Raw genomic sequence first — 922,746 nt, 5'->3', positions numbered from 1 at the left:
GTAATTAAGAATAAGTAATACAATTCCAATGATAATAATGCCACAAATGGCTATGATTTTGATGAGAGCAAACCAAAATTCAGTTTCACCATATGCTGCAACGTTAATAATGTTTAACATATAAATTAGGGCTAAGATGACTAATCCAGTAAACCAGGTTGGAACCCCTGGAAACCAATAATTAATATAAATTCCGGCAGCAGTTACTTCAGCAATTGCTCCGATAATCCAACACATCCAGTAGGTCCATCCAGCTACAAACCCAGTTGTAGACCCTAAAAATTTAGTGACTGGTTCAATAAACGAATTAGCTGATAAATCGGATAGCAACAAAGTTCCTAAAGCACGCATAATTAAGAAACAAATGATTCCTGTAATGGTATAAGCTAATATAATTGAAGGGCCGGTTAAACTAATTGATTCTCCAGAACCTAAGAATAAACCGGTTCCAATCGTTCCACCTAAAGCAATCAATTGTACATGTCGATTTTTGAGTCCCCGTGACATTTGTTTACTGTTTGAAATATTTTGCTCTTGTGACATGAAAATTTCTCCTTATGGTAACTATATAATGTAGCCCGCAATACGTACTTATATATTAATTATATATAAAAACGATAGTTTGTGTTATACATAAATTAATGCTTTATGTTGATAAAACATTATCTATCTAATTTATCAATCGATTAGCAAGGTTAATAGGTAAGCAGTGTCTATATTAAAAATAATTAAGATTAATTAAGCTAATTTTTTGCTTTTTTATAGTTATGGGCCTATAGTTCCTTATTGTTCAAATTAAAATTTACAATATAGAAAGTGTGATTTGTATGAAAATTGCAGTATATGGAGCGGGTTCTTTAGGAACAATTATTGGAGCATATTTGACTAAATCAGGTAAATATAATGTTGATTTAGTTGCTCACAATAAAAAACATATTAAAGATTTAAATGATAAAGGTGCACATGTAACAGGAACTATTGATTTTACTGTTCCTGTATCGGCTAAAACTCCCGATGAGCTAAATAGTCAAGATTATGATATTGTGTTGCTTTTAACGAAACAAACGCATAATGATGAAGTGTTAGAAAAAGTCAAAACGATTTTAAAACCAAATGGTACACTGGTTTCACTTCAAAATGGAGTTCCCGAATTAAAAATTACAAAAACAATTAATCCACAAAATGTGGTTGCTGGATCAGTTGAATTTGGTGGAACTTTATTAAATAATGTTGAATCAGAATTAACAACGGCTCAACCACTTTTTAAAAAGTCGGCTTTTCAAATTGGTGAGTTAAATGGACAAGATACACCTAGAATTCAAGAAATTAAAAGTGTTTTAAGCGAAGTTGGTGGTACCGAAGTTTCTGACAATTTATTAGGAACTAAATGGGCTAAATTATTAATTAACGCTTCATTTAGTGGATTATCAGCAGCTGGAAATGCAACTTTTGGACAAATTGCTGATAATGAAATTGGAATTCAAAGCGCTTTGCATATTATTAGTGAAGGGCTTAAAGCTGGTAAAAGTGATGGAGTTACCTTTGCTAAAATGGGTAATTTAGATTTAAATATTTTTGCAATTAATTCTGAAACTGATCAAACAAAGCAATTACAATTTTTACAAAAGATTATGCAGCCAAGTAAAAATCTTAAGGCAAGTATGCTTCAAGACTTAGAAAAAGGACAAAAAACCGAAATTAATGATATTAATGGTGTAATTTCAGATGCTGGTAAAAAACATGGGATTTCAACACCATTTAATGATTTAGTTATTAAAATCGTTACGAAATCTCAAAATACTGGTAAATTACCAGATTTTAAAGATACAATGCATCAATTTTCTGAATTATTAGTAAGATAAAGGAAGCAACTATATAATGAAAAAAGAAGAACTTTTAAAACAGGTAACTACTCCAATTGATGATCCAGCCTTTCCTCGAGCTCAAGTTAAATTTTATAATCGTGAATTTGTGAATTTTGTTTACCAAACGGATGAAAAGGCCTTACGTAAGATATTACCAGAACCATTAGAACCAATTGATAATCAAGTTAAGTTTGAATTTATAAAAATGCCTGATGCAACTGGATTGGGTAAATATACCGAAGCTGGTCAAGTAATTCCGTGTACCTTTAATGGTCAAGTAGGTGAATTTACGCTTGCTATGTATGTGGATAATTTTGGTGCAATTGCTTCAGGTCGTGAAATGGCATCTTTTCCTAAGAAATTAGCAAAACCAAAAGTTTATGTTGATGGTGATACAATGATTGGGAAACTTGATTATGGATCATTATGTGTAGCTCAAGGAACAATGGGATATCGTTATCAACCAATGGATTTACAAAGTGCAACAAATTTAATTACTGAACCAAGTTATCGTTTAAATATTATGCGGAATTATAATGGTTCTTTAAGAATTTGTGAGTTGACGGAAAGTGTGATTACAGATATTAAAGTAAAAGCTGCTTGGAATAGTCCAGCACGATTACAATTGTTTGAACATGTCCATGCACCAGTTGCAGATTTACCAGTTAAAAAAATGCTTGGGGGAACTGACATCATTGCAGATTTAAGTTTAGGGCAACCTAAAATGATTTTAAATTACTTAAATGATTAATTCTATTTCAAATAAAAAGCCGTTATTTAACCGGTGATAAGCATTCCATTTTTTCATCTAAAGAATATAAAAAACTTCCTAAATTATTGTCCAATTTAGGAAGTTTTTTATATTCTTTTATTTATTTTTATTGTTCTTCGTACCATGGGTAATGGAAGTTACCTGGGCGATCAGTACGTTCGTAAGTGTGAGCACCGAAGTAATCACGTTGTGCTTGTAACAAGTTAGCAGGAAGCACTTCTGCACGGTATGAGTCAAAGTATGAAACAGCAGCAGCTAATGAAGGAACTGGAATACCGTATTCAGTAGCAAAGGCTACGACACGACGTGCTGAATCTTGGTACTTGTTAGCAATATCGCTAAAGAATGGATCCATTAACAAGTTAGCAAGGTTAGGGTTCTTTTCGAAGGCTTTAGTAATTTCGTCTAAGAATTGAGCACGGATGATACATCCTTCACGCCAAATTTGAGCAAGTTCGCCATACTTAAGATCCCACTTATATTTGTCTGATGCCATCCGCATTTGTTCGAAACCTTGAGCGTAACTCATAATCTTACCAAAGTATAATGCTTGACGCATATCTTCAACGATATCATCGCTACCAAACTTAGGCTTCTTAGCTGGGCCATGAAGTACTTTAGAAGCGGCAACCCGTTCGTCTTTTAACATTGAAACGAAACGTGCGTAAACTGATTCAGTAATAACTGATTGAGGAGCACCTTCGTCAAGCGCATCTTCTGATGACCATTTACCAGTACCTTTGTTGGCACCACGATCAAGAATAGCATCAACGATAGGTTTGTTCTTGTCATCACCAAGATCATCTTTTCTAGTTAAGATGTCAGCAGTGATTTCAATAAGGTAACTGTTAAGTTCACCCTTGTTCCATTCTGAGAAGATTTTTGCTAAATCATCAACTGAGTAACCAGCGGCATTTCTAAGAATGTTAAATACTTCATCAATTAATTCTTCATCACCATATTCGATACCATTGTGCACCATTTTTACGTAGTGACCAGCACCATTAGGTCCGATGTAAGCAACACAAGGCTTGCCATCTTCGGCTTTAGCAGCAATCTTTTCTAAGATTGGAGCAACCCGATCGTAAGCTTCTTTTTGGCCACCTGGCATAAGTGAAGGACCTTGTAAGGCACCAAGTTCACCACCAGAAACACCCATTCCGATAAAGTTAATACCAGATTTTGCAAGTTCTTCATTACGAGCAATAGTATCGTGGAAGTTAGTGTTACCACCATCAATAAGAGTATCACCCTTTGATAATAGTGGAAGAATTTCGTTGATAACTGCATCAGTTGGTTTACCAGCTTTAACCATCATTAAGATAGTACGTGGTTTTTCAATCGATTCTACGAAATCTTTAAGATCATATGCAGGAACTAAGTGTTTGTCACTGTGATCCTTCATAACTTGTTCAGTTTTAGCAGCAGAACGATTGTAAATTGCTACAGTATATCCGCGGCTTTCGATGTTAAGGGCAAGGTTTTTACCCATAACAGCCATACCAATAACTCCAATATTTGCTTTTTTGTCAGCCATAATATGCCTTCCTTTTTATAAAAAGTAATTTTATATTTTTCTACACTAATAGTTTATCATTGTATTTTGAAATTGTGAAATAGTTTCATCTATTTTTTGAAAACGCTTTATCGCTACTTGTTAGGGAAATACCAAGAATTTCCATCACGAGCCAAAAGTTCATCAGCAGCCTTTGGACCCATTGAACCAGGTTTATAGTTTGGAAAGTCTGGTTGGGTAGTGTCCCAAAGCTTTTGAACAGGATCTACGTACTTCCATGCGGCAGCAACTTCTGGCCAACTTGCAAAGTACGTTCCGTCACCCTTAAGAATGTCATGGAAAAGACGTTCGTATGGGAGGGGAACTTCAGCTGCACGTTCATCTGATTGAAGGTAACTTAAATCAACAGTTTCAGTATGCATTCCTTGTTCTGAGTTCTTAGTGTTGATTTCTAAGGTAATCCCAATCTTAGGATCAATCAAAAGAGTTAGAACATCTGATTGAAGTTCAGCAGGTTGGTGAGTACCCTTAGCAAAGATATCTACAAGTGGTTTCTTAAATTCAATATCAATTCGACCGGTTTTAGATGCTAACTTTTTACCAGAACGAATGTAAAAAGGAGTTTTACCCCAACGGTGATTATTGAAAACAATCTTTCCTGCAGCATAAGTATTGTTATTTGAATCGTTTGGAACTCCTGGTTCATCACGATAAGCAGGACTTCCATCTCCAGCACCATATTGACCACGGACAAAGTTTTCTTTTACGCCTTCAGCATCATAAATTTCCATGCTTTCTAAGGCTTTAACTTTTTCGCGACGAATCTCAGTATCAACAAATGAATTGGGTTCGTCCATTGCTAAGTAACTAACAATTTGAAGGGTGTGGTTTTGAATCATATCACGAAGTGCACCGGCAGTATCATAATATCCTGCTCGATCTTCAACCCCAAGTTTTTCTGCCAAAGTTACTTGAACATCCTTAATGTAATTTTGGTTCCAAACAGCTTCGATAATAGGGTTACCAAAACGAATTACTGGGATTGCTTGAGTAGTTTCTTTACCTAAATAATGATCAATTCGGTAAATTTGATTTTCGTTAAAAGCACTCGTTAATTCGTCATTTAATTCTTTTGCTGATTCATAGTCACGACCAAAGGGTTTTTCAATTACTAAGCGGTTAAAACCACCATTGGTAGATAAAACTCCTTGTTCTTTAAGATTTTTGGCTACAATTCCGAAGAAGCGTGGTGCCATGGAAACGTAAAAAATTCGATTTCCTTCAGTTTCATATTTTTGATCTAGTTCGTCAGCGATTTTACCTAATTCTTTGTAATGATCGGTATTAGTTACATCGTGTGATTTCCAGTAGAAATGGCTAGCAAACTCTTCAGCTTGAGTTTTACTATCAGTTTCTGATGCGATTGATTCGATAATCTTAGCTCTGAATTCTTCGTCAGTTAGTTCTTTACGCGAAAGTCCAACTAAGGCAAAATGAGTGCTTAAACTACCTTTTTTATAAAGGTTAAAGATTGCAGGATATAACTTACGTAATGCAAGGTCACCTGTACCACCGAAAAGCATAAAAGTTGCTCTTGTAGGTTTTTCTGTTGGCATATCGTTCACTCCTTTTATAATTTCTATACTCTTACAGAGTATACCATATTTGATGAGATTAAAAGGGGTTTATCTTCCTTTGATAGCTTAAATGAAAACGCTATCTTAGCTTGGACATTTTCTTGATAAAATTCTATTTTTTGTATCTGAGTTCTAATTTATGGCATGCTACAATTGATTTAATTCAAGGAAGTTTTATTGATGACAGTAAAGTTGCTAAAAAATACTAATTTTATAAATGAGTTTTTATTGAGAAAAGGCAGTATTTTCCTTTAAGGTATATAATGGAGCTAGATGATAAAAATGAAAAAGGATGGTATTAATTATGAAAATTGGTGTACTAGGAGCCGGTCACATGGGTAGTGCCATGATTCGCGGTTTAGCAAACAAATATGATGTTAATGATATTTTTGTAAAGGGACACCGAGTTAGTTCTCGTTTATTAGCTTTTCAAAAAGAAGTCGGTTTCCAAATGATGGAAAATAATGACTTTTCTGAAATGGATATTTTAATTGTTGCTACCCCTGCTCCTGTAACAATTGATTCATTATTGAGCGTGACAGTTGGTGATGGCACAATTGTTGTTTCTGCTGCTCAAGGAGTTTCTGCTAAGGGCATTAAAAACATTTTCCCTAAAAATTCAGTGATTTGTATGGTGCCTAACATTCCAGTAGCAGTTAATGCTGGGTGTATTGCTGTTGAAGAGAGTGATTTTGCTACTTCTGCAGATAAGGAAAAAGCCAATACAGTTTTGAGTTCAATGGGAACATTAATCCCAGTTAAAGCTAAAGATTTAGGGATTGTTGGAACTGTTGGTGGTTGTGGGCCAGCCTTTGTCGATGTTTTCTTAAGTGCTTTAGGTGATGCAGCCGTACAAAATGGTTTGGATCGGGAAACTGCTTATAAAGTTGCTGCTAGTATGGTAACGGGAAGTGCTAAAATGGCTTTAGATACAGGGCTTAATCCTTCAGATTTAAAGGATCAAGTTACTTCACCTGGTGGTTCAACAATTAAAGGGGTAGTTGCTTTGGATGCCAATGGATTTAGAAATGCAGTTAATCAAGCCGTAAATAAAGCAAATGGGACTTACAAAGATGAATAGACATAAATTAGACTTAGGAATTGCATTGATTTCATTATTAATTTCAATTATTTTGATGGTAACTTATGATGGCTTCTTATTTGATTTTACCTTTAGTCCAACTAGTCTAGGGCTAAACATGTCATTTTCAGTAATTGTTTTATTGATTTCATTGATATTTTTCTACCGTGCTCACAAGAATAAACATTTAGATGAAAAAGATTAGTGTTTACTAATCTTTTTTTGTTGCAATTTATCACACATTTCTTTAGCATAAATGGCATTGGGAAAAATAAACAGATTAGTAAAAAGAGGTGTAAATTGTGGATCAGATTTCGTTAGTAATTATTTTATTAGCAGCATTAGTAACCCCTTTAGTTTTAGCTAGATTTAATATTTCAGTTTTGCCTACAGCAGTAGTTGAGATTTTAGTGGGGATTTTGTTAGGACCTAGTTTGTTGAATTTAGTTCATCCGGATGCGGTTTTAACTGGTTTATCAAATACAGGTGTGATTGTACTTTTATTTTTGAGTGGATTAGAAATTGATTTTGATCTATTTAAACCTAAAAATAAAGCTCCCAGTGCTTTGGAAGCAAAGAATAATGCAAAGGCGCCAAAATATTCATCGGTACGGTTAGCTTTATATGGATATGGAACCATTGTAGGACTCTCTCTAATTCTCGGATTTGTATGTAAATTTTTAGGATTATTTAAGGATCCTTGGCTTGCATCAATCCTATTTATGACTGTTTCTTTAGGAATTGTGATTGCTACATTAAAAGAAAAAGAGATTCTTAGTACTTCACTAGGACAAACGATTTTGTTAATTTCTGCTCTCGGTGAAGTAATGCCTATTTTGGGATTAACGGTTTACGTTTCAATTTTTGGAACTGATTCTAAATCACTTTTGCTAACGTTAATTTTATTTGCCGTCGCAGCCTTAGTATTTTTCCGATTTCGTAAGTTTTTTGTTTACTTGGATAAATTTAATAAGTCTACTACGCAAGTGGATGTACGGTTAGCTTTCTTTATCATTGCGTTACTCGCTACTATTGCGGTTGGAGTTGGATCTGAAGCTGTATTGGGTGCATTTGTCGGAGGAATGGTATACAAATTATTACAGCCATCTCCTAATACAAAAGAAAAACTTGATTCAATTGGTTATGGATTCTTTATTCCAATTTTCTTTATGATGAGTGGAGTTGGTTTAAACATAAAGCAATTACTAGCTGATCCAAAAACATTATTGCTGATTCCAATCTTTTTAGTGAGTTACTGGTTGGCAAAAGCTTTAGTGTATCCAGTTTTACGTTTACGTTTTGATAATAAAAATGCTTTAGCTGGAACAGCCTTAGTTTCAACAACCATTACGATGGTTTTAGCAATTTTAAAAGTTGCTAGTGACATGAAAGTAATTACACCACAACAATCCGGAGCGTTTCTATTAGCCGCAATTATTACTTGTGTGGTTGGTCCCTTGGTGTTCAATAAAATGTTTACACCGAGTCCAGAAGTTTATCATGAAGTTAAATTAAATATGTTTGGAGCTAACTTAGTTACGATTCCGGTAGCGCAACAGTTAGCAAACAGTTGGTACGATGTGACTTTATTTACCGATAATGAAAAAAATTATAAGACCCTAGATAATAAAGCCCACGTTCATTTGCTAAAATCATTAGATGCTGATTATTTAAAACAAAATGGATATTTTGATGCTGACATTGCCGTTTTTGCTTACTTAGATCCAGATGTTAATTATACATTGGCGAAAGTTGCTAAAGAATACGGAGTTAAGCGGGTAATTGCTCGGTTTGAAGAGCGAGATATTTTAAATGCTCGGGAAAAAGAATTAACCGATCTAGGCGTGGAAGTTTATAATACCTTCGCAGTTAATGTTGCAATGTTACGTGAAATGATTGAAGTTCCATCAACCTTTAATATGATTAAATCCAATAGTTCTGAGCTACACGAGGTTACGTTACGTAATAGTAAATATGCAGGGATGCCAATTAAAGATTTACCATTTAGTGATGACATTACGATTGCCCGAATTTTCCGAAACCGTCAGATGATTCATCCAGTTGGCACGACTGTTTTAGAATTAAATGATCGGATTATTTTTGCGGCTGATAAAAATATTAGTAATAAGGTGCGTCAAGAAATTAGTACTCTAAATTAAACTAAACAAAAAACCAATCACATTCGTTGTGATTGGTTTTTTAGTGCTGTTAGAAATGATTAACACATATCCATTCCCATTTTTTTATATGATTCTAAACTTTTAATTTTAAGTTGATCTGGCTTACAATGACGTTCTTTAGCTAATGCGTTCATCAAAGTATCCATACTCATTAATTCATATTTCTTATGTGGGTCATCCTTGGTCCAAACTTGCATTTGGGCCATCATCCCCCCATCTTCGTGTTCAATGATATGACAATGATACATGAAGACTCCCGGGTAATTGAACCGCATCTTAACTCGAACGGTTTCGCCAGGGTTAACGCCAATGGTATCTTTGTACCCCGTTTCGTTAGGGTAAGGAGCTTCACCATTTCTAGAAATAACTTTAAATGAACCACCATGAGTATGGTATGGATGAATCATGCCACCACAACAATCGTTGGTGTTAGTGATATCCCAGTATTCAGCAACCCCTAATTCTTGTCGGTCGTCAATTCGCATCATCCCGAATTTTTTACCGTTAATCATCACTTCTTCATCAGTTCCAGACATAACCACTTGATGAACAAGAGCATTCTCGTCAACTTCAGGATAAGGGACATCAGCTAAATGTTGTGGAATTTCAGTATTGTCAGGCTCAAATTCTTTAATGTTGAATTTTAAAATTGGCGTATCATCAGAATATAAGGTAACTTGGTCGCCAGGTTTGTAGTCTTTGAAATCAAGGACAACTTCAGCACGTTCAGCACAAGTTAGCATTAATTTTTTAAATAAAACTGGTTCTGGTAATAAACCACCGTCTGAAGCAATTTGTGTCATGACTAAGTCATCACTAAGATGTAAACGCCATTCCCGACGATTAGATCCATCCAATAAACGAAGTCTTAGTTTTTGGGTGGTAACATCAAAAGTAGGGTTAACCGTTCCATTAATTAGTGCTGTTTTCCCTTCAGTACCATCTGGATCGTAATTTTTGTCATAGTTCCATTGATTATGTTCGTCAAAGGTTCGATCTTGTAAAATGACGGGAATGTCATCCACTCCGTAATTGCGTGGCAAGGGAAGACTAGCTTCGTGTTCGTCTTTTACGACGACAGCGGCAGCTAAACCATGCCAAACGTCCCAACCAGTTAAAGGACATGGATGAGCATGGAGCCAGAGCGTGGCAGCCGGTTGATCAACTTTGAAAGTAATTTCTTTAGGTTCTCCAGGAAAAACAGGGGCATGACAGCCACCATCGATATATGGGCCTGGAACATCAAGACCATGCCAGTGGAAGGTCGTTAATTCGGGCAAGCTATTCTTTAGCGTAACGTGATAAGTCTTTCCGCTTTGATAAACAATCGTTTGACCTAATAAACTTTGGTTGTATCCCCAAGTTTTCGTTTTTTCGCCAGGTAAAATTTGCGTTTCACCCGGTTGAGCTTCAACGGTGTACCAAACATCTGTATCCGTTTCTTTATCAGGCTTTAAAATGGATGGAATTACTAATTTACTCTCTGGGGCATCTGATACCTCAAGAGGGATATAGCCACCGTCATGGTAGTCATATGCTGATTCATTAAAAAAATAGTGATCGATTGGTTGTTTTGATTCAGTCATAAGTTCTCCTCCTCTGTTTACACTAATAGTGTACTACAATTCTATTAGGGTATGTTAATATTAATTGTAATGTTTCTAATAATAGGAATATTAAATTTAGTCACGGAGGATTCCTATGATGAACAAAAAACTTAGTTGGATTTTAGTCATATTTTGGTTAGTAACTTTAGCCATGTTAGTAATGGATAAAGGAATGATGGCCATGTATATGATGGTAATTGGAATGCTAATTGATTCCTTATATAGTGCTCTTCATAAGTAATGAGGAATTTAAAAAAGTTCAATTTATTATTTTTTGATAATAAACTGAACTTTTTTTATTTTAAATTTTAATGTCTATCCGAACTAGGTTTTTTCATAAATTTCCAGACAACTGTAATAACTACTAAGATGGCTAAAATCACGCCACCAATAGTCCAAGCTAAATGATGATTATTTTTTGCTTTTTTATTATTGTTTTTCTTAGCATTGGTAGTTTTAGATGGTTTTCCATTATTATCTGAATGATCAACTTTATTATCGTTAGAGTTTGAAGCGGTTTGCTTGTTTGACTTTAGTTTTGAATTAGAATTGTTTTTATTAGAGCTACTTTTGGAAGATTGTTTGTTACTAGGTGAACTTTTACCATTATTTGCAGGAGCAGTAGTTGAACTATTACTACCAGAATGGTCTGTATTTGATGAATTGTTATCAGAATTTTTGTTAGAATCAGATGTCTTACTGCTAGTGGCATTGTAAACAATAGTCATTGACATGACACTAGTTACAGGATCTCCTCCTCCAAAAGTCATTTGTGGTCCATTGGCATTATTTTGACCATTTTCAATACTTGAGTAAGTGTATCCTTTGATTTGCGGAACGGATGCTACATAGGTTGTTCCAGTCGTTCCAGTAGCAACAGTTTCTGGACGAATTTGTTTACCACTTTGATCAACGTAATGAACAATGATTTTCCCTTGTTCATTACGTTGGGTAGTAGCATCTGCTTTAGCTGTTACTTCTGAAAAATCATGAAAATAGAAACCTGTACCTAATAGTAATCCTGTTAGAGTAATAATTACTAAACTTTTTTTGATATTCATTTTAAAAACTCCAGTCATAATTAATTTTCATTACTATATTACCACTTTGTTAAAGTTAAAGTTTTGTTATAATTAGGATTATATTAAACTATAAAACAACGGAGTTCGTTTATGAAATTATTTAAAAACTCCCAGGCACTCCAGCTTGGTAAAATTATTAGCTTTGTAATTATCTTTATGGTGGTTGATACTGCCACCGCCTTTTTCGGAGTCGGCATTGTTTTATTATTAAAACATTTTAACTTGATTTCATTGTTTAGTATGCCGACGCTCATCCTGTTTGAATTAACCATTAGATATGGATTAGCCTTTATAATCATTGTTTGGGTAAATCGTCGGTACTTTAAACAAATGGTACGATTTAAATCAATTATTCCTTTTAAGAACCAAGCTTGTCCATTATCATTAGCAGTTATCATGATTTTAATTTATGTTTTTACGGTTAATCTGGGAATCTTAAAATATGATGCTAATAACGTTAGTTTCTTTATGTTTTCTCTTGGTTCAGCACTTGTAGAAGAATATGGATTTCGGGGTGTGGTTTTTCCAAAAGTTATGCAAGTTGTAAAGGGGAGCACATATCGCAAACTAATGTTTGGAGTGACAATTAGTGGAATTTTGTTTGGCTTAATTCATTTTCAAAACATTTTTTATCAGCCATTTCCAGATACGTTACAGCAGGTATCAGGGGCAATTCCATTTGGAATTTTAATGGCTATCTTGTATGTAAGAACCTCAACTATTTTGGTTCCCATGGCATTTCATTTTGCTAGCGATTTTAATTCATATTTCACAACCAATTCATTCTTTGCTGGTTCATTTTATAATGGCTGGTGGCAAGTTTTGCTTGATTATTTCATTGTGTTCATAATGGCAGTTGTTTTTTTAAGACCGGCGATTGCTGATAAAATTAAAATATTTGACAAATAACAAAAAACTTACGAATTTTAAATTCGTAAGTTTTTTGTTATTTATTTAAATTGTTTAACTTCTCTTTGATTTCATCAATTGATAGGTCACCATTAAGATATTTTTCATATTCTTCATGGTTAGATGAATCTTGAACATCATCGCGAAAATCATATGCTTTAATTAAACTAGCAGTAGCCTTTTCGTTTAGATTTTCTAAACCTGGGGTATTAATGTAGGTCATTAACCAAATTGAATAAATATTACCTAAACTACTTTTTGATAATGTTTTGGGATCCAAGTATTCCGCATTAGCGTTCCCAAGGGCAACAGCCACTCTAAAGTCAGTTACATCCTTATTTTCTTCTGGGTTGGTTCCAAAAACTGCGATTTCTTTTTCTAAAATTTTTTGACTAATAAATTTGCGATCTGCCATGTTATTACCTCACTTATTTTATATTATATTAACATTTTAGTTATTAAACCTTAAACGAGATGCCTTGAAATGGGACACTAAAGAAAGTTTTAATGATTAGCTAAATGGGTGTTCTTTTAATAAAGTACTATAAAACGCAATTTCACTAATTGTTTTAGTTAGTCTCATGGTGTAATGATTTTTGGAAGGAGCGTCAGGTTGATAATTACCATCTGGTTTGAAATTTTTATCAACTTTTCCGATAATCGTTGGTTTAGGTAAGATGATTAGCCCAAGTTGATTTAAGATTGGAAGTAATGATAAAAATGAAAATTGACCACCACGACCGTTATTCGAATACGTAATTATCTTAGCAGGCTTACCCTTAGCCTCAAACGCTAAAAAGTCTAAGGCATTTTTTAAAACTGCAGGAGCAGCATGATTATATTCTGGGACTATGAATAAATAACCGTCGGCGACCTTCATATCATTAATCCACTTTTGTTCGTTGTTAGGTAATACTCGATTTTTATTATCCATTGGAGCAACATCTTCATAGAAAAAAGGTAAATTATAATTAACTAGGTCCATAAAATGCAGCTTGATTTGATGATTTGTTTCCAATTGATCTTTTTGGTTTTCTAAGTTTTTAAATAAACCACGACCTAATGAAGCAGGTCGTGAGCTACCTAAAATTACGTTAACGGTTGTCATAATTGTTTGTGTTTCCCTTCAAAATGATTAATTTCATTACATCTATATCATAGTACAAATTGGGTTACAGAGAAATTTAATTTAGTTATAATTATGCTTAACTAGTCTAGTATAGGAGAGAAAATTTATGATAGAAAAAATGTTAGTTACCACGACTGAAGTACCAACTGGATATGAAGTTGACCACGTAATTGGAGAAGTTTTTGGAATGACAGTTCAATCAAAAAATGTAATTAGTAACCTTGGTGCCAGTATCAAAAATGTTTTTGGGGGCTAAATTAAGTCATATACCAATATGTTAGAAACGGCTCGGCAAGAAGCGATTTATCGAATGTGTGAAAATGCTACTAAACTGGGTGGCAATGCCGTAATTATGATGCGTTTTGATTCAGGCTCAATTGGAACTGATCGGATGTCAATTACAGCTTATGGGACGGCGGTTGTGTTGAAAAAATAGTTGAATTTTATCTTTAACAGAAGCATTCAAAATTTTTATGAAACAAACGATTACGCATGGTGGATTACCTTTTGAAGTTGAACAACTTAATTATGATAAAAAACAATTTACTGGAATTCATCATATATTAATTACAGACCAGTTAATACCTAGCAAATTTAGTGATTATTCATTGATTAATAGAAAGCTAGAATGTGAGTTTCATATGAAACCAGATTGGTTATTAATCTATCGGGATCATGGAAAATACTTAAGTTTTATAGATACAGGTAGTCATTCGGATTTGTTTAATTATAAAAGCATCAAAAAAAGGCAGCTTATCACCGATATACTATCAATGATAAGTTGCCTATTTGTGACTTGAATTTATTTTTCTAAATCTTTCATTTTTAAACGGTTAAAAATTAAGACAAATACGATTCCAACTACGAGTCCTTTAATTAAGTTGAAGGGAGCAATTCCGGTGATAACCATTTTTGAAATTGGTTGACCTAAATTAAACCCTAACATCTTAATGTAAAGGGGTAGGAAAACAAAGTAGTTCAAAATACTCATTACAATCATTAAAACAATTGCTGAAACAATTACAGGAATGTATTGTTTAAAGGTCTTGCTTTGGACGTCTCTTCTAAAGAAATAGAAAACGCCGATGAAGATTAAAGAAACTACTAAAGAACTGGAAAGTCCGATTAACTGAATCATAGAAAAACCATTGGTTAACCAGTATAAGAAAAGTTTTAAAATGGTAATTTCAACAGCTGCCACTGGTCCTAAAGTAAAGAGACCCAATAGAATTGGCAAATCAGAGAAATCTAATTTTAAAAATGAGACAAATGGGAGAATGGGGAAAGCGATAAACATTAAAACATATGCGATTGCAGCTAAAATTGAAATTAAAACAAGTCGTTTGATACCTTGGTTATTAACTGACATACTATCACTCCTAATTAATTTATTTTGTAATAATTAAAAAATACCAATAAAAAACGCCCTGCAAAAATGCGGGGCGTTTAGTTTATTTTCAAACTGAATAAAACCTTAAAATGGCATAAAATACCACTAAAGTAATGTGCTTCAATAAGAACTTCTTCTCCCATCCAGACTATACTGTCGGTGCTAGATTTCCACTAGCTCAACCGCTTAACGCGGGTCACGGACTTCAAATTTAATTTGTTACCGTCGGTTGGGAATTTCACCCGGCCCCGAAGAAGTATTATTTAATTATTAATTATAAATATATTATAGAATGGAATAATAAGCAACCCTAACTTATAGTAAAATCTATTGTAATGAGTTGAAATCTAAATAAATTAAATGGGTAATATTAAAATGAAAAAGAAAGATACTAAAAATCATAAAGTTATCACGCTGCTGATAATTATGGTAATTGGAAGCGGATTATATTTGGTGATTCAAAACGGTTTTGACGAAAAAGTTGGCGAAAGTCAAACGCAATCGACTGCTAGTGATACGTTAAATGATTCTAATGGACATCATTTAAAAACAATTAAGCAACATAATGAAGAATTTTCGGTAAAGTCAATTGAAAAACAAGACCGGATTTTATATCAAACCAAAAAAATTTCAGTTAGCAAAAATGAAAAAGCTAAGAAGCAAAAGGTTACGGATGCCATGGAAAACACATTAGATAAAAAAATTATTGGTGAGGTCAGTAATTTACAAAATGATGCTCAACCTTTGAAACAAGCCAATGAATTAAATCAAAAAATTCAACACTTGAAATCTTTATCAAAACAGTCAAAAGCCCAATTTGGGCAGGAAATTGAAGTTATTAAGCAAAATGTTCAAATGACAAATTAAGGAGTGTGAATGATGGCAAATTATATTAAAGAATTACGGGCATTAGTAGGGCATCGTCCATTGATTTTAAATACATCTGCGGGGGCACTTTTAAATGATAAACAGGAATTATTATTACAAGAAAGAACGGGAAATAATGACTGGTGTTTTCCTGGCGGATTTATGGAATTTGGAGAAACCTTATTTGAAACTTGTAAACGTGAATTTAAAGAAGATTCAGGAGTTGAAATAGAGCCAATTACTTTATTGAAAACTTTTGACACCGATATCTATACTTATCCGAACGGTGATCAAACCCAACTAATTACGAATTTGTTTTTGGTGAAAAAGGTCGGTGGACATTTGTTAAGTTATCAAACTGAAGAAACTATTGATTTAAAGTATTTTGCTTTGAATAATTTGCCGCACTTTTTTAATGAACAATCTGAAAAAATGGGACAAGCAGTGATTGATTATGTAAAAAACGTTAAATAAAAATACTGAGAATTATCTCAGTATTTTTATTATTCGCGATTTTCTACTTCAGTTGGTTTGCCATTCGGATTGCCAAAGGCTTGCCAATCACCATACCAGCCAGTACGTTTGTCTAAGTCAAGATCGTTAATTGCTTTAATATCATCATCAGCTAATTCAAAGTCAAAAACTTTTGTATTTGATTCGATGAAATCTTCGTGAGTAGACTTGGGAATCGTGATAATCCCACGTTGTAATTCCCAACGAATAATTACTTGTGCAGGTGTTTTGTGATATTTTTCAGCAATTACTTTAATGACTGGATTAGTTAAGGCGTCACCATGACCAAGAGGCCCCCAAGCTTCGAGCTGAATGTTATGGTCGTCGCAAAAAGCTTTGATATCAGCTTCTTGTTCAAGCGGATTGAATTCCATTTGGTTAATGACAGGCTTAATGGAAGCATATTTTAACAATTTTTTGAGGCGTATAATGTTAAAGTTAGAAACTCCAATGGCTCGAATTTTGCCTTCAAGATAAAGTTTTTCAAGAGCTTTCCAAGTATCAAGATATTTACCAGGAACAGGCCAGTGAATTAAGACTAAGTCAACATAATCGGTTTGTAAATTCTTTAATTGGCCTGCAAAAGCATCTAGGGTTGATTGATAACCTTCATCACCAATGAAAATTTTTGTAGTTAAAAAAATGTCGCTTCTGGTTAAGCCATTCTCGGCTAAACCACGAGTTAATCCTTCACCAACTCCAGGTTCATTTCCGTATTTTTTGGCAGTATCAATTAATCGATAGCCATGTTTAATTGCCCAACGAACTGATTGAGTAGCGACTGCATTACTAGTTTGCCATACTCCAAATCCAAGTCGAGGCATTTCTATACCATTGTTTAAAGTGATAGTCGAATTAATGTTCATTTTAACTTCTTCCTCCCTTTATTTTGACTCATAATTTCTGAGTTTTCTAAGTATGTGGTTCCCCAATTTGCCATTGCTTCTATGACAGGATTCATACTTTTTCCTAAATTAGTTAAACTATACTCTACTTTAGGGGGGACGATAGGAAATACGTTTCTTAAAACTAATCCATCATTTTCCATTTCCCTAAGACTTTGAGTCAACATTTTTTGACTGATTCCGGCTACGCTATTTTTTAAGTCGGTATATCGCTTTGTACCGCTAAGAAGGTCACGCATAATAAGGACTTTCCATTTACTACTTAATAAATCAATAGTGGTTGCTACAGGGCAAATTCCATTTTGTTCCAATAATTTTCTTGACATGAATAGCTCCTTTTTAATTTAACTCTCTATTAGTTCGTTAATTACCACAAAGTGCCTACTTTTTAAAATCATCTAGATATATTATATTTATTAAAGAAAATTATGACAAATTTAAAAGATCACGAGGAAACTACAGATGATTAGTTTAATGAATGTTAGTAAAAAATATGGAAACGATACAGCGCTAGATAAGATTAATTTGCAAATTAATAGTCATGAATTTTTTGTATTGGTTGGACCTTCCGGAAGTGGGAAAACGACGTTACTTAAAATGATTAATCGCTTGAATACTCCAACTAGTGGAAAGATAAAAATTGATAATCAAGATATTAGTGAAATAAAAGATATTAGAGAATTCCGGCAAAAAATTGGTTATGTACTCCAATCTAGCGCATTATTTCCCAATTTAACAGTTGCACAAAATATTTCTGTAACTTTAAATAAAGATATAAATAAGCAGGTTAAAAAAGAAAAAATTGAAAGAATGCTGAAACGAGTCGATTTAAATCCAGCAATTTTTATGAATCGGTTTCCAAATGAATTGTCAGGTGGGGAAGCACAACGGGTTGGAATTGTCCGTGCACTTATTTTTGATCCAAATATTATTTTGATGGATGAACCATTTAGTGCTTTAGACCCAATTTCAAGGCAGCAATTACAAGATTTGCTAATAGATTTACACCGCGAATTTAAAACAACAATTGTTTTTGTTACTCATGATATGCAGGAAGCACTCAAAATGGCTTCTCGACTAGCAGTTCTTAATCATGGGAAACTCCAACAATTGGGAACCCCTTCTGAGATAACCTTTAATCCACAAAATCAATTTGTTAAATCCTTTTTTTCTAGTGCAACACAGATACCAAGCATCCAAGACCTATTAGAAATGGGGATTGGAGAACACGTTTTAACTGAAAAACAAAATTTGCCACAATTATCGGACCAAGATAATATTTATCAATTAGCAAAAGAAATTGAAGAGTCAAAAAATTATGCTGTATTAGTGAATGATAAAAAAATAAATGCAACCGACCTGATTAAATATCTTTCAATGAAAGCTGGGAAATAAAATGTCAGGATTAGAAAATTATATTAGTCAAAATTATACTGATATTATTAAAGCCTTGTGGCAGCATATTGCAATTTCGCTTATTGCATTAGTTATCACAATTGTAATCGCTGTACCATTAGCTATCGTTCTACTTAACTATCCTAAAATAGGTGGTTTTGTTTTACAGCTTTCGAGTATGATTCAAACGATTCCTAGTTTGGCAATCCTGGGGTTATTGATACCCTTCGTTGGAATTGGGAGTGTCCCTGCTGTTATTGCTTTAGTTTTATATGCAATTATGCCCATTTTCTCTAATACTTATCTCGGTCTAAAGTCGACTGATCCTAATTTAGAGGAGGCAATTGAGGCATTTGGTCTATCCTGGTACTTTAAAATATTTAGAATAAAATTACCCCTTGCAATGCCAATGATTTTAAATGGAATTAGAATTGCAATGGTCATGATTATTGGAACTGCAACACTTGCTTCTTTAATCGGGGGAGGAGGTTTAGGAACTTATATATTGTTAGGTATTCAAACGAATAACAATAATGCACTTCTAGTTGGTGCAATTTTATCTGCACTTTTAGCATTAATATTTAGTTATGGACTTAAATTTCTTTCTAAGATTCCTTTGAAATCTTTGGCATTGTTTTTTTTGGCGATTACTTTATTGATTGTTTGTAGCTTCGGTTATCAAATGATTAATCAAAAAAAACAGCAGACAGTCATTATTGCTGGAAAAATGGGAAGTGAACCGGAAATTTTAATCAATATGTATAAAGATTTGATTGAACAAGATAATGAGAATGTTTCTGTTGAACTTAAACCTAATTTTGGGGGAACAACTTTTTTATTTAATGGACTAAAAAACGGTAAAATCGATATTTATCCAGAATTTACGGGAACCGTATTACAATCATTGGTTAAAAATGATACTTCGGTCCCTAAAAATCCTGCTGTAGCATATCACGACTCTTCACAAAAGTTGAAAAGTCAATTTGAAATGGACTACTTAAAGCCAATGAAATACCAAAATGATTACGCAATGGTAGTCAGAGCAAGTGATGCACAAAAATATCATTTGAAGGATATTTCTGATTTAACGAAAGTACCTCAATTTAGAGCGGTTTTCGATCCAGATTTTTATCAACAATCGGATGGATATCCTGGATTGAGGAAAGTCTACCAACTTGATTTTAAATATGTAAAAACAATGGAACCATCTTTGAGGTATGAGGCTTTGAGTAATGGACAAGCAGATGTAACTGACGCCTATACGACAGATCCACAAATTAGAAAAGATCATCTGGTAATTTTAAAGGATAATAAAAAATTCTTTCCACCATACCAAGCAGCGCCTCTAATGAAAAGTAATTTTGCTAAACAAAATCCTAAAGTTGTAACTAGTTTGGAAAAGATTTCAGGAAAAGTAACTACCAAACAAATGCAGGAAATGAATTATGAAGTAAGCGTTAAGCACAAAAAAGCATCCGTCGTTGCTAAACAATTTTTGGAGCAACATCATTTAAATTAGAAAGGAATAATGATGAAAGCAATTGTAATTAATGAGCCTGGTGGGCCAGAAGTCTTGAAAACAACTGAATTACCAAAGCCTAAATTAAAAGACGGTTGGTCGTTAGTTAAGAATAAAGGATTTGGAATAAATCATTCTGAAATTTTTACTCGGGAAGGATTATCTCCAAGTGTTACTTTTCCTCGAGTCCCGGGAATTGAATTGGTTGGAATAATTGATGAAACCACTGATACCAAAAATTTGCCAATTGGTACAAAAGTAGTTAGTTTAATGGGGGAAATGGGACGTGATTTTAATGGGAGCTATGCAGAATATACTTTAGTACCCAATCATCAACTATTTGCGATTAAGAGTAATTTGAGCTGGACAAAATTAGCGGCAGTACCTGAAACTTTTTATACAGCATTTGGAATTTTTAAAAGTTTGCAAATCAAACCTAATGATAAAATATTGATTAGGGCATCTTCAAGTAGTGTTGGAATTGCAATTTTTAAATTAATAAAAGCACTTCCTTTTCAAGTTACAATCTTTGGAACAACAAGAAGTTCATCCAAAATAAAAGAGTTAACTAAAATCGGTTTTGATCAGATATTAGTTACTGATAAGAAAAATAGTTTAAGTGATAAAGAATTGATGTTTGATAAGATTGTTGATTTGATTGGTCCAACGACTGTACCAGATTCTTTGGAACATTTAAATGAATTTGGAATAGTTAGTTCAACGGGCCAATTAGGTGGAGAATGGACTTTAAATAATTTTGATCCGATTATGGATATTCCCAATAATCGTTATTTAACTGGTTTTTATTCTGGCGAAATTAAACAAGATGAGATACAGGTTTTATTAAATTATATCGAAAAATATCATGTGGATGTTACACCTAATAAAGTTTTTTCATTTGATCAAGTTAAAGAAGCACATAAGTATATAGATGAATCCAAAGTAATTGGTAAAGTAGTAGTTTTGCTTTGAAACCATGGGAAAATGAACATTTCTATTTTATGGAATTAGGATATCATAAACCTAGACTTCTAATTTTATGTTATTACGTTGTGCTTATAATTAAGAAAATAGTCGAAGTTTTCTAAATGTTTCACTTTTATTAAAATTGAGTAATTATTTAATAGTTTATTAGACTATTTATTAAGAAATAGACGATTTATTAATAAATGAAATCTTAATTAATAATTATTTTGAAAAAGAAAATGGTTCAACAATTAACAAAAATGTTGTAGTTATTTTTTGTAAGTGCTATACTAAATAAAAAATTCAAAGGAGACCTAATAAATGAAAACTTGTTGCTGTTGTTGTATGCCAAACTAACTAATGTTTAAATCGGATGGATTTTCTCATTAGTTAGCCAATTCGCTAAATACTTGGGGAAATTCATACTGATAACAGTACTTTTTTCGATATTTTATTAGATCAAAAAGAGATCAGTGGCTATCATTATGGATAGTTATTGGTCTTTTTTATTCGGAATTTATCAAATGTTATTAAAGAACAATTTCTCCAAGTATTAAACACCATTTTGTTAATTCGTAGTCAATTACATTATTAAGAGGAGATTTAATTATGAAAAAGAAGTATATTATTGGATCATTAATTGCTATTTTTGGAGTCATCTTTATTTTTAGTTTTGTGTTAAAACCCAAACAATCTGAAACGAATACGATTCGATTAGCCTCATCACCAGGTCCTTACAGTGACTTGTTCTTAAAAGGGGTTAAACCAATTTTGGAAAAAGAGGGTTACAAGGTTAAGAACCAATCCTTTAGTGACTTATCCTTAGCCGATGTTGCCATTAACAACGGTGAAGCCGATTTAAACGTTGATCAACATACCGCTTACATGGACAACTTTAATAAAGAAAAACATGCTCACCTAACGGCTTTAACTAAGATTCCAACTGTGCCAACTGGAATTTATCCAGCTAAAAAAACTTCACTTAAACAAGTTGCAAAGGGTGATACGGTTGCCATTCCCAATGATCCATCTAACATGGCTCGTGCTTATAACGTGTTAGTTAAAGCTGGTTGGATTACTTTGAAAAAAGGGGTTGACCCAATCAAAGCTACCAGCAAAGATATTGCCACCAACAAATATGATTTGAAGATTACCGCAATGCAAGATGTGCAAATTCCACGGTCACGTTCTGATTTTGATTATGTTATTTTACCAGGTTCAACGGCTTACCCAGCTAAGATTTCGACGAAGACGATGCTCATTTCCGAAGACATCAAGCCTGATTACTACTTGGTTGCTGCCGTTAATAAGCAAGATAAAGACAAGAAGTGGGCCAAAGCAGTTGATAAAGCTTACCACTCAAAAGCATTTAAAGAATACCTTCAAAAACATAACAAAGATAGTTTCTGGAATATTCCTAAGGGTGAATAGTCTATGTTAAGGGTTTATAATTAGTCATGAAAAGTTTGATTAATTTACGAAACTGAGGGCTAATTATGAAAAAATTATTATTAATTGCAATTGCATTATCAACTTCACTAGGTTTAGTAGCCTGTGGAAATGAAGATAATTCTCCTAAAAAACCAAAGCAAGATGTTAAAACAGAGCAGCAAAAAACAAAAAAATCTAAAAGTAGTACAAAAAAAGATCATAAAGTAACTGATAAAAATAATAGTAGCCAAGAAGAAACACCAACTTTCAAGCAAAATACTTCAACTAGTACTGAACCCACAACTAAAAAAACGACTGCTAACACCACTACAACTAGTGATACTTCAGAACAAACTGCTACACCAGCAACTCAATCAGTTCGCTCCCAAAAGGATGAAACTAATGGGAGAGGTAATATTGTAAATAGTGCCAGTCAAGCTATTACTACCTTGAGTAATGGATTAGGAAATAATAGTGATTTCGCTTATACTTTGTTATCTACCGAAAATCATATGTATGAAATCCAAGTTACTTCAAAATCAATTAAAGCTCAAGGTGGTTCAGGAACCATTGGAATTTATGATGTGATGGAAGATGGGACATACTTTTTAAGACCATAATTTTTATCACAATACAATTCATACAATAAAAGACTCGCAAATTAACGTTTGCGGGTCTTTTTGATTGAGCCTATTTAAATTCATTTTGTACAGATTTTCCATTAATAATGGCTAATACATCGTCAAGACTAATTTCAACCATGTTTTGTACGGCCATATTAGTGTAAAAACCAATATGAGGAGTAATCATGACATTGGGCATCGCATGCAATGCGTTGAAGTTTTGATCTGGAATCGGGCGACCTTGTAAATCTTTATCAAAAATTGCTGCCTCACCTTCAATTGTATCGAGAGCTGCACCAGCAATTTCTTGATTTTGTAAAGCTTCAATCAAGGCTTCTGTTACAACAACTGGACCTCGAGCTGCATTAACTAAAAAGGCATCATTCTTCATGTGTTTAAAAGCATCCGCATCCAGCAAGCCTTGTGAAGTTTCATTTAAATCAACGTGAAGATCTACAACATCAGCTTGTTCAAGTAATTCATTCTTAGTATCAACATAAGTTAAAACATCTGTTAATTCATCATGATGAACGGGATCAAACGCAATTACTTCGGCATCTAAAGCATGAAATAAACGAGCAGCTAGACCACCGATTCGGCCTGCTCCAATAATTCCAACGGTTAAAGTGCGAATTTCACGAGCAATTGGACCACGTAACTTGTAGTCATTGTTATCACTTCGTTTTTCAACAATTTCGAGATTCCTAATCAAACGCATCGTTTGGGTCACTGACATTTCCGCAACTGAATGGGGTGAATAAGCAGGGACATTGGTGACAATTAAACCCGCTTGATGGGCAGCTTTAAGATTAATTACATCAACACCAGCCGTTCTCGTGGTAATTTGTTTGATTCCTAGATCAGTTAATTTAGTATAAATTTGAATGTTGTCACTAATTGGACCACGTTGTTGAATCACAATTCCGTCGTATCCTTTAGCTAAATCTACAGTCTCGTCGTGGAATTCCTGATCAGTAGTATCAACTGTTACATGGTGGTCTTTACTCCATTGCTTGATTGCGGGCTGTTCATCGTCACGCACACTGTACATTAATATTTTTGGCATTAGGCATTTCCTTCCGTTGCAATGTATTTTTTAAGATTGTGGATGGCTTTTTGCAAATTCTCCATTGAAGTTGCATAACTAATCCGGATGTAGCCTTCACCACCAGGACCAAATGCACTACCTGGAATAACCGCTACTTTACCTTTACGGGCTAAGTCGTAGGCAAATTCCATACTATTTTGAATTAAATTAGCGGGAATTTTAGCAAAAATGTAAAAAGCACCATCTGGATTAGCAATTTCAAAACCAAGGGATTTTAGTTCTTGGTAAACGTAGTCACGTCGTTTTTGGTATTCGGCTTTCATGGCAACTGCGTCATCAGCACCGTTTTCTAAAGCTTCAGCAGCTGCAAATTGTGCATTAGTTGTTGGTGATGTAATCGTGAATTGGTCAATTTTTTCTAATTGGCTCGTAATATCTTTAGGAGCGGCCATAATTCCAATTCTCCAACCAGTCATTGCATGAGATTTTGAGACTCCGTTTAATAAAATAGTTTGTTCAGGAAGTAAGTTGGCAATCGAAACGTGTTTAGCATCGTACGTTAATTCACTGTAAATTTCATCTGAAATCACAAAAATATCGTGTTGTTTTAAAATGTCAGCTAGTTTTTGAAGGGCTTCTGCATTGTAAGTTTTTCCCGTTGGATTAGAAGGGAAGTTTAAAACAATGGCTTTAGTTTTAGGATGTTCTTTTAAAGTTTGTTCTAACTGTTCTGGGGAGAGCACAAAGCCCGTTTTGGAAATATCCATGAACACTGGTTTTGCTCCTCTAAGTAAGGCGACTGGAATGTAGAGAGGGAAAATTGGCGTGGGAATTAAAACTTCATCACCCGGATTTAAAACGGAAGTTAGCGCTGTGTAAATTCCACCAGTGGCCCCAGCTGTGATAATGATTTCAGTTTCCGGATCATAGTTTAAATCGTATTTACTATTAAGAAAATGCGCAGCGGCTTCCCGGAGTGGTTTGGTACCTTTAGTGGGAGCATAGTGACTTTCATCGTTTTTGATGCTAGCAATTGCGGCATCTTTGATATGTTCGGGAGTGGCAAAGTCTGGTTCCCCTAACGTTAAGGGAATAATTCCCGGAATTTGGCTTACCTCATCATTGAATTTTAAAATTGACGAAGGGGATAATTGCAACATTTCTTGGTTCATTTTACTAACTAAATCTTTTGACATAATTCGCTCCTTTTACTTGTAGTTTAATTTAAGGTCGGTTGATTTTTGGAAATGCAATTTATCTGTGAAAACATAACGGCTAACGAATCCCATAATAATTGGTAAAACAATGAATAAAACTATGACCATGATTAAGTGAAACATTGAAGCATGGGGATGTGCATCAAGATCAGCTAGCGGGCCAACTAAACCAGATAAGCCAAATCCAGCACTAACAGGAGTTCCCTTGATATTAAAAATAGCACCTAATCCACCAAGAATTCCTGCATTAATAATTGAAGGAATTAATAATTTTGGTTTTGCCAGGATATTGGCCATTTGAATTTTTGGAGTTCCGATAAAATGTGAAATGGTAGTTCCAAATGAGTTAGATCTGGATCCTGCAATGGCAATTGCAAATGAAGCAGCAACAATTCCTAAGTTAGCTGAACCAGCTGCAATTCCATTAATTCCAATTGCCGTTGCAATACCTACAGAACTGATGGGTGAAACTACCAAAATTGCAAAACAAATTCCAATTAAAATTCCCATCAAAATCGGTTGTAACCCAGTAATTTTTTCAATGCCCAGCCCAATTGCCATCGTAAATTGATTAACTGGATTGAGCGTTAACATTCCAATTCCCCCACCGATTAACATGGTTAAAGTCGGAAGTAACAGAATTGTTAAATCTTTGAGCTTTTGCCCTAAAAAGAGAATCAAAGCGTATGCAACTGCAATCGTAATTCCAATATTTAAGACATTTCCACTTCCGTTGGCAGTGATGATACCGTTAACGACATGGGCATTTCCTGCCCCAATGGTTGCAGCTAAAGCCAGTGAAGCAGTTTGAATTGGAGTGAACTTGGCAAGCATTCCGACACAAACGGCACTTGTTGCTGGTAATATCATCGCAGCTAAGCTTGTGAGGACCAAAATAAATCCTAAAAAATGTGCATGTGGTAGTAACGGTTTTACAATTGCATTTAAAATGGCCCCCGGAACTAAGGCGACGATGATTCCAATTGACATTCCATTTAAGATATTCAGCGTGTGTGCTTTAATGTTACTTTTCATAATGAAAAATTCCTTTCGTATTCAACAAAAAAATCCCAGTTAGCGATGGGAAACTAACTGGGATTACACACACGTTATCGGCAAAATAATTATCCAATCTGTGATGAACCTAGTTAGCATCCTTAGAGTATCTAACCAGGCAACCAAAATTACCTTACTTAGATACATGGAGATACCAAGCAAAGTAAAAATAAAATTTGGTTTGATTCATCATTTGAGTGTTCATAATTATTTTCCTCTCTTTATTTGTTACTAATATTAAACAATTAATTATGCTGTGTGTCAATCATTTTCTCGAACTTTATTTATAATTAACTGATTTAATTTGAATAAAAACGAACTATTTTTCAAAAAGCAGTTGTACTTTTGGATAATCATGCTATGATAGTAAAAACTTAAAAATTTAAACGTGAATTAGAAAGTAGTAATTTTACTTAAGAGTTTCAGTGAGGTATTGGCTAGTGCGAAATATCAGATTCTTAAAAAATGAACGTCATCTAATTGTTGTATGCGATTGAAAACCATACTGGGAGCTCCCATTACCGAGCCAACGATTCGAAGCTGGATTGGGAGAGGTGTTGTTTTGACAACATAATAAAGGTGGTACCGCGTACAAGCGTCCTTTAGTTAGAGATAACTAAGGGGCGTTTTTTGTTTGGAGAAAAGGGGAGATGAAAATGAAAAAATTTTGGCAATTACTGTTGCTGGGTTTAATGGTGGTAACTGGTTTGGCAATTAGTCAGCCAGCTCATGCTGATGATACGTTACAACAGGTGAAAGAGAAGGGTGAATTGACGGTGGCATTATCACCGGATTATCCACCGTTTGAATTTCAAGTTAATCAGAAAGGTCATGATCAAGATGCCGGGTTGGATATTGAAATTGTTAAACAGTTTGCACATGATTTGGGCGTTAAATTAGTGATTAAAAACATGTCGTGGTCTTCAGTACTAGTAGCCGTGCAAACGGGGAAGGCTGATATGGCAATTGGTGGAATTAACCCCACCACCGATCGGGAAAAAAGTGCTGACTTTTCTAAAATTTATTATCAAGGTGGCCAGTGTTTCTTAATTAATAAGCAAGACGCTGAACAAATTAAACACCAAACTGATTTAAAGGGAAAAGTAGTGGGTACGCAAACAGGAACTTTACAACAGGATTTAGCCAAAAAATATCTAACTAATTCTAAACTCACTAGTATGGAAAAAACAAATGACTTAATTTTGGGCGTCAAGACACATAAAGTTGATGCTGTGGGAGTGGAAAAACCAGTTGGTGAAGCCTATGTGCAAAATGATCCTGATTTAAAAATGATTCCTGCTGATTACCAACTTAGTAAAAAAGATACCGGGTGTGCGATGATCTTTCGGAAAGGTGATACTAGCATGGTGCATGCGGCTAATCACACGATTGATCAAATTGAGAAAAATAATTTAATCCCTAAGTATATGAAGACGGCTAGTCAAGAAATGAAGGCTAATACCGTTGATACCTCAATGTGGCACTATTGGATGTACTTTGCAAAAGGGTTGAAATATACCTTATTAATTTCGATTGTAGCGGTTTTAGGTGGAATTATTTTAGGAATTTTATTAGTTTTAATGAAAATTAGTCATCATATTTGGTTGAGTTGGCCTGCTAATACTTATGTCGAAGTCGTCCGGGGAACCCCATTGATGGTTCAAGTTCTGTTAGTCTACTTTGGAGTTGGATTATTAGTGAATTTTCCAGCTTTAGAAGCTGGTATGTTAGCTGTCACATTGAACAGTGCGGCTTATGTTTGCGAGGTAATTCGGGGTGGGATTGCTTCAATTGATAAAGGCCAAGCAGAAGCCACACAGAGTTTGGGGATTTCTAAAACAGATACCATGCGATTCGTAATTTTACCACAAGCTTTGAAAAATATATGGCCTGCATTGGGTAACGAGTTTATCTCGGTCATTAAGGAAAGTTCGATTGTTTCGATTATCGGAGTCACCGATTTAGTCTATGAATTGAACATCGTGCGGGCTGATACCTATCGGGGAGTTGCCCCAATTGTAGTCGTAATGGTGATTTACTTCTTACTAACCTTCACGCTAACCAGATTATTGAACTGGTGGGAAAAGAGATTACAACATAACTAACTTTAATTAAGAGGAGCAAGCAGATGACGAATTTACAATTATTAAACAGTTTTCAAGGACAATCATTTTTACAGGAAACCGATTTTACGCCTGCTCAATTGCAGGCTTTGATTGATTTTGGTTTACAAATTAAACAGGAAAAACAAGCAACTGGAAAAGTGCCCCAATATTTACATGACAAAGATCTTATTCTGCTTTTTCAAAAAACTTCGACTCGGACGCGGTTGGCCTTTGAATTAGGTGGGCAAGACATGGGAGCACACACCGCCTACATTGATCCCACAGCCAGTCAATTTGGAAAAAAGGAATCTGTGGCTGATTCAGCCCAGGTGTTTGGTGAAATGGCGGATGGGATTGAGTATCGGGGCTTTGCTCAAGCTGATATGGAAACAATGGCCGTTCAAGCTGGAATTCCGGTGTGGAATGGTTTATCAGATGAATGGCATCCGACGCAAATGATTGCTGATTTTATGACAATTAAAGAAAATTTTGGCACACTTGAGGGAATTACTTTAACGTTTGTGGGAGATGGACATAAAAACGTGGCTAACTCATTGTTAGTAACGGGTGCCATGCTAGGCGTCAATATTCACATTGTGGCTCCCAAAATTTTACAACCAAATACAGAAGTACTAGCATTAGCACAACAAGCGGCTCAAGCATCAGGTGCCCAACTTTTGATTACGGATGATTTAGACAAAGGAGTTCAAGGTTCTAATGTAATTTATACTGATGTTTGGGTTTCAATGGGTGAAAATAATTGGCAAGAACGGATTAATCAATTATTGCCTTACCAAGTAAATGCAACTTTGTTGAAAAAAACTGGAACTCCCACTGATAAATTAATTTTCTTACACTGTTTGCCAGCTTTCCATGATGCTAATACTGAAGTAGCTCAAACGGTAATTGAAAAATATGAGGGATTAAGCACGCCAGAAATGGAAGTAACTGATGAAGTATTTCAAAGTCAATTTGGCCGACACTTTCAACAAGCAGGAAACCGAAAGTATTCCATCATGGCAATTATGGCGGCTACGATTGGTGATTTAAGCTTGTTACCAAACTAAATTAGACCACAAAAAAATCTCAGAAACCAATTCTGAGATTTTTTGTTTAAACTAATTCATTTGGACAAGTTCCAGTGGTTAAAACATCATGGAAATTTTGGTAACTAACGGAAATCATGTCTTCTAAAGCTGGTTCAGTAAATGAGCCAACGTGGGGCGTCACAATTACATTGGGAAATTGTTGCATCATTTGAGTGACGCCAGCATTGGTTAAATCACTCAATGTAGTAAAGTCATTACCAAAAATGGCTCCTTCATCAACGACCACGTCAGCACCATAGCCACCAAGTTTGTGATCGGCAAGGGCTTTGGTTACTGCTTCCATGTTGACCACTTGAGCTCGAGCAGTATTAATTAAGATTGCATCATCTTTCATCATTGCGAGTTCTTTAGTATCAATCAGATTTTCGGTATCACCAGGAATGTAAGGTACGTGTAACGAAATAATATCGGATTCCTTCAATAGAGTTTCTAAACTAACCAATGGAACCCCATTTTTAATGTTTTCCCCATTAGCATGATTATCATAACCAATGATCTCAGTCCCCATGCCACCGTATAAATTAGCTTCAGTTGCACCAATTCGTCCACAACCAATGATACCAACAGTTGAGCTGTGAATTTCTTTACTGAAATAGGAATCTAATACCTTAAAGTTTCCATTGTGAGTGTTAGTCATTTCGGCACCAACTTTGCGGAATAAAGTCATTCCTAACGTCATGGCTAATTCGGCTACAGCATATGGGGAATAACCAGGAACGCGGGCAACTTTGATTCCTAATGCTTTGGCTGCTTCTAAATCAACGTGATCAAATCCCACGGTCCGAGTAAAGACGTAGTCAATCCCCCAGCTTTTAAATTTAGCCAAGTTTTCTCGGTCACCAATACAAGTTCCCCGAAGTAAAACGGCGTCTGAACCTTTGGCAGCAAGTGCGTTTTCGTGATCTAACATTTCAGGAACTAAGTTTAATTCATAATCATAAGTATTTAATTTTTCGAAGTATGGAACTTCAATCGGTCTCACACCATAAGCGGTGATTTTCATAGATGAACGTCTCCTAATTATTTAATTAATCCAGCGCTATTAATAACTTGTAAAATGGCAATCCAAATGGGCATCATGATTACGGCTAAGACCGTTGAAACTAGTGAAGCGTTGGAAGCCAAAATAGCATTTCGATTAAAACTAATGGCATAAGCAGAGGCAACTGTGGCCGTCGGGGTTGCCATCATGATGACCATGGTAGCAATTGCCACAAAGCTCATTGGGAGAATACCCATAGTTGAAAGTCCACCAGCAACTATTAAAGTAAATAGTGGGACTAAGATAATTTTGTTAAAAGCGTAGTACCATGAAATTTTACTAGAAGCAGCTTGACCAAATGAAATTGAACCGAGCGTAACCCCAATTGATAACCAAGCAAGTGGGGATGCTAATTGAGCTAAGTAATTTAATGGTGTCCAAAGCCATAGAGCAGTTTGATCAATTCGGAAGAAGGCCACGGAGTGCATTCCAGCTTTAGCATCAATGGTTCCCTTAACGAAAGTTGGCACGGTAACCTGTGGTGCATAAGCTTGTACTAACCAAAGGAAAAGTCCTAAGAAAGTGGCAATTACGATTGGGTTAAGAACCATTTTCTTGATATTTTTCATTTCCATCTTCAAACCTGACATTTTTATGTAAGCGTATGAATAAAGAAAAACGCGGTAACCAATGTTGAAAATTGAACTGTACATAATTCCTTTAGGTCCAAGAACGGCACCCACGATGGGAATTCCAAAGAAGGTGGTAGAACCAAAGGTAGTTAAAATGCCCATAACTTCTCGTTCGTTTTTGTTAATTTTAGCGTATAACAAGGGAGCTGCAAACATTAAAATTAAGATAATTAAAAAGCCCCAAATTAAAACACTAATTCCTTCTGATAAGGTTTTAGCATCGATGGTTGCCATAAATGAATTTAAAGCAAGTGCTGGAATAGCAACAGTTAAAGTTACCTTTGCTAGGTTTTTGCCAAATTGTTCTGAAAAAATGTTTTTCTTACGAAGGTAGAAACCAAGTAAGATGATAAAAATTGTGGAAGTGATAGCGCTAACAATACTAGGATTAGTTAGTGTTTTCACAAATGCGTCTGTAATACTCATGTAAATCCTCCTAAAAAAATACTTATTTAATGTAATCGCATACATTGTTTCCAGTTTTATATTTTATCATAGGAAATTAAACTAGAGTAGCTGTTTTTTTTGAAAATAGTTGTATTTACAACTATTTTATTTTAAACTATGAATAAAACAGGGGGCGAATATATGATGGAAATTAAACAAATTGGTTTAGAAGAATTAGCTGCGTTACAAAAGATTAGTCGGGTGACTTTTGCTGATACTTTTGGAGCAGAAAATTCAAGTGAAGATATGGAAAAACACTTAGATGAAGCTTATAGCACTCAGCAGTTAACAAGTGAAATGAAAAATCCAAATTCGTTTTTTTACTTTGGATATGTCGATGGTCAGTTAGCTGGTTACCTCAAACTTAATGTTAACGATGCTCAAAGTGATGATGAAGGCAAAAACTGTTTAGAAGTTGAAAGAATTTATATTTTACCCACCTTTAAACGGCAAGGGTTAGGTAGTAAACTAATTGAAGTAGCAGAGCAAATTGCGAAGGAAAAACATAAGTCTGAAATTTGGTTAGGAGTTTGGGAGGGAAATCCTAACGCAATTGCTTTTTATCAGGCAAAAGGATTTACTCGAACAGGTGAACATGTTTTTATTTTAGGTGATGATCAGCAAACCGATTATGTTATGAAGAAACGGGTTTAATATGGAAGAAAATGAAATTTTAAAAACCATTGGGGCAATCCACCATGCTTTAGACTTTATTGCAAATGAGGAATTTCGAAAGCTCGATTTGACGAAGGGAAAATATCAATATTTGAATCGGATTGCAGAACACCCAGGCATTACCCAAACGGAATTGGGGGAAATCCTGCGTTCGGAAAAATCAACGGTTTCACGAGCAGTTTCTAAATTAATTAAAGATCAATTAGTAGTCGCTGAATATACGGGGAATAACAGTAAAAATCGCCATTTGAATTTAACTAATCTTGGTCAACGTTATGCTGAAATTATTGCACGAGAAAATGACTATTCAACTAACATAGCATTAAATGGATTGAATGATAAAGAAATTCAACAACTAAATTCCTTATTAAATAAAGTTGATGAAAACATTAAATTATCTTGGCTGAAAGTTAAAGATGGAATTAAGCGAGAATACTAAAAGACGAGTTTGACCTTGGTCAAACTCGTCTTTTCTGTTTTATTTGCTTTTAAATCTTTGAGAAGCTGGTAGCCAAAATGTTTTTATTTCTTTTTTTTGTTCGATTTTAAAATCAATAATTTTGGTGAACAAATTAGTTGGGATATCAATATCATAAGGAATCTGGATAGTTTTATGACCATATTTTAAACCTAATACGTCTAATTCAGGTATGAAGTGCTTCACAATTTCTTGACCTTCGAGTCCAATACTATAGTGGTTTTTAGCCGCACTAAATCCAGTGATGTAAGAATTATGGTCTAAAAACATGGGCTGGTTGTATTTCATTACAAATTTTAAATTTGGATACTTGGTTTTGACCCAGTCTAAGACTTTAGTAAATTTTTGTTGATGTTCAGGATTAGAAATCTCTTTTAAATATTCGGGTAAGGTTTTCATATTAGTGCTCCTTAGCGTTGATAGCCTTAATTTTTAGACTTCTTGTATAAAATTTTTCCAGCATTAAATGCAAAATATAAAACGGAAAAAATAAGTGTAATGAAAAGCCAAGTTGGTAAAGATTTATAAATTAGGCAATAAATCCCTTCTATTACAAATAATAAACTGATAATCCAAGGTCCATTCCTTCTAATGATACGTAAAATGTTTAACATAACTAATCACCTTAATTTTATTTTTGTTTAAAATGAAAATAAACTTTTTCACATAAACCATAAGTAGAAAGTAATACTGTAATTCCCATTAAAATTTTAAACCAGAATGAGGTATTAGATTGTGTAAAACTAGCAAGTCCACTTAAAATAAAAAATATAAAAATTGCACAAGCTAAATTATTATTTGGCTTTTCTGGCATAATTAATCACTCCTTAGTTAACTTATACTAGATTAACATATTTTAACCCTTTAAATATTCTAAAATTTACGATGCTTGAACTTTAAGATAACTGTTTTAATAATGAGTATTTGTTTTTAGATATATTTTAGAAATCTATACAAGAATATTGCGAATACATTGAAGAAGAGAATCACGATTTAAAAACTTTTCTTTGGGTAGATATTATTAATATAGTTTTATTTGCTATTCTTATTATCTCTAACTTTTTTTAGTAATAAATACAAAAAGTACCTCGCAAAATTTAAAATTTACGAGGTACTTTATTTATAGAAGGATGCTATTTTAATTAGCCAAAAGTTCTTGCATATCTGGAACAGAAACTATTATATTATGTTTCTTTTTGTCAGTGGTGAAGTAAATATACTCACCAATGCCAAATCTTCCCGTTCGATCTGGTCCGGTGACAGTTGCACGTTGGACTTTGTCGTTAATCGTAATTACATTATTACCAATTACATTAGCAATAATCTGACCACCATTATTTACAATTTCCACTTTGACCATTCCGATACTAATGCTCCGGTAAACTGGTTCTTCGATTGCCATAATCGTCATCCTCTCTATATTAAAATGTCAAACAACAGTTGAGTCTCTCTCAACAATCACAGTATATCATGGAGTCAAATTTAAGTGGGGAAATAGTTGCTTAAAATTAATGAAAACTAGATTGCAATTTCAAATTGACAAAATGCACGTTAGAATTGCTATGTTTCAATCTAACAATTGACAATTTAGTTACATAAAATGCTGTTCGATTTATAAAATATACTGATATGTATGTCACGTCAAGCAGTTTCACGATGGGAAGCTGGTGATGTAACTTCAGATTTAGAAACTATTATTAAAATCGCTAAAATTTTTGAAAATTATTAGATCGGAAATGGTGGTTAATTTTTCCGATTACTTTGATAATTGTAATTATTAACGTTTCTGAAAATGGAGGATATTAAAACTAATACTAATATTAAAGGGAACACATTTGAAGTGTTCCCTTTTTGTTGAATTCGATTAAAGTTGCTATAATAGTAAAAATTGCGATGTTTTAAAAATCGAGGCAACTAAAATGAAAATTAAGCGCATAATTACCATAATCATAATAATAATCTTTATTTCAATTACTTTATTAGGGTATCTTGGGAGCCAGTCAGAAAAACAAAAAGAAAATGAAGCCATTCAATTAGCTAAGACTATTAAATTAAAACCAACTACTCCAACGACTTTGGGAAAAGGAATTATTATTAAGGTTAATGATAAAACTGAAGGCTATCAAGATTTTTATGTGCAACTTGATAATGGAAAAAGGATTGAATTTAATTATAATCAAGATAATAAATCTTACGATAATGATAGTTTCGATGATAAGCTTGCTTATGCTCAATACGATGGTCCGATAGTTGTTGGGCAAAAAATTAAAATTATACATAAAAATTATAAAGTGTTGGGAAAAGTGAAGGAATTCAAAGAATTATCTACTAATGCTAAAGAAAAAGTCTTTTTGAATGTTGTTTTTGATAGTTTGAATTTTATATATCAAGGTGGAGATTACTTTATTTCTTCGCATCAACAAACAAATGAAAGGTCAAAAGCTGAAATTTATCGAGCATACAATATTGTAAATGCTAAGGATACACGCGACGTTTCGCCTGTAATTGAAGCAATTAATTAAGGAGTCCCCCAATAGTTATTAACTAATTTTGGGGGCTTTTTTTGACTATTTTTGAATTAAAACCGTTAGCACGGCTGAACTGAGAATTAAAACTAAGCCCAGCATGGTTACGATGAATTCAGTTTTAGTTTTACGTTGGTGTAACCAGAAAATTCCCGTTAAAGTAGCAACTACCACGCAAAGTTGTGACATGACGTAAGCAGTTGCCAAACCTAACATATTTGGTTGAGCCACAATGAAGTAAGCTAAAATGCCAAAACCAAATAAAATTACCGTGGCCATTTGTTGATACGAGACCTTGGCCGTAAAGGCATTATCAGTTTTGATTGTGAACAGACAATAGAGACTCGAGCCAATTACCATGCCAATCGTTTGGGCTAAAAAGACTTTAGGTCCGGGAATGTTAATGAACCGGGGAGCTGCAGAATATAACCAATAACCGAGTGATCCTAAAATCTGCAATAAAATTGCAATTCGCATTGTTTTAATGCTGCTTTTTTTCGGATTTTTCGACCAAATGGTTAAATAAGTTCCAATTGTGATAATAACTAATGCGCTGAAACCTAATATTTTATCACGAAGCGTGGGCCAATTTCCAAGTGCAATTACGCCCCACAAACAGTTGACGACCAATTGAATTCCAGTATGCAAGGGAAGAGCACGTGATGATCCTACCATTTTGTATCCAATGAAACCCATTGTCTGACCAAATGCCCAACCGATTCCGGAAATAATTCCGATTAATAAAATTAATAGTGACGGTAAAGGAATGTGAAATACAAAAGTAATGATGACGGCTACTAAAAGTGCTCCTAGAGAAGCACCGTAAATTTGTTGATTTGGTTTTCCGCCAATCATCGTGGCAATGGTAGGAAATAAACCATAAGAAAAGATGGGAACACAGCCGATGAGTAGAGCTAACATTTTTATTCTCCTAAAAATATAATAGTGACTAAAATAAAAAGGACCAGCATTAATAGCATGGTCCTTAGCTGTCATTATCCATATTTTTAGAATAAAACTAAGTGGTTTCCCTTCGCCAGTACTAACTGGAGCAGGTTCCATGGGTATTTCTCAGCTAAATTGAATTAGCACCCCAAACCAAAGATATTAAATTAGGTTACAAAGTAATTAAACGTGATAATCGGACTGATGTCAATCTTAAACTTTAAAAATGTGTGTTATACTCGTAACCAATAAAATAAAAGTTGGGGTGCGTTGAGCTGAGATTATACCCATGGAACCTGATATAGCCAACACTATCGCAGGAAACTTTACTAACTTGAAGGGGATTTTTGTCATCCTTTAACTAATTTACTTTGGAGTTCTCAGCTCAAGCTGAGAACTTTTTATTTTATAAAAAATTAGATGAGGTGAAGAAATGACAAATTTTTCAGAAGATTTAAGAAAACTTGGTAACAAATATTTAGATCAAGCGTTACAACAAAGTTTTATGCAAGCAGTTATTAACGGAAAAATTACAGATGAACAAGAGGTTTATTATATTAACCAAGATGGTATTTATTTGGCTGGATATACAGAAAATCAAGAAACGATACCCGGATTTTTTGCTGATTTAACTAAAGCCACACGCCGTTTTTCAGCATTAAATGAGCAGTCTAAATACAAAGTTTTAACAAATGAAGCAGATGTTGAAGAAGATGAAGTTCGCGATGATTTTATGCAACATTATCAAAACTTTGTTGGGAAAAAGGATCCAAAATATGCACAAGTTGGTAAAACAACGAAAAAATATCTTAAATTTTTAGCTGATAATCGTGAACAACCGCTACTAATCGCTTTGGCTAGTTTGCAACCCTGTGCTTGGGGATATGCGGCCCTTGCTTTCAAACTCCAAGCATTGAAAAAAAGTTATGTCCAACCTTGGGATAAGTGGATTGATTTTTATACTAATCCAGATTTTGCTAATGAAGGTGAACTACTCTTTGAAGAAATTGAAATTGTAGCACAACAATCCTCTGCTGATGAACGTAAAAAGGCACGTGAAGTATTTGAAGCAAGTATGAAATTAGAAAATGAATTTTGGCAACAATGCTTTGATGTAGAGGTGAAATAAAAATGAGTGAGTTTAATTTACAAGCTAAGGTATTAGAACATCGATCAGAATTAATTGAGCTAGTTGGAAAACTAGTATCTTATCCAACCACTGCTCCAAATGGAAGGAACACTCACGAGTTACAACAATGGATTGCAGCTTATTTGGAAAAAATTGGGTTTACTACTGATAAATGGGAATTATACCCCGAAGATGATGAACTGGTTGGGATTCATGAGGGGGATTCAGAATATCAAAGTTTGATTTTGAATGGTCATATTGATGTCGCTCAAATTAATCCGGGCGAGAATTGGGAACAAGACCCGTTTAAAATGTTAGTGAAAGATGGTAAATTAATTGGTCGTGGAGTTGCTGATATGAAAGGGGCAGTGGCAGCTTTTATGTTAGCTTTGAAAATTTTATATGAAGCAAACATTAAACTGCCAGGTAAAATTATTTTTGAATCAGTCACTGGTGAAGAAGTAGGAGAAACAGGAACTTTATCTACTTTAGAAAAAGGCTATACCGCGGACTTTGCTTTGAACGGTGATGGTAATAATCTTGAATTACAAGGTCAAGGTGGAGTAATTACGGGTTGGATTACGATTAAAGGTCCCCAATCATTTCACGATGGTATGAGAAGAAAATTAATTCATGCCGGCGGTCAAACTAAAGGTGCCAGTGCAATTGAAAAAATGGCAAAAATCATTAATGCCTTGGGAGAATTGGAAAGAGCTTGGGCAGTTGAAAAAGTATATCCAGGATTTCCCTTAGGAACTTCAACCATTAATCCAGCGGTGATTGAAGGCGGGCGAAATCCTGCTTTTATTGCTGACAAATGTCGGATTTGGATTACCATTCATTTTTATCCGAACGAATCGTACGAGTCTGTGACAAAAGAAGTGGAAGATTATGTGACGAGAGTTGCGGATGCGGATGTTTGGATGCGTGATCATCATCCCACGTTTGAATGGGGTGGAAAATCGATGATTGAAGATCAAGGTGAGGTCTTTCCGGCTTTAGAAATTGATCCTACTAGTCAACCCATGCAACTGCTAGAAAGAGTAGTTGCAGACGTGACTAAAAAGTCGGCAGTTACCAGTTATAATCCTTCTGTAACCGATGGTGGTTGGTTTAGTGAATATCAGATTCCCGCTGTGATTTATGGTCCTGGAAATTTAGGTAGTGCCCATTCAGTTAACGAAAGCATTAAAATTGATGATTTAGTTAAATATACTCAGACAATCATTGAATTTATCGTTAAGTGGTCAAATACTCGTAAATAGTAAAAAACGGATAATGTCAGCTATTAAAAGCTGATGTTATCCATTTTTATTTGTTTTTTAACTTTTCCATTAATGGTTTAAATCGCTGGGTAAATTTATTGATGTTATTAATTAACCATTTCTCAGAAATTTTAATAGTCATTGATCTGTTTCCTTTATATCTTTTTGATGTGATTAATAATTCATTTGACTATGATTAACGATATTAGCAAATTGACCGCTCACATCTTGGTTACTAGTAGGTTTGAAGTAAATTGCATTTTCTGGATTGCCTTGATTTTGTTGGGTAATCAAGACTACTGGTTGACCACCATGAATGGTAAATAAATAAAGATGCGCTCCTACCGTATTTCCTTTATTTTGATCAGAATTCAAATCTGAATAAATGGCCACAACGTTATAGTCATTATCTCCAGTTCCATTATCAGACCAGCCAATTGAAACGGGACTACCATTTACACGAACATTGCCCTTTGAGAAAACTTCAGGAAAACGATAACCCATAAAATTATCTTGATTAGCTGGATTATATGAATCATAATCTTGGTGCATATCACTGCCCCAACTTGCCATAAAGCTGTCTAACTTAGTGCTTTTACTCTGATTCCAAATGGCAGAATTAGCTTTGGTTGCAGTGGATTTGGTTGAACTAGAATTGTCAGAAGTTGGTTTGGATATTTCTGCATTATTTTGCTTAGCTTTACTGGTAGTTGCTGAAGGTTGCTTAGTTGAAACCTGGTTAGTGGCACCACTAGTAAATAAATAAACTCCCGCACCAATTACAGCGATTAAAGCAATAATGATTAATGTCAAAAATAAATTTTTGTAACTTTTAGGTTGAGAGTCACTACGATTTAAACGTGTTTTTTGTTTTATTTGGTGACCGCATTTATCACAGAACTTGGCATTATTAGCAATTCTATTACCACAGTGGGGACATAATTTCATAAGAGTTCCTCCTTTCTCAATAATAACCACATTATACACTATTGAAAAGTGCCGAAATCTGCTGTTAAACGGTTATTTTCTTTGATATACTGTAAAAGACGATTGCTATTTTTAAATATAAAATTAATGTTAATCTTTTGGGGGAATTTAGCTTGGATAATCAGAAGTATAAATTTAAAGTTATCTCAAATAACGAACGTAATATGAACTATTGGGATATGTTTGCAACCTGGTATGGTGCCAATGCTAATAACGGAACGTGGTTTATTGGCGGAGTGATTGCAGCCTGTGGTTTATATGGTGGAATTGAAGCCATGCTAATCGGGGGAATTATCGCTTACTGTTTCTTAAGTTTGATGGGATATGTTGGTTATCAAACTGGTGCAACCACTACGGTCCTTGCGCGTGGATCATTCGGAATTCGGGGAAGTTTGATTCCAACGGTCATTAATTTAACGCTATTTTTAGGCTGGACGGCGGTAAATACCTTTATTGCGGCAACTTCACTAGCGTTTATTTTTCATAGTTTCTTCAAGTGGCCACTTTTTGGTCAACCTGGTGGGAATCTGGGGTTAATCGTGGGAATTTTAGTAATGAGTGTTTTACATATTTTAAGTATTGTAGCCGGACAACGCTCTGTTCAACTAGTGGAACGAATTGGGGTTGTCTTAGTGATTATCTTTGTAGTTTTAGAAGCAATTGTCGTTTTCAAAAATGTTTCATTCACTCAAATTGCTCACTATGTGGTGCCAAAAGATCAACGAATGCCATTAGGACTTGCAATTGATACGATCGCGGCTTCCAGTTTAGGCTGGGTAATGGGTGGAGCAGATTTTACTCGGTTTACTGGTAAAAAAGGAACCTCAATTACCGCACCTTTTTGGGGAGCGTTATTAGGCTTGCTCAGTTTTGGAATGATTGGAATTTGTACCACGATTAGTGTGGCCTTAACTTCAGGAACGTATAACCCCAATAATTCTGATCCTAGTATTATTGCGAATAAATTAGGTCTGGGATTAATTGCGATGTTGGTAATTGTTTTGACTAGTATGACTGCCAACGCTGTTAACATTCAGGCTGGAGCCTCCGCTTTAAATAATATGACGCCGAAATTAAGTCTTAACAAATCATTAGTCGTAATTACGATTGCTTCCATGATTTTAACTTTTATTCCAATTTTAAGTGGTAGTTTCTTGAATTCCTTTATTTCCTTCTTGGATTACACTGGAATGTTATTAGGACCAATTATTGCGATTATGATAGTTGACTACTTTATTTTAAATAAATCTAGTTATAATCAAACTAGTTTATCTGATGCTAATGGGAAACTTTGGTATCACGATGGTTTTAACTTAATTGCTGTAAGTTCACTAGTGATTGGAGTTTTGCTTTATCTCGGTTTGAAACAACTAGCCGTTATTCAAGACTTTACAGGAGCTACCTTCATTACGATGGGAATTGTTGCTGTTCTTTATTTGGGAGCTAGCAAACTTTTTCATAAATAATTGCTAGTCAGAAAAATTATGCTATACTAAGCACATAAAAATAAAAAGTTGGGGTGCCTTGAGCTGAGATTATACCCATAGAACCTGATATAGCTAATACTATCGCAGGAAACTTATTACTTTATGATTAATCCAATGCCTTTTTTGGCATTTAAAGATATTAATGATGGAGTCCTCAGCTCATGGCTGGGGACTTTTTATTTTGTCAAAAAATGGATAGGAGATTGAGAATGACAAACACATTATTATCAGAGCAAATGAAGGCGAACGTTGCTGATATCATGCCACAGTTTTTTGAAAATGAATTTGTGAACGGGATTGCTGCGGGTAAGTTACCCAAAGCCGCTTTAATTAGGTACACGCAACAAGATAATTTATACTTGGCAAGTTTTTTGCATTTGTATCAAAAGATTTTAGGGGCATTAGATCCAAAATTATTGGCGGTCACTGAACATGATATTGATATGGAAAATGGAGCTCACCAAGTTTTATTGCGTGTGGCTGAAACTGATACTGAGACGATTATGACGAATGATCTTCAGCAAAAAGTGACGACCGCACATTATCTAAACCATATGCAAAAGTCATTAGCGAAATCACCCGAGTTAGGGTTAGCTTCGATGCAAGCCTGTCCTTATGTTTATAACTACGTGGCAAATGAATTGATCAAACAAGGAAAAGACAATGCTACCAATCCCTTTAAAGACTGGATTGACTTTTATGCTAGCACCGAAGAAAACTTTGGTGAAACGATGTTTCAGTTATTGGATAAAAAGGTTAATCATAAAGATTATGACGCTGCAATTGCGGCGTTTCGTATTAGTGTAATTGACGAACTTAATTTTTTTGCTCAAGCAATGGAGGCTTAATGATGGCTGAATTAACCCAATTTCCCGAAGCTTTAACGATTGCCGGAACTGATTCTGGTGGTGGAGCTGGAATGGAAGCTGACATTAAAACGATGCAAGCTTGTCACACGTTTAGTACAAATGTAGTGGTCGGGGTCACGGCCCAAAATACTTATGGGGTGCAAGACTTGTATCCACTACCTAAATCAATTATTGATGCGCAATTTGCCTCAATTATGACCGACTTTGACATTCGTGCAGCAAAAACAGGGGCCTTATTTGATTCCGCACGAGTCAAGATTGTAGTAGAAAATTTACAGAAATATCATATTCCTAATTTGGTAGTTGATCCGGTAATGGTGGCAAAAGGTGGTGCGAAATTGCTAACGGATGAAGCAATTCAAACCTTGAAACAAGAGTTGCTACCCTTGGCTACGTTAGTCACCCCTAATTTACCCGAGGCTGAATTGTTATCTGAGCAAAAAGTGGAGACACAGGTTGATATGTTAAATGCAGCAAAAAGAATTCAAGAGCTCGGGTGTCCCAATGTCATTATTAAAGGTGGTCATGGTCATGAAGACGTGGTGTATGATTTTGTAAAACTAGGGGAAGATAATGAATTCTGGTTGGAATCCAAGCGAATTGATACGATTCGGACGCATGGAACTGGTGATACTTTGTCATCAGCAATTGTGGCTTATTTAGCACAAGGAATCGATTTAGCCACTGCGATTCGGCAAGCCCATCAATATTTAGTTACTATTATTAGTCAACCATTGCCAATTGGTCATGGTCATGGTCCGTTAAATCACGGGGAATGGAGTAATCATGAAATTTAATCCAAAATGTTTAGCAGTTTATCTGGTAATTGGGACGCAAAATACCGAAAATAGTGCGAAACAATTATTAACGATTGTGCAAGCCGCTTGTGAAGCAGGCGTAACTGCTGTCCAATTTCGAGAAAAAGATGGCAGCCAGTTAGCCGAAAAAGAAAAGTATGAATTAGGAAAGTTAGTGCATAAAATTACTCAGCAATATCAAATTCCGCTATTTGTGGATGATGACTATGAATTGGCTAAGGCGATTGGGGCAGACGGAATTCACGTTGGCCAAACTGATGAAAAAGTGCATGTGATTCGTGAACAATCACCGGATTTAATGATTGGATTATCGGTTCATGATGTGACCGAATTAAAGAAGAGTGCGCCTGAGTTGGACTTAGTTGATTATTTAGGGGTTGGTCCAATTTTTGCGACGACCAGTAAGCAAAAAGTGAAAGCACCAATTGGCGTAAGTGGGGTAACGAAAGTTGCTGAACATACCCAATTACCAATTGTGGCGATTGGTGGAATTCATACTAATAATGTCGCTGAATTACAGAAAGCACCGATTTCGGGTGTATCGGTCATTTCTGCGATTGCTAAAAGTGAAAATATTAAGCAAACAATCCAAATTTTAAAAAAGCGAGGAAAATAAAATGAATGAAATGATTAAAGAAGTGCGGGCTAAAAGTCCGATTGTTTTAAATGTGGCTAATCACGTGACTCCACAGCACGTGGCGGATGGGATTAATTACATTGGTGGATCGCCAATTATGATTGCGGATCCATTAGAAGCTAAAGAACTCACTAGTTTGGCAAATGCCGTGACTTTAAACCTGGGATCAACTAGTCCAGTTTCGCAAATGTTGATGTTAACGATTGGGGAAAAGGCGAATGAGATGGGAATTCCCGTTGTCTTTGATCCCGTTGCCGTAGCAGCTTCCACGATTCGGACGGAACGGGCGCAACAATTATTGAAAAACGTTCAAGTGGCTGTTGTTCGGGGAAACATGGGAGAAGTAGCTGCTTTGTCAGGCGTCGCTTGGGAATCACATGGCATTGATGCGGGAAGTGGTGACGGTGATCGAGTTGAAATTGCAAAACAAACGGCGCAAAAATTGAATTGTAAAGTTGTAGTTTCTGGGGCAACTGATATTGTGACGGATGGCGAGCAAGTTTATTTAATTGAAAATAACGCACCGCTACTTTGTACTAATGTTGGAATGGGGGATGTGTTAGATGGCATTTTAGGAGTTTTCCTTAGTCAAGATGCTTCATTAGTTGCTCTCGCTTATGCAACTGGTATTTTACCGGTCGCTGCGGAATTAGCAATGCAAAAATTTCCTGTTCAGGCGGCTAGTTTTTTAACGGCCACCTTTGATAATTTAGCTATGCTTGATGATGAAACTTTACTGGCTAATTTAAAAGTTAAGTTGCTTTAAGAAAAACTTATGCTATACTAAACACATATAAATAAAAAGTTGGGGTGCCACGAGCTGAGATTAAACCCATTGAACCTGATATAGTTTGTACTATCGAAGGAAACTTTCTAACTTTAGATGATTAAAGATTGTATTCGCGATACAATCTGCAAAAATTGATTTTTCTAAAGCTCTCTGCTTGTGGCCGAGAGCTTTTTATTTTGGGAAAATTAATTTTTGGAGGAAGATTATGAACAAATGGCATTTGAAAGACATTATTTTAGTAACTTTAATTGGGATTGTATGTGGACTGATTTTTTGGATCATGGATCCTATTTACACTGCAGTTACTGCAGTATTAACTCCAATGGGATTAGCTCCCTTTAGTGGTGCCATTTTAATTGGGTTTTGGACAATTGGTGGTCCATTAGCATTAATGGTAATTAAGAAACCTGGTTCAGGATTGCTTGCTGAATTTCTAGGAGCAGCTGTTGAAATGCTGCTAGGTGGAATTTGGGGAGCTGCAACTTTAATTTCAGGTTTAGTACAAGGAATTGGATCTGAATTAGGTTTTGCCTTCACTGGTTACAAAAATTATGGAAAACTTGGGATGTTTTTATCAACTTTAACGACGACCATTGTAACGTTTGGTTACCAATTAATTAAACACGATTATGCTGGGTTTAGCTTTGGCATGATTGCTGCGTTATTTATCGTTAGTTATGTTTCAGTTTTTCTTTTTAGTGGAGTACTCTCAATGGCAATTGCTAAGATGTTAGGCCGGACTCATTTGTTAGATAAATAAGTAATTTAACCAAAATAAAATTCTCTCATAATTGTGTGGGGGAATTTTTTTTGATTTTGAGTTAAAGTTTTACCTATCAGAAACCTTTATTTACCAAGCTTTCTAACATGTAACCTATTTATAGACATTCGATTTTGGCAGTGCTACGATAATTAGCTAGGTAAAATAACTATTTTAACGTACGATAACTTTAATGAAACAATTCTATGAAGGAGAATTATTATGTTTACTTTATTAGTTATTTTACTGGCACTCGCTTTTGATATTTTAGTCTATTTTACAGCAGGAAGTTTTCTGGCAATTGAATCTTTGGGAATTTTTGCGGCAATCATTTATTTAATTCCAGCCTTGTTAAATGGCGTAATTGTTGCAACTGGTGTGATGGAAAACATTAAGTTTCGGTTTTTAAAATATATTTTACCAATGCTAACTTTATCGGCTTATTCAGTTTTTGGTAAAATGGTGGTTTATAGTTCCGATTGGAACGAATTTGTAAAAAATAATACATATAATAGCGGATCATTTTCGATTCAGGTTTCAAAGAATTTACTCGGATTAGAACAAGTCTTATTTATTTTAATTTTTAATTTTGTAGTGGTAATTGTAGTTAAAAAGTTCGTGGTTTATTTTAATCAGAGAGTAGCTGATGATAAATGAAAAATATCGGTGCAGATGTTTTTTAATACAATCATTAATCACTATGATAATTTATATTTTATTGGAAATGAGGCTAATTAAGCCGGCCTTGAAAATAACAGAATTGTTTAACCAAAAATTCAGATAATAAAAAATCGGTCTGCACATGGCAGATCGATTTTTGCTTATAAATATTGATTTAAAGGATATCCACTAGTTAGATATAGTCCTAATCCACCAACCAGTAAGATGAAGAAAATGACCAACCAGGCAAGACCTAATGATAAACGTTTCCGACTTTTAGTGGCAAAGGCCATTTCAATGACCCCAATTAAAACGATTCCTAAAATAACTTTAATAATGGTTAAAGCTGGATGATTGGGAAACGCATGGCTGACTAGTAATACACCAGTTACAATTGCAAATAAGTATCCAATCCGCGTAATCATCATTGAAATCGTACTCAACTTTTGTGATTGAGTAAATAATGCTAATGTCGTGGTTACCAAAATGACCATCCAGGTGATTAAATGAATCCAAACTAAGTACATAATTAATATTCCTTTCAGTGCGTTTAACTCTATTATAGAACTAAAACACTCAATTAAAATCTAAAAATTAGTCTTTATCTTGAATTTTTTTAACTTGTTCATATTGGCTATTCATCCAATCGAAATAGTTAGTTCCAGCAGGCACTGTTTCTGTTACTTTAACTACTGGTACATTATGTTTTTTAGCGAGCTCAACTAAATCGTTGACCGTCTTATTTTTTGATTGTGTATTTTCGACAAAAAATGCGATTTTGTGATGTTTGATTTCATCGCGAACTTTAACAAGGTCTTTTGGTGATGGATCAACATCTTTTTCAATAGCGTTAGCAAAATCAGGGTCAGTAACTTTGTAACCCATGGCCTCAAGAGAATAATTAAAAACTGGTTCACTAACAGCAACTTTTTGATGATCACTCTTAGCAGCTAATTCTTTGACTAATGCTTGATTTTTTTTCATTTTATTTTTATAAGTGGTGGCATTTTTTTCAAATTCTTTTTTGTGGTTGGGTTGAATCTCACCATAAGTTTTGGCTAATTTGTCAGCCAGGATTCTCATGGTGTTAGGATTATACCAAATGTGTTCATTGTCTCCATTTTTTTTATTCATTAATTTACCAACATTGATAATCTTTGGTTCATTACTATTATTACTGTCCAACTTCTTCATCCACTCATCATAACCAAGACCATTTTCAATGACGACGGTTGCCTTATTGACAGTGGCTGCATCAGAATTTTTGGGAGTAAATTCATGTGGATCAATTCCAGGTTTTACAATGTACTCAACTTTTCCGTGGTTGCCTAAAACTGCTTTGGCAGGTTCTGAATAAAAATTAGTTGTGGTTACTACATTGATTTTATCTGATTTTTGGCTACTTTGACTTTTACAACCAGTTAAAAATAATGCTATTGTAATAAATGAAAATAAAATACTAGAAACTTTAATGATCTTTTTCACTTTAATTCTCCTAAGTAATTTTTAGCTACATATGCAATTAGATAACACTGTTACTTTATTTAAGATAACATCGTTACTTTAATCTTGCAAGAAAAAATATCGAGGTACGAAAATGGGAACAAAACGTAATTATGAAATGACTAATGAATTACTGCTAGCATCGGCAAAACAGTCTTTTTTAGAACAGGGTTTTAAAGATACAAAATTGCGAGATATTTGTCGTCAAGCTAATTTAACGACGGGAGCTTTTTATAAACATTTTAAATCAAAAGATGATTTATTAGCACAGTTAGTTAGTCCGCTCTTGTATGATTTAAAAACAATTTATACTAAGCAAATTAATGAAGCCCTTCAATGCATGAGTTCAGATAATATTAATCAGATTTGGTTAGAAAAAGTTTTAAATATGGATGATGTAATTCATGCAGTTTATCAAAATCGGGAAATTGCTGAATTACTGCTATTTAAAACCAATGGGTCTAAGTATAACAATTTAGCGGAAATGATTACTCAATTTTTTACCGATAAAGTAGTTCAAGTTATTGCTAAAATGGAACAAAAGAACATTTTACCAACTGATTTTGTACCAGATCAACGGCAAATTCACTTTTTTGTGTATTCAAATACGGCAACTTTTTATGATATTTTAAAACATGCTTTTACTGAAGATGAAACAATTAAACTAGATCGAAATCTTTGTCAATTTAGTTATTATGGTTGGATTAATGTTTTGAAATTGAATTAAAGAATCCTGCCAGAGTTTCGACAGGATTTTTGCTCAGCTTAAATTTACAAATTTATTATTCCAAATTTTCCAATACCAGTTATTAATTTGATTGGCTGAAAAAGTAGGAGTATTTAAAGTTGAAAAACAATTTGGGGTTATGGTTAATTTAAACCCTAAATGAAAACCAACTTTAATTGTGGTATCAACACAATATTCGGTTTGTGCTCCACATAACTCAATACTTTCAATCTGATTCATTTTTAAGTAGCTTTCTAAGCCGGTATTTAAAAATGAATCTGGATGGTATTTGTTAAAGTACTTATCATCATTTGTGTTGTGAAGTTTTTCAAATAATTGCCAATTTTTACTAACAATAGGCATTTCTTTATCAATGTGTTGCATGAAAATAACTTCCTGATTTTCTTTATGATATAAATCAATTCGTTGATTAACATTTAATAGAACTGAATCAAACTTTTCAATGTTAGATAATCCGTTTTGCATATCAATTACAATTAAGGCTTTTTTAGTCATCAAAATCACCATTCCTTTGTCTAATTATAACTTTGAATCGTTAATAAAACTACGAATCCAATTGGGCAAATTCTCCCGATAATGCAGCTGCTAATGATAATGCAATATCATTTACTTTGGCATTTTTTGATAGATTTAGTAGTTTTGGATGATTTAATTTAATTTCAAAATAATTTGAAATTCCAATCGTTCCAAAGGTGGCTGCAATTTGAAGTAATAGAGGATTTGTAACATCTTCATTTTGGTAAATTGTAGCTAGGGGTTCGCTTAATTTATTATTTTCTAAGGCAAAACAAAATAACAAGTTCTCAGAAACTGGAGGTTGTTGGATGATTTCTTTTAATAACTTTTCAGCAGTTTCAATCGTAGGAACTTGGCTATAAAGTCCTTGATAATTAACTGCTAGCTGAGCAATCTTAGTTATAGAAATGTTGTAATTTTTCAATTGTTGCAAGATAGAACGATAAGTAGATGACATGATTTTTCCTTAGTGAATAAAAATAATTAACTGAACTACGATTAAATTTGCTAATAAAATAATCCAATCTTTGAGATGAATTTTGCTAATTTTGAAAAAAGTTCGTGGCTGATTTTCCACAAATCCCTGAGATTCCATTGCTTGAGCCAAGTCATTTGACCAGCCAATGGCGACAATTAAGGCTTTAAAGTATAAAGTTGGCATCCATGGGTGCAAAACTTTGCCTCGCATATTACCATTAGCTCGAATTACTCTAATTTCGTATTGTAAACGTGGAACCAGATTAATGGCAGCTAACACACCGTAAACAAATTTTGCAGGTACATGAGCATTTTGTTCAAGTGAATTGGCTAACTCAACCATGTACGTGGTTAAAGAAAAACTTAATCCCAAAAAAACATAAGCGTAAAGCCGAGTTAATAAGGCTGTGCCCATTACTAACCCATCACCATAGTAAAATTGAGAGAAGAAAATTCCTAAAGCAGGGAGAAGGGCAATTAAGCAAAACATTCCAACTGTTTTAAAGTTGACACGTTTCCAAATTAAGTAAGCTAGACAGACTACGATAATCACCACGTTTAGAGTGATGTTAGTGATAAAAGAAATTTCAAAGGCAATCAAAAAGACGAGTAATAACTTAATGGCAGGATTCATTAGAGCACCTCCTTGTAAGTTAAGGCTTGGTCAGCAAATTCAATGTGATAATCAAAGAACTGATTGAAGTGGAAAATTTGGTGACTGATAACTACTACGGAATGTTGTCGTTTGATAAACTCAGTTTGAATTAAGTTTTCCACGATTTCTACTGAATGGCGGTCTAGTCCAGCAAATGGTTCGTCTAGTAACATAATTTGAGGGTCCCGAATTAACATTAATAAGATTTGTAGTTTCTTTTTTTGTCCACCACTCAGCGTGTAAACCACTTGTTCCATTTTATCGTCAAGTTGTAGGGTCTTTAAAGTAGCTGTAATTTTTTCATCAGTCCAAAAGTCTGATAGGGCAGTTGCTTTTGCTAATTGTAGTTCTTCGGCAACGGTTACGTTTAAGAATTGGTCGTTGGCATTTTGAAAAATTAAAGCAATTTGTTGATAAAATAGTTGATCCTTTATTTTTTTGATATTTTTTCCATTTAAAAAAACATCTCCACTGTACTTTTTGAGCTTCGTAAGTGAACGAAAGAGCGTCGATTTACCAATTCCACTGGCACCAGTTAGCAAGGTACACCCTTGATAAAATTTAAAATCAGGACAAGTCAACAAAGTGTGTTGTTGGGCTTTAAAACTAAAATCAGCTACATTAATGTCGTAATTTTTCATTGGCAAATTAAAATGTATATCTGGTTGATAATCGTTATTTAAAATTTTGTAAGTTTCCGGAGCTGAAAGTTCTTTAATTGAAGTTCCTTCCACTCGGAATAAATGCTTAACTAAGCCTGCATAACCAGTTAAATCATGGTCCGAGATGATGATTGTCTTGTGCCTTTCTTGTTGCAGTTTAACTAATTTTTCCAGAATGGCTTGCTTAGCTGGTAAATCAATACTAGCAAAGGGTTCGTCTAACAACAGAATGTCAGAATCTAAGGCCACCATGGTTGCCAGAATTACTTTTTGTTTTTCACCACCAGAAAGGGTGATGATTTTTCGTTGTGCCAAAGGTTGAATCTCACAAAAAGCTAACGCCGCTTGGACCCGAGCTTCAATTTCCGCTGGAGGAGTTTGAATGTTTTCTAACGCAAAAATTAGTTCTTCACTGACTTTTTGCATGACAAATTGTTGATTGGGATCTTGAAACATCATGCTAATTAGTTTGGCCCGTTCAAGTGGCGAAATCTTTTTAATGTTGGTTCCATTAATTTTAATTTTCCCACTGTATGTGGTCTTACCAGCTAACCCCGCAATGATCATCATCAACGTTGATTTCCCACAACCGGATGGACCTGTTAGGAGTGAAATCTCACCACCGGGAAAAGTGACATCGACATTTTTGAAAATTGGGTTCTCATTTTTTTGATACTTAAAGTTGAAGTTTTGGACCTCAATGTTGTTCATCATAGCTTCCTCCAAAGAAAAAGCCATCTTCAATTAAGAAGACGGCTTTTGTTTTATTAAAATTAGACAACTGTTTGTCAGATTACCTCCGCTAGCATTACCTAGATCAGGTTCAATGGGTATAATCTCAGCCGTTAAGCACCCCAGCTATTTAATTGTGTCTTTATTATACCAAAGAAAGAGCTGAAATGCTTTGTGACCTTGAAATTACTAACGATTTTTCCAAAATAAAAACTCCCAAAATAGTCAATTACGATTATTTTGAGAGTTTTTTGATTTAAACGTCTAAAGTTGGATCTTCAGCTGGTTTATCAGTTTCCTTAGTTGCCTTTGCAGGCTTTTCTACTTTTTCTGTTTTAGTAGGTTCTTCTTTTTCAATTCCGTAGGCTACCCGAACTTTGTGATTTAGTTCTTCCACTAATTCAGGTTTTTCGTTCAAGTTGGCGACGGTCTTGTTAAGACCTTGACCTAGACGTTCTTCACCATATGAATACCATGAACCGGATTTGTCGATAATATCTTTATCAACCGCTAAGTTCACCATATCAGCAACGGGTTCAATCCCTTTACCAAAACTCATAAGGGTGTCCACAGTCTTGAATGGAGGAGCCACCTTGTTTTTGGCAACTTTAATCTTGGTTTCTTTCCCAACCACTTCCTGACCGTCTTTTTGTTGTTTGGTTCCACTAACTCTTAAACGGACACTGGAATAGAATTTCAAGGCCCGACCACCAGGAGTAGTTTCAGGATTACCAAACATCACTCCAACTTTTTCCCGAAGTTGGTTAATGAAAATCACAACGGTATTAGTTTTGTTGATGTTGGCAGTTAATTTACGAAGAGCTTGTGACATTAAACGAGCTTGTAAACCAACGTGTGAATCACCAATATCACCTTCAATTTCTGCCTTAGGAACTAGGGCAGCGACTGAATCAACTACGACTAAATCAATTGCACCAGAGCCAATTAAGGCATCGGCAATTCGAAGACCTTCTTCACCAGTTCCTGGTTGTGAAAGAAGGAGATTATCGATATCAACCCCGAGTGCCTTGGCATATTCGGGGTCCATGGCGTTTTCCGCATCAATATAGGCAGCAGTTCCACCATTTTTTTGTGTTTCTGCAACGGTTTGTAAGGCAATTGTTGTTTTACCAGAAGATTCGGCACCGAAGATTTCAACCACACGACCACGAGGAAATCCACCGACTCCAAGGGCAATATCTAATGATAAAATTCCAGTCGAAATTGCACTAACTGAGTTTTCGGGGGTTTCACCCATACGCATGATTGCTCCAGTACCAAATTCTTTTTTAATTTGTTTTAATGCTTTATCAAGCTCAGCTTGACGAGCATCTTGAGCGTTTTTCTTAGAACTTGAGGCCATAAAAACACCTTTCTATTTTTAAAATGTGAACGTTTGTTCGCTTATCGATATTCTTTATTTTACTCTATTATTTACGTAATTTCCACCATAATCAATTCATTTTTATACGTTAATTATATTTGATTTTAATTTTAGCTAAAAATTTCCACAAATTAATTATATAATAATTAAGATTATAAATCGAAAGTGAAGGGATGGATCCTTGTGAATAGTAATCTATCAGTACGTTCCGGAATTAAAGATACAATTCCGACTTTATCAGGCTACATTGGGGTTGGCTTAGCATTTGGAATTGTTGCGAAAGCGGCAGGATTAAATGTGTTAGTAATTGTTTTGATGTCAGCAATCACGTATTCGGGGGCAGCGCAGTTTGTCATCGTTAGTATGCTGGTCGCAGGAGGGACAATGCTATCAATTTTAGTTGCTGTTTTTTTACTGTCAGCCCGGATGTTATTGATGGGGATGACGGTGGCACCGTATCTGAAAAAGGAATCAATGACGCGCAACATTATTTTAGGTTCACTTCTAACTGACGAAACCTTTGCCTTAACCATGAATAAATTGAACTATACCCATCGGATAATTACCTTTGAATGGTTAAATAGTGCGAACATCATTGCTTATTTAACCTGGGTCTTAGCATCTGGCGTAGGTGGCAGCCTAGGTAGTTTGATTCCTGATCCTAATCAGTTTGGCCTTGATTTTGCCTTTATCGCCATGTTTATTGGGTTACTGTATCTGCAAATTGCAGCAGATAAAACGATGCCTTTCAAACTACAAATCTTGATGGTATTAGTCACGTTAGTTTTAACTTACATTGGCTTGATTTTTGTCCCCAGTAGTTTGCTCCTTTTGGTAGTGAGCTTGGTTGGGTGTTGGTTAGGAGTGAAAATTAAAAATGCTTTCTTTTAAATTTGTGATATTGGTCATCATTGGTTGTGGCATTGTAACTTGGTTAACGAGGGTAATTCCATTTATTCTATTAAAAAAGTTTGAATTACCAATTTCAGTTGTTGAATTTTTAAGTTTTGTACCAGTCGTAATTATGTCAGCACTGTGGTTTAGTGGCTTATTTGAACAACATTTAGGTCACTTGCCTACGCTAAATATTGAAAATTTATTAGCTTCAATTCCTACTGTAATTTCAGCAATCATCAGTAAAAATCTATTGATAATTGTGGCAGTGGGAATTATCTCGCTTGCAATTATTCGAATTTTAGCTTAAAAAAGACCCCAAAAAATTTTTCGGGGTCTTTTATTTTAAATTAGGATAATGAAGATGAAAACAAAACCAATTAATAAGATGGTTAATGCGGCAAATCGTTTTGAGTGCCAAGTGTGTTGGGTTTTATATGACCAAACTAAACTGGCAATGGTTACTAAGATTGCGGCAAGAACCATAATAATCAATTTGATTAAAACTGCTTCATTACTCATTTAAAACTCCTATTAGTGTAATTCGATTTGGTAAGCGAAACGATCGTCGTCTTCGGCTTTAGTTCGGATAATTCCTTTTTTAGTAAACCCACAGGATAAAATGATGTGTTGCATTCCTTTATTCATTGGGTGTGTATCAATTCTAACATCTTTAAAGCCAAGTAATGATGAGACGGTGAATAATCCACTGATTAATTTACCAGCTAAGCCTTGGCCGCGGTATTCGTGTGAAACTGAAACTCGGTGAATTGCTGAATAATGAGCAGTTGCTCCGTTATCCCATTCTCCTTCTTCCATTTCAATGTAATCAGGGTCAATTCCTAAATGAAGAGTAGCCGAACCGGCAACCTTTCCGTCAACATCGATTACATATGAAGTACTATTATCAATGTCCTTTTTAATGTCTTCAGTAGTTGGATAAGCACCTTGCCATTGGTTGATGCCTTGCTCTTTTAAGAAGCCACGCCCAGCATCGATGATTTTTTTAATTTCTGGCAAATCCTTTTCAGTTGCTTTACGTACGTAAACACAAGTCATAATTAAACACTTCCTTACTTATTTATTAACGATATTCAATTATAAAGAATAAAATCTAGTTTTACAACTAAAGTATTTAGAAACTTAGACCGTATGAATACTCATTGCCATACCCATACCTCCACCAATACAAAGGGTGGCAATTCCTGATTTTTGGTTAGTTCGTTTTAAATTGTTGATTAGGGTGATGAGGATTCGTGCTCCAGAATCTCCAAGCGGATGACCTAAAGCGACTGCTCCCCCAGTAATGTTTAATTTTTCCATAGGAATTTGAAGGTCATTAGCAACAGCTAGACTTTGAGATGCGAAGGCCTCGTTTAGTTCGAATAAATCATAATCAGCAATCTTCTTTTGGTCTTTTTGCAATAATTTTTCTACTGCGTAACGAGGAGCATACCCCATGATATCTGGGTTGCATCCTGTTTCTGCAAAATTGTCGATGATTGCTAAAGGCTTTAAGTTTAGTGATTGTGCTTTACTTTCCTTCATTAAAATTAAGGCTGATGCTCCATCATTTAAACTGGCAGCATTTCCAGCGGTGACAGTTCCGTTATTTTTAAAAACTGTGCGTAATTTGTTTAATTGCTTAATTGTGGTATCGGGACGAACGGTTTCGTCATTTTTAATTACGGTGGTTGATTTTTGGTTTTTAATGGTTACAGGTGCAATTTCTTCTGCAAAATACTCATTTTTAATTGCTTGAGCAGCTTTTTTGTGTGAATCAAGGGCAAATTGATCTTGATCTGCACGAGAAATGTTGAATTTTTCGGCTATATTTTCAGCCGTAATTCCCATGGGAGCATTGGTGCGAAAATCGTTTAAGCCATCCTTTTCGATACTATCTTCCATGGTGAAGGATCCAAATTTGTGGCCTTGGCGAACTTTAGAATTTAAGTAAGGTGCATTTGACATACTTTCAGTTCCACCAACCAACACTATTTCAGCATCACCAGTTAAGATTGCTTGCTGACCTAAACGAATAGCTTTCATTCCAGAACCGCAAACTTGATTGATTGTACAAGCAGTACTAGTATTTGGAATTTTGGTTTCTAACTCAATTTGACGAGCAACGTTTTGTCCTCCACCAGCTTGAATGACATTTCCGAAGATTACTTGATCGATTAGTTGTGCATCTAAATTAACTGCCTTTAGGGTAGCTTGAGCTGTAATTACTCCTAATTTTACTGATGTTAGGCTACTGAGTTGACCGTTGATTTTACCAATTGGTGTACGTTTAGCACTCACGATTGCAATTTTTTCCAATTCTAAAAACTCCTCTGTATCTATTTTTTTCTATTATACCTATCTTACGAATGATAGTATAATATTATCAAAGGAGCTGAGATTAATGGATAAAGAAAAACAAACCCGAGTAGTAGGTGAAATGATTGATGGCTGGTTAGATGCTATTGATGCTGAAGCAGATGTTGCTAAATTAAACTCGGAACAAGTTCGAGCAATTGATGCTATTATTGATAGTTTTTCAGAAATTGCGATTGTAGGTTTAGATAAAGAACCAGCTCAATGGAATGCAGATCTTTTACAGGAAATAATGTTTTCGCGGTTTATGCTTTTATTAGAAGAAGACGAAAAAACAAAGGAAATGTATCATATCATTCCCTTTGCTTTGAAAAAATTATTTAAGTATTTACAAAAACAGGGGATTATAAATAATGGTCAACATTTAATTGATTGGGTAAATGTGAATGCTAAGCAACTTCAATCACTTTACAATCCTCAATTTGATAAATTTTATCGAGGCTTATTTGCTGATATGCGCAGAAGTGGAATTAATACAAGTGATAAAGCAGCAGTTGATAAATTCACAAAAAATTATTTAAATCTGCATCCAGAATTAGGAATTGATCTATATAAAAAAGAAGATTAAGTATTTTGACTTTTTTTGACCAAAACGTTGACAAATTAAATTTATTAGTATATAGTTAAATATTGTTGACGCAGAAGTGTTAAGCTTTTAATGAGTTTTAAATGATTTTAAAATTTATTGAATAAAGTTCTTGACCTTTCTTGACCAACGTGATATATTAATAAAGTACCGTTTGAGACGGCACATTAATGAGTAGATCTTTGAAAACTGAACAAGATTTTGATTACAATAAAGTGTAAGGATAATTTTTAAACTTGGTTTAGAAATTAAACAAATGCAATGTCAATTTGCAAAAACAAATAAATAAGAGCTAGTAAAGTTCTCATTTCTAAAATGAGAGTTTGATCCTGGCTCAGGACGAACGTTGGCGGCGTGCCTAATACATGCAAGTCGAACGAAGTCGCCCATTTGAAGTTTGGTGCTTGCACCAAACTGATTTTGGATCCGACTGAGTGGCGAACTGGTGAGTAACACGTGGGTAACCTGCCCAGAAGAAGGGGATAACACCTGGAAACAGATGCTAATACCGTATAACAACAAGAACCACATGGTTCTTGTTTGAAAGCTGGCCTTGGTGCTAGTGCTTTTGGATGGACCCGCGGCGTATTAGCTAGTTGGTGAGATAATAGCTCACCAAGGCAATGATACGTAGCAGACCTGAGAGGGTAATCTGCCACAATGGGACTGAGACACGGCCCATACTCCTACGGGAGGCAGCAGTAGGGAATCTTCCACAATGGACGAAAGTCTGATGGAGCAACGCCGCGTGAGTGAAGAAGGGTTTCGGCTCGTAAAACTCTGTTGTTAGAGAAGAACGGCTGTGAGAGTAACTGCTCACAGTGTGACGGTATCTAACCAGAAAGTCACGGCTAACTACGTGCCAGCAGCCGCGGTAATACGTAGGTGGCAAACGTTGTCCGGATTTATTGGGCGTAAAGGGAGCGCAGGCGGTTTATTAAGTCTGATGTGAAAGCCTTCGGCTTAACCGGAGAAGTGCATCGGAAACTGATAAACTTGAGTGCAGAAAAGGATAGTGGAACTTCATGTGTAGCGGTGAAATGCGTAGATATATGAAGGAACACCAGTGGCGAAGGCGGCTATCTGGTCTGTAACTGACGCTGAGGCTCGAAAGCATGGGTAGCAAACAGGATTAGATACCCTGGTAGTCCATGCCGTAAACGATGAATGCTAGGTGTTGGAAGGTTTCCGCCTTTCAGTGCCGCAGCTAACGCATTAAGCATTCCGCCTGGGGAGTACGACCGCAAGGTTGAAACTCAAAGGAATTGACGGGGACCCGCACAAGCGGTGGAGCATGTGGTTTAATTCGATGCTACGCGAAGAACCTTACCAGGACTTGACATCTTCTGCCACTCTAAGAGATTAGAGGTTCCCTTCGGGGACAGAATGACAGGTGGTGCATGGTTGTCGTCAGCTCGTGTCGTGAGATGTTGGGTTAAGTCCCGCAACGAGCGCAACCCTTGTCTTTAGTTGCCAGCATTAAGTTGGGCACTCTAGAGAGACTGCCGGTGATAAACCGGAGGAAGGTGGGGACGACGTCAAATCATCATGCCCCTTATGTCCTGGGCTACACACGTGCTACAATGGACGATACAACGAGTTGCGAAACCGCGAGGTCAAGCTAATCTCTTAAAGTCGTTCTCAGTTCGGATTGCAGTCTGCAACTCGACTGCATGAAGTTGGAATCGCTAGTAATCGTGGATCAGCATGCCACGGTGAATACGTTCCCGGGTCTTGTACACACCGCCCGTCACACCATGAGAGTTTGTAACACCCAAAGTCGGTTGGATAACCTTTTAGGAGTCCGCCGCCTAAGGTGGGACAGATGATTAGGGTGAAGTCGTAACAAGGTAGCCGTAGGAGAACCTGCGGCTGGATCACCTCCTTTCTAAGGAATAATTCGGAACCTTACATTAATCAAAATCTTGCTCAGTTTTGAGAGTATCTACTCTTATATGGGGAGTTAGCTCAGTTGGGAGAGCGCTTACTTGCTTGCAAGTAAGAAGACGTAGGTTCAAACCCTACATTCTCCATTGACACGTTAGTGTCATTTTTGTTCTTTGAAAACTAGATAATATTATTTTCTGTAATAATTATATTTTTATATAATTGAACCGAGAAATAACCATTGTGTTATTTTTGAGTTTTTTAATTAGTTTTAATCGCTAAAACTCAAATAATTTATAATCCGTCGGATTATAGGTTAAGTTAATAAGGGCGCATGGTGAATGCCTTGGTACTAGGAGCCGATGAAGGACGCAACTAACTGCGATAAGCTTCGGGGAGCTGTACGTAAGCTTTGATCCGGAGATTTCCGAATGAGGAAACTCGACCAGTGTTATGACTGGTCACTGCATAGTGAATACATAGCTATGCAGAGGCAGACGTGGGGAACTGAAACATCTAAGTACCCACAGGAATATAAAGAAATTTCGATTCCCTAAGTAGCGGCGAGCGAACGGGGAATAGCCCAAACCGAACCCTTGTGGTTCGGGGTTGTAGGACTGAACATTTGAGTTACAAAAGTATTTGATAGTTGAAGTAGTTGGGAAACTACACCAAAGAGAGTGATAGTCTCGTAAATGAAATCAAATACCCTCAGTTCAGGATCCTGAGTACGGCGACACACGTGAAACGTCGTCGGAATCTGGGAGGACCATCTCCCAAGGCTAAATACTCCCTAGTGACCGATAGTGAACCAGTACCGTGAGGGAAAGGTGAAAAGCACCCCGGAAGGGGAGTGAAATAGTTCCTGAAACCATGTGCCTACAAGCAGTCAGAGCCCGTTAATGGGTGATGGCGTGCCTCTTGTAGAATGAACCGGCGAGTTACAGTTGCATGCAAGGTTAAGCCGAAAAAGCGGAGCCGTAGCGAAAGCGAGTCTTAATAGGGCGCCATAGTATGTTGCCGTAGACCCGAAACCAGGTGATCTACCCATGTCCAGGATGAAAGTGCGGTAATACGCACCGGAGGTCCGAACCCGTGTACGTTGAAAAGTGCTGGGATGAGGTGTGGGTAGCGGTGAAATTCCAAACGAACTTGGAGATAGCTGGTTCTCTCCGAAATAGCTTTAGGGCTAGCCTCGGAATTAGAATCATGGAGGTAGAGCCACTGTTTGAGCAAGGGGTCCATCTAGGATTACTGAGTTCAGATAAACTCCGAATACCATTGATTTATGTCCGGGAGTCAGACGATGAGTGATAAGATCCATCGTCGAAAGGGGAACAGCCCAGACCGCCAGTTAAGGTCCCTAAATATATGCTAAGTGGAAAAGGAAGTGGAGTTGCATAGACAACTAGGATGTTGGCTCAGAAGCAGCCACCATTTAAAGAGTGCGTAATAGCTCACTAGTCGAGTGATTCTGCGCCGAAAATTTACCGGGGCTAAGCATATTACCGAGACTGCGGACGCAACTACGTTGCGTGATAGGAGAGCGTTCTAAGGGCAATGAAGGTAGACCGTAAGGACTGCTGGAGCGCTTAGAAGTGAGAATGCCGGTATGAGTAGCGAAAGATCAGTGAGAATCTGATCCACCGAATGACTAAGGTTTCCTGGGGAAGGCTCGTCCACCCAGGGTTAGTCGGGACCTAAGCCGAGGCTGAGAAGCGTAGGCGATGGATAACAGGTTGAGATTCCTGTACTAGTTAATTATGTTTGAACGATGGAGGGACGCAGTAGGCTAAGATTAGCACACGAATGGAAAGGTGTGTTCAAATCGTAAGTCAGTTTAAGAGTTAAATGCTTTTAAGCGAGTTGACAAGCGATGATGAGGATCGAAATTTAAGTAGAGAAGGATCTGACGTCACACTGCCGAGAAAAGCTTCTAGTTAGTAATTAATTACCCGTACCGCAAACCGACACAGGTAGTCGAGGAGAGTATCCTCAGGTGAGCGAGAGAACTATCGTTAAGGAACTCGGCAAAATGACCCCGTAACTTCGGAAGAAGGGGTGCTGGCCTCACGGCCAGCCGCAGTGAAAAGACTCAAACGACTGTTTATCAAAAACACAGGTTTATGCAAAATCGTAAGATGAAGTATATGGGCTGACGCCTGCCCGGTGCTGGAAGGTTAAGTGGAAGTGTTAGCTTCGGCGAAGCACCGAAATGAAGCCCCAGTAAACGGCGGCCGTAACTATAACGGTCCTAAGGTAGCGAAATTCCTTGTCGGGTAAGTTCCGACCCGCACGAAAGGCGTAACGATTTGAGTACTGTCTCAACGATAGACTCGGTGAAATTAAGATACCTGTGAAGAAGCAGGTTACCCGCGACAGGACGGAAAGACCCCATGGAGCTTTACTGTAGCTTGATATTGGGTGTTTACATAACTTGTACAGGATAGGTAGGAGCCATAGAAGCCGGGACGCTAGTCTCGGTGGAGGCGTCAGTGGGATACTACCCTTGTTATGTGAACACTCTAACCCTGCGCACTGATCGTGCGCGGAGACAGTGTCTGGTTGGCAGTTTGACTGGGGCGGTCGCCTCCTAAATAGTAACGGAGGCGCTCAAAGGTTTGCTTAGAATGGTTGGAAATCATTCCAAAAGTGTAAAGGCAAAAGCAAGCTTGACTGCGAGACATACAGGTCGAGCAGGGACGAAAGTCGGACTTAGTGATCCGGTGGTACCAAATGGAAGGGCCATCGCTCAACGGATAAAAGCTACCCTGGGGATAACAGGCTTATCTCCCCCAAGAGTTCACATCGACGGGGAGGTTTGGCACCTCGATGTCGGCTCATCGCATCCTGGGGCTGTAGTTGGTCCCAAGGGTTGGGCTGTTCGCCCATTAAAGCGGTACGCGAGCTGGGTTCAGAACGTCGTGAGACAGTTCGGTCCCTATCCGTCGCGGGCGCAGGAAATTTGAGAGGAGCTGTCCCTAGTACGAGAGGACCGGGATGGACATACCGCTGGTGTATCAGTTGCGCCGCCAGGCGCATTGCTGAGTAGCTATGTATGGATGAGATAAACGCTGAAAGCATCTAAGTGTGAAACTCGCCTCAAGATGAGATTTCCCATTCCTATATGGAAGTAAGACTCCTGAAAGATGATCAGGTAGATAGGTTAGAAGTGGAAGCGTAGTGATACGTGAAGCGGACTAATACTAATCAGTCGAGGACTTAACCAAGTAGAATGAAGATTCAATGGAAGTTAATCGGAAGAAAATAATATTGTCTAGTTTTGAGAGAACGAAGTTCTCACAAAAAAAGTGTGGTGGCGATAGCCTGAAGGATACACCTGTTCCCATGCCGAACACAGAAGTTAAGCTTCAGCACGCCAAAAGTAGTTGGGGGATCGCCTCCTGCGAGGATAGGACGTTGCCACGCAAACAAAAAGACACTTATCATTATGATGAGTGTCTTTTTGTTTAAAAAAATTAAAATTTTAGTTGACAGAATTTGAATTTACCTTTAAGATAATAACAATCAAATAAACAAATTGTAGAGCTGAGTATTTATTGGAATTTCTAAGAGAGTCTCTGGTTGGTGTGAAGAGATGAAAAGAAAATAAAGAAGATGGGCTTGAAATCAATCACTAGTGAGTTTTTAAATGAGCTAGTGGCGGGGTTGCTACCGATATCTTAGCAAAGTTTTTCTGATTGAGACGCGTCGTCAGAGAAATTTCTGAGGCAGATTTCAGCAATGATCTCTGTAAACTAAGGTGGTACCACGAAAGCATTCGTCCTTTTATTATAGGATGAATGCTTTTTTTGTTTATTAAAATAAATTATAAAATAAAGGTGGAAATTATCATGAAAAAATCAGTTAAATGGATTATTGGAATCATTGTTTTAATTGCTATTGTAGCAATTGGATGGGCAAGTTTTGGACCTAAAACTTCTAGTACATCCGACGAAAAAGTAGTTAAAGTTGGAATCATGAGTGGATCAAAGGCTGATGATGCTGTTTGGAAGTCAGTTGCTGAAACCGCAAAAGATAAGTATAATATTAAGCTAAAATTTGTCCACTTCACTGACTATACACAACCTAATGCGGCTTTAACCCAACACTCTGTTGATCTTAATGCTTTTCAACATTATGCATTTTTAAAAGATTGGAACAAAAAACATCACACTAACATCGTTTCAGTTGGTAATACTGTTATCACTCCAATCAGACTTTTTTCTGATTCTTACAAGAACGTTAAAGATCTTCCCAATGGAGCATCAATTGCAATTCCTAATGATGCAACTAATGAAAGTCGAGCTCTAGTGCTTTTGAAAAATGCGGGGTTAATTGATTTGAAGCACAAAGATGGGCTTCTTGGAATTAATGATATTACTAAAAATAACAAAAACTTGAAGATTCAAGAAGTTGATGCATCACAAACTCCAAGATTATTAAATAGTGTTGATGCTTCAGTAGTTAATGGTAACTATGCTGCAACTGCCAAATTACCAAACGACAAAGCAATTTTCACAGAACCACTTAATAAAGATTCAAAGCCATGGATTAATTTTATCGCTGCTAATAAAGATCAAAAAGATAATGATACTTACAAAAAAGTAGTAAAAGCTTACCAAACTAAGAAAACAGCTGATGTAATTGAAAAAGAATATGGTAAGACTGAAGTTCCAGCTTGGAATCATAAATTTAACTAATCTTAAAAATTATCGAGGTAGAAAAAATGGACTTTCCAGAATCTAAAATTTTACAATCTTTGCCTACCCAGTTCTTTGCGACTCTGGTTAAAAAAGTAAATGCTAAAATTGCCACAGGCGCAGATGTTATTAATTTAGGTCAAGGTAATCCAGATCAGCCAACCCCCACTAACATTGTCAAAGCAATGCAAGGAGCAGTTGCAAATCCAGATAATCACAAATATTCACCATTTGATGGCCTACCAGAATTGAAACAAGCAGTCGCTGATTTTTATAAGCGAGAATATAATGTTGAATTGAATCCAGATACAGAAATCGCTATTTTAGGAGGTTCTAAAACAGGATTGGTAGAACTTCCTTTGGCAATTTTGAATCCAGGTGATACTATGTTATTGCCAGATCCAGGTTATCCAGATTACTTATCAGGAATAGATTTAGCAAAGGCTAAATTAGAATTAGTGCCTTTGAAAGAAGAAAATGACTTTTTGCCAGATTATGGTACGATTAGTAGTGAAGTAAAGGATGCAGCTAAGCTGTTATACCTTAACTATCCTAATAATCCAACTGGAGCAGTTGCAACTCCTGCTTTTTTTAAAAACACGGTCGAGTTTGCGCAAGAAAATCAAATTGGAATTGTACATGACTTTGCTTATGGGGCATTGGGATATCATAATAAACCACTTAGTTTTTTACAGACACCTGGTGCTAAAGAAGTTGGTATTGAAGTATATACGATGTCTAAGACATATAACATGGCAGGATGGCGTTTAGGATTTGCCATTGGTAATCCTGACATGATTAAAGCAATTAATTTGATTCAAGCCCATTTATTTGTGAGTGTTTTTCCAGCAATTCAAGTAGCAGCAATTGCGGCTTTATCTGAATCTCAAGAATCAGTCACAAAGTTAAATGATTTGTATGATAAACGGCGCGATGCTTTTGAAGGAGCAGCAGCAAAAATTGGGTGGCATGCTTATTCGGCTAAGGGTTCGTTTTATTCTTGGATGCCAGTTCCAGAAGGCTACACATCTGAAATTTTTTCTGACTTGTTACTTGATCAAGCTGCTGTTGCGGTAGCTCCAGGATTAGGTTTTGGAAAGTCAGGAGATCAATTTGTCAGAATTGGATTATTAACTAGTCCTGAAAGACTAAAAGAAGCCGTAGCCAGAATTGCTAAATTAAATTTATTTAAAAATCACTAAAAGGAGAAAATAATGACAGATAATATTGTGGAATTTAAAAACGTATCGGTCGATTTTACCCAAGATAAAAAGCAAATTAAAGCGGTTTCTGATGTTACTTTTGGAATTCCAGAAGGTCAAATTTTTGGAATTGCAGGATACTCTGGAGCTGGAAAGTCAACGCTTGTTCGAACTATAAACTTATTACAAAAGCCAACTAGTGGTGAAGTTAAGGTCTTTGGAGAAACCTTTTATAAAAATATAGACGGTAAGGTTGAAATCATTGATGATAAACAACTAAGAACAGAACGACGGAAAATCGGAATGATTTTTCAACATTATAACTTATTATCACAAAAAACGGTCCAACAAAATGTAGAATTTGCTTTAAAGCATGCTGGTTTAAAAGAAAAGGAAATTGCTGAGAAAGCAAGCAGTTTATTAAAAGATGTTGGTTTAGCAGATTATGCAAAACATTATCCCGCTCAACTATCAGGGGGACAACAACAACGAGTTGCCATTGCTAGAGCATTAGCTAATGATCCCAAAATTTTGATTTCTGATGAAGCAACCTCAGCACTTGATCCTGAAAATACTAATCAAATTTTAGATTTACTTCAAGAATTAAACCAAAAGCGTGGTTTAACCGTTGTTTTAATTACTCATGAAATGGATGCAATTAAGCGGATTTGTGATCAAGTAGCAATCATGGATTCAGGTAAAGTGGTTGATCTTGGTACTTTAATTGATGTTTTTGTTAAATCCACAAACCCAGTAACACGTAAAATTGTTGGAGGAGATTTTGATGCCTTTTCAATCTTAAAATCACTTAACATCGATACTAAAAATCGTCATCTTGTAAAATTAATTTACTTCTCACAAGCCATTTCTAAACCAATTATCATTGACCTTTATTCAAAATTCCAGATTGCTGCCAGTATTGTGTATGCTGATATTGAAAAATTCAGAAATGAAGCTGTTGGAATTATGATTGTCGATTTAAATGGTGAAGATGCTAAACGAAAACAAGCAATTGAATATTTGCAAAGTTTAGATGTCGAAGTTAGTGAATTGAGAGGTGAAGCATAATGAAAGAATGGTTTATTACGAATTTCCCCAACGTTGTGCAACAAGGCTGGTACGGTGAAACCGGTTGGTGGACTTCAATCGTACAAACCTTATATATGACTTTTTGGTCAGCAATTTTTGGTGGAATTGCCGGATTGATTTTTGGAGTTGCCTTAGTGTTATTTGATAATGATGGAATTATGCCTAACAAAGTAGTCTTTAATATTGTTGATAAGTTAGTTTCATTGTTCCGTGCGGTTCCATTTATTATCTTATTAGCTTTCATTGCACCAGTAACTCAAAAGATTGTGGGAACACAAATTGGAACTACTGCTGCTTTAGTTCCATTATCAGTGGGAGTATTTCCTTTCTATGCTCGTCAAGTTCAAGTAGCTTTACAGAGCGTTAACAAAGGAACGATTGAATCCGCTGAATCGTTAGGGTCAACTAATTGGGATATTATCTCAGGTGTTTATCTTAGTGAAGCCTTTCCAGAATTAATTAGAGTTTCAACCGTTACTTTAATTAGTTTAGTTGGATTGACTGCAATGGCCGGAGCAATTGGAGCCGGTGGTTTAGGTAACATGGCTATTTCATATGGCTATAACCGTTTTGCTAATGATACGACCTTAGTGGCAACTATTTTAGTGGTTATTTTGGTCCTTATCATTCAAGTTGTAGGAGATATTTGGGCTAAGTTGGTCGATCATGGATCTCAAGCATAAAATTAACAAATAAAAAGACTTTCCAAAAATTGATTTTGGAAAGTCTTTTGCTTATAAAATTAAAAAGGAAGTTTATCCGTAACTTTTTCAGCAACTTTAGCTAAAATTGAAAAGGTAAGTAAAATTCCACCTAAAGTTCCAAAAATAAAAATTAGAATACCAAATAAATTGCTATTTATCAAACTAATGATAGCGAAAATAATTAAAATTAGGATTAACAATCCAAAAATTAAATTAGCCTTTGCAACTCGCTTAAGGCTACCAGTCATTTTGCCTGCATTACCAAATTGAGGCATATTACCAAAAGCTGATAAATCATTTAAGTTAATCACTTTCATGATTTTTTTAACATCATGATAAATAAAAGTAAACATAATCCAAATTGATGATAATAAACCAATTAAGATACTAAAAATTAGCATCATAAAGTTTCGGCCACCCCCTTGGTAAACCACTACAGAAGCTGTTAAAAATATAATGGCAATCATGGGAATGAAAAAGAAATATTTATATTTTGCTAATTTACTTAAAAATTTGCGCCATTTTTGAAGGTAGCTTTGAATTTCAAACATAAATTAAATTCTCCAATTCTTATTAGTAAAAATTATTATACCAGTTGGTTCAAGGTTAAATCAAAAATGAAGAAAAAAACTCCGACAAAAATCGGAGTTTTTTGATTATAACTTTTCGTCAATTAATTGATAGTCAGCATCAGTTAAATTAATCTTTAAGGCTTGAACGTTACTTTTAACTTGTTCAGGTTTTTTAGCACCTGGAATTACGACTGAAATATTAGGATTTTTGATGTACCAAGCAAGCACAATTTGAGCAACTGTAGCATTGTATTTTTCCGCAATGGGACGAATATCGTCAATCCCGTCAATGATTTTTTCAAAAGTTGCACCTTGGAAGTCAGGATCATCGTGACGAATATCATCAGCTGGAAAAGTAGTTGCCTTAGTATACTTTCCAGTAAGTAATCCCGAAGCAAGTGGGAAGAAAGGAACAAAAGAAATGTTATGTTCTTTAAGATAACCAAAGCGTTCTTGTTCAGCATCACGGTCAAGTAAATTGTATTTTTCTTCATCAACATCGACTAAATTATCAAGATTAGCTTGTTTAAGTTGTTCCATTGATAGATTGGAAACTCCAATGGCTCTAATTTTACCTTCTTGTTTCAACTCATTAAGAGCAGCAACAGATTCATTTAAAGGAGTCTTCCCATCAGGAAAGTGAATGTAAAAAATATCTAAATAATCAGTTTGAAGGCGTTTTAAACTGGATTCAACACATTCTCGAAGATAATCAGGTGAATCATCAATAATGATGTTTCCATCAGCTTCCACTTTTTGACATCCCTTAGTGGCAATTTGAATTTTTGAACGGTCGTAACCCTTAATTGCTTCACCAATCAATTTTTCTGATTCACCCATTCCATAGGCAAAGGCTGTATCTAAAAGTGTAATTCCAGAATCTAAAGCTGTTTTAACAATTTCAATCCCGGTTGAATTCTTAAGATTAGGAAAAAGATTATGACCTCCTACAGCATTTGTACCTAAACCTAATGGTCCAGTAATTACATTTGATTTTCCAATTTTAACTTCTTGCATAATTAGTTCTCCTATTTAATTTCAGCTTTAATTGCTGGTTGTTGTAATAAATATTGATAAATGATGATTGCTTGATTATGTTTTTGATCTTTAGCACCATACAAAATAATTACATTTTCTGTTTTGAGCTTTTCAGTTACTAAGTCCACCAATTCTTTGGTTGCAGGATTTTTGGATAATTCAGCTAGATATTTAGTTTTGAATTCAGGAAAACGTTCAGGAATATGATTGAACCACTTCCGTAATTCTGTTGAAGGAGCAATCTTTTTGTCCCACGTATCTAACGCAGCTCTAATTTTGGAAATTCCACGAGGCCAAAGTCGGTCGACTAGAATTCGATAACCGTTTAAATCAGTCGGTTTAGTATAAATTCTTTCAAGTTTAAGTTCGATTTTACCCACCACCTTATCTAATCTAAGTATACAACAATCATTTATTACTTACTAAAGAATAGTTTATATCAATTATTCAGGGACTACTTGCCAAAAAGTTTTTTGATAATGCCGATAAATGAAAAAGCTACTGATGACAATCATAATTAATACCAATAAATTAGCAAAAAGTGGGAAGTAGGCAGTTAAAAATCCGATTAACCCAACTATTAGACCACCAAAAAGCATGGAGCCAAAGGTCATCATAAAGACGCCCCAATTACCTAATCCGCGACTAAGTAATTGGTTCGGATCAGTCCAGTTTAAGGATAAAAGCCGCCAATCCCGGGCAAAATAGTAGAGACAACCCGCGATTTGACTCAAAATAATTCCGAATAATAGTGGTAAAATTAGTCCAATTTTTAAGCGAATAAATAGTGCAATGGCGAGGCTTAGGATGAGCATTAGACTAATTTGAAATCCGGTTGCTAACCAAAATTTAATTTTTAAGTAGTGAGTAAATTTAATGGGGAAACTACGCATCATTTCCAAGTTTTCCCCATCCAGAGAAATAATATTCCCCACGAGGGCGTAAGCATTAAATGTCATGCATGAGAACATGACCCCAATTAAAAAGAACACGCCGGCATATTCTAAACCCATGTGGTTAGTAAGATCTTTACTGCCATAACTAAACCCAAAGAAAAAGATAAAAGGCATCATAATTGTGTTCATGAGAACCTGAGTCATAAAAGAGGGTTGACGCAGCAGCTGTAAATTGTAACGAATGAGTGTTTTTTTAAGTGATTTTTGGGCCACTGGGTGCGTTGAAGTCTTTCGCTTTTTGGTACATGAACTTTTAATTTGCAAAAGATCGCTATTGCTTAATTTATTTAAAATGAAGGTACCCCCAGTAGTAATACCAATTAAGACTAACAATGTGATTAGCGATGTCACATTAAAAGGTTGCGTAATTAATTGAAAAACTGGTTCTAATGGCTTAAGGACCGTTTGATCGGTAGCATGCGGTTCATTTTGGGTGATACTTAAAAGCACACATCCAACCACAATCGCAATTGTGGAAACCCCTAGAATCAGGCTGTTTCCAATTTGCTTGTGAGTTTGGAAAATCCGATTTTGGGTAATTAAAAAAGTCAAAAGGGAAGTTAAAATAAAAATGCTGCCAAGGTAAAAAGTAAGTGAAATCAAGGAGACGATAATGGCAAAAACCACGTTATAATTGCTTTCATAAGCTGTCATGACAAATACCGCCAGCACTGGAATGGCAAAAGGAATCATAGTAATGACAATCGTAATTAATTTGGCCGTCCATAAAGTACTAATTTTTACTGGTAAGGATAAATAATTTTGCAAGTCTTGATTGTCCAAAAAAACGTTGTTAATAGTTGAGATTAATTGGGACATTAATAAGAGACTAAATAAGGCTAGGAAATGAGTGAAAATTCCCGGAGCGTGGGATAAATTAATCGAGAGCAATGAAAAACTAAAGAGTCCCATCAAAAGGAAGCCCGTTAAAACAGCCCATAAAATCGCTGATCTAACAATTTGATTGATAGTTTTACCTTTTTTTCGTTGGCGCTGGGTGCTACTAGGGTTGGAGTAGAGCAAATTAACTTTAATGAGCTCGGTTAATTTTTTATTCAGCATGTGAGCCACCTTCAAGCTGTTCAATTTCTGGTTGATTATTTTTGCGACCAATTAAATTAAGATAGATTGTTTCCAGCGATTCATTGGGATGCGCAGCTAAAAGTGATGCAACCGAACCATTAAAAATCATTTCACCTTTTTTTAAAATGGCAATTTCATCACATAATTGTTGAGCAGTATCAAGCACATGAGTCGAAAAAATGACCGTTTTGCCTTGTTCCGCATGGGCTTTCATGACTTGCTTCAAATCGAAAGCTGCTTGGGGATCTAATCCTTGAATTGGTTCATCTAAAATCCAAACATCTGGGTTAACCAGTAAAGTTCCAATAATAATGGTTTTTTCGCGCATTCCGTGTGACATATCCTGTATTGGTGTATCAAGATTGTCGGATAAAGCAAACAAGTTTACTAGCTCATCAAGGCGTTTTTGCACTTCAGTAATTTTAATGTCGTAAATAGAAGCAATTAGATTCCAATATTCTTGGGCCGTTAATTGTAAAAAGATATCGGGAGAATCGGGGACATACCCGATTCTTTGCTTAATTTCAGTTCGATGTTGGGCTAAATCTAATTCATCAAAGTAAATTTTACCGGATGTTGGTTCAATGATGCTGGTTAAACTCTTCAGCGTCGTTGATTTGCCTGCTCCGTTGTGACCAAGAAAGCCAAAGATTTTTCCATTGGGAATTTCAAGGTTTAAATCTAATAAAGCAATTTTATCGCCATATTCTTTGTGTAAATGTTCAATCTTAATCATAAATAGTTCTCCTAATTATTATGGGGGGATAAATGAATTAATTTGATTTTATCAAATCTCACTGTGAAACGATAGAACCCTTTTAATCTGGTATAATTTATAAAAAGATGTTATGAATTGGGAGTAATAGTAATGTGGAAAACCAAGGAATTTAAAGACTTAAGTTTAAACGAACTCTATGAAATTTATCGTGCACGGTCCGATGTATTTGTTGAAGAGCAAAAAATTACAGAATCTGATCCAGATGAAAACGACAAATTAGCACTTCATTTATTTGAAACAAATGATAATCAGATAACTGCCTATGCTCGAATTTTTAGCGAGCAACAGCACGTTACTTTCGGTCGAGTTTTGACAACCAGTCAAGTTCGCGGAACAGGAAAGGGACGTGAATTATTACAAGAAATTATGCGACAAATTAAACTTCACTTTCCTGGTCTTCCAATTGAAATTGAAGCGCAATACTATGCGATTGGTTATTATGAAAAAGGTGGCTTTAGAGTAATCGGGAAGCCCTTTTTAGAAGCAGGCATTAAACACATTAAAATGAGTCATGACGCTATCTAAAAAACTAGCATCTAAAAACTGATGCTAGTTTTTATTATTTATTCATTTTCGTGCTTATAATCAGTAAGCATGATTGTTTCTTCATAGTTAACGTTTTGTCTTAATTTTAGACCCATTCCTGGTCCTATATGATTATTTTCAATTAATACTTCAATCGCTTTTCGTTCTGCTTCGAGAGCTTGCATCCGAAGGGTAATAACTTGACGTTCATATTCTTTTTCTTCAGCCGCAGAATCACCAAATGATTGGGCTTCTTGAATTTGTCTTTCATAATGAACAATTAAGAAATGGACGGTTTGGGCAGAAAAGTCCTTTTCGTCAATATCTTTACTGTTTAAGAATTTTTTGACAGCATTAATAGCACTTTGAGAGCCAACTTTTTGAATTAAACGTAAGTCAGACTTGGTTGCTTCACTTTCGGATTCATTCCATTGCCAAACTTTAAATGCTCGCACCAAACGACTGAAAATACTTAAATGTGGCATCGTACGATGGGTTTGACGGTCACCAGCTGCTTGAGATAAAAGATATTCTTGTTGATTTAATTGCCGACTTTTAATCCAGTAAGCATCTTTATTGATCATGCCATTTTCGTAAAGACTATTTACGGCATCACGAATTCCATTTAATGCTACCCGACGCAAGGCTAACATTTCGTTCATTGTTTGCGTTGTTTCAGTTCGGTTATGTAGACGATGTTGAATTTTTCGAATGTTGACTTCATAATCCATAATGATATCAAATACAGCACGTTGGGTATCTTCTGTTTTGTTATTTTCTAAATTAGCAATGGCAGAATTCATCATATACAAACGTGCCACATCATAAGTTACATACTCAGGAGCATTATCGTCATTGTCGTCATTTTCTCCTTCGTCAATTACCGACGCTCGAGTTTCCAAAGCTCCTTGTCCTGGAGCAATAAGAGGTAAGGTGATAGAGGCAGCTAATAAACTAATAACGATGACTGATGCCGCAATAAATAACATTAAGGAACGGTCAGGAAAAGCTTTGCCACCGTCGATTAAGGCAGGTACGGAGAGAACTCCGGCCATTGTAATGGCACCACGGACTCCTGATAAACCAGCTAAAAGTGCAACGGAAAACTTTGGCTTTTTCTTTTCCTTTTTTGTTACATAATAAGCAAACGATTGATAACCAATAATCCAAACTACTCGAATCACTAAAATCATAAACCAAATGGCCAAGGCATATCCTAAAGATTCAAAAGTACCATAGGTTTTACTCTTTATGACTGCATGCACGGCAACTGGCAATTCAATTCCTAAGATTAAGAAAACTACTCCATTTAAACAGTAAATGATGATATCCCAAGTTCGATTAGTTAATAAAGTAATTTCTGGAGTTTGACCACGCACCTTTTTTTCAGAAAGATGTTCTAAAATTCCAGCTGTCACTACAGCAATTACACCTGAAGCATGAAGATAATCTTCAGCGATTACGTAAATTACAAATGGAGTTAGAATTTGGAGAACTACACTAAAAATTGCGTCATTAAAATTGATACTGTGAAGCCAGTTTCTAAGCCAAATTAATCCAGCCATTAATGCCATTCCAGCAATTAGCCCCATAAGTGACATATAAACGAAGTCACCTGCTGCTTTTGAAATGGAAAAGTATCCAGTTACTACAGCAGCGATAGCATATTTAAAGGCAATTAAACCACTGGCATCGTTAATTAAACTTTCACCACTAACCAAATGTAGAATGTTCTTTGGTAAATTAACTCGTTTCGAAATTGATTGTACTGCAACAGGGTCAGTGGGGGAAAGAATGGCAACTAACGCAAAACTAACTCCTAAAGGCATAGTAGGGACTAACCAACTTACGAAAAAACCTCCTAAGATTGTGGTTAAAAAGACTAGTAAAATTGCATTTTCAAAAATAGGTCCGCGCAATTTCCAGAGTTCTTTTTTAGGAAATTCACGACCATCGTTAAATAATAACGGAGCTACAAATAATAGCATGAACCAGGTTGTATCTAAATCAATTTTAAAGTTGAAAAGGACAGCAACGATAACTCCAAATGCGACTTGCAGTAGACTGACTGGAATGGCCGTAAAGTAATGACTGGCCACATTGGAAATTAAAACCAAACTAAGCAGGATTAAGACTGCTTCTAATATCTCCATAAATAAACCTCCAAAAGTAGTGTTTATCTTAATTATACCAACAAAAAGGGGGGATATAAATTAAAACTATAATCCTGAACCTTATTAGCGAATAATTTAAAAGGGAGTGCTACAATCAAAATATCAAAAATAATAGGAGTGTTAGTTATGAAAAAAGTTGCATTAGTTACAGGTGCTGGACAAGGAATTGGTGAGGCAATTGCTAAACGATTACATAAAGATGGTTTTGCCATTGCATTAGTTGGTAGAACAGAAACTAAAATTGAAAAAGTTGCTAAGGAAATTCAAACTGATTATGGGGATGCTATTGCCATTGCTGCTAATGTAGCTGATCGTGATGCAGTATTTGCAGCAGTGGATAAAGCTGCAAAACACTTTGGTGATTTTAATGTCATGATTAATAATGCTGGGATAGCACCAACAACTCCAATTGAAGAAGTTACCCCAGAAATTTTAGAAGATACGGAAAAAATTAATGTTGGTGGTACAATTTGGGGAATTCAAGCTGCTACAAAAAAATTTAAGGAATTAGGTCATGGTGGTAAAATTATTAATGCTTCTTCGCAAGCAGGTATGACTGGAAATCCTAACTTAACTGTTTATGGTTCCACTAAGTTTGCTATTCGTGGAATTACTGAAACAACAGCGCGTGAGTTAGCCGATTTTGGGATTACTGTTAACGCTTATTGTCCTGGAATTGTAATTACACCAATGATGAATGATATTGCGCAACAAGTAGCAGATAATGCTGGAAAACCCTTTGAATGGGGAATGGAACAATTCGCAAAAGATATTGCCTTAAAACGTCTCTCAAAGCCAGAGGATGTTGCTGGATGTGTTTCTTATCTAGCTGGTCCAGATTCAGATTATATGACTGGACAATCATTATTAATTGATGGTGGAATGGTTTTTAACTAGTCATATTAATAAAAGTGAATAGAAAAAGATTCCCACTACTGCACAGTAGTAGGAATCTTTTTAATTTACCCAGGTATAAATTTATCTATGATCCTCGCAATACAGAAATAGCGACCACTAAGGCACAAATTAAAAATAAACAAAAACAGTAAATTTTATCAAAAAAATTATAGGTATTTTTTTGTTTTTCAGATGGATTTTTCACAAAAACATATACGACTGCTTCTACAATTAGACAGAATAACATCATTAATACTAAAGTTGCTGCAATCATTTCTTTCATTTTTATTCACCCCATCTAAATAGTAATTACCTTTATTATAATATGAAATAAAAAAGAGCGGTAAGAAAACCGCTCCTTTAGATAAAATTTTTATAAATTTTCGTTGATTTCTTCATCAGTATTGACATCTGATTCATCAAGTGCAGAATCAGCATGTTTCATTCCGTAAGCAAAGTAGATGATTACACCGATTACGAACCAAACAATTGAGTAAAGTTTAGCTTCAATATCAAGCCCCATGAAGATGGTTAATGAACCTAGAAAACCAAAAATTGGTAGAACTGGGAAGAATGGTTGTTTGTAAGCAGCTTTAGGAAGACTCTTACCTTCTCTTTTTCTCAATGGATACATGGCAAGAGAAACCGCCATGAAGGCGATTAGAGTACCAGCAGAAATCAATTGAGCTAAGAAAGTAAATGGGAAGATTGCTCCCATTACAACACCAACGGCAGTAATAATCCAAAGGGCATTTTGTGGGATTTTCTTTTGATTAAGTTTACCCATTGATTTTGGAAGCATTCTATCACGACCAAATGAGTAAATTAAACGTGATCCAGCCATCATCATTCCAATTAAAGCAACTAGCATACCAGCGACCGCCACAGCTTGCACAACTGATGCAATTACCACGTGGCCTTGTTGTCTAAGGGCCCAACCTACTGGTTCGGCGTTACCAAAGTAATCAGAATATTTAAACATTCCTACCATTACTAATGATACAGCAACGAAGAAAACAGTTCCGATTAAAAGAGAGCCAATAATTCCGCGTGGCATTGTTTTTTGTGGATCTTTGGCTTCAGCAGAATTAGCAGCAATTGAATCAAAACCAATGTAAGAAAGGAAGATGGTTGAAATTCCAGCATAGATTCCAGACCAACCGCCCACGAATTGAGTTCCATCAGGAAGTGCATGTGGTTTAGGGAAGAATGGTACGTAGTTTTGGGCTTTGATGGCAGTTGCACCAACAACTACGAAAGTTATGATAGCAAGTAATTTTAAGACAACTAGGATGTTGGCAATTTTAGTAGTTTCGGTATCACCACGAAGCAAGATGAAAGTAACTAGTGCGACTACGATTACTGCTATGATATCGATTACTCCACCATTTGTTCCTAGTGGGTTAGCCAAGGCATTGGGAAGTTTCCAACCTAATGGAGAAATTAAGCCTTGCACGTTAGCAGATAATCCGGCGGCAACGAACGCCACTGCGATTAGATATTCAGCTAGAAGCGCCCAACCAACAATCCAACCCCAAAATTTACCAAATAATACGGAAATCCAAGAATAAGCTGATCCAGCAAATGGGAGTACCGAAGCCATTTCAGCATAGTTCATCGCTACTAGGCCAGCTACTACGGCTGCTAGTAAAAATGAAATAACTACGGCAGGACCCGTAAATTTAGCAGCAACTAATCCTGGAAGAGTAAAGATGGAAGTAGAAAGAATGGTTCCAAGTCCTAAAGCTAAGAAATCTTTAACCGTCATCGTTCTTTTCAGTTGTTTATCTTTTGATGCGTAAAAATGAAAGTCAACTTTTTCATTCATTTTTTTGAAAATATTTTTCATGTCATACTCCTTAAAATTTTTACCAGCCCATTGGTTTAGCTGGTGGTAACTTTCCATCATTTAATTCTTGCATTGCTTGTTCGATGATGCTAAAAGCCTTATTTAAATCAGATTCTTTAATTACTAGTGGTGGTTGGAAACGTAAGATATTTCCACGTACGGTAATCATTAAAGCCCCTAATTCAAAGATTCGTGTGATTAATTGGGTAGCGGCGTCATCATCTGCTTTTCCCGTGTTTGGATCGACAATGTCAATTCCACCATTTAACCCGTAAATGCGCACATCTCCAATAAAATTAAATTTATCTTTCATTTTACCAAAAAAAGCCTTCGCTTGCTTGCCTAATTTGGCACTTCGTTCAACTAGGTGTTCATTTTGAATGACATCCAAGGTTGCATTGGCTGAAGCAGTTGTCACGGGATTGCCAGCTGTAGTATACACATTTCCGGGAGCATTCAAGGCATCCATCACTTCAGCTCGTCCTAAAACGGCACTGAGTGGGAGGCCTGATGCAATTGATTTACCAACGGCAATTAAATCTGGATGAACATCAGGAAAATGTTGAATCGACCACATTTTGCCACTCCGCCCTAAGCCTTGATTAACTTCATCAACCGCAAATAAAATTCCATGTTTTTTAGCAAATTGATAAACTTGATTGAGATAACGTTCTGGAGCTTTGATAAAGCCACCGTCACCTTGAATGGCTTCGATTTCAATTAATGCTGTTTCATCAGCGGGCAAGTAAGTTTCAAATGGCAACTTGAAAGCCGCAAACATGCGATCCGAAAAGTCATCATCACTCTCGTTTGGCAAACGATACCAAGGACTTGGAAAGGGAACTTTAACTACTCCAGGTAATAAAGGACCAATTTTACGAGTCATGTTTAAACTAACGCCAGAAGTAGAAATTGATCCATAAGTCGATCCATGGTAAGCCCCAGTAAAGCTGACGATGTATTGACGGCCAGTATAAGCACGAGCAAATTTGATAATGGCATCATTGGCGTCAGAACCAGAGTTTCCGTAAGCGACTTTCACAGGTCCGTCGATGGGAGCTAACTCTGCTAATCTAGGGGTTAGTTTAGCTTCCGGTTCGTTAGCAAAATAAGCAGGAGTATATTGGATTAAACGCTCTGCTTGTTGTTGAATTGCTTCAACAACATGCGGATGACAATGACCAGTATTAGTGGCTGAGGCACTTGAAAGTAAATCAATGTAATGATGATCATCTTCGTCAGTTAAAATGGCACCCTTACCAGCTTTGATAACGATATCAAAATACTTAATTCGAGCAGCTTTTGCATAATGCTGTTGTTCATGATTTAAAGTTTCTTGGTTAGACAATTTGCACCTCCTGTTTGTAACAAAAAAGTCCTCAGTTCGATGAACTAGGGACTTTAACCAAAAGCAAATCCCACAGTTGTGATGAGTAACTGTGTGGATATGTGAAAATTCAGATGTGCCAAATTAACATTTTATTATCCACACAATTTTGGAGAATTGAGATGACTAAAATGAATAACAAAATAATAATGTAAGTAACTATTGACATATTAGTAAACTTCCTTTGCTTAAGATTTATTTAAGTTTTTTAAAGTATAAAACGAATGAAATTCAATGTCAATGATTATTTTTCGGTTTTTAGTAAATAAAAAGCCAACCATTATTTAAAATGATTGGCTTTTGTAATTTAATTAGAAAAGTGATGGTTAATGATCCAAAGATCGATTAGTAAGAGTGCGGTGTAAATAGCTCCTCCAAAACCTAAAAAAGGCATTCCAATTGAGTTCACGATGATTCCACCAGTGGCAGAACCAACGGCAATTCCAACGTTGGTAAAAATTGGATTAAAGGAAGAAGCCAGGACTAATGATTGAGGATATTTATCTTCTGCAATGCGCATATAAAATAACTGAGTCGTTGCTCCTGCAATCGCAAGGGTGAAACCTAAGATGATAATTAAAACTAAATCAATTGCTGAGACGTTAAAAAAGATTGAAATGCCCAATAAAACGAATTCTTGAAGAATGTAAAACTTGAAGATTCGTTTCATTCCATCTTGAGAAGCCAATCGACCAGCTACTTGATTACCAAGTAAGTTAGCAATCCCATAAATGATTAAGAAAATCGTAACAAAGTTAATACTATAACCAAACGAATTAGTTAGCATTGGCGTTACATAAGTATAGACTACATAGCCACCACCGGTCATTAAAATAGGGACTAGAATTCCCAAAAGAATTAATTTATCTTTAATAATTTTAAATTGATCGGTAAAGTGTTCCACTTTCTTTTGACGTAAGTTGTGAGGTAAAGCAATCATAAAGGCAATTAAAATTAAGAGGCTTAAGCCAGCAATAATCCAGAAGGTAATATGCCAACCGACTTGATTACTTAACCATGTTCCAGTGGGAACTCCAAACACAGAAGCAATACTAAAACCAGAAAAGACCCAAGATACAATCCATGCTCGTTTATTAGGCGGAGTAATGTAGGTGGCAAAGGTAATTGCAATTGAAATCGTGATTCCAGAGACTAGCGCTGTGATAATTCGAGAAATAGTTAGGACCAAAAAGTTGGGTGAAACGGCTGATAAGATGTTTCCAAAAATGAAAATTGACATGATTAACACCATGACTTTATCTAACCGACGTTCTCCAACCATTAATGACAAAATTGGGGTTGAAACAGCATAAACTCCCGCAAAAATGGTAGTTAATAATCCAGCCGTCGAAATCCCAACGTGAAAAGTATTGGCAATATCCCCTAAGATTCCCACGATAATAAATTCACTGATTCCTAACATGAAAGCAATTGAGATTAGGATTAAAGTTTGAATTTTAAAGCTTTTCATAAATAACTCCTTAAAAACACAAAAAAAGATTCTAGAGCGCCTAGGCTCTGGAATCATTAAATACAGTACACTTATTATACCATTAATAATCGTTAAAAATCTTCAAAATAGATGAAAAAAGACTTGTTAACTACTTAATGTGACCATTTACTAAGATTTGCATTTGTTCTTTGAATTCCATAATCCGTTGGGCATGTTCCGCAAATCCTAATTTTTCAAATTCCATAATGGTACCGTTAACTGATGATTTTCCAATTACCAAATCCTTTAAAAGTTCATTGTAATAGTTGCACATTAATTTATCATAAATTTTTCTGGGTGAATTTTGCGAAATTTTATTTAAATAGCGGGTATAGAATTGGACGTCTTGGAATTTTTGACGTTCAAAAGAGAGAATGATGCAATTATTAATAAAAATAGCAATATCATCCTTATAGCTAGCAATTTCACTCAAAAGTTTGGTTTTTTTGAATAAAGTATTAAAGGTTCCCCGGATGTATTCACTACTAAAAATGTAGAGACAATTTGAAAAAAGGGAAATTTCAAAATGACCCCATTGTTGAATTCCGTTTAAATAATTTTTGATTAATTCGGTATCTTCTCTGACATCAAAAACGGCTTGATCGTGAGATTTATTTAAAAAGAGTTTTAGCTCAATTGATAAACAGCAAAAGAAGAAATCATGATAATCTTTGTATTTCGTTTGATAGTTTACGATTCGCTGTTGAATTTCATAATCTTTGGCTTGATAGATGTTTTCGTTGAAATATTGAAGGGCATATTCTTTTTCCGTTTTGGTACTGTTATTTAAATAAAATGTATACTCTTGGACGGAAATATTCATTCTTTTTAAGAAAGCAAATAATAGTTCACTTGAAATCCGGGAATGATTGTTTTCAAAAGAGGAAAGGGTTGTTCGTGTTGAAATTCCAGCTGCTAGTTGTGATTGGGGGATTCCGCGTTCTTTTCGTAATTTTCTAATTAATTCTCCATCGGTCATGAATAGCATCCCTTCCTTTAAGTCAGCATATAAAACGAATTATGACGAAAAGCTTTACATAATGATACCCCTTAATTTATACGCATGTAAACTATGTTAAACAGGGTGCTGAAAATCATGAAAGTTACACTATTACATCAAAGACAATTCAGAAATTTTTTTATATCAGATATAATCTCGGGTTTTGGAGTCGGACTTACAACCGTCGGGGCTAATTGGTATGTCTTGGAGCAAACCAATTCAGATAGCATCGTAGGAACCTTTTTAGCAATTAATGTATTAGCGGGATTTTTAATTTCGCCATTTGCGGGTTATGTAACTGATAAATTTACTCGCAGAAATGTAATTATTGGGACCTTTTTAATTCGAGCGGTTCCACTTGGTATCATTGCAGGTTGGTTAGTTTTGTTTAAATTTAACTTACTGGCAATGTATACCTTAGCAGCAATTACCGGAGTCGGATGGGTTGCTTATATGGCAGCTTCTAGAAGTTATATTCAATCGATTGTGCCGCAAAAGTTACTCGGAAGTGCTAACTCATTTATCGAGGTTTCTTTACAGGTTGGCATGTTTTTAGCAGGGGGCATATCTGGTCTCTTACTAAAATATACGGGATTTATTGTAATTTTAATCATCAATATTATTTTATTTATCGGAGCCATTTTACTAATGCTTAATTCGCCAGTTGATCAATTTACGAAAGGGATTGAAAAAGATAAATTTAGTCATGGATCAGTCCTTAAATATTTAATTAAGCATCAATTAGTTTTGTTTCTTGGAATTTTATCAATCTTACCATTATTGGTAACCCAGCTATTTAATGTTTCAATGCCAGGCTATATTAGTCATATTTTGCATGCTAGTAGTGTTAGCTACGGTGTTACCGATATGTTTTATGGAATTGGAGGCTTAGTCGCTGGTTTAATCACAGCGAAATTATTAGAAAAAATGGCAAAGAAAAATTTATTAATCGATTTTTTCATAATTGCTTGTTTTGCCTTGTTGTCATTATTTATTTTTAGATTCAATCTTTTAACGTTTGCTGCAACGTTTTTAATTGGACTATCTAATTCTGCATTGCGAGTTGTGATTAATACAATTCTAATGAATAAAGTCGAAAAAAGTTACATGGGAAGAACTACAGCAATTTGGACTGGTGGGGCTCAATTTATTGAAATTTTTGCTTCTACTTATATTGGTAAAATGAATGATAAGTTGGGCTCAAATTATGGATTTTTGGTAATGTTTTTTATTATGTTAATTGGTTTAATTAGTAGTTTGTTAATTAAAAAACAAAAACTTAAGCATGATTGAAGTTAAATATAATATGTAAGTTTCTTAAAGACCATTTTCACTTTCGTGAAGATTGGTCTTTTTATTTACTAAATGTTTACAGGAAAAATAAAGTAAATTTACATTCCTTTTCTATAATTGACATTGTAACCAGAAGAGGATGGAGGGGAAACTGATGACAAGAACACGACAACAAAATTTTTTTGTGATTGCTTTAATGATATTTATCTTTTTAATGATTTTTTTTACTATGTTTGATTTGCAAGTTAGTCAATTCGCCATTAACTATCACAGTTATTGGGCAACAATTTGTCAGACCTTTGGTGAATTTCCAATTTATTTTGTATTGATTGTGAGTGGTGAAATTGCAATGGCCTATGCTTTACGTCAACCTAATGTGCTATTTCAAATCTTTTTATTTGTTGGGGGTTTTGGATTATCATTGTGGCAATTAAAACAATACGTAAACGAAGTTGGATCGTACTGGATGCTAGCAATGCATAATTTACAGCGAGGATTGCCAGTCGGCACAGCTAGTAAAATCAATGATACGAGTAGTACTGTCAGCAATTTACAAATGACTTTGGTTTGGATTTTCTTATATGGTTTCATTTCATTTTTGATTCAATGGATTTTACATAAACAAACAGCACAACAAATTAAACGATTAATGTTAATTGCAGTTTTTGCTAGTTTAACGGTGTGGTTTGCTTTAGAAATAAATCTTACTTTAAAGTCACTATGGGGTCGTTATCGTCCTTATGAAATTGGTTCTCATTTCCAACATTTTACTGACTGGTACCAAATTAATGGGACCAATGGTCATAAATCGTTTCCTTCAGGGCATGTAATGGCATCTACGTTGGCAATTTTATTTTCTTGGTTTTTTCAAGGGAAAGTTAAAAAAGTATTATGGGTCTTCGGAGTCTGTTATGGGATTTTAATTTCGTTGAGTCGGTTGGTAATTGGAGCACACTTTTTATCAGATATTACCGTTTCTTTCTTTATTACAGTAACTATTATTTATATTTTTGGGGAACTTTTAAAAAACTATGTAGATTATCAACCAGATTCTGATAAGTTAGAAAAATGGAAAAAATAATTTTGGTTACGGACCGACTTCAGATGGCGCAACAACTGTCGACAGAGTTTGCTTTAGCGGGTTATCACGTAGAAAGTTTATATCAGTTAAGTAAGGTAATTTCGACTGCCAAAGAAATTCAACCTCATGGGATAATCTGGGACTTGAAAACGGTTCAGCTTGAGCAAGCCCTGATGACTATTAAAGCCCTAAGGAATTTCATCATGATTCCCCAATTATTAATTGCTGAAACGTATCAAGTTAGTGATGCGATTGAGTCCTTTAATCATAATGTTGATGATTATCTAGATTCAACGGTTCCGATTGAAGAAATTGATGTTCGTTTGCAACAACGAGAAAAGGTTTATCAGTTAGTAAATCATCATGAAAAGCAAGAACATAAATTAGCTAAGTATCAATTGGGTGAAATTACGATTGATATTGAACAAAAACAGGTTCAAAGGGCGGGTAAAGTTGATCCACTTGGTCTAACCCCCAAAGAATTTAAATTATTAGTTTATTTTTTACAACATCGAAATCAAGTACTTAGCCGGGAACAATTAATTGAAGGAGTTTGGAATGATTTTTATATTTCTAATACATCACGCATGTTAGAAATGCACATAAGTCATTTGCGCGACAAAATTGAAGTTGATCCTGCTAATCCCAAATTAATTGTGACGGTTCGTGGGTTTGGTTATCAACTAGTTTATCCTAGTGATTAGGCTTTTATTTACCTAAACTTTATTAAATAGTAAATAAAACTTACTAAGAATTTACTTTCATTTTTTATAATTAAATTGTAAATCGAAATATTATTACAAAAGGAGCTTGGAAAATGAAATTAAAGAAAAAGTTGATTGCGGTAATTACGATTATAGGGGGACTTAGTTTAGTATTAGTTGGTTGTGGTTCTCAATCAGGGAAAGGACAAACTACTGGAGATTCAAGCAAAATTACGGCAGTTGGCTCGACTGCATTACAACCGCTAGCAGAAAAAGCGGGGACGCAATTTCAAGCTAAGCATCAAGGTACCTCTGTTAATGTTCAAGGGGGAGGATCTGGAACCGGGTTGAGCCAAGTTCAGGCAAAGGCGGTTCAAATTGGGAATTCAGATATTTTTGCTGCTCAACAACCTGGAGTTAAGGATCAAGAGTTGGTTGATCATAAGGTTGCTGTAGTTGGAATGGCACCGGTCATTAACAAAAATGTTGGTGTGACAAATCTTACGATGGCTCAATTGAAAGATGTTTTTACTGGTAAAATTACTAATTGGAAAGACTTGGGTGGTAAAAATCAAAAAATTGTGGTTGTTAACCGTACTAAGGGAAGTGGAACTAGAAAGACTTTTGAAAGTGCAGTTTTAGGTAAAGCGGATGCAATCAAAGCTCAAGAACAAGATTCAAATGGAACGGTGCAAAAGGTAGTTTCAACGACTCCAGGAGCGATTAGTTATTTGGCATTTTCATACATTAATAAGCAAGTTCAGCCCATCTCAATTGATAACGTTAAGCCAATTGCTGCTAATGTTAAAAATAATACTTGGAAGATTTGGTCTTACGAACATATGTATACAAATGGGAAAGCAACAGGAGCTACGAAAAAATATCTTGATTACATGGTTTCCAATGAAATTCAGCACAAGTTAATTGAAAAATTAGGATACATTAGTATTCATGATATGAAATTTGAGAAAGATGCGAATAATCAGGTTAAAGCAATTAGTTAAAATTTGAAGTAAGATTGTTATTCAATGCATGTAACAATATTCTTTAAAAGAATTGAAGATTAAAAAAAGAAGTTGAAATTTTTAAATTTCAGCTTCTTTTTAGTATTATTCGTATTCAATTGTTGCAGGTGGCTTACCGGTAATATCATAAAGTACGCGGTTAACTCCCGCTACTTCATCAACGATTCGTTTGGAAACCTTGCCTAAAACTTCCCAAGGAACTTCGGCAAATTCAGCAGTCATTCCATCAACTGAAGTAACAGCACGAATATTAACGGCTTCATCATAAGTTCGTTCATCACCCATGACACCAACGCTTTTAATCCCAGGAAGGGCAGTGAAGTATTGCCAAACGGTTTTGTTTAAACCAGCTTTGGCAAATTCATCACGCAAGATAGCATCAGAATCACGTACCATCCGTAATCGTTCGGGGGTAACTTCGCCGATGATTCGAATGGCTAAACCAGGACCAGGGAAAGGTTGACGCCAAACTAATTCTTTTGGCATACCTAACTTTTCACCTAATTCACGAACTTCGTCTTTGAATAATTTGTTTAGAGGTTCAATTAACTTGAATTTCAAGTCTTCGGGAAGACCACCAACGTTATGATGAGATTTGATGGTTTGAGCAGTATCAGTTCCAGATTCAATTACATCGGTATAAAGAGTTCCTTGAGCTAAGAAGTCAACATCGTCAAATTTACGTGCTTCAGTTGAGAACGTATCAATAAATTCTTTTCCAATGATTTTCCGTTTGGTTTCTGGATCAGTAACCCCTTTTAGTTTACCTAAAAATAGTTTACTAGCATCAACAAAGTCAATATTCAAACCAAAGTCATCACCTAATGCATGGAGAACTTGTTCAGATTCGTTTTTTCGTAATAAACCGTGATCAACAAATACTGAAATGAGTTGGTCACCAATGGCACGGTGCAAAAGGACTGCTACTACTGATGAATCAACTCCACCAGAAAGACCGAGGAGCACTTTTTTGTCACCAACGGTTTCTTTGATGTTCTCAATTGCATCATCAATGAAGTCATCCATTGACCAGTTTGCTTCAGCACCAGCAATATCAAAGACGAAATGGCGTAGCATTTCGCGACCTTCTTCAGTTAAATTAACTTCCGGATGGAATTGTACAGCATAGAATCCACGCTTTGGGTCAGCCATGGCTGAGATAGGGCATGAACCACTAGTGGCTGTAATTTCAAAACCATCGGGAACTTTGGTAACAAAGTCACCGTGACTCATTAAAACGGTTTGTTTGTCGTTCATGTCTTTGAAGAATGTGGAATCTTTGTCAGTCACTTCAATTTGAGCTTGACCATATTCACTATTATCAGCAGTGACAATTTCGCCACCTTTGAGGTCTTTGGCCATTAATTGCATCCCGTAACAAATTCCTAAGATTGGAAGACCTAAATTGAAAATCTCGGGATCAACGGCTAAAGCACCGTCGCCATTAACACTATTAGGACCACCGGAAAAGATGATGGCTTGGGGATTCATTGCCTTGATTTCTTTGGCGGTCATGGTGTGGGGTTTAAGTTCTGAGTAAACTCCCATTTCACGAACTCGACGAGTAATTAATTGGTTATATTGGCTACCGAAGTCAAGGACTACGACAGAATCGTAGTTACGTTTAGTTTTTACCATACTTATCTCCTATTTTTTGTAGTTAGGGGCATCCTTAGTAATGATAACATCGTGGGGATGCGATTCACGCAAACCAGCGCCAGTAATTCTGACAAATTGAGCTTTTTTCATGTCGGCAATGGTATGTGAACCGGTGTAACCCATTGAAGCACGAAGACCACCCATCATTTGGTAAATAATTTCTCCAGCATCACCCTTGTATTCGGTCTTGCCTTCGATACCTTCAGGAACTAATTTCTTTTCAGCTTTTACTTTACCTTGGAAGTAACGGTCAGAAGAACCATTTTCCATAGCAGGAATTGATCCCATTCCACGGTAAACTTTGTATTGGTGACCACTTTTATCTGATAAAATTTTTCCAGGAGCTTCAGTAGTACCGGCAAGCATGCTTCCAAGCATAACAGCATCACCACCAGCCACTAAGGCTTTAGCGATGTCACCAGAGTATTGCATTCCACCATCAACGATGATTTGTTTACCATATTCTTCGGCAATTTTAGCACAATCATAGGCAGCGGTAATTTGTGGAACGCCGACACCAGCGACAACTCGAGTAGTACAAATTGATCCAGGACCAATTCCGACTTTAACAACATCAGCACCAGCATCAAAAAGGGCTTTGGTAGCTGCAGCAGTTGCAATGTTACCAGCAATTAAAGTTTTATCAGGAAATTGACTTCTGATTTCTTTAATTTTATCAAGTACACCTTTAGAGTGACCGTGGGCAGTATCAAGCACAATGGCATCAGCACCGGCATTAAATAATGCGGTAGCACGATCAAAAGTTTCACCATTAATTCCCACAGCGGCTGCGACTAAGTAACGACCTTGGGCGTCAACGGCAGCTTCGTCACCTTCGACAGGAGCGGCTTTTACAGCGGATACTTCGGCGGCTTGATCTTCGGGTGACATGTTTTTATGAATGACACCTAAACCACCTTTTTGTGCCATTTCGATTGACATTGCTGTTTCTGTGACAGTATCCATTGCCGCACTAAGAACGGGAATGTTTAAGAGAAGATTATTGCCTAATTTTGTTTTTAAGCTGACTTGGTTAGGTAGCACATCACTTGCTGCTGGAACCAATAACACATCATCATAAGTTAATGCTTGATGTTTGCCAAACTTGTTTTCCCAATTATCCATGAAGAAAATCCTCCTGTTGTTAAGTTGTAGTAATTAATATAATAGATTAGCAGATATTTTGCGGAAAAGCAAAGGAAAATGCGAACAAAAATAAAATAACAACTAAAAAATGTACGTAACCGAATTATTGAATTGTAAATTAATGAAATTATCCGACATTTACCCAAAAAAGCGATAATTAATGGTAAAATTTAAGTAAATCGATTTAAACAAGAAAGCAGGATTATAATGGACGGAAAATTCAAACGAGTACGAGGAATGGAAGATATTCTCCCCAACGAAATTGCCGTTTGGCAACGAATTGAAGGAACTGCACGCGATGTCTTTTCAAGATATAACTATGCTGAAATGAGAACACCAATGGTGGAAAAGACCGAAGTTTTTAGCCGAACTTCTGGTGATTCATCAGATATTGTGACAAAACAAATGTATACTTTTGAAGATAAGGGAGGAAGAAGCATTACTCTTCGCCCTGAAGGAACTGCCGGGATGGTACGTTCTTTTGTTGAAAACAAGCTTTTTGGTCCAGAACATCCTAAGCCAGTAAAGCTTTACTACATGGGGCCCATGTTTCGTTATGAACGTCCGGGAGCAACTCATAACCGGGAATTTCACCAAATTGGTTGTGAAAGTATCGGAGCTGTTAGTCCACAAATTGATGCTGAGGTAATTCGCTTAGCAATTGACATTTTCCAAGGACTAGATATTCGTGATTTAAGAGTGGAACTAAATACGTTAGGTGATGACGAAAGTCGAAATGCTTATCGAGACACTTTAGTGAAGTACTTTGAACAATTTAAGGATGAACTTAGCAACGATTCACAACGTCGTTTGGAACAAAATCCTTTACGAATTTTAGATAGTAAAGATCGTAACGACCAAAAGATTGTGGCTGGTGCGCCTAAGCTAGAAGATAGCCTAAATGAACGTTCCAAGAATTACTTTAATGATTTGAAAAAAGCCTTGGACATCTTAAAAGTAGATTATACTGTCGATGACCGCTTGGTTCGGGGGTTAGATTATTACACAGATACGGTTTTTGAAATTCAAGCTAAAGCACCAGAATTCGGTGATGAATACACGACCATTTGTGCCGGTGGACGTTATAACAACATGGTGCAAGAATTTGGCGGCCCTGAAATGGGTGGTGTCGGCTTTGCTTTTGGTGAGGAACGACTTGCGACAGTCGTTAAATCTGATGATGAAGAAAATGCAATTGATTACTTTATTTGTACTGATACCAAAGGGAAGAGTGCAACTGAAATTAATGCAATTTTTGATCAAGCCTTAGCCAAAGCCTTTGAATTGCGCAATCAAGATTATACAGTCGAAGTTAATTTCCAAGAGCGTAGTATGAAGAGTCAAAAGAAAGAAGCTTACAAGTTAAATGCCAAAAATACCTTGGTAATTGAATAGCATTGATATTGATATAGTAGAAACAACTAATTTTTAAAATTGGTTGTTTTTTTTGCATTTAATTTATAAATAACCCTTGCGAAATCTTGTTAGATTGTTATAATAATATTTGTAAGTTAATCGAGCGGTTAGCTCAACTGTTAGAGCAACGGATTCTTTGTCCGTGAGATTGAGGTTCAAGTCCTTGACTGCTCATATTAAAAAAGAACGTTCGTTGCGAACGTTCTTTTTTAATAGTTAATATTGTAAATCCAAATAATAATTGCTTAATTCATTGGATATTTCATGTAAAACTTAACAAAATTTAAAATTTGTGTTGCTATTTCATTAAATACCATTTATAATTCAATTAACGATATGAACGAAAGAGTAACCTATTGGTGCTGATTGAGAGAGTCACGGTAGCTGAAAAGTGACCAGTAGCGTAGGTGAACCACACTCGTGATCATTGATATAGCAAAACTATATCCGGCCGACGTCGTTAAATGTCGCACCCTGCATTCTAGAACGCAAGGTGCCTGAGAGTCTAGTAGCAATGCTAGGCTGAACAGAGGTGGAATCACGAACTAATCGTCCTCAAGTTATCAATTGATAACTTGGGGACTTTTTGTTTTGGTGATAAATTCAAGGAGGAATAAACATGCACTATATATTAGAGATTTTACCCAGTTTATTAGATGGATTGAAGTTAACTCTTGGAGTCTTCTTTCTAACATTGATTATCTCCTTGCCATTGGGTGTGATTGTTTCAATGGCTCAACGTTCTCGTTTTTTTGCACTACGTTGGATTACTAATATTTACATTACGATTATGCGGGGAACTCCACTATTGCTTCAAATCGTGTTTGTCTACTATGGTTTAAGTCTGGCTAATATTGCGGTTTTACCACGGTTTGAAGCAGCAGTTTTAACCTTTGTTTTAAACTATACAGCTTATTTTGCTGAAATTTTCCGGGGTGGCATTCAAGCCGTTCCTGCTGGTCAATATGCAGGGGCTAGAGTGTTAGGGATGAATAAAATTCAAACTTTTCGTTACATTGCATTGCCCCAAGTGATTAAGACAGTCATGCCATCAGTTGGGAATGAAGTGATTAACTTAGTTAAAGACACTTCGTTAGTTTATGTAATTGGACTAGGTGATTTGATGCGAGCTGGTACGATTGATGTGGCTCGAGATGTAACTTTGGTACCATATTTATTGGTAGGGGTCTTTTATCTCCTATTAACTATGATTTTCACTGTAATTATGCGCTATATTGAAAAACGCTTAAATTACTATCGTTAGGAGGGAAAACAATGTTATCAATTGAAAACTTAACTAAGTCATATAATGGAAGAATTATTTTTAAAAATTTATCTTTTACGGTTGCCCCAGGTGAAGTGTTAACGATTGTGGGTCCTTCTGGAATCGGAAAAACAACTTTCTTAAATATTTTAGCCGGTTTAATTCCTGCTGATAGTGGATCAATTAAATTAGATGGTAAAGAACTTGCAATTGATGGAACTCGTCAAGGATCAGAAGTTGGCGTGATTTTCCAAGATTTTAATTTATTTCCCCAATATACGGTTACCGAAAATATTACTTTAGCGCCACGAATTGTAGCAAAAGAAAAAAAAGCTACTTATACTAAAACTGCTTCAGAGTTATTAGCTGATTTAGATTTGACTGAACACCAAAATAACTATCCCTTTGAATTATCTGGAGGACAAAAACAACGAGTGGCAATTGCGAGAGCTTTAGCGATGAAACCAGGAGTTTTAGCCTATGACGAACCCACTTCTGGATTAGATGAAGCTTCCACTGATCGAGTAACTTCAATTATTCAAAAATTACAAAGTCGTAACGCTACCCAATTAGTCGTAACCCATGATTTACCATTTGCGCAAAGTTTGAATGGTAAAGTATTGGATTTCTCAAAGGATGTAGAACGATGAAAACGAAAAAACAATTTCCTAAGTGGTTGGGTAATGCTTTAATTCTAGTGATATTAGTTTTAGTGATTGCCGGAGTATGGTATAAAGGAACCCATCGTGCCGATACTTGGAATAAAGTTCACCAACAAAAAACGGTTACCATTGGAATCGATGATACCTTTGTGCCAATGGGCTTTCGTGATAAAAATGGTAAATTAATTGGTTATGATGTTGAAATGGCCAAAGCTGCATTTAAAAAAATGGGCTTAAAGCCAAAATTTCAAGTGATTGATTGGTCAATGAAAGAAACCGAATTGAATACGGGACACATTGATGCCATTTGGAATGGGTACACGATGACGCCTGAACGTGCCAAACATGCTGCGTTTACCAAGCCATATCATGAAGATAATCAAGTTTTACTTACCAAAGCGAACTCTGGCATTAATACACCACAAGCTATGCGTGGTAAACAACTAGGGGTTCAATCAGGATCGGTTGGTTTTGATGATTTTAATCAAGATCCAAAAGTTTTGAAGCAGTATTTAGATACTAAACCTGTTCAATATGATACTTTTGATAAAGCGATTAATGATGTTAAAGTTGGCAGAATTAATGCTGTGTTAATTGATGGAGATTATGCTAAATATTACTTAGCACACAATCCTTCAAAGGAACCTTTGAAACTAGTTAAAACTAATTTCCCACCAGATTACGATGCGGTTGGATTACGGAAACAAGACAAAACTTTACGTGAGAAGTTGAATAAAGCTATTGAAGAACTTCACCAAGACGGAACTGAAGCTCGATTATCTAAAAAATATTTTGGCGACTCGAACGTAGGAAAATAAAATATAAAAATAGTAGATTAGTGATATATTGCTGAACTACTATTTTTATATTTTATTTATGTAAAATTTTGATAATTTTTGTATACATAGGTATAATTTTTGGTTATGATGGTAATCGTGACAATTTAAGCTTCAAATATTTTTAAACCCTTGAATAAGCAAAGTAAGGAGCAGTGATTTTGAAAAAACAAGATACAAGATTACATTACAAAATGTATAAGTCTGGTAAGCAATGGGTATTTGCATCTTTAGCAACCGTAATTATGGGAACTTCAGCAACAACCATGACTACCCATGCTGATAACGATATCTCGTCAAATTCAGATACAAACAAGACATTAAATGAAGATAAAGTAATTGATAATTCCCAAAGTAATAGTAATGACAATTCTTCAATTGAAGTAGCTCAACAAGTGAATATTAGTAGCAATCCGATTGATACCCCTTCCAAAGATTCTGATAACCAAGCAACGACACTTGTTTCTAACGAAAATCAAAATAATGTAACAGCTGTGACAGAAACTGATGATCAAGGTCAAGAGACAACTGTAAATGACAATGATGCTCAGAATCAAAAAGATGATTCAGTAGTTAAAAATACTCTAATTTCAGATCAAAATTCAGATGAACAATTGAATTCTAATTTAACTCCGTTAAACGAAAATAGTACAACTCCGATTTTTACTGAAAATTCCAATGAATGGAATCAAGTTACAAATGAAAGTCAGTTAGATTCAAATTCTGTAGCAAATAATAATGACCAAACTACTAATAGTTTTGAAAGTAGTTCATTACAAGAATCTGATTTGAATTCAACGGATGTGCCTAGTGATAATTTAAAAGATTCAACACCTACAGCCATGGATATCACTAATACTGATGTTAGTGCTGAAGACCCCAAAAATAGAAATTTGATTTTAGTAGTAGAACAAAATGCTACGGATGCTTTAACCGGAACTTGGGGAACGGTTGATTGGTCATATGATAATGAAAGTAATAAATTAAGTCTTAATACTTCTGGTATTCTTGGAATGAGAGATGAAGATGGTAGTCCTTTCATTGATCCAGAAATTGTGAAAAATATTAAAGAAATTGATGTTAATGCCCAAATGAAATTACCATCAGATAGTACTAATTTGTTTACGTCGTTGCCTGTCCTAACTACCATTAATGGATTAGATAAACTTGATGCAAGCGATGTAACAAACATGAATGCTATGTTCTATAACGATGATATGATTACGACTTTGGATCTTAGCAGTTGGGATACCAGTAACGTTACCAGCATGAGCAGAATTTTCCAAAGTTGTGAAAATTTAGAATATTTAAACGTTGGTGGAAAATTTGGCCAAAATACTGGTCGAGTTACTGATATGAGTTATATGTTTTGTGGTTTATACACTTCAGGGGGTCCTTATGACGATGATAGTGTTCCCAATATAGGTATTCAACAAATTACGGGATTAGAACAACTTGATACTCATAATGTTACGAATATGGCATACATGTTTAATGGAGATCAGTTATTAACTAGTTTAGATGTTAGTAATTTTAATACAGAAAATGTTACTAACATGGAAGCTATGTTTAAATATATTTACGTTAGTGCCTTAAATCTGAATAATTTTAATACAGAAAATGTTACCAATATGAAGGAAATGTTTTCTACCGACAACTTATTAAACTCACTTGATTTAAGTAGCTTTGATACGCGCAACGTAACTGATATGACTAACATGTTAGGGAACACGGTTGTATTAACTTATGATGCTAACAAAAATATTATTAGTATTGGATTATGGCAACTAATTTTAGGTGAAAATACGATACTAAATAGTACTGCTGGGTTAAGTACGATGATCACTGGTTCAATTATTCCACCAACCATTGACTTACCTACTTCTGGGTTATGGCAAGAGCTTGGAAGCGGAACATTACCAGATGCTCCTTATACAACGGATAGCAATGATTATGCTCCTAATGGTCAACGATTAAAGTCGTCTTCTTTAATGGATGGACAATCTCATGAAGGTATCTGGGTTTGGGCAGTTAATTCAATCGAAATTTATGGAAATCTTAATGATGATTGGAATATTAATTCTGATAAAGCGGAAAATTGGAAGCCTGAGGATGAAATTAAATCATTAATTAATTCAGATGGTTCGTCAATGACTGCCGAACAAATTCAGACTGCCATTTCAAATGGTGAATTAACGGTTAAATATCAAACTACCAGTGGTGAACAAGTTACAGAAGATAGTATGCGAAGCGTCCCAAGAAAATATGATGTTATTTATAATTGGTATGGTAGTCCTAATTTTTTTTATGGTGGGAATAGATGGTATTACAAAACGTTTACTTGTGAAGTAAACGTTACTGACAATATTCAAAGAGGTATTTGGGGAAGTGCTCCTTGGACTTTTGACGATAATTCTGGAATTTTAACTTTTGATGGCGGTGGTTCTTTACGAAGTGTTGATGGTGGTCCTTGGGGACAGTTACCACTAGCAGCTGGAAGTGTAAAACATGTTGATTTCGCTACCAAAGTTGAAACTGATATTGATGCACAAGGCTTATTTAGGGGTACTACTGGTAACGGTGAACCAAGTTGTTTCTCAAATGTGACAAGTTTTGATCATATGGGAAATTTGGATACTAGTAAATCAACTACGATGGATGATATGTTTGGAAATGATGGTGCTTTAACGAGTATTGATTTAGATAATTTCAATACCAGTAATGTAATTTCAATGACGGGGATGTTTGCTCGTTGTGGTGAATTAAACGAAATTAAAAATTTTAATCATCTAGATACTAGTCGTGTTATAGATATGTCGAATTTGTTCATTGGTGACGATAGCCTTATTATCCTTGATATCACTGGAATGAATACTAGTAATTTAGTAAATATAGATTCAACTTTTGCTAATATTCCTAATCTTAAACAAATTATAGGCTTGAACACTTGGGATACTAGTAAAGTAACCAGTATGAAAAATTTATTCTGGAATGATCAATCTTTAGAAAGTATTGATGTAAGTAATTTCAATACTAGCAATGTGACGGATATGAGCGGTATGTTTAGTAATGATTTATCATTATTAAATTTAGATTTGTCTAATTTTAATACTCATAAAGTTACAACGATGAATGCCATGTTTTATAATGATCCAGTTTTAACTTCAATTAAGGGTTTGAACAATCCAGACTTTAGTACTGAAAATGTGACTGACATGTCTTCAATGTTTGCTAATGATGATTTATTAGTAGATGTTGACGTATCTGGATTTAAAACACCAAAGGTAACTACCATTCATAATTTATTTTTAAATGATAAAAGTCTTAAGACGTTGACATTGGGATCTGGTTGGACAAATGATTCATTAACGGATGCCCGAGCTGCCTTTTATGGAAACTCTTCTTTAACGACGCTTGACTTATCTTCCTTTAAATTACCTGTAACTGTTACACAGATGTGGGCGATGTTCAACGGGACTTCAAATTTGAAGATGTTAGATTTATCTGGTTTTGATACTCGGGGAATTTCTAATCCTGGGAATCAAGATTCCAATATGGAAAATTTGTTTTCCGGATCTGGAGTTAATAAATTAATCTTAGGTCCTAATACAGTACTTAACAATGCCGATCTTCCAAGTGCTAATCCAAGCATTTATCCCGTAGATGCCCAAGGTAATCGAATTGGAACCTATACTGGTTTTGATTGGCAATTAGTTGCGGATGGAACTGATGCTAATCCTGCAGGTATTAAATTAAGTAATACCGATTTAATGGATAATCAATCACATCCTGGAATGTGGGTTTGGGAGCAAACTACTGAAAAGGTTAAAGTTGCTGAAATTAGATATGTTGATGAGCAAGGAAATGAAATCCATTCAACTGATACTTTAGATATTTGGCCAGGTTCTGCAGTACACTACCGTGCTACGCCATATACGGATATTATCGGTTATACATTAGATGATAGTAAGTTACCTGATAATACAGATATTAATGTTACAAATGCACAGCTTGATAATCCTACACAAGTAATTACTTACGTATATGCACCAAACACAGAAAATGTAAAAATCAATTACGTTGATGGACAAGGAAAAACTTTGGCACCAAGTGATAATCTTTCTGGCTTGTTTGGTGAAAAGTACAAAACAACCCCAAAAGTAATTACGGGATACCATGTATACAAAGTTGAAGGAAATATAACTGGTACGTACAGTATAGAAAATCCAGAAGTAACTTATGTATATGCACTAGATGCAGAAACAGCTATTGTAAATTATGTAGATGATGCAGGAAATACAATTAGTAGTGCGCAAGTAAGTGGAAAATTTGGAGACGAAGTCTCAACTTTAACCAACATTCCATCTGGATATCATTATGAAAAAGGTGCAGAAGCTTACACCTTTACAGATGGAAAAGAACAAAGTGTAAATGTAACGGTTGCACCAAACACTGAAAAAGTACAAGATACAGCAACGGCAAACGAAACGGTAACGTATGAAGTAGCCGATGGAATCCAAGCACCAACAAGTAAAACTTATACAGCTCACTTTACGCGAGATGGAATCAAAAACTTGGTAACGGGAGAAATTATCTGGGAAGATTGGAAATCAAGTGATGCTGCTTATGATATCAAGTCACCAGAAGTAGCAAACCAAACTCCTGACCAAGCCGAAGTCCGTGGGACTTTAATGCCAAATGAAACTCATAGTGATCAAGTGGTTTACCGTGCTAATACCGAAGCTGTTCATGATGAAGCAACAGCAAACGAAACGGTGACGTATGAAGTAGCTGATGGAGCAACAGTACCAGCAAAGGGAACACACACTGCTCACTTCACAAGAGATGGAATTAAGAACTTGGTAACGGGAAAAATTATCTGGGAAGATTGGAAATCAAGTGATGCTGCTTATGATATCAAGTCACCAGAAGTAGCAAACCAAACTCCTGACCAAGCCGAAGTCCGTGGGACTTTAATGCCAAATGAAACTCATAGTGATCAAGTGGTTTACCGTGCTAATACCGAAGCTGTTCATGATGAAGCAACAGCAAACGAAACGGTGACGTATGAAGTAGCTGATGGAGCAACAGTACCAGCAAAGGGAACACACACTGCTCACTTCACAAGAGATGGAATTAAGAACTTGGTAACGGGAAAAATTATCTGGGAAGATTGGAAATCAAGTGATGCTGCTTATGATATCAAGTCACCAGAAGTAGCAAACCAAACTCCTGACCAAGCCGAAGTCCGTGGGACTTTAATGCCAAATGAAACTCATAGTGATCAAGTGGTTTACCATGCTAATACCGAAGCTGTTCATGATGAAGCAACAGCAAACGAAACGGTGACGTATGAAGTAGCTGATGGAGCAACAGTACCAGCAAAGGGAACACACACTGCTCACTTCACAAGAGATGGAATTAAGAACTTGGTAACGGGAGAAATTATCTGGGAAGATTGGAAATCAAGTGATGCTGCTTATGATATCAAGTCACCAGAAGTAGCAAACCAAACTCCTGACCAAGCCGAAGTCCGTGGGACTTTAGTGCCAAATGAAACTCATGGTGATCAAGTGGTTTACCGTGCTAACTTAGTAACATCAACTGAATATACTACGGGCAGAGTAACCATTAATTATGTTGATCATCAAGGTAATCAAGTGGCCCCAACAAATGTGCAAAGTTGTGGATTTACTAGATCAGTTATTAAAGATGATATAAGTGGTAGAATCATTGAAACTGGAGTTTGGACACCTACTAATGAGGTAGATTATTCAGTTATTACGCCATTACTTGTAAATCGGACTGCAGATCAAATGATGGTTAGTGGAAGATTAACTCCTGATGAAAATCAGACGATTATGGTAAGTTATGCTGACAATGTAATATCAGTAACTGACCAAACAACTGGATCAATTACCATAAATTATGTTGATTTAAATAATCATCCAGTTGCTCCTGTTAAAAACATTGAAGTTCCGTTTACTAGAGCCGGAACTAAAGATTTAGTAACTGATCAAATTAATTGGAATCCTTGGGAATCAACTTCTGACATTAATTATCAGATTACGTCACCAGAAGTTCTTGGGATGACGACTAATCAGCCAAGGGTTAATGGACACATTCAAGTTAATCAACATGATGTTAAACAAGTTGTTTATACAGTTGTTCCTGTACAACCAGTTGTACCCACAACACAAGTACAACCAGAAGAACCAGCAAAGCCAAGTCAACCAGCTGTGCCAGTAACACCAGTGCAACCGGAAGAACCAGCAAAGCCAAGTCAACCAGCTGTACCCACAACACCAGTACAACCAGAAAAACCAGCTGAGCCAGCTCAAACAATTGTTTCTGACAAAGCAGAGCAACCAACTGCAGTTTCCGCTAAACCAGCTGCAGCACCGAAGCAAAATGCTTTGCCACAAACAGGGCAGGATGATAATACTAGTTTTATGAGTATAACTGGTACGATTTTACTTTCGCTTCTTGGAATTTTCGGGATTAATGGTTTTAAAAAGAAGAAAAAGTAATAGAAGATTATGCTTGCTTAAATAGATAATAAAAATAGCTTATACTAAGGAATTCTTTTTGCTAAAGTATAAGCTATTTTTTGTCTTAAATAATTAATGTTTTTTTGAAATCAAGTTTTAATGAAAAAATAAACAATAGATTACTATCACTTTTAATGATACTATTGAGTATATAATTTATGATTTTATTGACTAGTGTTTAAATTGTAATTTTTTAAATATTTAACTGTAATAAAACTAGGAGGAAATTATATTGAAAAAACAAGATACAAAATTACATTACAAAATGTATAAAGCAGGGAAACAATGGATATTTGCAGCAGTGGCAACTGCTATTATGGGAACATTTGCGACTTCTTTGAAGACTAATGCTGATGCTAGTAGCCAGCAATCAAATGTAAACACTAGTGAAGTTTCGACTGATAAGAATGTGACGACAAACACTGATACTTCGAATAATAATGATGGTTCAGCATCAATTAAAACTACACCACAAGTAAATCTTAGTTACAGCAATGATATTGTGCAAACTCCAGATGTTCCAACTGATAGTCAAAATAATTTAACAGCTGTGACAGAAAATGATAAAGAAACTTCGTCAAATGACAATGATACTCAGAATCAAAAAAATGATTTAGTAGTTAAAAATAGCTTGGATAATAATCAACCATCATCAAACGTTAAACAATCAGTTATTCAATCTAATGCTACTAATAATCAATCTAATTTGCCAAACGGAATTGAAATTACTAGTGATGAAATCGCTAAACCTGAAAATAATAATTTTAATCAATTTGGAACGTTAACTGTAAAAAATGTTGTTGATGTTACCAATACTGCAGCTGATATTAATATTGGTGATCGAATCAAATTTAATGTTGCTCATAGTGATGATGCTGGTAGTGATGCTCTAATGAAAAACGCAATTAATTGGAATGCTATTACAGTAACTGGTGGTGAAGATTATGGACATTGGTCAGTAGATAAAAATGAAGGTTCTGTTGACTATATTTTTGATAAACAAATCACACTCACAACTGGTTACTTTACGTTTGATTTGAATGTTCCGTTCCAACAAGCGTCAAATGGTTGTGGAGTTGTGTTTTCTTCCATTTTTCAACAAAATGGTAATGATTATCCGTTGAATAGTTTTTATTATGGGTATATTCCAATTCCAAATAACGTTTCACCCAATCGGGTTCAAGCACCCTCATTACTTTCAGGCCTTAATTATGCTGATGTAAATCAGTATGAAGGCCCTACAGCGAATAATCCGATTGCAACTAATAATATTAATTCGACATTTGATCCCAGTAAAGGTGACGAACCAAGTTGGGTAAATGTGGCTTATCCTACAAATGGCAATCCAGATTCTTCATTTAACACGTTAACTAAACGAACATATACCGTTGAAGTTCAAGGAAGCCATGCTTCTTTTGATCTCAATGGATTACGATTTGGAATGCCATCTGCAGCTCCATATGAATTAAGTTGGTCTGGATCAGCAGCTGGAACTTGGGTTACTCTAGAAGAATTAAACAAATTATTGCCTGGCGTTTCAGTTGATTTGAATCAAATTAATGAAAACGATGCTAAATTAAGCATTCAGTTTCCTGATGGTGCTACTATCCAATACCTACAATTTACAGGGAACTTTATTGCTCCAGATGTAAATGAAAAGTACAAAGTTAATTTTGGTTACCACGATGATCAAGGAACGGTATCTAACAATTCAATCGATGAGACTTTTGATTATCAAACTAATAGTGGTGGATTTTTCCCTACGATTCTTGCAGGAAACAAAAACATTAATGTTGATACATTTAATGATGCTGATTTAGATAATTATTTAATGACAAATGTTGATGTTACTGATGTTCAAGATGGGAAAAATAATGACCCAATTTCAATTGAAAAAAATAGTGCTTATCAGGCTTTAAAAACCGCATTAATTAATAAAACTACTGGAAATTATAACATCACCTATGCGACTAGAAATTCTCTTAAATTACCCGGTTATAAAACGGTTACAGTCACTTTGTACGCTAACCAGCAGGTAACTGATCAGGAAACAGTTTCTCGTACCGTTCATTATGAGTATTCTGATGGTAGTCAAGTACCAGGATTAAACGATTATTCACAATCGGCTGATTTTACTAGATTAGGAGAACGTGATCCTTTAAATCCTATGAATGTTACTTGGGGACCTTGGAAATCAGTCAATGAAGCACAAACTAAAATTGATGTTACTAATCCAACTTATCCAACTATTGCAGCTTTAAAGGGATATCATCCAAATTCTGAAGCTGCACAAGGAGTAATTAGTGGGAATTCACAAGAAAATACCCCAATTATCGTTACTTATTCCCCAGATGCTGAAACAGTGAAAGTCAACTACGTTGATGAAAAAGGAAATACTTTAGCCCCAAGTGATAATCTTTCAGGATTGTTTGGTGAAAAGTATGAAACATCAGCCAAAGTAATTGCTGGCTATCATGTAGAGAAGATTGAAGGAAACACAACTGGAACGTACAGTACCGAAAATCCAGATGTAACGTATGTATATGCACTCAATGATGAAACCGCAATAGTCAACTACGTTGATGATGTAACTGGTAAAACAATATCAACTACCGAATTAAGTGGTAAATTTGGCGAATCAATTGATCAAAGTAAAGTTAAGGCAGAAATTGCTGAACTAAAAGGTAAAGGTTATCACGAAGTAGGTAGTGATGTTCCAGCTAACTTTGCCGACGGCAAACAAACTTATACAGTTCATTTTGATCACAGTCATTCAGCAGTAACCACCGGTGAAGGAACTGAAACTAATGGTTCATTGACGGTTAGTTACCAATACGATAATGGTACAAAGGCCGCTGATGATATAACTAAGAAGGTTGATTTCACTCGGAGTGGTGATAAAGATAACGTTACTGGAAAGATTGAATGGAATAATTGGACTCCAACTGATGAGGAAGTTTCAATTGATTCACCTGAAATCACAGGATACACAGCAGACCAGAAAACAGTTTCTGATGACATTAAACCTGACCAAGCAGCAAATGAAACGGTAACTTATACAGCAGATGCTGAAACAGCAACAGTCAACTACGTTGATGATGTAACTGGTAAAACAATTTCAACTACCGAATTAAGTGGTAAGTTTGGCGAACCAATTGACCAAAGTAAAGTTAAGGCAGAAATTGCTGATTTAGAAAGTAAAGGCTATCACGAAGTACGTAGTGATGTCCCAGCAAAATTTGCCGACGGCAAACAAACTTATACAGTGCACTTTGATCACAGTCATTCAGCAGTAACCACCGGTGAAGGAACTGAAACCAGTGGTTCAATGACGGTTCATTATCAATATGAAAATGGTGCAAAAGCCGCTGATGATGTAACTAAGAAGGTTGATTTCACTCGGAGTGGTGATAAAGATAACGTTACTGGAAAGATTAAATGGAATGCTTGGACTCCAACTGATCAAGAAGTTTCAATTGATTCACCTGAAATCACAGGATACATGGCAGATCGTAAGACAGTTACTGATGAGATTAAAGCCGATCAAGCAGCAAAAGAAACGGTAACTTATGCAGCAGATGCTGAAACAACAACAGTCAACTACGTTGATGATGTTACTGGTAAAGTAATATCAGCTACCGAATTAAGTGGTAAGTTTGGTGAACCGATTGATCAAAGTAAAGTTAAGGCAGAAATCGCTGATTTAGAAAGTAAAGGCTATCACGAAGTAAGTAGTGATGTTCCAGCAAAATTTGCCGACGGTAAACAAACTTATACAGTCCACTTTGATCACAGTCATTCAGCAGTAACCACCGGTGAAGGAACTGAAACCAGTGGTTCAATGACGGTTCATTACCAATACGATAATGGTACAAAGGCCGCTGATGATGTAACTAAGAAGGTTGATTTCACTCGGACTGGTGATAAAGATAACGTTACTGGAAAGATTGAATGGAATAATTGGACTCCAACTGATCAGGAAGTTTCAATTGATTCACCTGAAATCACAGGATACACGGCAGACCGTAAGACAGTTACTGATGAGATTAAAGCCGATCAATCCGTAGATGAAACAGTAACTTATACATCAGTTCCTGTACCAGTAACACCAGTGCAACCGGAGGAACCAGCAAAGCCAAGTCAACCAGTTGTACCAACAACACCAGTGCAACCGGAAGAACCAGCAAAGCCAAGTCAACCAGCTGTACCAGTAACACCAGTACAACCAGAAAAACCAGCTGAGCCAGCTCAAACAATTGTTTCTGACAAAGCAGAACAACCAACTGCAGTTGCCGCTAAACCAGCTGCAGCACCGAAGCAAGATGCTTTGCCACAAACAGGGCAGAATGATAATACTAGTTTTATGAGTATGATTGGGACGATTTTACTTTCACTTCTTGGATTATTTGGTATCAAAGGATTAAAAAAGAAAAAAGAAGACTAATGAAAGAAACTGAATTCTTTAAAATAAATAACTAACACAAAAATAGCCTGTACTTAAGATGTTTTTTCTAAAGTACAAGCTATTTTTATAAGATGTCTTTTAATTTATATTGGTCAAGGGTTTGCAAAAATTGATTAGATGCTAACCGTAAAATTTCGTTCATCTTTGTCTCGACGATTTGAGAATTAGTATGTTTGCTAAATAGATCATTTTCGAATTTACGCATAATCATAACATCATTATTCACTTCAGCAATTTTAAAAATTTCAGCTAAAGATAAGTCATTTAGACTTACTTTTTGTTTAGGCGAAAATCCACCTTTTGGGCCTGAAACCGAAACTAATATGCCAGCATTAACTAACTTAGTGATACTTTTTTTGACTGATTCAGCGGATAAGTTTGGTAGGGCTTTTATAATTGCTTTACTAGAAATGTATTTACTTTCATTATTATCTTGCTCTATAAAATAAATTAAAATTGAAATAATTTGATTAAAACTTTTTAAAAGAATCATTTTTACAACTCCTTATGTTTGTGTTAGTATATATGTTACGTGCTTTTGACGAAAAATAAAATCGTTAATTAATTATTACAAAAAATAGAAGGGAAAGATAGTTATGACATTCAAACAATTTATGACTAGTAAATTAACAATTGCTGCCATTATTTTTGCAATTATTTATCAATTTATTATGGCAATTGTTTATTTACCAGGTTATCAACATTCAAAGGATCATTTAAATAACTTACGTGTGGCATTAGTTAATGAGGACAATGGAACTTTAACTAAAAAAATGACTAATAATATTGCTGATGGAGTTCATTATAAACATAATAGCCCAAAAGTGAAAAAATATTCTAGTTTAAGTACTGCTAAAAAGGATTTACAAGACAAAAAAGTTCTATTAGTTCTTGATATTCCTAAAAATACTACTCGGGACATTGAACAAGGTAAACAAATTCACTTCAAATATTTTAATAATAAGTATTCTGACAGCGCAAGTGAGTCAGCAGTGAATCGGGTTAAAAGTGGAATTGATTATTCTTTGAATAAAACATTTACTCAGTTAGGGAATATTAAAGTTTTAACTACTTTGATGATGAAAACTCAAGGAACGCAAATAATTAAAGAAAAGATGGCACAAGCTTTGCAGGCTAATCCAGCTCTTGCAACTAGTCCAGCTAGTCAACAACAATTACAAAAGCAAATTACAGATCAAGTGATGACTGCTACTAAGAAAAAAGCGGCGAATTATGTAGTTACTAATCCAATTAAATCAAGTGAGTATACCATTAGTAATCACCATAGTAGTAATCCTGCAATTGTTTTAGGAACAATGATGTTAGCCTTGGGGTGTTTCATTAGTGTGATGGCAGCTTCAATTCTTGAATTTTCTGAATTTGAAAATGCTTTATTAAAAGGGAGCAGTAGATTGAAAGCCTTTATGCTCTATGAAACTGCTTTTCTAATAATGTCGATTTTTGCACCGATAATTAGTATTTTGACTTTTAAACTAGTAACTAATATTGGAGCTGGAATTGCTTTTGAAATTTACGGACAAAATGTGCTTATGACATTTGTCTCAGCCCAGTTTGTCAGTATCTTCTCCTTATTGCTAGGGCGAGTTGGATTATTAATTAATCTACCAATTGCATTAATTCAAACCTTAGTTTCAGGAGCAATCATGCCAGTGGCTTTATTACCAAAGGTTTACCGGTTCTTCTATCAGATTCTTCCACTTCCATATAACTATCTTGCTAACATGAGTATTTTGTCAGGAGTTAATCGTGATAAATTATTCAATTATGATTTAAAATTAGTCATCATGGGATTAGTGGCAGGATTGATTGCTTTAGGAATTAGTTCAGTTCGGAAATACCATACTAAGATTAACGAAAATGTTAGTTAAACAATTATAAAATAAAAAACAACGTTGAATTTTAAAATTCAACGTTGTTTTCATTTACTTAAATACTTTTGGTTGCATCCGATTAATTGTCTTATTATTCAAGATCCAATATAAGATTCCAATTTGAAGTGGTGCGGAAATACAGTTTTTAACTAATCGCATCGGTAAGAAATACCAGAAACTAGTATGTGCCAAAATTGAAACCCAATAAGAATTCATGAAGATATTAATTACAATTGTGATGGTTAATACGACAACAATAATTCTCACTAGGCTAATTTTAGAACGTTGAAAAAACGCGAAACTGTAAATCAAAGCCGCGACAACAGCTGAGAGGGCAAAACCAATAAAATAGGCTTGACCACTAATCATCGTGGAAATAAAATCAACGATGATTGCAATTCCAACTGACCAAAATGGTCCATACCACCGACCAATTAAAGCAGCTATAATAAAAGCGAAACCAAACTGTACATTGGCATTCCCAATTACTAAACGACTTAGGACAATCTGAATGGCCATTAAAATGGCTAAATAGCTAATCCCTTTGAGACTTAGGGGGCGTAAACCCCACTTCTTGAAACTTTCCATTTTGACATCTCCTGTCAGGAGCTGCCACCAAAAGGCGGATCTTAGTGGCGAATGCGAAATTAGCACCGCAAACGTTGAAGTTTTTCGTCCGATGTTCACATTCCGTTCCATCGACACTTAACGCGCTAATCTCTACTCCGATAAATTTTTGTTACAAATTAATTATACTCGTTCCGTAGTTCGATTACTAGTTTCTGCGAACAATGTATGGGTTGCATCCCAAATTCGTTGGGCATTTGCCGCATTATTCATTGTATAGAGATGAATTCCATCGACATCGTTCGAGACTAAGTCAACAATTTGATCAATTGCATATGCAATTCCAGCATCACGCATCGCTTCTGGATTATTACGATAACGATCCATAATGTCCACAAATTTTTTAGGCATTGGAATTCCTGATAGTTCTGTAATTCGTTTAATTTGATTTCGATTAGTACAAGGCATAATACCAACCTCAACTGGGACATCAATTTGAGCTAGTTGAAGGCGTTCCCGAAAATCATAAAAGGCCTGATTATCGAATAACATTTGGGTAATTAAATGGCTAACCCCCTGACTAATCTTTTCTTTTAAATGAAGGGTGTCATCTACAAGATTAATTGATTCAGGATGTTTTTGTGGATAGCAAGCGCCTGCAATGTCAAAGTTACCGTGTTTGCTAATAAATTGAGCTAACTCAGATGCATATTGAAAATCTCCGACGGGTGCATGCTCAGGATTACGGTCACCACGTAAAGCGAGCACGTTTTTGATTCCATGAGCAGTTAATTCATCCAGCAATTTAGTAATATCAGCTTGGGATCGGTATAACCCAGGAATATGTGCCATGGTTGGAATTCCAACTTGATTTTGGATGTTATCTGCTAATTCCAATGAGGCGTTATTTTGGGATCCACCTGCTCCTAAGGTAATTGAAATAAAATCAGGCTTGATACTTTTAATTCCGGTGAGGGAATTAATTAATTGGTCTGTTCCCACCATAGTATGAGGTGGAAAGACTTCTAAAGAAAATACAGTTTTTTCATTAAAAATATCTTTTAAACTCATAATTTATCCTAACTCTGCCCGCTTTTGTTTAACTGCAGCAATCAAATTGTCTAGACTAGCAAATGATTCAGCCTCGCCTCTAGTTTTCAAACCACAATCAGGGTTAATCCAAACTTTGCTTTCTGGTAATTTAGCTAAAATATTATTAATGACATTGTAAATTTCTGTTTGACTAGGAATTCGAGGAGAATGAATATCATAGACTCCTGGGCCAACTTCCGTTTCAAAGTGGTTCGCTTTTAATTGATCAATGATTGATAAATCAGAACGCGAAGCTTCGAAAGAAATTACGTCGGCGTCCATGTTATCGATGGCTGGAATAATGTCATTAAATTCACTGTAGCACATGTGTGTGTGAATTTGGGTGGTTGGATATACTTTACTGTGGACTAGTTTAAAGGCAGGAATAGCCCAGTCAAGGTATTCTTTGTACCAATCACTTTGACGTAAGGGAAGCTTTTCTCGTAAAGCAGCTTCATCAATTTGAATAATTTTAATCCCGTGCTTTTCCAAATCTAAAACTTCATCTTGAATTGCAAGAGCAATTTGCGTAACAGAAGTTTCAGCAGAAATATCTTCACGAGGGAAGGACCAGTTAAAAATTGTAACGGGACCAGTCAACATTCCTTTTACTGGTTTATCAGTTAAACTTTGAGCATAAGTTGAGGCAGCTACGGTAATTGAGTTTTTCCGACTAACATCATCCCAGATAATTGGTGGTTTAACTGCACGAGTTCCGTATGATTGAACCCAGGCTTTTTTAGTAAAGGCAAAACCGTCTAAGTTTTCACCAAAGTATTCTACCATGTCATTTCGTTCATATTCCCCGTGCACCAGAACATCGAAGCCAGCTTTTTCTTGCCATGCAATGATGCGTTTGATTTTGGCTTCGTTGAAAGCATCGTATTCTGCTTTTGAGATTTTGTGATGTTTGTAAAGAGAACGATTTTTCCGCACGTCTTTAGTTTGTGGGAAGGAACCAATCGTAGTCGTTGGTAAATCAGGGAGTTTAAATTCTTCTTTTTGGATGCTTTCTCGTTGGCTTCGTTTTGGTAAACGAGTGTAATCTGTTTCGGTTAAGTCAGTGATTCGTTCAACTACCTTAGGATTAGCGGGATGGTTCACATTTTCAAACAAGGCTTGGTTGGCTTGTAAACGAGTTTGATCATCGTGATTAATAATTTCATCAAGGTCATGAATTTCGGCTAATTTTTGGTAAGCAAAGGCTAAATGTTGTTTTAAATCATGATCCAAATCAGTTTCGTTTTCGACTGTGTAAGGGACGTGAAGAAGAGAACACGAAGTTGAAATTACGAAGTTATTAGTCACGGGTAAGCTTTTAATTAAATTAACGGTTTTTTGGTATTCGTTACGCCAGATGTTTTTTCCGTTCACGACGCCCGCAAATAAAGTTTTATCTTCGGGAAAGCCATACTTACGAATTAAATCCGCAGTTTGCTTACCTTCTAAAAAATCAAGACCAATTCCCTCAATGGGAAGTTTGATTAAGTCTTGGTAAAGGTCACGAACGTCACCAAAGTAGGTTTGTAAGTTAACTTTGAAAGTTCGGGGTTCCTTTAAAATACCAGCGTAAAGTTCTTTGAATAATTCTTGGTCTTCAGCAGATAAATCAAACACTAGGGCAGGTTCATCGATTTGCAACCAATCTAAATGAGTTTGATCTAGTTCTTTAAAGATGGCTTGGTAAGCAGCAATCACAGCTGGCACAAAGTCAGTAGCTGTTTTTTGGCCCACGTAACGGCTTAGTTTCAAGAGGGTATAAGGTCCGACAATGGAAGCTTTGACATGATCATGTCGTTCAGTTGCTTTTTTAATGTCTTCGAAGAAGCGTTTACCCACTAGTTTGATATCAGTATCGTCGTCAATTTCAGGAACGATGTAATGGTAGTTGGTGTTGAACCATTTTTTCATGGGAAGGGCTTTGACAGAATGCTCATCATCTTGGTAACCCCGAGCTTGGGCAAAGTATTCATCAAGTTCGTTTAAACCTAAGTCGCGGTAACGTTTGGGCGTGATGTTAAGGAGGCTAGCAACGTCTAGAACGTTGTCAAAGAAAGAGAAATCGCCGGCACTGACAAAATCAATCCCAGCTTCGGCTTGTTTATTCCAGTTTTTGTTCTTTAATTCATCAGCAACCCGTAATAATTCAGGTTGGTCGATTTCATGTTTCCAATATTTTTCAGTAGCGTGTTTCAATTCGCGATCTTCTCCGATACGGGGAAATCCAATAATACTAGTTGTCATAATGTTACCTCCTCAGGTAGTTAAAAGTTATTTTCCTAATGGTTATAAAAAAAGATATAAAAAAAACCCGCAGTCTAAAATTAGACTACGGGACGAAATCGTCGTGTTACCACCCTGATTTTGCAAGACATCACTGCCTCACACTCAACAAGTACGTCACATGAATGAGATACTCTAACGCGGTAACGGGCGCACCCGAACTTGGCTTATCACAAAAGGACTCACCTTATTTAAATCGATTCCGAGACCATTTTCGGTTTCTAGATAACGCTGACTTTCACCAAACTGTCAGCTCTCTTTAGGCTATCGCTAAAACTTACTTATCTCATCCATATCTTAATTGATTTGTAGTCTATAGAGTTTTTTAATGCTTGTCAATCATTTCTTTGCAATTAATTTTATTTGATTACGGTAACTTGGCTTAACCAATCACAATAAAACTTAGTAGCATCTGCTTTCCAAGTATTTTTGGGTCGCTGATTTTCGGTGAAATAATTTTTTGGCTTGGTAGTTGCTAACCCTTTTTTGACGTCCCGAAAGTATTCGTTGGCTAACGTTGTGGTGCCATATTCAAAGTGACCAGTGACGTAGTACGTTTTGGTGGCTTCATCCCACATGACCGTTGCCCCAATCTGGGGATTGTCAGCTAGGACTTTAATTTTGACTGTGTCATGGGGAATTTTGAAATAACGCGAGTGAGGCATCGTGATTCCGTTTGTGGTAAACACGCCATAAATTTTATCAGTGACCGGTTCACCTGCTAATATATCTTCGATGGTTCCTGCCGCCCAAGCTGACCAGCAATTAAAACAACTGGTCATCACGTGGGTTTTACGCCACTCCACAAATTCTTTAAATTCTGCCCAATAATCAATTTCCGTAAATTGTTTTTGGTCAATTGGGGCACCGGTTACCAATAAAGCGTCAAAATGTTGGTTTTGAATATCAGCAAGGGTCACATATTTGACTAACATTCCTGACGCGAAGTGTTTGGTTTGATGAGTTGCCATGCGACAAAAGGTCAAATTAAAATCATACGGAGTCCGTTTTAAGACACTAATAATTTGGTGCTCAGTTTCAGCACGATTCGGCATCAAATTTAAGACTAGTAAATTAATGGCCCCTAATTGTGATTGACGATTATTTTTGGCATAACCAGAGAGAATGTTCATACATCCCATGTCGATGACCTCCTAAACTTGTTCAAGAGCTTGGTCTAAATCGGCGATTAAATCGTCCGCATTTTCAATTCCAATTGAAATTCTAACTAAATCAGGTGTAATACCTGCTTCTTTAAGCTCTCTTTCGTTTAATTGGGCATGAGTAGTTGAAGCTGGATGGATAATTAATGATTTAGCATCTCCCACATTAGCTAGTAGGGAAAAAAGTTGTAAGTTTTCAATTAATTTTTTACCGGCTGTTTCGCCACCAGTTAAGCCAATGGTGAAAATTGATCCTACTCCATTGGGAAAATCTTTTTTAGCCAAGTTATGATATTGACTACTTTCTAATTCAGGATATTTAATCCACGCGACTTTGTCATGATGAGCTAAGTAATCAATTACTTTTCGTGTGTTTTCGACATGTCGTTGGACTCTTAATGAGAGTGTTTCTAAGCCTTGAATTAACAAGAAAGCATTGAAGGGACTTAGTGCTGCTCCTGTATCGCGTAGTACTTCAGCACGGACTTTGGTAGTAAAGGCACTAGGATTTAAGTCGGCAAACACTAAGCCATTGTAATGTTCATTTGGATTGGTTAAATCAGGATAGCGACCACTAGCTTGATAATCAAATTTTCCGTTTTCAATAATGACCCCACCCATTGTGGCTCCATGACCACCGATGAACTTTGTGGCGGACTCAACAACGACGTCTGCTCCGTGATCGAGTGGGCGATATAAGTATGGAGAGGCAAAAGTGTTATCGATGATTAATAAAATCCCATGGCGATGTGCAATTTCGGCAATTTCATCAATGCTACTGAGGTTCATATCAGGATTACCAATCGTTTCTAAGTACAGTGCTTTGGTGTGCTCTTTAATGGCTGCTGCAAAACTTTGGGGATCATCAGAATCAACAAAGTGGGTCGTAATTCCAAGCTTGGGCAAGGTAGCATTAAATAAATTGTAAGTACCACCGTATAAGGTACTTGCCGAAACAATTTCGTCACCAGCAGCGGCAATATTAGTAATAGCAGCATTTACGGCTGCTGCTCCAGAAGCTAAGGCTACGGCATTAGTTCCATTTTCTAATGCAGCTACCCGTTTTTCGAGAACATCTGTAGTTGGATTGGTTAAACGGGTATAAATATTACCAGGTTCGGTTAAAGCAAACCGGTTCGCAGCTTGTTCAGCATCTTTAAAGACGTAAGATGTCGTTTGATAAATCGGAACTGCCCGTGCACCTGTTGCATCAACGGTTTGGCCAGCGTGGACTTGTAGGGTTTCAAATTTTTCTTTAGACATAATTTTTCCTCCTAAATTTTGGTAAATAAAAAAGCTCTCATTCCATGTATACATAAATACATGGGACGAAAGCTTTCGCGGTACCACCCAACTTTGCTTGCTTATCACTAAGCAAACCTCAACGACCCAAACAGGTCTGGGAAGGTATCGGTTCCTACCGGATTGTTAGCTTGCACTATTAATCTTGACTCAGAGTTCATCTGTAACCCATCATTAGTTGCACCTTTTCACTATCTGCTGCTCACTTAAAACTAATTGCTATGAATTACTCTTCTCTTTAACGTCTGAATATTTGAATTGTTATGAATTCTAAATTCATTTTCCAGATTTGTCAACAAAAATTGTTAATTAAAATTATTTTTAAAAATTTCTTTCTATCTTAGGCATGATTTTTGGTTAACTAAAATTAATTTTTGAGTTTGACAAACGAAAATAAAGTCATTAAACTTCAAACTAATCAAAAAACGTTGCAAGGATAAGTATGATTTTTAAACTTCTAAAGAGAACCAACAGATGGTGAGAGTTGGTGAAGTAGCGAATCAGAAAATGGTCTTTGGGGAAAACAATTGGGTAAGCTATTGCAAACTCAATTCGGGTGCGCCCGATATCGCGTCAGGGTATCTCATTTATTGATGTACCTGTTGAGTGTGTGGTAGTGATATTGCACAAAATCAGGGTGGTAACACGCATGATCGTCCCGTAGTCTATTTTTAGACTGCGGGATTTTTTTATGGAAAGTTTAAAAAAGGAGAAATTAAGATGACTGGATTTAATACAAAATTAGTTTTTGGAAAAGGACTAAACGATTTACACGACAACGATACTGGAGCCGTGAATGTACCGATTTATCAATCAACAACCTACGCCTTTAAAGATTTGGATGGCGAAAATAAATATGACTATTCTCGTTCCTTAAATCCGACCCGTGAATATTTGGAAAAGCAAATTGCAGCTTTAGAAGATGCCAAGCATGGGTATGCGTTTGCTTCTGGAAGTGCGGCTATTCATGCCGTTTTCACGTTATTCAAACCAGGTGATCACATTGTGGTTAGTAAAAATATTTATGGTGGTACGTTTCGCTTAATCAATGATTATTTAAAAAAATTAGGGATTGAATTTACTCAAGTCGATACACAAGATTTAGCAGAAGTTGAAGCAGCAATTCAACCCAATACTAAAGCAATTTATTTTGAAACCATTGATAATCCTTTTTTAAAGGTAACTAGTGTGAAAGGCATTGCTGAAATTGCGAAACGCCACAATGTGTTAACGGTAATTGATAACACATTTTTAACACCTTATTTGCAAAAAGCATTGGGATTGGGTGCTGATATTGTAATTCATTCGGCGACTAAATATCTCGGTGGGCATTCGGATGTAATTGCGGGATTGGTCGTTACGAATAACGATGAAGTTGGCGAAAAGCTTTACTTTTCGCAAAATGCAGTAGGAGGAATTTTAGCTCCAGAAGATTGTATTTTGGTAATTCGTGGGATTAAAACTTTATCAGTTCGGCTAGATCGGCACATTCAAAATGCCCAAAAGGTGTTGGATTATTTGGATACGAAGACGGATGCCATTAAAAAAATTTATTACCCTGGCCGTGCTGGCAATGCTAGTGATGAGGTTGCGAAAGCTGAATTAAATGGGTATGGTGGAGTGATTACCTTTCAATTAAAAAATAATGTTGATCCGAAAAAATTTGTAAGCAGTACTAAATTGATTTGGTTAGCCGTGAGTTTAGGGTCTGTGGAAAGTTTGATTGAATTACCATACTTCATGACTCATTTAGAGTTACCAATTGAAGAACGCAATAGAGTTGGAATTACACCCCAATTAGTTCGTTTATCAGTTGGATTAGAAGACCCTGAGGATTTGATTGCTGATTTGGAACAGGCATTTGAAACGGCAGAAAAATAAAAATATAAGTTATCAAATCGATATTGTATGAGTAGACGTTCGTAATTTGATAGTAAAAAAGGCTTTACATAACATAACAATCGTGTTTTAATGATTGATAAGCAATAAAAGGGGAGAAAATAATGAATAACTCAACACTAAATCACCAATTAAACACTTGTTGTACTTGTTGCATGTTGTAGGCAACGTTCGTAGTTACTTGATACGGATGTTGCTAAACATCTGTATCTAAGTATGGTGAGTTATGCTTCCTTAGTTAGATACGTTAGCTATTTATGATAGTTAGTCTAACTAAGCGAAGTGGATATTCGTGATTTTTCTTTTAATGATAAAACTATTAAAAGGGATTGGTTATGCTGACTTTAAGTTAGGATAACCAATCCCTTTTTGGTTAGAAAAATAATATATTATTTTAAGGAGATTTAATTGATGACACTTTTAGAAATTAATAATTTAAAAAAGCAAATTAATCAAAATGAAATTTTAAAAGGTGTTGATCTTTCAGTGGAAAAAGGTGAGGTCATTGCAATAATTGGTCCATCTGGATCAGGGAAAACCACTTTATTAAGGTCCTTAAACTATTTGAATACTGTTGATGATGGAATTATGAAATTTAAGAATCAAAGAATTGATTTGGCTAATCCTAGTGAAAAAGAAGTTTTGTGGATTAGGCGTCATACTAGCATGGTATTTCAAAACTATAATTTGTTTAAAAATAAGACTGCATTAGAGAATATTTCTGAAGGCTTAATTTATGGTCAAGGAATAAAGAAACATAAGGCCCAAGAAATAGCATTGAAATCCCTAAAGCAGGTTAATTTAGAAGATAAAAAGGATTTTTATCCTTCGCAACTGTCTGGGGGGCAACAGCAAAGAATTGGAATTGCAAGAGCCGTGGTGTTAAATCCTGAAATTATTTTGTTTGATGAACCAACTTCTGCATTAGATCCGGAACTAGTTGGATCAGTATTGAAAGATATTAAAAAATTGGCAAATGAAGGGCAAACTATGATTGTGATAACCCATCAAATGTCTTTTGCACGTAGTATAGCTGATCGAGTCTTGTTTTTTGCAGATGGAAATATTTTAGAAAAGGGTTCTCCTGATGAAATTTTTAATCATCCTAAGACTAAAAGGGCTAAAGATTTTTTGTTAGCTATTTCAGAAATTCAATAATTAAGGAAGTGATTAAATGAATGCTAATAAAATATTTTTGGATATCTTACAAGGATTACCAGTCACATTGGTCTTATTAATTGTTTCATTCATTCTTTCTGTAAGTGTTGGATTTTTACTTTCATTTTTATCTTTACGAGATAGCTTATTTGCAAAAATCTATTTAGGAATTGTTAGAGGAACACCACCCTTATTAATGCTTCTTTTAGCCTATTATGGATTACCTAAGTTATTTTCATTATTTGCTATTGATATTAACAGCTGGTCTAAAATAATCTTTGGAATATTAGGATTATCAGTTGGATGGAGTGCTTACTTTGCCGAGGCATTTCGAGCAGCATATTTATCAGTTAATAAGGGACAGTATGAAGCATCATTATCAGTTGGAATGAAAAAACAAATAGCATTTTTTAGGATTATTTTTCCTCAGGTACTTCTCATAGCATTACCAAATGTTGAAAATCTAGTGATTGGTTTATTAAAAGCAACTTCATTAGTTTATGTAATTGGAATAATTGATATGTACAATATAGCAACTGACTTAGCAAACCAAAGTCAAGGGGTCTATCAACTAGAAATATTTATTATTCTTGCCCTGATTTATTGGTTAATCGTTATTTTAATTGAACATATTTTTCGTTGGGTAAAAAAACGTTTTCGGTACGTAACAGTTTAAGGGGGTTTTTATGTTCGATATAAATTTTGCAGAAAAAGCATTTCCTAAAATATTAAATGTTGCACCGGTAACAATTGTTCTTTCAATCACTTCATTAATTATTGGAATACTTTTGGCAATTGGAGTGGTCGTGATTAGAGAAAAAAAGATTCGAGGATTTGATCAGATTGTTGGAATATTAGTCTCGTTTATTCGTGGAACACCAATGATCGTCCAACTCTATGTTGTGTACTATGGTCTTCCGCAATTACTAGTCTTGCTAAAAAATCATGGATTTAATACAAGTATCAATGGCGTTCCAGCTATCGTAATTGCCATAACTGCATATTCCTTAAATGCTATGGCAAATTTATCTGAAAGTATCCGAGCTGCATATAATTCTGTCGATAAGGGACAATATGAAGCAGCAATTTCAGTAGGTATGAAACCTTCGATGGCCTTAGTAAAAATAGTTATACCACAATTAATAATTAACTTGATTCCGAACCTTTCAAATATCTTTATTGATTTAATTAAAGATACAGCATTAGTTTACAATATTGGAATTGTAGAAATTATGGCAAAATCAAATATTATCTCATCAATCGGATTTAAATATATTGAGACATATATAGATGCATTGATTATCTATGTTCTCATATGCTTGATATTTTCAAAATTTTTCCAAATAGCTGAATTTATAATTAGAAAAAAAGTTTTTCATACAGTTGGTTAGCATTAAAATTACTAAAAAGGTGGATTTAAATTATGCAAAAAAATAAATTAATTAAAAGATTATCATTTGGATTATTAGCAATTATTATTTTGGGTGGAATTTATTTTGTTAGAAATAATCAAAAAACAAATAAAAGTTCTTCTAATAATAAAGTAACAACAATTAGTGTAGCAGCTCCAAATAGTAACCGTCCTTATACATATCCAGAAAACGGTGGAATTGGTGGTTATTATGGAGAACTTTTGAAAAAGATGGATAAAGATTTACCTCAATATCAGTTTAAGGAAACAACTACATCACAAAATTCTGTTTTTGTTGGGTTACAATCTGGGAAATATGATCTAGCAGCTTCTAACTGGTGGTATTCAAAAGAAAGATTTGATAACTATTTACATTCCGATTCAAATGGTCTAGATGATTTAAGATTGATCACGCGTAATGGCGGTGAGACAGCAGAATCATTACGAGATATTGCAGATAAAAAACTAAAACTCGCTCCAATTTCGACTGATGATGCTCGTTACAATTTTATTGAAACTTACAATAAAAAAAATCCCAAGCATCAAATCAATTTAAAGGGAATTGGTGATCAAAGTGCTGGTGATGCATTAAAAGAAGTTGCAAACGGAAAATATGATGTTGCTATTTATCCATATGCAGCTTATAAACCAGTAGCTGAAACTTCAGAAGGTAAAAAATTAAAGGCTTCAAAATCAATTGGTCTAGAAAACAGTTACTTCTTGTTAAACAAAAATAACAAAGATAAAAAATTAACAAAAGCAATTAACAAAGAGTTAAAAAAATTACAAGAAGATGGTTATCTTGAAAAATTAAGTAAAAAGTATCTTTATGAAGATACATTTAAACTCCCCAATGCTGACAAAACTTTTAATGCGAAAGTAAATTAATTCTAAAAGGAGCAAATATTTTGAAAAAAGATAAAATAATTAAGATATTTAAAGGAAAGTCAGAAGATTTTATTCCCTTTTCTGTATGGCATCATTTTAATCCCAATGAACATATTGAAGCGAAAAATAGTGATAATATTTTAAAAAATGATTTTGAAAAAGAAATTAATTATGTAGAAACGGTTAATCCCGATTTTATAAAGCTAATGAATGATGGATTATTCACCTACGATTTTAATGGAGTAAACAACCCAAGGATTATAGAAGATTTAAAAAATATTAAACCAATTAGCAATGGTAATAAATGGCTTAATGAACAGTATAATTTAATTACTAAGCAATTCAATAAGTTAGGTAATGATAAATTAACATTAAGCAATGTATTTTCAGCAATTACTTTATTCAAATGGAAATTGGTAGAAGATACACCGGAAAAAGATTTAAGTGAAGCTGACCATATTTTTGCCGACTTATATATTGAAGATCCTAATGTGGTTTTAAATGCATTAAAAGTGATTAACCAAGATATTAAAAAGCAAATTAAAACTGAAAAACTAGCAGGAGCTGATGGAGTGCTATTTAGTACCCAAGAAATTCAAGATGAAAGAATTACAAAGAATTTTTTTGATAATGTTCAAAAACCACTTGATTTAGATTTGATTAATGAAATTAATAAGCATTTTGATGTCAGTATTTTGCATATTTGTGGATTTGATGGAGCCAATAATCACCTTCCTTGGTTTGTCGATTATGATTTACCCGTAATTAATTGGTCTACTTCTACTGATGATTATACTTTAGGTGAAGGTAAAAAATTATTTAAAAATAAAGCTGTCTTTGGTGGATTGGGAAATACAACAAATGATGTTTTATTTAAGGGAAACAAAATTGAAATTGAAAATGCAGTCAAAAATATTTTGGATGAATCAGGAACTGATAGAGTAATAATTGGTGCTGATTGTACTGTTCCAAGAGAAACACCAATTGAACATATAAAATGGGCTAATGATGCCGTTCATAATTATAAAAATAACTAAAACTAATCAAAAAAAACAGTTAATTGATACTTCAAAAGTTAACTGTTTTTAATTTGTCATTTAAATATTTATTTCAGGTTTAAGCTGGTTAAGCTATGTTATAAATTATAAAAAATTTAAAAAAAGTAGAGAATGCGTTATAGAAAAGATGTAATAATTATTCAAAATAAGGAAAAAATTAGTTCTTTTTCTCTAATGGCTTTTGTAATTTCAGCTATGTGTGGAGACGAAATTTACGATCTACCCCGCAATATATCAATGGATTATATCAATATGAAGATGCTGGCTTTGGGGAGTTTACGGCATTTATTGTTAGTTGGGGATATTGGGTTTGCCAAGTTTTTGAAGTCGCGGGCTATTCAGTTTTATTAGTGGCAACTTTAAATTTCTTTTAGTCAGGAACTTTTTCTGATGGGAATACTTGGCTAGCTGTTTTAGGTGAATCAATCGTGCTTTGGCTAATCAGCTACAAAATCTTAAAAAAATATCCTCGAGCAATATTTTTATTAGTAATTTTAGCAATTATTTTAGATATCTTTGGTGAATTAACTGTTGCAGTGACTGTTCCTCAATCGGGATTATCCCTAAACGTGAGAGTAATTCAATCATTTGATTATTTATTAAATAATCTTGTTCCTAGTTTAACTTGGATTGCACGGATTATTGTGGTATTCATTATTTTAGGTGTTTTAGAAGAAATTGCATCATGGGTTATTCTACTTTTTTATTATTTTACAAGACTTAAATTGCCATCAACTAGGTTATAAATATGATCAGCATATTGGTTAACCCGATCATCGTGAGTTACAACAATTACGGTTTTTTGTTCTTTTTTAGCTAAGTCAGAAAGCAACTGACAGACCTCAGTCACGCGTTTACTGTCTAAAGCAGCAGTGGGTTCATCGGCCAAAACGATATCAGGTTGTGTATATAAACCACGTGCGATTGTAACTCGCTGACTTTGACCACCGGATAACTCGTTAGGAAAATGGTCAATTACTGAATTAAGATTTAATTGGTCCAATAAGTTAGTTAATTGTTTGGAACTCATATTTCCAGTAGGACGAACTTTATCAACTAAAGTAAATTGTTCTTGAACCGTTAAGAAGGGAACTAGATCATGTGCTTGCAAGATAAAACCCAATTGATTTAAACGAAATTGATCTTTTGCTTTACTTTTTAGTTGATCGACTCGGGTTTCCATTAGTTCTACACTTCCAGAATCTGGATTACGTAAAGCACCCATAATAGTTAACAAGGTACTCTTACCTGAACCAGATGGGCCAGTAATAATAGCTAGTTCACCAGCATGTGCTGCGAAATTAATGTTATTTAAAACTTTGAATTTATTTTGGTCTTCACCAAAACTTTTATTGATATTAGTTAATTTAATCGTTTCCATGTTAACCTCCAATTGCTTCTGCTGGATCAATTCGCATAATCATCAATGATGGAACAATCGCTCCAATCATCGCTGTTAAGAAGAGTCCCACGATGGTTAATCCAATGATTGGTAAACTAAATTGAATAGGGACTGCAGCAGGGAGAGCCATAATTGTTCCAATGGTTAGAACCAAGCTAGCAATGATTCCCATTGCAACTAGGATGATTGACTGGATTAAAGTTGATTTGACTAAGAAACCAGCTGGAATTCCCTGTGCTCGTAAAACGGCATAATTTTGAATTTTTTGCATTGTTAAGATGTATAAAAAGACGGCAATCACAATCAGAGAGATGATCATTAAGAAACCAATCATGAAACTAAAGGTAAGGTTCTGAGCTGAATAACCTGGGAGATTTTGAACAACAGTTTGAACATCATAACTATGAAGTTGAGCATTATGACTAGCTATTTTTTGTTTACTAATCACGGCATTCCCAGCAATACTATCGTCTAGTCCACTAATTTGGTGCCAATCAGTTAAATTACCATAAACAATGGGTGCAATATTCAATTTAGCATTTTTTGTAAAACCAACAATTTTGTACTTGGTTTTCGAAGAGTTAAGTTGAATTTTGTCACCAAGATGATAACCATTTTGTTTAAGCTGAGTATCAACAACTACTTCATGTGGTTGATTAGCTTGTTTTCCACTTTCAATTTTTAATTTTTTAAAAATATATTGACTAGAATTTAAACCGACAAATTGTGCTGATATTTTTTTGTGAGAGGTTCCTGTTACCACTACTGGAGAATCACCAATTACTGCTGCTTGATTTTGATTTAAATCCATTTTTTTAATTTGTTGAGTGGTAATTCTTGATTGTCCAATATTAATATTAGCATCTTTATTTAAGATAACAGAACGTGGATTCCATGAATCGATGGCTTGGGTATTTTGCCCAGCTAAACCAATGGCCAAACTGGTTAAAATGAAAATTAAATAACCAACTAGCATAATCATCAAAGTGATTAATCCATATCTTAATTTATCGTGTTTAATTTCTTTCCAAGCTAAAAACATATTATTCTCCTTTACATAATTTACTTAAACTAATTTCTAAGAGTCTTAAATATTGTTGTTCTTGATTAGGATGTAATAAACAATCTTTAATTGTTTGGTGAACTAAAATGTTAGAGGACCATTGCGCTGGACTTAGTTTACTGACATCAGGTTGATAAAGTGGTGGTAGTAGGTACTGATTTTTTTGATAATAAAGTTTAATAAAATTATGATACTTACTATCACGTTGTTGATCAACAAAGTCCTTAATTGTTTGGATTATCTTTTTATTATTTAAATTACGATAATCAAAGGGTTGATGAATACTTTTTATGGCTAGACCAAAGACATATTGATAGGCATCGGTTAGGTTAGTAAAGTATTTATAAAAAGCACCACGCGCAATTTCAGCTTTCGTCACAATGTCAGAAACTTTGGCATCGTTAATGCTATAAGTTGAGAATTCATTTATTAAGACATTAGTAATTCTAATTCTTTTGGATTCTTTGAGATTAAAAAAAGTTTTGGTTGGCATAAGAATCTCCTTATCATAAAAAAAAGTGACACTGTGTCACTTGCATTGGTTTATTCTACATACTTAGTGACAGAGTGTCAACTTTTTTGCAAAAAATTAATTAGTTCCAACTAAACTGAAATCTAGTAAAAGTTATCAGAATAATACATAATATTCATTAGTTTGTAATAAACTACATGTTAGAATTAACATCTTTTATCGTAATGAGCGTTGTAATTATTGAATAAATTAAAAAAGATTGTTTAAATAAACTACATAACTTGTAAAATTTGTATTATTGATTACAAATTTGATTACAAATTAAATCAGTTCTATTATTTCCCAAAAGGGGTGAAACAGATGAAATTACAAAACTTAAAATATTTCGAGAAATTAGTTGACTTGAAAAATTACAGTAGCGTTGCTCAATTTTATAACGTTGGACAACCCACAGTTTCAATGGCAATAAAGCGATTGGAAGAGGATATCGGTTATGATTTGATTGTTAAAGATAATAAATATAATCAATTTAGTTTAACCCCTAAAGGTGAACGTTTTCATCACTACTCTAAAAAAGTTGTAGCTGAATTGAAACGTTTGGAAGAAGAAATTAAATTTCAAAACTCACAGATTAAAGTTAAAATTGGCTTGCCACCGATGATTAATAATACTTACTTTCCTAAAATTGCAACGAGGTTGGATCAATCAACTTTGTTTAACATAGAGAGTACTGTGAATTCATCGTCTATTTTATTAAAAAAGTTACGTAACCAAGAAATTGATTTAGCTATTATTAGTTCGATGAAGCCAGTGAAACTGGAAAATGCTCATTTAGAATTATTAGCCACTGATGAATTTAAGGTAGCAATTAATAAAAATAATCCGTTGTCAAATAAGAAGCGAGTTACCTTTAATGATATTGAAAATCAAAATATTATATTAATGAATGACGAATACATTCAGGCTAAAATTTTTAAAAATATAAAAAAACAAAGATTTTCTAATCCAAACGTCGTTTATCAAACTAAATATCCAGAAATGATTAAAAAATTAGTTCATGATAATTTGGGTATTTCCTTTTTGCTTAGTGATTTTGTGAAGCCAGAAGATAATATTGTGATGGTTGATGGTCCTGAAGTTGAGGATAAATTGATTTATATTTCGTTAGTATTTCGATCGAATTATCATTTAAGTAAATATGAAAAAGATTTAGTTAAAAATATTAAATTAGAAATAAATAATGACTAAGTTGAATAAAATTATAATGGTAGCAGCAGTAGTGATTGTTTTCACTACTGCTGTTTTTTATTTTTTACTATTAACATCATCACTAAAATTGATTAAATTTGATGTGTTTGACGATAATTAGTTGTCTAAAATATACTTTACACGGCTGGTTTAATTTTGACGATAAAAGATATTTTTAATAATTGTTAAGCCAGTTTTACTTCAACAGTAATAATTTTATTACTGAAATATTAGGTGGACATTGAAAACGAAAGGTAGGTCTATACATGTTTAATAGTGAAAATAAGACTCATTATAAAATGTATAAAGCTGGCAAACGCTGGTTGTTTGGTGCCATTACGGTAACCATGTTTACAGCCGGAATTGCTGGTGGAACACTTTTATCAAATGGAAAGAGTGTACATGCTGATACAGCAGTGAATACTACTCAAAACCAAGACAGTAGTACAGCTAATGCTGATGCAGAAAAAACACAAGATAATAGTGATCAAACAAAGGCAACAAAAACTGATTCTACGGCAACAAACGATGCTACCGACAAAGTTATTTCAAATAACTCAACTCAATCAGTTGATGAAAATACTGAAACTAAGGTTTCAAATCAAACAGATGAACCTAAACAAACAAATACTGATAAATCTGTAAATAGTCAAACCGACAGTAATAAGTCTGATAAAATAGTTGCCAACAAATCAGAAGACCAATCAACCGAAACTGATAAAAAAACTAATGATCAAACTACAAAGATTGCAGAACAACAAGTGGCACCAGAGAATGATTTACAAAATGCTACTGAAGACGCAACTAAAACTCAAAGTGCTGAAACTAATTTAGCAGTTTCAGATGCTCAACAACCACTTAACGTTACTTTTACTGATCCAGATTACGCTGCTGCTGGAGTTCCTTTTACCGATCCAGATGCAGACCATTATACTTTTGGATATTACGATGTAAATCGTGATAATGGTCAACAATCAAACGTTAAATCAATTATAGTGTCGACAGACCGTAATGGTGATGGAATTGTTTATTACTATGAATTAGATGCGAATAACAATGTTTTGGATAAAATCATTTTGAATGATGCAGGAACTAGTTATGATTCTAAAAACATAACTAATTTAGTTTATTCAAAATGGGATAAAGAAAACGTTGGATTCTATTTCCCTGATGATGTTGAAGGTGATTCAAAAACTGGGAATCCTGACGGTTATTATTTCTACAAAGAATGGACCTATGATAGTCCAGAAAAAAACCTTGTAACAAAATTTGGACAAACTTCAACTTTTGTTCCTGAAAAAGTTACACAAAAAATCACATGGATTAATAAAGATACGAATAAGGTCATGGCTGAACATTCTTATGATGGGATTGCTGGACAACATTACGATGTAACTGGAATGCCACCAGAAATTCCAGCTACTTACTACATTTCTGCTAAACCCCTTAATGCTTCTGGAATAGTTTCTAACTTTGGTGTGCCAGGAACTGTTTGGACTAAGCACTATAAGCAAAATAGTACTATGACTTATACGGAAACTGATGATCATGGTGGTATGGATGTCCAATTTTTTGATGCCAATGGAAACCCACTAAAAAGTGCAACCTGGGACCCATCAGCTAATAATGGTAAAGGTGGTCTAGTTCCATATAGTGGTCCAGATAAGATTCATATTGATGCTGATTATCAATTTAATCCTGATAACTGGAAATATACATGGGCCATTCCTGCTGGTGAACCTGGCGTTGGTAGTTATACTTTAGGTAATATTTATGTGCCACAATCACGTAATATTGTCTTTTACGTTGCGCCCTTAGGTAAATTAGTACCTACTTATGATGGAAACCCAATTGATAATGGAACTCATGACGAACCATATAAAATCAATCCTAATGATCCAACTAAAGCACAACAACCAACAATTCCAAATATTCCTGGATATGTTCCAATTGATCCTAATGATCCATCTAAGGTATTAACTCCTGGTGATCCTTCTCCAGTTCCAGTTGATGACCCTGGAAAAGATACTACAATTCCATATGTAATTGATAAGCAAACAGCAACAATTACTTATGTAGATCAAAATGGAAATAAGGTTCTTCATACAGATGATTTATCCGGTAAAATTGGAGAACATCAAGACTATTCAACAGATGCAGAACTAGCTGAATTATCAAAACAGGGATATTCACTAGTAAGTAGTGATGTTCCAACTAATGGAATTACATTAGATTACAATAGTGGAAAACCATTAGCTTATACAGTGGTTGTTAATAAAGTTGATGAAGAAGCAACAGTTACCTATATTGATGATACTACTGGTAATGTGATTCCTGATTCACCAGTTACTACTTTAACGGGTAAAGCTGGTCAAGCAATTGATAAGTCTGATATTGAAAAAGAAAGAACTTATTTGGAATCTAAGGGATATGTTTATGTAAATGATGATGTACCCGCAGACTTTAGTACTCAAAACAACCAAAAATACACTGTTCACTTTATTCATGGTACTTCTCAAGTAACAGATAATAGTGGGAAAGGTACTTTAACAGTTACTTATGTATACGAAGATGGTAAATCAGCTGCTGCTGATGTAACTAAAGAAGTTGGTTTCACTCGGACAGGGACTGAAGATAAAGTAACTGGTAATATTGTTTGGAATAAATGGAATCCTAATGGTGAAACTAATGTATCCATTAATTCACCGGTAATCGAAGGCTACACTCCTAATCAACAAACGGTTAAAGATGATATTCAAGTAAATAAAAACGATACAGCTAAAGTAGTTTATACTGCTAATGCAGAAAAAGCTCACGTTCAATACGTTGACCAAGATGATAACAATGCTGTATTACACAGTGATGATTTAGATGGTAAGTTTGGTGATAAAGCAAACTACAGTACTAAAGAAGAAATCGCAGCATTGGAAGCCAAAGGTTATGAATTAGTAACCGACGGTTACCCAGTTGACGGTTACACTTATACTACTGAAGACCCAACTTTCACAGTTGTTTTGAAACATAAAACTAAGACGGTAACTCCTGACAATCCAGGAACTCCAGGACAACCAGTAGATCCAGATAATCCAACTGGACCAAAATATCCAGATGGAACTAGTGAACAAGACGTAGTTAAAGATATAACTCGTACTATTCATTACAAGTATGCTGATGGAACTGAAGCATCAAAAGATGTAACCGAACAAGTTAAATACACTCGGAATGTAACTTTTGATGAAGTAACTGGTAAAATTATCAGCTCAACAGCTTGGGCATCAGAAAACCCAGATTATGCTGAAGTAACATCACCAGTAATTCCAGGATTTGTTGCAGATCAACCAGTTGTTGGAGAAGCAGCAACTAAGTCAACTGATGAAAATAGTGAAGTAACGGTTCACTATAATGCCGCAGCTGAAAAAGCCACAGTTAACTACGTTGACCAAGATGATAACAATGCTGTATTACACAGTGATGATTTAGATGGTAAGTTTGGTGATAAAGCAAACTACAGTACTAAAGAAGAAATCGCAGCATTGGAAGCCAAAGGTTATGAATTAGTAACCGACGGTTACCCAGTTGACGGTTACACTTATACTACTGAAGACCCAACTTTCACAGTTGTTTTGAAACATAAAACTAAGACGGTAACTCCTGACAATCCAGGAACTCCAGGACAACCAGTAGATCCAGATAATCCAACTGGACCAAAATATCCAGATGGAACTAGTGAACAAGACGTAGTTAAAGATATAACTCGTACTATTCATTACAAGTATGCTGATGGAACTGAAGCATCAAAAGATGTAACCGAACAAGTTAAATACACTCGGAATGTAACTTTTGATGAAGTAACTGGTAAAATTATCAGCTCAACAGCTTGGGCATCAGAAAACCCAGATTATGCTGAAGTAACATCACCAGTAATTCCAGGATTTGTTGCAGATCAACCAGTTGTTGGAGAAGCAGCAACTAAGTCAACTGATGAAAATAGTGAAGTAACGGTTCACTATAATGCCGCAGCTGAAAAAGCCACAGTTAACTACGTTGACCAAGATGATAACAATGCTGTATTACACAGTGATGCTTTGAATGGTAAGTTTGGTGATAAAGCAAATTACAGTACTAAAGAAGAAATCGCAGCATTGGAAGCTCAAGGCTATGAATTAGTAACCGACGGTTACCCAGTTGATGGTTACACTTATACTACTGAAGAACCAACTTTCACAGTTGTCTTGAAACATAAGACTAAGACGGTAACTCCTGACAATCCAGGAACTCCAGGACAACCAGTAGATCCAGATAATCCAACTGGACCAAAATATCCAGATGGAACTAGTGAACAAGACGTAGTTAAAGATATAACTCGTACTATTCACTACAAATATGCTGATGGAACTGAAGCATCAAAAGATGTAAGCGAACAAGTTAAATACACTCGGAATGTAACTTTTGATGAAGTAACTGGTAAGATTATCAGCTCAACAGCTTGGGCATCAGAAAATCCAGATTACGCTGAAGTAACATCACCAGTAATTCCAGGATTTGTTGCAGATCAACCAGTTGTTGGAGAAGCAGCAACTAAGTCAACTGATGAAAATAGTGAAGTAACGGTTCACTATAATGCCGCAGCTGAAAAAGCCACAGTTAACTACGTTGACCAAGATGATAACAATGCTGTGTTACACAGTGATGCTTTGAATGGTAAGTTTGGTGATAAAGCAAACTACAGTACTAAAGAAGAAATCGCAGCATTGGAATCTCAAGGCTATGAATTAGTAACCGACGGTTACCCAGTTGATGGTTACACTTATACTACTGAAGAACCAACTTTCACAGTTGTCTTGAAACATAAGACTAAGACGGTAACTCCTGACAATCCAGGAACTCCAGGACAACCAGTAGATCCAGATAATCCAACTGGACCAAAATATCCAGATGGAACTAGTGAACAAGACGTAGTTAAAGATATAACTCGTACTATTCACTACAAATATGCTGATGGAACTGAAGCATCAAAAGATGTAAGCGAACAAGTTAAATACACTCGGAATGTAACTTTTGATGAAGTAACTGGTAAGATTATCAGCTCAACAGCTTGGGCATCAGAAAACCCAGATTATGCTGAAGTAACATCACCAGTAATTCCAGGATTTGTTGCAGATCAACCAGTTGTTGGAGAAGCAGCAACTAAGTCAACTGATGAAAATAGTGAAGTAACGGTTCACTATAATGCCGCAGCTGAAAAAGCCACAGTTAACTACGTTGACCAAGATGACAACAATGCTGTATTACACAGTGATGCTTTGAATGGTAAGTTTGGTAATAAAGCAAACTACAGTACTAAAGAAGAAATTGCAGCATTGGAATCTCAAGGTTATGAATTAGTAACCGACGGTTACCCAGTTGACGGTTACACTTATACTACTGAAGACCCAACTTTCACAGTTGTCTTGAAACATAAGACTAAAACGGTAACTCCTGACAATCCAGGAACTCCAGGACAACCAGTAGATCCAGATAATCCAACTGGACCAAAATATCCAGATGGAACTGGTAAACAAGATATCGTTAAAGATGTTACTCGTATCATTCACTACAAGGATGATCAAGGTAACGAAGTTGCTAAAGACGTTGATCAATCAACAACCTTTAGTCGTGATGCAACCTTTGATGAAGTGACCGGTAAGATTATTTCTTACGGTAACTGGAATCCAGCTGACGATAACTTTGGTGCAGTTAATTCACCAGTAATTACTGGTTACTATGCTGATACTGCAACAGTTGCTGCTGAAAAAGTTAGTGCTGATACTAGTGATAGTGAAGTTACAGTTGTTTATCGCAAGCTTGGAAACTTAATCCCAGAAGTTCCTGGTGGTACTCCAGTCCCATATCCAAATGATCCAACTGACCCAACTAAACCTAGTGATCCAGTTATTCCTGATTATCCTGGTTACATTCCAATGGATCCAAATGGTACTCCATTAACTCCAGGAAACACTTATCCAATTGATAAGAACCATCCTGGTCAGGATACTCCATTGCCATACGTAGCTGCCGCTGAAAAAGCAACAGTTAACTACGTTGATCAAGATAATAATGATAGTTTAATTAAGAGTGATGCTTTAGATGGTAAGTTTGGCGAAAAATCTGGTTACACAACTAAGAATGAAATTGCAGCCTTAGAAGCAGCTGGATATGAACTAGTTAGTGATGGTTACCCAACTGATGGTTATACTTTCACTACTGAAGACCCAACTTTCACAGTTGTCTTGAAACATAAGACTAAGATGGTAACTCCAGATAACCCAGGAACTCCAGGGCAACCGATTGACCCAGATAACCCAACTGGACCAAAATATCCAGATGGAACTGGTAAACAAGATATCGTTAAAGATGTTACTCGTACTATTCACTACATTGACGACCAAGGAAACGTTGTTTCTAAAGAAGTGACTGAATCAGCTACTTTTGGTCGTAATGCAACCTTTGATGAAGTGACCGGTAAGATTATTTCTTACGGTAACTGGACCCCAACTGATGGAACTTTAGCAGAAGTAAATTCACCAGTAATTACTGGCTACTACACTGATACTGCTAAAGTAGATGCTGAAAATGTTACTGCTGACTCTAAAAATTCAGATGTTAATGTGGTTTACCATAAACTTGGGAACTTAGTTCCTGATGTTCCAGGTAGCAATCCAGTACCATATCCAAACCTACCTGGTAACCCAAGTGATTCTGGGAACCCAATCATTCCAGATATCCCTGGCTACACTCCAGTTGATAATAATGGAAATAAATTGGTTCCAGGAACTCCTTACCCAATTAATCACAATGATTTAGGTAAAGATACTCCACTTCATTATGTTAAGAATGAGGTTCCAGTAACACCAAGTACACCTGAAACGCCAGATGTACCCGAAACTCCAGTAACACCAAGTACTCCTGAAGTACCAGCTACTCCAGCTGAACCTAAAGCTCCAGAGAAACCAACTGCTCAACCAGAAGCACCACAAAAAGATGTATTACCACAAACTGGACAAGATGCTACTGCTAGTTTGATGAGTATCATTGGTACAATCTTACTTTCAATTCTTGGATTCTTTGGATTAGATGGATTCAGAAAAAGAAAAGAAGACAAATAATTAGAATTACTAATTATTTAATTGGTTAAAAGTTTTAAATAACTAAAAAGCAATCAAATTTTGATTAATTTCAAAATTTGGTTGCTTTTAGTATATGTAAAGATCCTTTTATAGTTATCAAGGTTATTTTAATTAAAAAATTATACATAACCGAATTAAAATATTATCATACCTTATGAGATGCAATTTTTTATTGCGTTTCGATAAATAGTAGAACTTTGTTGGTATTAGAACTACAATACTACAATAGATTGGTAATATAGGTAACTAAAAAGGAGTAGTAAAATGAAATTACAAGATATTAAATATTTTGAAGAACTATTGGAACTAAATGATGAGCAAGCAGTTGCTGATTATTATCAAGTTAGTTTAGAAATGGTTAATCATGGAATTCAAACCTTAGAAAATGAAGCTGGAAAACCATTACTGAAGTTTGATGCTAGTACTCACCAATTTGTTTTGACTTCAATTGGTAAAAAACTACACAAACGGTTTAAAGTCATTCTTAATCAATTACAGGAAATTGATTATGAGATTTATCCGCGTAAAATAAAAATAGGAATTCCACCATTGACAGAGAAGGTTTACTTCCCCAATTTCGCTTATGAGGTTATTAAAGATGCAATTAAAAATACTGAAATTGTTGAAGGACCAACGATTAAATTGATTCAGAAATTAAGTAATCATCAAATTGATTTATCTTTTTTAGGGAGCATAGATTCATTAGAAGATGCTAATTTAAATTCATTGTTAATTCAAAAACACAAATTACAATTAATTGTGAATAAAAATAATCCTCTAGCAGAAAAGGATTGTGTTAAATTTAGTGAGTTAGTTCATGAAAAGTTTATTTTAATGCCTAGTGATTATTTACAATCTAAAATTTTCAAACGATTATCTAAAAATACAGATATTTTTCCACAAATTATTTATCGAACTAGCGATATTAGTAATGCTATCAATATGGTTAAACTTAATTTAGGTGTTACTCTGTTACTTGCAGATTCTGTTAAGCATGAAAAAGACTTGGTGTCAGTTAAATTTAATGAAAGTGAACCAGTTCCAGAATTATTAATTTATTTAGTATGGTTAAAAGACCATACTTTATCTAATGAAGAGAAAAAAATCGTTGGTCTTTTAGAAGATGCATATCAACAATAAATAAAAAGCTTAGCTTTAGTTTTTAATGCTAAAATTAAGCTTTTTTGTTTACTGATTAAAAATAATTGAAAATCCGCCAGGACCAACGTGAGTCATAATAACTGGACTTGTAAGTCGAACTAGGACATTAATATCAGGACGTGCTTTGTTGATAATGGCCTTAATTTCTTCTGGTTCTTCGCTAGAATCTACATAAGAAAGACCAACTTCAGTAACCTTTGGATTGTCGATGATTTCTTGAACTAATTCATCACGCACTTTTCTTAACTTTTTGGCCCCTCGGCATTTAGCGTAAAATTCTAGTTTTCCTTTTTTAACTTCTAAAACTACGTTTAGTTTAATTAAAGATGAAATGAATCCGACAGCACGACTTGCACGTCCACCTTTAACTAAATAATCAAAGCTTTTAACGAATACAAAAGTTTTAACTTTTTCGCGGTAAGCTTTAACAGCAGTTACAACTTCATCAGGAGTTTTACCTTCTTTAATTAAACGAGCAGCTTCAAGGACCTCAAGGCCTAGACCACGATCAGTGGTTTCACTATCAATAACTCGAATGTCACCATCTACTTGTTGAGCCGCAGCAGTAGCAGTTTCGACAGTTCCACTTAAAACGGGAGCTAAATCAAGACAAATAATGGTTCCTTCTGGATCTTTCTCCATAATTGATGAGAAGGTTTTAACAAACTGACCTAAAGCAGGTTGACTTGTTTTGGGAAACTCACTTTCATCATCATGAAGCATATTGGAAAATTGTTTTCTGGTAATGTCAACATTGTCCTCAAATGTTTTACCTTCAAAAGAAACCTGAAGTGGGACAATCTTAATTTGATTTTGTTCAATTTCTTCGGGAGTTAATTGAACTGTTGAATCAGTTACAATATGAATCATAGTTTACTTCCTTTCAACTAACGATTGAATTAGTTTGTATGTACTTATTATAGTAGAAATAATTTGACTTTAACACTTATAAATCAAAGGGACCCCTTTTTTAATGGGATAATCTATGCGAAAATGAAACTAATGAGTTAAATTTAAGGAGATGGATATATGGCAATTAAAAAAAGAAGTGAGATTAGACTTAGTTCAGTCTTAATTTATTCTTTATTGTTAAATTCTGGTGCAGCATTAATGTGGCCATTGATTACTGTCTATATGCATAATACCTTACATGAATCACTAACCGTTGCTGGAATTGTGATGTTTATCATGTCTGGATTCATGGTAGTTGGTAATTATTTTGGAGGGTACTTTTTTGATCGCTGGTCTCCCTATAAATCGGCTTTGGTCAGTATCATTATTGCTATGATTCCCATTATACTGTTAATTTTTTTCAATAACTGGCCTAGCTTTGCTATTTTACTTTTTGTTTATGGGCTAGGTGAAGGTGCAAGTTTAACAATTTTAAATTCTTATGCAGCGAAGGTTCAGTCAAAAAGCACTCGCTATGTGTTTAATGCACTGTACATTGGAATTAACGTTGGGGTAGTAGTTGGAACAACTGCTGTTGGTTACTTGATGAAATTTGGGGTTCCAGTCGTATTCACCGTTGCAACTTTTTTTTATATTATTTTATTATTAATGACCATCTTTGAGTTTAATGTTGATTTTTCAAAAATGCAACCACATTTAACGCATAAAATTAAAAATGGTGGACAAAGTAAGCAAAAGAATCCCTTTACCACTAAGCTTATTCTAAGTATTTGTATGATGGTGTTCTGTATTTATTTAAGTTACACATTGTGGGAAAGTGTAATGCCAGTACACATGGGTAATTTGAAAATTTCGTTTGAAAAATATAGTTACATTTGGCCAATTAACGGTTTATTGATTGTATTTGTTCAGCCAATTATTAATCGAATTGGACACCATTTTAAAATGGTTCATCAAGTAGCTTTTGGAGTATTAATTTTTGCGCTTAGCTTTTTCATGTTAATCTTTGCTAAGCAGTATTCAGCTTTTATTATCATTATGATTATTTTAACTTTTGGAGAAATGAATGGACTTCCATCAATTCCGGCTTGGATTGATAATTTAGCTGATGAAAAACAAAAAGGGAAGTATCAAGGAATGTTTAATATTTTCATGTCCTTTGGAAAAGCTGTTGGCCCTTTATTTGGTGGAATTGTAGTCGAATGGCTTAACTATGGATTCTTATTTGCCATTGTAGGATTGTTGATTATTACATCTTTATTATATGTTTTATGGGAAAATCATAAATTTGTAAAATCTGAAGCATTATAAAAAAGCTAGAATTCCAATGCGGAATTCTAGCTTTTTAAATTGTTAATTATAAAATCGGCAGGTGATGATTTTTTCGCCATGCTTTGTTAAATTCAGTAATAATTAAAACAGGGAGACTAGCAATTATTACAATTACCCAGTTAGTGATTGATAATCCACTAGTAGAAAAGACATCATTCATAAATGGAACATAGGTAAAGAGTAATTGTAATAAGATCATAACTAAAATTGAAACGTAAGCCATTTTATTTGATAAAACAACATGTTTTGAAAAAGCAGGTGCTGTAGTCCGAATGTTGAACAAGTAACATATTTTACCAAAAATAATGACGTTAACGGCCATTGTACTAGAAATCAAAAATGAAATATTGAAATGTTCTGTTATGGCAAACACAATTAAAGCCATTCCCGCAATGATTAAACTGACATAAATCATTTGCCAAACATCATGGCGGTTCATTAATTTTTGATATTTACTACGTGGAGGTCGTTGCATTAGATTTGGCTCCGCTGGTTCAAAAATAAAGGCTAGTTGAATAGTAACGGCGGATACCATATTAATCCATAATAACTGAGTTGGAGTTAAAGGCATTGGCTGACCTAAAAGGATACTGATTACAACGATTAAACCTTCGGCAAAACTAGTTGGAAGTAAGAATAAAATTGTTTTTTTGATATTGTCATATAATCTTCTTCCTTGGGAAATTGCAGTTTTAATGGTAGAAAAATTATCGTCGGTTAAAATAACATCCGCTGATTCTTTGGCAACATCAGTTCCCTTTTCACCCATAGCAATTCCAATGTTAGCTTTTTTCAAAGCTGGAGCATCGTTGATTCCGTCACCAACCATTGCCGTAACATTTCCGTTGAGTTGATAAGCTTCAATAATTTTTAATTTATCAAACGGAGTAGTCCTAGCAAATATTGAATATTGGTCAACAACTTGGGCTAGTTCTTCAACTGAAAGGCCACTGATTTCGGCACCTGTCATTGTTTTAATCTCATTAGCTAAACCAAGTTCTTTTCCAATAGCAGTTGCAGTTTCGGGGCTATCTCCCGTAATCATTTTGACTTTGATACCAGCTGTTCTCATTTCGGCAATTGATTGAATTACTTCAGGACGAGGTGGATCGATAATCGCAACTAAACCAAGGAAATTAATTCCTGATTTAGCAATTGATTCAACACTAATTTGATTAGTTTGCTGACTAACAGGTAGGTAACCAACTGCAATTACTCGCTTGCCGGTCTTGGCAAATTGTTCAACTTTGTCAGTCCATCCCGTGATATCAAAATTAGGATTAACCTTTGCAGCTAATTTAAATAAAGTTGTGGGAGCTCCCTTGATTGCAATAACACGCTGTTGGGGAAATTGAACTAGTTTGGCAATGTAACGATAATCTGAATCAAACGGAATTCGATCAATTTCGGCAGGAATCTTTGAATCAGTGCCAAAGGCTTTGTAATAAGCCGTTACAAATGCTGCATCGGTAGGTTCACCATTGATTTCCCAGTTTTGATTTTCAGGGTCTTTAAAAATCAACGCATCATTTGCTAAGAATCCCATCTCTAAGAGTTGCTTTAATTCTGGATAGTTAACTGGATCAATTGATTTTTGGTTTAAATTGAAAGTTCCTGCTGGGTCATAACCATTCCCAGTTACCATAAAATGCTGATCATTTACTAAAATATCTTGAATCGTCATTTCATTTTTCGTTAAAGTTCCAGTTTTATCGGTCGCAATAATATCAATAGCACCTAGGGTTTCGGCTGCTGGTAAAGTTTTAACAATGGCGTGTTCTTTGGTTAATTTTTGGGCACCAGCTGCTAAAATAATTGAAGTTGCGGCTGGTAAACCTTCAGGCATTGACCCCACAATCATTGTGATAATTGCCATGGCTAACACTGGAATGGAATAAATTTGTAAAAACATTCCGAAGACAAATAAAATTACTGATGAAATAATGATAAACCAAGAAATTCCCGTACCTAATTGATCCAATTCTTTGGTTAAAGGAGATTTTTGATGTTTCATACCTTGCACACTAGTTGAAATTTTTCCAATCTCAGTGTTTTCCCCAACGGCAACTACTATTCCTAATCCACTTCCGTTGGTAACCCCGGTGGATGCAAAGGCCATATTAGTTTGATCAGCTAGTGGGGTATTAACTGGTAATGGTGCAATTGTTTTTGCTACTGAATCAGACTCTCCCGTTAAAGCTGATTCTTGGATACGTAAGTTATCTAAATCAACGAGGCGTAAATCAGCAGGAACATTGTCGCCAGCTTCTAAGTAGACGATATCACCAACGACTAAATCACGAGCTAACATCTGAGTTCGAGTTCCATCGCGGTAGACATTTGCTTCAGCTGATAACAGGCTTTTAATTTTTTCCAACGCATTGTTGGCTTTAATTTCTTGAGCAAAGCCAATTAAAGCGTTAATGATTATTACAATTGTAATAACACAAGAATCAGAATAATGTCGCATAATCAAAGTGAAAATGGCCGCAATTATTAGGATATAAATAATAATGTTATTAAATTGTTGAAGCAAGATTTGCCATTTGGGAACAGGCTTACTATCTAATTCGTTATAACCATTCTGTTTTAAGCGAGCTTTTGCCTCAGCATTTGTTAAACCGGTTTCTATATCAGTGTGAAACTCCTCGATGATAGATTGATCAGATTGGTGATAAAATTTGGGGCTCGTCGGCTTAGGTTTTCCTTTTTCTGACACTTTGTTCTCCTTTAATAAATCCAATTTACTCTACAATACGTTAAGCATATAAGGAAGATTAGGTAACTGTCAAATTTATTACTCGAAAAGGGGCTAATTGATGGCTCAAAGTTGAAAAGCATAATATGATAGGTAGTAAGAGAAACAAAGATTGTGAGGACATTATGGGAAAAAATTATTATCGGAAACAAATTGAAGTTTTAGATGCCCATCAAAATAATTTGAAACACGTTAACATTGATTTACCCAAGCACGAAATTACTGTTTTTTTAGGAGAATCGGGTTCTGGTAAGTCATCATTAGTTTTTGATACGGTAGCAGCCATGTCACGGCGTGAATTGAACGAAACTTTTCCAAGTTTTTCGCAACAATATTTACCCAAATATGGACAACCACATGTTGGGAATATTCGGAACTTACCCGTTGCAATTGCAATTGAACAAAAGCAACTAACTGGGAACGCTCGATCAACTTTAGCAACTTATACTGGAATGTATTCGTTAATTCGCTTACTTTTTTCTCGTGTAGGAGATAAATTTGTAGGCTATTCAGAGGTTTTTTCTTTCAACTTGCCGCAGGGAATGTGTCCCCACTGTGAAGGTCTAGGTTATGTTGATGATATTGATGAAAGTAAATTAATTGATCCAGAAAAATCATTGAACACGGGGGCTTTAACCTTCGTTAGTTTTAAACCAAATAGTTGGCGTTGGCGGCGATATGGTGATTCTGGTTTGTTTGATAATAATAAAAAAATCAAGGATTATACTCCTGAAGAATATGAATTATTAATGCATGCGCCTAAGTTACCATTTCCAAATTCACCGCAAGCTTTTAAGAGCAAGGACTACGAAGGATTAGTACCCCGAATTATGCGTTCAATTATTCATAGCTCAGAAGGTAAACATCATCAAGCAGCAATTGATGCAGTAGTAACTCGGCACGACTGTCCGGTCTGCCATGGAACGAGATTGAACAAACGAGCACTCAGTGTCCGAATTAATGAGGTTAACATTGCTGAAGCTACGCAAATGAATTTGGTACAATTTTTAGAATTTTTAGATGGCGTTACTGATCCGTTAGGTGCTGAAATTGTACGGAGCTTGCAAGTTAAAGTGCAACCTTTAGTTGATATTGGATTGGGGTACTTAACGCTTGATCGAATTACGAGTACTTTATCAGGGGGTGAAGTGCAACGAATTAAGATTGCTAAACATTTAACTAATGCTCTTTCAGATATCTTGTATGTTTTTGATGAGCCTAGTGTAGGACTACATCCGCATGATATCGAATTAATCAAAAAAGCCCTAGTAAGCTTGAAAGAAAAAGGGAATACGGTTTTTGTTGTGGATCATAATCCAGCGATTTTTTCGATTGCAGATCACGTAGTCGAAGTTGGACCCGAATCTGGAGCAAATGGTGGTAAAGTCACTTTCCAAGGAACATTTCCTGAATTAAAAGATTCTGATACTTTAACTGGGGAATGGTTACGAAAAAAACATTCCTTTGGCAAAGTGGTTGCACCAAAGCAATTTATTGATCTAGAACACATAAACTTGCATAATTTAAACGATGTAAGCGTTAAGGTTCCAATGGGAATTATGACGGTCTTTTCTGGAGTCGCTGGTTCTGGTAAATCTTCACTATCACAGGCCTTAAAAGACAAATTAAAAGGTAATTATGTAGATTTAACCCAGAAGACTGCAGGAATTAGTATCCGTTCGACTCCAGTAACGTATTTGGACATTTTGAATCCCATCCGACGTTTATTTGCCAAAGCTAATGATGTTTCTACACAACTCTTTAGTTATAACGGAAAAGGTGCTTGTCCACGTTGTAAGGGTAAAGGGGTAACAATCACTGATATGGCTTTCATGGATCCGGTTAAGCAAGTTTGTGAAGTCTGTGGTGGAAAAAGGTATAGTAAGGAAGCCTTGAGTTACAAGTATCATGATAAAGATATTGCCGAAGTTTTAGCCATGTCAGTAGCTCAGGCTCAAGAATTCTTTATTGGTAATCAGGAGATTGAAGCACCATTAGCACGAATGCGTCAAGTTGGATTAGATTATCTTGGACTTGATCAAGCCCTAACGACGGTTTCAGGAGGAGAATTACAACGTCTCCGCTTAGCTCAAACTTTGGGTGAAAATGGTCAAACTTATTTCCTTGATGAACCAACCGCTGGGCTCCATATGAAAGATACTGACAAACTAGTTAAGCTGTTCCGAAAAATGGTGAAACAAGGTGATAGTTTGATTATTGTAGAACATAATTTAGACGTGATTAGTCAAGCAGATTGGTTGATTGATATTGGACCAGGGGCTGGAATTTATGGCGGAAACGTTTTATATAGTGGGACTCCGTCAGGTTCTGTAAACGATGAGCAATCCTTTACAGGCCGAGCTCTAAAAACTTATATGGCAGAAAATAAATAAAAATCCTTTACATTAAATTTAAATAATGTTTTAATGTTACTAACAAAAAGAAAGTACTGGTTAAACTATCAGATCATTAGTTTAACTGGTTCTTTTTTGTGAAAATTTAGGATTAGATGAGGGAAGAAAGATGATGAAAAAACTAAGTTTACTTTTAACGGTTGGTTTAGCAGCATTGGTATTAGTAGCCTGTGGAAGTAAAGGCAACCAGGCAGATACTAAGACTCCTGGGACTTTAACCATTGGAATGGAGGGAACATATGCACCATATGCCTATCGAGATAAAAATGGTAAGTTAACTGGGTTTGAAGTTGAATTAGCACGTGAAACTGCAAAAAGAATGGGTCTTAAACCAAAGTTTGTTACCACTGGTTGGGATTCTTTAATTGCTGGATTAGGTTCTAATGAATATGATGTCATTTTTAACGACATGTGGGTTAATCCAGCACGGAAAAAGCAATTTAGATATGCGACTCCTTACATTTACTCTAAGAGTGTTCTAATTTCAAAACCAGGTTTGAAGTTGGACAATCTTAAAGGAAAAACGATTGCAGCTGGAACAGGGACAGAAAACTGGACCACTGCTGAAAAGTTGGGGGCAAAAGTTGTAGCTGCTCCTGACTTCCAAACAGATATGGATATGATTAATCAGGGTCGAGCTGATGGAGCTGTTAATTCAGAAGCAGCTTTTAACTACTGGAAGAAGAGCCATAAAAATACTGATTTAACTTACCAAGTAATTCCTGATAAATACATTAAAATTGAACCAATTGCTCCTATGCTTAATAAAAAATCAACCGGACTTACTAAAGAAATGGATAAAGCACTTAAAGCTGAGAAAAAAGACGGAACAATTAAGAAACTTTCCCTTAAGTACTTTGGAAAAGATTTGACTCATGAGTAAGATGTTAAATTATGATCAACAAATGAAATGGCAATCAGTCAAAAACTACTTGCAGTCACCGATTGATATTCGATCAGCAGATGTCGTTAATGGCAAACAAGCTTTTTCGTTTGAAGTTTACGAGCCCTTAATGCTTACACAGGTGGAGAATTTAGGAAATAACTTAAAATTCATTGGTCATGGAGCGGCTAAAATCTTACACCGTCCTTATCAATTTCAACAAGTACATTTTCATCATCCATCTGAACATTTAATCAATGGTCAAGCAGCTGCTTTTGAAGTACATTTTGTTTTTGAAAGTTCAATTGGACAGACTTTAGTATTAGCTTTGCTATTTAGAGTAGGTAAAGTTAGCCCTCTAATTCAAAAATTGATTAAACAATCATCATTTCAAGTAAATTTATCCCTTCCAACTGATGGAATAAGTTATCATTACTTAGGTTCTTTGACGACTCCGCCGTTGCAACCGGGAACTGAATGGTTAGTCATTACTGCAGATGAATTAACGCTGAGTCAAGTACAATTGGACTGGTTTATTGAACATTTTCCAGCGAATGCGCGTCAAGTTCAGTCGTTAGAAAAGCGTCCGATTGAAGGGTTAAAAATGTAAATAAAAAGGGTCCCTCACACATCAATTATGTGAGGGACCCTTTTTATTAGAATCTTTTATCAAAACTAGACTTGTGTATTCAGAAACAGTAATTCCTTGTTTAGCTAAATATTTTTAGATTTTTCGTCAATTGCTGAAGTTACTCTATTATAATGTCTTATTTTTATTGGTTGACTTCCTTAGTACGTTCAATCATGTCTTCATAAATTCGTTGAACATCTCGATCGGTTCCTCGAAGTTCATAGTCGGCTAGGAAGGGAACGTCAAATCTTTTAGCATAACGCTTAGCGGTTAAACAATATTGAACGTTAAAGTTCTTATTACCACTGCCGATAATTCCTAGACATTGATTAGCATTGTTGTGATACTCGATGTACTCGCTTAAGATGGTGGTCATAATTTCAATTACATTTTCACCAGTACCATCGCCACCGAATAAATAAGTTGGCACCGAAACAAAGTATGGTTCATTTTCGTCTGCAAAATCAGTTTGTTCACTGATTTCCATACTATTTATTAGTGGAAGATTAGGATCTTTTTGGTGTTGTTCTAGGGCATAGGTCGTTAAATTACGTACAAAATTACGAGTATTGCCAGTATTTGAAATGAAAATAAGGTTAATTGGTTTCATAATATCCTCCTAGTCGTTTCCTTTTATTTTACGCGCTTATAAGGATAAAATCATTGATAAATTTGTGTATAAAGGTGATAAAAAACGGCCTAATTAATTAGGCCGTTGAAAATTACTTTTTTATTTTTTTAAAATACCAAAATGCACCGCTAATGATTAAAATTAAAAATAAACTGATGCCACTAACAATTTTACCAATTAGTAAACCAGGAGTTTTGTAAATTAATTTAATCTGATGAGTACCCGCCGGGAGAATAGCGCCAACAAAAGCTTGATTAACAACTTGAGTTGCGGCTGGTTTACCATCAATCGTTAATTTCCAACCACTTGAATAAGGAATAGAAGTGGTTAACACAGACTTATGTGAATTATGACTAATTCCGGTAACCTGATTATGTTGGGCTTTAATCTTAGTTAAGCCGTTTTGCTGGTCTTGTTTTATTTGTTTTTGGTAGTTATTACCAAAGGGTACTGCAATAATTCGTGCGCGTTTGAAGTGCATTGAATTAACTCCAGTATAGCTTAGCGTAATTTGTTTTCGGGCATGTTTTGAATAACCTAGGTTTAATAGAGCTTTTTTCTTGGGAAGATAGTTAGATAGTTCATCAGTTCCTAGTTGGGTTACAGCATTGGACATTCCCTTAGCAGTAGCTTTTAAAACAAAACTTCCGTTGTCATAAGTAGAGATGTTCTTACGGAAATAATCGAGATGATCAAATTTGGTTTTAGTTTGATTATGCAATGCGTCTCGATTGCTTCTAATTTCATTGATTTTGTTTTCGCTGTTGTAATTTCCTTGAATTCCCTCTAATTCTAAATATAATTCAGCATTTTTAGTTTTTTCGGGATGTTTAATTTGAAGCGTTGTTGGAATTGCCTTACCTAAAGCATCGCGAGTTAAGTAATGTAAGCCATTCTGATTTTGGGTTTGTAAATCAGTTGTAGTTTTTTGGTTTTCTTCTAGAATAGAAGCAATTTTATCTTTTGAAGCATAATAAACATTAGGCGAATCTAAGTGAGCAGATTTTTTAGCAACATCTGATTGATCAAGTTGGTCCTGATTAGTGATCACATCAGTTAAATCAAAGCTCACATCATATTTTAATGGATTGGAATTGCTTTGATAATTAATGGTTTTAATCCCTGAAACAGCTTTGTTTAAATTAGCAGCCTTAATTAAAGCTTGTTCTTTATCATTAGCAGTCAGTTTATTAAATGCTTGGTTAGTAATTAATTGAGTTTGGGTAAACATTAAGGGTAGAGCATTTTTGTTTTTTGCAATAATTGTCCCAGCAGCAGCTTCAGGACTGGTAATTTGACTACCATTTTGGAATAATTTAGGTTGATGTTCTTTGTCACGAATTATTTTGAAACCGAAGGGTAATGCATCTTGAATTTTATCGGAACGAAGAAACATGTATTTAACCCCAAATAAATTTTCAAGTGAAGATCGATAATCATTTTGTGCAACAGGAGCATTTTGGGTAAATTGATTGTTTTGTACAAGTCGTTCCAACTTACCGAGGTAACCATTTTCAACCGTTAGATAAGAAGCGATATCATGAGTTCCAAGAATCATTGGAAGATTAGAGGCGGCATTAAAAAAGTCGGTATTGATAAAGTTATCTCGATCATCAGGAAAGTAATGATAACGCTGGCCAATCGTTGTTCGGTAAGTGGTTAATTTTGGTTTTACAAACTGGTCAGCGCCATCATAATAATTTTTGGTATAATCAGCAGCAACTTGTTGATTTAGCATTCCCTTAGAATATCCACTGCTATCAGGACTGTAAAAACCAATTCCTAATGAAATTAAGTTCAAAGTAGTTATAAACATAGTACTACCAATTATGACTTGTGGTTTCCATTTGAAAATTTGAGCAGCAAATAAAATTCCAATTAACAAGAAGAGCAAAAAGTATTCGCTAAAATCGTGGCGTCGGACTTTGAAAATAAAACCATTACAAATCCAAATCAATATTACCAAGCTTAAAGAAACAATTGAAAAAGTAATTAAATCACGTTTAGATAGGCTAGTAATATGATTAGATAACACTGCGGTAGCTAGTCCAACTGGCAATAAAATTAATGAAGTCCAGCGATTAGATGGAGAAGCAAATGCATTGAAAACGGAACTGAAGGCGGGAATTAGAATTCCAAGCATTGCGATCAGTAATCCCAAATTAAGCACTAGATACTTTTTAAAATGACTAAATGTATAAATTACAGCTAAGAAACTAAAACCGCTAATGCCAATTAATAGCCAGAAATTAAATGTTCCCCCCAACCCAATTATTTTACCGGGAAGATTTAAATAGTAACTGGTAGGATAAGTAAGATAACCATTGGCAAAAACATTGGTAATTCTAGTTGATTTAAGGGCATAGAGCATTGTTGGAATGAATAAAATGCTGGCTAAGGCAATTCCGCCAATAATAGCTATCACTAATTTAAGTAAACTAGTTTTAAAATTAAACCATGCTGCTTTTCGTACTGAAAAATAGCGAATGATAACATAAATGATACAACCCAAGCCTAAAATATAGGCAAAGTAAAAGTTACTTAAAAAAGTAATTAAAGTAGCAAAGAGTAACCACAGTGGCGAGCCATTGTGAATGATTTTTTCAATTCCAAGTGCCAATAAAGGAAAGAAAATCAAAGGTAGAATAAAAAAGGCGTGGTGTAAACCAGCGTATAAAGCATAGCTCCCAAAGGTATAAGTTAAGGCACTAATAATTAGGCTATATTTTTTAAAGTTAAATTGTTTGGCATATAAAATGAAGGCAAGCCCAGCACAATATAGACGAAGTAATACTAAAAATTCATACCCCAATTCAATTTGATTTTTTGGAAAAAAAACAATCAGATAGTTAAATAAATCGCCTACTACATAGTAAGAAAAACTCGTTAGTTGATCTGCTCCAAGTCCAATCTCCCATGACCAGTGTGTGAATCCATGGATTGGATGATTAATAAAATTTCGTAATAGATCATGAAAACTGACTAGGATGGGGTAATGTTGGGCAATTCCATCAAAACTCCAAAGTAAAGAAGTATCAGTTAGCGAGAACATAAAAGCGAATGTTGAGGTAATTACAGCAAACAAAACGGTGTAACCCAGCCACGCTGGTATTTTTTTAATTGCATTCATTATTTAGAAGTCTCCTTAAACAAAAGACGAGGCTAGCGCCCCGTCTTTTTAGGTTATTTATCGGATTCATCTTGCTCATCTTCAGATTTAGGTTCGATTTTTTTAACTTCAAACCATTCGATGAATGAATTTTCATAGGCAATTACCTTAAATTCAAAGTCACCTAATCTGACAATATCTCCAACTTTAATGTGAGGATTGTGTTCGATTATAAAACCAGAAAGAGTTACGATGTCCGATCCTTCAAAGGCTTTGATATCAGTATCAAATAGCTTTTCAAAATCATAAGTATTCATTTTTCCACCAATTTTGTAGGTGCCGTTTGGTTGACGGAAAATAGCTGCATGATTAACTGGATCAATTTCATCACGGACAGTGCCAAATAACTCTTCATAAATGTCCTTATCAGTAATAATTCCAGAAGTTCCACCATACTCATCAATTACCACAACAATTGGCTGATGATTACTAATCATCTGTTGCAAGACCATTGCGATTGGGGTAGTTTCAGAGGTGGTACTGATTTTACGGATGAGACTTTTAAGGGGTTTTTTATTATTAATTTGGGCTTGTTGAATTAAATCATAGATATAAACGTATCCCAGGATGTCATCTTTGTCGTTGTCTTTAACGACTGGGAGACGACTAAACTTGGTGTTAAGGTAAGTTTCAATGGCTTCTTCATCAGTAGCATTAATGTCAATAGTTTTTAGCCGAGTTCGATCAATCATGACATCTCGAGCTGTTTTATCATTTAATTCGAAAACCCGACGCATGTAAAGATAATCATCTTTTTCCAGGTCACCGTTTTTAACAGCCGCTTTGGAGACACTTAAAATTTCGGATTGAGAAAGGGCTTCGTCGTTTTCATTAGCAACTGGAAGGCCGAGTAATTTGACTACTCCTGCTGCTGAAACATTAAGCAACCAGACAAAAGGATAAAACATTACGTGAAAGTAATGAAGTGGGGTGCTAACTACTGATAAAACTTTGAGTGGCATATCAATACTTAGGTTTTTGGGTAAAATTTCAGTAAAGACCACTTCTAGATAAGTCAAAATCAAAACTCCGATTATTACTCCAAAACCATGAGCAGCAGCGGCATTTAAACCAATTCCCGAAGTTCCAAATAAATCAACGAAGATTTCAACAGCAAATGATTCACCAATCCATCCTAAGATGATTCCAGCAAGAGAAACCCCAACTTGAGTAGTTGATAGGTATTCATTCAAGTTCGTAACCATTTTCATTTCAAGTTTAATCTTGCGTTTTCGTTTTTCACTTGTGTTGTCATCATCGAGTTCTTCTTGTAAGGCAGTCGGCCGTGATTGCACCAGGGCAAATTCACAAGCAACAAAGTATCCTGCGAAGAAGAACATCACTAATATAATAACTAAGTCGACAAAAATCGATCCAGTAACCAAAAAGCATTCCTCTTTTCATTTTAATAAATAGTATTCAATTTAAGTCAAAATTTAAGTTTGACGTTATATTTACTAATTTTACCATAATATAGAAAGTAACACGTTTTTTTAATATTAACATTACTAAATAATTAATGATAATAGTAAATTTTGGTTAATTTAAAGGAGAAAAAATGAAAAATAAAAAGAGCTTAGCTATAATTAAACAGAAAGGGGTGGCATAATGAAGCAAAATTTAACTGGATTAACGTCAGCTCAGGTCCAAGCCCGGATAGCTGCGGGAAAAAAGAATACAGCGACAGAAACATTAACGAAAAGCATTCAACAAATTATTTTTGAAAATACATTTACTTTATTTAATTTCATTAATCTAGTGTTAGGTTTACTAGTCTTTTTGACGGGCAGTTACAAAAATATGCTATTTTTATTGATTGCAGCCATCAATACTTTGATCGGCATCTTTCAAGAAATTAGAGCAAAACGACAAATTGATAAAATGGCATTATTATCACAGTCAAAAGTTACGGTAATTCGTAATGGAAAATCGGTTGAAATTGAACCAGAAGACATTGTACTAGATGATTTAATCGTCTTACAACTTGGAGATCAAATTCCCGTTGATGGAATAGTGAAGGAAACACAAGAATTAGAAATCGATGAATCACAAATTACTGGTGAAGCGGATGTGATTGTGAAATCTGATGGACAAAGTTTAATTTCGGGGAGTTTTGTGGTTGGTGGTCATGCAATTATGCAAGCTACCAAAGTCGGAAAAGCAACTTTCGTGAATTCATTGACCGAAAAAGTTAGTAAGACCACGAAAAAGAATAGTGTGTTGTTGAATTTAATTAAGCGAATTATTCGAATTTTAACGATTATTATTATCCCACTAGGCCTTTTGTTATTCGCCTCACGTTTATGGCATGGAGTTTCTTTTAATAATGCGATTTTAGGGACCGTGGCAGCTATGATTGGAATGATTCCAGAAGGTTTGATTTTACTTTCATCGGTTACACTAGCAATTTCGGCTTATCATTTAGCCCGTAAGCAAGTCTTGGTTAGAGACTTAGCTTCCATTGAAACTTTGGCACGTGTTGATACAATCTGTTTGGATAAAACAGGGACGATTACAAATGGTGACTTACGGTTTAAAGACTTAGTGTTAGCTCCTGGACAAACTCAGACAGCAGTTAGTGATGTTTTGGGATCGCTAGTTAATGAAATTGATGATACCAATGAAACGGCTGAAGCATTGAAAGCGGCTTTTCCTAACCATCCGTATCATGCACAACAAATTGTACCATTCTCTTCGGCTAGAAAGTGGAGTGGGGTACGGTTTAAAAGTGGAAACTATGCCTTAGGAGCACCACAATTTGTGTTGCAATTAACTGAACAACAAACTCAGCAAGTTCATAAATTTGCAGCTGAAGGGAATCGAGTCTTAGCTTTAGTTGAAGCAAGTAAAATGAGTCGTGAAGGCTTAACTGGTACTAAATTAGTAGCTTTTATTTTGATTACAGATGTGATTAGAGCGGATGCGCCAGAAACGTTACGGTACTTTGCCAATCAAGGGGTTACGGTTAAAGTCATTTCGGGTGATGATCCCACAACTGTATCAGCAATTGCCAAACGAACAGGAATTGAAAATGCAGAAAGATTAGTCGATATGACCACAGTACCGGATGATACCGATTATCATGAATTAGTAGCTAAAACGACAGTCTTTGGCCGGGTTAAACCAGAACAAAAAGAACGTTTAGTAAAAGCCTTACAAGATAATGGCCATACTGTTGCTATGACAGGTGATGGAGTAAATGATATCTTGGCATTACGTCAGGCTAACTGTGGAATTGCGATGGCTTCTGGAAACGAAAGTACGAAAAGTATTGCTGACTTTGTGTTAGTTGATTCTAACTTTTCGGCATTAATCAATATTTTAAATGAAGGACGAAGAGTCATTAATAATATCGATAATATTGCTGCTTTATATTTGGTAAAAACCATGTTTTCAGTCATGTTGAGTTTGATTTTTATTTTTATGGCCAAAAGTTATCCTTTCCAACCAATCCAACTTACTCCAATTAATAGCCTAATGGTTGGAATTCCTTCTTTTCTATTAGCGCTATCTCCGGAGTTTCATCCAATCAAGAATCGCTTCTTTACGGGAATTGTTGAAATTGCACTTCCGTCGGCGCTTTGCGTGGTTTTATACATTATGCTAATTGGGGTAATTGGCAATCTATTATCATTTAAAGTTGTTACGACTGACACACTAAACGTGTTGTTGACGGGATTGATTAGTTGGCAAGCGTTATTATTAGTTAGTCGGCCTTTAAATCGTTATAAAACTATGATTGTTTCGATTAGTATAATTGGGTTTATGGGATTATTTATCTGTTTTGGTAAATTTTTCTATTTAACTAGTTTATTTACTTGGCAAGTTGGGGTAATTGGTTTGTTGTTAATTTTAACGATTAATCCAGTTTTCTTATTTGTACAAAGAATAGTTAATCATTTTTACTATCGAATTAAGAAAATAAATTATAAATGACCACAACAGTCAAGTACTGAATTTAATCAGTACTTGGCTGTTTTATTAGTCGATTATGTTACTAATTACACAATTAGTATATGAAAGAGATGAATATCTTGGATATACTGATAAAATAGTATTTAGCGATATTTATGAATAAATGTTTGGCAAATCAAAAAGAGTGTGATATTATGAACTTGTGAAATAAATAACAATTAATGTTTATGAACCGGAGGGCGAATAAGATGGTAGAAAAGAAACAACCAAATGTTGAAGCAATCACAAAGAATGTCGATGAAATGGTTGCCAAAGCACATGTTGCCTTAGACGAAATGAGCAATTTTGATCAAGAAAAAGTTGATCACATTACCCATGCAATGGTAATCGCTGGGGTTAACGCTCACCAAATGCTCGGTAAAATGGCTTATGAAGAAACAGGACGTGGGGTCGCTGAAGATAAGGCAATTAAAAATTTATTTGCCACTGAAGAGATTTGGAATAACATCCGTAATGATAAAACGGTTGGCGTCATTGAAGAAAACTCAGAAGAAGATTTAATCAAAGTTGCTGAACCACTAGGTGTGTTAGCCGGAATTACGCCTGTAACTAACCCAACTTCAACTACTTTATTCAAAGCAATTATTTCAATGAAAACTAGAAATGCAATTATCTTTAGCTTGCATCCTCAAGCACTAAAGTCATCAATTAAAGCTGCTGAAATTATGCGGGATGCTGCCGTTGCTGCTGGTGCTCCTAAAGATGCCATTCAATGGATTACAGAACCAAGTCGTGAAGCAACGAATGCTTTGATTCAAAACCCAGGGGTTGCTTGTACGTTAGCAACTGGAGGGCCTGGTTTAGTTAAGGCTGCTTATTCAACTGGTAAACCAGCTTTAGGAGTTGGTCCCGGAAATGGTCCCGTTTATATTGAAGAAACAGCTAATATTCCTCGGGCCGTTAATGATTTAGTTTTATCAAAAACGTTTGATAACGGAATGATTTGTGCTACGGAAAACAGTGCCGTAATTGATGCCTCAATTTATGATGATGTGAAAGAACAACTTTCACTCAACCGAGTTTACTTTATTCCTGATAACGAAAAACAAAAATTAACGGATGCCATGTTTGACAGTACTCGCTTGAGCGTTAAAGGCCCAATTGCTGGGGCAACTGCACAACAAATTGCTGATATGGCCGGCATTAAGATTCCTAAAGATACTCAAGTTCTTGCTGTTGAAATGACTGGAATTGGTCCTAAGTACCCAATGTCTGGAGAAAAATTATCTCCTGTAATTTCAGTTTACAAATCAAAAGACCATAAAGACGCCTTTAAAATTGTGTCTAAGTTATTAAATTATGGTGGATTAGGGCACACGGCTGCTATTCAAACAAGAGATGATCAACTAGCCGTTGACTTCGGAGTTGCTGTTAAAGCTTCACGAGTTTTAGTTAATTCACCAGCTGGACTAGGGGGAGTTGGAAATCTTTATAACAATATGACTCCTTCATTAACATTAGGAACAGGATCATGGGGTAACAACTCAATCTCACATAACGTTACTGACTACGACTTATTGAACATTAAGACAATCGCAAAGAGAAGAAATAATATGCAATGGATTAAATTACCTAAGATTTACTTCGAAAAGAACTCAGTTCGGTACCTTAAAGATATGCCAAATGTTAAGAAGGCCTTCATCGTTACTAGTCCTTCAATGGTTAAATATCACTATGTTGATAAAGTTTTAGATGAATTAAATGCTCGTCCGGATGGTGTACAATATTATATTTTCGATGATATTCATGATGAACCAACCACTGATACAGTTCAAGCAGGGGTTACCCAAATGCGTGGTTTCAAACCAGATACGATTATTGCTTTAGGTGGTGGTTCACCACTTGATGCTGCTAAGATGATGTGGTTAATTTATGAAAACCCAGAAACTGATTTCTTTGGTGCTAAACAAAAATTCTTAGATATCAGAAAACGAGCTTATCGTTTTGAAAAACCAAGTAAGTCACAAATGGTTGCCATTCCAAGTACGTCTGGTACTGGATCAGAGGTAACTCCATTCTCAGTTATTACTGATTCTAAGTTACACATTAAGTACCCATTAGCTGATTATGCTTTGACACCTGATGTTGCCATCATTGACCCACAATTTGTCGCTACCGTTCCAAAGAAAACTATTGCAGCTTCAGGACTTGATGCTTTAACTCATGCCATTGAATCATATGTATCAACTATGGCATCTGATTACACTCGTCCTTTGTCACTTCAAGCAATCAAGATGATTTTTGAAAATCTAACTGATTCTTACAACGGCAACATGGAAGCTCGCGACAAAATGCATACCGCCTCAACAATTGCCGGAATGGCCTTTGCTAATGCTTTCTTAGGAATTACGCACTCAATTGCTCATAAACTTGGTGGACAATTTGGTATTACGCATGGAATTGCGATTGCAATTACCTTGCCACATGTCATTCGTTATAACTTTGAAAAACCTAAGAAGATTGCTACTTGGCCTAAGTATGAATCATTCCGAGCTGACCAAGACTATGCTGAAATTGCTCGTTACCTTGGACTATCAGGCTCAACTAAAGAAGAACTTAAAGAAGCTTTGGTTCACAAGTTTATCGAATTAGCACATTCAGTTGGTGTTACCTTAAGTTTGAAGGCGCAAGGAGTTAACAAAGCAGACTTAGAAGCTGCTGCAACTCATCTTGCTGAATTAGCTTACGCTGATCAATGTACTACTGCTAACCCTAAAGAACCGCTTTTCGCAGATCTTAAGAAGATGATTCTTGATGAATACGATGGAGTTGGCGTTGAAACAGATACAGATAAAGAAGTTTAGTAAATAAAAGCACTTCGCCATTTGACGAGGTGCTTTTTATTTTGCAATGGAATTAGTTAAAACCTCAATTAATTGATTTTCTTTAGGTGATAAGACATGTGTCTTTCGATAAGCAAGCGAGACATAAAACTGATCTAAGTCATCATCATCAATTGGAATGGCGACTAAATTGTCTTTAGCGTTAATGGCTTGTTCAGTTAAAAAAGAAATTCCAATATTTTCAGAAACTAATTGTTTTAAGAGTTCGACATCTTGAGTTCGATAGCGAACATGAACTTTAATGCTATGTTCATTACATAGTCGATTAAAAGTATTGTGATGAATAAAGTCATCAGAAAGAGAAATAAAATTAGTATCATCAAGATCTTTAACTTTAATCTTATCTAATTTAGCTAATGGTGAATTTGGAGAAACGATAATTTTGAAGTTACTTTTCGTGAGTAATTTGGATTTGATGGCATGACTTTCGATGGGTTCATTAGAGCCAAGCAAAGCAATGTCGATTTCTCCAGAACGCAAGTAGTCCAATAGTTTACCCGAACCGGATTCAATGTTGTCTAAGTCATCTAAAATATTTGCTTTGCTGAGTTCTAATGCAAGACTAGGAAAATAATAGTTCCCAATAATAGGGGGAAGTCCAAAACGAATTGGTTCTTTGAAATTATGATGCATATTTTCTTTTAATTCCTCGACTTCTCGATTAATGATTTCAGTGTGCTTATGCAAAATTTTACCGTGGGGACTAATTTTAATCTTGTGATGAGCTTGATTTCGGTTAATAAGTTCAACGTTGAATTCTTTTTCGAGACGTTGAATGGCCATTGAGATGGTTGGCTGACTAACTCCAAAGTATTCAGAAACAGTGGTGTAACTTTTAAGCTCAACTAGTTTGTTAAAATAAATTAAATCTTGTAATTTGATAGAATCACCTCATATAAATGGTATTTATGTAAATTATGTGTTTGACAATTATTTTCTCTGTGAATTAACATACAAGTTGTTTAATAAACTAATGATACTACAAAAAGGAGTCTTATTTATGTCAAGAGGACAAGAAATTGTAAACAATCCCTTTTTAAACAAAGGGACTGCATTTACTGAAGAAGAACGTAAGAGTCTAAATCTTCAAGGAATGTTGCCACCACGGGTACAAACTTTGGAAGAACAAACTGCCCGAGTATACAAAGAATACTTGACTAAGAGTAATGATTTAGAAAAACGGGTTTACTTAATGAGTATTTTTAACGAAAACCGAGTACTTTTCTACGCTACCTTTGCTGAACACGTTAGTGAATTCATGCCAATCGTATACGATCCAACCATTGCCGATTCAATTGAAAACTACAGCCGGATGTATGTTAACCCACAAAACGCTGCTTTCTTATCAATTAACCATGATGATAAAGAAACCATTCGTCAAAGTTTAATCAATGCTGCTGAAGGCCGTAACATTAAGTTATTAGTTGTAACTGATGGTGAAGGAATTCTTGGAATTGGTGATTGGGGAACTCAAGGAATTGATATTCCAGTTGGTAAACTAATGGTTTATAGTGCGGCTGCTGGAATTGATCCTTCAGAAGTATTACCAGTTGTGATTGATGCTGGGACTACTAGAAAAGAATTACTGGAAGACCCACTATACTTGGGACTTGATCAAGAACGTGATTATTCAGAAAAATACTATGACTTCGTTGACAAATTTGTAACTGAAGCCGAAGATTTATTCCCTAACCTTTACCTTCACTTTGAAGACTTTGGTCGTGCTAATGCTGCCAACATCTTAGACAAATACAAAGACAAGTACTTAGTATTTAATGATGACATCCAAGGAACTGGAATCATTGTACTAGCTGGAGTACTTGGGGGACTTAACATTTCTGGTGAGAAAATGGTTGACCAAAAATACCTTTGCTTCGGAGCTGGTACTGCCGGAGTTGGGATTGCTCAACGAGTTGCCGAAGAAATGGTACAAGAAGGTCTATCAGAAGAAGAAGCTAAGAAACGTTTCTACATGGTCGACAAACAAGGTTTATTATTTGATGACATGCCTAACTTAACCCCTGGTCAAAAAGAATTTGCTAGAAGTCGTTCAGAATTTGCCAATTCAGAAGACTTAACTGATTTACTTTCAGTGGTTAAAGCAGTTCACCCAACAATTATGGTTGGTACTTCAACTGTTCACGGTGCCTTTACTGAAGAAGTGATTAAAGAAATGGCTGCGCACACTGAACGTCCAATCGTTATGCCCATTTCAAACCCAACTAAATTAACTGAAGCAACTGCTGCTGATGTAATTAAATGGTCTGATGGTCGTGCCTTAGTTGCTACAGGTGTTCCAAGTGCTCCAGTTGAATACAATGGGGTTACCTATGAAATTGGACAAGCTAACAACGCCCTTGTTTACCCTGGAATCGGTTTAGGTGCAATTGCTGCCACTGCTACTAAATTGAGCGATAAAATGATTTCAGCTGCTGCTCACTCATTAGGTGGAATTGTGGACCCAACTCAACCAGGTGCTGCAATCTTACCACCAGTTGATCAATTAACTGAATTCTCACAAACGGTTGCTAATTCAGTTGCCCAAACTGCTGTTGATGAAGGTATTACTCGTGAAAAGATTACTGACGTCAAAGCTGCGGTTGAAGCAGAAAAATGGTATCCAGTTTACAAAGAAGTTAAATAAACGTAATGTTGCAAGCAAATTCGTTCGTAATTACTACGGGCGTTTTTTGTTTTTAAAACTAAACTTAGGAGATGGATTTTTTAATGACTGCATTCTTAACCTCATTATCAAGTGTTGGTGAAATTGTTTTAGTAATTGCTTTAGGATTTTGGCTTCGTAACTCTGGACGCCTGGGTGATTCGTTTAAAAATAATATTTCGTTCATCATTATGAACATTGCATTACCAGTTTCAATTTTTATGTCAGTGGTAACTAAACTTAATCGAAATAAATTAATTAGTTTATCAAGTAGCTTATTCTATGTCTTTTTGAGTTTTTTGCTTGGATATGTAATTGCGATTGCTTTAGTCAAGCTTTTCAAAATTCAAAAGGGACGTCGGGGAACATTTATTAATATGGCCGTCAATGCCAATACGATTTTTATTGGGATGCCTCTAAATATGGCACTTTTTGGCGATCAAGCGTTACCATTTTTCTTGATTTATTATTTAATGAATACTATTTCAACTTGGGCAATTGGAATTTTCTTTATTTCTGCTGATGATCCTACCAAAGTTAAAGGAGAAAAAAATGCCGCTGGATTTAACTGGAAAAAGTTACTTCCTGCACCTTTAATTGGCTTTATTATTGCCTTAGTTTGGTTGATTCTAGGATTACCAGTTACCTTTATTGTGCAACCAGAGTCATTTCCAATGCTTGGAAACACGTTTGAAATGGTTGGGGGATTAGTAACCCCATTATCTTTGATTTACATCGGAATTATTTTGGCAGATGCTGGCTTAAAATCAATTCACTTTGATCGTGATTCAATTTTAGCGTTAGTGGCTCGGTTTGTCGTGGCTCCAGCCATTATGCTTTCGGTTTTAATGTTCTTTATGCACACTGGAGCAGTAATTCCTAAGATTGAAATGAGTACCTTTGTGATTCAAGCTGCGGCACCCGGATTAGCAGTCCTTCCAATTTTGGTTGGACGTTCACATGGTGATGTAGCTTATGCAACAAACGTGGTGGTAACTAGTACCGTCTTGTTTGTGGTTGTTGTACCAATTTTAATGGAAATCTTAACTTTAATTTAATTTTAATAATTTATGATTTTTATTTTGGGAACTTTTTAGTTGCAAAAATATGGTCTAACTTTTTGTAATCATGAATAATTTCATAGTGGTGATTAGTTACATCATTCCAAACAAAAATAGCAGCAATTTTACCGATTAACCAGAAAATTTCATCATCAGAACTTTTTCGACTCAGAGCACTTAACATAATATTATTAACGGTATGCTGAAACTCCTGGTCATTTTTTTGCCGTTTTACAATATTGAGATGTTTTTTGATGATGTATTGATTGATAGTGGTAAAGGGCTTTGTTTTGAATCCTTCACTGGAAAAGACGGAGATACTTACCATGTTTTCGATACAGCAACGTAGTAATGCATATTTATCTTCAAAGTGCTGGTAAAAGGTATTACGATGAATCATGGCATTCTTTACGATTTCGGCTACCGTAATCTTAGAAAAACTTTTTTCTTCCAATAATTTGGTAAAACTTTTTGTAATCATTAAATTGGTTCGTTTTTTTCGTAAATCGGTCATTTTTGGATACTTCCTTTACAATGTATATTTAATGTGCATTGTAACATAAATATCCATTTGTTTTTTGCATGATAAGTTTAATAATAATTATATGTTGTTTTGAAGGGGGATAAAAAATGAAAAATTTGTTAAATAAACTCGGACAATGGGTTTTTAGAAATAAATGGAAAACCATTACTGCATGGGTATTAATGCTAGCAGTTATCGTGGGTTTTGCAGGCTCACTTGGTTCGAATTTTAGTCAAAGCTTAAAAATTTCAGGAATTCCATCTACTGATATTCAAAGTACGATTAAAAAAGAATTTCACCAAAACTTAAGAGCTGGAACAATGAAAGTAGTTGTTCAAGATAAACATGGTGATTTAACTAGTGAAGAATCACAAGCTAAGATTGAAAAAAAGATTAACAAAATTAAAAATAAAGATGGTATCAAAACAGTCCAAGATCCTTATGAAACAGAGACCATTAGTAATGATAAGACGACAGCTTATATAACCATTACCTTTAAAAATACGCCTTTGTCAGTCTCTGATAAAGATATTAACAATATTAAGCATCAATTTAATCAGCTTAAAAATGATAATATGAAGGTTGCTTATACTGGAACAGTTAATGTTGCTAACCTTAAACTCGGAGTTACTTCAGAAATTATTGGAATTTCACTAGGATTTATCCTATTGCTAGTTCTTTTTAGATCTTTTGTTTCCGCTGGTTTGCCAATTGTCAGTGCTTTGATAGGATTGATTACAGGGTTATTAACAATCGTAATTGGTACTAATATCTTTTCAATTACGGAAATTGCTAAGACCCTTTCAATTATGCTTAGTTTAGCAGTTGGAATTGATTATGCTTTATTTATTGTTCATCGTTATCGGACTGAATTGGAAAAAAACGATAATCAAGCAGAAGCAATGGGGAGGACACTTGCAAGTGCTGGAGCTTCAGTTCTTTTTGCTGGAGTAACAGTTATGATTGCGGTTGCGGGACTTAGTGTAGTGGGAATTGATTTCTTAACGCAAATGGGTCTTGCCGCCGCTGTAAGTGTATTTTTTGCAATTCTTGCGGCCCTTACTTTATTACCTGCTTTAATTTCATTAGGTAAAAGATTTATTTCTGCTAGTGATATTGATGAAAAAGATGCTGAAAAACCAGATAGTTTCTTTACTAAGACAATTATTGGTCATCCAATCATTTCTATTTTAATTTCGGTAATTGTATTAGCGGGTTTTGCTATTCCAGCTTCGCATATGCGTTTAGGAATGCCTTTTGATGGTCAATTAGCACAAAATAATACGAAACGTCAAGCATATGATATGTTGACAAGCAAATTTGGTGATGGAGTTGATTCACAATTAGTTGGAGTGATTAAACTTGATAAGCATGCTTCAGCAGCTAATAAGCAAAAAACAATTAACAAAATTACTGATAAAGTAAGTCATATGAAGAACGTTAAAAAGTTGGTTGAATTACCAAATGAAGAAAAGTTAAAACAATATCAAACACCAGAAGCTAAGGCTCAGGCTAAAGCACAAGGTGAAGTATATGTTAAACAACAAGTTATGGCAGCAATGATGGAAAATCCTAATTTAGATGCTGCCCAACAACAAGCTTTGGTTAAAAAAGCTACTGCTGAATATGAAGCTAAAGTTAAAGCACAAGTAATTAAAGAAGTCATGTCACCTGTTCAGATCAGTAAAGATGGTAAATATGCAATGTTTATTGTGGTACCTAAAACTGGCTCACAATCGATTAAGACAGAACAGTTGGCTAACCAAATTAAAGACTTAGGAAAACAGGATCAACATAGTGATCATACTGGAATTGTTTTAACTGGAATCAATGCAATTAATATTGACATTTCTAAAAAGTTAAATAATGCTACCCCAGTATTAGTTGGCTTAGTAATGTTACTTGCATTTGTGTTACTAATGATAGTTTTCAGATCAGTATTAATTCCATTGTTTGCGATGATTGGTTTTGGAATGTCACTAATGGCTGCTTTCGGATTAACGACTTTAGTGGTACAAGATGGTTTTATGAATTCACTTTTGAATATTCAAACTAGTGCTCCTGTACTTGCGTTCCTTCCTGTAATTGCTATCGGAATTTTGTTCGGATTATCTATGGATTATGAAGTATTCATGGTCTCGCGGATTCATGAAGAATATCAAAAGACTGGTGATAACAATGAAGCAGTTCGTGTAGGGTTGAAAAAGAGTGGCCCTGTGATTGTAACGGCTGCAATTATTATGATTTCAGTTTTTGGAAGCTTTATTATTCAAAGCGATCCAACCATTAAATCAATTGGAATTGTACTAGCATTTGGAGTGTTCTTCGATGCCTTCTTGGTTCGGTTGATTTTCGTGCCAGCTATGATTAAAATTTGTGGTAAGTATAATTGGAAAATTCCATTTATTGGGAAAAAATAAAATTAAAAAAGCATCCGTAGTGGTTTACGGATGCTTTTTTGTAGCCTAAAATGAAAATTAAATAACTAATTATGAAAAGGTAATTAACAATATGAATGAAAAATTAACTCAAGTACGTGCATATTCTCAAAAAATGATGGCTGGTGATTATTCTGGTCACGGTTTTGACCATATTGATCGGGTAATTAACATGACTTTGAAATTATTAACTACTGAACCGGCAAATGGGGAAATTGCGTTAACGGCTGCTTATTTACATGATGTGTTTGATGATAAGTTAACAGATGATGTTGCTGGTCGAAAAGCTGATGTGCGGCAAAAATTGATTGAATTTGGTTATGACCCAACTGAGATTGAACAAATTTTTGATATTATCGAACATATGTCATTTGCCGATAATTTGGAAAAGCATCAAGAGCTTTCCAAAGAGGGAAAGATTGTCCAAGATGCTGATCGGTTAGATGCAATTGGAGCAATTGGAATTGCTCGGACATTTGCGTATGGTGCAGTTCATGGTAATAAAATGTATGACCCTAAAATTAGACCACGTCGGAAAATGACAAGAGATAATTATCGTGATGAAAGTACCACAATCAATCATTTTTACGAAAAATTATTTAAGCTTGCTGATGAAATGAATACGCGAACGGCACAAACAATTGCTTATGAACGAAAGGTTTATATGCAACGATTCGTGGAAGAATTTAAGTCTGAATGGGACGAATTGTAATTTAATAATGTTTGAAGGTGATGTGATGACCAAGCAAATTGATAAAATCCATAATTACGTTAGTAAAATGATGCAAGGTGAGCAAACTGGCCATGGCTTTGATCATATTCAACGGGTAGTTAATAACGCTAAAAGAATTCTTCAAAATGAAACTGCTAATGCAGATGTGGTTTTAACGGCTGCTTATTTACATGATGTGTTTGATGATAAGTTAACGAATGATGTTGCCGGTCGAAAAGCTGATGTTTACCAAAAATTAGTTGAGTTTGAATATGATGAAATCGAAATTAATGAGATTTTTTACATCATTAGTCATATGTCATTTTCAGATAATTTAGAGCATCATTATGAGTTATCAATTGAAGGACAAATTGTTCAAGACGCTGATCGATTAGACGCTTTAGGAGCAATAGGAATTGCCCGTCTCTTTGCTTTTAGAGGAGTGCATCATTATCCTATGTATAATCCAAAAGAAAATCAAGTTAGCCATACAAAGGCTGAATATCGTCGTCCTCGAGCTACCATTAATCATTATGAAGAACGTTTGCAGGAAGTTATTAAACGGATTAATACCGATACGGCAAAAAAATTTGCCCAACATCGCTTTACCGTAGCTGAAGAATTCATTAAGCAATTTAAAACCGAATGGGAAAATAACTAGATTTAGGAGAGCATCGTGAAAAAAACAAATCAAATTTCGCTTGCCGGCATGATTATTGCCATTGGAATTGTTTATGGTGACATTGGAACTTCGCCACTATATGTTATGAATGCAATTATTGATGATGCAAAATCACCACTTAATATCACACCGGCTTATGTGACTGGCTCCATTTCACTGATTTTTTGGACATTAATGATTATCACTACTTTTAAATATGTTGTTTTAGCGATGAATGCAGATAATCATGGTGAAGGTGGGATTTTTTCGCTGTACGCGTTGGTAAAAAAGAACGCAAAATGGTTGATTATTCCAGCTTTAGTAGGAGGAGCGTCTATTTTAGCTGATGGGACTTTAACTCCTGCAGTGACCGTTACCTCAGCGGTAGAGGGACTGAAGACACAAAATTTGGGGATTAATCAACATGCAGTTTTAATAATTACGACCATTATTTTAATCATAATTTTTATGTCCCAACATTTTGGGACTGCCGTGATTGGAGGACTATTGGGGCCTATTATGATTATATGGTTTATTTTCTTAGGGGTTTTTGGGGTTATTAATATTTTTAGTTATCCCCAGATTATTCAGGCCTTAAATCCTTTAAAAGCGATTGAAACTTTATTTAGTCCTACTAATAAATCTGGAATCTTTATCCTTGGAAGTGTTTTTTTAGCAACGACTGGTGCTGAAGCTTTGTATTCTGACATGGGACATGTTGGTCGGGGAAACATTCGGATGACTTGGCCCATCGTTTACGCAGCGTTGACCTTAAATTATTTGGGCCAAGGTGCTTGGATTATTAATCATTATCAAAGTCAGAGCTTTGCCACCCATTTTACGACCATCAATCCTTTTTATGGAATGTTACCTAATTCATGGTTAATTTTTGGGACGATTATTGCTACTTTAGCTGCTATTATTGCCTCACAAGCACTGATTACAGGATCATTTACGTTAGTTTCTGAAGCAATTGGACTTAAATTACTGCCACGTATGATTATTAAGCATACGGGTAATACTAAGAGTCAAATTTACATTCCGATGGTTAATTGGATGCTTTGTGCAATCACTTTGAGTGTGGTTTGGTACTTTGGAAGTTCTGAAAAAATGGAAGCCGCTTATGGGCTAGCAATTACTGTTACAATGCTTATGACAACGATTTTGTTGGGTGAATATTTGAAAAATCGTTATGGTCGAAAAGTTTCCGTTCCAATTGAATTATTTTTTGGGTTAATTGAAATTGTATTCTTTATTGCTAGTATGATTAAATTTGTGCATGGTGGGTACGTTACTTTACTAATTATGTTTATTATTTTGTACGTGATGTGGGTTTGGTACTTTGGTAATAAAGCACGGGAACGTTATGATCAAGAAAGTGAGTACATTGATGTAACTAAGTATCGTGACCAACTTGAAGAACTTAGTGAAGATGAAAATATTCCAATGTATGCTACTAACTTAGTTTATATGACAAAAATGCATGATGGCTATCAAATTAAAAGAAATGTTATGTATTCAATTTTAGATGAAGATCCAAAGCGAGCCCAAGTTTATTGGTTTGTTTCTGTGAATGAGACCGATGTACCTTATGAAAGTAATTACACGGTTGATATGATGGGGACTGATAATATGGTTAACGTTCAGCTTTATCTAGGATTTAAGAAAAGTCAGCATATTAGTATTTATTTGCATCAAATTGTTGATAATTTATTACAACAAGGTGTTTTACAAAATCAAGTTCCTAGATACAGTACCGAAAAAGGGCGTAAAATTGGTAACTTTAAGTTTGTTATTATTAAAGAAATGCCAAATGACTTAGTCTTTAATAGCAGTATTAAACCACTTGACCGACGAATGATTCGAGAACGAATTTACATGCAAAATCTGACAGCTTCACCAATAAATTGGTTTGGTCTAGAATTTAGCGATGTCATTCAAGAAGTTTCACCACTTTTTATTTACAAAAAAGTTGATAATTATTTAGTGCAAAAGAAGATTGTTAATCGGCCGAAACCGACTGTTTATCAAATTAATCCTCTTAATCCAGATGATAAAGATTTTTAAGCTAAATAGGCAGAAATTTTAATTTCTGCTTTATTTATACAAAACATATGTTATATTTTACATATGACATATGTGAGGAGCACTTTATGAACTTTTCAGTCTTAACGTTAACTTTTATTGCGATTAATATTGATTTTTTTATCATGTTAATTTTTTTGTTACAACAATTTTCAACGATTAAAGTCATGATTGGATATGCTTTAGCCGTTTTCACTTTATTATTGATAGGTTTTTTAGTGGGAGACCTACTAGGTAAATTTTTGCCAGAATGGATTTTAGGAAGTTTAGGATTATTACCAATTTATATGGCATTTAAAGATGATGATGACGAAGAAACTAGTACGGTTTCTAAATCAGCAATTTATACCGTTTTTGTGACATACTTATCGGTTTGTACTGGATGCGTACTTTCAATTTTTGTGCCAATTTTAATCGGTAAAAGTTGGTTAGGGTTTGGCGAAGCAAGTGGTTATCTGCTATGCTTAACAGTGTTGATTGTTTTATTAGCTAAAGCGGTCGAAAGTAACATTTGGGTCCAACTCTTAATTGAAAAGCACGGAGAAATTTTGATGAAGATTTGTTATGCTTTAATTGGAGTTTACGTGTTATTTGATAGTGGGTTGTTTAGTCACTTAATTAAATTTTTGTAGGATGATGAGCTTTGAAAAACAGTTTTGATGATGAATTATTAGCAGAGACTACGAACATTTATAAAGTTTTGAGTAATCCGACACGGGTGAAATTACTTTATTTATTGGAATCAAATGAAATGACGGTAACGGAAATTGCGGATAAACTTGATTTGTCTCAATCAGTAGTTTCACATCAATTAGCCATTTTACGTGAGCATCAATTAATTTCGTTTAATAAATCTGGTAAGTATGTAAGTTACACACTTGATGATCCACACATTTTAAGTATTATTGAATTGACATTTGATCATGTGAGTCATGTGATTAAACATGAACCGCACCATTATAATTTTCGCTAAACTAAAATCCAACCTCACTTGAGATTGGATTTTTTGTTTATTAATAAGTTTCGACAATATCAGCAAATTTTCCGTGGACTAATTTAGCAATTGCTTCGGCATTAACCAAAACTGATCGACCAATTTGACCAGATGAAACAATAATATTACCTTGTTCTTTAGCACTCTTGTCAAAATAAATGGGATAGCCTTTTTTTTCGTAAATGCCGATAGGGGTATTGGCCCCATGCTCATAAGTTGTAGCTTGCACGAGATCTTTTAAAGGAATCATACCGACTTTTTTATTATCAGAAGCTTTGGCTAATTTTTTATAACTTAAGCGGGCATCTAACGGAACGACACCAATTAAGGGACCCTTCCCTTTAGCAGTTAAAGCAAGGGTTTTGTAAATTTGATGTTTCGGATAATCACCATCAGCAGTGTTAATTTGAGAAACATCGCCGTCTTGGTAAGTAGGGAAGATGACTTGTTGATAAGGAATGTTATGTTGATCTAAAATTTGTTCCACTAAAGTTTTATGGACTTTATTTTTTTTATGTGACATTTGTGAACACCTCTTATGATGATTTTAACATATTAAAAAATACTAATGACATTTAGTAACATCTAATGTACAATAAAATTGAATTTAATATTGGTTTTTATAGAAAAGGAGATTTTGCGGATGGCAGAAGCAAAAAAGAAGCATCATTTAATTGAATATGCTAATGGTAAATCATTAGATGAAATTAATGGTACTGTTGAAGTTCCAAAGAACATTGGATTTTGGAAGACATTACTAATGTATTCAGGTCCGGGTGCACTGGTTGCAGTTGGTTATATGGATCCCGGTAACTGGGCCACATCAATCACTGGGGGACAAAACTTCCAATACATGTTAATGTCTATCATCTTGATTTCAAGTTTGATTGCGATGTTATTACAATACATGGCAGCTAAACTTGGAATCGTGACCCAAATGGACTTAGCACAAGCAATTCGTGCTCGTACTAGTAAGAGTTTAGGAATTGTATTGTGGATTACAACTGAGTTAGCCATTATGGCTACTGATATTGCCGAAGTTATCGGGGGAGCCATTGCGCTTTACTTGTTATTCGGGATTCCAATTGTAATTGCCGTATTAATTACGGTTCTTGATGTTTTAGTCTTATTATTACTTACCTCAATTGGATTTAGAAAGATTGAAGCTTTAGTTGTAGCATTAATCTTGGTAATTTTCTTCGTATTTGCTTACGAAGTTGCTTTATCAAACCCTGATTGGATGGGAGTATTGAAAGGGTTAGTTCCAAGTATTGACACAGTTAAAGAAACTCCCGTTGTTCATGGGATGTCACCATTAACTGGATCACTTGGAATTATTGGGGCCACGGTTATGCCTCATAACTTATACCTTCACTCAGCTATTTCACAAACTAGAAAAGTTAATCATGATGACGATGAAGATGTTGCACGTGCGGTTAAATTCTCTGCTCTTGATTCAAACATTCAATTAACGATGGCATTCTTTGTTAATGCATTGTTATTAATCATGGGAGTTGCTGTATTTAAGTCAGGTACTGTTCAAGATACTTCGTTCTTTGGACTTTACCAAGCCCTTAAAGATCCTGCTTTTATGAGTAACGGAATTTTGGCTAGTGTTGCTAAAACTGGGGTTCTTTCAACTTTGTTTGCGGTTGCTTTATTGGCATCAGGACAAAACTCAACTATCACTGGTACTTTAACCGGTCAAGTGGTTATGGAAGGTTTTGTTCACATGAGAATGCCACTTTGGGCTCGTCGATTAGTAACGCGTTTATTATCAATTATCCCAGTTTTACTTTGTGTATTGATGACTGCTGGTGATTCAAAAATTGCGCAACATGCGGCGATGAATGACTTGATGGAAAATTCTCAAGTATTCTTAGCTTTTGCTTTACCATTTTCAATGCTTCCACTATTGATGTTTACTAATAGTGAAATTGAAATGCGTGGCAAACAATTTGCCAATGCTATGTGGATTAAAGTTGCAGGTTGGATTTCAGTTGTTACTTTAATTTTCTTGAACCTATACAATATGCCAAGTGCAGTTGCTGGATTCTTTGGAGATGATATTACAGCTAGCCAAACTCACATGGCCAATACGATTGCTTATGTTACTGACTTCTTAGTATTAGCTTTATTAGTTTGGGTACTTTATGACATCTACAAATCAAACAAAGCGTTTACTGAAGAAGAAAAGGTTGGAAAAACTAAATCTGAATAGTAAATAATTAAAAGGGATTTCCAATTCGTTGGGAATCCTTTTTTTGATTCTGATATACTTTAGATATTAATTAAGAACGGGGTATTAGTTCAGTGACTGATTTAGTATATAAAAAAGTAATGCAAAATTTAAAAGATCGAATTCGAGCTAATAGTTTTCACGATAATCGGTTACCTGATGAAAGAACTCTAAGTGAAGAACTTCAAGTTAGCCGAAGTTCGATTAAGCGAGCGTTAGGAATTTTAGCAGATGAAGGTGTCATTTTTAAAAAAAGGGGATCAGGAACCTTTGTGAATCCGTTATATTTGAAAAACAAATCAATTTTTCGATATGAGGGTTCAAATTTAGGAATTACAAATAACTTGAAAAAAGAAGGTTATAATCCGACAATCAAAGTTTTGGATTTTAAAGTAATTCCGGCACCACAAGAAGTAAAGGAAAGTTTGTTTTTGCATGATGAAGCCTTTGTTTACGAAATCAAACGATTACGTTTGCTAGATGAACAAGGAATTATTATTGAAACAAGTTATATTCCAATTAAAATTGCACCGGATTTAACCAAAGAAATTGTGAGCCATTCGTTATTTGACTATTTTGCTAAAGAATTGCACCATACTGGGACTAAATCATTTATGTCAATTGAAACGCAACCTTCCAATAAAAATGATCAGCAGCTACTAAACTTAAAACCTACAGAGCCAGTTGGCATTATGGAAGGGGTTTTCTTTCTTGATAATGGAACGCCATTTGAGATTTCCACAATGCGAATTCATTACCGATATTTTAGGTATAATACATTTGTTAACCTAGCAGATTAACGTTTTAGGAAAGCGGATACAATACTAGCAACAGCAGCATTTAAAATTGATACGTACCAATCTTCAAAAAGTTTGACTTTTTACAGAAAATTGTTAATATAGATTGTGTAGCTGAGTTGATTTCTCAACTCAATCATATTTAAAATCAGCCATTTGGTTGATGATTATCAAAAGGAGTGTTATTGCATGTCAGTAGATTACAATTCAAAAGAATACTTTGACAAAATGAAGCAATACTGGAACACTGCCAACTACCTTTCAGTTGGTCAATTGTTCTTACGTGCCAATCCTTTATTGAAGAAGCCTTTGACTTCTGAAGATGTAAAGGTTAAACCAATCGGACATTGGGGTACTATTTCATCACAAAACTTTATTTACACTCATTTAAACCGTGTAATTAACAAGTATGACTTAAACATGTTCTATATCGAAGGTTCAGGTCATGGTGGTCAAGTAATGGTTTCTAATTCATACATGGATGGAAGCTATTCAGAAATTTATCCAGAAATTACTGCTGATGAAGCAGGTATGGCTAAGTTATTCAAACAATTCTCATTCCCAGGTGGTATTGCATCTCATGCTGCCCCTGAAACACCGGGTTCAATTCATGAAGGTGGAGAATTAGGTTACTCACTTTCTCACGGTGTTGGTGCTATCTTAGATAACCCCGACGTAATTGCCGCTGTTGAAATTGGTGATGGTGAAGCTGAAACTGGTCCTTTAGCTGGATCATGGTTCTCAAGCTCATTCATCAATCCTGTTACTGATGGTGCTGCACTTCCAATCATTAACTTAAATGGTTTCAAGATTGCTAACCCAACTATTTTCAACCGTACTTCTGACGAAGACTTACGTAAGTACTTTGAAGGTTTAGGTTGGAAACCTTACTTTGTTGAAACTAATGAACCTCATGGTACTGACGTTGACGAAACTAACGTTAACTTAGCTAAAGCTATGGATTCAGCTATTGAAGACATCTTAGCAATTCAAAAGAACGCTCGTGAAAACGAAACTGCTGAAACTGCTACTCGTCCACAATGGCCAATGATCATTTTCCGTTCACCAAAAGGTTGGACTGGTCCAGAATACAACGCTGAAGGTCTTCCTATCGAAGGTTCATTCCGTGCCCATCAAGTTCCACTACCTCTATCTGCAGATGATATGGGTACTGCTGATGAATTTGTTAAATGGATGGAAAGTTACAAACCAGAAGAATCATTTAACGAAGACGGTAGCCTTAAAGATTACCTTAAGGAATTAGCTCCTAAGGGTGACAAACGTATGTCAACTAACCCTATTACTAATGGTGGAATTAATCCTAAACCATTGGATTTACCTGATTATCGTGATTACGCTTTAAACGTTGAAACTCCAGGTCAAATGGAAGCAATGGATATGGTTGTATGGTCAGGCTGGGTTCGTGATACGATGAAGAAAAACCCTAATAATTTCCGTGCCTTTGGTCCTGATGAAACATGGTCAAATAGAATTTGGGATGTTTTCGAAGTTACTAACCGTCAATGGGAACGTAGAATCGATGATCCATTTGATGCTCATATGGCCCACTATGGTCGTGTTATTGATTCACAATTATCAGAACATGATGATGAAGGTTGGCTAGAAGGTTACGTCTTAACTGGCCGTCATGGTTTCTTTGCTACTTATGAAGCATTTGGTCGAGTTGTGGATTCAATGCTTACTCAACACTTCAAGTGGTTAAGAAAAGCTGCTGAAATGGAATGGAGAAACCAATATCCTTCATTGAACTTTATTGATTCTTCAACTGTATTCCAACAAGATCACAATGGTTACACTCATCAAGATCCAGGTCTTATCAACCATCTTGCTGAAAAGAAACCAGAATTTATCCGTGAATACTTCCCAGCTGATGCTAACACATTATTAGCTGTTTCAGATGTAGCTTTCTCAGACTACGAAAAGATTAATTTAATTACTACTTCAAAACACCCTCGTCCACAATGGTTCAACATTGACGAAGCTTCAAACCTTGTTAAAAATGGTTTAGGTTACGTTGACTGGGCTTCTACAGACCAAGGTGCAAAACCTGATATCGTTATTGCTACTGCTGGGGTTGAACCAACTCTTGAAGCATTAGCTGCTGTATCAATCTTACACAAACGTTTCCCAGAAATGAAGATTCGTTTCATTAACGTTGTTGACTTGTTGAAATTACGTAATCCTAAGTTTGACCCTCGTGGTTTAAGTGATGAAGACTTTAACAACTTGTTTACTACAGATACACCAATCTTATTCGCATTCCACGGTTTCGAAGATATCATCAGAACTATCTTCTTTGATCGTGACAACAAGAATGTTGATGTGCATGGTTACCGTGAAAATGGTGATATTACTACTCCATTTGACATGCGTGTCCTTAACCAACTTGATCGTTTTGACTTGGCTAAAGATATTGTTAAAGATATCCCTGGTTTAGCTGAAAATAACATGGACTTCATTCAAGAAATGAATGATATGATTGACAAGCATAATCACTACATTAGAACTGAAGGTACTGATTTACCAGAAGTTACTAACTGGAAATGGGAACCACTTAACAAATAATTTAATTATTTGTTATAACGAAAAAGAGAACTCCTTTGAGTTCTCTTTTTTTGTGCTTTTAAAACAGCATTTCTGGAGGAAGTGGTGCAGTGACTTTTAGTGGGTTTCGATAAAAAGGAGTTTCCATCGTTACTTTCCAGGAATGTAATAACATTGGTTTTTGAAAATTGGTTTTATCATCATAAAGCGGATCGTTGACAATTGGATGATTTAAACTAGCTAGATGCACGCGAATTTGGTGCGTTCGTCCAGTTTCTAGTTGAACCTGAAGCAAAGCTTTATTATTAAGTTGTTTAACAACCTGATAATGAGTAACAGCTCGCTTGGCATCTGCACCGTTAATTTTTCGTTTTCGTTGATCAGTTAAATCACGTCCAATTGGCAAATTAATGCTACCTTGGGTTTGGGAAAATCTTCCTTGAACCCAAGCTAAATATGTCCGTTGAATGTCTTTATCTTTAATTAAGCGTGTCAAAATTGGAACTACTACGGGATTTTTGGCAATGATTAGGGCACCGCTAGTTTGTTGATCAAGGCGATGGACAATGTAAGGAGCTTTTGGGGCTAAATAGTTTGCTGCGTAGTTTAAAGTTGCATGAGTTTCACCTGGCTGATTAGCATGAGTTTTATCCCCTCGATCTTTATTGACAATCATAAAATCTGTGTTTTCCCACAGTACCTTTATTGGCTTAGTTCTATCAATAATCACTGGCTGATGAGGGGTGGTAAAGTCTTCATCCACAAAGGTTAAACTGACTTGATCTGCGGCATTAATTTTAAAATTCATCGGTAAATATTTTTGATTAACGGTGACTCGGTAGTTAGTTCTTAAGGAAAAAATTAGGTGCTTTGGTAACAATAAGTAGTTACTTAAATAAGTTCTAATTGATTGATGATCATAGCTATTTGGGACAGTTAATTGGTAATGATAGGTTGACATACTTTTCTCCAAATAAAAAAGTCCACCAGTTGATGGGCTTTTTTAGTAATTATTTAACAATTAAAACATCTGGTTTAGCAGTTCTAATGACATAGTTAGTAACAGAACCAACCACTAAACGTTCTACCGCTGAAAGGCCAGTTGCACCAATTACGATTAAATCATCATGGTGGTCACTTGGAAATTCTTGTGCAATAATCTTTTTAGGATTACCAAACCGCATGTGAATTGAAACATCAGTTAAGCCTTGTTTAATTGCAGTTTGTTTTAAAGTTTCTAGAATTTCTTTAGTTTGATCAGTTAATTTATAAACGGTGTCGGCTGAAACTGCATTACCATAGTTACGATTGAATTGAGTAACTTGGATAACGTTTAAAATATCTAAATGACTATTATTTTGTTTTGCAAGTTCAATTGCTCTATCTAATACGGGCATCGTATCTTCTCCACCGTCAACAGGAGCTAAAATACGTTCATAATTCTTTGCCATTTCGATCACCTCATAATTTCTGTTTCTTTCATTATACCATTTTTCTAGAAGAGCTATAAGCATTTTACTTTGAAGCTAAATACTTTTATGAAAGCATTTAAACACGAATTATATTTAAAAATATTTATCATTTTTAAGTTTTTTGTTGACATTTTTGCTATGAAATGATTAAATGATAACAACATAAAAGGAAAGGAATTTAGATGATGAAACAATTTACCTCACTAAAAGTAAATTATAGTATTTTAGTCTCTGCGTTAATTACGGTCATTAAGTAGCCACTCGTATTGTGTTTGGATGCGGGTGGAAATCACTCGTATCTATGCAGAGGTAATTTATTCACTCAGCTAGATACATTGACAATTCAATGTTTGTTTAACTGAGTCGCTAATTTGTTTAAATTTTTTTGTCGAATTTAAAAAGAGCTCATTAAACAAGCAATTGTTGATGAGCTCTTTTTAATTAATTGTACATAAATAGGAGGAAAAATTATGAAGTATGGAATTATTGGTGCAGGAGCAATGGGATATCGTTATGGAGTACTTTTGCAAGAAAACGCAAATGTTGATGTTGATTTTATTGATACTTGGGAACCAAATGTAGAAAAGGTTCGAGAACAAGGTGGCGTTGAGGTTTCTCGGGATCACAAAGATAAACACTTAGTTCCAATTAATATCTATTATCCAGAAGAATACAAAGGTCATCCTGATGTGTGGATTATTTTCAAAAAACAAATGCAACTTGATGAAGAGTTAAAACGAGATGCTAAATCTGGACTTTTTCATCCAGACCAATATGCTTTTTCAGCCATGAACGGATTAGGTCATTTTGAAAAAATTGAACAGTATTTTGACAAAGATAAAATGGTTGCTGGAACTGCTATGATTGCAACGGTACTTAATGGACCTGGAAATGTTGATTTTATGGGTCCCAAAAATGGAGAAGCAATGCACATGGCACCTTATAATGATAAAAAACCAGATGTCAAAATGGAACAAATGTATGAAGATTTTAAAAAGGCAACTCTTGGACCAGAAATGGCTTCTAACTGGTTAGGGATGTGTATGACAAAGGTTTCCTTTAATGCTGTTTGTAACACACTTTGTACGATGTTTGAAATTAATATGGGTCAATTTGGTGAATATGAAGGTGCTGAGGCCATGTCACGGCAACTATTTAATGAAGCTCATGATGCTTGTGAACGAGCTGGAATTAAGATGATTGAGAATCGCCAACAACAAGTGCAAAGTGTGTTGGATTCTTGTAAAAAGTTAAAATTCCATTATCCCTCAATGTACCAAGATTTTTCAAAGGGACGTCCTACAGAAGTTGATTACATTAATGGTTACATTGCGAAAGTTGGAAGAGATAACGATTATGTTTGTCGTACCCATGAGTTTGTAACTCATCAAGTTCACCTTGCTGAACAAATGCGTCAATACCACCAACATTAGAAAACGAGGAGTTAATTATGACATTCAGATATTCAAATAGCGTACCGAAAAGTAACGAAAATGCTACTACTGACATTTTAAAAGCTGCGGCTGACCCAAAAGTAATTTCTTTTGCGGGTGGGTTACCAGCTGCTGAGCTTTTTCCAGTTGAACAAATGAAAGCGGCGTCCGATAAGGTTTTTGATTTATATGGCCATGAAGTTTTACAATATGCAGGAACTTTAGGGTATCCTGGATTACGCAAAGAAATTGTGAAGTTAATGAAAGATCGTGATGTTGAGACTACCGTTGATAACATTGCTGTTTCCACTGGATCACAACAAGCAATTGATTTAGTAGCACGAATGTTGATTAATCCAGGTGATGTGGTCATTACTGAGGATCCAACTTATTTAGCTGCAATTGATGTATTTAAGTCATACGGGGCTAAGATGGTTGGCGTTCCAATGGATGAAGATGGAATTAAAACTGATGCGTTAGCAGAAACCGTAAAAAAATATCCAGAAGCTAAGTTTATTTATACCATTCCTAACTTCCAAAACCCAACTGGAAGAACGATGGCCGTGGAACGGCGTAAAGAATTAGTTCGAATTGCGAATGAAGCTGATATTCCAGTTTTGGAAGATGATCCTTATGGTGCAATTCGTTACGCTGGGGAATTTTTACCTTCCCTGAAACATTATGATACTGATGGTCGAGTGATTTACTTAAGCTCATTCTCAAAAATCTTAGCGCCTGGGATGCGATTAGGTTGGTTAGTGGCTAATCAAGATTTCATGGATAAGTTTACTTTATTAGCCCAAAATGCTGATTTGCATGCAGATAATTTAACTCAGTACATTGCTGCTCAATTCTTACAAGATGTTGACATAAATGAGCATATTAAGAAAATTACGGATGTTTACGAGCATCGGGCTAACTTAATGTTGCAAGAAATCGACAATCAATTCCCGGAAAATGTCCATCATAGTATTCCACAAGGAGGAATGTTTATCTGGGTCGAAGTTCCAGGTGTTGATACTAAACAGTTATTTGATGAATGTATTAAACATAATGTGGCATTTGTTCCAGGGTCTGCCTTCTTTGCAAACGAAGAACAACCTGGAACCTTCCGAATGAACTTCTCTAACATGAACGATGAACAAATTGTTGAAGGAGTTAAACGGATGGGTGAAGCAATTAAAGCAGTGCAAAATCGATAGGAATTAAAAGGGAGCTCATATGATGGGATCTCTTTTTAATTTTCATAAATTGTGCATTGAAATTGGTAACATCAGCAAATTTTCGCTATACTAAACTCAGAGGATGATTATTTATGAAAACAATTAAAATGATAATTTGGTCAACAATTTCATTACTAATGTTTTTGGTTTTAAACTACATCATGCATTTGCCAGCAATTGGTATGCAATCTAGCGACTTAATGCGAACTAATTTGATGGCCATTGGGTTATTTGGTATTCCGCTATTATTAACCGTTTTTCGACTAAGGGTAGGCTTTTATTTCTTGGCTCTGGTGCAATTAATTTATTCCATCGGTTATCTTAGTGCGGCTTATCAAGTTATTATTCTAAGTAGTGCTCATTGGATTAGCAAAATTGCGGTTATAGTAGTGATTGTCATTGCTTTATCAATTAATGTATATTGGTTTACGTTAGCTTGGAAATTTAGAAAAGCAACTACTAAGGCCCGAACCGAACGTTATATGAAATATAGAAAATAGGTAGGTAAAAAATGAAAATTGAAGAAGCAGATTTTATTACTGAAACAGAAGCGACTGAATATGCCATTAAAAACTTTGAAACGACACTAATAGAATTAAAAAAAAATCCAGCTCAAGTATTACAACCGATGTGTGATTTTATTGAAGCAGGAATTAATTCCGATAAAATTAGTAGTGCAGAATTATTTTTGCCAAAGAATGAAATAACAATTAAGTTACAAACTTCAATCATTAATTTGCCATTAGAATATGCAAAAAACATTAACAAAATTATGGTGGGAGAAGGGGTTGTTCCTGTGAATGTCTACATGATTATTGCTTCTCCAATGATTAATAAATCCAAAATGCGAATTGATGAATTAGCCTTATCTGATGAATTTATTAATAATTTGCCGGACATGGTTAGTCAATTTGCCAATTGGACGAGGCTCCAACTTGACCAAATTGAAGCACACGAAGTCGAAAAAGCTGATGAAAAAAACGATGAGGATGCTGAATAGCTATTTTAAGTTAGCTGTGGTATAATGTTTATATGCGAAGAGCCGGAATAAGCATAGCTTATTTTTTTGCTAGGGACCATGTTTTCCACCGTATTGTGGATGGTTTGATTAGATAGACGATGTGAACGTCCCTGATCCGTTTGAAGTTATTCAAATGCCTACAAAAAAGAGGATTGACATTTATGTCAGTCCTCTTTTTTTGGTTTAAATTATTTATTGTAATTAGTCCTAGTTAATCCCATGTAATAAGCATCATGATAACTTCCCATGGCATAAAATTGATCTTTGATGGTTCCTTCAGTTTCAAAGCCCAATTTTTTATAGATATGCACGGCAGTTGCATTTTCGACATCAACATATAGATATAATTTGTGCATATTGTAAATTTGAAACATGCGGTCAATCATTTGTTGAAAAGCCACTTGGGCATAACCGTGTCCCTGCTGCTTGTCTAACATTGTGATTTCAATTTCACCCACTCGTGCAATTTGATCAATGTCAATCACTTCGACTAGCCCAACTTTGATTTGGCGTTCAGCCATCCCAGATTCGGTCACGTTGATGGTCATACTAACCACGTCATCGGCTTTAATATGAGTATCAATGAATTGGGTTAGTTCGTCTTCATTAGCAAAGGGTGGTTGAAACCAGTAACGTAACGTGGAAGACTGTAAGAATAGACTCTTGATTAAGGACTCATCTTCGGTATCTTTACTTAGTGGTAATAAATTGACTTGGTTTTTCAGCATAAGTTCTCCTATTTAACTAAATAAACTTGATCTTGAATTAGATCAAAGTGGGGGTAGTATTGGTTTAATTTATTAATTTCAGGATTTTTTTCAAATTCAGCATTTTGCCAAAATACTTTGGAATTCGTAGCACCATCTTTTTCCCCGATGACAATTAATTGAACTTGGTTACCATCACTTCGAATGGCTTCTAATAATTCATTATCAACCGGAACCCCATCAGGTGACCAGCACATCAAAATGTAATCAATTTGATCTTTGTATTTGTGGTAAGCCTCTAAGGCCGAAAGTTTTTCAATCGGAACTAATTGATGTTTGCCAGTTTCATTTTCCGTTTGCCAGGCTAAACTATCAGTGGTAATCACGTTGGCACCATGGTCTTTTAACCCCTTTGAAATATAACCATTTCCAGCCATTACTTCAAGCGTCCGTTTCCCAGCTAAAAATTTAGCAAGCTGATTAGTGAATGCAGAGGAAATATAAGCCCACATGCCATATTGTTCCTCTAAATAGTCTCGGAAATTACGAAGTTTTTGGTCTAATTTTGGTAAGTCACTAGATAATTGATTCCATTCAGCATCGCCCTTGGCATCATTCATGGGATACTTTTCGTTAATTTTTTGATAAATTTTGTCTTGAATATTGTCAGGTAATTGTAGGTTAGGTAAGTCTTGAGGAAGCTGTTTTAAGGATAATAAATGATCAGCCATCAATGCGTGATTAAGCAAAAACTTAATTTCAGGGTAATCATTAAATTCACTTCGAAATTGATTTAAACTTTGAATATAAGGTGGGATGGTCTGCTTAATTTGTCTATTTTTCTTCATTTTTTTTATTAATTTTTTACGATTCATAAACCTAACTCCTAATAACCGAGATCTAATTCTTCTTGATGATCAAGACCATTAGCTTTTCGTTTCTTTTTACCATGAAGATAACCATCAATTAATTGATAAATTTCGTAACGATCTCCACCACTAATTGGTTGATCATTGAAATATAATTCGGTTCCAGAAATAAATAATTTTGAGATATCAATATTTTCGCTGTCAACCCGACCACTGATGTAGTCCATGGAAACATTGAAATAGGTAGCAAGCTTTCGTACTTCAATGTAGGATGGATTTCTAATCCCACGTTCCCAATTTCCAATCTGGGAAGCAGTGTTTTCATGGGCTTCATCAGTAGCAAACATTTTGTTTAATTCATCAGCCAATTCTGCTAAGGTGATGTGGCGACCACTCCGCAAGGCTTTTAATCTTTCTGGGAACATACCAACTCTCCTTCATGTATAACATCATATAGTTTTATTATAACCTAATTATAGGTCAAAAGAGAGCGTCTGCTTCGTTTTAAAATGATGATTTAAATGGTATGATAAATATATCTGAAAAAATGAATAAAAAATAAAAATAAGAAAGGAGGAATGCTTAATGCAAATCCTTTTAATTGCTCTTGTGTGTTTAGTAATTAGTGGAATGCTTGGCTATATTTTACAAAATAAAAAATTTAATCAAGTTCTTTCTAGTGCTGAAAAACAAGCTGAATCAATTGTTAAGCACAATCAAACTAAAATTAAAGATGCTGTTACCGAAATTAAAACAGTAACCCAAACCGAGATTGAACAAATGCAAGTTGAAGAAGAATTGGAATTTACTGAACAAAAGTCGGAGAATGAAGCTCGTAGTAGCCGACTTGATGTTCGTGAAAAAAGTTTAGTAGGGTTTGAAACGCGGTTAAATAAAATCCAACAAGTGTTGTCTAATCATCAAGTGGAATTACAAACGATGCAACAGCAGCTTAAAGAAACAAAGCAACAAGCACGTGATTTAAAGCAAGTTCGTCGGAATACTATTTACGAAAAGGGTAGGTTAACTCCTAAACAAGCAGAACAACTAGTATTAAATAATACAGAAACAACTTTAGATCGTGATTACGAAGTGACCGTCCGAGAAAATCATGATGATATGGTATTAAATGCGGCTAAAGTTGCACGAAATTTAATGATGGAGTCTATTCAAAGTGGGGTTCATGATGTTCCTCGTGAACACATTGAGCGTAACATTGTGATTCCAGATGTAGGAATTCGAAATAAAATCACTGGTCATGACGAGCAACGTTTGCGTTTAATTGAATCATTAACGGGGGTAGATTTGATTTTTCACCCTGAACATGAAGAAATTTTAATCATTAACACCAACGACCCTATTCGACGCGAAATCGTTCGAAAGGCAATTAATGAATTAATTATGGCTCGGTCATTAAATAGTGGCATCATTGAGAATATAATTGCAGATACGCAGCACCATGTGATGGATAATTTACGCATTTTTGGTGAAGAAACTTGTGCTAATTTGCATCTTGGCTGGGTTCATCCTGATTTAATGAAAATTTTAGGTCGCTTAAAATATCGAACAAGTTATGGGCAAAATGTTTTACAACATTCGGTAGAGGTAGCTGAATTATGTGGTACGATGGCTGCTGAACTGGGATTAAATGTACGCTTAGCTAAACGGGCAGGAATGTTTCATGATATTGGAAAAGCAATTGATCGTGAAGTTAACGGGACCCATGTTGAACTTGGAGTTAAGTTAGCTAAGGCTTATGGAGAAGATCCCGTCGTGATTAACGCAATAGCAGCTTCACATGGAGATCTTGAAACTGACAATTTGATTTCAATTTTGGTTAAAGTAGCTGATTCAATGTCAGGTGCGCGTCCTGGTGCTCGGAGTGAATCTGTTGAAGAATATATTAATCGTTTGAAAGGATTGGAACGAATTGCTAATTCTCATCCAGGGGTTAATGAAAGCTATGCCATTCAAGCTGGTCGAGAAATTCGAATTATTGTTAATCCAAAAGTAGTCGATGATAAAATGAGTCAAAAAATTACTGAAGAGGTTTGCGAACAAGTTGAAAATGAACTTACGTATCCTGGTAAAATTAAAGTCACCACGATTCGGAGATTGTCTGCTGTCGAATATGTCGGTGGTAAACCAGCTCCTAAGAAAAAACATGTTAGTTAATAAAAAAGGAATTCCAAATTTTTTAATTGGAATTCCTTTTTATTTAATGACTTTGAAGTTATGAGTGTTATCTGCTTGAATATTTTGATGCTTTTTGAGATAACCAGCAATTAAATTGCTCATTGTAATGGTATTATACTTAATTACTTTATCCTCATTGTACATTGGGTAATGACCACCACCAACTGCTCGATAGGCATTTAAAACAATTTTTAATTTCATTTTGTTGGTAATTGGGTTACCATGATACGTTGGATTAAGAATTCGATGTCCAATTGGATTTGAGACCTTAATCGTGTAATTAATTCCGCCATACATATCATAGTTGTAATCTCTGATCTTTGGATGATGATACTTTGGATCAACAATAATTTGATTATTTTTAATCGTGAAGTATTCAGCTGTTTTTTCTAAGGCGGCTTTTAAATCAGCTCCAGTAACTTCAACTAAGGCTAAAGTATTAGGATAAACATAGTTAGTAATAATGTTTCGCATGGTAATAGGATTTTCAAAACCATGAGCTTCGTTAGAAAAGAGAGCTGTCGCTGAAATATCACATCCCATTGTTTCCATTTGAACCTTTTGAATGAAATTAATGAAGGCTGAACCATGCGTTCTAACTTGGAAGGGATCATCGTAGTGCATTGATCCTTCAATTCTGGCAAGTGGTTCAGCTAACCATTTTTCCACTTGATTTTCGACTGGTTGAGTAACTTGTTTAACTAATTTATCAGGTTTTTCCTCACCAGTTTTAACGATTTTTTGGTTACTGTGTTTAACGACGTATTTTCCATTTTCTTTTTCCAAGGTCAATTGAATCTTGCCAATGTAATTACCTCGGTGTCCAGGTTGAACGTAAGGAATTCCAAAAAGTTTTCCTGCTAGGGCACGGTGTTGATGGCCTGTGGCCATTACGTCAATCCCAGGTACTTTTTGCATAATTTCATATGCTTCATTTTCACCATCAATTTTATCATTGGGATTACCGGTACTTAAATCCCTTTCAAAACCGCCGTGATATAAAACTACCACTAAATCTGCTTTTTTCCGCATTTCTGGTATGTATTTTTGGGCAGCTGCAAGAGCAGAAGTGAATTTTAATCCAGCTACACTAGCCTTATTCTCCCAAGCATCAACTGATTGAGTTGTTAAACCAATCACACCAACTTTCAAGTCCCCAAATTCTTTAATTTCATAAGGTTTGCCAAAGGCTGAGTTACCATCTTGGTCTAAAATATTTGCGGAAACAAAGTGACGATTGGCATTTTTAACGGCATTTTTTAAATAAGCTTGTCCATAATTAAATTCATGATTACCAATGGTACCAAAATCGTAGTCTATCGTGTTAAAAGCATCAGTAATCGCACTTGGTTGTCGATTATTTTGCACCTCTGCTTGATAATAGGCCAAGGGTGAACCTTCTAAAAAGTCACCATCATCTAAAATTAAGGTATTTTCGGCTTTAGACTGTTCTTTTCGAATCGTTGAGGCTGCTTTTTCAAAACCAAATGGCATATTAGCATTTGGCTTAACATAGTTAGTTGGGGCAAGATAACCATGGGTGTCACTGGTAGTTAAAATTGTTAGTTTCATATGCAGCCTCCATTTTAGTTTTCTGTAATGTATAAATTATAATATTAAACTGGCATGCTGTAAATTTAATATTAACATTCTCTAACTTATTCATAAAAATAATAATAATTTATTAAGTATTGTAAAGTTTATTGACGCAAAGTTTGGATATGATATAGTTAAGGTGTTAGATAAATAGTCAAGATTTATCAAACAGCTTACATGTCTTTAATATGAGGAGGTTGTTTTAATATGTTGAACTTATATGTTGCCCCTAGTAGTGCTTCAAGCCGGAAAGCCCGCACTTGGTTAAAAGATCACGATATTTCATTCAAAGAAAGAAATATTAATTCTAAACCATTGGATGCTGATGAAGTTAAACACATTTTGCGTTTAACTGAAAACGGTAGTGAAGATATTATTTCAACGAGATCTAACATTTTCAAGAAGCTTCACCTTGATTTGGATGATCTTTCATTAGGTCAATTAGTTGATTTATTAGTTAAGTATCCAGATTTAATCAAGCGCCCAATTATTTTTGATGATAAGCGACTTGAAGTCGGATACAACGAAGAAGAAATTAGAAGATTTTTACCTCGTGATATCAGACAAGCTGAACTTAAACAATTAGAAGAAAAACTTAGAGCCTAAAAAATAAAGACGTCCTTTGGGGCGTTTTTTTGATATGGAGAAATAAAAATGATTAAAATGATTGCGTTAGATTTAGATAACACTTTGTTAACTTCTAATAAAACGATTAGTAAAGTTAATGAAGCTGAATTAAAAAAATTACATCAAGCTGGAATTAAGATAGTCTTATGTACGGGACGTCCGATTAATGCGATTTGGAAATTTATTGAACAACTTGGATTAGATGATGCAGAAGATTACACGATTACCTTTAATGGGGGCTTAGTGGTGCGCAATTCCGATAAACAGGAACTAGCTAAGACGGGAATGAAACGAGCACAACTTCAGCCGCTTTTTGACTACGCTAAGAAAGAGGGATATCCGTTAGATGTCCTTGATTTTAACCAAGTTTATCCAATGTCTGAATTAAAACCCTCCATTTACCACGAAATGTTAGCCGCCAAAATGGATTTTACGCCCACCAATTTTAAAGATTTACCTAATGAACAATATTCTAAAATGATTATGGCAGATACCCCAGCAATTTTAGATAAGGCGGTGGCTAACTTGCCTAAAGCAGTGACTGATAAATATCACATTGTCAGATCACAAGATCGAATTTTAGAATTTTTACCCGCTCATAGTGATAAAGCGGCTGGCTTAGAAAAATTATTAGACCATTTTGGTTGGGACTTTTCTAATTTAATGGCCTTTGGTGATGCGGAAAATGATGCGGGAATGTTAGAACAATCTCAAGTCGGGGTGGCGATGGAAAATGCCACACCAGAAATCAAAAAGCTTGCTAATGCGGAAACTTTAACTAATGATCAAGATGGGGTAGTTGATTATTTAAAAAAATATTTTAAATAATCATAACACTTGATATTGTTAACTTTGTTAGATGTTTTAGTCGATATTGACGTTTAAATCTTAACTTTATTCAAAAAAAAGTTGACTTTTTCTTTAAATCAGGCATAATTATAAAAAAAGAAAACGGAGGCATGCTATGAAAACTTCAATGATGAATGTAAATACTAAATTAGTCTTGATCGCTATTAACTTAATTATTATTAAGTAAAGCGGTCGAGCACTTTGTGTCGGCCAAAGGAAATTGGCCGACCAGAGTCTATCATTGAATATTCATATTCATGTATACGCTGGTTAGAGCCATGCTCTAATCGGCGTTTTTTATTTCAATTTTTTATGGTTTATTTAAAAGGAGGAAACATTATGACAGCAGAAACACAAACTAAAAACAAATTTGTTCCAGAGGCGACACCTACAACTCTCAAAGAATGGGTTTATCAAGTTTCAGCAGGAATCTCTAATACAATTTTGGCAGTATTAGGAATGGGTTTGCTTCTAAGTACTCTTGGAACCATGTTTCATTTTCAAGCCCTCAATGAATGTGGACTTTTGGGGCAACGGCTTTTAGCTCCAGCTTTAGGAATGTCAGTTGCCATGATGCTTCGGACTACTACTTTAGTAACTGGAGCAACGATGATTGCTGCAACAGTTGGAGCAAATGGAGTTTACTTTACCGCTGCCCCAGTTGCTAAAGCAGTAACCGCAACTGGATGGATGGCTCCTCAAGCAGCTGGCTCAGCCGTAATGACCATTGGGCAACCAGTTTCGGCTGTTATGGCTGCCATCATAGCTGCAGTACTTGGTAAATGGTTGACTGGAAAAACTCCACTTGACTTAGTTTTGGTACCATTTGCCGTAGCATTGGTTGGTTCACTTGCTGGACTAGCTTTTGGAGCAGTAACAACTCCTGCTTTGAATTGGGTAAGTGAAAGATTAGCAGATACCATGGGAGTTAATCCTATTCTTGGTTCAGTAGTAGTATCAGCAGCATGGTTTTTATTTTTGATGACACCTGCTTCATCGGCTGCACTAGCTATCGCTGTACAATTAGATCCAATGTCTGGTGGAGCAGCTTTGATTGGCACAACAGTTGGATTCGTTGTTTTCACTGCTATGTCATTCAATCAAAATAATTGGGGTGGTAATATTGCACAGACATTAGTAACACCAAAGGTTCAATTTCCTAATTTGCTTAAAAGTCCCCTCTTGGCAGTGGGTCCATTAGCAATTGCAATGCTAATGGCACCTATCGCTGTAGTTGTTTTTCATTTTCGGGCACCTTTCCTAATTGCCGGTTTGGGTCTTAACTCATTCATCGCACCACTTTGGTTGTGGGCTAACAACAAAACTGGATTCTTTGTTCTCCTTGCATTTGGAGTGGTAGTTCCAGCTGTACTTGCTTGGGCTTACTACCGTTTTCTTAAAATGACCGGAAAGACTAAACCCAATGATTTGTACCTAGAAGAAGTATAGTAAAAGATTTATATTAATAATTCTTTTACTGATTGACAACTATCATCATAATGATAAAATTCTATTTAATATCAAACTTTAACTGGTTCAGAGAAGCCAAAAAGTAATTTAGTTTAATTGCGAATAATAACTTAAATTGCGTGCTTTTCTAATCGAAAGGTACGCTTTTTTTAGGACTATGGGGGAAAAGATGTCTAAGAGTAAATATCAAGTTAATCAGATTCCCATGTCTCAAAGAAATATGACTTATTGGGATATGTTTGCTAACTGGTTTGGTGCTAATGCTAATAATGGAACGTGGTTTATTGGTGGGATTATTGCTGCTTGTGGTTTTATTGGTGGTATATGGGCATTATTGATTGCTTCAATTTTGTCATATATATTTTTGAGTTTAGTGGGATTGATTGGTTATCGAACTGGATTATCAACTACTGCTTTAACTAGAGCAACTTTCGGAATTAGAGGTAGCTTAGTACCATCATCTATTAATTTTGTCATGTTTATGGGATGGACCGCGGTTAATACGTTTATTGCTGCTACTTCACTTTCTTTTATTTTTCATAGCTTTTTCGGGTGGCCAATCTTTGGTCATCCGGGTGGAAATAAGGGATTAATTATTGGAATTTTAATCATGAGCATTTTGCACTTACTTAGTATTATTGCTGGACAAAAATCAGTTCGAATTATTGAACGAGTTGGAATTGTCATCGTGATGATGTTTGTGATTTGGGAAGCAATTGTAGTTTTTCGTCACGTTTCTTTAATGGAATTAGTTAAGTGGGTAGTTCCGAAAAATGACCAGATGCCTTTTGGATCAGCCATTGATATTTTAGCTGCTTTTAATTTAGCTTGGGTAACTAGCAGTGCAGATTTTACTAGGTTTGCGAAAAATAGCAAAATTGCTACCCGAGCATCTTTTTGGGGTGCGCTGATTGGGGTACTTAGTTTTGCCATAATGGGACTTGCAACTACCATTAGCATTGCAATAACTTCGGGAATTTATAATCCAAACAACTCTGATCCTAGTACGGTTGCTAATAAACTTGGACTAGGATTAGTTGCTATGGTAGTAATTGTTTTGACTAGTATGACTGCAAATGCAGTTAACTTACAAGCTTCAGGTTCAGCTTTAAATAATATGTTACCTAAGATTAGTTTGAAAAATTCACTTTTGATTGCAACTGTGATTGCTATGATTTTTACACTAATTCCGGTCATCAATGGAGACTTCTTAACCATCTTTACTAATTTCTTAGATTATATTGGGATGTTCTTAGGTCCAATTATTGCAATTATGCTAGTTGATTACTATTTATTAAATGGTCAGGACTATCAATTAGAAAATTTTTCTAAACTAAAAGGTAAATTTTGGTTCCATAATGGTATTAATTGGTTAGCCATTGCAATTTGGGTAGGGGGAATCGTTCTTTATTTTGGGTTAGCCAACTTAAATCTTATTAAGGAAACCACTGGGGCAACTTTTATCGTGATGCTGGTAGTAGCAGTGGTGTACTATCTAACTAATAAGCTGATAGCAAAATGAAAGGGATAAGTATGTTAATTAAACAAGTTCATATTGAAAATGATCCATTATTAAAAGATATTTTGATTAAAAATGGCAAAATTGCAAAAATTGATACAGAAATTAATGAAGTTGATAATGAGACAATCGATTTAAAGGGAAAGTTAGTGATTCCACCATTTGTTGATCCACATGTCCATTTAGATTCAACCTTAACAGCTGGCGAACCTGAGTGGAATGAAACAGGAACTTTATTTGATGGAATTCGAATTTGGTCTGAAAGAAAAAAGACTTTAACCAAAGAAGATGTGAAGCAACGAGCAATTTCCACTTTAAAACAGCAAGCGGTTCATGGAATTCAAGCAGTTCGAAGTCATGTTGATACTACTGATCCATCCTTTACGGCTTTGAAAGCTTTGTTAGAAGTTCGTGATGAAGTTTCCGATTTTATCGATTTGCAATTAGTTGCTTTTCCTCAAGAAGGGATTTTATCTTTTCCCAATGGAAAAGAATTGATGGAAGAAGCGGCTAAATTAGGCGTTGATGCTATTGGTGGGATTCCACACTATGAGTTTAATCAATACTACGGTCGTGATTCGCTTAAGTTTTTAATGGACTTGGCAGTTAAATATGATAAATTAGTTGATGTCCATTGTGATGAAATTGATGATCCTAATTCACGAAACTTAGAAGTTTTAGCAACTCTAGCATATGAAAGTGGAATGAAAGATAGAGTTACAGCTAGCCATACGGTTTCCTTAGCAAGTGTTAACGATGCTTATGCTTATAAGCTGATGCGATTATTAGAAATGTCAAAAATTAATATGGTTGCAAATCCGCTCGTTAATATGCACTTAGGTGGTCGATTTGATACTTACCCTAAACGGAGAGGATTAACCCGTGTAAAAGAATTATTGGAACATCACGTTAATGTGGCCTTTGGTGAAGACGATATTAAGGATCCATGGTATCCGATGGGAAATGGTAATATGTTAGATATTCTTTACGTTGGGATTTTAGCGAGCGGATTGATGGGATATCATCAAATTCTTGATTCTTATCAGTTAATTGGAATTAATGGAGCTAAAACTCTTCACCAAGCGAATGACTATGGCATCAAAGTCGGCAACCCAGCTAGCTTTTTAGTTTTTGATGCCGATAATTTTTATGATGTTCTCAATGAACGTCGCACAATGCTCTATTCAATTAAGAATGGTAAAATCTTAATAAAAAAATCTCCTGAAAAAATTATTAAAAACGGCTTAAACTTTTAAAATTTTTCAAAATTAAAAGACCTGATTTTTAAATCAGGTCTTTTAGTCAACATTAAATTATTGATTGTTTGCAGCAAATGCTTCAAGTGCTTGGAATGCTTTAATATCAATTTCTTCGGTAGTGTTATTTTCGAAATGAACACGGTAAGAAATTACTTTACCTTCACTTTCGTGAGGTGCTACGTAGTTAACGTTGGCAAGGTTAAGAATACGACCGTCGCCAGTTTCTAATAATCCAGAAAATTCAGCCATTATTTTCATTCCCCTCTATATTTGTTGTCCTTATTATTACAAATTATTTTGAATCGGGCAAATTATATGATTTACTAAATCAATTGTGAAATTTGATCAACGACTAACGCTAGTTCAAAGCGATCTAACTTTTCTAAATGTTCATTTAAAACCTTGGAATTTTTTAACTGTTCTTCAGTTAATTTCTTTTCTGGAGTGAATGCCCAGGTGTTTTTGTAAGCTTTGGCTAAATAAGGAGCAGCAATTTTATCAAGCTCGGCGACAACTTCCTTAATATCCACTGATTGGTTCTCATCATTGAGTTTGTCCACGATTGTTTTTAATTCTGCTGTTGTCTGTTTTTGTGTCATAAGTAATAACCTCCTCTTTCAATTATTAGAATACACCCTTTCTTGTGAAAAAGTAATCAAGATGATTAACTAATTTTTGGTAGGTTATTTTGGATATGGGTTACAAAAGCATTGAACTGAAATTTAGTTATTTGGGACTGATCAATCATTAAATTATGACCAGCATTTTTTAAAATTAATATGTCATTATTATTTTTTACAAAATCAAGTTGGTCTTTGAAACCGACTATTTGATCATGATACCCAGCTAAGATTTTAATTGGGCATTTGTAATTAATATTTTTTAAATCTGTTTCATTTTTAAAGGGATAATTTTGACTTAGTTCGTCGATAAATTTTCGATTGACATTTTTTAGTCCGGGAATAATTAATTCTTGATATTTAATCCAATTGTTACGATTTATGATAACATTCATCCTCATAAAGTCATCCCAGTAGTCACTATTTTTTGTAACGCATACTGACACGTTAACTTGATTAAGATGTTTAGCTATGATTCGTTTAGACTTATCTGCTGTGATTACCGGACAAGTTAGAAATAGTCCAAGCACTTGATTTGATAATTGGTTAGCGACGGCAATTGATAAATAAGCACCGTAGGAGTGACCATACAAGATAAATTGACGAGTTCCAAGCACTTCCTTAATAAAATTAATTAACTTTTTTAGGATATTATCACTAGTTGCAGGAAAGCTTGCAGGGCTACTACCCATTCCTGGAAGATCGAGGTAAATTCTTTGAAAGTTTGATTTAATAAAATATTCAAAAAATTTTGATGTAGAATTTTTATCCAATGATAGTCCATGAATAAAAACAATTGGAATCCCGGTTCCTTTAGATACATAATTAATTCCTGAATCAGTGTGTAATTCTTGCATGATAGGCACCTCTTAACTACTTTTTCAATAATTCAGTATAGCTACTTATTTTTTTATCTAAGTATGCAAAATCACTTTTTAAAATTTCCATTTTATTTTTTAATAATTCTTGCTGTTGATGTAACATTTTCATTCTTGCAGGAATCGTTGGATTTCCCTGTTCCCGTAGCTTTGAATATATCTTAATTTCCTTCATTGGCATGCCAATCTGTTTTAAGCGAATGATAAATTTAATCCAAGTTAAGTCATGTTCATCAAAGACTCGGTAATTGTTGTGATTACGTTTTGGATTTAACAAACCATTATTTTCATAATATCGAATGGTTGAAATTGGCAAATGGACAATTTTTGAGAATTCTTTCATTGAATACATAGCTTTCTCCTTGCTATAAAGTTTAGTTCATAGTTTATCTTTTAAATAATAAATGTAAAGGAGAAAGAAATATTATGGATGAACATCGGTATGAAATTGGATTGAAAAATTTAAAGAAAATTGATGGGAAGCAAGGAGAAAAAGTGATCAATTCACTCGCAGATATTTCTCCTAATGTAAGTAAATATATTATTGAGTTTGCCTTTGGCGATATTTATGCTGATAATACTTTGAGTTTAAAAGAGCGTGAGATAATTACAATTACAAGTTTGTTAACTCAAGGAGATACAGAGCAACAATTAGTTGTGCATATTAATGGAGCATTAAATGTTGGAATTACTAAAGCAGAAATTATTGAGATTTTTGTTCAATGTATTCCGTATGTTGGATTTCCAAAAGTGTTAAATGCAATTAATATCGCTAAAACAATTTTTAATAACAATACACGAAGAACAAGCAATTAAACTTAAAATGATTTTTTTGCTAGTTTTTACTACCTAAACCTCTAAATTACCCCTATAATGAATGTAATAGTAAAAGGGGTATAAAAATGACTTTTAACAATGGCAAAAAAACAACAAGTTTTATTCAAAAACATTATTTTAAAATCATTTCATACGTAGTATTAGGGATTTTAGTGATGGTTATTTCAGTTTCACTTTTTAAACTTCAGCAACGAAAAGCAATGGTTGAAAAAATTAGAGTGGAACGAATTAAGCATCAGCAAGAAAAATATACAGCCGTTAATCTTGATGATTATCAGTTTAATAGTGAAAGTTTTATGTATAAGTTTAATAAATTTCAAAAGAAAATTATTCAAAAGCGTCAAGTTAGCAAAGATGTTTTTCCTTGGACTAGCAATAAGAAAAAAGTAACTGATCACGAAAGAAAAGAAGCTAAGATGTTATTACAACAATCGTATGCTTTAAGTTCTAAATCAAGAAAGTTTGATCCAACTAATCCACAGGTTAAGGTCATTAAATCTAATCTTGAATACACGAATAGTTGGTTAAATTCTTTAACTAAATAAAAATGGGCGACTGAATCTTTAATTCAGTTGCTCATTTTTTTATAAAACTTTGAACTTTTTCAAAGTTTAATTTAATAAGTTTATCATCATAATGCTTTAGACCAGGATTACTTTTTACATATTTCCATAAAATTGCTGCAACTGATAGTTTATGAGTAAACATCTTGCTTTTTGGACTAGCACAAAAATCTTTCACAAAGTTATTCCATTGATAAGTAGCTACTTCAGCGTTACTTTTGGTAATTTTATGTTTTAAAGCATTGATTAAATCCATCACTGTTGCATTAGTATCGTTGTTTTTTTCACATTCACGAAGTTTAACTGCCATAGTTTTTTTAAAGTGGAACTCAGAAACGTTAAAATAATCGGCGAAAAATTGACGTGCCTCATTGTTTAAAGAGAAACCAGAATTTAATAACTTGGTATCTGGAGATATTTGATTATGCTTTAAACTGACTTGGTTCTTTGTTTTGGTACGAATTGGGTAGATTTTTGAGACTGGTACACCACTTAAATATTTTTTGATATACATTTCCAGTTCGGATTTTGTCCCATAAGTAGGAAGGTGATGTTTTTGACAGATTTTTTGTAAATCGGTTTTATAAAAATAAGAATTGTTAAATTCATTAAGATTCATAATGTAAGCCTCTAATTTGGTTTGTTATGCTACCTCTATTCTACATTTTTTCTTGAAAAAGAAAAAATAATGTTTATAATTAAAAAAATTAGTTGATAACGCGAATAAGCGAGAAATAGGATATTAAAATGAATGAAATTGATAAATGGAAGTTAGAAGAAAATTTAGGTATTAAAGGGTGGAATTTTGCTCATTTAGATAAGCGCTGGTTAAATGAGTCTCTCCCTTGGGATTATTTAAAATTAGTCCTAACATATTTGAAACCAAATATGCAGTTATTAGATATGGGAACTGGTGGAGGAGAACTATTAAAAAATTTTAAGCATCCCGCTAAAAATACACAGGTGACTGAAGCTTGGAAACCGAATGTTGAATTATTAAAGCAAACTTTAGCATTAGAGGGGGTTAGAGTTATTGAAAGTGAGCATGAATCAGATTTGCCAGTTGCTAACAATTCTTTAGATATGATTACTAATCGTCATTCGGCCTTTGATGCTGATTTAATTAAACAAAAGTTAAAACAAAATGGGCTTTTTATTACACAACAAGTGGGGGCTTTAAATAACTATTCCTTATCTAGATATTTAAATCATGATTACCAAATTGCTTATCCTGATAATACGTTACTTAATACAGTTACTGCATTTGAAAAGTTAAATTTTGAAATTATTTATTTTGATGAGTACCAACCAGTAATGAAATTTTTGGATGTTGGTGCGCTGGTTTACTATGCGTCTATTATTCCATGGGAATTTCCTAATTTTTGTGTAGAAAATAAATTATTAGAGTTACAAAACTTGGCAAAAATTATTCGTCAATTTGGTAGTATCAGTACTAATGAAGATCGGTTCGTAATGATTGCAAGAAAAAAGTAGATAATAAAAATTGGGGGAATTTTTATATTGTAAAGCTCTATTCCTTTTATGATAACAGTGTTATTATAGTTTCAATAACACTGTTATCATAAAAGGAATATAAAAATGGATGAAATAAAAGCAACTTTTATCAATGAAACTATTGATTGGATCTCAAAGAATGACTATCATGCAATGTCATTAAGAACAATTGTTGCGAAGTCTGGTTTAACCACAGGAGCATTTTATAATAGATTTAAAAATAAAAATGATTTATTTGAGCAAGTAGCATTAATTCTATCTAAAAAGATGGTAGCTGATTTGCATTTAGAAAACTTAGACGATAATCAACCATTTGATGTGTTAGTTTATATTGGACAAAAATTATGCGCTAATTTTGAAAAAGAACCATATTTGATGGATTTTTTATTCTTAAACTCTTCATTAAATATTATGGAAACTGAATCAGATTTTAAATTGCTTAATCTAATTAAACAATTAATTAATGAAATAACTGATAAGCAAGTAGATAATGACACCTTTTTTTTACAAATTTGGTCTTTTATTCAAGGATATTCACTACTAATCAAAAATAAAATAACAAAATTTGATAAATCATTAGTTAAGTTAACTTTATCTGAATTTGTTAAGGGAGATAAAAAATTATGAAAAAAGTGCTAATTATTTACTGCCATCCTTATGAAAAAAGTTTTAATCATGCTATGTTACATGCCATTCAGGATAATTTACAAAAGCACCACCAAGATTATACTGTGATTGATTTATATAAAGATGAATTTGCGCCATTTTATACGGCTAAAGAATTAAGTTTATTTCATGCTGGAAAAACGGTTGATCCATTAGTGATAAAGTATTTGGACTTATTAAGAAATTCAAGTACAGTGATTTTTATAACACCAATTTGGTGGAATAGTATTCCTGGGATGTTGAAGGGTTGGATAGACAAGGTCATGAAAGAAGGAAATGGATTATCACATACTATCGGTAAATTAGGAGTGAAAGGGGAGTTGACAAATATTAAACATTGTTATGTTTTGACAACTTCAACGTCACCTACTTTTTATATTAAGTATCTCAATGGAAATGCAATTAAAAAAGTTTTTATTAATCATACTTTAAAACAACTTGGATTTAAAAGGATTCGTTGGCAAAATTTTGGTATGATATCGGCCTCGACTTTGAAAAAAAGAAAAGATTATTTGAAAAAGCTTAAAATTCAACGGTTTAAATAATAATAAAAGCTCAAACACTTTTTGTTTGAGCTTTTATTATTATCCTAATTTATTAAACAAGGTTAAGAAGTTATCCATAAATACTTGAAGGTAACGTTCTTTATCAACCATTACCGCCACGTTGACATTGGTTTCTGGATCATTTAAGCGAGCCTTGTCGCCAATAGTTCTAGCATAGTAAGCATCGTGGTCTGTGGTAACCATGATGTTCATATGTAAGTATGATACGAAACTTGGGTCAATAGCAACCCCAACGGCTAATGGATCGTGAAGTGAACATCCACCGAGTTCAGGATAAATGTCATCATAAACATCAATATAGAAGTCAACGATATCAGCCATTTTTTCTCCAGCTTCAGTGTTAGTTTCACGCCATTGCTTCGTTTCCTTTTTAGTAAGTAAAGTTCGAAGAGTAACATCTAAACCTACCATGGTAATTTCAAGGTCACTAGTAAACATTTTATTGGCCGCAACGGGATCTTGTTCAATGTTAGCTTCTGCAACTGGAGTTACGTTTCCAGGAACTGTTAAAGCGCCACCCATGATGGTAATGTTACCAATCATTTTCATTGCGTCATGATCTTTTGTAATAGCGGCTGCAAGGTTAGTCATTGGACCAGTTGCAACGACTGTTAAATCTTTTCCATATTTTTTAGCTGATTCAATTAAAAAATCAACGCCATTTTGAGATTCTGTTTGAGTTTCTGTCTCCGTTAATTCAACATCGCCAATTCCATTTTCTCCATGGATTTGAGCATTAATGTCAATTCTTTGATAGGGGTGATCTAAAGGATCAGTTTCCCCAATAAAAACAGGAACATTGTCAGCATGAAGTAAGTGCAAAACTTTAAGAGCGTTATCAGCAGCTCGTTGTGCATCGATATTACCATAGGAAGAAAGAATACCAATTAATTCTACCGCTGGGTCAGCAACGGCATAGGTGATGGCCATGGCATCATCAACACCAGTATCTACATCCAGAATCATTTTCTTAACGCCCATTAGTTTTCCTCCAGTAATTGTTAGTTTATTTTCTTTATGATACTGGATTTTTGAAGATAACTCAATAGTTTTATACTAAAAAACGAACAAATTTGGATATTTGTCCATAATTTGCTCGTTTTAATTTAATTGTACATATATTGTGCAATGATTTTATTAATGGCTGGATTTTCATGTAACATTGAGTGTTGAGCTTGTTGTGGATCACCATGGTAGACCATGAATTTGTAACTCTTAACGTGCCCCTTAACAAGGTTACCAAATGGTTTAACATCTCGAGTTGGAATTAGGCCATCGCTTCCAGTATGATCAATGTCTCCACAGAAGTTTAGAATTTCTAAGTTTTTAGGAAGATTTTTAATGTTTTTATCATGAAGAGGATAGGTGTTTGCCATCGAAACAAAATGATCAACTTGTGGAAGATCTTTAGCTGGGACTTTATTTAATCCACCTTTATTAGTTAGATAATTATAAATGATTTCTCCACCTGAGGAGTGACCAATCAAATTTACATGATCAATCCCATACTTTTGGTGAAGATATTTAAGTAGATTTGGCATCAAACGAGCTTCTTGTGCTGGTTTATTATTAGTTTGGAAATTGGCTTGAATAACGGGATTGTTTTTACCGACTTTAGCGAACTGCTTAGTAGTTTCTACCTGACCATTATTTTTAACGTATACTTGTAAAGCACGTGTGGCTACCCCATCTTTGTCCCAAGATGATACCATGTAATCAGAAGTGATAAAATTACCACCCAAACCAGGAATAAATACTGTTGCAGTTCGAGTTTGTTTTACGGTATATGATGACTCTTTATGAGCGTTATAGTACCATCCACCGAATCCAATTGCTAAAATTAAGATAAAGATGCTAAAAATAAATGTCTTTTTGTATTTCATAATGGTAAAATTTCCTTTGTAAATAAATTTTAGATGAGAGTTGATTATAAATGTCACACAAACTATATGATATCACAATTATTGGTGGTGGCCCTATAGGAATGTTTGCTGGATTTTATGCAGGAATGCGAAATGCTAAAGTTCAGATTATTGAAAGTCTTTCCGAATTAGGTGGCCAAGTTAATGCTTTATATCCAGAAAAAACGATTCTGGATGTAGCTGGTTTTGCTGGCTTAAAGGGTTCAGAATTGATTAACAAGTTACAAAACCAATTAGACACAATGTCTGAAGTAGAACAACGCGTTGGTACTAAGGTCACTAATGTAATTCATCAGGATGACCATTTTGAAATTGAAACTGATCAAGGAACCTATGACAGCAAGACAGTGATTTTAGCAGCCGGAAACGGTTCGTTTAAACCGCGTGAATTGCGCGCCGAAAATGTTGATGAAGTTGCCAATCAGTTCATTACTTACAGTGTGAGAGACTTGCAGAAGTTTGCTGGCCAAGATGTTATGGTAGCAGGTGGGGGAGACTCAGCGGTGGATATGGCCTTGATGTTAGAACCAGTTGCAAAGCACGTTTCGTTATTACATCGTCGGAATGAATTTCGTGGGTTAGAAAAAATGGTTGATAAATTAAATGATTCTTCGGTTGAAATTTTAACCCCATATTTGATTAAACAACTGGATGAAATTGACGGTCGGCTTCAAGTGACCGCTAAAAAACTAAAAACAGAAGATGAAGCAACCTTTATGACTGACAAGCTAGTCGTTAATTATGGCTTTATTTCTAACAATAAAGATTTAGAAGGTTGGCAAATTCAACCAGCTTTAAATCATCATTTGATAGAAGTTAATTCAGAAATGGAAACTTCTGAACCAAGCGTGTTTAGTGTTGGAGATCAAGCTACTTATTCCGGAAAAGATACTTTAATTGCAACTGGGTTTGGTGAAGCACCAGTCGCAGTTAATGCTATTATGAAACGACTTTATCCAGATCGACGGATGCCAATTCATAGTACGGCTTTGCATAAATAATATTCTAAATAAAAATTCCAGATCAATTGATCTGGAATTTTTTTATTGGTTATTTGAATCAGGGTTGGTAATTTGAATCTTATTGGTATCGCTCCGTGGTTCATTTGCTTCGGGAGCATCAGTTTTATAAGTTTTTTTAGTATCTTTTTGACCTGTGGTATCAAAGACACTAGAAGACTTATCACCTAATTGTTTTTCAATTTTTTCTTCCCGTTTAAGCTCATTTGAATAATTATAGTCAGCGGGATTAACCGTTTTAAAGCCCTTAGGATGATAAAAACGAAGTAAGTTTTGGGAGTTAAGCATATCAGAAAGACTTAATTCAGTATTAACTCGTTTTTGCATCGCATCAATTTTCTTTTGTAATTTAGCATTAGGTTTAATTACTTTTCCAGTTTTAGAATCATAAATTGTGCCACCGATACAAGTATATTTAGGAGAAACCCAATCTTGATTTCGAAAAGCGACGACTTGATCATGATCTTTGGAGAAGAGGTCAGTTCCAAATTGAATATATTTTTTAGTGCTCATTCCCATCAAGTGCATCAAAGTTGGCAATACATCAATTTCACCACCATACGTGTGATCAATGTGGCCATTATTGAAAGATTGGGAATTAATCATAAATGGCACTCGCTGAAGTTGGGTGTTATCAAAATTGTTCCAGTCTTCAGATTTAACACCTAAAATTGGGGCTAGACTTGAATTTTCAGAATTAGAAATCCCATAATGGTCACCATACAAAACTACGACAGAGTTTTTGCTTAATCCACTTTTATCAAGATATTGATAGAACTCTTTGATAGATTGGTCCAGATAGTGAGCAGTTAGAAAATAATTATTGACTGCACTATCATCAGTATCTGGAGGCGTAAGGGGATCAGTTTTTTGATCTTTTTCATCTAAATCATAAGGAAAATGGTTAGTGACCGTGATGTACTTAGCATAAAATGGTTGTTGCAAATGTTGTAAATACTTAGTTGAATCTTTAAATAGGAGTTTATCTTTTAAACCATAGCCGGATGCTTTATCACCAGAAGTATCATAATAGCTAGCATCAAAGAAGTATTGATAACCTAAATTTTTATAGGTGTTATTTCGGTTCCAAAAACTAGCGATATTTCCATGAAAAACAGCCGTTGAGTAGCCATGCTGATCAAAAATAGCAGGAGCACCTTGAAAGGTATTGTCACTACCCAGTTGGGCAAATAAGGAGCCTTGAGGTAAGCCGTAAGTGCTAGTTTCTAACATATTTTCTGCATCTGAGGTTTTACCCTGTCCAACTTGATGAAAGAAGTTATCAAAAGCATAGGTATGATTACTGTTATAAATAGAATTTAAAAACGGAGTAACTTCTTTTCCGTTAATTTTTTTATTAATTAAAAATTGCTGAAAACTTTCTAAATGAATAATAATGACATTTTTTCCCTTTAAAGAACCATACATATCCTTATTGGGGGCAGCATAATGTTTATCAGTGAAATCCTTAACTTTATAAATTTCTGATTTACTAGCATTTGATCTTAATTCATTTGATTTATGAGTTTGAAATCCATCATAAGTAGTGAAAACATCTAATCCAAGGTATTTAACCACATAAGTTCGATCAAAAGTTCGCGTTAATAATTGAGGACGGTCCATATCAGCTAAAGTAATATTGGTAACGAGCATCAGTGAACCTAATGAAAAGACTGCAAAAGCGAATTTTGAGCCTAATTGATGTTTATCAATTTTGATAACTCGAAAAATGATTAATAAAATAATAATGATAATATCAAGCCAATAGAAAACATCGTGTAGGGAAGTTAAGGCTAGGGAAGCACCACTAAGCCCTTGATCAACTTTTGAATAACCGGTCATAGTGGAAACGGTCATAAAATCAGTGAATTCTCTATAATAAATGACATTTAAATATAGTAAGACTGTGTTTAAAAAATCGAGAAATAAGATGGCAGGATAAAAAAGTTTAGCCGGTTTTAAATAAAATGCTAATCCAAAAATAATCACGGTTGTTGCAATTGGATTGATTAATAGTAAGACCTGTTGTAAAAAATCGGATGTTGTTAGATGAAAGTCCACGAAATAAGCATAGATTGTTTTAGCCCAGAATAAGCCGACTAAAAGGACGAAAAAACCAATTCGAGTATTGATTTTTGCCATTAATTTTTTTATGAATTTCACGATTATAACCCCTTATCAATTGAGATAGTACATAAACTACATGATAGCAGACTTTAAATGTAAAAAAAACTAAGCAAAGGATAAGAATTAATCTAAGCATAATTGCGTGTTATACTAATTAAAAAGAGAGGAAAGCGACATTATGGCAAAGTTTACTTTATATGTAGTCCGACACGGACAGACGTATTTTAATATTTTCAATAAGTTACAAGGATGGAGTAATTCTCCTTTAACCCAAAAGGGGATTGACGGTGCTGTTGCAACAGGTAAACGTTTAGCTAAAATTGATTTTAAAGCAACCTACTGTAGTGATATGCCCCGTGCTTGTAAAACAATGTCAATTATTGATGATCAAAATCAGACTTTTAACGTTCATCCACCGGTTGTTTCACCATTTTTTCGGGAACAATTTTATGGTTATTTTGAAGGCTTAAATATGGATGAAGCGTGGTATGCAACTGGAGCTCCCCATGGGGCACCAACGTTCAAGGATATTATCACAAAGTATGATATGGACCACGCTAAAGACTTTATGAAGGCAGCTGATCCATTTCATTTGGCTGAAGATGCAGAAGAGTATTGGAAACGAGTTAATCAAGGACTGAAGCTAATTACTGATAATCCAAACTTAGAAGATGGAGATAATGTTTTATTAGTTAGTCATGGGAATACTTTACTAAGTTTAGTTGATCGTTTTTCAGCATCAGGTCAGTTTGATTTGAGTGTTCGCCCAGCTAATGGAAGCATTACTAAAATGAGTGTTGAAGGTGACCAAATCAAAGTTATCGAGTATAATAAATAATTAATTTTAATTAGAGAAGAGGAACCAGGACGTGAAAGATTCTAAATTTTTAAAAGATTTTAATGAAAAAAATTACATCTTTCGGATTGGTGAAGTTAGTAAAATGACGGGAGTTTCACCAAGACAACTTCGTTACTGGGAACAAAAGGGTTATATTCACAGTGTCCGTAATGAAAAAATGGCTTCCCGAGTTTTTGATCATGAAAATTTTGTGATGGTACGATTAATAAAACACTTTTTAGATGAAGGCTGTCCGCTTGGAACGGCACTTGAAAAATCACAACAACACATGCAAGATGTTAAGGATACTCACCAAATTATCTTAGAAATGCATCATGGTTTTGTGGAACACAATGGAATTACCATGATGGATATGGGGTATTTTGATAAAAACCAGACCCAACGATTATACAGTTATCTTAATCCTGATGGTAAAATTGTTTATAAAGTTGAAGATGTCGACCAAAAAGCCACCAATTAATTTTGGGGGCTTTTTAAAATCTTATGCAAGCAACTTTTTAAAAGCTGCTTTTTTTGTTGGGTAATTTGAAGAATGATTGGGAAAAAGGCCTGATAAATACCGGTGAAAGTTATTAGTGTATAACCCAGCTTTCGAAATTCTGGAACTATTAGGAATGGAATTGTAATTAGGGCAATTGTTAAGATAGCAGAAAAGTTACTAGGAACAAGTGAGAGTAAAGTAAACATCAGAAGCATAAGATAGAAGATGGGTAAGGTAAATTGATAATCGGTTAAATAAGCTAACATTCCTAAACTAGCAGCTGCTGCAAGATAGACTAGCAAAATGGTAATTATTGCAAACTCAAAGGACTTAAATTTGAGCCAGTTAATGCTTAAAATTAGGATTGATAAGAGTAACAAAAATGAAATTAAACGTTGTTGAAATTGCTGATTCTGCTGATTTTCAATGACTGGAATTCCAGTCATCCCAATTTTTGATTGAAAGTTAGTTCCCACTAGTTGATTTTTAATTAATTGGGGCAATCTACCAAGTTTTCCGTTTTGAAGATTGATTTCTATACGTGTGGCAGTTTGAAAAGCATTATTGTAATTAAAGCAAGTCTGACTAAAGTTAGTGCCCCTTGAATCTTGACTCGTTAAATAAAATTGGTGGTTGGTGTGATTTTGGAGGTTAGATAAGCTTTTGATTTCATCAGTTGATTGATTTTCTGCTATTTTAGTTTGAGTTTCTACCAACCCTTGGTGGGCTTGTCTAATTCGATTGGTTAAATCAGTTTGAGTAGTAATTTGATTTTGAATTAGGTTCGTTACCGTTTCCTGAGAGATCGTTTCATTTTTTAATTGTTGTAGTTGCTCAGTTTGACTTTTTAAAAGTGAAAAAATGTGATGATTGGCATTTAGATGCTTAAGCTTAATTGCTTCACTTTGATTAATACGTTGGTGTTGGATTAAATTTTGGTTAATTTCAGCTAATTGATGCCCAAGTTGATACTTAGAAATCAATTTTCCACCAGGTTGGGGCAAAGATGTTACTTGGCTGACGTTTGGTAAAGATTTGAGAGCATTGGTTAGACGATTTAAATCATTTAAGGAAGTTTGGTTAATAATTGATTTAGTACTTGTTAAATAAACGGTTACAGATTGGTGGGGTTGAGGCGATTGAAAATGAATTTGAAAATTACTAAGTAGTGGAAAAATCAAACAACTGAGTAGCATTAGTGAAATTAACGGATGCCAACTTTGCATCGGATTAGTTAGTTTAATAAGCCAATGGGGTTGATAATGCCATAACATTATACTCATATTGGTAATACAACTTAGCAAAATAATAAGTAATGGTGAGTAAAAGAAAAATGAATGAATTAAATTAGCAAATAAACTTAAATTAATGATACTTAATTCTAAATTAGCTAAGGTGATCAGAAGTGCTTTAGTTAATGAAGTAATTAGCAATAAAATGATAAAGTTAATTAATATGACCCAAACGCAGATTATTTTTTGCTGGTACCACTGAGCTACTAATCTTTGATATTGTTCGTTAAGTGGGTTTTCCCAATTGGTTTTAAATCCTGATAACGAACATAAATGGCGAAGTTGAGCTTGGTAAATAGGACTATTGACGAGCTGATAGGGGATCCAAATCTGCAGTTTTCGCCAATTCTTGCCGTTGAATAAATGATTAGCATGCGGACTAGTATGTATGCTAGTAACTTTGTAAATCTTTAAATCATGTTTATGTTCAATTAAAAAGCGTTCTTTATTTTCTAAACGTAATTTTTGACTGTCAGAAAGTTCGTTTGGAACTGAATAAGTAAGTGTAATCATGGTGGCGTCATTTAAATTGTTACCCCAATGATGAGTAATCTGATGGGCACGATGCGTTAATGAAGTTTTTGGTAGTTCAGCTTGAATTGCTAGATTGCTTAGATTAGGCAACTTAACTAGAGCAATAATAGTTAAGATTGCGCCAATTAAACTTAGTAAAATCCAGTATTTAGTTATTAAAGCTTTAATTTTTTGCATAAAAAATTCCCCTTACGAATGGTAAAGGGAATTTGAAGTTTAACGGTTGAAAAAATCACTAAAACGCATAATTAATAAGACGATTACTATCAAAATAAAACTAATCAGGATGGTTAATTGCCATGCCATGGCATGGTTCATAAATGGTAGCTCAACATTTTCACCATAGAATCCAAAAACGATATTTGGCACCGTTAAGACAATTGAAAAGACGGTTAAAAATTTCATAGTACTATTCAAGTTACTATCAAGTAAGTTTGAATAAGCACCTGCTACTTGTTGGGCTGCTTGATTAGCCATCTGAGCCATTGATAATCCTTGTTGAATTTCGACAATTACATCATCGAGAATATCGTTATCATCATCAGAGAGAGTTTTGCCTAGTTTACGTTTAACCATCATTAACATGTCATTATTAGCAGAAAGTGAAGTTAAAAAGTAGACCAAATCAGTTTGTAAATTCAAAAGCTGACTAATTGCACTTTTTCGAGTTTTACTTCGTAGGTTACGTTGGATTTTAGTCCTAATACTATTGATATTATTGATGTAATCAAAATATTGGATAGCAAGTTGATAGAGTGTTTTGAAAACGATATCAAGAGTTGAAACCGTATCGCGCTTCATAGCAGGAAGCTTATTCACGATTCCACTTAGTAATGGATTAACAAAATTAGTTTGATTAGCAGTAAAAGTAAATAAACGGTCTCCAGTCATGATAATTCCGATTGGTTCGGCAGAAATATCACCACTAAATCGTGATGGCTCAGCAACGTCAAAAATAATTAAAAGTAATTGTTCATCATCATAATATTCCATTCGTGGACGTTCGTGATGATCAAGTACATAATAAAGCATTTCAGCGGTGAGATGATATTGATCTTTTAAAGTTTGTTTTTCGATTGGAAGACAATCAGTCACTTGAATCCATTCGATGTTCTGGTTAATTTTTTCTTTTTTAATCAACGCAACTGCCTCCCTTTTTAGCAATGTTGTTAATTATATTATAAAATACGGTAAAAGTTTAGAATATAATTAAAAACGCGTATATATTATTGAAACATGATATTAATCAAAAATTAAAGGTGATAGAGTATAATGGAAAATATTAAAGGAGTGGCTTATATATGAAACTTAAAATTAAAACCGATGAGAACGGTAACAGTATTTGGTATCCAATTATCGCTTTTGTAATTGTTTTTGGAACGGTTGGTCTATTGTTTGGGACTTACAAAATTCGTCAGCATATTAATCAACAGAATTTAATTAAGTCTGAAAAAGCATATCAACGGGCTCATGACCCAGTGTTGAAGCAACATAATAAGTTTATTAAACAAGTTGCCACGCCGTCAATTGATTTATACAAGAAAAATAAACAAGTTTTACCTAGTATTGTAATTGCGCAGGCTATTTTAGAGTCTGATTGGGGAAAATCAAAGCTTTATACCAATGCTTTTAACCCATTTGGAATTAAAGGGACTTATCAAGGACAATCAATTTCATACGAAACTGGCGAGTATATTAATGGTAAACATATTACGCAAGTGGGGCAATTTAGAAAGTATCCTAATCTTCAAACTGCAATTGAAGATCATAATCAAGCTCTGTATGATAAGTTTTTGCATAAGTCTGGAATTACAAGTTATAAAGAACAGGCTAAGTTACTCCAAAAGAACACTTATGCCACTGATCCGGATTATGCCAAAAAATTAATTAAAGTAATTGAAACGCATAATTTAGCAAAATATGATAAACAGGCCATTAATAACTAAGGAGGAGTTTAATTGTTTGCATTAATACAACAACTTTATGGACCATTTTTTGATTTAAACAACTGGAAAACAGTAGTTACCTCAGGTGATGACTGGTTGATTATCCTTTCTTTGGTAATCTTAGAATGTGTGATGTCAGTTGATAATGCTATTGTTTTGGCAACGCAGACCCAAGTTTTACCAACTAAGAAGTTGCAAGAAGAGTCACTTTTCTATGGATTATGGGGAGCATATATCTTTCGCTTTCTTGTGATTGGAATTGGGGTGTACTTAATTCACTTTTGGGAAATTAAAGTGATTGGGGCTGCTTACTTAATCTACTTAGCATTAAAGTATTTCTTTCCCAAGCTTGGTAAAAAAAGTAATAAAGTACCAATTAAGGAAAAGGGCAATCCAAATAGTCGAAAGTTTTTTTGGTGGGTTGTTGTTCAAATTGAAATGATGGATATTCTTTTTTCAGTTGACTCTGTCCTAGCTTCTTTAGCTGTTTCTTCTAATCCAGTTGTGGTATTAATTGGTGGTATGGTTGGAATTCTAGCCATGCGGGGAATTGCCGAGTTTGTGATGGCTTTAATGAAGAAAGTTCCAGAATTGAAAACGATGGCCTATGTGTTAGTTTTTGTAATTGGGGTAAAACTCTTACTCTCAATTCCAATGATTGATATTGAAATTCCATCAGCTTTGTTTGGAATTTTTGTAATTCTTTCAATTGGAGTAACTATTATAATTCACTTCATCAGAAAGCGGAGTAAGCATGTCAGTTAATTTAAATCAATCAAATTTTAAAACAGCAGTGGAAGGTCCAATGACGCTTGTCGATTTTTGGGCATCTTGGTGTGGACCTTGTAAAATTATGGATCCAGTCTTGGAACAGTTGGAAAAACAATTTGCAGGAAAAGTTAAATTTGCTAAAGTGAATGTTGATAAACAACAATCCATTGCAAAAGAATATTCAGTGTATGGGATGCCGACATTTGTGTTATTCAAAGACGGTAAAGGGATTGAGAAAGTAACTGGGGTTTATTCAGTCGAAAAGTTAGCTCATTATTTAAATCGTAAATTAGCCGAAACGGAGAACTCGAATGGTTAAGCCTAAGTTATGGGAAGCCGTGACAATTCTGCTAACAATGTTAGTAATTATGGGCTTAGGAATTATTGAACTACATTTAACCCCAGTTGTTCCAATTCTAAGTGTAATCTTTTTATTGATTTTATGGGGACGGTTACGCGGTTATAGTTGGGATGATATTAATGACAGTTTTGTGATCGGAGTAAAAAATGGAATTATTCCTTTATTTATTTTCCTATTAATTGGTTCACTAATTGGAGTCTGGATTATGTCTGGGGTAATTCCAACTTTGATGGTTTATGGTTTTCACATTCTTAGTATTCGGTGGTTTTTGCCGTCAGTATTTTTAATGTGTGCATTTGTTGGTTGTTTTATTGGAAGTGCCTTTACAATTATTTCAACTGTTGGAATTGCAGCAATGGGGATTGGAACTACGATGGGAATTGATCCCGCTATGATTGCTGGAGCAGTTGTTTCTGGAGCTGTCTTTAGTGATAAAATGTCGCCGCTATCTGCCACGACTAATTTAGCCTCAGCAATTGCAGGAGACAACCTTTATGATCATATTAAAAACATGATGTGGTCTACAGTTCCAGCATTTGTTATTTCATTAGTTCTTTTCTCGATAATTGGAGGAACACATGGAACAGCTAGTTTAGCAAAAATCACTAATACTTCTCAAGTTTTGACCAGTAACTTTACAGTTTCGGCTTGGATGTTAATTCCAGTTTTATTACTATTAATTTGTGCTTGGACTAAGATTCCTACTATTCCAACGTTATTCATTAACATTGTATTTACAATTTTAATGACCTTATTTAATCCACAGAACCACTATTCATTTACTAAAATTGCAGATGTGATGCAAAATGGTTTTAAAATTAAAACTTCGAATGTTGAAATTAATCAAATTTTAAATCGTGGTGGCATTATTTCAATGACTGGGACAATGACTTTGATTATAATTGCTTTAGCATTGGGTGGATTGTTGATTAATCTGGGGATAATTAGCGTAGTGATGGATCGCTTTTCAGCACATATTAATTCAGCAGGGATGTTAATTTTAAGTACAGTGTTGGCTGCAATTGGGGTTAATATTTTTATTGGAGAGCAATACCTTTCCATCATTTTACCTGGAACGGCTTTTAAAGCTGACTATCAAAAGGCAGGATTAGCTCCTGAAGCACTCGGACGAGCTCTAGAAGATGGAGGAGCGGTAATTAATTATTTAGTTCCTTGGGGCGTGGCTGGAGTTTTTGTAGCTAATACGTTGAATGTTCCAACGCTTCATTATTTGCCATTTGTCTTCTTTAGTCTACTTTGTCCTATTTTTTCAATTCTAAGTGGATTCACTGGAATTGGGTTAAAAAAGCTAACTAAACAATAATAATTTTACTAAGCGTAAAGCCCTTTAATTTTGGCTTTGCGCTTTTTTCATCATTGGTTAGTCAATTTAGTCTTTGAATATTACAAAATGTAATATTAAGTTATGATGCATATAGGTTTTAAATGAGAAAGTCCTTTGAGTATGTCTGAAATGTTTCAACATTACAGAAAATGCATTTCTAGTAATCGTTATGTAATATGTCTGTAACCTGCTATCTATACTCTTGTATATGTTGGTTGATACATATCACTAACAAAATCTAGATGAAGAATCTAATATTCGATATATAAGGAGATAATTTTCTATATGAAGTTCACTAAATCAATCGCAGCAATGGCTGCTGTTTCATTGGGAATGATGTTTGCTGGTGCAGCAAATGTTAACGCAAATTCAACAGTTAAACATACGGTTCAGGAAGGTGACACTATCAGTGCTCTTTCACAACAATATAAAGTTTCTCAAAAGAAAATTCAAAAAGCTAACAAAAGTAAAGATATTAATACCATTTATGTTGGTGAGGTATTTGTTTTTGATGGTAAGGGAAATGTCAAAGTAGATAAGAAGAGTGCAAAAGCACCAGCTAAAAAAGCAACTATTAGTAATAATCAAGCTGCAACTTCAGTTTCAAATAATGCTACTGCAGCTGTTAACACTAACACGACTAGCACAAATACTACCAAGGCCAGTTCAGCAACTTCAGCTACAAGCCCAAGTGCTAGTCCTGCTAAATCAACTAATAATCAGGCAACAACCCCAGTTGTTAAGACCGCTGCTCCTGCTGCCCAATCAGCACCTGCTGCAAAATCAACTCCAGTTTCATCTAATGGAACAATGAGCGGGATTGCACAAGCTGAATCTGGTAATGATTACAATGCTCGTAATGGTCAATATGTTGGTAAGTATCAGTTATCATCATCATATTTAAATGGTGATTATTCACCAGAAAATCAAGAACGAGTGGCACAACAATATGCAGTTAGTCGCTATGGTTCAGTTGAAGCCGCAGCTGCTTATCATGCATCACATGGTTCATGGTAAAAACAATCATTTAAATCAATCAGCTTAACCTTAAACGGTTGAATTCATTCGAATTCAACCGTTTTTTGGTCTTGCTTGACATTTAGCATAATGACAAGTAAGATTATGAAAAAAGAACTGAAGTTGTTTTAATAACATCCAGTGAGGTGTTGAAATTAGGTCATTAATACTACACATATTGTCAATTTAAAGTTTCCAGTGAGAAACCAATTGAGATTTAATCCTGATAATCAATTTGGCTACTAACTAGGAAACTAATTAGTAGCTTTTTATTTGCATAAAATTTGGAGGATAGCATGAAGAAACGTTATTTAGTGTTAGAAGATGGTAATATTTATCCAGGAGAAGCCTTCGGTGGAGATCAGGAAACGGTTGGTGAACTAGTTTTTAGTACGGGAATGTCTGGTTACCAACAATCAATTTCTGATCAATCATACAATGGTGAAATTTTAATGTTTACCTATCCTTTAATTGGAAACTATGGGATTAATCGGGATAACTTAGAATCAACTAATCCTACCTGTAAGGGAGTTGTTGTGAGTGAAATTGCTCGCCGAACAACTAATTGGCGAATGAGCATGTCACTTCCAGAGTATCTAAAGCAGGAAAATATTCCTGGGATTAGCGGAATTGATACTCGAGCTATTACAAAGCATATTCGAGAACACGGAGCAATGAAAGCTGCTATTTTAAATCACGTTGATGATGATAGTGTTGCTAAATTAAAAGCAACTGAATTAAGCCATAGCGAAATTTCTGAAAGTGCTACTAACAATGCTTATCCAGCTCCATCAGTTGGTCGACGAGTTGTTGTAATTGACTTTGGTCTTAAGTATTCAATTCTTCGAGAACTTGCTAAACGAAATTGTGACGTAGTTGTTCTTCCTCCTGATGCCACCTTACAGGATATTGATAACTTTAATCCAGATGGAGTGATGTTAACTAATGGACCTGGGGATCCAAGTGACGTTTCTGAAGCAACTTTAGAAATGATTCGCCAAGTAGAACAAAAATATCCATTATTTGGAATTTGTATGGGGAATCAATTATTTGCTTTGGCTAATGGTGCTAAAACGAAAAAAATGAAATTTGGTCATCGAGGATTTAATCATCCCGTTCGTAACTTAGAAACTGGAAGAATTGATTTTACTTCGCAAAATCATGGTTATATGGTTGACCGTGATTCAGTAGCCAACACAGACTTAAAAGTGCTACTTGAAGAAATCAACGATGGAACCGTGGAAGGGCTTCAACATGATAGTTTACCAGCTTTTTCCGCTCAATTTCATCCTGACGCTGCTCCAGGCCCCCATGATGCTGATTATTTGTTTGATGTCTTTATGAAGATGATGGATGATAAGCAACTTAATTGGACAAGAAAGGTGAATGAATAATGCCTAAAAGAACAGATGTAAAAAAAATTATGGTAATTGGATCAGGACCAATTATTATTGGACAAGCAGCAGAATTTGATTATTCTGGGACGCAAGCTTGTTTGGCACTAAAAGAGCTCGGATATGAAGTGGTTTTGGTAAATTCAAATCCAGCAACCATCATGACGGATAAAGAAGTTGCTGATGAAGTATACATTGAACCATTGACCCTTGATTTTGTTTCCCAAGTCTTAAGAAAAGAACGACCTGATGCAATTTTACCGACTTTGGGAGGTCAGCAAGGGTTAAACATGGCTAAGGAATTATCTGATTCAGGTATTCTTGATGAAATGAACATTAAATTATTAGGAACTGATTTAAAAGCGATTAACGAAGCTGAAGATCGGGAGCAATTTCGCCAGTTAATGCGTGATCTAAAGCAACCTGTACCAGAGTCAGTAATTGCTAATACTGTTGAACAAGCGGTATCCTTTGCTTCAAAACATGGGTATCCCGTCATTGTTCGTCCAGCTTTTACAATGGGGGGAACTGGAGGAGGAATTGCCGACAATGAAGAACAACTTCGTGAAATTGCTGATAACGGGCTTTATCTTTCACCTGTAACACAAGTTTTAATTGAGCAAAGTATTGCTGGCTACAAAGAAATTGAATTTGAAGTAATGCGGGATGCAGCTGATAACGCCATGGTTGTTTGTAATATGGAAAACTTTGATCCAGTGGGAATCCATACTGGGGATTCAATTGTATTTGCTCCAATTCAAACTCTTTCTGATGACGAAGTGCAAATGTTACGGGATGCTGCTTTGAAAATCATTCGAGCTCTTAAAATTGAAGGTGGCTGTAACGTACAGTTAGCTTTAGATCCCAATAGTATGAAATACTATGTGATTGAAGTTAATCCACGAGTTAGTCGTTCAAGTGCATTAGCTTCTAAAGCAACGGGTTATCCGATTGCAAGGGTTGCTGCTAAGATTGCAGTTGGGTTAAATCTTGATGAGATTATGAATCCAGTTACGGGTACTACTTATGCAGAATTTGAGCCAGCTTTAGATTATGTGGTTTGCAAAATTCCGCGGTGGCCATTTGATAAATTTACCAAAGCTAACCGGACGCTTGGAACCCAAATGAAAGCGACCGGGGAAGTAATGGCGATCGATCGTAATATCGAAGGGTCTATCTTGAAAGCTGTGCGTTCATTAGATATTGACTTAACTGACATGGATGATCCTGAATTAGCTGACTTAAGCAATGAAGAATTAGACCATGGAATTGTGAAAGCTCAAGATGATCGTTTATTTTACTTATATGAAGCTATCAAACGTGGCTATTCAATTGAAAAATTAGCAGAAATGACTAAGATTCACATTTTCTTTTTAGATAAGTTACTACACATTCATGAAATTGCGGAAGCTTTAAAAGCAGGCGTAAACGATGTTGATTTACTGCGAATTGCGAAACGAAATGGTTTTTCAGATGAAAGCATCGCTAAGCTATGGAAACAAACCTCAGATGAAGTTCGTGCTTTTCGAATTAAAAATCAAATTATTCCGGTTTACAAAATGGTTGATACATGTGCTGGTGAATTTGAATCAGAAACGCCATACTTTTACAGTACGTACGAATTAGAAAATGAAAGTGTTAAAACTGATAAACCTTCAATTTTGGTATTAGGTTCTGGTCCAATTCGAATTGGACAAGGGGTTGAATTTGATTATGCAACGGTGCATTCAGTAGAGGCCATAAAAAAAGCCGGTTATGAAGCGATTATTATGAATAATAATCCCGAAACCGTTTCGACTGATTCTTCAATTTCTGACAAGTTATACTTTGAACCATTAACAGTGGAAGAAGTTATGAACGTGATTGATATTGAAAAGCCTGAGGGCGTAGTAGTGCAGTTTGGTGGACAAACAGCAATTAATTTAGCTGAGCCACTTGCTAAACGAGGGGTTAAAATTCTAGGAACCTCAGTTACTAATTTAAATCGTGCTGAAGACCGAGATGAATTTGATAAAGTTATCAAAAAATTAGGCATTCCGCAACCAACTGGTGGAATTGCTAGTACAGTTACCGAAGCAATTAAATGTGCGGATGAAATTGGTTATCCAATCGTGGTTCGACCTAGCTATGTCCTTGGGGGACGAGCAATGGAAATTGTTAACAAACGATCTGACATGGAAAATTATATGCAGAACGCTGTCAAGGTTTCTAATGATCATCCAGTCTTAATTGATCAATACTTAACTGGAAAAGAATGTGAAGTTGATGCCATTTGTGACGGAAAAGATGTTTTGATTCCTGGAATTATGGAACATATTGAAAGAGCCGGAGTACATTCTGGTGATTCAATGGCCGTTTATCCAGCTCAAACTTTGTCTCCAGAGGTTAAAGATCAGATTGTTAAATATACTAAAGAACTTTCACTTGAACTTGGTTGTATCGGTTTAATGAACATTCAATTCATTGTGCATAATGAAAAAGTGTATGTAATTGAAGTTAACCCTCGAGCTAGTCGAACGGTACCTTTCTTAAGTAAAGTAACAGGAATTCCAATGGCACAAGTGGCCACTAACATTATCTTGGGAAAATCTTTGGCTGAGCAAGGTTATCAAACTGGACTTGCCCCAGAAAGTAAATTAATTCACGTGAAGGCCCCAGTTTTCTCATTTTCCAAATTAAACGATGTTGATAGCTTACTAGGCCCTGAAATGAAGTCAACTGGAGAAGTAATGGGTTCTGACGTTACATTACCTAAGGCGCTTTATAAGGCTTTTGAAGCTGCTAAGCTTCACGTTCCCGATCATGGTCGGATTTTATTTACTGTCAAAGATGGTGATAAACATGAAACAACAGAATTAGCGAAACGTTTTTGGAATTTGGGTTATCAAATTCTTGCGACTGAAGGAACAGCTAAAACCTTCGAAAAAGCTGGAATTCCAGTTACAGTAGTTGGAAAGTTAGGCGAAAATGATAGCTTATTACAACAAATGATGGATCAAAAGATTCAAATGGTGGTTAACACAATTTCCAATGAAAAAGAAAGCGAAGAAGATGGTGCTAAGATTCGAAGCGCTGCCATTTCACACGATATTCCATTGTTTACTTCTTTAGATACCGTTGAAGCAATCTTACAAGTATTGGAATCACAATCATTTACGACCCAAAGTTTATAACTTAATTATTAAATAAAATCAAATTAATAAATAATTATTTGAATCTCATCTAAAAGATGAGATTTTTTATTACTTATTGTTAATTTTGGAATCCTAAACAAACATCGTATAATTGAGACAATTATTAGCAGTTCGGAGAGGTAAAATAATGACAAATAATATCACAATGCGAGATGTAGCAGAACTTGCAAATGTATCAATAGCCACAGTATCTAGGTATTTAAATGGACAAACGGATCATTTATCACTCAAAACAGCTGAAAAAGTTAAAGCTGCAATAAAAAAATTGAAATATACACCGAATGAGGCAGCCAGAAATTTAGTTACTAAAAAGGGAAATTTAATTGCAGTTTTAGTTTCTGATGTAAATGATTACTTTTCAACCGAAATATTTAAAGGAGTTAGCTCTGCGTTAAGAAAAGAAAACTATACAGCTGTTTTATTGGATTCAAATAATAACTTAACAACTGAATTATCAATTTTAAAATCAATAAGTAGTCAACGAATGTTTGCGGGAATTATTTTACAGCCATTAAACACCAATCGAAATGTTATAAAACAAAATTTACTTAATGATATTTCAACGGTTATTGTTGATAGGGAATTAAAAGGTGGAATTTGGCCAAGTGTAGTTACTGATAATTTTTCAATTAGTCAAAGAGCTTGTGAATACTTTAAAAATAATGGTTTAAACAAAACAATTGTACTTACAAATCAAGTTGAGGGGATTTCAACTCGTGAACAACGATTGCGTGGAATTGAAAGTGTTTATGGGAAAGAAATTAAAAAAGAATTAGATAAAGACCCAAATACTTTAATATTTGCATTAAAAGAGAAATGGATATTGGAATATTTACCAAGGTTAGTGAATGATCAAAACTTTAAAAATGATTTTCCGATTTATGTCACTGGGTTTTCTGATACTAATTTAAATTATATAGTTTCTGATAAAGCTAAATTAATTAAACAACATCCTTTTATTATGGGGGAAAATGCAGCTGAATTGATATTATCTAATCTTAACAATAATAAAGTGCTTCCTAAAAAGATTGAACTACCAGCAGAATTTTAAAAACTTATTTTTAATAAGTTTTTTTAAAAGCATCTATGGTAAACGTTTACAATAAATTTTCATAAAAACCCTAATAACCATTTACAAATAATATGTAAACGTTTACCATATAGTTGTAATGTAAACGGTTACAATATAGGAGATGTTACTTATGAAAATATTTATAAATACTTGGGTTTTTGAAAATGAAATAAAGAATGGAATTAGTCAATCTAATCTTTTTAAGCGAGTTAAAAAGATTGGAGCAGATGGAATTGAGGTTAGACGAGAGTACTTCGAAAATTTACCTAGTGAATTAAAATTAATTAACGAAAAAAGAAAAGATACTAATTTACTTGTAAATTACAGTGTTCCTGATGAAGTGTTTAACGATAATGGATTAATTAATCCATTGTTAGAACAATACTTTGAAGAAGGATTAAAAATGGGTATTACTAAAATTAAATTTAATTTAGGAAATTTTAAAAAATATCGTGGTAATTTAAAAAAAGATTTTAAACAATTTCCATTAGATAAAATTCAAATGAATATTGAAAACGATCAAACCGAAATTAGTGGAAACGTTGAAAATATTAAGTATTTTCTTCAATCTGCTAAGCAAAATGAAGTAAAAATTGGGTATGTTTATGATTTAGGAAATTGGGCTTTTACTAATCAGGATGCGAATTATGCGGCCGAGCAATTGGCACCATTTGTAGATTATATTCATTTAAAAAATACACTAGTAAAAAATAAAGTTTTAGAGACTAGTGACGATTTAGATTTTGGTAAGTTTGATTGGAGGGCATTATTAAAAAAATTGCCTAAAGTTGATTTAGCATTGGAATATCCGATGGATAATGATCAAATAGTAAAAAAGCAATTTGATTTATTGAAAGATGAGGTGAAATAAATGAATACCATTATTGCAATCGCTTTGTTACTTTCATTTATTGGCTTCATTTACTACATTATTAAGGGTGGGGATTTATTAATTGGCTTTTTTGTTATGGCAATTTTATGGACTATAATTGGTTTAATTCCTTATAAAGTCGCTATCACTAAAGTCTTTTCTCAACCAGCTTTAGCTTATGGGTCAACTATTATTTATATTGTGTTTGGTTCATGGTTTGGAAGGGTGTTAGTCGATAGTGGGATTGCACCCGCCATTTCAGAAAAAACTAATAAGATTGGTAAAAAGAAACCATTATTAGCTGCGATTTTTGTGGTATTAGTAACTGCTTTATTGTTTGTTGGTTCTTATGGAGTTGGTTCAGTAATTGCAATTGGAGTTATTTTGTTGCCAATCTTACTTTCACTTGGATTACCACGTGATATGGCATTAACTACTTTTGTATTATCAATTGGTGCTGCAATGTACGTTAATGTTGTGTTATTTAATCAAATGAAACCATTTTTCCCGCATGCAGAATATAATGCCCATTACTTAGTATTTGGTTGGTCTGCAATGTTAGTGCAAATTTTAGCCATTATAATTTTTCTTGTTATTAAACGAAAAAAGATTAATCCAGCAGAAGCTCAAAAGAATTTAGAAATTATTGGTGCAACTGAGCAAACTAATGTTAAGCATGTTAGTTGGATTGCATTTTTAATACCAGTTATCCCAGTTGCTTTGAATATGGTTTTAAAGTGGGATGCTATTCCTGCTTTAATTCTTTCAAGTATTTTAGCAATGTTGGTTACTGGAAATATGAAACACTTTAAAGAATTTAAAAATTTTCTTAATAGTACTATTAAACAATCAATTAATGATATTTCTGGGTTGATTATGTTTTTAATGGCATTAGTAATGTTTGCAGCAGCTGCCCAATTAAATGCCTCAAGATTTAAGAGTATCTTTAGTATTATTATTCCACATAGCACGTTGATTTTAGCATTAGCAATTGGAATCTTATCACCCTTAGCATTATTTAGAGGACCTCTTCACGTTTGGGGAGCAGGTGCGGCAACTGCAGCAGTTCTTTCAGCAACTGGTTTATTTAGTGACATGTACTTGCTACCTTTAATGTATGTTCCTACATTACTAGCTGTATCGACTGATATAACACAGTCTTGGAATGTTTGGGGCCTTGACTATATGAAAGTAGCACCACGTAACTTGCTTAAGTTAGGCGTTCCACTTATGTGGATTGTTTCAATTATTAATGAAATTTTAGTTTGGCATTTCTTTGGCTAATTAAGGAGAATTAAAGATGAGTGAATTTATTACTATTGGTGAACCAGTTGTTACGTTTGCATCACGGGATGCAAACTATAATTTAGCAGACTCGACTCACTATTTGAAAATTTTAGGTGGGGCAGAATTGAATGTTGCAATTGGTTTACAACGATTAGGACATACAACCCAATATATTTCTCAAGTTGGAACAGATCCGCTTGGCATTTATGCTAAAAATGTTATTAAAGAACATGGTGTAGGAACTGATTATATTTATTCTGATCCAAAACATTGGACCGGTCATCAACTAAAGCAGTTAGTTACTCATGGTGATCCACAAACATATAATTATCGTACTAATTCAGCTGCTTCGCAGCTTAGTTATCAAAAAATTGATGATATTGATCTTTCAGAAGTTAAAATTGCTCATATGTCTGGAATCTTTCCAGCACTTTCAGAAATATCAAGAAAATCATTTAAAGAATTAATGAAAAGATTAGTTGATAATAAAATTTTGATAACCTTTGATCCGAACTTAAGACCTTCGTTATGGGATAATGAAACTAATATGATTAGTACCATTAATGAGCTAGCAAAAAATGCAGATATTGTAATGCCCGGTGTAAATGAAGGTAAAATTTTAATGGGAAGTGATAATCCAGAAAAGATTGCGGACTTTTATTTAAATAATGGGACCAGGACTAAAGCTGTATTGGTTAAAATTGGTCCTAAAGGAGCTTTTGTAAAAACAAGGGATGGTAACTCTTATACAATCAATGGTTTTAAAGCAGAACACGTAGTAGATACAGTTGGGGCTGGAGATGGATTTGCTTTAGGTGTAATATCTGCCTTATTAGAAAAAAAAGATTTAAAAAGTGCAGTCATGCGCGGGAATGCAGTTGGCTCACTTCAAGTTCAAACCCCAGGTGATAATGATGGTTACCCAACGCATAATCAATTAATGGATTTTTATAAAAAACAAAAAGTTAGTGAAAATAACAAATAAATGGAGGATTTTATGACAAGTAAAAAAGTAGCAGTTCAAAAAACATTATCAGATTCAGGAAAAGAACTTTTAAAGAATAATGGTTTTGAAGTAATTGAATTACCAGATAAAAAGATTTCAACACTATTGGATATGGCTAGTGATGCGTTTGGCATTATTTTAGGCACGGCTCCATTTCCCAATGAAACTATTACAAAAATGCCTAATTTGAAAATTATTGCGCGTAATGGGGTCGGATTTGACAATCTTGATGTTAAATTTATGAAAGAACATGGAATTTACGTTACAATTACTCCATTAGCAAATGCTTCAACCGTTGCTGAAACTACTTTAGCCGAAATTTTTGATTTATCTAAGAACTTAACAAATGATTCTAATCAAATGCGTAAAGGGAATTGGGACTACAAAAAGTCTCATAAAGGGTTTGATTTGGCAGGTAAAACGTTAGGTGTTCTAGGTTATGGTAGAATTGGTAAAATGGTAGCAAAAAAAATGAGTGCTTTAGACATGAATATTTTGGTTTATTCACCACATTTAACTGAATCTGAAATTGGGACACCAGTCGATCGGGATACGCTTTTTGAAAAATCAGATGTGATTACTTTACACATGCCGGTTTTGCCAGCTACAAAAGAAGGAGTTGCGGCTCGAGAGTTTAAAATGATGAAAGATTCAGCCGTTTTGATTAACTTAGCTCGTGGAGCGCTCATTAAAACGGATGATCTAATTGCGGCTTTGAAAAACGGTGAAATTAAAGGGGCGGCACTTGATGTTTTTGATGAAGAACCACTTCCTTTGAGTAGCGAGTTGTATCAATTAGATAACGTTTTATTAACTCCCCATATTGCTTCAAATACGGTAGAATGTATGAATCGGATGGCTTATGATGCTGCCAGCGAAATTGTTAGAGCCGGTGAAGGTGAACTACCCTTATGGAATGTTGCCAAATAATTATTAGGAGTTATTGATGAAAAAGATATATTTTCTTTGTACTGGAAATTCTTGTAGAAGTCAGATGGCAGAAGGTTTTGCCAAAAAGTATTTCCCTGATAATTGGGAAATCAAGAGTGCAGGAATTGAAACCCATGGATTAAATCCAAATGCAGTTAAAGCAATGGCAGAGGTTGGGATTGACATTAGCCAGCAAAAATCAGAATTAATTGATTCAGCGTATCTAAATGATTGTAATTTAGTTGTGACGCTTTGTGGCGATGCTCGTGACAAATGTCCAATGACACCACCAGCTGTTAAAAGAATTCATTGTCCTTTAGCAGATCCTGCACAAGCTACGGGTTCAGAATTAGAAATATTTCAGCAATTTGAAAATACAAGAGATGAAATTGGGAAATTAGTAAAAAATTTAAGCAATGATCTAAGTTAAATAAAAATCGCAGCACTGAGATTTAATTCTCAGTGCTGCAATTTTTATTTAAAACTATTTAACTTTAGCTAAGAAATGTTTCTTTTTACCACGACGAACAATAACATATTGACCATCAAAGTTATCAGCAGGATTAATTTTTGTTGTCACATCTGTAACTTTTATACCATTCACGGTAATTGCACCATTATTTACATCTTCACGAGCTTGTCGTTTGGACTTATCTACACCAAGCTCCATGATTAAATCAACGATGTTAATTGGAGTATTATCAATTTCTGAAGTTGGAACACCATTAAAGGCCTGAGCTACTTCAGTAGTTGAAAGTTTTTGCACATCACCTTGGAAAAGGATGGCAGAAATTCGTTCGGCATTTTCAACAGCTTTTTTACCATGTACAAATTCGGTAACTTGTTCAGCAAGAACTTTTTGCGCTTCTCGTTTCCAAGGTTCGGTTTCCACTTTTTGGGCTAAACTATCGATTTGTTCTTTATCTAAAAAAGTAAAGTATTTCAAATATTTGATAACATCACGATCATCTTGATTAAACCAGAATTGATAAAATTCGTAAGGAGATGTTTTTTCGGGATCAAGCCAAACAGCTCCACCAGCTGTTTTCCCAAACTTAGTGCCATCTGCTTTGACCATCAAAGGAATCGTTAAACCAAAGACTTGAGCATCAGGTCCAGCTAATCGATGAATTAAATCGGTTCCCGCTGTAATGTTACCCCATTGATCTGAACCACCAATTTCTAATTGTACATGATGGTCTTTGTATAAATGATAAAAATCGAAAGCTTGGAGAATTTGGTAAGTGAATTCAGTAAAAGAAATACCTTGATCTAAACGACTAGCTACAACATCTTTAGCTAACATGGTATTAACATTGAATAATTTTCCGTAATCTCTTAAAAAGTCGAGCAAACTAACGTCTTTGGTCCAATCGTAATTGTTAACAATTGTAATGTCAGCATTTTTACCGAAGAGGTGCTTCATTTGTTTGGTTAAAGCAGCTTCATTATGATGAACTTGTTCCATGGTTTGAAGTTGACGTTCTGATTTTCGACCGCTAGGATCTCCAATTGAACCAGTTGCCCCACCAATTAAAATGTAGGGATGGTGACCGTAGCGAGCAAAGCGTTCTAAAATCATGAAAGGAATTAAATGACCTATGTGCATACTATCGCCAGTTGGATCAGTTCCACAGTATAGGGAAATCTTATGATCAGCAATTTCTTTGGCTAAGCCAGCTGCATCAGTCTGTTGGTTAATGGCACCACGCCATTGTAAATCTTCTAAAATATCCATGTTATCCTCCAATTGAGTGTAAAAAAGTCCCTATAGCGATTGCTATAGGGACGCAAATTTGCGCGGTACCACCCACGTTTAGACCTAAGTCTACACTCGTTAGTATTTGAATTTTAAGTTGTTAGGTAATTCATTTTATTTCCTGCATGGCTTGCAGCAACCGCCAATTCTCTGACATCACAGAAATAAAACTATTTAATATGGTTATCTTAACATAAGCGTTACAATTCGACAATCCTAATCTAGGTAATAGTCTTTAAGCTTGGATAAATCTTCATCAGTTAAATTTAGACCTTCGTGTAAAAAGTTTTGCATGTTACCATAGTTTTTCGTAATTTCTTCCAATGCGGCATCCAAGAATACCATATTGACACTATAAAGAGTCTTTAAATTTTCAGCTGCATGGTCGGAAAAACCAGCGGTTCGAACTTCCTGGACTTTTTGTTCAATGACATCTTTCACGACATCATTGGTAAGAATATAGTCTTTACGGATTGTATCCATATCAACTCCCAAAGCAGCTAAAATGAAAACAGCAGACATTCCTGTCCTATCTTTTCCAGCTGTACAATGAAAGAGCACGGCTTGATGATCTTCTTTATTTTCTAATAAAACCATAAATAGTTTGTGAAAAGCTTCGCGACAGCGTGATTGGGTAATCATTTGGCGATAAACTTCTTCCATATGTTTCATTCCATATTCAGGATTTTCTTCTACTAATTGATGAAATTCTTCAGGATCTTGCGAATTATCAGTCCGATCTTCATTAAAAACTGGATCAAAAATATAATGAAGTTTGCTACCATCAACTAAATCTTTGACGGCATTAACTTCTTGAGATGAACGTAGGTCCACGTCATAGCGCACGCCATAATTTTCTAAAAAAGCTAATTCTTCATCATTGATGAATCCTAGGCTACCAGAACGAAGTAGCTTATGCCATTTGACGTGGTGACCGTCTATGGTTTGATAACCACCTAATTCACGGACATTTTCAGCGTTATCAATTTCGATTACACGTTTATTTTTCATTGCTTCACGTCCTTTGTAAATGTATTCAGTATGCCTATTATAGCACTGTTTTTAAACTGATTTCATTTGCAAGCTATTTTTTTGTTTACAAATTAGGATAATAGGACTACTCTTATGGTTAGAAAACATTTAAGGGGATACATAATTATGAAAATGACAGAACGCCAAATGATTCAAGAAATCTTGAATACTGTTGATGTGATTTATACTTTTGAAAACGTCGATGAAGATACGAGTGAATACACGATTTTAATTAATCGTCAAAAAAATGATGTTCGGGCCTTGAACGTGATTAACGACGAAATGAAAAATTATTTCAAAGAAGCTGATTTTGATTACAAAGAAGAAGTTGAACCAGTTGAAATTGATGCTGACATCCGAGTTAAAATTAAACGTTAATTATGAGTTAGAGGAGGAGTGACGCAGGTCACTTCTTTTTTGTTGGTAAAGAGAGAAAGGAGGAGACTCAGTGGAAAATGACGATAATAAATATGTTTTAGCAATTGACCAGGGTTCAACAAGTACGAGAGCAGTTTTTTACGATCATAGTGGTCGGAAGGTAATTGAAAGTACTAAATTATTACCACAAACTAGTGAACAAAATGGATGGGTAGAGCAAGATCCAGATACAATTTGGAGTTCAGTATTATCAGCAATTTCAAGCGCAATGATTGATGCACGAATTCATCCAGAAAAAATCAAAGCAATTGGAATTACCAATCAACGGGAAACAACTGTTGTCTGGGATAAAAAAACTGGGAAGCCAATTTATAATGCAATTGGATGGCTTTCTAAACAAACTACTGGAATAGCTGAACAGTTGCGCCAAGCTGGTTATAGTGATTTAATCCGGGAAAAAACAGGATTGGTTCTGAATGCCTATTTCTCAGCTACCAAGATTCGTTGGATTTTAGACCATGTCCCTGATGCTCAAGTCCGGGCTGAAAAAGGTGAATTATTGTTTGGAACCATTGATAGCTGGTTAGTTTGGAAACTATCAGATGGTAAATATCACATTACGGATTACAGTAATGCTAGTCGAACAATGCTTTACAATATTCATGAACTACAATGGGATCAAGAAATCCTAGATATTTTAAATATTCCAGCACAAATGTTACCGGAAGTGCATCCGTCAGATGAGGTATATGGAACTACAGAAAATTATCAGTTTTATGGTGTTCAGGTTCCAATTGCGGGTATTGCAGGAGATCAACAGGCTGCATTAATTGGATCAATGGGACTTGAACCAGGAATGGTTGAAAGTACTTATGGCGATGGTGCTTTTATTATGATGAATACGGGAACCAAGCCTGAGACATCTGATGAAAAATTATTGACTACGATTGCTTATGGAATGAATGGCAAAGTTTATTATGCGCTAGAAGGTTCAATTTTTACTGCTGGAAGTGCTTTAAAATGGCTTCGTGACAAGTTAGGTTTAATTAACAGCATTCCCGCTTCCCGAATTGCAGCAAAGCGGTCGCAAAATAATAACGAAGTTTATTTAGTCCCAGCTTTCACTGGATTAGGAGCACCATACTGGGATTCAAGCGTGAGAGGAGCAATATTTGGTTTAACGAGAGGGACCACCGATGATGATATCGTTAAGGCAACTTTACAAGCGATTGCTTATAGCACCAAAGATATTATTGATACGATGGAAGCAGATGCCAACATTGAAATTACCCAACTTGGTGCCGATGGGGGTGCAAGCCGAAACAGTTATTTGATGCAATTTCAAGCTGATATTTTAAATAAGCCGGTTGAAAGAGCTGCTGATGAAGAAACAACGGCGTTTGGAGCAGCAGTCTTAGCTGGACTAGCGACTGGCTTTTGGCAAGATATTGATGAGGTTAAAGCAATCCATGAATCTGGCAAGCTATTTACTCCCAATATTGGTAAGACCGAACGAAAACGTCTTTACGATGGGTGGCTTCGGGCAGTTCGAGCTGCAAAAACGTTTAAACCCGAAATAAATTAAACACTTTTAGTGAAATCGCTTTCATATAAATATTTAGTGCGTTATAATAAATATGTTATATAATTAAATTAACAACAGAAAAATATTGGAGGACGTAAGAATGTTAGCTTTATTAATCGGGCTTATTCCAATTCTTGGTTGGGGTTTTTTCCCCACAGTTTCATCAAAAATCGGTGGTAAACCTTCAAATCAAATTTTAGGTGCTACAATGGGAGCTGTAATTGTGGCCTTTATTGTATTCTTGGTCACAGGTTGTGGATTCCCAATGGGTTGGAACCTAGTTTTCGGAATCATGTCTGGACTTGGTTGGGGCTTTGGTCAAATCATGGCCTTTAAAGGTTATTCTTTGGTAGGATCATCTCGAGTTATGCCAATTACAACGGCACTTCAATTAATTGTAACTGCTCTTTGGGGAGCCTTTGCACTAAGTAGCTGGCCAGGAGCTATGCATAAATTTATTGGAATTGTTGCTCTATTGGTAATTATTCTTGGTGCTACTTTAACTACTTGGAGTTCTAATAAAGAAAATACTAACGTAGCTGCTTTAAGAAAAGCTACGATTTATCAAGTAATTGGTGTCATTGGATACTGGTTATACTCAGCTGCTCCTCAACTTGAAAACCTTGATTGGGCACGTGGCTTTATTCCTAGAACTGCTCCTATGAGTGGACTAGAAGCTTTCTTACCCCAAACTATTGGGATGTTATTAATGGCTGTAATTTACGGATTGATGAATCTCAAATCAGAAAATACATTTAAAGAAGCTGTTTCTTACAAACAAATTATTGCTGGATTCTTCTTTGGAATTGCAGCATTAGCATACTTAGTTGCTGCTCAACCAGAATTCTTAGGCTTATCAACTGCATTTGTTCTTTCACAAGTTAGTGTTGTACTTGCTACTCTTAGTGGAATTTACATGCTTCACCAAAAGAAAACACCAAAGGAAATGGTTGCAACTCTTATTGGTTTAGCTTTGATTATCATTGCTGCAACAGTCACTGCTTTCTTATAAATTAAAAAACAAAAAAATCTTCTTCATTTCGAAGAAGATTTTTTTATTTGACTTTAACTTTGAAATAATGATTTTTAACTAACAATTTAAGTGAATTAGGATTTTCTGGTTGATAACCCAGATTTTGTAGATGTCTAAAGTACATTAAGTTGTATAAAAATCCCCAGATAATGTGGAAAAGGAAGCTAAGTGATTCAGAAGCACTATATAAATCGATGCCTGTTACAAACGTAATAAGCATTGTGAAAAACATCTGCACTCCAATCATACAAGCTAGATTATACCAATCAGCCCGTAAAATGGCTGGTAAAATTCCAAAGAAAAGGGAAGTATACGAAAATCCAACTTTATTTACTTTCACGGTTCCTTGATCATTAACTACAATTGCATAATTACTAGGTAAGAAGGGGAAAATTCCGTTCTTTTTTTGTTCATCTTGATTGTTATCATCGTTATTTCCATTGAAAAATGGATCCATAGAGCAAGCTCCTCCTATTTTTTAAGGGTAAATTTAACGACTATTTCGACGTGAGGGGTTTGAGGCATCATGTCAATTGGCTGTAAATAATCAACGTTATATGATTTCGTTAATTGAACTAAGTTTTGGGCTAAAGTTGATTGGTTACATGAAACATACACAAATTTTTCGGGACGAGTTTGTAAAATTGTATCAATTAAAGTTTGATCCAAGCCAACTCGTGGGGGATCAACTACTAGAGCAGTTGGATGCCAACCGGCAGCCATCCATTGTGGCAACACATCTTCAGCCTTTCCATAAAAGTATTCAGCATTATCAATATGATTAAGCTTGGCATTTTCGTTAGCATCATCAATAGCTTCTTTAATGGTATCCATACCTCGAACTTCAGCAACTTGGTTTGCTAAAGTTAAACCGATTGTACCTACTCCAGAATAAGCGTCAACTAAATAATCGTTTTCATCAAGATCTAATGCTTCTCCAGCTAAATGATAAAGCTTTGGGGTCATGATTGAGTTCAATTGTAAGAAAGCTCGAGGTGATAAGTCAAATGATAACCCATCGATTTTTTCGGTAATTATTTCATTACCAGCTAAATGAATGGTATCTTCACCCCAAATCAATGGTGTATCGCCGGGGTTAACGTTTTGCATGATTGAAGTGACCTCAGGAAGTTCTTCCGCAATTCGCATAATTAACTTTTGTTTCTTGATTAACTTGTTTGAATTGGTAATAAAGACCACTTGAACGTCATTAGTATTTAAAGCAGCACGTACTACAATAGTTTTTAAAATTCCCGAATTGGATTTTTCGTCATAAGTTGGAATTTCAAAGTCTTCAACCATATTAACTACCGCTCGCATAACTTTCATTGTTAAGGGATATTGGACTGAACAAGTGGGCATATTGACTACTTCATGAGTTCCTTCTTTGTATAACCCAGCAATTATGTATCCCTCTGCAGTAGTCCGAACTTGAAATGCTGCTTTATTTCGATATTCGTAAGGATTTTCCATTCCAATTGTAGGACGAACATCATATTTTTCAAAACCACGAGGATGGTAGCGACTAAGTGCTTGTTTAACTAAGTCACGTTTGAATTTTAGCTGTTGGCTGTACTCTAAATCTTCAAGTTCAAAACCACCAACTTCACTAGCATAAGAATCACGAGGTTCAACTCGGAATTTGCTCTTTTTATCAATTTGGACAACTTTTCCACGAAGAAATTTTGGTTGAATATCTGTGATATCAGCTTGAACTACTTCAGTAGGGAGAGCCCCCGGAATAAAAATTAATTTTCGACGGTAATAGCCGACCCCTTCCCCGTTAATCCCCAAACGTTTGATAGTGACAGTCACGCGTTGGTGTAATTTAACCTGTACACCTGAATTGGGACTTCGATGCTGATTAAAGTTACCCCGTTTAGGACGATAATTACTATTTTCGTTTCTCATTTTTTCTCCTTTATTTGAATCAATTAATCTAATTATATCATGATAACGATAAACTTCAGTAATTGTCATTTTTCTTGGTTTTAAATATAGCGTATAATTATAATATATTTAGACATAGGAGAAGAAAAATGGGACAGTTAGAGACTAGACAGCTTTGTTACGATATTGATCAAAAACAAATTATCAAAGACATTAATTTTTCAGTTGAAAAAGCTGATATTGTTACAATTACGGGGCCTTCTGGAAGTGGAAAGTCAACGTTTGCGAAACTCCTAGCTTCATTATTGACGCCTACTTCTGGAGCCGTTTATTTTGAAGGTACTAATATTAAGGAACTAAATTCAGTTTCATATCGGCGAGAAGTATCTTATGCTGTACAACAACCAACTTTATTTGGTGATACGGTTCGCGAAAATTTGGAATTTCCATATATGATTCGAAAGAAACCCTTTGATGAACAGCATGCAATTAAAGCTCTTCAAACGGTAGATTTAGGTGCTGATGATTTAGATCGACAGGTTACTAGCCTGTCGGGTGGTGAAAAACAACGAATTGCCTTGTTGCGAAACGTGATGTTTGTACCGAAAGTGTTGATTTTAGACGAAGTAACCACTGGTCTAGATAATAGTAGTAAAGCTAGTGTGCACAAGATGATTGATTATTTTAACGTTAAACATTCCGTCACAATTATTATGATTACACATGATGATGAAGAACTTAAACTAGCGAAACATCTATATGAAATTACTGATGGACAAATAAAGGAGGTGCGTAACGATGAGTAATTTAATTGTTTCTAACACTGCGCTTGCCTTAACGGGGGTATTTGTATTATTTGCACTATGGATTGGCTATAAAGAAGATTTGGGGATTGCTAAATCTTTAATTGTTGCAACCGTTCGTTGTGTTGTCCAATTATTTATCGTTGGTTATGTCTTAAAATACGTTTTCAAAATTGATAACTGGTTTTTAACCATTACTTTAATTTGTATTATTATCTTTAATGGAGCATTTAATGCCAAAGGACGAAGTAATGGGTTAGCACATTCTTTTCAAATTTCCTTAACGGCCATTGCTACCAGTACCATTGTTATTTTGTTAGTGTTGGTATTAGATGGGTCAGTTAAATTTATTCCTTCCCAGATCATTCCAATTACAGGAATGATTGTTAGTAATTCGATGGTTGCGATGGGACTTTGCTTTCGGACGATGAGTTCGATGTTTAAGGATCGGCGTTCTCAAGTCATGGAAATGTTAGCTTTAGGGGCTACACCTATGATGGCAAGCAAGAATATTATTCGTGATTCAATTAAAACAGGTTTACAGCCAACCATTGATACTGCCAAAACGGTTGGATTGGTGGCTTTACCAGGAATGATGTCAGGAATGATTTTTGCTGGGGCAGATCCAGTCTTAGCCATTAAGTATCAAATCATGGTAACTTTTATGTTATTAGGAATTACGTCAATTAGTTCGATAATTGGCTGTTACATGGGGTATAAGAGTTTCTTTAATCGTTACGCCCAACTAGTTAGATAAGCAAAAAGACGTCTTTAGGAATTGACCTAAAGGCGTCTTTAATTTTCTATTATTTATTAAAATCGATAATTAGTTTACCCACGGCGTGATGACTTTGACTCGTTTCAATTGCTTTACGGATTCCAGCAACTGAAAAGGGGAAAGTTTCACTAATGATAACTTTGACTTTGTCATTAGCAATCATATCGACGATTGGTTGTAAATCGAGATGGTTGAAGTCCGCATTTTCATCAATTACTCGGATATGCTTTTGGTTTGCTAATTCATCAGCCTTGGCACCTAACGTCGAAACGAGAAGGCCTTCCTCTTTAAGTACAACAAAATCATCACTAACACTTTCACCACCAATGGTATCAAAGACGACATCAAGGTCCTGCAAAACATCTTTGATGTTTGTTGTGTGATAATCAATGACTTGATCAGCACCTAATGAGAGCAACAACTCTCTATTTTTAGCACTGGCAGTGGTGTAAACAGTTGCTCCAATTTGATGGAGTAATTGAATTCCAAAAGTTCCTAAACCTCCAGCTCCACCTTGAATTAAAACTTTTTGTCCAGGAATAATATGAGCATGATTAAAAATTCCTTGCCAAATAGTCATTGCTGCTTCTGGGATTCCAGCTCCGGTGACAAAATCAATATTATCAGGCAAAAGGGCTAAGCGATTTGGTTTGGCGGCGATGTATTGTGCAGATGCTCCCGTTAACGTAAATCCAGTGACACGGTCACCAACTTTAAATTCCTGGACATCTTTACCAACTTTGATGATTACCCCCGCAAAGTCGGAGTTAGTAATGACAGGGAAGGTTAATTTTAACCAGCTTTGAACCATTCCCTCAGCGATTTTCCAATCAAATGGATTAATTCCTTCTGCTCGTGTTTCAACTAAAACCTCGTCATCATTAATTTGTGGTTTCTCAACTTCTAATTCTGTGATGTTTTCGGGACCACCATATGCTTTAATTCCAAATGCTTTCATAATTGCTCCTTTTTATTTTCGGATAAATTATCATCCTTACCAGCTTAAGCATAGTTCTTTAAGACCTTTCGTTAAAACAATATGACTCAAAAAAGCCCACTTAACGTTAATTCGTTAAGCAGGCTTTTAAGTTATTGGTTATTTAAATGAAGCAGCAGTTGCTTCATCACAGTATAAGAAGTGTCCAGGAAGGGCCTCTCTTAAGGCTTCACCTTCTTTGAAAGGATTGCTGTGATCAAAGGTTTTAATCTGATGACTTTTTTCTAATTCAGGATCGGGAATTGGAACTGCCGATAATAAACTTTGAGTATAAGGATGAAGGGGATGATTATAAACCTCTTCGGTATCAGATAACTCAACAATCTTACCCTTGTAAAGAACAGCGATTCGATCACTAATATATTTAACCATAGATAAATCATGTGCAATAAATAAGTAAGTAAGCCCTTTTTCTTCTTGAATATCTTGTAATAAGTTAACTACTTGTGCTTGAATCGAAACATCAAGGGCTGAAATTGGCTCGTCAGCAATGATGAATGATGGTTGGACAGCTAAAGCACGAGCAATTCCAATTCGTTGTCGTTGTCCCCCAGAAAATTCGTGGGGATAACGGTTAGCAAATTCTGGATTTAAGTTAACTTGTTTAAGCAAAGCGCGAACTTGGCGATCACGATCTTCACTATCCTTAGCTAAACCATGAATATCAATTCCTTCAGCAATGATATCTTTAACTTTCATCCGAGGGTCTAGGGAAGCATAGGGATCTTGGAAGATCATTTGTAAGTTTTTTCGAAAATCTTTTAACTGACTGTTTTTAAGTTTAGCAATATCTTGGCCTTCAAAGTCAATTTCACCACTAGTTGGATCGTAAAGGCGAATAATACTACGTCCTGTAGTTGTTTTACCAGAACCAGACTCACCAACTAAACCTAAAGTTTCACCTTCATAAATATCAAATGAAATGTCATCTACCGCTTTAACTTCGTCTTTTTTACCCTCGTTAAAATATTGTTTTAAATGACGGACTTTAACGGCTACTTTACGCTTATCTTTTTCATTAGCCATCATTTTCACCTCTTGCTGGTTTGTATTTTTTACGTCGATTTTGGATTGAAACAGGGGGCACCACTTTAGGAGCACGAGGATCTAATAACCAAGTGGCTGCATAATGGGTATCGGTTACTTTAAAGTATGGTGGTTGTAAACGCTTATCAATTGCTAAGGCAAATTCATTTCGAGGAGCAAAAGCATCACCCTTTGGGGGATTAATTAAGTTAGCTGGAGTTCCTGGAATGGCTTTTAAACGTTTTCCCTTGATATCTAAAGTAGGCATGGAATCTAACAAGCCCCAAGTGTAAGGGTGTTTTGGATCATAATAAATTTCATCAGTTGTTCCGTATTCAATAATTTTACCTGCATACATCACTGCCACACGATCAGCAATTCCAGCTACCACTCCTAAATCATGAGTAATGAAAATGATTGAGGTTCCAATTTTCTTTTGGAGATCTTTTAATAATTTAATAATTTGAGCTTGGACGGTCACATCTAAAGCAGTAGTTGGTTCATCGGCAATTAAAATTTCCGGATTGTCGATAATTGCCATAGCAATTACAATCCGTTGACGCTGTCCACCAGAGAACTGGTGAGGATAATCACCCATTCGATTAGCGGCATTGGGAATTCCCACTAGTTCAAGCACTTCTTGGGCACGTTTCATGGCAGCTGCTTTGTCGGCATTTTTATGCACGAGTAGTGGTTCTGCAACTTGCTTACCAATTGGCATCGTTGGATCAAGCGATGTCATTGGATCTTGGAAAATCATTGAAATATCTTTTCCCCGAATTTGATCCATGTCTTTGGGGGATAATTTAAGCAAATCTTGATCATGAAATTTAATTTCTCCACCAGTTACAATGGCATTCTTAGCATAAAGTTGAATCACGCTTCGAACCGTTACTGATTTACCAGAACCTGATTCACCAACTAACGCCAAAGTTTCTCCCTTATTAAGGTCGAAACTAACGTCACGAATGGCATGAACAGTTCCATTTAAGGTTGTAAAATCAACTTTTAAATCTTTAACTTCTAAAACTTTTTCGGTCATCAGGAGTCTCCTTTCTAATCAGATTGGGGATCGAATGCATCACGCATTCCATCACCGACTAAGTTGGTTGTAATCATAATCAAACTCAAGATGATTGCTGGAATCCACATTTGGTAAGGCAAGAAGTGAAACGCTTTTTGTCCATCATTCATCAAAGTACCAAGTGAGGCATTTGGTGCAGGAATTCCAATTCCGATAAAGCTTAGGAAGGCTTCAAAGAAGATTGCGGTAGGAATTGAAAACATAGTTTGAATAATAATTGTTGAACTAAGGTTTGGAATTAAATGTTTTGTTGCAATTTTCCATTTTGATTCACCTAAAGTTTTGGAAGCTAATACATATTCGTTTTCTTTAAGTTTGAAAACTTGGGCTCTAATTAAACGTGCCATAGTAATCCAACCAGTAAAGGCAATGGCAATGATGATTGAAGTTAATCCAGGTTTTAAAACAACAAGTAACAAAATTACGATGATTAGGTCGGGAACTGATGAGATGATTTCGATAATCCGTTGTAAGAAGGTATCAACTCGTTCACTAGCTAAACCAGAAATGATTCCATAAGGAACCCCAATTACTAAATCAAGTAAAGTTGCGACCATTGCAACAATGATTGAAAGCCGAGTTCCATAAAGGATTCTGGAAAATAAGTCACGACCAAGGTAATCAGTTCCAAAAATATAATAAGTTCCATCAGGAACATGAGCAGCCTTATAAGCATCAATGGTATGGCCACCAACACTTTCCATTCCATTCATTCCAGGAATATTTAAGTTACCTAATTTAGGCGGTAAGTTTGCAAATAAAACATGTTGTGCGTTTGGATCAGTTGGTAAGAAAGCAGGTCCAAGAAAGGCAATTAAAATAATAAAAACTAAGACAACTGACGCAACCATGGCAATTTTATTGTGAAAGAAGCGTCGTTTAACATCTTGAAAGTAAGTTCTTGAAGCACCGAATACCTCAGTTGGGATATTGGATAAATCATTACTTAGATATTGAAATTCGGTTTCCTGTGGTGGTAAGTTAGCTTGCATTATGCTTTTCCTCCTCTACCTAATCTAATTCGTGGATCGATAATTCCGTAAAGGATATCAACTACCAAAATGATAATTACCATCAAGAGTGAGTAAAATAAAGTTAACCCCATGATGGTTGGGTAATCATTAGTTAAGATTGATTGTACGAATTGATCTCCAATTCCAGGAATTGAAAAAATTGATTCAACAACCATTGAACCGGTCATAATGGAAACGGCCATTGGTCCAACCACGGTGACAATTGGGATTAAAGAATTACGTAAAGCATGTTTTGTAATTACTTGCCAAGTTGCATCACCTTTGGCTTTGGCTAGTTCAATGTAGTCACTACTTAAAACATCTACCATTTCAGTTCGCATGTAACGAGCAATACTAGCCAATGGAAAGGCTGCTAAAGCTAACGTTGGGAGAATTGAGGAACTGAAGTTATGCCAAAGGGCAACTGGGAACCATTGAAGTTTGTAACCAAGGTAGTATTGAAGCAAGATTGCTAAAACGAAACTGGGAATGGAAATTCCGAGAATTGAAACAATCGTTGCTAAGGCATCAACCCAAGTGTTTTTCTTAATGGCAGCAATACTTCCTAGAACAATTCCTAAGAAACTACCGATAATCATCGCTTGAAGCCCAAGTTGCATAGATGGCCCAATGTGATCACCAATCAATTGAGAAACGGGTTGGTTATTGAATTGAAAAGATGTGCCTAAGTCACCATGAAGTAGGCCACCTAAATATTTAAAGTATTGAACGTATTCTGGTTTGTCAAAACCATACTTATGATTCATAACAGTTAATTGAGCGGGACTCATTTTAGCTTGATTAGTATATGGAGTTCCTGGTAAAGCCTTCATCATGAAAAATGTAATCGAGGCAATAATCAATAATGTTAAAAATAAGTAGAAAATACGCTTAAGGATATATTTTGTCATTATTTACCTCCTATTTTTTGTATGCAGCACCCATATCGTAGATTCCAGTTGGGGTAATGTTAAATCCTTTAGTATCTGGCTTAGTTAAAGCAGCCCCATTATCTTGGTAAGTTGTGATAACCCCTTGTTCTTTAGTCAAGATGTGTTGGGCTTTTAACATGTCATTCCAGCGAGCTTCTGGATTATTAGCATCGGTAGTTTCCGCTTTTTTAACAGCTTTGTCATAGTCTTTGTTAGACCAACTACCATCGTTGTTTGAATTGCCAGTCGTTTGAAGATCTAAGAAGTTGGATGGATCTGGATAATCAGCAACCCAAGCACTGGTAACCATGTCAAAGTTCTTACTAGTTTGTCTTTGAAGTCGGGTCTTAAAGGGTACACTACTAATTGTAAGATGGAAACCTGGTAAGTCTTTTTCCATGTTATTTTGAAGGTATTCCGCCATTTTCTTCGTGGTATCTGTGTTATCAGCGGTAAGGGTCAAGTTAACTTCTTTTTGACCAGTTTCCTTCAAACCTTCTTGCCAAAGTTTTTTAGCAAGCTCAGGATTGTATTCCGTGTATTTCCGGTCAGCAACCGCTGAAGGTTCACTAGTGAAATCAACTCCTGTTTTGGGATTATAACTCATTTTTGAAGGCACTAAACTATGCGCTGGAATTCCAGTCTTCCCTAAAATAATGTCACATAGTTCATCACGATTGATCGTCATCGACATGGCTTGACGAAGTTTTTTGTTCTTTAAGAATGGATGTGCTTTTTCATTTAATTCAAGGAAGTAGGTCCCGTTATTTGGAGTGGTTTTGAAGTCTTTATTATGTGAAAGTTGACGAGCAGAATCACCACTTAAATCAGCATAACGATCAAGCACATTCGTATCATATAAGTTTAGTCCAGTATTTGGGTCAGCAATGTAATAGTATTTAAGTTTGTTAAGTTTGACGTGTTTAGCATTCCAGTATGATTTATTCTTAACTTCATGCCATTCGGAATCTCCAACTTTCCAGTTTTCGAGTTTGAAAGGTCCGTTAAAAATCATTCCTTTGCTAGTTAAACCGTATTGATCACCCATTTTATCAACTGCTTTTTTGTTAATTGGAAGGAACTGTGCTCCACTTACTAAAGTATTGAAGTAGGGAATCGGATGATCCAAGGTAATTTGAAGTTTGTACTTACCTAAAGCTTTAATTCCTAATGTATCAGGAGCTTTTTTGCCAGCGACGATATCATCAGCATTTTTAATGCCACTATAGATATATGAATATTGTGACCCAGTCTTTGGATCACAAATTCGGCGCCAAGCATAAACGAAATCGTTGGCGGTTACGGGATCACCGTTTGACCATTTCGTATGTTTTAAGTCAATGGTATATTTTTTCCCACCATCAGTTGGTTTAGCAATTGATTTTGCTACTCCTGGTTCTAGTTTTTTGCCTGTATAACGATAGAGACCATCCATGGTGTTGTTTAAGTTTTGTGCACCATATTGATCGGTATTAAGACTTGAATCCATGGTGCTAATGGTTGCTTTAGAACTAACTGCCATGGTCTTATCTTTCGGTGAACTACTATCGTGCTTCTGGGCACCACACCCAGTTAACACCAAAGCAGAAACACCGATGATTGCAAATGAAATTAACTTGCTATAAGGTAAGCCTTTCATCGTGTACCACCTCCATAAAATTTAAAAACTTAAGTTTCTATTAATCATAGGTCAAATATTAAAAAATGTAAATGAAATTTCTTAATATTAAGCATGACAAATTAATTTTTAATATTTAAAATGATAGATGTTGGGTTATGTTACACCAGAACTATGATTAAAATCCGAACTATGATATCATGCAAAATTTGCAGCAAAAAAAGTAATCTCAACTGAGATTACTTTTTTTAAGCTAATTATTTATTTAAAACTGAATGTTTTCGACCGTATGCAAAGTAGAAGATCATTCCTAAGATTAACCAAACAAGGAACCGTAGCCAAGTTTCCCAGTTCAATCCAGCAATTAAAACTAGACAGAATAAAATTGCCATAATTGGTGTGAAAGGAACAAAGGGAGTTTTGAAACCTCTTTTTGCTTTAGGTTGTGTGTGTCTCATTACTAAAACTCCGGCTGAAACTAAGATAAAGGCTGATAATGTTCCAATATTTACTAGTTCTGCTAAAATATTTAGGTTAATGAAGCCACCTGCTAAAGCAGTTACAATTCCAAAGAACCAAGTTACTACGAAAGGAGTTTTTCTTTTAGAATCAACTTTACTAAATACTTTGGGAAAGAGACCATCCCGAGCCATTGAGTAACTGATTCTGGATTGACCATAAAGCATTACCAATAAAACGGTGGTCATTCCTAAGATAGCACCTAGACTAACGACCATGGAAAGCCAGCTTTGACCAGTTTTTACTAAAACAGCTAAAATTGGTGCATTAAGGTATTTGCTGTAAACGGTGTATTTAACTACTCCTGTCATAATAAGAGTCATGATAATGTAAAGCACTGTTGAAATAAAAAGTGATAAGAGAATTCCGCGAGGGAGAGTTTTACTTGGGTTGATAGTTTCTTCAGCACTTGAAGAGACGGCATCGAAACCAATAAATGAGAAGAAAACGATTGAAGCAGCTGGAATAATTCCAGCAGCAGTACCGTTGTGAACTGAATACAAACCATAAGGAACAAAGGGATGCCAGTTTGCAGTTTTTATAAACCAAACGGTACAAACGATGAAAAGAATTACTACGGCTAGTTTAATAATTACCATAATATCGTTAACTCGTTTAGTTTGGTTGATTCCCATTGAAAGAATCCAAGTAAGCAGGATAATAATCAAAAAAGCAGGGAGGTTAAAAATGGTATGCACGCCTGAAGTAGTTCCGGCAGCAGCGGTTAAAACCGTTGGGATATGAAGTCCAAAGTTATCAAGTAAGTTTATTAAGTACCCAGACCAACCAACGGAAACGGTGGCAGCTCCTAAGGCATATTCCAGAATCAAATCCCAGCCAATGATAAAGGCAACAATTTCACCAAAAGCAATGTATGAGTAGGTATAAGCTGATCCGGAAATGGGTGCCATTGAAGAGAACTCAGCATAACAAAGTCCAGCAAATCCACAACAGATGGCAGCTAGTAAGAATGAAAGTGCTAGTCCAGGTCCAGCAACTAAGGCACCTTTACCAGTTAGAACGAAAATTCCAGTCCCGATGATGGCACCAATCCCAAGAAAAGTCAGATCCCAAGTTTTCAGAGTTCTTTTTAAGGGAGTTTTTTGTTCTAACAAACCAGTGATGTCTTTTTTTCTAAATAAAGATTTCATTTTTATTCCTCCTTGTTTGTTAAAAATAAAATTTTTATTAATATAGCACGGGTTGGAAAAATATGTCAATGTATTTGATACGACTGTTCATGTAACGAAAACAAACATTGCAAATACCGAAAATTATAACTTTATATAGAATAAAAAAGCGTGCAATCCGAAGATTACACGCTTAAAAATGGTTAAAATTTATTTTTCTTTTTCTTGCTTTGAAATATCATCATCAATATTAGTTGCTACAATTGATTCTTCTAATTTAGGATCAATATCAACGGCTTGATGCTTTAAACTTGGAAAGACTTTTGTATCAGCAATCCCAGTAATATTACCTTGGAATAAGAAAGCAAAGATTGTTCCAATTCCATAATAAGTAAACTGATGTGTAATGGCAAAAGCAATCACTCCCATGATAGTAGGAGGAATGTAAGACGCCCACATTGCTTTTCCAGCAGCTCCTTTGAAGTATTTAAAACGCAAGATTTGCATCAAATCATCAGCAGGATGTAACACAAGGTTAACCCGTTGATAGATTGAAATAGCAATTGCAATTAAAGCAACTCCAAAGAAATTGATTAAAATGTATAGGGTAATTAAGCCAAACGTATGTGCTTCTGGCAACTGAATAGTCGTAGTAAAAAGATTATAAAAGGTTTGGATTAACCATGAGAAAGGAACCATAAAGATTACGTTTCCTAGCGCACGCCCCCAGTCCCAGTGTCCGACCAAGATTGCATTTAAAATAGTAATCACAATCCCTAAAATTAAGAAAGCCCAGAATAAGTTCCAATGAAAAGCAATTCCTAAGTTAGTTTCAGCAGCAGTCCAATAAGCTGATCCTAGAAATGATGGAAAAACCTTGGCACTCGTAACTAAAGTTAACACATTACCCAACGAGTTGATTACTAAGGAAATGATAAAGTAAACAATAGAAGCTTTCATTGAAATTGTACGAGGCGTCTTTTTGGTTTTTTTTACAGCCATATACCTACTCCTCGCAGTTAATTATTTAAGGTTTGGGTTCACAGCAACCACTGTTTTACCAGTTTTAGGGGTAGTGTGATTTAAGACACCTTCAACTTCATCTAAGCTAATTGTATTAGCTTGGTAAGGTTCGATTTTAACGGCACCTGATTCAAGTAATGCAAGTGAGTCTTCAAAAGAATTAGGATTAATCATTGAACCCTTAACTGTTAATTGTTTTTTGAAAATTTCGTAAGTGTTCATTGAGAAAGTTTGACCTGGTTCTCCAACCCCAAACATGAATACTTGGGCACCTTTATTAGTGTGTTCAACTGCTGCTTCTTGAGTTTCTGGTTTACCAACGGCTTCAATTACGACGTCGTAGCCACCAGGAATTTCTTCTTTAGTAGTGTTGATGACGTGATTTAAGTTCAAGTCTTTCTTTTCTTGAGCAAGTAAGTCATCATGACGACCAGTCATAGTAATATCTTGAATACCATAAGCTCTTAATAATTGAGCGAATAATTTAGCCATGTAACCATCACCAATGATTAAAGCATTCATATGTGGTTGGATGTTATCCATGATGTGCATTGTGTGTACACCACAAGAAATTGGTTCTAAGGAACAAGCAGCTTTAAGTGATACAGCATCAGGAACATGGTAAACCACAGTATTTGGAGCGGTAAAGTATTGTTCTAAACCACCATCTCGAGTTACACCAACTGCAGAAAGATTATCACATTCTTCAAAAAGACCGATATGACAGTAGAAACATTTACCACAGTAAATGTTAGGATCAACGGCAACCCGGTCGCCTTTTTTAAAGTTAGTAACATTTTTACCAACTGCTGCAACAACTCCTGAATTTTCGTGACCTAATACGATTGGAGGAACAGCATCAGCTGAACCGGGAAGGCCGTTAAAAAGGGCATTATCAGTTCCACAAATTCCAGCATAAGCAGTTTCAATTAAGATTTCGTCATTCTTAGGGGTTGGAATATCGCGTTCTTCCATTTGCATTTCTTGTTTTCCAGTCATTACTAAAGCTTTCATTTTTTCAGCCATCATAAATCTCCTTTTTTATTGTCTAGTTACGATTTGAGCAAGTATTATCAAAAAAGTAGGTTACGAATCTTGCAAACTTTTTTTGATTTCCTTCCTGCTTTACATATATTAATGTAAGCGATTTCCAAGCTGATTGCAAGGGGGTTACTTTAATTAATATACTTTTCACAAATTTAATATTTAAAAAAAGTTAAAGTGAATCCCATTCTAACAACTAAAAAATCATGATCATATTCAGAAAACTTAATTTATTATTTCACAATCTTTTTAATTAAAAAGATAGCGCTTACATTTTTATTGGAACGAGTTTATAATGAAAATGTGAAGAGGAGGTAATGATAATGAGTAAAAAAATTGTGGTCGTTGGATCGACCAATGTCGATAAAGTACTAAATGTAGAAAAATATGCGCTTCCAGGAGAAACCTTGGCAATTAACACTTACCAACAATCACATGGAGGTGGAAAAGGAGCGAATCAGGCTATTGCAGCTGCTCGTTCTGGTGCTGACACCACGTTTATCACTAAATTAGGTGATGATGAAGATGCTCAGATGATGGTTGAAGGTTTTAAAACTGATGGGATGCACGTTTCTGACTTGATTACGACAACCGAACATGAAACAGGAAAAGCTTACATTACGGTTGACAAGTCAGGACAAAATTCAATTTATGTTTATGGTGGTGCTAATATGGCAATGACACCAACTGATGTAGAGGCACATCAAGACGCCATTATTAACGCCGACTGCGTGATTGCTCAATTGGAAATTCCCGTTGCAGCCATTATTGCAGCATTTAAGATCGCTAAAGCTCATGGGGTTCAAACCATTTTGAATCCAGCTCCGGCTAAACAACTACCGGAAGAATTATTAAAATTAACTGATATTATCACACCTAATGAATCAGAAGCAGCGACGTTAACTGGGATTGAAGTCAGAGATGAAGCTTCGATGTTAGCAAATGCCAACTTTTTCTTTGAAAAAGGAATTAAAATGGTCATTATTACTGTTGGGGGTCGAGGATCATTTTTTGCCACGCCTACCGATCATGCTTTAATTCCACCATTTCCTGCTAAAGTAGTTGACACGACTGCTGCTGGTGACACCTTTATCGGATCATTTGCTTCACAACTTAAACCAGACTTATCTAACATTCGAGAAGCAATGTTATATGCTAGTCATGCTTCTTCACTTACTGTTCAAGTGGCTGGGGCACAGAATTCAATTCCAACTAGAGATGCAATCTTGCATGTTATCAATCAGGATAACATGACAAAAACTGAAATTGAAAAACAAAAAGCTCAGGCTGCTGCCTATGCTGCTAAGCTGGTTCCCAATCATATTGTTTTAGGATTAGGCTCTGGAACGACCGCTGCTTATTTTGTTAAAGCAATTAATCAGCGAATTAATGAGGAAAAGCTTGATATTCAATGCGTGGCAACTTCGGTAGGTACCGAGAAATTAGCTGAAAAACTAGGAATGCGAATGCTTGACGTTAATACAATCGACCAAGTTGATTTGACGGTTGATGGAGCGGATGTTGTTGATCATCAACTAAATGGAATCAAGGGTGGTGGAGCTGCTTTACTTTTTGAAAAGTTAGTTGCAAATATGTCAAAACGAAATATTTGGATTGTTGATCAAAGTAAGTATACAGATTCCTTAGCCGGACACATTTTACCTATTGAAGTTATCCCATTTGGTGGAATGGGGGTATTTCGTTACTTGAAAGAAAATGGATATCAACCAGAATTTCGCTTTAAGGATAATGGTGATATTTTGGAAACTGAATCAGGTAATTATTTAATTAATATTACTATTCCGAAAGATGCTGATTTAGAAAAACTAGCTACTGATTTGAAAAACCAAACTGGTGTAGTAGAACACGGATTGTTCTTGAATATCTGTGATGAACTAATTATTGGTGGGGATCAGATTAAAACGATTAAGCGTTCAGAAATTAAGTGAAATGGTTAAAATTGTGTTAGATTATAGATGTATGGATATTTTAAATTTTTGGAGGTATTAACGATGGAAGAAGTTGCAATTAAAAAAATTATTGTGGGATTAATTCCTTATCAAATCGATAATTCACAAGTGGTTTATAATGATGGTCAAGGAGTGCTTAAATCAAATGATGACATTCTTGATGGTTACATTCGTGATAGTAAAATTATCACAGTTGTAACTCCATCTGACAAAGAAGTTAAACTTGAATATAAAGTTGATGTTCCAAACAAACGGGTTTTAATCAACAATTCAGCTGCTGAATTAGCTTAATTTAAACCAAAAACATCTCTGATGATGATTCTTGCTAGAATCAATTAAAATCAGAGATGTTTTTTTGTTTGGAATAAATTATTTTTGCTTTTTTAGATATTCTTGGAGCTGCTTGATTGTAATAATGGGAAGATTATATTGAATTGACATTAGTTCTAAATATGCTTTTCTGGCCATTCTTCCATCGGGCATGATAATTTCGCAAATTGCTCCAACTGGAGGTTGTCCAGCAAGTTTAGCTAAATCAACTGCTGCTTCGGTATGACCATTACGAGCTAAGACTCCGCCTTCGTTTGCTACTAAGGGGAACATGTGCCCTGGATGTACGAAATCACTGGGACTTGATGTTTGATCGGCTAATTTGTTGATGGTTGCTGTACGATCAAAAGCTGAAACCCCAGTTGTTACACCAGTAGCCTCATAACTTCCATCTAATGATGTATAAAAAGAGGTTTGGTTAATTTCCGTATTATTTTCAACCATCGGTTTTAGATTCAATCGATCAGCAATTTCTTTTGAAATTGGTGCACAAAGTAATCCACGAGCATGCGTAATAATAAAATTAACGCTTTCTGGAGTAATAGTGGCACCTAAACCAACTAGGTCACCTTCGTTTTCCCGATCTTCGTCATCAGAAACGATAATTAAGCCACCGGTGTTTAATCTTGTTAATGCGTCTTCAATCGTTGCATATTTCATAGTTGCCCTACTCCTTTAGATATAAATCCAATAATGTGATTACCAATTAAATTACTTTTATATCATAGCTTAATTAGCAACTATAATCAATGTAAACGACTTTATAGTTCGTGTTTTATTCAAAAAATAGTGCTTTTGTGTTTTTTTATTTAATATTGAACTCAAAAAAAGAACAATTTTGTTAAATTAAATGTAATTTATTTTGATGTCACGATTCATAACATTAAACCTGTTAAAGCAAAAATAAGGCGAATATACTTACTACATTAAGTTTATGAGGGGGATTTGTTTTATGGCAACTAACATTGCGTTTATTTTTGTTTGTTCAGTATTGGTGTTCTTTATGACACCAGGGTTATCTTTTTTTTATGGGGGGATGGTACCTAAAAAACAAGTTAATAACACTTTGATGTCTGTTTTCATCATGTGTAGTATCCCAGTTCTACTTTGGGTAATTTGTGGGTATTCACTTTCTTTTTCTGGTAATCATTGGAATCTAATTGGAGACTTTCACAATTTTATGTTACATAACGTTAAAATGGATGCTGCTTCCGCTTTGACGGGTGGAAAACTAAATAATGTAGCTTTCATTATTTTTCAAATGATGTTTGCAATTATTACGCCAGCTTTATTTGTTGGAGCAATTGTTGGCCGAATGGATTTTAAATTTTTAATTTCATTTGTTGTGTTATGGTCACTTTTTGTTTACTATCCTATGGTGCACATGGTTTGGGGCGGTGGCTTTCTTCAAGGACTTGGTGCATTGGACTTCGCGGGTGGGCTAGTCGTACATATTAATGCAGGAGTTACGGCGTTAATTCTTGCTTGGTTCTTAGGACCTCGACTCATCAAGCAAAATGCTAGCCCAGCTAACTTGAGTTGGGTGGTATTGGGAACTTCAATGTTGTGGGTTGGCTGGTACGGGTTTAATGCTGGGTCAGCTTTAGGAATTAATGGAATTGCAATGCAAGCCATGCTCACTACCACTGTTGCAACTGCTACCGCCATGCTAGTTTGGATTATTTTAGATGTTTGTTTTAAGAAAAATGCTTCATTATTAGGTATTTGTTCAGGAGCCGTTTGTGGATTAGTTGCTATTACACCAGCATGTGGTTATGTAACGATTGCTGGATCAATGATAATTGGCCTAGTAGCGACATTAGCCAGTTATTTATTCATTAACCTCATTAAACCAATTATTAAAATTGACGATACGTTAGATGCCTTTGGCTGTCATGGAATTGCCGGAATTGTTGGCAGTATTTTAACTGGATTATTTGCTAGTAAAACTGTTAATCCTACAATTTCAGAAAGTGGTTTATTAGAAGGTGGATCATGGCATCTGCTTGGCGTACAACTTCTAGCAACGATTTTTACGGTTGTTTTCACAGTCATCGTTGTTTCCTTGATTATTGTAATTCTTAAACGAATTATCAGAATGCGTATTTCCAAAGCGGAGGAAAAACTTCGTGAATTAATGTAAGAATTTTTTATGATGAAATTAATTTTATGATGAAATTAAATAGAAAACCAGCTAGTTTAGATGTTTTCGGTAATCCAAATGAAAAAGCTTGATGAAATTAATCATCAAGCTTTTTCATTTGGAAATTATTTTAATAAGTATTTTGCATCAACGGTGGGGTCTTGTGACGTTAAAATTTTAGGACCATCATTAGTAATTACGAGAGTATGTTCGTATTGAGCTGAAAGCGATCCATCAGCAGTAACGTAATAAGTCCAGTCATCCTTAGCATCATAACGATCTTTGATTTTCCAAGTACCAAGGGTCACCATTGGTTCAATTGTAATTGTCATTCCAGGACGTAAGCGAAGACCCTGGCCCTTTTCCCCATACGCAGGAACAGCTGGATCTTCATGAATAGAAGGTTGAATTCCATGACCAATTAATTCACGAACGTCACCCATGTTATTTTCATCTTCAACATAAGCTTGAATTGCGGCACCAATATCACCAATTCGATTACCAACTTGAGCCTGATCAATTCCTTTGTAAAGAGCAGTTTTGGTAACTTCCATTAACTTTTTGGCTTCTGGACTAACTTCTCCTACGGCATACGTCCAACATGAATCACTTTCAAAGCCATCTTTATTAACACACATATCAACTTTGACTAAATCACCTTTTTTAAGTTTTAATCCCTTGCGAGGGATTCCGTGAGCAACTTCGTCATTGATAGAAATACAAGTCCCAAACTTATAGCCATCAAAGCCCTTTTCAGATGGAGTTGCCCCATGTTCCGTAATATATTTATCAGCGTATTCTTCAATTTTCCAAGTATCTAGGCCTGGTTTGATGAGCTTTTGTAATCCTTGGTGCACTCCAGCTAAAACTGCACCAGATTCAGCCATTTTTTTAATTTCACGATCTGATTTTAATGTAATCAAGTAAATTTCTCCTTTAGTAATGATTTGTTCCCTATGTACTTAATATACCACTATTTAACACAGAAAAGATTACTAAACGATTAGTATTGGTCGTTATAAATAATGGCAAACCCAGCTGGACCAGCGTGGGGCATTAAAGAGGGACTAACGTAGCTAATTTCGGTATTAATATCAGGACGGGCTTCTAGAATTTTGGCTGCAATTTTACGAACTTCGGTATCATCATCGACATAGGGTAATCCGACGTCCTTGATGTTGGGATTGGAAATCACATCTGCAACAACTTGGTCTTCTATTTTTCGTAATTGCTTTTTCCCACGACACTTATATTTGAATTGAAAATCATTATTTTCTAATGTAATGACTGGTTTTAATTTAATGATTGAAGAAATAAAGCCGACTGCTTTACTAGCTCGACCACCCTTTACTAAATAATCCAAATTATTAATGAATAGGTAAACTTTCGTATTAGGAATTAGATTTTCAATTCGTTGCATAATAGTTTCTAAGTCAGCTCCAGCCTTGACTAGTTGTGCAGCTCTTAGGACTAAAAAGGCAGTTCCACGAGCAGCAGAACCACTATCAATGACCTTAATTGGATTGTTAAATTGTTGAGCAGCTACTTTAGCAGTAGCACTGGTTCCGCTTAGGACTTCAGCAATGTGAATCGAAATAATTTGAGCATCAGGATCATCATCAATAATAGCTTGATAAGTGCTCACAAAATCACCCATGCTGGGCTGACTAGTAGTAGGAAATTCGGTTTTTGTAGCTAAAATATTAGAAAATTTTTCGGAACTAATATCGATTTGGTCTTTATAGGTTTTTCCTTCAAACAGAACCTGCAAAGCTACCATTTTGATTTGATATTTTTTAATTTCTTCATTAGTTAATTGCGTTGTGGTATCTGTTACAATATGAATCATAATTTTTCTCCTTAATTACACAAACTTAGTTAGTTTAAGTATAGGAGTTAAAATTACTTGAATTATGAACTAGCGAAGATTAATTTTATAAAAGTGATTGAACGGGGATTTATAGACAATCGGAAAGGTTACAGATTTAAACAAATGTAAAATAAAAAAGAAGTTCTAATCTTCTTTTTTAGAAATTTTATTTGAAATAATATTAGTGGCAATGCTTTTTATGAAACGTTGATGACGCTTCTTACTGCAAAGATAATCAACGTATTGATTACCTGCAAAGAAACAACAAGTACAAATGATAAAGGTTCCTAAAATTGCAAATTCACCCAATTCGAATTTTTCTAAGGCTTCGTAACTAGATGCAATTGCATTTAAAAATCCAGCATAGGAAACAAAATACCATGCAAGTCCTTTATTGTAAAAACTATAAAAGTTTTTTAAATCTTTTTTATTTAATGAGAGATTGATCAGTTGCTGGTTTGCATTTTTCTTATAATAGTGAAATAAAAAAGGCGGAAATAGCCAATAAATGAAGGGGGCCTTTTTTCTTTTTTCGGTACTACTTTGATACTTAGCAAAGACTGTATTTGATTCCATAAGTTCCATTTTACCCTGGTAAAGGGGGAAAATAAATAAAAGCCAATCTGCTATGAAAGCACAAATTACAGTAAATTTTTCCATGATAAAAACGCTCCTTTGATTTAGTTAATAACCTTATTAAAACTGTTTTTTGGTATAATTGCAATTTTATTTTGCTTACTGATAGCTCCCGACATAAAATTCAAATATGTTATGATAGAAAGCGACGGAGTTCTTAAATTAAACGTAAAAAGGTGATAATTAAGTGAGTAAAGTATTTAACAAAAAAGATTTTTTTGTCCTAATTGTTGGAATTTTGGCAGTTATAGTTGGATTTGTTTACGTTCAATTCGGTGCCGGAGTTGATCAAAGTCCCAAAGTAGTTAATTATCAGCAACCAATTATTTTTGTTTCTGACCAAAACAAAACCTCTAGTGCGGCACAACATTTAGTTACCACTACGAGTCGTTCTGGTGGATCTGTTGCAATGCATGTGGATGTTTATGAAGATGGGACCATCCAATATTTGGCTAACAAAAACGTAAAACGGGCAAAACAACCAATTATTGAAGTTAGTTTTAGTGGGCAAACTAATACTACCAAGGATCAAGCTGCTAAACTACGAGAAATATTAACTCATTTAAATCATAAATATGGTTATAAAACGTATGATGCAATCGGTTTTGGAGCTGGAGCATTAACGGTTTATGATAATGCGGTAACTTACGGAGCTAAGAAAAACAAAATGAGTCTGAGTCACTTCATTTCAATTGCTGGACCGTATCAAGGTGTGATAGCAGATCATCCCAGCAATCATCGGATTGGACCCAGTCATAAACCTAGTCATTTAACCAATTTACAGATGCAACAAAATCAGGCAATCATGAATCAACAAGCCACTAATAGTCGTTTTCCAAATTATGCTGATTTGAAGAAAAAGTCAGGTAATTTAGACGAAAATACTCAGGTTCTTAATATCTATGGAGTTTTAAATGCTAATGATAAATCAGATGGGCGGGTTAGTGAACAGTCAGCAACTTCACTTAAACATTTAGTTAAACCTGATAATTATCAATCACTTCGGTTAACTGGACCTTATGCACTACATTCTAATATTTTAGATAATCAAGTTTCTGAACGTTTAGTAAATCGTTTCTTATTTAATGAATAAAAAAATTCCTCATCCAATGGATGGGGAATTTTTATTACCAAATTTTAACTCTTTTTTCAGGAGCTAGATACATCTGATCATTTTTAGTAACGTCAAATGTAGCATAAAAATCATCTAAATTTTTAACTTGAACGGATGCACGAAGAGGGGCAGGCGCATGCACATCAATCGAAAGTAATAATTGTTGGTATTCAGGGGTTGCTTTCATCCGCCAAATTCTTGACCAATTAATAAAGAAAGCAGTTAAATCAACGTCAGCTTCTCGTTTAGCAGCTGCTTCGGCACAGCTAAGTCCCCCAGCATCTGCAATGTTTTCTGATACGGTTAGCTTACCATTTACTTTGCCGCCAGCAAATGGAATTCCATTGAATTCGGAAATCATTTGATCGGCTAAAGCTTGAAAATGTTCATGATCAGCTTTGGTCCACCAATTGTTAAGGTTACCGAATTCATCAAATAAAGACCCATTATTATCAAAGGCGTGGGAAATTTCATGGGCAATCACGGCTCCAATTCCTCCATAATTAGCACTAGATCCTTGCTTCAAACTATAAAATGGAGCTTGTAAGATGGCAGCTGGAAAAACAATAATATTCTTAAAAGGATGATAGTAAGCATTGACCGTTGCGGCACTCATTTCCCATCGTTCACGTTCAACAGGTTGGTTCCACTTTGCAAAGGTAGCTTGAGTTGCAATTTTGTTAAAATTCATCACATTGTTTAATAATGAGAGCTTTTCATCAACGTGGAATTTACGGTAAAGGGGGTCAACTTGATCAGGATAACCAACTTGAATTCCGAGACTAGTAAGTTTTTTAAGAGCCATTTTTTTAGTTTCAGGACTTAACCAATTGTTATTTTCTAAGCGGTTTTTGTAAACATCAATCATATTTTCGACCATGTGATGGACATCTGCTTTGGCCTTTTCACCAAAGTATTTATGACCATAATAGTCACCCACAACTTGATCAAATGTTCCAGAAGCTAAGTAGTAGGCAGCTTTTGTTGGATTAGTGGCAGCTTTTTTACCGGATAAGGCACGACTATAGGTTCCGCCGACTTGTCTGAATTCTTCACTAAGAACGGAACTATAACCCTTAACGGTTTTAACTAACATCCATGCTTTCATCAAATCGAAGTTTTCAAAAGTTAAAAGTTCAGATAAGTTTGAAAAATATTTGGGCTCAGTAACGATTACTGTATTAGGAACTTCACCGACTAATTGATTGATGGCAGCTTTTAAGTTTAAGACGGTAGTTGAACTAGCTAATTCATCAGTAGTTTGGGGATTGTACATTTTACTATAATCAGCTGCTTCTTCTGCAGATTTAACGTTTGGTACAATTAATTTATCAAATTTTTTCGCTTTTTCAACTGTTTCAACGGCTTCAGTATGCTGATAACCAACCATTTCTAATAGTTTAACGTTCATGTCAGTGAAAATTGGCATTAATTGGTCATAGGCTGGATTATCAGCTTCATAATAAGTCTTATCAGGCATGAAAAGAGCAGGACCACTTGCAAATAAAGCATTTAATTTAGCGTTTTTCATGTCAGGATCAATGTCAAAATTAAAAGGAGTAGGAAGACCACTTAAAATCCAATCAGAAAGTTGATTATTAAGATCATTGTAATTATGAAGATTTTGAATTCGTTCAATTAATGGGAGAAGTGGTTTAGCACCTTCGTCATTTCGGCGACTAAAGTCTTCAGCCATTTTGTAAAACTTAGTATATTCAACTAATTCTGGAGTCTTAGCAGGTAAGGTTCCGTTTGCTAAAGCAACTGAGTCATGCATTAAGGTTTTATCAATATCGTCAACCAAATCCATGAATCCACCAACGGAAGCATGATCATCAGGAATAGTAGCCTGGTCAATCCATGCTCCATTTACTGCTTCATAAATATCTTGTTTAATTGCTTTTTTATCAACGGAAAATTCAGCTTTTGTCATAATTATCAAATCCTTTCAATACTTGTTATTAATAGTAACAAAAAAACTACACCAAAGTAACTTTGACGTAGCTAATTTATAAATTAAAATTATTTTTATCTGTTTATTAAAAAAAGCTTCCGAAAATAATCCCTACGAAATAGTGAATAAACATCGTTAAGATTCCGACAATTACGTTTCTGATAATTGCAGTTTTGATGATTCCTCGTCCTAAAATGGCACTAAAGTAACCAGTCAGAGCTACAGCAATTATAACAGCAATAATTGTTCCGCTCCATTTAAATTCAGTTGGCAGTAAGGTCATTGCTAATAATGGAAGTGATCCACCTAAAGCAGCTGAAATTAATGAAGAAAAAGCTGCTGACCAAGGACTCATGTAATGGCCAATTTGCATATCGTATTTTACTGAAACCATAGTTTGAAGGGCATTTTTACTTAATAAATCATCGGCAATTTCACCAGCAGTAGCTTCTGAAATTCCACGTTCCATGTAGTAATTAACTACGTCTTGGCGTTCCCCTTTAAAGTTTGTATCAAGTAACTGATCTTCTTCTCGAACCGCTGATTCTTCAGTATCACGTTGAGAACTAACGGATGCATATTCGCCACCTGCCATTGAAAAAGCACATGCCAATAAATCTGCTAACCCAGCGATGAAAATAGTATAGATATCGGTGGTAGCTACACCAACTGAGAATAGAACTCCAACAACGGTTAAAATGCCATCGTTAGACCCAAGCACTCCAGCTCGAAGATTATTTAGACGTTCGTCCATGGTTAATTTATGATGTTTTTTAAATAATTTCATGACTTAATCCTCCTAGGCTATCATGCCAACTAGTACTCCGACCGAATATGTAACGGACATGGTAACAATACCAGAAATCACGTTTCGCAATACCGAATGAGTTTTGTTAGCTTTGCTTAAAATTGCAGCGAGATAACCAGTAATTGCTAAAGCAATAATCACAGCGATAAAAGTTGTTGCGATGTGCAGGTTTTTTGGCCCCACAAAAATTGAAATGAGTGGAAGAAGTGAACCCAGAGGAAATGATATTAAAGAAGCAAATGCCGCCGCATAGGGACTTGTAAATTTACTGGGATCAAATGAATAACGTTCCCGTACTGCTGTAGTAAGAGCATTGTTAGTCATCATTTCAGTGGTTGCTTTATGAGCTAATGTTTTAGCCATTCCAGTAGCAATATATTTTTTTTCAACAAACTCAAATTCACCTTGAAAATCATCTTTCAAAGCCTTTTTTTCAGTAGCAACCGCTTTTTGTTCGGAGTCTTTTTGACTATTAACTGAAACATATTCTCCCATTGCCATTGAGACACTTCCAGCTAACATACCGGCTAATCCAGAGACTAAGATAGCCCAATTGCTAGTAGAAGCTCCTGCAACTCCTAAAACGATTCCCGCAATTGATAAAATTCCATCGTTTGCACCCATTACACTAGCCCGTAAGACGTTAATTTTTTGAGCCAGCGACATTTTTTTCTTTTTCATAATCAGAACTCCCTATTTATAATTATTCTAATTTAGAACACTATCTTATTTTACCTTAAAATTTAATTGTAGTAAATACTAAATTTAAATGAATATAAAAAACCATAATCGTAATGATTATGGTTTTTATCTTAAATTACTTTTTATCGAAAATTCGATTTTTAGAAGGGTAGTTTACAATTTCTAATTTTTTATCATTCATTTGGGCTAAATAAACGTTTGAAACAGTTATATGGCGTGCTTTTAGCATTGCTAATAATTGTTCCTCAGTTAACCCTTCTCGCTTTAAGGCAGAAGGGTTTAACTGTCCGTCAGAAATTAAAGGGTAACGCACTGAATCGTTGTCATAAGTATTAACGGTTAGTTGTCCATTTTGTTCTAAAGTTGCATTTCGTACATCTTTAATATCATTAATTCCATGAGTTCGCAGTTTAAACATTAGTTCACTAGCGGTTACTCCATTTTTGAGAGCCCGACGGACATTGACTATTCCTCTTGAAATTAGGACCTGTGGGCTTCCATTAATTAATTTATTTAAAGTATTATTTTGGGAAGTTAGAAATTTAATTGCAAATACAATTACAGACCAAATTAACATAATTACAATGAATTGGAGGTTAGTAATTTGAGAATTATAAATGGTACCCCCGATAATTCCCCCAAGAATGTAATTTTGAACTTGATCAATGGCATTAGAAGGGGCTAGATTTCCCTTTCCAGATAAGTTAATTTGCAAAACAATTGTAACTAAACCAACGATAAATTTTAAAGCAATATCCCAATAATCCATATCACCGGCCTGAGAACCTGAATTTGTCCAATTAAAGTCAGCTTCTTTGATTCGATGAGGATCATTAACTAACGCGGCTTTGGTTAATGAATAACTTGATTGATCATTATTAAAATTAACGGTATAATATTTTTTTCCAATTTGGAGGGTCATGCCATCTGAGAGGGTTGTACTACTTGAATAAATTTGATTAGGTGAGGTGTGATGATCTTTAGCTACCTTTTTAATCAGTTGGACAGTTTGGCTGGTCTTGCTCTCTGAGTTTTGTTGATCAATTAATCTACCAGCTTGCATTGCTATAATGAGGGCTCCAATCATGGAAACCAAAATAAAAAGCGTCCGAAAGCGAGGATTATTTTGGTTGCGATAGTAAAAAATCCCGCTAATAATCATTACTAGGGCAATGAAAGCAGTTAAAATTGAATAAAAATACGTTGTCAAGTTAAAACTATGTTCAACATATTGTAATGAGTAAAGGTTCATTAAAAAGCTCCTCGAAATTTTGCAATAAAAAACCCACGATTATTAATCGTGGGAATTTACTACTGATTGGCTAACTTTGCTTGGCATTCTTTACAAATACCATGAATCGAAACACTAGAAACTGTGGGCTTGAAGCCAATTGCTCGAGTTTCTTCTTTAAGTTTTTCCTCGATTTTAGTAAATTCGGGGTTGTCAATGTCAATAATTTTATTACAGATGTCACAAGCAGCATGTAAATGAGGATGATCATAAAAATCGTACCGATATCCACCATCAACACTAGGTAATTCAATAATTAAATTTAATTTTTTGAAAAGCCGTAAATTATTGTAAACAGTTGCCATACTTAAATTAGGAAAAGTTTTATCTAGCACATGAAAAATAGTTTCAACGGTTGGATGATTATCGTTTTCAATTAAGTATTTTAAAATTATTTGTCTTTGTGGGGTAATTCGAACATTATTCTCTTTTAAACGTTCCATTGCCTCATCATAACGTTTATCAGTCACTATTTTGCCTCGTTTCTTAAATCTAATTGTTAATTTTAAAATGATTTAAATTGGTAATTTCAATAATATTAGTTCAATTGCCAAAAGTGCTTAACAGAATCGTTTAGCTCAGATAAATTGTGCACTGTAGTACTACTATACCACGATTTCGGGAAAAAGTCATGATAACGATTTGTTAAAAAACGGTTATCCATTAATAAAATAATTCCATGATCTTTGGTGCCACGAATTAGTCGACCAGCAGCTTGAAAGACATTATTTAAACCAGGTATTTGATAAGCATATTCAAATCCATGACCATTTTTTTCATCAAAATAATTTCTAATTAAATTGGTTTCAGGATTTAATCCCGGTAAGCCCACGCTGACAATTCCCACGCCAATTAATTTATCACCAACCAAATCAATGCCTTCTGAGAAAATGCCGCCTAGTAAGGCAAAACCAAGTACAGGATCAGTTTCAGGTTGTTCAAACGCCGACAAAAACTGATTTCGAGCTTCATCACTCATGGTTGGTTCCTGCTTAACTAATTTAACGTCTGGATATTTTTGATGGAAAGCATCAAAAATAGATTGTAAATATTGATTAGAAGGGGCAAAGATTAAGTAATTACCGCATTTTCCGTCAATTAAAGTTTTGATTGACTTAACAATTTTAGAGAGACTTTGTTCTCGATTATGGTAACGAGTATCGATATAAGAAGACACTAAAATTGCTCGTTTTTTTTCATCAAAGGGGGAATCTAATTGATACTTTAGACTATCAGTTTCATCTCCAAGCACGGAACGGTAGTAATCCATGGGTGATAGTGTGGCGGAAAATAAGATTGCCCCACCACCTAAATTTAACGTATCAGCTAAAAATGGACTGGGATCCATACAAAATAGGCGGACGGTAACTCCGTAATCATCTAACAAAACACGCAACCGATAGTTAGGTCCAAAAAATTCATTGATTTTAACATAGTTAATACACTGAAAAAAGTATTCTAAAACTATCTCATTATTTTTTGATGGCTCCGCTTTGGCAAGCCATTTGCGTAATACTTTAATTAGATTATTAACCGCTTTAGTAAACTTTTCATTTTCTTCTAAAAAATCGGCTTGATTTTGTTGCTGATCTTTTAATGGTTTTGCAATTGCATTAAAAGCTCGTTTGAGACTTCGTAATTTGGTTAAAATTGGTTTATTTTCTTCAGGATGCTCATTAAAAATTTCAATTAAAGCTTTAATTGGAGCAGAAGTTAAATCAGTTGAGTACATGTCACGGGAACGATCAACTAAATTATGGGCTTCATCAATTAAGAAGAAATTGTCATGATTTTCGACTTCAAAATAACGGGTTAAGTGAACCCGTGGATCAAAAAGATAATTATAATCACCAATGATTACATCACAAAACATACTGATATCTAATGAAAACTCAAAAGGATCAAGTGTATATTGATGAGCATATTTTTCAATAATTGGACGAGTAATTTGATGTTCCTGTGTCAGTATGGCCTTTAGAGCAGGCTTAAGCCGATCGTAATAGCCAATCATATAGGGATTTTGTTCGGGAGCTAAGTCATTTTCTTCTTGGAATTTGATTTTATCTTTGGCAGTTAAAGTAATGCTATGCAACCGTAAACCGGATTCGCTTAGCAGCGCAATTGCTTCTTCAGCTACTCGTCTGGTTGATTGTTTGGCAGTTAGATAAAAAACTCGTTCAGTTAATTGATTACCCATGGCCTTAATTACTGGAAAAAGGGTTGAAATTGTTTTTCCAGTACCGGTAGGAGCTTCGGCAAATAAATGCTTATGATATAAAACTGATTTATAAACTACGGTGGCTAATTCACGTTGTCCTTTACGGTACTTTCCAAAAGGGAATTTAACGGCTTGAGCGGATGTGACCCTGTCCTGAGTTAGATCATCTTGCAATTTAATCCATTCTTCGTATTCATCCATTAAATCCATGAAAAAATCTGCTGCATCGGATTGAGTAATCGTTTGTTCTTTATGGGTAATAATTTCGTCGGGGGTTTGGACATACGTTAATCTTAAGTTAACGTTCGTAATTTCTGGATGAGCTTTCATCAATAAGTGGGCATAGACTTTGGCTTGGCCCCAGTACAAGGTTAGTTTATTCTGAGATAAATTTTCAAATTCAAGATCTGAAGTTTTAATTTCTTCAATTTCAGCTGATGAGTCATGGATAATAACCCCGTCTGCTCGGCCGTCCACGGTAAATTCGTGACCATTTAATGTTTCATTAGTGGACAAGTAATATTCAGCTTGATAATCTTTGGACCGATTTCGCTGTAGTTTTTGATGAATTCGAGTTCCGGCCTGTGCGGTATTAGTACTATTCATAGAAGTGTTGAGGTCTCCACTTCGCAATATAAATCCCACTAAATCACGAACACCAATTTTATTCATAAGGTTTCACCTGTTTCTGCTTTCAAAATAAAAAAGCAACCGAAGTCAGTTGCTTTTATGCCTCAGCCCAATGATTTAGTTTTTCAGGATGTTTTCCTAGATAACGCATCGCTTCAGTAGTTAATTTATTTACATCGTCCTTAGTATCAGCGGGTTCAACATGGTAAAAATTACAAACAAATCCCTGTGCGATGGCCTCATATTTTTGTTTGCGTCCATAACCAGCATCATTAAAAAGTTGATCTAATCCACTAAGATTATCTTTTCCAGCTGCATAAACTTGCTGAGCAAGATCTGGTACTGGACCTAAGATGGTTTTAGCATACGTAATTAAAAAATCGTTCATATCAATGATAATATCTTGGCGTGCTTGTTTTTCAATTTTTCTATTTCCCATTATTTTCACCTCAGCTCTATTTTAGACTAGATGGCGTTGAATTGAAAACATGATGTTAAAGATGATTATTTTGTAAATCATTGTGATTGCTTGCTTTAACCAATTATAAAAGATAGCTTACTTAAAAGAAAATATTTAGTTAGAATAACTGCTTGTGAATATGTGATGTGGTAAGATTAAAGGTAAACATTTAGAACGACTAGGAGTAATTTAAAATGAAAAACATTTTGGCAATTCATACTGGCGGAACCATTTCAATGTCACAAGATGAAAAAGGAGGAGTAGTTCAAAACGACGAAAATCCAATTGATAATAATGACATTTTAGGGCTTCGTGATATTAATGTGATTAATGATGAATTAATGAACTTACCTTCCCCTCAAATGACGCCAACCACAATGCTTAAAATTACTAATCGGATTAAACAAGCAATTGCAGAGGGCGTTGATGGAGTGGTTGTAACTCATGGAACTGATACTTTAGAAGAAACAGCTTACTTTTTAGACTTAACGTTGCCAAATACCATTCCAGTAGTAGTGACTGGGGCGATGCGTTCTTCCAATGAAATTGGTGCTGATGGAGTTTTTAACTTTAAATCTGCGATTCAGGTTGCTGCTTCGGATGAAGCACAAAACAAAGGAGTACTAGTCGTTTTCAATACGGGAATTTATGCGGCACGGTTTGTTACTAAGACCCATACGACGAGTGTGGATACTTTTAAAGATCCAATTTATGGGACGTTAGGAACGGTCGATCATGACCAAGTAAGCTTTGCTCAGCAGTTAATTGGAAGTGAATACACCGCTATCAATCAGGTAATTGATGGAGTATTTTTATTAAAAGCGTATGCTGGAATGACAGATTCCTTATTTAAAGCATTGGATAATGACCAAACAAAGGGAGTGGTTATTGAAGCAATGGGTGCAGGAAACTTGCCCGCACTTACTTTGCCAGCTATTCAAGCACTGTTGAAACGCAATATTCCAATTGTGTTAGTTTCCCGTTGTTTTAGTGGTTCAGCACAACCAATTTATGCGTATGATGGTGGTGGAATTGAGTTACAAGAACTAGGTTTGATTTTTTGTACCCAATTAAACGGTCAAAAAGCACGTATGAAGTTAATCGTGGCACTTAGTTGTGGAAAAAAAGGGCAAGAATTGAAAGATTATATGGCTAATGCACTTTCTTAGAAATCGAGGATAAGATTGGAATATTCACAAAAAACACAAATTATTAATAATCTTCGTTATTCCATTGAACACCACACTTTGGTGAATGTAATTCAACTGGAATCATCAATTTTTTACACTGGAATGGTAATGGGAGTTGATAATAACGGTACAATTTTGAGTACGTATACTGAGGATGGGCTCAGCAATGGGTTTGTTTATATTGATTATAACGATATTTTTGATGTGGATTTTTACAGTGAAGATTTGACTAAAATGGATGAACGAATCCATATGGCTCATGATTTACGTTTGATTTCGTCAGATCAACCAGAATTGAAACTGAACGATAAAGTCTCTTTATTAAAACAAGTTTTAGGAAATGCGCTAGTTTATCAACAACCGATTTTACTAATTAAAGCAGATGGTAAGATGATGGAAGGCTTTGTTTCTTCGCTTGGTTATAATCAAGTGGAATTAACGACTTTTGATAAGTTTGATAGTAGTAATTTGAACCATACCAAGATGTTACTTCACCAAATTAAATTAATTGAATTTTTAGGTCAAGAATTGAATTTGTTAAGCCAATCGAAAAAAATATTAATGACGAACCATGTTGAGTCACAAGATATTGAGGGTAATCTAGAAATTTTTGCTGCTCTTCATCGGGCCAAAGAAAGTGGACGTCGGATGATTATGATTCCAAAAATTAATCCAGAATTATTTTTCATTGGGCAGGTTCGAGCTGTAAATGCTGATTCAGTTGTTTTTGCAGTAGTCGATATGAATGGTCAATTTGGTGGCTATGAGTTAATTCGGCTAACTGAGATTAGTCGTTTAGAGTTAAAGAGCGACTATTTAAGGCTTATTAATCACTTTGTAGCCATCAACATGGCTCAAGGAACTTTTTTGCAACCACTTTTGAATAATGAACGAAGTTTTGATAGTACCGTCGATATGTTTGTAACTGTAGTTAATCAAGCAATTAAATTTAAGCGTTTTTTACGAATTAAATCTAACGAAGGGAATACTTATTTTGGCGTCCCCTTTAAGTTTGATAAAGGAATAGTTTCAATTCGCTATATTACAAAAGACAAGCCTGCAGAGCCTCAATTAATTGAATTAGCGTTAAGTGAAATTGACGAGTTAGCTTTTGATTATTTAGATGCTTTTCTTTCGAAAAAAAGAATTATGGGAATGGACTAAAAAAGAACGGAGACCGATCGGTCTCCGTTCTTTTAATTTAGATTTTAATCAGTAATTGGTTGATTTTTGAGATTTGTACGTACAATCATCACGTCACAAGGGGCATGACTGTTGACATAGCTAGCAGTTGAACCAACTAAAAGACGTTCAGTTGTATTTTTACCAGTGGCACCCATCATGATTAAGTCCGTATGATAATCTTTTGTAAAATCATAAGTAATTACATTTCGTGGATTACCAAACCGCACATGCATATGAATATTTTTAAGCCCAGTTTTAGTGGTGATTTTTTTGATTAAGTCTTTGAGATAAGCAACTTCATCATCAATCATCTGAGTAATAGCATCTCCACTTAAGACGCCATAAGTAAAACCAAATGAGGTTGTGTTAATAACGCTGACGACATCTAATCGCCCCTCATTTCGAATGGCAACCTCAGCAGCTTTAGCTAAAGCTGCTTCTGAGTATTTGGAACCATCAACAGGAACAAGAATTCTTTGGTATTCGTTATCCATAATTTTTCTCCAATTAGTTTTTAACTGGCAAGCTGACGTTTGCTTCTGCTAAAACGTGACCCTTGCTAGCTAGTTTTAATTCATTAAGCCAAAAACCATCTTTTAAGTTTAATTTTTGGTCTAAAGCATACATAGTTAAGTGGTAATTGTGAGGCTGGTCTGGAGGAGTTGGCCCAACGTAATGTTCATTAACTATTGGATCTTGTACATTTATTAATTGGCCAGCTAAACTGTTATGACCCAGTGTCATCGAAATAGATTCTTCATGACTGGCATTTTCTGGAATAATGGTGATGTTGGGGTCCAAATTAGCTGCCACCCAATGAATATAGGTGAAACCACAAACCGGAATAGCATCATCATCGGTCAAGATTAACGCTAATGATTTTGCTTTAGTCGGAACTCCTTCAATGTTAATTGGAAACGAGATGTAGGGAAGGCCATCAATTTTGGCAACACTATCTGCATGTTTGGTATAACGGTCTGGTAGCCAGCCGTTGTTTAAGGGAACAGAAATTTTCATGATGTTTTTCCTCCTAAATATATTATAAACTAACTAATTTTGAACACGAAAAAAGAAGCCTCAAATAGAGCCTTCTTTTTTGATTATTTGGTAAAAGTTAGTACGTAATATCCCTGGCTGTTTTGATTAACAGTCCAATAGTTATATCCAACTGCTGTCCAATCTGACTTAGTAGCATTTGCCCAATTTTTAGCATCTTGGAGAGAATTAAAGATATGGGGTTCAGCAAAACCGGCATCATCATCAGTTTCTGATGATGGGCTTTCGTTTTTAGCTGGTTCACTTATTGGAGCTTCATTAGTAGTGGATTTACTTTGACTTTTACTAGTTTTGGAATTATTAACATTAGCATTACTACTATTAATTTTTTTAGCAGTAACAGGGGTTTTTGGAGCTTGATTGGAAACTTGCTGACTGTTATTTAAAACATATCGAATTCCAAAAGTTAAAATAAGTACAACAATGACTAACCCTAAAATCCAAGGCCAAATGTGTGGCCGACGTTTTCGTTTAACTTGAGAACGTTTAGGGGTAAAATCATATCTTTGGAATCTAGTGTCTCGATCTTGATTATTCATAATGACCTCGATTCCCAAAAAATGGGAGCTTAGTTATAGAAGAAACTAATACATAACTATTTTAATTGTTTTTTACCTTATTGTTAACTGATTTAGCATCTTTCATTTCACTTGTTTCTTGATAACTGTGGACACCCCAGTAATAAAATCCAAGGGATACCACAATAATTACTAGAAAATCATATGGGTAATGAATCCAGTTTTGACCACCAAAAGGAGTTGATCCGATGTATGAAAAGGCGGCCATAAAGGCTAAGTAGCAGAGCATCCACAAACTACCTTGCAGTTTTTTCTTAGAGTTTTTCCAGTTTAATTTGCCTTCATAGAAAAAGTAGAATGGGAGGCCTAAAGCAATTACAACAATCACTTCCATAGTAGTTGGCCACATAGCCCAGTAAATTGCTAAACTAGCTAAAATAAAAGCTAGTGGGGCGACTACTTTAGCGAAGTTAATGGTAACGGGACGTTTAAATTCAGGAGCATGTTCTCTTAATGCCATTAAGGTAACAGGTCCCGTTGCATAAGCAATTAATGTTGAAGTAGAAATAACACTTGCCAAGACAGCCCAGTTCTTAAAGACTGAAACTAAAATACAACTAATTAACCAATTAGCAATCATAGCAATTCTGGGAGTTCCCCATTTTTTATTAATCTTACCTAAAAACTTAGGCATATGTCCACCTTGGGTCATAGCAGCTAATGTTCGACTAGTTGAAGCAACAAAGGAAACTCCAGTTCCAAATGGTGAAACAAAGGCATCTAGATAAAGTAGAATTACTAACCAGTTAATGTTTAACATAATAGCTAAATCAGCAAATGGTGATTCGAAGTTAATTCCGTGCCATCCGTGTTTGGCAAGCATGTTTGGATCAATGGCTCCGATAAAAGTAAATTGGAGCATAATGTAAATTACAATGCTGGCCAATAAGGCAATTACGATTCCCCGCCAGATGTTTTTCTTGGGGTTAGTAATCTCGTCACCAACATTGATGACGGTTTGAAAAGCATTATAAGAAAAAATAATTCCAGAAACTGTGGTAGCAGCAAAAATTGGAGCTGTTCCATAGGGTAAGAAACCACCAAAACTATGATTAGTAAAGTTTCCAGGATGAAATCCAGTGATTAGAAGCATAATAATAGTTACTGAGGGAACTACTAGTTTGAAAATAGACGTTAAACTGGTAAATCGTGTTAGTAAGTTAACGGACCAGTAGTTTAATAACGTGAACACCAAAATGAATAAGAAGACTACCATCAGACCTTCGGTAGTTACCGTTCCATTGGCGACAAAGTTATGAGTCCAATTAGCCCATGACCATGGCCAAGAGCTCATGTATTGGACAGCAGCCACTGCTTCAATTGGAAGTAAGGTTACTAAGGAAACCCAGTTAGCCCAGGAGGCAATAAACCCAAGTAATGGGCCATGAGTATAGCCAGCGTACTTACTCATTCCCCCACTTTCAGGGAACATGGTTCCAAGTTCGATGTAAATATAAGCGATGATTCCGATGACAATTGCACCGATAATCCAGGAAATGATGGCAGCTGGTCCTGAGATTTTTGATGCTTCCCAAGCTCCAAAGAGCCAACCTGATCCAATGATTGAACTTAAAGCTAACATTACGACACTGAACAAAGACATTTTTGGCTTTGCTACCTCGGTATTGTTATTTTGAGTCATATATATAAAATATTCCTTCCTTAAAATCTGAATGCATTTTTCTACTTGTGATATTCACGGATTTCAATTAAGTTTCCGGCTGGATCATTAATGTAAAGTGAAGTTATTTTTTTATTATTGAATTCACTTTCAATTGGTCCAGCAATGATATCAATAAAATAATTTGCAAGATGTTTTTCAACGTTAGCTAGTGAATCTTTAGCGAGGATACTAAAGCTCGTTGATCCAATTGTAGGGTGTATAGCCTGCAAACTTTCATTGTTGGGAGTTTTACAAATAAGCTTTTGCTTACCTAATTGAAAAACCATCTTAGTTTCTCCCTCGAAAAGGATTGGGAGATCAAGTACTTCATGATAAAAACGCATGGCTTGTTCTAGGTCATCCACGGTTAATTCAAGATGATCAATATCTTGGACTCTCATAAATTTCAGCTCCTTTTCAAAAAGATACATACCATTGTAACATTAAACTAAAATAGACTGCAAAAAATGCGGTGATATGTTACTGTATTATTTAGTGATTGAAAGGTTTAAAGGTGAACAAATGGCTCTTTTAGAAGTTTCAGATTTGAGTATGAGTTTTGCAGATAAAAAGCTTTATTCAGATGCAAGTTTCCAATTGAACAAAGGTGAACATATGGGAATTGTAGGTCAAAATGGGGTAGGTAAATCAACCTTAATCAACATTTTGATTGGAAAAGAATTACCAGTTACCGGTTCAATTAACTGGCAAAAAGGTACTACAATTGGTTATTTAGATCAATATGTTGATATCCCAAGTGGGATGACTTTAATTGATTTTTTGCACACTGCTTTTGCAGAATTGTACAAGTTAAATGATCAAATGACAAAGTTATATGAAGAATATGCTGAAACAATGGATGATAGCTTACTTGAACGTGCAGGTCGAATTTCTGCTCAACTAGAAGCTAAAAATTTTTATGCAGTAGAAACTCAAATTGAACAGGTAATTACTGGGTTGGGTTTGGATGATATTGGTCGAGATCACGAGATTTCCCAAATGAGTGGGGGACAACGGTCTAAGATTATTTTAGCTAAGCTAATTTTGGAAAATCCGGATGTCTTACTATTGGATGAACCAACTAACTACTTAGATACGGCCCACATTAAGTGGTTAGAAGATTATTTAAATAGTTTTGAAGGGGCATTTATTGTGATCTCGCATGATTATGATTTCTTAGAACCTGTAACTAATTGTATTATTAATGTGGCATTTGGCAAAATCACGAAGTATCGGGGAGATTTTAAATCAGCTATGCGACAACGGGCAGAAAAAGAAATGACCCAACAACGTGAATTTGAAAAGCAACAAGTTACAATTGAAAAGGCGAAGAAGTTTATTCAAAAAAATAAGGCTGGAAGTCACTCTAACATGGCTAAATCCCGGGAAAAAATGTTGGACCGTATGGATGTGATTGAACCACCTAAGAATAACGTTAAAGCTAACTTCAGCTTTCCTTATGATGAAACTGGTTCCCAAAATGCTTTAGTAGTTAAAGATTTATCAGTTGGATACGATAAGCCCTTGCTAAGCCCAGTGACTTTTTCCGTTGATACAGATCAAAAGGTAGGACTTCAAGGTTTTAATGGGGTTGGAAAATCAACCTTGATTAAAAGTATCTTAAATTTAATTCCAGCACTGGGTGGAACTGCTGAATTTTCACCATCAGCTAAGGTTAATTATTTTAGTCAAGATCTAGTTTGGGAAGATAAAACGCAAACACCAATGCAAATTATTCAAGAAAAATATCCCAAGTTAACGAAAAAAGAAATTCGGACTAAATTGGCTCGTTCTGGGATGAATGCTTCTAATGCGTTCAAAGAAATTGGTAAATTGTCGGGGGGAGAACAAGTGAAGGTTAAATTGACCTTGATGGAATTTGTCCCTAGTAATTTCTTGATTCTTGATGAACCATCGAACCATTTAGATGACGAAACTAAAGCTTCTTTGAAAAAGGCAATTAATGATTTTCCGGGGAATGCAATTGTGGTTAGTCACGAAGCAAGCTTTTATGATGGATTAGTTGATAAGAAAATTGATGTTGAAAAGCTTAGCTTAAAAGAAGACGAATAAAATGAGAACGAGCTTTTTACAAGGTTCGTTTTTTATTTGAAAAAAATCAAAAAAACTTGTCAAATGTGATCATTTCCGGTAATATGGTAACAATTTAAACTAAAAAGCGGGAGAAAATACCAATGTTAACAAGAGCAGAAATTCAAAGATTTCCCAAAGCAGAACTACATTGCCATTTAGATGGTTCAATTAGACCCCACACTTTACGTGAAATTGCCAGGGGACAAGGAGAAATGATCCATACTAATTTAATGGAATTAACTAGAAAAATGGTTGCACCAGCGGATGCTAAAAACTTAGAAGACTACTTACGTCCCTTTGATTTTGTACTGCAGTATCTACAAACGGAAGCAGCTTTAGAAATGGCGGCTTATGATGTAATGGAACAGGCTAGTCAAGACGGAGTGAAGTACATTGAGATTCGTTTTGCTCCCAGTCTTTCTACTGAAAAAGGGTTAACAATTGCTCAAGCAATTAAAGCAGTTGCTAAGGGAATTGCTCGAGCTGAAGCAACCTACGAAATTGACGGTAACTTATTAGTTTGTGGGATGCGAACTGATCAGGAACATGAAGTTGCTAAGGTTTTTGCTGAGTCAAAATTGGTAAGTGACAAACTGGTTGGGGTTGATTTAGCGGGGCCCGAGCCAGTGGGGTTTGTCAACATGTATAAAGCGGCTTTTCCTATTATTGTGGATGGTGCTACTGTTCAATTAACGCTTCATGCGGGAGAATGTGGATGTGCTGATAATGTTTTAGCAGCTATTAAAGCTGGAAGTAAACGAGTCGGTCATGGAATTGCAACCGCCAATAACGAAGCAATTGAAAAGACCATGCTAGAAAATGAAATTTGCATTGAAGGTTGTCCTACTAGTAATGTCCAAACTCGTGCGGTTTCTAGTTATGCAGCTTATCCACTGCAGCATTGGCTTAAGCAGGGACAAAAGTTGTGTCTCAATACTGATAATCGAACGGTTTCTGATACCACTTTAACTGAAGAATATTTCCAGATGGCCCATCATAATGATTTAACCAAAGCACAATTACGTCAATGTAATTTAAATGCGATTAATCATTCTTTTGCAAATGCTAAAATTAAGCGAAAAGTGGCTGATTTAATTACTAATTTTGAAACTGAATAAAACAAAAATGACCAATCTAATTAGATTGGTCATTTTTTACAGTTATTGGTTGAAAGTACCATTTTCAACTTCACGAATGAAAGTTGCTAAATGATCATAGTAAACCGGAGCGTTATCAATCATATGGTGATGGCCACCTTCCGGAGTAGAAACAAACTTAGCGTTTGGAATCATCTCAGCCATCCGTTTTCCAGTCTCCATTGGCATTGTTTCGTGTTCACCAAAGGTTACTAAGGTTGGAACTTTGATATCTTTAAGATGATCAGTGAAATTCCAATCTTTTAGTTTTCCTGTGATTACGAATTCATTGTCACCTTGGAAGGCATTGTATAATGGAATACTCATTGTTTCCGTTAAATGTGCAATGGCCGCTGGCTTTTTGCGATCTACATATTGGTCGTTAAGCTTACCTACTAGAGCTTGGTAACGGTCGTTATCATAATTGTTTTCAGATTCACATTTTTTCATGTAAGCTAATTCATCAGGGGTTAAAGCAGTCTCACGAATTTGAGCTAAATGATCAGTGTAATCACCAATTCGATCAACCATTGACGAAATAATCGCTCCCTTTAAATGATTACCATATTTAGCAGCATACATTTGTACTAATGCTCCACCCCAAGACTGACCAATGAGGTAGAAATCATCTAAGCCAAGTTTTTGGCGCACTTCCTCAACTTCATCAACAAAGTATTCGTAAGTTTCAATGTTTTTTGCTACGGCTGGATCATCCCAATCAGGGGTATCTGAATACCATGATCCTAATTGATCATACATATGAACTTGGACATCAAGTCCTTGCTTTTTTAATTGCTTGGCAGTATCTTCCCAATACTCATGTGTACCCCCAGGGCCACCGTGAAGTGCTAATAAATGAATCTTTCCTTCACCTTGAGTATTTGTCCATAAATGATAACCGTTGTCTAACGTTAAAATTTTTGTTCCTTGTTTCATAGTCTTCACCCACTTAATTAAATGTATTTATATGATAACACTAACTAGAGCATGGTATCATATAAATAAAGCAAAAAAGCGGTTTAGTGAAAGCGCTATTAATGCTATTAATATAGTAGAAAAGTAATAATAGGAGGACTATGAATTATTTAACGGAAGTTGTTTTAGTACTATTGGGAGCTTTGATTGGGGGAGAAATTGCCCTTCGAATTCAATTACCCCGAGTTGTAGGACAAATTGCAGCAGGAATTATACTTGGACCAATAATGTTAAATTGGTTGCATTTGGATGATATGGTCTCAACGTTTTCTGAATTAGGAATTATCATTTTAATGATGATGGCCGGATTAGAATGTGACTTTGATGAGGTTACTAAACATCTAAAAGCAGCAACTATCATTGCGGTTAGTGGAGTTATTTTTCCAATTGTTGTTTTTTGGATTTTGGGGATGTCACTTCACCAAACTAACCAAGAATCAATTTTATGGGGTGTGATTTTTGCAGCAACCTCGGTTTCCATTACGGTTGCCGTATTACAAGAAATGGGCAAACTTAAAACAGTTGCAGGAGCAATTATCTTAGGGGCTGCAGTAGTTGATGATGTGATGTCAATTATTTTATTAAGTGTTTTTACCAGTGTGTTTTCTAGTAAATCTACTAATATTTTAGTAATTATTGGGTTGCAATTTGCTTATGCAATTTTTGTATTTTTAATGTTTAAGTGGATTGTACCCGAAATTGTAAAACTAGTACGTCATTTTGACAATGTTGCTTTGACAATCATGGTTGCCCTACTTATCTGTTTTGGTATGGCAGAATTAGCAGAAATTTGTCATCTTAGCTCAGTTTTAGGAGCCTTTGTTGCCGGAGTTAGTTTGGCACGGACTTCAGTTAAGGATGATGTAACTCAAAATATCGAAATTTTGGGAAATTCCTTTTTGGTTCCATTCTTTTTTGTCTCAATTGGCTTAGAGTTAAAATTAGTTACGAGTTGGCATGCCATTTTAATTGTGGTAGTTATGACGGTATTAGCCGTTTTAACTAAATGGATTGGATGTGGCGTTGGCGCTAAGCTGTCCCACTTAAATTTTAAAGATGCTAATGTGATTGGAATTGGGATGATTTCACGAGGTGAGATGGCTCTGATTGTGGCTCAAGTTGCAATTAGTAGCCATCTACTCTCGGAGGATCTTTACTCTGAAATTATTTTAGTCATTATTTTAACCACCATTATTTCACCAATTTTATTAAAATATGTCCTTACAAAATGGTAAATTTTTTTAATTAAACTATAATTAACTAAAAAATAATGATTGAGTTTGAGGTTTGGGGGACTTAAAATGCAAGAGAAGCAACGGGTCATTGTTTTAACTGGTGCTGCTGGAACGGGGAAAACGACCCTACAAAATTATTTAAAAAAGACTTATGGGATTCCTTCAATTGTTACCCATACTACACGCTCGGCTCGCCCAGGAGAACAAAATGGGGTTAATTATTATTTCGAAAATGAGACTAGCTTTTCCAAGCTTCATTTACTAGAGAAAGTGAAATATGCGGGAAACCAGTATGGTTCTTCCAGAGAAGCCATTGAACGAGCACTTAAACATCATCAATTGGCTAGTATTGTTTTAGATACCGCTGGTGCGATTACTTATCAGCAACAGTTGGGGAATCAAGTTGAAATTTTATTTGTAGCAGTTGAAAAGCAAGCTGAAATTAAGGCGCGAATGTTAAAACGTGGAGATCAATTAGTAGATGTGGAAAAAAGGATGCAGAGTAAAGAAGTTAATCGCGATTTACACTTGCCAAAGGAATTGAAGAAACATGCCATTGTGATTCAAAATGAAGGATGGGATGCAACTAAACATCAAGTAGATCAGATTATCAAAAAATTAATGAATGATTAAACCTTTTTTAAAGTTAAAAGAGGATAATGAATTGACTAACGAAAGGGGATTGAAAATATGAAAAGAGTTCCACCATTGTTGACCCCGTTTGCAATTTTGACCATTTGTTTAACTTTAGGTGCAACGAATGTGGTTACTAATAAGGTTACCCATACTCAAGAAGGAGCTAAAGTTACTAAAACTAATACTCCTGCTAAGACGGATCAAAATCAAACCGATTCTAATAATCAAAATAAAAGTTCTGACAAAACTAGTGATCCTAAAACGAGTGATGATAGTAAAAAAACTGATCCTAATCAAAATAAGCCAACTAGTGATAGCACTAGCACTGATAGTAGTAATAAAGATAGTACCACTGATAATAAACAGCCAACTACTGATAATTCTGATAGCAAATCAGCTACTGATAGCACTAATTCAAATAGTGGAAGTTCAAACAATAGCAGTAATAATTCAACCAGTGATAGTAATACTAGTAAACCGGCTACAAATAGTGAAAGTACGACTACCACGCCTACTACTAGTCCGACAGGAGGTAATCAATAATGTTTAGTATTTTAGACGGAATTAATTCTTGGTTATCCTATATTAGTATTGAAGCAAAAGTTAAAGCTCGTATTTATACGATTTTAGGTTTCTTTGGTTGGCTTTATATGATTTACATTACTTATCGTTTTTTAACCAATCAAGTCTATGCTCGTGGGTTACTAATGTTGGTAATTACGGTTGTGTTAGGGTATTTTTTGTATCTCAATTTGATTTATTATTTTACGAAAAAAAGTTCGAAAATTGATATCACACCCGTTATCAATAAAACCTTGCACATTCAGCCGAAAGATGACGTTAAGTCGACTAATCGTTTTCGGGATATTCCAGCTAATGGACTATTTGATGAACGAAAGACGATGCCAGCTAAATTAACGACCGATGCAACCGAACAAGCAGCAATTAATAATTTAGCAGTTCAAATGATTCAAGCAAAATTGGTGAAGAATGATTATATGGGACTTGATCAACATGAAATCAAAACTGTTTTAAAGGAAAATAAAAAGCCAGTATATGCAATTGGTGAGGGAGTTATGATTCCTTATTTTTCGATGAAAAAAGTTAATGGACAATATGTAGTTTACGTTGGAATTAATGAAGCAACTGCTAAACCAGTTGGACATATTCTAACCGTTGGGTTTCAAGCAGTTGATCAGCTAGATTCAACTGAAATTAAGCTATATTTAGCGGCAGCTTATCTTACTGGCGGTAAATATAAAATGATGGGGCGAAGTGGCATTATTGAAACTGATGACGATTATCACGTTGCCGTGCAACTTGCTTATGCAAAAAATAAAAAGAAACCGAAATAATTTCGGCTTCTTTTTTAGTTAGCATTGTTTAAATTGATTAACAATTTTAATTTGGTTTTCACTTACTTTTTGTTGTTGCTTTTCGGTATAAAGTTTCAAGCCTAACATTGCGATAAAGATTAAGATAAAGGCAATCCACAAAAGTCGTTTTCGTTTTTTATGCATAAAAAATACACTCCTTTTTTTAATTGTATCATGGAAAATTGAATGGCAATTAGTTGACTGCCAAAAAAAATGTTGTTACGATGTTTGAGACGTGTTAAGGAATTTTTAATAAATAATCAATGAAAAATGTACCACTGCCAAACCGACATGATTTGATAGGTGGTCATTTTTCGTTTGCGAAAGGTGCTGTATTATGACTGAAAAAAATCAAGCAACTGATCAAGATTTATCACGTGGGTTAACTTCTCGCCATGTTCAGATGATTGCAATTGGGGGAGCCATTGGAACTGGTTTATTCTTAGGCTCTGGAACTGCAATTAAATCAGCAGGTCCAGCGTTAATCCTAGCTTACATGATTACGGGAATTTTTTCATATTTGATGATGAGAGCGGTAGGAGAGTTGTTATTATCTAACACAAAGCTTCATTCATTTATTGATTTTGTTCGTGAATATCTTGGGAATAAATGGGAGTTTGCGATTGGTTGGGCATATTGGTTAAGTTGGGCCAGTTTAGCAATGGCTGATTTAACGGCTTCGGGAATTTATTTAAGATTTTGGTTCCCCCAACTTCCACAATGGGTTACACCTTTAATTGTGGTGGCCATTCTAGTAGCCTTTAACTTAGTTAATGTAGCTTGGTTTGGTGAATTGGAATCAGCTTTCTCAAGTATTAAAATTTTTGCAATTTTAGCTTTAATTGTGGCTGGAGTAGGAATGATTGCAGTTGGATTCCATACTCAAGGAAATACTGCTTCGTTAACTAATTTAGTTAGTCACGGTGGCTTCTTTGCTACTGGAGCAATGGGCTTTATTTTGGCCTTTCCAATGGTAATTTTTGCTTTTACCGGAATTGAAATGGTGGGATTAACTGCAGGGGAGACTAAAAGTCCAGAAAAGGATATTCCTAAAGCTATTAATTCAGTCCCCGTAAGAATTCTGTTATTTTACGTTGGTTCTATGATTGTAATTATGTCGGTCTACCCATGGAATCAAATTAATGCAAACCAATCTCCTTTTGTGCAAGTATTCTCTGGTTTAGGAATTAGTTTTGCAGCAAACCTAATTAACTTTGTGGTTTTAACTTCAGCATTATCCGCTGCTAATTCGGCTATTTTTTCAACTTCTAGAACTCTTTACATCTTAGGTAAGAATGGTCAAGCTCCTAAGGCCTTTGGAAAACTTTCTAAAGCTAATGTTCCCTATGTAGGAATTTTAGTTTCGGCGATGGTTTTCTTGGGAATTGTATTACTAAATTACTTCTACCCAAGTAAAATTTTCGTTTTGATTACAGGGGTAGCTACCATTAGTTTTATTTTTGTTTGGATTATTATCATGATAACGCATATTCAATACAAACGAACTAATCCTAATCCGGCTGATACTTTTAAAATGCCATTTTTTCCTGGATCAAGTTATTTAACTATTTTATTTTATTTAGCAGTTTTAGTAGTATTAATGTTCAATGAAGAAACTCGAATTTCTGTGATTGCAACAGTTCTCTTCTTTGCTGCCATGATTATTGGTTATGTAATGTGGGAACGTAAAAAAGCAACTAAATAATTAAATGATTAAAGACCACTAATATAAACTGATTAGTGGTTTTTTTTGGGTTTCTCAATTATAATTTAATTACTATTAGTTAGTGAATGGAGAAAAATTAATGAAAAATCGAGTAACCGAAATTTTAAAAACTAAGTATCCTTTAATTCAAGCCCCTTTGAATTGGTTAACGGATGCAGAATTTGTTGCCACGGTTTCCAACGCAGGTGGCTTGGGTAGTTTTGGACCAAACGCTGGGCGGGTTTCCTTAGCACAAGATGCCATGACCGTCATGCGCGCACAAATTCGCAAGACTCAGCAGTTAACCAAGCAACCATTTGCGATGACAATCGGATTAAATCCACATGATCAAGACCAAACCTATGCCCACAAAGTTTTAGATAATTCATTAGCTGAAAATGTGCATTACTTTATCGTTGGCGGTGAACCGGATGAAAAAATTTATCGAAAAATTAAGGCGGCCGGAGCCATTTTAATTACTCGCAGCTATAATCCGACTCCCGCTGAAGCTCGACTTCAAGAAAAATTGGGAGCCGATTTAATTGTTGCGACGGGGTATGATGAAGGAGGAGTAATTCCAACCAAGGGGAATGGAACTTTTACCACCATCCCGAGAATTGTGGATGCCGTTTCGGTTCCAGTATTAGCAGCAGGTGGCATTACTGACATTCGTGGGGTGCGAGCTGCTCGTGCGTTAGGTGCTGAAGGATTTTACATTGGGAGTCGGTTTATTGTGACTAAAGAAAATCGGACTGCTCAAGCTGCCAAAGCTAAGATCATTAATTCAACGGTTGAAGATTTGGTTTTAGTGGCACCTCAGCAACGGTCGATTCGAAATGCCAAAATGGATGAATTAGCTAGACGATTTGCAGATGGTGATCGTGAAACTTTTGCGGAAACACGTAAAATGGGTGGTACACGAACGGCAATGTTGGAGGGAAAGTTAGCAGAGGGTGAAATTTCAATTAATACCGGAATTGACTTAATTCAAGATCAACCAAGTGTTGCTGAATTGGTGCACCGCTTAATGCAAGATTATCAATAAAAAAGGAGCTCATAATTTCTGAGCTCCTTTTACATTATTTACGTTTTCTGATTTGGTAATAAAAGACTGGAATTCCTAAGGCAACAATTGCTAAGGAGATAAAGACCCCGATCGGATCAGAGATAACTTCTGAAATTAATACAAAAAGTGAACCTAAAATCGCAACAATGGGAGTGAAGGGAAAGAGGGGCACTGAAAATTCACGCTTTATCCCTGGATTTCGCTTCCGAAGTAGAAAAACTCCAATGAAAGCCATGACGTAGAAACAATAAATTGTAAAGATACATAACTCTGAAAGACGATCAGCACTACCTAAACAAATCATTACCCCTGCAATGAAAATCACAACGAAAATTGAGAAAATGGGAGTTCTGGTTTTGGGGTTAAGGTAAGCAAGTTGTTTTGAAAAAGGTAATTGCTTTCTTTCAGCCATCGCATACATAATCCGAGGAAAAGTCATGATTTTTCCATTCATACAACCAATAATGGAAATGATAATTCCAATACTAATGATTTTTCCACCTAGATTACCGAAATCGCGGTTAGCGATGTAAGGAATTGCAGCAGTTCCCAGCTCGTGCACTTTTTCTGGACCGATACTTTTTAAAACACCGTAAGCAACTAAAACATAGATGGCCAAAACGGCTAAAATCCCAAAGGAAATTGCTTGGGGTAATACTTTACGTGGATTTTTTACTTCTCCACCTAAGTTAGCAATTAAAATCCAACCATCAAAGGCGAATAAAGTAGCTAACATTGCTACTCCAAACCCCCCCGTTGTGGCATGAATCCCTTTGATAGTTTGACCAAGGGCATCAGCGTGGCCAAAGAATAATCCAAAAATAATAAGTGCTGCTACAGGAACTAACTTACAAGCCGTCGTAATTAAAGCAAAGCTAGCGCCATATTTGTTGGGAAAAACGTTTAAAATCCCGACTAAAATGATGCTAATTAAAGCAATCGGAATGTTCCAACTTGGACTGGTATGGAAAAAAGCAGAGGTTAAGATTGCCAAAAATGAACCTAGCGCTGCGATCATAGCGGGACCATAAACAATAATTTGTACCCAACCAGATAAGAATCCCCAGAGTTCATTGTACATCTCTTCCATATACGCATAAAGTCCACCAGTACTAGGAATTTGAGAAGCAACTTCTGCAATCGTAAGCCCAGCGGCAAGGGTTAAAAGACCACCAGCAATCCAAGCTAAGATGGCAGCTTTAGCCGAACCGGCATCATTAATGACCGCTGCTTGTCGTACAAATACTCCCCCACCAATAATTGTTCCAATTACTAATGCAAGGGCAGCTGGCAAACCTAAAGATCGGTTTAAGGTAATGTCTTCTTGCTTTTTCATTTTCTTTCCTCCTAAAAATAAAAAGCGTCTCTGACAATTGAATGTCAAGGACGCTTTCACGCGGTTCCACCTAGATTCTTCTACGAAAAATGGTAGAAGCACTTTTTAAATATTAATAAATTAATTAGTTAAAGCGGCTAACTAAGTTGTGACATTCGAATTTCAGCATTTATCGAACTCTCTAAGAAACATTACTTAGCTTTCTTCTTTAAGAATATGAATTTATTGTACATTTAAAATAAACAGCTGTCAACGATAAATGTTAATCTTTTTCTAAATATTGGGTATAACGCTTGGCATCAGGTTCAGGAAGGTCAACGGTTAATTTTGTACCAGCTTCTGTATAATCCGTTTTAGTAACATGATATTTTTGATTAAAAATTGAAACAACGTCGCCCTTTTCAAAAGGAATTAAGAAAGTTTGAGTAACATAATTTTGAAAAAGCTTTTCACTAATTACATTGGTTAATAATTCAATTGATTGATCATCAAGGGCAGAAATAATTAAATTATCACCTTCACGAGTTGGATAATTTGCTCCGGCTAAATCAGCTTTGTTAAAAACTTTAATCATTGGTAAATCTGGGACGCCAATTTCTTTTAAAGTTGTTTCAGTGGTTTGCATCATGAGTTGTTGATCGGGATCTGAATAATCAACGACTTGAATTAATAAGTCAGCATTAGCTGCTTCAGCTAGTGTTGATTTAAAAGCTTGGACCAGTTGATGGGGAAGTTGACTTACAAATCCTACGGTATCACTTAAAAGAAATTGTTTGTGATCTGGTAAATGTAAGTTACGGACGCTAGTATCGAGGGTAGCAAATAACATATTTTTTACAAAAACTTGTTTTTCGTCATTTTCGCCAAATTTAGTAACAAGTTGATTCATAATGGTCGATTTACCAGCATTAGTGTATCCGATTAAGGCAACCGTTGGAATTTTGTTTTCTTTTCGGCGCTTACTTTGAGTTTCATAAGATTTATCAATTTCTTTTAATTCACGTCGGACATGATCAATTTGGTGTTCAATCGTCCGCCGGTTTAATTCAAGTTTTGTTTCACCAGCTCCACGATTGGCAAGTCCACCTCCAGCTGATTGTTGGTCAAGTCGTTGTCCTGCTCCAGTTCGCAAACGGGGGAGTTGATATTTTAACTTTGCCATTTGAACTTGTAACTTAGCTTCTCGTGACTGAGCTCGGTTAGCAAAAATTTCTAAGATCAATCCAGTTCGATCAATTACGGTTGCATTGGTTTCATTTTCGATATTCCGAATTTGACTTGGACTAAGTTCGTCATTAGCGACAATGACTTTAGCACCCGTGGTAGTAACTAATTGGGCGAGAAATTCAATTTTTCCCTTTCCAAAATAAGCTCGAGCATCTGGATGATCTAGTTTTTGGGTGACCGTTTCAACACTTGTCATATTATTGGCGGTCACTAAATTTTTTAATTCTTCCATTGAATAATCAAATTCTTGATTATTGACATTTAACCCAATGGTAATAACTGGGGTGATTGTTTTTTCCATATTGCTCCTTACACGTCTAAGTTGTTAGTTCGATTGTAATATTCTACGTGATATTCGCCATTTTCGTAAACCAGTTTGGTAATGCTCCCATTTAAAATGCGATTGGTAATATCAATATCACTAAATTTGCTGACGATACTTCTAATTAAAGTACCATGGGCAGCCACTAAAATATTGTCTCCAGGCTTAGCGTTGCTGATAATTTCATCCATCCCAGGTTGGACACGAGCCCAAAATTGAGCATCATTTTCGGCTTCACCAAATGGATCGGCATCAGCAATCATATCGCGGGTTCGCTCAATTGAAAACATTTTAATCATATCTGAATAATCAGTTGCCCCGACTGGCCCTCCAATCATGTTCCAAGCTTGGGACGTATCGTTTCCTTCAAAATAGCCGAAGTTTTCTTCTCGTAATGCCATGGTTTGAATGGGTTCAGCTAGTGAAGAAGGATTGGCTTTTAAAATAATGCAAGCTGTCCGACTAGCTCGCTTTGTATCACTACTGTAAGCTTGGTCAAATTTGATATTTGCTAGGTTTTTTCCTGCAGATTGCGCATCCAAAACGCCGCGATCAGTTAAATCAGAATCAGCCCAACCTTGAATTCGACGATAGTGGTTTAAATAGGTTTGTCCGTGACGCACAAAATATAAATTAATTTTTGTCATGATTATCCTCCGTACTGATTGTATTTGCTTAAATTCTACCATATTTTAGCCCGTTATAATCGTGTTTACCCTGGCGTTATGGTAGAATTATTATTCGAGTTGAACGACTTGGAGGTGCAAGATGACAGAAATAGAAAAGATTAAAGAGTATGAACAGAAACACCTAAACTTGGTACGTGAAAAAATTGGACAGGCCAAGGATAAATTAACAAAAACAATTGCCAAAGCGAAAGCAGGGCAAAAAAACCTAGAAAAAGATTTTTACAATGATGTTCGGGTTAAAACTAGTACTTATGGTGGTCTAATTGAAACGGGAGTTTCGGTTCGGCAACAACAACAAATGTTAATGCAAAAAGAAAATCGCTGGCAAACTGCGACTCGTGACATGGAAACTTTAGATAAATTAGACAAAAATGCTTATTTTGCACGGGTTGACATTCAAGAAGATGAAAATCAACCTGAAAAAATTTACATCGGGTTAGCTTCTTTTACCAATCCTGATCGTCCTGATGAATATTTGATTTATGATTGGCGGGCGCCAATTAGTAGTGTTTATTATGATAGTGGAATTGGTAAAATGACGTATGAGGCCCCCATGGGAAAACAAACCGTTGACGTTTCTTTAAAACGGGAAATTCAAATTAAAGATGGAATTGTAAAACACGTCTTAGATACAGATGAAGCTGTTGGGGATCCGTTACTATTGGAAAACTTGAGTCACCAATCAGCTACTAAGATGAAAAGCATTGTGGCGACCATTCAACAAGAACAAAATGCCATTATTCGTGATACAAGTTCTGATTTACTCTTTGTTCAAGGAGTTGCTGGTTCTGGGAAAACGGCTGCCGTGTTACAGCGGGTAGCCTACTTACTCTATCGTTATCGAGGGAACTTGAATCCTGGACAATTGATTTTATTTTCCCCAAATCAACTTTTTAATGATTACATTAATCAAGTGCTGCCTGAATTAGGGGAACAAAATATGGTCCAAATGACTTATTACCAATTCATGAGTCGTCGGGTCCCACATTTACAGGTTGAAACTTTACAAGAGCGGTTTGAGGAGGCCTTAGACCCTAAACAGCAAAATGTAATTAACTTTAAAAGTAGTTTGGCCTTTTTTGATTTAGTTAACCAATATGCGAAGAGTTTGAATCAAAGTCATATTCAATTTAAAAACATTATGTTCAAAGATAAAGTTTTTATTTCCAAAGAAAAGATAAAAGAAATTTATTATAGTTTTAATGATAATTATTCTTTAAGAACGCGATTAGAAGCTACCAAAGAAGTATTGGTTAAGATTCTAAACGGTCATATTGGGAATGAGATGAAGCAACGATGGGTCGAAGAAAAGATTGAAGGGCTTTCTAAAGAACAGTTGCAGTTACTTTACTCTAAATATGGTGACAAAATTGGTGATGGTGATAAGGAATATACTTTCTTAGCTAAAAAGATTGTGAAGCAGGCCTTTCGTCCAGTTCTAATGCAAATTAAAAAACAACGATTCTTTAGTATTAATCGCCAGTTTGCCCACTTTTTAAAAACCGTGCCCCAACTAGTTGATTTAAGTCAGTACCAAATCAGCGTTGCAGACTGGCAAAAGAGTGTTGATAGTACAATTAAACGCTTTAAAGCTGGTCAGATTGGCATGGCAGATGTTTCAATTTATTTAGCTTTGTTTGATTTAGTTACCGGAAAACGTCCTGATTTAGATATGAAATATTTATTTGTTGATGAGGTTCAAGATTATACCCCATTTCAATTAGCTTACCTCAAGTGGAATTATCCAAGAGCCAAATTTACGTTGCTTGGTGATTTGAATCAAGCCATTTTTACTCACCAAAACAGTCATACAATGATGGATGATTTGAAAAAACTGTTTGATCCAGCTAAGATTCGGGTCATTAAACTTTTGAAATCATATCGTTCAACCATGGAAATTACCGATTTTAGTAAATATTTAATTCCAGATGGTCAAGTAATTGAAGCTTTTGCTCGTAAGGGTCCCAAACCAACCCTTGCCGAAGTCCCCACGGAAGGTGCTGCTATTAATTTTGTAGATCAGTTAGTTACTAAAAATAATCAAGCGAATGAATCAACTGCAATTATTTGTAAAACGTTGGCTGAATGTCGTAAAGTTGCAGCACAATTAAAGGCTAAAGCGATTCCCGCTACCTTAATTCAAACCGAAAATCAACGGCTAGTGAAAGGGACCATTGTAGTTCCTGCTTACTTAGCTAAGGGACTTGAATTTGATGATGTGATTATGTGGGATGGTTCAGCGAGAAATTACCCAACTGATGCAGATGATAAGCTAGTTTATACAATTTGTACGCGAGCAATGCATAATTTAGCAATTGTTTCAATTGGTAAGCTTTCGCCAATTTTTGCTAATGAACCCAAAGATCAGTACGAACTTGTGAGGGGCTAGCACATGGATAATTTTTATGCTTATGATAAAGCAACTTGGGAACAGTTTTATCCAACCAACCTGAATCCAATCACGTTGGCAGACTTGGAAAATTTAAAGGCGTTTAATGATAAAGTATCACTTGATGATGTAACCAAGGTTTATATGCCTTTAGTTCATTTAATTAGTGAGGCCTTAGCTAGCTATCGACAGTGGCAAGCTAAAAAAAGTGATTTTTTAAACCAAAAGTCGAGGCAAACTCCGTTTATTGTGGGAATTTCAGGAAGCGTAGCTGTGGGTAAATCAACGACTGCACGGTTATTACAATACTTATTTGCTTATTTATTACCTAATCGGAAAACTCAATTAATTACGACTGATGGTTTTTTGTATCCTACCCAAGTTTTAAAAGAAAAGGGAATTTTAGCTCGCAAAGGTTTTCCTGAAAGTTATGACATGGAAGCTTTGATTAGCTTTTTAGTGAAGGTTAAGGAGGGTCAAGATCAGGTTAAAGCTCCCTTATACTCACATCAGGTTTATGATGTGATTCCCAATGAGTTTACAGTTATTAATCATCCTGATATTTTAATCATAGAGGGGATTAATACTCTACAAATTCCAGCGGGACAAAACATTTACGTGAGTGATTTTACTAATTTTTCCATTTACATTGATGCTGAAGTTGACTTAATTGAAGACTGGTTTTTAAATCGGTTTCAACAATTAGTAAAAACGGCAGCTAATGACCCCCAAAATTATTTATATCGTTATTCAAAATATAGTGAGACGGAAGCCCTTGACATGGCTCGCCAAACGTGGGAAACAATTAATTTACCGAACTTGAATGAATTTATTTTACCCACTCGAGACCGTGCAAATGTGGTTATTCATAAAGGGCCACAACATCGAATTGACCAAATCTATTTACGTAAATATTAAAAATAAAATTTCTAGCCCAGCGGTTAGAAATTTTTTTAGACATTTGGCTTGTAAAATCTACAATTGTAAACTATAATTAATTTGTGTTTACAATTGTAGATGAAAGTGCGGTGAAATATGGAAAATAACATTGAATTAATTACTGGAGCAGAATGGAACGTAATGCGAATTGTGTGGTCACTTGGTTCTGCTTCAACTCGTACGATTATCGAAAATTTACAAGCAGCATCGAATTGGAAAGATTCGACAATTAAAACGTTGTTAGCTCGATTAGTCAAAAAAGGTTTTTTAGCTAGTGAAAAAGTTGGACGGCAATTTGTTTACCAGGCCTTAGTTTCAGAACAAATGGCCATGAATCAAAGTGCTAATGAGTTGTTTAGCCATCTTTGTAAAATGAAAAGCGGCAAAACCTTAATTGAACTAGTTCAAAACACGGAAATGACGAAAAGTGACCTAGTGGCATTACAAAAAGTTATTACTGCAAAAATGAAAACTGCTCCTGATGAAGTTGATTGTAACTGCTTACCATCAGGAAGCTGCAAGTAGGGAGAAGTAAAATGGATATGAAAAATCAAAATATGGATATGAATATGGATCATCATATGCACATGGATCATGGAGATTCAATGGATATGGGTGGCGGACACATGATGCACATGGGAAACTTTAAGCGACGTTTTTGGATTTCACTAATTTTAGCAATCCCAATTCTGTTGCTTTCACCCTTTATGGGAATTGTTTTACCCTTTCAAATTACTTTTCCGGAATCTCAATGGGTAGTCTTAATTTTAGCTACTATTTTATTCTTTTACGGGGGGCAACCCTTTTTTAGTGGAGCAAAAGCAGAGCTAAAAGCTAAAGCACCAGCCATGATGACCTTGATTTCAATGGGAATTAGTGTGGCTTATATTTACAGTGTTTATTCCTTTATCATGAATACCTTTGTGAACCAAAATGGAAAGGTCATGAATTTCTTTTGGGAATTAGCAAGTTTAATCGTAATTATGTTGTTGGGTCACTGGATTGAAATGAGTGCAGTGATGAGTGCAGGAAGTGCTGTGAAAAAAATGGCAGCCTTACTTCCTAATACGGCACATTTGCTTCAACCAGATGGTTCAACTAAAGATGTACCACTTAATGATTTAAAGGTGGGTGAAGAAGTTTTAGTCCAAGGTGGGGAAAAGATTCCAACTGATGGAGTGGTTGTTAAAGGTGAAAGTGCCGTGAATGAAGCTTTAGTAACTGGTGAATCAAAAGCAGTTACTAAAACTGTAGGAAGTAAGGTAATTGGTGGATCAATTAATGGTGACGGATCCTTAACGGTTAAAGTAACTGCAACTGGAAAAAATGGATATTTAGCTCAAGTTATTAAGTTAGTTGCAGATGCCCAAAAAGAAAAATCAAAGGCTGAGACTTTAGCCGATCGAGTTTCACGTTGGTTATTCTACAGTGCTTTATCAATTGGGATTTTAGCTTTAATTGTGTGGACAATTGTTAGTGGCTTTAGTTATGGACTTGAACGGATGGTAACGGTCTTAGTAATTGCTTGTCCCCATGCTTTAGGGTTAGCTATTCCATTAGTTATTGCGCGGAGTACTTCAATTGCTGCCCAAAACGGGTTATTAATTAGAAATCGTCAATCAATTGAAGCGGTTAAAAAACTTAGTTATGTTTTTATGGATAAAACGGGAACTTTAACTGAAGGAGTTTTTACGGTTAATGCATTGGAATCACTTTCAGATTTAACTAAACAACAAGTTTTACAGATTTTAGCTAACTTGGAATTAAATTCTAGTCATCCATTAGCCGTTGGATTAGTTCACACGGCTAAAAAAGAAGGAATTACTCCTGTTCCAGCCCAAAACGTGGAAATTATGCAAGGAGTTGGGATTAAAGGAACCATTAATGGCAAAGACTATGCCATTGTTACGGCAACTTACCTTAAAGATCATCAGTTAACGTATGACCAAGCACAATTCGATCACTTAGCAGGTCAGGGAAACTCAGTCAGCTATTTAATTAGTGGTAAGCAAGTCTTAGGGATTATCGCTCAAGGAGATGTGATTCGTCCGGCTTCCTTTGAATTAATTAAACACTTACGGGCGATGAATATTGTTCCAGTAATGTTGACTGGAGATAATGATTTGGCTGCTAAACAAGTCGCTCATCAATTAGGCGATATTGAATATCGGGCTCAATTATTACCAGGCCAAAAGGAAACTATCATTAAGGAATATCAAGCCAAAGGCAACGATGTGATGATGGTTGGTGATGGGGTCAATGATGCACCTAGTTTGTCACGAGCTAATATTGGGGTGGCAATTGGAGCTGGTACTGATGTTGCCATTGATTCAGCGGATGTTGTTTTGGTTAAAAGCGATCCTGAAGATATTATCGATTTCATTGAACTTGCTAAGGCCACTAATCGCAAAATGGTCGAAAACCTTTGGTGGGGAGCCGGCTATAACATCATTGCGATGCCTTTAGCAGCTGGAGTTTTGGCTCCAATTGGAATCGTTTTATCACCAGCTGTCGGTGCCATTATCATGTCACTTTCTACAATTATTGTGGCAATTAATGCATTAACGTTGCATATGCGTAGATAATCGGTAGAATTAAGAGTAGACAAATAATAAATGACAGGTGATTATCATGACAAATGAAGTTTATGCAGCAGTTTTAAAACTAGCCGAAAACGCTGGTCTCGAAGTAAAAAAAGGCACTAATGATGCCGATGTGTTAGGTACGGTTGATGATGCTGGTAGTTTACAACAAGGTGCTAAAGTTATTCCCCAAGGAACTGACGCCGTTAAAGTACGGGCCTTTACAAACTACCTTTCTGATACGGGAATGGTAATTTCTAAAGATTGGAATGATACCAAAGAACACACATACAAAAAAGCAGATGATGCCTATAACTACTTGATTACTTCTGGTTTATTTAATGACCAAGTCTAATTAAGTAAAAACTCTCCAATTAAATTTTAATTGGAGAGTTTTTTGTTACTCAAAATTAGGCAGTTGTGACGCACCAATCACTTTGTTAAGATTGAGATAACTGAGGGTTGGATTAAAGGGGGAAGCATACATGCAAGTGGACTGGAAAAATGATGAAGCACAACCAATCTCGTTAAAGAAATTAGTCATTGACCATGGAGTTAGTCATCGGATGTATAACACCTTAAAAAAAGTGCCCGCTAGCTTTAAAGTTAATGGTCAATTGATTGCGCCTAACCGAGAGATTGAGCCAAAAGAAATCGTTACCATTACTTTTCCTGCAGAAACAGCTGATCCGAAAGTAGCAGTTAGTCACCAGCCATTACACATTTTATACGAAGATGATAATTGGTTAGTCGTCAATAAACCGGCCGGCTTAACTTCCGTTCCCGGTCCTGCAAATGCAACTGATACCCTCGTTAATCGGATTAAAGGCCATTTGATTGATGAGGCTGCAGTTGATTTACGTCCGCATCTTATTACCCGACTTGACCGTTTTACTAGTGGAGTAGTGTTAGTTGCCAAAAATCAATTAGCCAATAGCTATGCTAATCAGGCCTTAGCTGATAAAACGATTGATAAGCGTTATGTAGCAATTGTGAAAGGAAAAATTACTGAAAAACACGGCATAATTGATTTGCCAATTGGTCAAGTAGCTAATCATTTTTATCGCGAAGTGACAGAGCACGGCAAAGCTTCGCAAACGGAATACTGGGTTAAGCAGGAGTTGCCGGATGCAACGGTTTTAGAAGTTAAATTGCATACTGGGCGAACGCACCAAATTCGCGTTCACTTTACCCATTTGGGACATCCCTTGGTAGGCGACGAACTATATCATGGACCAATGAAGTTTGGAATTCAGCGACAAGCTTTGCATGCGGAGCGGTTAAGCTTTTTTGATCCATTTCAAAGGCAGCAATTAGAGTTTAAAGCGCCATTGCCTGCTGATTTACAAATTGCTAATCAAAATTATTCTGCATAATTAACTAAAAGAATATGCTAAAATAGCTTTAAGACCTGTATAGGAGGAATGCACGTGGAAGATAACATTAAGTTAGGGACCAAAGCTTTTGATAAGATGATGTTTACTTTAGCTGAACCAGTAACTGAAGCAAATCACACAAAGTATCATTTTCAAGATTACGAGATGATGGAAATTGCACCCCAAATTTGGGCAATGCCAGCTTACATGACAGTTGAGGATGATTTTACCTTATTTTTTGTCATCACGAAGCTTGCAACAGGTGAAACGGTCATGGCTTTTTCTGAGGGTGACTTAGAGCTGGATGGCGATTTTAATTTAAGTCAGCCAATGAATACAGGAGCGGGTTTAAATCACTTAGAAAAGCATGATCCTAAAAGTGCCGAAACAGTTTTAAATTATTTGAAACAATTAGAAAAAAATGATCAAGGAACTTGGCGTATTGTTGCCGAAAATAATGAGGAGGATTAAAATGGCTCAAATTTATTTAGCAAGTCCATTTTTTAGCGAAGAACAAATTACTAGAATTGAAATGGTTGAAAAGGCTTTGACGAATAACAAGACGGTAGCAGATTTTTATTCACCTCGAAAACATCAAGAAGCTGAAAATAAAGAATTTACGAAACCTTGGGCTAAAGAAATTTACCAACGTGATATTGAAAATATTGAAGCAGCGGATGCCGTATTAGCGGTGATTGATTTTGATGGACCAAACGTTGACAGTGGAACCGCTTACGAAATTGGGGCAGCGGTTGCAATGGGTAAGCCAGTGGTGGTTTTCCAACAAAAAGATAATACGGTTAACCTAATGATTTCTGAAAGTTTACATGCTTACCTTAAAACTGGTGAAGAAGTGGAAAACTACGATTTTAAACAAATGCCAACTAATGAGTACACTGGTGATTTTATTTAATTTAAAGCAAAGTCGAATGAAAAGGAGACTTTTAAATGCACGAACACGAACATAACACCGAATTAACCGGTAAACGGTTCTTTGAAGTTACGATTTTAAATGCCGCGATTACGGTGGTCGAATTTCTTGGAGGAATTTTTTCAGGAAGTTTGTCACTGCTATCTGATGCAATCCATAACTTAGGTGATTCTTTATCAATTATTTTTAGTTATGCGGCGCACGTGATTAGTCAACGAAAACAAACTAAGACAAATACATATGGGTTTAAACGAGCTCAAATTTTGTCAGCACTATTTAATTCATTATTTTTGGTAATTATTTCATTGTTTTTGATTATTGAAGCAATTGATCGAATTCAACATCCAGAAAAAGTGAATGGTGTGATTATGCTAGTGGTGGCAGTTGTAGGAACGATTGCAAATGCCATTTCCACAATTTTATTAAGTAAAGGCGCCCAACATAATCTCAACATGAAGGCCACTTATCTTCACTTATTAAGCGATGCGTTATCGTCATTTGGAATTATTATTGGGGCCATCTTGATAACTTTCTTTAATTGGACGATGATTGATCCATTGATTACCATTGCAGTGGCATTCTATATTATGTGGGAAAGTTGGCCCGTGATTAAAAAGTCCATCAGAATTTTGATGGAGGGGGCACCCAACTTAGATTATCAAGCGATTCATCAAGACTTATTAGCAATTGACGGGGTAAAGTGTGTCCATCACGTCCATGCTTTGATGGTTGATGAAAACAGTGTTGTTTTTTCAGCGCACGTGAACATGGATAATTTGCGACTAAGTGAGGTGCAAAAAATCTATGATAAAATTAATCACTTGTTAACGACCAAATATGGGATTGATCACGTTACGATTCAACCAGAAACGGTGCGTGGTGAAAACGAGGATTTCTTTTATAGTAAAGATCACGATATTTAAATTAACAAAAAGCTCGTCACATTGAAGTGGCGAGCTTTTTAGCTGCAGTTAATTAAAGTGTAGCGTTAGGATCTAACTTATTAGTTTCAGCAACGTACCATTCTGCCCAATCTGTCGTGGGATTACCGTTTTCAAAGTAAGTCTGTGGTAATTCATTAACTAAGTCATGGATAGCATCAGAGTTAAAGTTAATTACGTATGGATAAAGTTCATCAGGATTTTTGTTGCTAACGTCCTTGATAGACCGGTTAATGTCAGCCATTACGTGGTCGAAATCAAAGATGGTCATCACATCTAATTCGTTTGCTGCAAGTAGTTTACCGTAAAATGGCATGAAACCAGTGATTGCTTTGGCTTGTGCCTGTTCGTTTAAATCGTTGAATGACAAATTGTCGCTCATGCTAATTCCTCCTGTGACTGAAACAGTAATGTATATTCTAATTATAGCGGTAACTAGTCGGTACGTAAAATAATTTTTAAAAAGGAATTGAGATTTGGTTACAAAAATGGCTAATTTTTTGGTATCCTATAAGAACATGAAGAAAGTGGGTGGCCAAATGACAGAGCAAACACAACCGAAAAAAACCAAAGAATATAAGAATAAAGTGGTTCAAACGTGTCTTTTAGCTGGGACCATTTTAATTGAAAATGGTTCGGAACTGAACCGGGTCTCTGATACCATTAAACGAATTGCAGAAAATGCTGGGTTAAATGACTTAAATGCCTACGTTACGATTACAGGAATTATGATTTCTGCTAATGATGAAGCGGGAGCTCAAATTAAAGAAATTGAGAAACGAACTTTTAATTTACGGCGAATTGCAATGGTAAATCGGTTATCACGGGATTACGCGCAAGGTAAAATTTCACTTAACCGATTTTATAATTTATTGAATAAGGTGAATCGGATTGGACTATATTATCCATATTGGATGATGTTACTTGCAGCTGCTTTAATTTCTGGCTGTATTTCTGTCGTTTTCAATAATGATATTCACGATTTCTTTATTACTTGTTTAGTTGGGATGCTGGGATGGATGATTTTTACCATCTTTTCCAGGCGTGTCCAAGCTAGTTTTATTAGTGAATTTATTGCCGCCGCTTCAATTGGGGCAATGGCAATTTTTTCTGTGCACATTGGGCTAGGACAAAGTGTTGATAATATCATTATTGGATCCGTAATGCCCTTAGTTCCAGGAGTACAAATTACGAACTCGTTTCGGGATTTAATTTCTGGAAACTTAATTAGTGGACCAGCTCGAGGAATTGAAGCCTTGATGTGCGCCTGTGCTATAGGCTTTGGAGTGGCATTCTCCTTGATTTGGTTAAGGTAGGTGAAGTAAATGATGCATTTATTAATTATTATTGTCGGTGTGTATGTGGCAACCCTTGGTTTTGCGATTTTAATTAATGTCTCACCAAAGTATCTGAATGATGGGGCATTAGTCGGCGTGGCAGCTTATTTAGTGTATTTAGCTTATGATACCTATGTTGGTGGCTATGTCGGCGGAAATGTCTTAGGAGCCTTTACGATTGGAATTCTTGGGATGGTGGCAGCCCGTCGAAAAAAAGCCCCAGTAATTATCTTTAACATTCCAGCTTTGGTTCCACTAGTTCCGGGAGGACAGGCGTACCAAGTTATGAAAAACATTGCAATGAATAAACCACGGGTGGCGTTTGGTTTCTTAATGCAGGTTTTAATGATTGCTGGATCTTTAGCAATGGGATTCTTACTTGCAGAATTAGTGATTCAATTGTTTAACTATGCGATGCGGAGTTTGAAACGAAAACAGGACACAGTTTAAGCAAAACTAAATAATAGAATTATACGTATCTCTTGTCAGAAACTATTAAACAGGAGATTTTTTTATTTGGAAACTAAAAGCGATTATCAAACGGCCTTTGACTTTATGTTAGAAGGTGACCACGAAGTCGTGGTGTTTGGCGTGTTGAAGCGTTTAAATGTCAGACCGTGGCATGAACATTACCAAGACTTGGTGCAAGAAGGATGACTTGAATTTGTGGCTGCTTATCAAAATTATCCCGAGCAACGCGACAATGAAAAACAAATGTTGAGCTATATTTACCAATCTGTCAAGTGGCGGTTGTTAGATAAGCTAAGGCGTGCAAACCGTCTTAATACGCCGATTTTGCGGGGGGGGGGGGGGTAGAACCACTAACCAACTTAGCCTTTGATGATGAAGCGTTAGCGGATGTCGAAACCAATCTAATTTTTAATAACATGTTAGCAGTCTTAAATGAAAAAGAACAATTATTAATGCGGGGGCTCTATCTGGAAGGAAAAACGATGACACAGTTAGCGGAAGAGCTAAAAGTCTCACGAAAAACACTCTACGGGTGGCGCAAGCAAATTAAAACTAAAATAAAACCAATTTGGGGTAACACATTTGGTGGCTAATTCGTTACTAGTATATGTAAGGGTTGGCCAACTGATTACAAACTATAATGTTACTGACAAAGAGGAGAAAAAAGAATATGAAAAAGAACTGGTTAAAGACGACAGCAACCTTCACCATGATTGGGGAAGCACATTTAAAGGGACGGAAAGTCAATTACGCAAACTTAGTTGATAGCGTGTCCGATGACCAACTGGCTCAATTCGGGGCAATCTTGACAGACTTATCAGGCGAAGCAGTCGAAAAAATTGTTGTTACTAATGCCAGCGTCATTGCTGAATAAAAGGAGACTATGATATGAAAATTTTAGAATTTGTTTTTAAATCAGAAGAACATAAAGTCCGCACCATGAAATTCAACTATGCGAACCAAGACTTAAACGAAACGAGTGCCAAAGCTTTGATGGAACGCATTTCAGCTTTGGGTATGTTTCAAAAAGATGGCGTTAAACTTTACGCCACTCCAGTGAGTGCTCGTTACCTGGATAACAAAAACTATCCCATTTTTGATGATAGTAAGAAAGCTGCCTAGTTCTAGGTAAACGAAAAGGTCGATATCTGCGGATGTCGTCCTTTTTTGCGTTGAATTATAAAATTAATTAGTATAGTTTGATATTAAAAGGAGAATGTGATGAACAAATCTGATGAAAAACGAATGATAGAAACCATTCATGTATTAAAGAATGGGCAATTACAGGAAACGTTAGAACGAAGTGTTGATGAAGAATTTGTAGATGTTATTGGCGGGATTGATTAGGGAAAATTAGGTAATAAAAAATAAAGTTGATATCTTTGGATATCGATTTTATTTTTTATTACTTTTTTCTTCTAAAATATTTCTTTGTTTTAAATCATCGTTAAATTTAACAATTAATAAATTTATCATCATTAAAGTGAAATTATAATCACTTTTTCTTTGCTTAGAAACATTTGGATCATCACTACCATGCATATATTTGTTTCTAAGTCCGAGCCCATCAGAAAACTTATTTGAAAAAATGAATTCAAAAAAATCAGCTTCAGCTGGAGATAATAATTTATTTATATAGTTAGCCTTGTTTTCACTAACTAATTTGTCAATGAAATTCCTTCCTTTTTGATTAAAACTATATTTAGATATTGTTGCATAATCATGATTTTGAATAAGAATGGGTAATAAATTTGGATTAATTATTTTTACTTTTTTATTTTCTACCATCAAAATTTTTTTACTAATAAAATAATCGATTGCATTTTTATCTAATCTATCTAATTTACTATATTTTACTGAATCATTTTTTAGACATTCCAAAAAACTGTTATCATTTTTTGTTCCATAGAAAAAGTCGTTATACAGAAAATTTTGAAATTTCAATAGCAATGGATCATTTAAATTAATGTACTTATCTGGCAGAACACTTTCTAATTCATTAAATCTTGGAGTTTCAGAAACCAAATTTAACAGTTTTCTGTTAAATTTATTATTTTTAGCGTATTTGTCAATAAATTTGAGAAGTCTGTGGAATGAAGAAAATAAATCACAAATGCGATATTCATCATGATTTTCAGGAAAAATAATTGTTATATCATTAATACCATATTCTTGATTTAGGTAATCATTTAAATACCAATTTAAATTTTTTTCTAATGAAAAATCATTTTTTGAAATGTATTCCAAAAATGATTCAAATATAGAATTATAAATCGGTATAGAATGTACTAATTTAAAAGAAGGATTATACATGTTTATATCATCTGAGCTTTTTATATTTTTTATCAGATCTACGAATCCTATTTTAATTAGGTTTAAATATGGGAAAATAATCAGTCCATATGAGGACATATATCTTAATTCTGTTTTTATAGAGTTGATTAATGACAATTTAGAACTTATAGACTTATCTAATCTATTTTTATTTACATAGATAGTATTATTTCCATTATTATCAGGAATATCAACAAATGGATATGAATCTTCAAGAGCATTTGAAAGTAATTTTAATGATATTTTTTCTTCTATTTTTTTAAGGGATAACTTTGACATTAGTTCATCATTTTTTTCAATTGCTAATAATTTATTTTCATCATTAGAAATTTTAGATAGTTTAATTAAATCTAAATAGCTACAACAATCTAAATCCGCTTTTTTAATATAATCACGAATCATATCATTTTTTTCCTTTAAGGTTAAAAAATCGATGTTTTCTTTTGGAATTTTTTCATTATTAATAAATAATCCTATATTTCTTGAATCTTGTTTTACTATTTTTTTTAATAATGACTTACTATCATTTACAATTTTATTTTTAGTTAGAGGAAAACGAATATTTTTTGATGTACAGACAGATAATAAAGAATTAACGTCTTCTTTAGAATAAATACTTTCTTTAGAAAATCTAAATTTCTCAATCATATTCCAAAATTCATTTTGATAAATAAATTCTAATTTATCATTACTAATTTCATTACAAAGGCTTTCAATTGATGTGTTTTGAAAGTATTTTTTTACTGTAATATTTATTAATCTTATATTTTTCGTATCACGATTTTGTTCTCTTACTAACCAGGAACTGATGGCTTTTAGCTCAAAAATATCATTAATTGATAAATTTTCACTCGATATTCTTTCTTTTAAAAATGATAGTCTCTTTAATAAATATTCTTTATCATAATAAAAATTTTTAGCTGGAAATTTAACTCTGTACATAGTATTTTCCCCTTAAATATTTTGCTATTAGGCAATTACATTATTAATTTTAAAAACAAAATTTCAACAATAATAAATCTTCAGAAATTAAGCAAGGAATTGTCAATAAATTAATTTTTGATTGTGTAGATTTATTATTAAGAATAAATTTTAGGTATTTCTTTTAAATGTAGTCTATTTTCTAGCAATAATTTTGGAAGAATATTTCCCCCATGAGTATTATTTAAAGTATTGCCATAATTAAATATAAGATTATTTATAGAATTCATTTGATTAGATTTAATCTTTTTATTTTCTTCTTCGTTATTCCCATATGGTGTATAGCAAAATACTAGGTTTATGTCTTTATTATATAAATCATAATAGTCAAAAATAGCATTAAAATAAGAATTGTCAGCAGCAGCTAATGAATGACCGTAAAAATAAATATTTTTAATGTTTTTATCTAAGATTTTTTCAGATTTAATAACACTTTCTTCCATAATCCTAGATGCCTTTGTAAATCTATAATAGGGTTCATTAGGTAAAACATTAGACGAGTCAAATCCAATAATTATAGGCTTTTTATCTGATGAATTTATAGAGCCGTGTATATGATTTATTTTACTTACATAATCGCTTTTAAAATTATCATAATTAAAATTTAATAAGTTAAATTTTTTATTGTTAACATCTTCTAAAATATAATTAATTAAATAATCTCTACTTTTATCTGAATTTACAATGTAATGGTATATTTTGTCAGTATTTTTATTTTCTTTTATATAATTGGATACATCTAAATTTGTAATTAAATAATTTGAAAAATTTTTTTCGAATTTATTTAATTCTGAAAGCAAATATTCATAATATTTCTCAGTATTTACAATTTTATTTTGATTAAGTATGAATTTATAAACTAATAATTGTAAATAGAAGTTTTTTTCAATAATTTTACTTTTTTCATTAATGTTATTTGAAATACTATCTACAATTTCAATTTGATCGAGAAATTTAATTTGTTTTAATATATCATTATAATTATTTGCTGGATTTTTAATTTTTAATATCTTATCAAAATTATGTTCACCCTTAAAGAAGTCAAATAATAATGTTTCAATATCTGCCCAATTAGTTGTTGAATATTTTATATGTTTTTTTGTAATCATATACATATCCCAAAAAGATAAAGAATTAAAACTAAAATTATTAGTATTTGTGCCAAGAATCAATGATATAAAATTATTATTAATCCATTTAAAAGATTTATTTGAATTATAATTTCTTAAAATATTTTCTACATTCTCTAAAAATTCTTCAAATTTTGCTTTATCTTGTTGGAAATCATTTTTTTTATAGTTTTTAATATATGAGTCAAATGATGTTGGTAATTTTCTGGATAAATCAAAACCATTGCCAATTATTAATAAATTTTCAACTTTACCATTACTATTTAATACCATATTAATTAAAATCCTTCTTTAAATATTTTTTTATTAACGGAACGTACGTTCTGTTAATATACTATCACAGCAACATATAATAACCAATTTTATAATGCACTTAATTATATTTGCTATAATTAAGTAAAGACTAAATTTTAGAAGGTATAGACATGAGCAATTTTGATTTTTTAAACGAAGATTGGGATACTAAAGAATATTATGATCCAGCTGTTGAAAGTGAACGCTTATACACTGAACAACATTATGGGGCCACTGCTGTTAATATTAGAAAGATACTAGAAAATCTTACTAAAAGAATTTTAGATTTTAATTATTACGAGGTTAAAGAACGTGCCAGTTTTGACAGCAATTTACATACAATTAAAGACAAACGACTTGTACCAACTGATATTTTAGATAAATTATATAGTCTTAAACGTTTTGGAAATGAAAGTGCACATAGTTTTGATTCAATAAGTCAAAATGGTGCATTAGAAGCCTTGGAAAAATTACAAATTGTTTTAGTTTGGTTTACAAAAAGCTATACCGATATAGAACCCCATACAAAATTTGAAAAGCCAAAATTCCAAACAACGTTTCAATCTATGCAAAAGTTTGAAAAAAAGCTTATTTATGTTCAAACTGCTGATAATTCAAAAAATGAATATCCAATTTATAAAGGATTGGAAAAAGTTGGAGATGCATCGGTTCCAGCAGATGCAATGGAAATAAATACAAAACCCAATAGTGAAGATTTGAGAAATGCTGCTGATAAAAGAATTAATCAGTATATGAAAACTGCTGGGGTCAAACATAATTTACAATGGGCTGAATTAGCATGGGATAAAAATCGAGGTAAGTTTTTTACTGACCATGAAGTTCATGAGGTGTTAGAAAGATCTCATATTGAAAAAGATGTGATTACTGATGGTAATGAATGGTTTAGAACAGATTTAGACACTGTTAAGAGGGCAATTAAAGCTGTTAAAGAAGGAAAAACGTCACTTGATTTAACTGATGAAGGGCAAGGTATTGAAATAAAATTGCGTCCAGAGCAAAAAGAAGCGATTAGTAAAACAAAGCGAGTTTTTGCAAAGAAGAAAAATGATCGAATGCTTTGGAATGCAAAAATGCGTTTTGGGAAAACAATTTCTGCTTTGCAATTAGTTAAAGAAGAGAAATTTGAAAAAGTTTTAATTATGACCCATCGTCCAATAGTTTCGGATAGTTGGTATTCTGATTTTAAGAAAAATAAAATGTCAGAAGCTGGATATAAGTATGGTTCCAAAAAAGAAGGGGAGAAAAATGTTCAAACCTTAATTGATTCTAAAAATCCATTTATTTACTTTGCTAGCATTCAAGATCTACGTGGATCTGAAGAAATTGGTGGAAAAGCTGGAGATAAAAACGAAGAGATATTTGACACTAATTGGGATTTGATTATTGTTGACGAGGCTCATGAGGGAACTCAAACAGACTTAGCTCAAAGAGTAATTAAAGCTGTAAAAAAAGAAAATACTAGGTTACTTGAATTATCTGGAACTCCATTTAATATAGCCGATAATTATACAGAAGAAGATACCTTTACCTGGGATTATGTAATGGAACAAGAAGCGAAATTAAAATTTGCTTTGGATCATCCAGATAAAGTTAATCCATATGAGGGTCTTCCAAGTATTTCAATGTATACTTTTGAAATGAACGCTAAAGATAAATATAAAAATATTGATAATTCTTTTAACTTTAAAGAATTTTTTAGAGTTGATGATAAAGGTAAATTTATACATGCGGTAGAAGTTAATCAGTTTTTAAATAATATTACTCACACTAGTAAATCAACCAAATATCCATTTTCGACAGAAAAATTTAGAAATGAACTTAGACATACTCTTTGGCTTCTTCCTAGTGTGGCTTCAGCTAAAGCTTTAAAAGAACTAATGGATAAACATCCGGTATTTAAAGACTATAAGATTGTTAATGTAGTTGAAAACGGAGAAGCAACTGGAGAAGAACTACTAGATAATGAAAAGGATTTAGATAAAGTTAGGTCAGCAATTGGCGATGAGCCCTCAAAAACAAAAACGATTACACTTACAGTACGTAAACTTACAACTGGAGTAAATGTTAAAGAGTGGACGGGTGTAGTATTTCTTTCAAATACCAATAGTGCGACTCAATACCTTCAAGCAGCATTTAGGGCACAAACTCCTTTCTCTGATCCAATTTTAGGTATGAAAAAGCATGCTTATATTTTTGATTTTGCACCTGACCGTGCTTTGACTATGGCTGCTGGGATAACTAGCTTAAATACTGGAGCTGGAAAACCAACTAAAGCAGGCCAAAAGGCACAAATGTCAAAATTACTGAATTTTATGCCGGTTGTTGGAATGTCAGGTAATTCCATGAAACCATATAATGTTGATGACCTAATAACAAACATTAAGAAAAGTTATGCAGAAAAAGCAGTTAAAACTGGTTTTGATGATGATTCTTTGTATAGTGACGAACTTCTAAAGACAATAGATGAACAAGATTTAAAAGAATTTAATGATTTGAAATCAATTGTTGGTACAACTAAGAAAGAACGTAAAAAAGTTGAAATAGACATTAATTCTAATGGACTTACTGATGAAGAATATGATCAAGCGGAAGAAGCACAAAAAAAGCCAAAGAAATCAAGAACACCTAAAGAACAAGAATTAATTGATAAAGAAAATAAAGTTCGTAAGCAACGTAGAACTATGATTTCAATTTTAAAGGGGGTTTCAATTAGAATCCCACTTATGATTTATGGGATGAAAGCTGATATTAACGATGATATTTCTATAAATGATTTTATTAATAAAGTTGATAAAAAATCATGGGAAGAATTTATGCCAGTTGGAGTGACTAAGGATAAATTCCGTACTTTTACAAAGTATTACGATAATGAAATTTTTGTTGAAGCAGGAAAAATAATAAGAAGAAAAGTTAAAGAATTAGATAATTTAAACCCGATTGAGAGAACAGAAAAATTAGCTGAGATTTTTGGAACATTTAAAAATCCAGATAAAGAAACTGTTTTGACACCATGGCGAGTTGTTAATATGCAACTTGGTAAAACAATTGGTGGATATTCATTTTTTGACGATGAGTATAAAAACGTAACTATTGATGGAAAATCAGCTAATCATTGGATTAATACAGATATTACTAATGAAGCATTTAAACCAGATGCAGATATCTTAGAAATCAATTCTAAAACCGGACTATATCCGTTATATGTAGCTACTTCTTTATATTATCAAGCACAAAAGAAACTAAATGAAAACAGTGCTGGAAAGTTTACATCAAAAGATGAAGATGATTTATGGAAACAAATACTCTCAAAAAATATATATGTAATTGCAAAAACTCCAATGGCAAAGACAATTACAGAAAGAACGCTTAGTGGTTACAATAATTACGAAACAAATATAAGATTTGTTGATGGTATTGTAGAAAGTATAAAAAAAGATATTGAAAAAACTAGAAACAAAGTGGAAGAAGGCTTTGATAAAGTGAAATTTGATGTAGTTATTGGAAATCCACCATACCAAGAAGAGACAAAAGGATCTAATAACAAAATGGATCCAATTTATAATGATTTTTATGACTTATCTATAAAATTAGCAAAAAAAGTTATATTAATTACACCTGCAAGATTTTTGTTTAATGCTGGTTCAACTTCAAAAAAATGGAACAATAAAATGCTAAATGATAGCCATTTTAAAATTATTGAATATTTTCCTAATAGTGAGAGCGTATTTCCAAATACTTCTATAAAAGGTGGAGTTGCAATTACTTATAGGGATGCAAATAGAAATTTTAAACCTATAAGATTGTTTATTCCATTTGAAGAATTAAAATCTATTTTGAAAAAAGTAGAGGAAGCAAATGGATTTGAATCAATTGAGGGTATAGTATCATCAAGAGGTATCTATAAATTTTCTGCTACTGCACCTGATTCAGGTGCAGTAGATACAAATGATTTTGCTAAGTTACCAAAATTATTTTTTGATCAAGAACCTGATGATAATAAATGCTATTTAAAGATTTTGGGAAGACAAAACTCTAAAAGAAAATATAAATATATACGTTCAGATTATATTGAAAACAATGATTATTTAGATACAATCAATGTGGTTTTGCCTGAAGCTAATGGAAATGGGAAAATAGGTGAAAAATTTAGTAATCCACAATTGTCACTAGCTGGTATGGGAACAAATGATTCGTTTGTCAGTATAGGTAAATTTGATAATGTGATAGAAGCAAAAAATCTTTTGAAATATTTAAAAACAAAATTTGTTAGAGTCTTACTAGGTATATTGAAAAGAACCCAACATAATTCAAAAATTGTTTGGAAATATGTTCCAATTCAAAATTTTACTAATTCATCCGACATTGATTGGAATAACAATATTGGTGATATTGATAGACAGTTATTTAAAAAATATAAATTGGATGATAAAGAAATTAAATTTATTGAAAAGACAGCTGAAAAAATGGAGTAAAGATGATTAGTGACCTGCACCCCCCCAAAATTGGATAGTAATTATGCAACTAGCTGGAAGGTTTGTTGCCGGTATTTAACCGGTGATAAACCTTCCAGTTTTTCTTTAATCCGATAATTATTGTAATAAATTAAATAATCTTTAGTGGAATTTTGAAGCTGATTTAACGTTTGATAATGATTATTTCTAGTAGTTCCCACTTTTAACTGATTGAAAAAGCTTTCCATACATGCATTATCTAGACATGTAGCCTTACGGCTCATGCTTTGAAATATTTTATTCTGCTTGAGAAGTTTGATAAATTCATCATTTTGATATTGAAATCCTTGATCAGAATGAATAGTCATTCTATATGGTAAATCTGGTCGAAGTTTAATAAGTTCCCTAAGAGGTTTTAAAATAAATTCAACCGTTGGATGTAAACTTAAATTCTAAGTTAAAATTTCGCCATTAAATAAGTCCATAAAAGTTGTAAAATAAGTTCTTTCATTGGTTGTCTCGTTTCCCCAACGTAATTCTGTAACATCAGTAACAATTTTTTGAAATGGCCGATCAGTTTTAAATCTACGATTTAAACGGTTAGGTGCCTTCTTACCACAGTTACCTTTGTAAGAATTGTATTTTCTTACTTTCTTATCATAAGCATCACATAATATTTCATTTTCATTCATAATACGTAAAACTCTTTTATGGTTAACTTGAAACCCACGGTTTCTTAATTCTAAAGTAACTCTACGGTAACCATAATCTTTGAAATTACTTCTTATTTCACGAATTTCATCAATTAATTCAGCACAATCTTTACTATAATCATGTTTAATGGAGTGATAGTAGCTACTTCTAGAAAGATTAGCTATTTTCAATAGATGCACTAGTTTAAATTTATGCCTTAGCTCAGTGATTATTTGTGCTTTTTCTTGGTTGGAAATTTCTTCTTCCTTTGAACCAAGTCATCCAATTTTTCCAAATATGCAATCTTCGCTTTTAAATAATCATTTTCTTCTTCAAGTTCTTTATACTTGTTTTTTGAAATTAGTTCATCATTATTAGTCATTTTAGGTGGCCCTTCCAAACAAGGATTAAGGCGTCCATCAATTAAATCTCGTTCCCAAATAAAAATAGTATTGGGGTTTCTAATTTTAAAATGCCGAGCGGCATTTGGATAAGAAGCTTGATTATTGAGGCGCCATATAAGTACCTCTATTTTAAATGAATAACTGAATTTTGTCTTTTCATGTTTATAAATTAATCCATCAATTCCAAATTGATCAATACGCCTAATCCATTCGAAAATTGTAGCAGTACCTTTAATATTATATTTTTTCATAACTTGAGTACTAGACATGCCTGAATGAAAATCATTAATAGCTGCAAGCTTTTTATCTAAAGAATACAAAAAGAACCTCCTAAATTGTTTGTCCAATTTAGGGGGTTCAGGTCATTAGGCATAATTATAATTTTTTTTAAATATATTACTAAATTAAAAAATCGATTACAACAATAATTGCAAATTTGTCATAATCGATTTTTATTTTTAATAAAATCCAGATTGATAAATAACAATATTATCAATCTCATTACCAATTAATGTTTTTAAAATTTTTGGATCTATTGCAATAAATTCGGATGAATTATCAGTGTTTCTCTTTTTTGTTACATTAATAAATTTCATACCATTTTCATTTATAATTTTATTTGGAGTATTAAATTCAATTGGAATACGAAGAATAGATTTTCTAAATAAGTTTCTAAGCATATTGACATCGAAAACTATGAATTTTTTGAAATTTGTTACAGTATATCTCTTATCAGGAAATTTTTTGCCATTTGTTATTCCATAAATAAAATAATCTGCATTTAATTTATAATACTCTGATTTTTGTTCACCTTTTCGTTTGCTGTGTTCTCTCGAATATCTTATCGTGAAATCATTGTACTTACTATAATATTCGTCTCTAAATCTTTCTTGAATGGTTATCTTAAAGTCATTAGAATCGATAGCTTGATAATCAATTTCATCTTTAAGATCTCTTTCATTTTTATAGTTACTTTTTTCATTGTCACATATCCAGTTAAGCTTTGAATATATTATTGGAATAGCAAGTTTTTCATGGACAAAGTCTGTGAAAGACCGATCTGAAGAATATCCCATTATGATTCCCCCTTAATAAGCTATTGTTACTAAATGTTATAACACAAAATAATAAAAAAATAAATTTTATATTATATTATTAAATGATAAAATTATTATAATGTGTAATAATAACGTGAGTTACTGGGGGTAGTAAAATTATATTCTATAAATTTTTACTATTTGAGGGGGGAGACGTAATGCCATTTTTAATAAAATCTGATGATCGTGTAAAAAATCACGGAGAAGTTTTCACACCTAATTATATTGTAAAAATGATGTTAAATCAGCCAGAAATATTAAAAGAATTTAGCTCTCTATCCTCTACATTTTTAGAGCCAGCAGCTGGTGAAGGTGCCTTTTTAGTTGAGGTCCTAAGAAGAAAATTAGAACTAGCAAAAAAAATAAGTAATTCTGAAAAAGAATTTAATGACAACTCTCTGATTGCATTATCATCAATTTATGGGATTGAGTATCTACATGATAATTTATCAAGTCTTTTAATGAATATGTATGCAATATTTTCGAAAATTTATCGAGAAATCATAATAGATAAATTTAATAGTTCTGAAAATAAGGATGTTTTGAAAAGTGCAAATACTATAATTAAAGCTAATATTGTACAAGGAAATACTTTAACCTATAAAAATTCAAAGGATAACCCAATAATATTTAGTGAATGGAAATTGATTGGGAAAAGATATGATCGGGTATATGTTGAACGTATCGAATCTACTTTTGAATCTATAATTAATGAAAGTGACTCTGAAGACATTATTCCTAAAAATCGAGTAGTAGAATTTGATTTGTTTAGTAATGAATTTGAAGATGAAGGGAATGATTTTACTAAGTATAAAAAAGTTAAAATTGGCGATGTTTATAAGGAATTGAAAGAATAGAAATTATGTAAATTTGTTTTCCTATAATTAAGATGGAGTAAACTAATGAAGTTTAGAGAACGTTATGTTAGAGATTTAAATCATAATTCTGAATTAAGTAATAAGTTAATTTCATTGAATAAAATTGAAAGTTCTTATGGAACTTATCATAAAACTGTAGTTCATTTTCATTCTCCTGCTTCTCACGATTATAAAGTTAACATTAACGGTAAAGATAAACGTATGAAACAGGTTACAGAAAAAGAGGCTGAAAGCATTGCTGAAAAGAATAGCCTATATAAATTTACAGGTATTGATAAAAACTATATTAAGGGTTTAGTAAAGAAAAATGTTTTTCCTTCTTACCGAGAAGGAATATTTTATTTGTTAATGGCACAGTGCTTAATTATTAAGAAAATTGAGTTAGCAGTAATAACTGACCATAATACAATTGATGGATATGAAAGATTAAATTCTGCTGTTAATATTATCAAAAGATATCGTGATAATTCATTTGTTCCATTTATTCAACTTGGTGTGGAAGTATCATGTGGGGATAAACTTCATGTTGTAGGAATATTTGATAATACTGAAGAAATGGAAAATCAAGTAAAAGAAGTTTTAAATGAAATTCTTGTTTCTGCTGGCGAAGGTTCTTACTTAGCTTCATGGCAAGTTATTGAGAAGTTTAAAGACTTGGGTGGTATTGCATATGTTGCTCACTTAAATGCAGAGAATATCTTTAAAAGTGATAATTATGGTAGTGGTGCTTATAAAAAGAAATTATTTTCAAAAGAAAATATGAGCATTGTGGGGTTATCAAAACTCACAAAAAAGGAATATCTTTTAAATAAATTAATAATTGATAAAAAGCTTAATAATATAGTGATTTTATATGACGAAGATTCTCATAAATTAGAAGATTTAGGTGAAAAGTTTTTTTGGATTAAGGGTCAAAAGGAAAGCTTTGACTTATTCACAAATGCTATTCATGATTCTGATATAGCAATAAAATTAGAAGAACCTTCACTCCCAGGAGTTTACATTAAACATATTTCAATAGAAGGAAATGGATTTTTAGGTGGAAGAAATGAAAAATCACTTAATTTAGACTTTTCTACATCATTAAATTGTATAATAGGTGGTCGTGGAACAGGTAAAAGTACATTGTTGGATTGTATTAATTTTGTTCTTTCACAAAATGTTATAAATACTGCTCAATTAAAAAACATCTGTAATCAAGGTACTATATGGTTGACTGTAACTTTAGATGATGAAGATTATTTTATTAAATTTAATCCCTTGACTGATAATCTCGATGAAACTTTATTTTTACAAGGATATTTGCATGGGAAAGAACATGAATTTCAATATGGACCAAATGGAAAAAAATTCAATAAGAATGAAGTAAGTAAGGCGACACTTGAAAAAATACAAATTTTTAAAATAGAGGGAAATGCAGTTTTCGAAATTACAGAAAAAAAGAATTTTTTTAATTACATCTTTAAGGAGTCATATTCTATAAATGAATTAGTAAAAAATGCTTCTGATAATGAAATCCAAAGCTTTATTAGAAAGCAATTAGCTTTTTCAAAAAATCCATTACCTAAATTAAAAAATATTAAAATAAATAATGATAGTAAATTAGAAGAAGCTTATAATCGGCTTTATGAAAAAATGTCAATTCATAAAGATAAAGTATTAGCTTCTATAAATTCGATTAATGATAAAAGATCTAATACTAGGATTGTTTATAAACAATTACCTTTTTCAGATTTTGTTTTTAATTGGGAAAACGTACTGAAAAGTACAAGTCATTTATTAAAAAAAGAGATATTAAGAAAATATAATATTAGTTTTAGTGAAATTGAAAACTTCTTATCTGAAGGTGCATCAACTTATAATGTTATTGGTTTTTATCTAATGTTTAAAAATGAAAAATACAAAGATTTGAGTTCTATTTTAATTAATGTTATATCTAATAAGCATGGGGTTAAAGAAATAGATCAAGGTAAACAAAAAATTGATGAAAATAATATTGTTAATCTTTTAAAAGAAATAGGAGCAATTATAATTAATGCTGCAAAAATTGACATTTATAATTTTATTAATAAATACCAATCAATTGCGGATATTTTAGATTTAGAATTTGATATAAATAGTTATGAAAGTGGTAACGATAACGGAGAAATATTTAAGTCTATATCACAAATATCGTTAGGGCAAAAAGTTGTAGCACTTTTAGATTTTATATTTATTTTCAAAGATATAACAAATGATTCTACACCACTCTTACTAGATCAGCCAGAGGATAATCTTGATAGTAGTTATATATAAACATTTAGTAAATTCATTAAGAAAACAAAAGGATAAAAGCCAAGTCATTATAATAACTCATAATTCTACTATTGTTACAAATTCTAAGCCAGAACAGGTTGTTACAATGCAATCCGACAACGTACATGGTTGGGTTAAGAATAGTGGTTATCCTACTGAAAAGGATATTATTTTAGATATTATTAATTTACTTGAAGGTGGAATAGATTCATTTAAACACAAACAATTTATATATAAGTCAGTTTTAAATGATGATAGCAATTAGACATATTTGCAAATTAAAGTTAAATAATTCAAAAAAATTTAAACAAGTTATTTATTGAAATTAACTTATATTAGTGGTGAATTAATGATTAAATATTTGGAAGGAATACCGTTTACTTTAGTTTTTTCAGCTATTGCATCAATAACTGGAATTTCTGGGTTAGCATTTAATATATATATCAACAAAAAAAATCAAAAAATACATGAACAGGAAGTTTATAAATCAACATTAGAAAGAACTCAAGCTATTGTTTTTGAAATGCAGAGTAATATTAATGAAATACATGATTTTTCAGAAAAATGGTCTAAAGTAATTCAAAAAGATATAGGAATCAAAAAAATGTTTTTAGATAACCAATTGTATTTTAATAAAACTGAAACATTTGATTTTTGGGGTAAATATTTGATTGATTACGAGAATTGTAACATCAATAAAAAACTAATATTTTTAAAGAATAAAATATCATTAATAATGTCAAACCCTAATTATGATTTAATTAAAAATACGGAAATATCTGAAGGACCTAATTCAAAAATGAAATTAGATCAAATATTCAAAAATATAAGACATAGTATTGGAATAATAGAATCTAGAATAATATTTATTAAGTATTTTATGGAATGTTGGCCAGAAGCTTTTAACGATGAAAATTTAAGATATAATTTTTGGAATGACAATTCTTTTCCAATTTATGTACAAAAAAGATTAGTTCCAGGAAGAATACCTGCAGTTAATCGTGATAAAGAAGTTAAATCGGTTAAAGCTTATGATACATTGAGTCCATTTAATAGGATAGATTTTATGTATACTCAAAGATTATTAATGGCTGTTAGTGGTCTTGATTTTATGGATTTATATTGAAATTAAGGAGCTTATTTATTACTGATTATAAATTAAGATTGTAGTAGTGAATTATTCAATAGGAATAATTCATAAATATATTAATAAATTATTTATACAGAAAAATGCTGAATTCATAAAGAGTTCAGCATTTTTGTATAGGATTTTGATAAATAATATTTAATTAATTATCATTATTTTGATTAGAATTATTTTGCTTATCATTATTGGAATTACTATTTTAGTTATTGTTACTTTTACTATCTTATTTAGAAGTCTTATTATCAAAAATAGTACTTAAAATAAACCCATGTAAATTTTCTAATTTTTGAATATTATACACATTAGTTATTTGATTTTAATCTCATTCATCAAATTGATAATTTACTAGCTATTTACTAATTATTTTGTTATAATTAGAAAAATAAAAGCCAAATGTGAGTTCTTAACTTTTCATTAGTGGACACATTGGTTAAAAGGAATCCCTTTACATGTCAATAAAGCAAAATAATAAGTACGGAGATAATTCTTTACATTATATAGACAATAGTCAGCATGTGAATTATTTTAAGACGACAATAAACTATAATGCTGGAAATAGTTCAGACGAAGATAATGAATCTTATTATCTTATTTTGGCTGGATTTGGGATACTTGTTTATTGTATATTTTTTCCAAGTTTAGTTGAAATTTTTAAAAAATTTAATCTATTTCAATATGGTACGATTATAATTCTTTCTTTAATTTCAAGCATTTCAATTTTTAAAAAAAGTAATCATCAAATTAAACCCCTAGTTATTTCTGGTTTGCAATCAATAGTTTCTCTTACGGTATTATTTTTAACACAAAACATAACTATACCAAAAGAAGTTTTTGATTATTGCAAATTACTAAAATCTGATGGAGCAATTAAAGGATTGTATTCTTTGATGTCATCAAATCCTACACAATTCAGTCAAAATATTATTTATATTTTAATTTATTCTGCAATAGTCATTTTATTTTTTACGTCTTTTGCAATGAATTTTTTTAAGATGACATTTAAAGATACTTTATTAAGTATTCAAACTTTCATAATTCCGATGATACTTGAAATTATATTGATTATTATCATATATTATTTACCGGAACTAATGAATTATTTGCCAATAAAATAATACATCAGTGTGAAAAATAACCTAACCGAATGTGGTTGGGTTATTTTTGGTTTGGCAGATTAAGTTTTCATGGTATCAAAAAAGACCAATCATAAAGATTGATCTAATACACTGACTAGCAATCGGGAAGCTATGGTAAGACATCGCTTCCTTTTTTTCTGAATTTATTTTACCATATTTATCCAATTATTTTATGCGTAAAAGCAAACTACCCAGCCACATTTCCACTAGACTGATTAACAAGCAGACGAAAATTAAGATTAGTAAGATGAGCCACAAAGCCGCAATGAGTAATAGAATTAGGTCAATGGTTAAATGAAACGACAGACTGACAGTTTCTAACATTCCACCAATCATGCTGAGCACGGCAATGACCATGAAGAAACTGGGTAATCCCGTATAGCTGGAATGCAGATCTTCGCTCGATAAACTAAAGACGGTCGAACTAATCATCCCAATTAAGATGATTAAAATGAGCTGATTGACAATGCCAGCGCTTAAAAAAGCAGTGGTGATGTTACCTAACCAAGTGGTGGTAATTTGCATAACAAAATTAACTAAGTTAGTAGGGCTTAATTGAGAAACTTCATCAAGGGGAATCGCGGTATAAATTGGGTGACACAAGAACTTAATTAAAAGCCAACAGACTAGTAAACCGCTAAACAGGGGACCAAGGCCAATGAAAAAATTGCCTAGGGTTTGGTAATGACTACTGTGATTATAAGTACTACCCACGCTACCCAAACTACCATCTTCTGGATGAAAGTTTAGTAGTTTCATTTGTGTAATTTTGTGGCCAAAGATTATGGCAAAGGCAGCATGTCCTAATTCGTGAATAATTACTCCTAAGCCACCCAGCCAGTATTGCGATTTAAAGTTGAAATGATTGACCATGTAGCCCTTTAAACTTTTTGCTAACCCATAGCTAATTAAGCCATCTATAAGTGGTAAGCCAATTAAGACGATGGTTAAAAAGATGAAGAGGTAAAAAATGTTGATTAAGAGATTGACTAGCATAAGCGATTCCTTTTTGATTATTTGGATATGCTTTAATTATACTCTGAAGCAAACAAAAAAGCCGTCAGTTCAATGAGAACTAACGACTGGAGATAACTGCTGTGGCTGGGCTCGAACCAGCGACATCCTGATTAACAGTCAGGTGTTTCTACCAACTGAACTACACAGCAAGAATTGAATTGTTTAGCACGAATGCTAACTGACGTGGCTGGGCTCGAACCAGCGACATCCTGATTAACAGTCAGGTGTTTCTACCAACTGAACTACACGTCAATATTGCGACTTTGATCAATCAATGATCAACTGCTGTGGTTGGGCTCGAACCAACGACATCCTGATTAACAGTCAGGTGTTTCTACCAACTGAACTACACAGCAATGATTTGTATCACTTGAGTACATGAACTATATTACCAGCTAGCGTTCGTTAGTGCAACCTTATTATAGATTTTTTTATTTCAATGTTCTATTTTCGTGTTTTAATGAATGAAAACTAGTTAAAATGTTCGCATTTATGTCCAATTGACTAAATACGTGTATTTTTGAAGATCTGACGAGCTTATTATCCGTGATTTGGGTGATAAAATGATGGTAATAAACGTAAATTAAGTAAAAAAAAGATAAATTTAGCAAATATTTTTTTAAATTAATTAAATTGAGTAGAATGTTTGTGTTTTAGTTTGGAATATTTTTAATTAGTTCTTTAAATTAAACAGCAAAATGATATCATAAAACTAATAAAACTAAATTTAGTGAGGAATTATTGTGAAGAAATCAAGTAAAATTTTATTGGGAATTGGGTTAGCTTTAATTTTTGTAATTGGTTGTGAGTGGCCGGATTTATGAAAGCTAATCATCCCCGACAACATCAGGCTAAAGAAGCAACTAGTTCAACTAAGCAAGTTGGTGAAAATAAACATAGTAAAAGGGTAAAAGTAACTTCTGATAACAATCAATCTCAAGTTACTAGTACCGGTAATAGTAACTTTAGTAAGACTCCATGGACAAACCAATCCGCCTTAGATTTTTTACAAAGGGTTAATGATACTTCTTCTGAAGGGTCTAAAGTAGTTGGCGAAAAAGTTGCTGAGTACTCTGTAAACTCAAACAGTGGTGGCTTTCCTGGAAACAGTATCTTTGTCCTCGAAAACAATCGAAGTGGAGCTGGTGATGGTGGTGTCTTACTTACCAAAAATGATGACAATACGGTTACTTTAACTATCGGAGATGGTGCAGGTTCCGCACCCATAGAAAAAGCAGTCATCGATAGTAAAACTTATAAAGTTATTTCAGAAAATGAAATTCAGAATAATGATCTTAAAAGTATGTGGCAATACTTTGGGATTAAAGAACCTGGTGTAAATAATTATAGTGATGATGATTCGTCTTCTGATGATAGTTCTAACGATAATAGTTCTGATAACGATTCCGATAATAATGATAACTCCCAAAGTTCTGATACTAATAATGATAACTCCCAAAGTTCTGATACTAATAATGATGATTCAGACAATTAATCAAGGAAAGAAGCGAAAAGGCTTCTTTTTTTTCTTTTCAAACTGATACAATTAGAGTATTAAGTTTTTGGAGATGGAAATTATGGATTCAAAAAGAAAAAATTTACAGTTTGTTATTATTAGTGCTCTAATTGGAATTTTAACTGGAATTGTAATCTCCGCTTTTCGGATTTTAATTGAAAAAGGGCTCGACTATAGTGTGAAATCTTATGAGTTGATTATGCGTCAACCAAGTTGGCTATGGCTGATTATTCCGCTTTTCATTACGTTGGGAATCATGGTTGGTCTTTTAATGAAGGGTAATCCCAATATCAGAGGGTCTGGAATTCCTCAAGTTGAAGCCCAGTTAGCAGGTAATTTAGAAATGAACTGGTTTTCCGTTTTGTGGCGGAAATTTATTGCAGGTGTTTTAACGGACGGAACCGGGGTTTTCATGGGGCGCGAAGGACCCTCGATTCAATTGGGTGGTGCCGTTGGGCAAGGAATTGCACAAGGATTTAAACAACATGGGTCTGATCGGCGCCTTTTAATTGCCACTGGAGCTGCCGCTGGATTATCAGCTACGTTTAGTGCCCCCTTAGCAGGAACCTTCTTTGTTATGGAAGGAATTTACCGTAATTTTCAACCAACAGTTTGGCTATCAGCTTTAACGGGTGCAATTACGGCCAACTTTGTTTCTTTGAATGTCTTTGGATTAACCCCAGTTTTACCGATTTTTTATAATCGCGTATTATCACCCTTAGAATACTGGCAATTAATTCCTTTGGGTTTAATCTTAGGTGTATTGGGATATGTCTATAACCAAGGTTTATTAGATTTTCCTTTATGGTATGCCAAAATTCGTTTGATTCCTTGGTATTGGTTTTGTCTAATTCCCATTTTGTTAGTAATCCCGATTGGAGTTTTCTTTCCAGAGACGTTGGGTGGGGGAAGCAAATTAATTATGTTAGCTTCTACACACAAATATTCGTTAGAGCTGCTTGGTTTTTACTTAGTTTTACGAATTGGATTTGGGTTAATTTCATATGGTGCCGGAATTCCAGGGGGCTTTTTTATGCCCATCCTAACTGCTGGAGCTTTAATTGGAGCTTTTTATGGAACCGGAATGGAACAATTTGGTTTAGTTAACAATGCTTATACTAATAACTTTTTAGTCTTTGGGATGGCCGGCTATTTCACAGCTGTTAGTAAAGCTCCCTTTACTTCCATGATTTTGATTACTGAATTGGTGGGAAGTACACATAACTTCATGTCTTTAGCGATTGTAATTTTAATTGCTTATTTATCTTCTGATTGGTTAGGTAGTCAGCCAATTTATCAAGCTTTAGCTGAACGATTAACTCGCGTAAAATGTTATCTTGACTCCAAAGAGCCAACTGACATTATAAAAATGCCGGTGTATGAATACAGTCAAGTGGCTAACGAATTTGTTAAGGATATAGCTTGGCCAGGGAATTCGATGCTGATTACAATTAAACGGGGAAATTTAACGATTATTCCGAAAGGAAAAACAAAAATTAAACCTGGAGATGTGCTTTATGTTTTAGCACACAAAAATAACGTTGGATATCTCTACGAAAAAATGAAAGATTTAACCACTAGTGATTAGGGAGAATGAAAATGGATTTTACAGCTAAATATCAAGCAAATGTAAAATTATTACAAATGACCTATGCCGATGCGGTAACAGCTTTGTTAATCAAATATGGACCAGCCCAGCAAAATTATTTTAAAGAAACTGCTTATGATAAATTTTTGGCCGGAATTAATAAGACTTTGACTAAAGCAAATGGAGTTAGTCGTATTAAAGTGGGGCTTTATTGTCATCATATTGCTGAAATTAAAGCGTTGAATTTAAGTAATCCACGTTTCATCTGGCACTATCGTTATCCATATGCTTACCAACTCAAGGAGCAGTTAGTATATTGCAACTTAATTGAACATTTGATTTTACATGCTTTAATTACCTATGAAACGAAACGTCAATTTGGGTTTCCTGGCTTTCAAATTTTAGCCGAACAAGTTGATAATTGGTACATTAAAGACCATGTTCCAGGAAAAAGCAATTGGCAGTTTCAGCCATATCAAGCTGCTTATCTACCAAAGGAACTGGTTGAACAATTGCTTCCTCAATTACACAAATTAGTTAATTTAGGGGCAACTACGCCAGCTCAGTTACAACAAATTTTAGCCAAAAATAAAGAAGCCTAGTCCCAGATTGGTGGGATTAAGCTTCTTTTTTTATTTCTCCAACGAAACTATAGCCAAAGCCCCGCACTGTTTTTAAATATTGAGGGTGCTGGGGATCTGGTTCAATTTTATCGCGTAAATGACTAATATGAATATCAACCATCCGAGATGTTTGGGACATATCATAGATGTCGCCCCATACTCCCTCTAATAGTTGTTGGCGACTTAATACTTGAGGAGAACGCTCAATTAAATAGATTAATAATTTTAATTCTTTAGGGGTAAGACCCAAGTCTCTTTGATTTTTGAAAACCTTATATTTTTGGCGATCAATGACGACATCACCAATTATGTAATTGGCTTGAGACGGCTGCTCTGGTGTAATTGATTTAACTCCTAATCGAGCATATACAGCCTGTTTTTGTTGTAAGCGGGCAATTAACTCATAGTAATCATAGGGGTCAACTACGCAATCATCAAAGCCAGCCTTAATTACATCAATTGTCTCGGTTTTGTCTTTTGCCAACATAATAATAGGAATTTGATGTGCTGTTCGGATTTTTGCTAACATGACTTTATTTTCAGCATAGGGAAAACTAGCTAAATCCCAAAACAAACCGGTGCTCTCTTTTTGGTTCATGGCTTGATTAATCTGATTAATCTGATCGAATGTATCGACAAAATATGATTGTTCGTTAAAAATTTGGCTAAAATTAATGGCTAAGCTCAAATTTTTTGTGACTAACGTTACATGTTGCAAGAGATCACCTCAAATTTGTAAATTTACACAATCTTTACCTAAATTATAAACTACCTTTACAACTCAATATTATACTTAGTTTTGTAATTAAGAAAAGCAATTACTAGGAGAGCGCTCATGAAATTAAACAAAATGATACCAGCTAGCATTGCTTGTATCGGTCTTTTATTGCTGACAGCATGTGCTGGGAAAAGTAAAGAAAATGCCGTTACAGCAGTAGGTTCAACGGCAATGCAGCCTTTAATTCAAAAAGCAGGAAGCGATTATCAAAGTCAGCATCCTGAGACTAACATTACCGTTCAAGGTGGTGGATCAGGAACTGGGTTAAGCCAAGTCGAAGCTGGAGCGGTTAACATTGGTGATTCTGACATCTTTGCTGAACAAAAAGATGGAATTCATGCCAATCGATTAATTGATCACAAAGTTGCGGTAGTTGGAATTACGCCAGTAGTTAATAAGGAAAATGGAATTTCTAATTTAACTAAACAACAGCTATCTGACATTTTCACTGGGAAAATCAAGAATTGGAAAGAAGTCGGGGGAGATAACTTGCCAATTATTGTTATTAATCGGGCTCAGGGAAGTGGAACCCGTTCTACTTTTGAACAGTTTGTTTTGCAAGGTAAAGATGCCGTTAAAAGTCAGGAACAAGATTCTAATGGAACTGTGAAAAAGTTAGTTGAAAATACCCCTGGGACAATTAGTTATCTTTCTTTGCCTTATCTAAATGATCAAATTAAAACAGTTAAGGTAGATGGGGTTAAAGCAACTCCGGAAAATATTGCAACAAATAAATGGGAAATTTGGTCTTATGAACATATGTATACCGATAAAAATCCTAGTACCAAAACAAAAGCCTTTATAAATTACTTATTGTCGAAGAAAACACAAAATAATCTGGTCAAACAAGCTGGATACGTCAGTGTTCATGATATGAAAGTTAAAGTTGATGCAAAAGGGAAGGTTAGTCCACAATAGAAAGGATTTATGATGAATAATTTACAAAAAAAATTATTGAGACCTAGTCGTGCGACTCGTCAAGATCGAATGGGCAAAATAATTAGTTTGATTTGTGTCAGCTTTATCATAGTACTAACGGTTGCCATTATTGGTTTTATTACGATTCATGGGTTAGCAACTTTTTATGAAAACCACGCATCCATTACAGATTTCTTATTTGGAAGTAATTGGATGCCAGGTAAATTAGGACCCCATCAACAACCACAAGTAGGAGCCTTTCCAATGATTGCTGCTTCATTTGCGGTAACGGGGTTAGCTGCATTAATTGCCACTCCATTTGCAATTGCAGTCGCAGTTTATATGACGGAATTGGCTCCTAAACGTGGGGCTAAAATCTTACAACCAGTAGTTGAATTACTAGTAGGGATTCCTTCAGTTGTGTATGGTTTTATTGGATTGGTAGTTGTAGTTCCAGCCATAAGAATGGCCTTTGGTGGAACTGGATTTGGGGTTTTAGCTGGATCATTGGTGTTGTTTGTAATGATTTTGCCAACCATCACCTCTTTAACAATTGATGCTTTACGTCAAGTTCCAGATGATTATCGTAAAGCCTCATTAGCTTTAGGTGCTACTAAGTGGCAAACCATTTATAAAGTGATTTTACGAGCCGCAATTCCTGGGATTATGACTGCCGTGGTTTTTGGAATGGCACGAGCTTTTGGGGAAGCATTAGCAGTTCAAATGGTAATTGGGAATGCTGTTTTAACTCCAACTAGTTTAATTACTCCTACTTCTACTTTAACCAGTCAATTAACTTCTCAAATGGGCGATACGATTATGGGAACGTTACCAAATAACGCACTATGGTCATTGGCATTAGTATTATTAATTATGTCAGTCATCTTTAATGTTTTAGTTAAAATCATTGGAAAACGAGGAGCAATGAAATCATGAAAAATTCGCAACGGAATAATAAAATTGCCATTATGGGAATTAAAGCCATGGTTGGCATTGTGGTTTTAATTTTAGTAGCTTTATTAGGTTATATTCTAGTCACTGGATTACCACACGTTTCTTGGAAGTTTCTAACTACTAGTTCCAAAGAATTTGGAGTTGGTGGGGGAATTGCTAATCAGTTATTTAATTCAATTTATATTTTAGTAATTACTTTAATAATTTCTTGCCCAATTGCTTTAGGAGCAGGAATCTACTTAGCTGAGTTTGCTCGCCCTTCATTATTAACTAACATTATTCGAACAACGATTGAAGTTTTGAGTTCATTACCATCGATTGTAGTTGGATTGTTTGGGTACTTGGTTTTGGTAATTAAATTTCAATTTGATTTTTCCATTATTTCGGGGGCATTTGCGTTAATGTTTGTTAATATTCCTTTGTTAACGCGGAATACTGAAGAGGCGTTAAGATCAGTCCCTTATTCACAAAGAGAAGCTGGTTGGGCTTTAGGCTTATCAAGAACTACAACTATCATGAAAATTATCGTACCAGCTGCAGTTCCAGGGTTGGTAACCGGGGTAATTTTGAGTGCTGGTCGAATTTTTGGTGAAGCAGCAGCTTTAATTTTTACTGCTGGTCAAAGTACTCCAGTAATAAGTTATACCAATTGGAATCCGATGAGTCCAACCAGTTTTTTAAATCCAATGCGACCAGCTGAAACTTTAGCTGTTCATATCTGGAAGTTGAATACTGATGGAATTACGCCAGACGCTAATCAAATTTCTAGTGGAGCTTCAGCAGTCTTAATCTTGGTTATTTTAGTAATCATCATTCTTTCTCGCTGGCTCGGGAGTTTTTTATATCACAAACTGAACGGAACTGATCAGTAAGGAGAAACTTAATGAAAACCTTTAATTTAACAGACAATTATTTGATTGAAATTGAAAGTGATGTTGCAATTGAAACGAAAGGGTTGAACGTTTTCTATGGCAATAAGCAAGCGACTTTTAATGCCAATCTTAAGTTTCCCAAACATAAAATTACGGCTTTGATTGGTGCATCTGGTTCTGGTAAATCAACTTTCTTACGTTGCTTAAATCGATTAAATGATAATATTGCTAAGGTAGATGGAAAAATTGAATATCAAGGAATTGATATTAATGGTGAAAATGTAAATGTTTATGAAGTTCGGCGGAATATTGGAATGGTTTTTCAGCATCCCAATCCATTTGCCAAATCAATTTTTGAAAACATTGCCTTTGCGTTACGCCAAAATGGAATCACTGATAACATGGAGCAACGAGTGGAAGAAAGTTTACGAGATGCCGCTTTGTGGGATGAAGTGAAAGATAAATTAAACGAAAGTGCTTTATCACTTTCAGGTGGTCAACAACAGCGACTCTGTATTGCTCGGGCAATTTCGGTAAAACCCGACATTTTATTGATGGATGAACCAACTAGTGCACTTGATCCGATTTCTAGTCGTAAAATTGAAAATACAATGCAAAAGTTGAAGGAAAAATATACCATCATTATTGTGACACATAACATGCAACAAGCAGCTCGAGCTAGTGATTTTACAGCATTCTTTCATTTAGGACACGTGATTGAATACAACAAGACTAGTAAGCTATTTACAAATCCAAAAATGCCAGCAACGGAAGCTTATATTTCAGGAAACTTTGGCTAAAGGAGAACTCTTGATGACGGAAACATTAATTGAAACCAACGATGTACGTTTGTACTATGGTAAAAAAGAAGCATTACACGGAATTAGTCTTGATTTTAAAGAACATGAAATTACAGCTTTAATTGGGCCATCAGGTTGTGGAAAATCAACATATCTACGTTGTTTAAATCGGATGAATGATTTAGTCAACGACGTTACTATTACTGGTAGTTTTTTATTAAACGGACAAGATATTTATAGTTCTCAACAAAACGTGGTTGATTTACGAAAAAATGTTGGAATGGTTTTTCAACAACCCAATCCTTTTCCTTTTTCAGTTTATGATAATGTTGCTTATGGACTACGTGTTCAAGGAATTAAAGACAAAAAATTAATTAGTCAAATTGTAGAGGAAAGCTTAAAACAAGCTGCGGTGTGGGATGAAGTAAAGGATAGTCTTGATAAAAATGCGCTTTCGTTTTCTGGTGGACAACAACAACGAATTTGTATTGCTCGATTATTAGCAATTAAACCAAAAGTGATTCTATTAGATGAACCTACGAGTGCCTTAGATCCGATTTCTAGCGCAAAAATTGAAGAAATGTTATTAAAACTTAAGGAACAATATACCATCATTATTGTGACACATAGTATGAAGCAAGCATCACGGATTTCTGATAAAACAGCCTTCATGTTAAATGGTGATTTAGTAGAGTACGGAAAAACCAAAAAATTATTTTTAAATCCAGAAAAACAGGAAACTAGTGACTACTTAAACGGTAAGTTTGGTTAAACCAGAGGGAGAGTAAAATGGTAACTACATTTGAAGATCGATTAGAAAAATTACGGCAAAGTTTTAATGCTATGGGACTTGATGTTAGTGAACAAATCTATCAATCTACTAAGGCATATATTGATCATGATGTAGCTTTAGCGGAGCGAGTTAAACAAGGCGATGATGAAGTTAACGAAAATGAAATGCACCTTGAAAAACATGCAATGAATTTAATTGCTTTGCAACAACCAGTTGCCACTGATTTTCGGATTATCATGAGTTTTTTAAAGGCCGGGACTGATATGGAACGAATCGGTGATGCTGCGGTTGGAATTGCTAGAGAGACAATTTTAGCTAAAGGAAATCCACGGATGCCCGAAGTTGAGGCAGTTATTGCAAAAATGACAAAACACATTCGCAAAATGTTAGAGCAAATTTTAGATGCATACACGACGTTTAATGCTAATATTTCAACTGAAATTGTTCAAGAAGATCATAAAATTGATCAATACTATGTTTCCACAAGGGAAGCAATTGCAAGAGGAATCTTAGCCAATCCGGAAACGGCGGTTACTGCCTCCAGTTATTTAATGGTAATTCGTTACCTTGAAAGAATTGGAGATCACATTGTTAATTTGGCAGAATATTTAATTTATAGTGAAACGGGTAAAATTGTAGAATTAAGAACAACCGACTTTCGCGAAAACTAGCACAAAAAAACAATCACGCTTATTAATCAGCGTGATTGTTTTTTGTTAATCTTGCTCCATATCAATAACAATTTTTCCCGTTGCGTGGTGCGATTCTAATAGTTTGTAGCCTGCTAAAACTTCGCTAAAAGGAAAAACACGATCAATAACTGGTTTTAACTCATCGGTTTCAATTAGCTTAGTTAAAGTTTCTAATTGTTGACCACTTGGATGCATGATGAAGAAAGTATATTGAACCTGATGTTTTTTTGCTAACCGTCTTAAAGGCGTACTAGCAATTCCAAATAAAATGGATTTTAAAAAGCCTAAATGATGCTTTTGACCAAATTTGAAAGTTGGAATTCCGTTCACTGTAACTAATTTTCCGCCTGGTTTAAGAATTTTAAAGGTTTCCTTTAAGGTTTTTCCACCACGGGTATCGAAAGCTAAGTCATAGTCATTTAAGGCCTCAGCAAAGTTAGTAGTGTGATAATCGATAACTTGGTCGGCCCCTAAGCTGCGAACCAAGGCAAAGTTTTTTTTGCTGGTCGTTGTGGCTACGTAGGCTCCTCGAGCCTTAGCAATCTGAATGGCCATTGTGCCAACGCCACCTGATCCAGCCTGAATGAACACTTTTTGTCCCGGTTTTAATTTTCCAATTTCAATTAAGGCTTGATAACTAGTTAATCCAGTTAGTGGGACGGCACTAGCATCGACTAAGCTTAAATTAGTAGGCGTTTTAGCAATTTCATTTTCTTTAATTGCAATGTATTTAGTTAAAGTGCCACTTTGAAAATCATCTGGACGAGCATATACTTGATCACCAATTTTAAATTTAGTGACATTTTTCCCCATTTTAACGATGGTACCGGAAAAATCATTCCCCACAGTAATAGGGAGATTATAGTTAAAAATTAGTTTTACTTTTCCAGATTGAATAGTGTAGTCAATTGGATTAAGGGAAGCGGCTTTTATCGAAACGAGTACCTCATTATCATTGATTTCAGGTACTGGAATGATATTTTTTACAAATGGATGCCGATACTTTACAAGTTGTAAAGCCGGCATTTTTTTAGGAATGTTAAACATAGTTATTGCTCACTTTCTACATAAATTTGGGAATAATAATATCTTTCAAGTTAGTTGGTAAAATGGAATTAAAGAAAATAGCTGGTTTAGCAGTGAAACCAATCAAATATCTTGGACGTGGATGTTTAGTAGTAATTGCTTTTTTGATGGTTTTAGCAATTAATTTTGGTTGAGATGCAAAACGTGAAGCATAAATCTTAGTAGTTTGTTTAGCCATTTGATTAGCCGCTTTTTCATACTTGGTTCCTTTAGCTGAGCTGACTAAATGTTTCATGGCAATGCCAGACCAATTACTTTTGATTACTCCCGGTTCAATTAAAATGACTTTAATTCCAAAATGACGAACTTCCATCCGTAAAGAATCACTTAAAGTTTCTAAGGCATGTTTAGAAGCAAAATACCATCCTGCTAGTGGGCTACTAAAGCGGCCCGCCATTGAGGACAGATTGATGATTTTACCAGTATGTTGTTTTTCCATATATGGTAAGACTAGTTTAGTTAAAGACATTAAACCGAATAAGTTGATGTCCAATTGATGTTTGGCTTCCGCAATGGAAACATTTTCAATGGCACCAAATGATCCATAACCAGCCGCATTAATTAAAATATCAATTTTTCCAGTTTTGTTAATAATTTGTTGTACGGCATTTTCCATTGACACTTGGTTGGTAACATCCATGATGAGTGGAGTTACCCCTAACTTTTGAAGGGGCTTTAGACTATTGATATGTCTAGCAGCCCCAAATACTTGGTAGCCTGATTTGGCTAATAGTTCAGCGGTTTGAAGACCCATCCCAGAACTTGCGCCGGTTATTAAAACAGTTTCCATAGTTGCTCTCCCGATAAGATAAATTTGCTTATTTTAAGTAACGTGTGTATATTATAATACATAAGTTACTTTTGCAAGCATAAAAATTAAGTAGGTGAGATTAGTGGATAAAAAAATTGACCGTCGCATTCGCAAAACTCAGTCGTCAATAGAAGAGAGCTTTGAAAAATTATTACAGGAAAAGGCCAGTCTTGATGACATTTCGGTTAAAATGATTTGTGATGAGGCTGATATTACTAGAAAAACATTTTATGGGCATTATGCCGATAAATCGGACCTAGTAATGGATTTTATGGATAATAGATTTGCAAAACTGAAATTGACTTGTCGTGATATTGATGAACATCAAATTCAAGCCAAAATTAACCTATGGATTGATTTTTTTATTGAAAACAAGTTGTTTTTTAATAAATTGTTAAAAAGTCATGATTCATATCAATTTAGGCAACGATTTAATGACTTTACTAAAGATCAATTGATGTTTGAAATGATTAGTGATGATGAAGTTAAAATAGATTTTATTTGTTATGGAATCGATGGAATTATTGAAAATGTAATTTTGGCTGAACATCAAGTTAATAAAAGTGAATTAGCTAAAAAGATGCAGGCCATTTTATTACCATATTTATTGAAAGAGGCTTAATGATGATGAAAAAAATTTTAGTTGTTGAAACCAATACCACTAATTTTCCTAAGACAAACCAACTTACTGGTTTATGGTTAGGTGAATCAGCAGAGTTTGTTGCTGTGATGCAACAGGCTGGTTATGAACTCGATTATGTAAGTCCCAAAGGAAACTATATCCCAATCGATCCAAGAAGCATGAAGCGTAGTTTTATTGATCAAGATACGTTGAATTTGTACCAAAATCTAGACTATCAAACTCGTGGGTTATCAAATACTTTAAAACCTGAAACAATTAATCCCAGTGATTATGTAGCGATTTATTATACGGGTGGTCATGGTGTAATGTGGGATTTTCCTAATAATGAACAACTACAAAAAATTAGCCTGGATATTTATCAAAATGGTGGCTATCTTTGTTCCGTGTGTCATGGAATTGCTGGTTTATTAAACATTAAATTAGCAAACGGCAAGTATTTAATTGCTGGAAAAAACATTACTGGGTTTACCACCACTGAAGAATTATTGAGTGGAAATTACAAAAAAGTACCGTTTTTAAATGAAAAGGTGGCTAAAGCACACGGAGCCAATTTTAAAAAAGTTCGACCATTTAAGAGTTATGCGGTTCGAGATGGACAGTTGATTACGGGGCAAAATCCACAATCACCTAAAGCAGTTGCTAAGCAATTAATTGCTGCATTAAAGTAAATAAAAAGTCTAATCCAATGCGGATTAGACTTTTTTTGCTAATTAGAAAGTTTTCTTAACCCAGTTTGAGACCTTTTCTAACAAAGTGGGGGTAGGGAAGACTGGCATGTACTTCCCAATCTCTTTAATAAATGTTTGTTGGGCCGATTTACCCTTTGGACTTTCATATTTAAAGTATTCGCCTTTATTATTCATAAAGAAACCATCAACGTCGTCTTGAGAATAAGTTTTGATGATTGATTCAATTTGTTCGACTTGAGTTGGCTCTAAAATTGGAGCTGCCAATTCGACTCGATTGTCCATGTTTCGCGTCATTAAGTCAGCAGACGAAATCCAATACGAAGTCGTTTCATCATAAAATGCATAAATTCGACTATGTTCAAGCAGTTCACCGACAATACTTGAGAGAACGATGTTTTCTTTAGGACCACAAATGCCTAATTTTAAACAACAAGCTCCACGAACTACTAAACGGAAAGGCACACCTACAGCAGCGGCATCGTAAATGGCAGCAATTACATCGACATCGGTTAAAGAATTAACCTTTAGGAAGACATGGCCCTTTCCAGTTAATAGATAATACTGCTTCACTTGTTGAATGTTTTGAATGACCATATCTTCAATCCGATGAGGGGAGGCGGTGAGCACTTCGTATTTAGGTGGATCAACAATTGGTTGTTCCAAATAATTGAAAAAGGCGGCTAAATCCTTTACATATTTTGCCCCGCTGGAAAAAAGACTTAAATCCACAAATTGTTGCGCGGTGGATTCATTGTAGTTCCCAGTTCCAATTTGAACATATCCCTTTGGTTCAGGACCATCATCAGTTAATACTAAACAGGTCTTGCTGTGCACTTTCATGAATTTTTTTCCAAAGACGATGTTACAGCCAGCATCTTCCAATTCGCCGGTAATTTTAAGGTTGTTAGCTTCGTCAAATCGGGCTCGAAGTTCAATCATGACAGTTACTTTAATTCCCTTTTGCGCTGCTTTTTTTAACAAATCAATCACCTTAGATTGATTAGCAACTCGGTAAATAGTTTGTTTAATGGCAACTGTTTTGGGGTCATCAATTGCGGCTTGCAGAAAATGTAAAAATTGATTAAAGGAATCATATGGGTACTGTAACAATAAATCGTGTTGATCTAAATATTTCAACATTGAATGCTTTTTATCCCAAGGGGCAGGAGTGAATTTAGGATAACTGAGATTGGGATGTTCTTTAGAAAGTTTTTTTACAATCTTAAAAAGAAACGTCAAATCAACTGGCCCATTCACAATATATAAGCTGTGTTTGTTGATATTGAACTTTTTCATGAAAGCTTTAACAAAATTTTGGTTTAAATCAGTTGTGTTTTCAACTTCAAACATTGTAATCCGGCCTTTTTCTCGATCAGCTAGATAATGACGCAAATTATTAATGGTATCAGCGTTGTTGTCGTCTTTTTCGACATCTAAAGAAGCATCTAAGTCACGAATGATTCGGAAAGTCACAATATCTTGAATTTCACCATCATCAAATAAATTTGATAAGTTATTTCGAATCAAATCTTCAATCATAATGTAAGTAGTTACATCTTCATCACCTTTGATTTTTACCAAACGATCGAAGTCTGTAGGAATTGGAACAATTCTAATTTTGTGCTTATTTTTGATTTTGACTGAAACGCCTAAAGCCATTCTTTTATTTTTGAGAAAGTCTAGATTATAGTTTTCGGCATAAGTAGTAAAACTCAAAAAGGGGAGGATTCGTTGGTCAAAGATTTGATTGGCTCTTGCAGTCTGACTTTCAGTTAAGTTTTGATAGTTAGTAAGATTACAAAATTGATTTTCTAAAAGTTGATTATCCAGTTGTGAGTAATAATTATACTGAATTTCAAAATTTTGTTCGTTTCGTTTGTGTAATCGTTTTAAAATTTTAGAATAGCGTTCACCAGATTTGGTTTCGATTCCGTTTTTAGTCAAGGCTTCTTGAGTTTGTAAACTAGGAACTCTGACGCTGTAAAATTCGTCTAAATTATTAGCTGCAATTGCCAAAAAGGCGAGTTTATTGTTGAACGGGGTTTTATTTTGGTTGGCAAGTTCAATGACGCGACGATTAAAGAGTAGCCAACTTAAATCACGATTAAAACATTTCCCCTCGTAAAGATTTGTAAGGTTAGTCGTGTCCATTTTTTTCCTCCTTAATAAAGGTTTCATAATCAATTTCAACCTGTTTGAGGTAGTTATTGGCAAATTTAACAAAAGCTTGATTCATCCAAGGCTGACTTTGAAGGCATCCAATAATCATCGGAAAAGTTTGTGATTGGCTGTGTGCTCTTGCTAAGAGGCTCATACAAACGGAAACATAATCACAAAAGGCAGCCCAATCTAATTTTTCCAACTTGATGGAACCTTTCATATCTTTGAATTGACGAACATAAAAGCTATATTTTTTGGTGTTAAAGTATCCTAAAAAGATATCTGAGGAGCTTTGGAGAATTCGTTGACATTCTACAATTTCTTCTCCAGAAGAACGATGCTTATCAGTATAGAGTTCTTCATTTTGGTAAATTGGAAGGGCTTGTTTAACTTGAAGAACAATGTAATTGCCATTAGGATCTTCTAATAAAATTAAGTAACAAAGTGTTCCAACACTTCCTACACCCACGCTATGACGGACGATATCAACAATGCTAAATTTAGCTAGAAACTGATGTACATCACTACGGGTATGCTTAAGATAATGGTTGTATCCTTTGGTTAAGCGACTATAAGTTTTGTCGCCGACGTGTTTGGTAACGGGACTATTTTCGATAAACTGCCGCTTGCCATCTTTGACTTCCGTATATTTTTGAACTGCGTAATCAGAATTACTGCGAAGGGCTTTTTGCACCGTTTTGTTAACTAGTTTTAAGTAGGAATCATTGAATTCGGTTCGATCATCATGAATTGCATCAAAAGTTGAAGCAATGTTTGGTAAGGTATTTGGCATAATGAAACGCTTAGTGGCTGAAAGATTCATCAAGTGAATCAAAGAATTTAAGTAAGTATTCATTACCTGTTCTAGATAAGGATTAACGTCTTTTTCAATGTCAAATCCTTGTTGTTTGGCAACTAATAAAGCACTCACAAGTAAACGTTTTACATCATATTCCCAATGACCTACATGAGATTCATCAAAGTCATTCATATCAAACAAAAGTTGTGCCTCAGCTGAACCATAGTAACCAAAATTACCTAAGTGAGCATCTCCACCAATTAAGACTTTGATTCCACTATTGTAATGTTTGTCCAAATCATAATTCATGATGTCGACGGTTCCACGATAAAAGGCAAAGTCGGATTTTGACATTCGTTTACGCTTTAAATGAAGCAACTTCTTGTAAAGTAACGAGTTACGGACATTCATAATTTTTTTGATATCACGTTGTTTGGCATCAAAATTTGCAATTTTAGCAAAAGTTGCATCAATGCCAACGCGATTACCAGCGTTGATTAATTCATTATAATTTTTGTGCATGATATCGACTTTATCAAATTTGTATGGAATGCTGTTTTTTTTGTGCATAATTAGTCCTTTCCAAAACCTACTAGCTAACTTCAATTATAATCTTTATTGATGATGATTAGGAATGTAAAACCGTAAATAGATAGTTAATTTTTCAAAATAAAGTCATTAATTACCGCTGCCATTTCGGCATAGGTTTGAGCATTTGGGTGTAAGCGTTGATCACCTAACTTTTCGACGTAGTTCTTTTTCGTCAGCATTGCTGGAGCTAATTTGCGCCAATTCAATACAGGAATTTGGTTAGTTTGGTAGACTTCGGTTAATTTATTTAGTAAGTCAGCAAAGGAATACTGGGCTAAACCAGAAACTGAGTAATTATCCATCTGACCATCAAATCGATTAATTGGGAGAATCCCAAAAATTTTAATGTGAGGATTCTCCTTTTTGATTAAATTCAGGTTCACCTGTAAGATTCGACCTAAGACTTCAAGCGTTTCGGGACGGTGGGCAAAATCATTGGTACCATAAAAAATCGTGGCTAGCTGATAATCAGCAAAATCATGATTGGTAACTTGGAAGGTTAAATCTCGTTCTGATTGACCAACAATTGTTCCCGCATTAACACCCGCATTGGTAATTTTAAGAGTAGGATTAAGGCGTTCTAAGTAATAAGAAATGTTTTTTTCGAGATCTTGGTGACCATCAAATCCGTTCGTGATTGAGTCACCTAACATAATTAAATGCTTCTTTTTTGGCATAATAAAACTCCTTTATACGTATTATTTAAGTTTATTTTAACTTATTTTTCATAAATTCTTAAGGAAAGATTGCGACAACTAAATTCATCATTTATAATTAAAACAGATGATTACTTTATGGAGGGTTTAAAGTGAGTTATAAGCGAGTAATTTTAGTAGATTTAGCTGCCCTAGGTCTTAGATCTGACAATGAATCTGCCCAGCACAATTCAGATAACGATAACATGTTGACTCACGTGCTCAACCAGTCATCAGAGTTTGCCTTACCAGCTTTACATAAGCTAGGTTTTTTTAATGTTTTTTTCAAAGATAACCCGGAGGCTAATTCACAAATTGCGGCTACCTATGGACTAACGCGAACGAGATGCATTGTTAATAAGCCTTGTTCGGGATTACGCGAAATGTTTGATTGCTCTTTAAGTTATCGGGTTTCTAGTGTTTTTGAAGAAACGGCCAAGCAGTCTCGTTCTGTGATTATTTCTAAGTTTGTTAGTTATCTTTTTTCTCAGGAATTAAGTGATATTTATCAAGTTAGTACTGATGAAGAAGCGTTTGCAGAACTTGATCACCAACTTGGAAAAAACGATAAAGGCTTTTTCTACGCGCAATTACCTCAGTTACAAGAGTTAACCGAGAACAATGACTTTGATGGTTTTAGTGATGAATTAGCAGTGGTTGATCATCATTTAGCTAATTTGATGAATAACTTACGTGATGATGATTTATTGATGGTGGTTTCTAGTCGAATTGGAGATAATCGAACCCGAGATGGTTTTTCCACCTACAAAATTTTGCCAGCAATGCTTCACGATAATGCTTCTACTTGTCATCATTTCAAAAATGAACCTTATGTTTGTGAAGTGGGGGCAACCGTCTTAGCAGCTATGGGATTACAAAATCAGGTTATCTCGCCGAAGCATAGCTTATTACCCTGTATGAAGTAACGATTTAATTGATTATTACTCTGATTTTCGAAAGGAATTTATCTAATGAACACTTATTTGCTCGTTAATATTCTTGGTGTGTTAGTTTTTCTTGGAATTGCGGTCTTACTTTCTAAGGATCGCAAAAGTATCAACTGGCGTTCAGTCTTAGTTGTTTTAGTAATTAACTTAGTTTTAGCCTTTTTCTTAACTAACTTTAGTTGGGGTCGTGACATCGTTAAAGGTGCAGCCCAAGGTTTTCAATGGTTGATTAACATTTCTTATACTGGGATTGCGTTTGCTTTTCCAGATTGGGTACACGTTAAGCAAATGAATTTCTTTACGGCAGCCTTACTTCCAATTTTAATGGTAGTTCCAATGTTTGATATTTTGACTTACTTTGGAATTCTACCATTCTGTATTAAATGGATTGGTCGCGGAATGGCCTACATTACTGGTCAACCTAAGTTTGAATCATTTTTTGCCGTTGAAATGATGTTTTTAGGAAACACTGAAGCAATGGCTGTTTCTAGTGTGCAATTAAAGCGTATTTCTCCAGAACGGGTTTTAACGATTGCAATGATGTCAATGTCATGTATTACAGCTGCGATGGTAGGGGCTTATGCACAAATGGTGCCTGGTGAGTATGTCCTAACCGCTATTCCTTTGAACATTTTAAATGCAATCATTATTACCAATCTTTTGAATCCAGTTAAGGTAACTAAAGCTGAAGATGTGATTTATGAAATTGGAAGCCCAGCTGATGATAAACAAATTGCTGAAGAAGTAGTTGCTGATAAGCCTGAAAAACCAGAAAAAGAACCATTTTTCTCATTCTTAGGTGATTCAATTTTAGGCGCTGGAAAGTTGATTTTAATTATTGTAGCTAACGTAATCGCTTTTGTGGCTTTAGCTGCTTTAATTAGTAAATTATTAGGTTTAATCAATCCTTGGTTATCCCTAGAACATATTTTAGGTGTAATTATGTTCCCATTTGCTTGGTTAATGGGGCTTGATGTTAATCATGCTTTCCAATTTGCTCAATACATGGGAACTAAATTGGTAACTAATGAATTTGTGGTAATGGGTCAAATTGCCCCTAAGATTAACAATTTGCATATTTTTAGTCATCATTTTCAAGCAGAATTAACAGTCTTTCTAACTTCGTTTGCTAACATTAGTACGGTTGGAATGATTATTGGTTGTTTGAAGGGAATCGTTGATCGTAAGAAAAATGATTTAATTTCCAAAAATATTGTTTACCTATTCTTGTCTGGAATCTTAGTTTCATTGATGTCAGCTGGAATTGTAGGAATCTTTGTTTGGTAAAGAGCTTTGAAGAGTGGCCTTGCGCTGCTCTTTTTTGTTAACAATATGATAAAATTACCTTATATAAAAGAGAAATGGATGTGAATGAGATGCCACTAATGCGGATTGATTTAATTAAAGGACGTAGAACTCCTGAACAAATTAAACAAGTGATGCAAATTGCTTATGATGTAACTCGTGATACTTTTGGAGTGCCTGCAGATGATCGTTTTCAAGTTGTTACACAACATGAACCTTATGAAATGTGTCTTTTAGATGCAGGACTAGGAATTGAGCGAACTGATGATGTGATTCTAATTCAGATTCTTTCAACCCCACGAACTACGGGACAAAAGAAAGCGTATGCTAAGGCTGCGGTGGAAGCCTTTCAACGAGAAATGAATTTGCGCCCAGAAGATTTGATGATTGTGTTTGCTAACAATCATGCTGAAGACTTTAGTTTTGGACTTGGAAAACACCAATTCCTTGATGGTGAACTCTAATGACAAAAATTATCATGGATACTGATCCTGGGATTGATGATGCTGCTGCTTTGTCAGTTGCAATTAACAATCCAAATTTAGATGTTGAACTAGTGACGACAGTTGCTGGGAATGTCACGGTTGACAAAACTACCATTAATGCTTTAAAGATTATTAATTTTTTTGATCAAGGCACCCAGATTCCAGTAGCTGCAGGAGCCGATCAACCATTAATTAAACCCTTTGAAGATGCTGCTCGAATTCATGGTGAGTCTGGAATGCGGGGGTATGATTTTCAAGGCGAGTTACCAAAACCACTAAAAGAAACCGCTGTTCAAGCGATGCACCGAGTGATTATGGCTAGTACTGAGCCAATCACTTTAGTTGCTACTGGTTCCTATACCAATGTTGCTTTACTATTTGCCGAATATCCAGAGGTTAAGGATAAATTAGAACGGATTGTAGCCATGGGTGGAACTTTAGGCCGTGGAAATATGACGAGTGCAGCAGAATTTAATGTTTTTACGGATCCTCATGCGGCTAAAATGATGTATCAGTCAGGCGTTCCAATTGTGATGGTGGGACTCGATGTTACTAATAAAGCATTAGTGACCCCTGAAACTTTAGCTGAAATTGAAACTATGAACGTAGCTGGAAAAATGTTGCATGATTTGATTATTAGTGATGGTGATCGGAACGAAAATGGGGTTGCAATGCATGATGTTAATACCATTTTTTACTTATTGCATCCAGAATTTATGACAACTAAAAAACTCTGGATCGATATTCAAACTGAAGGTCCAGCAAATGGTGAAACAGTTGCTGATATTCGCGGAGCTTATCATGGTGGCAAAACGAATGCTGAAGTTTGTCTTGATATTGATTCTCAAGCGTTTAACGATTGGTTTAAAACTGAAGTTCGTAAAATGAAATAGTAATTTCTTGAAAAAGATTGGACAATCTCCAATCTTTTTTGTTTTCTAGCTAACTAAAATCTTAAAATTTAGTTATAATGGAACATATAAGTATAATTATTGAGCGATTAAAAAGTTAGGAGTTTCAGATGACACCAGAAGAATTTAAACAGGCGTTAGCCAAGCAAGGGTTTGCGTTATCTGATCTACAAATGCGACAATTTAAAGATTATTTTGAATTGCTAGTAGAGTATAATCAAAACGTTAATTTAACCAATATTACTGAACGCAATGATGTATATCTTAAACATTTTTATGATTCAATTTCACCTGCTTTTTATGTTTCTGATTTAAATGAAGCGAAAAGCTTAGTTGATGTTGGAGCAGGGGCTGGTTTCCCTTCAATTCCATTAAAAATTATTAATCCGGCCTTACAAGTTACAATTGTTGATTCACTTAACAAACGAATTGTGTTTTTACAAAAATTAGTTAGTAAATTAGGCTTAACGGACGTTAACCTAGTTCACGCTCGTGCGGAAGAATTCGGTGGTCGTCGTTCAAAAGATCGTGAAAGCTTTGATTTAGCTACTGCTCGAGCATTGGCCCGCTTGAGTGTAATGAGTGAACTTTGTTTGCCATTAGTAAAAATTGGCGGTAAATTAGTTGCGATGAAAGCAGCTAAAGCTCCTGAAGAGCTAGCAGATGCCACTAAGGCAATTCATGTGTTGGGTGGAAAAGTAACAGAAGACTTTGCGTTTCAATTGCCTGAAAGTGATGAAGAACGACACATTATCATAATTGAAAAAGAACGGAAAACGCCGATTAAATATCCCCGTAAAGCAGGAACACCAAATAAAGAACCTATTAAATAAAGGAGGATAAAACAATGGCACATGTGATTGCTTTAGCAAATCAAAAAGGTGGAGTGGGAAAAACGACTACTGCGGTTAATTTGGGAGCAGGACTAGCTAGTGAAGGAAAACGCGTTTTAATTGTGGATTCTGATGCTCAAGGGAATGCGACTAGTGGGGTTGGAATTAGTAAACAAGATATTCAAAAAGATGTTTACGATGTTTTAGTGAATGAAGAACCAATCGAACATGTAATTATGCACGCTCCTCACGACGGTTTAGACATTGTTCCGGCAACCATTCAGCTCTCAGGAGCGGAAATTGAATTGACGCCCCAAATGGCACGAGAAACACGGTTGCAAAATGCATTAAAGCAAATTGATGATCAATATGATTTTGTGTTAATTGATTGTCCTCCTTCATTGGGTTTGATTACCATTAATGCTTTTACTGCAAGCGATTCAATTTTGATTCCAGTTCAAAGTGAATACTATGCTTTGGAAGGATTAAGTCAATTATTGAATACGGTTCAATTAGTTCAAAAACACTTTAATCCAGATTTGTATATTGAAGGAGTTTTACTGACTATGTATGATGCTCGGACTAACTTAGGAGCTCAAGTAAATGAGGAAGTGCGAAAATTTTTCAAAGAAAAAGTTTATGCTAGTATCATTCCGCGGAATGTTCGTCTTTCAGAAGCCCCATCTCATGGGCTTCCCATTATTGATTATGATCCAAATTCAAAGGGTGCCAAAGTGTACATGAAATTGACAAAGGAAGTGTTAGCTGCCAATGACAAATAATAGCAAAGGGCTTGGTCGGGGACTAGATGCCTTATTCGATGATAATGATATTAGTTTGAGTGACGAAACTGTTCAAACTTTAAAATTAGAAAATTTAATCCCCAATCCTTATCAGCCACGAAAGAAGTTTGATAAAAAGGCTTTGAATGACCTAACTGAATCAATTAAAGTTTCGGGTGTTTTTCAACCAATTATTGTCCGTCAGCCAGATAAAAGTGTAACTAAATTTGAAATTTTAGCTGGTGAACGACGCTTTCGGGCATCTAAAGCAGCCGGAAAAGAAACGATTCCTGCAATTGTTCGTGATGCCACAGATGAGCAAATGATGGAAATTGCCGTGATGGAAAATTTACAACGGGAAGATTTGAATCCGTTGGAAGAAGCTAAGGCATACGAAATGTTAATGACCCATCTTGATATTACTCAAGTAGAAGTATCGAGACGATTAGGTAAAAGTCGTCCTTATATTGCTAACTACCTTCGTTTATTGAATTTACCTTCTGAAGTAAAAGAAATGCTTCAAAAAGGGCAACTTTCGATGGGACAAGCTCGGACATTGTTAGCCGTGAAAAATAAAGCAGCGTTGATTAATTTAGCTAAAAAAGCAGCAGACGAAACTTTGACGGTGCGCCAATTAGAAAAACTAATTAATGATTTAAACCCCAAAGACGAAAAAAAGAAAAAAGCTACCAAAACCCGTAAATCTCCATATTTACGTGAAGGGGAAGATCGATTACAAGATAAATTTGGAACCCGAGTAGCTATTAACGAAACTCGGCCTAAATCAGGAAAAGGAAAGATTGAAATTGATTACCTTTCCAATGCAGATTTAACTAGGATTTTAGAATTACTTGATATTCATTTGGATTAAGGAGGGCAATTTTATGTATGATTTACATGATATTGTAGAAATGAAAAAAGCTCATCCTTGTGGAACAAATCGCTGGGAAATTATTCGGATGGGCGCTGACATCAAGCTAGAGTGCTTAGGATGTGATCACGTGGTAATGATGACCAGACGTCAATTTGAAAAACGGATGAAAAAGGTGTTAGAAAAACATACTGAAGATTAGAAAGGGGTACTAATAATATGGCATTAACTGCTGGAATTGTTGGTTTACCAAACGTTGGGAAGTCAACTTTATTTAATGCAATTACAAAAGCTGGAGCAGAGATGGCAAACTATCCATTTGCCACAATTGATCCTAATGTGGGGATGGTAGAGGTTCCTGATAAACGTTTAGATCGAATTCAAGAATTGATTCCTGCCAAAAAAGTTGTTCCAACAACCTTTGAATTTACCGATATTGCTGGAATTGTAAAGGGTGCCAGTAAAGGTGAAGGGTTAGGGAATAAATTCTTGGAAAATATTCGCCAGGTTGATGCGATTGTCCATGTTGTTCGGGCTTTTGAAGATGATAATATTACCCATGTTTCTAATAAAGTTGATCCTGTAGCTGATATTGAAACGATTAACTTAGAGCTTAGTCTTTCTGATTTAGAAGCGGTAAATAAACGCTTAGCCAAGGTGGAGCGTGCGGCTAAAGGAAACGATGACGAAGCTAAAGAACAATTAGCTGTTATTGAAAAAATTAAACCTGTTTTAGAATCCGGTGGTTCAGTTCGTGATGTTGAGTTAGATGAGGAAGAACAAAAAGTTGTTAAAGGATTCTTTTTATTAACTTCTAAGCCAGTTCTTTATGTTGCTAATATTAGTGAAGCTTCAATGGGTAATCCAGAAGCAGATGACCTTTTTCAAGCAGTTAAACAATACGCTAATGCACATGGGGCTCAGGCAATTGGAATTGCTGCTGAAAGTGAAGAAGAAATTGCTGAACTAGATGATGATGATAAGCAAGAATTTTTAGATGCTGCTGGGGTTGAAGAACCAGGTCTAGATAAATTAATTCGAGCTGCATATAAATTATTGAATTTGGAAACCTTCTTTACGGCTGGTGGAAAAGAAACGAAAGCTTGGACTTATTTAAAGGGAACTAAAGCACCTCAAGCTGCAGGAATTATTCATTCTGATTTTGAACGTGGGTTTATTCGTGCTGAAGTAACATCTTTTACTGATCTTGATCGATTAGGCAGTGAACAAGCGGTTAAAGAGGCTGGAAAATTACGAGTTGAAGGAAAAGAATATGTCATGCAGGATGGAGACATTGTAAACTTCCGATTCAACGTATAGGAGGAATCATGAGCGATTTAGAAAAGAACCAACGAAATGCGTCCGTCCAACAACATCATACGAACGGAAAAAAAGCTACTTATGAAGAATTCGACCAATTAGGTTTAACTAAACGAAACATTGAATATTTAGTGCGATTTAAGGATGCTCTAGCACAGACATCAGTTCCAACTGAAAAACAAGCTGAGACAGTTGAGACAATGACTAAAGAACTAATTGATGCCCAAAAAAGAGGAGTAACTGCTAAAGGATTATACGGAACGGTTACTGAACAAGTCGCTAAAACGGTTAATCCACCCCGCAAGCCTGCAGGTCCAATGACTAAACGACGTTACATCATTGATGCAACTTATAACGTGTTGTGGTTTTTAATTTTATTTAGTTTTATGTATGCGGCCATGTTTTGGATTTCACCAGCACAAGCCAAACAAGGCGGAGTAGCTGGGATTACAAGTATTATCCTTTCTTCAGTGGTGGCTGGAATTGGCATGCCAGTGATTACTCAATTGTTTGCACCAGGAGTAAAGCATAAATATAATGGGTTGATTCGTTCAATTATGATGGTTGGTTTATTCATGATTTGGATGGCAGTCTTTTATGGAACTAACTTGCTTCCAGCTGGATTAAATCCCGTAGTTTCACCAATTGTTGACGTAGTGATTGGAGCTTTAGCTGTAGTTGCAGTCTTATATATGCGGACTAAATATACAATTACAAGCGGATTGTTTGCTGGTCGCCGCTAAAGGTTAAAGTCTTTTTCTTTGGGAAAAGGCTTTTTTAATTGCTAAGTTTTTCTTATAATCGCGTCAATTGCTTTCTTTTGAGAAATCTTTTAGTTAGAATTAATTAAAAGTCAGATTTAGAAAGGATTTAAACAAATTATGAAAATACTAGTTGTCGATGATGATCACGAAATTGCTCAATTATTAGAGATTTACATTAAAAATGAAGGGTACACACCCCTTGCTGCTTATAATGGAGAGGAAGCACTTTCTATGTTACACACCAATAGTGATATTGGCTTAGTAATTTTAGATATTATGATGCCAGGAATGAGTGGAATTGAAGTAATTAATGAAATTCGAAAAGATTCTCAAATTCCAATCATTGTCCTTTCGGCTAAAACAGAAGATATGGATAAAATTCAAGGATTAAGTTCTGGGGCCGATGATTATGTTACCAAACCATTTAACCCCTTAGAAATGATGGCTAGAGTTCATTCATTGCTTCGTAGAAGTCAAAATAACGTAACTAAAGATGAACCAGATGTGATTGATATCGAAGGACTTAAAATTAACAAAGATTCACATGAAGTAACAACTGAAAATGGAACTAAAATTCAATTAACTGCCATTGAGTTTGGAATCTTATATTTATTAGCCAGTCATCCTAATCGCGTTTTCTCAGCTGATGAAATTTTTGAACGAGTTTGGAAGCAAGAAAGTGTAATTTCGGCTAAAACAGTAATGGTACATATGAGTCATTTACGAGATAAAATTGAAGAAGCTACTGACGGAAAAGACATCATTAAAACGGTTTGGGGTGTCGGTTATAAGGTCGAAGGTTAGTTGTGAAATCGAATTCAAGTTTTAAGCTTAAAAGAAGTGAGCGTCAAGAGCTTTGGATTGAGGGAGTTTTAACGATGGGGCTATTACTCCTAGTTAATTTTGCCATTGGAAATATTTTGATTAATTTTATCCGAAATAATCAAGGGGTTACTGATGGAATTTTTATCATTAAACAATCTGTAACTTTTGGACCATTCCAACAACAGCTATTTAGTTGGGAAAGTCTGTTTTGGATAATTATGTTAGTTTTTGACGGATTAATTGTGTGGTGGAGATTAGTTAGAATTTATAAACGAATTGAAATTAGTCGGATTATTGATGAACTTCACTACATTTCGGATGGTCATTTTGAGCATAAGATTCCCTTTCAACTTACGGGTGATAATGAACGAGTGGTAGCTAGTGTTAACTTTTTAGTTGATAACGTGATTAAATCAATGGATGATGAGCGGCGCATTGAAAAGTCAAAAGATGACTTGGTTACTAGTGTTAGTCATGATTTACGGACCCCACTAACTTCAATTATTGGTTATTTAGGGTTGATTGAAGATCATCAATACCAGTCGGAGGCAGATCTTTTAAAATATTGTAAGATTGCTTACGAAAAAGCTCAGCAAATGAAACTATTAGTTGATCAATTATTTGAATACACGAAGGCTAATAATTTAAAACAGCGTCAACTGGAAATGAATCCAATTGATGTTAATCAACTTCTAACGCAATTGGAAACTTCCTTTGCCTTGGAAGCTGATAAAAAAGGAATTAAAATCAATGTGAAACCGTTGAAAAAAGATCTTATTATGTCATCAAACGCCGAATTAGTTGGGCGTATTTTTAATAATTTGATTACCAATGCAATTGCTTATGGTGAAGGTGCTAAAAAGATTATTTTAAGTGCTAAGGCCAAGGGGGATCAAATTCAATTTACTGTAGCTAATGATGGGAAAAAAATTCCAGCAACCGTTACTAATCATATTTTTGAACGTTTTTATCGAGAAGAAAGTTCACGTAATACCAATACGGGTGGCAGCGGATTGGGATTAGCAATTGTAAAAGAAATCATTCAAAATCAAGGTGGAACGATTCATGTCACTTCGAATGATAAGTTGACATCTTTTGTGTTTACCTTGCCAATTAAAGGAAAACAAACTAAACAAAAGAGCTAATCTGATGATTAGCTCTTTTACTTTAAAATCAATGAATTTGATATTTATTAATAAATATTGATTTAGTGGTTTTTTATTTGGACTACATACAATATAATTAAAGTATTGGCTATAAATTATAATTAAAAATGAAGTCACTACTTGGAGGGTTTCAATTGACAAAGATGGTACCGAATCCAGAAGTTCCGGCATGGCGCCGTAACTTTCAGATTTCATTTCCACTAGATATTAGTTATATTCCAATTGGATTAGCTAGTGGTATTTTACTGCATGCAGCAGGGTTTAACTTTTTTAATACTTTATTACTCTCAATTTTAGTTTTTTCTGGAGGAGCTCAGTTCTTAATTGCCTCAATGCTAACGATTAACTCACCATTATTTACAGTGGTATTAATGTTATTTTTCTTAGAGTTGCGTTACGCTTTACTAGGATCTAGTCTATCGAAGTATTTACATGGGCAGAGTACCTTATTTACGTTCTTCTTTGCTGCTTCAATGAATGACGAAAATTATGCCATTAACTATTTGAAGTTTTCAACAGACAAAAAATTTACGACAGATGATGCACTTCAAATCGAACATTGGTCACTGGTTTTTTGGACGATTAGTAATGTGGTTGGGAGTCTAGTGGGAACGGCAATTCATATTGATTTAACGGTGGTGCATTTTGCTTTAACTGCCTTATTCTTATTTATGATTGTAATGCAAGTTAAGACTTTTTTGAAGATTTTCATTGCTGTATTAGCTGCTGTATTAGCAATTTTCTTCTTAACTATGACTAAGTCAACGTTGGGATTAGTATGTTCAACTTTAGTAGCATCTTTTATTGGATTTCTAATTGATAACTATCTTAGACGTCGTTGGATGAAAACTCGCCATAAGAGTCGTTGGATTAAGATGTTTAAAAATCCAGCTGGTTCACCTAAAGAAAACTAGGGGAGGAATAAAAAATGGAATGGAACGGATGGCAACACTTTCTGTTAGTAATACTTTGTTTTTTTGTAGCCTTATTACCTAGATTTATTCCCCTTTATATCTTTAGAACTCGGAAAATCCCCAAATGGTTCAACGAATGGATGGAGTTTGTACCGATTTGTTTATTTACTTCACTAGTTGTGAAAGACTTATTTATTACAAAAACTTACGATTTTACGTTACAAGGGCACCTACCGGAATTAATTTCTAGTGTGGTAGTAATTATAATTGCATTTTGGACTCGTTCCATGGCACTAGCAGTAATTATTGGTTTAATTTTAGTTTTTGTCCTTGCAATGTTTTTATAAAAAATAAAGGCTCTAGCCAGTTGAACTAGAGTCTTTTTTACGCGATTCAGATGAATCTTAATTGTATTTTGGTATGCTATAATGAATTCTAAAAGTAATTTTTAATTTTGTACGGAGGAATGCTTTAATGAAAAAATGGCTTGTTGGAATGATTGCCTTAGTGGTAACAGTTTTGCTGGGTGGCTGGATGTATGTTGATCATGCTACTAAAGAAAATACTTATCGGACTAATTTTAATCATGGAAATGAAGCACTAAAAAATAAAGACTATCATCAAGCTAAAAAGGATTTTAAAGTGGCATTAACTGCTAAACCAGATTCTAAAAAAGCAAATGGTTCAGTTAGTCAAGTGGAAAAATTCATGGATGGAGAAAACGAACTAAGCTCAAATGATTTTGCAACAGCGAAAGCTTCATTTAAAATGGCGGCTAATGATGAAAATGGTTCAACTGACTTAGCGAACCAAGCTAAACAAAAAATTAGATTAGTGAATGGTATAACTGAGGATATTAATCACTTTAATGAAATCTATAAAATGGCAGTGGAACAACATAATGATAAGACTTATCAACTTTCAAATGATACTTTAGCTCAGATTATACAAGATGATAAGATTAATCAATCATATTATGAAGATGTTTTAGCGAAAGCAAAGGACTTGAAAAAGTCTAATGACAAAGCAATGAACGTTCCAAAGCAGACCCCATTAACTACTTCTAGTCAAGGTTCTAGAGTTACGACTAATCAAGCAGCAGATACGACTAATCCTGATTTGAGTAAATTCAATGTTTATACTAATCCACAGGAATATGCAAATCGATTTGTAAATAGTGGAGCTAGTTCTAATACTTCAGACACTGATAATACTAAGATTGAAAATGGTCCTGTTAGCACAAATGCGGATCCTTATAATGTTTACACTAACCCACAAGAATACGCAAATCGTTTTAATTAATCGTCGATAGGAGAAAACAGATGCAAACGCATTGGAATAATTTTATTAATAATGTACGTTTGAGGAGAATTTGTGTTCTACTACTGATTATTTCGGTGGTGTATTTTTGTCGTGATATGATGACGACCGTTTTGTTGACCTTTATTTTCACTTTGCTGGTAACTAAGCTAGTGGTTGCTATTCGAAAGCGAATTAAAATTCCAATTCCAATTTTGGTAATTATAATTTATGCGTTATTAGTCGGATTGATTGCGTATGCTGCCATTAACTATTTGCCTACAATTGCAGATCAAACCGCTAAGTATACCAAACAATTAGCTGGTTTTTATCAACATCCCAGACGCATTAGTAATCCTCAAATTCGTGAAGTTGTTATTAAAGTCATGCATACTGTTAACATTCCAAACCAAATTCAAGATAGCTTGGGATTAATTTGGACATACGTTACGAGCATCGGAACGATTGGATTGGCACTTTTTATGTCTTTGCTATTGAGTTTCTTCTTTACTTTAGAGTTAGATCAAACAAAACGCTTTTCAGAGAAGTTTTTAGATAGTACATTTGGATGGTTCTTTCAAGATTTAAAATATTTTGGGAACATCTTTGTTAAAACTTTTGGAGTTGTACTAGAAGCTCAATTTTTTATTGCAATTTGTAATACGGTAATTACAACGACTTGTTTAGCTTTTATGGGGATGCCTGAATTAGTGTTGTTTTCAATTATGATTTTCTTTTTGAGTTTAATCCCAGTTGCAGGCGTAATTGTCTCAATGATTCCCCTCTCAATTGCTGGTTATGCAGTTGGTGGGTTGAGATATATTATTTACATTGTGATTATTATTTTGGTTGTACATGCGATTGAGGCTTATATTTTGAATCCCAAATTTATGTCAGCTCGCACAGAACTTCCGATTTTTTATACGTTTGTAGTTTTGTTAATTGGAGAGCACTTTTTGGGAACTTGGGGTTTGATTGTTTCGGTTCCAATTTTCACTTTTTTCTTAGATGTTTTTGGAGTCCAAAAGGTTGATCAAGTTAATCATGATCGTGAAAAAAATCCTGGGTTCATGAGAAAATTGTTAAAAAAATATGTAAAATGATGTATTATGGAGACGGATACTAAATATAGATTTTAATTCGAAAGAGGTATAAACAATGGCTAAATTATGTTTAATTCGTCACGGTCAAAGTGAATGGAACTTAGCAAACAAATTTACTGGTTGGGTTGATGTCGATCTAAGTGAAGAAGGAGTTAAGCAAGCAAAACATGCTGGGAAGTTAATTGCTGATGCTGGTCTTGAATTTGATCAAGCTTACACTTCAGTTTTGAAACGGGCCATTAATACGTTGCATTACGCTTTAGGTGAAAGTAACCAATTATGGATTCCAGAAATGAAGTCATGGCGTTTAAATGAACGTCATTATGGTGCATTACAAGGACATAACAAAGAACGTGCAGCTGAAAAGTATGGTCCGGATCAAGTTCATATTTGGCGTCGTTCATATGATGTTTTACCTCCTTTATTGAGTGCCGATGATGAAGGTTCAGCAACTAAAGATCGCCGTTATGCCGATTTAGATCCACGCGCAATTCCTGCTGGTGAAAACCTTAAGACCACTTTGGAACGAGTAATTCCATTCTGGCAAGATGAAATTGCACCTAAGTTGTTAGATCACAAAAATGTGATTGTAGCTGCTCATGGTAATTCATTACGTGCTTTAACTAAGTACATCGAAGGTATTTCTGATGAAGATATCATGGATGTTGAAATTGCAACTGGTGATCCAATTGTTTACGATATCGACGAAAACTTAAACATCGTAAGTAAAACTAAATTAGACGAAAATAGATAATTAATAAAAAGCTTGTACTCTATTAAAGTACAAGCTTTTTTATTGTCTAAAAAATAGTTGTTAGATTACTTGACAATCTTAGAAATGCTCGTATTATAAGAGTTACGTTTATAAATACAAATGGGGGAATTTTTACATGAACAATAATCAAGCTGTTGATGCAAAGGGAAAACCATACAATCGTACGATGTTTGTCCTTTTGTTATTAGTCGGAGCCTTTGTGGCGATTTTAAATCAAACGATTTTAGCGACTGCTTTTCCCACACTAATGGATGCTTTTGATATCAGTACCTCGACAGTTCAGTGGTTAACGACTGGATTTATGATGGTAAATGGTATCTTAATTCCGGTTAGTGCATGGTTGAGTACAAGATTTAATACTAAATGGCTTTATTTAGGAGCCATGTTAATTTTTGAAATTGGTACCATTATGGCCTATATTGCACCATCTTTTGGTGTTTTATTTGCTGGTAGATTGGTCCAAGCTGTTGGTGTTGGGGTAATTATGCCATTACTTCAAACGGTTATGTTGACCATTTTTCCTGCTGATAAGCGGGGAGCTGCCATGGGAATGGCTGGAATGGTAATTGGACTTGCTCCTGCCATTGGACCAACTCTTTCTGGTTGGATTATTGATAACTATCAATGGCGTGATTTATTTGGAATGTTAATTCCAATTGCAGCAGTTGTGTTAATATTAGGGCTATTTTACATTAAGCCAGTCCTTAAAACGGAAAAATCAAAATTAGATGTAATTTCATTAATACTTTCTACCATTGGTTTTGGGAGTGCTTTATATGGATTCTCATCGGTTGGTAGTGACGGATGGGGTAGTCAAACGGTAATTATTTCCTTAATTATTGGTGCTATTTTTGTTGGGCTTTTCGTCTGTCGTCAATTAACCATGAAAGATCCTTTCTTGAACCTTAATGTGTTTAAGTCTGCTGAATTTAGTATTGGGACCATGATTGCATCAATTGTTTTTATGGCCATGATTGGGGTAGAAATGATTATTCCACTTTATCTACAAATTGTGCGTGGAATGACTGCTTTTGACTCTGGTTTAACGCTTTTACCGGGTGCAATTATGATGGGAATTATGAGTCCCTTTACTGGTAAAATTTTTGATAAATACGGAGCTAAGAAATTAGCTATTGGTGGATTATTCTTACTTTCTTTAGGTACTTTCCCATTCATGTTCTTAACCAAGACCACACCAGTTCACTACATTACGATGCTTTATGTTGTGCGGATGTTTGGGGTAGCCATGGCAATGATGCCAGTTACAACTTCAGCAATGAATGCTTTACCAGTTACCATGATGAGTCACGGAACGGCCGTTAATAATACGGTTCGTCAAATCTGTGGGTCAATTGCTACTGCTATTATGGTATCAATTCTTACTAATGTAACGACCGATAACATGCCTGCTAAGCATTTAATGAAACTTAATCCAATTCACTATGGAAACTTAGCAATTAATGCTACATTAAAGGGTTATTCGGCAGCATTTGCGATTGCATTTGGAATTAGTGCAATTGCATTCTTGGCCGGATTTATGTTGAAAAAAGGCCGAGTTAATACCATTGAATTAGGTAAGGGGGATACTAAATAATGATTTTTGTCTTATTAACCATTTCCGTACTAGCGTTCTTTCTTTGTTGGAATTTAATTGCTAACCAAAAAATTTCAAATGTATTGGGAATCTTGTTTGCTTTTTTAGCAATTTTGTCAGTTCTTGCCATGATGGGAAATTTCAAATACCACTTTGGAATGGAAAAGCAAACCACGGTTACTAAAACCGAAATTGCTCCAATTAAGCAAATGATGATTTTGAAGCAACCAGTTGGAACTGATGGAACTGAACAAGCTGTGATTTATAACAAAAAAGCTAATCAAAAGAAACCTACTGTTGCTAAACCAGCAATGGATACAAAAAATGTAATTAAAGAAAATGCAACGAAAAATGAACTTGTAACTACCAAAAAATATTGGGTTTACAAGAATAGTTTTTATAAGGCTATGTTTGGATTTGCACAAAAACACCAATTAATTAAACAAACCAAAACCTTTAGTGTTAAGCCTGAAATTTTAGTAATGACTCCAGCTCAAGCTAAAGTGTTTGGAGCCAAGATGCAAGCAGAATCCAAGGCAATGCAAACGCCGGAAGCAATGGCGGCTATTAAGGCTAAAGGGTCTGAATATGTGCAAGGTAAGTTGATGGCTGCAGTGCAAGAAAATCCTAAGATGACAGCTGCACAAAAACAAAAATTAACTAAGCAATTTATGACTGAATTTCAAGCTAAAATGAAGGCTAAGTCAATGGCTCAACTTTCACAAAAAGTAGCTTTGAAAATGAATCTTAAATAATTTTTATACGAAGGTTCATTACCTTTAAAAAGGATCTCAATTCCGTTAGGCAAATTCTAACGGAATTGAGATCCTTTTTTATGAAAAATATGATTTAAATAATAGTTAATTTGGTTCTTTAATTTAATCATTAAAAAAGTTGACCTTTTTTGACCATTTTTGTTGACATGGGTTGCTTTTCGTTATATCATAGTAAGCGTTCGGTAAAGATACGTGATTTAAATAATCATTTATAAAAATTTTAGATTATTTTGTTGACAAATAATTTCTTTCCGAGTAATATATTATATGCACTGAAAATGGTGCTTGAGTAGATCTTTGAAAACTGAACAAGATTTTGATTACAATAAAGTGTAAGGATGATTTTTAAACTTGGTTTAGAAATTAAACAAATGCAATGTCAATTTGCAAAAACAAATAAATAAGAGCTAGTAAAGTTCTCATTTCTAAAATGAGAGTTTGATCCTGGCTCAGGACGAACGTTGGCGGCGTGCCTAATACATGCAAGTCGAACGAAGTCGCCCATTTGAAGTTTGGTGCTTGCACCAAACTGATTTTGGATCCGACTGAGTGGCGAACTGGTGAGTAACACGTGGGTAACCTGCCCAGAAGAAGGGGATAACACCTGGAAACAGATGCTAATACCGTATAACAACAAGAACCACATGGTTCTTGTTTGAAAGCTGGCCTTGGTGCTAGTGCTTTTGGATGGACCCGCGGCGTATTAGCTAGTTGGTGAGATAATAGCTCACCAAGGCAATGATACGTAGCAGACCTGAGAGGGTAATCTGCCACAATGGGACTGAGACACGGCCCATACTCCTACGGGAGGCAGCAGTAGGGAATCTTCCACAATGGACGAAAGTCTGATGGAGCAACGCCGCGTGAGTGAAGAAGGGTTTCGGCTCGTAAAACTCTGTTGTTAGAGAAGAACGGCTGTGAGAGTAACTGCTCACAGTGTGACGGTATCTAACCAGAAAGTCACGGCTAACTACGTGCCAGCAGCCGCGGTAATACGTAGGTGGCAAACGTTGTCCGGATTTATTGGGCGTAAAGGGAGCGCAGGCGGTTTATTAAGTCTGATGTGAAAGCCTTCGGCTTAACCGGAGAAGTGCATCGGAAACTGATAAACTTGAGTGCAGAAAAGGATAGTGGAACTTCATGTGTAGCGGTGAAATGCGTAGATATATGAAGGAACACCAGTGGCGAAGGCGGCTATCTGGTCTGTAACTGACGCTGAGGCTCGAAAGCATGGGTAGCAAACAGGATTAGATACCCTGGTAGTCCATGCCGTAAACGATGAATGCTAGGTGTTGGAAGGTTTCCGCCTTTCAGTGCCGCAGCTAACGCATTAAGCATTCCGCCTGGGGAGTACGACCGCAAGGTTGAAACTCAAAGGAATTGACGGGGACCCGCACAAGCGGTGGAGCATGTGGTTTAATTCGATGCTACGCGAAGAACCTTACCAGGACTTGACATCTTCTGCCACTCTAAGAGATTAGAGGTTCCCTTCGGGGACAGAATGACAGGTGGTGCATGGTTGTCGTCAGCTCGTGTCGTGAGATGTTGGGTTAAGTCCCGCAACGAGCGCAACCCTTGTCTTTAGTTGCCAGCATTAAGTTGGGCACTCTAGAGAGACTGCCGGTGATAAACCGGAGGAAGGTGGGGACGACGTCAAATCATCATGCCCCTTATGTCCTGGGCTACACACGTGCTACAATGGACGATACAACGAGTTGCGAAACCGCGAGGTCAAGCTAATCTCTTAAAGTCGTTCTCAGTTCGGATTGCAGTCTGCAACTCGACTGCATGAAGTTGGAATCGCTAGTAATCGTGGATCAGCATGCCACGGTGAATACGTTCCCGGGTCTTGTACACACCGCCCGTCACACCATGAGAGTTTGTAACACCCAAAGTCGGTTGGATAACCTTTTAGGAGTCCGCCGCCTAAGGTGGGACAGATGATTAGGGTGAAGTCGTAACAAGGTAGCCGTAGGAGAACCTGCGGCTGGATCACCTCCTTTCTAAGGAATAATTCGGAACCTTACATTAATCAAAATCTTGCTCAGTTTTGAGAGTATCTACTCTTATATGGGGAATTAGCTCAGCTGGGAGAGCACCTGCTTTGCAAGCAGGGGGTCAGCGGTTCGATCCCGCTATTCTCCATTGACACGTTAGTGTCATTTTTGTTCTTTGAAAACTAGATAATATTATTTTCTGTAATAATTATATTTTTATATAATTGAACCGAGAAATAACCATTGTGTTATTTTTGAGTTTTTTAATTAGTTTTAATCGCTAAAACTCAAATAATTTATAATCCGTCGGATTATAGGTTAAGTTAATAAGGGCGCATGGTGAATGCCTTGGTACTAGGAGCCGATGAAGGACGCAACTAACTGCGATAAGCTTCGGGGAGCTGTACGTAAGCTTTGATCCGGAGATTTCCGAATGAGGAAACTCGACCAGTGTTATGACTGGTCACTGCATAGTGAATACATAGCTATGCAGAGGCAGACGTGGGGAACTGAAACATCTAAGTACCCACAGGAATATAAAGAAATTTCGATTCCCTAAGTAGCGGCGAGCGAACGGGGAATAGCCCAAACCGAACCCTTGTGGTTCGGGGTTGTAGGACTGAACATTTGAGTTACAAAAGTATTTGATAGTTGAAGTAGTTGGGAAACTACACCAAAGAGAGTGATAGTCTCGTAAATGAAATCAAATACCCTCAGTTCAGGATCCTGAGTACGGCGACACACGTGAAACGTCGTCGGAATCTGGGAGGACCATCTCCCAAGGCTAAATACTCCCTAGTGACCGATAGTGAACCAGTACCGTGAGGGAAAGGTGAAAAGCACCCCGGAAGGGGAGTGAAATAGTTCCTGAAACCATGTGCCTACAAGCAGTCAGAGCCCGTTAATGGGTGATGGCGTGCCTCTTGTAGAATGAACCGGCGAGTTACAGTTGCATGCAAGGTTAAGCCGAAAAAGCGGAGCCGTAGCGAAAGCGAGTCTTAATAGGGCGCCATAGTATGTTGCCGTAGACCCGAAACCAGGTGATCTACCCATGTCCAGGATGAAAGTGCGGTAATACGCACCGGAGGTCCGAACCCGTGTACGTTGAAAAGTGCTGGGATGAGGTGTGGGTAGCGGTGAAATTCCAAACGAACTTGGAGATAGCTGGTTCTCTCCGAAATAGCTTTAGGGCTAGCCTCGGAATTAGAATCATGGAGGTAGAGCCACTGTTTGAGCAAGGGGTCCATCTAGGATTACTGAGTTCAGATAAACTCCGAATACCATTGATTTATGTCCGGGAGTCAGACGATGAGTGATAAGATCCATCGTCGAAAGGGGAACAGCCCAGACCGCCAGTTAAGGTCCCTAAATATATGCTAAGTGGAAAAGGAAGTGGAGTTGCATAGACAACTAGAATGTTGGCTCAGAAGCAGCCACCATTTAAAGAGTGCGTAATAGCTCACTAGTCGAGTGATTCTGCGCCGAAAATTTACCGGGGCTAAGCATATTACCGAGACTGCGGACGCAACTACGTTGCGTGATAGGAGAGCGTTCTAAGGGCAATGAAGGTAGACCGTAAGGACTGCTGGAGCGCTTAGAAGTGAGAATGCCGGTATGAGTAGCGAAAGATCAGTGAGAATCTGATCCACCGAATGACTAAGGTTTCCTGGGGAAGGCTCGTCCACCCAGGGTTAGTCGGGACCTAAGCCGAGGCTGAGAAGCGTAGGCGATGGATAACAGGTTGAGATTCCTGTACTAGTTAATTATGTTTGAACGATGGAGGGACGCAGTAGGCTAAGATTAGCACACGAATGGAAAGGTGTGTTCAAATCGTAAGTCAGTTTAAGAGTTAAATGCTTTTAAGCGAGTTGACAAGCGATGATGAGGATCGAAATTTAAGTAGAGAAGGATCTGACGTCACACTGCCGAGAAAAGCTTCTAGTTAGTAATTAATTACCCGTACCGCAAACCGACACAGGTAGTCGAGGAGAGTATCCTCAGGTGAGCGAGAGAACTATCGTTAAGGAACTCGGCAAAATGACCCCGTAACTTCGGAAGAAGGGGTGCTGGCCTCACGGCCAGCCGCAGTGAAAAGACTCAAACGACTGTTTATCAAAAACACAGGTTTATGCAAAATCGTAAGATGAAGTATATGGGCTGACGCCTGCCCGGTGCTGGAAGGTTAAGTGGAAGTGTTAGCTTCGGCAAAGCACCGAAATGAAGCCCCAGTAAACGGCGGCCGTAACTATAACGGTCCTAAGGTAGCGAAATTCCTTGTCGGGTAAGTTCCGACCCGCACGAAAGGCGTAACGATTTGAGTACTGTCTCAACGATAGACTCGGTGAAATTAAGATACCTGTGAAGAAGCAGGTTACCCGCGACAGGACGGAAAGACCCCATGGAGCTTTACTGTAGCTTGATATTGGGTGTTTACATAACTTGTACAGGATAGGTAGGAGCCATAGAAGCCGGGACGCTAGTCTCGGTGGAGGCGTCAGTGGGATACTACCCTTGTTATGTGAACACTCTAACCCTGCGCACTGATCGTGCGCGGAGACAGTGTCTGGTTGGCAGTTTGACTGGGGCGGTCGCCTCCTAAATAGTAACGGAGGCGCTCAAAGGTTTGCTTAGAATGGTTGGAAATCATTCCAAAAGTGTAAAGGCAAAAGCAAGCTTGACTGCGAGACATACAGGTCGAGCAGGGACGAAAGTCGGACTTAGTGATCCGGTGGTACCAAATGGAAGGGCCATCGCTCAACGGATAAAAGCTACCCTGGGGATAACAGGCTTATCTCCCCCAAGAGTTCACATCGACGGGGAGGTTTGGCACCTCGATGTCGGCTCATCGCATCCTGGGGCTGTAGTTGGTCCCAAGGGTTGGGCTGTTCGCCCATTAAAGCGGTACGCGAGCTGGGTTCAGAACGTCGTGAGACAGTTCGGTCCCTATCCGTCGCGGGCGCAGGAAATTTGAGAGGAGCTGTCCCTAGTACGAGAGGACCGGGATGGACATACCGCTGGTGTATCAGTTGCGCCGCCAGGCGCATTGCTGAGTAGCTATGTATGGATGAGATAAACGCTGAAAGCATCTAAGTGTGAAACTCGCCTCAAGATGAGATTTCCCATTCCTATATGGAAGTAAGACTCCTGAAAGATGATCAGGTAGATAGGTTAGAAGTGGAAGCGTAGTGATACGTGAAGCGGACTAATACTAATCAGTCGAGGACTTAACCAAGTAGAATGAAGATTCAATGGAAGTTAATCGGAAGAAAATAATATTGTCTAGTTTTGAGAGAACGAAGTTCTCACAAAAAAAGTGTGGTGGCGATAGCCTGAAGGATACACCTGTTCCCATGCCGAACACAGAAGTTAAGCTTCAGCACGCCAAAAGTAGTTGGGGGATCGCCCCCTGCGAGGATAGGACGTTGCCACGCAAATGAAAAAGACTTTAGCATATGCTAAGGTCTTTTTTTTTGTTTTATACTGTTAATTGCTATGTTAAAATTAAGATGCCGCTTTAGCTCAATAGGTAGAGCACTTCCATGGTAAGGAAAAGATTCAGGGTTCAAATCCCCGAAGCGGCTTAAAATACTTATTAAGTCTTTATTATTCATATTCATAATGCTGTTATATCAATCTTTTTTAATATTAAATGTCGAGTAAGTCAGAATAAAGAAGAAATAAATGTGTACGTTTTGTGTACAGTGAGAAGATAATAATTAATTTGAATATTTTTGCTAACAACCATGCTTATGATATTAAATTTTTGTAAGTTATAATTAAATAAATCTTTTCATATGATATAAAACTTTTCTTAATCCTGTTATAATGGGATAGTGGTTTTTGAAAAATTAAAAAGGAAAGGGAGATTATTATGTGGAAAGATTTTAAAAAATTCATTTCTAAGGGTAACGTAGTTGATATGGCAGTTGGAGTAATTGTTGGGGCTGCTTTTACATCAATTGTTAGTTCATTAGTGAAAAATATTATTAATCCATTTATTGGAATTTTCTTAGGTAAAATTGATCTTTCTAATTTAGTATTTAAAGTTGGAGATGCAACTTTTAAATATGGGGTTTTCCTTAACTCTGTGATTAACTTTTTAATTATTGCTTTTGTTGTGTTTCTAATGATTAAAGCATTAAGTAAGGTTAATGTGATTGCTAAAAAAGAAACTAAGGTAGATCCAACTGAAGAATATTTAAAGGAAATTGTAGATTTATTAAAAGATGAACAAAAATAAAAAGTTGAGAATTATTTCTCAACTTTTTTTATTTTAATTAAATTATTTTCAATTGCTTTATTAGGAATTAGTGGGCTAATGGTTTCACTACTAATTAAAGTTAAAGAATGCATTGCTCGGGTCATAATTGTATATAAGATTCCTAAACTATGGTAATTGGGATAGTTCTTCTGTGATATGTCCCATCCAATAATGTCATCAAATTCCATTCCTTTGGCCAAATAAACTGGTAAAATAACGACTTTTTGGTCAATAGTGCGAGCAGAATCTGATACTAGTAGTGGATTAAACTCCTTTTTTAATTTGCGATAAATCATTTCTGCTTCAACGCGATTTTTTGTAATAATTGCAACTGAGTCTTTTAATTTTAGCTTGCTTTTAATTGTCTGTTTTAAGCGGATAATACAAGCAGCCTCATTTGGTTCAACATAGAGTACTGGCTTTTCACCATCACGATTAAAAGCTTCAATATGCTCACCATCTGGTAGTAAAGAACTAGCAAAGGTTGTAATTGGATAAGTTGATCGATATGAGCGATTTAAATTAATTAAGCGAGAATGTTTAACGGGAATTGCATCATTTAATTTTTGTAATAAATGTGGTGCTGACTCAACGTCTTTAAAGATGGCTTGTTCACTATCACCAATCAAGTTGAATTTAGCATTATTAAAAATAAGCTTTAAATACATAATTTCTGCAATGGAGTAATCTTGAACTTCATCAATGAAGAGGTACTTGATGTTATTGTTTTTATTTTCGCCCGTAAACTTATCTCTAAGATATAGTAGGGGAGCGGCATCTGCTAATCGAAGTTGATGAAATTCTAATTGATGGTTAAACTGGGTTACATCATCTTGCCATTCAAGCTTTTTAATTGTTGTTGGAATGGTTACCTGATTTAAAAAATTAAGGTACTGAGTAAAGGGATCCCAAAAGTTATTATTGTAAATGGCATCATATACGATGCGTAATTGCTCTTTTGCAATTTTAGTCGCAATATAATCATGTTCTTCATCAAAATTAGCAAAATCAGATGGTTTTGTATCTAGTAAATAATTACGATAATCTTCATCAGATAACGATTCAACTTTTTCTAATACCCAATCTTCATGAATTGCTAAACTAGTCTTTTGCTTTAAAGTTTTAATTAATGTATTTTTAGTTTTTAAAAGTTTATCAGCTAATGGCAACTTCGAGTTTAAACTACTGTAAATTTTTTGAATATCTGTTTTGGCAAAAAAAACTTTTCCTTGAAAGTAAATGTCAGTAAAAACAATTTGGTTTCCCCTTAACTGTTTTAAATAATTATCAATTTGATTAATGAAAGTCTGACTGCCTTTTAATTCATTGATTTGGGGATTACCTATCTTAGCTTCAAATCGATTAAACAAGGTTTGTACCTTAATCCCCTCTAATCTTTGCGAAAAGAACTCAGCCAAAGTCACTTGACGCATATTTCGTTCTCCTAAACTAGGAAGAACATCACTAATATAGTTTGAAAATAAAAGATTAGGTGAAAATAAGAGAATCTGGTTAGCATTCAATTCATCCCGGCTATGATATAGCAAAAAGGCGATTCTTTGTAAAAGAGCAGAAGTTTTGCCCGATCCAGCCACACCCTGGACCACTAGTAAGTCACTTTTTGTATCACGAATGATATCATTTTGAGATCTTTGAATGGTGGCAACAATGTTTTTTAGTTGATCTGAACTTTTAGCACTTAATTCTTTCTGTAAAAGTTCATCTCCAACGGTTTCGTTTGTATCAAACATATTAAGAAGTTGTCCGTCTTTAATTTGAAATTGCCGTTTTTTTAAAAGCTCTGTATTTTGAGTTCCGTTGGGCGTAGTATAACTGACTTTGCCTAATGTTCCATTATAATAAATGCTAGAAATTGGTGCTCGCCAATCATAAATTAAAAATTCACCAGTTTCATCATCCAGTAATGAAGCAGTTCCAATGTATAATTGGTCCACATCCGTTTCACCCTCATCTTGAATATCAATTCGTCCAAAGTAGGGAGAATGTTGAAGATCTTTATAGGTGCGAAGCTGTCTTTTTACAATGTTTTCATCTTCCACAACTTTATTAACTAAGCTTCGCTGTTGTTGTAAATCAGCTTTAGTTTCAATTCGATCATCGGCCTCTAAATAGTTAACGGATGTATTAATTCCATAGTTTTTTTGCACCTGTTGAGCTTCTGTTTGAGCTTCAGTTACAGCCTGGCGTGTTTTAATTATTTTTTGATTTAATAGATCAGAAATAAATGTTATTCGATTTTGTTCTTGTTGCTCATCTGGTTTCTTCAAAATTACTACCTCACGTTTTAAAGTCGGTGCTTATTCTAATTGGAAAAATGAGTACTGTCAATGAGTTTGAACTTTGACATTTTCTTTCAAAACCCCTAAAATTAATTAAAGTGGAGTAGCAGAGTCGCCTTAACAGAGAGACCATAATTGCTGAAAATGGTTGGACAAAGCGAAATGGATAAATGGTTAACAACCTTATAGTTAATAGTGGCATTTTTAATAAATGCAAATTAGGTGGTACCACGTTGAGGCGTCCTATTGATTTTTATCAAGGGGCGTTTTTTTGATAGAAAGGAATTTTAAAATGACAAAGAAACCAATTATTTTAACTGGAGATCGTCCTACTGGTAAATTACACATCGGCCATTTTGTTGGTTCACTTCAGAATCGAGTAGAATTACAAAATACCGGAAAATATGAGCCTTATATTATGATTGCTGATATGCAAGCATTAACTGACAATGCACGTGATCCAGAAAAAATTAAAAACAGTCTTTTCCAAGTAGCCTTAGATTACTTAGCAGTTGGAATTGACCCAGCCAAATCAACTATTTTTGTGCAATCCCAGATTCCTGCTTTAAATGAATTAACGATGATTTATATGAATTTAGTTTCGGTTGCTAGATTGGAAAGAAATCCAACGGTTAAACATGAAATTCAACAAAAACGTTTTAATGAAAGTGTTCCAGCTGGATTTTTAACTTACCCAGTTTCTCAAGCAGCCGATATAACAGCTTTTAAAGCAACTGTGGTTCCAGTTGGTGATGATCAAGAGCCAATGCTAGAACAAACAAGAGAGATTGTGCGCAGTTTTAATAGTGCATATCACACTGATACGTTAGTTGAACCGAAAGGCTACTTTCCTCCAAAGGGGGAAGGACGAATTCCTGGGTTAGATGGTAATGCCAAGATGAGTAAATCACTTAATAACTGTATTTATTTATCTGATGATGCAGAAACGATCAAGAAAAAAGTAATGTCTATGTACACAGATCCTAATCATATACATGTTGAAGATCCTGGTCGGGTTGAAGGTAACATTGTTTTTACTTATTTAGATATTTTTGCAGATGATCAAGCTAAAGTCCAAGAATTGAAAGATCAGTATACTCAAGGTGGTCTGGGAGATGTTAAAATTAAGCTATACTTAAACGAGGTCTTACAAAATATTTTGACTCCAATTCGCGAGCGTCGAGAAAGTTTTGAACAAAATCCTGCAAAAGTTTACCAGATTTTAGAAGAAGGCAGTAAAAAGGCTAATCAAGTTGCAGAAAAAACTTTAAATGAAGTTCGAAATGCAATGGGAATTAATTACTTTAACTAGTCTTGCCAACTAGTAGAGGAGATTCGGATGGAAAATTTTGTCATTATTGATATCGGTTCGAACTCAGTACGCATGGCCGTATATCAACTTAATGTGGACGGAACATACCATGAAGTAAAACGGATGAAAAATGATGCTCGTCTTTCAGAAGGAATGGGGACCAAAAACATTCTGCAATTTTCTGCAATGAAGCGTACCATTGCAGCGCTCAAACATTTTAAAGATGAGTATCGTAAATTACCTAATGTGACTGTAAAAGCAATTGCTACAGCCGCTGTTCGTCAAGCACAAAATCAACAAGATTTTTTGCATAGTATTGAAGAAGAAATTGGAATCAAAGTTCAAGTTTTAACGGGTAATCAAGAAGCTTATTATGACTATGAAGGAGTTGTAAAACGGCTCAGTATTAAAGATTACGTTTTAATGGATATTGGTGGTGCTAGTGTTGAGATTGTGCATGTTCGTGATAAAAAAGCAATTAATTACGTTAGTATTCCCACTGGAGCTGTGAAAATGACGGAACGTTTTAAGCTTCAAGATGAAATTAAAGCAGCTAACTTATTTTCAGCACAACAGTTTATTATTGAAATGTATAGCAAAATTGGCTGGTTAAATCATCCCGTCCATTACCCGATTGTTTTAATTGGTGGTGCAGCTCGGACATTGGCTCGCATTAATCGACGACATCAACATTTTAAGCACGTTGATTGTATCCAAGACTACCAACTTACTAGAAAACAAATCAATCATACGATGAAAATTTTTCTCAATGATAATTTAAAACAACGTCAACAAATTAATGGGCTTGAAAGTGACCGTGCGGATGTCATTGTGGGGGGGTTAATTAATTTAACTTCCGTCATGGACTTTATTGATTCAAAACGAGTGATTTTTTCTGATGGAGGAGTTCGTGAAGGCGTGGTAAATGAGTACGTCGAAAACAACTTTAGTTAAGAAGGGAAGTTAATCAAATGAAAAATTTTAATAGTTTTTTTCGAAAACCATACAAAGAGCGGCTTGGATTAGTGGCAAAAGCAGCAAACTTAAGTGATTCTCAATTAAAAACGATTAACCAAAATTTTCAATCAGTAGGAAGTGAATTGATTGAAAATTACTTAACTGATTTCGGTCTTCCAGAAGGAATTGCTACGAACTTTCGTGTTAACGATAAGGATTATTTGATTCCCATGGTAACTGAAGAGCCTTCGGTTATTGCTGCAGCCAGTAATGGCGCTAAAATGTTGCGTGATGGTGGTGGCATTACTGCAACAGCAGCTAGTCGGGTACTAACTGGAGAAATTATCTTAAAAACGGATAATGTTTTAGGAGTCCAAGATTGGTTTGAAAAAAATAAAGCTAAATTAATTGAGATTGCTTTAAAAGCTCATCCAAGTATTACCCAATATGGTGGGATTCGAGACATTAAATACAATATGATTGATGAAGAACATGTTTCTTTTGAATTATTTGTAGACGTAGGTGATGCTATGGGAGCTAATACAATGAATTCGATGTTAGAAGCAGCTGCCAAAAACATTGAGATTAACCTAGGTCAAGAAGTATTAATGAGTATTTTATCAAATTATGGTGACTATAATATTGTGGTTGCAAAAGGAACAGTTCCCTTTGATTCATTGCAAAGAGGAAATTTGTCAGGAAAAGAAGTGGCGCGCAAAATAGAAGAAGCCGCCCATGTTGCTAATATCTATCCTAAACGAGCAGCTACTCACAATAAGGGAATTATGAATGGAATTGATGCCGTAGTAATTGCAACGGGAAATGATTGGCGAGCTGTGGAAGCAGCTACTAATTCGTATGCTGCACGCAAAGGCTCATATAAAGGACTTAGCAAATGGCGTGTGGCTGAAAATGGGCTAGAAGGAATGATTAAATTGCCAATTCCCACTGGAACAGTAGGAGGGGCAACTCATTTATTACCAATGAGCAAAATTAATTATCAAATTTTGGGAATTGATGGAGCTATTGAAATTATGGAAGTTCTTGCTGGAGTTGGTTTAGCTCAAAATTTAGCGGCTTTGAAAGCCCTTGTAACTGATGGGATTCAACGCGGTCACATGCATCTGCAACTTAAGTCGTTAGCGATGACTGCTGGCGCTAAAGATGATGAGATTAAGCAAGTGGTGATGCGTTTAGATGAACTTCCAGATGCATCCCAAAACTTAGAAAATGCGGTTCGCATTTTAAAGGAAATTAAAGGAGAAAATTGATTTGGCAGAAGAATTACAATTAGGCCCGAAGGCTAAAAGCTTATTAAATGCAGTTTCTCGTTTTTTTGATGGTGATGTTCAGGTTCAATTTATTGGGAATTTAAAATCAGGATATGTTAAACATGATCAAGCCCAAATTATGCAAGATGGAAAACATCTTTTTGTTCAAATTAATGACGTTACCGAGCCAGATTTTACAGCTACACACGAATTACTTCATTTGTTAATGACTTTGCGGGGCTTTCCTCAAGTTTATTTTCCATTAACAACAGAGGATAGTGCATTAGATGAACAACTTCAGTTTATTGGAACCGAACTTTTTGATGTAATTGCTCATTTTGTGGTTTATGCCGAGCAACGAAAACATGGACTAATTACTCCTCAGATTGAAACAGAATACATTAAAGGAGTTCGGCAAACTATTACCCAAGAAACCGGTAAAGTTGATTCAGAAATGATAATTCGGGTAGTAACGATTTTGGATGCATTAGTGTTTTTTGGTCATGAGTTTGACGAGCATGATACGGTTTTTATTCAAAACTTTCCGATTGCAACCGCGGCAGCGAAGCGACTTTATCAAATTATTACTGAAAAGCCAACTGATAGTCCATTCGCTTTTCGTCGGAATGTGGTTAAGTTATTTAAAGCTTTTGATGGTCAAATGAAAGGTTGGAAATTGCCTGAATTACATCTAACTGATTTTGCAATGGTCACATCGGTATTTTCTAAACGTCAGTTAGGCCTTAAAGTTAGCCAGGTCTTTAAACTTTATCATTCTAAATTAAAAAGCAAAGCTAGCCTAACTCCCGCATATATTGGTTTTGCCGCGGTTGATGATCAGAACTCATTTGTTTTAACGGGTCCTACAAAAAATAAGTTAGCAGAGCAATTTATTCAAAATATTTATACTAAAACGGTTCAGGAATTATTTGATGAATTGAAAATTCCATATTTAATTAGATAAACGAGGCTGATTCATGAGAATGAATGAATTACAAAAAATGTTTGATAGTGCTAATCAAATTACTTTTCTTACAGGAGCAGGCATTTCAACTCCCTCTGGAATACCAGATTATCGTTCTAAGGGTGGTTTATATACAACTGATACAACTGATAAACCAGCTGAATACTACTTAAGTCATGATTGCTTGGTTAATGAACCGGCTATTTTTTATCAATATGTAATGAATAATATGTATTATCCAGAGACTCAGCCAAACGTGATTCATGAAAAACAAGCAGTATTAACACGTGCTAATCGAGCTTCAATTGTTACGCAAAACGTAGATGGTTTGTATCAAAAATCTAATGCACATCATGTCGCTGAATTTCACGGAAATTTGTATGATATCTATTGTCAAAGATGTGGTAAGCACGTTGACTATGCTTCTTATGCTAATTCTATGTATCATGAAAATTGTGGTGGAATGTTACGACCTAATATCGTTTTGTATGGAGAGGGAATTAATGAAAAAACGGTTATGCAAAGCATTCAATCAGTACAAGCTGCTAATTTGATTGTAATTGTAGGCACCTCTATGCGAGTTTATCCTTTTGCTGGGCTTCTTGATTATCGTCAGCCCAATGCTAAGGTATTAGTGATTAATCAAGAGGAATTAGAGTTACCAGTTCCATTTATTATGCAAAAAATGAATGCTCTTGATTTTTTTAATGATTTGCAGGTTTAATTATGATTAAAGTGGGCTTAGCAACCTGGACCGATCATCCATATTTATCAAATCAGCACAAATCAAAAATAACTTTACCAGAATACGCTAATCATTTTCCAATTGTAGAAGTTGATAGTCCTTTTTATGCAATTCCCAAGGTTACATGGGTACAAAAGTGGATAAACGAAGTTCCAGATGACTTTCAATTCATTGTCAAGGCTAATTCGATGATGACAAAAACGCCGATGCGAAATCAACCGGGACCCGTTGCTGACAACATTTATGATGTATTTGATAAATTTAAAAATGCTTTTCAGCCGATGATTGAAGCAGACAAGTTAGCTTCCTTTTTATTTCAATTTCCTCCGTCTTTTGTTTGTAATCAAGCGAATATTCAATACCTTCGACAAATTCGACAATGGATGGGCAGTCTTCCGCTTTCAATCGAGTTTCGAAATTCGTCATGGGAAGGACCTGAAATTGGTAGAGATGTTGTTAATTTTTTAACTAGTTTAAAAATGACTTACGTTATTGTAGATGAACCACATCAATTGGCTAATGGGATTTCATTTACCCCAGTCGTCACTAATCAAAAGTTTGTTTATGTGCGATTACATGGGCATAATGAAGCTGCTTGGGCAAAAGGAACTCGAGAAAGATATCGATATCGCTATTCAGAAACTGAATTAACAAAACTTGCTAAGGTTGTGACTAATTTGAGTCAGCAAGCTGAGGAAGTTGCAGTTATTTTTAATAACAATACTGGGAAAGCCGCTGCTAAAAATGCGACTCAATTACAAGAAATTCTACATTTAAAGGGAAATCAGCAGGCAGCAATGCAATTAGATTTGTTTTAAAGCAATTCTTTTCTAGTATTGAGCAATTTTGAATGTAGTATAATAGCACTAATAATAAGACGAATAAGGAGATTGACATGGCAGAGCAAAAACCAACATTTTATGTTACGACCCCAATTTACTATCCATCAGGTAGATTACACATTGGGAACTCCTATACCACGGTGGCAGCAGATGCCATTGCTCGGTATCGTCGTGCTTCCGGTTATGATGTTTTTTATTTAACTGGAACTGACGAACATGGCTTGAAAATTGAACAGAAAGCCGAGAAGCTAGGCGTTGAACCACAACAATATGTGGATAAAATGGCTAAACAAATTAAAAATTTATGGTCTGAATTAGATGTTTCAAATGATGATTTTATTAGAACGACTGATGAACGCCATGTTAAGGCGGTCCAAAAGATTTTTCAACAACTCTTAGATCAAGGTGATATCTATCTTGGGACTTATGCTGGTTGGTATTCGGTTTCTGATGAAGAGTATTTTACGGAATCTCAATTAAGTGAGGTTTATCATGATGATGAAGGAAAGGTAATTGGGGGGATTGCCCCAACTGGTAACAAGGTACAATTAGTTAATGAAGAGTGTTACTTTTTTAAGATGAGTAAGTATGCTGATTGGCTAATGGATTATTACAAATCTCATCCTGATTTTATTCAACCAAGTTCTCGAATGCACGAAATGATCAACAACTTTTTGAAACCAGGATTGGAAGATTTAGCGGTCTCTAGAACCACTTTTTCTTGGGGAATTCCTGTTTCATCAAATCCTAAACACGTTGTTTATGTTTGGATTGATGCATTAACCAACTATATTACGGCTTTAGGTTATGATAGTTCAGATGATTCACTCTTTAAAAAATTCTGGCCTGCTAATTTACAAATGATTGGAAAAGAAATTGTTCGTTTTCACTGTATTTATTGGCCAATTATTTTACATGCACTTGGCTTACCACTTCCTAAAGAAATTTACGGTCATGGTTGGATTACCATGAAAGATGGTAAGATGTCGAAGTCAAAGGGAAATGCTATTTATCCGGAAGATTTAATTGAACGTTATGGCCTTGATGCAACACGCTATTACCTATTAAAAGCAGTTCCGTTCTCTGGAGATGGAGTTTTCACACCTGAAGATTTTGTGAATCGAGTTAACTTTGATCTAGCTAATGACTTAGGGAATTTATTAAACCGAACTGTGGCTATGATTAATAAGTATGAAGCTGGAGTAACTCCTGATTATCATGATACTGATGATCAACCAAGCCAGGCATTACAAAAAATGGCGATGGATGCAACGAACGAATATAAGCAGTTAATGGATACGGTTCATTTGTCAGAAGCACTTTCAGCTGTTTGGAAGTTAATCTCCCAAACTAATAAATATATTGATCAAACTGAACCTTGGGTACTAGCAAAACAGCAAGCAACTGACAAAGCTAGTGCTAAGCAATTAGCCAATGTAATGGCTCATCTAGCTGCTAGTTTACGTTTAATCGCTATCTTGATTAGTCCCGCAATGCCCAATGCGGCTTTTGAAATTATTAATCAGCTTGGATTAGATGCCGGAATGTTTGATATAAAAAATGCCAAAATTAGTGATTTTGTTGGTGGACATAAAGTGGTTGTTAACGGCAATCCAATTTTTCCACGAGTAGATCCAAAGGAAGAAATTGATTACATTAAGAGTAAAATGACGGTCAATGAAAAAGCTAAAGGACGGTCAACAATGAAACAAACTGAGGCAAATCCAGTTGGAGTAACAACTTTAAAGAATTTGAAAGCTGACATTGCCTTTCCTGATTTTGAAAAGCTTGAACTAAAAGTTGCGGAAATAAAATCAGTTGATAAGGTAGAAAAAGCCGATAAATTATTGAAATTCAAACTGGATGCAGGTGATGATGGAGAACGTCAAATTGTTTCTGGAATTGCTAAATGGTATCCTGACTTTGAAAAATTAGTTGGAAAAAAAGTAATTATTGTAGCTAACTTGAAACCAATTAAACTTCGGGGAGAATTGAGTCAAGGAATGATTCTTTCAGTTGAAAAGGAAAATGGCAATCTTCAAGTCGTGACAGTTGATTCATCACTTGAAAATGGTGGTACATTAGCATAATCAATTAAGCTTCACTAATTAAAGTTGGTGAAGCTTTTTGCTAGTTAGGAGGCTTATAATGAAAATTTTTGATTCACATACTCATCTAAATGATGAACATTTTATGGGACAGGTTTCAGCTTATTTTAAACATGCTCAAAAGTTAGGAGTTACTAAAATTGCAAATGTTGGTTCAAATACTTGCTTAAACCAGCGTTCTATTGATTTAGCGCATGAATATGATGATATGTATGCAATTGTAGGGTGGCATCCAGAAGAGGCACTTAATTATGATGATAAAGCAGAGCAAACTTTGGAAGCTCAATTAACAGATGAAAAAGTGGTAGCTTTAGGTGAAATTGGGATGGATTTTTTCCAGAAATCTGTATCAAAAGAAGTACAAGAGTGGGTTTTCCGTCGGCAAATTGAATTGGCTAAAAATTTAAAGCTTCCAATTTCAGTTCATAATCGAGATGCTTTTGAAGATACTTATCGTATCCTAAAAGATGAACACATTGAAAAAATTGGCGGAATTATTCATAATTTTAATGGTGATGTTGAATGGATGAAAAAGTTTTTAGATTTGGGAATGAATCTTTCATATAGTGGAGTTGCTAGTTTTAAAAAGACTAAGGAAATTCATGAAGCCGCTAAGCAGACGCCAATGGATCGTATTTTAGTCGAAACGGATGCACCTTATTTAACACCAGAACCCTTGCGAGGTCATCAAAATGAGCCTGCCTATACTTTATATACTTTAGAGGCAGTTGCACGCTATAAGGATCTTAATCCGGATGAACTAGCACGAGCTACCTATGCAAATACAATGAGAATTTTTGGATTGGATGAATAAATGAAACGAATTAAAGAAGTAATTGTAGTTGAAGGAAAAGATGATACCAAGCGAATTCAACGTGCTGTTGATGCTGATACAATTGAAACTAGGGGTTCAGCAATTGATGATGAAACGCTAGACTTAATTGATCGCTTAGCCCAAACTAGAGGAGTCATTGTTTTTACAGATCCTGATTTTTCGGGAGAAAAAATTAGACGGATTATTTCTGATGAGATTCCAGAAGCTAAACATGCTTTTTTAAAAAAGAAGGATGCTGTTCCAGATAATCCACGGGGATCATTGGGAGTTGAACATGCTTCGCCTGCTGCAATTAGAGAAGCGTTGAGCATGGTTTATACTGAAAGCGATGATAATCCTGAATTAATTAGTCAACAAGAGTTAATGGATGCTAATTTGATGGGAAGCCACGATGCTAAAGAACGTCGGTTAAAATTGGGAGAGCTTTTGCACCTGGGTTATGTAAATGCTAAACAATTACAACACCGATTACGCATGTTTGGAATTACAAAAGCTGAATTTGAAGCTGCTTTAAAACAAATTGATTAGGAGAAAATAAATGAACGAAACGCCAGAAATTGGAAGTCGAATGAGAACTTTGGCGATTTTAAACGAGTATCATTTGAGTGCTAAAAAAAGCTTAGGCCAAAATTTTTTAGATGATTTAAGTGTGCTTCATGGAATTGTTGATGCAGCAGATATAACTGAAGCAGATGACGTTATTGAAATTGGTCCAGGAATAGGAGCATTAACAGAACAGCTTGCCCGTCGAGCAAATCAAGTCGTAGCATTTGAAATTGATGATAATTTGATGCCTGTTTTAGATGAAACTCTTTTTCAATATCACAATATAACGGTTTTACACCAAGACTTTTTGCAGGCCAATTTACCTAAAATTGTTTCTGATTATTTTGATGGGAAACATAATTTAAAAATTGTTGCTAATTTACCGTATTATATTACTAAGCCAATTTTGATGAGCATTTTAAAGGGGAATGTCCCATATACTAATTTAGTTTTTATGATGCAACGTGAGGTTGCCGATCGACTTTGTGCCAAACCCAATACGCATGATTATGGTTCTTTGAGTGTGATTACCCAGTATTTAGATGACGTTGAAATTGCCATTGAAGTTTCGCATGAATCTTTTATTCCCGCTCCTAAAGTTGATTCCGCAGTGGTAAAACTTGTTCCACGGAAAAACCGCAAATTTGTTGCTTACGATCAAAAAGCATTTTTTGGGTTTGTTCATGGCTGTTTTATGCATCGACGTAAGACTTTATGGAATAATTTACAAGGAATCTTTGGAAAAAAGCCCGAGATTAAAGAACAAGTAGAACTAATTTTAGAACAATTAAATATTTTAAAAACAGTTCGTCCACAAGAACTAACTATTGACCAATTTGTACAAATGGCGAATGCTTTTCATGAACAGGGAATTTTATAAATTCAGGGACCCTTTACATTCTTAACAAAATCGTGTATAATATCTCTATGAGGTGATTTGTATGAATTTACCAGATATTAAGAGTTGGATTAAAGGCCACCTTGGCAGTGACATTCGGGTTACTGAGCAGGCCGGTCGAAAACGAACTAACGAGTATGAAGGGGTACTCTCAGAAGTATTTCCCGCTGTATTTATTGTTGACTTAAAATCAAGTGAACAACCTGCACATGCTTCTTTTACTTATTCAAAAGTATTAACTGAAGACATTGAGGTCACGTTCATAAAAAACTAATTTTAAAAGAGAAGAGACTGCTAAGTCTTTTTTTTTGTAAAAATTTTTGTTTACTTAAATTAAAGGAGCAACAAATGAATGATTTAATTTTAGAAACTCATGATTTATGGGAAGATTTTTCTGAAAAAAGGGTGCTTGATAATTTAAGTTTTAAATTAAAGCGTGGCATTTTTTTAAGTATAGTTGGAGAAAATGGTGTTGGAAAAACCACTTTAATTAAAATAATTTTAGGACAATTAAAACCAACTCATGGAACTGTTACATTTTTTCCTAATCGAAAGGATGTCAAAATTGGCTATGTACCTCAATTTAGAAACATTGATGATGAGTATCCACTTTCTGTGAAAAATTTTGTAGGCTTAAATTTTAGTGGGTATAAATTGCCATGGTTAAGTCGTCAAGAAAAACAACAAATAGAAAAGACTTTAAAACAAACCAATTTAGTTAAAATTGAAAATGAACCACTTGGGAAAACCTCAGGAGGAGAAAAACAACGTGCTTATTTAGCACAAGCATTGGTTAATCAACCTGATTTATTGATTTTAGATGAATCAACGGCTAGCCTTGACCCCCTTGCCAAAGAAAACTTATTAAAGTTAGTCAGGAAATTAAATAAAGATACTGGGGTGACAGTGATTTCAGTTACTCATGATCTTCCTTTAGCAAAACAATTTTCGGATGAATTTTTACTATTAAAAACGGATGGGTATGAATTTGGGCCAATTGCTAACTTACAGCTTTCTGATTACCAAGGAGGTCCAGCTAATGTTTAGTCTTGAATTTATGCAAAATGCTTATTTGGCTAGTACGATTATTGCAATTGTCTGCGGTTTTATTGGCGTCTTTGTGGTTTCTAGAAATATGTCATTTTTAACTCATACTTTGTCAGAAATCGGTTTTGCGGGGGCTGCTTTTGGAATGTTTGTAGGTTTGAGTCCTTTAGATGGAATGTTAATTTTTACGATGATTAGTTCAGTTTTAGTTGGGAAAATGGGTTCAAAAGCTTCTCGCCGTGAAGATTCTATTAGTGCTATTTCGGGATTATTTATTGGTCTCGGGGTCTTATTTTTAGCCCTATCAAATAAAAGTGCCAGTTATGCTACTAATATTTTATTTGGAAGTGTCGTAGGAATTAGTGTGACCGATGTTTATCAAATGGTAATTTTATCTATCATTGTTTTAGTTGCCTTATTAGTAATCTATCGTAATTTGAAATTTGATTCTTTTGATCCAATTGGAGCAAAAGCACAACACGTTAATAGTAATTTGATGTCAATTATCTTTTTGATTTTGTTGGCTTTAAGTGTATCAGTGGCAGCTCAAATTGTTGGATCGCTGTTAATTTTTATTTTATTAACGTTACCAGCAGCAAGTGCTAAATACTTTGCTCATTCAGTTAGCAAGATGATTGTTTGCTCAATCTCATTTGGATTAGCGGGAGTATGGTTAGGGCTTTATTTAGGATATGTAACTAATTGGCCAGTCAGTTTCTTTATAGCAACCATTGAGTGTCTAATTTACTTTAGTGCTCTAGCCTTTAATTATTATCAGAAAAAAGCTTAACATTAGCTTTTGAAAACACTAAATTAAAAATTTAGTGTTTTTTTGTTAAAATTAAATAAAATTTAAACAGAAACCGAACGTTTGTGTTAAAATTCAGGTTGTATGTAAATAGATTAACGAGGTGGAAAAATGAAAATTAAACGTAGTGAACGACTAGTAGATATGACCGATTATATGTTAAACCGTCCCCATACTTTGATTCCATTGACTTTTTTTGCTAAGCGTTATGGATCTGCTAAATCTTCAATCAGTGAGGATTTAACGATTTTGAAACGGACTTTCCAAGAAAGAGGAATTGGGTTAGTAGAAACGGTACCAGGAGCAGCAGGTGGGGCAAAATACATTCCCTACATTCTTAAAGAAGATGCAGACCAATTTATGGATGAAGTAATTGAAATTTTGAATAATAGTCAAAGACAGCTTCCAGGTGGTTATGTGTACATGTCAGATATTTTAGGTGATCCTACTAAGTTGCGTCTTTTAGGTCGGATGATTGCTACACAATATTTAAACCAACAAGTTGATGCAGTTCTTACAGTTGCTACTCGTGGAGTTCCGATTGCTCAAGCTGCCTCACAATATCTAAATGTTCCGCTCGTAATTGCTCGCCATGATAGCAACATTACGGAAGGGTCAACAGTTAATGTGAACTACATGTCTGGTTCAAGTAAAAAAATTAAGCGAATGACAATTTCTAAGCGAAGTCTTGATGAGGGATCAAATGTCTTAATTGTTGATGATTTTATTCATGGTGGTGGAACTATCAATGGACTTTCATCTTTAATTAAAGAATTTGATTGTAATTTAGTTGGTAGTACTTTCTTTGCTGAAGGGGTTAGTGACAAAAATAAAGACTTTGGTGATTATACTTCACTAGTAAAAATGGAACATACCAATGATGACGGTATGGTAATTACAAAGGGTAATTATGATGAAAAAATCTTTGGGAGCGAGAAATAGGAGTTTGAAATGAGTGACAGAAATACAATTATTTTAGCAGCTGGAAAAGGCACTAGAATGAAATCAAAATTATATAAAGTTTTGCATCGAATTTGTGGTAAATCGATGGTGGATCATGTCTTAACTCAAGTTTCAAAGTTAAACATGGATAATATTGTGACAGTGGTTGGTTTTGGTGCCCAAGATGTCGAAAATGAATTAGGTAATCGCACTAAATATGTAGTTCAAGATCAACAATTAGGGACGGGTGATGCCGTTTTGCGGGCCGAGGACTTATTAGCAAACTCAGACGGAACCACTTTAGTAATTAGTGGTGATACACCATTGTTTACAGCTGATACACTAGAAAAACTATTTGCTTATCACAATGATAAAAAAGCAACTGCCACGATTTTGACTTCAATTGCTCCTAATCCAACTGGATATGGCAGAATTGTGCGAAATGATTTAGGAATTGTTGAAAAGATTGTCGAACAAAAAGATGCTAATGCTGAAGAACGTGCTATCAAAGAAATTAATACCGGCGTGTATGTTTTTGACAATCAAAAGTTATTCCAAGCATTGCACGAAATTAATAATGATAATGCACAAGGAGAATACTATCTCACTGATGCCATTGAAATTTTAAAGCGAAATGGTGACACAATTGCGGCTTATCAAATGGATGATTTTGCAGAATCAATGGGAGTCAATAATCGAGTTGCTCAAGCTGCTGCTACTAAAGTGATGCAACGACGGATTAATGAATATCACATGAATCATGGAGTAACCATTATTAATCCAGATGATACTTATATTGATGTTGATATTGAAATTGGCCCAGACACTATCGTTGAACCTGGGGTTCAGTTACAAAGTGGCACTAAAATTGGTCGTGATTGCATCATCGGAGCGAATTCCAAGATTACTGATAGTGTGATTCATGATGGGGTTACGGTCACATCTTCCACCATTGAATCTTCAGAAATGCTAGATGGTTCAAACATTGGGCCCAACAGTCATTTACGTCCAGAATCAATGATTGGAAAAAATGTTCATATTGGAAATTTCTGTGAAGTTAAGAAGGCTAAGATAGGTGAGGGTACTAAGATTGGTCACTTAACTTACGTTGGGAATGCTACTTTAGGCAAAGACATTAACGTTGGTTGTGGTGTGATTTTTGCTAATTATGATGGTAAGCACAAACATGAGACTAAAGTTGGAGATGATGTTTTTATTGGGAGCAATGCTAACTTAATTGCCCCACTTGAAATTGCTGATCATACCTTTATTGCTGCCGGTTCGACGATTACGGATGACGTTGATCAATATGAGATGGCCATTGCCCGAGAACGACAAACTAACAAGCCCGGTTATTATCAAAAATTACCATTTCATGGAGCTGACTAGTTAAATTTGCCGAATTAACTTTTGCATAATATAATTAACTTATTCAAAGTAAAAACGTAACGGGGGAAATTATGGTAACGAAAGCTCAAGATTCAAACTTGAAAATTTTTTCATTGGATTCTAATCGTCCATTAGCTGAAAAAGTTGCTAAGCATATGGGGGTGCCTTTGGGTAAGGTCAACGTTGACCATTTTAGTGACGGAGAAATTAAAATCAATATCGAAGAAAGTGTTCGTGGGGATGATGTTTACATTATTCAGTCAACTTCTGCTCCAGTTAACGACAATTTAATGGAATTATTGATTATGGTGGATGCACTTCGTAGAGCAAGTGCTGCTACAATCAACGTAGTTATTCCTTACTATGGATATGCGCGTCAAGATCGTAAAGCACGGTCACGCGAACCAATTACAGCTAAATTAGTTGCTGATATGCTTCAAACTGATGGAATTACTCGGGTGGTTGCCCTTGATTTACATGCTGCTCAAATTCAAGGCTTTTTTGATGTTCCAGTCGACCATTTAATGGGGGCACCGTTATTAGCAGATTACTTTATTCAAAATGGTTTGGATAAGGATGTTGTTGTGGTTTCACCTGATCATGGTGGAGTAACTCGTGCTCGTGCTTTAGCTGAATTTTTAGGAGCACCAATTGCGATTATTGATAAACGTCGCCCGAAAGCCAATGTAGCTAAAATTATGAATATTATTGGTGATGTTAAAGGTAAAACGGCCATCATGATTGATGATATGATTGACACAGCTGGAACAATTACTAAAGGAGCTCAAGCATTAATTGATGCTGGGGCTAAGGAAGTATATGCTTGTTGTACTCATCCAGTTCTTTCAGGGCCAGCCATTCAACGTTTAGAGGATTCACCAATTAAACAAGTAATTGTGACTGATTCAATTCAATTACCAGATGATAAAAAAATCAAAAAAATTAAACAAATTTCAATTGCACCTTTAATTAGTGATGCAATTGTTAGGATTGATCAAAATCGGCCAATTAGTCCATTATTCAATTCCCGTTTTGATTATGAAACTGACCAAATTAAGCCTGATAAAAAGAACTAATTTAATAATTTAAAAAAGACGCCTTTTTAAGATTAAAGGTGTCTTTTTGTCGTGTTATTTGACAAAACTTAACTTTAATTGTTAGTCTAGAGGTATATCAAGAGCTTACTAGAGAAAGGAAATTAATGTGACTGAACAAAAAGAAAAGATAAAAGTAGACCACTTAACCAAAATTTTTGGCCCTCATATTGCGAAAGCCAAAGAGCTATTGGCAGCTGGAAAAACGAAAGAGGAAATTTTAGCTGCTACTGGAAGTACGGTAGGGGTTGATAACGCTAATTTTACAATTAATGAAAATGAAATTTTTGTGATCATGGGACTTTCCGGTTCTGGTAAATCAACTTTACTAAGAATGTTTAATCGATTAATTGAACCAACCTCTGGGGCAATTTATGTTGATGGACAAAATACCAATCAGTTAGATAAAGAAGGATTATTGAATCTTCGGCGAAAAAAGATGAGCATGGTCTTTCAAAATTTTGCCTTATTGCCTGATCGAACGGTTTTAGAAAATGCTGCCTTTGGTTTGGAAGTACAAGGGGTAAAAAAAGAAGAACGTGATAAAAAAGCTCATGAATCACTAGAAATGGTAGGACTTCATGGCTATGATGAGATGTTACCGGCTGAATTATCTGGTGGGATGCAACAACGAGTTGGATTAGCTAGAGCAATTACTAATGATCCCGACGTTTTATTAATGGATGAAGCATTCTCTGCTTTGGATCCTTTGAACCGAAGAGATATGCAAAATGAATTGTTAGATTTACAACATAAATTACATAAAACTATTATTTTCATTAGTCATGATTTAAATGAAGCTCTTCGAATCGGTGATCGCATTTTGATGATGCATAATGGAGAAATTGTACAATTGGATACTCCTGAAGATTTATTGACCCATCCCAAAAATGAGTATGTTCGTAAGTTTATTCAAAATGTGGATCGTTCTCAAATCTTAACAGCTGGAAATGTAATGGTAAAACCCACTACGGTTAATATTGAAAAAGACGGACCCAAAGTGGCATTACGACGGATGAATAATGACCAGATTTCTAGTATTTTCGTTGTGGATGATAATCGTCATTTAGTCGGTTTATTGGATGCTGATGATGTTAATGAATTAATCAAACGTGGGGATCGTAACTTGCGTTCAATTGTAAAAACTGATGTACCAACTACTAAAGCAGATGTGGCTTTGGCAACGTTATTACAAAAAATTTCCAAGTCGCCAATTCCTTATTCAGTAGTTGATGATCAAAATGAATTTCAAGGAATTATTCTACGAAGTGTAATTTTGGAAGCAATTTCTTCAACCGAAAGTGGGGACGATAATGAATAATTTATTTGTATTATTAAGTAGTTTTCCGGTTATTCCACTAGCAAAGTGGATTAATGCCTTCGTTAACTGGCTAACTGGATTTGCTGGATTTTTTAATGCGGTAACAGCAGGAATTGGAGCTGTTTTAGATGCCATTCAATGGGTTTTTGATTTAATTCCGGCTTGGTTATTTATTGGATTATTGTTAATTCTAACTTGGTTTATTTTACGAAATACTAAACATTGGTTTTTCATGCTTTTTGAATTATTAGGGCTATTGCTAATTTGGAATCAAGGGTATTGGCATGATATGACCGAAACTTTAACATTAGTAATTGCAACCAGTTTAATTATTATCATTATCGGACTTCCTTTAGGAATCTGGATGGCAAAGAATCACGTGGTTAATGTCATTGTTAAACCGATTTTGTCATTTATGCAAACGATGCCAGCTTTTGTTTACTTAATTCCAGCGGTAGCTTTATTTGGAATTGGAATGGTTCCAGGAGTGGTTGCTTCAGTAATTTTCTCCCTTCCACCAATTGTTAACATGACTTATCTTGGAATTAAGCAGGTTCCAGCTGATTTAAACGAAGCTGCGGTTTCATTTGGTTGTACCCCGTTACAAAAGTTATTTAAAGTTGAACTACCAATTGCTAAGGCAACAATCATTTCAGGAATTAACCAAGGGATGATGTTAGCACTTTCAATGGTCGTAATTGCTTCAATGATTGGAACAATGGGATTAGGTTCATTAGTTTACTTTGCCGTTGGTCGTAATGATGCCGGAGCTGGATTTGCTGCCGGAATCGCAATTGTAATTTTAGCAATTATTATTGATAAGATTTCTGAAGGATTAAGCGGTACTAGTGAGGATGAATAGGGGGTCTACGAATGAAAAAAAGTAAATTAAAAAGAATCGTAGGGTTACTTGGACTCGGTATGATAGCTGTAGTACTTTCATCTTGTAGTGTGACTCCTAAAAAATATGATGCCCACCAACCTGTTGGTCCACAAGTGCACCATACGATTACTGGAATTGATGCGGGAGCTGGAATAATGGGTTCCACCCAAAAGGTAATTTCAGCATATGGTTTAAAACAAGATAATTGGCAATTACAAACCAGTTCAACCGCTGCTATGTGTAGCCAGTTAGAGAAGTCAATTAAGTACAAACAACCAATTGTAGTAACTGCTTGGCAACCGCATTGGATGTTTAAAAAATACCCGATTAAATTTTTAAAGGATCCTAAGGGAGTTTACGGTAAATCCGAAAAGATTGATACGGTTGCAAGTAAAAACTTTAAAAAAGATAATCCGGGGGCATATAAATTTTTCCAACAGTTCCATTGGAATCCATCAATGATGAGTGATGTAATGTATGATAACTTTAATGGTGCGAACCCTCAAAAAACTGCCGAAAAGTTTATTAAAGAACATCCTAAAGAAGTTGCTAAGTGGACAGCAGGAGTACCTGATGGGCACGGTAAAAGCGTTAAAATGGCTTATGTGACTTGGGATGATGCAATTGCTTCAACTAATGTAACTGCTCAAATTCTTCGTGATAAGGGCTATAACGTTAAAATTAGTGCAATGGAAGCTCAGCCAATGTGGTCTTCGCTTTCACGACGATCATCAGATGTTTCAACGACAGCTTGGTTACCAGTTACTTCTGGTCCGCTTTACCAAAAGTATAAAAAACAAATTCAAATTGTGGCAACTAACTGTGACGGAGCTAAAGTTGGACTTGCTGTACCAAAATATATGAAAAATATTAATTCAATTGAAGATTTGAAAAATTAAAAAAACTGATTCTGCAAAACTTGCAGAATCAGTTTTTTGTTTATTTATGATTAATAAATTTGTTGATGGCATAGGCAACTCCATCTTCGGAATTTGGTTTAGTAACAAATTGAGCAATTTCTTTATTTTCTGGAATTCCATTACCCATGGCTACCCCAAAGCCAGCATATTCAATCATACTGTGATCATTGCCTTGATCACCAATGGCCATGACGTTATCTGCTGTTAAACCAAGCTTTTCGGCTAGTTGTTTTAAAGCAGTTCCTTTTCCTGCTTGTTTGTTAACAAACTCTAAGAAGATTGGCATACTACGTACAACCTGCATTCGTTGTTTGATTGAATTAGGTAAGTTATCGAGTGCCTTTTGAATCTTATCTGGTTCATCAACATACATCATTTTAATGATATCATCTTCACGAGTTACTTCTTCAGGAGTTCTAAAATGTATAGGCAATCTAACCAAACTAGCTTCAAAAGTGGTATAGGGACTGATATTACGATTTGTAGCAATAATTTCATTTAAAGTTTCGATTTGAAAATGAACCCCCATTTCTCGTGACATCATTTCAATTTGTAAAAAGTCTTCATAATTAATGGCAACTTTTGAAATTAATTTACCAGAAACCGTTTCTGTAACTGAACCATTGAAGGCAATGGCATATTGCTCGTCTCCCGCAATTCCTAAGGGCTTTAAGTAGGGGCGAATTCCAGAAAGAGGACGGCCAGAACAAAGTACCACTTTAATTCCTTGGGCTGAGGCAGCTTTGATAGCATCAATTGTTGCTTGAGCTAATTCATTTTTTTCATTTAATAAAGTGCCATCAATATCGATAGCAATTAGTTTAATGTCCATTTTTAGTTCTCCTTTAAATTTATAATCTTGTCATTTTGAATGTACTTTTGAAAATCATCGTAAATAGGCTTGAATAATTCTAAGTTATCACCCTGTTGTAACATTTCTTTTGGGAAAAAGAAGCGACTATCTCCAACATCTTTTCCAGTAATGGTTCGAACTAAAAGACTTGCTTGAGATAATTCTACTAAACTACCATCTTTTTGCATTAATTCAATTTGGGCATTTTGGTGTTCACTTTTGGGGTCATAAACATCATAAGGTTGATTGTAGCTATTATCGGTGGCAGTATAATATTCAGGATTAAAGCCCGCTTCTTCAATTAATTTGGTTAATTTTGGTAAGACCGGCTTAGTTTGATCTGTAAAGATGGCTGATTTAAATGGCTTTCGATTAATAAAGCGATCTGATAGATCAGATAGAATTTGATCAGGTACATCACACCACATTGAGAAATAGGTATTTAAAACGCCGTCGTCTAGTTTGAGATAGGCTTTTAAATCCGTTTGGGGATTAAAAGTACCTTCTAAAAATGGCATTAAAAGGGTAGGATTGAAATTTTCAACGTAATTTGAAGTTTCAGCTAGCTCTTTGGCACGTAACAATAAATGAGCTAAAATGACTTCCATCGAACGAGAAATTGGATGAAAGTAAACTTGCAAATACATTTGAAATCTTGAAACAATGTAGTATTCGATGGCATGAAGTCCACTCATTTTGAAACAAATGCCACCCTTATATGGTCGCATAACTTGTAAAATACGATCTAAATCAAATTTACCATACTGAACCCCAGTGAAATATGAGTCTCTCAATAAATAATCCATTCGATCAGCATCACACTGACTAGAAATCATTTGGACCACTTGTTGATTACTATAAGTTTTATTAATAACACTTGCAACTTGATTGGGGAAATCAGGATTAACTTTGCGCAAAACTTGATTAACTTCAGTCGTAGGATCGGTAATAATGGCTTGGGTGATTTGCTCATGATTGGTATGAAAAATATGTTCAAAAGTGTGTGAATAAGCCCCATGACCGATATCATGAAGTAATCCAGCACATTCTGCCACAATTCGTTCTGAATCATCCCAAAGACCATCTCCTGAAACTTTAGTGGGATAATTACGCTGGAATTGATTACAAATTCGACGCACAATTTCGTAAACCCCTAAAGAGTGAGTGAACCTGGTATGTTCAGCACCCGGAAAGGTTTGAGCAGTTGTTCCTAATTGTTTGATTCGATGAAGACGTTGAAATTCAGTCGTATTAATTAGGTCCATAATGATTTGATCTTGAATATAAATGTGACTGTGAACGGGATCACGAATTACTTTTTCTTGACTCAATGGTGTTGAATAATATCCCATACCATCCCTCCTGTAATTGTTAATTATTCTTATTATAGCGTAAATATTAGGTTTTCGTCATTTTAGAAGAATTGAGATGCAATTTAACGAAAATGGCGGTAAAATTAAAGTAATCGTGAGGTAATAATTATGGAAAATGAAAAGAAATATCAAACTATTCAAGTAGTAGTGGATACTAGAATTATCCAAAACGGTGAGAGTGAAACTCATCATTTTGTAGAAGAAGGTCAACTAGCAAAAGTTAATGGTAGCACTTATGTACGATATGTTGAACACTTTGAAAATCAAGCAACTCCCGTTACGTTTAAGATTATTGATGAAAAACACGTTCGTTTAACGAGAAAATCAATTAATGAATTAAAATTTGAATTTGCTGAAGGTGAGAGTACCAAAGACTATTATCAAACTCCCTATGGAAAAATGGAAATGGAAGTAGTTACTTCTAAAGTTGATGTGAAAATTAACCATGCTGAACTTTCTGGAAAGATTAACGTTGACTATGAGCTTCATAATAGTGGTGAAAAAGTTGGTGATTACCATATTAAATTGCATTTTGGTCTATAAGTTAGTATCATAAGGTATAACGGAAAAAACTAGAAAGGCGTGTTTGATTTGGAACTTAAAAAATTAGATAGTGTTGATAAAAGCGAATTATCAATGATTGAAGTAGCACATGCAATTCTTGCTGATGAGGGTAAAACTATGCAATTTGCTGATTTAGTAAATGCAATTCAAAAATATACCGGATTCAATGATGATGAAATCAAATCAAAACTAGTTAGCTTTTACAGTGATTTAAATGTTGATGGTAGTTTTATTTCATTAGGTGATAATGTTTGGGGATTAAGAACTTGGTATCCTTATGATTCAGTTGATGAAGCTACAGTTGGTGAAGCAGATGATGAACCAAAAACAAAGAAACGCCATAAGATTAACGCTTTCTTAGCTGATGCTGCTGATGTGGACGATGTAATCGATTATGATAACGATGATCCTGAAGACGACGATGATGTTGTTGATTATGATAATGATGATCCAGAAGATAATGATTTTAAAGATGACATTGACGACGTTGATGACGACGATGATGATTTAAGTGATGGTCAGGATTAAAAACTTGACTAATTGATTAAATTCGAATAGTATCTTACTTGGGCACTTTACAGATTTGTAAAGGCAATCGAGTAAAAAAGCTCTCCGTTCTGCGAATGGGGAGCTTTTTTTAGTTTTATTGTTAAGTAATTTGGATAGGAGTATTATATTATGACCAAATATATTTTTGTCACAGGTGGAGTAGTTTCTTCACTTGGAAAAGGAATTGTATCTGCATCTTTAGGACGACTTTTAAAGAACCGTGGGTTAAAAGTTACCATTCAAAAATTTGATCCATACATTAACGTGGATCCAGGAACCATGAATCCTTACCAACATGGAGAAGTCTTCGTAACTGAAGACGGTACTGAAACTGATCTTGATTTAGGCCACTATGAAAGATTTATTGATAATAATCTAAATAAATATTCAAATGTTACTACGGGTAAAATTTATAAAGAAGTTCTTGAAAGAGAACGTCATGGAGATTATCTTGGAGCAACTGTTCAAGTCATTCCTCACATTACTGGAATGATTAAAGAAAAGATGAAACGAGCTGCTAAGACCACTGATTCAGATATTATTATTACTGAAATTGGTGGAACAGTTGGGGATATCGAATCTCTTCCATTTTTAGAAGCGATTCGAGAAATGCGTAAGGATGAAGGTGTTGATAATACTTACTATATCCATACGACTTTAATTCCATACATTAAAGCTGCCGGTGAAATGAAAACGAAACCTACCCAACACTCAGTTAAAGAACTTCGAAGTGTCGGAATTCAACCAGATATGTTAGTGCTTCGGGCCGAAAAGCCAGTTACTGAAGCCATGAAACAAAAAATGGCAATGTTTTGTGATGTTAGTGAAAAGAGTATCATCGAATCACTTGATGCACCTAATCTTTACCAACTTCCTCTTAGCTTTCAAGAACAAGGGATGGATACTCAAGTCTTAGATCACTTTGGGATTAAAGCGCCTAAAGCTGATATGACAGAGTGGAAAACTTTGGAAGAACACATTCGTAATCTAAAGGGTGATGTTAACATTGCCTTGATTGGTAAATATGTCAAGTTAAAAGATGCTTATATTTCTGTTGATGAAGCTTTACGGCATGCTGGATATGCTGAAGATACAAATGTTCATATTACTAATATCGATGCGGAAGACATTAACGATGAAAACGTAGCTGAAAAACTTCAGGGATTTGATGGATTAATTGTCCCGGGTGGATTTGGTAGTCGTGGAGTCGAAGGAATGATTACGGCAATTCGTTATGCTCGAGAACAAGATGTACCATTCTTTGGAATTTGTTTAGGAATGCAGGTTACAACCATTGAGTATGCTCGAGATGTTTTAGGTTGGAAAGATGCCAACTCAACTGAATTCGTGCATGACACTGAGCATAATGTGATTGATTTGATGGCAGATCAAAATGATGTAACCAGCATGGGGGGGACTCAACGTTTAGGAGCTTACCCTGCTAAATTAAAACCAGGAACTGCCACAGCAGCTGCTTATGATAATAAAAAAGAAATTTCAGAACGTCACCGTCATCGTTATGAATTTAATAACAAGTTTAGAAAAGATCTCGAAGATGCTGGATTAATAATCTCTGGAACATCTCCTGATAATCGCCTAGTTGAAATTGTTGAAGTGCCAAATAAACGTTTCTTTATTGCTGCGCAATATCATCCAGAATTCCTTTCACGGCCTAATCGTCCTGAAGGATTATTTAAAAGCTTTATTGCAGCAGCAGATAAATATCATCAAGAACGTCAAAAATAAATCCTAAATAATTATTAATACTTACTATTTTCTTCAGATTCCTATTGTAATGTTTGCTATTTTTAATTATGATTAAACATGTTGCATAAAGTGAGAATAGTGAAAAGGACACGATAATATGAGTATGATGAAAATTCAGGGTAACCATCGACTCATGGGAGAAGTTACGATTTGCGGTGCAAAGAATAGTACAGTTGCTTTAATTCCAGCTGCAATTCTTTCAGAAACTCCCGTTGAGTTTAATACGGTTCCTGATATTTTAGATGTTCATAATTTAATGCTAATCTTGCAGTCAATGAATGTTCCATCTGAGTTTGATAATGGAGTATTTAAAGTTAATCCAACTAATATAGAAGAAAGTCGACTTCCAAGTGAAGCGATTAAAAAATTAAGAGCCTCTTATTATTTTATGGGGGCATTATTAGGTAGGTTTCATCGAGCAATTGTTAGTTTTCCAGGTGGTGATAATATTGGGCCTCGGCCAATTGATCAACACATTCGTGCTTTTGAAGCATTAGGAGCCAATGTTACTGAAGATGGTGACACTGTCTATATTGATGCAACTAAGCACGGTTTAAAGGGTGGAATTATTGATTTTGAAATGGTTTCGGTTGGAGCTACAATCAATGCGATTCTAGCTGCCACTAAGGCAGATGGAGTTACTGTGATTCATAATGTAGCAAAAGAGCCAGAAATTGTGGATATTGTTTCATTTTTAAATAGTATGGGAGCTAAAATTACAGGAGCTGGCACGGATGAGATTAGAATTGTGGGAGTACATACTCTTGCTGCTGATCAAACACATACTGTGATTCCAGACCGAATTGAAGCGGGAACCTATTTAGCATTAGCTGCTGCGATTGGTGACGGAATTTTAGTGAAAAACGTAATTCCAGAACATTTAAAACCATTTACAGAAAAATTAACTGAAATGGGCTTAAAATTACAAATTAATGATGATAGTATTTTTGTGCCAAAAAGTGGGAATATTCATGGAGTTCGGATTACCACCGAACCATTTCCAGGGTTTGCTACGGATTGGCAGCAACCAATTACACCGCTATTATTTAAAGCGGACAGTGATAGTATCATCACAGATACAATTTACCCCAAACGCAAAAAACATGTGCAAGAACTGCAAAAAATGGGTGCAAATATTGAAGTTACTGCAGATAACCAAATTGTTATTAGTCCTAGTAAGTCATTACATGGAGCATGGGTCTCTGCCGGAGAAATTCGAGCTGGGGCTTCGCTCCTGATTGCCGGATTAATGGCTAACGGTGAAACTGTGATTACACACGCTGATCATATTTTACGTGGCTATGATAATGTAATTGCAAAGTTAGCTGGGCTAAATGCTAACGTGGAGTTAATTGAAGGTAAATTACCTCATGCTGCGGAAGCGTAGTTCTGGTATTGCAACTTTTGCTTTTTAGTGATAAAATACAAAAGTTGAGTATTAATAAATCAATCTCTGAATTTTATAAATTCAGGGCAAAAGGAGAGTAATATTATGAAAAAAGGAATTCATCCAGATTTTCACCAAGTAGTATTTCAAGATTCAAGTACTGGATTTAAGTTCATTACTGGTTCTACTGTTACTTCTGAAGACACAATTACTATGGAAGACGGTAATACTTACCCATTGATTCGTGTTGAAATCTCATCAGATTCACACCCATTCTACACTGGTAAGCAAAAATCAGCTCAAGCTGATGGTGCTGTTGATCGTTTCAACAAGAGATACGGTCTCAACAAATAAATTTAACGAAACTAAAAGACCCAGCCGTTTGGCTAGGTCTTTTTTGTTTCGTTAAAGCAATTATAGTTGGCAGACTTGTGTCTTTTTATAATAATCTAAATGTTGCATTTACATAGATTTGCTAATCCATGTTAAGCGCGAGCAGGCTTACTTTTTTTTGTTTCACTTAAAACTAACATTAAATTAATTAAAACTAGAATTGAAGTTGAAATAAATACTCCAGAATAGCCAAAGATGGAAGAAACTATTGAACCAATCATTGGGCCGGTAAAGTTACCAATGGCCTGAAAACTTTGATTCCAACTAAAGATTCTTCCAGTAACTTGGGCAGGAGTATTTTTGGCGATAATGGCTTGTACTGCTGGTAACATACAAGCATTTGAAATACCAAGTAAGAATCGCAAGCCCATTAACTCCCAAACATTAGTAACAAAAGCCATTGGAATATAGAGTACGATTGCTAAAATAAAGCCGAAAATCATAATTTTTTCAGTTCCAATTTTGTCACCTAAAGCCCCAAAACGTGGGGCTGCAATTAGAGTTGAAATTCCCGGTACTGCTGCAACAATTCCACTGAAAATAATTACTGAAGGACTATTATGCATAATTTGCCGCACATAAAGAGATAAAATTGGTGAGATGGAATAGTTAGATGCTTGAATAATCATCGTCGTGATAAACATTCCGAATATTAATTTAGGTCGATTCAAAACTCGAATGACTTGTTTAGTGTTAAGATTCTTTTCTTTTGTAACTGGAGTAAATCTTTCTTTGACAAAAAAGATGGTAATTAAAAAAACAATAAACATCAAAGTTCCGGTAATAAAAAAAGTAATTCGATAACTAAAAATTGAAGCTAAAATCCCTCCAGCAAATGGTCCAAGAAGAGATCCTGAAACACCACCAGTTGATAAAATTCCTAAGGCTCTTCCACTTTCTTTTTTTGGAACTTGAATTGCTAAAAGGGCATTAGAGTTTGGAAAATACCCAGAGAAAATTCCTTGAAAAAAACGTAAAGCAATTAACTGCCACACGCTGGTGGTAAATCCCATTAATAACACCACAATTGCCATGACAAAGGATGCCCGCAATAACATAATTCGGCGTCCATATCGGTCAGCTAAGCTTCCCCAGATAGGTGATACGATTGCTGCTGCTATAAAAGAAGCAGAAAAAGCTAACCCACTATATAAATTAAGTTGACTTTGAGTGTAATTTCCTAAAGTATCAATGTAAAGTGAGAGAAACGGCATCATTCCGCTAAATCCCATTGAAGTCAAAAATAAGCCAAACCACAGGGCAATTAAATTACGGTGCCAAATTGATCGAGGAACCTCTTCAGAATCAGAGGTACTTGAGTTTTCCATTAATTTGCTGCTTCCTTTCTTGAGTTTTCCATTTTTTCCAACCATAAAGGTAATGATTGTTTTAACATTTGGTAAGTTTGATCAAAACGATGGTTATACCAGGGGTCAACAATATTTCTGCCTATTTGACCAGGAACAATATCCATACACAAATGTAGTTTATTTTTTTCATTTTGGGGAATTAAATGTTGTAAATCGGCTAAGTTACTGTCATCCATCGTGATAATGTAATCAGCATTGGCAATATCAGTTTGAGTAATTGGTCGGGACTGATGACCAGCATAGTTTAAGTGATGTAAGTCCATTTCTGCTTGTGCACCTGGATGTGGGGGATTACCTAGTTCTTCACTACTAGTAGCTACTGAACTAATCTCATAGTGATTTGCTAATCCTTGTTCATTCGTCATTTTTTTAAACATGGCTTCTGCCATTGGTGAACGACAAATGTTACCTAAACAGACAAATAATACGTTTGTTCTAGTCATTTTTTCACCTCCATGTTAAAATTTCCAATGCCTCTATCATAGCAATTACTGGTGGGTTTAGCACGCATTTAATATAGATTAATAAAATCGTAAACAAAATTAAGTTATTACGCTATATTTTGTGTAATTCTAAAAATTTCAGAGTATAATTTAACCCAATTGATACATGAAGGTGGTGGGCAGATGTTAACAAATTTAATTTATTTAAAGGTTAGTCCCATTGATCGGTTTGCCATAACTTGGGGAATTTCTGCTGGTGATTATATTAACGGAATTAGTAAAATCCCTCAAAATATCATTATGATTAATGATGATGTGGAAAACTCTAATAGTTTTAACGTTCATTCTAAGTTTCCAACTATTATAGGACAAAGTCAGGTTCGTGATTACGTAATTCGTGATCATAAGATGGGTTCGTTTCCTAAATGGATGGATTATCAGACCAAAGATGGATTAGACTCATTAAGTTCTGACGAAATTGCCGATTTATTGTATCTAGCACATATGGATGTCCCTCGACAGCGTAATCCTTTTTCAGTAAAGTTAGGAAACGAATTCGTTTATTTGGGCGGTTCTAATGGATTTAATCGCTTTTATTTTCGTAATTTTAAGGAATTAAATCATATTTTAGAATTAAGCATTAAGCGTCACTTACGTCACCAACGCAATAGTAAGCGAATATTTGCCCGTCCAATTCAAATGAAGGATATTGATCCAACCATTCTTCATGAACTATTACATTTTAGTGTAAATGGTATGGTAATTGGATTTGAATTAGGAAAAGAAGTTAATCGACAGTTTAAAATACCATTATTTAGAGTAGCTAAAGGACAAACCAAAGTTTTTTGGGGTAGTGAAGGCCAACTATTGGCTAATACCGAATCTGTCGGTTTTTTGACTTATAATACTTTGAGTAATAAGTGGTCAATTAATTTAAAAATGACATTAGAACAAGATTTAAACGATCTCTAAGTAATGGTGGATTGGTTAAACTAATCCACTATTTTTATGGAATTGATTTTTGATGTATAATTAATTGATGATTTTTGAAAATAGAAGTGGGAGTCGAACTTATGAAGATGAAACTTGAAGAAATCGCAAAAGCTGTTAATGGAACGATTAGCGAAAATGCTAATGATGTTGAAATTACCAGTGTTGGTTTTGATAGTCGTAAATTAGCACCTGATTCACTTTTTGTTCCCTTAATCGGAGAAAATGATGGTCATAATTATATTCAAAGTGCAATTGATTGTGGGGCAGTTGGGACCTTTTGGAGGATTGATCATGCTGCTCAAGCTCCTAAAGATTTCCCAGTTATTTTAGTTGATGATACATTGAAGGCTTTACAAAGTTTAGCAAAATACTATCTAGCTAAAATCAATCCTCGTGTAGTTGCCATTACTGGAAGCAACGGCAAAACTACTACAAAAGATTTAATTGCATCAGTTTTAGGGACAAGCTTTAATGTTGCTAAAACTCAAGGGAATTTTAATAATGAAATTGGGGTTCCAATGACAATTTTATCGATGACTTCTAATACGGAAGTTCTAGTAGTTGAAATGGGAATGGATCGTCCGGGGCAACTTCATGATCTTAGCACATTAGTGAATCCTGATGTGGCAGTGATTACCATGATTGGTGAGGCTCATATTGAATTTTTTAAAACTCGGAATCGGATTGCGGATGCTAAGTTAGAAATTACAGACGGGTTACGTGAAGATGGCACATTAGTATTTAATGGTGATGAGCCACTTTTATTGGAACGAGCAGCTAAATTAAACATTATTAAAAAAACGTTTGGTCAAGGAATAACTAATGATATCTACCCTACCCGCATTGATGAGGAGGATGCAATGACTAAGTTCACAACCAATGTTTGGGATGATTTAGAGTTTACCCTAGCTTTGCTTGGCGAATATAACGTTACTAATGCTTTAGCAGCCCTTGAAGTGAGTCGGTTATTTGAAATTAAACCCCAAAACATGCAATTGGGGTTGGAACATGCTAATTTGACTGAGAACCGAACTGAATGGGTCAAAGGCCAACAGGGTGAAATGATTTTGAGCGATGTTTATAATTCTAATCCTACAGCCGTTAAAGCGGTTCTTAAGGCTTTTGAAAATACTCATGTGGTAGGAAAAAGAATTGTCGTATTAGGCGATATGTTAGAATTGGGCGATCAATCTCAAGCAATGCATGCTGGGTTATCTACTAGTTTAGTTCCTGATAAAGTTGCCGATGTTTTTTTAATTGGAAAAGATATGTTGGCTTTAGCAACTGCCTTAAGTGATAAATACCAAAATGGAATTAATTTATTTTATTATGGTGCTGGAGAAATGGACGAATTGATTGAAAAATTAAACTCAGTGATTCAACCAGGTGATGAAATTTTATTGAAAGCTAGTCATGGAATGCACTTAGAAAAAGTCTTGTCAGAACTAAAATAGGCTAAGTAGGATAATTTGCTTATTTTCATAAAATGAGCTATCATAGGATAGTTATATTAAAAGTATTATAGAGAAATAAAGTGTAATCAAACAAGTTGCGGTTCAAGGAAAACGGATTTTTTCTAAGCAATTTGTTGAATTTACGGTGATGTTTCAATAGGAGGAACACATTTGAATTTTAAAGATTTAGGACTATCAGATAGTCTATTACAAGCCGTAGCAGATAACGGCTATACCGAACCAACTGCTATCCAAAGTGAAACTATTCCATTAACCCTTAATGGGGAAGATGTAATTGGACAAGCACAAACCGGGACAGGTAAAACTGCTGCATTTGCATTACCAATCCTTCAAGGAATTGACGTTAATGACCCAAATGTACAAGCATTAGTAATTTCACCAACGCGTGAATTAGCCATTCAAACTCAAAAAGAAATTCAAAAATTGGGTCGTGGTGAAGGTGCCCGTGCTCAAGTGGTTTATGGTGGTTCAGACATTCGTAAACAAATTTACGATTTAAAGAAGAAACCACAAATTATCGTTGGAACGCCTGGCCGTTTACTTGATCACATCAAACGTCGGACCCTTAAACTAGACCATGTTAAATTTTTAGTTTTAGATGAAGCAGATGAAATGTTAAACATGGGATTCTTAGAAGATATCGAAAGTATCATCAAGAATACTCCATCAGATCGGCAAACAATGTTATTCTCAGCTACCATGCCTGATGCGATCAAGCGGGTTGGGGTACAATTTATGACTGATCCTAAGCAAGTTAAAGTTAAATCTAAAGAATTAACGACTGATTTAGTTGATCAATACTACGTTAAAGTTAAAGATAATGAAAAATTTGAAACAATGACTCGCTTATTTGATGTTGAACAACCGAAAGTAACAATTGTCTTTTGTCGGACTAAACGTCGAGTTGACGAAGTTGCTAAGGGATTAATTGCTCGAGGCTATAAAGCTGCCGGACTTCATGGTGACTTGACTCAAAGCCGTCGTACCCAAATTATGAATGAGTTCAAACGAGATCAAATCAATTACTTGGTTGCTACTGATGTAGCTGCTCGTGGAATTGATGTTTCTGGTGTTACTCATGTTTATAATTTTGATATTCCTCAAGATCCAGAAAGCTACGTTCATCGAATTGGACGTACGGGTCGTGCCGGAAAGCATGGTACTTCAGTTACTTTTGTAACTCCTAATGAAATGGGTTACTTACGGTTAGTTGAAAAACTTACTAAGGTTCGCATGTTACCTTTGAAGCCACCTACTGAAGATGAAGCTTTAGCCGGTCAAATGAAATTTGCTTTAGCAGATGTTGATAAATTAGTAAAACGAACTAAGACAGAAAAATACGAAGATGTTGCTAATACTTTATTAGAAAATTATGAAGCAATTGACTTGGTAGCTGCCTTGTTAAACGAAATGTCACGTGATCAAGTTAAAGTTCACATTACTCCAGAACGTCCCCTTAAGAGTCATGGTGGCGGTCGAGGCGGGTATCGTGGTAACAATAGCCATCGTCGTGGTGGTTATCGTGGTAGTCGTGACAATAACGGGCGTGGTCGTAATGATCGGCGCAATAACCGTGGTAATGGTGGTCGCGGGAGCGATAATTCTGGTCGAAGTAATAAGTTTGTTATTAAAAACAAACATTAATATTTTAATCATTAAGCGATTGAATTCAAAAAGAATTCAATCGTTTTTGTTTTGTAATTGATTAAGATAAAAACCTTTTAATGGTATAATTAAAGCATTCAATTGGTTAAGGAGTAGGTTATGGTAGTCGGAAGAAATCGTAATGCCCAATTAGTGATTAATGAAAAGGCAATTTATGCTAATATTAATGCTGAAGTACAGCGCTTAAACCAACAAACTGAAATGTTTATGGTAGTTAAAGCTAATGCGTATGGCCATGGTGCAGTTCAGGTTGCTCAAATTGCCAAACAAGCAGGGGCAACTGGTTTTTGTGTTGCAATTTTAGATGAGGCAATTCAACTACGTGAGGCTGGATTTGTCGACGAACCAATTTTGGTGTTAGGATTAACTGATGTGGAGGATTTACCCTTAATTGCTAAATATCAAATTGATGTGACGGTTAGTTCAATTGATTGGATTAGACAAGCTAACCAAATTTCTGAAACTTTAAAATTAAAAAATAAAATAAAATTTTTTTTAGCTTTAGATACAGGCATGGGACGAATTGGATTACAAACCCCGACAGAAGTTAAACAATTTCTTGAATTTATCAAAATGAAAGAGAATCATCTGATTTTAGATGGTGTTTTTACCCATTTTGCAACAGCAGATGAAACTCAGCAGGATTATTTTGATTTTCAATATCAAAATTTTAAAGCTTTAATGCGATGTTTTAAAACGAAACCACGGTACGTTTCGGTTGCTAATTCAGCTACTAGCTTATGGCACAAAGTTACGGAAGCAAATATGATTCGTTTTGGAGTTGCTGCGTATGGGTTGAACCCATCTGGAACTGAGTTAAAACCGCCAATTTCATTACAACCAGCCATGAGTTTAACGACAGAATTAGTATATGTAAAAAAAATACAACCAGGGCGCTCAATTGGCTATGGAGCAACGTATCAAGTTGATCAGCCTCAATGGATTGGGACTATCCCAGTTGGCTATGCTGATGGAATTCGTCGTTCTATGCAGGGGTTTCATGTTTTGATTAATGGGAAATTTTGTCCGATTGTTGGTCGAGTATGCATGGATCAGTTCATGGTTCGATTACCTTATGAAATGAAACCTCAGACGGAAGTGATAATCATCGGAAAACAGGGAGAACAGGAAATAACCTTACAGCAAGTAGCAGATCAATGTAATACTATTCATTATGAAATTGCTTGTGGTTTTACCGAAAGATTACCGCGGGTCTATCAAAGCAAATAATTTTAACAGGATTGGAAGAAATAATCATGAAATGTCATTATGATAACAATTTAACCAAAAAAGATTTTGCAAGTTTTACCGTTAGCATGGATGAGCACCATGTTGCAATTGTTCGAGCATTTTTTGATAAAAATCCGGTCGTTAATCAAATGATTCATGGGTATGATTCGATGAAGGATATTAATCAAGAAGTTTTAGCGGAATATGCAGAGGCTACAAAACAGGATTTAACAAAGACATTAGTTGATATTTACAATCATGATTCTAAATTTAATGACATGAAGGGGCATTTCAAATGACAGAAACCCGAATAAAACGGGGAGATATTTTTTATGCAGACTTATCGCCGGTAATTGGTTCAGAGCAAGGCGGCCTACGACCTGTGTTAATTGTACAAAATAATATTGGGAACCGATATAGTCCTACAGTTATTGTAGCAGCTATTACAGCAAAAATCTCTAAGCCTAAAATGCCAACCCACGTTGGACTTAAAGCTAGTAAATCAGGAATTGAAAAAGACTCAGTAATTTTATTGGAACAAATACGTACGATTGATAAGCAGCGTTTAAGGGATCGGGTTACTCATATTTCTAATTCAGTTATGGAAGAAGTTGACAAAGGATTAGCTTTGAGTATTGGCCTTATTGATTCAATTAATTAACAAATACATAAAAAAGGAGTGAGTTTTCTCACTCCTTTTGCTATCTTTAGAGCATTAGTTACGCTTACAATTATGATACAATTAGGGTGATAGCTACAATTCGAGTAAGGAGAAATGATTAATGAAAATGATTGTTGGATTAGGTAATATTGGAAATGAATATGCTGGGACTCGGCATAATACAGGCTTTATGGCAGTTGAAAAGTTTGCAGCAGCCCATGACATGGTGCTTAACAAGCAAAAAATGGATGCTAAATTTGGAACTGGAACCATCGATGGAGAAAAGGTAATGGTAGTTGAACCAACTACCTATATGAACGAATCGGGACGTGCTGTTCATCCATTGATGCAATTTTATAAGTTATCAATGGATGACGTTGTAATTGTTTATGATGATATGGATTTGCATGTTGGCAGGATTCGTTTACGGACACATGGATCAGCTGGTGGTCATAACGGAATTAAAAGTATTATTGCTCATTTAGGAACTGATCAATTTAATCGAATTAAAATTGGAACAGATCATCCTAAACGACAAAGTGTAGTTGATTATGTGTTAGGTAAATTCACCTTGGAGCAACAGGGACCACTTGCTGAATCATTAGACAAAACCGTGAAAGCTTTGGATGAGTGGGTATCTGGCAACAATTTTGCTAAATTAGAAAACCAATTTAATTAATTAAATCAAACTCAAATGAGAGAAGGAGGAGATTTATGCAATTAAATCAATTTTTTAAAGAACTTCCAGCATATCAAACTGTGTTGAATAATTTAAAGCCAAATGTTAAACAATTGGTGACGGGAACGAGTGGATCAGCACAAAAATTAATTTTAAGTGGCCTCTTAGATGATATCCAACAACCAATGATTTTCGTCACTGATACAATGGACCATGCTGATCAAGCCACTAAAGAATTTATGGAGGGCTTGCCGACTAGTCAAGTTTATGAATTTCCAGCAGAAGAACTAATTGCTGCAGAAATTGCGACTAGTTCTCCACAATATCGTTCTGCCAGGGTTAAAGCTATGCATGCTTTGCAGAGTGGAAAACCGATAGTTGTGGTAGTTTCAGCTTCAGGTTTAAAACGTTATCTTCCGCAACCATCGGATTTTAAAGCAGGAGAACTGACGGCAAAAATTGGTAGTGAATTTGATTTTGATAAGTTGCAGAACCAGTTAGCAAGCATGGGATATCTTCGAACTAATTTAGTTTCAGTTCCTGGGGAATTTGCGATTCGGGGATCAATCATTGATATTTATCCACTAAATTCTGATTATCCAATTCGGATGGACTTTTTTGATACTGAAGTTGATTCAATGCGGTATTTTGATGTAGCAACTCAACGAAGTATTGAAAATATTGAAAATTTAACGGTTTTACCAGCAACTGATTTTTTACCATCATTAGCTGATCGTCAGCACGGAATTAAAGCATTGACGAAACAACTTGAAAATGTTGAAAATAAGGATTTAATAAATAACATTAAGTTAATTATTAGTGATTTAGAAACTAAAGCAACAGATTCCTTGTGGCTGCAATATGCTGAATTTATTTTTCGTAAGGAAACTTCTATTTTAGATTATTTACCATCTCATGGAATTGTGATTTTTGATGATTATGCACGTATTCGTGATGCAAATAAGCAATTGGAAGTTGACCAAAGCAACTGGAAAACTTCTGTTATGCATAATGCCGAAATTTTTGAAAAGCAAAAATTTAGTTTAAACTTTAAAACGATAGTTGATGAAGATCAGCATCCTAAGTTATTACTTTCTTTATTTCAAAAGGGACTAGGCCGAATGAAACTAGATGATATCGTTGATATTAAAATTCGACCTATTCAACGTTTTTTTGGACAAATGCCTTTACTAAAAACTGAAATGAGTCGTTATAAACAAGAAAAGGCAACTGTAGTTGTGATGGTACCAAGTCAAGAGCGGATGCAAAAGGTTTCTCAAACGCTAATGGACTTTGATATGGAAACGATTCAAACAAACATTAACGAGATTCAACCTCAACGAATTCAGATCGTAACTGGTGATTTAGAGGTTGGATTTGAATTACCGTTAGCTAACTTAGTGGTGATTACCGAAAACGAATTATTTAAACGGGTTAACGAACGTCCTAAGCCTCGACAAATTCGGCACCAAACTTTTACGAATGCAGAACGAATTAAAAGCTATACTGATTTAAAACCAGGCGATTTTGTTGTCCATGTTAACCATGGAATTGGGCGTTACGATGGAATGAAAACTATGGAAGTTGATGGAAGACATCAGGACTACCTAACCATTACTTTTAAAGATGGGGCTCATATTTTTATTCCAGTAACGCAACTTAACTTAATTCAAAAGTATGTAGCTTCTGAAGGAAAACAACCACGGTTAAATAAACTGGGTGGAAATGAATGGGCTAAAACCAAAAGTAAAGTTTCCAAAAAAGTTGATGATATGGCTGATGAATTAGTTGACCTTTATGCGAAACGAGAACATGAAAAGGGCTTTGCCTTTCCTGTTGATGATGAATATCAAATTGCTTTTGATGAAGATTTTCCTTATCAACCAACTCCTGATCAAGTTCGAAGTACTGCCGAAATTAAGCATGACATGGAACAACCTCATCCAATGGATCGTTTATTGGTAGGTGATGTTGGTTTTGGAAAGACCGAGGTAGCAATGCGGGCTGCTTTTAAAGCCGTTGAAGCTGGAAAGCAAGTAGCTTTTTTAGTTCCAACCACAGTTTTGGCACAACAACACTATGAAACTTTAGTGAAACGATTTGCCAACTTTCCAGTTAGTATTGGAGTTTTATCAAGGTTTAATAGTGCCAAGCAAACTAAACAAGATTTAGCGGAATTAAAGGATGGAAAATTAGACATTGTGGTAGGTACTCATCGGCTTCTATCTAAAGATGTGGTTTTCAAAGATTTAGGGTTACTAATTGTTGATGAAGAGCAACGTTTTGGGGTAAAGGCAAAGGAAAAAATTAAATCTTTACGTTCAAACGTTGATGTTTTGACCTTAACTGCTACTCCAATTCCGCGCACCTTAAATATGTCAATGATGGGTGTACGTGATCTTTCAGTAATTGAAACTGCTCCTGCGAACCGTTACCCAATTCAAACTTATGTGATTGAACAAAATGATGCAACCATTGTCGATGGAATTCGGCGAGAAATGCAACGTGGTGGGCAAGTTTTTTATGTACACAATCGGGTTAAAGATATTGAACAAGTAGTAGGTAAATTAGAAAAGCTATTGCCAGATGCTCGAATTGCATATATTCATGGTCAAATGACTGAAACTCAAATGGAACGAATTTTGTATGATTTTGTAAATGGTGATTATGATGTTTTAGTAACAACAACTATTATTGAAACTGGGATTGATATGCCAAACGTTAATACTTTATTTTTGGAAAATGCTGATCATATGGGACTATCTCAGTTATATCAAATTCGAGGAAGAATTGGACGAAGTAACCGTGTTGGTCAGGCCTATTTTATGTATCAGCCCAATAAGGTGCTTACTGAAGAAGGAGAGAGTCGTTTAGAAGCCATTAAAGATTTTACCGAGCTAGGATCTGGCTTTAAAATCGCTATGCGAGATCTTTCCATTAGGGGAGCAGGAAATGTGTTAGGTAGTCAACAACATGGCTTTATTGATTCAGTTGGTTACGATATGTACACGAAAATGCTTTCTGATGCTGTGGCAGTCAAACAAGGAAAACAACAAAAAATTGATAAAACGGATGCGATGGTTGAATTGGGCATTGAAGCCTATCTTCCATCTGAATACATTGAAGACCAGCAGCAAAAAATTGAATTGTATAAGCGAATTCGGCAAATGGATAGTGTTGAACAGTTTACCGAATTACAAAATGATTTGATTGATCGTTTTGGGGAGTATCCAGCAGCAGTTGCCAATTTATTAGATGTTGATTTGATTAAAATGTTAGCAGATTATGACTTAATTACTAAAATCAGAAAAGATCAACAAAATATTGTAATAACGTTTAGTGCATTAGGAACAGAGCTTTATTCAAGCAAAGAACTTTTACAAGCAATTTCAAAGACGGAATTTCGTTCCACGATGAAACAACTTAATGATTGTTATCAAGTTAAACTAGTAATTCAACCAACCATGGAAGTGATTGATTGGCTAACCAACTTGAAAAAATTTGTACAAGAACTAGAAAAAATCAGGAATCAACACGAAAAAAGAGGAGAAAATGCAATAAATGAGAATTGATAAGTTTTTAAAAATTTCACGAATTATTAAACGTCGGCCCGTTGCAAAGAAAATTACAGACCAAGAGCGAGTATTTGTTAATGGGAAAGTAGCTAAGTCAGCTACAAAAGTAGGGATTGGTGATGAAATTTTAATCAAGTTTGGAAACAAAGAATTAACAGTTCGAGTGGACCAACTTTTACAGACCACCAAAAAAGCTGAATCTGATCAAATGTATACAGTCCTTGCTGAAAAATACGTTCGTGATTTTGATAAAGAATCAGAAGAGTTATTGTAAATTACAAATTGTTGATGTATCATAATTGAAAGACTAAGAATATTAATAAGTAGATGGAAGGGATTAAGTTGGAAAAACGCCAAAGCAACGTTGCTCAATTACATGCTAATCTTGGGACGCATAAGCAAAAAAGTCCTTTAATGTCACCTCGCCGTAAAAAACGAGCTTTGATTATTATGGGGATTATTGCAATTGTTGTAATTTGTTTAGGCATTCAACTTTATTCGACTAAGTCGCATCTTAACCAGGTCAATGCGCAAATTCGATCTGAAAAAAATAAACTTAAAAAACAAAAAACTAAAGCAAAAAACTTAAAGCAAAAAACTAAATTGCTTAAAAATGATGATTACGTTAAGGATTTAGCACATTCTAAATATGGATACTCACAAAAGGGTGAGACCAACTATCACTTAAGTAGTGATAAACAAACAAATAACAATTAATGGGAGTTCTGATGAACTTCCATTTTTAGTTATGTTATAATTAAAGGCAATATTATTTAGGAGGAACAGCAGTTGGCTCTCAAAGTAGGTGAAATTGTTACCGGAAAAGTTTCTGGGATAACAGGATTTGGTGCGTTTATTGACTTGGGCAATCAGCAAAATGGATTAGTACATATTAGTGAGGTTTCTGATGGTTTCATTAAAGACATCCATGATGTTTTAACGGTTGGTGATGAAGTTAAAGTTAAGGTAATGAAAATTGGCGATGATGGTAAAATTGGATTGTCGATTCGAGCAGCTAGTGATAATTCAAAAACAGTTGATAAGCCTCATCATACATCTAGACCTAAGTCACAAACGCATTTGTCTAGTTCAGCTCATGGTAAACATGAACGTAAGCCGGAAAAATTTGATGATTTGCTTTCTAACTTTTTGAAAAAATCAGAAAGTCGTTTATCGGATATAAAAAAGAATACGGAAGGTAAACGTGGTGGCCGAGGCGGTCGTCGTAGTTAATTATTGACTGAGCATTTAGATGCTTGGTTTTTTTATTAGGGGGATTTTAGTGGATTTACAAACTAAATTTGAACAAAAAATACTTCAGCAAAAGTGGTGGGAAAAAGATCAACCTGTAATTGTTGCAGTTTCAACTGGGGTCGATTCGATGCTGCTTTTAAATTTGTTGCAGGAATTAAATCAGTTACGACCTAAAATAATTGTGGCTCACGTCAATCACCAGCTAAGAAACCAAAGTAAAATTGAAGAATCATACTTAAAAAAGTATTGTCAGCAACAGCATTTAACCTTGACCGTTAAGCATTGGGATCATGACCAACTAGATAAGGGAGTGGAAGAACAAGCCCGCCAATTTCGATATGCTTTTTTTAAAGATTTGATGCAGGAAACTGGTGCTAAAGTCGTTGTCACTGCCCACCAACAAAATGATCAAGCAGAAACGGTTCTAATGAAATTGATTCGTTCGGGTAATTTGAACGAAGTAGCGGGGATTAAGCCTGTCCGTAGTTTCGCTGAAGGGAAACTGATTCGTCCATTGTTAGATTTTAGTCGTGCTGAAATTGAAAAGGCAGCTACAACTAAACACTTAGTCTGGTTTGAAGACAAGACTAATCAAATAGATGATGTACAACGGAACCGAATTCGGCATCATGTACTTCCCCAATTGATACGGGAAAATGATCAAGCAGTTGCCCATTTAGCAGAATTTGCTCAAAATTTACAGCAACAAAATCAAAATTATCATCAATTGGTTGAGCAAAAATTAGTACAATTTCCGCTTTTTAAACGAACTAAAAGTACAATTGAAATTGGAGACTATCGTGAAATAAAATTACTAGATCCAGTTTTACAGCAAATGGTACAGAAATTGGTTCCAGTTCAATTAACTAAATCTCAACTTGTTGAAATTAAGCAACTTTTACAAAATTCTCGTAAACCACAAGGATCTATACAACTTGGAAATGGCTTAGAATTTCAAAAAGTTTATCAAAAAATGAAAATTAGAAAAATACAAAATGAGAACAAAACTTTTCGTGAAACCTCAGATTTTATGGTAGTATTAAATCACTGGTATGAATTGTCAAATGGCAATTCAGTTGCTATTTTTGATTCTGAAAGTGCCCCAATTGGGAATTATCAAAGACGTAGTGAGTTCTGGTTAAACCAGACTCAATTTCCTCTGCAAATTCGACCAAGTTTAGAGCATGATTACATTAAATTGAAAGGAGGAGGGCGAAAAAAACTTCGTCGCGTCTTAATTGATCATAAAGTTCCTAATGAGCAACGAAAATTAACAGCTTCATTGGTTACTCATGATAATGAGGTACTTTCAATTTTGGGTATTCAGGAAAGTAGCACAAAAAAAGCAAAACAAACAAAGTTGTACGTATTATTAGTTAAATAAGGAGATTATTAATGAACGACGATATCCAAAAGGTCCTCTATAGTGAAGCAAAAATTCAAGAAGCCTGTAACAACTTGGGTCAACAACTAACTAACGATTACCAGGGCAAGACTCCTTTAGTAGTTTGTGTTCTCAAAGGGGCGGTTCCTTTCATGGCTGATGTAATTAAACAAATGAATATCTATATGGATCTTGACTTTATTGATGTTTCTAGCTATAAAGGTGGAACGGTCTCAACTGGTGAGGTTGAACTTGTAAAAGATCTTGATACTGATGTCAAAGGGCGAGATGTTTTGTTTATTGACGATATTATTGATACTGGCCGGACTTTGGATTATCTCAAAATGTTGCTCAAAAATCGTGGAGCAAACTCAGTTAAAGTATGTACTTTGATGGATAAACCTGAAGCACGAAAAGTTGATACCGTTACGGCTGACTATGTTGGTTTTGAAGTTCCAAATGAGTTTTTAGTAGGATATGGATTGGATTATCAAGGGAAATATCGGAATTTGCCTTACGTTGGAGTATTAAAACCTGAAGTTTACAAGGCTTAATAATCGTTTCAAACCACTAAAAGTGATAATATTTGTTTGTTAAGCAATAAAAATATGGAGGACACAAATGAAAAATAATAAAAATGGACTTTTTAAAAGCAGTCTGTTTTATATCATCGTCTTTGTGTTAGCAATGGGAGTAATCCTTTTTGCAACTGGTGGTGGGGCTGGAAGCAGTTCTGCTCAAAGTCAAAAGATTCAATCAAGTCAGTTTACTAATGATTTGAAAGGCAATAAAATTAAAAGCTTTGCAATTGAATCTGGTGACGGTGTTTATAAAGTAACTGGAGAGTATCGAACTCCACAAAAAGTTAAACAAGATAGTGGATTAGCTTTTAATGTTAGTTCACGTGGAATTTCTAAAGCACCAAAAGAAACTGCTAAAACTAGCAAGTTTACAACTAATGTGGTAAAAACTGATTCTTCAATAAAAGAAATTAATGAATTGGCCAAAGCCCATAATGTTAAAACAAACGCTAAACAAACTCAGTCAAATGGATTTTGGTTAAACTTAATTGTCTCCATTCTTCCATTGATTATTTTCATTTATCTATTCTATATGATGATGAAACAAGCTGGTGGAGGAGCTGGTGGTCCTGGTGGAGTAATGAAAGTTGGAAAAAGCCAAGCCAAACCAGTTAAAAGTAAAGTTCGCTTTAAAGATGTTGCTGGAGAAGATGAAGAAAAGCAAGAACTTGTTGAAGTTGTTGAATTTCTAAAGGATCCAAAGAAATTTACTAAATTAGGAGCCGAGATTCCTAAAGGGGTTCTTTTAGAGGGTCCTCCAGGAACTGGTAAAACATTACTTGCTAAAGCAGTTGCTGGTGAAGCTGGAGTACCATTTTTCTCTCTCTCTGGTTCAGACTTCGTAGAAATGTTTGTTGGAGTTGGTGCCAGTCGAGTTCGTGATTTATTTGCTCAGGCTAAAAAGAATGCTCCAGCCATTATTTTCATCGATGAAATTGATGCTGTGGGACGAAAACGTGGTGCAGGTATGGGTGGAGGACATGATGAACGTGAACAAACCCTTAACCAATTATTAGTTGAAATGGATGGATTTTCTGGTAATGCAGGAGTAATTGTAATTGCTGCTACTAACCGTGCTGATGTCCTTGATCCTGCGTTAACTCGTCCAGGTCGTTTTGATCGTAAAATTTTGGTTGGACAACCAGACGTCCGAGGTCGTGAGGCTATTCTTAAAGTTCATTCTAAAGATAAACCAATGGGACCTGATGTTGACTTAAAAGAAATTGCAAAACAAACACCTGGCTTTGTCGGAGCTGACTTAGCTAATTTGCTTAATGAAGCTGCTTTATTAGCTGCACGACGTGATGGTAAAGTTATTACCGCAGCTGATATGGATGAAGCTGAAGACCGAGTAATTGCTGGGCCTGCTAAACGGAATCGAATGATCAGCCAACATGAACGAGAAGTTGTTGCTAATCATGAAGCTGGGCATACTATTGTTGGGTTAGTATTGAATGATGCGCGAGTAGTTCATAAGGTTACGATTGTCCCACGTGGTCGGGCTGGAGGATATGCAATTGTACTTCCAAAGGAAGACCAACAATTGCTTTCTAAGAAAGATGCTCTCGAACAAATTGCTGGAATGATGGGTGGACGAAGTGCGGAAGAAATTGTGTTTAATTCCGAATCTTCTGGTGCTTCAAATGATTTCCAACAAGCAACTCAAATTGCTCGTGCAATGGTAACTCAGTATGGGATGACTGATGAATTAGGAACCGTTGCCTTAGAAGATCCTAATGCTGATCCTTATGCATCACCTAAGTATTCTCAAGATACTGCAGCTAAAATTGATGCCCAAGTTAAACGCTTTACTGATGAAGGACATAAAAAAGCACGTGAAATCATTGAAAATCATCGTGAACAACATAAGTTAATTGCAGATGCATTACTTAAATATGAGACACTTGATGAAAAACAAATCTTAAGTTTATACAATACTGGTAAAATGCCTGAAGAACAAAAGACTGAACCAGCTAATGAACAAGAGACTTTTACTGAAGCTAAAAAGGTTGCAGAAAAAAAAGATAATGCTCAAGAAGAAAAGCTTGAGAGTCAAATTAAAAAAGATGATGAACACAAAGATTCACAAGATTAAAATAACGCAAAAGAACGTGAGCAGAAGTGCTAGCGTTCTTTTCGAATTTAAGGAGAAATTAAAATGAAGGAAAATGATGTACTAGTTAAAGCTTTGACTAAAGATCAGAATTTTCGGGTATATGCGATTAATGCTACTGGTGTAGTTGATTACGCACAAAAAAATCATGATTTATGGAGTACTTCAGCGGCAGCCTTAGGAAGAACTTTAATAGCAACGTTATTGTTAGCTAATTCAGCACTTAAGGGAAAAGAAACTATGACAGTTCGTTTGAATGGCCAAGGTCCCGTTGGTTTTATGGTACTTGATGCTGATGCAAATGGTCACATTAAAGGATACATTCAACATCCTCACGTTAACTTACCTTTGAATAAAGCTGGAAAAATTGATGTGGCAAAAGGGGTTGGAACTGATGGGTTTTTGGAAGTTTTGAAGAATCAAGGCGGAAAAGAGCCATATACTAGTAGTGTTCCTTTAGCAAGTGGTGAAATCGGCGATGATTTTACTTATTATTTAGCGATGTCAGAACAAATTCCTTCTGTAGTAGGGGTTTCAGTTGATATTAATGGTAAAAATCAAGTCGAAAAAGCAGGTGGATTTTTGATTCAAACTATGCCGGGAGCTGATTCTGATGCTATTTCTAGCTTAGAAAAGAAGTTAAAGAAACTTCCTAGTATCCCTACTATGTTAAATGAAGACTCTAATCCTGAACAGATTCTTGATGCAGTGTTTGGAAAAGATAATTTAAACATTGTACAACAACTTCCAGTATCGTTTGAGTGTAATTGTTCCAAAGCAAAGTTTGCTCAAGACATTTCAGGAATTGGTAAAAAAGACTTACAACAATTAATCGATGAAGACCATGGTGCAGAAGTGGTTTGTAATTTCTGTGGGAAAAAATATAATTTTACTGAAGAAGATTTAATTAAAATGATGAATGAAAAGGAAAAAAGTTAATGAGTAAAGATAGAACTTGGAAATTAGGAAATGTTCAAATTGATAATCCACTAGTTGTTGCACCAATGGCTGGAGTAACTAATTCGGCATTTCGTTTGATTTGTAAAAAATTTGGTGCTGGATTAGTGGTTTGCGAAATGATCTCTGATCGGGGAATTATGTACAATAACCAAAAGACCCTTGATATGGTTAATGTAGAGGCAACTGAACATCCCATGAGTATTCAAATTTTTGGCGGGAATAAGGATACATTAGTTAATGCTGCTAAATTTATCGATCAAAAAACTGAAGCTGATGTAATTGACATCAACATGGGGTGTCCAGTTAATAAAGTTATTAAGTGTGAAGCTGGAGCTCGCTGGTTATTAAATCCCGATAAGGTTTATGAAATGGTTTCAGCGGTGACAGCAGCGGTTGAAAAGCCAGTTACAGTTAAGATGAGAACTGGCTGGGATGATGAACATTTGTATGCAGTTAAAAATGCATTAGCTGCAGAAAAAGCTGGTGCAGCAGCAGTTGCCATGCATGGACGAACCCGGGAACAAATGTATATGGGTCATGCTAACTGGGAAATTTTAAAGGAAGTTTCTGATGCATTGACAATTCCATTCATTGGAAATGGAGACGTTACTTCTCCTCAAATGGCAAAACAGATGTTAGATGAAGTAGGTGCCACTGCAGTAATGATGGGTCGTGCAGTGGAAGGTAATCCCTGGATTTTAGAACAAACTAAGCATTACCTTGAAACTGGCGAATTATTACCAACTCCTGGAATTGCAGATCAAATGCAGGTTGCTAAAGACCATTTACATGGATTGGTTGAACTTAAAGGTGATTATGTTGGAGTTCATCAATTTAGAGGACAGGCAGCTTATTATTTAAAGGGTTATTCGCATTCTGCTAGAGCTAAAGTTGCAATTACTAGTGCTGAAACTGAGGATGAAATGATTAAAATTATGGACGATTTTGTAGCACAAACAGAAGCTCGGAATAAAAAACGTTCAGTGAGAACGCATGAACGAGTTTAGTTATGTTAAAATTAAACTAGTTATTTAGTAGTTTGGAGGAATTATAGTGGCTCAAGATCCTAAGCAAAAAAGAAAACAAGAAAGACAAATGAATGATCAAATGCGGGTTCGTCATGAAAAAATGGACGAATTACGTGAAGAGGGAATCGATCCTTTCGGTCATGAATTCAAGCCAACTGCTTTGGCAAAGAATTTAACTGAAGAATATGACAAATATTCAAAAGAAGAATTAGAAGCTAAAGATGTGACAGTTACCATTGCCGGTAGGATGGTAGCTAAACGTGGAAGTGGTAAGGTTGGATTTGCTGATATTTTAGATCGTTCTGGCAGAATTCAAATTTATATTCGTAAAGATATTGTTGGAGAAGAAAAATATCATGTCTTTAAACGTTCAGATATTGGTGATTTTCTCGGGTTTACTGGTGAAGTAATCAAGACTGATATGGGACAATTGACCATTAAGGTTACTGATGTAACATTTTTATCAAAAGCACTTCGCCCCCTTCCCGATAAATTTCATGGCTTGCAAAATAAAGAGCAAAAGTATCGTCAACGTTACTTGGATCTAATTTCTAATCGTGAAAGTTTTGATCGTTTTCAAAAACGAGCTAAAATTATCAGTGCCATTAGAAACTTTTTAGATAATGAAATGGATTTTACAGAAGTAGAGACGCCAGTATTGCATGCATCTGCTGGGGGAGCATCTGCTCGTCCATTTATTACTCACCACAATGCTTTAGATATTCAATTATATCTTCGAATTGCCCTTGAACTTCACCTTAAACGTTTAATCGTAGGAGGAATGGGTCGTGTGTACGAAATTGGTCGAGTTTTTAGAAATGAAGGTATGGATAAAGAACATAATCCTGAATTTACAGAATTAGAAAGTTACGCTGCTTACTTTGACTTTAAAGATGTTATGGATGAAACTGAAGGAATCTTCCGGGCAGCTGCTAAAGTAGTTACTGATAATGGGAAAGTCACTTATCAAGGGAATGAAGTTGACTTAGATAAGCCTTATAAGCGTATTCATATGGTTGATGCTATCAAAGAAGTTACGGGAGTTGATTTTTGGCCAACTATGTCAGTTGATGAAGCTCGTAAATTAGCAGATGAACATCATGTAAAATATGAAAATTATTGGAAAGTTGGACATATCATTAATGAATTCTTTGAAGAGTTTGTTGAACCAACGATAGTTGATCCTACGTTTGTTTATGGTCATCCAATTGAAATTTCACCATTGGCAAAGAAAAATGCTACTGATCCTCGATTTACTGATCGTTTTGAACTTTATATTCTTGGTAATGAATATGCTAATGCCTTTTCTGAATTAAATGATCCAATTGATCAAAGAAAACGCTTTGAAGCTCAAGTTGCAGAACGTGAAGCGGGAAATGATGAAGCTCAAGGCATTGATGAAGATTATATTAAAGCTTTGGAATATGGAATGCCACCTACTGGAGGACTGGGAATTGGAATTGATCGTTTAGTAATGCTTTTAACTGATGCACCATCTATTCGTGATGTTTTATTGTTTCCAACTATGCGTCCAGAGGAAGATCAAAATTAATAATTTTGGTTAGCGCTTGAATTCAATTCGAATTCAAGCGCTTTTTATTTATTTTTTTCAGATTATTGACAATTATAAAAGAAGCAGGTAATATATTATTTGTTCGTGATAACTTATAGTTGTTTTTTGATGGAAAAAGAATTTATTTCTTGACATTTTATATTTAACAATGTAATATATTATATGCGCTGTAAATGGTGCTTGAGTAGATCTTTGAAAACTGAACAAGATTTTGATTACAATAAAGTGTAAGGATAATTTTTAAACTTGGTTTAGAAATTAAACAAATGCAATGTCAATTTGCAAAAACAAATAAATAAGAGCTAGTAAAGTTCTCATTTCTAAAATGAGAGTTTGATCCTGGCTCAGGACGAACGTTGGCGGCGTGCCTAATACATGCAAGTCGAACGAAGTCGCCCATTTGAAGTTTGGTGCTTGCACCAAACTGATTTTGGATCCGACTGAGTGGCGAACTGGTGAGTAACACGTGGGTAACCTGCCCAGAAGAAGGGGATAACACCTGGAAACAGATGCTAATACCGTATAACAACAAGAACCACATGGTTCTTGTTTGAAAGCTGGCCTTGGTGCTAGTGCTTTTGGATGGACCCGCGGCGTATTAGCTAGTTGGTGAGATAATAGCTCACCAAGGCAATGATACGTAGCAGACCTGAGAGGGTAATCTGCCACAATGGGACTGAGACACGGCCCATACTCCTACGGGAGGCAGCAGTAGGGAATCTTCCACAATGGACGAAAGTCTGATGGAGCAACGCCGCGTGAGTGAAGAAGGGTTTCGGCTCGTAAAACTCTGTTGTTAGAGAAGAACGGCTGTGAGAGTAACTGCTCACAGTGTGACGGTATCTAACCAGAAAGTCACGGCTAACTACGTGCCAGCAGCCGCGGTAATACGTAGGTGGCAAACGTTGTCCGGATTTATTGGGCGTAAAGGGAGCGCAGGCGGTTTATTAAGTCTGATGTGAAAGCCTTCGGCTTAACCGGAGAAGTGCATCGGAAACTGATAAACTTGAGTGCAGAAAAGGATAGTGGAACTTCATGTGTAGCGGTGAAATGCGTAGATATATGAAGGAACACCAGTGGCGAAGGCGGCTATCTGGTCTGTAACTGACGCTGAGGCTCGAAAGCATGGGTAGCAAACAGGATTAGATACCCTGGTAGTCCATGCCGTAAACGATGAATGCTAGGTGTTGGAAGGTTTCCGCCTTTCAGTGCCGCAGCTAACGCATTAAGCATTCCGCCTGGGGAGTACGACCGCAAGGTTGAAACTCAAAGGAATTGACGGGGACCCGCACAAGCGGTGGAGCATGTGGTTTAATTCGATGCTACGCGAAGAACCTTACCAGGACTTGACATCTTCTGCCACTCTAAGAGATTAGAGGTTCCCTTCGGGGACAGAATGACAGGTGGTGCATGGTTGTCGTCAGCTCGTGTCGTGAGATGTTGGGTTAAGTCCCGCAACGAGCGCAACCCTTGTCTTTAGTTGCCAGCATTAAGTTGGGCACTCTAGAGAGACTGCCGGTGATAAACCGGAGGAAGGTGGGGACGACGTCAAATCATCATGCCCCTTATGTCCTGGGCTACACACGTGCTACAATGGACGATACAACGAGTTGCGAAACCGCGAGGTCAAGCTAATCTCTTAAAGTCGTTCTCAGTTCGGATTGCAGTCTGCAACTCGACTGCATGAAGTTGGAATCGCTAGTAATCGTGGATCAGCATGCCACGGTGAATACGTTCCCGGGTCTTGTACACACCGCCCGTCACACCATGAGAGTTTGTAACACCCAAAGTCGGTTGGATAACCTTTTAGGAGTCCGCCGCCTAAGGTGGGACAGATGATTAGGGTGAAGTCGTAACAAGGTAGCCGTAGGAGAACCTGCGGCTGGATCACCTCCTTTCTAAGGAATAATTCGGAACCTTACATTAATCAAAATCTTGCTCAGTTTTGAGAGTATCTACTCTCTTATTTAAATATTCATAGTATTCGCTTTTTTGGGCCTATAGCTCAGCTGGTTTAGAGCGCACGCCTGATAAGCGTGAGGTCGGTGGTTCGAGTCCACTTAGGCCCATACCGGAAAGTCGGTTTTGAATATTATGGGGAATTAGCTCAGCTGGGAGAGCACCTGCTTTGCAAGCAGGGGGTCAGCGGTTCGATCCCGCTATTCTCCATTGACACGTTAGTGTCATTTTTGTTCTTTGAAAACTAGATAATATTATTTTCTGTAATAATTATATTTTTATATAATTGAACCGAGAAATAACCATTGTGTTATTTTTGAGTTTTTTAATTAGTTTTAATCGCTAAAACTCAAATAATTTATAATCCGTCGGATTATAGGTTAAGTTAATAAGGGCGCATGGTGAATGCCTTGGTACTAGGAGCCGATGAAGGACGCAACTAACTGCGATAAGCTTCGGGGAGCTGTACGTAAGCTTTGATCCGGAGATTTCCGAATGAGGAAACTCGACCAGTGTTATGACTGGTCACTGCATAGTGAATACATAGCTATGCAGAGGCAGACGTGGGGAACTGAAACATCTAAGTACCCACAGGAATATAAAGAAATTTCGATTCCCTAAGTAGCGGCGAGCGAACGGGGAATAGCCCAAACCGAACCCTTGTGGTTCGGGGTTGTAGGACTGAACATTTGAGTTACAAAAGTATTTGATAGTTGAAGTAGTTGGGAAACTACACCAAAGAGAGTGATAGTCTCGTAAATGAAATCAAATACCCTCAGTTCAGGATCCTGAGTACGGCGACACACGTGAAACGTCGTCGGAATCTGGGAGGACCATCTCCCAAGGCTAAATACTCCCTAGTGACCGATAGTGAACCAGTACCGTGAGGGAAAGGTGAAAAGCACCCCGGAAGGGGAGTGAAATAGTTCCTGAAACCATGTGCCTACAAGCAGTCAGAGCCCGTTAATGGGTGATGGCGTGCCTCTTGTAGAATGAACCGGCGAGTTACAGTTGCATGCAAGGTTAAGCCGAAAAAGCGGAGCCGTAGCGAAAGCGAGTCTTAATAGGGCGCCATAGTATGTTGCCGTAGACCCGAAACCAGGTGATCTACCCATGTCCAGGATGAAAGTGCGGTAATACGCACCGGAGGTCCGAACCCGTGTACGTTGAAAAGTGCTGGGATGAGGTGTGGGTAGCGGTGAAATTCCAAACGAACTTGGAGATAGCTGGTTCTCTCCGAAATAGCTTTAGGGCTAGCCTCGGAATTAGAATCATGGAGGTAGAGCCACTGTTTGAGCAAGGGGTCCATCTAGGATTACTGAGTTCAGATAAACTCCGAATACCATTGATTTATGTCCGGGAGTCAGACGATGAGTGATAAGATCCATCGTCGAAAGGGGAACAGCCCAGACCGCCAGTTAAGGTCCCTAAATATATGCTAAGTGGAAAAGGAAGTGGAGTTGCATAGACAACTAGAATGTTGGCTCAGAAGCAGCCACCATTTAAAGAGTGCGTAATAGCTCACTAGTCGAGTGATTCTGCGCCGAAAATTTACCGGGGCTAAGCATATTACCGAGACTGCGGACGCAACTACGTTGCGTGATAGGAGAGCGTTCTAAGGGCAATGAAGGTAGACCGTAAGGACTGCTGGAGCGCTTAGAAGTGAGAATGCCGGTATGAGTAGCGAAAGATCAGTGAGAATCTGATCCACCGAATGACTAAGGTTTCCTGGGGAAGGCTCGTCCACCCAGGGTTAGTCGGGACCTAAGCCGAGGCTGAGAAGCGTAGGCGATGGATAACAGGTTGAGATTCCTGTACTAGTTAATTATGTTTGAACGATGGAGGGACGCAGTAGGCTAAGATTAGCACACGAATGGAAAGGTGTGTTCAAATCGTAAGTCAGTTTAAGAGTTAAATGCTTTTAAGCGAGTTGACAAGCGATGATGAGGATCGAAATTTAAGTAGAGAAGGATCTGACGTCACACTGCCGAGAAAAGCTTCTAGTTAGTAATTAATTACCCGTACCGCAAACCGACACAGGTAGTCGAGGAGAGTATCCTCAGGTGAGCGAGAGAACTATCGTTAAGGAACTCGGCAAAATGACCCCGTAACTTCGGAAGAAGGGGTGCTGGCCTCACGGCCAGCCGCAGTGAAAAGACTCAAACGACTGTTTATCAAAAACACAGGTTTATGCAAAATCGTAAGATGAAGTATATGGGCTGACGCCTGCCCGGTGCTGGAAGGTTAAGTGGAAGTGTTAGCTTCGGCAAAGCACCGAAATGAAGCCCCAGTAAACGGCGGCCGTAACTATAACGGTCCTAAGGTAGCGAAATTCCTTGTCGGGTAAGTTCCGACCCGCACGAAAGGCGTAACGATTTGAGTACTGTCTCAACGATAGACTCGGTGAAATTAAGATACCTGTGAAGAAGCAGGTTACCCGCGACAGGACGGAAAGACCCCATGGAGCTTTACTGTAGCTTGATATTGGGTGTTTACATAACTTGTACAGGATAGGTAGGAGCCATAGAAGCCGGGACGCTAGTCTCGGTGGAGGCGTCAGTGGGATACTACCCTTGTTATGTGAACACTCTAACCCTGCGCACTGATCGTGCGCGGAGACAGTGTCTGGTTGGCAGTTTGACTGGGGCGGTCGCCTCCTAAATAGTAACGGAGGCGCTCAAAGGTTTGCTTAGAATGGTTGGAAATCATTCCAAAAGTGTAAAGGCAAAAGCAAGCTTGACTGCGAGACATACAGGTCGAGCAGGGACGAAAGTCGGACTTAGTGATCCGGTGGTACCAAATGGAAGGGCCATCGCTCAACGGATAAAAGCTACCCTGGGGATAACAGGCTTATCTCCCCCAAGAGTTCACATCGACGGGGAGGTTTGGCACCTCGATGTCGGCTCATCGCATCCTGGGGCTGTAGTTGGTCCCAAGGGTTGGGCTGTTCGCCCATTAAAGCGGTACGCGAGCTGGGTTCAGAACGTCGTGAGACAGTTCGGTCCCTATCCGTCGCGGGCGCAGGAAATTTGAGAGGAGCTGTCCCTAGTACGAGAGGACTGGGATGGACATACCGCTGGTGTATCAGTTGCGCCGCCAGGCGCATTGCTGAGTAGCTATGTATGGATGAGATAAACGCTGAAAGCATCTAAGTGTGAAACTCGCCTCAAGATGAGATTTCCCATTCCTATATGGAAGTAAGACTCCTGAAAGATGATCAGGTAGATAGGTTAGAAGTGGAAGCGTAGTGATACGTGAAGCGGACTAATACTAATCAGTCGAGGACTTAACCAAGTAGAATGAAGATTCAATGGAAGTTAATCGGAAGAAAATAATATTGTCTAGTTTTGAGAGAACGAAGTTCTCACAAAAAAGTAGTGTGGTGGCGATAGCCTGAAGGATACACCTGTTCCCATGCCGAACACAGAAGTTAAGCTTCAGCACGCCAAAAGTAGTTGGGGGATCGCCCCCTGCGAGGATAGGACGTTGCCGCGCGTCTATTATTCCGACATAGCTCAGTTGGTAGAGCACCTGACTGTTAATCAGGTTGTCGACGGTTCGAGCCCGCCTGTCGGAGTTAAATCAAAAGCGTTAACTGCTTGGTTAGCGCTTTTGATTTATATGCTAATATTTTTGCTGATTTAGCTTAGTTGGTAGAGCATCGGCATCGTAAACCGAAGGTCGGAGGTTCGACTCCTCTAATCAGCATATTAAGGATATCTATTTACTATTATCGATAATGCTTGTATAAAAACATTGTTGATATAATTCATATTGCATAACATAGAATAGTATGTAATTTATGGTATACAAGTTGCATACATTCAAAAAAAGAAATAAATCATTTGATGTATTTCTTTTTTTTTATTTTCTTATGTCACAAAATGTTACATTAATAGTTGACCATTTATTTAAATACTTCTATGATTACTATCAATGAGGAGCTATTGATATGAGTGAAAAAGATTTAAGACGCTCAATGGCAGTTTTGCCGATGGGTACAGTAATGAAATTAACATCGCTAACAGCGCGCCAGATTAGATATTATGATGATTGTGGTTTAGTAAAATCTAAGCGTACTGAAAGTAATCGTCGCCTTTATTCATTGAATAATATTGATCGAATTCTAGAAGTGAAAGATTACTTGGATGAAGGAATGAATATTGAACAGGTAAAGCGTGTTTACGAAAAACAACGTCGTCGTTTAGCTAATAAGCAAAATAATCAACGGCAAAGTGTTAGTGATGAAAGAGTTCGTGAGTACCTTCATGATGATATCATGAAAGCCGGTGGCTTCTATGTTGATAAAAATCCTCAATTCAAACACGGTCATTTATAAAAGGGAGATAGGGTAATGGAAAAGACAGTCAAATATACACCTGAAGATATTAAAAGAATGGTTAAAGATGAAGATGTTCGTTTTCTTCGTTTAATGTTTACTGATTTACTTGGAACAGTTAAAAATGTTGAAGTTCCAATTAGTCAATTAGATCAATTATTGGCAGGAAAGTTAATGTTTGATGGATCTTCAATTGATGGTTTTGTGAGAATTGAAGAAAGTGATATGTATTTACATCCAGATCTTGATACCTGGATGGTATTTCCTTGGGGTGACGAGCACGGTAAAGTAGCAAGAATTACTTGTTCAGTATATACTGCTGATGGCGAATTATTTGCTGGAGATCCTCGTAATAATTTAATGCGTGTTCTTGAAGAAATGCAAGAATTAGGGTTTAGCGATTTTAACATTGGACCTGAACCAGAGTTTTTCCTATTTGAATTAGACGAAAATGGTCGTCCAACCGAAAAACTAAATGATAAAGGAAGCTATTTTGATTTAGCACCAATGGACTTAGCTGCTAACGTTCGTCGTGATATGGTGCTTGAGCTTGAAAAAATGAACTTTAAAGTTGAAGCATCTCATCACGAAGTTGCCCCAGGACAACATGAAATTGATTTTGAATATGATAATGCAGTAGCTGCTGCTGATCATATTCAGACTTTCAAAATGGTTGTTAAAACCGTGGCTCGACGTTATGGCTTATATGCAACCTTTATGCCTAAACCTTTGAATGGGGTTAATGGTTCTGGAATGCATATGAACATGTCACTCTTTGATAAAGATGGAAAAAATGCTTTCTATGATGAAAATGGGGAAGGCCAATTATCACAAACTGCTTATTATTTCTTAGGTGGATTATTGAAACATGCAAAAGCTCTAACTGCTGTATGTAATCCAACAGTTAACTCATACAAACGATTAGTTCCTGGATTTGAAGCTCCAGTATATATTGCTTGGTCGGGTGCTAACCGTTCTCCAATGATTAGAGTTCCCATCGCTCGTGGTAAGGGAACTCGACTTGAATTAAGAAGTGTTGATCCTTCAGCTAATCCATATTTAGCTATTGCTGCCATTTTAAAAGCCGGATTAGATGGAATCAAAAATAAGATTGAACCAGAAGAACCAGTTGATCGTAATATTTATTCAATGGATGGAAAAGAACTTAAACTTGATCACATTGAAAAATTACCAACTTCATTACACAATGCATTAGTTGAATATGCTAAAGATCCTTTAATGGAAGATGCTATGGGTCCTCATATTTATCAGAATTTCTTAGATGCTAAAAACATGGAATGGAGTGCTTACAGTCAAAACGTTTCTCAATGGGAACGGGATCGTTATTTAGATATGCTCTAAAATAATTACTAACTAACTAATAAAACGACTTAACTAATTTGATTAAGTCGTTTTTTAGTTAGTTTATATACAAATGTTCAGTTTGTATAAACAAAGGATGTAGAGTATAATTGTTTTTATATTCTTAATTAGGAGAGATAATTTTGGAAAATAAAAAAGATATGGATCATGCGTTTTTTGGACAACCGAAGGGTTTAGCGGCTTTAGTCGGAACCGAATTCTGGGAAAGATTTAGTTACTATGGGATGCGAGCTATCCTATTGTTTTACATTGTTGCTAAAGTTTCAGAGGGTGGTTTGGGACTATCTCAAACCACTGGTTTGTCAATTATGGCAATTTATGGATCATTAGTTTATCTTGCATCCGTAATTGGTGGGTACATTAGTGATCGAATTTTAGGAAGTCGTCGGACGGTTCTGTATGGTGGAATTTTAATCATGTTAGGGCACATTTCGTTATCACTTCCGGCTGGATTAACGGGGCTATTTGCTTCGATTGCCTTTATTACTTTAGGAACTGGGCTTTTAAAACCTAATATTTCTGATATGGTTGGTAAGCTATATAAACCAGAAGATTTACGACGTGAAAGTGCTTTTACAATTTTTGTTTTTGGGATTAACTTTGGTGCCTTCATTTCACCACTAGTATGTGGATGGGTTTCTACTTCATACAATTATCATGTTGGATTCTCACTTGCAGCATTTGGAATGTTCTTTGGATTATTGTTCTACTACTTTGGTGGTAATAAAACCCTTGGTGATGATGGTGAAAAACCTTCTGATCCATTACTTTCTGGGGAAACAAAATCAGCAGTTTTTAAGATTATTGCCGGTTTAATTGCTTTCGCTGCCGTTATAACTGTTATGAAATTGATGGGAATTCTTACTATTGACAACTTTGTTACGCTTTTAAGTATTATAGCAATTGTAACGCCAATTATTTATTTCGTAATTATGTTAAAAAGCAAGAAAGTTACAGCAGATGAACATAAGAAAGTACTTGCCTACATACCACTATTTATCGGTGCCATGATTTTTTGGGGAATTGAAGAATCTGGTTCAAGTATTTTAGCAAGTTTTGCTGCTAGTCAAACAAATAACAACTTAGGTTGGTTAAAAATTGATCCAAGTTGGTATCAATCATTGAACCCGTTGTTTATCATGCTTTATACTCCATTATTTGTAATTTTGTGGAATAAGTTGGGTAAGCGTCAACCAAGAACTCCACAGAAATTTGCCTATGGTTTGTTCTTCTCAGGTTTATCATTTTTACTTATGGTAATTCCACTCATGCTTTTTGGAACATCTGCTAAAATTAATCCACTTTGGTTAGTTGGTAGTTGGGCCATTATTGAAATTGGTGAAATGTTAATTTCTCCAATTGGTTTGTCAGTTACGACACAACTTGCACCAAAAGCTTTTGGTGCCCAAATGTTAAGTATGTGGTTCTTATCAAATGCTGCTGGACAAGCAGTTAATTCTCAAATTGCTCGTTTTTATACACCAGGACACGAAATTGCTTACTTTGGAATTATTGGGTTAGTTGCTATTGGAGCTAGTGTAGTCTTACTATTCTTTGTAAAACCAATTTTAAGCTTGATGGAAAATGTAGAATAATCTAAATAAATTTTTGTTTAAAAGTCTAAATTTTAATTGAATTCAGGCTTTTTTTGATGTCTTTTTTTATTAAAAACTAGGGTAAGTTTAACGCCTAGCAAATATCGAAAAAAATTTGGATTTTTTTCGATATTTTGTTGACAAGATCATCGTTATCCATTAATATTATATATGTTGATTGGGTGACCTAATCAATTAATCAATGCGGAGGGGTAGCGAAGTCTGGCTAAACGCGGCGGACTGTAAATCCGCTCCTTCGGGTTCGGTGGTTCGAATCCACTCCCCTCCATTTTATTTTTGGGCTATGGCCAAGCGGTAAGGCACTAGGTTTTGATCCTAGTATGCGCTGGTTCGATCCCAGCTAGCCCAATAGGTAAATCGACTGACGTATTGTCAGTCGATTTTTTTTATAGGAGGATTTATGGATTTACCAGTTTACATAAAAATTCACAACGACATTAAACAAAAAATTGAAACGGGAGTATGGCCATTAGGTACCCAAATTCCTTCTGAAAGAAAATTGGCAGAAAGTTATCGGGTTAGTCGAATGACCTTAAGACAAGCAGTTCAAACTTTAATTGATGAGGGCTTATTGCGCCATGCAATTGGATCAGGAACTTTTGTAACTAGTCAAAAAGTTCAGGAGCATATGTCTGGTATTTCTAGCTTTACAGAAACTATGGAAGCTCAGGGTAAGAAACCAAGTAGTCAAACATTATCTTATAAAATTATTGAACCAACTTTTAAAGAGGCAAGTGTCTTAGAATTAAAAAATAATGAACGAGTTTTGCGTATGGAACGGTTGCGTTTTGGTGATGGGGAACCGATTTGTTTAGAAACAACTACCGTTAGAGCAGATTTGATTAAGGGGATGAATCAAGTTGATGTAACTGAATCATTTTATCGTTCGTTAGCTGAACAAAAGGGACTGATTCCGGTGAGTGCCAAACAATATATTTCAGCTATTTTAGCAAGTTCACGAGTCGCAGAATTATTAACTATTAAACCCAGAGATCCGATTTTGAAATTGAAACAAATTTCATATTTGAAAAATCAACAGCCACTTGAATTTGTTGAAACGCAATACGTTGCCCAACGCTTTGAATTTTATTTAAATAAATAGATACGGAATTAGCCAAAATGAGATTGGTGTTTTTTACTTTATTACTTTTAATGTTAGAATTAAATCATAATTGAATTTCTTGGTTTGTTTTATTCTGGAGGAATAAAAAAATGGCAACTATAGATGTTAATGCAAATCTCACTTTGCATACTGATGATTATGAAATTAATATGATGGCAACTTATTTTGCAAAAAAAATGCAAAATCGTCATGCAGTTTTTGAAGTTTATTTTCGTGATATGCCTTTTGGAAATGGTTATGCTGTGTTTGCAGGATTAAAGCATGTCATCGATTATCTTGAAAACTTAAAATTTACCGATGAAGATATTGAATATTTAAATAAAGTAGGAGATTATTCATCTGAATTTTTAGAATACCTACGAAATTTTAAGTTTAAAGGAACGATTCGGTCAGCAGTTGAAGGGGATTTAGTTTTTAATCATGAGCCTATTATGCAAGTGGAAGGAACGATTGCTGAATGTCAGCTAGTTGAAACTGCCATTTTAAATATTGTTAATTATCAAACTTTAATTGCGACTAAAGCAGCCCGAATTCGTAGTGTTGCTGGTAGTGATCCTCTTCTTGAATTTGGTTCACGAAGAGCGCAGGAAGTTTCGGCTGCTTTATGGGGGACGCGAGCTGCTTATATTGGCGGATTTGATGCAACTTCCAATGTTTTAGCCGGCAAAGAATTTGGGATTCCAATTTCTGGAACTCATGCACATTCTTTAGTTGAATCATTTGGGAATGATTACGATGCTTTTAAGGCATATGCGGAAACTCACAAAGATTGTGTGTTTTTAGTTGATACTTTTGATACTTTAAAAAGTGGGGTTCCAGAAGCAATTCGGGTTGCTAGTGAAATGGGTGATAAAATTAACTTTAACGGCGTTCGAATTGATTCTGGAGATATGGCCTATATCTCTAAAAAAGTTCGTGAAATGCTTGACAAAGCTGGTTATCCGGACGCAAAAATTTATGCTTCTAATGATTTAGATGAATATACGATTAGCAGTTTAAAAATGCAGCATGCTAAAATTAACGTTTGGGGAGTGGGGACAAAGGTTATTACAGCCTTTGATCAACCAGCTTTGGGTGCGGTTTATAAATTAGTTTCTGTAGAAGATAAGGCTGGAAAAATGGTTGATACGATTAAGCTTTCAAATAATGCGGAAAAAGTATCTACTCCAGGTAAGAAACAAGTTTGGCGAATCACTGAAAAGCAAGATGGTAAATCAGAAGGTGACTACGTAACGTTAGCAAGTGAAGATCCTCGGCGAGAAAAAGAACTTTATATGTTTCATCCTCAGTATACGTACATTAACAAAACGATTACAGATTTTAACGCGGAACCACTATTAAAGGACATCTTTGTTGATGGAAAATTAGTTTATCAAGTCCCTACTTTAAAAGATACTAAACAACATGCTGATAAAGTTCGTGAGTTATTATGGCCTGAGTATAAACGGATGCTTAATCCAGAACAATATCCAGTCGACCTTTCGCAAAAGGCATGGGATAACAAAATTAAATTAATTAAACAAATCCGTAATGGCGGACAAAAACGTTTACAATAGGACGATTACTTATGAACGAAAAACAAAAACAAATTCAAAAAGAAATTATTGAAGCTTTAAAGGTTCAACCTCAAATTGACCCCCACACTGAAATTCGGCGTAGTGTTGATTTTATCAAAGCTTATTTTCAAAAAAATACTTTTTTAGAAACGGCTGTGTTAGGTATTTCTGGCGGGCAAGATTCAACTTTAGCTGGTAAATTAGGTGAAATGGCCATGTCAGAGCTTCGCCAAGAAACTGGAAATTCAAAGTATCAATTCATTGCAGTTCGCTTACCTTATGGGGAACAAGCTGATGAATCAGATGCGATGGCTGCCATTCAATTTATTCAAGCTGACCAAGTAGCACGAGTTAACATTAAAGCAGCAACTGATGCTATGGTAAGTGCAGTTGAAGCTAATGGCACTCAAATTTCAGACTTTAATAAGGGAAACATTAAAGCGCGAGAACGGATGATTGCACAATTTGCAATTGCAGGAGCATATCAAGGAATTGTATTAGGAACTGATCATGCTGCTGAAGCAGTAACTGGTTTTTATACAAAGTTTGGTGATGGCGCTGCGGACCTCACTCCACTTTGGCGGCTTGATAAACGTCAAGGACGGTTGATGTTAGAAGCCTTAGATGCTCCTAAAAAATTATATGAAAAAACTCCGACTGCTGATTTAGAAGATGGTCGTCCAGCTTTACCAGATGAAGCTGCTTTAGGAGTTAGCTACAAAGAGATTGACGATTTCTTAGAAGGGCAAAATATTAGCGAACAAGCAGCTACTACCATTGAAAACTGGTATCAAAAAACGAAACATAAACGTCATTCACCAATCACAGTCTATGATTCATTTTGGAAATAAGAAATTAAAAACTTCGTTTTGTAACGGAGTTTTTATATTGGAGGAATAATGGAATCAGAAATTATTAAACAAGTTAGTCAGAAGCTTGTAGAGGTTAATCCACACCAAATTGAAACGACCCTATCGTTACTAGATGAGGGCAATACTGTTCCTTTTATTGCCCGTTATCGAAAAGAAAGAACAGGTAGTCTTGATGAAGTCCAAATCCGAAACATTCAAGATGCTTATCAACGCTTATTAAAGTTAAGTAATCGTAAAACAGATGTGATTAACAAAATTACGGAACAGGGAAAATTAACAGATCAATTACAAGCTCAAATTAAGGCAGCAAATGATATTCAAGTGGTTGAAGATTTATATCTTCCGTTTAAACAAAAACGAAAGACTAAAGCAACGCTAGCAGATGAACAAGGATTGACGCCCCTAGCTAACCAAATGATGAAGTTTCCTAATCAAAGTCCCAAACAGTTAGCTGAAAGTTACGTTAATCCAGCAGTTGGTCTAAATGATGTTACTGAAGTCTTGAGTGGGGTGGCTGATATAATTAGTCAATCGGTTGCGGATGTTGCAATTTTTCGAGAGTGGATTCGGAACTATACTGAAAAAAATGGTTTGTTAGTAACTAAACTAAAAAGTAAGGCAGAAGAACTCGATGAAAATCAAGTTTATGCTAATTATTATGACTTTTCTGAAACAATTAAAACGATTCCTTCCTTTCGAGTGTTAGCAATTAACCGGGGGAAAAAGCAAAAAATACTACAAGTTAAAATTGACGTTAACGAAGATGTGATTCTTAAATATTTAAATTTTACCGTAATTGGCAGGCATACAGGGCCAGTGGTTGAATTTGTGGCAGATGCTATTAAGGAAGCTTATCGTAAGTCAATTCGTCCTGCAATTACGCGGGAAGTTCAGGCTAAGTTAACGGAAAACGCTGAAGCACATGCCATTGAAGTTTTTGGTAAAAATCTTTACCACCTTTTGATGCAGGCTCCGATTAAGGGGAAAGTTACTTTAGGCTTTGATCCTGCTTATCGAACGGGTTGTAAGCTGGCCATTATGGATGAAAATGGCAAATTTCTGCATAAACAAATTATTTTTGCTACGAAACCTGCTAGTGAGACGAAGATTGATCAGGCCAAACAACAATTTATTGATTTAATTAATCAATATCACGTTGAAGTGGTGGCAATTGGAAATGGGACAGCTTCACGTGAATCAGAGTTGTTTGTTGCGAATGCTCTTAAAGCGGTTGATTTCCCAGTTCACTATGTAATTGTGAATGAATCAGGTGCTTCCGTTTATTCTGCTAGTGATAATGCTCGGAAAGAGTTTCCCAATCTTCATGTTGAAGAACGGTCTGCCATTAGCATCGGACGACGTCTACAAGATCCCTTAGCAGAATTAATAAAAATTGATCCAAAAGCAGTCGGAGTGGGTCAATACCAACATGATGTTTCAGAAACTCATTTAGACCAGCAACTTAACCGAGTTGTAGAAACTGCCGTTAACCAAGTAGGGGTTAATTTAAATACGGCCAGTCCAGAATTACTGGAACATATTTCTGGGTTATCAGCTACAATTTCACAAAATATCGTGAATTATCGGGAAGCCAACGGGAGTTTTACAAATCGTAACCAACTTAAAAAAGTTAAACGTTTGGGACCCAAGGCTTATGAACAATCAGTTGGTTTCTTACGCATCATTGGTGGAAATAATCCATTAGATAACACTGATATTCATCCTGAAAGTTATTCGATTGCGAAAGATATTTTACAAACTATGCAACTTACGGTTAATGATTTGGGAAGTGAAGTGGCTGTTCAAAAGTTAGAGAATGCAAATATTAAAGCGCTAGCTGGCCAATTTGCACTTGATGAACAATTTGTGATTGACTTAATTAATGGACTTAAAAATCCAGGACGAGATTTACGTGATCAAATGCCAGCTCCTTTATTGAAATCAGACGTGATGAAAATTGATGATTTGCAACCAGGAATGAAGTTACAGGGAACTGTCCGTAACGTTATTGACTTCGGGGCCTTTGTCGATGTGGGCGTAAAACAGGATGGCCTAGTTCACATTTCACATATGAGTTATAAATTCATTAAAGATCCAGCTACGGTTGTTTCGGTTGGTGATATTGTAGATGTGTGGGTCCTAGCAGTTGATGTTGATCGAAAACGAATTCAATTATCAATGATTGAACCAGAATAAGATTTCAACTAAACACGTATTTATCTTTGGTTATAAAAAAATTGACTAGGAGTAAATATGACTGATCAAGAATTACAAACTTTAGTGGAAAAACTTTCTCAAACTTATTTTAATCGGCCGTTTTTACATCGAGCTTATTTTAATCGACGTTTAAAAACGACGGGAGGACGGTATCATTTAAAAGACCATAACATTGATATTAATCCGAAAATGGCTTTTAATCCAGAAACTTTGAATGGGATTATTAAACATGAATTAGTGCATTATCATCTTCATTTAACTGGGCATTCGGGTAAACATAATACTGTCGAGTTTAAGCGTTTATTGCAACAGGTTGGTGGTAGTCGATATGCGCCACGGGTGGAACGAACTTACAAATATGAATATCAATGTAGTAAATGTCAACAAACGTATTATCGCCAAAGACGAATTGATTTAAATCGCTATGTTTGTAGTAGGTGTCATGGAAAATTGCAGTTGTTACCGATTACTTCAAATTAAAATTTATATTGCGTTTTGGTTCATTTGTTGATATACTAAATACTGTTAAATATGCGGCCATGGCGGAATTGGCAGACGCGCAAGATTAAGGATCTTGTCGGGAGTTTTCCCGGTGGAAGTTCGAATCTTCTTGGCCGCACTAAATAACAGTTAAAAAGCAATTCTCATTTGAGAATTGCTTTTTTTACGTATTTTATAAAGAAATCCCATCTAATGTTACAGATAGGATTTTAGCTTATTTAGTTTTCTATTTCATCATTATTGTTAGCTGTCACTTTATCATTGAAAATACTATCTTCAGAATCAGCTTCACTATTTGAGTTAGTGTGCTTTTGATATTTAGTGAGTGTAGGAGCTTTTTTTAATCCTAATGATTGTCGAAGGTCATTAGAAACGTTTAAAAGTTCCGCATTAGGTGCAACCTGGTAACTAACTCCGTCAACGGTAGCATTATCACATTGTAATGCACCTTCTTGAATGTTTTTAGTAGCTCCCCGATAAGTAGCTGCGGCAGTCATCATATCGTCAAAGGTTAAGTTAGTTAAAATATTACCCTTTAGTGATTTTAAAATGTCGCTATATTTTGTTACTGAAGAAACCTTTAATCCATTTCTAAGAATCTGTTCTAAGACTTGGCGCTGCCGAATTTGTCTTCCATAATCACCTAATGGATCTTGATACCGCATTCTAGTGTATTGGAGGGCTGTTTGACCATTCATATGCTCGGTCTTGCCTTTTTTAACGCTAATTCCTTCATAGTCAAAGGTTAGGTTAGGAGTAATAGAAACTCCACCAACAGCATTGACCATTTTTTTAATACCTCCCATGTTAATCACACCATAAAAATCAATTGGAATATTAAGTAATTTACTAGCAACCGCTGTCGCTGAGTCAGGTCCACCAATGGTATAGGCCGCGTTAATTTTTTCATAAGGCATCCGATCGCCAGGAACCACTACCTTAGTATCACGGGGAATACTAATAAATTTAGTTGTATTGGTTTTGGGATTAACTGTTGCAACAATCATTGAATCAGTTCGACCCTTATCCTTTCGACCAAGAGCACCTGTATCAGTGCCCATTAAAAGAATTGAAAAGGGTTTTCGTTCTTTTAGGATATTAGAAACATTACGTGAACTATGGCTGGCCATGTAAGTATTTCCAAAGGTGTCCCGAGCTTTTTGATACTGAAGATACCCGAATGCTAAACCAATAATCATGATGACTAAGAGAATTACTAGAACTGTCCAAGCAATTGGATGGTATTCTGTATCAGCTGACCCTTGTGAAATCTGAGATTTTTTGACTTCTGAGGTAGATTTACTTTGCGATTGTTGATGAATAATCTTATTTGGATCATTGATGAAATGGTTTTTTCCAGAGCGGCGATTATGGTTAAAATTATTATTATTTTCGTTTTCTGTCATGATAGGGTAGGTCCTTTTAATGTAAAATCAGCTTATACTTATTATAGCCTAATGCTAAACAACTGTCTTATTAAGTTGAGAAAAACGTTGTCTTTTTGATTATAGGAAAATGAATAATTAAAACAATCAGCTAAATATGCTACAATACATAGGAATGCTAAAAGAGTCAGCGAGGTCGATTATATGAGTAAATTAGTTCTAATGCGACATGGTGAGAGTGTGGCAAATTATAATCACACTTTTACCGGCTGGAGTGATGTACCCTTGACCGAAGCAGGCAGAAAATCTGCTCGTGAGGCTGGTCGAAAACTAAATGAGTTACAAATTCAATTTGATGATGCGCATACTTCTTATTTAAAGCGGGCAATTACATCAGAAAATATTGTTTTATCAGAAATGAATCAACTTTGGATTCCGCAACACAAGACCTGGAGATTGAATGAACGTCATTATGGAGCTTTACGGGGCAAAAATAAAAAGGCGGTTCGTGCTGAAGTGGGTGACAAACAATTTATGCAATGGCGAAGAAGCTTTGCATCAGTACCACCTAAGTTAGAACAAGTTCCCGTGTTACGTCGGTATCAGGCTGCTGGAATTACAGAGCCTCCAGCTGAAAGTTTGAAAATGGCTTATGAACGATTAGTACCATATTGGTTGGATGAAATTGCTCCGCGTTTGATGGATGGGAAAAATCAGTTGGTGGTTGCCCACGGAAGCTCATTACGTGCTTTAATTAAGTATTTGGAAAATATTGATGATTTTGGTATTGATGGGGTAGAAGTCGGAAATGCTGAGCCAATCATTTATACTTTAGATGATGAATTGAAAATTTTAAATAAAGAGACAATTAAGTAACAATAAATAGTGAATGGAGAAGAATATGTCTAATAACTTAAAAAAAGTAATGATTCCTTTATTACTTTTACTTAGTTTTATGGGAGCATTAATCACTTTCCAATTTAATTGTAATGCAGAAGTAGTCAATCAAGAGGTTCCGTTGAAAGTCGAACCTCAGACTAAAGACATTAAGTTTCAGAATAAAAGTAGTAACTTTTTTAATTTTCAACTTGGAAATAATGATCAGATTAATCAAGATTTAGTCATTAAAGTTACTAATCCTAGTGTAGATAAAGTTGTGCATTTTACAACGGAAATTAATCAGGCCACAACCTCTAAAAATGCAAAAGTAGTCTATGATGGAAAAGGAAAACTTGTCAAAAATCCATTTGATTTTAAGCAGTTAGTAACAGCAATCGGTGCTAAGGAAAACAATGTAACTTTAAAACCAGGAGAAAGTCGAGATTTACACTTTCACGTTCAGACACCCGATAATGCAACCTTTAAAAAATTTAAGGGAACCGTTTTAGGAGGCATCTATCTTCTAGCTCAAACAGCTGATGGACACCAGTCTAAAAGAGCCGCATATCCGGTTGCCATTATGATTAATAAGGGGACATCTTCACCTAACCTTTCGATGAAAAAAGTAAAGCCAGATACTTGGTATCGACATAATACGGTTGATGCGATGATTTCTAATAATCATCCAGATTTATTAAATCAAATGAATTATAAGGCTAGTGTTGTAAAGAAAGGGACTAACGATGTAGTTGCACAAGGTAGTCAAACTAATGGTCAAATTGGTCCTAATAATCAATTTAAATTTGAAATTCCTTGGTTGACGCCACGAATTACACCTGGCGCTTACACGATGAAAGTTAAAATTAAAAGTACCGATCCACAACTAGGTAGTAAAGGTGGAACTTGGTTCTTAGAAAAAGACTTTACCGTTTCCGTATTAGATGCGGTGGTACTAAATGCTAAAATTACACATTCAATTCCATGGATTTTTATCCTATGTGTATTGGTATTTTTGGGAATTGTAGTTGGATTAATTTACTGGTTAGTTAGAATTCGGAATCGCCGTGAGGGCCTAGAAAATTAAATATTAGGAGAAAAAGGATTGAATTCAGTTAGAATTTAGTCCTTTTTTACTATTAATAAAAAAGACCCCGATAACGTTTAAAATGTCATCAGGGCCTGATTTTCGTATTTAATTAAGCAAGGGTACCCATTGGATCCCATGGAGCTAATTCTTTTGGTTCTTCAGTTTGTTGTTCGCGTTCTTCAGGGGTAAGGTATTTTTTGTTAATGACGACTTGATAAACGAACTCGCTAAACCAATCGTCACTCATGACAAAGTAACCCTTTTCTCCAACTTTGTCACCCCAACTATTTTCGACTTTCCATTTGGTAGGTTGACCGTTAACAAGATCGACTCCAGTAATAACCATTGCATGATTCATTACACTTTCTCCATAATCAAGGCGTTGAGCTTTGGTAAGAGAATTGTTAGTATGCATTAAATCATCAACATGATATAAATCAGTATCCAAAATACCGGCTTTTCGATCACTATCCATGGAAACATCACTCCCAAACCAAACCGTTTCACCAGCTTGAAGCTGTTTAATGGTTAATGCCTTTAATCTTTCAATGGGAAGGTTGAAGTGTTTGATAGCACGCCCACCGACTACATTACCAAGCATTTCAACAGTGTAAGTCTTGTTAAATGGCTTGTCAGCAGTTGGGGAGTTAATGATAGAAATGTAATTTTCAAGGTCTAAATTAATGTACTTGTTGAAAAAGTCCTTGGGAGTTAAGTTTTCGTCAATGTGATAATTTTTGTCAGCATCACGATATTCAAAGTTAAAGATTTCTACTGGCTTACCAAAGGCAAAGACTAACATTCGGTAAACTTCATTCATCATATCGTCGCGTTTGGCGTTGATAATTTCTTCACTTTGACCGTCGTTAACTAATTTACGTAAGATGATCGCATCATGGCGTAATTGAGTGTTTAAAGCAGCATTAATTTCTGACGACATGTTACTGTTGTAAGTTTCTGGCATTGCAGACTTTGGCACAATTCCGTATTTTTCAATTAGGGCACAAAGCATGTCCCATTGACCTCCATCTTGTTGGGGAGTGGCCAACAAGAAGTTAACTTTTCGCGAATCAAGTGGTTGGTCAGCGGTATTAATTATGTTATTTAGAAAGTAGTTTGCTTTTTCGAATTTATCCCAAAAGAAAGTAAAGGTTTGTGATAATTCAAAATCTTTGGGTACATTGAAGTTGTTTTCCACTTGAGTCCGCATCGTATTTAGGGCTGCAAACACCCAACACCTACCACTTTGTTTTTGATTAGCAACATGTTGACTAGAAACGTCAACCGAAAAAACTGGGTCCATCGCAGCAGTGGCTTCGTAGTCAGCTGCTGATTTTAAAATTCCATTATGTGTCACTGCACGACGGACTACGTTTGCATCCGTTACTTCATTCAAATTGTTAGCGTAACGTTTAATGCTTTTTGGTTCAATTGGTTTGTCCATAATAAAAAAGCCTCCCAAATAATTGTTTGGCTTTATTATATCGTAATTTAATATTTTAGCGAGCATTAATGATTTTTGGACCATCTGGATATTGCACAATAATTGTATTGGCAATATCCAGAAAAAAGCCATGTTCAACAATTCCAGTAATGGAATCTAGCGTTGCGGCAAGTGCCTTAGGATTATCAATGTGGTCTAAAAACAAATCAATGATGTAGTTCTTTGAATCGGTCGTAATTGGCTGTAGATTTTCATCTAAGCGTAACTTAGGATTAAGTCCCATTTTAGCAAGTCGCTTTTCAAGCTGTTTACTTCCATAGGGAATTACTTCAAGTGGAACGGGATAATTTAAAGTTTTCACCATTTTAGTTTCATCAACAATCCACATATTTTTACGGGAATTAACGGCCACAATTTTTTCCATTAAATGGGAAGCACCGCCGCCTTTAATTCCTTGGTAATGTTCGTCAATTTGATCGGCACCATCAATTGTTAGATCGATGTGATCAACTTCATCAACGTTTTTCATAGTAATGCCTAATCTTTCAGCGTGTTCTCTGGTATATTTAGAGGTAGGCACTCCAATAATATTTAAGCCAGCTTGTACTCGTTTTCCAAGTGCCTCCACGAGGTACCACATTGTGGATCCACTACCAATTCCAACAATCATTCCATCCTTTATGAAGTTGACTGCTTCACGACCAACTTGGGCTTTTTGTTTTTTTACGGCTTCGCTATCCATCAATATTCCCCTCAATTGAACATTCGTATTGTTTAATTCTAAAGGCTATTTTCCATGGATTTTATTGTTTTGTCAAGTATGTAAATAGGCCGTAAATACTGTTAGAATGGTAGTATCCAATTATTTAAAAGTTAGGAGTTTTAAAAATGAAGAGAGGATTCAAAGTGGTTTCAAAAAATCAAAATGAAGGACTAAAATTACCCAAACGTGCTACTAAAAATGCAGCTGGGTATGATTTTGCTAGTTCAGTTGACATGATTTTACCATCAATTTGGAAATTAGGTTTTTTAAGAGCACTTAAAATAATTTTAACGAAAAAAGATTTAGCAGAAACAGATGCCGAAACGGCTCGTAAAGTCCTAAAACCATACTTAATTCCAACGGGGATTAAAGCTTACATGCAAGAAAATGAAGTTTTAATTATTGCTAATCGTTCTAGTAATCCACTTAAACGGGGTATGATTATCCCTAATGGAATTGGTGTAATTGATGCTGATTATTATGATAACGAAAATAATGAAGGCGAAATTTTTGTGCAAATGACGAATTTTGGGCTTACAGATCGTCACATTAAAAAGGGTGAACGAATTGGACAGGGAATTTTCATGCCATTTTTATTAGCTGATGATGACCAAGGACCCAAAGCAACTAGGAATGGTGGATTTGGTTCATCGGGAAAATAAGGAGGACATTTAATGGCAAAAGCATCAACTCGTTTTGTTTGTTCTAACTGTGGGTACGTTTCACCCACTTACTTAGGTCGTTGTCCTAATTGTGGCGAATGGAATACCTTTGAAGAAGAAACAGTTACCAAAAATGATACTAAGACCGTCAATGTGACACGAGTTTCGTTTGAGGGGAAAAAGTCTAAGCCAACTTTAATTGATGACGTGGACGCCCATGATGCACCGCGTTATCAAATTGAATCTCATGAATTAAATCGCGTTTTAGGTGGGGGTGTGGTACCCGGTTCTTTAGTTTTAATTGGTGGTGATCCAGGTATTGGAAAATCAACTTTATTATTACAGGTTTCGGGTCAGCTAAGTCACTATGGCAAACGAGTTTTATATGTTACTGGGGAAGAAAGCGCAGATCAGGTTAAAATGCGTGCTGACCGGTTAGGGGTTCAAAATCTAGAAAACTTATATGTTTTTCCAGAGACAGATATGACGGCGATTCGCGAGGCAATTGCTAACCTTAAACCAGATGTTGTTATTATTGATTCAGTCCAAACGATGCAAGAAGGTGAGATTTCTTCAGCAGTAGGTTCTGTTTCACAGGTTCGAGGCGTCACGGCTGACTTAATGAATATCGCTAAAACTAATAATATTACCATTTTTGTAGTTGGACACGTAACGAAAGGTGGAGCGATTGCAGGCCCTAAAACATTGGAGCATATGGTAGATACCGTCTTGTATTTTGAAGGCGATAAACATCATGCTTATCGTTTACTAAGAGCTGTAAAGAATCGTTTTGGTTCAACCAACGAATTAGGAATTTTTGAAATGGTAGATAGTGGACTGAAAGAAGTTGCTAATCCTTCTGAAATTTTCTTAGAGGAACGGCTCCATAATGCAACTGGTTCTGCGATTGTGGTGGCAATGGAAGGAACACGTCCGATTTTGGTAGAATTACAAGCTTTAATAACTCCATCGGTTTTTGGTAATGCACAACGAACGGCTACCGGAGTTGATCGCAATCGTGTTTCTTTAATTATGGCTGTTTTAGAAAAACGAGCGGGATTAATGTTACAAAATCAAGATGCCTATTTGAAAGCTGCTGGAGGAGTTAAGTTAGCTGAACCGGCTATTGATTTGGCAATGGCAATTAGTATTGCTTCTAGTTATGAAGATGTTAGTACTGATCCCAAGGAATGTTATATTGGAGAATTAGGCTTAACTGGTGAAATTCGCCGGGTTGACCGGATTGAACAACGAATTCGAGAAGCTGCTAAGTTGGGCTTTTCTCGTGTGATTGTTCCAAAACACAATTTAGATGGGGTGCAACTTGATACAGAAATTGAAATCATTGGCGTGACTACCATTCGGGAAGCTTTAAAAATTGCTTTAAAGAAATAATGGTCACAGCTTTATTTTTAAAGAAGATAATTGTAAAATTAAAATTAGACTAAGATATAGAAAAGAGAGATTTAATTGGCAAATAATAAAATTCGTGTTCGATATGCACCCAGTCCTACTGGACATTTGCATATTGGTAACGCCAGAACTGCAATTTTTAACTATCTTTTTGCTCGTCATTACAAGGGCAAATTTATCATTCGAATTGAAGATACTGATACAAAACGAAACGTCATTGATGGAGAAAAAAGCCAATTGGATAACCTTAGATGGTTAGGTCTTGATTGGGATGAAGGTCCTGATGTTGGTGGAGATTTTGGTCCTTATCGTCAATCACAACGCCAAGCTATTTATGATCCATTGATTCAACAACTATTGGACGAAGATAAAGCTTATTACTCATATAAAACTGAAGCTGAATTAGAAGCTGAACGTGAAGAACAAAAAGCGCGTGGCGTAATGCCCCATTATGAGTATGAATTTGCTGGGATGACTGAAGCTGAACGCAAAGCTGCGATTGCTGCTGCCGAAGCTAAAGGATTAAAACCCGTTATTCGATTCCGAGTACCTAAGGATCATACTTATGAATGGGATGACCTGGTTAAAGGTCATGTTTCCTTTAATTCAGATAGTATTGGTGGAGATTTCGTAATTGTTAAACGAAATGGAATGCCTACTTATAACTTTGCTGTAGTAGCGGATGATCATAACATGCAAATTAGTCACGTTTTCCGTGGTGATGATCACGTAGCCAATACTCCTAAGCAATTAATGATTTACGAAGCATTTGGTTGGCAAGCACCAAAATTCGGACATATGAGTTTGATTATCAGTGCTGACACTGGTAAAAAATTAAGTAAACGTGATGAAACGGTGCTTCAATTTATCGAACAATATCATGAACTAGGTTACTTACCTGATGCTTTATTTAATTTCATCGTGTTATTAGGCTGGTCACCAGTTGGCGAAGATGAAATTTTTAACCAACGTCAATTAATTAAGATGTATGATGAATCGCGGTTAAGTAAATCACCAGCTACGTTTGATAGTAAAAAATTGGAATGGATTAATAACCAATACGTTAAAAACTCTGATGAAGATACCATCGTTGACTTAGCTTTACGTCAATTAATTAAAGGCGGCAATTTGCCAGAAAATCCAGATGCTTTAACCATTGAATGGGCACGTAAATTAATTGATGTTTACCGTCCTCAAATGAGTTACATGGCTCAAATTAATGAAATGGCTAATGTTTTCTTTGAAGATCCTGAATTAATCAAAGGCGATGCATTAGCAGAAATTGATAACGAAACGGCGCCAGTAGTTTTAAAGGCTTTTGCTGAAAAAATTAAAAAATTACCAATTTTTGATAAGGTTGAAATTTTGAAAACAATCAAAGCCGTTCAAAAAGAAACAAAAATTAAAGGTCGTCAGTTATGGATGCCAATTCGAATTGCGGTTACGCACGAAATGGAAGGTCCAGAACTTCCAGAATCAATTGAATTGATTGGCCGCGAAAAAACTTTAAAGCATTTACAGCAAACGCTTGATCAAATTGGCAAATAATTAAAATATTTTTAAAATGATTGGTCTAGTTGCATACTAGGCCTTTTGTTTTGGGAAAAAGTAGTCACGATATGATATCATTAAATGAAAAACGTAGGAGGTAGTTATGGGATTAAAAGTATATAATTCATTAAATAATGAAATGGAAGTTTTCGAGCCCCTTCAGGCAGGGAAAGTGAATATGTATGTCTGTGGACCGACCGTCTATAACTATATCCATATTGGTAATGCTCGTAGCATTGTTGCTTTTGATACCATTAGAAGGTATTTAGAGTACCTTGGCTATGATGTGAACTACGTTTCTAATTTTACTGACGTTGATGATAAGATGATTAAAGCTGCAAAAGAGGACGGAATTACGGTCCCTGAAGTGGCAGATAAGTTTATTAAAGCTTATTTTTCAGATACGAAGGCCTTAAATGTTGAGCCAGCTACTTTAAACCCTCGCGCAACGGAAAATATTCCTGAAATTATTGATTTTGTACAAAGTTTGATTGACCAAGGTTATGCTTACAGTGTTGATGGTGATGTTTATTATCGTGCACGTAAATTTAAAACGTATGGCGAACTTGGACATGAAGATTTAGATACACTTGAAAATGGTGCTAGTCAGCATGTTTCAGCGGATGAACTGGCTAAAAAGGAAGATCCAATTGATTTTGCATTGTGGAAAAAGGCTAAAGATGATGAAATTTCTTGGGATTCTCCTTGGGGGCAAGGTCGTCCAGGATGGCATATTGAGTGTTCTGTAATGTCAACCAAATATTTGGGTGATACTTTTGATATTCATGGTGGGGGAATTGATTTAGAATTCCCTCATCACGAAAATGAACGGGCACAAAGTGAAGCAAAAACAGGAAAACGGTTCGTTAATTATTGGTTGCATAATGGATTTGTAACGGTTGGGGACGATGATGAAAAAATGAGCAAGTCCTTAGGTAATTTTGTGACGGTTCACGATTTAATAAAAAAAATTGACCCTCAAGTTTTACGGTTTATGATGTCAACGACCCAATACCGACGACCTATTCGCTTTAGCCAAGCAGGCTTGGACGAAGCGGCAGCTAATTTAAAGAAATTACAAACGGCTTACACTAACTTGGAATATCGTCTAAAAGATGCTGAAGATGATAGTGATCCTAAAATTGATCAAGAAATTCGTCAACTTCAAGCAGATTTTCAAGATGCCATGGATAATGATTTTAACGTCCAAAATGGGATTGCAAATGTTTATGAAATTGCCAAACTAGGAAATGTTTATGCAGAGCGGCCTTTTGTTTTTAAAAAGACGATTGAGTTAATCATGAACCGCCTACAACAATTAGCTTCAATTTTTGGAATTAAGTTGCAGGCCAGTACCTTTAATGATGAAGAAGTTGAGCATTTAATTGCTGAAAGAAATCAAGCTCGGGAAAATCATAATTTCCAACGAAGTGATGAAATTCGTGATGAACTAAAAGCGCAAGGAATTGTGCTTGAAGATACACCTCATGGAACGCGATTCAGAAGGGAAAATAGTAATTAATGAGTGAACCTGATAAAAACATTGAATTTAAACAACTAAATGGTGTGGCCTTGGCCTATTTAGGTGATGCAGTCTATGAAGTATTTATACGACGTCATTTGATTGATCAAGGAGTAACCCGTCCCAATCAATTACAAAGAAAAGCCACTAAATATGTTTCTGCTAAAGCACAAGCTGGTTTAATTACTCTAATGGAAGCCGATGATTACTTGACGGAGGAAGAACAATATTTTTTTAAACGCGGACGTAATGCAAAAAGCTACACCCATGCCAAAAATACGAGTGTAGTAACTTATCGGGTTTCCACAGGATTTGAGGCCTTATTTGGCTTTTTATCATTGAGTGGACAAGAAGAACGATTAAGCCAACTTGCTCAATGGTGTATTGAACAGGTTGAAGCTGGGAGGGTAGTTTATGAAAAATAATGAAGACTTTATTATTGGTCGGCATCCAGCGGTGGCGGCTTTAAGAAATCAAGAACAAGATATCAATAAGGTTTTTCTACAAAATGGAATTAGCAAAGATGATGAAACGGTTAAAACCATCATTAATTTGGCTAAGGGACGACATTTAGTGATTTCAAATGTTCCTAAGTCAAAATTAGACTTAATGTCAGATCACCAAAATCATCAAGGAGTCATGTTAGCTATTGCTGCATTTAAATATGCAACTATTGATGATTTGTTTGATAATGCAGCTCAAAAGAACGAAACCCCATTCTTTGTGATTCTAGATAATATTGCTGATCCGCATAATTTAGGATCAATTTTAAGAACGGCCGACGCTGCTGGAGTTCATGGAATTATTATTCCCAAACATCGTTCAGTGGGATTAACATCTACCGTTGCCAAAACTTCTGCCGGTGCCATTGAACGCGTTCCCGTTGCTAAGGTTACCAACTTGGTAAACACGGTCAATGATTTAAAAAGTCGTGGAGTATGGGTTTTTGGTACGGATATGCAAGGAACAGATTACCGTCGTTGGGATGCCAAGGGCGCGTCTGCTTTAATTATTGGAAGTGAAGGGAAGGGAATCTCACCTTTGTTGAAAAAACAAGTGGATGAAATGTTAACAATTCCAATGATTGGAAACATTCAAAGCTTAAATGCCTCAGTGGCAGCTGGATTATTGATGTATCAGGGCTTTAATTCCAGGCATCCATTATAATTATGGCTAAACTAGCGAAAACAGAGCTTTTAATTGTTGATGCTTATAACGTGATCGGGAATTGGGAACATCTTAATCGGTTAAAGCTTGATAATAAGTTACCAGAAGCTCGAGATGAATTGATTAGTGAACTTTCGGAATATCAAAAATATAGTGGTAAAGAAATTATTGTGGTTTTTGATGCAATGTATGTTCCGGGCTTAGCTAAATCTAAACAAGTAAAAAATATTCAAGTTGTTTGGACGAATAAAAATGAAACGGCTGATACTTACATTGAAGCTTTGGCAGCTCGGGAGCAATCTTTGTTTACACAAGTTGAAGTTGCGACTAGCGATCATGCGGAACAGTGGACGATTTTTTCAGCTGGAGCACTGAGAATTCCTGATCAAGAATTGTTAGCTTCAGTAAGAAGAACTAAAAAAGAAATTCGTAATGAAGCAAAACACTATAACAGTAATTTAACTGGAAATCGACTAACGTTTGATGATCGACAAATTGATAAATTAACGCAGTTAAGGGATAAACTATCAAAGAATGAGTGAATTTCTCATTCTTTTTTATTTGTTTAATTTTATGATTTTATTAAAAATGCAATAATAATAAGTTGGTATCATTAAAATTGTTTATTTAGAACGATTGTTCGCTTGTTAGAATTATTAATTCTTTGTAATTTATTAATCAAGTAATTACAAGGAGACTCAATATGAATTCAAACAAAATTTGCAACTGTGATCCACAGCTTATCATTGATGCACAAACCGATAGTGATCGATTTTATCAATTGTTTCAACAATTTGCGCCAGTTTATTTAAAATTATGGCGTGAATTTTATGTCTCAGATATGGATTTAGCGGATTGGAGTCAAGAATCGGCATTAGTTTTAATTCGAATTGTCAAAAAATATGATGTAAGTAAAAAAGTTACTTTTGGTTCATTTTACAAAGCAAGTTTGAAAAATCGCCTATTTGATTTGATCAGAAAACGAAAAGCACAAAAGCGAGTTCCTACAACTGCTCAGACATCACTAAATCGATTTGAAGACTACTATGCCGATACCATTTCAGATACGGCAGCTTATAATCCTTATGAAATTTATGAGTTTTATGAACAAATTGAACAGGTTAGTTGTAATTGCTCTAAGTTTGAAAAATTTGTTTTAACTAATTCCCTACGACAACTTAGCTTAGAACAAATTGCTCAACAACAAAAAGTTTCAGTTCTGAAAGTTAAAAATGCACTAATTAGGTGTCGGCGAAAGTATGATGATTATACACGTTTGACGCAATTGAAATTAGATGATAAAGTTAGAAGAGAATAAGGAGGTGTAGTTGATGTCACAAAGAAAAGTAGCATTAGCTTGTTCGATTTGTGGTTCTCGTAACTACACCATTACCGCCAATCCTAACCGAACGACACGTTTAGAATTAAAAAAATATTGTAAACATTGTGGTAAAAACACAATTCATCAAGAAACTCATTAAGGAGATTTAAGCAATGAAAAGACTTTGGAATTTTTTCAAGAGTGTTGTAGCTGAAATGAAATTAGTGGTTTGGCCTAATGCTAAGCAAACTAGAACTGATACGATTACTGTGATTGGAACTACCATTTTTTTCACAGCATTTCTTGGATTAATCGATTGGGCCGTTCAAACGGTACTAATTAAGTTATAGTAATTGTCAAACTGGCTAACTATTTAAATTTCTGTTATAGTTAAATTACGAACTTCGTTTACGCGAGGTTTTTTATTTTGGTCGATTTAGTAAAGGAGATTATTGCAGTGGTAGAATCAGCTGAAAAACAATGGTATGTGCTTCATACTTACTCTGGATATGAAAATAAGGTTAAGGAAAATCTCGAATCAAGAAGAGATTCCATGGGAATGCAAGATTATATTTTTGATGTTGTTGTTCCAGAAACCGAAAAGCACGAAATAAAAAACGGTGAAGATAAAGTGGTAATGGATAAAACTTTTCCTGGTTATGTGCTTGTTCAAATGGTAATGACCAATCGGGCTTGGTATGTAGTACGGAATACTCCAGGTGTGACCGGATTTATCGGATCACATGGACAAGGATCAAAGCCCAATCCACTGCTTCCTGAAGAAGTGGAACATGTCATGGCACAACTTGGAATGAAGCAGAATGTCCAACCTTTGGATAGTAAAGTTGGCGATACGGTTACAATTGTTGAAGGAGCATTCAATGGTCTTTCTGGTAAAATTACTAGTATTGATAACGAAAAGGGTAAGTTGAAAGTTAACATCGATATGTTTGGTCGAGAAACCAGTACTGAACTAGATTTCAACCAAGTTAAGCCACTAGAAAATAATTAGTTATAGTAATTGTTGTAATCTGCAATTCCTTGTGCTATAATTTTCAAGTGTACTTTGTGCATAATCAACGTGGGAGAAGAAATTTTATCTTCATTTACCACACACGGACTTAAGGAGGTTTGTCTCGTGGCTAAAAAAGTAGTAGATATTGTTAAGTTACAAATTGCAGCGGGTAAAGCAACACCTGCTCCTCCAGTTGGACCTGCATTGGGTCAAGCTGGCGTGAACATTATGGAATTTACAAAGGATTTTAATGCACGTACTGCTGATCAAGCAGGAATGCTTATTCCAGTTGTAATTACTGTATTTGAAGATCATTCATTTAGTTTTATTACTAAGACTCCACCTGCTGCTATTCTTTTAAAGAAAGCTGCTGGTGTTGAATCTGGTTCTGGTGAACCTAACACTAAAAAAGTTGCTAGTGTAACTAAAGATCAAGTGAAAGAAATCGCCGAAACTAAAATGCAAGATCTAAACGCAGCTGATGTAGATGCAGCTATGCGTATGATTGAAGGTACTGCACGTAGTATGGGATTCACTGTCGAAGGTTAATTCTAAACCCGTAGTAGTTGCTGTATTATCAAAAGGTAATACTTGAAGTGGGAGGAAGTGATTCCGTTTGACCACATTGCAAGGAGGAGATTACATGGCTCGTAAAAGAGGTAAGAAGTATAGAGACGCTGCTGAACAAATTGACAAGAGTATTGCATACCCTGTTGATGACGCTGTTGCTCTCGTTCAAAAATTAGATGTTGCCAACTTTGATGATTCTATCGAAGTTGTTATTAAATTAAACGTTGATACAAAGCAAGCTGATCAACAATTACGTGGTGCTGTAGTTTTGCCTAATGGTACTGGTAAAGATCAAAAGGTTATTGTATTTGCTAAGGGTGATAAAGCTAAAGAAGCTGAAGCAGCTGGTGCTGACGTTGTTGGTGAAGAAGACTTAGCTCAAAAAATCATGGACGGTTGGATGGACTTTGATGTTGCCGTTTCAACTCCTGATATGATGGCTCAAGTTGGTCGTTTAGGACGTGTGCTTGGACCTAAGGGTTTAATGCCTAATCCTAAGACGGGTACTGTAACTATGGATGTTACTAAAGCCGTTTCTGAAGCCAAAGCAGGTAAGGTTACTTACCGTACTGATCGTGATGGTAATATTGCTGTTGCAATTGGTAAAAAATCATTTGATACAGATAAGTTAGTTGAAAACTTTAAGACTGTAGAAAGCATTTTGGTTAAAAACCGTCCTGCTTCTGTTCACGGTACTTACATTCAAAACATTTCTGTTTCATCAACATTTGGTCCTGGTGTTAAAGTTTCACCTGAATCATTTTAAAGTACTGACCTAAAAATTAAATCCCTGTATTGACTAATTTATTTTCCTATGGTAAATTATTAGTATAATATGATTCGCCTAAGACTCAGGTGGCTTTTATAGCCTTAATTAGTGCCTGCCGAGGAGTTTAACGACTTTTCTCTATGTTTTGGCGAACATAGGGATTTTTTTATGGGTCCCAAATTTCATTGGGAGGTGAAAATTTATGCCAAAAAAAGAAGTTATTGATGCCAAAGCCAAAAAGGTTGACGAAATTGCCAAAGATTTTAATGAAGCTGTTTCAGCAATTGTAGTTAATTCTCGTGGTTTGACTGTTGCTCAAGATACTGAATTACGTAAGGAATTACGTGATAACGGTGTTAAACTTATGGTTATTAAGAACAAGATTTTAGAACGTGCTGCTGATCAAAGTGGTCATGACGATTTAAAATCAATTTTTAATGGACCAAGTGCGGTTGCATTTTCTCATGAAGACGCTGTTGCACCTGCTAAGATTTTAAAGAAATTTGCTGATGAAAATGAAGCTCTTGTAATCAAGGGTGGAATTATCGAAGGTGAAGTTGCAGGAATTGACAAGATTAATGAATTCGCTACATTACCTAGTCGTGAAGAATTACTTTCTACTCTTGCAAACATCTTACAAGCACCTGTACGTAATGTTGCATATGCTGTTAAAGCTGTTGCAGAAAGCAAGTCTGAAGAAGACGAAGCTTAATAATAAAAATATAAATGTCCTATTAGGAGGAATTTAACATGGCTTTTGAAAAAGATAACATTATTGCTCAATTAAAAGACGCTTCAATCACTGATTTAAACGATTTGGTTAAAGCAATCGAAGAAGAATTTGACGTTTCAGCTTCAGCTCCAGTTGCTGCTGCAGGTGCTGCTGGTGACGCTGCTGCTAAGAGCACCTTTGATGTAGAATTAACTTCTGCTGGTGCTGGTAAGATCAAAGTTATCAAAGAACTTAAAGGTATCACTGGTCTTGGTCTTAAAGAATGTAAAGAAATTGTTGATAACGCACCATCAATGGTTAAAGAAGGTCTTTCAGAAGACGAAGCTAACGACATCAAGGATAAACTTGAAGCCCAAGGCGCAACTATTACTCTTAAATAGTAATTAGTCTTTATATAAAAAAGGGATGTGTGATTTCACACATCCTTTTTTAATATCTATCGTTAATTAGAGATTTTTTTGGAGGAACCATTTGAAAGAATTTTTTAAAAAATGTATTGATTTCTTTAATAAGTATCTAAATGTAATTAAAATTATTTTCTTAATAGTTGTTGCAATATTTGTGGTATTTGAAGCTCATAGTATTTTAAAAGAAATCAATGGACAACAGATGAAACAAAGTTTAGCTTCCCAATCACCAACACATCTATTAATTTTAACAATCTTAGGATTAATTGCTGTTACACCAATGTTAATCTACGATTTTACTTTCACAGAATTTTTGCCAGCTAAATTTAAACCACTGTATGTTATTAAAAGTGGATGGATTACGAATACTTTTACTAATATTGCTGGTTTTGGTGGTTTTTTAGGTGCTAGTTTACGAGCTAATTTTTATAGCAAGGATGCCACTAAAAAGCAAATTGTTTATGCAATTTCAAAGGTTGCTTTGTTTTTACTAGCTGGGTTATCAACTTATTGCTTGGTATCGTTAGTGTTAATTTTTGGTTTTGGAATTGGTAATCGATTTACTGGTGATTGGATTTGGTTATTAGGTGGAGGAGCTTATTTCCCAATTGTGTTTTTATTTACCAGATTCAGTAACTCTGACTTTTTTGCTGATTTAACACTGCGACGAGAGCTTAAACTAATCATTACTTCATGTTTGGAATGGGGATCGTGTGTATGTCTATTCTTAATTATTGGTAGTTTTATGAATCTTCACATTGATATTTGGAATGTGATTCCACTCTTCTTTGCCGCCAATGTGTTTGGGGTAGTTTCGATGTTACCAGGTGGTTTAGGAACTTTTGATACCATGATGATTTTAGGACTAACTCAACTTGGAATTTCGCCTACTTTAGCTACAGTTTGGTTATTACTTTATCGAATTTTCTATTACTTTATTCCATTTGGAATTGGAGCTTTATTATTTGGAATCGAATTAGCAGGCCGTTTTAACCAGTTTTTAGATGAGATTCCGGCTAATATCATTCAACGTTCTTCTCAACTAATTATTACGATTTTTATGTATTTTTCAGGAATCATGATGATTTTATTGGCAACGGTTCCTAACATGGTACTTTTAAATCCACTTTATAATTCTTTAGCCCCATTTACGCTTTACTTTTTAGGCCAACTTTCTAATGTAATTGTAGGGTGCTTATTAATTGGATTAGCAAGAGGGGTTAGTTCGCGGGTTAGAAAAGCATTTTGGCCAACGGTTATACTTTTACTATTTGCAATTGGGAATACCTTATGGAAGGAAGATTTTCCAATTCGATTAGTCATTTTCCTAGGCTTTATTTTACTTTGTCTATGGTTTTCTCGAAAAGGCATGTATCGCGATCGCCTAACTTATTCATGGGGTGCTGCCATTACTGATGCAGCCATTTTTGTTGGAGCTTTTGCTGTATATTGTTTAGTAGGATTTGTGATGGGTCATGGACATGGCGGAATCAGAATGACGAATGAATACTTGTTACCTTCACAGCAGGTGTGGGTAATTGGATTAATTGGATTTATCATCGCCATTTGTATTTTATATGGTTTAGTTCGCTTTCTTTCTTATTCGAATACACCATGGATGAATCAACCATTTGATCAAGGACGGGTTAAACAAGTAATTAATAAGTTTGGTGGAAATGAAGTTAGTCATCTAGTCTTTTTACGTGATAAAAAAGTTTATTTTTATTCTGAAGATGGGGAAGATCAAGTTGTTTTCATGTATAAACAAAAAGCAAATAAACTAATTGTGATGGGGGAACCATTTGGAAATCAAGCTAAGTTAGAAAAGGCAATTGATAAGTTTATGATTGATGCCGATAACGTTGATTTGACATTAGTTTTTTATGAAGTTGGTGAATCGCTAACGATGTTACTTCACGATAAAGGTTTTGATTTTATTAAAGCTGGTGAAGAAGGACATGTTGATTTGGATGCGTTTACTTTAGTTGGTAAAAAACATCGGGGTGAAAGAGCATTAATGCATAAGTTTGATCGAGATGGTTTTAAATTTAAGATTATAGATCCACCCTTTGCCTCTTCGACGATGGATGATTTGAAGAAAATTTCTGATGAGTGGTTAAAAGGACGCGATGAAAAAGGTTTTTCATTAGGATTTTTTGACCCTTATTATCTTAATCAAGCTCCAATTGCCGTGATTTGTGATGCTGATGATAAAATTGTAGCTTTTGCCAACATTATGCCTACTGGTGATCACGAAATGACTTCAATTGACTTGATGAGATCAGGTAAAACGGCTCCTTCTGGAATTATGGACGGGATTTTCATTAATCTCTTTAATTATTCAAAAGAAGAGGGTTATCGTTGGTTTAACTTAGGAATGGCTCCGTTAGCCAATGTGGGTAATTCTCGATTTAGTTTTATTAACGAAAAATTGGCCCATTTAATTTATGAATATGGGGATGCGTTCTATAGTTTCCAAGGTTTACGTTCTTACAAACAAAAATATGTCGATAAATGGGAATCAAAATACTTCGTTTATCGAAAGAATAATTCCTTAGTATTTACTATGTTACAGCTTCTTCAAGTTGTTAACGAACGACCATTAAGAAAAAGACTAAAAGAATCGGATTAATCCGATTCTTTTTTGCTTTGCTGATGTGACAATTTGGTTTTAATTGGTTAACTTCAGGTGCGAACATTATTGGGGGTTGTTGCCGGACTAATCCAGAAGATATCGAACAAATTGCGAAAATAGTTAAAAAATAATGGCAATTTAATGATGAACTTGTTAAAATGATTAACAAACACCAAGAGATGGAGGATTGATAAAATGGTTAGAAAAGTTGGAGTCATTGGTGATGGACATGTTGGTTCAACAGTAGCACATTACATTGTAGCAAATGGGTTTGCTGATGATTTAGTTTTAATCGATAAAAATGAAGCAAAAGTCAATGCCGATGCGATTGATTTTCGGGAAGCTATGCCTAATTTACCATTTCATACTAACATCACAGTGAATGACTATTCGACTTTACGTGATGCCGATGTCATTATTTCCGCACTTGGGAATATCCGTTTAAATGATGGTGCTAATGAAGATCGTTTTTCCGAATTAGCTTATAATAGTGAGCAAGTAAAATCAGTGGCAGCAAAGATTCGCGATTCTGGATTTAACGGGATTATTATTGCCATTACGAATCCAGTTGATGTCATTACTTCAATTTATCAGCAGGTAACGGGGTTACCGAAAAAGCATGTCATTGGAACTGGAACTTTACTAGATTCTGCTCGAATGAAGCGAGCGGTGGCTGAAAAGCTCAAGATTGATTCGCGATCAGTAACTGGTTACAATTTAGGTGAGCATGGGAACTCTCAGTTTACGGCTTGGTCTACGGTTCGTGCTTTAGATCAACCATTAACTGAATTAGCTAAAATTCGTAATTTGGATTTAGCTGCTTTAGATAATGAGGCCCGTCACGGTGGTTATACGGTTTTTAAAGGAAAAGGTTACACTAGTTATGGAGTTGCCACTGCAGCAGTTCGTTTGGCTAACGTGGTACTTTTTGATGCTCATACAGTACTTCCGGTTTCTAATTATCGGGAAGAATATGATGCTTACTTATCGTATCCAGTAGTTGTGGGTCGTGATGGTGTTTTAGCCAATGTTCCACTTAAGTTGACTGATGAAGAAGAAGCTAAATTACAAAATTCAGCTGATTTTATTAAAGATAATTTCAAAAAGTATAGTGAAAAGTAGTAACAAAAGGGACACTTCATTTTGAAGTGTCCCTTTTGTTACTACTTTATTTGTTTTTATGTTGATCTTCCCAAGAACCAAAGAGATAATCATCATCTGACATGGCTTCAACATTGCCAAGTCGATATCCATTACCAACTTCTGAAAAGAAGTCATGATTAACCGTTGAAGTTGAGATCCCGTTCATTACAACGGGATTAACATCTTCAGCTGTATCTGGGAACATTGGGTCTTGACCTAGATTCATAAGAGCTTTGTTAGCGTTATAACGAATGAAAGTTAGAACTTTATCCGTTAAACCAACTTTATCATATAAAAGATGAGTATAATTAACCTCATTTTCGTAAAGATCATAAAGGAAATTATACATCCAATCTTTTAGTTCAGCTTGTTCATTAGGGCTTAATTGATTGAATTGAATTTGAAATTTGTAACCAACATAAGTTCCATGAACAGATTCGTCTCGAATAATTAATTTAATGATTTCAGCTACATTAGTAAGCTTGTTATGACCTAAGTACCAAAGTGGGGTAAAAAAACCAGAATAGAAGAGAAAAGTTTCCAAAAAGACACTAGAAATTTTCTTTTTCAACGGATGACTATCATTGTGGTAAAGATTATAAATTCGTCTAGTTTTATTTTGTAAGTATTCTTCCGTATCACTCCAATCAAAAATTTCATTAATTTCTTTTGGAGTGTTTAGGGTTGAAAAAATTGTGGAATAACTTTTGGCATGGACAGATTCCATAAATTGAATGTTGTTTAGGACAGCAATTTCATGTTGGGTTTGTGCGTCACTTCTTAAAGAAGCCATTCCATCTTGGGATTGGAGGGTATCTAATAAAGTTAATCCTCCAAAAACGTGTCCCACAAGCCATTTATGGTCATCATCAAGTTCACGCCAGTCTTTTAAGTCATTGGAAACAGGTACTCGAGTATCAAGCCAAAATTGTTCCGTCAGTTTGTGCCAAGTTGCTTTATCAACATCGTCATCAACTTGATTCCAGTTAATGGCCTGGTAATCACCTTTAAGATTACCAGTTAAAACTTCCTTCATATTCATTGAGCTAATCCCCCTAGATTACACAGCTTTGACATTCGTTAGCACCAACTGTGTCATTGTTATCGGTAAAAGTTCTAACGTAGTAAATTGATTTAATTCCTTTATGGAAAGCATAATTTCTTAAAATCGTTAAGTCACGCGTTGACATTTTAGGATCTCGACCGTTTTTCCATTCGTACATGCCTTCTGGAATGGTAGAACGCATAAACAGAGTCATACTTAAACTTTGATCAACATGTTTTTGGGCTTCTGCAAAGATATCAATTTCTTTTCGCATATCAATGTCATAAGCCGATTCATAATAAGGAAGGGTGTCATTAGAAAGATATGGAACTGGATAAAAAATAGTTCCAATCTTTGCATCTTGTCGTTCTTCAATTCGACTAACGATGGGAGCGATACTTGCAGTAGCATCACCGATGTAAGCAGTAGAACCATTTGGGGCAACTGCCATGCGATTTTGGTGGTATAAACCATAAGTCATTACAGACTTTTTGAGGTCTTCCCAATCTTTTTCAGAAGGGACAAAGGTATCTTTGAAGAGCTCTTTGACTTTTTCTGATTTGGGACCCCAATCTTTTTCGGTGTACTTATTAAAGTAAGATCCGTCAGCATATTTACTGTTTTCGAAGTTATGGAATGATTTTCCACGTTCTTTAGCTAATTTATTAGAAGCAACTAGCGTCCAGTAATTTAATAACATAAAGTATACTCCAGTAAATTCGACTGATTCGGGGGATCCATAATACATATGATTTAAAGCTAGGTAAGAATGAAGACCCATAGCACCCAATCCAATGGAATGACTTAAATCATTTCCGCGACGGATTGAAGGAACAACATCAATTTTACTTTCATCAGTAACATAAGTTAAGGCACGAACCATAGCATCAACAGATTTACCAAAGTCCTTGGAATTCATTAAATTAACAACGTTAGTTGAACCAAGATTACATGAAATATCAGTTCCTAGTTGATCATACTGTTGTAAATCATTAATAATTGATGGAGTTTGGACTTGCATGATTTCAGAACACAAGTTACTCATAACAATCTTACCAGCAACCGGATTTTCCCGGTTTGCAGTATCAACGTTCATGATGTAAGGATAACCGGATTCTTGTTGTAATTTACCAATTTCGGTTTCCAAATCACGTGCTTTCATTTTTTTCTTACGAATGTTTTGGTTAGCAACTAAATTGTCATATTCTTTAGTGATATCTATGTAAGAGAATGGAACTCCATATTCCTTTTCAACATCGTAAGGACTAAAGAGATACATATCTTGATCATCTTTAGCAAGTTCATAAAACTTATCAGGAACCGTTAGTCCTAATGATAGGGTGTTAACTCGAATTTTTTCATCCGCATTTTCTTTCTTAACGGAAAGAAAGTCAATAATATCTGGGTGGAAAACGCTTAAGTAAACTACTCCAGCACCTTGACGTTGACCTAATTGATTAGAATAAGTAAAACTATCTTCTAACAATTTCATGACAGGCATGACCCCACTAGCAGCACCTTGGATATGCTTAATTGGATCACCTGCAGCTCGTAGATTAGAAAGATTAATTCCAACTCCACCACCAATCTTAGAAAGTTGAAGGGCGGAATTAATGGTTCTCCCAATACTATCCATATCATCGGTAGTTTGAATTAAGAAACAAGAAATTAATTCACCACGGCGTTTTTTGCCGGCATTTAGGAAAGTAGGGGTTGCTGGTTGAAAACGTTGATGAATTAGCTCATCAGCCAAATTCATGGCTAAGGCTTGATCGCCATTAGCTAAAAAGAGGGCATTCATTGCAACTCGGTCGATGTAGCTTTCCAAGTACTGATTTCCATCATTCGTTTTTAAAGCATATTGGGCGTAAAATTTATAAGCAGCCATAAAAGATTTAAAAGTAAAATGTTGGTCTTTTAGGTACTGATAAAGTTGCTCAATAAAGGTAAAAGGATATTTTTCTAAGAATGTCGATTCAATATAATTATTTTTCGTAAGGTATTCAAAACGATCCTTTAAAGATGCAAACTTAACGCGATTGGGAATCACATTTTCTTTCAAAAAAGCATCTAAAGCTTCTTTATCTTTTTCTAGTCTAATTTTGCCATCTTTTGATGGAATGTTGATTTCGTTATTTAATCGAAAATAACTAACATCATGTTGGTCTTTTAACGACATATTCCTAGGTCTCCTTGTTGTGTATAATAGATATATAAGCTTAAGCTAATTCAGCAACTAATTTATTTAGACAATCAGGTCTGAAGCCAGCAAATGATTCGGCACCTTCAACTTCGACAACGGGAACGGCTTGAAAGCCCTTGCTCTTTAAATAAGTAACAAATTCTGGATTTTCGGATGTGTTCTTTTCAACGAAGTCGAGATTGTGTTCTTCAAGAAAACGTTTTGTCATCTTGCATTGGATACAATTGTTTTTGGTAAATACTGTAATGGAATTCATATTTATTCATCTCCTGTTTATACGATATAATTGATTTTACTACGAATACTTAATCTTTCAAATGAAAACACACCATATATGGGGTTCATTTTTGAGAAACACGCTATATATAGTGTGTGAAACTAAAAAAATTTTTAAGGACGTGTTACTATGAATAACTTTTATTACACAGAAAATCCTGATGTGCAACACGATGAAAAACATTGGGATTATACTTTATTGAACCACACGCTCCGTTTTGTTTCAGATAACGGAGTGTTTTCTAAAAATACCGTTGACTATGGATCACGAGTTCTAATTAAGTCAATTGATTTAAGGAATATTCCATCCGGTAAAGTTTTAGACTTGGGCTGTGGTTATGGACCGGTTGGCTTGTTTTTAGCTAAAAACAACCCAGACCGTAATTTTACCATGGTTGACGTAAATAATTTAGCATTATCTTTAGCAAAACGAAATGCTGAACAAAATGATATTAAAAATGTTTCAATTTTTGCTTCAAATGTTTACGAAAAGCTTGATGATAAGTTTGCAGCAATTATAACTAATCCACCTGTTCGGGCTGGTAAACAAGTTGTGGATTCAATGATTAGTGGAGCTCCTGACCACTTAGAAAAAAATGGAACATTAACGGTCGTTTTACAAAAGAAACAAGGGGCACCTTCTGCAAAAAAATTAATGAATCAATTATTTGGAAACGTTAAAGTTGTAACGCGTGATAAGGGTTATTACATCCTTTTAAGCAGAAAAGTTGATTAAATGATGGATAAAATCGATCAAAAGTTTATGCAAGTGGCTATACGCGAAGCAAAATTTGCGGCTGAAATTGGTGAAGTTCCAATTGGAGCTGCAATTGTAAAAAACGGAAAAGTAATTGCAACGGCTCATAACCTACGTGAGCATACGGAAATTGCAACCCAGCATGCTGAAATTATTGCGATTGAAGCGGCTTGTACAGAGTTGAAGAGTTGGCGACTAACAGATTGCACCTTATATGTAACAATTGAACCTTGTGTTATGTGTGCAGGGGCTATTTTGAATGCTAGAATTGACCGGGTAGTGTATGGTGCTATGAATCAAAAAGGTGGGGCAGCTGGTAGTCTATATAACGTTTTAAATGATAGTCGGCAAAATCATCAGGTAGAAGTGATTGCTGGCATAGCAGCCGAACAAGCTGGTCAAATTATGCAACAATTTTTTAAAAATAAACGAAAAAAGCGTAAGCACTAGACAATGATGAAATAATACGGTAATATAGTATTTGCCGAAAGGCATGAAGCAAAGATGGAATTACGAACCGTGTCAGGTCCGGAAGGAAGCAGCACTAAGTTTTCTCTGTCTTGTGCTTCTTTTTTATGCTTATAAACTCTCAGTCAAGTGACTGGGAGATTTTTTTTGCGATGATTTATTTGTTATTTTCTTAATATTCAAGCTATAATAAGAAGTAGTTTCATAACGAAAAGAAAGGAAGTTCTTCATGAGTTATCAAGCCTTATATCGGGTCTGGCGGCCGCAACGTTTTGATGAAATTGTTGGTCAGCAGGTCATCACACAAACATTGAAAAATGCATTGGTAACTGATCAAATTAGCCACGCTTACCTTTTTAATGGTCCGCGTGGGACCGGGAAGACTTCAACTGCAAAAATTTTAGCTAAGGCAGTTAACTGTGTTAATTTAAAAGACGGGGAGCCTTGTAATAAATGTGCGACTTGCGTGGCCATTAACAATGGTTCACTGAATGATGTGATTGAAATTGATGCGGCTTCTAATAATGGAGTAGAAGAAATTCGTGGAATTCGGGATAAAGTAAAATATGCACCTACGGAAGCTAAATATAAAGTTTATATTATAGATGAAGTTCATATGCTCTCGATCGGGGCTTTCAATGCCTTGTTAAAAACTTTGGAAGAGCCACCGGAACATGTTATCTTTATCTTAGCGACTACGGAACCCCATAAAATTCCAGCTACCATTATTTCACGAGTTCAACGCTTTGATTTCAAACGAATTCAAGCGACCGATATATTGGATCAGATGGAAAAAATCTTAAATTCCAAGAACGTTAAATACGATGAACGAGCTCTCAAGGTAATTGCTAAAAGCGCAGAAGGTGGGATGCGAGATGCTTTAAGTATCTTGGACCAAGTCCTTTCTTATAGTAGTGATCAGGTAACTTATGAAAGTGCTTTGCAAGTTACTGGGAGCGTAGCACGAGATGATTTACAATCTTATATGCAAGCTATTATTGATGAAGACGTTAGCACTGGCTTAAAAATTGCCGCTACTATTTTGAATGATGGCAAAGATGCTAATCAGTTGATTGAAGATTTGATAAACTATTGTCAAAATGTTTTGTTATATCAACAAGATCCAGAAATGGTTAATGCCAGTGAGCTAGGTCTGTTGGGTGATAATTTCAAAGCAATTTCTAAGAAAGTAACGGCTAAACAAGTTTATTTTTATGTAGAAACGATGAACGAGGTTCAACAACAAATTCGCTCGACTTATCATCCAGATGTTTATTTAGACATTTTGACAGTTCGTTTGGCACATCAGCCAACTGAATCAATTTCAACAGCCCAGCCTGTTGCTCAAACAAATGTAGATACGCAAATGGTATCAAAATTACAAGCTCAAATTGATGATTTAACTAAGCAGTTGACTAAAGTTCGGGAAACAACGCCTACCCAAGTTTCAACGAAATCGACTCCGCGGGAAGCAAGTGTTAAAAATGATAAAGCAACCGTTGATTTTGAGAGAGTCTTTAAAATTTTAGGTGCAGCAACTCGAGCTAAACTAAATGAATATCAAAGTCAGTGGGATAATGTGATGAACTTATTGTCTGTTACCCAACGGGCCTTGATGCACGTTTCTAAGCCAGTGGCGGCTAGTACAGATGGAATTGTAGTAGCATTTGATTATTCCTTTCTTTATCAAAAGGCAGGAACTGACCAAGTTTTGATGGATGCTCTTCAAAATGCTATGGATCAAGTTTTTGGCAAAGTGCCTGATATTATTTTTGTCCCTACTGAGGAATGGCCTGAAATTCGAAAAGAATACTTGGCTAATAATCATGTAGATAAACTTAAGAAGGATAATCCGGAACAAAAATCAGTTTCTATTCCTAAGAAAAGTGAAACAGTTAAAAAAGCCCAAGAATTATTTGGAAATGATATAGTAAAAGTAGAAGATAATTAAAGGAGAATTAACATGGCAATGAATGGTATGAATATGGGTAAAATTATGAAACAAGCCCAAGAAATGCAAAAAAAAATGGCAGCTCAACAAAGTGAAATTGAAAACAGCGATTTTACCGGGGTTTCACCAGAAGAATTAGTTACGGTAACCTTTGGTGGTGATCGTCGTATGAAAGATATGCAAATCAAGACAGAAGCAATTGATCCTGATGACCCCGATATGTTATCGGACTTAGTATTGAGTGCCGTAAATGATGCTTTAGCTAAAATTGATGACACGACTCAAAGTAAAATGGGTCAATTTACACAAGGAATGAATATTCCTGGACTTTAAAGAGGGAAAATAAATGCAATATCCAGAACCAGTGGCCAAGCTAATTGATAGCTATATGCACTTGCCTGGAATTGGTCAAAAAACTGCTACTCGGCTAGCCTTTTATACGATTGATATGAACAAAGACGATGTGATTAGTTTTGCCCAGGCATTGACTGATACCAAAGAAAAGTTAAAGCTTTGTTCTATTTGTGGCAACATTACTGAAGATGATCCTTGTGATATTTGTGCTGATCCTAATCGAGATCAAACCAAACTTCTGGTAGTAGAACAACCAAAAGATGTGGTTACGATGGAAAAAATGAAGGATTATAATGGTTTGTATCATGTATTGCATGGAGTGCTTTCACCAATGGAAGGTAAAGGACCTGATGACATTAACATTAGTTCCCTAATTCAACGATTACAGCAAAATGAAGCTATCAAAGAAGTAATTGTGGCCACTAATGCTACTCCAGAAGGAGACGCAACAGCCATGTATTTGGCTCGTTTGTTGAAACCGGCTGGAATTAAAGTAACTAGACTTGCTCGCGGATTGTCAGTTGGTAGTGATATTGAATATGCCGATGAAATGACCTTATTCAAAGCAGTTGAAGGTCGAACTGAAATGTGAGGAATTCAAATGTTTGGATTTAATAAGAAAAAAGATTTTAAGCAAGTGTATGATGAAGAATTATTGAAGTCAATTAATCTTTTGAAAAGTGATTGGGATCAAGCACAGCAGACCCAAATGGCGATTGCTGATGTTGATGACCAGATTATTGCGCAAACTGAATTAGCGAAACAAAAATACGAATTTATGTATCGACAAATTCGAAAACGAAATTTAAAAAATAATTGGATTCAGTCCAATGTTTATGATAATTAGTTCCTAAAAACAGTCCAGTCATTCATGACCGGACTGTTTTTAGGATTAATTCAATTCTAGTTCAGATTATGATATGCTAAGCGTGATTGCAAATGTACAGTAATTAGACAAACGAAAGGTGATTTTAGTGAATATTTTAATTGCATTACTTCCAGCAATTGGTTGGGGAATCTTACCAATTGCAACCAGTTTAATTGGAGGAAAGCCAATTAATCAGTTGTTAGGAACCACGTATGGAGCGTTCATCATTGCCCTTGGGTTATACGCATTTACAAGACCTGAGCTTTCAGCTTCTTCATTTTTCTGGTGTTTCTTGTCAGGAATGTCATGGACTTTAGGTCAATTTACTCAATACATTGCATTTGAAAAAATGGGTGTTTCACGAACCATGCCAATTTCGACCGGAATGCAATTAGTTGGAACGTCACTAACTGGAATTATTTTCTTTGGTGAATGGGCTGGACTATTGCCAAAGCTTTCTGGTTTTGCCGCAATTATTTTAATTATTGTTGGAATTATCTTAACTACTAAACAATCAGAAAATGGTCAGCAACTTTCACCTACCGAAAAAGCAGCAATAAATAAAAATATGACTAGCGGACTTTTGATTCTATTTATAGGTACTTTAGGTTATATCGGATATTCTGCTTTTCCTAAGGTTTCTAATGCAGATGGTTTTAAGGCCTTCTTACCTCAAACAATTGGAATGTTGGTAATGGGGACAATTTTTGGAATTAGTATATTAATCAAAAATAAAACCAACCCCTTTAAAGAAATTACTTCATATAAGAATATTATTACTGGGTTCCTCTTTGGATTTGGTGCTTTATTCTACTTAATTTCTACCCGACTTAATGGGGTAGCAACCGGATTTACTTTATCACAACTATGTGTGGTAATTTCAACGGTTGGTGGAATTATCGTCCTTCATGAACATAAAACTAAACGTGAATTGGTTTATATTGCAATAGGTCTTTCACTCGTAATTATTGGTGGAATCATGATTAGTTTTATTCCCGCTTAAAATAGTTTATTTTAATAAGAGAGATTTTGTCATTATGACGAAATCTCTTTTTTTAACTTTACATTAACGTTACGTCATCGCTTATATTTAATGTAGAAAGGATAATAATAAGATGGAAGATGATTTATTTACGGTTTCTCAATTAGCAGAATTATCTGGTGTAACTCCAAGAACAATTAGATATTATGACAAAATTGATTTATTAAAACCAATTTTAATTAATGACAATGGATATCGAAAATATAGTGTTAAAGAGTTAGATCGATTACAGCAAATTCTTTATTTTAAACAATTTGGGTTTGATTTGGCAAAAATCAAGCAAATGCTTATTTCATCTGATTATAATATTGTGGATTTATTAAAAAGTCAGCAAGTTCTATTGGAAAAAGAAGTCGAACAAAAGCAACAATTGTTAAGTAATTTAAAGAAAACGATTAGTTATTATAAAGGAGAAGTTAAATTGAGTAGTGAAGAAAAATTTTCAGCATTAAAAAGCGATTTGATTAGCCAAAATGAAAGTAAGTATGGAAAAGAAATTGATGAAAAATATGGTGAAAATGAACACCAATATGCAGTAAATCAGTTTAAGGGTTTAACTAGGAAACAATACGAAATGAGTAAAGACTTAGAAAAGTCTTTACTACAAAAGTTAGACTTAATCAATCAAAAAGGATTAAGCATAGATAGTGATACAGCAAAAAAAGCTTTTATCCAACATCAACAGTGGTTGAAAATTTTCAATGATAGATATACAACTGATTATCACTTAGCCATGGCAGAATTATATACAAATGATGAGCGGTTTGCTAAATACTATAATTCCCGAAGTGAAACAAATGTTATACCTACTTTAAACAAAATAATTAAAAATTATGCCCAATAATTAAGATAATATTCCTTTGTAATTTGTAATTGTTCAGGTACAATGTAATAAATGTAAACTTTCATTACAAAAGGAGAATAAGATGGCCTATTTGCAACTAAATGATATTAAAAAAACATATCATGTTGATGACCAAGCATTCGAAGTCTTAAAGGGCATTAATTTGAGTTTCGAACGCGGTGAATTTGTTTCAATTCTAGGTGAATCAGGTGGGGGAAAAACCACTTTGATGAATATTATTGCTGGACTAGACAGTGATTATTCCGGAGATGTCTTAATTGAAGGAAAATCATTGAAGCATGATACTGCTAAACAACTAGATGAATATCGTCGAAGTACAATTGGATTTATTTTTCAAAGTTTTAACTTAATTAGTCACTTAACCGTGCGGGAAAATGTGTTAGTTTCTTTAGAAATGACCAATCTTTCACATAAGCAACAGTTAGAACGTGCTGACCAATTACTTGATAAAGTGGGACTTGGTGACCATAAAAACAAATATCCTAACCAATTATCAGGTGGGCAAAAGCAACGGGTCTCAATTGCACGGACGTTAGCATCTGACCCTGATATCATCATTGCAGATGAACCAACGGGTGCTCTAGATGCGCAAAATACGGAAGAAATTTTGGAATTAATGAATGACATTGCCAAAGATGGTAAATTAGTTTTAGCGGTTACGCATTCTCAAATTGTCGCTAATTATGGGACTCGGATTGTACATCTTGCCAATGGTTTAATTGATGATGATCAAATTTTGAAGCCTGCTTTTCCGGTTAAAGATGAACCCCGTCCTTTTAAGTCCAAAGTAGCCAGTGTTAAGTCAATTGCCATAATGGCATGGCATCACTTTACTTACAACTTAAAACGTAATTTATTAATTACTTTTGGCGCCTCAATTGGGATATTTAGTGTTGTAATTATGTTAGGCCTTGGTAATGGAGTAAAGGGTTACATTAATCATGAAATTTATTCTCAAGTTAATCCTAATACTATTCAAGTCACTGAGAAAAAAGCCAATGATGATCAAGCTTCGAAGGTTAATTTTAGTAAGCATGATGTTGATAGTATTAAAAAAATTAAAGGGGTTAAAAAGATTACCAATGGTTACTATGCCATGGGTGGTGGTCAATTAAAGTCTGGAAGTAAGAGTGCTAGCTTAAGTTTTTTACAAACTTTTAATAACACTATCAAAAAGAACACTATTAAAGTTGGAACTGCTCCTGAAAAAAACGAAATTTTAATTAGCAAAAGTGATGCTGAAAAATTAAATAAAAAGCATCCTTATGCTATGAAGGGAAAGACCCTTTCCTTATATGTAAATGTCGTTGATGGTAACTCACAACCACAAATTGTTTCAAGAGAAGTTAAAGTAAGTGGAATTGCCGATGGTCAAGGTTCTTCAGTTTCATATGATACTTTGAAATCGATGTTTGAAGCCAATCATTTATCATTTAAGCCAAACTTCTTAGCTGTTGATATTGATGGTGGAGTGCAAAATGTTGAACCAGTTCAAAATTCAATTAAATCAATCAAGAACAGTCAAGGAAAGCATAACCTTATGATTACTGGTGCTGGAAGTATTGTTTCGACGTTGAATATCTATGTAAATCTTGCAGTTTCTGTATTAACTGCAATTGCTGCAATTTCATTATTGGTTTCAGCAATTATGATTATTGTGGTACTTTATATCAGTGTTTCAGAAAGAACCAAGGAAATTGGTATTTTAAGAGCATTAGGCTTCACTAAGGGAAACATTCGCAATCTCTTTATCTTTGAATCATTCTTTATTGGTTTATTTGCCTCATTATTTGCCGATGTAATTAGTTATCTAGTAGAATTTGGAATCAATCATATCTCTGATTCAGCCATTCACTATTCATTGATTCAAATTACTGCTGGAAATGCAGTCTTTGGAATCGTTGTGTCAGTTGTCATTTGCCTTCTAGCTGCATTAGCGCCTGCTCGTAAGGCAGCTAAAGTTGATCCAGTTGTTAGTTTAAGTGCTGAATAAAAAATCAAAAAGACTAAGTAATTAGTCTTTTTTGTTTGGCTGAAAATAGACAATGAATTTAACTTAAAGTACAATTAAATTAACGTAAGAAACGATGGGAATGGTGATGGATGAACGGGAAATTAATTACTTTTGAAGGCAGTGAAGGAGCAGGAAAAACTACTGCTCTAAAAGAAATTATCAAAAAAATTAAGCCTCATCTAGGTAAGCGTTTGGTGACAACCCGAGAACCAGGAGGAAATGTAATTTCTGAAGAAATTCGTAATATTATTATGGATAGCAAGAATAATAATATGGATGCCCGAACTGAGGCTTTATTATTTGCAGCAGCTCGACGTCAACATTTAGTTGATAAGGTGTTTCCTGCTTTACAGGCTGGCAAGTTAGTATTATGTGATCGCTATGTTGAAAGTTCCGTTGCATACCAAGGTGCTGGACGTGAACTTGGAGAACAGGCCATTTGGGATTTAAATCAATTTGCCACAGACAGTTTGAAACCAGACTTAACGATTTATTTCGATGTTCCTATTGAGGTGGGTTTAGATCGAATCATGCAACATCGAGCTAACGAAGTTAATCGACTAGACCAACAACAACACGAATTCTATGTAAAAGTTCATGATGCTTATGAACAAATTGCTATAGATCATCCAGACCAAGTGGTTAAAATTGATGCAACCCAACCAGTAGCACAAGTGGTATCAGATGTTTTAACCATAATTGAGGCACGTGTCCCAGAATATTTTAATTAGGAGAAAATTATGAAATTAGTCCTTGCAATTATTCAAGAAAAAGACGCTTCAACTTTACAAGCAGCTTTAAATGATAAAAAAATCACCTCGACTCAGTTACCAACTAAGGGTGGATTTTTGAAAGCTAAAAACACAACTTTTATGATTGGAATTGATGAAGATCGCGTTCAAACAGTATTGGATGTCATTAAAGAGTCTTGTCAGGCACGCGACCAATACGTTACTCCTCCAATTAACCTTGCTGGTAGTATAAGTGATACTTCTTATCCAGTTGAAGTTCAAGTTGGTGGGGCGACGGTCATGGTCCTTCCAATGGATAACTTTTACCGTTTCTAATGGAAAACGAAACTAAAGCCACAAAACTGATTAAACAAGCAATGGTTGCCCAACCAAAATTAACGCAGCACTTTATGCAAGTAGTGGCTGATCAAGATCTAAGTCATGCTTATTTATTTTCGGGAGCAGCTGGGCTTGGAAAGATTGCCGTGGCAAAGACAATTGCCATGCGCTTATTTTGTCAGCATTTGAACCCACAGGGAATGCCTTGCGGGATTTGTAACGAATGTGTCCGAATTGCTCTAGATGAGCATCCAGATGTTATGTTGGTAAGGCCAGAGGGACGAACTATTAAAGTTCAACAAATTCGTACTTTAAAGCAAGAATTCTCTAAAAGTGCAGTGGAAGGGAATCGTAAGCTTTTTATCATTGATGGTGCTGATTTGATGACCAATGGAGCTGCCAATAGTCTTTTAAAATTTATAGAAGAACCGATAGGTAACGTAAATTCATTTCTGCTAACGGATGATTATCATAAGTTATTACCGACGATTCAGTCGCGGACACAATTAGTTGAATTGCCTAAAATTAATCCTGAAATACTTGAAAAATATGCAGAAGGTAAGCAACTTACGCCAACGGCTTTGAATTTAGTTTTACAATTAACTAGTGATACAACTGTAATTGATCGATTATGTGAAGATAACTGGGTGATTAATATGAAACAACAAGTTGAAGCCTGGTTTAAAATGTTAGCAACTCAAGACTATCAAGCATTTCCTTTAATTCAAACAAACTTTTTACCATTAATTCGTGATCGTGAAGATCAAAAAATGACAATTGAGATGATGTGTTTAATTTTTAGAGATGTTTTTAATGTTAAATTTAAAGCGACCTCTGCTAATCAATTAGCGTTTGGTAACATCTACAACGTAATTGAACAAGTTGCTAATCAATTGTCAGACCAACAATTAATCAGTATGATTGATAACATATTGAATAGTGCCAAAAAACAACAAATTAACGTTAGTTTTCAAAATATTTTAGAAGTAATTACGTTAGATTGTTTAACTAAAATGAAAGGGTAGCCGAATTGAATATTGATAAAATGAATGATGGAATGGATAAGCTATCCATTCAGTTTAAACAAATGGTTACTAAAATTGATGAAGTTCGTGAGCAAATGAATGCAGTGTTGGAAGAAAACTCAGAGCTAAAAATTGAAAATGAACATTTAAGAAATTTACTTGAAAATTCTAATAAGAAGAGTGAAGGAGTTCAAGGACTTTCTAAATCTAAAAAATTGTTAGAAAAATTATATAATGAAGGTTTCCATGTTTGTAACGAATCATATGGGAAACGTCGATTACGGCATGAAAGTTGTATTTTTTGTACGCAAATTATCTATGGAGAAAGGTAAGTAAAATGACTTTACAAACTCAAACGAGTTTTGAAAAACGTGACAGTGGTAAGTTATATCTCATCCCAACTCCGATTGGTAATTTAGAAGATATGACTTTTAGAGCAGTTAATTTATTAAAGGAAGTTGATTTAATTGCAGCCGAAGATACGCGTAATACGCAAAAGTTATTAAATCACTTTGATATAAAAACTAAACAAATTAGTTTTCACGAACATAATACAGAATCTCGAATTCCTGAATTAATTAATAAAATCAAAAGTGGAATAAATATTGCTCAAGTCAGCGATGCAGGGATGCCTTCGATCAGTGATCCAGGGCACGAACTGGTTGAGCGTTGTATTGAAGCCAATATTCCAGTTGTTAGTATTCCTGGGGCTAGTGCGGGCATGACGAGTTTGATTGCTTCTGGCTTAAGTCCACAACCATTTTTATTTTATGGATTTTTAAATCGCAAACCTAAAGACCAAATTGCTGAATTAGAAGAATTAGCTCAAGAAAAACCAACTTTGATCTTCTACGAAGCCCCTCATCGATTAAAGAAAACACTAACTAACTTGCAAAAAGTGTTAGGCAACCGAAAAGCCGTACTTGGACGTGAATTGACGAAACGTTATGAAGAGTATATTCGAGGTAACCTTACAGATCTAGTTGAATGGTCACAAACTAATCAAATTCGTGGTGAATTTGTGATTATGGTAGCTGGTAATCCAGAAGGTAAGCTAAATACGGACCAAATTGAAGATGAAAGCTTAAAATTAAGTGTTGAGGATCAAGTTCAACGTTTGATTGATACCGGTGAAAAAACAAATACGGCAATTAAAAAGGTGGCAAAGCTTAATCACTTAGTTCGTCAAGATGTGTATAATCAATTCCATAAGCTTTAGAGAGAAGGGGTACTTAATGGCAGCAAAAATTTTTACTGAAGCGTATAAAATTGCTAATTTTGAAACCAACATTCATGAAACAATTACATTACAATATCTTTTAGATATTGTAATTCAAGCATCAGAAGATCAATCTCAAATTTTAAACCTAGGAACTGCCAAGGTTCAAGAAGATGGGGTTACTTGGGTAGTAATTCAATACGATGTTGATATCAAGCAATTGCCAAAGGCTGGTCAAACCGTAAAACTTCAAACACAGGGAACTAGTTATACAAAAAGTTTTGCTAATCGTCATTTTTGGATTCGAGATTTGAATGATAATATTTTGGCTGAAGTGAAAAGCTTGTGGGTTATGATGAATCTTACTACTCGCAAAATGGTTCGAATTCCAGAAGAAGCTGTGGTTCCTTATGGAAGTGAAAAGGTTAAACGACTTGAACGACTTCACAAATTACATAAATATGATGCTGAAAATGCCAAAACTATGTATTTCCCAGTTACTTTTAATGATATTGACTTTAATGGTCATGTTAGTAATACTAGATACATTAATTGGATGAGTGATACATTATCATTTGATTTTCAAAAAGATCGTTTACCAACGGGATTTAGTATTAAGTTTGAAGATGAAGTTCGTTATGGTGATCAGGTGACTAGCGTGGTAAATGTGATCGATAACGGTAATACTACTGTTCATCAAATTATGGTCGATGGAAAGGCCCGTTCGATGGCAGAAATTAATTGGAAAAAAATTAACTAAGAGAGTGAAATAATGAAAGTATTAGCAATCGATACCTCAAATCGTCCGCTTTCAATTGCGGTTTTAGATAATGAACAAATTTTAGCAACTACTACTATGACTACCCAACGAAAACATGCTGCATATGCTATGCAGATTGTGGAAAAGTTAATGCACTTAGCTAAATTACAACCGGAAGATTTAGATCGAATAGTAATCGCTGAGGGTCCTGGGTCATATACTGGTCTTCGAGTAGCTGTGACTATTGGTAAAGTTCTTGCTGATACTTTGAACTTAGAGTTGGTGTCAGTTTCCAGTTTGTTAACATTAGTCTTAAATGTGCAAAAAGAAGGCCAATTAGTGATGCCACTTTTTGATGCACGTAATGATATTTTATTTACAGGTCTTTATCGGACATCGGCACAGGGACCAATTGAAATAATTCCTGATCAACATGTCTCATTTGCTGATTTTGTAAAACAAGTTAGTCAATATGATGAACCAATTGTTTTTTTAGGCGAAGATGTTGACAAATATGCGGAACGGTTACAAACTGTTTTTGGAAGTCGTTTTAAAACAATGGTTGGAATTGACAATCTTCTACAAGCTTCTAAGCTAGGAATTTATGGTGAACAACAAAAGCCAATTTCTGAGATTGCAAGTTTGGTACCTAAGTATCTTCGACTAACGCAAGCAGAATCTGATTGGCAAAAATTACATCCAGGAGAAGGTCCCGAATCTTATGTTGAACAAGTTTAAGCAACTTTATTTAAAATACAAACAAAACCGTAATGAAGAAAAAATTAATCAAGCATTACAATTTAAAAATCAAACGGTTACGATTAATAACATTAAATATTTCTTGGGAAAGGGCATGATGACGGATGTTCCCGAAATTCTCAAGCTTGACCAAGCCGCTTATTCTAGTGATTTGAAGTGGAGCAAAGCTCGCTTTTTAGATGAGTTAAAAAATAGTAAAAACTCCTTTTATTTAATTTTACGAAAAAATGATGAATTAGTTGGGTTTATTTGTATTGCTCTTTGTCGAGATGAAAAATGTGCTCATATTGAAAACGTTGCAATTAAACCGGAACTTCAAGGACAAGGATTAGGGTACTTCTTAGTTACGACTGTAATTCAACGAGCTCGTCAAATGGGATTGGAACAAATTGATGTTACTTGTCGAGTGCAAAATATTAAAACACAAGATTTATTTAAAGATTTAGGTTTTGTTCAATTGAACATTAAGCCTGATTTTTATAAAGATGGTAGTGAAGCGGTTTGTTTACAACTACATTTATATAAAATTAATTACATCGGCTCAAAAAATTTTGGAAGATAAGCGTGGGGAAAAAATAAAATGGATAAAGTTAAACAAAAAAGCTTGATTTTAGCATTTGAAACTAGTTGTGACGAAACTAGTGTCTCCATAATTAAAAATGGAACTGAGATTTTAACTAACATTGTTGCAACTCAAATTAAGAGTCATCAACGTTTTGGGGGAGTAGTTCCTGAAGTTGCTAGTCGTCATCATATTGAACAAATTACGCTTTGTATTGATAAAGCGCTTTTATCAGCACAAGTTACTTATGATGATTTGACAGGAGTAGCTATTACATACGGTCCAGGTTTAGTAGGATCACTTTTAGTTGGAATTACTGCTGCTAAAGTAGTAGCATGGGCCCATCATTTACCATTAATTCCAGTTAATCATATTGCTGGACATATATATGCCACTAACTTTGAGCATCCTATTGAATTTCCAGCGTTGGCTCTGGTTGTTTCCGGGGGTCACACTGAGCTAGTGTGGATGCCAGCAGAAGGCCAATTTAAAATTATTGGGGAAACACGTGATGATGCAGCTGGTGAAACTTACGATAAAATTGGTCGAGTGATTGGGATTAATTACCCAGCTGGGCCAACTGTTGATAAGTTAGCTCATGAAGGAAAAGACACTTTTGATTTTCCACGAGCAATGATGAAAGACGATAATTTTGATTTTAGTTTTAGTGGATTGAAGAGTGCATTTATTAATACGGTTCATCATGCTGATCAGGTGGGGGAAACTTTAAACAAATCTGATTTAGCAACTAGTTTTCAAAATGCGGTCACAGATGTTTTGGTTACTAAGGCCATGCTTGCATTAGATAAATACCCAGCTAAAGAATTTATTTTAGCTGGAGGAGTTGCTGCTAATCGTGGTTTGCGGGAAAAGTTAGATTATGAATTAAGTAAACGAGACGTTGACTTTGTCAAAGCCCCATTAAAACTTTGTGGGGATAATGCTGCGATGATTGGTGCAGCAGCTGAAATGTTGCAGCGCCATGGTGCTAAAGCAGATATGGGATTGAATGCTGATCCAGGGCTTGAGTTTGAATGGGAAGAAAATGAAGAACAATAAAATTATAAAAAAGAACCCTAATTAGGGTTCTTTTTTATAATTCTTCTAATTTTAAGCTAGCATTTTCCCACTCAGTTTCGGTTTCGGTTTGTTTCTTGGTAATATCATCAAGTTGGGTTTGTAACGCCTGGCTTTTGTTATTATCATTATAGTTTTCTGGTAGCGTCATGGCCAGTTCAATTTCATTTTTTTGTTCATCGAGTTGGGTAAGCTTGGTTTCTAGCTCATCGATTAAACGCGATAATTTTCGCTTTTCTCGTTGAGCTGCCTTATTAGCTTGGTAACGTTGCTTGGTATCAGAAACTGGGGCAACTTTAGTAGTCGTCGTTGGGTTAGTTTCACTTTCGTGAGCTTCAATCTCGACTTCCTCGGCTTTTTTGGCAGCATAGTAATCATAATTACCCATATAGATTTTAGAGCCATCAGCACTAAGCTCCATGATGTCGGTTGCTAACCGATTAATGAAATAACGGTCATGAGAAATAAACAAAATGGTTCCTGCAAAATTTAAAAGTGCTTTTTCCAAAACATCAATACTATCAATGTCCAAATGATTAGTTGGTTCATCCAACACTAAGAAGTTATCTTGATTCATTGATAGTTTAGTTAAGAGGAGACGAGCACGTTCCCCACCCGATAAATTAGCCACACTTTTTTCTACGCTTTCGCCACTAAAAAGAAAACTTCCTAAGATTGAGCGAATTTCACCTTCAGGAATAGTGGGATAATCATCCCATAGTTCGTGTAAAACATCCTTTTCAGGATGCAGACTAGCTTGTTGTTGATCGTAATAACCAACACTTACTCCAGTTCCAAATTGAAAATCTCCACGAATTTTAGGTAATTTTCCCAAAATCGTTTTTAAAAAAGTAGATTTACCAATTCCGTTTGGGCCAAAAATGGCCATTCGTTGATGATTTTTCAAATGTAGATTAATCGGATAACTTAACTCAACATCATCATACCCAATGCCTAAATTATCTACATCTAAAACAATATTTCCGCTTTTTCGTGCTGGATGAAAGCGAAAATGAGCTGTTCCATGAGTTGACTTGGGTTTATTAATTACATTTAACTTATCGAGTTGCTTTTGTCTGGCCTGAGCTCTTTTAGTTGTGGATGCTCTTGCAATGTTTTTTTGGACAAAATCTTCTTCTTTTTTGATTTTTCGTTGTTGTTTTTCGTAATTCTTTTCGTCAATTGCTTGGCGACGTACTTTTTCGTTGACGTAATTAGTGTAATTACCCTTATAATAATTCATTACACCATGATCTAAGTTATAGATTTCGTTAACCACTTTGTCCATAAAATAACGATCATGGGAAATAATCAAAAGGGCACCAGTATAAGATTGAAGATAATTCTCGAGCCATGCAGTTGTTTCCATATCGATATGGTTAGTTGGTTCGTCAAGCGCTAACAAATCTGGCTTTTCTAATAATAACTTTGCTATAGCAAGTCGAGTTTGCTGTCCACCTGATAATTCACTAATTTTGCGTTCATAATCAGATTCGTAAAAGCCAAATCCAGCTAAAACGGTTCTGATTTCAGCACGATACCCATAGCCATTTTTTAAGGTGAAGTCTGCCTGTAATTGATCATAAGCTTTCGATACCTCAGCTAATTTAGTTGGATTACCATTAATTTGGGGATCACTAATTTGAGCTTCAAGTTCGTGTAATTGAGCTTCTTCTTGAATAATTGCTGAAAAAGCTAATCGCATTTCCGCAATTATGGTTCGATCAGAATGTAAGCCCGTATTTTGGGGAAGATAACCAATCGATAAATTCTTCTTTTGATTAATCGTTCCTTCACTAGGGGAACTTTCACCAACTAGCATTTTTAAAAGAGTTGATTTACCGGCACCATTTTGTCCGACCAAACCAATTTTACTATTAGAATTAATTGTTAAACTAAGATTAGAAAAAATGGGTTCGCCATTAAATCTTTTGGTGAGATTATTAGCTTGTAAAATAATCACAAAATCACCTACTTTCTCAGTTAATTTTACCATATTATAGCTAAAGGCTTGTGAATTTGAAATGTTAAAATTTCACAAGCCTTATTTTTATGGTAAGATATAGTATAAAACATATCTAAATTTTAAGGAGTAAGATGTAATGACAGAAACCAAGATTCCACGTGCAACTGCAAAAAGGCTACCGCTTTATTATCGTTATTTAAATATTCTGCATGATGGCGGAAAAGATCGGGTTTCTTCAAATGAATTAGCGGAAGCAATTCACGTTGATTCTGCTACCATTAGACGTGATTTTTCTTATTTTGGGGCTCTTGGCAAACGCGGCTATGGTTATGATGTCGATGATTTAATTGAATTTTTTAAAAATATTCTTCATCAAGACCGCTTAACAAACGTTGCTTTGATTGGAGTTGGTAATTTAGGACATGCATTATTGAACTTTAATTTTCACCAAGATAGTAATATTCGAATTTCTGCAGCTTTTGATACAAATCCGAAAAATATTAATACCATTCAAGGTGGGGTTCCCATTTATCCCATGGACCAAATGGTAAATCAATTAAAGGAACAACAAATTAGTGTGGTTATTTTGACAGTTCCAGCAAACGTTGCTCAAGAAGTGGCTAATCAGGTTGCTCAAGCGGGGGTAAGTGGAATTTTGAACTTTACTTCGATTCGATTAAATGTGCCAGAAAGTATTCGAGTTCACAATGTTGATTTGACTAATGAACTGCAAACACTAATTTATTTTATTGATCATTATGATAAAAAAGGCAACGAAGTAGAATAAAAGAGTGGAGGTAAATTATTTGAGAGCTACAGTAAAAAAATATTTTATCGTGACTCTTTTTTTATTAACTTTTTTGGGAGTTTTGAGTGGATTTCAAGTTGCAAAAGCTGATGGAATTCATGAATCAGCTTGGGTAAAGGATAATGCTCAAGTTTTGAATCAAACAACAATTAAACAAGTTGATTCGATTAACGAGAATAATTTGAAACAAGTAAAGGGACATCCACAGTTTGCAGTAATTACCACGAAAGGATTGCCCAAAGGAGTTTCTAGTATTGAAGATTATGCTCATGACCAAATGAAACAACTTGGAATTGGCCGCAAGGGTTGGAATAATGGAATTTTACTAATTATTGATACTCAAAACCATGTTAATCGTTTGGAAGTTGGGACTGGATTAGAGGCAGCTTTACCAGATGGTGCAAAATCCAAGCTGGTAAATGCTAAAGTTCAACAAGCATTTAAGCAAAATGATTACAGTATTGGAGTTAATGAATTAGCTACTAATGTTTATCAATATTTAAATGCCCATCAAAGTGCAATTAGTAAGTCTAGTAGCGTAAATAATTCCCAACCAACGACACCAGGACTTAAAAGTAACAGTGTAGTAGCAGTTTTTCAACGTAATCAAGCTAAGGTTGCGTTTGTTTTATTTTTATTAATTGGTTTTGGACTAGTCAGTTTTGCAATAAGTAAGTTACTTTTTCCTAAGTTGCGAAATCGAGATCAACATACCTTAGTTCAAAGAAAGTTTGCGAAAACTGGAATTAATAACAATCAGCTGTTGCAAAAATTAAATCACTTTGTAACTGATGAGCTACAACACGATCAGAGATTTAACGTTAATAGATTAAGTATGCCTGAATGGTGGTATTTATTAAATTCGCTTAATTTAAAGCAACCAATTAGTTTAGCTCAGAATTATAATTTAGAAATTAAAAAAGGTAATCCACTTTATCAGCAACAATTAATTTCAAATCAAACCTTAGCTAATTACAAAAAGCAATTACAACAGCGGCAACGAACAAATCTTAATGTGGTTGCCGAAGCTGCTCGAAATTATGCTCTGCAAAATAATTTTCCAGGGAATGTAAATCAATTTGTCAATGATACGGTTAGACAAATTTCCCGATTAACTTGGTTTGGTTTATCAAATATGGATTCTGAATTTAAAACCAAGTTGCAAGATGCCTTAGAAATCATGTTTGCAGATGCTACCTTGCATTATCAAGTTAATCATGATGCTAGTTTACGTGCAAAAATGAAAAGAGCTGGCATCTATAATCCAGACCAATACATTAATGATTTATCCAATGAGCAAAAGAAAAGCTTTGTAACACATGGTTTAATCAATACCGCTTTGCTTTTAGGGGCAATTGGGTTATTACATCATTCAAATTGGCATGATAATAACTTTCCTCCGATGGGGGGAGGTTTCGGGGATAGTGATTCAGGCTTTGATGACTTCGGTAGCGGTTTTGGTGGTTCTGGCGATGATGACGGTGGCGGATTTAATTTTTAATTACAACTAACTTAGTATAAATAAAGGAAAAGAATATGACTAAAAATACAAAAATAACTTTAAGCATTGTTGGGGCAATTGCCTTTTTGGTAATTGCAATTGGCGGTTGGTTTATTATGTCCCAAAATAGTTTACGTGTTAGTCAGCAAAATGTTGATCAGCAATGGAGTAATGTTGAAGTTCAATTACAGCGACGAGCTGATTTAACGCCACAATTAGTTGGTGCGGTTAAAGGAAATATGAAGAATGAACAAAAAATATTTGGACAAATTGCGGATGCAAGAAAACAATATGATAGTGCTAGTACGCCGGCTGATAAGGTCAAACAAGCAGATAACTTAAACACAAAAACGCAAGTCTTGATTAATGCAGTTCACGAAAATTATCCTCAATTGGCCAGTTCTTCAAATGTTAATGATTTAATGACGCAGATTGAAGGGTCAGAAAACCGAATTAGTCAAACTCGTCGTGATTATAATGATGCAGTCCAGACTTATAATCGAAAAGTAGTTTCTTTCCCAAGTAGTATTGTAGCTAATAGTGCTGGAATGAAAACTAAACCATTCTTCCAAAGTGCTTCCACTGCTACGCAAGCACCAAAAGTTGATTTAGAAAATTAAAATTTAAAAAATAGTTTCAGAATTGAAGGCTTTTCTTTAATTTTGGAGCTATTTTTTTGACCACTAAAACTCAGATTTATACCACATACCTTAATTTTAATTACAAAATGAGTAAATTAGGTTAAATTGTAAACATTAATTAAGGAGGGAATCGAGATGATTTTTTTAAGTGCAGATTTATTAACCAAAGTTTATAAAAATAAAGTGGCAGTTGATCATATTGATTTAAAAATTAGGAAGGGTGAATTTGTAACAATTCTAGGGCCAAATGGATCTGGTAAATCAACCATTATTGAAATGTTGACTGGATTACTCCGACCGACTTCAGGGTCTATTCAATTAGAAGGATTTACTCCAATTGAAAAAACATATCGAGCTAAAATTGGAATTGTTTTTCAAAATAGTGTGTTAGATGCTGAGTTATCAGTTCAGGATAATTTATTTCTAAGGGCACAGATGTATCCAAATATTAGTAAAGATAATGTACTCGAAATTGTAAATATGATTGGAATTGATAGTTTTTTCAAACAAAGATATGGAACTTTGTCTGGTGGGCAACGAAGAAGGGTTGATATTGCAAGAGCTCTATTACATCGTCCAGAAGTTTTATTTTTAGATGAACCAACTACTGGATTAGATATTCAAACACGAACTAAGATTTGGGAAATTTTAGAAAGTTTAAGAAAAGAGTGGAATACAACTATTATTTTAACTACGCAATATTTAGAAGAAGCTGAAAGTTCTGACAAAATTTATATTATTGATAATGGAAAAATTTTACTTGATGATAAAGTGGAAAATATTAAAAAGAATTATGCTAAAAACAAGCTATTGCTTTATACAAAGAAAAATATTGAACTGAATGGTCATCTTATGCAAAAAGTTAGAGAAAATCAGTATTTGATTAACAACATTTCCAAAAATGATGCGATTCAATTTTTAACAGAAAAACAAAATTTAATCGAAAATTTTGAATATTGTCAAAGCACCATGGATGATATTTTTATGGAATTAACGGGAAAGGAAATTAGATAAATGATTAGTTTAACTAAACGAAATTTAAAACTTTATTTTAATAGTTGGGAAAATGTCTTACTTTCATTAATTGGTTCATTAATTTCTTTTGTATTATATATAGTTTTTTTAAAACAAAGTATTTTAACTAGTTGGCAATCAGTTCCCCATACAACGCTACTATTAGATCCTTGGTTAATTGGGGGAACTTTAACGGTTACAGCGGTTACTACTACATTAAATTGTTTAGGACAAATGATAAATGATCAAGATCATGGTAGAATTCGTGATTTTGCAATTATGCCGCTTTCCTTCTTTCGAATCCAATTATCGTATTTATTTAGTGCTTTTGTAGTTGGAATTTTGATGCAAATAATGGTTTACGGAATTTTACAATTGTATTTTAATTTAACGGATGGATTGAGATTTAGCTTCAACATCTTTTTAAAGATTGTTCCTGTTATGATACTTAGTAGTTTAACTTGGACGATTATAAATGCTTTTATTTTGTCATTTGTTAAAAATTTTAAAAGTGCTGGAACAGTTGATTCTATTGTGGGAACTGCTGCTGGTTTTTTCGCTGGAGTATATATACCAATCGGTTCTGTACCTACATTTGCACAAAACTTAATGAAATTAACACCTGCTCCTTATGATGCATCTTTATATCGTCAAATTTTAATGGGTCATCAAATAAACGCTACTTTTAAAAACACTTCTGCTAATTATTTTGAAAAAATGATGGGAGTAAAAATCGATATCAATGGACTTTTAAATTTCAAAAGTGAATTAATAATTATGATTTCTTTTGCAGTTATTGTATTATTATTCTTAATATTGAAATCTAATAGAATACGAAAGGTATCATTAAAAAGAGGTTAGTTAGTGGAAATTAAATTTATTCAAGATCAAAACTTAATTAATCATGAAATTCAAGTTGATGTTAAAAGTAATGAGTTAAGTAAAGAAGTTATTGATTTATTAGCTACACTTGAAAAACTTAATTCTAGTTCTGATTTATTTCCAATTAAGGTCGAAGATAAAATCAGATTAGTCAATCAAAAAGAGATTGTGGCAGTGGAAGTTAATGATTCAACTTTAACTTTTCATATGCAGTCTGATGAAATAAAAACCAAGGGGAATTTGAAAAATATACTTATGAATTTGAACCATAATTTTATTAAAATATCCAAATTTTCTTTAATCAATATTAAACAACTATCATCGTTGGAGGCCTCTTTTTCTGGAAATATGACTGCTTTTATGAAAAACGGGTTGAAAATTACTGTAAGTCGGAGATATTTAAGTGATTTAAGGGAAAGGATTGGACTTTAATGAAAAAAAATTTAATTCTATCGATAAAAAGTGGTATTAGCGGAACATTAATTGGTTCATTTTGTTATTTAATAGTAAGAATGATTCAATCTAGTCCGTTTACGAATAATCGCTTTAGTATTATTACAATCTTAATAGCATCATTTTTAACAGGAATCATTTCGCAAATAATTGGAAATGAAAAGATATCAGTTAAATTAACTTATATAATTCATTTTTTTATGACATCAGTTATTTTTTTAATAGCTTTTCTTATTAATGGATGGATTACTAACTGGTACTCCTTAATAGTTTTAATTATTGATTTTTTTGTTATTTATGTTTTAGTTTGGATTGGAATCATTATTTGGAATAAAATTAGTGCAATGGAAATTAATAAGCAATTGAATAAAATTAATCGAAAATAATTTGATATTTTATAAAAGGGCCAGTACGGATAACTTAATCCATACTGGCCTTCTTGCTGTAAACATAGTTACATGTAGGGATTACCATATTTTTTACAATATTCATAAAATCCTAATTTATACAATTCTATAAGTTTGTGAACATTTTCTGGACTGTCAAAGTTAATAGATTTTAAAACTAATTCTGTAAAATCTAATGTGGCAGTTCCGTTTGCCGTTATTAAGTTTCGGTCCTTTACTGCTTGAAAATCATAAAAGTCTTTACCGTTAGTATAATTTTTATAGTTAACCCAAAGAAATTGAGTATTTCCAGTATGTTTATAATTTGTTAAAAGCCCATTTTTGGCTAAAAAATCAACTGCACCACAAATTGCACCTACAATGACGTTATTAGATAATGTATTTTTGATAATTTCTATTAATTTTTCATTTTCTAAATTCCATGAATTACCACCAATTAAAATCAATAAATCAAAATTATATTTAATATCTTCAAGAGTTTTGTCTACAATTGTCGTAAAACCACCAATAGATTTAACTTTTTTATTAATCGATGCAGTTTGGACTGACCATTTACTAGTTTGATTTAGTTGGCTAGAAAGATAAGCACCTTCCCAATCAGCGTAATTATCTAAAATAATGAATAATGCCTTTTTCATAATCAATCTCCTTTTTTAATTAGCTGTATTTATCATAACAGTATTTTTTATTTATTATTGATTTAGTTAAGCTATTATATTGACATACAGGACAAATAGTTATGTAATTGAGATGTAAATTGTGCACAATTAAATTTAGCAGGAAAGAGTGAATAATAATGGAAAAAAAATTAACAACTAAAGCAGGGCAACCATGGGCAAATAACGAACACTCCCAAACGGCGGGAGTACGTGGACCCGTTTTGTTACAAGATTATCAACTTATAGAAAAACTGGCACATTTCAACCGTGAAAGAATTCCGGAAAGAGTTGTACATGCCAAAGGAGCAGGAGCAAAAGGGGTCTTTAAACTCACTCATGATATGAGCAAATACACCAAAGCCGATTTATTTAATGGGGTAGGTAAGGAAACCCCAATGGCTATCCGTTTTTCACAAGTAGCTGGTGAAGCAGGTTATCCTGATACAATTCGTGATGTGCGGGGGTATGCACTCAAGTTCTATACTAAAGATGGCAATTATGACATTGTTGGTAATAATACTCCCGTGTTCTTTATTAATGATCCCTTGAAGTTTCCTGATTTCATTCATTCACAAAAACGAGATCCACAGACACATTTGCGTGATAATGAAATGCAATGGGATTTTTGGGCACATTCACCAGAATCGGTTCATCAAGTTACTTACTTAATGGGAGATCGTGGAAATCCTGCTAGTTATCGAAATATGAACGGATATGGTAGTCACACATATAAATGGGTCAACAAAGCTGGTGAAGTAGTTTGGGTTAAATATCATTTTATTAGTCAACAAGGAGTTAAAAATATGACTAATGAAGTAGCAGCTAAGGCCGCATCTGAAGATACTGACTACTTACTTCATGATTTGTATGATGCAATTGCTAAAAAAGATTATCCAACTTGGAAAGTTTGTGTGCAAATTATTCCTTATCAAGCTGGACTTGATTATCATGATGATATTTTTGACGTTACCAAAGTTGTTTCTCACCATGACTATCCACTCCAAGAGGTAGGAGAATTTACTTTGAACGAAAATCCAACTAATTATTTTGATGAAGTGGAAGAAATTGCCTTTTCTCCTGCTAATTTAGTTCCGGGAATCGAAGCTTCCCCAGATAAATTATTACAAGGAAGATTATTTGGTTATAAGGACGCTCAACGCTATCGTTTAGGGGCTAACTTTGAACAATTAGAAGTTAATCGTCCTAAAAACGAAGTTAATACTTATGAACGCGACGGAGCCATGGCTGATCATCAAGGCAATGGTGTCAATTATGAACCAAATAGTAAAGGCGGACCAGTTGAAGACCCTAGTGCAGCTGTGAGTCCCGATCAACTTCACGGAGAAACTGGAACTTTTAAGCCTTATGATCAGAATTTTTATACTCAAGCTGGAGATTTGTACCGCTTGTTCAGTAAAGAAGAACAAGATCGTTTAATTGAAACAATTAAAAAAGGGCTTGGTTCAATCAACAATCATGAAATCCAAGTTTTAGAAACGAAACAATTTTATCAAGCTGATCCAGATTATGGAATTAGAGTTGCTAAGGCAATTGGATTAGATTTGGATGAAATCAAAAACTAGTATTTTTTTAATTGACGTTTCCCCAATGATGTTTTAAAATTACCATGTGAAATTGTAAACAAACTTTTTGAAAGAGGCAATTAGCAATGGTTAAATATGCAACTGGAAACTATTATAATTTAGTACGTCCCAAAAAAACTAACGGAGTTGAAAGTCGTCATGCTTATATTGTTGGTGCAGGGTTAGCTGGGTTAGCATCTGCAGTAATCTTAATTCGAGATGGCTATATGCCCGGTGAAAACATTACAATCTTTGAAGAAAAAGCTCAAGCAAGTGGGGCTTTAGAGGCTTTTCAAGATATTAATGGTGGCTATGTTTCTCCTGGTGGTCGTGAAATGGAAGACCATTATGAATGTTTATGGAATTTATATAGTTCAATTCCTTCATTAAATGAAGCAGGAGAGAGCTGCCTAGATGAATATTATTATCTAGATAAGGAAGATCCCAATAAATCTAATTGTCGGTTAATTCATAATCGTGGAAAACAAGTTGAAAATGACAATGAGTATACGCTGGATTATAAGGCATTAAAAGAAATGATTAATTTAGTTATGACTCCCGAAAACAAATTAAATGGTAAAACAATTGATGATGTTTTTGACGATAGCTTTTTCAATTCTAACTTTTGGACTGATTGGCAAACCATGTTTGCATTTGAAAAATGGCAGTCGGCAGCCGAAATGCGTCGGTATCTAATGCGATTTATTCATCATGTAGATGGGTTGACTGATTTTACTGCTTTGAAATTTAATCGTTATGATGATTATCAATCAATGAGTGAGCCATTAGTAGCTTATTTAAAAGATCATCACGTTAATTTTGCATATCAAACGCAAGTAGAAAACGTGGAAGTTAAACATAATGGCAATCAAATTGCTGCAGAAAAAATTGATCTTGTACAAAATGGTAAAAAACAAGTAATTACTGTAGACTCACGTGATTTAGTCTTTGTTACTAACGGTTCGATTACAGAATCAACGACTTATGGTTCTCATGATGAGGCTCCAATTCCAAATGAATCACTAGGTGGGAGCTGGACGCTATGGGAAAAACTGGCTGCTCAAGATAGTCGCTTTGGTCATCCGGATGTTTTTTGTAAAACTATTCCGGAAAAAGCATGGAAAACCAGTGCTACCTTAACTTTGAAGAATAAAGATATTGCTCCTTACATTGAAAAACTAACTAGGCGTCCCTTATTTAACTACAATAAATGTGAAACTGGTGGCATTATTACCATTACCGATTCAAATTGGGGAATGAGTTTTACGATTCATCGTCAACCGGCTTATAAGGGTCAACTGGATAATGAAGTAATCTTATGGTTATATGGATTGTATTCTGATACGAAGGGGAATTATATTCAAAAGCGGATGCCGGAATGTTCTGGTAAAGAACTTACGGAAGAACTTTTATATCATTTAGGAGTTCCAAAAGATCAAATTGCTGAAATGGCAGATATTAAAAATATTCAAGCTATTCCCGATTATATGCCGTTTATTACTAGTTATTTCCAATTAAGAACTGCAGATGATCGTCCTGATGTGGTTCCAGCAGGGTCAAGTAACTTGGCCTTTATTGGGAATTTCGCTGATTCAGGGACAAGGGATGTAGTTTTCACCACCGAATATTCTGTTCGGACCGCTTTTGAATCAGTGTATGAATTATTAAAAATTGATCACACGGTTCCAGAAGTTTATCCATCTGTTTTTGATATCAGGACTTTGATGAGTGCAATGTATTATTTAAATGATAAAAAGACGCTCGAACAAATGAAACTACCAATAATTGAAAAATTAAGTAGTAGTTTTATTTTAAAGAAGGTTAAGGGTACTTGGATTGAAGAGTTGCTCAAAGAAAGCAAATTGATTCAATAAACATTAATTTAAAAAAAAGCTATGCTACTAAACATGGCTTTTTTGTTTGTTTAATAAATATTTTTAATTTAAGAGTCATTTCTTTTGTCATTTAGTGGTTAATGTATTATATTAGTAAATGAAGTTAGCACTTGTTAATGAAGAGTGCTAATAATAAAATTTTGGAGGTTTTAGATATGTTACAACCAATTGGTGATCGCGTAATTATTGAGGTGCAATCTCAAGCAGAAAAGAATATTGGTGGCATTGTTTTAGCAGAAAATGCAAAACAAAAACCAACAGAGGGTAAAGTTGTTGCAGTTGGATCTGGTCGTATCTTGGATAACGGAGAAAAAGTAGCTCCAGTTGTTGAAACTGGTGATATGGTTATGTTTGATAAGTATGCTGGAACTAAAGTTGAATATGATGAAAAGTCATATTTAGTGATGCATGAAAATGACTTACTTGCAATTATTAAATAAAACAAAATTAATTAAAAATAAGAGGTAATTAAAATGGCTAAAGAGATTAAATTTTCTGATGACGCCCGTAGCGAAATGCTTAAAGGGGTCGATAAATTAGCAGACACAGTTAAAACTACAATGGGTCCTAAGGGACGGAATGTAGTTTTGGAAGAAACAGCTGGTAACCCAACAATTACTAATGATGGGGTAACAATTGCTCGTGCAATTACGTTACCAGACCATTTCCAAAATATGGGTGCTAAATTAGTTTCTGAAGTTGCATCAAAGACTAATGATGTAGCTGGTGATGGTACTACAACTGCTACGGTTTTAACTCAAGCAATTGTTAAAGAAGGAATGAAGAACGTTACAGCAGGTGCTAATCCTGTAGGAGTTCGTCGTGGAATTGAAAAGGCAACTGAAGCTGCCGTTGCTGGACTTCACAAGATGAGTCATAAAGTTGAAAGCAAAGAAGATATTGCTCAAATTGCTTCAATTTCATCTGCTAGTGACAAAGTTGGTAAGTTAATTGCTGACGCAATGGAAAAAGTTGGTAACGATGGAGTTATCACAATTGAAGATTCAAAGGGTGTTGAAACCAGTTTAGATGTTGTTGAAGGAATGCAATTTGATCGTGGTTACATGTCACAATATATGGTAACTGATCAAGATAAGATGGAAGCAGATCTTGATAATCCATATATCTTAGTAACTGATAAAAAAATTAACAATATGCAAGACATCATGCCACTTCTTCAAGAAGTTGTACAACAAGGTCGTTCATTGTTAATGATTGCTGATGATATTGGTGGTGAAGTCCTTCCTACCCTTGTTTTAAACAAGATGAGAGGAACTTTCAATGTTGTTGCCGTTAAAGCACCTGGTTTTGGTGATCGTCGGAAAGCTCAATTACAGGACATTGCTGTCTTGACTGGTGCTACTGTAATTACTGATGACTTGGGTCTTGAATTGAAAGACACAACCCTTGAACAATTAGGTCAAGCTAATAAAATTAACGTTACAAAAGATACAACTACTATTGTAGAAGGTAAAGGCGATAAAGAAGCAATTGCTAAACGAGTTAATGAAATTAAAGCTCAAATTGCAGCTACAACTTCTGATTTTGATAAGGAAAAACTTCAAGAACGTCTTGCTAAATTAGCTGGTGGAGTAGCTGTCATCAAAGTTGGTGCTGCTACTGAAACTGAATTAAAAGAACGTAAGTACCGGATTGAAGATGCATTAAATGCTACTCGTGCTGCTGTTGAAGAAGGATTTGTTCCCGGTGGTGGGACAGCATTCATCAATATTATTGATGCGGTTAATGCTATTGAAGCTACTGGTGATGAAAAGACTGGAGTTGACATTGTTAGTCGTGCTCTTGAAGCTCCTGTAATGCAAATTGCTGCTAATGCTGGAGTTGATGGTGCCGTCGTGGTTGATCACTTGAAACAAGAAAAACCAGGAATTGGTTACAATGCTGCTGATGACAAATATGAAGATATGATTGCTGCTGGAGTTGTTGATCCAACTAAAGTTAGTCGTTCAGCTCTTCAAAATGCTGCCTCAGTATCATCATTGTTATTGACTACTGAAGCAGTAGTTGCTGACAAGCCCGACGAAGGTGCTGCTGCAGCACCTGCAATGCCACAAGGTATGCCAGGTATGATGTAAAATAACAAAGTTAAATAAATAAAAACGTATAATTAAAAAGCAACTAGTTTCTGACTAATCAGAAGCTAGTTGCTTTTTATGTTATAGATGGTGCTTTGTTTCGGATTCAATTGTTGGGAAAAGGGTAATAAAGTCATTCATTTTTTCGGGAGAAATTTGATATTCAATAAATGGAAGTGCACTAGCGATTGAGTTATCAGCTTCAGAACTGATTTCAGTCATTCCAACTAAGTATCCTTTTTTATCAAAAACTGTAATTGTTTTACCATTATTTTCGCGCATCGCAAATCTGAACCAGTCGTTTGCTAAATCAGTTTCTTTAATATCATATTCAGTAGGGTTGGCTTTAGCTTCATCAACCGTTACCCCCACTTGAGCAATTCGAGGAGAAGCGAAGACTGCACTTGGAACGGCTGGATAGTCAATTGGATCAGTAGTTATACCAGAGAAGAGTTTTGTGAGATAAGTTGATTCAAAGATTGCAGTTGGGGTTAACTTGCCAACGGTTTTATCAATGACATCTCCACTTGCGTAAATGCTAGCAACCGAAGTTTGAAGATGATCATTAACTTCGATGCCTTTTTGATTATAGTTAACGCCTACTTCATCTAAACCAATATTTTCAATGTTGGGCTTTCGGCCAGTTGCGTCTAAAATCCAGTTAGTTAAGAGATTGCCTTGGTTAGTTTTAACTACAAGGTTATTGTCTTCTGTTTCTTCAATCGATTGTGGAGTAACGTTTCTGATAATTTTAACATTTTGTTGTTTTTCAAGATTGGTAAGCAATTCTTCTACAAATGGTTGATAGAAATGACGTAACGCTTTATCGTGATGAAGTAACAAAGTAACGCTAGTTCCAGAATAAGCGGCAATGGTAGCAAATTCGATAGCAATATAACCTCCACCAATCACGGTCATTTTTTGAGGTTGTTCTTCAAGATTTAAAAATTCGGTTCCATTATGTGCTAATTCAATTCCAGGAATTTCAAGTTGATTATAATGAGCTCCAGTTGCAATCACGATTTTTTGGGCAGTATATTGAATCCCATCAACTTCGATTGTATGATCGTTAACTAATTTACCATAACCATGAATTACATCAATTCCCACACTGGCCATTGATTCTTCAATCGCACCGGGAAGGGATCCAATGACTTCTTTTTCATGTTTTACGTTTTGCTCCCAATTAATTGTAGTTGAACCCTCAAGGCCTTGACCTTGCATAGCATCAACTGCTTGTTTAATTTTTACAGGCATATCAAGTGATATTTTTGCATTACAACCACGATTAGGACAAGTTCCACCAACTTTTCCTGCCTCAATTACTCCAAGTTTTTTACCCTTCATGGCAAGGGGAATAGCACCGTTAAAAGCACCATGTCCGCTACCGAGATATAAAACGTCAAACTGATAATTATTTTTTGTCATGTTGATACTCCTTTATAAAGTATTTTTACAAATTAAATTGTATGCAATCATTATTGATGGATAGGATTAAAATGTCAATTATTATGCCTATTGATTACACCTAAACAGTAATTGGTATTTTATTAATAAGCAAGAAATTCGTTTATTATATTCGATGATTAATTATTATTAGTTTTATAAAACTACGCATGGAAATAAAAACGCTAATTTTTTGGAAAAAGCTTAAAATTGTCTGAGTTTTCTTTTTTTAATAAAAAGCCGTTAATTTAACTGTTCACGGTTTCTTTCTGTGGTTCAATATTTTTTTGCTTTTTATAGTGTTTTTTGTAAATCTTAAGCCAAGTAAAATTAGAAATAAATTTAAATTAATTTGTTTAAAAGTATTGACTTTTTTCGCGGGGGGGGGGGGGGGGTACACTAACTGAAAGAAACTAAAATTTTCTTTAGTTTTTATTAAGACGTACATAGGAGATTGAACCCATGGAAAGAAAACAACGTTACAAATTAATTAAGACAAAACACGCTTGGTTGCGAGTTGCTGCTGCAACTACTTTTATGATTGGTGGATTAGTTCTAGGCGGAAATAGTGTCTTTGCTGACACAAATGTACCGGCAGCCACGGATACAAGTACATTACAGGCTCCTGTAACTTTAGCACAGGAACAAACCGCTTCAACTGATCAAGGACAAGCTGAACAACCTCAAGCTCAAGCAACGCCTGAAGTTTCTACTGATACTGCGCAAGCACCAGCTGATCAACCAGCAACAACTCAAACAGAACAAGCACAAACACAGTCTCAATCAACACTTCAAGCAAGTACTATGATTTTGGCTAGTGATGATCCTAACGATCCAGGAAACGCTTTGCTTAATCAAGCATGGATTCAAACTGGAGTATTAACTCAAGATATGAAGGGTGTTTCAGGACACATTTATAAAGCTGGTACTAAGGTATCTCGTGCTTCCCGAGTTGAAAATGATTTTAGTGGAGAGGAAGGAAACGTATGGTATTTAAGTTGTGATGTAGAACAGTTTGTGTTCCAAGGTTATGGAACGGTATCTAATGATTACGTAAAACAAACTAGCGAATACCATGTTACTGATCTTCAAAATGGTGATGTTTGGGGAAGTCAATCAGCCGTAAATTCTGAAGACGCGTATGGTTCATTAACTCCAGTAAATGGTACACCAAGCCAATCTGTTGATAAAAGTGCTTTACAAGTTGAAATTGGACAAGCTCAAGCAATTGATTTATCGCAATATACAGATACTTCAGCACAAAATGTAAAATCAGCACTTGATACTGCTGAAAACGTAAATGATAATGCTAATGCTTCACAAACCGATATTGATAATGCTACTGATACATTAAAGACAGCTATTAATGGATTAGTTAAAAAAGTTACGCCTTCAAACCCAGTAATTCCAACTGATAATACTGGTAACAATGGAGAAGTAACACCAGCTACTCCAGTAACACCCGATGAGGGAAATCATTACAACCAGCCATCACAACCTAGTGATAGTGATGGTTCAAATACTCCAACAGACAATACAGAACATAATGGAGAAGTAAAACCTGTCATTCCTGCTAATGATGGAAAATCAAATAATAACGATTCTGATGATTCATCAAACATTGGACATAATGGAGTTGTGACGCCTGATACCCCAACAAATGATAATAACCAAGATGTTCCATCAAATGTTATTGGGAACAATGATGATGAAAAACCAACTAATCATGTGATGCCAAATGATAATAATGGCGGTGTAACACCATCAAACCCAGAAACACCAACTGATAATGTTAGTCAAGCTACAGATACTGCAAGTACTGCTGATAAGCAAATTGCAGACCAACCAGTTGGACGTCATTTTAGTGATGATACCAGTGTAGACACGACAGTGACTGATAACTATGTTCCACAACATGCTGCTCAAGCTGATAATCAAGCTAACGCTTTGCCACAAACTGGACAAAGTAATGATTCAACTTTAACAATTAGTGGAATTGTAGCGGTAATTGCTAGTTTATTATTGGGCTTAGGCAGTTTCTTTAAGTTCCGTAAAGAAAATTAGTTACAAATTGAAAAGTTAGGCACCAGTGTCTAGCTTTTTTTGTATACTTGAAAATTTAAATGAGGTGTTTTAAATGGTTGAATGTCCAAATTGTCATAAAAAAAATGAACCAGGAACAAAGTTTTGTAGCAATTGTGGTTATGAATTAAATAGTAACGATACTCAAAATGATACAAATGAATCAGAAAAATTAAAGCAAGAAATTGATCAGTTAAAATCAAAATTGAATACACAAAAAGTTGAAAAAGATAGTGTTGATATTTTTGAAAAAATTGTTCCTAATCGGCACAATTTAAGTAAAGTGCTTGCTTTTTCAGAACACAGTAGTATCACCATTTTCGCTTTTTTTGCATTCTCAGTAGTGCTTGATTCATTACGCTGGTGGTTATTATTGATTTTGATGTTAATGTTATATTTTTATCCCTTGTTATCTGGTAAAACTGGATTTCCATGGGAAGAAGGTACACACAAAGGAATAAATGATAGTAATGGTAATTCTAATTTGAATAGAAATATTAATGAAAGTATTAGACCGAAGCCATCACATATTGTAAGCAATAACAATGTGAAAGAACCAGAATTTAAAGCTAGTGAAAAGCAGCCTCAAACAAGTACAGTCGCAACTTCAAGTTTTAAGGTTAACAATGAGCTCTGGATTGGAATCATTTCATTGATTATTGGGCTTATTTTATATTCAATTGGTAATAATAATGTTCAAGATATGGGATCTCAAATTGGTTCAGTTTTTCAAAATGGTTCTTTGAATAATGGAGGTTACTTATATGTTATCGGTTTGGTGTTAGCTGAATTTGGTGGATTGGCAACTATTGGTGGTTTAGTGAAGGGATTTAGTCATAACTTTACTGGTGGCATGATTTTTAAAGCTATTGGAGTTGTTGTATTAATAATTGCTGCTGGTCTTGGAATGTATGTATATGCTAATCCGGTTGACACGGCTATGAATGTAGTTCAATCCCGTACAACTATGGATGATTTACAGAATATTTTGCAAGTTGCAAAGATGATTCCTTGGTTAGCTGGGTTTATTTATGTAATTGGAATTGCATTTAGTGCGGTAAAAAAAGTTACTAAAGAACAGTGAACGAAATGAGGGGATAACATTGCAATATCGAAAAATTGAGGAAACGCATTATGCTGAACCAGTTGCGCCAATTTATGAAAAAGATGGACTATTAATTGATTCTAATGATTCAGTATTTGAAAAAAAGGGATTTAATAAATACTTAAAAGTGGGTTACTTATCAAGTCATGCCAATTTAGTTAATAATATTGATAATCAATTTAAGGGTGTTCCATATATTGGTCTTGGCTTAGCGCTTTCTAATATCTTTTTTCCAAAACAAGGAAAAAAAGATGGCTTAGAGAAGATGATTGTTCTAATTTTTGAAGTAATTGTTTTTCTAGCAATTGCATATGGTTTTATTGTTGGTTGCATTATGAATTCAATTTGTGCAAAGTATTTAAATGATAAAATAATCAAATTTAGTAACGAACATAAAAAAGTAAGAAACTTTTTTCCAAATTATTGGTTTACGGGAAAGCTTAAGTTTTATGCGTTATATGAAATGGGACTCCCAGTATTTTTAGTGTTATTTTTATTATTTTTACCATTTGGAGATAATTATAATGCGATTGCGAATGCCATGATAATTGGAAATGGAATTTCAGGAATTTTAGGGATCTTTTCTGTTATTGTTAATTTAATTTTTAATTTAAAAGATCATGTTTCAGATATCTAAAAAGAAAGTGAATTTTATGAATACAATTAAAGAACACAAAGTAGTAGTTTCAATTATTGGAGTATTAATTGTTTTGTTGCTAGGTACAATTGGGTTTATTACATTTGAAAATCATAATGTAAAAGCAACTTCATCAACTGAAGTAAAACAAATGCTAAACGATGCAAGGGATAAAGATACCCTTTTTTATGTGTATAGTTCTGAAGATAAGGCTAATGATAAGTATAATAAAGAAATTAATCAGGGAGAAAAGCAGTGGAAAGATAACAATCCTGATGGACAAATTATTAATGCTGACTTAGCTGACGATAGTACTCGTCAAGTCTTAGAAAGTAATTCTAATATTACGTTAGATAATTTAAAAAATAAGATGCCAGTCATTAGCGTAATTCATCAGGGACAAGATGAAGCGACGATTTCAAAGAATGGTGCGGGTACAACAGATGGTAAGTTTGTATCATCAAATCTCAATAAAATGTTTGCTTATAAACTTAACGCAAATCATGAACATAATGATTTACACTCTCAATTAGTTCGGTCAAGAGGTTAAAAATGAAGAGAATTATGATTGGGTTAGCTCTGTTAATTGTTTTAGGCGGTGCAGGATATTATGCATTTGCTAGTAATTCAAAAAAATCTTCTGAAGTAAAACAAACCAGTAAGCAGGTTAATTCCAATAAAAACGAAAATAGTAATAACCATAAAGCTAAAAAAACAATTGTAAAACCAAAAGCTAAAGCTACTAATAAAAAAACTGGTAGTGAAGATTTAATTCCAAAAGAGTATCAAGGTAACTGGTACACAGGTAATAAATTATTTTGTACAATTACCTCAAATGAAATCGATGTTCCTAATTCTGAGCATCAAAAGAAAATTACGAAAGATAGTTCACCTTTGAAATTACCATCTAATAAAAATGATGATGGCTCTTATACGATTAATACCTTATCAGTTTTAACTTACGCTGGAGGAGAGCCCAATTATTATTGGCTATCAACATTGACAATTAATGGCAAAAAGGAATCTGTGATTGTTGGGGCCGGGCGTCAACAACATTATATGATTTTAACACGGCATCCAACAGATAAAGATTATAGTTTTTTTATTAACGATGTTAATGCCCCTGAACTTCCAATTGGAGTCAAAGATATGGATGATTATTATAGTCATGGGGAAAACTTGGATGATTACTCTAAAAAGATGCAAGACGAATATAATACGGATTCTGAGGCATCCCAATCTGATTCAAACAATGATTCAAATTCAGAAAATCCAGATACAAATGAGTAAAATTGGGTAGATTGGAATTTTTTGACTAGATAATTAGACATAATTGACTGGTTTTCAATCTTAATCATATTATTAACTGGTTTTTGGAAGAAAGTTTAAATTTTTCTGAGCTTTCTTTTTTTTTAATTAAGATTTGTAGTACAATTAACACCATGTTGAAATACAAATTAATTGTTAAATAGGAGTAAGTTTCATGTGGCGATATTTAAAAAGATTGATTATTGGACGTCCACTCAAGAGTACTGACGAGTCTGGACAGTCATTAACTAAATTTAAAGGACTGGCATTGTTATCATCTGATGCTTTGTCATCAGTTGCCTATGGTACTGAACAAATTACTGCAGTTTTGATTACTTTATCAACGGCTGCCTTAATGTATCAAATGTGGGCTGCTCTATTAGTCCTAGTTTTATTGGCAGCAATTACTTTGTCATATCGACAAATTATTTATGCTTACCCATCTGGTGGGGGAGCTTATGTAGTTGCGAGGACCAATTGGGGCGAAACAACTGGATTAGTGGCTGGGGGCTCGCTACTGGTTGATTATATGTTAACTGTAGCGGTTTCAACGACTTCTGGAACGGAAGCAATTACCTCAGCCATTCCTGCTTTGTATAATTATCAAGTTCCGATTGCAATTGTGATTGTAATTGCTATTATGATTTTAAATTTACGGGGTATGAAGGACTCAGCAGCTTTCTTAGTGATTCCAGTCTATCTTTTTATTTTCATGATTGTGTTCATGATTGGTTTTGGTGCTTACAATATCTTAACTGGTAAAATTACGTATCATGCATATGCACCACTTAATGCATCTGTCAAAGGAATGACTTTAGTCTTATTCTTCAAGGCATTCTCATCTGGTTCAGCTTCTTTAACCGGAGTTGAAGCGATTAGTAATGCGGTACCAAACTTTAAAAAGCCCAAACGAAAAAATGCTGCTAACACCTTAGCGTTGATGGCCATTATCTTAGCAGCCTTTTTCTCAGGGATTACGTTCTTGAGTTACTACATGGGAATTATTCCAAATGCCAAAGATACTGTCTTATCTCAAATTGGGGCAGGCGTTTTTGGTCATGGAATTTTCTACTACGCACTCCAAATGTCAACGGCTTTAATTTTAGCAGTTGCTGCTAATACAGGATTTTCTGCTTTTCCAATTTTAGCTTACAACATGGCAAAAGATAAATATCTTCCTCACGCTTATCTTGATAAGGGAGACCGTTTAGGTTATTCGAATGGAATTATTTCTTTAGCCATTGGAGCAATTGTATTAATTGTTATTTTCAATGGTAAAACGAATCTCTTGATACCACTTTATGCAGTTGGAGTTTTCGTTCCATTTACGCTATCACAGTCAGGAATGATTATTCATTGGCTAAGAGAGCGTGAAGGATTTTGGCCCGGGAAAATTTTTATTAACTTTGTTGGAGCCTTTATCTCGCTTGGACTAGTGCTCTTCTTATTTGCTCTTCATTTTAAGGATGTTTGGCCATATTTGGTAATTATGCCATTGATTTTAACAATGTTTTATCGAATTCATAGTCACTATGTCAGAGTTGCTGCTCAGCTTCGCGTGGAAAACATGTTTGAAAAACAAGAACCACGTCATTTCGTTGGTTCAACTGTGCTAGTACTAGTCGGAAATGTTACTCAAGTGACACGTGAGGCCCTTAGTTATGCTCAGTCAATTGGGGATGAAGTAGTAGCAGTTCATGTTTCAATGGATTCTAATCCAGAGCATGAGAAAAAGAACGAAGAAAAATTCAAAGCAGAATATCCTGATATTCGGTTTGTTAATATTCATACTTCGTATCGGTCGATTAATGGACCTGTAATTAGATTTTGTGATGTGGTGGCACGAAAAGATGATGCTAGAAACTATTCCACAACAGTTTTAGTTCCACAATTTGTACCAAAGCATCATTGGCAACAAGTCCTTCATAATCAAACCGGTTTGAAGTTAAGAGCTGCTTTAAACTCACGGCAGAACATTATTGTGTCAACTTTTAACTATCATTTACATGCTTAAAATAAAAAGCGCCCGTCGCATTGACGAGCGCTTTTTGTCTGCAATTATTGCTTGAATTGAATTCGAACATATTCTTGATAAACTGGTAACGTTTTGAGCAATTCTTGATGGGTACCGTGTCCAAGCACCTTTCCATGATCGATGAAATAAATATCATCAGAATCAACGATGGTGCTTAAACGGTGAGCAATTGTGAGCGTTGTGCGACCCTTCATCAATTTAGCAAGTGCTTTTTGGACCATTGCTTCTGATTCAGAATCTAAACTGGCTGTTGCTTCATCAAGCATTAAAATTTTAGGATCACGTAGGAATGCTCTGGCAATGGCTAAACGTTGACGTTGCCCACCAGAAACCTTTACACCACGTTCCCCAACTTGAGTATCAAGACCATCTGACATTTCCTTGACAAATCCATCCGCGTAGGCAAGCTTAAGAACTCGCCAAAGTTGTTCATCACTGTAATTGTCATTAAGTCCATAAGTTAAGTTATGTCTAATGGTTCCAGCCATAATGGCTGAATCTTGGGATACAAATCCAATCTGTTGGCGCCAGCTTTCTAAGCTGATTTTATTGATTTCTAGGTCACCAATGGTAATGGTTCCAGCAGTCGGTTGATAATACCGTTCAATTAGACTAAAGATAGTTGATTTTCCACTTCCAGAAGGCCCAACAAAGGCGACTGTCGAATTTGGTTTAGCCGTAAAATTAACATCTTTCAAAATTGGTAGACCTTTTTCATAAGCAAAATCAACATTTTGCATTTGAAGTGGTTTGCCAGCAACGTTGTAAGTTTGACCAGCAGTAAAATCTTCTTCTAATTCATTCATTAATTCTTGAATTCGATCTGTAGCACCATTGGCTTTTGATAAATCAGTAAAGAGCCGAGCCATCATACTAACTGGACCAATGATTTGGAAAAGGTACATCAAAAAGGCAAACATAGTTCCAATTGTCATCGTTCCAGTTGCCACACGATGAGCGCCATATGCTAAGACACCTACCATTAACGCCATCATTACCGTTCCCATTAAAGGACTAGCGATTGAATCATAGATGGCTTCTTTTAAACCAATCTTGTAGAGATTATTAACCATTTTGTTTCCGCTTTTGGCTTCATAATTCTCAGCATTAGAAGATTTAACTAATCGAATTTCATTTAAAGTTTCTTCAGCTTTACCTGAAAAGTCAGCAAGTTCATCTTGACGTTGGCGACCAACTTGACGCGTTTTCCTCATCAAGGGACGCATTACTACCATTACCAAAGGAACTGCAATGAACATGATTAAGGTCATTCGCCAGTCCATAAATAACATGATGGCTAAAGCTCCAACCAATTGAAAAATCGATGTTATTGAACTTGGAAATGACACTGATAATAGGTTTTTAATTTGATCAGAATCATTAACCAATCGCGATGTCATTGTTCCGGTTTTGACGTTATCAAAGTAGTTGACGGGAAACCGTAAAATTTTATTCCACAATGATTTTCTTAAATTAGCGACAACATTTTCACCAAAGAACCCTAAAAGGGTTCCTGATAAGGAATTGATTAGGGCACTAACGATGAATAGGATAATTACCCCAGTGATTAAAGGAGCGCTAACTCCTTTGGAAAAATTATTAACCATTGACTGCGCGACTTTAGGAACAAATAATTGAACTAGGGTTGCAATTAAACCTAGTCCTAGTCCTACCCAAAGTTGCCAGTATTTTGGTTTAGTTTGACGAATTAAGGTAATGAAACTTTTAAAGTTAAAGTTATCGCGCTCTTTTTTGGTTGCTTGTGATTTTTGCATTAGACTACTCCTTGGTTTGTTTTTCTTGATAAGGGACTTCAAAGTAAGATTCGTCACATGGTATGATTTCAACATTACCAGCTAATAAATTATTGAGATCGGTTGTGAATTTAGCAATTTGATCCGTTAAAACGGCCGTACTGATTTTAACTGTACCTCCATATTCGATATTTAAAATAGTAAAATTATGTGTTTTTAAATAATACTGCAATTTATCATTGAGTGAATAAGAAATGACTAAATCCATCTTAGTTTGTAATAATTTTTCTACAATTCCAACGGATTCAATTACTTGAGAAGCTGAATTGCTGTAAGCACGGATTAAACCCCCAGTACCTAATTTTATACCACCAAAGTAACGAGTCACAACAATTGCGGTATCGTGTAAATGATTATTTTTGAGAACTTCTAAAATAGGAACTCCGGCGGTTCCACTTGGCTCACCATTATCACTTTCTCGCTGAATATTATCATTTTTACCAATAAGATAAGCGAAACAATTGTGATTTGCTTTTTTATGCTTTTCTATAATGTTATCAATGAATAGTTTTGCTTCACTTTCATTATTAACTCGTTTGACATTAGCGATAAATTTAGATTTTTTGATGTCAATTTCATGAATACCGCTATGAGCAATCGTTAAAAATTTATTTTTCATATTATTTTCCTTAAATACGTATTTAGAATTGAGGTGATTTAATGAATAAATTAGATTTAATTGGCCGTTTAGTTCCTAAAAATGTTACTGAAATAATAGATTTAAAAGATCTCCCACTAGTAGTTCAACCAGCTATTACAATCAATCAAGTTAATATCCATTGTACTAGATGTGATAGCAATTGTGAAAAATCTGAAGCTATTTTACAGGATCAAAACTATTTTTGTTACAAGTGCTTAAACTTGGGGCGCTTAGACAGCTCGATGCAATTGATTCATTTGCCAGGAATTAATCAATTTGAAGTTATCGAACCAGTCTTGACTTGGAAAGGGCAATTGACTGACTTACAACAAAGCTGTTCAACTGAAATTGTGCAAGCTTTTCAAAAACAGGAAAATAAATTATTGTGGGCGGTGACTGGGGCTGGAAAAACTGAAATTTCTTTTGCTGGAATTGCATGGGCTTTAGCACAAGGGTTGCGAGTCTGTATTGCTTCTCCGCGAGTTGATGTTTGTGTAGAACTATTTCCCCGATACAAAGCTGCTTTTGCGAATACAAGCATGATTTTGTTGCATGGTAAAAGTGAAGAAACTTATCAGTATTGTCAACTAACGATTTGTACAACCCACCAATTGCTAAAATTTAAGCAGGCTTTTGATATCCTAATTATTGATGAGGTAGATGCTTTTCCATATGCGAATAGCCATTCTTTGCAGATGGGAGCTAAACGGTCCGTTAAACAAACAGGCTCACGATTGCTAATGACAGCGACTCCTAGCCTCAAACTCCAGAAACAATACCAAATTAGCTATTTACCATTGCGATTTCATCGGCATTTATTGCCCCAAATTAAGTTACATTTTTGTTTTAATTGGAAACGGAAAATTTATGCAGGACAAGTTTCAGCTAAGGTAGTTCGTAAAGTGCTACAAAAAATTGAAAAAAAGCAACGTTTTCTGATTTTTGTTCCACGGATTAGAGATTTACAGGTTTTTGATGAAGTTTTAACTAAAAAGTATTCAGGTAAAAAATGTTGGGAAACCGTTTATTCCGCGGATGAACAACGGATGGAAAAAGTTCAAGCAATGCGAAAAGAAAAAATTTTATTCTTAATTACTACCACAATTTTGGAACGCGGGGTAACCTTCCCAGGGATTGATGTAATTATTTTTGGAGGAGATGAACGCGTTTTTTCGGTTGCTTCATTAGTTCAAATTGCTGGTCGAGTTGGACGAAAAGCTAGTCGTCCCAATGGTGATGTTGACTGCTATATTGGGAACTATACAAAAAACATAGCTTTAGCTAGAAAACAAATTAAGGAAATGAATCAACGGGGGAAGGCCCTTGGATAAATGTTATTGGTGTGGTGGTTTTCTAAGTGCTAATTTAAAAATTAAATTTATTTTGAGTTTTCAACCTTTTGTGCCAAAGCTTTTATGTGAAAAGTGCAAAATGTTATTTAAATTACCAACTGAAGCAGGGAATTGTTGTGACTGCGGTCGATTTCAAGATAATAGTCAACGTTGTCATGATTGTGAAAAGTGGCTAATACGGCATAATCGATTAATTAATCACTCCTTTTATCCTTATCACGGAATTATAAAAGAATATTTGGAACGTTATAAGTTCAAGGGTGACTATCGATTACGTCATTTATTTCAACATCATTTTGCAAAATTAGTTCAAAAAGATGAAATAGTTATTCCCATTCCCATTACACAAAAAACAATGGAAAAACGACATTTTAACCAAGTTACAGGAATGTTAAGTGAAATTAGCTATCTTGAATGTCTAAAGGCTAAGGCAAAAACACAGAATCAATCAGATAAAGGTCGGTTGGATAGAATTAATATGGAGCAACCATTTGAAATTAATCCCCAATTAGTTTCGCAAATTAGAGGACAAAAAGTAGTTTTAGTGGATGATGTTTATACAACTGGAACAACTTTACACTATGCGGCTCAAATACTAAAAGAAAATGGGGCTCTTTCAATTCGAAGCATCACTTTAGCTCGCTGATTGATTGTTATTTTCCCCTTTATTAACTATAATAAAAAGTAGATGGTAATTTAGAACCGACTTAATTAGCCGAAAGGAGTGGTGTAATGTTATCTTATAATCTTAGAGGCGATGACGTTGAAATTACAAGCAATCTCCGGAGCTATGTAACTGAACAAATGGCAAAGTTAGATCCATATTTTGTTGATAATGTAAGTGCAGCAGCACACGTTAATTTATTTGGATTTAAGAATGGTAAAGTTAAGGCAGAAATCACGATCATTTTTCCTTTTCTTTTACTTCGTGGTGAAGCAAGTGCTGATGATTATCGCGAAAGTGTTGCGGTAGCAGTAAAACATATTCAAAGCCGAATTGAAACGTATCAAGCTCGGATTAACGAAAAATCTGTGAATCATGGTGAAAATGGCATCTTTAAAGCAACTCAAACTGATGCAAGTCAGTTTAAAATTGTGCGAAAGAAGCGCGTTCCACTTAAAAAAATGACTGCCGATGAAGCAATTTTGCGCATGGACTTATTGGGTCATGATTTCTATATTTTTAAGGATGTTGATAATGGGACCACGGACATTGTTTATCGACGTAAAGATGGAAACTACGGTTCAATAACCGCTGAAAAATAAGTTGATAATAATTATTCAAATCATTTTTTGCTTAAGTTTTAATTATGTTAATAAAATGTTAGAATGTGAGTTAACTGTTTAATTTAAAAAATAAAAAAATGTACTATTAGGAGAAAAGCATAAATGGCGACTAATGTATTAAAAAAATGGGTTGAAAGCGACAAACGTCGGGTTAAACAACTTGGAAAACTTGCTGATCGTGTAAGTGCTTATTCAAAGCAATACAGTCAGTTAACTGATGAACAATTACAAGCAAAAACTCCAGAATTTCAAAAACGATTTCAAGATGGAGAATCTTTAGATGATTTACTTCCTGAAGCATTTGCTGTAGCTCGTGAAGGGGCACACCGAGTTCTTGGATTGACTCCTTTTAAAGTGCAAATCATGGGTGGAATTGTTCTTCATGAAGGTAACATTGCAGAAATGAAAACCGGTGAAGGTAAGACTTTAACGGCTACAATGCCAGTTTATTTGAATGCTCTTTCTGGAAGAGGGGTTCATGTAGTAACGGTTAATGAATATCTTTCAGAACGTGATGCAGAACAAATGGGTCAGCTTTATAACTGGCTCGGATTAACTGTGGGCGTTAATAAAGCAGATATGAATCCTGAAGAAAAACGAGCCGCTTATAACGCCGATATTACTTATTCTACTAACAGTGAAATTGGTTTTGATTATCTTCGTGATAACATGGTGGTTTATCAAGAAGATCGGGTACAGCGTCCTTTAAATTTTGCTTTAGTTGATGAAGTAGATTCAATTTTAATTGATGAAGCACGGACACCTTTGATTATTTCAGGACAAGCTCGTGGTGCAAATGAAATGTACAAACAAGCTGATCAATTTGCAAAGACTTTAACGGCTACGACTGATTACAAAGTTGATTTAGAAACTAAAACAGTTTCTTTGACTGAAACTGGAATTCGTAAAGCAGATAAATTCTTTAATTTGAAGAATATTTATGATACTGACAATACGGCATTAACTCACCATATTGACCAGGCTTTACGGGCTAACTATGTTATGGAACTTGATAAGGATTATGTGGTTAAAGACGACGAAGTTTTAATTGTTGATTCATTTACTGGTCGAATTATGGATGGTCGTCGCTTTTCTGATGGTCTTCATCAAGCCCTTGAAGCTAAAGAAGGGGTTACAATCCAAGAAGAAAGTAAGACCATGGCCAATATTACGTACCAAAACTTGTTTAGACGTTATCAAAAACTTGCTGGGATGACCGGTACGGCCAAAACAGAACAAGAAGAATTTCGTGAAATTTACAACATGAACGCTGTTTCAATTCCTACTAATAAGCCAGTTGTTAGAATTGATGAAGCAGATGTTCTTTATCCAACGTTACAATCAAAATTTGATGCAGTAATTGATAAGATTAAGGAATTACATCACCGTGGACAACCAATTTTATTAGGAACGGTTGCGGTCGAAACTTCTGAATACCTTTCACACCGATTAGATCAAGAAAAAATCCCACATGTTGTTTTAAATGCCAAAAATCATGCTAAAGAAGCTGATATTGTGGCTAATGCTGGACAAAAAGGTGCCGTTACAATTGCAACTAATATGGCTGGACGGGGAACTGATATTAAACTTGGACCTGGGGTAATTGAAGTTGGTGGTTTAGCCGTGATTGGAACTGAACGACATGAATCACGAAGAATTGATAATCAACTTCGGGGGCGTGCAGGTCGTCAAGGTGATCCTGGTTATTCACAATTTTATCTTTCATTAGAAGATGATTTGATGCGTCGTTTTGGTTCTGATCGAATTAAAAATGTTTTAAAAACGCTTAAAGTTGAAGATGATGATGCTGTAATTCGGAGTCGAATGATTACTAAACAAGTTGAATCAGCTCAAAAACGAGTTGAAGGTAATAACTACGATTCTCGGAAAAACGTTTTGAAATATGATAACGTGATGTCTGAACAACGTGATGTAATTTACGGAGAACGGAATCGCGTAATTGAAGAAAAACAATCATTGAAATGGGTTATTATGCCAATGATTAAACGGACCATTGATCATATTGTTGATTTGCATACTCAAGGTGATCAAAAGAACTGGAATTTGTCTACTATTCTAGATTTTGCGACAAGTTCTTTAGTGAGCCCTAACGAAATTAGTTTAAATAATTTAAAAGGGAAGACCGCTGATGAAATTAAAGCTTACTTGCTTGATTTAGCCGAAAAACAATATTCAGAAAAAGAAAAAGAATTGACCGATCCAGCTCAACTTCTAGAATTTGAAAAAGTAGTTATTTTACGAGTAGTTGATTCCCACTGGACTGATCACATTGATGCAATGGATCAATTGCGTGAATCAATTGGTCTTCGTGGTTATGGTCAACTAAATCCATTAGTTGAATATCAACGTGAAGGTTCACGAATGTTTGAAGAAATGGTAGCTGACATTGATTATGGAGTTACTCGTTTGTTTATGAAGGCTGAAATTAGACAAAATATTCAAAGATAAAATATGGAGAACTGATAGTTCTCCTTTTTTTGAGTGGAGGAATAATCGTGGAATTAAGTGAACAAAAAGCAAAAGTAGCTGAAATAAAAAAAGACATTGCTGACTTTAGGGGGTCTCTTTGACTTAGATCATTTAAATGAATCAATTTCAATTAACGAAGGTAAGATGGCAGAGCCGGGCTTTTGGAATAACCAACAGCAGGCGCAAAAAGTAATTGATGAAAATAATGAATTAAAAGCCAAATATGATACTTTTAATGAGCTAGTTGCTGAATATGAGGATTTAGAAGTTACTTTGGATTTAATTGCAATGGAAGCAGATGCGGAATTAGAAAGTGAATTTAATTCAACACTCGCTAAAGTTGAAAAACATGTCCAAACTTATAAGTTAAATCTTTTATTGAATGGTAAGTATGATCGCAATAATGCTATTGTTGAAATTCATCCTGGAGCAGGTGGAACTGAAGCCGAAGACTGGGCAGATATGCTATTACGAATGTATACTAGATGGGCTGATCAAAATAATTTTAAGGTAGAAGTTGATGATTATCAGCCTGGTGAAGTGGCTGGAATTAGTAGTGTAACTTTTACGGTTAAAGGACAAAATGCTTATGGATATTTAAAAGCTGAAAAAGGGATCCATCGCTTGGTACGCTTGTCGCCTTTTGATTCAGCTGGAAGGCGGCATACCTCTTTTGCCTCAGTTAATGTTATGCCTGAGCTTGATGAAACGGTAAACATTGATATTAATCCAGATGATTTGCGGATTGACGTGTTTCGTTCTAGTGGGGCAGGTGGTCAGCACATTAATAAAACTTCTTCAGCAGTTCGGATTACTCATTTGCCAACTGGAATTGTGACCTCCAGTCAGGCCCAACGTTCTCAACTTCAAAATAGAGTGACCGCAATGAATATGTTAAAATCTAAGTTGTATGAGTTAGAAGAAGAAAAGAAAGCCGCAGAAAAAGCTAAAATTGAGGGAAAACAACTCGAGATTGGTTGGGGTTCTCAGATTCGTTCATATGTATTTCATCCCTATACAATGGTTAAAGATCATCGTACAGGACATGAAACGGCTAATGGAAAAGCAGTGATGGATGGAGACTTAAATCCGTTTATTAACGACTACTTACAGTGGAACTTGAAACAAAATAACTAGTAAAGGTGACAAATTATGCAATTAGCAGCTAACATTTTATTTTTCTTTATCATGCCAGTTTTCTGGCTTGGTTTGATTAGAACTTACTTGACTTATCGAAGACGGGTAACACGAGAACGTAAGTTATTTGATAGTGCCATTAATCCTCACCATACGGAAATCAAAACCTTTGTAATTGCGCTAATTGTTTTAGGTATCGTGGGATCGCTGTTAACTTCTTTGATTGGAATCGAAGTTAACTATTCTTGGGTATTCTTATATGAAGCATTGGCAACGATTGGGTTATTGATTCCTGGCATGATGTTTCCGTTTACTTTAATGTTAATTTCAGTAGTTGTTCTTATATTGTTAGGTGACCAATTTCTATATTTAATTCTTTCATTTAATTTTTCAAATTTTTTGCCAGAACATACTTCAATGAATATGGACTTTTTAGCTTTAGTTACTGTAATGATGGTTTTACAGTATCTTTTCTTAAAGCTCAATGTTAAATCATTTACGTCACCAATTATTCAAAAGAATGTTCGCGGAAATCAAGTAGCTTCTTATCTTTTTGATAAATTAACGGTAGTTCCCTTAGTTTTATTCGTTCCGGGAGATTTATTTACGAGTTCTAGTGCATTTTGGCCCGTTTTTAAAATTTTTGGAGTTAAACTATCAATTTTAGTAGTACCAATTTTGATTGGGTTCAATCTTAAGTTTTTTGGGCAAATGTCAGAAAAAACTTTAAAACAAATTACAAAAGCCGTTGGTTGGCTAGTTTGGTTAAGTTTAGGGTTGACGGTTGATGCCTTTCTTTGGAAAAATGCGTTATTTGATTTGATTGCGTTGTTAGCCATTGGCCTAGCTTATGGATTAGTCCTTCATCATTATAAAAAAGTTGATCAAAAGAATGTAGAAGTTGAACAATCAGTTGATGGAATTAGAGTTTTAGGGGTGAAAGCCAATACACCTGCTAGTAAGATGAACTTAAAAGTTGGTGATTTAATTCAAGAAGTTAATGGAAAAACAGTTCGAAATGAAAACCAGCTATATCAAGCATTACAAAGTAATCCTACTTATTGTCGTTTGAAAATTAAAAATCGTAATGGTCGTTTGGAATTAAAAGAAACTGCAATTTTCGCGGATGCCCCTCACGAAATTGGAATTGTTACTTTTCCGAGCAAATAGGAAAGATGCCTGAAAGGGCTCTTTTTTTATGAGATATTTAGGAGTTTTTTTTATGAAATTTTTTAGCCGAATTTTAATTAATTTTATTTTATTCTTGGCTTTTTCTGGTCTTTTTCCTAATCAATTCTTTTTAGGAAGTTGGCCGGTTGCTTTAGGAGCTTCAGTAGTTTTGACAATTTTAGAAATATTTATTAAGCCCATTTTAAGTTTATTATTCTTACCAATTAATTTATTAACGTTTGGGCTATTTAATTTTGTAATTAATGCTGGAATATTAGCATTAACCTCCTGGTTGATTGGAAGTGATTTTCAATTTTCTTCCTTTGGAGTTATTTTTGTAATTTCTTTACTGATGTCACTTTGTAACTCTGTATTTACTAGCTATTTTAGTGATTAAAAGTGCTAAAATTAAACTAGAGTAGAGGAGGAATTTCTATGGCTAAAAGTGTAAGTGTCAAAGAATTAGTTGATAATACCCATTTAAGTGTTTTTTGGGGAAAAGAATATTTGGACCGTCCAATTACCACAAGTGACATTTCTCGTCCGGGTCTTGAATTGACGGGTTATTTTGATTATTATCCTTCTGAACGAATCCAACTATTAGGAATTACTGAAACATCATTTGCAAAACATTTACCAGAAAAAGAATTAGCTGAAGATATGACGAAAATGTGTCAACCAGATACACCAGCTTTTGTGATTTCAACTGACATTGAACCTCCAGTTGAATTAGTGAATGCTTGTAAAAAAGCCCATATTCCTATTTTGGAATCAAAGCTTAATACTTCACGCGTTTTAAGTAATATGACTGATTTTTTGGAAGCTAAGTTAGCCCCACGTAAATCAGTTCATGGAGTTTTAGTAGAAGTTTATGGACTAGGGGTATTAATTACTGGAGACTCTGGAATTGGTAAAAGTGAAACTGCACTTGAATTGGTTAAACGGGGGCACCGACTAATTGCAGACGATCGAGTTGAAGTATACCAACAGGATGAACAAGCTTTAATTGGAACCGCACCTAAAATTTTGAGTCATCTGCTTGAAATTCGGGGAATCGGAATAATTGATGTAATGACTTTATTTGGAGCTGGAGCTGTTCGTTCTGAAACTAAAGTAGATTTAATTGTACATCTAGACATTTGGGATAAAGATACGAAGTATGACCGGCTTGGAACTGATAAAGATTCAGTTCAAATCTTTGATGTAGAACTTAAAAAATTAAATATTCCCGTTAAGCCGGGTCGAAATCTAGCTATTATCATTGAAACGGCTGCAATGAACTTTAGAGCTAACTCAATGGGCTATAATGCAATGGATATTTTTGATAGTCAATTGCACACTTTAATTAAAGATCATAGTGATAAAGATCAAAATGAAAATGTAAAAAAGGGTGATAAGTAGTGGGAAACTTGTTAGTTTTAAATCCGGTTGCTATTGATTTGGGACCTTTTCACGTTCGATGGTATGGTATTTTTATTGCGACAGCAGTTTTGTTAGCAGTTTATTTGTCCATGAAAGAAGTCCGGCGACAAAAATTAAATGAAGACTATTTGTATGATTTAATCTTATGGGCCATTCCCATTTCAATTGTTTCGGCTCGATGCTATTATGTGATTTTTAAATGGTCTTATTATGTGCAACATCCGGAAGAAATTATAGCAATTTGGGATGGTGGAATTGCCATTTATGGAGCTTTAATTGGTGGCGGTATCTTTATGTATTGGTTCTGTAAAAGACATGGATTAAATATTTGGCAGATTTTTGATATTGCTGCGCCAACGGTAATTATGGCTCAAGGAATCGGACGCTGGGGTAACTTCATGAACCAAGAAGCTTTTGGGGCAATTACTTCACTCGGTTTTTTAAAACATTTACACTTGCCTAGTTTTATTATTCAGCAGATGTTTATTGATGGTTTTTATCGCCAACCTACTTTTTTGTATGAGTCTTTATGGGACTTATCAGGATTTGCGCTCTTGATGATTATGCGTCATTCTGCTAAATTATTTAAGCGAGGAGAAATTTTTCTGGCTTATGTAATGTGGTATTCTTTTGGTCGATTCTTTACTGAGGGAATGCGAACCGATAGTTTGATGTTAGGTCCACTACGAATTTCACAAATTTTATCGATTTTCTTGTTCTTTGGAGCACTGGGATTGATAATTTATCGGCGTCACAATGTTAAACATCTAGCTTGGTATGATTACCAAAATTAAAGGAGTAACAAATAATGACTGAAAAAATTGCAGTATTAGGTGCGGGTTCCTGGGGAAGCATGTTAGCTTATATCCTTCATCAAAATGGGAATGATGTTCGTTTATATGCTCGTAATCCAGAACAAGTTAAAGAATTTAATACAAAACATACCAATTCTCACTACTTAAAGGACTTTACCTTTCCAGAATCAATGAAGGCCACTGATTCATTAGAAGATGCTCTTGATGGAGTTGATGACGTTTTGTTTATCGTGCCATCACAAGCAACTCGTTCAGTTGCTAAAGTGGTTAATCAAATTTTAGCAAAAAAAGGGCTTAAGCCTTATATTATCCATGGAAGTAAGGGATTAGAAAAAGGGACTTTTGATCGAATTTCAACAGTATTAGAAGAAGAAATTAAACCAGAAAATCGTAAGACAGTTTCAGTGATTTCTGGGCCTAGTCAGGCAGAGGGTGTTGCTAAACACGATCCAACTTTAATTACTGTTGCTAGTGAAGATATGAGATCAGCTGATCATTTTCAAGACTTGTTCATGAATGACTATTTCCGAGTTTATACTAATAATGATATAATTGGAGTTGAATTTGGTGGTGCGCTCAAAAATATTATTGCACTTGGTGCAGGAGCCCTCTACGGGTTAGGTTATGGTGATAATGCCAAAGCAGCTTTAATGACACGAGGCGTAGCCGAGATCTCTCGCTTAGGAGTTTCTTTTGGAGCGAACCCACTTACCTTTACTGGATTATCCGGAATGGGTGATGTAATTGTTACGGCTACTAGTCAAGATTCGCGAAACTGGCGTGCTGGATACCAATTAGGAAAAGGCAAAAGTCTTGATGAAATTGTTGCTGACATGGGAATGGTTATTGAAGGAATTGCGACTAGCGAAGCAGCTTATGATTTAGCCAAAGAACGTGGGGTTGAGATGCCAATTACGAATGCGATTCATTCTGTTTTAAATAATGAAGAAACGGTGAAAGACGCCATTGCGAAATTAATGACTCGTGAAGGTCGTTCTGAAATCGGATAGTACATAGGAGTTTATAAAATATGAAAAAAGTTACAAAAGCAATTATTCCCGCAGCTGGTTTAGGAACGCGCTTCTTACCGGAAACCAAAGCTGTGCCTAAAGAAATGTTACCAATTGTTGATACACCCACGATTCAATACATCGTGGAAGAAGCTAAAGCTTCAGGAATTACTGATTTAGCAATTGTGATTGGTTCAGGAAAAGGTTCAATTGAAGACCATTTCTCATCTAACTTTTTATTAGAAAAAAACCTTGAATCTAAAGGTAAAGATGCTATGTTAGAAGCAGTTAAAAAAACTAATGATATGAACATTTACTTTATTCGTCAAGCTTATCCCAAAGGATTAGGCGATGCAGTTTTAACTGCTAAAACCTTTGTAGGCAATGATCCCTTTGTGGTCATGTTGGGTGATGATTTAATGACTGATAAAGTTCCGTTAACGCAGCAATTAATTAATAGCTATGAAAAGTCAGGTGCTTCAACCCTTGCTGTAATGCGAGTTCCCCACGAAGAAACGGTGAAATATGGAGTGATTGATCCCATTGAAGAAGTAAGTGACGGGATGTACGATGTAAAACAATTCGTAGAAAAGCCAGCACCCGAAGATGCGCCTAGTGACTTAGCCATTATTGGTCGTTACTTGTTTACTCCAGAAATTATGGATGTCCTTGAAACCACTAAACCTGGTAAGGGTAATGAAGTTCAATTGACGGATGCCATTGATACCTTGAACAAAACCCAAAAAGTTTACGCTCATGAATTTAAAGGGGATCGTTTCGACACTGGAAACAAACTTAGTTGGTTAGAAACTAACATTGAATTTGCTCTACGTCGTGATGATTTAAGTGATGATTTGAAGGCTTATATCATTGATTTAGCAGATAAATTAGAAAAATAATTTAAAAAGAGATACTGTTAATCCAGTATCCTTTTTTTAAGCATATTACTAAACAAAAGTAAGTAAATATGCTAAGCTTAATGCAAAGATAATTTAAGGAGAATTAATATGAAATTAACAATTGGTGGCCAAGACTTTGGGAATAAAATGGATAATGAACAACTTCATTTTGATGATGTTTTGCCAGAATTTACTTTAACTAATGCAGCTGGTCAAACTGTTACAACAAAAGATTTAGAGGGACAGTTAACTTTACTAAGTGTGGTTCCTAGTCTTGATACTGATGTTTGTAGTTTAGAAACTGCTCATTTCAATCAAGTTGCCAGTGATTTTAAGGGAGTTAAATTTGTTACAGTTTCTAATGATCCTGTAGCTAGCCAAAAGAATTGGTGTGCAGCACATGATGCCGACGGAATGGAAATTTTATCTGATGCAAATGGTTCATTTGGAAAAGCAATGCATCTTTTTATTCCAGGATTTAATCATTTAGCTCGGGTAGTTTATATCGTGGATGCTAACGGTAAAATTATTTACGAACAAATGGTTCATGAAGTATCACATGAACCTAATTATAATTTAGTAATCAAAGAATTAAAAAAGTTAACTAGCAAATAAATGGGGGATTTTAGATGACAAAAAAATATGATGTAATTGTAATTGGAGCCGGCCCTGCTGGAATGACTGCAGCTCTTTATGCATCACGGGCCGAATTGTCGGTCTTAATGCTTGATCGTGGTGTATATGGTGGGCAAATGAATAACACCGCTGAAATTGAAAACTACCCTGGATTTAAATCAGTTCTTGGACCCGATTTATCTGAAAAGATGTATGCAAGTAGTACCCAATTTGGAGTTGAATATGGTTATGGTGAAGTAACTGGTATTGAAATCGATGGTACTCGACGAATTGTAAAAACAGCTGATGAAGAATATGAAGCTCCAGCAGTTGTAATTGCCTCTGGTTCTGAATACCGAAAATTAGGTGCACCGGGTGAAAAGGAATATAGTGGTCGAGGTGTTTCTTATTGTGCCGTTTGTGATGGAGCCTTTTTTAAAGGTGAAAATGTAATTGTTGTTGGTGGTGGGGATTCAGCCATTCAAGAAGCCACTTATCTTGCTAACATTGCTGCTAAAGTTACAGTAGTTCATCGTCGTGATCAACTACGGGCTCAACGAATTTTGCAGGAACGCGCTTTTGATCGTGATAATATTGACTTCATTTGGAATAGTAGTGTAATGGAAATTCAAGGTGATGATCGTAAAGTTACTGGTGTTAAAATTAAAAATAATCAAACTGATACAGAGAGCGTCGTTCCAGCTGCTGGAGTGTTTGTTTATGTTGGAATTTTACCAATGACTTCGGCTTTTAGAAATATTGGCATTACAGATGAAGCTGGTTGGATTGATACGAATGAATTAATGGAAACCAAAGTACCTGGCATTTTTGCGGTTGGTGATGTTAGAAAGAAACATCTTCGTCAAATTACTACTGCTGTCGGAGATGGTGGAATTGCCGGTCAAGGCGTTTTTGACTACGTTGAAAGTTTAAAATCAAATAAATAATACAAATTAAGAAGCTATCAAAAGATGGCTTCTTTTTATTTTGCGAAAGTATGTTCGTATGCTAAGATAATAGTATTATGGGGAATTATTCCCTTACGAATTGAAAAAGAGGTAAAAAATGGTTACAAAATCACAAAAAAAATTTGATTTAGTATCAAATTATCAACCAACAGGAGACCAACCTAAGGCAATTGAGAAGTTAGACCAGGGTTTAGCTGCTGGAGATAAAGAACAAACCTTACTAGGAGCCACTGGAACTGGTAAAACATTTACCATGGCTAATGTTATTAAAGAACAAAATCGACCAACTTTAGTTTTAGCCCACAATAAGACTTTAGCAGGACAACTATATACCGAATTAAAAAAGTTTTTTCCTAATAATGCGGTGGAATACTTTGTTAGTTATTACGATTACTATCAACCAGAAGCATACGTTCCTTCAAGTGATACTTACATTGAAAAAGATGCTTCGATTAATGATGAAATTGATCAATTACGTCATGCTGCAACTAGTGCATTGTTATCGCGTAATGATGTGATTGTAGTTGCTTCGGTTTCATCAATTTTTGGATTGGGAAGTCCTAAAGAATATCAAGATCATACAGTAACGTTACACGTGGGCGAAGAAATGGAACGGGATGTTTTATTACGTAAATTAGTTAACATTCAATTTCAACGAAATGATATTGATTTTGATCGTGGTCGTTTTAGAGTTCATGGTGATACCGTTGAAGTTTTTCCAGCTTCTGGAACTCAGAATGCTTATCGAATTGAATTCTTTGGTGATGAAATTGACAAGATTACACAAGTTAATACGCTAACTGGAGAGGTCTTAGGTAATCCAGAACAAGTTACCTTATTTCCAGCTACACATTTTTTAACGAATGATGAAGTAATGAATGTGGCTTTACCTGAAATCCAAACTGATATGGAAAAACAAGTAGTTGCCATGGAAAAATCAGGTAAGTTACTTGAAGCTCAACGACTAAAACAGCGGACGACTTATGATATCGAAATGATGCGTGAAATGGGATATACTACGGGAATTGAAAATTATTCACGATATATGGATCGGCGCAAGCCAGGAGAACCACCTTATACACTACTTGATTTTTTCCCAAAAGATTTTTTGATGTTTGTTGATGAATCTCATCAAACACTACCACAAGTTCACGGAATGATTAAGGGAGATAAAGCTCGAAAAAAACAACTGATTGATTATGGATTTAGATTGCCAAGTTCTTATGATAATCGTCCCTTAGATTTTAATGAATTTGAAAAACATATTCACCAAGTGATTTATATGTCAGCTACCCCTGGCAATTATGAGTTAGAACACAGTAGTCAAGTAGTGGAACAAATTATTCGACCAACGGGATTATTAGATCCAACCGTTGAAGTTCGGCCCACTAAAGATCAAATGGATGACTTAGTTGGTGAAATTAACGAACGAATTAAAAAAAATGAACGGACTTTTGTTACCACTCTAACCAAAAAGATGTCTGAAGATTTGACTGATTATTTGAAAGATTTAGGGATTAAAGTTCGATATCTTCATAGTGATATCAAGACTTTGGAACGAACCAGAATTATTCGAGATCTTCGTTTAGGAAAATTTGATGTTCTGGTTGGAATTAATTTGTTGCGGGAAGGAATTGATGTTCCGGAGGTTTCTTTGGTTGCAATTCTAGATGCTGATAAAGAGGGTTTTTTACGAAATCCCCGTTCTCTTATTCAAACCATTGGTAGAGCTGCTCGAAATGAAAATGGACATGTCATCATGTATGCTGATCGAGTAACTGACTCAATGCAGGCTGCGATGGATGAAACTGCTCGTCGCCGGGAAATTCAAATTAAATATAATCAGGCACATCATATTACACCAAAAACAATCATTAAGCCGATTTCTAAAGCTATCTCAGCTTATAAGCAAGATGAAGATGATAAGTATAATAAAAAGAAACCATTTGTTGAGAGTGATTTTGAACAAATGAGTTATAAAGAACAAGAGACTATGATTAAAAACTTAAGTGATGAAATGCGTGAAGCTGCTAAACAATTAGATTTTGAACAAGCAGCATCATTACGCGATACAGTTAAAAAATTAAAAAAAGAGATGGATTGAGGTGAATTTTAAATGGCAAATGACACAATTAAGATTAGGGGAGCGCGTGAACATAATTTAAAAGATGTTGATGTGGATGTTCCCAAAAATAAGTTAGTCGTTATGACTGGATTATCGGGATCGGGGAAAAGCTCTCTAGCCTTTGATACGCTTTATGCTGAAGGGCAACGGCGTTATGTTGAAAGTCTTTCATCGTATGCTCGTCAATTTTTAGGACAGATGAATAAACCCGATGTTGATTCAATTGTTGGATTAAGTCCAGCAATTTCAATTGATCAGAAAACAACATCGAAAAATCCGCGCTCAACTGTAGGAACGGTAACGGAAATTAATGATTATTTACGTTTATTATGGGCACGGGTAGGAACACCAATTTGTCCTAATGATGGAACAGTAATTGAGAGTCAATCAATTGATCAAATGATTGATCGAATTATGGCGTTACCAGAACGGACAAAGCTCCAAATTCTTTCCCCAATTGTGCGAGATAAGCGAGGAAAACACCAAAAGATATTTGAACAAATTAAACGTGAAGGTTTTGTCCGGGTAATTGTAGATGGTGAAGTGCATGATATTTCAGATGATTTTGATTTGGATAAAAACAAGCGACATAACATTAGTATTGTAATTGATCGAATCGTGGTTAAAGATGGGATTACCTCTCGACTTTCTGATTCTTTGGAAACGGCACTTCGATTAAGTGAAGGATATGCTAATATTGATTTTCTTGGAAAACGTGAACCAATGTTATTTTCTGAACACTATGCTTGTGCATTATGTGGCTTTACGATTGGTAAATTAGAACCACGTCTTTTTTCTTTTAATTCACCGCAAGGGGCTTGTCCTGCTTGTGATGGTTTAGGAGTAAAACTAGAGGTTGATGAAGACTTAGTGGTCCCAGATCGAAATAAAACACTAAATGAGGGTGCGCTTGAACCTTGGAATCCCATTAGTTCGAAATACTATCCAGAACTTTTAGAGCAAGCAGCAACTGCTTTTAATATTGATATGGATACCCCATTTAAAAAATTATCTAAGAAACAACGGGACTTATTGTTATTTGGTTCAAAGGGCAAGGAGTTTCACTTTCATTATAAAAATGATTTTGGGGGAATTCGGGATGTTGACACCCCATTTGAAGGGATAGTTAATAATATTGCTCGTCGGTTTAAAGAAACCAGTAGTGATTTTACGCGTGATCAAATGCGTAAGTATATGCGTGAATTGACTTGTCAGACTTGTCACGGATATCGATTAAATCGTGAAGCACTATCTGTTAAAATTGCGGATAAAAATATTGCTCAAGTATGGGAAATGAACATTGCAGATGAATTAGAATTTTTCTCACAGGTTAAGTTTGGAGAAAAAGATACAGCGATTGCTAAACCGGTAATTAAAGAAATTAAAGATCGTTTAGACTTTTTGTTAAACGTTGGGCTAGGGTACTTAACTTTAGCTAGAGCTGCTCGAACTTTATCGGGAGGAGAAGCCCAACGAATTCGATTAGCTACTCAAATTGGTTCAAATTTATCCGGGATTTTGTATGTTTTAGATGAACCTTCAATTGGATTACACCAACGTGATAATGATCGTTTAATTAAATCGCTTAAAAAAATGCGTGATTTAGGAAATACTTTAGTAGTCGTTGAGCATGACCATGATACGATGATGGCTGCAGACTATCTAATTGATGTTGGGCCAGGAGCTGGGCAAGCAGGTGGAAGAATTATGGCAACCGGAACGCCACAAGAAGTGGCTAAGAACCCGGATTCATTAACGGGACAATATTTGTCTGGTCAAAAATTTATTCCAGTTCCATTAAAACGACGAAAGGGAAATGGAAAAAACATTACGATTAAAGGTGCCCAAGCCAATAATTTGAAGGATATTACGGTTAAATTCCCCTTAGGAGAATTTGATGTAGTAACTGGGGTTTCAGGTTCTGGGAAGTCGACCTTGGTTAATGACATTTTAAAAAAGGCTTTAGCACAAAAGCTAAACAATAATTCAGAAAAACCTGGTAAATATAAATCAATTAGTGGCTATAAAAACATTGAAAAATTAGTTAGCATTGATCAGAGTCCAATTGGAAGGACTCCACGAAGTAACCCAGCTACTTATACTGGGGTCTTTGATGATATTCGAGACTTGTTTGCGAAAACGAACGAAGCTCAATTACGGGGGTACCAAAAGGGACGATTTAGTTTTAACATTAAAGGTGGACGTTGCGAAACTTGTCGAGGCGATGGCATTTTGAAAATTGAAATGGATTTCTTACCAGATGTTTACGTACCGTGTGAAGTTTGTCATGGTAAACGTTATAATTCAGAAACCTTGGAAGTTCAATATAAAGGTAAAAATATTTCTGAAGTCCTAAATTTAACAGTTAATGAAGCATTAGACTTTTTCAAGGCCATCCCAAAGATTACGCGAAAATTACAAACAATTTCTGATGTTGGACTTGGGTATGTAAAACTAGGTCAGTCAGCGACAACCCTTTCGGGTGGAGAAGCTCAACGGATGAAGCTGGCTTCAGAATTACACAAGCGTTCAACTGGTAAAAACTTTTACATTCTTGATGAACCAACGACTGGTTTACACACTGATGATATTAAACGTTTATTAGAAGTACTTCAGAAGTTAGTTGATGTTGGGAATACCATTTTAATTATTGAACATAACATGGCCGTCATCGAACAGGCTGATCATGTTATTGATTTAGGACCAGATGGTGGCGATAAAGGTGGCCAAGTAGTTGCAACGGGGACACCTGAAGCAATTACTAAAGTTCCTGAAAGTGTGACTGGCCAATATTTAAAGCCAATTTTAGAAAAAGATTATCAAAAAACTTTAGCAGCAAAATAGCAAAGGACCCACTAGTCAGTCATATTTAAACTAGTGGGCTTTTTCCTTTTGGTTCAAGTGAAACGCCCGGTATGTTATACTTAACAAAAGTTTGGAGGATTAGTGATGGCACAAGATGATCAATTGGTAATTATTACAGGAATGAGTGGGGCAGGAAAAACTAAAGCGATTCAAACCTTTGAAGATTTAGGCTACTTCTGCGTTGATAATTTACCACCAAATTTAATTTATAAGTTTTCAGAATTAATCAGAACTTCAAGCGAGATTAATAAAGTTGCGTTGGTAATTGATTTACGTGCGCCAAGATCAGCTCATGAAGTGGTTAATACATTGGTGAAGATTGCGCACAATCACAATCACAATCACAATCAAAAAGAGACTGTGGTTTTTTTAGATGCGTCTGATAATAAAATTGTAGCGCGTTATGAAGAAACTAGACGTGACCACCCGTTAGCACGAAATGGGCGTTTAATTGATGGAATTAAAAAAGAACGTAAAGTAATGAAACCAGTGAAAGAAGCCGCTAATCTAGTGATTGATACGACCAACCTTTTACCTAAACAACTACGGCAAGAATTAATTGATAATTTTGATAATCATGGAGCAGAGCCATTTCACGTTGAATTAATGTCATTTGGGTTTAAATATGGAATTCCAATTGATGCCGACATGGTTTTTGATGTGCGGTTTTTAACTAATCCTTATTATGTAGAAAGTTTGCGAAATTTAACGGGAAAAGATCAGCCGGTTTATGATTATGTTATGAATCAAGAAGATGCTGATGAATATTTTACAAAAATTTATGGCTTAATGAAGTTTTTATTACCGAAAATTCAAGTAACTGCTAAGGCAAGTGAGACGATTGCAATTGGATGTACAGGTGGGCAACACCGCTCAATTGCAATGACTGAAAGACTTGGTGCAGCTCTTAAAAAACTGGGATTTCGAGTTAACATTACACATCGTGAAATTAGCCGTTACAAAGGGGTTTAATAGTTGATGGTAAACAAATTAGCAAAGCAAATTAGTCGACCTAAGATGGTTGTAATTGGCGGAGGCACTGGACTACCAGTCATTTTGAAAAATCTAAAAAAGCGGGATGTTGATATTACCGCTGTGGTTACAGTTGCTGATGATGGTGGTTCGTCTGGAATTTTACGAAACTATATTAATGTGTTGCCACCAGGTGATATTCGTAATGTTTTGGTGAGTCTTTCGAATTTACCCCAAGTTGATTTAGACATTTTTCAATATCGGTTTAAATCAACGGATAAGTTTTTATCTGGACATGCAATTGGTAATTTAATTATTACTGCTTTATCTGAAATGGAAGATGGTTTTTTTGCGGCAGTTCAAATGTTAACGAGGATGATGAAAGTTGACGGTCATGTTTATCCAGTTTGCGATGAAAGTTTAGTTTTACATGCTGAGTTCACGGATGGCACGACCATGACTGGTGAATCCGAAATTACGCATGCTGATAAAATGATTAAACGAGTATGGGTTGAATCTACGAGCAGTGATAAAACACCACAAGCAGTTCCAGCAGTGATAGAGGCAATTATGAATGCTGATCAAATTGTATTAGGACCCGGAAGTTTGTATACTAGTATTTTACCCAACTTGATGGTTAGTAATGTAGGAAAGGCTGTGATTGATACTCCAGCTGAGGTTGTGTATATTTGTAATATCATGACGCAACAAGGAGAAACTACAAACTTTACGGATGCCGATCATGTAAGAGTCTTAGATCGTCAATTAGGAAGCCAGTTTGTTGATACAGTTTTGGTTAATAATCAGCCCGTTCCAAGGGAATATATTGATCGGCAACGATGGCGTGATGAAGCTGAACCAGTAATTCCAGATTATCAGGGATTAAAAGCCTTAGGTTGCCGAGTGATTTCGTCTGATTTTTTGGAATTGCGAAATCATGGTGCTTTTCACAATGGTGAGTTAGTGACGAATGAACTAATTCGACTCCTAGGACAGCCAAAAATTAATTAGTAGGAGTTGGTTTAATGTCATATGCAAGTGAAGTAAAAAAAGAATTAACCAATTTGGAAGTTCATCGTGAAAACGCTAAAGCAGAGTTAATGGCATTAATTCGAATGAATGGAACTTTAAAAATTTCTAATGGGAAACTGGCGTTAGAATTTCAATCAGAGAATTCAGCAATCTCACGGCGGGTTTATAGTTTGTTGCTAAAATTTTATCAAGTTGAAGCAAACGTAATTGTAAGACGTAAAATGAAACTTAAGAAAAACAATTTATATATTGTTCGTCTAAACCAAAGTGTTCGAGAAGTTTTAGAAGATTTAGGAATTTTCGATGGTGAACAAATTCTAGAACGTGTTCCGGTAGAATTATTAAAAAATGACATGCAAGTTCGTTCTTATTTAAGGGGTGCTTTTTTAGCGGGGGGATCCGTTAATAATCCAGAAACCTCGCGTTATCATTTAGAAATTTATTCGCTTTACGATGATCATAACCAAATGATGGCCGAAATGATGAATAAATATAATTTAGGTGCTAAGGAGACCGCTCGTCGCAGTGGATACATTGTCTATATTAAAGAAGCAGAAAAAATTGCTGATTTTTTACAATTAATTGGGGCAACTAATTCGATGTTAAAATTTGAAGATATTCGGATTGTCCGCGATATGCGCAATTCAGTTAATCGATTAGTAAACTGTGAAAACGCTAATATGAATAAAGTTGCTAATGCTTCCACTAAACAAATTGAAAACATTAAATTTATTGAAGAAAAATTGGGGCTCGATAGTTTACCAAAAAAATTGCGTGATGTTGCCATTACGCGGATGAATAATCAAGAAGTGAGTTTGAAAGAACTAGGAGAAATGATTCCTGACGGACCAATTTCTAAATCAGGAGTTAATCATCGTTTGCATAAAATCAATGATTTAGCTGATCAGTTACGAAAAAAAGACTAAAAAAGCAGCTTAATTCTGAAATCAATCAGAGTTAAGCTGCTTTTAAATTATTTTTTATCTTTACTATTTTTCATAATTCCATCAATCAAACCGTAATCAACAGCTTGTTGAGCAGATAAATAATTGTCTCGTTCAGTATCACGATCAATTTTTTCAAGTGGTTGGCCAGAATGCTCAGCCAACAATTCATTAATCATTTTACGTGCTTTAAGGATTTCCTTAGCCGCAATTTCGATTTCAGTTTGTTGACCTTGTGCTCCACCAGAAGGTTGGTGAATCATGATTTGTGAATGTGGTAAAGCAAAACGTTTACCTTTGGTACCGGCAGTAGCGAGGACAGACGCCATTGAAGCAGCCATTCCCATTACGATGGTTTGAACGTCAGATTTAATGAAGTTCATGGTATCGTAAATTGCCATTCCAGAGGTAATTACACCACCGGGTGAATTAATGTATAAGTAAATATCTTTATCTGAATCTTGGGCATCTAGAAATAATAATTGGGCAATTATTGCATTGGCCATATTATCTTCGATTTCACCAGAAAGCATAATAATGCGATCCTTTAAAAGTCGTGAGTAGATGTCATATGCACGTTCACCTTGAGGTGAGTTTTCAACAACAGTTGGAACTAAAGGCATAATAACTTTCTCTTCTTTCTATAATAAAATTAATATTGAATAACTAAATTCATGGCTTTATCTTATAATATTGGTCAATCAAGGTCAATTATTTGGACCTATCAAGGATATAAAAAAAGACCTTAACAATTAAGGTCAAAAATGTACCCCGAGGGAGTCGAACTCTCATCTCAAGAACCGGAATCTTACGTGCTATCCATTACACTAGGGGTACAAAACTTGCATCTATTATTCTAAAGTAAAATTAGAAATTATTCAAGGGATAATTTGAGATGTAATTACTTTGCATTAAATTTTTGATTTGCTATACTAAGGCCGTAGGTAGTAGAACTGCCTTACCATTTTGACCACTATTTAATCTGATACTCTGCAATGAAATCGCTGACATTTTCAGTTAAAAGTGGTAAGATATGACTTGTATTTAAAATATAACATTCCTAAAGGAGGAAGCATATTATGACTGTAAAAATTGGTCTTAATGGTTTCGGAAGAATTGGTCGTCTAGCATTTAGACGTATCCACGAATTGGACTCAAAAGATATTGAAGTTGCAGCAATTAACGATTTAACTACTCCTTCAATGTTAGCTTACTTATTGAAATATGATTCAGTTCACGGTAAGTTTGACGGTAAGGTTGAAGCAACTGAAGATGCAATTATCGTTGATGGTAAACGAATTCCTGTTTACGCAGAACGTGATGCAAAGAACATTCCTTGGGTTAAAAATGATGGTGTTGACTTTGTACTTGAATGTACTGGTTTCTACACTTCAAAAGAAAAAGCACAAGCTCACTTAGATGCTGGTGCAAAACGTGTCTTAATTTCTGCCCCAGCTGGTGACATTAAGACAGTTGTTCCGGGTGTTAACCTTGACACCCTTACTCCAGCTGACAAGATTGTATCAGCTGGTTCATGTACTACTAGTTGTTTAGCTCCTATGGCTAACTGGCTTAACAAAGAATTTGGACTTAAAGTTGGTACCATGACTACTGTTCATGCTTATACTGCTACCCAAGCTCTTCAAGATGGTCCACGTAGTGCTAAGTTTGCTAACAACCGTGCTGCTGCTGTTAATACTATTCCACATAGTTCAGGTGCTGCCAAGGCTATTGGTCTTGTTATCCCCGAACTTGATGGTATCTTAAAAGGTCACGCACAACGTGTTGCCGTAATTGATGGTTCATTAACTGAATTAGTTTCAGTACTTGACAAGAAAGTTACTGCTGATGAAGTTAACGATGCTATGAAGAAACACGAAAATGATGCCTTTGGTTACGCTGAAGATTTCATGGTTTCAACTGATGTTATCGGAGACTCACACGGTTCAGTATTTGACCCAAGTCAAACTGAAATCACTGAAAATGGTGATCTTCAATTAGTTAAGACTGTTGCTTGGTACGATAACGAATGGGGTTTCACTTGTAACATGATTCGTACTTTACAACACTTTGCTACTCTTTAATCATTAAATTGTAGTTTGAAAAGGGCGGAGGAGGTTATACCTCCTCTGTCTTTTCTTTTATCAATTATTATTGGAGGATTTTCATAATGAGCAAATTAATCATTGATGATTTAGACCTTAAAGGTAAAGATGTCCTTATGCGGGTTGACTTTAATGTTCCCATTAAAGATGGTGTAGTTGGTGACGATAATAGAATCGTAGCTGCTTTACCATCAATCGAATGGGTTATCAATCATGGCGGAAAAGCTATTTTACTTTCTCACTTAGGTCGAATTAAATCAGAAGATGACAAACCAGGTTTGTCACTTCGTCCGGTTGCAGAGAAACTTTCAAAATTAATCAAAAAGCCAGTAATTTTTGTACCAGTTAACGAAGGTCCTCAATTAGAGGAAGCCATCGATAAAATGCAAGATGGTCAAATCTTATTGGCAGAAAATACCCGTTACCAAGATGTTGTTAACGGTGAAAACGTAAAACGTGAATCAGGTAATGATCCTAAATTAGGTGAATACTGGGCTTCTTTAGGTGATGTTTTTGTAAATGATGCTTTTGGTACAGCTCATAGAAGCCATGCTTCAAATGTTGGAATTGCAACTGCTATGGAAAAAGCTGGAAAACCGGTTGCAGCTGGTTTCTTACTTGAAAAAGAAATTAAGTTCCTTGGTAATGCCGTTGATAATCCAAAGCACCCCTTTGTTGCTATTTTAGGTGGTGCCAAGGTTTCTGATAAGATTGGAGTAATTGACCACTTATTAGATAAAGCTGATAAGATTATTATTGGTGGTGGGATGACTTATACATTTTACGCTGCTAAGGGGATTTCAATTGGTAACTCACTCGTTGAAAAAGATAAAATCGATGTTGCTAAAGAAATCCTTGAAAAGGGCGGAAATAAAATTGTATTGCCAGTTGACTCAGTAGTAGCGGATAAATTCTCAAATGATGCCGATGCTAAAATTGTTGATGGTGCAATTCCTGATGGCTATATGGCTCTTGATATTGGGCCTAAATCAATTAAGCTATTTGAAAGTGTCCTTGCCGATGCCAAAACAGTAGTTTGGAATGGACCAATGGGTGTTTTTGAAATGCCTAAGTTTGCTGAAGGTACTCTAGCAATTGGTCGTTTCTTAGGTACTTTAAAAGATGCTACTACAATCGTTGGTGGTGGTGATTCAACTGCTGCTGTTAAAGAACTAGGGGTAGCTGATAAGCTTACTCATATTTCTACTGGTGGTGGTGCTTCGCTTGAATACCTTGAAGGTAAAACTTTACCTGGAATTGCCTGCGTATCTAACAAAAACTAATTAAAAGACGTTGGCATGGCCAACGCCTTTTTAATTAGTTAATTGATGAGAGGAGGGTTAAAATGCGTGTTCCGTTTATTGGTGGAAATTGGAAAATGAACTTATCGCTTGATGAAGCGGTAAAGTTTGTTGAAAAAATCAAGCCAGATTTGCCAGCTGTGACTGAAGTGGAAACGGCAATTGCCGCGTCCCCTCTCTTTTTGGAGTCAATGATTGAACATAATGATGCTAGTCCATTAAAAATCACTGCTGAAAATTGTTTTTATAAAAACAGTGGAGCTTATACTGGGGAAGTTAGTCCATTAGCTTTAGCTGAAATGGGAATTAAATATGTAATTGTTGGCCATTCTGAACGACGACGTTATTTTAATGAAACAAATGATATTATTAACAAAAAGGTGCATGCAGTTTTAAACAACCATATGATTCCAATTATTTGTTGCGATGAAACAATGGGTCGAGTTGACAATGGCGATCATTTTTCTTGGGTAGTTAGTCAAGTAACTGCTGCTGTACAGGGAGTTTCTGAATCAGATGCTGCTAAAATTATCATTGCTTATGAACCAAGCTGGGCAATTGGAACTGGTCACAGTGCTTCAACAGCTGAAGCAGAAGAGGGCTGCTATCTAATTCGTCAAACCCTAGCAGACATTTATTCTGATGAAATTGCCGATCAAGTCCGAATTCTTTATGGTGGTAGTGTTACTGATAAAAACATTCAATCCTTGATGAAAGAAAACGATATTGATGGTGTCCTTGCTGGTAAAGCAAGTCTCACTCCTACAGAATTTATAAAACTCGCCAATTTTAAAACGCTTAATTAATCAATTAAATGATTGCATTGTTGATTTTAAAAATGTAGAATTTAATTGTAAATAATATAGATAACTACACTACTAAGGAGATTTATTATGTCACTTATTTCTGATGTATACGCACGCGAAGTTTTAGACTCACGTGGTAACCCAACTGTTGAAGCAGAAGTTTACACTGAAGATGGTGCTATGGGACGCGGTATCGTTCCTTCAGGTGCCTCAACTGGTGAACATGAAGCAGTTGAATTACGTGATGGTAACAAAGATCGTTTTGGTGGTAAAGGTGTTACTAAAGCCGTTGCCAATGTTAACGATAAAATTGCCAAAGAAATTATTGGTTATGATGTTACTGATCAATTGGGAATTGACCAAGCTATGATTAAGCTTGATGGTACTCCTAACAAAGCTAAATTAGGTGCTAACGCTATCTTAGCTGTTTCAATTGCTGCTGCCAGAGCTGCTGCTGATGAACTTGGAACTCCTTTGTACAACTACTTAGGTGGTTTTGATGCTCATGTTTTACCTACCCCAATGATGAATGTTATTAATGGTGGAAAACATGCTAATAACAAAGTTGACTTCCAAGAATTCATGATTATGCCTGTTGGTGCTCCAACTTTTAGAGAAGCTGTTCGAATGGGTTCAGAAACTTTCCATGCTTTAAAAGCTATTTTAAACGAAAAAGGTTACTCAACTGCTGTTGGTGATGAAGGTGGATTTGCCCCTGATTTGAAGAACAACGAAGAACCTTTTGAAATTCTTATCGAAGCTATTAAACGTGCTGGTTACAAACCTGGTAAAGACATTGCAATTGCCTTTGACTGTGCTTCTTCTGAATTCTACGATCCAGAAACTAAGAAATACAACTTAGAAGGTGACGGTCGTTCATACACTGCTGCTGAATTCGTTGAATTACTTGAAGGTATTGTTGACAAGTACCCAATCATTTCAATCGAAGATCCTTTGGATGAAAACGAATGGGAAGACTGGAAGATTGCAACCGAAAAACTTGGTAAAAAAGTTCAAATCGTTGGTGATGATTTATTTGTTACTAACACTGATTACCTTGAAAAAGGAATCGAAATGGGTGTTGCAAACTCAATTCTTATCAAACTTAACCAAATTGGTACATTAACTGAAACTGTTAATGCTGTTAACATGGCTAAAGAAGCAAGTTACACTGCAGTTATTTCACACCGTTCAGGTGAAACTGAAGATACTACAATTTCTGATTTAGTTGTTGCGCTTAATGCAGGACAAATCAAGACTGGTTCAATGAGTCGTGGTGAAAGAATTGCTAAGTACAACCAATTAATGAGAATTGAAGATCAATTAGGTTCAGTTGCTGAATACAAAGGAATTCACTCATTCTACAACTTATCACGTCAAGCACGTGAAGATATTATGAACAAATAATTAATCTTTTTAAAGGAACTTCTAGCATTGCTAGGGGTTCTTTTTTGTTTATAGGTTGGTTTTGAAATTGATTTAATTTGTGTTATAATAGCTACTAGAATTAATTGGCCCTTTTCAACATGGGTAGGAGGAATTTTCATTGACTGACTTCTTAATGATATTATTATGGATTGTTAGCATCTTGATTATTGGTGCTGTTTTGATGCAACCATCAAAAAATAATGATGCAATGTCATCTTTTACTGGTGGTGCTAGCGATTTATTTTCAGAATCAAAATCACGTGGATTTGAATCATTTATCCAAAAAGTTACTGTAGTTTTAGGCATAATGTTTTTTGCCATCGCATTAATTTTAATGTGGATTTCACAACACTAGAAAAGGGCTCCTGACTTATTTGCAGGAGCTTTTTTATATATTAGGGCTAAATAATTAAGAATATAAAATAAAACGTTTATAATGTAGTTATCTACATAAATAACATAGAAGAGGAAAAATATTGGAAGATAATAAATTAAAGAATGAGATCAAAAATGAACTTGTATCTCATCCAGAAAAATCATATAGTGTTGAAGACCTTGCTGATGCTTTAAAGTATCATGGCTCAGCTGCCTTCAAATTAATTGTACAAGAATTGGCTATTCTTGAAAGAGAGCGTGCCGTTGTTGTAACCCATGATGGAAACTTCAAAATTAATCCTAGTGAATTAAAACTTGAAGGGGTATTCCATTCTAATTCAAAAGGATTTGGATTTGTAGGCTTTGATGATGACTCTGAAGATGCATTTATTGCACCTGATGATACTATGAATGCTATGAATTTAGATCGAGTTGAGGTTCAAATTACAAAGCCAGCGGAAAAGGCTGGTGATCGTGGACCTGCTGCTAAGGTAATTAAAATTCTTGAACGCCATTATACCCATGTAGTTGGTGAATTTTTCAAAACTACTGATGATCAAGGTTATATTGGTCAAATTAAACTAAAAGATAAAAAATTAGCTGGTTTTAGATTTTACGTTACGGATGCTGGAATTAATCCTACCCCTGGCGAAGTAGTTTTAGCAGATATTACTGAATATCCCAACGCAAAGCACCCTGACGTAATGGTCGGTGTTGCTAAACAAATTATTGGAAGTGTTGATGATCCTGGGATCGACATCTTACAAATTGTGTACGCACATGATGTGCCTTCACAATTTCCAGAAGATGTTTTACAAGAAGCTGATGCAATTCCCGATCATGTTTTACCCGAAGAAACTAAGGGTCGTGAAGACATAACTGATCAAACTTTAGTTACCATTGATGCTGAAGAATCAAAAGATTTAGATGATGCTGTTACTGCTTGGAAATTACCAAATGGGAACTATCATTTGGGAGTTCACATTGCTGACGTAAGTCATTACGTTAAGCCAGGTACCATGCTTGATCAAGAAGCATATAAACGAGGGACTTCTTGTTACCTAACCGATCGGGTTATTCCAATGTTACCAAGACGATTATCAAACGGAATTTGTTCTTTAAATGAAGGTGAACTTCGTTTATGTATGAGTTGTGATATGGAAATTAATCCCCAAGGTAAAGTAGTTAAGTCACGAATTCATCCCAGTGTAATGCGCTCAAAGGCACGAATGACTTACAATGCCGTAAATGAAATTATTGAAAATAAAGACGCTGATACTCGTAAACAATATGCTGACTTAGTTCCAATGTTTGAAACAATGGATGAATTGCATAAAATTCTTTACAAAGCCCGTCGCAGACGTGGTGCTATTGATTTTAACGATAATGAAGCAAAAATTATCGTTGATAAAGAAGGTCACCCGATTGACATTCAATTACGGACTCGTGGAACCGCAGAACGATTAATTGAATCATTTATGCTTGCAGCTAATGAAACGGTTGCTGAAACTTATCATAAGCTTAAAGTTCCATTCATTTACCGAATTCATGAAGTACCAGATGCCACTCGAGTTAAAGAATTCTTTGAATTTTTAACTGCTTTTGGAATTAATGTTAAAGCTGATCCAGATCATCTTGAACCAAAGACTTTGCAAAAGGTTTTATCTAAGGTTGAAGGTAAGCCTGAAGAAGCAATGGTTTCAGTAATGTTACTTAGAAGTATGCAACAAGCGAAATATAGTGATAAATGTGTTGGTCATTTTGGACTAGGTGCTAAATATTACACTCACTTTACTTCACCAATCCGTCGTTATCCCGATATGTTCATTCACCGCTTAATTCATTACTATGAAGATAATGGCATTAATGAAACAACTAGAGCTAAGTATGCTGATGTTGTTGGTGAAGTAGCAGTTCATTGTTCTGAAACAGAACGTCGGGCCGTTGATACTGAACGGGCTGTAGATGCAATGATGAAGGCTGAATACATGAGTAGCCGAATTGGTGAAGAATATTATGGTGTGATTAGCTCAGTTATGAAATTTGGGATCTTTGTTGAATTACCCAATACGGTTGAGGGTCTAGTTCATATCAGTCGAATGACGGATGATTATTACCAATATGTACCTAAGTATATGGCTTTAGTTGGTCGAAACACCAAGCGCACGTTTAAGATCGGTCAAGATGTTCGGGTGAAATGTGTGGGTGTTGATGTTGATCAAAGCTCAGTTGATTTTGAAATAATTGATGTTGAAAAGACTCCAATCAGTGATTTATTGCCAAAACAACAAAATCATACTCGTGGTCGTTTTAATAATCATAAGAACAATGATAATCATGGGAAAAAACGTGATAATAAATCAGGACACAGTTTTACAATTAAAAAACGTAAATAAGGATTGATTTTAAATGGTCAAAAAGAAGAGTAAGCCAAATAACGATAATGTGATGGCAACTAATCGAAAGGCTCGACATGATTATTTTATTGAAGAGACTTTTGAAGCTGGAATTGCATTAACGGGGACCGAAATAAAGTCTGTTAGAGAACGCCGGGTTACTTTGAAAGATGGGTTTGTTTCATTTAGAAATGGTGAAGCTTTTTTACAAAACATTCACATTAATGAATACACGGAAGGTAATCAATTTAATCATGATCCCTTACGTAATCGTAAATTACTTTTGCATAAGAAGGAAATTAGAAAGCTTACTGATGCAGTCCAAACTAAGGGGGTTACCGTGGTGCCTCTCAAAATGTATTTAAAGCATAATTTTGCTAAAGTATTAATTGGAGTTGCAAAAGGGAAGCATGAATACGATAAGCGTCATGATATTAAAGCACGTGATCAAAAACGTCAAATTGATCGAGTAATGAAACATTATTAGTTAGTTTTACTTGATTGAATAATTAAAAAAGTGATTGAATTCTAGATGAGTTCAATCGCTTTTTTTGTGAAAATTATGTTAAAATATTCACGAGGTGAAAAAGGTGAAACGATTTATTGATAATGATTGGTGGCCAGTATTAGAGCCAGAATTTAAAAAACCATATTACCAAAAGTTGAGAAGATTTTTAGTTGAAGAATATTCGAACCACCAGATTCATCCAGCAATGAATCATATTTTTCAAGCGTTTGAATGGACGCCGTTTAGTAAAACAAAAGTGGTAATCTTAGGGCAAGATCCATATCATGGAGCCCATCAAGCCATTGGAACAAGTTTTGCGGTAGAACCAGGCGTGAAAATTCCTCCTTCTTTACGTAATATTTATAAGGAATTGAACAATGATTTAGGGATTAAACCTGTTAACCATGGTTACTTAAAGAGTTGGGCTGATCAAGGAGTTTTATTATTAAATTCAGTTCTTACAGTTCGTGATGGAATAGCTTTTTCTCACCGAAATGAAGGCTGGGAAAAGCTAACTGATTATGCAATAAATCAATTATCCAAGCGGCAAGAACCGGTAGTTTTTATTTTGTGGGGTAATGCAGCTCGAAAGAAAATCAATCTGATTGATACAAAGACTAATATTGTTATTGAATCGGCGCACCCTAGTCCCTTATCGGCTAATCGAGGCTTCTTTGGTTCTCGCCCGTTTTCGAAGACTAATGCCGCTTTAGAAGCAATGGGAGAGAAGCCCATTAATTGGCAGCTACCAGAAAATGTTCAAATGGAACGATAGGAGAATATGATGGATTTATTTGAAAGTTTAAAAAATAAAATTAAAGGTCGTAAAATTAAACTAGTTTTTCCTGAAGGAGAAGATGCACGAATCATTTCTGCTGCTAGTCGGTTAGTTTCAGATGATTTAGCAATTCCAGTTTTATTAGGAAATGAAGCTAAAATCAAAAAAATAGCTGATGAACTTAAGGTATCTCTTGAGGGAATTGAAGTTATTGAAATTGAAAATGTAGATGTTCACGTTCACCAACAAATGGTTCAGGCAATTGTTGAACGGCGTAAAGGAAAAACTGATTCTGAACAGGCAGAACAATGGTTGAAAGATCCCAACTATTTTGGAACAACTATGGTTTATATGGGAGATGTTGATGGAATGGTATCTGGGGCGGATCATCCGACTGGCGATACAGTTCGCCCTGCACTTCAAATTATCAAAACTAAGCCTGGGGTGAAATTAATTAGTGGCTCATTCATCATGCAAAAAGGGGACCAGCGTTACCTTTTTGCTGATTGTGCTATCAACATTAATCCAAATGAAACTCAATTAGCTGAAATTGCAGTTGAAAGTGGGAAGACTGCACAATTATTTGATATTGATCCCCGCGTTGCTTTGTTGAGTTTTTCTACTAATGGTTCGGCTAAAGGTCCAGAAGTAGAAAAAGTCCAAAATGCCACTAAATTAGCACAAGCAATGGATCCATCAATGCCAATTGATGGAGAAATGCAATTTGATGCGGCGTTTGTTCCAACAGTTGCCCAAGCAAAATATTCTAATTCTAAAGTTGCTGGACATGCAACTGTATTTGTTTTTCCTGAATTACAATCTGGAAATATTGGTTATAAGATTGCACAACGAATGGGCGGCTTTGAAGCAATTGGTCCAATTTTACAAGGTTTAAATAAGCCAGTTTCTGATCTTTCCCGTGGTTGTAATGCCGAAGATGTTTATAAAGTATCGATTATTACGGCTACCCAAACGTTAGCTGATGAAAAGTAAAATGAAACTAACAGTTACTGAACCCAGCCAAACTCAACGATTAGGGGAAAAACTAGCTGCTCAACTACGTCCGGGTGATGTGTTGCTACTTGATGGTGATTTAGGAGCTGGGAAAACCACTTTTACCAAGGGATTAGCGAAGGGGTTAGGGATAAAAAGAAACATTAAAAGCCCGACCTTTACAATTATTCGTGAGTATCAAGAAGGTCGAATTCCACTTTATCATATGGATGTTTATCGACTTGAAGTTGGTGGAAGTGATGAGCTGGGACTTGATGAGTATTTTAATGGCGATGGAGTTAGTGTGGTTGAATGGTCAAAGTTTGCCGAGAATGAATTACCTGATAACTATTTACGGATTAAGTTTACCCGGCAGGATCAAGTTGATGATCATCATCGGGAGATTGAATTAATGGCTAAGGGCTCACATTTTAATAACATGTTAAAGTCAGGAGTCATGAATTTAAATGAGTAATGAAGTAGAAATAGTGATTCGAGCAGCTGAGCCGAATGATGCTAGTGCGCTCTTAACCTTACTCAAGCAACTTCAAACGGAATCTGATTTTTTTGAGCTAGACGTGGACGTTAATCAAATTAGCGCACAAAGTGAGGCACAACAAATAGAACTGTTGAACGCTTCTGGGACTAATTTGGTTTTACTTGCCACATCTGGGAAACAATTAGTTGGAATTGCTACTGTCCAGCAAATTAGTGACTTAACTGGTGAAGTTGGGGTCGCGGTTTTAGCTGCTTACCAAGAAATAGGTCTAGGCACGATGCTAGTTGATGAATTAATTAATTGGCAGGTTAATTATAGCAAATTGAAATACCTGGTATTGGAAGTCAAAAAGGAAAACTTATCGGCAATTAGGCTTTATCATAAATTAGGTTTTAAAAATCAAACTGAAACTAAACAAACTATTTGGATGAAAAAAGAACCCGAAGATTAAGTCTTCAGGTTCTTTTTTAGATGGTTGTGATAAAGGGACGAATTGCGTCATCCCCAAATTGTTGGTGTTCATGAATCAAAATGTTAGCACAAGCTAAACTATCATCTAATGCATTATGATGATGTTCTAGTTCAATTCCTAAATTAGCACTGACCGTATTTAATTTATGATTTTCAAAATTCGGATAAAATTTACGCGTTGTCTTTACAGTATCTAAAGTTTGATAATGTGGTATTGGTAACCGATATCGTTCAATACTTTTTTTTAAAACACTGTTATCAAAACGATTATTATGAGCGATTACTAAGCGATTTCTTTTAAAAAATGGTTTAATAATTTCCCAAACTTCTGGGAAAGTTGGAGCATCAACAACATCTCGACTATGAATTCCGTGAACTTTGATGTTCCGCCAATTAAAATCAGTTTCTGGATTAATTAAGGAATAAAATTCGTTAACAACTTGGTTATTACGAACTACGGTAACGGCTACTGAACAAGCACTAGCACGTTGACTAGCAGCTGTTTCAAAGTCAATTGCAACAAAGTTCATCATTATTCTCCTATTTTGCGGTTAAATTATTTAAAATTAATTGAAGTGGACAATGGTCAGATCCAGGAACCGTATCCATAATAGTTGTGATTTTCACATCTGAAACTAAATCGTTCGAAATTAAGAAATAGTCTAGGCGCCATCCATGGTTATCCCGACGAGCATGTCCTCGATAACTCCACCATGTATATTTATTGGATTCATTTGGGTGAGTAGCACGATAAATGTCAGTGAAACCACTGTTTAATAATTCAGTCATTTGCTTTCGTTCTGCGTCCGTAAATCCAGCCGCATGATGGTGTTCATCGGGCGCGTAGATATCAATCGGTTCATGGGCAATGTTTAAATCCCCATTAATAATCACGGCTTTTTCACTTTTTAATTGATCAACAAATTTAATCAACTTTTGGTCCCATTCTTCTTTAAAAGTTAGTCGTTGAAGTTTTTCACCAGCAGCAGGTGCATATACATTAACCAAATAAAAGTCAGGGTATTCTAAAGTAATTGTTCTTCCTTCTGGGTCTTGGTCGTTTCCGTCTAGGCCTAACATAACTTGAATTGGTTTATGTTTAGTGAAAACGGCGGTTCCAGAATAACCAGGACGCTCTGCATCATTCCAATATTGGTAATAATCAGCGGGCAGCTCTAGCTTAACTTCACCTGGAGAAACTCGGGTTTCCTGGATACTAAAAAAGTCTGCATTAGCAGCATTAAAAAATTCATAAAAGTTATTTTTTAAAATGGCACGAATGCCATTCACATTCCATGTAATAAAATTCATTATTTAGCCCCCTTAATTAGTTTAGTATATCACTCTTACATAGAAGAATGGTTTTCGGTCTTTCGACGTGATAAAATGATAAAGGTAAGCGAAAGGACAAGAAAAAATGGCAATTGATTTACGCAATAAATTTAAAGAAATTAAAATTTTAAAAAACGAACCTTTATCTAATTATTCATGGACTAAAACAGGTGGGAAAGCGGATTACTTAGCTTTTCCAAAAACATACAAAGAAGCAGAAATGTTATTAAAGTTTACTAAAAATAATCAAATTCCACTGACGGTGTTAGGGAATGCTAGTAACTTAATTGTGCGGGATGGTGGAATCGCCGGATTGACGATGATTTTAACTGATATGAATGATATCCATGTTGATGGTAATTACGTGATTGCTGAAGCTGGAGCAGCATATATTGAGACTACCAAAGTTGCTCAAGCGGCCGGATTGACTGGTATGGAATTTGCAGCTGGGATTCCTGGAAGTATTGGCGGTGGAATTTACATGAATGCAGGTGCTTATGGTGGTGAAACAGAGTACATATTAGCTTCTGCAACAGTTTTAACTTCGGATGGTAATATTATCGAAATGAGTCATGATGATCTTGACTTTGGTTATCGTCATAGTAGCATTCAGGACCAAGGTGGAGTCGTTTTAGCAGCAACATTTAAATTAGAAAAGGGTAATAAGAACCTAATTCAAGCAGAAATGGATCATTTGAACTACCTACGCAAATCTAAGCAACCATTGGAATATCCCTCTTGTGGAAGTGTTTTTAAACGTCCGATTGGACATTTTGCAGGTAAGTTAATCCATGAGGCAGGACTACAAGGGTACCGAGCAGGTGGAGCTGAAGTTTCTACCAAGCATGCTGGATTTATCGTTAATGTTGATCATGCAACAGCGACCGATTATTTAGATGTTATTAAACACGTACAAAAAACGGTCTTTGAAACTTCTGGGATTCATTTGGAAACAGAAGTTAGAATTATAGGACAAGCATAATTAAAGAGGCTGAGAAATTATTTCTCAGCCTCTTTGTTATCAGTATTATTAGTGGCAATAATTGTGTAAATCCAGTAAATCATTAATTGAACAATTGTCATCAAAATTACAAAAATTACCATTTGTCGATTCCACATGGTTAAAAAAAGTTTAATGTAGAATTTGGGATTAGCTAAAAGATAAACGGTATGGACCCTTAAAAAACGGCCGATATATAAACCTACGGAACTTAAAAAAATTAAGAAAGAAGTCATAATAAAATCGGTAAATTGATTTTCTAAGTGTAAACGCTTGTTAATGGCCTTTGCAACATTAATCATGCCAGCAAATCCAATAAATGCACAAGTAAGTGCGCTAATTAAGAGGCTGGTATATAGGAACCAAATGTGTCCATCTAGTTTTAGCAGACCATCTAAACCACTGGGATGTAGCCAAGATAAGTGAAGGAGATCTGTCAAAATATAAGGGGCATTGGGATAAAACATTAACCAAATTAATGTAAGAACCCAAAATACGATAATATTTTGATGTGGTCTATCTCCAATGTGAAAACTTACTTCAATTGGAATGTAACCTAAGAACGTATTTAACAGTAAAAATCCAAAAATTGAATCTTTAATAAATAACTTAATAAAAACTAGCCAAATTAGGAAAAATAACCTAATTTGCCAAATCTTACTTTTTGTCATAAAAATCACCTCATTTTTATCATACCTAAATTAAACCGCAAATAGCATTAAAAAACTATTAATTTGTATGCTTTTATTTTTAATCAGGTCAAATGCATGGTATAAGAGAATTAGCCAGAGTGTTATAATAAGGAAGAATATTTTCAGGGAGGACTGCCGACTGATGGGAATCGATTGGGGTAACATTTTAACATTGCATAATTTAAGTAATATTTTAGATATTCTAGTTGTCTGGGTATTGATTTATGAATTAATTATGCTCTTACGCGGGACACGTTCAATTCAATTATTGCGCGGAATTATTATTTTAATCTTAGCTAAAATAATTAGTTTGTACTTAGGTTTAACCATGACTTCATGGATTCTTGATCAAGTGATTAATTGGGGTGTAATTGGAATAATTGTCATTTTCCAACCCGAGATTCGACGCGCCTTAGAAAAGTTGGGACGTCGTTCGATTTTTAAACAATCACAACAAGAAAACGCTAAAGCCGAAAAACTAATTAAGGCTTTGGATGGTGCCATTCAATATATGTCAAAACGCCGGATTGGGGCATTGATGTGTATTCAAATGAAAACAGGTTTGGAAGAATATATTGAAACTGGAATTGCACTTGATGCAGATGTTTCTAGTCAATTACTAATCAATATTTTTATTCCTAATACTCCGCTACATGATGGGGCAGTTATCATTAAAGATTTCCGAGTTGCTTCAGCTGCCTCATATTTACCATTATCACAAAGTAATTTAATTCCTAAAGAATTGGGAACGCGTCATCGAGCAGCTGTGGGAATTTCTGAAGTTACGGATGCTATTACAATTGTAATATCAGAAGAAACTGGTGAAGTATCAATTACCAGAAATAATGAACTGCTTCGTGGGATGACTCAAAGTGATTATTTGAAATATTTGCGCAGTCAGTTAATTGTTAAGGATAAAAATCATCAAACCTTTTTTAATGAGGTTGCTGAGTTTTTCAACAAACGGTTTGGAGGGCATAAATAATGAAAAAATTTTTTGAAAGCAAAACTTTTTGTTTAATTATTTCATTAGTATTTGCTCTCTCCTTATTTTTTATGGTTCATGATTATAAGTTAGGCCAAATTAATTCCAGTACTCAAAATGATAATCAACAGTTAACTTCTAATGAAAAGCGTGAAGTTGAAGTACCGCTCCAGTTAAACGTTAATTCAGATAAATACTTTGTTATTGGTTATCCAAATAAAGTTAAAGTAGCCCTTTCAGGACCTGCCGCATTGGTTACAACGACCGCTAATACCCAAAATTTTAAGATTTTAGCTGATTTAAGTGATTTAGGTCCGGGGAAACATACGGTTAAATTACAACAATCAGGATTAAATTCAGAATTAAAATCAGATATTAAGCCCAAAAACATTACGGTCAATGTACAAGAACGAGAAACGGATGCTTATCCAGTTGAGGTGGATTACCGTAATAAAAACATTGCGGCGGGTTATAAGGTAAATAAGGTTTCGAAGGATATTGATAAAGTTGAGATTACGGGCCCTAAAGATGAAATGAAAAAAATTAAACGGGTAGTTGCTAAGGTAAAACTAAGTGATGATACAAATAAAGATGTTAAGCAGACAACTGTAATTGATGCACTTGATGAACATGGTCGAACTATCAATGTTGTAATCTCACCATCAACGACTACAGTAAAACTTCATATTGGAAAGAATGACAATTAGAATAAAAGAGAAATGGAGAAATTATGAAATATTTTGGAACTGATGGAATTCGTGGAATTGCTAATCAAGAATTAACTCCTGAGTTGGCTTTTCGAGCTGGACGTGCTGGAGGATATGCTTTAACTAAACGTAGTTCTGAATCACATCACCCACGGGTGTTAGTTTCTCGAGATACTCGAATTTCTGGTCAAATGTTAGAAGATGCATTAGTTGCGGGGCTTTTATCAGTTGGAATTGAAGTAATTCGTCTAGGAATTGTAACTACGCCAGGAGTAGCTTATTTGGTTCGTGATCAAAATGCTGATGCTGGAGTTATGATTACAGCATCTCATAATCCTGCTGAGTATAACGGAATCAAGTTCTTCGGAGGTGACGGATATAAATTATCTGATGAAATCGAAGAAGATATTGAAGCTATGCTTGAAAATGACGTTGATGATTTGCCCCGGCCATCTGCTAAAGGTTTAGGAACTGCAACTGATTATAATGAGGCCGGACAAAAGTATCTCCATTTTTTGGCACAAAGTATTCCTGATAAGTTAGATGGAATTAAGGTCTCAGTTGATGCAGCTAATGGAGCAACTAGTTCTTTGATGCCACGCTTATATGCTGATTTAGGTCTCGACTTTAAAACGATGGCAACTAATCCAAATGGAATTAACATTAATGATCATGTTGGTTCGACTCATCCAGAAGAATTACAAAAAATGGTTTTGGAAAATGAATCTCAATTAGGAATTGCTTTTGATGGAGATGGTGATCGATGTATTGCCGTTGATGAGAAAGGAAGAATAGTTGATGGTGACAAAATTATGTATATTTGTGGTAAATACATGGGCGAACATGGTCGTTTAAAACATGATACGATTGTTACTACCGTAATGAGTAATTTAGGAATGTACAAAGCCATGGAAGCTCATGGAATGAAGAGTGTCAAAACTAAAGTCGGTGATCGTTATGTGGTTGAAGAAATGAACAAAAATGGTTACAACTTAGGTGGTGAACAATCTGGCCACATTGTTTTTCTTGATTTTGGAACTACTGGTGATGGGATGTTAACTAGTATTCAACTAATGTCAATTATGAAAGAAACTGGGAAAAAGCTTTCAGAACTAGCTGATGAAGTTACTAAGTATCCGCAAAGTTTAGTTAATGTGACAGTTAAAGATAAAAAGCATGCGATGGATCCTCAACCAGTTCAAGAAATTATTAAAAAGGTTGAAAGTGAAATGAATGGTGATGGACGCATTTTAGTTAGACCGAGCGGTACGGAACCATTGTTACGGGTTATGGTTGAAGCACCTACTGAAAAAGAAAGTAATGAATATGCCCAACGAATTGCTAAGGTCGTTGCAGAAAATAATCAATAAAGATTTGAAAAACAGCTGAAAAGCTGTTTTTTTATTAATTAGGCATAGACCAATTGTGATAAAATGATTGACACAAGTTCGCTAAAACACTATGATATTACTTGTTAGATAAATAAAAAATAAACGGTATACATCTATACCAATTTAAAAAAGAGGAATTTAATATGTGTGGAGTAGTTGGAGTTGCAGGAAATGATAATGCAACTGAGATTTTAGTGCATGGATTAGAAAAGTTACAATATCGTGGTTATGATTCTGCTGGAATCTTTGTTGATAGTGATCATGGATCAGATTTTTTAGTTAAAACAACTGGAAGTATTGTTGATTTACGTAAAAAAATTGGACCAGAAGTTAAAGGAACTTCAGGAATTGGACATACTCGCTGGGCAACTCATGGCGGGGTAAGTATTGAAAATGCGCATCCCCAATTTTCTGATGATGAACGCTTCTTTTTAGTTCATAACGGTGTGATTGAAAACTTTCAACAACTTAAGGATGAATACCTTCAAGGAGTTAAATTTCACAGTCAAACTGATACAGAAGTAATTGTTCAATTAATTGATAAATTTTCTAAGGAAGGTATGACTACGCGTGATGCTTTCAATAAGACCATTTCATTATTGAAAAATTCGTCTTATGCTTTTATTTTAATGGACAAAACGGAACCAAATACGCTATATGTGGCTAAAAATAAAAGTCCTTTGTTAATTGGTTTGGGTGATGATTGTAATGTGGTTTGCTCCGATTCAATTGCAATGTTAGATGTTACTCACACTTTCATGGAAATTCAAGATGGTGACGTAGTAATTGTAAAACCTGACAGCGTAGTGGTTACTGATGCTGATAATAACGTAGTTGAACGAGAAAAATTTGAGGTTGATGTTGACCCAAGTGATTCTGAAAAGGGTGTTTACCCATATTACATGCTTAAGGAAATTGACGAACAACCTAATGTAATGCGGAAACTTTCTAAAGAATATTTGGACGAAAATGGGACTCCAGTAATTGATGAAAAGTTATTGGACACAATTCAAAATTCAGATCGAATTTACATTGTAGGGGCTGGAACCAGTTATCATGCTGGTTTAGTTGGTAAAATGCAATTAGAAGCCTTAACTGGTATTCCTACTGAAGTTCACGTTGCTTCTGAATTTGCTTACGAAAAACCAATCTTTTCTAAGAAACCATTTTTTATTTTCTTATCCCAAAGTGGGGAAACTGCTGATAGTCGACAAGTTTTAGTAAATGTTAACAAGGCTAATTATCCTAGTTTAACAATCACAAACGTAGCTAATTCAACTCTTTCACGAGAATCAGATTTTACTTTATTACTGAATGCTGGTCCAGAAATTTCAGTGGCCTCAACTAAAGCTTATACTGCTCAAATTGCATTAGAAGCTATTTTAGCTAAAGCAGTTGGTGAATATCTTGGTAACCAAAGAGCACAGGATTTTGATTTGAAAGCTCAATTAAGTCTAGTTGCGCAAGGCATGCAGACTATTGTAGATGAAAAAGATAAAATTGACGAAATTTCGCAGGACTACTTTGTCAATGCTAATCAAGCATTCTATATTGGGCGCGGAATTGATTATACAGTTTCATTAGAAGCAGCACTCAAATTGAAAGAAATTTCATATGTTCATGCTGAAGGATTTGCTTCTGGTGAATTAAAACACGGAACGATTGCTCTAATTGAAGAGGGAACACCCGTTATTGGAATTATTACTCAAGGTTTTACAGCTGGATTAACTCGAAGTAACTTAATGGAAACTGCTGCGCGTGGGGCTAAGACGTTAACAATTGTTAGAAAGAGCCTTGCTCAAGACAATGATACATTTGTAATTCCAGACGTTGATGAACTATTGACTCCATTGCTTAGTGTCATCCCGGCTCAATTACTAGCTTATTACACTAGTTTAAACAAGGGATTAAATGTTGATTTACCACGAAATCTTGCCAAGAGTGTTACAGTAGAATAAAACTATGTTTTGCAAGGGGAATTGTGGAAACAATTCTTTTTTTGTATCAAAATTGAGGTGAATAAAATGAAATTTACAAAACGAAACAAACAAAAAAAACATGATCGTAAGGAAGAAACTTGGAATAAATTTAAAGAGCAACAAAACAAACTAAATGCCAATCGAAAAGGTGTTAAATCAGTCACAAAAACACATTTGTAAACTTAGCGGGGATTTAAATGGCCAAAAAAAGTAATGAAACTTTAACTTTAATTGAGGAAATTACACGACTAGATAATAGTAAGTATTTAGAAATCAGTAACATGGTTCAAAATGGGAGAGCAGAATTAGCTGCTGAACGTGGATACATTAAACAAGTTCGAATTTTACAGATTAACATTCCACATTCCGTTCATGTGATTAATTATGAAAACTACATTAATGAAAACTTTGAAATGCCAACGGAATCCATGACGGAATTTAATGAATGGAAAAAAACGCCCGCCATGGATCAAGAAGTTGCCGCTATTTTACGAGAAAATCATATTGGGTAATTTATGAAATCGGTTTCTTTACCGAGTTGATAGAGTATGGGATAATGTAGAAAAAGAGTTGGAGGAGTAGCAACGATGATTGAAAAATTTTTAGTTGGTACGTATACAAAACATCAAAGTCAGGGAATCTATCAAATTGAATTAGATACTGATAAAAAAGAATTGCAAAATGCCGAACTAGTTGCAAAAGCTGGATCACCCACTTACGTAGCTGAATCAGATGCCCATAAAGTTTATGCAATTGATAAAGAACTTAAAAATGACCAAACAATGGGGGGATTATTAGTTTTTGACAGTGCTAAAATTCCCTTTCAAGAAATTCAAGATGTTACGGAAGCGGGCAGTAGTCCAGCTTATGTGACTATTGACGAACTTCATCAAAACGTTTACACAGCAAATTACCATACGGGCAATGTTACCGTGTTTAAAATTAATACTGATGGAACCTTAACTGAAACAGATCGAATTCATGATATTGGGGAAGTTGGTCCTCGTCCTGAACAAGCAAGTGGCCCTCATCCTCATTATGCAGATTTGACCTACGACAATCGTATTGCTGTTTGTGATCTTGGACTAGATAAAGTTTATCTTTATGATTTATCAGAACAAGGAAAACTTTACTTAGTTAGTGAAACCACGATGGCACCCGGGTTTGGACCTCGGCATATTCAATTTGTTGAAAAAACAGGTAAAGCTTATTTAGTTGGTGAACTTTCCAGTCAATTAGCTGTACTTGATTATAATGAAGAAACCGGAACGTTGGCTGTGCAACAAATCGTTTCCACGATTCCTGCTGCATGGACCTCACATAATGGAGCCGCTGCAATTCGGATTTCTAATGATAATCGATTTGTCTATGTTTCCAATCGGGGCAATGATAGTTTAGCGGTTTTTGAAATTTTAGAAGATGGAAACGTAGACTTAATTCAATTAATTTCCATTGAAGGTGAATTTCCCCGTGATTTTACGTTTAATAGTGATCAAAGCTTTATAGTTGCAGTTAATCAAAATACTAATAATGCTACTTTGTATCAAAGAAATCTTGACACGGGAAAACTCACAATGCTTCAAAAGGACTTTGCGGTTCCAGAAGGAACTTGTGTAATGCTTAGAAAATAAATTAAAGGAGGGCTTTATCATGGCTGAAAATAATGTAGAAATTGCAATTCAAGGAAAATTAGATAAGATTTTTGCTGACTATCCTTTAACTCCTCGGTTGGAAATGTTAAAAATTGAATTTAAGCGGTCATTGATGCAAGATGCTACTGTAAAAGTAACTGATGGAACGGAACCAGTTGATGCAGTTCGGGAAGCTTTTCAAGACTTTGGTGATTTGCGCCATCAAATTAATGAAGTGCTGTTTAGTTCCGATAAATAATTGCAAAATTAGGTTTGATATTGTATATTTTAAGTAAGCAAAGTATGGCAAACAGTGGAAGAGTAACTTAGATTATTCTATTTAGCGAGTTAGGGATAGTGAGAGCTTAACTAGACATGTAAGTGAAGAACATTCAATGTTATTTTGGTTGAAAAACCAACGGTTGCAACTCGTTATTGTTGTTTAAAGTTGGTTTATTAAATTAAACAATTTGGGTGGTACCGCGAAGATTTCGTCCCTTATAGACGGAGTCTTTTTGTTTTGTCAAAAATTAAAGGAGAGATTAACATGAAAGATGTTTTAGTAAAAGATTTGTATACCAAGTCACGTGATTTTGGTGATGAATCAATTACAATTTCTGGTTGGATTCGGACTACACGTTCATCAAAGAAAATTGCATTTATCGAATTGAACGATGGTTCTTATATTAAGAATATTCAAATAATTGCTAAACGAAATGATTTAGATAATTACGAGGATGTGACTAAGTTACCAATTAGTTCAACTTTAAAAATTACTGGTAAATTAGTGGAAACACCGGATGCCCAACAACCATTTGAGTTACATGCTGAAGCAGTTGTAATTGAAGGAGTTTCAGACCCAGATTTTCCACTTCAAAAGAAGGCACATTCATTAGAATACCTACGAACAATTGCACATTTACGCCCCCGTACTAACACTTTTTATTCAGTTTTCAAAATTCGCTCTTTAGCAGCTTTTGCAATTCATGAATATTTACAAAAAAATGGTTTTGTTTATGTTAATACTCCAATTATTACTAGCAGTGATACAGAAGGTGCCGGAGAAATGTTCCGTGTGACTACGTTAGATGACAAAGACACTCCTAAAACAGATGCTGGGAAAAATGATTATAGTAAAGATTTCTTTGGTGAAGAAACTAATTTAACTGTTAGTGGACAACTTCAAGTTGAACCATTTGCTTTAGCTTTTCGAGATGTTTATACTTTTGGGCCTACTTTTAGAGCCGAAGATTCTCATACGAAACGACATGCTGCTGAGTTTTGGATGATTGAACCAGAAATGGCTTTTGCTGAACTTCCTGATGTTTTAGATCGTTCAGAAGGACTTTTAAAGTATGTAGTTCAATATTTATTAGACAATGCTGCTGCTGATTTACAATTCTTAAATGATAATGTTGATCATGATTTATTAGCTTTATTACACAAAACTGTTGATGAAGATTTTGCGCGCATTACTTATACTGAAGCAATTGATTTATTAGAAAAAGCTGATGTTGAATTTAAGTTCCCAGTCAAATGGGGAATTGATTTTAACTCCGAACATGAACAATACTTAGCTGAAAAAGTCTTTGAAAAGCCAGTTTTTGTAACGGATTATCCACGTGATTTTAAAGCATTTTATATGCGTGATAATGAAGATGGTAAAACCGTTGCAGCTGTTGACTTGTTAGTTCCCCGAATTGGTGAATTAATTGGAGGAAGCCAACGGGAAGAACGAGAAGATGTCTTAGAAGCTAAGATGAAAGAATTTGGATTACCACGTGAAGAATATGAATGGTATTTAGATCTCCGTAAATATGGTGGAACAAAACACTCTGGTTTTGGAATTGGGTTTGAAAGGCTTTTAATGTATGTTACTGGGATGGATAACATCCGTGATGTGATTCCTTATCCACGAGTTCAAGGAAGTATTAATTTCTAAAATTATTAAGGAACGCTAATTGCGTTCTTTTTTTATAGCTAAAAATATAGTATAATGTAGTCTGTAATAATTATAATATGATATGATTTTGAAAGGGATGCAACTTATGAAAACAAAATTCACGATGAGTCCCTTAACTCGTTTTTTATTCATTGCAACGATGTTAATTGGGACATTTACGATGTCCATTAGTCAATCATCATTATCAACTGCTTATCCTACTTTAATGAATTACTTTGGTGTTTCAGCAGATACGATTCAATGGTTGACAACTGGTTTTATGATTGTTATGTGTATTACGATGCCAATCAGTCCCTGGCTATTAAATAATATGAGTTTTAAACGCTTGTTTGCCTTAGTATTGATATTATTTGATCTTGGGACTTTGATTATTTACTTTGGAAATAGTTTTCCAATTGTAATGTTAGGTCGAGTAATGGAAGCTGCAGCTGTTGGAATTCTTTTTCCTTCTTATCAAACAGTTTTGCTAGAAATCACTCCGGAAAAGAAGCGAGGAACCATTATGGGAGTTGCTGGTTTAGTAATGGGATCAGCCCTTGCTTGTGGGCCTATTATTTCTGGAATTGTGTTGAACTATACGTCTTGGAGAGGGCTATTTGTTTTCTTTATGTTAATCATTACTTTGATTTTGGTTCTTTCATTTTTCGTTATGAAAGATGTCATGGCTAGAAAAGAAACTAAGTTGGATTGGTTGTCCATTTTTTATACTCTAGGATTAGTTGGCTTATTGTACTTCATTTCTGAAATTGGACGTGGTAATGTCAATTTCACAGAATTAGGAATGATATTAATTGTGTCATTAATTATGCTTAGTTTGTTTGTCCACCGCCAACTTACGATTAAGAATCCATTGTTAGATTTATGGGTAATGAAGAGTTTTAATTATGATTTATCAGTCCTTTTAACTGGCTTTTCTTACATCTCATTAATTGTGGTAACAATTATTTTCCCACTTTATTATCAACAAGTGCTTCATGTTTCACCATTCATTTCTGGAATGGCATTGGTTCCTGGAGCTGCTTTACTTAGTTTCTTAAACCCCTTAACAGGTACTTTGGCTGATAAGTTTGGGTTTAAGTCAACCATGATTTTTGGCATGTGTATGATTGTTACAGGTTGGGGGATGTTAACTATTTTTCAACTAACTAGTATTTGGGGAATGATTTTAATTGCCATGTTAATCGAAGGTGGAAACGCTTTTGTTATGATGCCAGCGGTTACTTTAGGTGCCAATTCGCTTCCAAATGATTTAATTTCTCATGGAACCGCCGTAATTACAACTATTCGACAAGTTCTTGGATCAACGGGAGTTACTGTGGCAACTTTAATCTTGGTAAACTTTACTAAGATGGACAGACAATCAGGTAAGTCTCTTAGTCAAGCTAATCAATTTGGATTTCATGCTGTTTATGTAACCTTTTTTTCAGTTGCTTTAATTGGATTAGTCATTGCTATGATGATTCGGAATACGCAAAAAAACAATCAAAGTGCCTAAATTGTGATATGATAAATTAAATAGCTTAGAACAGGCCATGCTTAGATGGTCTGTTTTCTTTGAGGGGAATTTAAAAATGTCAATTAAAAAAAAGCACCATCGAATTAAGAAAATCCTTACCTATTTAGTTTTAATAATTTTGTTATTGATTGGATTAGGGTTAACCTTTAACTCCCAAATTGAAAGCTTTTGGTTAGGTATGCGATCGGAACAAAAAGTAAATAAATTAACAAAGTCGGAAGTAAAAAAAGGTGAAGCAAAGTCAGGTAATTATGATTATAAAGCGGTTTCGGAGGTTTCTGCAAAGTCGATTATGGAAAGCGAAAAGGCTAGTCATGAAAATGCAATTGGAAAAATTAAGTATCCGGCCGTTGGAATTAATCTTCCTATTTATAAAGGATTAAATTCTGAGACATTGTTCTTAGGAGCTGGAACTATGAAACCTAATCAAAAAATGGGAAAGGGAAATTATGCGTTAGCTAGTCATCATATGGATGATCCCAAGCGTTTATTTTCACCACTAACAAAAGCAAAAAAGGGCCAGCTAATTGAGCTTTCCGATTTAAGCAAGACTTATAAATACAAAGTTACTATTGTTAAAGAAGTTAATGAAAAAGATGTTGGAGTGGTAAATGATGTACCTGGTAAAAAGCAAGTTACTTTAATTACTTGTACTAAACCAGTTCCTGGAATTACCGAACGAATTGTCGTTACTGGGGAGTTAATTAAATAAATTTTCTATTTTTCATAAAAATGTTGACACTTAAATGGGATTTATGGTTAAATTAATACAAATTAAAGGAAGGAAACGATTAATCATGAAAAATGAATTTCGAACGACCCACACTTTATATATTACCTATGCTTGGTTTATGTAGCCATTCGCGTTTAATTTAGATGCGGATGGTAGTCATCCGTATCTAAGTTTGGGTTGTTTAACTTGCTCGACTGGATACTGAATTAATGTCTCGTCGAGCAGGATAATGGATTTTTCTATTTTCAGATTAAAATTTCTTTTACGAATTTTAAAAACTCGCTAGACAATTAATTGTTTAGCGAGTTTTTTTATTAAAAGGAGTAAATATCATGGAAACAAAAAGTAAATTAAAGTTGAATAATTTAAGACTATCAATTGGTTTATATTTAAACTACTTTGTTCATGGATTTGCCTTAATTATTTTGGCTCAAAATATGACTAACTTAGCTCATAGTTGGGTAACAACGATTGCAATGGTTTCTTATGTTATGTCAGGGGTAGGAATTGGTCGATTAATTGCTTATCCGATCTCTGGATTATTAACGGATCGGTTTGGGCGAAAAACTTTTGTTTACCTAGGAATGTTAGCTTATTTAATCTTTGCATTAGGGATGGCGGTTACCAATCAAGTTTGGTTAGCCTATATTTTTGCCATTTTTGCTGGAGTTGCAAATTCATTATTGGATGCGGGAACTTATCCGACTCTTGTTGAAATGAACGACGGTCAAGGACAAGGAACTGTATTATTAAAAGCCTTTATGTCTGCCGGTGAATTCATTTTGCCAATGTTAGTTGCTTTTTTAGGAGATCATCAGCTTTGGTATGGTTGGTCATTTATGATGATGGCGGTCTTATTAATGATTAATGGGTTAATTTTAGTACCCGTTAAGTTTCCTTTGCCAAATCAAACTAGTGGATCCCGTCAGCAGCTTTCAACTGGAAAATATTCATTAAGAAAATTTGTGATGACAGGAGCCTTATTAGGGTATGGATATACTTCAATGGCATTGATGATTCTTTTTACTCAATGGATTACATTATATGCACAAAAAGTTTTATATATGACTGAAATTATGTCTCATTTTCTCTTGTCATTATATAGTATTGGATCAATTATGGGAGTTATTGCTTTATTTTTCTTACTCAAGTTAAAATTATCTGAAAATAAGTTAATGTTGGGGTTAAACTTCTTAGCAGTAGCAGCTTTACTTACAATTTTAGTAACTAACCATGCTTTTTTAATTGAACTTGCCTGCGTAGTTTTTGGATTTTCAGCTGCGGGTGGAGTGATGCAAACTGGTTTAACCGTATTTATGAAACTTTATCCAACTCATCGGGGTGCAATTACTGGGAGTTTTTATTTTTTTGGCAGTTTAGCATCCTTTACAATTCCAATTATCACAGGATGGTTGTCGAAAAGTAGTATTTTCAATGCATTTAGATTTGACTTTGTAATTGGAATTTTGGGATTAGTCTTAGTAATGATTATGGTGTTTTGTAGTAGGAGGAAAGGCGTATGAGTTTAACTAACGAACGTGATAAAATTGATAAAATTAATCAGCAGTTGGTTGACCTATTACTAAAACGATTCAAGACTGCAGATGAAATTAGCAGATTGAAACAAGCTGAAGGATTACCAATTTTAAATCCGCAACGAGAAGAAGAAGTTTTAACAAAGATAAAAGAGGTAACTAATAATTCAGCATATGCTGAATACATTAAAAATATTTTTATTACTATTATGGATGAAACGAAAAAATCGGAGGAAAAATAAATGAATTATATTACTGCTGGAGAATCACATGGACCACAATTAACTGGAATTTTGTCAGGAATTCCCGCCGGATTACACTTAGATGTTGCGGAAATAAATGCTGCTTTAAGTGCCCGTCAAGGAGGATATGGTCGGGGAAATCGGCAAAAAATTGAACACGATGAGATTCAAATCGTTGGAGGAGTTCGTCACTCAGTTACTTTAGGTAGTCCGATTGCTTTAGTAGTTAAAAATCGTGATCATGCTCATTGGGATAGTATTATGAATCCTACTGATGAAGCGAATGACAAAAATACATTACGGAAAGTAGAACGGCCACGTCCGGGTCATGCTGATTTAGTTGGTGGAATGAAATACCGCCATCGTGATTTAAGAAACGTCTTAGAACGTTCATCAGCTCGTGAAACGGCCATGCGGGTTGCAATTGGTAATATTTGTAAACAATTACTTCGTGAATTAGGCGTAAATATTGTGGGCTATGTCCAACAAATTGGAAAGATTGAGAGTACAGGAACTCCAACTAATGTAGTTAAAATCCAAGCAGCAATTGAAAAAAATGATTTACGAATGTTAGACAATAAGGAAGTTAATGAAATTCATGCCTTAATTGATGAAACTAAGAAAAACGGTGATACTTTGGGTGGAATTATTCGCGTAGTCGCCGAGAATATGCCTGCTGGAATTGGGAGTTACGTGAACTGGGATACTAAGTTAGATGCTAAATTAGCTGCCGCAGTGGTTGGGGTAAATGCGATGAAGGGTGTTAGTATTGGTGATGGATTTAAAGTTGCTACACAATTTGGAAGTGAAGTTATGGATCCAATTGCTCATGATGATGACGGCTGGAATCGGATGAGTGATAATCTTGGTGGTTTTGAAGGTGGGATGACAAACGGGATGCCAATCATTGTTAAAGCAGCGATGAAACCAATTCCAACCCTTTACCATCCACTACAAACTGCTGATATTAATACTAAAGAAGTTAAAAAAGCAAATGTAGAAAGATCAGATACGACCGCGATTGTTCCAGCTTCATTAGTGATTGAATCAGTTGTAGCCATTGAACTTGCTAAAGCTATGACGGATACTTTTGACGATAATAGTCTTGAACGGATGAAAGAACAAGTTCAAAATTATCGTGAAGAATTGAAAAAATTCTAAAATGATTTTGCATACGTTAGGTCCTAAGGAAACTGATAGTAATATGGCGGCGATATGGTATGCAAAACGTCATTCGGAAATTAAAATTCAATTGCATGACAATTTTTTAGAAGTGTTAAATCATTTAACTGATTTTCAAGGTGATATGGTTTTAATTCCAATGGCTTATCAAGATGCTGAAGGCAATAGTTTAGGTGACTATCACTATCGCTTGTTAAGACAGATGCAGTTAGTTGATGTTTTTTTGACTAAGCTTGATCCGATTGTGGTCTTGGAAAATCAAGGACCATCGCATAAACTGTATACGCACCCGGCCACTATGGAAATTGCAAAGCAATACCAAAATAATTATGAAATTGAGCTAACAGATAGTAAATATGCTGCGTACCAAAATTATCAAAAGGATGGCAAGCTAGTGATTACAAATCAAAAGAACATTCAAGTTTTAGCCCCAAATGAAAAAATTATAAAAACCATTCATAATAAAATGGGTTGGTGCATTTACCAAATTGGAGGAATTAATTCATGAGAAAGTTAAATTCTGCTCCTAAATCAGGACTACATGGAACGATTGTTGTTCCAGGGGATAAAAGTATTTCCCACCGAGCAATTATGTTGGGTTCAATTAGTGAAGGCGATACTACAATTACCCATTTTTTAGAAGGGGAAGATTGTTTGAGCACGCTTCAAGCTTTTCGCGACTTAGGTGTTGAAATTGATAAAACCGATGATCAGGTTGTGGTTCACGGAAATGGGATTAAAGCGTTGCATGCAGCTAATCATGCTCTTAATATGGGAAACTCTGGGACAACTACTCGTTTAATGATGGGACTATTAGCAGGGTTACCGTTTGACTCAAAATTAATTGGAGATTCTTCCTTAAGTAAACGTCCGATGAAAAGGGTTAGTGAACCTTTAAAGACATTCGGAGTGAACGTTGAAACCAATGATGGGAAATTGCCAGCTATGGTTAGAGGTGGTTCAGTTCATGCGGCTGAATATCAACTATCAGTAGCCAGTGCGCAAGTTAAGAGTGCATTAATTTTAGCAAGTTTGTTTGCCAATCAACCATCTACCATTGTGGAAAAATTACCAACTCGAAATCACACCGAAATTATGTTGCGTCAATTTGGGGCCAATGTAAAAACCGCTAGTGATAGTTTAACCATTACGGTGCAGCCACATCCACATTTAACTGGACAAACCATTTATGTTCCCGGAGATATTTCATCAGCCGCGTTTTTTATGGTGGCAGCAACCATTATTCCAGGATCAGATGTTGTTTTACAAAAGGTTAATTTGAATCCAACTCGAACAGGAATTTTAAAAGTATTAGAAAAAATGAACGCAAATATTACAGTGACTGAATTACCCAGTTCTGGAGAACCGATTGGCGATATTCGAGTAAAAGGCAGCCAATTACGACCAATTACTTTAACGGATGCTGACATTCCGGCTTTAGTAGATGAAATTCCATTAGTTGCTTTATTAGCAGCTTGTGCGGATGGAATTAGCGAAATCAGTGGTGCCGAAGAACTACGAGTTAAAGAAACGGATCGGATTGTTGCTATTACCAATGAATTACGTAAACTAGGCGTGACGGTTACTGAAAAACCAGACGGCATGATAATTACTGGTCAGCCAGCTTGGAACATTAAAAACCATCATTTAGATAGCTATGGTGATCATCGAATTGGTATGATGGCAACAGTCGCCGCATTAAGAACTGATGAAGATCTTTATTTACAAAATCCAGAAAGCATTAATATTTCTTATCCCCATTTTTTTGAAGACTTGGCAAAAATTAATCAGGAAGTGTGATTATAAATGACAACTGTATTTGTAAAGGGGTTAGGCTTAATTGGTAGTTCTTTAATTCGTGCGATTAAAATGGCCCATCCAGATGCAAAGGTGATTGGTTCAGATCAAAATTCAGCCAGTGTAGCTTATGCCTTAAAGCATCAGTTAATTGATGAATGTTCAACTGATTTAGGCAAAACGAATCAAGCAGACTTCATTATTTTAGCGACACCAGTTTCACAAATTATTGCCGATATGCATACCTTAGAAACTTTACCACTCAAATCGGACGTGATTGTTACTGATGTTGGTAGTACCAAGCAAACGATTATGCAGGCTGCCGAGGGTTTAACTGAGCAAGGAATTATGTTTATTGGAGGTCATCCAATGGCCGGATCGCATAAAACGGGGGTCATGGCCGGAAAAGCGAATCTCTTTGAGAATGCCTTTTATTTTCAAATTAGTAACGGAAATGAAGTAGCTGAACAAAAGTTACACTGGCTTTTAGCGGGAACGAAAGCGAAATGGCTAAACGTTGGCGCATCACAACACGATAAGATTGTGGCCCAAATTAGTCATTTGCCGCATATTATTGCCTCGGGGTTAGTTAATCAAACTAATTTAGCATTTCAAAATGAACCCTTAGGAATGAACTTGGCAGCGGGAGGATTTAAATCAATTACCCGCATTGCTTCTGCCGATCCAGAGATGTGGAATGCCATTTTAATGAATAATCAAACGGTTATTTTACAACAATTAGAAAGTTATCAGGCTACTCTAGAAGATTTACGGATTCATTTAGCCAGTGGCGATGAAACCTATTTGAAGAAATATTTTCAAACGGCTAAAACTAGTCGAGATCAATTAAACGTTCAACCAACTGCACCAACGGGCTTCTTTGATTTGTTTTTAGATTTACCCGATCAAGTGGGTCAGTTAGCTAACATAACTGGACTGTTGGCGGAAGCCAAAATTAGCTTAGTTAATTTGCAAATTCGGGAAATCAGAGAAGATACGAATGGAATTTTACAATTAACCTTTAGTAATGAAAAAGAACTTGGAGCAGCAGAAAAAATTTTGAGGAAACAATATCATTTAGTGAGGAGATAGGGCATGAAAGTAATGTTAATTGGTTTCATGGGAAGCGGAAAATCAACGATTAGTAGGCTACTGGGACAACGTTTAAATTTAAAAGTTCGTGATCTTGATCAGTTGATTATAGATTATGATAATTTATCGATTAATGACATTTTCCTAACCAAAGGTGAGCCATATTTTCGACAATTAGAGTTTAAAATGTTAAAACGGCAGGCTGATTTTACTGGAATTTTAGCAACTGGTGGTGGAACCGTTATTAACGATAATTGTGCTCGTTATGTCCAAACATTAGAAGTACCAGTGATTTTATTAGACATTTCTGATAAAACGGTTGAAAGGCGTATAGGTCAACAACAAGGACGACCAATTGCAAGTTCCAAAACGGCTACTGAATTAATTGAATTAAAACATGATCGCGATGAACGTTATCACGAATGTGCTGATTTTGTAGTGAAAACCGATCATAAAAAACCTGCTGAGGTGGTCGAAGAAATTATTAAATATTTAAAATAAAAAGCATCCTTCAATTTGAAGAATGCTTTTTATTCAGCTGAAATTAAATTAACGTTGATGATTTCAGGTAGATCATTAATTTCATCAAGCATTTCGTGGAAAGAATCACGTAGCTGATGGGTATCAATCGTAAAATTAATGACTGCTTGCTTATGAATGGGAAGGGTCATGTTAAGGGTAATAACACTTGCATCATATTTTGAGATGACGGTTAAAATCTTACTCATGACGCCATATTGGTCATTAATGCGGACACTGAAAATAATTTTTTTACTTAATTCACTATCATCATAATCGGAAATTAGCCCCCGATATTTATAAATTACATCTCGACTGATTCCAATTTGTTGAGCAGCACTACTGATACTTTTGGCTCGACCGGAATCTAATAATTTATAGGCTTCGACAACTTTCGGTAAGATAGTAGGAAGTAATTCCTTATTGACAATGTATTTTTTATCGATTGCAATCATCTCTTTCTGAAATTGTTTACTTGATAACTTAATCATAATATGTTTAGATTTTTAAAACAAGTGAATTTTAAAATGAACAAAGTTTGATTAATACATATTTAAAACTGTTAGTGAGGGTTACTTGACGATGACGAAATGGTATAAAGATCGAATTGGATCAGCAATTGATGGAACTAATCCAATGTTAATGACTGAAATGAAGGGTGGCTATGCAGTTTTTGGTGATGTTCAATTTTTACCTGGATATTCTGTTCTATTTCCTAAAAGAAAAGTTTCTTCTTTAAATGATTTAAGCTTAGAAGAAAGAACTGATTTTTTGAAGGATATGAGTATTATTGGAGATGCTATTTTAAAAATTTGCGATGCTAAAAGAATTAATTATGATATTTTGGGAAATACCGATGAATTTTTACATGCCCATATTTTTCCTAGATACGATAGTGAAATAAATGAAAGACTAATTAAACCGGTTTGGCTATATAGCTCCGACTACTGGTCTAATCAAAAATATCAATATAGTGATGATAAGTTTGGTATGTTAAGAAGTAAAATCACTAAGTATTTAATTAAAAATAATAACTTATAAATAATAATATCGACTATTATTTATTTTTGACAATTTTTTTAGTGACTATCTATGTTTTTGGGTTTTAAATTAAAATTACATTCTGTATTAAAATGACCAATGAATTAAATTTACTGGTCATTTTTTAAATGGCTGCTAAAAAATTACTGATGATTTTCTTTCCTAATGCTTGCTCGGTCAAGATTGATTCAGGATGAAATTGGACCCCATATAGTTGTTTAGTGGGAATTTCTGCTGCCATTAATTCATGATTAGCATCAACGGCGGTAACGTTAAATTCTGTTGGGAGCGTCTCAATTTCTCCAACGAGGGAATGGTAACGAGCTACGGTTCCGGTTAGTTGATAATTATTAAATAAGACACTTTGATTATCTAATTTTAACAACGAAGTCTTACCATGCATTAAGTGTTTAGCCGGGACAACTTTACCGCCTAAAGCTTGAATAATCACTTGATGTCCCATACAAACTCCCAGCATCGGAACTAGGCCTTGAAGTTGGCGAACGACCTCTAAACTAACTCCTGCATCGTCGGGATTTCCTGGTCCTGGTGAGAGAATAATGGCTTGGGGTTGTAACGCTTTAATTTCTGCGACTGTTAATTCATCGTTTTTAATTACTTGAATATTTTGGGTAAATTTCCCAATAAGTTGATATAAGTTATAAGTAAAGCTGTCGTAGTTATCAATTAATAGAATCATAATTCATAACCTCTCTCTTAGTTGTCTTACGTAGGCCGCTTAAAATCACGCGCGATTTATTAAAACATTCTTGATATTCGTGTTCTGGAATACTATCGGCCACAATTCCAGCCCCTGAATGAACTGTCAAATGCGATCCTTTTTTATGAGCTAAGCGAATTCCAATGGCAAAATCGCAGTCCTCGTTAAAATCAAGATAACCAAAGGTTCCACCATAAATCCCACGGTGCTGCTGTTCTAAGTTACCGATGATGCTGATTGCCGAAACTTTGGGAGCTCCTGCGAGTGTCCCAGCAGGAAAAACTGCATTTAGGGCATCTAGTGTAGATTTATCAGGGGCAATTTGACTTTCAACTGTTGAGGCTAAGTGCATCACTTGTTGATATTTTTTTAATACCATGTGTTCCGTAACTTGAACGGAATTGAATTTACTAACATCCCCTAAGTCATTGCGCCCTAAATCTACTAACATGTTATGTTCCGCAATTTCTTTGGGATCGGTGTGTAATTCATTGGCAAACTTTTGATCTTCGGTTTCGTTTTTACCGCGGCGCCTTGTTCCAGCTAATGGAAATGTTGCTAAATTGTGCTTAATTTTGCGTAATAAGGTTTCTGGTGAGGCCGTTACGGTTTGAAAATCACCTAAACTAAAGTAAAAATGATAAGTTCCTTGCAATTGTTGATATAGAGCTAATAAATCTCCCGTTGCTTCACCTTGTAATGGATTAGATAAAATCATTTGGAAAATATCTCCCCGATAAATGTGTTCAACTGTTTTATGAATCAGCTTTTGATAAGTTGCTTGAGTGAACTTGGGTGTGAGCAAGTGAGTGATGTGTAGTTCTGGATATTGGGTAAATTGGGCTTGTAATTGGCCTAATTCATGTTTTAAAGCGGTTAAAGTTGGTGGCGTTCCAACTGGAAGATTTTGAATTAACGTGACCTGCTTACTTGCTGGATTAAACGCAATTACTTCAGTAAATAACATTAAAGCCGCATCATCTAAATCAAAGGGGTTTGCAACTTTTGGATAATTTGGAATATTATCTTTGACGTAATCATAGGCAAAATAGCCAACTAAGCCACCAGAAAATGGTAAAAGATTTTCCTGATTATCAAATTGATATTTACGCATTAGTTGCTCTAAATAAGGTTTTAGTTTTTCATTTCTAGTTTGACCATTAGTGGTAATGACCCCATTTTTATAAGTTATTTTAAGTTTGGGATGCAAACCTAAATAAGTTAAATTAGTGGTTTCTACCGTCGTTTGATTATTAATATCTAAGATATAACCATCTTGTTTTTGCATTCTCAAACTAGCCATAATTTTGCTGGGGGAAAACGCTGGATCTTGGTATTGTAAAAAGTGCCGTTCGTATTTTGTCATTTTTCCATCTCCTAAAATTTTGGATAAAAAAAGCCCGCCCATAACAAATGAATGTTAAGGACGGACAATGATCCGCGGTGCCACCTTAATTGAAGCTAGTCTAAAAGACTAGTTTCCGCCTTAGCAAGGAACAAACATTCCTCCGGAAACTTACGTATTCCAACACGTCACTAGGTAATCGGCGCAAGCCTTTATTAGTGCCCTCAGTGGTCCATTTAATTACTTGTTTCTTACTGGTATCTCACCATCACCAGCTCTCTTAAAAGGCATCGTAATCTTGATCTCCACGTCAACGGTTTGGATAACTTAGTCAAAAGTTATCGACGGTTAACTGCTTAATTTATTTTCCATAGATTAAAACATAAATCAAATTGTGTCAACTAAAAATAAAAAATAAATTAAATGGTTGACAGAATTTTATAAACTGGTTATGATTAATAAAAATTAAATACGACCCCAAAAACCATTGAGATGGAGATTAAAACTAATGTGCACGCCCAGAGAGTTGCCGGTGCTGAGAATGGCAATCGAACGCAGTTAGTTAAATGGACCATTGAGGGCAAACCTGAAAGCTTTTGAGTAGGGTTTGACGTTCAGGCATACGTCAGTTGTCGGGAGGATGTTAGTCCTCTGCTAAGCGTGGGTTAAAATCGATATTCTTTTTTGAATACCGTATTTTACTCAAATTCAAGGTGGCACCGCGGGAAACCGTCCTTAACTAAACTTTAGTTATGGGCGGTTTTTTTGTATTTAAAATTAAAGGAGTAAGGAAAATGGAGCTGAAACGATGGCAAAGCTACTAATTAATTGATGATAACTTTTAAATTTAGTAGGAGAAATGACATGATTAAAACTGCAATTGAATTATTAAGCAAGAAAACAGATTTAACTGATGATCAAGCTGAAATGGTTTTAGACGAAATTATGACTAATGAAGCCAGTGACATTGAAAAGTCCGCTTTCTTAATGGGACTTTCCATGAAGGGCGCCACAATTGAAGAAATTTATGGGGCGGCTAATTCATTACGAAACCACGCCACCCAGATTAAACCAGCTCATCCGGTTTTGGAAATTGTGGGAACTGGTGGTGATCAAGCCAACACTTTTAACATTTCCACGACCACTGCTTTAGTAGTCGCCGCAACGGACATTGTTCCAGTTGCTAAACACGGTAATCGAGCTGCTAGTAGTAAAAGTGGTGCTGCTGATGTGCTCGAAGCATTAGGAGTTAATCTCAACGTTAGTCCGGAACAATCGACGCAAATGTTGGCTGATATTAAAATCTGTTTCTTATTTGCTCAAAAATATCATCAAGCCATGCGTTTTGTTGCTCCAGTTCGAAAAACGCTCCAAATTCCCACCATTTTTAATTATTTAGGTCCTTTAGCTAATCCAGCCGGTGCTAATTATCAATTATTAGGGGTGAACGACGAAAAATTAGTTGAATCAATGGCTCACGTCTTAGACCATTTAGGGGTTACTAACGCGATGGTCGTTCATGGTAACGATGGTTTAGATGAAGTGACCCTAACGACAACTACCAATTATGCCAAATTAAATCATCATCAAATTACTACGGGTGTAATTGACCCTAAACAACTAGGGTTAGCCTTTTGTCAGCCAGCTGATTTAGTTGGAGGCACACCTGAAGAAAATGCTGAAATTACCAAAGCAATTTTAAACGGTAAACGTGGTCCGAAACGAGATGTCGTGGTTCTAAATGCCGCTTGTGCGCTTCAAATTGTGAAACCAGAATTGAGTTTGCCAGTAGCTATGCAAATTGTGACAGAAACCATTGATAGTGGCAAAGCCGCCCAAAAGTTACAGGACTTTATTGCTGCCACGAACCTTGTAGAGGAGTAATTATGATTTTAAATGACTTAACTAAAGTGACGAAAGCGCGTATTGCTACAGAAAAGCAAGTTTTACCACTAGCAAAACTCAAACAGCAAATTGATGTTTCCCAAATCAATTTGGACTTTCCGTTTGAACAGCAATTGTGTCAACCTGAAATGAGTTTTATTTGTGAAATTAAGCGGGCTTCTCCTTCTAAAGGCGATATTAAATCGAAAATTGATGTGAAAGCAATTGCGAAAGCTTATCAAGCAGCCGGCACGACTGCCATTTCAGTTTTAACCGAACCTGACTACTTTAAGGGAACGTTAATTGATTTACAAAAAGTGACTGACCAAGTTGAAGTTCCAGTCCTACGTAAAGATTTCACCGTTGATCCGTATATGATTTATCAAGCCAAAGCAGCTGGAGCAAGTGTAATTTTATTAATTTGCGCCATCTTAAATGATGATCAATTACGTGAGTATTTTGCATTAGCCAATCAACTGGGTTTATCAGTTATTTTTGAAGCTCATAATAAAAAAGAAATTAAGCAGGCTATTCAAGTTGGAGCCCGAATTATTGGTATTAATAATCGAAACTTAAAAAACTTTACAGTTAATATGGAAAATGCTAAGCAATTGCGAAACCTGGTTCCTGATGATATTTTATTTATTTCAGAAAGCGGTATTAAAACACATCAAGATATTGTTGAACTGGAAAAAATTGGGGTTAATGGTGTTTTAATTGGAGAAACAATGATGTTAGCAGATGACAAAATTGCTAAGTTAAAGGAATTAGCCCATGGTTAAAATTAAAATTTGTGGAGTTCAAACGTTAGCAGATGCTGATAAGATCAATCAAGTCCATCCTGATTTAATTGGCTTTGTCTTTGCTCCCAGTAAACGACAAATTGCTTTAGCCACGGCTAAAAAGATCCGCCAGCAATTAAAACCGGAAATTATATCGGTTGGTGTCTACGTTAACCAAAATATCGAAGTAATTAAAGATGCTTTAGAACAACAGATCATTAGCCAAGTTCAGTATTACGGGCAATTACCGGATGATTTAATTGCTTTGACCCATGTATTACAGGGACAAGTAATTCAAGTAGTGACTGCTAACCAGCAAATTAATCCAGCTGATGATTACGTCATGTTTGACGATAGTCGGGGTCGGGGAATCGCACCACAAGCATTTAAACCTCACCAGCTTTCGAAACCGGAGTACCTCTCAGGGGGAATTAATTTAACAAATGTACAAACGGCAGTAGAGATTATGCAGCCAGAAGTAGTTGATGTTTCCAGCAGTACGGAAACAAATGGAAAAAAGGATTTAGCAAAAATGCAAGCTCTCACGCAACTAGTACATGAATTATAGGAGAAAATGATGACTAAAAAAACGGGAAAATATGATATTTACGGTGGCCAATACGTCCCCGAAACGCTTATGCATGAATTACAAGTAATTGAAAAAACTTATTTAGCAGCCAAAGACGATCCAGAATTTCAAAAAGAATTGCATGATTTGTTAAATAACTACGCTAATCGGCCTTCACTTTTATACCACGCCCAGCATATGTCAGATGATCTTGGTGGAGCGCAAATCTATTTAAAGAGAGAAGATTTGAACCACACGGGAGCACATAAAATTAACAATGTTATTGGCCAAGCACTATTAGCGAAACGGATGGGCAAGAAGAAATTAATTGCTGAAACCGGTGCTGGGCAACATGGAGTTGCAACCGCTACGATTGCTGCCTTAATGGGCATGGAATGTGACGTTTATATGGGTAAAGAAGATACGGAACGACAAAAATTAAACGTCTTTCGAATTGAATTACTAGGGGGAAAAGTTCATCCCGTTACTAGTGGATCAATGGTTTTAAAAGATGCCGTCAACGCGGCCATGCAAGCCTGGATCGCAAATGTTGAAGATACTTTCTACGTGTTAGGTTCAGCTGTGGGACCACATCCGTTTCCTCTAATGGTTCGTGATTTTCAAAGTGTCATTAGTAAAGAAGCTAAACAACAAATTTTAGCGGAAACTGGTAAATTACCCGATGCCGTCGTTGCTTGTGTTGGTGGAGGGAGTAATGCCATTGGAAGTTTTGCCGATTTTATTCCTGATGAAAATGTGCAATTAATTGGTTGTGAAGCAGCCGGAAAAGGGATTGAAACTAACCAACATGCAGCTACCTTAGAAAAAGGTAGTGATGGAATTTTCCATGGAATGAAATCTAAATTCTTACAAAATAAAGATGGTCAAATTGACGAAGTTTATTCAATTTCAGCCGGATTAGATTATCCAGGAATCGGACCTGAGCATGCTGCCTTAGCGAAATCAGGCCGAACCCAATATGTGGGAATTACTGATGATGAGGCTGTTCAAGCTTTTGAATACATTGCTAAAACGGAAGGAATTATTGCTGCAATTGAAAGCTCTCATGCTATTGCATATGTGCAAAAATTAGCACCAACCATGCGGAAAGATCAAATTATTATTTGTACCATTTCTGGTCGTGGTGATAAGGATGTGGCTTCAATTGCTAAATATAAGGGAGTAGATATTAATGAGTAAGCTGAGTGAAATTTTTGTTAATCAAAAAGCATTTATTGGATTCGTAGTCGCTGGTGATCCAAGTATTGAATCCACGGTTGCTAATATTTTAGCGTTAGCTGAGGGCGGAACTGATTTAATTGAAATTGGAATTCCATTTTCTGACCCTGTGGCAGATGGTCCGGTAATTGCTGCAGCTGATAAACGGGCGCTAGATCGAAAAGTTAATACCGATGATGTTTTTGAAATTATTCGACAAGTGCGAGAAAAATCTGATGTACCCATGGTATTTTTAACATATGCTAATCTAGTTTTTAAAACAGGTTATGATGAGTTTTGTCGTCAGTGTGCTGAATTAAAGGTCAGTGGGATGATTGTACCGGATTTGCCATTTGAAGAGCAATTGGAATTATTGCCTAGTATTGAAAAATATGATTTAGATTTAATTCAATTAATCACACCGACCTCACAAGACCGAATTGAAAAGATTGCTAAAAGAGCAACTGGATTTATTTATGTGGTTTCTTCAATGGGAATTACGGGGACTCGTGATGAGTTTAAAACTAATTTGAAAGCTTTAACTGGTCAAATTAAAAGTTATACTGACACGCCGATTGCCATTGGCTTTGGCATTCATACGCCTACGCAGGCCAAGGAAATGAGTGAAATTGCAGATGGGGCAATTGTGGGTAGCCAAATTGTGGATTTAATTGATCAAAATGGTAAGGCTGCACCCACTAAGTTAACGGAATATGCAAAAACCATGAAAGCGGCAATTAAATAAAAGAAGCCTTAATAACAGTAAATCCTTGTTATTAAGGCTTCTTTTTAATATTATGATGTTAAAAATGATTGTAATTATAATTAAGGAAATTAATCATGGAAAATGCTAATTTAGGCAGCATTATTAAAAATCAAAGAAAAAAGCACCATCTTTCACAAAAAGAGCTGGCAAATGAAATTTGTACGCAGCCAATGATTTCAGCAATTGAAAATAATAAGTATAATCCCAACGGAATTATCTTAATGAAATTATTTCAAAGACTAGGGGTCAGCTTAGATGAAATTAATTTAGCTGATAATTTTGCAATTAGTAGTAAGCAAGAAATTAATTATCAAATGGGAAAGCTCTGTAACCATCATCAATATCAAAAATTATACCAGTTGTTAATCAAGGAAAGTACTAAGTCATTAATTGATAGTGATTTACAATCCCAAGCATATTACTATTATTTAGCAATTGCTATTTTGCAAACAAGTGGTAGTTTTTCAGATGCGATTAGAAATTTCAAATTATCATTGGCTTCGAAAAGTAATTCAAATAAATCAAAAACCTTAGTTAGTTTAGCCAAAGCTTCTTTAGCGTTAATTGCTAGTTTACAAAAGCAACCTAAGCAAGTGGACAAGTATCTAAGGGAAGCTTTAGCTGAAATCACAAACTCGAATTTTAATAATGACCAAATTGTGGTTTATTACTTAGCTGCTTTGAGTAAATATGAATTAGGAGACTATTTTGCCACGTTGAATTGGATTGATGATTTAATTGATTTTGCCACTCAGCATAATTCTCACTATATGTTAGCAAATGCATACTACCTCCTATCTTTAGCGGCTACTAAAACCGAAAATGAGAATTTAGCACTTGAAGCTACCAATCGCGAAAAAGTGCTCGGTTCTTTATTTGGGGAAGCAGTTTTTAAAAAAATATAAGAATGCTTATTATCTTTATTTTTGGATATTTCATAAACTAAACCTAATCAAAAAAAGGAGTTTAGTGATGAAAAAAATATTTGAAAATAGCACGTATATTTCAGCTGGTTCTAATCAAGTCAGGGAAGTTTTAGCTAATCCAGCCAGGATAATTCAATGGGTCCCTGAAATCAAAATTAAGAAGATTGATGATAAGACCTTTCAAATTATTCGAAATCAGTCGACAATCAATCGTTTTGAACAAATTTCAATTGAAAACACTATAAACCAAGTTATCTACCATAGTATGGGTGGAAAAATTGAATACCAGCTAATTTTTAAATTTGATGCTGAAAATAATGGGACAAAAGTAGTAGAAGAGTTTTTTTTAATTAATCATGTCAAATTACCATTGATTTTATTTAAGCCGGTGATTAAGCATGCTTTTAACCTTAATTTACAGAACTTAGCTAAGCTAATGGAGATGGCAAATGACTAAAGAAATTGTAATTACAGGGGGAACTTCTGGAGTTGGGTTAGCAACTGCAAAGGATTTATTAAAATCTGAGAATGTAAAGCTAATCTTAATTGGGAGAAATTTACAAAGGGGTAATCAAGTCCAACGAACTTTAGGTAATCGGGTCAAGTTTCTGCAAAGTGACTTATCTGATCTTAATCAAATTAAAATGGTAGCTAAAAAAATTAACCAATTAACTAAACAAGTATTTGGTTTAGTTCTATGTCATGGAGTTTACCCAGTTAATGCTACTCAAAATTTACAAAATAATTTATTAAGTCATTACTTTTTAATAAAGGAATTAACTCCAATTTTAAATCATAGTAAAATTTTAATTGTGACTGGAAAACCAGCTGCAGTCAAAAGACTACCAATTTGCCAACGACAAGATAATTCATTTGAAATGCTTGCATGGGAATTAACCCATAAAACTTTACTGATGAAATATTTAGCAAATCAGTTTAAATCAGTGGAGACAACGGTTAATAGTTTTTACCCTGGTGATGTAAGAAGTAATTTAATGCCTTATACAAGGGGATTAACTGAACATGAAGTTACAATTGGAAGCCAGTTATTATTTAATGATCAATACCAAAATGAAACAGGAAACTTTTATGATAACCTTGGTAAGGTAATCGAATTGCCTAATAAATATAATAACCAACAAAGTTTAAAAAGATATTTAAATTAAACCTAAGAAGAGCATGATTACAGTCATTATTCGTAATTTGCTCTTTTTTGCTTGATAAAATTTACTTTTACTTGGATTTAAGGTATTCTTGTAAAAACGAAAGGACGAATGTCATGAATAAAAATGAAAAAATTAAGCTGTTAGCTGACTTAGTTTCAATTCGTTCCGTGAACGATAATGAAGAAGTAGTAGCCGAGTATTTAGCGGCCTTTTTAGATAAATATGGGATTGAATCAGAAATTGTCCAATATGCACCTCATCGAGCCAATTTAGTGGCAAGCGTTGGAAGTGGTCGTCCAGTGCTTGCTTTTAGTGGCCACGAAGATGTGGTCGATGCAGTGGGTGATTGGAATACTGATCCTTTTCAATTATCGGAAAAATCCGGCAAATTATATGGTCGGGGAACTTGTGACATGAAAAGCGGAGTGGCCGCCATGGTAATTGCCATGATTGAATTGAAGCAAAGTCAAACACCCATGAAAGGAACCATTAAACTGTTAATTACTTTGGGTGAAGAAGTGGGTGAGTTTGGGGCAGAACAATTGACGGAACAAGGTTTTATGGATGACGTCGATGGACTGATTATTGGGGAACCAACCGGCTACAAAATTTGCTATGCTCATAAGGGTTCGTTAGACATTAAATTAAAATCGCTAGGAAAGATTGCCCATAGTTCGATGCCTGACTTAGGAAATAATGCCTTACAAAATATGTTTGATTTGGTAAATTTAATCAATCAAGAAATGGGTGATACCGAAATTGCTGATCCAGAAACGGGTAAATTTTTATTTAATTTCACGGTGATGCAAGGGGGAACTCAAGTTAATTCCATTCCTGGTACAACCGAAGTTCAATTGAATTCACGGACGATTGATGACTTTAGTAATGAAAGGGTTATCAATCTCATTGAAGATTCAATTAAAAAATTAGAAAAAAAGGATTCAAAATATCAATTTTCCATGAAAATTTTAATGAATTTACCCCCAGTTGATGGTGATAAAAATAATTCATTGATTAAATTAGGGCAAGCAATTGGACAAGCAGTAACTAATCAAAAGATTCCGTTATTTGGTGGTTCGTATACGACGGATGCAGCTAAATTTTTGGTGGATAAGCCAGATGATTTTCCAATGATTATTTTTGGACCGGGAAATCCATCCCTTCATAGTTCCAATGAATATATTGACGAAAGCATGTACTTTAATTTTATTGAAATTTACAAACAGCTCATGATTGACGGGCTTAAATAACGCCAAATTAAAAGAGAAAGAACTGTAATTTTAGTTCTTTCTCTTTTTTTCGTTCGAAAACACAATTGTGTAGACAGATGTGATAAATTGACCTGATACTGAACCAGCGGTTAAACCAATTACCCAAGCAAAAATAATTCCTAAAATAAAATTAAAAATAAAGGGCGTGAAAAATTCTATGCGATTAGCGGTTCCCGAAAAGTTAAAAATGTTGTGCCAAAAATTATTATAAGCTTTAATCATGGTAAAACTTCTTTCTAATCAACGATTTTTCCAGTATAAAACAAAAAAATGACAAAATTAACCTAAATCATTAATTTTGTCATTCTTAATTATTTATTTACTTTGTCAGCTTGGGCTTGAGCAGCTTGTCCTAGAATGTTTAGGTAGTTAAATGGACGATCAAATTGGGGCTGGAATAACATATCAACCATTGCTAAATCGTCAATTGTGTTTTTATTTTGAATACATACTGATAAGACATTCGCTGATTGCGAAACATCGTACATACTTGAAAGGGCTCCTCCCAAGATCACGCGAGTTTCCGGATCATACACTAATGACATTAAAACTTCATCCGTTGATAACATAAATTCTGGACGATAATTATCAGTCATGACTACCTCGCTAACTTTTAAATGGTTGGCTTTAGCAAGGGCCGTATTGATTCCAGTTGAGACATAAGTCCGACCGTATAATTTAAGCCCTGATGAAGATTGGGTTCCCATGTCTTTCACTTTGTCTTCAGTCAAATTTAGACCAATTAATCTTCCTTGACGCACAGCATTAGTAGCTAAAGGAATGTAGGCATTGGAATTAGTTGGGTTATAGTGAACGGCAGCACTATCACCAGCAGCAAAAATATCATGATTTGATGAATGCATGTATTCATCAGTAATGATTGCACCATTATCCAACATGTCAACTTTATCTTTAAGTAATTTAGTGTTGGGGCGAAAACCGATACAAAGAATTGCAATATCAGATTTAATTTCCTTGCCAGCTAAAGTTTTAGTGATAATTTCATCATCGACTTCTTCAAAAGCAGCCACTTTTGAACCAAGCACAAGGTTTACCCCATGAGCTTCATAGTCTTTGGCTAAAATATCCGTAAATTCTTTATCAAAGTACTTATAAAGAACTCGTTCAGAACCATCAATTAAATTAACGTGATAATTTTGGTTTGAGTAAGCTTCAGCCAATTCGGCACCAATATAACCTGAGCCAATGATAGTAATAGTTTTAGCTTTGGGAGCTTCTTCAAATAATTTTTTGGCATCGTTATAGTTTTTACAAAGGTAAACGCGACTACTGTCAATTCCGGGGATTGGAGGAATAGTAGGTTGCGAACCCGTGGTCATAATTAATTTGTCATATGCTTCTGTTTTTTCTTCGTTAGTGATTAAATCTTTAACTTTAATCGTTTTGGTTTCTGGATCAACGTTGGTAACCTGATGACGCATTTGAACGTTAGCCCCAAGGTTACTTAATTCTTCTGGACTTGAGTAGAAAAGTCCTTGGGGATCGTTATTTTTAATTTCTTTACCTAAGTAAAGGGCGATTCCACATGATAAGAAAGAGATGCTATCATTCATTTCATAGACAGTCACCTCTGCATCGGGGTGATCGGCAATCGTTTGCTTAACTGCAAAAGTACCAGCGTGAGTACAACCTACTACAATAACCTTCATTTATCTATACCTCGTTTGAGTTCTTCTGTAATCGTTTACAAAAATGATTATAGCATGCTGTTAATTATTACACAATCTAATTGTGAAAAACGTATCATAATTTTTTATTAAAAAAGCTGACCGCAGTCAGCTTTTTCTGATTATTTAAATACAGTTTGAAGGGTTTTTGTAGTATGGGTAAATGGTTCACATCCATCTTTGGTAACTCTGACACAATCTTCAATTCTCACTCCAGCAATTCCCGGAATATAAATCCCAGGTTCAAGGGAGAAGCACATATTTTCTTCTAGTTTTAGGTCATTTCCTTCCATAATTGAAGGAAATTCGTGTTCACTCATTCCAATTCCATGACCTAAACGATGAATGAAGTATTTGCCATAACCAGCTTGGTCGATAATATCACGAGCAACTTTATCAAGTTCAGCAGCAGTAATCCCTGGTTTAACTGCTGCTTGTGCTGCTAATTGGGCTTCCAGACAAGCTTTGTAAATGTCTGCTTGCGTATTGTTTAAGTTTCCAACTGCAACCGTCCGGCTTGCATCACTAATGTATCCATCGTGAACTGTTCCTAAGTCAAGTAATACTAATTCATTATTTTCAATTTTACGGGTGCTAGTGTCTCCATGAGGTTGAGAAGCGTGTTTTCCAGCTTGAATTAAAGTTGGAAAACTCATTTGCATAACTCCACGCTTTTTTAATTGGTATTCAATTTCTGCAGCAACATCAGCTTCAGTAATTCCTGGTTTAATGGTTTCAAACCCCACCTTGAAAGCAAAATCAGCTTCTCGACCAGCTGCTTTAAGTTTTTCAATTTCAGCAGGAGTCTTAATTAAGTGAAGTCGTTCTACCTCGGGGGTTAAGTCATGATTAAAATTAGCAGATGGAAATTCTTTTTCCAAGGCATGTAAACGATCAACAACAAGATTGTTCATTTCAACTCCCCAATTAATGGGGGAAGGGTTAACTTCTTTGATGTGGTTCGCAATCATCGTAAATGGTTTTTCATGATCTAAATAACCAAAAACTTTGTAAGGCCAATTAGACTTTTGGATATCTTCAACTTCAAGGGCTGGTGCAAACAGAAATGGATCATCGTCAGGAAAAACGATTAAGGCTAAAACTCGTTCAATCGGATCGCTACCAAATCCCGTAAAATACTGGACATCTTCATAGTTACTAATATAAGCAACATCTAAATTTTTTTCTTTAACATATTTTTGTAATTCTTTTAGTTTTTCCATTTAAAAGCCTCCACGTTTTTCCGTTATTCTAGCACAATGAGCATGAAAGACAATCTTTGATGTTACAGAATGATTAATTTGTTAACTTTTAAAGTTGATTATGATGGTCAATTTTGAATTTGTCATTAAAAAATAGTTTTTTTAGCGTATAATTTGGATATTAATTCAAAGGAGAAATGGCTCGTGTTAAGAAAATCAAAAGCTTATCATATTTCAATTTTGGCGCTATTTATTGCCATTATTATTGTCCAAAATTTTGTTCCATTATTTGGTTATATTCCGGTAGGACCGCTTAGTTTAACGACCATTCACATTACTGTGATTATCGCCGCGGTAATGCTAGGCCCATTTGATGGTGGAATTGTAGGTGGGGTTTGGGGTGTGCTTTCATTTATTCGAGCCTTTACTGCACCAACTAGTCCAGTACAACCGCTAGTTTTTACGAATCCAATTATTTCAATTTTACCGCGAATTTTAATTGGGGTTGTGGCAGGGTATGTATTTATTTTGCTAACTAAAGCTAAACTGAAACCAGTACTTTCATTGATAATTACTGCTATTATTGGAAGTTTAACGAACGCAATTTTAGTGTTAGGTATGATTGCTATGTTTTACCGAACCCCAGCAGTAGCACATGCTTATGGCGTAAGCAATCCGGACCTTATCATCAATGTTTTGATGGCAGCTGTCGGAACAAACAGTATTCCAGAAACAATTTTAGCAGCAATCATTGTTCCATTAATTTGTATTCCATTATTAAAGCATCGTAAAATAAAATAACAACATGGTAAAATAAAGAGAACTTCTAGTTGGGAAGTTCTCTTATTTATTTGATAAAGGATTAAATTATGAATAAAAAAGTAATTGAAATTAAAGACTTAACTTATCGTTACCCTAATCAGACTAAAGATTGTTTAAAAAAAATTAATTTAACCATTAATCAAGGTGAATGGGTTTCTTTGATTGGGGCAAATGGAAGTGGTAAATCAACCTTAGCTAAGCTAATTGTAGGATTGCTGGAAGATAAAGGTAACCATATTCAAATTTTTGGAAAAATAATGAATGCGGAAAGTGGAAATCAGATTCGGTCTAAAGTCGGAATGGTTTTCCAAAATCCAGAGAACCAGTTTGTTAGTTCAACGGTTCTTGATGATGTTGCCTTTGGTTTAGAAAACCAAGGAATTCCTCGCAATGAAATGAAAAAAAGGGTCCTTCTAGCGTTGAGAGAAGTTGAGATGGATAGTTTTTTAAATGCTGAACCTAGTCAACTTTCTGGGGGACAAAAGCAACGAGTAGCTTTAGCAGGCGTTCTAGCACAGCATCCAGACTTGATTATTTTAGATGAAGCTACAAGTATGTTAGATCCGGCTACTAGAAATCAAATATTGAAAATTGTGCATAAATTACATAAAGAACTGGGAACGACTATTTTAGCAATTACACATGACATAAATGAAACTAAAGATTCAGACCAGATAATTTTACTAAATCACGGTAAAATTGCGATGCGAGGGGTTGCTCAAGAAATTTATTCACAAACCAAGCTTTTAAATGAATGTAACTTATCGGCTCCATTAACTTATCAAGTTCAGCAGACATTAAGAAAATGTGGATTTCATTTACCGGAAAAATATTTAAATGAAAGGGAGTTAATCAAAGAATTATGGGAATTAAATTAAACAATGTCGGTTATACCTATCATTTAAATGATCCTTTGGAATTTAATGCTTTACACGATGTGACGTTAACTTTTCCTTATAATAAGTTTACGGCTGTAATTGGTAAAACTGGAAGTGGGAAGTCGACTCTAATCAAGCTATTGAATGGATTGTTATTGCCTACTGCTGGTAAAGTTACGGTGGGAAAACAAGCGATAACCAGGCATACCAAAGCAAAACAACTTCAACAGGTACAAAAAAATGTGGGAATGGTATTTCAATTTCCCGAAAACCAGCTATTTGCTGAAACCATTTTACAAGATGTAATTTTTGGTCCAATTAATTTTGGGAAGTCAGAAGTTGAGGCCACACAGTTAGCCAAGAAATGGTTAGCTAAGGTAGGAATTTCACAATCATTATTTAATCAATCGCCTTTTGAATTATCGGGAGGTCAAATGCGGCGAGTTGCTTTAGCCGGAGTTTTAGCCTGTGAACCAAGTACTTTAGTTTTAGACGAACCTAGTGCCGGATTAGATCCTGCTGGTAATCAAAAATTGATGGAACTATTGAAAACATTACAACGTGAAATTGGAATGACTATTATTATGGTAACTCATTCAATGGAGAACGTTGCCGAATACGCTGATTGGGTAGTTGTAATGGAAAAGGGAACAGTTATTGCAGAAAAAAATCCTCAAGATTTATTTTTGGCTGATAATTCAATGGTTGAACTACCAGAAGCAGCTCAATTTTATCTTAAGCTAATGAAAAATCATCGAATTGAGGAATTACCAATCACAAACCAAGCTTTAGTTAAAATGATTCTTAATCAGTTTGGTCAGAAAGGAGATTTCAATGGATAATTTTATTTTTGGTCAATATTTTCCTGGATCAACTTTTATTTATCGTTTAAATCCTACTTTAAAATTGATGATAGTTATTTTATTAATTGTTGCGAGTTTTATGAATCAGGCTTGGATTGGTTTTGTGATTTTATTAGGTATTTGTGGTTTAGTAATTCAAATGACGCAAGTTGGTTGGCATTTTTTTCTTAAAGGAACTAAGTTTTTCATTTATATAATTTTTTTAACTTCTTTAATTCAAGTTCTTTTTAGTATTGGGGAACCTATTTTCTGGCACTGGGGCATTTTTACGATTTCTGGTTTTGGTTTACAGATTGCAATTTTAGCTTTTTTACGGTTTTTAATTGCGATTGTAATTTTTACGGTTTATTTAATGACGACTAATCCTGTTGATATTTCACAAACAATTCAAAGACTTTGTTATCCTTTAAAATTTGTAGGGGTTAATCTTGATGATATTGGATTAGTAACCGTAATTGCTTTAAGATTTGTGCCAACTTTAACAGATGAAGTTAATAACATTAAAAATGCTCAAGTTGCTCGAGGAATAAATTACCAAAAGTGGACATTAGCTAAGCGAATTAACCATATTATTACAATCTTAATTCCATTATTTATGGATGTTTTTCGGCGGGCCGAACAGTTAGCCGCTGCCATGATTTTACGCGGATATACAGATGGGAAACAAAGGACTCATTTACGAAAAACAAAGGTGAATAAAATTGATTGGTTAATTTTTGCAATCGTTATAATAATTTTCAGTTTTATTTTAGCGATAAACCAAAAAAATTAACTTTCAAAAAGTCAATAATTAAAGATTTTGTAACATACAAAAAATCGTTGAACAGAAGTAGTTTTTATTGTTATTTAAGTTGTATTAATTAGAACTTTAGTAATTTGTTTTCATCTGTAAAGGGGTTGACATCTTTTTAACTAAAGTTATTGCTATATACAGTTATTTGCTTTTGAAGTTAGATTAATTAAATTCCATTTAGCAAAGTTCAATCTACCACACCTGAATATTGTCCCGATTGCGCTTTATGATTAGTTTTAATAAATCATATTAAAACTTGAATTATCACCGCTAGTTCGTGGAAGGAATTTCTCTTGCACTGGTAGCTTATCGAGTGAATATTCTTAGCTGTAATTTCCAAGACAACTATCATTAAATGCTATTTGTCTTGAAAGAGTTAATCAATTGTATTGAAAATATCTAAATTGCTTGAGCTTATGACTGTATTGGTGGGATTAAGTTTATTTGAGACAGGTGTTAAATTATCATATGATTTTACGTCAGTTGGAAATTGACTGTTCTTATTATGATTGATAAGTTGTTCCTGCTTTGAAGTATACTAATAACCTTGCTGTAGATGCAAAAGTAGATAATCACCAAAATAAGCAAGTTGTTGTAAAAAACACGCAACAATCATTTTCACCTAATTCAAAGTTTGCTTATCTAATTTCACTTAATAAAGAGCGACAATTTCGAAAGAAAAAAGCGAATTAATCGCTTTTTATAGACGTAATTAAATAAACTGACTTTTTTTGACCAAACTATTGACATCCTATTTTGAGTAGTATATAGTTAAATATTGTTGACGCGAAAATGTTAAGTTTTTAATGAGTTTTAAATGATTTTAAAATTTATTGAATAAAGTTCTTGACCTTTCTTGACCAATGCGATATATTAATAAAGTACCGTTTGAGACGGTACATTAATGAGTAGATCTTTGAAAACTGAACAAGATTTTGATTACAATAAAGTGTAAGGATAATTTTTAAACTTGGTTTAGAAATTAAACAAATGCAATGTCAATTTGCAAAAACAAATAAATAAGAGCTAGTAAAGTTCTCATTTCTAAAATGAGAGTTTGATCCTGGCTCAGGACGAACGTTGGCGGCGTGCCTAATACATGCAAGTCGAACGAAGTCGCCCATTTGATGTTTGGTGCTTGCACCAAACTGATTTTGGATCCGACTGAGTGGCGAACTGGTGAGTAACACGTGGGTAACCTGCCTAGAAGAAGGGGATAACACCTGGAAACAGATGCTAATACCGTATAACAACAAGAACCACATGGTTCTTGTTTGAAAGCTGGCCTTGGTGCTAGTGCTTCTGGATGGACCCGCGGCGTATTAGCTAGTTGGTGAGATAATAGCTCACCAAGGCAATGATACGTAGCAGACCTGAGAGGGTAATCTGCCACAATGGGACTGAGACACGGCCCATACTCCTACGGGAGGCAGCAGTAGGGAATCTTCCACAATGGACGAAAGTCTGATGGAGCAACGCCGCGTGAGTGAAGAAGGGTTTCGGCTCGTAAAACTCTGTTGTTAGAGAAGAACGGCTGTGAGAGTAACTGCTCACAGTGTGACGGTATCTAACCAGAAAGTCACGGCTAACTACGTGCCAGCAGCCGCGGTAATACGTAGGTGGCAAACGTTGTCCGGATTTATTGGGCGTAAAGGGAGCGCAGGCGGTTTATTAAGTCTGATGTGAAAGCCTTCGGCTTAACCGGAGAAGTGCATCGGAAACTGATAAACTTGAGTGCAGAAAAGGATAGTGGAACTTCATGTGTAGCGGTGAAATGCGTAGATATATGAAGGAACACCAGTGGCGAAGGCGGCTATCTGGTCTGTAACTGACGCTGATGCTCGAAAGCATGGGTAGCAAACAGGATTAGATACCCTGGTAGTCCATGCCGTAAACGATGAATGCTAGGTGTTGGAAGGTTTCCGCCTTTCAGTGCCGCAGCTAACGCATTAAGCATTCCGCCTGGGGAGTACGACCGCAAGGTTGAAACTCAAAGGAATTGACGGGGACCCGCACAAGCGGTGGAGCATGTGGTTTAATTCGATGCTACGCGAAGAACCTTACCAGGACTTGACATCTTCTGCCACTCTAAGAGATTAGAGGTTCCCTTCGGGGACAGAATGACAGGTGGTGCATGGTTGTCGTCAGCTCGTGTCGTGAGATGTTGGGTTAAGTCCCGCAACGAGCGCAACCCTTGTCTTTAGTTGCCAGCATTAAGTTGGGCACTCTAGAGAGACTGCCGGTGATAAACCGGAGGAAGGTGGGGACGACGTCAAATCATCATGCCCCTTATGTCCTGGGCTACACACGTGCTACAATGGACGATACAACGAGTTGCGAAACCGCGAGGTCAAGCTAATCTCTTAAAGTCGTTCTCAGTTCGGATTGCAGTCTGCAACTCGACTGCATGAAGTTGGAATCGCTAGTAATCGTGGATCAGCATGCCACGGTGAATACGTTCCCGGGTCTTGTACACACCGCCCGTCACACCATGAGAGTTTGTAACACCCAAAGTCGGTTGGATAACCTTTTAGGAGTCCGCCGCCTAAGGTGGGACAGATGATTAGGGTGAAGTCGTAACAAGGTAGCCGTAGGAGAACCTGCGGCTGGATCACCTCCTTTCTAAGGAATAATTCGGAACCTTACATTAATCAAAATCTTGCTCAGTTTTGAGAGTATTTACTCTCTTATTTAAATATTCATAGTATTCGCTTTTTTGGGCCTATAGCTCAGCTGGTTTAGAGCGCACGCCTGATAAGCGTGAGGTCGGTGGTTCGAGTCCACTTAGGCCCATACCGAAAAGTCGGTTTTGAATATTATGGGGAATTAGCTCAGCTGGGAGAGCACCTGCTTTGCAAGCAGGGGGTCAGCGGTTCGATCCCGCTATTCTCCATTGACACGTTAGTGTCATTTTTGTTCTTTGAAAACTAGATAATATTATTTTCTGTAATAATTATATTTTTATATAATTGAACCGAGAAATAACCATTGTGTTATTTTTGAGTTTTTTAATTAGTTTTAATCGCTAAAACTCAAATAATTTATAATCCGTCGGATTATAGGTTAAGTTAATAAGGGCGCATGGTGAATGCCTTGGTACTAGGAGCCGATGAAGGACGCAACTAACTGCGATAAGCTTCGGGGAGCTGTACGTAAGCTTTGATCCGGAGATTTCCGAATGAGGAAACTCGACCAGTGTTATGACTGGTCACTGCATAGTGAATACATAGCTATGCAGAGGCAGACGTGGGGAACTGAAACATCTAAGTACCCACAGGAATATAAAGAAATTTCGATTCCCTAAGTAGCGGCGAGCGAACGGGGAATAGCCCAAACCGAACCCTTGTGGTTCGGGGTTGTAGGACTGAACATTTGAGTTACAAAAGTATTTGATAGTTGAAGTAGTTGGGAAACTACACCAAAGAGAGTGATAGTCTCGTAAATGAAATCAAATACCCTCAGTTCAGGATCCTGAGTACGGCGACACACGTGAAACGTCGTCGGAATCTGGGAGGACCATCTCCCAAGGCTAAATACTCCCTAGTGACCGATAGTGAACCAGTACCGTGAGGGAAAGGTGAAAAGCACCCCGGAAGGGGAGTGAAATAGTTCCTGAAACCATGTGCCTACAAGCAGTCAGAGCCCGTTAATGGGTGATGGCGTGCCTCTTGTAGAATGAACCGGCGAGTTACAGTTGCATGCAAGGTTAAGCCGAAAAAGCGGAGCCGTAGCGAAAGCGAGTCTTAATAGGGCGCCATAGTATGTTGCCGTAGACCCGAAACCAGGTGATCTACCCATGTCCAGGATGAAAGTGCGGTAATACGCACCGGAGGTCCGAACCCGTGTACGTTGAAAAGTGCTGGGATGAGGTGTGGGTAGCGGTGAAATTCCAAACGAACTTGGAGATAGCTGGTTCTCTCCGAAATAGCTTTAGGGCTAGCCTCGGAATTAGAATCATGGAGGTAGAGCCACTGTTTGAGCAAGGGGTCCATCTAGGATTACTGAGTTCAGATAAACTCCGAATACCATTGATTTATGTCCGGGAGTCAGACGATGAGTGATAAGATCCATCGTCGAAAGGGGAACAGCCCAGACCGCCAGTTAAGGTCCCTAAATATATGCTAAGTGGAAAAGGAAGTGGAGTTGCATAGACAACTAGGATGTTGGCTCAGAAGCAGCCACCATTTAAAGAGTGCGTAATAGCTCACTAGTCGAGTGATTCTGCGCCGAAAATTTACCGGGGCTAAGCATATTACCGAGACTGCGGACGCAACTACGTTGCGTGATAGGAGAGCGTTCTAAGGGCAATGAAGGTAGACCGTAAGGACTGCTGGAGCGCTTAGAAGTGAGAATGCCGGTATGAGTAGCGAAAGATCAGTGAGAATCTGATCCACCGAATGACTAAGGTTTCCTGGGGAAGGCTCGTCCACCCAGGGTTAGTCGGGACCTAAGCCGAGGCTGAGAAGCGTAGGCGATGGATAACAGGTTGAGATTCCTGTACTAGTTAATTATGTTTGAACGATGGAGGGACGCAGTAGGCTAAGATTAGCACACGAATGGAAAGGTGTGTTCAAATCGTAAGTCAGTTTAAGAGTTAAATGCTTTTAAGCGAGTTGACAAGCGATGATGAGGATCGAAATTTAAGTAGAGAAGGATCTGACGTCACACTGCCGAGAAAAGCTTCTAGTTAGTAATTAATTACCCGTACCGCAAACCGACACAGGTAGTCGAGGAGAGTATCCTCAGGTGAGCGAGAGAACTATCGTTAAGGAACTCGGCAAAATGACCCCGTAACTTCGGAAGAAGGGGTGCTGGCCTCACGGCCAGCCGCAGTGAAAAGACTCAAACGACTGTTTATCAAAAACACAGGTTTATGCAAAATCGTAAGATGAAGTATATGGGCTGACGCCTGCCCGGTGCTGGAAGGTTAAGTGGAAGTGTTAGCTTCGGCAAAGCACCGAAATGAAGCCCCAGTAAACGGCGGCCGTAACTATAACGGTCCTAAGGTAGCGAAATTCCTTGTCGGGTAAGTTCCGACCCGCACGAAAGGCGTAACGATTTGAGTACTGTCTCAACGATAGACTCGGTGAAATTAAGATACCTGTGAAGAAGCAGGTTACCCGCGACAGGACGGAAAGACCCCATGGAGCTTTACTGTAGCTTGATATTGGGTGTTTACATAACTTGTACAGGATAGGTAGGAGCCATAGAAGCCGGGACGCTAGTCTCGGTGGAGGCGTCAGTGGGATACTACCCTTGTTATGTGAACACTCTAACCCTGCGCACTGATCGTGCGCGGAGACAGTGTCTGGTTGGCAGTTTGACTGGGGCGGTCGCCTCCTAAATAGTAACGGAGGCGCTCAAAGGTTTGCTTAGAATGGTTGGAAATCATTCCAAAAGTGTAAAGGCAAAAGCAAGCTTGACTGCGAGACATACAGGTCGAGCAGGGACGAAAGTCGGACTTAGTGATCCGGTGGTACCAAATGGAAGGGCCATCGCTCAACGGATAAAAGCTACCCTGGGGATAACAGGCTTATCTCCCCCAAGAGTTCACATCGACGGGGAGGTTTGGCACCTCGATGTCGGCTCATCGCATCCTGGGGCTGTAGTTGGTCCCAAGGGTTGGGCTGTTCGCCCATTAAAGCGGTACGCGAGCTGGGTTCAGAACGTCGTGAGACAGTTCGGTCCCTATCCGTCGCGGGCGCAGGAAATTTGAGAGGAGCTGTCCCTAGTACGAGAGGACCGGGATGGACATACCGCTGGTGTATCAGTTGCGCCGCCAGGCGCATTGCTGAGTAGCTATGTATGGATGAGATAAACGCTGAAAGCATCTAAGTGTGAAACTCGCCTCAAGATGAGATTTCCCATTCCTATATGGAAGTAAGACTCCTGAAAGATGATCAGGTAGATAGGTTAGAAGTGGAAGCGTAGTGATACGTGAAGCGGACTAATACTAATCAGTCGAGGACTTAACCAAGTAGAATGAAGATTCAATGGAAGTTAATCGGAAGAAAATAATATTGTCTAGTTTTGAGAGAACGAAGTTCTCACAAAAAAGTAGTGTGGTGGCGATAGCCTGAAGGATACACCTGTTCCCATGCCGAACACAGAAGTTAAGCTTCAGCACGCCAAAAGTAGTTGGGGGATCGCCCCCTGCGAGGATAGGACGTTGCCACGCAAATAAAAAAAGGTCGATAACCGAAGTTATCGACCTTTTTTATAACATACAGAAATAATTTTTAAAATGGAGATAAAATGAAAAATTTAAATAATAAAGAGAAAGATGGATTAAAAACTTTAAAAGCATATTTAGATAATGAAGGATACAAATACTTTTTAGTTTATGAAACTGGTTCACAATTGTTGTCTTTAGCAAATGAAAATAGTGATGTAGATTTTTATGTATTTTATATTCCTACTAAACTAGAACTATTGACACAAGATATGAGCAAAGAAAAATTTGTTAAATTAAATGATTGCGAAGTTAAATTAATTGCAATTCCAGAACTATTTCATTTGATTATGAAAGGTGACCCCAATATCATTGAAACTTTTTTTCAAAAACCATTTATGACTGGTAGTTATCACGATAACCATCAAATCTACGATCAATTATTTAATGTTTCAGAATGTTTATATCAAAATCGAAATTTACTAGTATACTTAAGTAATGGACGTTTTATTCGTTCTTGTATCTGGATGATGCGTTCAAATGTTAAAAAATTACGTCCCAATAAAAAGTACATTGGTAATGGTTCATTTGGTAAAACTCTTTTTGAATATGTTAAGGAATATTTATATGCAAGTAAATTTTTAAAACAAATAGAAAACCATGTGAATGTTGATTTTGAAGATATCATTTTCCCTAATGAAAAAACAGTGGAAATGCTAAAACGTTATAAAGGAATAAAAAGGTATAATCGTAGCATTAAAAATAAAGTTTTAGAAAATTATAATTATAAACAATTAAATCAACAATATCGTTTTGCAAGAAATAATCATAAATTTGATAGATTTAATAAAAGAACTAAGAAAATTCTTGACCAATTAGTAAAGGATACACCTGTTTACTATTAATTTTAAAATGACAATAAGCGACTAAATTTGTAATTAATTTGGTCGTTTTTGTTTACATTTATTTAAGTAATTTTTTTAGTAAAACACGAACGATGTAAAGCAGATAAAGTTTAAAGTTAATTTTAATTGACATACATAGGTTTCGTATGGTTTAATTTGGATGAAAGGTTGTTATAAATGCGAATTATAAGGAGAAAATTAATGGCGAACGTGATGATTGTAATGGGATCAATTTCAGATTGGCCTACCATGAGAGAAACTGCTAAAGTTTTAGACGATTTAGGTGTTTCATATGATAAAAAAATCATTTCAGCACACCGAACTCCTGATTTATTAGCTAAGTTTGCTAAGAACGCATTAGATAATGATATTTCAGTAATTATTGCTGGGGCAGGTGGAGCTGCTCATTTACCTGGAATGATTGCTGCTAATACAGTTGTTCCAGTAATTGGAGTTCCTATTAAAAGTAAGGCACTCAATGGACTAGATTCATTATTAAGTATTGTACAAATGCCATCTGGAGTTCCAGTAGCAACCGTTGCAATTGGAACAGCTGGTGCTAAAAACGCGGGATATTTAGCTGCTCAAATTCTTGCCATGTCTGATTCACAAGTTCTTAAAAGCGTGCTCAATTTTAGAAAAGACGCTGCTCGAAGTGTGTTAGAAAGTGAGGCTAAACTAGATGAAGAATAAATTAATTGTTCCTCCAGCTACAATTGGAATTATCGGTGGGGGTCAATTAGGTAGAATGATGGCAGAAGCAGCAAAACCAATGGGCTATAACGTAGTTATTTTAGATCCACAACCTAATTCTCCAGCTGGTCAAGTTTCAGATGATCAAATTATCGCAGAATATGACGATGTTAATGCGCTAACTAAGCTTGCTAAACGTTGTGATGTTTTAACTTATGAGTTTGAAAATGTTGATACAGATGCTTTGAAACAAGTTTCAGATTTAGCAAATGTACCACAAGGAACTAATCTATTAAAAATCACTTCTGACCGTTTATTGGAAAAAGAGTTTATTCAAAAAAGCGGGCTACCAGTCACAAATTTTGCCAATGTCGCTTCAATTGAAGACTTACCTGCTGCAGCTGCTAAAATCGGTTATCCCGCTATCTTAAAGACACGTAGTGGTGGTTATGATGGTCATGGTCAGTGGAACATTAATAATGAAGCTCAGATGCAGGAAGTTTTACATAAATTAACCGGTAAGATTGCGATTCCACTAATTTTAGAAAAGAAATTAGTATTTGACCAGGAAATTAGTATTATGGTAACGCGTGATGGTAATCAAGAAGTAAGAACTTGGCCAATTGCCCAAAATACTCATCAAGATCATATTTTAAAAACCACAGTCGTCAATGATGAATTATCTTCAAAATTAGTTGAAGCCGCTCATGAATATGCAGGTAAAATTGCTCATGCTTTAGATTTAAGCGGAGTATTAGGCATTGAAATGTTTGTGGTAGGTGATGAAGTCTACGTTAATGAATTAGCACCACGTCCCCATAACTCTGGACATTATTCCATTGAAGGTTGTAACGTGTCACAATTTGAAGGACATATTCGAAGTATCACTGGCTTACCAATTGCTCCAATTAATCAACTTGATAATTCAATTCGCATGATTAATTTATTAGGTGATCAAATTACCCAAGCTCGAAATGACTTAGTTAATCATCCGGAATGGCATTTTCACGATTATCAAAAAGATCAGGTTAAGCCTAAACGAAAAATGGGACACATTACTGTTTTAGGTGCTAAAAATAGTATTGATTTAGCGGAATGGGAGAATACACATCATGAGAAAATTTAAAAAAGGGGAACCAATCACTGAAGGTAAGGCAAAAATCATGTTTGCGACTGATGATCCAGACGTTTTATGGGTTCACAGTAAAGACCAAGCTACTGCTTTAAATGGTAAAAAGAAAGTCGATATTGTTAACAAAGGTTACTATACCAATCATATTAGTGCACTGTTATTTAACTATTTAAATAGTAAAGCGATTTCAACTCATTTTCTTAATTTAGAAAGTGACACTGATATTGTGGTAAAACGTTTAAAAATGATTCCCTTGGAAGTGGTAATTAGAAACTTTGCTTCTGGCCACTTCGTCACTCGTTTTGCGGTTACTAACATGATGAAGTTAGATCCTCCTGTACAGGAATTTTATTACAAATCAGATGAATTAGATGATCCGATGATTAATAATTCACAAATTTTAGCTCTTAAGATTGTTGATGAATCACAAATTAAAGCAATTCAAGCGCAAGCCTTAAAAATTAATGCTGAATTAAAAGATTTATTTAATCAAATTAAAGTTGATTTGGTGGATATTAAGTTTGAATTTGGTATTACAGGTGATGGGAAATTAATCTTAGGGGATGAACTTTCACCTGATAATATGCGGTTAGTTGATCAGGAAACTGGAAAGTCACTTGATAAAGATGTCTTTAGAAAAGAAACCGGTAATTTAATTGATGGGTATGCAATTGTACTGGATCGGTTAAAACGAAAATTAGGAGAATAAAGATGTATTTTGGAAGAGTTTACGTTTCGTATAAAAAATCCGTTTTAGATCCTCAAGGGGAAGTCATTAAATCTGGTTTAACGCACATGGGTTTTGAAAAAATTGAATCCGTAAAGCAAGGAAAATACTTTGAAATTAAATTTGCGGCCACTGATATGGAAAATGCTAAACGAACATTAGTAAAAATGACTGAAGCTCTTTTAATTAATTCCAATACTGAAACATATCGATATGATTTAAAAGAATTGGAGGATTAGCATGAAAGCTGCTGTGATTCAATTTCCTGGTTCAAATTGTGATATGGATATGATGCATGCTTTAAAAGATTTTAAAGTTGATGCGACCTTGGTCTCCCATAATGAAACTGATTTAAATGATTATGATGCTATCTTTTTACCTGGTGGATTTTCGTTTGGAGATTATTTACGTTCAGGAGCTATTGCACGTTTTTCACCAGTTATGGAGGCTGTTAAGCAAGCTGATGAAGCTGGGAAGATCATTGTTGGAATCTGCAATGGGTTTCAAATTTTGACGGAAGCAGGTTTATTGCCTGGTCAATTAATGCAAAACGAACATCCTGGTTTTATTTGCGATGAAGTTAAGTTACAAGTTAATAATCCAGATACCAAATTCAGTCGAGCTTATCAAACTAATGAAGTTAGCTTACCGGTTGCTCATGGGGAAGGTCGATATTATGCAGACCAAGCTACGATTGATTCCTTAGAAAAAAATCAGCAAATTGTATTTAAATATCAAACAAATGTGAATGGTTCAACTGATGAGATTGCTGGAATTACAAATCAAAAAGGCAATGTTTTAGGCATGATGCCTCATCCAGAACGTGCCATTGAAACCATTTTAGGCAACACCGACGGCAGAAAACTATTTGAAAGTATTTTAGATAATTAGTTGAAAGACAAGGAGTACGTTATGGGAAAAATTCCAGAACCAATGAGAAATGAACCCTCACCAGAAGAGATCAAAAAGAATAAAATTTATCTCGATTGGGCTTTAACTACTGAAGAATATGATTTAATTTGCGATCATTTACATCGACTACCAAATTATACAGAAACTGGTTTATTCGCAGCCATGTGGTCAGAACATTGTTCTTATAAGAAATCAAAGCCTGTTTTACGAAAATTTTGGTCAAAAAATGAACGCGTTTTACAAGGACCTGGTGAAGGTGCGGGGGTTTTAGATATTGGTGATCAACAAGCTGTTGTTTTTAAAGCTGAATCGCATAATCATCCTTCTGCAGTTGAACCTTATGAAGGTGCTGCGACCGGGGTTGGAGGCATCTTACGTGATATTTTTTCAATGGGGGCTCAACCAATTGCTGTGTTAGATAGTTTACGCTTTGGTGAGTTGAATAATAATGATACTAAGCATTTGGTAAACGGAATTATTGCTGGAATTGCTGGTTATGGGAATGCAATTGGAATTCCAACAGTGGGTGGTGAAATTGGTTTTGACCCTACTTATCAAGGAAATCCATTGGTTAATGTCATGGCAGTGGGCTTGTTAAATCAAGCTGATATGCAAATTGGTAAAGCTGAAGGAATTGGAAATCGAGTTTTATATGTTGGTGCAAAAACCGGACGTGATGGAATTCATGGAGCTACTTTTGCTTCAAGTGACTTCGATAGTGATGTTGAAAAAAATCGTTCGGCCGTTCAAGTGGGAGATCCATTTTTAGAAAAGCTAGTCATGGATGCAACCATTAAAGCAATTCGCGAACATGGTGATGATATCGTCGGAGTTCAAGACATGGGAGCTGCTGGTTTAGTTTCTTCTTCTGCCGAAATGGCTGATGAAGCTGGTACTGGGGTGTTACTTGATTTAGATAAAGTTCCCCAACGCGAAACAAACATGACTCCTTATGAATTGATGTTATCTGAATCACAAGAACGGATGCTCTTGGTTGTGAAAGCTGATCGAGTTACTGAAGTTGCAAACGTGTTTGAAAATGCTGGTTTATCAGCCGTTAATATTGGAGAAGTTACTGATAATGGGAAATATGTGCTCTCGTTTAAAGGCCAAATTGTCGCTGATGTCGATGTTAACTATTTAACTAATCCTCCTAAACAAGTGATGCAAGAGGCGATGCCAAAACGAATTAATGAAAGCTCACAGCTTCAGTATCAGCCAGAAATTACGGATGCTAATCAAATTTTAACTGACTTGTTAAAGCAAAGTACAATTGCTTCCAAAGCCACTTTATTTAAACATTTTGACAGTATGGTGAGAACTAATACTGTGATTAAGCCAGGAGGGGATGCTGCTCTAGTTCGAATTAAAGAAACTAGTAAAGCATTAGCTATGACAACTGATATTAGTGGGCGTTACACATATCTCAATCCCAAAATTGGAGGAGAATTAGCTGTTGCAGAAGCTGCTCGTAACATTGTTGCAACTGGAGCAACTCCTATTGGAATCACAGATTGTTTGAACTTTGGTGATCCAGATGACCCAGAAATTTACTATGAATTAGATCAATCATGTGAAGGAATCAATGACATGGCCAAAGTTTTGAATACTCCAATCATTTCTGGGAATGTTTCTTTATATAACGAAACGGATGGTCAAGCAATTTATCCAACACCAATGGTGGGAATGGTTGGACTTCTTGACGATGTTAAAAAGGCGACTACCATCACTTTTAAAAATGCAGATGATTTAATTTACCTAGTTGGTGAAGTTAGTGCGGACTTTAACGGAACCGAATTACAAAAAATGAAAACAGGTAAAATTAGCGGAAATTTAAATGATTTTGATAAAGAGCTTGAAAAGCAGCATCAACAATTAGTACTCGCTGGAATTGATCAAAATTTAATTAATAGTGCTCACGATGTCGCTGAAGGAGGGTTGGGCGTTACTATTGCTGAAATGACTTTCAACACTGATTTTGGGGCAAATGTGAAACAACTTCATCCCGTTAGCTGGTATTTCGCAGAAACTCCTTCACTATTTGTTGTAACCGTTAAGCCAGAAAATCAAGTAAAATTTGAAAAATTGGCAGGTGACCAAGCGCACCTAATTGGTAAAGTAACTACTGACCAACAAGTTAAGCTGTCAGCTCTTGATCAAAATATTGATGTTGATAAAAATGAAATTGAAAAAGGTTATCAGGAGGCAATCACATGGCAATTGAACCATTAAAATCTGCTAATTCATTAAACGAAGAATGTGGAATTTTTGGTGTTTGGGGAATTCCCAACGCTGCAGAGTTAACTTTTTATGGATTACATGCTTTACAACATCGTGGTCAAGAAGGAGCTGGAATTGTTGCTAACAATCATGGGCGACTTTGGCAAGAACGCGGTTTAGGATTGCTTAGTTCAGTTTTTGCGGATCCGCAAAAACTGAAAAATTTAAAGGGTAATGCAGCTTTAGGCCATGTCCGTTATGCTACAGCTGGATCTGGTGGGGTAGAAAATATTCAACCCTTTATGGTTAACTTTAGTGATATGCAAGTTGCTTTAGCGCATAACGGGAATATTACTAATGCAAAATCATTACGTAAACAGTTAGAAGATGATGGTGCAATTTTTCAATCATCTTCTGATACTGAAATTCTCCTTCACTTAATTCGACGCTCCCACAAGCCTACTTTTGTTGAACAATTAAAAGATGCGTTGAACCAAATTCATGGTGGATTTGCAGTCTTACTCATGACCCCAGATGGCATCTATGCTGCCTTAGATCCTCATGGTTATCGTCCCTTTGTGATTGGTCAATTACCAAACGGAGCTTACGTGGCTACTAGTGAAACAGCTGCCTTAGGTGCAGTTGGGGCTAAGTTTGTACGCGACGTGCAACCCGGTGAATTGATTACGCTTAATGATGACGGAATGAAAATTGATCATTATACGACTGATACTACATTAAACATTGATTCAATGGAATATATTTATTTTGCTCGTCCTGACTCAGATATTTATGGAGTAAATGTTCATCAAGCTCGAAAGCGTATGGGAAAACGGTTAGCCAAAGAAGCTCCCGCTGATGCAGATATTGTGGTGGCAGTGCCAAATTCTTCGCTTTCTGCCACAATGGGTTATGCTGAAGCATCTGGTCTTCCTAATGAAATGGGATTGATTAAGAACCAATATATTGCTAGAACTTTTATCGAACCAACCCAAGAACGACGGGAACGAGCAGTACGGATGAAATTAAGCGCAATTCCTTCTGTTTTAAAGGGAAAACGGGTGGTCTTAGTTGATGATTCGATTGTTCGAGGTACGACTTCCAAGTACATTATCCGCATGTTACGTGAAGCGGGTGCCAAAGAAGTTCACGTTCGAATTGCTTCACCAGCCTTCAAATATCCATCTTTTTACGGGATTGATATGCAAACCACGAAAGAATTAATGGCTGCCAATAATTCGGTTGAAGCGATGCGGGAGAAAATTGGTGCTGATTCACTTGCATTTCTTTCAACGCAAGGTTTGATTGATTCGATTGGTTTAGAACATGAAGGTCGTGGAACTGGATTGACTACGGCTTATTTTGATGGTCATTATCCTTCGCCAATTTATGACTATGTACCTGAATTAGCTGCTAAAGCGAAAGCTGGAGAAGTTACTTTTGATCCCGAAGTTGGGCAAAACTAGTTAAGGAGAATTAGAATGGGAAAAGATGCTTACGCTAAGGCCGGGGTTGATATTAACGCAGGTGATGAAGCAGTTCAAAAAATGAAAGCTGCTGTTGAGTCAACTTATACACCGCAAGTCTTATCTGGATTAGGTGGTTTTGGATCAGTTTTTGAAATACCAACTGGATATCAACATCCAGTTTTAGTTAGTGGAACCGATGGTGTTGGAACGAAATTATTATTAGCGATTGGTGCTGATCGTCATGATACAATTGGCCAAGACTTAGTTGCGATGGTCATGAATGATATTATCGCTGAAGGGGCTAAACCACTCTTTTTACAAGATTATTTAGCTGTTGATAAAATGCGTCCGAAAACGGCTGCTGAAATTATTGGTGGGATTGCCAAGGCCACTAAGGCAGTCGGAGCATCATTAATCGGAGGTGAATCAGCTGAATTGCCCGGACTTTACGCTGAAAAACACTATGATTTAGCTGCTTTTGGGGTTGGAATTGCGGAAAAAACTGAAATTTTGGATTCCGAAAAAAATGCTGAAGCAGGTGACATTTTATTAGGTCTACCATCTTCTGGGGTTCATTCCAATGGTTATTCATTAGTTCGTTCCGTTTTTGGAATTAAAGAACCTGCTGATTTTAAAAAGTTACCCGACAATATTCAAGCACAATTATTTACCCCCACGACCCTATATTATCCAATCATTAGTAAATTATTGGACGAACACCAGATTACCGGAATGAGTAACATTACCGGTGGGGGAATTGTTGGTAACTTACCTCGGGTCTTTAGCAAAGATTTACAAGCTAAAATTAAGTGGGACAGTTGGCCAGTTTTAGAGATTTTTAATTCATTACAACAAGTAGGAAATTTGAGTACGGATGACATGTTGAGAACCTTTAATAATGGATTAGGAATGATTTTAATTATCAAGCCAGATCAATTAGATGATGTTATGAATTACTTCAAAGATAGCAAACAAGCAGTTTACAAAATTGGTAAATTGCAATCTAAAGCTAACAAAACTGATGCCGGGGTTATTTTTGAAGGAGTTGCTCCATGGAAAAAATAACACGTTTAGCCGTCATGGCTTCGGGAAACGGGACTAATTTTGCTGCTTTATTAAGTTATATTAAACAAGCAAAGTTACCAGTCGAAATTGTTCGTTTGGTAGTTGATCATGAAGATGTTAAAGTCATTGACCTTGCTAACCAAGCCCAGGTTCCCGTTTTTACCATTAATTACAAGGATTATCCCAATCGTGAAGCAGCAGAAAAGCAAATTTTACAACAATTAGCTAATGATCAAATTGATGGCATTTTATTAGCCGGATATATGCGAATTTTAACTCCTCAATTTGTTCAAGCTTATCCCAAAAAAATCATAAATATTCATCCGGCCTTATTACCAAGTTTTCCTGGACGCCATGGAATTGATGACGCTTATCATTATGGCGTTAAAGTAACCGGGGTGACGATTCACTTCGTTAATGACGGAGTTGATAGTGGAAAAATTATTGCGCAAGAACCAGTTAAAGTTGAAGCTGATGAATCATTGGCTTCTTTAGAGGCAAAGATTCATGCAGTTGAACATCAGTTATATCCAAAAACCTTACAAAAGTTAATTACAGAAGGAGTATTTAAATCATGAAAAGAGCATTAATTAGCGTTTCTGACAAAAAAGGTGTGGTTGATTTTGCCAAGGGATTACAAAAATTAGATTTTGAAATTGTTTCAACCGGTGGAACTTTTAAAGCATTACACGATGCCGGAGTTGACGTGATTCCTATTGAAGATGTTACTAACTTTCCTGAAATGTTAGATGGTCGGGTTAAAACCCTTCATCCTAATGTTCACGGTGGTTTATTAGCTCGTCGGGATGTTCCCGCTCATATGCAACAATTAAAGGAACAAAAAATTAAGCCAATTGATTTAGTGGCAGTTAATCTCTATCCTTTTAAAGAAACAATTGAAAAGCCAGATATTACTGAGGCTGATGCCATTGAACAAATTGATATTGGTGGTCCTTCAATGCTTCGTTCAGCCGCTAAAAACTATCATGATGTTTTAGCAGTGGTTGATCCTGCTGATTATAAAAAAGTATTAGATGTCCTTGAAAATCAAACAGATACTCCCGCATTTCGTAAAGGTTTAGCAGCTAAAGTATTCAGACACACAGCTGCTTATGATGCTTTAATTTCTCAGTATTTAACTGGTCCAGAATTTACGCAAAAAGTCACCAATACTTATGACTTATTTGAACCTTTACGTTATGGTGAAAATTCCCAACAAAAGGCTGCTGCTTATCGGGACGCAATTTCAGAACCATATTCTGTTTTAAACGCTAACATTTTACATGGAAAACAACTTTCTTATAACAACATTCGTGATGCGGATGCTGCTTTAAGAATTATTGCCGAATTCTCCGATCCAGCTGTAGTAACAGTTAAGCATATGAATCCAGCTGGAATTGGACTTGGTAAAAATATTGAAGAATCATGGGATAAAGCCTATGAAGGTGACGATGTTTCAATTTTTGGTGGAATTGTTGCTTTAAATCGTCCCGTTGATTTGGCGACAGCTAAAAAAATGCACAGTATTTTTCTTGAAATTATTATTGCACCTAGTTTTGATAATGATGCGTATGAAGAGTTAGCCCGTAAAAAGAACTTGCGGCTTTTAACGCTTCCATTTACGAATAAGATTCCTCAAAGAATTGAAACTACATCAGTTTTAGGTGGGGCAGTAATGCAAGATCGTGATTTAAAAACTGAATCAATTGCAGATTTAAAAGTAGTTTCTAAAAAACAACCAACCGAAGTGCAAATGAAAGCAATGATTTTTGCTCAAACAGCCGTTAAATACGTTAAGTCAAATGCCATTGTGGTTGCTAGTGAAGGTCAAACCCTTGGAATTGGTGCTGGACAACCAAATCGAATTGATTCTGTTAAAATTGCAATTGATCATGCTGAATCAAAGCCTAGTTTTAAAAATGCTGTTTTAGCATCTGATGCATTCTTCCCAATGGATGATTCAGTTGAATATGCGGCTAAACATGGAATCGACGCAATTATTGAACCAGGGGGATCAATTAAAGATCAAGCCTCAATTGATAAAGCAAATGAATTAGGAGTTGCCTTAGTATTTTCAGGTAATCGTCACTTTAAGCATTAAGGAGTTTTCGATGGCAAAAGTATTAATTATTGGATCTGGGGCGCGTGAACACACGATTGCGCAAACCTTTCAACGTAGCCCTCAAGTTGATGAAGTTTTTGTGGCACCAGGGAATTACGGGATGCAGACTGATGAAATTTCGCCAGTTGCAATTGATACAAATGATTTTCCGGCCCTGATTAAATTTGCCCAAACACAACAAATTGATATAACGTTTGTTGGTAATGAAGCCCCCTTAGTCGCTGGAATTGTTGATGCATTTGAAGCCGCTGGTCTAGCTATTTTTGGACCTAACCAGCAGGCCGCTCAATTAGAAGGTTCTAAGGCCTTCATGAAAAAATTGTTAGACGATGCTGAGATTCCCACAGCTAAATCTGAAACTGTAACTTCTTTACAGGCTGCAGAAAAAGTGGCAGAAGAATTTGGTTATCCAATTGTAGTTAAAACGGATACCTTAGCAGCGGGGAAAGGCGTTTCAATTCATCAAAATGAAAAGGAATATACTGAATTTTTAATTAATTTGTACCAAAAGAATCCGCAGACTAAATTGGTAATTGAAGAATTCTTAGATGGTTTTGAATTTTCAATTTTCTCCTTAGTAGGGAAAGACCAAGTAGTGCATACACCAATTGCACATGATTACAAACGTCGTTTTGAAGGCAATCGAGGTCCCAATACTGGTGGGATGGGTTCGTATAGTCCAGTTGCAAAAGTTTCTCAAGAAAATTTCAATTTAGCAATTGATAAATTAGTCATGCCAACCTTAGCTGCAATGAAAAAGCAGGGCACCCCATTTTATGGAGTTCTTTATACGGGCGTTATGTTAACGAAGTCTGGTCCCAAAGTCATTGAATTTAATGTTCGTTTTGGTGATCCAGAAACTCAAGTGGTTTTACCCCAGTTACAAAGTGATTTTTATACGTTAATTAGAAGTTTACTAGATGGCAAACCAGTTGAGCCAAAATGGCAACATACAGATACTTATCTAGGTGTAGTTTTGGTAAATCCAAATTATCCAGCTCCAAATCATCAATTGTATTCTGTTCCTCATTTTTCAGCTAAATTGTTGGTTAATTATGCTAGTATTAAACCACAAGCAGAACAGATAGTAAGTGATGGTGGAAGAATTTTAACAACGGTAGTTCATGCACCAACTTTAGCTTTAGCTCGTAACAAAGTTTATTCTATTTTAGATCAGACTAAGATGAGCTTGGCTTATCGCGCAGATATTGGTAAATTAGATTAATAAAACATATTTTTGGGGTGGAAAAATGAAGAGTGATATTGAAATTGCACAAGCAGCAACGATGTGGCCAATTGAAAAAGTAGCAAAACAAGCTGGCTTTACTGATGATGAAGTGATTCCCTACGGAAAAAATACCGCTAAAATTGCTTTAGACGAAAAATTACACAATCAAGAAAACGGTAAGTTAGTTTTAGTAACTTCAATTAATCCCACTCCTGCTGGAGAAGGTAAATCAACGGTGGCGGTTGGATTAGCTGATGCTTTGAACTTAGCTAACCATAAAACGGTTTTAGCTTTACGTGAACCTTCACTTGGTCCTGTGATGGGAATGAAGGGTGGAGCAACTGGTGGAGGAATGTCGCAAGTCCTACCAATGGATGACATCAACTTGCATTTCACTGGTGACTTTCATGCTTTGACAGTGGCTCAAAATACCCTAATGGCTTTGGTGGATAACAGTATTTATCAAGGAAATAAATTAAACTTAGATCCGCGGCAGGTTTTATTAAAACGAGTATTAGATGTTAATGATCGTGAATTACGTCATCTTGTAGTTGGTTTAGGTGGAAGAACAAGTGGGGTTCCTCGTGAAAGTGGTTTTGATATTACAGCTGCTTCGGAATTGATGGCAATCTTAACCTTATCAACTGATTTAGATGATATGCAACGACGGATTAATCGAATTGTGGTTGGTTATACATATGATAAAAGGCCAGTTACAGTATCTGACTTGGGGGTTGCAGGGGCCATTACAACCCTATTAAAAGATGCCATCAAACCAAACTTGGTTCAAACTATGGGGCATACTCCCACTTTGATTCATGGGGGACCATTTGCTAATATTGCACAAGGAACTAATTCGGTCCAGGCCACTAAATTAGCTATGAAAATGGGAGATTATGCAGTTACTGAAGCTGGATTTGGCGCTGACTTAGGTGGAGAAAAGTTCTTAGATGTCAAAACTCCACTTTTACCAAAACATCCAGATGCAATCGTGATTGTGGCGACTGTGCGAGCTTTAAAGATGCATGGTGGCAAGGATAAAAAAGATCTTAATCATGAAGATTTAGTTGCTTTAAAAGCAGGTCTTGCTAATTTAGGACAACATATTAGTAGCATGAAAAGGTATGGCGTTCCCGTAGTTGTTGCAATTAATAAATTTACTAATGATACTGATGCTGAAATGAAAATGATTGAAGATTATGCTAGTGAACAAGGAGTTAAAGCTTATGCTGCGGACGTTTGGGGTCAAGGCGGCAAAGGGGCAACTGACTTAGCTGCTGGAGTTGTGGCAGCAACTGAAAAAACTGCTGATTTTAAGCCTTTATATCAACCAGACGACGACATTATGACAAAGTTGAACCAAATTGTACAAGTGATTTATGGTGGTAAGGCAGTCGAATTATCTCCTAAAGCCAAAAAGCAAATTGTTGATTTTGAAAAATTAGGTTGGGATAAGTTACCAGTGATTGTTGCTAAAACGCAATACTCGTTAACTGATGACGCTAAAAAAATTGGCAAACCAGAAGACTTTGTTATTCATATTCGGGAATTTGTGCCTAAATTAGGGGCTGGTTTCTTAGTAGCCATGGCTGGAAATATTTTAACGATGCCTGGTTTACCTAAGGATCCTGCTGCTAATCATATTGAAATTGATAGTGACGAAAAAATTACTGGTTTGTTCTAAATCTCTGTTATGATTAAGTAACTGATTATTAAATTACATTTGGAGTAAAAAGGGGAATTTGCAGATGATCGATAGATATTCACGTGAACCAATGCAAAAAATTTGGAGTATGCAAAATCAATATCAAACTTGGTTAGATGTTGAAATTGCGATTGATGAAGCCTGGAATCAACAAGGAATGATTACTGACGAAGAAATTAAAAAAATTCAAGATCATGCTACGTTTGATGCTGACAAAATTGCCGAAATTGAAAAAGAAACTCATCATGATATTGTGGCCTTCACCCGAAATGTTTCCGAATCATTAGGACCAGAAAAACGATGGATCCACTATGGAATTACTAGTACGGATGTGGTTGATACTGCGCAAGCACTTCGGTTAAAACAAGCTAATCAAATTTTACGTAACGACATTGAAACTTTGATGGAAACCATTAAACAAATGGCTTTAAAATACAAAGACACGGTTCAAATTGGTCGGACTCATGGAGTTCAAGCTGAACCAACTACCTTTGGTTTGAAGTTAGCTCGTTGGTACTCAGAAATGAAACGTGATTTAAAACGATTTAATGAAGCTGCTGAAGGGGTTGAAGCTGGTAATATTTCCGGAGCTGTGGGAACTTATGCCTACATGCCGCTTGAAATTGAACAATACGTATGCAAGAAGTTTGGCATCCGTCCTCAAGAAATTACTAGCCAAGTTTTACCACGTGATTTGCACGCTGAGTACATTGCTACAATTGCTCTAATTGGAACTAGTTTAGAAAATTTTGCTACTGAAATTCGTAGCTTGCAACGTTCTGAAATTCATGAAGTGGAAGAATTGTTTAACAAGGGTCAAAAGGGTTCTTCAGCAATGCCCCATAAACGAAATCCAATTGGTTCTGAAAATATTACGGGCTTAGCTCGAACTTTACGGGGCTTAATTACCACTGCTTATGAAAATGTTTCTTTATGGCACGAACGTGATATCTCACATTCTTCTGCTGAACGAATCATTTTGCCTGAAGCAACTACTTTATTGGACTATATGTTACATCGTTTTAATGGAATTTTAAGTAATTTAGTAGTTTTTCCCGATCGAATGAAGGAAAATATGAAAGTTACTTATGGATTGATTTTTAGTCAACGAGTAATGTTGGAATTAATTGAAAAAGGTATGAGTCGTGAAGAGGCTTACGATTTAGTGCAACCTTTGACGGCAAAGGCTTGGGATGAAAAACAACAATTCAAACCATTAGTTGAAAATAACGAAAAGATTACTAAAAAGCTTTCACAAGCAGAAATTGATGAAATTTTTGATTACCATTACCAAATTCGCCATGCCGATGAAATCTTTAAACGGGTTGGCTTGGAATAACTGATTCTGTCTAAAAGAAAACGATTGAATTCATTGAGAATTCAATCGTTTTTTAGTTTATAAGGGAAAAATTTATTTAGCAAAACAAGTATTTTCGTGATCATTGACCATTCCACTGGCTTGCATAAATGAGTAAACGACAACTGGGCCAGTAAAGCTAAATCCGATTGACTTTAATTTTTTACTAATCGTAGTGGCTAATGGGGTGGTACTAGGGATATCGTTATGATTATTAATTGAATTAGTAATTGGTTTATTGTTTATAAAATTCCACATTAATTCAGAAAAGCCTAATCTTTGTTTGCTAAGTTCTTCAATTACTTGAGCATTTGTAATGATGGCTTTGATTTTACGTTGATTACGAATGATTCCAGCATTGTTGAGCAGGTTAGCAATTTCTGGTTCCATTTGTGCAACTTGATGAATGTCAAAGTTATGAAAAGCTTTTTCAAAATTTGCTTGCTTATTAAGCACTGTTTTCCAACTTAAACCCGATTGCATTAATTCAAGTGAGAGAAGTTCAAACATTTCCTGGTCGTCGTGGATGGGCTTTCCCCAGTGTTCATCATGATATTGTTGCATTAATTGGTCATCGGTATTTGCCCATGTGCATCGATATTCTTTGATGTTTTTCATTTTAAAGGTTCCTTTCTTAGTTAACAAGTATGTACTGAAAAGTTAATTATTAGCTTTATTAAAATTAATATATTAGTCATTTCAATAAATATTTTGATAGGTTAAACATATTATCTAAGTTGTTAATTATCATTATATTAAAAATTTTTGATAGTATGTAATAAAGGGGATATAAAAATGGGAAAATATATTATTGGTATTGATATAGGTACATCTAGTACAAAGGGATTATTAATAAATACTGATGGAAAAATTATTAATCAAAGTAAAGCTTCTTATTCAATTAATACTCCTCATGACAGTTGGGCGGAAGGTAATGCAAATGATTGGTTATCAGCTGTTGTTTCTGTTATTAAATCACTTTCAAAGAGTATTGATCCATCTAATTTAATATGTATTGGTTTAGATGGTTTATATGGAGGTTCAGGAATACCTGTTGATAAAAATAATAATGTTTTAGGACCTGCGCTGATTTGGATGGATAGGCGTGCAACTAAACAGGTTGAACAAGTTTACAAATTATTAGATGAAAAAGAACTTATGAATATTACAGGAAATTTAGCCGATCCTTATTATGGATATACTAAAATTATGTGGATCAAAGAAAATCTTCCACAATTATATAAAGAAACATATAAATTTTTACCGCCAGAATCGTATATAATTAAAGAATTAACTGGTGAAGAAAGCATTAATTATTCTGCAGCAGGAAATTTAGGTGGAATATTTAATATTAACATTAATCAGTGGGATCCTTCATTATCTAATAAACTAGGGATAGATTTAAATAAATTACCACAAAAACTAGTTGAAAGTACAGAGATGGCTGGAAAACTTTCTTCTGAATGGGCTAATAGATTAGGTATAAATGAAGGAATACCAATATTTAATACTGGAGTGGATGTAGGTCCAGCTACTGTTGGAACAGGTGTTTTTGGAACTGATGATGTAACTGTTGCAATTGGAACCTCAATGAATGCTGCATTGGTTACTAAGCATCCACTAGTGAATCGTAATTTAATAATTTGGCCATATGCTTACAATCCAAAGAAATATTACTATAATTTTGCAGGTGCTAATACAGCTGGTGCAATAGTTGCTTGGTTTATTAAAGAATTTTGTGACGTAGACACTCAAGAAATGGATAAATTAAGTTCTGATATTCCAGCTGGTAGTAATGGAGTTACTGTTTTACCGTTTTTTATGGGTGAAAGAAGTCCATTATGGAATTCGGATATTAGGGGAACAATTCTTGGAATATCGTTAAATACTTCAAAGTTAGAGATTTATAATGCATTTCAAGAGGCAATTGCATTTTCTGTAAGACAAAGTATTGAACAATTTGGAGAAAATATTGGGGATTCTATTACTGTTGTTGGTGGTGTAAGCAAATCTTCAAAAATGTTACATTTAATTTCAGATATAACAGGGAAAATTGTAAACACTTCTAAATCTGGAGGTGAAGCAGATTTAGGTAGTGCAATTTTAGCTGGAATTGGTAAAAAAGTATTATCAGTTGTTGAAGCAAAAAAATGGGCTAAACTTAATGAAACCATTAAACCTAATTTAAGCAAGTACAAGTTGTATGATTTTTATTATCAAAAGTACAAAGAAGCATATAGGTTTGTAAAGCCCTATTATAAAAAATTTAGTTAGTTGTGCAAAATTATAACCTTATGTTTCATTTCTCTTTAGATATTTACAAAATGTAACAAGGATATATTAAAAAACATCATTATAGGAATAATGATGTAAAAGCGGTAATGCCCCGAATGGTTACATTAAATTATGTTAAGCAGTTCAGTATGAACTGCTTTTTTTAATGACTAAAATTAATATCATAGTTAATAGCATACGACTGCTAAGAAATAAAAAAGCTTGGTGCATCAACGGCATGACCGTTAATGATACCAAGCTAACTATGATTAATGGAGTCGGCGGGATTTGAACCCGCGTCCGAGTATGTCGCCACCTGAACGTCTACACTCATAGACTAATCATTTAAGTTTCACTAATCATGACGCCATTAATCAAGGCTAATATGAAAAGCTAATCTGGTTACTCTCTTCTTCATACTTCAGATGGGAGTATAAAAGCGTGAGTCCACTTAATTTAGGACCCAAGTCTAATCCATGGACAAGATTAGTTGGATCTACGTCGACTACTTATTAGGCAGCTAAGGCGTAAGAATTGTTATTATTTTTTGCAGTTATAATTAAACTGGACGATTTAACGCATCGCAGTACGAAGTGCAGTTCAGGCACGAACCATACCCGTCGAATCCATAACGACCCCGATAGATATACACTAAAGTATATCATATCAATCATTTAAATTAAATTAAAATGATTTAATCCGTTGACAATTCCGTGGTTAGTATTATCAGTTGTCACAAATTCAGCGTGTTCTTTTACATTATCTAATCCGTTCCCCATAACAATTGGATGATCAACATAATCGAGCATTGGAATATCATTATTTCCGTCACCAAATGCATAAGTAGGAATTTCTTCTAGCTGGGCTTTTTCAATTAAAGTTTTAATTCCAGTAGCCTTGGAAGCATTATGGTCAACAATATCAATACTGAAAGGGGAATTACGGAAAAAAGTTAAACGATCACCAAACTTATTTATGTAAACATCATCTAAATCTGTATTAGTTACAAACATCATATCAATTGGACGATCATGCCAATAGTCTTTTTTAACTAATTTTGGAACTGGTGCATGAACGTAGGCGCAAGCATCCAGCAAAAGTTGATCATGAGTGGAAGAACCCTTCCCATTTTGATCAAGCATGGTAACTGAATTACCGTGTTGTTTAGCAAATTTGACTAATTCGTCAATTGTCTCTGGATTGATTATGCGGTGAAAAAGTTCATGATTTTCAAACATTCCATAGTCACCGTTTGAGGAAATAACCGTATTAATTTTTGTTTTAGCAAGAGTGTCTGGAATTTCATAGAGAGTTCTTCCAGTTGCAATCACAGGTAACCCGCCTTTTTCTCTAATTTTATCCATGGCATTCGCTACTTCATCACTAATCTTTGAATTAGCGTCAAATAAGGTTGAATCTAAATCAAAAAATACTAAATATTTGTACATTAAAAAGCCCTCGTTTCAATTGTTTAAAATAATTATATCATTAGAGTAGACTTCCTACTATTTCTAATCATTTCCAGTTACAATGGAAGTAAGAGTTTTTTAGAAAAAGGAGAAATTATGCGAGAAATAGAAATTACCGGACCCGCTGCTAGTAAATTTGAAGGTGGCTATCCACAAATTAGTTTGAAAGATTTGGTTAATGAAGATGACTTTACTAATAATGGTGAATTTGTGGCCTTGATGAAAGGTGGACACTTTGTTGCCAGTGCCTATCTAGCCAAAGAGGGAAATGGAATTGGTTGGATTTTGAGTCGGAAAGAAAATCAAGTGATTAATGATAATTTTTTCAGTCATTTGTTCAGTGTTGCCTTCAACAAAAGGAATGCGTTGCAAGGACTTAGTAGTTTTGCATATCGATTGTTTAATGGTCAAGGTGATGGCCTAGGTGGAATTACAGTTGATAATTACGATGGCGAAATTTTGATTAACTGGGAAAATGAAGGAGTATATAATCACCGACGGATGTTAGTTCCTGCGATTGTTGATAATTTAGATGGTTATAATAATGTTTATGATGTTAAACATTTTGAAAATGGTAGTACAATTCGTTCCATTAACGGAATTGCACCAAGTCCTCAAGAATTTAAAACCATCATTGAAGACGGAACCGTGTATCCAATTCATCTTGAAGGTGCCAGCAAAACAGGTCTTGATTTAATTTATCGTGATGTGCGTAAACAAGTTAAGAAAAACGCTCAATACAAACTAGTTTTGAATTTACTTTTTGACCAAACTGGGTTTGTTTCAGCAGCTATCACCGGTGGAAGTACTGAAACTGAAGATGTTGATCAAAGTAAACGTGCTAAGTCAGACTTAGTTGGTGAATTTGTGGCAAATAACATCGCAACTGATTCACAAACAGTTCGGAGCATGGATTTAAATGGATTTTTAGATTATGCGAACAAACATAACCTTCGTTTTGACTTGATTACCATTAATCTTCCCGCATTCTTAAGAAGTAAGAAGGGGAACTTTAACTTACGCAAAGATTTGACTAGTTTACTTACCCAAGTCTTTAATTTAGCTAATAAAGAAGCTGATGTGTTTGTAACTACTCAATCAACTAGTATTAATTTGCGTGATTTTCGAAGTGGAGTGCAGAAGGCTTTGATTAATTCAAAACATAAATCTATTGAAAAAGAGAGCTTTAAAGTGCCAGCAGATTTTCCATTTGATCACGAATACACTAAGCAGGCCCCATTCAAGGCGCTTTGGTTTAAATTACAAAAGTAAACTTTTTCTTTTAATATAATCTTCCTGAAATTATTACAAATTAATTGAAAACGTTTTCAATAAGAACTATAATATATTCAATTAAATAAGTGAAATTTTCCTAGGAGGAAGAATTATGTTATACGGAAGTATTGAAGCAGGTGGAACTAAGTTTGTTTGTGCAGTTGGTGATGAAAACTTTAATGTGATTGATCAAACACAATTTCCCACGACTACCCCTGATGAAACTTTAGCAAAAGTAATCAAATATTTTAAAAAGTTTAATATCGGTGCTTTTGGAATTGCATCTTTTGGGCCAATTGATGTTGATAAAAAATCTGAAACTTATGGATGGATTATTAAAACGCCGAAAAAAGGTTGGAGTAACATCGATTTCTTAGGCAAGATGAAAGAAAATTTTGATGTTCCAATGTATTGGACAACAGATGTTAATGGATCAGCTTATGGTGAATATGTTAGTGCCAAACAAAAAGACGAAAATGTAAAATCTGTGGCTTATATTACCATTGGTACTGGAATTGGAATGGGTTCTGTGATTAATGGTGATTTCTTAGGGGTAATGGGTACTCCAGAGTTTGGACACATTAAAGTAAAACGTCATCGTGATGATTTAGACTTTAAAGGTACTTGTCCATGGCATGGAGATTGTTTAGAAGGAGTTGCTTCTGGTCCTACTTTCGAGGCGCGTGATGGTGTTGAAGGACGTAAAACTCCAATTAATGATCCTAAGTGGGATATTATTGCTTACTATGTGGCTCAAGCAGTCGTAGATTTAACAGTAACTTTCAGACCGAACAAAGTTGTTTTAGGTGGTGGTGTATGTACTCCAGAATTCATTGCCAAAGTAAGAGCTCAATTTACCTTATTATTTAATAATTATCTTAGCGTTGGATCATTGGAAAAGTACATCACTGCTCCTGAAATAGCACATAACGGATCTGCAACTTTTGGTGATTTTGTGCTTGCAAAAAAAGCACTCGATGAAAAAGAAAATATTTAATTTATTTTTAGGAGAATGATAAATAATGGCTTATATTAAATTTGATGATTCAAAAGTAAGCAAATTTGTACACAAAAATGAAGTTCCTGAAATGCAAGCAATGGTAAATGCTGCCAATACAGAATTACGTGAAGGTACTGGTGCTGGAGCAGATTTCCGGGATTGGTTACATTTACCTAGTGACTATAATAAAGAGGAATTTGCTCGAATTAAAGCAGCTGCTAAAAAAATCCAAAGTGATTCAGAAGTGCTTGTTGTTATTGGAATTGGAGGATCGTACCTTGGAGCTAAGGCAGCCATTGACTTTTTACAGGGTGATTTTTACAATTCTAAATCAAAAGCAGAACGTAAAGGTGGAGTTCAAGTAGTCTTTGCGGGAAATTCATTAAGTGCTTCATATTTACATGAACTTGAGGAATTTGTTGGCGATAAGGACTTTTCCGTTAACATTATTTCTAAATCAGGTACTACTACTGAACCATCAATTGCCTTTAGAATTTTCAAAGAAAAATTAATTAATAAATATGGTAAAGCAGAAGCAGCTAAACGAATTTATGCTACTACCGATGCTAAACGCGGAGCCTTACGGACCGAAGTTGAAGCTGAAGGCTATGAATCGTTTGTTATTCCCGACGGAGTTGGTGGTCGTTTCTCTGTTTTAACTCCTGTTGGATTACTTCCAATTGCGGCAACTGGTGCTGATCTTGATCAATTAATGAAAGGTGCTGATGATGCATCTAAAGACTATGTTGACCCTGACTTAGCTAAAAATGATGCTTACCGTTATGCTGCCATTCGTAACATTTTGTACCGTAAAGGATATGTAACCGAATTATGTGAAAATTATGAACCAAACCTTCGGATGTTTTCTGAATGGTGGAAACAATTGATGGGTGAATCTGAAGGTAAAGATCAAAAGGGAATTTACCCATCTTCAGCAAACTTTACAACTGATTTACATTCGTTAGGTCAATACATTCAAGAAGGTTTACGTAATTTATTTGAAACCGTAATCAAGGTTAAACAGCCACCTTACAATGTTGAAATCCCAATGGAAAAAGAAAATCTTGATGGGTTAAACTATCTTAAGGGACAATCAATGAATGAAGTGAATGATAAAGCCTATGAAGGAGTTGTTTTAGCACATAATGATGGTGGTGTTCCAGTTATGACCGTGGAAGTTCCAGACGAATCGGAGTATAGTTTGGGTTACTTAATTTACTTCTTTGAAGTTGCAGTTGGGATTTCTGGTTACTTAAATGGGATTAATCCTTTTAACCAACCAGGAGTTGAAGCTTATAAGAAAAATATGTTTGCGTTACTTGGAAAACCAGGATTTGAAGAATTAGCTGAAAAATTAAACAAAGAATTAAATGATTAAACTTTAATAAAAAGGGCCCTTTTAGCATTGCTAGAAGGGCTCTTTTGTGTTTGACTAGAATAAAATAAAGTTTGAGGAGTTATAATGGCAACTAAAAAAGCAGAATGGTGGAAAGATGAGATTTTCTATCAAATTTATCCACGTTCATTTCAAGATAGTAATGGTGATGGAATTGGTGATCTTCAAGGAATTATTTCACGACTAGATTATTTACAAGATTTAGGCATTACGACAATTTGGCTCTCTCCAATTTATAAATCACCAATGTATGATATGGGTTACGATGTAGCTGATTATGAAGCAATTGATCCAATTTTTGGGACAATGGTTGATTTTGATGAGTTATTAGCAGCAGCTAAACAACGTCACATTAAAATTATTATGGATTTAGTAGTTAATCATACCTCTAATCAGCATGAGTGGTTCAAAAAGGCTCTTAGTAATCCCAATAGTAAGTATCGGGATTATTATATTTTTAAACATACTGAAGATGGAAAGGCTCCTAATAATTGGCGTTCTATTTTTGGCGGATCAACCTGGGAACCAGTTGCAAATGAACCAGGGACTTATTACTTTAATAGTTTTTCCCCGCAACAACCAGATTTAAATTGGGAAAATCCAAAGCTTCGTCAGCTAATTTATAAAATGATTAATTGGTGGTTAGAAAAGGGTGTAGCTGGTTTCCGAATTGACGCCATTAATTTTTTGAAAAAGGATCAAGATTGGAGCTCCCTACCTCCAGATGCAAAAGATGGTTTGGTATCAGTGACTCATAAAGGTCAAAATCGTCCTGGGTTAGAAAAATTCTTAGCAGAATTAAAAAAGGAAACTTTTGATAGATATGATGCAGTTACTATTGGTGAAGCATATGGATTAAAGCCATCTGAGTTGAAAAGATTAGTGGGTAAGCATGGTTACTTCTCAATGATTTTTGATTTTAGTCATATGAATATTGATATGAAAGATGGGGATGAATGGTTTAGAGGACAAAATGATTGGACCATTTCTGAATTACGTCAATTAATTTTTGAAAGTCAAAGAGGTATCAAAGCGGCTGATGGTTGGTTTGCAAATGTTTTAGAAAATCATGACCAACCTCGTGTACTTTCGAAGTTAATAAAAAAAGCAGAAAATCGGACGCCTACCGCGGCTAAAGCTTTGGCGACAATGTATTTCTTTTTACCGGGTGATCCCTTTATTTATCAAGGTCAAGAAATTGGAATGAAAAATTTTACTCGTAACCAAATTAGTGAATTTAACGATATTAGTTCTCTAAGTAACTATCAGTTAGCGCTTGATGAAGGTCTTACTCAAGAAGAAGCACTGAGCTATGTAAACTTAAAGTCTCGTGATAATGCACGAACCCCAATGCAATGGAATGATAGTAAGAATGCTGGATTTACGACTGGCACACCGTGGCTTACCCTAGGAAATAATCGTCATGGAATTAATGTAGCAGATGAAGTAACAGATCCTAATTCGGTCCTTAATTTTTATCAACAAATGATTAGGGTGCGTCAATCAATTAAATTTAAGCCAATCATGATTAATGGTAATTTTCATGAAATTAATTGTGAAGCTAAACAAATTATTGGTTATAAAATGTACGATGAAAATCATAAAGTTACTGTTTTAGTGAATTTGTGTGAAAATCAGCTACCACTTACAAAAACTTATAGTGGAGAACTTGCTTTGTGTAACGATAATGTTGTAAAATTAAATAAGCAAACACAAGTTCGTGTTCTAGGTGCTTATCAGGCAGTTGTTTTATACAATTAAATTAAATAAGGCTGGAAAATCAATTTGGTTTCCAGCCTTATTTATATTAGGAGGTGAAAATGATGGAACAAAAATCATTATTTGAAAATCATGAAAATAACCAAGGAATTCCGTTAGCAAGTCGCGTTCGACCTACAACTTTAGATGAATTTATTGGACAGCAACAAATCATTGGAAAAGGAACCGTTCTCCGAAATTTAATTGAACACGATCAAATTGCTTCTCTAATTTTATGGGGACCACCTGGAACAGGTAAAACTACTTTAGCTCAAATTATTGCAAATGTAACTGATGCTAATTTTATAAGTGTTAGTGCTGTTGGAACCAGTATTACTAAAGTTCGTAAAATTATGCAAGAAGCAGCAGAAAATAAAAAAATCGGTTTAAAAACTATTGTTTTTGTTGATGAAATTCATCGATTTAATAAAGCTCAACAAGATGCATTTCTACCTTATGTAGAAAATGGAAGTATTATCTTAATTGGTGCAACAACCGAGAATCCATCTTTTGAAATTAATTCAGCTTTGTTATCACGAAGTAAAGTATTCGTTTTGAAGTCGCTAACTGCTACTGAAATTGTTGAATTATTAAAACAGGCAATTCATAGTCCAAAGGGGTATGGAGATTTAGAAGTTAAAATTAGTGATGAAAATTTAATGGCAATTGCTAAATTTGCAAATGGCGATGCTCGTTCAGCATTAAATACTTTAGAGATGGCCGTTGAAAACGGAAAACGAACTGGTAATGAAGTAGTGGTGACTTTAGAAAGCTTACAACAATTGATTACTCGTAAATCATTGCTGTATGATAAAACAGGTGAGGAACACTATAATATTATTTCAGCTGTCCATAAGTCATTGCGTAACAGTGACGTCAATTCAGCTATTTATTGGGTCACTCGGATGCTAGACGGGGGAGAAGATCCAATGTTTATCATGCGTCGTTTGGTTCGCTTTGCTAGTGAAGATGTTGGATTAGCTGACCCTCAAGCTATAAATATTTGTATAAATGCAACTGAAGCCGTCAAGTTAATTGGAATGCCAGATTGTGACGATGCTATCATTGAAGCGACGATTTATTTAGCGTTAGCACCGAAGTCAAATGCCGTTGATAAAGCAGCTCAAAAAGCAGCAGCAGATGTTAAAAAATATGGTAATTTACCAGTTCCTTTACAAATTAGAAATGCCCCAACTAAGCTAATGAAAAAGCTTAATTATGGAAAAGGCTATAAAATGGCGCAACGGGAAAAAGATAAATTAACTACCATGAAAACTAATCCACCTGAAATTACTGGAAAAGAATATTATGAGCCATCTGAACAAGGAAAAGAAAGTATTTTTAAACAACGACTTAATTATTTAAAGCAGTGGCACCAAGAACATGATCCAAAATAAAAACAGCTCGTCAAAATTAATGATGAACTGTTTTTTTGCTTTATTTGTTAGATTTATTTTTTTTAATTACACGTAATGCTCGACTTTTTGTCCGTTTATTAGGACTTTTAAGCATTCGGTAGGCAGTTGCTAATGTCATTTCTTTCATAATAATATCCTCCAGTGATTAAAGCTTACCAACTAGCTTTTTTCATACCAGGAATTTGACCTTTATGAGCTAATTGACGAAGACAAATTCGGCAAAGATGAAATTTTTGATAAACGGCACGTGGACGTCCACAGCGTTCACAACGAGTGTAGTTCTGTACTGCAAACTTTGCAGGATGTTTACTTTTTTCAACTAATGATTTTTTAGCCATGCGTTCCTCCTTTCTTAATAAAGTTCTCAATCTAATTGTATATCTATTGGTCAACAAAAGTCAAACAATTAAATTGCAGAAATGTTTCAATTTGGTTACACTTTAATTTTATTTAACGATTTATTAAATTCGAGTGTTACAATTAATTTATAATAAATTGATAATAAGCAAAGCTATATAAATGGAGATATGACTATGAATAAAGTACACTACAAGATGTTTAAAGCTGGTAAAAAATGGATGGTTGCAGGAATCGTTACAATGGCAATGAGTACTGGAGCTTTCTTTTTAACTTCAATCAATGCTAATGCTGATGTAATATCTAACGCATCTGGATATACAGGTACCCCATACGCTTATGGTGGAACTGACGGTAATGGAATTGATTGTTCTGCTTTAGTTCAAAATGCCTATGCTGCTGATGGGGTTTCTTTACCAAGAACTTCAGGAGAACAATATGGAGCCACAACTCAAATTTCAGCTGCTGATGCTCAACCTGGTGATTTAGTTTTCTTTGGTAATCAAGGTTCCGATCACGTTGGTATTTATTCTGGTAACGGAAACATGATTAATGCTGAAACTATTGATGGTGTTACATCGCGTCAAGTTTCTGTTATGGAAAGATACTTAGGTGCAGCCACCTATGGAAGAGTTAATGGTGCTAATCAATTTACAGCTGTTAATTCAAATGTAGCAGATACTACTCCATCAAATGATAATGCACAAACGACTGATACTGCTGCTCAAACCCCAAGTACAACCGCTGATAATCAAACAAATTCAAATCCAGTTAGTGATACAACTACACCAGATGCACCTGTAGCAAACGATGCTACACCAACCGATAACAATGTAACTCCAGCTTCAACTACAACAACAACAACTGACACTACACCAGTAGCTCAAACAGATGCTCCAGCAACAACTGAAGATACTGATGCTAACAAAGCAAACGCAGTTCAAAATGATAACATTGTTACTTTAGATAAAACAGCTCCTACTCCAGCACAAAGTACTGCTGATGCAAGTACTGTTGCCGTAGCTCCAGCAACAACTACTTCAGACAAAAAAGCTGCTTTACCTGCAACTGGTGAAGCTAATAACTCATTATTATCAATCATTGGTTTAGTTTTAACCAGCTTCGTTGCTATGTTTGGCATCAAATTTCGTAAAAACAACTAATCATTAAATATTTAGATAGAAAAAGACGAGCAATGCTCGTCTTTTTTTGTTGTGGCCCGTTATTCTGGCAAATTAAACCTTTTTTTAATTTTAGTTTCACTTTGATTAATTAAAACCTGTGGATCAATTTCGTATTTATCAGCAATAATCAAAATTTGGTCTAAACAGTCTGCTAATTCTTCTCGTAAATTATATTGTAATTCCTTGCCTGTCTTTTTTTCTTCCCCGGGATGATCTCTTCCAAGTTCAATACTGCGAACGGCCCGATTCAATTCCCCAACTTCTTCTGAAAGGAAATTTAAACGAATTAATGAAGAGTAATCATACCAATCGCGATGCTTGTAAAAGTTTACAATCCAAGTTTGATGTTCCACTAATGATCTTGTCATTGATATTCCTCCTAAATAAAAAGAACCAAGCTAGGTTCTTAGTTTAAATTAATTATCCTTGATATTCTTTTAATTTGCCACGAAAATCACTTAATTTTTGGTACCCCTTGGATTCCATAATTTCTTTCAATTCTTTATCTAATCGTTCAAATACTCTTGGACCTTCTTTAGCAAGAATTGTTCCAATCTCAACAATATCAGCTCCACAAAGGATTAATTCAAAGGCATCTTTTCCAGTTGTAACACCACCAGTTCCGATGATTTTAATTTCGGGATTTAACCGTTGTCGAAAAGCACGCACGTTAGCCAAAGCAACGGGTTTAATGTATGTTCCACCGATTCCACCAAAGCCACCTTTAGGTTTAATGACAACTGATTCTGTTTCTGCATCGACTACTAATCCGTTTCCTACACTGTTAATCGCATTAATATATGTTAAGGGATATTTATTTAGGATAGCAGCAACTGCATCATATTGTTGAAGATCGAAGTAGGGGGGAAGTTTTAGACCAAGTGGTTTTGTGAAAAATTCAAAAACGGCGGCTAAAGTATCTTCGATGGCATCATAATCATAACCAACTTGTGGTTTACCAATTACGTTAGGACAAGAAAGATTTAATTCAGTTAATCCATTAAAGTTACTAGCTTGGACCTTTTTTAAGGCTTTTAAATTATCAGCCATAGAAGTTCCAGAGATTGATAAATCAATTGGTTTATCAGTTCTAGTTTCTTCAATGTACTTAAGATAATAATCTAAGCCCTGATTAGGAAGTCCCATTGAGTTAATACTTCCTAGTTCGGTATCATAATAACGAGGAAGGGGGTTTCCTGGACGGGATGCTAAAGTAGCACTTTTAGTGGTTACACCGCCTGCATGTGATGCAAGAATTTCATCCATTTGGTCTGCGGTTTCATCATATACACCGGCGGCATTAATAAATGGGTGCTCATATTTTTCGTTTCCAATTGTTGCTGAATTTGAAATAGCTGACATTAGTAAACTCCTTTAGAATAGCAAAAACCACGATTACGACAAAGTTCAGAGAAAATCAGTAGTCGAAATCGTGGCTTTTAATTATAAATTATCGAGGACATCTTCTGGCTTCTCTGAACCAAATTAAGATTAATTTTCTTAATAATAATCAAGTTATTTTAAAATGTCAATCAAAAGTTATATTTGACTTTTGTTAGGAGATTAGATAAAGTTAGTACCAATAAAGAAAGAGTGCTTTAATTCGGTCCAGAGAGGTCGATAAGTTAACTTGGTAATGTTGAATTTAAACTAGACATGCTACGTTAATGGTAGCATGTCTTTTATTTATGTAGTTTTATTTTTAATAGATGGTTATCTAGGAGGCTAAATATGGCATTTGAATATCAACATGACTTAGTATCCGTGGCTGACATGAGTGAATCAGAGGTCTTACATAAAATTAAACTGGCCCAATTATTTAAAGCGGGAAAAAAAGTAACTTTAAAGCGACCAGTTTATGCAATGAACTTATTTTTTGAAAACAGTACTAGGACTCATACAAGTTTTGAAATGGCCGAACGTCAATTAGGAATAAATGTTTTACAATTTAATGCCAATACTAGTTCAGTAACCAAGGGAGAAACCTTAGAAGATACAGTTAAAACAATTCAAGCTATTGGAGTTGATTTAGCTGTAATTCGTCATTCAAAGAATGAATATTATAATGACTTATTAAAACAAGATTTAAAAATTAGCATTGCCAATGCTGGAGATGGAAGTGGGCAACATCCATCTCAATCTCTCTTAGATATGTTAACAATTTATGAAGAATTTGGGACGTTTAGAGGAATTAAAGTTGCAATTATTGGAGATTTAAATCACTCGCGGGTGGCTCGTTCCAATATGGAACTCTTAACGCGGTTAGGTGCTCAAGTTTCGTTTGCTGGACCAAATCAATGGTATAATAAAAAATTTGCAAGATATGGGAAACATTTGACGGTTGATGAAGTTGCCAAAAATTCGGATGTTGTGATGCTGCTTAGAGTTCAAAAAGAACGTTTAGGTAATGAACTGGCTAAGTTTGATGAAACAGCTTATCACCAACAATTTGGCTTAAGTAAAGCTCGTTACGCAACTATGAAGGATAAGGCAATTATTATGCATCCCGCTCCTGTAAATCGGGGAGTTGAGATTGATTCTGATTTAGTCGAAAGTGATAAATCAAGAATTTTTCGTCAAATGGAAAATGGTATGTATATGAGGATGGCAATTTTAACAGATATTTTGGTTGCTAAGGGAATTATCAATGAAGCCGATATTTTAGGGGTAGACTAAAAAATGAAAATTTTAATTAAAAACGCTGATCTCTTTCAGGATGGTAAATTACTACATAAGCAAGATTTATTAATGGAAAATGGCAAAATTGTGCAAATTGCACCTAATTTGACTGAGGAAGCAAATCAAATAATTGATGCCCAAGGTAAAACAATTTTACCGGGATTAGTTGATGTTCACGTGCACTTTAGGGATCCAGGACAAACCCAAAAAGAAACAATCGAATCTGGAAGTTTAGCTTCGGCACATGGTGGTTATACAACTGTTTGTGCGATGCCAAACGTAACGCCAGTTCCTAATACACCAGAGTTATTAAAAAAAATGATTTCTAATAATCAACGAAAGGGAGTTATTACAGTTAAACAATATGCTCCTGTGACTTATGAAGAAAGAACCAACCAGTTAGTTGATTTTGCTGTGATGCAAAAAGCTGGGGCAATTGGTTTTAGCAATGATGGTTTTGGAATTCAAACTGCAAAAACGATGTATGATGCCATGGTTGCAATCAAAAAAACAGGGCTACCATTGGCTGAACATGTTGAAGATCATGAATTAATGAATGGTGGCGTGATGAATGCTGGAGCAGCAGCAAACCGACTTGGGATGAAAGGGGCATTAGATATAGCGGAAACGAGTCAACTCGCTCGCGATCTTGAATTGGCACGTGTGACGGGAGTTCATTATCATGTTTGTCATGTATCTAAAGCGCGAAGTGTTGAACTAATTAGAAGAGCTAAAGCTGATGGCATAAGGGTAACAGCTGAAGTTTCGCCTCATCATTTATTACTTGATGATTCGATGATTAAAGCTGATAATCCAATGTTTAAAATGAATCCACCATTGCGTGACAAAAAAGATTGTAAGGCATTATTAGATGGCCTTTTGGATGGAACTATTGATATGATTGCAACTGATCATGCCCCCCATACCGATGAAGATAAAGGGAAATCATTTTCTCAATCTGCGTTTGGAATTACGGGAATTGAAACTGCATTTCCGTTATTATATACTCAGTTAGTTAACACTGGAAAAATTACTTTATCACAACTTATTAAGTGGATGAGTACGAATCCAACTAATGTTTTTAATCTTAAGAATGACAACCAAGTTAAAGTTGGAAATCTAGCTAATTTTGCTATCTGGGACTTAATTAATTCACGACAAATTAATAAAACCGAAATGTGTTCAAAAGGAAAGAATACACCCTTTATTGGTAACCAAGTAAATGCTGAAAATAAACTGACATTTTGCAAAGGTAAAGTTGTCTTTGAAGCATAAATCAAAAAAGTCTGAAAACAGGCTTTTTTATTTTGGGTTTTATTGCTAAAATAGAAACATGTGTTCGCATAAATTAGAGGAGTGTTCTAAATGAAAATTATAAAACGTATTACAACAACTATTCTAGTTGTAATGATTACGTTAGTTGGAACTGTTACAAATAGCGAAGCAGCCGTTAATCCAAAACAAACGGGTACTTATACAGAGTTAGCGAGTGAAAATTATCAATCTGGATCAGAGGCTTATGATATTTTAAACAATGATCAACCGGAAACAATTCAAGGTAGCGATTATCGACAAAATAAAATTGATTATTCAAACTTAGATCAATTAAATCGAGCTGGGACAGCAACCGCTTATTTGACTAGAAATAACTTAGGAAAGTCAAGCGGACGTGCTTCACAGGTATTTAGGCCAACCGGATGGAATAATCAAGCTAAAAAAGTTAATGGCGAACGAGTTTTTCCTGTTAATCGGGGGCATTTAATCGCATATACTTGTACTTTCAATTTGAATAGTGATGGTAATTATGAAAAGGGAGCAAAGGGATCAATCGATAATCCTAAAAACTTAATTACCCAATCTGCTTTTTCTAATCAAAAAGTAATGCAAATTACTGAAGAAATGGTGCGAAAAGCTTTAGAACAAAATAAAAAGGTTATTTATCAAGTAACCCCCATTTACCAAAACATGGATTTGATGGCAAAAGGAGTTTGGGTTGAGGCTACAAGTACAGATGGAACTATGCACTTTAATCGATATCTATACAATGTTCAACCGGGAATTTCTTTTAATTATGCTTCTGGTAGATCGATTGTGGATACCTCAATGTCAGTTCCTACTCCTGCAAATTATTCCAATTATCATCCTAAAAAATTCAAAAAATGGCATACAGCTTACTATCATAAAAATTATCACGTAAAAAAACATTTTGAATTTAAATAAAAGATTGACATGTTTTCGTTTATCATTTAAAGTAATAAGCAATAAAGAAAAAACGAAGCGTAGAAGAGTAATTTAAAAACCTGTTTAAGCGAGTTTCCAGTTGGTGCAAAGGGAATAATAGTTTTTAAATGAAAGTAATCTATAAGTTGCAAAGGCGATTTAGAGTTTTTGCTGGACGTGCCCATTAACGCACTTAAGTATAAAAATTATACTTTTTGAGCCGATTAATTTAATCGGGAAATTAGGTGGTAACACGTGTAAAACGTCCTTGGTTTGTAGCCAAGGACGTTTTTTATATCATTGGAAAAGTAATTTTTAGACTTAGTGAGTTAATATTTGTGAAAATATTAAGAATAAAGGTGGTACCGCGCACAGTCGTCCTTAGCTAATTAGCTAAGGATTTTTTATTTTAAAGGAGTGTTTAACTATGAATAAACAAAATGGAATAGGTAGAAAACAGTATTTAATTTTAGCTTCATTATTGTTTGGTTTATTTTTTGGAGCCGGTAATTTAATTTTTCCAATTCATTTAGGTCAATTATCAGGGCCAAATTGGTTGACGGCCACCATTGGATTTATTTTATCAGCAATTTGTTTACCGTTATTTTCAATTTTGGCTTTAAGTATTACTAAAAGCAAAAGTATGTATGATTTGGCCGCGCCTGCTGGTAAGGTGTTTGCAATTATGTTTTTGGTATTGACTCATGCATCCTTGGGACTTTTAATTGCATCACCTAGAACAGCTACCGTTACTTATGCCATGGGAGTACAACCATTTATTTCTAAAAGCTTTAATGGACCGGCATTATTGATGTTTTCGTTTATTTTTTTTACAGTAGCTTTACTATTAGCCTTTAACGAACAAAGTGTAACTCGAAATGTTGGTAAGATTTTAAATCCAGTTTTTATTATTTTAATGATTTTTCTCTTTTTTGTAGCTTTTTGTTTATATGGTGACATTCGTGGATTACCTCTACTACCTCAATCAGGTCATGGCACGACATCTTTTGTGAGTGGCTTTCTTGAAGGTTATAATACAATGGATGCTTTAGCTGGATTGGGCTTTGGAGTTACAATTATTACAGCAATTGAAGTGTTTGAAAAACGAACTAAGCAAAAATCTTTTGCAATTGCCAAAGTAGGTAGCTTGACCATGGGATTTGAGGCTTTAATTTATGCTTTTTTGATTGCTTTAGGAGCTGGGAGTCTTAATTTTACTAAAGTATCAGCAGATGGTGGAACAGCTTTTACTGAAATTATGAAACACTACACTGGAATGGCTGGGGCTTCCATCTTAGCAGCTTTGACTTTACTAGCTTGCTTGACTACGGCCATTGGGCTTTTAACTTCCTTATCCCAGGACTTAAGCAAACGTTTCCCTAAGCTGGGATATCGCAAAATTTTAACTGTTGCAACCATAATTTCTTTTGCAATTGCAAATTTTGGATTAGAAAAAATTATTATTTATTCTGCGCCTATGCTTAGCTTTCTCTATCCCTTAGCAATTTCTTTGATTTTATTAGGAATGTTATCACCAATTTTAGGTATTAAACCAATGATTTACAAAACAACCATTGGAATTGTTATGATTCCTTCAATTTTAGATTTAATTCATAATTTGCCACCAGAAATTCTTGGTATTAAGCTATTTGCTTTGATTAACGAATTAAGCATGAAATTTATTCCAATGTTTAAGATTGGCTTGGACTTTTTACCATTTATGACAATTGGTTTAATTTTAGGAATTGTTTTAGAAAAGGTAAGTAATAATTAAAAAAGAACCTTATATGTTACTAAACCTTACATGAAAACTTGTTGTTATGATAATTGAGCTATATATTGATTACAACAGAGTAGAGGGGGAAGTAATTATATGGCTTCAACAAAGAAAATGAGTAGACCGATGAAAGGGATGCTTCTGGCAATTTTTGCGTCATCATCGTGGGGGTTTTCTGGAACATTACAACAGTTTGTTTCACAAGAAAATGAAATTCCTGCTGGTTGGTTTTTATCAGCACGAACTACTTTTACTGGAATTATTTTATTATGTTTGTGTGCGATTTTTTATAAAGGTCGAATTTTTTATGTTTTTAAAAGTTGGCGTTCAATTGCATGGCTAGTTGCATATGGATTATTTGGTTTAGCTGCTAACATGGGAAGTTTTTATATTGCTATTCAACAAGGTGGTGCAAATGGTGCCAGTACTGCAACCATTTTACAATATCTTGCCCCATTATTTATTGTAATTGGAGCCTTGATTTTTCAACACAAGTTACCAAATAAAATAGATTTATTAGTGTTTATAATTGCTTTAGCAGGGGTTTTTCTTTCTGTGACAAAGGGTAATTTAAGCGAACTATCAATTCCAATGATTTCGTTAGTAATGGGAATTATTTCTGGAATTACTGCGGCCGGATATGTGGTCTTACCTAAAGAAATCGGTAAAAATAATCCACCTTTAATTATTTTGGCGTGGGGAACTTTAATTGCAAGTATTACTTTTAACTTAAATCAACCAGTTTGGACGGGTGTTCCTCATTTAACTACAGGAGGAATTCTAGGAATTGCTGGAATCATTTTTTTTGGAACTATTATTACGTTTCCGACCATAATTTATGCAACTCGGTTTGCAACTTCCGCATCAATCAGTTTAATTGATGCAATTCAACCAGTGATTACTTTTGTAATTAGTATTTTTTGGTTTCATGCTAGTCTAAATATAGTTGAGTTGATTGGAGCGGCTTTGATTATTATTGCCATCTACATTTTGCAATATAGTCAAAGAAATCGTAATTTGGAAGAGTTACCTAACTAAATTATTGTTAATTAAAAAACATCACTTTCGTAGTGATGTTTTTGTTGTTTGCTAATACTTTAAAAGGTGTACACTGTTTAAAATTCAAAGGTGGAAGGTGTGATCATTGTGAGTGAAATTATTGTAGATGATAATTTAGTTTTAAAGATTCCCAACGTAACAAATGATGTTGATAAAATTTATTCATTGGTCTCTAATTCTAGAAGGACCCTTGCAAAATGGCTACCTTGGGCATTAACAGAAACAAAGGAAATTCAAAAACGTTTTTTAGAACAAAATATTGTTAATTTTAAGGCAAAAAGATCGGTTTGCTTTGGAATTTATTATAAAAATAAATATGTGGGTTTAATTAGTTTTAATACCATTGATTATAAATTACAACAAGCAGAAATTGGATACTGGTTAGCAAATGAATTTGTTGGTTATGGTATTATGCATTCAGCTTTACTTGCATTGACTAGATATGGATTTACTAAATTTAAATTAAAAAAAGTTCTCTTAAAAGTTGCTGTAGATAACAATCGTAGTAATCAAGTAGCAAAAAATGCAGGATTTAATTTGAATCGAGTGATTAAAAATGGTTTGGAATTAAATGATGGGTTTCATGATGAAAATGAATGGATACTATTGAACTGCAATAATTAAAAATTTCTTATTGCGTTGAGATAAAAAAACGCAGAAAAATATTTAAAATTTGAAGTAATTTTTGAAAACAAAAAAGGATTCACTCCGATTTAATATCGGCATAAATCCTTAAACGTTTAATTTCAATAAGGCATCTCATAAACTCGCAATACCTTTTTTTAAATTGGTTAAACAAAAATAAGATAAATATTTTTAACTTGACTAAACACGGCGCATAACACAGGTACCCTCTGGAACTTCAAAGTCCTTTTGAATCACTTTCAATTTTCCTGTGTCTGCGTTCCGTTCATAAAGGGTAGCATTATCACTGTTTTGATTAACTACAATCAACATTGATTGATCAGCATTAAAATTAAAGTCGCGAGGGAATTCACCTTCTGTAGAAATTAATTGAATTTTTTGAAGATTACCATCTTCAAGAATTTTGAATACTACGATTGAATCGTTACCTCGATTGGAAATATAAACAAATTGATTATCAGCTGAAATTTTGATTGCTGCTGCACCATTGTGTGATGTCCAATTGCTAGGAATAGTGGATTGACTTTGAGATAAAGTTAATTTAGCAGTTTTGGGATCATAATCAAGAACGGAAACCATACTACTTAATTCACCAACTAAATATCCCTTATTGGTTGTAGGATTAAACTCAATATTTCGTGGTCCAAATCCAGGAATTGTATTAAACTCACTTACTTCTGTAAGTTTGCCGTTATCATTTATATCATAAATATTAACTTTATCAGTTCCTAAATCACAAACAACGAGACGATTATCAGGAGTCAAATTAGCATAGTGGGGATGTGCTCCATCAGCTTGCTCTGGTTTAGGTCCAACTTCGCCAATACTTTGGACCCGATCAGCGATTTTTAAAGTTCCATCAGGTTGAATTTTATAAACCGATACATAACCCATGTGATAGTTAGCAGTGTAAACTAACTGGCGTTCTTGATCGATTGAAACGTAAGCATCGGAAGTTCCAGTTTCAATATTTTCTTCAAGTAGTTTTGCAGGAAGTTGGTTCATATCAAATACTGCAACTCCACCACGCAAATCAGGATTATCCATATTACGATCAACTGCATATAACATATGACTTTCTGATTCTGCTAAGTACGTTGGACTTTCAATTTTAGCAACTAAATGAGCGTTTTGTAATTGTTTTTTTTCATTATCAAGTTCAATTTGATAAACACCGTCACTTTTATTAATTGTATATGTTCCAATTAAAAATTTTTCAATCATCATCTTAACCCTCTTCATTCTATATGAATACGTTTTCATTATGCTGGATTTTGTTAATATTTGCAATTAGAATGACTTTAAAATTTATTATTTTAGACTTTTTAAACCTAATATAACTAAGCAGCTAACAAAAATATTTATTGAAATAAAGACATTTCTAATTTAATTTCAAGTTTTGCATGATATAATGAAACTAATACAACTATGGAGGATTTAATTAATATGAAAGAATTTACAACTGATGGTGCAAAATTAGAAAAGAAATTAGAAGAGGTTTTAAAGGATCCCCGCGTTCAAGAAGAATTACTAAATTCAGCTGGTCATAAAGATAATACTAGTGTTGAGCATGAATTAATGAATTTTGCAAAAAATGAAACTAAAAAAACTGATATGTACAAAGTCGAATTAAAACAAGGTCATTTTGATATTTATAATGAAACTTCACATAGTCGCGTATTTTTCGAATAATCATTAAAAGTCCTGTCAAAAAGATAGGACTTTTTAAATATAAGTAATTGTTAAATTATAGATTTTGATATATAACTTAGTTATACTTAATTAACTATTAATTGGAGCATATATTTTATGGAAAAAAGTAGAAAAATTGATGGTGAACTTTGTTTTGGCATCTACAATGCAAACAAAAAATTTAATCGGTTTTATCAGCATGTTTTGGCAAATTATGGATTAACATACCCACAATATGCAGTTATGCTTGTCCTTTGGAGTCATGCACCCATCACGGTGCGAGAATTAGGATCATATGTAGATCTTGATAGTGGAACGCTAACACCTTTATTAAAACGTCTTCAAAAAAATGGTTGGGTAACTAAATCACGCTCTACAAAAGACGAACGAGTAGTTAACATTAATGTTACTGAGTATGCTAAAAAAATGGAAAAAGAAATCTATTCCCACGTTAATCATTGTTTTGAAATTTTAGGATTGACGAGGGAACAAATTGACGCAGCATTAAAAGTAGTTAATGTAATCAGTAATCAATTAGATAATGTTGACATCGAAAAGATAACTGATGTCGATTTATAAATAGACTAATCCTTTGATTGGTCTATTTTTGTTTTTAGAGTTAACTTTTGCTAGAATGAGAATAATGGGATAAAAATAAATAATTAAAAATGGGGTAAAAAAATTGTCCTTAAATATTGACGAAGTTAAGACTATTTTATTGGAACATAATTTATTAAAAGATCAACATATCACTAAACACACGAGTTTTGATTATGTAAGTTACGATTCAAGGGATATTAAAAAGCAAACCTTATTTTTTTGTAAAGGAAACTTTAAGCCAGAATTTTTAACAAGTGCTAAGCATGCTGGCGCGACTGGTATAATTGCAGAACATCATCTAGTTGAAAGCGAAGGGATGACAGAGTTTATTGTTTCTGATATTCAAAAAGCTATGTCAATTTTATCTGCCGCTTTTTTTAATTTTCCTCAGGATCAATTGCAAATAATTGCAATTACAGGAACAAAAGGGAAAACTACATCAGCTTATTTTATCTATGATGCAATTAAGCAAGCAACTAATGAAAAAACGGCACTTTTTTCAACGGTTAATACGATTTTAAGCCCTAATCAAGTTTTCAAATCAGAATTAACCACCCCTGAATCGTTAGATTTATTTAAAAATATGCGAACTGCTGTTGATAATGGAATGAAATACCTGGTTATGGAAGTTTCTTCACAAGCTTATCTTAAAAATCGAGTTTATGGCTTAAAATTTGAGGTTGGATCATTCTTGAATATTTCACCAGATCATGTTGGAGAAAATGAACATCCAACTTTTGCAAATTATCTTCATTGCAAAGAGCAATTACTAGTTAACTCTCATCAAGTTATTTTGAATGCTGAGACAGCTGAATTTAAAGATGTTTATTATGCTGCAAAAGCAACCACAGATCCAGAAAACATCTATCTATTTGCTAGAAATGGGAGCAAGGTTACTTTACCTGTTGATTTGGATTTTGTTTTTGAAAGTCATGAGGATACTTTAAATGATAGCAAAATCACATTGATGGCACTTAGTGATAAAGCTGTTTCTCTGGGTGTAGCAGGCGAATATACAGTGGGAATTCCTGGAGATTACAATGAGTCTAATGCAACTGATGCAATTATTTCAGCTGGGTTAATTGGATTTAAGCAGTCTCAATTGTTTGAGGGAATTAAAAATACTAGTATTCCTGGGAGAATGGAAATGTATCAGAGCCATAATCATGGGGTAGTTTACGTTGATTATGCGCATAATTATGCTAGTACAAAAGCCTTATTAAATTTTTTAAAACGTCAAAGTCCAAAGGGAAAAGTTTCCGTAGTAGTTGGAAGTCCAGGAAACAAAGGAATTGATCGTCGTGAAGGTTTTGGAAAAGCTTTAAGTGAAGAAGCAGATGTAGCTTATTTAACCATGGATGATCCGGCTTTTGAAGATCCAATGAAAATTGCTCAGGAAATTGATTCTCATATCAATCATGATGACGTACAAGTTATTTTTGAAATGAATCGGGAAAAAGCAATTAAACTAGCAATTGCAAATAGTAAACCACAAGATATTACAGTTGTATTGGGGAAAGGACAAGATCCATACCAAAAAATTAATGGGATTGATACCCCTTACTTAACTGATTCACGAGTTGTCCAAGATTTATTGACCGAATTATAATTAAAAACACACGTCATAAAGACGTGTGTTTTTTTAAATTAAGAACAAGCATAATATTGAAGTTACGATGCTAATAATTGTAATCCAAATCAAATATGGTTTAAAGTTACCTTGGATTTTACGCTGATACGAAATATCAATAAATGAAATAGCTAAGACGGTTGCTAAGAAGCTCGAAATATCGATTATAGGATTAGTTTTAAAGTTTCGGATAATTAGGATAATGTCACCGATTAAAACTAATATGTATATAATTCTGGTATAGAGCATAATTTTTATAATTGTTTTATCTTGTTTGACATACATGCCAATTAAAAAAGGAACAATTAAGAGTGTCCATAAAAACATCATTATTTTAACTAGCATAACAAGCCTCCTTTTCTTAATTGATTATACCATCACATTTTATATTTTAATGACAATATATAACAATGATGATATAATAAATGCATACGCGGGCGTAGTTTAGTGGTAAAATTTAAGCTTCCCAAGCTTACGTCGCGGGTTCGATTCCCGTCGCCCGCTTTTAACAGATGCCAATGATAAAAGAATAGTAGTTTAATTGATTTTTACAGCGAGTCTAGGTTAGTGTGAGCTAGGTAAAATCATTAAATGAATTCGTGCTTTTTAGGCTTTTAAATTAATAATCAAAGTGGGTATTATCCAACTAGAGTGGTACCGCGGGGGTATATCTCGTCTCTTACATTTTTAATGTAGGAGTCTTTTTATTTATAAGGAGTGATTGACATGGATTACAAACAAATTGTAGCGGATGCTGTCTCAGATGTAGTAGATGGCAAAGTTTCGACTAATGATATTTATGCAAAAATTGAAAAACCTAAAACATCAGTAAATGGTGATCTTTCTTTTCCAGCTTTTGTTTTGTCAAAAGAATTACACAAATCACCTCAAGTGATTGCACAAGAAATCGTAAATAAAATCAATGGGGAAGCTTTTGAAAAAGTAGTTGCTGCTGGTCCATATGTCAACTTTTTCCTTGATAAGGGCCAAGTAAGTAAACAAGTAATTGATACGGTTTTAACAGAAAAAGAACATTTTGGTGATAATCATCAAGGTGAAAATCAAGTTGTGACAATTGACATGTCTTCACCTAATATTGCTAAACCAATGTCAATGGGACATTTGCGGTCAACTGTGATTGGTAACTCAATTGCAAAAATTCTCAGTAAAAATGGTTACAAGCCAATTAAAGATAATCATTTAGGTGATTGGGGAACTCAATTTGGTAAATTAATTACGGCTTACCTTAAATGGGGAAGTGAAGAAGACGTTAAAAAGGATCCAATTCACTACTTGGTACAATATTATATTCGTTTTCATAAAGAGGATGAAATTCATCCTGAGTATGATGAAGAAGCCCGGGAATGGTTTAAAAAACTTGAAGACGGTGATCCAGAAGCGGTTCGTTTATGGAAATGGTTCCGTGAAGTTTCTTTAGAGGCATTTAACCAAACCTACCAAAAACTTGGTGTTGATTTTGATACTTACAATGGTGAGTCATTTTACAATGATAAATTACAAGCTGTTGTGGATACTCTTAAGAAAAATGGGTTACTTGAAAAGTCTCAGGGGGCTTCAGTAGTTGATTTAAGTGACGAAAATCTTAATCCAGCTTTGATTTTAAAAACTGATGGTGCTTCATTATATGTAACTCGTGATATTGCAACTGCGATTTATCGAGATGAAACTTATCATCCTGTCATGAATCTTTATGTCGTTGGGTCAGAACAAACTTACTATTTCAAACAACTTAAGGCTGTATTAAAGAAAATGGGGTTAGACTCTGCTTCAGGATTGCATCACATTCCATTTGGTCTAATTACAGTTAATGGTAAAAAACTATCAACTAGACATGGTAATATTATCTTGCTTAACGAGGTTTTAGACGAATCGATTAAAATGGCTAAGCAACAAATTGTTGAGAAGAATCCAGACTTAAAAGATAAGGACCAAGTTGCTGAAGAAGTTGGAGTGGGTGCCATTGTCTTTGGTGATCTAAAAAACTCTAGAATTGACAGTATTGACTTTAATTTACAAGAACAATTGAAGTTTGAAGGTGAAACCGGTCCTTATGTACAATATGCTCATGCTCGGGCTGAAAGTATTCTTCGTAAAGCTAAATCTGATTATTTTAATTCAGAAAATCATTCATTAACCGATGATGATGCATGGGAAGTAATTAAGTTACTTGAAACATTTCCCGAAATCGTTAAACGAGCTAATACTGAATTTGAACCTTCAGTAGTTGCAAAATACTCATTAAGATTAGCAAAGGCTTTTAATAAGTATTATGCACACACTAAAATTTTGACAAAAAATGATGAATTAAATGCTCGATTAGCTTTGGTTAAAAGTGTTTCAATTGTCCTTAAAGAATCATTAAGATTGTTGGGAGTTAAGGCCCCAAATGAAATGTAATTAAAGTTTAAAATAAATATGTATTTAGAAGCTTATAATACTTGCGAAATTAATCGTGAATGTTATAAGTTTTTTAGTAATTAATCTATGATGATAACACATTTCTTGAAAAATTTTTAAATTCTTTATGATAAAATGGGGTAAGTTTAATCCTAGGAGAAATAGACAATGGATAAGGAAAAAGTCATCAATTCCATAAAACATTCCTTAAATGTTTTATGGAATTTTATAAAAAAATACTGGTTAATTTTATGGAACTTTTTAAAAAAATACTGGAAAAGATATCAAATTACCAAATGGATAATTGTAACTGCTCTGTTTTTAATGCTTATCTCTTCAATTTACTTAACCATTATTGCAAAAACATCGCATGTTAAAAATTTACAATCTAATTTATCAAGATCAACGGTAATTTATGATCAAAATCATAAAAAAGCTGGTAAATTATATGCTCAGAAGGGAACTTACGTATCTAGTGATAATATTTCACCAAATATTAGTGATGCAATTATCGCTACTGAAGATCGTAACTTTTATCGTGAACATGGATTTTCAGTTAAGGGTTATGCTCGGGCAATTTTGCTTGCAGTGAAAAATAAGATTTTACATGACAATCAGATTAGTAGCGGGGGAAGTACCATTTCACAACAACTTGCTAAAAACACTTTTTTATCACAGCAACAAACCTTGTCACGAAAGTTTAAGGAATTATTTATTTCAATTGAAATTGAAAATATTTATTCAAAAAAACAAATTATTACGATGTATATGAATAATGCTTATTTTGGAAATGGAGTTTATGGCGTGCAAGATGCTTCTCGAAAGTATTTTGGGATGGATGCAAAAGATTTACCCGTTCAAGATGCGGCGACTTTAGCAGGAATGCTTCAAAATCCTAACAATAATCCAATTGATCACCCTGAGGCTGCTAAGGCACGAAGAAATGTAGTTTTAGGAATCATGGGGGAAACTGGTAAAATACCTGAAAATCAAGTTAAATTATATCAAAATAAGCCTTTGGAAGTTCATGATGATTTAGATGATCAAAATGGGTACAAGTATCCTTATTATTTTGATGCTGTAATTGATGAAGCAATTAATGAATATGGTTTATCTGAAAAACAAATTATGAATGATGGTTATAAAATTTATACGACTTTAAATCAACAACAACAACAAAGCTTCCAAAATGAATTCAAAGATAATTCCTTGTTTCCTAGTAATGCTGCAGATGGTCAGAAGGTTCAAGCTGCTTCAATTGCAGTTAATCCCAAAAATGGTGGGGTTCAGGCAGTTGTTGGCGGACGAGGAGACACCGTTTTTCGGGGGTACAATCGAGCAACTGATATGCGTCGTCAACCGGGATCAGCTCTAAAGCCAATTTCAGTTTATACACCGGCATTAGAAAATGGGTTTTCATATGATTCTATGTTAAATGATAAATTACAAGCATATGGCAAGAATCATTATACCCCACAAAATTTTTCACAAAACTATTCTGGTAAAGTTCCTATGTACAAAGCAATTGCAGAAAGTTTAAATGCACCAGCAGTTTGGACATTGAATCAAATTGGTGTAGATAAAGGTTATGATTCTGTACAAAGTTTTGGGTTACCTGTGACCAAAAAAGATAAAAACCTTTCATTAGCATTAGGAGGGTTAACAACCGGAGTATCTCCACAACAAATGGCTAGTGCTTACACAACTTTTGCTAATCAAGGTAAATTATCACAACCATTTTATATTACTAAAATTGTGGATTCGACTGGTAAAACAGTTGTTTCACATGATACAAATACTTCCCAAATTATTTCCGCAGACACCGCTAGAGAAATGACTAGTATGCTGATTGATGTCTTTAAACCTGGTGGAACTAGTGCAAGTGGTAAGCCAAGTGGATATGAAGTAGCTGGAAAAACAGGTACGACAGAAGATGACACCAGTACCGATAATCGTGCAGTTCGTGATTGGTGGGTAATTGGATATACTCCGGATGTAGTAGTAGCTAGTTGGGAAGGTTTTGATAATGCAAATGCCGACACACACTTAGAAATTTCTAACGGAGGAAATAGCATTAATACGTTATTCAAGAATCAAATGGAAGATATTTTGCCATATACTAATCAAACCCAATTTAAAGTTAAAGATGCTGCTACTAGATATCAACAGAAAAAACAAGAAACTTTCTTTGGAGACGGTGATTCAGGTAATCGGACGGTCAGTGGAATTAAAAACCAAATTGGGAAAGTTTCACAAAAAGCATCAGATGTAGCTCATAATTTAGTTAATGATGTTAAGAGCTTTTTAGGTCAGTAATGTAATAATTGTGTTATGATATAGGTATATTAATTATGAGGAGATTTTTGATTATGTCAGATAATAAAATTATGGAACAAGCACAAAAAATGCAAGATGCAGTATTGAAATCAGAAGAATACACAAACTTAAAGAATGCTATGGATGCTTTAAAAGCTGAAAAAGATTCTTACAAAGTATTCACTGACTTTCAAGCTAGCCAAAATGATTTAAGACAAAAACAAATGTCAGGTCAAGAAATTACACCAGACGATATGAAAGCTGCACGTGAACTTGCTGACAAAATGAACGAACTTCCTGCAATCAAAGTTTTGATGGAACGTGAAAAAGCTATGGGTAAGTTAATTGATGATGCTAACATGGTTATTACTGAACCATTACGTAAATTATACCAAGCTTAATTTTTAGTAATTAGAGAAGCACTTTTTAGTGCTTCTTTTTTTATTCTTAGGGGAAGAAAAATGAAATTTATTCATACAGCTGATTTACATTTAGATACGCCATTTGATGGAATTAAAAATGATATTGAAACACCTGATTCACTTTGGCAAACATTGAAAAATGCACCTTATGAATCTTTTCAACAAATTGTTAATCAAGCAATTGACCATAAAGTTGATTTTATGCTAATTGCTGGAGATATTTTTGACAGTAAAAATCAAAGTGTGAAAGCAGTAAGCTTTTTTATTGAACAAATGAATCGATTGAATGATGCAAACATACCAGTCATGCTTTCCTTTGGAAATCATGACTTTCAACCAGATGGCGGGAAAAACTTTAATTTTCCCAAAAATGTATTTGTTTTTCCAAAGGAAGTTACGACTCATAAACTAACGTTAGATGATGGTGAAAGCGTTGAAATTACTGGATTTAGCTATCCGACTCAAGCAGTTACCACTGATTTAGTTAAAGAATTTCCCTTAAAAAGGAATGCTGAATATCAGATTGGAATGGTTCATGGAGAGATTGGAAAAGACGGAGAGGGGAACTATGCTCCATTTACAGTCTCAGAAATGAAAAGTAAGGGATATGATTATTGGGCTCTTGGTCATATTCATAAACGTAGCGAGTTAAATCAAAGTCCAATGATTGAATATTCAGGAGATATTCAGGGACGACATAAAAATGAATCTGGAGAAAAGGGATATCTTTTAATTGAAACGAAAAATGGACAATTAAAAAAACGTTTTGTAGCCACGGCACCAATTATTTTTATATCAAAAACCATTAAAGTTACTTCAACAATGAATATTACGGATTTAGTTAATCGTATCTTAGAGAATTTGAAGGATTACAGATACAATAAATTACATTTGATTAGCTTAAATTTGGAATCGGAAACCGATGATTTTTCGAATGAAGTGCTTCAAGGAATGGTACATGAACTTGTTATTCATAATTTACAACAGGCTTTGGTTCCTCAATATCAAAAATTAAATGCTTGGGTTTATGAGCTAAAATTAAAATCAAATTTAAAAAAAGAGTTAAGTAACCTGGACCAAGAATTTTGGGATGATGCTAAAGCTGAGGTCTTTTCTAAAGCAAATCTTACTGATTTAGCAGGGAAATTATTTGTTAATGACTTTATTAGAGATGAATTTAATAATGATGAAGCAGCTAATAATTTAATGCAAAAAAGTGAAAATTTGATTAATTTTGAAATGAAAGGAACTGATGCTAATCATGGAAATTACTAAGATTGAAATTTTTGGATATGGAAAATTAAGTCATCAAGAATTTACGTTTAACCGATTTCAGGCCATTTTAGGTTCAAATGAAGCTGGTAAAACAACTATGATTAACTTTATGAAAGATATGCTCTTTGGCTTTACCAAGCGCAAATCAACTCATCCTTATGCACCAAAAGATAAAAGTGAAATGGGTGGGAAAATTTTTATTAATGTTGATAACATTATCTATATAGTTGAGCGGGTTGAAGGAAAAAATGGGGGTGATTTAAAAATAACTGATGATAAAGGAACTGAATTGACATCAGAGATGTTAAAAAAAGTGTTGGGTCCAATTAACCGTAATACATTTGACAATTTATTTTATTTTGGTTCACCTAATTTAGCTGAAATTGGTAAACTTAGTAAAGATGAATTAGAAACTAGAATTCGCCAGGTAGGAGTAATTGGTATTGAGCAATGGTTGGAATTGAAAAAATCTATTGAAAAGGAGGCTGATGGTTTATATTTACAACGTGGGAAAAAACCATTGTTAAATCAGGCTTTGACTAAGTATCAAGAATCTAAACGGGAATTAACTGAAGCGCAAAAATCATATGATCAATATTTAACCTTAAATCAACAATATCAAGAACTTGTTCAAGAAAACGACAAATTAAAGGAGCACCAAAAAAATACTTTTAAACAACTTCGGTTAGTCCAAAAGGATGAACAAAATTGGAATAATTATGCAATGTTACAAAAGTATCAAAAAGAACAAATTGAACTATTATCGGGATTTACCAATAATGATATGAGTGAATTCAAAGATTTAAATAACAAAATTAACTTTTTAAAAGATCAAATAAAAAAATTGCAAACAACAATTTATCAACAACAAGAAAATAGTGCTAACAATTCTGCAACCTACAAATTGTATCTAGCAAATAAAAATAAATTTGATGACTTATATTCACAATTAGACACTCAAATCAACAATGAACGAAATTATAAAAGTACTAAAAATGATTTGCAGCAACGTGAACAAGACTTAGATTTTGATAACGATGTAGCTGGTGGAAATGATAGTCTTGAATTTAATGTTGCTGATAAAAATCTCGTTAATCAATTGATTGATAAAAAACAAAGTCTTAAAGCAAATCGATCACTTACACGAGAAACAAAACAACCATCTAGGTCTAATAATCTTTGGATGTTGTTAGTAGGAGCTGGCTTAGTTTTAACTGTTATTGGGATTGGATTGGGAGGAAATGAGTTACTTGGTTTATTGTTAGCTGGGATTATTTGTATGGGAATTGGGATTTATTTTAAATTACACCTCCCTCAGTCTTCAACAACATCTTTACAAATCAGTTATGATAATCAAATTAAGAAAATTGATTTGCAATTACAACAAATTGCGGATAAATATCAAATTAAAGATGAGCATCCAGAGACGTGGACGACAACTTTACAGCATGCAATTAAAAAGCGTAATGCTCATCGTCAACATATTGAATCAATTAGACAGCAATTAAATGATGATTATCAAGAGCTTTTAAACTATTTAAAAAGTTGGGACTTACTTGAATTAAATTATCAAGATTTTAATCAATCTTTGAATGAAATTAAACAATTTATGCTTAAAGTTCATTCCCTACAAAATCAAAAAAAAGTTCAACAAGAAAAACAAGTTGAAAAGTTAAATGAAATTTCAGGATATCAAAAGCAAATCGAAGACCTTGAACAACAACAACAACTTTTTTTGCGCAAACGAAATGTTGTTAGTTTTGCTGATTATGAACAACAATTTGGAATTCAACAAGCAGGGCGTAGAAGACAAGATAAAATTAAAGAATTACAAAACTCATTAAGTACTAATATGATTGAAAGGCTTAACCAATATGAAAATTATGATGAGTTACTGGCAGAAGTAAATCAATTAAAAGTTGAAGATGCTAAAGCTTCAGAAAAAGTAACAGAAACTTCAGAAAAAATAAGTTTGATAAATATTGAAATTAATAGTTTAGTTAAAAATGGAACTTATGATGAGTTACGTCAAAAAGTAGCTATCCAAAAGGCTGAGATTAATGATTTAGTTTCAAAATGGTTAACTTTAAAATTAACTGATGAATGGATTGAAAAAGTACTTAATTTGGCTAGCCATGGAAGATTTCCACAGGTACAGGCATTAGCACAAAAGTATTTTAATACATTAACTAATCACCATTATGTTTCAGTAGAATATGGAAAGAAAATTAAAGTTAAAACAGCTAAGGGAACTAAGTTTGAGGTAAAGGAATTATCCAAAGGAACTATGCAACAGCTTTATCTTGCATTAATTTTTGCTTTGACAATGTCTTTTAGTGATGAATATCCTATGCCAATTATGATTGATGATGGGTTTGTTGATTTTGATCATGTTCGAACTGATGCAGCGATTAGTTTAATGAAAGAAATATCTGAGACAACTCAGGTTATCTATTTTACTGCTGATGATCGAATTGAAAATTCTGTAAAATCAAATGATTTATTAAAATTAGACTAAAAAAAGGAGATTACAATTTGTAATCTCCTTTTTCTAATTTATTTTTTAGCAGTATCAACATATCCAGAAAGAATATTACTCATACTCTTGTCTTCAATATGAACATCACCATCTTTTAATACCTTTGAAACAACATTATGAAGTGTAGTGCTGTTGTTCATTCTTGATGTAGCAATTTGATCTTTAAGTTCTGCTTTATGATCTTTCCAAGATTCTTTAGCAGGGTGTTTAACCATTTTAATTACTACATAACCAGCATCTGTCTTAACTGGTTCAGTTGTATATTCACCATTTTTAAGCGCAAACGCTGCCTTTTTAAACTTAGAATCAACACTAGTACTCGTGTTATCAAAGGCAGGTAATAACCCACCCTTGTTCTTAGTTGCATCATCAGTTGAGTATTTTTTAGCCAAAGCATCAAATTTCTTACCGTTTTGCAATTCAGAAATTACAGTATTAGCAGTATCTTTGTCTTTAACCGTAATTGCTTTAACGGTAACTTTAGGTTCGTAACTCTTAAATTGTTTTTGTAAATCCTTATCGGTAAAACTAGTTTTATCCAAAACAGCTTGTTTTAATAATAAGTTATCTCTAATCGAACTCTTTAATTGTGATTCTGTCATACCTTGTTGTTGTAACATAGCAGCAAATTGTGAGCCGTATTGACTCTTATATTGTTTTAATTGATCATTAACCTCTGACTTTTTAACTTTGTCCCCATATTTATGTTCGAGAACTTTGTTTAAAATCAATTGTTGAAGTTCTTGTTTACCTTGTTGGGTTTCTTTCATTTTATTGTAGTATTGTTCTTCAGTGATTTTACCACCATCTGTTGTAACTACAGTTTTATCACTTTGACCACAAGCTACAAGCGATAAACTCATCAAAAGTCCAGCAGCACCTACTGCCCATTTCTTCTTATTCATTAATACACGTCCATTTCTTAAATAAATATTTAGTTTTCAGTTACCAAACTAATTGTAACTTTAATATACCATAACTAATTTAACATGTTTAATCAGTTATTAAACTTAATCATATTTTAATTTACTTAATCTGTTCTTTAATTGCTTCTTGAAGGGCTGTGTACTTGGATTTATCGTAGTCACTTTCATGGTTCCCAAAATGAATTGAAAAATCATCATTTTCACTATATCTTGGAATAAGGTGAAAATGAGCATGAAGGACTGATTGATATGCAATTTCGCCATTATCATTAACGATATTCATTCCCTTAATTTCTGGATTTGATGCTTTAATTGCACGAGCAATCATTGGAACTCTAGCAAAAATATTCCCGGCTTCCTCAGCAGTAAGATGATAAATATCCTGAACATGTTTTTTGGGAATCACTAAAGTGTGGCCCGGCGTAGTTTGCGAAATATCTAAAAAGGCAAGAACTTCACTATCTTCATATATTTTGTAACTAGGTATTTCTCCAGCTACAATTTTACAAAAAATACAATTTTCATTTGGCATAATAAATCTCCTTTTTGACAATTATACACCATTATATAACGTAATTAGAAAAGTTAATCGTGTGATATAATTGAAGAAACATTTCATTTAGAAAAAAGGGAGTTTAGATGAGTTTAAAAGTTAGTAATTTAACTGGGGGATATTCCAGCATCCCAGTTTTAAAAAAAGAAACCTTTAATGTTAATGATGGTGAATTGGTTTCCTTAATTGGCTTGAATGGATCTGGTAAATCAACCACCATTAATCACATCATGGGGTTAATGGAGCCTTTTTCTGGGACCATTACAGTTAACGGAATTAAGATTAGTGATGATGTTGAAAAGTACAAGCAGCAAATTGCTTATATTCCAGAAATGCCTGTGTTATACAATGACTTAACGCTTCGAGAGCATATTGAAACTACTATTATGGCTTATAATCTCGAATCGAAAGAAGCCTGGGAAAATGCTAAAAAATTATTAGAAATATTTCGACTTGATAATAAGCTTGATTGGTTTCCATCTAATTTTTCTAAAGGGATGCGGCAAAAAGTAATGATTGTTTGTGCTTTTATTACTAAAGCTCAATTATTCGTAATTGATGAACCCTTTTTAGGATTAGATCCACTTGCAGTTAATGATTTATTACAATTAATTGATAAAAAGAAACATGAGGGAGCCAGCATTTTAATGTCAACTCATGTACTTGATGCAGCTGAAAAATATTGTGATCGCTTTGTTTTAATTAACGATGGAACGGTTAGCTATGAGGGTACGATGTCTGAGATTCAAACCCATTATGCTGATTTGGGTAATTCCTTAAATGATATTTATCTTGCTTTAGCAAAAAAGGGTGGGTTTCATGAGTAATTTTTTTAAAAATCGTTTGCAAGTTCATTTTAAGAACTTAGCGCGTTATCTTAAATATGTATTTAATGATTTTTTTGTGATTGCATTGATGTTTTTCGTTGGTGCACTGGGATTAGTTTATGCTAATTTTTTAAAAGGGCTTAGTCATAACCTATGGTGGGAAAAAGTTGTGATAATTTTAGCTTTAGTAGTCGGGTTACAAATTTGTGGCTTAGCAACTTTAGTAAAAAAACCAGATCAAATTTTTGTTGCTCCAAAAGAATATGACTTAAAAAAATACTTCAGAGCAGCATTAGAATATAGTTTCCTTATGGCCACTTTTTTTCAAGCGGTGTTTATTTTTATATTAATGCCATTTATAATGATTAGCTTAAATTGGTCAATTAGTAAAATCATTATATTATTTGTTTTAATTATTATTTTAAAGTGGATGATTCTCACAAATCACTTAGGTGATTTGTATCTAAATTTTCCCAAAAACAACTGGCAAAAAGGAACCATTAATTTGATTGTTCCAATGATTTGTTTAATCATAGCAGTTTATTTTAATTTATTTGTTGGACTTATCATGGCAATAATATTTGCAATTTGTTTACAAATGCTATTTAATCGTTTAACTAAATTAATTGATTGGAAATATGTGGTTAATAGTGAAGAGCGACGAATGTCAGTTATTTATCGTTTTTTAAGTTTATTTAAAGATGTCCCTGAAATTAAGCCAAAAAGTAAACGTCGTGGTTGGTTAAGGCCATTATTTAAATTAATTAAAAAAAATCAAGCTAATACATTTACTAATTTATATCTAATTACTCTTATCCGCGATGGTGAAATTAGTTCTTTGTTCTTTCGACTAACTGTAATTGGATTTTTAGTAATTATTTTTGTGAAAAATGCAATAATGAGTGTCTTTATTTATGATTTATTTATTTACTTAGTTGGATTTCAATTAATTCCTGCTTACAAAGTATTTGATGACAATGTTTTTGTTCATATTTATCCAATTTCTAATCAACAACGAATTGATAATTTTCGAAGTGTAGTTAAAACACTTCTTTTCATCGAGAGCTTAGTTCTAATGATTGGAATGTTTTTTAGCAAAATATCGCTTAGTTTTATTGGACTAGCTTTAATAATTGGTTTATTTGAAATTTATTATTTAACCGGTCCGTATCTTAAGAATAAATTTAAAAATGAAATGGAGTTTTAGTTATGCGTGTTAGAAAGAAAAAATGGGCAATTCCTTATATGAAAGCCCATCCAGAATATTTAGTTACCAATCCTGAAAAGTTACTAGGAAATTGGGAGTCAAGATTTAAAAAAAATCAACCCATTCATGTTGAAGTTGGTTCTGGAAAAGGACAATTTATTATTGGAATGGCAAAAAAACATCCAGAAATTAACTATATTGGAATTGATTTACAAGATTCAGTTTTAGCAATGGCCGTTCAAAAAGCAGTTGAAGGTGAATTGGATAATGTGCAATTAGTTTTAACAGATGGAGCGAACGTCGACACCTTTTTTGAAAAAGGTGAAGTTGCTAAACTTTATCTTAATTTTTCTGATCCGTGGCCCAAAAGTCGTCATGAAAAACGTCGTTTGACTTACAAAACTTTTCTTAAAAGTTATGAAAATATTTTACCAGATAATGCTGAGTTAGAATTTAAAACCGATAATCGTGGATTGTTTGAATATTCGTTAGTTAGTTTAAATAATTATGGAATGAAATTTAAAATGGTAAATCTTGACCTTCATCATAGCGATGCAGCAGTTATTGCAGAAAATATTGAAACAGAGTACGAAGAAAAGTTCAAACAAAAAGGCCCAATCTATAAGATTGTAGCCCAATTTACAAAACATATTTAATCATTTAAATGATGAATTAATAATTTTAAATCCATATGCATCATTATTGTCAGGATTAAAAATGAAGGTATATGAATCAATAACATCATCATCATTTTCAACATTTACTCCGCATTCGTATTCTAAGCCCTTATCATTATCAAAATCAATCCAGTAACCCTTTAGATGGTCTTTGCCAAAGCGTTTTTGAAGTAGTTTAGTTAGGGATTGATGAATTTGATCTTGCTTTGCTTCTTTTCTTTTTTTGGTAACTAAATAAGCGGATGTTCCGATTAAAGATAAAAGTGCTGGAATCAATAATTTTTTATGTGCCATTGATTTGATCCTTTCAGTTTGCTTGATTTAGACTTATTATATAACAATTTAATTTTAATGAACGAAAAAAATAGAAAGAGTGAATTAATTTATGGAAGAATTAGCTGTAATGAACGAAAAAGAACTTGAAAAAAAAATAAACAAGGGAAATTATATCTTGTTTTTCACTGCTAGCTGGTGTCCAGATTGTAATTTTATCAAGCCTGCTATGCCAGAAATTATTGATGAATTTCCCGAATTTACTTTTATTAAAGTCGATAGAGATGATAATATTGAACTATGTAAAGAATTAGATATTTTTGGAATTCCAAGTTTTGTGGCATATAGCAATGGAAAAGAAATTGGACGTCTGGTTAATAAAGATCGTAAAAGTAAAGCTGAAATAGAAACTTTTATTAAAGCTTTACCTAAACAATAAAAATTTGGGGAGTTTAACATGATGCTTACAAGTTATAATTTTAAACAAATTGGTGACGTTTTAATAGTGGTTTTAGGACCGGATAAAGGGTTACAGACTACTGAAAAAAAAGATGGGATTGTTTCGATTAAAGACGAAGATGGAAAAGTAATTGGATATAACATTTTTAATGTTAGTCAAGTTTTACCCGAAATTAAAAACCAAAATGGACAAGTTTCCTTATCAAAAAATCAGATTACTGAATTAAATAATAAGATTGCAGCAGCTGGGTTTTCTCCCGAATTGCCAACTGAGGTAGAATCGAAATTTGTAGTTGGTTACGTAAAATCTATGAAAGAACATCCCAAATCAAGCCATCTTCATATTACTGAAACAGAAGTGGAAGATGGAAAAACACTTCAAATTGTAAGTAGTTCACCAAATATGCAAGAAGGAATTAAAGTGGTCGTGGCTGAAGTTGGTGCGATGATGCCAAATGGATTAATTATTTGGCCTAGCAAATTAAAAGAAGTAGAAAGTGATGGAATGATTTGTTCTGGAAGAGAACTTAAAATTCCTAATGCACCTGATCAACCAGGTGCATTAATTTTGCCTGACACTTATGAGGTTGGCGAACCATTTGATTTTGCTAAAGCAAATACGCTTTTTGACGAATAGAAAATATTCGTTTTTTATACATAAAAAATAGTTAAGGTGAAAATTATGGATCGTTATGATGGACCAGCTTTTTTTAGAAAATATTTTAGAGGAAAAGTTCCTTTTAAGGAGACGCATTCTGGTCAAGTCAATCCGAGGTTACTAGATAAAACAAATAGAGAAAACAAAAATAAATCAGATTTAAATCGGACCAAGTCTCAATTTATTAAAACTGATCGTGCTGAATCGCAATCTAACTTAGTCTTAAAGACTAAGTCTTTTCAGCCTAAACAGCTTTTTAATTCAGAAAGGGTTTTTAATCAAAGAACTAATGAATTTACTAATCGGTATAAACTAGCAATTGAAGGGTTAGAAAAAACTCAAAATCTTATTTTGATTGCTAACAATGATGAATTATTAACTCAGAAAAATATTGTTTCAACTTGGTCTAATGATAAAAAGGTTGAAAATTTGAAAAAGACTGAGCTTCACGAAAATCATTCAAAAATTATTAATTCAGTTAACTCAATAGAAGATAAGAAAATTAAAAAAGAGCTTAACCCAATTGGTGTGTCTTCTGATAGCAAACAAAAAAATCATGAAAATGAAAATGAAAACACTGTGGATAACTTTACTGATAATCGTGAAAGTACTATTCACCATCGAGGTTTGGGGCATTCCTTGAATGATATTTTGAAAGATGAAGCAGGATTGGCTGATAATTTACCTTTGTTTAATAATAATCGACACAATTTACAAAGTCCAAAAGAAAATAAAAGTGTTGGACAAGATAACGCTGGCGTTGAGACCTTTTCAAACTCTGATCGAAATGAAGCAGAGAATAGGGAAGTCAATCCAAAAGCAGAGTTACAAGACAAAGAAAATCAACTTACGACTGAAAATGGGGATCATCATTTTATTACGCATGCATCTACTCCGAGCCTTGTTAATCAAAATTATCAATTCCCGAGTGATGAACTATTGGTTCCACCAGTTAATGATGTTGACTCAAACATGGACGAGTGGATTACTGATCAAGCAATTACCTTAGATAATACATTAGAAGCCTTTCATGTAAAGGGACATGTAGTTGATTGGACTAACGGACCAACGGTTACCCAATTTCAAGTTAAACTTGACTTAGGTGTAAAGGTTAGCAAAGTTACAAACTTAACTGATGACTTGAAAATGGCATTAGCTGCAAAAGATATTCGGATTGAAGCCCCAATCCCTGGAAAATCAACCGTAGGAATTGAAATTCCTAATCGTCATCCACGACCAGTGATGTTATCAGAAATTTTGGACGCACCTAAGTTTAAAAATAATAAATCTATAACGGAAGTAGCAATGGGGGTAGATATTGAAGGACATCCGGTGACAGCTAATCTAAATAAGATGCCCCATGCTTTAATTGCTGGAGCCACTGGCTCGGGTAAAAGTGTTTTTATCAATAGTCTACTGGTTTCATTACTTTATCATGCAGATCCTAGTGATTTAAGAATGCTTTTAATTGATCCAAAAGCTGTAGAATTAGCGCCATACAATGAAATTCCCCATTTGATATCCCCAGTCATTTCTGATCCAAAAGAAGCAGCTGCTGCACTTAAATGGGTAACTAATGAAATGGATAATCGCTATGATCGATTAGCAGCTGCTGGGGTTCGTAATATTGCACAATACAATCAAAAAGCGCATGAAGCTAATCGGGATCGAGATAAGTTACCATATATTTTGGTAGTAATTGATGAATTAGCTGATTTAATGATGGTTGCTTCTAATGAAGTTCAAGATTATATTGTCAGAATTACCCAAAAAGCACGAGCTGCTGGAATTCATTTAATTGTTGCAACACAACGTCCTAGTGTTGACATTGTGACAGGAACTATTAAGAATAATATTCCAACCAGAATTGCCTTCATGGTTTCAAGTCAAATTGATTCTAGAACAATTATTGATCAATCAGGAGCTGAGCGTCTACTTGGAAAAGGGGATATGCTTTATCTGGCTAATGGGGCTAATAAACCTTCACGTTTGCAAGGGGCATTTGTTACTAATCAAGAGGTTGAAGCAGTGACTCAATTTGTCCGGAGTCAAGCAAGGGTTCACTATGATTTTGATCCTAAATCATTGGTAAAAAGTGTTGATCAAGCAACTAAACATGATGAAATTTGGAAACGAGTTTTAGAATACATTGCTGGGGAAGATAATGTTTCAACTTCTAAACTACAAAGAGTTTTTTCCATTGGTTACAACCGTGCTGCAACGATTATTGATGATTTAGAAAAAAATAATTTTATTTCTGGGCAACATGGGTCTAAACCACGTGATGTTTATTTGACAGAAGATGATTTTCATAAATTAAATGTCTGATTAATAAAAATGATATGATATTAATTAATTACAGAAACTTAAGGGGAGTTTTCATAAATAATGACTAAACCAGAATTGAAAATCGATAAAAATACAACTTATTATTTTGTTGGGATTAAAGGAACCGGGATGAGTGCGATGGCACTTGTAGTGAAAGACATGGGTTGTAAAGTAGAGGGATCAGATATTGAAAAATATACTTTTACGCAAAAAGGATTAGAAGATGCTGGAATTAAAGTATTTTCATTTAATCCTGATAATATCAAAAAAGGCATGACTTTAATTGTTGGAAATGCCTTTGAAGATAATCAGCCTGAAGTTGTTCGGGCTCAAGCGTTAGGTCTTCCAATTTTTAGATATCCTGAATTTTTAGGTGAGTTAATAAAGGGTTATACAAGTATTGCAGTTTGTGGTGCACATGGTAAGACAAGTACCACTGGATTATTAGCTCACGTACTTAGTGGAATTGCCCCAACTGACTATTTGGTTGGTGATGGAACTGGAAATGCACTTCCTGATGCTCGCTTTTTTGTTTATGAAGCTGATGAATATCGTCGTCATTTTATGCCAACTTATCCGGATTATGCTATTATGACTAACATTGATTTTGACCATCCTGACTATTACACAGGAATTGATGATGTTTTTGATGCTTTTCAAACATTTGCATCACATGTTAAAAAGGGAATTTTTGCGTGGGGAGATGATCCTTATCTTCGTAAAATTAAGTCTGATGTTCCAATTTACTATTATGGTACAAGTGAAAATGATGATTTTAGAGCAGTTGACATAAAAAGAACTACTGCTGGATCGACTTTTAACGTTTCCTTTAGAGGTGAAGATTTAGGTCGTTTTGAAATTCCTTTATTTGGAGAACATAATGTACTTAATTCACTTGCTGTAATTGCAGTATCTTATTTTGAAGAAGTTGATTTAAATGAAATTCAACGTGAATTATTAACTTTCAAGGGCGTTAAACGTCGTTTTTCAAAAATTAAAGTTGGAGATATGACTATTATTGATGATTATGCTCATCATCCTTCTGAAATAAAAGCAACTTTGGATGCGGCTCGTCAAGAATTTCCAAATAAAGAAATCATAGCAGTCTTTCAACCCCATACTTTCAGTAGGACGATTGCCTATCTAAATGATTTTGCTAAAACTTTGTCCAAAGCTGACCACGTTTATATTACTAAGATTTATGGATCTCCTCGTGAAAAATCAGGTAATGTTAGTAGCCAAGACTTAGTTAACAAAATTCCTGGATCTGCTTTAATTAAAGAAGACAATGTTTCTCCTTTATTAGACTACAAAGATGCAGTAGTGATTTTTATGGGCGCAGGTGACATTCAAAAATATGAGAGAAGTTATGAAGAGTTACTTAGTCATTTGAGTAAAAAAAATAACTAAATTAAAGTATGACGAATAGTCATGCTTTTTTTTGCTTAAAAATTAGTGTTAAAATATAATAAATAAACTGGGAGGAATTTCCATATGACTGAAAAAAAACTTTTATTAATTGATGGAAATTCATTAACTTATAAAGCATTTTTTGCTTTATATACCTCAATGGATCGATTTACTAGTCCAGAAGGATTGCATACAAGTGCAATTTATGGATTTAATCGAATGTTAAATGATATTTTAGCTGATATTAAACCTACATCAATTTTAGCGGCTTTTGATGCAGGTAAAAAAACATTTCGAACTAAAATGTATGCTGATTATAAAGCAGGCCGTGCTAAAATGCCTGAGGAATTAAGGGAACAGTTTCCTTATGTAATCGACTTACTAAACGCTCGAGGAATAAAAACTTACGAATTAAAAGATTATGAAGCAGACGATATTATTGGAACGACTGCTAAAATGGCTGAAAAAGATGGGTATCACGTCGACATTATTACGGGAGATCGGGACTTAACTCAGCTTTGTTCGGATAAAACGACCGTTAGTGTTTCTAAAAAAGGAGTAAGTGATCTTGAGGCATATACTCCCGACTACGTAGAACAAACGATGGGAATTAAACCAGAACAAATCATTGATGTTAAAGGACTTCAAGGAGATAATTCGGATAATTATCCCGGCGTTGAAAAAGTTGGACCCAAAACGGCGATTAAATTAATTAAACAATATGGTACGGTTCAAGGAATTTATGACCATCTTGATGAAATTACGGCTAAAAAATTGAAGGAACATTTGGTAAATGATGAACAGCAGGCATTTCTTTCTAAGAAATTAGCCACCATTGATACTGATGCTCCCATTGATATCAAACTTGATGACTTATTTTACAAAGGTCCTCAGGAACCAGCGTTATCTGATTTTTATAAAAAGATGGGCTTTAAATCATTTTTGAATAGTTCTACGGATGATGATAATCAACTCGGAACTTCTAAAATTGAATTGCCAGACATTGAATATACAGAATTAACTCAAACTAATCTTGATGAAGTAACCAGTTTAGGCGATGAAGTTACCTTTAATCTGGAAACCATTAATCCTAATTACCATACGGCTGAACAATTAGGATTTGTAATTGGTGATGGGATAAAATGGTTTGTTAGTCGAGATATGAGTCTCCTATCTGATAAACGGGTTAAACACATTTTACAAAATAGTAAGGTTAAGAAAAATATTTTTGATACCAAAGCCCAAATTGTTGGATTAAATCGAAATGAAATCAGCCTTCAGGGTGTTGATTTTGATATGTTGTTAGTTTCATATTTAATTAATACGTTAAATAACGAAGACGATATTGGTGAAGTTGCTAATCGACATGGATATTTTGGAGTTTTATCAGATGAAGAGATCTACGGAAAAGGCAAGAGTCTTAAAATTCCTGATAACCAAGCCCTTTTTGAACATATGGCACGAAAAGCAGTAGCCGTTGCGACATTAAAAAAACAAATGCTCGAAAAATTAGAAGAACATCAACAATCTGATTTATATCGTGATTTAGAATTACCATTGGCTCAGGTTTTAAGTGCTATGGAAATTCAAGGAATTAGTGTAGATAAAGAAAAACTAGATGAATTAAAAAGTAAATTTACTGAAAGAATTAGTGAATATGAACAAAAAATTTATCAAGCGGCGGGAGAGAAGTTTAATATTGGTTCGCCTAAGCAACTGGGAGTTATTTTATTTGAAAAAATGGGTTTGCCAGTAGTCAAAAAAACTAAGACTGGTTATTCAACTGCCGTTGATGTGCTAGAAAAATTGGCTCCTGATTATCCAATTATTGAAAATATCCTCAATTACCGTCAATTAACTAAATTGACTTCAACTTATCTTGACGGAATTAAGGCCGATATTACAAATGATGGTAAAGTGCATACCCGTTATTTACAAACTTTGACTCAAACTGGTCGATTATCTTCAGTAGATCCCAATTTACAAAATATTCCTGTTCGAACTGAAGAAGGGCGTAAAGTTCGAGAAGCTTTTGTACCTAGTCATAAGGGCTGGAAATTATTTTCTTCTGATTATTCTCAAATTGAACTAAGGGTTTTAGCTGCAATTTCTGGTGATAAAAATATGCGTGCGGCATTTGCAAGTGGTGAAGACATCCATGCCGCCACTGCTCGAAGAATTTTTGAATTAGATAAAGATGCTGAAATAAATCCAGACTTACGGCGTCAGGCAAAAGCAGTAAACTTCGGAATTGTTTACGGAATTAGTTCATTTGGCTTAGCCCATAATACTGGAATTTCAAATGCTGATGCTAAACGATTTATTGATAAATACTTCCAAGAATACCCTGGAGTTAAGCAATACATGGAAGACTCAGTTGAATTTGCTAAGAAACATGGGTATGTTGAAACAATCTCACATCGAAGACGGTATATTCCAGAAATTAATTCTAAGCGGTTCCAACAGCGTCAATTTGCTGAAAGAATTGCGATGAATTCGCCTATTCAAGGAAGTGCGGCTGATATTATCAAAGCTGCTATGATTAAAATGCAATCAGTTTTAAAAGAAAAGGGATTACAAGCTAAAATGTTGCTTCAAATTCATGATGAATTAATTTTTGAAGCACCAGAAAAGGAAATTCCAGTTTTAGAAAAATTAGTTCCCAAAGTTATGGATTCCATAATAGAAACAGATCAATTACTTAGCCAGTCAACGGTTGATTTTAATGTACCTTTAAAAGTTGAAAGTCATTACGGATCAAATTGGTATAATATAAAAAAATAATTAAAAGAGGTGGATTAAATGCCAGAATTACCAGAAGTTGAAACAGTTCGACAAGGTTTAATCAAGTTAGTGAAAGGGACTACCATTCAATCTGTGGAGGTTTTATACCCTAAAATGATTAATTTACCTGTTGACGAATTTGAAAATAAATTAGCTGGTAAAAAAATTATTGATATTGATCGTCGTGGTAAATATTTATTATTTAGATTAAGCGATGATTATACCCTAGTCTCTCATTTAAGAATGGAAGGAAAATACGAAGTTCAGCTAGAAGGGACTGAAAGACCTAAGCATACGAATGTAGTTTTTCATCTAACAGATGGTCGAGAATTGCGTTATAAAGATACGAGAATGTTTGGGAAAATGGCATTGGTAAAAAACGAAGATGTTTATCAGCTATCTGGATTAAATAAAATCGGACCCGAACCAACTGAAGAATTTTTAAAATTTGATTATATGAAAGAAATTATGCACAAATCACATCGAAAAATAAAGAGTTTTCTATTAGATCAATCCAAAATTGCTGGATTGGGAAATATTTATTGTGATGAAGTATTATGGATGTCTAAAATTAATCCTGAACAACTTACTAATGAACTTAGTGATGCTGAAATTAAAAGTTTGCGAGAAAATATTATTAATGAAATTGCAGCAGCTGTAAAGGGACATGGAACAACCGTACATTCATATTCAAATGCTTATGGAGAAGCAGGCGAATTTCAAAATCAACTGCATGCATATGGACGTAAAGGTGAAATTTGCGAACGTTGCGGTACCGTCATGGAGAAAATAAAGGTTGCACAAAGAGGAACGACTTTTTGTCCTAAATGTCAAAAAATGCATGGTGATTTAAGTGACTAAGATAATTGGATTAACCGGAGGAATTGCTTCAGGAAAGTCTACAGTTGGAAACCTATTACGTGACTATGGATTTAAAGTAATTGATTTAGACCAAACAGTTCATTGGTTAGAAAGTGAAAATCAATTAGTGATTGATCAAATTGATACCATTTTTGGGAATAAAGTGGTTGTTGAGGGAAAAATAAAGCGCAACAAATTAGCCGAAATCGTTTTTAATGATAAAAAAGCTTTAAAGCAGTTAGTTAGAATTTTAAATCCTTTTTTAATCAGTGAAATTCAAAAAGTTTCAAATAAACAAATGGTTTTTATTGAAGCACCTACATTATTTGAAAATGGTTTACAAATTTATGTTGATGAAGTGATAATGGTTGCTTGTGATCCACTAGTTCAAATACAAAGGCTAATGAAAAGAAATAAGATATCAATTAGTAAAGCAAGTTTATTAATTAATAATCAATGGCCACAGACAATAAAAAAAGAATTGTCAGATATGGTGATTGATTCGTCAAATGGAATTGATGAATTAAAAAAGCAAGTACAATGCTTAATTGATAATTTGAGGTAATATAATGAAATGTCCTAAGTGTCAGCATACATCTTCAAAAGTTTTAGAAAGTCGACCAATTCAGGTTGGAAATGAAATTCGCCGACGTCGTGAATGTAATAATTGTGGTCATCGTTTCACCACTTTTGAAAGGATTGAGGCATCGCCCTTATTAGTTGTAAAGAAAAATGGAAATCGAGAAGAATTTAGTTCTGAAAAGGTGCTACGAGGAATTATTCGATCTTGTGAGAAAAGACCAGTATCACTTGAACAAATGAATCGAATTGTGAATGAAACAAAGCGAAATTTGGAAAATTATGATAATGGTAGCCATGAGGTTTCAAGCGAATTAATTGGTCAAGGAGTTATGTCTGGTTTAAAAGATATTGATGAAATTGCTTATATTAGATTTGCGAGCGTTTATCGTCAATTTAAGGATATGAATGAGTTTTATAGTAAAATGAAGGAATTGATGGGAGAAGATTCTCCCAAGAAGAAAATAAGTGATGAATAATAATCAAATTATTGAACCAAAAACAGAATACCAAGTTTATCGAAACGGTGAATTAAATGCGACCGATTTTCAGAATTTAACTAAATTATATTTGCCAATCGTCGGAGCAAATGCATTTGCGTTAATTAGTTCATTGTGGAATAGCGATAATCAGCAGCATGAACATTTTTCTTTGATGAACGGAATTGGAATTGATGGTAGTGAGCTTTATCAGGCTCGTTTAAAACTTGAAGGAGTTGGATTAGTTCAAACTTTTAAGAATGAAACGGAAAAGTTCACGTATCTATTAGCAAAGCCTTTAAGTGCAAGTGATTTTTTTAATAATGGCCTACTTAGTGAAATTTTGTTAGAAATGGCTGGTGAATCAAAATATTTAGCTTTAGCAGAGGAATTGTTACCTCATGACTATGATGTTTCATTATTAAATGATACAACGCATGATTTTTTAGAGGTTTATACAATTAATCAGCAAAACGTTACTAATCCATCTGATACGATAAAACAAGTACAGCAAATTATTCCAAAGGAAAAGTCAACCCTAGTCAATCAACATGACAAATTAGATTTTAAATTAATGTTGGATGTTTTAAATAATTCATTTGTAAACCTTGAAGATGTAAAAAAAAATCATGAATTGTTCGTTTCAACCAATTTATTATATGGAATTAATGAAATTGCAATGACTAAACTGATAGAACAAGCTACTAATTTGACTAATAATCATTTTGATCCGCAAAAATTTAAATTATTAGTATCGAGAAATAATCAAGTTAGCTTACACGATTACGAACCTAAAGTTAATGATTCTAATCAAAGTGATAAATATCATTTTGATAATGAAGAACAACAATTGATTAAAACAGCTAAGAATTATGCACCATTGCTTTTTTTAAGTGCTTTAAAGAAAGAAAAGAATGGTTATACTACTAGTTCAGAAGAACGAGTTATTTCTCAATTGGTTGAAAAAATGGTTTTGAAGAATGATGTCATTAATATGTTGATTTATTTATTATTGGTTGATCGCAATTATCCAACTTTAAATAAAAATTTAGTTGATACAATTGCTAATGATTGGGCTCAAAATCATATTAAAACTGCTGAACAAGCTCTTGAACAGATTAAGACACGTGATAGTAGAATTAATGCTGAAAAAATCAAACGACGCAAAAAATCTAATCAGCGTGCTAAATTAACGGTTAGAGAAACTTTGCCAGATTGGGCAAAAAATCAATCAACTAAGTCAAAATCAAATTTGAAAAACAATAATGATGAAAGTGAATCGGTTGAAGAAATGTTGAAAAAATTCAACAAAAAAAAGTGAGGTGAAAATTGATGGAAAATGTTGGTAAAAATTTTAAAGCAATCATGGCTACTAATAATTATCTAAAAGATTATCAAAAGTTAATGAATCGAGTTTATTCTGACCCTGAAGTTAAAGCTTTTATCAAAAAAAATCGTGCTGAGTTAACGGATGATTCAATTAAAAAATCAGCTTCAAGTTTGTATGAATATGTTAATAAACGTGATGCTATAAAAAATGGAACGGATGCATATGTTAAAGGATATGAACCAAAACTGGTAATTAATAATCATGCCATTGAGGTTTCTTATCAACCTACTAAAGCTTATTTAGAAGAAGCCAAAAAGCAAGAAATCAAAAATAATATTAAAGATTTAGGAATGTCTAAGGCATTACAAAACGCAAATATAAATGACTATTATCATAAAGATAATCCTCAACGAGAAAATGCATTGCTCCAAGCCCTAAAATTTATCGATGCATATGAAAGTGATCCTAGTCAATATCATAAGGGAATTTATATTTATGGTAGTTTTGGAGTTGGAAAATCATATTTATTAAGTGCAATCGCACATCGGTTAGCCAATGACAACATTAGAACAACCTTTTTACATTTTCCTTCATTTGCAATGGATATGAAATCACTAATCAGTTCTAAAACGGATTCAGTTGGTAATCAAGTTGACCAAGTAAAAAAAGTACCAGTTTTAATGATAGACGATATCGGTGCCGATTCAATGTCATCATGGATTCGTGATGATATTTTAGGAGTTATTTTGGAATATCGGATGCAAAATCAGCTATCAACTTTCTTTAGTTCTAATTTTTCAATGGAACAGTTGGAAAAAGAACACTTATCGATTACTGCCAAGGGGGATGTTGAACCATTAAAGGCTAAACGATTAATGGAGCGAATTAAATTCTTAGCTACCCCAATTGAAGTTAATGGAGAAAATTTACGAAATTAATAAGTTTCATTCTTGACTTTTTCTAATTGGTTGAGTATTGTATTAACAAGGATATGAATTAACTACGAATTCGCAGAGAGAATAACATTTTCTGGAAGTTATTTGTTGGAAGAGTTAATTTACCGCCTTAACTAAATTAATTAATAAAGTGGTTACAAATGAGATATCCAGGATAATGGATGAATTTGGGTGGAACCGCGTCTAACGACGTCCCTAGTATTGAATAATACTAGGGACTTTTTTTATAGGGGGAAATATTATGTCAAAGTTATCCTTTGAATTTCCAGATGGAAATCAAAAAGAATTTGATGTTGGTGTATCTGTAAAGGACATTGCCAAATCAATCTCAGTTAGTTTAGCCAAAAAAGCCGTTGCTGGTAAGGTAGATGGTGAAATGGTTGATGTATTAGCTCCGTTACAAAAGGGTGGAAAGATTGAAATCATTACTTCTGGATCAGAAGAAGGGTTACAAGTTCTTCGCCAAAGTGCGGCTCAATTATTAGAAACGGTTGCTAAAAAACAATTTCATGATATTAAAATTGGTGAAATTTCTGCTGATAAAGATGGCTTTTACGTTGATACTGATAAATCAGAACGACAAGTTAGTGCCGATGAATTAGAAGAATTAACTAATCAAATGAAGCAAGTTATCAAAAATGATGCTACTGTAAAACGAGTTTATTTAAGTAAGGATGATGCTTTAAAAGAAGTTGATGGTGATCCTTATCAGGCTAAACTTATTGCGGGAATTGATTTAGATAATGTTTTATTTTATAACATTGATGGCGTATTAACCTTAGCTCAAGGAGTTGTTGCACCAAGTCTTAAAAATCTTAAACATTTTAAATTGTTGTCAGTTGCTGGTGCATATTGGGAAGGTAAGTCATCTAACCCAATGTTACAAAGAATTTATGGAACTGCTTTTTATAAAGAAACAGAACTTGAAGCAGACTTAAAAGCACGTCAAGAAGCTAAAGAACGTGATCATCGTGTAATTGGTAATAACCTTGACTTGTTCTTTGTTGATCCTAAAGTTGGTGCAGGACTTCCTTACTGGATGCCAAATGGTGCAACTATTCGTCGGACCATTGAACGTTATATTACTGATAAAGAATTAGCTAACGGTTATCAACACGTTTATACTCCTGTTTTAGCCAACCTTGATTTGTATAAACAATCTGGTCACTGGGATCATTATCGGGAAGACATGTTTCCTCCAATGGAAATGGATGATGATGAAATGCTTGAGTTACGTCCAATGAATTGTCCTTCTCATATCCAGATTTACAAACATCATATTCGCTCATATCGTGAACTTCCACTTCGAATCGCCGAATTAGGAATGATGCACCGTTATGAAAAGTCTGGTGCTCTAAGTGGTCTCCAACGAGTTCGGGAAATGACACTTAATGATGGACATACGTTTGTTGCTCCCAATCAAATTCAAGATGAATTTAAAAAAATTCTTCGTTTAATGATGGATGTATATCATGACTTTGATATTGATAACTACACATTTAGACTTAGTTATCGTGATCCAAAGAATACGGAAAAGTATTTTGATGACGATGAAATGTGGAACAAAGCTCAATCAATGCTTAAAGGAGCAATGGATGAGCTTGGGTTGGACTATGTTGAAGCCGAAGGGGAGGCCGCTTTTTATGGTCCAAAACTTGATGTTCAAACAAAAACTGCTCTTGGAAATGAAGAAACGTTATCAACCATTCAACTTGATTTCATGCTTCCAGAACGTTTTGATTTACATTATGTTGGCGAAGATGGCAAGGAACATCGTCCAGTTATGATTCATCGTGGAATTGTTTCAACCATGGAAAGATTTACTGCCTATCTTATTGAGATGTATAAAGGGGCTTTCCCAACTTGGTTAGCGCCAAAACAAGTAGAAATAATTCCAGTTAGTGATGAAAAATATGGAGATTATGCACGTAAGTTAAACGAAAAGCTTTCAGCAATTAAAATTCGGTCGCATGTTGATGTTCGAAGTGAGAAGATGGGCTACTTAATTCGTGATGCTCAAACACATAAAATTCCATATACAATTGTGGTGGGGGAAAATGAAGTTAAGAATGACACCGTTTCTGTTCGTAAATACGGTGAAGAAAATAGTCGAGATATGTCAATTGATGAATTTGTCATGGAAATCTTAAAAGACATTTCAAGTTACTCAAGAGATGCTAGTAAAGAAAAAGAATCAGTTGACAAAGTTAAATAGGGTTGATATGATTGAGTAGTTAAAAGCAGAGGCTTCCCGCTTCTCGCCTAAGTGATTCTAATTGCTGGGCTTTACGAATGAAAGACCTATTTTGATAGGGATAGCGGGGGTCCATTGTGGATTCCTGCTATTTTTCTGCTTTAAAATTACTTGGAGGTGAACCACTATAGCAAAGAGAGATCAAATGGTTAACGATGGTATTCGTGCCCGTGAAATGATGATTATTGATGATAATGGGAACAAGCTTGGTCTAAAGACAAAACAAGAGGCAATGCAAATTGCTGAAGATGCAAATCTTGATTTAGTAATTGTTGCTCCTAATGCGAAGCCAGCAGTTGCTAAAATTCTTGACTACGGGAAATATCGTTTCAATCAACAAAAGAAAGATCGTGAAGCCCGTAAGAAGCAAAAAATTGTTAGTGTCAAAGAAATTAGATTAAGTCCTACAATTGATACTAATGACTTTAATACTAAACTTAAGAATGCACAAAAATTCTTAAGTAAAGGTGAAAAGGTTCGAGTATCCATCAGATTCAAGGGACGTGCTATCACCCATAAGGAAATCGGTCGGACTGTTCTTAACAAAATGGCTGATGCACTTTCTGATATTGCTACTGTTACTCAACGAGCAAAAATGGATGGCCGTAGTATGTTCTTAATGCTTGCACCAAGTACTAATAGAAAGAAATAATTAATTTCTTTAATTAAAGAGGAGGATATTGTTATGCCAAAGATGAAATCAAATCGTGCCGTTGCAAAAAGATTTAAGAAAACCGCTAAGGGTGGACTTAAAAGCGCACATGCTTTTACTAGTCACCGTTTTCACGGTAAAACTAAGAAACAACGTAGACATTTACGTGGGACACATATGATTAATAGTATCTGGAACAAGACTTACAATGAACTTTTAAGAAAATAATTTAACTATAGGGGGAATTTAATATGCCACGAGTAAAAGGTGGAACTACCACACGTAACCGTCGTAAACGTGTTCTTAAATTAGCTAAAGGATACCGCGGAGCTAAACATCGTCTTTTCAAAACTGCTAAAGATCAAGTAATGAAATCACGTACTTACGCTTTCCGTGATCGTCGTAATAACAAAGGTAACTTCAGAAAAATTTGGATTACTAGAATTAATGCTGCAGCTAGAATTAATGATATTAGTTATAGCAAACTTATGCATGGATTAAAGGTTGCTAACATTGATATGAATCGTAAAATGTTAGCTGACTTAGCTGTTAATGATGCTGAAGCATTTGCTGCTTTAGTAGCACAAGCTAAAAAGGCTCTTTAATTAAAACATTAAAAACTTCCATCAAAATTTTTGGTGGAAGTTTTTTTCTTCAATAACTTTCCAATTACCAGTTAAATGATTTAAAATAATAAGTAATGAGAAAAGAAAGAAGGGTTGTTATGCTAGGTGCTTTTAAACCGACATGGATGGTTGAAAGTTTATATCATATTTCACCAACAAAATTAAAAGAAAATGGAATTGATACAATTTTGACTGATCTAGACAACACGTTAATTCCTTGGAATAATTCAATTGGAACTAATAAGATTGTAAAATGGATTGCCTTTATGAAAAAAGAGGGAATTAGCGTGATTGTAGTTTCTAACAACAATCCCAAGCGAGTAGAAATTGCAGTTGCTGCTTTAGATATTCCTTTTGTTGCTCATGCATTAAAACCCCTTAATCGTGGAATAAAACAAACTTTAAAACGATTTAAGCTTAATCCAGATCAAGTTGTAATGGTTGGAGATCAATTAATGACAGATGTGTGGGCAGCAAATAATTGTCATATTAAAAGCATCTGGGTTAAACCATTAGTAAAAACTGATATGTTGCCAACTAAAATAAACCGTTTTCTTGAGTCTGTAGTTTATAAGATGCTCAAGAAAAAATATCCGAACTTGCATTGGAAGGAAGACATTGACTAATGGTAGAAAATAACGATATTAACAAAATTTTAGAAGAAAAACTTTATTGTATTGGTTGTGGGGCTTTAATTCAAGATTCTGATAAAGAAAAGGTAGGTTATACACCCAAGTCAGCAATTGAAAAGGGTCTTGAAACTGGAGAATTATACTGTCAACGTTGTTTTAGACTTCGCCATTATAATGAAATTCAACCTGTTGATGTTTCAGATGATGAATTTCTTCGCCTATTAAGTAAAATTGGTGATACAAATTCATTAGTCGTATATGTGGTTGATATTTTCGACGTAAACGGCAGTATTATTCCTGGGATTCAACGTTTTGTAGGAAATAATCCTATTATGCTAGTTGGTAATAAGGTTGATTTATTGCCATCTTCATTTAAGGCGACCAAAATTAAGGATTGGCTTCGTCAAATGGTTAATAAAGCTGGAATTAAACCAATTGATATTGAATTAGTGTCTGCTAAAACTAATCGTTCAGTTGATGATTTACTAGATGCAATTAAAAAATATCAAAAAGATCGGGATGTTTATGTAGTCGGAGTGACTAATGTTGGTAAGTCAACATTAATTAATCAAATCATTCATCAAGCTTCTGGACAATCTCAAGTTATTACTACTTCAAAATTTCCAGGAACAACTTTAGATATGATTAAGATTCCGTTAGATGATGGACATGATTTAATTGATACCCCAGGAGTAATCCATGATAGTCAAATGGCACATTATTTGTCTGCTAAAGATTTGAAATATGTTTCCCCACAAAAACGAATTAAGCCAAGAGTTTATCAATTAAATGACGGACAAACATTATTTATTGGAGCTTTAGGTAGATTTGATTACGTTAAGGGTCCTAAAACTGGATTTACGGTCTATGTTGATAATAATTTGATGATTCATCGAACTAAAACTGAAAATGCAAATGATTTTTTTGATAAACATGCTGGTGATCTTTTAAATCCCCCAGTTGGTAAAGAAAATGTTATTCCCTTACAGCGACATGAGTTTAAAGTAGATGATACTTCTGATTTAGTCATTGAAGGATTAGGATGGATTACTATTCCTAAAGGATCTGTGGTTGCTGGATGGGCTCCTAAAGGGGTCTCCGTTTTAATTAGAAAAGCAATGTTTTAAGGAGAAATTATGAATTTAACAGGTAAACAAAAAAGATTTTTACGAGCCAATGCTAATCATTTACGTCCAATATTTTCAGTTGGTAAAAATGGATTAAATGAAACTTGGCTTAAAGAAGTGATGCAAGCAGTTGACAATCGCGAGTTAGTTAAAATCAGTATTCAGCAAAGTGCTGATGTAGATACTGATGATGTTAAGAACTTTATTGAAGAAAATAGTGATATTAATGTGGTACAAACCATTGGTAAAACTGTTTTATTATTTAATCAATCATCTAACCCAAAACATCGTGACATTTCAAATGGTGTTTTTAGTTTATAGGTAATAGTTATGGAACGAAAAAGAATCGGGATTTTAGGTGGAACGTTCAATCCTATTCATTTAGGACATTTGGTCATGGCTGAGCAAGCTTTATTTCAATTAAACTTGGATAAGGTATTATTTATGCCAGATTATTTACCACCACATATTGACCATAAGGATGCAATTGATGCAATTGATCGAGTAAAGATGATTAAGTTAGCCATCGCTGATAACTCTAAGTTTAAACTAGAAACTTTAGAAGTTGATCGTCAAGGAAAGAGTTATTCCTTTGATAGCATGAAACAACTCACAAAACGTCATCCTGATGTTGATTACTATTTTATTATTGGAGGAGATATGGTAGCTTACCTACCAAAATGGTATCGAATTAATGATTTATTAAAGATGGTTACTTTTGTTGGAGTTCAAAGAAATGGGACAAAAGAGGAATCCAACTATCCTGTACAGTGGATTACATCTCCAACAATTGATATATCTTCAACTTACGTTAGAAATTCAATTAAACGACATCATAATTTAAAGTATCTCGTCCCAGATCAAGTATTAAATTATATTAAGGAGCATCATCTTTATGAATGAAGTTAAGTATGACTACACTAAATTTGCGAAAATGAATCGTGATGAAATATTGACAGAAATGCAAAAGCATCTTAATGATAAAAGATTTCAACATTGCCTTAGAGTCGAACAAACTGCAATTGAATTAGCACGTGAAAATGAGGTTAATCCGGAAATTGCGGGGCTTGCGGGATTAGTTCATGATTATGCTAAGCAACGGCCAAATGAAGACTTTATTAAAGTAATTAAAGAACATCATCTTGATCCAGACTTACTTAATTATGGAAAAGCTATTTGGCATGGTTATGTTGGTTATCTTTTAATTCAAAGTGAATTAGGAATTAATGATGTAAGAATTTTAAATGCAGTTAAATATCATACGATTGGGGCACCTGATATGGATAAGTACGCGCAAATTACTTATATGGCTGACTTTATTGAGCCTAATCGTGATTTTCCTGAAGTTGATGAGGCACGCGTAATCACTCATAATAATTTATGGCAGGGTGTTATTTTTCAAAATGAAAAGACTATGCAATTGTTGATTAATAAAAGTAAAGCAATTTATCCAGCTGCAATTGTTGCTTATAATGCAATTGTTGCTGGAATTAAGTAGGAGATAATATGGATAATCAAAAAGTTTTAGAAACGATAGTTAAGGCAGCTGATGAACGTCGTGCTAATGACATTGTTGTATTAAATATTGAAGAATTGAGTGTAATGGGAAGATACTTCGTTGTGATGGATGCTAGCTCAGAACGTCAGGTTAAAGCAATTGCTAATAACATTGAAGATAATCTTGAAGAAAAAGATGTTAAAATTTTACATTTTGAAGGTAAGGATAAGTCTAATTGGATTTTAATGGATTTAGGCGATGTAATTGTCCATGTTTTTAAAACGGAAACACGTGAATTTTATAATTTAGAAAAGTTATGGGCTGATGCTCAACCAGTGGATATCTCAACCTGGATAACAGAGGGTTAATTATGATTTATACTGAGTTTGCCACTTTTTATGATGAGTTATTTGATAATAATTTGTATCAGAAATGGATTAACTTTGTTAGTACGAATATTAAAAAAACAGATAAAATTTTAGACTTAGCTTGTGGGACTGGGCGTTTATTAGTTTTACTAAAGCAAGCTGGCTATCAAGCGGTGGGAGCTGATTTATCTGATGATATGTTAGCAATTGCTAATGAACATTTGGTTGAGGCTGATTTTTCTGATACTCAATTGTTAAAAGTAAATATGCTTGATTTAAGTGAAATGTCAAATTTTGATGTAATTACTTGTTTTGATGATTCAATTTGCTATCTTAATAACCTGGAAGAAGTTCAGTTGATGTTCAAAGAAGTTTATCAGCACCTAAATGTTCATGGAAAATTTTTGTTTGATGTAATTACGCCATATCAAACGGATGTTAAATATCCAGGTTATATGTATAACTTTCATGATGATGAGCATGCTTTTATGTGGACTACTTATTTAGGTGAGTTTCCGCATTCAGTTGAACATGATTTAACTTTTTTTAGTTATAATAATCGAATTAAAGGTTATGATGAATATTCAGAAACTCATTTTGAAAGAACGTATGTAATGCAGGATTATCAAACAACTTTAACCAATGCTGGTTTTAAACAGGTTAAAGTGAGCGCTGATTTTGGAAATCGAGCAATTAATGATGAAACAACAAGATGGTTTTTTACGTGTGAGAAAGGCTAAGGATGACATTAACTGCAGTTGGAATAATCGCTGAATATGATCCATTTCATAATGGTCACTTGTTTCAATTAAAAAATGCCAAGCAGAAAACTAACGCAGATATCACTGTCGTAGTAATGAGTAGCAATTGGACTCAACGTGGTGAACCTGCCATATTTGATAAGTGGACGAGGGCAAGGATGGCTTTAGAAAATGGTGCCGATTTAGTAATCGAATTGCCAATTCAAGCTGCTGTGCAACCAGCTAGCATTTTTGCTTATAACGCGGTTAAATTAATTAGTACATTAAAATGCCAATTTCTTTCATTTGGTAGTGAACATCCAGAATTTGATTTTAATGATTTTAAACAATTAAAAATTAAAAAAGACTATAATCATTTTAAAAATTATCGCGAAAGTTATCCTGAAACTTTTCGTAAATTTATGTCAGAAGAGTATGGTATTAATTTAACCTTACCAAATGATACGCTAGGATTTTGGTATGCTCAGGCAGTGCAAAAGCTTAATTCTAATTTGGAATTAGTTCCCATCCAAAGACGAGAAAGCAAGCATAGTGATACAAAACTATTGCAGCATATTTCGAGTGGAAAATCGATTAGAAAAGCAATCCAAATGTGCAATTTTGATTTTGTTAAATTTATGCCCGATACTTCGTTTATTTCAAAAAAGACGCAACCATTATTTTGGGATGATTTTTGGCCTTATTTAAAGTATGAAATTAATCAAACTAATTTAACTGATTTACAAAACGTTTACCAAATGTCTGATGGATTGGAATATCGTTTTAAAAAGGCAGCAATTAAAGCTCAAAATTTTGCGGAATTTATCGAATTAATCAAAAGTAAACGATATACTTATACACGATTACAGCGACTTTGTGTTTATGTTTTATTTAAGTTAACTCAAAAACAAATTGATGATAGTTCTAGTAATATTAGAGTGTTGGGGATGAATAAAGCAGGTCAAGCTTATTTGAATCAAGTTAAAAAAGATCTTGATTTGCCTTTAATTACAAAGGTTGATAAAAAAGTATTTGATAAACTTGATTATTTAGAATGTCAAGCTGGCTTGCTAACGGGAATGATTTTGCATAATCAACAAGATTTATATCGATTTCCTGTTATAATTAAGTAAGTAGCAATTGCTATCAAGGGAAATACCTTGACATAGCCTTTGGTTGTAAGTATAATTGGATTGTTGCATTGGAGGTTATTTTTTATGAAGTGGTCTTTTGAAAAATTACAAGGGTATAAAAATGAAGCTTTCGAAGATAATGGTAAGTTAAATTTAAAGGCTGATTTAATGCAACGTTATCCCGATGTTATTTTGGATGCAACACCGTTTGAAGTGCATGCATCAGCTATCTCTGATAGTGGTGATGTAATTATTGATGCTCGTGTTAACGGATGTGTTACTGTTCCTTCATCAAGATCATTAGATTCTGTTAAACTAGACTTGAATTTTGCAATTAATGAAGTGTATGTTAATACAAAAGCCGCATTGAATCGTTATGAAAAAGATGTTGTAGTCTTAAAGGTTGATGGTGATACTATTGATTTTGATAAAGCTGTTGCAGATAATGTTATAATTAACATTCCAATGCAAATTCTTTCTCCTGAGGAACAAGATGGTAAATCAATGCCATCTGGAAATGATTGGGAAGTTATTTCCGAAGATGATTTTAATCATCAAGAGGAGGAAACAAATAAAGTTGATCCACGTCTTGCCAATTTAAAGAATTTTTATTCTAAAAATGATGACAAGGCTTAAAAATTCACTAGTGGAAATTAATTAATAAGGGAGGTTGTTATTAATGGCTGTACCAAAGAGAAAAACTTCAAAGTCTAGAAGAGATATGCGTCGTGGACACATCAAATTGACTGTTCCTGGCATGAGTGCTTGTCCTAACTGTGGAGAATTACGTAAATCACATTACGTATGTCCTAGTTGTGGTTTTTATGATGGAAAAGAAGTAGTTGCTAAAAAAACAACTAATTAATTAAAAAAGAACGTTGAAAACACCATGGGTTTTTGACGTTCTTTTTATATATTCTTTTATTGACTAAATTAGCTTTAGCAAGTAAAATTACATAAATATAAATTGAAGGTGGAACCTGCTAAAGGTAATGGTAAAAAATGATGAAATTGAATTCAGAAATAACCAAGGGATTATTTGGAATTGAAATTGAAGAGCATCGAGTTGATGTCAGCACAGGAACTCTTTCTGAATTTTCTCATAATAAAAAGCTAGGAAATCGCAGGACTCAACCTTATTTTCAAACCGATTTTTCTGAAAGTATGGAAGAATTAATCACGCCTCCTAATCCCACAATTGAAGATAGTTATCAACAATTACATAATTTGCAAAAGGTATTGCAAAGCAGTTTGAATAGCCAAGAAATTATTTGGCCATTTTCAATGCCACCTAAAATGAGTACTAATAATCTTAATTATTTAAAAAATCATTTTGAAAGGGATTGGTATGCTGACTATCGAAAGACTCTAATTAAAAAATATGGTTTATTTCAGCATATCATGTGCGGAATACATGTAAGTTATTCACCTACGGAAAAAATTATTTTGGACTATCAAAAAGAACAAAATTTTAGCGATTATCAAGAAGCAAAAAATCAATTATTATTTAATATTGCTCGGCAATTATCTGGTTATCGTTGGTTATTTACTTACTTATTTGGCGCCGCAATTCAAGATTTTAATGAAAATGACAATATTCCTAACAAAATTAAAGCAAATCATCCTTTTGTAAAATCATGGCGTTCAAGCCAATACGGATTCGCTAATCAACCAAATATTCAAGTTTCATATGATAACTTAAAAACATTTAAGAATAGTATCCAGAATTATATTAATACAGATCAGCTATTTGCTAAAAGTGAATTTTACGGACCAGTTCGCTTAAAAACATTAAAGGGCAATCCAGAAACCCAAATTGATTATTTGGAGTTTCGCATGCTAGATAATAATCCATTTTCAGCTGAGGGATTGGATATCAGAACCTTATATTTCATTCATTTAATGATTATGGATGTGTTAGTTAATTATCGACATTGGACCCAAGCTGAATTAGAAGAAAATAAAAAGTATAATAATATGATTGCGATAAGTAAACCAGAACAGCCTCTTGATACTGAATATATGATCAAGGCTAATCAATTAATTAAGCGTCTAAAAAACATTGCAACCCAAATTGATAATTATTCTTATCAATCCTCGATTAAATGGATTGAATTGATGCTTAATAATCCTGATTGTACAATTGCTGGAAAATTATTTAAAGCACAAAATGAAACCCAATTGGGAATTAAGTTAGGGATTAAGCACAAACAATTTTTTCAAAAAAATAAATTTATAGGAGTTCCTGATAAACTTACAAATATATATCAACAAATGTTATGCCAAGGAGCTATAATTAAAAAAATCACTTCAAATTCAATTATTATAGAAACTAAGACTGGAGCAATCAAAAGCATTAATAAATTATAATATTTAATTAATTTGTTAATGTTTATAGCTTGGGTGCTAGGCTTTACATTTTAATCGTGTTACAATTTACATTGACTATTATAAATTTGAAAGGAAGATATTTTTATGAATGGTGAAATTTATGGAAATACTGCTGAAATGGCCAACCGGTTAGTTGCAAAAACTTATCAAAAAGTTTGTACTGGTTTAGTGATTACAGGAGTAATTATGACACTGATGGCTGTTTTCATGACCCATTGGGTTATGTCAATGGGAATTGGAACATCACTCTTAATCTTAGTAGTTGCTTTAGGATTAATGTTTGCTTTAAGTCGTTCTGTTAGTGACGAAGGTACTAGCGCCTCAACTACTAATACGATTTACTATTTAATGACGGTTTTATTTGGAGTTTCTTTAAGTCCAGTTCTTATTTATTATGATGTAAAAACAGTTGGATTAGCAATGTTAGGTACAGCTGTAATGTTTGGTGGATTAACAATTTATGCTAATACTACAAAACGTGACTTCATTGGTTTGGGAGCTTACTTGACTTGGGGTCTTTTAGCTGTAATCGTGTTAAGTTTAATTTCAATGCTATTACGGATTCCGTCCTTATACATTATTATGGATGTAATAATGTTGGTAATTTTTGCTGTATTTATTATTTTTGATACCCAAAGTGTTAAACGTTTTGCAAGTGCAGTACAAAATGAAGAACAACTTCAAAAATATAGTACAATGGGTGCCTTAAGCATCTATCTTGATATCCTTAATATTTTCCAAATTCTCTTAGAACTTATTGGAATGGGTAATAACAAGGACTAATTTTTGAACATCTTAACTTCGGTTAGGGTGTTTTTTTATGCAAAATGTTTATAAAAGAAACCTAAAGTTTAGATTTAAAAGTCTAAACTTTAGGTTTCTTTTTTATATTATATTAATTTCCATCATGATGATGGCGTTGCTTATTAGCATTACGATTATTATTTTTTAAGGTTTGTTCATCTTGTTTTTCTTCAGTTTCAATTTTATTTTCTGTTTTTTCAATAGAATCAGAAATTACTACCTTAGGTGGATTTTTCTTAGATTCTGCTTGAATTTGTTTAATTATTCGAGGACGAACAGCATTAACAATTAATTGTTGAATGATTGCAAATAATCCTCCGATGAAAAAATAAATCCCCAGTCCAGCAGGTGATGATAATGAAACAAAGAAAATCATCAAGGGGCTAATAATCATCATTGCACCCATTTGTTTACGTTGTGCTTTAGGCATTCCTAAAATGGAAAGGTAACCTTGAACTGCATATACGATTAAAGAAAGAACGGCAAGTAATACACTTTTTTGACCTAATTGAATTCCCATAAAAACTGTGTGAGATAGTTCAGGTGAGTAGCGAATTGCAGCGTACAAAGCTGCAAAAATTGGCATTTGAATTAGAAGTGGTAAACAACCAATTCCACCAGTCATACTGATGTTATTATCTTTATAAAGCTTCATCATTTGTTGATTCAAAGCCATTTGCTCTTCTTGGGTTTTGGCATTTTTCAATAAAGCTTGAATTTTAGTCATCTGTGGCTTAATCAATGCCATTTTTTCTTGCATGATGGTTGATTTTTTCAATTGATTAATCATCACTGGTAGCAAAAGACATCTCACAATTACAGTAATGGCAATCAAAGACCAACCATAACCACCAACGTATTTTGCTAACCAATCCATCACGTGCTGTCCAGGAACTGCTAAATAATCATATACAATGCCATACGGATGACCGTGTGAATCTTCTTGAACACAACCTGTCAAGGTAAGGGCGGCAAGCCCAATCATGCTAATTAAACTAAATTTCTTTTTGTTTTTCATCTATGAAACTCCCATCTATCAAATCATAGTTATAATACTAACCTAATGCGAGTATTACTGCAATTGAATAAATTAAAATTTAACTTTAAAATTCTAAAAGATTTTGTTAATATCGGTTACCTTAATTTCAATTTTAGTGACTTTTGCATAGTTGTTTGGGAAATGATGTAGTTGCTGAATAAATTTATTTAAATTAGAAGTATTTCCTTGGATAAAAATTTTAACTTGTCCAGTCGTTAAATTTTGGACCGTTCCAGTTAAATGAAGTTCCCTAGCCAAATCACAAGTTGTATAACGAAAGCCAACTCCTTGAACTTTTCCACTAATCAAGATTGAATAGGTCTGCATTGGTATCTCTCCTTTCTAATGTTATGTTAATATTATGTTAATAATAAAATAACTAAGGAAGAAAATTAAATGGAACGAATTACATCAAAGCAAAACAAAAAGGTAAAAGAGTTAAGAAAATTAGAAAGTGCTAAAGGGCGGAAAAAGTCAAATCAATATCTAATTGAAAGTTGGCATTTAGTGCAAGAGGCCATTAATAATTTACCAAAGTCTGAAATTATTTCAATTTTTATAACAGATGATCAATATTTAGAACATGGCTCAGACTTGAACGGTTTTGATGTAGTTATGATTTCTGATGAAGTTGCGACAGAAATTGCCACTACTTCAACTACCCAAGGAATTTTTGCTTTATGCAAAATTAAAAAAACTAATTTATCAGAAGTTGAACTTAAGGGAGCATGGTTGTTACTTGATGATGTCCAAGATCCCGGTAATATTGGGACAATGGTAAGAACGGCCGATGCAGCTGGCTTTGCAGGCGTAATATTTGGTGATGGAACTTCAAGTCAGTATAATAGTAAAGTACAAAGAGCGATGCAAGGTAGTCAATATCACATTAGTTTAATTAAAGAATCATTACCAGTTGTAGTTGATAAATTTAAGTCACAAAAAACACCAATCTACGGAACCGAATTAAATCCAAAAGCAATTGATTATAAACAAATTACTCCATTAGCTAGTTTTGCTTTAATTATGGGAAATGAAGGTAATGGGATGAATGAAAATCTATTAAAAGAAACTACTAATAATTTGTATATCCCAATTAGGGGGAAAGCAGAATCACTAAATGTAGCAATTGCAGCGGCAGTGATCATGTTTCAAATTATTAAGTAGTTTGGAAAGATTGTGTTATGAAACCAAATGACTGGAAGAACGACCCAGAGTTTATGAATTGTATTTCTGATTTATTAGATTCAGATGCGGTTAAACAATTAGCAGACTATACGCAGCATCATCATTCAACTAGGTTAAAACATTGTATTTATGTTTCCTATGTTAGTTATTTACTTGCTAAAAAAATGCATTTAGATTATCGTGCGGCTGCTCGAGGTGGATTACTTCATGATTTGTTCTACTATGATTGGAGAACCACTAAATTTGACATTGGTACTCATGCTTATATGCATCCTCGAGTCGCATTACGAAATGCTAAAAATATTACTGAATTAACTCCTAAAGAAGAAGATATCATCTTAAAACACATGTGGGGATTAACCCTGGCAAGGCCTAAGTATATGGAGAGTGTAATTGTATCTTTGGTGGATGATTATGCCGCTATTAATGAGTTTATGCTGCCAGTTGAAACCCGATTCAAAAAGTTATTAAATAACAAACATGATAAGAAAAAAGAATAAAGAGGGATTGTGATGGCAAATAAAAAATTAAATACTAATGATAGTGATTGTCTCTGCTCTAAATTTGAAGAAGCTTTTACCATTCTAGGTAAAAAATGGAATGGAGTAATTATTGAGTCACTATTAATTGGAAAATCACTTCGTTTTGGTGAAATTGCAAATAAAATTGATGGGTGTAGTGATCGAATATTAACTGCTCGTTTAAAAGAATTACAAGAATGTGATATTGTGGTTCGGAAAACATCTACGGAATCGTCTTTAATTAAATATGAATTAACTGAAAAGGGTAAAGATTTGCAACCAATTATGAATTCAGTACATGTTTGGGCTGATAAATGGTGTGATGGTAACAAGTAGGTTTGACCATTATTAAAATTTGATTTATAATTTCATTAACTACTGTGAAAAAAGAAGTAGTAAGTTACGTTAATACAGAGAGATTTGTTAGCTGAGAGAAATCATAGTAACTGAATTCGCTTTTGAAGAAGTAGACATAATTTAATTAAAAAATGTCCGATTGATGTCGTTATTCATCTACGAGTGCATACTGATTGTATGAATTTGGGTGGTAACGCGAAGCTTCGTCCCTTTTTATAAGGGGAGAGGCTTTTTTTATTGAAAAAAGGGGGACTTTGTTGTGGGATTAAGAGAAGATTTAGAAACAATCAAACAAGATGGTTTGAACGAAATTCAAGCTTCAACAGACGTTAAAGCTTTAAATGAAATTCGCGTTCGATTATTAGGGAAAAAAGGACCAATTACGCAAGCTTTACGGGGAATTTCAAAATTACCAGTTGAGGAACGTCCTGTTGTTGGTAATTTTTTAAATAAAATTGGGGATGTATTGACTAAAGCTATCATTGTTAAACAAAATGAACTAGAAACTGCTAAATTAAATGCTAAATTAGCTGAAGAAAGGGTCGATGTTACTCTACCTGGCAGTCAAATTGCTTTAGGACATCCGCATGTTATTCAACAGATTATTGATGAGATTGAGGATATTTTCATTGGGATGGGTTATCAAGTATTAAATGGTCCTGAAGTTGAAGAAGACCATTATAATTTTGAAATGATGAACTTACCTAAAGATCATCCTGCTCGTGATATGCAAGATACCTTTTACATTACTAAAGAAATTTTAATGAGAACGCACACGTCACCAATGCAGGCAAGAACATTAGAAAAACATGACTTTAGCAAGGGACCATTAAAGATGATTTCCCCTGGAGTTGTTTTTAGAAGAGACACAGATGATCCTACGCACTCACATCAATTTCATCAAGTTGAAGGGATTGTGATTGATAAACATATTACAATGGCTGATTTAAAAGGAACGTTAGAAACGATGACGCACAAGCTGTTTGGTAATAAATTTAAGGTTCGTCTTAGACCTAGCTATTTTCCTTTCACAGAACCTTCAGTTGAAGCAGATATTACTTGCATGAATTGTGGAGGAAAAGGATGTGAAGTTTGCAAGGGTTCTGGCTGGATTGAAGTCTTAGGGGCCGGAATGGTTCATCCCAATGTACTTAAAATGGCCGGTGTTGATCCAAAGGAATATGGTGGATTTGCTTTTGGAGTTGGTCCTGATCGTTTTGCAATGTTGAAATACGGGGTAAATGATATTCGTGATTTTTATCTTGATGATTTAAGATTTTTATCACAATTTGATTAATTAGGAGGAACGAAATGTTATTATCATATGATTGGCTTAAAGATTATTTAAACATCAATCTTTCTCCAGAAGAATTGGGTGAAAAAATAGAAAGAACTTCTGTTGAAGTTGATTCGGTGTTTAAAAGAAGTGATGGTCTTAAAAAGATTGTCGTAGGACAAATTATTTCTTTTGAAAAGCATCCCGATGCTGGACATTTAAATATTTGTCAAATTGATGTTGGTGAAACTGAACCATTACAAATTGTTTGTGGCGCTCCTAATGTCGAAGTGGGTAAAAAAGTTGTGGTTGCTTTATCTGGTGCCAGAGTAGGCGACAACATTAAAATTAAAAAGGCAAAGATGCGTGGGGTTCAATCAAATGGAATGCTATGTGGATTAGATGAAATTGGTTTTCCTAAAGAGATTGTTCCTGATGAATGGAAAGATGGAATTTATTTTTTACCAGATAATGCTAAATTAGGTGAACCAGTTTTTGACTATCTTGGGATGAATGATTCTTTAATTGATTTAGATGTCACTCCTAATCGTGGGGATATGCTAAGTCTACGAGGAGCCGTTTACGATTTAGCAGCCGTTTTTAATCAAAAGGTTAATTTTGATGAGGATGCTGCTCGAGAAATGGGAAATGTTGAATCTAATGCAGATATTACTGCACATGTTGATGAAGAATTGGCCCCTATTTATCAACTTAAAGTAGTAAAAAATGTTGAAGTTAAAAGTAGTCCCTTATGGCTTCAAATTAAGTTATGGAACTTAGGGATTAAACCCATTAACAATGTAGTTGACATTACTAATTTAGTAATGATGAAATTAGGACAACCATTACATGCCTATGATTTAAGTAAAATTGCTAATGGTGATTTACATGTTCGTCGTGCACAAACTGGAGAAAAGATTACGACATTAGATGAAGCAGAACGGGAATTATCTGAGACTGATGTTGTGATTGCTGACACTGAAAAACCAGTTGCCTTAGCTGGGTTAATGGGTGGCTATGATACTCGGGTTACTGAGAATACAACTGATATTGTAATTGAAGCAGGTGACTTTTCCCCAGTTGCTACTCGTAAGATGGCACAAAAAGAATTATTGCATACGGATGCATCGCAAAGATTTGAACGTGGGATCGACAAAGGAAATGTCAAAAATGCTTTAAACTATGCAGCTGGATTAATTCAAGATCTTGCTAATGGAAAAGCTAGTCTTGGAGTTGTTTCTGGAAGCAATCAAGTTGTTAAGCCAGTTACTATATCAATCACTGCTAATCGAATTAATCATGTTTTGGGAACTGACTTAAGTGAAAAAGAAATTATTAGTATTTTTCATCGATTAGGTTTTGAAGTTGAAATTAACAATAATGAGATGTTAGTTACAGTACCAACTAGATGTTGGGATATTAAGATTGATGCTGATTTGATTGAAGAAGTTGCTCGAATTTACGGGTATGAAAACATTCCGGTTACTTTACCAATTACTGTTACGACTGAGGGAAGTTTTACACCTAAACAACAATTAATTAGAAAATCAAGGAAAGTTTTACTTGGTGAAGGGCTTACTCATGCCATCTCTTATTCATTAACAACGGAAGCTAAAGCAAAAATGTTTTTATTGAATGACAATAAAGAAACCAAATTGCAATGGCCAATGACTGGTGACCATTCTGTGTTACGGATGAACTTACTTTCTGGGTTATTGGATGATATTGCTTATAACCAAGCTCGTGGTGTGGAAGATGTTCCTTTATTTGAACAAGGACGAGTATTTTTCCGTAAAGCTGATGAAGAGCGTCCAACTGAAGTAGAACATATTGCTGGAGCCGTTTCTGGTTCATTAATTAAATCAACGTGGAATAAGAAAGCAGTTCCAGTAGACTTCTTTGAAATAAAGGGAATAGTAGCTAAATACCTTGAAACATTATCATTAGCTGATAAAATCTCTTATGAAGCAACTGATTTAATTCCAGAAATGCATCCGGGACAAACCGCTTTGATTAAACTGGATGATGAAGTAATTGGGTTTGTTGGTCAAGTTCATCCATCTACTGATAAAGCGTTTAAAATCAAGCCAACTTTCGTTTTTGAAATTGATCTTGATAAGTTAGTTGATGCAAAAAAACGGGAACAACAATACCAGCAGGTTAGTCCGTACCCTACGATTAGTCGTGATATTGCAATGTTAATTAATGAAAACATTACTAATGAACAGGTTTATGATATTATCAAGCGTCGTGGTGGTGCATTCTTGAAGCACATTAATTTGTTTGATGTGTATGAGGGAGAACATGTTCCAACAGGGAAGAAATCGTTAGCTTACTCATTAACCTTTGAAAATTCTAGAGAAACCCTTAAAGATGAAGTGGTAAATAAAGCAATTGCTAAGATTACTAAATACCTTCAGGATGAACTCAGTGTTGAGATTAGATAGTTTCAATTTAGAGAGGAAACTTATAAATGGTAACTAAAAAGAGACCTATTATTATTGGTGTAACCGGTGGCTCAAGTAGTGGTAAAACGACAGTTAGTAAATCAATTTTACAACGTTTATTAGGCCATTCAATTAGTATTATTCAGCAAGATTCCTATTATAATGATCAAGCTAATGTTCCAATGGAGGAACGTAAAAAAGTTAACTATGATCATCCCGATGCCTTTGACAATGATTTATTGGTGGATCAATTACAAGATTTGTTGAATTATAAAGCTATTCAAAAACCACTTTATGACTATACTCAGTTTACTCGTAGCAATGAGACACAGTTGCAAGAACCCACAGATGTTATTATTCTTGAGGGAATTTTAATTTTAAATGATAAGCGACTTCGTGATTTAATGGATATTAAAGTTTTTGTTGATACAGATGATGATATTCGCTTAATTCGTCGGATTCAACGTGACATTTCTGAACGTGGACGTTCATTAGATTCGGTCATTCAACAATATTTAGAAACAGTACGTCCTATGTATCATCAATTTGTAGAACCAACCAAACGCTATGCTGATATTATTATTCCACGTGGTGGAAAAAACATTGTCGCAATTGATTTACTAGCTACTAAAGTTCAAGCAATTTTAGGAAACGATAATTCGACTTCTTTGATGGATTATTAATGATTTTGTTTGAAAAGTTTTAAGTTTAATGTTAAATTTTAAATTGAATAAATTAATGAGGTGTTTAAATGGCTGAAGATATATATCCAATGACCAAAGATGGTCAAATTAAGCTTGAAAAAGAATTAGAAGATTTAAAAACAAATCAACGTCCACATGTAATTGAACAAATTAAAATTGCTAGAAGTTATGGCGATTTGTCAGAAAACTCAGAATACAAATCAGCAAAAAATGAACAAGCATTGCTTGAAAGTCGAATTAATACGGTAGAGCATATGCTTCAATTTGCACAAATTGTAGATGATATTCAAACTGCTTCTGATGAAGTTAGTGTCGGTAAAAAAGTTACATTTAAAGAATTACCTGATGAGGAGCCAGAAGAGTACCAAATCGTTGGTGCTGCCGAAGCTGATCCACTTGCCGGAAAAGTATCAAATGATTCCCCAATTGCTCGAGGACTTTTAGGTCATAAGGTTGGCGAAAAAATTGATATTGAGATTCCTGACGGTGTTATGCATGTTGAAATTTTAAGTGTTAATTAAACATTAAAAAAGATGTTAGGCAACTGCCTAGCATCTTTTTACTTAATCTTAATTTAAGGATATTGCGGAACCGTTCTTATAATGGGATAATTAAACTAATTGTTTAAATAAAGAAATTAATTTAATTTAAAATTATATGATAAAAGGAGTAACTACTGTGGGTAACTTTTTTGGAAAATTTTTCAAAAAGCGGACACGTTCGACTAGGCAAACTAATGAGTCAAATACCATTCCGTTTCGTTTGAATTTGATTTTTTTAGTGGTTGGTTTATTGTTTGTTATTTTGATTTGGAAACTTGCTGATTTGCAAATTATTCAAGGTAATTATTTTAAGTCAACTGTTAATCAAAGTAATAACTACGTTAAATATGGGAATGTCCCAAGAGGAAAAATTTATGACTCAGCTGGGAAGCTGATGGTAGGTAATGAAAGTCAACGAGCAATTACTTATACTAGACTGCCAAGCGTATCTTCAAAAGATATGTATCAGACGGCAACCCAATTGGGTAAGTATATTACTGTTCCTACTAATAAATTAACCAAAAAACAAATTGCAGAATACTATTTAGCAAATCCTAATAATCGCACTGCTGCTGAAAAGAAAATTAATGGTGCCGATGATATGGCTCCTGACAAACTTCAAAAAGTTGAAATCAATAAATTTGTAGCAGGTGAAATCACCCCAATTACTGATAGTATGAAAAATGCTGCTGCAATCTTTAACTCAATGAGTGGTGCTTATACACTTTCGACAACTTACATTAAGTATAATCATGTTTCTGCTAAAGAACTATCATTAGTTGGAGAACATCAATCTGAATTACCAGGAGTAGAAGTGGGAAGTAACTGGACTAGAAATTACCCACAAGGAAAGGAAGTTAAAACGGTTACTGGTTCGGTTTCTTCAAATAAGTCTGGGCTTCCAGAAAATCGTGTAAATAGTTTGTTAGCTCAGGGATATTCCCAAAATGAATCAGTTGGTACCAGTGATTTGGAATCCCAATATGAACCCGTCCTTAAAGGATCCAAATCACAAACTAAAGTTAAAGTTAACAGTAGTAACCAAATTGTTTCGCAAATGGTTAAATATCCTGGACAAAGTGGTGATAATTTACAACTAACAATTAATTCCAAATTCCAAAATGATTTACAAAGAATCGTAAAAAAGGACCAAGCGGGTGGATATGCAACTGGAACTTATGCGGTCGTTATGAATCCTTATACTGGAGGAGTAATTGGAATGGCAGGAGTTGATCGTGATCCGAAGACTAATAAGGTTAGTCAAAATGATATGGGAGTAATTAATCGGCCAATCACAATGGGTTCAGTTGTTAAACCGGCGATGGAATCGGGAGCCTTAATGAAGGGAATTATTACTCCGGAAAACAGTGTTCAAACTGATCAACCCATTAAAAATGGTGGTGGAATTAAGTCATCTTGGTTCAATACTAATGGAAGTCATAATATTCAATTGACGGCCCAGGATGCTTTGGAAGTTTCTTCAAACTCATACATGATGCAATTGGCAATGAAAGAAGCTGGGTATAAGTATGTTCCAGGAGCAGCTTTAAACATGAATCCAGCAATTTTTGAGACCCTCAGAAATAATTTCAAACAGTTTGGATTAGGGGTTAAAACGGGAATTGATTTGCCAGGAGAATCAGCTGGAATTGAAGGACCAACTGGGTTTGCAAATATTGGTAAGGCACTTGATGAGTCTTATGGTAACTATGATGGATATACGACAATTCAATTAGCCCAATATGTAGCTACCATTGCTAATGGTGGTTATCGGTTAAAACCTCAGTTAGTGCAAAATATTCGGGGAAATAACAAAGCAAACAATAAATTAGGAGCGATTAAAGATACTGTACGACCTAAAGTTTTAAACCACATCCCAATGACACAGGCACAACGTGACGTAATTCTTCAAGGAATGTATCAAGTAGTTCATGGACATAGTCCTTATCGAACTGGTGAATTGATGAATACATTGAAGCCTGAAATTGCTGCTAAAACTGGGACCGCTCAAACTTTTTATGATGGTAATCAAACTACTACTCTTAGTTTAATTGCAATGGCACCAGCCAAAAAACCTAAAGTAGTTATTGCCTTAGCCATGCCAAATATGCCTGCTGAATCTGGTGGAAATAATGGTCAATTAGCAAGCGACATCCTAAATGCGTACTGGAAAGATGTTGAAAAAGCACCAAAATAACCGTCAAGTATAAATACTTAACATTATTTTGATTAAATTGGTAGAAATTATTAAAAAAAAATGTTATGATTATTTATGTTATTATTGATAAATTAAAAAAGCATCTGTTTGGAGGTATTTACCATGCGTGTACACATTACATTAGAATGTACTGAATGCCACGAACGCAATTACTTAACTTCTAAAAATCGTCGTAACAATCCCGATCGTTTAGAATTAACAAAGTACTGCCCTCGTGAAAGAAAAGCAACTTTACATCGTGAAACAAAATAAAGGTTTTGAGCCTCGTGCTCGAAATCTTTTTTATTAGGATGGAAAAATGGAAAATGAAAAATGAAATTCGAAAATCGGTTTTAAAGCGAATGAAATCAAGGTTTACAAAACCTAATGATTCATTGTATGAACGATTGTTTAAAGTAAGTTATTGGAAAAAAGCTAAAGTCATTGCTGTAACCATGAGTACTGATTTTGAATTAGATACCATGCCAATTATAAAAAAAGCTTTATTAGAGCATAAAAAAGTTGTTATTCCGAAAACCTTTTCACACCGAATAATGAAATTCTATGAATATCAATCAATTCATAGTTTGATAAGAAGTAGGTTTGGTATTCTAGAACCAATTGATAATCAAAAATCAGTTGTTAAAAATAAAATTGATTTAATCATTGTTCCTGGAGTTGCTTTTTCTCAAGTTAATCATCAAAGAATTGGATATGGGGGTGGTTTTTATGATTATTACCTTAAAGACTATTATGGAACTACCGTTAGCTTAGTCCGAAGAATTCAATTAGTTACATCCGAATGGCCAACTGAATCGACAGATATTGCAATTCAGCATTTGATAATCGAGGAAGAAAATCATGAAATATAAATTACAGGAAATTCCAATTGTGACTTACTTATTAATTATAATTATGGTTAGTTATTTTATGATAATGACTTTTGCTGGTGGAAGTAGTAATAGTCAAGTATTAATTGATTATGGTGCTGAATATAATCCACTAATTAAAGCTGGAGAAATCTGGCGATTAATTACTCCTATTTTCATTCATATTGGCTATCAACATTTAATTTTAAATTTAATTGTTTTGTACTTTTTAGGAAGGATTATTGAACGGTTCTTTGGCCATTTACGCTATTTAATTATTTTTTTAGGTTCTGGAATTACTGGCAATTTGATGAGTTTTGCCTTTGAATCAGGTATTTCAGCTGGTAGTAGTACTGCAATTTTTGGTTTATTTGGAGCTTTTTTTGTTTTATACTTAAATTTAAAAAATAATTTATTCATTCAACATAATGCTAAAACATTTTTGATTTTTATTGTCTTTAATTTTATTTTTGATTTATTTATTCCTTCAATTAGCATAACTGGTCATTTAGGGGGATTAATTGGTGGTTTTTTACTAAGTTCAATTATAGGAATAAAAGGATTTAAGACTTTAAATAAAAAATGGATAATTTTTTATGCAAACGCTTTAATTATTGTTATAATGGTATTGTATTATATTGGTTTGAATCGTTGACACAAATAAGAAATTTATTTAGGATGATAACTATGTATGAAAAATTTATATGATGTACAACAGCTTTTGAAGCAATTTGGGATTTATGTTTATGTTGGTAAACGAATTTGGGATATTGAAGTCATGGCTTTAGAATTAGATCATTTACATGAAGCAAAGGTTATTTCTAATCAAGAATTTGTTTCCGCTAAGTTAGTTTTAACCCATGAGCATAAATTCGAAGAAAATAAATTAAAAAAACAAAATGATATTGGAGGTTTATAGTTATGGCAAAAAATTTAATTGGGATTGATTTAGGTGGGACAACCACTAAAATGGCTTTTCTTAACGAAGAGGGTGAAGTTTTAGAAAAATGGCGGATTTTGACTGATATTAATGACAATGGAAGCCATATTGTCCCTAACATTATTAAGTCAATTAGCAAACACATTGAAGATTCTGGTAAAACAACTGATGATTTCATTGGAATTGGCATGGGGACTCCTGGTGCTGTTAATCGTGAAGACGGCACAGTATCAGAAGCTTTTAACTTAAATTGGAAAACTACCCAACCAATTCGAGAAGAAATTCAAGCTGGATTAGGGCTTCCCTTTGACTTAGATAATGATGCTAATGTTGCATCATTAGGTGAATATTGGAAGGGCGCTGGTAGCTCTGAAGATGATGTTGTCTTTGCTACTCTTGGAACTGGAGTTGGTGGTGGAGTGATTGCTAATGGCAAATTACTTCATGGAGTAAATGGTGGAGCTGGAGAAATTGGTCATATTACAGTTCAACCTAATGGTTATCTATGTACTTGTGGAAAAAATGGTTGTCTTGAAACATATGCATCTGCTACTGGAATCGTTCGGGTAGCTGAAGACATGTCTAAAAATTTCAACGGAACTTCGCGCTTGAAAGAATTAATTGATGACGGTGATGAAAAAATTACTTCAAAGCTAGTATTTTATCTTGCAGATAATGGTGATATTTTAGCCAACCAAGTAGTTGACAAAGTTTGTTTCTACTTAGGAATAGCACTTTCAATGATTGGAAATACTTTAAATCCTGCAAGTATTATTATTGGTGGAGGAGTTTCTAATGCTGGGAACACATTGTTACAGCCAACTACTAAATATTTCCAACAAAATGCGTTTCCATCAGTTCGAGATTCTACTAAAATTAAATTAGCTGAACTTGGAAATGATGCAGGTGTAATTGGTGCTGCTTCGATGGCATTACAATTTAGATAAAAACACTAAAGAATGGAGTAGGTTTAAATGACTGGTTTTGCTAGTTTTTTGAATTCAATTACCATGATTTTAGTGGTAGTTGTAATTATAATTGCTATTTGGATTGCAATACATTATTTTAATGTGTTTCGAACTAAACGATATGCTAAATTTCTTTCAGAAGATGACTTTAGACAAGGGATTAGAAAATCCCAAGTAGTTGATTTAAGGGAAGCTAATGCTTTTACAAATGGCCATATTATGGGAGCCAGAAACATTCCTTATTCGACTTTTAAAAACTTTTATACAGATCTCCGTCCTGATTTACCAGTCTTTCTTTATGATCAGACGAAGACCCTTAGTATGCGAGCAGCTAAGTTTTTAAATAAAAAAGGTTTTACTAACATTTCCATTTTGGACGAAGGTTATCAAAAATGGGATGGGAAAATAAAAAAGGGCTAAATATTCTGATTTTAGTAAAATAAAACCCCAATCACAACTTTACTTAAATTGTGATCGGGGTTTTATTATTTTAGCCTAAATGTGAAGAACCAGATTTTCTTAATGACTTTTTGCGATTTTCTTCAGTTTTTTGTTCTTGTGATTCAATTGGTTCAACAACTGCTTTTTTAAATGAAAATAAAACTCCAGCAGTTAGACCAATCATTGTGGCAACACCAGTTGCAAAACCTTTTCCAAATTTATGCATAATTGACAGACCTCCATATTATTATTTACTTGTTCATTATGCGTTATTTGCGTTAATATATCCAGTATCAACTATTGATTTAAAAAGGAATAAATATGAAAAAAATACTAATTATTGGTGGTCCTACTGCAGTTGGAAAAAGTAACTTAGCAATTAAATTAGCTAAGCAATTCAATGGTGAAATTATTTCTGGAGATGCACTACAAATTTATCGAAATTTGGATATTGGAACTGCTAAAACTCTTTTGGCGGATCAATCAGGAATTAAACATTATCTAATTGATACAAAAGATATTTCAGAGAAAAATAGCGTTGTTGATTTTGTTAGTGATGCTAATAAACTTATTCAACAAATATCAGATAAGGGAAAATTACCCATCATTGCTGGAGGAACTGGATACTATATTCAGGCATTAATTAATGGACTAGCTTTAGGGGGGGAAAATAGTTCTGATAGTCAAGTTAAGAATGAATTAGAACAAGAATTATCTAATAGTAGTAGTGTAAAAATGTGGGGACAGTTGAATAAAGTTGATCCTATTTCAGCTGCTAAAATTTCACAAACAAATTCTCGAAAAATCATTAGAGCTTTAGAAGTTTATCGTGTAACTGGGAAAAAGTTTTCCGAACAAAAAAATCAACCACCACAGTATGATGCCTTAGTTATTGGTCTGAATTGTAATCGTAATTTATTATACCAACGAATTAATCAACGCGTTGATTTAATGATGGAAAATGGTTTACTACAGGAAAATGAGTGGTTATATTCTAATGGTGGTGCTAAAAATCCTGCTGCAAAGGGAATTGGTTATCGTGAATTTGATGCTTACTTTAATGGTAATCAAAGCTTATCTGCTACAATAGATACAATTAAACTTGACTCAAGACATTATGCTAAACGTCAATTAACTTGGTTTAGAAATAAATTAAATACAACTTGGTTTAATTTAATTGAACATCCTGAAGACATGAAAAAAATTGAAGTTTTAATAAATAAATGGAGATGATTTTTTGAATATTGAAGAAATGTGTAATCAGACAATTAATTTATATCGTCAGTTAGATGCAAAAAAGCAAATTATTTGGAAAGGTAATAATCATTTAGCAGCAGTTTTAGTTTCGTTAGATATTCACTTAGGTTCATTAGCTGAAGTTTGTGGCTTAGATGATACTAAAATTGATGGAATCACTGAATCTTCAAACGATTTACGGTTAGAAAAATTAATTGTAGTAATAAGAGATTTTATTTTATTATCAAGTATTTGTAATTGGAATGACAACCTAAGTTTAAGCGAAAAAGAAGAACAACGTTTATCTATTTTAACCAAGGATAACAAAAGTCAGTTAGACGTGCTTTACTTATCAATTAAAAATATGCTTTTGAAAGCATATTATCAAAAAGATGAAATTGCTTTTCATCATGCCTGGGTTTTATTAATGAAATGGGCAAAAACAGATTTAAATTTCACAAATTTAGATCTACAAACAGCCTTTAAACAAAAAATAGAAAAAGATGCAAATCTTATCTGATTTACTATTGACTTAATGGTAGATAATTCATATAATTGTTAATGTTCTGTAAAGGAACATTATGTCGCAGTAGCCCAGTTGGATAGAGCAACGGTCTTCTAAACCGTAGGTCGAGCGTTCGAGTCGCTCCTGCGACATTATTAAGAGACAAGTGCTAGTTGCATTTGTCTTTTTTTATTTGACTTTTATGTAATAATCCGATAAAATATGGATGTTGTACTTGTGAACTCTCACAGCTACAACCGCACATTCTGAGTATTAAGTCCATTTATATTGGCGCTCAGCTATGGCGAGTCTAAGCATATTAATTTAAGGAGGTGCATGTACATGTACGCAATTATCGTTACAGGTGGAAAACAATATAAAGTTTCTGAAGGTGAATCAATTTTCGTTGAAAAATTAGATGCAGCTGCAGGTGACAAAGTAACTTTTGACCAAGTTGTATTTATCGGTGGGGACAACGCTAAAGTTGGTACTCCATTAGTAGACGGTGCTTCTGTTGAAGGAACTGTTGAAAAACAAGGTAAACAAAAGAAAATCACTATTTTCCGTTACAAACCTAAGAAGGGTTCTACTTCTAAAAAGGGTCATCGTCAACCTTACACTAAAGTTAAGATTGAAAAAATTAACGCTTAATTATTATGATTAAAGCAAAATTTAGTTTTCAGAATCATCTCATTTCTGGATTTACGATATCTGGTCATGCTGATTCTGGAGAATTTGGGCATGATCTTGTTTGTGCGGCTGTTTCAGTGCTTTCAATTTCAACAGTTAATGGATTAAGTCAAGTTGCTGGAATTAAACCATTAGTTGATCAGGATAACGAAAACGGTGGATATTTGGCTGTAACCATTAATGATTCAGACATTGATAATATTCAAGTACAAACATTATTGTTATGCTTTGAAAATGGTATGCGTGATATTGCAATGCAATATGACAAATACATTAAGATTAAATAATTTTTAATATGGAGGTGTATCGCACATGCTTAAAATGAATTTACAATTCTTCTCTCACCATAAAACCGGTGGTTCATCATCTAACGGTCGTGACTCAGCTGGTCGTCGTTTGGGAACTAAGGCTGCTGATGGTTCAACTGTTACAACAGGTTCAATCATTTACAGACAACGTGGAACTCACATTTATCCAGGTGTTAACGTTAAACGTGGTTCAGATGATACTTTATTCGCACTTACTGATGGTGTCGTTCGTTTCGAACGTTTAGGTAGAGACAAACGTCAAGTTTCTGTTTATCCAGAAACTGCAACTGCAAATAAGTAAATAAAAATTTGAGACTCGCTTAATCGTGAGTCTTTTTTTATGCAATTAGCTATTTCACTTGATTTAGACTAGTTATAATTGATATGATTGAAAGTAAATATAGGGGGCTTTATAATGGCTATTTCTACTGCAAAATTTAAAAACGGATTGACTATCGAAGTTGATAATGCGATCTGGAAAATTCTTGAATTTCAACACGTTAAACCTGGTAAAGGTGGAGCTTTTGTTAGAACTAAGCTTAAGAACTTAAGAACTGGCGCTGTTCAGGAAAAAACTTTCCGTTCAGGAGCTAAAATGGAAAAGGCTGAAATTAACACCATGAAGATGCAATATCTTTATGATGACGGGACTGGTTTAGTGTTCATGGATAATGATACTTATGACCAAATTACAATTCCTCGTGAGGCTTGTGAAGAAGCTATGAAGTATTTACAGCCAAATATGGAAGTTCAAATCATGCAATATAAAGGTGAGACTCTCGGAATTGAATTACCAAAAACAGTTAGTCTTGAGGTCACCGCTACTGAACCAGGTATCAAGGGTGATACCGCTTCAGGTGGATCAAAGCCTGCTACCATGAGTACAGGGGTTACCTTACAAGTTCCTTTCTTCGTTAATGAAGGTGATAAGTTAATCATTAATACAACTGATGGGACTTACATTTCTCGGGATAAAGAGGATAAATAAACAATAATTATTCTTGAATTGGAGGCTATGAAAATGGCAACGGAAGAACAATTTATTACTTTAGATAATAAAAAAAATGATTTAGGCAAAATCAAAGTAGCGCCCAATGTTATTGAAGTGATTACTAGTATTGCTACAACTGATGTTGATGGTGTTAACAAAATGCGTGGAACTCTTTCTTCTAGCGTTCAAGGGCTCTTCGGTAAAAAAGAACGTAGTCATGGAGTTAAGTTAGTATTTAATGATAATGATAAATTGGACGTTGATGTTTTTGTTTACCTTGATTATGGTGTTTCAGTTCCTAAAGTAGCAATTCAAATTCAAGATCAGGTTAAGCAACAATTACTTTTCATGACCGAGTTGCAGATTGGTTCTGTCAATGTTCATGTTGAAGGTGTAGTTCCAGAAAAAGTTGCAAAAGTTGATACGGATAGCTTATTCGACAATGATGGAGAAAAAAGTGAAAATTAACAGACACCAAATTAGAGAATTTGCATTTCAAACTTTATTTGCAATGCAAAGCAATGAAGAACTTAATTTAAATGATTTTTTTAAAGATTTAACCAATAATGATGAAGCGGTAGCTCCAGAATACTATAAAGAATTAGTGAACGGAGTTAAAGACCATAAAAATGAAATCGACAAAGTTATTGAGTCAAACTTAGATTCAAAGTGGACACTTAGTCGTTTAAATAAATCTGATTTAATCATTCTTGAAATTGCAATTTATGAAATGGACTTTGTAGAAAATGTTCCTGCTAAAGTTGCTATTAATGAAGCACTTGAATTATCAAAAAATTTTAGTGATGATAAATCAATTAACTTTATTAATGCCATTTTAGATAAAATTATGAAAAATATTGATAAGTAATTTTCAATAATAAGAAATCCAAACATAACAGAGTTTAATAACTGTTACGTTTGGATTTTTCTTTTGCATTAAGTTTTTATCAGAGTGTTTAAATTTAGAATATGCTAGAATTAAGATAAAAATAAAGTGTGGAGACTTAGCATGGTAAAAATGATTAATGGACGTAAAGTCGCAAAGGAAATAAATAATGATACTAAGCAAAAAGTACTTAAATTAGCAAAAAAAGGTGTAACGCCAGGACTAGCAGTTATTTTAGTTGGTGATAACCAAGCTAGTCAACGTTATGTTCATATGAAAGAAAAAAAGGCTCTTGAATTAGGGATTAATTCGTTTATGAAAACTTTTCCAAGTGATGTTAGTGAAAATGATTTAATTAACACTATTAAGGACTTAAATGCTGATTCAGCAGTACATGGAATTTTAGTTCAAGCTCCACTTCCAACTCATATTGATGAACAAAGAGTAATTGAAACTATTTTGCCAGAGAAAGATGTTGATGGTTTTCATCCTACCAATGTTGGAGCTTTATTTTTAAATTTAGCTAAAAATTATCCAGTAGCTTGTACACCAAGGGGAGTTATGACCCTACTTGAAAAATATCAAGTTAATTTAAATGGTGCTAACGTTGTCGTTGTTGGTCGCAGTTCAATTGTTGGAAAACCAATGTTAGCCCTCCTTTTGAATGCCAACGCAACCGTCACTACTGTTCATAGTCATACTAAAAATTTAAGGAAATTTACCCGTCAGGCTGATGTAGTTATTTCTGCGGTTGGAAAAGCTAATGTACTTACTGATGCTGATTTTAAACTAGGAGCTTATGTAATCGATGTAGGGCAAAATTTGAACAGTGATGGAAAATTAGTTGGGGATATCAATTATATCCCTGAAACGAGCAATATTGGCTATATTACTCCAGTTCCTGGTGGGGTAGGCCCGATGACTATTGCCACTTTAATGCAACAAACAGTCGAGATGTGTGAATGGAGTCTTTAAAAAATGGATCATGATTATTTAACGGTTACTGCTTTAAATCAATATATTCATAAAAAATTTGAAAATGATCCCTATTTGAGTAAGGTTTATTTAACAGGTGAATTGTCAAATTGGAGAAAACGTCCTGGTCACCAATATTTTGTCATCAAAGATGATCATTCTGTAATTAGCGCTGTAATGTGGAAGGGTGCGTTTGCTAAAGTTAAATTTGAACCAGAAGAAGGAATGAAAGTCCTTATTACAGGCCGAGTTACTTCTTTTGCTAAAAGTGGACAATATCAAATTTATGTTGAATCAATGCAACCAGATGGTGTAGGAAACCTTTATTTAGCTTATGAACAACTTAAAAAGAAATTGTATGCTGAAGGATTGTTTGATAAAGATCACAAAAAACCAATTCCTAGATATCCTAAGCGAATTGCTGTAGTTACTTCACAAAGTGGGGCAGTAATTCGTGATATTATTGATGCGGTTCGAAAACGTGATCCTCATATTCAAGTGGTTCTTTATCCTGCGGCGGTTCAGGGACAAGGGGCTGCTCAAGAAATTGCTAATCAAATTGAAAATGTTAATCAAAATGGTAACTTTGACACTTTAATTATCGGTCGTGGGGGCGGATCCATCGAGGATTTATGGCCATTTAATGAAGAAATTGTTGCTCGAGCAATTTATGACAGTAAAATTCCAGTCATTTCTTCAGTTGGTCATCAAACTGATAATACCATTGCAGACTTTGTAGCTGATCAACGTGCTTCTACGCCCACACAAGCGGGAGTAATTGCTTCGCCGGAACTAGGTGAAGTAATTTCAAATGTTCGCAATTTACAAAACAGCTTAGAAAATGCAATGCGAAATCTTATTCAAATGAGGCAACAAAAATTGACTCATTTGCAGCAAAATTATGTTTTTCGAGATCCTAGTCGAATCTATGAATCACATTGTCAGCAAGTTGATTTGCTAACCGATAAGTTATTAAATGTATTTAAAGAACAATTATCACAAAAAGAAAGTAAGCTTGCCCTTATTAGTAGTGAGTTATCAGGTGCATCTCCTCGTAACTTAGTTGTTAACAAACATAATCAATTAAACTATTTAAACACTAATTTGCAACAAACTATAAAAACAATTTATAGTAACAAAAAAGAACAATTAAGAAGCAAAGTTGAAGCACTAGATCATTTGAGTCCTTTAAAAATCATGTCACGTGGTTATGGAATGGTTAAAGATTCTAATAATCATATTATTAAAAAGGTAATTGACGTAAAAATTGGAGAGAAAATCACGGTTGATTTAAGCGATGGAAATATCGAAGCCAATGTTTCTGAAATAAACCAGGAGAGTGAAAAATAATGGTAGAAAAAAAAGTTTCATTTGAAGAAAATATGGAAAAATTAGAACAAATTGTAAATGAGTTACAAAGTGGCGATGTGCCTTTGGAAAAAGCTTTAACGGAATTTCAAACCGGGATTAAACTTAGTCAAGAAATGCAAAAAACTTTAGAAAATGCTGAAAAAACTTTAACCAAAATGGTAAAACCAGATGGTGAAGAAGTTCCGTTTAAACGAGATAAAGGTTATGAATCACAAACTAACACAAGTGAAAGTGAAAGTGGAAATGGAGATTTACCATTTTAATGAATGATGATAAACAAGTTTTACAACAATTTGAAAAAATCTATTTACCTAAAATTGATGCAGTGTTAAGTAATGGAATTAAAAAGACTTCCAATGTTAAATTACTAGTTAATTCAATGAAATACTCTTTAATGGCTGGCGGTAAAAGATTACGCCCATTATTAATATTAGCGGTTCTTCAATCTTATGGAATTAAAATTACCGATGAATTAATTAAAGTTAGTTCTGCAGTGGAGTTACTGCATACATATTCCTTGATTCATGATGATTTGCCTGCAATGGATGATAGTGACATCCGTCGAGGAAAAGCTGCTAACCATAAAAAGTTTGGTGATAATATTGCTATTTTAGCTGGAGATGGTTTATTAACTTTAGCTTTTGAATGGTTATCTGCCAATGACTTACCAGCACAACAAAGAATTCAGTTAGTAGCTTTATTGTCTAGTGCTGCGGGTCCTCATGGAATGGTAGAAGGACAAGTTATTGATGTTTCTTTTGAAGATCAAACCTTAGATTTAGTTGATTTACAAAAATTAGATTATCAAAAAACTGGAGCATTGTTTCACTATTGTATTTTAGCTGGGGCTGTTTTATCTAAATTAGATAAGGCGGAACAAAAAAAGTTATCAGATTTTGCTGATAATTTTGGAGTAGCATTTCAAATTTACGATGATATTCTAGATGCTCCAACTGTTGATGTACAAGAAGATATTGATAAAAATACTTATGTTAATCTTTTAGGCATGCATGGAGCAAAAGAAAAACTTCGTGATACAATAGAAAATTGTTTAAAGGCACTAGATAAATTAGAAAATGCGCAATCAACTGATTTATTAAAATCATTTTTATCGTATTTTCAATTTGGAAAAGGATAAATATGGCAATTGAGAAAGAAAGAATTGATGTTTTATTAGTTAAACAGGGTTTGTTTGATAGTCGAGAACAGGCCAAACGTGCTGTTATGGCTGGAGATGTGTTAGGTAAAAATGAAGAGCGTTTGGATAAACCAGGGGTTAAAATTCCAGCTGATACAAAACTACATCTTAAGGGAAATGTGATGCCATATGTTAGTCGCGGAGGGCTTAAATTAGCTAAGGCTTTGAAAAGTTTTGGAATTTCTGTTGAAGGAAAAACCGTACTAGACATTGGCTCTTCAACTGGTGGGTTTACGGATGTCATGCTTCAAAATGGAGCTAAACTAAGCTATGCTCTTGATGTTGGAACTAATCAATTGGTTTGGAAACTTCGCAGTGATTCTCGGGTTAAAGTGATGGAAAATACTAACTTTCGTTATAGTAAACCAGAAGACTTTATTAATGGGCGCCCTGATTTTGCGTCAATTGATGTATCATTTATTTCATTACATTTGATTCTTCCACCATTAAAGAAAATTTTAAAACCAGATGGTGAAGTAGTCGCTTTAATTAAGCCGCAATTTGAAGCTGGAAAAAAAAATGTTGGTAAGCACGGAATTGTACGTGATTCAAAAATTCATTACCAAGTAATCAATCAAGTCTTTGACTTTGCAATTGACGCTGGATTTTCAATCCTGGGACTAGACTTTTCACCAATCAAGGGTGGTGAGGGAAATATTGAATTTCTAATGCATTTAAAATCAACTGATACTCCTAAAATTGATCCTAAAGTTTCAATTAAAAAAGTACAAGAAGCGGCTTATAAAAATTTAAATAATTAATTGGAGGCACAGTTTTGTTAAAAGAGATTTCAATTAAAGATTTTGCAATCATTGACAAATTATCAATTAATTTCGAATCTGGGATGACAGCTCTAACAGGTGAAACTGGTGCCGGTAAATCAATTATTATTGACGCAGTTGGCTTATTAGCTGGTGGTAGAGGCTCTCAACATTTCATTAGAACTGGGGAAAATAAATCTGTTTTACAGGGATTATTTGATATTCCTCACGCGGGAACTACAGCAGCTAAATTAGACGAGTTTGGTATTGATCACGATGATGATAGTGTTATTTTGCAACGTGAATTATTTAAAAATGGTCGTAATATTTGTCGCGTCAATGGAATGCTGGTCAATATTAATACCCTTAGAAAAATTGGAGAAACATTAGTTGATATTTATGGACAAAATGAACACCAAACACTTATGCAAAGTGAAAAGCATCTTCTATTGTTAGATGAATTTATTGGAAAAGATTTGACACCGGTTTTACTTGACTATCAAGCTCAGTATCATCTTTATCTTAAATTAAAAAAGCAATTGGCTAATAAAAATAAAAATGAAAAAGAATGGGCTCAACGTCTAGATATGCTCCAATATCAGGTTAATGAAATTGAAAATGCTGATTTAATTGATGGTGAAGAAGAACAACTAATCGCAGAAAAGAATCGGTTAAATAACTTTCAAACAATTAATCTCAGTTTAAACCAAGCTTTAACAAATATTGAAGGAGACGATAATATTAGTCCAATTGATATGATTGGTGAAGCAATGAGTTCGATTGAAGATGTTGAAGAAATTGATGATGACTTTAAGCCAATTTCAGAAAACATTAAAAGTGCGTTTTATATGCTTCAAGATGCTAGTAAAGAAATTTCTAATCAGATGGATACTTTGGAGTTTGATCCTAATCGTTTAGAAGAAGTTGAGGCAAGACTCAGTACTATTTATGAGTTGAAACATAAATATGGGGATTCAGTTCAACAAGTTTTAAAATATTATGATAAAATTTCCAATGAGCTTCATGAAATGCAGGCTGAAGAAAATAGTGGAAATGACTTAGAGACTCAATTGCAAGGTTCCATTTTTAAATTAAATAAGCTTGGAACCAAGCTTCACAAAATTAGGTTACAAGGTGCAAAGAAATTAAAGAAAAAAATTCAGCATCAATTAGCGGATTTGTATATGGATAAAACTGAATTTGAGGTTAACTTTAAGCAACTGCCAGATAATACATTTTCTTCTAATGGAACTGAAACAATTGAGTTTTATATTCAAACTAATCCTGGAGAAGCACTTCAACCGCTTACTAAAATTGCTTCTGGAGGAGAACTTTCGCGAATTATGTTAGCGCTAAAGACTATCTTCTCTAAATTACAAGGGGTAACTTCAATCATTTTTGATGAAGTTGATACCGGTGTTTCAGGACGAGTTGCCCAAGCAATTGCAGAAAAAATTCATCATATTAGTATTAAATCCCAGGCGCTATGTATTACGCATTTACCACAAGTTGCTGCAATGGCTGATCATCAGTACTACATTTCTAAACATGTTGATACAAATAATAGAACAGAGACCAGTATTGAATCATTAAATGGAAAAGCCCGAGTTAATGAATTAGCACGAATGTTAGCTGGAACTACCGTTACTAAATTAGCCATTGAACATGCTGAGGAACTGTTAAGGCTAGCAAATGCTGAAAAAACAAATAAAGTGGATTTTTAAGCTAAATTATCTTGATTATTATCACTAAAAAAGCGATAATGTTCGTACTAAGTAAATTTAAGGAGCTGTCTTAATGGCAAAAAGAGGAATGCTAATTGTCCTTTCTGGTCCTTCAGGAGTAGGAAAGGGAACAGTTAGAAAAGCATTATTTGAAGATCCAGCAGTAGATTTTAATTATTCAATTTCTATGACTACTAGAAGTCCTCGATCTGGTGAAAAAAATGGTGTTGACTATTATTTTGTGTCAAAAGAACAATTTGAAGAAAATATCAAAAATGGTGAAATGTTAGAATATGCCAAGTATGTTGATAATTATTATGGGACTCCATTGAATTATGTTAATCAACAACTTAATGCTGGTCATGATGTTTTCTTAGAAATTGAAGTTAATGGTGCACTTCAAGTTCGAGCTAATTGTCCTGATGGAGTTTTTATCTTTTTGACCCCGCCAGACATTAAAGAATTACGTAGTCGTTTAGTGGGTCGTGGTACTGACAATTTAGAAGTAATTAATAAACGAATTCAAAAAGCTTCAAAAGAAATTCGGATGATGCAAAACTATGATTATGCAATTGTAAATGATAAAATTGAAAATGCCGTAGAACAAATTAAAGACATCGTTAAAAGTGAAAGATTAAAGGTTAATCGCGTAATGCCAGATTACCTTGAAAGTTTAGGAGATGAAATTTAATGTTATATCCATCAATTGATAAATTATTAGAAATCGTAGATTCACGTTATTCACTTATTATGCTTGCTAGTAAACGAGCTGAAGAATTAGATCAGGGTGCTACGCCGATGCTTGCACAATATCATAACGTAAAATCAGTTGGAATGGCTCTTGAAGAAATTGCTGCTGGAGTTTTAAAAATTGAACCAGAAAACAAATAAATATTTTTTAAAACCATTACGGTCACGTAGTGGTTTTTATTTATCTTGCTAAATATTATTGTATAATTAAGCTATCTAGAAATTTGGAGGACGTAATGCAAAATAAAAATATAGTTTTATATGTAACGGGAAGTATTGCTGCTTATAAAGCAGTTTATTTGTTGCGTCTTCTTCAAAATCAAGGAGCAATTGTTAGAGTAGTAATGACTCCCTTTGCTGAAAAATTTGTTACAAAACTAACTTTTGCTGCACTAACAAAGTATCCCGTCTATTCAGAAAATAGTTTTTCTGAAAGCGAAGAATCAATTAACCATATTGAATTAGCCAAATGGGCAGATTTTTCAATTATTGCTCCAGCAACTGCTGACTTTATTGCAAAGATGGCTAATGGAATTGCTGATAACTTTGCGCTGACGGCTCTATTGGCGACTGAAACACCGAAATATCTTGTTCCGGCCATGAATGATGTAATGTGGAATAATTTTGCTACACAACAAAACATACAAAGCTTAAAAGAGCATGGGACTAAAATATTTAACCCTACTTATGGTCAGTTAGCTGAAGGATATCAAGCTCAGGGTCGCATGTTAGAACCAGAAGAAATTGTTAAACAGTTAAAAAATATTTATCAAACTCAGTCTTTGGCGGGGAAAAAATTCTTAATTACAGCTGGTGGTACAATTGAAGACATTGATCCAGTTCGCTATATTTCAAATCGTTCTTCTGGGAAAATGGGATATGCTTTAGCACAAGTTGCCGCTCAACAAGGGGCACAAGTAACTTTAATTAGTGCTAATTGTCACCTTACAGTTCCAGATCAGGTCAAGCTAGTTAAAGTTAAAACTAGTGATGAATTGAAAGATACAATTATTCATGAACTACCCAAAAACGATGTTTTGATTATGGCAGCAGCCGTTAGTGATTTTAAGCCACTTACAGTTGCAAGCCAAAAAATAAAAAAGGTAGATGACACAAATGAACTAATCCTTCATTTGCAAAAAACGGATGACATCTTAAAGTTAGTGGCAAAGGAAAAAAGGGATGATCAATTAATTGTCGGATTTGCTGCGGAAACTAATGATGTTCAAAAGAATGCCAAGCAAAAATTAAAACAAAAAAATTTGGATTTAATTGTCCTAAATGATGTATCTAATCCACAAATTGGGTTTGGTAGTGATTGTAATCAAGTCACTATCATTAACCAATCAGGAATCCTAAAACAAACTGAGATTGAAAGTAAGCAAGCAATTGCACAAACAATTCTAAATATTATTGAAAAGCAAATGCGCTAACTAGAAGGAAGGAATAAATGCAAATTGCTCATATTATTGTAGATGTTCCAACCATGCAAACTAACTCGCCTTACTCATATTTAATTCCATCTGAATTAGAAGATTCAATAAGCATAGGCATGCGAGTAATTGTCCCCTTTGGCAAAGGAAATCGTAAAATTGAAGGATTCGTGGTTGGAATTGAATCAATGGCAGCTCAAGATGCAACTAAGTTAAAGAAAATTTGTTCAGTAATGGACTTTGAGCCAGTCTTGAATGATGAATTAATTGCTTTATCAAAATGGCTAGCAAATCGAACTTATGCTTTTCGAATTAGTTGTTTATTAACGATGCTCCCAAATGTTATGAAAGCTAAGTATTCCAAAATAGTAAGAAAAAAACATGCACTCAAAGATCAAATACTTGATCAAAAGCTTTCTGAAACTTTAAGTACTCCCTTAGATGATAAACATTTTACGGAAAAAGAGCTTAGTCAACTAATTTTACTGCAAAAAAAACATGATGTTGAGATTGAGTATGTGGTTAAAAATGAAGCTAAATCAAAAACAGAATTAGCTATTCAAAATCAAATTACAGATTTTAATGAGATACGTAAACAATTAAAGCCAAATGCCAAAGCACAACAGCATCTCTTGAATTTGCTTGAAGCTCATCCCACTGAAAAACTAGTGCAAAGGAAAATCATTAAGGAACAGTCTATTTCTCCAGCTTCAATTAAAGCCTTTAATGATAAAGGCTGGATTAGTAAAGTTCAAATTGAAAAATATCGTGATCCTTATAAACATCCGATTACTCGTGATCGACCTAAACAACTAACCTCAGAACAAGAACAAGCGGTTTTAGAAATTGATCAAGCAATAAAAAAGCAAACAGCCGAGACTTTTTTAATTGAAGGTGTCACAGGTTCTGGTAAAACAGAAGTTTATTTACAAAATATTCAAACTGCTTTAAACGATGGACGTCAAGCTTTAATGTTAGTCCCTGAGATTGCATTAACGCCACAAATGGTTAATCGCGTTAAAAATCGATTTGGAAATCAAGTTGCCATTCTCCACAGTGGACTATCCAATGGGGAACGTTATGATGAATGGCGTCGAATTCGTGATGGAAAAGTTCGAGTGGTAGTTGGAGCACGATCAGCCGTTTTTGCGCCTTTACAAAATATTGGACTAATCATTTTAGATGAAGAACATGATCCTAGCTATAAACAAGATGAAAGTCCGCGTTATCACACCCGAGACGTTGCTATTTGGCGATCTAATTATCATCATTGTCCCGTTGTATTAGGAAGTGCAACGCCCTCACTAGAATCACGGGCCCGAGCAGGCAAGGGTATATATCATCTATTAAGGTTAACTAAACGAGTCAATCAACAACAACTTCCAACCGTTGAAATTGTCGATATGACTAAAGAAGTGGCTAAAAACGGTGATATTTTTTCACAGGTCTTACTAACCAACATTAACGAAAAACTCAGTAAAAATGAACAAGTAGTATTAATGCTAAATCGACGAGGATTTTCTTCGTTCATGATGTGCCGCGATTGTGGTTATGTACTTATGTGTCCCAATTGTGATATTTCGTTAACTATGCATTTGGATAGTCATACAATGAAGTGCCATTATTGTGGATTTGAAGAACCAATTCCAAATCTTTGTCCTAAATGCCATAGCCATAATATCCGCTATTTTGGAACGGGAACAGAAAAAGTTGAGCAAGAACTTGCTAATCGTTTTCCAGATGCACGAATTTTACGGATGGATGTTGATACAACTAAACGTAAAGGGGCCCATGAAAAAATTTTGAATAAATTTGGTAATCAAGAAGCCGATATTTTGTTAGGTACCCAAATGATTGCTAAAGGGTTAGACTTTCCTAATGTCACATTGGTAGGAGTCTTGAACGCAGATACTGGTTTAGATTTACCCGATTTTAGAGCTAGTGAACGAACTTTTGATTTATTAACTCAGGTGGCTGGACGAGCTGGACGAGCAAAGAAAACTGGTAAAGTAATTATTCAAACCTTTAATCCCCAACACTATGCCATCCAATTGGTTAAACAGCAAGACTATGAGGCTTTTTATAAAAAGGAAATGCACCTTCGTCATTTAGCCGGGTACGCTCCATATTATTTTACCGTTAAGTTAACAGTTAGCTCACTTGAGGAGCAGCAAGCAGCTAAAAAGTCATATGAGATCTTAACTTATCTTAAAAATCATTTAAATAGCAAGACTATGATTTTAGGGCCAACTCCACGGCCAATTGCAAGAATTAAAAACCGTTATTATTATCAAATCATTATTAAATATAAAACTGATCAAAACCTAGACCCCGTCTTAAAACACATTTTACAAAAATCACAAAAAGAGGGGCGTAAAGGACTTAGAATCGCAATTGATTCAGAACCGATCAACTTTATGTAATGGAGGAAAATATCAATGAAATCAATTGTCTTTATGGGAACGCCTGAATTTAGCGTTCCAATTTTAAAAGCATTAAGTAAAAATTATGATGTTTTAGCCGTAGTCACCCAGCCAGACCGTCCGATTGGGAGAAAACGTGAGATTATTTCAACGCCGGTTAAACAAGCTGCAACCGAGTTAAACTTACCTATTTATCAACCAGAAAAACTTAGTGGTAGTGAAACTATGAAAAAGGTTATTGAATTAAAGCCAGATTACATTATAACGGCTGCTTATGGACAATTTTTACCAACTAAATTATTAAATGCTGCTAAGATTGCAGCAGTGAATGTTCATGGATCTTTATTACCTAAATATCGTGGGGGTGCTCCAGTACAATATGCCATTATGAATGGAGACGATAAGACTGGAATTACCATTATGTATATGGTCAAAGAAATGGATGCGGGTGATATCATTTCACAACAATCAGTTGCAATTACTAATCAAGACGATACTTCAAGTATTTTTCATAAACTAAGTTTGGTTGGTCGTGATTTATTATTAGCAACTTTACCTAAAATTGCAGCAGGAACAATTAATCCGGTTAAGCAAGATGAAAACCAAGTAGTTTTTTCTCCTACTATTAAACGAGAAGAAGAAGTACTTGATTTTAATCAAACCGCTCATCAAATTGATTGTAAAGTTAGGGCTTTACGACCAGATCCAATTGCTCATACTTTCGTAAAAGGAAAAAGATTTAAAATTTGGGATGTTAGTGTTATTGATCAAACTACTGACCTAACTCCCGGACAAATCGTTTATCGTGATAAGCATACCCTGCAAGTTGCGGCAGGAGCTGGAACTGTTTTACAGTTAAATGAAGTTCAACCAGCTGGAAAACCCAAAAAGTCCATTACCGATTTCTTAAATGGAAATCAAAAATTAATTAGAGGAGATCAATTCATTGACGAAAGACAACAACAATAATCCCCGTTACCTAGCAGTTAACACGCTTGAACGTATTTCTGATGGAGCTTATTCTAATCTACAAATTAACAACGTAATTGATTCCACTAAAATGTCTGAAAAAGACACGCGCTTATTTACCAATATTGTTTATGGTGTAATTCAACATCGGTTAACTTTAGAATACTACGTAAGTAAATTAGTTAAACATCCTAATAAATTACAAAAGTGGGTTAAAGAATTACTCTATACAGCTATTTATCAAATGACATATCTCGATAAAGTTCCTAATCGAGCAATTCTTGATGAATCTATCAAAATTGCAAAAGTTAAGGGACATGATGGAATTAGACGATTAGTGACAGGTGTATTACACAAAATTGATCGAGACGGATTACCAAAAATCACAGGAATGAATGCTGTTGAAAAACAATCGATTGAGGCAAGTGTTCCGGTTTGGATTATTCAGCAATTAAATAATCAAGTAGGAAAAGCAAAAACCGCATCAATTTTAGATAGTATTAATCAACCATCCAATCAATCAATTCGAATTAATGTTAAAAAAATTGATAAAGCTAGTTTAGTCAAAGAATTAGAAAGAATTGGGTTTGAAGTACGAGATAGCAAGGTAGCCGCTGATGCTTTAGTACTTAAAGATGGGGTTGCTGCTCATACAGCTCTATTTAAAGAGGGCTTTTACACTATTCAAGATGAAAGTGCTATGTTGCCCGTTCAGTCAATGGAAATCGCTGCAGATGATTATATTCTTGACACTTGTGCCGCTCCAGGCGGAAAAACCACTCAAATTGCTGAAAAGCTAACCACTGGACTAGTTGTTGCTCTTGATTTACATGAAAATAAATTGCATAAAATCATGGAAAATGCTGACCGAATGGGGTTAAGTGAAAATATTGAAGTTCATGCTTGTGATGCACGAAAAGTTAATGATATTTATGAAGATAAAACCTTTGATAAAATCTTAGTGGATGCTCCTTGTTCTGGTTTGGGGTTGATTAGAAGAAAACCAGAAATTAGATATGAAAAATCCCTTGATGATGTCGAACAATTGGCAAAAATTCAGGCAGAGATTATGGATGCAGTTGCTTCTAAATTAAAAGTTGGGGGGCAACTAGTTTATAGTACTTGTACAATTTTAAATCAAGAAAACTCAAAAACAATAAAAACTTTTCTTGATAAACATCCAGAATTTGAGGAAATTAAAGTTAAAACAATTTTAAATCTTCAGCCCAATCGACGCGAAAAATATTTAAAAATTTTTCCAGATGACTATGGTTCTGATGGATTCTTTGTTGCTGGATTTAAAAAGATAAAATAGGAGTATTTATGAAAAGGGGTAAAATTTACCAATCATTAAGTGGATTTTATGATGTTAAGTCTGATGGTCAAATTTATCGAACTAGAGCTCGAGGTAATTTTAGAAAACGGTTAATTAAACCATTAGTTGGTGATGAAGTTGAATTTGACGTCACAAACGAGGATGAAGGATACATCTTAAAAATTTTGCCTCGTAAGAATTCATTAGTGAGACCGCCAATTGCTAATACAGACCAAGCAATCGTCGTAGTTTCGGTTATTCAACCTGATTTTTCTCAAATTTTACTAGATAAAGAACTTGTGGCTTTAGAAAAAGAGCGTATTACACCAATTATCTATTTTTCTAAGTTAGATTTAGTCTCTCCAAAACAGGTTAATTATTTTACTAAAATTGCAAAAAATTATGAAAAACTAGTTGGTTATCAAGTTCTTTATTCTTCAAATCAAAAAGAAAACTTTCAAGCTTTACGTAGTCTTTTAAAAAACAGGCAGTCTGTAATTATGGGGCAAACTGGAGCTGGAAAATCAACTCTTTTAAATCATTTAGATTCTAGTTTAAATTTAGAAACGGGAGAGGTTTCTAAAGCTTTAAGCCGTGGGAAACACACTACTCGTAAGGTATCATTTATTACCATTAATAACGGTATTATTGCTGATACTCCTGGATTTTCATCATTTGAAAATGCTGATATTAAATTAGGCGAATTAAAAAATTATTTTCCTGATTTCGTTAAAATAGCAAATGAATGTAAATTTAGAGAATGCTCCCATATTAATGAACCTGGTTGTGCAGTGAAAAAAGGTGTAGAAAATGGTACAATTTTATCGAGTAGGTACGATGACTATCTCAAACAATATGCATTGATTAAGAATCAAAAAATTATATATAAACGAAAAAAGGGGAAATAAAAATGATTAAAGTTGCGCCTTCAATCTTAAGTGCTGATTATGTAAATCTTCAAAAATCAATTGAAGAAGTTGATAAAGCGGGTGCTGAGATTCTTCATATTGATATCATGGATGGAATGTTCGTTCCTGCAATTTCTTATGGTCCAAATTGGGTTAAAGCAATTCGTCCAATCACAAATATGGAATTAGATTGCCATTTGATGATTGAAAGACCAGAACGATATATTGATACGTTTGCTGATTGTGATGCAGATTTAATTGGTGTGCATGTTGAAGCAACGCAGCATATTCATCGTGCTTTACAAATGATTAAAAATCGTGGTGTGAAGGCTGAGGTAGTGATTAACCCTGGGACCCCAGTTAGCATGATTGAACCTATTTTATATATGGTTGATCAAGTACTGGTTATGACTGTTAATCCTGGTTTTGGTGGTCAAAAATTCATTCCAGAGACAATTGGAAAAATTGCTGAATTAAACAAGCTTAGAAATGAAAAAGAAGATCTTAACTTTGATATTGAAATTGATGGCGGAGTTAATGATAAAACAGTGGTTAAGGCTTATGAAGCTGGTGCTAATATTGCGGTAGCTGGTTCATATGTTTTTGATTCTACTGATCCTGCCGAAAGAATCAGAGCTATAAAAAAAGCTACTGATTTTTAGCCAATGGAAAAAATCAATTTATTAGTGGGTGGACCAAAGTCAGAATGGCCTACTAGATTATTAAAGGGAAACATTGATGGTCCATTTATCGGAGTAGATCGTGGAGCTTTAGAATTACTTAAATTGGGAATTATTCCGATTGCAGCGGTTGGCGACTTTGATTCAGTTAATCAAAATGAATTTAAAATGATTAAAGAAAAAGTTACTAAAATTCATCGTTCAAATCCAATTAAAGATGAAACTGATACTGAAATTGCTATTAAATATGTAATGAAACATTTTTCGGATGCTGAAATTAACGTCTATGGCTTTTCAGGGGGAAGACTTGATCAGTTAATGACTAATTTATTGATGTTACAAAAGCCTGTTTTTAATTCCGTGGTTGAAAAAGTAGTTATGCATGATCGACATAATTGGATTCGTTTCTTTAAACCTGGTAAACACCAGATTGATAAGGTAACTGGAATGAAATATCTTGATTTTATTAATTTGGAAGCTTGTCATTTAACACTATTTGATGAAAAATATACTTTGAAAAATCATTGGGTATCTGTACCTACCTCTTTTTCTAGTAATGAGTTCATACGGGATAAGGCCACTTTTGAATTTGACAAGGGGATTATCACGGTAATCCAAAGTAAAGATTAAATAAAAGTAAACAAAAAAGAGGCAATCATTATGATTGCCTCTTTTTTGTTTTAATTAATTAATTAAACGCATAAAAACTATACACGCTTGAATTTACCAGATTTTAATGTTCTAGCACTCAACCAAACGCGTTTTGGTTTACCATCTACTAAAATACGAACCTTTTGAAGGTTTGGCTTCCAACTTCTTCTTGAAGAGTTTAAAGCGTGAGAACGACGGTTACCAAAGTGGGTTCTTTTTCCTGTTAATGCATCTTTAGCCATGAAAATATCCCTCCTTTTATCTTAAACTAGAGCGTATTAAACTACATGTCTAAATTTAGCATATTCCTACTATAAATGCAATCTTTCTTTCAAGTAAATGTACTTGACACCATAATAATAATAAAAATTTTGGTTTTAATTATCATTATGTTAAGATTAGGTATCGAGATTAACTTGTAAATAAGGAGATGCATACGCAATGGCTGTTAAGATGAATACTCAATACGGCTCAATTAACATTGATAATGATGTTATTGCAACCGTTGTTGGTGGTGCAGCAACTGATAACTATGGAGTTGTTGGTATGGCAAGTAAAAATCAGTTAAAAGATAATATGAATGAAATTTTACGAAGAGATGCTTATTCGCGCGGGGTTGTCGTGCGCCAAGTTCAAGATAAAATTGAAGTCGATGTTAACATCATCGTTAGCTACGGAACTAAAATTTCCGAAGTATCACGTACAGTACAAGATAAAGTCAAATATAATTTAGAGTCAATGCTTGGAGTTACAGCTGATGCAGTAAACGTAATTGTCCAAGGCGTAAAAGTAATTAACGATTAATTATTTTGAATTAAAAGGGAGATTGGATAATAGTGCCAGTAACTAAGATTACGACTAAAGAGTTCGACCAAATGGTTCAAGCTGCATCGGTCGTGCTAAAAAATAATACAGAATTTATTAATTCTTTAAATGTTTTCCCGGTTCCCGATGGTGATACCGGTACCAATATGAGTCTTTCCATGGAAAGTGGAGCTAAATATGTCAAAAATTCTACCGATAAAACGGTTGGAGGAAAAGCATCAGCCTTAGCTAAGGGCTTATTAATGGGTGCACGTGGTAATTCAGGAGTAATTTTATCGCAAATTTTCCGAGGTTTTTCAAAAGATGTTGAAGATAAAGTAACTTTAGATGCTCATGAGCTTGCTGACGCAATTACTGCTGGCGCAAAAACCGCTTATAAATCTGTTATGAAGCCCACAGAAGGCACTATTTTAACAGTAGTTAGGTATGCCGCTAATGCTGGACAACATACTGCTGATGAAACTGATGACTGTGCTCGCGTAATGGATGCAATTAAAACTGGTGCTCAAGAGGCATTAGCTAAAACTCCAGACTTACTTCCAGTTCTTAAACAGGTTGGCGTTGTTGATTCTGGTGGTCAGGGGCTAACCTTTGTTTTTGAAGCTTTTGCAGATATTTTAAATGGTCGTGAAGCATCAACTGATGTCCGTGAAAAGTTTAATGTTGAAGCAAATAAAATGGACAAAATGGTTAATGAAGACCATTATGAAAGTGCTCAAGGACAATTAAATCCAGAAGACATTGTTTTTGGTTATTGTACTCAAATGACAGTACGTTTCGGTAAAGGGAAAGAAGTCGAAGAACAATTCGATTATGATACTTTTTACAATTATTTAGCACCATTGGGCGATTCATTACTTGTTATTAACGATGATGAAGTTGCTAAGGTTCACATTCATACTGAACATCCTGGTAAGATTTTAGCTTGGGGACAAAAATTTGGTGATTTGATTAATATTAAAATTGACAATATGCGTAGCCAACAAGAAGAAATTATGGAAGATGATGAAGAAATTGCTAAGCAACCAGTTGTTGAGGTAAAAGAAGAGCCTAAAGATTTAGCAGTTATTTCCGTAGTTGCTGGTAAGGGACTTGAAAAATTATTCAAGAGCCTTGGAGTAACCAATATTATTAGTGGTGGACAAACCATGAATCCAAGTACTGAGGATATTGTAAATGCTGTTAACAGTGCAAATGCTAAACAGGCGATTATTTTACCAAATAATAAAAATATTTTTTTAGCTGCTGAACAGGCAGAAAACTTAACTGATATTCCAATGAAGGTAGTTCATACGAAAACAATTCAACAAGGACTTACTGCAATGTTTTCATTTAATCCAGCTGCCTCACTTGAGGATAACCAAAATGCAATGGATGATTCACTTGATACAGTAAAAAGTGGTCAAGTGACAGCAGCAGTTCGTGATACGAAGATTAATGGTCTTGATATTAAAAAAGGTAGTTATATGGGAATTGTCGATGGTAAAATTGAAGTAATTGAAGCTACCTTAAATGATGCCACAATTTCAATGTTGAAAAAAATGTTAGATGAAGACAGTGAAAATGTAACCATTATTTATGGCAAAGGAGCTACTCAATCTGATGCTGATTTAGTAAAATCAGCTGCCATTGAAATTGATCCAGAACTTGAAATTGAAATTCATGAAGGAGATCAACCGGTATACCCATTACTTATCTCTGTTGAATAAGAACATCAAAGAACTGTTAATCAATAATGATTAGCAGTTTTTTAGTTTATAGGAGGGAAGTCATGAAAAATCTGACTGATTCAGTGGCATCTTTGAAGGGTATCGGTCCCAAAAAGCAAGAGGCTTTATTTGACTTGAATATTCACACAGTTTTTGATTTATTGACTTACTTCCCATTTCGTTATGAAGATTTTGTACCAAAAAAAATTAATGAAATTGTTGATCAACAAACTGTAACTTTAAAGGGTAAAATTGCAGTTGAACCCACGATTAACTTTTACGGAAGACATAAGAATCGTTTAACTATTCGTCTTTTAGTCGACCATGATGTAATTCCAATTACTTTTTTTAATCAGGCATGGCTAAAAAAACAAATAATAGTCGGACAAGAGGTTTTGATTCATGGGAAATTTAATGCACCAGCCAAATCAATGACTGGTATGAAATTAATGAAGGCTAATGATGAAAAAAATTTCAGTGCAATTTATTCTGTAAATAAAAAAATAACACAGAAAAAATTACAACAAATCATTCAACAAGCGTTTCAAGAATACTACGATGTGATTGATGATTTTGTACCAAAGTGGATTATTAAACAATTTCGTCTTGAACCATTAAAACAAGTTATTCGTGACCTGCATTTCCCTAAAAATCATAGCGCAGTTAAGGCTGCCTTACGAACTGCTAAGTTTAACGAATTTTTTCTTTTTCAAATGCAGCTCCAAACCATTAAACATAAACATGAAAAAAATCAAAATGCACGGATTATGGCAGATAAATTAACTTTAATGCCATTTATCGAACAGTTACCATATCAGTTAACCGCTGCACAAGATCGTGTGGTAAATGAAATCTTAGCTGATTTACATCGTCCTTATACGATGAATCGTTTATTACAAGGTGATGTTGGAAGTGGTAAAACGGTCGTAGCAGCAATTTCGATTTTAGCTACGATTCTTTCAGGAAAACAAGCCGTTATGCTTGCTCCAACAGAGATTTTGGCTGAGCAACATGCTAATGGACTAGCAAAACTATTTGCCGGAACAGATGTTAATATTGCTTTATTAACTGGTTATACCCCAGAAAGTGCCAGAAAACAGTTATTACCCAGAATTAAAGCTGGAGAAATTAATCTAATTATTGGGACTCATGCTTTATTTCAAGATAAAGTTAAGTATAATGATTTAGGGCTAGCAATCATTGATGAACAACATCGCTTTGGTGTAAACCAAAGACGTAAGATGCGTGAAAAGGGAAAAGCAACGAATGTTTTATCAATGACTGCTACGCCAATTCCCCGCACCTTGTCAATTACGGCTTATGGTGAGATGGATGTTTCAGTGATTGATGAATTACCAGGGGGACGAAAGCCGATTAAGACCACTTGGATTAAAAATTCGCAAACTAAAACCATGCTTAATTTTTTACAAAAACGACTCAAAAATCATGAACAAGCCTATGTAATTGTTCCATTAATTGAAGAATCAGAAGTTATGAACATGCGAAATGTAACAGAAACTTATGAAAAATTTCAACAATATTTTGGTAAACATTATAACGTGGGTCTTTTACATGGTAAATTAAGTGACAATGAAAAGAATACCGTAATGGAGGACTTTAAAACTAATAAAATACAAATTTTAGTTTCAACTACTGTAATTGAAGTCGGAGTGGATGTCTCTAATGCAAGCGTAATGGTAATTTTTGATGCAGACCACTTTGGATTAGCTCAACTTCATCAATTACGTGGTCGAGTTGGACGTGGTTCGCAACAATCTTACTGTATTTTAATTGCGGATCCAAAAAATGAAATTGGAATAAAGCGTATGAATGTAATGAGTTCATCAACAGATGGTTTCTTTATTTCACAAAAAGATTTAGAATTGAGAGGGCCAGGTGATTTGTTAGGGAAACAGCAGTCAGGATTACCATCTTTTCGAGTTGGGGATCCTATTGCAGACTTAAATATCCTCAGTGCTGCCCAAACCGTAGCTAAACAAGTTACAGATAACGAAAATTGGGAAAAACTTGATGAAAATCAAGCATTATTAAAATGTTTAACAACTTTAAATAACAACACATCTTTTGATTAGGAGAGTAAGGTAATGATTAGACTTGCAGTAGATGCCATGGGTGGCGATAATGCACCAAAATCAGTAGTTGAAGGTGTTGAATTAGCTCGTAACGATCGAAACGACATTGAATTTTTATTATTTGGTGATGAAAAACAAATTAAGCCATTTTTACATGATGATAGAAACATTAAAATTATCCAAGCTGATGAAGTAATTGCAATGGGCGATGAACCAGTTCGAGCTGTTAAACATAAAAAAAATTCAAGTTTAGTTTTGGCTGCTAAAGCAGTTAAAGATGGAAACGCTGATGCATTGGTTTCCATTGGAAATACAGGAGCCTTATTAGTGGCATCCCTATTAATCCTTGGTAGGATTAAAGGAATTGATCGTCCAGGTTTTACTGCCACAATGCCAGTGTTGAACAGTGACAAAGGTTTTACAATGGTTGATGCAGGTGCTAATGCTGATGCCAAAGTTTCAAATATTGAACAATATGCTTTGTTAGGTAAATATTATTCTGAAAACATTAGTCAAATTAAAAATCCTCGAATTGGGTTAATTAATAATGGAACTGAAGCCGATAAGGGTGATATGATTCATCGTAAGATGCATGATGCACTTCAAACGATGGGAGATAAAGGTCAAATTAATTTTATTGGTAACATCGAGTCTCGGGAACTACTAAATGGAGTTGCCGATGTGGTAGTTACTGATGGATTCACTGGAAATGCCGTTCTTAAAGCTATTGAGGGAACTGCAGTGTCTGGTATTGGAATGTTAAAAAGTTCAATTAAAAATGGTGGTTTTAAAGCCAAATTAGGAGCATTTTTAATGAAAGATAGCCTTAAAAAAATGGCTAAAAAAATGGATTACAAACGTTATGGTGGTGCTGTTTTACTTGGAATTAAGTCACCAGTAGTCAAGGGACACGGGAACAGTGATGCAAAAACGGTTAAAAATTGTTTAATTAATGCCACTGAAATTGTACAATCTAGATATGTAGAATCTATCAAAGATTATTTTACAAATGCTACTAAAAAATAATAAAAAATAGTAAAACTCTGTCTAAGTTAGATAGGGTTTTTCATTTAATGATATACTTATAATAAGTAATTATGGAGGGGTATGCTGTGCAGAAAACATTTGATGATAAATTAGCAGATAAATATAATATAAAATTTAACGATGAGTCCTTATTAGATGAAGCATTTACACAAGCATCATACGTAAATGAACATCCAGATCAAGATTTAAAATTTTATGAACGATTAGAATTTTTAGGAGATGCCGTTTATCAATTAGTGGTTTCTGATTATATTTTTAAACGTTATCCTGAGCTACCTCAAGGACGACTAACTAGATTAAGAGCTGCAATGGTTAATCGTCACAGTTTCAGTCGATTTGCTCGCGAATGTCATTTTGACAAGTATATTCGTCTAGGTAAAGGGGAAGAAAAGGCTGGTGCAAGAAGTCGAGATTCGTTACTTTGTGATATTTTTGAATCATTCATTGGTGCGGTTTATCTTGACCAGGGAATTGAAACAGTAAAACACTTCTGTAATTTAGTGATTTTTCCTAAATTAGATGAAGGCTGGTTTGATGAATTTTTCGATCATAAAACGGAATTACAGGAAGCCATTCAAATTAACGGTCCTGTCAAAATTGAATATAAGTTGCTAGACGAAAACGGGCCTGATAACGATCGTCAGTTTAAAGTTGCTGTATTTGTTGATGATAAAGAACTTGGAGTTGGCGAGGGACATTCTAAGAAAAATGCTGAACAACTTGCTGCCAAAATGGCTTTGAACAAGTTAGGAATTAAGGACCAAAAATTGCAATAATAAAGTGAGGAATCTGTTTTGAAACTAAAATCAATCCAAATCGCAGGTTTTAAATCATTTGCTAATAAAACTGAACTTGATTTTCAAAACGGTTTTACCGGAATTGTTGGGCCAAATGGTAGTGGAAAAAGTAATATAATTGAAGCTGTTCGGTGGGCTTTAGGAGAGCAATCTGCTAAAAGCCTTCGCGGTAAAAAGATGAAAGATGTTATTTTTTCTGGTTCAAAAGATCAACAGCCTTTAAACCGTGCAGAAGTTAGTTTGATTTTTGATAACACATCTCATTTTTTAGATTCAGATTATACTGAAGTCAAAGTAACTAGAACTTATTATCGAAATGGTGATAGCATATATTCAATTAATGATCACGAATGCCTATTAAGAGACATTCATAATCTTTTCATGGATACGGGACTTGGCGAGGGTTCACTATCAATTATTTCACAAGGAAATGTCGATGACATTTTAGATGATGATGTTCAAAAGCGGCGCTCTATTATTGAAACTGCAGCTGGAGTTTACCGGTATAAAAAACAAAAAAATGAATCTCAAAAAAAGCTTGAGGATACACAATTAAATCTAAATCGTATTTCTGATATCATTAATGAGATTGAAAAACAACTGAATCCTTTAAAAGAGCAAAGCGAAATCGCTTCGCTCTATTTGGATAAAAATGAATATCTAAATGAATTAAATTTTAATAAATTTAAAATGATTTTGAAAAAAGACTCTGAAACTAAACAAGGAATTCAAACTAATTTAAAGAATTCTCAAGTTGAACATCAGCAACTTCTTCAAAAAATTGATAAATTAAATATTACTAAAAAGAAAACTAATCAATTAATTAGTAAATTAGATCTGGAAAGAGAAAACTTACTAACGGAATTGTTGCAAAAAAATAAACTATTAGAAAACTTAAGTAGCGAAAAAAAGCTAAATGAGCAACGAAAAAAGTATGATTTACAAAAACTAAATGATTTAAAACAACAATTAGAAGAATTAAGTAAAGATGAAAAATCACTTAAAGATCAATTAATTGATGAAAATACTAATAGACAAAAATTAAATCAACAACTTACTAAGTTAGAACGAAAGCATAATGGTTCAAAAGTTTCTAAATTAGAAGATGAAGTTCAAACAACTGAAAATGACTTAAATAAAACCCGTTCAAAATACGTTGAATTAATGCAATCAATTTCAGAAACTAGAAATAATTTACGAATGAATGAAAAGCTTAATCAACAAGCTGATAGTAATTCTAAACTGCTTTTTCAAGAGCTAAATCAGAAACAAAACCAATTAATAAAAATTAAAAAATTAATTAACGACATTAAAATAAAAATTAAAAAATTAGAAAATGAAAAAAATAACATTAATAAAAAAATTTTTACTAACGATGAATTAATCAAGAAGGATGAAATTACCGTTGAAGAAATGCGGAATCGTTGGTTAGATGCGATGCGAATTTTTCAAGAAGTTAAGACTGAACGAGATAGCCTAGCATCCTTACTTGAAAATCATAATAATCTATATCGAGGAACCCGCAGTTTATTAAAACAAAAAAATAATTTATCTGGAATTATTGGAACGGTTGGTGATTATTTAACTGTTGATAAACGCTACATCAAAGCAATTGAATCTGCTTTGGGTGGAACAATTCAGCAATTAATGGTTGAAACTATTTCTGATGCACGTGAAGCAATTAGTTATTTAAATCGAAATAAATTGGGACGCGTAACTCTTTTACCAATTAACGGAATCACTGAAAGATTTGTATCAGCAAATATTTTAAAAATGGTTCAACAAGTTGATGGTTTTATTGGAGTTGCATCGGACTTAGTTCAAATTAATCCTAAATATGATCGTGTCAAACAGCACCTTCTTGGAAGTGTAATTGTGACAGAATCTTTAAAAGCAGCAACTCAAATTAGTCAATTAACTAATCATCGCATAAAGGTTGTTTCATTAAATGGTGATGTTGTAAATGCTGGTGGATCAATTACTGGAGGTAAAAATCAGCGACAAAATGAAGGATTATTAACTCAAAAAAATAATTTAAAACTTTTGAATAAACAAGTTCAAAATATGCAAACTAAATTAGAAATTGGCGAACAAAATGTTAAAAAAATTCAGTTTAAATTAAAAAAAGATCAAGAAAATAAGCAGTTAATTGATCAAGCAATTAGCAAGGCCAATTCTAATTTAATAGTAGAAAAGAATAACTTAAAATTACAATGTGATGAAAGTAATAAAATTGAACGAATGATTAAAGCACTTAATTTAAAATTAGGCAATAATTCTAATAGCGCTATTCAGCAACCTGAAATGATAAAAACACAAATTAATGAATTACAAAGTCAAATTGATAAAAATCAATCTCAAAATCATGAATTGGCTAATCACTTAGAAATTTTAAAACGTGATTATTATTCTGAAATGGCATTGCAAAATGATTTGAAACAAAAGATTGGAATCATTAAAGAGAGATTAGATAATGTTAATGAACATTATTTATCGTTAAAACAACAAACTATTGATAATCAAAATAATCAAAAGTCAATTACTAAATCGATTCAAAATGTAAATGGAGAATTAACCGAAATCAGCCAAATTAATCATTCAGATACGAATGTAATAATAAAACAAATTACTAAGATTAAAAATAAGCTCGATATGACTAAACAAACACTTGAAGCTAAAAAAGCTGAATTGTTAAAATTAGATACCAAAATTGAACAATTTCAAAACAAGTTAATTACTAAAAGTGAATCACTTCACCAACTTGAGTCTCAATTAGATATTATTAAACAACATTTAACCAAAACTAAGCTTAAATTGAATGAATTAAATAATGATAATCATGTTTATAAAGATCTTAATTTAAACTTAGCCCAATTAAACTTAGAAATCGAAGATATACAGACTCAAATTTCAAAATTAGGAAATGTTAATTTAGGTTCAATTGAAGCTTATCAAGAAATCAAGGAACGTCATGAATTTATGAATCATCAAATGGAAGACTTAGTGGCAGCTAAAAATCAATTATTAGATATTATGAATAAGATGGATGAAACTGTAAAAATTCGTTTTGAAAATTCATACACTAAAATTTCAAAATCATTTAGTCAAGTCTTTCGTCGTATTTTTGGTGGCGGAGAGGCTAAACTAGAATTAAGTGATCCCCATCATTTATTAACTACGGGGATTGATATTTTAGTTAAGCCACCAGGCAAACGTTATCGAAACATTATGCTTCTTTCAGGTGGTGAAAAAGCTTTAACAGCTTTAGCATTATTGTTTGCAATAATTGAAGTTAAGCCAGTTCCATTTGTTATTTTAGATGAAGCTGAATCAGCACTTGACCCAGCAAATGTTGATCGCTTTGCACGTTATATTGAAAGTTTAAAACAAGATACCCAATTCATTGTTGTTACTCATCGTAAGGAAACTATGATTTATGCAGATAATCTTTTTGGAATTACAATGCAGGATTCTGGAGTTTCTAAACTAGTATCAGTAGACTTAAGTGATAAAAAGAACAGGAGATAGATATGGGATTATTTGATATTTTCAAACACAAACAGCAAGAAGAAACGACTGAATCATCAAAGAGTGATGAGACAAAAACCACTCCAGACAATGAAGAAGCAACTAAATCAGAAAAAAATCCAACACCAGAAAAGGAAAAAACAGATCATTTAGAAAATGATAAATCAACATTAGTTGAATCCGAAAATAATGATGATGATAACTCAAGAGAGGACTTTAACTCAGGTAAAGAAGAAGTTGAAAGTCAAACTAGCTATGAAACTGGTTTAGAAAAAACTAGATCTTCCTTCGGTGAGAAACTAAATCATTTATTTGCTAACTTTAGAAGTGTTGATGAAGATTTCTTTGACGATTTAGAAGATACTTTAATTGAATCAGACGTTGGAGTTCAAACTGCAACTGAGATTAGTGACGAATTAAAGGGAGCAGTTAAATTAAATAATGTAAAGGGTCATCAAGAAGTCCAAAACTTTGTAATTCAAAAATTAGTAGAAATTTATGATGCCCCAACTGATAATGAAAATAAATTAAAAGAAAATCCTGACGGTCCAACTGTTATTTTATTTATTGGAGTTAACGGCGCAGGTAAAACCACTACTATTGGTAAAATGGCTCATCAATACCAACAGCAAGGAAAAAAAGTACTTCTAGCTGCAGCCGACACATTTCGTGCAGGTGCTATTCAGCAGTTAGCTGAATGGGCTAAACGAGATCACGTTGATATCGTTAAAAAGCCTGAAGGTAGTGATCCTGCATCGGTCGTGTATGAGGCAGTTGAAAAAGCTAAAGCTGATAAATATGACATTCTATTCATTGATACGGCGGGAAGATTACAAAATAAGGTCAACTTAATGAAAGAATTGGCTAAAATGAATAAAATTATTACTAATAAAATTCCTGGTGCACCGCAAGAGGTATTATTAGTAATTGATGCAACCATTGGTCAAAATGCAATGAGTCAAGCTCAAACTTTTAAAGAGGTAGCTGATATCTCTGGAATCGTTTTAACTAAGCTTGATGGAACTGCAAAAGGTGGAATTGTAATCGCCATTAAAAATGAAATTGGAATCCCAGTTAAATACGTTGGTTTGGGTGAATCAGTAAATGATTTACAAGAATTTAATCCAGAGAAATTTGTCTATGGCTTATTTAAAGGATTAGTTAAGGAATAACAATGGATAAAGATCTTGATACAAGATTAGTTCGTGATAATTACATTAATGCACTATTTGATTTTTATGGTTGTTTGTTGACCACGAAGCAAGCTGATTACATTTCTCAATACTATGCTGATGACTTATCACTAGGCGAAATATCAGAGAACTTCAATGTTAGTCGTCAAGCAGTATACGATAATATTAAAAGAACGGAAAAAACATTAGAAACGTATGAAGCTAAAATGCAATTATATGAAAAATTTATTAAACGTAATAAGGTAGTCGACCAATTAGATTCGTTAATTAAGTCAAAATATTCCAAAAATCAAGAATTAAATAATTTAATTGATCAATTAGAAAAAATTGAAGAAGAATAGGGGTTAAAAAATGGCTTTTGAAGGTTTAAGCAGTAAATTACAAGATGCTTTCCGAAAATTACGTGGTAAGGGTCAAATTAGCGAAGCAGATTTGCGTTCTACCATGCGAGAAATTAGATTGGCACTGCTTGATGCTGACGTTAATTTCACAGTCGTACGTGACTTCGTAAAAAAAGTACAGACCAAATCAAAAGGAGAAAATGTTCTAGAAGGCTTAAATCCGGGACAGCAAATCATTAAAATTGTTGATGATGAATTAACTGAAATGATGGGTGGAGAAACAACCACCCTTAAAAAAGCCGAAAAAATTCCAACAATTATTATGATGGCAGGGCTTCAGGGGGCTGGTAAAACTACTACGGTTGGTAAATTAGCAAAAATGTTAAAAGAAGATGAGCATGCACGTCCGCTAATGATTGCTGCAGATGTTTATCGGCCAGCTGCAATTGAACAACTGCAACAAATCGGTAATCAGATTGATGTTCCAGTTTTTGAAGAAGGAACTTCTATTAATCCAGTTAAAATTGTAGAAGATGGATTAAAGGTTGCTAAAGAAAATCATAACGATTATGTCTTTATTGATACTGCTGGTCGTTTACAAATTGATGAAAAATTAATGAACGAATTAAAAGAAATTAAAAAAGTAGCTGACCCAACTGATATTCTTTTAGTAGTAGATGCAATGACAGGACAAAATGCTGTTAAGACTGCTGAAGGGTTTAATGATGCTCTAGATATTACCGGGGTGGTTCTAACTAAATTAGATGGAGATACTCGTGGTGGTGCTGCTTTATCAATCAAGGCAGTAACTGGTAAACCCATTCTTTTCACTGGTCAAGGTGAAAAGATGGACAATTTAGATGTTTTTCATCCAGATAGAATGGCTTCAAGAATTTTAGGAATGGGAGATGTTCTTTCATTCGTTGAAAAAACGCAAAAAAATATTGATGAAAAAAAATCAATGGAACTTGCTGAAAAAATGAAAGAAAATACGTTCAATTTTGATGATTTTCTTGATCAACTTCAACAAATTCAAAACATGGGTCCCTTAAAAAACTTAATGGCTATGATTCCAGGAATGGCAAATAATCCTGCTTTACAAAATGTTGATATGGATCCAAAAGATTTAGAAAGAATTAAAGCCATTATTTATTCAATGACTAAGCAAGAACGTGAAAACCCTGACATTCTTAATCCATCGAGACGTCGTCGAATTGCAAAAGGTTCTGCTCAACCAGTTCAAAGTGTTAATCGTTTAATTAAACAATTCAATCAAATGAAAAAAATTATGAATCAAATTTCAAATGGAAACATGACTGGAATGGAAAATATGATGCAACAAACAGGAATGGGTAAAGGGATGAATAAACTATCTAGTTTAGCTATGAAACGTATGAGCAGAAAAATTAAGAAAAACAAACGCAAGAAACGGAGAAAATAGTAAGGTGTAAAGAAAAAACTCTTTACATCTCTAAAATTTATTGTTAAACTAAGTTATGTTAAGAAATCAATAGGAGGTGTAATTTATGTCTGTTAAAATCCGTTTGAAACGTATGGGTTCAAAGAAGAATCCATTTTATCGTATTGTTGTTGCTGATTCACGTAGCCCTCGTGATGGTCGTTACATTGAAAATGTTGGTACTTACAATCCACTTGTTCAAGAAGACCAAGTAACTCTTCAAGAAGAAATTGTTCTTGATTGGTTGAAGAAGGGTGCCAAACCATCTGATACAGTTAAAAATATCTTATCTGATGCTGGTATCATGAAAAAACTTCACGATATTAAATTAGCTGATAAAAAATAAATTTAATTATGATTAATTTTGATAATTTAATAACAAAAATCATTAAACCATTAGTTAAATTCCCCGATGATGTCAAAATCAATCATCAAGAAACTGCTGAATTTCATGAGTACATTTTATCTACGAATGCAAAAGATGTTGGACGCGTGATTGGTAAACGTGGGCGGGTTGCTCAAACAATTCGAACTATTATTTATAGTGTCCATGTTACTGACAATAAAAGGGTTAAACTTATTATTGATGGTGGAAAATAAAAAGAACCCTTAGATAAAACATTGTTTTATTTAAGGGTTCTTTTTGATATAGAGGTGAATTATGGAATACTTTGATGTTGGCAAGATAGTTAATACTCAAGGATTAAAAGGTGAAGTTCGAGTTCAACCAATTACTGATTTTCCTAATCAACGCTTTAAAAAAGGCGAAACTGTTACCGCCTTTTTGGAAAATGGAAAAACTGTTGAATTAGAAATTGATGGAACAAGAAAACACAAAAATTTTATTCTGTTACATTTTAAGGGATTGGATTCTATTAATGATGTTAACTATTTAAAGCCATCTATGTTAAAAATTAATAGTGATCAACAAATAAATCTGGAGTTAGAGCCAGATACTTATTTTTATCATCAAATCATTGGACTAGATGTCTTTAATGAAGCTGGTGAATCAATTGGAACAATTAAAGATATTATGGATTTAGGTCCTAATGATGTTTGGGTTGTCAAAAGACCCAATCAATCTGATTTATTATTACCTAAAATTGATGATGTGGTTAAAGAAGTGGATTTAAAAAATCATAAAGTAGTTGTGGATATATTAGAAGGACTTGAATAAGATGAAAATTGATATTTTGAGTTTATTTCCACGAATCTTAGAAGGACCATTAAGTGATTCCATTATTGGAAAAGCCATTGATCGTGACTTGTTAAATGTTTCAATCACTAATTTTCGGGATTACTCAACCAATAAACATCATAATGTTGATGACACTATTTATGGCGGAGGGGCAGGAATGCTGCTTCAGCCCCAACCAATTATTGATGCTTTTAAACATACCCAAAAATTAAACTCAGAAAAGGGCATTCCAAAAGGGCGAGTAATTTTAACTGATCCAGCTGGGAAACAATTTGATCAACATACAGCAGAAGAACTAGCTAAGGAAGATCATTTAACTTTTATTTGTGGTCATTATGAAGGTTTTGACGAACGCATTAAATCAATTGTTACTGATGAATATTCAATTGGTAATTTTATTTTAACTGGTGGAGAATTACCTGCTTTAGTAATGATTGATGCTATTTCTCGTTTACTTCCTGGTGTATTAGGTAATGCAGAATCTGCTCCTGGTGATTCATTTTCTGCTGGCTTACTAGAATATCCACAATTTACTCGTCCTGCCGATTTCAGAGGACAAAAAGTTCCTGAAATACTTTTAAGTGGTGATCATCAAAAAATCGATGACTGGAGATTGAAAGAATCATTACGTAAAACTTATCTTCGTCGACCAGAAATGATTAATCATAGTAAGTTATCTAAGAACGCTAAACGTTTATTAGCTGAAGTCCGAATGGAAGAAGAAAAATAAAAGTTTAATTTAAGATGAAAGTATGTTATAATTTAAAACGGTATTTATACCAAAAAAATCAACAGTATTCCGCTGTCGAAAAGATAAGAGTGCTAGTTAGGGGAATTTATTATGCGTCAAAACAATTTGATTGAAAAAATCAACGCTGAACAATTACGTTCAGATATGCCTGACTTCCGTGCCGGAGATACTGTTAATGTATCTGTTAAGGTTGTCGAAGGGGATACAGAACGTATCCAAAACTTTACTGGTGTCGTTATTAAACGTCATGGTGCTGGAATTCAAGCTACTTATACTGTTCGTAAGATCAGTAATGGTGTTGGGGTAGAAAGAATCTTCCCATTAAATTCACCACGAGTTGCTAAGCTTGAAGTTATTCGTCGTGGTAAAGTACGTCGTTCAAAACTATACTACTTACGTGATCGTCAAGGAAAGGCTGCTCGTATCAAGCAATCATTCAAAAAACGTTAATATGTATAAAAAAAGAACTTGCATGTTTGCAAGTTCTTTTTTTATAGATTTAAATCTTGTTGATAATTTAATGGTGAAAAGTCAGTTGATTTTGTAATCAATTGAGCTGCAAGTTTCTGATATGCATTGAGAGCAAGCTTGGCTGATTTAAAACTATAATGATTAGCCAATTCAGTCAAATTTGAATCTTCATTTAAAGCAGCAATTTGTGCATCATGAATGTTAGAAACGTATTTTTGAACTAATTGATTTTGAACATCTTTTAATTGATCATTAAATTCAAGATAATGGGAATCAACTAAAATTCCAACTAATTTAAAAATCCAATAGGCTGATTTCGCGTCATAATCATGACCAACTTTATACTTATATTCTGGTGGTGTATTTGTAATTCCGGCAAAAAAGGGAACAAATGTACTTTGAGCACCAACTCCCATCAGCAACCAATGAATATTTCCAATTTCTTTAGGAAGTTTATCAGATAACTGTAATACATGAGCTTCTTGCGTCTTAGCAAGACTAACTGGTCTAAATTTATGTTTTTCAATTTCTGTGCCACTTCCAATTGGATCATAAACTGTTTCTTGAAAATGTGAGCTAAGATAGTTTTGTGCATCAAAAGCTGAAATTAATCGGTTACTTTTTCGAATAAATGGTAAATTTTGAGATTCTGGGTCTTGTTTAATTTCTGGATTAAACATTTTTTGACCATACCAAACTCGGGGAGTACTGTAATATGCATCTGCTTGTGTTTGTGTTCCAAAGATTTCTCTAAAATTAAACCCCTGACGATTGGGATTTAAAGAATTATCGGCTACAAACTTTTGAATGTCGGGAGACCATTTGAAATTATGTGGGTCATTAAAATCAATTAATTGAATAGCCATTTGATTAGCTACTACAGCATAACTATCATCAGGGATTCTTTGAGCAACCCAATGATGTCCAGAGCCAATTTCAAAATACCATACATCTTTATCATCAGAAATTAAAATTCCATTGGTTTCAGAAGCACCATATTTACTAACAATTTCACCTAATCGATTAACACCTTCAACCGCAGATTTAATGTATGGAAGGATTACTGTTACAATAGCTTCCTCACCAATTCCATTTGTAACCAATGGATCGCATCCTAGAATCTGATTATTAGCGTATGTGCTTTCTGTTGCACTAACTGCAACTCCATATTCATTAATTCCATCTTCTTCAAAAATCCCATACTTATTAGTCCATTCTGGGGTAGAAGTGTATTTGGCTCGTTCTAATGGAAGTTCTAAAGTAAATCCATTGTCTTTTGAAACAAATCGTTGTGGTTTATCAAACACTTGATGTTCATTAACAATAAACCGTTTTGGCCAAGCAGCTTTGCAGTCTTCATTTCTTCCAATTAAAGTGCTCCCATCAGTAGTTGCATCTTTACCAACCAGAATACTAGTACACGCGGAAAATTCAAAATCATTCATAAAAAATCACTCCTTTAGTAAACTTAATCTATCGATGTAATTGTAACACCAATTAAAATCTTAATAATAGCTTTTTTTTTACAAAAAAAGTTAATTCCAAATTAGTATTAGAATTAACTTTAAAAATATTTAATTGAAGATCATCATCGTTTTTAAATTAATTTTTTAATAACCTATTTTAAGAAATCAGCTTTTTCAAAATCGGGATCCGGATATGTATAAAATCCTTTTCCTGATTCAACCCCAATTTCGCCTTTATCAATCATTTTTTTAAGTAACTCAGCAGCTTTTTGAGAAGTAGGATCTTGTGTCATTTTATTAATCTCATAAACAGTACGTAATCCAATCATATCAACAAAACCAAATGGACCCATTGGTGATCCAGTTGCAATCATCCATGTTTTATCAATTGTTTTAGGATCAGAAACTCCTTTAACCCATAGCTGAATTCCTGCTGTTAAAAAAGGAACTAGTAAAGAATTTAAAATATAACCAGGTTGCTCCTTATTAACAAGTAAGGGAACCATTCCAATTTCTCTTGAATACTTTTCAAACATCTCAGGTAAATCCTTATCAGTCTTACTCTGGGACATGATTTCTGCAGTATTATTTTTCCAAATTTCATTAGCAAAATGATAGGCTAAAAATTTATCTGGTCGTCCTGTATAATCAGCAAATTGTGAAGGTAAAAGGGTCGATGTATTAGTTGCAACAATTGTTTTATCATCAGCTAACTTGGAAAATTTTTCATAGAAGTTTTTCTTAGTTTCGATATTTTCTGGAAGAGCTTCAATTACTAAATCAGCATCTTTAAGTGACTTAGCTAGGTCTGTCGTATAAGTAAGATGTCTTTGTGCATCATCGAGCTGCTTTTCAGTTGCTCCAAGATCTTTTTTAACAGCTTGAGCCCAGCGACTTACCCGTTCTTTAGCACTATCTAATGAGCTTTCTTTTCGTCCCCAAATAGTAACATTTTTGCCATGAAATGCTGACATATATGCAATTTGAGAACCAAGTGTTCCTCCACCAACTATCGTAACGTTATTAAATTTCATTTTACTAATCTCCTTTATTAGTCAATGTTTTATTTTAACAAAGCAAGTATAACACTATAACCATTTCAAAAATATCAAATACTCTTATAAATTATATCCAAAAAAATTATACTTTAAAATTCAATTGTTTTATAAAAAGGATAGTTAAACATGCTTTTTGATAATCTCAATTGTCGCCGAAAACGGTTAAGCGTTATAATTAAAATATAAAATTAAATGGGGTTTATTATGAAAAATGAACAATACATAATGGCTATTGATGAAGGAACTACTTCTGTTAGAGCTATATTATTTGATCACCGTGGACACGAAATTGGGCGAGCACAAAAGGAAATCAACCAAATTTTTCCTCAACCAGGATGGGTAGAACAAGATCCCAATGAAATTTGGAATAAAACTGAAGCTGTCATTTCTGAAGTTTTATTTAAAACCGAAACTCAGCCATACAAGGTCCGTTCGATTGGAATTAGCAATCAAAGAGAAACCACAGTAGTTTGGAATAAGCGAACCGGAAAACCAATTTATAATGCCATTGTTTGGCAGTCCAAACAGACTAGCAAAATTACTAATCAACTAAAAAAACAAGGTTTGGCTGATAAAATTCATAGTAAGACTGGACTAATTATTGATTCATACTTTTCTGCAACTAAAATTCGTTGGATTTTGGATCAAGTATCTGGTGCACAAGCACTGGCTCAATCCGGTGATCTACTTTTTGGAACGATTGATACCTGGCTGTTATGGAAGTTAACCGCTGGCAAAGTCCATGCAACGGATTTAACAAATGCTAGCAGAACAATGTTATTTAACATCAATACTCTTACATGGGATCAGGAATTATTGGACATTTTCAATATTCCTAAAGTAATGCTACCTAAAGTAGAAGAATCATCACATCTTTACGGATACACGCAAAATTTCACTTTCATGGGAGTTCAAATTCCAATTTCAGGAATTGCTGGTGACCAACAAGCTTCATTATTTGGCCAATTAGCACTCAAACCTGGAATGACAAAAAATACCTATGGAACTGGTGCTTTCATTATGATGAACCTTGGGAATCTTCCTAAATTTTCTAAAAGAGGACTATTAACCACTATTGCATATGGAATAAATGGAAAAATATATTATGCTTTTGAAGGTAGTGTTTTCATTGCAGGTGCAGCAATTCAGTGGCTAAAGGATGAACTAAAATTAATTGATGATGTTAGCAAAACAGCTAAAATGGCAACTATTGCTAATCAAGAACCGCTATTTGTAGTTCCAGCTTTTTCTGGATTAGGTGCGCCATATTGGAATGAAAACGTTCGGGGATCTATTTTAGGAATTACTAATCATACTGGGATAAATGAGATTGTTAAAGCAACTCTAGAGTCGTTAGCATTTCAAACAAAAGATGTAATAAAAACCATGACTGAAGAAACTAAAGTTCCGTTAAATTCATTAGTAATTGATGGAGGAGTTTCTAAAAATGATTTTTTACTACAATTTCAAGCTGATATCTTAAATCAATCAATTGAACGCTCAGCAACTTCTGAATCAACTGCACTTGGGGCAGCCTTTTTAGCAGGATTAGCTGTTGGATATTGGAAAAAAATTGAAGAGTTAGAATCGATTAAATCGTCCGGCCAATTTTTCAAACCTAACATGTCCGAAAATAAACGAACTCAACTTTATTATAATTGGAAAATGGCCATCAAAGCTACTGAAAACTTCGAGGAGAATAATAAGTGAACTTACCAGAAAAATTTAAAGAAAAATATCAAAAACTTTTAGGACCGGAATATCCCGATTTTCTTAAAAGCTTTGATGAGAAGCCAGATCACGGATTTAGAATTAATCAATTAAAACCTAAGGCTGATATTCAAGTTAATACCGACCAACCAATTGAATACGTTAATAATGGTTTTATTGGTAAAATTGATGGTAAGTCTCCAGAACATCAAAGTGGCTATGTTTATAGCCAAGAGCCATCCGCAATGTTTGTTGCCCAAGTAGCTAATCCTCATCCAGGTGAAAAAATCTTAGATTTATGTGCTGCGCCAGGTGGAAAATCTACTCAATTAGCAAGCTTAATGGACAATCGAGGGCTCCTAGTTTCTAATGAAATTGATCGTGGACGTGCCAAAGTTCTGGTAGAAAATATTGAAAGATTTGGTGTTAAAAACCCATTAATTTTAAATGAAAAACCTGGTAATTTAGCGAAACATTTTAAAAAATATTTTGATAAAATTTTAATTGATGCTCCATGTTCTGGAGAGGGAATGTTTCGAAAAAATCACGATGCAATTAATTATTGGTCAGAAAATTATCCAAAAGAATGTGCTACGTTGCAACGTGAAATTATCAAAGAAGCAGTTAAAATGTTAAAACCGGGTGGTCAAATTATTTACTCAACTTGTACTTTTGCCCCAGAAGAAGATGAACAAATCATTGCATGGTTAGTTGACAACTATAATTTTAAGATTCTACCAATTGAAAAATTTAATGGAATGAGTCAGGGACGGCCCGATTGGGCTAATGGAAATCAAGATTTAAGTAACACAGTTCGCCTATTTCCTCATTTGTTTAAAGGAGATGGTCACTTTGTTGCTAAATTACAAAACTTGGACGAAGGTAAATCTGGAAAAATTAAATATCAACATTCTAATGTTTCTGGGGAGCTTAAAAAAGAATGGGATAATTTTAAACAGGCAAGTTTTATTAATTTTAACCCCCAAAATTTATTAAGATTTGGGGAAACACTTTATTCATTTAACTCAGATATTCCCGATTTAAATGGCTTAAAAGTGATGCGACCGGGAACTCCTTTAGGACAAATTAAAAAAAATCGAATTGAGCCTGCCTATGGGCTAGCATTAGAAATTAATCCGGAAAAAGTAAAAAATAAATTAAATATTACACGCGACGAATGGAAAATGTATGTTCATGGTGATACTATTCCAACTGATTCTAATTTAGAAAAGGGTTGGTATTTATTACTATGTGAGAACATGCCAGTAGGATTTGGAAAAGTAGTTTCTGGTACCATCAAGAACTTTTTCCCTAAAGGGTTACGGTTTAACGCATAATAAAAAACGACTTCTAAAAAATGAAGTCGTTTTTTATAGTTTTCTTTGTTGTAAATAATTTTGCAAGTCAGCACTTACCACAATTTTACTTTTTCTTAATTCCGGAATATTTTTAACTCCAAGCATTACAAAAATTGCTTTAACTCCATAAATCCACTCTGAAAGCATTATTTCGGTCTTTTCAGGGCCTTTATCAATTAATGAAGATAAGATTGCACTTGCAATCCCAACGGCATTAGCACCCAAATACAAGGCTTTTACAACTTCAAGCGGAGATGTAATTCCTCCCGCAGCAATATAATGCATATCAGAAACCTTTTGAGATTCAAATAATGTCTCAACAGTGGTTAATCCCCAATCTTCAAGATAGTCCATTTCTTTATTAGGACGCCGAAAGTTTTCAATTTGCACAAAATTTGTACCACCTTTGCCGCCAAGATTAACATATTGAACACCAAGTTCTTTTAACTGCTGAATCGATTCATGTGACATACCAAAGCCAACTTCTTTTACAATTACTGGAAGACTAAAATGCTCAACAATTTTTTTAATATTAGTAAGCCAATTAAAGGTACGATCACCCTCGGGCATTACAACTTCTTGAGCAACATTAACATGTAGTTCGATTGCATCAGCATCAATCATTTCAATTGCTTTAGCAACGTCTAAAATGGTTGCATTAGCACTTAAGTTAGCAATTTTTATACCATTAGGATTATTTTTTTTAATAACTGCAAATGTTTTTTCTAGCTGTGGCTCACGAATTGCAACACTTTCACTACCAACAGCCATAGCAAGCTCTAATTTTTTAGCAATATCACTTAATTGTTGGTTAATTTTACAAGTGTAATCACTGCCACCAGTCATAGCTTCAATATAAAAGGGAACCGTTAATTTTAATGGACCAATGGTTGTAGAAATATCAACATCCGTAAACTTAATTTCAGGAATAGAATTAGGAATAAAGCGAATTTTTTCAAATCCAGCATGAGATTTTTCTTTATGAAACTTTTTGGCCAAAGATAAATGTTCATCTTTGCGATGTGATTGAATACTTACCATAACAAAAGCCCCTTAATAATTATAAATTTCAATATCCAAACGTTCAATTCCATGCTTTTCCCAGTTTTCAATTAACTGATCCACTGAATCATTATTTTTAATAAAAACAATTCCACAATCGCCACCACCAGCACCAGAAGTCTTAGCCGCACCACCAAATTGATTTGCAACTTCGATTAATTCTTTAAGCTTAGGCGTCTCAATCACAACATTTGCCATCTTAGCTAAATTCAATAAAAGCAATCGATTTTTTTTAATGTTATCCATTATGATTTCGATATTATCTTGACGAAATCCATTAGTAATATCATGAACGCATTTATTACTATCGTGTAAAAATTGGCGATAACGAACTTGATTTTTTCCTTTTTTTAGTTCAACTTTGTCAATTAAATGAGAAGTCGAAGCAGGGGCTCCAGACCACCCAACTAAAAACTTCAAAGTCAAAGGAACTTGTAAGGGAATTATTTCTAAACTAGGCCATTCTAATTTAATTAACTTATTTAATGAGATGCGCTTTCGAAAACTTGAAAGCCAGGCCCGATCAAAAGACGTATATGAAATTATGCCTCCAAAAACACTTGAAGCAATATCGCCTAAGGAACCATTTCCCTGTACTTCAAAATGGGCAATTGCTGACAATTTAAATAATTCTGTTTTCGTTAAGTTAAGTTGATATAATTTGCATACTGCTTTCACTGTTGCAACGGTTACAGCAGCTGAAGATCCTAATCCATACTTTTTCCCATCTCCACTGTCTAATTCGCTATTAATGTTAATATTAAATGTCTTTAGTTCAAGCTGTAAAGATTTAATATATTCTTCGGCAACTTTGATTCCTGAAACAATGTATTTAAATGGGTTATCTCGGTCATCTAAAACAATTTCTGAATTAATTCGTTGCCAGTGAAGCATCGTTTTTTCATATTGTTGAGATGTAATAATCCCAAAATCCTTTGTTTCTTCAATTTCAGCAGTCACGAAACGATTAACTGCCGCAATAATTGCGGGATGTCCAGTTTCTACAACGGCGTATTCTCCAGCCAAATATAATTTTCCAGGTGCTTTTGTCGTAATCAAAAAAAAACTTCTTTCATAAATATATTTTTATTTATACTCAATTCCAGGACCAGCAGTAGTTACTATGACTTTATCTGGACCAAATTGTTTCTCTAATTCCTCAACTAGTTTATCAGTATTTTGTCGTTCAACTAATATTTTAACATTTGGACCAGCATCCATTGTGAAATAACAATCCAGGCCTTGACTTCGTAAGTTATGGACAATATTCATAACTTTTAAGGAGTCCGCATCAAAATAAGTATAATTTGGTGAAGAACTTAAAGTTAACGCATGCATCTGCATTGCATTTTGTTCAGCAATCTTTCCCAAAGCTTTAAAATTTTGTTGTTTTATAGCAATTTTAATTTGTTCAAGCGCTTGCTCACATTCTTTTTCCCAAGCGGAGTAGTAGGGAGATGTATCAACAGAAATTTGCATACCCCTCGAACTACTCATTTGTTTTTCTGACTGATTAACTAATACTGCAACTACACTAATGGGCCAATCAACTTGTTCTTCAATTGGAATCGCATAAGATGATTCATCACTATTGCCTTTTTTCCATTCAACAAATCCCCCATAGATACTTCGAGTTGCTGATCCTGATCCTTGTCTAGCTAACCGCGACAGATCTTTTTTACTTAGATCTAGTCCAATCGCTTTACTAGCTGCAGCTGCAAGTGCCGCAAATCCTGATGCAGAAGATGCTAATCCTGCTGATGTAGGAACATGATTAATTGTCGAAACCTTCGCATAAATCTTTTGATTAGCTAAATTTCTAATTAAATCAAGAAATGCTACAATTCTTTTGGTTTTTTTTTCTTCCAATAACTTTCCATTAAAGGTAATTTGATCTTCGCTGAGCTGTTCATCGAAAAAAACCGATGTATCAGTATAAAAATCATTTAAAGTTAACGATAAACTACTAGTAGTCGGAAGCTTTAGCTTTTGATTAGCTTTGCCCCAATATTTGATTAAGGCAATATTAGTATGTGCACGGGCAGTAATCTTAGTTTTAGAGATTGTCATTATTTACCTCATTAGTTAATTTCATTTAAAGACTGAATCCAAGCAGCTTTAGCCCCCGCAGTCATTAATTGATGTTGTATTATCTGGGCTTGGTTAAGGGTTTTAGTGATTGCAATAATGCAACCACCCATTCCGCTACCTGTAAGTTTAGCACCCAATGCACCATTTTTCTTTGCAACCATAATTAAATGATTAATTTCTGGAGAGCTCACCCCTAAATTGGCTAAAATACTCTGGGCTTGATTCATTATTTTACCAGTTTGTACAATGTTATTATTATTTAAAGTAGCTTTAACTTGCTCTGTTAAATTACCTAGTTGGTTGATTTCCTGCTGAACCCTTTCTGGAAAATGAGTTAGTCGTTGCTGAACTTGTTCTACTGCAACTTTTGTATTACTAGAAATTCCAGTATCTGCAATAATAATAAAACCAGTCGTATTAAATGAAATAGTACTAAATTTAGCATTTTCAAATAAAATTGGTTGGTTTGAGACAACCGTTTTCGCATCAATTCCACTAGGATTTCCATGGGTAATTTTTTCTTCAATATTAATAAGCTGATTAAGTACTTGTTCATTTAAAGCGTGCTTAAAATAAGCAAAATAAGCACGGACAATGGCAGCTGAAATTGCTGCTGAAGATCCCATTCCACGACCTAATGGAATTTCACTATCGATTTGAATATCAAAGTTAATGTTGTGATTATTTAGTCTTTGATTTAAACAATCAATTAAACTTAAGATTCCCATCATTGAAGAGGGCAACTTTGATAAAGGACCATTGAAATAATTACTATAAATTTTTGATTCATTCTCTTGGTTAGGTATAACTCTAACCTCAACTTTAATTTGGGGTAGGGGAAACACAATAGCTGGTTTTTGGTAAACCGCACTATGTTCTCCCAAAAAGATAACTTTAGCATGACTTTTTCCAACTGCTGCTTTATTCATTAATAATCGCTCACTTTCTTAACTGTTATATTTTATCATATTTGACGACTTAACCAATCATTCAAAGTGATTTGATATTATCGATTTAAACAATTTTGTAGTAAAATTAAGTTAGCTTATACGAATGAGAGTAGGGACTTTAATGAAGCAAAATACAACATATGCTGTTGTTGACATGGAAACAACAGGAACTAACATCAAACAAGGCGCGCATATTATTCAATTTAGCGTAAGTTTTGTAAAAAATAATCAAGTCATTGACTCATATTCGACATACATAAATGATGGAGTTGAAATTTCAGAAGAAATTTCTAATTTGACTGATATCACTAGTGAAACGATTAAAGATGCCCCAACCTTTGATCAAGTAGCGGGAACTATTTATAAAAAACTAAAAAATACAGTCTTTGTTGCTCATAATGTAAATTTTGATTTTCCTTTCTTGAATACCTTTTTAGATCGAGTTGGTTTTCCAGAATTAGATATTCCAGCTATCGATACAGTTAGTTTAACGCAAATTTTTTTCCCCACTCTAAATAGTTATCGACTAAGTGATTTAAGTAAACATTTTAAAATTAAACATAAACATCCGCATTCTTCTGCTAGTGATGCTGCGGCAACTGCTACCTTATTAATTAAAATTACAGAAAAAATTAAGTCGATTCCTCAAACTACTTTAAAAAATATTTTAGACATCAATCTTGATTTACCACATAATACGGTAGATTTCATTAGATCAATTTATAATCAAGAAAAAAGCATCGTCTCATCTTTATCATCTGATTTAGTTAATGTAGAGGGTCTCATTATCAAAAAAGTTAAAACTCCAAATTATCATGAACATCTAAAACTTGATAAATTTCCTACAACCAAGGGTAAAAAGTTACAATTATTACAGCCTAACTATGATTGGCGAGAATCTCAAAGTAAAATGATGAATTTAATTTATCGTAATTTTAATGATAATAAAAAGAAACCAACTAATTTACTAATTGAATCGCCAACAGGGAGCGGGAAAACATTAGGTTTTTTAGTTCCAATGGCTTATTTATGTCGTAAGGGGAAATCAGTAGTTATTAGTACCGCAACTATTGCATTACAAAATCAATTACAACAAACTGTCAACCAAGTTCTAAATCAACAACTTGGATTTGGTTTTAACATAGTTGTATTAAAAGGAAAAAGTCATTACTTAGATTTAAATCGATTTTTACTAAGCCTAGTCATTGATGATGGGAATAAGCAATCACAATTTATTAAAGCAAAAATATTAATTTGGTTAACGGAAACTGAAACTGGCGATTTAGATGAATTGAATTTACCCAAAAAAGCAACCATAATTAATCAAATAAATTATCAATCAGGTTTTTCTGATGATAATCTAGATTTGGGTAATTATGACTTTCTTAATCGACAATCTGAACATTTAAAGCACGCGGATTTTGTCATCACTAATCATAATTATTTATATCAAAACTCGCGTAAAATTAATGAAAATCTCAACCAAAGACCTTATTTGGTAATTGATGAAGCCCCCAAACTTGCCGATGTCGCCTATTCTTCTCAACAAAGTTGGTTATGGTTAGGTACAATAAAACAAAATAGTGGCCGAGTCAGAAATGATGTCTTCCAAACGCATGCTGAAAACTTAAATGACATTTTTTCACATAATAAGAATCTCTTAGCTGAAACCGAAAAAATTGTTCAAATTGTTGATCAAATTGCTGAAGTTAATACCTATTTAATTAATCAATTTGCTAAATTGTTTATGAAAAGGCTTAAACCAGACCAGTTTGAAATAGGATTACATCATTCTAAATTGCAAGAGTTTATTGAAAAGTATCAACAGCAATTTAACCAACTCAATCGGTTAAATCAGTCCTTAATCGAAACTTTACAAAAGTTAAATTTTCAAATTTCTCATCATTCTGATCGCTGGATTCCCTCAGATTATGAGTGTTTTTTAAAATTTAATGAACATTTAAATAACATCACATCATTCATAAACCAAATTAATGAGGTAATTGATAACTTTTCCGTTAGTAATCTTGCAGATGTAGTTTTAATGAAGTATGGATCCGATCATGATCCTAATAACGTTACCTTAGAAACAGTGCAACTAAATGCGGCCCATACGCTAAGTAAAGATATTTATAAATATTTTCAACCAGGTATTTTCACTGGAGCCTTTTTGTTTACTTCAAAAAAGTCTCAGTTCATTTATGATCAACTTGATTTAAATCGAAATAATACTAGAATGAAGAGACTTAAATCAGATTTTGAATATGATAAACAAACTGTCCTAATGATTTCTAAACAAACTCCGATACCGGAAAACGCTAACAACGAAGAATACGTTCAATACTTATCCGATTCAATCCTTGATATATACAATAGCTACCCTGTACCAACTCTTGTACTATTCAATTCATTAGAACTAATTGAAGCTGTTTACCATAATATTCATAAACGAAATCAAATTCCATATATACTTGCTTCAAGAATATCAGGAAGCCAAGAAAAGATTAGCAAAAAATTTCAAGAGACTAATAATTCAATTATTTTAGGTGCAAAGGGTTTTTGGGAGGGAGTAGATTTCCCTAATAATTATTTAAAGTCAGTTATTATTCCACGTCTTCCATTTTCAGCACCTGGCAATCCCTTAACTAAAGCTCGCACCACATATTTAAGAAAGGAAAAAAAGAATCCATTTACCAGCTATTCGTTACCACAAGCAACCATTGACTTAAAACAAGGAATGGGGCGCTTGTTACGACATAAAGATGACTATGGTACCATTACAATTCTAGATAATCGATTATTAACTAAAAAGTATGGTGAACAAATGATGCGATCATTTAATGAAAAGCTTAATGTCTTTCAAGGAAATATGACTGAAATAGTTGCCAAAAATAAGGAATTTTTTAGTAAAAAAAGTGAATCATAATTTGCTATAATTATAATATTACAGCATCCAAAAGAGGAAAATTATGCGAGAAAAAAGATTACTACGTATGCGTATATTACGTTATTTAAAAATATTGATTGCCTTAATTATTGTTTTATTTTTGTTAGGAATAATGGTTCTTCATATTTCACAACGTCCTTTTCAAAAAAAACGATCAATCACAATTGACTTAGTTGAAAAATATGCTAAGTTTCATGATGTTTCAAATTTTAGTGAAAGTAATGTTGGAACTACTTACTATTCTGTCTCAGGAAAAAATAAAGATAATAAACCTTCCTTTGCAATTATTAACAAAGACATGAAACACATTAAAGTTTTTAAGCAGGCAGATGGTATTAGTCAAGCACAAGCTGAAAAAATTGCTCAATCTAATCCTCAACAAAAGGTCAGCAAAATTGGGTTAGTTTTAGTTAAAAATAATCCTGCTTGGCTGGTTTCTTTGAAAAATGAAAATGAAAGTTATAATTATGTAACCATTAATTTTAAAAATGGTAAAAAAATTAAATCATTACATGTTTAAGGTGAGGGGATTATGGATAATAATTTAGTTAAATATTTAGATTATGGATCGGTAAATATTTCAGGGGCTATTCTATCAAATCTGAAAAAGCTAGGATTAACAGCAACTGAAACAGTAATTTTAATTGAATTATTTTATTTTAAAAATAAAGGGGTTCCATTCCCAGATCCACAAATAGTTGCTGATGTAACTGGTTTTGACAAAGATTTAGTTTTTGAAACAATTCATCAATTAGTTTCAAAAAAATTCATTGCAATTATTGATGGGAATCATCATTCTGCTGAATATAGTTTTAAACCTTTATACCAAAAACTAGATCAGTTATTAGTTCAGCATCCTAATGTCAAAGTTGAAATCACAGAAAATAATCTTGAATCAGAAGGGGAAAATATATCAAAACGGCAAACCCTGTTTAATGAATTTTCTCAAGAATTCGGACGCCCACTGTCATCAATTGAATTAGAAACCATCAGTAATTGGTTAGACATAGATAAATATTCTATTGTAATCATTAAATTGGCCTTGAGAGAAGCAGTTTTACAACAAGTTTATAGTTTGAAATATATTGATCGAATTTTAATTTCTTGGAAAAAACAAAACATCACTTCGGCTGCCCAAGTTGAAGCTCAACGTAATAACTACGAAAAACAAAAAAGTGGAACTAATAATCAATCAAAGGATTTACCTAAAATTCCTCTTTTTAAAATTAAAAAGCAATAACATAGTATGTTAGGGAGTCATGATGGTTTTCCATTTTAATTAGTCTTAATATGATAAAATTGAAATAACAAAAAACATTAAGGAAAAATAAAATTTATGGATTATAGTTTATGGAAACAGTTTCCAACTTTAGAAAATAAATTAAAAATCACCCAAGAAATTATGATAAATCAAATTAACCTTGATAATCATAAATTTAAAAAGGGAATCGATGATTTGATTAATGGAAATGGAAAAATGCTTCGAGCTGCACTATTACTAATCTTTAGTGAATATGGTAATAACCATGATGAATTAATTTTTGAAAAAGCCGCAGCATCTATTGAAATTATTCATTTAGCATCCTTAGTTCATGACGATGTAATTGACGAATCTGACTTGCGACGTACGGCTCGAACATTAAACAGCCGTTTTGGGCAACATGAAGCCATTTATTTAGGTGATTATTTATTTACCCAATATTTTAAATTATTAATTGATTATGCACCTGATAAAGCTAACTTAAATTTTAATATCAAGCTAATTCAATCAATCCTAGATGGCGAATTACACCAAAGCACCTCAAAAAATAATTTAAGAAGATCAGAAACTGATTACTTTAAAGCAATTAATGGAAAAACATCTGCTTTATTTATAAATAGTGCTGCTGAAGGTGCTATCTTAGGTGGGGCTAATCCTTCAATTATTAAGTTAGCCGAACAAATTGGCTCCAAAATAGGGGATGCCTTTCAAATTAGAGATGATTTACTTGATTTTAACCCAACTTATGTAACTGGTAAGCCAAAATTAGAAGATGTAACTGAAGGAATTTACACACTTCCCATCATTTATGCACTAGAAACCAATTATCAAAAAGAATTAAAAAAACTATTAAAAAAAGACCAGCTAGCTTTAGCTGATCTTCATAAAATTCAAAACATAATTGAATTAAGTGGTGGATTATCACGCGCTCAACAAACCCTTACCAACACGTTAAATGATTGTTTTGAATTAGTTAACAAATTACCCGATGGTAATTCCAAAAGCACTTTAAACACAATCATTGAAAAAATATTTAAATAATTAATTTAAACAACTCCTTGATCCATAGCATATAGCTTGCGATAGCGGGGGTTGTTTTTATATAGTTCAGTTGGATTTCCTTCCATTTTAATTGAACCATTTTCTAAGAAAATAACTTGATTCATGTTCGATAATCCTTGGAGATGATGGGTTACCCAAATGACTGTTTTTCCTCTTAAAACCCGATTAAGGGTGATGATTAAATCATTTTCAGTGATTGGATCAAGCCCCACAGTTGGTTCATCAAGTAGCACAATTGGATTATTTTGTAATAAGATTCTTGCTAATGCTAATCGTTGTCGTTGACCCCCAGAGAAGCGAATACCATTTTCTCGAACATTAGTATTATATCCATTTGGTAAAGATTCAATATATTCTTCTAGCCCAACATCCTTCAATGCTTGTTTAACATCTTCATCACTAGCATTTTCATTTCCAATTCGAACATTATTCAAAACTGAAGTATTGAAAAGAAAAGGGTGTTGATCTAAAACACTAAACCATTTAGCTTGATTTTTTTGTAATTCTGTAACATTAATGCCATCAATTGTGATGGCACCACTATTAGGAACTAATGATCCCAATAACAATTGAAGTAAGGTCGTTTTCCCAACTCCACTAGGACCAATAATTGCTAGTTTATGACCTTTCTTAACTTCAAAAGAAACATCATTGATTAAACTAGTTTTTTCGCCTGGATAATTAAAAGTTACATTATTCATCTTAATTTCTTTAAAAGTACTAGGATTAATCATAGATTGATTGGAACTAGGCCTTATTTGGTCATTTGATAATTTATTTAGCCTAACCACAGAATCCTTATACATTGGCCATTCTTCCATAGCCTGACTAACTGGTATAAAAGCATCCATTAAGGGTAATACGCCTAATACAAAAGCAGCTGCATAATTTGCAAGTGATTGCGATGAAGTAAAAAACCAATTTGACCATACAAGCGTGCCAATTAAAATAATTGCAAACATCATTTTAATTACCAAATCCCGATTCCACTCATATTTGTGGGTTCTATAATTAGAAGTATCTAATTTAGCATCATTACTGGTAACTCGCTTTAAAAATCCCTTCTTCCGGCCTGAAATCATCCAATCACCAATTCCAAATGTTGCATCAGTCAATTCACTGTATGATTGATGGACTAACGATTTCTCATATTCCTTTGAGGCTCCACGCATTGCAACTGATGCCAAGGGAATAACTAATAAAATAATAGTGAAGGCAACTAGCATAAAAATTGCATATGGCCAACTAATGATTCCTAAACAAATAATTACGATAATTCCAGTAATGTATGCCACAATCGTTGGAAAAATTGTTCTTAGATACAAATTTTCCAAATGATCAATATCTTCAGCTAAGATGCTAAGCAAATCACCAGTTTGAAACTTACTAGTTAAAAACATCGCACTAGTTTCGAGGGTAGTATAGAGTCGCTTTCTAAGTAAAGAAGTTACTTTCAGCACCCAATTATGACTATTAATTCGTTCCAAATACTTAAATAATGGTCTTCCAATCCCAAATGCTCTAGTTAGAAGAACTGGAACATAAACAATTAAAATATTATAAGGATGGGTAGCTGAACGACTAATTAAATATCCTGCAACAAACATTAATCCAATAGCACAGAAAAAAGTTAAAACGCCTAAGAAAAAGACCAAAATTAAAAGTTTTTTATACTTTGCTAAATAAGGTTTGATCCACGTATCATTTTTAAACATTTTATGCATTTTTATCTACACCTCGAATCTCGTTAATTAATTCTTTGTAAACACCATTTTGCTTGATTAGCTCAGTTGGTGTTCCTTGTTCTACTATTTTACCGTGATCCATAACTAAAATATAATCCATGTTTTGCATCCAATGAAGACGATGAGTAGCAAAAATAACTAATCGATTTTTAAAAATTGGAAGCATTGTCTGCTTGAGTTCATATTCAGTTTCAATGTCTAAATGAGCGGTAGGCTCATCAAGAAGTAAGATTTCACGATTATGATCTAATAATGTTCTTGCAAGCGCAATTCTTTGTGCTTGACCGCCGCTAATTCCACGTCCACTTTCACCAATTTCCGTTTTAAAGCCTGCTCGTAAATTATTAATAAATTTCATTAATCCAGCTTTTTCTGCAGCATCTTCAATTTGCTCAGCACTCGCATTCGGCTGATAGAAAGCAATGTTTTCTGCAATTGTACCAGCAAAAATATAAGGATCTTGTGGAATATAACTAATGTGTTTTTGCCACTCTATTTGAGCTAAACTATCCACTTTTTCTTGATTTACTTCAAATGGTAATTGATCAGCATCTGTAGGATCAAGCCAGCCACCTAACATATTCAAAAGCGTTGATTTTCCAGAACCAGAACGTCCTACAATTCCAATATTTTGATATCCATTAACTTTAAAATTAATATTTTTCAAAGCCGGACTATTTTTATCATAAAAGAAATTTAAATTATTAACTATTAATTTACTATCACTTTTCCATCCAGTAAAATGTTTTAGTTTAATTTTACTTGAAGGAGATTTGATTTTTAAAATTTCTAAAATATTAGTTAGGGCATTTTTACCATCTAAAGTAGCATGATAATCATCACCATAATCCCTAACCGGCAAAAAGTAATCGGGAGCTAATACTAAAATAGTTAAAGCAGGCAATAATAAAATTTTTCCATCAATTAAAGCAACCCCCAAAAAGACTGCTACAATTGCAATTGAAATGGTAGTGAAAAAATCAAGCGCAAACGTTGAAAGAAGGGCTACTTTTAAAACGCTCATGGTACTTTTACGATAATTTTCGCTAACTCGGTAAAGATTATCGGCATACTTATCACTCAGCCCAAAAAGTTTTAAAGTTTTTAGTCCTCGCATCGTATCAACAAAATTATTTGACATGTCTTTAAAACCCTTATATTGTCGAGCAGATTTAGCTTGAGCTGCTAAACCTAAAATAATCATAAAAATAATAATAATTGGAAAAACTAAGAAAAGCGTAATTCCTGATATAAAATCAATCATAAAAATTGCAATTAATAAAATTACTGGAATAATTGCCATATTTACCGTTTTTAAAATAATTAAATTAAAATAGTTTTCAATTTTATCTATTCCTTCAAGTGCCAAAGTAATTAAATGACCTGATCCAATTTGACTAACCATACGCGGACCAAGCTCAAACTCTTTAGTAAGCAATTGAGTTTTAATTTCACCAGTAGCTTTCGTTGCAAATCGATCGGTTATTTGATTTTCAATCCTTGTAACTAAATAACGAACAACAAAGGCTATAAAAAAATACAGCATTGGCAAGAGCAATGCTGTAATTTTTTTTAAGCTCCATGTATTAACGACTGCTAAAGATAAAAAGTAAGCCTCTAAGATAATCGCTAAAGATTGGATAATTGCCAAACAACTTAGTTTAATAATTAACTTTTTGACACCGGGAATAGACATGAGTTGTTTATCAAACATATCCGTTCTCCAATCTTAATTAATATCCTTCACCATTTTCCAAATCTTTTTTAAACTCTTGAAGTGAAATTCGATGCCATTGTGATACATAACTCCAAATAAAGTAAGCAAGCATAATTGGCAAAAGAATTACTAAAACAATGGTCATTATCACTAAAGTATATGGCGAAGATGAAACTTCTTTAATCAATAAACTATGAGCAGGATTATTAGCAATTAAAACGTAAGGGAATAATCCAGTAAAGATTAACATTACGATTAACGCAAATAATGATGAACTAGCAATAATAGCTTGAATCTCCTTATCAGTTGCACATGCAATTTGTCCCCAAACTGTCACTGCAACAATTAATACTAAGAAAACTAAAGTTGCGACAAGATGGCGTTCATAAAAATCAGTTTGGAAATAAAGTGCAATTACAATCAATACTTCAACTGGGTAAGCAATCCAATATAGATTATCAGCTAACCGAGAAGCATGATAACGAATCAAGCCTTCAGTACGAAGAGCAATGTAATTTAATCCTTGGTAAAGTGAAACTGCTGTGACACATAGACCACCAAGAATTGAAAGAGGGTTAACAACATTATAAAAACTTACGAAGATGTTTCCACTCGCATCAATTGGGAGAGGTTGAATCATATCAGTAAATAACATTCCTAATAAAAACGGAATGAATAAACACGAGATAAAATTAACCCATAACCATCCATGCTTTCCCTTTTCAGTTAAAGCTGCATCTGAAAACTCGAAGGAAACTCCTCTAAAAATTAAAGCAACCAGTACGAAGAATAAAAGTAAATAGAATCCTGAAAATAAACTAGCATACCACCCAGGTAAGGAAGCAAACATTGCACCACCAGCAGTAACTAGGAAAACTTCGTTACCATCCCAGTGCGGTCCAATGGTTCTAAGTAATAATTTTCGTTCAGTATAGTTAGAGGCCAAAAACCTTGTAGCCATTCCAACTCCAAAATCAGCACCATCAAGTACTAAGAAGAGTATGAAAAGTAAACCAATTACGGCATACCATAATAATTGTAAGAAACTCATTTTTCAAATGCCCCCTTAGAAAATGGATCTTCAAGATCATAGTTAGTTTTATCACCTAAACCTTCAGGACCTTCAAATAAAAAGTGTTTTGCATACATAATCATGAAGAATCCTAGAGTGGTAAATAGTAAGAAGTAAACAATATTAGTAAATAATACTGACATTGCAGAAGTTGAAGGGGATACCGCAGCTGCAATTGGAAGTAATCCATAAACAACCCAAGGATCACGACCAAGTTCAGTAACTAACCATCCACAAGAGTTAATAATAAACGGACCAAAAGTTGCAATTCCAAGAAGAAGAGTCAACCATTTTTGTTTTAAAATTGTATCTTTTTTCTTTCTTGAGAACCAGAGGCCTAAGATTGATAATCCAGCTAATACACCAAATCCGGCACCCATAATTCTAAAGGCAAAGAATAGGGTATTAACAGGCAAATTATAGTTCATATCTTTCCCAAATTTTTTATTATATTCTTTGTGAAGGTCTTTATTAGTTTGATCCATTCCGGTCACAGAACCAGAAAGTTTATGGTAAGAAAGAATACTTAACATATAAGGAACTTCAATTTTAAACTCACCCTTATGATCTTTTTCATTAGTAATTTGGAAAACCGTCCAGGGTGCAGGACTTTCAGTATTTTTGTAAATACCTTCAGTTGCAGCAAATTTCATTGGTTGTTCTTTAATTAAATATTGGGTCTGCATATCACCTGAGACGAAACTTCCGATACAAGCGAATAGTCCAATAATTAAACCAATTCTCATTGATTTTCTAAAGAACTTAGGTGACTTATTTCTAAATAGCATAATTGCTGACATCCCAGCAACAATGAAGGCACCCGTAATAAATGCTCCAAAAATGACATGAGGAAATTCATACCATAGTTGTTGATTCTTAAGTAATGCTGAAAAACTAGTCATTTGTACATGTCCAGTTGCAGCGTTAATTTTGTACCCAACTGGATGTTGCATAAAACTATTAGCAGCTAAAATCCAAAGGGCTGAAATTGATGATCCGAGAAATACTAACCAAATCATCAATGCATGCCAAGCAGGTTTTAATTTATCCCACGTAAACATCCAAACCCCAATAAAAGTAGATTCCATGAAGAAAGCTAGTAAAGCTTCAATTGCAAGGGGAGCTCCAAAAATATCTCCCATAAATCTTGAATATTCAGACCAGTTCATTCCAAATTGAAATTCTTGAATTAAACCAGTAACGACCCCAACAGCGAAACTAAGTAGGAAAATTCTCCCCCAAAACTTAGTCATCGTTTTATACATAGGATCTTTTTTAATCACATATAATGTTTCCATAATTGCAACAACTAACGCAAGTCCAATTGACATTGGCACAAAGAAAAAGTGAAAGATAGTCGTCATTGCAAATTGAAAACGAGCTAGTGGCAAAACACTAAGTCCTATATTTAACATTATCTACATTCTCCTTAATTAACAATTAGCTTTGAAGAGCAGCCTTAAGACCAGATAATTCAAAAGCTGAACGTTTAAAAATTGCATGTTTTAAAGGTGGTACGATTATTCCCTTTAGCTTAAGGTGAATTCCTAATAAGTTAATCTCAGCAATTCCAGAATAAGGACCAAGAGAACAAACAGTTCCTAAAGAATTATAAACAAACTTAACTGGTTGCTTATTTTGTAACTTAGCTTCTAAATTCTTAACTGCATTGGTAGCTTCAACAATTGCAATTTGTCCAGTAGTAGGGTACATTCGACCACTTTCTGGATCCTTAACCGCAGAAACATCTCCAATAATATATTCGTTAGGAAAATCAGCTAAGCTCATATCATCATTAACTGCTACTCGATCACGATGTTGATCGTATCCAGCCTTAGATATAATTTGATTTCCCCGTACACCAGCAGTCCAAAAAGTAATGTTAGCGGGTAGAAAAGTTTGTTTATCACCGTAAATAACCCCATCTTTTTTCACTTCAGTAACTGTACTTCCTATAATGAAAGTAATTCCTTTATTTTCAAGATATTTTTGGGCATATTCTGCATATTTTTTAGCAAACATTGGCAAAAATCCAGGTGCAATACAGGTAATCTTCATCTCGTCTTTATTAAACCCATACTTTTTAGCCCACTTAGGAACTTGATGAGCTAATTCTCCAAGTAATTCAATACTAGTAAAACCCCCACCAACTACAGCAATCGATAACAATGATTTATCTTTAGTTTCTTGATATTTTTCCAAAGCAGCTAAGATGGTATGATAGTCTGCGAGCGCATTATCAACATCACTAATTTTTAAAGCAATATCATCTGCCCCTGGAGTTCCAAAAGTTTCTGATTCAAAACCTAGAGCATTAAATAGATAGTCAAAATGAAGTGAACCATTTTTTTCTAATTCAACCTCATTTTTTTCTCTATTGATATTAACAACTGTATCTTGAACAAATTTAATTTTGTCACTCACAGCATCTCGAATATCCATTTCGATATTTTCTGGAACATTAGTCCCTGCGGCAACTGTGTGTAAAGCAGTTGCGTCATAATGGTATGAATTTTTATTAACTAAAGTAACGTTTAAATCTAACTTACTTTTAGCCAAGACCTTACATGCACGCATACCAGCATAACCAGCACCTAATACAAGTACATCAGTCATACACATTCGCCTCCTAATTCTTAAGTGACAATTTGTCACTTTATTTAATTACTACATCTTTAATTGTACTACAAATATAATAATATACCCATCCTTATTGTAGTAAAATAAGAATATTAAAGAAGGGGGAATAAAATTGCAAGGAATGCAAAAAATTTTGAAAATGGTGAGATTCAACAGTTTAATTGCTACGATTTTACCATTTGTTTTGGGAATTTCATTTACACTGTATTATTTCAATTCCATTAATATCTTAAATACTATTATCTTTTTACTAATTTGTTGTTTAATGCAAATGATTGTTAATCTTCGGGATAGTATTAAAGATTATGACAATGCAAAAAATTTTGCTGTAGAACAAAATCAAGATGAGGTTTTTGCTAAGATTGGACATAAACATGATTTGAGAAAATTTAAGTTGTTATGTTATGGAATGATTTTTATAGGGGGACTTTTAGCACTTTATCTGGTTTATTTAACTAATTTTATAATTTTATTATTAGGATTGTTTAGTACCCTAATTGGTTATTTATATACCGGGGGAAAGCATCCAATTGAAAATGGTCCATTCGGAGAACTTTGCTCTGGGCTCACAATGGGTTATATCATTACTTTAGCTTGTGTCTTAGTTAATATTCCAATGTTAGATTATTCTTGGAGCTTGGCTTGGAAATTAATTTTTGTTTCTGGAATTGCAATTTGTGCCATTGCTAATATTATGTTAGCTAATAATACTTGCGATTATGAGGCTGATCTTAAAATAAATCGCCATACTTTTGTTAGTTATGTTGGTAAAAGTGGAGCGTTAAAAGTTTATGCTGGTTACTATGTGCTTGGATATCTTTTATTATTAATTGCAATTATTTTACATTACTTACCCATTGAAATGTTGATTGTATTTTTAACAATTCCAATAATTATAAAAAATACAAAAATGTTTTTTGCAGTTCAAGTCAAGAAAGAGACATTTATTTTAACCATTAAAAATGATGTTGCTTTATTAGCTAGTTCATTACTTGGACTATTTATTTATTTAATTTTCAAATAGTATGATCAAAAAAGGAGTCGCATTAATGCGACTCCTTTTTTATTGACCGCTATTAGTATTATTTGAAACAGTAGCGGGCTTATTTTCTGTTGTATTTTCGGGCTGTGCATGGTTCTGACTTTGATTGTTATTATCATTGCTATTTGAAGAAGTAGCAGCTGACGAATTATTGTTTTGTTGCTCATTATTTGATTGATTGTTGTTATTAGGATTTTGTTCTGTAGGGGCACTGGTTCCGTTATTGGGTTTACCATTATTGGAATTATTTCCATTATTTTGTGAATTATTATGGCTTTGATTATTGTTAGTAACTGATTGATTATTATTAACCTGTTGATTTTGTGTGCCTGAAGATGATGAAGCTGGCTTAACAGTTTGATTTTCACCATGCCCAGCCAAATAATATTGATCATGATTATCTTTAAAAGTTTTTACAACATCCTTAGGCTTTGACCAATTAGTATTAGGTAATCCCTCAGAAGCCGTGGACATAACCGCTTTATAATACTTTTGAGCAATTGTATATTGATTACCGGTAATTTGATGCCCATCCTGAAATGGCTGATCATATCCCGTCCAAATTGACATAGAATAGTGCTTTGTATATCCAGTAAACCATGCATCCATATCTGAATTATTTGGAACTTTACTTAGCCATTCAGAAGGGTATTGAGTTTGACCAGATTTACCTGCTTGATTTAAACCAGAAATACGGGCGCTTGTTGCACTACCATTACTATCATTAATAACCCCCTTGAGCATCTGAGTCATAATGAATGCAGTGGCAGCAGACATAGCTTGATTACTCTTTGTATCAAAAGTTTCACTGTCGCCAGTTGGTGTAACAACTTTATCAATCATATAAGGTTGATAATAAGTTCCTCCATTTGAAAAGGCAGAAAAAGCGGCAGCTTCCTGTTCAGTCGAAACATAAGCTCCTAAACCATTTTGAAGGGTAAGTGGTTTATCAAACTTCATTCCTAATCCACTCAAAAATTCAGTAGCTCGATCAATTCCAACTGCCTCAAGTGTCCGAACAGCTGGGACATTTCGAGATTCTACCAATGCTTTTTGCATTGTCATAGATCCTTCATACTTATTATCAAAGTTATTAACTTTAATGTTAGTCCCTGGATAAGTGTACGGTGTATCTTTAACCGTCTGATAAGTAGGATAGTGAAGATATTCAACGGCTGGACCATAATCCATCAATGGCTTAATAGTTGATCCACTTGATCTAGCTGTTTGAACAGCACGATTCAAACCGAACAATGTATTTTGTTTTCGCCCGCCAAGCATTGCAACCACTTTACCATTATTAGGGTCAACCACAGTAGCACCAATTTGAAAATCATTATCAGGAAATCCAAGGCCTTCATTACTATCATTTGCTAGCTTATACATATGCTTTTGCATATCCATGTCAAGATTTGTATAAATTTTATTACCAGCATCTAATTTATAACCCTTTTGTTGCATTTCCTGTATTACTTGGCTAATATAGCCATCGGCATACTTTTCATTGGCTTGAGTAGGATTACTTTTAGCCCGTTTTTTATCAATTCCTTTTTCAATGTTTTCTTTTTTCGCAGCTTCAGCCTGAGACTTTGAAATTGCTTTATTTTTAACCATAGCATCTAGCACCTGATTACGTCGTGCCTTAGCATATTCTGGGTTATTAACGGGATTATAAGAAACTGGAGCTTGAGGTAATCCAGCTAGTAAAGCAGTTTGAGATAAATCAAGTTCACTTAAAGGCTTATCAAACATTACCTCGGATGCCGTTTGCATCCCATAAGAGTTGTTTCCCATATAAACTTTATTAATATAAAATTCTAAAATTTGTTGCTTACTATAATTTCGATCAACTTGAATAGCCAACCATGCTTCTTGTGCTTTTCGTTTAATTGTTTGATCAGAAGACTTAGTGGAAAAAACTGATAGTTTTACTAATTGTTGGGTTAAAGTACTTCCACCTTGTAATCCTCCGCCCCCAAAAATATTGCTAACAGCTGCTTCAACAATTCGAATTGGATCAATTCCCTTATCAGTATAAAAGTGACGATCTTCAACTGAAATAATCGCATTTTTTAAATTTTCCGGAATATCTTGAGACTTTACATAGTCTCTATTTTGCATTCCTAAGCGAGAAATTACTTTTCCATTTTTATCGTAGATTGTAGTTGAATTATCACTGGATAAGGTACTGTATGAAATGTGAGGGGCAGTCGCTGCATAGTAAGTGAACATGCCACATCCTAATAAGAATAAAACAAATAGGAAGAAAACAATCCATAAAAGAATATGACCCACAGGTCCCATATGTCGCTTATTCTTTTTAATTCGAGAATATATTTCATCTGAACTCATATTTTTCTCCTTTAATTTAAAATATCAATGATTTTTTGTACGGCTTTAAGATATGGAAGTACTGGATTAATTTGATAGCTAATTTTGTAACCGAATTTTTCAAACTCTTGTTTAGCAATCGATTTTCGGCCGCCTGATTTCATTCGATTCCAAAAAATAAACAACTTATCACTATTTAAAACATAAATTTCACGAGATTTTACGAACTTAACTATTGTAAAACAAATTCCACCTTGAGCAACACATTTTTCCATATGGATAATTTGATGTTCATGAAAATTACTAAGCGGGAATGAAGTTTTATTCATAGTTTCCTTGGCATCAAAATCAATATATTTACCCTTAAAAATCCCATTATAATCAGTTGTAGAAGCTTGTTTGAAGTAAGCTTCTCTAATTACAGCAGCACTTCGTTTGGGATAATCAACTTTGACAATTTGAATTGGAGTGGGTTTTTTATGAATCACTGCAAGATCTTTCATCAGATAGTACTGATTACTATCATTAATTTCCTGTTCTAGTGTCATTCCACGATCGCCGTAGTTTACATTGTTAATCTTATTACGGTTAACTGAAGCTAAGTTTCTATTTCCATTAGGGTACTTAATTGTCAAAAAATAACTCCTTTTACAAGTTTAAAGTAATAAAGCAAGTATAATTCATTACAAATGATAAATGTAATACAATTATATCAATATCAGAAAGTTATTGAAAATTTAAATATTTAATAGGAGGTAAGATGAGCAGAGTTTGGATAACTGGATATCGAAATTATGAACTTGGGGTTTTTGGGGAAAATGACAAAAAGCTCCAAGTTATTAAGCGAACCATAAAAAATGAGATGATCAATCTTATTGAAAATGGATGCGATTGGATTATTACAGGGGGACAATTAGGAACTGAACAATGGGTAATTGAAATTGCTCATGACTTAAAAAAAAGATATCCTAATCAATTTCAAATTGCTATTATGACCCCATTTAAACATTTTGGAGAAAAGTGGAATGAAAATAACCAACTTCGATTACAGCAATTAATTAGTACAGCTGACTTTTCTGCAACAACTAGTCAAAAAAACTATGAATCTCCGCAACAATTAAAAAACTACCAAAGTTTTATGTTGAAACATACTGATAAAGCCTTATTTTTATACGACTTGGAACAAGAAGGTAAGACAATGTTTGATTATAATGCTGCCTTGTTTTATCAAGCAAACCATTCCTATCCAATTCAATTAATTGAGTTGGATGATTTACAAACTACTGCTAATGAGATGGACGAAGAACTTAAATCAGATTATGACATTTAACTTTTTTTGTGGTATAATATTAAAGTTAAGAAAAAGGGGTGCATTAAAATGGAAAATATTAAGTTCACACCAAAAGAAATCTTACAAAAAGAATTTAAACAAAAGATGCGAGGTTATGATCCAACTGATGTTGACTCATTCCTTGATGATGTTATTAAAGATTATGAAAATTTTCAAAAAGATATTTCTGAAAAAGATCAACAAATTGATCAATTAAGCTTAGAAAATCGTCGACTAAAGGCTAAAATTGTCGAACTTGAAAATCAAATTGTTGCTGTTCCTCAAGCAAGCAGCGAATCAAATCCAAGTTTAGATTCAAGGGTAACTCGTCAACAACCCGTTCAAGAAAAAACAGAAAACTCTGTTTCAAATATGGATATTCTTAAACGTCTATCAAATCTTGAACGTAAAGTTTTTGGTGAAAATTCAAATAGTTAGTTATAAATTGGTACATGCTCTGAGTAATCGCGGCCAGCTACATGTTGGCTGAGGAAAGTCCACTCTCGCACAGGCTGTGATGCCTGTAGTGTTCGTGCTCGGTGAAAAAATAAGCCGGGGGATTGTTTTTTAACAATTACGGCGAAGGAAAAAACTAAGTACTTCGGTATATGTTTTAGTACTTCCTAAGGTGCTATAGAGACGATTAATTCAAGAAATTGAATTACTGGAACGCAGTAAACCCCACGAGCGGGAAACCCAAACTTTGGTAGGGGAGCTTTACACACGGAAAATGAACTAAGTGTAGGGCAGAAATCTTTTTGATTTCTGAGATAGATGATTACTACTCAATTGTTTTTCCTGATAATTCAGTTGAGCACAAAACATGGCTTACAGGAGCATGTACCAATCAGGAAGAGTGGGGTTTCCCACTCTTTTTTTATATAATCAGAAAGGTAAATTAATGAAAAAATTTAAATTAATGGTAACTTGTGCAGCTGGAATTGAATCTTTAACAGCAAATGAACTTCGAAATCTTGGATATGAAATTGAGGTTCAAAATGGAATGGTACTTTTTGACGGAACCATTGAAGATATCATCAAAACTAACATTTGGTTAAGAACTGCTGATCGGGTCAAAATTATTGTCGGGTCATTCGAAGCAAAAACTTTTGATCAACTATTTGAAAAAACTAAAGCTCTTCCATGGGAAAGCTTAATCCCAATGGATGGCAAATTTCCTGTTGAGGGACGTTCACAAAAGTCAGACTTACATAGCGTTCCTGATATTCAAGCAATTACAAAAAAAGCGATTGCAACTAAACTAGGTAGTTTTTACCATCGTCGAACTCGTTTGCCAGAAACTGGTGGCTTATATCCTTTAGAAGTAAGAGTTAACAAAAATATTGTTTATGATTTACTTGATACAACCGGTCCTAGTTTATTCAAACGTGGCTATCGAGTCGCTAAAGGTGAAGCTCCACTTAAGGAAAATATGGCAGCAGCTTTAATTTTACTATCAAATTGGCATCCTAAAACAATGCCCTTTCTTGATCCAATGTGTGGATCAGGTACAATCCCCATCGAAGCTGCCATGATTGCTAGAAATATTGCTCCAGGTATACAACGTGAATTTGCTTTTGATCAATGGGATTGGGTTCCAAAGGAAACCATTCGAAAAGTAAAAGAAGAAGCTGATGCCCAAGCTGATTATGATTCTGAATTTGATATTTCTGCAAGTGATGTGAATGGAGAAATGATTAATTATGCTAAAGTAAATGCTCAGGAAATTGGATTACTTCATGACATTCAATTTAAGCAATTAGCTGTTCAAGATTTTAAAACTAATAAGCAAGATGGTGTTGTAATCACTAATCCACCTTATGGGCAAAGACTAGGGGACTTAGAAGAAGCTGAAAAATTATATAGAGATTTAGGAAAAGTATTTATTCCTATGACAACTTGGTCAAAATATTATTTAACTAGCGATTTAAACTTTGAAAAATTCTATGGCAAAAAGGCTACAAAACGTCGTAAATTATATAATGGTCGAATTCGAACGGACTATTTCCAATATTGGGCTGAAAAAAAATAATCTTAAGCAAAATCTAATAGAGGTGACTACTATAGTATGGTACAAAAAATAGCAATAGTTGGTGGAGGAATTGTTGGATCAACTGCAGCTTACTATCTAAGCCAAAATAATTATAAAAACTTCGAAGTTTCTTTGTTTGATGAGGGGATTGGTCAAGCAACCAAAGCTGCTGCTGGAATTATTTCGCCATGGTTATCTAAACGACGAAATAAAAAATGGTATCATTTAGCCTCTTTAGGTGCTAAATTAGTTGCTGAAATTGCACAAAATACTAATATGGACACCAATACTTACGCTAACGATGGCACCATTATCACACGTAAAAATCACGAACAGTTAACCGATTTATACCAAATTGCCTTGGAACGAAAAAAAACTTCACCTCAAATGGGAGAAGTTCGTTATGTCTCAAAATCTGAAATTAAAGAATTAGTTCCAATTATTAAACATTCCCCACATGACGGTATATTTGTTCCTGGAGGTAGTCGGATTGATGGCAAATTATATTGTGAACACCTTTTAAAAATTGCAGAGAACCATAATTTAAGCATATACAAGGGACACGTAAGATTAGTTACAGAAAACCAAATTTATTTTAACGAAAAAACGTTTAAATTTGATAAAATCATTTTAGCTACTGGAGCTTGGTCAAAGCAAATTCTAGCTGATTTAAACATCAATTTACAATTACATCCTCAAAAGGGACAGTTAATTGAAGTTCAAATTCCTGAAAAAAATGTTAATAAACCAATGCCAGTTATGATGCCGGAGTCAGAATATGATTTCATACCTTTAAATAATGGTAAGTTAATCATTGGTGCAACTCATGACAACGAACAAGGATTTGATATAAAATCTGAGAAAGCAGTTGATCAAGCACTCGTTACGACTGCTAATAACTTAATTGGTAATATTTCAGTTAACGACATTATTCTCACTAAAGTAGGGACTAGAGCCTATACAAATGACTTTAGTCCATTGTTTGGCTATGTTCCTGGATGCAATTCGTTATTAATTGGAACTGGATTAGGATCTTCTGGCTTAACTACTGGTCCCATGGTTGCTAAATTACTAGTTGATTTAATCAAACACCCAAAAATGAGTCTGGATGAATATCAAAAACCAATTTCAAATTACATTAATTAATGTCATGTAATGCTTGAATTGCTAAATTATGTGCACCATGGTTTTCATTATCAGGAATCCAGTTATTAAAAACCAAGTTACATTCGGATTCGATTTTAAGAATTTGATCTACATATTCTTGATAATGTTTGGCATAGCCTTTGACTAGGCTATCAGCTAAAATCTTACTGTCTGTAAAATACATTAGTACTGATTGTTGGAAATTTTCATAAGTTACATTTTTCTTGAAAAATTCTAGTGCCTCAATACAAGCTTTAAATTCTGCTTCATGATTATCTTTTGCAATTAAATTGAATTTTTCCTGTACTTGGTGCTGATTATTTACTAATAAAACCCCAATTCCTACATCATTAGAATCAGGATGTTTTGCTGCATCAGAATATAGTTTATAATACATTTGTATTCTCCATTTTTGAAGGGATGTTTTTATGATAACTCAAAAGCGAAAATTTTTATATCAGCCACAACTTTCAACTAGTTGTATTTGTTGGAGTTGGACTTTAATTGTAATGTTAATTGGAATTATCGTATGGCTTGAAATAACAACATTTCAGTCAACCACTTTGATTATTTTTTTATTCTTTATTTTTTTAACTTGGATTCAAATTTATTATCGCAAAATACTTATTAACAACCATGAAATTAAAATTTGTAGTGTTCTCCATCCGCTTGGGAAAACATTTGCCAACCAAAAAATTTCAGATGTTGTTTCAAAAAGAAATTCAATTTCTTTTAAAATTAATGGGAAAGTATATAAGTTTATAGTGCCGTCAAATTCAGCAATTGAATTATCAGAAATTCTTGCTAACTCAGAGGATAAAAATTGAAATTAAAAAAATACCATTTTTTATTATTAATCATTACTATTAGTTTATTAATTTTAGATCAAATTGTTAAGTTTCAAACAAGATTAAATATCAAACTAGGTGAAGAAGTAACTGTCATACCTCAAATTTTTTCACTTACTTATTTACAAAATACAGGAGCAGCTTGGAGTTTTATGCAAGGTAATTCTATTTTCTTTGTATTAATTGCCTTTTTAGCTATTTTAATTTTTATTTACTTATTATATAAATTTAAATCTAATTGTTTAATCTCATTAGGAATTACATTAATGTTAACTGGAACCATTGGAAATTTGATTGATAGAATTAAATTTGGGTTTGTAACTGACATGTTTAAAATCGACTTTATTAATTTTCCAGTATTCAATATTGCAGATATGTGTCTAACGTTTGGAGTCATCATTTTACTATTTTCATTGTTAAAAGAGGAGTAAGTAATTGAAAAAATTAAAGTATCAGGTAAATATTGACGGTCCTAGAATAGATAAAGCAATTGCTGATGAATTTACAGAGCTTAGTCGTTCACATGCAAATGAATTGATTAAATTGGAATTAGTTAAAGTTAACGGTGATTCAATTAAAGCAAAATACAAAGTAAAAAAAGATGATGTAGTCACAGTTGAAATACCTGAGCCAAAAAAATTAGATTTAAATCCAGAAAATCTTAAAATTGAAATTGTATATGAAGATAATGACGTAATTGTAATTAACAAGCCTCAAGGAATGGTTGTTCATCCCGCTCCTGGACATCCTAACCATACCTTAGTAAATGCACTACTTTATCATACTAATTTGCCTGACATCAATGGTACTTTACGTCCTGGAATTGTTCATCGGATTGATAAAGATACTTCTGGATTATTAATGGTAGCAAAATCAGAAGCAGCATTAAAATCGTTATCTCAACAACTAAAGGAAAAGACTAGTCGTCGAAAATATTTAGCCTTAGTACATGGGGCTTTTAAAGAAAACTCTGGTACAATTAATGCACCACTTGGTAGGTCTCCAAAAGATCGTAAAAAACAGGCCGTCGTTACTAACGGAAGGAATGCCATTACTCATTTTAAAGTTTTAGAGCGCTTCGGCACTGACTATACATTAGTGGAGTGCCAACTTGAAACGGGTCGAACCCATCAAATCAGGGTTCATATGAAATACATTAATCATCCCGTTGTTGGTGATCCGCTTTACGGTCCTAGGAAAACCATTAAAGGAAACGGTCAATTTCTTCATGCTGCTGAATTAGGATTTAAACATCCCGTCACTGGAAAAGAAATGGATTTTAAAGCTCCATTGCCTAAAATATTTGAAAAAACACTTAGTAATTTAAAAAATCAATACCAAACAAAAGAGGTTTAATAATTATGCAAAATGAAAAAGTTGTTTTAAACGGGATGGCCATGCAACGGGCCTTAAACCGAATTACGTATGAAATTATTGAAAAAAATAAAGGGGTTGAGAATTTAGTTTTAATTGGAATTAAAACTAGAGGAGTTTTTCTAGCAGAACGAATTGCTAATCGATTAAAAAAGTTAGAAAATACAGATATCCCAGTTATTGAATTAAACATTACAAAATATCGTGATGACAATAAAGAAACAATTACTTCAAACGAACAAGTTGCTGAAAACGTAGTTAACATTGATAATAAAAACGTTGTTTTAGTTGATGACGTTCTTTTTACTGGTAGAACAGTTCGGGCTGCCCTAGGAGCAATCAACGAAATTGGTCGACCTAAAAGAATTAGTTTAGCTGTGTTAGTTGATAGAGGACATCGAGAAATTCCAATTCGAGCTGATTTTGTTGGAAAAAATTTACCAAGTTCTAAGGACGAGAAAATTAAGGTACTAGTTACTGAAATTGATGATCGAGATGGCGTAGAAATTACAAAATATTAATTTAATTAAGATTTAAAAGGTGGTGATTATATTGGAAAAAAGATATCTAATTCTCGATGATGGAACTTCTTTTGCTGGTGAAGCATTTGGGGATCTTTCTAACACCACCGGTGAATTAGTTGTAAATACCAATTTAAATAATTACCAAGAATCAATAACTGATCCTTCATACCATAATAAGATTATAAGTTTCGTTCAACCATCCATTGGAAACATTGGTATCAATCCTAAAAATTATGAATCAATTATGACATCTGCAAAGGGAATTGTAGTAAATGAGGCGGAAAATGTTTCCTTTTCTCGACTAAAAAATATTTCATTAGATTCATTTTTAAAGGAAAGACATATTCCAGGAATTTGCAACATTGACACGCGTCAAATTCAAAAACATGTGCGAAAACACCAGATTAAAAAAGCAAGTATCGTCAATAATAATGATGAGCATGCTTTTGATCAGCTACAAGCAGCTGTTTTAAGTAATCAGCAAATACAGTCAGTTGCCACTCCTAAACCGTATTTAGTTCCTGGAGTTGGTATAACGATTGTGGTAGTCGATTTGGGATTAAGAGAAAGTATTATTCGTCAGCTATCAAAGTTAAACTGTAATATCATTGTAGTTCCTTGGAACTTTAACTTTACTGATATCAAAAATTTTGATCCAGGTGGGGTTGTGATTTCATCTGGACCAGGATCACCAGACGAAATTGATCCAATTGTAGTTGAAAATATTAAAGACATGCAAAAGGAAGTCCCCTTATTAGGAATTGGTCTAGGACATGAATTAATTGCCATTGCTAATGGCGCTAAAGTTACGCGTATGAAATTTGGGACTCATGGAAGTAGCCATCCGGTTCGTAAAATCATTACTAATGAGATTGTATACCCTAATCAAGCTCAGGATTATGCAGTTGAATCCCAAACAATTGATTCATCAAAACTAATTGTTACATACATTGACTTAATTAATGGAACCATTCAAGGAATTAGAAGTCGTGATTACCCAACTTTTTCGGTCCAATTCTTTCCAGAAGGAATTAATAATTTAGATGATAGTCTTGACATTTTTGATGAATTTGTTGAAAGCATTATCGCACATAGGAGATTAATTAATGAATAATATTAAAAAAATCCTAGTAATTGGAGGCGGATCTTCAAACATTGGACATGAAGGGGAACAAGATGCTGCAGCTTTTCAAGCAATGCTAGTTTGGTCTAAGCTTGGAATTCAAACACTTTTAATTGATGATAACCCATATTCAATTATGCTTTCTGAAATTCCTAAGCAAAACTTATTTATTAAAAAAATTACTTTAGATAATGTTGAGAAAATCATTAAATCTCAACAAATTGATGCAATTACTCCAATTTATGGCCAAAAAGATGCCTTAAGAATTATAAAAAGATTAAATAAGCGGGGAATCCTTCATGATCATAACGTTAAAATTATTGGACTAAATTCTGACAATATTAATTTATTTGGTGGAATTAAAAATAATGCTGAAAAAATGGCTCGCAATTCACAACTAGCAAATCGACTATTAGAGAACGATATTCCTATTTTGAAAACAAATGTTGTTTCAAACTTTGATGAATTAAGAAACACAATTGATGACATGGTCTTTCCAATTGCTGCTAAAGCAATTAAAGCTTCAAAATATGGAAGAAGACATATTTTTCAAAATATTGAACAGTTAAATAATGATATTTATGATTTATTTCAGCAATCTAATGACCATAAGGTATCATTAGAACGAGAAGTTGGTGGCTACAAAGAAATTGGAATTGTTGCAATTCGTGATGTTGATAGTACCAAAATGATAATTTCATCATTGGAGGACATGAATCCAGTTGGCCTTAATTCAACTGATTCGGTTGTTTTTGTACCTGCACAAACTTTAAATGATTCTCAATTACATATACTTAGAGCAATTTCATTTAGAATTATGGACTGTTTAGGAATTAAAGGCGTTTGTCATATTCAATTTGCTTTAAATTCAAACAATAATGAATGCTTTGTAATTAAAGTAAATCCATTCTTCAATGCACAAACAGCGCTTGCTGAAAAGGCAACCGGCTATCCATTATCTAGAGTGGTAGCATCACTTGTCTTAAATCAATCGCTTACTGATATAAAATTGCCACCTAGATTTAACAAAATAACTTCAATCTTACAGCCTGTTAGTGACCATGTAACTGTCAAAATGCCAGTTTGGCCATTTGATTATTTACCAAATGCTAATAAAAATCTAGGTGCTCAAACGAAAGCAACAGGATCTTCAATTGGAATTGGCAGGAATGTAGAATCAGCATTCATGAATGCTTTGAGAAGTTCACAGCCAAGCCCTAAGGATGTCTTACCTAGTTATAGCGATTTAACTGAAGATGAATTAATTAATCAACTTATTCACCCAACGGATATCCAAATTTTAATTTTATTTGAAGCAGTTAGTCGGGGGTATTCAATTAATGATTTATCTGAACTAACTAAAATTGATGAATTTTTCTTTGTGATTATTAATAATATTTTAAAAGAAATTAAAGAGGTTAAGAATAATCCTTTAGATCCTAACGTACTTTTGAAAGGAAATAAGTTTGGATTCGGAACAGGAATGTTTTGTCATTATTGGCGCACAACTAATTCTAAAATTAATCGAATTGCAACCAAAAATAATATTTATAAAACTTATAAAATGATTGAACCAACTGGTGGTGAATTCTTAGAAAAGATTGACTCATTCTATGGCAGTTTCGAATTTGAAAATGATACCACACAGCTAAGCAATCATAGCGCTTTAGTAATTGGGAAGGGTCGTAATCACTTAGGACCAAATATAGCAGCAGATGTTTATACCGCAGAAATGTTAATCCATTTGCATAAGCTAGGCTTAAAAACTATTATTTTAAATAATAATCCTAATTCAGTGAGTTTAATTCCTTCAATTAGTGATAAACAGTATATTGAACCTGTGCAACTTGGGGACATTTTAGATATTGTTAAATTGGAAAAACCAGAATATATTTTTGTTCCAGGGAATCGACATTACCTAATTAGAGAGTTAAGTAAATTAAATGATACAAAGGTAATTATTTTACCACCTGACCAAAAAACAGGAAATTGGAAGTCTAATAGGGCTGAATTTGCAATTGATTTTTTGGTTTCAAAAAATAGAATAACTCCCATTACAACTGTAGGCTTTTCTTCCCAATCCGATAATCATAGCCAAAACATTGACCAGCAAACTGATTATTTTATTCCATATCAAAACCAAAACTTAGATTTTGATAAATTATTAAATGTGGCGACGTCTGAAATAAAGCAACAAAAATTAACTGGATTAATTCAAGTTGTTTTTAGTTTAAATGAAAAAGGGCAAGCTATTTTGTCTGGTGTTTCGCCACTAAGAATTACCGAGACTATTTTCTTAAACTTAGCAACTAATATTAATTGGATTGCAATTCTAATGAAAATGTACACTGGTAACTTTAGTCATGAAAAAGTTGAAAAATTAATTTTTGATTTTAAATCTAGTGTTAAGCCAATGACTATGAAAATTAATTTTCCGTTTAATGCTTTAGGAATTTCAAATGAAGAAAAAAACCGAGCTCTAGAAATTGGGGCACAAATATCTTATAAATAAAAAAATCTAGATTAATTAATCTAGATTTTTTTATTTATTTTTACGTAATTTTGCTACAATTTTTTCAGAAGGTGTAACAAAAACTGTTCTTTGGCCAGTATAATGAACCAACCCAGGTTTAGCACCATTAGGTTTTTTTACTCGTTTAACCGTTACATAATCAACCGGGACATTAGCTGATTCTCGAGCCTTAGAGAAGTAAGCAGCCAATTCAGCTGCTTCAATTAGCGTTTGTTCAGAAGGATTAAATGATTTAATAATTACATGAGAACCATGAATTTTTTGAGCATGTAACCAAATATCACGTTTATCAGCAGTTTTTAAAGTTAATTGATCATTTTGTAAATTATTTTTCCCAACTAAAATAATCGTACCATCAGACGCAACAAATCTTTCGGGTTTACTAACTTTAATTCGTGCCTTTTTCTTTGATTTAGAATGATCACGAATATAGCCTCCGGCTTTAAGTTCTGTTTTAATATCACTTAAATCCTCAGGGTTAGCAATTTGGATTTGTGCTTCAATATTTTCAAAATAATTAATTTCTTCAGTCGTTTTTGCAATTTGGTCATTTAAAAATTTAATTGAATTTTTCTTTTTTTGATATTGTTTAAAATACCACTGAGCATTAGCAGCAGGTGAAAGAGCTGGTTTTAAATTAATCTTAATTGGTTGATTATTATCATAAAAATTAGCTAATTCAACTAAAGTATCACCTGGCTTAACCTCATGAAGATAAGTCATCAAAATTTCACCTTTAATCCGATAATCGTCCGAATGCTCATTATCATGTAGAGAACGCTCTAACTTATGCAATTTATTACGATTCTTTTTTAATTCATTCTTAGTTATCTGAATTAATTGAGCACCTTGTTCTCGAACCCGTTCTCGTTTAACCTTAACTTGAAAATACTCATCAAGCATTTCACTTAGTGTATCAAATTGTTTTAATGTTTTTTCAGTACTAAACGGAAAGACAGAAAAAACTAGCTTTTCATTATTATCACTTGCAATTGTGGCATTTGTATCATTAAAGTTAGCAAAAAAAGTTTTGAATTTTGTTTCTGTATCTAGACCAGGCTCATGTAAAGCAGTTGCTAAAGCTAAAGAAGTATCTTTACCTAAACCCTGGACTGCCTTTCTTAATTCATCAGAAAGAACTTCGACATTTGGAAAATCTTTCTCTAATGCTTCAATTTTGCTAAAATCAGTAATTGTAAAGGGATCAACACTATTTTGAATAGGGGGATTAATGTATTTTGATCCCGGTAAGAGAGTTCGAAAACGGCTTTTATCAGATCCAATCCTTTTTATAGCATCGATGATAATACTATTTTTAGCTTTAACCAAAATAATATTACTATGACGAGCCATAATTTCAACAACAATTACTAGCTCTTCAGTATCGCCTAATTCATTACGCGAATTAAAGTGAAAGTGAATAATTCGATCATTATTAATTTGATGAACTTTTTTTATAAAACTTCCTTGGATATATTTTCTAAGTGTCATAACAAAGTTACTAGGAACTTGAGGATTAACAAATGGAACTTTTGTTGCCTGAACTCGTGCGTAGGTTGGATTAGCTGATAAAAGTAATTGATAATTTTTTGAGTTAGATCTAACTGTTAAAATAATTTCATTTAAATAAGGTTCGTTAACCTTTGTAATTCGGCCATTCTGCAACTCACTTTTTAATTCTTTAGTCATAGAGTGAGTAAATGATCCATCAAATGACATATTGGTACCTCGTTTTCTATTGATACTTATAGTATAAACTACATAAGTAAATTCTTGTAGTAAATTGTATTTACATAATCTTGTATAGCACAATTAATGCTATAATTAGGCAACGGAGGTTTTAAATTATGAAAAATAGTCTTACTGCTTTGCGTGAAGTTAGTAAATTGCAGCAGCAGCAATTACAATCTTTAACCAAAAGTAATAACTTAACCATTTCTGAGTGGCAATTACTTTTATCAATTTCTGAGGGATATGATAAACAAGAAACGCTTTCTAAAGAAATGGATTTAGATACATCAACTTTATCAAGACAATTAAAGCGCTTAGTTGAAAAGAAGATGGTCCACAAAAAAGCTATCGGAAAAGATAAACGTCAATTAGTATACGACATTTCTGATTTAGGTAATATGGCACTTAAAAAAATTCAAATTAGCTATACTAAATTAAAAAATCGAATCTTTGAGCAGTGGTCAGAAGAAGAAAAAAACATGCTCAAAATTCTATTAAACCGTTTAGGTAATAGTATGAAAAAAATTAATAAGTAAAAGGGTGATTAGTAAGTGAAAACAGCGGTTTTAACTGATAGTTCGGCTTATTTGTCAAATGAAGACATTAAAAAGTATAATATTCATGTCATTCCAATTTCTGTTGTGTTTGGCAATGAAAGTTATCGAGAAGGCATTGATATCGATAATGCTGAATTTTATCGCAAATTAAGTAATTCCAAAAAACTTCCAACAACTTCACAACCACCAATTGGTGAATTAATCGAATTATATAATCAATTAGCAAATGAAGGTTATGATACTGTCATCAGTATTCATTTAGCTTCAACCATTTCAGGATTATTTAATCAAGTTACTAACGTTGCTGAAATGTTAGACAACATTCGTGTAATTCCTTTTGATTCAGAAATTACGGTAGCCCTGATGGGTGATTTGGTAAAATATGCTGCCGCATTAGCAAAAATTGGCACTAATCCTGATGAAATTATTGAAAAACTTAAAATTCAGCGTAGTACCATTAATGAACTAATCGTAGTTGATGATATTGATAATTTAGTTAAAGGTGGTCGTCTCTCAAATGCATCGGCTTTTATTGGTGGATTATTAAATATTAAACCGATCTTAACATTTGATAATCAAACTGATGAAATCATCGCTTTTGACAAAGTTAGAACAATGAAACGTGCATTAAGACGCGTTGAATCAATTGTTACGGATGAAATTAAAAGTATTGATTATCAAGTTAAATTTTTTGTGATTGATGCTAATGACCGTAAGGCTGGCGATGCTTGGGTAAAAAGTATTCATGAACAACTTCCAAACATTAAAATTGAACAAGGCTATTTTGGCCCATCAATTGGAGTTCACTTAGGTGAAAAAGCATTAGCGCTTGGATGGGAAAAAGAGATTGATTTTGATGCAATTAAATAAAAAGCATTTGGTAATAATTTACCAAATGCTTTTTTAAATAGGGAAAGATAACAATAAAATCACTTTCCTTTTTCTAGTTTACATAATATATATTATACGAAGTAGTAATACGAATGAAAATAGTTCTCTATAATCTTAATTCGTATTACAGATTAACTTAAAAAAAGGATAACTAATGATTAGTTATCCTTTTTTTAATTACATATTACTATAACTTACTTGATTTAAGTTTAACTGCTTTTTCAAGTAAGGATTGAGAAATCGAAATGAATGTTGCTATTCCCACTGGTACCAACAAAAAGATTCCAATTCCTATTATCAAGAGTCCTGGAGCATCTTCTAAATCTACTATACGATAAATCATAGGCATTAACCCAGTCAGTATAATACATTCTCCGAAAGCGAGATTTCTAATTATTATAACTAATTTTACACCCGTTGCGGATAAAAAAACGTTCATATCAATTGCAGCTAATATCTTAAACAAATAAAAAATGATTAGTAATGAAATAAATGCAGAACAAAAAGCAGAAAAAGTGCCTAACCAAAACCAAAATGAGGAACCTAGATTAAGATTTTTAGTTACGGCAAATAGAAGTAATAAAACTAAGAATAAAATAAAACCTACTAGTCCAAATAAAATAAATCTCAAAAAAAGTGTTTTCTTTTTCACAGTATAGTCTCCCTTTATCTGTAAGATTAGCCGTATTCTAGCAAACAATTCGGCGAAAAACAATAATTTATGTTTCAGTAACTTTATTTTTTCAATTTCAAACGAAAATAAATCCCCTATTTTATATTAAATATTTTTTCAAACAAAACTTGTAACTATTTAATTTTTTAAATTGCATCGGTTATAACTAAAATTTATTTAAAATATAATTTTTAATTAAAGAATTAAAGTTGTATAATATAATTTGACTAAATTATTTATAATAAGTTGGAGGGACTTATGCTAACTAACAGAGACAAACCGTTTGATTCATTCGCTTTAACTACTGGGTTATATTTATTATTTTTATCATTTTTAATATTGTTTAACAAAATGAATTTAAATCCAGAATTAATTATATTTATTGCTATTGGTGTTTTATTAACTGGTATTTACCGTTACTATATCTATATTGAAACCAATCATTATTTTAAAGTATCTAACCAAATTTTGGTTATATTGGGATCAATTGAAATAGTATTAAGTATTATGTTGTTTTTTAGCAATATAATCAGTTTAAATATTGAACTATTAATAATAGCTATCTGGATTATTATAAGTTCACTGATAGAAATAAAGATGATTGCTTTAACCCCAAATATAAGACATTGGTATCTTCTAATTACTAGAATATTTGGAGTATTAGGAATATTAACAGGAATCATTTTAATTATAATGATAACCATATCTGTACCAATTATTACAATTAAAATAATTTTAGGAATATTTTTCTTAATTTATGGATTACTTCTTTCAATTCGTTCGTTTTAATTTTTTAAGAATAAGGTGAATATAAAATGGTAGAAATTATAATAAATTCGATTGTAGCTTATGTTTCAACTAATCTTGACTATATCCTGGTCTTAGTACTATTAATTGGAACTTACAAGAAGACCAAACCAATTCTTGCTGGTGATTTAATTGGTACTTCTTTTTTAACAATCTTACCTATGATTATAGCAAGAATCTTAGGCTCTGTTCCGCAAATGTGGGTTATTGGCTTATTAGGAATTTTTCCTATTATTTTTGGAATAAAAGAACTATTACCAAAAAAACATTATTCTAATTCCAATATCGAAACTAGTAATGATTCCACCTACACAATAGTAATAAAAACCGTAATTATTACTATTACCGCATGTGGTGCTGATAATGTGGCTGTATATATTCCAATTTTTATTAAAAAAACCAACATCGAATTAATTGCCGCATTTATTGTAATGCTCTTAATGGCAGTTGTTTTCTTTGTTCTTGCTACTAAAATAGGTGACAATAACAAAGTAAAACATATTTTAAACAAGTATGGCAAATACTTATCAGCCGTTATTTATATTATGCTTGGAATTTCTGTATTAGCCCAAAATGGGACTATTAAACACTTTTTGTGATTAACTTTTTGGGTTTAATTCACCTGCAGCAATGGAATCTAGCATTGGTCTTGATGGAATAAAATATAGAGTTCCGGTCTTTATAGTAGAAAATGTCAATAAGAAATCACTCATATCAACCATCTGTTGCAACATGTCTTTGGTAACGCTCCAATGTCTAGAATATCCCATAAAATAAGTTCCAGTTTTATCACTGGCTGGATCAGAAAATGGTACGTTCATACGAACAATCTTATTTTCGTCACCAGTATTAGATGCTAAATTATGTGCATTAGCATACTTATCATCATCATCTAATTCTAAATCAGAGAATTTTTCTCGACCAACTGCTTTATCTTGATGTTCAACTGTCATTTTATTCCAAAAGTCCATATTATGAATCCATTTTTGGGTAAAAAGATACGATCCGTTCACAAACTCAGGATCCTCATCACCAATAATTGCATATGGTGCTGCATCCTCAACTTGTGGAGCTTCTGTACCATCAATGAACCCAATAATTGCCCGGCCTTCAAGGTATCTAAAACCCTTTACTTCGTCCAAAACATCAGTAAAGTCTTTTAAAAATTTCCGATATTGGGTAACTGTTTCATATACAACCGCTTGATTTTTAGCGCGAATATGCAAGAAAATATCCCCTTCAGTAGCTTGCATACTATATTCTGGTCCAGTAACTCCAGTAAAATCTTCTAACTCTTTAGGTTTATTAGCTTGGGGAAAAAGATAATTCCAAGCTTTATTACTAAAACCGATTGCCACTCTTAAATCTGCTTCAGGCTCTCTAATTCGCATCGAACGAATAATTGCTTGAGAACGACCAGCAAACTCCTGAATTCCAGCTTGAGCTTTTGCCTGATTATCACGTTTCAATTCTAAGGAAACAAAATCAACATTTTCTCCGACATCTTTCCAAACATCTTGAGCTTTATTTGGTTCCATTTTAACTACCATAAAAATAATCTTCCTTTCATATTATTACATTTACATTATAACAAATATTTCACTAAATATTTGTTATAATGTATAGTTGTGAAATGTTTTACATATTGGAGGAAAACATGTATTTAAAAAGATTTATTGAATTATTTATCGTATATACAATCTCATTCTTAATTGCAATTATCACAATTGGCTATCCACTTAATTTTAATCACTTAGGTTTAATCATCTTAGGCGTAATTATTGGATATCTGGTTTTAGTAATTCCACTTACCCTTCTTACAATCAAAAAGACGACAACTCGTAAAAAGGCTAGTGGTGCTAATATTCACGAAAGCAAGTTTTGTAAAGTGCTAAATATATTACCTTCCTTTATTTATTTAGCAACTAAAGATGGTAAAGGTTTGATTAGCAATTCAATCATTAGCTATGCTCAAAGTTCTGAACATGAAAATATACTTTATATCGTAACTTCTGCTAATACTAAAAGAGTTAATAATATTAAGCAAAATCCGCAAGTTGCAATCGCTAGTTTATTCGATCAGAAAACTAGATTACGTTTTTCTTCTAATCAAGCAACAGCTAAAGCAATCACTAACCCAGATCAAGTTGCAAAACTAGCAACTGAAATTCCACAGATAAAACAATTAGACGAAAATCTTCATGGTAAAGCCATTATTATTATTACCATTAAATCCGCAATCATTGAGTCATTCAGAGATCGTCCTGAAGCTATTAATTTTTAAAAAATAGATCATAACAGTTTATATAATTAAACCGTTATGATCTATTTTTATTTTAAATCTTTTTTTGCCTGATCGTAACCAATCACAAAATCAACAATTTCGGTGAGCCGATCATTCAAAACTTTATTAATCACTTTAATTAAACCAATTGGATAACATTTAAGATGATGACTATGACAATAATAAGATTGAGCTTGTTTGTATCCTAATTCAAAGTCACCACTATGTTGAGCATCATTTCGGTAATCCTTTTGATATTCATAATGATAATTTGGTTCGTGAAAATTGCCATTACCATAATTATCTTTCAAAAAATCATGAATCTTTTTAAAATCATTCATTAAAATTATCCCTCAACTTTTACTTTTAAATTTCCATAAAAGTGCAATAATTGCTGGAACACTGGTTAATATTATTGACAAGCTAAAATAAATAGCGGGTTTAAGTAAGTCCCCACCAAGAAATAGACGCTGAGTTAATTGATTAACGTAATATCCTGGAAATACTTTTTGAACATTAGTTAGAATTGGTGCCCAATCTGACTTAACCCAAGTATAAAATGGAACAATCAAAAAACTAATTACCAACATAGTCAGAAAACTAGATGCATCAATAGCCTTTGAATTAAAAAATTGACCCACTGTAAAGCCAAATAAGCTTAAATATCCACCAAAAATGTTTAAACCTATAATTAGTAAAACAAATTTCAGACTAAATTCAACGTGACCGATCAAAAATGTAACGATTAAAATAACTAAACAAATGACCGTATTTAAAACTAATTGGACAATAATTTCATCATACAACCATTTTAAAATCGTATATTTGGAGGTTGCAATTTGCAATTCATAGAAATTTTTCATGGAATTAATTGATTTAGCAAATGAAACTAAGGAATTTCCGGCAATTCCAATCAAACAACTAGCAGTAAACCAAATATAAGCATATTTATTTTCATAAAAACCACTAGTTTTGCTCATCATTACTAATGCTATGTACCAAAAAACCGGAGTTAAAATGGTAAAGAAAATAAACCGTTTATTTCTAAAAGTATTTTTAATCATTAAGTAAATATTCATTATCCCACCTCACTATTATATTTACGATACCATTGATCAATCGTTTGATTATGCGAATGAATGGTTGCTACCTTTTCATCACAACTAATTTTCCCATTTTTTAGAAGAATAACTCGATCAAAATAATGGTCAATTTGATTAAAATCATGCGTAATTGTAATGACAGTTCCTTTAATTTGATCCATGTAATTCCAGAAAAAATCAATTGTTTCTAAGTCCATTCCAACCTTTGGCTCATCTAAAATTAATAGTTTCGATGGTTTAATGGAACTAATTAATAAATCCAATTTTCGTTTTTGTCCTCCAGATAAAGCTGAAACAAATTGTTTTTTCTTATCTAAGAGTCCAAATTCTTTAAGAACCCCATCAACATTTACATTAGTTAACTTATTTAATGAAATGGTCAACTCAATCATTTCTGATACCCGAAAACTTTCAATTAAAGTATTTTCCTGCATCATAAAACCAAAGTCCAGATTTTGATTATAGTTACGTTCAACGATCCCTGAAGTAGGTTTTAAAGAACCACTAATGATTTTTACCAAGGTAGTTTTTCCAGCCCCATTACTGCCTAAGAAGGCAATTCTTTCATTAGCATGAACTTGTAAATTAATTTTGCGTAATACTGGGATATCAAATTTCATTTTAACTTCTGAAAGCTTTAGTAATTGTTCTTTTTCACTTTTATTACCAGTAACTAGTTCATTTAAATCAACATTAAAAATTTGTGCTAAAGAAAGTAATTTATCTAAATCAGGAATGGAATCCCCTTTTTCCCATTTAGAAATTGATTGACGCGAAACAAACATTTTTCTAGCTAACATTTCTTGAGATAAGTTTTGCGCTTGGCGTAATTTAATAATTTGTTGTCTAAATTGATTTTGCATTTTAGATCTCCTATTTTTGATTAGATATGCATATCTGAATTTAAGTATACCTAAATCGTTATAAAAATCTATAAGCCCCTGTTATCAAACGATTGCATAGTCCGCAACCAGCAGTTGCACATTAATTGCATTATACAATAATAACAAAAAAGACCTATGATTTTATCATAGATCTTAATTTATTAAATTAATGTTTATTTATTTTCCCAAATCCCTTGTTTAAATTGTTCTCTTCCACCCATTTCTTCCATTTCAGCTCGAAGTGGGTTCTTTTTATAGAAATCTTGATGATAATCTTCGGCTGGATAAAATGGTTTAGCAGCTTCAATTTTAGTAACAATGGGATCATCAAATTTTCCAGAGTCTTCTAATGCTTTTTTAGAAGCTTCCGCAATTTTTCGTTGTTCTGGACTATTTACAAAAATTACAGGACGATAACTGTCGCCACGATCTTGAAATTGTCCCATTGCATCAGTTGGATCAGTTTGCCTCCAATAAATATCGACTAATTGTTGATACGAAATGATTTCTGGGTCAAACGTAATTTTAACAGCTTCAGTATGTCCCGTTTTTTCGCTGCAAACTTCTTCATAAGTTGGATTAGCCACATGTCCACCGGTATATCCAGATATGACTGCTTCAATCCCTGGCATCTGGTCAAATGGTTTAACCATACACCAGAAGCATCCTCCTGCAAAAATTGCAGTTTCTGTTTTTTTACCCATTTAAAAAACCTCTTATTTAATTAATTTTTTGTATTCCCCATAACCATCTTTTTCAAGATCAGCATATGGAATAAATTTCAAGGCAGCAGAATTAATACAGTATCTTAAACCACCTTTATCGGCAGGACCATCAGGGAAAACATGCCCTAAATGAGAATTTCCATCAGAACTTCTCACTTCTGTTCTCATCATTCCATAAGAAGTGTCAGTATTGTTTTTAACTGCACTCTTATCAACTGGTTTAGTGAAAGCTGGCCAACCACAGCCAGAATTATACTTATCATCAGAAATAAATAATGGTTCACCGGTAGCTACATCAACGTATAAGCCCTTTTCAAAAAAGTCATCGTATTTACCAGTAAAGGCTGGTTCGGTCGCTGCTTCCTGGGTGACCGCATATTCTTCTGGGGTTAATTTTTGTTTAAGCTCATCTTGATTAATTTTACTCATATGATATTCCTCCTTGTTATCTATTAACCTAATGATAAATTAATTATAATAGATTGCAAACAATCTAACTTATTTATTTAATCTTTTAACAAAAAGCAGTTGAACCCTAGAAGAATTCAACCGCTAAATTTAATGCTAATTACTATTTTTTTGTTTCTAATTGTTCAGTCAATGGGGGAACAACTTGTTTCTTACGTGAAACAACTCCAGGTAAATTCATGACATCGTCGTCATTTAATTTATTAGCAAAGGCAGTTTCAACAATTGCTTTTGGTTCACCAACTACGATCATTTCTGAGTTACTAGTTAAAACATTTGTAACTAAAACTAAGAATAAATCATATTTTTCTGCTTTAGCTTCATCAACCATGGCAGCTTTAATATCAGCAAGTCGTTTGTTAATATCTTCCAAATCAACCACGTTAATTTGATCGATACGAACATTTTTACCACCTAAAGTGAATGATTTAGCATCACTATCAATTAATTCTTTATCTGATTTAGCATCAACGTTGGTTCCAGCTTTAAGCATTTTAACACCATAATCTTCGATGTTATCTACTCCAGCAATATCAGCTAAAGCTTGTAAAGCATCACGATCAACATCAGTAGTGGTTGGTGATTTAAGTAATAATGTATCAGAAATGATAGCTGACATCATAAGACCCGCAATTTCTTTAGGAATATCAATTCCTTCTTCTGAATACATTTGGGTAATAATAGTTGAACAACAGCCATAAGGTGCAGCGCGATAATATAGAGGCTTAGATGTATTAAAATCACTAATTCGATGATGATCTACTACATGAGTCACAGTCAAACTAGAAATATCATTAATACTTTGTTGTGGTTCATTGTGGTCAACTAACATTACTTTGTTGGTTTCAGGTTCTGCATTTTCCACAATTCTTGGAGTCTTAACACCAAAGTAATCTAAGACAAATTTGGTTTCAGGATTAACAGGACCTAAGGCAACTGCTTCCGTATCGTAACCATCTTGCTTCTCTAAATATGCTAACGCGATTGCAGCAGCAATCGCATCAGTATCAGGATTTTTGTGTCCAAAAACTAGTTCTTTAGCCATGTAAATAATCTCCTTTAAATTCTTATGTCTCTACTTTACCACAAAGATAATTTTAAACCAATTTAGCATTATCATCACTTGTAACCATTACCTGATGATTAATTGAAACCGGGACCCCGTCAATTTTAACATTAACTTCTGGATTTCCGTTAGAAACTCGTTTTGAAAAACCATGTTCTTGTAAAATTACATCATGTCCACTTAAATGATCAGTAAAAATGGTTAAAATCTGATCATCGGGATTAATTTTAATAAAGTTTGCAAGCAAATTAGTTTTCGTTTTTAAATCACGTAAAACTTTAATTCCCTTACGTGCTCGACTAGTAACTGGTATCTCTGCAACTTTTAACTTTTTAAAATTACCATTTTGAAATACCAAAGCCAATTGTGAGTTTTCATTTACTAATTGTGAATTAACCACAAAATCATCATCACCTAAATTAATTGCTTTTGCACCGGTTGTCCGAGCGCCATTTACTGATACCTCATTAAGATTGTAACGAAGTGCTAATCCCTGGTTAGTCATTAATAATACATCACTTGCATCGCCATTAGGAATATATTCAACATCTACCACTGCATCTAATTCATCTTTTAATCTTTCATAAACAGCGGCACGACTCTTATATGTTCGTCCTGGTAATAATTTTTCAAATTCAGTTTGCTTAATGTGTCCAGATTTTGTGGTAATGATAAAGTTTCCTTGCTCTTTAAGATTAGGAAAAGCAAATGTTGAGATTACTTTTTCGTTTGAGTCAATTCCATTTAACTGTGAAATATGATCTCCAGTATCTTTCCACTTTACATCATCAATTTCAAAAACAGGACGGTAGATTAAATTACCCGCATCAGTAAAAATAAATAAAGAATCACGAGTACTCAATTGCTTAATAAAGACCGGGCGATCTTCACTTTTTAACCCATTATCAGTTAGTTCAGAAGCCTTATAGGAACGGATACTGCTCCGTTTCAAATAACCATCTCGAGAAACCATGACCATAACTTGTTCATCCGGAATTACAACTTTTTTATTAATTTTAATGTTTTCAATTTCTGCTTCAATCGTCGAACGACGTGGGGTTTGATATTCAGCTTTTAATTCCCGTAATTCTTCTGCTAAAACATGATCCAATTCCGCTGGATTAGCTAAAATAGTTTGATATTCAGCAATTTTAGCAGCCAAATCAGCGTTTTCTTTTTTCAGCTTTGTCACATCGGTATTGGTTAACCGATAAAGTTGTAATGCAACAATAGCATCCGCTTGTTTCTCAGTAAAATCATATTCACTAATCAAATTATCACGTGCATCTTTTCGATTTGAACTAGCTCTGATAGTACTAATAACTTCGTCAAGAATTGAAAGTGCTTTAATTAATCCTTCAACAATGTGTTGCCGTTCTTGTGCTTTATTTAAATCAAATTTAGTTCTTTTCGTAATTACTTCTCGCTGATAATCAAGATAAGTAGCTAAAATATTCTTTAACCCAAGACGCTGTGGCCGCATATCCTTAATAGCTACAACATTAAAGTTGTAAGAGACCTGTAAATCAGTATTTTTATATAAATAATTTAAAATTCCCTTTACTTCAGCATCACGTTTTAACTCAATTGAAATCATCAACCCAGTTCGATCTGAATCATCACGAACTTCAGCAATTCCGTCAACTTTTTTGTTAATTCTAATTTCATCAATTTGTTTAACTAATTGGGACTTGTTGACTTCATAAGGAATTTCCGTAACTTTAACCATTTTCTTACCACCACGAAGATTTTCAATTTCACTCCGTGAACGAATCATAATTTTACCATGACCATCTCGGTAGGCTTGTTTAATCCCATCTAAACCTTGAACAATTCCCCCAGTTGGAAAGTCAGGTCCTTGAACAAACTTCATTAAATCAGCAAGACTGGCATCTGAGTGTTCTTGTAAGTACAGCAAAGCATCAATTACTTCCCCTAAATTATGGGGAGGGATCTCAGTTGCATAACCGGCTGAAATTCCAGTTGCACCATTAATTAATAAATTAGGTAGCCGAGCTGGTAAAACAGTTGGTTCCTCTTCAGTATCATCAAAGTTTAATACCCAATCAACAGTCCCTTTATCAATATCTCGTAACATTTCTCCAGCAATCTTACTGATTCGAGCTTCCGTATAACGCATTGCTGCGGGAGGATCGCCATCCATTGATCCATTATTACCATGCATATCAATTAGTGGTTCTCTTAGTTTCCATGATTGACTCATTCGTACCATGGCATCGTAAATTGAACTATCTCCATGCGGATGAAAGTTACCCATTACATTACCAACTGACTTTGCTGCTTTTCTAAACCCTTTATCATAAGTATTTCCGTCTTTATTCATAGAATAAAGAATTCTCCGTTGGACTGGTTTTAAACCATCACGTACATCTGGTAAAGCCCTTTCTTGGATAATTGCTTTTGAATAACGGCTAAATCGTTCATCCATTACTGAAGCCAAAGACAAATTTTTAATTTCAGCTTCTTTTGCCAATCACTTCACCTCCTATTTTTTATTTTGTATTATCTAAAATACTACCTTCATCTTCAAGGTTAAATTGAACGTTATTTTCGATCCAATCACGTCTTGGTTCAACTTTACTACCCATTAAAGTTGAAACTTGACGTTCTGCAACCGCTGCATCATCAATTTGAACCCGAATCAAAGTTCGGTGTTCTGGATCCATAGTCGTTTCCCATAACTGATCAGCATTCATTTCTCCTAGACCTTTAAATCTTTGTAAGGTCATTCCCTTAGGAAAATCTTTTCTAAGATCTTCTAATTCCTCATTGGTCCAAGCATATTCAATCTTAGTGTTTTTACCCTTTCCTTCTTGTAATTTATAAAGAGGTGGTAAAGCAACATAAACCTTCCCTGCTTCAATCATTGGACGCATGAACTTATAGAAAAACGTTAATAATAAGATCTGGATGTGAGCACCATCATCATCAGCATCAGTCATGATAATGATCTTATCATAATTTGCATCTTTTAAATCAAAGTCATTTCCCATTCCGGCACCAACGGTATACATAATTGTACTAATCTCTTCATTTTTCATGATATCTGCCACATTAGCTTTTTCAGTATTAAGAACTTTACCTCTTAAGGGAAGAATGGCTTGATGTTTTCGATCCCTTCCTTGTTTAGCAGAGCCCCCAGCAGAATCTCCTTCGACTAAGAACAATTCATTTTTACTAGCATCTTTTGATTGAGCAGGGGTTAGCTTTCCTGAAAGAAGTTTTTCTTGTTTCTTTTTCTTTTTTCCGTGTCGACTTTCTTCACGTGCTTTTTTTGCAGCCTCTCTAGCTTTACGTGCACGTAAAGCTTTTTGCACCAAAGTATTAGCTAGATCTCCATTTTCCATTAAAAAATAAAGAAGTTGTTCATCAACAACACTATCTACAATAGCACGTGCTTCAGGGGTTCCTAATTTTTCTTTAGTTTGTCCTTCAAACTGAAGTCCTTCTTCTGGAACTCGTAAAGCAACAACTGCTGTCAATCCTTCTCGAATGTCAGTTCCTTCTAATTTTTTATCTTTTTCTTTTAAGATACCAACTTTTCGGGCATATTCATTAAAGGCTTTTGTCCATCCGCTTCTAAAGCCAGCTTCATGGGTTCCACCATCTTTGGTTCGAACATTGTTAACAAATGAAAGCATCGTTTCAGTGTATCCATCATTGTATTGAGCTGCTACTTCAACTTCAATTCCACCTTTACTGCCATCAAAGTACATCACATCACCAAGCGTACTTTTACCTTCATTTAAGTAAGCAACAAATTCCTTAATTCCCTCATTGAATAAGTAAACTTCCTTGCGCTCTTGACCCTCACGTTCGTCAGTCAGCGTAATCTTAACTCCCTTCAATAAGAAAGCAGATTCACGTAAACGAGTTGCTAAAGTATCAAAATTATACGTAATCGTAGTAAACATTTCTGGATCTGGCTTAAAGGTAATAGTAGTTCCATTACCATCTTTTGTCTTTCCTAGATTACGTAAAGTGCCAACTGGATGTCCACCATTTTCAAAATCTTCTTGATATTTTTGATGATCACGTACAATTTCAACAGTTAAATGACTAGATAACGCATTAACGACACTAGAACCAACTCCGTGCAATCCTCCAGAAGTTTTATAACCTCCTTGGCCAAACTTACCACCAGCATGCAAAACCGTTAAAATAACCTCTGGAGTTGGTTTGCCAGAGGCATGCATTCCAACTGGCATCCCACGACCATGATCAACTACGGTAATACTATCATCCTTGTGAATTGTTACATTTATCTCTTTTCCGTAACCTGCGATTGCTTCATCAACAGCATTATCTACAATTTCATAAACAAGATGATGTAATCCTTTACCATCTGTTGAACCAATGTACATCCCAGGGCGTTTACGAACTGCTTCTAGTCCATGAAGTACTTGAATTGAAGAAGCATCATAATTATCTGAATTACTTAATTTAGTCATATGCAGAAAACTCCTTTTCGTCTGTATTTTATAATAACTTATTTAGCATGTATTGCAAATAAAGGAATTACTGCTGCTTTTTATTTTGTAATCTGTCTTATTTTGATAAAAAATGCTAAAATTGTGTTTGTTCACTTTAAATCTTTGGAGGAAAAATGATTAAAATAATTGTTCTTTTATTGATTGCATACTTATTAGGGTCAATTCCAAGTGGAGTTTGGATTGGAAAAGTCTTTTTTAATGTTGATATTAGAAGACATGGTTCTAAAAATATTGGCACTACCAACACTTATCGCGTTTTAGGTCCAATTGCTGGAACAATCGTCTTATTTATGGATATTGGTAAGGGATTTTTAGCAACCTGGTTACCGATGGTCTGTGGAATTGGTTCGTGGTACCCATTAATCTTTGGAGTAGCTGCCGTATTAGGCCACACTTATTCCATCTTTGATCATTTTAAAGGAGGAAAAGCCGTGGCAACTAGTGCTGGAATGCTATTAGCTTATAATCCTAGTTTCTTCTTAATTGCTGCACTTGTTTTAGGATCTTGTATTGCAATTACAAGCATGGTAAGTCTAGGTAGTATCATTAGCTTTATCATGATTATTTTTGTTTCATTCTTTACTCATGATATGGCACTAACTTTCATTGCACTTTGTTTAACCTGCTTTACAATATATCGCCATCGTAAAAATGTCATAAAAATTATTCATGGAGAAGAAAATTTAGTTCCATTTGGATTATATTACTGGTATTTAAAATATATCAAAAAAACAATCAAATAATAAAAAGACTTTCTTGTGAAAGTCTTTTTATTTTAGAAAAATGTGATACTAAACTTGGCCATAAAATCTTCACCACATCTTAATCGACTAATATCATTTTTATTTCGAATAAATCCTGTACTATTTTCTGAATCAGCAATCCCCCACCAAGGTTCAATACAAACAAAATCAGATTGAACAGGATAAGTTGACCAAATGCCAAAATATTGGTTGTTATAAGCTGTCACTGCTGCTCCATGCTGTGATTTTTTTGACTTAATGGTAAAAGTTGTCTTGGGATTAGACTGAACATCGAAAATTTGTGCATCATCTTTGAACAACTCATGACTGATTGCAATTGGATTACCTTTGGGATTAAAGTTAGTTTGGTTAGTAGTTGTCAACCCATTCTTATTCAAGCTAATTAATGGATATGATTCTTTTGGATCAATTGAAACTTCGTAATCATCATATGTTTCGTTAGTTGGATTAAGTGGCACCCTAAAACCAGGATGAGCTCCAATTGAAAAATACATAGAATGTTGATCTTGATTTACCACTAACATGCTAACTTCAAGCGTCTTATCAACTAAAGTATAAGTTACAAATAATTCAAAATTAAAAGGATAGACTTTCATTGTTTTTGAAGTAGCTTTTAATAAAAAGACCACTTCAGTTTCATTTGATTCAATCATTTCAAATTCACTGTCACGTGCAAAGCCATGTTGGTACATTGTATAAATTTTACCGTCATAATCATACTTGTCGTTTTTTAACCGCCCCACCATGGGAAATAAGATTGGAGCATGCCGCTTCCAATAGTTTGGATTAGCATTCCAAATATATTCAAGACCGTGAGAATTTTGAACTGAAATCAATTCAGCCCCAATCTGATTAATTTTAACTGTTAAATTTTCGTTTTGTAATGATACAATCATCCTATTCTCCCCGCAAGTAATTCTTTATCATTCTATTTTGCCATGAATACTTGACTTTGCATAGAAAAAAACAAAAATTTAAAAATATCTTAATCAGGATTTTCATCATCATTTCGTTTAAAAAAATGTTGATAATTTTTTAGTAGTTTTTCTTTTGTAACGTGGGTATAAATTTGGGTGGTTGATAAATTAGCATGTCCTAATAACTCTTGGACAGTTCTTAAATCGGCCCCATTATTGAGCATCTGAGTTGCAAACGTATGTCTTAACATATGTGGGTGGATACTAGAGTTTAAGCCACTTTTTTTCATAATTTGATTTAGCACATATTCTATTCCACGACTAGTAATATGAGAACCATGCTGATCAACAAACAGATACGGATGTTGCTTATTAAATTTTTTCATCAAAATATCCCGACTTTTAAGCATGTATTCATTAATAGCTCGATTTGCATATTTTCCAAAGGGAATGTAGCGTTCCTTATTTCCTTTTCCTAACACCAGCATCATGTTATTAGTTAAATCTACATCATCAATCATTAAATTTGCACACTCGCTAACTCGAATTCCGGTTCCATATAAAACCTCTAGTAAAGCCGTATTACGATATGCTAATAGTGGATTTTTGGCGGTTTTAGCTGTTTCAAATAACTTATCTAATTCTTTATTATAAAAGAAACGGGGCAAGTGGTTAGTGTGTTTTTTGATGTTTACATAGACAAAGGGATTATCTTCTACAATTTGATTATTAACCAAAAAATTATAAAAAGACCGTAAAGATGACATTTTACGTGCAATTGTATTATTAATGTCGCCTAAATCATGTAAATGACTTAAATAAATTTCAACATCAAAGCTGTCAATTTCGCTGAAATTTTTTTCGCTTCCTGATTCAGCTAAAAATTCTGTAAATTGAATTAAGTCATCATGATAAGCTCTAGCAGTTTTATCAGAATATTGTCGTTCATTAACAATATATTTAGTAAAGAGCTCAATTAAGCTTTGATTATTTTGATTCATCCAATATCACCTTCTGAATAAAAGAGACCGTTCTAACAGAACCGTCTCTTTTTATTATTTAATTACATTTTCTTCATAATCGCCTTCAGGACAAACAACCTGCCATCCACCACGAACTTTTTTATTTACTAAGAAGTGACCACATTTTGGACAGTCACGACCAATTGGCTTATCCCATGTCACAAAATCACAATCAGGATAACGAGAACAACCATAGAATAAACGATTTTTCTTTGTTTTTCGTTCGATAACCTGACCTTCATGACACTTAGGACAAGTTACTCCAATTTCTTTAACAATAGTTTGCGTATTTCGGCAATCAGGAAAGCGGGAACAGGCAAAAAATTTACCATATTTACCCATTTTCACTACCATTGGTGCCCCACAAATCTCACAATTAAATCCGGCCAAGGGTTCTTTAATTTGAACATCTTCCATTTCCTTTTCTGCATAGTTAACTTCCTTAGAAAAGGGTTGATAGAATTGACTAACCAATTGAACCCACTTAAGTTTTGCTGCTTCAATATCATCAAGTTTACCTTCAATATCAGCAGTAAAATCAACGTTTACAATTTCTGGAAAATACTCTTCAATTAACTTATTAACAATTTCACCTAATTCAGTTGGTACAAAACGCCGAGCATCAAGTTTAACATAATACCGTTTTTGAATTGTCATTAACGTAGGAGCATACGTAGACGGACGACCAACTCCATTTTCTTCTAATGATTTAATTAAAGTTGCTTCGGTATAACGTGCTGGCGGTTGAGTAAAATGTTGACTGGGAACATTACTATCTAAAGTAACATGATCTCCAATTTTAAGATCTGGCAAAATGTTATCTTTTTCTTTTCCAGCTGAATAAGCTTTTAAATAACCTTCAAATTTAAGTTTGGACCCATTTGCACGATATTCTATCCCATTTTGAACGACTTTAACTGTTTCCGTATCGACTACTGCTGGAGTCATTTGACTAGCAACAAACCGTGACCAAATTAAACTATAAATCTTAAGTTGGTCCTTAGTAAGGTACTTTTCAATACTCTTTGGAGTTCGCATAGCTGATGTAGGACGAACTGCTTCATGAGCATCTTGAGCTCCTTCAGGGAGCTTTAATTTTCGAGGATGATTCATTGCATACTCAGCCCCATATTCATCATGAATAAATTGAGCTGCTTCTAATTTTGCCCCAGCAGATATTCTAGTAGAGTCAGTTCTCATATAGGTAATCAATCCTTGACTACCTTCTTTTCCAATATTGATTCCTTCATACAATTGTTGGGCGGCCATCATCGTCCGCCCAGTTTTAAAATGCAGTTTTTTATTAGCATCTTGTTGCAAAGTACTAGTGGTAAAAGGACGAGGAGGTTGTCTTTTCTTCTCACGTTTTTTAACATCTGTAATCTCAAAATCAGCTTTAGAATCCAGTTTTCTTAAAACTGCTTGAACATCATCATTATTGCCTAACTCAGATTTTTTACCATCTACTCCGTAAAAAGAAGCTTTAAACTTTGAACGACCTTTTTTAAAAATTGAATCAATTGACCAATATTCTTCTGGATTAAATGCCTGAATGTCTCGTTCCCGTTGAATAATAATCCATAATGCAACAGATTGGACTCGCCCAGCACTAAGACCTTTTTTAACTTTTTTCCAGAGAATTGGAGAAATGGAATAACCTACTAATCGGTCAATAATTCTCCGAGCTTGTTGAGCATCAACTAAATTCATATCAATTGTACGCGGATGTTTAAAAGCATCTTTAACCGTTTCTTTGGTAATTTCGTTAAAGGTTACTCGATTTTTATCCTCAATGTCCAAATTAAGCACATGAGCAACATGCCAAGCAATTGCTTCACCTTCACGATCAGGATCAGAAGCCAGAAAAACTTCTTTAGCTTTTTTTGCTTCTGACTTTAACATTTTAATTGTATCGCCTTTACCACGAATTGAAATATAGTCTGGTTTAAAATCATCTGGAATGTCAATTCCCATTCGACTCTTAGGTAAATCACGAATGTGTCCCTTACTTGCTACTACTGTATAGGTTCTTCCTAAGTACTTACTAATAGTTTTGGCTTTTGCAGGTGATTCTACAATCACTAATTTTTTATTGGTGGCACGCTTTTTTCTTTTAGTTGTTTTCTTTTTACTAGTCGTACTAGTGGCCATTAAATCTATCCCTCATTTATTTTTTCTACAATTATATAATTCATTTTTTTGATTTGAATTTCTAAATCATCATATTGCAGTTTTTTTATACTGTCAAATAACAATGCGCCCTAAAACATCTCTTTCATCAAGACAGGGTTGACAACCTGCCGCAATTAATTCGTTTGAACCCGCTGAATAGTGACTATTTACATTACCTGGAACTGCTAAAATATCTCGATTATTTTGTAAAGCTAAACTCGCAGTAATTAACGAGCCTGATTTAAGTCGTGCTTCAACAACTAATAACTTTTGCGATAACCCTGCAATAATTCGATTTCGTTCAACAAAATGATGTTTCCGAGGACCTATTCCATAATTATATTCACTCAAAACTAAATTATGTTTCATTAAATCTAGTTGAATTCCCTGGTTATTCCGAGGATAAAAACAGTCTAGTCCCGTTCCTAAAACCGCAATCGTTTTCCCATGATTAGCTAAGGCAATTTGATGGCCTAAAGTATCAACCCCTTCAGCTAAACCAGAAACAATTACGTAATAGTTAATCACCGTTTGACTAAAAATCTTTTTCATCGCTTGAACTGCATATTTGGAACATTTACGAGATCCCACTACACCTAAAAGATTAGCCTCACTTAGTAATTCTAAATTACCTGCATAAAATAAAATAATTGGTGGAAGATACATTTCCTTTAATTGTTGTGGATAAATTTTGTCAAAAATTGTTATCCAGTTTTTGCGTATCGCATGATTAACCATGATGGTAACTTCACTGCTTAAAAAAGAAACGGCAAATTTCTGATAACTTAAACGCTGTTCCCTCAGTAAATTAATAATCATAGAATGAACTTCTTCGATATCTAATTTACTAACATCTTCACATTGTAACCATTGAAATGCTAAATTTTCACCCTTTAATCCAATTCCAGGACACAACTTAATTCTTAACAATAAAATTCTCTTATCCATTAAATAATACGCTCCATTTTTGAATAGATACGTAATTAGCCTATTTTTGGATTAAATCTCTAACTGGTGCAAAAGTCTTTCGATGAATTGGAGTTGCCCCATAAGTTTTCAACGCTAATAAATGTTTTTTGGTTCCATAACCATCATTATGGCAAAAATCATATTCTGGATATTGCTGATGATACTTAATCATCAAATCATCACGGGTTACCTTTGCTAAAATACTAGCAGCCGCAATAGAATTTGATTTGGCATCGCCCTTAATTAACTTTAATTGAGGAATTTTCATTTCAACGTCCATAGCATCAATCAATAACTGCTGTGGTTTGATATTTAAACTTTCAACGGCTTCTTTCATGGCAATTCGGGTGGCTTGATAAATGTTAACTTCATCAATTACATGATTATCAATAACTGCACAGGAAAAACTAATTGCTTGTTGCTTAATAATTTTAGCTAATTCACGCCGTTTCTTATCAGTTAATTGTTTAGAATCATTAACTTCAAGTAGCTTAAAATCATGTGGCAAAATTACTGCTGCAGCAACAACTGGTCCTGCTAACGGACCACGACCAACTTCATCAATTCCTGCAATTTGATTAAATCCTTGTTGCCAAAATTGCTTTTCAATTTCAAATCTTTTAACAAAGTCAGCTAATTGGGATTGTTCCCTATCTATACGTTGTTGGGTTTGGCGGATGATAGTTTGAACACCCTTTCGTTCATCACTTTTATACAACGCAAAAAGCGGGTCATGAAAATCATGGACTCGCATAAATGATGTTTTAATTTCTTTGATATTCAAGGCTATTTACCTTCAGCTTCAATTTTATCGGGAAAATCTAATGTATAACGACCTAGTTTCCCCTTACGAACATCATTAATAATTCGTTCTGAAGCCCGTTCGTAATCATCACGCATTCCCAAATTAGCGGTAATTTTAAGTAATAAATCGGGATTACTTAATTCAAAATCGGCCTCATTTAAATGATAACGGTTCTTTAACTCATCACGATGATTATGCTTAAAAAAAGCTAACGCAAATAACGCTACATCATCACTATGAAAAGAACTTTCTCGGATAGCTCCAGTTAGTGCTAACTTTTCTGCAATTTCTTGTGATTGAAACTTTGGCCATAAAATTCCAGGAGTATCTAATAAAACTAGCTTTCCATTTGAAGTTAACCATTGCTGTCCTTTAGTTACTCCTGGACGATTTCCAACTTGTGCTGCTCGCTTACTAACTAGTTGATTAAGCAATGTCGACTTCCCCACATTAGGGACTCCAACACAAATTGCTTTCAAAGCCTTTCGGTCATAACCTTTTTCTGCTTTAGCATTTAAATATTTTTTTAAAATACCATCCGCAATATTTTCAATTTTTTTCCGAACTCCATTAACTTTCGAATCAACTGCAATCGCTCTAATTCCTTGTGACTTAAAGTATTCAATCCACTTTTTTGTCATTATGGGATCAGCTAAATCAGCCTTCGTTAAAATCATTAACCGTGGTTTGTCACGACTGATTCTTTTTACTTCTGGATTAATTGAAGTATAGGGAATTCGCGCGTCCACTAATTCAAAGACAATATCAACTAACTTAATATTTTCTTCAAATTGACGAATGGCTTTGGCCATATGACCTGGAAACCATTGAATGTTACTTTTCATAATTTCCCCCTTAATCTAAGTAAGCTAAATATTTTTGCCATGCTTCATCAAAAATCGTCATGCTTGGCAAATAACCAGCATTTTCTTCCAGATATTTTGAAATAATTTCAAAATTATCTGATTGTTTTGGAAATTGTGTATCAAAAAAAGCATTGTTAGCAAACTGAGCAACTTCATCATAACTATTCGGATTTCTTTCAGTCATTAAATATTCATAAAAACTTTTTCTCATGAGTAATACCTTTACTTAGTTGTTCGTTGATAAATTTCAAAATGATGAGGGAACTCTGGATTCTCTGCCCCTGGAATTTCTTTAATTAGCTTAAAATCAGAATAGTTAATCTCAATCATTTTGGTATCACCATCAACGTTTTTATTAATTTTTGTGCGATACAAATAATCAGTATATGGTAATAACTCCTGATAAACTGCTCTTCCACCAACAACAAAAATCATTTCATTTGGAAATTTATTTGTATATCGTAAAAGCTCATCCGTTGAGTTAAAAACGGTAACATTTTCTGGAAATTCAGAAGCAGATCGATGAGTTAAAACTAAATTTTTTCGGTGTGGTAATGGACGGCCAAAGCTTTTAAAAGTGGTATTCCCACAAACAATTTGATGATTAAGCGTGGTTTCCTTAAAAAAAGCCATATCATCGGCAATATGCCAAGGAAGCTTTCCATCTTTACCAATTACTTTATTGGCTGACTCTGCCCAAATAAATGCTAACATGTTAACTCCTTCTTAAACAGCGACAGCACCCTTAATGGCACTATGATGTTTATATCCTTCAACTTTAATGTCATCCATATCGTAATCAAAAATACTTTCCTTATCAGGATTAAGCCATAGCTTAGGTGCTTGAAATGGTTTTCTAGAAAGTTGTTCTTTAATTTGATCAACGTGATTTAGATAAATGTGAGCGTCACCTAAGGTATGCACAAAATCACCGGTTTCTAATCCACATTCTTTGGCAATTAAACTAGTCAATAAAGCATAACTAGCAATGTTAAAAGGAACGCCTAAAAAGATATCAGCGCTACGTTGATAAAGTTGACAACTCAATTTACCGTCATTGACATAAAATTGAAACATTGTATGACAAGGGGGTAACGCCATATCATCAACATCTTCTGGATTCCAAGCAGACACAATCATCCGGCGTGAATTAGGATTCGTTTTAATCGTCTCAATGACCTTTTTAATTTGATCAATGGTCTTCCCGGTACTAGTTTTCCATTTTCTCCATTGACTACCATAAACTAAACCTAAATCACCAAATTTTTTAGCAAACTCTTCATCTTCAAGAATCATTTGGCAAAATAATTGTTTTTGGGCAAGATATTGTTTTTGAAATTCTGGATCTTTTTGAGCTCTAAGTCCGAAATCAGTCATATCCGGGCCAGTATACTCTGCTGAATTAACCCAACGTTCAAAAGCCCATTCATCCCAAATATGATTATTATTTTTCAACAAGTAAGCAATGTTAGTATCACCTCTTAAAAACCACAACAATTCACTTTTAATTAATCGAAAAGGAACACTCTTAGTGGTTAATAGCGGAAACCCCTTTGATAAATCAAAGCGCATTTGTTGACCAAAATAACTAATGGTTCCAGTTCCAGTTCGGTCTTCCTTCTTGTGTCCGTTTTCTAACACAAACCGTGCTAAATTTAAATATTCGTCTTCTAACATTAAAAAATCTCCTAGTTATTATTCAGCAAATTCACTTAAATATTCCCAACGGGCTACTAAGTCATCAGCTGCTTGGTTTAAATCATCTAATTTTCGTTGTAACTCGGCTAGTTTATTATAATCTTCACCATTATTTTGCATTTCTTCGGTAACATGTTTAATTTCATTTTCGTTCTTTTCAATTTTTTCTTCAATACCGGCAAATTCAATTTTTTCAGCATAGGTAAGTTTCTTTTTTGCTTGCTTAGTTGTATTAGAGGCTTCATTTTCAGCTTGTTTTGCTTTTTTTGGTTGATGTTCAACCGATTTCTTAACATCTTTCTTGCTGCTAAGATAATCGGTAAAAATCCCATCATATCTTTCAATTTTTGTATTTCCTTCAAAAATCAAAAGTCGATCAGCAACCTTATTAAGAAAGTATCGATCATGAGAAACCGTGATGGTTGTTCCATTAAAGTGTTTAATATAATCCTCTAAAACCGTCAATGTTGCAATATCTAAATTATTAGTTGGCTCATCTAATAACAACACATTGGGCTGTTCCATCAATAATTTTAAAAGATAAAGCCGACGTTTTTCCCCACCAGAAAGCTTCCGAATTAAAGTTCCATGCATAAACTTCGGAAATAAAAACTGTTCTAATAGGTTTGTGACACTAATCTTATTACCATCTGCATCAACCACATTTTGGCCAATATCAGTTAAATAGCTAATCACCCGTTTATCTTCAGGAATGGATTCCATTTGTTGTGTATAATAGGCCATTTTAACCGTTTCACCAATTTCAATTGATCCTGCTTGAATTGGTATTAGACCTGCAATTGCGTTCAAGAGAGAGGACTTGCCGGCCCCATTTTCACCACTAATTCCAATTCGCTGTCCATTTTGAATTAACATACTAAAGTCACGAAGAATTGGCTTATTTTCAATTTCAAGATCAACATGATTAATTTCAATTACTTTTTTACCAAGTCGCTGTTGTCCCATCGCAATATCTAGTTCACCATCAAGGGGAGTCCCTTCTTTGACTTTGTCTTCCAGCTGATTAAAACGCTCAATTCTAGCATTTTGCTTAGTTGAACGAGCTTTGGCACCCGTTTTCATCCATTTAAGCTCTTGTTTATATAATTGTTGTTCTTTATGACTTGTAGCTAATTGTTCATCAACTAATTCTGCTTTTTTGGTCACGTAGGTTTGATAGTTACCTGGATATTCATATAAGCCACCAAACGATAATTCCCAGATATGGTTTGAAACTTGATCTAAGAAATATCGATCATGGGTTACAACGATTAAGGCCCCTCTATAATTAGAGAGATATTGTTCCAACCATTCGATTGAATCAAAATCTAAATGATTAGTTGGTTCATCAAGTAGCAATAAATTGGGAGATTGAATTAATACCTGGGCTAATCCCACCCGCTTTTGCTGGCCACCTGACATGGTTCCAATTTTTTGATCAACATCGGTAATCTTGAGCTGCGTTAAAATTGTCTTAACTCGACTTTCCGTATTCCAAGCATCGTCTTCATTCATTTTAGCTTCAGCTGATAAATAACGCCGTTCAAACTCTTGGTTATCTGGATGATTGGAATAATCATTTAAAGCATTTTCGTAATGTCTAATAATTTTAAAGACTTTTTGATTCCCTGCAAAAACCGATTCCATCACAGTCATATCTTCTGGCAAATCGGGATGTTGCTGCAAATACCCAATGCGATAAGCTTTAGAAGTAATAATGTTACCTGTGAAATCATGATCGGTTCCAGCAATGGCATTCAACAAAGAAGATTTTCCACTGCCATTAGTCCCAATTAAACCAATTCGGTCATTTTCATTAATAATAAAATCAAGGTCTTTAAACAGTACCTTTTCACCATAAGTTTTTGTTAATTTTTCTGCTCGTAAAGTTTCTACCATATTTGCCTCAATTTTCGTTTGCTAACGTTTGTGCTTGTTTAATTAAAATTGCTTGATTATTCTCGATTTTACCATTAATTACCATTAATTCTAAATCTGATAGTATTTTCCCTAGTTGGGGACCAGGTCGAAAACCATTTTTTATCAAAATTCCACCATTCACGTTCAGTTCTGCTTTTTGTTTAATTGGCAATTTTTCAAAAGCATTTTTTATAACATCATCAGGTTGTGATTTATCATAAATTGAAATAACGTGATTAGCATTCAAAAGATTTTCTAATCCAATTTGGTAAATTATCCAGGGACTTAATTGTTTTTCTTGCAACATTTTAATTCCTTGAACCACTTGGAAGACATTATCAATCATTTTATTAGAACATTTCCAGGACTTCATCATTTGTTTAATTTGAGTTTTTTTTAAGTTTAGTTCAATCGATAAAAGAGCCCAAACTTGAATTTCATTAATTAAACGATTATTCAAATTTAAATTAGCAAGTTGCTTTAATTCAGGAAGGTAACGATTAAAAAAAGGAACATATTTAAATAAATTAGTTGCTAAAATTTCCTTTAATCCGCGGGAAGGTGAAATTCCTAGCATCATTTTAATGAATTCTACATTAATTCGCTCAATGGAAATTTTTTCAAGTAATTGAGCATTTGCTTTAATTGCTGCAAAGGTTTTTGCTTCAATTTCAAAGTTTAATTGACTACCAAACCGAACGGCACGCATCATGCGCAAAGCATCTTCGTTAAACCGTTGATTGGCATCTCCCACAGCCCGAATTAAGTGATGCGTTAAATCATCCATACCATTAAACAGATCAATGACTTCACCATTTTCCTTCATAGCAAAAGCGTTAATGGTAAAATCACGCCGTTTTAAATCTTCACTTAAAGATCTAATGAAAGTTACTTGATCTGGTCGGCGAAAGTCTTGATAACCACTTTCAGTTCTAAAGGTCGTAATTTCAAATCCACGATGATCAAACATTACAGTTACCGTTCCATGTTCAATCCCAGTATCAATCGTCCGCTTAAAGATTTTTTTAATTTCTGCTGGATAAGCAGAGGTCGCCATATCAACATCATGAATAGGCAAATTCAACAATGTATCACGCACGCTACCACCTACAAAATATGCTTCAAAACCGTTTTGTTCAATTACTTGAAGGACTTCTCTGGCGTCAGTAAACTCTGACGGCAAATTTTTAATTTTCATTTTATAGCCCTCTTTCATTAATAGATTAAATTAATTATACCTTAAAAAAACAACCCAAATATATTATTTAGGTTGTTTTTTTAATTTATTGCTTTTCTAAATCATCAAGCATGTAAACCATTTCTTCATCATCTGGAACCAATTTAACATACTTTTTTAACAAACCAATTGTTTCATTAACTTTACCATTCTCACGTAAAAATAAAATATAATTTTTCAAAAAATCAGGATTATCTTTCAAATCAGCAGCCGCTTTTTGATAGTTTTCACTGGCTTGTTTAAATTCGTCCAAGTGGTCATAAGCAATTGCTAAATCCCAATATAATTGGGGAACTAGATTATTATCTGCAAGATAAGTAGCTAAGAAATCAACGTCTTTTTCAAACTTTCCGTTTTTAAGATAAAGTTCTGATAACTTAGTGACCACTTCCATATTATCTGGATTAACCTGATTTCCTTTTTCAAGGTAATTAGTTGTTAATTCAATTTTACCTAGCTTAGCAGCGATATCAGCCGCTTTAAGGTACAAAGTAACATTGTATTCATCAATACCTAATCCTTCTTGATAAGTACGTAAAGCGTCCTCAGGCTTATCATCTTTTTCAAATGCTTCACCTAAATAAATATACAAAGAAGCATATTGATTATCAGCATCTCTTAGCATTTCAAATAATTCAATTGCTTTCGCATAATTACCTAATTGTAAGTAGGTAAACCCAGTTTCAAATAAAACTGCTGGAGTCATATCAATTGGCTTAATTTGTTCTAAGTATCCAATTGCATTTTCAAAGTTTCCAACATGGGCATAACACACCCCTAATCTTTCAACTAGATTAACATTTGAAATTGACAATTGACCTTGTTTAATAAGACTAAGATAAATTTTAATAGCATTCTCATACTTACCTTCGGAATAATAAAGTTCTGCTAAAGCAAATTTGATAATTGGCTCATCAGGAGCTAATTTTTCTGCTTCTAAAAGTTTATGTTCACTAACTACAAATAAGTCTTGAGTTTGATATAAATCTGCTTCCACCATTAAAGCATTGACGTAATAACTTGAATCAGGTTTAATTTCACTTAAGACTTCTAAAGCTCCATCAGTATCATCATTGGCAATTAAGATATCAGCAATATAAGTTCTAATCTCATCTTCATCAGGATATTTTTTTAATAATTGACGATAAATTTTTAAAGCATCATCAGAAAAACCTAATGAATATAATTCTTCTGCTAATGAAAAGAGTAGATCATCATTATCTTGTTCTAAAGCATTTTTAAAATGTTCTTGATATGCACTTAAATCATTGTTTTGTAATGATTCTAGTGCTTTTTCTGAATTACTCATCCAACAATCCTCTTTTCTAATAAAAAGACCAGTTCGCATATGCGAACTGGTCTTAACTGTCAAAATTATTTAACAGCATCCTTTAAAGCTTTACCAGGTTTAAAGGCAGGTACTTTACTTGCAGGGATTTCAATTTCCTTACCAGTTTGTGGGTTACGTCCTTTACGGGCAGCACGTTGACGTACTTCGAAACTACCAAAACCGATTAATTGAACACGTTCGCCTTTAGCAAGTTGATCTTGGATTGCTTCAAATACAGCATCTAAAGCTGCAGTAGCATCCTTCTTAGTTAAACCAGTTGTTTTTGCAACATCATCTACTAATTCTGCTTTGTTGGCCATGAGTGATTCACCTCCTGATAAATGTTCAAATGAACATCAACTTGTAAGCTCCTAAATGTATGTATCGGAACTATGAAATAATCAAAAGAATATCTCGTACTTAAAGATATCACACCAAAAATACGATTGCAACGCTATTGCAATGAATTATTTCAACTATTCTGATTTTTTTAGTTTAGAAGATTATTATTTTCGACTTCTTGGGATTATTTTAATTGGAGTACCTGTAAAATCAAAGTTTTTACGAATTTGATTTTCCAAATATCGACGATATGAAAAATGTAATAATTCCGGATCATTTACAAATAACACAATTACTGGTGGTTGGGTTGCTACTTGAGTAGCGTAATAAATTCTAAGTTTCCTGGTTTTAATGGTTGGAGTTGGAGTCATCGCCACAGCATCCATAATAACTTCATTAAGTGCGGAGGAACTAATTCGTTTTTTATGATTTGTATTAACTTTTTCAATTAAATTGGGCAACTGTGCCAGACGCTGTTTCGTTTTTGCAGAAACAAAAACAATTGGTGCATAAGCAAGATATTGAAATTCTGCTCGAATAGCGGCTTCAAATTGTTGTTGACTGTGATTATCTTTTTTAAGAGTATCCCATTTATTAACAACAATAATAATTCCTCTCCCAGCTTCATGGGCATATCCAGCAACTCTTTTATCCTGTTCTCTGATTCCTTCTTCAGCATTAAGCACGACTAAAACTACATCACTTTCATCAATAGCTTTCATTGCCCGCATTACACTATATTTCTCGGTTTTTTCATAAACCTTACCACGTTTTCTAATTCCCGCAGTATCAACAATTGTAAACTCTTGCCCATCATGTACAAATTTGGAATCAATAGCATCACGTGTCGTTCCAGCAACATCAGAAACAATTACACGATTATCGCCTAAGAAAGCATTAACTAATGAAGATTTACCAACATTAGGACGACCAATCAAACTAAATCGGATACTGTCGTCTTTTTCCTCCTCAGGTGCTTCAGGAAAGCTTTTAATTACTTCATCCAATAAATCACCTAATCCAAGACCATGAGCTCCTGAAATTGGATATGGATCACCAAAGCCTAAAGAATAAAAGTCATAAATATCTGCCCGACTCTCGAAATTATCAATTTTATTTACTGCTAAAACTACAGGTTTATTAGACCGATATAAAATTTGTGCAACACGTTCATCGGCATCAGTAATTCCTTGACGACCATTTACCATAAAAATAATCACATCTGCTTCATCAATAGCAATTTCAGCTTGGGCAGTAATTTGTTTAATAAATGGTTGGTCTGAAACCTCAATTCCACCAGTATCAATTAAATTAAAATTATGTCCTAACCACTCACCATGAGAATAAATTCGATCCCTTGTAACACCTGGAGTGTCCTCGACAATTGAAATTCGTTGTCCAGCGATTCGATTAAAAATTGTTGATTTACCAACATTAGGGCGACCAACAATTGCAACAGTAGGTTGTACCATATTATTCACCTCTCCTTCTAAAATAAAAAATCCCTCAAATTAATGAAGGATTTTTTATGAAAAACTATTCTTCTGAATCGTTATCAATGTCTTTACCTAAAATATCACCTAAAGTGAAACCACTTTCTTCTTCGGGTGCGTTAGTAGTTGAATTATCATCTACATTGTTTTTAGGAGCCTTCTTGTTATCTTCTTTAGGAGCTTCTTCCAAGGCTTTCATTGATAAAGCTAAACGATGTTCTTCAGGATCAACTGAAAGAACTTTAACTTGAATCTTTTGTCCAGATTTAAGTACATCGCTTGGCTTGTCAATATGCTTGTGTGAAATTTGTGAGATGTGAACTAACCCTTCAACACCTGGGAAAACTTCAACGAATGCACCAAAGTCAACAAGACGTTTTACTGTTCCGTCTAGTACACTACCAACGGCAGCTTTTTCTTCGATATCGTCCCAAGGACCTGGTTGTAATTGTTTGATTGATAATGAAATTCTATCACGCTCTGGTTCGATTGCTAAAACTTTAACTTTAACATCTTCCCCAACTTTTAGTACATCACTTGGTTTACTTACATGATCGTAAGAAATTTCAGAAACATGGACTAATCCATCAATTCCGCCAAGATCAACAAAAGCACCAAAATTAGTTAAACGAGCCACTTTACCTTCAACAACATCGCCAACTTCAAGGTTACCCATAATTTTTTCTCTTGCTTCTTTACGATCCTTTTCAGCAACGGCACGATGTGAAAGAATTAAACGATTATCTTCAGGAACAACTTCAATAATCTTAACTTCTAATTCTGCACCTTTGTATTGATTTAAATCGCTAACAAAATGATCAGTAATCATTGATGCTGGAATAAAACCACGAACACCATCTGCATTAACTACTAAACCACCTCGTACTGGACGAGTAACTTTAACATTAATAGTTTCGTCTTTATCAGCTTTTTCTTTAATTTCATCCCAAACTTTTAATGCTTCGAGACGACGAATTGAAAGAAGGTAACTTCCACCTTCTTTATCATCACCAATTTTTGAAATTACGACAACTTTAACACTGTCCCCAACTTTATATTTATCAGTTGGAGTATCTTCCATGGTAGCAGAAACTTCTTTGCTTGGAATAACACCTTCAACACCGGCGCCATCGATTCCTACCATTAATTGTGAATCATTATCTACGGCCAAAATTTCACCAGTAACAACGTCACCTACATTGACTTCTTTAATATTATCAAGTGCATCTAATAATTGTTTGTTTTCATTTTCACTCATCAAACATTTCCTCCTTGAAACTACTCTAATAACATTTTATCTTAAATAGATAAAAAATACCAGTAAAATAACACTGTTATAATAATTAATTTTTATTTTTTATTTTTGCTGTAATTAAAAATGAAATTTCATCAGCAACTTGATTAATTGATAATGATGTTGTATCAATTTCAACTGCATCAGATGCTTTTTTTAGTGGCGAAACTGTTCGGTGTGAATCTTTATAATCGCGAATCTCAATTTCTTTCTTTAATTCTGCTAAACTAACATCAATTCCTTTTTTTTGATTTTCTAAGTATCGTCGTTCAGCACGTTCCTCTACGCTAGCAATCAAAAAAACTTTAAGATCAGCATTTGGTAATACCGTAGTTCCAATATCTCTTCCATCCATCACTACCCCACCATTACGAGCAATTTCTTGCTGTCGTTTGACTAAATCACGACGAATTAGTGGTAAAGCAGCAACCGTTGAAACATTATTCGTAACCTTTTCAGATCTAATCTTTTCAGTTACTTCTTCACCATCAACAAAAACATGTTGTACCGGATTTCCTGGAGTAAAGGTTATTTTTGTTTTATGTAACAATTCTACAATTTTATTTTCATCATTTAAGTTAATCTGTTTTTGGATAGCCTTATAAGTAATCGACCGATACATGGCTCCAGTATCAACATAAATATAATTGAACTTTTTAGCTACAATTTTAGCTACCGTACTTTTCCCAGCAGAAGCAGGTCCATCAATCGCTACTTGTAATCCATTTTTGTGCATTTTATCAATCCCTATATTTTTTTATTTGATTCTTAATTTTTGTCCTGGTGAAACTACACTATTGTCGTTTAAACCATTTAAAGCTTGAAGCTGACTAACCGTAATTCCAGCATTTTTAGCGACTCGATAAATTCCTTCACTTTGCGTAACTGTAATATATTGAGCATCCGCACTAGAATCTTTAATTGTTGAAGATTCATTTGAATTAACAGTGTTCGAAGTTTCGTTTGTATTAGCGGTGGTTGACGCTTCATTTGAATTAACAGGAGTTGAATTAATGCCAGATGTTGCTGAATTGCTTGGATTTGTTTGTTTAGTATTGCTTGAATCACTAGCAGACATGGTCTGTTTGGTTGATTTTTTGTGGCTTTTAGCTTTCTCTGTCTTCTTTTTTGGTTTGGCAATTTTTTTCGTCGTTTTTTTTGCATCAGTATGACTTTGGTCAACACTACTTTGTTTTGACATCCCAAAAGCCAAAGAAAAAATTGCAATCAAAGCTATAATTGAAATTAAAACAGCTAAAATCAGCTTAAAATTTCCCTTTTGTCTTCTTAGTTCTACCCTAGAAAGATTACCTTCTTGATTACGATCATTAGAGAAAGAATCATCCCATGGTTTTTTATCTTCGTTTTTACCCATACAGTTTAATCCTCCAAATAAATTTTATTTTAATTATATCATTTTAAATTCTTAAAATAATTGATTAATAATTTTTTCCCAATCATATCTTTCATGGACATGATTTGTAACGTTATATTCATAAGGCTTTAAGTTAATTTCAGACTGTTGAATATTACAACAGTCTTTATTATGACTACTAAAGTTCTCGTCAAAATTAGTTAATAAAAATTTTCTTCGACATCCATCACAATTAATGTAATCAATCATTTTATTTAATTCTTTAAGTTTTAAATTAACGTCTGCTTTAAAAATTGCTTTTATTTGTTTTTCTGAATATCCATTATGATAATAAAAATCTAGCAACTTTTTAACTTGATCATCAATGTAACTAAACTTATGAACTGCATAATTTTGATAATCACGATTAGTAGGCAATGAATTTTCAATTAAATTATATGTGATTTGTTCGTCACCAATTGAATATAATAACATGGCAATACTTGGCTGACCGTTTCTGCCAGCTCGTCCAATTTCTTGCATATAACTTTCTAAATCTTGTGGTAGGTGATAGTGAATAACAAATTTAATGTCTGGTTTGTCAATTCCCATTCCAAAAGCATTAGTAGCACAAATTACATTTAATTCATTATCCATAAATTGATGTTGAACTTTAAAGCGATCTTCACTATTTAAGTCCGCATGATAAGGAGCTGCCTTAAGGTTAGTTTTATTATTAATTAAATCTGACATTAAGTTTGCCATTCGCTTACTAGAAAAGTAAATAATCCCTGGTCCTTTTAATTTAGATAATATCTCTAATAAGTATGATTGTTTATCTAGTTCTGTCTCAGTTTGATGTACTCCTAAAAAAATATTCGGCCGATTAACTGATTCAATTACCCTTTCATAATTATTAATTCCCAATTTTTCAATAATATCAATTTGAACCTTTTTGGAAGCAGTTGCCGTTAACATTAATGTTTGTGGGTTACCTAACTTTTTTAAATTATTATTCAAGCTCAAATAATCAGGTCTAAAATCAACTCCCCATTTAGAAATACAATGTGCTTCATCAATGACAAATAACCCAATGTCTAATCTTGTAAAAGTTTGAAGTACATCTGTTTGATTCAACATTTCAGGGGAAACAAAAATATATCGATAACTTCTAATATTAGCTAAAATAAACTGACGTTCTTTCCAGTTATAATTGGAGTTAAGCGCTACTACCTTAGCTGAACCTTGATATCGAATTCTTTCAACTTGGTCGTTCATTAATGACAATAGTGGAGAAACAATTACAATTGGTTTATTTACTACATAACTATAAAGTTGATAAATTAAGCTTTTGCCTGCCCCAGTAGGTAAAACAGATAAAACGTTTTTACCTGACTGCAGATTTTGTAACGTTTCTTCCTGTCCTGGATGAAAATTAGTAAAGCCAAATTGATTTTTTAATATTTGTTTAATATTGATATTATTCACCTACTTCTAATTTGGTTAGATAAATTTCTGTAAGGCGAAATTGGAAAAAAGATACATCTTTAAGAGTTAAATCTTCATATTTCCAATCATCAATCTGATTTCCTAATTGCCCCTTTAATTTTTCAATTAATTCAAGGTTAATAAAATCAGTATAAGGAAACTTATTGAGTGGAAAGTAAATTGCTACTTCTAATAAATGTTCAGAAATTGTTGATTCCTTTAAATGTCGTATTTTTGCTACTTTAACTAAATTATGACTAACTAGATATTGTTTTAAAGTCAAAAGAGCACTCTCACTGATTATCGGTCGCTTTAATCCGTTTAATAGGGGTGCAAGAATTGAGTTTGATTGGTTATTCTTAATAAAATCAATCAATTTACTAATCATTTCAAGATCGTCTAAATAAACACTAATTAATGGCTCATCAAATTCTGATGAAAGTTGAAATAAAGTTTTACCATTATTTTGAAATCCCACTAATTCATTAGCAAACAAATCTGCAGACTGTTTATTTTTAATACCACCCAAAAATTCAAACAATTCTTTTTTTAAGATATGACTGACCGTTGCTTTATCAATCTTGTTAAAATAATTTTTAACAAAATTCATTTCACTATCTGGAACATCTACAGGATAATATTTACGTTGGTGGTGTTGGTACTCAGAGATAACTTGAATAAAAAGTAATATTCGAGCTTTGAACTTCATAAAATTAATTTTTTGAAAATTATGTTGCCAGTTAAAAAGTGAATGTTGTTTTAGAAATTTAGTTTTTAGCTTTAATCCTCTTTCAGTTAAAGTATAAGTTTGGTTGTCTTTACTTTGCACTAAATGTTGCTTCACTAAATTACCAAAATCTAATTTAATGATACCTAAATAACGACCTAAACCTAAATATCCCAAAAGCTGATATCTTAAAGACCAATAAATCGTAGCAACGGTTTTTTTACCTACTAAAAGGTTCTCCAATAATCTTTTTCTTCTTGGCTGTTTAGTATCTAGTAATAATAATGTTAGTTCATCATTAAGCTTCATTGATTACATCAGCTCATTTCCTAATCATCTACTAATTCAAACAAATCTCTAATCTCACGTTTTCTTAAGGGACGCCATTGACCAACTTCTAAATTATCAAGTGTGATTCCGGCAAAAGAAATTCGTTTTAACTTTTCCACCGGATGACCGACAGCACTCATCATTTTTTTAACCTCATGATTACGCCCTTCATGAATAGTTAATTCAACTAAAGAATTTCCCTCTTCTTCCCCAACTTTTTTAATTACCCGAGCTTCGGCTGGAGCACTTTTCAAATTACGCTCTAGCTTAACCCCCTTACGAAGTTGGTTAAGATTTTTTTCATCTGGTATTCCATCTACTTTTGCAATATAAACTTTATCTACTTGATGTTTGGGATGAGTTAATTTAAAGTCAAGCGATCCATCATTAGTTAATAGCAATACTCCACTAGTATCATAATCTAGACGTCCTACTGGATAAATTCTTTCAGAAACCTTATGTTTAAAAAAATCTAAAACGGTTTTTCGATCTTTTTCATCATCTGACGAAGTAATTACTCCTCGAGGTTTATTTAGAACAAAATAAACTAGTTCTTCCCTTTGAATTGGAGTATGATCAACTTCAATTTGATCATCAACATTAACTTTTATGCCTAAGGTGTTAACCACCTTTCCATTTACCCGAACATGTCCTGTTTCAATTAATTTTTCACAAGCACGACGAGATGCAACTCCCGCATGCGCCATTACTTTTTGTAGTCTATCACTCATTGCTTACCTCATTTTCTAATAAACCAATTTTCTGGTTAAAAATTTCTGTCTTATTTTGGTCAAATGCTTCATTTTCTTTTAATTCAGGTAATTGACTAAGGGTAGTTAACCCAAATGCCTTTAAAAATAAGTCAGTCGTTTCATAGAGGTCTGGATTACCTGGTTCATCAGATTTACCTTGAATTTTAATTAAACCTAAATTTAGTAAATTGCGAATTGAAACAGAACTGTTAATTCCACGAACATCATCTACCATAATTCTCGTTAATGGTTGTTTATATGCAATAATTGTTAAAGTTTCTAATGCTGCTTGACTTAGCAAACTCTCATCGCTTTTCGTATACTTTTGGATCAAACTGTTGTATTCAGATCTAGTAACCAATTGAAAAAGATCACCATTTTGGATAATTTTTAAAGCTGACTTATGCTTTTCATACTTACTTTGCAGTTTAATGATATTTTCACGAATTGCTGACTTAGATGCACTAGTTAGGTCTTCCAATTCCTTCAGTGAAACTCCCTTGTCTCCAGAAACATAAATTAGCGCTTCAATTTCTTTAATTAACATCGCTTAAACACCCTTTAATATAATGTCATCATTCAAATTTTCCTGTCTAACTAAAACTGATTTTTGTTTAACTAAAGTTAGCAACGCCAAGAAATCAGTAATCAGTTCTTCAAGTGGAGCATAATTATTAAATAGCTCTAAAAATTTAATTTCATGGTATAAACTATGCTTTAATTTACTTTTAATTACTTCCATCTGTTGGGGAATTTCATATTCCCACTCTTCAATTTTTTCAACCGGAATATCCTGTTTCAAAGATTGACGACGCATTATTTTTTCCCAAGCATTTTGCAATAAATCAACCTGAAATTCATTATTTTTGATTGATATTTCATTACGATTTAAATAAAGAGTTCGAGAATGAAAATGTTGTCGTTCACGTTCTTTTTGTTTTAAAACCGTAGCGGCACGTTTATATTTTTTATATTCAATTAATTGAGTAACCAAATCTTCACGTGGATCTTCTTCAGTTTCTTGCTCAGTTTCTTCAGCTAAAAGCATTTGTGACTTAATTTTCATTAAATTAGCAGCCATTACAAAAAATTCTCCTGCAATTTCGATGTTTAATTTTTTCATTTTATGCAATGAATCAACATATTGTGAAGTAATATCCTTAATATCAATATCATAAATATCCATTTTAGCTTGTTTTATCAAATGTAATAAAAGTTCGAGCGGCCCATCAAAATCATTTAGATGAATTTTAATTTCATCGTTGTTCATTATTACGCTCCCATTTAGTAATAATATTTTTATTTGTTAAAGTTCCAATAATTTGTTTATTAGGATAAATTTTTTGTAAATTATCCAAAATATGAAAAACATTAAACATTGTATTCACATCTGGAGTTAAGGTAATCCGACGTAACAAAACAAATCCTTGTTTTTCTTCAACTCCAATTACTCCAGCCCAATTATTAAATTGATCCTTCCAGATAAAAAGATTACGACTTTCAGTTGTACAATACCAATCAACTTCCTGTTTTAAATATTCTAAATTACTTTGATCCTGAGATAACGATAAGATTCCCAATACAATTTTTTCATGCTCTTTTTGATAGCGATATAACATAATACTTCTCCTATGCTCTGGGATGATACTTACGATATTCGGCACGCAAATGTTCATGTGATACATGGGTATAAATCTGCGTCGTAGAAATATCAGAATGTCCCAATAATTCTTGAACAGTACGTAAATCAGCCCCATTTTCTAATAAATGTGTAGCAAAGGTATGTCTCAATGTATGTGGTGTTACCGTTTTATGAATGTTAGCTGCTGCAACATAACCTTTAATTTTCTTCCAAACACTTTGACGACTAATTCCAGTCCCGTGTGCATTGAGAAATACGTACTTTGAGTTTCTTTTTTTCAATAAAAGGGGACGAACCTGTTGAAGATACTTGTTCAACCAGTTAATGGCAACATCATCAATTGGAACAATTCTTTCTTTATCCCCTTTACCAATCGTTTGAATTAAGTTCATTTCTAAATGTAAATCAGCTAATTTTAAATTAACTAATTCTGAAACTCGTAATCCAGTTGCATATAAAACTTCAAGCATTGTACGATCCCGTATCCCGTATTTATTTGTTACATCAGGAACTTTCATTAAGCTTGCTACTTCATTATCATTTAAAACAGCTGGTAAATGTGAACCTTTTTTAGGAGTATCAATTCGATTCATGGGATTTTCTTCAATTTGGTTAAACTGTTTTAAATATTTAAAAAACTTTCGCAAAGTGGAAACTGATCTAATAATTGAATTGCGGGCCTTACCCGCATTTTTTTCAAATTCTAAATAACTCAAAATAGTGTATTGATCAATCCCAGCAAAGCTTTCATAATGATGTTCTTCCAAGTAACTTTTAAATTGATTTAAGTCTTGCTGATAACTTTTAATTGTATTATCAGATAAGCCACGTTCTACTAATAAGTAATGTAAATAATCATTAATTTGATTGTGCATTATATCTCCACTATTTGGTTAATGAAATTCCATTCTCTTCTTTTTGGATTATTTTATTTTTTAACAAGTTCCCTAAAGCACGTTTAAATTGTCCTTTACTTATCCCAAAGTAATTTTTAATTTCATCAGGATTACTTTTATCATTATATGGTAAAAAATTATCTGGTTTCATTTCAAGAATCCGTTTAATCATTTCTGCATCTTCACCAATTGATTCATAAGCTCGAGGTCGTAGTGATAAATAAAAAGTCTTATTCGGACGAATCCCAATTACTCGAGCAGTTAATTTTTCACCCAGGCGTGGTTCCTGTTCTTGCTCTGATTTATCAATAAATCCCAAATTATAATGATCAGTTATGACTTGAGTTCCCATTTTTTTAGTATTAATTACCCAACAAGTCACATCACGATTTTTCAATTTAGGATCATTAGCTGGCTGTGAAATAGCTTTAAAAACTTTATCATCTGCTATTTCTCCCCACAAACGTCCTTTATTGTCCTGTTTGAGTGCAATCATCAAACTATCTCCGACATCTGGCCACAAAGATTTCATATCGGGCAAATCATCCATTGACACTGCAATATCCTTATCTTTTAATCCAATATCAACAAATACACCTAATCCAAATTTAGTTCCCACTACTTTTCCCCATGCATAACTATCAATGCCAACTTCAGGAATTTCTCGGGTAATTATTTGAGTGTGCTTTTCATTTTCGTACGCAAAACCGGAAAATTTACTACCAATTTTAAGTGGTTTTTTTAATTCACTTTTATCTAAGGAGTATGTAATCCCATCTTTTTGAACAAAGTATTCCTTTTCATTTTCGTCTGTTACCATTCCAGTAACCATTTTACCGTTATCTTCATTCATAAAAACCACCAACCATTCTATCATTATAGATATCTAATATCTTTATTATAGCAAATAAAAAAGACCTCCGACAAAAATCGGACGTCTTTCTAAAGTTAAATCAAATTAAGCATTTTTTGATTGATTACCTGCATAAACCATACCACGACGAGCATCGACAGTAATTAATGCACCATCTTTGATGTTTTTAGTAGCATCTTTTGCAGCAACAATTACAGGAATATTTAATGAAATTCCAACGACTGCTGCATATGAAGTTAATCCACCATCTTCAACAACAATTGCGCTAGCTTTCTTCATAGCTGGCAAGTAAGTTTTATTAGTATCCTTAACTACTAAAACACTGCCATCAACCGTGTTATCATTTGCTGATTTAGCATCATCAGCGACAACGGCTTTTCCAATCACAACTTGATCGCCAATACCTTGACCTTGGGCTAACTTAGTCCCAATCAATTGAACACGAATTGTGTTAGTAGTACCTTCATCACCCAATGGAACACCAGTAAGAATGATAATTTGTTCACCTTCTTTAGCTAAGCCAGTTTCAACTGCTTTAGCCATGGCAAGATTAACCATTTCATCAGCTGTTTCTGGTTTCTTAACAAGAACTGGATTAACAGCATAGTTCACAGTTAAACCACGACGTACACGATCATCAAAGGTAAGTGCTAAAATATTAGCATTAGGATGATACTTGGCAATCATACGTGCAGTGTAGCCTGAACCAGTTGCACAAACAATGGTTTGAATGTCCATATCCTTAGCAATGCGAGCAACTGATTCACCAAGAGCTTCTGTAACATCACTGTCTTTAAATACTGGACGTGGAGTTCCAAATTCTTGGAAATGATCATCAGAAACTTCGTCAATCCGAGCCATCATTGCAACAGATTCAACTGGATAATCACCATGAGCACTTTCACCTGAAAGCATAGTTGCATCCGTACCATCATAAACAGCGTTAGCAACATCAGATACTTCAGCACGAGTTGGACGAGGTTCTTCTTGCATTGAGTCTAACATTTGAGTAGCGGTAATAACTGGTTTACCAACTTCGTTACACATTTTAATAAGACGTTTTTGTGCAGTAGGAACATTTTCTGGTGGAATTTCAACACCCATGTCTCCACGAGCAATCATTAAACCATCTGAAACTTTTAAGATTTCTGGGAAGTTATCAATACCTTCTTGAGATTCAATTTTAGGAAATACTTGAACATCAGTCATGTTCTTTTCTTCTAATAAAGCCCGAATATCTAGGATATCTTGAGGTTTACGAACAAATGAAGCAGCAATATAATTAATTCCATGTTCACAACCAAAACGAATATCATCGGAATCTTTTTCAGTGATTCCTGGTAAGTTAATTGATACACCAGGTGCATTAACACCTTTACGTGAACCAAGGACACCATTATTCATAATTTCACAAACTAATTCGCGGTTCTTGGCGTCCTTATCGATAACTTTAGCATCAACTAAACCATCATCAAATAATACATGTCCACCAACTTTAACATCATCGTATAAGCCTGGATAAGTGACAGCAATTTTTTCTTTAGTACCTTCAAGGCTATCGTCCATCGAAATTCTGAACTTATCACCAATCTTAAATTGGATTTCACCATCTACTTCTTTAGTAGTTCTGATTTCAGCACCTTTAGTATCAAGTAAAATACCAGCGAGCTTACCAGTTTTCTTTTCAGCTTCTTTCACCATATTCATACGTGATAAATGTTCTTCATGATCCCCGTGTGAAAAGTTGAAACGAAAAACATTGGCACCTGAATTTAATAGTGCAGAAATAGTATCTACATCATTAGCAGCAGGTCCAAGTGTACTTACGATTTTTGTTCTCTTCATAAGTTAAAACCTCTCCTTCTTGTGTAAAATTAAGCAGTGATTAACTTGCCTAATTAATTAGATTTCAAAGTTATTGTAACACTTTTATAAAAAGTTGTCTGTATCAAATCTCGAAATCTATTTTACAACAACATTCAATTTACCTAATAATTTTTGGAGTTTCTTAATTAACTCGTCATAAATAGTAACGTTGTATTTTTTGGGTAAAAGGGTATACTTTTTTAACTTTTCTTGATATAAAGTTACCGGGTTTTCCCCATTATATTTGTTTAAAATCTCTTTTAATTGATTAATAGTAGCTTTTGAATCATGTTTTTCATCAATTCGAAGATATATTTTTTGTGACTTTTGATTTGCTTTATGAACAACATTCGCTGCAATTTCAAGTTTATCAGCAACAATTTGTAAACCACGTCGATTTTGAACATCACCAGTTACTTTAATTATTAGATTAGGCTTTAACCATTCTTTAATCAAAGAAAACACATTTGGAAAAACTGTTATATCAACACTTCCAAACTGATCGCTAGCTGTCACAAATGCCATTTGTTGTCCCTTTTTTGTTCTAATTGTTTTAACATGGTTAACCAATAAAATTGAATTAATGTTCGTTTGACCTGCAACTAGCTCAGTAGTATTGAGAGAATGTGATTGTTGTTGCAAATTCCGATATCTTTCAACTGGATGACCTGATAAAAAAGTGCCTAAGTACTCATTTTCAAAATTAATTTTTTGCCAATCAGGAAAATCTGTTTTTCTTTGAATCTTAATTTCCATTCCAGGAATATCTGAAAATAAACTATCAGGAATATCTGAAGAACTAATTAGTTTAGGGATTGCTTCAACCATTTCTCGACGATTATATTCAAATGCATCAAAACAACCTGCATAAACCAGAGCTAATAATTGGTCATTCTTACGATATTTTTCTGGAATGCGATTAATAAAGTCATTCAATCCTTGATAGTCACCATTAGTTTCTCTTTCTGCAATAATTGCTTTAATAAAGTCAGATCGGACTCCTTTAATTACACTAAAACCAAACCTAATTTTTCCATTTACATATCCAAAATCAGGTTGGCTCATATTAATATCAGGTCCTTCAACTTTAATGTTCGCATCTCGAGCTTCTTGGACATAAGTTTTAATTTTAAGTTTATTGCCTAAAACTGAATTAAATAACGCCGTATAAAATGGGCCAGGATAATGAGCCTTTAAGTATGCTAGTTCAAATGCCATTTTGGTATATGCAAATGCATGAGACTTATTAAATCCATATCCTGCAAATCTTTCGATGTAATCAAACGTTGTTTCCGCGATTTCCTTTGAATATCCCTTATTAATTGCCCCTACTAAAAAGCTATCTTTCATATTTTCCATTTCATTTTTATGTTTTTTGCTCATGGCACGACGTAAAACATCGGCCTGAGCTAATGTAAAACCTGCCATAGTAGACGCTAATTGCATAACTTGTTCTTGGTAAACGATAATTCCAAACGTTGGTTTTAAAATTTTCTCAATCGCTGAGTTTGGATAATGGACTTTATCAGGATGATTTTTTCGGTTGATAAACAAATCTATATTTTCCATTGGACCTGGACGATATAAGGCATTAACGGCCGCAATCAGATCAAAACTAGTTGGATGCATTTTACGTAAAACATTTTTAATCCCAGTCGATTCAAATTGGAAAACTCCATTAGTTTTACCTTCTTGAAATAACTGAAGAGTCTTTGCATCATTTAAATTAATTTTAGTAATATCAAAGTTAGGATTGGTTTGTTGCACCATTTTAAGAATATTAGCCATAATTGATAAATTACGAAGTCCTAAAAAATCAATTTTTAATAGTCCTACATCTTCAACATAATACTTAGAATATTGTGTCATCAATAGTCCTTCATTTCCTCGTTGTAATGGAGCTTTTTCAACAATTGGATAATCACTCAAAATCAATCCAGCTGCATGAGTAGAATAATGGCGAGGTAATCCTTCTAATTCCGTTGCTGTTTTAAATAATAATTGATTAATTGATTGATCAGAAATTAAATTTTTTAAACTTTGAGACTCATCTAATGCTCTATTCAAAGTTTCGTGTAAATGTGTTGGAATGGCTTTACTCCATTTATCCATCTCCATAGGAGTCATCCCAAAAACACGTCCTACATCTCGAATTGATTGTTTTGCACCCAAAGTTCCAAAGGTAATTATTTGAGCAACTCGATCATCACCATATTTATTATGAACATAATTCAAAATTTGGTCACGTTTATCATCAGGAATATCCATATCAATATCTGGCATTTGAGCCCGTTCTTCATTTAAAAATCGCTCAAATAGCAAATCATATTTAATTGGATCGACATCTGTAATATACAATGTATAGGCAACAATTGATCCAGCCGCAGAACCCCTTCCTGGCCCTGTTAAAATATCATGTTGATGAGCATAATTAATTACATCCCATACAATTAAAAAGTAGTCATCAAATCCCATTCGATTAATGACCTCTAATTCATGTTTGAGTCGAGTTAGATAAACCTGATAGTTTGAATCAGTTTTATCTAATCTTTTTTGTAATCCTCTCAAACATAATTCAGATAAATATGCAGCAGAGGTTTCAGAATTAGGCGTTTTAAATTTTGGTAAATGCGGAGTTTTCTTTTTAATTTGTACATCACAATGTTTCATTACAATGTGATTTTCATCTAAAATATTCTCTAGCCCTAGCTTTTTATATTTACGTTCTACTTCGCTTTTGCTCTCTAACCAATTATTACCTAAGTTCTGCTTTTGATTTTCTGGATTATCAATCACATTCCCATTATCAATAGACTTTAAGACCTGTGTGTTGAAAAATTCACTTGCTTTTAAATAATCAACTTCATTTAAAGCCATCATTTTAACTTTAGTATTTTGAGATAATTCTTGGAAATCTGTCAACTTATCAATATTTAAAGGAATCCCAATTTTTAAAGAATCACGATCTACGATATTTTCAAATTGTTCTAAAACTTGTTGCGCTTGATTTAATTTTCCATAATTAACTAAATTATGAACTTCGCTAGTAGTTGGTAATAATACATATAAATCAGATAAGTCAGATTTATATTCGGAAAATGGTTGAAAATCTTCATTAGTCATTACTTGAGTTGAAATTTTCATCAAATTTTGATATCCATGATTATTTTTAGCCAATAAAACCAATTTAAAATTGTGTTCAACCAAAATTGAGCCTTTAACGGTTAAAGTTAATCCTATAATTGGCTTAATCTTTTGCTTAACTGCCTCCTTAAAAAAAGCTACAGCTCCATACATTACATTATTATCAGTCAGTGCTAATGAATCGTATCCACGCTCTTTGGCTGTCGCAAGTAATTTTGGTAGCGTATTTGGACTTTGCAATAAACTATACGAACTAAGATTTTGCAATGGGACATAGGTCATTTTTCCACTACCTTTCATTTTTGCTCTTATTATAACAAAGAACCCTTTATTTAAATAATTAAGAACTCTTAATTGCAATTATTGATAATAGTGATAAACTACTAGTGAAGTAAGGAGAGTGTGTCTAATGAAAACTATCGCTGCAAACTTAACAACCCTCTTTTGGGGGATAGTATATGGAGAAATTATTGGATATATTGGATCTGCATTAGTGCAGGCCACTTTCACTAAAACAATTGCTACACAAGCAGCGATTGTTGGTGCCATAATTGCTCTTGTTGGGATTAACTTACTCAAATTAGTTATGAAACCTTAATTCAAAAATCTAACTCAGACTTTTGACTAATAAAAGCCTTCTAATGACCGTTAAAAAGTTCATTAGAAGGCTTTTAGTTTATTAAATTATAAAAAGGTAAAGGGTTCAGTCGATAAACTTGAAATAATAATTTCAAAATTCCAGCCATTTTCTAGTTTCCATTGTTCAAATAATTCTTTTAATTTTAGTTTACAAATACTTTCCACGTGATGCCCAGGATCAATTGCCATTAGTCCTTCAGCTAGCATGTCTTGTGAAGTATGATAGTACAAATCACCAGTAAAATAAACATCAGCACCAACTCTAAGAGCATCTGGATAAAATTTACCACCACTACCACCTAACACTGCAACTCGGCTAATTATTTGGCTAGGTTTGTTAGTAACCATCCGTAGTTCGGACAAATTAAAAATTTTTTTACAACGGTTTGCTAGTTCTTCAAAAGTAATTGCTTGTGGCAAATTACCAACTCGTCCCAAATAATGAGATTCATGATTAACATTTGTATCATGCAAAATCATACCAGAAACATTTTGCAAGCCAAGCTCAGCTGCCAGCCAATCGTTCATACCGCCATTAGCATTATCCAGATTTGTATGTGCAGCATAAACTGTAATATCATGTTTTAAAATCTCAGCATACATTTTATTTTGGGGATTACTTAAGTCAAGATTTTAGCAGGACGAAACATGACTGGATGATGAGCAAAAATAAAATTAACTCCATTATCAATTGCTTCCTGAACAACTTCTGGTCTCACATCTAAAGTTGTCATCATTTTTTTGATTGGTGCGTTGCGGTTACCAATTTGAAATCCAGTAGGATCACCATTTTCACGAAGTTCAATTGGTGCAAATTCTTCAAAACGATTTATAAATTCATTAACAGTGGTCATCTAAAACACCTTCAATTTCTGCAATCTTATTCTTAACTTCATTGATTTTTTCTAGTGGCTGAGAATTAGAATTGATTAATTTATCCAAAATAAAATAATTTTTAGCTAGCTTTTCGTTCCACTTTGAGCGAAAGGCATCTGATTTTTCTTTTAATAAACATGGTCCAAAATTAAGTTCCAGTTTAGTATACGAAATTTGTTGATTGGAATACTCAGCTCGAACCATTTCGTAATAATGCCCAGCATCATAAACCAGATTTTCTCCTGTGATTGCATATTGATGATCAGCTAACCACTTACGAAGTACATTCTCATCAACATTAGCTTGTAGCACTAATACAGGACGATTAATTAATTTATATTTTCCCTGTTCTAAAATATCAGTAATTAGTTCTCCACCCATCCCTGCAATGGTAATTGTGTCAACTTCATCCTCCGGTCTAATTACTTTTAAGCCATTTCCTAATCTAGCTTCCATTTGATTAGATAAATGTTGACTAACAATTTCTGATTGTGCATTTTTAAATGGTCCTTGTACTATTTCTCCCGCAATCGCATGATGAACAATTCCATGTTTTAATAAATAAGCAGGCAAATACGCATGATCTGAACCAATATCAGCAACCATATTTGATTTAGGAACTAAATCAGCAACTGCTTGCATTCTTTTTGAAAGATGATTTGCATCCATAAAAGCTCCTTTTTCCTCAATAAAAAACAGAGACCAAAAGTCCCTGTTTTCAATTCTACTTAATCTAAGAAATCTTTTAGTTGTTTACTTCTTGAAGGGTGACGAAGTTTTCTTAAAGCCTTTGCTTCAATTTGTCGAATCCTTTCACGAGTAACTCCAAATACTCTGCCCACTTCTTCAAGGGTTCTAGTCCGACCATCATCAAGACCAAACCGCAATCTAAGCACATTTTCTTCTCGATCAGTTAGAGTATCTAAAACACTCTCTAGTTGTTCTTTAAGCAATTCATAAGAAGCATGTTCTTCAGGACTAGTAGCATCCTTATCTTCAATAAAATCACCTAAATGGGAATCATCCTCTTCCCCAATTGGAGTTTCTAAGGAAACTGGTTCTTGCGAAATCTTTAGAATATTCCGTACTTTAGAGGTTGGCATATCCATTTCTGCCCCAATTTCTGAAGGGAGTGGTTCTCTGCCCAAATCTTGCAGTAACTGACGTTGAACTCTAATTAACTTGTTAATTGTTTCAACCATATGAACGGGAATTCGAATCGTTCTAGCCTGATCAGCAATAGCACGAGTAATTGCTTGTCTAATCCACCAAGTAGCATAAGTAGAAAATTTAAATCCTTTACGATAATCAAACTTTTCGACCGCCTTCATAAGACCCATGTTACCTTCTTGGATCAAATCAAGAAATTGCATTCCACGTCCAACGTAACGTTTAGCAATTGAAACAACTAATCGTAAATTAGCTTCGGCAAGCTCTTGTTTAGCAGTTTCATCGCCTTCTTCAATTCTTAAAGCCAATTGAACTTCTTGATCCGCAGTAAGAAGTGACACTCGTCCAATTTCTTTCAAATACATTCGAACGGGATCATTAATCTTAACACCCTTTGAACTAGAAGCATTTTTTAATTCTTTTTGAGTAACTTTTTTTGCAGCTTTTAATGCTCTTGGATCTGGTTCGCCATTGTCATCAACAATGCTAATTCCATCATCTTCAATTTGTTCAAGCACCTTTTCCATTTGCTTTTTATCTAAATCAAAAGGTACTTGAAGTTCTTGTTCAAGCACTTCATAGGTAATATGCCCAATTTTTTTATTTTTCTTAACTAATTCTTTGTAAACCTTTTTGAACCCTTTATCATCAAATTCTTTTTTTAGTTCTTTAGTAACTTTTGCACGCTTTGCGGCAGTTTTACTTTTTAATTCGGGAGTTGATTTTTTTATTTCAGTTTTCTTCTTTGCTTTTTTTTCTGCCATTCTAATGACCTCCCCTTAATCTTCTGCTGATTTTAAGCTTTGCAATTTTTTTCGCAAATCAATTAATTCAGTTGCTAATTGCAACTGTAAGATTTCATCACCAAGTTGTTTTGCATTATCAAAAGCAGCTTTTTTCTGTTCAATTTTCTCCATAATTGGTGCATCTTGCATTATTATTTTAACACAATCCGTAATTTCGTCTTCATTATACTCAATATTATCATTTGTCATTTCTAACTCAGCTAAAGTTGATTGAATTTTAGCTTCACCAACAAAATCACTAAATTCTGCTGCATTATATTCTGCATGATATCTAAAATATTCTTGAGCAAAAATGAAGATTTGCTGATACAAGTCATGAACAAACGCAAAATCACGATTTCGCCGGACCTTTTTCCAAACTTCTGAATTATGCAGCATCATATTTAATAACTGACGTTCTGCATTTTCAATTTTAGAATAGTGTTTAGATTCTTGATTAATCACTGTTGGAATTTGAGCAAACCGTTCTCGATTTCGATTGTTTTGCTTTCTTTTATGAATAACGTTAGCATATTTTTCAGTCTGGGTTTCTAAACTAGCTAAGCTCACATCTAATCGATCTGCCAACTCTTTTAAATAAACATCGCGTTCAACGTTATTTTCAACTCCAGCAATAATATGCAAAACTTTATCAATATAAGCTAAGCGGTCTTCTTCATTTGTCAAATTAAATTGCGTCCGCAAATAATTAATTTTAAATTTAACTACAGATTCACGACCATTATTAACTACTTGTTGAAAACTAACTTCACCGTGACTACGTCGATATTCATCTGGATCAACTCCATCTGGCATTTGAATAACGCCAATCTTCAGGTTCCCACTTTTTTTCAACAAATCAATTGCTCGGTTAGTTGCCTTCTGTCCTGGTGTATCTCCATCATAACAAATATAAATTTGCTTTGTGATACGTTTCAAATCATAAACTTGTTCTTCAGTTAAGCTAGTTCCCATTGATGCAACTCCATTTTTCACCCCTGCCTGATAAGCAGAAATTACATCCATAAATCCTTCAAAAAGAATTACATCATGGGTTTGCCTAATCTCCGGTTTAGCTAAATCGAAATTGTACATCAATTTTCGCTTATTAAATAATTCTGTTTCTGGTGAATTAAGATACTTAGGCAGATCTTCATCTTTATGCAATAATCGACCAGAAAAACCAGCTACTTTACCATTTTCATTACGAATAGGAACCATCAGACGGCCGGCAAAGCGATCTCTTAAATTTCCATCGTTACTTTCAGTAAATAAACCTGTTTTCCTTAAATCCTGATAATCAACTTTCTTTTCTGTGAAATACTTTTTTAAAATTCGTTCAGTGGGTGCATACCCCAAGTTAAATGTTTCAATCATTTCATCAGAAATTTGACGTCTTTTTAAGTAATTTAAAGCTTCTTCACCTAATTTAGTATTAACTAAAACATGATGATATAACTTAGCTGCGGCTTCATTAATATCAATTAAGGGCTTTAGCTTTTGTTGTTGAGGCGATGGTTGATTCCACTTAGCATTGTTAGGTAAGTCAATTCCATCATCTTTAGCCACCATTTCAACGGCCTCAGGAAAACTCAAACCCTTTAAATCCATCAGAAAACTAAAAACATTTCCCCCACGTCCACAGCTAAAACAATGAAAAATTTGCTTTTCTTCATTGACTGAAAAAGATGGAGTCCGTTCTTCATGAAAAGGACATAAACCAAATAAATTTTTTCCTGACTTTTTTAATTGTACATACTGACCAACCACATCTCTAATATTAGTGTTATTTCGCACCTTTTCCACAAATTCTTCTGGTATCTTAGCCATCAATAACACCACTTTTCAACTGCTTATTTAGCAATGATTCTATCTACTTCAGCAAAATAATTAATCATTTGTGCTACTTTATTAAGCTCTTTTAAGCGGTTCATTTTAATAGTTTGATCATCAGCCATTACCATCGTTTTATCAAAATAATCCTTAATAACTGGCTCTAAACTAGCAAGCTTTTCAAAAGCAGTTGAGGCCGTTAGTTGATCAAAATCTGGGGAAATTCGATCAACTTCTGCATTCATTTTTAATTCAGCATCATTTTCAAACAAGATTGGATCAACAAATAAGTTGTCAGATTTAAAATCGGATTTTTTGGCAATTTTCTCAACCCGAGTTAAAGCTTCAATCACTTGTTTAAAGTTATTATCATCTTTATGTTCATTTAAAACTTTAGCACTATTAATATTATAAATAATATCACTGCTGGTAGCATTAATTGCAGCATCAACTAAGTCAAATTTAATCTTTTCAGCTTTTAAAGCTCGTTTAATTCGTTCTTTAATAAACAATACTACATCATTAACGATTAATTTTTGATCAATTTTTGGAGCAACTTGTTCTTTTACTTCATCAATAATAATTTGATTCATCAAGTCAACTAATGATAATCTCCATTTTTGAGCTGATACGATACTAACAATTCCCGCAGCTTGACGCCTTAAAGCATAAGGATCATTAGAACCGCTTGGAATTAAGCCAGCAGCAAAGAAAGTCATTATACTATCAAGCTTATCTGATACTGCTAGAACAGCCCCAATTTTTGATTGAGGGAGCTTTCCATTAGCAGAAATTGGCATGTAATGTTCCCGAATTGCGTTTGCAACTGCTGGCTTTTCACCAAATAGTAAGGCATACTTTTCTCCCATGATTCCTTGTAACTCAGAAAATTCACCAACCATTCCAGTCACTAAATCAAATTTATAAATTTCAGCTGCACGTTGTAAATCTGCTAACTGTTCTTCATTAAGTCCAACTTTTTTACCAATCAGTTTTGCAATAACTTGAACCCGTTGCATCTTTTCATAGACAGTAGAAATTTTATCATGAAAAGTTACATTTTTTAACTTGTTCACAAAATAATCGATGTCATGGTTTTGATCCTCTTGATAAAAGAACTCAGCATCATATAAACGAGCTGCAAGCACTTTCTCATTCCCCTTAATCACATTTTCAATAAAGTCTGAATTTCCATTTCGCACGGAAATAAAGAATGGTAACAATTTACCATCTTGATTTTCAACATAAAAGAATCTTTGATGATTTCTCATAGAAGTTATTAATACTTCACGAGGAATGTCTAAGAAACGTTTATCAAATGTACCATAAAAACTAGTCGGATACTCAACTAAATTATTAACTTCTTCAAGCAAATCATCATCAATATCTACTTTCCAATTATTTTGATTAGCAATTGCTTCAATCTGATCTTTAATCTTTGACTTTCGTTTATCAGAATCTACAATCACAAATTCTTTAGCAAGATCTGCTTCATAATCAGTAGCATTATTAATTGTTACAGCTTCTCCTAAGAAACGATGACCTAATGATTTACGACCAGATTTAACACCAACTAATTCCATTGGAACAACTTCATCATCTAGCAAGGCTACAATCCATTTAATTGGACGAACAAATTGGAACTTATTTGTTCCCCATTTCATCATCGTTGGAAAATTCATTGCAGCAACTACATCAACTAAATCTGCCAATACATCAGCAACTGGTTTTCCAGATACATGTTTATTAACAAATGCATAGTTCGTTCCTTTAATGTCCTTAAAGGTAATATCATCAGGAGTTAATCCCTGTCCACGAGTAAAACCAATGGCTGCTTTGCTCCAATTTCCATCTGCATCTTTAGCAATCTTTTCAGCGGGTCCCTTAACTTCTTCATCAATATCAGGTTGTTTATCAGCTAATCCAGAGATTTCTAAAGCGAGTCTTCGTGGGGTTGAAAATTTTTGGATTTTATCAAATGAAATCCGATTTTCTTTAAGATATTTTTCTGTTTTTTCAGATAATTCATTAATACTTGGGGTAACAACATGGGCTGGCATCTCTTCCAGTCCAATTTCTAATAGGAATGTATGAGTCATCATTTTTTATCCCCCTGATTCTTTTTTTGTTTACTTTTCTTTTCATCACGTTTATCAAATTCAGCTAAGATTGCTTCGCGCTGCTTTTCATCCTTTATTAGTGGAAATCCAAGCTTGCGACGTTCTTGAACAAAGGATTGAGCAATTCCATGTGCCATTTTTCTAATTCGAGCAAGATACCCAGCCCGTTCAGTAACTGATACAGCACCACGTGCATCAAGTAAATTGAATGTATGACTACATTTCAAAACATAATCATAAGCTGGATGAACTAATCCTTCCTTAATTAAACGTTTAGCTTCTTTTTCATAAGCATCAAACATTTTGTGAAGCATTTCTTGATCACTTAATTCAAAACTATACTTTGAGTGCTCGTATTCGGGTTCTTTAAAGATATCACCATACTTAACCCCATTTGACCATTCGAGATCAAATACGTTATTAACGTTTTGAATGTATGAAGATAAACGTTCCAATCCATAAGTGATTTCTACAGCAACCGGATTCATTTGAAGTCCACCAACAACTTGAAAGTAAGTAAATTGAGTAACTTCCATTCCATCTAGCCAAACTTCCCAACCAACTCCAGCACATCCCATTGAGGGGTTTTCCCAGTTATCTTCCACAAAACGAATATCGTGTTCTAATGGATTAATTCCAAGTTCCTTTAATGAATTAATGTATAGCTCTTGGATATTATCTGGAGAAGGCTTCATCAAAACTTGAAATTGATGATGTTGGTATAAACGGTTAGGATTTTCACCATAACGTCCATCTGCAGGCCTTCTTGATGGTTCAACGTAAGCAACATTCCATGGTTCAGGACCAATCGCACGTAAAAAAGTAAACGGACTCATGGTACCGGCTCCCTTTTCGGTATCGTAAGCATCCATAATCATGCAACCTTGATTACTCCAATATGATTTTAATGTAGAAGCAATATCTTGTACTGACATCTTTTTTGTCATTTTAATTCCCCTTTTTGCCAAGCAAATAAAAAACCTATGCAAAAGTAAATATACTCTTGCATAGGGACGATTTGGTCGCGGTTCCACCCTACTTCTGATTTTAAAAATCAGCATCTCGAAACGGATTGACTCAAAAAGCGCCAATTGTTAAAAACAATTACCATCTCGCACTAACATGGTATCGCTGAATTGCTATGATTAACAATCTTCTTTTATCTGTGTCAAATATTTAGTTAACTATATTATAATTTGATAAATTGATTCAGTCAATTATTATTGATTAATCAAGTTTGATTTTCCAACTATTCATTTGATTGAGAAATTTTTTACTTTTCAAATTCAAACCAACTGAATTATCATAAATTTTATCAATTACTTGGCGCAGTTTTTGTTTAGTAACACGGTTAACTTTAATATTATTAATTTTAGTAATATCAACTACCGAAAATAATCGTAAATAATAAATTGTTTTTTGATCCAAGTGCATCCGATGACTATCCAGAGCAAATTCATCCTCACCAATTAAGCCACCAAATTTCTCCGAATAATCATATATTTGATGATTTTTACCACAAATTGTACAATGACGAAATTCAGGAGCTACCCCCAATAATGGTAACAACTGAATTTCGATAATATTGGTGATAATTTCAGCATCAAACCCATTATTAATTAAGTTTAAAGCATAAAAGAGTTTATCAAACCAAAACTTATCTGGAACATTATCTGGTAGAGCCGCATCAATTAACCCCATTAAATAAGTCGCATAGGCATTTAAATAAATGTCTCCGCTGATTTGATCAAAATGTTTAACACTGCTTCCGTTATCAATATAAGATAACCCATTTTCTCGTAATTCACCTTCATAAGTTCCATAACTAAACGGCAAAATGTCACCAATCATTTTAAATTTAGGTCGATTTGCGCCACGCACGAAAAACATTTTTTTGCCGGCTTCAGCTGTGAAAATTTTAACCAACATATCATTTTCACGATAATTTTTGCGATAAATCAAGATTCCATGAAATGGTTTGCTTTTAGTATTTACCACAAATTTCACCTACTAATTAATAATCGTTTTTTTCACTGTAACCTAAATTATTTAAAGCTGTATCTTTATCTCGCCAACCCGATTGGACTCTAATCCACAGCTTCAGGTTAACTTTGCTACCAAGTAGTTTTTCAATTTCACGACGAGCCCCAATGCTAATATATTTAAGCAATGAACCACCTTTTCCAATGATAATTCGCTTTTGACCCTCACGTTCAACAATTATTGAGGCCTCAATTTGAACTTTTCCTTTTTCATTAGTTTTCATACTTTCAACATAAACAGCCACTGAATGAGGTATTTCTTGACGAGTATTTTCTAAAATCTTTTCACGTACAATTTCTTGTACGATAAAACGTTCAGGGTGATCAGTAACTTGATCATCGGGATAGTATTGAGGACCTTCAGGTAAATGATGAATTAAATTACTAATCAATTCATCAACATTATTACCCTTTAAAGCTGATATCGGAAAAACTTCAGCCCAATCATAAGCTTTTCGATAAGTATCCATAATTACCAATAACTGATCTGGATTGATTTCATCGATTTTATTAATAATTAGATAGACTGGTACATCAACTTTTTTTAATTGATTAATAATATAATTATCACCAGCCCCACGAGTTTCAGTGGCGCTAACCATAAATAAAACAGCTTCAACTTCACGTAATGAAGACAGTGCTGACGCATCCATATATTCGTCTAGTTTATTTTCTGGTTTATGAATTCCAGGAGTATCTAAAAAGACAATTTGTGCATCTTTATTAGTATATACCCCTTGAATCTTATTACGTGTAGTTTGTGCTTTGTCACTCATTATAGCAATTTTTTGCCCAACCACTCGATTCAAAAACGTTGATTTTCCAACATTTGGGCGACCAACAATTGCCACAAATCCTGATTTAAAATTTTCTGATTTTTCCATTTAATTTCCCTTTTTATATTAACTTTAATAAAGTTGTGCCAAAAACCACCAAGCCAATTATAATTGCAATGGTAGTCGAAAATAAAACCCATCCAGCAGCAATATCTTTAATCTTTTTTGCTAATTCACTGTAATTATTACCAATTGTTAAATCAACCAGGTATTCGGCTAAAGTATTAATAACTTCAGCCTGTAAAACCAAATAACAAGCTAGGACTAGCCACAAAAATTTAAAATAGCCGACTCGCAGAGCTAAACCTGCTAGCAATACTATAACCGTCATTAATAAATGAAACCTAAAATTTCTTTCATTACAAACTAAAGCTTTTAGTCCGTCCCAGGCATGCCCCAAGGCTTGAAAAAAATTCTTATTTTTGGTGATTTGATACTTATTTTTTGAGTCCATAATCATTTAAAATCTTTCGTTGAAGGTCAAACATCACCTTTTCATCTGCAGGATCCATGTGGTCATACCCGTTAAGGTGTAAAAATCCGTGAACAACTAAAAATCCTAATTCTCGATTAACTGAATGTCCCAAAAAATCTGCTTGCTCGTTAACTTTATCGATGCTGACAAAAATATCACCAATGTTTTCCGGAATCTCAGCTTTCATTTCATCGCTCATCATCACTGGAAAATCATCATCATTTTGATCTTCAATAGCAAAACTAATCACATCAGTTGCCCGGTTAACTTTACGATATTCTCGATTAATTTCTTGAATCCGGTCATTATTAACCATTGTAACTGACATCTCAGTGTCAGCTTTTAACCCAATTTCTTTTGCAGCAAAATCTAAAACATCGTTTATTAGTTTTTTTTGGTCTTCTGATACTTGACCGTTTGTTTCATCATAAATCTCTAAGTCCATGATTTTAATCCTTTATTTAGCTTCATTTTCATAAGCAGTAATAATTTTGGCAACGACTGGGTTTCTAACCACATCTTCTGCCGTTAATCTAACAATTTTAATGTTGCTAATATTTTTAAGAATGTGAGGCGCCGTTACCAAACCACTAGCTACATGACCCTTTAAATCAATTTGTTGAATGTCACCATTGACAATCATCTTTGAATTAAAACCTAATCGAGTTAAAAACATCTTCATTTGCTGATTAGTTGTATTTTGTGCTTCATCTAAAATTACAAAAGCATTGTCAAGAGTCCGTCCTCGCATATAAGCAAGCGGTGCAATTTCAATAACGCCTCTTTCAATTAAGCGTTCAGTATGATCCATACCTAAAATAGAATATAAAGAATCATAAAGGGGACGAAGGTATGGATCAACCTTTTCTTTCAAATCACCCGGTAAAAATCCTAAACTTTCGCCAGCTTCAACTGCTGGTCTTGTCAACACAATTTTATCTATTTTTCCTTTTTTTAGAGCAGCAACTGCCATTACAACTGCCAAATAAGTTTTTCCCGTCCCGGCAGGTCCAATGCCAAAGGTAATATCATGATGATAAATAGCTTGAATATACTCACGTTGTCCAAAATTCTTAACCCGAACCGGATTACCTTTACGGTCTTTGATTAAAACCTGATTATACAATTCTGGTAAAGCCGTAATTTTACCATTACGTGCCATTCCTACCGCAGAAACAAAATCACTAGCATTAACTTCAATTCCAGTATGAATTAATTTCAACATATTAAACAAAATATCATTAGTAAGTTGTACATCATTTTCTTCATGACCTTCTACTTTTATGACACCTGCTGAGTATCGAATCCAAACGTGAAATTCTTCCTCTAAAATTTTAATAAATGCATCCTGTGTTCCAAATAACTTGCTTTGATCATTTGGATTTTTTAATGCTAATTGTTTTTGATATTCAAAATTTTCAACCAATAAAAATAATCTCCTTAATCCTTAATTTTTCTAAATTCTAGCATAAATTTAAGGTTTAAAACAGTGATATACTCGGCATTATTTTAATCCATCGTTAACGGCCTTCTTAACTGTGTTACCATCTGCTTTTCCTTTAACTTTGCCCATTACAGCACCCATCACTTTACCAAAATCACTTTTACCAGTTGCACCCAATTGAAGGATTGTTTCTTTAACAATCTTAGTAACTTCTTCTGGTTTCATTTGTTTAGGAGCATATTTTTTTAAAATTTTCATTTCTTTTTCTTGTTGTTCAACAAGATCTTCACGGGCTCCAGCCTTAAATTGTTCAATTGAATCAAGGTGTTGTTTGATTTCACGATTAACCACTGCAGCAGTTTCACTATCACTTAATTCATGACCTAATTTAATTTTTTCATTCATTAAATTACTTTTAAGCATTCTAATAATAGTTAAATCGTCTTTTTTTCCAGCTTTCATAGCTGCTTTTAAATCGTTATTTAAAGTTTCGTTTAATGACATTTGATTTTCTCCTTAATTTTATTTAAAATTCAAAAAAAAAAGCAATCAAAAGTGATTGCTCTTTTAATTAGAACTTGCTACGGCTCTTTTTCTTTTTATTGTTACGTTTTCTTGCTGCTTCTGATTTTAATTTACGTTTAACACTAGGTTTTTCGTAAAATTCACGCTTACGAAATTCCTGGAGAGTACCGCTCTTAGAAACTGTACGTTTAAAACGACGAAGAGCATCATCAAGAGATTCGTTCTTGCGAACAACTGTTTTTGACATTTAAAAATCCCTCCCCTCCACGTTTTAGTGCGCTGGATGCTTCCACCCAACGAATATAATTATATCCCATGATAAATTTTACGTCAACGAAAGATTAAAAGAATATTTAAAAAAGTTAATCAGGGTATAATGAAAATAAACATATTTATTAAGGAGAATCTTATTATGAAGACTACTTATAACATTTTTGTTATTTCTGATTCTAGTGGACAAACTGGAACCACAATCGCTAAGACAGCAGCTGCACAATTCCCCGAGGCACGAGCTAATATCAGTCAGTATCCCTTTATTAGAACTAAATCAATTCTTAGCGGAATTTTAAAATTAGCTAAGGAAAATAACGCAATTATCTTTCACACTTTAGTTAATCCGGAACTAAGTGACATGGTTGGTCTTTTTGCTCGGCAAAATAAATTATCTAGTTTTGATTGTATTCAAAAACCAATTGAAATTATTTCTAATCGTTTAAATGAATCATCTGCAGAAGTTCCTGGACTAGTTCATAATTTAAATGCCGAATATTTTAAACGAATTGCTTCCATTGAGTTTACCGTAGCAAATGATGATGGGCGCAATCCAAATGGCTTAACCAAGGCTGATATTGTTATTTTAGGAGTATCAAGAACTTCTAAGACTCCTCTTTCACTTTATCTTGCCAATGAAAGTTATAAAGTTGCTAATCTACCAATTGGACCAAATCTTCAATTACCTAAAGAGATTTGGGAAGTTGATCCAAAAAAAATATTCGGTTTAACAAACACCGTTACTAAGCTAAAACAAATTCGATCACAAAGAATGAAAGAATACGGACTTGAGGGAGAGACTCCTTATTCTAATTCTAACAATATCAAAAACGAACTTGACTATGCTAAGAAGCTTTATAATAAAATTGGTTGTTTATCAATTAACGTTTCTAATAAATCAATTGAAGAAACTGCAACTATCATTACTGAAAGTTTACCAAAACGAACTACCTTATAGTTCCCGTTTCGAGTTCTTTTATCAATTCTGGATTAAATTTTTGTTGTCGAAGCATTGCAACTTCAAACTTGTGTGGATCAACCTTATTTTTATCATCAATTTTAATTGCAGGAGTTTCCATAATTTTAGGAATCTTCTGTAATTTTTCGTAATGAGCAATCTTATTCAAAGCTTCAAAGCCGATTGTGCCAAAACCAATATTAGCGTGTCGATCTTTATGACTTCCCATAGAGTTTTTATCATCATTCAAGTGAATAACTTTTAGACGATCTAATCCAATTACTTTATCAAAATTTTGCATCACACCTTCAAAATCATTTTTTACATCATAACCAGCATCATAAGTATGGCAAGTATCAAAACAAACTGAAACTTTATCTTTTAATTCAACACCATCAATAATTTCCGCAATTTGTTCAAAAGTGGTACCAATTTCAGTACCTTTACCAGCCATCGTTTCAATTGCAATTTGTACAGTTTGTTCTGGCTTAATTACTAAGTTTAAACCCTTGATTAATTGTTGAATTCCAGCCTCTACCCCAGCTCCTACATGTGCACCTGGATGAAGTACAATTTGAGTTGCTCCCATCGCAGCCGCACGTTCAATTTCTGTTTGTAAAAATTGGACAGCAAAATTAAAGCTTTGTGGTTTCTTAGTATTAGCAAGATTAATGATATATGGTGCATGAACTACTACTTCAAGTAATCCCTCAGCTTCCATGTATCTTTTACCCTCTGGAATCTTCAACTCATCAAGGGGTTTTCTTTTTGAATTTTGGGGTGCCCCTGTATATACCATAAAGACCGACTCATCATCATTTTTTGCTTCTTCAGCTGAACCTAAAAACATTTTAGGGGCTTTCATGGATACATGAGAACCAATTAAAAATTCATTAGTCATTTACTTTCTCCTTTGGGTGCTGTAAAACATATTTATTTAAAACTCGTTGATATGCTTTTCCATCATTATAAGTATTCCACATCGCATTAAAATCAGAAAAATCTACTTTCTTATTCTCTATTACTGCTTTTCTTAACTGACCAACTGTATGAATTGGTTTACTTGGTAACCAATTTTCGAAGCCCACTTGAATTCCTGGGTTTTTGGAATATTCTTGATAATCATACATAAAAAAAATCATTGATCGAGCTTGGGGCATCAAACTGTAGTCAAAAGAATATGATGAATAATCTGTTACAAAAGTATCAGCAATCGTCATTAAATCAGTTGCTGTAAATTCATCATAAATTTTGACATTTTTTAAGTTAAATTGTTCTAATTTTAATTTTGCTCGATCAACTTCCTGATACAATTTAACAGCTACAATTGCGTTAGAATCAGCAGCTAATGCTTGCATAGTTCCTTCTGGAGGATTGATTTTACTATCTGAACGGTAGGTAGGCAAATATAGAATGACTCGTTTATCTTTTAGTTCGGGTGCTGCAGTATAAACCCGTTTTCGAACAATATTAATCCATTTATCACTAAATAAACGATCAGATCTAGGGGTGCCTAAAAACTGCATCTTTTGATAAGGCTGTTTAAAACTATTTTCAAAAACTTCTGCCATTGCTTGCGAACCTACCACAAAATTATCAAAACTATTATAAACTTTGTAATGACGTCGTTTTTTAATCCAAGAATAGTTCTCAAATTTAGGGGTATCAATCCCAAAGCATTTAATTGAACCATCAGAATGCCACAATTGAATAATTTTCATCTTATTTTTTGGATGAACTAATCCAGCCAGAAATGCATAATAATTATCCACAAAAACCGTTCGCGCTGACATAATTTGTGGAATCATCCGCATAGCAAAAGAAAAACTACGCCTCATTGGAATTGCCTTAATTCCAAAAGCCTGTAAATCATATGCTGCTACCATAACTCTTGGGTTATAAAATACAATTAACTTTTGGTTAGCTGGTAAAAGCGCCGCTGTTTGTTTAATCATATGTAAATTATTGTTATAGCTCATAATATAACAAATATTTTTCTTTTTTGTGAAATAAAACAAACTTGAAAGTAATTTAACAAAAATAACATATATAAATTTCATTTTAATCCGCCATCTAATTAATTATTTATTTTGGTTTATTTTCATAGAAGTGTCCAAAAACCTCATCAACATCAACCGCAACTGCAAATGCATTTGGATCTGATTCCTTTAAAGCCTCATCCAGTTCATTCTTTTCATATCGCGAAATTACCGTAAAAAGAACCGTTTTGGGTTGATGATTATAAGCGCCCTCGGCATGATTGACAATTGTAATTCCCCGTTGCATATGATTTTGAATACTATCAATAACAGTTTTAGGCATACTAGTAATAATCATAACTTCCATTCTTTGTTGCCGAGTATATGTCATATCCATAACTTTTGCATTTACTAATAATCCAATTGAAGAATAAAAGGCATAAGGCCATCCATACATAAAACCGGCTGACAAAATAATAAAAGCATTAAAAGCAATATTAATGGTTCCAATTGATTTTCCAGTTTTTCGTTGAATCACAATTCCAAGAATATCTAACCCCCCAGTTGAAATTTGATTCTTTAATGCTAATCCAGTTCCAAAACCGTTAACTGCTCCCCCAAAAATTGCACAAATTAGTGGATCAGTAGTTAGTGTCATAGGATGTAAAATTTTAATCATGGAACTTGCAAGAAATACTGATAAGAAAGTAAAAATTGCAAATTGATGTCCAATCGCTTTCCAAGCCAAAAATAACAAAGGAATGTTTAAAATAAATAATCCTGCAGCTGTTGATATGGTAAAAGATGTGTATCGTTGTGTAATAGTTGTAAGCAATTGGGCAAATCCAGTTATCCCAGAAGAATAAATGTGTCCAGGATTCCAAAAAAAGTTCATTGCAATTGAAACTAATAACGCATAGATAAATGATGTTGAAATTTTTGCCAGAATTTGATGTCTTCTGATAACTTTATGCACGTCATTCATATAAATACCTTCTATAATAATTGATTATTGTCATTCCATAGTATAACATTCTCACTTTTAAAAAAATAGAAAGTCACTAAAATTAGTAACTTTCTATTTTTAATTATTTTTCTTCATCTGGATGATCAATTGTGATCCCTAAATCTTTTAATTGTTTTGGTGCAACTGCAGATGGAGCACCAGTTAAGGGTTCAACTGCTTTAGAATTTTTAGGAAAGGCAATTACATCACGAATATTACCACGATTAGCAATTAAACGAGCAAAGCGATCTAACCCAATTGCTAACCCACCATGTGGTGGAAATCCATAATCTAAAGCTCTCAAGAAATAACCAAATTGAGCTTCAGCACTTTCTTTGGTAAAGCCTAAAGCACGGAACATTTTTTCTTGTAATTCACGAGTATGAATACGGATTGATCCGCCACCTAATTCAAGACCATTTAAAATAATATCATAACTTTGAGCATGGGCCTGATGTGGATCTTCTCCTTCATCAAGATAATGTTCGTCACCTTCATTTGGCATTGTAAATGGGTGATGAGCAGCAGTCCAACGTTGATCACCTTCATCATATTCAAATAGTGGCCAATCAACAACCCAAAGAAAGTTAAACTTATCAGTTGGAATCATATTTTGTTCTTTTGCAATGGCAACTCGCAAATAGCCTAGCGTATCAGCAACCACTTTAGCACGATCTGCCGCAAATAGAATTAAATCACCTGGTTTGGCTTCAGTTTGTGTTTTAATAGCTTCAATCTGTTTTGGTTCTTTGAAAAATTTGGCAACTGGACCAGAAAAACCATCATCAGTTACTTTCATCCAGGCTAATCCTTTAGCACCAAACCGCTTTACATAATCAGTGTATTTATCAATTTCTTTACGAGAATATTCACTTGCACCACTTGGAACAACAATCGCCTTAACCTGACCACCATTTTCCACAGCTGAGCTGAATACTTTAAACTCAGAATCTTTGACAGTGTCCGATAAATCTTTTAATTCCATACCAAAACGCGTATCAGGCTGATCAGTTCCAAATCGATCCATTGATTCTTGCCAAGAAATACGATCAAACGGAAGCTTAACATCATAATTAATTGTTTCTTTCATGACCCGCTTAATCAAACCTTCAGTAATATCTTGAATTTCATCTGCACTCATAAATGATGTTTCCAAGTCAATTTGTGTAAATTCTGGTTGACGATCTCCACGTAAATCTTCATCACGGAAACAACGAGCAATTTGATAATAACGATCAAATCCAGCTCCCATCAACATTTGTTTAAATTGTTGCGGAGATTGAGGCAACGCATAAAATGAACCTGGATATACACGAGATGGAACTAAATAATCACGAGCTCCTTCAGGCGTTGAAACTGTTAAATCAGGAGTCTCAATGTCCAAAAATCCATGTTCGTCAAGATAGCTATGAGTAGCCTGTGAAATTCGGTTACGAATCATCAAACCTTTTTGCATATAAGGACGACGCAAATCTAAATAACGATATTTCAATCGCAAATCATCAGAAGCATTCGTATCGTCTTTGATATCAAATGGAACTGGCTTTGACTTACTTAAAATTTTAGCATCCGTCACATGAACTTCAACTTTACCAGTAAACAAGTCTGGATTAATTTCATTTTGTGAACGAGCCACAACCTTTCCCTTAACTTCAATGACATACTCATTTTTCATTGCCTCAGCCACATCAAATGCCGATTGACTATCACTTGCATTGAATACTAATTGAACAATTCCTTCACGATCACGTAAATCGATAAAGATTAAACTTCCAAGATTCCTTTTTTTAGCAACCCATCCATCAAGTGTCACTTCTTGATCTAAAAATTTTTCGTTAATTTGACCGGCGTATGCAGTTCTTTTCATAACCAAGTTCCCCTTTTTAAATAAATAAAAAAGACCGTGTTAAATTGCAACAAGGGCGCAATTAGCACGGTACCACCTTTTTTATTTCTTTTAATTATTTGATCTATACCTAGATGTGTCTTTGATAGTTTCAAATTACGCATTTCCATCATATAGCGCTCTCTAAAATTTGAATTGTCTATCTACTATTCATCATAATCGGCTAAATATTCTCTTTAAGAATAATAACTTTTTCAAAAAATGTCAAGATATGAAATTTGAAATGATTTAATTAGTAACTTTCACCTAAATATATTATTATTAGAATAATTACGTTTTTTATAGAAGGATTGCTTATGAATTTAGAAATCAAAAACAAACGAGGATTTACCTTTACTTTAATCGTTACATTAGCAACTTGTTTAATTTTACTAATTCTTTTACTAAGAAATAACGTCATGATTCATTGTAATAACTTACAAGTTAAAAGTGGCCCAAATATTTCTTATCAAACGACAGGTAAAATTAATGCTGGCACACGTGTACAAATCTTAAATCGAAAAGATAATTGGGATCGGGTCGTCTATGACCATAGTAAAATCGGATGGATTCCAGATTGGTTAGTTAATAATAAAACTTTAAAAAATGCTACTAACTTATCTGAAACAACCATTGTTCTTGATCCAGGACATGGCGGTAATGATTCCGGAGCCCTATCAACTAAAAATAAAATGGAAAAAACATATACTTTGCAAGTGGCACAAAGAACAGCCAAAAAATTAAAGGAACAAGGCGCAAATGTTATTATGACTCGTGACACTGATAAAACGGTCAGTTTATTTAGCCGTCCTAACTTTTCAACCAATAACAACGCTAATCTATTCGTTAGTTTTCACTTTGACTCTTCTCCAGAGGATAATACCGCTTCTGGAATTACTAGTTATTATTATCATAATGGCTTATCCCTTAAATTAGCAACCGACATTAACCAGCAAATGAGCAATATTCCAATTGACAATCGTGGAATTCAATTTGGTGATTTTTTAGTCATTCGCGATGTTAAAGTTCCATCAGTATTATTGGAAATGGGTTACATTAATGATAATGATGATTTTAAACACATTGAAAGTCCACAATATCAAGCAACAATTGCCCAAGATGTTACAGAAGGAATTGAAAAATACATTAATTCAACTTATTAAGAATAAAAAACCATGTCATAGTTCTTCACTTTAAAGAAACTCATGACATGGTTTTTAGTTTGTCTTATTAGTTAATAATTGGCAATAATTCTTGGTAGTTTCGAATTATATAATCAGCTTGAGTTGTTTCAATTAAATAATCATAATCAAACAAAATTGTTTTAACTGCTGCATTGTTTCCGGCTTCAACGTCCAAAATTCGATCGCCAATCATTGCCGTTTTGGTACGACTTAAATCTAACTCATGAATTAAATAATTTAACGATTCTGGATTAGGTTTTCGTTTAAAATGGCTAGCGCTGGTCACAAATCCAGTAAAAAAATGTTTTAGGTCATACTTTTCTAATAAAAATAAGGCCTGCTGGTTTCGATGAGTTAGTAAAGCATTTTGTCCGCCATTATCAATGACTTTTTGCAAGATAGCTTTAACACTCGAAAATGGTCGTGATAATTCTACTTCATCTTTTTCAAACTCATGATATGACTTTAATAAATCGGCTTGGTTAAGCCCAAAGCGCGCACTATATTTTGTTATTGCTGATCCTAATGAATGTATTCGCATTTGCTCGTAAATATCATCTGGGTCAATTTCAATTTCATCGATCCCATGAAATTGCAGTGCTTTATTAAATGAGGTTACCATAAAAGGATAAGTATTGAATAAGGTTCCATCAAAATCCCAAATTAAATTTTTTAGCATTATTTCACCTGATAATTTAATTCAAAAGTAGCAGGGCCATCATTTTCTAATTCAACTTGCATATCTGCTCCAAAAATTCCTGTTTGGACTTCTACATTCTCATTTTCTAAGGCTGAATTAAAAGCTTCATACATGAGCTTAGCTTCAATCGGATCTCCGGCACCTTTGAAAGAAGGCCGATTACCATGTTCCAATGCTGCTAATAAAGTAAATTGTGAAACTGATAAAATTTTACCGTTAATTTGATGAATATTTAAATTCATTTTCCCATTCTCATCCTCAAAAACTCGTAATTTAGCAATTTTATTAGCTAAATGATTAACGGTCGCTTGATTATCACCTTCTTCTGCTCCCACCAAAATCATAAATCCTTTTTTAATTGAGCCAATAACTTCTTTATCAACTTTAACGGTTGCCTGATTTACCCTTTGAATAACTAATTTCACTATCTAATTTACCTCCTATCCTAATATTCGGTGAACCTTCTTTACGCCTGATACAATTTTTAAACTATCAATTACTTCATGTAATTGCTTAAGATTTTTAACATTCATAATTACTACAATGGTCAACACCGTATCATCATGAACTTTACCATTAATCGAAGTAACTACCGCAGGACTATTATTTAATTTTTTTACAACATCATTAAAAATTCCATTTCGATTATAAGCATCGATTTTAATTTTAGAGGGATAATTAATCAAATTATTATTTGGATTAGACCAGTAGGCATCGATCATCCGACTCTGTTCATCAGTTTTAATGTTTGGACATCCTAACCGATGAATGGTAATTCCTCGACCTTTAGTAATGTATCCCTTAATACGGTCGCCCGGCAATGGCAAACAACAATGGCTCATTCTAACTAAGACGTTATCAATTCCTTCAATGATAACGTTATCTGCTGGATTACTTCCTGACTGTTGATTAGTAGAAACTTTAGTTGATACGGTTTGATTGGTTTGTTCTAATAGGGCTTTTTCTTCAGCCTGTTTTTTTATTTTTTCTTGTTCATTTCTAATATCGCTAGTAAACCGATTTGCTACCCCTTGAACATGAATATCACCAAATCCTAAAGATGCTAATAAATCATCTTTAGTACGATAATGAAGTTCATCAATTACCCGATCCCAATTTTCTGAAGTTAGAATTTCATTAGGCTGATATCCACTTTCTTCCAAATGAGTCGTTAACATATCAAGACCTGACTTAATATCATCATCACGTCCTTGCTTTTTAAAAAATTGATTAATTTTATGTTTAGCACCATTCGTATGAACTAAATCTAACCAATTTTTCCCCGGACCAGTAGAATTAGCTGAGGTAATAATTTCAACAATATCACCATTTTTTATTTGATAGTCCAATGAAACCATCTTTCCATTTACTCGAGCACCCGTAGTTTTATTTCCAACTTGAGTATGGATTACATAGGCCATATCAAGCGGACCAGAACCCTTAGGCAATTCCAATACATCCCCAGCTGGTGTAAATGCATAAACATTATCGGAAAACAAATCTCCTTTCACACTGTCCATAAAATCAGAAGCGTTATCGGTTTCTTCTTGAATTTCAATAATCCGCTTAAACCAGTTTAATTGAACTCCATCTTTATCGTTTTTGACCTCTTCAGTACTACCTTGTTTGTATGCCCAGTGAGCAGCAACCCCATATTCAGCAATTTGATGCATTTGATGAGTTCTAATTTGAATTTCCAATGGTTTGCCTTCAGGACCAATTACTGTAGTATGCAAGGATTGATACATATTCGGCTTGGGCATAGCAATATAGTCTTTAAAACGTCCAGGGATCGGATGCCATTTAGCGTGAATAGCTCCTAAAACGGTATAACAATCTTTAATTGAATTAACTAACACTCGAATCGCAGAAAGATCATAAATATCTTCAAACTTTTTATGTTTATCAACCATCTTTTTATAAATTGAATAAATATGTTTAGGTCGACCATAAATATCCGCCTCAATTTTAAAATCACTAATTGCATTTTTTACTTCTTCAATTGCATTTACAATATACGCTTCTCGTTCATTTCGCTTTGATTTCATTGAATGAGCAATTTCATAGTATTCTTGGGGTTTCAAATATCGCAATGACATATCTTGAAGCTCCCATTTAACAGTTCCCATTCCTAACCTATCAGCAATTGGAGCATAAATATCCATTGTTTCTTCAGCAAATTTTCTCTGATATACTTCATTTCCAAGTGATTCCAAAGTATCCATATTATGCATTCGGTCTGCTAACTTAACAATCATGACTCGAATATCTTTACACATTACTAAAAGTAATTTTCGATAGTTTTCAGCGAGTTGTTCCTTGTTAGATTTATATTTAATTTTACTAATTTTAGTTACGCCATCAACAATTAACGCAACATTTTCACCAAACTTATTTTTTACATCTTCGAGTTGCACATTACTATCTTCAACTACATCATGTAAAAATCCTGCTGTGACAGTTTCATAATCCATATTTAAGTCTGCCAAAATTCCAGCTACTTGAGTTACATGTGAGAGATAAGTACCACCAGATGAACGTCGTTTAGAACCATGAGCCTTTTTTGCAAATTCATATGCTTGTTTGATTGTTTTTACCTGTTCATTCGTCATGCTTTTCGTAGCTTTTGCAAAAATTTCATCTGCAGTCCACGTTTTTAAACTTGCCATCTTTTACATCTCCTCACTTTTTGTTTTTTTTAACAATTTAGTTCGCAAATAAACGACTATAATAAATATTTTATCACGTTAGTTCGGAAAGTGCAGATACCACACTCAAAAAATAAAGTGGTGCCGATTCTGTGCGTAAAATTCTAGGACCTAATCCTACTAACGTAAAATTCATTGCTTCTAATTTACTAATTTCAGCAGGTGAAATCCCACCTTCAGGACCAAAGAAAGCTAACAATTGATTTCCTGGTTGAAGTGAATTAATCACTTTAACTAAATTACTACTCTCACCTTGCTTTGCTGACTCTTCATAAGCTGCTACTTTCTGTGTTACAGAAATTTTCCCTAGCTCATTTAAATCATTTAAATAACTAACTTGAGGAATTAAATTACGATGCGATTGTTCCGCAGCACTTTTGGCTATTTTTTGTAAACGTTCTACTTTCTTACCTGCTTTTTGATTCCACTTAGCAATTGCCCAGTCAGTTGGTAAAAAAATGATTTTACTAGCCCCCATTTCAGTAGCCTTTTGCACAATTAGTTCGGCCTTTCCACTCTTAGGTAACCCGCATGCAAGCGTTACTTTAATTGGCAATTCAACGTTATTATCAACCTGTTTTATTATTTCAATGGTGGCCGTTTGTTCATCAATTAGCTCACCAACAAAAAGAATCTGATTATTAGAGACAAATTCAGCTTGACTTCCTTTTTCAGCTCGCATGACTCGTAACCAATGTTTTTGAATTTCAGTTGGTAATTCCACTTGTTCCCCAACCTTTAAGGCATGGTTCAAAAAATAATGTTGCATAGTTATTCCCCTTTAGTTGCAATTATTGAACGCCAGTCATCAACTTCCATCACTTGATTAATTTTAAATCCATTTTGCTCAAGCGTTTTTAGTATAATCTCAAGTTTATCAACATAAATTCCTGCCATAATAAACTTTCCACCTTGGTTTAAATGAGAAACTGCTTGGGGAATTAAGGGTAAAAGTACTTCCGCTAACATATTAGCAACAATCACTTCTGCTGTACCTATGATTCCATCTAAAAGACTATTAACGCTCACCGTAATATCTTCCGTTCCAGGATTTAATGCAAAATTTTTTTTGGTAGATTCAACCGCAATGGGATCATTATCCCAAGCCTCAATTTTACCAGCTCCTAATTTTCTGGCTGCAATACTTAATACACCTGACCCAGTCCCAACGTCAAATACTTTTTCACCACCACGTAATGTGATTTCAAGTGCTTGCATTGCCATTTTAGTTGTCGGATGGGTTCCTGTTCCAAACGCCATTCCTGGATCTAATTTAATAATCAATTGATCAGATGCCTTTTTTTGATAGTCCTCCCAGGCTGGAACAATCGTTAAATACCTGGTAATTCGCTCTGCATGGTAATAATCCTCCCAGTTGTAAGCCCAACTCTTTTCTTCGATATCACTAACTAGAACATTTGCCTGACCGGGATTTAACCCAAACTTTTTTAAAGCTTTGGTTTTATTTTCTATAATTTTTTTAAGCTCATCAACATCAACGTTTTCTGAAAAATAGGTAATAACCGTGGCTGCATCATCATTAGTATCATCATCAATCTGAATTCCTTGAGCAGCTTGTTCCATTAAAATATTTGAAACTGCTGGAACAGCTTCCTTAGTTGTAATTACTTTAAACTCGATTAAATTCATTGTTATTCTCCATTCCTAATTATAAAATTAATTATTAAAAAAGCATCCATATTTCAGGATGCAAATTTTACTTATCTAAGCCCAACTGCTCTATTTTTTCTTCGTGCGATTTTAAATGTACTTTGAGATATTTCATTAAACTATTTTCGGTTTTGAAAATTCGAGGGTGTTTTTGTTTATGGAGTCGTAAATCAATTTCTTTGATTTTTTGCCTACCCGTCCATCCGTGACCATAGCGAATAATGATTCGATTATTTAAATCATCTTTTCCAAATCGAAAAATATAAACACTATCTGGAGTCATAAGTGGTCTAATATACCCCTTTTTATAATGATAACCGTTATCACGCAAAAATTGTTTAGTAATTGCTAACATGTTATCTTCCTCCATTCTTTATAATTTCGTAATCAAATTTCACTCTATACTAAATACTACTGGAGAGGTGGACAAATGGCAAGCCTTAACACAAAAAAACAGACGTGTAAACACATCTGTTTTTAAAAATCAGTTTATTTAACAATTTCACAGAATTCGATTTTTTCGTGATTAGGTCCATAAATATTAAAAAAGCGAATTCCTTTTTCCCAAAATGGACGAGTTTGAATTTCAGTATCAATCAAATTTAAGCCCATTGCTTTTGCTTCCTTAAGAGCAGCATCAGCATCAGTAGTGTTTAATGAAATATGATTAATTGCACCATCAACATCCGCAATCTTTTCACCTTCCCAGGTTTCAATCACAAGATTTCCATACTTCATAAATGCACAACGAGCATCGTTATACATGAATTCACCAGCCAACTCAAATCCTAACTTTTCATAAAATGCTTTTGTTTCATCTAAGTTTCCTGCAGGAATTCCAACGTGTTGAAGTCCAGTAAAATAGTTATCTAAAGCCATAATTATCTCTCCTCATAAATTGTTTTTTTTAGTATGTGAAAATTGTAACAACTACATTATAGAACACTTTTTATAATTAATAAAGCGTTTTCATTAGCTTATATTTAACTATAAGGCTTTAAAACTTACCATTTTACACTTAGACAGTTATAATTAAACTATTCTAGTTAAGGAGGAATTATAATGCTTGTAAATGTTCCATTTGAAATTAATGCTGATGGCATCCACGATTTAAAAGCCATTCAAGTCACTTTACCTTCTGGTGAAATTGCTGAATTAGATGCTGTTACTCTTGATGACATAAATCGTGATCACGAATACTTACTTATTCTTAAAAAGGATCCAAAACACGAAATTGGTACTCCAGGTGATCAAATTGCCTTCGATGATTTTGGTGAAAAAAATTCATTTCCCAAAAATCAAGAAATTGTCTTTATGGCAGTTCCACGTGCATAAACAAATAAAAATCTGATAATTACAGGATTAATCCTGTAATTATCAGATTTTTTATTAAGTAATTAAAACAAATTAATTAATTTACGATACCAACTTACAATCATCCAAGTTTTTTCAACATTTTCTTTTGCAACATATTTAGTTTTAGGCTGTTTTTCAAGAAAATCATTAAAATCTGAAACTTTAAATTTAAATGTTCCGGTCCCAACAAATTCATCTTGTTTTAATGGAGCCTTTAACCCATCTTTTTGCTTAAATGAAGTCTCTAAATCAGATTTTTTAAACTCATTAGGTACAAATACTAGACTATTTTTCTGAGACTTAATTGCAACTTTTCCACCATCAGTGTCTGCATTAGCAATTTGAATACTTTTAGGTTTTGAATTAAGGGTCTTAGTAGAAGCATTAGCTTGATTCATCATACTTTCAGTGCTTAAAAATGGTGAGGCATGGCGGCTATTAAAAACAACCGTAATTACAGGCTGATTTTTCAATTTACCGTAGCCAACAAAATTATAGCCATTTTTGTAAGCACCGGTTTTCAATCCTTTAAAATCATAATTGGAGTGTCCCAAGATCCTAATTGTAGTGTTAATTGGTTGTGTTCCACCATTGACACTTGGAAAAGTTGTTTGCGTCATTTGAGTGATATCTAAAACATTAGGATATTTTGCTAAAAGCTTGTCAGCAACAATTGCTACTTCACGTGCCGATAATTGATTTTGCGCATTTTTGCTAATCGATTTATCTCTAATTTCCCCCATATCACCATTACTTAACCCACTAGCAGAATAAACATGAACGTTTTTAATTCCCCATGAATTTAACAATTTTTCCGCATCTTTATAATAGTTAGCTTGGGAGCCACTCACTTTTTCAGCTAAAGCCATTGCTGCTGAATTAGATGACGGTAATAACGCTGCTTTTTCTAAATCACCAACCGTATATTTATTTTGCTTGTTCATTGCAACATTGGCAACTTTGGAGTTTTGACTAAACTTGATAATTTTACTTGGTATATTAACGACATCTGTTCGCTTTAATTTACCCTCTTGAATTTGCTGTTCTACTAAATAAATAACCAAAAGTTTACTAATGGAAGCAATCGGATAACGCTGTCGGTCATTTTTACTGGCAATTACCTGTCCCGTATTTTGATTAACTATAATCGCTGATTTTGACTGCAAACTAGGTGTAAAAATTGCTGCTTTAGCAGAAAATCCAAAGTTAATCGTAAAAAAAGCACTGAAAATCGTTAACAAACCTACAATTTGTTTCTTCTTGAATTTCATGTTATGTAAAATCTCCTAATTAATTATGTTATATAACTATCATAGACTTTTTTGAGATTAATTTGTACCATTCTTAGTGATTAAAAAACTATAATTTAATTTAATTTTAACTAACCCGTAAATATGATATATTAAGTTAAAATATTTAGGAGTAATTTAATGAATAAAGTCAGAGTCGAAGCCTTTACAGATGCTATCATTGCCATCATCTTAACAATTATGATATTGGAATTTAAAACTCCTGATAGTCCTGAATTAAGTGCTATTTTGGAAGAATTACCATACTTATTCTCATATATTGTTAGTTTTATTTTTATTGGAGTAGCTTGGTATAACCATCATTACATGTTTTTTTTAGCAAAACGAATTACTAAGAAAATTTATTGGGCCAATAACTTATGGCTCTTTACCATGTCGTTAATTCCCGTTGCTGCTGCGTGGGTTGGTCGATACATTAGCTATTCAGGTCCAGAAATTTTTTATTTATTAGTCTTCATCGCTTGGAGTTTAGCCTACTTTTATCTTAGTTTTTCAATTGCCAAACAATTAAAACAAGATGGTGCAATTGAATCATATCAAAAAATAACAAGCATGTTCATTTATCGTTTTATTGGAAGTTACTGGTTCATATTATCAATAATTGTAACTCTGATTGGTATATACATCTATCCACCAATTGGGCTTGGCCTTGGCCTAATTGAATTAATTGTCAATGGAATAAAGACAAATGTAGACAGTGATAATTTACAAAAATAGTTATCTAAAAACACATTGGAAGTAAATCAATGTGTTTTTATTGTGCTCAATTGTATTATAATTGGGGTAATATAAATAGTAGGAGAAACGACCAATATGAAAATTAGTTTATTAAATCCAGCAACTAATCAAATTAAACGAGCCAAAATTGGGTTCTCATGGACCACTTTCTTCTTTGGCTTTTGGCCAGCACTATTTCGTGGTGATTGGCTGTGGTTTGTTATAATGTTGATTACTGAAATGCTACTGGGCTATAAAACCTATGCTTTTGGTTCACTGGTTGTTGGAATTGTATTTGCCTTTATTTACAACAAATTATATATTAATGGACTATTAAATAAGGGCTGGGTAGCAGCAAATGCTTATTCAAATAATGCTTTAATTAGTAATGGTTTCATTGCTCCCAACAATAACTTCAATGGTAATGACCAAGCTATGTCTCGGAGAAACTTACGGGCGAATTATCACCCTATTTCCACCATTATCGCAATTATTATAGTAGTTTGTGTAGTTTGTTTTGTTTATTTTTCATTTGGAAGTATGATTAAATCTAATTTCATTAATCTCATTAATCCTACTAAAGTTCAAAAGAGGGCTAATAATCCGAATAGTGGTCAAACAAATGAGGGTAACTCTACCCCATCACAAAATCAATCATCAAATGACGATTATCAACCGCAATCAACAACTAATAATCAATCTGACAGTTCAAATAATCCATTGAGTAACACAGTTAATAAAGTAAAAAATCAAGTTAATTCGGTTACTGACAAGACCGATGATACCCCTAAGCAAAATAATAATCCTAGTCCATCAACCACGAATAATATTGATAACAATGATTCGCCGACTAACACAGATAATACGCAATCTACCCCTACTAATAATTAAACAAGGAGCTCATTATGAAAAAATCAGCAATTCTATTTTCAACCGTCTTAATCAGTTTAAGCTTAGTTGCTTGTGGTTCAAAAAAGGAAAACACCCATAAGGATTCTAAACCCAAAACAGAAAAAGTAAAGAAAGCTTCTAAAGAGCATACTCCCAGTTCAAAAAAGTTACCTAAACACAAAGATGTAAATGATTTTGCAGCAAAAGAAGGTAAAACACCAGCTGTCTATCTTCATGAAAACGAAAATTTAAGTATAAAGAAATCTTTAAAGGCCTTGCCTAATAAAGATAAAACACCTCAAGAAAAACAAACCCAACAAATTCTTGATAATCCAAGTAAATACAAAAATCAGCCTGCCCCTGCTCCAGTAAAAACGGATGAATCAAACACTAACAATAATTCATCAAATACAACTACTTCATCTACTAATTCCACCTCTAATAATCAAGTAGATCCAGATAATAATGCTAACGTAGATGCTTTAAATATCTATAAACATCCTGAAATTTACTCTAACCGTGGATTTTAGTAATTATTTACTTAGTGTTACATTTTTAGTTTAATTGAGGTATCAAACAAAAAGGAGATTACTATGAAAAAGACATTTTTAACTATTACAGCTGTAAGTATTATTTCAGTAACTGGAATTTCTTCATTGAATCTTACTCAACCTGCAACCTATGCGCAAAGTAAAACATCATTTTCTAAAGAAGTTCAAGGAAAATGGACTAATCAAAGTGGCGACGAGTTTACCATCAAAAATTCAAATGCTAAACTAAAAATTGCAAATGGTAAACATAAAGGTGAATACAAGTTTAAAGTAACCAAACAAAACAAAAATGGTTACAAATTAAAGGCTCAAGGTAAAAAAATCGCTAAAACAACTAAATACACTTTAACCAATTGTAAAAATGGTGTAATCAAATTTAGTTATGGAAAACAAAAAATCAAGTTTACTAATCAGTCATTAATAGTTAGTGAACAATCATCTACAACAACCTCAAATACTAATACTGCACCAAGTACTACGACGTCTACGCCAGCTCCATCTTCAGCTGTACAACCACAGACAACTCCAACACAGATAACCACTGATACGAGTTCACAAAATAATCAAAATCAACCAACAACTAATAATGATTCTTACAACGTATATACCAATCCAGAAATGTATTCGACACGTGGATTTTAAAATTAAATAATAAAAGCAACCGAATTTAAAAATAATTTGGAGAAACAATCATGAAAACAAAAAAATATTACGGAAATACTAGCCTTTTAGTAAGTTCATTAATTCTGGGAGCCATTTCGATTATTGGAATTTCAGTTTGGTCCTTTACTTATGGAAATCCTAAATTTGATAAGAAGTAAATAAAAAATTACATGTCAGAGACATCTTTGAACTATTAACAAAGAAAATCAACCTGACATGTAATTTTTTTATTGTACAATTAATAAGTCTTAAGTTTTAGAATCTACCATAAGTAGTTATTTACCAGGCTTTTGTTCCTCATCATTTTGTAAAACTGCCATAAAGGCGGCCTGAGGTACTTCAACTTTACCGACTGACTTCATGCGCTTTTTCCCTCTTTTTTGTTTATCCAAAAGCTTAGCACGACGATCAGGGTCACCTGTATGAATTTTAGAAGTAACATCTTTTCGATAAGCTTTAATGTTAGTTCTCGCAATAATCTTAGCACCAATTGCAGCTTGAATTGGAATTTCAAAATTTTGCCGTGGGATAATTCCCTTTAGCTTACCAACAATATCGCGACTACGTTCATCAGCAAATTGTTTATGGGCAATAAAACTTAAAGCATCAACTTTATCACCATTCAATAAAATATCAACTTTAACTAAATCACTTTGACGATATCCATCAACATCGTAGTCAAGGGAAGCATATCCGTGTGTACTTGATTTCAACCGATCAAAGAAATTAAAGATAATTTCTGATAATGGCATCTCATAAATCACGTTTACTCGAGTATCATCAAGATATTCCATCGTAACAAATTCTCCTCGTCGTGATTGACAAAGCTTCATGACTGCACCAACATAATCATTTGGAACCATTAGTGAAGCTTTCACGTATGGTTCTTTAATGTCTTTAATTGCAGAGGCATCGGGCATTTCTGAAGGATTTTCCACTTCAATCACATTACCATCATTCATATCAACTTGATAAGTAACCGATGGAGCTGTCGTAATTAAATCAAGATTAAATTCACGTTCAAGACGTTCTTGTACAACATCCATATGCAACAAGCCTAAGAAACCACAACGAAAGCCAAACCCTAATGCCTGAGAAACTTCAGGTTCAAATTCCAAAGCGGCATCATTTAATTTCAACTTTTCTAAAGCTTCCCGCAAGTCTTCAAACTTAGCATTGTCAGTTGGATAAAGACCAGCATAAACCATTGGCATCATTTCTCGATAACCAGGCAAAGCTTCCGCAGTAGGATTATTGGCCTTTGTAACCGTATCACCAACTCGTGTTTCATTAATATCTTTAATACTAGCAGTAATGTAACCAACATCTCCAGCCATAAGATAGTCTCGTGGAATTGGATGTGGAGAGTTTACTCCAACTTCAGTAACTTCATACTCACTACCGCTATTCATTAGTCGAATTCGATCTCCTGCTTTAACAACTCCCTCATAAACCCGAACACTTAAAACGACACCTCGGTAATCATCATAAATTGAATCAAAGATCATAGCTTTCAAAGGTCCATCAATTTTACCCTGAGGTGCTGGAATAAACTTTACAATTTCTTCTAATAATTTGTCGACATTTAGCCCGCTTTTAGCACTAACTTCAACGGCATTACTAGTATCAATTCCAATCACATCTTCAATTTCTTTTTTTACTCGTTCTGGTTCAGCTGAAGGTAAATCAACTTTATTAATCACAGGTAAAATTTCCAAATCATTTTCTAGCGCTAAATACACATTAGCAAGCGTTTGGGCTTGTACCCCCTGAGTAGCATCAACAACTAATAATGCGCCTTCACAAGCTGCCAAGCTGCGTGATACTTCATAAGAAAAATCAACATGTCCCGGAGTATCAATTAAATGAAAAACATAGTCAATTCCATCTTTTGCATGATATGTTAATTCAACCGCATTTAGTTTAATTGTAATTCCACGTTCACGTTCCAAATCCATGTTATCTAACAATTGATCTTTCATTTCTCGTTTAGAAACTGTATCTGTCATTTCTAAAATTCGATCGGCTAAAGTAGATTTACCATGATCAATATGAGCAACAATCGCAAAGTTTCTAATTTTCTTTTGTTTCTCTTCCATTTTTTGATAATCCACGTTTTTTCCTACTTTCTAAATTCGTTCATTCTCAATTATAACAATGGATTTACGATTAAACAAATAAGGAAGAGACTAGATAGCCTCTCCCTTGTCTATTTATTTCAATTTTTCTTTCAATTTCTCAAAAAAACCCTTGTTTTCTTGTGATTTATCCCCACTAGCTTCAGCAAAAGCGCGCAATGCTAATTTTTGATCAGCGTTTAACTTTTTAGGTGTATCAATAATTACTTTAACTAATTCATCACCCTTACTTTCACTGTGTATGCGAGGAGCACCTTTACCACGTAATTTAAAGACAGTTCCAGTTTGCGTACCAGCAGGAATCTTTAATTTACCATTTCCGTAAACGGTCTTAACATCGATTTCATTTCCAAGAGCAGCATCGGTAAATGGAATGGTCTTATTGTAGTAAATGGTTGAACCATCCCGTTTAAATTCTTTGCTTGGTGAGACACTAAAGATAATGTAAAGATCACCGTAAGGTCCGCCATTTTCACCAGCATTCCCTTGACCTTGAAGACGCATCTGTTGACCTTCTTCAACTCCAGCGGGAACATTAACTTCAACTTGATGTTCTTCTTCAATTTTTCCGGTTCCACCACATTTAGGACATTTTTCTTTAATAAGTTTACCAGTCCCATGACACTTAGGACAAGCAGTTTGTGTTTGCATTTGTCCCATTGGTGTATTAACCGTTCTCATTACTACTCCTGAACCATGACAGTCTGGACAAGTTTCTGGAGTTGTCCCTGGCTTAGCTCCAGTTCCATGACAATCTGGACATTGAGCTTGACGGTGATAAGTAACAGTCTTTTTAGCCCCAAAAATTGCTTCATCAAAAGTTAAATTTAATCGATACTGTAAATCTTCACCTTGTCTTGGAGCAGTAGGATCTTGGCGTTGACGACGACCCCCACCAAAAAGATCACTAAAGATATCGGAGAAGTCACTATAATTTGCTCCACCTCCGAAACCTCCTCCTTGTCCGCCGCCAAATCCTTGTGGACCATCAGCAGACCCATACTGGTCATAATTGGCGCGTTTTTGTTTATCACTTAAAACTTCATAAGCCTCAGTAATTTCTTTAAACTTCTTTTCAGCTCCAGGTTCTTTATTAAGATCTGGATGGTATTTCTTTGATAGATGTCGATATGCGTGACTAATGTCTTTATCGGTGGCATCTTTAGAAATTCCTAAAACATCATAATAATTTTTATCAGCCATGATAACCTCCACTTTACTTTAATAGAAAAAAAGCCAAAGCCAACCGAAGTGGCTTTGGCTTTTTTAAAAATTTTATTACTTGTTAATTAGCTTATTTTTTATCGTCATCATTAACTTCGTGGAAGTCACCATCAACAGTGCTGTCATCTTTTTTAGATGCATCAGCGTCAGAAGCACCTGCTTCTCCACCTTGAGCCTGTTGTTGTTGATACAATTTAACTGCAACAGCTTGAACTTTTTCGTTTAAAGCATCTTTCTTGGCTTTCATATCATCAAGGTTACCATCAGCTTTAGCTTTCTTTAGTTCTTCTTCAGCATCTTTAACCCCTTTGATTTCGTCTTCAGAAACTTTTCCTTCAACGTCTTTCAAAGTCTTATCAGTTTGGAAAATTAATTGATCAACTTCATTGTTTAAGTCAACTTCTTCTTTTTTCTTCTTATCTGATTCTTCGTTAGCTTTGGCTTCATTCATCATCTTTTCAATTTCTTCATCAGAAAGACCATTTGAATCCTTGATAGTAATCTTTTGTTCCTTACCAGTTCCTTTATCTTTAGCAGATACATTTACAATTCCATTTTTATCAATATCAAAAGTAACTTCGATTTGTGGAATTCCACGAGGAGCAGCAGGAATATCGGTCAATTGAAAACGACCTAATGATTTATTATCTGCAGCCATTGGACGTTCACCTTGTAAGACATGAATGTCTACGGCAGTTTGATTATCTGCAGCAGTTGAGAAAGTTTGTGATTTTGAAGTTGGGATAGTGGTATTCTTTTCAATTAATTTAGTCATAACGCCACCCATAGTTTCAATACCTAGTGACAATGGTGTAACGTCAAGTAAAACAACATCTTTAACATCACCAGTAAGTACACCACCTTGAACTGCTGCACCTAAAGCAACTGCTTCGTCAGGATTAATTGAGTGGTTAGGTTCTTTGCCAGACCATTCTTTAACAGCTTCTTGAACAGCAGGAATTCTAGTTGATCCACCATTTAAGATAACTTCATCAATATCACTAGTACTTAATCCAGCATCCTTCAATGCATTTTCAAATGGAACTTTAGTTTTTTCAACTAAGTCATGCGTTAATTCGTTGAACTTAGCACGAGTAAGGGTCATTTGTAAGTGAAGTGGGCCATTATCATTTGAAGCAATAAATGGAAGACTGATTTCAGTTTGGTTAACACCAGAAAGTTCTTTCTTAGCCTTTTCAGCTGCATCTTTCAAACGTTGTAATGCCATCTTATCTTGTGATAAATCAACACCATTTTCCTTTTTGAATTCAGCAACCAAGTAGTCAATAATTCTTTGGTCAAAGTCATCTCCACCAAGATGAGTATCACCATTAGTTGAAAGCACTTGGAAAACACCGTCACCTAATTCAAGTACAGATACATCAAAAGTACCCCCACCTAAATCATAGACAAGAATTTTTTCATCTTTATCTTGTTTATCCAAACCATATGCCAAGGCAGCGGCAGTAGGTTCGTTAATAATCCGTTTAACATCTAATCCAGCAATCTTACCAGCGTCTTTAGTAGCTTGACGTTGTGCATCATTGAAGTAAGCAGGAACAGTAATAACTGCTTCACTAACTTTGTCACCAAGGTAATCTTCAGCATAACCTTTGATATATTGAAGAATCATTGCAGAAATTTGTTGTGGTGTGTACTTTTTACCATCAATATCTACAGTATAACCTTCTTCGCCCATATGACTCTTGATTGAACGAACTGTATTAGGATTAGTAATTTCTTGACGTTTTGCAACTTCTCCAACTTGAATTTCACCATTTTTAAATGCAACTACTGAAGGAGTAGTTCTTGAACCATCAGGGTTAGTGATGATTTTTGGTTTCCCACCTTCCATTACAGCAACTGCAGAGTTTGTAGTACCTAAATCAATACCAATAATTTTATTACTTGCCATTTTAAATACCTTCTTTATAATTTTTTGTTTTTTTTATTTGGTGTTTTCGCCTATTGAGCTACAACTACCATTGCTGGTCGGAGCACCCGATCAGCAAGTTTATAACCACTTTGTAAAACTTGAACAACCGTGTCTGCAGGATGGTCATCATCCGCTGGAATTGTTTGAACAGCCTGATGAAGTTCAGGGTCAAAAGTGACACCATCAGCATCAATTTCTTCGATATCATTATCATTTAATGCTTTTTCAAGATGTTTGTAAACCATTTCGATTCCACTTTTAAGCTGTTGACCACTTTCATTATCAACATCAACTTGTAAGGCACGCTTCAAATCATCCATTACTGGAACAACTTCCTTAGCTAATTCTTGAGCACCATATTTGGCTAAGGAAACTTGTTCTTTTTGATTACGTTTTTGCATGTTTTGAATTTCAGCCTGGGCACGCAAATAATCATTTTGTGAATCATCTAATTGTTGCTGTAATTCAGCAATTTTAGCTGTTAATGCATCAGCTTTAACATCAGATTCGCTACTTTCAGTAGCTTCATCTTTTTTAGCTACCTTTTGTTCATCTTCAACTTTTTTCTTTGACATGTTCACCCCTCCTTTATTGATCATAACTACGATAATAACCAGAAATTCGATTTTTTAATTCATGACGGAAAACATCAACGATTCCTAACATATTCGGATATGACATCCTAGTTGGTCCAATTAATGCAATTCTTCCAATTCCATGATTACCCAAATTATAAGTTCCAGTAATTATGCTATAATCCTTCAACCGATCATTATCAATTTCAGATCCAATTTTCACTGAAATTGGTTGTTCGTTTTTTTCCAACAAGGTCCCAACTTCTTCCATGCTATTAAACATAGAATAAAGAGGCTTAATTTTAGAAAAATCCTGTTTATGATTTTGTTCAAACATATTCATTTGACCACTTACAAAATAATGGTCATCATCAATTTTATTCAAAATTGAACGAATTGCCTGAACAACCTGAGCAGTGCCAGGTAAAAAATCATGTAAGTCAGTTAATAGTTTCGAATGAAACATTTGTTTAACTTCCCATACTGTTTTTCCAACCAACTTGCTATTTAACATGTTAGTTGCCTCAGTTAATTGTGCGTCAGTATAACGAATGTTAACTAAAAAGGATTGACTTTCGACTTGCTCATTTTTCATTACAACTATCGCCATAATCCGATTTAACCCAATATTAACCAACTGAAAATGTTTAATTATATTTTCAGTTGGTAATTCTGGACTAAACGTCAAAGCTGTATAATCAGTCAAGTGAGATAGAAGCTCAGCAGATTGACGCACAATGTCATCAACTTGCTGAAAGGAACCACCTAACATTTCACTAATATAATGCAAATGTTTTTCATCCAGCTTAACCGGTTTAGCAAGGTTATCAATATAGTAGCGATATCCCAGGTTGGAAGGTACTCTTCCAGAAGACGTATGCAATTTTTCGATGAACTTTTGATGGCTTAGCACCGCCATTTCATTTCGAATTGTTGCTGAACTAACGTGAATTGGCAATTGTTCTGCTAAAGCTTTTGAACCGATAGGCACACCAGTTTTAGAGTAATCATCAATTATATACTTTAGAATCATTGACTGTCGTCCTGTAAGCATCATTATCACTTCCTTTTTTAGCACTCATGACACTCAAGTGCTAAGGCACATTTATAGAGTACCAAGGAATCAGGTAAAGGTCAAGAATTAAGCTTGTTCTTTAGTAAAATATAATCTCGTTTGAAGTTCATCACGCTTTAACTGCTCAATTAAAGCTTGTTCTCCCGTATATTTAACTTCATCTCGCATTTTAAATCTCCAACGAACCTTAACTTCATTTCCGTAAATATTTTCATTGAAATCCAGAATATTAATTTCAATAGTAATCGGATTATGATTACCAAAAGTAACATTTCTTCCAATTGAAGCCATTGCTGGCAACCAATTTCCGTTAACTAAGATGCTAACAATATAAATTCCTTCAGAAGGAAGCTGCTGCAATTCGCTACCAACTACATTAGCGGTAGGAAAACCTAAAGTTCTTCCCCTAGCCAAACCATGCACTACCGTACCACTAGTCTCAAATTGATACCCTAATAATTCATTGACAGTTTTTAAATGTCCCTGTTCTAAATTACGTCGAATTCTCGTTGAACTAATTTTTTTATCATGTATTCGATCAGCTGGAACCGTCACAACTTCAAATCTTCCCTTGGCATAGATTGGCAAATCACCCATCGTAGCTTTTTTTGCTCCATAAGTGTGATCAAATCCAGCAACTACTGTATCCACTTTCATTTGCACTAAAAAATTATCTACAAATGCCTGTGGGCTCTGTGCCTGAAATGCATAGTTATAATTTATTTGATATACAATTTCAACACCCAAATTCTTAAACAAGTGTAATTTTCGTTCCTTGAGGGAAAGATAGCGAGCTTCATTACCCTCTAATTTTTTATAAACTAAAGCGGGATGATGATCATATGTGAGTACTGCTAAAGGAATTCTCTTAGTAGTGGCTATCTTTTTGGCCTGTTTAATTACAGCTTGATGACCTAAATGAACTCCATCAAAAAAGCCCATTGCCAAAATAACTGGTTGTTTAAATTCAATTTTTTTATTAATTGGATAAGACAAATTGATGATTTCCATAATTACCCCTAATCAAGATTAAACATTTTGAATGGTTTGTATTGCTGTTTTGCTTCATTACGAACGTATAATGCTCTATCAATTCCATGGTAGCAAAGTAAAATGTGTTCGTCGCTAGAATTAACTTCACCAAAATGAAGAAAGTTTCCATTTTTAACTCTTACCCATTGCTGTTCCGTTAAATCAATTTTAACGTAGTTTTCTAAAGCTTTTCCAATTGGATAAATTAGTGTATCTAAAGACTCCGTTTGAGCTGCTTGTTCTAATTGTTCAAAAGTCACCGTTTCATCCACAGTGAATCCACCACTTTTAACTCTGGTTAATTGAGACATCACCGCTGGAATACCAAATTGTTTTCCAAAATCAACGGCTAAAGTTCTCACATAAGTTCCTTTACCGCAGCCAACTTCAAAAAAGATCGTCTGCGTATGTGACTCTTTATCAATAATTGATTGTCCTAATTGTTTAAAATACTCAATGTTCGCAATTCGTTTAGGACGCTCCACCGTTTCTCCCTGACGAGCATATTCATACAATCTCCGTCCATTTACCTTAACAGCTGAAAACATTGGGGGAATTTGAGTAATTTCACCGACAAAGTTATTTAATCCAGCTTGAATCTGTTCACCAGTTAAGGGCTGAAACTCATGGTTTTCAGCTACAATTTCCCCATCTAAATCTTCTGTAGTTGTTGAAAATCCCAAAGTAATTGCACCTTGATAAACTTTTCCCGAAGCCATTAAAAAATCAACAACTTTAGTTGCATTACCTAAACAAATTGGCAAAACTCCGTCAACATTGGGATCTAAAGTTCCACTATGTCCAATTCTTTTTTGCTGGGTAATGTGTCGCATTTTACTGACACAATCAAAGCTAGTCATGCCTAATGGTTTATATAAAGGAATTATTCCGGTAATCATGTATTCACCTCATTAATATACATACGCAAAAATGACTGAGAACAATCAGTCCTCAGCCACTTTTATTATTGTTCGTGCTTTAATTTATTAATCAATTCATCAATTTTACTTCCATATTGAATTGATTGATCTTTTTCAAAATGAATTTCAGGAGTAACGTAAATACTTAGACGATGTCCAAGCTCACCACGAATTAAACCAGTAGCTTTGTCAAGACCCTTTTGAACTTGTTCTTGTGATTTTTCATCATCTTTCAAAGTACTATAAAAAATAGTAGCTTGTTGTAAATCACCAGTAGCTTTAACTCCAGTAATTGTTATCCCTTGGACTCGAGGATCACGAACTCGTTTAAGTAGAATGTCATCTACTTCTCGTTGAATTTCTTGTTGTAATCTTCCAACTCGATATTGAGCCATTACAATCGTCTCCTTCCTAATTTATTACTTTGGAGCAACTTCTTTCATTTGATAAGCTTCGATTACGTCGCCTTCTTTGATGTCGTTGTAGTTTTCAATAGTAATTCCACATTCATGACCTTGTTTAACTTCTTTAACATCATCTTTGAAACGTTTCAAACTACCAACTTCACCATCGTATTTAACCACATTATCTCGAATCAAACGAACTTTACTATCGCTCTTAATGTAACCATCATTTACCATTCCTCCAGCAATCGTACCAACTGCTGAGGCTTTATAGATTTGACGAACTTCAACACTACCAGTAACTTCTTCAACAAAAGTTGGATCAAGTTTACCTTTCATAGCAGCAGTTACATCATCAATGGCATTATAAATAACTTGATATAGACGAATATCAACCTTATCAGTTTCTGCTTGAATTTTTGCTTGCGGTGTAGGACGAACATTAAATCCAATGATAATGGCATTACTTGCTTTAGCAAGTGCAATATCACTTTCATTAACTGCTCCAACTGATGAGTGAATAACGTTAACATTAACGCCTTCCACATCAATTTTATTCAAACTACCAGCAAGTGCTTCAACGGATCCTTGAACATCCGCTTTAATAATAACGTTAACATGCTTCATATCTTCTTGTTTCATTGAATCAAACAAGTTATCAAGCGTAACACGGTTATTTTGCTTCCGTTCTTCAATTTGCGCTTCTTTAGCACGTTCTTCTCCAGCAGCCCGAGCAGTTTTTTCATCATTAAATACAACGAAACGATCTCCAGCTTCTGGAACATCATTTAAACCAGTAATTTCAACTGGTGTTGAAGGAGTAGCAGATTCAATTTCTTGTCCAAGTTCATTTGTCATGGTTCGAACTCGACCAAAAGTATCACCAACCACAATTGGGTCACCTTTATGAAGAGTACCTTGTTGTACTAACAAAGTTGCCACTGGTCCTTTTCCACGATCTAGACGAGCTTCAACTACTGATCCAGCTCCATTTTGCTTAGGATTAGCTTGAAGTTCCATTACATCAGCTTGAAGAAGAACCATGTTAAGCAAATCATCAACGTTGGTACCATTTTTAGCAGAAATATCAACAAAAATTGTATCACCACCATAATCTTCAGGTACCAATCCATAACCCATTAATTGTTCTTTAACGTGATTAGGATTTGCGCCAGCTTTATCAATTTTATTAACAGCTACAATAATTGGGGTACCAGCAGCCTTAGCATGATCAATTGCTTCAACAGTTTGTGGCATTACACCATCATCAGCTGCAACCACTAAAATAGTGATATCAGTAATATTAGCTCCACGTGCACGCATTTCAGTAAACGCTGCATGTCCAGGGGTATCCAAGAAGGTAATATCTTTTCCATCAAGATGAAGTTGGTAAGCACCAATTGCTTGAGTAATTCCTCCGGCTTCACCCGAAGTAATGTGAGAATGTCTCAAATAATCAAGTAAAGTAGTCTTACCATGATCAACATGTCCCATAATTGTTACAACTGGAGGACGTGGGGCTTCGTAATCTTTATTGTTTTCGGCTTCTTCAAAGAACTTATCAATATCTGAGACATCAACATGTTTCTTTTCCTGAGCTTTAATTCCGTAATCTTCAGCTAATACTTCAATTGCATCTTTATCAAGTGATTGGTTTTGGTTAACCATCATTCCTAGCATAAATAATTTCTTAATAATTTCAGCTGGTTCACGATGTAAAAGCTTACCTAGGTCTTGAGCATTCATTCCATCTTCATACATTAACACTTCTGGTAGTGGACGATTTTTACGAACAGAAGGCCCTTTTTTCTTATTTTGCCGAATTCGTTGGTTCTTTGAATACATTCCAGCAAATGGATTTCGTCCCTTACGGTTATTACGTCGTTTTTTCTTGTTATTTCGGTTATTTAAGCTACCACCAAACTTACCACTACCACTGGTATTAGTAGTTGATCGGGTTTGAGTTGAATTAGTACTTTTAGCGTGGTTAGTATTAGTAGTTTGTGACTTACTATTAGTTCTTTGCGAACTATTATTGCGTTGTGCATTGCTATTTACACTGTGGCTATTATGTGAGTGATTATTTTGATGGTTACTATTCGTACGATTACTAGTTGATTTAGTACCATTTGAATTCCGACTTTGTGAAGCAGCAGCTCGGTGGGAATTATTTGCATGAGTACTATTAGTACTTGCAGGTTTAACTGCTGATTTTTTAGCAGGTTCTTTATGGTTGCTTAGCATTCCTCTTACCGTCTTTTCTTCAGCGGCATCTAACCCGGACATATGATTTTTAACATCATATCCTTTAGCTTGAGCGGCTGTTAGGATTTTTTTACTTGGCACATTTAATTCTTTGGCCAATTCATAAATTCTCTTTTTAGGCATAGAATCACTCTCCTTATTATTCGTTTAATTCATTTAATTTCCTCGCAAAACCATTATCTGTGACTCCAACAATCGTTCGACTTTGACCAATCGCATCACTTAAATCACTTTTAGTAATTTCATGATTAAATGGCACTTTATAAAACTCAGTTTTATTTAAAAATTTTTTAGTAGTACTGACACCAGTATCAGAAGCAATCAAAAGAAATTTGACTTTTCCTTTTTTAATACCGTTTAAAACAATTTCTTCTCCTGAAACTATCTTACCAGCCCGACGTGCAATTCCCAAAAGATTTAGTATCTGATTATAATTTGTCATTGCGTTTTAATTCTTCCCGCGCTTGAATATGATCAACATAGTCAATCAAGTTATCATAAAAATCATTCGTTAACTCAACATCAAAAACTTGATCTAACAAATGTTGTTTTTTAGCACTTTTAACGGCTTCAACATCAATTCGAACATAAGCGCCACGTCCTGGCTTTTTTCCAGAATCATCTAATGAAACGTTCATTTCTTTATCACGTACAATTCGAACTAATTCACGCTTAGGAAACATTTCTCCCGAAATAACATCTTTTCGCATTGGTACTTTACGTGTTTTCATAACTAGATTCCTCTCAGATATTAATCTTCAGATTCAGTAGTTTCTTCTTCAGGTTGGTCTTCAATATTTGCTGAATTCATTTCTGATTCAGGTTTGATATCAATTTTATATCCCGTTAATCGAGCTGCTAAACGGGCATTTTGCCCACGTTTACCAATCGCAAGGGAAAGCTGATCATCAGGTACAATCACCGTACATGACTTTTCTTCACCATCTTTAAAAATAACATCCAAAACATCAGCCGGATTCAATGCATTAGCAATGTACTGAGCTGGATTTTCATCCCATTGCACAATATCCATATTTTCCCCGCCAAGTTCGTTAACAATATCTTGAACTCGTTGTCCTCGTGGCCCAACTGTAGTTCCCACTGGATCCACATTTGCATCATGAGAACGAACTGCAACTTTAGACCGATCACCAGCTTCACGAGCAATTGAAACAATTTCAACAATTCCATCATAAACTTCAGGAACTTCTTGTTCAAATAAACGTTTTAATAAGCCCGGTGCCGTCCGACTCACAAAAACTTGAGGTCCTTTAGCAGAATCATCAACTTTAGTAACATATACTTTAATTTTTTCTTGTGGTCGATAAATTTCATTTGGCATTTGATCATTTTGTTCCATAACAGCTTCTACACCGTTCATCATCAAGTAAACAAAACGATTATCTTGACGTTCAACCTCAGCATTAATTAAGTCATCTTGATACTTACTGTATTTGTTATAAACGGTCTCACGTTCGGCTTCTCTAACTTGTTGCATAATAACTTGCTTAGCTGTTTGTGCTGCAATTCGACCAAAGTCTTCTGGATTAACCTTAAATTTGATTTCATCACCTAGTTCATAACCACGATTAATGGCTAGGGCTTCATCTAAACTAACTTCAAGACGTGGATCAGCAACTTCATCAACTACTTTTTTTACAGCATAAACGTTCATATTACCCTTACGTTCATCAAAATCAATTTGAACATTTTGAGCTTGATCATAATTACGTTTGTAAGCTAATTCTAAAGCTGATTCAAGAGCTGCAATCACAACTTCTTTTTTAATGCCCTTTTCTTGTTCTAATGCATCTAGAGCACCTATTAATTCCTTACTCATATTATTTCTCCTAACTAAAATTCAATTGCTAATCTCGCTTTTGAGATTAATTTACGAGGAATCGTAACTTCTTTGCGACGAGTTTTATCTTTAACAATTAAAGTTAAATCATCATCATTTAATGTCTTTAAATTTCCTTCGTACATCTTCTTTCCATCTAATTTTTGATAGAGAGAAACATTGATATAATCATTAATCGCATTTTGATAGTCTTTTTCATTGTTTAATGGTCGTTCTGCACCAGGAGAGGAAACTTCTAAGAAATATTGATCTGCAAATGGATCAGGATCGATTTCATCTAATTTTTCACTTAATTGATCACTAACAAGGACACAATCATCAATTGAAATCCCCTTATCTTTATCGATAAAGACTCGTAGGTACCAACTTCCACCCTCTTGTACATATTCAACGCTATATAGATAAAAATTATTTTCATCTAGAATTGGTTGAACAGTGTCGGTAACTTTATCAATAATTTCGCTAACTTCGCTCAACTATTTACCTCCAAAATTTTTCAATAAAAAGGGCGAGCATTTCTGCTCACCCTTAAAAGAGTTTTTAATTACTGTGTTTAATATAACATATTCAAGACATTACTACAATTAAAGAATTACATCATATCAAATAAGCTAAGTTGATTCTCATCAGGTAAGCCTTTAAGCACTCCATTTTTATTCATAAATTCAATAATCGTCTTAGACACCTTGCCACGTTTAGCCAAATCTTCTTTAGAAATGAAAGGCTTGTCTGCCCGAGCTGCTACAATTTGTTTAGCAACGTTCAACCCTAATCCTGGCACCGCACTGAATGGAGCAATTAATTTATTGCCATCCATTAGCCATTCTGAAGCGTCTGAACGATTGAGATCAATCATTTCAAATTCAAAGCCTCGTTCAATCATTTCGTTTGCCAGCTGTAATACCGTTAATAAATTCTTTTCTTTAGTAGAAGCTTCGTTTCCTTTATCTTCAATTGCTTTCATCGCATTTTTAACAGATTTCTTACCGTGAGCCATCGCTTCAACGTCAAAGTCATCCGCTCTAACTGAGAAATAAGCCGCATAGTATACTAATGGAAAATAAACCTTAAAGTATGCAATTCTAAGTGCCATCCAAACATATGCGGTAGCATGAGCTCTTGGAAACATATATTTAATCTTCAAACATGAATCAATATACCAGTCAGGGACATTTGCATCGCGCATTGTCTGCTGCCATTCGTCCTTAATTCCTTTACCCTTACGAACTTTTTCCATAATTTGAAAAGAAGTTTCTGAATCAACTCCATAATTAATCAAATCAGTCATAATATTGTCACGACACCCAATAACATTCGAAATCGTAGCAGTTCCATCTTTAATTAATTCATCAGCATTTCCTAACCAAACATCGGTTCCATGCGATAATCCAGAAATTTGTAATAAATCGGAAAAGTTTTGTGGATGCGTTTGCTCCAACATTCCACGCACAAAATGGGTTCCAAATTCAGGGATTCCTAAAGTTCCAGTTTTAGACTGAATCTGCTCTTCAGTTACTCCTAAAATTTTTGGACTACTAAAAATAGACATCACTCCAGCGTCATTCATCGGAATTGTATAAGGATCAATTCCAGATAAATCTTGGAGCATTCGAATCATCGTCGGATCATCATGACCCAAAATATCCATTTTCAAAATATTATCATGAATGGAATGGAAATCAAAATGAGTCGTTTGCCAAGCAGATGATTGATCCTCAGCGGGGTATTGAATGGGCGTAAAATCATAAATATCCATATAGTCAGGTACAATAATAATTCCAGCTGGATGTTGTCCTGTTGTTCGTTTAACTCCAGTTGCTCCTTTAGCTAGTCGATCAATTTCAGCTCCCCGAAAATGTTTACCAGTATCCCTTTCATAAGCTTTTACATAACCATAAGCTGTTTTATCTGCAACTGTCCCGATTGTTCCAGCTCGATATACATTTTTTTCCCCAAATAAAACCTTTGTATAATTATGGGCAATTGCCTGGTAATCACCAGAGAAATTTAAATCGATATCAGGAACTTTATTTCCTTTAAAACCTAAAAATGTTTCAAAGGGAATATTATGCCCATCACCAATAAGCGTTGCCCCACATTCTGGACAAGCCTTTTTTGGTAAATCAAATCCGGAACTATACTCACCTTTAGTGAAAAATTCTGAATAATGACATTTTGGGCAACGGTAGTGAGGAGGTAAAGGGTTAACTTCAGTTATTCCAGTCATCGTAGCAACCAAACTAGAGCCAACAGATCCACGCGAACCTACCAAATAACCATCCTTATTACTTTTTGCTACTAGTCGTTGTGAAATTAAATAAATAACAGAGAATCCATTACCAATAATTGATTTTAATTCTCGCTCAACTCGTTTTTCTACAATTTCAGGAAGTTTCTCTCCGTACAATTCGTGAGCTTTGTCATAGGTTCTTTGCTTAATTTCATTCTCAGCACCCTCCATCTTTGGAGTGTACAACTTATCCTTTAAAGGATGAATTTCTTCAATCGAGTCAGCAATTTGATTGGAATTATCAACAACAATTTTTTTAGCCTGATCTGCACCTAAAAAGTTGAAATCTTTTAACATTTCATCAGTGGTTCTAAAATGTAAATCTGGTAATTCATTTCGATTCAAAGGATTAGCCCCACCTTGAGAATTAATCAAAATTTTTCGATAAATATAATCATGTGGATCGAGATAATGAGCATCTCCCGTGGCAACCAATGGAATATCAACCTCGTTCGCAACATCATTCATATTTTTAATGATTTCTTGTAATTTCCCTCGGTCGCTAATGAGCTTGGAATCCAATAGTGGTTGATAAGCAGCTTGGGGCTGAACTTCAAGATAATCATAAAATTTTGCTTTATCTAAAGCTTCCTGTTTTCCCTTTTGCATCATTGCCGTAAAAACTTCACCACTTGAACAGGCAGATCCAATTAAAATTCCATCTCGATATTTTTCTAATTCACTTCGCGGAATTCGTGGAACACGATAAAAGTATTTAATGTGAGCCAATGAAACTAGCTTAAAGAGATTCTTTAATCCTGCTTGAGTCTTAGCCATTAAAATTGCATGAAAGGGGCGGGCATGTTTATAAGCATCATTTTCAGTCATATGATCATTTAATTGATCATGATATTGAATGTTATATTTTTCTTCAGCATCTTTTAAGAAAAGATAATTCAAATGTCCGGTTGTTTCTGCATCATAGATTGCCCGATGATGATGTTCTAACACAACGTCGAATTTTTTAGCAAGGGTATTTAATCGATAGCTTTTGTAATTTGGATATAAAAAACGTGCCAAAGTTAATGTATCGATAATTGGATTCTGCATTTTTTCCATACCATGCCGAACATATCCAGTATTCATAAAGCCAACATCAAAAGTTACATTATGTCCGACCACAATTGCATCACCACAAAAATCGCGAAACATTTTAAAAACTTCTTCTTCAGATTTAGATCCAGCAACCATATCATCCGTAATCGAGGTTAAATTAGTGGTTTGCTCCGAAAGATGGAATCCAGGATCAATAAACTGTTCGAACTCTTCAATTACATTATTTCCTTGCATCTTAACTGCAGAAAGTTCAATTACCCGATCGTAAATTGCTGATAGTCCCGTCGTTTCTGTATCAAATACTACGTATGTAGCATCTTTCAATCCTACATGTTTATCATTAAATGCGATTGGTTCACCATCGTCAACTACATTGGCTTCCATTCCGTAAAGCATTTTAATATCATTATTCTGTGCGGCATTAAATGCTTCTGGGAAAGCTTGCACGTTATCGTGGTCAGTAACTGCAATTGCCTTATGACCCCATTTTTTTGCTTGTTTAACAAAGTCAGTAATCGAATTTGTCGCGTCCATTTGGCTCATATTGGAATGAAGATGTAATTCAGTCCGCTTTTGATTATCGGGTGCCGTATCTTCGCGTTCTTCATGAGTTGCTGGATTAATATCATAAGCATTCATTGCAAGTTCATGAGAATAATTATCTTCTTGAATACTCCCACGTACAGTTACCCAGCTACCTTCTTCAAGGTTAGCAAACTTGGCTCCTTCATCATCGTCTTTTGAGAATTTTTTGATGGTAATTGAAGAAGTATAGTCAGTAATTTTCAAGATCATTAATGATCGCCCTGAACGTAGTGCCCGAATTTCCTTACTAAAGACATATCCGTTTATCACCAAGGAACGCTCTTCCTCAGTAATATTTTCTAAAGGAGTAATTTCCACATTATCAGCAATCTTGCGTCCAATCATAACATTTCCTGAACTAGCCGGAGCCTTTTGAGCATTAGCTTTTGCAGCAGCAGTTTGAGCTCGTTTCGCTAGTTTTTCATCACGTTCTCGCTTAGCTTCTTTTAACGCTTTAATTCGTTCTTGTGAGTCAGTTTCATCCACCATTGTATTAATGGTAAATTTAGGAAATCCCGCTTTTTGATAGGCATTTAAAATTGGATCAATTGCCTTATTGTTCATAAAATCTCTTACTAATTCATTAACGGCATAAAAGTTAACCCGTCCATCATCTAGTTCGGGAACATTATTATCACAAAGCTCATGTAACAAACTTGAACGAATGCCGGAATTATTAACGGCCCATTGCCAATAATCACCAATTTCACGATTAGTTAATTCTGTTTGCTGTGTTTGAATATAAAAATCAACTTTTGCAATGTCCCTAAAAGCTGCTTGCAAACTTGTTATAAAATTAATAAAAGCTTGATATGAAAGTACCTTAGGAATAAAAAAATGAAAATCCCATTTTTTTGACTTTTGATGGACTCGAACTTGCTCAATTTCTGCATTTTCAAATTCAGAACGGTATTCATCATTAATTTTAATTTGATCTAATAATTTATTAAATTTTTCTTTATTATTTAAAGGCATTTTTTCCTCCTCCCTAAACGAACAAAAAGACCAGTTAAAGTCTGGTCTTAAGGTTTAAATTTCTTTTGATAAAATTTCAATGGTATTTTCAAGATCATCAACTTTAGCTTCCACTGTTTCACCAGTTTTACGAATTTTAACTTCTACAATACCTTCGTCAGCTTTTTTACCAATTGTAATTCGAATTGGAATTCCAATTAAATCAGAATCGGCAAACTTAACTCCCGCACGTTCTTTTCGATCATCCATTAGAACTTCTAACCCAGTAGATTGAAGATTATCATAAATTTGATTAGCAAGTTCTACTTGCTCTACTTTTTTCATATTAGTAGGAATTAAGTGCACATCAAATGGAGCAATTGATTTTGGCCAAACAAGTCCACTTTCATCAGCCTGTTGTTCTGAAATTGCTGAAAGTAAACGACTTACCCCAATTCCATAGCTACCCATAATAATTGGTTTTTGTCGACCATTTTCATCAAGAATGTTAGCCCCTAAGATATCGGTATAACGAGTACCTAGTTTAAAAATGTGCCCAATTTCAATTCCCTTAGTGAATTTCAAAACCCCACTACCATCAGGGGAAATGTCACCCTCATTAATCATTCGAAAGTCTCCATACGTCAAATCAGGAAGATCACGCTCTGGATTTACATTTTGATAATGCTTATCAGTCTGATTAGCTCCAGCAACTCCATTCACAATACTTTGAACATATTCATCTGCTAAAACTGGAATTTCATCTCCAACTGCAAAAGGACCAACGGAACCAGGCTTAACTCCTAGATACTCAGAAACCTGATCAGATGTTGCTAAATCTGCTTCATCAGCATGAAAATGGTTTTTTACTTTTGCAGGATTAACTTCTTGATCTCCACGGACTAAGATTAATACTGGGCTACCATCCACAATATATAATAGGCTCTTAATAATTTGATTCTTATCAATTTCAAAATACTTAGCAACCTGATTGATGTTTTTTATATCAGGTGTATCAACTAATTCTAATTCACCCATTTCGACATGAGACTTTTTATTAACAAACATATCAGTAGCCATTTCTAAGTTTGCTGCATAATCACTATCGTCTGAATAAACAATCGTATCTTCGCCAACCGCAGCGGGAGCTGAAAATTCCATAGAATCAGAACCACCCATGCTTCCACTATCACCAATGATTCCAAGATAATTTAAACCAATTCGATCAAATATTTTTCTAAAGGCATCATTCATTTCTTTATAAGTAGTGTCTAACTCTTCATCATTTGAAGCAAATGAATAAGCATCTAACATTCTAAATTCACGACTACGTAAGAGACCATAGCGAGGCCGATCTTCATCCCTGAATTTATCCTGAATTTGATATAAATTTAAAGGAAGTTTTTTGTATGAACTAACCGTCCCCTTTATCAATTCAGTCATTGTTTCTTCATGAGTTGGACCCAAAATAAAATCCGTATCATGACGATTTTTAAATTTAAATAATTCTGGACCATAGGCTTCATATCTTTCTGAATCTTTCCAGAATTGGGCTGGAATAATTTCAGGAAGAAACATTTCATTTGCTCCAGTTTTATTCATTTCTTGTTTAATAATCTGTTCAATTTTTTCTAAAACCCGATATGCCATTGGAAGATAAGCATATGCCCCTGCTGAAATTTGACGAATATATCCGGCCCTAATTAACATCTTATGACTAATAGCCTCAGCACCAGTTGGATCTTGTTTTTGCGTAGGAATTAACATTTTTGATTGCTTCATTTTTTACTCCTATCTTATCGGATGAAATAACGCATAATATCATTCCAAGTAACTAGAATCATTAAGCCCGCTAAAAAAACGAACCCAATCATAGTAATAATCATTTCTGTTTTTTCAGAAAGTGATTTTCTTCTAATTAATTGAATCAAATTTAATAATATTTTACCACCATCTAAAGCTGGAATTGGAATTAAATTTACCACGGCTAAATTAATTGATAACCATCCTAAAAATTGAACTACTCCAACTAAGCCCAACGAAGTTGCTTCAGAAGTATTAGCATAAATAGCTACAGGTCCACCCAAACTATTTAAAGTGAAGTGTCCCGAAACCATTTTCCACAGTGCCCCAAATAAGCTCTTCGTCATTGACAAAGTAGTAGTAAATCCTGATTTTACTTTAGCACCAAAACTAGTATTTAAGGTTTGTTTAATCCCAATTACACCAATTTTTTGCTTATTCATTTGTTTTGCATCAGTTACAAGTTTAATGTGTTGAACCCTATGTTTAGATTGAACTGTTAAATTAACCTTTTTATTAGGTCGCTTTTCAATTTGAGTAGCGATTGCTTGAAAGTCTTTAGTTTTAACACCATTCACTGCTAAAATTCGATAACCGTCTTTGATTCCTGCAGTTTTAGCGACATGTGGACTACTATCAGATACACGTACCTGATTAGAATTAGTCCCTACTCCTCCTTGAAGGAAAGCTAATAGCATAAAGGCTACAATTGCTAATAAAATATTATTAAAAATCCCAGCGAAGTTGACCAATAACTTTTTCCAAGCTGGAGCATTTTGAAATTGGACATCTGCCGGAGCAATCTGAACTTCAATTCCATCTTTTTGAGTAATTAAAGCATCATGATCAACTGATAAACGTTTTTGTTCATCTTCATCCCCATTTTCATAACCTTCAATCCAAAGTCCGTTAACTAAATCAGCATCAGAAACTTGAAATGGAATACCTTTAAATAACTTGTTTTTCTTACTTAAATCAATTTTAGTAACTACTCCATCATCATTTAATTGAAGTTTGACAATTGAACCAGGCTTAATTTCGTCTTCGTCATCATCTGCACTACCTGCTAATCTAACGTATCCACCTAAAGGCAGAAGACGAATTGTATAAGTAGTATGATTATGCCGATAAAAAAATAATTTAGGTCCCATTCCAATTGAAAACTCGCGAACCATAATCCCACATTTTTTGGCAACAATAAAATGTCCAAATTCATGAACGAAAACTAAAATTCCAAAAACAATTATAAAAATAATAATAGTTGTTAACAAATCATCACAAACCTTTCGTTTAAACGATTCCTAATAAATGTAGCAAGGGTAATACGAACAAAAGACTATCAAAACGATCTAAAATCCCACCATGTCCAGGTAAGATTTTCCCAGAATCCTTTACTTCATAAAAGCGTTTCAAAGCAGATTCAACTAAATCACCAAATTGTCCAAAAATTGAAAGAATAATTGTAAAGCCAATCATTGCAATTAAACTAATTCCTGAAATTGGAAAGAAAGCTAAGTATATCGTACAAACAATGGTAGCAATGATTGTTCCCCCAACTGAGCCTTCCCAAGTTTTATTAGGTGAAATATGTTTAGCTAATTTATGCTTACCAAAATATTTACCAACAAAGTAAGCGCCAGAATCAGTACACCATACAATCAACAAAGCATATAGTAAAGTAGTTAGACTGTCTTGTCTGGCAACAATAAAGTAGTGAAATCCAAAGCCAATATACATCATCCCAAGTGTATATACGCCAGCATCATCAAAATTAAATTTATTTTTCGAAAATACGGTTGCTAATAATAATAACATCACTAAGACATAAAAGATGAAAGCTGGACTCAAATAACCTGGTAAAAAATTGGAAAAATTAGTTGGTACAATTAGGCATGCTACCCCAATATAAGAAATTAATGCTTCCCAAGAAATAATCATTTTCTTTTTCATAATAAAAATTTCTGACATTGCAATGATACCTAATAAAATTGCCGCAAAATCAATTACATATCCGCCAGCTATAATTACTGGGATAAATATTAGTAATGCAATAAATGCAGTCATAATCCTTTGTTTCATAAAAATTCACTCCTATTTATTAATTAATCCTCCAAACCGACGATGTCGATTTTGAAAATCAATAATTGTTTGTTTAAAATCCTTAGCATGATAATCTGGCCACAATTTATTTACAAAAATTAATTCGCTATAAGCAATTTGCCAAAGTAAAAAATTTGAAATTCGTTCTTCACCACTTGTTCTGATTAACAAATCAGGGTCTTTTAATCCTGCAGTTTCTAAATTATCAGCAAATAAACTTTCATCAATCTCACTAATTTCAAGATTACCACTTTTTACAGATTCAGCAATTTTTTGAGTAGCCTTTATAATTTCTAAACGACTCCCATAATTAAGAGCAAAGTTTAGAATCATTCCTTTACAATCCTTAGTTTCTTCAATTGCATTAGCAACAGCAGTTTGCGTTTTTTTAGGTAGTCGGGAGATATCTCCGATTGTCTTAACCTGTACATTATTCTTCACTAAATTCGGAATAAACTTATTAAAAAAAGTAGAAGGCAAACTCATAATGTAACTCACTTCTCCTGCTGGTCGTTTCCAATTTTCAGTAGAAAAAGCGTATAAAGTTAATACTTTAACTCCAAGATTACTGGCTTCAGTCGTAATTTCTTCAACAACATTCATTCCACGCTTATGCCCTGCAATTCTAGGAAGATGACGTTGCTTGGCCCATCTTCCATTTCCATCCATAATAATAGCGACACTTTCGGGAATTCTATTCATGTCAATTGTTTCTTCAGACATCTTTTCACCTCATTGCTTAAATTAAATAAAGGATGAGCGAACTCATCCTTTATTTGATCATTTTCCACTCGCCTTTTCCTTTTTCAAAAAGTTCAGAAAAATAATCTAATATTTGATTGGCAACAATTGGACATTCAGACCCAAGAAGATTCAATCCCTCACCAGTAGGTATTGGCTCAGACAAATCAGTAACATCAATTTGATTCTCAATGGTCGCCTTTGAAAAAGCAATAATCCAATCATTAGCAATTAACTGAGAAATCAAAAAAAATAAATTTAAATCATCACTCATTAAGGCAGGCATTACATATACACCGTCTTGAACTTCATCAAAATGTTCACCATTAAATTCTAAACTTTTAATTTCTAAATCATTAACTGGTTGTAATAATTTAAAAATCATTTTATCAAATTCAGTTGTTCCAGGGGTTACTTCAAATCTGACATTTTCGGATTCAGGCATAATCACACTTCCCTAGTCATTCATTACTGATGCTTGTTTATCTTTAACGATTTGATCAATTCCTTTAATTGCTTCATTGGTAAGCTTTTGAATTTGATCTTCTAAATCATGTGCTTCATCATCATTAATTTCATCACTTTTTGAATTGCGTTTAACCACGTCCATACTATCACGACGAACATTTCTCACTGCAACTTTACTTTGCTCACCAGCTGCCTTAACTTTCTTTGCTAATTCCATCCGGCGTTCCTCAGTAAGTTGTGGAATTTCAATCCGAACCACATCTCCGTCATTCATCGGATTAAGCCCTAAATCAGCTTCTAAAATTCCACGTTCAATTTCCTTTAAAGCAGTCTTATCGTAAGGAGTAATCATCATAATCCGGGGTTCTGGAATCGAAATTGAAGCAACTTGAACCAATGGAGTTGGTGCTCCATAATATTCTACCATTACAGGTTTAAGAATACTTGCATTTGCACGCCCTGCCCGCATTTGACCTAAGTCAGATTCAAGTACTGATTGTGCTTTTTCCATTTTATGTTTTGTATCATTAATTAATTCATTTGTATTAGCCATCTTTATTTTCCTTCCACAATAGTTCCAATATTTTCACCTTGAACAACCCGTTTAATATTTCCAGGTTTGTTTAAGTTGAAGACCACTAACGGAATATCGTTATCCATGGATAATGAACTTGCAGTTGAGTCCATCACATTAAGTCCTTTTTCCAGAATTTGTTTTTGGGTTAATTTGTCATATTTAATTGCATTTTTATCTTTGTTTGGATCAGCAGAATAAATTCCATCTGTTCCATTTTTTGCCATTAAAATTGCATCAGCATCAATTTCCGCCGCACGCAAAACAGCAGCGGTATCAGTTGAAAAGTATGGATTACCAGTTCCACCAGAAAAAATTACGATGCGACCCTTTTCAAGGTGGCGAACCGCTTTTCTTCTAATATATGGCTCAGCAATTTGTTTCATTTCAATTGAAGTTTGTAAACGGGTAGGTACCCCAGATGTTTCCAAATTATCTTGAAGGGCTAGTCCGTTCATAACAGTTGAAAGCATTCCAATATAATCAGCTTGTGAACGTTCCATTCCCATTTCGGCGCCCGCTTCACCACGCCACATATTACCGCCACCTACTACAATTGCAATTTGAATTCCTTGGTTGTAAACATCTTTAATTTCTTCAGCAATCTTTTTAATAACAGGTGGGTTAATGCCAAAACCTTTTTCGCCTGCCAATGCTTCTCCACTTAACTTTAAAACAATCCGTTTATATTTTAATTCAGACATTTAACTTCCTCCAGAAAATTCTTTGTTTATAACCTTTATTTTAGCATAAAAGCCTTAATTACGGTAGGTTTGTCCTATGGCCCATTGAATAAGTCTTAATGACAAATTCAAATAGATAAAAAAAGCGATCGAACTCATTCAGAATTCAATCGCTTTTAGTAAACCTCATTTATTCAAATCATCATTTCCATTTGATAAAGAGCTTTTCAAAGCTACCAGAACTAGTCTGTAGCTTCTGTAGCTTCTTCGATACCTTCACCAACTTGATATCTGACAAAGGCTTCAACTTTTCCACCTTTAGATGCAACATATTGACCTACAGTTTGGTCAGGATCTTTAACAAATGGTTGGTCAACTAAACAAATTTCAGCAAGGAATTTGTGTACACGACCAGCAACCATCTTTTCAACGATATTAGCTGGCTTACCTTCAGCAAGAGCTTCTTTAGTAAGCATGTCTTTTTCATGTTGTAAACGTTCAGCTGAAATATCATCTTTTGATAAGAATTCAGGGTTAGTAGCAGCAATGTGCATTGCAACATCTTTAGCAACGTCCTTGTCTGCACCAGAAATCTTAACTAAAACGCCAATTTCACCGCCATTATGCAAGTAGGCACCAAAATTTTCATCATCGTTTTTATTCATTACTGCAAAGCGACGAAGAGAAACCTTTTCACCTGTAATTTGGCTAGTGTGGATAATAGTGTCTTCAACAGAACCATCTTCACCTAAGTGTAATTTAAGGGCAGCTTCAACATCATTTGGTTGTTCAAGAGCAATTAAATCACCAACTTCATCAACTAAGTTTTTGAAGTCATCATTAGCGGCAACGAAATCTGTTTCTGAATTAATTTCAATAATGGCAGCTTTGTTATCATGAACCGAAACTTTAGTTAATCCATTGGCAGCAGTGTTACCACTCTTCTTTTGAGCTTTAGCAACCCCTTTTTCTCTAAGGATTTCCATTGCTTTCTTTTCATCACCATCAGCTTCAACCAAAGCTTTTTTAGCATCCATCATTCCAGCGCTGGTCTTTTCACGTAAATCTTTAACTTGTTGTGCAGTAATTTTAGCCATAATCTAGGAACTCCCTTTATTTTTTTATTTAAAAAGCTGACTCTACTAGGCCGAATAGGTCTAAATAGCGTCAGCCTGACAATTAATTATTTATCTTCTGTTTCAGTTGTTTCTTCCACGAAAGTTTCTTCGTTAACGTCATCTTCCCCTTGGCGACCTTCAATAACTGCATCAGCCATAGTTGAAGTGATTAGTCTAATAGCACGAATTGCATCATCATTTGATGGAATAACATAATCAATACCATCTGGATCAGTATTAGTATCAACCATTGCAATAACTGGAATGTTTAATTTTTGAGCTTCTTTAAGAGCAATTTCCTCTTTATGAGGGTCAACAATAAACATTACATTAGGAATCTTAGGCATATCTTCAATACCGCCTAAGAATCTTTCAAGTTTAGCAGTTTGCTTAGTTAATAAAGCAACTTCTTTTTTAGGTAATCGATCGAAAGTACCATCAGTAGCCATCTTTTTAAGATCTTTTAAATACTTAATCCGTTTTTGAATGGTATTCCAGTTAGTAAGTGTTCCACCTAACCAACGATGGTTAACGTAGAATTGACCAGCACGTTTTGCTTCTTCTTCAATGGCATCTTGTGCTTGTTTCTTAGTTCCTACAAAAAGAACTACAGCATCGTCTGCAGCTTCACTCTTCATAAAGTTGTAAGCAGAACCTAATAACTTAACAGTTTTTTGTAAGTCAATAATGTAAATACCATTACGTTCAGTAAAAATGTATTTAGCCATTTTAGGATTCCAACGACGAGTTTGGTGACCAAAATGTACACCAGCTTCTAATAATTGTTTCATTGATACAACAGCCATAATAAGCCTCCAAAATTTAGTTTTTCCTCTCTGGAATTATGCATGGAACTCAAAGAGCACTACTATGCAAAACCATCCAGATGCGTATTGGTAAATTAACACCGATATTAATTATACAAAATATTTAACTTAATTTCAAATATAATTTCAAAATTAATTAATCCAAAGAATTGGGTCAACTCCATGATTAATTAAATATTGTTCTTTTGCAAAACGCGTTTGATGTTTAAATGCGTATTCGGCCTTTAATGCATCACTTTTGTTATCAAAATCTTCATAATATAATAGTCGAACTGGAGCATGACTTTTTGTATACTTAGCTCCCTTTCCACTTTGATGCTGATACAGACGATGTTCAACATTATCAGTAAATCCACCATAAAATGATCCATCACCACAAACTAAAACATATAGATAATATTTTTTACTTGCCATAAAGTAACTCACTAACTAAATCATTATAAGTATTGTCGTCATTATAAACAACGACTGGGGGATCAATTTTCAATCCACTTAATTTTCCATCCTTAATTGCAGAAATCAAAATCATATTAGCATCACGTCCAGACTTTGGATAAACGAATTGAATTTCTTTAGGTGCCAAACGGTGCTTTTGCATCTCATTCAAAATATCTAGTAAACGTTCAGGGCGATGAACTAGATAAAGTCTACCATTATTTTTCAAAAGTTCACTAGCAGTCTTTATTACCATTGCCAAATTTGTTTTGATTTCATGTCGAGCAATTGCTAAATATGGATTAGGATTCTTTCGACTTTGCTTTTCATTCGCAAAATAAGGTGGATTAACCGTTACCGTATCAAACGATTCTTTTTTTAAATGTGCTAAGCTGTCCTTTAAGTCAAAATTAAAAACTGAAATTTGATCATCTAAATTATTTAAAGCGACACTTCTAGCTGCCATGTCACTCAATCTTGATTGAATTTCAATTTCAATAATTTTACCCTTGGTTTTCTTACTAATAAATAATCCTACTGCTCCATTTCCAGCACAAAGATCTACAATTCTAGTTTTTTGTCCTTGCTTAACTTTTGCAAAGTTAGCCAACATCACTGCATCTAATGAAAAAGAAAAAACTTCGGCATTTTGAATAATTTTAATATCATTACTATATAATTGATCAATCCGCTCACCAGCTTTTAATTCAATTGGTTGATTCATCGTTTTTCACCCTTTTACATTTCGTTATAATGCTATAATATCAATTGTACAACTCAAAAAGGAGGATGAGAAGATTGTTTTATTCATTTATCTTTTCATTAGCTAAAGGACTTATTCGTCTTGCCAATGGAAAAATTGATGTGATGAATCGAGATCGTATTCCAAAGGGAAATTACATTCTCGTTGCACCACATCGTACGTGGTTTGATATGATTTATTTTGCAGTAGTCTTATTGCCTAAGCAATTATATTTCATTGCTAAAAAAGAATTATTTAAAAACCCAATTATGGGGTGGTTTCTTACTAAATTAAATGTTGAACCAGTTGATCGTAACAATCCTGGAATATCAGTAATTAAGCGCCCAATCAAGATCCTTCGTAAAACTAATTTATCAGTAGTAATTTTTCCTTCTGGAACGCGACATTCTACTAAACTAAAAGGCGGCGCTGCCATGATTGCTAAAATGTCCGGTGTTCCAATTTTACCCGTTGTTTATCAAGGTCCATTGACTTTAAAAGAATTATTCAGTCGCCACAAAGCCCATATTAATTTTGGTAATCCAATTTTCGTAGATAAAAATCTCAAACTAAATAATCAAAATCAGGCCTTAGTTGAAAAACAAATGAGTGATGCTTTTAAAACTTTAGACGCAGAAATCAATCCAAATTACGTATATATTGATGAATCAAAAAAACGTCACTAATTAGTGACGTTTTTTATTTTGCATTTCGTTTCATTGAATTCATCATTTGGTTCAATTTCTTCTTAGAAGGCTTTTGACCCATTTGAAGCATCATTCCCTTTAATTGCTCTTCGTTAATTGGGGGATTCTCTTTTAAATATTTTTCCATGTATTTACGAGCACCAAAAAAGCCAAGTGCTAGCCCAGCAGCAAGTGCGACTAAGATTAATCCGATCCACATCCAAGTTGCCATAAGTTAATTCTCCTTTGTTATTATTTTAATCATCTCTAAGATCTTTTTTACGCTGAACTTCTTTGACTTCATCTGGCGTAACTTCTTTTCCATCTTTATCGTAAACTTGAGTCATTTCAATTTGACTTCTAAAGTTGGATTTAAAACGCTTTAGATATTGTTTACGTAAACGATTTTGTTCTTCTTTTTCTTCATCAGACAAGTCTTGCAATTTAGCTTTTTTTGCTAATTCGTTAATCCTTGGGATGATTTTTTTAAGTTCTGGATCTTCAGCCATGTCAACAACTCCTTAGATTTAATTATCTCTATAATAGCATGAAATTTTACAGAAACAAAGTTTTCAGATGCGAACTAGTGTTTGCAAACCACATAAAATATGTTAATCTTAACATACTATGTAATAATCATTTTTAGAGGTGTAATGATGTCAATAAATGCAAATACAAAACAAAAGGATATTCTACGTTTTATTTATAATAATGTCCGAGAACATGGTTATCCCCCCACTGTAAGAGAAATTGGAAAAGAGGTTGGACTTTCATCAACTTCAACAGTCCATGGACATTTATCTCGTTTAGAAAAAAAGGGGTATATAAGTAAAGACCCCACTAAACCACGTGCCTTGGAAGTTACCTCTGATGGAATCGAATTTTTAGGCCTAACTCCTGAAATTCATAGCAAGGAAATTCCACTGTTAGGAGTTGTTGCAGCTGGTGAACCAATTTTAGCCGTCCAAGAAGCCACCGATTATTTCCCAGTACCCGAAAACTTAGCTCAAAATGCTGATTCACTTTTTATGCTAACCATCAGTGGAACTAGTATGATTAAAATTGGAATTTTAGACGGAGATCAAGTCATTGTTCGCCGCCAGCAAAATGCTGAAAATGGTGAAATTGTGATTGCTATGAATGATGAAGGTGAAGCAACTTGTAAACGATTTTTTAAAGAAAGCGATCATTTTCGACTTCAGCCAGAAAATGATTCAATGGCTCCAATCATTTTAAAAAATTGTACAATTTTAGGTAAAGTTGTCGGTTTATATCGTTCTGATGTAAACTAAATAAGATTAAATAATAATTTAGGAGTAATAAACATGAAAACTAAAGCATATGAAACATATACCCTTCAAGAGTTTGATAAAGCAATTCCATATAAAGTTGGCGATTTAGTAGAAGTTGTTTTTGTTAGTCAAACCGGACTTGGTGATAATGAGTCAAACTGGTTAAAAGTAATCCGAAAAAACGTTGGTAAGGCAGAATTACTAGACGATGAATTTGAATTTGGTCCTAAATGTGTCAAGGCAGTGAAACCTGCAAATTAATCATAAAAAAAATTCTCTCCGTTTTTATTATAAAAACGGAGAGAATTTTTTATACTATGAATTTTCGTGAGCAATTTTAGCAGAAGCAGCCCCTGCAACTGAGGCCACAATATCATCAATAAAAGTAGTAACTCGATCAGTTCTTTGATCAAGAGTTCTTACAATCCCTTGTTTATTCGTATCTAAACCACAGTAATTAGTAATTCCAATCGTTCCATAAATATTGGCAATTCCCAATGCTAATGTTTCGTCCACTCCAAAAACTCCTAAATCATGTTCCACAATACTCTGAAGTGGCTCATTAAGCTTGTGTTCTGACGCTAATCGGTCAATTTCTAAACCAACTAAAGCATTATTTAAAACTTCACGTTTGTGTAAAACATCAATCACAATCTTATCAACATATTCCATACTAGGAATCTTTATATATTTCTTTTGTAAATTGTAAACAACCTTTGAAATATCCCTAACTGTCACATCATTTTCATTTAATGCTCTAACTACAGCATCATACGCTTGTGTATCAGGATATTTGTAATCTCTTCTATCGACCATTTCTATTCTCCTTCTTCTGGCATAATTGTAATGTCATATTGATTTGGATAATTATCTGCTGTAATTATCATACTCATTGATTGCTGTTTTTCCAAATGCTTTTTAACAATTTCTGAAACAAATTCAGCTCCAGCAAAATCCTCTTTGAAGTCATCATATGTTGAAAAATAATCAATTTCAAGAAATATATCAATTTCATTCCCTGACGATTCCAAACCATCAATCCGGACTAATTTACTTTTTTCTAATTCATCAATCACTGGTAAAGCAAATTCACTGTAAAAATTAGTAGCCACTTGTAAGTTATTTTTAACGCTTATAGCTTCTTTATCCATTGAACTAATCTTTTCAAACTCAGCTTCATCAAGCTTTGGCAAATTATTGATCAAATATTGCTTATCACGATTCTGCAAAGCATTTTTTAAATCAATACTAATTTGATTTTCATCACCATTATTTAAAACACTAACTAATTGGTCAATTGTAGTAACATCATAATCATTTTTCAATTGGTTTAAATTAGTAATTCTTTTTAAATAATTTTTCTTTTCCAAATTAATTTCATTTTTAACCTTTGCTAATCGATTTTTTAAATTATTATAGTAATTAAACTCTGAAATGTTCATTTATTTTCCTATCCTACCAATACTCCGATAATCATTAACGTTGTTGCAATTAAATTGTTCGAAAAATGAAGTGCAATTGAAACTTCAATTTTATCTTGCTTTAAGTAAACATAGGCAAGAATCATTCCTAAGGACATGTAAATTAAAAAGCTAATAGGATTACTACTAACATGACCAATCGAAAATAATATTCCACTAGCTATCATGGGAATTAATGGTTTAAACTTTGGGAAAAATCCTTTGATAAGATAGCCACGGAATACCAATTCTTCTAAAACTGGTGAACAAAAAGTCATAGTAAAGCTCATTAAAATTAAAACAATTGGATTACTCTTTACCAAAGACAAAATAATGTCATTATTTTCTGTCCCGCTTTGTTTATAAATTAGAATGTTCAAAGTAGACAACCCGATTTCTACCAAATAAAAAAATAGCAAAGCCTTTATAATTAACTTCCAATCCGATTTATTCAATCCATGCTTAGTTTGGATATAGACGCTTCGATAAGCCTTTAAAGCTAACCAAATTGCTAAACCAAAACCAAACAAATACAAGAAACTAATAAGGCTTAGTTTAAAAATCGAAATTTGCTTAGCACTTGCTAAATACTGAATTGGTAATTGAACAATTAACACCACAAAAAATAACCCTAACAAAATTAAGGTTCGCTTTAAATAAGTTAAAATACTAATTTTTTTGCTCATGATCTTTCCTCTCTTGTTCTTTTCGATCCTTTAAACGATCATGATGCTGAATCAAAATTGTAACAATTGGAGTAATTATAATTCTCGCTAAAATCACACAAAATATAAAAATTAGCATTATTTTTATATTTTGTGAATTAGCTTGTTTAAAAAAAAGATATACAATCCATAAGATCACCGTTAGAAAGGTGATCCACATAAAATACCAAAAATTTTTCAAATGTTTCTCCTACGCTTTTTTCTTATATATTAGAATATCATATCCCGATTAGGATTTGATAATTATTTCGAACTATTTTTGAATAATGATATACTTAAAACAGATATTAATAAAAAAAGGAGTTTTGTATGGTGATAATTACTGCTGGAATGATTGGGGTAGGAAAGACTACTTTAACGGAGAAAATTTCGAATCACCTAGGGACAAAACCTTTCTATGAACCCGTTGGTGATAATCCAGTTTTGCCGCTTTATTATAAGAATCCCAAGCAATACGGTTTTCTATTGCAAATTTATTTTTTAAATAAGCGATTTTCGATGATTAAAAAAGCATTGAAAGATGATAATAACATTCTTGACCGTTCAATTTATGAGGATGCATTATTTACAAGAGAAAATAACAAAGAAGGAAATATTTCAGATGTAGAACTTGAAGTTTATCTCAAGTTACTTGATAACATGATGGATGAATTAAAACAGTTACCAAAAAAGAAACCAGATCTATTGGTATATGCATATGCTGATTTTGATACGATTTTAGATCGGATTAAAAAGCGTGGCCGTGACTATGAACAATTTGATAACAACCCTGAATTGGAAAATTACTATCATAAGATGTGGACCGCTTACCAACAATGGTATGAAAACTTTGATTTAAGTCCTAAAATGAAAATTGATTTACAAGAATATGACTTAGTAACTCCCGAAAATACGCAAATTGTATTAAGCAAAATTGATGAAAAGTTAAAAGAAATCCGTTAAAAAGGGCTCGCGTTAACGAGCCCTTTTTATTTTGCAAAAAAATCATTAATAATTTTTTGATAAATATCAATTGTTTTTAAATAACTACTAATTGATGTATGCTCATTAATTTGATGAGCAGATCCTTTTGAATCAGGTCCTAAAATGATAACAGGTAACTCAGGTTTAACTTTAACGAAGACACTAGCATCACTAGCCCCATTATCAGTATAAAGCCTAATATCACGATTAGGATAAGCCTCTTTGGCAACTTTATAAGCAGTTTCAACCAATGGATGAGTGGTTATAGTGCGAATTGGATAAAAATCATGCAGTAATTCAAATTCTAACTGATAATCACTTTCCTGATTAATTTTAGCAATGGCTGCTTCAATTAAGTCACGAACTTGTTTGTTACTAAATGTAGGTGTTGGACGAACATTTCCTAGTAAATGAGCTTGTCCAGGAATCGTATTAATTTGTTGACCACCATCAATCACAGTAATACTGTGCTGTACTGCACCCAAAAATTCATCGATTGGTAATTCACTAAACATCTGTTTTTCAGCATTAATGTATGCTACAAGTCCTTCAATTGCATTAATTCCCTGGTTAGGTACTGAACTGTGCACTGGTTTTCCAATACTATTAATTCGGTAATTAAAACTACCAGAGTGTGCATACGTAACGCTTCCATCAGTTGCTTCTCCAACAATTAACCCATCTAAATCATTAATCAATTCAGGAGCAATTTTATAAGCTCCTGGTGCCCCAAATTCCTCTCCTGCAGTAATGATTAATCTTACTGTACCATTTGGAATCTGTTGTTTTTCGACTAGTTCAATCAAAGCAATTACTTCAGCAGCTAAACCGCTTTTCATATCTGCAGCACCCCGGCCATATAGAATATCTCCTTCAATGGTGGCAGAAAAAGCTGGAAATTTCCATGCCGTTTCATCAGTTACCGCTACTGTATCCTGATGTCCCGTTAAACCAAAGACTTGATTGGTTTTTCCTTTCCCAATTTCTACAATTAGATTAGAACGATTTTCATCATCGACAAATGGTTGAATGGCACTTTGAATTCCGTATTGATTAAGTAGATTAACAAGATAATTAGAAATTTCTCTTTCATTCCCGTTAACCGAATTAATTCTCACTAAATCTTGTAAAATTTTAATTTTCTGTTCTTTTTCCATTATTTTCACCTAATTTATTTTAAGTTTAAGTTCCAAGCAGGTAATTGGTTAATACCAGAGACTTTTTTAATTTCTTTGGCCGTTGCTTTAGTTTGATATGCTTTAACTAATTTTTTGATTTTAGGATCATTTTTGTCAGTTTCATTTGCGGCAATAAAATTGATCCATTTATGTGAATCTTTGTCAAACTGTTCTGTATAAATTGCTTTTTTAATATTTAAATTAGCAGCCTGAGCATAGTTACCGTTAACGACAGCTGCATCAATGTCATTTAACGAACGTGAGGTTTGACTAGCATCTACTTCTTTAATCTTAATATTTTTAGAATTATCAGTGATTGACTTCAAATTAGCAAGTTGATCATTATTTAGTTTAATTAATCCTGCACTTTGAAGTACGTGAAGTGCTCGTGACTCATTGTTAGCATCATTAGGAACAGCAATAGTTGCCCCTGCTGGAAGATCTTTAACGTTATTAACTTTGTAGGAATAGATTCTCATTGGTTCAATAATTGTATCACCGACTGCAACGATGTGTGTATGATGAGCCTGATTCCAGGTATCCATAAATGGGTAATTTTGAAAGGCATTTACATCAATGTTTTTACTAGTTAACGCAGCATTAGGTTGACTATAATCAGAAAAATATTTGTACTTAACAGTTAGGCCATATTTATCTTTTGCAGTTTTTGCAACTGTATCCCAAATTTGTTGTTCAGGCTTTGATCCAGACATCAATCCCACTGTTATTGTATCTTTATTAGCATTTTTACTGTGATTTCCAAAACTAAAATAACCAACTCCAACAATTAAAACTAAAATTCCAAGCCAAATCCAAATTTTCTTTTTCATCTTCTTACTCCTTATTTATGTAAATACACAAAAAGCACCCGCCCTAATCAAAGGACGAATGCTTTCGTGATACCACCTTAATTTATTGTTTTATTACTAAAACAACCTCAATAACTTAATAAAGTTGGTATTGATAACGGATACTAACCCGTTGTTGCTTAATTATTCGTCAACAAGCGCTCCAAGCCCATCTTCCAAATTACATCAGTCATTCCTTCACACCTACCGGAAATTCTCTGAGACCTATTAATTTGTACTCAACTTTTCTGCTAAAGTTCTATTTATCTTGTTACATACTATATAACGAACATTTTGGCTTGTCAATGAATTTATTTAGTTAATTCATATAATGATTGACCATAAATTGACATTGCCATGAGTAAATCATTCACGTTTTGAAATTCATTTGCTTGGTGCATAGTATCTTCTGCTTCTGGGAACAATGCGCCAAAAGCAACTCCTCGCTTCATCAAACGAGCATAAGTTCCACCACCAACAACTTCTGGCTTCGCAGATTTCTGTCCCGTCTGTTCTTTATAAATATCCATTAAAGTAGTTACAATGGAATCACTTGGATCAACAAAATGTGGTTCCATATAATCTGGATTCATTTCAACTTTACCATCATAATCAGCAGCATTGGTTTTTAACTGTTGATCAATTTTTACAGGTGTCATTCCTTTAGGATATCTAAAATTAGTATTAATCAAGCCCCCTTGGGCATGCTGATAATCCATAATTCCAACATTCATTGTCAAGTCTTCCATAATTTCATCAGTAAATTGAAGTCCTAACTTAATCCCACGAGAATCATCGTGTAATTTATCTGCGATAAAAGCAAGGAAATTTTGACTTGCTTCATCAAAAATGAATTGATTTAGAAAGGTTGCCATATAAGTTCCAGCATTAATTCCATTCTTTGGTTCCATTCCGTGGGCAGCTTTTCCAATCATTTCTAATTTGATACCTGTTGGCGTATTTTCATATGTACCAGCTACTGGAACATCAAGTAAATATTCTTCAAATTTAGTAGAAATTACATCTGCAATATCCGTTTCAATTTCGACTTCTGCTTCCCGAGGTACCATATTTTCTTTCAATCCTGATTTGAACGATAATAAAGTATTTTCACCTTGCTTATGATTCCCGGCAAACTTAGTTTCAAACGTAACATTTCCTTTTTCACCATTAATCAAAGGAAATTCAGCATCTGGAGAAAAACCAATTTTTGGATCTGGTTCTACTTCAAAGTAACGTTTCATTCCAATCCAGTTAGTTTCTTCATCAGTTCCAATAATTAAACGAATTTTTAAATTTGGAACAATTCCATGATCCTTTAAAATTTTAAGACCATAATAAGCAGCTAATGCAGGTCCTTTATCATCAGAAGTTCCTCGACCAATTGCTTTATCTTCTTTTAAAGTTAATTCAAACGGATTAGTATCCCAACCTTTACCAGCTGGAACTGTATCAGCATGACCTAACACAGCAAAATAATCTTCACCAGTTCCATATTCAATGTAACCAACAATATTTTCGATATTATGCGTCGTAAAACCATCGCGTTTCCCAAATTCAAGAAATTTTTCTAAAGCTTTAGCAGGTCCAGGGCCTAAAGGAAACTCATCAGTAGCGTGTTCTATGTCGCGAGAACTGTCAATTGCTACTAATTCCTTTAAGTCATTAAGATAATCATTTTTATATTTTTGTGCTTCTTTTTTCCAATTAATCATTTGAAAGTCTCCTTTTTATTTTTCATAAGTAATTTTAGCACAATCATTATCTTACAATGCTATAATAACTTCGAGGTGAACGAGATGAAACCAATTACAGCAAAAATTTTGCAAGAAACAATTAGAGTTAGACCCAGTCAAAGCTTTAAAGGAACTTATGGAAAAATTGCACTAATCGGTGGTAACCAAAATTTTGGTGGTGCAATTATTATGAGCACATTAGGTGCAGTTTATGCAGGAGCTGGACTAGCAACTACCATTACAGATGCTTCCAATCAGAGTAGTTTACATAATTGGGTGCCAGAATCCATGTATCTAAATTATAATGATGTCACTGCTGTTAAGGAGCTAATTGCTAAAATGGATGTCATTAATATAGGGTCTGGTTTAGGAATTGAACCCTCTAGTTTAAAATTACTTGAAACTGTTTTTGAAACTGTTTCACCTACTCAAATCTTAATTATTGATGGTTCTGCTATTGATTTAATTACAAATAATAAATTAACTCTACCTAAAACTAAAATAATCTTCACTCCGCATCAAATGGAGTGGCAAAAATTGTCAGGAATTAAAATTGAAAACCAGGACGAACATACTAATCTTAGCGCTTATGAACACCTGTTTAAAAAGCAAGGAAGTATCGTAGTCGTTAAATCAAATCGAACTCAAGTATTTACTCCAAGTGGGGCTTTTATCAATACAGTTGGAACCCCAGCTCAAGCAACTGGTGGTATGGGAGATACGCTAGCCGGAATCATTGGAGGATTTGTTGCTCAGTTTGACAACGTAGAAAATGCCGTGTTAGCTGCTGTCTATTCTCACAGTGCTATTGCAGACGAATTAGCAAAAAAACAATATGTAGTTCTTCCCCACCAAATTTCTGAAGCATTACCAAACTTTATGAAAAAGCACGAAGCATAACTAAATAAGACTTTCCTAAAATTAGGAAAGTCTTATTTTTTATTTAATGTTAAATTTCGCTCTTAATTTACCAATTCGATTACCTAATACTTGATCAGCTACTCTTGTTTTTAACATAAAGTAAGCATACACTGCCCCACCAATCAAAGCAGACAACCCAGTGACAATTAAACTAACAATTGAACTAAATGGAGTAGTAAACAAACTAAATAACCAATTTAAACCATAAACTGAAACTAAAGCAACAAAATACATCACTAAGGAATAAAAAATAATTTGAATACTTTCCAATTGAATCATACTTTCTTTGATACCAAACTCATGTTTCAATGCTCTAATCATTAGAAAAGTGGATAGAAAAAATCCAATCATAGTTGACACTAAGGTTCCAAAAGCCCCCAAAAAATACACCAATGGATACTGAGTAATAAATTTAGCAATAACTCCATAACCAAATAATTTAACTGCTTTTTTATTTTGGGAAACTCCCTGCATAATTGCAGCAACCACTACAAACAAACCAATTGGAATTGATTCAATAGAAGAAAATGATAATACATTACTACTAAAATCCATATTAGCTGTTCCGTAGAAAGTTCGATTTAAGGGCCCAGCAATGGCTGCCATTCCTAATGATGCTGGAATCATCACAAATTCAAATAAAATTAAAGCATTCGAAAATGAATCTTTTAACGCCTTACGGTTCTTTTTTGTAAATGCTGTTGATAGCAATGGAACCACTGTAATTCCAATTGAAGAAGCCAAAGAAACTACAATCATCGTTAATTTATTTGCATTTCCTGCAAAAATTGCATAATTAATTTGTAAGGCATCTTCTGACAAATTAGTTGCAAAGCGCATAATATGGAAAAATGTAAATTGATCAATCAAGGAAAAGATGGTAACTCCTGCTCCTAAAATAATAAACGGAGTTGCTTGACTAATAATTTCTCGATAGAGCTGATTAGTATGAACCTCTAGCTTATTATTACTATTTTTAACTAACCCTCGATAATATTTCCGATCTTTCCAATAAAACCAAGCCAAAATTAGAAAACCAAAAATTGCTCCAATACAAGCAGCAAAAGTTGATTGTGCTACTGCCGTAACCCAACTTCCATGCATAACCTTTAAAACTAGAAAGGCCGATAAAAGCATATATATAATTCGAGCTAGCTGTTCCACAAATTGTGAAATAGCTGAAGGAGCCATATTATTGTATCCTTGGAAAAAACCTCGCGTCAAACTCATCGTTGGAATTACTAAGACAGCCCAAGCTAAGGAATGGATAACCGGAATTACATTTTTATCCCCATTAGTTAATAAAGGAGCTGCAAACCATAAAATTAACGCACTAATAATTCCCATTAAAATCGCAAGACTCAAACCTTTTTTATAAATTTGAACCCCGACTCCATATTCATTTAGAGCATTATAATGAGCAACTTGTTTCGAAATTGCAGAAGGAATTCCAGCAACTGCTACAATTAAAGCAAAACTATAAATGTTATACCCCTGCGTATAAAGCGAGTTTGCCAATGGAAACAATGCTGCCCCTAAAATTAAACGCCAAGGGATAATATACAAAGCCCCAAGAATTCGTGACAAAATACTACCAATCGTCATCCAAGCTGAACCTTTTAACATTTGCCCCTTTGCTCGTTCCGATTCAGTAGTTTGTAATTCTTCTTGAATTACATCTTCTTCAAATCCATTATTCAAAAAAACATCCTACTTTCACACAATTAATTAAGTTAGTAACTGATTCATGCATAAAATTAATTAGCAACAATGTTAACAATTTTATTAGGAATTACAATTACTTTCCTGACAGTTTTATCTTGTAAGTTATCTTTAATATTAGCGTCTGCTAAAGCAATTTTTTCAATGTCTTCTTTAGAGGTCCCAGCTGCAATTTTGACATGGGCACGCACTTTCCCATTTACTTGAACTACCAATTCAACTTGGTCATCTTTCAACTTACTTTCATCATAAGTTGGCCATTCAGCATAAGCAATTGTGTCTTCATGTCCTAATTGTTGCCAAATTTCTTCAGCCAAATGAGGTGTAATTGGAGAAAGAAGTTTAATAAATCCTTCTGCATAGCGTTTCGGTAATTTTTTATTTTTATAGACTTCATTAACAAAAACCATCATCTGTGAAATAGCTGTATTAAACCGCATCTTTTCGATATCATCAGTTACTTTTTTCACGGTTTGGTTATAAACTTTATCTAAACTGCCATCGTTATCAGCAACCAACATTTCACTTATTGAATTGTCATCATTAAGATACATTCTCCAAACCCGTTTAATCCAACGATTTGCACCAACAATTCCTTCGGTACTCCATGGCTTAGATTCTGTCAAAGGCCCCATAAACATTTCATAAAGCCGAAGGGTATCAGCACCATATTCATCTACAATGTCATCAGGATTAACTACATTCCCCTTTGACTTAGACATTTTTTCATGATTAGTTCCCAAAATCATTCCTTGATTAACTAATTTTTGAAAGGGTTCCTTAGTTGGAACTACGCCTAAATCATAAAGGAACTTGTGCCAGAATCGAGCATAAAGTAAATGAAGAACCGCATGTTCGGCACCACCAACATAAAGATCAATTGGAAGCCAGTAGTCTAATTTCTTAGGATCAGCTAACATCTTATCGTTAGTTGGATCAATGTATCTCAAATAATACCAAGAACTTCCAGCCCATTGTGGCATCGTATTAGTTTCACGTTTCCCATGTCGTCCATTTTCATCGGTCACATTTACCCAATCTTCAAGGTTAGCCAATGGACTTTCTCCAGTTCCAGATGGTTTAATATTATCAGTCTTTGGTAAGCGTAATGGAAGTTCATCTTCTGGAACTAATGATTTAGTACCATCATCCCAATTAATTACTGGGATGGGCTCACCCCAATATCGTTGACGTGAAAAAATCCAATCTCGAAGTTTGTAATTAACTTTTTTATCTCCAGCATGATGTTCCTGAAGCCAATCAATCATTTTAGTGATTGCTTCTTTTTTACCTAGTCCATTTAAAAATCCGGAGTTAATGTGAACCCCATCACCGGTATAAGCTTCTTCTTTAATATTCCCACCTTCAATAACCGGAATAATAGGAAGATCAAACTTCTTAGCAAATTCGTAATCACGATCGTCATGAGCTGGAACGGCCATAATTGCTCCTGTCCCATAAGATGAAAGGACATAATCACCAATCCAGATTGGGAGCTTAGCCCCATTGACAGGATTAATAGCATAAGCTCCTGTAAATACTCCCGACTTATCCTTATTTAAATCTGTTCTTTCAAGATCTGATTTGGAAGCAATTTTTTGGCGATAGGCATCAACCGCTGTAGCTTGTTCAGGTGTAACAATTTTATCAACAATATCACTTTCAGGGGCCAAAACCAGATAGGTAGCACCAAATAGTGTATCAGCTCGTGTTGAAAAAACTTCAATTGATTCATCAGTATGTTCAGCGACATTAAACTTGATACTAGCTCCCACCGAGCGACCAATCCAGTTACGTTGCATTTGTTTAACACTTTCGGGCCAATCCACATCATCAAGATCATCAATTAAACGATCAGCATATGCTGTAATTCGAAGAACCCATTGTTTCATTGGTTTACGATAAACGGGGAACCCACCTCGTTCTGTTTTTCCATTGACGACTTCTTCGTTAGCAACCACTGTCCCTCCCATCAAATCAGGAGCCCAGTTTACTTCAATTTCATCTTCATAGGCTAAGCCTTTTTCATAGAGCTTTTCAAAAATCCATTGCGTCCACTTGTAATATTTAGGGTCAGTTGTATTAACTTCACGATCCCAATCATATGAAAAACCAAGTGATTTAATTTGACGACGAAAATTATCAATATTTTGGTTAGTAAATTCTCGAGGATTGTGTCCAGTCTTCATTGCATACTGTTCTGCAGGTAATCCAAATGCATCCCACCCAATTGGATGTAAAACATTTTTACCTTGCATCCGCTCAAAACGTGCCATAATATCAGTCGCTGTGTATCCTTCTGGGTGCCCAACGTGAAGCCCTTGACCGGAAGGATAAGGAAACATGTCTAAAACATAATATTTTTCTTTTTCGGTTTTATCGCTGGTTCGAAAAGTTTTATTTTCTTCCCAATAATTTTGCCATTTTTTTTCAATTTTTGTGTGATCATATGCCATAAATCTTCACTCCTTAATTATGCCAATAAAAAAGCCCCATAGAATTACAATAATTCCATAGGACGAATTTCCGCGGTACCACCTAAATTCCTAGACTAAAGCATCTAGACTCTCTAAATCCATAACGCGGAAAACGTTTAACTTACTTATTTCAGTTAAATCTCAGTGAGAAGTTCGTAATTTCATAGCTCCAAGTTCACAGCGACCACTTGGTTCCTGAAAGTCTACTTAATTCTACTAATTCACTTCAACAATTTTTTTATTTCATTAATGCAAGGTTACCAAATTTATTCAAAAAAAACAAGTTAATATTACTGTTATAATTAAATCAAGGACGGTGATAATTTTGAAATTACAATCAGCATTAAATTTTAGTCATACCCTACTAAAAGAAGTTATCAAACCAGGAGATGTTGTTATTGATGCTACTGCTGGGAAGGGTAATGATACTTTATTTTTAGCTCAACTAGTCGGTAACAAGGGGCATGTCTATAGCTTTGACATCCAAGCTCAAGCAGTAACCTTGACCAAACAATTAATTGATCAACATCATGTTAGTTCACAAACAACTGTTATCAATGACGGTCACGAAAACCTGAGTCAATACACCTCTGAAAAAATTACAGCTGCTATTTTTAACTTAGGTTATTTGCCTGACGGTGATCACAGTATTATTACTAAACCAGACACTACCTTATCATCAGTGCGAGCCATGATGAAATTGCTGAAACCAAACGGAGTAATCATTTTAGTTATCTATTATGGACATCCAGGTGGTCAACAAGAAAAAGAGCAAATTTTATCATTTACAAAGCAACTCAACCAATATCAATACAATGTTTTACAATACCAATTCATTAATCAAACTCATGAGCCACCCATGCTAATAGCCATTCAAAAACGCTAAATATCTTGCTTTTGTTTATCAAAATGATTAACAATGAAAGCCGCCACCACGAGTAACAAAGCCACTACCAAAACATTGTGAATTGAATGATATAAAATATCTCGTAAACTTGGAAGAAGTTTATCACTTAATTTCTGGGCGGTTTGAGGGTTAATCAATTGATTCATCAAACTCATATTAGTATGCGGATGAGTTGCTACACCATCAGCCATTGATTTATTCATTACAATTCCAAAAATTGAAATCATTAAAGTTTGCCCTAAGGTTCTACTTAGAGTATTAAAAGATGAGGCTACCCCAATTTGATCTTGAGCAACTTCGTTTTGAACGGTAACTGATGATGTGGTAATACAAATTCCAAATCCAATTCCCATAATTCCAGAAAGTAAGAAAAACGCCCAAAATGGTGTTGTAATTGGCAATAAAACTGAGACAATTGAACCAAATCCAATAAAAATAAAACTGAAGTTCATAATCATCTTAGGTGAGTATTTAGTCAATAATTTTCCTGCCCAAAATGAACCTAACATCCATAAAACTGAGCTTGGAGTAATAGCAAATCCAGCCATTGTGGCTTTTAATCCTAAAATACCTTGTGTCCAATCAGGTAGATAAACTTCATAAGCAAAAATAAACCCACTAATTAAAGCGGCAATTAAATTTTGGGTTACAAAAGTCCGATTTTTAAACATCTCCAACGGAATAATTGGATCACTAACTCTTCGTTCTTGTTTAAGAAACAACCAACCAGAAATGATAGCAACCAATAAACATAAGCCAATCATTATCCAATTCAATGGAGTTTCTCCTAAAATTTGAAACATATACATAATTGCTAACAAAAATACGGCAATTAACCCAACTCCACCATAATCAATTTTACTATGATGAACTTGACGAGGTTCTACTAAAAACAGTGCAATTAAGAAGATGGTAATAATTCCAATTGGAACATTTACAAAAAAGATCCAGTGCCAAGAAAGACTATCAACAATAAAACCACCTAAAAGAGGCGCCACAATTGAAGCAATTCCCCATGCCGATCCCAATAAACCAACCACTTCTGCTCGTTTTTCAAAGGGATACATATCAGCTACAATGGTAAAAGAAACTGGCATAATTACACCTGCACCAATTCCTTGAAGGGCTCGCCAGATAATTAAAGTTTCCATTGAATTTGACATTCCAGAAAGCATTGATCCTAATGTAAACACAAAAACCCCAAAAATAAAAACCCTTTTTCTTCCTAATTGATCTGCCAATTTACCATAAATTGGAGTAGCAATGGCATTCGTCAATAAGAAAATTGAAAAAACCCAGTTCATTAATGAAACGCCGTGTAAATCACCAACAATCGTTGGCATAGCTGTAGAAACGATTGTTCCTTCAACTGCACTCATAAATGTGGCAATAAACAATGCGATTGTCACAACTTTTACGTTAGTTGTTTTTCTTTTATTCATGATATCCCCTATTTCCCAAATAAAAAAGCGACCAGAAAGGTCGGCTTTTTTATGCGTTAAAAAATGCTTGTAAATCTTTTACTTTATTTGTCTGTTCCCATGGAAGCTCGATATCAGTTCTACCAAAGTGCCCATAAGTTGCAGTTTGTTCATAGATTGGCCGTTGTAAATCTAACATTTTGATAATTCCAGCGGGACGTAAGTCAAAATTTTGTCGAATTGCTTGAATAATTTGATCGTCGCTATATGAAGACGTTCCAAAAGTATTAACTTCAATTGAAACTGGTTCAGCAACCCCAATGGCATAAGCTAGTTGGATTTCTATCCGATGTGCAATCCCAGCCGCTACTAAATTTTTAGCAATGTAACGAGCTGCATAACTAGCTGAGCGATCAACCTTAGTTGCATCTTTTCCTGAAAATGCTCCACCACCATGGTGTGCAGAACCACCATAAGTATCAACGATAATTTTTCGACCAGTTAACCCTGCATCTCCGTTCGGACCACCAATCACAAACTTACCAGTTGGATTAATTAAATACTTGGTATTTTCATCAAGATATTTTGATGGAATAGTAGTTTTAATTACTTTTTCAATCACGTCTTTTTTAATTTGCGCTTGCGTCACGTCTGGATCATGTTGGGTACTTAGCACAACTGTATCTACCCTAAACGGATGATTATTTTCATCATATTCTACCGTTACTTCAGTTTTAGCATCAGGACGTAAATAAGTTAATTCCCCGCTTTTACGAACCTTAGCAATTTTTTGCATTATTTGATGAGCTAAAGAAATTGGTAAGGGCATTAACTCTGGAGTTTCGTCAATTGCATAACCGAACATAATTCCTTGATCTCCAGCACCAATTTGATCTAACGGATCAGAAGCACCATTTTTAATTTCATCAGACTCATCAACTCCTTGAGCAATGTCTGGTGATTGTTCGTTAATTGAAACTAACACAGCTACACTATTAGCATCAAAGCCATATTCGGGATTATCATAGCCAATCTTTTTGATGGTATCTTTGACAATCTGACGAATATTAACGTACGCAGTCGTTGAAATTTCTCCGAAAACTAGCACTAATCCAGTTGCTACTGACGTTTCACAGGCAACTCTAGCATTGGGATCTTTGGCTAAAATAGCGTCTAAAACGGCATCACTAATATGATCGGCAATTTTATCTGGATGTCCTTCTGAAACTGATTCAGAAGTAAATAAATGTTTTTCTGACATTTTGATTCCCCCTAATTGTTTTGGTTACAAGGCTTCTTCACACAATTGTGAATCCTATCGGGAATAAACTCATAACTCTTTCATATTATCATATCTAGCAGAAAATAAGTAGTTGAACCATTTTATAAAATAACCTAAGATTAATAATAATAGTGGGGTACTAAAATGAAAAATCATTTAACTAAAAAGCAAACATTACTAAACTTACTGCAAGGTGGAACTTTTGTGTTCTTTTCTATTTTAGTCTGGAACCTAGCTGCTAAACACCGTCTATTTGAAACCTTTGATAAATCATTCATGTTGCTAATTTGTCAAATTTGTTGGGCAACGGAAGCTTATCTGATGGTTTCTAAGCAAGATGAACGTTATACCTTAGGATTAAGTTTAATTCCAGTTTTATTAGCAATTTTTGACCAATTTCCGTTTATTTTAATTCTTTCTACCATCTTAATTGGCGTTGTTAATATTTTTGTGAGAATTCCAAAAATGAAAATTAACAATTATTATGGTTTATTCTGCTTTTCAATTGTCAACGCAATCATTCCCGTTACTGCAATTAATTATTTGAGTCGGCAATATTTAGAACAATCAACCGTCTTAAACGTCGGCATCTTGGTAACATTATACTTTTTGTTTTATAACTTAGCTTTTAAAACTGAAATTGCCAGACCAATTAATTTAGTTTGTCTCATTGTTTTTGCTGGTTTGATTTTAGCAAATTTTGCTTTACAAAAAGACATTCTTTTAATTGCATTAGTTCTCATTTCCTACGGAAGCCAAATTTTCATGAGAAAGGAAAACCTAACGTGGTGTTTACTTTCATTTTTCATTATTTCAATAATTGCCTTTATGTAAAAAGACTGGAATTAATTCCAGTCTTTTTAGTTTAACGAAATCCCTTGTAAAAATGCTTTTACTCGAGCTGAAGGTTGACTAAAGAAATTACTTTTTTTACCATCAAATTCAACTTCACCATTTTCAATAAATAAAATTTTATCAGCAGCATCTTTAGCAAATTGCATATTATGCGTTACCATAATCATTGATTGCCCATCTCCAGCCAATTTTTCTAATAATTTTAAAATCATGGTCTCACTTTCAGGATCTAAAGCACTCGTTGGCTCATCTAATAAGATATATTCTGGTTTTACAGCTAATGCTCGACAAATTGAAATACGTTGTTGTTGCCCTCCAGATAACTCATCTGGATATGCATTAGCGTATTCGTCTAATCCCACCGCTTTTAAGAGACTATGTCCTTCGGCATTTGCCTGATCTTTAGCAACATGGTGAACCATAATTGGTGCTGCAGTAATATTTTGTAAAATCGTTAAATTGGGAAATAAATTCCAATTTTGAAATACCATACTTGTTTTATCTCGCAGTGCTTTATTTTGCTGACTAGAAATCGGTTTAGCAAAATTTAAAAGCAAATCATCAAAAGCTAACGTCCCTGAATCAGGGGTCACTAACATATCCAATGAGCGTAACAAAGTGGTTTTCCCAGAACCTGAAGGTCCCACAATAACTGTGGTTTTCCCTTTAGGAAATTCAGTTGAAATCCCCTTTAAAACTGCTTTTTTGCCAAAGCTTTTTTTAATTTCATTAATTTTTAACATTAGTTTTCGTCCCCTTTCATATAGCTAGAAGACTTTTTTTCAAGATAGTGTTGCAAAATACTTAAAATTGTACACAATATTGCATATAAAGCAGCTACTTCTACATACATCAACAATGGTTCGTAGTTCTGAGCTGCATACTGTTGACTAATTTGAAACATTTCAGCAATTGTAATGGTACTAGCTAAAGAAGTATCTTTTACCAATCCAATAAATTCATTAGACAAAGGTGGTAAAACAATCCTAAATGCCTGTGGCATCACAATTTTCAATAATGTTTGTGGAGTACTAAAGCCTAATGTATAAGCTGCATCCCACTGGTCTTTATTAACTGACAAAAGTGCTGACCGAATCGTTTCCGATGCATAGGCCCCCGTATTTAATGAAAACCCAATCACTGCTGCGGTAAATGCAGGAAGTTTGACTCCAATTGCAGGTAACCCAAAAAAGATGATAAATAATTGAACTAGTAATGGAGTAGAACGAAAAACCCAAACATAAAAGCTTGCAATTAAACGTAAACACTTCCAAAATATTAAAACAAATCCATGCACCTTAGGATTTAAAAATTTAATTAAAGCAACAATAATTGCGATTACAATTCCAAATGAAAAGGAAAGTAATGTTAAAGGAATTGTATACTTTACCATAGCCTCTAATAACTTAGGCAAGGCTGATATGACGATATCCCACATTTTAATTCTCCTATAGATTAGTTATTATCTTCATTATAACTAAACACTTACTTTTTTTCTACAACTTTACTTAACCAAACAAAAAAGAACCAATTAGATTGGTTCTAAAAAATAATTTAGATAGTATTATTCGTATCAGCTTCGACTGCTTCCTTTTCAGGGGAAACTTTGTCAGAATCTTCATCAGGTAATACAAGATTTAAAACAATGCCAATGACCGTTGCCAAAGCAACTCCAGTAAATTGAAAATTCCCTAATTGAAGATAAGCATTTCCGACCCCAATTACGAGAACAACGGATGCAATCATCAAATTTCGTTTCTTATTCATATCAAGATGATCATCAACCATTACCTTAATTCCACTAGAAGCAATCGTTCCAAATAGTAAGAAACTAATTCCACCAATTACAGGTAGTGGCATTTGCATAATTAAAACGTTTAGTTTATTTACAAATGCAAAGATCATCGCAAAAATTGCAGCTCCAACAATTACATAAACGCTGTAAACTTTTGTAATAGCCATCACCCCAATGTTTTCTCCATAACTAGTTACAGCTGGTCCTCCAATTAAACCAGAAACAAATGAAGCAGCTCCATCTCCAGCTAAAGTCCGATTTAAACCTGGATCCTTAAAAAAGTTATTGTGAGTTAGCTCACCTAATACCATCAAATGACCCATATGTTCTGTCATAGTAACAAATGCAATGGGGGCCATTACCAAGATTGCATTCCATTCAAAATGAAAGCCCTTTTCTGTCCCAATAAATTGAAAATCAGGCACTTTAAACCATGGAGCAGAAGCAATCGCATGCAAATCAACGAGTCCACAAGCCATCGCAATTAAATAACCACATACAATGGCTAATAAGACAGGAATCATTCCTAGGAATCCCTTTAACTTCATATTAAAAAAAATTGCCAAAAATAACGTTGCTAAAGCAATCATAAAATACATCAAACTATAATGGCCACTAGCGGTCATCATCGCATCTTTAGCAGCTGCTCCAGCAAGTGAAAGTCCAATTACAACTACAATTGGGCCAACCACAATTGGTGGAAGGAGCTTGTCAATCCAATTCGTTCCCAACATCCAAACCAGCATTGCAACAATAAAGTAAACTAGACCAACTGCAATAACACCTTGTTGAACGCCAGCAATCCCAGTTGTCTTCATTAAGGCTAACATTGGGGTAATAAAGGCAAAACTAGATCCCATATAAGCAGGAATTTTACCCTTCGTAATTAAAATATGTAATAATGTTCCAATTCCTGAGGCAAACAAGGCAATACTAGGACTCAACCCTACCAATAACGGAACAATTACCGTACTACCAAACATTGAAAACATATGTTGTAGTGATAAACCAATCCATTTAATCCCACTTGGACGTTCATGAATATCTAAGACAATCTCTTTTTCTTTACTCAAGTTAATTCCCCCTACTATGCAAAAAGGACTAACGTCAGTTGACGTTAGTCCTTTAGTCTAATTTTACAGCATTAAATATTCGACTAAAATCTTGCAGTCTCTCTGGACAGTCTTTAAAGATTTCTTGTTAAGCCAAATATAACTCAATGGTCAATGAATGTCAACCTTTTTTATGATATTGGCGTTTATTTTCCACAACTCCTGTAAATGTGAAAGGTGCTGAATCTTGGCGATCATCAAGTCTATAATCACCATCATCAAGTTTAGGCCATTGTTTAAACATTTGCTCATATTCAAGAACTGATAAACGCTTTCGATTATTTAACATTTTCTCAATTAATGATTTTCGCATTTCATTTTTAAAGTCAGTTTGTAATTGACCCGTATAAAATTCACCCTGTGCACCTGAACCATAACTAAAGATTCCAATTTGATCTCCAACTTTAAGCTGCTCAGAATAATCTAGTAATGATAATAAACTAAGATACAAAGACCCAGTATAGAGATTACCGACTCGTTTGTTATAAACCCGACTCGCTTCAAATTCAGCTAACCAACTAGCTTGTTGTGTTTCGGAAACTTCTGGCAAAATTTCACGGAGACCTTTAAGTCCCATTTTTGTATATGGAAGATGGAAAACTAAAGCTTGCAAATCAGTTAATTCCATATCATTATTCACTAAATAATCATGAATTGTATTAATGAAAAATTGTTGATAAATATCATTTGAATAGTGACCATCAACTAACGCTTCGGTGCGGTTCAAAGGGCGCCAAAAGTCCATAATATCATCAGAATAAACGCTACTATTTTTGCTAAGTTTAAGTACTGTCGGATTAGCAGAGATCGTCATGGCAACTGCTCCACCACCTTGAGTGACTTCTCCAGCCGTTTTAACTCCATAACGAGCCACGTCAGAACCAACTACAAGGGCTTGTTGTTCTGGATGAAGGTTAACAAAGTCCTTCGCCATTTGAATCCCAGCAGTTGCCCCATAACAAGCTTGTTTGATTTCAAAAGCTCGAGCCCGACGATTCAACCCTAATAAGTTTTGAAGATAAATTGCTCCTGATTTCGAATTATCAATTCCCGTTTCTGTTCCTAAAATAATTAAGCTTATTTTATCCCGATTATCATCGTCAATCACTTGAAGAGCTGCATTAGCCGCCATCGTCACTGTATCTTGGGTGTTAGGAATTACAGCTTGTTCAGTTTGCCCAATTCCAATCAAGTATTTATTGGGATCCTCATTTCTAGCATTCGCTAAATCAACCATATCAACGTAATAATTAGGAGTAAAAAATCCTAACTTATCAATTCCAACGTTCATTTTATCACTCCGATTTATTTATTTTTTATAATATAAGTGTATCGTTTTATCTATCAATAGCAAATACCAACCTTTATGATTTAAATTAAAGTTACAAAAAAGCCCATGATTTCTCATAGACTTTTAATCATTAATTTTCGTTAACAAACTTCTTAACTCGTTTCATTGCTTCTTTGATGTCATCTAAATCAGCCGCATAAGAAATACGAATGTATCCCTGACCACTTTCACCAAAAGCATCCCCTGGAGTTACCCCAACGTGGGCTTCATGAGCAAGTCGTAAAGCAAATTCTTCTGAGGTTTCATTAAACTTAGCTGGAATTTTTGCAAAGATGTAAAATGCACCATCTGGACTAATTACATCAAAGCCTACTTTTTGTAGTTCATCTGCAACTACATTACGTCGTTCTTGATACTCAACTAACATTGGCTTTGAATCATCATAACCGTTATCCAAGGCTTCGATTGCTCCATATTGGGCAGGATTTGATGGTGAAGTTACTAAATATCCATGAACTTTATTAATGTTCTTGATTACTTCTGCAGGTCCAGTAATATAACCTAATCGCCAACCGGTCATTGCATGTGACTTAGAAACTCCATTAATTAAAATCGTACTTTCTGGAAGATATTGGGCAATCGAAGTGTGTGCCATTTCATAAGTTAATTCAGCATAAATCTCATCAGAAATTATTAATACCCCGTATTTATCTAAAACTTTAGCTAAGGCCTTAATTTCAGAATCTGAATATTCAACCCCAGTTGGGTTGGTTGGATAATTTAAAATAATTGATTTAACATCTGGATTTTCTTTTAAAGTTTCTTCTAATTTTTCCGCAGTTAACTTAAAAGCATCATTAGAAGTATCAATTGGGACTACCACCCCATGTGCCATTTCAATTACTGAAGTATACGCTGGATAAGCTGGCATGGGCACAATAACCTTATCACCCTCATTAACCGTAGCTAAAAAAGTACTAGAAAGTGCTTCGGTAGCTCCATCAGTCACAACTACTTCAGTGGCAGCATCATAATTAAGATCCAAGCGTTTTTTTACGTATCGGCTGATTGATTCCCGTAATTCCATCCATCCTGGCTGAGGTGAATAATGGGTCTTATTTTCTTTAATACTAGTAATAGCTGCTTCCTTAATGTGTTCTGGGGTATTAAAGCCCGGTTCCCCAACATTTAGACTAATTAAATCAGGAACATCGCTAATTTTTAAAGAAAACGAACGAATTCTTGATGGAGTAATTTGCGAGAGAGTGTGATTATAGGTCTTACTGAGTCTGGCATTTAATTTTGGCATGAGTGGCTCCCTTATTGTCTACATTTTAAGCACAAATGTTTTGATTTATTTACAATAATAATCGTAATTGCCAAAAATATCAAGAAAATCAGCTAATTTTCTGAAATTTAATGTTTTTCGTTAAGATTTAAATAAAAAAGTCTATCAAATTTTTATTGATAGACTTAAAGAGCTATTTATTTAATTGATCTTGAGCCTTTTGTGCAGCAATATTCATCACGCTCCATGGACGATCAAATCCAGGTTGGAAAAAGAAATCAGCATAAGCTAAGTCATCAACCGTCATGTGTTCTTGAATAGCTAAAGAAATTGCATTAATATTTGCAGTTACATCTAATTTAGACATAATTTGAGCGCCTAAAACTTCTCGAGTTCTAGGATCAAAAGTTAACTTAAAGTAAACCTTAGCATTGTGATCAGCTGGAACAAATGGTGGAACTTTGGTATCAGTTACTAAAACGGATTCTACGTCTAACCCCATTTGTTTAGCTGTAACATCTTTCAAACCAGTTGAAGCAAACTTATAAGCAAAAACGTGTAGAGCCGATGATCCTGAAACAGCAGTTGTCTTACGTCGTTTTTGATTTAAATTATAAGCAGCTGAACGTCCTTGACGACGAGCATTAGGTGCAAGAGCAATTAACTTTTTCGTACCAGTGGGTGCAAATTCAATTTCAGTTGCGTCCCCCACTGCAAAAACATCTGGTTGACTAGTTTCTTGATATTCATCAGTAACAATCATGCCGTGATCATTAAGCTTAAGCGTATTTTTCAACCAAGTTGTTGCCGGACGAATCCCAGCAGCTTCAATGACCAAATCACTTGGAATAGATTCACCAGTGGTAGTAATTGTACTAGAAACTCGGTTATCATCATTGCCAACAAATTCTTTGACTGATTGATTAGTTTTAATGGTGATACCCTTGTCTTCAAGCTCTTTAGCTAAAATATCAGTAAATTCAGAATCCAAATAAGTTCCTAAAATAGTTGGATTACGATCGATAATCGTAACTTTTTTTCCAGCTTTGGCAAATGATTCTGCGGCTTCAATTCCAATATAGCCAGAACCGATTACCGTAACATTATTAATTTCAGGGTCAACTTCCGCTTTCTTTAAAAGAATAGCCCAATCACGCCCCCGCATAGCATAAATGTTCTGTAAATCTTTACCAGGAACCGGAAGTTCAAACGGAACTGCTCCAACTGAAAGTACTAACTTATCATATTGATTTTCCGTTTCAGTGCCATTATTTACATCAACTACCTTAATGGTATGTTTTTCAGGATTAATACTAGTTACCTCAGAATTAATATGTACTTTAACCCCTTTAGCTTCCATTCCATCAATAGTGGCATAACGCACAGAATTAACATCTTTAACTACGCCCTGAAGATATAGCTCAATCCCACATGATAAAAATGAAACAAAATCTCCCTTTTCGTACCAATCAATTTCAGCATCTGGAAAATCATGCAATACTCCCCGAACAGTTTCAAAACCACCATGTGATGAACCAACAACTGCAACTTTCATATTTTTCCTCCTTAATAAAAAGGTCATCTAAAAATTAACCTTGCAACATCAATTGTTTATAATAATTATAATTTAGTCTTTTGACAAAAGCAACTATTTCACAACATTGGTTAATTTCAGCGTTTACGGTACAATAGAGGTAATATGTTTAAGGGAGAAATAAGATGAAAAAAATATTAGTTACTAGTATTGCTATTTTGAGCACATTAACTTTAGCCAGTTGTTCATCATTAGATGGTCAATACAAAAAATCAAATAATGACAATAAACAAACCACAAAGCCGGTTAAAGCTCCTACTCAATCATCATTTAAAAATAATGTAGCAAAGTTAAATGATAAAACAATTAAAATTATTGGAGTAAAAACCGTCAATAACAGTGAAAAATATGATGAACCACTAGTAGTTTTCATTTATAAAACTACTAATAAGTCAAACAAAATCATTACGCCTAAAAATGCATGGGATAGTACCTTTAAAATTACCCAAAAGTCACATCATCTTAATGAAGTTAACTTTAACGATGATCGCTTAGATTATAATCCAGACCAAAATTTAGCTGAGGGAGATTCAGCTAAAAATACAGTCGTATATGAATTGAATAATCAAAATGATCCAATTACCATTAACGCAAGTGAGGGAATAAATCCAAATAGTATTAACAATAATTCTTCAAGTATTGATGGTACTAATTTAGGATCAGAACAATTTAAACTCAATACAAATAAATAATTTTGTATATTAAAAAAGGAATTCCATTGGAATTCCTTTTTTAATATACATTTTTAATTAGTTAGTTTTAGTACCAACCATTTGCTTGCCAGAATGCTTGGGCACCCGACCATGAACCATAACGTGAAGCTACATAGTTATCAGCAACTTTTTCTTGGTTAGCAGCTGAGTAATCACCGTTTAAGTATGATGATGATAATTGGTATTTACCTACGTATTGACCGTTTTGGGCACCGTAGTTACCACCAGATTCGCGACCAGCAATCCAGTCTTTAGCAGCAGCATCACTGCCACTTACAGAACTTGCAGCTGGTGCACTAGTTTGTACAGGTGCTTGAGCAACTGGTGCAGCAGTTTGTTGAACTGGAGCTGAAACTTGAGTAGTTGCAGCTTGTGCAGGTGCGGCAGCAACAGCACTTTGATCTGAAACTGATACTTGACCATCGTCACCAATGGTAAATACTTCACCAACATAAATCTTGTTAATATCTTGAATTGCATTTGCTTGAGCTAAGTCTTGAACGGAAACTCCGTATTGAGCAGAAAGTTTGTTTAAAGTATCACCTTCTACAACAGTATGTTTAGTAGTGCTAGCACTGGCACTTTGTGATCCAGCAAATAAAACACCAGCAGATACGGCAGCAACAGTTGCAATTGATTTAAACATGTTTCTTTTCTTCATAAATATAAAACTCCTTCAAATTGTATCGATAATAGTGATGACAAATAGTCTTAACGTCTTTCAGTTAACAGACTCTATACTAAAGCGATTATGTTACAGAAATATTACAGAAAAATTAAGTAATTTGCTATTTATGTAATGATGTAACATAAACAACATATCTGGTAATAAATTCTATTTTAATGAAATTTACAAATAAAAAATTCTAAGCCCATCTATACTAGATAGTCTTAGAATTTTTTTATCTTAATTTAAGCTTTAACCAAAGAAAGCAATGTAGAAGCCTGACACAACTAAAGTAATAGCCCCACATAAACGGTTCCCCATTTGAGCAAAGGCAATCAATCCCATTCGATCACAGGCTGCTAAAACAGAAACATTACCAGTTCCACCCATTGAGTTATCGATGAAACCAGCAGTAATGGCAGCTTCAACTGGGTAAAGTCCAAATAACTTTCCTAAGAAGAAGGCAGCTGTACTAATAGTTAAAATACTTACTAGTACTAATAAAACAAGTTGCCAAGTAATTGAACTAGTCAAAACATTTAAGTCAACCATGGCAATACCCATTCCAGCAAGTAAGGCATGTGTAGTTGTTTTAGTTACTGATTGACCAAAGACAACGGTTGCCTCTTCATAATACTTGGGAATCAATCCAGTAGCCTTTAAGGCAATTACTAAAATAATAATGAACGCAAAGTCATTAACCATTGGAATTAGCTTAGTAAGAATTTCACCAACTAGATAAATAGCACCTGCAACGGCCATCCCTACTCCCAACTTTGTGAAAGAAAAAGCGGATGCAGTAGTTTTAGAAGCTTTGAATTCACCAGGTAACATTTGACCATGACCATTATATTTACTATTAGCTAAAAGTTTACTTAACCAGCTTGCTCCTAAAATTGCAAAAATATTAGCAAGAATTACGGCTGGAAGTAAATGTGAAAAGTATCCTGCTGCTCCACCATGCATTGATGATGCATAAATTTTTGAAAGTGGAACTGCACCGGCACCAACACCACCACCCATCGCTGGAAAAGCAACGTATAAAGCACCATAACTGAAGCCCTTACCACTTAGCATTGAAACTAAACCAACGGCAAAAAAGGCAATTGCAGCTGAAAGAATGGCAACTGGTAAAAACCGAACTGCAGCTTTTAGCAACATATCCCGATTCATTCCTAAAATAGCACTTGCAATCAAGGCAACAATATAGAAATTCAAGAAATTATCAGTTGATAAAAATGTATGTACATCGCTAACAACATAAGTCGGAATAACATGAAAAAATACTAAAACTGCTGGTGCCATCAAGGCAAAGAATGCCCCTCCACCAAGATAACTTCTAAAAATTGGTAATTTTGATCCTAAGAAATAACAAACGTTACCTAAGATAATCATGGTAAACAAGGCACCCAAAATGTCATTAGGTAAAGCATGAGTTAAAACAGCAATTACAAAAATAATTCCAATAATTGCATAGAAAACTAAACCAAATCCATCAATTTTGAAGTTTTCTAAACGTGAAATTAAGCTTGAATTGTTTTGTTTTTCATTATTCATAAATACAAAAATCCTCCCTTATTTGTGTGATTAATCACTTATGTTTTCTTAGTATATTGTATTTTTATTAGCATTTAAATGGCTTTTGTTGAATTTATTAACTTTTTCTATAGTTTACATAATTAGTATTTATGATGCTTTTTAATCTTTTAATATGAATGTATTTTGGAACAAAAAAAGTCCACCAACTTATGGTGAACTTATTGTTAATCATGTAATAGTAATTAGCTAGCTAACTTAAATCGTACTCCAATACCATTATGGCCCTTTTAATATGTACTAACTTATTATCTAAATTCGTAGCTGAAAATCCAATTAAACTGGTACCAATGTCTAAGCCTATGGTTGCTTTTGCATTTAAGTTCTCCATTATTTATTTTTTATAAAAATTAATTGGTTTAATTTTACTATACCATTACAAATTAATAAACATTTAATGTTTTAATTCTAATCAAATAAATCAGATAAATAAGCATCAATCATAGTTTGACGTGCCTCGCTGAATTGTTCATTCACATCAGGATGAACACGATTAGATAAAAACGTAAAAGCACTTTTTCTTTCCCTAACCAAAACCATTAGAATTCCCGTATAACCTGTTTGATAAATATAGGAGTGGCCTTGATAGTCTTCTAATTTCCAGCCAAAAGTCCTAGTTCCATTCTGCATCGGCGTTTGATCACAAAACATCGCATCAAACATCGATGATGTATATACTTTTCCTGGTTCAGTTAGTTGTAGCATCCATTGTGCAAACTTATCAAAGTCGCGTTGAGAACTAAACAAACCCGCAGACCCACAATCAGAGCCTAAAATTCTTGCCTTGGGATCATGAACTTTTGCGACTTGATTTATGCCACTTTCTTCATCATAAGTAGTTGGGACGGTTCTTCTTGCATCTGGATGAAAAGTTGAATCAATCATCCCCAGTGGATTTAAAACCATATGCGTAATCAAAGGCTGAATTGGTAATCCTGTTACTACTCCTGCAATCCATCCAAGAAAGATAAAGTTCACGTCCTGATATTTCATTTTCTTTCCCAAATCAGATCCAGGATGGAGCCCTAAAAGAGCTTCTCGTAATTGATTCATATTCATTTCGTTTCGCTTGGGTATGTATCCTTCAATATTTGAAGTGTGGGTTAATAAATGGCGAATCGTAACTTTCGGAAATTTCCATTCCGGTAAATACTTAGTAATCGAATCATCAATTCCAATTTTTTGATCTTGTAACAATTGCATAATCACAGGCACGGTTCCCATTACTTTAGTCATGGAAGCAACATCATATAATTGATTTTGTGGCAAAATTTCTTTAGTTGGCTTTAATTGTTTATAACCAGTAACATGATCTTCAACTCTTTGTCCCGTAATAAACGAATATGAAGCCCCTGGAACAATGTCCTCATTAACCATTTCACTAATCAAACTTTTTACTTTTTCAAAACTCATGCTTATCACCTCATAATCACATTATAATGGTTTAAAAGTAATTATCCTAATAAAAAAAGCCGCTAAAATAGCGACTTCACTTATCAAATAGTAAAAATGATAAATTGAGCATACGGGATTCGAACCTGTACATTATGGATTCAGAGTCCACTGCCTTACCAATTTGGCTAATGCTCAATAATTACACTAGTAATATTACAATGATTGAATAGCGATGTCAATTTGAAATTAACATTGACACAACTCAATTATATGAGTAAAATTAATCTTGTTATATCAATGCCCGTTGGTCAAACTGGTTTAAGACGTCGCCCTCTCAAGGCGGAGCTACGAGTTCGAGTCTCGTACGGGTAATTATTTATAAAAATCCTTAACAAAGCCTTAAAATTGGCTTGGTTAGGGATTTTTATTTTGAGAATGATACACAAACGTTGTTATCAAGCCTATAATAATAGTTAATGATGGTTATAATCGAATTAAAATTAATAGTTAATATAGGAAGAGAAAATGTTAGGAAAAACTCATTTGGTATCATCTGAGGCGATTGCTTTAACGGCTGTAAATTATTACTCAGAAACTAATCATATTGCAGTACCATTCATAGTTACAATTATTATTTTCGCTTCAGTTGGTTTAGGGAGTCTGTTACCAGACATTGATTCTCGCAATAGCGAATTAAACAAAACTACTCTATTTGGCTTCTTTTATAAACATTTTTTTATTAACGTTAAACATCGTGGATTCACACATACAATTTGGAACGTTTTTATTTTTATGTCATTAAGTCTTTTTCTAGAATCTCGTCATTTTTACATTGCAATATGTATATTTGGTATTTCAATCGGCATACTAATTCATATAATTGAAGATGGTTGGTCTGCTAATCGAGTTGATATCTGGTACCCTTTTGTTTTGAAACATAATAGTAAGCATCGTCATCTTTTCCATTATAAAGTCGGTGGTTTCATGGAAAAATCAATGTACGTGTTATTTTGGGTACTGCTAGTTACATCTTTAAAAAATGCCTATCTAATTTACTTAAACTAAATATTAATACCAAAAACGATCGAAATTATTTAAAATTCGATCGTTTTTTAAACACAATAAAAAACATTGATAAAGTTATTAATTATCTATGTAAATTAATTTTGATCAGTAATATCTAAAACTTTATAAACCTTTTCACGAATCTTTATTGATTGTGGATTCATATAACCTTTAATAGCTCGGTTAAGTTGAACGGGGTTTTCATTTATCAGTTTTCCTAATTCAACTTGAGTCATATGCCGATCAATTAATTTCTTTTTAATTTCATCAGTAATCTTTTGAAAACTCTGTTGTGCCATTTTTTCTTCCATGAGCGTCTCTCCTCTTTTGTAATTTATTGATTAAGTTATTGACATGTTCATACTACACAATGTAGTATGAGTGAATAGCAAATAAGCAAGTAATTACCACCATAGTAGCTACTTACCAAAAATATATTCTGATAATTCATATTTTTATTGCTAAATTAATTGATTATTAACTTACAATATATATTACACTGTGTAATTAATTACCACAAGAGTTTTTGTGTAATTTTGTATAGTTTATTTATAAAAGGGACGCAAATAATATGTCAACTTATGAAAATTTAAAATATTATGCTAACAAACGTGGTTTAAGTTTAATCCAACTATCTAAAAAAGCGGGAATGAGTGAAAATGCATTATACAGATATAATCAAGGTGTTGACCCAAAATTAAAGACGTTAGAAAAGCTTGCAGCAATTTTAAATATTCCCATTTCTCAATTATCTGAAAAATATAAAGATAAGGATTATATTCCTAAAAACGCGATTCCATATGATCCAACTGAATTGGTTAAAGTTCCAATTTTAGGGGAAATTGCTTGTGGATCTCCAATCTTAGCTAAACAAAATATTGAAGGATATCTGCCTATTTCTTTACAAGATTTGCCAAAAGGAAACAATTTTTGGTTAAAGTGTTCTGGAAATTCAATGTCTCCAACCATTCATAATGGTGCACTTGTATTAATTCATCAACAACCAGAAGTTGAAAGTGGGGAAATTGCAGCAGTTTTATTAAATGATAATGAAACAACATTAAAGAGAGTTCAATATCACGATAATCAAGTAATATTAGTTCCTGATAATAAAGATTCTGAGTATAACCAAATTATTTTAAATGAAGATAATCCTGGTAAGATCATTGGTAAGGCAATTAAAGTACAATTTGATTTATAAGATAAAAGTTTAGTCTTTAAAGCTTGTCAAAGACTAAACTTTTTTTGTGGGTAAAAATCAAAAAATAAAAACACCTAGCAATCAATGCTGGTGTTTTTAATGTTAACAATCAATTAGTCTTCTAAATTATCTTTAACTTCAGAAACTTTTTCTTTAACATTACCCTTTGCGCTCTTAAGATTTCCATCAATTTTATCGGAAGTATCACCAGTGATGGCACCTTTAACTTGTTCTGCTTTACCTTGAAGTTGATCATTTAAAATATCAAATTTTTCATTTACTTCACTTAAAGCATCAGTCTTTTTTAATAATGTGTAACCTAGTGCTAAATTACCTGCTAAACTTAAACCTAATAGTAAATTTTTCATGATAGTACCTCCAAAAATTAACTTACATTTATATGTTACATGTAGAATTTATCATTAATATTAATTATTTTCAATGATTTTAACTTCTGAAAACCATAAAAATACTTTATATTCTATCGCTTGTTACCATAAATATATTAAAATGTAACTCCTGATTCTAACGCAATATTTGAATAAGGGGTTATTTCTCCTGTTCTAATATTCATCTTAGTTTTGTGATTGCTTAAGTTTTTTTTCAATTCTTCATGTGGAATATAGACAATCTCTACATCATCAGATAATAAATTCTTGATAGCATCTAATTGTTTAGGATTTTGCTTTTTTATTTCTTCTGCGAGATACACTCTTTGAACTTGATCTTCTGTCAAAACATTTTTCAAAACATCAATAAATTTAGGCAAACCCTTTGTAATGGCAACATCTACCCGACGATCATCATTAGGAATTGGCATGCCAGCATCGTTAATGGTTAACATATCAAAATGACCTAAAGTGGAAATTCCAGCAGAGATTCTACTATTTAAAACGGACGTTTTTTTCATTTTTAATCCTCCATTATTTTTAAATGTTTTTCAAGTTTATAATAGCACACTTATCATCCATATGTAAGCGTTTGCAAAAGCATTTGAAATAAATCTAAATTTATTTTAAACTTAAATATATTAGGAGGTGAATAATATGGGACTAATTTGGACTTTAATTATCGGTGCAATTATTGGTGCAATTGCTGGTTGGCTTACCAGCAAAATGACTGATAATAGTGCTGCATTAGGTTGGATTGGTAATATTGTAGCCGGTCTAGTCGGATCTTGGCTAGGTGAAAAATTATTAGGAACTTGGGGACCAAGCCTCGCAGGAATGTCATTAATTCCTTCAATTATTGGTGCAATTGTCATAGTATTGATTGTATCTGTGATTATCAGATATTTAAGTAACTAATAAATAAAAGAAACACTCAATTAATTTTGGGTGTTTCTTTTATTTTTTTACCAAGTTATAACCTTTTTCTTAATTCATTCTTCTAGATTATTCCTTCACTAATATTAAAAATTCATGTTGTACTTTCAATCTACTATTGTCAAAGTAAAAGTTAGAAGCATTTATAACAAATAAACAATTTGGCATTTTTAATTTTATATTTCCCTTCCACTCTTAAAAAAATTCACATATCTTCTTTATTATATAATCACATTGATATTTATATCATTAGCAAAAGTCTAAACCATTCACACGTTGGAACTACTAGTATTTATTTTTATTTAATTGACGAATATCCTAAATAAGTGATTTACTTAATAAAGCATTTGCAAATGGAATATCAATAAAAATATATAGCGATCCGGAATATACTGCTACATCATTTTCTAATCCAAGATTTAAATTAATCGCAATAAATGAACTATATGAAAAAAAAGAACAACTTACTTTTGTTATTGCACACGAAATAAGCTATGTGTTATATAGCGATGGAAATGATGCTGAATATGTTTTTACACCTGGTTCAAACAACATTTATGAAGATATTTGATATTCCAAACAATATTATGGAAGAATGCAAAGATAGCCTACTTCATTACATTTACTAAGGAGAATATATATGTTTTTGAATTTAAAAAACAAAAATAATGGAAATATAAAGCAAATAAAGACAGGTTATTCATGGACAACCTTGTTTTTTGGACCTATTCCAGCTTTAACTCAAAAGTTTTGGCCATGGTTTTGGATAATATTAATTACAGATGTCATATTATTTTATCCAACTATTATATTAGGATCTGTACTTGCTAATGCTATTTTTGCATTATATATAAACAAAAAATATTTGATTTATTTATTAAATAAAGATTGGATCCCAACAGATAAAAAAACCATTGAATACATTAAAGAATATTATTCAATACATGTTGATTTAAAGGATAATGATAAAAAAACATCACAATCAATAACAAAAGATATTTTACAATCGGACTCGGATATGTCATATCTTGATATTCCAGTATCAACTAGTCTTTCTTCCAATGATGGTAATTATATTAAAAATAGCATTTCGACTTTGCAAACTACAAATTCTGAAAATGAAATACATCAATCTAAAATTAATTCTAATTTATCAAAAAAACTTAATACTTCTAATGATTTTAATATAAATGATAAAAAGCATAGTAAAACAATAGGAATAACAAATACAAATCTAAAAATACATAGGAGATGGAAGCCATATTTTAATTATATGGTAATAGATATCGAAACAACTGGATTAAATCCAAAAAATAACGATATCATACAAATAAGTGCAATTAGATACATAAATGATAAACCAACAAAAACATTTAATTATTATGTTAAATTACAAAATGATGAAATATCTCCTAAAATATATTCATTGACCGGAATATCAAAAGAAGATTTAAAAGATGGATTAATTATTGATGATGCTTTAACAAAGTTTGAATCTTTTTATAAAAGTAATATGAAACCAGCGTTAATTGGACATAATATTGACTTCGATATTGATTTTTTGATAGCTAAAGGTTTAAATATTTCTGAAATAACAATTGAAGATACAATGCTAATGTCTAAGCAAGCACAAAATGATTTAAAATTGCCTAATAATAAACTTGAGACATTAAAAGATTTCTATAATATAAATTATAGATCTCATAATGCATTAGATGATGTTAAAACTACTGCAATTATTTATCAAAAGCTGCGTGATGCTGGGTACCAGTCTAAAAAAATTGCAACGAAAAGCAATAAATCTAAAAAAGCTTATGGTTACTATAAAAAGTCTGAAAATATTAAATCTTCAGAAATAGGAAATACTATTTTAAATAATTCTGTTAATTCTGACAAAACGTTAAATAATAAGACGTTTGCAATAACTGGAAACTTATTTGAATTAAGTAGAAACGATGCTAAAAAAATAATAGAAAATAAAGGAGGTATTTTTAAAAATGGTATGTCTTCAAAGGTTAATTATTTAATTGTAGGGATAGAAGATAAAAATGTAGTTGGTGAAAGTGGAAAATCTAATAAGATAAAAAAAGCAGAAGAATTAATCAAAAAGGGAAATAAAATTAAAGTATTAAACGAAAAAGAATTTTTAAATTTGTTAGGAGAATAATATAATGGGGTTTTTAAACAAAATTAGTGAACCAAGTAAAGTTAATATTAACGGAATTGTAGATGCAATAGTCCCTTCAGATGGTGCTGAACATGTTCTTTTCTATAAGACCACTTCTGTTCCATTGAACTTTAATAAAACTACTTTAGATAAACAATATACAAATATAACTAATGGCATTCTAGAACATTTGCATAAAAATGGATATCAAATAGTAGACATTAAGATAACATCTTCACCAAGTGACAAAGATTCATCTTTTCTTACAGATCAAACTCTAATCATCTACAAATAAAAAAGCCTGCAAATGCAGACTTTGCAAAGGAAAAAGTAAGAAAAAATAAAAAATCAATTAAACACAATAATTTGATTTAAACATATTTTAATGATATTCTCTATTTACTGGCACGAGTGGGTGCCCGACCCTTAAAGTCTAAATACAACAACGGCGAATTGCCAACTTAGAGAATTCATTTAGTTGAATTCTCTCTTTTTTTGTATAAAAGTATCTAATTTATAATCTACAATTTAAAAGGATAAAAAATTGAAATATTTAAATAGTATAAATATATTAATCAGTATAATTGGTCCTATAGTAATTGGAATTGTTAATAAGTACTGGTTTAATAAAGACAGCTTTAACGTGACGGTTTCTAATCCAAAAAATAAATATAATACTTTTAAAGAATATAAAGTATCTGAAATGGAGTATTATACCAATTTATTTTTGCTTCTTATTATTTTGTTTTTTTATTTTATTTTTCATAAACATTATTTAGCTGCATTAGTAATATATATAATATTTACTTTATCAATTTATCCATTCATATCTTTAGTTATTAGAATTCGTAAATTTTCAAAGTTTAAATATAAAAAAATTAATTATTATATTATTGGAAATAGAGATCAGGATGACTTCTACATATGCCAAAAATTTAATGAATTAAAAAGTACACGTAACAATAAGAAATATTTAAAAATAAAAAAATCAGAAGTATCTAATTTTGAAAATGTAGAAATACAGTTAAGTAATTTTGAATATAAATCCACTTTATTATTTATAATTAAATATATTTTTATTAAAATCAAAAAATCATTTTATCATAAGAAAAAATGATTATGTAACACACGAAGAACTAAATCATGCTACTGATAATTAAAGTAACGAAATTAAATTATTATGCAAAGATATTGATAACAAATTCGAAAAATTAAATACAAAGTTTGCTGAACAAAAGAACTGGTTTTATGGAACAGCAATTAGTATCATTACCATCACATGTACAATTAATGAATTAATAATTAAATTCATTAAATAATCAGCCCATTTTATGGACTTTTTATTTTTAAATCTTTTTATCGAACATAAGTTCAGAAAGGCATAAACTATGGCAAGTTTTACAAAAAGAAACGGTAAATGGCGAGTCAGATTATCTTTCAAGGATGATGACGGAAATTTTAAAATTAAAAGTAAACAGGGTTTTGACACAAAAAAAGAAGCACAAAAATTTGCTGCAAAATATGAGGTTGAACCAAATTCAAATTTGGTAAGTACCCTACCTAAAACTGTACCAGATTATTTTTGGCATTGGTTTGAAACTTATAAAGAAAATACTATTGTCGATAGAACAAAATTACAATATAAACATACATTTAATGTTCTTGATAAGCATTTCCATACTCTTTTAATTACAGATTTAACTCGTGAAAAATATCAAAAATTCCTTGATGATTATGGTAAAGATCATGCAAAAGAAACAGTTGTAAAAATTAACGCCCTTTTCCATGCTTGTATTAAAGATGCTGTTTATGATAAAGATATTGAAAAAGATATTTTACAACGTACAAATATTGTATATAACAAAGAAAAAACTTGGAAAATTGAATATTTAAATCAAGATGAATTAAAAAAATTAACCAACTATTTAATCGAAACGCGTAATCATCACTATTCTTCTAAATATGTGATCTTATTGGCATTATTTACCGGGATGCGACTCGGAGAAATTCAAGGACTTAAATGGGAAGATATCAATTTTGATTTTAAAAGCATAAGAATTAGACGATCCTGGAATTCTTTAGAAAAGAAATATGTTCCAACCAAAAATGAAAGTTCAAATAGAACGATTAGGGTTAATCAAGAAATGCTTGAATTACTCAAAGAATTAAAATCTAATGACTCTGACGCAGTATTTATTAATCAATTTGGTACTATCCCTACTTCTAACGCCGTAAATAAAACGCTTAGAAAGGCATTAGATGATTTGGGTATAAATAGACATGGATTTCATTTTCATTCGTTACGGCATACCCATGTAGCTTATTTGCTATCACAAAAGATAGATATTTATATTATTAGTAAACGACTTGGACATTCAGACGTTGGAACTACCACTAGAGTTTATTCATACTTAATTGATGAATATCGCAATCGTTCAAATGATGAAATAGAAAATTCCATTAGTAAATTAATTGATACAAAAATGAAACTAAAATTAATTAGCTCCCTTTTTTTAATGGTCAAAACGGTCAAAATATGGTCAAAATGATATGAGCTTCCACAAACATCAGCAAACAAAAAAGGCTCTGTATCAACGTTTTACCGTTTATACAGAGCCTTTTAAGTACTTAATTATGCCGAGAGCGGGGGTCGAACCCGCACGATCGCAATGATCACTGGATTTTGAGTCCAGCGCGTCTGCCAATTCCGCCATCTCGGCAAGAGCTTACTTGACTGTGGCAATACTAAGGCGGTAGTCGGATTTGAACCGACGATAAAGGTTTTGCAGACCTCTGCCTTACCACTTGGCTATACCGCCATAAATCATTAAAACCAATTGCCCCTTCTTGCATTAAAAGCAAGACAATCAAAAGGGCGGTAGATGGGAATCGAACCCACGCGTGTCGGTACCACAAACCGATGTGTTAACCACTTCACCACTACCGCCATAACATCATAAACAGGGATGACAGGAATCGAACCCGCACTAGCGGTTTTGGAGACCGAGGTACTACCGTTATACTACATCCCTATTAATGGAGGGGAGTGGATTCGAACCACCGAACCCGAAGGAGCGGATTTACAGTCCGCCGCGTTTAGCCAGACTTCGCTACCCCTCCATAAATGGCGCTGGACAGAATCGAACTGCCGACACACGGAGCTTCAATCCGTTGCTCTACCAACTGAGCTACAGAGCCATACCATTTATGTTTATGCTGTTTATTCAATTATAGTTGCAAAACCTGCAACAACGGTCCGTACGAGACTCGAACTCGTGATCTCCTGCGTGACAGGCAGGCGTCTTAAACCGACTGGACCAACGGACCAACTGCTATGGAAGATACAGGGATCGAACCTGTGACCCCCTGCTTGTAAGGCAGGTGCTCTCCCAGCTGAGCTAATCTTCCAAAATGACCCGCACGGGATTCGAACCCATGTTACTGCCGTGAAAGGGCAGTGTCTTAACCACTTGACCAGCGGGTCATACAAATAATATATTCTTACGGAGAGTGAGGGATTCGAACCCTCGAAACAGACGTTCATCCGTTTACATCATTTCCAATGATGCTCCTTCGGCCAACTCGGACAACTCTCCATAATACATACTCCGACAGGCGGGCTCGAACCGTCGACAACCTGATTAACAGTCAGGTGCTCTACCAACTGAGCTATGTCGGAATAACAAATCAATGTTAATTGTCTCATCAGACAACTACATAATAATAACATGGTGATGAGTAATTCGTCAAGAATTAATTTTAATTAAATCATTAACCAAAAGCTCTTATAACTCCCCTCACCGGCATAAATAATATTACCAATAAAGATTTAATCAGTCAATAATTTTTTCGAATAAATTTAAGTAATTTTAAGTCTTTTACTTTCAATTGTTTGTTAGAATGTAAGTATTGCATAAAATACATTTATGAACGGAGATTTATAACTAATATGAGTACATTGATTGACTTTGTTTTACACATTGACAAACATCTAATCACCATTGTCAATACCTTTGGTGATTGGACCTACCTAATCTTATTTTTAATCATTTTTGTAGAAACTGGGGCGGTAATTCTACCATTTCTTCCTGGAGATTCATTACTTTTTGCAGCAGCCGCACTATCGGCTAATCCTAAATATGGCTTAAATATTTGGATTTTTATTATCTTGTTCTTAATCGCATCAATCGCAGGTGATTCATTAAACTTTTTTATTGGTAAAAAAGTTGGAATGGCAATCACTGATAATCGTTTTCTTAGTAAGTTTATTAAGAAAAAAGACTTTGATCATGCACGTACATTTTTCGATAAATATGGGGCAGTTGCAATTTTCATTGCAAGATTCATGCCAATTGTAAGAACTTTTGCCCCCTTTGTAGCAGCAAGTAGTGACTACCGTTATAGTAAATTCATTAAATATAATTTAACTGCTTGTTTTGCCTGGGTAGCATTATGCTGTGGAGGCGGTTATTTCTTTGGTAATATCCCATTTGTTCAGGAACACTTTTCAGTCGTAGTAATCTCAATTATTTTAATTTCACTTATTCCTATAATAATCGGAATAGTGAAAGGACACTTAAATAACAAAAAAGACCAAGCCTAATGCTTGGTCTTTATTTGTAATTTACCATAGCTATAAAATCCAATTAAAAGTAAAATAACTAAGCTAAACCATACTACAAAACAACATAAAAAATACTGATCTGGTAATACCTTAATTATCGGATCTTTTTTGGGGTTAAAGACCCAATTATGGTTGGAAAAAATCAAACGGTGTAAATAAATAAAGATATCATTAAAATCAATTAAACAAAGTAACATGACCAATCCTACCATTACCAAAACCCGTTTAAGATAATCAGTAAGTTTCCATAAATTTTGCTGAATTTCTCCTCTAATCCAGGTAATCACTAAATAAATCACGCTTATAAGTAATGTAAAGTGATTTAGGAGAACTAATTTACGGACATCTTTAAAGTGTGCATATGCTCCCTTAGATAAGTGATATTCAGATAAATTCAACTTACCAGCAAATGGATTTTGAATAAAGTTAGTCATTACATTTAAATTATGCATTAAAATTTTACCTGAAACATGATATTTAACATTTAAATTTAGCCATTTCATGACTAACCAATAAATAAAACTAGTGTTAATGACCAAAAAAGTACTAAAAGTAATCGTAAATAAGATGATCATCGTTAGCAGCACGTAATCCCGCTGATTATAAAATCCATTCATCAAAATTATTAATCTCACTCGTTGGTTGTTGGGGTAATTTAGCAACTTCGGTTCGTTTCGATACACCTGAATAAACTAATAAGGTATCTACTCCGGCTTTAATTCCAGCAGCAATATCTGTATCATAATTATCACCAACCATTACTACTTCATCTTTTTTAAGTCCCATCCGTTTAATCGCATTGTTCACAATCAAATCATTAGGTTTCCCAATAATAAATGGCTTAGTTTGTGTTGCATAACGAACTGAATCAATAATTGATCCAGCACTTGGTATCATTCCCTGCTCACTTGGAATCAAAGTATCAGCATTAGTTCCAATAAATTTTACCCCTGCATTAACGTAAAGCACCGCTTGAGCTAATTTTTGATAAGTCAAGTCTCGATCTAAAGCAACTACCACATAACTTGGATATTCTGAATATAAATTAAATCCGTTTTTGCTAAGTAGTTGCTTTAACCCCACTTCGCCAATTGCATAAACACTTTTTTCTAAATCACATTTATTAGCATCATTAACCAAATATTCAACCGTTGCTTGACCCGAAGTATAGACATTCGTCTCGTTAACAAAAATATCATGATTATTAGCTAAATTTTTAACCACGTCTGCTGGCTGCTTAGTAGTATTGTTTGTAACAAACAAAAATGGAATTTGTTTAGCTTGAAGTCGTTCAATAAATCTTTTAGCAGCTGGAATTTGAATTTTTCCTCGATAAACCGTTCCATCAAGATCAATTAAATAACCCTTATATTTTTTCATAAATGATAATCCTCGCCCTTTTGTCTAATGGTGAATTTGCGATGCTGATTTTGCTTATTTCCCTTTGAAGATTGCCGCTTAGGTTTAATATCATGTGTTTTGCGAACATTGCCTTGATGATTATGACTGTGTGGATGCGGTTGATATTTTTTTATATCACCAATCTTACTAGCCTCCAGATTATGTAAAACAAAATAGCTTGAACCAAAATTACAATAATCAATCAAATAGTCCTCAATCGCACTTTTTTTTAAATCATTGTCAACATTACGCTGATCATCATAAAAACCCTTTAAGCGTAACTGACCATAACCAATATCACCAACAATGTAGTCAAAATGCGTAAAAATCGGATTGAAAGTATTTTCAAATTGACCTAGTTGAAAACCATCATTTTTATTAACTATCAAATTATATAAATGACCGTTGATTTTTAGCGTATTTTCATCAACCTGCTTTATATCAGCAAACTTAGTACGAGTATCACGTCTAGTTTCAATTATTTCTTCAATTTCACTATGTTTCATTTTTTTCATTCCTTATCGGATATTTTTTCGCTAAATAATCAGCAAAAATTTGTTTTAAGGTTCCATCAAAATAAATTTTATTTTTTCCAGCAATTTCAATTGTTGGAAAAAAGGGAATAAACTCGTAGTGATCAAGTAAGGCAATCGTATACTTTTGGAATAAATTAATCTGTTTACCATGCCATAAGACTTGTTTTTTTTGTGCATCATAACTAATTCCTGAGTAAACTAATAAGCCAAAGTTCGAACCTCGAAACCCCATTCCCTTTTGCTCAAAGTGAATCAAAAATTTTTTATTTTTTTCCATCTCTTTAATAAGACGTACCAAATCAAATCCCCACAGTTCAGTTTTCATGGCATGAATATTATGTGGTAAAACTTGCTGAATTTGATACATATCCACAACCCCTTGTGGCAAATCCTTTAAAAATAATCCCGTGTTTAAAACTGCTGCGTCAGTTCCTGTATAATTTTCCAAGGCTTTCAACCCAACTTTAATCATTGGATTATTATTATCCAATGATGTCATAAGTGGTTTTGGCAAAGCTGCAACCTTTTGTTTGGAAAGTTTCTTTGTCCCAGCTGTATCAATTTTTTCAATCCAAAGTTCATCATCAGGAGCTGTCGGTAATTCATTCGTTTTAATCGTTTCGGCTTGGCGGTTGTAAATTGTTTTGCCATCAACTTCAAAAGTAATTACACCAACATAATGTCCCCATTTTTCAGCTGCAGTTAGTAACGTTTGATTAAACATCTTTCCAGTTGGTAACCAATGATGTGTATGCCCACCAATAATAATCGAAATTTCAGGAAATCGCTTGGCAATCTCAGTATCATAATTAATTCCTAAATGTGAAAGTAAAATTAAAATATCATAGTCATCACGCCATTTTTGTAACTGTTCCGTAAGCGTTTCATATACTGGTTGAGCATGCCAGCCAAGGTCTTTAAAAGTTGGGTAAGGAAATGTTAATCCCATAAATCTAATCTTCGAACCATTCGGTAAAACATAATCTTCATATGAATGTGCCCATTGTGGTTTTTTCCCAGTATCATTTTCTTCAACATTATCTAAAATAACTTTAAAATTTGCTTGATCATATAAGTGTTCTAAATCCATATGTGAATTAGTCAAAACTTCATTATTGCCAATCGTTGCAACATCATAATGAATCTGATTCAAAAGTTTGATATTAGATTGACCATTCGTAACATCCGTTAAGGCATTTGAACGATCCATTGCATCACCATCATCAACACGAAAAACAGTATATCCTTTTGCTTCAAGCTCTTTAGTTTTGCTTTGCATAAAACGTTTGATTTTAGGGAAGTTTTCAAAATGTGAATGTAAATCATTAGTATGTAAAATGGCGACTTTAGCTTTCATTTTATTTCCCCTTTTCTAGCATATATCTAATTCTAACATCTCTCAAAAATTTAAACAGACAAAAAGTCCAGTGAAAAGCCACTGGACTTTAAGTTTTATTTAACTTTATAACTGGCAAATAAATACATTCCTACCAACCATACAACTGAACCAACTAGAGCAATTAAGGTTGATGTTTGGAAAATAAGAACAATTGCTACCATTGACATAAAAGCAAGAACAAACCAGTTTGAGTAAGGAAATAGTGGCATTCTAAATGGCAAGGCCTCAGTCTCATCCACAGTCAACGATTTACGATACTTATAGTCAGTAATTACAATTAGTGACCAAATAAATAAGAAACAAGTAGTTGCCACACTAGAAATAAAATCAAAAACCCCTGAAGGTACAATAATATCAAGTACTACTGACAAAGCAATTAATAAAGTACATAACATAATTGCATTAGTTGGAAGTCCTCGTTTTGAAAGGGTCCCCAATTTTTTAGCAAATTTATTTTTACTTTCTGAAGTAAGCGAATACAACATTCTCCCCGTAGTAAAAATGGCACTATTACAAGCTGAAGCAGCTGCAGTTAAAACTACAAAATTAACGATAGCTGCTGCCGACTTAATCCCAATGCCTTGAAACACTTGTACGAAAGGACTTGAATCAGGTGAAACATAATACCAAGGATAGATACACATTAAAGCAACTAATGCTCCAATATAAAATAAAATAATTCTAACAGGAACATCATTAATACATTTAGGAATAATCTTTTGTGGATCTTTGGTTTCTGAGGCAGTCATTCCGATCATTTCTACTCCAACAAAACTAAAAACAACCATTTGAAATGAAAGAAAGAAACCACTAAGTCCGTGAGGGAAAAAGCTCCCCCCCGTAATATTGCTAATAGATGCATGTCCAACTGGAGTTTTGTAATTAATGGCTACTAGTACTACTCCTGCACCAATTAAAACTAAAATTGCAACTACTTTGATAATCGCAAACCAAAACTCAGTTTCTCCAAAAGCTGAAACCGTAACCGTATTCATAAAGAATAAAACTACCAACAAAAATAACGCAGTAACCCAGATTGGTAAGTCGGGGTACCAAAATTGCATGTATAACCCAGCTGCTGTAATCTCAGCCATTGCAATGGTAATCCAACAAATTAAATACGTCCAACCAGCAACAAATCCAATTTTTTTACCCAAATACTTATCAATAAAGTCAATAAATGAAACGCTATCTGTATGAGACAGTAGCAATTCACCTAATGCTCTCATTAAAAAGAAGCACGCTAACCCAGCAATTAAGTATGCTAATAAAATTGATGGACCAGCAAGATGAATCGATTTACCAGCTCCTAAAAATAATCCCGTTCCAATCGTACCACCGAGCGCGATCAGTTGAACGTGACGACTTTTTAAGCCTCGCTCCATTTTTTGTTCGTTATTTTCAGCCAAATTAAATACGTCCTTTCGATTTAACAATAGATTACTTAAAGTATACTTGTTGTTGCAATATTTGTCCATATAAAAAAGACACCTGTTTAAAAAGTGTCTATAATCATTAAAACTTATTTATTTGATAATGCTTGAACATCTCGAACAATCATTAATTCTTCATCAGTTGGCACTAATAAAGTCTTAATTTTTGAATCAGCAGCACTAATATCTCTAATTACGCCACGTACATCATTTTTTTCGTTATCGACTCCAATACCAAAGTAACTTAATCCATCAGCAACTTCTTTACGAACTGTGATACTATTTTCACCCACACCAGCAGTAAATACAATTGCATCCGCACCACCCATTTCAGCAATATAAGCTCCAACATAACGAATAATTCGATTAACGTAAATCTCACGAGCAACCTTTGCACGAGGATTAGTAGCTTGAGCTGCTTCAACATCACGCATGTCTGCAGAAACTCCAGAAATTCCAAGAAGTCCTGATTTTTTGTTAAGAACTTCAATCATATCATTAATATCAGTCATACCTTCCTTTTGCATTACATAAGCAAGTAATGACGGGTCCACATCTCCAGAACGTGTTGCCATAGTAATTCCAGTAACAGGAGTGAATCCCATTGAAGTATCGTATGATTTACCATTTTTAACGGCACAAATTGAAGCTCCTGCACCTAAATGCATAATTACCATTTTTAAATCTTCTACTGGTTTCCCAAGGAATTCCGCGGTACGTTGACTTACATAGCGGTAACTAATTCCATGAAAACCATATTTACGAGCACTATATTTTTCATAGTATTCGTAAGGAAGACTGTATAAGAAGTTTTTTTCTGGTAACGTTGCATGAAAAGCGGTGTCAAAAACTGCCACACTAATGATATCAGGTAAAACTTTCTTAAAAGCTTTAATTCCAAGTACATTAGCAGGTTCATGAAGTGGTGCTAGTTCAGTTAAACTTTCAATTTTTTCCAAAACTTCCGGAGTAATAATCACAGATTTGTCAAAATATTCACCACCAGCAACTACTCGATGACCAACACCATTAATTTCTGAATATTCATTAATAATATTTAGGCTTAATAATTGATCCAAAAGAATTTGAATTGCTTGTTCATGATCTTTCACATCTGTTGTTTCTTCATATTTCTTTCCATCCCCATATTTAATTTCAATATGTGAGTCAGGAAGTGCAATTCTTTCGATCACTCCCTCAGCAAGAGTTTTTTCTGAAGGCATTTCATATAATTTAAATTTCAAGGTTGAACTACCAGCATTAACAGCAATAATTTTACTCATTATTTTCTCCTTATTTTCCTAACAAATCTTTTTCTTCCCAATCAACAATTTCTTGCATAAATTTTTGAAAGGCTTCAGTATCTTTAAATGATGGAAATTCCCCAAGCATTACTTTATTTACTTGTTTAGCACCATTCCCACGCTTTTGTAAAATCATAATTGCCTTTTGAGTACTTTCAGTTAAAAATAGCTCTTTTGGTAAATTTAAAACACCTTGCAAATAAACGGCATCTTGCATCCATTTTAACAGACCTTTTGCTTCATTAGTTTGAAATAAATTACTTGGAACTAGAAAAACAGCAAAATCCCCATCTTTTAAATGCCGAATTGATTGTTCAATTAATAGATGATGTACGTAAGAATGCCCTTTCGTTGCTTTCGTTGCAAAATCATTGGTATTCACATCAATCGGATAATAACCCACTGGCAAATCAGAAACAACTAAATCAACTTCTGGAATATCGATTTCAGCAATACTGTCTTGATGAATCAATTCAACATCTAATCGCTGCAATTTAGCACTAATGCTAGCTACCGAAATCAATGAATCATCATTATCAATCCCAATTCCAGAAACTTTTTCGTGCAATTCTAAATTCAGTTGATTCATCACAGCAGTTAATAGGTTCCCTGATCCAACAGCTGGATCAAGAACTTTGACTGTATCCCTATTTTTGTATAATCGCAAAATCAAATATCCCATAATGTAGGCAATTGTATCGGGGGTAATTTGATGAATTGCTTGAATTTTATCAACTTTAATTGCTCTAATCATAGCCATCTGGATTGCTCTACGAATCGAAGGAGCATCCATTTTTTTATAATCAACGGTTTTATAAAGTTCTGTCAATTCTTTGACAACTTTTTCATTTGGAATCCCATTTTCAACTCGAACTGTTCCATTATCAATAATGTTATCAGCCGTTTCAATAAAGGCATCTAAATAAGAAGTATTAAGGGCTTGCATTAATACTATAGTAGATTGATCAAAGACTTGATATAAATCTGTTGTATCTTTTTCAGACAATATCTTCAGCTCCTTTAGCTTATATCTTAGGTTAATAGTACCGAAATTATCGCTATTTTTCAAGATTCACTGTTTGATTGTTCGTTCCATCTGATTAATTCTTAAATTATTAACATTAATTTGAGCATTGACCGTTTTTAATTGATAATTTATCACAATTGCAATCAACATTAAAAAAAGAATTGCGATAAAAGTTAAACTACCCGCTCTTGGGGAGCATACTAGTGAATTCATATTTTTTCCCTCCTAATCTAATCGTTGAAATTACTTGATTTTGTTTAATTTTCCAGTCTGCTGCTTCAACATGTAAAATTAATGGCATGTATCCTCCGTCAGCAGTTTTCATTTTAATCTGATCCTTATACTTGCTAACAATATAAGTTTTTTGTTCAGTTTGACTATATAAATATAATTGATCATTTTTGATCATCACGCTTTTAAATGTAAATTGTTTAGATTCAATTAAATCTAAATAGCGAAAGATTTCACTTGCTTGCTGTTGTTTTACATTGTTTTGTCGCATTTGTTGAAACGTAAAGCCAATTAAACTAACTGCAATTGAAATAATTAGTAAAGAAAAAATGGTTTCCACTAGAGAAAAACCATTTCTAAATTCATTTATCTTTAAGTTCATAGATTTTCCGTGTCTCCATTAATTTATGATTGCTCTGATTTAAACGATGATTCATGACTTGACTCATCTCAAAATAAAGGGAAACGGCCAAACAAATGATTATCAATCCAATTAAAGTATCAATTAATGTAAATCCTGATCTATTAGTAATCCTCACAGTAATAAATCCCCCAACCTAATTGAAATTTTTGATGAATGTGACAATGACGTTTTGGGGAATTCCAATTTAAAGTTTGTGGTCTAACAAAACCTTTTTCGGAAATTTTAATTTCTCGATATTCCATAGGACGCAATCCATCTGGTAATTGAACACGCTTATATTGAAGTTGATTACGCTTTAGTTGTTCAAATACAATTTCATTATCAGTTGGTCGAAAGCGTACGGTTGTTATTTGACCGCTACTTTTTCCAGCTTGAATTGCAGAATTCCATTGCTCATCAAAATTACGCCAAAATGCTTTTTCTTGAATTTGATTCTGGGGAAACATTGCAAACGCAAAAACTAGCAATGTCATAATCAGGGAACTAATAACCAATACAATCAAAGTCTCTGCCAAAGTAAATCCCCTTCTAATCTTTTTTAGCATGATTCCCTTGAATTGTAATGTTTTCGGTTGTTGCTTGTTTAGCCTGTTTTTTAGTTAAATAGTTATTTTCTACTAATTTATCAAAAGTTATATTACTATCTGAATGTTCATCTTCATAAGCGTCAATCTGAGTTTGTACCACATTTACCATAGCATTCCCATGAACTGAGTTAGCGTGATTCTTTTGTGAACTCAAATTAGGAATAATAATTAAAATTAATAGTGAAATAATAAATAGCACAACGGTCATTTCAATTAAAGTAAATCCTTTTCTTTTTTTCATTAATAAATACTCTCCATTGAATGATACAGCGGTAACAACATTTTTAAATAGGTAACTACAATTGTAATTCCAATAATTACAAAAGCAGTTGGTTGAATTAAATTAATTAATTTTTCTGACTTTTTAATTAATCGTTGAAAACACAATTTGCTTAAAGCTCGTAGGTTTTTGGCTAGGATTTCATTCGTACTTCCATTAGATAAAAACACCACCAGTTCATTTGAAACAAAGTGATAATGTTTAAATATTGATTCAATTCCAATCCCTTGTTTTAAAGAAGAATCCATTTCTTGTCCAATTTCAAATAATAAAGTTCGTTCTTTAAATTTAGCAAAAATTTGAACAATTTTACGCAAATCCAAACCATTTTGGAACATAATTGCTAAATTACTAGTTAAATAGTATTCATAATAAGAACTAAAAACTGGGCCAAGTAATGGTAAACTAGTTAACACATTAGCTTTATAAATTGCCTGTTTGTTTAAAAAAACTTTGATTTGATAAAAACCAAAAACACTAATAAACCCTAAACTAACCATTAATAAATATGTTAACCAATTTTGCGAAGGTTTTATCTGACCTAAGATATTTGTTTCAGGTAACACAAATAGTTTGATGACAATTAATAATAAAACTAACATAAAGAATAAAATTAAAGGGTAAATTGCAATATCACGAATTTTATTTTTTTGTTTTAATCTTAACTGAATAAAGTCGCTAATTGCTTGCATACCATCCTCAATTTTACCGTGTTCATCAGCAATTAATAATTGTTGATACATGGAATTATTCAGAAAAAATTTCATTGATTGTGGCAAAGAATATCCATCTTTTAGACCTTTTTCGATTCGTAAAATAGTTTTACAATTCTTTTTGGAAACTGTTCTAATAAACGCTAATGATTGAGAAATGGAAAAACCAATCTTTATTAATTCTGCAATAGTAGAAAAGATAAAGGCTTGCTGGGATAATGATAATTTATCCAAATTGGTATTGCTTTTGAGTTTCATTAGAGATGACTCCTTTTTCATATAATCGATTTAATCTATTTCTCCAGTCTGTCATATCACTTTTTTGTTTTTCAATTGTTTCTAAATTTAAAACTGAAATTAATGCCTGACTGTTTCCTGTAACGGTTGGTAATAAGCGTTGATAAACAACTGAGTTAATTGCACTTTTTAGTTGTTGATAATTAATACCCAATTCTAACATCCGCTGAATCACTCCTGATGGAGTTTTCGCATGTACAGTAGTAAATACCAAATGGCCACTTAAAGCTGCTCGAACAGCAATTTTAGCAGTCTGTTCATCACGAATTTCACCAATGATAAAAACATCTGGACGTTGGCGCAAGCCAACCTTTAACAAATTAGCATAGCTCATATCCGCTTTCCCATTAACTTCTAGTTGTAAAAAACGATCTTCATAAATTTCAACTGGATCTTCAATTGACATAACAACTTCATTGTCGTGTAGAGAACGAGCTACTTTATAAATTGTACTCGTTTTGCCAGAACCAGTTGGACCTGCAAAAATCATCAATCCCCTTTGATTGGACAATTTTTTTAAATTATCTAACATTTTTTCTTCAAAAAACTGACAATCTTCGCTTCCATTATCGTAAATAATCCGCATTACTAGGGATTCATGTTGATTAAAAGTTCCAACTGATGATAACCGAATTCGCAAATTTCCAGTTTGATATCCATAAGATAACGATCCCAGTTGCGGCCTTCTTTTTTCTGAAACTGACATGCCACTTTGATATTTACAAAATGTAATAATTCTTTGCGCTTTTTCAAATGAAATTTCAGAAAGTTGAATAACTCCCCTAGTAGTATGAATTTTAACTTCATAGTTTTCACTTTTAGGCAGAAAATAAATATCCGAGGCTCGTTGCTGAACCGCCAATTCAATTATTTGATCAAACAATTTACTAATTTCCATATTTTCACATCCTTCTCTATTAAGATACGAAAAAAAAACCCAATCTATTTTAAAGATTGAGTCTTTTGGAAAATTAATTTAGTTATTCTTCAGCATCTTCTGGTAAAACTGCTGCTTCATAAACATCTTGAACATCATCATTTTCAGACAATTCATCAATTAAACCTGTATATTGTGCAATTTTATCATCTGGAACTTCGGTAACATTTTGTGGGAATAATCGAACTTCAGAGTTATCAAGTTTGTACCCAGCATCTTGTAATGCATCACGAACTGCAACCATACTTGATGGATCAGTAAAAATTTGATATTCATCTGCAGTAGCTTTCATATCATCTGCACCAGCATCTAAAGCATCCATTAACATGGTATCTTCATCTGCTTCGGTTTCATCACGTAAAACCACAACGTAACCTTTACGATCAAAGTTATAAGAAACTGAACCATTGGTACCTAAAGAACCACCATGGTGAGTAAACGCAGACCGAACCGCAGCAGCAGTTCGATTTTTATTATCAGTTAAAGTAGAAACCATTACAGCAGTTCCACCAGGTCCATAACCTTCATAAGTTACTTCTTCGAAATTAGCTCCACCAACACCTGAAGCTTTGTCCAAGGCACGTTGAACATTATCCTTAGGCATATTAGCAGCTTTAGCTTTTTCTAATTCAAGTCTTAATTGGGGATTTCCATCTGGATCAACCCCGCCTGATTTGGCAGCTTGATATAAGTTACGTGAAATCTTTTGAAAAATTTTACCTCTTTTGGCATCTTGAGCGTTTTTACGACCCTGAATATTATGCCATTTTGAATGTCCTGACATGATTCAGCACTCCTCTCTATATCTGAAATTAACAGTTTCGATTATACCAACAAAAGCCGTCATAATCAAGTTTGCTGCTATTTTGTGGAATTTCTTTCTTTTAATCCAAACGGAAGTAAGATATTTCGTTCGGCAACTTCTTCATTTTTCATTAGTTTAGTCAACAATCGCATCGAAACTGCCCCTATATCGTAAAGTGGTTGCGTAATTGTTGACAACATTGGACGAGTCATTTCCGTTAACTTAGTGTTATCACTTGTTGCAACTTCAAATTGTTCAGGAACATTAATCCCACTATCAGACATGGAATTCATAATCCCAGCTGCCAAATCATCATTACTAACTATTGCAGCGGTAACTTCTTCTTGCACTAATTTATTTCTCAAACGATAACCACTATCATAATTTGCTTGATTAGTTTCAATTAATAGTGTTTTCCGAAATGGAATTCCTGCATCTTCTAAAGCATCACGATAACCTTTGATACGATAATCTTTATTAATTGAACGTTCTAAGTGAGAAGCAACAAAAGCAACCCGATCATTACCATTTTTTAACAGCGAATTCGTTTGAGCATAAACTGCTTTACGATAATCAATGTTAACACTATTAAATTGACTTTGCGGATCAACTGACCCCGCCAAAACTACTGGAATCCGTTCTTCATTCATTTCAGAACGGACAGATTCGCTAATTTCATTTCCCATAAAGATAATTCCATCAACTTGCTTAGAATATAGGGTATTAAGGGCTTTAATTTCTTTTTTTTCATCCCCATCAGAATTAGTCAAAATAATGTTATATTCGTACATTTCTGCAATATCATCAATTCCCCGAGCTAAAGCTGCAAAATACGAATTAGTAACATTAGGAATAATTACTCCTACAGTAGTAGTTTTTTTACTAGCTAATCCCCTAGCAACGTCATTAGGACGATAATTCAAACGCTTAACCACCTCTAAAACTCGCTGTTCAGTTTCAGGCTTAACGTTGTGATTATGATTGACAACCCGTGAAACAGTTGCCATTGAAACTGAAGCTTCTCTAGCTACATCATAAATTGTGACAGTTTCTTTTTTTTTCATTCCAGTCGACCTTCTTTCGTTATGGACATCTTAAGTACAAGAATATCAGAGTAACCGTTTACATTCAAGCAAATAAAAAAGACCATACAAAATGGCCTTTCATTAAAAATTAATTAGTCACGATGTTCTTCTGTTGTTTTTTCAACAATTCGATCATCATTATCATTTTCCGTTGAAAAAGCATCATCCATATCTAATGTGATATCATCAGATTCTTTATCTTTTTCAAGATCTTGTTCGGGTGTCTTAGGAACCGGAATTAAACTTAAGTAAGTTTGTAATTCACCTAAGTCTTCTTTTAGGTCTAAGAGCTTATTACTGACTTTTTCACTAACATCATCAAAAGAACCTTTATAACCATTAACACGTTCACTAGCTGAATCTTTGGCATCAGCAATTGAATCCGCAGCATAGTATGCATAATCAACTGCACGATCCTTAGCATCTTCCACAGCATCTAAAACTGTATTTCTAAGTTCATATTGTTTTTCTTCATTAAGTGAGTGATATGCAGCAAACGCAGCAGCTCCACCAAGAATAGTTCCTAAAAATAACCCTTTTTTAAAACTCATAATGTTCTCCTTTTCAACGAAAATTATTGTTTTTTATGCTTTTTCGAAAACAACTTCATTGCAGTATTTGCTACAACACTAAGAATTGAAGTCTTGGTAAATAAACTAATTTTATTTCTCAATTTATCTGTCGTATGCTTAGCCTTTTGAGTGGCATCGCTAACAGTAGTACCTAAATCAGCTGCAGCTTGAAACACTGGGTCTATTTGATCAATTCGATCATTAACATTATCAAGTAAATCACTAGCGTTTTCGCTTAATTCGTTAATATCAATGGTAATTGAATCTAAATTACGACTAGCATTATTTAAAGCCTTAACTAAATTCATTAAAAAGATGCTAATAAAAATTACTAGTACTGCAAATGCAATTGCGGCGATTAAACCGGCTATTTGTCCAATAGTCATTGAACTACCTCCTAACGATTTATAACAAGTTAAGAATATCATTATTTCATAACTATGACAATTATTGCAACCAGCAATTATATTAAAAAAGCTACTTCTTTGATATAATTAAAATTATAAATATTAATGAAAGAGGTAAACGTATGCATTTTATCTTATTTTTAACTACAACTAACGAAACCATAAGGCAGTATACCAAAAATACTTTTTTAAATAAATTTCTTAATAAATTTAATTTTGAAGAAATTCTGTGGAGCCTAACCACTAAAATTTTTAGTATCATTTTAATTTCACTTTTGTTTTTTATTATTACTGCAGCTGGAAAAAAGATGATTGATCATTTATTTAAAAAATATCAATTCAAAATTAATTCTTCCAACAATAGTAAAGTCATTAACAATTCAAAAATTGTGATTAAAAGACGAAATAAAACCATTTATACTTTGACCCAAAATGCTTTTCATTATTTAGTCATTTTCTTTTGGCTCTACTCAATTTTATCAGTTATTGGAATTCCAGTTGGAACCTTAATTGCTGGAGCGGGAATCTTCAGTTTGGCAATTGGTTTAGGTGCTCAAGGGTTTGTTAGTGATATTGTTAGCGGTTTCTTTATCCTCTTTGAACACCAAATTGACGTTGGTGAACATGTTATTATTAACAGTACTAATGGAATTGTTTCTGCAATTGGCTTAAGAACTACGCAAATTCGTAGTTCAAATGGAACGTTAAATTTCATTCCTAATCGTGATATTACCACTATTTCAAATTTATCCAGAGGCAATATTTCAACATTAGTTAACATTCGAATTATGCCTGATTCACCCATTAAAAAGATTGAAGACATCATGAGTCAAGTGAACGACCAACTAGATGGTAAAAATCCAAACGTGATTGGAAAACCACTTATTTTCGGAACTGTTTATCTTAATGATGGTTCACTTGCGATTCAAGTGATCATTACTGTTCTGAGTGGGACTGAAAGTAACATCCAGGCAGAGTACCTTGCAGCATATCTAAAAGCGCTAACCCAAGCTGGAATCGTAATCCCTATGTCACCACAAACTGTTGAAGTCCCAGAAAAACCGGTCAAAAAAGTTGAATCAAATCCGACTACTATTACCAATCCATTACCAAATAAATAAACAGGCTTTGCTCTGAAACTTACCAGAGCAAAGCCTGCTTTTTACCACCAATCATTAATTACATTTTTTAATTTTTGTAGTGCGCGACCACGATGACTAATTTGATTTTTTTCATCATCAGTCATTTCAGCCATAGTTTTATGCATACTTGGTACGTAAAATAATGGATCGTAACCAAATCCATTATCTCCATGTTTTTCCGTTGTAATTTCGCCAGAAACTACCCCACTAACATGAATCTTTTCTCCATTTGGTTTCATCCCCACTAATGATGTATGAAAATAAGCATTTCGATCATCAGAATGACCAAGTCGTTTTAATAATTTGGAATTATTTGCATCATCATCATGATCACCTGCATAACGAGCAGAATAAATTCCTGGTTCATTATTAATTGATGGGACTACTAGTCCAGAATCATCAGCAAAAACGGGTAATCCGATTGCTTTTGCAACGACAGTGGCTTTAATTGTTGCATTTTCTTCAAACGTTTTTCCATCTTCTACAATTGTAGGAAGATTGTCAAAATCTTTAATTGATTTAATCTTGTAACCCATTGGTTCAAGCATTTCTTTAAATTCTCGAAGTTTATGTTGATTACCTGTTGCAATAACAATTTCTTTATTCGTCATATTTTTTAAGTTGATTTGGTGTAACCAACTCTGAACCTACCTTTCGATCTAACCATTTAGAAGCTACCTCATTAAAATGAGTAACTCCTTGAGTTGTATAATATTTAACCCTTGCCATTTTAGCACTATTTAACGCTTGTTTTTGTCGTAAAAGTTGCTTAACAACGTTGACAGTTTCAAATCCAGGATCAATTAATTGAACTTGATTGCCAACTACCTTTTGAATCAAATTGGCAATAATGGGAAAATGCGTACATCCTAAAACCAATGTATCAATTCTAGCATCTTTAAATTTAGCTAATCCGTCTACAATTGTATTTTTAGCAGTTTGAGAAGTATAATCCCCCTTTTCCACCAACGGAATAAAGGCAGGACAAGCTACTTCAATTACGTCAATTGCGGGATTTAACGCTTGAATTTCATCACGGTAGGCGTGGCTATTAATGGTAACTTTTGTTCCAATTACTCCAATTTTCCTACTTTTGGTAGCTTTAATTGCTGCCTTACTACCTGGTTTAATAACCCCAACTACTGGAATTGGCATTTTTGCTTGTAAATCATTGAGTGCAGAAGCCGTCGCTGTATTACAAGCAACTACCATACACTTAGCTTGTTGCTCTTTAAAAAAATTGCCAATCTCCATGCTATAATCAACTACTTGACCTACACTTTTTTCACCATATGGCATATGAGCTTCATCACCTAAATAAATCATATTTTCATGAGGAAGTTCTTTAAGAGCAACTTTTAAAACAGTTAGCCCACCGATACCGGAGTCCATAAATGCAATTGGTTCTGAATTCATACGTAATCCCCTTCTTTCTCTCTTTTTTATTATACCTATAATTGAATATCTCTGCACTCTGTTTCATGCTTTATGGTAGAATTGAAATCGTATAAATAACGATTGGAGAATAATATGAGTAAAAAAGAATTAAATAATTATAATAAATTTTTCCAAAACAATTCTCAACCTGAATTCTTTGGGGTGGACCTTATTAGGGATTATCTTTTAAAAGACATTTTAAATGAAGATATCCATGATATCCTCTATTGGGCTGGAAAAAATTTAGCAGCTAAGTTCCCAATTAAAACTCCTGATTTACCAGCATTTTTCCAACAAGCCCAATTTGGTGATTTAGAATTAATAACCAATTCCGAAAGCAAACATCTTTATAAACTAACTGGATCAGAAGTCCAAACCAGACTAAAGCTTGATAAAGATGCTGACTTTATGTTAGAAGCCGGATTCATTGCTCAAACCATTCAACAAAATTCTGGGTTTGAAACCGAAGCAGAATATAAAATTAAACGGAAAGAAAATATTGAAATTACAGTAATTTCAGATATTTCGCAACAAATTTTAAATCCAGACAAAATAAATAAAGTTGAAATAATTGAATAGCAAAAAGTCCTATTACATTCGCTTCTTGTAATAGGACTTTTTTATGTTATTGCAAAAGCAATTTAATAAGCTGATAACATTTTTTGAAGCTGTTCTTTAGGATGGTAACCAACAATTTGATCAACAATTTTACCATCTTTTTTAACTAGTAAAGTTGGAATACTCATAATTCCTAAACTTGAAGCAGTTGCTTGGTTTTCATCAACATTCATTTTACAGAATTTGATGTTTTGATCTTCGTTTGAAAGTTCTTCAATTACTGGACCTTGCATTTTACATGGACCACACCAGCTTGCCCAAAAATCTACAACTACTAAACCTTCAGAAGTTTCTTGTTCAAAGTTTGTATCATTAATTTCGTGTACCATAATTAAGTCCTCCTTCGTTCATTCACTTACTTGATGTAAGTATACTATCTAACGATTGCTAATTCAACTAGATTGCTTACAACCTACTTAAACTTAACGACAGTTGCACCATCACCACCAGAATTCGCTGGTGAGAAACCAAATTCTTTAACTTGGCGATTGCCACGTAAGTAATTAATTACCCCCTGACGAAGTGCCCCCGTCCCTTTTCCATGAATAATAGTAACTGATGGATATCCTGCTAATAAAGCTGAATCAATATAGCGATCTAACCGTTGCATTGCATCATCATAACGAACTCCACGCAAATCAAGAGTCGGTGACATAGATGTTGAACGAGTACGATGAATACTAGCTTGGGGTTTATGCTTAGGTTGCTCAGCTTTTACTTTTTCCATATCCGTCTCATTAACTTTCATTTTTAAAATACCTAATTCAACTTCCCAACTGTGATTACCAACCTTTTTAAGTAAAACACCACGTTGACCATAGGTTTTAACTAAAACATCATCGCCAATTTTAAAAGACTTTTTAGCTTTAGAGCGTTTAAGTACCTTATTATTTTTAAGTTCGGGATGTTGCTCTAAAGCATTAATTTTTCCTTTTTGTTCAATTAATTCATTTTCTTTGACGTCAATAGCCGTGTTCTGCTGGCGTTTGTGTAAATCGTCAATAATTTCATTAGCTTGTTTTCTGGTTCGTGAAACAATTTGATTAGCATCCCGCTTGGCTTTATTAACCATAGCATCACGACGTTCAGTAAATTGATTGAATTTTTCAATCAATTCTTGATGAAGTTCAGTTGCATTTTTTAATTCAACGGCTAGCTTACGAGCACGATCATCGGCTGCCTTAGTTTGTTGAGTCAATTTTCTAATCATGGCATTAATATCTTGACTATCTTCGTCAACCAAAGCTTTGGCTTCCATAATAATTGAATCATTTAATCCTAAGCGACTAGCAATACTGAAAGCATTACTTTGTCCAGGAATTCCAATCATTAAGCGATAAGTAGGACTTAACGTTTTTTCATCAAATTCCATCGATGCATTAATGGTTTCTGGCCGATTGTAACCATAAACCTTTAGTTCGGGGTAGTGGGTCGTTGATAAAACTTCCGCATTTGATTGACTAATCGCATCCAAAATTGACATAGCTAATGCGGCCCCCTCCCGAGGATCAGTACCAGCTCCTAATTCATCAATTAAAACTAAACTTCGACTAGTCATCTGTTTTAGAATATTAATAATATTATCCATATGTGATGAAAAAGTACTTAGATTTTGTTCAATTGATTGATCATCACCAATATCAGCAAAAACTTCATCATAAAGACCGGCCTGACTACCCTCATCAGCAGTTATGAACATTCCCGATTGGGCCATTAATTGAAGGATTCCAAGCGTTTTCATGGTAATCGTTTTTCCACCGGTATTTGGACCAGTAATAATAATTTGCCGATAATCAAACCCTAATTTAATGTCATTACCTACTACTTTTTTTTGATCAATCAATGGATGCCGAGCATTTTTTAAGTTAACCTGATTATCAACTGAAATTTCTGGCCGAGTCGCTTTTAAACTAGCTGCATAGCGTGCTTTAGCATTAATTAAATCAAAGTGCCCTAATTGTTTAGCATTAGCAAGTAATTCAGCTTGATAAGGACGAACTAAATCAGAAAGCTCAGCTAAAACTCGTTTTTCTTCTTCTCGCTCTTTAATTTGTTCGCGCCGTAATTCGTTATTTAAATCAACTACTCCAGCTGGTTCCAAATAAATTGTTTGACCAGAAGTACTTTGGTCATGGACGATTCCACCAATTTGTTGTTTGTATTCTGCTTTAACTGGAATTACATAACGATCATCACGAATTGTAATGATAGGATCACTTAAATATTTAGCTTTTTTGCCGTGAGTAAAACTTTCCATTTTACTTTTAACGTTACTTTCTAAGCGACTAATTTGTCGACGAATCGAGCTTAAACTTCTAGAAGCAGAATCTAATACTTTTCCCCGATCATCAATTGACTTTTTTAATTGCTGTGTAATTTCGGGGAGAATACTAAAATGTTTTACTTCTTCATCAAGGATGTGTAGTTCAACTTTTTCAGCAGCTAATCTTTCAAAGAACAAGCTAATTTTTGAAATGGCATTTAAAACCGCACTGATGTGAGCTAGTTCTTGGCCATTTAGATTAGCACCCACTTCTAAACGTTTAATTGCAGACGTAATGTCAAGCAATTTGGGAATTGGAATTGCATAATTTAACCGATAGATGTGAGCCCCATCATCAGTTTCATCTAACCATAAATTAACAATTTTCGTGTCATCGCTAGGTAACAAATGCTTTAATTCTTTTTTCCCATTTTCGGTTGCTAAGTAGTCACTAATTTTTTGTTTAATTTGATTATATTCTAAAGTGTCTAATACTTTTTGATTCATTAAACCACCTTTTCTAAAAAGTAAAAATTTGCCCTAAAGTATGCACTAATAATTGAGCAATCGTTGAATTCTGGTATGCGATTGTAATCCATTCAACCTTAAAGAATAAAGCCACATCAATCACAATTATAATTATCACCAAATAAATAAATAAACAAGTTATGGATCCAAAAAAAGCATTTAATTGTCGTAAAATTGGCAAACTTACAATCCGATCAAAGAAATTCGTAAGTACTTGAATAAGCATTAAAGTAATCACAAAAACTATTACAAAGCCAATTCCGTGCCACAATCCATGATTAGAATAGGCTTTATTAACCACAAATAAGTTAAAAAAGGTTCTTAACCAAGTTGCAACTACATCAGCAAAATTACTAGCTAAAATCAGTCCCAAAATCAATCCAATCAATTTAAAAAATTCACTGACAAAGCCCCGATGAAATCCCCTTATTAGCGCTAAAATTCCAATAATTAAAATAATGATAGATAAAATCATTTGTCCAAGTCCTTTTTCCGTATCTCATCAAGTTCTAACTGCTTATCTAATTGGTCCGAAATTGCATTGAATGCCAATAAAATAGCCGCATCTTCGTCACTAATCCTGTTATTTTGGCTTTTAATTTTGTTAAGTTCATCGTTTAAAATTTTAGTAACTGCCGTCATATGTTCCTCAGAAGCAGTGCCAATTAAAGTAAAGTCTTTTTCTCCAATTTTTGCTTTAAATCTTTTTTTATTATCCAATTTAAATCCTCCTAATAATACTACAATTTTATCATGAATACGCAAAAAAGGTACCAACAGCACTGTTGATACCTTTTTGATTTTACTATGATTAATCTTCGTCTTCTGGAGTGAGGAAAGTATTTAAAGTTTCTTGCACCATTTCCCATTCTGCATCATCTTCGATTGGTTCTAAGTCACCATCTTCTGGTGAAGTAGGATCAGTTCCCTTAGGTAATGCATATGCTTCAATATTAATGTCTTCGTTTCCTTCTTCAGAAGCTGGATACATTAAGATATATGAACGATCATAATCTTTTGATTCAAAAGTAAATAATTCATTATAAAGAATTTCATCACCGTTTTCGTCAATTAAAGTAATTTGTTCTGGTTCGTTATTCATTTTAATCCTCCTTTTATTGCATGTTTTTATCTAAATAGCCCTGCAAAATTAGCTCGGCAGCAACTTTATCGATTACCTTTTTTCGTTTGGCACGAGAAACATCTGCTTTTTCAATTAACATTCGTTCTGCTTCGACCGTCGTTAAACGTTCATCTTGATATTCGACTGGTAAATGAAAGAAAGCTTTAACCATTTTACCATATCTTTTGGATGCTTTAACGCGGGGACCTTCAGTATTGTTCATATTCTTTGGCAACCCAATGACTACTTTTTGGACGTCATATTCTTTAATTAATTCTCCAACTCGATCTAATCCGAATTCTTTTTCATCTTCATTAATTTGAACAATTTCAATTCCTTGTGCCGTCCAACCAAGAGCATCACTAATTGCTACTCCAACTGTTCTTGAACCGACATCTAAGCCCATTATTCTCATATTTTATCCAATCTTTAAAATTTAGAACTACCGTAATCTTTTAACTATTTATTACTTAACCATGCTTTAGCAGCTTGCAAGGCATCATCAATTCCGGCTGGATTCTTACCACCAGCTTGGGCAAGATTGGGACGACCACCTCCACCACCTTGGATATTACTTGAAATTGCTTTAACGATTTCACCAGCTTTAACACCATTTTTGATAGTTTCTTCATCAACAGCAACTAGTAAATTAGCTTTACCATCAGTTCCAGTTCCCAGTACCAAAATGTTTGAATATTTTTTATTACGCCAAGTATCAGCTAATTCACGTAATTGATTCATGTTTCCATTTTTCAGTTGACCAGTGATAATTGAAGTGCCATTGATAGTTTCTGGATGATTAAACATATCACTAGCTTCTTGGTTAGCAAGTTTAGTTTCAAGTGATTCTTGTTTACTTTCAAGCTCCTTAATTTGTTTAAGCATTTCTTTAACTCGTGCAGGAGTAGCTGCATTATTAGTTGCTTTAACTGTTTGCGTAACTTCATTTAAAAGTCGTTCTTCATCATTTAAGTATTCAAAGGCAGGTTTTGCCGTAACTGCTTCAATCCGACGAATTCCAGCTCCAACTCCAGTTTCTGAAGTAATCTTGAACAAGCCTAGTTGACTAGTGTTCTTAACATGGTCACCACCACAGAATTCAACGGAGAAATCACCAGCTTTAACCACTCGAACTTGGTCACCATACTTATCATCAAATAAGGCAATTGCCCCCATCTTTTTCCCAGTTTCTTTATCAGTCACAACGGTTTCAACCGGAATGGCTTCAAAGATTTTTTTGTTAACTAAGTCTTCGACTTTCTTCAAGTCTTCCTTAGTTACAGAACCAAAGTGGGTGAAGTCAAAACGTAAATAACCTGGCTTAACTAATGAACCAGCTTGTTCAGTATGATCACCTAAAACATTCCGTAAAGCCTGGTCTAACAAATGCGTAGCGGTATGATTACGTTCTACTCCCGCATGAAATTGACGATCAACCACTAGTTTGTAATGATCACCTTGTTTTAATTTTCCAAGAACTTTAACGGTGTGTAAGTTTTGGCCATTTGGGGCATGTTGAACATCTTCAACAGTGGCAACTAAATCACCATTTTGGTTATAAATGTTACCAGTATCAGCGACTTGACCCCCCATTTCAGCATAAAAAGGAGTTTTGTTAAAAATTAATTCAGCTTCACCATTGCTCTTATCAACTGATTTCACCAATTTTTCGTCAAAAATAATGTCGTTTAATTCAGCATCATCAACCGTTAAATCAGTGTAACCAACGTATTCGCTTGGCGTTTTGATTTCAATTAAAAGATCACGTTGAACTTTCATTGAACCTTTCTTACTGCGAGCATTCCGTGCCCGATTTCGTTGAGCTTCCATTTCAGCATCAAAAGCTTCTGCATCAACTTTTAGTCCACGGTCACCTGCGTATTCCTCAGTTAATTCTAATGGGAAGCCATAAGTATCGTATAGTTTGAAAGCTGCTTGACCAGAAATTTCGGTTTTACCTGCTTGCTTAGTATCAGCAATTACTTCATTTAATAAAGCAATTCCGTCATTTAAAGTTGCATTAAACCGATCTTCTTCACTTTTAACAATTTTTTGAATGTATTCACTTTGTTCTAAGACCTTAGGATAGTGGGATTTCATGATTTCTCCAACTACCGGAACTAGTTTGTAAAGAAAGGCACCATCAATCCCTAATTGATGACCATTAACCGTAGCACGACGAAGTAAACGACGAATCACGTATCCACGACCTTCATTTGAAGGAAGGGCACCATCACTAATCGCAAACGTAATGGCCCGAATGTGGTCAGCAATTACCTTAAAGGCAACATCATCTTCGGCATTGTCCCCATACTTTTTATTGTCACTAAATGATTGGGTCTTTTCAATCAAAGGCATGAATAAATCGGTTTCAAAATTCGTTGGTGCATCTTGGAAAACAGAAACCACTCGTTCAAGTCCCATTCCCGTATCAATGTTTTTTCTAGGAAGGGGTTCATATGTACCTTCAGCAGTATGGTTAAATTGTGAAAACACAATGTTCCAAACTTCAAGGTAACGTTCGTTTTCTCCCCCAGGATAGTTTTCTGGATCATCAGGGGCTAAATTATCATACTTTTCACCACGATCATAGAAAATTTCGGAATCTGGTCCAGAAGGTCCTTGACCAATATCCCAAAAATTATCTTCTACTGGAATTAAGTGATCAGGGGCAACTCCGGCTTTCTCCCAAAGTTCTTTAGTAGTCTTGTCTTCTGGATAATAAGTCATATAGAGCTTATCTTTATCCCAGCCAAACCAATCTGGACTAGTTAATAATTCTAACGCCCAAGGAATTACTTCAGCTTTAAAGTAATCACCAACGGAAAAATTACCAAGCATTTCAAATAAAGTTTGGTGCCGAGCAGTCCGTCCCACGTTTTCAATATCATTAGTTCGAATACTTTTTTGTGAGCTTGTCATTCTTGGATTATCAGGAACCACTGATCCGTCAAAGTACTTTTTCATTGTGGCAACCCCAGAATTAATCCAAAGTAAAGTTGGATCATCATGTGGTACTAATGAAGCACTAGGTACAATTGTATGTCCCTTTTCCTTGAAAAAATCGAGGAACATTTGGCGAATTTCACCGCTACTAAGTTGTTTCATCTTATTTCCTCCAATAAATAAAATTAAATAAAAAACACCATTGCTCACAAAGACGTCTACACGCGGTACCACTTTGTTTGCAACGATGTTTATCGTTTACCTCTCATAAATCTCTATAACGCGAGAACCGTATTTCAAATCAGGTAGCCCTAAATAAATTTGTTTTTGATTGCTCTCACTATCCAATCATCGCTGCATAAACTTCTTTATTAGTATGTCCTTATTAAAAATTATAGCTATAAAATTTATGGGTGTCAATTATTGATAACGTTCTGAACTACGTTTCTTTTGTTTCTTACGTGAACGAATTTGACTACGTAATTCAATCTTACGATTTTGATCATCCTTGTTCTTAATTGCTCGTTTAATTTTTCGTTTGTAACCAGGTTTAACCTTTTTCTTTTTCTTGTTAATCATGGCTAAAGTTGAACCATCAAGTTTGTCATGGTGACCTTTGTATTTTTCCCGACGACGACGGTCATAAGTATCAACAATTTCACCATTCTTGATTTCTTTGGGCTTAAATTTGATTCCCATATTTTCCAGTTCAAGGACTTTGGCATCTTCGTCAGGTCCATAAAGCGTGATGGCAATTCCCTTCATCCCTTTACGTCCAGTCCGACCAACTCGGTGAATGAAGTATTCGTTGTCAGTAGGAATATCATCATTAATGATATGAGAAACTCCATCAATATCAATTCCACGAGCTGCTAAATCAGAAGCAACTACAAATTGGAAATCAAGGTTTTGAATTTGCTTCATTACCCGTTTTCGAACTCGTGGTTGCATTCCACCATGAATCTTAGCAACTTTCAATCCTTGTCCTTGAAGATATTCTTCAATTTCATCTACCCGTTCCCGAGTATTAGCAAAAATTAACGCCAAATAGGGATTCCCCATGGTTAATAATTTATAAATCAAACCATTTTTATCTTGACCCTTAGTTGAAATCAACCAGTTATCAACATCTTTATTGATGACCGTTTCCGTTGGAATATCATCCAATACTGGATTTTTCATGTATTTCTTTAAAAATGGTTTTAATTTTGAGGGAATTGTAGCGGAAAAAACCATCATTTGAAGATCTTTTGCCATGGAAGCTGCAATTTTATCAACGGTTTCCAAAAAACCAAGGTCAAGCGTCATATCGGCTTCATCAATGACTAATTGATTAGCCGTATTAATATCTAGATGGCCAGCTTTGGATAAATCCAAAATTCGACCAGGAGTTCCTACTACAATTTGGGGTTGTTCTCGTTTTAACTTTTCAATTTGTTTTTCTTTGTCAGTTCCACCCACATAGTTAGCAATGTGAATCGTTTCAGGACTAAAACGGGCAATTTGTTTTACATTTTCATAAATTTGATAAGCTAATTCTCGACTAGGAGTGGTAATGACAATTTGGGTATTGGGATTTGCCAAATTTAACTTATCAAGTAAAGGTAGTAAGAAAGCATGGGTCTTTCCACTACCAGTTGCTGATTTACCAATCACGCTTTTCCCATGACGAATCGTTGGAATTACTTTAGCTTGAATTGGAGTTGGATTATCAAATCCTAAGTCATTAATGGCATCATTAATAAATGGCTTAAATTTATAATCTTTAAAAGATGCACTCATTATTTGTTACCTTTCTCGTTATACGCTTTGGTTAACTGGTCTAATTCGGCCACAACCTGTTTAATTTCATTTTCATCTTTGGCAACCGCACCACTAGCAAGAGCATGTCCCCCACCATTGTGTTGCTTGGCTAGTTCATTAATTGAAGGTCCTTTAGAACGAAGGCGAATCCGGTAATCCCCTTCTTTTTGTTGAACAAAAATGGCCCAATCAACTACGGAACCAATGTTGCCAGGTAATGGAACCACTGAAGAAGTACTATCATCACCTAAATTAAGTTTTTCAACAACTTCATTAGTTAAAACAATATAAGCAGAACCATTTTTTGAAATCTGAAGATTTTGGTAGACGTATGCTGCTAAATGAGCTAGTGGAACATCAATTTCATCTTCTCGTTGTGCAATTTCGTTCAAAGAAAAATCAAATTTAGTTAATCCACTGGCTACTTTGAAGGTATGACTAGTCGTAGCTGGATACTTAAACCGTCCTGTATCCCCCACAATTCCAGCATATAAATCGCGAGCTCCCTCATCGGATAACTTCATAGCAGCGTTAGCAGCATAGAGATCATAAATCATTTCAGAAACACTTGATGCTTCTGGATTAACCCACATCAAATCCCCAAACTGATCATCGTTAGGATGATGATCAATTTTAATTAAATATTTTCCTTTTGGAAAGCGATCATCGTCAACCCGAGGCTGATTAGCCGTATCACAAACAATGACTAAAGCATTGTTATAATCATCATTACTAACCTCATCAGTTTCACCTAACCAAGCAAAATTCTTATATTGCTTGCCGACACAATAAACCTTTTTGTTCGGAAAAGTGGCCTTGATCAAGTGCCCCAGTCCCATTTGAGATCCAACCGCATCAGGATCAGGGCGCTGATGTCGATGAATAATAATCGTATCGTATTCACTGATTTTTTCATAAATTTGTTCTTTAATATTCATTTTATCTACCTCTATTATAAAAACTCTTAATAGTTAAGTATACTTCATTTTTGATATAAAGGTAAGTTAATATTTTGAAAACTTACATCAGCTAGATTTGTAAGTGTAATTCCCAATAAACGAATTCCTTTCACTGGATCAGGAAGTTCTTCAAAAATATCAATTACTTTTGCATAAATTAGCTCAGTATCATTTTCAATAAAATCCGTCTCGGTAATTCGTTTAGTAATCGTTGTAAAATCATGATATCTAACTTTTAAAACCACAGTTTTCCCATGTTTTTGATGCTTTCGTAAAGTGATGACCACCAGTTTTGCAATTCTACTTAATTCTTGTTCTACTTCCCTCATACTATTAAGTTCATGAGGATAAGTTCGTTCTTTTCCAATTGACTTACGTTCACGTTGATACTCCACCTTACGGTTATCAGATCCTCGCACGCGACGATATAAAACATAACCCAATCGACCAAACTCATTAATTAAAAACAGTTCTGACTTTTGGTATAAATCAAAACCATTATTAATATTTAAAGATTTCATTTTTTCAACGGTTTTCTTACCTACCCCACGATATTTTTCAATTTTAAGTCGCATTAAAAAATCATGAGCGTCTTCCTCATTAATTACCGTTACGCCAGCAGGTTTTCGATAATCTGAAGCCTCTTTAGCTAAAAACTTACTATAAGAGATTCCAGTTGAACAGGTTAAATGGGTTTTTCCCCAAATTTCACTTTGAATCAAATGTGCTAAATAGATTGGATCTTCAATTTCCTTTTTATTTTCGGTTACATCTAGATAAGCTTCATCTAAAGCTACTGTTTCAATTTTATCAGTATACTCACGAAAAATATCATGAATTTGGTCAGAAACCTGACGGAATAATTCAAAATCAGGAGCTTTAAAAACTGCTTTCGGACACAAATCAAGGGCTTTACTAGCTGGCATTGCAGAATGAACCCCATATTGTCTTGCCAAATAATTGGCAGTAGTAACGACTCCGCGACCACCCGTAGTTCGTGGATCTTTAGCAATCACTAATGGTTTCGTAATAAATTCTGGATGTTCACGTTGTTCAATTGAAGCAAAAAAGGCATCCATATCAACATGAATGATTTTTCGAGATGTATCAACTTGAATTTCATCATCTGTCATTTGAATGCCCCTTCCTTTGTTAGAACGTACGTTCTAATTTATCTAACAAAAAAAGCCTTAATCGGCTTTTATTTAGCTTCGTCATCTTTTTTTTCAGTTGCTTCAGTTTCAGGAGCAGCCTTAGTTTCGGGACGAGTTACATTAGCAACGGCATTTAAATCAAAGTCTAAGTAAATTCCGTCACAATCAATGGTAACTAATCCTTTAGCACGATCAATGTCACTAACCACTCCGTGTAAACGGCCGATTGTAACAACGTGATCACCCTTTTGTAAAGATTTTAACGTTGCCTGATGTTTTTGTTGTTGTTTCTTTTGAGGTCTAATCATAAAGAAATACATTAAACCAAATAAAACAACTAAAATTGCAATTGAACCATATTGTTGCATAATATTTTCACCTCAATTAATTTACTATTTTAATTTTACCAAAATTACCCTACAAACGCTATCAATCAAACTTATTCAGTTGGATAGGGAATATTTAAATGCTGATACCCTTTTTCTGTTACTTTTCGACCGCGAGCAGTTCTTTTTAAATAACCCTTTTGTAATAAATATGGCTCATACATTTCAGCAATTGTATCAGTTTCTTCGCCAATATTAGCAGCTAAAGTATTTAAGCCAACTGGCCCACCATGATAATATTCAATCATCGTTTCCAACAGCTTAATGTCAGTTCGATCCAGACCCTGACCATCAACTCCTAAAGCCGTTAAAGCTTGATCAACACTTTCAATATCAATTTCGTTTTTGCCAGAAACTTGCGCAAAATCACGAACTCGCTTCAATAACCGGTTGGCAATTCTTGGAGTTCCGCGAGAACGCAAAGCAACTTCATGAGCTCCTTCATCCTTAATATTAGTTTGAAAAATCTTAGCCGACCGTTTTACAATTTTCTCTAAATCCGACTGATTATAATAACTCATGTGCTCAACAATTCCAAATCGATTTCGAAATGGAGCGTCTAATAATCCTGCTCGAGTTGTAGCGCCAATCAAAGTAAAGGGAGGTAGTGCAAAGTGAACTGGATGAGCGGTTGGACCCTGCCCAATCACAATATCAATATAAAAATCTTCCATTGCAGAATAAAGCATCTCTTCTACTACTTTGGGAAGTCGATGAATTTCATCAATAAATAAAATATCACCTGGCTCTAATTCATTTAATAAGGCAGCCAAATCACCACTTTTTTCAATTGCAGGTCCACTAGTAATTTTTAAGTTAACACCCATTTCATGAGCAATTACCATTGCTAAAGTGGTTTTCCCTAAACCTGGTGGTCCATACAATAAAACATGGTCTAGTGACTCCTCACGTTGTTTGGCTGCCTTAATATAAACGTTCAAGGAATGCTTGATTTCAGCTTGGCCAATGTATTGTGAAAAAGTTTGAGGTCGTAAAGATTGTTCTAATGAAGCTTCTTGATCATCCGTACTTTGCGACACAATTCTATCATCTTCCACCATTTGTCTCCTTACTTAGTTAACATTTTCAATCCGCTACTAATATATTGATCCGTAGTCGTATCATCATTCAGTTCTGCCAATTTGGATTTAATTTTAATAACACTTTTGTGTGTAAAACCTAAAACTTCTAAAGCATTTAAAGCATCATCTAACTTTTGATTTTGACTAGGTAGCGAATTTACTTCTTTAACATTTAAATCTAGTTGTAACGTTTTGTCAATCTTATCTTTTAAATCCAAAATAATTTGTTGAGCCGTTTTTTTACCGATTCCTGGAAACTTAACTAAAAAACTAACATCTTCAGTTTTAATGGCATTAATAAGTCCAGTATTGTCGTTACCCGCCATAATCGCTAAGGCACTTTTTGATCCAATACCAGAAACATTTAAAAGTTGTTCAAAAAGCTGTTTGTCTTCTAAAGTTTCAAATCCATACAAAGTCATTGCTGAATCGCTAACACTTTGATGGATGTACAGTTTAATTTTAATATTAATTTTTGTCTCAAAGTGGTAAGGATTAGCAACCTTCACTAAATAGCCAACTCCCTGAACATCAATTACCACATAAGATTCAGCAATATCAGTTAATTCGCCACATAAATATTCGTACATTTTAATCACTCATTTCATTTTTATTCCCAACTATTTGCTTCATGGGGATCTTGAATGCGCTTAAACATCGTTTGTAAATCATTTGGCGAAAAATGAATCAACACTGGCCGCCCATGAGGACAATTAAATGGATTTTCACAATTAGATAAGCCATCTAGTAATGCTTGGGCTTGATTACGATCCAAATGATGATTAGCTTTAATTGCTTGTTTACAACTAGTCATGATAGCTGCTTGCTCACGAAAAGCAGCTGTGGTTAGTTTATCATGGTTAAGTACCCAATCAATCATTTCTCTAATGGTTGCTTCTTCTTGTCCCTTTTCAAACCAAGTTGGATGCTGATGAATGACAAAACTATTATTTCCAAAGGGTTCTAACTTAATGCCAACTGATTCTAGTAAATTCAAGTGGCTTTTAATGGTCAAGGAATCACTAGCTGGATAATCTAAAACAATTGGAACTAACAAGTTTTGCTCATCTTCTGTAACCTCTCCGACTTGCTTACGGAACTTTTCATAATTAATGCGTTCTTGAGCAGCATGCTGATCAATAATATACATACCGTCTTGACTTTCAGCAATTAAATAAGTTCCATGAACTTGACCAACAAATCGAAGTTTTGGGAACCGTTGTTGCGCAATTAATTGCTTAGTTTCATTTCCAAATGGTGCCGCTTTTCGTTCGTTTAAATAATAATTTTGAAAATTTACTACATCCGCTTGCTGTAAATCTGCTTTAGTTTTAACCATAATCGGCTGATGTTTTGCTTTATCTTTTACTGTAACTGAAGTAATTTGATCTATCTTCGGATTGCTTTTGACAACACTAGTTAAAGTTGCAGTATCATTGGTTGCTAAATCATCAAAATTCAAAGCAACTTCCATCGTGTTGTGTTCTGAAAGCCCTCGCTTCAATGATTGATTATCAAGTGCATCAGGAATTAAGTTTTCTTGAGCTAGTGCTGCATAAATTGATTTAGCGATAAAATCACTAAGTTCTCGACTATCAATAAGGCGTACTTCTTGTTTAGTTGGATGAACATTTACGTCAATTAAACTTGGATCCATTTCAACATTTATTATTGAAACTGGATAACGTCCCACCATTAATTTTGAACCATAACCATCAATGATCGCATGATTTAAAGCATAATCCTTCACAAATCGGCCATTAATAATGACTGAAATATACTTACGACTAGCTCGCGTTAGTTCAGGTAAACTAGTATATCCTGTTATTTTAAATTTTTGATTTTCGGCATTCACTGCAATCATTTTTTTCATGCTAGGATTTCCGTAAATTCCAGCAATTACCTGTTGCATGTTATTTCGACCAGAAGTTCGTAATAATTCACGATCATTATGATATAAAGAAAGGGCTACTTCTGGGTGACTTAATGCTAATCGATTTACAATGTCAGTAATTTTACTTAACTCTGTTGAATTAGATTTAAGATATTTTAACCGATTCGGGGTATTAAAAAATAAATTTTCAACTTTAACAGTAGTCCCCCGCCTAATTTCAGCCGGTACCTGTTGAACTAATTTACCACCACTAATTTTAATTTTGCTTCCTTCATGCTCTCCATCGGAAGTTTTCATCGTTACTTCTGAAATTGAGGCAATACTAGGTAAAGCTTCTCCGCGAAATCCCAACGAATGAATTTTAAATAAATCTGATTGTTGTTTAATTTTACTAGTAGCAAATCGTTTAAAAGCTAGTTGAACTTGATCAGGGGCGATTCCATTCCCATTATCAGTAATCTTGATTTGTTTTAATCCGGCATCGTGCAGTTCAACATCAATTCGACTACTACCAGCATCAATTGAATTTTCAATTAATTCTTTAACTACGGAAGCTGGTCGTTCAATTACTTCTCCGGCTGAAATTTGATCAGATAAGACGTTAGATAATTGATGAATCTCACCCATTTCAATTCCTCCTTACTTTTACTTTAATTTTTGTTTCCACTGATAAACTAAATTCATAACTTCCATTGGATTTAAACTCATTAAGTCAATTTTTTTAATTTCAGTCATAATTTTAGCCTCTTTTTTAGTTAATTCACTAGTTGCTAAGGGCTGTTTTTCAACTTTAAATAGTTCTAATTGAGAGGCTTCCTCATCACTCGAATCTGAAGTTGGTGTAATTGCCAAATGACTATCTTTTTCCTGCTTTTGATGATTACTTTCAAAATGATTTAAAACTGATTGTGCACGTGCTAATAACTCATCAGGAAGACCAGCTAATTGAGCAACGTTAATTCCATATGATTTATCAGCTGCTCCATCAAGAACTTTATGCAAAAAAATTAACTTACCATCTTTTTCTGTTGCGCCTACGTGAACATTCTTTAAGTGGTGAAGCTCACTGCTAAGGTCGGTCAGTTCATGATAATGTGTCGAAAACATGGTCTTAGCATGAACATGATTATGAATATATTCAATAATAGCTTGCGCTAACGCTACACCATCATATGTCGAAGTTCCACGACCTAATTCATCAAATAAAATAAGACTATTTTCGGTTGCATTTTGAATAGCTTGATTAGCTTCCTTCATTTCAACCATAAAAGTACTTTGTCCTGAAATCAAATCATCAGCTGCCCCAATTCGTGTAAAAATTTGGTCAAAGATAGGCATCTCAGCTAATTCTGCCGGAACAAAACAACCCATTTGTGCCAAAATTACAATTAAAGCTAATTGCCTCATATAGGTGCTTTTTCCTGACATATTAGGACCTGTAATCAAAAGAATGCCAGTGTCTTTATCCATAAGTACGTCATTAGGAACGTACTTTTGCGAACCCATCACTTGTTCAACAACAGGATGTCGAGCATTAACAAGTTTTAATAATTTATGATTATTAAAACTTGGTTTTACAAATTGTTCGCGCTCACTAATTGTTGCAAAACTTTGAAGTACATCAAGACTTGATATCCCATTTGCTAATTTTTGTACTCGAGGAATTTGTTGCTTGATTTGTTCTCGAATGCTAGCAAAAATATCATACTCAAGACTTCGAGATTTTTCTTGAGCTTCTAAAATTAAAGATTCTTTAGACTTTAATTCTGGAGTCGAAAATCTTTCAGCATTGGTTAAAGTTTGTACTCGGTTATATCGAGTATCATCTAATTTAGGAATATTTCCTTTTGTAACTTCAATGTAATAACCAAATACTCGATTATATCCAATTTTTAAATTAGAAATTCCCGTTAGCTTACGCTCTTTTGCTTCTAAATCAGCTAACCATTGTTTTCCATTCTGCATAGCATCGCGATACTGATCAAGTTTATCACTATATCCATCTTTAATAATTCCTCCATCTTTAACTGAGATAGGGGCATCTTCAATAATTGCGTCATCAATCAATTGATAAACGTCATAAACATCATCAAGTTGTTCATAAATCGACAGAAAGTCAGCAGAATCAAGTTGATTTAAAATATGTTTAATTTTAGGTATTTGAGCTAATGACGACTTTAACTGAGTTAAGTCACGGGCATTAACTCCCCCAAACGAAATTCTGCCCGCTAACCTTTCCAAATCATAAACTTTAATTAAAGCTTCTCGTAATTCATTTCGTTCATAATAACTATCTAAAAGTGTTTCGACTAAATTCTGTCTAGCTAAAATATCTGTTTGTTTAATCAAGGGACGCTCAATCCATTGCTTTAATTTTCTACCACCCATAGCGGTTTTAGTATCATCAACAACCCACAACAAAGTCCCAGATTTCTTACCAGTTCGAATGTTTTTTAAAAGTTCCAAATTATATTGAGAATTATGATCAATTTTTAAAAAAGAGTTCGTTTGATATTGTTGTGCCCTCTGAATATGTGAAAGACTACGTTTTTGTGTATCGGCAACGTAAGTTAATAATAAGTTCAAAGATTGACGAAGTAATTCATTATCAATGTTAGTGATGATGCCTGTTCCATTTCCTTCGTCAATGCTATTTTGTTGAGAAGTCAAGATTCCTAGCTTTTTAAAATTAGAAACTAACGTTGAAGTAAGACTGTCATCAACTACAACTTCTTTCGAATTAAGATTAATCACCTCATTCAAAACATCATCGGCACTATCCAATAGAGTTACTTTTAATTCTCCGGTTGATAGTTCGATGTATGAAAAACCATATTGGTTAAGCTCTTGACTGTATACGACACTAGCCAAATAATTATTATCTTTAGCCGATTCAGACTTACTATCAGTTTGGGTCCCGGGGGTAACTAATTGAATAACTTCACGTTTAACCATTCCTTTAGCTAATTTAGGATCTTCAACCTGTTCACAAACCGCAACTTTATAACCCTGATCAACCAGTGTATCAATATAACCTTGTGCTGCTTTATGTGGTACTCCACACATAGGGATTGGGTCTTCTGCTTTATGATTTCTAGCAGTAAGCGTTAGCTCTAAAATTTGTGCTCCTTTAATGGCATCTTCATTAAACAATTCGTAAAAATCACCAATACGATAAAATAAAAAAGCATCTGGATATTGATCCTTGATTTTTTGATATTGTTCCATCATAGCTGTATTTTTCTTTGCCATCAGCTGTTACTCCTTATTAATTCTGGTAGGGATGACTTTTACTAATCATAATTGTTTTTATTTTTTTAGCATGTCCATCTCGGTTATCAACATCAATTAAACATGCCGACAAAATTCCGTCACCTTTTGTCTCAACTTCAAAACGATTAGGCCGAGAAGTTAAAAATTTATTGATAACTGGTTCATATTGCATACCAATTACTCCATCATCAGGACCAGTCATGCCAACATCGGTTAAAAAAGCAGTTCCATTTTTCAAAATATGAGCATCATTAGTTTGAACGTGAGTATGCGTTCCCACTACCGCTGAAACTTTTCCATCTAAATACATGGCCATAGCTTTTTTTTCACTAGTAGTTTCAGCGTGAAAGTCAACAAAAATCACCTTTGTCTTTTCTTCTTGAAGTTGGCTTAACAAATTGTCAATTTTGGCAAACGGATCGTCCGTTTCTTCCATAAAAATTCGGCCTTGTAAATTAATTACAGCTGCTTTAACTCCATTAATATTCAATTCACAATAACCTTTACCTGGAACCTTTTGTCCTGGGTAATTAAGCGGCCTAATTAACTTTTGGGTTTTATCTATGAACTCAAAAATTTCTGGATTATTCCAAGCATGGTTACCTAAAGTAACTACGTCAGCCCCATCTTTCATAATTTGTTTAAAAAGTCGCTCATTAATTCCCCGACCTACTTTAGTTGCATTTTCTCCATTTACAATCGTAAGCTGAGGTTTTAAATCTTTTTTGAGCAACGGTAAATACTGACTTACCATTTTCATACCTAAATCACCAACCACATCACCAACAAATAAAATTTGCATTTTTTCTCCGCCATTCTAATTTACTTATATATTCTATTTTACCATGGAAAAAGCAAAATAAAAAAAGACCACTATGGGTCTTTTTTTATTTTGCATAATCAACTGCACGAGTTTCACGAATAACGGTTACCTTTGCATGACCAGGATGATCCATCTCATCCTCAATCTTGTCTTTGATCTCACGGGCCAAAACAATGGCTTGTGAATCAGAAATTTTATTTGGTTGTGCAATCACTCTAATTTCTCGTCCGGCTTGAACTGCATAACTTTTTTCCACTTCTGAAAAACTGTTACTAATATCTTCAAGTTTTTCTAAACGATGAACAAAGCTTTCAAGGGAATCGCTTTTGGCTCCCGGTCTAGCAATTGAAATTCGATCAGCAACTTCTACCAATTCAGCTACCATACTATGTGGCTCACTGCCTGGATTTCCTAAACGAATTGAATCAATCACTACAGAATCTTCGCCATATTTCTTAGCAATGTCAACTCCAGCATCAACATAAGATTCATCCGTTCCGTTTGAAGCTGCTTTTCCAATCTCATGCAATAATCCAGCACGCTTTGCTAAAGTAACATCTTCACCTAATTCGGCTGCAAAAACTCCAGCTAACTTAGCAACTTGAATTGAACGAGATAATACATTTTGCCCATAAGAGAGCTTGTATTTTAACTGTCCAACTAATTTAACTAAATCTGGATTCATGGAATGAATTCCTAAATCAAAAATTACATTCCCTCCTGTTTCTTGAATCAATTGATTGAGTTCCTTTTTACTTTTTTCAACCATTTCTTCAATGCGAGCGGGATGAATCCGACCATCTTTAATTAATTTTTCAAGGGCCATTTTAGCAATTTCGCGTCTAACAGGGTTAAAACCACTCAAAACAACTGCATTAGGAGTATCATCAATAATTAAATCAATTCCTGTAAGTGTTTCAAAGGTTCTAATGTTGCGACCTTCTCGTCCGATAATTCTACCCTTCATATCATCATTAGGAAGAGTCACAACTGACACAGTAGTTTCAGAAACAATATCAGCTGAACTTTGTTGCAGCGCTTCAACAATTAAATTCTTCGCATCACGGGCAGAAGCTTTTTTAGCTGCCTCGTAATTTTGTTTAATCATTTGCGCTCTAGTATCAGCAAGACCTTTTTTCGTTTCTTCAATCACTAAGTTACGAGCCTCTTCTTGAGTTAGTGAAGAAACCCTGGTAACTTCTGCTTGCCTTTTTTCAATAAGTGCATCTGCATCTTGTTGCTTCTTAACCAAGACTTTTTTCTCATTGCTAATCTTTTCTTCCTGACGATTAAGACTATCTTCGCGTTTTTCAAATGCTCGATCTTTACGATCTAATAATTCTTCACGTTTTAACAAATGATCTTCTTGACGTTGAAGATCTGCCCGACGCTTTTTAAGCCCTTTTTCCACCTTGGCACGATAAGCATTACCATTTTCCTTGGCTTCTAAAGTAGCTTCCTTTAAAGCGCTCTTAGCTCTCTTCTCAGCATCAGAAATAATATCATTAGCATTCTTGTGAGCAGCATCTAATTTCTTTTCAACTACTCGTTTATGAGTATTTTTGCCAATTAAAAATCCAACAATTATAGCGATAGCGGCGCTTCCAATAATAGTAAAAACCATCATTTTACCTCCGTACCACTTAATTAATCTGTAATTTAAAGTTAATTTAAAAATCAACTACTTATTAAGTTTAATGTTAAAAAAATTAAGTGTCAACTAAGTATCTTAAAAAAGAATAACATTTCTGTTATTCTTCTTAATCACTTTAAATTATCATATACTAATTTAAATCCAGTTTTGGTCGCATAATCACGAACTTCATTACGTGCTTTAGCAAAATTAACACTTTTAGTAATTACTTTTCCATCTGGTAATGCTAGACCCACCCAGAAAAAGCCAGCTGGATGACCTTCAAGACTATCTGGACCTGCAACTCCTGTAAATGAAATTCCTACATCGCTTTTTAGTTGTTCTTTAGCATTTTTAGCCATATATTCAGCCGTTTCTGCTGAAACTACTCCATATTCGTTAATAATTGCTACAGGAATATCTAAAAGTTGTTCCTTTGTTGTTGCAGAATAAGTTACAAATCCACCAGGAAAAACGTCTGATGCTCCAGCTACATTACCAATACGACTTTGAAACATCCCACTTGTTAAGGATTCTGCTGCAGTGATGGTTAACCCTTTGCGTTTCAATAAATTAACCACTACTTTTTCTAGTGAATTATTATCACCATAACCATAAAAATATTTACCAACAATTGCTAAAACTTGTTTTTCCATATTATCCAGCAAAGTATTAATTTCAGCTTTCGTTTTCCCACTAGCTGTAATTCGTAAAGTTACTTCATTACGTTTAGCGTAAGTGGCTAAAGTGGGATTAGTTTGATTATCAATTAAAGTCTTCAAGTCTTTTTCTAATTCAGTTTCTCCAATTCCAAAGAAACGAAGGACTTTTGAATCAATTAACGAATTTCCATTCGTTAATTTAGCTAATATTGGCATAGCAAAGCTAGTAAACATGGCTTGCATTTCAACTGGTGGTCCAGGTAATACCAAATAATCACAAGCATCAGTTTTTAAAAACATGCCCACAGCAAAACCTTTTTCATTTGGTAATACTTCTGCTCCCTCAATGTACTGAGCCATCATGTCGGCATTACTTGGCTTTCCTAAAGCATATGTAGCATAAAAATCATTAATTTTTTTCAATGCTTTTTGATCAGTCACTAAATCTAGGCCTAAATGTTGGGCTAAAGAAATTTTGGTAATATCATCTTCAGTTGGTCCCAGTCCTCCTGTCAAAACAACTAAATCACTACGACTTTCCGCTAAATTAATGGTTGATTCAAGTCGATTATAATTATCACCAACAGTATCTTCAAAGTAAACGTCAATGCCAAGGTTAGCCAAACGACGAGCAATAAACGGAGCACTAGTGTCGACAATTTCCCCAAGCAAAATTTCAGTTCCCACTGTAATTATTTCAGCATTCATGGTAAAACCCCCCTTTATTAAAATGAATCAGAAAATACTTTGCGATTCTTGTAAAAATATTCAATTCCGGAATAAACCGCTGCAATTAAAGAAATATATAAACAAATTTGGCCAGCTGGAAAATCAAAGTTAGCAAAACAAACGTTATTTAATAAAAGAATAATGATAGTAATCATTTCAAAAAAAGTTTTTACTTTGCCAGACCAAGCTGCTGCAACAACTTCTCCATCATTTTGTACAATAATTAGACGTAATCCAGTAACTGCTAGTTCACGACAGACAATAATTGCAGCAATCCATGCAGCTACATTTTCACTACCTGGTCCTACAAGCATAATAAACGCAGTCATTACAATCATCTTATCAGCCAAAGGATCGGCAAACTTACCAAAATTGGTAACTAAATGTTGCCGACGAGCAATTTGACCATCAGCAAAATCAGTTAAGGCAGCCACAATAAACACTAGCGCCGCCAATAATTGTGCTACGGGAATTAAAGTTCCTAAGATAACTACGCTTCCCAAATCCATTGGAACTGCTAACAATAGCAGAAAAACTGGAATTAAGAAAATTCTAAACATGGTTAGTTGATTGGGTAAATTCATTTTTCAAGTTCCTTTCTGATGTAAAAAGCAGAAAAACGACCTATTTTTTAACAGATCGTTATTCTATCACAAATTTAATTGCTAAATTTAAGATTCATTTCTCTTTGAGTAGCACTTTGTCCTTGCGCTGGAGCTGACATTATCACTGCTTTACCATTTACTTTAACACTAGAAATTGGAGCATTACTCAACGAAATGTTAACTTCTTTAGTATCTTTAGGTAAATCAACTGAATGACCAGCATTAGCAGTTAAACTTCCAGCCCAAACCTGGTTACCATTAACTTTAACCGTTGCATTAGCAACTTGAGTGGCACCTAATTCTAACTTAGATGCTTCGTCACCCGTTTGAACAGTAAAATCAGAAGGACTATTTTTAATTGCTGTAATTTTAGTTTCACCCTTTTTCAAAGTGTTTTTCTTAGGAGCTGCCTTTGGCTTGGCTTTCTTTTTTTCGTCTTCATTAGAAACCGTCACTTTTGAATTTGCTGGAGCAGCGCTACTACTATCATTATGTGTTTTAACTACGGCAAATCCCACAACCACCAACACAATAATTACAATTACCACAATTACACCAATTGGTAAATATTTTCGTAAGTCAAGCTTACTTTTAGCTTCTGAAACTGAGCTATTTGGCTTAACTACTCGTGAATTAGTGGGAGCTTCATTTTCAACTGGTTGAGCATCTGTTTTAACTTCTCCCGTAAGATTTTCCTCTGGAAGATATTGGTGAACAAACTTTTCACCATCTAGTCCGACTGCATTAGCAAATGCTTTAACAAAAGCTCTAACATAAAACTTACCAGGAAGAGCCGCAAAATCATTGTTTTCCAAAGCTACTAAATATCTTTTTTGAATTTTAGTATCTTTTTGTATAGCATCGATTGAGAGTCCTGCTTTCTTTCTGGCAGAGCTAAGTTTTTCCCCAATATTTATTTGAGGGTTTGAATTTTCTTCAGTCATTTTTTCAACTCCAATTCATTTAATTAATGTCAGTATATCACAATAAAACTCGGAAAAAGTTTAGTTTAACTTAATTAATAACGTTAATTGTGGTTTGACTATTTTTAAAAAAGTGCTTAGCAACAGCTAAAATTTCCGAAAAAGTTAGCCTTTTGATAATTTCAACTTCATCATAAACATTTGTAAATTCATTTAGCCTATCACCCATTTGGTTAGCAATCCCAGAAATTGAGTCCATTAGTGCAAAGTGATCACCAATTTCTTCATTTTTAATTAATTTAAATTGTGATTTAATTTGCTTAGGATTATCCAAACAATCTTTAATTTTAGCCAAAATTGTATCACAAAACTTATTAATTTGTTGAGTATCTTCAGCAAAAATCAAAAATTGATAGCCGGACTCAATATCAAAGTCAAAGCCAAATGAATCATTAATGACTTGATCAGCATATAAACGTTGATAAATATCTGAATCTTCTGAAAAAATTAACTCTAAAAACATTCCTAAAGCTAATTCATAACGGGCAGCTGCTTTTCCTGAAACGCTAGTCTGGGGACCCCGAATTCCAAGTCCTACTTTAGGAGTAGCGACTCCCATTGTAGTTTCTGTATATGGAATGACAGGGGCAGCTTCAATTTTTTGATTTACTAAATGTTTTAATTCAGTAACTGTATCGCTTTTATCACTCATTGAAAAATGGTTTTCTAATTCACTCATAACCTCTTCGACGATAATATTTCCAACTACTACCACAGTCATATTATTTGGTACATAATATTGTCGATACGTATCATAAAGTTGTTCTGGGGTAATTTTAAAAATTGACTCTACACTTCCAGCAATATCCAAACTTAGTGGAGAATGATTATATAAATTTGCAATCGTATCAAAATAAATTCGTGAATTAGGGTCATCTTGATACATCATAATTTCTTGTCCAATGATTCCCTGCTCTTTTTTGATTTTTTGCTTATCAAAGTATGGGTTTTCAACTAAATCAATTAAATTTTTAAAGTTTTGTTTAAAATCGGTGGTTGCAGAAAAAAGGTAGCTAGTTTGATTAAAACTAGTAAATGCATTATTTTCAGCTCCAAATTCAGCAAATAAATCACTACTGTCATAGCCCTTTTTATCAAATAATTTATGTTCCATAAAATGAGCAATTCCAGCTGGAAGCTGCTTAATTTCCTGATTATCCTTAATTAAAGTATTAATTGAGCCAAATTCAACTGATAAACTTGCATAAGTTGAATTAAAACTTGGCTTAGGATTAATAATTACCCGCAACCCATTTTTTAGGGTGGCTTGATAAACATCTTCATCGAACTGTTCATAATGAATTTTATGCATCTTTTTCCCCCTTCAATAAAAAGACTGATTTTAAAGCTAATTTTTGCGTCACTTTAGCAACTGCCTTTTTATCAATTGATTTAACAGCTGTAATCCAATCGGTTTTATTAACTTGATTATCAACTAATGATTTAATAAAAAGATCATTTAAAGATTTTCGTTCGCTATCAAAGGTAGTTAAATATCCTGATATTAAGGAAGTTTTAACTTTATCTAATAAACTATCAGTATAATCACCATTTTTTAATCTATCAATTTGGTCGTTAACCAAACCTTTTACTCTTTCTACATTATTACCATCAATTCCACTTTGAATCATTAAAAATCCCATAGTGGAATTAAAACTACTTGAAATATAATAAGCAAGACTGGCTTGTTCTCGAACATTTAAAAATAACAACGAGGTTGCTGATCCGCCTAATAAAGCATTCATGACCAAAGCTGCATAATAATCGTCTGATTTAAGATTAACAGGAAAATCATACATCAAATTAAATTGTGACTGTTTCTGGGATGCTAATTGAGTTTGCTCTCTAATTGGCTGATTAGAAATATTTGTCTGCATTTTAACCCTTAAAGATGGTCTTGCTGAAAAATTAAAGTGGTCTTTAATGGTTGTAACTTGTTGCTTATTTAAAGAACCTATCACAGAAATATAAATTTCATTTTGCTTAATCATTTCATGATAATAGTTAGCTACTTTTTGGGGAGAAATTGTTGCTAATTCCTGAACATCACCAAAAATTAACTTAGCATTTAAGGGATCATTCGCAAAATATAATTTTTTAGTTTGTCGTGCAGCATAATACTTCTTATTGTCACTAAGATTATTCAAATAATCAACTAAATTATCACGCTGCAAATTAAAAAGTGCTACCGGATAAATTCCATCCGCATTTAAATTCGGCCGAAAAATCATTTCTTGTAAAAATTCTCCGATTTGTTTAACTAAATTAATTTCATCATGCAAAAATTGATCATTAATAAACGTAATTACCACTCGAAGGGCAACCATATTTCCAACCTTAAATATATTGGTACCGAAACGTGCTCCGTATAATTCTGCTAATTTACGGGCTACTTTAAGTTTAGAATTATATTTAGCACTATAGTTCTCCATCATTTCAGCGACCATAGTCCGTTTTGCTAAATTATCACTAGCTAATGGTTCCATAAAATCAACTGAAATGGCGACGTTTTTGAACTTATTTTGCTTTTCAAAATTAAAATGAACTCCTGATGCTATCTCTTGTTGCATATTTTCCCCCAAAATAAAAATTCCTTAGATTTTATTCTAAGGAATTAATCACATATTACTTAAATACCCGTTTAAGCTTTGTCCAGAAACTTTGTTTTTGCTCCTTAATTTGCATTAAGGGCACTGTTTCCCCAAGAATTCTTCTAGCAATATTTCGATACCCTTCAGAAGCAGGATTATCTGGATTTAAAACAATTGGTTCACCATGATTAGAAGTTGCAATCACTTGATCATCATCAATTACAATTCCCAGTAATTTAATCCCCAAGTGATGTGTAATTTCAGATACATCCATTACTTCACCATTATCCATCATATTAGGACGAATTCGATTAATAATTAACCGCGGTGCTTCTTTCATTGGATGTTTTTCTAATAATCCTACAATCCGATCAGCATCACGAACTGCTGAAATTTCAGGTGTAGTCACAATGATTGCACAATCAGCCCCAGCAACGGAATTTAAAAATCCTTGCTCAATCCCAGCTGGACAGTCAATTAAGACATAATCAAATTGAGGCTTTAATTCATCGACGATCTTCTTAACTTCCGTTTCCGATAAAGCATTCTTATCAGTATTTTGTGCAGCTGGAAGTAAATAAAAATTATCGCCAAATCGTTTATCTTTAACTAATGCTTTAGTTAAGGTTACCCTTTGCTGGGCAACATCAACAATATCATACATAATACGATTATCTAAACCTAAAACCACATCAAGATTTCGTAAACCAATATCTAAATCCATCAAACAAACTTTTTTACCCATTAAGGCCAAGGCTGTACCAAGATTAGCAGAAGTAGTTGTTTTACCTACTCCACCTTTACCAGATGTAATTACGATGGCTTCACCCATTCTTACATTCCTCCAATTCTACTAAAGAACTTAGGACTAATTTCTTTGATATTGTCTAAATTGCTATATGAAATTGAATGCAATCCATTAACATAAACAACTGTTCTTAAGTTCTCTGAAATTTCTTCATTTTTATCTGCAATAATTTCAATTTGTTCACCGATTCGAACTTGTTGAGCATTGTGAAAATTCCCAACAGCTAGTTTTGATTCATCAACGGGAAAGCCAACTTGTACAATTCCTTCAACATTTCCCATACAAAACAAATTACCATTAGTAATTAATTTTCCACCTTCATGAATTTTACCCAAGAAAAGGACATCGCCTTTAATTTTCAAATCTTGACCATTACGAATGGTTTGATCAATAATAGTCACTCGATTCTCATCGCGCAAATGATAAGCTTCATCATTTGACATTACATCGGCTTTAAATTCATTAATTACTAGATGATCTCTTTTATTTACTATATCACGTAATGATTGTTTTTGTTCAACTGACAGTGCTCGGTTTCCAGTAACAATATCAAACTTCATTGATTTTTTTTCAGAATTATCTGAATCTTTAGCTAGTTGTCCTAAGAGATCCGTAAATTCACGCTCAATGTCTAAAAAACTAGCGGCATCATCCAAGATAATTTCAAATCCATTTTGAGTTCCCTTTAATATAACACTCTTCATAAATCAATTAGCTCCTATTCTTTATACTTATCAAATAACAAACTGATTGGAAAATAAAGTACCAAAAAGATTACTAGATTAAGTAATAAAGTTGGTCCAAATGCATAAGCAAAAAAATGAATTCCTGAAAAGTAAACTAAATGACTCATTCTTCCGCCAGTATACCCCAATACTAATACAATAATAATATCAATTAAATAAATCATCATTGAACTATAAATATTTTCATCCACATACTCTAAAATCAGTTTCGTTACTAGAATTACAACAGGAAAAATAACCGTATAAATACCTAAAACACCAACGTAATAGGAATCATAAAGAATTCCAATTCCAAAAGCCCACCAATAGATGTGAAGATTTTGACTTCCATCACTAAATAAGACAGTAAAAATTAACCAAGTAATTGTCAAATAAGGAACCATTGGAAATTTGCCAGCTAGTAAGTAGGGGAAAGCATGCATTAACGTACCTTCCAAATAAAAAGAAATAAATAATCCAATAATAAAGAGCAATCGATGTCTAGATTTTTTCAACATATGTAATGCTCCCCTTACTATTCTTTACTAATCACAGTTACTATATCTATATTTCTAGTATCAGCTGCCGGTTTAATATTAATTTGTTCAGAAGCCCCATCAGCAGCACTAGAAACCCCAGTTACCTTACCGACATAAAGTCCCTTTGGTGTTACATCACCAAGTCCATTAGTCATCACCTTAGAACCACGCTTAATTTTATCTTTAGCAGTCAAGTTTCCCATTTCTAGCTCGTCATTTCCATTATTATAACCTGAAATTAAGCCATCCACCATCGTTTTGTTACCCTGTACTTGAACAGAAAAATGACTTGCTGAATCACCACTATCCGTAATTAATTCAACTTTACTATTAGTTTTATTAACCTCAACGATTCGTCCAATTAAACCTTTATCAACCATCACAGACATGTTCTTTTTAATTCCAGCAAGTGAACCTTTATTAATAATGAGTTGTTGTTGCCAATTTGACGGAGTGCGAGAAAGGACAGCAGCATTAATAGAATGATAACCAGTAAGTGTCTTATTTAAATGTAATTGTTGCTTTAAATCTTTGTTTTCCCTACTTAACGCATCATTTCGTACCTCAGTTGTTTGTAAACTACGTACCTTTGATTTTAAATAATTATTTTCGTGGTAAGTATTAATTAAATTATCAACTGAACCAAAAAGCTTACCAATTCCATTAGCTGGAACTGCAATTACTCGATCACCCAGTCCAACTACATCATTTCCAATTGTTTGGATAAAGGTTGGAGTAGCTCGATTATTTCTAATTGCTGCGGTTCCACCAATTAAACCGACACTTGCTACTAAGCAAACCACGAAAATAACTAAGTTACGGCTAGAAAAAAACTTATGCATAAAAATCCCCCAATAAAACCATAAGACAAATAAGCGGGTCAACCCCGCTTATCATGAATTATTTTTTCTTCATAACTTCAATACTTTTAAGTGATTCACCAGTTCCTTTTGCTACACAGTCTAATGGATCCTGAGCAACAGTAACAGGTACTTGAGTAGCTTCAGCGATTACTTCATCTAAATTTTTGATTAAAGCACCACCACCAGTTAAAACAATTCCATGATCAACTACATCAGCAGCAATTTCTGGAGAGGTTGCTTCTAAAGTATCTTTAACTGCCCCAATCACCTCTAATAAATCTTCATGAATTGCAATAGCAACATCTTCAGCAGTTACTTCGGTTGATTTAGGTAATCCAGTTAATAAATCACGCCCTCGAACCGTTGCACCTTGCATTTCTTTAGCTTTTTCAATGGAAGCAGAGCCAATGTTCTTTTTCAATTCTTCTGCACTAGGAATTCCAATTAATAAATTATAATTTTTACGAATATAAGAAACAATTGCTTCGCTTAATTTATCTCCAGCCATTCTTACCGAACGAGAAGAAACAATTCCTCCAAGTGAAATAGTTGCTACATCAGTAGTTCCACCACCCATATCAACAACCATACTACCAGTTGGATTCATTACTGGTAAACCAGCACCTACGGCAGCAGCAAATGGTTCTTCAATCACATAAGCGTCTCGTGCTCCCGCTACTCGAGCAGCATCAATAACTGCCCGCTTTTCAACAGTTGTAATGCCACTTGGAACTGAAATCATCACATAAGGACGATTGCCACGCCCACCAAGTGCCTTTTCTATGTAATATTTAAGCATGGAAACGGTTGTATCATAATCAGCAATTACCCCATCTCGCATAGGACGAATCACTTCAATACTAGCCGGAGCTCTTCCAGTCATTGCTTGAGCTTCATTTCCAACTGCCACAATATCGCCAGTATTAGTATTTTTAGCAACCACAGAAGGTTCTCGAAGTACAATTCCCTTACCATCCACGTATACTAATGTATTTGCAGTACCTAAATCGATACCAATGTTTTTATTTCCTAAACCTAACAAAACGTTCATCCCTTTTATGATTATTTATTTTTAATTTTTTATATTAATGTCTTAAGTATACCATAATGTACATTTATTTAAGTTCTAATTTAACATTCAAAAGTTTAGCTTTTTCTTAATTTTTTAAGATTGTCTTTCTTACCTCAGAAATGAACATTAGTGAGCCAGTAATTACAATCATTTTTCGCTTTTGCGATGCATTTTTAGCAATCAATTCCGAAACTAACTTTTTCCAATTTGGCCGATATTGAACTTGCTTTACATCAGTAAGTTTAAAATCAGCTACTTTTCTTTGTTCATTCGGGATAAAAGAAGTTAAATACAAATTGACATTGGGCATAGTTTCTAAAATTGATATCATTGCTTGATATTGTTTATCTGCAAAAACTGCTATGACTAAATCAATTTGATAATCTGAATACACCTGCAAACTTTCCTTTAGTTTTTGAATCGCAGGAACATTATGGGCACCATCAATAATCGTTAGTGGATTTTTTTTAATTGGTTCCATTCGACCAACCCAAACTGTTTTTTGAATTTCCGTTTTAACATTCACTACAATTTGGTCAACTGGTAACTTAAATCTAAGCTGATTTAGTTTAATAAAAGCCGCAATTGCAATTCCAGCATCTTCCATTTCAAATTTTCCTAACAAATTAGTTTTAATTTGAGTAATATCTAGATTTTCGTCTTGATAAGCAAAGCAATGTTGATTAATCTTCTGAACTTCATAATCTTGCCCAGCAACAACCAACTGACTATTTTTATTAGTTGCCACTTTTTCGATTTCAATTAAAGCAGCTTGGGGAACATCCCCAACTATAGTAGGCGTTTGGAATTTTATAATTCCAGCTTTAGTATGAGCAATCGCTGAGATAGTATTTCCTAATAACTTCATGTGGTCCATTCCAACTGTTGTAATAATAGTCATAACAGATTTATCATCTACATTAGTAGAATCTGATTCCCCACCAATTCCAGCTTCAACAATTGCTAGATCAACTTTTTGTTGGGAAAAATAAAGATACATTAAAGCCGTGATTGTTTCAAATTCAGAAGGTCCAAATTCACCATTTGTGTTATCAATTTCTTCAATTACAGGTTTTATTTGATTAACTAAAGCTAAGAGCTGTTCATCTGAAATTGGCTTTCCATTGATACTAATACGTTCATTGAAGCGAATCATAAATGGGGATGTGAAAGTTCCAACCTTTTTTTCAATTCCATTTAATAGATTCATTAAATAAGCAACAACTGATCCTTTACCATTTGTTCCTACCACATGAACAGTAATAACTTGACGCTGGGGATTTCCCAACTTATTTAACAAATTCAAAATTCGCCTTTGTGTTTTTTCTTTCCTAATTCGTGGTCGTGAATGAATATAAGCCACTGCTTCATCATAATTTTTTAACAATTATTTAATCCCTCCAAAAAAAGCCCAGCTTTTCAGCTAGACTTTTTAATTTTATTTTTCAAGAGCAGCTTTAATCTCTGCTAAACGTTGCTTAGCAGCTAACAATTTAGTTTCATTGTCCGCTTGCTTTCCCTTTTCTTCTTCAACAACTTTTAAAGGAGCATTATTAACAAATTTTTCATTTGCTAATTTGCGTTTGGCACGATTGACTTCTGCTTCAAATTTTTGAACTTCTTTTTCAAGACGATCTGCTTCATCATTTAAATCAATTAATTCAGCTAGTGGAATACTAATTTCAGCACCAGTAATAACTGAAGTCATTGATAAATTAGGAACCGTTATATCATTTCCAATTTCAAGCTTACTTGGGTGACCAAAACGATCAATATATTCTCGATTCGATTCCAAGACTGCTTTGAGGTCAGCATCCTTAGTTTTAACCAAAATATCAACTGGACTACCTAAAGGAGCATTAGCTTCAGCTCGAATATTACGAACGGCTTTAATTACTTCAATTAAGTGCTCCATGTCTGATTCAGCTTTATCATCAACTAGATTATGGTTTACCAATGGATAAGCAGCTGTAACTAGCGAGTCGCCTTCATGAGGCATTGATAACCAGATTTTTTCCGTTACAAATGGCATAACTGGATGTAAAAGCCGTAAGAATTGATCCAAAACATATGCTAAAACATTTCTAGTTTTCGCTTTAGCTTGTTCATCATCACCAGTGAGAATTTCCTTACTCATTTCAATGTACCAATCACAAAAGTCATTCCAAATAAAGTCATATAAAGTCCGATTAGCTTCACCAAAATTATATTTATCAAAGTTTTCCGTAACGTGTGCAATCGTTTTATTTAAACGTGAAAGAATCCATTTATCTGAAAGATTTAATTCATTCTCATTAGGAACTTTTGGTGCATCCATATCACCTAAGTTCATAATTACGTAACGACTAGCATTCCAAATTTTATTGACAAATTTCCAAGAAGCATCGACTTTATCGTAACTGAAACGTTCGTCTTGTCCAGGAGTAGTTCCTGTCGATAATGACCACCGTAATGCATCGGCACCATATTTAGCAATAACATCCATTGGATCAATTCCATTTCCAAGCGACTTACTCATTTTCCGACCGTCTTGATCACGAATCAATCCATGAAGTAAGACATCTTTGAAAGGTCGACGACCAGTGAAATGTAAACTTTGAAAAATCATTCTTGAAATCCAAAAGAAAACCAAGTCATCACCAGTAACTAAAGTTGATGTTGGAAAATAGCGTTTGAAATCTTCAGAATTCTCATCTGGCCATCCCATTGTTGTAAAAGGCCATAATCCTGATGAGAACCAAGTATCTAAAACATCTGGATCTTGTTCCCAATTTTCAGCATCTTCAGGGGCTGATTCTCCAACATACATTTCCCCAGTTTTTTTATTGTACCAAGCTGGAATTTGATGCCCCCACCATAACTGACGTGAAATACACCAATCATGAACGTCTTCCATCCATTGTTTAAAAGTATGTTCATAACGTTTAGGTACAAAATTAACTGCGTCATCCGTATCTTGGTTTTTCATAGCTGCTTCAGCTAATGGCTTCATTTTTACAAACCACTGGGTTGAAAGTCGTGATTCAACTTGCACTCCCGTTCTTTCTGAATGACCAACGGCATGAACAATTGGATCAACTCGTAACATATATCCTTGCTCTTCAAGATCATTAACCATTGCTTTTCGTGCAACAAAGCGATCCATGCCTTCATACTTACCAGCATTTTCATTCATTGAAGCATCTTCATTCATCGTGTTAATTTCAGCAAGATTATGTCGTTTTCCAACTTTAAAGTCATTAGGATCATGAGCAGGCGTAATTTTAACCATTCCAGTTCCAAATTCAATATCAACATAGTGATCTGCAATAATGGGAACTTTTCGATTTACTAATGGAACAATTACTTCTTTTCCAATTAACTCTTTATACCGATCATCACTTGGATTAACTGCAATTGCAGTATCTCCAAACATAGTTTCTGGACGGGTAGTTGCAATTTCAATATAATCCTTGCCATTAAAAGTGGTGCCATCCGCAAACTTATATTTAACGTGATAAAATGCACCTTTATCATCTTTATGCTCAACTTCAATATCTGATAAAGCTGTTCGTGCTTGTGGATCCCAGTTAATAATGTATTTAGCACGATAAATTAATCCTTGATTGTATAAATCAACAAAAACTTTTCGCACTGCTTTAGATACATTTTCATCAAGCGTAAAGGTCTCACGACTATAGTCTAGTGAAAGTCCCAACTTAGCCCATTGTTGATGAATTGTATCAGCAAATTTATCCTTCCAATCCCAAACTTGTTCAATAAACTTTTCCCGACCAAGATCGTACCGAGAAATTCCTTTTTCACGAAGCATAGATTCAACTTTTGCTTGGGTCGCAATTCCAGCATGATCCATTCCTGGAAGCCATAAAGTATCATAGCCTTCCATCCGTTTTTGTCTAATTAACATGTCTTGCAAGGTGGTATTCCAAGCATGCCCTAAATGTAATTTACCAGTAACATTTGGAGGTGGCAAAATTATGGAATATGGCTTAGCTTTCGGATCCCCACTAGGCTTAAATACTCCAGCATCAACCCATTTTTGATACATTCCCTTTTCTACTTCTTGGGGATTGAATTTTGTTGACATTTCTACTTCTTTTGACATATTAACACCTCATTTAATTTAAATAAAAAGCACCCATCCTATGAAATAGGACGAATGCTCGCGGTACCACCTAATTTGGACTATTTTTTATAATCCCAACTTTAAACGAATAACGGCCGTACCGAACATAGTTATTATTAGTTCACTATATCTGCTCACAAGCTACAATTAGTACCTATCATAAGAACCTCTCACTGTCGTTCTCTCGCTAAAAAGCATTAGTCCTAATCCTCTTGCTCAACGCATTTATATTTACAGTAATAATACTCAACAAATTAGAATTCGTCAACTATTAAAATTTTTATAATAATTCTGCAAACACATCTTTTTGAGCATTTAAATAATCATCACCAACTTTAATTTTGGTGATCTTTAAATTTTCAAGCGCCTTTTCCATCAAACCATCTACGTCAATATTTTTTTCAAACTTAATCGTTTTTTCTAAATCAGGTTTTGTTTTAGGAGATGGTGGGGTAAAAATTGTACAACAATCCTCAAATGGCATAATCGAAAGATCATAAGTATCAATGTCCCGAGCTATCTTAATGATTTCTGTTTTATCAAGCGAAAGTAAAGGACGTAAAACTGGTAATGAAGTAACTTCATTAATTACACGCATACTTTCAATAGTTTGGGAAGCTACCTGACCCAATGATTCACCAGTAAAGACTCCTTTACAATGACGATCTAAAGTAATGGCTGCTGCAATTCGTAACATCATTCTACGTTGAATAGTCATTAAATAGCCTTCTGGGACCTTTTCCTTAATATCCTCTTGCACTTCAGTAAAAGGAACTTCAATAAAGTCAATCGTACCACCAAAAGCAGCTAATTTAGCCGTTAAATCTTTGGCTTTTGCAAGTGCTTGTTGACTAGTATAAGGAGGGCTGAAGAAATGAATCATATCAACCTTAACCCCACGTTTCATTGCCATATAAGCAGCAACTGGAGAATCAATTCCTCCAGATAACATCATCGTAGCACGTCCCCCAGTTCCGACTGGCAAACCTAACGAACCTTGAATCGTAATGCTTGATAAGTAAATTCCAGTTAAGCGAACATCAACTCGAAGTTCAATGTCTGGATTTTTCATTTTAACATTAATTCCGTCAATATTATCTAAAATATATCCACCAATTCCGTTATCAACGCCATAAGTATTTAACGGATAGTCTTTATTCTGACGCTTAGTAGTAATTTTGAAAGTTTGACCAACTTCATATTGGTCGTTAATCATTTCAAGGGCAGCCTTTTGAATATCTTCAAGTGTAGCATCCTTTGGCAATCTAACTACTGGCGAATAAGTCTCAATTCCAAAGACCTTACCAACTGCATCCATTACTTGATTGGCATCATTCCCATTTAAAATAACATGTAATCGATCTCTTTGTGCTTCAACCTCAACTCCCTTAAATTCGGTTAAAACATCTCGAACATTTTTACCTAATTGGCGAATAAAATCACGTTTATTTTTTCCCTTGGTAGATAACTCACCATATCTAACCATAATTTCACTATATTCCAAATTTTCACTTCTTTTCTATAAAAATAATTAACTTAACTTTTTGAATTGGTTATACAGTTTATCAAAAATTAAGTTAAACTCGTCTGCTTCATTTAGCCGATTGTGATCCCCCAAAGAAACACGAACTGCACTTTTAGCCTCTGATTGTGGAATTCCCATTGCATCTAGTGTACCAGATGTAACGCCTTTTTTAGAAGAACAAGCACTAGTTGTTGAAATATAAATTCCATTTTGTTCAAAGGCATGTACAATTGTTTCTCCCTTTACTCCTAAAATGGCAAAGCAAAGAATGTGCGGAGCAAAATTTTGATTTAACTTTGAAAAAACTTTAACTTTATCAAACTTACTAATGTGATTATAAATTTTTTCTCGAATTGCTTGTTCTGATAAAATTCTTTTGGCTTCATTTGTTTTAACAATTCGAACTGCTTTGGACATTGCTGCAATTGCTGGGAGATTTTCGGTTCCACTCCGTTGTCCACGCTCTTGGCCTCCACCATCCATTAATGGACTAATTTGGCGACCATTCTTTCCATAAATAAATCCAATTCCACGAGGGGCATGAAATTTGTGCCCAGAGAACGTAATAAAATCAACTCGGTCAGTGAAAATCAAGTCGTGAATTCCTTTAGCCATTCCCTGAACTGCATCCACGTGAAAATGAATTTTGGGATATTTTTCCAATACTTTTGCAATTTCATCTAGTGGTTGGATAGAACCCACCTCATTATTAACTGCCATAATCGATACCAAAATCGTATCAGGACGAATAGCTGCTTCCAAATCTTTAGCAGAAACACGTCCTTCTGAGTCAACAGGTAAATAAGTTACATCAAATCCTAGCTCCTCTAACGTTGATGTTGAATTTTTAACTGCTGCATGTTCAATTTGCGTAGTAATAATATGTTTTCCATACGAGCGCTTAGCCATTGCGGTTCCTTTAATAGCCCAATTATCTCCCTCAGTTCCACCACTTGTAAAATAAATTTCGCTTGGTAAAACTCCAAGAAGATCTGCGATTTGTTTTCGTGATTGTTGTAACAAATTAAATGATTTTTCCCCAAAGTTATGCAAACTAGATGGATTCCCCCAATAGTTTTCGCTAACTTTTTGATAGGTATTTAAAACAGCTTCATCGATTTTAGTAGTAGCACTATTATCAAAATAAATCATAATTGCCTCCTTATTATATTATTTAGAAAACGAAACCAGGTCGATTATCAACCTGGTAAATGTTATTTTTTAGTCGTAGTTGACTTATTAGCATAATAATGATCTTCAATTCGCTTGTATGAACCAGGTTCAATTTTATCAATAGCATTGGCAATCGTAGCTAAACTATCTCCGTAATTAAACTTATGATCAAAAAGATTTTTCGCTTTCGCTAATGCGGAATCAATTTCAGTAGAATTACCCACATATCGGTTAGCATACTGCATCACTTGTTCTGCTAAAACTGATTGATCAATTAAATCATCAGTTTTTTCTTGTAAAGTATCACGATCAGATTTAATTTGTTCCAGTTGTTTTTGAATATCATCCATACTAATTTTAACTTTATTCATGGTAGAACTAAGATGATTAATTTCATCAGCTACAATTCCAAAGTAATCCACATAATCATCCGAAATTCCTGGAAGATTTAAATTTTCAATTTTGCGTTGAATTGCATGTAGTTCAGCATTTAGATCACTTAATATTTGATGCGCCCTTTTCTCTTCGGCACTAAAATCTGAAATTGAATCATTTAAAGCCATTTGCTTTTTTTCAATCTTAGTTAATTCAGCTTTAAATTTTTCAAGGTGACTATCGATCTCACTGTAAACAGCTTGACCCTCATTAATTGAATTTAAATCAGCTTTATATTGCTGACCAATTTCATTAATTTCAACTGCCAATTGTTTAGTGGTTTCAATTTCTCCATGTTCTAATGAGTAATTGTGACTTAACTGATCCAGTTCATCGCTTAAAGCTCTATTCTGATAATACGCATGCTCAATAAATTTTCCTATTTTTTTAATTAATTGATCTACTGCTTTTCGAGATTTAATTTGTTCTTCCATCTTGTCATACAAATTATTAATTCGTTTTGCAATTTCGTCATCTTGATCTTTAACCAGTTGAACATCCAAATGACCAATACTCATAATGTTATCATTTACCGCTTGCCGTAATTCTTTTAATGATATTTCAAAATCATCATCGTTGAAAGCAAAACCTTCAGTACGCATTTGTTGGTATGCTTCTGAAATTTCATTAATTTGATTGTCGAATTTTATGTGATTTGCTTGGTAGAGGGTCGGAATCACGTTAATGGTATTTTCCAATGTAATCGTCGCTTGATTTAAATCAACTAGAATCTTTTCAGCATTAACATGATCACCTTGCTGAGTCAATTTGGAAAAATCATCGAAGGTCTTCTCAATTGAGGATAACTGTTCCTCAAGAGCATCTAGTGCTGGACCAAAATCACTATTTTTAGTTAATAAAATTTTACGTAATCTTTTATATCGTTCCTCTAAATCAGTAATAGCTGCTCGATGTTCTTTTTCTAACTTATCAGTCTGAGATATAGCTGCTTGAACTTTATCCAAATTAGCTGCTACTTTTTCTAAAAGATTTTGTGCTGAATCAGTTTCGTCTCTTGTTTTAAGAAAATTGATTCCTTTTGAACTATTCTTTACGTTGTCTAAAATTAAATTTAATTGTGGAATATCATTTTTAACCACTTGATCAAACTGTTTTTCAGCCTCATTAATTTTAGCTAACGAGTCGCCAATTAAACCAAGTTCTTTTACTTGGTTTAATTCCTTCTCTACCTTTAAGTTTGCAAAGTGCTCTGCTTCAACTTGCATTTTCCCAGCCAGTTTCAAAAGATGTTTTTGATAAACAACAATTGAAATATAAACAATAATAATAATTACAACGATACCAATCAGTGCATTAAGCATGTTATCCGCCCTTTTTAATTTTTATATGTATGTGGTACATTATCTAAGATTATATCATAAAGCGCCTATAATAATGATAATTTTACAGATTAAGGCTTGAATTCATTGACTTTTATCAATTAATCACGATATAATATACTTCGTGTAAAATAATGCAGCAGTATACGGTAAGCTCGTCAACATATTCTTGCTATTTATAGTCTAATTAGTAACCCACGGCTGCTGAGGTGAAAATTCAGAGGAATATGCACGAATACTAAGTGTACAACATTTATTTTACTCCAAAAAATTTATTGGAGGATTCAATTATGTCAAGATATACAGGTCCAAGTTGGAGAATTTCTCGTCGTCTTGGTATTTCATTATCAGGTACTGGTAAAGAACTACAACGTCGTCCTTACGCTCCTGGTGTTCATGGTCAAGGTCGTCGTCAAAAACTTTCAGAATATGGTGTTCAATTACGTGAAAAGCAAAAGTTACGTTACATGTACGGTTTAACTGAACGTCAATTTTATGCTCTTTTCTTAAAAGCTGGTAAAATTCGTGAAGGTAAGCATGGTGATAACTTCGAAATCAAGCTTGAACAACGTTTAGATAACGTTGTTTATCGTCTTGGTTTAGCAACTACTCGTCGTCAAGCACGTCAATTAGTTAACCATGGTCACATTACCGTTGATGGTAAACGTGTTGATATTCCATCATATGAAGTAAAACCTGGTCAAATCATTGCTGTTCGTGAAAAGTCAAAAAACATGGCAATCATTACCGAAGCTGTGAATGATGTTGTTAGTCGTCCTGCTTACGTATCCTTTGATGCTGATAAGCTTGAAGGTTCATTAACAAGACTTCCACAACCAGATGAACTAAATGCAAATATCGATACTTCATTAGTTGTTGAATACTACAACCGTTAATATAAAGTATCTAAAAAGGCGATCTCAATTGAGACCGCTTTTTTGTATGCCCTTTTTTAATAATGTTACAATAAAGTCACTAAAAATGAAGGAGCTTAAAAAATGCCTACTGAAAATGAAAATGTTCAAAATCGTCTAGATCAAGCTATGAACGGTGGAACTCCCAAAATCAATCCTGATGAACAACGGCGTTACCTAGGAACATTCAAAGAACGGGTTCTATTAGCAATTCCAAATTCTAGTGTACTTAATCCAGAAGCTATCGCTAATGTAGAAAAACTAATTTTAAATAATCCAGACTTAATTATTATCATTAATGGAAATCTTTCCCCTACCAAACAAAGTCCTTATATTAAAATTGCAACAAAGAACAATACTAAGTTCACGTTAAAGACCGATAAAATTTATGGAACCAAAGCGGATGACTATGGCATTGTTGTTGCATCACAAAATGCAGTCAACCAAAATGAGATTGAGTTTCATCCACAATCAACTAAGTCCGAACCTAAAATTGCTACTAAAAAAACATTTTGGCAAAAATTATTTAATAAATAAGAAGGGATAAAATGCAAAAGCCATTAGCATATCGAATGCGCCCCAAAAAAATTAATGAAGTAGTTGGGCAACAAGACTTAGTAGGACCTGGAAAAATTATTCAAAGAATGGTCAAAGCTAAATTACTTTCATCAATGATTTTATATGGACCACCTGGTACAGGAAAAACTAGTATTGCAAGTGCAATTGCAGGATCAACTAAGTATGCTTTTCGTGTTTTAAATGCTGCTACTGATACAAAAAAAGATTTACAAATTGTGGCTGAAGAAGCAAAAATGAGTGGTACGGTGGTTCTTTTACTAGATGAAATTCATCGTTTAGATAAAACTAAGCAAGATTTTCTGCTTCCCTTGCTTGAAAGTGGTCAAATTATCCTAATTGGGGCAACCACAGAAAATCCTTACATCAACATTAATCCAGCCATTCGTTCTAGAACACAAATTTTTCAAGTTAAGCCTTTATCTAGTCAAGATATTAAACAAGGGCTTGAACGTGCACTAAAAGACAAGCAAAATGGTTTAGGTACTTTAAACATTAAAATTACTCCAGAAGCTATAAATTTTTTATCGCATAGTACCAATGGCGACTTAAGAAGTGCTTTAAACGCTTTAGAATTGGCTGCTAAATCAACTCCTCCAATTGATAATATCATTCACATTGCACTAAATGATATTGAGGCTTGCCTACAAAGGAAGGCTTTAACTCAGGATAAAAATGGTGATGCTCACTATAATGTAATCTCGGCTTTACAAAAGTCAATTCGTGGCTCTGATGTAAATGCTGCTCTTCATTACGCAGCTCGTTTAATTGAAGCTGGTGACTTAAATTCATTGACTCGTCGACTAATGGTGATTGCTTATGAAGATATTGGTCTGGCTAATCCAGCAGCCTGTGCGAGAACAGTAACTGCGGTTCAGGCAGCTGATCGACTTGGTCTTCCAGAAGGCCAAATTCCTCTAGCTGATGCTATTATTGAATTATGTTTGTCGCCAAAATCAAATTCCGGATATGCTGCAATTAATGAAGCCGTTAACAAGGTTAAAACTGGAGATTATGGTGAAATTCCAAAAGCAATTAGGGATGCGCATTATCAAGGAGCCCAAAAATTAGGCGTGGTTGGTTACAAATATCCTCATGACTATCCAAACGGTTGGGTTTCGCAACAATATCTGCCCGACCCAATTAAAAATGATAAATATTATCACCCCAAAGAAAATAGTAAATTTGAAACAATTCTTGCTAAACAATATGAACGTTTAAATCAAGCTAATAAAGGAGGATCCTATGGCAATTAAAGTTCTTCTAATCTTATTCTCTGCTCTCTTACTCGGAAATGGAATTTACTTTTTAAAACATCTTCATAAACCCTTTTTAATGTTTAATCCTCAAAAAAATCTTAATTTAAGTAAAATTCTTAAAATTAGTGGGATTTGTTTGATAATTATTGCATTCTTAGGCTTTACTGCAGCCTTAGTTAACAATTTAATTTTAATTGTAATCACCTTAATTTTGGGTTGTATTGGTTGTGTCGTTCCTGAATTGCTAATCATTCAATTTATTAACAAATAATTGGAATTTATTTTTATTAAGCTTACAATTAGGTAAATAAACTACGAGGTGATCATTATGTTACAAGAATATCGAAACATTTTAGTTCCAGTTGACGGTTCTTATGGAGCTGAATTAGCATTTAAAAAAGCAGTGGCCGTTGCTAAAAGAAATGAGGCTCATCTTCATCTTGTCCATGTAATTGATACAAGAACTTTTCAAGACATTTCTAGCTTTGATACTTCAATTGTTAGTGAAGTGACTGAAAAGACTAAAACTAACCTTGAAAAATATGTTGCGGAAGCCAAATCAGTAGGACTAGAAAAAGTTGATTACTCAATTGAGTATGGGGCTCCAAAAACCATCATTGCAAAAGAACTTCCATCTCAATTAGGGATTGATTTAATTATGATTGGTGCTACTGGACTAAATGCAGTGGCACGCTTACTAGTTGGTTCAGTCACAGAATATGTTACAAGAACAGCTACTACGGATGTATTAGTTGTTAGAACTAATTTGAATAATCAACCCTTTGATTCAAAGAAAGCTCAGTCTAAATTAAAAAATTAAAAAATAGATTTAATTTTTTGAAATTGCTGTATGAATATAAACCTTGAAGCTGTTTAGCTAAATCGAAGTATTCTGCAGCTTTTTCTTTTTGTTCAATTTCAATAAAGCAGGTTCCCATTAATGTATAAAAATCACGAAGACAATAAAATGAATGGTATTGTTTTAGTTTTTTAACTATCAATTCACTTTCAATTAAGCACAGTTTTGCTTCATCAATTTGAGCAATCATAACTAATAGAGTCATAGAAAATCTGATTAATTGTTGAAATTCAGCTGTTTTTAACTTCTTGTTTAAACAAAAATGTAATTCTTTAATTGCCAAATTTAAATAATATTTGGTTTGCTTACATAGATTTAACTGATAGTATGCTAAAGCAATTCCAAAATATGACCATCCCATTACAATTTGATTATCTCGAGTTCGGTGGTTATTGAGTGCTAAATTAAAATTACAAAGAGCATCATCTTGGTTGTGATTAACAAACAAATCAACAAATCCAGAGTTACATTCGTACCTAGCTAACAAATTTTTCGTATCTAGATTTTCGTGTTTAATCTTTTTAAGGCGCTTTTGTGCTTTGGAAAAATTATGGATTAATAAATTTCTTTCAATTTGTTTTAGTTTAATCTCACCATAACGATAACTACATTCGTTTTCTAAATCATCAATATCTAAATTTAACTTTTCAAAAATTTGTGGTACAATCTGCCATGATTTGAAACATCCTTTATTCTCTAAAGTACTAATTGTTGTTTGAGTACAGATACCATCAGCTAACTCGGTTTGTGACATATGGATATCTTCACGACGGCTCTTGACTATTACACTAAGCCTTTGCAGCATCGTCTGAGACGGAAAGATAATCATAATTAAAATTCTCCTATTCAATTAATAAAATTAGCCATATTTTTTCATACGACTAAAGATTATGAGCTACCTAACTGGTAAGGTCAATAATTTTTATAAACCTATTACATTTCTAAATATAATTACGTAAAAAAGAAGTCAGAAAATTTAAAATTTTCTGACTTCTTTTTTTTGATTATTTTGCTTCGTAAACCTTTTTTTGATCTCCCTTATTCAAAGGAATAAAATCATGTGCAATCTTACTTTGACGTTCAAACTCTTCAAAAGCTAATTCAATCAACTTATCAATTAATTCTGTGTAACTGATTCCAGAAGCTTCCCATAGTTGCGGATAAAGTGAAATATTAGTAAATCCTGGCAAAGTATTAATTTCGCCAAGGTATGGGGTGTAATCTTTAGAAACTAGGAAATCAATTCTAGCCATTCCCTTTAATTCGAGCGTTTTAAAAGCTTTAATTGCCATATCAGTAATTTCTTCCGCTATCCCCGCTGGAAGAGCCACAGGAATAGTAAATTCAACTTTACTAGCATCTACAAACTTATTGTCATAAGTATAAAAAGCATCACTAGCCGGAACTTTAATTGCACCAACCTTTGAACCCTTAGGATTTTCATTTCCTAAAATTGAAATTTCAACTTCTTCGGGTCCTTCAATAGCTTCTTCAACTAATACCTTAGTATCATAACGAAGCGCATCAGCCATCCCAGCAGCATATTCATCTTGATTTTCAACTTTATGAATTCCAATTGATGAACCTTGACGTGATGGTTTGATGAAAAGAGTTTTTGAATTTAACCGTTCACTGATTTTTTCATAATTCCAATCTTTTTCGTTATCGGGAGTAACTAAAACATAGTTTGTATTTCTAACCCCTACAACATCAAGCATCTTTTTAGTAAGATCTTTATCATAAGCCATTCCAGATGCTAAACTACCACTTCCAACATAGGGTTTTTGAAGTAAACGAAGTAATCCTTGAATCGTTCCGTCTTCTCCCAAATTACCATGAATAATTGGAAAAAATACATCAATATTTTTTTCTTTATTCAAGTTAATAATTGGCTCTAATGGATTACTTAAATTCATTTTGGGAACTACTTCTTCGACTACTTTTGTTTCATCTTCCCCATCAAAAACGCGAAGTGAATCTTCATTACTTAAGATAATTCCACTCCGAGTAATTAAAAATAAACTTACATCGTATTTTGATTTGTCCACGGCATCATAAATGTTATGAGCTGAACGTTTTGAAACATCATGTTCTGATGAATCACCACCAAATAATAATGCTAAGTGTAACTTTTTATCTGTCATTTTTCTAACTCCCGTTCATAATTTCTGGAACCCTAAGTATATCACTTATTAAATAATTTGATAAGAAAAAAAGCATGTAAAACATACTTTTTATGAAAAACTTTTAGTTGTGCTAAACATAGAACTCTTGTTATGATACTGCATTGACATAATTAAACCAATTCCAATCATATTACCAATTAAGGCTGATCCCCCTTGGCTAATAAAGGGCAAAGGAATTCCTGTCATAGGAATTAAATCAATACTCATCCCAATATTTTCAACCACATGGAATAAAATCATCATAATTACTCCAGTTGAAATATAGGCATAAAAAACATTTTTAGTTTCAAATGTAACTTTAATCATATTGTAAATTAATAAAAAGTACAATAAAATTAGCAAGGTTCCACCAATAAAACCAAAATTTTCCCCCATTACTGAAAAAATCATATCTGATTCACGAACGGGAACATATACGTGTGAAACGTTAAAACCAGAACCAGTTAATCCACCAGAACCAATTGCTTTCATGCTTTGCCATAATTGAAATCCTTGATTGCTAGAATCAGAAGCTGGATTAAGCCAACTATCGATTCGAGCAAATTGATAAGCTTTAAATCCAAGAGAACTTAAAATTGAACGACCGCCAGAGGTTACTACCATTACAATTGCTGCAGTACTAATTCCAATAAATGCAGCCAGCCCAGGACCTAAAATTTTCCAAGTTATACCTGAAACAATTAACATTCCACCTAAAATAGCAATGAAGACAATTGTTGTCCCAAAATCATTTTGCAATTTTAATAAAACAATAACCGGCAGCGTCCATAAAAACATTTTTCCAATTAAGTTCCAATCACTGCGTACCGTATGATGCGGATATTGTGAATTATGTTGTGCAATTATTCGGGCTTCCATTAAAATGTAAGCCGGCTTCATAATTTCAGATGGTTGAAAAGTAAATGGACCAAACGCAAACCAACTTTTTGCTCCAGTTTGAGCAAAATAAGCACGGCTATATAAGAATAAAACCGCAAATAAAAGAAATATCCCTAATCCGTAGATATAAGGTGCAATTTTCCAAAGTTGTTCTGCATCAAATTGCATTACAATTACAATTGCAATTGCTCCAATAACATACCAAATTACCTGTGAAATAACCGCTTTTAAAACGGACACTGTACCATTATCATGTGATGCAGCAACATAAATTGATCCAATGCCAATTAAAGCTAGCATAAGAACACAAAAAATAATTCCCCAATCAATTCTGTTATCGTTTTTTATTTGTAATCTTCGAAACACGATAACCTCCCCTCAATATTAGTAAATCAAGTTTAATAATTATCTTTGGTGTAAGTTAAATTCCCTTACTACTTGATGGAGAGCTTCTTCTTCACTTTTTTCATAAAAAGTGTTTTCCCCAACCACTACTTCAAACTTACCATCACTTTCAGCAATACTGCCAACGGTTTGGTCATTAATTTGTACAAGTCGAATCTTGTTATTGCTTGGATCATTAACAACTTTAATTTCAATTTCCTTTTGTTTACGTGACATATTTTTCTCCTTAGAAATAAACCATTTACCATTTAATCTTGATTACTGTGATTTCTTCGAATACTAAAATGGGTTGGCACAAAGTCATAACCACCTTTTACAAAGGGATTACATCTGAGAATTCTTGCCAGCCCCATAATTAACCCAAGAAAAAAACCAAATCGTTCAATTGCTATTTGCATGTAATTTGAACAAGTTGGTTGATATCTACATCTAGCTGGAGTATACGCAGAAAGATAGTTTTGATAAACTTTAATTAAAAAAATTGCTAACTTTTGCAAAACTTCACCTAATTAGCATTTCCAAAAAAACTGAACTTTTTCTTATTAGATTTAGGTGTTTCTTTAGCCATATGATCTAAAAGTGCACCGGCTCCTTTAGCAACATTCTCTAATGGATCTTCTGAGATAAGTACTGGAACTGTTAATGCATTTGAAATTACAGTATCAATATCTGCAAGCATTGATCCACCACCCGTTAGCATTACACCTCGATCAATAATATCAGCAGCTAATTCTGGAGGAATTGTTTCAAGCACACTTTTTGCACCATTAATGATAACTGAAATGGTTCCATGAAGCGCTTCAGCAACTTCCTTATTATTAATATTTATTGAAATTGGCATTCCACTCACTGCGTCTCGACCTCGAACCTGCATTTCTTTAATTTCAGTAACATCTACATTTGCAGTTCCAATTTCTTTTTTAATATTTTCAGCAGTATGTTCTCCGATAATGATGTTATGATTGCGTTTTAAATATTCTACAATATCACGATTCATAACATCACCAGCAACTTTAAGTGATTCACTAGCAACAATGTCCCCTAATGAAACCACTGCAATATCAGAAGTTCCACCACCAATATCAATTACCATGCTACCAGTTGGTTCAAAGATATTCATTCCCGCTCCAATAGCAGCAACTTTAGGTTCTTCTTCTAAGAAAACTTCTCCACCAACTGCTTTTTGGGCAGCTTCAATAATTGCTTTTCTTTCAATGTTAGTAATATTTGTTGGTGCACAAATCATCACCTTTGGTTTTGAAACAACTTTCTTAACACTTAATTTGTTAATAAAATAAGTTAACATTGATTCAGTGACATCAAAGTCCGAAATAACTCCATCTTTTAATGGACGAATTGCTTTAATGTTACCTGGAGTCCTACCAACCATTTCATATGCTTCTCTGCCCACCGCTAAAACCTTATTAGTTTTAGTATCAACAGCAACTACCGAAGGTTCATTAAGTACGACACCTTTCCCAGTTACAGAAACAAGAACATTGGCTGTTCCTAAATCAATTCCTATATCTTCAGCCATAAAATTTCTTCCCTTCAATTATTCATTCGATATCCAAATTATATCATAATAAATAAAACAAATTATTTACGTTTATTTAATTCGTCTAATATCTGCACCAAGTTTACGTAACTTAGCTTCAATTTGATAATAACCCCGATCAAGGTAATTAAGATTAGTCACAATAGTTTCACCACTTGCTACTAAACCTGCCAAAATCAAAGCTGCGGCTGCTCTTAAATCAGTCGCTGAAACTTCTGCTCCCTTAAAATGAGTTGGACCGTGCATTACAACTACATTACCCTTAATTTCGTACTGAGCATTCATACGACGAAGTTCATCAAGATGCATGAATCGATTTTCAAAAACATTTTCCGTTAGAGTACTTACCCCATTGGCAGCCAATTGCAAAACAGTCATTTGTGGCTGCATATCAGTTGGAAAGCCCGGATATGGAGCAGTTTCAACATCAACTGGCTTCAATCCTTTTGGTCCAATGATGCGGATTCCATTTTTCTCTTGTTTCACAGTAACGCCCATATCGCGAAGCTTAGCAATAAATGGCCCATTATGGTCTGCAATCGCATCTTCAATTAATACATTTCCTTGAGTTAAAGCGGCAGCTGCCATATAAGTTCCGGCTTCAATTCGATCTTGGACAACTGCATGTTTTACTCCATGAAGAGCTTTAACTCCCTCAATAGTAAGTGTATCAGTTCCTGCACCAGATACTTTAGCTCCCATATCATTTAACATTTCAGCTAAATCAACAATTTCTGGCTCTCGAGCAACATTTTTAATGACCGTTGTTCCTTTTGCAAGCGTAGCTGCCATCATCACATTTTGTGTAGCACCCACACTTGGAAAATCAAAATAAATATCCGTTCCAACTAAACCATTTGGTGCAGAAGCTTCAACATAACCATTTTGAAGCTCAACATGAGCTCCCATGGCCTCAAATCCTTTAAGATGAATATCAATTGGACGAGAACCGATTGCACACCCACCAGGAAGTGAAACCCGAGCTTTACCTAAGCGAGCTAACAAAGGCCCCAAGACGACGATAGAAGCTCTCATCTTTGAAACATATTCAAATGGTGCTTCTGAGGTTAATTCCCCAGTTGCATCAACAGTAATAACATTGTTTGGTTCATCAAAATTAACCTTAGTATGCAAACTTTCTAAAACATCATTCATCATATGCACATCAGAAAGAATGGGACTATTTGTTAATACTGATTCACCTTCGCTAGCTAGAATTGTAGCTGCTAAAATGGGTAAAACTGCATTTTTTGCCCCTTCAATATGAACGTTTCCAGCAAGCTTATGCCCACCATGTAAAATAATTTTTTCCATGAAGCTATCCCCTAGTTTTTAAAATAGTAAAGTTAAATTTTTTATATTTTCAATAAAAGAAAGAAAAAATGAACTGCAAAGAAAGCCAATTGCAATTGAAATCAACACAATTAAAACTTTACCTTGTTTTTCTTGAATTGGTAAAAAACGTTCAAAGTGAATTCCCTGTACTGCCCAAAAGGCCAAAAGTACAAAAAAGATTTGGCACACAACGTCAATCATTGCTTGAATTCCAAAAATATTCATTTGATTTTCCTCCCATTATTCCAATACAATGATATCACAATTATCAAAGAATGTCGTTTATACCAATGGTTTAACTGATTCTTAACAATTATAAACTAGAAAAAAAGCGACTGAATTCAAATTGAATTCAGTCGTTTAGATTAAATTATAATTAATAAAACATTAAATTAATTTATTACTCTAATATTTTGAAATATTAATACGATTAATCGCTCTTCGTAGGGCAACTTCAGCACGTTTCATAGATTCAGGATCATGAGTTTCATTTGCTTCTTTAAGTTTTTCTTGGGCACGCTCTTTTGCATTTTCAGCACGAGCAACATCAATATTAACTTTAAGTTCTGCACTATCAGCTACAATGGTAAGTTCATTATTTGAAAACTCAACAAATCCACCATTAACGGCTAAAATATCAGAATTATCAGCAGACTTAATTTGCGCCGAACCAATTTTTAAAGAGGCAATCACAGGAATGTGATTTGCCATAATTCCTAAATCACCTGATTGGGTCTGCACAACCGCAAGTGAAGCCTTACCATTTGAATATACTTCACCATCAGGAGTAACGATACTAACGGTTAATACTGAACTATTATCAGCCAATTAGAACCCTCCTTATTTGTTGACCCCTTGTTTAGATTCGTTGTATTTAGCAACTACATCTTCAATTGACCCACAGTTTCTGAAGAAATCTTCAGGTATTTCATCATACTTACCTTCCAAAATACCTTTAAATCCAGCAACTGTATCTTTAACAGGTACATACTTACCTGGAACTCCAGTAAAGGTTTCTGCAACTGAAAAAGGTTGTGATAAGAAGAATTGGATTCGACGAGCACGACCAACAATGGTCTTTTCTTCATCAGATAATTCATCCATCCCTAAAATTGAAATAATATCTTGAAGTTCCCGATATCTTTGCAATTCATGTTGCACTTCACTAGCTACCTTAAAATGTTCATCACCAACAATGTTAGGATCTAAAGCAGACGATGTTGATGCCAAAGGATCAACGGCTGGATAGATACCTTGTTGAGTCAATGAACGTTCCAAGTTAGTTGTTGCATCCAGATGGGCAAATGTGGTTGCAGGAGCAGGATCAGTATAATCATCGGCTGGAACATAAACAGCTTGAATTGAAGTAATTGCACCTTTTTTGGTTGATGTAATTCGTTCTTGAAGTTGTCCCATTTCAGTAGCAAGTGTAGGCTGATAACCTACGGCTGACGGAATTCTACCTAACAAAGCTGAAACTTCAGTACCTGCTTGCGTAAATCGGAAAATGTTATCAATAAATAATAATACATCTTTGCCTTCTTCATCACGAAAATATTCAGCTAAAGTTAATCCAGTTAGTGCAACTCTCATCCGGGCACCAGGTGGCTCGTTCATTTGCCCATACACCATGGCAGTTTGCTTCAATACTCCGGAACCTTTCATTTCGAAGTACATATCATTACCTTCACGAGTTCTTTCACCAACTCCAGTAAAAACTGAAATACCGTTGTGTCCTTGGGCAATATTATGAATAAGTTCTTGAATTAAAACGGTTTTACCAACTCCGGCACCACCGAACAATCCAACCTTACCACCTCGAATATAAGGGGCAAGTAAATCAATAACTTTGATACCAGTTTCAAGGACTTCAGTTGATGGATTAATTTCATCAAACTTCGGTGCTTGACGATGAATTCCCCATCGTTCAGCATCCGGTCCAAATTGTGGTCCACCATCAATGGTTTCCCCCAAAACGTTAAATACTCGACCTAGAGTGTCATTACCTACAGGGACTTCAATTGGAGCTCCTGTATTTTCAACTTCCATGCCACGACGTAACCCATCAGTTCCATCCATAGCAATTGTTCTAACTACTCCATCACCTAATTCAAGTGCAACTTCCGTAACTAAGACTTCGTTTTCACCTTTTTTAACTTTTAGAGCGTCGTTGATTTTTGGTAAGTCACTATCTAAGGGAAACTCAACGTCAACAACTGGTCCAATAACTTGTACAACTTTACCAGTACTCATTATGCGTTAATTCCTCCTCTTTAGTGATTCAATGCTTCCTGACCACCAGTAATTTCAGTGATTTCAGTAGTAATAGCAGCTTGTCTAGCTCTATTGTATTTTAATTCCAAACTTGAAATTAAATCTCCAGCATTTTCTGTAGCAGCTTTCATCGCCATTGAACTTGAAGAATGTTCAGCAGTTTTAGCATCTAAGATAGCTCCATAAACTAAACTTTCGGCATATTGTGGCAAGATGGCCTCTAACACTTCTTTTTCTGAAGGTTCAACATCATATTCAGCTGATAAAACTTGTGTTTTAACTGTTGAACCGGCACCATTAGCACCATCCATACTTTCTTCCACTGCTTCCCGATCCATTGGAAATAATTTTTGTGCTTTAAAATCGGATCGAATTCGGTTTACAAAATGATTAGAACAAACATATAACTCTGTAAAAACTCCATCTTCATACATTTGACTAATTGCTTTCACAATTCCTTTAACTTCACTAAATGTTGGAATGTCAGAAACACCCCGATATTCATAAGCTACATTAGCACCATTTTTCCTGTAAAAATCAGCACCATTACCCCCAACTGCTAAAATTAAATAATCTGCTTTGTTAGGAGTATGTTCTTCAATGAAGCGATTTGTTCCTCGAATTACATTACTATTGTAGCTTCCAACCATTCCCCGATCAGAAGTAATTACTAAATATGCTATTTTAGATTTGCTACTACTATCAGAACTTGAAGGTTTTTGGTTGTCTAACATATGAGAATTAGCAAGATGCATCACAACTGATTTAATCTTGGAAACGTACTTGTCATAAGTCTTTGTTTGGCCTTGAATTTGGTTTAACTTAACCGTTTGAACCATTTCCATTGCTTCAGTGATTTTACGCGTACTTTTCGTTGATGCAATTCGATGCTTAACTTCATTCATTGATTCAACCATGATTACGACCTCCCTTCAAGTTATTTATGTTCTTCATCTTTAACTGATGGCTGAAAAATATTTGCAAATTCTTCAATTGCCTTATCCATATCTTCTTTGGCTGGCAATTTACCAGTTTCTTTAATTTGTTTTAATAGTTCGGCATGTGAATCATCAAAATAATTGAAAATTTCAGCTTGATATCTTAAAACATCATCTACTGGTAACTTATCTAAGTATCCATGCGTCAAGCAGTAAAGAATAAGAACTTGTTTTTCAACTGGAATTGGATCATGAAGCTTTTGTTTCAAAACTTCGACCGTTCTAGCACCACGATCTAACTTAGATTTGGTAGATTCATCAAGATCTGACCCAAATTGAGCAAATGATTCAAGTTCATGATAAGATGCTAAATCAATTCGAAGGGTCCCAGCAACTTTCTTCATAGCAGGAATTTGAGCATCACCACCAACTCGTGACACAGAAGTTCCGGCATCGACAGCGGGACGATCACCAGCATAAAACATGTCCGCATTTAAGAAAATTTGGCCATCAGTAATTGAAATTACATTGGTGGGAATGTATGCTGAAACATCACCAGCTAAAGTTTCAACGATTGGCAAAGCAGTCATTGAACCACCACCGAGTTTATCATTCAATTTAGCAGCACGTTCAAGTAATCTAGAATGAGTATAGAAAATATCACCAGGATAAGCTTCACGACCAGGTGGACGTCTCAAAATTAATGAGAGTTCACGATAAGCATTAGCTTGTTTAGTCAAATCATCAAAAACGATTAAAACTGACTTTCCCTTATTCATGAAGTATTCACCCATTGTGGCACCAGCATAAGGCGCTACGTATAACAACGGAGCTGGTTCTGATGGTCCAGCTGAAACAACGATTGTATAATCCATTGCTCCAAATTTATTTAAAGTATCAACTTGTTGCAAAACAGTTGAATCTTTTTGTCCAATGGCAACGTAGATACAAATCATATCTTGATCTTTTTGGTTCAAGATTGTATCAATGGCAATTGAGGTTTTACCTGTTTTACGGTCCCCAATGATTAATTCACGTTGACCTCGACCAATTGGAACTAAGGCATCAATTGCCTTAATCCCAGTTTGAAGGGGCTGATCAACTGATTGACGTTCCATAATACCAGGAGCTTTATGCTCAATTGGTGCGGTTTGAGTTGTATCAATTTCACCTTTACCATCAATTGGTTGTCCCAAAGCATTAACAACTCGTCCAACCATTGCATCACCAACTGGAACTTCCATGATACGTCCAGTTCGTTTAACTGTATCGCCTTCACGAATCCCAGTATAGTCACCTAGAATAACGATCCCAACATTATTGGTTTCTAGGTTTTGAACCATTCCATAAACTCCATTTTGGAATTCAAGTAACTCACCAGATAAGGCGTTATCAAGACCATAAGCACGAGCAACACCATCACCAAGATATGTAACAATACCAGTCTCGTCTACAGTAAGGTCATCTTTATAGCCTTCTAATTGTTTTCTAATTAGAGCACTGATTTCTTCAGCCTTAATGCTCATAAAAGTTTCACCTCTTTATTGAAAGATATCATTATTTTAATAATAACCGCTTTATTTGTTCAATCTTAGTACGAATACTTCCATCAAACACCACGTCCGATGATCTAAGAATTACACCACCGATAATATCTGGATTAATTTTTGTAGACAATTCAACTTGTTTAGCATTAATTCGTTTACCGAATGACTTAGCTAAATTATCTTTTTCAGTATCACTTAGTGGAATTGCAGTTGTTGCTTCTGCTTGCACAATCCCATGTTTTTCATTATACAAATTATTAAATTCATCAATAACTGCACCCAAATCATTAATTCGATGATATTCGAATAACATGTTAATTAAGTTCTTTACATATTTGGAAGATACATCAGTAATCAAAAGATTTAATAATGATTCTTTTTGATGACTATTCAAGGTAACTCCACTCAAAGCAATTTCCAATTCAGGATTTGTTTGAAGGACTTGGTTTAACACATTTAACTCCGTTTTAACTTCGTTAATACTATTATCACTTTCTAAAACTTCGTAAAGTGCCTTCGAATAACGTTTGGCAACATCAAGCTTAGTTAGACTCATTATTACCCAACCCTTCAATATAAGAATCGATTAACGCCTTTTGATCATCAGCATTCAAGCTCTTCTTAATGATTTTGGAAGCAATTTCAATAGATAAATCGGCTACGTCATTTTTCGAATCGACAAGGGCGTCCTTCTTTTGCTGCTCAATATCTGATTGTGCTTTTTCTTTAAGCGATTGTGCATCCGAACGAGCCTCTTCGATAATTGAGTCACGACGCTTGTCACCTGTTTGTTGTGCCTTGTTGATTATTTCACCAGCCTCTTCTTGTGAATTAGCTAATGCGGCTTGACGTTGCTTTTCTAATTCTACAGCTTTATTTCTAGCTTGTTCAGCTGTATCAATATCATTTGAGATTTTGTCAGCCCGATCTTGCATCATTTTTGTAACTGGTTTCCAAGCTACAACTTTAATAGCAAACATTAAAATAAGAAATAGAATTGCATAGAACAACGCATCACCAATGTTAAATTCAGCTCCAACAATTAAATGTGTAAACATCTATTGACACCTCCTTTTTCAAAAGTAGAAAAACGTTACTACTTGTTCATTACTAACATAGCAATAACGAAGGCTAAGATAGGCATAACTTCAATCAAAGCAACCCCAATAAACATGTTAGTTCTTAAAGTATTTGAAAGTTCTGGTTGACGTGCCATTCCTTCAAGCATTTTTGAAATTAAAATTCCATCACCAATTCCGGCACCAATAGCGGCACCACCCATAGCGATTCCTGCAGCAATAAGACCCATTAGTAAATCCTCCTTTTTCTATTCCTCAACAACTAATTTGTGAGCAACATAGACACATGATAAAGTTACAAAAACATAAGCTTGGATACAACCAATGAAGACTGAAAAACCTTGCCAAGCTAATTCTAGTGGAGCAGAAACTAAGATCATTCCAATCCCACCAGAAAAGGCCATTTTAGCAATCAATCCTGCTAATAGTTCACCAGCAAATATATTACCGTACACCCGAATACCGAGTGTTAAGAAATTAGTCAATTCTTCCATCAAGTTAATTGGCAACAAGTATGAGATTGGCTGCATATAGGTTTCAAAATGTTTTTTGTAACCAAGTTTCTTAACACTTGAATATTGTGCAATTAACAATGACATTAAAGCAAAGGTCATTGCAACAATAGGGTCTGCGGTTGGACTTTTAACATATACTACCCCACCAACTTCAATATGTAAAAACAATCCTAAAAGATTAGAGATTAATATGAAGTAGAAGAGGGTAAATGCCCAAAGTCCATAACCCTTGGTTGAACCACTTGGCATTGTAGACTTAATAATTCCATTAGTAAAGTCAATCATATACTCTAAGAAATTCTGTTTTCCTTTTGGTTTTAATTGAATTTTTCGCGAACAATAAAAAACTAAACCGAAAACAACTAAAGCCACAACAATACCAGAAATCATATTCCCAACATTAAAGGTTAAACCCATCAATTGGAAAGTACGAGTCTTGTCCACAATATATCACCTCTCTTTTCCTTTCATTTTAGTGAACAGTAAGGAAAATAGATGCAGTAACTTACCACCCATTTTAGACAGTAATTAAAAAAATCACAATCTAAAATTCAATAAAATTTTACCACTGAATTAAGTAAAACTCAAAGGCAAATACTCCGTTTTGTAATATTTAATTTAAAAATAAAAAAGCAGAAGCCAACTGACTTCTACTTTTTCAATTATTTAGTTCCAAATAAACGATCCCCAGCATCACCAAGGCCAGGAACAATGTATCCATTTTCAAGCTTATCATCCAAAGCAGCTGCATAGATATCAACATCTGGATGAGCAGCTTCTAATGCTTTTACCCCTTCAGGAGCAGATACTAAACAAACAAATTTAATGTTTTTAGCACCACGCTTTTTCAAAGCGTCAATTGCCATAATTGCTGATCCACCCGTTGCAAGCATTGGATCAACAACTAATACTTCTCGATCACTAATATCTGATGGCAATTTACAAAAGTATTCATGTGGTTCAAGTGTTTTTTCATCACGAAACATTCCAATATGCCCCACTCGAGCACTTGGAAGTAAGTCTAAAATTCCATCGACCATACCAATTCCAGCACGAAGGATTGGAACAATCGCTACCTTTTTACCTGATAACTCCTTAGCATGAGCAACTCCCATTGGAGTTTCAATGTCAACATCCTTCAAAGACATATCCCGAGTTACCTCAAAGGCCATTAAATTGGCAATTTCATTCACTACTTCACGAAATTCATTTGTAGCAGTGTCCTTATTCCTAATAATACTTAATTTATGTTGGATCAAAGGATGATCCATAACGTGAAATTTTCCCATACTAAACACTCTCCCCTTTGTTTACTCTTATTTTACCACATCGATATTGTTTATCGAGTAATTGGATGAGCACCACACATTGCTTCAACTTCATTTTTAACTTCATTTAAGACTGCTTGATTATCATAATTTTCAATTGCTTTAATAATTAAATCTGCAACTTTTCGAGAATCAGTTTCATCAAATTCACGAGAAGTAATTGCGGGAGTTCCAATTCGAACACCACTAGTGACAAAAGGACTTAATTTTTCGTTAGGAAGGGCCTCTTTATTAGTAGTTATTTTAACGGAATCTAATAAATTTTGAGCTTCTTTACCATTTAATTCAGTTCCAGTTAAATCAATTGTCATTAAATGATTATCCGTACCACCTGAAACCACTCTGATTGTAGCTGATTTTTCAAATTCATCTGCCATTGCTTGAGCATTTTTAACAACTTGTTCTGAGTATGTTTTGAATTCAGGTTGTAAATCTTCATAGAAAGTTGCTGCTTTTCCAGCAATGACATGTTCAAGCGGACCGCCTTGTGAACGAGGAAACACCGCCGAATTTAATTTTTTTGCATTTTTTGCTTGTGAAAGAATCATGCCACCTCGGGGACCACGAAGCGTTTTATGCGTGGTAGTTGTCACTACGTCAGCTATTCCAACCGGACTAGGGTGTAATCCAGTGGCTACTAATCCAGCAATATGAGCCATATCAACCATTAAATAAGCCCCTACTTCGTCAGCAATCTTACGAAATTCATCCCAATCAATAATTCGACTGTAGGCGGATGCTCCAGCTACAATCATTTTAGGATGAACTTTATGAGCAATTTTTCTAATCTCATCGTAATCCAGTAATTCAGTTTCAGAATTCAATCCATATGAGTAAGACTGATAAATCTTTCCAGAAAAACTAACTTTTGCTCCATGCGTCAAATGACCACCAGCATTCAAATCCATTCCTAAAATTACATCACCAGGTCGTAAAAAAGCAGCATAGGCAGCTTCATTTGCCTGAGACCCAGAATGTGGTTGGACATTAACGTACTCCGCTCCAAATAATTCTTTAGCACGACTAATGGCTAAATTTTCGACTATGTCAACATATTCACAACCACCATAATAGCGATGACCCGGATAACCTTCAGCATACTTATTAGTTAAGACAGATCCTTGCGCTGCTCGGACTGCATTTGAAACAATGTTTTCAGAAGCAATTAACTCAATCGTCGTTTCTTGACGTTGCTTTTCATTTGAAATAGCATCCCATAACTCAGGATCATCTTTTAAATAGTCATAACTCATCTTCTTCTACCTCATCTTTAACCTAGGACTTTTAACAGAATAACTTGGATCAATTATACTTTTCCAAAATGTTTTTTTCCAGCAGATTTACTTAAACGATTCATGTAAGCCTCACCCAATCCATCATTATTAAACCCTTGCACTAAAATAGTTTTAATTGTTGGATCTAAATCAAATTTACGTAATCCCGCAAATAATAAGTGACTAGCCGAATTAATATCATTCCCTAAGCTAAAAATTTCAGTGTTATTGTTCAACTTATTGCGATTAATTATTTCATCAGTCGCTAAAATTCCTACCACATCTTTTTGTACTTTAGTCCACTCGTTTACTTTTTCCCAATCTTGATAATTATCCACAATTTGGACATCCGCACTAGGTGAATAGTGTGTGTATTTCATTCCTGGTGCTTTGGGGATCTCCTTTTCCCCAACACTTTTGCCAGAACCATTAACTGTTCCAATAATTGCCTCAATTTGTTTTCGAGTTACTGCCCCTGGACGCAAAATTGTAGGAGTTTGCGTAGACATATCAATTACAGTCGATTCCACTCCAAAATCAGTGGGGCCATCATCTAAGATTCCCGCAATTTTACCATTTAAGTCATGATAAACGTGTTCTGCTAATGTTGGACTAGGTTTCCCTGATGTATTGGCAGATGGACCAACTAAGGGCACTCCAGCTGCTTTAATTAAATCAATTGTAACCTCATTATCAGGGTTTCTAAATGCTGCTGTTTCTAAGCCACCGGTAACTTTTTTAGACAATGCATTAGGTTGAAGCTGTAAAATAATGGTTAATGGGCCTGGCCAAAAAGCTTTAATTAATTTTTTGATTTTTTCATCTAATGGTAGAGCGTAATTTTCAACTGTTGCTACATCCGCAACATGCACAATTAACGGATTGTCACTTGGACGCCCCTTTGCTTGATAAACTTTTTCTACTGCAGCAACGTTCGTTGCATCAGCTCCTAATCCATAAACCGTCTCAGTAGGAAATGAAACTAAATTTCCCTGCTTAATCTCAGCTGCTGCTCGATCAATTTGATCAGGCGTAAATATTTTAGTTTCCATACTTATTTACTCTCCTTTAAATCCATTTTTATCATGCGATCATGCTTAGCTAAATCTTTTCGTACAGTAATTGTAGCAGTTTGAAATTGATTTTCTAATAATGCAGTGACCGCTGCTCCTTGCTTAAATCCAATTTCAAGGTACAAAGTTCCTGAGCTAGTTAAATATGCACCAACATTCATGGCTAATTGTTCATACACAAACAAACCCTTGTGCTTAGCAAATAAAGCTAAGTCAGGTTCATATTCTATTACTTTTTGATCCATCAAATGTTCTTCATCATGAGCAATATAAGGTGGATTGGAAACAATCACATCAAATTTTTCACCAGCAAACTCCGTTAATAAATCACTTTTAACAAAATTAATTTCAACTTCATTGAGATGTGCATTTAATTGAGCAACTTTTAACGCCTCTGCTGAAATATCTGAAGCCGTAACTTGCCAATCTGGTCGTTGTTTTTTTAAGGCAATTGCAATTGCACCACTGCCAGTTCCAATATCTAACACTTTGATTGATGACTTAAAATTATCCTGTAAAATCCACTCAACCAATTCTTCTGTTTCCGGACGGGGAATCAAAACATTCTGATTTACCTGAATTGGATAACCATAAAAGTAAGTTTGTCCGATAATATATTGAGCTGGTTCCCCATTGAGTAATCGCTGAACATTCATGACAAATTGCTGTCGTTCGTTACTAGTCATTTGAGTTCGATAATTACTCAATAAAGTCGTTAAATCCCATTTCATTTGATTTAGTAATAGAAATTGCGCCTCATCCGTTTCAAGTTT

878 protein-coding genes, 32 tRNA genes, 12 rRNA genes, 3 other RNA genes, 3 pseudogenes, 8 riboswitches and 10 other annotated features (2 of these 946 only partly in view) are annotated in these 922,746 nt (G+C 34.4%); of the genes and pseudogenes, 549 read left to right on the top strand and 379 right to left on the bottom strand.

The features are described 5' to 3' along the window. A protein-coding gene (locus AC0GLY_RS07050) for an amino acid permease (protein WP_496611460.1) crosses the window boundary here: on the bottom strand, nt 1-543 show its start. Its footprint begins 840 nt before the window's first position; 543 of the gene's 1,383 nt are visible here — the first part of the coding sequence; its start codon is at nt 541-543; its stop codon lies off the left edge, out of view. A 284-nt stretch (nt 544-827) separates the two neighbouring features. Between AC0GLY_RS07050 and AC0GLY_RS07045 the strand changes: the two genes are divergently transcribed. After that, entirely contained in the window at nt 828-1,862 is a 1,035-nt protein-coding gene (locus AC0GLY_RS07045) for a ketopantoate reductase family protein (RefSeq protein ID WP_496611459.1), read from the top strand. Between the two features lie 16 nt (nt 1,863-1,878). Next, complete coding sequence (locus tag AC0GLY_RS07040; protein ID WP_496611458.1) at nt 1,879-2,616, top strand: acetoacetate decarboxylase; 738 nt, start codon at nt 1,879-1,881, stop codon at nt 2,614-2,616. Between the two features lie 127 nt (nt 2,617-2,743). On the opposite strand, the gene gnd is transcribed toward AC0GLY_RS07040, so the two are convergent. Together gnd and zwf are read right to left on the bottom strand one after the other, a co-directional pair. Beyond that, complete coding sequence (gene gnd / locus AC0GLY_RS07035; protein ID WP_496611457.1) at nt 2,744-4,174, bottom strand: NADP-dependent phosphogluconate dehydrogenase; 1,431 nt, start codon at nt 4,172-4,174, stop codon at nt 2,744-2,746. A gap of 113 nt (nt 4,175-4,287) precedes the next feature. Continuing rightward, nucleotides 4,288-5,769: a glucose-6-phosphate dehydrogenase gene (gene zwf, locus AC0GLY_RS07030; RefSeq protein ID WP_496611456.1), complete on the bottom strand. Its 1,482-nt coding sequence runs from the start codon at nt 5,767-5,769 to the stop codon at nt 4,288-4,290. A 325-nt stretch (nt 5,770-6,094) separates the two neighbouring features. Here zwf and AC0GLY_RS07025 point away from each other — a divergent pair, with 325 nt between their 5' ends. The 3 genes from AC0GLY_RS07025 to AC0GLY_RS07015 all read left to right on the top strand — a co-directional run bounded on the left by AC0GLY_RS07025 (nt 6,095) and on the right by AC0GLY_RS07015 (nt 9,030). Further along, nucleotides 6,095-6,871, top strand: a complete 777-nt coding sequence (locus tag AC0GLY_RS07025; RefSeq protein WP_496611455.1) for a pyrroline-5-carboxylate reductase family protein — start codon at nt 6,095-6,097, stop codon at nt 6,869-6,871. After that, nucleotides 6,864-7,076 carry a hypothetical protein gene (locus tag AC0GLY_RS07020; protein WP_496611454.1) on the top strand — a complete coding sequence of 71 codons (213 nt, stop codon included), beginning with the start codon at nt 6,864-6,866 and terminating at the stop codon, nt 7,074-7,076. The genes AC0GLY_RS07025 and AC0GLY_RS07020 overlap by 8 nt, the downstream gene beginning before the upstream one ends. A gap of 97 nt (nt 7,077-7,173) precedes the next feature. Next, nucleotides 7,174-9,030, top strand: a complete 1,857-nt coding sequence (locus tag AC0GLY_RS07015) for a monovalent cation:proton antiporter family protein (protein ID WP_496611453.1) — start codon at nt 7,174-7,176, stop codon at nt 9,028-9,030. Between the two features lie 59 nt (nt 9,031-9,089). Here the strand turns inward: AC0GLY_RS07015 and AC0GLY_RS07010 are convergent, their stop codons facing one another. Then, nucleotides 9,090-10,637, bottom strand: a complete 1,548-nt coding sequence (locus tag AC0GLY_RS07010) for a multicopper oxidase family protein (protein WP_496611452.1) — start codon at nt 10,635-10,637, stop codon at nt 9,090-9,092. A 115-nt stretch (nt 10,638-10,752) separates the two neighbouring features. Between AC0GLY_RS07010 and AC0GLY_RS07005 the strand changes: the two genes are divergently transcribed. Continuing rightward, complete coding sequence (locus AC0GLY_RS07005; protein ID WP_496611451.1) at nt 10,753-10,899, top strand: hypothetical protein; 147 nt, start codon at nt 10,753-10,755, stop codon at nt 10,897-10,899. Between the two features lie 67 nt (nt 10,900-10,966). Here AC0GLY_RS07005 and AC0GLY_RS07000 read toward each other — a convergent pair whose 3' ends face one another. Next, nucleotides 10,967-11,719 carry a MucBP domain-containing protein gene (locus AC0GLY_RS07000; RefSeq protein WP_496611450.1) on the bottom strand — a complete coding sequence of 251 codons (753 nt, stop codon included), beginning with the start codon at nt 11,717-11,719 and terminating at the stop codon, nt 10,967-10,969. A gap of 111 nt (nt 11,720-11,830) precedes the next feature. On the opposite strand from AC0GLY_RS07000, the gene AC0GLY_RS06995 reads away from it, so the two are divergent. Beyond that, nucleotides 11,831-12,649 (top strand): CPBP family intramembrane glutamic endopeptidase, encoded by an 819-nt coding sequence (locus tag AC0GLY_RS06995; RefSeq protein WP_496611449.1) that lies wholly within the window; start codon nt 11,831-11,833, stop codon nt 12,647-12,649. Between the two features lie 37 nt (nt 12,650-12,686). Here AC0GLY_RS06995 and AC0GLY_RS06990 read toward each other — a convergent pair whose 3' ends face one another. Together AC0GLY_RS06990 and AC0GLY_RS06985 are read right to left on the bottom strand one after the other, a co-directional pair. After that, nucleotides 12,687-13,064, bottom strand: coding sequence for a hypothetical protein (locus tag AC0GLY_RS06990; RefSeq protein ID WP_496611448.1), 378 nt, complete (start codon nt 13,062-13,064; stop codon nt 12,687-12,689). 96 nt (nt 13,065-13,160) lie between these two features. After that, a complete protein-coding gene (locus tag AC0GLY_RS06985; RefSeq protein WP_496611447.1) occupies nt 13,161-13,757 on the bottom strand; it encodes an NADPH-dependent FMN reductase in 597 nt (198 codons plus the stop codon). 127 nt (nt 13,758-13,884) lie between these two features. On the opposite strand from AC0GLY_RS06985, the pseudogene AC0GLY_RS06980 reads away from it, so the two are divergent. Together AC0GLY_RS06980 and AC0GLY_RS06975 are read left to right on the top strand one after the other, a co-directional pair. Continuing rightward, nucleotides 13,885-14,214: pseudogene (locus AC0GLY_RS06980) on the top strand (heavy metal-binding domain-containing protein). Between the two features lie 37 nt (nt 14,215-14,251). Further along, complete coding sequence (locus tag AC0GLY_RS06975) at nt 14,252-14,578, top strand: type II toxin-antitoxin system YafQ family toxin (RefSeq protein ID WP_496611446.1); 327 nt, start codon at nt 14,252-14,254, stop codon at nt 14,576-14,578. A gap of 2 nt (nt 14,579-14,580) precedes the next feature. Here the strand turns inward: AC0GLY_RS06975 and AC0GLY_RS06970 are convergent, their stop codons facing one another. Next, nucleotides 14,581-15,147, bottom strand: a complete 567-nt coding sequence (locus AC0GLY_RS06970) for an ECF transporter S component (protein WP_496611445.1) — start codon at nt 15,145-15,147, stop codon at nt 14,581-14,583. Between the two features lie 148 nt (nt 15,148-15,295). Then, nucleotides 15,296-15,428, bottom strand: a riboswitch (FMN riboswitch). A 115-nt stretch (nt 15,429-15,543) separates the two neighbouring features. On the opposite strand from AC0GLY_RS06970, the gene AC0GLY_RS06965 reads away from it, so the two are divergent. Then, on the top strand, nt 15,544-16,035 hold the full coding sequence (locus tag AC0GLY_RS06965; protein WP_496611444.1) for a hypothetical protein: 492 nt from the start codon (nt 15,544-15,546) through the stop codon (nt 16,033-16,035). A gap of 12 nt (nt 16,036-16,047) precedes the next feature. Then, complete coding sequence (locus tag AC0GLY_RS06960; RefSeq protein ID WP_496612273.1) at nt 16,048-16,509, top strand: NUDIX hydrolase; 462 nt, start codon at nt 16,048-16,050, stop codon at nt 16,507-16,509. Nucleotides 16,510-16,538: 29 nt separating this feature from the next. Here the strand turns inward: AC0GLY_RS06960 and AC0GLY_RS06955 are convergent, their stop codons facing one another. After that, a complete protein-coding gene (locus tag AC0GLY_RS06955; protein ID WP_496611443.1) occupies nt 16,539-17,414 on the bottom strand; it encodes an aldo/keto reductase in 876 nt (291 codons plus the stop codon). Next, complete coding sequence (locus AC0GLY_RS06950; protein WP_496611442.1) at nt 17,411-17,779, bottom strand: winged helix-turn-helix transcriptional regulator; 369 nt, start codon at nt 17,777-17,779, stop codon at nt 17,411-17,413. The genes AC0GLY_RS06955 and AC0GLY_RS06950 overlap by 4 nt, the downstream gene beginning before the upstream one ends. A gap of 136 nt (nt 17,780-17,915) precedes the next feature. Here AC0GLY_RS06950 and AC0GLY_RS06945 point away from each other — a divergent pair, with 136 nt between their 5' ends. From AC0GLY_RS06945 to AC0GLY_RS06925, 5 genes are all read left to right on the top strand, one after another. Next, complete coding sequence (locus tag AC0GLY_RS06945) at nt 17,916-18,848, top strand: ATP-binding cassette domain-containing protein (RefSeq protein WP_496611441.1); 933 nt, start codon at nt 17,916-17,918, stop codon at nt 18,846-18,848. Between the two features lies 1 nt (nt 18,849). Beyond that, nucleotides 18,850-20,367, top strand: a complete 1,518-nt coding sequence (locus AC0GLY_RS06940; RefSeq protein ID WP_496611440.1) for an ABC transporter permease/substrate-binding protein — start codon at nt 18,850-18,852, stop codon at nt 20,365-20,367. A 12-nt stretch (nt 20,368-20,379) separates the two neighbouring features. Next, nucleotides 20,380-21,339: a zinc-binding alcohol dehydrogenase family protein gene (locus AC0GLY_RS06935; protein WP_496612272.1), complete on the top strand. Its 960-nt coding sequence runs from the start codon at nt 20,380-20,382 to the stop codon at nt 21,337-21,339. Nucleotides 21,340-21,942: 603 nt separating this feature from the next. Continuing rightward, nucleotides 21,943-22,764, top strand: coding sequence for a MetQ/NlpA family ABC transporter substrate-binding protein (locus tag AC0GLY_RS06930; protein ID WP_496611439.1), 822 nt, complete (start codon nt 21,943-21,945; stop codon nt 22,762-22,764). Nucleotides 22,765-22,829: 65 nt separating this feature from the next. Next, nucleotides 22,830-23,384 carry a hypothetical protein gene (locus AC0GLY_RS06925; protein ID WP_496611438.1) on the top strand — a complete coding sequence of 185 codons (555 nt, stop codon included), beginning with the start codon at nt 22,830-22,832 and terminating at the stop codon, nt 23,382-23,384. Nucleotides 23,385-23,454: 70 nt separating this feature from the next. On the opposite strand, the gene AC0GLY_RS06920 is transcribed toward AC0GLY_RS06925, so the two are convergent. Genes AC0GLY_RS06920 through AC0GLY_RS06910 form a run of 3 tightly spaced genes read right to left on the bottom strand, consistent with a single transcriptional unit; the run spans nt 23,455 to nt 26,687 of the window. After that, complete coding sequence (locus AC0GLY_RS06920; protein ID WP_496611437.1) at nt 23,455-24,453, bottom strand: D-2-hydroxyacid dehydrogenase; 999 nt, start codon at nt 24,451-24,453, stop codon at nt 23,455-23,457. Then, a complete protein-coding gene (locus AC0GLY_RS06915) occupies nt 24,453-25,631 on the bottom strand; it encodes an aminotransferase class I/II-fold pyridoxal phosphate-dependent enzyme (RefSeq protein WP_496611436.1) in 1,179 nt (392 codons plus the stop codon). Before AC0GLY_RS06915 ends, AC0GLY_RS06920 begins: the two co-directional genes overlap by 1 nt. A gap of 12 nt (nt 25,632-25,643) precedes the next feature. Continuing rightward, nucleotides 25,644-26,687, bottom strand: a complete 1,044-nt coding sequence (locus AC0GLY_RS06910) for a PTS sugar transporter subunit IIC (protein ID WP_496611435.1) — start codon at nt 26,685-26,687, stop codon at nt 25,644-25,646. 677 nt (nt 26,688-27,364) lie between these two features. Here AC0GLY_RS06910 and AC0GLY_RS06905 point away from each other — a divergent pair. Continuing rightward, complete coding sequence (locus tag AC0GLY_RS06905; protein WP_496611434.1) at nt 27,365-28,813, top strand: ABC transporter substrate-binding protein/permease; 1,449 nt, start codon at nt 27,365-27,367, stop codon at nt 28,811-28,813. A 23-nt stretch (nt 28,814-28,836) separates the two neighbouring features. Then, entirely contained in the window at nt 28,837-29,880 is a 1,044-nt protein-coding gene (argF, locus tag AC0GLY_RS06900) for an ornithine carbamoyltransferase (protein ID WP_496611433.1), read from the top strand. Between the two features lie 46 nt (nt 29,881-29,926). On the opposite strand, the gene AC0GLY_RS06895 is transcribed toward argF, so the two are convergent. Together AC0GLY_RS06895 and AC0GLY_RS06890 are read right to left on the bottom strand one after the other, a co-directional pair. Beyond that, nucleotides 29,927-30,925: an NAD(P)-dependent oxidoreductase gene (locus AC0GLY_RS06895; RefSeq protein WP_496611432.1), complete on the bottom strand. Its 999-nt coding sequence runs from the start codon at nt 30,923-30,925 to the stop codon at nt 29,927-29,929. Between the two features lie 17 nt (nt 30,926-30,942). Then, nucleotides 30,943-32,022 carry an AEC family transporter gene (locus AC0GLY_RS06890; RefSeq protein WP_496611431.1) on the bottom strand — a complete coding sequence of 360 codons (1,080 nt, stop codon included), beginning with the start codon at nt 32,020-32,022 and terminating at the stop codon, nt 30,943-30,945. A gap of 162 nt (nt 32,023-32,184) precedes the next feature. Between AC0GLY_RS06890 and AC0GLY_RS06885 the strand changes: the two genes are divergently transcribed. Together AC0GLY_RS06885 and AC0GLY_RS06880 are read left to right on the top strand one after the other, a co-directional pair. Continuing rightward, nucleotides 32,185-32,697, top strand: a complete 513-nt coding sequence (locus tag AC0GLY_RS06885) for a GNAT family N-acetyltransferase (protein ID WP_496611430.1) — start codon at nt 32,185-32,187, stop codon at nt 32,695-32,697. 1 nt (nt 32,698) lies between these two features. Next, on the top strand, nt 32,699-33,157 hold the full coding sequence (locus AC0GLY_RS06880; RefSeq protein WP_496611429.1) for a MarR family winged helix-turn-helix transcriptional regulator: 459 nt from the start codon (nt 32,699-32,701) through the stop codon (nt 33,155-33,157). Between the two features lie 39 nt (nt 33,158-33,196). On the opposite strand, the gene AC0GLY_RS06875 is transcribed toward AC0GLY_RS06880, so the two are convergent. The 3 genes from AC0GLY_RS06875 to AC0GLY_RS06865 form a co-directional block, all read right to left on the bottom strand. Next, nucleotides 33,197-33,595: an iron chaperone gene (locus tag AC0GLY_RS06875; RefSeq protein WP_496611428.1), complete on the bottom strand. Its 399-nt coding sequence runs from the start codon at nt 33,593-33,595 to the stop codon at nt 33,197-33,199. 232 nt (nt 33,596-33,827) lie between these two features. Next, on the bottom strand, nt 33,828-34,010 hold the full coding sequence (locus AC0GLY_RS06870; protein ID WP_496611427.1) for a hypothetical protein: 183 nt from the start codon (nt 34,008-34,010) through the stop codon (nt 33,828-33,830). A 324-nt stretch (nt 34,011-34,334) separates the two neighbouring features. After that, complete coding sequence (locus AC0GLY_RS06865) at nt 34,335-34,598, bottom strand: hypothetical protein (protein WP_496611426.1); 264 nt, start codon at nt 34,596-34,598, stop codon at nt 34,335-34,337. Nucleotides 34,599-34,829: 231 nt separating this feature from the next. Between AC0GLY_RS06865 and AC0GLY_RS06860 the strand changes: the two genes are divergently transcribed. Together AC0GLY_RS06860 and AC0GLY_RS06855 are read left to right on the top strand one after the other, a co-directional pair. Then, nucleotides 34,830-34,925, top strand: a complete 96-nt coding sequence (locus tag AC0GLY_RS06860; protein ID WP_496611425.1) for a helix-turn-helix domain-containing protein — start codon at nt 34,830-34,832, stop codon at nt 34,923-34,925. Between the two features lie 190 nt (nt 34,926-35,115). After that, entirely contained in the window at nt 35,116-35,718 is a 603-nt protein-coding gene (locus AC0GLY_RS06855) for a hypothetical protein (protein ID WP_496611424.1), read from the top strand. A gap of 45 nt (nt 35,719-35,763) precedes the next feature. Here the strand turns inward: AC0GLY_RS06855 and AC0GLY_RS06850 are convergent, their stop codons facing one another. Continuing rightward, a complete protein-coding gene (locus AC0GLY_RS06850; protein WP_496611423.1) occupies nt 35,764-36,642 on the bottom strand; it encodes a GRP family sugar transporter in 879 nt (292 codons plus the stop codon). A gap of 90 nt (nt 36,643-36,732) precedes the next feature. Further along, a riboswitch (TPP riboswitch) is annotated at nt 36,733-36,827 on the bottom strand. Between the two features lie 90 nt (nt 36,828-36,917). Then, a riboswitch (TPP riboswitch) is annotated at nt 36,918-37,006 on the top strand. Between the two features lie 93 nt (nt 37,007-37,099). Here AC0GLY_RS06850 and AC0GLY_RS06845 point away from each other — a divergent pair. Both AC0GLY_RS06845 and AC0GLY_RS06840 read left to right on the top strand, forming a co-directional pair. Then, complete coding sequence (locus tag AC0GLY_RS06845) at nt 37,100-37,795, top strand: thiaminase II/PqqC family protein (RefSeq protein ID WP_496611422.1); 696 nt, start codon at nt 37,100-37,102, stop codon at nt 37,793-37,795. A gap of 2 nt (nt 37,796-37,797) precedes the next feature. Then, on the top strand, nt 37,798-39,060 hold the full coding sequence (locus AC0GLY_RS06840; protein ID WP_496611421.1) for an acetylornithine deacetylase: 1,263 nt from the start codon (nt 37,798-37,800) through the stop codon (nt 39,058-39,060). Between the two features lie 174 nt (nt 39,061-39,234). On the opposite strand, the gene AC0GLY_RS06835 is transcribed toward AC0GLY_RS06840, so the two are convergent. After that, nucleotides 39,235-40,008 (bottom strand): zinc ribbon domain-containing protein, encoded by a 774-nt coding sequence (locus tag AC0GLY_RS06835; protein WP_496611420.1) that lies wholly within the window; start codon nt 40,006-40,008, stop codon nt 39,235-39,237. Nucleotides 40,009-40,160: 152 nt separating this feature from the next. On the opposite strand from AC0GLY_RS06835, the gene AC0GLY_RS06830 reads away from it, so the two are divergent. From AC0GLY_RS06830 to AC0GLY_RS06800, 7 genes are all read left to right on the top strand, one after another. After that, on the top strand, nt 40,161-41,513 hold the full coding sequence (locus AC0GLY_RS06830; protein ID WP_496611419.1) for a purine-cytosine permease family protein: 1,353 nt from the start codon (nt 40,161-40,163) through the stop codon (nt 41,511-41,513). A 39-nt stretch (nt 41,514-41,552) separates the two neighbouring features. Next, a riboswitch (TPP riboswitch) is annotated at nt 41,553-41,641 on the top strand. Nucleotides 41,642-41,743: 102 nt separating this feature from the next. Continuing rightward, a complete protein-coding gene (locus AC0GLY_RS06825; RefSeq protein ID WP_496611418.1) occupies nt 41,744-42,382 on the top strand; it encodes a thiaminase II/PqqC family protein in 639 nt (212 codons plus the stop codon). Next, nucleotides 42,382-43,200: a bifunctional hydroxymethylpyrimidine kinase/phosphomethylpyrimidine kinase gene (gene thiD, locus AC0GLY_RS06820; RefSeq protein ID WP_496611417.1), complete on the top strand. Its 819-nt coding sequence runs from the start codon at nt 42,382-42,384 to the stop codon at nt 43,198-43,200. Before AC0GLY_RS06825 ends, thiD begins: the two co-directional genes overlap by 1 nt. Next, a complete protein-coding gene (gene thiE / locus AC0GLY_RS06815; RefSeq protein WP_496611416.1) occupies nt 43,190-43,837 on the top strand; it encodes a thiamine phosphate synthase in 648 nt (215 codons plus the stop codon). The genes thiD and thiE overlap by 11 nt, the downstream gene beginning before the upstream one ends. Nucleotide 43,838: 1 nt before the next feature. After that, nucleotides 43,839-44,624, top strand: a complete 786-nt coding sequence (gene thiM / locus AC0GLY_RS06810; protein ID WP_496611415.1) for a hydroxyethylthiazole kinase — start codon at nt 43,839-43,841, stop codon at nt 44,622-44,624. Between the two features lie 30 nt (nt 44,625-44,654). Further along, nucleotides 44,655-44,743, top strand: a riboswitch (TPP riboswitch). Nucleotides 44,744-44,853: 110 nt separating this feature from the next. Next, on the top strand, nt 44,854-45,408 hold the full coding sequence (locus tag AC0GLY_RS06805; protein ID WP_496611414.1) for an ECF transporter S component: 555 nt from the start codon (nt 44,854-44,856) through the stop codon (nt 45,406-45,408). 222 nt (nt 45,409-45,630) lie between these two features. After that, nucleotides 45,631-46,065 carry an Msa family membrane protein gene (locus AC0GLY_RS06800; RefSeq protein ID WP_496611413.1) on the top strand — a complete coding sequence of 145 codons (435 nt, stop codon included), beginning with the start codon at nt 45,631-45,633 and terminating at the stop codon, nt 46,063-46,065. A gap of 164 nt (nt 46,066-46,229) precedes the next feature. On the opposite strand, the gene AC0GLY_RS06795 is transcribed toward AC0GLY_RS06800, so the two are convergent. Then, on the bottom strand, nt 46,230-46,595 hold the full coding sequence (locus AC0GLY_RS06795; RefSeq protein ID WP_496611412.1) for a YisL family protein: 366 nt from the start codon (nt 46,593-46,595) through the stop codon (nt 46,230-46,232). Nucleotides 46,596-46,662: 67 nt separating this feature from the next. Next, the gene (locus AC0GLY_RS06790; RefSeq protein WP_496611411.1) at nt 46,663-47,553 is read right to left on the bottom strand and encodes a metal ABC transporter solute-binding protein, Zn/Mn family; all 891 of its coding nucleotides are present in this window, start codon (nt 47,551-47,553) and stop codon (nt 46,663-46,665) included. Between the two features lie 112 nt (nt 47,554-47,665). Here AC0GLY_RS06790 and AC0GLY_RS06785 point away from each other — a divergent pair, with 112 nt between their 5' ends. Continuing rightward, nucleotides 47,666-48,298, top strand: a complete 633-nt coding sequence (locus tag AC0GLY_RS06785) for a TetR/AcrR family transcriptional regulator (protein ID WP_496611410.1) — start codon at nt 47,666-47,668, stop codon at nt 48,296-48,298. A 33-nt stretch (nt 48,299-48,331) separates the two neighbouring features. Here the strand turns inward: AC0GLY_RS06785 and AC0GLY_RS06780 are convergent, their stop codons facing one another. The 5 genes from AC0GLY_RS06780 to recA all read right to left on the bottom strand — a co-directional run bounded on the left by AC0GLY_RS06780 (nt 48,332) and on the right by recA (nt 52,724). Continuing rightward, on the bottom strand, nt 48,332-48,814 hold the full coding sequence (locus AC0GLY_RS06780; RefSeq protein WP_496612271.1) for an isochorismatase family protein: 483 nt from the start codon (nt 48,812-48,814) through the stop codon (nt 48,332-48,334). A gap of 49 nt (nt 48,815-48,863) precedes the next feature. Then, nucleotides 48,864-49,292, bottom strand: coding sequence for a hypothetical protein (locus AC0GLY_RS06775; protein WP_496611409.1), 429 nt, complete (start codon nt 49,290-49,292; stop codon nt 48,864-48,866). Nucleotides 49,293-49,301: 9 nt separating this feature from the next. Next, the gene (locus AC0GLY_RS06770) at nt 49,302-49,946 is read right to left on the bottom strand and encodes an energy-coupling factor transporter transmembrane component T family protein (protein WP_496611408.1); all 645 of its coding nucleotides are present in this window, start codon (nt 49,944-49,946) and stop codon (nt 49,302-49,304) included. Next, nucleotides 49,946-51,343, bottom strand: a complete 1,398-nt coding sequence (locus tag AC0GLY_RS06765) for an ABC transporter ATP-binding protein (RefSeq protein ID WP_496611407.1) — start codon at nt 51,341-51,343, stop codon at nt 49,946-49,948. The genes AC0GLY_RS06770 and AC0GLY_RS06765 overlap by 1 nt, the downstream gene beginning before the upstream one ends. Before the next feature lie 62 nt (nt 51,344-51,405). Further along, nucleotides 51,406-51,496, bottom strand: a riboswitch (TPP riboswitch). A 121-nt stretch (nt 51,497-51,617) separates the two neighbouring features. Continuing rightward, a complete protein-coding gene (gene recA / locus AC0GLY_RS06760) occupies nt 51,618-52,724 on the bottom strand; it encodes a recombinase RecA (RefSeq protein ID WP_496611406.1) in 1,107 nt (368 codons plus the stop codon). A gap of 204 nt (nt 52,725-52,928) precedes the next feature. On the opposite strand from recA, the gene AC0GLY_RS06755 reads away from it, so the two are divergent. Both AC0GLY_RS06755 and AC0GLY_RS06750 read left to right on the top strand, forming a co-directional pair. After that, nucleotides 52,929-53,636 (top strand): AzlC family ABC transporter permease, encoded by a 708-nt coding sequence (locus tag AC0GLY_RS06755; RefSeq protein WP_496611405.1) that lies wholly within the window; start codon nt 52,929-52,931, stop codon nt 53,634-53,636. Continuing rightward, entirely contained in the window at nt 53,623-53,949 is a 327-nt protein-coding gene (locus AC0GLY_RS06750; RefSeq protein ID WP_496611404.1) for an AzlD domain-containing protein, read from the top strand. Before AC0GLY_RS06755 ends, AC0GLY_RS06750 begins: the two co-directional genes overlap by 14 nt. A gap of 35 nt (nt 53,950-53,984) precedes the next feature. Here the strand turns inward: AC0GLY_RS06750 and AC0GLY_RS06745 are convergent, their stop codons facing one another. The 3 genes from AC0GLY_RS06745 to AC0GLY_RS06735 form a co-directional block, all read right to left on the bottom strand. Then, nucleotides 53,985-54,161, bottom strand: a complete 177-nt coding sequence (locus AC0GLY_RS06745) for a hypothetical protein (RefSeq protein ID WP_496611403.1) — start codon at nt 54,159-54,161, stop codon at nt 53,985-53,987. Nucleotides 54,162-54,173: 12 nt separating this feature from the next. Next, nucleotides 54,174-54,698, bottom strand: a complete 525-nt coding sequence (locus tag AC0GLY_RS06740; protein ID WP_496611402.1) for a GNAT family N-acetyltransferase — start codon at nt 54,696-54,698, stop codon at nt 54,174-54,176. Nucleotides 54,699-54,782: 84 nt separating this feature from the next. Continuing rightward, nucleotides 54,783-55,961 (bottom strand): thiolase family protein, encoded by a 1,179-nt coding sequence (locus AC0GLY_RS06735; RefSeq protein WP_496611401.1) that lies wholly within the window; start codon nt 55,959-55,961, stop codon nt 54,783-54,785. Between the two features lie 85 nt (nt 55,962-56,046). On the opposite strand from AC0GLY_RS06735, the gene AC0GLY_RS06730 reads away from it, so the two are divergent. The 9 genes from AC0GLY_RS06730 to AC0GLY_RS06690 all read left to right on the top strand — a co-directional run bounded on the left by AC0GLY_RS06730 (nt 56,047) and on the right by AC0GLY_RS06690 (nt 66,168). After that, nucleotides 56,047-56,586 (top strand): hypothetical protein, encoded by a 540-nt coding sequence (locus tag AC0GLY_RS06730; RefSeq protein ID WP_496611400.1) that lies wholly within the window; start codon nt 56,047-56,049, stop codon nt 56,584-56,586. A gap of 329 nt (nt 56,587-56,915) precedes the next feature. After that, nucleotides 56,916-58,492: ribosomal RNA gene (locus AC0GLY_RS06725) — 16S ribosomal RNA — on the top strand. 69 nt (nt 58,493-58,561) lie between these two features. Further along, a tRNA-OTHER gene (locus AC0GLY_RS06720) sits at nt 58,562-58,637 on the top strand. A gap of 168 nt (nt 58,638-58,805) precedes the next feature. Beyond that, nucleotides 58,806-61,721, top strand: a 23S ribosomal RNA gene (locus AC0GLY_RS06715). An 82-nt stretch (nt 61,722-61,803) separates the two neighbouring features. After that, nucleotides 61,804-61,920, top strand: a 5S ribosomal RNA gene (gene rrf, locus AC0GLY_RS06710). The 16S, 23S and 5S rRNA genes sit together here with 1 tRNA gene alongside, the layout of an rRNA operon. 103 nt (nt 61,921-62,023) lie before the next feature. Further along, nucleotides 62,024-62,283 (top strand) — a binding site (T-box leader). A 62-nt stretch (nt 62,284-62,345) separates the two neighbouring features. Next, nucleotides 62,346-63,194, top strand: a complete 849-nt coding sequence (locus tag AC0GLY_RS06705) for a MetQ/NlpA family ABC transporter substrate-binding protein (protein ID WP_496611399.1) — start codon at nt 62,346-62,348, stop codon at nt 63,192-63,194. A 26-nt stretch (nt 63,195-63,220) separates the two neighbouring features. Next, nucleotides 63,221-64,396 carry a pyridoxal phosphate-dependent aminotransferase gene (locus AC0GLY_RS06700; RefSeq protein ID WP_496611398.1) on the top strand — a complete coding sequence of 392 codons (1,176 nt, stop codon included), beginning with the start codon at nt 63,221-63,223 and terminating at the stop codon, nt 64,394-64,396. A 12-nt stretch (nt 64,397-64,408) separates the two neighbouring features. After that, nucleotides 64,409-65,464, top strand: a complete 1,056-nt coding sequence (locus AC0GLY_RS06695) for a methionine ABC transporter ATP-binding protein (protein ID WP_496611397.1) — start codon at nt 64,409-64,411, stop codon at nt 65,462-65,464. Then, nucleotides 65,464-66,168 carry a methionine ABC transporter permease gene (locus tag AC0GLY_RS06690; protein WP_496611396.1) on the top strand — a complete coding sequence of 235 codons (705 nt, stop codon included), beginning with the start codon at nt 65,464-65,466 and terminating at the stop codon, nt 66,166-66,168. Before AC0GLY_RS06695 ends, AC0GLY_RS06690 begins: the two co-directional genes overlap by 1 nt. A 59-nt stretch (nt 66,169-66,227) precedes the next feature. Here AC0GLY_RS06690 and AC0GLY_RS06685 read toward each other — a convergent pair whose 3' ends face one another. The 5 genes from AC0GLY_RS06685 to AC0GLY_RS06665 form a co-directional block, all read right to left on the bottom strand. Next, complete coding sequence (locus AC0GLY_RS06685) at nt 66,228-66,740, bottom strand: hypothetical protein (protein WP_496611395.1); 513 nt, start codon at nt 66,738-66,740, stop codon at nt 66,228-66,230. Nucleotides 66,741-66,845: 105 nt separating this feature from the next. Next, nucleotides 66,846-67,778: an aldo/keto reductase gene (locus AC0GLY_RS06680; RefSeq protein WP_496611394.1), complete on the bottom strand. Its 933-nt coding sequence runs from the start codon at nt 67,776-67,778 to the stop codon at nt 66,846-66,848. 11 nt (nt 67,779-67,789) lie between these two features. Beyond that, complete coding sequence (locus AC0GLY_RS06675) at nt 67,790-68,170, bottom strand: DUF488 domain-containing protein (RefSeq protein ID WP_496612270.1); 381 nt, start codon at nt 68,168-68,170, stop codon at nt 67,790-67,792. A 72-nt stretch (nt 68,171-68,242) separates the two neighbouring features. After that, complete coding sequence (locus AC0GLY_RS06670; RefSeq protein ID WP_496611393.1) at nt 68,243-69,817, bottom strand: hypothetical protein; 1,575 nt, start codon at nt 69,815-69,817, stop codon at nt 68,243-68,245. Further along, complete coding sequence (locus AC0GLY_RS06665) at nt 69,807-70,574, bottom strand: ABC transporter ATP-binding protein (protein WP_496611392.1); 768 nt, start codon at nt 70,572-70,574, stop codon at nt 69,807-69,809. The genes AC0GLY_RS06670 and AC0GLY_RS06665 overlap by 11 nt, the downstream gene beginning before the upstream one ends. A 132-nt stretch (nt 70,575-70,706) precedes the next feature. On the opposite strand from AC0GLY_RS06665, the gene AC0GLY_RS06660 reads away from it, so the two are divergent. Next, entirely contained in the window at nt 70,707-71,141 is a 435-nt protein-coding gene (locus AC0GLY_RS06660; RefSeq protein ID WP_496611391.1) for a GNAT family N-acetyltransferase, read from the top strand. 38 nt (nt 71,142-71,179) lie between these two features. Here the strand turns inward: AC0GLY_RS06660 and AC0GLY_RS06655 are convergent, their stop codons facing one another. Continuing rightward, nucleotides 71,180-73,294: a cation:proton antiporter gene (locus tag AC0GLY_RS06655; protein WP_496611390.1), complete on the bottom strand. Its 2,115-nt coding sequence runs from the start codon at nt 73,292-73,294 to the stop codon at nt 71,180-71,182. A gap of 147 nt (nt 73,295-73,441) precedes the next feature. Here AC0GLY_RS06655 and AC0GLY_RS06650 point away from each other — a divergent pair, with 147 nt between their 5' ends. Continuing rightward, the gene (locus AC0GLY_RS06650; RefSeq protein WP_496611389.1) at nt 73,442-74,212 is read left to right on the top strand and encodes a (S)-acetoin forming diacetyl reductase; all 771 of its coding nucleotides are present in this window, start codon (nt 73,442-73,444) and stop codon (nt 74,210-74,212) included. 85 nt (nt 74,213-74,297) lie between these two features. Here AC0GLY_RS06650 and AC0GLY_RS06645 read toward each other — a convergent pair whose 3' ends face one another. The 5 genes from AC0GLY_RS06645 to AC0GLY_RS06625 form a co-directional block, all read right to left on the bottom strand. Further along, on the bottom strand, nt 74,298-74,495 hold the full coding sequence (locus AC0GLY_RS06645; protein ID WP_496611388.1) for a hypothetical protein: 198 nt from the start codon (nt 74,493-74,495) through the stop codon (nt 74,298-74,300). A gap of 90 nt (nt 74,496-74,585) precedes the next feature. Next, the gene (locus AC0GLY_RS06640; protein WP_496611387.1) at nt 74,586-76,061 is read right to left on the bottom strand and encodes an APC family permease; all 1,476 of its coding nucleotides are present in this window, start codon (nt 76,059-76,061) and stop codon (nt 74,586-74,588) included. Between the two features lie 19 nt (nt 76,062-76,080). Then, on the bottom strand, nt 76,081-77,409 hold the full coding sequence (locus AC0GLY_RS06635; protein WP_496611386.1) for an aspartate aminotransferase family protein: 1,329 nt from the start codon (nt 77,407-77,409) through the stop codon (nt 76,081-76,083). 346 nt (nt 77,410-77,755) lie between these two features. After that, a complete protein-coding gene (locus AC0GLY_RS06630) occupies nt 77,756-78,919 on the bottom strand; it encodes an MFS transporter (protein ID WP_496611385.1) in 1,164 nt (387 codons plus the stop codon). Between the two features lie 130 nt (nt 78,920-79,049). After that, nucleotides 79,050-79,919 (bottom strand): helix-turn-helix domain-containing protein, encoded by an 870-nt coding sequence (locus tag AC0GLY_RS06625; protein WP_496611384.1) that lies wholly within the window; start codon nt 79,917-79,919, stop codon nt 79,050-79,052. Between the two features lie 117 nt (nt 79,920-80,036). On the opposite strand from AC0GLY_RS06625, the gene AC0GLY_RS06620 reads away from it, so the two are divergent. From AC0GLY_RS06620 to AC0GLY_RS06605, 4 genes are all read left to right on the top strand, one after another. Continuing rightward, nucleotides 80,037-81,233 (top strand): MFS transporter, encoded by a 1,197-nt coding sequence (locus tag AC0GLY_RS06620; RefSeq protein WP_496611383.1) that lies wholly within the window; start codon nt 80,037-80,039, stop codon nt 81,231-81,233. Between the two features lie 154 nt (nt 81,234-81,387). After that, on the top strand, nt 81,388-82,314 hold the full coding sequence (locus AC0GLY_RS06615; RefSeq protein ID WP_496611382.1) for a phosphatase PAP2 family protein: 927 nt from the start codon (nt 81,388-81,390) through the stop codon (nt 82,312-82,314). Continuing rightward, nucleotides 82,302-83,018, top strand: a complete 717-nt coding sequence (locus tag AC0GLY_RS06610; protein ID WP_496611381.1) for a response regulator transcription factor — start codon at nt 82,302-82,304, stop codon at nt 83,016-83,018. Before AC0GLY_RS06615 ends, AC0GLY_RS06610 begins: the two co-directional genes overlap by 13 nt. 113 nt (nt 83,019-83,131) lie before the next feature. Beyond that, nucleotides 83,132-84,022 carry a phosphate ABC transporter substrate-binding protein PstS family protein gene (locus tag AC0GLY_RS06605; protein WP_496611380.1) on the top strand — a complete coding sequence of 297 codons (891 nt, stop codon included), beginning with the start codon at nt 83,132-83,134 and terminating at the stop codon, nt 84,020-84,022. A 105-nt stretch (nt 84,023-84,127) separates the two neighbouring features. Here the strand turns inward: AC0GLY_RS06605 and guaA are convergent, their stop codons facing one another. Together guaA and guaB are read right to left on the bottom strand one after the other, a co-directional pair. Continuing rightward, nucleotides 84,128-85,681, bottom strand: coding sequence for a glutamine-hydrolyzing GMP synthase (gene guaA / locus AC0GLY_RS06600; RefSeq protein WP_496611379.1), 1,554 nt, complete (start codon nt 85,679-85,681; stop codon nt 84,128-84,130). Between the two features lie 9 nt (nt 85,682-85,690). Next, nucleotides 85,691-86,827: an IMP dehydrogenase gene (gene guaB, locus AC0GLY_RS06595; protein WP_496611378.1), complete on the bottom strand. Its 1,137-nt coding sequence runs from the start codon at nt 86,825-86,827 to the stop codon at nt 85,691-85,693. Nucleotides 86,828-87,055: 228 nt separating this feature from the next. Here guaB and hisS point away from each other — a divergent pair, with 228 nt between their 5' ends. The 7 genes from hisS to AC0GLY_RS06560 all read left to right on the top strand — a co-directional run bounded on the left by hisS (nt 87,056) and on the right by AC0GLY_RS06560 (nt 102,021). Then, nucleotides 87,056-88,243: a histidine--tRNA ligase gene (gene hisS, locus AC0GLY_RS06590; RefSeq protein WP_496611377.1), complete on the top strand. Its 1,188-nt coding sequence runs from the start codon at nt 87,056-87,058 to the stop codon at nt 88,241-88,243. Nucleotides 88,244-88,365: 122 nt separating this feature from the next. Then, nucleotides 88,366-88,438 (top strand) — tRNA-Lys (locus tag AC0GLY_RS06585). A gap of 445 nt (nt 88,439-88,883) precedes the next feature. Then, the gene (locus AC0GLY_RS06580; protein WP_496611376.1) at nt 88,884-89,528 is read left to right on the top strand and encodes an amino acid ABC transporter permease; all 645 of its coding nucleotides are present in this window, start codon (nt 88,884-88,886) and stop codon (nt 89,526-89,528) included. Between the two features lie 11 nt (nt 89,529-89,539). Continuing rightward, nucleotides 89,540-90,178, top strand: coding sequence for an amino acid ABC transporter ATP-binding protein (locus AC0GLY_RS06575; protein WP_496611375.1), 639 nt, complete (start codon nt 89,540-89,542; stop codon nt 90,176-90,178). After that, complete coding sequence (locus tag AC0GLY_RS06570) at nt 90,175-91,008, top strand: amino acid ABC transporter substrate-binding protein (RefSeq protein WP_496611374.1); 834 nt, start codon at nt 90,175-90,177, stop codon at nt 91,006-91,008. The genes AC0GLY_RS06575 and AC0GLY_RS06570 overlap by 4 nt, the downstream gene beginning before the upstream one ends. 179 nt (nt 91,009-91,187) lie before the next feature. After that, on the top strand, nt 91,188-97,556 hold the full coding sequence (locus AC0GLY_RS06565; RefSeq protein ID WP_496611373.1) for a mucin-binding protein: 6,369 nt from the start codon (nt 91,188-91,190) through the stop codon (nt 97,554-97,556). A 253-nt stretch (nt 97,557-97,809) separates the two neighbouring features. Continuing rightward, on the top strand, nt 97,810-102,021 hold the full coding sequence (locus AC0GLY_RS06560; RefSeq protein WP_496611372.1) for a mucin-binding protein: 4,212 nt from the start codon (nt 97,810-97,812) through the stop codon (nt 102,019-102,021). 85 nt (nt 102,022-102,106) lie between these two features. On the opposite strand, the gene AC0GLY_RS06555 is transcribed toward AC0GLY_RS06560, so the two are convergent. Beyond that, entirely contained in the window at nt 102,107-102,535 is a 429-nt protein-coding gene (locus AC0GLY_RS06555; protein WP_496611371.1) for an Rrf2 family transcriptional regulator, read from the bottom strand. A gap of 103 nt (nt 102,536-102,638) precedes the next feature. Here AC0GLY_RS06555 and AC0GLY_RS06550 point away from each other — a divergent pair, with 103 nt between their 5' ends. Further along, the gene (locus tag AC0GLY_RS06550) at nt 102,639-103,931 is read left to right on the top strand and encodes an ABC transporter permease (RefSeq protein WP_496611370.1); all 1,293 of its coding nucleotides are present in this window, start codon (nt 102,639-102,641) and stop codon (nt 103,929-103,931) included. A 54-nt stretch (nt 103,932-103,985) separates the two neighbouring features. Here AC0GLY_RS06550 and AC0GLY_RS06545 read toward each other — a convergent pair whose 3' ends face one another. From AC0GLY_RS06545 to AC0GLY_RS06525, 5 genes are all read right to left on the bottom strand, one after another. Next, nucleotides 103,986-104,522 carry a folate family ECF transporter S component gene (locus AC0GLY_RS06545; protein ID WP_496611369.1) on the bottom strand — a complete coding sequence of 179 codons (537 nt, stop codon included), beginning with the start codon at nt 104,520-104,522 and terminating at the stop codon, nt 103,986-103,988. 43 nt (nt 104,523-104,565) lie between these two features. Next, a riboswitch (THF riboswitch) is annotated at nt 104,566-104,664 on the bottom strand. A 20-nt stretch (nt 104,665-104,684) separates the two neighbouring features. Beyond that, on the bottom strand, nt 104,685-105,572 hold the full coding sequence (locus AC0GLY_RS06540; RefSeq protein WP_496611368.1) for a methylenetetrahydrofolate reductase: 888 nt from the start codon (nt 105,570-105,572) through the stop codon (nt 104,685-104,687). 3 nt (nt 105,573-105,575) lie between these two features. Continuing rightward, nucleotides 105,576-107,837 (bottom strand): 5-methyltetrahydropteroyltriglutamate--homocysteine S-methyltransferase, encoded by a 2,262-nt coding sequence (metE, locus tag AC0GLY_RS06535; RefSeq protein ID WP_496611367.1) that lies wholly within the window; start codon nt 107,835-107,837, stop codon nt 105,576-105,578. 85 nt (nt 107,838-107,922) lie between these two features. Further along, nucleotides 107,923-108,178, bottom strand: a binding site (T-box leader). Nucleotides 108,179-108,235: 57 nt separating this feature from the next. Next, nucleotides 108,236-109,018, bottom strand: coding sequence for a homoserine O-acetyltransferase/O-succinyltransferase family protein (locus tag AC0GLY_RS06530; protein WP_496611366.1), 783 nt, complete (start codon nt 109,016-109,018; stop codon nt 108,236-108,238). A 12-nt stretch (nt 109,019-109,030) separates the two neighbouring features. Continuing rightward, a complete protein-coding gene (locus AC0GLY_RS06525) occupies nt 109,031-110,302 on the bottom strand; it encodes an O-acetylhomoserine aminocarboxypropyltransferase/cysteine synthase family protein (protein WP_496611365.1) in 1,272 nt (423 codons plus the stop codon). A gap of 759 nt (nt 110,303-111,061) precedes the next feature. Between AC0GLY_RS06525 and AC0GLY_RS06520 the strand changes: the two genes are divergently transcribed. From AC0GLY_RS06520 to AC0GLY_RS06490, 7 genes are all read left to right on the top strand, one after another. Then, nucleotides 111,062-112,222, top strand: coding sequence for a trans-sulfuration enzyme family protein (locus tag AC0GLY_RS06520; protein ID WP_496611364.1), 1,161 nt, complete (start codon nt 111,062-111,064; stop codon nt 112,220-112,222). 429 nt (nt 112,223-112,651) lie between these two features. After that, nucleotides 112,652-113,398: an amino acid ABC transporter ATP-binding protein gene (locus AC0GLY_RS06515; protein WP_496611363.1), complete on the top strand. Its 747-nt coding sequence runs from the start codon at nt 112,652-112,654 to the stop codon at nt 113,396-113,398. A 16-nt stretch (nt 113,399-113,414) separates the two neighbouring features. Continuing rightward, nucleotides 113,415-114,074 carry an amino acid ABC transporter permease gene (locus tag AC0GLY_RS06510; protein ID WP_496611362.1) on the top strand — a complete coding sequence of 220 codons (660 nt, stop codon included), beginning with the start codon at nt 113,415-113,417 and terminating at the stop codon, nt 114,072-114,074. A gap of 10 nt (nt 114,075-114,084) precedes the next feature. Then, the gene (locus AC0GLY_RS06505) at nt 114,085-114,789 is read left to right on the top strand and encodes an amino acid ABC transporter permease (protein ID WP_496611361.1); all 705 of its coding nucleotides are present in this window, start codon (nt 114,085-114,087) and stop codon (nt 114,787-114,789) included. A gap of 32 nt (nt 114,790-114,821) precedes the next feature. Then, on the top strand, nt 114,822-115,697 hold the full coding sequence (locus AC0GLY_RS06500) for a transporter substrate-binding domain-containing protein (protein ID WP_496611360.1): 876 nt from the start codon (nt 114,822-114,824) through the stop codon (nt 115,695-115,697). A gap of 20 nt (nt 115,698-115,717) precedes the next feature. Continuing rightward, the gene (locus tag AC0GLY_RS06495; RefSeq protein ID WP_496611359.1) at nt 115,718-116,734 is read left to right on the top strand and encodes a uroporphyrinogen decarboxylase family protein; all 1,017 of its coding nucleotides are present in this window, start codon (nt 115,718-115,720) and stop codon (nt 116,732-116,734) included. Between the two features lie 449 nt (nt 116,735-117,183). Beyond that, nucleotides 117,184-117,501 carry an amino acid permease gene (locus AC0GLY_RS06490; protein ID WP_496611358.1) on the top strand — a complete coding sequence of 106 codons (318 nt, stop codon included), beginning with the start codon at nt 117,184-117,186 and terminating at the stop codon, nt 117,499-117,501. On the opposite strand, the gene AC0GLY_RS06485 is transcribed toward AC0GLY_RS06490, so the two are convergent. Genes AC0GLY_RS06485 through AC0GLY_RS06475 form a run of 3 tightly spaced genes read right to left on the bottom strand, consistent with a single transcriptional unit; the run spans nt 117,462 to nt 119,713 of the window. Then, nucleotides 117,462-118,136, bottom strand: coding sequence for an ABC transporter ATP-binding protein (locus tag AC0GLY_RS06485; protein WP_496611357.1), 675 nt, complete (start codon nt 118,134-118,136; stop codon nt 117,462-117,464). The two genes, AC0GLY_RS06490 and AC0GLY_RS06485, sit on opposite strands and share 40 nt — an antisense overlap. A 1-nt stretch (nt 118,137) precedes the next feature. Next, nucleotides 118,138-119,199, bottom strand: coding sequence for an ABC transporter permease (locus AC0GLY_RS06480; RefSeq protein ID WP_496611356.1), 1,062 nt, complete (start codon nt 119,197-119,199; stop codon nt 118,138-118,140). A gap of 1 nt (nt 119,200) precedes the next feature. Further along, nucleotides 119,201-119,713: a TetR/AcrR family transcriptional regulator gene (locus AC0GLY_RS06475; RefSeq protein WP_496611355.1), complete on the bottom strand. Its 513-nt coding sequence runs from the start codon at nt 119,711-119,713 to the stop codon at nt 119,201-119,203. A 339-nt stretch (nt 119,714-120,052) separates the two neighbouring features. On the opposite strand from AC0GLY_RS06475, the gene AC0GLY_RS06470 reads away from it, so the two are divergent. From AC0GLY_RS06470 to AC0GLY_RS06460, 3 genes are all read left to right on the top strand, one after another. After that, nucleotides 120,053-120,940: a LysR substrate-binding domain-containing protein gene (locus AC0GLY_RS06470; protein ID WP_496611354.1), complete on the top strand. Its 888-nt coding sequence runs from the start codon at nt 120,053-120,055 to the stop codon at nt 120,938-120,940. A gap of 266 nt (nt 120,941-121,206) precedes the next feature. Beyond that, nucleotides 121,207-128,085, top strand: a complete 6,879-nt coding sequence (locus tag AC0GLY_RS06465; RefSeq protein ID WP_496611353.1) for a mucin-binding protein — start codon at nt 121,207-121,209, stop codon at nt 128,083-128,085. 285 nt (nt 128,086-128,370) lie between these two features. Next, on the top strand, nt 128,371-129,246 hold the full coding sequence (locus tag AC0GLY_RS06460) for a LysR substrate-binding domain-containing protein (protein WP_496611352.1): 876 nt from the start codon (nt 128,371-128,373) through the stop codon (nt 129,244-129,246). A 48-nt stretch (nt 129,247-129,294) separates the two neighbouring features. On the opposite strand, the gene AC0GLY_RS06455 is transcribed toward AC0GLY_RS06460, so the two are convergent. Further along, on the bottom strand, nt 129,295-130,137 hold the full coding sequence (locus AC0GLY_RS06455) for a DegV family protein (RefSeq protein WP_496611351.1): 843 nt from the start codon (nt 130,135-130,137) through the stop codon (nt 129,295-129,297). Nucleotides 130,138-130,296: 159 nt separating this feature from the next. Here AC0GLY_RS06455 and AC0GLY_RS06450 point away from each other — a divergent pair, with 159 nt between their 5' ends. Next, complete coding sequence (locus tag AC0GLY_RS06450; protein WP_496611350.1) at nt 130,297-131,490, top strand: MDR family MFS transporter; 1,194 nt, start codon at nt 130,297-130,299, stop codon at nt 131,488-131,490. A 46-nt stretch (nt 131,491-131,536) separates the two neighbouring features. On the opposite strand, the gene AC0GLY_RS06445 is transcribed toward AC0GLY_RS06450, so the two are convergent. Continuing rightward, nucleotides 131,537-134,230, bottom strand: a complete 2,694-nt coding sequence (locus tag AC0GLY_RS06445) for an HAD-IC family P-type ATPase (protein ID WP_496611349.1) — start codon at nt 134,228-134,230, stop codon at nt 131,537-131,539. A 164-nt stretch (nt 134,231-134,394) separates the two neighbouring features. Between AC0GLY_RS06445 and AC0GLY_RS06440 the strand changes: the two genes are divergently transcribed. From AC0GLY_RS06440 to AC0GLY_RS06430, 3 genes are all read left to right on the top strand, one after another. Continuing rightward, the gene (locus tag AC0GLY_RS06440) at nt 134,395-136,662 is read left to right on the top strand and encodes an ATP-binding cassette domain-containing protein (RefSeq protein WP_496611348.1); all 2,268 of its coding nucleotides are present in this window, start codon (nt 134,395-134,397) and stop codon (nt 136,660-136,662) included. A 130-nt stretch (nt 136,663-136,792) separates the two neighbouring features. Beyond that, entirely contained in the window at nt 136,793-137,566 is a 774-nt protein-coding gene (locus AC0GLY_RS06435) for an amino acid ABC transporter substrate-binding protein (protein ID WP_496611347.1), read from the top strand. Beyond that, nucleotides 137,559-138,176, top strand: coding sequence for a carbonic anhydrase family protein (locus AC0GLY_RS06430; RefSeq protein WP_496611346.1), 618 nt, complete (start codon nt 137,559-137,561; stop codon nt 138,174-138,176). The genes AC0GLY_RS06435 and AC0GLY_RS06430 overlap by 8 nt, the downstream gene beginning before the upstream one ends. Nucleotides 138,177-138,339: 163 nt before the next feature. Here AC0GLY_RS06430 and nrdI read toward each other — a convergent pair whose 3' ends face one another. The 3 genes from nrdI to AC0GLY_RS06415 form a co-directional block, all read right to left on the bottom strand. Then, nucleotides 138,340-138,807 (bottom strand): class Ib ribonucleoside-diphosphate reductase assembly flavoprotein NrdI, encoded by a 468-nt coding sequence (nrdI, locus tag AC0GLY_RS06425; protein WP_496611345.1) that lies wholly within the window; start codon nt 138,805-138,807, stop codon nt 138,340-138,342. Nucleotides 138,808-138,919: 112 nt separating this feature from the next. Next, on the bottom strand, nt 138,920-141,958 hold the full coding sequence (locus AC0GLY_RS06420) for a YfhO family protein (RefSeq protein WP_496611344.1): 3,039 nt from the start codon (nt 141,956-141,958) through the stop codon (nt 138,920-138,922). 53 nt (nt 141,959-142,011) lie between these two features. Continuing rightward, entirely contained in the window at nt 142,012-143,382 is a 1,371-nt protein-coding gene (locus tag AC0GLY_RS06415) for a hemolysin family protein (RefSeq protein ID WP_496611343.1), read from the bottom strand. A gap of 223 nt (nt 143,383-143,605) precedes the next feature. Between AC0GLY_RS06415 and AC0GLY_RS06410 the strand changes: the two genes are divergently transcribed. Together AC0GLY_RS06410 and adhE are read left to right on the top strand one after the other, a co-directional pair. Beyond that, entirely contained in the window at nt 143,606-145,933 is a 2,328-nt protein-coding gene (locus AC0GLY_RS06410; RefSeq protein ID WP_496611342.1) for an HAD-IC family P-type ATPase, read from the top strand. Between the two features lie 227 nt (nt 145,934-146,160). Further along, complete coding sequence (adhE, locus tag AC0GLY_RS06405) at nt 146,161-148,776, top strand: bifunctional acetaldehyde-CoA/alcohol dehydrogenase (protein ID WP_496611341.1); 2,616 nt, start codon at nt 146,161-146,163, stop codon at nt 148,774-148,776. 36 nt (nt 148,777-148,812) lie between these two features. Here adhE and AC0GLY_RS06400 read toward each other — a convergent pair whose 3' ends face one another. Next, on the bottom strand, nt 148,813-149,679 hold the full coding sequence (locus AC0GLY_RS06400) for a LysR family transcriptional regulator (RefSeq protein ID WP_496612269.1): 867 nt from the start codon (nt 149,677-149,679) through the stop codon (nt 148,813-148,815). Between the two features lie 136 nt (nt 149,680-149,815). Here AC0GLY_RS06400 and AC0GLY_RS06395 point away from each other — a divergent pair, with 136 nt between their 5' ends. Both AC0GLY_RS06395 and AC0GLY_RS06390 read left to right on the top strand, forming a co-directional pair. Then, complete coding sequence (locus AC0GLY_RS06395) at nt 149,816-151,459, top strand: malolactic enzyme (RefSeq protein ID WP_496611340.1); 1,644 nt, start codon at nt 149,816-149,818, stop codon at nt 151,457-151,459. 83 nt (nt 151,460-151,542) lie between these two features. Further along, nucleotides 151,543-152,535 carry an AEC family transporter gene (locus AC0GLY_RS06390; RefSeq protein ID WP_496611339.1) on the top strand — a complete coding sequence of 331 codons (993 nt, stop codon included), beginning with the start codon at nt 151,543-151,545 and terminating at the stop codon, nt 152,533-152,535. Between the two features lie 19 nt (nt 152,536-152,554). On the opposite strand, the gene AC0GLY_RS06385 is transcribed toward AC0GLY_RS06390, so the two are convergent. After that, on the bottom strand, nt 152,555-153,052 hold the full coding sequence (locus AC0GLY_RS06385; RefSeq protein WP_496611338.1) for a TetR family transcriptional regulator: 498 nt from the start codon (nt 153,050-153,052) through the stop codon (nt 152,555-152,557). Nucleotides 153,053-153,168: 116 nt separating this feature from the next. Between AC0GLY_RS06385 and AC0GLY_RS06380 the strand changes: the two genes are divergently transcribed. From AC0GLY_RS06380 to AC0GLY_RS06355, 6 genes are all read left to right on the top strand, one after another. Further along, nucleotides 153,169-155,481 (top strand): MMPL family transporter, encoded by a 2,313-nt coding sequence (locus AC0GLY_RS06380; protein ID WP_496611337.1) that lies wholly within the window; start codon nt 153,169-153,171, stop codon nt 155,479-155,481. Nucleotides 155,482-155,572: 91 nt separating this feature from the next. Beyond that, entirely contained in the window at nt 155,573-156,211 is a 639-nt protein-coding gene (locus AC0GLY_RS06375) for an HD domain-containing protein (protein WP_496611336.1), read from the top strand. Nucleotides 156,212-156,236: 25 nt separating this feature from the next. Then, a complete protein-coding gene (locus AC0GLY_RS06370; RefSeq protein WP_496611335.1) occupies nt 156,237-156,872 on the top strand; it encodes an HD domain-containing protein in 636 nt (211 codons plus the stop codon). 12 nt (nt 156,873-156,884) lie between these two features. Next, complete coding sequence (locus tag AC0GLY_RS06365) at nt 156,885-158,939, top strand: KUP/HAK/KT family potassium transporter (RefSeq protein ID WP_496612268.1); 2,055 nt, start codon at nt 156,885-156,887, stop codon at nt 158,937-158,939. An 86-nt stretch (nt 158,940-159,025) separates the two neighbouring features. Next, nucleotides 159,026-159,589 (top strand): cadmium resistance transporter, encoded by a 564-nt coding sequence (locus AC0GLY_RS06360; protein WP_496611334.1) that lies wholly within the window; start codon nt 159,026-159,028, stop codon nt 159,587-159,589. Between the two features lie 11 nt (nt 159,590-159,600). Beyond that, the gene (locus tag AC0GLY_RS06355) at nt 159,601-159,930 is read left to right on the top strand and encodes an ArsR/SmtB family transcription factor (protein ID WP_496611333.1); all 330 of its coding nucleotides are present in this window, start codon (nt 159,601-159,603) and stop codon (nt 159,928-159,930) included. A gap of 40 nt (nt 159,931-159,970) precedes the next feature. On the opposite strand, the gene AC0GLY_RS06350 is transcribed toward AC0GLY_RS06355, so the two are convergent. Continuing rightward, nucleotides 159,971-160,474, bottom strand: coding sequence for an aminoacyl-tRNA deacylase (locus tag AC0GLY_RS06350; RefSeq protein ID WP_496611332.1), 504 nt, complete (start codon nt 160,472-160,474; stop codon nt 159,971-159,973). A gap of 120 nt (nt 160,475-160,594) precedes the next feature. Between AC0GLY_RS06350 and AC0GLY_RS06345 the strand changes: the two genes are divergently transcribed. The 3 genes from AC0GLY_RS06345 (at nt 160,595) to AC0GLY_RS06335 (ending at nt 165,573) form a co-directional block, all read left to right on the top strand. Next, nucleotides 160,595-162,172 carry an Nramp family divalent metal transporter gene (locus AC0GLY_RS06345; RefSeq protein WP_496611331.1) on the top strand — a complete coding sequence of 526 codons (1,578 nt, stop codon included), beginning with the start codon at nt 160,595-160,597 and terminating at the stop codon, nt 162,170-162,172. A 92-nt stretch (nt 162,173-162,264) separates the two neighbouring features. Then, nucleotides 162,265-162,990, top strand: a complete 726-nt coding sequence (locus tag AC0GLY_RS06340) for a GntR family transcriptional regulator (RefSeq protein WP_496611330.1) — start codon at nt 162,265-162,267, stop codon at nt 162,988-162,990. A 186-nt stretch (nt 162,991-163,176) separates the two neighbouring features. After that, nucleotides 163,177-165,573 carry a phosphoketolase family protein gene (locus AC0GLY_RS06335; protein WP_496611329.1) on the top strand — a complete coding sequence of 799 codons (2,397 nt, stop codon included), beginning with the start codon at nt 163,177-163,179 and terminating at the stop codon, nt 165,571-165,573. 58 nt (nt 165,574-165,631) lie between these two features. Here the strand turns inward: AC0GLY_RS06335 and AC0GLY_RS06330 are convergent, their stop codons facing one another. Together AC0GLY_RS06330 and AC0GLY_RS06325 are read right to left on the bottom strand one after the other, a co-directional pair. Further along, the gene (locus tag AC0GLY_RS06330; protein ID WP_496611328.1) at nt 165,632-166,513 is read right to left on the bottom strand and encodes an RluA family pseudouridine synthase; all 882 of its coding nucleotides are present in this window, start codon (nt 166,511-166,513) and stop codon (nt 165,632-165,634) included. 49 nt (nt 166,514-166,562) lie between these two features. Next, nucleotides 166,563-167,003, bottom strand: a complete 441-nt coding sequence (locus tag AC0GLY_RS06325; RefSeq protein WP_496611327.1) for a universal stress protein — start codon at nt 167,001-167,003, stop codon at nt 166,563-166,565. A 491-nt stretch (nt 167,004-167,494) separates the two neighbouring features. Between AC0GLY_RS06325 and AC0GLY_RS06320 the strand changes: the two genes are divergently transcribed. The 4 genes from AC0GLY_RS06320 (at nt 167,495) to AC0GLY_RS06305 (ending at nt 170,680) form a co-directional block, all read left to right on the top strand. Then, the gene (locus AC0GLY_RS06320; RefSeq protein WP_496611326.1) at nt 167,495-168,457 is read left to right on the top strand and encodes a ketopantoate reductase family protein; all 963 of its coding nucleotides are present in this window, start codon (nt 167,495-167,497) and stop codon (nt 168,455-168,457) included. Nucleotides 168,458-168,474: 17 nt separating this feature from the next. Beyond that, complete coding sequence (locus AC0GLY_RS06315; RefSeq protein WP_496611325.1) at nt 168,475-169,659, top strand: aminotransferase-like domain-containing protein; 1,185 nt, start codon at nt 168,475-168,477, stop codon at nt 169,657-169,659. A 113-nt stretch (nt 169,660-169,772) separates the two neighbouring features. Then, nucleotides 169,773-170,180 (top strand): hypothetical protein, encoded by a 408-nt coding sequence (locus tag AC0GLY_RS06310; RefSeq protein ID WP_496611324.1) that lies wholly within the window; start codon nt 169,773-169,775, stop codon nt 170,178-170,180. Between the two features lie 11 nt (nt 170,181-170,191). Then, nucleotides 170,192-170,680: a hypothetical protein gene (locus tag AC0GLY_RS06305; RefSeq protein ID WP_496611323.1), complete on the top strand. Its 489-nt coding sequence runs from the start codon at nt 170,192-170,194 to the stop codon at nt 170,678-170,680. A 209-nt stretch (nt 170,681-170,889) separates the two neighbouring features. Here AC0GLY_RS06305 and AC0GLY_RS06300 read toward each other — a convergent pair whose 3' ends face one another. Genes AC0GLY_RS06300 through AC0GLY_RS06290 form a run of 3 tightly spaced genes read right to left on the bottom strand, consistent with a single transcriptional unit; the run spans nt 170,890 to nt 172,702 of the window. Further along, nucleotides 170,890-171,429 carry a GNAT family N-acetyltransferase gene (locus AC0GLY_RS06300; protein WP_496611322.1) on the bottom strand — a complete coding sequence of 180 codons (540 nt, stop codon included), beginning with the start codon at nt 171,427-171,429 and terminating at the stop codon, nt 170,890-170,892. A gap of 8 nt (nt 171,430-171,437) precedes the next feature. Then, complete coding sequence (locus tag AC0GLY_RS06295; RefSeq protein WP_496611321.1) at nt 171,438-172,283, bottom strand: SAM-dependent methyltransferase; 846 nt, start codon at nt 172,281-172,283, stop codon at nt 171,438-171,440. 11 nt (nt 172,284-172,294) lie between these two features. Continuing rightward, nucleotides 172,295-172,702: a helix-turn-helix domain-containing protein gene (locus AC0GLY_RS06290; protein ID WP_496611320.1), complete on the bottom strand. Its 408-nt coding sequence runs from the start codon at nt 172,700-172,702 to the stop codon at nt 172,295-172,297. 160 nt (nt 172,703-172,862) lie between these two features. On the opposite strand from AC0GLY_RS06290, the gene rny (AC0GLY_RS06285) reads away from it, so the two are divergent. After that, nucleotides 172,863-174,452: a ribonuclease Y gene (rny, locus tag AC0GLY_RS06285; RefSeq protein ID WP_496611319.1), complete on the top strand. Its 1,590-nt coding sequence runs from the start codon at nt 172,863-172,865 to the stop codon at nt 174,450-174,452. A 39-nt stretch (nt 174,453-174,491) separates the two neighbouring features. Here the strand turns inward: rny (AC0GLY_RS06285) and AC0GLY_RS06280 are convergent, their stop codons facing one another. Further along, a complete protein-coding gene (locus AC0GLY_RS06280) occupies nt 174,492-176,045 on the bottom strand; it encodes a bifunctional metallophosphatase/5'-nucleotidase (protein WP_496611318.1) in 1,554 nt (517 codons plus the stop codon). A 231-nt stretch (nt 176,046-176,276) separates the two neighbouring features. Here AC0GLY_RS06280 and spx point away from each other — a divergent pair, with 231 nt between their 5' ends. From spx to codA, 5 genes are all read left to right on the top strand, one after another. Continuing rightward, nucleotides 176,277-176,675 (top strand): transcriptional regulator Spx, encoded by a 399-nt coding sequence (gene spx, locus AC0GLY_RS06275; RefSeq protein WP_496611317.1) that lies wholly within the window; start codon nt 176,277-176,279, stop codon nt 176,673-176,675. A gap of 48 nt (nt 176,676-176,723) precedes the next feature. Next, nucleotides 176,724-177,524 carry a Cof-type HAD-IIB family hydrolase gene (locus AC0GLY_RS06270; RefSeq protein WP_496611316.1) on the top strand — a complete coding sequence of 267 codons (801 nt, stop codon included), beginning with the start codon at nt 176,724-176,726 and terminating at the stop codon, nt 177,522-177,524. A gap of 360 nt (nt 177,525-177,884) precedes the next feature. Beyond that, on the top strand, nt 177,885-178,994 hold the full coding sequence (locus tag AC0GLY_RS06265; RefSeq protein ID WP_496611315.1) for a PTS sugar transporter subunit IIC: 1,110 nt from the start codon (nt 177,885-177,887) through the stop codon (nt 178,992-178,994). Between the two features lie 190 nt (nt 178,995-179,184). Continuing rightward, the gene (locus tag AC0GLY_RS06260) at nt 179,185-180,537 is read left to right on the top strand and encodes a cytosine permease (protein ID WP_496611314.1); all 1,353 of its coding nucleotides are present in this window, start codon (nt 179,185-179,187) and stop codon (nt 180,535-180,537) included. 11 nt (nt 180,538-180,548) lie between these two features. Then, nucleotides 180,549-181,790, top strand: coding sequence for a cytosine deaminase (codA, locus tag AC0GLY_RS06255; RefSeq protein ID WP_496611313.1), 1,242 nt, complete (start codon nt 180,549-180,551; stop codon nt 181,788-181,790). 57 nt (nt 181,791-181,847) lie between these two features. Here the strand turns inward: codA and AC0GLY_RS06250 are convergent, their stop codons facing one another. The 4 genes from AC0GLY_RS06250 to AC0GLY_RS06235 form a co-directional block, all read right to left on the bottom strand. After that, complete coding sequence (locus AC0GLY_RS06250; RefSeq protein ID WP_496611312.1) at nt 181,848-182,042, bottom strand: hypothetical protein; 195 nt, start codon at nt 182,040-182,042, stop codon at nt 181,848-181,850. A gap of 74 nt (nt 182,043-182,116) precedes the next feature. After that, a complete protein-coding gene (locus tag AC0GLY_RS06245) occupies nt 182,117-182,392 on the bottom strand; it encodes a hypothetical protein (protein ID WP_496611311.1) in 276 nt (91 codons plus the stop codon). 65 nt (nt 182,393-182,457) lie between these two features. After that, the gene (locus AC0GLY_RS06240) at nt 182,458-183,270 is read right to left on the bottom strand and encodes an alpha/beta fold hydrolase (protein ID WP_496611310.1); all 813 of its coding nucleotides are present in this window, start codon (nt 183,268-183,270) and stop codon (nt 182,458-182,460) included. Nucleotides 183,271-183,286: 16 nt separating this feature from the next. Continuing rightward, nucleotides 183,287-183,643 (bottom strand): MerR family transcriptional regulator, encoded by a 357-nt coding sequence (locus AC0GLY_RS06235; protein ID WP_496611309.1) that lies wholly within the window; start codon nt 183,641-183,643, stop codon nt 183,287-183,289. A gap of 74 nt (nt 183,644-183,717) precedes the next feature. On the opposite strand from AC0GLY_RS06235, the gene AC0GLY_RS06230 reads away from it, so the two are divergent. Together AC0GLY_RS06230 and AC0GLY_RS06225 are read left to right on the top strand one after the other, a co-directional pair. Next, nucleotides 183,718-184,107 (top strand): carboxymuconolactone decarboxylase family protein, encoded by a 390-nt coding sequence (locus AC0GLY_RS06230; protein ID WP_496611308.1) that lies wholly within the window; start codon nt 183,718-183,720, stop codon nt 184,105-184,107. An 86-nt stretch (nt 184,108-184,193) separates the two neighbouring features. Continuing rightward, entirely contained in the window at nt 184,194-184,673 is a 480-nt protein-coding gene (locus AC0GLY_RS06225; RefSeq protein ID WP_496611307.1) for a hypothetical protein, read from the top strand. 31 nt (nt 184,674-184,704) lie between these two features. Here the strand turns inward: AC0GLY_RS06225 and AC0GLY_RS06220 are convergent, their stop codons facing one another. Beyond that, nucleotides 184,705-185,310: an SAP domain-containing protein gene (locus AC0GLY_RS06220; protein ID WP_496611306.1), complete on the bottom strand. Its 606-nt coding sequence runs from the start codon at nt 185,308-185,310 to the stop codon at nt 184,705-184,707. A 128-nt stretch (nt 185,311-185,438) separates the two neighbouring features. Here AC0GLY_RS06220 and AC0GLY_RS06215 point away from each other — a divergent pair, with 128 nt between their 5' ends. The 3 genes from AC0GLY_RS06215 to AC0GLY_RS06205 all read left to right on the top strand — a co-directional run bounded on the left by AC0GLY_RS06215 (nt 185,439) and on the right by AC0GLY_RS06205 (nt 187,417). After that, the gene (locus tag AC0GLY_RS06215; RefSeq protein WP_496611305.1) at nt 185,439-186,185 is read left to right on the top strand and encodes a methyltransferase domain-containing protein; all 747 of its coding nucleotides are present in this window, start codon (nt 185,439-185,441) and stop codon (nt 186,183-186,185) included. A 105-nt stretch (nt 186,186-186,290) separates the two neighbouring features. Continuing rightward, nucleotides 186,291-186,833: a TetR/AcrR family transcriptional regulator gene (locus tag AC0GLY_RS06210; protein WP_496611304.1), complete on the top strand. Its 543-nt coding sequence runs from the start codon at nt 186,291-186,293 to the stop codon at nt 186,831-186,833. Further along, nucleotides 186,830-187,417 carry an NAD(P)H-dependent oxidoreductase gene (locus AC0GLY_RS06205; RefSeq protein ID WP_496611303.1) on the top strand — a complete coding sequence of 196 codons (588 nt, stop codon included), beginning with the start codon at nt 186,830-186,832 and terminating at the stop codon, nt 187,415-187,417. Before AC0GLY_RS06210 ends, AC0GLY_RS06205 begins: the two co-directional genes overlap by 4 nt. A gap of 39 nt (nt 187,418-187,456) precedes the next feature. Here AC0GLY_RS06205 and AC0GLY_RS06200 read toward each other — a convergent pair whose 3' ends face one another. Both AC0GLY_RS06200 and AC0GLY_RS06195 read right to left on the bottom strand, forming a co-directional pair. Further along, on the bottom strand, nt 187,457-188,419 hold the full coding sequence (locus tag AC0GLY_RS06200; protein ID WP_496611302.1) for a nucleoside hydrolase: 963 nt from the start codon (nt 188,417-188,419) through the stop codon (nt 187,457-187,459). A 125-nt stretch (nt 188,420-188,544) separates the two neighbouring features. Next, nucleotides 188,545-189,321, bottom strand: coding sequence for an alpha/beta hydrolase (locus AC0GLY_RS06195; RefSeq protein ID WP_496611301.1), 777 nt, complete (start codon nt 189,319-189,321; stop codon nt 188,545-188,547). Between the two features lie 50 nt (nt 189,322-189,371). Between AC0GLY_RS06195 and AC0GLY_RS06190 the strand changes: the two genes are divergently transcribed. Next, entirely contained in the window at nt 189,372-190,361 is a 990-nt protein-coding gene (locus AC0GLY_RS06190; RefSeq protein ID WP_496611300.1) for an NAD(P)/FAD-dependent oxidoreductase, read from the top strand. A 42-nt stretch (nt 190,362-190,403) separates the two neighbouring features. On the opposite strand, the gene AC0GLY_RS06185 is transcribed toward AC0GLY_RS06190, so the two are convergent. Beyond that, nucleotides 190,404-192,533, bottom strand: a complete 2,130-nt coding sequence (locus AC0GLY_RS06185; RefSeq protein WP_496612266.1) for an LTA synthase family protein — start codon at nt 192,531-192,533, stop codon at nt 190,404-190,406. Between the two features lie 151 nt (nt 192,534-192,684). On the opposite strand from AC0GLY_RS06185, the gene AC0GLY_RS06180 reads away from it, so the two are divergent. Both AC0GLY_RS06180 and AC0GLY_RS06175 read left to right on the top strand, forming a co-directional pair. Then, nucleotides 192,685-193,344, top strand: a complete 660-nt coding sequence (locus tag AC0GLY_RS06180; protein WP_496611299.1) for a histidine phosphatase family protein — start codon at nt 192,685-192,687, stop codon at nt 193,342-193,344. A 31-nt stretch (nt 193,345-193,375) separates the two neighbouring features. After that, nucleotides 193,376-193,825: a MerR family transcriptional regulator gene (locus AC0GLY_RS06175; protein WP_496611298.1), complete on the top strand. Its 450-nt coding sequence runs from the start codon at nt 193,376-193,378 to the stop codon at nt 193,823-193,825. Here the strand turns inward: AC0GLY_RS06175 and AC0GLY_RS06170 are convergent. Together AC0GLY_RS06170 and AC0GLY_RS06165 are read right to left on the bottom strand one after the other, a co-directional pair. Beyond that, nucleotides 193,822-195,849, bottom strand: a complete 2,028-nt coding sequence (locus AC0GLY_RS06170) for a hypothetical protein (protein ID WP_496611297.1) — start codon at nt 195,847-195,849, stop codon at nt 193,822-193,824. The genes AC0GLY_RS06175 and AC0GLY_RS06170 overlap by 4 nt on opposite strands. Nucleotides 195,850-195,888: 39 nt before the next feature. Beyond that, nucleotides 195,889-196,812 (bottom strand): magnesium transporter CorA family protein, encoded by a 924-nt coding sequence (locus AC0GLY_RS06165; protein WP_496611296.1) that lies wholly within the window; start codon nt 196,810-196,812, stop codon nt 195,889-195,891. 161 nt (nt 196,813-196,973) lie between these two features. Between AC0GLY_RS06165 and AC0GLY_RS06160 the strand changes: the two genes are divergently transcribed. The 13 genes from AC0GLY_RS06160 to arsC all read left to right on the top strand — a co-directional run bounded on the left by AC0GLY_RS06160 (nt 196,974) and on the right by arsC (nt 211,296). Then, nucleotides 196,974-197,618 (top strand): glycoside hydrolase family 73 protein, encoded by a 645-nt coding sequence (locus AC0GLY_RS06160; protein ID WP_496611295.1) that lies wholly within the window; start codon nt 196,974-196,976, stop codon nt 197,616-197,618. Between the two features lie 12 nt (nt 197,619-197,630). Continuing rightward, nucleotides 197,631-198,383, top strand: a complete 753-nt coding sequence (locus tag AC0GLY_RS06155; RefSeq protein WP_496611294.1) for a TerC family protein — start codon at nt 197,631-197,633, stop codon at nt 198,381-198,383. Then, nucleotides 198,373-198,708 (top strand): thioredoxin, encoded by a 336-nt coding sequence (gene trxA / locus AC0GLY_RS06150; RefSeq protein WP_496611293.1) that lies wholly within the window; start codon nt 198,373-198,375, stop codon nt 198,706-198,708. Before AC0GLY_RS06155 ends, trxA (AC0GLY_RS06150) begins: the two co-directional genes overlap by 11 nt. Beyond that, entirely contained in the window at nt 198,701-200,074 is a 1,374-nt protein-coding gene (gene nhaC / locus AC0GLY_RS06145) for a Na+/H+ antiporter NhaC (RefSeq protein ID WP_496611292.1), read from the top strand. Before trxA (AC0GLY_RS06150) ends, nhaC begins: the two co-directional genes overlap by 8 nt. A 306-nt stretch (nt 200,075-200,380) precedes the next feature. Next, nucleotides 200,381-201,112, top strand: a complete 732-nt coding sequence (locus AC0GLY_RS06140; protein WP_496611291.1) for a LysM peptidoglycan-binding domain-containing protein — start codon at nt 200,381-200,383, stop codon at nt 201,110-201,112. Between the two features lie 296 nt (nt 201,113-201,408). Beyond that, nucleotides 201,409-202,506, top strand: a complete 1,098-nt coding sequence (locus AC0GLY_RS06135; protein WP_496611290.1) for a carbamoyl phosphate synthase small subunit — start codon at nt 201,409-201,411, stop codon at nt 202,504-202,506. Then, nucleotides 202,506-205,679, top strand: coding sequence for a carbamoyl-phosphate synthase large subunit (gene carB, locus AC0GLY_RS06130; RefSeq protein ID WP_496611289.1), 3,174 nt, complete (start codon nt 202,506-202,508; stop codon nt 205,677-205,679). Before AC0GLY_RS06135 ends, carB begins: the two co-directional genes overlap by 1 nt. A 148-nt stretch (nt 205,680-205,827) precedes the next feature. Next, a complete protein-coding gene (locus AC0GLY_RS06125) occupies nt 205,828-206,751 on the top strand; it encodes a LacI family DNA-binding transcriptional regulator (RefSeq protein ID WP_496611288.1) in 924 nt (307 codons plus the stop codon). Between the two features lie 151 nt (nt 206,752-206,902). Then, entirely contained in the window at nt 206,903-207,643 is a 741-nt protein-coding gene (locus AC0GLY_RS06120) for a sugar phosphate isomerase/epimerase family protein (RefSeq protein WP_496611287.1), read from the top strand. Continuing rightward, complete coding sequence (locus AC0GLY_RS06115; protein WP_496611286.1) at nt 207,644-208,927, top strand: gluconate:proton symporter; 1,284 nt, start codon at nt 207,644-207,646, stop codon at nt 208,925-208,927. Nucleotides 208,928-208,943: 16 nt separating this feature from the next. Continuing rightward, nucleotides 208,944-209,915 carry a sugar kinase gene (locus AC0GLY_RS06110; RefSeq protein WP_496611285.1) on the top strand — a complete coding sequence of 324 codons (972 nt, stop codon included), beginning with the start codon at nt 208,944-208,946 and terminating at the stop codon, nt 209,913-209,915. A 12-nt stretch (nt 209,916-209,927) separates the two neighbouring features. Further along, nucleotides 209,928-210,866: a phosphoglycerate dehydrogenase gene (locus tag AC0GLY_RS06105; protein ID WP_496611284.1), complete on the top strand. Its 939-nt coding sequence runs from the start codon at nt 209,928-209,930 to the stop codon at nt 210,864-210,866. A 16-nt stretch (nt 210,867-210,882) separates the two neighbouring features. Beyond that, nucleotides 210,883-211,296 carry an arsenate reductase (thioredoxin) gene (gene arsC / locus AC0GLY_RS06100; RefSeq protein WP_496611283.1) on the top strand — a complete coding sequence of 138 codons (414 nt, stop codon included), beginning with the start codon at nt 210,883-210,885 and terminating at the stop codon, nt 211,294-211,296. 54 nt (nt 211,297-211,350) lie between these two features. Here the strand turns inward: arsC and tyrS are convergent, their stop codons facing one another. Beyond that, entirely contained in the window at nt 211,351-212,604 is a 1,254-nt protein-coding gene (gene tyrS, locus AC0GLY_RS06095; protein WP_496611282.1) for a tyrosine--tRNA ligase, read from the bottom strand. Between the two features lie 237 nt (nt 212,605-212,841). Further along, entirely contained in the window at nt 212,842-213,636 is a 795-nt protein-coding gene (locus AC0GLY_RS06090; protein WP_496611281.1) for a tyrosine-protein phosphatase, read from the bottom strand. A 147-nt stretch (nt 213,637-213,783) separates the two neighbouring features. On the opposite strand from AC0GLY_RS06090, the gene AC0GLY_RS06085 reads away from it, so the two are divergent. The 3 genes from AC0GLY_RS06085 to rbsU all read left to right on the top strand — a co-directional run bounded on the left by AC0GLY_RS06085 (nt 213,784) and on the right by rbsU (nt 216,632). Continuing rightward, nucleotides 213,784-214,035: a hypothetical protein gene (locus AC0GLY_RS06085; RefSeq protein WP_496611280.1), complete on the top strand. Its 252-nt coding sequence runs from the start codon at nt 213,784-213,786 to the stop codon at nt 214,033-214,035. A 70-nt stretch (nt 214,036-214,105) separates the two neighbouring features. After that, the gene (gene glpK / locus AC0GLY_RS06080) at nt 214,106-215,620 is read left to right on the top strand and encodes a glycerol kinase GlpK (RefSeq protein WP_496611279.1); all 1,515 of its coding nucleotides are present in this window, start codon (nt 214,106-214,108) and stop codon (nt 215,618-215,620) included. A 100-nt stretch (nt 215,621-215,720) separates the two neighbouring features. Beyond that, nucleotides 215,721-216,632, top strand: a complete 912-nt coding sequence (rbsU, locus tag AC0GLY_RS06075; protein ID WP_496611278.1) for a ribose/proton symporter RbsU — start codon at nt 215,721-215,723, stop codon at nt 216,630-216,632. A 43-nt stretch (nt 216,633-216,675) separates the two neighbouring features. On the opposite strand, the gene AC0GLY_RS06070 is transcribed toward rbsU, so the two are convergent. Then, nucleotides 216,676-217,110, bottom strand: a complete 435-nt coding sequence (locus AC0GLY_RS06070) for a hypothetical protein (protein WP_496611277.1) — start codon at nt 217,108-217,110, stop codon at nt 216,676-216,678. 14 nt (nt 217,111-217,124) lie between these two features. After that, the gene (gene rlmD, locus AC0GLY_RS06065) at nt 217,125-218,564 is read right to left on the bottom strand and encodes a 23S rRNA (uracil(1939)-C(5))-methyltransferase RlmD (RefSeq protein ID WP_496611276.1); all 1,440 of its coding nucleotides are present in this window, start codon (nt 218,562-218,564) and stop codon (nt 217,125-217,127) included. Nucleotides 218,565-218,692: 128 nt separating this feature from the next. On the opposite strand from rlmD, the gene AC0GLY_RS06060 reads away from it, so the two are divergent. Together AC0GLY_RS06060 and AC0GLY_RS06055 are read left to right on the top strand one after the other, a co-directional pair. Continuing rightward, nucleotides 218,693-219,349: an ABC transporter ATP-binding protein gene (locus AC0GLY_RS06060; protein ID WP_496611275.1), complete on the top strand. Its 657-nt coding sequence runs from the start codon at nt 218,693-218,695 to the stop codon at nt 219,347-219,349. Then, nucleotides 219,342-220,103: an ABC transporter permease gene (locus tag AC0GLY_RS06055; protein WP_496611274.1), complete on the top strand. Its 762-nt coding sequence runs from the start codon at nt 219,342-219,344 to the stop codon at nt 220,101-220,103. The genes AC0GLY_RS06060 and AC0GLY_RS06055 overlap by 8 nt, the downstream gene beginning before the upstream one ends. A 49-nt stretch (nt 220,104-220,152) precedes the next feature. Here AC0GLY_RS06055 and AC0GLY_RS06050 read toward each other — a convergent pair whose 3' ends face one another. The 9 genes from AC0GLY_RS06050 to AC0GLY_RS06010 all read right to left on the bottom strand — a co-directional run bounded on the left by AC0GLY_RS06050 (nt 220,153) and on the right by AC0GLY_RS06010 (nt 230,480). Beyond that, nucleotides 220,153-221,082, bottom strand: a complete 930-nt coding sequence (locus AC0GLY_RS06050) for an NADP-dependent oxidoreductase (RefSeq protein ID WP_496611273.1) — start codon at nt 221,080-221,082, stop codon at nt 220,153-220,155. A 138-nt stretch (nt 221,083-221,220) separates the two neighbouring features. After that, entirely contained in the window at nt 221,221-222,147 is a 927-nt protein-coding gene (locus tag AC0GLY_RS06045; RefSeq protein WP_496612265.1) for an ABC transporter ATP-binding protein, read from the bottom strand. Then, nucleotides 222,140-223,189 carry an ABC transporter ATP-binding protein gene (locus tag AC0GLY_RS06040; RefSeq protein WP_496611272.1) on the bottom strand — a complete coding sequence of 350 codons (1,050 nt, stop codon included), beginning with the start codon at nt 223,187-223,189 and terminating at the stop codon, nt 222,140-222,142. The genes AC0GLY_RS06045 and AC0GLY_RS06040 overlap by 8 nt, the downstream gene beginning before the upstream one ends. 14 nt (nt 223,190-223,203) lie before the next feature. Beyond that, nucleotides 223,204-224,223: an ABC transporter permease gene (locus AC0GLY_RS06035; RefSeq protein WP_496611271.1), complete on the bottom strand. Its 1,020-nt coding sequence runs from the start codon at nt 224,221-224,223 to the stop codon at nt 223,204-223,206. Continuing rightward, entirely contained in the window at nt 224,223-225,155 is a 933-nt protein-coding gene (gene opp3b / locus AC0GLY_RS06030; RefSeq protein WP_496611270.1) for an oligopeptide ABC transporter permease, read from the bottom strand. The genes AC0GLY_RS06035 and opp3b overlap by 1 nt, the downstream gene beginning before the upstream one ends. A 10-nt stretch (nt 225,156-225,165) precedes the next feature. Further along, nucleotides 225,166-226,815: a peptide ABC transporter substrate-binding protein gene (locus AC0GLY_RS06025; RefSeq protein WP_496611269.1), complete on the bottom strand. Its 1,650-nt coding sequence runs from the start codon at nt 226,813-226,815 to the stop codon at nt 225,166-225,168. 236 nt (nt 226,816-227,051) lie between these two features. Next, the gene (locus AC0GLY_RS06020; protein ID WP_496611268.1) at nt 227,052-228,464 is read right to left on the bottom strand and encodes an amino acid permease; all 1,413 of its coding nucleotides are present in this window, start codon (nt 228,462-228,464) and stop codon (nt 227,052-227,054) included. 189 nt (nt 228,465-228,653) lie between these two features. Continuing rightward, nucleotides 228,654-229,445 (bottom strand): DUF6198 family protein, encoded by a 792-nt coding sequence (locus AC0GLY_RS06015; RefSeq protein WP_496611267.1) that lies wholly within the window; start codon nt 229,443-229,445, stop codon nt 228,654-228,656. Nucleotides 229,446-229,466: 21 nt separating this feature from the next. Beyond that, nucleotides 229,467-230,480, bottom strand: coding sequence for a zinc-dependent alcohol dehydrogenase family protein (locus AC0GLY_RS06010; RefSeq protein WP_496612264.1), 1,014 nt, complete (start codon nt 230,478-230,480; stop codon nt 229,467-229,469). Nucleotides 230,481-230,833: 353 nt separating this feature from the next. Between AC0GLY_RS06010 and rbsK the strand changes: the two genes are divergently transcribed. Together rbsK and AC0GLY_RS06000 are read left to right on the top strand one after the other, a co-directional pair. Continuing rightward, on the top strand, nt 230,834-232,459 hold the full coding sequence (gene rbsK / locus AC0GLY_RS06005) for a ribokinase (RefSeq protein WP_496611266.1): 1,626 nt from the start codon (nt 230,834-230,836) through the stop codon (nt 232,457-232,459). 63 nt (nt 232,460-232,522) lie between these two features. Next, nucleotides 232,523-232,771: a hypothetical protein gene (locus AC0GLY_RS06000; protein ID WP_496611265.1), complete on the top strand. Its 249-nt coding sequence runs from the start codon at nt 232,523-232,525 to the stop codon at nt 232,769-232,771. 78 nt (nt 232,772-232,849) lie between these two features. Here AC0GLY_RS06000 and ribB read toward each other — a convergent pair whose 3' ends face one another. Then, entirely contained in the window at nt 232,850-233,470 is a 621-nt protein-coding gene (ribB, locus tag AC0GLY_RS05995) for a 3,4-dihydroxy-2-butanone-4-phosphate synthase (protein WP_496611264.1), read from the bottom strand. A gap of 292 nt (nt 233,471-233,762) precedes the next feature. Here ribB and AC0GLY_RS05990 point away from each other — a divergent pair, with 292 nt between their 5' ends. Next, the gene (locus AC0GLY_RS05990; RefSeq protein ID WP_496611263.1) at nt 233,763-234,953 is read left to right on the top strand and encodes an ammonium transporter; all 1,191 of its coding nucleotides are present in this window, start codon (nt 233,763-233,765) and stop codon (nt 234,951-234,953) included. A 125-nt stretch (nt 234,954-235,078) separates the two neighbouring features. Here AC0GLY_RS05990 and map read toward each other — a convergent pair whose 3' ends face one another. The 3 genes from map to AC0GLY_RS05975 form a co-directional block, all read right to left on the bottom strand. Then, complete coding sequence (map, locus tag AC0GLY_RS05985; RefSeq protein WP_496611262.1) at nt 235,079-235,876, bottom strand: type I methionyl aminopeptidase; 798 nt, start codon at nt 235,874-235,876, stop codon at nt 235,079-235,081. Nucleotides 235,877-235,956: 80 nt separating this feature from the next. Then, nucleotides 235,957-236,802: a DegV family protein gene (locus AC0GLY_RS05980; protein WP_496611261.1), complete on the bottom strand. Its 846-nt coding sequence runs from the start codon at nt 236,800-236,802 to the stop codon at nt 235,957-235,959. A 165-nt stretch (nt 236,803-236,967) separates the two neighbouring features. Further along, the gene (locus tag AC0GLY_RS05975; RefSeq protein WP_496611260.1) at nt 236,968-237,483 is read right to left on the bottom strand and encodes a hypothetical protein; all 516 of its coding nucleotides are present in this window, start codon (nt 237,481-237,483) and stop codon (nt 236,968-236,970) included. 163 nt (nt 237,484-237,646) lie between these two features. Between AC0GLY_RS05975 and AC0GLY_RS05970 the strand changes: the two genes are divergently transcribed. Beyond that, a complete protein-coding gene (locus AC0GLY_RS05970; protein ID WP_496611259.1) occupies nt 237,647-238,552 on the top strand; it encodes an alpha/beta hydrolase in 906 nt (301 codons plus the stop codon). A 34-nt stretch (nt 238,553-238,586) separates the two neighbouring features. Here the strand turns inward: AC0GLY_RS05970 and AC0GLY_RS05965 are convergent, their stop codons facing one another. The 7 genes from AC0GLY_RS05965 to AC0GLY_RS05935 form a co-directional block, all read right to left on the bottom strand. Further along, the gene (locus AC0GLY_RS05965) at nt 238,587-240,506 is read right to left on the bottom strand and encodes a M13 family metallopeptidase (RefSeq protein WP_496611258.1); all 1,920 of its coding nucleotides are present in this window, start codon (nt 240,504-240,506) and stop codon (nt 238,587-238,589) included. Nucleotides 240,507-240,612: 106 nt separating this feature from the next. After that, nucleotides 240,613-241,314: a VIT1/CCC1 transporter family protein gene (locus tag AC0GLY_RS05960; protein WP_496611257.1), complete on the bottom strand. Its 702-nt coding sequence runs from the start codon at nt 241,312-241,314 to the stop codon at nt 240,613-240,615. Nucleotides 241,315-241,326: 12 nt separating this feature from the next. Further along, nucleotides 241,327-242,016, bottom strand: a complete 690-nt coding sequence (locus AC0GLY_RS05955) for a VIT1/CCC1 transporter family protein (RefSeq protein WP_496611256.1) — start codon at nt 242,014-242,016, stop codon at nt 241,327-241,329. Nucleotides 242,017-242,152: 136 nt separating this feature from the next. Beyond that, nucleotides 242,153-243,289 carry a DUF3290 family protein gene (locus AC0GLY_RS05950; RefSeq protein ID WP_496611255.1) on the bottom strand — a complete coding sequence of 379 codons (1,137 nt, stop codon included), beginning with the start codon at nt 243,287-243,289 and terminating at the stop codon, nt 242,153-242,155. A gap of 59 nt (nt 243,290-243,348) precedes the next feature. Continuing rightward, the gene (locus AC0GLY_RS05945) at nt 243,349-243,798 is read right to left on the bottom strand and encodes a Fur family transcriptional regulator (protein WP_496611254.1); all 450 of its coding nucleotides are present in this window, start codon (nt 243,796-243,798) and stop codon (nt 243,349-243,351) included. A gap of 68 nt (nt 243,799-243,866) precedes the next feature. Next, the gene (locus AC0GLY_RS05940) at nt 243,867-246,218 is read right to left on the bottom strand and encodes an ATP-dependent DNA helicase (protein WP_496611253.1); all 2,352 of its coding nucleotides are present in this window, start codon (nt 246,216-246,218) and stop codon (nt 243,867-243,869) included. A gap of 55 nt (nt 246,219-246,273) precedes the next feature. Further along, a complete protein-coding gene (locus AC0GLY_RS05935) occupies nt 246,274-246,615 on the bottom strand; it encodes a hypothetical protein (RefSeq protein WP_496611252.1) in 342 nt (113 codons plus the stop codon). Between the two features lie 215 nt (nt 246,616-246,830). Here AC0GLY_RS05935 and AC0GLY_RS05930 point away from each other — a divergent pair, with 215 nt between their 5' ends. Both AC0GLY_RS05930 and AC0GLY_RS05925 read left to right on the top strand, forming a co-directional pair. Beyond that, a complete protein-coding gene (locus AC0GLY_RS05930; protein WP_496611251.1) occupies nt 246,831-247,805 on the top strand; it encodes an asparaginase in 975 nt (324 codons plus the stop codon). A gap of 15 nt (nt 247,806-247,820) precedes the next feature. After that, nucleotides 247,821-248,990, top strand: coding sequence for a hypothetical protein (locus tag AC0GLY_RS05925; protein WP_496611250.1), 1,170 nt, complete (start codon nt 247,821-247,823; stop codon nt 248,988-248,990). Nucleotides 248,991-249,034: 44 nt separating this feature from the next. On the opposite strand, the gene AC0GLY_RS05920 is transcribed toward AC0GLY_RS05925, so the two are convergent. The 5 genes from AC0GLY_RS05920 to AC0GLY_RS05900 form a co-directional block, all read right to left on the bottom strand. Further along, nucleotides 249,035-249,505: a universal stress protein gene (locus tag AC0GLY_RS05920; protein ID WP_496611249.1), complete on the bottom strand. Its 471-nt coding sequence runs from the start codon at nt 249,503-249,505 to the stop codon at nt 249,035-249,037. A gap of 13 nt (nt 249,506-249,518) precedes the next feature. Beyond that, nucleotides 249,519-250,028, bottom strand: coding sequence for a YbhB/YbcL family Raf kinase inhibitor-like protein (locus AC0GLY_RS05915; protein ID WP_496611248.1), 510 nt, complete (start codon nt 250,026-250,028; stop codon nt 249,519-249,521). An 83-nt stretch (nt 250,029-250,111) separates the two neighbouring features. After that, nucleotides 250,112-250,606, bottom strand: a complete 495-nt coding sequence (locus tag AC0GLY_RS05910) for a hypothetical protein (RefSeq protein ID WP_496611247.1) — start codon at nt 250,604-250,606, stop codon at nt 250,112-250,114. Nucleotides 250,607-250,667: 61 nt separating this feature from the next. Further along, nucleotides 250,668-252,287: an APC family permease gene (locus AC0GLY_RS05905; protein WP_496611246.1), complete on the bottom strand. Its 1,620-nt coding sequence runs from the start codon at nt 252,285-252,287 to the stop codon at nt 250,668-250,670. 41 nt (nt 252,288-252,328) lie between these two features. Next, nucleotides 252,329-252,709, bottom strand: coding sequence for a VOC family protein (locus AC0GLY_RS05900; RefSeq protein ID WP_496611245.1), 381 nt, complete (start codon nt 252,707-252,709; stop codon nt 252,329-252,331). A gap of 121 nt (nt 252,710-252,830) precedes the next feature. Here AC0GLY_RS05900 and AC0GLY_RS05895 point away from each other — a divergent pair, with 121 nt between their 5' ends. Both AC0GLY_RS05895 and add read left to right on the top strand, forming a co-directional pair. Next, the gene (locus AC0GLY_RS05895; RefSeq protein ID WP_496611244.1) at nt 252,831-254,381 is read left to right on the top strand and encodes an ABC-F family ATP-binding cassette domain-containing protein; all 1,551 of its coding nucleotides are present in this window, start codon (nt 252,831-252,833) and stop codon (nt 254,379-254,381) included. Nucleotides 254,382-254,503: 122 nt separating this feature from the next. Further along, nucleotides 254,504-255,520 carry an adenosine deaminase gene (gene add, locus AC0GLY_RS05890; protein ID WP_496611243.1) on the top strand — a complete coding sequence of 339 codons (1,017 nt, stop codon included), beginning with the start codon at nt 254,504-254,506 and terminating at the stop codon, nt 255,518-255,520. A gap of 42 nt (nt 255,521-255,562) precedes the next feature. Here add and AC0GLY_RS05885 read toward each other — a convergent pair whose 3' ends face one another. Further along, a complete protein-coding gene (locus tag AC0GLY_RS05885; RefSeq protein WP_496611242.1) occupies nt 255,563-256,474 on the bottom strand; it encodes a proline iminopeptidase-family hydrolase in 912 nt (303 codons plus the stop codon). Between the two features lie 140 nt (nt 256,475-256,614). Here AC0GLY_RS05885 and AC0GLY_RS05880 point away from each other — a divergent pair, with 140 nt between their 5' ends. The 4 genes from AC0GLY_RS05880 (at nt 256,615) to AC0GLY_RS05865 (ending at nt 259,739) form a co-directional block, all read left to right on the top strand. Next, nucleotides 256,615-257,748 carry a cation:proton antiporter gene (locus tag AC0GLY_RS05880; RefSeq protein WP_496611241.1) on the top strand — a complete coding sequence of 378 codons (1,134 nt, stop codon included), beginning with the start codon at nt 256,615-256,617 and terminating at the stop codon, nt 257,746-257,748. Nucleotides 257,749-257,814: 66 nt separating this feature from the next. Beyond that, on the top strand, nt 257,815-258,381 hold the full coding sequence (locus AC0GLY_RS05875) for a guanylate kinase (protein WP_496611240.1): 567 nt from the start codon (nt 257,815-257,817) through the stop codon (nt 258,379-258,381). A gap of 57 nt (nt 258,382-258,438) precedes the next feature. After that, on the top strand, nt 258,439-258,927 hold the full coding sequence (locus tag AC0GLY_RS05870) for a hypothetical protein (RefSeq protein WP_496611239.1): 489 nt from the start codon (nt 258,439-258,441) through the stop codon (nt 258,925-258,927). Then, nucleotides 258,927-259,739: a DUF6681 family protein gene (locus AC0GLY_RS05865; protein WP_496611238.1), complete on the top strand. Its 813-nt coding sequence runs from the start codon at nt 258,927-258,929 to the stop codon at nt 259,737-259,739. The genes AC0GLY_RS05870 and AC0GLY_RS05865 overlap by 1 nt, the downstream gene beginning before the upstream one ends. A gap of 18 nt (nt 259,740-259,757) precedes the next feature. On the opposite strand, the gene AC0GLY_RS05860 is transcribed toward AC0GLY_RS05865, so the two are convergent. Further along, complete coding sequence (locus tag AC0GLY_RS05860) at nt 259,758-259,904, bottom strand: hypothetical protein (protein WP_496611237.1); 147 nt, start codon at nt 259,902-259,904, stop codon at nt 259,758-259,760. Nucleotides 259,905-260,097: 193 nt separating this feature from the next. Between AC0GLY_RS05860 and AC0GLY_RS05855 the strand changes: the two genes are divergently transcribed. After that, the gene (locus tag AC0GLY_RS05855; RefSeq protein WP_496611236.1) at nt 260,098-261,465 is read left to right on the top strand and encodes an amino acid permease; all 1,368 of its coding nucleotides are present in this window, start codon (nt 260,098-260,100) and stop codon (nt 261,463-261,465) included. A 100-nt stretch (nt 261,466-261,565) separates the two neighbouring features. After that, complete coding sequence (locus AC0GLY_RS05850) at nt 261,566-262,510, top strand: NAD(P)H-dependent flavin oxidoreductase (RefSeq protein WP_496611235.1); 945 nt, start codon at nt 261,566-261,568, stop codon at nt 262,508-262,510. 34 nt (nt 262,511-262,544) lie between these two features. Here AC0GLY_RS05850 and AC0GLY_RS05845 read toward each other — a convergent pair whose 3' ends face one another. The 3 genes from AC0GLY_RS05845 to AC0GLY_RS05835 form a co-directional block, all read right to left on the bottom strand. Further along, entirely contained in the window at nt 262,545-263,867 is a 1,323-nt protein-coding gene (locus AC0GLY_RS05845) for an APC family permease (RefSeq protein WP_496611234.1), read from the bottom strand. A 262-nt stretch (nt 263,868-264,129) separates the two neighbouring features. Further along, nucleotides 264,130-265,395 carry a GTPase HflX gene (gene hflX / locus AC0GLY_RS05840; protein WP_496611233.1) on the bottom strand — a complete coding sequence of 422 codons (1,266 nt, stop codon included), beginning with the start codon at nt 265,393-265,395 and terminating at the stop codon, nt 264,130-264,132. Nucleotides 265,396-265,403: 8 nt separating this feature from the next. Beyond that, nucleotides 265,404-266,063 (bottom strand): histidine phosphatase family protein, encoded by a 660-nt coding sequence (locus AC0GLY_RS05835; RefSeq protein WP_496611232.1) that lies wholly within the window; start codon nt 266,061-266,063, stop codon nt 265,404-265,406. 121 nt (nt 266,064-266,184) lie between these two features. Between AC0GLY_RS05835 and helD (AC0GLY_RS05830) the strand changes: the two genes are divergently transcribed. From helD (AC0GLY_RS05830) to AC0GLY_RS05790, 9 genes are all read left to right on the top strand, one after another. Continuing rightward, a complete protein-coding gene (helD, locus tag AC0GLY_RS05830) occupies nt 266,185-268,494 on the top strand; it encodes an RNA polymerase recycling motor HelD (RefSeq protein WP_496611231.1) in 2,310 nt (769 codons plus the stop codon). A 3-nt stretch (nt 268,495-268,497) separates the two neighbouring features. After that, on the top strand, nt 268,498-269,412 hold the full coding sequence (coaA, locus tag AC0GLY_RS05825; protein WP_496611230.1) for a type I pantothenate kinase: 915 nt from the start codon (nt 268,498-268,500) through the stop codon (nt 269,410-269,412). Between the two features lie 117 nt (nt 269,413-269,529). Further along, nucleotides 269,530-269,958, top strand: a complete 429-nt coding sequence (locus tag AC0GLY_RS05820; RefSeq protein ID WP_496611229.1) for a CopY/TcrY family copper transport repressor — start codon at nt 269,530-269,532, stop codon at nt 269,956-269,958. Nucleotides 269,959-269,969: 11 nt separating this feature from the next. After that, on the top strand, nt 269,970-272,018 hold the full coding sequence (locus AC0GLY_RS05815) for a heavy metal translocating P-type ATPase (RefSeq protein WP_496611228.1): 2,049 nt from the start codon (nt 269,970-269,972) through the stop codon (nt 272,016-272,018). Nucleotides 272,019-272,064: 46 nt separating this feature from the next. Further along, entirely contained in the window at nt 272,065-272,370 is a 306-nt protein-coding gene (locus tag AC0GLY_RS05810; RefSeq protein ID WP_496611227.1) for a hypothetical protein, read from the top strand. 130 nt (nt 272,371-272,500) lie between these two features. Further along, nucleotides 272,501-273,391 carry an RluA family pseudouridine synthase gene (locus tag AC0GLY_RS05805; protein WP_496611226.1) on the top strand — a complete coding sequence of 297 codons (891 nt, stop codon included), beginning with the start codon at nt 272,501-272,503 and terminating at the stop codon, nt 273,389-273,391. Nucleotides 273,392-273,445: 54 nt separating this feature from the next. Further along, entirely contained in the window at nt 273,446-273,862 is a 417-nt protein-coding gene (locus AC0GLY_RS05800) for a hypothetical protein (protein WP_496611225.1), read from the top strand. 1 nt (nt 273,863) lies between these two features. Beyond that, nucleotides 273,864-274,304 (top strand): nucleoside 2-deoxyribosyltransferase, encoded by a 441-nt coding sequence (locus AC0GLY_RS05795; RefSeq protein WP_496611224.1) that lies wholly within the window; start codon nt 273,864-273,866, stop codon nt 274,302-274,304. A gap of 35 nt (nt 274,305-274,339) precedes the next feature. Next, on the top strand, nt 274,340-275,245 hold the full coding sequence (locus tag AC0GLY_RS05790) for a cation diffusion facilitator family transporter (protein ID WP_496611223.1): 906 nt from the start codon (nt 274,340-274,342) through the stop codon (nt 275,243-275,245). A gap of 52 nt (nt 275,246-275,297) precedes the next feature. Here the strand turns inward: AC0GLY_RS05790 and AC0GLY_RS05785 are convergent, their stop codons facing one another. After that, the gene (locus tag AC0GLY_RS05785) at nt 275,298-275,645 is read right to left on the bottom strand and encodes a hypothetical protein (RefSeq protein ID WP_496611222.1); all 348 of its coding nucleotides are present in this window, start codon (nt 275,643-275,645) and stop codon (nt 275,298-275,300) included. Nucleotides 275,646-275,802: 157 nt separating this feature from the next. Here AC0GLY_RS05785 and AC0GLY_RS05780 point away from each other — a divergent pair, with 157 nt between their 5' ends. The 7 genes from AC0GLY_RS05780 to AC0GLY_RS05750 all read left to right on the top strand — a co-directional run bounded on the left by AC0GLY_RS05780 (nt 275,803) and on the right by AC0GLY_RS05750 (nt 278,418). After that, a complete protein-coding gene (locus tag AC0GLY_RS05780; RefSeq protein WP_496611221.1) occupies nt 275,803-276,579 on the top strand; it encodes a threonine/serine exporter family protein in 777 nt (258 codons plus the stop codon). A 9-nt stretch (nt 276,580-276,588) separates the two neighbouring features. After that, complete coding sequence (locus AC0GLY_RS05775; RefSeq protein WP_496611220.1) at nt 276,589-277,050, top strand: threonine/serine exporter family protein; 462 nt, start codon at nt 276,589-276,591, stop codon at nt 277,048-277,050. Between the two features lie 66 nt (nt 277,051-277,116). Next, nucleotides 277,117-277,257, top strand: coding sequence for a hypothetical protein (locus AC0GLY_RS05770; RefSeq protein ID WP_496611219.1), 141 nt, complete (start codon nt 277,117-277,119; stop codon nt 277,255-277,257). 230 nt (nt 277,258-277,487) lie between these two features. Next, entirely contained in the window at nt 277,488-277,664 is a 177-nt protein-coding gene (locus AC0GLY_RS05765) for a helix-turn-helix domain-containing protein (protein ID WP_496611218.1), read from the top strand. A 77-nt stretch (nt 277,665-277,741) separates the two neighbouring features. Beyond that, nucleotides 277,742-277,945, top strand: a complete 204-nt coding sequence (locus AC0GLY_RS05760; protein WP_496611217.1) for a DUF1659 domain-containing protein — start codon at nt 277,742-277,744, stop codon at nt 277,943-277,945. Between the two features lie 14 nt (nt 277,946-277,959). Further along, entirely contained in the window at nt 277,960-278,193 is a 234-nt protein-coding gene (locus AC0GLY_RS05755) for a DUF2922 domain-containing protein (RefSeq protein ID WP_496611216.1), read from the top strand. 99 nt (nt 278,194-278,292) lie between these two features. After that, nucleotides 278,293-278,418, top strand: a complete 126-nt coding sequence (locus tag AC0GLY_RS05750) for a hypothetical protein (RefSeq protein ID WP_496611215.1) — start codon at nt 278,293-278,295, stop codon at nt 278,416-278,418. Nucleotides 278,419-278,466: 48 nt separating this feature from the next. On the opposite strand, the gene AC0GLY_RS05745 is transcribed toward AC0GLY_RS05750, so the two are convergent. Together AC0GLY_RS05745 and AC0GLY_RS05740 are read right to left on the bottom strand one after the other, a co-directional pair. Next, nucleotides 278,467-280,347, bottom strand: a complete 1,881-nt coding sequence (locus AC0GLY_RS05745) for a hypothetical protein (protein WP_496611214.1) — start codon at nt 280,345-280,347, stop codon at nt 278,467-278,469. A gap of 137 nt (nt 280,348-280,484) precedes the next feature. Further along, on the bottom strand, nt 280,485-281,789 hold the full coding sequence (locus AC0GLY_RS05740) for an AbiH family protein (protein WP_496611213.1): 1,305 nt from the start codon (nt 281,787-281,789) through the stop codon (nt 280,485-280,487). Between the two features lie 152 nt (nt 281,790-281,941). Here AC0GLY_RS05740 and AC0GLY_RS05735 point away from each other — a divergent pair, with 152 nt between their 5' ends. Further along, nucleotides 281,942-286,303, top strand: coding sequence for an Eco57I restriction-modification methylase domain-containing protein (locus AC0GLY_RS05735; protein ID WP_496611212.1), 4,362 nt, complete (start codon nt 281,942-281,944; stop codon nt 286,301-286,303). A gap of 41 nt (nt 286,304-286,344) precedes the next feature. Here AC0GLY_RS05735 and AC0GLY_RS05730 read toward each other — a convergent pair whose 3' ends face one another. The 4 genes from AC0GLY_RS05730 to AC0GLY_RS05715 all read right to left on the bottom strand — a co-directional run bounded on the left by AC0GLY_RS05730 (nt 286,345) and on the right by AC0GLY_RS05715 (nt 288,455). Continuing rightward, the gene (locus AC0GLY_RS05730) at nt 286,345-286,566 is read right to left on the bottom strand and encodes an IS3 family transposase (protein ID WP_496612263.1); all 222 of its coding nucleotides are present in this window, start codon (nt 286,564-286,566) and stop codon (nt 286,345-286,347) included. 168 nt (nt 286,567-286,734) lie between these two features. Beyond that, nucleotides 286,735-287,166 (bottom strand): IS3 family transposase, encoded by a 432-nt coding sequence (locus AC0GLY_RS05725; RefSeq protein ID WP_496611211.1) that lies wholly within the window; start codon nt 287,164-287,166, stop codon nt 286,735-286,737. Between the two features lie 38 nt (nt 287,167-287,204). Continuing rightward, nucleotides 287,205-287,699, bottom strand: coding sequence for a transposase (locus tag AC0GLY_RS05720; RefSeq protein WP_496611210.1), 495 nt, complete (start codon nt 287,697-287,699; stop codon nt 287,205-287,207). Between the two features lie 138 nt (nt 287,700-287,837). Beyond that, nucleotides 287,838-288,455: a hypothetical protein gene (locus AC0GLY_RS05715; protein ID WP_496611209.1), complete on the bottom strand. Its 618-nt coding sequence runs from the start codon at nt 288,453-288,455 to the stop codon at nt 287,838-287,840. A gap of 179 nt (nt 288,456-288,634) precedes the next feature. Between AC0GLY_RS05715 and AC0GLY_RS05710 the strand changes: the two genes are divergently transcribed. From AC0GLY_RS05710 to AC0GLY_RS05690, 5 genes are all read left to right on the top strand, one after another. After that, nucleotides 288,635-289,333 (top strand): N-6 DNA methylase, encoded by a 699-nt coding sequence (locus AC0GLY_RS05710; RefSeq protein WP_496611208.1) that lies wholly within the window; start codon nt 288,635-288,637, stop codon nt 289,331-289,333. A gap of 45 nt (nt 289,334-289,378) precedes the next feature. Beyond that, complete coding sequence (locus tag AC0GLY_RS05705) at nt 289,379-291,649, top strand: Spaf_1101 family AAA-like ATPase (RefSeq protein WP_496611207.1); 2,271 nt, start codon at nt 289,379-289,381, stop codon at nt 291,647-291,649. A 106-nt stretch (nt 291,650-291,755) separates the two neighbouring features. Then, on the top strand, nt 291,756-291,914 hold the full coding sequence (locus AC0GLY_RS05700; protein WP_496611206.1) for a hypothetical protein: 159 nt from the start codon (nt 291,756-291,758) through the stop codon (nt 291,912-291,914). An 84-nt stretch (nt 291,915-291,998) separates the two neighbouring features. Continuing rightward, nucleotides 291,999-292,775: a hypothetical protein gene (locus tag AC0GLY_RS05695; RefSeq protein WP_496611205.1), complete on the top strand. Its 777-nt coding sequence runs from the start codon at nt 291,999-292,001 to the stop codon at nt 292,773-292,775. Nucleotides 292,776-293,245: 470 nt separating this feature from the next. Continuing rightward, nucleotides 293,246-293,911, top strand: a complete 666-nt coding sequence (locus AC0GLY_RS05690) for a hypothetical protein (RefSeq protein WP_496611204.1) — start codon at nt 293,246-293,248, stop codon at nt 293,909-293,911. 186 nt (nt 293,912-294,097) lie between these two features. Here the strand turns inward: AC0GLY_RS05690 and AC0GLY_RS05685 are convergent, their stop codons facing one another. From AC0GLY_RS05685 to AC0GLY_RS05670, 4 genes are all read right to left on the bottom strand, one after another. Then, the gene (locus AC0GLY_RS05685) at nt 294,098-294,928 is read right to left on the bottom strand and encodes a hypothetical protein (RefSeq protein WP_496611203.1); all 831 of its coding nucleotides are present in this window, start codon (nt 294,926-294,928) and stop codon (nt 294,098-294,100) included. 96 nt (nt 294,929-295,024) lie between these two features. Next, nucleotides 295,025-295,098 (bottom strand) — tRNA-Asn (locus AC0GLY_RS05680). A 29-nt stretch (nt 295,099-295,127) separates the two neighbouring features. Then, nucleotides 295,128-295,201 (bottom strand) — tRNA-Asn (locus AC0GLY_RS05675). 30 nt (nt 295,202-295,231) lie between these two features. Beyond that, nucleotides 295,232-295,305 (bottom strand) — tRNA-Asn (locus AC0GLY_RS05670). Nucleotides 295,306-295,769: 464 nt separating this feature from the next. Between AC0GLY_RS05670 and AC0GLY_RS05665 the strand changes: the two genes are divergently transcribed. The 3 genes from AC0GLY_RS05665 to AC0GLY_RS05655 all read left to right on the top strand — a co-directional run bounded on the left by AC0GLY_RS05665 (nt 295,770) and on the right by AC0GLY_RS05655 (nt 298,655). Continuing rightward, nucleotides 295,770-296,444, top strand: a complete 675-nt coding sequence (locus AC0GLY_RS05665) for a hypothetical protein (protein ID WP_496611202.1) — start codon at nt 295,770-295,772, stop codon at nt 296,442-296,444. An 82-nt stretch (nt 296,445-296,526) separates the two neighbouring features. Then, nucleotides 296,527-298,053, top strand: a complete 1,527-nt coding sequence (locus AC0GLY_RS05660; protein ID WP_496611201.1) for a ClC family H(+)/Cl(-) exchange transporter — start codon at nt 296,527-296,529, stop codon at nt 298,051-298,053. 11 nt (nt 298,054-298,064) lie between these two features. Next, on the top strand, nt 298,065-298,655 hold the full coding sequence (locus AC0GLY_RS05655) for an SAV1803-related protein (RefSeq protein WP_496611200.1): 591 nt from the start codon (nt 298,065-298,067) through the stop codon (nt 298,653-298,655). Between the two features lie 16 nt (nt 298,656-298,671). Here the strand turns inward: AC0GLY_RS05655 and AC0GLY_RS05650 are convergent, their stop codons facing one another. Next, the gene (locus tag AC0GLY_RS05650) at nt 298,672-299,394 is read right to left on the bottom strand and encodes a winged helix-turn-helix domain-containing protein (RefSeq protein ID WP_496611199.1); all 723 of its coding nucleotides are present in this window, start codon (nt 299,392-299,394) and stop codon (nt 298,672-298,674) included. 117 nt (nt 299,395-299,511) lie between these two features. Here AC0GLY_RS05650 and AC0GLY_RS05645 point away from each other — a divergent pair, with 117 nt between their 5' ends. From AC0GLY_RS05645 to phoU, 6 genes are read left to right on the top strand one after another with little or no spacing between them, the layout of a single operon-like run. Beyond that, nucleotides 299,512-300,372, top strand: a complete 861-nt coding sequence (locus AC0GLY_RS05645; protein ID WP_496611198.1) for a phosphate ABC transporter substrate-binding protein — start codon at nt 299,512-299,514, stop codon at nt 300,370-300,372. A 12-nt stretch (nt 300,373-300,384) separates the two neighbouring features. Further along, complete coding sequence (gene pstC / locus AC0GLY_RS05640; protein WP_496612262.1) at nt 300,385-301,308, top strand: phosphate ABC transporter permease subunit PstC; 924 nt, start codon at nt 300,385-300,387, stop codon at nt 301,306-301,308. After that, the gene (pstA, locus tag AC0GLY_RS05635) at nt 301,305-302,198 is read left to right on the top strand and encodes a phosphate ABC transporter permease PstA (RefSeq protein ID WP_496611197.1); all 894 of its coding nucleotides are present in this window, start codon (nt 301,305-301,307) and stop codon (nt 302,196-302,198) included. Before pstC ends, pstA begins: the two co-directional genes overlap by 4 nt. A gap of 11 nt (nt 302,199-302,209) precedes the next feature. Further along, complete coding sequence (pstB, locus tag AC0GLY_RS05630) at nt 302,210-302,998, top strand: phosphate ABC transporter ATP-binding protein PstB (protein ID WP_496611196.1); 789 nt, start codon at nt 302,210-302,212, stop codon at nt 302,996-302,998. 13 nt (nt 302,999-303,011) lie between these two features. Further along, nucleotides 303,012-303,770 (top strand): phosphate ABC transporter ATP-binding protein PstB, encoded by a 759-nt coding sequence (pstB, locus tag AC0GLY_RS05625; protein ID WP_496611195.1) that lies wholly within the window; start codon nt 303,012-303,014, stop codon nt 303,768-303,770. A gap of 17 nt (nt 303,771-303,787) precedes the next feature. Then, nucleotides 303,788-304,462: a phosphate signaling complex protein PhoU gene (gene phoU / locus AC0GLY_RS05620; protein WP_496611194.1), complete on the top strand. Its 675-nt coding sequence runs from the start codon at nt 303,788-303,790 to the stop codon at nt 304,460-304,462. Between the two features lie 45 nt (nt 304,463-304,507). Here phoU and AC0GLY_RS05615 read toward each other — a convergent pair whose 3' ends face one another. Together AC0GLY_RS05615 and AC0GLY_RS05610 are read right to left on the bottom strand one after the other, a co-directional pair. Next, nucleotides 304,508-305,530: an NADP-dependent oxidoreductase gene (locus tag AC0GLY_RS05615; RefSeq protein WP_496611193.1), complete on the bottom strand. Its 1,023-nt coding sequence runs from the start codon at nt 305,528-305,530 to the stop codon at nt 304,508-304,510. 16 nt (nt 305,531-305,546) lie between these two features. Continuing rightward, on the bottom strand, nt 305,547-306,359 hold the full coding sequence (locus tag AC0GLY_RS05610) for an oxidoreductase (RefSeq protein WP_496611192.1): 813 nt from the start codon (nt 306,357-306,359) through the stop codon (nt 305,547-305,549). 103 nt (nt 306,360-306,462) lie between these two features. Here AC0GLY_RS05610 and AC0GLY_RS05605 point away from each other — a divergent pair, with 103 nt between their 5' ends. Together AC0GLY_RS05605 and AC0GLY_RS05600 are read left to right on the top strand one after the other, a co-directional pair. Beyond that, nucleotides 306,463-307,002 carry a TetR/AcrR family transcriptional regulator gene (locus tag AC0GLY_RS05605; RefSeq protein ID WP_496611191.1) on the top strand — a complete coding sequence of 180 codons (540 nt, stop codon included), beginning with the start codon at nt 306,463-306,465 and terminating at the stop codon, nt 307,000-307,002. A 5-nt stretch (nt 307,003-307,007) separates the two neighbouring features. Next, on the top strand, nt 307,008-307,691 hold the full coding sequence (locus tag AC0GLY_RS05600) for a type 1 glutamine amidotransferase domain-containing protein (RefSeq protein WP_496612261.1): 684 nt from the start codon (nt 307,008-307,010) through the stop codon (nt 307,689-307,691). Between the two features lie 42 nt (nt 307,692-307,733). Here AC0GLY_RS05600 and ppk1 read toward each other — a convergent pair whose 3' ends face one another. The 3 genes from ppk1 to AC0GLY_RS05585 all read right to left on the bottom strand — a co-directional run bounded on the left by ppk1 (nt 307,734) and on the right by AC0GLY_RS05585 (nt 311,939). After that, nucleotides 307,734-309,863, bottom strand: coding sequence for a polyphosphate kinase 1 (ppk1, locus tag AC0GLY_RS05595; protein WP_496611190.1), 2,130 nt, complete (start codon nt 309,861-309,863; stop codon nt 307,734-307,736). After that, nucleotides 309,850-311,241 carry a DUF2252 domain-containing protein gene (locus AC0GLY_RS05590; protein ID WP_496611189.1) on the bottom strand — a complete coding sequence of 464 codons (1,392 nt, stop codon included), beginning with the start codon at nt 311,239-311,241 and terminating at the stop codon, nt 309,850-309,852. Before AC0GLY_RS05590 ends, ppk1 begins: the two co-directional genes overlap by 14 nt. Nucleotides 311,242-311,327: 86 nt before the next feature. After that, nucleotides 311,328-311,939 carry an SGNH/GDSL hydrolase family protein gene (locus tag AC0GLY_RS05585; RefSeq protein ID WP_496611188.1) on the bottom strand — a complete coding sequence of 204 codons (612 nt, stop codon included), beginning with the start codon at nt 311,937-311,939 and terminating at the stop codon, nt 311,328-311,330. A gap of 131 nt (nt 311,940-312,070) precedes the next feature. Between AC0GLY_RS05585 and AC0GLY_RS05580 the strand changes: the two genes are divergently transcribed. From AC0GLY_RS05580 to mscL, 25 genes are all read left to right on the top strand, one after another. Then, nucleotides 312,071-312,883, top strand: coding sequence for a phosphopentomutase (locus AC0GLY_RS05580; protein WP_496611187.1), 813 nt, complete (start codon nt 312,071-312,073; stop codon nt 312,881-312,883). A 45-nt stretch (nt 312,884-312,928) separates the two neighbouring features. Then, nucleotides 312,929-314,191 carry a NupC/NupG family nucleoside CNT transporter gene (locus tag AC0GLY_RS05575; protein WP_496611186.1) on the top strand — a complete coding sequence of 421 codons (1,263 nt, stop codon included), beginning with the start codon at nt 312,929-312,931 and terminating at the stop codon, nt 314,189-314,191. A gap of 89 nt (nt 314,192-314,280) precedes the next feature. Beyond that, a complete protein-coding gene (locus AC0GLY_RS05570) occupies nt 314,281-314,673 on the top strand; it encodes a tautomerase family protein (RefSeq protein WP_496612260.1) in 393 nt (130 codons plus the stop codon). Then, complete coding sequence (gene rihC, locus AC0GLY_RS05565; protein ID WP_496611185.1) at nt 314,673-315,587, top strand: ribonucleoside hydrolase RihC; 915 nt, start codon at nt 314,673-314,675, stop codon at nt 315,585-315,587. Before AC0GLY_RS05570 ends, rihC begins: the two co-directional genes overlap by 1 nt. A gap of 128 nt (nt 315,588-315,715) precedes the next feature. Next, complete coding sequence (gene rsmG, locus AC0GLY_RS05560; protein ID WP_496611184.1) at nt 315,716-316,438, top strand: 16S rRNA (guanine(527)-N(7))-methyltransferase RsmG; 723 nt, start codon at nt 315,716-315,718, stop codon at nt 316,436-316,438. A gap of 14 nt (nt 316,439-316,452) precedes the next feature. Beyond that, complete coding sequence (locus AC0GLY_RS05555) at nt 316,453-317,220, top strand: ParA family protein (protein ID WP_496611183.1); 768 nt, start codon at nt 316,453-316,455, stop codon at nt 317,218-317,220. Continuing rightward, nucleotides 317,210-318,091 (top strand): ParB/RepB/Spo0J family partition protein, encoded by an 882-nt coding sequence (locus tag AC0GLY_RS05550; RefSeq protein WP_496611182.1) that lies wholly within the window; start codon nt 317,210-317,212, stop codon nt 318,089-318,091. The genes AC0GLY_RS05555 and AC0GLY_RS05550 overlap by 11 nt, the downstream gene beginning before the upstream one ends. 13 nt (nt 318,092-318,104) lie before the next feature. After that, a complete protein-coding gene (locus AC0GLY_RS05545; protein ID WP_496611181.1) occupies nt 318,105-318,293 on the top strand; it encodes a DUF951 domain-containing protein in 189 nt (62 codons plus the stop codon). Between the two features lie 17 nt (nt 318,294-318,310). Beyond that, the gene (gene ychF / locus AC0GLY_RS05540) at nt 318,311-319,411 is read left to right on the top strand and encodes a redox-regulated ATPase YchF (protein ID WP_496611180.1); all 1,101 of its coding nucleotides are present in this window, start codon (nt 318,311-318,313) and stop codon (nt 319,409-319,411) included. A gap of 8 nt (nt 319,412-319,419) precedes the next feature. Continuing rightward, nucleotides 319,420-320,154: a DUF1129 domain-containing protein gene (locus AC0GLY_RS05535; protein WP_496611179.1), complete on the top strand. Its 735-nt coding sequence runs from the start codon at nt 319,420-319,422 to the stop codon at nt 320,152-320,154. A gap of 138 nt (nt 320,155-320,292) precedes the next feature. Then, entirely contained in the window at nt 320,293-320,979 is a 687-nt protein-coding gene (locus tag AC0GLY_RS05530) for a response regulator transcription factor (protein WP_496611178.1), read from the top strand. Between the two features lie 74 nt (nt 320,980-321,053). Next, nucleotides 321,054-322,145: a sensor histidine kinase gene (locus AC0GLY_RS05525; protein WP_496611177.1), complete on the top strand. Its 1,092-nt coding sequence runs from the start codon at nt 321,054-321,056 to the stop codon at nt 322,143-322,145. Nucleotides 322,146-322,309: 164 nt separating this feature from the next. Beyond that, complete coding sequence (locus AC0GLY_RS05520) at nt 322,310-323,080, top strand: AzlC family ABC transporter permease (protein WP_496612258.1); 771 nt, start codon at nt 322,310-322,312, stop codon at nt 323,078-323,080. Nucleotides 323,081-323,094: 14 nt separating this feature from the next. Next, nucleotides 323,095-323,427, top strand: coding sequence for an AzlD domain-containing protein (locus AC0GLY_RS05515; RefSeq protein ID WP_496611176.1), 333 nt, complete (start codon nt 323,095-323,097; stop codon nt 323,425-323,427). 127 nt (nt 323,428-323,554) lie between these two features. Beyond that, nucleotides 323,555-324,382: a hypothetical protein gene (locus AC0GLY_RS05510; RefSeq protein ID WP_496611175.1), complete on the top strand. Its 828-nt coding sequence runs from the start codon at nt 323,555-323,557 to the stop codon at nt 324,380-324,382. A 20-nt stretch (nt 324,383-324,402) separates the two neighbouring features. Then, on the top strand, nt 324,403-325,482 hold the full coding sequence (locus tag AC0GLY_RS05505) for an AI-2E family transporter (RefSeq protein WP_496611174.1): 1,080 nt from the start codon (nt 324,403-324,405) through the stop codon (nt 325,480-325,482). Nucleotides 325,483-325,537: 55 nt separating this feature from the next. Next, nucleotides 325,538-326,236 carry a 2,3-diphosphoglycerate-dependent phosphoglycerate mutase gene (locus AC0GLY_RS05500; RefSeq protein ID WP_395317782.1) on the top strand — a complete coding sequence of 233 codons (699 nt, stop codon included), beginning with the start codon at nt 325,538-325,540 and terminating at the stop codon, nt 326,234-326,236. Between the two features lie 136 nt (nt 326,237-326,372). After that, nucleotides 326,373-327,851 (top strand): MDR family MFS transporter, encoded by a 1,479-nt coding sequence (locus tag AC0GLY_RS05495; RefSeq protein WP_496611173.1) that lies wholly within the window; start codon nt 326,373-326,375, stop codon nt 327,849-327,851. Further along, nucleotides 327,851-328,606, top strand: a complete 756-nt coding sequence (locus AC0GLY_RS05490) for a DUF4811 domain-containing protein (RefSeq protein ID WP_496611172.1) — start codon at nt 327,851-327,853, stop codon at nt 328,604-328,606. The genes AC0GLY_RS05495 and AC0GLY_RS05490 overlap by 1 nt, the downstream gene beginning before the upstream one ends. A gap of 447 nt (nt 328,607-329,053) precedes the next feature. Beyond that, nucleotides 329,054-330,630, top strand: a 16S ribosomal RNA gene (locus AC0GLY_RS05485). 69 nt (nt 330,631-330,699) lie between these two features. Continuing rightward, nucleotides 330,700-330,772: transfer RNA gene (locus tag AC0GLY_RS05480), tRNA-Ala, on the top strand. 168 nt (nt 330,773-330,940) lie between these two features. Further along, nucleotides 330,941-333,856 (top strand): 23S ribosomal RNA (locus AC0GLY_RS05475). A gap of 82 nt (nt 333,857-333,938) precedes the next feature. Then, a 5S ribosomal RNA gene (rrf, locus tag AC0GLY_RS05470) occupies nt 333,939-334,055 on the top strand. Nucleotides 334,056-334,132: 77 nt separating this feature from the next. Beyond that, nucleotides 334,133-334,205 (top strand) — tRNA-Thr (locus tag AC0GLY_RS05465). 290 nt (nt 334,206-334,495) lie between these two features. Beyond that, nucleotides 334,496-334,864 carry a large-conductance mechanosensitive channel protein MscL gene (gene mscL / locus AC0GLY_RS05460; protein WP_496611171.1) on the top strand — a complete coding sequence of 123 codons (369 nt, stop codon included), beginning with the start codon at nt 334,496-334,498 and terminating at the stop codon, nt 334,862-334,864. A gap of 11 nt (nt 334,865-334,875) precedes the next feature. Here mscL and helD (AC0GLY_RS05455) read toward each other — a convergent pair whose 3' ends face one another. Further along, on the bottom strand, nt 334,876-337,173 hold the full coding sequence (helD, locus tag AC0GLY_RS05455) for an RNA polymerase recycling motor HelD (protein WP_496611170.1): 2,298 nt from the start codon (nt 337,171-337,173) through the stop codon (nt 334,876-334,878). Nucleotides 337,174-337,477: 304 nt separating this feature from the next. On the opposite strand from helD (AC0GLY_RS05455), the gene trpS reads away from it, so the two are divergent. The 19 genes from trpS (at nt 337,478) to AC0GLY_RS05360 (ending at nt 356,046) form a co-directional block, all read left to right on the top strand. Further along, nucleotides 337,478-338,497: a tryptophan--tRNA ligase gene (gene trpS / locus AC0GLY_RS05450; protein ID WP_496611169.1), complete on the top strand. Its 1,020-nt coding sequence runs from the start codon at nt 337,478-337,480 to the stop codon at nt 338,495-338,497. Between the two features lie 27 nt (nt 338,498-338,524). Then, nucleotides 338,525-339,451 (top strand): Ppx/GppA phosphatase family protein, encoded by a 927-nt coding sequence (locus AC0GLY_RS05445; protein ID WP_496611168.1) that lies wholly within the window; start codon nt 338,525-338,527, stop codon nt 339,449-339,451. 17 nt (nt 339,452-339,468) lie between these two features. Next, entirely contained in the window at nt 339,469-340,725 is a 1,257-nt protein-coding gene (locus AC0GLY_RS05440; RefSeq protein WP_496611167.1) for a hydroxymethylglutaryl-CoA reductase, degradative, read from the top strand. Beyond that, on the top strand, nt 340,721-341,689 hold the full coding sequence (locus AC0GLY_RS05435) for an IpaB/EvcA family protein (RefSeq protein WP_496612257.1): 969 nt from the start codon (nt 340,721-340,723) through the stop codon (nt 341,687-341,689). Before AC0GLY_RS05440 ends, AC0GLY_RS05435 begins: the two co-directional genes overlap by 5 nt. 13 nt (nt 341,690-341,702) lie before the next feature. Next, nucleotides 341,703-342,413: an NAD-dependent protein deacylase gene (locus AC0GLY_RS05430; RefSeq protein WP_496611166.1), complete on the top strand. Its 711-nt coding sequence runs from the start codon at nt 341,703-341,705 to the stop codon at nt 342,411-342,413. A gap of 2 nt (nt 342,414-342,415) precedes the next feature. Next, on the top strand, nt 342,416-343,252 hold the full coding sequence (locus AC0GLY_RS05425; protein WP_496611165.1) for a DUF72 domain-containing protein: 837 nt from the start codon (nt 342,416-342,418) through the stop codon (nt 343,250-343,252). A gap of 77 nt (nt 343,253-343,329) precedes the next feature. Beyond that, complete coding sequence (metG, locus tag AC0GLY_RS05420; protein WP_496611164.1) at nt 343,330-345,366, top strand: methionine--tRNA ligase; 2,037 nt, start codon at nt 343,330-343,332, stop codon at nt 345,364-345,366. Between the two features lie 58 nt (nt 345,367-345,424). Next, entirely contained in the window at nt 345,425-346,198 is a 774-nt protein-coding gene (locus AC0GLY_RS05415; protein ID WP_496611163.1) for a TatD family hydrolase, read from the top strand. Further along, a complete protein-coding gene (gene rnmV / locus AC0GLY_RS05410; RefSeq protein WP_496611162.1) occupies nt 346,199-346,747 on the top strand; it encodes a ribonuclease M5 in 549 nt (182 codons plus the stop codon). Nucleotides 346,748-346,757: 10 nt separating this feature from the next. Beyond that, nucleotides 346,758-347,645 carry a 16S rRNA (adenine(1518)-N(6)/adenine(1519)-N(6))-dimethyltransferase RsmA gene (gene rsmA / locus AC0GLY_RS05405; RefSeq protein WP_496611161.1) on the top strand — a complete coding sequence of 296 codons (888 nt, stop codon included), beginning with the start codon at nt 346,758-346,760 and terminating at the stop codon, nt 347,643-347,645. 61 nt (nt 347,646-347,706) lie between these two features. Then, complete coding sequence (locus AC0GLY_RS05400; protein WP_395317812.1) at nt 347,707-347,937, top strand: Veg family protein; 231 nt, start codon at nt 347,707-347,709, stop codon at nt 347,935-347,937. A 74-nt stretch (nt 347,938-348,011) separates the two neighbouring features. Then, nucleotides 348,012-348,710 carry a metal ABC transporter ATP-binding protein gene (locus tag AC0GLY_RS05395; protein ID WP_496611160.1) on the top strand — a complete coding sequence of 233 codons (699 nt, stop codon included), beginning with the start codon at nt 348,012-348,014 and terminating at the stop codon, nt 348,708-348,710. Next, a complete protein-coding gene (locus AC0GLY_RS05390; RefSeq protein WP_496611159.1) occupies nt 348,703-349,500 on the top strand; it encodes a metal ABC transporter permease in 798 nt (265 codons plus the stop codon). Before AC0GLY_RS05395 ends, AC0GLY_RS05390 begins: the two co-directional genes overlap by 8 nt. A 129-nt stretch (nt 349,501-349,629) precedes the next feature. Beyond that, nucleotides 349,630-350,460, top strand: coding sequence for a pur operon repressor (gene purR, locus AC0GLY_RS05385; protein WP_496611158.1), 831 nt, complete (start codon nt 349,630-349,632; stop codon nt 350,458-350,460). A 9-nt stretch (nt 350,461-350,469) separates the two neighbouring features. Continuing rightward, nucleotides 350,470-351,849 (top strand): bifunctional UDP-N-acetylglucosamine diphosphorylase/glucosamine-1-phosphate N-acetyltransferase GlmU, encoded by a 1,380-nt coding sequence (gene glmU, locus AC0GLY_RS05380; protein WP_496611157.1) that lies wholly within the window; start codon nt 350,470-350,472, stop codon nt 351,847-351,849. Between the two features lie 71 nt (nt 351,850-351,920). Further along, nucleotides 351,921-352,925: a ribose-phosphate diphosphokinase gene (locus AC0GLY_RS05375; protein WP_496611156.1), complete on the top strand. Its 1,005-nt coding sequence runs from the start codon at nt 351,921-351,923 to the stop codon at nt 352,923-352,925. Between the two features lie 127 nt (nt 352,926-353,052). Further along, nucleotides 353,053-354,264: a quaternary amine ABC transporter ATP-binding protein gene (locus AC0GLY_RS05370; RefSeq protein ID WP_496611155.1), complete on the top strand. Its 1,212-nt coding sequence runs from the start codon at nt 353,053-353,055 to the stop codon at nt 354,262-354,264. After that, nucleotides 354,257-355,126: an ABC transporter permease gene (locus AC0GLY_RS05365; RefSeq protein ID WP_496611154.1), complete on the top strand. Its 870-nt coding sequence runs from the start codon at nt 354,257-354,259 to the stop codon at nt 355,124-355,126. Before AC0GLY_RS05370 ends, AC0GLY_RS05365 begins: the two co-directional genes overlap by 8 nt. Nucleotides 355,127-355,137: 11 nt before the next feature. Beyond that, nucleotides 355,138-356,046 (top strand): glycine betaine ABC transporter substrate-binding protein, encoded by a 909-nt coding sequence (locus AC0GLY_RS05360; protein ID WP_496611153.1) that lies wholly within the window; start codon nt 355,138-355,140, stop codon nt 356,044-356,046. 40 nt (nt 356,047-356,086) lie between these two features. Here AC0GLY_RS05360 and yidA read toward each other — a convergent pair whose 3' ends face one another. Together yidA and AC0GLY_RS05350 are read right to left on the bottom strand one after the other, a co-directional pair. Continuing rightward, complete coding sequence (gene yidA, locus AC0GLY_RS05355; RefSeq protein WP_496611152.1) at nt 356,087-356,899, bottom strand: sugar-phosphatase; 813 nt, start codon at nt 356,897-356,899, stop codon at nt 356,087-356,089. A 2-nt stretch (nt 356,900-356,901) separates the two neighbouring features. Next, nucleotides 356,902-358,272, bottom strand: coding sequence for an HD domain-containing protein (locus tag AC0GLY_RS05350; RefSeq protein WP_496611151.1), 1,371 nt, complete (start codon nt 358,270-358,272; stop codon nt 356,902-356,904). A gap of 129 nt (nt 358,273-358,401) precedes the next feature. Here AC0GLY_RS05350 and AC0GLY_RS05345 point away from each other — a divergent pair, with 129 nt between their 5' ends. From AC0GLY_RS05345 to AC0GLY_RS05325, 5 genes are all read left to right on the top strand, one after another. After that, on the top strand, nt 358,402-358,836 hold the full coding sequence (locus AC0GLY_RS05345; protein ID WP_496611150.1) for a YwiB family protein: 435 nt from the start codon (nt 358,402-358,404) through the stop codon (nt 358,834-358,836). 48 nt (nt 358,837-358,884) lie between these two features. Then, complete coding sequence (rpoE, locus tag AC0GLY_RS05340; protein ID WP_496611149.1) at nt 358,885-359,385, top strand: DNA-directed RNA polymerase subunit delta; 501 nt, start codon at nt 358,885-358,887, stop codon at nt 359,383-359,385. A gap of 150 nt (nt 359,386-359,535) precedes the next feature. Continuing rightward, nucleotides 359,536-361,152 (top strand): CTP synthase, encoded by a 1,617-nt coding sequence (gene pyrG / locus AC0GLY_RS05335; RefSeq protein ID WP_496611148.1) that lies wholly within the window; start codon nt 359,536-359,538, stop codon nt 361,150-361,152. Between the two features lie 118 nt (nt 361,153-361,270). After that, the gene (gene murA, locus AC0GLY_RS05330) at nt 361,271-362,560 is read left to right on the top strand and encodes a UDP-N-acetylglucosamine 1-carboxyvinyltransferase (RefSeq protein WP_496611147.1); all 1,290 of its coding nucleotides are present in this window, start codon (nt 361,271-361,273) and stop codon (nt 362,558-362,560) included. Nucleotides 362,561-362,665: 105 nt separating this feature from the next. After that, on the top strand, nt 362,666-362,914 hold the full coding sequence (locus tag AC0GLY_RS05325) for a type B 50S ribosomal protein L31 (protein WP_496611146.1): 249 nt from the start codon (nt 362,666-362,668) through the stop codon (nt 362,912-362,914). Nucleotides 362,915-363,045: 131 nt separating this feature from the next. Here AC0GLY_RS05325 and AC0GLY_RS05320 read toward each other — a convergent pair whose 3' ends face one another. Beyond that, entirely contained in the window at nt 363,046-364,281 is a 1,236-nt protein-coding gene (locus AC0GLY_RS05320) for a multidrug efflux MFS transporter (RefSeq protein ID WP_496611145.1), read from the bottom strand. Continuing rightward, nucleotides 364,281-364,766, bottom strand: coding sequence for a low molecular weight protein-tyrosine-phosphatase (locus AC0GLY_RS05315; protein WP_496611144.1), 486 nt, complete (start codon nt 364,764-364,766; stop codon nt 364,281-364,283). The genes AC0GLY_RS05320 and AC0GLY_RS05315 overlap by 1 nt, the downstream gene beginning before the upstream one ends. 183 nt (nt 364,767-364,949) lie before the next feature. On the opposite strand from AC0GLY_RS05315, the gene AC0GLY_RS05310 reads away from it, so the two are divergent. The 35 genes from AC0GLY_RS05310 (at nt 364,950) to AC0GLY_RS05140 (ending at nt 399,621) form a co-directional block, all read left to right on the top strand. Next, nucleotides 364,950-365,738: a hypothetical protein gene (locus tag AC0GLY_RS05310; protein ID WP_496611143.1), complete on the top strand. Its 789-nt coding sequence runs from the start codon at nt 364,950-364,952 to the stop codon at nt 365,736-365,738. A gap of 101 nt (nt 365,739-365,839) precedes the next feature. Next, the gene (locus tag AC0GLY_RS05305; RefSeq protein WP_496611142.1) at nt 365,840-367,213 is read left to right on the top strand and encodes a UDP-N-acetylmuramoyl-tripeptide--D-alanyl-D-alanine ligase; all 1,374 of its coding nucleotides are present in this window, start codon (nt 365,840-365,842) and stop codon (nt 367,211-367,213) included. A 171-nt stretch (nt 367,214-367,384) separates the two neighbouring features. Continuing rightward, on the top strand, nt 367,385-368,878 hold the full coding sequence (gene cshA / locus AC0GLY_RS05300; protein ID WP_496611141.1) for a degradosome RNA helicase CshA: 1,494 nt from the start codon (nt 367,385-367,387) through the stop codon (nt 368,876-368,878). 120 nt (nt 368,879-368,998) lie between these two features. After that, nucleotides 368,999-370,129, top strand: a complete 1,131-nt coding sequence (alr, locus tag AC0GLY_RS05295; protein ID WP_496611140.1) for an alanine racemase — start codon at nt 368,999-369,001, stop codon at nt 370,127-370,129. Nucleotides 370,130-370,155: 26 nt separating this feature from the next. Then, complete coding sequence (locus AC0GLY_RS05290) at nt 370,156-370,428, top strand: hypothetical protein (protein WP_496611139.1); 273 nt, start codon at nt 370,156-370,158, stop codon at nt 370,426-370,428. Beyond that, a complete protein-coding gene (locus AC0GLY_RS05285; RefSeq protein WP_496611138.1) occupies nt 370,425-370,790 on the top strand; it encodes a type II toxin-antitoxin system PemK/MazF family toxin in 366 nt (121 codons plus the stop codon). The genes AC0GLY_RS05290 and AC0GLY_RS05285 overlap by 4 nt, the downstream gene beginning before the upstream one ends. Before the next feature lie 121 nt (nt 370,791-370,911). Further along, nucleotides 370,912-371,469, top strand: a complete 558-nt coding sequence (pth, locus tag AC0GLY_RS05280; RefSeq protein WP_496611137.1) for an aminoacyl-tRNA hydrolase — start codon at nt 370,912-370,914, stop codon at nt 371,467-371,469. Between the two features lie 35 nt (nt 371,470-371,504). Continuing rightward, on the top strand, nt 371,505-375,041 hold the full coding sequence (gene mfd / locus AC0GLY_RS05275) for a transcription-repair coupling factor (RefSeq protein WP_496611136.1): 3,537 nt from the start codon (nt 371,505-371,507) through the stop codon (nt 375,039-375,041). After that, entirely contained in the window at nt 375,031-375,318 is a 288-nt protein-coding gene (locus tag AC0GLY_RS05270; protein ID WP_496611135.1) for an RNA-binding S4 domain-containing protein, read from the top strand. The genes mfd and AC0GLY_RS05270 overlap by 11 nt, the downstream gene beginning before the upstream one ends. Before the next feature lie 68 nt (nt 375,319-375,386). Then, nucleotides 375,387-375,761 carry an FtsB family cell division protein gene (locus tag AC0GLY_RS05265; RefSeq protein WP_496611134.1) on the top strand — a complete coding sequence of 125 codons (375 nt, stop codon included), beginning with the start codon at nt 375,387-375,389 and terminating at the stop codon, nt 375,759-375,761. 72 nt (nt 375,762-375,833) lie between these two features. Then, a complete protein-coding gene (locus tag AC0GLY_RS05260) occupies nt 375,834-376,277 on the top strand; it encodes a S1 domain-containing RNA-binding protein (protein WP_496611133.1) in 444 nt (147 codons plus the stop codon). Nucleotides 376,278-376,326: 49 nt separating this feature from the next. Continuing rightward, entirely contained in the window at nt 376,327-377,682 is a 1,356-nt protein-coding gene (tilS, locus tag AC0GLY_RS05255) for a tRNA lysidine(34) synthetase TilS (RefSeq protein WP_496611132.1), read from the top strand. 11 nt (nt 377,683-377,693) lie between these two features. Then, nucleotides 377,694-378,236 (top strand): hypoxanthine phosphoribosyltransferase, encoded by a 543-nt coding sequence (hpt, locus tag AC0GLY_RS05250; RefSeq protein ID WP_496611131.1) that lies wholly within the window; start codon nt 377,694-377,696, stop codon nt 378,234-378,236. A 67-nt stretch (nt 378,237-378,303) separates the two neighbouring features. Beyond that, nucleotides 378,304-380,358, top strand: a complete 2,055-nt coding sequence (ftsH, locus tag AC0GLY_RS05245) for an ATP-dependent zinc metalloprotease FtsH (RefSeq protein ID WP_496611130.1) — start codon at nt 378,304-378,306, stop codon at nt 380,356-380,358. 63 nt (nt 380,359-380,421) lie between these two features. Then, nucleotides 380,422-381,315 carry an Hsp33 family molecular chaperone HslO gene (hslO, locus tag AC0GLY_RS05240; protein WP_496611129.1) on the top strand — a complete coding sequence of 298 codons (894 nt, stop codon included), beginning with the start codon at nt 380,422-380,424 and terminating at the stop codon, nt 381,313-381,315. Then, on the top strand, nt 381,315-382,343 hold the full coding sequence (dusB, locus tag AC0GLY_RS05235; protein ID WP_496611128.1) for a tRNA dihydrouridine synthase DusB: 1,029 nt from the start codon (nt 381,315-381,317) through the stop codon (nt 382,341-382,343). Before hslO ends, dusB begins: the two co-directional genes overlap by 1 nt. 88 nt (nt 382,344-382,431) lie before the next feature. Then, nucleotides 382,432-383,916, top strand: coding sequence for a lysine--tRNA ligase (gene lysS / locus AC0GLY_RS05230; protein ID WP_496612256.1), 1,485 nt, complete (start codon nt 382,432-382,434; stop codon nt 383,914-383,916). A gap of 342 nt (nt 383,917-384,258) precedes the next feature. Continuing rightward, nucleotides 384,259-385,835, top strand: a 16S ribosomal RNA gene (locus AC0GLY_RS05225). Nucleotides 385,836-385,931: 96 nt separating this feature from the next. Beyond that, nucleotides 385,932-386,006 (top strand) — tRNA-Ile (locus AC0GLY_RS05220). A 27-nt stretch (nt 386,007-386,033) separates the two neighbouring features. Next, nucleotides 386,034-386,106 (top strand) — tRNA-Ala (locus AC0GLY_RS05215). A gap of 168 nt (nt 386,107-386,274) precedes the next feature. After that, a 23S ribosomal RNA gene (locus tag AC0GLY_RS05210) occupies nt 386,275-389,190 on the top strand. 84 nt (nt 389,191-389,274) lie between these two features. After that, nucleotides 389,275-389,391, top strand: a 5S ribosomal RNA gene (gene rrf, locus AC0GLY_RS05205). A 9-nt stretch (nt 389,392-389,400) separates the two neighbouring features. Further along, nucleotides 389,401-389,473: transfer RNA gene (locus AC0GLY_RS05200), tRNA-Asn, on the top strand. Between the two features lie 58 nt (nt 389,474-389,531). Beyond that, nucleotides 389,532-389,604: transfer RNA gene (locus AC0GLY_RS05195), tRNA-Thr, on the top strand. A gap of 244 nt (nt 389,605-389,848) precedes the next feature. Further along, nucleotides 389,849-390,235, top strand: a complete 387-nt coding sequence (locus AC0GLY_RS05190; protein ID WP_496611127.1) for a MerR family transcriptional regulator — start codon at nt 389,849-389,851, stop codon at nt 390,233-390,235. A gap of 15 nt (nt 390,236-390,250) precedes the next feature. After that, nucleotides 390,251-391,597, top strand: coding sequence for a type I glutamate--ammonia ligase (gene glnA / locus AC0GLY_RS05185; protein ID WP_496611126.1), 1,347 nt, complete (start codon nt 390,251-390,253; stop codon nt 391,595-391,597). A 143-nt stretch (nt 391,598-391,740) separates the two neighbouring features. Then, nucleotides 391,741-393,213: a peptide MFS transporter gene (locus AC0GLY_RS05180; protein ID WP_496611125.1), complete on the top strand. Its 1,473-nt coding sequence runs from the start codon at nt 391,741-391,743 to the stop codon at nt 393,211-393,213. A gap of 206 nt (nt 393,214-393,419) precedes the next feature. Next, nucleotides 393,420-393,502 (top strand) — tRNA-Tyr (locus AC0GLY_RS05175). Nucleotides 393,503-393,511: 9 nt separating this feature from the next. Beyond that, nucleotides 393,512-393,583, top strand: a tRNA-Gln gene (locus AC0GLY_RS05170). Nucleotides 393,584-393,634: 51 nt separating this feature from the next. Further along, entirely contained in the window at nt 393,635-394,336 is a 702-nt protein-coding gene (locus AC0GLY_RS05165; protein ID WP_496611124.1) for a GntR family transcriptional regulator, read from the top strand. A 110-nt stretch (nt 394,337-394,446) separates the two neighbouring features. After that, complete coding sequence (locus AC0GLY_RS05160; RefSeq protein ID WP_496611123.1) at nt 394,447-395,913, top strand: nicotinate phosphoribosyltransferase; 1,467 nt, start codon at nt 394,447-394,449, stop codon at nt 395,911-395,913. A gap of 11 nt (nt 395,914-395,924) precedes the next feature. Then, entirely contained in the window at nt 395,925-396,764 is an 840-nt protein-coding gene (nadE, locus tag AC0GLY_RS05155) for an NAD(+) synthase (protein WP_496611122.1), read from the top strand. Nucleotides 396,765-396,812: 48 nt separating this feature from the next. Then, nucleotides 396,813-398,981 (top strand): Tex family protein, encoded by a 2,169-nt coding sequence (locus AC0GLY_RS05150; protein WP_496611121.1) that lies wholly within the window; start codon nt 396,813-396,815, stop codon nt 398,979-398,981. Nucleotides 398,982-399,038: 57 nt separating this feature from the next. Then, nucleotides 399,039-399,482: a SprT family protein gene (locus AC0GLY_RS05145; RefSeq protein WP_496611120.1), complete on the top strand. Its 444-nt coding sequence runs from the start codon at nt 399,039-399,041 to the stop codon at nt 399,480-399,482. Between the two features lie 53 nt (nt 399,483-399,535). After that, nucleotides 399,536-399,621, top strand: a tRNA-Leu gene (locus AC0GLY_RS05140). Between the two features lie 100 nt (nt 399,622-399,721). Here AC0GLY_RS05140 and AC0GLY_RS05135 read toward each other — a convergent pair. Further along, the gene (locus tag AC0GLY_RS05135) at nt 399,722-400,909 is read right to left on the bottom strand and encodes an LCP family glycopolymer transferase (protein WP_496611119.1); all 1,188 of its coding nucleotides are present in this window, start codon (nt 400,907-400,909) and stop codon (nt 399,722-399,724) included. Between the two features lie 183 nt (nt 400,910-401,092). Here AC0GLY_RS05135 and AC0GLY_RS05130 point away from each other — a divergent pair, with 183 nt between their 5' ends. Next, complete coding sequence (locus AC0GLY_RS05130; RefSeq protein ID WP_496611118.1) at nt 401,093-401,764, top strand: 2,3-bisphosphoglycerate-dependent phosphoglycerate mutase; 672 nt, start codon at nt 401,093-401,095, stop codon at nt 401,762-401,764. Between the two features lie 25 nt (nt 401,765-401,789). Further along, nucleotides 401,790-402,851, top strand: coding sequence for a WxL protein host-binding domain-containing protein (locus AC0GLY_RS05125; protein ID WP_496611117.1), 1,062 nt, complete (start codon nt 401,790-401,792; stop codon nt 402,849-402,851). A gap of 112 nt (nt 402,852-402,963) precedes the next feature. On the opposite strand, the gene AC0GLY_RS05120 is transcribed toward AC0GLY_RS05125, so the two are convergent. Further along, on the bottom strand, nt 402,964-404,298 hold the full coding sequence (locus AC0GLY_RS05120) for a C1 family peptidase (protein WP_496611116.1): 1,335 nt from the start codon (nt 404,296-404,298) through the stop codon (nt 402,964-402,966). Between the two features lie 55 nt (nt 404,299-404,353). Then, entirely contained in the window at nt 404,354-405,040 is a 687-nt protein-coding gene (gene rpiA, locus AC0GLY_RS05115; RefSeq protein ID WP_496611115.1) for a ribose-5-phosphate isomerase RpiA, read from the bottom strand. Between the two features lie 146 nt (nt 405,041-405,186). On the opposite strand from rpiA, the gene AC0GLY_RS05110 reads away from it, so the two are divergent. The 18 genes and pseudogenes from AC0GLY_RS05110 (at nt 405,187) to AC0GLY_RS05025 (ending at nt 419,948) form a co-directional block, all read left to right on the top strand. Further along, a complete protein-coding gene (locus AC0GLY_RS05110) occupies nt 405,187-405,723 on the top strand; it encodes a dCTP deaminase/dUTPase family protein (RefSeq protein ID WP_496611114.1) in 537 nt (178 codons plus the stop codon). 12 nt (nt 405,724-405,735) lie between these two features. Beyond that, nucleotides 405,736-407,118 (top strand): DNA repair protein RadA, encoded by a 1,383-nt coding sequence (gene radA, locus AC0GLY_RS05105; protein WP_496611113.1) that lies wholly within the window; start codon nt 405,736-405,738, stop codon nt 407,116-407,118. 75 nt (nt 407,119-407,193) lie between these two features. Continuing rightward, a complete protein-coding gene (gene gltX, locus AC0GLY_RS05100) occupies nt 407,194-408,684 on the top strand; it encodes a glutamate--tRNA ligase (RefSeq protein WP_496611112.1) in 1,491 nt (496 codons plus the stop codon). Nucleotides 408,685-408,790: 106 nt separating this feature from the next. Continuing rightward, a complete protein-coding gene (gene cysS, locus AC0GLY_RS05095) occupies nt 408,791-410,209 on the top strand; it encodes a cysteine--tRNA ligase (protein WP_496611111.1) in 1,419 nt (472 codons plus the stop codon). Next, nucleotides 410,209-410,634: a Mini-ribonuclease 3 gene (locus AC0GLY_RS05090; RefSeq protein ID WP_496611110.1), complete on the top strand. Its 426-nt coding sequence runs from the start codon at nt 410,209-410,211 to the stop codon at nt 410,632-410,634. The genes cysS and AC0GLY_RS05090 overlap by 1 nt, the downstream gene beginning before the upstream one ends. Continuing rightward, nucleotides 410,624-411,376 (top strand): 23S rRNA (guanosine(2251)-2'-O)-methyltransferase RlmB, encoded by a 753-nt coding sequence (gene rlmB / locus AC0GLY_RS05085; RefSeq protein ID WP_496611109.1) that lies wholly within the window; start codon nt 410,624-410,626, stop codon nt 411,374-411,376. Before AC0GLY_RS05090 ends, rlmB begins: the two co-directional genes overlap by 11 nt. Before the next feature lie 2 nt (nt 411,377-411,378). Beyond that, nucleotides 411,379-411,918 carry an NYN domain-containing protein gene (locus AC0GLY_RS05080; protein WP_496611108.1) on the top strand — a complete coding sequence of 180 codons (540 nt, stop codon included), beginning with the start codon at nt 411,379-411,381 and terminating at the stop codon, nt 411,916-411,918. A 161-nt stretch (nt 411,919-412,079) separates the two neighbouring features. Next, nucleotides 412,080-412,694, top strand: a complete 615-nt coding sequence (locus AC0GLY_RS05075) for a sigma-70 family RNA polymerase sigma factor (protein WP_496611107.1) — start codon at nt 412,080-412,082, stop codon at nt 412,692-412,694. A 13-nt stretch (nt 412,695-412,707) separates the two neighbouring features. Next, entirely contained in the window at nt 412,708-412,857 is a 150-nt protein-coding gene (gene rpmG / locus AC0GLY_RS05070; RefSeq protein ID WP_496611106.1) for a 50S ribosomal protein L33, read from the top strand. A gap of 13 nt (nt 412,858-412,870) precedes the next feature. Continuing rightward, nucleotides 412,871-413,047, top strand: coding sequence for a preprotein translocase subunit SecE (gene secE, locus AC0GLY_RS05065; protein WP_496611105.1), 177 nt, complete (start codon nt 412,871-412,873; stop codon nt 413,045-413,047). Between the two features lie 107 nt (nt 413,048-413,154). Then, nucleotides 413,155-413,709 (top strand): transcription termination/antitermination protein NusG, encoded by a 555-nt coding sequence (gene nusG / locus AC0GLY_RS05060; protein ID WP_496611104.1) that lies wholly within the window; start codon nt 413,155-413,157, stop codon nt 413,707-413,709. Nucleotides 413,710-413,835: 126 nt separating this feature from the next. Further along, nucleotides 413,836-414,261, top strand: a complete 426-nt coding sequence (gene rplK / locus AC0GLY_RS05055) for a 50S ribosomal protein L11 (protein ID WP_496611103.1) — start codon at nt 413,836-413,838, stop codon at nt 414,259-414,261. A gap of 94 nt (nt 414,262-414,355) precedes the next feature. After that, the gene (gene rplA, locus AC0GLY_RS05050) at nt 414,356-415,048 is read left to right on the top strand and encodes a 50S ribosomal protein L1 (RefSeq protein ID WP_395317927.1); all 693 of its coding nucleotides are present in this window, start codon (nt 414,356-414,358) and stop codon (nt 415,046-415,048) included. 59 nt (nt 415,049-415,107) lie between these two features. Next, nucleotides 415,108-415,227 (top strand) — a sequence feature (ribosomal protein L10 leader region). A gap of 26 nt (nt 415,228-415,253) precedes the next feature. Next, nucleotides 415,254-415,763 (top strand): 50S ribosomal protein L10, encoded by a 510-nt coding sequence (gene rplJ, locus AC0GLY_RS05045; protein WP_496611102.1) that lies wholly within the window; start codon nt 415,254-415,256, stop codon nt 415,761-415,763. A 38-nt stretch (nt 415,764-415,801) separates the two neighbouring features. Further along, nucleotides 415,802-416,164, top strand: coding sequence for a 50S ribosomal protein L7/L12 (rplL, locus tag AC0GLY_RS05040; RefSeq protein WP_496611101.1), 363 nt, complete (start codon nt 415,802-415,804; stop codon nt 416,162-416,164). Nucleotides 416,165-416,255: 91 nt separating this feature from the next. Continuing rightward, on the top strand, nt 416,256-418,823 hold the full coding sequence (gene mprF, locus AC0GLY_RS05035) for a bifunctional lysylphosphatidylglycerol flippase/synthetase MprF (RefSeq protein WP_496611100.1): 2,568 nt from the start codon (nt 416,256-416,258) through the stop codon (nt 418,821-418,823). Between the two features lie 53 nt (nt 418,824-418,876). Beyond that, nucleotides 418,877-418,957, top strand: a pseudogene (locus AC0GLY_RS05030) (homocysteine S-methyltransferase family protein); the annotation flags it as partial. Nucleotides 418,958-419,021: 64 nt separating this feature from the next. Beyond that, complete coding sequence (locus AC0GLY_RS05025; RefSeq protein WP_496611099.1) at nt 419,022-419,948, top strand: L-lactate dehydrogenase; 927 nt, start codon at nt 419,022-419,024, stop codon at nt 419,946-419,948. 46 nt (nt 419,949-419,994) lie between these two features. Here the strand turns inward: AC0GLY_RS05025 and nrdF are convergent, their stop codons facing one another. From nrdF to nrdH, 3 genes are read right to left on the bottom strand one after another with little or no spacing between them, the layout of a single operon-like run. Continuing rightward, nucleotides 419,995-421,011, bottom strand: coding sequence for a class 1b ribonucleoside-diphosphate reductase subunit beta (gene nrdF / locus AC0GLY_RS05020; RefSeq protein WP_496611098.1), 1,017 nt, complete (start codon nt 421,009-421,011; stop codon nt 419,995-419,997). A 13-nt stretch (nt 421,012-421,024) separates the two neighbouring features. Next, complete coding sequence (nrdE, locus tag AC0GLY_RS05015) at nt 421,025-423,193, bottom strand: class 1b ribonucleoside-diphosphate reductase subunit alpha (protein ID WP_496611097.1); 2,169 nt, start codon at nt 423,191-423,193, stop codon at nt 421,025-421,027. 40 nt (nt 423,194-423,233) lie between these two features. Beyond that, nucleotides 423,234-423,473 (bottom strand): glutaredoxin-like protein NrdH, encoded by a 240-nt coding sequence (nrdH, locus tag AC0GLY_RS05010; RefSeq protein ID WP_496611096.1) that lies wholly within the window; start codon nt 423,471-423,473, stop codon nt 423,234-423,236. A 150-nt stretch (nt 423,474-423,623) separates the two neighbouring features. Here nrdH and AC0GLY_RS05005 point away from each other — a divergent pair, with 150 nt between their 5' ends. The 19 genes from AC0GLY_RS05005 (at nt 423,624) to tsaD (ending at nt 438,266) form a co-directional block, all read left to right on the top strand. After that, a complete protein-coding gene (locus tag AC0GLY_RS05005) occupies nt 423,624-424,229 on the top strand; it encodes a class I SAM-dependent methyltransferase (RefSeq protein ID WP_496611095.1) in 606 nt (201 codons plus the stop codon). A 3-nt stretch (nt 424,230-424,232) separates the two neighbouring features. Beyond that, nucleotides 424,233-424,700: a tRNA adenosine(34) deaminase TadA gene (gene tadA / locus AC0GLY_RS05000; protein WP_496612255.1), complete on the top strand. Its 468-nt coding sequence runs from the start codon at nt 424,233-424,235 to the stop codon at nt 424,698-424,700. A gap of 40 nt (nt 424,701-424,740) precedes the next feature. After that, nucleotides 424,741-424,827: signal recognition particle sRNA small type (ffs, locus tag AC0GLY_RS04995), an RNA gene on the top strand. 120 nt (nt 424,828-424,947) lie between these two features. After that, nucleotides 424,948-426,669 (top strand): DNA polymerase III subunit gamma/tau, encoded by a 1,722-nt coding sequence (dnaX, locus tag AC0GLY_RS04990; RefSeq protein ID WP_496611094.1) that lies wholly within the window; start codon nt 424,948-424,950, stop codon nt 426,667-426,669. Nucleotides 426,670-426,681: 12 nt separating this feature from the next. Further along, the gene (locus AC0GLY_RS04985) at nt 426,682-427,002 is read left to right on the top strand and encodes a YbaB/EbfC family nucleoid-associated protein (RefSeq protein WP_496611093.1); all 321 of its coding nucleotides are present in this window, start codon (nt 426,682-426,684) and stop codon (nt 427,000-427,002) included. Nucleotides 427,003-427,015: 13 nt separating this feature from the next. Further along, complete coding sequence (gene recR / locus AC0GLY_RS04980; RefSeq protein ID WP_496611092.1) at nt 427,016-427,615, top strand: recombination mediator RecR; 600 nt, start codon at nt 427,016-427,018, stop codon at nt 427,613-427,615. Between the two features lie 9 nt (nt 427,616-427,624). After that, complete coding sequence (locus AC0GLY_RS04975) at nt 427,625-427,870, top strand: YaaL family protein (RefSeq protein ID WP_496611091.1); 246 nt, start codon at nt 427,625-427,627, stop codon at nt 427,868-427,870. Between the two features lie 127 nt (nt 427,871-427,997). Continuing rightward, entirely contained in the window at nt 427,998-428,894 is an 897-nt protein-coding gene (locus AC0GLY_RS04970; protein WP_496611090.1) for a GRP family sugar transporter, read from the top strand. A 112-nt stretch (nt 428,895-429,006) separates the two neighbouring features. Continuing rightward, complete coding sequence (locus tag AC0GLY_RS04965) at nt 429,007-429,777, top strand: MerR family transcriptional regulator (protein ID WP_496611089.1); 771 nt, start codon at nt 429,007-429,009, stop codon at nt 429,775-429,777. 82 nt (nt 429,778-429,859) lie between these two features. Beyond that, nucleotides 429,860-431,791, top strand: coding sequence for an ABC transporter ATP-binding protein/permease (locus tag AC0GLY_RS04960; RefSeq protein WP_496611088.1), 1,932 nt, complete (start codon nt 429,860-429,862; stop codon nt 431,789-431,791). Between the two features lie 110 nt (nt 431,792-431,901). Next, nucleotides 431,902-432,543, top strand: coding sequence for a dTMP kinase (gene tmk / locus AC0GLY_RS04955; protein WP_496611087.1), 642 nt, complete (start codon nt 431,902-431,904; stop codon nt 432,541-432,543). Between the two features lie 9 nt (nt 432,544-432,552). Next, on the top strand, nt 432,553-432,879 hold the full coding sequence (darA, locus tag AC0GLY_RS04950) for a cyclic di-AMP receptor DarA (protein ID WP_496611086.1): 327 nt from the start codon (nt 432,553-432,555) through the stop codon (nt 432,877-432,879). Beyond that, a complete protein-coding gene (gene holB, locus AC0GLY_RS04945; RefSeq protein ID WP_496611085.1) occupies nt 432,879-433,907 on the top strand; it encodes a DNA polymerase III subunit delta' in 1,029 nt (342 codons plus the stop codon). Before darA ends, holB begins: the two co-directional genes overlap by 1 nt. Before the next feature lie 5 nt (nt 433,908-433,912). Next, the gene (locus AC0GLY_RS04940; RefSeq protein WP_496611084.1) at nt 433,913-434,239 is read left to right on the top strand and encodes a DNA replication initiation control protein YabA; all 327 of its coding nucleotides are present in this window, start codon (nt 433,913-433,915) and stop codon (nt 434,237-434,239) included. Between the two features lie 5 nt (nt 434,240-434,244). After that, the gene (gene rsmI / locus AC0GLY_RS04935; RefSeq protein WP_496611083.1) at nt 434,245-435,126 is read left to right on the top strand and encodes a 16S rRNA (cytidine(1402)-2'-O)-methyltransferase; all 882 of its coding nucleotides are present in this window, start codon (nt 434,245-434,247) and stop codon (nt 435,124-435,126) included. A 16-nt stretch (nt 435,127-435,142) separates the two neighbouring features. After that, nucleotides 435,143-435,886 (top strand): acyl-[acyl-carrier-protein] thioesterase, encoded by a 744-nt coding sequence (locus tag AC0GLY_RS04930; protein WP_496611082.1) that lies wholly within the window; start codon nt 435,143-435,145, stop codon nt 435,884-435,886. A gap of 12 nt (nt 435,887-435,898) precedes the next feature. Next, entirely contained in the window at nt 435,899-436,624 is a 726-nt protein-coding gene (gene tsaB / locus AC0GLY_RS04925; protein WP_496611081.1) for a tRNA (adenosine(37)-N6)-threonylcarbamoyltransferase complex dimerization subunit type 1 TsaB, read from the top strand. Further along, a complete protein-coding gene (locus AC0GLY_RS04920; protein ID WP_496611080.1) occupies nt 436,608-437,207 on the top strand; it encodes a GNAT family N-acetyltransferase in 600 nt (199 codons plus the stop codon). Before tsaB ends, AC0GLY_RS04920 begins: the two co-directional genes overlap by 17 nt. 18 nt (nt 437,208-437,225) lie before the next feature. Next, the gene (tsaD, locus tag AC0GLY_RS04915; protein WP_496611079.1) at nt 437,226-438,266 is read left to right on the top strand and encodes a tRNA (adenosine(37)-N6)-threonylcarbamoyltransferase complex transferase subunit TsaD; all 1,041 of its coding nucleotides are present in this window, start codon (nt 437,226-437,228) and stop codon (nt 438,264-438,266) included. A gap of 34 nt (nt 438,267-438,300) precedes the next feature. Here the strand turns inward: tsaD and AC0GLY_RS04910 are convergent, their stop codons facing one another. After that, a complete protein-coding gene (locus AC0GLY_RS04910) occupies nt 438,301-440,247 on the bottom strand; it encodes an ABC-F family ATP-binding cassette domain-containing protein (RefSeq protein ID WP_496611078.1) in 1,947 nt (648 codons plus the stop codon). Nucleotides 440,248-440,386: 139 nt separating this feature from the next. Here AC0GLY_RS04910 and AC0GLY_RS04905 point away from each other — a divergent pair, with 139 nt between their 5' ends. The 7 genes from AC0GLY_RS04905 (at nt 440,387) to AC0GLY_RS04875 (ending at nt 445,935) form a co-directional block, all read left to right on the top strand. Then, nucleotides 440,387-441,037 carry a redox-sensing transcriptional repressor Rex gene (locus AC0GLY_RS04905; protein ID WP_496611077.1) on the top strand — a complete coding sequence of 217 codons (651 nt, stop codon included), beginning with the start codon at nt 440,387-440,389 and terminating at the stop codon, nt 441,035-441,037. A gap of 19 nt (nt 441,038-441,056) precedes the next feature. Continuing rightward, nucleotides 441,057-442,559 (top strand): TPM domain-containing protein, encoded by a 1,503-nt coding sequence (locus AC0GLY_RS04900; RefSeq protein WP_496611076.1) that lies wholly within the window; start codon nt 441,057-441,059, stop codon nt 442,557-442,559. Between the two features lie 35 nt (nt 442,560-442,594). Continuing rightward, nucleotides 442,595-443,179, top strand: a complete 585-nt coding sequence (locus AC0GLY_RS04895; protein ID WP_496611075.1) for a LemA family protein — start codon at nt 442,595-442,597, stop codon at nt 443,177-443,179. 156 nt (nt 443,180-443,335) lie between these two features. After that, complete coding sequence (locus AC0GLY_RS04890; protein ID WP_496611074.1) at nt 443,336-444,214, top strand: ABC transporter ATP-binding protein; 879 nt, start codon at nt 443,336-443,338, stop codon at nt 444,212-444,214. Further along, nucleotides 444,215-445,075: an ABC transporter permease gene (locus AC0GLY_RS04885; RefSeq protein ID WP_496611073.1), complete on the top strand. Its 861-nt coding sequence runs from the start codon at nt 444,215-444,217 to the stop codon at nt 445,073-445,075. 3 nt (nt 445,076-445,078) lie between these two features. After that, nucleotides 445,079-445,528, top strand: a complete 450-nt coding sequence (locus tag AC0GLY_RS04880; RefSeq protein ID WP_496611072.1) for a LytTR family DNA-binding domain-containing protein — start codon at nt 445,079-445,081, stop codon at nt 445,526-445,528. Then, nucleotides 445,528-445,935: a DUF3021 family protein gene (locus tag AC0GLY_RS04875; protein ID WP_496611071.1), complete on the top strand. Its 408-nt coding sequence runs from the start codon at nt 445,528-445,530 to the stop codon at nt 445,933-445,935. The genes AC0GLY_RS04880 and AC0GLY_RS04875 overlap by 1 nt, the downstream gene beginning before the upstream one ends. A 68-nt stretch (nt 445,936-446,003) precedes the next feature. Here AC0GLY_RS04875 and AC0GLY_RS04870 read toward each other — a convergent pair whose 3' ends face one another. After that, on the bottom strand, nt 446,004-446,594 hold the full coding sequence (locus tag AC0GLY_RS04870; protein ID WP_496611070.1) for a type 1 glutamine amidotransferase family protein: 591 nt from the start codon (nt 446,592-446,594) through the stop codon (nt 446,004-446,006). Between the two features lie 158 nt (nt 446,595-446,752). Here AC0GLY_RS04870 and AC0GLY_RS04865 point away from each other — a divergent pair, with 158 nt between their 5' ends. From AC0GLY_RS04865 to groL, 4 genes are all read left to right on the top strand, one after another. Then, complete coding sequence (locus AC0GLY_RS04865; RefSeq protein ID WP_496611069.1) at nt 446,753-448,198, top strand: catalase; 1,446 nt, start codon at nt 446,753-446,755, stop codon at nt 448,196-448,198. An 86-nt stretch (nt 448,199-448,284) separates the two neighbouring features. Next, the gene (locus AC0GLY_RS04860; protein ID WP_496611068.1) at nt 448,285-450,072 is read left to right on the top strand and encodes an oleate hydratase; all 1,788 of its coding nucleotides are present in this window, start codon (nt 448,285-448,287) and stop codon (nt 450,070-450,072) included. 176 nt (nt 450,073-450,248) lie between these two features. After that, entirely contained in the window at nt 450,249-450,533 is a 285-nt protein-coding gene (gene groES, locus AC0GLY_RS04855; RefSeq protein WP_496611067.1) for a co-chaperone GroES, read from the top strand. A 33-nt stretch (nt 450,534-450,566) separates the two neighbouring features. Beyond that, complete coding sequence (gene groL / locus AC0GLY_RS04850; RefSeq protein WP_496611065.1) at nt 450,567-452,189, top strand: chaperonin GroEL; 1,623 nt, start codon at nt 450,567-450,569, stop codon at nt 452,187-452,189. Between the two features lie 81 nt (nt 452,190-452,270). Here groL and AC0GLY_RS04845 read toward each other — a convergent pair whose 3' ends face one another. Further along, nucleotides 452,271-453,617 carry a dihydrolipoyl dehydrogenase family protein gene (locus AC0GLY_RS04845; RefSeq protein WP_496611064.1) on the bottom strand — a complete coding sequence of 449 codons (1,347 nt, stop codon included), beginning with the start codon at nt 453,615-453,617 and terminating at the stop codon, nt 452,271-452,273. 480 nt (nt 453,618-454,097) lie between these two features. Between AC0GLY_RS04845 and AC0GLY_RS04840 the strand changes: the two genes are divergently transcribed. The 6 genes from AC0GLY_RS04840 to AC0GLY_RS04815 all read left to right on the top strand — a co-directional run bounded on the left by AC0GLY_RS04840 (nt 454,098) and on the right by AC0GLY_RS04815 (nt 460,781). Further along, the gene (locus AC0GLY_RS04840; RefSeq protein WP_496611062.1) at nt 454,098-455,699 is read left to right on the top strand and encodes an LPXTG cell wall anchor domain-containing protein; all 1,602 of its coding nucleotides are present in this window, start codon (nt 454,098-454,100) and stop codon (nt 455,697-455,699) included. Nucleotides 455,700-455,772: 73 nt separating this feature from the next. Then, the gene (locus AC0GLY_RS04835) at nt 455,773-456,801 is read left to right on the top strand and encodes a zinc ribbon domain-containing protein (protein ID WP_496611061.1); all 1,029 of its coding nucleotides are present in this window, start codon (nt 455,773-455,775) and stop codon (nt 456,799-456,801) included. Between the two features lie 19 nt (nt 456,802-456,820). Continuing rightward, complete coding sequence (locus AC0GLY_RS04830; protein WP_496611060.1) at nt 456,821-457,459, top strand: hypothetical protein; 639 nt, start codon at nt 456,821-456,823, stop codon at nt 457,457-457,459. Between the two features lie 16 nt (nt 457,460-457,475). Continuing rightward, nucleotides 457,476-458,009, top strand: coding sequence for a hypothetical protein (locus AC0GLY_RS04825; RefSeq protein ID WP_496611058.1), 534 nt, complete (start codon nt 457,476-457,478; stop codon nt 458,007-458,009). A gap of 2 nt (nt 458,010-458,011) precedes the next feature. Next, complete coding sequence (locus tag AC0GLY_RS04820) at nt 458,012-458,749, top strand: hypothetical protein (RefSeq protein ID WP_496611057.1); 738 nt, start codon at nt 458,012-458,014, stop codon at nt 458,747-458,749. 193 nt (nt 458,750-458,942) lie between these two features. Then, nucleotides 458,943-460,781: an APC family permease gene (locus tag AC0GLY_RS04815; RefSeq protein ID WP_496611056.1), complete on the top strand. Its 1,839-nt coding sequence runs from the start codon at nt 458,943-458,945 to the stop codon at nt 460,779-460,781. Between the two features lie 44 nt (nt 460,782-460,825). Here AC0GLY_RS04815 and AC0GLY_RS04810 read toward each other — a convergent pair whose 3' ends face one another. Beyond that, complete coding sequence (locus AC0GLY_RS04810; protein WP_496611055.1) at nt 460,826-462,577, bottom strand: ABC transporter ATP-binding protein; 1,752 nt, start codon at nt 462,575-462,577, stop codon at nt 460,826-460,828. 4 nt (nt 462,578-462,581) lie between these two features. Beyond that, nucleotides 462,582-463,235 carry a YigZ family protein gene (locus AC0GLY_RS04805; protein WP_496611054.1) on the bottom strand — a complete coding sequence of 218 codons (654 nt, stop codon included), beginning with the start codon at nt 463,233-463,235 and terminating at the stop codon, nt 462,582-462,584. A 41-nt stretch (nt 463,236-463,276) separates the two neighbouring features. Between AC0GLY_RS04805 and AC0GLY_RS04800 the strand changes: the two genes are divergently transcribed. The 18 genes from AC0GLY_RS04800 to whiA all read left to right on the top strand — a co-directional run bounded on the left by AC0GLY_RS04800 (nt 463,277) and on the right by whiA (nt 484,341). Then, entirely contained in the window at nt 463,277-464,587 is a 1,311-nt protein-coding gene (locus AC0GLY_RS04800; protein ID WP_496611053.1) for an ATP-dependent helicase ComFA, read from the top strand. A 100-nt stretch (nt 464,588-464,687) separates the two neighbouring features. Beyond that, nucleotides 464,688-465,254, top strand: a complete 567-nt coding sequence (locus AC0GLY_RS04795) for a ComF family protein (RefSeq protein ID WP_496611052.1) — start codon at nt 464,688-464,690, stop codon at nt 465,252-465,254. Nucleotides 465,255-465,340: 86 nt separating this feature from the next. Then, the gene (hpf, locus tag AC0GLY_RS04790) at nt 465,341-465,874 is read left to right on the top strand and encodes a ribosome hibernation-promoting factor, HPF/YfiA family (protein WP_496611051.1); all 534 of its coding nucleotides are present in this window, start codon (nt 465,341-465,343) and stop codon (nt 465,872-465,874) included. 123 nt (nt 465,875-465,997) lie between these two features. Beyond that, on the top strand, nt 465,998-468,364 hold the full coding sequence (gene secA, locus AC0GLY_RS04785) for a preprotein translocase subunit SecA (RefSeq protein ID WP_496611050.1): 2,367 nt from the start codon (nt 465,998-466,000) through the stop codon (nt 468,362-468,364). Nucleotides 468,365-468,411: 47 nt separating this feature from the next. Next, a protein-coding gene (gene prfB, locus AC0GLY_RS04780) for a peptide chain release factor 2 (RefSeq protein ID WP_496611049.1) occupies nt 468,412-469,522 on the top strand; the annotation gives its coding sequence in 2 pieces (ribosomal slippage) (nt 468,412-468,483 and nt 468,485-469,522; 1,110 coding nt in all). 15 nt (nt 469,523-469,537) lie between these two features. After that, entirely contained in the window at nt 469,538-470,692 is a 1,155-nt protein-coding gene (locus AC0GLY_RS04775; RefSeq protein ID WP_496611048.1) for a PDZ domain-containing protein, read from the top strand. 52 nt (nt 470,693-470,744) lie between these two features. Continuing rightward, on the top strand, nt 470,745-471,089 hold the full coding sequence (locus AC0GLY_RS04770) for a phage holin family protein (RefSeq protein ID WP_496611047.1): 345 nt from the start codon (nt 470,745-470,747) through the stop codon (nt 471,087-471,089). Between the two features lie 38 nt (nt 471,090-471,127). Then, a complete protein-coding gene (hprK, locus tag AC0GLY_RS04765) occupies nt 471,128-472,093 on the top strand; it encodes an HPr(Ser) kinase/phosphatase (RefSeq protein WP_496611046.1) in 966 nt (321 codons plus the stop codon). Next, the gene (gene lgt / locus AC0GLY_RS04760; RefSeq protein ID WP_496611045.1) at nt 472,093-472,908 is read left to right on the top strand and encodes a prolipoprotein diacylglyceryl transferase; all 816 of its coding nucleotides are present in this window, start codon (nt 472,093-472,095) and stop codon (nt 472,906-472,908) included. The genes hprK and lgt overlap by 1 nt, the downstream gene beginning before the upstream one ends. Nucleotides 472,909-472,922: 14 nt before the next feature. Next, on the top strand, nt 472,923-473,939 hold the full coding sequence (locus AC0GLY_RS04755; protein WP_496611044.1) for an NAD(P)H-dependent glycerol-3-phosphate dehydrogenase: 1,017 nt from the start codon (nt 472,923-472,925) through the stop codon (nt 473,937-473,939). Between the two features lie 20 nt (nt 473,940-473,959). After that, entirely contained in the window at nt 473,960-474,838 is an 879-nt protein-coding gene (gene galU, locus AC0GLY_RS04750) for a UTP--glucose-1-phosphate uridylyltransferase GalU (protein ID WP_496611043.1), read from the top strand. Nucleotides 474,839-474,946: 108 nt separating this feature from the next. Beyond that, a complete protein-coding gene (locus AC0GLY_RS04745) occupies nt 474,947-475,453 on the top strand; it encodes a thiol peroxidase (protein WP_496611042.1) in 507 nt (168 codons plus the stop codon). Between the two features lie 14 nt (nt 475,454-475,467). Beyond that, on the top strand, nt 475,468-476,400 hold the full coding sequence (trxB, locus tag AC0GLY_RS04740; RefSeq protein WP_496611041.1) for a thioredoxin-disulfide reductase: 933 nt from the start codon (nt 475,468-475,470) through the stop codon (nt 476,398-476,400). 118 nt (nt 476,401-476,518) lie between these two features. Further along, entirely contained in the window at nt 476,519-478,525 is a 2,007-nt protein-coding gene (uvrB, locus tag AC0GLY_RS04735) for an excinuclease ABC subunit UvrB (protein WP_496611040.1), read from the top strand. Nucleotides 478,526-478,537: 12 nt separating this feature from the next. Then, nucleotides 478,538-481,390: an excinuclease ABC subunit UvrA gene (gene uvrA, locus AC0GLY_RS04730; protein ID WP_496611039.1), complete on the top strand. Its 2,853-nt coding sequence runs from the start codon at nt 478,538-478,540 to the stop codon at nt 481,388-481,390. Nucleotides 481,391-481,495: 105 nt separating this feature from the next. Beyond that, complete coding sequence (gene rapZ / locus AC0GLY_RS04725) at nt 481,496-482,383, top strand: RNase adapter RapZ (RefSeq protein WP_496611038.1); 888 nt, start codon at nt 481,496-481,498, stop codon at nt 482,381-482,383. A gap of 6 nt (nt 482,384-482,389) precedes the next feature. Continuing rightward, entirely contained in the window at nt 482,390-483,394 is a 1,005-nt protein-coding gene (locus tag AC0GLY_RS04720; RefSeq protein ID WP_496612254.1) for a gluconeogenesis factor YvcK family protein, read from the top strand. A 14-nt stretch (nt 483,395-483,408) separates the two neighbouring features. Further along, entirely contained in the window at nt 483,409-484,341 is a 933-nt protein-coding gene (gene whiA / locus AC0GLY_RS04715; protein WP_496611037.1) for a DNA-binding protein WhiA, read from the top strand. Nucleotides 484,342-484,388: 47 nt separating this feature from the next. Here the strand turns inward: whiA and clpP are convergent, their stop codons facing one another. Further along, the gene (clpP, locus tag AC0GLY_RS04710) at nt 484,389-484,982 is read right to left on the bottom strand and encodes an ATP-dependent Clp endopeptidase proteolytic subunit ClpP (RefSeq protein WP_496611036.1); all 594 of its coding nucleotides are present in this window, start codon (nt 484,980-484,982) and stop codon (nt 484,389-484,391) included. Nucleotides 484,983-485,124: 142 nt separating this feature from the next. Further along, nucleotides 485,125-485,196, bottom strand: a tRNA-Arg gene (locus tag AC0GLY_RS04705). A 242-nt stretch (nt 485,197-485,438) separates the two neighbouring features. On the opposite strand from AC0GLY_RS04705, the gene gap reads away from it, so the two are divergent. The 11 genes from gap to AC0GLY_RS04650 all read left to right on the top strand — a co-directional run bounded on the left by gap (nt 485,439) and on the right by AC0GLY_RS04650 (nt 495,999). Next, nucleotides 485,439-486,443, top strand: a complete 1,005-nt coding sequence (gap, locus tag AC0GLY_RS04700) for a type I glyceraldehyde-3-phosphate dehydrogenase (protein WP_496611035.1) — start codon at nt 485,439-485,441, stop codon at nt 486,441-486,443. Between the two features lie 86 nt (nt 486,444-486,529). Beyond that, nucleotides 486,530-487,747, top strand: coding sequence for a phosphoglycerate kinase (locus AC0GLY_RS04695; protein ID WP_496611034.1), 1,218 nt, complete (start codon nt 486,530-486,532; stop codon nt 487,745-487,747). A gap of 62 nt (nt 487,748-487,809) precedes the next feature. Beyond that, the gene (tpiA, locus tag AC0GLY_RS04690) at nt 487,810-488,571 is read left to right on the top strand and encodes a triose-phosphate isomerase (protein ID WP_496611033.1); all 762 of its coding nucleotides are present in this window, start codon (nt 487,810-487,812) and stop codon (nt 488,569-488,571) included. Nucleotides 488,572-488,658: 87 nt separating this feature from the next. Continuing rightward, on the top strand, nt 488,659-489,978 hold the full coding sequence (eno, locus tag AC0GLY_RS04685) for a phosphopyruvate hydratase (protein ID WP_496611032.1): 1,320 nt from the start codon (nt 488,659-488,661) through the stop codon (nt 489,976-489,978). A 154-nt stretch (nt 489,979-490,132) separates the two neighbouring features. Beyond that, nucleotides 490,133-490,354: a preprotein translocase subunit SecG gene (gene secG, locus AC0GLY_RS04680; RefSeq protein WP_496612253.1), complete on the top strand. Its 222-nt coding sequence runs from the start codon at nt 490,133-490,135 to the stop codon at nt 490,352-490,354. Between the two features lie 121 nt (nt 490,355-490,475). Next, on the top strand, nt 490,476-492,770 hold the full coding sequence (gene rnr, locus AC0GLY_RS04675) for a ribonuclease R (RefSeq protein WP_496611031.1): 2,295 nt from the start codon (nt 490,476-490,478) through the stop codon (nt 492,768-492,770). Between the two features lie 13 nt (nt 492,771-492,783). After that, a complete protein-coding gene (smpB, locus tag AC0GLY_RS04670; RefSeq protein WP_496611030.1) occupies nt 492,784-493,257 on the top strand; it encodes an SsrA-binding protein SmpB in 474 nt (157 codons plus the stop codon). Between the two features lie 103 nt (nt 493,258-493,360). Next, nucleotides 493,361-494,053 carry a uracil-DNA glycosylase gene (locus AC0GLY_RS04665; RefSeq protein ID WP_496611029.1) on the top strand — a complete coding sequence of 231 codons (693 nt, stop codon included), beginning with the start codon at nt 493,361-493,363 and terminating at the stop codon, nt 494,051-494,053. Between the two features lie 9 nt (nt 494,054-494,062). Next, nucleotides 494,063-495,049, top strand: a complete 987-nt coding sequence (gene pta / locus AC0GLY_RS04660; RefSeq protein WP_496612252.1) for a phosphate acetyltransferase — start codon at nt 494,063-494,065, stop codon at nt 495,047-495,049. Nucleotide 495,050: 1 nt separating this feature from the next. Beyond that, a complete protein-coding gene (tsaE, locus tag AC0GLY_RS04655) occupies nt 495,051-495,524 on the top strand; it encodes a tRNA (adenosine(37)-N6)-threonylcarbamoyltransferase complex ATPase subunit type 1 TsaE (RefSeq protein WP_496611028.1) in 474 nt (157 codons plus the stop codon). Next, nucleotides 495,517-495,999 (top strand): GNAT family N-acetyltransferase, encoded by a 483-nt coding sequence (locus tag AC0GLY_RS04650; RefSeq protein ID WP_496611027.1) that lies wholly within the window; start codon nt 495,517-495,519, stop codon nt 495,997-495,999. The genes tsaE and AC0GLY_RS04650 overlap by 8 nt, the downstream gene beginning before the upstream one ends. A 16-nt stretch (nt 496,000-496,015) precedes the next feature. Here AC0GLY_RS04650 and AC0GLY_RS04645 read toward each other — a convergent pair whose 3' ends face one another. Together AC0GLY_RS04645 and AC0GLY_RS04640 are read right to left on the bottom strand one after the other, a co-directional pair. Next, nucleotides 496,016-496,549 carry a 3'-5' exonuclease gene (locus tag AC0GLY_RS04645; protein WP_496612251.1) on the bottom strand — a complete coding sequence of 178 codons (534 nt, stop codon included), beginning with the start codon at nt 496,547-496,549 and terminating at the stop codon, nt 496,016-496,018. Nucleotides 496,550-496,559: 10 nt separating this feature from the next. Then, nucleotides 496,560-497,330 (bottom strand): exodeoxyribonuclease III, encoded by a 771-nt coding sequence (locus AC0GLY_RS04640; protein WP_496611026.1) that lies wholly within the window; start codon nt 497,328-497,330, stop codon nt 496,560-496,562. A 106-nt stretch (nt 497,331-497,436) separates the two neighbouring features. Here AC0GLY_RS04640 and murB point away from each other — a divergent pair, with 106 nt between their 5' ends. Beyond that, nucleotides 497,437-498,333: a UDP-N-acetylmuramate dehydrogenase gene (murB, locus tag AC0GLY_RS04635; protein ID WP_496611025.1), complete on the top strand. Its 897-nt coding sequence runs from the start codon at nt 497,437-497,439 to the stop codon at nt 498,331-498,333. Between the two features lie 17 nt (nt 498,334-498,350). On the opposite strand, the gene AC0GLY_RS04630 is transcribed toward murB, so the two are convergent. Continuing rightward, nucleotides 498,351-499,022, bottom strand: coding sequence for a DUF1361 domain-containing protein (locus AC0GLY_RS04630; protein WP_496611024.1), 672 nt, complete (start codon nt 499,020-499,022; stop codon nt 498,351-498,353). Nucleotides 499,023-499,185: 163 nt separating this feature from the next. Here AC0GLY_RS04630 and cdaA point away from each other — a divergent pair, with 163 nt between their 5' ends. The 18 genes from cdaA to AC0GLY_RS04540 all read left to right on the top strand — a co-directional run bounded on the left by cdaA (nt 499,186) and on the right by AC0GLY_RS04540 (nt 516,297). Then, nucleotides 499,186-500,028, top strand: a complete 843-nt coding sequence (cdaA, locus tag AC0GLY_RS04625) for a diadenylate cyclase CdaA (protein ID WP_496611023.1) — start codon at nt 499,186-499,188, stop codon at nt 500,026-500,028. Further along, a complete protein-coding gene (locus AC0GLY_RS04620) occupies nt 500,028-500,735 on the top strand; it encodes a CdaR family protein (RefSeq protein WP_496611022.1) in 708 nt (235 codons plus the stop codon). The genes cdaA and AC0GLY_RS04620 overlap by 1 nt, the downstream gene beginning before the upstream one ends. A 23-nt stretch (nt 500,736-500,758) precedes the next feature. Continuing rightward, entirely contained in the window at nt 500,759-502,105 is a 1,347-nt protein-coding gene (gene glmM, locus AC0GLY_RS04615) for a phosphoglucosamine mutase (protein ID WP_496611021.1), read from the top strand. A 164-nt stretch (nt 502,106-502,269) separates the two neighbouring features. Then, on the top strand, nt 502,270-504,084 hold the full coding sequence (glmS, locus tag AC0GLY_RS04610; RefSeq protein ID WP_496611020.1) for a glutamine--fructose-6-phosphate transaminase (isomerizing): 1,815 nt from the start codon (nt 502,270-502,272) through the stop codon (nt 504,082-504,084). A 66-nt stretch (nt 504,085-504,150) separates the two neighbouring features. After that, nucleotides 504,151-504,285 (top strand): hypothetical protein, encoded by a 135-nt coding sequence (locus tag AC0GLY_RS04605; RefSeq protein WP_496611019.1) that lies wholly within the window; start codon nt 504,151-504,153, stop codon nt 504,283-504,285. 17 nt (nt 504,286-504,302) lie between these two features. Beyond that, the gene (locus AC0GLY_RS04600) at nt 504,303-504,617 is read left to right on the top strand and encodes a hypothetical protein (protein WP_496611018.1); all 315 of its coding nucleotides are present in this window, start codon (nt 504,303-504,305) and stop codon (nt 504,615-504,617) included. Between the two features lie 75 nt (nt 504,618-504,692). Then, complete coding sequence (locus AC0GLY_RS04595) at nt 504,693-505,736, top strand: lactonase family protein (RefSeq protein ID WP_496611017.1); 1,044 nt, start codon at nt 504,693-504,695, stop codon at nt 505,734-505,736. A gap of 19 nt (nt 505,737-505,755) precedes the next feature. Further along, the gene (locus AC0GLY_RS04590) at nt 505,756-505,995 is read left to right on the top strand and encodes a hypothetical protein (protein WP_496611016.1); all 240 of its coding nucleotides are present in this window, start codon (nt 505,756-505,758) and stop codon (nt 505,993-505,995) included. A gap of 47 nt (nt 505,996-506,042) precedes the next feature. Then, nucleotides 506,043-506,238: a binding site (T-box leader), on the top strand. Between the two features lie 45 nt (nt 506,239-506,283). Further along, a complete protein-coding gene (gene asnS, locus AC0GLY_RS04585; RefSeq protein WP_496611015.1) occupies nt 506,284-507,678 on the top strand; it encodes an asparagine--tRNA ligase in 1,395 nt (464 codons plus the stop codon). Between the two features lie 97 nt (nt 507,679-507,775). Then, a complete protein-coding gene (locus tag AC0GLY_RS04580) occupies nt 507,776-509,194 on the top strand; it encodes an MFS transporter (protein ID WP_496611014.1) in 1,419 nt (472 codons plus the stop codon). Nucleotides 509,195-509,270: 76 nt separating this feature from the next. Continuing rightward, nucleotides 509,271-509,927: a class A sortase gene (locus AC0GLY_RS04575; RefSeq protein ID WP_496611013.1), complete on the top strand. Its 657-nt coding sequence runs from the start codon at nt 509,271-509,273 to the stop codon at nt 509,925-509,927. Nucleotides 509,928-510,280: 353 nt separating this feature from the next. Further along, the gene (locus AC0GLY_RS04570; protein WP_496611012.1) at nt 510,281-511,471 is read left to right on the top strand and encodes an MFS transporter; all 1,191 of its coding nucleotides are present in this window, start codon (nt 510,281-510,283) and stop codon (nt 511,469-511,471) included. After that, nucleotides 511,468-511,725, top strand: a complete 258-nt coding sequence (locus AC0GLY_RS04565; protein ID WP_496611011.1) for a chorismate mutase — start codon at nt 511,468-511,470, stop codon at nt 511,723-511,725. Before AC0GLY_RS04570 ends, AC0GLY_RS04565 begins: the two co-directional genes overlap by 4 nt. Then, entirely contained in the window at nt 511,726-512,886 is a 1,161-nt protein-coding gene (gene aroC, locus AC0GLY_RS04560; RefSeq protein ID WP_496611010.1) for a chorismate synthase, read from the top strand. Between the two features lies 1 nt (nt 512,887). Further along, nucleotides 512,888-513,415 carry an amino acid biosynthesis protein gene (locus tag AC0GLY_RS04555; protein ID WP_496611009.1) on the top strand — a complete coding sequence of 176 codons (528 nt, stop codon included), beginning with the start codon at nt 512,888-512,890 and terminating at the stop codon, nt 513,413-513,415. Further along, nucleotides 513,412-514,707, top strand: a complete 1,296-nt coding sequence (aroA, locus tag AC0GLY_RS04550; RefSeq protein WP_496611008.1) for a 3-phosphoshikimate 1-carboxyvinyltransferase — start codon at nt 513,412-513,414, stop codon at nt 514,705-514,707. Before AC0GLY_RS04555 ends, aroA begins: the two co-directional genes overlap by 4 nt. Before the next feature lie 6 nt (nt 514,708-514,713). Next, nucleotides 514,714-515,796 (top strand): prephenate dehydrogenase, encoded by a 1,083-nt coding sequence (locus tag AC0GLY_RS04545; protein ID WP_496611007.1) that lies wholly within the window; start codon nt 514,714-514,716, stop codon nt 515,794-515,796. Between the two features lie 3 nt (nt 515,797-515,799). Then, nucleotides 515,800-516,297, top strand: coding sequence for a shikimate kinase (locus AC0GLY_RS04540; protein ID WP_496611006.1), 498 nt, complete (start codon nt 515,800-515,802; stop codon nt 516,295-516,297). A gap of 29 nt (nt 516,298-516,326) precedes the next feature. On the opposite strand, the gene AC0GLY_RS04535 is transcribed toward AC0GLY_RS04540, so the two are convergent. Further along, on the bottom strand, nt 516,327-516,806 hold the full coding sequence (locus AC0GLY_RS04535; protein ID WP_496611005.1) for a hypothetical protein: 480 nt from the start codon (nt 516,804-516,806) through the stop codon (nt 516,327-516,329). A 91-nt stretch (nt 516,807-516,897) separates the two neighbouring features. On the opposite strand from AC0GLY_RS04535, the gene AC0GLY_RS04530 reads away from it, so the two are divergent. Then, nucleotides 516,898-517,356, top strand: a complete 459-nt coding sequence (locus tag AC0GLY_RS04530) for an HIT family protein (protein WP_496611004.1) — start codon at nt 516,898-516,900, stop codon at nt 517,354-517,356. 124 nt (nt 517,357-517,480) lie between these two features. Here the strand turns inward: AC0GLY_RS04530 and AC0GLY_RS04525 are convergent, their stop codons facing one another. Next, nucleotides 517,481-518,056 carry an anthranilate synthase component II gene (locus tag AC0GLY_RS04525; RefSeq protein WP_496611003.1) on the bottom strand — a complete coding sequence of 192 codons (576 nt, stop codon included), beginning with the start codon at nt 518,054-518,056 and terminating at the stop codon, nt 517,481-517,483. Continuing rightward, nucleotides 518,040-519,443, bottom strand: a complete 1,404-nt coding sequence (locus AC0GLY_RS04520; protein ID WP_496611002.1) for an anthranilate synthase component I family protein — start codon at nt 519,441-519,443, stop codon at nt 518,040-518,042. Before AC0GLY_RS04520 ends, AC0GLY_RS04525 begins: the two co-directional genes overlap by 17 nt. 53 nt (nt 519,444-519,496) lie before the next feature. Continuing rightward, nucleotides 519,497-519,745, bottom strand: a binding site (T-box leader). A gap of 541 nt (nt 519,746-520,286) precedes the next feature. Between AC0GLY_RS04520 and trpD the strand changes: the two genes are divergently transcribed. The 9 genes from trpD to AC0GLY_RS04475 all read left to right on the top strand — a co-directional run bounded on the left by trpD (nt 520,287) and on the right by AC0GLY_RS04475 (nt 527,982). Next, nucleotides 520,287-521,306 (top strand): anthranilate phosphoribosyltransferase, encoded by a 1,020-nt coding sequence (gene trpD, locus AC0GLY_RS04515; RefSeq protein ID WP_496611001.1) that lies wholly within the window; start codon nt 520,287-520,289, stop codon nt 521,304-521,306. Nucleotides 521,307-521,308: 2 nt separating this feature from the next. After that, a complete protein-coding gene (trpC, locus tag AC0GLY_RS04510) occupies nt 521,309-522,088 on the top strand; it encodes an indole-3-glycerol phosphate synthase TrpC (RefSeq protein ID WP_496611000.1) in 780 nt (259 codons plus the stop codon). Then, nucleotides 522,081-522,656, top strand: a complete 576-nt coding sequence (locus AC0GLY_RS04505; RefSeq protein ID WP_496610999.1) for a phosphoribosylanthranilate isomerase — start codon at nt 522,081-522,083, stop codon at nt 522,654-522,656. Before trpC ends, AC0GLY_RS04505 begins: the two co-directional genes overlap by 8 nt. A 6-nt stretch (nt 522,657-522,662) precedes the next feature. After that, the gene (gene trpB, locus AC0GLY_RS04500) at nt 522,663-523,856 is read left to right on the top strand and encodes a tryptophan synthase subunit beta (RefSeq protein WP_496610998.1); all 1,194 of its coding nucleotides are present in this window, start codon (nt 522,663-522,665) and stop codon (nt 523,854-523,856) included. Further along, entirely contained in the window at nt 523,849-524,619 is a 771-nt protein-coding gene (trpA, locus tag AC0GLY_RS04495) for a tryptophan synthase subunit alpha (RefSeq protein ID WP_496610997.1), read from the top strand. Before trpB ends, trpA begins: the two co-directional genes overlap by 8 nt. Before the next feature lie 95 nt (nt 524,620-524,714). Further along, nucleotides 524,715-525,545, top strand: a complete 831-nt coding sequence (locus AC0GLY_RS04490) for a helix-turn-helix transcriptional regulator (RefSeq protein ID WP_496610996.1) — start codon at nt 524,715-524,717, stop codon at nt 525,543-525,545. A 67-nt stretch (nt 525,546-525,612) separates the two neighbouring features. Beyond that, complete coding sequence (locus tag AC0GLY_RS04485; RefSeq protein ID WP_496610995.1) at nt 525,613-526,023, top strand: SRPBCC family protein; 411 nt, start codon at nt 525,613-525,615, stop codon at nt 526,021-526,023. Continuing rightward, nucleotides 526,016-526,732 (top strand): SDR family NAD(P)-dependent oxidoreductase, encoded by a 717-nt coding sequence (locus AC0GLY_RS04480; protein ID WP_496610994.1) that lies wholly within the window; start codon nt 526,016-526,018, stop codon nt 526,730-526,732. Before AC0GLY_RS04485 ends, AC0GLY_RS04480 begins: the two co-directional genes overlap by 8 nt. A 113-nt stretch (nt 526,733-526,845) precedes the next feature. After that, nucleotides 526,846-527,982 (top strand): ArgE/DapE family deacylase, encoded by a 1,137-nt coding sequence (locus tag AC0GLY_RS04475; RefSeq protein ID WP_496610993.1) that lies wholly within the window; start codon nt 526,846-526,848, stop codon nt 527,980-527,982. 30 nt (nt 527,983-528,012) lie between these two features. Here the strand turns inward: AC0GLY_RS04475 and AC0GLY_RS04470 are convergent, their stop codons facing one another. From AC0GLY_RS04470 to AC0GLY_RS04460, 3 genes are all read right to left on the bottom strand, one after another. Further along, nucleotides 528,013-528,225 (bottom strand): DUF805 domain-containing protein, encoded by a 213-nt coding sequence (locus AC0GLY_RS04470; RefSeq protein WP_496610992.1) that lies wholly within the window; start codon nt 528,223-528,225, stop codon nt 528,013-528,015. An 89-nt stretch (nt 528,226-528,314) separates the two neighbouring features. Next, the gene (locus AC0GLY_RS04465; RefSeq protein WP_496610991.1) at nt 528,315-529,673 is read right to left on the bottom strand and encodes an FAD-dependent oxidoreductase; all 1,359 of its coding nucleotides are present in this window, start codon (nt 529,671-529,673) and stop codon (nt 528,315-528,317) included. 140 nt (nt 529,674-529,813) lie between these two features. Then, nucleotides 529,814-530,914 carry a M24 family metallopeptidase gene (locus AC0GLY_RS04460; protein WP_496610990.1) on the bottom strand — a complete coding sequence of 367 codons (1,101 nt, stop codon included), beginning with the start codon at nt 530,912-530,914 and terminating at the stop codon, nt 529,814-529,816. 183 nt (nt 530,915-531,097) lie between these two features. Between AC0GLY_RS04460 and AC0GLY_RS04455 the strand changes: the two genes are divergently transcribed. From AC0GLY_RS04455 to purB, 24 genes are all read left to right on the top strand, one after another. Next, nucleotides 531,098-531,694, top strand: coding sequence for an ECF transporter S component (locus AC0GLY_RS04455; protein ID WP_496610989.1), 597 nt, complete (start codon nt 531,098-531,100; stop codon nt 531,692-531,694). A gap of 68 nt (nt 531,695-531,762) precedes the next feature. Next, nucleotides 531,763-532,593 (top strand): energy-coupling factor transporter ATPase, encoded by an 831-nt coding sequence (locus tag AC0GLY_RS04450; RefSeq protein ID WP_496610988.1) that lies wholly within the window; start codon nt 531,763-531,765, stop codon nt 532,591-532,593. Then, entirely contained in the window at nt 532,578-533,435 is an 858-nt protein-coding gene (locus AC0GLY_RS04445) for an energy-coupling factor transporter ATPase (RefSeq protein WP_496610987.1), read from the top strand. The genes AC0GLY_RS04450 and AC0GLY_RS04445 overlap by 16 nt, the downstream gene beginning before the upstream one ends. Next, the gene (locus AC0GLY_RS04440; protein ID WP_496610986.1) at nt 533,428-534,228 is read left to right on the top strand and encodes an energy-coupling factor transporter transmembrane component T family protein; all 801 of its coding nucleotides are present in this window, start codon (nt 533,428-533,430) and stop codon (nt 534,226-534,228) included. The genes AC0GLY_RS04445 and AC0GLY_RS04440 overlap by 8 nt, the downstream gene beginning before the upstream one ends. A gap of 549 nt (nt 534,229-534,777) precedes the next feature. Then, complete coding sequence (locus AC0GLY_RS04435; RefSeq protein ID WP_496610985.1) at nt 534,778-534,942, top strand: hypothetical protein; 165 nt, start codon at nt 534,778-534,780, stop codon at nt 534,940-534,942. A gap of 352 nt (nt 534,943-535,294) precedes the next feature. After that, nucleotides 535,295-536,871 (top strand): 16S ribosomal RNA (locus AC0GLY_RS04430). A 96-nt stretch (nt 536,872-536,967) separates the two neighbouring features. Then, nucleotides 536,968-537,042, top strand: a tRNA-Ile gene (locus AC0GLY_RS04425). A 27-nt stretch (nt 537,043-537,069) separates the two neighbouring features. Further along, a tRNA-Ala gene (locus tag AC0GLY_RS04420) sits at nt 537,070-537,142 on the top strand. A 168-nt stretch (nt 537,143-537,310) separates the two neighbouring features. Further along, nucleotides 537,311-540,226: ribosomal RNA gene (locus AC0GLY_RS04415) — 23S ribosomal RNA — on the top strand. A gap of 84 nt (nt 540,227-540,310) precedes the next feature. Continuing rightward, a 5S ribosomal RNA gene (rrf, locus tag AC0GLY_RS04410) occupies nt 540,311-540,427 on the top strand. 77 nt (nt 540,428-540,504) lie between these two features. After that, nucleotides 540,505-541,326 (top strand): hypothetical protein, encoded by an 822-nt coding sequence (locus AC0GLY_RS04405; RefSeq protein ID WP_496610984.1) that lies wholly within the window; start codon nt 540,505-540,507, stop codon nt 541,324-541,326. 201 nt (nt 541,327-541,527) lie between these two features. Next, a complete protein-coding gene (purE, locus tag AC0GLY_RS04400) occupies nt 541,528-542,019 on the top strand; it encodes a 5-(carboxyamino)imidazole ribonucleotide mutase (RefSeq protein ID WP_496610983.1) in 492 nt (163 codons plus the stop codon). Further along, entirely contained in the window at nt 542,009-543,145 is a 1,137-nt protein-coding gene (purK, locus tag AC0GLY_RS04395) for a 5-(carboxyamino)imidazole ribonucleotide synthase (RefSeq protein ID WP_496610982.1), read from the top strand. The genes purE and purK overlap by 11 nt, the downstream gene beginning before the upstream one ends. Beyond that, nucleotides 543,132-543,860 carry a phosphoribosylaminoimidazolesuccinocarboxamide synthase gene (purC, locus tag AC0GLY_RS04390; RefSeq protein WP_496610981.1) on the top strand — a complete coding sequence of 243 codons (729 nt, stop codon included), beginning with the start codon at nt 543,132-543,134 and terminating at the stop codon, nt 543,858-543,860. The genes purK and purC overlap by 14 nt, the downstream gene beginning before the upstream one ends. 2 nt (nt 543,861-543,862) lie before the next feature. Next, nucleotides 543,863-544,117: a phosphoribosylformylglycinamidine synthase subunit PurS gene (gene purS / locus AC0GLY_RS04385; RefSeq protein ID WP_496610980.1), complete on the top strand. Its 255-nt coding sequence runs from the start codon at nt 543,863-543,865 to the stop codon at nt 544,115-544,117. A 1-nt stretch (nt 544,118) separates the two neighbouring features. Further along, complete coding sequence (purQ, locus tag AC0GLY_RS04380) at nt 544,119-544,769, top strand: phosphoribosylformylglycinamidine synthase subunit PurQ (protein ID WP_496610979.1); 651 nt, start codon at nt 544,119-544,121, stop codon at nt 544,767-544,769. Nucleotides 544,770-544,790: 21 nt separating this feature from the next. Next, complete coding sequence (gene purL / locus AC0GLY_RS04375; protein WP_496610978.1) at nt 544,791-547,022, top strand: phosphoribosylformylglycinamidine synthase subunit PurL; 2,232 nt, start codon at nt 544,791-544,793, stop codon at nt 547,020-547,022. Further along, nucleotides 547,004-548,476 carry an amidophosphoribosyltransferase gene (gene purF / locus AC0GLY_RS04370; RefSeq protein WP_496610977.1) on the top strand — a complete coding sequence of 491 codons (1,473 nt, stop codon included), beginning with the start codon at nt 547,004-547,006 and terminating at the stop codon, nt 548,474-548,476. The genes purL and purF overlap by 19 nt, the downstream gene beginning before the upstream one ends. 15 nt (nt 548,477-548,491) lie before the next feature. Then, nucleotides 548,492-549,544 carry a phosphoribosylformylglycinamidine cyclo-ligase gene (gene purM / locus AC0GLY_RS04365; protein ID WP_496610976.1) on the top strand — a complete coding sequence of 351 codons (1,053 nt, stop codon included), beginning with the start codon at nt 548,492-548,494 and terminating at the stop codon, nt 549,542-549,544. Beyond that, nucleotides 549,532-550,122 (top strand): phosphoribosylglycinamide formyltransferase, encoded by a 591-nt coding sequence (gene purN / locus AC0GLY_RS04360; RefSeq protein WP_496610975.1) that lies wholly within the window; start codon nt 549,532-549,534, stop codon nt 550,120-550,122. Before purM ends, purN begins: the two co-directional genes overlap by 13 nt. After that, nucleotides 550,119-551,645: a bifunctional phosphoribosylaminoimidazolecarboxamide formyltransferase/IMP cyclohydrolase gene (purH, locus tag AC0GLY_RS04355; RefSeq protein WP_496610974.1), complete on the top strand. Its 1,527-nt coding sequence runs from the start codon at nt 550,119-550,121 to the stop codon at nt 551,643-551,645. Before purN ends, purH begins: the two co-directional genes overlap by 4 nt. A gap of 10 nt (nt 551,646-551,655) precedes the next feature. Next, entirely contained in the window at nt 551,656-552,891 is a 1,236-nt protein-coding gene (purD, locus tag AC0GLY_RS04350) for a phosphoribosylamine--glycine ligase (protein WP_496610973.1), read from the top strand. A gap of 25 nt (nt 552,892-552,916) precedes the next feature. Continuing rightward, complete coding sequence (locus AC0GLY_RS04345) at nt 552,917-554,578, top strand: formate--tetrahydrofolate ligase (protein WP_496610972.1); 1,662 nt, start codon at nt 552,917-552,919, stop codon at nt 554,576-554,578. 64 nt (nt 554,579-554,642) lie between these two features. After that, nucleotides 554,643-555,938 (top strand): adenylosuccinate lyase, encoded by a 1,296-nt coding sequence (gene purB / locus AC0GLY_RS04340; protein WP_496610971.1) that lies wholly within the window; start codon nt 554,643-554,645, stop codon nt 555,936-555,938. 72 nt (nt 555,939-556,010) lie between these two features. Here the strand turns inward: purB and AC0GLY_RS04335 are convergent, their stop codons facing one another. Further along, complete coding sequence (locus AC0GLY_RS04335; RefSeq protein WP_496610970.1) at nt 556,011-556,574, bottom strand: DNA-3-methyladenine glycosylase I; 564 nt, start codon at nt 556,572-556,574, stop codon at nt 556,011-556,013. A gap of 177 nt (nt 556,575-556,751) precedes the next feature. Between AC0GLY_RS04335 and AC0GLY_RS04330 the strand changes: the two genes are divergently transcribed. After that, entirely contained in the window at nt 556,752-558,230 is a 1,479-nt protein-coding gene (locus AC0GLY_RS04330) for an FGGY-family carbohydrate kinase (RefSeq protein ID WP_496610969.1), read from the top strand. Between the two features lie 270 nt (nt 558,231-558,500). Here the strand turns inward: AC0GLY_RS04330 and ssrA are convergent. Both ssrA and AC0GLY_RS04320 read right to left on the bottom strand, forming a co-directional pair. After that, nucleotides 558,501-558,869: a transfer-messenger RNA gene (gene ssrA, locus AC0GLY_RS04325) on the bottom strand. A 35-nt stretch (nt 558,870-558,904) separates the two neighbouring features. Continuing rightward, nucleotides 558,905-559,678 (bottom strand): Cof-type HAD-IIB family hydrolase, encoded by a 774-nt coding sequence (locus tag AC0GLY_RS04320; RefSeq protein ID WP_496610968.1) that lies wholly within the window; start codon nt 559,676-559,678, stop codon nt 558,905-558,907. A gap of 117 nt (nt 559,679-559,795) precedes the next feature. On the opposite strand from AC0GLY_RS04320, the gene AC0GLY_RS04315 reads away from it, so the two are divergent. The 5 genes from AC0GLY_RS04315 to AC0GLY_RS04295 all read left to right on the top strand — a co-directional run bounded on the left by AC0GLY_RS04315 (nt 559,796) and on the right by AC0GLY_RS04295 (nt 566,525). After that, nucleotides 559,796-560,971, top strand: a complete 1,176-nt coding sequence (locus tag AC0GLY_RS04315; protein WP_496610967.1) for a class I SAM-dependent methyltransferase — start codon at nt 559,796-559,798, stop codon at nt 560,969-560,971. Nucleotides 560,972-561,086: 115 nt separating this feature from the next. Further along, nucleotides 561,087-561,971, top strand: coding sequence for an ROK family protein (locus tag AC0GLY_RS04310; protein WP_496610966.1), 885 nt, complete (start codon nt 561,087-561,089; stop codon nt 561,969-561,971). A gap of 25 nt (nt 561,972-561,996) precedes the next feature. Then, the gene (locus tag AC0GLY_RS04305; RefSeq protein WP_496610965.1) at nt 561,997-563,352 is read left to right on the top strand and encodes a glucose-6-phosphate isomerase; all 1,356 of its coding nucleotides are present in this window, start codon (nt 561,997-561,999) and stop codon (nt 563,350-563,352) included. 84 nt (nt 563,353-563,436) lie between these two features. Beyond that, entirely contained in the window at nt 563,437-565,131 is a 1,695-nt protein-coding gene (locus tag AC0GLY_RS04300; protein WP_496610964.1) for an alpha-glucosidase, read from the top strand. A gap of 62 nt (nt 565,132-565,193) precedes the next feature. Continuing rightward, nucleotides 565,194-566,525 (top strand): replication-associated recombination protein A, encoded by a 1,332-nt coding sequence (locus tag AC0GLY_RS04295; RefSeq protein ID WP_496612250.1) that lies wholly within the window; start codon nt 565,194-565,196, stop codon nt 566,523-566,525. Between the two features lie 40 nt (nt 566,526-566,565). Here AC0GLY_RS04295 and AC0GLY_RS04290 read toward each other — a convergent pair whose 3' ends face one another. Continuing rightward, nucleotides 566,566-566,673 carry a putative metal homeostasis protein gene (locus AC0GLY_RS04290; protein WP_496610962.1) on the bottom strand — a complete coding sequence of 36 codons (108 nt, stop codon included), beginning with the start codon at nt 566,671-566,673 and terminating at the stop codon, nt 566,566-566,568. A gap of 25 nt (nt 566,674-566,698) precedes the next feature. Continuing rightward, nucleotides 566,699-566,884, bottom strand: coding sequence for a type Z 30S ribosomal protein S14 (locus AC0GLY_RS04285; RefSeq protein WP_014081872.1), 186 nt, complete (start codon nt 566,882-566,884; stop codon nt 566,699-566,701). 195 nt (nt 566,885-567,079) lie between these two features. On the opposite strand from AC0GLY_RS04285, the gene AC0GLY_RS04280 reads away from it, so the two are divergent. Further along, nucleotides 567,080-568,066, top strand: a complete 987-nt coding sequence (locus AC0GLY_RS04280; protein ID WP_496610961.1) for an NlpC/P60 family protein — start codon at nt 567,080-567,082, stop codon at nt 568,064-568,066. A gap of 59 nt (nt 568,067-568,125) precedes the next feature. Here AC0GLY_RS04280 and AC0GLY_RS04275 read toward each other — a convergent pair whose 3' ends face one another. Beyond that, entirely contained in the window at nt 568,126-568,455 is a 330-nt protein-coding gene (locus AC0GLY_RS04275; protein ID WP_496610960.1) for a MazG nucleotide pyrophosphohydrolase domain-containing protein, read from the bottom strand. Nucleotides 568,456-568,507: 52 nt separating this feature from the next. Next, nucleotides 568,508-569,449 carry a dihydroorotate oxidase gene (locus AC0GLY_RS04270; protein WP_496610959.1) on the bottom strand — a complete coding sequence of 314 codons (942 nt, stop codon included), beginning with the start codon at nt 569,447-569,449 and terminating at the stop codon, nt 568,508-568,510. Nucleotides 569,450-569,818: 369 nt separating this feature from the next. On the opposite strand from AC0GLY_RS04270, the gene AC0GLY_RS04265 reads away from it, so the two are divergent. From AC0GLY_RS04265 to AC0GLY_RS04240, 6 genes are all read left to right on the top strand, one after another. Then, on the top strand, nt 569,819-570,763 hold the full coding sequence (locus tag AC0GLY_RS04265; RefSeq protein WP_496610958.1) for an aspartate carbamoyltransferase catalytic subunit: 945 nt from the start codon (nt 569,819-569,821) through the stop codon (nt 570,761-570,763). A gap of 3 nt (nt 570,764-570,766) precedes the next feature. Continuing rightward, on the top strand, nt 570,767-572,041 hold the full coding sequence (pyrC, locus tag AC0GLY_RS04260; RefSeq protein ID WP_496610957.1) for a dihydroorotase: 1,275 nt from the start codon (nt 570,767-570,769) through the stop codon (nt 572,039-572,041). A gap of 90 nt (nt 572,042-572,131) precedes the next feature. After that, nucleotides 572,132-572,986, top strand: a complete 855-nt coding sequence (locus AC0GLY_RS04255) for a DNA/RNA non-specific endonuclease (protein WP_496610956.1) — start codon at nt 572,132-572,134, stop codon at nt 572,984-572,986. Between the two features lie 46 nt (nt 572,987-573,032). Next, nucleotides 573,033-573,259, top strand: a binding site (T-box leader). A gap of 154 nt (nt 573,260-573,413) precedes the next feature. Next, nucleotides 573,414-574,760 carry a branched-chain amino acid transport system II carrier protein gene (gene brnQ / locus AC0GLY_RS04250; RefSeq protein ID WP_496610955.1) on the top strand — a complete coding sequence of 449 codons (1,347 nt, stop codon included), beginning with the start codon at nt 573,414-573,416 and terminating at the stop codon, nt 574,758-574,760. Between the two features lie 99 nt (nt 574,761-574,859). Then, the gene (locus tag AC0GLY_RS04245; protein WP_496610954.1) at nt 574,860-575,801 is read left to right on the top strand and encodes a DMT family transporter; all 942 of its coding nucleotides are present in this window, start codon (nt 574,860-574,862) and stop codon (nt 575,799-575,801) included. A gap of 108 nt (nt 575,802-575,909) precedes the next feature. Then, nucleotides 575,910-576,446: a GNAT family N-acetyltransferase gene (locus AC0GLY_RS04240; protein ID WP_496610953.1), complete on the top strand. Its 537-nt coding sequence runs from the start codon at nt 575,910-575,912 to the stop codon at nt 576,444-576,446. A gap of 201 nt (nt 576,447-576,647) precedes the next feature. On the opposite strand, the gene AC0GLY_RS04235 is transcribed toward AC0GLY_RS04240, so the two are convergent. Then, nucleotides 576,648-577,691 carry a lactonase family protein gene (locus AC0GLY_RS04235; RefSeq protein ID WP_496612249.1) on the bottom strand — a complete coding sequence of 348 codons (1,044 nt, stop codon included), beginning with the start codon at nt 577,689-577,691 and terminating at the stop codon, nt 576,648-576,650. Between the two features lie 222 nt (nt 577,692-577,913). Between AC0GLY_RS04235 and AC0GLY_RS04230 the strand changes: the two genes are divergently transcribed. The 3 genes from AC0GLY_RS04230 to AC0GLY_RS04220 all read left to right on the top strand — a co-directional run bounded on the left by AC0GLY_RS04230 (nt 577,914) and on the right by AC0GLY_RS04220 (nt 580,368). Then, nucleotides 577,914-578,159 carry a hypothetical protein gene (locus tag AC0GLY_RS04230; protein ID WP_496610952.1) on the top strand — a complete coding sequence of 82 codons (246 nt, stop codon included), beginning with the start codon at nt 577,914-577,916 and terminating at the stop codon, nt 578,157-578,159. A 117-nt stretch (nt 578,160-578,276) separates the two neighbouring features. Further along, nucleotides 578,277-578,738 (top strand): MarR family winged helix-turn-helix transcriptional regulator, encoded by a 462-nt coding sequence (locus tag AC0GLY_RS04225; protein ID WP_496610951.1) that lies wholly within the window; start codon nt 578,277-578,279, stop codon nt 578,736-578,738. A gap of 103 nt (nt 578,739-578,841) precedes the next feature. Beyond that, nucleotides 578,842-580,368: a UDP-N-acetylmuramoyl-L-alanyl-D-glutamate--2,6-diaminopimelate ligase gene (locus tag AC0GLY_RS04220; protein ID WP_496610950.1), complete on the top strand. Its 1,527-nt coding sequence runs from the start codon at nt 578,842-578,844 to the stop codon at nt 580,366-580,368. A gap of 33 nt (nt 580,369-580,401) precedes the next feature. Here AC0GLY_RS04220 and AC0GLY_RS04215 read toward each other — a convergent pair whose 3' ends face one another. Continuing rightward, nucleotides 580,402-580,734 carry a DUF1516 family protein gene (locus AC0GLY_RS04215; RefSeq protein ID WP_496610949.1) on the bottom strand — a complete coding sequence of 111 codons (333 nt, stop codon included), beginning with the start codon at nt 580,732-580,734 and terminating at the stop codon, nt 580,402-580,404. Between the two features lie 88 nt (nt 580,735-580,822). On the opposite strand from AC0GLY_RS04215, the gene AC0GLY_RS04210 reads away from it, so the two are divergent. From AC0GLY_RS04210 to AC0GLY_RS04185, 6 genes are all read left to right on the top strand, one after another. Next, nucleotides 580,823-580,893, top strand: a tRNA-Gly gene (locus AC0GLY_RS04210). A 222-nt stretch (nt 580,894-581,115) separates the two neighbouring features. Further along, nucleotides 581,116-582,807 (top strand): arginine--tRNA ligase, encoded by a 1,692-nt coding sequence (gene argS / locus AC0GLY_RS04205; protein WP_496610947.1) that lies wholly within the window; start codon nt 581,116-581,118, stop codon nt 582,805-582,807. A 168-nt stretch (nt 582,808-582,975) separates the two neighbouring features. Further along, nucleotides 582,976-585,123 carry a transglycosylase domain-containing protein gene (locus tag AC0GLY_RS04200; RefSeq protein WP_496610946.1) on the top strand — a complete coding sequence of 716 codons (2,148 nt, stop codon included), beginning with the start codon at nt 582,976-582,978 and terminating at the stop codon, nt 585,121-585,123. 53 nt (nt 585,124-585,176) lie between these two features. Beyond that, nucleotides 585,177-585,524, top strand: a complete 348-nt coding sequence (locus AC0GLY_RS04195) for a YlbF family regulator (RefSeq protein WP_496610945.1) — start codon at nt 585,177-585,179, stop codon at nt 585,522-585,524. Between the two features lie 60 nt (nt 585,525-585,584). Continuing rightward, on the top strand, nt 585,585-586,820 hold the full coding sequence (locus AC0GLY_RS04190) for a metallophosphoesterase family protein (RefSeq protein WP_496610944.1): 1,236 nt from the start codon (nt 585,585-585,587) through the stop codon (nt 586,818-586,820). Further along, nucleotides 586,807-589,338: an ATP-binding protein gene (locus AC0GLY_RS04185; RefSeq protein ID WP_496610942.1), complete on the top strand. Its 2,532-nt coding sequence runs from the start codon at nt 586,807-586,809 to the stop codon at nt 589,336-589,338. The genes AC0GLY_RS04190 and AC0GLY_RS04185 overlap by 14 nt, the downstream gene beginning before the upstream one ends. A 38-nt stretch (nt 589,339-589,376) precedes the next feature. On the opposite strand, the gene AC0GLY_RS04180 is transcribed toward AC0GLY_RS04185, so the two are convergent. Beyond that, complete coding sequence (locus tag AC0GLY_RS04180; protein WP_496610941.1) at nt 589,377-590,264, bottom strand: peptidylprolyl isomerase; 888 nt, start codon at nt 590,262-590,264, stop codon at nt 589,377-589,379. A 121-nt stretch (nt 590,265-590,385) separates the two neighbouring features. Next, on the bottom strand, nt 590,386-590,817 hold the full coding sequence (locus tag AC0GLY_RS04175) for an HIT family protein (RefSeq protein WP_496610940.1): 432 nt from the start codon (nt 590,815-590,817) through the stop codon (nt 590,386-590,388). A gap of 107 nt (nt 590,818-590,924) precedes the next feature. Between AC0GLY_RS04175 and AC0GLY_RS04170 the strand changes: the two genes are divergently transcribed. The 3 genes from AC0GLY_RS04170 to trmB are packed head-to-tail and all read left to right on the top strand — an operon-like array spanning nt 590,925 to nt 593,528. Further along, nucleotides 590,925-591,665, top strand: coding sequence for an ABC transporter ATP-binding protein (locus AC0GLY_RS04170; RefSeq protein ID WP_496610939.1), 741 nt, complete (start codon nt 590,925-590,927; stop codon nt 591,663-591,665). Further along, nucleotides 591,658-592,872 (top strand): ABC transporter permease, encoded by a 1,215-nt coding sequence (locus AC0GLY_RS04165; protein ID WP_496610938.1) that lies wholly within the window; start codon nt 591,658-591,660, stop codon nt 592,870-592,872. The genes AC0GLY_RS04170 and AC0GLY_RS04165 overlap by 8 nt, the downstream gene beginning before the upstream one ends. A gap of 2 nt (nt 592,873-592,874) precedes the next feature. After that, the gene (gene trmB, locus AC0GLY_RS04160) at nt 592,875-593,528 is read left to right on the top strand and encodes a tRNA (guanosine(46)-N7)-methyltransferase TrmB (RefSeq protein ID WP_496610937.1); all 654 of its coding nucleotides are present in this window, start codon (nt 592,875-592,877) and stop codon (nt 593,526-593,528) included. Here trmB and AC0GLY_RS04155 read toward each other — a convergent pair whose 3' ends face one another. Beyond that, complete coding sequence (locus tag AC0GLY_RS04155; protein ID WP_496610936.1) at nt 593,529-593,843, bottom strand: hypothetical protein; 315 nt, start codon at nt 593,841-593,843, stop codon at nt 593,529-593,531. Nucleotides 593,844-593,934: 91 nt separating this feature from the next. Here AC0GLY_RS04155 and AC0GLY_RS04150 point away from each other — a divergent pair, with 91 nt between their 5' ends. The 26 genes from AC0GLY_RS04150 to AC0GLY_RS04025 all read left to right on the top strand — a co-directional run bounded on the left by AC0GLY_RS04150 (nt 593,935) and on the right by AC0GLY_RS04025 (nt 617,870). After that, entirely contained in the window at nt 593,935-594,261 is a 327-nt protein-coding gene (locus AC0GLY_RS04150) for a thioredoxin family protein (protein WP_496610935.1), read from the top strand. Between the two features lie 18 nt (nt 594,262-594,279). Continuing rightward, complete coding sequence (gene ytpR, locus AC0GLY_RS04145; RefSeq protein ID WP_496610934.1) at nt 594,280-594,918, top strand: YtpR family tRNA-binding protein; 639 nt, start codon at nt 594,280-594,282, stop codon at nt 594,916-594,918. A gap of 45 nt (nt 594,919-594,963) precedes the next feature. Further along, a complete protein-coding gene (locus AC0GLY_RS04140) occupies nt 594,964-597,267 on the top strand; it encodes a DNA translocase FtsK (RefSeq protein WP_496610933.1) in 2,304 nt (767 codons plus the stop codon). A gap of 81 nt (nt 597,268-597,348) precedes the next feature. Then, the gene (murC, locus tag AC0GLY_RS04135; RefSeq protein ID WP_496612248.1) at nt 597,349-598,677 is read left to right on the top strand and encodes a UDP-N-acetylmuramate--L-alanine ligase; all 1,329 of its coding nucleotides are present in this window, start codon (nt 597,349-597,351) and stop codon (nt 598,675-598,677) included. An 84-nt stretch (nt 598,678-598,761) separates the two neighbouring features. Beyond that, nucleotides 598,762-601,461, top strand: a complete 2,700-nt coding sequence (gene polA, locus AC0GLY_RS04130; RefSeq protein WP_496610932.1) for a DNA polymerase I — start codon at nt 598,762-598,764, stop codon at nt 601,459-601,461. An 18-nt stretch (nt 601,462-601,479) separates the two neighbouring features. Continuing rightward, entirely contained in the window at nt 601,480-602,322 is an 843-nt protein-coding gene (gene mutM, locus AC0GLY_RS04125) for a DNA-formamidopyrimidine glycosylase (protein ID WP_496610931.1), read from the top strand. Then, nucleotides 602,315-602,887: a dephospho-CoA kinase gene (gene coaE, locus AC0GLY_RS04120; RefSeq protein WP_496610930.1), complete on the top strand. Its 573-nt coding sequence runs from the start codon at nt 602,315-602,317 to the stop codon at nt 602,885-602,887. The genes mutM and coaE overlap by 8 nt, the downstream gene beginning before the upstream one ends. A gap of 4 nt (nt 602,888-602,891) precedes the next feature. After that, nucleotides 602,892-603,380 (top strand): transcriptional regulator NrdR, encoded by a 489-nt coding sequence (gene nrdR, locus AC0GLY_RS04115; RefSeq protein ID WP_496610929.1) that lies wholly within the window; start codon nt 602,892-602,894, stop codon nt 603,378-603,380. Then, nucleotides 603,373-604,701 (top strand): DnaD domain protein, encoded by a 1,329-nt coding sequence (locus tag AC0GLY_RS04110; protein ID WP_496610928.1) that lies wholly within the window; start codon nt 603,373-603,375, stop codon nt 604,699-604,701. The genes nrdR and AC0GLY_RS04110 overlap by 8 nt, the downstream gene beginning before the upstream one ends. An 11-nt stretch (nt 604,702-604,712) precedes the next feature. After that, nucleotides 604,713-605,648, top strand: coding sequence for a primosomal protein DnaI (gene dnaI / locus AC0GLY_RS04105; RefSeq protein ID WP_496610927.1), 936 nt, complete (start codon nt 604,713-604,715; stop codon nt 605,646-605,648). 259 nt (nt 605,649-605,907) lie between these two features. Further along, complete coding sequence (gene thrS, locus AC0GLY_RS04100) at nt 605,908-607,881, top strand: threonine--tRNA ligase (RefSeq protein WP_496610926.1); 1,974 nt, start codon at nt 605,908-605,910, stop codon at nt 607,879-607,881. Nucleotides 607,882-608,065: 184 nt separating this feature from the next. Continuing rightward, nucleotides 608,066-608,572: a translation initiation factor IF-3 gene (gene infC / locus AC0GLY_RS04095; protein ID WP_496610925.1), complete on the top strand. Its 507-nt coding sequence runs from the start codon at nt 608,066-608,068 to the stop codon at nt 608,570-608,572. A gap of 33 nt (nt 608,573-608,605) precedes the next feature. Next, a complete protein-coding gene (gene rpmI / locus AC0GLY_RS04090; protein ID WP_496610924.1) occupies nt 608,606-608,800 on the top strand; it encodes a 50S ribosomal protein L35 in 195 nt (64 codons plus the stop codon). 23 nt (nt 608,801-608,823) lie between these two features. Then, nucleotides 608,824-609,177, top strand: coding sequence for a 50S ribosomal protein L20 (gene rplT / locus AC0GLY_RS04085; protein WP_496610923.1), 354 nt, complete (start codon nt 608,824-608,826; stop codon nt 609,175-609,177). Nucleotides 609,178-609,296: 119 nt separating this feature from the next. Then, complete coding sequence (locus AC0GLY_RS04080; protein WP_496610922.1) at nt 609,297-609,824, top strand: YqeG family HAD IIIA-type phosphatase; 528 nt, start codon at nt 609,297-609,299, stop codon at nt 609,822-609,824. Next, complete coding sequence (gene yqeH / locus AC0GLY_RS04075; protein ID WP_496610921.1) at nt 609,824-610,957, top strand: ribosome biogenesis GTPase YqeH; 1,134 nt, start codon at nt 609,824-609,826, stop codon at nt 610,955-610,957. The genes AC0GLY_RS04080 and yqeH overlap by 1 nt, the downstream gene beginning before the upstream one ends. A gap of 9 nt (nt 610,958-610,966) precedes the next feature. Continuing rightward, nucleotides 610,967-611,278, top strand: a complete 312-nt coding sequence (gene yhbY / locus AC0GLY_RS04070) for a ribosome assembly RNA-binding protein YhbY (RefSeq protein ID WP_496610920.1) — start codon at nt 610,967-610,969, stop codon at nt 611,276-611,278. A gap of 9 nt (nt 611,279-611,287) precedes the next feature. After that, nucleotides 611,288-611,860 carry a nicotinate-nucleotide adenylyltransferase gene (locus AC0GLY_RS04065; RefSeq protein ID WP_496610919.1) on the top strand — a complete coding sequence of 191 codons (573 nt, stop codon included), beginning with the start codon at nt 611,288-611,290 and terminating at the stop codon, nt 611,858-611,860. Further along, nucleotides 611,853-612,455, top strand: coding sequence for a bis(5'-nucleosyl)-tetraphosphatase (symmetrical) YqeK (yqeK, locus tag AC0GLY_RS04060; protein WP_496610918.1), 603 nt, complete (start codon nt 611,853-611,855; stop codon nt 612,453-612,455). The genes AC0GLY_RS04065 and yqeK overlap by 8 nt, the downstream gene beginning before the upstream one ends. An 8-nt stretch (nt 612,456-612,463) precedes the next feature. Next, nucleotides 612,464-612,823, top strand: a complete 360-nt coding sequence (rsfS, locus tag AC0GLY_RS04055; RefSeq protein WP_496610917.1) for a ribosome silencing factor — start codon at nt 612,464-612,466, stop codon at nt 612,821-612,823. A 2-nt stretch (nt 612,824-612,825) separates the two neighbouring features. Further along, nucleotides 612,826-613,563, top strand: coding sequence for a class I SAM-dependent DNA methyltransferase (locus tag AC0GLY_RS04050; protein WP_496610916.1), 738 nt, complete (start codon nt 612,826-612,828; stop codon nt 613,561-613,563). 2 nt (nt 613,564-613,565) lie between these two features. Then, entirely contained in the window at nt 613,566-614,696 is a 1,131-nt protein-coding gene (locus tag AC0GLY_RS04045) for a nucleotidyltransferase (RefSeq protein WP_496610915.1), read from the top strand. 84 nt (nt 614,697-614,780) lie between these two features. Continuing rightward, a complete protein-coding gene (locus tag AC0GLY_RS04040) occupies nt 614,781-615,332 on the top strand; it encodes a DUF177 domain-containing protein (RefSeq protein ID WP_496610914.1) in 552 nt (183 codons plus the stop codon). A 43-nt stretch (nt 615,333-615,375) separates the two neighbouring features. Further along, a complete protein-coding gene (gene rpmF, locus AC0GLY_RS04035; RefSeq protein WP_496610913.1) occupies nt 615,376-615,561 on the top strand; it encodes a 50S ribosomal protein L32 in 186 nt (61 codons plus the stop codon). Between the two features lie 137 nt (nt 615,562-615,698). Further along, nucleotides 615,699-617,066, top strand: coding sequence for a glutamate--cysteine ligase (locus AC0GLY_RS04030; RefSeq protein ID WP_496610912.1), 1,368 nt, complete (start codon nt 615,699-615,701; stop codon nt 617,064-617,066). Nucleotides 617,067-617,171: 105 nt separating this feature from the next. Beyond that, nucleotides 617,172-617,870 carry a Bax inhibitor-1/YccA family protein gene (locus AC0GLY_RS04025; protein ID WP_496610911.1) on the top strand — a complete coding sequence of 233 codons (699 nt, stop codon included), beginning with the start codon at nt 617,172-617,174 and terminating at the stop codon, nt 617,868-617,870. A gap of 112 nt (nt 617,871-617,982) precedes the next feature. Here the strand turns inward: AC0GLY_RS04025 and yidC are convergent, their stop codons facing one another. Both yidC and AC0GLY_RS04015 read right to left on the bottom strand, forming a co-directional pair. After that, a complete protein-coding gene (gene yidC, locus AC0GLY_RS04020; protein WP_496610910.1) occupies nt 617,983-618,909 on the bottom strand; it encodes a membrane protein insertase YidC in 927 nt (308 codons plus the stop codon). A gap of 93 nt (nt 618,910-619,002) precedes the next feature. Continuing rightward, a complete protein-coding gene (locus AC0GLY_RS04015) occupies nt 619,003-619,257 on the bottom strand; it encodes an acylphosphatase (protein ID WP_496610909.1) in 255 nt (84 codons plus the stop codon). A 69-nt stretch (nt 619,258-619,326) separates the two neighbouring features. Here AC0GLY_RS04015 and AC0GLY_RS04010 point away from each other — a divergent pair, with 69 nt between their 5' ends. The 14 genes from AC0GLY_RS04010 to AC0GLY_RS03945 all read left to right on the top strand — a co-directional run bounded on the left by AC0GLY_RS04010 (nt 619,327) and on the right by AC0GLY_RS03945 (nt 631,356). Further along, the gene (locus tag AC0GLY_RS04010) at nt 619,327-620,094 is read left to right on the top strand and encodes a TrmH family RNA methyltransferase (protein ID WP_496610908.1); all 768 of its coding nucleotides are present in this window, start codon (nt 619,327-619,329) and stop codon (nt 620,092-620,094) included. A gap of 17 nt (nt 620,095-620,111) precedes the next feature. After that, nucleotides 620,112-620,615, top strand: coding sequence for an HDIG domain-containing metalloprotein (locus AC0GLY_RS04005; protein ID WP_496610907.1), 504 nt, complete (start codon nt 620,112-620,114; stop codon nt 620,613-620,615). A gap of 12 nt (nt 620,616-620,627) precedes the next feature. Further along, on the top strand, nt 620,628-620,972 hold the full coding sequence (locus AC0GLY_RS04000) for a winged helix-turn-helix transcriptional regulator (RefSeq protein ID WP_496610906.1): 345 nt from the start codon (nt 620,628-620,630) through the stop codon (nt 620,970-620,972). A gap of 280 nt (nt 620,973-621,252) precedes the next feature. Beyond that, on the top strand, nt 621,253-622,290 hold the full coding sequence (gene pheS, locus AC0GLY_RS03995; protein ID WP_496610905.1) for a phenylalanine--tRNA ligase subunit alpha: 1,038 nt from the start codon (nt 621,253-621,255) through the stop codon (nt 622,288-622,290). 14 nt (nt 622,291-622,304) lie between these two features. Continuing rightward, a complete protein-coding gene (gene pheT / locus AC0GLY_RS03990; RefSeq protein WP_496610904.1) occupies nt 622,305-624,716 on the top strand; it encodes a phenylalanine--tRNA ligase subunit beta in 2,412 nt (803 codons plus the stop codon). A 26-nt stretch (nt 624,717-624,742) separates the two neighbouring features. Next, complete coding sequence (udk, locus tag AC0GLY_RS03985; RefSeq protein WP_496610903.1) at nt 624,743-625,399, top strand: uridine kinase; 657 nt, start codon at nt 624,743-624,745, stop codon at nt 625,397-625,399. Between the two features lie 68 nt (nt 625,400-625,467). Then, nucleotides 625,468-625,941, top strand: coding sequence for a transcription elongation factor GreA (greA, locus tag AC0GLY_RS03980; RefSeq protein WP_496610902.1), 474 nt, complete (start codon nt 625,468-625,470; stop codon nt 625,939-625,941). Between the two features lie 157 nt (nt 625,942-626,098). Further along, nucleotides 626,099-628,159 carry a peptidoglycan D,D-transpeptidase FtsI family protein gene (locus AC0GLY_RS03975; RefSeq protein WP_496610901.1) on the top strand — a complete coding sequence of 687 codons (2,061 nt, stop codon included), beginning with the start codon at nt 626,099-626,101 and terminating at the stop codon, nt 628,157-628,159. Between the two features lie 123 nt (nt 628,160-628,282). Further along, nucleotides 628,283-628,432, top strand: a complete 150-nt coding sequence (rpmG, locus tag AC0GLY_RS03970; protein WP_014081923.1) for a 50S ribosomal protein L33 — start codon at nt 628,283-628,285, stop codon at nt 628,430-628,432. A gap of 53 nt (nt 628,433-628,485) precedes the next feature. Further along, nucleotides 628,486-629,031, top strand: coding sequence for a 5-formyltetrahydrofolate cyclo-ligase (locus AC0GLY_RS03965; RefSeq protein WP_496610900.1), 546 nt, complete (start codon nt 628,486-628,488; stop codon nt 629,029-629,031). Then, nucleotides 629,021-629,683: a rhomboid family intramembrane serine protease gene (locus tag AC0GLY_RS03960; protein WP_496610899.1), complete on the top strand. Its 663-nt coding sequence runs from the start codon at nt 629,021-629,023 to the stop codon at nt 629,681-629,683. The genes AC0GLY_RS03965 and AC0GLY_RS03960 overlap by 11 nt, the downstream gene beginning before the upstream one ends. 36 nt (nt 629,684-629,719) lie before the next feature. Next, nucleotides 629,720-629,947 (top strand): YqgQ family protein, encoded by a 228-nt coding sequence (locus tag AC0GLY_RS03955; protein WP_496610898.1) that lies wholly within the window; start codon nt 629,720-629,722, stop codon nt 629,945-629,947. 2 nt (nt 629,948-629,949) lie between these two features. Further along, nucleotides 629,950-630,915: an ROK family glucokinase gene (locus tag AC0GLY_RS03950; protein WP_496610897.1), complete on the top strand. Its 966-nt coding sequence runs from the start codon at nt 629,950-629,952 to the stop codon at nt 630,913-630,915. A gap of 27 nt (nt 630,916-630,942) precedes the next feature. Further along, nucleotides 630,943-631,356 (top strand): rhodanese-like domain-containing protein, encoded by a 414-nt coding sequence (locus tag AC0GLY_RS03945; RefSeq protein ID WP_496610896.1) that lies wholly within the window; start codon nt 630,943-630,945, stop codon nt 631,354-631,356. A 70-nt stretch (nt 631,357-631,426) separates the two neighbouring features. Here the strand turns inward: AC0GLY_RS03945 and AC0GLY_RS03940 are convergent, their stop codons facing one another. Then, complete coding sequence (locus AC0GLY_RS03940; protein ID WP_496610895.1) at nt 631,427-631,603, bottom strand: DUF3042 family protein; 177 nt, start codon at nt 631,601-631,603, stop codon at nt 631,427-631,429. A 95-nt stretch (nt 631,604-631,698) separates the two neighbouring features. On the opposite strand from AC0GLY_RS03940, the gene miaA reads away from it, so the two are divergent. From miaA to AC0GLY_RS03820, 24 genes are all read left to right on the top strand, one after another. After that, entirely contained in the window at nt 631,699-632,610 is a 912-nt protein-coding gene (miaA, locus tag AC0GLY_RS03935; protein ID WP_496610894.1) for a tRNA (adenosine(37)-N6)-dimethylallyltransferase MiaA, read from the top strand. Nucleotides 632,611-632,614: 4 nt separating this feature from the next. Then, entirely contained in the window at nt 632,615-633,133 is a 519-nt protein-coding gene (locus tag AC0GLY_RS03930) for a hypothetical protein (protein WP_496610893.1), read from the top strand. Nucleotides 633,134-633,196: 63 nt separating this feature from the next. After that, nucleotides 633,197-633,270 (top strand) — tRNA-Arg (locus tag AC0GLY_RS03925). A 93-nt stretch (nt 633,271-633,363) separates the two neighbouring features. Continuing rightward, nucleotides 633,364-633,440, top strand: a sequence feature (ribosomal protein L21 leader region). Nucleotides 633,441-633,460: 20 nt separating this feature from the next. Further along, the gene (rplU, locus tag AC0GLY_RS03920; RefSeq protein ID WP_496610892.1) at nt 633,461-633,769 is read left to right on the top strand and encodes a 50S ribosomal protein L21; all 309 of its coding nucleotides are present in this window, start codon (nt 633,461-633,463) and stop codon (nt 633,767-633,769) included. 5 nt (nt 633,770-633,774) lie between these two features. Then, the gene (locus AC0GLY_RS03915) at nt 633,775-634,095 is read left to right on the top strand and encodes a ribosomal-processing cysteine protease Prp (RefSeq protein WP_496610891.1); all 321 of its coding nucleotides are present in this window, start codon (nt 633,775-633,777) and stop codon (nt 634,093-634,095) included. A gap of 25 nt (nt 634,096-634,120) precedes the next feature. Further along, nucleotides 634,121-634,417: a 50S ribosomal protein L27 gene (gene rpmA / locus AC0GLY_RS03910; protein WP_496610890.1), complete on the top strand. Its 297-nt coding sequence runs from the start codon at nt 634,121-634,123 to the stop codon at nt 634,415-634,417. 114 nt (nt 634,418-634,531) lie between these two features. After that, nucleotides 634,532-635,104, top strand: coding sequence for an elongation factor P (gene efp / locus AC0GLY_RS03905; RefSeq protein WP_496610889.1), 573 nt, complete (start codon nt 634,532-634,534; stop codon nt 635,102-635,104). Between the two features lie 33 nt (nt 635,105-635,137). Further along, nucleotides 635,138-635,575 (top strand): Asp23/Gls24 family envelope stress response protein, encoded by a 438-nt coding sequence (locus tag AC0GLY_RS03900; protein ID WP_496610888.1) that lies wholly within the window; start codon nt 635,138-635,140, stop codon nt 635,573-635,575. After that, on the top strand, nt 635,565-635,975 hold the full coding sequence (gene nusB / locus AC0GLY_RS03895; protein WP_496610887.1) for a transcription antitermination factor NusB: 411 nt from the start codon (nt 635,565-635,567) through the stop codon (nt 635,973-635,975). The genes AC0GLY_RS03900 and nusB overlap by 11 nt, the downstream gene beginning before the upstream one ends. Before the next feature lie 141 nt (nt 635,976-636,116). After that, a complete protein-coding gene (locus tag AC0GLY_RS03890; protein WP_496610886.1) occupies nt 636,117-636,968 on the top strand; it encodes a bifunctional 5,10-methylenetetrahydrofolate dehydrogenase/5,10-methenyltetrahydrofolate cyclohydrolase in 852 nt (283 codons plus the stop codon). Between the two features lie 3 nt (nt 636,969-636,971). Continuing rightward, nucleotides 636,972-638,318 carry an exodeoxyribonuclease VII large subunit gene (gene xseA, locus AC0GLY_RS03885; RefSeq protein WP_496610885.1) on the top strand — a complete coding sequence of 449 codons (1,347 nt, stop codon included), beginning with the start codon at nt 636,972-636,974 and terminating at the stop codon, nt 638,316-638,318. Continuing rightward, the gene (locus tag AC0GLY_RS03880) at nt 638,318-638,602 is read left to right on the top strand and encodes an exodeoxyribonuclease VII small subunit (protein WP_496610884.1); all 285 of its coding nucleotides are present in this window, start codon (nt 638,318-638,320) and stop codon (nt 638,600-638,602) included. Before xseA ends, AC0GLY_RS03880 begins: the two co-directional genes overlap by 1 nt. Continuing rightward, nucleotides 638,602-639,477: a polyprenyl synthetase family protein gene (locus AC0GLY_RS03875; RefSeq protein ID WP_496610883.1), complete on the top strand. Its 876-nt coding sequence runs from the start codon at nt 638,602-638,604 to the stop codon at nt 639,475-639,477. The genes AC0GLY_RS03880 and AC0GLY_RS03875 overlap by 1 nt, the downstream gene beginning before the upstream one ends. An 8-nt stretch (nt 639,478-639,485) precedes the next feature. Continuing rightward, the gene (locus tag AC0GLY_RS03870) at nt 639,486-640,298 is read left to right on the top strand and encodes a TlyA family RNA methyltransferase (RefSeq protein ID WP_496612247.1); all 813 of its coding nucleotides are present in this window, start codon (nt 639,486-639,488) and stop codon (nt 640,296-640,298) included. A 14-nt stretch (nt 640,299-640,312) separates the two neighbouring features. Next, entirely contained in the window at nt 640,313-642,022 is a 1,710-nt protein-coding gene (recN, locus tag AC0GLY_RS03865; RefSeq protein WP_496612207.1) for a DNA repair protein RecN, read from the top strand. 73 nt (nt 642,023-642,095) lie between these two features. Beyond that, nucleotides 642,096-642,713: a guanylate kinase gene (gene gmk / locus AC0GLY_RS03860; RefSeq protein ID WP_496612206.1), complete on the top strand. Its 618-nt coding sequence runs from the start codon at nt 642,096-642,098 to the stop codon at nt 642,711-642,713. After that, the gene (gene rpoZ, locus AC0GLY_RS03855; RefSeq protein WP_496612205.1) at nt 642,713-642,913 is read left to right on the top strand and encodes a DNA-directed RNA polymerase subunit omega; all 201 of its coding nucleotides are present in this window, start codon (nt 642,713-642,715) and stop codon (nt 642,911-642,913) included. Before gmk ends, rpoZ begins: the two co-directional genes overlap by 1 nt. 95 nt (nt 642,914-643,008) lie before the next feature. Next, complete coding sequence (gene coaBC / locus AC0GLY_RS03850; RefSeq protein WP_496612204.1) at nt 643,009-644,205, top strand: bifunctional phosphopantothenoylcysteine decarboxylase/phosphopantothenate--cysteine ligase CoaBC; 1,197 nt, start codon at nt 643,009-643,011, stop codon at nt 644,203-644,205. A 17-nt stretch (nt 644,206-644,222) separates the two neighbouring features. Beyond that, nucleotides 644,223-646,628 (top strand): primosomal protein N', encoded by a 2,406-nt coding sequence (gene priA / locus AC0GLY_RS03845; protein WP_496612203.1) that lies wholly within the window; start codon nt 644,223-644,225, stop codon nt 646,626-646,628. A gap of 15 nt (nt 646,629-646,643) precedes the next feature. After that, on the top strand, nt 646,644-647,597 hold the full coding sequence (fmt, locus tag AC0GLY_RS03840) for a methionyl-tRNA formyltransferase (protein WP_496612202.1): 954 nt from the start codon (nt 646,644-646,646) through the stop codon (nt 647,595-647,597). Beyond that, nucleotides 647,566-648,912, top strand: coding sequence for a 16S rRNA (cytosine(967)-C(5))-methyltransferase RsmB (rsmB, locus tag AC0GLY_RS03835; RefSeq protein WP_496612246.1), 1,347 nt, complete (start codon nt 647,566-647,568; stop codon nt 648,910-648,912). Before fmt ends, rsmB begins: the two co-directional genes overlap by 32 nt. A gap of 8 nt (nt 648,913-648,920) precedes the next feature. Next, on the top strand, nt 648,921-649,820 hold the full coding sequence (gene rsgA, locus AC0GLY_RS03830) for a ribosome small subunit-dependent GTPase A (RefSeq protein ID WP_496612201.1): 900 nt from the start codon (nt 648,921-648,923) through the stop codon (nt 649,818-649,820). Between the two features lie 2 nt (nt 649,821-649,822). Next, the gene (rpe, locus tag AC0GLY_RS03825; protein WP_496612200.1) at nt 649,823-650,482 is read left to right on the top strand and encodes a ribulose-phosphate 3-epimerase; all 660 of its coding nucleotides are present in this window, start codon (nt 649,823-649,825) and stop codon (nt 650,480-650,482) included. Nucleotides 650,483-650,485: 3 nt separating this feature from the next. Further along, nucleotides 650,486-651,130 (top strand): thiamine diphosphokinase, encoded by a 645-nt coding sequence (locus tag AC0GLY_RS03820; protein ID WP_496612199.1) that lies wholly within the window; start codon nt 650,486-650,488, stop codon nt 651,128-651,130. 77 nt (nt 651,131-651,207) lie between these two features. Here AC0GLY_RS03820 and rpmB read toward each other — a convergent pair whose 3' ends face one another. After that, nucleotides 651,208-651,393, bottom strand: a complete 186-nt coding sequence (gene rpmB / locus AC0GLY_RS03815; protein WP_014081953.1) for a 50S ribosomal protein L28 — start codon at nt 651,391-651,393, stop codon at nt 651,208-651,210. A gap of 199 nt (nt 651,394-651,592) precedes the next feature. On the opposite strand from rpmB, the gene AC0GLY_RS03810 reads away from it, so the two are divergent. From AC0GLY_RS03810 to rplS, 14 genes are all read left to right on the top strand, one after another. Further along, nucleotides 651,593-651,955, top strand: a complete 363-nt coding sequence (locus AC0GLY_RS03810; RefSeq protein ID WP_395318378.1) for an Asp23/Gls24 family envelope stress response protein — start codon at nt 651,593-651,595, stop codon at nt 651,953-651,955. A gap of 32 nt (nt 651,956-651,987) precedes the next feature. After that, nucleotides 651,988-653,685 carry a DAK2 domain-containing protein gene (locus AC0GLY_RS03805; protein ID WP_496612198.1) on the top strand — a complete coding sequence of 566 codons (1,698 nt, stop codon included), beginning with the start codon at nt 651,988-651,990 and terminating at the stop codon, nt 653,683-653,685. 62 nt (nt 653,686-653,747) lie between these two features. Next, the gene (gene recG / locus AC0GLY_RS03800; RefSeq protein WP_496612197.1) at nt 653,748-655,778 is read left to right on the top strand and encodes an ATP-dependent DNA helicase RecG; all 2,031 of its coding nucleotides are present in this window, start codon (nt 653,748-653,750) and stop codon (nt 655,776-655,778) included. A gap of 15 nt (nt 655,779-655,793) precedes the next feature. Beyond that, the gene (plsX, locus tag AC0GLY_RS03795) at nt 655,794-656,804 is read left to right on the top strand and encodes a phosphate acyltransferase PlsX (protein WP_496612245.1); all 1,011 of its coding nucleotides are present in this window, start codon (nt 655,794-655,796) and stop codon (nt 656,802-656,804) included. Nucleotides 656,805-656,890: 86 nt separating this feature from the next. Continuing rightward, nucleotides 656,891-657,601, top strand: a complete 711-nt coding sequence (gene rnc / locus AC0GLY_RS03790; protein ID WP_496612196.1) for a ribonuclease III — start codon at nt 656,891-656,893, stop codon at nt 657,599-657,601. A gap of 18 nt (nt 657,602-657,619) precedes the next feature. Continuing rightward, nucleotides 657,620-661,150, top strand: coding sequence for a chromosome segregation protein SMC (gene smc / locus AC0GLY_RS03785; RefSeq protein WP_496612195.1), 3,531 nt, complete (start codon nt 657,620-657,622; stop codon nt 661,148-661,150). A gap of 2 nt (nt 661,151-661,152) precedes the next feature. Further along, the gene (gene ftsY, locus AC0GLY_RS03780; RefSeq protein ID WP_496612194.1) at nt 661,153-662,322 is read left to right on the top strand and encodes a signal recognition particle-docking protein FtsY; all 1,170 of its coding nucleotides are present in this window, start codon (nt 661,153-661,155) and stop codon (nt 662,320-662,322) included. Nucleotides 662,323-662,324: 2 nt separating this feature from the next. Continuing rightward, the gene (locus AC0GLY_RS03775; protein WP_496612193.1) at nt 662,325-662,684 is read left to right on the top strand and encodes a putative DNA-binding protein; all 360 of its coding nucleotides are present in this window, start codon (nt 662,325-662,327) and stop codon (nt 662,682-662,684) included. A 10-nt stretch (nt 662,685-662,694) separates the two neighbouring features. Beyond that, complete coding sequence (ffh, locus tag AC0GLY_RS03770; RefSeq protein WP_496612192.1) at nt 662,695-664,125, top strand: signal recognition particle protein; 1,431 nt, start codon at nt 662,695-662,697, stop codon at nt 664,123-664,125. A gap of 85 nt (nt 664,126-664,210) precedes the next feature. Next, on the top strand, nt 664,211-664,489 hold the full coding sequence (gene rpsP, locus AC0GLY_RS03765; protein WP_496612191.1) for a 30S ribosomal protein S16: 279 nt from the start codon (nt 664,211-664,213) through the stop codon (nt 664,487-664,489). 8 nt (nt 664,490-664,497) lie between these two features. After that, the gene (locus AC0GLY_RS03760) at nt 664,498-664,743 is read left to right on the top strand and encodes a KH domain-containing protein (protein WP_496612190.1); all 246 of its coding nucleotides are present in this window, start codon (nt 664,498-664,500) and stop codon (nt 664,741-664,743) included. 61 nt (nt 664,744-664,804) lie between these two features. Next, nucleotides 664,805-665,320 carry a ribosome maturation factor RimM gene (rimM, locus tag AC0GLY_RS03755; protein WP_496612189.1) on the top strand — a complete coding sequence of 172 codons (516 nt, stop codon included), beginning with the start codon at nt 664,805-664,807 and terminating at the stop codon, nt 665,318-665,320. A gap of 1 nt (nt 665,321) precedes the next feature. Further along, nucleotides 665,322-666,071 (top strand): tRNA (guanosine(37)-N1)-methyltransferase TrmD, encoded by a 750-nt coding sequence (gene trmD / locus AC0GLY_RS03750; protein ID WP_496612188.1) that lies wholly within the window; start codon nt 665,322-665,324, stop codon nt 666,069-666,071. A gap of 111 nt (nt 666,072-666,182) precedes the next feature. Beyond that, nucleotides 666,183-666,542, top strand: coding sequence for a 50S ribosomal protein L19 (gene rplS, locus AC0GLY_RS03745; RefSeq protein WP_395318402.1), 360 nt, complete (start codon nt 666,183-666,185; stop codon nt 666,540-666,542). Between the two features lie 41 nt (nt 666,543-666,583). Here the strand turns inward: rplS and AC0GLY_RS03740 are convergent, their stop codons facing one another. Together AC0GLY_RS03740 and AC0GLY_RS03735 are read right to left on the bottom strand one after the other, a co-directional pair. Beyond that, nucleotides 666,584-668,008 (bottom strand): C69 family dipeptidase, encoded by a 1,425-nt coding sequence (locus tag AC0GLY_RS03740; protein ID WP_496612187.1) that lies wholly within the window; start codon nt 668,006-668,008, stop codon nt 666,584-666,586. A gap of 173 nt (nt 668,009-668,181) precedes the next feature. After that, nucleotides 668,182-669,063, bottom strand: a complete 882-nt coding sequence (locus AC0GLY_RS03735) for a 3-hydroxyacyl-CoA dehydrogenase (protein WP_496612186.1) — start codon at nt 669,061-669,063, stop codon at nt 668,182-668,184. Between the two features lie 228 nt (nt 669,064-669,291). Between AC0GLY_RS03735 and glpK (AC0GLY_RS03730) the strand changes: the two genes are divergently transcribed. Together glpK (AC0GLY_RS03730) and AC0GLY_RS03725 are read left to right on the top strand one after the other, a co-directional pair. Continuing rightward, the gene (gene glpK / locus AC0GLY_RS03730) at nt 669,292-670,797 is read left to right on the top strand and encodes a glycerol kinase GlpK (RefSeq protein ID WP_496612185.1); all 1,506 of its coding nucleotides are present in this window, start codon (nt 669,292-669,294) and stop codon (nt 670,795-670,797) included. Beyond that, complete coding sequence (locus tag AC0GLY_RS03725) at nt 670,794-672,134, top strand: RsmB/NOP family class I SAM-dependent RNA methyltransferase (protein WP_496612184.1); 1,341 nt, start codon at nt 670,794-670,796, stop codon at nt 672,132-672,134. Before glpK (AC0GLY_RS03730) ends, AC0GLY_RS03725 begins: the two co-directional genes overlap by 4 nt. A 33-nt stretch (nt 672,135-672,167) precedes the next feature. On the opposite strand, the gene fni is transcribed toward AC0GLY_RS03725, so the two are convergent. From fni to mvk, 4 genes are read right to left on the bottom strand one after another with little or no spacing between them, the layout of a single operon-like run. Next, nucleotides 672,168-673,196, bottom strand: coding sequence for a type 2 isopentenyl-diphosphate Delta-isomerase (fni, locus tag AC0GLY_RS03720; protein WP_496612183.1), 1,029 nt, complete (start codon nt 673,194-673,196; stop codon nt 672,168-672,170). A 12-nt stretch (nt 673,197-673,208) separates the two neighbouring features. Next, nucleotides 673,209-674,276, bottom strand: coding sequence for a phosphomevalonate kinase (locus AC0GLY_RS03715; protein ID WP_496612182.1), 1,068 nt, complete (start codon nt 674,274-674,276; stop codon nt 673,209-673,211). Between the two features lie 27 nt (nt 674,277-674,303). Further along, nucleotides 674,304-675,287 carry a diphosphomevalonate decarboxylase gene (gene mvaD, locus AC0GLY_RS03710; RefSeq protein ID WP_496612181.1) on the bottom strand — a complete coding sequence of 328 codons (984 nt, stop codon included), beginning with the start codon at nt 675,285-675,287 and terminating at the stop codon, nt 674,304-674,306. Between the two features lie 11 nt (nt 675,288-675,298). Further along, a complete protein-coding gene (gene mvk, locus AC0GLY_RS03705) occupies nt 675,299-676,237 on the bottom strand; it encodes a mevalonate kinase (protein WP_496612180.1) in 939 nt (312 codons plus the stop codon). A 142-nt stretch (nt 676,238-676,379) separates the two neighbouring features. Here mvk and AC0GLY_RS03700 point away from each other — a divergent pair, with 142 nt between their 5' ends. The 4 genes from AC0GLY_RS03700 (at nt 676,380) to AC0GLY_RS03685 (ending at nt 681,507) form a co-directional block, all read left to right on the top strand. Further along, complete coding sequence (locus AC0GLY_RS03700; protein ID WP_496612179.1) at nt 676,380-679,184, top strand: helicase C-terminal domain-containing protein; 2,805 nt, start codon at nt 676,380-676,382, stop codon at nt 679,182-679,184. 43 nt (nt 679,185-679,227) lie between these two features. Beyond that, entirely contained in the window at nt 679,228-679,725 is a 498-nt protein-coding gene (locus tag AC0GLY_RS03695; protein WP_496612178.1) for a cell wall elongation regulator TseB-like domain-containing protein, read from the top strand. Nucleotides 679,726-679,737: 12 nt separating this feature from the next. Then, nucleotides 679,738-680,445: a DnaD domain-containing protein gene (locus AC0GLY_RS03690; protein ID WP_496612177.1), complete on the top strand. Its 708-nt coding sequence runs from the start codon at nt 679,738-679,740 to the stop codon at nt 680,443-680,445. Between the two features lie 96 nt (nt 680,446-680,541). Then, a complete protein-coding gene (locus AC0GLY_RS03685; protein ID WP_496612176.1) occupies nt 680,542-681,507 on the top strand; it encodes a polyprenyl synthetase family protein in 966 nt (321 codons plus the stop codon). A 5-nt stretch (nt 681,508-681,512) separates the two neighbouring features. Here AC0GLY_RS03685 and cydC read toward each other — a convergent pair whose 3' ends face one another. From cydC to AC0GLY_RS03660, 5 genes are read right to left on the bottom strand one after another with little or no spacing between them, the layout of a single operon-like run. Next, nucleotides 681,513-683,252 carry a thiol reductant ABC exporter subunit CydC gene (gene cydC / locus AC0GLY_RS03680; protein WP_496612175.1) on the bottom strand — a complete coding sequence of 580 codons (1,740 nt, stop codon included), beginning with the start codon at nt 683,250-683,252 and terminating at the stop codon, nt 681,513-681,515. Then, on the bottom strand, nt 683,245-684,987 hold the full coding sequence (cydD, locus tag AC0GLY_RS03675; protein WP_496612174.1) for a thiol reductant ABC exporter subunit CydD: 1,743 nt from the start codon (nt 684,985-684,987) through the stop codon (nt 683,245-683,247). The genes cydC and cydD overlap by 8 nt, the downstream gene beginning before the upstream one ends. A gap of 19 nt (nt 684,988-685,006) precedes the next feature. Beyond that, nucleotides 685,007-686,041 (bottom strand): cytochrome d ubiquinol oxidase subunit II, encoded by a 1,035-nt coding sequence (cydB, locus tag AC0GLY_RS03670; RefSeq protein WP_496612173.1) that lies wholly within the window; start codon nt 686,039-686,041, stop codon nt 685,007-685,009. Then, entirely contained in the window at nt 686,038-687,477 is a 1,440-nt protein-coding gene (locus AC0GLY_RS03665; RefSeq protein ID WP_496612172.1) for a cytochrome ubiquinol oxidase subunit I, read from the bottom strand. The genes cydB and AC0GLY_RS03665 overlap by 4 nt, the downstream gene beginning before the upstream one ends. Nucleotides 687,478-687,502: 25 nt before the next feature. Then, a complete protein-coding gene (locus tag AC0GLY_RS03660; protein WP_496612171.1) occupies nt 687,503-688,678 on the bottom strand; it encodes an NAD(P)/FAD-dependent oxidoreductase in 1,176 nt (391 codons plus the stop codon). A gap of 145 nt (nt 688,679-688,823) precedes the next feature. Between AC0GLY_RS03660 and AC0GLY_RS03655 the strand changes: the two genes are divergently transcribed. Further along, complete coding sequence (locus AC0GLY_RS03655) at nt 688,824-689,726, top strand: prenyltransferase (RefSeq protein ID WP_496612244.1); 903 nt, start codon at nt 688,824-688,826, stop codon at nt 689,724-689,726. Between the two features lie 39 nt (nt 689,727-689,765). On the opposite strand, the gene AC0GLY_RS03650 is transcribed toward AC0GLY_RS03655, so the two are convergent. Together AC0GLY_RS03650 and recU are read right to left on the bottom strand one after the other, a co-directional pair. Continuing rightward, nucleotides 689,766-692,096 (bottom strand): PBP1A family penicillin-binding protein, encoded by a 2,331-nt coding sequence (locus AC0GLY_RS03650; RefSeq protein ID WP_496612170.1) that lies wholly within the window; start codon nt 692,094-692,096, stop codon nt 689,766-689,768. A gap of 11 nt (nt 692,097-692,107) precedes the next feature. Beyond that, entirely contained in the window at nt 692,108-692,710 is a 603-nt protein-coding gene (recU, locus tag AC0GLY_RS03645; RefSeq protein ID WP_496612169.1) for a Holliday junction resolvase RecU, read from the bottom strand. Nucleotides 692,711-692,835: 125 nt separating this feature from the next. Here recU and AC0GLY_RS03640 point away from each other — a divergent pair, with 125 nt between their 5' ends. The 5 genes from AC0GLY_RS03640 to AC0GLY_RS03620 all read left to right on the top strand — a co-directional run bounded on the left by AC0GLY_RS03640 (nt 692,836) and on the right by AC0GLY_RS03620 (nt 696,583). Then, complete coding sequence (locus AC0GLY_RS03640; protein ID WP_496612168.1) at nt 692,836-693,405, top strand: SLOG family protein; 570 nt, start codon at nt 692,836-692,838, stop codon at nt 693,403-693,405. Between the two features lie 48 nt (nt 693,406-693,453). Then, a complete protein-coding gene (gene gpsB / locus AC0GLY_RS03635; protein WP_496612167.1) occupies nt 693,454-693,843 on the top strand; it encodes a cell division regulator GpsB in 390 nt (129 codons plus the stop codon). A gap of 15 nt (nt 693,844-693,858) precedes the next feature. Next, nucleotides 693,859-694,241, top strand: an RNA gene (rnpB, locus tag AC0GLY_RS03630) — RNase P RNA component class B. A gap of 65 nt (nt 694,242-694,306) precedes the next feature. Then, nucleotides 694,307-695,437, top strand: coding sequence for a THUMP domain-containing class I SAM-dependent RNA methyltransferase (locus tag AC0GLY_RS03625; RefSeq protein WP_496612166.1), 1,131 nt, complete (start codon nt 694,307-694,309; stop codon nt 695,435-695,437). 36 nt (nt 695,438-695,473) lie between these two features. Next, entirely contained in the window at nt 695,474-696,583 is a 1,110-nt protein-coding gene (locus tag AC0GLY_RS03620) for an NAD(P)/FAD-dependent oxidoreductase (RefSeq protein ID WP_496612165.1), read from the top strand. Here AC0GLY_RS03620 and AC0GLY_RS03615 read toward each other — a convergent pair. Next, nucleotides 696,576-696,980: a ribonuclease HI family protein gene (locus tag AC0GLY_RS03615; protein ID WP_496612164.1), complete on the bottom strand. Its 405-nt coding sequence runs from the start codon at nt 696,978-696,980 to the stop codon at nt 696,576-696,578. The two genes, AC0GLY_RS03620 and AC0GLY_RS03615, sit on opposite strands and share 8 nt — an antisense overlap. A 31-nt stretch (nt 696,981-697,011) precedes the next feature. Between AC0GLY_RS03615 and AC0GLY_RS03610 the strand changes: the two genes are divergently transcribed. The 6 genes from AC0GLY_RS03610 to AC0GLY_RS03585 are packed head-to-tail and all read left to right on the top strand — an operon-like array spanning nt 697,012 to nt 702,964. Beyond that, nucleotides 697,012-697,410, top strand: coding sequence for an EbsA family protein (locus AC0GLY_RS03610; RefSeq protein ID WP_496612163.1), 399 nt, complete (start codon nt 697,012-697,014; stop codon nt 697,408-697,410). Next, nucleotides 697,407-697,862, top strand: coding sequence for a signal peptidase II (gene lspA / locus AC0GLY_RS03605; RefSeq protein WP_496612162.1), 456 nt, complete (start codon nt 697,407-697,409; stop codon nt 697,860-697,862). Before AC0GLY_RS03610 ends, lspA begins: the two co-directional genes overlap by 4 nt. A gap of 4 nt (nt 697,863-697,866) precedes the next feature. Further along, complete coding sequence (locus AC0GLY_RS03600) at nt 697,867-698,787, top strand: RluA family pseudouridine synthase (RefSeq protein ID WP_496612161.1); 921 nt, start codon at nt 697,867-697,869, stop codon at nt 698,785-698,787. A 5-nt stretch (nt 698,788-698,792) separates the two neighbouring features. After that, nucleotides 698,793-699,326, top strand: a complete 534-nt coding sequence (pyrR, locus tag AC0GLY_RS03595) for a bifunctional pyr operon transcriptional regulator/uracil phosphoribosyltransferase PyrR (RefSeq protein WP_496612160.1) — start codon at nt 698,793-698,795, stop codon at nt 699,324-699,326. 31 nt (nt 699,327-699,357) lie between these two features. Beyond that, entirely contained in the window at nt 699,358-700,443 is a 1,086-nt protein-coding gene (locus AC0GLY_RS03590) for a carbamoyl phosphate synthase small subunit (RefSeq protein WP_496612159.1), read from the top strand. Further along, on the top strand, nt 700,436-702,964 hold the full coding sequence (locus tag AC0GLY_RS03585; protein WP_496612158.1) for a carbamoyl phosphate synthase preATP-grasp domain-containing protein: 2,529 nt from the start codon (nt 700,436-700,438) through the stop codon (nt 702,962-702,964). Before AC0GLY_RS03590 ends, AC0GLY_RS03585 begins: the two co-directional genes overlap by 8 nt. A gap of 30 nt (nt 702,965-702,994) precedes the next feature. On the opposite strand, the gene AC0GLY_RS03580 is transcribed toward AC0GLY_RS03585, so the two are convergent. After that, nucleotides 702,995-704,704, bottom strand: a complete 1,710-nt coding sequence (locus AC0GLY_RS03580; RefSeq protein ID WP_496612157.1) for an Rqc2 family fibronectin-binding protein — start codon at nt 704,702-704,704, stop codon at nt 702,995-702,997. A 128-nt stretch (nt 704,705-704,832) separates the two neighbouring features. On the opposite strand from AC0GLY_RS03580, the gene AC0GLY_RS03575 reads away from it, so the two are divergent. Together AC0GLY_RS03575 and AC0GLY_RS03570 are read left to right on the top strand one after the other, a co-directional pair. Then, nucleotides 704,833-705,252, top strand: a complete 420-nt coding sequence (locus AC0GLY_RS03575) for a MarR family winged helix-turn-helix transcriptional regulator (RefSeq protein WP_496612156.1) — start codon at nt 704,833-704,835, stop codon at nt 705,250-705,252. Between the two features lie 15 nt (nt 705,253-705,267). Beyond that, nucleotides 705,268-706,143, top strand: coding sequence for a DegV family protein (locus tag AC0GLY_RS03570; RefSeq protein ID WP_496612155.1), 876 nt, complete (start codon nt 705,268-705,270; stop codon nt 706,141-706,143). A gap of 208 nt (nt 706,144-706,351) precedes the next feature. Here the strand turns inward: AC0GLY_RS03570 and AC0GLY_RS03565 are convergent, their stop codons facing one another. Then, on the bottom strand, nt 706,352-706,816 hold the full coding sequence (locus AC0GLY_RS03565; RefSeq protein ID WP_496612154.1) for a DUF2975 domain-containing protein: 465 nt from the start codon (nt 706,814-706,816) through the stop codon (nt 706,352-706,354). 279 nt (nt 706,817-707,095) lie between these two features. On the opposite strand from AC0GLY_RS03565, the gene AC0GLY_RS03560 reads away from it, so the two are divergent. Both AC0GLY_RS03560 and AC0GLY_RS03555 read left to right on the top strand, forming a co-directional pair. Continuing rightward, nucleotides 707,096-707,626 (top strand): hypothetical protein, encoded by a 531-nt coding sequence (locus tag AC0GLY_RS03560; RefSeq protein WP_496612153.1) that lies wholly within the window; start codon nt 707,096-707,098, stop codon nt 707,624-707,626. A gap of 26 nt (nt 707,627-707,652) precedes the next feature. Continuing rightward, nucleotides 707,653-708,243 (top strand): cadmium resistance transporter, encoded by a 591-nt coding sequence (locus tag AC0GLY_RS03555; protein WP_496612152.1) that lies wholly within the window; start codon nt 707,653-707,655, stop codon nt 708,241-708,243. On the opposite strand, the gene AC0GLY_RS03550 is transcribed toward AC0GLY_RS03555, so the two are convergent. Then, entirely contained in the window at nt 708,244-709,194 is a 951-nt protein-coding gene (locus AC0GLY_RS03550; protein WP_496612151.1) for a Dyp-type peroxidase, read from the bottom strand. A gap of 107 nt (nt 709,195-709,301) precedes the next feature. Here AC0GLY_RS03550 and AC0GLY_RS03545 point away from each other — a divergent pair, with 107 nt between their 5' ends. Continuing rightward, nucleotides 709,302-709,928 (top strand): pyridoxamine 5'-phosphate oxidase family protein, encoded by a 627-nt coding sequence (locus AC0GLY_RS03545; protein ID WP_496612150.1) that lies wholly within the window; start codon nt 709,302-709,304, stop codon nt 709,926-709,928. 47 nt (nt 709,929-709,975) lie between these two features. On the opposite strand, the gene AC0GLY_RS03540 is transcribed toward AC0GLY_RS03545, so the two are convergent. The 8 genes from AC0GLY_RS03540 to parE form a co-directional block, all read right to left on the bottom strand. After that, the gene (locus AC0GLY_RS03540; RefSeq protein WP_496612149.1) at nt 709,976-710,269 is read right to left on the bottom strand and encodes a hypothetical protein; all 294 of its coding nucleotides are present in this window, start codon (nt 710,267-710,269) and stop codon (nt 709,976-709,978) included. 12 nt (nt 710,270-710,281) lie between these two features. Continuing rightward, complete coding sequence (locus AC0GLY_RS03535) at nt 710,282-711,007, bottom strand: hypothetical protein (protein WP_496612148.1); 726 nt, start codon at nt 711,005-711,007, stop codon at nt 710,282-710,284. After that, a complete protein-coding gene (locus tag AC0GLY_RS03530; RefSeq protein WP_496612147.1) occupies nt 711,007-711,894 on the bottom strand; it encodes an XRE family transcriptional regulator in 888 nt (295 codons plus the stop codon). The genes AC0GLY_RS03535 and AC0GLY_RS03530 overlap by 1 nt, the downstream gene beginning before the upstream one ends. 194 nt (nt 711,895-712,088) lie before the next feature. Beyond that, nucleotides 712,089-712,619 (bottom strand): peptide-methionine (S)-S-oxide reductase MsrA, encoded by a 531-nt coding sequence (gene msrA, locus AC0GLY_RS03525; RefSeq protein ID WP_496612146.1) that lies wholly within the window; start codon nt 712,617-712,619, stop codon nt 712,089-712,091. Between the two features lie 12 nt (nt 712,620-712,631). Further along, on the bottom strand, nt 712,632-713,069 hold the full coding sequence (gene msrB, locus AC0GLY_RS03520) for a peptide-methionine (R)-S-oxide reductase MsrB (RefSeq protein ID WP_496612145.1): 438 nt from the start codon (nt 713,067-713,069) through the stop codon (nt 712,632-712,634). Between the two features lie 142 nt (nt 713,070-713,211). Continuing rightward, nucleotides 713,212-714,153, bottom strand: coding sequence for a manganese-dependent inorganic pyrophosphatase (locus tag AC0GLY_RS03515; RefSeq protein ID WP_496612144.1), 942 nt, complete (start codon nt 714,151-714,153; stop codon nt 713,212-713,214). A gap of 52 nt (nt 714,154-714,205) precedes the next feature. Then, entirely contained in the window at nt 714,206-716,623 is a 2,418-nt protein-coding gene (gene parC, locus AC0GLY_RS03510) for a DNA topoisomerase IV subunit A (protein WP_496612243.1), read from the bottom strand. 64 nt (nt 716,624-716,687) lie between these two features. Further along, nucleotides 716,688-718,646, bottom strand: a complete 1,959-nt coding sequence (parE, locus tag AC0GLY_RS03505) for a DNA topoisomerase IV subunit B (RefSeq protein WP_496612143.1) — start codon at nt 718,644-718,646, stop codon at nt 716,688-716,690. 155 nt (nt 718,647-718,801) lie between these two features. On the opposite strand from parE, the gene plsY reads away from it, so the two are divergent. Then, on the top strand, nt 718,802-719,431 hold the full coding sequence (gene plsY, locus AC0GLY_RS03500) for a glycerol-3-phosphate 1-O-acyltransferase PlsY (protein ID WP_496612142.1): 630 nt from the start codon (nt 718,802-718,804) through the stop codon (nt 719,429-719,431). 32 nt (nt 719,432-719,463) lie between these two features. Here plsY and AC0GLY_RS03495 read toward each other — a convergent pair whose 3' ends face one another. From AC0GLY_RS03495 to dnaE, 27 genes are all read right to left on the bottom strand, one after another. After that, the gene (locus AC0GLY_RS03495) at nt 719,464-720,348 is read right to left on the bottom strand and encodes an aldose 1-epimerase family protein (RefSeq protein WP_496612141.1); all 885 of its coding nucleotides are present in this window, start codon (nt 720,346-720,348) and stop codon (nt 719,464-719,466) included. Between the two features lie 89 nt (nt 720,349-720,437). After that, nucleotides 720,438-721,370: a tyrosine recombinase XerC gene (gene xerC / locus AC0GLY_RS03490; protein ID WP_496612140.1), complete on the bottom strand. Its 933-nt coding sequence runs from the start codon at nt 721,368-721,370 to the stop codon at nt 720,438-720,440. Nucleotides 721,371-721,424: 54 nt separating this feature from the next. Next, on the bottom strand, nt 721,425-723,542 hold the full coding sequence (gene topA, locus AC0GLY_RS03485) for a type I DNA topoisomerase (protein WP_496612139.1): 2,118 nt from the start codon (nt 723,540-723,542) through the stop codon (nt 721,425-721,427). 93 nt (nt 723,543-723,635) lie between these two features. Next, a complete protein-coding gene (gene dprA, locus AC0GLY_RS03480) occupies nt 723,636-724,511 on the bottom strand; it encodes a DNA-processing protein DprA (protein WP_496612138.1) in 876 nt (291 codons plus the stop codon). A gap of 40 nt (nt 724,512-724,551) precedes the next feature. Beyond that, a complete protein-coding gene (gene rnhB / locus AC0GLY_RS03475) occupies nt 724,552-725,316 on the bottom strand; it encodes a ribonuclease HII (RefSeq protein ID WP_496612137.1) in 765 nt (254 codons plus the stop codon). Between the two features lie 2 nt (nt 725,317-725,318). Further along, nucleotides 725,319-726,182 carry a ribosome biogenesis GTPase YlqF gene (ylqF, locus tag AC0GLY_RS03470; protein ID WP_496612136.1) on the bottom strand — a complete coding sequence of 288 codons (864 nt, stop codon included), beginning with the start codon at nt 726,180-726,182 and terminating at the stop codon, nt 725,319-725,321. A gap of 10 nt (nt 726,183-726,192) precedes the next feature. After that, the gene (locus AC0GLY_RS03465; RefSeq protein ID WP_496612135.1) at nt 726,193-726,414 is read right to left on the bottom strand and encodes a YozE family protein; all 222 of its coding nucleotides are present in this window, start codon (nt 726,412-726,414) and stop codon (nt 726,193-726,195) included. A gap of 11 nt (nt 726,415-726,425) precedes the next feature. Then, the gene (locus AC0GLY_RS03460) at nt 726,426-726,917 is read right to left on the bottom strand and encodes a dihydrofolate reductase (protein WP_496612134.1); all 492 of its coding nucleotides are present in this window, start codon (nt 726,915-726,917) and stop codon (nt 726,426-726,428) included. A 12-nt stretch (nt 726,918-726,929) separates the two neighbouring features. Beyond that, nucleotides 726,930-727,880: a thymidylate synthase gene (locus AC0GLY_RS03455; protein WP_496612133.1), complete on the bottom strand. Its 951-nt coding sequence runs from the start codon at nt 727,878-727,880 to the stop codon at nt 726,930-726,932. An 18-nt stretch (nt 727,881-727,898) separates the two neighbouring features. Further along, a complete protein-coding gene (locus AC0GLY_RS03450) occupies nt 727,899-729,800 on the bottom strand; it encodes an ABC-F family ATP-binding cassette domain-containing protein (RefSeq protein WP_496612132.1) in 1,902 nt (633 codons plus the stop codon). Between the two features lie 7 nt (nt 729,801-729,807). After that, nucleotides 729,808-731,019 carry a CCA tRNA nucleotidyltransferase gene (locus tag AC0GLY_RS03445; protein ID WP_496612131.1) on the bottom strand — a complete coding sequence of 404 codons (1,212 nt, stop codon included), beginning with the start codon at nt 731,017-731,019 and terminating at the stop codon, nt 729,808-729,810. A gap of 85 nt (nt 731,020-731,104) precedes the next feature. Next, entirely contained in the window at nt 731,105-732,367 is a 1,263-nt protein-coding gene (locus tag AC0GLY_RS03440) for a tetratricopeptide repeat protein (RefSeq protein WP_496612130.1), read from the bottom strand. Between the two features lie 65 nt (nt 732,368-732,432). Further along, the gene (locus AC0GLY_RS03435; protein ID WP_014082025.1) at nt 732,433-732,708 is read right to left on the bottom strand and encodes an HU family DNA-binding protein; all 276 of its coding nucleotides are present in this window, start codon (nt 732,706-732,708) and stop codon (nt 732,433-732,435) included. Nucleotides 732,709-732,894: 186 nt separating this feature from the next. Next, nucleotides 732,895-734,202, bottom strand: a complete 1,308-nt coding sequence (der, locus tag AC0GLY_RS03430; RefSeq protein ID WP_496612129.1) for a ribosome biogenesis GTPase Der — start codon at nt 734,200-734,202, stop codon at nt 732,895-732,897. A 64-nt stretch (nt 734,203-734,266) separates the two neighbouring features. Then, on the bottom strand, nt 734,267-735,481 hold the full coding sequence (rpsA, locus tag AC0GLY_RS03425; RefSeq protein ID WP_496612128.1) for a 30S ribosomal protein S1: 1,215 nt from the start codon (nt 735,479-735,481) through the stop codon (nt 734,267-734,269). Between the two features lie 85 nt (nt 735,482-735,566). Continuing rightward, nucleotides 735,567-736,253 (bottom strand): (d)CMP kinase, encoded by a 687-nt coding sequence (gene cmk / locus AC0GLY_RS03420; protein ID WP_496612127.1) that lies wholly within the window; start codon nt 736,251-736,253, stop codon nt 735,567-735,569. A gap of 21 nt (nt 736,254-736,274) precedes the next feature. Beyond that, a complete protein-coding gene (locus AC0GLY_RS03415; RefSeq protein ID WP_496612126.1) occupies nt 736,275-736,892 on the bottom strand; it encodes a LysM peptidoglycan-binding domain-containing protein in 618 nt (205 codons plus the stop codon). A 51-nt stretch (nt 736,893-736,943) separates the two neighbouring features. Next, entirely contained in the window at nt 736,944-738,359 is a 1,416-nt protein-coding gene (locus tag AC0GLY_RS03410) for a RecQ family ATP-dependent DNA helicase (protein WP_496612125.1), read from the bottom strand. Next, nucleotides 738,352-739,395: a helix-turn-helix domain-containing protein gene (locus AC0GLY_RS03405; protein ID WP_496612124.1), complete on the bottom strand. Its 1,044-nt coding sequence runs from the start codon at nt 739,393-739,395 to the stop codon at nt 738,352-738,354. The genes AC0GLY_RS03410 and AC0GLY_RS03405 overlap by 8 nt, the downstream gene beginning before the upstream one ends. Nucleotides 739,396-739,415: 20 nt before the next feature. Further along, a complete protein-coding gene (locus AC0GLY_RS03400) occupies nt 739,416-740,147 on the bottom strand; it encodes a pseudouridine synthase (RefSeq protein WP_496612123.1) in 732 nt (243 codons plus the stop codon). Then, the gene (gene scpB / locus AC0GLY_RS03395) at nt 740,140-740,715 is read right to left on the bottom strand and encodes an SMC-Scp complex subunit ScpB (RefSeq protein WP_496612122.1); all 576 of its coding nucleotides are present in this window, start codon (nt 740,713-740,715) and stop codon (nt 740,140-740,142) included. Before scpB ends, AC0GLY_RS03400 begins: the two co-directional genes overlap by 8 nt. 3 nt (nt 740,716-740,718) lie before the next feature. Then, a complete protein-coding gene (locus AC0GLY_RS03390) occupies nt 740,719-741,438 on the bottom strand; it encodes a segregation and condensation protein A (protein ID WP_496612121.1) in 720 nt (239 codons plus the stop codon). After that, nucleotides 741,425-741,787 (bottom strand): riboflavin biosynthesis protein RibT, encoded by a 363-nt coding sequence (locus AC0GLY_RS03385; protein WP_496612120.1) that lies wholly within the window; start codon nt 741,785-741,787, stop codon nt 741,425-741,427. Before AC0GLY_RS03385 ends, AC0GLY_RS03390 begins: the two co-directional genes overlap by 14 nt. A 10-nt stretch (nt 741,788-741,797) precedes the next feature. Then, the gene (gene xerD / locus AC0GLY_RS03380) at nt 741,798-742,685 is read right to left on the bottom strand and encodes a site-specific tyrosine recombinase XerD (protein ID WP_496612119.1); all 888 of its coding nucleotides are present in this window, start codon (nt 742,683-742,685) and stop codon (nt 741,798-741,800) included. 10 nt (nt 742,686-742,695) lie between these two features. Beyond that, entirely contained in the window at nt 742,696-743,559 is an 864-nt protein-coding gene (locus AC0GLY_RS03375; RefSeq protein WP_496612118.1) for a CvfB family protein, read from the bottom strand. Between the two features lie 105 nt (nt 743,560-743,664). Further along, nucleotides 743,665-745,425: a pyruvate kinase gene (gene pyk / locus AC0GLY_RS03370; RefSeq protein WP_496612117.1), complete on the bottom strand. Its 1,761-nt coding sequence runs from the start codon at nt 745,423-745,425 to the stop codon at nt 743,665-743,667. 117 nt (nt 745,426-745,542) lie between these two features. Continuing rightward, complete coding sequence (dnaE, locus tag AC0GLY_RS03365) at nt 745,543-748,872, bottom strand: DNA polymerase III subunit alpha (RefSeq protein WP_496612242.1); 3,330 nt, start codon at nt 748,870-748,872, stop codon at nt 745,543-745,545. A 127-nt stretch (nt 748,873-748,999) separates the two neighbouring features. On the opposite strand from dnaE, the gene AC0GLY_RS03360 reads away from it, so the two are divergent. Further along, nucleotides 749,000-749,188, top strand: a complete 189-nt coding sequence (locus AC0GLY_RS03360; RefSeq protein ID WP_496612116.1) for a DUF2929 family protein — start codon at nt 749,000-749,002, stop codon at nt 749,186-749,188. Nucleotides 749,189-749,274: 86 nt separating this feature from the next. On the opposite strand, the pseudogene AC0GLY_RS03355 reads toward AC0GLY_RS03360, so the two are convergent. The 13 genes and pseudogenes from AC0GLY_RS03355 to rpsU all read right to left on the bottom strand — a co-directional run bounded on the left by AC0GLY_RS03355 (nt 749,275) and on the right by rpsU (nt 761,582). Continuing rightward, nucleotides 749,275-750,083, bottom strand: a pseudogene (locus AC0GLY_RS03355) (Nif3-like dinuclear metal center hexameric protein). Next, entirely contained in the window at nt 750,070-750,774 is a 705-nt protein-coding gene (locus AC0GLY_RS03350; RefSeq protein WP_496612115.1) for a tRNA (adenine(22)-N(1))-methyltransferase, read from the bottom strand. Before AC0GLY_RS03350 ends, AC0GLY_RS03355 begins: the two are co-directional and overlap by 14 nt. 59 nt (nt 750,775-750,833) lie before the next feature. Continuing rightward, nucleotides 750,834-752,039, bottom strand: coding sequence for an RNA polymerase sigma factor RpoD (gene rpoD / locus AC0GLY_RS03345; protein ID WP_496612114.1), 1,206 nt, complete (start codon nt 752,037-752,039; stop codon nt 750,834-750,836). Between the two features lie 15 nt (nt 752,040-752,054). Continuing rightward, nucleotides 752,055-753,890 (bottom strand): DNA primase, encoded by a 1,836-nt coding sequence (gene dnaG / locus AC0GLY_RS03340; RefSeq protein ID WP_496612113.1) that lies wholly within the window; start codon nt 753,888-753,890, stop codon nt 752,055-752,057. Between the two features lie 23 nt (nt 753,891-753,913). After that, the gene (gene glyS, locus AC0GLY_RS03335; RefSeq protein WP_496612241.1) at nt 753,914-755,992 is read right to left on the bottom strand and encodes a glycine--tRNA ligase subunit beta; all 2,079 of its coding nucleotides are present in this window, start codon (nt 755,990-755,992) and stop codon (nt 753,914-753,916) included. Beyond that, nucleotides 755,992-756,960 carry a glycine--tRNA ligase subunit alpha gene (glyQ, locus tag AC0GLY_RS03330; RefSeq protein ID WP_496612112.1) on the bottom strand — a complete coding sequence of 323 codons (969 nt, stop codon included), beginning with the start codon at nt 756,958-756,960 and terminating at the stop codon, nt 755,992-755,994. Before glyQ ends, glyS begins: the two co-directional genes overlap by 1 nt. A 280-nt stretch (nt 756,961-757,240) precedes the next feature. Next, complete coding sequence (gene recO, locus AC0GLY_RS03325) at nt 757,241-758,011, bottom strand: DNA repair protein RecO (protein ID WP_496612111.1); 771 nt, start codon at nt 758,009-758,011, stop codon at nt 757,241-757,243. 16 nt (nt 758,012-758,027) lie between these two features. Beyond that, nucleotides 758,028-758,939 (bottom strand): GTPase Era, encoded by a 912-nt coding sequence (gene era / locus AC0GLY_RS03320; protein ID WP_496612110.1) that lies wholly within the window; start codon nt 758,937-758,939, stop codon nt 758,028-758,030. Nucleotides 758,940-758,952: 13 nt separating this feature from the next. After that, nucleotides 758,953-759,345 carry a diacylglycerol kinase family protein gene (locus tag AC0GLY_RS03315; protein ID WP_496612109.1) on the bottom strand — a complete coding sequence of 131 codons (393 nt, stop codon included), beginning with the start codon at nt 759,343-759,345 and terminating at the stop codon, nt 758,953-758,955. Further along, complete coding sequence (gene ybeY / locus AC0GLY_RS03310; RefSeq protein ID WP_496612108.1) at nt 759,329-759,811, bottom strand: rRNA maturation RNase YbeY; 483 nt, start codon at nt 759,809-759,811, stop codon at nt 759,329-759,331. Before ybeY ends, AC0GLY_RS03315 begins: the two co-directional genes overlap by 17 nt. Nucleotides 759,812-759,823: 12 nt before the next feature. Then, complete coding sequence (locus AC0GLY_RS03305; RefSeq protein ID WP_496612107.1) at nt 759,824-760,792, bottom strand: PhoH family protein; 969 nt, start codon at nt 760,790-760,792, stop codon at nt 759,824-759,826. Between the two features lie 78 nt (nt 760,793-760,870). Continuing rightward, nucleotides 760,871-761,314: a GatB/YqeY domain-containing protein gene (locus AC0GLY_RS03300; protein WP_496612106.1), complete on the bottom strand. Its 444-nt coding sequence runs from the start codon at nt 761,312-761,314 to the stop codon at nt 760,871-760,873. A 67-nt stretch (nt 761,315-761,381) separates the two neighbouring features. After that, on the bottom strand, nt 761,382-761,582 hold the full coding sequence (rpsU, locus tag AC0GLY_RS03295; protein ID WP_014082053.1) for a 30S ribosomal protein S21: 201 nt from the start codon (nt 761,580-761,582) through the stop codon (nt 761,382-761,384). Between the two features lie 165 nt (nt 761,583-761,747). On the opposite strand from rpsU, the gene AC0GLY_RS03290 reads away from it, so the two are divergent. Then, on the top strand, nt 761,748-762,563 hold the full coding sequence (locus AC0GLY_RS03290; RefSeq protein WP_496612105.1) for a pyruvate, water dikinase regulatory protein: 816 nt from the start codon (nt 761,748-761,750) through the stop codon (nt 762,561-762,563). On the opposite strand, the gene AC0GLY_RS03285 is transcribed toward AC0GLY_RS03290, so the two are convergent. The 4 genes from AC0GLY_RS03285 to aspS all read right to left on the bottom strand — a co-directional run bounded on the left by AC0GLY_RS03285 (nt 762,553) and on the right by aspS (nt 767,415). Next, nucleotides 762,553-763,464 carry a deoxyribonuclease IV gene (locus AC0GLY_RS03285; RefSeq protein WP_496612104.1) on the bottom strand — a complete coding sequence of 304 codons (912 nt, stop codon included), beginning with the start codon at nt 763,462-763,464 and terminating at the stop codon, nt 762,553-762,555. The genes AC0GLY_RS03290 and AC0GLY_RS03285 overlap by 11 nt on opposite strands. Continuing rightward, entirely contained in the window at nt 763,457-764,623 is a 1,167-nt protein-coding gene (locus AC0GLY_RS03280) for a CDP-glycerol glycerophosphotransferase family protein (protein ID WP_496612103.1), read from the bottom strand. The genes AC0GLY_RS03285 and AC0GLY_RS03280 overlap by 8 nt, the downstream gene beginning before the upstream one ends. A gap of 25 nt (nt 764,624-764,648) precedes the next feature. Continuing rightward, nucleotides 764,649-765,527 carry a YitT family protein gene (locus AC0GLY_RS03275; protein WP_496612102.1) on the bottom strand — a complete coding sequence of 293 codons (879 nt, stop codon included), beginning with the start codon at nt 765,525-765,527 and terminating at the stop codon, nt 764,649-764,651. Nucleotides 765,528-765,630: 103 nt separating this feature from the next. Further along, complete coding sequence (gene aspS / locus AC0GLY_RS03270; RefSeq protein WP_496612101.1) at nt 765,631-767,415, bottom strand: aspartate--tRNA ligase; 1,785 nt, start codon at nt 767,413-767,415, stop codon at nt 765,631-765,633. Nucleotides 767,416-767,750: 335 nt separating this feature from the next. Here aspS and AC0GLY_RS03265 point away from each other — a divergent pair, with 335 nt between their 5' ends. Next, nucleotides 767,751-768,596 carry an N-acetylmuramoyl-L-alanine amidase family protein gene (locus tag AC0GLY_RS03265; RefSeq protein WP_496612100.1) on the top strand — a complete coding sequence of 282 codons (846 nt, stop codon included), beginning with the start codon at nt 767,751-767,753 and terminating at the stop codon, nt 768,594-768,596. A gap of 67 nt (nt 768,597-768,663) precedes the next feature. Here AC0GLY_RS03265 and AC0GLY_RS03260 read toward each other — a convergent pair whose 3' ends face one another. The 7 genes from AC0GLY_RS03260 to AC0GLY_RS03230 form a co-directional block, all read right to left on the bottom strand. Next, the gene (locus tag AC0GLY_RS03260; protein ID WP_496612099.1) at nt 768,664-769,296 is read right to left on the bottom strand and encodes an HAD-IA family hydrolase; all 633 of its coding nucleotides are present in this window, start codon (nt 769,294-769,296) and stop codon (nt 768,664-768,666) included. After that, nucleotides 769,296-769,742: a D-aminoacyl-tRNA deacylase gene (gene dtd / locus AC0GLY_RS03255; protein ID WP_496612098.1), complete on the bottom strand. Its 447-nt coding sequence runs from the start codon at nt 769,740-769,742 to the stop codon at nt 769,296-769,298. The genes AC0GLY_RS03260 and dtd overlap by 1 nt, the downstream gene beginning before the upstream one ends. A 15-nt stretch (nt 769,743-769,757) precedes the next feature. Then, nucleotides 769,758-771,986 carry a RelA/SpoT family protein gene (locus AC0GLY_RS03250; protein ID WP_496612097.1) on the bottom strand — a complete coding sequence of 743 codons (2,229 nt, stop codon included), beginning with the start codon at nt 771,984-771,986 and terminating at the stop codon, nt 769,758-769,760. A gap of 73 nt (nt 771,987-772,059) precedes the next feature. Beyond that, entirely contained in the window at nt 772,060-772,794 is a 735-nt protein-coding gene (locus AC0GLY_RS03245) for a 16S rRNA (uracil(1498)-N(3))-methyltransferase (protein ID WP_496612096.1), read from the bottom strand. 2 nt (nt 772,795-772,796) lie between these two features. After that, the gene (prmA, locus tag AC0GLY_RS03240) at nt 772,797-773,675 is read right to left on the bottom strand and encodes a 50S ribosomal protein L11 methyltransferase (RefSeq protein ID WP_496612095.1); all 879 of its coding nucleotides are present in this window, start codon (nt 773,673-773,675) and stop codon (nt 772,797-772,799) included. 67 nt (nt 773,676-773,742) lie between these two features. Beyond that, nucleotides 773,743-774,051 (bottom strand): hypothetical protein, encoded by a 309-nt coding sequence (locus tag AC0GLY_RS03235; protein WP_496612094.1) that lies wholly within the window; start codon nt 774,049-774,051, stop codon nt 773,743-773,745. Nucleotides 774,052-774,185: 134 nt separating this feature from the next. After that, complete coding sequence (locus AC0GLY_RS03230; protein WP_496612093.1) at nt 774,186-774,575, bottom strand: VOC family protein; 390 nt, start codon at nt 774,573-774,575, stop codon at nt 774,186-774,188. 183 nt (nt 774,576-774,758) lie between these two features. Here AC0GLY_RS03230 and AC0GLY_RS03225 point away from each other — a divergent pair, with 183 nt between their 5' ends. Next, on the top strand, nt 774,759-775,031 hold the full coding sequence (locus AC0GLY_RS03225; RefSeq protein WP_496612092.1) for a hypothetical protein: 273 nt from the start codon (nt 774,759-774,761) through the stop codon (nt 775,029-775,031). Nucleotides 775,032-775,093: 62 nt separating this feature from the next. On the opposite strand, the gene AC0GLY_RS03220 is transcribed toward AC0GLY_RS03225, so the two are convergent. Continuing rightward, the gene (locus AC0GLY_RS03220; protein ID WP_496612091.1) at nt 775,094-776,323 is read right to left on the bottom strand and encodes a D-alanyl-D-alanine carboxypeptidase family protein; all 1,230 of its coding nucleotides are present in this window, start codon (nt 776,321-776,323) and stop codon (nt 775,094-775,096) included. Between the two features lie 159 nt (nt 776,324-776,482). On the opposite strand from AC0GLY_RS03220, the gene AC0GLY_RS03215 reads away from it, so the two are divergent. The 5 genes from AC0GLY_RS03215 to AC0GLY_RS03195 all read left to right on the top strand — a co-directional run bounded on the left by AC0GLY_RS03215 (nt 776,483) and on the right by AC0GLY_RS03195 (nt 779,342). Further along, nucleotides 776,483-777,079: a TMEM175 family protein gene (locus AC0GLY_RS03215; RefSeq protein WP_496612090.1), complete on the top strand. Its 597-nt coding sequence runs from the start codon at nt 776,483-776,485 to the stop codon at nt 777,077-777,079. Nucleotides 777,080-777,175: 96 nt separating this feature from the next. Continuing rightward, a complete protein-coding gene (locus AC0GLY_RS03210) occupies nt 777,176-777,970 on the top strand; it encodes a hypothetical protein (RefSeq protein ID WP_496612089.1) in 795 nt (264 codons plus the stop codon). Nucleotides 777,971-777,984: 14 nt separating this feature from the next. Further along, on the top strand, nt 777,985-778,500 hold the full coding sequence (locus AC0GLY_RS03205; protein ID WP_496612088.1) for a hypothetical protein: 516 nt from the start codon (nt 777,985-777,987) through the stop codon (nt 778,498-778,500). A 63-nt stretch (nt 778,501-778,563) separates the two neighbouring features. Then, nucleotides 778,564-779,163 carry a hypothetical protein gene (locus tag AC0GLY_RS03200; protein ID WP_496612087.1) on the top strand — a complete coding sequence of 200 codons (600 nt, stop codon included), beginning with the start codon at nt 778,564-778,566 and terminating at the stop codon, nt 779,161-779,163. 50 nt (nt 779,164-779,213) lie between these two features. Continuing rightward, the gene (locus tag AC0GLY_RS03195) at nt 779,214-779,342 is read left to right on the top strand and encodes a hypothetical protein (protein WP_496612086.1); all 129 of its coding nucleotides are present in this window, start codon (nt 779,214-779,216) and stop codon (nt 779,340-779,342) included. A gap of 117 nt (nt 779,343-779,459) precedes the next feature. Here the strand turns inward: AC0GLY_RS03195 and lepA are convergent, their stop codons facing one another. From lepA to AC0GLY_RS03070, 25 genes are all read right to left on the bottom strand, one after another. After that, nucleotides 779,460-781,283, bottom strand: a complete 1,824-nt coding sequence (gene lepA / locus AC0GLY_RS03190) for a translation elongation factor 4 (RefSeq protein ID WP_496612240.1) — start codon at nt 781,281-781,283, stop codon at nt 779,460-779,462. A 114-nt stretch (nt 781,284-781,397) separates the two neighbouring features. Continuing rightward, nucleotides 781,398-782,525: a molecular chaperone DnaJ gene (gene dnaJ / locus AC0GLY_RS03185; protein WP_496612085.1), complete on the bottom strand. Its 1,128-nt coding sequence runs from the start codon at nt 782,523-782,525 to the stop codon at nt 781,398-781,400. Nucleotides 782,526-782,616: 91 nt separating this feature from the next. Continuing rightward, the gene (gene dnaK / locus AC0GLY_RS03180) at nt 782,617-784,461 is read right to left on the bottom strand and encodes a molecular chaperone DnaK (RefSeq protein ID WP_496612084.1); all 1,845 of its coding nucleotides are present in this window, start codon (nt 784,459-784,461) and stop codon (nt 782,617-782,619) included. 50 nt (nt 784,462-784,511) lie between these two features. Continuing rightward, nucleotides 784,512-785,057: a nucleotide exchange factor GrpE gene (gene grpE / locus AC0GLY_RS03175; RefSeq protein WP_496612083.1), complete on the bottom strand. Its 546-nt coding sequence runs from the start codon at nt 785,055-785,057 to the stop codon at nt 784,512-784,514. 13 nt (nt 785,058-785,070) lie between these two features. Continuing rightward, entirely contained in the window at nt 785,071-786,090 is a 1,020-nt protein-coding gene (hrcA, locus tag AC0GLY_RS03170) for a heat-inducible transcriptional repressor HrcA (protein ID WP_496612082.1), read from the bottom strand. 108 nt (nt 786,091-786,198) lie between these two features. Continuing rightward, nucleotides 786,199-787,143: a riboflavin biosynthesis protein RibF gene (ribF, locus tag AC0GLY_RS03165; protein WP_496612081.1), complete on the bottom strand. Its 945-nt coding sequence runs from the start codon at nt 787,141-787,143 to the stop codon at nt 786,199-786,201. Nucleotides 787,144-787,151: 8 nt separating this feature from the next. Beyond that, entirely contained in the window at nt 787,152-788,063 is a 912-nt protein-coding gene (truB, locus tag AC0GLY_RS03160; RefSeq protein WP_496612080.1) for a tRNA pseudouridine(55) synthase TruB, read from the bottom strand. A 65-nt stretch (nt 788,064-788,128) separates the two neighbouring features. After that, nucleotides 788,129-788,479, bottom strand: a complete 351-nt coding sequence (gene rbfA / locus AC0GLY_RS03155; RefSeq protein WP_496612079.1) for a 30S ribosome-binding factor RbfA — start codon at nt 788,477-788,479, stop codon at nt 788,129-788,131. Between the two features lie 24 nt (nt 788,480-788,503). After that, on the bottom strand, nt 788,504-790,876 hold the full coding sequence (gene infB / locus AC0GLY_RS03150; protein ID WP_496612078.1) for a translation initiation factor IF-2: 2,373 nt from the start codon (nt 790,874-790,876) through the stop codon (nt 788,504-788,506). A gap of 16 nt (nt 790,877-790,892) precedes the next feature. Beyond that, nucleotides 790,893-791,195 (bottom strand): L7Ae/L30e/S12e/Gadd45 family ribosomal protein, encoded by a 303-nt coding sequence (locus AC0GLY_RS03145; RefSeq protein WP_496612077.1) that lies wholly within the window; start codon nt 791,193-791,195, stop codon nt 790,893-790,895. After that, nucleotides 791,182-791,484, bottom strand: a complete 303-nt coding sequence (rnpM, locus tag AC0GLY_RS03140) for an RNase P modulator RnpM (protein ID WP_496612076.1) — start codon at nt 791,482-791,484, stop codon at nt 791,182-791,184. The genes AC0GLY_RS03145 and rnpM overlap by 14 nt, the downstream gene beginning before the upstream one ends. A gap of 20 nt (nt 791,485-791,504) precedes the next feature. After that, a complete protein-coding gene (gene nusA, locus AC0GLY_RS03135; RefSeq protein WP_496612075.1) occupies nt 791,505-792,593 on the bottom strand; it encodes a transcription termination factor NusA in 1,089 nt (362 codons plus the stop codon). A gap of 14 nt (nt 792,594-792,607) precedes the next feature. After that, nucleotides 792,608-793,090, bottom strand: coding sequence for a ribosome maturation factor RimP (gene rimP, locus AC0GLY_RS03130; protein WP_496612074.1), 483 nt, complete (start codon nt 793,088-793,090; stop codon nt 792,608-792,610). Between the two features lie 116 nt (nt 793,091-793,206). Continuing rightward, the gene (locus AC0GLY_RS03125; protein ID WP_496612073.1) at nt 793,207-797,520 is read right to left on the bottom strand and encodes a PolC-type DNA polymerase III; all 4,314 of its coding nucleotides are present in this window, start codon (nt 797,518-797,520) and stop codon (nt 793,207-793,209) included. Nucleotides 797,521-797,574: 54 nt separating this feature from the next. After that, the gene (locus AC0GLY_RS03120) at nt 797,575-799,281 is read right to left on the bottom strand and encodes a proline--tRNA ligase (RefSeq protein ID WP_496612072.1); all 1,707 of its coding nucleotides are present in this window, start codon (nt 799,279-799,281) and stop codon (nt 797,575-797,577) included. A 14-nt stretch (nt 799,282-799,295) separates the two neighbouring features. Next, nucleotides 799,296-800,573 (bottom strand): RIP metalloprotease RseP, encoded by a 1,278-nt coding sequence (gene rseP, locus AC0GLY_RS03115; protein ID WP_496612071.1) that lies wholly within the window; start codon nt 800,571-800,573, stop codon nt 799,296-799,298. Nucleotides 800,574-800,592: 19 nt separating this feature from the next. Then, nucleotides 800,593-801,381: a phosphatidate cytidylyltransferase gene (locus AC0GLY_RS03110; protein ID WP_496612070.1), complete on the bottom strand. Its 789-nt coding sequence runs from the start codon at nt 801,379-801,381 to the stop codon at nt 800,593-800,595. A gap of 12 nt (nt 801,382-801,393) precedes the next feature. Further along, nucleotides 801,394-802,125 carry an undecaprenyl pyrophosphate synthase gene (uppS, locus tag AC0GLY_RS03105; protein WP_496612069.1) on the bottom strand — a complete coding sequence of 244 codons (732 nt, stop codon included), beginning with the start codon at nt 802,123-802,125 and terminating at the stop codon, nt 801,394-801,396. 49 nt (nt 802,126-802,174) lie between these two features. Next, nucleotides 802,175-802,588, bottom strand: a complete 414-nt coding sequence (locus tag AC0GLY_RS03100; protein ID WP_496612068.1) for a hypothetical protein — start codon at nt 802,586-802,588, stop codon at nt 802,175-802,177. A gap of 12 nt (nt 802,589-802,600) precedes the next feature. Further along, nucleotides 802,601-803,164 (bottom strand): ribosome recycling factor, encoded by a 564-nt coding sequence (frr, locus tag AC0GLY_RS03095; RefSeq protein ID WP_496612067.1) that lies wholly within the window; start codon nt 803,162-803,164, stop codon nt 802,601-802,603. Between the two features lie 2 nt (nt 803,165-803,166). Then, nucleotides 803,167-803,889 (bottom strand): UMP kinase, encoded by a 723-nt coding sequence (gene pyrH / locus AC0GLY_RS03090; protein ID WP_496612066.1) that lies wholly within the window; start codon nt 803,887-803,889, stop codon nt 803,167-803,169. A 221-nt stretch (nt 803,890-804,110) separates the two neighbouring features. Beyond that, nucleotides 804,111-804,968: a translation elongation factor Ts gene (tsf, locus tag AC0GLY_RS03085; RefSeq protein ID WP_496612239.1), complete on the bottom strand. Its 858-nt coding sequence runs from the start codon at nt 804,966-804,968 to the stop codon at nt 804,111-804,113. Nucleotides 804,969-805,051: 83 nt separating this feature from the next. Next, a complete protein-coding gene (gene rpsB / locus AC0GLY_RS03080) occupies nt 805,052-805,792 on the bottom strand; it encodes a 30S ribosomal protein S2 (RefSeq protein WP_496612065.1) in 741 nt (246 codons plus the stop codon). 153 nt (nt 805,793-805,945) lie between these two features. Continuing rightward, entirely contained in the window at nt 805,946-806,227 is a 282-nt protein-coding gene (locus AC0GLY_RS03075; protein WP_496612064.1) for a GIY-YIG nuclease family protein, read from the bottom strand. Beyond that, entirely contained in the window at nt 806,217-806,972 is a 756-nt protein-coding gene (locus AC0GLY_RS03070; RefSeq protein ID WP_496612063.1) for a tRNA1(Val) (adenine(37)-N6)-methyltransferase, read from the bottom strand. Before AC0GLY_RS03070 ends, AC0GLY_RS03075 begins: the two co-directional genes overlap by 11 nt. A 74-nt stretch (nt 806,973-807,046) precedes the next feature. On the opposite strand from AC0GLY_RS03070, the gene AC0GLY_RS03065 reads away from it, so the two are divergent. Continuing rightward, complete coding sequence (locus AC0GLY_RS03065) at nt 807,047-807,676, top strand: lysophospholipid acyltransferase family protein (RefSeq protein WP_496612062.1); 630 nt, start codon at nt 807,047-807,049, stop codon at nt 807,674-807,676. Nucleotides 807,677-807,689: 13 nt separating this feature from the next. On the opposite strand, the gene AC0GLY_RS03060 is transcribed toward AC0GLY_RS03065, so the two are convergent. Together AC0GLY_RS03060 and AC0GLY_RS03055 are read right to left on the bottom strand one after the other, a co-directional pair. Continuing rightward, complete coding sequence (locus tag AC0GLY_RS03060; RefSeq protein ID WP_496612061.1) at nt 807,690-807,908, bottom strand: YneF family protein; 219 nt, start codon at nt 807,906-807,908, stop codon at nt 807,690-807,692. 25 nt (nt 807,909-807,933) lie between these two features. Further along, on the bottom strand, nt 807,934-808,185 hold the full coding sequence (locus AC0GLY_RS03055) for a DUF896 domain-containing protein (RefSeq protein WP_496612060.1): 252 nt from the start codon (nt 808,183-808,185) through the stop codon (nt 807,934-807,936). A 147-nt stretch (nt 808,186-808,332) separates the two neighbouring features. Between AC0GLY_RS03055 and lexA the strand changes: the two genes are divergently transcribed. Both lexA and AC0GLY_RS03045 read left to right on the top strand, forming a co-directional pair. Continuing rightward, entirely contained in the window at nt 808,333-808,968 is a 636-nt protein-coding gene (gene lexA, locus AC0GLY_RS03050) for a transcriptional repressor LexA (protein WP_496612238.1), read from the top strand. Between the two features lie 33 nt (nt 808,969-809,001). Beyond that, entirely contained in the window at nt 809,002-809,229 is a 228-nt protein-coding gene (locus AC0GLY_RS03045) for a hypothetical protein (protein WP_496612059.1), read from the top strand. Between the two features lie 54 nt (nt 809,230-809,283). On the opposite strand, the gene AC0GLY_RS03040 is transcribed toward AC0GLY_RS03045, so the two are convergent. The 3 genes from AC0GLY_RS03040 to AC0GLY_RS03030 are packed head-to-tail and all read right to left on the bottom strand — an operon-like array spanning nt 809,284 to nt 811,114. Continuing rightward, nucleotides 809,284-809,784 carry a phosphatidylglycerophosphatase A family protein gene (locus tag AC0GLY_RS03040; RefSeq protein ID WP_496612058.1) on the bottom strand — a complete coding sequence of 167 codons (501 nt, stop codon included), beginning with the start codon at nt 809,782-809,784 and terminating at the stop codon, nt 809,284-809,286. Between the two features lie 2 nt (nt 809,785-809,786). Beyond that, nucleotides 809,787-810,410, bottom strand: a complete 624-nt coding sequence (locus tag AC0GLY_RS03035) for a hypothetical protein (protein WP_496612057.1) — start codon at nt 810,408-810,410, stop codon at nt 809,787-809,789. An 8-nt stretch (nt 810,411-810,418) separates the two neighbouring features. Further along, nucleotides 810,419-811,114 carry a CPBP family intramembrane glutamic endopeptidase gene (locus AC0GLY_RS03030; RefSeq protein WP_496612056.1) on the bottom strand — a complete coding sequence of 232 codons (696 nt, stop codon included), beginning with the start codon at nt 811,112-811,114 and terminating at the stop codon, nt 810,419-810,421. Between the two features lie 348 nt (nt 811,115-811,462). Here AC0GLY_RS03030 and AC0GLY_RS03025 point away from each other — a divergent pair, with 348 nt between their 5' ends. Beyond that, on the top strand, nt 811,463-812,095 hold the full coding sequence (locus AC0GLY_RS03025) for a deoxynucleoside kinase (protein WP_496612055.1): 633 nt from the start codon (nt 811,463-811,465) through the stop codon (nt 812,093-812,095). Between the two features lie 26 nt (nt 812,096-812,121). On the opposite strand, the gene AC0GLY_RS03020 is transcribed toward AC0GLY_RS03025, so the two are convergent. The 3 genes from AC0GLY_RS03020 to pepV form a co-directional block, all read right to left on the bottom strand. Beyond that, nucleotides 812,122-813,273, bottom strand: a complete 1,152-nt coding sequence (locus tag AC0GLY_RS03020; RefSeq protein WP_496612054.1) for an ArgE/DapE family deacylase — start codon at nt 813,271-813,273, stop codon at nt 812,122-812,124. A gap of 14 nt (nt 813,274-813,287) precedes the next feature. Continuing rightward, nucleotides 813,288-814,124 carry a MetQ/NlpA family ABC transporter substrate-binding protein gene (locus tag AC0GLY_RS03015; protein WP_496612053.1) on the bottom strand — a complete coding sequence of 279 codons (837 nt, stop codon included), beginning with the start codon at nt 814,122-814,124 and terminating at the stop codon, nt 813,288-813,290. Between the two features lie 47 nt (nt 814,125-814,171). Then, nucleotides 814,172-814,400 (bottom strand) — a binding site (T-box leader). Between the two features lie 53 nt (nt 814,401-814,453). Continuing rightward, complete coding sequence (gene pepV, locus AC0GLY_RS03010) at nt 814,454-815,857, bottom strand: dipeptidase PepV (RefSeq protein WP_496612052.1); 1,404 nt, start codon at nt 815,855-815,857, stop codon at nt 814,454-814,456. Nucleotides 815,858-815,941: 84 nt separating this feature from the next. On the opposite strand from pepV, the gene AC0GLY_RS03005 reads away from it, so the two are divergent. Beyond that, the gene (locus tag AC0GLY_RS03005) at nt 815,942-816,778 is read left to right on the top strand and encodes an NAD(P)H-hydrate dehydratase (RefSeq protein WP_496612051.1); all 837 of its coding nucleotides are present in this window, start codon (nt 815,942-815,944) and stop codon (nt 816,776-816,778) included. Between the two features lie 39 nt (nt 816,779-816,817). Here AC0GLY_RS03005 and AC0GLY_RS03000 read toward each other — a convergent pair whose 3' ends face one another. Then, nucleotides 816,818-818,500 (bottom strand): putative polysaccharide biosynthesis protein, encoded by a 1,683-nt coding sequence (locus AC0GLY_RS03000; RefSeq protein WP_496612050.1) that lies wholly within the window; start codon nt 818,498-818,500, stop codon nt 816,818-816,820. 56 nt (nt 818,501-818,556) lie between these two features. Beyond that, nucleotides 818,557-820,977, bottom strand: coding sequence for a leucine--tRNA ligase (gene leuS / locus AC0GLY_RS02995; protein ID WP_496612049.1), 2,421 nt, complete (start codon nt 820,975-820,977; stop codon nt 818,557-818,559). Between the two features lie 55 nt (nt 820,978-821,032). Continuing rightward, nucleotides 821,033-821,237: a binding site (T-box leader), on the bottom strand. A gap of 86 nt (nt 821,238-821,323) precedes the next feature. Between leuS and mnmM the strand changes: the two genes are divergently transcribed. Then, a complete protein-coding gene (mnmM, locus tag AC0GLY_RS02990; RefSeq protein ID WP_496612048.1) occupies nt 821,324-821,884 on the top strand; it encodes a tRNA 5-(aminomethyl)-2-thiouridylate-methyltransferase MnmM in 561 nt (186 codons plus the stop codon). Here mnmM and AC0GLY_RS02985 read toward each other — a convergent pair. Both AC0GLY_RS02985 and metK read right to left on the bottom strand, forming a co-directional pair. Further along, nucleotides 821,881-823,347: an MDR family MFS transporter gene (locus tag AC0GLY_RS02985; RefSeq protein ID WP_496612047.1), complete on the bottom strand. Its 1,467-nt coding sequence runs from the start codon at nt 823,345-823,347 to the stop codon at nt 821,881-821,883. The genes mnmM and AC0GLY_RS02985 overlap by 4 nt on opposite strands. A 49-nt stretch (nt 823,348-823,396) precedes the next feature. Beyond that, nucleotides 823,397-824,587 carry a methionine adenosyltransferase gene (metK, locus tag AC0GLY_RS02980; RefSeq protein ID WP_496612046.1) on the bottom strand — a complete coding sequence of 397 codons (1,191 nt, stop codon included), beginning with the start codon at nt 824,585-824,587 and terminating at the stop codon, nt 823,397-823,399. Then, a riboswitch (SMK box riboswitch) is annotated at nt 824,585-824,667 on the bottom strand. It overlaps the preceding gene by 3 nt. An 85-nt stretch (nt 824,668-824,752) precedes the next feature. Between metK and AC0GLY_RS02975 the strand changes: the two genes are divergently transcribed. Then, entirely contained in the window at nt 824,753-825,442 is a 690-nt protein-coding gene (locus tag AC0GLY_RS02975) for a hypothetical protein (RefSeq protein ID WP_496612045.1), read from the top strand. Between the two features lie 26 nt (nt 825,443-825,468). Here the strand turns inward: AC0GLY_RS02975 and AC0GLY_RS02970 are convergent, their stop codons facing one another. The 6 genes from AC0GLY_RS02970 to AC0GLY_RS02945 all read right to left on the bottom strand — a co-directional run bounded on the left by AC0GLY_RS02970 (nt 825,469) and on the right by AC0GLY_RS02945 (nt 832,504). Further along, the gene (locus AC0GLY_RS02970; RefSeq protein WP_496612044.1) at nt 825,469-826,206 is read right to left on the bottom strand and encodes an amino acid ABC transporter ATP-binding protein; all 738 of its coding nucleotides are present in this window, start codon (nt 826,204-826,206) and stop codon (nt 825,469-825,471) included. After that, entirely contained in the window at nt 826,206-826,901 is a 696-nt protein-coding gene (locus AC0GLY_RS02965) for an amino acid ABC transporter permease (protein WP_496612043.1), read from the bottom strand. Before AC0GLY_RS02965 ends, AC0GLY_RS02970 begins: the two co-directional genes overlap by 1 nt. Before the next feature lie 116 nt (nt 826,902-827,017). Then, on the bottom strand, nt 827,018-828,331 hold the full coding sequence (locus AC0GLY_RS02960) for a uracil-xanthine permease family protein (protein WP_496612042.1): 1,314 nt from the start codon (nt 828,329-828,331) through the stop codon (nt 827,018-827,020). A 160-nt stretch (nt 828,332-828,491) separates the two neighbouring features. Beyond that, nucleotides 828,492-829,661, bottom strand: coding sequence for a hydroxymethylglutaryl-CoA synthase (locus AC0GLY_RS02955; RefSeq protein WP_496612041.1), 1,170 nt, complete (start codon nt 829,659-829,661; stop codon nt 828,492-828,494). Between the two features lie 130 nt (nt 829,662-829,791). Beyond that, entirely contained in the window at nt 829,792-830,970 is a 1,179-nt protein-coding gene (locus AC0GLY_RS02950; RefSeq protein WP_496612040.1) for an aminotransferase class I/II-fold pyridoxal phosphate-dependent enzyme, read from the bottom strand. A 172-nt stretch (nt 830,971-831,142) separates the two neighbouring features. Then, entirely contained in the window at nt 831,143-832,504 is a 1,362-nt protein-coding gene (locus AC0GLY_RS02945; protein ID WP_496612039.1) for an FAD-dependent oxidoreductase, read from the bottom strand. Between the two features lie 164 nt (nt 832,505-832,668). Between AC0GLY_RS02945 and AC0GLY_RS02940 the strand changes: the two genes are divergently transcribed. Next, entirely contained in the window at nt 832,669-833,235 is a 567-nt protein-coding gene (locus AC0GLY_RS02940; protein WP_496612038.1) for a DUF5067 domain-containing protein, read from the top strand. Between the two features lie 67 nt (nt 833,236-833,302). On the opposite strand, the gene apf is transcribed toward AC0GLY_RS02940, so the two are convergent. The 4 genes from apf to AC0GLY_RS02920 form a co-directional block, all read right to left on the bottom strand. After that, entirely contained in the window at nt 833,303-833,917 is a 615-nt protein-coding gene (apf, locus tag AC0GLY_RS02935) for an aggregation-promoting factor (RefSeq protein ID WP_496612037.1), read from the bottom strand. Nucleotides 833,918-834,175: 258 nt separating this feature from the next. Then, a complete protein-coding gene (locus AC0GLY_RS02930; RefSeq protein ID WP_496612036.1) occupies nt 834,176-835,480 on the bottom strand; it encodes a 2-hydroxycarboxylate transporter family protein in 1,305 nt (434 codons plus the stop codon). 447 nt (nt 835,481-835,927) lie between these two features. Then, on the bottom strand, nt 835,928-836,932 hold the full coding sequence (locus AC0GLY_RS02925; RefSeq protein WP_496612035.1) for a serine hydrolase domain-containing protein: 1,005 nt from the start codon (nt 836,930-836,932) through the stop codon (nt 835,928-835,930). Between the two features lie 104 nt (nt 836,933-837,036). Next, nucleotides 837,037-837,109: transfer RNA gene (locus AC0GLY_RS02920), tRNA-Gln, on the bottom strand. Nucleotides 837,110-837,212: 103 nt separating this feature from the next. Between AC0GLY_RS02920 and AC0GLY_RS02915 the strand changes: the two genes are divergently transcribed. Further along, nucleotides 837,213-837,286: transfer RNA gene (locus AC0GLY_RS02915), tRNA-Glu, on the top strand. Nucleotides 837,287-837,439: 153 nt separating this feature from the next. After that, nucleotides 837,440-837,979: a metal-dependent hydrolase gene (locus AC0GLY_RS02910; RefSeq protein ID WP_496612034.1), complete on the top strand. Its 540-nt coding sequence runs from the start codon at nt 837,440-837,442 to the stop codon at nt 837,977-837,979. 95 nt (nt 837,980-838,074) lie between these two features. Here the strand turns inward: AC0GLY_RS02910 and AC0GLY_RS02905 are convergent, their stop codons facing one another. After that, nucleotides 838,075-838,290, bottom strand: a complete 216-nt coding sequence (locus AC0GLY_RS02905) for a helix-turn-helix domain-containing protein (RefSeq protein ID WP_496612033.1) — start codon at nt 838,288-838,290, stop codon at nt 838,075-838,077. A gap of 260 nt (nt 838,291-838,550) precedes the next feature. On the opposite strand from AC0GLY_RS02905, the gene AC0GLY_RS02900 reads away from it, so the two are divergent. Then, nucleotides 838,551-839,180, top strand: a complete 630-nt coding sequence (locus AC0GLY_RS02900) for a LexA family protein (protein WP_496612032.1) — start codon at nt 838,551-838,553, stop codon at nt 839,178-839,180. A 113-nt stretch (nt 839,181-839,293) separates the two neighbouring features. Here the strand turns inward: AC0GLY_RS02900 and AC0GLY_RS02895 are convergent, their stop codons facing one another. Further along, nucleotides 839,294-839,548, bottom strand: a complete 255-nt coding sequence (locus tag AC0GLY_RS02895; protein WP_496612031.1) for a CsbD family protein — start codon at nt 839,546-839,548, stop codon at nt 839,294-839,296. Nucleotides 839,549-839,685: 137 nt separating this feature from the next. After that, entirely contained in the window at nt 839,686-840,090 is a 405-nt protein-coding gene (rbsD, locus tag AC0GLY_RS02890) for a D-ribose pyranase (RefSeq protein WP_496612030.1), read from the bottom strand. Between the two features lie 136 nt (nt 840,091-840,226). Here rbsD and AC0GLY_RS02885 point away from each other — a divergent pair, with 136 nt between their 5' ends. The 5 genes from AC0GLY_RS02885 to AC0GLY_RS02865 all read left to right on the top strand — a co-directional run bounded on the left by AC0GLY_RS02885 (nt 840,227) and on the right by AC0GLY_RS02865 (nt 845,221). Continuing rightward, nucleotides 840,227-840,487, top strand: a complete 261-nt coding sequence (locus AC0GLY_RS02885) for a GlsB/YeaQ/YmgE family stress response membrane protein (RefSeq protein WP_496612029.1) — start codon at nt 840,227-840,229, stop codon at nt 840,485-840,487. A 658-nt stretch (nt 840,488-841,145) separates the two neighbouring features. Next, complete coding sequence (locus AC0GLY_RS02880) at nt 841,146-842,672, top strand: exonuclease domain-containing protein (protein ID WP_496612028.1); 1,527 nt, start codon at nt 841,146-841,148, stop codon at nt 842,670-842,672. A gap of 4 nt (nt 842,673-842,676) precedes the next feature. Then, entirely contained in the window at nt 842,677-842,967 is a 291-nt protein-coding gene (locus AC0GLY_RS02875; RefSeq protein WP_496612027.1) for a hypothetical protein, read from the top strand. Between the two features lie 249 nt (nt 842,968-843,216). Further along, nucleotides 843,217-843,789, top strand: a complete 573-nt coding sequence (locus AC0GLY_RS02870; protein WP_496612026.1) for a hypothetical protein — start codon at nt 843,217-843,219, stop codon at nt 843,787-843,789. Nucleotides 843,790-844,060: 271 nt separating this feature from the next. Then, the gene (locus AC0GLY_RS02865) at nt 844,061-845,221 is read left to right on the top strand and encodes a site-specific integrase (RefSeq protein ID WP_496612025.1); all 1,161 of its coding nucleotides are present in this window, start codon (nt 844,061-844,063) and stop codon (nt 845,219-845,221) included. An 86-nt stretch (nt 845,222-845,307) separates the two neighbouring features. On the opposite strand, the gene AC0GLY_RS02860 is transcribed toward AC0GLY_RS02865, so the two are convergent. The 11 genes from AC0GLY_RS02860 to AC0GLY_RS02810 all read right to left on the bottom strand — a co-directional run bounded on the left by AC0GLY_RS02860 (nt 845,308) and on the right by AC0GLY_RS02810 (nt 846,351). Then, a tRNA-Leu gene (locus AC0GLY_RS02860) sits at nt 845,308-845,392 on the bottom strand. A gap of 28 nt (nt 845,393-845,420) precedes the next feature. Beyond that, nucleotides 845,421-845,491 (bottom strand) — tRNA-Cys (locus tag AC0GLY_RS02855). Between the two features lie 55 nt (nt 845,492-845,546). Continuing rightward, nucleotides 845,547-845,619: transfer RNA gene (locus AC0GLY_RS02850), tRNA-His, on the bottom strand. 14 nt (nt 845,620-845,633) lie between these two features. After that, nucleotides 845,634-845,704: transfer RNA gene (locus AC0GLY_RS02845), tRNA-Trp, on the bottom strand. A 5-nt stretch (nt 845,705-845,709) separates the two neighbouring features. Next, nucleotides 845,710-845,792 (bottom strand) — tRNA-Tyr (locus AC0GLY_RS02840). A gap of 5 nt (nt 845,793-845,797) precedes the next feature. Beyond that, a tRNA-Phe gene (locus tag AC0GLY_RS02835) sits at nt 845,798-845,870 on the bottom strand. 54 nt (nt 845,871-845,924) lie between these two features. Continuing rightward, nucleotides 845,925-845,999 (bottom strand) — tRNA-Asp (locus AC0GLY_RS02830). A gap of 8 nt (nt 846,000-846,007) precedes the next feature. Next, nucleotides 846,008-846,080 (bottom strand) — tRNA-Val (locus tag AC0GLY_RS02825). Between the two features lie 4 nt (nt 846,081-846,084). Continuing rightward, a tRNA-Glu gene (locus tag AC0GLY_RS02820) sits at nt 846,085-846,156 on the bottom strand. Nucleotides 846,157-846,176: 20 nt separating this feature from the next. Further along, nucleotides 846,177-846,268, bottom strand: a tRNA-Ser gene (locus AC0GLY_RS02815). Nucleotides 846,269-846,278: 10 nt separating this feature from the next. Then, a tRNA-Asn gene (locus AC0GLY_RS02810) sits at nt 846,279-846,351 on the bottom strand. Nucleotides 846,352-846,621: 270 nt separating this feature from the next. On the opposite strand from AC0GLY_RS02810, the gene AC0GLY_RS02805 reads away from it, so the two are divergent. Next, the gene (locus AC0GLY_RS02805; protein ID WP_496612024.1) at nt 846,622-847,275 is read left to right on the top strand and encodes a VTT domain-containing protein; all 654 of its coding nucleotides are present in this window, start codon (nt 846,622-846,624) and stop codon (nt 847,273-847,275) included. Here the strand turns inward: AC0GLY_RS02805 and AC0GLY_RS02800 are convergent. From AC0GLY_RS02800 to AC0GLY_RS02720, 17 genes are all read right to left on the bottom strand, one after another. Next, entirely contained in the window at nt 847,272-847,913 is a 642-nt protein-coding gene (locus tag AC0GLY_RS02800; protein ID WP_496612237.1) for a TIGR01906 family membrane protein, read from the bottom strand. The genes AC0GLY_RS02805 and AC0GLY_RS02800 overlap by 4 nt on opposite strands. Beyond that, nucleotides 847,897-848,676, bottom strand: coding sequence for a TIGR01457 family HAD-type hydrolase (locus AC0GLY_RS02795; RefSeq protein WP_496612023.1), 780 nt, complete (start codon nt 848,674-848,676; stop codon nt 847,897-847,899). Before AC0GLY_RS02795 ends, AC0GLY_RS02800 begins: the two co-directional genes overlap by 17 nt. Further along, nucleotides 848,673-849,203 (bottom strand): YutD family protein, encoded by a 531-nt coding sequence (locus tag AC0GLY_RS02790; RefSeq protein WP_496612022.1) that lies wholly within the window; start codon nt 849,201-849,203, stop codon nt 848,673-848,675. The genes AC0GLY_RS02795 and AC0GLY_RS02790 overlap by 4 nt, the downstream gene beginning before the upstream one ends. Beyond that, complete coding sequence (locus tag AC0GLY_RS02785; protein WP_496612021.1) at nt 849,193-850,590, bottom strand: bifunctional metallophosphatase/5'-nucleotidase; 1,398 nt, start codon at nt 850,588-850,590, stop codon at nt 849,193-849,195. Before AC0GLY_RS02785 ends, AC0GLY_RS02790 begins: the two co-directional genes overlap by 11 nt. A gap of 95 nt (nt 850,591-850,685) precedes the next feature. Further along, nucleotides 850,686-852,017: an amino acid permease gene (locus AC0GLY_RS02780; protein ID WP_496612236.1), complete on the bottom strand. Its 1,332-nt coding sequence runs from the start codon at nt 852,015-852,017 to the stop codon at nt 850,686-850,688. Between the two features lie 137 nt (nt 852,018-852,154). After that, entirely contained in the window at nt 852,155-853,348 is a 1,194-nt protein-coding gene (locus tag AC0GLY_RS02775) for an acetate/propionate family kinase (RefSeq protein WP_496612020.1), read from the bottom strand. Nucleotides 853,349-853,358: 10 nt separating this feature from the next. After that, entirely contained in the window at nt 853,359-854,375 is a 1,017-nt protein-coding gene (locus AC0GLY_RS02770) for a class I SAM-dependent methyltransferase (RefSeq protein ID WP_496612019.1), read from the bottom strand. A 66-nt stretch (nt 854,376-854,441) separates the two neighbouring features. Next, nucleotides 854,442-854,609 carry a hypothetical protein gene (locus tag AC0GLY_RS02765; protein WP_496612018.1) on the bottom strand — a complete coding sequence of 56 codons (168 nt, stop codon included), beginning with the start codon at nt 854,607-854,609 and terminating at the stop codon, nt 854,442-854,444. Continuing rightward, nucleotides 854,575-855,009 (bottom strand): competence type IV pilus minor pilin ComGF, encoded by a 435-nt coding sequence (locus AC0GLY_RS02760; RefSeq protein WP_496612017.1) that lies wholly within the window; start codon nt 855,007-855,009, stop codon nt 854,575-854,577. Before AC0GLY_RS02760 ends, AC0GLY_RS02765 begins: the two co-directional genes overlap by 35 nt. A gap of 143 nt (nt 855,010-855,152) precedes the next feature. Then, nucleotides 855,153-855,596, bottom strand: coding sequence for a prepilin-type N-terminal cleavage/methylation domain-containing protein (locus AC0GLY_RS02755; RefSeq protein WP_496612016.1), 444 nt, complete (start codon nt 855,594-855,596; stop codon nt 855,153-855,155). Beyond that, on the bottom strand, nt 855,580-855,879 hold the full coding sequence (comGC, locus tag AC0GLY_RS02750) for a competence type IV pilus major pilin ComGC (protein ID WP_496612015.1): 300 nt from the start codon (nt 855,877-855,879) through the stop codon (nt 855,580-855,582). The genes AC0GLY_RS02755 and comGC overlap by 17 nt, the downstream gene beginning before the upstream one ends. Next, nucleotides 855,879-856,889 (bottom strand): type II secretion system F family protein, encoded by a 1,011-nt coding sequence (locus AC0GLY_RS02745; protein ID WP_496612014.1) that lies wholly within the window; start codon nt 856,887-856,889, stop codon nt 855,879-855,881. Before AC0GLY_RS02745 ends, comGC begins: the two co-directional genes overlap by 1 nt. Beyond that, complete coding sequence (comGA, locus tag AC0GLY_RS02740; RefSeq protein ID WP_496612013.1) at nt 856,858-857,826, bottom strand: competence type IV pilus ATPase ComGA; 969 nt, start codon at nt 857,824-857,826, stop codon at nt 856,858-856,860. The genes AC0GLY_RS02745 and comGA overlap by 32 nt, the downstream gene beginning before the upstream one ends. Before the next feature lie 82 nt (nt 857,827-857,908). Continuing rightward, nucleotides 857,909-858,649 (bottom strand): YebC/PmpR family DNA-binding transcriptional regulator, encoded by a 741-nt coding sequence (locus AC0GLY_RS02735; RefSeq protein WP_496612012.1) that lies wholly within the window; start codon nt 858,647-858,649, stop codon nt 857,909-857,911. Between the two features lie 77 nt (nt 858,650-858,726). Next, nucleotides 858,727-859,734 (bottom strand): catabolite control protein A, encoded by a 1,008-nt coding sequence (gene ccpA / locus AC0GLY_RS02730; RefSeq protein ID WP_496612011.1) that lies wholly within the window; start codon nt 859,732-859,734, stop codon nt 858,727-858,729. 113 nt (nt 859,735-859,847) lie between these two features. Then, on the bottom strand, nt 859,848-860,306 hold the full coding sequence (locus AC0GLY_RS02725; protein WP_496612010.1) for a hypothetical protein: 459 nt from the start codon (nt 860,304-860,306) through the stop codon (nt 859,848-859,850). A gap of 23 nt (nt 860,307-860,329) precedes the next feature. Continuing rightward, nucleotides 860,330-860,713 (bottom strand): DUF948 domain-containing protein, encoded by a 384-nt coding sequence (locus tag AC0GLY_RS02720; protein ID WP_496612009.1) that lies wholly within the window; start codon nt 860,711-860,713, stop codon nt 860,330-860,332. A 143-nt stretch (nt 860,714-860,856) separates the two neighbouring features. Here AC0GLY_RS02720 and AC0GLY_RS02715 point away from each other — a divergent pair, with 143 nt between their 5' ends. Continuing rightward, nucleotides 860,857-861,855 (top strand): mechanosensitive ion channel family protein, encoded by a 999-nt coding sequence (locus AC0GLY_RS02715; RefSeq protein ID WP_496612008.1) that lies wholly within the window; start codon nt 860,857-860,859, stop codon nt 861,853-861,855. 41 nt (nt 861,856-861,896) lie between these two features. Here AC0GLY_RS02715 and AC0GLY_RS02710 read toward each other — a convergent pair whose 3' ends face one another. Next, on the bottom strand, nt 861,897-862,487 hold the full coding sequence (locus tag AC0GLY_RS02710; protein WP_496612007.1) for an XTP/dITP diphosphatase: 591 nt from the start codon (nt 862,485-862,487) through the stop codon (nt 861,897-861,899). After that, the gene (murI, locus tag AC0GLY_RS02705) at nt 862,477-863,292 is read right to left on the bottom strand and encodes a glutamate racemase (protein WP_496612006.1); all 816 of its coding nucleotides are present in this window, start codon (nt 863,290-863,292) and stop codon (nt 862,477-862,479) included. The genes AC0GLY_RS02710 and murI overlap by 11 nt, the downstream gene beginning before the upstream one ends. A 114-nt stretch (nt 863,293-863,406) precedes the next feature. Between murI and AC0GLY_RS02700 the strand changes: the two genes are divergently transcribed. Next, nucleotides 863,407-863,892, top strand: a complete 486-nt coding sequence (locus tag AC0GLY_RS02700) for a YslB family protein (protein WP_496612005.1) — start codon at nt 863,407-863,409, stop codon at nt 863,890-863,892. A gap of 62 nt (nt 863,893-863,954) precedes the next feature. Here AC0GLY_RS02700 and trxA (AC0GLY_RS02695) read toward each other — a convergent pair whose 3' ends face one another. The 32 genes from trxA (AC0GLY_RS02695) to ezrA form a co-directional block, all read right to left on the bottom strand. Further along, on the bottom strand, nt 863,955-864,260 hold the full coding sequence (gene trxA, locus AC0GLY_RS02695; protein ID WP_496612004.1) for a thioredoxin: 306 nt from the start codon (nt 864,258-864,260) through the stop codon (nt 863,955-863,957). An 83-nt stretch (nt 864,261-864,343) separates the two neighbouring features. Then, on the bottom strand, nt 864,344-866,701 hold the full coding sequence (locus tag AC0GLY_RS02690) for an endonuclease MutS2 (RefSeq protein ID WP_496612003.1): 2,358 nt from the start codon (nt 866,699-866,701) through the stop codon (nt 864,344-864,346). A gap of 13 nt (nt 866,702-866,714) precedes the next feature. Continuing rightward, nucleotides 866,715-867,197: a CvpA family protein gene (locus AC0GLY_RS02685; RefSeq protein WP_496612002.1), complete on the bottom strand. Its 483-nt coding sequence runs from the start codon at nt 867,195-867,197 to the stop codon at nt 866,715-866,717. Beyond that, nucleotides 867,194-867,442, bottom strand: coding sequence for a cell division protein ZapA (locus AC0GLY_RS02680; RefSeq protein WP_496612001.1), 249 nt, complete (start codon nt 867,440-867,442; stop codon nt 867,194-867,196). Before AC0GLY_RS02680 ends, AC0GLY_RS02685 begins: the two co-directional genes overlap by 4 nt. A 91-nt stretch (nt 867,443-867,533) precedes the next feature. Further along, nucleotides 867,534-867,824, bottom strand: coding sequence for a DUF1292 domain-containing protein (locus AC0GLY_RS02675; protein WP_496612000.1), 291 nt, complete (start codon nt 867,822-867,824; stop codon nt 867,534-867,536). 13 nt (nt 867,825-867,837) lie between these two features. Beyond that, nucleotides 867,838-868,260, bottom strand: coding sequence for a Holliday junction resolvase RuvX (gene ruvX / locus AC0GLY_RS02670; RefSeq protein WP_496611999.1), 423 nt, complete (start codon nt 868,258-868,260; stop codon nt 867,838-867,840). Between the two features lie 44 nt (nt 868,261-868,304). Then, a complete protein-coding gene (alaS, locus tag AC0GLY_RS02665) occupies nt 868,305-870,953 on the bottom strand; it encodes an alanine--tRNA ligase (RefSeq protein ID WP_496611998.1) in 2,649 nt (882 codons plus the stop codon). Nucleotides 870,954-871,211: 258 nt separating this feature from the next. Beyond that, nucleotides 871,212-872,573, bottom strand: coding sequence for a DEAD/DEAH box helicase (locus AC0GLY_RS02660; RefSeq protein ID WP_496611997.1), 1,362 nt, complete (start codon nt 872,571-872,573; stop codon nt 871,212-871,214). Continuing rightward, entirely contained in the window at nt 872,573-873,532 is a 960-nt protein-coding gene (locus AC0GLY_RS02655) for a DHH family phosphoesterase (protein ID WP_496611996.1), read from the bottom strand. Before AC0GLY_RS02655 ends, AC0GLY_RS02660 begins: the two co-directional genes overlap by 1 nt. A 44-nt stretch (nt 873,533-873,576) precedes the next feature. Further along, on the bottom strand, nt 873,577-874,686 hold the full coding sequence (gene dinB, locus AC0GLY_RS02650) for a DNA polymerase IV (RefSeq protein ID WP_496611995.1): 1,110 nt from the start codon (nt 874,684-874,686) through the stop codon (nt 873,577-873,579). Nucleotides 874,687-874,754: 68 nt separating this feature from the next. After that, entirely contained in the window at nt 874,755-875,075 is a 321-nt protein-coding gene (yajC, locus tag AC0GLY_RS02645) for a preprotein translocase subunit YajC (RefSeq protein ID WP_496611994.1), read from the bottom strand. Nucleotides 875,076-875,146: 71 nt separating this feature from the next. Next, complete coding sequence (ruvB, locus tag AC0GLY_RS02640) at nt 875,147-876,154, bottom strand: Holliday junction branch migration DNA helicase RuvB (RefSeq protein WP_496611993.1); 1,008 nt, start codon at nt 876,152-876,154, stop codon at nt 875,147-875,149. An 8-nt stretch (nt 876,155-876,162) separates the two neighbouring features. Then, entirely contained in the window at nt 876,163-876,765 is a 603-nt protein-coding gene (gene ruvA, locus AC0GLY_RS02635; RefSeq protein WP_496611992.1) for a Holliday junction branch migration protein RuvA, read from the bottom strand. Between the two features lie 20 nt (nt 876,766-876,785). Continuing rightward, nucleotides 876,786-878,696: a DNA mismatch repair endonuclease MutL gene (gene mutL, locus AC0GLY_RS02630; protein ID WP_496611991.1), complete on the bottom strand. Its 1,911-nt coding sequence runs from the start codon at nt 878,694-878,696 to the stop codon at nt 876,786-876,788. 18 nt (nt 878,697-878,714) lie between these two features. After that, entirely contained in the window at nt 878,715-881,321 is a 2,607-nt protein-coding gene (gene mutS, locus AC0GLY_RS02625; RefSeq protein WP_496611990.1) for a DNA mismatch repair protein MutS, read from the bottom strand. Between the two features lie 16 nt (nt 881,322-881,337). Further along, the gene (locus AC0GLY_RS02620) at nt 881,338-882,144 is read right to left on the bottom strand and encodes a TIGR00282 family metallophosphoesterase (RefSeq protein WP_496611989.1); all 807 of its coding nucleotides are present in this window, start codon (nt 882,142-882,144) and stop codon (nt 881,338-881,340) included. A gap of 85 nt (nt 882,145-882,229) precedes the next feature. Beyond that, nucleotides 882,230-883,789 (bottom strand): ribonuclease Y, encoded by a 1,560-nt coding sequence (rny, locus tag AC0GLY_RS02615; RefSeq protein WP_496612235.1) that lies wholly within the window; start codon nt 883,787-883,789, stop codon nt 882,230-882,232. A 140-nt stretch (nt 883,790-883,929) separates the two neighbouring features. After that, nucleotides 883,930-885,168 carry a competence/damage-inducible protein A gene (locus AC0GLY_RS02610; RefSeq protein WP_496611988.1) on the bottom strand — a complete coding sequence of 413 codons (1,239 nt, stop codon included), beginning with the start codon at nt 885,166-885,168 and terminating at the stop codon, nt 883,930-883,932. 17 nt (nt 885,169-885,185) lie between these two features. Then, nucleotides 885,186-885,773 (bottom strand): CDP-diacylglycerol--glycerol-3-phosphate 3-phosphatidyltransferase, encoded by a 588-nt coding sequence (pgsA, locus tag AC0GLY_RS02605; protein WP_496611987.1) that lies wholly within the window; start codon nt 885,771-885,773, stop codon nt 885,186-885,188. A gap of 74 nt (nt 885,774-885,847) precedes the next feature. Then, nucleotides 885,848-886,738, bottom strand: coding sequence for a helix-turn-helix domain-containing protein (locus AC0GLY_RS02600; RefSeq protein ID WP_496611986.1), 891 nt, complete (start codon nt 886,736-886,738; stop codon nt 885,848-885,850). Between the two features lie 70 nt (nt 886,739-886,808). Next, nucleotides 886,809-888,089, bottom strand: a complete 1,281-nt coding sequence (gene yfmH, locus AC0GLY_RS02595) for an EF-P 5-aminopentanol modification-associated protein YfmH (RefSeq protein WP_496611985.1) — start codon at nt 888,087-888,089, stop codon at nt 886,809-886,811. Further along, nucleotides 888,082-889,347: an EF-P 5-aminopentanol modification-associated protein YfmF gene (yfmF, locus tag AC0GLY_RS02590; protein ID WP_496611984.1), complete on the bottom strand. Its 1,266-nt coding sequence runs from the start codon at nt 889,345-889,347 to the stop codon at nt 888,082-888,084. The genes yfmH and yfmF overlap by 8 nt, the downstream gene beginning before the upstream one ends. 55 nt (nt 889,348-889,402) lie before the next feature. Continuing rightward, a complete protein-coding gene (gene minD / locus AC0GLY_RS02585; RefSeq protein ID WP_496611983.1) occupies nt 889,403-890,200 on the bottom strand; it encodes a septum site-determining protein MinD in 798 nt (265 codons plus the stop codon). 2 nt (nt 890,201-890,202) lie between these two features. Beyond that, complete coding sequence (locus AC0GLY_RS02580) at nt 890,203-890,880, bottom strand: septum site-determining protein MinC (protein ID WP_496611982.1); 678 nt, start codon at nt 890,878-890,880, stop codon at nt 890,203-890,205. A 14-nt stretch (nt 890,881-890,894) separates the two neighbouring features. Then, entirely contained in the window at nt 890,895-891,419 is a 525-nt protein-coding gene (gene mreD, locus AC0GLY_RS02575) for a rod shape-determining protein MreD (protein WP_496611981.1), read from the bottom strand. 17 nt (nt 891,420-891,436) lie between these two features. After that, entirely contained in the window at nt 891,437-892,282 is an 846-nt protein-coding gene (gene mreC / locus AC0GLY_RS02570; protein WP_496611980.1) for a rod shape-determining protein MreC, read from the bottom strand. 58 nt (nt 892,283-892,340) lie between these two features. Continuing rightward, nucleotides 892,341-893,345, bottom strand: coding sequence for a rod shape-determining protein (locus tag AC0GLY_RS02565; RefSeq protein WP_496611979.1), 1,005 nt, complete (start codon nt 893,343-893,345; stop codon nt 892,341-892,343). Between the two features lie 115 nt (nt 893,346-893,460). Further along, a complete protein-coding gene (locus tag AC0GLY_RS02560) occupies nt 893,461-894,762 on the bottom strand; it encodes a bifunctional folylpolyglutamate synthase/dihydrofolate synthase (protein WP_496611978.1) in 1,302 nt (433 codons plus the stop codon). Nucleotides 894,763-894,813: 51 nt separating this feature from the next. Continuing rightward, the gene (locus AC0GLY_RS02555) at nt 894,814-897,480 is read right to left on the bottom strand and encodes a valine--tRNA ligase (protein ID WP_496611977.1); all 2,667 of its coding nucleotides are present in this window, start codon (nt 897,478-897,480) and stop codon (nt 894,814-894,816) included. 43 nt (nt 897,481-897,523) lie between these two features. After that, nucleotides 897,524-897,730 (bottom strand) — a binding site (T-box leader). Between the two features lie 51 nt (nt 897,731-897,781). Then, complete coding sequence (thiI, locus tag AC0GLY_RS02550; RefSeq protein ID WP_496611976.1) at nt 897,782-899,005, bottom strand: tRNA uracil 4-sulfurtransferase ThiI; 1,224 nt, start codon at nt 899,003-899,005, stop codon at nt 897,782-897,784. A gap of 27 nt (nt 899,006-899,032) precedes the next feature. Further along, nucleotides 899,033-900,178: a cysteine desulfurase family protein gene (locus AC0GLY_RS02545; protein ID WP_496611975.1), complete on the bottom strand. Its 1,146-nt coding sequence runs from the start codon at nt 900,176-900,178 to the stop codon at nt 899,033-899,035. A gap of 62 nt (nt 900,179-900,240) precedes the next feature. Beyond that, nucleotides 900,241-901,956: a septation ring formation regulator EzrA gene (gene ezrA / locus AC0GLY_RS02540; protein WP_496611974.1), complete on the bottom strand. Its 1,716-nt coding sequence runs from the start codon at nt 901,954-901,956 to the stop codon at nt 900,241-900,243. A gap of 308 nt (nt 901,957-902,264) precedes the next feature. Here ezrA and rpsD point away from each other — a divergent pair, with 308 nt between their 5' ends. From rpsD to AC0GLY_RS02515, 5 genes are all read left to right on the top strand, one after another. Beyond that, the gene (rpsD, locus tag AC0GLY_RS02535; protein ID WP_496611973.1) at nt 902,265-902,870 is read left to right on the top strand and encodes a 30S ribosomal protein S4; all 606 of its coding nucleotides are present in this window, start codon (nt 902,265-902,267) and stop codon (nt 902,868-902,870) included. A gap of 102 nt (nt 902,871-902,972) precedes the next feature. Then, nucleotides 902,973-903,425, top strand: coding sequence for a YueI family protein (locus AC0GLY_RS02530; RefSeq protein WP_496611972.1), 453 nt, complete (start codon nt 902,973-902,975; stop codon nt 903,423-903,425). Between the two features lie 11 nt (nt 903,426-903,436). After that, on the top strand, nt 903,437-904,720 hold the full coding sequence (locus AC0GLY_RS02525) for a replication-associated recombination protein A (protein WP_496611971.1): 1,284 nt from the start codon (nt 903,437-903,439) through the stop codon (nt 904,718-904,720). After that, on the top strand, nt 904,710-904,994 hold the full coding sequence (locus AC0GLY_RS02520; protein WP_496611970.1) for a hypothetical protein: 285 nt from the start codon (nt 904,710-904,712) through the stop codon (nt 904,992-904,994). The genes AC0GLY_RS02525 and AC0GLY_RS02520 overlap by 11 nt, the downstream gene beginning before the upstream one ends. Before the next feature lie 57 nt (nt 904,995-905,051). Beyond that, a complete protein-coding gene (locus AC0GLY_RS02515) occupies nt 905,052-905,543 on the top strand; it encodes a universal stress protein (protein ID WP_496611969.1) in 492 nt (163 codons plus the stop codon). Here the strand turns inward: AC0GLY_RS02515 and AC0GLY_RS02510 are convergent. The 20 genes from AC0GLY_RS02510 to prmC all read right to left on the bottom strand — a co-directional run. Then, nucleotides 905,527-906,411 carry a helix-turn-helix transcriptional regulator gene (locus AC0GLY_RS02510; RefSeq protein WP_496611968.1) on the bottom strand — a complete coding sequence of 295 codons (885 nt, stop codon included), beginning with the start codon at nt 906,409-906,411 and terminating at the stop codon, nt 905,527-905,529. The two genes, AC0GLY_RS02515 and AC0GLY_RS02510, sit on opposite strands and share 17 nt — an antisense overlap. Nucleotides 906,412-906,586: 175 nt before the next feature. Next, nucleotides 906,587-907,726 (bottom strand): D-alanine--D-alanine ligase family protein, encoded by a 1,140-nt coding sequence (locus tag AC0GLY_RS02505; RefSeq protein WP_496611967.1) that lies wholly within the window; start codon nt 907,724-907,726, stop codon nt 906,587-906,589. A 90-nt stretch (nt 907,727-907,816) separates the two neighbouring features. Then, nucleotides 907,817-909,013, bottom strand: a complete 1,197-nt coding sequence (locus AC0GLY_RS02500) for an FtsW/RodA/SpoVE family cell cycle protein (RefSeq protein ID WP_496611966.1) — start codon at nt 909,011-909,013, stop codon at nt 907,817-907,819. 39 nt (nt 909,014-909,052) lie between these two features. Next, on the bottom strand, nt 909,053-909,268 hold the full coding sequence (locus AC0GLY_RS02495) for a DUF2969 domain-containing protein (RefSeq protein WP_496611965.1): 216 nt from the start codon (nt 909,266-909,268) through the stop codon (nt 909,053-909,055). 32 nt (nt 909,269-909,300) lie between these two features. Next, on the bottom strand, nt 909,301-909,549 hold the full coding sequence (gene yidD, locus AC0GLY_RS02490; RefSeq protein WP_496611964.1) for a membrane protein insertion efficiency factor YidD: 249 nt from the start codon (nt 909,547-909,549) through the stop codon (nt 909,301-909,303). 8 nt (nt 909,550-909,557) lie between these two features. Continuing rightward, nucleotides 909,558-910,589 carry a rod shape-determining protein gene (locus tag AC0GLY_RS02485; RefSeq protein WP_496611963.1) on the bottom strand — a complete coding sequence of 344 codons (1,032 nt, stop codon included), beginning with the start codon at nt 910,587-910,589 and terminating at the stop codon, nt 909,558-909,560. A 72-nt stretch (nt 910,590-910,661) separates the two neighbouring features. Further along, nucleotides 910,662-911,924, bottom strand: a complete 1,263-nt coding sequence (murA, locus tag AC0GLY_RS02480) for a UDP-N-acetylglucosamine 1-carboxyvinyltransferase (protein ID WP_496611962.1) — start codon at nt 911,922-911,924, stop codon at nt 910,662-910,664. 18 nt (nt 911,925-911,942) lie between these two features. After that, nucleotides 911,943-912,170 carry a DUF1146 family protein gene (locus tag AC0GLY_RS02475; RefSeq protein ID WP_496611961.1) on the bottom strand — a complete coding sequence of 76 codons (228 nt, stop codon included), beginning with the start codon at nt 912,168-912,170 and terminating at the stop codon, nt 911,943-911,945. 180 nt (nt 912,171-912,350) lie between these two features. Beyond that, nucleotides 912,351-912,773, bottom strand: a complete 423-nt coding sequence (locus AC0GLY_RS02470) for a F0F1 ATP synthase subunit epsilon (RefSeq protein ID WP_496611960.1) — start codon at nt 912,771-912,773, stop codon at nt 912,351-912,353. 12 nt (nt 912,774-912,785) lie between these two features. Further along, the gene (gene atpD / locus AC0GLY_RS02465) at nt 912,786-914,198 is read right to left on the bottom strand and encodes a F0F1 ATP synthase subunit beta (RefSeq protein WP_496611959.1); all 1,413 of its coding nucleotides are present in this window, start codon (nt 914,196-914,198) and stop codon (nt 912,786-912,788) included. 20 nt (nt 914,199-914,218) lie between these two features. Next, the gene (locus AC0GLY_RS02460; protein WP_496611958.1) at nt 914,219-915,136 is read right to left on the bottom strand and encodes a F0F1 ATP synthase subunit gamma; all 918 of its coding nucleotides are present in this window, start codon (nt 915,134-915,136) and stop codon (nt 914,219-914,221) included. 20 nt (nt 915,137-915,156) lie between these two features. After that, nucleotides 915,157-916,683, bottom strand: a complete 1,527-nt coding sequence (gene atpA / locus AC0GLY_RS02455; RefSeq protein WP_496611957.1) for a F0F1 ATP synthase subunit alpha — start codon at nt 916,681-916,683, stop codon at nt 915,157-915,159. Nucleotides 916,684-916,714: 31 nt separating this feature from the next. Next, nucleotides 916,715-917,260 (bottom strand): ATP synthase F1 subunit delta, encoded by a 546-nt coding sequence (gene atpH, locus AC0GLY_RS02450; RefSeq protein WP_496611956.1) that lies wholly within the window; start codon nt 917,258-917,260, stop codon nt 916,715-916,717. Then, on the bottom strand, nt 917,247-917,762 hold the full coding sequence (gene atpF / locus AC0GLY_RS02445) for a F0F1 ATP synthase subunit B (RefSeq protein WP_496611955.1): 516 nt from the start codon (nt 917,760-917,762) through the stop codon (nt 917,247-917,249). The genes atpH and atpF overlap by 14 nt, the downstream gene beginning before the upstream one ends. A 38-nt stretch (nt 917,763-917,800) precedes the next feature. Beyond that, nucleotides 917,801-918,013, bottom strand: a complete 213-nt coding sequence (gene atpE / locus AC0GLY_RS02440; RefSeq protein WP_496611954.1) for a F0F1 ATP synthase subunit C — start codon at nt 918,011-918,013, stop codon at nt 917,801-917,803. Between the two features lie 18 nt (nt 918,014-918,031). Beyond that, nucleotides 918,032-918,742 carry a F0F1 ATP synthase subunit A gene (gene atpB / locus AC0GLY_RS02435; RefSeq protein WP_496611953.1) on the bottom strand — a complete coding sequence of 237 codons (711 nt, stop codon included), beginning with the start codon at nt 918,740-918,742 and terminating at the stop codon, nt 918,032-918,034. Nucleotides 918,743-918,960: 218 nt separating this feature from the next. Then, nucleotides 918,961-919,587 carry a uracil phosphoribosyltransferase gene (gene upp, locus AC0GLY_RS02430; protein ID WP_496611952.1) on the bottom strand — a complete coding sequence of 209 codons (627 nt, stop codon included), beginning with the start codon at nt 919,585-919,587 and terminating at the stop codon, nt 918,961-918,963. A gap of 50 nt (nt 919,588-919,637) precedes the next feature. After that, a complete protein-coding gene (gene glyA, locus AC0GLY_RS02425; RefSeq protein WP_496611951.1) occupies nt 919,638-920,879 on the bottom strand; it encodes a serine hydroxymethyltransferase in 1,242 nt (413 codons plus the stop codon). A gap of 53 nt (nt 920,880-920,932) precedes the next feature. Further along, nucleotides 920,933-921,952: an L-threonylcarbamoyladenylate synthase gene (locus tag AC0GLY_RS02420; protein ID WP_496611950.1), complete on the bottom strand. Its 1,020-nt coding sequence runs from the start codon at nt 921,950-921,952 to the stop codon at nt 920,933-920,935. Nucleotides 921,953-921,954: 2 nt separating this feature from the next. Continuing rightward, a protein-coding gene (gene prmC / locus AC0GLY_RS02415; protein WP_496611949.1) for a peptide chain release factor N(5)-glutamine methyltransferase crosses the window boundary here: on the bottom strand, nt 921,955-922,746 show its 3' portion. It continues 75 nt past the right edge of the window; 792 of the gene's 867 nt are visible here — the last part of the coding sequence; its start codon lies beyond the right edge, outside the window — the gene reads right to left on this strand; the stop codon is at nt 921,955-921,957.

It is taken from the genome of Fructilactobacillus sp. YLN 2507 (genome assembly GCF_059614085.1).
The sequence above is the reverse complement of the archived record's forward strand: the minus strand, read 5'-3'. Positions and strand labels throughout refer to the sequence as shown.

Excerpts from the sequence above, each read along its gene's own strand:
- AC0GLY_RS07045 (WP_496611459.1), top strand. The coding sequence starts at position 828 with ATGAAAATTGCAGTATATGGAGCGGGTTCTTTAGGAACAATTATTGGA.
- AC0GLY_RS07040 (WP_496611458.1), top strand. The coding sequence starts at position 1,879 with ATGAAAAAAGAAGAACTTTTAAAACAGGTAACTACTCCAATTGATGAT.
- gnd (WP_496611457.1), bottom strand. The coding sequence starts at position 4,174 with ATGGCTGACAAAAAAGCAAATATTGGAGTTATTGGTATGGCTGTTATG.
- zwf (WP_496611456.1), bottom strand. The coding sequence starts at position 5,769 with ATGCCAACAGAAAAACCTACAAGAGCAACTTTTATGCTTTTCGGTGGT.
- AC0GLY_RS07025 (WP_496611455.1), top strand. The coding sequence starts at position 6,095 with ATGAAAATTGGTGTACTAGGAGCCGGTCACATGGGTAGTGCCATGATT.
- AC0GLY_RS07020 (WP_496611454.1), top strand. The coding sequence starts at position 6,864 with ATGAATAGACATAAATTAGACTTAGGAATTGCATTGATTTCATTATTA.
- AC0GLY_RS07010 (WP_496611452.1), bottom strand. The coding sequence starts at position 10,637 with ATGACTGAATCAAAACAACCAATCGATCACTATTTTTTTAATGAATCA.
- AC0GLY_RS07005 (WP_496611451.1), top strand. The coding sequence starts at position 10,753 with ATGATGAACAAAAAACTTAGTTGGATTTTAGTCATATTTTGGTTAGTA.
- AC0GLY_RS07000 (WP_496611450.1), bottom strand. The coding sequence starts at position 11,719 with ATGAATATCAAAAAAAGTTTAGTAATTATTACTCTAACAGGATTACTA.
- AC0GLY_RS06995 (WP_496611449.1), top strand. The coding sequence starts at position 11,831 with ATGAAATTATTTAAAAACTCCCAGGCACTCCAGCTTGGTAAAATTATT.
- AC0GLY_RS06990 (WP_496611448.1), bottom strand. The coding sequence starts at position 13,064 with ATGGCAGATCGCAAATTTATTAGTCAAAAAATTTTAGAAAAAGAAATC.
- AC0GLY_RS06985 (WP_496611447.1), bottom strand. The coding sequence starts at position 13,757 with ATGACAACCGTTAACGTAATTTTAGGTAGCTCACGACCTGCTTCATTA.
- AC0GLY_RS06975 (WP_496611446.1), top strand. The coding sequence starts at position 14,252 with ATGAAACAAACGATTACGCATGGTGGATTACCTTTTGAAGTTGAACAA.
- AC0GLY_RS06970 (WP_496611445.1), bottom strand. The coding sequence starts at position 15,147 with ATGTCAGTTAATAACCAAGGTATCAAACGACTTGTTTTAATTTCAATT.
- AC0GLY_RS06965 (WP_496611444.1), top strand. The coding sequence starts at position 15,544 with ATGAAAAAGAAAGATACTAAAAATCATAAAGTTATCACGCTGCTGATA.
- AC0GLY_RS06960 (WP_496612273.1), top strand. The coding sequence starts at position 16,048 with ATGGCAAATTATATTAAAGAATTACGGGCATTAGTAGGGCATCGTCCA.
- AC0GLY_RS06955 (WP_496611443.1), bottom strand. The coding sequence starts at position 17,414 with ATGAACATTAATTCGACTATCACTTTAAACAATGGTATAGAAATGCCT.
- AC0GLY_RS06950 (WP_496611442.1), bottom strand. The coding sequence starts at position 17,779 with ATGTCAAGAAAATTATTGGAACAAAATGGAATTTGCCCTGTAGCAACC.
- AC0GLY_RS06945 (WP_496611441.1), top strand. The coding sequence starts at position 17,916 with ATGATTAGTTTAATGAATGTTAGTAAAAAATATGGAAACGATACAGCG.
- AC0GLY_RS06940 (WP_496611440.1), top strand. The coding sequence starts at position 18,850 with ATGTCAGGATTAGAAAATTATATTAGTCAAAATTATACTGATATTATT.
- AC0GLY_RS06935 (WP_496612272.1), top strand. The coding sequence starts at position 20,380 with ATGAAAGCAATTGTAATTAATGAGCCTGGTGGGCCAGAAGTCTTGAAA.
- AC0GLY_RS06930 (WP_496611439.1), top strand. The coding sequence starts at position 21,943 with ATGAAAAAGAAGTATATTATTGGATCATTAATTGCTATTTTTGGAGTC.
- AC0GLY_RS06925 (WP_496611438.1), top strand. The coding sequence starts at position 22,830 with ATGAAAAAATTATTATTAATTGCAATTGCATTATCAACTTCACTAGGT.
- AC0GLY_RS06920 (WP_496611437.1), bottom strand. The coding sequence starts at position 24,453 with ATGCCAAAAATATTAATGTACAGTGTGCGTGACGATGAACAGCCCGCA.
- AC0GLY_RS06915 (WP_496611436.1), bottom strand. The coding sequence starts at position 25,631 with ATGTCAAAAGATTTAGTTAGTAAAATGAACCAAGAAATGTTGCAATTA.
- AC0GLY_RS06910 (WP_496611435.1), bottom strand. The coding sequence starts at position 26,687 with ATGAAAAGTAACATTAAAGCACACACGCTGAATATCTTAAATGGAATG.
- AC0GLY_RS06905 (WP_496611434.1), top strand. The coding sequence starts at position 27,365 with ATGAAAAAATTTTGGCAATTACTGTTGCTGGGTTTAATGGTGGTAACT.
- argF (WP_496611433.1), top strand. The coding sequence starts at position 28,837 with ATGACGAATTTACAATTATTAAACAGTTTTCAAGGACAATCATTTTTA.
- AC0GLY_RS06895 (WP_496611432.1), bottom strand. The coding sequence starts at position 30,925 with ATGAAAATCACCGCTTATGGTGTGAGACCGATTGAAGTTCCATACTTC.
- AC0GLY_RS06890 (WP_496611431.1), bottom strand. The coding sequence starts at position 32,022 with ATGAGTATTACAGACGCATTTGTGAAAACACTAACTAATCCTAGTATT.
- AC0GLY_RS06885 (WP_496611430.1), top strand. The coding sequence starts at position 32,185 with ATGATGGAAATTAAACAAATTGGTTTAGAAGAATTAGCTGCGTTACAA.
- AC0GLY_RS06880 (WP_496611429.1), top strand. The coding sequence starts at position 32,699 with ATGGAAGAAAATGAAATTTTAAAAACCATTGGGGCAATCCACCATGCT.
- AC0GLY_RS06875 (WP_496611428.1), bottom strand. The coding sequence starts at position 33,595 with ATGAAAACCTTACCCGAATATTTAAAAGAGATTTCTAATCCTGAACAT.
- AC0GLY_RS06870 (WP_496611427.1), bottom strand. The coding sequence starts at position 34,010 with ATGCCAGAAAAGCCAAATAATAATTTAGCTTGTGCAATTTTTATATTT.
- AC0GLY_RS06865 (WP_496611426.1), bottom strand. The coding sequence starts at position 34,598 with ATGGCAATCGAAGAACCAGTTTACCGGAGCATTAGTATCGGAATGGTC.
- AC0GLY_RS06860 (WP_496611425.1), top strand. The coding sequence starts at position 34,830 with ATGTCACGTCAAGCAGTTTCACGATGGGAAGCTGGTGATGTAACTTCA.
- AC0GLY_RS06855 (WP_496611424.1), top strand. The coding sequence starts at position 35,116 with ATGAAAATTAAGCGCATAATTACCATAATCATAATAATAATCTTTATT.
- AC0GLY_RS06850 (WP_496611423.1), bottom strand. The coding sequence starts at position 36,642 with ATGTTAGCTCTACTCATCGGCTGTGTTCCCATCTTTTCTTATGGTTTA.
- AC0GLY_RS06845 (WP_496611422.1), top strand. The coding sequence starts at position 37,100 with ATGACAAATTTTTCAGAAGATTTAAGAAAACTTGGTAACAAATATTTA.
- AC0GLY_RS06840 (WP_496611421.1), top strand. The coding sequence starts at position 37,798 with ATGAGTGAGTTTAATTTACAAGCTAAGGTATTAGAACATCGATCAGAA.
- AC0GLY_RS06835 (WP_496611420.1), bottom strand. The coding sequence starts at position 40,008 with ATGAAATTATGTCCCCACTGTGGTAATAGAATTGCTAATAATGCCAAG.
- AC0GLY_RS06825 (WP_496611418.1), top strand. The coding sequence starts at position 41,744 with ATGACAAACACATTATTATCAGAGCAAATGAAGGCGAACGTTGCTGAT.
- thiD (WP_496611417.1), top strand. The coding sequence starts at position 42,382 with ATGATGGCTGAATTAACCCAATTTCCCGAAGCTTTAACGATTGCCGGA.
- thiE (WP_496611416.1), top strand. The coding sequence starts at position 43,190 with ATGAAATTTAATCCAAAATGTTTAGCAGTTTATCTGGTAATTGGGACG.
- thiM (WP_496611415.1), top strand. The coding sequence starts at position 43,839 with ATGAATGAAATGATTAAAGAAGTGCGGGCTAAAAGTCCGATTGTTTTA.
- AC0GLY_RS06805 (WP_496611414.1), top strand. The coding sequence starts at position 44,854 with ATGAACAAATGGCATTTGAAAGACATTATTTTAGTAACTTTAATTGGG.
- AC0GLY_RS06800 (WP_496611413.1), top strand. The coding sequence starts at position 45,631 with ATGTTTACTTTATTAGTTATTTTACTGGCACTCGCTTTTGATATTTTA.
- AC0GLY_RS06795 (WP_496611412.1), bottom strand. The coding sequence starts at position 46,595 with ATGTACTTAGTTTGGATTCATTTAATCACCTGGATGGTCATTTTGGTA.
- AC0GLY_RS06785 (WP_496611410.1), top strand. The coding sequence starts at position 47,666 with ATGGGAACAAAACGTAATTATGAAATGACTAATGAATTACTGCTAGCA.
- AC0GLY_RS06780 (WP_496612271.1), bottom strand. The coding sequence starts at position 48,814 with ATGACTAAAAAAGCCTTAATTGTAATTGATATGCAAAACGGATTATCT.
- AC0GLY_RS06775 (WP_496611409.1), bottom strand. The coding sequence starts at position 49,292 with ATGTCATCTACTTATCGTTCTATCTTGCAACAATTGAAAAATTACAAC.
- AC0GLY_RS06770 (WP_496611408.1), bottom strand. The coding sequence starts at position 49,946 with ATGAATCCTGCCATTAAGTTATTACTCGTCTTTTTGATTGCCTTTGAA.
- AC0GLY_RS06765 (WP_496611407.1), bottom strand. The coding sequence starts at position 51,343 with ATGATGAACAACATTGAGGTCCAAAACTTCAACTTTAAGTATCAAAAA.
- recA (WP_496611406.1), bottom strand. The coding sequence starts at position 52,724 with ATGGCCTCAAGTTCTAAGAAAAACGCTCAAGATGCTCGTCAAGCTGAG.
- AC0GLY_RS06750 (WP_496611404.1), top strand. The coding sequence starts at position 53,623 with ATGCTTTCTTTTAAATTTGTGATATTGGTCATCATTGGTTGTGGCATT.
- AC0GLY_RS06745 (WP_496611403.1), bottom strand. The coding sequence starts at position 54,161 with ATGAGTAATGAAGCAGTTTTAATCAAATTGATTATTATGGTTCTTGCC.
- AC0GLY_RS06740 (WP_496611402.1), bottom strand. The coding sequence starts at position 54,698 with ATGACTTGTGTTTACGTACGTAAAGCAACTGAAAAGGATTTGCCAGAA.
- AC0GLY_RS06730 (WP_496611400.1), top strand. The coding sequence starts at position 56,047 with ATGGATAAAGAAAAACAAACCCGAGTAGTAGGTGAAATGATTGATGGC.
- AC0GLY_RS06705 (WP_496611399.1), top strand. The coding sequence starts at position 62,346 with ATGAAAAAATCAGTTAAATGGATTATTGGAATCATTGTTTTAATTGCT.
- AC0GLY_RS06700 (WP_496611398.1), top strand. The coding sequence starts at position 63,221 with ATGGACTTTCCAGAATCTAAAATTTTACAATCTTTGCCTACCCAGTTC.
- AC0GLY_RS06695 (WP_496611397.1), top strand. The coding sequence starts at position 64,409 with ATGACAGATAATATTGTGGAATTTAAAAACGTATCGGTCGATTTTACC.
- AC0GLY_RS06690 (WP_496611396.1), top strand. The coding sequence starts at position 65,464 with ATGAAAGAATGGTTTATTACGAATTTCCCCAACGTTGTGCAACAAGGC.
- AC0GLY_RS06685 (WP_496611395.1), bottom strand. The coding sequence starts at position 66,740 with ATGTTTGAAATTCAAAGCTACCTTCAAAAATGGCGCAAATTTTTAAGT.
- AC0GLY_RS06680 (WP_496611394.1), bottom strand. The coding sequence starts at position 67,778 with ATGCAAGAAGTTAAAATTGGAAAATCAAATGTAATTACTGGACCATTA.
- AC0GLY_RS06670 (WP_496611393.1), bottom strand. The coding sequence starts at position 69,817 with ATGCTGAATAAAAAATTAACCGAGCTCATTAAAGTTAATTTGCTCTAC.
- AC0GLY_RS06665 (WP_496611392.1), bottom strand. The coding sequence starts at position 70,574 with ATGATTAAGATTGAACATTTACACAAAGAATATGGCGATAAAATTGCT.
- AC0GLY_RS06660 (WP_496611391.1), top strand. The coding sequence starts at position 70,707 with ATGTGGAAAACCAAGGAATTTAAAGACTTAAGTTTAAACGAACTCTAT.
- AC0GLY_RS06655 (WP_496611390.1), bottom strand. The coding sequence starts at position 73,294 with ATGGAGATATTAGAAGCAGTCTTAATCCTGCTTAGTTTGGTTTTAATT.
- AC0GLY_RS06650 (WP_496611389.1), top strand. The coding sequence starts at position 73,442 with ATGAAAAAAGTTGCATTAGTTACAGGTGCTGGACAAGGAATTGGTGAG.
- AC0GLY_RS06645 (WP_496611388.1), bottom strand. The coding sequence starts at position 74,495 with ATGAAAGAAATGATTGCAGCAACTTTAGTATTAATGATGTTATTCTGT.
- AC0GLY_RS06640 (WP_496611387.1), bottom strand. The coding sequence starts at position 76,061 with ATGAAAAATATTTTCAAAAAAATGAATGAAAAAGTTGACTTTCATTTT.
- AC0GLY_RS06630 (WP_496611385.1), bottom strand. The coding sequence starts at position 78,919 with ATGAAAAGCTTTAAAATTCAAACTTTAATCCTAATCTCAATTGCTTTC.
- AC0GLY_RS06625 (WP_496611384.1), bottom strand. The coding sequence starts at position 79,919 with ATGACCGATGGAGAATTAATTAGAAAATTACGAAAAGAACGCGGAATC.
- AC0GLY_RS06620 (WP_496611383.1), top strand. The coding sequence starts at position 80,037 with ATGAAAGTTACACTATTACATCAAAGACAATTCAGAAATTTTTTTATA.
- AC0GLY_RS06615 (WP_496611382.1), top strand. The coding sequence starts at position 81,388 with ATGACAAGAACACGACAACAAAATTTTTTTGTGATTGCTTTAATGATA.
- AC0GLY_RS06610 (WP_496611381.1), top strand. The coding sequence starts at position 82,302 with ATGGAAAAAATAATTTTGGTTACGGACCGACTTCAGATGGCGCAACAA.
- AC0GLY_RS06605 (WP_496611380.1), top strand. The coding sequence starts at position 83,132 with ATGAAATTAAAGAAAAAGTTGATTGCGGTAATTACGATTATAGGGGGA.
- guaA (WP_496611379.1), bottom strand. The coding sequence starts at position 85,681 with ATGGTAAAAACTAAACGTAACTACGATTCTGTCGTAGTCCTTGACTTC.
- guaB (WP_496611378.1), bottom strand. The coding sequence starts at position 86,827 with ATGGATAATTGGGAAAACAAGTTTGGCAAACATCAAGCATTAACTTAT.
- hisS (WP_496611377.1), top strand. The coding sequence starts at position 87,056 with ATGGACGGAAAATTCAAACGAGTACGAGGAATGGAAGATATTCTCCCC.
- AC0GLY_RS06580 (WP_496611376.1), top strand. The coding sequence starts at position 88,884 with ATGCACTATATATTAGAGATTTTACCCAGTTTATTAGATGGATTGAAG.
- AC0GLY_RS06575 (WP_496611375.1), top strand. The coding sequence starts at position 89,540 with ATGTTATCAATTGAAAACTTAACTAAGTCATATAATGGAAGAATTATT.
- AC0GLY_RS06570 (WP_496611374.1), top strand. The coding sequence starts at position 90,175 with ATGAAAACGAAAAAACAATTTCCTAAGTGGTTGGGTAATGCTTTAATT.
- AC0GLY_RS06555 (WP_496611371.1), bottom strand. The coding sequence starts at position 102,535 with ATGATTCTTTTAAAAAGTTTTAATCAAATTATTTCAATTTTAATTTAT.
- AC0GLY_RS06550 (WP_496611370.1), top strand. The coding sequence starts at position 102,639 with ATGACATTCAAACAATTTATGACTAGTAAATTAACAATTGCTGCCATT.
- AC0GLY_RS06545 (WP_496611369.1), bottom strand. The coding sequence starts at position 104,522 with ATGGAAAGTTTCAAGAAGTGGGGTTTACGCCCCCTAAGTCTCAAAGGG.
- AC0GLY_RS06540 (WP_496611368.1), bottom strand. The coding sequence starts at position 105,572 with ATGAGTTTAAAAGATATTTTTAATGAAAAAACTGTATTTTCTTTAGAA.
- metE (WP_496611367.1), bottom strand. The coding sequence starts at position 107,837 with ATGACAACTAGTATTATTGGATTTCCCCGTATCGGAGAAGATCGCGAA.
- AC0GLY_RS06530 (WP_496611366.1), bottom strand. The coding sequence starts at position 109,018 with ATGGGATGTATGAACATTCTCTCTGGTTATGCCAAAAATAATCGTCAA.
- AC0GLY_RS06525 (WP_496611365.1), bottom strand. The coding sequence starts at position 110,302 with ATGTCTAAAGAAAAATTTGAAACCCTACAAGTCCACGCTGGCCAAACC.
- AC0GLY_RS06520 (WP_496611364.1), top strand. The coding sequence starts at position 111,062 with ATGACTGGATTTAATACAAAATTAGTTTTTGGAAAAGGACTAAACGAT.
- AC0GLY_RS06515 (WP_496611363.1), top strand. The coding sequence starts at position 112,652 with ATGACACTTTTAGAAATTAATAATTTAAAAAAGCAAATTAATCAAAAT.
- AC0GLY_RS06510 (WP_496611362.1), top strand. The coding sequence starts at position 113,415 with ATGAATGCTAATAAAATATTTTTGGATATCTTACAAGGATTACCAGTC.
- AC0GLY_RS06505 (WP_496611361.1), top strand. The coding sequence starts at position 114,085 with ATGTTCGATATAAATTTTGCAGAAAAAGCATTTCCTAAAATATTAAAT.
- AC0GLY_RS06500 (WP_496611360.1), top strand. The coding sequence starts at position 114,822 with ATGCAAAAAAATAAATTAATTAAAAGATTATCATTTGGATTATTAGCA.
- AC0GLY_RS06485 (WP_496611357.1), bottom strand. The coding sequence starts at position 118,136 with ATGGAAACGATTAAATTAACTAATATCAATAAAAGTTTTGGTGAAGAC.
- AC0GLY_RS06480 (WP_496611356.1), bottom strand. The coding sequence starts at position 119,199 with ATGTTTTTAGCTTGGAAAGAAATTAAACACGATAAATTAAGATATGGA.
- AC0GLY_RS06475 (WP_496611355.1), bottom strand. The coding sequence starts at position 119,713 with ATGCCAACCAAAACTTTTTTTAATCTCAAAGAATCCAAAAGAATTAGA.
- AC0GLY_RS06470 (WP_496611354.1), top strand. The coding sequence starts at position 120,053 with ATGAAATTACAAAACTTAAAATATTTCGAGAAATTAGTTGACTTGAAA.
- AC0GLY_RS06465 (WP_496611353.1), top strand. The coding sequence starts at position 121,207 with ATGTTTAATAGTGAAAATAAGACTCATTATAAAATGTATAAAGCTGGC.
- AC0GLY_RS06460 (WP_496611352.1), top strand. The coding sequence starts at position 128,371 with ATGAAATTACAAGATATTAAATATTTTGAAGAACTATTGGAACTAAAT.
- AC0GLY_RS06455 (WP_496611351.1), bottom strand. The coding sequence starts at position 130,137 with ATGATTCATATTGTAACTGATTCAACAGTTCAATTAACTCCCGAAGAA.
- AC0GLY_RS06450 (WP_496611350.1), top strand. The coding sequence starts at position 130,297 with ATGGCAATTAAAAAAAGAAGTGAGATTAGACTTAGTTCAGTCTTAATT.
- AC0GLY_RS06440 (WP_496611348.1), top strand. The coding sequence starts at position 134,395 with ATGGGAAAAAATTATTATCGGAAACAAATTGAAGTTTTAGATGCCCAT.
- AC0GLY_RS06435 (WP_496611347.1), top strand. The coding sequence starts at position 136,793 with ATGATGAAAAAACTAAGTTTACTTTTAACGGTTGGTTTAGCAGCATTG.
- AC0GLY_RS06430 (WP_496611346.1), top strand. The coding sequence starts at position 137,559 with ATGAGTAAGATGTTAAATTATGATCAACAAATGAAATGGCAATCAGTC.
- nrdI (WP_496611345.1), bottom strand. The coding sequence starts at position 138,807 with ATGAAACCAATTAACCTTATTTTCATTTCAAATACTGGCAATACTCGT.
- AC0GLY_RS06420 (WP_496611344.1), bottom strand. The coding sequence starts at position 141,958 with ATGAATGCAATTAAAAAAATACCAGCGTGGCTGGGTTACACCGTTTTG.
- AC0GLY_RS06410 (WP_496611342.1), top strand. The coding sequence starts at position 143,606 with ATGAAGCAAAATTTAACTGGATTAACGTCAGCTCAGGTCCAAGCCCGG.
- adhE (WP_496611341.1), top strand. The coding sequence starts at position 146,161 with ATGGTAGAAAAGAAACAACCAAATGTTGAAGCAATCACAAAGAATGTC.
- AC0GLY_RS06395 (WP_496611340.1), top strand. The coding sequence starts at position 149,816 with ATGTCAAGAGGACAAGAAATTGTAAACAATCCCTTTTTAAACAAAGGG.
- AC0GLY_RS06390 (WP_496611339.1), top strand. The coding sequence starts at position 151,543 with ATGACTGCATTCTTAACCTCATTATCAAGTGTTGGTGAAATTGTTTTA.
- AC0GLY_RS06385 (WP_496611338.1), bottom strand. The coding sequence starts at position 153,052 with ATGACCGATTTACGAAAAAAACGAACCAATTTAATGATTACAAAAAGT.
- AC0GLY_RS06380 (WP_496611337.1), top strand. The coding sequence starts at position 153,169 with ATGAAAAATTTGTTAAATAAACTCGGACAATGGGTTTTTAGAAATAAA.
- AC0GLY_RS06375 (WP_496611336.1), top strand. The coding sequence starts at position 155,573 with ATGAATGAAAAATTAACTCAAGTACGTGCATATTCTCAAAAAATGATG.
- AC0GLY_RS06370 (WP_496611335.1), top strand. The coding sequence starts at position 156,237 with ATGACCAAGCAAATTGATAAAATCCATAATTACGTTAGTAAAATGATG.
- AC0GLY_RS06360 (WP_496611334.1), top strand. The coding sequence starts at position 159,026 with ATGAACTTTTCAGTCTTAACGTTAACTTTTATTGCGATTAATATTGAT.
- AC0GLY_RS06350 (WP_496611332.1), bottom strand. The coding sequence starts at position 160,474 with ATGTCACATAAAAAAAATAAAGTCCATAAAACTTTAGTGGAACAAATT.
- AC0GLY_RS06345 (WP_496611331.1), top strand. The coding sequence starts at position 160,595 with ATGGCAGAAGCAAAAAAGAAGCATCATTTAATTGAATATGCTAATGGT.
- AC0GLY_RS06335 (WP_496611329.1), top strand. The coding sequence starts at position 163,177 with ATGTCAGTAGATTACAATTCAAAAGAATACTTTGACAAAATGAAGCAA.
- AC0GLY_RS06330 (WP_496611328.1), bottom strand. The coding sequence starts at position 166,513 with ATGTCAACCTATCATTACCAATTAACTGTCCCAAATAGCTATGATCAT.
- AC0GLY_RS06325 (WP_496611327.1), bottom strand. The coding sequence starts at position 167,003 with ATGGCAAAGAATTATGAACGTATTTTAGCTCCTGTTGACGGTGGAGAA.
- AC0GLY_RS06320 (WP_496611326.1), top strand. The coding sequence starts at position 167,495 with ATGAAGTATGGAATTATTGGTGCAGGAGCAATGGGATATCGTTATGGA.
- AC0GLY_RS06315 (WP_496611325.1), top strand. The coding sequence starts at position 168,475 with ATGACATTCAGATATTCAAATAGCGTACCGAAAAGTAACGAAAATGCT.
- AC0GLY_RS06310 (WP_496611324.1), top strand. The coding sequence starts at position 169,773 with ATGAAAACAATTAAAATGATAATTTGGTCAACAATTTCATTACTAATG.
- AC0GLY_RS06305 (WP_496611323.1), top strand. The coding sequence starts at position 170,192 with ATGAAAATTGAAGAAGCAGATTTTATTACTGAAACAGAAGCGACTGAA.
- AC0GLY_RS06300 (WP_496611322.1), bottom strand. The coding sequence starts at position 171,429 with ATGCTGAAAAACCAAGTCAATTTATTACCACTAAGTAAAGATACCGAA.
- AC0GLY_RS06295 (WP_496611321.1), bottom strand. The coding sequence starts at position 172,283 with ATGAATCGTAAAAAATTAATAAAAAAAATGAAGAAAAATAGACAAATT.
- AC0GLY_RS06290 (WP_496611320.1), bottom strand. The coding sequence starts at position 172,702 with ATGTTCCCAGAAAGATTAAAAGCCTTGCGGAGTGGTCGCCACATCACC.
- rny (WP_496611319.1), top strand. The coding sequence starts at position 172,863 with ATGCAAATCCTTTTAATTGCTCTTGTGTGTTTAGTAATTAGTGGAATG.
- AC0GLY_RS06280 (WP_496611318.1), bottom strand. The coding sequence starts at position 176,045 with ATGAAACTAACAATTTTAACTACCAGTGACACCCATGGTTATCTTGCC.
- spx (WP_496611317.1), top strand. The coding sequence starts at position 176,277 with ATGTTGAACTTATATGTTGCCCCTAGTAGTGCTTCAAGCCGGAAAGCC.
- AC0GLY_RS06270 (WP_496611316.1), top strand. The coding sequence starts at position 176,724 with ATGATTAAAATGATTGCGTTAGATTTAGATAACACTTTGTTAACTTCT.
- AC0GLY_RS06265 (WP_496611315.1), top strand. The coding sequence starts at position 177,885 with ATGACAGCAGAAACACAAACTAAAAACAAATTTGTTCCAGAGGCGACA.
- AC0GLY_RS06260 (WP_496611314.1), top strand. The coding sequence starts at position 179,185 with ATGTCTAAGAGTAAATATCAAGTTAATCAGATTCCCATGTCTCAAAGA.
- codA (WP_496611313.1), top strand. The coding sequence starts at position 180,549 with ATGTTAATTAAACAAGTTCATATTGAAAATGATCCATTATTAAAAGAT.
- AC0GLY_RS06250 (WP_496611312.1), bottom strand. The coding sequence starts at position 182,042 with ATGGCTGAATTTTCTGGATTATTAGAAACTGGCGACGGTCGTATTCTT.
- AC0GLY_RS06245 (WP_496611311.1), bottom strand. The coding sequence starts at position 182,392 with ATGACACAAAAACAGACAACAGCAGAATTAAAAACAATCGTGGACAAA.
- AC0GLY_RS06240 (WP_496611310.1), bottom strand. The coding sequence starts at position 183,270 with ATGCAAGAATTACACACTGATTCAGGAATTAATTATGTATCTAAAGGA.
- AC0GLY_RS06235 (WP_496611309.1), bottom strand. The coding sequence starts at position 183,643 with ATGTATTCAATGAAAGAATTCTCAAAAATTGTCCATTTGCCAATTTCA.
- AC0GLY_RS06230 (WP_496611308.1), top strand. The coding sequence starts at position 183,718 with ATGGATGAACATCGGTATGAAATTGGATTGAAAAATTTAAAGAAAATT.
- AC0GLY_RS06225 (WP_496611307.1), top strand. The coding sequence starts at position 184,194 with ATGACTTTTAACAATGGCAAAAAAACAACAAGTTTTATTCAAAAACAT.
- AC0GLY_RS06220 (WP_496611306.1), bottom strand. The coding sequence starts at position 185,310 with ATGAATCTTAATGAATTTAACAATTCTTATTTTTATAAAACCGATTTA.
- AC0GLY_RS06215 (WP_496611305.1), top strand. The coding sequence starts at position 185,439 with ATGAATGAAATTGATAAATGGAAGTTAGAAGAAAATTTAGGTATTAAA.
- AC0GLY_RS06210 (WP_496611304.1), top strand. The coding sequence starts at position 186,291 with ATGGATGAAATAAAAGCAACTTTTATCAATGAAACTATTGATTGGATC.
- AC0GLY_RS06205 (WP_496611303.1), top strand. The coding sequence starts at position 186,830 with ATGAAAAAAGTGCTAATTATTTACTGCCATCCTTATGAAAAAAGTTTT.
- AC0GLY_RS06200 (WP_496611302.1), bottom strand. The coding sequence starts at position 188,419 with ATGGGCGTTAAGAAAATGATTCTGGATGTAGATACTGGTGTTGATGAT.
- AC0GLY_RS06195 (WP_496611301.1), bottom strand. The coding sequence starts at position 189,321 with ATGAAATACAAAAAGACATTTATTTTTAGCATCTTTATCTTAATTTTA.
- AC0GLY_RS06190 (WP_496611300.1), top strand. The coding sequence starts at position 189,372 with ATGTCACACAAACTATATGATATCACAATTATTGGTGGTGGCCCTATA.
- AC0GLY_RS06180 (WP_496611299.1), top strand. The coding sequence starts at position 192,685 with ATGGCAAAGTTTACTTTATATGTAGTCCGACACGGACAGACGTATTTT.
- AC0GLY_RS06170 (WP_496611297.1), bottom strand. The coding sequence starts at position 195,849 with ATGCAAAAAATTAAAGCTTTAATAACTAAATACTGGATTTTACTAAGT.
- AC0GLY_RS06160 (WP_496611295.1), top strand. The coding sequence starts at position 196,974 with ATGAAACTTAAAATTAAAACCGATGAGAACGGTAACAGTATTTGGTAT.
- trxA (WP_496611293.1), top strand. The coding sequence starts at position 198,373 with ATGTCAGTTAATTTAAATCAATCAAATTTTAAAACAGCAGTGGAAGGT.
- nhaC (WP_496611292.1), top strand. The coding sequence starts at position 198,701 with ATGGTTAAGCCTAAGTTATGGGAAGCCGTGACAATTCTGCTAACAATG.
- AC0GLY_RS06140 (WP_496611291.1), top strand. The coding sequence starts at position 200,381 with ATGAAGTTCACTAAATCAATCGCAGCAATGGCTGCTGTTTCATTGGGA.
- AC0GLY_RS06135 (WP_496611290.1), top strand. The coding sequence starts at position 201,409 with ATGAAGAAACGTTATTTAGTGTTAGAAGATGGTAATATTTATCCAGGA.
- carB (WP_496611289.1), top strand. The coding sequence starts at position 202,506 with ATGCCTAAAAGAACAGATGTAAAAAAAATTATGGTAATTGGATCAGGA.
- AC0GLY_RS06125 (WP_496611288.1), top strand. The coding sequence starts at position 205,828 with ATGACAAATAATATCACAATGCGAGATGTAGCAGAACTTGCAAATGTA.
- AC0GLY_RS06120 (WP_496611287.1), top strand. The coding sequence starts at position 206,903 with ATGAAAATATTTATAAATACTTGGGTTTTTGAAAATGAAATAAAGAAT.
- AC0GLY_RS06115 (WP_496611286.1), top strand. The coding sequence starts at position 207,644 with ATGAATACCATTATTGCAATCGCTTTGTTACTTTCATTTATTGGCTTC.
- AC0GLY_RS06110 (WP_496611285.1), top strand. The coding sequence starts at position 208,944 with ATGAGTGAATTTATTACTATTGGTGAACCAGTTGTTACGTTTGCATCA.
- AC0GLY_RS06105 (WP_496611284.1), top strand. The coding sequence starts at position 209,928 with ATGACAAGTAAAAAAGTAGCAGTTCAAAAAACATTATCAGATTCAGGA.
- arsC (WP_496611283.1), top strand. The coding sequence starts at position 210,883 with ATGAAAAAGATATATTTTCTTTGTACTGGAAATTCTTGTAGAAGTCAG.
- tyrS (WP_496611282.1), bottom strand. The coding sequence starts at position 212,604 with ATGGATATTTTAGAAGATTTACAATGGCGTGGTGCCATTAACCAACAG.
- AC0GLY_RS06090 (WP_496611281.1), bottom strand. The coding sequence starts at position 213,636 with ATGAAAAATAAACGTGTAATCGAAATTGATAACGCTGAAAATGTCCGT.
- AC0GLY_RS06085 (WP_496611280.1), top strand. The coding sequence starts at position 213,784 with ATGAAAATGACAGAACGCCAAATGATTCAAGAAATCTTGAATACTGTT.
- rbsU (WP_496611278.1), top strand. The coding sequence starts at position 215,721 with ATGTTAGCTTTATTAATCGGGCTTATTCCAATTCTTGGTTGGGGTTTT.
- AC0GLY_RS06070 (WP_496611277.1), bottom strand. The coding sequence starts at position 217,110 with ATGGATCCATTTTTCAATGGAAATAACGATGATAACAATCAAGATGAA.
- rlmD (WP_496611276.1), bottom strand. The coding sequence starts at position 218,564 with ATGAGAAACGAAAATAGTAATTATCGTCCTAAACGGGGTAACTTTAAT.
- AC0GLY_RS06060 (WP_496611275.1), top strand. The coding sequence starts at position 218,693 with ATGGGACAGTTAGAGACTAGACAGCTTTGTTACGATATTGATCAAAAA.
- AC0GLY_RS06055 (WP_496611274.1), top strand. The coding sequence starts at position 219,342 with ATGAGTAATTTAATTGTTTCTAACACTGCGCTTGCCTTAACGGGGGTA.
- AC0GLY_RS06050 (WP_496611273.1), bottom strand. The coding sequence starts at position 221,082 with ATGAAAGCATTTGGAATTAAAGCATATGGTGGTCCCGAAAACATCACA.
- AC0GLY_RS06045 (WP_496612265.1), bottom strand. The coding sequence starts at position 222,147 with ATGGCTAATGAAAAAGATAAGCGTAAAGTAGCCGTTAAAGTCCGTCAT.
- AC0GLY_RS06040 (WP_496611272.1), bottom strand. The coding sequence starts at position 223,189 with ATGACCGAAAAAGTTTTAGAAGTTAAAGATTTAAAAGTTGATTTTACA.
- AC0GLY_RS06035 (WP_496611271.1), bottom strand. The coding sequence starts at position 224,223 with ATGCAAGCTAACTTACCACCACAGGAAACCGAATTTCAATATCTAAGT.
- opp3b (WP_496611270.1), bottom strand. The coding sequence starts at position 225,155 with ATGACAAAATATATCCTTAAGCGTATTTTCTACTTATTTTTAACATTA.
- AC0GLY_RS06025 (WP_496611269.1), bottom strand. The coding sequence starts at position 226,815 with ATGAAAGGCTTACCTTATAGCAAGTTAATTTCATTTGCAATCATCGGT.
- AC0GLY_RS06020 (WP_496611268.1), bottom strand. The coding sequence starts at position 228,464 with ATGAAATCTTTATTTAGAAAAAAAGACATCACTGGTTTGTTAGAACAA.
- AC0GLY_RS06015 (WP_496611267.1), bottom strand. The coding sequence starts at position 229,445 with ATGGCTGTAAAAAAAACCAAAAAGACGCCTCGTACAATTTCAATGAAA.
- AC0GLY_RS06010 (WP_496612264.1), bottom strand. The coding sequence starts at position 230,480 with ATGAAAGCTTTAGTAATGACTGGAAAACAAGAAATGCAAATGGAAGAA.
- rbsK (WP_496611266.1), top strand. The coding sequence starts at position 230,834 with ATGAGTAAAAAAATTGTGGTCGTTGGATCGACCAATGTCGATAAAGTA.
- AC0GLY_RS06000 (WP_496611265.1), top strand. The coding sequence starts at position 232,523 with ATGGAAGAAGTTGCAATTAAAAAAATTATTGTGGGATTAATTCCTTAT.
- ribB (WP_496611264.1), bottom strand. The coding sequence starts at position 233,470 with ATGAAATATGCAACGATTGAAGACGCATTAACAAGATTAAACACCGGT.
- AC0GLY_RS05990 (WP_496611263.1), top strand. The coding sequence starts at position 233,763 with ATGGCAACTAACATTGCGTTTATTTTTGTTTGTTCAGTATTGGTGTTC.
- AC0GLY_RS05980 (WP_496611261.1), bottom strand. The coding sequence starts at position 236,802 with ATGATTCATATTGTAACAGATACCACAACGCAATTAACTAATGAAGAA.
- AC0GLY_RS05975 (WP_496611260.1), bottom strand. The coding sequence starts at position 237,483 with ATGGAAAAATTTACTGTAATTTGTGCTTTCATAGCAGATTGGCTTTTA.
- AC0GLY_RS05965 (WP_496611258.1), bottom strand. The coding sequence starts at position 240,506 with ATGACAAAAGCTGAATTTTCCGTTGATAAAAAAGCAATTAAACAAGAT.
- AC0GLY_RS05960 (WP_496611257.1), bottom strand. The coding sequence starts at position 241,314 with ATGAAATTATTTAAAAAACATCATAAATTAACCATGGACGAACGTCTA.
- AC0GLY_RS05955 (WP_496611256.1), bottom strand. The coding sequence starts at position 242,016 with ATGAAAAAGAAAAAAATGTCGCTGGCTCAAAAAATTAACGTCTTACGG.
- AC0GLY_RS05950 (WP_496611255.1), bottom strand. The coding sequence starts at position 243,289 with ATGAACCTTTACTCATTACAATATGTTGAACATAGTTTTAACTTGACA.
- AC0GLY_RS05940 (WP_496611253.1), bottom strand. The coding sequence starts at position 246,218 with ATGAATAAAATTGGTGTTCGTGATTTAGTGGGATTTATATTGCGAAGT.
- AC0GLY_RS05935 (WP_496611252.1), bottom strand. The coding sequence starts at position 246,615 with ATGGGAAATAGAAAAATTGAAAAACAAGCACGCCAAGATATTATCATT.
- AC0GLY_RS05930 (WP_496611251.1), top strand. The coding sequence starts at position 246,831 with ATGAAAAACATTTTGGCAATTCATACTGGCGGAACCATTTCAATGTCA.
- AC0GLY_RS05920 (WP_496611249.1), bottom strand. The coding sequence starts at position 249,505 with ATGGATAACGAATACCAAAGAATTCTTGTTCCTGTTGATGGTTCCAAA.
- AC0GLY_RS05915 (WP_496611248.1), bottom strand. The coding sequence starts at position 250,028 with ATGAAAATTTCTGTTCCCTTAAACAACGGCTGGCTACCAGACCGTTAT.
- AC0GLY_RS05910 (WP_496611247.1), bottom strand. The coding sequence starts at position 250,606 with ATGAATAATCAAGATCGAGACACTAGATTCCAAAGATATGATTTTACC.
- AC0GLY_RS05905 (WP_496611246.1), bottom strand. The coding sequence starts at position 252,287 with ATGACTCAAAATAACAATACCGAGGTAGCAAAGCCAAAAATGTCTTTG.
- AC0GLY_RS05900 (WP_496611245.1), bottom strand. The coding sequence starts at position 252,709 with ATGAGAGTCCAAGATATTGATCATCTTGAATTAACCGTGGATGACCTA.
- AC0GLY_RS05895 (WP_496611244.1), top strand. The coding sequence starts at position 252,831 with ATGGCTCTTTTAGAAGTTTCAGATTTGAGTATGAGTTTTGCAGATAAA.
- add (WP_496611243.1), top strand. The coding sequence starts at position 254,504 with ATGTTAACAAGAGCAGAAATTCAAAGATTTCCCAAAGCAGAACTACAT.
- AC0GLY_RS05885 (WP_496611242.1), bottom strand. The coding sequence starts at position 256,474 with ATGAAACAAGGAACAAAAATTTTAACGTTAGACAACGGTTATCATTTA.
- AC0GLY_RS05880 (WP_496611241.1), top strand. The coding sequence starts at position 256,615 with ATGAATTATTTAACGGAAGTTGTTTTAGTACTATTGGGAGCTTTGATT.
- AC0GLY_RS05875 (WP_496611240.1), top strand. The coding sequence starts at position 257,815 with ATGCAAGAGAAGCAACGGGTCATTGTTTTAACTGGTGCTGCTGGAACG.
- AC0GLY_RS05870 (WP_496611239.1), top strand. The coding sequence starts at position 258,439 with ATGAAAAGAGTTCCACCATTGTTGACCCCGTTTGCAATTTTGACCATT.
- AC0GLY_RS05865 (WP_496611238.1), top strand. The coding sequence starts at position 258,927 with ATGTTTAGTATTTTAGACGGAATTAATTCTTGGTTATCCTATATTAGT.
- AC0GLY_RS05860 (WP_496611237.1), bottom strand. The coding sequence starts at position 259,904 with ATGCATAAAAAACGAAAACGACTTTTGTGGATTGCCTTTATCTTAATC.
- AC0GLY_RS05855 (WP_496611236.1), top strand. The coding sequence starts at position 260,098 with ATGACTGAAAAAAATCAAGCAACTGATCAAGATTTATCACGTGGGTTA.
- AC0GLY_RS05850 (WP_496611235.1), top strand. The coding sequence starts at position 261,566 with ATGAAAAATCGAGTAACCGAAATTTTAAAAACTAAGTATCCTTTAATT.
- AC0GLY_RS05845 (WP_496611234.1), bottom strand. The coding sequence starts at position 263,867 with ATGAAAAAGCAAGAAGACATTACCTTAAACCGATCTTTAGGTTTGCCA.
- hflX (WP_496611233.1), bottom strand. The coding sequence starts at position 265,395 with ATGGAAAAAACAATCACCCCAGTTATTACCATTGGGTTAAATGTCAAT.
- AC0GLY_RS05835 (WP_496611232.1), bottom strand. The coding sequence starts at position 266,063 with ATGACAAAAATTAATTTATATTTTGTGCGTCACGGACAAACCTATTTA.
- helD (WP_496611231.1), top strand. The coding sequence starts at position 266,185 with ATGACAGAAATAGAAAAGATTAAAGAGTATGAACAGAAACACCTAAAC.
- coaA (WP_496611230.1), top strand. The coding sequence starts at position 268,498 with ATGGATAATTTTTATGCTTATGATAAAGCAACTTGGGAACAGTTTTAT.
- AC0GLY_RS05820 (WP_496611229.1), top strand. The coding sequence starts at position 269,530 with ATGGAAAATAACATTGAATTAATTACTGGAGCAGAATGGAACGTAATG.
- AC0GLY_RS05815 (WP_496611228.1), top strand. The coding sequence starts at position 269,970 with ATGGATATGAAAAATCAAAATATGGATATGAATATGGATCATCATATG.
- AC0GLY_RS05810 (WP_496611227.1), top strand. The coding sequence starts at position 272,065 with ATGACAAATGAAGTTTATGCAGCAGTTTTAAAACTAGCCGAAAACGCT.
- AC0GLY_RS05805 (WP_496611226.1), top strand. The coding sequence starts at position 272,501 with ATGCAAGTGGACTGGAAAAATGATGAAGCACAACCAATCTCGTTAAAG.
- AC0GLY_RS05795 (WP_496611224.1), top strand. The coding sequence starts at position 273,864 with ATGGCTCAAATTTATTTAGCAAGTCCATTTTTTAGCGAAGAACAAATT.
- AC0GLY_RS05790 (WP_496611223.1), top strand. The coding sequence starts at position 274,340 with ATGCACGAACACGAACATAACACCGAATTAACCGGTAAACGGTTCTTT.
- AC0GLY_RS05785 (WP_496611222.1), bottom strand. The coding sequence starts at position 275,645 with ATGAGCGACAATTTGTCATTCAACGATTTAAACGAACAGGCACAAGCC.
- AC0GLY_RS05780 (WP_496611221.1), top strand. The coding sequence starts at position 275,803 with ATGACAGAGCAAACACAACCGAAAAAAACCAAAGAATATAAGAATAAA.
- AC0GLY_RS05775 (WP_496611220.1), top strand. The coding sequence starts at position 276,589 with ATGATGCATTTATTAATTATTATTGTCGGTGTGTATGTGGCAACCCTT.
- AC0GLY_RS05765 (WP_496611218.1), top strand. The coding sequence starts at position 277,488 with ATGTTAGCAGTCTTAAATGAAAAAGAACAATTATTAATGCGGGGGCTC.
- AC0GLY_RS05760 (WP_496611217.1), top strand. The coding sequence starts at position 277,742 with ATGAAAAAGAACTGGTTAAAGACGACAGCAACCTTCACCATGATTGGG.
- AC0GLY_RS05755 (WP_496611216.1), top strand. The coding sequence starts at position 277,960 with ATGAAAATTTTAGAATTTGTTTTTAAATCAGAAGAACATAAAGTCCGC.
- AC0GLY_RS05750 (WP_496611215.1), top strand. The coding sequence starts at position 278,293 with ATGAACAAATCTGATGAAAAACGAATGATAGAAACCATTCATGTATTA.
- AC0GLY_RS05745 (WP_496611214.1), bottom strand. The coding sequence starts at position 280,347 with ATGTACAGAGTTAAATTTCCAGCTAAAAATTTTTATTATGATAAAGAA.
- AC0GLY_RS05740 (WP_496611213.1), bottom strand. The coding sequence starts at position 281,789 with ATGGTATTAAATAGTAATGGTAAAGTTGAAAATTTATTAATAATTGGC.
- AC0GLY_RS05735 (WP_496611212.1), top strand. The coding sequence starts at position 281,942 with ATGAGCAATTTTGATTTTTTAAACGAAGATTGGGATACTAAAGAATAT.
- AC0GLY_RS05730 (WP_496612263.1), bottom strand. The coding sequence starts at position 286,566 with ATGAGCCGTAAGGCTACATGTCTAGATAATGCATGTATGGAAAGCTTT.
- AC0GLY_RS05715 (WP_496611209.1), bottom strand. The coding sequence starts at position 288,455 with ATGGGATATTCTTCAGATCGGTCTTTCACAGACTTTGTCCATGAAAAA.
- AC0GLY_RS05710 (WP_496611208.1), top strand. The coding sequence starts at position 288,635 with ATGCCATTTTTAATAAAATCTGATGATCGTGTAAAAAATCACGGAGAA.
- AC0GLY_RS05705 (WP_496611207.1), top strand. The coding sequence starts at position 289,379 with ATGAAGTTTAGAGAACGTTATGTTAGAGATTTAAATCATAATTCTGAA.
- AC0GLY_RS05700 (WP_496611206.1), top strand. The coding sequence starts at position 291,756 with ATGCAATCCGACAACGTACATGGTTGGGTTAAGAATAGTGGTTATCCT.
- AC0GLY_RS05695 (WP_496611205.1), top strand. The coding sequence starts at position 291,999 with ATGATTAAATATTTGGAAGGAATACCGTTTACTTTAGTTTTTTCAGCT.
- AC0GLY_RS05690 (WP_496611204.1), top strand. The coding sequence starts at position 293,246 with ATGTCAATAAAGCAAAATAATAAGTACGGAGATAATTCTTTACATTAT.
- AC0GLY_RS05685 (WP_496611203.1), bottom strand. The coding sequence starts at position 294,928 with ATGCTAGTCAATCTCTTAATCAACATTTTTTACCTCTTCATCTTTTTA.
- AC0GLY_RS05665 (WP_496611202.1), top strand. The coding sequence starts at position 295,770 with ATGAAAGCTAATCATCCCCGACAACATCAGGCTAAAGAAGCAACTAGT.
- AC0GLY_RS05660 (WP_496611201.1), top strand. The coding sequence starts at position 296,527 with ATGGATTCAAAAAGAAAAAATTTACAGTTTGTTATTATTAGTGCTCTA.
- AC0GLY_RS05655 (WP_496611200.1), top strand. The coding sequence starts at position 298,065 with ATGGATTTTACAGCTAAATATCAAGCAAATGTAAAATTATTACAAATG.
- AC0GLY_RS05645 (WP_496611198.1), top strand. The coding sequence starts at position 299,512 with ATGAAATTAAACAAAATGATACCAGCTAGCATTGCTTGTATCGGTCTT.
- pstC (WP_496612262.1), top strand. The coding sequence starts at position 300,385 with ATGAATAATTTACAAAAAAAATTATTGAGACCTAGTCGTGCGACTCGT.
- pstA (WP_496611197.1), top strand. The coding sequence starts at position 301,305 with ATGAAAAATTCGCAACGGAATAATAAAATTGCCATTATGGGAATTAAA.
- pstB (WP_496611196.1), top strand. The coding sequence starts at position 302,210 with ATGAAAACCTTTAATTTAACAGACAATTATTTGATTGAAATTGAAAGT.
- pstB (WP_496611195.1), top strand. The coding sequence starts at position 303,012 with ATGACGGAAACATTAATTGAAACCAACGATGTACGTTTGTACTATGGT.
- phoU (WP_496611194.1), top strand. The coding sequence starts at position 303,788 with ATGGTAACTACATTTGAAGATCGATTAGAAAAATTACGGCAAAGTTTT.
- AC0GLY_RS05615 (WP_496611193.1), bottom strand. The coding sequence starts at position 305,530 with ATGTTTAACATTCCTAAAAAAATGCCGGCTTTACAACTTGTAAAGTAT.
- AC0GLY_RS05610 (WP_496611192.1), bottom strand. The coding sequence starts at position 306,359 with ATGGAAACTGTTTTAATAACCGGCGCAAGTTCTGGGATGGGTCTTCAA.
- AC0GLY_RS05600 (WP_496612261.1), top strand. The coding sequence starts at position 307,008 with ATGAAAAAAATTTTAGTTGTTGAAACCAATACCACTAATTTTCCTAAG.
- ppk1 (WP_496611190.1), bottom strand. The coding sequence starts at position 309,863 with ATGGACACGACTAACCTTACAAATCTTTACGAGGGGAAATGTTTTAAT.
- AC0GLY_RS05590 (WP_496611189.1), bottom strand. The coding sequence starts at position 311,241 with ATGCACAAAAAAAACAGCATTCCATACAAATTTGATAAAGTCGATATC.
- AC0GLY_RS05585 (WP_496611188.1), bottom strand. The coding sequence starts at position 311,939 with ATGCCAAAAAAGAAGCATTTAATTATGTTAGGTGACTCAATCACGAAC.
- AC0GLY_RS05575 (WP_496611186.1), top strand. The coding sequence starts at position 312,929 with ATGAACACTTATTTGCTCGTTAATATTCTTGGTGTGTTAGTTTTTCTT.
- AC0GLY_RS05570 (WP_496612260.1), top strand. The coding sequence starts at position 314,281 with ATGCCACTAATGCGGATTGATTTAATTAAAGGACGTAGAACTCCTGAA.
- rihC (WP_496611185.1), top strand. The coding sequence starts at position 314,673 with ATGACAAAAATTATCATGGATACTGATCCTGGGATTGATGATGCTGCT.
- rsmG (WP_496611184.1), top strand. The coding sequence starts at position 315,716 with ATGACACCAGAAGAATTTAAACAGGCGTTAGCCAAGCAAGGGTTTGCG.
- AC0GLY_RS05555 (WP_496611183.1), top strand. The coding sequence starts at position 316,453 with ATGGCACATGTGATTGCTTTAGCAAATCAAAAAGGTGGAGTGGGAAAA.
- AC0GLY_RS05550 (WP_496611182.1), top strand. The coding sequence starts at position 317,210 with ATGACAAATAATAGCAAAGGGCTTGGTCGGGGACTAGATGCCTTATTC.
- AC0GLY_RS05545 (WP_496611181.1), top strand. The coding sequence starts at position 318,105 with ATGTATGATTTACATGATATTGTAGAAATGAAAAAAGCTCATCCTTGT.
- ychF (WP_496611180.1), top strand. The coding sequence starts at position 318,311 with ATGGCATTAACTGCTGGAATTGTTGGTTTACCAAACGTTGGGAAGTCA.
- AC0GLY_RS05535 (WP_496611179.1), top strand. The coding sequence starts at position 319,420 with ATGAGCGATTTAGAAAAGAACCAACGAAATGCGTCCGTCCAACAACAT.
- AC0GLY_RS05530 (WP_496611178.1), top strand. The coding sequence starts at position 320,293 with ATGAAAATACTAGTTGTCGATGATGATCACGAAATTGCTCAATTATTA.
- AC0GLY_RS05525 (WP_496611177.1), top strand. The coding sequence starts at position 321,054 with ATGGGGCTATTACTCCTAGTTAATTTTGCCATTGGAAATATTTTGATT.
- AC0GLY_RS05520 (WP_496612258.1), top strand. The coding sequence starts at position 322,310 with ATGGTACCGAATCCAGAAGTTCCGGCATGGCGCCGTAACTTTCAGATT.
- AC0GLY_RS05515 (WP_496611176.1), top strand. The coding sequence starts at position 323,095 with ATGGAATGGAACGGATGGCAACACTTTCTGTTAGTAATACTTTGTTTT.
- AC0GLY_RS05510 (WP_496611175.1), top strand. The coding sequence starts at position 323,555 with ATGAAAAAATGGCTTGTTGGAATGATTGCCTTAGTGGTAACAGTTTTG.
- AC0GLY_RS05505 (WP_496611174.1), top strand. The coding sequence starts at position 324,403 with ATGCAAACGCATTGGAATAATTTTATTAATAATGTACGTTTGAGGAGA.
- AC0GLY_RS05500 (WP_395317782.1), top strand. The coding sequence starts at position 325,538 with ATGGCTAAATTATGTTTAATTCGTCACGGTCAAAGTGAATGGAACTTA.
- AC0GLY_RS05495 (WP_496611173.1), top strand. The coding sequence starts at position 326,373 with ATGAACAATAATCAAGCTGTTGATGCAAAGGGAAAACCATACAATCGT.
- AC0GLY_RS05490 (WP_496611172.1), top strand. The coding sequence starts at position 327,851 with ATGATTTTTGTCTTATTAACCATTTCCGTACTAGCGTTCTTTCTTTGT.
- mscL (WP_496611171.1), top strand. The coding sequence starts at position 334,496 with ATGTGGAAAGATTTTAAAAAATTCATTTCTAAGGGTAACGTAGTTGAT.
- trpS (WP_496611169.1), top strand. The coding sequence starts at position 337,478 with ATGACAAAGAAACCAATTATTTTAACTGGAGATCGTCCTACTGGTAAA.
- AC0GLY_RS05445 (WP_496611168.1), top strand. The coding sequence starts at position 338,525 with ATGGAAAATTTTGTCATTATTGATATCGGTTCGAACTCAGTACGCATG.
- AC0GLY_RS05440 (WP_496611167.1), top strand. The coding sequence starts at position 339,469 with ATGAAAAATTTTAATAGTTTTTTTCGAAAACCATACAAAGAGCGGCTT.
- AC0GLY_RS05430 (WP_496611166.1), top strand. The coding sequence starts at position 341,703 with ATGAGAATGAATGAATTACAAAAAATGTTTGATAGTGCTAATCAAATT.
- AC0GLY_RS05425 (WP_496611165.1), top strand. The coding sequence starts at position 342,416 with ATGATTAAAGTGGGCTTAGCAACCTGGACCGATCATCCATATTTATCA.
- metG (WP_496611164.1), top strand. The coding sequence starts at position 343,330 with ATGGCAGAGCAAAAACCAACATTTTATGTTACGACCCCAATTTACTAT.
- AC0GLY_RS05415 (WP_496611163.1), top strand. The coding sequence starts at position 345,425 with ATGAAAATTTTTGATTCACATACTCATCTAAATGATGAACATTTTATG.
- rnmV (WP_496611162.1), top strand. The coding sequence starts at position 346,199 with ATGAAACGAATTAAAGAAGTAATTGTAGTTGAAGGAAAAGATGATACC.
- rsmA (WP_496611161.1), top strand. The coding sequence starts at position 346,758 with ATGAACGAAACGCCAGAAATTGGAAGTCGAATGAGAACTTTGGCGATT.
- AC0GLY_RS05400 (WP_395317812.1), top strand. The coding sequence starts at position 347,707 with ATGAATTTACCAGATATTAAGAGTTGGATTAAAGGCCACCTTGGCAGT.
- AC0GLY_RS05395 (WP_496611160.1), top strand. The coding sequence starts at position 348,012 with ATGAATGATTTAATTTTAGAAACTCATGATTTATGGGAAGATTTTTCT.
- AC0GLY_RS05390 (WP_496611159.1), top strand. The coding sequence starts at position 348,703 with ATGTTTAGTCTTGAATTTATGCAAAATGCTTATTTGGCTAGTACGATT.
- purR (WP_496611158.1), top strand. The coding sequence starts at position 349,630 with ATGAAAATTAAACGTAGTGAACGACTAGTAGATATGACCGATTATATG.
- glmU (WP_496611157.1), top strand. The coding sequence starts at position 350,470 with ATGAGTGACAGAAATACAATTATTTTAGCAGCTGGAAAAGGCACTAGA.
- AC0GLY_RS05375 (WP_496611156.1), top strand. The coding sequence starts at position 351,921 with ATGGTAACGAAAGCTCAAGATTCAAACTTGAAAATTTTTTCATTGGAT.
- AC0GLY_RS05365 (WP_496611154.1), top strand. The coding sequence starts at position 354,257 with ATGAATAATTTATTTGTATTATTAAGTAGTTTTCCGGTTATTCCACTA.
- AC0GLY_RS05360 (WP_496611153.1), top strand. The coding sequence starts at position 355,138 with ATGAAAAAAAGTAAATTAAAAAGAATCGTAGGGTTACTTGGACTCGGT.
- yidA (WP_496611152.1), bottom strand. The coding sequence starts at position 356,899 with ATGGACATTAAACTAATTGCTATCGATATTGATGGCACTTTATTAAAT.
- AC0GLY_RS05350 (WP_496611151.1), bottom strand. The coding sequence starts at position 358,272 with ATGGGATATTATTCAACACCATTGAGTCAAGAAAAAGTAATTCGTGAT.
- AC0GLY_RS05345 (WP_496611150.1), top strand. The coding sequence starts at position 358,402 with ATGGAAAATGAAAAGAAATATCAAACTATTCAAGTAGTAGTGGATACT.
- pyrG (WP_496611148.1), top strand. The coding sequence starts at position 359,536 with ATGACCAAATATATTTTTGTCACAGGTGGAGTAGTTTCTTCACTTGGA.
- murA (WP_496611147.1), top strand. The coding sequence starts at position 361,271 with ATGAGTATGATGAAAATTCAGGGTAACCATCGACTCATGGGAGAAGTT.
- AC0GLY_RS05325 (WP_496611146.1), top strand. The coding sequence starts at position 362,666 with ATGAAAAAAGGAATTCATCCAGATTTTCACCAAGTAGTATTTCAAGAT.
- AC0GLY_RS05320 (WP_496611145.1), bottom strand. The coding sequence starts at position 364,281 with ATGGAAAACTCAAGTACCTCTGATTCTGAAGAGGTTCCTCGATCAATT.
- AC0GLY_RS05315 (WP_496611144.1), bottom strand. The coding sequence starts at position 364,766 with ATGACTAGAACAAACGTATTATTTGTCTGTTTAGGTAACATTTGTCGT.
- AC0GLY_RS05310 (WP_496611143.1), top strand. The coding sequence starts at position 364,950 with ATGTTAACAAATTTAATTTATTTAAAGGTTAGTCCCATTGATCGGTTT.
- AC0GLY_RS05305 (WP_496611142.1), top strand. The coding sequence starts at position 365,840 with ATGAAGATGAAACTTGAAGAAATCGCAAAAGCTGTTAATGGAACGATT.
- alr (WP_496611140.1), top strand. The coding sequence starts at position 368,999 with ATGGTAGTCGGAAGAAATCGTAATGCCCAATTAGTGATTAATGAAAAG.
- AC0GLY_RS05290 (WP_496611139.1), top strand. The coding sequence starts at position 370,156 with ATGAAATGTCATTATGATAACAATTTAACCAAAAAAGATTTTGCAAGT.
- AC0GLY_RS05285 (WP_496611138.1), top strand. The coding sequence starts at position 370,425 with ATGACAGAAACCCGAATAAAACGGGGAGATATTTTTTATGCAGACTTA.
- pth (WP_496611137.1), top strand. The coding sequence starts at position 370,912 with ATGAAAATGATTGTTGGATTAGGTAATATTGGAAATGAATATGCTGGG.
- mfd (WP_496611136.1), top strand. The coding sequence starts at position 371,505 with ATGCAATTAAATCAATTTTTTAAAGAACTTCCAGCATATCAAACTGTG.
- AC0GLY_RS05270 (WP_496611135.1), top strand. The coding sequence starts at position 375,031 with ATGAGAATTGATAAGTTTTTAAAAATTTCACGAATTATTAAACGTCGG.
- hpt (WP_496611131.1), top strand. The coding sequence starts at position 377,694 with ATGAACGACGATATCCAAAAGGTCCTCTATAGTGAAGCAAAAATTCAA.
- ftsH (WP_496611130.1), top strand. The coding sequence starts at position 378,304 with ATGAAAAATAATAAAAATGGACTTTTTAAAAGCAGTCTGTTTTATATC.
- hslO (WP_496611129.1), top strand. The coding sequence starts at position 380,422 with ATGAAGGAAAATGATGTACTAGTTAAAGCTTTGACTAAAGATCAGAAT.
- dusB (WP_496611128.1), top strand. The coding sequence starts at position 381,315 with ATGAGTAAAGATAGAACTTGGAAATTAGGAAATGTTCAAATTGATAAT.
- lysS (WP_496612256.1), top strand. The coding sequence starts at position 382,432 with ATGAATGATCAAATGCGGGTTCGTCATGAAAAAATGGACGAATTACGT.
- AC0GLY_RS05190 (WP_496611127.1), top strand. The coding sequence starts at position 389,849 with ATGAGTGAAAAAGATTTAAGACGCTCAATGGCAGTTTTGCCGATGGGT.
- glnA (WP_496611126.1), top strand. The coding sequence starts at position 390,251 with ATGGAAAAGACAGTCAAATATACACCTGAAGATATTAAAAGAATGGTT.
- AC0GLY_RS05165 (WP_496611124.1), top strand. The coding sequence starts at position 393,635 with ATGGATTTACCAGTTTACATAAAAATTCACAACGACATTAAACAAAAA.
- AC0GLY_RS05160 (WP_496611123.1), top strand. The coding sequence starts at position 394,447 with ATGGCAACTATAGATGTTAATGCAAATCTCACTTTGCATACTGATGAT.
- nadE (WP_496611122.1), top strand. The coding sequence starts at position 395,925 with ATGAACGAAAAACAAAAACAAATTCAAAAAGAAATTATTGAAGCTTTA.
- AC0GLY_RS05150 (WP_496611121.1), top strand. The coding sequence starts at position 396,813 with ATGGAATCAGAAATTATTAAACAAGTTAGTCAGAAGCTTGTAGAGGTT.
- AC0GLY_RS05145 (WP_496611120.1), top strand. The coding sequence starts at position 399,039 with ATGACTGATCAAGAATTACAAACTTTAGTGGAAAAACTTTCTCAAACT.
- AC0GLY_RS05135 (WP_496611119.1), bottom strand. The coding sequence starts at position 400,909 with ATGACAGAAAACGAAAATAATAATAATTTTAACCATAATCGCCGCTCT.
- AC0GLY_RS05130 (WP_496611118.1), top strand. The coding sequence starts at position 401,093 with ATGAGTAAATTAGTTCTAATGCGACATGGTGAGAGTGTGGCAAATTAT.
- AC0GLY_RS05125 (WP_496611117.1), top strand. The coding sequence starts at position 401,790 with ATGTCTAATAACTTAAAAAAAGTAATGATTCCTTTATTACTTTTACTT.
- AC0GLY_RS05120 (WP_496611116.1), bottom strand. The coding sequence starts at position 404,298 with ATGGACAAACCAATTGAACCAAAAAGCATTAAACGTTACGCTAACAAT.
- rpiA (WP_496611115.1), bottom strand. The coding sequence starts at position 405,040 with ATGGATAGCGAAGCCGTAAAAAAACAAAAAGCCCAAGTTGGTCGTGAA.
- AC0GLY_RS05110 (WP_496611114.1), top strand. The coding sequence starts at position 405,187 with ATGAAGAGAGGATTCAAAGTGGTTTCAAAAAATCAAAATGAAGGACTA.
- radA (WP_496611113.1), top strand. The coding sequence starts at position 405,736 with ATGGCAAAAGCATCAACTCGTTTTGTTTGTTCTAACTGTGGGTACGTT.
- cysS (WP_496611111.1), top strand. The coding sequence starts at position 408,791 with ATGGGATTAAAAGTATATAATTCATTAAATAATGAAATGGAAGTTTTC.
- AC0GLY_RS05090 (WP_496611110.1), top strand. The coding sequence starts at position 410,209 with ATGAGTGAACCTGATAAAAACATTGAATTTAAACAACTAAATGGTGTG.
- rlmB (WP_496611109.1), top strand. The coding sequence starts at position 410,624 with ATGAAAAATAATGAAGACTTTATTATTGGTCGGCATCCAGCGGTGGCG.
- AC0GLY_RS05080 (WP_496611108.1), top strand. The coding sequence starts at position 411,379 with ATGGCTAAACTAGCGAAAACAGAGCTTTTAATTGTTGATGCTTATAAC.
- AC0GLY_RS05075 (WP_496611107.1), top strand. The coding sequence starts at position 412,080 with ATGAATTCAAACAAAATTTGCAACTGTGATCCACAGCTTATCATTGAT.
- rpmG (WP_496611106.1), top strand. The coding sequence starts at position 412,708 with ATGTCACAAAGAAAAGTAGCATTAGCTTGTTCGATTTGTGGTTCTCGT.
- secE (WP_496611105.1), top strand. The coding sequence starts at position 412,871 with ATGAAAAGACTTTGGAATTTTTTCAAGAGTGTTGTAGCTGAAATGAAA.
- rplA (WP_395317927.1), top strand. The coding sequence starts at position 414,356 with ATGGCTCGTAAAAGAGGTAAGAAGTATAGAGACGCTGCTGAACAAATT.
- rplJ (WP_496611102.1), top strand. The coding sequence starts at position 415,254 with ATGCCAAAAAAAGAAGTTATTGATGCCAAAGCCAAAAAGGTTGACGAA.
- rplL (WP_496611101.1), top strand. The coding sequence starts at position 415,802 with ATGGCTTTTGAAAAAGATAACATTATTGCTCAATTAAAAGACGCTTCA.
- AC0GLY_RS05025 (WP_496611099.1), top strand. The coding sequence starts at position 419,022 with ATGGTTAGAAAAGTTGGAGTCATTGGTGATGGACATGTTGGTTCAACA.
- nrdF (WP_496611098.1), bottom strand. The coding sequence starts at position 421,011 with ATGAATATGAAGGAAGTTTTAACTGGTAATCTTAAAGGTGATTACCAG.
- nrdE (WP_496611097.1), bottom strand. The coding sequence starts at position 423,193 with ATGTCGTTAAAAGACCAACATGATGTTAGTTATTTTCGATTAAATAAC.
- nrdH (WP_496611096.1), bottom strand. The coding sequence starts at position 423,473 with ATGAATTCCATTACAGTATTTACCAAAAACAATTGTATCCAATGCAAG.
- AC0GLY_RS05005 (WP_496611095.1), top strand. The coding sequence starts at position 423,624 with ATGAATAACTTTTATTACACAGAAAATCCTGATGTGCAACACGATGAA.
- tadA (WP_496612255.1), top strand. The coding sequence starts at position 424,233 with ATGGATAAAATCGATCAAAAGTTTATGCAAGTGGCTATACGCGAAGCA.
- dnaX (WP_496611094.1), top strand. The coding sequence starts at position 424,948 with ATGAGTTATCAAGCCTTATATCGGGTCTGGCGGCCGCAACGTTTTGAT.
- AC0GLY_RS04985 (WP_496611093.1), top strand. The coding sequence starts at position 426,682 with ATGGCAATGAATGGTATGAATATGGGTAAAATTATGAAACAAGCCCAA.
- recR (WP_496611092.1), top strand. The coding sequence starts at position 427,016 with ATGCAATATCCAGAACCAGTGGCCAAGCTAATTGATAGCTATATGCAC.
- AC0GLY_RS04975 (WP_496611091.1), top strand. The coding sequence starts at position 427,625 with ATGTTTGGATTTAATAAGAAAAAAGATTTTAAGCAAGTGTATGATGAA.
- AC0GLY_RS04965 (WP_496611089.1), top strand. The coding sequence starts at position 429,007 with ATGGAAGATGATTTATTTACGGTTTCTCAATTAGCAGAATTATCTGGT.
- AC0GLY_RS04960 (WP_496611088.1), top strand. The coding sequence starts at position 429,860 with ATGGCCTATTTGCAACTAAATGATATTAAAAAAACATATCATGTTGAT.
- tmk (WP_496611087.1), top strand. The coding sequence starts at position 431,902 with ATGAACGGGAAATTAATTACTTTTGAAGGCAGTGAAGGAGCAGGAAAA.
- darA (WP_496611086.1), top strand. The coding sequence starts at position 432,553 with ATGAAATTAGTCCTTGCAATTATTCAAGAAAAAGACGCTTCAACTTTA.
- holB (WP_496611085.1), top strand. The coding sequence starts at position 432,879 with ATGGAAAACGAAACTAAAGCCACAAAACTGATTAAACAAGCAATGGTT.
- rsmI (WP_496611083.1), top strand. The coding sequence starts at position 434,245 with ATGACTTTACAAACTCAAACGAGTTTTGAAAAACGTGACAGTGGTAAG.
- AC0GLY_RS04930 (WP_496611082.1), top strand. The coding sequence starts at position 435,143 with ATGGCAGCAAAAATTTTTACTGAAGCGTATAAAATTGCTAATTTTGAA.
- tsaB (WP_496611081.1), top strand. The coding sequence starts at position 435,899 with ATGAAAGTATTAGCAATCGATACCTCAAATCGTCCGCTTTCAATTGCG.
- AC0GLY_RS04920 (WP_496611080.1), top strand. The coding sequence starts at position 436,608 with ATGTTGAACAAGTTTAAGCAACTTTATTTAAAATACAAACAAAACCGT.
- tsaD (WP_496611079.1), top strand. The coding sequence starts at position 437,226 with ATGGATAAAGTTAAACAAAAAAGCTTGATTTTAGCATTTGAAACTAGT.
- AC0GLY_RS04905 (WP_496611077.1), top strand. The coding sequence starts at position 440,387 with ATGACAGAAACCAAGATTCCACGTGCAACTGCAAAAAGGCTACCGCTT.
- AC0GLY_RS04895 (WP_496611075.1), top strand. The coding sequence starts at position 442,595 with ATGACTAAAAATACAAAAATAACTTTAAGCATTGTTGGGGCAATTGCC.
- AC0GLY_RS04890 (WP_496611074.1), top strand. The coding sequence starts at position 443,336 with ATGATTTTTTTAAGTGCAGATTTATTAACCAAAGTTTATAAAAATAAA.
- AC0GLY_RS04885 (WP_496611073.1), top strand. The coding sequence starts at position 444,215 with ATGATTAGTTTAACTAAACGAAATTTAAAACTTTATTTTAATAGTTGG.
- AC0GLY_RS04875 (WP_496611071.1), top strand. The coding sequence starts at position 445,528 with ATGAAAAAAAATTTAATTCTATCGATAAAAAGTGGTATTAGCGGAACA.
- AC0GLY_RS04870 (WP_496611070.1), bottom strand. The coding sequence starts at position 446,594 with ATGAAAAAGGCATTATTCATTATTTTAGATAATTACGCTGATTGGGAA.
- AC0GLY_RS04865 (WP_496611069.1), top strand. The coding sequence starts at position 446,753 with ATGGAAAAAAAATTAACAACTAAAGCAGGGCAACCATGGGCAAATAAC.
- AC0GLY_RS04860 (WP_496611068.1), top strand. The coding sequence starts at position 448,285 with ATGGTTAAATATGCAACTGGAAACTATTATAATTTAGTACGTCCCAAA.
- groES (WP_496611067.1), top strand. The coding sequence starts at position 450,249 with ATGTTACAACCAATTGGTGATCGCGTAATTATTGAGGTGCAATCTCAA.
- groL (WP_496611065.1), top strand. The coding sequence starts at position 450,567 with ATGGCTAAAGAGATTAAATTTTCTGATGACGCCCGTAGCGAAATGCTT.
- AC0GLY_RS04845 (WP_496611064.1), bottom strand. The coding sequence starts at position 453,617 with ATGACAAAAAATAATTATCAGTTTGACGTTTTATATCTCGGTAGCGGA.
- AC0GLY_RS04840 (WP_496611062.1), top strand. The coding sequence starts at position 454,098 with ATGGAAAGAAAACAACGTTACAAATTAATTAAGACAAAACACGCTTGG.
- AC0GLY_RS04835 (WP_496611061.1), top strand. The coding sequence starts at position 455,773 with ATGGTTGAATGTCCAAATTGTCATAAAAAAAATGAACCAGGAACAAAG.
- AC0GLY_RS04825 (WP_496611058.1), top strand. The coding sequence starts at position 457,476 with ATGAATACAATTAAAGAACACAAAGTAGTAGTTTCAATTATTGGAGTA.
- AC0GLY_RS04820 (WP_496611057.1), top strand. The coding sequence starts at position 458,012 with ATGAAGAGAATTATGATTGGGTTAGCTCTGTTAATTGTTTTAGGCGGT.
- AC0GLY_RS04815 (WP_496611056.1), top strand. The coding sequence starts at position 458,943 with ATGTGGCGATATTTAAAAAGATTGATTATTGGACGTCCACTCAAGAGT.
- AC0GLY_RS04810 (WP_496611055.1), bottom strand. The coding sequence starts at position 462,577 with ATGCAAAAATCACAAGCAACCAAAAAAGAGCGCGATAACTTTAACTTT.
- AC0GLY_RS04805 (WP_496611054.1), bottom strand. The coding sequence starts at position 463,235 with ATGAAAAATAAATTTTTAACGATTGCTCATAGCGGTATTCATGAAATT.
- AC0GLY_RS04800 (WP_496611053.1), top strand. The coding sequence starts at position 463,277 with ATGAATAAATTAGATTTAATTGGCCGTTTAGTTCCTAAAAATGTTACT.
- AC0GLY_RS04795 (WP_496611052.1), top strand. The coding sequence starts at position 464,688 with ATGTTATTTAAATTACCAACTGAAGCAGGGAATTGTTGTGACTGCGGT.
- hpf (WP_496611051.1), top strand. The coding sequence starts at position 465,341 with ATGTTATCTTATAATCTTAGAGGCGATGACGTTGAAATTACAAGCAAT.
- secA (WP_496611050.1), top strand. The coding sequence starts at position 465,998 with ATGGCGACTAATGTATTAAAAAAATGGGTTGAAAGCGACAAACGTCGG.
- AC0GLY_RS04775 (WP_496611048.1), top strand. The coding sequence starts at position 469,538 with ATGCAATTAGCAGCTAACATTTTATTTTTCTTTATCATGCCAGTTTTC.
- AC0GLY_RS04770 (WP_496611047.1), top strand. The coding sequence starts at position 470,745 with ATGAAATTTTTTAGCCGAATTTTAATTAATTTTATTTTATTCTTGGCT.
- hprK (WP_496611046.1), top strand. The coding sequence starts at position 471,128 with ATGGCTAAAAGTGTAAGTGTCAAAGAATTAGTTGATAATACCCATTTA.
- AC0GLY_RS04755 (WP_496611044.1), top strand. The coding sequence starts at position 472,923 with ATGACTGAAAAAATTGCAGTATTAGGTGCGGGTTCCTGGGGAAGCATG.
- galU (WP_496611043.1), top strand. The coding sequence starts at position 473,960 with ATGAAAAAAGTTACAAAAGCAATTATTCCCGCAGCTGGTTTAGGAACG.
- AC0GLY_RS04745 (WP_496611042.1), top strand. The coding sequence starts at position 474,947 with ATGAAATTAACAATTGGTGGCCAAGACTTTGGGAATAAAATGGATAAT.
- trxB (WP_496611041.1), top strand. The coding sequence starts at position 475,468 with ATGACAAAAAAATATGATGTAATTGTAATTGGAGCCGGCCCTGCTGGA.
- uvrB (WP_496611040.1), top strand. The coding sequence starts at position 476,519 with ATGGTTACAAAATCACAAAAAAAATTTGATTTAGTATCAAATTATCAA.
- uvrA (WP_496611039.1), top strand. The coding sequence starts at position 478,538 with ATGGCAAATGACACAATTAAGATTAGGGGAGCGCGTGAACATAATTTA.
- rapZ (WP_496611038.1), top strand. The coding sequence starts at position 481,496 with ATGGCACAAGATGATCAATTGGTAATTATTACAGGAATGAGTGGGGCA.
- AC0GLY_RS04720 (WP_496612254.1), top strand. The coding sequence starts at position 482,390 with ATGGTAAACAAATTAGCAAAGCAAATTAGTCGACCTAAGATGGTTGTA.
- whiA (WP_496611037.1), top strand. The coding sequence starts at position 483,409 with ATGTCATATGCAAGTGAAGTAAAAAAAGAATTAACCAATTTGGAAGTT.
- clpP (WP_496611036.1), bottom strand. The coding sequence starts at position 484,982 with ATGCCTTTAGTTCCAACTGTTGTTGAAAACTCACCTCAAGGTGAACGT.
- gap (WP_496611035.1), top strand. The coding sequence starts at position 485,439 with ATGACTGTAAAAATTGGTCTTAATGGTTTCGGAAGAATTGGTCGTCTA.
- AC0GLY_RS04695 (WP_496611034.1), top strand. The coding sequence starts at position 486,530 with ATGAGCAAATTAATCATTGATGATTTAGACCTTAAAGGTAAAGATGTC.
- tpiA (WP_496611033.1), top strand. The coding sequence starts at position 487,810 with ATGCGTGTTCCGTTTATTGGTGGAAATTGGAAAATGAACTTATCGCTT.
- eno (WP_496611032.1), top strand. The coding sequence starts at position 488,659 with ATGTCACTTATTTCTGATGTATACGCACGCGAAGTTTTAGACTCACGT.
- secG (WP_496612253.1), top strand. The coding sequence starts at position 490,133 with ATGATATTATTATGGATTGTTAGCATCTTGATTATTGGTGCTGTTTTG.
- smpB (WP_496611030.1), top strand. The coding sequence starts at position 492,784 with ATGGTCAAAAAGAAGAGTAAGCCAAATAACGATAATGTGATGGCAACT.
- pta (WP_496612252.1), top strand. The coding sequence starts at position 494,063 with ATGGATTTATTTGAAAGTTTAAAAAATAAAATTAAAGGTCGTAAAATT.
- tsaE (WP_496611028.1), top strand. The coding sequence starts at position 495,051 with ATGAAACTAACAGTTACTGAACCCAGCCAAACTCAACGATTAGGGGAA.
- AC0GLY_RS04650 (WP_496611027.1), top strand. The coding sequence starts at position 495,517 with ATGAGTAATGAAGTAGAAATAGTGATTCGAGCAGCTGAGCCGAATGAT.
- AC0GLY_RS04645 (WP_496612251.1), bottom strand. The coding sequence starts at position 496,549 with ATGAACTTTGTTGCAATTGACTTTGAAACAGCTGCTAGTCAACGTGCT.
- AC0GLY_RS04640 (WP_496611026.1), bottom strand. The coding sequence starts at position 497,330 with ATGAATTTTATTACATGGAATGTGAATGGCATTCGTGCCATTTTAAAA.
- murB (WP_496611025.1), top strand. The coding sequence starts at position 497,437 with ATGGCAATTGATTTACGCAATAAATTTAAAGAAATTAAAATTTTAAAA.
- AC0GLY_RS04630 (WP_496611024.1), bottom strand. The coding sequence starts at position 499,022 with ATGACAAAAAGTAAGATTTGGCAAATTAGGTTATTTTTCCTAATTTGG.
- cdaA (WP_496611023.1), top strand. The coding sequence starts at position 499,186 with ATGGGAATCGATTGGGGTAACATTTTAACATTGCATAATTTAAGTAAT.
- AC0GLY_RS04620 (WP_496611022.1), top strand. The coding sequence starts at position 500,028 with ATGAAAAAATTTTTTGAAAGCAAAACTTTTTGTTTAATTATTTCATTA.
- glmM (WP_496611021.1), top strand. The coding sequence starts at position 500,759 with ATGAAATATTTTGGAACTGATGGAATTCGTGGAATTGCTAATCAAGAA.
- glmS (WP_496611020.1), top strand. The coding sequence starts at position 502,270 with ATGTGTGGAGTAGTTGGAGTTGCAGGAAATGATAATGCAACTGAGATT.
- AC0GLY_RS04605 (WP_496611019.1), top strand. The coding sequence starts at position 504,151 with ATGAAATTTACAAAACGAAACAAACAAAAAAAACATGATCGTAAGGAA.
- AC0GLY_RS04600 (WP_496611018.1), top strand. The coding sequence starts at position 504,303 with ATGGCCAAAAAAAGTAATGAAACTTTAACTTTAATTGAGGAAATTACA.
- AC0GLY_RS04595 (WP_496611017.1), top strand. The coding sequence starts at position 504,693 with ATGATTGAAAAATTTTTAGTTGGTACGTATACAAAACATCAAAGTCAG.
- AC0GLY_RS04590 (WP_496611016.1), top strand. The coding sequence starts at position 505,756 with ATGGCTGAAAATAATGTAGAAATTGCAATTCAAGGAAAATTAGATAAG.
- asnS (WP_496611015.1), top strand. The coding sequence starts at position 506,284 with ATGAAAGATGTTTTAGTAAAAGATTTGTATACCAAGTCACGTGATTTT.
- AC0GLY_RS04580 (WP_496611014.1), top strand. The coding sequence starts at position 507,776 with ATGCAACTTATGAAAACAAAATTCACGATGAGTCCCTTAACTCGTTTT.
- AC0GLY_RS04575 (WP_496611013.1), top strand. The coding sequence starts at position 509,271 with ATGTCAATTAAAAAAAAGCACCATCGAATTAAGAAAATCCTTACCTAT.
- AC0GLY_RS04570 (WP_496611012.1), top strand. The coding sequence starts at position 510,281 with ATGGAAACAAAAAGTAAATTAAAGTTGAATAATTTAAGACTATCAATT.
- AC0GLY_RS04565 (WP_496611011.1), top strand. The coding sequence starts at position 511,468 with ATGAGTTTAACTAACGAACGTGATAAAATTGATAAAATTAATCAGCAG.
- aroC (WP_496611010.1), top strand. The coding sequence starts at position 511,726 with ATGAATTATATTACTGCTGGAGAATCACATGGACCACAATTAACTGGA.
- AC0GLY_RS04555 (WP_496611009.1), top strand. The coding sequence starts at position 512,888 with ATGATTTTGCATACGTTAGGTCCTAAGGAAACTGATAGTAATATGGCG.
- aroA (WP_496611008.1), top strand. The coding sequence starts at position 513,412 with ATGAGAAAGTTAAATTCTGCTCCTAAATCAGGACTACATGGAACGATT.
- AC0GLY_RS04545 (WP_496611007.1), top strand. The coding sequence starts at position 514,714 with ATGACAACTGTATTTGTAAAGGGGTTAGGCTTAATTGGTAGTTCTTTA.
- AC0GLY_RS04540 (WP_496611006.1), top strand. The coding sequence starts at position 515,800 with ATGAAAGTAATGTTAATTGGTTTCATGGGAAGCGGAAAATCAACGATT.
- AC0GLY_RS04535 (WP_496611005.1), bottom strand. The coding sequence starts at position 516,806 with ATGATTAAGTTATCAAGTAAACAATTTCAGAAAGAGATGATTGCAATC.
- AC0GLY_RS04530 (WP_496611004.1), top strand. The coding sequence starts at position 516,898 with ATGACGAAATGGTATAAAGATCGAATTGGATCAGCAATTGATGGAACT.
- AC0GLY_RS04525 (WP_496611003.1), bottom strand. The coding sequence starts at position 518,056 with ATGATTCTATTAATTGATAACTACGACAGCTTTACTTATAACTTATAT.
- AC0GLY_RS04520 (WP_496611002.1), bottom strand. The coding sequence starts at position 519,443 with ATGACAAAATACGAACGGCACTTTTTACAATACCAAGATCCAGCGTTT.
- trpD (WP_496611001.1), top strand. The coding sequence starts at position 520,287 with ATGATTAAAACTGCAATTGAATTATTAAGCAAGAAAACAGATTTAACT.
- trpC (WP_496611000.1), top strand. The coding sequence starts at position 521,309 with ATGATTTTAAATGACTTAACTAAAGTGACGAAAGCGCGTATTGCTACA.
- AC0GLY_RS04505 (WP_496610999.1), top strand. The coding sequence starts at position 522,081 with ATGGTTAAAATTAAAATTTGTGGAGTTCAAACGTTAGCAGATGCTGAT.
- trpB (WP_496610998.1), top strand. The coding sequence starts at position 522,663 with ATGATGACTAAAAAAACGGGAAAATATGATATTTACGGTGGCCAATAC.
- trpA (WP_496610997.1), top strand. The coding sequence starts at position 523,849 with ATGAGTAAGCTGAGTGAAATTTTTGTTAATCAAAAAGCATTTATTGGA.
- AC0GLY_RS04490 (WP_496610996.1), top strand. The coding sequence starts at position 524,715 with ATGGAAAATGCTAATTTAGGCAGCATTATTAAAAATCAAAGAAAAAAG.
- AC0GLY_RS04485 (WP_496610995.1), top strand. The coding sequence starts at position 525,613 with ATGAAAAAAATATTTGAAAATAGCACGTATATTTCAGCTGGTTCTAAT.
- AC0GLY_RS04480 (WP_496610994.1), top strand. The coding sequence starts at position 526,016 with ATGACTAAAGAAATTGTAATTACAGGGGGAACTTCTGGAGTTGGGTTA.
- AC0GLY_RS04475 (WP_496610993.1), top strand. The coding sequence starts at position 526,846 with ATGAATAAAAATGAAAAAATTAAGCTGTTAGCTGACTTAGTTTCAATT.
- AC0GLY_RS04470 (WP_496610992.1), bottom strand. The coding sequence starts at position 528,225 with ATGATTAAAGCTTATAATAATTTTTGGCACAACATTTTTAACTTTTCG.
- AC0GLY_RS04465 (WP_496610991.1), bottom strand. The coding sequence starts at position 529,673 with ATGAAGGTTATTGTAGTAGGTTGTACTCACGCTGGTACTTTTGCAGTT.
- AC0GLY_RS04460 (WP_496610990.1), bottom strand. The coding sequence starts at position 530,914 with ATGGAAAAACTAAAAGAATTACAAAAATATGTTAAAGAAAAAAATTTA.
- AC0GLY_RS04450 (WP_496610988.1), top strand. The coding sequence starts at position 531,763 with ATGAATAAAAAAGTAATTGAAATTAAAGACTTAACTTATCGTTACCCT.
- AC0GLY_RS04445 (WP_496610987.1), top strand. The coding sequence starts at position 532,578 with ATGGGAATTAAATTAAACAATGTCGGTTATACCTATCATTTAAATGAT.
- AC0GLY_RS04440 (WP_496610986.1), top strand. The coding sequence starts at position 533,428 with ATGGATAATTTTATTTTTGGTCAATATTTTCCTGGATCAACTTTTATT.
- AC0GLY_RS04405 (WP_496610984.1), top strand. The coding sequence starts at position 540,505 with ATGAAAAATTTAAATAATAAAGAGAAAGATGGATTAAAAACTTTAAAA.
- purE (WP_496610983.1), top strand. The coding sequence starts at position 541,528 with ATGGCGAACGTGATGATTGTAATGGGATCAATTTCAGATTGGCCTACC.
- purK (WP_496610982.1), top strand. The coding sequence starts at position 542,009 with ATGAAGAATAAATTAATTGTTCCTCCAGCTACAATTGGAATTATCGGT.
- purC (WP_496610981.1), top strand. The coding sequence starts at position 543,132 with ATGAGAAAATTTAAAAAAGGGGAACCAATCACTGAAGGTAAGGCAAAA.
- purS (WP_496610980.1), top strand. The coding sequence starts at position 543,863 with ATGTATTTTGGAAGAGTTTACGTTTCGTATAAAAAATCCGTTTTAGAT.
- purQ (WP_496610979.1), top strand. The coding sequence starts at position 544,119 with ATGAAAGCTGCTGTGATTCAATTTCCTGGTTCAAATTGTGATATGGAT.
- purL (WP_496610978.1), top strand. The coding sequence starts at position 544,791 with ATGGGAAAAATTCCAGAACCAATGAGAAATGAACCCTCACCAGAAGAG.
- purF (WP_496610977.1), top strand. The coding sequence starts at position 547,004 with ATGGCAATTGAACCATTAAAATCTGCTAATTCATTAAACGAAGAATGT.
- purM (WP_496610976.1), top strand. The coding sequence starts at position 548,492 with ATGGGAAAAGATGCTTACGCTAAGGCCGGGGTTGATATTAACGCAGGT.
- purN (WP_496610975.1), top strand. The coding sequence starts at position 549,532 with ATGGAAAAAATAACACGTTTAGCCGTCATGGCTTCGGGAAACGGGACT.
- purH (WP_496610974.1), top strand. The coding sequence starts at position 550,119 with ATGAAAAGAGCATTAATTAGCGTTTCTGACAAAAAAGGTGTGGTTGAT.
- purD (WP_496610973.1), top strand. The coding sequence starts at position 551,656 with ATGGCAAAAGTATTAATTATTGGATCTGGGGCGCGTGAACACACGATT.
- AC0GLY_RS04345 (WP_496610972.1), top strand. The coding sequence starts at position 552,917 with ATGAAGAGTGATATTGAAATTGCACAAGCAGCAACGATGTGGCCAATT.
- purB (WP_496610971.1), top strand. The coding sequence starts at position 554,643 with ATGATCGATAGATATTCACGTGAACCAATGCAAAAAATTTGGAGTATG.
- AC0GLY_RS04335 (WP_496610970.1), bottom strand. The coding sequence starts at position 556,574 with ATGAAAAACATCAAAGAATATCGATGCACATGGGCAAATACCGATGAC.
- AC0GLY_RS04330 (WP_496610969.1), top strand. The coding sequence starts at position 556,752 with ATGGGAAAATATATTATTGGTATTGATATAGGTACATCTAGTACAAAG.
- AC0GLY_RS04320 (WP_496610968.1), bottom strand. The coding sequence starts at position 559,678 with ATGTACAAATATTTAGTATTTTTTGATTTAGATTCAACCTTATTTGAC.
- AC0GLY_RS04315 (WP_496610967.1), top strand. The coding sequence starts at position 559,796 with ATGCGAGAAATAGAAATTACCGGACCCGCTGCTAGTAAATTTGAAGGT.
- AC0GLY_RS04310 (WP_496610966.1), top strand. The coding sequence starts at position 561,087 with ATGTTATACGGAAGTATTGAAGCAGGTGGAACTAAGTTTGTTTGTGCA.
- AC0GLY_RS04305 (WP_496610965.1), top strand. The coding sequence starts at position 561,997 with ATGGCTTATATTAAATTTGATGATTCAAAAGTAAGCAAATTTGTACAC.
- AC0GLY_RS04300 (WP_496610964.1), top strand. The coding sequence starts at position 563,437 with ATGGCAACTAAAAAAGCAGAATGGTGGAAAGATGAGATTTTCTATCAA.
- AC0GLY_RS04295 (WP_496612250.1), top strand. The coding sequence starts at position 565,194 with ATGGAACAAAAATCATTATTTGAAAATCATGAAAATAACCAAGGAATT.
- AC0GLY_RS04290 (WP_496610962.1), bottom strand. The coding sequence starts at position 566,673 with ATGAAAGAAATGACATTAGCAACTGCCTACCGAATGCTTAAAAGTCCT.
- AC0GLY_RS04285 (WP_014081872.1), bottom strand. The coding sequence starts at position 566,884 with ATGGCTAAAAAATCATTAGTTGAAAAAAGTAAACATCCTGCAAAGTTT.
- AC0GLY_RS04280 (WP_496610961.1), top strand. The coding sequence starts at position 567,080 with ATGAATAAAGTACACTACAAGATGTTTAAAGCTGGTAAAAAATGGATG.
- AC0GLY_RS04275 (WP_496610960.1), bottom strand. The coding sequence starts at position 568,455 with ATGACAAGATCATTAGTGGAACATCAAACTTGGATTGTAAACTTTTAC.
- AC0GLY_RS04270 (WP_496610959.1), bottom strand. The coding sequence starts at position 569,449 with ATGTCAGCTATTTCAAATTCAGCAACAATTGGAAACGAAAAATATGAG.
- AC0GLY_RS04265 (WP_496610958.1), top strand. The coding sequence starts at position 569,819 with ATGGCATTTGAATATCAACATGACTTAGTATCCGTGGCTGACATGAGT.
- pyrC (WP_496610957.1), top strand. The coding sequence starts at position 570,767 with ATGAAAATTTTAATTAAAAACGCTGATCTCTTTCAGGATGGTAAATTA.
- AC0GLY_RS04255 (WP_496610956.1), top strand. The coding sequence starts at position 572,132 with ATGAAAATTATAAAACGTATTACAACAACTATTCTAGTTGTAATGATT.
- brnQ (WP_496610955.1), top strand. The coding sequence starts at position 573,414 with ATGAATAAACAAAATGGAATAGGTAGAAAACAGTATTTAATTTTAGCT.
- AC0GLY_RS04245 (WP_496610954.1), top strand. The coding sequence starts at position 574,860 with ATGGCTTCAACAAAGAAAATGAGTAGACCGATGAAAGGGATGCTTCTG.
- AC0GLY_RS04235 (WP_496612249.1), bottom strand. The coding sequence starts at position 577,691 with ATGATTGAAAAATTTTTAATTGGAACATATACAATTAATAAAAGTGAC.
- AC0GLY_RS04230 (WP_496610952.1), top strand. The coding sequence starts at position 577,914 with ATGAAAGAATTTACAACTGATGGTGCAAAATTAGAAAAGAAATTAGAA.
- AC0GLY_RS04225 (WP_496610951.1), top strand. The coding sequence starts at position 578,277 with ATGGAAAAAAGTAGAAAAATTGATGGTGAACTTTGTTTTGGCATCTAC.
- AC0GLY_RS04215 (WP_496610949.1), bottom strand. The coding sequence starts at position 580,734 with ATGCTAGTTAAAATAATGATGTTTTTATGGACACTCTTAATTGTTCCT.
- argS (WP_496610947.1), top strand. The coding sequence starts at position 581,116 with ATGGATTACAAACAAATTGTAGCGGATGCTGTCTCAGATGTAGTAGAT.
- AC0GLY_RS04200 (WP_496610946.1), top strand. The coding sequence starts at position 582,976 with ATGGATAAGGAAAAAGTCATCAATTCCATAAAACATTCCTTAAATGTT.
- AC0GLY_RS04195 (WP_496610945.1), top strand. The coding sequence starts at position 585,177 with ATGTCAGATAATAAAATTATGGAACAAGCACAAAAAATGCAAGATGCA.
- AC0GLY_RS04190 (WP_496610944.1), top strand. The coding sequence starts at position 585,585 with ATGAAATTTATTCATACAGCTGATTTACATTTAGATACGCCATTTGAT.
- AC0GLY_RS04185 (WP_496610942.1), top strand. The coding sequence starts at position 586,807 with ATGGAAATTACTAAGATTGAAATTTTTGGATATGGAAAATTAAGTCAT.
- AC0GLY_RS04180 (WP_496610941.1), bottom strand. The coding sequence starts at position 590,264 with ATGAATAAGAAGAAATGGGCAGTAGGTGCTGCTGGACTTTTGATGAGT.
- AC0GLY_RS04175 (WP_496610940.1), bottom strand. The coding sequence starts at position 590,817 with ATGCCAAATGAAAATTGTATTTTTTGTAAAATTGTAGCTGGAGAAATA.
- AC0GLY_RS04170 (WP_496610939.1), top strand. The coding sequence starts at position 590,925 with ATGAGTTTAAAAGTTAGTAATTTAACTGGGGGATATTCCAGCATCCCA.
- AC0GLY_RS04165 (WP_496610938.1), top strand. The coding sequence starts at position 591,658 with ATGAGTAATTTTTTTAAAAATCGTTTGCAAGTTCATTTTAAGAACTTA.
- trmB (WP_496610937.1), top strand. The coding sequence starts at position 592,875 with ATGCGTGTTAGAAAGAAAAAATGGGCAATTCCTTATATGAAAGCCCAT.
- AC0GLY_RS04155 (WP_496610936.1), bottom strand. The coding sequence starts at position 593,843 with ATGGCACATAAAAAATTATTGATTCCAGCACTTTTATCTTTAATCGGA.
- AC0GLY_RS04150 (WP_496610935.1), top strand. The coding sequence starts at position 593,935 with ATGGAAGAATTAGCTGTAATGAACGAAAAAGAACTTGAAAAAAAAATA.
- ytpR (WP_496610934.1), top strand. The coding sequence starts at position 594,280 with ATGATGCTTACAAGTTATAATTTTAAACAAATTGGTGACGTTTTAATA.
- AC0GLY_RS04140 (WP_496610933.1), top strand. The coding sequence starts at position 594,964 with ATGGATCGTTATGATGGACCAGCTTTTTTTAGAAAATATTTTAGAGGA.
- polA (WP_496610932.1), top strand. The coding sequence starts at position 598,762 with ATGACTGAAAAAAAACTTTTATTAATTGATGGAAATTCATTAACTTAT.
- mutM (WP_496610931.1), top strand. The coding sequence starts at position 601,480 with ATGCCAGAATTACCAGAAGTTGAAACAGTTCGACAAGGTTTAATCAAG.
- nrdR (WP_496610929.1), top strand. The coding sequence starts at position 602,892 with ATGAAATGTCCTAAGTGTCAGCATACATCTTCAAAAGTTTTAGAAAGT.
- AC0GLY_RS04110 (WP_496610928.1), top strand. The coding sequence starts at position 603,373 with ATGAATAATAATCAAATTATTGAACCAAAAACAGAATACCAAGTTTAT.
- dnaI (WP_496610927.1), top strand. The coding sequence starts at position 604,713 with ATGGAAAATGTTGGTAAAAATTTTAAAGCAATCATGGCTACTAATAAT.
- thrS (WP_496610926.1), top strand. The coding sequence starts at position 605,908 with ATGTCAAAGTTATCCTTTGAATTTCCAGATGGAAATCAAAAAGAATTT.
- infC (WP_496610925.1), top strand. The coding sequence starts at position 608,066 with ATGGTTAACGATGGTATTCGTGCCCGTGAAATGATGATTATTGATGAT.
- rpmI (WP_496610924.1), top strand. The coding sequence starts at position 608,606 with ATGCCAAAGATGAAATCAAATCGTGCCGTTGCAAAAAGATTTAAGAAA.
- rplT (WP_496610923.1), top strand. The coding sequence starts at position 608,824 with ATGCCACGAGTAAAAGGTGGAACTACCACACGTAACCGTCGTAAACGT.
- AC0GLY_RS04080 (WP_496610922.1), top strand. The coding sequence starts at position 609,297 with ATGCTAGGTGCTTTTAAACCGACATGGATGGTTGAAAGTTTATATCAT.
- yqeH (WP_496610921.1), top strand. The coding sequence starts at position 609,824 with ATGGTAGAAAATAACGATATTAACAAAATTTTAGAAGAAAAACTTTAT.
- yhbY (WP_496610920.1), top strand. The coding sequence starts at position 610,967 with ATGAATTTAACAGGTAAACAAAAAAGATTTTTACGAGCCAATGCTAAT.
- AC0GLY_RS04065 (WP_496610919.1), top strand. The coding sequence starts at position 611,288 with ATGGAACGAAAAAGAATCGGGATTTTAGGTGGAACGTTCAATCCTATT.
- yqeK (WP_496610918.1), top strand. The coding sequence starts at position 611,853 with ATGAATGAAGTTAAGTATGACTACACTAAATTTGCGAAAATGAATCGT.
- rsfS (WP_496610917.1), top strand. The coding sequence starts at position 612,464 with ATGGATAATCAAAAAGTTTTAGAAACGATAGTTAAGGCAGCTGATGAA.
- AC0GLY_RS04050 (WP_496610916.1), top strand. The coding sequence starts at position 612,826 with ATGATTTATACTGAGTTTGCCACTTTTTATGATGAGTTATTTGATAAT.
- AC0GLY_RS04045 (WP_496610915.1), top strand. The coding sequence starts at position 613,566 with ATGACATTAACTGCAGTTGGAATAATCGCTGAATATGATCCATTTCAT.
- AC0GLY_RS04040 (WP_496610914.1), top strand. The coding sequence starts at position 614,781 with ATGAAGTGGTCTTTTGAAAAATTACAAGGGTATAAAAATGAAGCTTTC.
- rpmF (WP_496610913.1), top strand. The coding sequence starts at position 615,376 with ATGGCTGTACCAAAGAGAAAAACTTCAAAGTCTAGAAGAGATATGCGT.
- AC0GLY_RS04030 (WP_496610912.1), top strand. The coding sequence starts at position 615,699 with ATGATGAAATTGAATTCAGAAATAACCAAGGGATTATTTGGAATTGAA.
- AC0GLY_RS04025 (WP_496610911.1), top strand. The coding sequence starts at position 617,172 with ATGAATGGTGAAATTTATGGAAATACTGCTGAAATGGCCAACCGGTTA.
- yidC (WP_496610910.1), bottom strand. The coding sequence starts at position 618,909 with ATGAAAAACAAAAAGAAATTTAGTTTAATTAGCATGATTGGGCTTGCC.
- AC0GLY_RS04015 (WP_496610909.1), bottom strand. The coding sequence starts at position 619,257 with ATGCAGACCTATTCAATCTTGATTAGTGGAAAAGTTCAAGGAGTTGGC.
- AC0GLY_RS04010 (WP_496610908.1), top strand. The coding sequence starts at position 619,327 with ATGGAACGAATTACATCAAAGCAAAACAAAAAGGTAAAAGAGTTAAGA.
- AC0GLY_RS04005 (WP_496610907.1), top strand. The coding sequence starts at position 620,112 with ATGAAACCAAATGACTGGAAGAACGACCCAGAGTTTATGAATTGTATT.
- AC0GLY_RS04000 (WP_496610906.1), top strand. The coding sequence starts at position 620,628 with ATGGCAAATAAAAAATTAAATACTAATGATAGTGATTGTCTCTGCTCT.
- pheT (WP_496610904.1), top strand. The coding sequence starts at position 622,305 with ATGTTATTATCATATGATTGGCTTAAAGATTATTTAAACATCAATCTT.
- udk (WP_496610903.1), top strand. The coding sequence starts at position 624,743 with ATGGTAACTAAAAAGAGACCTATTATTATTGGTGTAACCGGTGGCTCA.
- greA (WP_496610902.1), top strand. The coding sequence starts at position 625,468 with ATGGCTGAAGATATATATCCAATGACCAAAGATGGTCAAATTAAGCTT.
- rpmG (WP_014081923.1), top strand. The coding sequence starts at position 628,283 with ATGCGTGTACACATTACATTAGAATGTACTGAATGCCACGAACGCAAT.
- AC0GLY_RS03965 (WP_496610900.1), top strand. The coding sequence starts at position 628,486 with ATGAAAAATGAAATTCGAAAATCGGTTTTAAAGCGAATGAAATCAAGG.
- AC0GLY_RS03960 (WP_496610899.1), top strand. The coding sequence starts at position 629,021 with ATGAAATATAAATTACAGGAAATTCCAATTGTGACTTACTTATTAATT.
- AC0GLY_RS03955 (WP_496610898.1), top strand. The coding sequence starts at position 629,720 with ATGAAAAATTTATATGATGTACAACAGCTTTTGAAGCAATTTGGGATT.
- AC0GLY_RS03950 (WP_496610897.1), top strand. The coding sequence starts at position 629,950 with ATGGCAAAAAATTTAATTGGGATTGATTTAGGTGGGACAACCACTAAA.
- AC0GLY_RS03945 (WP_496610896.1), top strand. The coding sequence starts at position 630,943 with ATGACTGGTTTTGCTAGTTTTTTGAATTCAATTACCATGATTTTAGTG.
- AC0GLY_RS03940 (WP_496610895.1), bottom strand. The coding sequence starts at position 631,603 with ATGCATAAATTTGGAAAAGGTTTTGCAACTGGTGTTGCCACAATGATT.
- miaA (WP_496610894.1), top strand. The coding sequence starts at position 631,699 with ATGAAAAAAATACTAATTATTGGTGGTCCTACTGCAGTTGGAAAAAGT.
- rplU (WP_496610892.1), top strand. The coding sequence starts at position 633,461 with ATGTACGCAATTATCGTTACAGGTGGAAAACAATATAAAGTTTCTGAA.
- AC0GLY_RS03915 (WP_496610891.1), top strand. The coding sequence starts at position 633,775 with ATGATTAAAGCAAAATTTAGTTTTCAGAATCATCTCATTTCTGGATTT.
- rpmA (WP_496610890.1), top strand. The coding sequence starts at position 634,121 with ATGCTTAAAATGAATTTACAATTCTTCTCTCACCATAAAACCGGTGGT.
- efp (WP_496610889.1), top strand. The coding sequence starts at position 634,532 with ATGGCTATTTCTACTGCAAAATTTAAAAACGGATTGACTATCGAAGTT.
- AC0GLY_RS03900 (WP_496610888.1), top strand. The coding sequence starts at position 635,138 with ATGGCAACGGAAGAACAATTTATTACTTTAGATAATAAAAAAAATGAT.
- AC0GLY_RS03890 (WP_496610886.1), top strand. The coding sequence starts at position 636,117 with ATGGTAAAAATGATTAATGGACGTAAAGTCGCAAAGGAAATAAATAAT.
- xseA (WP_496610885.1), top strand. The coding sequence starts at position 636,972 with ATGGATCATGATTATTTAACGGTTACTGCTTTAAATCAATATATTCAT.
- AC0GLY_RS03880 (WP_496610884.1), top strand. The coding sequence starts at position 638,318 with ATGGTAGAAAAAAAAGTTTCATTTGAAGAAAATATGGAAAAATTAGAA.
- AC0GLY_RS03875 (WP_496610883.1), top strand. The coding sequence starts at position 638,602 with ATGAATGATGATAAACAAGTTTTACAACAATTTGAAAAAATCTATTTA.
- gmk (WP_496612206.1), top strand. The coding sequence starts at position 642,096 with ATGGCAAAAAGAGGAATGCTAATTGTCCTTTCTGGTCCTTCAGGAGTA.
- rpoZ (WP_496612205.1), top strand. The coding sequence starts at position 642,713 with ATGTTATATCCATCAATTGATAAATTATTAGAAATCGTAGATTCACGT.
- coaBC (WP_496612204.1), top strand. The coding sequence starts at position 643,009 with ATGCAAAATAAAAATATAGTTTTATATGTAACGGGAAGTATTGCTGCT.
- priA (WP_496612203.1), top strand. The coding sequence starts at position 644,223 with ATGCAAATTGCTCATATTATTGTAGATGTTCCAACCATGCAAACTAAC.
- fmt (WP_496612202.1), top strand. The coding sequence starts at position 646,644 with ATGAAATCAATTGTCTTTATGGGAACGCCTGAATTTAGCGTTCCAATT.
- rsgA (WP_496612201.1), top strand. The coding sequence starts at position 648,921 with ATGAAAAGGGGTAAAATTTACCAATCATTAAGTGGATTTTATGATGTT.
- rpe (WP_496612200.1), top strand. The coding sequence starts at position 649,823 with ATGATTAAAGTTGCGCCTTCAATCTTAAGTGCTGATTATGTAAATCTT.
- AC0GLY_RS03820 (WP_496612199.1), top strand. The coding sequence starts at position 650,486 with ATGGAAAAAATCAATTTATTAGTGGGTGGACCAAAGTCAGAATGGCCT.
- rpmB (WP_014081953.1), bottom strand. The coding sequence starts at position 651,393 with ATGGCTAAAGATGCATTAACAGGAAAAAGAACCCACTTTGGTAACCGT.
- AC0GLY_RS03810 (WP_395318378.1), top strand. The coding sequence starts at position 651,593 with ATGGCTGTTAAGATGAATACTCAATACGGCTCAATTAACATTGATAAT.
- recG (WP_496612197.1), top strand. The coding sequence starts at position 653,748 with ATGAAAAATCTGACTGATTCAGTGGCATCTTTGAAGGGTATCGGTCCC.
- ftsY (WP_496612194.1), top strand. The coding sequence starts at position 661,153 with ATGGGATTATTTGATATTTTCAAACACAAACAGCAAGAAGAAACGACT.
- AC0GLY_RS03775 (WP_496612193.1), top strand. The coding sequence starts at position 662,325 with ATGGATAAAGATCTTGATACAAGATTAGTTCGTGATAATTACATTAAT.
- ffh (WP_496612192.1), top strand. The coding sequence starts at position 662,695 with ATGGCTTTTGAAGGTTTAAGCAGTAAATTACAAGATGCTTTCCGAAAA.
- rpsP (WP_496612191.1), top strand. The coding sequence starts at position 664,211 with ATGTCTGTTAAAATCCGTTTGAAACGTATGGGTTCAAAGAAGAATCCA.
- AC0GLY_RS03760 (WP_496612190.1), top strand. The coding sequence starts at position 664,498 with ATGATTAATTTTGATAATTTAATAACAAAAATCATTAAACCATTAGTT.
- rimM (WP_496612189.1), top strand. The coding sequence starts at position 664,805 with ATGGAATACTTTGATGTTGGCAAGATAGTTAATACTCAAGGATTAAAA.
- trmD (WP_496612188.1), top strand. The coding sequence starts at position 665,322 with ATGAAAATTGATATTTTGAGTTTATTTCCACGAATCTTAGAAGGACCA.
- rplS (WP_395318402.1), top strand. The coding sequence starts at position 666,183 with ATGCGTCAAAACAATTTGATTGAAAAAATCAACGCTGAACAATTACGT.
- AC0GLY_RS03740 (WP_496612187.1), bottom strand. The coding sequence starts at position 668,008 with ATGAATGATTTTGAATTTTCCGCGTGTACTAGTATTCTGGTTGGTAAA.
- AC0GLY_RS03735 (WP_496612186.1), bottom strand. The coding sequence starts at position 669,063 with ATGAAATTTAATAACGTTACGATAGTTGGTGGAGGAACACTTGGTTCT.
- glpK (WP_496612185.1), top strand. The coding sequence starts at position 669,292 with ATGAAAAATGAACAATACATAATGGCTATTGATGAAGGAACTACTTCT.
- fni (WP_496612183.1), bottom strand. The coding sequence starts at position 673,196 with ATGGTAAGTATTCAATCACATCGCAAAGATGAACATTTATCTTTGGCC.
- mvaD (WP_496612181.1), bottom strand. The coding sequence starts at position 675,287 with ATGACAATCTCTAAAACTAAGATTACTGCCCGTGCACATACTAATATT.
- mvk (WP_496612180.1), bottom strand. The coding sequence starts at position 676,237 with ATGAATAAAGCAGCAGTTGGAAAAAGTCATGCTAAAGTTATCTTTTTG.
- AC0GLY_RS03700 (WP_496612179.1), top strand. The coding sequence starts at position 676,380 with ATGAAGCAAAATACAACATATGCTGTTGTTGACATGGAAACAACAGGA.
- AC0GLY_RS03695 (WP_496612178.1), top strand. The coding sequence starts at position 679,228 with ATGCGAGAAAAAAGATTACTACGTATGCGTATATTACGTTATTTAAAA.
- AC0GLY_RS03690 (WP_496612177.1), top strand. The coding sequence starts at position 679,738 with ATGGATAATAATTTAGTTAAATATTTAGATTATGGATCGGTAAATATT.
- AC0GLY_RS03685 (WP_496612176.1), top strand. The coding sequence starts at position 680,542 with ATGGATTATAGTTTATGGAAACAGTTTCCAACTTTAGAAAATAAATTA.
- cydC (WP_496612175.1), bottom strand. The coding sequence starts at position 683,252 with ATGCATAAAATGTTTAAAAATGATACGTGGATCAAACCTTATTTAGCA.
- cydD (WP_496612174.1), bottom strand. The coding sequence starts at position 684,987 with ATGTTTGATAAACAACTCATGTCTATTCCCGGTGTCAAAAAGTTAATT.
- cydB (WP_496612173.1), bottom strand. The coding sequence starts at position 686,041 with ATGAGTTTCTTACAATTATTATGGTATGCCGTAATTGGTTTACTTTTC.
- AC0GLY_RS03665 (WP_496612172.1), bottom strand. The coding sequence starts at position 687,477 with ATGTTAAATATAGGACTTAGTGTTTTGCCACTAGCTCGTTTTCAATTT.
- AC0GLY_RS03660 (WP_496612171.1), bottom strand. The coding sequence starts at position 688,678 with ATGACTGATGTACTTGTATTAGGTGCTGGTTATGCTGGTATGCGTGCA.
- AC0GLY_RS03655 (WP_496612244.1), top strand. The coding sequence starts at position 688,824 with ATGCAAAAAATTTTGAAAATGGTGAGATTCAACAGTTTAATTGCTACG.
- AC0GLY_RS03650 (WP_496612170.1), bottom strand. The coding sequence starts at position 692,096 with ATGAGTTCAGATGAAATATATTCTCGAATTAAAAAGAATAAGCGACAT.
- AC0GLY_RS03640 (WP_496612168.1), top strand. The coding sequence starts at position 692,836 with ATGAGCAGAGTTTGGATAACTGGATATCGAAATTATGAACTTGGGGTT.
- gpsB (WP_496612167.1), top strand. The coding sequence starts at position 693,454 with ATGGAAAATATTAAGTTCACACCAAAAGAAATCTTACAAAAAGAATTT.
- AC0GLY_RS03625 (WP_496612166.1), top strand. The coding sequence starts at position 694,307 with ATGAAAAAATTTAAATTAATGGTAACTTGTGCAGCTGGAATTGAATCT.
- AC0GLY_RS03620 (WP_496612165.1), top strand. The coding sequence starts at position 695,474 with ATGGTACAAAAAATAGCAATAGTTGGTGGAGGAATTGTTGGATCAACT.
- AC0GLY_RS03615 (WP_496612164.1), bottom strand. The coding sequence starts at position 696,980 with ATGTATTATAAACTATATTCTGATGCAGCAAAACATCCTGATTCTAAT.
- AC0GLY_RS03610 (WP_496612163.1), top strand. The coding sequence starts at position 697,012 with ATGATAACTCAAAAGCGAAAATTTTTATATCAGCCACAACTTTCAACT.
- pyrR (WP_496612160.1), top strand. The coding sequence starts at position 698,793 with ATGCAAAATGAAAAAGTTGTTTTAAACGGGATGGCCATGCAACGGGCC.
- AC0GLY_RS03585 (WP_496612158.1), top strand. The coding sequence starts at position 700,436 with ATGAATAATATTAAAAAAATCCTAGTAATTGGAGGCGGATCTTCAAAC.
- AC0GLY_RS03580 (WP_496612157.1), bottom strand. The coding sequence starts at position 704,704 with ATGTCATTTGATGGATCATTTACTCACTCTATGACTAAAGAATTAAAA.
- AC0GLY_RS03575 (WP_496612156.1), top strand. The coding sequence starts at position 704,833 with ATGAAAAATAGTCTTACTGCTTTGCGTGAAGTTAGTAAATTGCAGCAG.
- AC0GLY_RS03560 (WP_496612153.1), top strand. The coding sequence starts at position 707,096 with ATGCTAACTAACAGAGACAAACCGTTTGATTCATTCGCTTTAACTACT.
- AC0GLY_RS03555 (WP_496612152.1), top strand. The coding sequence starts at position 707,653 with ATGGTAGAAATTATAATAAATTCGATTGTAGCTTATGTTTCAACTAAT.
- AC0GLY_RS03550 (WP_496612151.1), bottom strand. The coding sequence starts at position 709,194 with ATGGTAGTTAAAATGGAACCAAATAAAGCTCAAGATGTTTGGAAAGAT.
- AC0GLY_RS03545 (WP_496612150.1), top strand. The coding sequence starts at position 709,302 with ATGTATTTAAAAAGATTTATTGAATTATTTATCGTATATACAATCTCA.
- AC0GLY_RS03540 (WP_496612149.1), bottom strand. The coding sequence starts at position 710,269 with ATGAATGATTTTAAAAAGATTCATGATTTTTTGAAAGATAATTATGGT.
- AC0GLY_RS03535 (WP_496612148.1), bottom strand. The coding sequence starts at position 711,007 with ATGAATATTTACTTAATGATTAAAAATACTTTTAGAAATAAACGGTTT.
- AC0GLY_RS03530 (WP_496612147.1), bottom strand. The coding sequence starts at position 711,894 with ATGCAAAATCAATTTAGACAACAAATTATTAAATTACGCCAAGCGCAA.
- msrA (WP_496612146.1), bottom strand. The coding sequence starts at position 712,619 with ATGGGTAAAAAAACAGAAACTGCAATTTTTGCAGGAGGATGCTTCTGG.
- msrB (WP_496612145.1), bottom strand. The coding sequence starts at position 713,069 with ATGAGTAAAATTAATCAAGATGAGCTTAAACAAAAATTAACCCCAGAA.
- AC0GLY_RS03515 (WP_496612144.1), bottom strand. The coding sequence starts at position 714,153 with ATGGCTAAAGAACTAGTTTTTGGACACAAAAATCCTGATACTGATGCG.
- parC (WP_496612243.1), bottom strand. The coding sequence starts at position 716,623 with ATGGATGAACGATTTAGCCGTTATTCAAAAGCAATTATCCAAGAAAGG.
- parE (WP_496612143.1), bottom strand. The coding sequence starts at position 718,646 with ATGACTAAATTAAGTAATTCAGATAATTATGATGCTTCTTCAATTCAA.
- plsY (WP_496612142.1), top strand. The coding sequence starts at position 718,802 with ATGATTAAAATAATTGTTCTTTTATTGATTGCATACTTATTAGGGTCA.
- AC0GLY_RS03495 (WP_496612141.1), bottom strand. The coding sequence starts at position 720,348 with ATGATTGTATCATTACAAAACGAAAATTTAACAGTTAAAATTAATCAG.
- xerC (WP_496612140.1), bottom strand. The coding sequence starts at position 721,370 with ATGAATCAAAATAATCAAAGCTTAATTGAGCTCTTTACTAAATATATT.
- topA (WP_496612139.1), bottom strand. The coding sequence starts at position 723,542 with ATGGCCACTAGTACGACTAGTAAAAAGAAAACAACTAAAAGAAAAAAG.
- dprA (WP_496612138.1), bottom strand. The coding sequence starts at position 724,511 with ATGGATAAGAGAATTTTATTGTTAAGAATTAAGTTGTGTCCTGGAATT.
- ylqF (WP_496612136.1), bottom strand. The coding sequence starts at position 726,182 with ATGAAAAGTAACATTCAATGGTTTCCAGGTCATATGGCCAAAGCCATT.
- AC0GLY_RS03465 (WP_496612135.1), bottom strand. The coding sequence starts at position 726,414 with ATGAGAAAAAGTTTTTATGAATATTTAATGACTGAAAGAAATCCGAAT.
- AC0GLY_RS03460 (WP_496612134.1), bottom strand. The coding sequence starts at position 726,917 with ATGTTAGCATTTATTTGGGCAGAGTCAGCCAATAAAGTAATTGGTAAA.
- AC0GLY_RS03455 (WP_496612133.1), bottom strand. The coding sequence starts at position 727,880 with ATGTTAGAAGACGAATATTTAAATTTAGCACGGTTTGTGTTAGAAAAC.
- AC0GLY_RS03450 (WP_496612132.1), bottom strand. The coding sequence starts at position 729,800 with ATGGTAGAAACTTTACGAGCAGAAAAATTAACAAAAACTTATGGTGAA.
- AC0GLY_RS03445 (WP_496612131.1), bottom strand. The coding sequence starts at position 731,019 with ATGAAAATTAAAAATTTGCCGTCAGAGTTTACTGACGCCAGAGAAGTC.
- AC0GLY_RS03440 (WP_496612130.1), bottom strand. The coding sequence starts at position 732,367 with ATGAGTAATTCAGAAAAAGCACTAGAATCATTACAAAACAATGATTTA.
- AC0GLY_RS03435 (WP_014082025.1), bottom strand. The coding sequence starts at position 732,708 with ATGGCCAACAAAGCAGAATTAGTAGATGATGTTGCAAAAACAACTGGT.
- der (WP_496612129.1), bottom strand. The coding sequence starts at position 734,202 with ATGGTACAACCTACTGTTGCAATTGTTGGTCGCCCTAATGTTGGTAAA.
- rpsA (WP_496612128.1), bottom strand. The coding sequence starts at position 735,481 with ATGAGTGAAAATGAAAACAAACAATTATTAGATGCACTTGATAATATT.
- cmk (WP_496612127.1), bottom strand. The coding sequence starts at position 736,253 with ATGCACAAAAATGGATTACAAGTAGCGATTGATGGACCTGCTTCTGCT.
- AC0GLY_RS03415 (WP_496612126.1), bottom strand. The coding sequence starts at position 736,892 with ATGGGTAAAAACGAAGATAAAAAACCATGGGATGATTCTTTCTCTAAT.
- AC0GLY_RS03405 (WP_496612124.1), bottom strand. The coding sequence starts at position 739,395 with ATGAAGCTTAATGATGAACTAACATTATTATTACTAGATACTAAACAG.
- AC0GLY_RS03400 (WP_496612123.1), bottom strand. The coding sequence starts at position 740,147 with ATGAGTGATAGACTACAAAAAGTAATGGCGCATGCGGGAGTTGCATCT.
- scpB (WP_496612122.1), bottom strand. The coding sequence starts at position 740,715 with ATGTTAATTAAAGAAATTGAAGCGCTAATTTATGTTTCTGGAGACAAG.
- AC0GLY_RS03390 (WP_496612121.1), bottom strand. The coding sequence starts at position 741,438 with ATGAACAACGATGAAATTAAAATTCATCTAAATGATTTTGATGGGCCG.
- AC0GLY_RS03385 (WP_496612120.1), bottom strand. The coding sequence starts at position 741,787 with ATGTTATATCGCTATCAAAAAGAGCATGAAAAAATTGTATTGGGAATC.
- xerD (WP_496612119.1), bottom strand. The coding sequence starts at position 742,685 with ATGCACAATCAAATTAATGATTATTTACATTACTTATTAGTAGAACGT.
- AC0GLY_RS03375 (WP_496612118.1), bottom strand. The coding sequence starts at position 743,559 with ATGAATGAAGATAACGGTAAAATGGTTACTGGAATGGTAACAGACGAA.
- pyk (WP_496612117.1), bottom strand. The coding sequence starts at position 745,425 with ATGAAGAGAACAAAAATCGTAAGTACACTTGGACCTGCTGCTAATGAT.
- dnaE (WP_496612242.1), bottom strand. The coding sequence starts at position 748,872 with ATGACCTATGTCCCATTGCAAAATCTTAGTTCGTATAGTTTATTGCAA.
- AC0GLY_RS03360 (WP_496612116.1), top strand. The coding sequence starts at position 749,000 with ATGAAAACTATCGCTGCAAACTTAACAACCCTCTTTTGGGGGATAGTA.
- AC0GLY_RS03350 (WP_496612115.1), bottom strand. The coding sequence starts at position 750,774 with ATGGATGCAAATCATCTTTCAAAAAGAATGCAAGCAGTTGCTGATTTA.
- rpoD (WP_496612114.1), bottom strand. The coding sequence starts at position 752,039 with ATGGCAGAAAAAAAAGCAAAGAAGAAAACTGAAATAAAAAAATCAACT.
- dnaG (WP_496612113.1), bottom strand. The coding sequence starts at position 753,890 with ATGGCTAAGATACCAGAAGAATTTGTGGAAAAGGTGCGAAATAACACT.
- glyS (WP_496612241.1), bottom strand. The coding sequence starts at position 755,992 with ATGACTCATACATTCCTATTAGAAATTGGACTGGAAGAGATGCCAGCC.
- glyQ (WP_496612112.1), bottom strand. The coding sequence starts at position 756,960 with ATGACAAAAAAGATGTCAGTACAAGATATTGCTTCTACATTAAAATCA.
- era (WP_496612110.1), bottom strand. The coding sequence starts at position 758,939 with ATGGAAAAATCAGAAAATTTTAAATCAGGATTTGTGGCAATTGTTGGT.
- AC0GLY_RS03315 (WP_496612109.1), bottom strand. The coding sequence starts at position 759,345 with ATGGACTCAAAAAATAAGTATCAAATCACCAAAAATAAGAATTTTTTT.
- ybeY (WP_496612108.1), bottom strand. The coding sequence starts at position 759,811 with ATGGACTTAGAGATTTATGATGAAACAAACGGTCAAGTATCAGAAGAC.
- AC0GLY_RS03300 (WP_496612106.1), bottom strand. The coding sequence starts at position 761,314 with ATGTCATTAAACGAAACTTTAAATAACGATTTAAAAGCAGCTATGAAA.
- rpsU (WP_014082053.1), bottom strand. The coding sequence starts at position 761,582 with ATGTCAAAAACAGTTGTTCGCAAGAACGAATCTCTTGATGATGCTCTT.
- AC0GLY_RS03290 (WP_496612105.1), top strand. The coding sequence starts at position 761,748 with ATGAAGACTACTTATAACATTTTTGTTATTTCTGATTCTAGTGGACAA.
- AC0GLY_RS03285 (WP_496612104.1), bottom strand. The coding sequence starts at position 763,464 with ATGACTAATGAATTTTTAATTGGTTCTCATGTATCCATGAAAGCCCCT.
- AC0GLY_RS03280 (WP_496612103.1), bottom strand. The coding sequence starts at position 764,623 with ATGAAATTTATATATGTTATTTTTGTTAAATTACTTTCAAGTTTGTTT.
- AC0GLY_RS03275 (WP_496612102.1), bottom strand. The coding sequence starts at position 765,527 with ATGAATGACGTGCATAAAGTTATCAGAAGACATCAAATTCTGGCAAAA.
- aspS (WP_496612101.1), bottom strand. The coding sequence starts at position 767,415 with ATGAAAAGAACTGCATACGCCGGTCAAATTAACGAAAAATTTTTAGAT.
- AC0GLY_RS03265 (WP_496612100.1), top strand. The coding sequence starts at position 767,751 with ATGAATTTAGAAATCAAAAACAAACGAGGATTTACCTTTACTTTAATC.
- AC0GLY_RS03260 (WP_496612099.1), bottom strand. The coding sequence starts at position 769,296 with ATGCTAAAAAATTTAATTTGGGATTTTGATGGAACCTTATTCAATACT.
- AC0GLY_RS03250 (WP_496612097.1), bottom strand. The coding sequence starts at position 771,986 with ATGGCAAGTTTAAAAACGTGGACTGCAGATGAAATTTTTGCAAAAGCT.
- AC0GLY_RS03245 (WP_496612096.1), bottom strand. The coding sequence starts at position 772,794 with ATGCAACATTATTTTTTGAACCATGCCTTAAAGGTTGGGGAACAAGTG.
- prmA (WP_496612095.1), bottom strand. The coding sequence starts at position 773,675 with ATGAATTTAATCGAGTTTAAAGTAATTACAACTAAGGAAGCTGTTCCA.
- AC0GLY_RS03235 (WP_496612094.1), bottom strand. The coding sequence starts at position 774,051 with ATGTTAGCAATTACTAAACAATTTTTGCGTGATAACGGTTATCATTAT.
- AC0GLY_RS03230 (WP_496612093.1), bottom strand. The coding sequence starts at position 774,575 with ATGGCTTTAGATAACTATTTTACTGGACTTCAACACGTTGGAATTCCT.
- AC0GLY_RS03225 (WP_496612092.1), top strand. The coding sequence starts at position 774,759 with ATGCTTGTAAATGTTCCATTTGAAATTAATGCTGATGGCATCCACGAT.
- AC0GLY_RS03220 (WP_496612091.1), bottom strand. The coding sequence starts at position 776,323 with ATGAAATTCAAGAAGAAACAAATTGTAGGTTTGTTAACGATTTTCAGT.
- AC0GLY_RS03215 (WP_496612090.1), top strand. The coding sequence starts at position 776,483 with ATGAATAAAGTCAGAGTCGAAGCCTTTACAGATGCTATCATTGCCATC.
- AC0GLY_RS03210 (WP_496612089.1), top strand. The coding sequence starts at position 777,176 with ATGAAAATTAGTTTATTAAATCCAGCAACTAATCAAATTAAACGAGCC.
- AC0GLY_RS03205 (WP_496612088.1), top strand. The coding sequence starts at position 777,985 with ATGAAAAAATCAGCAATTCTATTTTCAACCGTCTTAATCAGTTTAAGC.
- AC0GLY_RS03200 (WP_496612087.1), top strand. The coding sequence starts at position 778,564 with ATGAAAAAGACATTTTTAACTATTACAGCTGTAAGTATTATTTCAGTA.
- AC0GLY_RS03195 (WP_496612086.1), top strand. The coding sequence starts at position 779,214 with ATGAAAACAAAAAAATATTACGGAAATACTAGCCTTTTAGTAAGTTCA.
- lepA (WP_496612240.1), bottom strand. The coding sequence starts at position 781,283 with ATGGAAGAGAAACAAAAGAAAATTAGAAACTTTGCGATTGTTGCTCAT.
- dnaJ (WP_496612085.1), bottom strand. The coding sequence starts at position 782,525 with ATGGCTGATAAAAATTATTATGATGTTTTAGGAATTTCTAAAGATGCC.
- dnaK (WP_496612084.1), bottom strand. The coding sequence starts at position 784,461 with ATGGCAAGTAATAAAATTATTGGTATTGATTTAGGTACTACAAACTCT.
- grpE (WP_496612083.1), bottom strand. The coding sequence starts at position 785,057 with ATGTCAAAGAAAAAAGTTGAAGATGAACAAAAGGTAGCTAAAAAAGAT.
- hrcA (WP_496612082.1), bottom strand. The coding sequence starts at position 786,090 with ATGATTCTAAAGTATATAATTGATGATTACTCTAAAACTGGTGTGCCT.
- ribF (WP_496612081.1), bottom strand. The coding sequence starts at position 787,143 with ATGGAAATCATCAATTTGTCTTATCCAATTAATAAAAAAATTGAATTT.
- truB (WP_496612080.1), bottom strand. The coding sequence starts at position 788,063 with ATGATTACCGGAATAATTCCTTTATATAAACCATTAGGCATGACTAGC.
- rbfA (WP_496612079.1), bottom strand. The coding sequence starts at position 788,479 with ATGGCTCAATATCGAGTTGGAAGATTACAACAAGAAATTCAACGAGAA.
- infB (WP_496612078.1), bottom strand. The coding sequence starts at position 790,876 with ATGCCTAAAAAGAGAATTTATGAATTGGCCAAAGAATTAAATGTGCCA.
- AC0GLY_RS03145 (WP_496612077.1), bottom strand. The coding sequence starts at position 791,195 with ATGACAAATTATAATCAGATACTAAATCTTTTGGGAATTGCACGTCGG.
- rnpM (WP_496612076.1), bottom strand. The coding sequence starts at position 791,484 with ATGAAAACACGTAAAGTACCAATGCGAAAAGATGTTATTTCGGGAGAA.
- nusA (WP_496612075.1), bottom strand. The coding sequence starts at position 792,593 with ATGAGTAAGGAATTAATAGGTGCTCTAGATGCATTAGAACAAGAAAAG.
- AC0GLY_RS03125 (WP_496612073.1), bottom strand. The coding sequence starts at position 797,520 with ATGCCTTTAAATAATAAAGAAAAATTTAATAAATTATTAGATCAAATT.
- AC0GLY_RS03120 (WP_496612072.1), bottom strand. The coding sequence starts at position 799,281 with ATGAAGCAATCAAAAATGTTAATTCCTACGCAAAAACAAGATCCAACT.
- AC0GLY_RS03110 (WP_496612070.1), bottom strand. The coding sequence starts at position 801,381 with ATGAAACAAAGGATTATGACTGCATTTATTGCATTACTAATATTTATC.
- uppS (WP_496612069.1), bottom strand. The coding sequence starts at position 802,125 with ATGTCTGAAGAAACAATTGACATGAATAGAATTCCCGAAAGTGTCGCT.
- AC0GLY_RS03100 (WP_496612068.1), bottom strand. The coding sequence starts at position 802,588 with ATGCCTGAATCCGAAAATGTCAGATTTGAAGTAACCCCTGGAACAACT.
- frr (WP_496612067.1), bottom strand. The coding sequence starts at position 803,164 with ATGGCTAATACAAATGAATTAATTAATGATACAAAACATAAAATGGAA.
- pyrH (WP_496612066.1), bottom strand. The coding sequence starts at position 803,889 with ATGTCTGAATTAAAATATAAACGGATTGTTTTAAAGTTAAGTGGAGAA.
- rpsB (WP_496612065.1), bottom strand. The coding sequence starts at position 805,792 with ATGGCTGTTGTATCAATGAAACAATTATTAGAAGCTGGTGTACATTTT.
- AC0GLY_RS03075 (WP_496612064.1), bottom strand. The coding sequence starts at position 806,227 with ATGGCAAGTAAAAAATATTATCTATATGTTTTAGTTTGTGGTGATGGA.
- AC0GLY_RS03070 (WP_496612063.1), bottom strand. The coding sequence starts at position 806,972 with ATGAATCAACCAATTGAATTAAAAGCTGGTGAGCGGATTGATCAATTA.
- AC0GLY_RS03060 (WP_496612061.1), bottom strand. The coding sequence starts at position 807,908 with ATGGCAACTTGGATGTGGATCGGATTAATCTTAGTCGCACTTGCTGCT.
- AC0GLY_RS03055 (WP_496612060.1), bottom strand. The coding sequence starts at position 808,185 with ATGGCTGAAGATCCAGAACTTAAAAAAATCATCCCAAGGATTAACGAA.
- lexA (WP_496612238.1), top strand. The coding sequence starts at position 808,333 with ATGTCAATAAATGCAAATACAAAACAAAAGGATATTCTACGTTTTATT.
- AC0GLY_RS03045 (WP_496612059.1), top strand. The coding sequence starts at position 809,002 with ATGAAAACTAAAGCATATGAAACATATACCCTTCAAGAGTTTGATAAA.
- AC0GLY_RS03040 (WP_496612058.1), bottom strand. The coding sequence starts at position 809,784 with ATGGTCGATAGAAGAGATTACAAATATCCTGATACACAAGCGTATGAT.
- AC0GLY_RS03035 (WP_496612057.1), bottom strand. The coding sequence starts at position 810,410 with ATGAACATTTCAGAGTTTAATTACTATAATAATTTAAAAAATCGATTA.
- AC0GLY_RS03030 (WP_496612056.1), bottom strand. The coding sequence starts at position 811,114 with ATGAGCAAAAAAATTAGTATTTTAACTTATTTAAAGCGAACCTTAATT.
- AC0GLY_RS03025 (WP_496612055.1), top strand. The coding sequence starts at position 811,463 with ATGGTGATAATTACTGCTGGAATGATTGGGGTAGGAAAGACTACTTTA.
- AC0GLY_RS03020 (WP_496612054.1), bottom strand. The coding sequence starts at position 813,273 with ATGGAAAAAGAACAGAAAATTAAAATTTTACAAGATTTAGTGAGAATT.
- AC0GLY_RS03015 (WP_496612053.1), bottom strand. The coding sequence starts at position 814,124 with ATGAAAAAGAAAATTTGGATTTGGCTTGGAATTTTAGTTTTAATTGTT.
- pepV (WP_496612052.1), bottom strand. The coding sequence starts at position 815,857 with ATGATTAATTGGAAAAAAGAAGCACAAAAATATAAAAATGATTATCTT.
- AC0GLY_RS03005 (WP_496612051.1), top strand. The coding sequence starts at position 815,942 with ATGAAACCAATTACAGCAAAAATTTTGCAAGAAACAATTAGAGTTAGA.
- leuS (WP_496612049.1), bottom strand. The coding sequence starts at position 820,977 with ATGGCATATGATCACACAAAAATTGAAAAAAAATGGCAAAATTATTGG.
- AC0GLY_RS02985 (WP_496612047.1), bottom strand. The coding sequence starts at position 823,347 with ATGAATAAAAGAAAAACAACTAACGTAAAAGTTGTGACAATCGCATTG.
- metK (WP_496612046.1), bottom strand. The coding sequence starts at position 824,587 with ATGTCAGAAAAACATTTATTTACTTCTGAATCAGTTTCAGAAGGACAT.
- AC0GLY_RS02975 (WP_496612045.1), top strand. The coding sequence starts at position 824,753 with ATGAAAAATCATTTAACTAAAAAGCAAACATTACTAAACTTACTGCAA.
- AC0GLY_RS02970 (WP_496612044.1), bottom strand. The coding sequence starts at position 826,206 with ATGTTAAAAATTAATGAAATTAAAAAAAGCTTTGGCAAAAAAGCAGTT.
- AC0GLY_RS02965 (WP_496612043.1), bottom strand. The coding sequence starts at position 826,901 with ATGTGGGATATCGTCATATCAGCCTTGCCTAAGTTATTAGAGGCTATG.
- AC0GLY_RS02955 (WP_496612041.1), bottom strand. The coding sequence starts at position 829,661 with ATGAACGTTGGAATTGATAAGTTAGGATTTTTTACTCCTAATTATTAC.
- AC0GLY_RS02950 (WP_496612040.1), bottom strand. The coding sequence starts at position 830,970 with ATGCCAAAATTAAATGCCAGACTCAGTAAGACCTATAATCACACTCTC.
- AC0GLY_RS02945 (WP_496612039.1), bottom strand. The coding sequence starts at position 832,504 with ATGAAAGTTGCAGTTGTTGGTTCATCACATGGTGGTTTTGAAACTGTT.
- AC0GLY_RS02940 (WP_496612038.1), top strand. The coding sequence starts at position 832,669 with ATGAAAAAAATATTAGTTACTAGTATTGCTATTTTGAGCACATTAACT.
- apf (WP_496612037.1), bottom strand. The coding sequence starts at position 833,917 with ATGAAGAAAAGAAACATGTTTAAATCAATTGCAACTGTTGCTGCCGTA.
- AC0GLY_RS02930 (WP_496612036.1), bottom strand. The coding sequence starts at position 835,480 with ATGAATAATGAAAAACAAAACAATTCAAGCTTAATTTCACGTTTAGAA.
- AC0GLY_RS02925 (WP_496612035.1), bottom strand. The coding sequence starts at position 836,932 with ATGAGTTTTGAAAAAGTAAAAAGTTTGATTAGTGAAATGGTTAATGAG.
- AC0GLY_RS02910 (WP_496612034.1), top strand. The coding sequence starts at position 837,440 with ATGTTAGGAAAAACTCATTTGGTATCATCTGAGGCGATTGCTTTAACG.
- AC0GLY_RS02905 (WP_496612033.1), bottom strand. The coding sequence starts at position 838,290 with ATGGAAGAAAAAATGGCACAACAGAGTTTTCAAAAGATTACTGATGAA.
- AC0GLY_RS02900 (WP_496612032.1), top strand. The coding sequence starts at position 838,551 with ATGTCAACTTATGAAAATTTAAAATATTATGCTAACAAACGTGGTTTA.
- AC0GLY_RS02895 (WP_496612031.1), bottom strand. The coding sequence starts at position 839,548 with ATGAAAAATTTACTATTAGGTTTAAGTTTAGCAGGTAATTTAGCACTA.
- rbsD (WP_496612030.1), bottom strand. The coding sequence starts at position 840,090 with ATGAAAAAAACGTCCGTTTTAAATAGTAGAATCTCTGCTGGAATTTCC.
- AC0GLY_RS02885 (WP_496612029.1), top strand. The coding sequence starts at position 840,227 with ATGGGACTAATTTGGACTTTAATTATCGGTGCAATTATTGGTGCAATT.
- AC0GLY_RS02880 (WP_496612028.1), top strand. The coding sequence starts at position 841,146 with ATGTTTTTGAATTTAAAAAACAAAAATAATGGAAATATAAAGCAAATA.
- AC0GLY_RS02875 (WP_496612027.1), top strand. The coding sequence starts at position 842,677 with ATGGGGTTTTTAAACAAAATTAGTGAACCAAGTAAAGTTAATATTAAC.
- AC0GLY_RS02865 (WP_496612025.1), top strand. The coding sequence starts at position 844,061 with ATGGCAAGTTTTACAAAAAGAAACGGTAAATGGCGAGTCAGATTATCT.
- AC0GLY_RS02805 (WP_496612024.1), top strand. The coding sequence starts at position 846,622 with ATGAGTACATTGATTGACTTTGTTTTACACATTGACAAACATCTAATC.
- AC0GLY_RS02800 (WP_496612237.1), bottom strand. The coding sequence starts at position 847,913 with ATGAATGGATTTTATAATCAGCGGGATTACGTGCTGCTAACGATGATC.
- AC0GLY_RS02795 (WP_496612023.1), bottom strand. The coding sequence starts at position 848,676 with ATGAAAAAATATAAGGGTTATTTAATTGATCTTGATGGAACGGTTTAT.
- AC0GLY_RS02790 (WP_496612022.1), bottom strand. The coding sequence starts at position 849,203 with ATGAAACATAGTGAAATTGAAGAAATAATTGAAACTAGACGTGATACT.
- AC0GLY_RS02785 (WP_496612021.1), bottom strand. The coding sequence starts at position 850,590 with ATGAAAGCTAAAGTCGCCATTTTACATACTAATGATTTACATTCACAT.
- AC0GLY_RS02780 (WP_496612236.1), bottom strand. The coding sequence starts at position 852,017 with ATGGAGCGAGGCTTAAAAAGTCGTCACGTTCAACTGATCGCGCTCGGT.
- AC0GLY_RS02775 (WP_496612020.1), bottom strand. The coding sequence starts at position 853,348 with ATGAGTAAAATTATTGCTGTTAATGCTGGTAGTTCAACCTTGAAATTT.
- AC0GLY_RS02765 (WP_496612018.1), bottom strand. The coding sequence starts at position 854,609 with ATGAATTCACTAGTATGCTCCCCAAGAGCGGGTAGTTTAACTTTTATC.
- AC0GLY_RS02760 (WP_496612017.1), bottom strand. The coding sequence starts at position 855,009 with ATGAACTTAAAGATAAATGAATTTAGAAATGGTTTTTCTCTAGTGGAA.
- AC0GLY_RS02755 (WP_496612016.1), bottom strand. The coding sequence starts at position 855,596 with ATGCTAAAAAAGATTAGAAGGGGATTTACTTTGGCAGAGACTTTGATT.
- comGC (WP_496612015.1), bottom strand. The coding sequence starts at position 855,879 with ATGAAAAAAAGAAAAGGATTTACTTTAATTGAAATGACCGTTGTGCTA.
- AC0GLY_RS02745 (WP_496612014.1), bottom strand. The coding sequence starts at position 856,889 with ATGAAACTCAAAAGCAATACCAATTTGGATAAATTATCATTATCCCAG.
- comGA (WP_496612013.1), bottom strand. The coding sequence starts at position 857,826 with ATGGAAATTAGTAAATTGTTTGATCAAATAATTGAATTGGCGGTTCAG.
- AC0GLY_RS02735 (WP_496612012.1), bottom strand. The coding sequence starts at position 858,649 with ATGTCAGGACATTCAAAATGGCATAATATTCAGGGTCGTAAAAACGCT.
- ccpA (WP_496612011.1), bottom strand. The coding sequence starts at position 859,734 with ATGAAAAAAAAAGAAACTGTCACAATTTATGATGTAGCTAGAGAAGCT.
- AC0GLY_RS02725 (WP_496612010.1), bottom strand. The coding sequence starts at position 860,306 with ATGAGTTTTAAAAAAGGGTTATTTTTAGGAACTATTCTTGGTGGAGCT.
- AC0GLY_RS02720 (WP_496612009.1), bottom strand. The coding sequence starts at position 860,713 with ATGACTATTGGACAAATAGCCGGTTTAATCGCCGCAATTGCATTTGCA.
- AC0GLY_RS02715 (WP_496612008.1), top strand. The coding sequence starts at position 860,857 with ATGCATTTTATCTTATTTTTAACTACAACTAACGAAACCATAAGGCAG.
- AC0GLY_RS02710 (WP_496612007.1), bottom strand. The coding sequence starts at position 862,487 with ATGACGAATAAAGAAATTGTTATTGCAACAGGTAATCAACATAAACTT.
- murI (WP_496612006.1), bottom strand. The coding sequence starts at position 863,292 with ATGAATTCAGAACCAATTGCATTTATGGACTCCGGTATCGGTGGGCTA.
- AC0GLY_RS02700 (WP_496612005.1), top strand. The coding sequence starts at position 863,407 with ATGAGTAAAAAAGAATTAAATAATTATAATAAATTTTTCCAAAACAAT.
- trxA (WP_496612004.1), bottom strand. The coding sequence starts at position 864,260 with ATGGTACACGAAATTAATGATACAAACTTTGAACAAGAAACTTCTGAA.
- AC0GLY_RS02690 (WP_496612003.1), bottom strand. The coding sequence starts at position 866,701 with ATGAATCAAAAAGTATTAGACACTTTAGAATATAATCAAATTAAACAA.
- AC0GLY_RS02685 (WP_496612002.1), bottom strand. The coding sequence starts at position 867,197 with ATGATTTTATCTATCATTATTTTAATTATTGGAATTTTAGCGCTAATA.
- AC0GLY_RS02675 (WP_496612000.1), bottom strand. The coding sequence starts at position 867,824 with ATGAATAACGAACCAGAACAAATTACTTTAATTGACGAAAACGGTGAT.
- ruvX (WP_496611999.1), bottom strand. The coding sequence starts at position 868,260 with ATGAGAATAATGGGCTTAGATGTCGGTTCAAGAACAGTTGGAGTAGCA.
- alaS (WP_496611998.1), bottom strand. The coding sequence starts at position 870,953 with ATGAAACAACTTAGTAGCGGTGAAATTCGCCAAATGTTCCTCGATTTT.
- AC0GLY_RS02660 (WP_496611997.1), bottom strand. The coding sequence starts at position 872,573 with ATGAGTGCATCTTTTAAAGATTATAAATTTAAGCCATTTATTAATGAT.
- AC0GLY_RS02655 (WP_496611996.1), bottom strand. The coding sequence starts at position 873,532 with ATGAATATTAAAGAACAAATTTATGAAAAAATCAGTGAATACGATACG.
- dinB (WP_496611995.1), bottom strand. The coding sequence starts at position 874,686 with ATGACAGATGATGAAATTCAAGTTGATACATCTCGAAAAATCATTCAT.
- yajC (WP_496611994.1), bottom strand. The coding sequence starts at position 875,075 with ATGCAACAATATGGTTCAATTGCAATTTTAGTTGTTTTATTTGGTTTA.
- ruvB (WP_496611993.1), bottom strand. The coding sequence starts at position 876,154 with ATGGTGGAAGATGATAGAATTGTGTCGCAAAGTACGGATGATCAAGAA.
- ruvA (WP_496611992.1), bottom strand. The coding sequence starts at position 876,765 with ATGTACGAATATTTATGTGGCGAATTAACTGATATTGCTGAATCTTAT.
- mutL (WP_496611991.1), bottom strand. The coding sequence starts at position 878,696 with ATGGGTGAGATTCATCAATTATCTAACGTCTTATCTGATCAAATTTCA.
- mutS (WP_496611990.1), bottom strand. The coding sequence starts at position 881,321 with ATGGCAAAGAAAAATACAGCTATGATGGAACAATATCAAAAAATCAAG.
- AC0GLY_RS02620 (WP_496611989.1), bottom strand. The coding sequence starts at position 882,144 with ATGCAAATTTTATTTGTTGGTGATGTGGTTGGTGATTTAGGTATGAAA.
- rny (WP_496612235.1), bottom strand. The coding sequence starts at position 883,789 with ATGGTTTTTACTATTATTGGAAGCGCCGCTATCGCTATAATTGTTGGA.
- AC0GLY_RS02610 (WP_496611988.1), bottom strand. The coding sequence starts at position 885,168 with ATGAATGCTGAAATAATTACAGTGGGAACTGAAATTTTGCTTGGGGAA.
- pgsA (WP_496611987.1), bottom strand. The coding sequence starts at position 885,773 with ATGAATTTACCCAATCAACTAACCATGTTTAGAATTTTCTTAATTCCA.
- AC0GLY_RS02600 (WP_496611986.1), bottom strand. The coding sequence starts at position 886,738 with ATGACTGAAGAAAATTCAAACCCTCAAATAAATATTGGGGAAAAACTT.
- yfmH (WP_496611985.1), bottom strand. The coding sequence starts at position 888,089 with ATGCATAAAATTCATTATGAACAGTTCGATGAAGATGTTTATCAAGCC.
- yfmF (WP_496611984.1), bottom strand. The coding sequence starts at position 889,347 with ATGCAACAAGAGATAGCATCAGGAGTTCATTTTAATTTTGAAAAGCAA.
- minD (WP_496611983.1), bottom strand. The coding sequence starts at position 890,200 with ATGGGTGAAGCCATCGTAATTACATCTGGTAAAGGTGGAGTAGGTAAA.
- AC0GLY_RS02580 (WP_496611982.1), bottom strand. The coding sequence starts at position 890,880 with ATGAAGAGTGTTATATTAAAGGGAACTCAAAATGGATTTGAAATTATC.
- mreD (WP_496611981.1), bottom strand. The coding sequence starts at position 891,419 with ATGTTGAAAAAATCTAGACATCGATTGCTCTTTATTATTGGATTATTT.
- mreC (WP_496611980.1), bottom strand. The coding sequence starts at position 892,282 with ATGCATAAGTTTTTTTCTAGCCGTAACTTAGTTATTTTCGTGGTTTGC.
- AC0GLY_RS02555 (WP_496611977.1), bottom strand. The coding sequence starts at position 897,480 with ATGTCAAAAGAAGTAGAAATGTCAACAAAATTCAATCCCCAAGAAGTA.
- AC0GLY_RS02545 (WP_496611975.1), bottom strand. The coding sequence starts at position 900,178 with ATGATTTATTTTGATAATAGTGCTACTACTAAAATCGATGAAGCTGTT.
- ezrA (WP_496611974.1), bottom strand. The coding sequence starts at position 901,956 with ATGCTTAATGCACTGATTGGTATCGTTGTAATTATTATTATTGTTTAT.
- rpsD (WP_496611973.1), top strand. The coding sequence starts at position 902,265 with ATGTCAAGATATACAGGTCCAAGTTGGAGAATTTCTCGTCGTCTTGGT.
- AC0GLY_RS02530 (WP_496611972.1), top strand. The coding sequence starts at position 902,973 with ATGCCTACTGAAAATGAAAATGTTCAAAATCGTCTAGATCAAGCTATG.
- AC0GLY_RS02525 (WP_496611971.1), top strand. The coding sequence starts at position 903,437 with ATGCAAAAGCCATTAGCATATCGAATGCGCCCCAAAAAAATTAATGAA.
- AC0GLY_RS02520 (WP_496611970.1), top strand. The coding sequence starts at position 904,710 with ATGGCAATTAAAGTTCTTCTAATCTTATTCTCTGCTCTCTTACTCGGA.
- AC0GLY_RS02515 (WP_496611969.1), top strand. The coding sequence starts at position 905,052 with ATGTTACAAGAATATCGAAACATTTTAGTTCCAGTTGACGGTTCTTAT.
- AC0GLY_RS02510 (WP_496611968.1), bottom strand. The coding sequence starts at position 906,411 with ATGATTATCTTTCCGTCTCAGACGATGCTGCAAAGGCTTAGTGTAATA.
- AC0GLY_RS02505 (WP_496611967.1), bottom strand. The coding sequence starts at position 907,726 with ATGACAGATAAAAAGTTACACTTAGCATTATTATTTGGTGGTGATTCA.
- AC0GLY_RS02495 (WP_496611965.1), bottom strand. The coding sequence starts at position 909,268 with ATGTCACGTAAACAAAAGGAAATTGAAATTAAAGTTGTTAATGATCCA.
- AC0GLY_RS02485 (WP_496611963.1), bottom strand. The coding sequence starts at position 910,589 with ATGGCTGAAGATATAGGAATTGATTTAGGAACAGCCAATGTTCTTGTT.
- murA (WP_496611962.1), bottom strand. The coding sequence starts at position 911,924 with ATGGAAAAAATTATTTTACATGGTGGGCATAAGCTTGCTGGAAACGTT.
- AC0GLY_RS02475 (WP_496611961.1), bottom strand. The coding sequence starts at position 912,170 with ATGAATATTTTTGGAATTCAAGCAATGATTGACGTTGTGTGCCAAATC.
- atpD (WP_496611959.1), bottom strand. The coding sequence starts at position 914,198 with ATGAGTACTGGTAAAGTTGTACAAGTTATTGGACCAGTTGTTGACGTT.
- AC0GLY_RS02460 (WP_496611958.1), bottom strand. The coding sequence starts at position 915,136 with ATGGTTGAATCAATGAATGAAGTTAAGCATCGAATTGCATCAACGAAA.
- atpA (WP_496611957.1), bottom strand. The coding sequence starts at position 916,683 with ATGAGCATTAAGGCTGAAGAAATCAGTGCTCTAATTAGAAAACAATTA.
- atpH (WP_496611956.1), bottom strand. The coding sequence starts at position 917,260 with ATGAGTCTAACTAAGCTTGATGTTGCCAAACGTTATTCGAAGGCACTT.
- atpF (WP_496611955.1), bottom strand. The coding sequence starts at position 917,762 with ATGTTTACACATTTAATTGTTGGAGCTGAATTTAACATTGGTGATGCG.
- atpE (WP_496611954.1), bottom strand. The coding sequence starts at position 918,013 with ATGGGTCTTATTGCTGCAGGAATCGCTATGGGTGGTGCCGCTATTGGT.
- upp (WP_496611952.1), bottom strand. The coding sequence starts at position 919,587 with ATGGGAAAATTTCACGTTATGGATCATCCTTTGATCCAACATAAATTA.
- glyA (WP_496611951.1), bottom strand. The coding sequence starts at position 920,879 with ATGAGTTATGACTATTTAAAAGATGATCCTGAGTTATGGGATGCTATT.
- AC0GLY_RS02420 (WP_496611950.1), bottom strand. The coding sequence starts at position 921,952 with ATGGAAACTAAAATATTTACGCCTGATCAAATTGATCGAGCAGCAGCT.